The sequence below is a fragment of the Paenibacillus sp. FSL R7-0204 genome (genome assembly GCF_038002225.1).
GTDB lineage: Bacteria > Bacillota > Bacilli > Paenibacillales > Paenibacillaceae > Paenibacillus_AQ.
On the sequence record NZ_JBBOCA010000001.1, the window covers coordinates 1,845,489 to 2,768,234 of the forward strand.

Sequence of the window (922,746 nt, forward strand, 5' to 3'; positions counted from 1 at the left end):
TTTCCATAGAAGTCTTCTGGTCCGGGTCCGCCTTATAGTAAAAGAGCCCGAAGGATGCCGAATACGGCACGCGGATCATCTGCTCCTCGAATTCTGCACTTACGCTGTGATCGTGAAGGCTGTCCAGGATCTCCTGAATCTGTGTCCTGCACTCCTCGAAGGTCTTGTCCCTCAGCAGCAGCGTGAACTCTTCCCCGCCGCTGCGGAACAGGATGTCCCTCTCCTGCAGATGCTTCTGCAGCGTCTTCGCAAAATGAACAATGACCCGGTCGCCCACGGCGTGGTTGTAGGTGTCATTGATTTTTTTAAACCGGTCGATGTCCGCCACTACAATTCCGATGTACTCGCCGCTCTGGTTCAGCTCCTTCATCATCTTGTCCATATGCGCCCGGTTATAGGTTCCGGTGAGGAAGTCGCGGTAGGCCATCTGCTCGAATTTGTCGCGTTCATACTTGTGCTGTGCACTCTGTGATTTGGAATAGAACGAGATACTGACCACATAATTGAGCACGAACAGGGCGATCAGCATCTCCCATTTCTCCATTTGCAGCAGCCGCAGCAGCAGAGCGTTACTCAGGGCGACCTTGCTGAAGTCCAGCAGATTCCGGCTCCGCAGCAGCAGGTTCCGTGCTTCACCGCGTGTCTTGATATCTCCCGACAGGGCGAAGGTCAGCACCAGGAAGGTGGAGGACAGCAGGGTGGTGACGCAGACCACGAGCAGGAACAGCAGCCAGTATCCGAGCGGAAGCTTGTCCGCCAGAGGAGAGAGCGCAGTATACAGATAGTACGCCGCAGAGCCGCCTAGTGTGAACGAGCCGATATTGTAGAAGGTATCCAGGAACTCTCCGGGATCGTCGGTTTTTGTTTTCTTTTTATAGAAATATACGATGAACCGGTATACAGTCTCGAACAAGAACGTGCCGAGCGGACCGGCAAAAATCCCGAATGAGGAGGTATAGCTGATCGCATAATCGATTGTAGAGTTCCCGCTCCGGGTCACAATCCGCAATTGGAAGTAGATGCTGGAGAAGATAGTATATAGCAGTAAGGCTTTTATATAGGTAGCGTCCAGGACTACAGCATGCGCGGGAATGAAGGCTATAGCCAGGGATGCGACAAATAGGAAAAGGTCAAATACCCTCGCTTTTGACATGTCGGAAATTTCCTTTCAGGATTTATACCGATTATACCCGAAAAGATGATTCTTGATTAAAAGATATTTTTGAAATTTGCAGGGAATGATCATATATCCCTTTCCGCCTGCCCGCAGCCTACATATACTATTCTGATTAAGGTGGAGCAGACCGCACCTGTGTCTAAATAAATCTATAGCCGGGGAGAGGAATGCATGAAGATATTGCTGGTCACCTACTGGGGCCTCACCAATATGGGCGGAATTTGGACATATATGAAGCAGCTGGCTGACAAGCTGGGCGAGCAGGGCCATTCCGTTACACTGATGGGCAGCCATGTGGAGAACAATACATTGTATTTGCTGAACCGGACAGAGTCTTTTGATAAAAAAGCGTTCTATTCGCTGCTGCTGCCCCAGCTGGATATCGGCCGCTTCCCCTCGCTGCATCTGGAGCACGGCATCTTCAGCTTTGAGCTGGGACGTTACGTTTTCGAGGGCGGCGCCGCTGTGCTGGGCCTGGAGGAATATGATGTCATTCATGCCCAGGACCCTATCGCCTCCTATGCGCTGCGGCGGATCATGCGCCGTTCTGTTCCGCTGGTCGCAAGTGTGCATGGGGCATTGACCAAGGAAACTTACTATGAGTACAAGGGACTTGAGCCCGGCCTTACCCGGGAAGCCTATGAGCTGCGGCCGATCTGGAGATATTTCCGCAGGCTTGAGAGGCTGGGGGCCCAGGCGGCCGACCAGATTCTGGTCTCTTCGGAGTGGATCGGACAGCTTACGCAGAGCCTGGGGGTCAGCCAAGACCGTATCCATACCTTGCCGTACGGGCTGGACCTGCATCAATACGCAGCCAGGGCCGCAGAGACACCGCCGCTTCAATTTGCAGCGGGAATCCCTGTGATCATGTATGCCGGACGTCTTGAATATATCAAAGGCGTCCATGTGCTGATAGAGGCGCTGGGCATTCTGCAGCAGCGCTGTCAGCACTGGATCTGTGCGGTGGCCGGAATCGGCAGCCTCCTGGAGGAGCTCATGGAGCAGACCCGCCTGCTGGGTATCGCAGGGAAGGTCCATTTCACCGGGAAGCTGAACAATATTCCGGCTGCACTCCGGGCTGCCGACATCTATGTTCAGCCCTCTCTCCAGGACACGCAGCCCTTCTCGGTTACGGAAGCGCAGCTTGCCGGGATCGCGCCGATTGTCGCCGGAACCGCAGGCATGCCGGAGATGGTCCGGCAGGGAGAGACGGGCTGGATTGTTCCTCCCGGAGATGCCGCGAAGCTTGCCCTGCAAATCGAGCAGCTGCTGGGGGATGAGGAGCTGAGAAGACGCACCGGCCTCCAGGCTAAACAGTGGGCAGAGCAGACCCGTTCGCTGGATGTTATGGCTGCGGGTACGCTGAATGTATACCAGAGAGCAGTCAGACTGCGGGCGGGCCGTCCGGGAATTCCGGACCACCTCCGGTTTGAGGAAGAACCGGGCGCGGGTGCGCTGCCGGCAGCTTTTCATCCGGCGGATGTGCTTAACGAGTGTAGTCCAGGGAATCCGCTTGCCGTAACGCTGCGTGTGAAGCTTCCACAGCACTACTCTATTCCTGATGCACGTACGGCTCTTCCTCCCCTGTAATAGGCGCTGTCCGCAATTGAAGCGGCAAAGTTGTCATGCCTGCCTGATTGAAGCATATACATGAGGGGAGTAACATTTTGGGCTTATACTCTGGGCTTGTCTCAGGGATAGATTATGCCAAGAAGGAGGACATTTCCCGTGTTTGACCAGTCCCATGGCTTGCGGTTTGATATTTATGAACGCATTCACCTTTCGGAAGAGCTTCCGGGAATAGCAGAGCTGGAGGAAGTCGAGCTGGTTCCCGACATCCAGGTCATCCAGCGGGAGGACCGGGCTGAACTGCACGGACAACTGCTGCTCACCGGACTCTACCGGGGGGAGGATGACCTTACACAGCGTCTGGAGCATGCAATTCCCGTTGAAATCACTGTTCCGCTGACCCGGGTCAGCTCACTTGATGACATAGGGGTGGAGATCGAGAATTTCGATATTGATCTGCTGACGATGCGAACCGTCAACATTACCGGAGTGCTCTCGCTGCGGGGAATCGGAAGTGCAGATGCACAGCCGGCCTGGCAGCAGGAGGAATACACAGTAGCGTATTCGCCGGAGGCAGGAGACAGCAATACGTCTGAGGAGAAATTCCGCAGTCCGGAGAATGATACCCTGTATGAGAATTCGCTCTGGACCTATGGCGAGGGGGCGGCCGAGGGCTCTGAAGAAGATCAGAACTCTGCTAATCCGGCTGAGGCTGTAGTCCAACCTCTGTATGCGGAAGAAACTACGTACACCCAGCCCGCCGCCTATCTCTCCCCACCCCTGAAGGACAAGGAACCCAGAGCAAGGACCCATAGCCTGGATACGGCTTCTTCGGCAGGCAGCAAGCCGGCGGCTGATCCGGTCTCGGGCCACTTCCTCACCTCCAGAGAGAAGACAGCGCCAGCGGCTGTGAACGGCTCGCTTCAGGAGGACACCACGCTTCAGACAGGCAGCGCCGCCTTGAACACAGTGGATCATTGGGGCAACGCGAAGCTTCATGCCGTCTCGCAGCCGGAGCCGGTGCTAACCTCCGCTGCCAATGATGCTGCTGCGCTGTTTGCCGGGAACGAAGAAGGCGAGACGGCCGAGGGAATTCAGGCCACAGACAATGAAGTCTTCCTGTCTGCGGAATCTCTGGCTCCCCCTGAGGAGAAGCAGGATCTCAAGGTTGCCCTTGGCAGCAAAAAAGAACCGGGAGCCGCCGAGCAGGAGCCGCTCACCTTCTCCTCGCTGCTTAGCGCAAGCCGCGCCAACAGAGAGCAGGAGGAACTGCTCGCGGGCGATATTGACTCTGTAGCGGAGGCTGTCCCTGAGGCCGGTAATGATACAGCGTGGAAGAGCCGGTTCATCGGCGGCATGGGCGGAACGGAGCTGTTCCGCAAAGTAAGGCTCTGCATCGTGCAGCGGGAAGAGACGCTGGATACCATAGCCGAGAAATACCAGCTAAGCACCCGGGAGCTGACCATGTATAACCGGCTGTCCGGTCAGGTTGTAGAAGAGGGACAGGTATTATACATCCCTTGAGATTGACGGTATGCGGAGAATTCAGCTTTAACAGGAACAGCCCTTACCTTACGGATGGGGCTGTTCCTGTTTCTTTATGAAGCGATGAAGTGATTTTTATTATGCGGTCTGTATTTACGATTTCCGCTTCTGGTTTACAAACCGTTCAGCCGGGGGTAATAGTCACTACCGGCCTACATACATTACACATTCAGGCAGCTATGCGCTGGTACACTACTTCTGGAAGGATGATATATCACATGAAGAGAAAAGTGGCAGCCACTGCGGCCGCACTAAGCTTGACGCTCACAGTCTCGGCCGGTGTCTACGCCGCCGGTAATCTGCAGGAGATCAAGGCGCTCCTGAACAACAAAATCGGGATCGTCGTGAACGGCCAGGCGTACACGCCCAAAGACGGCAATGGCAAAACCCTCGCCCCGATTACCTATAACGGCATCACTTATCTGCCTGTACGCTCCATCGGCGAAGCGCTGAACACTGCTGTTACTTACGATGCTGCAACCAGCCGGGTCATCATCGGTGATGCTGCAGCTCCAGCTGTCTCCTCCGGAGGCTCGTCCGCAGGAACACCAGCAGATTCTGTGAAGCGGCCGAAGAGCCTGCCGGCGGATTTCCCGCTTCCGGCGGACGCGAAGATATTTGATCTGATTGAAGGCTCGGCGACCGGTAAGCCGTCCGCAACCTTCAGCTACCGTACGAAGCAGAGCCTGGAGACGCTCGGCAATACGTACAAGGACTATTTTGTGCAAAAAGGAGCTACCTCCAAGTCTGAGGAAGTCTCCGCCTCAGCCTTCTCGATTATTGATGCCGGAAGCACATTCTCTGTTACGCTGGATGGCGCTCCCGGAACGGGCAGCAATCAGGGCTTCAATGTGGTTCAAGTGATCTGGAGCGGGGAGTAGGCATCAATGTACGTCTGCTGCGCGCCCTTTGTGTATATGCTGGTTGACTAGGGATAACACTGAATGTATTATTGAACTAAGTAATAACTAGCATAAAGACTGGGAACGGGAAGAGTAGGCGGTCAGCCCTTCAGAGAGCGGGATTATCATTGGTGTGAATTCCCGCAGGATGCAGCCCCCGAAGTCGCCCCGGAGTTGCCCTTCTGAGCTTGTCTTCATCATGGAGACTGGTTAGGATGCGGCCGGTTGCAGCCGTTACCCTGCATGAGTGTCGCGCTAAGCTTCAGGAACCTGTAAGGGAACTTAAGGCAGTGGTTTATTTTTTATTGGCGCGAAACAAAGGTGGTACCGCGAAAGAATGGCCTTTCGTCCTTTGAGACGAAGGGCCTTTTTGTATTCTCAGAAACCGCTAGCTACTCAATACATTTAACAGTGGAGGGTTCACAATGGCTGATAACAACAATGCAGCAGCAGAGCTGCCGAACGGGCAGGAAGCGGCAGAAGCTACCGCTTCAGCTAATCACAAGCAGAGCGACATGCCGACTACATATGATCCGGGAGCGGCAGAGAAGAAATGGTATGCGTACTGGATGGAGAAGGGCTTCTTCGAAGCCGGCAAGCGGCCGGATGCGGAGCCTTACAGCATCGTGATTCCGCCGCCGAATGTAACAGGAATGCTGCATATCGGACACGCGCTGGACTTCACGCTTCAGGATGTGCTGATCCGCACCAAGCGGATGCAGGGATATGATACCCTGTGGCTGCCGGGTACGGACCATGCGGGGATTGCTACACAGACCAAGGTGGAGCAGAAGCTGCGCCAGCAGGGAATCTCCCGCCATGATCTGGGACGCGAGAAGTTCCTGGAGCAGGTATGGGACTGGAAAGACCAGTATGCCAAGACCATTCATGACCAGTGGGCCAAGATGGGCCTGTCCCTCGATTACTCCCGCGAACGCTTTACCTTTGATGATGGAATGAAGAAGGCGGTAAGCAAGGTATTTGTGGAGCTGTACCAGAAGGGCCTGATCTATCGCGGCAAGCGGATTATTAACTGGGACCCGGCTGCCCGCACAGCGCTGTCGGATATCGAGGTTGAATACAAGGAAGTGAACGGTCATCTGTACCATCTGCGTTATCCGCTGAAGGATGGCAGCGGCCATATCACGGTGGCTACCACGCGGCCCGAGACGATGCTGGGCGATACAGCCGTAGCAGTACACCCGGAAGATGACCGTTACAAGCATTTGATTGGCAGAGTACTGGTACTGCCGATTATAGGTAGAGAGATTCCGGTTATTGCTGATGAATACGTAGATAAGGAGTTCGGCAGCGGTGCAGTTAAGATTACGCCGGCGCATGATCCGAATGACTTCGAGATGGGAGTCCGCCATAACCTTCCGCAGATCAACGTAATGGACGAAGGCGGAGTGATGAATGAGGAAGCGGGCGCTTACCAGGGATTGGACCGCAGCGACTGCCGTAAGGCTATCGTAGCCGATCTGAAGGAGCAAGGCGTGCTGATCTCCATTGAGGATCACGTTCATCAGGTTGGGCACAGTGAGCGTTCGGGGGCTGTTGTAGAGCCTTATCTGTCTACCCAGTGGTTCGTCAAAATGCAGCCGCTGGCAGAAGCAGCCATCGCTGCACAGAAGGACGGCGACGGGGTTCACTTCGTGCCGGACCGCTTCGAGAAGACGTACCTGAACTGGATCGAGAATGTCCGCGACTGGTGTATCTCCCGCCAATTGTGGTGGGGGCACCGGATTCCGGCCTGGTACTCCGAATCTACCGGTGAGCTTGTAGTCGCTCACGATGAAGAAGAAGCACGCCGTATCAGCGGGCTGTCCGACCTGAAGCAGGATGAGGATGTTCTGGATACCTGGTTCAGCTCCAACCTCTGGCCGTTTGCTACCTTAGGCTGGCCTGACGGGGAGAGCAGTGACTATCAGCGTTACTATCCGAACAACGTACTGGTTACCGGGTACGATATCATTTACTTCTGGGTAGCGCGGATGATTTTCTCAGCCATGGAATTCACAGGCCAGAAGCCGTTCTCCGATGTACTGATGCATGGACTCGTACGCGATGCCGAAGGACGCAAGATGTCCAAGTCTCTGGGCAACGGCATCGATCCGCTGGATGTTATCGAGCAGTACGGCGCTGACGCCATGCGCTATATGATTACTACCGGCAGTACAGCGGGCCAGGATTTGCGGTTCCGTATGGAAAAGGTAGAGCAGGCGCGCAATTTTGCCAACAAGATCTGGAATGCCTCCCGGTTCGCGCTGATGAATCTGGAAGGCGTAGTCTTTGAAGATATTGACATTACAGGTGAGCTTGGCACAGCAGACCGCTGGATTCTGCACCGCCTGAACGAAACTTCCCGCGATATTACGCGTCTAATTGACTCGTATGAGTTCGGCGAGACCGGACGCCTGCTCTACAACTTCATCTGGGATGATCTGTGCGACTGGTATATCGAATTCGCCAAGCTCTCGCTGTACGGAGCGGACGCAGCCGCCAAGGCCAAGACCCAGTCTGTTCTGGCTTACGTGCTGGACCGCACACTGCGTCTGATTCACCCGTTCATGCCGTTCATTACCGAGGAGATCTGGCAGCATCTGCCGCATGAAGGAGAATCGATCACGCTGGCTGAATGGCCGAAGTACGATGCGGCGCTTGAGAATCCGCAGGCGGTATCAGAGATGAACCTGCTGATGGATATCATCCGGGCTGTTCGCGGTATCCGTGCGGAAGTGAATGCGCCAATGAGCAAGAAGGTCGAGCTGATTATCAAGGCTGGCAGCCAGGACACCCTGGACATTATTTCCCGCAATGACAATTACATCGGGCGCTTCTGCAACACCTCTTCGTTCGAAGCAGGCCTTGCGCCGCAGACACCGGATAAAATGATGTCCGCCGTGGTTACCGGAGCGGAGCTGCTTCTGCCGCTGTCCGGTCTGATCGATATTGATCAGGAGATTATCCGTCTCGAAAAAGAAGTTCAGACCCTGAACAGCGAAGTGGAGCGTGTGGAGAAGAAGCTCAGTAATCAGGGCTTTGTGGCCAAAGCTCCGGCGAAAGTCATCGAAGAGGAACGGGCGAAGCAGGCGGATTATTCCGACAGACGTGAGAAAGTGCTGGCCCGTATTGCAGAGCTGAGAGGATAACAGACATGGAAGAGATCACCCGGAGCGGCACTGCCGCTCCCTTAAGTTCTTATACAGAAGCCGTAGATTGGATCAACAGCCTGATTCCTTTTGGAATCAGGCCGGGTCTGGAGCGGATAGAGCTTCTAATGGAGAAGCTGGGACATCCGCACCGGAAGCTTAAGTTCATTCATGTGGCGGGGACGAACGGCAAGGGCTCAACCTGCGCCTTTTTGACCTCGGCCCTTATTCAGAGCGGATATTCGGTGGGGACCTTTACCTCTCCGTATATCACGAAGTTCACGAACCGGTTCCAGTACAACGGGACGGATATTCCAGAGGAGACGCTGCTTGCGCTTGCCAATCAGCTGCGTCCGCTGGTCCGGGAGATTGCGGGCACTGAGCTGGGCTCACCGACCATGTTCGAGGTGGCAACGGCGCTCGCGATTCTCTATTACGGCGAAGTCTGTTATCCCGATGTAGTCGTATGGGAGACGGGGCTTGGGGGAAGGCTGGATGTAACGAATATCGTTACTCCGGTTGTGTCGGTCATTACTAATGTTGGACATGACCATACCGATGTGCTGGGAGATACGCTTACGCTGATTGCCGGCGAGAAGGCCGGGATTATTAAGCCGGGTGTTCCTGTAGTCAGCTGTGTGAGCCAGCCCGAAGCTGTAGCTGTATTGAAGGCCAAGGCAGCGGCTACCCGTTCGACACTCTATTTAGCCGGAGAAGATTTCAGCTATAGTAAGGTAGAGCAGAGAGACGGCTGCCAGCACTTCACCTTCAACGGGCCGTTCCGGGGGCTTGAGCTGGATATTGCCATGAAAGGCGAACACCAGTTGCAGAATGCAGCCGGAGCAATGATGGCGCTTGAGGTGCTGCGGCAGTATATGGCCTTCATGCTGGAGGACGAGGATGTGCTGGAGGGCTTCCGCGGCACATTCTGGGCCGGAAGACTGGAGGAAGTGAGCACTGCGCCCAGAATTATTCTGGACGGCGCGCATAACCCGGAAGGGGCTGAGAGCCTCGCGAAGAGCCTTCCGCAGTTCCAGCCTTACGGTAAATTAAATTTGCTCATGGGGATGCTGGCAAATAAGCATCACGAGTCGTATCTCAAGCATATACTGCCTATAGTGGATACGCTCATCCTGACCGAACCGGATTTCCGTAAGAAAATGGACGCAGAAGATCTGCAGGCGATCGCAGAAAGTCTGCGGAGTAAATATGCCAAGGAAAACTTGGAAATCATAGTAGAACGTAATTGGGGCCAAGCGCTGCAGAAGCTGCAGACGATCACAGCGGACGATGACCTCGCAGTTGTGTCCGGAACGCTGTATTTGATTTCTGATGTGCGCAGTACGCTTTTACGGCAACCCGATTCTGAAAAAGGCTGGTGACTAACTGTTGGATACTACTGAACGTGTGCATTTTATAGGGATCGGCGGCTATGGTATGAGCGCGATTGCCCGGGTGATGCTGGAGATGGGATATACAGTTACAGGCTCTGATGTAGCTGCCCAGGAGTTAACGGAAAAATTGATAGCCAAAGGTGCCAAGGTCTTCATCGGGCATACGGCGGAGCAGGTAAAAGGTGCGGATTTGGTCGTCTATTCCACGGCGCTTGCCGCGGATAATGTGGAATGGGTGGAAGCAGAGCGTCTGAAAATACCGATTCTGCACCGTTCGCAGATGCTGGCCCGGCTGCTGAATGAGCGCAAGGGCGTAGCGGTGGCAGGAGCGCATGGCAAGACTACCACCTCATCCATGATTGCTCTGGTTATGGAAGACTGCGGCGTGGACCCTACCTACATTATCGGCGGGGAGATTATGAATGTAGGCACGAATGCCAAAGCGGGACAAGGGGAATTCGTCGTGGCAGAGGCCGATGAGAGTGACGGCTCGTTCCTTCAATACCATCCTTGGCTGGGTATCGTTACGAACATCGAAGCGGACCATCTGGAGAACTACGGCGGCGACTTCGGCAAGCTGAAGGATGCTTATGTTCAGTTCATGAATCAGCTGCGCGAGGACGGGACAGCTATCGTATGTGCGGATGATGAGAATCTGAAATCCCTGCTGCCTAAGGTAAAAGGTAAAGTGATCAGCTATGGGATCGAATCGGAGACGGCCGATTATACAGCAACTGATATTGTCCTCGGTGACCGCCAGGTATCTTATACCATGAATCATGGAAAAGAGGTATTAGGCCGTATTGAGCTCTCTATTCCGGGACAATACAATCTGTATAACTCAATGGCGGCAGTGATTTCCTGTCTGAAATCGGGCATTGCCTTTGAAGCCATTGCGGCTGCGATTGTGAAGTTCCACGGCGCCAAACGTCGGTTCCAGGTGCTGGGCGAGGTTGACGAGATTCTCGTCATTGATGATTACGCGCATCATCCAACAGAGATTCAGGCTACGATCAGCGCCGCCAAGGCAACCGGCAAACGCATTATTGCCGTGTTCCAGCCGCAGCGCTACACGCGTACCTTCTTCCTGCTGGATGCGTTCAGCCGCGCGTTCAGCGAAGCGGATGAAGTGATTATTACCGATATCTACTCCCCTGCGGGTGAGAAGCAGATAGAGGGCGTTACCTCCGCCAAGCTGGTAGAGCTGATTGTGCAGAACAGCAACGCCGGCGCACGGCATCTGCCGACGAAGGAAGCTGTGCTTGCAGATCTGCAGGACCGCATTGCTCCCGGTGATCTGGTCATCACCATGGGTGCAGGCGATATCTGGAAGGTCGGTTATGCACTGGCAGACAGCCTGAAGAGCCGGTAAGATTTCACGAAGCGTCAACGTTATAATAGCAGCGATTTTCCCGTTATGGGAGGATTGCTGCTTTTTGTTTTTCGTCCATTGCAGCTTGCCTCAATGCCGCGAAGCAGTAATTTGAAAGGGTTGGGTCATTGGTATCCCGCTTAAACAGCGGAGCGGACGGAACGATTGTGGAAAAACGAAGCGTTCACGCTGTAGAACAAGAAGTTAGAGGTTATAGAATAATAATGATATTGCCGATATAAGCTGCAAATGTTATCGTTCGGATAGAGCAGGTAGATCCGCATAGTTCGGTGGTGTGTTGATGGGCTTTCAGCTTGATATTAAGTCGCTGTTATACTTGTTTATTCTGGGGAATTTTTTTTCCGGCCTGATGATTACGTTTTACCGCTACCACTTCCCCAAAGACATTGCCTCCAGTCTATTCATTGCCTCCAAGTGGATTCAGGTGATCTTCTGGAGCTCAATTCTGCTGTGGGACTATATTCCCCATAGAATCGCTGTACCTCTGAGCAATGCGCTCATTCTGGCCGGCGGAGGGCTGGAGATCGCTGCGCTGATGATGATGATGGGCATGCTGGACCGCCGGGCGAAACTCTATTATCTGACAATCACGGCAGGGAGCATATTCAGCTTTGTTATCGTTGCCCTGTTCTTCAACCATCCGAATATACGGGTCGCAACGACCTCGTTATGGGTCATGCTGTTTGTGCTCTACCCTGGCTGCCGCTTGACAGCGAGCCCGGAGCGCTCTCCGCTCCAGAAGATACTCGCCGCCGTATTTTATGCGATCGCAGCGGTGATGCTACTCAGGTCGTTCGTTGCTCTGGCGGTGGAACCGGATATGGGCCCGCTGACGGCTAATCCGGCGCAGTATTTGTATTATCTCGGGATGTTCCTGATGCTGATTGGAGGCATTGCCGCCTTCATCCTGCTCTCCAATGAGCATTCCTACCAGAAGCTGAAGCGCATTGCCACCTATGACAGCCTGACCGGGATTCTGGGGCGCCGGGCCTTCCTGCTGGAAGCCGAACTGAAGCTGGCGCTTGCCGCCAGGAAGAGGGAATATTGTTCCCTGCTGCTGCTGGATCTGGATCATTTCAAAAAAGTGAATGATACCTACGGGCATGACACCGGCGACAGTGTGCTGCAGGAATTCGCCCTTACTGCCGAGAGTACGCTTGCGGGCGGCGATTTGCTCGGACGGGTAGGCGGCGAGGAATTCGCCATTCTGCTGTACGGGCAGGATGCGCTGAGCAGCAGCCATCAGGCAGAAGCGCTGCGGGAGACACTCAAGGAGGCTTCTGTGCACAGCCTGCCCTGCGGGTATACGGTCAGCATTGGTATAGTCTCTGTGCTGCCTGATCAGCAGACCAGCTTGAACGCACTCTACAAGCTTTGTGATCTGGCGCTTTATCAGGCGAAGCAGGAAGGCCGGGACCGTGTGGTCAGGTCCGGGTAAACGGACCCTCAAATACATATCATACATAGACATATCGTTAACAAAGGGGTGGACATGATGACAGCCGGCTTGGATTTGAAGACATTGCTGGCTTGTCTTTTTTTCGGCAATCTATTTACGGTTCTGCTTATTCTGGCATACTGGCCCAGTTATCCGAAAGAGAAGCCCCCCCCGTTGTTCCTGATAGCCAAAATTCTGCAACTTGCTATTCTGCAGCTGTTGTTATTAGAGGAAATTCATGATTTTCCATTAGTGCCTCCAAGTATTATTCTCTTGAGCGTGGCTGCAGGAACTGCAGAGATTCTGGCCCTGCTGAAGAAGCTGGAAGCCGATTCCGAGCGAATGAAGCAGCGGTATTACGCGCTAGCTGGGATATCTGCGGTAGGTCTGCTTCTGCCCTACCTGCTGCATCCGGATGTTCCCCGGCTGATCGCAGCATCTGCACTTACGGGTGCGATTCTGCTGCTCTATCCGGCTTATCTGTTATCCTGGAAGGTCAGAAAGACCCCGCTGCAGGAAATTACGGGTATGCTGTACGGCGTGGCGATCCTCTCTCTGCTCAGTAAGGCCGGCAGGCTCGATTGCAGCGGGGAAGGAACTGCGTGGTCAAACACCTGAACTTGGGTAATAGATCCTAGATGTCCCAGGCAGTCCAGGGCCAATTGATCAATGGAGAGTAGGAGAACAAGCCATGAAGGAACCGTTGCTATTCATTTCCGCAGAGAATCCATATCCGCAGGATAGCGGGGGCAAGCTGAGAACAGGCAATATTCTGAAGCTTCTGCTCGCCAAATATGAGGTGGAGCTTATCACCTATGCCAGCCCCCGGAAGACAGGGACGCCGGAGGAAATTTCAGCACTTACGGTGCATGAAGTAGAGCGCACGGTCAGCTACCGCAGAGCGCTTCTCCGTTCCTTGTATACCTGGCGGAATTGTTCTTATATGAGTCATGTTGATGTGGACATGAAGGCGAAGATTATAGAACTCTGCAGCCGGAATTTCTACAGTCATGTATTTATTTCGCATAGTCTGCTGGGCTGCTGCATCGACATTGTACTGCGCTGCCTGCCTGATACTGTGATTATTACCGATGCGCATAATTTCGAGAGTGGATTGTCTGCACAGCTGGCAGGCGGGAAAAAGGGGATCGCCAAGGTCTACTATTCCCTTAATGCTGTATGGACGCGCCAGGATGAGCTGAAGCTGATGGACAAGACGAATCTGCTGCTGGCCACTTCGGAAGAGGATGCTCTGGCCTTCAAGGAACTGGCCCCCAGCCAGTCACAGAAGGTCCATGTCATTCCCAATTTCATACGCATGGAGGATTACCGGACCAAGACGAAGTTGCCCAAGGAGAAGTGGATTATCCTTCCGGGTAATATGAACTACTTCCCTAACATTAACGCAGCTCTCTACTTCTATCGTGAGGTATATCCTCTGGTTAAGGCGAGTGTACCGGATATCCAGTGGTATATTGTCGGACGGGACGTGCACCCGGAGGTAGCGGCGCTCGCCTTGAAGGATTCCTCTATCGTCATTACCGGGTATGTGAACAGTGTGGCGGATTATATACGCAAGGCGCAGGTGGTCATAGCTCCGCTCCTGGAAGGCAGCGGGACAAGGCTGAAAATTCTGGAGGCCTGGGCGCTGAGGACCCCTGTCGTATCCAGTTCCAAAGGGGCAGAAGGGCTGCGCTATGAGCATTCGCAGAATATTATGATTGCCGCTGATCCGGTTTCCTTTGCCGATAGTGTGACACTGCTGCTTCAGGATCATGAAAGAGGAGTAGTGCTCGCGGACCGTGCATACGAGACTCTGCTGGAAAATTATGAGGCGGAAAGCGTCAAGGATAAGCTGCTTCGTCTGGTCTGAAGGGATATGGAATGTAAAATAATTATTTTTCCCCATAAATCGACAACCTTCTCGGGAAGACTGCGTTACTATAGATCTACATCGATTGTTTCACATTTCTGGGCTGGATGTCATCCGGTCTTTTTTGTTTCGTACACATTCATACACATTTACATAGAACCAAGGAGCTATAGCCATGAGAGAGAGAATGTTGTTCCTTTCTGCCCGGAGTCACACGCCGGAAGACCGGGAGGGAGACATCAGAACAGAGAATTTCCTTGATATGCTGCTGGAGCGGTTTGATATTGATCTGCTGGAGGTTTGCCACCACCGCCGCGAGACGCAGATTCTGCGCAGTCCTGCCCTGACCGTGCATCAGGTGAAGCGGCCTGCGTCCACCCGTAGAAGCCTGCTGTTTCCGCTGAACAGGCTCCGCACGGATGCCTCGATGATCGGCAATGACAAGTCGCTGCGGGCGGTAATAACCGAGATGTGCAGCCAGCACGCCTACACCCATGTGTTTGTCTCGTATGCCATGCTCGGCAATGGGCTGGACCTGGTCTCCTCACTGCTTCCCGGGGCTGTTATCGTCACCGACGCGCGCCGTGCAGGTGGCATACGGGTGGAGAGCCGGGCGGGCGGCAAGCGGGGAATCAGCACAGGCTACCGCAAGCTAAGTGATGCGCTGATCCGCCGGGAAGAGCGCCGGTTAATGAACAAGACCAGCCTGCTGCTGGCCGCTTCAGAAGAAGAGGCATTATCCTTCAAGGCGGTATCCTTTGCCGATGCAGGCAAGGTGCACGTAGTTCCGCCATACATTGATCTGAGCGCCCCCCTTTATGCGGCTGCCGGAGATACAACCAAGGACAACTCCATCGTTCTGCACTGGGACATGCATTCCACTGACGGCAAGAATGCGGCGCTGCTGTTCTTCAAGAAGGTATATCCGCTGATTCGGGCGGCGGTGCCGGATATCCGCTGCTGCATTATTAGCAGTGAGGTGCATGCAGAGGTCGCAGCTGCCGTCCGGAAGGACTCATCTATTCTAATCATCAATGAAGCTATACAGACAGCCGATTATATCCGCAGGGCCAGAGCTGTGGTTGCTTCATGCTGTGAGGACTGCGGCAGTCAGAGCAGCATTCTGGAGGCCTGGGCCCTCCGCACACCGGTGGTCAGCAGCCTGAGGGGTTCGGAGGAGCTGATCTGCGAGCCGGGGCGGAATATTCTGCTGGCAGGAACAACGGCGGGTACTGCCGATCATCTGATCAGGCTGCTGACGACGCCGGAGCTTGGCTCCATTATTGCGGATCAGGCCTACCGGACGCTCAGCAGGTATTATGCCGCAGACGAAGTGAAGGCGAAGCTGCTTAGTCTGGTGTAAATATATTAAAATAGCATATCTCTCTCGCATCTTTCATATCTTTCAGTATAGAACTGAAGATCGCGAGGTGAGGGTATTGAATAACGGAAGAATGACATTCCGCTTCGACGGGAACCAGGGCAGGCAGGGGACAGAGACGACAGAGCTCCGGGCGGTGAACGAAACCGGTGTGGTTCTGGAGAACAAGGAGACTGACAAGGTGGAGCGCGGGGGAGGTATGAGATCCTCCTATTCCAAGGCCGATGAATATATTGTGGATCTGGAGAAGGTGGAGTTGCCCCGGTCTGTAGAGGCAGCTTACATGAAGCTCCCGGGCTCCGGCCGCCGGAAACAGAAAGCTCCTGAGGATAACTATGATTTGGGGCTGTACTCTGTTGTCCGTCCTGCTTCTACAAGGAACCTATGGGAACAAAGTGAAGATTCGGAGGAGCATTCCCCCTATGGAGGGACGGATGAAGAAGATCTGCATTCAGCAGATGACTACTACCCGCTGTATGAAGATAGCCGTGAATCCGCTACAGACAGTTATGATCAATCCGGCGCTCAAGGGAATAGCTACGGCGGCTCTTATCATACCCGCCGTCCCTCGTATTGGTGGAAGTTCGCACTGTCCATCGCTGGAGCGCTGGGAACGGGGATTCTGCTCGGATACGCTGCCCTGTCGTTCATCACAGGAGGGACGGGAGAGACTGGTAAAGCTCCCGGCAATGCGGCGGTTAAGACGGGAATCAATCAGGGGCAAAAGGCGGAAAACAGCAGTACCGCAGCAGATATAACGGGTGTGCCTCCTGAGCAGACGGGAGAAGCGGTGAGTGCGCAGATTCCGGTTCAGGTTGCGCCGCAGAGCTATTATCTGCTGCAATATGGCGTCTTCAGTACACCGGCAGGAGCGGAGCAGGCCCGGCAGGAGCTGCTGACCGCAGGCCTTGCCGCAGGTCTTGACCCGGCAGACGGCAACCGTGTGTATGCCGGATTGTCTCCTGACCGTGAGCAGGCCAAGCTGCTCAGCAATGGGCTCAAGGGGCAGGGCATCGAGCTGTACGTGAGAGAAGTGGCCCTGCCGGCTGTGAACCAGGTCCGCTATACCGGTACAGCGGCGGCGGTGGACAGCTACTTCAAGCTTAGCAGCCAGCTGTTAAGCGAGCTGAGCAGCTTGTCTGCTTCCCTGCTTGGCGGGGGGAGCAGCGGGGATGCTGGCGGAGCGGTAAGCGATCTCCATATGCAGTGGACCCAGGCAGTCAAGGCACTGGAGCCGGGCCTCACACCGGAAGGGCAGAGAATCGCTGACGGGCTGGAGAAATCCATGAGCCAGGGAATAGCCGCCCTGAACGAATACAATAAGAATAAGGCGGAAGGACTGCTCTGGGAGGTGCAGGAGGCCATGATGAGCTTCCTGACCGGCCAGAAAAGCCTGTTGTCCGCCATGAGCTGACAGCTGAGGCGTAATGCACCGCTGACTATAGGCTAAATAAATGATCCCCCGTATCAGGCAATTGCCCGGCGGGGGATTGCTGTATTTCCAGGCATAATCCTGCGGTGTGATAAGATCCGCAGGCTGCTTACGTGGTAAACATTCCCTGGATGGATTTTGAGTTTGTATTGCACTCCGTTTCACCGTATAATAATTAGGGTGTCAAAAAATGGCGAGGGAAGACTTGAATGAAGAAGAAAAATGTAGGAACACTGCTGTTATTTCTTATTCTGGGCTGGCTGGCCGGAGCCTGGATTGCCAAGCTGCTGGAACCTGTACAAGCTCTGTCTTTTCTTACAGCTTCGACTGTTCTCAAGTGGTCGCCGCAAGCCGATTTAGACATCATAACCTATGACATCACAATCCATTTGAAACTGTGCCTGCTCAGTCTTGCCGGTATTATTACAGCCGTATGGCTGTACCGCAGGCTGTAGCCTTAGCTGGCAGCATCAGGAAGGACGTTAATTACAGTGGAGCATGACAATTCACGGCATATTATTCTGGCCTCAGGTTCGCCGCGGCGGCGTGAGCTTTTAGCCTCGCTTGGCCTGCCCTTTGAGGTGCTGTCCAGTGATGCTGATGAGAGTACGCCGCCTGAATGGAGTCCTGAAGCGATTGTACGGAATCTGGCTCTGCGTAAGGCAGAAGCCGTGATTCCCGTTGCCGGAGACCGGGATGCCGTTATTATCGGCAGCGACACGATTGTTGTGCTTGACGACATGGTGCTCGGCAAGCCGGCGGACGAGCAGGACAGCGCCAGAATGCTGGGCATGCTGCAAGGCCGGACGCATCGGGTATACACCGGGGTGGCCTGCATCGGTTCCGCAGAGGGACGTACCCTGGTAGATCACAGGGTAACCTCTGTAACTATGAGAGCAATGAGCGAAGAGGAAATCTCCGCCTACATAGCGACCGGGGAGCCTGCCGACAAAGCCGGCTCTTACGCGATACAAGGACTGGGCGCCACCCTGGTGGAAGAAATTGAAGGCTGCTATTTTAACGTGGTCGGTCTGCCGCTGTCACTGCTGAGCGGTATGTTGTCCGGGTTTGGCATTTCGGTGCTGAACCGGTAAGGGTAGCCGAAGAAAGAAGGTTAGGGATGGAGTCGCAATCATTTATGCTGCGTGACCTCCCCCATGAAGAACGACCAAGAGAGCGCATGATGCATTATGGGGCGGAATCATTAAGTCAAGCGGAGCTTCTGGCTATTCTGCTGCGCACGGGTGCGCACCGTGAATCAGCCATTCTTATCGCCCAGCGGCTCTTGAGCCGGGCAGGCGGTCTCCGCGGACTGGCGGATCTGAGCATTGAAGAATTGACAACAATCAACGGCATCGGCCCCGCCAAGGCCGTGCAACTCAAAGCAGGCATAGAGCTGGGAAGACGCATGGCGAATTCCCGGCTTACCGAACCGGTCATTATCCGCAGTCCCCAGGATGCGGCGGAGATTCTGACCGAACAGCTGCGTTATTTGCAGAAGGAGCATTTTATCTGCCTGTTCCTGAATACGAAGAATCATGTTATTGCGCAGGAAACATTGTCCATGGGTAGCCTTAATGCCTCCATTGTGCATCCCCGCGAGGTGTTCCGGGCAGCCATGAAATGCAGCAGCGCAGCAATTATATGCGCACATAATCATCCAAGCGGTGATCCTACGCCGAGCCCTGAAGACATCTCCCTGACCGCAAGGCTGATGCAGGCAGGCGAAATTGTCGGCATTGATGTGCTGGATCATCTGGTGATCGGAGACAGCAGTTACGTAAGTTTGAAAGAGAAAGGCTACATGTAATACAATTGTCTAGATTCACATGGAAAAGGAGCATACAAGATGTTAGGTGGTTTTACGAAAGATTTAGGAATTGACTTGGGGACAGCGAATACGCTTGTCTACGTGCGCGGTAAAGGAATTGTTGTGAGAGAGCCTTCCGTGGTAGCCATTAATACTGATACTAAGACGATCGAAGCAGTAGGGGAATCCGCCAAAAAGATGATTGGACGCACTCCGGGCAACATTCGTGCCATTCGTCCAATGAAGGACGGGGTCATCGCTGATTTCGATACTACAGCAACTATGATCAAATATTTCATCCGCCAGGCCCAGAAGCAGCGCTCGATGTTCCAGCGCCATCCGAATGTCATGGTGTGTGTGCCATCCGGAATTACAGCCGTTGAACAGCGTGCCGTTGAAGATGCGACGAAGCAGGCCGGAGCACGGGAAGCTTACATTATCGAGGAGCCTTTTGCTGCTGCGATTGGTGCAGATCTTCCTGTATGGGAGCCAACCGGAAGTATGGTTGTAGATATCGGCGGCGGAACTACCGAGGTTGCTGTAATCTCACTCGGCGGTATTGTTACCAGCCGTTCTGTACGTGTGGCAGGGGATGATGCAGATGAGTCTATCATCCAATACATCAAACGCCAGTATAACCTTATGATTGGTGAACGCACCTCCGAGCAGCTCAAGATGGATGTGGGCTCTGCCCTGCCGCTTGAGAAGGCTGAAACGATGGAGATCCGCGGACGCGATCTGGTAACCGGTCTGCCGAAGACGCTGACCATTACCTCCGATGAAATCTGCGAAGCTCTGTCAGATACTGTAAATGCGATTGTTGAAGCCGTGAAGGTTACGCTGGAGAAATGTCCGCCGGAGCTGGCTGCCGATATTATGGACCGCGGCATTGTGCTTACGGGCGGCGGTGCGCTTTTGCGCAACCTGGACAAGCTGCTGGCGCGTGAGACCGGAATGCCGGTGATTGTCGCCGAGAATCCGCTGGACTGTGTTGCGATCGGCACAGGCAAGGCGCTGGAGAATATCCACTTGTTCAAGAGCCGCAGCAGTTCGGGTCTCCGCTCCAAACGCTAGGATCGTACGGACTGTGAACGTCAACCCCTGAGGTTGGAGAAATACGGTTATTAGAGGGTGCTCGAGATTGTTCAAGCTGTTTAACAATAAACGACTGTTTATATTGCTGATTACGCTGGTTACGTTTATCGTTCTGATGGGCTTCAGCCTGGGGCAGAGGAAGACCCTGTCCTGGCCGGAGAACTTCCTCAGAGATACGACCGGATTCGTGCAGAATTTGTTCTACAAGCCCGCTGGATACGTAGCGGGCTTCTTCCAAGATATCGGGACTCTGAAAGAGCTGGCTGAAGAGAACAAGCAGCTTAAGATTTTGGCTGCACAGTATGCCCGGGATAAGGCGCAATTTAATTTCATTAAAGCCAAGAATGAACAATATGAGAAGGATCTTCAATTCACTAAAGCTCAAAAGAACATGTATAAATACGAATATCTTATCTCCAATGTGGTCAGTGTCACAACAGAACCGGGCAATAATACACTTGTTATTGATCTAGGGGCAAAAGATGGCATCAGGCTGAATATGTCCGTAACTTCTATCGAAGGGCTTGTAGGAGTTATAAGCAATGTGAGTAACTTCACCTCTACCGTGAAGCTGATGACGATGATGGATATCAACGACCCCAACTCACAGCCTCCTATAGCAGCAACCGCGGTTAACAAGGAAGGCAAAACCTTTGGAATGATTGAGAGCTATGACCAGCAAACCGGAATGCTGCTGATGAACAAAATCCCCGTAGGCGATCCGATTGCCAAGGATGATGTCATTATCTCTTCGGGTATTGGAGGACGATATCCACGTGGTATGCCTATCGGCACGGTGGAAGAAGTGAAGATCGGACAGTTCGGGTTAACCTCTACAGCGATTATCAAGCCGGCGGCAGGATTCCAGGACTGGAAGGAACTCTTCGTTGTCTATACGGAGGAGCGTGTAGAATAGTGAGGATGCGCAGACCTGTCCTGGTACTTTTGTTATTCATTTTATTTATTTTGGAAGGCACAGTGCTTCCCTGGCTGATTCCTGACGGCTGGCAGATGCGGATTATTCCTAATCTCGTCTTCATCGTCATTCTGTTCGTAACGGTATATCATCACCGGCATACAGCACTTATTCTGGGCTTGTCGTTCGGCATGCTGCATGATGTGGTCTTCTACGGCCGCATACTGGGTGCTCATTCCTTCGCTATGGGCTTATCTGCGTACCTGATCGGGCTGATATTCCAGATTCCCCGCGCTCCGCTGCCGCTTATGATGACAGTGGTGCTGCTGGGCAGTCTGCTGGAAGACAGTATTCTTTTTGCCATCTATAATGTATTTAATCTAAGCCAGGAGCCTTATAATTGGGCGCTCTTGCATCATATGCTGCCTACCATGCTCATTCATTTTGCTGCAGGCCTGCTTCTCTACATTCCGCTCCGGCGACAGCTGGAACTGCTGAAGAAAGAGACACTTGATGAGGAAGCTGCCTAAGCGGCAGCGGTATTTTCTTATCGCCCAAAGAAGGAATTTGCCCGGCCCGGCACGAATGAATGAGGATAGGGGGACAGGCATATGACAGTTAAATCCAAGCACGTAAGGATTAAGGGCATCAAGGATGGCCTGGTATTCCTGCTAGACGACAAGTGTCCCTTTGAAGATCTCTTAAGCGAGCTTCGCTACAAGCTGGAGCACAGCCATCAAAATATTCTGACCGGACCGATTGTGCATGTGGATATTAAGCTTGGCAACCGTGCTGTTACTGAAGAAGATAAAGAGGCGGTATTGGAGATCCTCAAGAGTCAGGGGAATCTGTTAATCCGTTCGGTTGAAGCTATTGAAGACCCTGAAGAGAAGGATACAGAGGCCTTGTTCATGATGAGCGGAATGCTCCGCTCGGGCCAGGTACTGCATCATGAGGGCAATCTGCTTTTCCTCGGTGATGTGAATCCGGGAGGCACGATTACCTGTTCAGGAGATATCTATATTCTTGGAGCACTCAAAGGAATGGCACACGCCGGATTCAACGGTAACCAGGAGGCCATTATTGCCGCTTCCCTCCTAGCGCCTACCCAACTCCGGATTGCTGAGATTATTAGCAGACCGCCGGATGAATGGGGAACCCGGGAGAGCAGTATGGAATTTGCCTATTTATCAGGCGGTGCTATGCAAATCGACAAAATTCATAATATAGTGAAGTTACGTCAGGATTTAAATGTGTTTAAAGGGGTGTAGCCTCCATGGGAGAAGCGATTGTTGTAACCTCGGGTAAAGGCGGAGTTGGCAAGACAACCACAACAGCCAACATTGGAACCGCGCTTGCCCTGCAGGGCAAAAAAGTATGTCTGGTGGATACGGACATTGGATTGCGGAATCTGGATGTTGTCATGGGGCTGGAGAACCGGATTATCTATGATCTGGTCGATGTGGCAGAGGGCCGCTGCCGGCTGAATCAGGCGCTGGTCAAGGACAAGCGCTTCGATGAGCTGTACATGCTGCCCGCAGCCCAGACCAAGGACAAGACAGCCGTTACGCCAGAGCAGGTCAGGGATATCATTCTGGAGCTTAAGAAAGAGTACGAATATATTCTAATCGATTGTCCGGCCGGCATTGAGCACGGCTTCCGCAATGCGATTGCCGGTGCCGACAAAGCAATTGTAGTTACCACTCCGGAGCATGCGGCGGTGCGTGATGCGGACCGGATTATCGGTCTCTTGGAGCAGTCTTCGGTGGAATCTCCGAAGCTGGTGGTCAACCGGATTCGTCAGGGTTTGATCAAGTCGGGGGATATGCTTGATATTGAAGACATTCTGCAGGTGCTTAATATCGATCTGATCGGGATTGTACCCGATGATGAACAGGTCATCCGGGCGGCGAACAACGGCGAGCCTACCGTGATGAACCCGGACTCCTTGGCTGCGATTGCCTACCGTAATATTGCCCGGCGTATTCTGGGCGACGCGGTGCCGCTGATGCAGCTTGATCAGAAGACGGGCGCCTTCAAGAGGTTCAAGAAATTTTTTGGAATGGGCTGAATCCAGGTCACGCACTTATATATTCTTCCGTAAGAGTCCGCTGACGAGAAATCGCTGGCGGGCTTATTTTTGTTGTGCAGTAACTTGGACAGGGCTTGTTCTAAAGAGGCTTCCGCCACTCATAAAATGGAAGTAAAACAAGCCCGCCGGAGGGATCGATATGAAATACCCGAGAGAGTCCAAGAACCGCCGCGAGAAACGTATACAAAATCTGCTGGAGGAGAAGCCGGCAGCCGGAGCAGTACCAGCACCAGAGCGGTTCCGTCTGTCTGACAGTCCTCCCTCATTCAGAGAATGGGGGGCTGGGGACAGGATGGAATTTGCCTCTTCCCTTGAGCCTGACCCCGAGACGATGTGGAAGCAGCAGCGTAACCACTGGGAGGATGAAGGCGGCAGGGGACCGGGGCAGGGATTCCGTGCTGGTCTGCTGCGGCGGACGGTGGCCAGTCTGCTGGTCTTCGGCGCTGTATGGGGCATTTTTGCCGTGCAGGAGCCATGGGCAGTGAAGGCTCAGTACTTTATTACAGACATCCTCAGCAATGATATGGATTTTGCAGCAGCTCAGGTGTGGTACGAGGAACATTTCAATGGAGCCCCGTCCTTCATTCCCATTTTCGGAGATGAACAGGTACCGGCGGAGAAGGTGACAGCTGCTCATGAGCTTAGCGCTCCGCTTGCAGGAAGCATTGTACGTCCCTTTGCTACTTCGCTTAATGGCATCGAAATTATACCGGCAGACGATTCAAGTGCCAGTGTCACGGTGAAAAGTGTAGATACGGGCCGTGTCCTGGCCGTATCGAAGGAAGCCCGGGGAGGCATCCGTATTACGGTCCGCCATACCGGGGAGATCACGGCAGAATACGGTCATTTGAGCGGGACACGGCTCGCGGTGGATGACTGGGTACAGAGCGGAGACGAAATAGGCTGGATTCAGGGGACGGAGGATGCCCGTATCCCGTTGCTGTTTTTTGCAGTTATGAAAGACAAGACTTATATTGATCCGGCCGAAGTGGTATCGTTTGATTAGGGTCTGCGGCATTGAATTGTCACTGCATCCGCTCTTCGTGCTGATTCTCATGGTTTCTGTGCTTACCGGACAGTTCCTGGAGCTGCTCACCTTGTTCCTGATCGTATTCATTCATGAGCTTGGACATGTATGTGCGGCGCTGCTGGCCGGCATTACCGTCAGATCGGTGGAGCTGCTGCCATTCGGCGGCGTTGCGGTTATAGAGGATCATGGACGGCTTACAGCTGTCCGTGAGATCGGGATTGCCCTGGCCGGTCCGCTGCAGAACGGAATTATGATACTGATGGCGCTGGCGCTTAAGCAGGTGGAGTATGGAAATATCGCCTATCTGGATTATTTTATCGGAGCCAATGCCATGATCGCCCTGTTCAATCTGCTCCCGGTGCTTCCGCTGGACGGAGGCAAAATCCTTCAGGCGGCCCTGAGTCTGCTGCTTCCGTATTATTACACACTGCTGTGGACCGGCAGAGTCAGCATTGCGGCCAGCCTGCTTGTGATAGGGTTCGCCCTGCTTCCGCTTGGGAACGGGGACGGTCTCCGGCTTAATCTCCTCATGATCGGAGCGTTTCTGCTCTATTCTAATTGGACAGACCAGCGGAATTTGCCGTACAGGTTTGTCGGGTTTTTGATGAACCGTGAGCGGATTTATGAGCGGTATCTAGTAGCGGAGAACATTGCCCGCCCAATAGTTGCCACGTTCGCGAAACCTTTGGATGAGATATTGCGTCTATTTAAACGTAACCATTATCATTATATCTATGTGATGAACAACGATAGGGATATAGTAGCCGTTGTGCCGGAGCAGCGTCTGATTGCTTCGTATTTCGGAAAGTAACAAGCGAGAAACGATTCAAACCAGAGGTGAAGCCATGAAACAAATGATCGTTCACTGTACACAGCATATTACCCGCATGGCACTTCTGGAGAACGGGAGGCTGGTGGAATATGCGGCTGAACGCGATCAGCAGCAAGGTCTGGTCGGGAGTTATTATAAAGGCCGGGTTATGAATGTGCTGCCTGGTATGCAGGCGGCCTTTGTAGATATCGGACAGAAAAAGAATGCGTTCCTATATGTAGATGATGTATTGCATCCCCATCTGGACAAGCAGCCGGCCGTCAAGCCTTCGATTGAGACGCTGCTGCAGCCCGGTCAGGAGATTGTCGTCCAGGTGAGAAAAGAACCGCGGGGCGGCAAGGGCGCACGGGTAACCACGCATTATACGCTGCCCGGACGCTGGATGGTGTACATGCCCTTTGCCGAATATGTCGGGGTCTCCAAGAAAATATGCCGGGAATCGGAGCGCAGCCGGCTTAAAGGCATCGGCGAGCGGCTGCGCCAGGGTGAGGAAGGACTCATTATGCGCACTGTCTCCGAGGATGAGCCGGTGGAAGCTGTGGAGGGAGATCTGGCTTTTCTGCGGGCGCAGTGGGAAGTGATTACCCGGCGTTCCAAGGAAGTGGAGGCACCGGCTCTGCTGCACTGTGATCTGAGCATCGTCCAGCGGTTCATCCGGGATGCCTTTAATCCGCAGCGTGATGAGCTGATGATTGATTCGGCCAAGGCGGTTAAGGAAGCGGAAGCCTTCCTGACGGATATGGCTCCCGAAGGGTACAAGCCTGTTGGATTCTACAGGGGACAGGAGCCCATTTTCTCTGCTTACGGAGTGACGGATCAGCTGCACAAGAGCTTCAGCCGTAAAATCATCCTCGAGGGCGGCGCTACGCTGATCTGGGACGAGACAGAAGCCTTGACTGTGATTGACGTTAACACAGCGCAGTACACTGGCGGGACGAACCTTGAGGATACAGTAACACGGACCAACCTGCTGGCTGCGGAGGAGATCGGGCGGCTTGTCCGGCTCCGGGATACGGGCGGTATTATTATTGTTGATTTCATTGATATGGAGCGGGAAGAGCACCGCAGGCAGGTGACGGATCAGCTGGAGAGCATTATCAGCCGGGACCGGACCAAGACGCATATTCTCGGCTGGACCCATCTCGGTCTGCTGGAAATGACCCGTAAGAAGGCCAGACATGATTCCGCCGGATTTGCCCCGGTAATCTGCCAGTGCTGCGGCGGTACAGGCAAGGTTGGGACTTGGCTGGAGTAAGGAAGAGACGGTCAGGTTGTATATGTTTTGTAAGGAGATATTGACTAGGGCCCATATGTATGATAATATCTTCAAGTATGTGTTTGGTTGTTCTATTCCTGCACATGCTGTAACCGCTCCGATCGGGTAGATGAAGCGTAATTCCCCCGGGGATTGCCACCTTGACTAGGCGAGTCTGAGACATGAGGAGGTGCAAGTACAATGTATGCAATTATCGAAACTGGCGGTAAACAATACAAAGTCCAAGAGGGCGATGTTTTGTTCATTGAGAAGCTGGAAGCTGAAGACGGCGCAAGCGTAACGTTTGACCGTGTCTTGGCTGTTTCTAACGAAGGTGGTTTGACTGCAGGAACTCCGCTGGTAAGCGGCGCGTCTGTAACAGCCAAAGTCGAGAAACATGGTAAGGGACATAAGGTTGTAGTTTACAAATACAAACCTAAGAAGAACTACCACAAGAAACAAGGCCATCGTCAACCGTACACCAAAGTAACTATCGAGAAGATTCAAGCGTAAGAAGGTGCGTTTATGATTAACGTGCGGATTACACGGGCTTCTGCTCAGGGTGTCATTGTCGGTTTTGCCGTCAAGGGGCATGCGGAATACGCAAGGAATGGCAGGGATATCGTCTGCGCGGGTGTTTCGACGGTTACCGTTGGAACTGTGAATGCGATTGAGAGCCTGACCGGTGTGGTTCTGGATACTTCGATGAAGGATGGATTCTTAAGCGGAACCCTGGTTCCCGTGAATGATCCCGAAGTCTCCGCCAAGGTACAGCTCTTGCTGGAATCTATGGTGCTGATGCTCAAGGATATTGTTAAATCCTACAGGAAATATATTCAGATACAGGAAGTCATCATTTGAAGAAGGAGGTTGACAACATGTTGAAATTGGATCTTCAATTATTCGCATCGAAAAAAGGTGTTGGTTCCACAAAGAACGGACGTGATTCCCATTCTAAGCGTCTTGGCGTGAAACGGGCTGATGGTCAAGCAGTAACCGGCGGCAACATCTTGGTTCGCCAACGCGGAACCAAAATCCACCCGGGCACGAACGTGGGCATCGGTAAAGATGACACACTGTTCGCACTTGTGGACGGCGTAGTGAAGTTCGAACGTTGGGGACGCGACCGCAAAAAAGTGAGCGTGTATCCGGTGGATGTCGCTCCGGTAGCAGCGGCACTGGAAGCGTAAGCTTACGGAACCTATGAAGATGAGAAGCCTCCGGCATCAGTGCCGGGGGCTTTTTTTGAAATTGTTTCGGGGTCCCGCAAAGTACCTAGGTAAGCATCGAAGCTTAAGCCTCACTTTGTGGAGGGATTCTGGTGATTGCGGAGAAAGCCTGTGTTATACTGGGAAATGGTGAATATGAAGCAAGATAAGCAGTGCTTACATTGGAATCAATTTTGCGAACCAAGGGACGGGGAGAAAGAATGAAATCCTGGAAAAGTAAGGTCTGGGCAGTCATGTTATCCGCAGTGTTTCCTTTAGGTCTCGTGTATTGGCAAACCTCCCTTTTCACATGCCTGCTGCTCGGAGTCTGGGTAGCGGGAGTGCTTGCATTCAGCTTTGTTTACAACCGGCGTCAATATGAAGAGGAACTGCGTATACAGGAGAACACTCTGCAGCAGGCGGCAAACCGGACACTGAATCATCATCGTCATGACTGGATGAATGATCTGCAGGTGCTTTACGGATATATCCAGCTGGGCAAGCCTGATAAATCCGTACAATGTGTGGAAAGAATAAAGGAGCGTATTGCGCTCGATAGCCGTATTGCCAAATTGGGAGTACCTTCCCTGGTGTTCTATCTGCAATCCTTCCGTACGTTCAGAAGCAGTCTGGAGCTGGACATACAGGTGGAGGAAGGGCTCCAGCTGGAGGACAAGCTGAGTCCTGAGGCAGGGGCTGAGCTGACTTCGGTCATTATGCAGACGGTCAGGGCGTACCAGTACAGCGGAATAACACAGCATGGAGACACGCGGAAGCTTGAGCTCAGCTTTTCACAGGAGGGAAGGGACATTCTAATCTCTTTCAAAGGTGAGGGAGAGCAAGGTAATCCCGAACTGCTTCAGGGGCAAATTTATAATATAGTACAAGGAAAAATCATGAAGGCGGAGCAGGTTCAGCCTGCCAAGGGTTATTTGGAGCTGCGGTTACCGCTGGAGATGTAAGGAAGGTGAACATTTATGTTCGTAGATAAGGCTAAGGTTTATGTAAAAGGCGGAGACGGCGGAGATGGTCTCGTAGCGTTTCGCCGTGAGAAGTATGTACCGGATGGCGGTCCTGCCGGCGGAGATGGCGGCCGCGGGGGAGATGTAATCTTCCGCGTGGATGAAGGCTTACGGACCTTGATGGATTTCCGTTATCAGCGGCACTTCAAAGCGGATCGGGGAGTTAAGGGACGCAACAAGAGTCAGCACGGGGCCAACGCCGAGCATATGATCGTGCGGATTCCACCTGGAACCGTGTTGATTGATGATGATACCCAGGAGATCCTTGCCGATCTAACCCGCCATGGACAACAGGTTGTAGTGGCCCGTGGCGGCCGGGGCGGCCGGGGGAATACCCGGTTTGCGACGGCGAACAATACGGCGCCGGAGCTTGCTGAGAATGGGGAAGAGGGCCAGGAGCGTTACGTGGTAATGGAGCTTAAGGTCATGGCGGATGTAGGGCTGGTAGGCTTCCCAAGCGTAGGTAAATCTACACTGCTATCGGTCGTATCTGCTGCCCAGCCGAAGATCGGAGCGTACCACTTTACCACCATTACACCGAATCTGGGTGTAGTGGATGTCGGAGACGGCCGCAGCTTTGTAATGGCAGATCTGCCTGGACTGATTGAAGGCGCGAGTGAAGGGGTGGGCCTGGGACATGAGTTCCTGCGCCACGTTGAACGCACGCGTATCATCATTCATGTCGTGGATATGTCCGGCTCGGAAGGCCGCGATCCTTTTGAAGACTGGGTACTCATTAACGATGAGCTGAAGCAGTACAATGCGGCGCTGATTGACCGTCCGCAGATCGTGGCGGCGAACAAGATGGATATGCCTGATTCCGAGGAGAACCTGGCAGCCTTCCGTGAGCGTGTCGCGGAGCTTCGCCCGGATCTTGAGATTATGCCGATCTCTTCACTTACCCGTCAGGGCGTTCAGGAGCTGCTCTACCGTGCTACGGATATTCTTGACAGTATTCCTGTGGCTCCGGTGGTTGAAGAAGTGGCTGGGAAAGAGCGCAAGGTGTATAAGCTGGAAGCGGAAGAGGATAACTCATTCACGATTACCCGTGACAACGAGGCCTTTGTAGTCAACAGTCCGCGGATTGAACGGATGATTAAGAGAATGCAGCTAAGCACTCATGATGCCATTCTTAGGCTGGCCCGTACTTTGCGTCACATGGGTGTGGATGCCGAGCTTCGCAAGCGCGGAGCTGTAGAAGGCACTATTGTGCGGATTGCTGATTTTGAATTCGAATTTGTCGAGAACAGCAGCTACTATTAATAGAGAAGCAAGTATACCGGCTGTATCTTCCGAGAGGGGGATGCGGCCTTTTTTTATTGCTTAACAGGTGGCAAAGCTATTTTTGCTAATAAAGTTTTCTTTATATATCTGGATTAATTTACTACAATCATTATATAAGCGACGTTAAGTTGAATCCAAAGGGTGTAATCTGCGTATATCATACATACCTGTCAGGAAAGAGGGAATGGACAGATGGCAATTATTGAAGTAGTCAAATATGACGGACCTCCGGGTGTCTTCGCCTGGAAGTATCCGAATCAGGAGCTGGGGACCTGGACACAGCTGATTGTAAATGAATCCCAGGAGGCGATTCTGTTCAAGGGCGGGCAGGCGCTGGATTCGTTCACAGCAGGACGCCACACCTTAAGCACAGCGAATATTCCAATTCTGTCGAATGTAGTGAACCTGCCGTTCGGCGGCAAGTCACCGTTCACCGCAGAGATATGGTTTGTGAACAAGCTGAACTCCATGAATGTGAAGTGGGGGACTAGTGCACCGCTGCAGCTACAGGACCCTAAATACAAGATCATGGTAGCTGTTCGCGCCTTCGGACAGTTTGGCGTGCGGATCGAAGATCCCCGCAAATTTCTGCTGAAGCTGGTAGGAACGCTACCGGTCTTCGATCAGGATACGATGATTAATTATTTCCGCGGCCTGCTAATGTCTAATATTACTGAACTTATTTCTTCTTATCTGGTGCACAAAAAAATCAGCATCCTGGAGATCAACGCCTACGTGGTTGAAATCTCCAAGCATATTCAGGGGCGCTTGTCCTCCTCCTTCCTGGATAGCGGCATTGAACTTAATAATTTCTATATTGATTCGATCAATATTCCTGATGATGATCCGGCAACCCAGCGTCTCAAGGAAGCCTTGGCCAAAAAAGCAGAGATGGACATTATCGGCTTCACCTACCAGCAGGAGCGAAGCTTTGATGCCATGGAGGAGGCGGCAGGCAATCCGGGCAATGCAGGCGTGGGCATGATGAATGCGGGGCTGGGGCTTGGCATGGGCTTTGGGCTGGCTGGACCTGCGGCTGAGATAGCCACCCGGATGACCCGGAGCATGTCCCTGGACGGCAGCACGGGCAGCCAGCCGGCACCTGCTGCTTCTAAATCCTGCCCGGCCTGTGGAACCCTTAATCCGGCAGATGCACGCTTCTGTACCGGCTGCGGCCGCAGTCTGCAATCCCCGCCGGCGGTGGAGGATAAGGTATGCCATAGCTGCGGTAAGGCGGTCATCCCAGGTGCCAAATTCTGTCCGCATTGTGGAGAGGGCCTGATCCTGAAGTGTACGGGCTGCGGGCATGAGCTGAAGCCCGGACAGAAATTCTGTCCAGAGTGCGGCACCAGAGCGGCTAACGGGTGAACGGAATGCAGAGGCAGAGGTCATATACGGGTCTAGTTACTGGCATTTATGTTGCTGTTCTGGCAGTTACTGCGGGTACCTTCTTCACGCTTGGATTCTCGGAATCGCTGCTGCGCTTCGTAGTGACTCTACTCGCTGTTGGTATAGCAGAGACTGTGGTTTATGTATATTGCATGCTCTGGCTGCGCCGTGCTCCTGAAGCGAGCAGGACTTCACCGGTATTCATCAGCGGAGCCGTGATTATGGCCCTCTATGTTGCTGCGGTACTTGCTTCGGCTATTCTATTGGACTGGCTTCTGGAGCTGAGTCCGCTCTGGTATGCAGGAGAGCAGCTGCTGATCCTGATTGCAGCTTCCATCGTACTTGTGGCTACAGGGGGATATGGGCGGAATGCCGCATCCGGGGAGCGCAGAGCTGCGGACGCTTCGCGGAGTCTGCGTACTCACATGCAGGAGCTGCAGGAGATCAGAGGGATTGCCGGTACCTGGAAGCATCCTGAGGCGGGCAGGCTGGTGGAGCTGATCAAGGCTCTGGAGGAGAAGTTCCGCTATAGTGACCCGGTATCGAGACCGGGATTGTATGCCACGGAAGACATCATTAGGCAGCAGATCTCTCTGCTGCATGACCATGTGGCGCTGCTGCTTGTCCTGAAGGAGCTGCCGGCCCGCTGGGACACGGAGACAGAGGAATTAACGGAGAGTATTGCCGGCACGCTCCAGCGGCGTAATCTGGAGCTGGCGGCGCTTAAATAGGAGGAATAGACAGCAATGGGGATAGGGAATGAGCTAGGGGGACTGTTGCCGGGCCGGGAAGGACAGCCCTCTGATAGTCTGCCTAAGTATGAGCGGACTACTTTTGATATTGTAACTATCGGCGCCGGGTATTTGTTTATGCCGTTGGGATTTGCGCTTGCGCTGGTACGCATGCTGAGCACCCATTATAAAAATTACCGCAAGCCCGTCAATTTTAGTCTGTTGTTCCATGTATTTGTGGGCGGCTTCGTGCAGTTGATGGGAATTGTCGTCAATTCCATCTTCAGTGAAGTCGCCGTTGATACTGGTACGTTAATTGGAATGTTAATTATGTTCTCATTGATAACGCTTCTGCCTGCGGCCGTATTTGCCAGAAGCGCAGCCAAAGCCAGATTCCGCTTCTCGCAGCTCGCCAATCAGTATGTACATCTGATCACGGTGGAGAGAGTCCGCTATACCGGGAATCTGGCTGACCGCACCGGGCAGAGCGAAGGCGATGTGAACAGAGATCTTATCTATCTGCAGAAGTACGGGGTGCTGGACTCCGGGCTTCTCTTCCATGAAGGAGCGGATGCAGTGCCGCAGGCCCGGGCGGGGCAGGCAGATGCATCTCCCTTCTCGCAGCCTGCAAGGCAGCCGTCCTATCAGCAGCCGAGGCCGCAGCAGCTTCCCAAATCTGTCCGTTGTCCCGGCTGCGGGGCACAGAATACGGTAGCTCCCAACCAATCTACTAGCTGTGATTACTGCGGGACGACCATTGCTTACAGCTGACCGGGTTCTGCAGGTGAAGGCTGTTCCTCCTAGCTAATAGGGGGACAGTCTTTTCCCCATGTTTACAGAAAGTTATTGCAATAAAAGCCTTCAATCCCGTATAATGTCCACTATGTACATACAAAAGTCTTTGGGGTGAGGACGTTCGTGAAAGAACGCTATTATTTGGTCCGGGAGGACATTTTGCCCGATGCGGTGCTGAAGACCATGCAGGTCAAGCAGCTGCTGGAAGCAGGAGATGCCAAAACCGTACACGAGGGCGTGGAACAGGTCGGGCTTAGCCGCAGTGCTTTTTATAAATACAAAGATGGGATACACTTAATTCATCAGCTGGAGCGCGAGCGCATTGTGACGATCTCGATTGATCTGGAGCACGAGTCGGGCATGCTGTCCAAGGTGCTCGGTTCGGTGGCCGTTCACGGGGCGAATGTGCTGACGATCCATCAGAGTATCCCGCTGCAAGGACGGGCGAACGTGGTGATATCTGTCGAGATCTCCCATCTGAATGAAGAGCTGGGCGACTTGCTGGACAGTCTCAAGGCAATTCCCGGTGTGAAGCGTGCGTTAATTATTGGTCAGGGGTGAGAATACGAATGAAGCCGGTTAGAGTAGGTCTGCTGGGTCTGGGTACTGTAGGTACGGGCGTTGTCCGTATTGTGGAAGGAAATCAGGAGGATTTGAGCAGCCAGGTGGGCTCGCCGATCCTGATTGAACGTATTGCCGTGAAGAATACGGAGAAGCCGCGTGATATCGAAGTGGACCCGTCCAAGATTACCGATGATCCCTGGGCCGTTATCCGCGACCCGGAGATTGATGTCATTGTTGAGGTCATGGGTGGGATCGCAGGGACGAAGGAGTACATTCTGGAGGCACTGGAGCGCGGTAAGCATATCGTAACAGCCAATAAGGATCTGATGGCTCTGCACGGCTCGGAGATTCTGGCTAAGGCGCAGGAGAAGCAGTGCGATGTGTTCTATGAGGCGAGTGTGGCGGGAGGCATTCCGATTATCCGCACTCTGATCGAAGGCTTTTCCTCGGATAAGATTATGAAGATTATGGGGATCGTGAACGGGACAACCAACTACATCCTCAGCAAAATGAGCCAGGAAGGCGCGTCTTACGCGGACGCACTGCAGGAAGCGCAGGAGCTGGGGTATGCGGAGTCTGATCCGACCTCCGATGTGGAGGGACTGGATGCAGCCCGCAAGATGGCGATACTGGGCACGCTGGGCTTCCGGACCAATGTGGAGCTGAGCGATGTCAGTGTAAGCGGGATTTCCGGCGTCAGCAAGGAGGATATGGCTTTTGCCAAACGGCTGGGGTACGAGATGAAGCTGCTCGGAATCGCTGAACGCCAGGATGAAGAATTCAGTATTAGCGTTCAGCCGACGATGATCCGTACGAACCACCCGATTGCCTCCGTGAACGGCGTGTTTAATGCGGTATATGTATATGGTGAAGCTGTAGGGGAGACGATGTTCTACGGTGCGGGGGCAGGGGCTATGCCTACGGCAACCTCAATTGTGGCGGATCTGGTGGCGGTCATTAAGAACCTGAAGCTGGGTGTCAATGGCCTTAAGCAGATTGTGCCGTACAAGCAGAAGAAGCTGAAGAGCGACGAGGATATCTATTACAAAAACTTCCTGCTGCTTCATGTCGATGACAAGGCCGGTGTACTGGCGAAGATTACCCAGGTGTTTGCCGAATATGATGTCAGTCTGGATTCCGTAGTGCAGCAGGCGAATCCTAATAATCCTGACGCCGAAATTATCATTGTCACCCATAATGCCAGCAGAGCCAGTATGAACAAAGTGCTGCGCCACCTGGAGCAACTGAATGTCATTCACCGTATCAAAAGCCATTACCGTGTAGAAGGCTAACAATCGCAGACGTCCATGGAACACAGGACTTGCGCGCAAATATAATGAAGGAGATTTACCCGCCATGAGTATTTACGGAAGGTCTAGAGTGAAGGTCCCTGCGAGTACCGCCAATCTCGGTCCGGGCTTCGATACGCTGGGCATGGCTCTGTCGCTGTATGCCTGGATTGAAATGGAGGAAGCTGCTGAAACGGTGTTTCATCTGTATGGAGATGAGATGGCTGGAGTTCCCCGGGATAAAAGCAATCTGCTCTACAAGGTTGCGCAAATGGTATTTGCAGAGGCTGGGGTCCAGGTTCCGGAGTTGTCCATCTCCATGTATTCGGAAATCCCGCTGACCCGCGGGCTTGGCAGCAGTGCTACGGCCATTATTGGCGCGTTGGCTGCGGCGAATGCTATGATAGGTTCACCGCTGAGTCAGGCGAAGCTGTTCGATATGGCTACAGCAATCGAGAAGCATCCCGACAATGTCGGAGCCTCGCTGTTCGGGGGAATTATTACGGCCGTATGGGACGGCGAGCATGCCGATTATATCCGGATCGAGCCGCCGCAGGAGCTGGAATTCCTGGTGGTCATTCCTGAATTCGAGCTGGAGACCGTCAAGGCCAGAGAGGCGCTGCCTGCGGAGATTACCATGAGCGATGCGGTTCATAATATCAGCCGCACCTCGCTGCTTACCGCAGCGTTAGCCGCAGGGCGGCTGGACCTGATTGGCACAGCGATGCAGGACCGGCTGCATCAGCCTTACCGCGCACCGCTGGTGCCGGGGATGGAGAAGCTGCTGGCTGAAGCTCCGGGCCACGGCGCGCTGGGGATTGCGCTTAGCGGTGCAGGCCCGACTCTGTTATGTATGGTGGACCGCAGCGAGCAGCGGAAGCAGGAGCTGGAGCTGTTTTTGAAAGAGACCATGCAGGAGAACGGAATCTCTGCCCGTACCTTATGGCTGCCTCCTTGCACCACTGGTGTCACGGCAGAGCTGCTTGAAAGAAACGGGATGCAAAACGAATCATTTTTGGATATGATAAAAGGAGAATTACAGCCATGAAATCAATAGCGTTATTGCCCCAGGGCTCCGTCTCGCATGAAGCGCTGCTGCATTTATTTGGCGGTAACCCTGTTCAACTGGAGCATCATAAGCTCATATCCGATGTTTTTCTGTCCACGGCCGGCGGAGTTACCGATTACAGTGTCATTCCGATTGAGAACACGATAGAAGGCTCGGTCAGCCTGCATATCGACTGGCTCATTAATGAAGTGAACCTGCCGATGCAGGCGGAGTGGATTTTCCCGTCGATACAGAATCTGATCAGCTGTCCGCAGGAATTCACGAAGGAGAACGGGGACAAGGATTATACGAAGATTGTCAAGATTCTGTCCCATCCGGTGGCTATGGCGCAATGCACGCAGTTCATCCGTAAGGCTATGCCCTGGGCTGAGCTGGAGTCTGTGGGAAGCACCTCTGAAGCGGTGGAGATTGTAAAAGGCAATCCCGGCAAAGGCTGGGCTGCCATCGGTACCGCGCTTGGAGCCGCTACGCACGGACTCGAGGTTGTCGAGCGCCAGATTACAGACCATAATAACAATTACACGCGGTTTGTCCTGGTGGGCCCGCAGAAGCTGGAGCTTCCGCAGAAGAGCAGTGGAGACAAGACGAGTATTCTTGTTACGCTGCCCGAGGATTTCCCTGGTGCCCTGCATCAGGTGTTGGCTGCTTTTGCCTGGCGTAAGCTGAACTTGTCCCGTATTGAATCACGGCCGACGAAGAAGAAGCTGGGTACTTATTATTTCTATATTGATGTGCTGGAACCGATAGAATCGGTACTGCTCCCGGGTGCGATCGAAGAGATCAAAGCCTTGGGCTGTCAGGTACGGATTCTGGGTTCCTATCCCACATACACCTATGAGGAAGAGAAAGCGGAGGTGCAGTAAGTTCATGGCTGAGCAATGGATCTATCTGGATGGACAACATGTAACGAAGGACAAGGCAATGGTGTCCGTATTCGATCACGGTTTTTTATATGGAGACGGAATCTTTGAAGGTATCCGTATTTATAACGGCAATATCTTCAAGTGTAAGGAGCATCTGGACAGGCTGTATGATTCGGCAAAGTCGATTATGCTGGACATTCCGCTGACCTATGATGAGATGCTGGAGGCTATGGCTGAGACAATCCGCCTGAACGACATGCGGGACGGTTACATCCGGCTGATTGTATCACGCGGTCCCGGCAACCTGGGTCTTGATCCGCGCCGCTGCCCCAAAGCAAGTGTAATCATCATTGTGGAGCAGCTCGCTATCTACCCGGAGCAGGCTTATATGAATGGACTTCGTGCCGTTTCGGTCTCCCAGCGCCGCAATCTCCCGGATGCCCTGAATCCTAAGATCAAATCGCTGAACTATCTGAACAATATTTTGGTGAAGATTCAGTCGAATCTGGCGGAAGCCGATGAAGCGATCATGATGAACGCTCAGGGCTATGTAACCGAAGGCTCCGGCGATAATATCTTCATTATCAAAAGAGGCGTAGTCTATACACCGCCTTGTTACCTGGGCGCCCTGGAGGGAATCACCCGTCTGGCGATCATTGAGCTGTGTGAGAAGCTGGGACTGCCGCTGAAGGAAGAGCCGTTCACCATGCATGATGTCTATATTGCCGATGAAGTCTTCTTCACCGGAACAGCGGCTGAAGTTATTGCTGCCCGTGAGATCGACGGCAGAGTCATCGGTTCCGGCCAGGCCGGGCCGATTACCCTGCAATTGCTGGAAGAATTCCGCAATGTGGTTGATAAAGACGGTTATAAGGTTTGGGAATAGTACAGTAATTTCGCGGAAGCGAATAGAGAAAAATCCTTTCATGCCAAGCATGGAAGGATTTTTTTTGCATATAGGGATGTCATTCGCCCATGGGCTGCATAAGATGTAGTAACGAAGGAGGCGGCTGTACCGCAACTACCGAATCTGGAGGGCTATCATCCCTGAACCGGGGTGCAGTGCCGATCAATAGATACTTTTAGGAGGTAAATGCTGCGTGAAAATACACATTGTTAAGCAAGGTGATTCGCTGTTTGCGTTATCACAGAAGTATGGAGTGCCGCTGCAAAAAATAATCGAGGCCAATCCGCAAATCACCAATCCAGATGTGCTTGCGGTTGGAGACAAGGTTAAGATCCCGGCTGCGCCCGTGGCTCTGCCTGTTCCGGACAACAACGATATCTACTATAAGCACACAGTCAAGCAAGGCGATACCTTATGGAAGCTCTCCAAGGCTTGGGGCATTACACTCAAGGATATGATTGATGCCAACCCGCAGCTTAAGAACCCTAACGCACTGATGACAGGTGAAGTCGTGAATATCCCTAAGAAGGTTAGTACTTCTCCAATCCAGGCCCAATCCATCGATCCGGTAAAAGCTAATACGACCCCGATTCAGGTTCAGTCAACCGCACCGGCAGTGGTCGATAAAACGGCGATTGGCGGTAAAACCTACACTGGTGTCATCGAAAAGCCGGCTCCCGCACCAGCGCCAGTTCCTGCACCTGCTTCAGAAGCAGTCCCTATTCCGTTGGCGGTTCCTGCACCTAACAAAGCGCCGGAAGTCAAGCCGGTTCAGGAAGCCGTCTATGAGAAACAAAGCTTGTATGTGCAAATCTCTGTTCCCGCGCAGGAAGAGAAAACCAAAGAAGTGCATCATAAGTCAGAGGTTCAGCCTGCCGCCTGGGATGAGGGTAAAACCTCGCCCTGGGGAAAGAGCGATGGCTATCCCGGCCTTAGCGAGAATCCGTATTTCATGAATTATGCACCCGTGTATCCCGTATATGAGCCAATGACCAATATGGATATGAACAATATGAATAACGCTCCGGGTTATGTTCAGCCTGCAGCGTATATGCCGGATTGCCCGCCGTTCTATGCTCAGCCGGTTAATCCTTGTCCGCCTGGACAATATCCCGGAGGATGGTATCCTAATGCAGCGCCTGATTATAACAATGTGAATATGTCTGCAGTCAGTCCTGTCAGTGACAATGCTGCGTTTGCTCCGCAGTACCAGAGCGAGCAGGTTAACCTTCCATGGCCTTCCTGCGGGTGCGGCGCAATGTCGATTCAGCCCTATCCTTATGAGCAGCCGATGTATAACGGGTATCCGGTATACGGCATGCCGCAGATGGGGATGGCTTCTCCTTATGCCGGAGGAATGAATGGCATGCCTAACGCGGTGTCACCGATGTATGAACAGCCTATGGTATCGAACATTCCGCCATATCCGGCTTATCCGGGTATGGAGAACTTCGCCCACAACCGCGTACCCGAGATTCAGATTCCTGAGCCTGTAGTGGAGGAAGCGGAGGAACTGCCGGATAAGGGGCGCACTGAAGCCACAGCAGCAAAGGATACAAAACCAGAGAAATCCAAACCGGCAGCGGCAAAAGCGAAAACCTCCAGCCAGGGTGCTGCCGCCAAGGATAAGGCCCACGCCAAGCCGCGTTCAAACTCAAGTGGACGATCAAGTACTGCTAAGAAGAATCAGACTCCTTGGATTCCGAATTAAGAGGGTAGTCCTTTAGGAGAGAGTTGCACATGCTGGTCCTGCTAGATAGGAGGGCCGGCATGTGCTTTTCGGGCACGGTTATGCAGGTACATAGGCTTGTATAGGATATCTATGAAAGGCTATAGTACTATTCAATAAATGGTATAAAATTAAGGGTTGTTAGCAGGTATATATCATGATATATTATATATCCAGTCGAAAGGCGGGTGCCTTGCAAGAAGATTGGACATGTTGCTCTGATGAATACACATTTCGCTTCTTCAAAAATAAGTGTTGCATTCAGAAGATGAACGTGTTATATTATAAAAGTTGCTGGTGACGCGGTAAGCGGCGCTAACAATGAGCTTGATCTTTGAAAACTGAACAACGAGTGAGTACCTGGAAATCACTTCGGTGAGATCCAAATTAGAGAATGTAACAATTCTCGTCAGATGTTTCAAAATGAGCAATCGCTCTTTCTATACTGCAATCTCTTCGTCCGCTCAGCTGAGCTGGACCGAAGAGATTGCAGGTGACGCTTACTTCGTAAGCGTCCTAATTGGAGAGTTTGATCCTGGCTCAGGACGAACGCTGGCGGCATGCCTAATACATGCAAGTCGAGCGGAGTTTGAGAGGAAGCTTGCTTCCTTTCAGATTTAGCGGCGGACGGGTGAGTAACACGTAGGCAACCTGCCCTCAAGCCTGGGATAACTACCGGAAACGGTAGCTAATACCGGATAATTTCTTTTTTCTCCTGAGGAGAGAATGAAAGGCGGAGCAATCTGCTGCTTGGGGATGGGCCTGCGGCGCATTAGCTAGTTGGTGGGGTAACGGCCCACCAAGGCGACGATGCGTAGCCGACCTGAGAGGGTGAACGGCCACACTGGGACTGAGACACGGCCCAGACTCCTACGGGAGGCAGCAGTAGGGAATCTTCCGCAATGGGCGCAAGCCTGACGGAGCAATGCCGCGTGAGTGATGAAGGTTTTCGGATCGTAAAGCTCTGTTGCCAGGGAAGAACGTCCGGTAGAGTAACTGCTGCCGGAGTGACGGTACCTGAGAAGAAAGCCCCGGCTAACTACGTGCCAGCAGCCGCGGTAATACGTAGGGGGCAAGCGTTGTCCGGAATTATTGGGCGTAAAGCGCGCGCAGGCGGTTATTTAAGTCTGGTGTTTAAACCTTGGGCTCAACCTGAGGTCGCACTGGAAACTGGGTGACTTGAGTACAGAAGAGGAAAGTGGAATTCCACGTGTAGCGGTGAAATGCGTAGATATGTGGAGGAACACCAGTGGCGAAGGCGACTTTCTGGGCTGTAACTGACGCTGAGGCGCGAAAGCGTGGGGAGCAAACAGGATTAGATACCCTGGTAGTCCACGCCGTAAACGATGAGTGCTAGGTGTTAGGGGTTTCGATACCCTTGGTGCCGAAGTTAACACAGTAAGCACTCCGCCTGGGGAGTACGGTCGCAAGACTGAAACTCAAAGGAATTGACGGGGACCCGCACAAGCAGTGGAGTATGTGGTTTAATTCGAAGCAACGCGAAGAACCTTACCAGGTCTTGACATCCAACTAACGAAGCAGAGATGCATCAGGTGCCCTTCGGGGAAAGTTGAGACAGGTGGTGCATGGTTGTCGTCAGCTCGTGTCGTGAGATGTTGGGTTAAGTCCCGCAACGAGCGCAACCCTTGACTTTAGTTGCCAGCAGGTGAAGCTGGGCACTCTAGAGTGACTGCCGGTGACAAACCGGAGGAAGGTGGGGATGACGTCAAATCATCATGCCCCTTATGACCTGGGCTACACACGTACTACAATGGCCGGTACAACGGGAAGCGAAGCCGCGAGGTGGAGCCAATCCCAGCAAAGCCGGTCTCAGTTCGGATTGCAGGCTGCAACTCGCCTGCATGAAGTCGGAATTGCTAGTAATCGCGGATCAGCATGCCGCGGTGAATACGTTCCCGGGTCTTGTACACACCGCCCGTCACACCACGAGAGTTTACAACACCCGAAGTCGGTGGGGTAACCCGCAAGGGAGCCAGCCGCCGAAGGTGGGGTAGATGATTGGGGTGAAGTCGTAACAAGGTAGCCGTATCGGAAGGTGCGGCTGGATCACCTCCTTTCTATGGAGAATCGTCTTCTGCAACGAAGACATTCAAATCGGAAGCTTCGCTTCCACAATAGAACCCTTGGGTTCGAATACTCACTCGTTGGTCAGTTTTGAGAGTTTAAGCTCTCATCTTTACCTTGATCCTTGAAAACTGGATACCGAAACGAATTTGCGTTTTAGAACATTCCTTTAAGCTGAACTTGTGTAAACAAGTTTCAATATTTTAGTGATGCTAAGTGAAGGTTTTTGATTGTGCAAACAAGCAAAACACCGGAACGTTGGTTAAGCTATTAAGAGCACACGGAGGATGCCTAGGCGCCAGGAGCCGACGAAGGACGTGGCGAACAACGAAACTGCCTCGGGGAGCTGTAAGCAAGCTTTGATCCGGGGGTGTCCGAATGGGGAAACCCAGCTGTGGTAATTCGCAGTTACTCGTATCTGAATACATAGGATACGCAGAGGCAGACCAGGGGAACTGAAACATCTAAGTACCCTGAGGAAGAGAAAACAATAGTGATTCCGTCAGTAGCGGCGAGCGAACGCGGAACAGCCTAAACCAAGGGGCTTGCCTCTTGGGGTTGTGGGACGTCTCACATGGAGTTACAAAGGAATATGGTAGGCGAAGAGGTCTGGAAAGGCCCGCGATAGAGGTAAAAGCCCTGTAGCCTAAACTGTGTTCTCTCCGAGACGGATCCCGAGTAGTGCGGGGCACGTGAAACCCCGTATGAATCCAGCAGGACCATCTGCTAAGGCTAAATACTACCTGGCGACCGATAGTGAAACAGTACCGTGAGGGAAAGGTGAAAAGCACCCCGGAAGGGGAGTGAAATAGAACCTGAAACCGTGTGCTTACAAAAAGTCAGAGCCCTCTTTATGGGTGATGGCGTGCCTTTTGTAGAATGAACCGGCGAGTTACGTTTAACATGCAAGGTTAAGGTGAGAAGCCGGAGCCGCAGCGAAAGCGAGTCTGAATAGGGCGACTAAGTATGTGGACGTAGACCCGAAACCGTGTGATCTACCCCTGTCCAGGGTGAAGGTGCGGTAACACGCACTGGAGGCCCGAACCCACGCATGTTGAAAAATGCGGGGATGAGGTGGGGGTAGCGGAGAAATTCCAATCGAACTCGGAGATAGCTGGTTCTCCCCGAAATAGCTTTAGGGCTAGCCTCGGTGAATGGAGTGGTGGAGGTAGAGCACTGATTGGGTGCGGGGCCCGCAAGGGTTACCAAGCTCAGTCAAACTCCGAATGCCATTAACTTCTTGCCGGGAGTCAGACAGTGAGTGCTAAGATCCATTGTCAAAAGGGAAACAGCCCAGACCATCAGCTAAGGTCCCCAAGTGTGTGTTAAGTGGGAAAGGATGTGGAGTTGCACAGACAACCAGGATGTTGGCTTAGAAGCAGCCACCATTGAAAGAGTGCGTAATAGCTCACTGGTCGAGTGACTCTGCGCCGAAAATGTAACGGGGCTAAACACACCACCGAAGCTATGGCTAGATGCGTTGCATCTGGGGTAGGGGAGCGTTGTGTAGGGGTTGAAGGTGTACCGTAAGGAGCGCTGGACACTACACAAGTGAGAATGCCGGTATGAGTAACGAAAAGATCAGTGAGAATCTGATCCGCCGAAAGCCCAAGGTTTCCTGAGGAAGGCTCGTCCGCTCAGGGTAAGTCGGGACCTAAGGCGAGGCCGAAAGGCGTAGTCGAAGGACAACAGTTTGAAATTACTGTACCACCGTAATCCGCTATGAGCGATGGGGTGACGCAGGAGGGTAGTGACGCGGACTGATGGATGTCCGTCTAAGCAGTGAGGCTGGTGTGTAGGCAAATCCGCACATCATAAGGCTGGGCTGTGATGGGGAGCGAAAATTACAGTAGCGAAGGTCATGATCTCACACTGCCAAGAAAAGCCTCTAGTCAGGAGAAGGTGCCCGTACCGCAAACCGACACAGGTAGGCGAGAAGAGAATTCTAAGGCGCGCGGAAGAACTCTCGTTAAGGAACTCGGCAAAATGACCCCGTAACTTCGGGAGAAGGGGTGCCTCGGTAGGGTGAATAGCCCGAGGGGGCCGCAGTGAAAAGGCCCAAGCGACTGTTTAGCAAAAACACAGGTCTGTGCGAAGCCGCAAGGCGAAGTATACGGGCTGACGCCTGCCCGGTGCTGGAAGGTTAAGGGGAGCGGTTAGGAGCAATCCGAAGCTGTGAACCGAAGCCCCAGTAAACGGCGGCCGTAACTATAACGGTCCTAAGGTAGCGAAATTCCTTGTCAGGTAAATTCTGACCCGCACGAATGGCGTAACGACTTGGGCGCTGTCTCAACGAGAGATCCGGTGAAATTTTAATACCTGTGAAGATGCAGGTTACCCGCGACAAGACGGAAAGACCCCATGGAGCTTTACTGCAGCTTGATATTGAATTTGGGTACGATCTGTACAGGATAGGTGGGAGCCGTGGAGGCAGGAGCGCAAGCTTCTGCGGAGGCGCCGTTGGGATACCACCCTGATCGTATCTAGGTTCTAACCTAGTGCCCTCATCGGGTACGGGGACCGTGTCAGGCGGGCAGTTTGACTGGGGCGGTCGCCTCCTAAAGAGTAACGGAGGCGTTCAAAGGTTCCCTCAGAATGGTTGGAAATCATTCGCAGAGTGCAAAGGCATAAGGGAGCTTGACTGCGAGACCTACAAGTCGAGCAGGGACGAAAGTCGGACTTAGTGATCCGGTGGTACCGCATGGAAGGGCCATCGCTCAACGGATAAAAGCTACCCTGGGGATAACAGGCTTATCTCCCCCAAGAGTCCACATCGACGGGGAGGTTTGGCACCTCGATGTCGGCTCATCGCATCCTGGGGCTGAAGTAGGTCCCAAGGGTTGGGCTGTTCGCCCATTAAAGCGGTACGCGAGCTGGGTTCAGAACGTCGTGAGACAGTTCGGTCCCTATCTGTCGTGGGCGCAGGAAATTTGAGAGGAGCTGTCCTTAGTACGAGAGGACCGGGATGGACGTACCGCTGGTGCATCAGTTGTTCCGCCAGGAGCATGGCTGAGTAGCTACGTACGGACGGGATAAGCGCTGAAAGCATCTAAGCGTGAAGCCCCCCTCAAGATGAGATTTCCCAATTAGTAAGACCCCTTGAAGACGACGAGGTAGATAGGTTGGAGGTGGAAGTGCAGCAATGCATGGAGCTGACCAATACTAATCGGTCGAGGGCTTATCCAAATTTATAACACGCAGATTCGTTTCGGATTCAGTTTTCAGGCGATCAAGCCTGGCAGGATGTTAAACCGATGGTTTGATATTTTCTGTAGCGATTTCGAGAAGCGTAGGCTTCGAAAAATCATGTTTGGTGGCGATAGCGGAGGGGTTCCACACGTACCCATCCCGAACACGACCGTTAAGCCCTCCAGCGCCGATGGTACTTGGACCGAAGGGTCCTGGGAGAGTAGGACGTTGCCAAGCACTTAAGACCACCGTTGATTATCAATGGTGGTTTTTTGTTGTGTTATTGCTGATGTATTTCATAGAGATTGTGGGCAGGCTGAGAATTGAGGGACAAGATGTCCGTCATTTTTACCTTGACTGCTTCCACTGAGACCCTACAGAGGCGATTGGAGAGCTGTGGTGAAGGCAGGGACTCCTGGGCGGCTTTACAGATGGAGAGATGCCTTAGAGGACCAGAGAGTAAGCACTTCGCATATGCTGTAGATACTGAACATAAATCTGTTTCCAAGGTTGCGGGGATTATTATGGCCTTGGTGGAGAATCCGGTAAGTAATGATTAGAACAATAATATTTCTATTGTATTAATCTGTTTTATTTGATATAATATCTTTTGTTGTCGAAAGATTGTTTGCCTTATATGGCTCGTTGGTCAAGGGGTTAAGACACCTCCCTTTCACGGAGGTAACATGGGTTCGAATCCCATACGAGTCACCACTTTCTTCTTTGAATTATGGGATGAGAATTCCCTGGGTTCGTTGAAGCATACGCTTCGTAAGGAATACTGCGCAATCTCGTAACGGAGTGGAGAGTATCCCATACGAGTCACCACATTCATCTTTGATAAATTAATGGTTGTATATTTCATGGAAATGTGTTATGATCATTAAGTTGCTTCTTCGATGGAGGCTTAGCTCAGCTGGGAGAGCATCTGCCTTACAAGCAGAGGGTCGGGGGTTCGAACCCCTCAGCCTCCACCATGCAGACTTTGCAAGCTAGAAGAGAATATTTTTTTACTGACGCGGGGTGGAGCAGCCCGGTAGCTCGTCGGGCTCATAACCCGAAGGCCGCAGGTTCAAATCCTGCCCCCGCAATATTATCTTGGAACCGTGGTGTAGTTGGCCTAACATGCCTGCCTGTCACGCAGGAGATCGCGGGTTCGAATCCCGTCGGTTCCGCCATTTTTATTAAAGTAGTTGAATACATACCGTGTGCGGACGTGGCTCAGCGGTAGAGCATCGCCTTGCCAAGGCGAGGGTCGCGGGTTCGATTCCCGTCGTCCGCTCCATATTTTGCGCCCTTAGCTCAGCTGGATAGAGCGTTTGACTACGAATCAAAAGGCCGGGAGTTCGAATCTCTCAGGGCGCGCCATTATTACTTCACTGATTTAACCAAGTGTCCTTAAGATTCGAACGAGTTCGTTGGAGCATAAGCTTCGATAGCACAACTTCGCAATCGGATGCGTAGCATCCGTATCTCTCAGGGCGCGCCATTATTATTTTATTGAATGTTTTTCATCTTAAATTTAATTATCCATGATGGATATATATGATATTAAGCCGGCGTGGCGGAATGGCAGACGCGCTCGACTCAAAATCGAGTGGGAAACCGTGGAGGTTCGAGTCCTCTCGCCGGTATGTAAAAAGGTTTATGACATTGTACTTTGTACAATATCATAAACCTTTTTTTTGTATTTTTATTGCACCGAAACTATACTAACTGATTTAGGCTGCTTTCAGGTTCTTCCCCGTTTTGTACACGTTTTATATTCTTAATGAAAAAATCATATCTTTTTTTGTGGAATTTCCGGCCGTCAGGCATTCCTGCGGTATGGGGAGTAAGGATCACGTTATCCAGTGTGCGGAGCCCGCTGTCTATAGGAAGCGGTTCGGATTCATACACATCCAGGCAGGCGCCGGAAATAACCCCAGTTTTTAAGGCATCTATCAAGTCTTTCTGGTTAACAATCCCGCCGCGGGCCGTGTTGATGAACAGAGCGCTACTCTTCATTTTCTGAAATGCCGTCTTGTTGATCAGGTGCTTGGTCTGCTCAGTCAAGGGTACATGTACACTGACAATGTCTGATGTGCTTAGAAGAGTGTCCAGATCCGTCATTGTCACCAAACCGTCGGCTTGTACCACGGTATTCCTCGCATGAGCCAGCACATTCATATCAAAAGCGCTGCAAAACGCAGCCACTTTTTTTCCGATCGCACCCAGTCCGATAATCCCAATGGTTCTGCCCTCTAGTTCACTCCCTGTGTACTCCAACTGATGTTCATCCATCCTGGTTTTCATGAAATGATCAAGAAACGGGATGTTTTTATAATAAGACAGTATCAATGCCATTACGTGCTCGGCCACGGCCTGTGCATTCACTCCCGCCGCATTGGCCACCCAAATGCCGAGCTGTGTACAGGCAGGGATATCGACATTATCATAGCCTGCACCCGTCTGTACTAATTTTAAGGTTTTGGCGTTAGCAAGCAGGCTATGATCCACTGTAATATGTTCAGGGATGAGGACCTGGCAATCTTCAATATGATGCAGCATTTCTTGTCCGGGCGGGACAATCACAACGTTCCAGTCTTGCGGGAAATACCTTGTAATCTTTGATTGTGCGGATTCGTTAAAATGACCAACGATGAGAATCTTCATAGCTAACCCACCTTTTCATAACCTGACTATTTGACCCCTTGTCTGTGTTAATGATAATTTTAGACATAAAGAATAATGTTGTAAAACGCAAATGTTTTGTGAACTATATTAATATTTTCTATATATTGAGGAGGTATTCGATGTATTTTCCTGGGATAGAAGCGTATTTAGCTATCGTACGGACTGGGAGTATAAGTAAAGCGGCCGATCTGCTGCACCTGTCACAAGCAACGGTAAGTTACCGCTTAAAGACATTAGAGCAAGGGATGGGCGGCCTGTTGGTGGAGCGAAGAAAAGGGGCAGCCAAAATCAGCCTGACCCCGAATGGGGAGAACTTTTTTAGTATTGCGGAAAGATGGGAGGCGCTCTGGAGGGAAACTCAAATTTTAAAGGCGAATGGTTCGCAGTTAAGTCTGGCTATAAGCGCTGCCGAAAGTATAAGCCACTTTGTCTTGCCTCCGGTATATAGAATGCTTAATCAGCACACTCCGTCCATCCGATTGCAGATTCGTACGCAGCATACTCAGGAGGCTTTTGACAGTATTGAGCGGCGTGAGATGGATGTGGCGTTTGTGGTACGGGAAATTGTGTCGCCTAGCGTTACTGTTCAACCGTTTTTCACTGAAGAAATGGTGCTGTTGCGCTTGGCTGTACCAGGGCGGCAGGCTGGAGACACGGTGGAAATGGAAGAATTGGCGGCAGAGCATGAAGTCCTCGTCAATTGGAATCGGGAGTTTCAATTCAGACATGACCAGTGGTGGGACCCGCTGTGTCCGTCTCGTGTACATCTGGACACAGCGGGACTCATCACTACTTTTTTGACGGATGCCAGACAATGGACGATTGTTCCCGCTTCGATTGGCGAATATATGATGGGGATGGGAGAATTTGTTCTTCAGAAGCTGGCGGTGTCAGTGCCCTCCAGAGTGGGCTATAAGGTTACTCATAAATTTCCCAACCAGGCGTTACACGAGCCCCTTCAGATTCTGGATAACTATCTGCGAGATACATTTGGAGTTCAATGAGTTGGCCTGCTGTGCATTCATCTGCAGCAGGTCCCACAGGTTGCCGTACAGATCCTTGAATACCGCCACGATTCATAAGCTTCTTCTTTGGGTTCTCTGACGAATTCAATCCCCCTGGAGACCATTTCATGATAATTTCGCCAAATGTTATCGGTGTTCAGAAAAAGGAATACCCGTCCGCCTGCCTGATTGCCGATAAATAGCTCCTGTTCAGGCTTCGCCCGGGCCAGCAGAAGGGTAGTGCCAGCTGATCCGGGAGGGGAGATTACGACCCATCTTTTATCCTGCTCGGGCTGATAGAGATCTTCAACTAATGTGAATGCTAGGCAATGGTATAGTTCTCATTCAATCACGACCATCTGATGATTCTCCAGGTAAGGAATCGTGTAAGTAATCCCGCCCCCGCGGCTGACGGTGAACAGCAGCTCTGTCATCGACGGAGCCAGATAGACCCGCTGGACGGGGCCGGGAGACGGGAGCCGCAGGCTGACAGTAATATCATGAAGTGGTACGAGGTCCTCGATCACTTCAATCCTGCCCTTCAGGGCAGGCGCGGCATAGAGCAGATGATTCACATAACGCTGCTCTGCCTGCTGATACTGCAGGGTTGTTATGCCACGCGCCGGCAGATTGGTGCGCAGGGAAGGAAGGGGGAGCAGGCGAGACAGTGCATGCAGCACTAACTCCTTCAGGATAAGAGATCCGGCTTCGGCGTACTCGCTGAATACCTGCCAGGCGATATAGATTCCGCTGCTGCTCTCGGCCATTCCCGGACCATTGTTCTCCATGGCGCCCGGCGTGTGCTGGTGGGAACAGAAGGTGAAGACGTCACGGTTAAAATAAGGGTTCTCCACATGTCCGAGCGCCTCTCCTTGTCCTTCCTGCAATTCGATTAGCTGGCCTTCGCCGTACATGACAAAGGAAGCAGGCATTAGCGCACCGGGTATGAAATAGGGCTTGAAATACGCGGGCTGGTACGGGTTCTCTCCAAGCCAGGTGATTCCCAGGTCCAGGGCAAATGCATCCCCGGCCAGATTCAATCCCGAGCGTCCGGTAGCCAGTAACTTGCCGCCGCCAGCCGTGAAGCTCTCTATGGCATTGGCAAGCTCAGGCCATACGGGCACCTCATCCGGGAGAATCAGCACCTTGTACGCGCTAAAATCGCTGAATGTATCTACGATATCATACAGGTAATGTCCTTCGGTCAGCATCCGCACCACTCCGGCGTCAGCCAGATTCCGCTCCCCTCTGCGTGTTTCCCCGCCGGGACAGGCCTCCCGTGCCGCTTCCAGCGATAAGACGGCAATATCGGCCACAGCAGTGACCCCGCTGCACCATTCCTCCTTCGCCTCGACCTCGCTGTAGGCAGCGCCGATCAGGCTGTAAGTCGCTTCATCCATCAGGCCGGAGGGATGGAGCTGATCACCAATGGAGCATCTGGCGCCGTGTGCCAGGCTAAGCGCAGTCTCGAACCGCAGCGCGTTCGGATGCTTGTACCCGCCGAACTCGCCCCAGGAGGTATGGAATTTGCCGGTCATGCCGAGGAATTCCATGCCGAGCGTCTGGGCGTAGCGTGCGGACAGCGGGAAATGATCATAACCCCAACCTCCGGTGGGCAGGGACTCGAGCTCCAGATGGCTGTTGACCTGCACGAGGTCGCGGCGTCCCCGCTGCTGATGGCCGTTGTTGTGATAGACGGGAAGCCCGGGCTTCACGGCATCCAGGGTCTCCCGCACGCGTCGGGCATAATTCAGGTAGGTCTGCTCGCCGAGGGCGATGATGGCTGCCTCATCGCGCGGGTCCTGCCCGGCTGCCCGCAGGGCGGCGACGCAGTATTGGCAGCGGCACTTGCGCACGCCGACAATGTCCAGGAAGATGCCGTCAGCATCGTAACGGGAAGCCGCCTCATGAATCTGGGCCAGCAGGATGTCCAGATAAGGGGTGTTCATACAAAACTCGTGGTAACCCGGTGTCATGAAATCCTTCACCCACCGGGTCCGGTCCTCGGCATCGCGGATCAGCCATTCCGGGTGGCGGCGGGCCAGCTTCTCGTCCAGGCCGGCCGATAAATACACCGGTGTACGGACTCCGATCTCATGGGCAGCCGCAATCATTTCACCCAGCAAGTCGAAGGTGAGCTCGGGGTGCATCTCATTGGCTTCACTGGGATGATAGGCCCAGCCGTGATGGCATTTGGAGAACACGGTGACAGAGTCTACATGACCTGTGCGCAGCATGGACTGGAACTGGGCTCTGGAGAAGTCCCGACCAATGCCGGGAATGGCTTCTGAGGTATGGAAATCAAGATGAACCTGACGAAAACGCATGGATACACAACCCCTCATGGAATGGAATGAAAAGAAGATTCCCCGTCACTGTACCTTTTTATTGCGGGATCTGCCAGTGTTAATATAGACTTGAAATAGCACAAAACCGACTTTGGACAGGAGGGGACACCATGTTATGCCTGGAGTTTCCCATTCCGCCGCTGCCGCAGTTTGTCACGGTAGGACATGCCGTCTGGTCACCGGGAGACCGGCATTTCGCCCGTACCTTCGGTGTATATGATCTGCTGCTGGTCAAGCGGGGTACGCTCTATATGATGGAAGCGGGCAAGGAATATGCGGTGAGGCCGGGGATGGTGCTGCTGCTTGAGGCTGGATTGCCGCATGACGGATACCGTGCCTGCGGGGAGGATACGGAGATCTACTGGGTGCATTTCATTCATGCACCTGAACCGGCGTATATCCGGCACGGGGATATCCCCTGGTCTACACTACTGGCAAAGGGAACGGTGGAGGACGAGGAGCCTTCGGTGCAGCAGCGGCTGTATCTGCCGAAGTTCGCAGCCGTTGATCTGGAGGGGCTGGAGCCGATCCTGCAGGAGATGAACGAGCTTCATAACCGGCTTAGCGCAGAGAATGCCATGCGGCTTCATCTGCTGCTGGCCGGGCTGCTGGCGGCGCTTCAGGCGGAATGTGAGCGTACAGCTCAGCCGCCGGAGCCGGCGGTCCGGCTGGCCCGGGCGGCCGCAGCCTATCTGGCGGAGCATTGGCGGGAGCCGTTCCATCTGGCAGGGCTTGCGGAGGAGCTGCATTTCCAGGCTGATTATATTACCAGATGCATGAAGCAGCATATCGGCACTACGCCGCTGCAGTATGTGCTGCACCTGCGTCTGGAAGAGGCGAAGAAGCTGCTGGGCGGTACGGTACTGGGCATCTCGGAAATTGCTGAACGGGTAGGCATTCAGGACCCCAATTATATGACCCGGCTGTTCAGCGCGAGATTCGGAGTGACCCCCGGAGCCTACCGGCAGCGGCTGCGCCAGCGGGATGAGGCTGCTGCCGCTACCGGTCCGGGGGAGGGCTAAGCCCGCCCGGGCAGCGGTCAGGAGCCTAGCATCCGCTCGCGGTATTGGCTGGGACTACAGTTAAATACTTTGCGGAACTGGCGGGAGTAGTAATTCTGGTCATGGAAGCCGCTGTCCAGCGCCACCTGCGAGATGCTCAGGCCCGGGCTGCGCAGCAGGGTGCAGGAATAATTCAGCCGCTTACGGATGACATAATCCATAGGGGTGGTCTGGTAGTTGCGGGTGAAGACCCGCAGGAACTGGCGGGTGGACATATAGGCCCGGTCCGCCATGGATTGCAGCGTGATTGGCTGCAGGAAGTGCTCTTCGATATAGGTGACGGTCTCCCCGATCCGCAGCGCCTTGTTATCCTCATGACTGCTGCTGTTCTGGTAATAGCGGGAGAGCATGCCTACCAGGGCAGTGAAATAGGTACGGATCATCAGCCGGTAGCCCTCGGGCTGCCGGTCATGCTCCTCGAGAATCTCATCCAGCAGCCGGGTAGCTTCAAGGAGCTGTCCCGCTTCCAGCGAGAGCATCCCCTTGAAATACATCTCCTTCCGGTAGAATGGCTCAATATAGAATAAGGCCTGGAAGCCGGGCAGGAGCCTCAGCTCGGACTGCTGGAGCAGCTGCTCCGGCTGGAACATTACGTTCACGTATTCAATTCCGTCAACATTCTTGTAGCCATGGGAAACGTTGCTGTGGATTAGAAAAACCTGTCCGGCCTTAACCGGCACCTCTCTCCCTTCAATGATGTGTATGGCGTGTCCTGACAGAATAACGACAAGCTCCGAGAAATCATGGCTGTGGACGTAGTAATCATGGGTCAACGGGCATTTCTGGATTCTAAAGGTAAAACCCGGCTCAAGGCCGATATCCCGCGCTAGGATTTTGGTAGTCATGGCCATATTATGCTAAAGAAGGTCGGGATCGTCAAGGCGCAAAGGCGCGGGCGGCGCTACCATTAGGGTGGCGGGTGTACCGGCCTGGGTGCGGCCGGGCAGTGAGACCTGCGCCAAGGTCAGGAGGGCAAAAAATGCGGAATATACTTAAGGATAGAATCACACGGAATAACAGACCCCCCCGGATACTGTTCCTCGGGGACAGCATTACAGCTGACGGACAATATATCCGGTTGATCCGGGAATGGCTGAACGTGCGCCGGCCGGAGTGGACCGCCGAGCTGATTCCATCCGGAGTTCCCAGCGAGACGGTCTCGGGTCTGAGCGAGGCGGCGCATCCCTATCCGCGCCCTTGCGTGCATGAACGGCTGGCCAGAGAGCTGGCGGAGGCTGCTCCTGATGTGGTTATAGCCTGCTATGGCATGAATGACGGAATCTATCATCCCTTTTCGGAAGAGCGGTTCGCTGCTTATCAGGCGGGGATGCTGGCACTCAGCGCTCGGATCTGTGAAGCCGGAGCCGGGGTCGTGCTCATGACACCTCCGCCGTTCGATGCTCTGTCCATGACGGGGGAGCTACAGCCCGCAGACGCGGCGGACTTCAGTTATCTCGCGCCATACAGGGACTACGATCAGGTGCTGGAGCGTTATGCGGACTGGTTGCTATCCGGGGGCTGCCCTGCGGACCAAGTGATTGATCTGCGTACGCCGCTGCTGGAGCTGATCCGGCATAGGCGCTCGCAGAACGCCGCTTACAGATATGGCGACGGTATCCATCCGGACACCCCGGGGCACCGGGTGATCGCGCAGACGCTGCTCCGGGAATTGTCCGGTGCGGAGCCGGAACTGCAGATTGACAAGTATTTTGGCGCGGGATTATAGTAAGGACACCTTAAGAGCCGGGAGAGGGATCACATGAACGTACTGCAGACGATCCGTTCGCGTAAATACTTGCAGCGGATCCTACTCAGCTTTATGCTTGTTGTTGCCATTCTGGCGGTGGCTTCGCTGCTGATGAACTCGGGTGCCCGCAGCAAGGTGCTCAGCCTCCAGAATGAAGCGGACCGCAAGCTGCTGACCCAGATCAATTACAACATTGAGAACATGAACGGGATTGTAAAAGATCTGGCAGTCTCCCTGTACAATGACGAGGAGCTGCTGGCGCTGAAGTCCGGCGCTGATTACAGGCAGAGCATCCTCAAGATCGAGCGGCTGAATCACACGGTCGCAGCCTCTCCGTATCTGCACGCGGCTGTCTTTTATAATGGGGCCCAGCACCGGTTCTTCTCGTCGCTGAATCATGAGATTAACAATAGTCTTCTGTACAGCTCCTTGCAGAACTATATGGATTCCCGGGCAGATCTGCCGAAGCTCCAGCTCATTCCGCTCGACCTGGACGGTAAGGGCGGGGGCATTGATGTCTTTGCCTTCTTCCTGTATGACGGGGATACCTTGGGTTCAATCAATGACAATGCGCTGATCCTCACGGTAAAGCCGGGATGGATGCTCGATAATATGAAAGCGCTTAACCAAGCGGCGGAACGGCAGAATGATGTGTTATTTGTGACCGATACTGACGGTGAGGTGCTGATCGCAACCGGCGGGCAGGTTCCTGAAGGGCTTAACCTGAAGGGAGAGCTGCTGCCGCAGATCAGCGCTTCGGGCAGGCCGCTGGATTCCTTCAACTACAGTCATGACGGCAGGAAGTATAAAGTGACTTATCTGAGCAAAGCCCTGAACAACTGGCAGATTGTCAGCATGCAGGATTACGATGTGGTGCTGGGCAGTGTCCGGCAGATGAAATGGACGGAGATCGCGGTCACGCTGTCTGTTGTTCTGCTGGCCGTGCTGTTGTCCGTGTTCTTCGCGGTGCGGCTGTATAAGCCGGTAGGCCAGCTGCTGACTCTGGTTCCCGGGGATGTGCGGGGCGCGCCGCAGGCCAAGGATGAGCTGTCACTGATTGCAGCCAACCTTACGGAGATGATCAGCAAGCTGAAGGGGCTGGAGCTGGAGCGGGCCTCGCAGTCCAATATTGCCAAGCTCTATCAGCTCCGCAGTCTGATCGCTTCAAGCCATAGTCTGGATGAGCAGTCCTTCCTGCAGCTCAGAGAGCAGCACGGCATCGATATTGCCTATCCGTCTCCGCTCCGGCTGGCGCTCGTGCAGATCGACAACCTGCAGGGGCTGGCGGCAGAGCCGGGACTGCCGATGGAATCGCTGCTGTACTTCGCCATCTCCAACATCGGGCAGGAATTATTGCGCCTTCAGGGCTCCTGTGAAGCTGCAGATATGAAGAGCGGGCATCTGGTCTTCATTGCCGGGAGTACGGACGGGGAGCTGGCGAAGCTGGAGGAGCGGTTCAGGGAGCTCCAGCAGACGATCGGCAACTATTATCATATTACTTTTACAGTCACGCTAAGCGAGGTCTTCACGGATTACCGCAGCATCACGGCGCATTATAATCTGGCGCAGCGCCATGCCAATTACCGGATGATCTACGGCAAGGGAGCTGTGCTTGAGCCGGAAATGCTCCGGGCGAATGAAGAGAATGAAGCGCTGCGCATTCCGCAGGAGCTGGAGCGGCAGCTGACGGAAGGATTGAAGGGCGGGGATCTGGCAGAGACGGAGCAGACGATCCGCAAGTGGAGAGCGCTGCTTGGCGGCTTCAGCTACGAGAATATGTATTCAGCGGTGCTTCATCTGGCCGTGACTCTGAGCCAGACGCTTGCTGAGATGAACAGCCGGAGTGTCAATCCGGTCTCGCTTAACCTGCAGGCGATCAACCGCCGGATTCTGGAGAAGGAGACACTGGACGAGACGGAGATGGTCCTGCTGGAGGTGGTGCGGGAAGCCGCTGAGCAGCGCCGGAGCGGGCGCGAGGATAAGAACCGGCTGCTGGCGGATACGGTGAAGGAGATTATTTACAGGCATTACGCCGATCCTGACCTGAATGTGCAGCGGATTGCCGATATGCTCAAGATGAGTCCGGTCTATCTGGGCCAGGTGTTCAAGGCGCAGGAAGGCAAGACGGTGGTCGATCAGATTAACGCTGCCCGGCTGGCCAGTGCCAAGAAGTACCTGGAGCAAGAGGACTTCACCGTAACAGAGATTATGGAGAAGGTCGGGTTCGGGAACGAGAGTTATTTTTACCGCCTGTTCAAGCGCTGCTATGGCACCACGCCGAAGGAGTACCGCCTGAAATCGGCCATTGACCGCAGCAGATGATTCCACTTTCCCCATACGTAAGGCAGGGTCCGCTACATGAGTACTGTTCATCTGGCGGGCTTTTTGCTGTGCCGTGCAGAGGTCTGCCCCCGCTAGACAGGAATCTGGCAACAATACAGCCCGGCTTTACAGCATTCTTGCAATTGTACAGTAACGCAGCAACCTTATTCTGCGCTATGTTAGTCGTGCAAAGCCTGGGACACAGGCAAACAACTGCAGCTAAGGAAGGAAAGGAAGGGGCTTTGGTTATGTTGAATAAGGTTCCGCTGGCGGAACAACAGGCAAGTTCAGGAGCGCTGCCGGCCACGCGCAGACAATCCTGGCTCCGAAGGGAGCTGGCCCATTTCAAAAGCAACCGGGAGCTGTTCCTGCTCTCGCTGCCGGGACTGCTGTACAAATTGATTTTCGCGTATATTCCGATGATTGGTCTGATTATCGCCTTCAAGAATTACCGGTATGATCTCGGGATCTTCGGCAGTAAATGGGTCGGGCTGGATAACTTCCGTTATCTGTTCACTACGGACACGGCGTGGCGGATTACCCGGAATACGGTCCTGTATAACACCGCTTATATTCTGATAGGCACCTCAGCAGCGCTGCTGCTGGCTATTCTGATGAATGAGATTAAGGCCAAGTGGAGCAAGTTCTATCAGACGGCCTTGTTTCTGCCCCATTTCCTGTCATGGGTGCTGGTGGGGTATGTGGCATACGCTTTCTTGAACCACTCGGACGGCTTCATCAACCGCACGCTGGAATCCTTCGGGCTGAATCCGGTGAGCTGGTATCAGAACCCCGGACCCTGGCCGGTCATTCTGATTCTGGTTCAATTGTGGAAAGTGGTGGGGTTCAACACGCTGATTTATTTTGCCGGCATCATTGGCATTAACAGTGAATATTACGAGGCGGCGCGGATCGACGGGGCAACCAAGCGGCAAATGGCCTTCAAAATCACGATCCCGCTGATGGCCCCAATCATCATTATTATGCTGATTCTGTCGATCGGCAATATGTTCCGCGGAGATTTCGGGCTGCATTATTTCATCCCGAATAACTCCGGTTTTCTCTATGGCTCTACGGATATCATTGATACTTATGTGTACCGTGCGCTGCGTGAGGTCGGCAATGTGAGCATGTCTGCGGCTACCGGGTTCTATCAGTCGGTTGTCGGTCTGGTGCTGGTACTGACGGCTAACGGAATTGTGCGCAAGGTCGATCCCGATAATTCCCTGTGGTAAGGAGGTGCGAAAAGCGTGGGCAAAAAATTTGAAATCTCGAAGCTGTTCATTAATCTGCTGTTTATCGTGCTGTCGCTGGTGGTGATTCTGCCATTCCTGCTGGTCATCGTTGTCTCACTGACGGATGAGAAGTCATTGACCGAGAACGGGTACCAGTTCATCCCGCAGTCCTTCAGTCTGGATGCCTACCGCTATCTGCTGGACGCTCCTGATATCCTGCTCCGGGCCTATGGCGTGACGTTCACGGTGACGATCATCGGCGCGCTTGCCGGACTGCTGCTGACCGCGATGACGGCTTACGTAATTTCAAGGCAGGATTACCGGTATAACCGGGCGACGACGTTCTATGTATTTTTCACCATGCTGTTCAGCGGGGGACTCGTTCCCTCTTACATTCTTATTACTCAGTACCTGCATCTGAAGGATAGCCTGCTGGCGCTGATTCTGCCGATTCTGCTGTCGCCGTTCAACATTATGGTCATGAAGGGCTTCATGTCCAAGATTCCGCTGGAGATCATTGAATCGGCCAAAATCGACGGGGCGCGGGAATTCCGCATTTTCTTCCGGATTATTCTGCCGCTCTCGACGCCTGCCCTGGCTACGCTGGGTCTGCTGATCTCCTTCACCTACTGGAACGAATGGTTTAACGCGATGCTGTACATTGACGATCCGAACAAGGTACCGCTGCAGTTGCTGCTGGTGCGGACGCTGAACAGTATTGAGTTTCTGACGACGAACTCGGAATTCACCGGGCAGCTTGGCATTGATCTGTCGAGTTTTCCGAACAGCTCGGCCCGGATGGCGATTGCGGTATTGGCCGGCGGACCGATGCTGGTCATCTTCCCGTTTTTTCAGCGGTTTTTCGTCAAAGGGCTTACGGTTGGCTCCCTAAAGGGTTAACATACAATTACATGTACAAAGTACAGGAGGTCACTCACATGAAAAAAGGGCTGGTTGGCGTATTGGCATCTGTAATGCTGGCTGCATCTGTGCTATCAGGCTGCGGGGGCAACAATAATGGCGGAACGAATGCCGGGAAAGGCACGGAAGGCAGCGGGACGGATGCCGCGCAAAGTGCTGCTCCCGAATCCGGCAATGCAGGCGGGCTGAAGCCGGTGGAACTGACTTGGTACTATCCGTTGTCCCAGCTTCAGGCCGATCAGGATAAAGTGCAGGAGGAAGTAAACAAGCTTACGAAGGCAAAGATTAACGCCACCGTCAAGCTGATGCCTGTAGCGATCGGGGATTACGTGCAGAAGATGAACACCGTGCTTGCGGCGGGCGAGAAGTTCGATATTCTGTGGACCGGTTATATGCTGAAGCCGGAGGAGCTGGTGCGCAAGGGAGCGATTCAGCCGATGGATAAGCTGCTTGAGGAGTATGCGCCGGAGCTGAAGAAGGATGTGCCGCAGGTGATGTGGGATGGCCTCTCGGTGGACGGGGAGATCTACGGCATTCCGAATCAGCAGATTAACGGCTCGCGGTACGGCTTCATCATCCAGAAGCGCTTCGCTGACAAGTACAAACTTGATACCGCTTCCATTAAAAAAATCGCAGATATCGAGCCGTTCCTGGCCCAGATTAAGCAGAGTGAGCCGGATATCATTCCGTTTGGTATCTTCGGCACCTCCTTCATTAATCCGCAGTCGCATGACGACAAGTACTGGGTAGTTCCAGGTCTAGATGACCATTTCTATATCAAGACAGATGACCCTACCTATACCCTGCAGCGTTACCCGGAAGAAGAGCTGGACAATTTCCGGCTGGCCAGCAAATGGTATAAGGAAGGCTATATTTACAAGGATGCCGCTACCGAAAAAGCGAATGATTACCTGGCGAAAGGCCGGATTGCCGTGGATTTCAACGTGACGCTGAAGCCGGGCGTGGAAGCTGAGGTGAAGGCCAAAAACGGCGGCAATGACGTCATCACTGTCCCGCTCAGTGACTGGTTCTCCAACGGGTATTCGGCGACCACGAACCAATCGATCAGCCGTACTGCCCCTAACCCGGAGCGTGCCATGATGCTGCTGAATCTGGTGAATACCGACAAGGAGCTGTACAATCTGCTCTGTAACGGGATTGCCGGTGAGCATTACGATAAGGCAGACGGAGAGTACATCAAGGCCAAAGCGGATTCCCGTTATCTGCCCAATATGGACTGGGTGTTCGGCAGCGTGTTCAACTCGTATCTGAAGGAAGGACAGCCGGAGAATGTCTGGGAAGAGACCAAGAAGATCAATTCCGATTCGGAGGTGAATCCGGTTGGTGCCTTCAAGTTCAATTCCGAGCCGGTGAATACCGAAATCGCCAACCTGAATGCGGTGTGGGGGGAATATAAGCGGGGACTTGTGACCGGTACGCTTGATTTTGAAGAAACCTGGCCTACCCTCTATGGCAAGCTGAAGGAAGCAGGCGAGGAGAAGTATGTGGCTGAGGTCACCAAGCAATTTGAACAATTCCTGAAGGATAAAGGTCTGAAGAAATAGGCTGAGGAGAAACGGAGAAACCTGCTGCTCATGGGGGGCTTCGCCAGCCTAAAGCTGGCGAAAGTCCCTACATCCCACGTTGAAAGGAAGAGGAGCCTTGGTGAAAAAACGTTTGCTTGCTGCCCTTGCAGCCAGTCTGCTGTTGATGCCGTCTCTGCCGTTTAATGCCCCTGTCTATGCGGAGGGGGAAACGTCCGGGACGGCTTTTTATGTGGCTACGAATGGAAGCGATTCCAACTCCGGGACGCTGAATGCCCCATTCCAGAGTCTTGAGAAGGCGCGCGATACGATCCGTACGCTGAAGGCGGAGGAGGGATTGCCGGAGGGCGGGGTTACCGTGTATCTGCGGGAAGGAAGGTATGAGCGGACCAGCAGCTTCGAGCTGCGCCAGCAGGATTCCGGCGAAGCGGATAAGCCCATCACGTACACGGCATATCCGGGGGAAGAGGTCACGTTGTCCGGCTCCCGCCAATTGGCCAAATCAGCCTTCGTTCCGGTCACCGACCCGTCCATCCTGGGCCGCATCATCAGCCCGGAAGCGCGAACGAAGGTACTGGCCGCAGATCTGGGAGCGCTTGGCATTACTGATTACGGCCAGCTCAGCCGTCATGGCTATTACCTGGCCAATGATCTAAGCGAGGTGCCGCCGATGGAGCTGTATGTGGCAGGGCAGGGCATGACGCTGGCCCGCTGGCCGAATGAAGGCACAGTCCAGATGGATGAGATTCTGGACCCCGGCCCGACCCGCAAGGACCCGAATGGGGAAGTGCATACGCGCGGAGGCACCTTCACTTATACGTACGACCGTCCCCAATACTGGACGCAGGCTGACGACATCTGGCTGGACGGGATCTTCGGCTACAGCTGGGAATGGTCGTACAACAAGATTGCTTCCATCGACACCGCCGCCAAAAGTATTACCCTCCGCTATGGCGAAATGAGCGGTATCTTCAAGAACTGGTATCCGGACTTCCACTTCGCGCAGAACTTGCTGGAGGAGATCGACATGCCCGGCGAATATTATATTGACCGCCAGGCCGGGAAGCTGTATTTTTTGCCGAATGCCGAGTTTACTGCCGGAAACCCGGATATTGAAGTCACGATGCTGAAGAGTCCGATGATCAACGCATTGAACGCCTCGTACATCGACTTCTCGGAGCTGGTGCTGGAGAACGGCCGCGATTCGGCGGCGGTGTTCATGGGCGGCAAGCAGTTGCGTATCCTGAACAGCGAGATCCGCAACTTCACCAACAGCGGAGTGCTGGTCAATACCCAAAGCCGGTTTTACTACAATAATTTTGATGGGGCACCGGGGACGGACCATGCTATTGTCAGCACCCATATCCATCATATCGGGGGGACTGCGGTTACGCTGGCCGGAGGTAACAAAACCACGCTTGCACCGGGAAACAACAGGGTGGAGAATTCGCATATTCACGATTTTGCCTACTATCACAAAGCCTATAATCCCGGGGTATTGCTGTCCGGCGTGGGCAACCGCATGTCGCATAATGAGCTGCATGACGCGCCGCATCCCGGCGTGCTGATCTTCGGCAATGACCATACTGTGGAATATAACGAGATCTATGATGTATGCACGACCTTCTCGGATCTCGGAGCGATCTACATGAACGCGGGGGAGCAGCCCCATGAGCGGGGGACGGTCATCCGGCGCAATTATTTCCATAACATCGGCGAGAGCAAAGCCGGAGTAGAAGGGGTATACCCGGACAATTTCACGATGGGACTGACGATCAACGAGAATATTTTTTACAAGATGGGCAATTCGGCAATTAAAAATAATGGCGGTGCCCATATCCTGACCCGCAACAATATCTTCATTGACAGCAAAATTCCGTATGACTATGCGGATATGTTCCTGGGTGATGAGCCGGATGATCAGGTGCCGCTCAACTACATGCCGAAATGGCAGGCGCTGTTTGCGGCGAACAATAATTTCACCGGAACGCCTTATCTGGCCAAGTATCCCGAGCTGGCGGATTTCTTCACGGAGAACCGGTATTATCCCGACACCAATACGTTCCAGGGGAATGTCGTCTACAACCCGTCGGTTCCGCGCAGCGTAACGACCAATGTGTACGGGGCCTACGATAAGTTCGGACTGGTCCAGTATGCGAATAACTGGGTGACTGCCGCAGATCCCGGCTTCACCGACCTGGCGGGAGGCAATCTGTCGCTGCAGCCGGATGCGGAGGTCTTCGATGTCATTCCCGGCTTCCCTGACATTCCGTTTAACGATATCGGCGTTGACGGCAGGGCGGGTACGACAGCAGGTCCGGACAGCTACCCCGTGCAGGGCGTTGCCGTCTATGACAATGAAATAACTGTGGACCGCTGGAAAACGGTGAAGCTGCGCACGGCGGTGCTTCCGTGGAATGCGGATCATCCCGCCCTGACCTTCACTTCGGCCGATCCGGCCATCGCGGCAGTGGATGGGGCAGGTATCGTTACCGGCCAGTCAGTCGGCAGTACGGTCATTACGGTAGCCTCGGCGGAGAATCCGCTGCTGACCGCCACGGTCACGGTTCATGTGGAGGCCGGTGACGGCGTGATGGACTTCACGGATTTCGAGTCGGGCGCGAACGGGTGGCTGCAGGATGCGAACCGCAGCATCGAGAAGCTCGGAACCAACCGCTGGTACAAGATTCTGAACGGAGCCTCTGCGCTTAGCCCCAAATCCTTCTCGGACTATGAGCTGAGCTTCAAGCTGAAAACCCCGGCGGTGATGGGCGATAACGCGACCCTGTATATCTTCGACCGTCAGGCCGGAAGCGGCTCCAGCCGGATCGGCTACAAGACCCGGGCGGACGGCAGCTCTGCGTGGCTGCTCTACAATTCGGCCTGGACGGTGCTGAAGGAAGTCAAGCGGCCGGGGCATGACCTGCAGCCGGATATGGAATATGCAGTCCGCATGCTGGTGAAGGGCGGCGACATCAGTGTCTATCTAGACGGGGCGTTCCGCCTGAAGGGCACTGATCCGGGACACAATGCAGAGGGGAAGGTCGGCTTCTACGTCAGCAATATCAGCCAGATGCACTTCGATGACATTCAGTTCAAGGCCCTGACGACTACGCTGGCCGGGATTATTCCGGCGGAGAGCGCGGTGCGTCTGGCCGCAGGGGAGCAGCGGCAGCTGCAAGTCTCCTTCGATCCTGCAGATACGCCGGATACAGGGGTGACCTGGCAGTCTGCTAACCCAGCGGTAGCAACAGTGGATAGCGCGGGAGTCGTGAGTGCCGTATACGAAGGACAGTCCGTTATTACGGCGGTCTCAACGGTCAATCCGCTGATTACAGCAGATATTACCGTCACTGTCTCAAATATTATGCATGAGACAGATTTCGAGAACGGGGGCAACGGCTGGCCGGTGGACCCGAACCGCAGCATTGCTGCTGACCCGGACGGGAACCGCCGATATAAACTGCTGAACGGCGCCAGCGGACTGCTCGACCGCAGCTTCACCGCCTATCAGCTGGAGTTCAAGCTGAAGACGCCCGCTGTGATGCCGGATAACGGTATCCTGTACATTTTTGACCGCCAGGACAGCAGCGGCTCTACCCGGATAGGGTACCGGACCCGGGCAGACGGGTCTTCAGCCTGGATACTCTACGACACTGCCTGGCAAAAGCTAACCGAGACTGTGTTGCCTGGGCATGACCTGCAGCCGGATACGGAGTACGCGGTGAAGGTAACGGCGAAGGACGGGGACATCGCTGTAACCGTGGACGGCGCACCAAGGCTCTCGGGCAGCAATCCGGGCCACCGCCCGTCCGGTAAGGTAGGCTTCTACACCAGCGGCTTCGCCTATCTGCTGTTCGACGATATTGTCTTCTCGGTTCTGCCTTAAGTCTTAACGGAAAGAGCGCCCTTCCTGTGGAAGGGCGCTTGTTTGTGTTTTGCAGCCTTTTATCCGGCCAACGCGGACCGGATCTGCCTCGTGTAGAACAGGCGGACAATGAAGAAGTAGATCACCTGAATGAAGAAGAACAGGCCCAGCACAAGCAGGGACTCCCTGAATATGGAGTACTGGAACATGTGTGATAGCGTGGTAAGGGCAACGGCTCCATGCACAAGCGCGACCACGATCGGGGCGAAGAAGAGCAGGCTGATCTGCCGGTTCAATATCCGGCGGAGCTCTTTATCACTCAGCCCCAGCTTGGAGATGGCCTTGAACTTCTGCTTGTCTTCATCCAGATCGCTGTACAGCCGGAAATAGAGAAAGCTGCCGGCGGAGACGAAAAATACGATCCCGACAAAAAAACCGATGAACATCACGGGGCCAAAGCTGTCATTAGTCTTGGAGGTTAAATACTCGAGGGCATAGAAAGTATACCTCTCGTCATAGGGAAGCTCATTTGTCAGCTTTGCACCTGCCTTCTCTGCTCCCGGCTGTCCAATCGCTCCGTGCCATGCATAATAACGGCTCACTTTGAGCGGCTGTCCAAGCTTGCCGATCCACTCATCAGGGACGATGTAGTAACCGCTGACCCCCCGTACCGCCCAAGATACGACAGCCTGGTCCGCCTCGATGACGATTCCTGGCTGCAGCTCGACCGGCTGGTGGAGCATCTCTTCCCCCTTGCGGGACAGCCCGAAATCTACAACTGCGGCTTTTTCTGCGGCAAGCTGTATAGGCTTCAGCTCCATCAGCTCTGCTAAGCGGTTATATTCGGATTGCTTCACCAGAATCATTGTCCTGCCATCCGCAGCCTTATAGTAGTTAAGCTCCAGACCTGTTTTCTCGGCGGCAATCCCGGCTCTGCCAAGGCTCTGGTCAATAAGCTGTATATGGGCCTGTGCCTTGCCGTCTCCGTCCAAGGACTGATAGGTGAACAGATAGGGATTCTTCTGCGTAGTCGCGCCGTTGATCATCGACTGGAATCCGTATAAAGCTCCTATCGCGCTGAAGGATACGGTAGAGATGATGGCGACCAGGAAAAAGGAACGCGCGTTGTCCTTCATCCGGTAGGAAAGATCTGAGAGCAGCAGCATATTGGTTCTGCGCCAGAATAGCTGCTCACGCGCCTTCAGCTTACGGATCAGGTACACACTGAGCTGTGTGAACAGCAGATAGGTACCGATCGACACCATAATGACAACTGGTGCAAGTAGCACCACTACACTCAGACCACTCGCCCGAAGGGACAGGAAGTAGCTGATCCCCAGCAGCGTTACCACCAGCAACGACAGCAGAAGCGAGGCTTTCGGCTCCGGCTTGGGCTGGCGGTTTGAATGGATGAGCGTGATCAGCTTGCCGCTGCGCAGCACCGTAGAGATGAACAGGGAGATCATGACGAACAGCAGCAGGAAGGAGATCAGCGTCACCACCATCGCCTTGAACGGAAAATAGAATTGCAGCGGCTCATTAAGCGCAAGCACATTCTCCCCGGCAAGCAGAATCCCCTTGGCAAAGATAACGCCGAGTCCAATGCCGCTGACCGTGGCGCCTGACCCGACGATCATATTCTCCAGAAAGATCATCCGCCGCAGCTGCCGGACCGTCATGCCATGCATCATCATCAGCCCGAACTCCCTTTTGCGCGATTGCAGAAATGCACTCATGGAGTAGAGCACGAAGAAGAAAGAGAACACATAGATCACCCATTTGGAGACCGATAGCGCCAGAGCCGCACTGGTTTGAATATTGTCCCCGCTCAGCACCGGATGGTAGGCAAAGATGGAAAAGGTAAAGAAGACCATTACGGTAAACATGCTGCTGAGAAAATAGGCGGTGTATAGCCTTGTGTTCCGGGAGACATTACGGAATGCGAACTGGCGGAACGTCATGGCTGTATCCCCCTAACAGCGAAAGTGTATCAATAATTTTCTGAAAAAAGCTCTGGCGGTTATCCCCGCAGTGAATCTCCGTATAGAACCTGCCATCCTTGATGAATACCACACGGTGACAATAGCTGGCGGCTACTGCATCATGAGTAACAAGCATCATCGTCGTGGACTGCTCCCGGTTGAGCGTTTCCAGCAAATCCATCACATCCTTGGCGGCCTTGGAATCGAGATTACCGGTAGGCTCATCGGCCAGCAGCAGCTTCGGAGAATGAATCATGGCTCTGGCGATTGCTGTCCGCTGGGCCTGTCCGCCGGAGATCTCGTAGGTACGTTTTTTCATAATGGCGCTGATCCCCAGCTTACCGGCAATCTCCCGGGCCTTTTGCTTCATTTCACTGACCCGGGTTCCGTCCAGTGTCAGCGGCAGCACTATATTCTCCTCCACAGTCAGGGTGTTCAGCAGATTGAAATCCTGAAAGACAAAGCCCAGCTCGCGGCGGCGGAATACCGCCAGCTCATTTTTGTCCAGCTTGCCCGTGTCCTTGTTATTGATCATAATGCTCCCGGTAGTCGGAACGTCCACTGTGGCAATCAGATTCAGCAGCGTTGTTTTTCCGCTGCCGGAGGGTCCCATAATCCCCACGAACTCTCCGGCGGCAATGGTTAAATCAATGTCGGTCAATGCCCGGTAGGCCACATTTCCTTCATATATTTTACTGACCTTTTTTACCTCCAGCATATGGCTGTACTCCCCCTCCATGTGTGCAACACACTTGTTCTGTAACCACTATACCGGAGACGGCAGCATCTCAACTATCGATTAAGATTTCACTTTTATTACATGTCTGTAAGCTAAGGATGGGCCGTCAAAATAATCTTCATCACCGTTCCCATGCCAACCGCCGATTCCAGTTCAAGCCGGTGTCCGAGGCGGTCGGCCGCCTCTTTGGTCAAGTACAGTCCCATTCCCGTAGATTCCCGCAGTCCCCGCCCGTTGTCCCCGGTGAAAAAGGGGGCGAATACACGCTTGTGATCGGACTTCGGAATGCCGATGCCGTGATCCTTCACTTCAATGACCGCGTCCGCTCCCCGGAGATAGCAGGATACCGTAACCTTCTGTCCGTTGCCTGTCTTGTCCGCTGCTGCGGAATACTTGATGGCGTTGCTTATGAGTTGGGACAGCATGAAGAACAGCCACTTCTCATCGCTCTGGGCGGTAATGCCGGAAGAGGAGACATTCACCTCGGGAAAGATAGAGTTACGGATGAAGAGCCGCTTGTGATCATGGACCACCTCGCTTATCAAGTTCGGCAGGACCACAGGCTTAATATGAAAATCTTGTTCAAACGCCCGCAGCCTGGCCATGTACAGCACAGTGTGCAGTCCCCGCCGCATAAGCTCCAGCTCCTCCCGGATGCTGGCAGCCTCCGGCTCGTCAAGGTTCTGTACACTCAGCTCTATTACCGACAACGGGGTCTTCATCTGATGCACCCACTGGTCTATGAAGGTTAGATGTTGCTCCTGCTGGAGCTTCACCGCAGTGAGCTGTTGCTGATAGTGGCGGTACTGGGAGTGCAGCAGCTGCTCCAGCGCCTTAGAGGCAGGCTTGTCCTCCAGGGTCTGGAAGGATTCGTCCAGTGCCGCAAGCGGTCTGCTGAGCCGAAGATAATAACGCCGCCTGCTGATATATTGATAGATCAGGTAGCAGCCGAGAAAGAAGAAGCCTATGAATACTGCATAGAGCGCGGTGGGCAGATCATGGTAGCCGTCGAGCCAGTAAATAGACAATATAGCAGCGAATTGCATCAGCTGAACCGCCAACAATAGCGCGTGCTCACGGATAAACAGCTTCATCGCTTAGCCTCAGACCAGCTTGGGTTCAGCCGGTAGCCCGAACCTCTGACTGTAAGCACGGCATCTTCCAGCCCAAGCTCCTGAAATTTCTTCCGCACCCGTGCAATATTCACATTCAGCGTGTTCTCATCCACAAATGCCTGCGGATCCCACAGCTTCTCCAGCAGGGCTTCCCGGCTGGCTACTCTCGGATAACGCTCCATAAGGCTCTGGGTGAGATCCGATTCCTTGCGGGTTAGGCTCACAGCCGACGGTCCATACTGCAATTCGAGCCGTTCCAGATAGAGCTTAAGCCCTTCCTTCTCCAGCATCAGCTCCTCGCGTTTTGCCGCATATTCCCCGTAGGCCCGGCGGAGGTGGCTATGGATTTTGGCCAGTACAATCCCGGAGTGAAAGGGCTTCGTAATATAATCATCCCCGCCGTTCTCCAGCGCCATAATCTGGTCCATCTCCCCGTCCCGCGCCGAAATGAACAGCACAGGACAAGTAGAGATCTTTCGGATCTGCCGGCACCAGTAATACCCGTCATAGCTGGGCAAATTCACATCCAGCAGCACCAGATCCGGCCTTACCTGTTCAAATTCTTGTAGCACCTGACGAAAATCTTTGACCCTGCCCCCCTCATAACCATACTTCTCAATCGCTGACAGCAGCAGGTCTGCAATCTTCGGATCATCTTCCACGATCAGAATTTTGGGCATCTTTAAGGCTCTCCTTATCTTGTTCAGTTAAGTACATATATAACACGGGTGAGGGTGTAAGGGAAGCTAGCGGGGAGGATGGTTGGAAGTCATAAAGGGTGGAAGTGCTATACGATTAGGCTCACTACCCCGCAGCAGCAACTTTTATTTTAATCATTCTGTGCCTGGAGACAGACATAGAGGATCGCATACTATTTAGGTAGGGGGAGTTAATGAGAGTATAACGGGCCGAAAGCTTTTTATGAGAGGAAACCATATGATAAATCACCTGTTTTCACTTGCAAGACAACCTGCGCTCTGGCAACGAAGCGTTGAACCCTTTTGGAATGACGGGCATATCTCGAAGCAAATGCTGGAAGCTCATCTGAATCCGGACTGGGAAGCGGCGAGCCGCAGGCACAGCGATATTGACTGTTCAGTGAAGTGGCTTAGCCGTCTGATCCCGCCGGGGAGCCGTATTCTTGACCTTGGCTGTGGACCGGGACTCTATACCAAGCGTCTCTCTGAACAGGGGTATAATGTAACGGGACTTGATTTCTCAAGACGTTCAATCGCCTATGCCCAAGAGCATGATACGCGGAGCCGGTATATCTATCAGAATTATTTGGAGCTGAATTATACCGAAGCGTTCGATAGCATCACCTTGATTTATTGTGATTACGGCGCGCTTACACTAAGTGAGCGAAACACCCTGCTGTCTAAGGTATACCGTGCCTTAAAGCCAGGCGGTCTGTTTATCTTCGATGTGTTCACGCAGAAGACGAATTGGAGTAAGCAGGACAGTACCTCGTGGAGGGTGTATCCAGACGGAGGTTTTTGGAATGCTGAACCGCATGTATGTCTCGAAGCGTCTTATTTCTTCGAGGGGCATACCGTGGAGGCCCGTCAGACCGTCATCCTTACCGATTATGAGCTGCATCATTATTTGATCTGGAACACGGTGTTTACACAGGTGACCCTTGCGGAGGAAGTGTTGCCTTGGGGATTCCAACTGGACAGTGTTTACGATGATAGCTGCGGCAGTCCGTATACGGGGGGAGCAGACACGCTATGTTTTGTACTTAGGAAGGCACAGCGTGCATAGAGAAAAGCAAGAAAAGAAGGGATGTGCTCTTCTTTTCTTGCCTTGTCTGGTTATACGATGTATGCCGAATGCTCTCTGTTACTCCTCTGACGTAGTAATCAGGTCATACAGCTTATTCAAATTTGTCTTGAAATAGGTTGTGAAGTACCAAGCCCGGTATTCTTCAGGTATTACGATCTCTTCAATACTCTGCTGATTCTGAACGGCTTCGGTCACGATGGCGATCATTCTGCTTATGTATCCCTTCACCTCATGAAGCTGTTGGAGGGAGCATACTTCACCATGCCCCGGTATGATCGTCTCCACATCCAACCGCTCAATCTGCTCCAAAATATGCAGCCACTCCTGAGGGTTGGCATTAGCCAGCACCGGATGGTGGTTCGAGAGCACCAGATCCCCGATGATGATCACTTTATCTTCAGGAAGGTACACAACAGCATCGCTCTGCGTATGCCCTCCGCCATATGTAATGAGCTGGGCGCTGCGGTTGCTGCCGTGAATGGTCATTTGCCGGTCAAAAGTTATCGTCGGCACCGTATGCACCAGCTGCGGAAGCATATTCACAAATTCACGGTCCGTTGCATTCTCCCAGGCCATTTCCTGCTGAAGCTTAGTATCTGTCTCCTGCCCGCATTGCAATTCAGCTTCTCCAATCGCCTCCAGCATCTTCTCTCTGTTGTTCTGGTACTGGGCTACCCGGTCTCTGGAGAATGTATTCATCATCTCATGGGTGCCGGATGTTGCAATCAGCTGAGCGTCAGGCACAAACACCTGATTGCCAGTGGTATGATCGCTGTGCCAGTGTGTGTTGATTACATAGGATACAGGGTTCCCTGTGAGATGCTCAGCCGCAGCCTTCAAATCCTGAGCCGCCTCCAGCGTCGCGAATGTGTCCACCACCAGAGTGAGTCCCCCCAGGTCAATAATGGCCGCGTTTGCGAGTGAGCCTGTGCCTGGAACCGCAACCGCTGCAACGGTGCTATCTGCAATATATTGCAGACGGAAATGCCTGGAGCCTTGAAATGATTCAATCCTGTTCAGCATAGTAATCGCTCCCTTCCAACATGGGAATATACTATACGCTATCTGAGTCCGCTAGACAATATATTTCTGGATTTCCATTTGATTTCCGTTTAGTTGGCGATATTCGAAGAATTTTCGAACGGTTCTGCAGCAGCAGCCGGGCGGCCGGACAAGAGGAGCAGAGTCCCCCAGAGCACTTTGACAGCAAGATCTACATAGACCAGGGCGTGAAAAGAAAGCTCCGGCCACACCATCCCCGCCACAGCATTAGCGCTTAGCAGGACGGCCAGCAGAGGCATGGAACGTCCATGCACCCAGGCCATCGGAATGAAATGAAGACCTATCGCCAAAAAAGCCCCCAGCCAGACCATCCGGTAATTGCCGTCCCCGAAGTGAGGACCGCCTACCAGCACCATAATCACGAACATTAGAATGATAGAGTAGAGAGTCATTTTGCCCTGAAAGGCCGTTTGCGGTCCGTAGGACAGCTTGCGGCTGACCGCTTTGCCGGTCAAGATCCAGAAAAAACCGGCCATATACCCGAGTGAAAATACCGGCATGGAGATCAGCTGCGCTCCCCCCGCAAGCAGCCCCGCAAACAGGATGGCGGCCACCCAGATGAGCCACAATCCGCACACTCTTTTATTCATATAGCTTCTGCTCCGTACTTGTCTTCCGTCTGCCTTCATTGTCTTCTTCCCCTTATGGATATATTTGTTGAGCTTTATCAGTATTGACTCCTGAATAAGCGTGTTCACCCGCGCTCCTCCTCCTGTGCTTAAGACTAACAGTAACGGAATAATAATAAAATACAAATCATGAAAAAAATGATAAATTGTCAAAGGATTGAACTCAAGTAAATGGGGCTTCTCACGTTATGATCAGCGGATGCTAAGGTTATATTAGAACTGCGCATCTAATAAAACAGACAGCTGAACTATTTCAGCTGTCTGTTATCTTTTTAAATCATCCCGTTAGATCTGATTTGTCAATTCACTATTTCCCCGTTCATACCAATACCCCGGAACCCCCCGCGCAAGACGCAGCAGCGCCTCCAGGAAGAAGTAATCGCCCCAGATCATGAAGTCGTCCGGGGAGGCGTTGCCTCTGACCGAATAGGAGCCGTGCCGCAGAAATCCCTCTTCAGATGGGTGGCCTGCAGTGAAGTAGTGATTGATCAGCGAGTCCATGGATTTGTTCACGGCGTTACTGAAATAGTCCCGGTCGGGATCATTCTGCGGCAGATGCTCCAGCAGCTCCAGGAGACCGCATACCGTGATGGCGGAAGCGGAGCTGTCGCGTGGGGTGTCTTCCTGCTGCGGAGCATCGAAATCCCAATAGGCCACATGGTCGGCGGGGAGATGCTCCACGAAGTAGCGGGCCATTCTTTTGGAGGTTTCAAGATAATGCGGATCTTGGAAGCTGCGGTAGGCGAGAGCGAAGCCGTAGACGCCCCAGGCCTGTCCCCGCGTCCAGGTGGAGCCGTCCTGATACCCCTGCGCCGTCCCCCCGCGAAGGGCATCCCCCGACTGCTGGTCGAAATAAAAGGTATGGTAAGAAGAGTCGTCGCCCCTCACCAGGAAGCGGCGGCTTGTCTCGGCGTGGATACGGGCAGCCCTGGCATAGACCGGGTCGCCGGTCTGTTCACTGGCCCAGCAGAGGAGCGGTAGATTCATCAGGCAGTCGATGATAATCCGTCCGCCGTTGTCTTCATCGCCCTCGGGTCCCCAAGCCTGAAAGAGCTGCGGACCGGGGCGCCAGCGCTTCATTAGCTGGTCCGCTGCCTGCAAGGCGAGCAGACGCGAGGCTTCATCCTTGTCTGCGATCCAGCGGGCCTTGGCCGAGAGCGAGTACAGGAAGCCGATATCGTGGTGATCCAGCGCCTGCCCGTCCAGCATGCGCTGGCGGAAGGAATCTGTCGCCTGGATAGCGGCGGCGTGAATCTCCGGGTCCCGGCTGTATTCATAGCTCAGCCACAGAATGCCGGGCCAGAAGCCCTCCGTCCAGTTGGTGTGGTCGGTCAGATGATATTTGCCGTCCCCCATACTTACAATCGGAAACCTCTCACCAAATCGCTTCACATTAAGCCGCGTAGTCGTAAGCGTCTGCTCAATCGCCTGCTCCCAGTTCATCATACCCGCCATAACCTCCATAATATCGCTATAGTGTGCTTAACCATATTATAAGCCGGTCAAGCTGTAGGTTTGTTGCGCAAAACTATAGTTATATTGCGGATCTGCTATGAACGGACCTGCCCGTAGACGCTCCAGCTGTTGACTAAATGACCGGCGGCGAACAGACAGGCTGGAACAACGAACAACCAGGACTGGAGCCATAAGCCAAGCAGCAGGAAATAGAGAGCCGGGAAGACGGCCATAGGAACGGGGATGCCCAGCCAGGGCTTGAACAGCACCGCAAAAGCTCTCCCGCTCCGGTAATAGCGCACCCAGCAGCCGTAGTAAACCAGCAGGCAGAGTGCCATCAGAATGGCAGATACCCCCAGGGAATGAGCAGAAATCATTCGGCCGAAAAGAATGGGCATCATGAAGCAGGTGATCTGGCCTGCCCGCTCCAGGAGCGTGAAGACCAGCGGGACGGAATCCAGGGAGCGGGGAGCACTCCGGGGCGGGAAGAATATGAATATGAGATTCGGCAGTAATACGAGTAATGAGATGATAAAACCCTGAGCATGCAGTCCCATCGCAGAAATCCGCCTTCCTGTGCGTTGATAGTGGCCGTACCTGACAAATACATGGCATAACTCTATAATTGCATTATATATCCTAGAGAGCCTGGAGCGGGAGGAAGATATGCAATTTCAACCTATTTATGAAGACGGAGAATTAATTATGCCGAAGCTCGAGCTTGATCTGTCTGCGAACCCTTCGGTTGGTATTATCACAGATTTGAGGCGCAAGCAGTTATTAATGAAGCAATTGTCCCGGGAATCCGGCAATTATTTGTCGTGGGCCGGGCAGAACGAATATATGCGGTTGACGGTAGAGGAGCTAATCTCGTTTCTGATCCGGATGTCGGGACGCGAGGAGCGGGCGGCAGTGTTAGCTGATTATTTTGCGCTGAAGGAGGAACGTAAGGTCAGATTGATGCAGCTCAGCTCTTCGAAAAGGGTGTATGTGACCCTGCTGCGGGCTTTTTTCGCCCATCAGTCCACGCTCGTATTGGATGAGCCGTATTTCTACCTGGAGGAGCAGGACCGCCGCCAGCTGAAGCGGATACTGGATGACCTGTCGCAGCAGAAAAGGATACTCATTCTGACCTCAAATCTGGAGGATGCATTGATCTCCTGTGATGTCATCTACCGGCTGAGCGGTTCCGGGCTTCATCAGCTGGATATCCGCGATTCGGAAGAGGACAGGCAGGAGGCACAGAAGCAGGATGAGGCCAACATCACCTTGCAGAAGGTCTCGACCAAACGGGAGGATAAGGTGATTCTATTTGACCCGCCCGAGATTGATTTTATAGAAAGTGTAGAAGGCTCTATCCTGGTTCATGTCGGCGGTGAGCATTATGATTGTGCCCTGACCTTGACCCAGCTCGAAGCGCGGCTGCTGAACTTCGGCTTCTTCCGGTGCCACCGGTCCTACATCGTCAATCTGCAAAAGGTACGCGAGATCATTACCTGGACGAAGAACAGCTACAGTCTGCGGCTGAACACCGGCAAGGAGGCCGTGGTTCCGTTATCCCGCTCCAAATTGCAGGAACTTAAGGCGCTGCTTAAGCTGTAAAAAGTACCGTTCAGGCCGGAATGGGTACAATTCACCCGTTTTTGGTGGCTGAAAGGCTGGATTCTGGATAACGTTAAGCTATCAACAACTAAAGGATGTGGCAAGATGGCGGTTATTCAGGTAGAGCAGGTCCGCAAGACCTTCGGGGCGAGAGATGCGCTGACAGAGGTGTCCTTCAGTATTCCAAAAGGGGAGATTTTCGGGTTCCTCGGTCCGAGCGGTGCAGGCAAAACCACCTTGATCAAGATTCTGACTGCACAGCTGAAGCCGACAGGCGGAGCGGCCAAAGTATTCGATCAGCCGGCGGAGGCGATGCAGCAGTCGGCCCAGAAGATGCGTTTTGGCATTCTGACCGATAACAGCGGCCTGTACGAGCGGTTGTCCATAGAGGAGAATCTGGAGCTGTACCGGAAGCTGTATGATCTTCCCCGCTCTGCGGTGGATCAGGTGCTGCAGTTCGTTAATTTGAGCAGTGAGCGCAAGAAGAAAACAAATACGCTGTCCAAAGGGATGCGTCAGCGGGTGATGCTGGCCTGCGCCATTATCCATGAGCCGGAGCTGTTGTTCCTGGATGAGCCGACCTCGGCACTGGACCCTGTGAATTCAGCGCATATCTATAAAGGCTTACGTTATCTGAATGAGAAGGGCACCACCATCTTCATCACCACGCATAATATGGCGGAGGCGGAGCTGCTCTGTAACCGTGTGGCGATTCTCTATCAGGGACGCATCCAGACCATCGGCTCTCCGCGGGAGCTGAAGCGGCAGCACAGCGAGAACCTAATCCGGGTGGAGCTGACCAGCGGTGAGGTTCATGAGCTTCCGGTGGACGGGGATACGGCGGACCGGATCGCGGATTGGATGAAGCGGGGACTTATTGAACAGGTAGAGACGAAGGAACCGAGTCTGGGTGATATTTTTATCAAAATGACGGGAAGTGAGCTGCTATGAACATCTCCTATAAGCGGGCCAGCGCGATCTTTGTGAAGGATTATAAGGAATTCTCGCGCAATTATGCGCTGTCCATTATGCTGCTGTTTCCGATTCTGTTTGCGCTGCTGTTCAAAAGCGCAGGTGCATCCTTGCCGGGAGCGGCCGGATTTCTGTTCAACAGCTCGTTTGTCCTGCTGACCTGCTTCGCCCAAGCTTGTCTGATTGCGGAAGAGAAGGAACGTAACACACTGCGGACACTCATGATGACTCCGGCTACAACAATGGATGTGCTGATGGGGAAAAGCAGTCTGGTCTTTGTCATGTCTACGGTGGTTCTCACCATCTCTGCCTTGTTGTTTGGCTATGAGCCGGCGAATGTAGGGGCATTCGTAGCCGCGATCGTGCTTTCCATAGTACTTTACACTGCAGCCGGGACGATCTGCGGTCTCTATTCCAAAACCTTGCTTGATGCGTCCTTATCCATCATCCCGGTAGCCTTCATCTTCATGGGCGCACCGTGGGGAGCATTATTGGCGAAGGATTATCCAATATTAGGAGTGCTGGACTACATGCCAAGCAGCCAATTGATACATTTGCTGAACCTGAGCCCAGCGGGTTATTCGGCGGCAGAGGTGTGGCCGCCTCTCCTAATCATTGCAGCGTGGACAGCCGTGCTGACCCTTGTGTCTCTGGTGCTGTACCAGAAGCGGCTCCGGGACGAATAGGCCGGCGTGGCTGTGACCATTCGTGGCGCAGGCCGCGCCACAGGCTGGATAGACAAGTGGAAACGGCATTGCCGTCCTTTTAAAGGACGGTACCGTTTCAGCGAGAAAGATAAGGATAATTATAGCGCGAAGCATATAAATTCTTATCTTTACGCAAAGGAAGCCGCTCCCGGGAGGGGACGGCTTCCTTGCGCTGTGTACAGCAAACGTCAAGCTTTTATACCATGTTAGGAATCTCTACAGCGGGGTCTGTCTCAGCTTCATAGTCTACGCCTTCGGTACGGAAGCCGAACAGATGGAAGAAGTCATCCTGATAGCCTGTCAGATCCGCCAGCTCAGGCACATTATCTGTCTCCAGCTCATTCCAGCGTCTCATGACCTCGATCTGCACATCCTCGCGCATCTCCCAGTCGTCAATGCGGATCAGGTGGCTGCCGTCCGCAGCGGCTTTACCGCCGTTATACAGATGGTCCGCGAACAGACGGTACATCTGCTGGATGCAGTTCTCATGCAGCTCCTTCTCCTTCATGACTCTGTACAGGGCGGAGATATACAGCGGCACTACCGGGATAGCCGAGCTGGACTGGGTAACCAGTGCCTTATTCACGGATACGAAGGCCCGGCCGCCTGTGGCGGAGAGCTGCTCGTTCAAGGCAATGGCGGTCTGCTCCAGATGGTTCTTCGCCTGGCCGATAGTTCCATCCCTGTAGATAGGATGCGTAATCTTGGGTCCGATATATGAGTACGCCACGGTAGTTGCTCCGTCTGCAAGCACACCGGCCTCCTGCATCTGGCTGATCCACATGCCCCAGTCTTCTCCGCCCATTACGGCGATGGTCTGGCGGACTTCATCCTCTGTAGCCGGTTCAATGGTAACGGTGGTGACTTCTCCGGTGTGGAAGTTCATCGTCTTGTTGGAGTAGGATTCGCCTACTGGCTTAATCACCGAGGAGAACACTTCGCCGGTTACCGGATGGGCGCGGCGCGGGGAGGCTACACTGTACACGACCAGATCAACGGTGCCGAATTCGGCCTTGATCAGCTCAATCGTTGTAGTCTTGATGGCGTCCGAGAAGGCATCGCCGACGATGCTGAAGGATTTCAGCCCTTGCTTAGCCGCTTCACGTTCAAAGGCAGCAGAATTGTACCAGCCTGCGGAGGCGGTGCGGGTGCCTTCAGCAGCCTTGTCGAAGAAGACGCCGATAGTGTTCGCGCCTGCGCCAAAGGCAGCGGCAATCCGCGAAGCCAGTCCATAGCCTGTGGAAGCGCCGACGACCAGCACGTTCACCGGGCCGGTAAGCTTCTTTTGGGACCGTACATAATCGATCTGTTCCTGTATTTGTCCGGCACATCCCTCCGGGTGAGCTGTTGTGCAGATAAAGCCGCGTGTTTTTGGCTGAATAATCATCAAGGATATCCCCTTTGTTTTAGTTTTTAACTTTTTTCGTTAATATAGAGTATAGCAAATGATGGCATAGAAAGATAAGCCTTCAATATAATGAATAGCAATTTTGTATGCCTGCCGCTATGAATTTGCAACTTTTCCCAATCCGCAGCGTCAGTGGGTAGAGAAGTTACGGATGAATTCAGGGAGGAGATTGGCATGGGCAAAAGATTATCCATACTTATACTGGCCGTTTTTCTCTTGGGCGGCTGTAGTGAAGGAGGTTCGGGCATGAGCTACCCGGAGAGACAGGCTGCCGCAGCCAAGCTGGATTCAGGTCTGGCTGACAGCAGCAACCGGCTGGGCGTGAAGCTGTTCGGCCAGTTAAGGAAGCAGGGGAGCGGGAACCTGACGATATCCCCGTACAGTGTCGCTGCCGCTCTGGCCCTGGCCTATAACGGCAGTGCCGGAGAGACGGCAGAGGAGCTGGGGAAGCTGCTCGGCTATACCCCGGACGAACGGCAGAAGTTGAATACCGGCCATCAGTCATTAATGAAGCTCTTGAATTATGGAGGACCGGGCGTGGAGCTGAAGATCGCGAATTCAGTCTGGGGTATGAAGGGCTTGCCGCTGCGGAGGGACTACCTCAAGACCGGTAAGGATTTCTATGATGCGCAGATTAAGACTACGGACCTGGAGGCAGAGAAGTCTGTAAAGGAGATTAACGGATGGGTGGCAGACCATACGGGGGACAAGATTCAGGAGATGCTCACGAAGCCGCCCGGACCGCAGGCTGTGGCTGTCTTGGTCAACGCTCTGTATTTCAAAGGCGGCTGGAAGGATGTGTTCGAGGAAGAGGCTACGAAGCAGGCGGACTTTTATCCTCCGGACGGACCGGCAGTGCAGGTAATGATGATGAAGCGGAGCGGTATGTTCGAGTATGCCACTCATGAGCGTTGGCAGGCGGTTAAGCTTCCCTACGGAGAGGGACAGATGGAGATGATAGTGATCCTCCCGGGTGAGCAATCCTCGCTGCAGGAGCTTACGGACGGGCTGGAAGCGGATGGCTTGCCGCTGGAGGAGGATTACACCAGTTCCCGGGGGACGCTGCTGCTGCCAAGATTCACGGCCAGCTATGGTACAGAACTCTCCAAGGTCCTGCAGACGCTGGGTGTGAAGCTTGCCTTTGACCCGGGCCGGGGTGATTTTTCCCTTATGTCGGATCTGGACAGCCCGATCTATTTCGAACAGGTCATCCACAAAACCTATATCGATGTAAACGAACGGGGAACGGAAGCGGCGGCTTCCACTGTAATTGATATGCGTGCCGGATCAGCGCCACCTGTAGACATGCCCTTTGAAATGAACGTCAACCGGCCGTTCCTGTTCATGATCCGGGACGCGCAGAGCGGAGTCACGCTGTTCCTTGGGACGATAGAGAATCCGCAGCGCACGGATTGAGTTCAAGCTGGGATGAATTTCAAGCATTTACGCATAAATGATCCCTTCACAGGTCACAATAGGAAAAAACCAGAATGAAGGGATTAACGTGAATGCTTTTCGCCTGAAAAAACAACTGTGGCGGCGGTGGAGACGCTGGAAGAAAGCGCCCTGGGTAGGTGCTGCATGCCTGGTGCTGACGCTGCTCGCCTGGCGCGGCATGCAGGTTCCGGAAGAGATCAGCTCGCTGCTTGAATCTTCGTCATTCCTGAGCGGCAATGCAGGGCAGAACCTGGAGCCCGGGAGCAGCTTACCGGCTGTAGCCGCCGTATATAACCATACAGACGATGATACCGAAGAGGATGCCGCCGTGATGAACAGTCAAGAGCTGCTTAAGGCTGTGCACAAGGAAGCCATCAGCAGAACGGTGCATCTCAAGACCCTCTATGTAGCCGGTGAAGAGGTGCAGACCCTGCCCGGTAAGCAGACCCCGGCCCAGCTTAACGAACTGATTGTCCGGCATGCGGGCTGGAGCGGCTGGATTAGCGGGGGAGGGGACCTGTGGCTGGAGCAGCGGGTCAATGACCTGTCGCCGCTGACCAAAAAAGAAGCCTACTTCGGGGTGGACGAGCAAGGTAACCTGACTCTGTTCCAAGGACCGCCCGAGGCGGAGCGGGTCATGAAGACCTTTTTCCAAATGGACATGGGCTCGATCAAATCCTCTCTGCCTAAGGGCATCTGGGAGCAGCTTCATCAGGGCATCCGGGTGCAGGATCTGGAGGAGTACAACAGCGTACTCTCCACCTTCAGCGACTATGCGCGAGATTCCTCGGAACAGGTGATGCATGCGGAGTGAGGGAGAGAGAGCACAGGAGAGACTCAGGGCAGATCTCGAGTCAGACCACGGAGCAGACTTTAAGATCAGAATCAGTAGTATGAAGACTCGCGGGCGCGTGGCCTGCGGGTCTTTGTTGTGTTATGCATGTTTCATTTCCCCGGGGACAAACTTTTTGTCTCCCGGGGAATTTTTTTTGCTATAATGGGTGGAAGGAATACATATGTTCGCTTTAGGGCCGGATTATCCGCCCGGGCATAGGGGAGAGAGAAGGATCTTGCGCATTTTGGGGATTGATCCGGGGCTGGCGATTGTCGGCTTTGGCTTCGTAGATAAGGTAGGGAACAAATTAACACCGGTCCAATACGGCTGCATCCAGACCGAGGCACATACCCCGGAAGAAGAGCGTCTGCTGCATGTCTATGAAGGCATGGTGCAGCTGATTGATAAATATAAGCCGGATGCGGTAGCGGTAGAGAAGCTGTTCTTCAGCCGCAATGTGACCACGGCCTTACCGGTGGCGCAAGCACGCGGGGTGCTGATTCTGGCAGCCGTGCAGCGCGGGCTGCCGGTGGCAGAATACACCCCAATGATGGTGAAGCAGGCTGTAGTCGGTTACGGCAAGGCGGAGAAGAAGCAGGTGCAGGAGATGGTCAAGCTGCTCTTGAAGCTGACGGCTGTACCGAAGCCCGATGATGTGGCGGATGCGCTGGCGGTGGCGGTATGCCATGCCCATTCTGTGAGTCTTAATTCCAAATTAAATGAGGTATTGCGAAAATGATAGATTTTCTTAGAGGGCCGGTTGCGCATTTGGAGCCGGAATATGTTGTGCTGGATGTGCAGGGCGTGGGGTACCGGGTATTCTGCCCGAACCCGTATGCTTTTGCCAAGACTGAGGGTCCGGTGACTGTGTTCATTCATTATCAGACCCGCGAGGATGCTACGCTGCTGTTCGGATTCCCGTCGCGCGAGGAGCAGCGGCTGTTCCGTAAGCTGATTGAGGTATCGGGCATCGGCCCGCGTGTCGCGTTGGGCATTCTGACCGGCGGAACGCCGGACCAGCTGATCGCAGCCATCTATCAGGAGAATATCACCTTCCTGACGAAGCTGCCGGGAATTGGCAAGAAGACGGCGCAGCGGATGATATTGGATCTGAAGGACAAGCTGGACGGCTTCGGCGGGGCAGCCCTGCAGACGGGATTGTTCGCAGTAGCGGCTGAAGCGCAGAGTAAGGCGGAGGCGCTCCCGTGGGAAGAAGCCAGAGATGCGCTAAAGGCACTTGGATACACCGATGCCGAGCTGGACCGGGTGCACTTGAAGATGAAGCAGGAAGGCACGGATACCGGACCGGTGGATGTGCTAATGAAGAGGGCGCTGGGGCTGCTGTATATCGCCAAATAGGATAGGTCCCTGAAGAACGGAGTGAGGAAGAATGGATGACCGGATTATATCGGCTAATCTGATGATGGACGAGCAGGCGGTGGAATTAAGTCTGCGCCCCCGTTATCTGGGTGAATATATCGGCCAGAACCAGGTGAAAGAGAACCTGAAAATATATATAGAAGCGGCAAAGATGCGCAGTGAAGCACTGGATCATGTCCTGTTGTACGGGCCTCCGGGCCTCGGCAAGACGACGCTGGCCAATATTATTGCCAACGAGCTGGGAGTCAATCTGCGGACCACCTCCGGCCCGGCAATTGAACGGCCCGGCGATCTGGCCGCGCTGCTGACAAACCTTCAGGAAGGCGATGTGCTGTTCATTGACGAGATTCACCGTCTGCACCGGACGGTGGAGGAGGTCATGTATCCGGCGATGGAGGATTTCGCGCTGGATATTATGATCGGCAAGGGGCCTAGCGCACGGTCGGTCCGGCTCGATCTGCCGCCCTTCACGCTCATTGGGGCGACGACACGCGCGGGACTGCTGTCTGCTCCGCTGCGTGACCGCTTCGGAGTGGTCAGCCGGCTGGAGTATTACACCATCGATGAACTGAGCTTCATCGTGGCGCGCAACGCTGAACTGCTGGGCATCGAGATTCTGGGCGACGCAGCGGAAGAGATTGCCTTGCGGGCCAGAGGGACACCCCGGATTGCCAACCGTCTGCTGAAGCGGGTACGCGATTACGCCCAGGTCCGCGGCGATGGAATCATCACCCCGGAGATTGCTGCCGAATCGCTGAAGATGCTCCAGGTGGACCCCCGGGGACTGGACAGCATCGACCATAAGATGCTGCAATCCATGATCAGCTCTTTCCGGGGCGGTCCTGTTGGACTGGATACCATCGCCGCTACGATAGGTGAAGAGAGCCAGACCATTGAGGATGTATACGAGCCCTATCTGCTGCAGATTGGTTTCTTGCAGCGCACGCCGCGCGGCCGCATTGTTACGCCTGCGGCATATCATCATCTTGGGCTTCCGCTTCCTCCGCAGCAGAATTGATTGCTGAGAATCCTGCCCATAGTACAACATCTTACGTATTGTTTGGGCTACAAACCAAAGTTGATATATCACTAATAATTTATAGGAGGCCTACAATGAAACTTGCGAAGTGGACAACAACAGGAATCGGGCTGCTGGGCCGGGGGGCGCTGGCTGCATTGCTTGCAGCAGGCAGTCTTCTCATTCCGGCAGATCACGCCCGCGCCGATTCCGGCGGGCCCATCCGGGTTGCACTGTATGCCGACATTGGCAGCAAATATAAATCTACCGTACCGCTGGTAACCCTGCAGTCCGAGCAGAGCTTCAGCCTGCTTCCGGCAGCCGGCGGCAGCCCGTTATTGTCGGTTCCGGCCCAGAACAAGGTCCGTGTCAGTCTGGACGGGTTCCGGGTGAAGGTGCTGGAGACGCCAAGCTGGCAGACCGCTGCGGATGCGGCGAAGAAGCTCCAGTCTTCTTCCAATAAGCCGCAGATTTTCATGGCTGCGAGAGGCGGAGCCAAGGTATACCAGCTATACACTGGAGGCTATACCAGTGAGAGTGCAGCCAATAACGGGCTGAACGCAGTCCTCAAAGCCGGTCTGGCGATTCCAGAGGGACAGACCCCTGCGGTGGCCGGCACCAAGCATCTGTCTGCGGGCTCCTACGCTACATTAGAGGAAGCCCAGGCGGTAGTCGGCAGCCTGACGACTGCCGGCTTAGATGCCTGGCCGGTATTCATATCCGGTGAGGGCGGCAGTGCGCGGACCGAGGTATGGGTAGGCGAGGCGTCAAGTGACAGCGAGCTTGCGGCGGTCTCTGCTTCGGCAGCAGCGCTGCTTCCTCAGCTTGCTCTGACGCCTGTGGCTCCGGGTGCACCCGGAGTAATGATCCGCATGGATGCAGGGCTCGATTTCAACAGCGAAGTTCAGGCCTTTCATTACCTGTTATCCGGAAGTAACGCAAAGTTCATTTTGTCCGGCAATGATAAGGGAATTATGCTTACAGAAAGGTCCAAGCGGATCTACCGCGGCGATATGGAGCTTGGCAATCTGAATGGTTCATTGTCTGTCATTAACGTGGTTCCGCTGGAGCAATATCTGTACGCGGTAGTGGGGGGAGAGGTATCCTCCGGCTGGCCTGAGGAGGCGCTGAAGGCCCAGGCTGTAGCGGCACGCAGCTACGCGTTGTCCCAAGGGAACCGCTTCGATGTTGCCAATGTGGTGGATACAACGCTCAGTCAGGTCTATAACGGAATCGGTGCAGAAGCACCCACAATCATCAAGGCGGTCGATGCAACGGCAGGTGAAGTGCTGCAGAGCGGCGGCAAGGTTGTAGAGGCGGTATTCTCCTCGAACAGCGGCGGTGTTACGGCTGACCCGTCGGAAGTATGGAACAGTGGCGGCAACTATGCCAGTGTGGCCAGCGCAGAGGATGTGGCTGCAGTGGGTTCGGCCAAGAAGTGGTACTATGTACTGCTGGACAGCGGCGTCTCCGGCTATGCCCGGGAAGATAACATCAAATTAACAGGCGATAAGACAGCCGCAGGGCTCTCCATTGCCACAGCCACAGCCAAGGATGTGAATATCCGGCCGCTGCCTGTTGTAGACAGCAGTGCTGCTCCGGCAGGTAAGCTGAATCCCGGCCAGAACGCCGTAGTGCTGAATCAGGTCTATGAATCCGGCAGCTACAGCTGGATCAAGGGCCCGTATTCTTCAGCCGAGCTGCTGAAGAGCCTGGCCGGCAAGACCAGCGGCTCTCTGCCCTCTTCTATAACCACTCTGGAGGTTACCCGGCGCGGGCCATCGGGAAGAGCGGTGGAGGTCAAGGCGAACGGCCAGATCCTGCAGGTGAAGTACCCTGATCTGTTCCGTTCCTCCTTCGGCGGATTGCCCAGTACCTTGTTTGATATTGTACCTGCCGGCAGTTATACTGTATTAGGCGCTGACGGCTCTACAGCTGCTATCGGCAGCGCAAGCCCGGCCGGAGTGCTGTCTGCCTCGGGCCAAGTGACGTCCAGCGGCAACGGAACAGTTGTGATGGGTGCGGATCAGACCTCAAGAGTCGTGACCGGCAGTCCGGGCTTCTATTTCATCGGCTGGGGTTACGGACACGGACTCGGCATGTCCCAATGGGGCGTGAAGGGAATGGCTGACAAAGGGTATGATTATAAGCAAATATTGCAACACTATTTTAATAACGTTACTATAATTAAGAATTAAGGAATGAAGATCCTATTATGAATGTTGAACTTTATGATTTCCATTTGCCGGAGGAGCTGATTGCCCAGACTCCGCTTGCCGACCGCAGTTCATCCAGACTGCTTATGGTAGACAAGGAGAGCGGGCAGCTGGACCACGGTCATTTCACGGATATACTGGGGCAGTTCCGTCCGGGCGATACGCTTGTCCTTAATGATACACGGGTTATTCCCGCCAGACTGTTCGGAGTCAAGGAAGATACCGGAGCCAAGGCCGAGGTCCTGCTGCTTAAGAATCTGGACGGGGACCGCTGGGAGGCGCTGGTGAAGCCGGGCAAGAAGCTGAAGACCGGAGCGGTCATTGTCTTCAGCGAAGAGCTTCGTGCCGTGATTGAGGAAGAGGCAGATATGGGCGGGCGGACACTCCGCTTCATCTATCAGGGGATTTTCCAGGAGATTCTGGACAGGCTCGGATCCATGCCGCTCCCTCCTTATATTAAGGAAACCCTGGATGACCGTGAGCGGTATCAGACGGTCTATGCCAAGCACGAAGGCTCGGCGGCAGCGCCGACAGCCGGACTGCATTTCACCACAGAGCTGCTGGAGCAGATTGCAGCCATCGGTGTGAATATCGTCTATGTCACACTTCATGTCGGTCTCGGGACCTTCCGTCCGATGTCTGTCGAGACAGTAGAAGAGCATGTCATGCATGCCGAGTATTTCGAGCTGTCGCGGGCAGCAGCGGATGTGATCAATGAAGCCAGAGCAAGAGGCGGAAGAATAATAGCTGTAGGCACAACCTCCTGCCGGACCCTGGAGACCGTAGGCAGACAATGCCAGGGCGGGCCGATAGAGGCATGCAGCGGCTGGACGGATATTTTTATTTATCCGGGTTATGAATTCACTGTCGTTAATGCACTGATTACCAATTTCCATCTGCCCAAGTCAACCTTGGTCATGCTGGTAAGCGCTTTGGCTGGCCGGGAGCTGATTCTCGCCGCGTATGAAGAAGCGATTAAGCAGCAGTACCGGTTCTTTAGCTTCGGCGATGCAATGTTCATTTATTAAGCAAGAGGAAGGGTTAAACCAATGGCAGCAATCACTTACGAACACATTAAGACCTGTAAGCAATCCGGGGCCCGTCTCGGAAGAGTCCACACCCCGCACGGAATTATTGACACACCAACCTTCATGCCGGTGGGCACCCAGGCTACTGTCAAGACGATGAGTCCTGAAGAGCTTAAGCAGATGGAAGCACAGATTATTCTGAGCAATACGTACCATCTGTTCCTTCGTCCGGGTCATGAGATCATCGGCGAAGCGGGCGGCCTACATAAGTTCATGAACTGGGACCGCCCGATCTTGACCGACAGCGGCGGCTTCCAGGTATTCTCTCTGAGTGACATGCGTAAGATCACCGAAGAAGGGGTTCATTTCCGCTCCCATCTGAACGGGGACAAGAAGTTTCTGTCTCCCGAAGTCGCTATGGAGGTCCAGAATGCGCTCGGTTCCGATATTATGATGGCCTTCGATGAATGCCCGCCTTATCCGGCAGAATATGAGTATGTGAAGAAATCGCTCGAACGCACCACACGCTGGGCTGAGCGTTGCCTCAAAAGCCATGCCCGTCCGAATGACCAGGGACTGTTCGCCATCGTACAGGGAGGCATGCATGAGGATCTCCGCCGCCAGAGCGCGGCTGATTTGACTTCCATGGATTTCCCGGGGTATGCTATTGGGGGACTCAGCGTCGGAGAGTCCAAGCAGCTTATGTACGAAGTGCTGGATTACACGGTTCCGCTGCTGCCGCAAGGGAAACCGCGCTATTTGATGGGCGTAGGTTCACCGGATGCGCTGCTGGAAGGGTCAATCCGCGGAATAGACATGTTCGACTGTGTTCTGCCTACCCGCATTGCCCGTAATGGAACAACAATGACCAGTCAGGGGAGACTCGTCGTGCGCAACGCGCAGTATGCCCGTGATTTCGGGCCGCTGGATCCGGAGTGTACCTGTTACACCTGCCGGAACTATTCCCGCGCTTATCTGCGTCATCTGATTAAGGCCGATGAAACCTTCGGCTTGCGGCTGACAACGTACCATAACTTACACTTCCTGCTGGAATTGATGCGTAAAGTGCGTGAAGCCATCATGGAAGATCGGCTGCTTGATTTTCGCGATGAGTTTTTTGCACAATACGGATTATATGATAATCTAAAAGGCTTCTAGAGCGTACGGAGTGTTCATGTTTATTCTTGAAAGGGGGGAAATGATATGTCACAGTTTTATATGGCAGCAGGTACAGGCGGCGGAGGCAGCATACTGGGTCTTGTGGGTCCTTTTGTACTGATGTTTGTCGTGTTCTACTTCCTGCTGATTCGTCCGCAGCAGAAGAAGACCAAGGCACGTAACGGAATGCTCAAAGCGCTGAAGAAGGGCGATAAGGTAGTTACCATCGGCGGTCTGCACGGAACAATCATGGAGATTTCGGATGACATCGTTATTCTGCGGGTTAATGATGTGACCCGATTGACCTTTGACCGGGGCTCGATCAGTCACGCGGTTGTGGAAGTAGAAGACAAGATGTAAGGGTCTCTACCAAATTACATAAAAATCGGCGTTTCTCTTAGGAGAAGACGCCGATTTTTTTATACGCCATATGCGGAAGTGAGGGCCTTAACGTGTATTGGTGACCCGGCCCCGCACTCTCAAGCCCTGTTCCCCGCTGCGCAGGGTAAGCTTGGCAAGCGGTACGGCGATAGCCGTGGACAGCACAGCCAGCAAGGTGCCGCCAATCATGTCGGTCAGCCAGTGAATGCCGAGATAGAAGATTCCAAAAACGATAATAACGGCTGAGATTGTACTGATCACCATCCAGCGGCGGTTGCCGGAACGGTAAGCCAGCAAGGCCATAGATACGGAGATAGCAGTATGAAGGCTCGGGAAGCAGTTATTGAGGCCGGATAGCGGCCGGTATTCCTGTTCAAACTTGGGGAAAACTTCGAGCATGATGAATCGTACCCCGGCGGGCGCATAGGACCACACCTCATTGACCGGAAAGTACAGATAGAACGGAATAGCGATGGCATAGGTTAAAATAATGGTGTAGCAGGTCGCATAGAGGATCACACGATTTTTATCCAGCAGATAGACCCCGAGCGAGGCCGCCAGCACGGCTTGCAGCATGAAGATATAGAAGAAGACAATTACCGGTGTCAGCCAGGGAGCGTAGAACAGCTCTTGAACCATCCGGACGAAATGCCCCTCCAGGCCGAATATAAAACCTGTGTAATCTGCGGTCAGCCGCATCTTTTCTTCGATCTGCAGCTCATATTTATTCAGGGCAAGAATGCTGAACATTCCTATAATAATGAGTGTGAATTTATAGGACCTCAGGAGCTCTCTCCCGATTTCAACTAAGGCCATCAGCGGATTGCGCCGTGCGCCGATCCAGATTAAAATCACAACAATGGCAACGGTATATACAACTACAAGATTCATGGACTGGTACAGCAAAGCATTCGAAGCCTCCTTGATAATCGCTCATATGAAGTCAGACATAGGTAGTGTACCATATTTTCAAGGGAAGGTTTCAATTTTCGGAAAATTATATTAATTAGGATTTCTGTAAATTAACTCCAAACATTCCTCCAAGTGCGCTAATGCCTGCGGCTGCCAGAACCCACAGAAAGTCCATTCCTCCCGGAGAACTGTCAAGCGCCAGGAATCCGATCAACAGTACAGCCAGTCCGTATAACATGCCTGTGAGTGCGCCCTGGTACCAGCCTTTGCGGATGGCTCTGCTGCCTGCGGTCAAGCCTCCGAATGCGGCAGCCACGCCGTGGACAATGTAGGTGTACATGGTGAGATCCTGTTCCTGCAGTCCGCTGCCCCAGAGCAGAAGGGAGAGGATGAACGCACCCAGCATCATCCACAGGAACGAGCGGATTAAACCCGATAATACCGGACTAGATATTTTCCATGAGAATAGACGCCTGATCAGAGACATGGTAAAACCCCCTAAAAGTTTGTTAACCGGATACTAAATATTGTATGGGGAGGCTTGCCCCAATAGTACAAGAATAGGCGGAATGACTTTTACCAGTAATTAAGCAGCAGCTTTCCGAATGTTCCCTTGGTGGTCAGGTCAGAATAGGGTTACATTAATCCGCCCTTATGGGGGGAAAGCGGAAGGGGAGCGAAGAGAATATGTTCCAGCATATTACGACCCACATCTTTCTGACCGTGCTGATGTATATCTTCATTTTCCTGAGTATGCGGATCATGGGTAAACGGGAAATCGGCAAGCTGTCTGTATTTGATCTGACCATTTCCATTATGATCGCTGAGATTGCAGTTTTTGTAATTGAAGATATCGAGCGCCCCATCTATGACGGTGTGGTTCCTATGGCGACCCTGGTGCTGATTCAGGTGATCGTCGCACAGCTCAGCCTGAAGAGCCGGAAGCTGCGACTGCTGGTGGACGGCAGACCCAGTATTCTGATCTCAGACGGGAAGATTCACCGGGGCGAAATGCGCAGGCAGCGGTATAATATTGATGATCTGCTGTTGCAGCTCCGCGGGCAGAATATTGTCAGTCCGGCTGATGTGGAGTTCGCTATCCTAGAGACAAGCGGGCAGTTAACGGTGATTGAGAAGAATGCCAACGTCACTTCATCTAATCAGTCCGGCAACAGCAGTTCCGGCGCAGAGCGGAAGGAGAATAACGGCGCTAGCCAGAAGGACTCCGGCGATGCTGAATCATCCGGCGGTGACTCTGCTTCCGTCAAGCTGCCGAAGCATAAGATCCGTTATGAAGGACTGCCGATTCCGCTGATTATGGACGGGAAGGTGCAGGACGGCAATCTGGAGATGATCGGCAAGAACCGGTTCTGGCTTAGAACCCAGATCCGGCAGAAGGGTGTCTCTGATTTCCGGGATGTGTTCCTGTGCTCGGTGGATCATAAAGGGGAGCTCTATATTGCCCCGATTAATCCCGATAAGGGGAAACAGACCTAACTGCGCCAGCGTCTGAAAAAGGGGACACGCTCCAGGTCGCGTCTGGAGATCAGGCCGGATAACAGGCAGATGCTCAGATAGATGGCCATGCCACAAGTACCAGCGGCCAGGAATTGTATCCACTGCGACTGTGAGATTGGAACAGACGTATAAACATACGACATCCCGGCGGCCATGATGACCGTAGCGGCCAGGATTTTGAGCGGGTCCGACCAGCGCAAGGACATGGCGGTCAGCTTGACCACACTATAGCCGTGCAGAAGCGTGACAAGCAGGCTGTTAACCATAATGGCGATGATGGCACCCAGAATACCGTATTCAGGCCGGGAGGCCAGCAGGAGAATCAGGAGGATTTTGACAATGGCTCCTATCAGTGTATTAATCAGTGCCTTGCCCGGCCGGTCCATGGCCTGAAGGGCCGCTTGCAGCGGGGCCTGCACGTAGAGAAATACTGCGAACGGGGCCATCATTCTAAGCATAGGGGCCGTATCCGCCGCATTGCCGTACATTAGCGTACAGAGTGGTACGGCAAGAATATACATAACGGCAGCAAACGGGGCACCGGTCACCATGGCGAGCCGCAGGGCCTGGTGCATTCTTTTATGAATCGTGGGCAGATCGTTGCGGGCGGCGGCCTCCGATAAGGAAGGGACGAGGGAGACGGCCAGCGAGGAACTAAGCACACCCGGCAGCAGCAGCAGCGGAATCACCATTCCCTGCAAGGAACCATATTGTGCAGTTGCGGCGGCGGCCGTGATTCCGGCAAGCGCTAGGCTGCGCACGGTAATAATGGATTCCAGAAGGTACGAGAATGAGCCGATCAGTCGTCCGGCGGTTACCGGTACTGAAATGCCGATTAGACGTTTAAAGACAGGCGTTGTTGTCTGCCCGGGCTCGCGTCCGGCACTGCCCTGTACATCCTGAACAGTCACATCCACGGAAGGCGGGGGTTCAGACCTGTCTTTTTTGTCGTTAAAATAATATTGCCCCAGCAGGGCCAGCATTCCGGCGATCTCGCCCACAGTCACGCCAAGCATCGCACCCGCAGCCGCAAAGGCGATGCCCCTCGGCAGCAGCATCCAGGAGAACCACAGCATGAAGAAGATGCGGATGACCGATTCCAGCACGGAGGAGAAGGCCGAGGGAATCATGTTCTGCCTGCCTTGAAAGTATCCCCGGTAGATGGATGAAACGGCGACGATGGCGATCATGGGGGTCATGCTGACGAAGGTATAATAGACACGCTGGTCCGTCAGAAGAACGCTGGATACCCAGGAGGCGCTGAACAGGGCGACGAAGGTGAACACAATGCCCAGCGACAGGCTGAGGGCAAGACCGGTTTGCAGGATTTTGCGCGATTGCTCCGGGCGGTTCTCCCCTTCGGCTTCCGCAACCAGCTTGGCAATCGCCAACGGGATTCCCCCCGTAATTACCGTAATGAGCACAATGAAAAACGGGTATCCGAGCTGATACAGACCCACCCCCTCAGCGCCGATGATCCGGGGCAGGGCAATCCGGGGAATGAAGCCAAGCATCCGGTTAATGATACCGGCGAGCAGCAGGATGATCGTTCCTTGTATAAAGGTCTGTTTCCTCACAGGACACTCCTTCTTCCTACATATGAGATGAAACTACAGGTGAATTACCGCCATAATCAAGCCAGGCTTGTATAAGGATATGCCAGTACTGGTGCGCTACATGACAAGCATTCTATAGACAAGTTTTTTGGCCGGAAGCAGGAAAGTAAGAGCGCAGGGTCGAATACGTACCACTGAGCATACGTAATTGAGGAATCTTTGGAGGTGCCTGCACGTGGAATCGGAACAATGGAGATATGACGAGCTTAGTGAAGATATCGAAGCCATGTGCATCAGCAAAGCGGAGGAATTCCGGCTCCTCGGCTATGAATATGTGACCGGTAAGGACATTTGGGATTGCATCAGCCGCAATTATGCCAAGGAGGGAAGACCTCCCCTGCACAGGCTGGTCAATGACATTTATTCGCTCAAGTCTGGCAGTTATATGACTTATCTGACCTTGGCGGCCTACCGGGGATTGAATTAACGGGGGGATTTGTCAAAAGGAACGATTTTCTTTTGCAAACGGGTACGGGAAGCAGTAAAGTAAGTAAAGAGTGTTCAGACATGTCCTATCAAACGGAGGTATCCTCGCTTTGCAGCAGTACCGGCCGTTTCTTTGTGTGAATCAAGACACCGTCATTCCTTCTGAATTGACGGTCATTTCGCACGTAGCTATAATAGGAATATTGATGTAATGAAAGGGGAACTAGCTAGAGCATGAAGAGAATGTTGAGCTTTATCATTACCGTGGTCGTTCTAACCGGCGTCATGGTATTTACTACTCCCGGGCTGCTGGACAGAGTCCGTCTGGGTCTTGACCTCAAAGGCGGATTCGAAATTCTGTACCACGCCGAGCCAATGGATACGGGAGGAACCCTGACCCGCGCTTCGCTGCAGAAAACTGCAGAGAGCCTGGAGAAGCGGGCGAATGCACTCGGAACCAGCGAGCCTGAGGTGACCACCGAAGGTACGGACCGCATCCGTCTGAAGATCGCGGGTGTTACTGACGAAGCAGAGGTTCGCAAGAAAATGAAAGAACCCGCAGTTCTCACCTTCCGCAGTGCCAAGGAAGGGGATGCTCCCGGGGTATTCAGTAAGATTGAGCTTGTAGGCAGTGACTTCGTGGAAGGTGCGGCAGAGGTTCAACGCGATCAATTGAACCGTCCCGAAATCAGCATCTCCATCAAAGACAAGAAGAAATTCGCAGAGATTACCGAGCGGCTGGTGGGTAAAGAGCTTGCTATTTATCTTGATGAAAACTTGTTATCGGCCCCCCCAACAGTAAGACAAGTCCTGACCGATGGTAAGGCTTCGATTTCCGGGGGATATACACTGGATGAAGCCCGCGAGATTGCCGATACGATCAACCTCGGCGCTTTGCCGCTGAAGCTGACAGAGAAATATTCCCAGAGCGTAGGGGCTACACTGGGTAAGCAATCCTTGGATGAGACCGTCAGAGCCGGTATTGTCGGTTCTGTGATTATTTTGATCTTCATGCTGCTTATGTATCGTCTTCCGGGCGTACTGGCCAGCTTCGCGCTGATCCTGCACACCTGGCTGCTGATTCTGGTATTTGTCCTGGCGGACTTTACGCTGACGCTTCCCGGGATCGCCGCGTTCATTCTCGGTATAGGGATGGCCGTCGATGCCAATATCATTACCAATGAACGGATCAGGGAAGAGATGCGCAGCGGGAAGGGCATTATGTCTTCCGTCAAAGCAGGGAACAAGACCTCCTTCCGTACAGTTATGGATGCGAATGTAACCACTATTATCGTAGCGGCTGTCATGTTCGCCTTCGGTACTGGTGCGGTCAAAGGCTTCGCGCTGATTCTGATCGTGGAAATTGTACTTAGTATCGTAACAAACCTTTATTTTGCCCACTGGCTGCTGACAGTGCTGGTTAAAGCCGGCGCACTCAACAAGCCGAAGCAATTTGGGGTAAAGGAGAGTGACATCAGTGCGCTTTAAGAAAGAGCTTGATTTCGTACATTTAAGTAAATTCTTCTATATCTTTTCGATTGCCCTTACTGTAGCAGGTCTGGTCTTTCTGGCAACCTTCGGCCTGAACTACAGCGTTGACTTCAAGGCCGGGTCCAATGTGGACGTAGCGCTCTCCAAGGGTGTCACGCTGGCTGAGCTGCAGCCGGCTCTAAAGGGTGCGGGTATCGAGCATGAACCTACCATTACCATCGGCGACAAGCGGGTCAACATCCGTTATGATCAAGAGCTGAGTGATGCACAAAGTGAGACCCTTAAGAAGTCAATCAACAAGATTGATGACAAGGCGTCTTTTGAAATCAATACCGTAGATACCGAGATGGCTAAGGAACTGGCCCGCAATGCGATCTATTCCGTACTGCTCTCCAGTATCGGGATTATCATCTATGTAAGTATCCGTTTTGAATGGCGTTTTGCGCTGGCTTCCATTGTGGCGCTGCTTCATGACGCATTCATGGTAGTGGCGGTCTTCTCGATCTTCCGTCTGGAGGTTGACATTACCTTCATTGTCGCGGTGCTGACCATTATCGGTTACTCGATTAACGATACGATCGTTATCTTTGACCGGATACGCGAGAATCTGCGCTTCGGTAAACAGAAGTCGTATGAGGACCTGAAGCACCTGGTTAACAAAAGTGTAATGCAGACACTTATGCGTTCTCTTTATACAGCCTTCACCGTATTTATTGCTGCATTCTTCCTGCTGATTATGGGCGGGGAGTCAATCCGTATGTTCTCACTGGCTATGGTTATCGGTCTGCTCTTCGGAGCATATTCATCGATCTTCATCGCAAGTCCGCTCTGGCTGCTCCTGAAAAAGAACCAGAAGCCTGCGGCGAAGACCCCGGCCAAAGCCTAGTACCCGGTTGTTCTGTAAGCCGCGTCTGTAGCGACGCGGCTTTTCGGAATCTTCGGGTTAGGGCGTCTTGCTTGATTTCATCATCATGAGTTTACCTGCTAGTGGTAAGGAGGGCCTCGTTATGAATGACAAACCATTACCCCGGAAACAAACTGTTGCCTGGACCGGAATCCTTAGTGATGTTCTACTTGCTGTAGCCAAGGGGAGTATCGGTTATCTGTCAGGCAGCAAGGCATTGTTGGGGGATGCAATTTATTCGGGAGCAGATGCCGCTGCCAGACTGGCGGGGGTGATTCCCTGGAACCTGAAGCAGGGTCACAAGGCTGCAGGCGCAGCCGAACGTGGCCGCACTGTACAAGGAAGCAAGGAGCCAATGGCGGCTATTCTGTTCTCTGTGCTGATTATTATGGGCGGGCTGCAGGTTGCTTTCTCGGCGATCCGTGATTTGACAAGGGGACATCTGTCGGCACCGGAGGAGTCAGCGCTTGTTGCTGTCCTGCTGTGCATTGTGTTCAAAGAGGCTGTATTTCAATACCAGTACCGTTATTTCAAAAAAAAGGGTGACGGCAGTCATGCAGCTTATGCCGATAGCCACCGGTTCAGCCTGTATACGTCTATAACTGTATTTATCGGAATTGCCCTGGCCATAACTGGAGGATACTTGAACTGGCATCCTCTGCTCTACATGGACCCCATTGCAGCTCTGCTGACCGGATGCCTGATTCTCCGCAAAGGCTATTCATTAATTGCTTCCTCTGTATACAGCAAGAAGATTCAGGAGCTTCCTTCCGAGGAAGCAGCCAGCTTCATTGAGACGGTTCAGAGGGTACACGGAGTCATCCGGGTGGAGCAGCTCCGGGCGCTGGAGGAAGGCGACTATGTGAATCTGCATGTAAAGATTAGTGTGAATCCGCGGATCAGCGTGATGGAGGCACAGGATATTTCGGAATGTGCAAGGAAGCTGCTTCAGCACCGGTTCGTTCATGTTGGTGAGGTTCATATGGATGTTGTGCCGTATGATCCGGGTTATCCTTATAAAAGCAATCACGAGCTCGTGGACAACGATATTCCCACGCTGCTTCAGTAGTCTGCAAGGTGAGAGAAAGGTGAGCTGTATTGCTTCATTCAAAAACAAGCTGGCAATCTCCGGCAGCCGATTCCGAGCGTATTCAGGAACTGGCCCGGAGCCTTTCTATTTCTCCGCTCCTTTCTTCACTGCTGGTGCAAAGAGGTATGGATACCGCTGACAAGGCGCGCGTATTCATGGATGGTGGAGCGGAAGATAGACATGATCCATTCCTGCTCAAAGGAATGGCTGAAGCGGTGCCGCGGATACAGAAGGCACTGCAAGAGGAAGAACATATTCTGGTGTACGGTGATTATGACGCAGATGGGGTATCCAGCACAGCACTGATGATCTACCTGTTGCGTCATCTCGGCGCCTCCTTTGACATTTATATTCCCCATCGGTCCAATGAAGGCTATGGACTGCATAATCATGCGTTGGACTGGGCGGTCCAGCAGGGTGTATCTCTCGTCATTACGGTTGATACTGGTATCAGTGCCTATCATCAGATTGCCTATGCCTCGGAGCTGGGCATTGACGTTATTGTCACGGACCATCATGAGCCGCCAGAGCTGCTGCCTGAGGCATATGCCCTGATTAACCCGAAGCTGCCGGACTGCCCGTATCCGTTCAAGGGCCTGGCTGGAGTGGGGGTGGCTTACAAGCTGGCTGAGGCGCTCCTGGGCAGCGAAGTGCCGGAGGAATGGTGTGAGATCGCCGCCATCGGTACCGTAGCTGACCTGATGCCGCTGCTGGGCGAGAACCGCAGTCTGGTGCGCAGAGGCCTCAGCAGCATGCGGAATTCGTCCTTCCCGGGAATCCGGGCGCTGCTCTCGGTGGGCGGTATTGCGATGAACACCGTCAGTGCGGTGAATATCGCCTTCGGGATGGCTCCGCGTATTAATGCCAGCGGAAGACTGGACCATGCTGGCCGGGCGGTTACACTGCTGACCACTGAAGATTCGGCAGAAGCTGAACAATTTGCCGGAGAGCTGGATCTGCTGAATAAGGAACGGCAGCTGGTTGTGGAGCGAATTGTCACCGAAGCCACAGCCAAGCTGGAGGAGAGAATCAGCAGGAGCGGACTGCCGGATATTATAGTGCTGGCGGACCAGGGCTGGAATGTCGGCGTAGTCGGCATTGTGGCTTCCAAGCTGCTTGAGCGGTATTACCGTCCGGTTATTATTCTGGACATTCATCCGGAGACCGGGATGTGCAAGGGCTCTGCCCGCTCTATCCCGGGCCTGGATATCTATGCAGCCTTATCCTCATGCGCCGAATTGATGGACCACTTCGGAGGACATCCGGCCGCTGCCGGGATGAGTCTGCCGTCAGACAAGCTGGAAGCCTTCGATGCGGCGCTGAATAGCTATGCTGCGTCTATTCTGACACCGGAGGACTTCGTAGCTGTTACGGCTGCGGACGGGGAGGTATCCATTGCAGATCTGACCCTCCAGGCTGCGCTTGAGCTGGAGCGGCTTGCGCCGTTTGGCATGGCCAATCCGCTGCCGAGATTCATTCTGCGCGGAGCGGTTGTGAAGGAGACCCGGAAGATGGGCCAGGAGGGCAAGCACCTGAAGCTTGTGCTCCAGCAGGACAAGCTGACGATTGAAGCTGTAGCCTTCGGCAAGGGTCCCCTGGCTGAGCTGCTTCCGGACGGCACAGTCGTGGATGTACTGGCAGAGCTGTCCGTCAATGAATGGAACGGCTCGCGCAAGCCTCAGCTGATGCTGCAGGATCTGGCGGTGCCGAAGGCGCAGTTGTTCGATCTGCGCGGCGCAGCTGATGCTGTTAAGCAGGCGGCGCATATTCAGGAGCTGCTCCGCACCTATAGCGGCAGCAATCCGGGCCAGAGTGCTGCGGTCTTCCAGAACAGCCGGACAACGCCGCTGCGTGATCTGAAGGGCATGTCCCTCTGGGTATACGATGAGTCTGCCGGGATCTCGGCTATACATCAGCCGGAGGGTGCACGTGCCGAAGAGGGACTGTCGCTGCTCTGTGTGCTGGATATGCCCGAGTCCCCGGAACAGCTGGAAGCGCTGTTCACTGCTTTTCCCCAGGCGGAGAACATTGCCCTGCTGCATTCGATCCGTGACGGGCGTGACCGGCTGCAGGTTCCTACCCGTGATCATTTCAAATCGTTATATAAATGGATTGCCGCAATCGCTGCATCTCCAACTCCTGAGCAAGAAGTGCTGCTGCGGCTCAGCCGCCAGTCGGCGCTTGGTGTGCGTATGGTGAGCAGAATGCTGGATGTGTTCGATGAGCTTGACTTCATTGAGCGCAGCGGCGGCAAGATTACCTTTGTCCCGCAGCCTGCCGCCAAGAGTCTGAGCACATCAGAGCATTTCGTCAGACTGGGCAAGACGGCGGAGATGGAACAGTATTTCATGGAAGGCAGCCGCATTGAACTGCAGGAATTCATGCTGTCACGGCGTTTAGGGGTCTCATAACAGCTACACATGCTGTCACGGGCCATTGGGTTCGAGTAACTTCAGCGGGGTGATCCCCGCTTACTTTTAGGAGATGATGATGTTGGATTTCAAAAACAATATTCGCGTAATTCCGGATTTTCCCCAGGCTGGAATCAGCTTCAAAGATATTACTACACTGCTTAAGGACGGCGCTGCGTACCGTGCAGCCATCGATGAGCTTAAGGCTCTGGTGGCCCACCTGGAGATCGATGTCATTGCCGGACCGGAGGCGCGCGGTTTTGTAGTGGGTGCGCCGCTGGCTTACGCGCTGGGAGTAGGCTTCGTGCCAATCCGTAAAAGCGGCAAGCTTCCGTATGAGACCATCGAAGTAGGCTATGATCTGGAATACGGTAAGGATACCCTCGCTGTGCATACCGATGCGATCAAGCCAGGCCAGAAGGTGCTGATTGCGGATGATCTGCTGGCTACAGGCGGGACGATTGCTACTTCTGTTAACCTGGTAGAGCAGCTTGGCGGCCAGGTGGTCGGCGCTGCATTCCTGATCGAATTGACAGCTCTGTCCGGACGGGACAAGCTGTCGGATATTGAAGTGGTTACCTTGTTGACTTACGAGGATTAGTCCCCGTGCCCGGCAACTTTTCCCGGGAAATAAAAAGCGGACTGCTGTCGAATGAAGACAGCAGTCCGCTTTTTTATATGGTTAAACAATAAAGATGATAGTTACGGCCAATATCAATATTGATGTTTATTTTTAGTGAGCGGACTTCTCAGCTTCCTGTTCATTGGACAGGCCTAGTACCTCGATCAGCTTGAAGAGCAGGGCGAGGATCATACCGACGATAGTCGCCAGTGCCATCCCTTTCAACTCTACACCGCCGAGCTTCAGCGAGATGCCGCTGATGCCGACAACCAGGACGAGCGTAGCCAAAATCATGTTGGTGGCTTTGGAGAAATCGACTTTCTGCTCCACGAAGATACGCAGGCCTGAGGCCGCAATAACCCCGAACAGCAGAAGGGATACACCGCCCATAACCGGCAGCGGAATGTTGGCAATGACCGAGGAGAACGTTCCGGAGAACGACAATACAATGGCGATTACAGCAGCCCCTGCGATAACATATACCGAGTACACCTTGGTCAGAGCCATTACTCCGATATTCTCACCATAGGTTGTATTAGGCGTAGACCCCAGGAACCCGGAGAGTACTGTTGAAATCCCGTTACCCATCAGTGAGCGGTCCAGTCCTGGGTCCTTGGTCAGGTCCTTGCCAACGATATTGCTGGTGACCAGCAAATGGCCGATATGCTCTACAATGACCACAAGCGATACAGGAATAATAGTCAGAATGACCTGCCAATTGAAGGATGGGGTAATGATCGTGGGATGCGAGAGGAAGCTGGCTTGAGAGATAGCACCAGTATTTACCTCACCCAAAATATAAGCGAGTACATAACCGGTAACAATACCGATGAGGATATGAATGATTTTGGGGAAGCCGCGGAACAGCACGGAGCCGAGCACGGTAACGCCGAGCGTGACGAGCGACAGGGTGATCGCTTTGCCGTCAGGCGTCCAGTCGGCGGTGGCCACACCATCAGGAGCAATCAGTCCGGCCATCCGTGCGGCTACAGGCACAAGCTCCAGTCCGATTGTGGCAACTATCGCTCCCATGACTGCAGGAGGGAATACAATATCAATCCAGCCGGTACCGGCATAACGTACAATTAAGGCCACAAGAATGAATATAACACCAGTCACGATAAAAGCACCCAGTGCAAGCGAATATCCGCGCTCATGATCGCCGGCATGCTCTTTCAGCACAAGCAGCACCGGAGAGATGAAGGCAAAGCTTGAACCCAAATAGGCGGGGATTTTGCCGCGGCAGATCAGAATGTAGAGCAAGGTGCCGATACCGTTCATCAGCAGGATCATGCCGGGATCTACCCCGAACAGGTTGGGAACAAGCACGGTGCTGCCGAACATGGCGAACAGATGCTGAAGACTCAGGAGGAAGCCCGGGCCCCAAGGGAGTCTTTCGTTAATTTGAATTTCGCGTTGCAATGGAGTTCACTTCTCTTTCTGATCTAATTTGATTTGACAATTCTTTTTTTACAAGTGGAAACGGCTTTGCCGTCCTTTTAAGAGACGGTACCGTTTCAGCGAGAAAGATAAGGATACTTATAGCGCGAAGCATATACATTCTTATCTTTTAAAAACCGCCTTTACTAGATTAAATAGAACGGCGGGTTTTTACAACAACATTTTTACCCGTGCCACAAAATTGTCTTTTCTTGCCCCTTTCCCTTACAGGAATACCACGCTATGGCAAGTGTTGACGGAATCCCTCGTAAGCGTCATAATTATAGACAACTTTAACCTGAGCGCAATGCAGCCGGGAACGTATGGAACCTGCAAATTCTGCATGCTTGCAGGTTCATTTTATTATAGAAGGGAAACGGATACGACGAGAATGGGCATAGAGCAATTAACCGAAAAGGCTGGCGCCTATATAAAAGAAAAAGATCTTCTCCGCATCCGTGAAGCTTATGAATTCGCTGATCAGGCTCATCACGGGCAGGTCCGGAAGTCGGGGGAGCCATACATTCTGCATCCGCTGGCGGTCGCAGATATTGTCGTCAATATGCAAATGGATGTCATATCCATTATTGCTGCGCTGCTGCATGATGTTGTGGAAGATACGACAGTGTCCCTGGAGCAGATCCGCACGAAATTTGGCGATACCTGCGCAATGCTGGTGGACGGCCTGACCAAGCTGGAACGTATCCGCTTCCGCTCCAAGGAAGAGCAGCAGAACGAGAACTACCGCAAGATGTTCATCGCTATGGCTCAGGATATCCGGGTAATCGTGATTAAGCTGGCGGACCGTCTGCATAATATGCGTACGCTCAAATACCAGTCCGAAGAGAGTCAGCGCCGGATTTCTTATGAGACGCTGGAGATCTTTTGTCCCATTGCGGACCGGCTGGGGATCTCTGCGATCAAGTGGGAGATGGAGGATATTGCGCTCCGTTACCTGAATCCGCAGCAGTACTACCGGATTGCCAACCTTGTACACAAGAAACGGGCAGAACGCGAGCAGTTCATTGACAGTGTCATCGGCCGCATCCGCGCCAAGCTGGATGAAATGGGCATCGAAGGCGATCTCTCGGGACGCCCGAAGCATATCTACAGTGTCTATAACAAGATGAACACGAAGAACAAGCAGTTCAACGAGATCTATGATCTGCTGGCTATCCGCATTATCGTCGACAATATTAAGGATTGTTATGCCACTTTGGGTATTATTCATACGCTTTGGAAGCCGATGCCTGGCCGTTTCAAGGACTATATTGCTATGCCCAAGGCAAATATGTATCAGTCTTTGCATACAACCGTAGTAGGTCCGGGAGGAGAGCCAACGGAGGTACAGATCCGCACTTGGGAGATGCACCGTACGGCTGAATTCGGGATCGCCGCCCACTGGGCGTATAAGGAAGGCAGCAGCAACAACGTCAATCCTGAGAACCGGATGCCGTTCTTCCGTGAGATTCTGGAGCTGCAGCACGAAGCCAAGGATGCCGAAGAGTTCGTGGAATCGCTCAAAATGGACTTCTTCTCCGATCTGGTCTTCGTATTTACGCCTAAGGGTGAGGTAGTAGAGCTGCCTGCAGGCTCGGTGCCGCTGGATTTCGCGTTCCGCATCCATACCGAGGTCGGGAACCGGACGATCGGCTCCAAGGTGAATGGGCGTATCGTACCGCTTGACCATAAGCTGAAGACCGGGGATATCGTGGAGATTCTGACCTCGAAGAATTCATATGGTCCGAGCCGCGATTGGCTGAAGATTGCCCAGTCCTCGCATGCGCGGAGCAAGATCAAGCAGTGGTTCAAGAAGGAGAAGCGCGAAGAGAACGTGGAGAAGGGCCGGGAGGCCATCGAACGCGAGCTGAAGCGCCTGAACGTGGAGGTCTCTGACTGGCTGACGGAGGACAAATTGTCCGAGGCTGCGAAGAAGTTCGCCTTCAATGATGTGGAGGATATGCTGTCGGCAGTCGGCTTCGGCGGGATTACCGCAGCGCAGATCGCCTCCAAGCTGACGGAGAAGCTGCGTAAGGACCAGGAGGAGGCCGCAGGCCATCTGGAGCTTACCTCCGAGATGAAGGCGATCAAATCCAGCGGAGAGAAGCGCAACCAGCCGACCAACGGGGTCCGTGTCAAGGGGATCGATAATCTGCTTGTGCGCTTCGCGCGATGTTGCAATCCCGTGCCCGGCGACGATATCATCGGATACGTGACCCGTGGCCGGGGCGTATCGGTACACCGTGAGGATTGTCCGAATATTCCAAACGAGATGGACGGGGAGGAAGCGGCCCGCGTGATCGAAGTGGAGTGGGAAGGCAGTATGGAGGCCAACTACAGCGTCGATATTGAGATTACAGGCCATGACCGCAACGGGCTGCTGAATGAAGTACTGCAGGCGGTATCGGAGAGCAAGACCAATATTTCAGCGGTCACCGGGCGCTCCGACAAGAACAAGATGGCGATGATTCATATGACGATTCTGATCCGCAATACCGATCACCTGCAGTCTGTGGTCGACAAAGTGAAACGGGTCAAGGATGTCTATACCGTTAACCGTATTATGCAATAGAGGTGCTAAGGCAAGGAGCTGAAGAAAGAGATGAGAGTAGTTGTGCAGCGCTGTAAGAACTCCAGTGTTACGGTGGACAGAGCAGTGACCGGAGCGATTGGAGAGGGCCTGCTGCTGCTGGTCGGCGTAACCCATGAGGATACGGAGAAGGATGCCAAGTATTTGGCGGACAAGATTGCCGGACTGCGGATTTTTGAGGATGCGGCCGGTAAAATGAACCATAGTGTGACGGAGGCCGGCGGGGCCATTCTGTCCGTCTCCCAGTTCACGCTGTACGGGGACTGCCGCAAGGGCAGACGCCCCAACTTCATGGCGGCAGCGGCTCCGGCTGAGGCAGAGCGCCTCTACGACTACTTCAATCAGGAGCTGCGTGCCGGAGGGCTGCAGGTAGAGACCGGCGTGTTCGGAGCGATGATGGATGTCGCCCTTACCAACTGGGGACCGGTTACGCTGCTGCTGGACAGCAAGGGTTAGGAATGAGGCGGCAGACGCCGCCTTAATTGTAAATATAAGAATTTATATGGTTCACACGATAATTTATCCTTCTATTTCTCGCCGAAACGGTACCGTCCTTTAAAAGGACGGCAAAGCCGTTTCCACTTGATAAGATACATCACGGGACTCCACATGGTGGGGTCTTTTTGCTTCGAGTTAACCTAACCAAACCGGATAGCAGCAGCCCTGACTGGATAGACTATGAATGATGCACCATTATTCATAAGTGCGGGGAGCAAGCAGAATGAGACAAGCACCAAAAGCATGGATGTGGAACACGATTCAGGCCCATGTGGCCGGGTCGATGGCTGAAGCTTCAGCGACAGCCAAGGAAGCCGAAGACCCGAAGGAGCCGGTAGGGCTCCAGCGCAGAGGCCGCGGTCTTTTGCCGCGTACCTGACCGAAGAGAAGGTATGCGGGGAGCGGTTTTTTTTGAAAATATAAGAATGTATATGTTTCACGCTATCCATTATCCTTCTATTTCTCGCTGAAACGGTACCGTCCTTAAAAGGACGGCAAAGCCGTTTCCACTTGGCGCGGAGGCCATAGGTACGGAGCAGAATTTAAGGGAACTTCTTAGGCTTCGTTATAAAGCGGGGGAATGAGGGTAATAGATTGACGAGACGACAGCAGCCAAGAGAGGAGATATGGATCTCATGAGTAAAGTAGCTTTTCTGCTCGCCAATGACTTTGAAGATTCTGAAATGAAGGTTCCTTACGAAGAAGTTTTACAGGCAGGACATCAGGCAGAAATCATCGGTCTGAAGAAGAATGAGACCCTGCTCGGCAAAAAAGGAAGCGTATCCTATACAGCGGATAAAGCGATCAGCGAGGTCACAGCCGAAGAATATGATGCGATAGTTATCCCAGGCGGATCATCGCCGGAGAACCTTCGTCTGGACCAGGATATTCTGCAATTTGTGAAGGATGCTGACCGTGCAGGCAAGCCGATTGCCGCTATCTGCCACGGCCCGCAGATTCTGATCAGTGCTGAACTGCTGCAAGGCCGCACCCTTACCTCCTACCCGCCGCTAAAAGATGATCTGATCAATGCCGGCGCGGAGTTCAAGGATGAAGAGGTCGTCGTAGACGGCAATTACATTACTTCACGCACACCCAAGGATGAGCCCGCTTTTGTGCGTGAGCTGCTTAAGGTGTTGTAATACATGAAATACATGCATAACCCGTTTGGCATAATACAACTTTATGGGAGGGATTTACAATGACTAGAAGAATCCAGGCCTATTTCAGTACAGAAAGTGCAGCGGAAGGTGCGAAGACGGCATTAATTCCTTATGGTGTAGAAGGGGTAGAGGTATCGGCATTGACGGACCCGCTCGATAATGGAGTCAACAACCGGCGCAATATTCTGATTCCGCTGGGTTCCACGAATACCGCTTCCACAGGTGCCGGAGGGGTGTACGCAGCGGGAGGAGCAACAGGAATGGGTTCCGGAGCGGCTATTGTCCCTGCCGTTGCGGCGGACGATAATCTGAAACGTACCGATGAAGTGCGCGCGGATGAAGTCCGCAGCGAAGGCGAAGTGCACAGAGGCGATGAACTGACAAGCACTGACCTGGAGAACTTGCATTATGTCATGGATCTCAAGGTTGCCGAGAATCATTACAACGAGGTTGTAGAGGTGCTGCGCGGCAAACAGGCCTATGTGGAGATTTTTGATTAAAAAGATTCTCCTCCGCCACTTTTTCCTGTTCAAGTTCCATCTATATAGTTTTTATTTCAGCTCCAGCCCTCTGTTATAGAGAGGCTGGAGCTGTTTTATATCCAGCATAAAAGGGAGGACGGCGGGATAGATGTAGACAGGAGCAGGGGGGATGGTGTAACCTATGGATTAGCATAACAGCGGGGATTTGGACGGCTTGGTGAAACGCTTTCTTTTCTGTAATGCAACTGTAACACTACATTCATGATTCCTTAATATAGCGTGTTTATAATAGAAGCATGACCCCCTTTTTTATAATATATGACGATGGACCTGCAGCAATCGGCTGCAGGTCACTTTTTTGTTTTAGGGTTGGCGCATGAGTGAGTCTCAGCAGAGTGAAGCGGACTGAGAAGCGCCTATTTGTCCAAAAAACGTTATTTTGAAGCGGACGCGGACTGACATTCCGTTATTAGGTTGATTTGAGCGAATAATGAGGTATATGTAGGTACATAGCGGAATCTGAGTCCTTTTAACACGTGATTAGGGCTTTTCTGCCTCAATAACGGAATCTCAGTCCATTTGACTGAAGGATCGCTGGTGGCAGCTTATTTTATTCAATCCTTGACTTTAGCGCAGTGGTTCAGTAGAATCTAACAGTATAGGTAAGTTTATATTGTTTTGATGACGGGACCAAGTAATCCGTAACCCACAACCCCAGAGAGGAATCCCGCAGATCATGGCTGTCGTCCAGGTAAGAAGGACCGCACGCTGATCCGCAAGGCTGTAAGGATTCTGTTGATGAACGGACGAATGACCTCCCCGAGAACGCACGGCGAACGCAGGCAGCAGGATTGCCTACAGTCAGTAGCCGGTTGCGCGTAGGCGGGCGTTAACCGCTTAGAGCGGAGCTTACGCAGAGCAAGTTGCTAAGCCCGGAATGTGGGTGGTACCACGGGTGAATTATTGGTTATGATAATCCCTCGTCCCTGTTTGTAATTGAACAGGGATGAGGGATTTTTTGCTTTTTTTTAGGGGTTATTTTCAGGAGGGATAGACTGTGGCTAAAGAAAGATTCGAGAAACCTACAGGTACGCAGGATGTACTTCCGGGTGCAGTAGAGAAATGGCAGGTAGTGGAGGCCAAGGCAAGAGAGCTGTGCCGCCGCTTCAATTACCGGGAGATTCGTACCCCGCTGTTCGAGCACACCGGGCTGTTCGAGCGCGGAGTCGGCGAAACAACGGATATTGTAGAAGGTGAGATGTATACCTTTAAGGACAAGGGCGACCGCGATCTGGCGCTTCGTCCCGAAGGGACAGCAGGCGTGGTACGCGCGTATGTCCAGAACAAGCTATACGGGGAGCCGGATGTCAGCAAGCTGTATTACATCGGACCGATGTTCCGTTATGAACGTCCGCAGGCCGGCAGATACCGCCAGTTCCATCAGTTCGGCATCGAAGCCTTCGGTGCGGTAGACCCGGCGATTGACGCTGAGGTCATCTCGCTGGGGTACCAGTTCTACATTGATCTGGGCCTGAAGGATGTGCGGGTAGAGCTGAATTCGGTCGGCAATGCGCCGAGCCGTGCGGCTTACCGCGAGAAGCTGCTGGATTTCCTGAGACCGATGAGAGAGAGCCTGTGCAGCGACTGCCAGCGCCGGATGGAACGCAACCCGCTGCGCGTGCTGGATTGCAAGGTTGATCAGGACAAGTTCGGCGGAGCGCCTTCTATTCTGGACAGTCTGGATGAAGAGTGTACAGAGCATTTTCGGAAGGTGAAGGGCCACCTGGATGTGATGGGTGTGGAGTACAGCATCAACCCCCGCCTGGTACGCGGCCTTGATTATTACACGCATACGGCGTTTGAGTATAAAGCGGCAGGCATTGGCTCCATCGACACGGTGGGCGGCGGCGGCCGGTACAACGGTCTGGTCGAGGAGATCGGCGGACCGGATCAGCCGGGTATCGGGTTCGGGATTGGCCTGGAGCGGATTCTGCTGATCCTGGAGAATCAGGGTGTGGAGCTGGAAGCGGCGAAGCCGCTGGATGTGTACTTCGTTGCACTTGGCGAAGCAGCAGATCTGGAGATCACGAAGCAGTTGTTCCGTCTGCGCAGCCTTGGATTCTCGGCGGAGCGCGATTACCTGGGACGCAAGATGAAGGCGCAGATGAAGTCGGCGGACCGCATGTCAGCCCGGTATACGGCGATTCTCGGTGAAGACGAGCTGAATAACGGCGTCATCGCACTGAAGTCGATGGAGACCGGCGAGCAGCGGACTGTGAAGCTGGACGAACTGGCAGAGGCGCTGATTCAGAATTAGACGAAAAGGCGAGCATATGTAATTTTAATCATGAAGGGGTAGGATAAAAGATGACCAGAAGCCATAACTGTGGACAATTAACGACAGCGAGCATCGGTGAGACAGTAACATTGAACGGTTGGGTGCAGACCCGCCGTGACCTTGGAGGCGTGCTATTCATTGATCTGCGCGACCGGACAGGGATTGTACAGATTGTATTCAACCCTGACTATTCCGGAGAAGCGCTGCAGATTGCCGATAAGGTCCGCAGTGAATACGTGCTGTCTGTGACAGGTACTGTGGTTAAGCGTGATGAGGAGACTATTAACCGCAACCTGCCGACCGGTGAGATCGAAGTGCAGATTACAGACATTGAAGTGCTGAATGCGGCTAAAACACCTCCGTTCTTCATCGAAGACGGAGTGGAAGTAGACGAATCCCTGCGCATGAAATACCGTTACCTGGATCTGCGCCGTCCGGAGATGCACAAGACACTGCTGCTCCGTTCCAAAGCGGCGAAGATCTTCCGTGATTTCCTCGACAGTGAAGGCTTCATCGATGTAGAAACGCCGATCCTGACCAAAAGCTCGCCGGAAGGCGCACGTGACTATCTCGTGCCAAGCCGTGTGCATGAAGGGGAATTCTTCGCGCTTCCGCAGTCGCCGCAGATCTACAAGCAGCTGCTGATGGTCGGCGGCATCGAGCGTTATTATCAGATGGCCCGCTGCTTCCGCGATGAGGACCTGCGCGCTGACCGCCAGCCGGAATTCACGCAGTTCGATATTGAGACCTCGTTCATGCCGCAGGATGAGCTGTTGGCGATGATGGAGAAGCTGATGCAGCGTCTGCTGAAGGAGACGATCGGGGTTGAGGTATCCGCGCCGTTCCAGCGGCTGACCTATGCCGAAGCGATCGGCAAATACGGCTCCGATAAGCCGGACCTGCGGTTTGGCCTGGAGCTCGTAGAGATGAATGATATCGTTGCCGAGAGCGGCGTGAAGGTGTTCGCTTCCGTGATTGAGAAGGGCGGAGAAGTGAAATGTCTGAACGCTAAGGGCTGCGGCACCTGGACCCGTAAGGAGATTGATGATCTTGGACCATACGCTGCCCGTTACGGCGCCAAGGGTCTGGCCTGGATTCAGGTCAAAGACGGCGAGTTCAAGGGACCGATTGTGAAGTTCTTCTCCGAGGAAGAAATCGCTGCCGTGAAGGAGCGCACAGGTGCCGAGGATGGCGACCTGCTGCTCTTCTCCGCTGATACCAAGAAGGTGGTAGCCGATGTACTTGGCGCCTTGCGTCTGAAGATCGGCCGTCAGCTAGGTTTGATCGATGACAGTGTGTTCAAATTCGCCTGGGTAACGGAATTCCCGCTGCTCGGCTACGATGAAGACCAGAAGCGTTATGTGGCTGAGCATCATCCGTTCACACGTCCGATGAACGAAGATCTGCATCTCTTCGACACTGATCCCGGCGACATCCGCGCACAGGCGTATGACCTGGTGCTTAACGGCTACGAGGTAGGCGGCGGTTCCCAGCGTATCTATAAGCGTGACGTTCAGGAGAAAATGTTCAATGCACTCGGCTTCTCGCAGGAGCTGGCTTATGAGAAATTCGGCTATCTGATGGATGCCTTTGAATACGGCACGCCTCCGCATGGCGGCATCGCGTTTGGCTTCGACCGTCTGATTATGCTGTTGGCGGGCCGCACGAACCTGCGTGAGACCATTGCCTTCCCTAAGACGGCAAGTGCAACGGACCTGCTGATGGATGCCCCATCCCCGGTGGATGCGGGACAACTGGAGCAGTTGCACATCAAGCTGGCACCGAAACCGGAAAAAGAGAAGAAATAAATCAACTATGGACTGACGGGGCGCACCAGGAGAGGGACGTCCCGGAAGCCTTGCCCAAGGAGGCTGGCATCATGCTGAATCAGTTCTCGCGTACGGAGCTGGCGATCGGGCCGGAGGGCCTGGAGATTATGAAGAACAGCACAGTGGCTGTGCTGGGGATCGGCGGAGTCGGCGCTATGGCGGCGGAAGCGCTGGCCCGGACCGGAATCGGCCGGATTATCCTGATTGATAAGGATTCGGTGGATATCACCAACATCAACCGCCAGCTTCATGCGCTGACCACGACCATCGGCCAGAACAAAACCGATCTGATGGTGGACCGTATCAAGCTGATCAACCCGGAATGCGAAGCGATTGCGCTGAATATGTTCTACACCGAAGAGACGTATGAGGAGCTGTTCAAATACAAGCTGGACTATGTGATTGACGCTTCGGATACGATTATCTATAAGATTCACCTGATCAAGGAATGTCTGGCCCGGAAGATCCCGCTGATCTCCAGTATGGGAGCGGCCAACAAGATGGACCCGACCCGCTTCCAGGTCGCCGACATCTCCAAGACCACCATGGACCCGATTGCCCGGGTAATCCGCACCAGACTGCGCAAGGAAGGCATCAAGAAGGGCGTGAAGGTGGTCTTCTCCACCGAGAAGCCTGTGAAGCCGCGTGAAGATGTGACGGAGCAGATCGTGCCTGCGGATGCACCGGACCGCCGCAAGGCGAAGCAGCCTCCGGCCAGCACTTCTTTTGTACCCCCTGTAGTCGGCCTGATTATGGTCAGTGTAACAGTACGGGATTTGCTCGAAACAGGCGGCATTACATTTGAATGAATTCTATCAGGTAAAAGGGTGTGTAGCCGGCTTCCGGCTATATGCCCTTTTATTACGGTATGTTTTGGGGCCCCCCGCAAAGTACCTGAGTAAACATCGAAGCAAACCCTCACTTTGTGGGGATATTTTTACGGTATGTGTTGTGGGGATATAATTGACATCCTATGAGAAGAACTTAAGTGGAGGTTGTTACATGAAATCGAATATTTGGCGGAATAGCGTGGGAATGGAACCGGGCGACAACTGGAAGCAGGAATGGGCGGCCGGTATCCTGTCGTATTTCGCTTCGGTATATATTGTAATGGTTAACGCAGCGATCCTGGCAGATGCAGGCATGCCGCTGCGGGCCGGGATGGTTGCCACGCTGCTGACAGCGGTGACTGGCTGCCTGCTGATGGCTTTTGGCGGGAAAACGCCGATTATCGTCGTCCCGGGCATGGGGATCAATGCCTTTTTCACCTATACATTGGTGCATTCCATGAAGCTGGATTGGCGTGAGGCGCTGGCCGTAGTAGTGGTGACGGGGGTGCTGTTTGCTATTGTGGCCTTCACCTCGCTTTACCGTATTCTCAGCGATGCGATTCCCCATAATCTGCAGCATGCGATCACCGTCGGCATCGGGCTGTTCCTGACCTTCATCGGCCTGCAAAAAAGCGGGATTGTTATTGCCCACGCCACCACCTTCGTCGCCATCGGGCATTTTAGTGATCCTGCGGTCATTACCTCGGTGGTGACGTTGCTGCTGGCGCTGGTGCTGTTCATCCGCGGTACGCGCGGCGGGCTGCTGATCAGTATGCTCGTGGGCACAGGGCTTGCTTATCTGCTGGGAGCCGCCCATGCGCCGAAGAATACTGAGCCGGGACATGTGTTCAGCGGTTACGGCAGCGTGTTCGCCAGTATGGACTGGAGCGGATTTGTCAGCCTTGTCTTCTGGATTGCCGTTTTCCTGCTGCTGCTGATTGTGGTGTTTGAGAATATCGGCCTGATCTCTTCCCAGACGCTGATGGCAGGACGCCCCGAACGCTTCAAAAGCAGTCTGCGGGCGCTCTCGCTCGCCAACATCGCGGCAGGTCTGTTCGGCAGCAGCCCGGTGGTCGCCGCTGCCGAATCCACCGCCGGGATTGCGGCAGGAGGCCGCTCCGGCTTAACCTCACTCGTCACCGGCTTGCTGTTCGGGGCGACCTTCCTGTTCATCCCGCTGCTGGCTTATGTGCCGGACAGCGCGATTGCGCCGATTCTGATCGTAATCGGCGGGCTGATGGTGCAGAGTGTGCGCGAGATGGAGCTCGGCGACATGACGGAGCTGTTCCCGGCGTTCCTGGTCATGGTGATGATTCCCTTCACCTACAGTATCGTGGATGGCATGGCGTTTGGCTTCATCACCTATCCGCTGGTGAAGCTGGCTACCGGCAAAGGCAAGGAGGTTCCTCCGGCACTATACGGCATTGCCGGACTGTTCATTGCGAACTTCGTGCTGCATGCGCTGATGGGCTAACGGCAAAGGCGGAAGGGGGGGAGCGCTTTTCTCTCTTCCGCTTATCCGCAGTCCCCGCAGCAGCTAGAAATATATGGCTTTCCCTATCCTGTTGTGATAAGATGGACTGCTCACACAACTTAAGGTGCATGCTTCCGGAGCGAGTTTTGCTCGGAGAGATTCAGGAAGCGAATGCCCGCAAAACTTTTAGGAGGTAACTGAAATTGGAAGACAACTTTCAAAGTGCCTATCAAGAGGAAGAAGACAGGCTGAACCACGCGCTGACAGAGATTGACTCTACCCTTGAACGATTGCGCGGAACTCCGGTCTACACAGGACACGATTATACGGAGCAAGTGCTGGAGGATTCAAGGGAGCAGAGGCGCAAAGATCTTGCCAAGCTTAGGCAGGAGCCTTATTTCGGACGGCTTGATTTTCAGGGCAATGACGAGGAAGACCGCAAGGCACTGTATATCGGCAAAATCGGCGTAGACCGCGAGCAGGTAAGCGACCGTCCGCTTGTCATTGATTGGCGGGCACCGGTGGCAAGCCTGTTTTATTCTTTTACCGGAGGAACGGAGGCCGCCTCGTATGAAGCGCCGGAGGGGCTGATCGAAGGGCTGGTCTATCTCAAGCGTAACGTGGTGATCCGCAAGCAGGTCCTGGAGCGGGTGGCGGATACGTATAATCGTGACAGCGACGCACCGGCGGTATCGGATGAATTCCTGGTCTACCGGCTGGGGGAGAACAAGGATAACCGGCTGCGGGACATCGTGTCCACAATCCAGGAGGAGCAGGACAAGATTATCCGGGCGGCCAAGAACACGGCGCTGATCATCCAGGGGGTCGCGGGAAGCGGTAAGACCACCGTTGCGCTGCACCGGCTGGCGTTCTTATTGTATCAATACAAGGAGCAGGTCTCGGCGGAGAAAATGATCATTTTCGCCCCGAACCGGATGTTCCTGGACTATATTTCAGATGTGCTGCCGGAGCTGGGCGTCGGCAATATTGCCCAGAGCACGTTCCCGGACTGGGCGGCCGGGGTACTGGGTGTGGACTTGCCGGAGCAGGATGCTTCGGAGGTCATGAGCCGCTGGTTCGAGACGGCGGGAGCAATGCCGGTCATCACGGAGGAGACCCCCGGGCGCTTCAAGGGATCAACGGTGCTGATGAGCGTCATTGAATCCAGCGTCAAGCTGCTGGAGACCAGCGCTGTGCCGGAGGGCGATTTCAGCCCTTGGGACGGGGCGGTGCTGAGCCGCCAGGTGATTCTGCGCTGGCACAATGAGGAATATGCGCCGTATCCTCCGGCGAAGCGCAAGGAGCGGGTGATGGCGCGGCTTCACCGCTGGATCGAGATGGAGCTTAAGAAGAGTCCATCAGCGGCTGCGCTGAAGGAGCGCAAGAAGAAGGGCACGGCACGCGAGAAGGCTTACAGCGCCAAGTGGCCGAAGTACGAGCCGCTCGCCATCTATAAGCAGATCTTCCGGGCGGCGAAAGTGCCGGAGGACTGGCCGGCAGCAGCGCCGGAAGAGATTCCGCCTGCCGTGCTGAAGGAGACCGTCAAGGAGCTGAAGAAGGGAATTCTGCGCGAAGAGGATCTTCCTCCGCTGCTGTATATCCATTATCTTCTGAACGGTAACGAAGGTACCGAACGCTTTGACCATATTGTGATCGATGAAGCGCAGGATTTCTCCCCGTTCCAGATTGCCGTACTGGATCTGTATGTGAAGGGACATTCCTTCACCATTCTGGGTGACCTGTCGCAGGGCATCCACGCCTACAAGGGAGTGCATGCGTGGAGAGAGATGCAGACGCTGTTCGCTGAACAACACACTGCATATCATGCACTTACCCGAAGCTACCGCTCGACGATGGAAATTATTGAGTTCGCTAACGGCATTCTGTCTGCGGGCGTGGGCAGTGAGCTGCTGGCCGTTCCGGTCTTCCGCAGCGGGAATCCTGTGCGGCTGATCTCCTATGAGGAGGATGTGCTGCCGGGAACGGCTGCGGCCGCGCCAGCGGACCAGCGGCTCAGCGCGGTCAAGAGCGCGCTCTCGCAGCTCTCCGGGCGCGAATACCGCACGGTGGCGGTATTGACCCGCAGCCTGCGGGAAGCCTCTGTGCTGTACGCTGAGCTCGCCGGTCAGTTCGAGGATCTTCATCTGATTGACGGCAGCATCACGGAATATCGCGGCGGCTTGTCGATTCTGCCTGTCTACTTGTCCAAGGGACTGGAGTTCGATGCTGTGATTCTGGCAGACGCCGACAGTGACCATTATGGAGCGGCGGCCTGGGATGCGAAGCTGATGTATGTGGGCTGCACACGTGCCCTGCATGAGCTGTGGCTGCTGCGGGGCGGCGAATTGCCGCCTTACGTTCAACTCCTCGGAGAAGAGACCGTCTCCGGCTGGCCGGAGCCTGAAGGGAATTAAGGCTTAGTGCAATCTTAAAAAACGCAAGAAACCTCTCTTTCAAGAAATGGAATCCGCCATTTCAAAGGAGAGGTTTCTTTTGTACACCGGAAGTAGATCAAAAGGAGTAGTGCACCTGAATTCATCAGATGCGGGCCAAATGAGGAAATGATGAGCATTAGTGCACCTCATTACACCGCATGCCGCCAGAAGCAGGCGGCATGCGAATGTGATGGTGGAGGCTGGATGGCTTTTACTATAGGTAACCGGAATCCTTAAGCCTTTTCCTTCGCATCGAACTGGAACCGCTCCACCTGTCCCTGCATATCCGCAGCCATGCCGGAGAGTGCCGCAGAGGAGGAAGTGATCTCCTCCATCGAAGCAAGCTGCTCCTCGGTAGCCGCTGTTACACTCTGGAAGGAGTCGAGCGCAGCCCGGGCGATTGTGGCCATCTCCTGGACGGAGGCGGCTACTTCGGAGCTGCTGGCCGACATTTGCTCCGTAATGGCCGAGACCTCATGGATCTGCTCGCCGACCTGCCGGGTGGACTGTTCGATCTGCCGGAAGGCTTCGCTCGCCTCCAGAGTAAGCACCATGCCCTGCTCTACATCCTCTGCTACCTTATGTTTCATCACATCATACGCGCTGGCAATCAGGCCCACCATCTCGGAGATGGTCTCCTGAATCTGTCCGGCACTGCTATTCGTCGCCTCCGATAGCTTGCGCACTTCACCAGCCACGACGGCGAAGCCTCGGCCGTGTTCTCCGGCCCGGGCCGCCTCGATGCCGGCATTCAGCGACAGGAGATTGGTCTGCTTGGCAATGGCGGAGATCGCCGTGCTGGTCTCAGCCACCCGGGTGCTTAAGCCGTTAAGCTCAGCGATCAGGGTGCCGGACTGCTGCACCGATTCGCGGATTGTTTTCATCTGCTCTCCCACCTCCTGCATTCTGGAGCTGCCGGTTGCGACATCCGTTTCCGTAAGTATAGCGGCGCTCACAATCGCCTCTGAAGCGGAAGCGATTTTCTGGATGCCGGTGGACATCTCCTCCATCGTTGTAGCGACTTCGGCGGAAGCATACGCCTGGGTCTCCACGCCCCGGGTGGATTCCTCCACCAGCTCCGTCACATACTCAACCGCCTTGCTGTTCTCAGCCGTGCTGGCTGTGAGCTGTTCACTGGCAGCGGCGAGCTGTCCGGAGGTCTCGGCAACCTCCTGCACCATGGTGCGCAGCGAAGAGACCATTTCATTGTAATTGCCGGCAAGCTGACCAATCTCATCCCTGCGGCTGGTCTGGACGAATTCATCCAGATAACCTTCGCTTACCCGTTTGGCCGAACGGTTCAGGCGTTCCACCGCCCCGGTAATCCGGCGGATAATCAGGAAGGTAATCACGGCAGCAAGCAGCAGCGCGGTCACGAGAACGATAGCCGACTTGTACAGAATCGGGTAGACAGCCTTCGTGTATTCACTCTCCGGAAGCACTCCGGCCAGGGTGAAGCCGGTCAGCTCATTGGTAATGTAGTATCCGTCCATTTGCGTATCGGCTGCCGCATCCTTGTAGGAGATTTTACCCGCCGGGCCTTGCTTGGTTCCTGCTGTCATTGCACCTGTGGCTTCCGAAGCAACCTCCATGGCAGGGTGGTAGATCACCTTGTTATTGCCGTCCAGGATGAACACATATCCGTTATCGCCCAGACTGACATTCTTCGCCAGCTCCATAAGCTCCTTCATGCTGATGCTGATCGTAACCACACCCTTACCGTCCGGAAATGCCTTGGAGACCGGCAGAATGTAGCTGTTCGTGACTTTGGAGAAAATGGGATCGATCACCGATGTTGTCTCCGGGGTCTTAAGTGCATCTATGTACCAGTCACGTATGCGGGGATCATAATTGTCCAGCTTGGAATCCGGCGCGAACATGTATTTCCCGTCCTCGTTGCCTATCGCCACGATATCTACCTCAGGATGCTCCAGCTTGAAGTTGTCGATCAGCTTGCGCAGCTGTGGAGAATTGTTCGTCAGCCCGGTGCTGCTCATCTCGTACGCCAGCTCATTCACTGCGGCACTCTCCAGCAGGATCAGCTGCGACAGTGTTTTATCCAGGAGGTGGATGCTGGAGCGTGTGGTGTCTTCCATTTTGGAGCGTAGAGCCGATTCTGAGGTTTGTGTTGATATGGCTATCAGAGCCAGTGAGGGCAGCACAATAGCTGTAATGATAAGCAGCATCAGTTCAGTTCTGAGCTTCGTGATACGGAATAGGTGCTTTCGGGTTTTTTTTGGTGTTGGCATGGAAGTTCCTCCTGAATTTCTGAATGGATGATGTTTAAAATTTATTTCCATATCTCGAAGTAACTAGATATTTTGATATATATTTCGACACAGATCGACTTAATAATTAGTTTTTCGTCAAAAAAAATAACAGAATTCTTCCCGATTTGTTCCTCGTTCCGGGTAGTACGCGCGCCAGCTTTTCAGGTGGAGAACGATTATAACTATTCTTGAACTTGTAACCCCGGGCGGCCTGTGGCTTAATAATAAGTGTCCGGCCGGGCAAGATTACTTCTGGAAGGAGGCTGAAGATATGTTTTCAGAATACGAGGTGGTTTCCGTCTAAGACGGAGACCTGTTTAGGGGGAGGCCGCGAGGCCTCCTTATGTATAACGAGCGAACACGAGCGGATATGTAATTTCGGTTACTACAATATATACAATGACACTGACCAACCACTGACAGATTGCTGATCCATAATGAATGTAGACGATAACCGTAGGGTTTAATATAATGAATTTAGGTAATTTACCAAATTTGAGGAGAAGAAAGGAGGCAGGTGGAATGATTATTCAGAACAGCACAGTGATCGGACTGAACGGAACACACCTGTTGAAGGAGGAAATTGAACGTGAGTTACGTCAATGGAAAGGATGTGCTCCCCCCGGGGCTGCTCGAAGAGCTGCAGGGTTACATACAGGGTGAGCTGTTATACATCCCGAAGAAAGCGGAAGAACGGGTAAGATGGGGCGAGAACAGCGGCTCCCGGCAAGAGATTGCTGCCCGCAACGAAGAGATCTTCTGTAGTCACAGCAACGGCTGCTCGGTGAACGAGCTGCAGAAGAGATATCACTTATCCGAAGAAAGCATCCGCAAGATCATTTCAAAAATGCGGCAAACACGGCTGGCGATGAACCGCTAGTCTGGGCATTTTGAATACAAACCCAAAACCATATAAGTTCTAATTATAGAACAAAGAGCATGGCTCCCGCCGGTGGCGGCGGGGTCATGCTCTTTGTTCAAATATAAGAATTTTTATGTTTCACGCTATAAATTATTCTTCTATTTCTCGCTGAAACGGTACCGTCCTTTAAAAGGACGGCAAAGCCGTTTCTACTTGCGTGATGTGCAGGTATGGTATGATAGGAGAAGTGTATGTATTCTATCGAAATCTTAGATGATAGCAAGGAAGTGTAAGGATGGATCTATTCTCGCAGGGTGAAGACAACGGGAGCGGACGGCTGCTTGCAGACCGGATGCGGCCCGGCAATCTGGATGAATATATCGGACAGGAGCATATTGTAGGCAAGGGCAAGCTGCTGCGCAGGGCGATTGAAGCGGACCAGGTCTCTTCAATCCTGCTCTACGGGCCTCCGGGCTGCGGCAAAACCACTCTGGCCCATATCATATCGCATCACACCCAAGGTGAATTCGTGCGGCTGAATGCGGTGGAGGCTTCGGTGAAGGATGTACGGGAGGTCATTGAACGCGCACAGAGCAATAAGGCGCTGTACGGCTCGAAGACGATTCTGTTCCTGGACGAGGTACACCGCTTCAACAGCTCCCGCCAGGATGCGCTGCTGCCGGCCGTGGAGAAGGGGACGATTACCTTCATTGGTGCGACAACAGAGAATCCGTTCCATTATGTGAACGGGGCCTTGATGAGCCGCTCGACCTTATTCCAGTTGGAGTCCCTGACCAGCGGGCATAGCCTGATCGCAATGAAGCGGGCGCTTGCTGACGATCAGCGGGGGCTCGGCTTCATGGATCTGAAGGCTGATGAAGACGCGCTGCTGCATATCGCCGCCATGGCGAACGGTGATATCCGCCGGGCCTTGAATGCGCTGGAGCTGGCGGCGATGACTACGGCGCCGGAGCGTGACGGCAGCGTGCATATTACGCTTGCGGTGGCGGAGGAGTCGATCCGCCGCCCGATTGTCAAAGCGGACGAGTCGACGCAGTACGATGTGCTGTCCGCTTTTCACAAAAGCATCCGCGGCTCCAGTGACGCCGCCCTGTTCTGGTTCCTCTACGCGGTGGAGAAGCTGGGCATGGACCCTATGACCTTCATCCGCCGTCTGATCGCGGCCAGCAGTGAGGATATTGGCCTGGCGAACCCGCAGGCGATGATCCAGGCGGTCAGTGCGCTGGATGCCTACCGTAATAACGGCTGGCCGGAGGCGAAGCTGAACATCGCGCAGGCGATTCTGTTCGCCGTAGAGAGCCCCAAATCAGACGGGGTAGTGACCGCTATCGCGAACGTCATGAACAGTCTGGAGGATCTGAAGTCGGCCGAGGTGCCGCTGCATTTGCGGGATACGCACTATAAAGGTGCGGCCCAGCTGGGCCATGAGGGCTACCAGTATCCGCATAATTTCCCTGGCCATTATGTGAAGCAGGACTATCTGCCGAAGGCAATCGCCCGCAAGGTCTTCTATCAGGCCACCGAGCAGGGCAACGAGGCGAAGATCCGCCATAACCAGCAGCTGCGGCGCGGGCAATAGGGCTTCTCCGTCTGCTCCAGCTAATTGTACATTTTACAAACAGAGAGCAGCCATTCTCCATAACTGGAGGAGGCTGCTCTTTTTGACACTATAAATATGATAGAAATAGAAATATTTTGACAAAAAAACCGATATCCTCAGAAAAATTAATGTAAATATATAGAATTAATTTACTGTATGTGGTATATGTGTAGGTAGAGGTATTTTACCTTAATTTGTAATATGGAGGTGGTAAATGGAACGTGTGCAAATATGATGTCTAATTATGGACACTGGGGAGGTATTTGTGCGTGCCTGAGTCCTGACGGACTGAAAAGTAAGAAAACGAAGGGAGATGAGCAAGGATGAGTCAAAGTAAACGTAAGACCGGCTGTATCGCTTCACTAAGCCTGATGTTAGCCTTCACCATTGGTTCAGGGACGGCTGTCCGCCCGTCTGTCACCGAAGCGGCAAGCGCCGGATTTAATTATGCAGAGGCACTGCAGAAATCGATCTATTTCTACGAGGCCCAGCGTTCGGGTGAGCTGCCGGCGGACAACCGCGTGGAATGGAGAGGCGACTCGGGGCTGCAGGATGGTGCCGATGTCGGCCATGACCTGACGGGAGGCTGGTACGACGCAGGGGATCATGTCAAATTCGGCTTTCCGATGGCGTATACTGCGACCATGCTGGCATGGTCGGTCTATGAATACAAGGATGGTTACGTGCAGTCCGGGCAGCTGGATGAGATTCTGGACAATATCCGCTGGGCTACAGACTATTTTGTGAAAGCGCATACTGCACCGAATGAGCTGTGGGGACAGGTAGGTAACGGCACGGCGGATCATAACTGGTGGGGACCGGCGGAGGTCATGCCTATGGCGCGCCCGGCCTACAAGATTGATGCTGCACATCCCGGCTCGGATCTGGCTGGTGAGACTGCCGCCGCCCTTGCCTCGGCTTCCATTATTTTCAGGGATTCAGATCCCGCTTATGCGGACAAGCTCCTGCTGCATGCCAAGCAATTATACAATTTTGCCGATACGTACCGGGGGGCTTACTCCGATACTATCACTGACGCCAAGCAGTATTACAATTCGTGGAGCAGCTATGCCGATGAATTGAGCTGGGGCGGTGTCTGGCTATACCTGGCGACCGGTGAGCAGACCTATTTGAACAAGGCTGTCGCCGCCAGCAATCTGTGGGGTACGAATCAAGCCGGAGACTGGGGTTATCAATGGACCCAATCCTGGGATGACAAGCATTACGGTGCGCAGCTCCTGCTGTCCCGCATTACGAATGATCCCAAGTTCATTCAATCCACGGAACGCAATATGCAGTTCTGGACGACCGGGGTGAACGGCACCTCCGACCGGGTAACGTATACTCCAGGCGGGCTGGCCCATCTGGATCAATGGGGGGCGCTGCGGTATGCAGCCAACCATGCTTTTCTTGCTTTTGTCTATGCAGACTGGGTTACTGATCCGGTGAAAAAGAATACCGCCCAGGCCTTCGCAGAGCGCCAGATTAACTATATGCTGGGCGACAATCCGCGAAATAGCAGCTATGTCATCGGCTTCGGCGCGAATGCACCTGAGCATCCTCACCACCGCACCTCACACGGCTCCTGGAGCGACAGCCAGACCACTCCGGCCAACCACCGGCATGTGCTCTACGGCGCACTTGTTGGCGGCCCCTCCAAGACCGATGCTTACACCGATGCGATCAGCGATTATGTCTCTAATGAAGTTGCAACCGATTACAATTCAGCCTTTACCGGCTCTCTGGCCCGGATGATGATGCTTCACGGGCAGGGGCAGAGCCCGCTTGCGAACTTCCCGCCGGCCGAAACGCGTGAGGATGAGATGTTCACGGAAACTTCCGTGAATGCTAGCGGCAGCAATTTTGTAGAGATCCGCGCGGTTCTCAATAACCGTTCAGCCTGGCCTGCCCGCTCCAGTAGCCATTTGTCCTTCAACTACTATCTGGACATCAGCGAGGCTGTTGCCGCAGGATATGGTCCCGGCGATATCACGGTTAAGGCCGGAGGCTATAATCAGGGAGCTACTGTCTCACAGCTGCTGCCTTACGATGAAGCGAACCATATCTACTACACCAAAGTAGATTTCTCCGGCACTCCCATCTATCCGGGCGGACAGTCTGCTTACCGCAAGGAAGTACAGTTCCGCATTGCCGGACCGCTGAACACCACCTTCTGGGACAACAGCAATGACTTCTCCTTCAAGGGAGTGGCCGCGAATGCTTCAGCGGCAACGAAGAACCCTTATATCCCGGTATACGATGCAGGTGTCAAAGTGTACGGGGAGCTGCCTTCCGGCGGCGGAACGCCAGGTGAACCGCAGGTTCCTGGACGTCCGTCCGGCCTCCAGGCTGAGCCCGGCAACGCCAGCGTAGCCTTGAGCTGGAATGCAGTCAGCGGTGCAACGTCGTATACCGTCAAGCGCTCTCTGGTGAGCGGCGGACCGTACACTACAGTGGGTACGTCTACTTCAGCTGTCTACAGCGACAGCGGACTAACGAACGGAGTGGACTATTATTATGTGGTAACCGCTTCGAACAGCGTAGGGGAGAGTACAGCGTCTGTACAGGTGAGCGCCAAGCCGCGCGAGATTATAGTGCCTGCCGGCGCTCTGCGTGTGCAGTACCGCACCAATGATACCAGTCCCGGAGATTCACAGATCCGCAGCCAGTTCCGGATTATCAATACAGGAACCGAGGCCATTCCGCTCAGCGGTCTGAAGCTGCGTTACTATTACACTGTTGACGGGGACAAGCCGCAGGAATTCCACTGTGACTACGCAGCTGTCGGCAGCGGTAACCTGAACGGAAGCTTCGGGAAGCTTAGTGCACCTGTTACCCTGGCCGACTCTTATCTGGAGATTTCTTTTGCGGCAGGAGCAGGAAGCCTGGCACCAGGGGCAGACAGCGGGGAGATTCAAGTGCGCTTCAACAAGTCCGATTGGACGGCCTACAATGAGAACAATGACTATTCCTATGGCGGCACACAGCAGACCTTCGCGGATTGGAACAAAGTCACCCTGTACCGTGGAGGAACACTTGTCTGGGGCCTCGAACCCTAAACCATACCAGAGAGGAAGTATGCCGAAATGATGAAGATGAAGCTAAGTTCATTCAAGAAACCGGCCTCCATAGTCATGACTGCTGTTCTGACCCTTTCCCTCACCAGTGGAATCCTCAATTTCAGCCCGGGAACCGCCAAGGCGGCATCGGTGGAGAAGACCAGATTCCTGCAATTGTATGACCAGCTGAAGGACCCGGCCAGCGGGTATTTCTCGGCTGAAGGCATCCCGTATCATGCGGTAGAGACCCTGCTCAGCGAGGCGCCTAACTATGGGCATATGACTACCTCCGAGGCCTATAGCTACTGGATGTGGCTTGAAGTGCTATACGGCTATAATACCGGGGACTGGAGTAAGCTCGAATCAGCCTGGGATAACATGGAGAAATACATCATTCCGATTAATGAAGGCGACGGTGTGCAGGAGCAGCCGACGATGAGCAGCTACAACCCGAACAGCCCGGCCACCTACGCCTCAGAGCTTTCTCAGCCGGATCAGTATCCAAGCGCACTGAACGGCAAGTACACTCCGGGTAAGGACCCGCTCGATGCAGAGCTGAAGGCCACCTACGGCAATAACCAGACCTATCTGATGCACTGGCTGGTGGATGTGGACAACTGGTATGGGTTCGGCAACCTGCTGAATCCTAAGCATACCGCCAGCTATGTGAACACCTTCCAGCGCGGTGTGCAGGAATCGGTGTGGGAGGCGGTCTCCCATCCTTCACAGGATAACAAGACCTTCGGCAAGCCGAATGAAGGCTTCATGAGCCTGTTCACCAAGGAAAATAGTGCGCCTTCCGCGCAGTGGCGTTACACCAATGCTACAGATGCTGATGCACGCGCTGTGCAGGCCATGTACTGGGCCAAGGATCTTGGCTATACCAATACGGTCTATCTGAACAAAGCCAAGAAAATGGGCGACTTCCTCCGTTATGGTATGTACGATAAGTACTTCCAGAAGGTTGGAAGTGCAGCTAACGGTTCGCCTCAGCCGGGAACCGGCAAGGATTCCAACCAGTACCTGATGGCCTGGTATACCTCCTGGGGCGGCGGTCTGGGCAGCGGCGGAGACTGGGCCTGGAGAATCGGTGCGAGCCATGCGCACCAAGGGTACCAGAATGTAGTTGCGGCCTATGCGCTGTCCACTGCAACTGCAGGGCTGGTTCCGTCTTCCGCAACAGCCGGAACGGATTGGAGCAAATCGCTGACCCGCCAATTGGAATTCTACAACTGGCTGCAATCCTCTGAAGGAGCGATTGCAGGCGGTGCCACCAATAGCTACGGCGGTTCTTACAGTGCTTATCCTGCAGGAGCCAGCACGTTCTACGGCATGCTATACGATGAGGCACCTGTCTATCAGGACCCGCCATCCAACAACTGGTTCGGGATGCAGTCCTGGAGTATGGAGCGCGTAGCAGAGCTGTATTATATCCTGGCTTCCAGCGGTGATACTACCTCGGATAATTTCAAAATGGCCAAACGGGTCATTGAGAACTGGATTGACTGGTCTTCAGATTATGCTTTTGTAGGCAGCCGTCCCGTATCGGATGCCGCCGGCTATTATCTGGATCAGCAGGGCAACCGGATTCTGGGCGGAGCCAACCCGCAGGTGGCTACTGTGGCTGCACCGGGCGAATTCTGGATTCCGGGCAATGTAGAGTGGCATGGCCAGCCGGATACCTGGAACGGCTTCAGCTCTTTTAACGGCAACAGCAGCTTGAAGGCAGTGACCAAGGACCCAGGGCAGGATACCGGCGTACTGGGCAGCTATATCAAAGCCCTCACGTTCTTCGCCGCAGGGAACAAGGCAGAGCACGGCAACTACACTGCGCTCGGCGGAACCGCTTCGCAGCTGGCTAAGTCCATGCTGGATACCGCCTGGGGCTACAATGACGGCCTTGGAATTACCACTCTGGAGAAGCGTGCCGATTATTTCCGGTTCTTCACCAAAGAGGTCTATTTCCCGGCAGGCTGGAGCGGTACCTTCGGACAGGGCAATACCATTCCGGGGAACGCGACAGTTCCATCTGACCCGGCTAAGGGCGGCAATGGAGTGTATGCGAGCTACACCGATATTCTCCCGAAAATCAAAAATGATCCCAAGTGGAGTTATCTCGAAGGAAAATACAATACTTCCTACAATAAAACCACCAAGACCTGGGACAATGGCGCGCCTGAGTTCACCTATCACCGCTTCTGGTCACAGGTGGACATGGCTACAGCATATGCCGAATATGACCGGCTGATTAATAACGGCAGCGGCCCTATGCCGACAGCTACCCCTACAACCACGCCAACGGCCACTCCGACAGCAACAGCAACACCAACACCAACAGCTACACCAACAACAGTGCCAACAGCCACACCGACGGCTACACCGACAACAGTGCCAACGGCTACACCGACAGTCGCACCGACGGCTACACCGACAACAGTGCCAACGGCTACACCGACAGTCGCACCAACCGCTACGCCTGCTGTAGGGAATCTGGTCGTTCAATACCGTACAACGGATACGAACGCCACCGACCCGCAGTTCCGTCCGCAGCTGCGGATTATCAATAACGGGACCACAGCGGTAGACCTCAGCAAGGTTAAGGTCCGGTATTACTACACGATTGACGGCGAGCGGGCGCAGCAGTTCAATGTCGATTATGCGGCTCTCGGCGGCAGCAATGTGCTGGGCAGCTTCGTGAAGCTTGAGCCTGCAGTTACAGGAGCGGACCACTATGTGGAGATTTCCTTTAGTGCGGGCGCGGGCAGTCTTGCTCCGGGTGCGAATACCGGAGAGATTCAACTGCGCATTAACAAGACCGACTGGAGCAATTACAATGAGGCTGACGATTACTCCTATGATGCAACCAAAACGTCTTTCACAGACTGGAACCGGGTGCCGCTGTATCTGAACGGTGTACTGGTCTGGGGCGTTCAGCCGCAATAAGGCTGAAGCCTTGTGAGTCAGCCCCGGCGTGACTCCGTGTCCTGACCCATCAATGACGAAGAACCTTCAACTCCACGCGCTGTGGTGTTGAAGGTTCTTTTGTGTGGGTTGAGGTGCAGTTCAGGCAGGAGATGCCTTACACCTGCGCCTGCGGCGCGACTTTGTCGGCCGTCTCGATCGTTCCGCCGCCAAGGCAGGTCTCGCCCAGATAGAAGACCACGGCTTGTCCGGGCGTAATTGCCTTTTGCTGAACATCAAAGGCCACGTGTACCGTACCGTCCGGCCGCTTCGTCAGGGTAACCCCCTGATCCGGCTGGCGGTAGCGGAACTTGGCCGTACATTTGAGCGGCTCATCGCCAAGAGTGTCCGGATCGATCCAGTTCACCCCTGAGGCTATAAGGCTGGTCGAGTACAGGCTGATGTGCTTCTCACCTTGCACCACATACAGGGTGTTGCTTGCCAGGTCTTTCTCGGCCACGAACCAGGGTTCACCTGTACCGGAGCCGCCGATACCCAGTCCCTGACGCTGGCCCAGCGTGTAGTACATGAGGCCATCATGCCGGCCTTTCACTTCGCCCGTAGCGATATCGACCATATTGCCTGACTGTGCAGGCAGGTATTGGCTGAGGAATTCGCGGAAATTGCGTTCTCCGATGAAGCAGACGCCCGTGCTGTCTTTTTTCTTCGCGGTATAGAGTCCGGCTTCCTCGGCAATCCGTCGTACCTCCGGCTTCGGCAGATGTCCGATCGGGAACATGGCCTTCGAGAGCTGGTACTGGTTCAGCGCATTGAGGAAGTACGTCTGGTCCTTGTTGTTGTCCACGCCGCGCAGCAGCTTGAACAGTCCGTCTTCCTCCACGACCCGGGCGTAATGTCCCGTAGCGACATAATCTGCTCCAAGCTGCAGCGCCTTGTTCAGGAATTCGCCGAACTTGATCTCGCGGTTGCACATCACATCCGGATTCGGGGTCCGGCCAGCCTTATATTCTTCAAGGAAATAGGAAAAGACTTTATCAAAGTATTCCTTCTCGAAATTAACGGTATAGTAAGGAATATCGATCTGCTCGCAGACGCGGCGCACATCCTCGGCATCGGTCTCGGCCGTACATACGCCGAACTCGTCGGTATCATCCCAATTCTTCATGAAGATGCCGATGACGTCATATCCCTGCTGCTTCAGCAGCAGCGCTGTAACAGAGGAATCCACACCGCCCGACATCCCGACGACGACCCGGATATCCTGATTAGCTTTTGTCATCGTGATCACCATTTTCTGTACACAAAATACCGGCGTTCTCACTGAACACCCGGCTCATTGTGTATTATAACATACCTGTCTACCCCAAACGAGGACACCTAGGCTATAAAATATAGCGAAAAACAGTCCGAAATTGACAATTTGTCCACCAGTGGCGAACAAAATCGCGAATTATTACCGTTTGCTGTTCCAAATGTGTCCATAGATATGATAACATAAGCTGAGAGCAGACATCGGAATACATTGATATGCAACTAAACCGAAAGAGGTGCCCCTTTGAAAATATCAACCAAAGGACGTTACGGATTAACCATTATGATGGAGCTTGCCCTGAAATTCGGCGAAGGGCCTACATCACTTAAGAGCATCGCCGAGAAAAACGGACTGTCCGAGCATTACCTGGAGCAGCTCATCGCCCCGCTGCGCAATGCAGGTCTGGTGAAGAGCATCCGCGGAGCCTACGGCGGTTATATACTGTCCCGTGAGACCGGCACCATTACTGCCGGAGATATCATCCGCGTCCTGGAAGGCCCGATCTCCCCGGTGGACTTCACCGAAGAAGACGACCCGGCCAAGCGCGACCTCTGGCTGCGCATCCGCGACAGTATCGCGGACGTCCTGGACTCCACCACCTTATCCGACCTGATCAACTTCAAGGAAGAGAGCCAGGCGGATAATTATATGTTTTATATTTAACAGGGGACTGAAACCTGTTGATTTCAAAGGGATTGTTGAAAAGTGTTACCCACAAATTACCCACATGTTGAAGGTGAGTAATGAAGGCCTTCAACTCGTCCTTCTCAAGAAATTTGGGGAGGACTTTTTTCCATTTTTGTGTTTAAAACGATTGATGTTTTATATCGTTCGTGATATATTTATGCCGAGAACGATATAATTTGTTCTTAATATACAAATAGACTAAAGAGGTTATTCATGGCGGAGGTTATATTCTACTACACGGAGAAGGGGAATTCAGAAGTTGAGAAGGCCCTAACCGAACTTAACGAAAGTGCTAAGAGGGGGAATCGACAAGCTGCGGCAGCGCTTGATTCGATTTACTACGCACTAGAAATGGTCGAAAGTGGGATGCCTCACTCAAGGCAACTCGAAGGTCCACTTTACGAAATACGAGCCAAGCGACATCGGATTACGTATTTTCGATGGGAGGGTTACATAGTGCTATTGACGATATTCCTGAAAAGCACGCAACAAACCCCCAAACCTGAAATTGACAGGGCCCGAAAACGAATGAAGGATTGGGTTGCAAGGGAAGGCTCGTAAAGTAGTGAAGCGGGTAGATGGCGATTGGAAAACCCTCTACCCGATCATAGTGGAGGTGATAGTATGAAAAATAATAAAGAAATCAGAACGTGGAGTAACTTCAAGAAAGAACTGGACTATAAGTCTGAGTATGAAAAAAAAGTAATCAGTGAAATGGCGAAATTGGTAGTACAGATCACCAACAGACGCAAGTCTTTGGGGCTCACACAAGCTCAGGTTGCTGAACGAGCCGGGATTACTCAAGCTCAGGTGGCAAGGTTAGAGACTTCTTCTTCAGTTCCATCCATCGAAACAGTGATGAAAGTCGCAATTGCCTTGGATATGACTGTTGGCCTGAATGCAGTCGATGAACAATCGGCAGCAATGATGGCTCGCGCCTAAGAGATCTTTTAAAGTAACATGTGTGAACATTAATCCGTCATGATTATAAGGAGTCCCTTCCGGGGCTCTTTTTCTTTTTATCAAAACTGTATAACGGGGCTGACTACTATGCTGGAGGGAGGAAAAGCAAATATCATACACACGTAGAGCCCTAGGTTGTTAACGTGGAAGTCGAAAACGCATGAAAAGCCCCCTCAAGCCATCCGGCCTGGAAGGGGCTTTTATCTAAATCCGATTGAGCTTGCTTTCAGGCGCTTCACCGATTGCCACACGTTTTATATTATTGATGAAGAAATCATGTAATTACATTCAGTATGATTATTTCCTCCCTTCACCGAACACCTTTGTTTTTTTGAAAATTGCTCTTACATACTCCAACGTTAAATAAATGTTTTCTTCATTCTCAATCTGAGTTTTAATGACATAATTGATTTCACCCAACTCATGTTTTTCCTTTACGATATCTGAAAATTGAATTTCCAGCATGAAAAGCGAATGTATTGACCCCGCAAGAGAATTGCGAAGAATTTCTCCGTCTAAAAAGCTTCTCATCACTCGCCCGGCCTCATCTCGAATGCTACTGAGAACAACTGTTCTTTCAACTGTTTTACGTATAGCAATCCTCCTGTGTATGCCCGTCTGATGATTGTATCTCCCAAACGATTTATGTTAGGATTGGGTGGAGAGCAGGAGGTGCAACTTCTACTCTCCGGGAACCTATTTACGTTTGCCGCGCTGGCTGCGTTTGGTTCCCTTCTTTTTGTCCGTGAACAGTAGGCTTGCAGTAATGAGCTGAATAATTGCTGTTAAGAGCGGAACCAATCTCTTCATGTCATGTTCAACTCCTCTCCTTTTGACTCTTTAAAGGTGTCGTTTGCATTTATAATATATCATGACTCTTTATAGGAGTCAATGCTTCTTTGACACTTTTCACGAGGCATTGTATGCTTGTCCCATGAGGTGATTTTATGGGGGAGGTTCATTCCGGGCTTAAGCTACTTGTAGATGCAAGTGGTAAGTCTATCCGGCAGGTGGCCCGAGATATTGAATACCGATTTGAAACAATCCGAAAAATGTACAATGATGAGCTGAGGCACTATCCAAGCGACCTACTGGCTAAACTCTGCGATTATTTTGAATGCGGGATAGAGAAGATACTGATTTATGAAAAAGAGCCGCCACAGGAGTAATCCCGGACGGCTCTTTTGCTGTGTTTTGTTACTGCAAAATGCTTCTTGCTCATATGGCAAAGGGCTTAACGTTTCAGGAAATTTCAGACACGGCCATTGAGGCGGCGTAAGTATTATGTAGCTTATTCACCTGATCTCCAATCCATCTGCATATGATCTTTATCTGTATAGGGTAACCTATATTGTATACTTTGGTGGTTCTATGAGTTTTACGTTCCTGGTCTACAAAAAAGGGTGAGGTTATGACATGTCCAAAACAATATTGATTGTGGAAGATGAAGATATTTTGCGTGAAATCATGAAGGATTATCTGCTGGAAGAGGGATACCGCGTGATTGAAGCCATTGACGGGAAACAAGCGGTCTCGTTATTTCAGGAGCATGAGGTGGACTTGATTTTGCTGGACATCATGTTGCCGGAATTGGATGGATGGTCCGTGTGCAGGCGAATCCGCAAGACGTCGAATGTGCCGATTATCGTACTGACAGCCCGTTCGGATGAGGACGATACGTTGCTTGGGTTCGAGCTTGGCGCCGACGACTATGTGACCAAGCCTTACCGCCCTCTGATTCTGCTGGCACGGGTTAAGCGGCTGCTTGAGAGCAGGTATATCGGCAGGCATGAGAGCGACACGTTGTCCGGCGGAGGCATTTCGATCCATTTTCCCTCCCGTACCGTTTCGATTGACGGCACCAGCTCCGATCTAACGCATACGGAATTCGAAATATTAGCCTATCTGCTGCAAAACAAAGGGATCATTATCAGCAGAGAGCAGCTGATTACGAAAATTTGGGGATATGATTTCGCGGGCGATGATCGTACGGTCAACAGCCATATCCGCAATCTGCGTTCCAAGCTGGGGACACATGCCAAGCAGATTGTTACGGTGGTGCGTTCAGGATATAAATTCGAGGATGAGCTATGAAAAAGGGGATTGTTCTAAAACTGTTCCTGTTGACGGCGGGCTTGTGCCTGTTCCTGATTGCCGCTATTTTTATCCTGCAAACCGTATTTTTCAAACAATTTTATGTTCATCAAAAAATGAAAGACGTTAACGCGGCGGTTCAGGCGTATGAACAGGACTACCTGAATCATGCCTCGAACCCGCAGGAGATGGCCAGGCTGGAGCAAGACTTTTTTCAAAAGTATAACACCTGGATCACGGCTTTGGACACCCGCGGAAATCTAAAGTATACCGGTGATTTCTTCATGGAAATTAAGCTGGATCATTCAGACGAACCGGCGCTTGCTGAAACAACGATAACCGTGCCGCTATACAGTTTTATCAATGTAGAGGACTTCAGCAGCAATCGCACATTCCTCACTCCCTGGATTGAAGAAGGGAGAACGATCGCCATAGAAGGCTTGATCATGAACAACCAGCCGGTGATCCAGCGGATGGGGAGGAACCGTTCCAATCTGAGAGATGAGAGCCGGCTGGAGAATCATCAGATGGTGAGCAAAGAGTACGAGGTCCTCGAACAAATGAACGCGGTCCAATATCGTGAGCAGTATCCCACCTTTCTGGTCAAGGGAACCATTACGAAAGTCCGGGTACCGGAAGGGGCCGGAGTCTCGCGTTACACCAATCACCTGTTTCTGGACCGCATCAAGGCTTTCCAGGCGGATCTATTGTACGGCGATTTTAAGGATGCCGCGAACGCAAAACAGGTCCTGGATGTTGAAGAAAATCATGTGATCTACAAAATTTTCGTGGACCGCACGCAAGACCGTGACGGAAATCCGGCATACCTGTTCGCGATGACGTCGCTGCAGCCTGTGAATGAAGCCGTAGGGATCATCAAAGACTACTACGTGTATATCATTATTGTGGCCTTGCTGCTCGTACTGCTGGCATCGTTTTACTACTCCCGTCAGATTGCCCGGCCGTTGCTGCGCATCAACCGTACCACCCGGCAAATGGCTAACCTCGATTTTTCGGAGAAAATCCCCATTACCACGAAGGATGAAATCGGAGACTTGTCGGGCAACATTAATGAGCTCTCCGAGCGCCTGCACTCCCATATTCTCCAGCTTGAACAGGACATCGAAAAAGAAAAGCAGCTGGAGCATACGCGGAAAGAATTTATAGCCGGCGTTTCCCATGAGCTGAAGACTCCGTTAAGCGTCATTCAGAGCTGCCTTGACATTTTGAGCGACGGGGTTGCCAGCCATAAGCGGGAGCATTATTTTGCGGCAATGGGAGACGAAGTCAGCCGGATGAATGTGCTGATCGCGGATATGCTGGAATTGGCCAAGTATGAATCGGGTACGTATAAAATGGATACCGGCTCGTTCTATATCGATGTTGTCATCAAGCGGGTATGCGCTAAATTAACGCCGGATTTTGCAGCCAGGCAGCTGCTTCTCCACACTTCGCTGATCCCTGCCGAAGTCGAGGGCAATGAGCGTCGTATAGAGCAGGTCATCGTCAATTTCCTTACCAATGCGCTTTTCTATACGCCGGAGCATGAATCTATCTTCATAACTACTTCGGAAGAGAAGGACACCATTCGCATTTACATCGAAAATAAAGGTGCCCATATCCCCGATGAGCAGCTGGAGAAAATATGGGACCGTTTCTACCGTGGTGACACCTCCCGCCACCGGTCGACCGGAGGGACGGGGCTGGGCCTTGCCATATCCAAGAAAATATTGGAGATGCACGGAGTGCCCTACGGTGTGAACAATACCTCCGATGGAGTAATGTTTTATTTTCAATTGAATAAAAAAGCGTAGAAATACGGAAAAAAGTGCAAACCTCGGTTCTGCGCTTTTTTTTGTTCTTTTTTGATCCAGCGTTGATTTGCTCTGCACTTGTTCTGCATCTCTCCCTGTTATTCTTTCTATCAGAGAGGGGCAAGAGCCTTACTATCTTTACCTAATTTTAAATAAAGAGAGGACCATGTTCATGTTAAAAAAAATCATTTCAACGCTAGTTATAGGCAGTACCGCACTCACCCTGGCAGCATGCGGGAGCGGGCAAAATCCGCAAAACGTGACATCTCAGCCACAGGTCAATGAAACAGCTCCCCCGGAGCAGCCAAACTCTACTTCCTATAAAACGATATTTAAGAACAGCGTATTTCTGGGGGATTCGATTACAGAGGCGCTATCCTACCATGACATTCTGGACGAGTTCAATGTAGTGGCAGGTGCCGGAAAGACTACCGAGCTGTCTCTGATGAGTGGAGATGTGGACAAGCTGGCAGAGCGGAATCCGCAGTATGTATTTATCATGCTGGGGTCCGATGATATCCTGTTGCCGCCGCAAATTACCGATAACCCCAAGCAGTATTCACTGAAGTTCTACGCCCAATTGATCGACAGTATCAGGGAGAAGCTTCCGGAGGCATCCATAACGGTGTTACCGGTTACGCCGGTTACGGCAGAAGCGGAGAAAGTGGAACCACGCTACAAAAATATCGACGATTACAACCAGGGATTACAAGAGCTGGCAGGCAAGAAGCAGATCGGGTTTGCCGATTTATCCTCCATATTCGCGGACAGCACCCATTTCTATAGTTCGGACGGTATTCATTTTAAGCCGGAATTCTATACACGTATGCTCGATTTGCTGAAGGACCGGGTGAAATAACATGCAGCCAGGTGAAAGTCTGGAGGTGACGGGGATTGGTCTTTAGCAGTCTTATATTTTTATTCCTCTTTCTGCCGGTCACCCTGCTGATCTACTATCTCTCACCCATGAGGATTAGAAATGCTGTTCTGCTTGCCGCAAGCCTGGTCTTCTATGCATGGGGAGAGCCCGTATACATTTTCCTCATGATCTTCTCGACGGTATTTGACTATGTGAACGGGATTCTGATCGACAGATACAGCCATCGTAAAGTGATTGCACAGGGCGTGCTGATCCTGTCCATGACGGGGAGTCTGGGGATTCTTGGCTTCTTTAAATACGCAGGTTTTGTCTTGGACAATATCAATTCGTTGTTCAACCTGCACCTGCAGGCAGCAGATCTTCCGCTTCCGGTCGGAATATCCTTCTACACGTTCCAGACGATGTCTTATATCATCGATGTTTACCGCAGGAAGGTGCCTGTTCAGAAGAACCTGATCGCCTTCAGCGCCTACGTGACGATGTTTCCGCAGCTTGTAGCAGGTCCGATTGTTAAATATGAAGATATTGCGGGACAGCTCGCTAACCGCACAGTGACGTTGGAGCGTTTTGGCGAAGGGGCGGAATTGTTCATCAGAGGGCTGGCCAAAAAAGTGCTGCTGGCCAACAATATCGGCTTGCTGTGGACAAGCGTCAAAGCGGTGCCTGCGGCGGAGCTGTCGGTTCTCTCCGCATGGCTTGGCATTATCGCCTTTACGTTTCAAATCTATTTCGATTTTAGCGGATATTCGGATATGGCGCGCGGTTTAGGTAAAATGATCGGGTTCGAATTTATGGAGAACTTCAACTATCCTTATATCTCCAGGAGTATTACGGAATTCTGGCGGAGGTGGCATATTTCGCTGGGTGCCTGGTTCCGTGAGTATATTTACATTCCGCTCGGCGGGAACCGGGCGGGTATGCTAAAGCAGCTGCGCAACTTGGCGGTTGTATGGTTTATAACCGGATTATGGCATGGAGCGAGCTGGAATTTTATCATTTGGGGCTTATATTTCGGTCTTTTTGTCACGCTTGAAAAGCTGGTTCTCTTGAAACAGCTTCAGCGCCTGCCTGTGTTTGTAAGCCATCTCTACACCCTGATTGTCGTGATCATCGGCTGGGTATTCTTCGAATTTGAACATCTGCCTGCGGCCATGACCTTCATCGGAACGATGTTTGGCGCCGGGGCCGGTGGATTCGCAGACAATCGGGCGCTTTACGATGTGTCGACGAATGCCCTGCTGCTACTGCTCTTGGCGGTTTGTGCCACGCCGTTTCCCGGCAGAGCACTGACCCGGTTCAGAACCAGGTTTGCCCGCTTCGGCACACTTACCGCTTTCGCCATCTACTTCATCTTTATCGTGGCCTCAACAGCCTATCTGGTCAATGCAACGTACAATCCATTCTTATACTTTCGTTTCTGATGGAGGTGATTATCTTTGAAGAACTACGGCCAAGTCTATTACCGCGCACTCGCTGTTGTACTGCTTATGTTTACCGGGGCGGTATTGGTTGTCAATTGTCTGACCCCGGGGAAAGTATTCTCCGAATCAGAGAACCGGGTGCTGCAGCAGCTCCCGGCATTCTCGCTTCAAACCTTAGGATCAGGCAAGTTTACTTCAGAATTTGAAGCGTATCTATCGGACCAGTTTATGGCGAGGGACTTTTGGATTGGACTGAAATCCGATGCGGATCAGGGATTGGGGAAAAAAGAGAGCAACGGGGTCTACCTCGGCAAGGACGGGTACTTAATTCAAAAATTCACTCCTCCCGGACATGAGGATTTGGCAGACAAGCTGAAAGCCATTCAAGCCTTTGATCAGGCTACGCCTGGTCTGCGCAAATATATGATGCTCGTGCCGACGGCAGCTTCCATACTTGAGGATAAATTGCCGCCTTATGCTTCCGGTGGGGATGAGAGGGGCTATTGGGACAAGATCAAGGATTCTGATCTCGGGGACATTCGATGGATCAGTGTTTTTCCCGTGCTGGAGGCGGACAAGGAGCAACCGCTCTATTACAAAACAGACCATCACTGGACGACCCAAGGCGCTTTCCTTGCCTATCGGGAACTGGGCGCGCCCATGGGTTTTACACCCAGGAACGAAGATGATTTCAACATCCGTCAAGTCACTAGTCAGTTCTATGGATCTTTGTATTCGAAAAGCGGATTCAGGCACATACGGCCGGATGCTATTGAGCTGTATTATCCAAAGGTATCGGAGACCGTTTCCGTGGAGTACGCCCACGAACAGCAAAGTGCGGATTCGATGTACGCTATGGAAAACCTCACCAAGAAGGATAAATACGCTGTTTTTTTCAACGGGAATCATGGCTTGCTTCGCATAACAACCGGCAGTGCGGAAGGGAGAAGACTGCTTATTGTTAAAGATTCGTATGCCAACAGCCTGATCCCTTTTTTAACCCCGCATTTTAGCGAAATTGATGTGATAGATCTCAGATATTATGAGGGGGATGTACTGAAACTTATGGAAGAACGGCAAATCCGTGACATGCTGATTTTGTATAATATGACGACATTTTTTGAAGATCCATCCATTAAAGCATTAGCGGATTCTGTGGAATAATCCAAAAAGGAGGTCAGTAACCATGCTTACTGGACAGAAAATTAAATACGTGGTTGTCCTGTCTGCCGTCATGATTTTATGTGGCATCTTGATCGGATGCTCCAGTAAGAAAGAAGATGCCAAAGACGTTCCAGTCCATACCATTGAAGAGCGTATCAAGCAAGCGGCTTCTATGGAAGCTATGGACAAGGGGGATATGAGCAGGCTTAAGAAGCTCTATCAGCTTAATGCAGATGAAGTTCAGGATTTTGTGCTGTATACAGCAGAATCGAACGTCGAAGCGAATGAACTGGCCGTGATCAGAGTGAAACAAGAGGATCAAGCGGACAGCGTTAAGGAAAAGATCATGGAAAGAATCGAGGCTCAAAAAGTCAAGCTGAAAGACTACCGCCCCGAGCAATTTTACCTCGTCGAAAAGCATATATTAAAGGTCAAGGGCCGTTATATTTTGTTCACGGTCTCCAAGGATGCGGAGCAAATCGAAAGTGCGTTTAACGAAGCTTTTAAATAATCCCATTCACAAATGCGAAAAAGACCCCTCGGGCCATCCACGGCTTGGAAGGGTCACGCATAAGTTTCTATCTTCAGGAGCTATCTAGCTAGCGGGCCTATTTATTTTATCCCCCGCCCAGCAGCCGCTGAAGCCGCGCTGCCAGCTTTTGTCCGGTATTGGCTTCTGTGAGCGTAAGGTCCCACAATACCGCATGGGTTCGGGGGTCGGCAGCCTCGGTGTTGACTCTAATGGTCAGCTCTTGTTTGCCTTCAACTGAAACCTGAAAAGACAGCGGCTGATTCTCGCCCGGTGCGATATTCACATCCAGGGAGTAAAGCTCTTCTCCGTCGGCGCTGATCATGACGCTGCTGGTGCCGCTGCCTTTAGCAGGTATAGCATCATCAGGGACGCCGAAATTCCCGGCTAACTCCTTATACTGTCCATCCAGGCGCAGGGAGAACTCGTGGAGTCCCGGATGATCAGGGCTATAGAGATTGACCGCCGGTTCAATCTGCTCCTGCGCTACAGTGAAGCTGCTGAGCGTTTCTTCCCACCGTATTTCACCCTGCTCAATAGGGAGCTGGTCCAGCGCTATGATCTCCCCGCGTCCATGATCCAGATAATAGTTGATACCGCTCACGGCGGAGTAGACAATTAACGTCAAGACAGCACCTGATGACAGGAGCTTGAGCATACCTTTTGTGGTTGTACGGTCGCGGCGGATCAGCCGCTGGGCGCCGTAGCCGACAATCGAGCCGAGCGTATTAATAACGATATCGTTAATATCAAACGCACCCAACCCCGTTACCATCTGAATCAGCTCAATTCCTGTGATGGCTGCAAAGAAGACCAAGAGGAACGGCAGGAACCGGCAGCGGATCAGCAGAGGAATGACTAGCCCGAACGGTACGAAGGCCAGATAGTTGCCCAGGTTGAAGACCCATAGATTCGAGTAACCACCGCCCGGAAAATGCAACGGAATCCCGTCGAACGTCAGGCGATAACGTAAGCCCGTCTCCGGCAGAGCCGATGAACGGTTGAAGCCGACAAACAAGAAGAACAGGGTAAGACCCGTGTACAGACCCAAACCGATCCAGACGGCGGTCCTCGTTTTGCCTTGAAACATGATGTGTGACCTCTCTTTATCGGTAGTTTATGTCCCTTGCAGAGGACAAAGGAAGTATAAGCTATCTTCGTTAGCCCAAGCAAGGCGGACAGTTGCAGTCCAGCCCCTCAGTAATCGAGCTTCCTCTATCCACACACATTAATGTGTTAATCGTACTTGCAATCCATCCAATGCCTATTCTTTGGGTGTGGCCAATAACAGCACCAATGTTCTGCTCAATACTGCCAGTGTTACCGGACCCGTGACCTTCTCCGGCGTTTCGACTGGATAAAAGAAAAAAACCCGTCAGCCTTAATTGGCCGGCGGGATTTTTTATACTGGATCAATCCATTCATCCTCTATTCTCCTTGATCAGTGTGCGCTCATACTCCGACGGGGTTCGGTCTTAATGGGACGGTCGGCTCGGCGTTACGGACTGAGACGCGCTTATTTGGAAGGAGAGTCACAACTTGGGCAAGTTGCGGACACCACGGCCCTTGATATTAACGAATATTCCGCTCCTAAACGTTCTTTAGAGAGACAATAAGGTCCACTCTGGACTTCTGTCAAGAAAGTAGACTGTTACGCAACGGATTTTTTAGTGAATTGCTTAGCAAAGCGGGCGGGGGAAAGATACCCCAGTGAGCTGTGCATTCGCTTGCGATTGTAATAGAACTCAATGTATTGGAAAATAGCATCATATGCCTGTTCCGGGTTTTTGAAGCGCGGATTACAGTAGATGAGCTCTTTCTTTAAAATACTGTGCCAAGACTCAATGCAGGCGTTATCGTAACAGTTTCCTTTACGGCTCATGCTGGATTTCATGTGGTATGTCTTTAGTTGGTCGACATATTCTTTTGAGGTATATTGAGACCCTCGGTCAGAGTGGTGCAGTAGGCCCTCGCCGGGTCGCTTCGCCGTGTACGCCGCCTGCAGCGCGTCTAAGACCAGGCTCGTCTCCATATGGTTATACAGCCGCCACCCTACAATTTCTCGCGTGCATAGATCCATGACGCTAGCTAGGTATAAGCGACCTCCACGACAAGGGATATACGTGATGTCGGTGACCCATACGGTATTGGGCTTAAGCACCTTAAACTCTTGGTTCAGTGTGTTTGGTGCAATGGGATTATTATGCTTGGAATCGGTCGTCTGCACTCGGTATGGCTTAGATACAATAGAGCGGAGCTTCATTTCTCGCATGTACACACTCACTGTGCGTTCCGTGACCGTATAGCCTTCCTGATGCAGCAGGCGGGTGATCTTCGGACTTCCATACCGTTTTTGATGGTCGTCAAAATGGTACCGGATTCGCTCCATAACAGCAGCCTTGCGGAGGGCTTGCACACTGGCTTTGGCGTTCAGCCACTTGTAATATCCGCTCCTGGATACCTGTAGGGTACTGCACATCTTCTCCAAGCGAAATGCGGAGCGATGGTCCTTCATAAACTGGAATCTTAATTCCTTGGTTTGCTGAAGATGTGCACTGCTTTTTTTACGATTGCCAATTCTTCCTCTGTATCGGCAAGTCGACTGTCTTTCTCTTGGAGCTGACGGCGCATCTCTTGGAGCTCGGCTTCGAGTTCCCGTACCCGATCCATACTGGCTACCGGTTCATTCTTTAGCTCCCGGTATTTCCCCATCCACTGGTGCAGCGTACTTTTCGGAATGTCCAGCTCTTGCGCGATGTCCCCTATGCTCTTCGTCTGCTCTTGAATGAACTTTACCGTTTGCTTCTTATATTCTTCGTTGTACCGTTGTCGTTTTTCTCCCATAGGGATGCACCTCCGTTGCCCTTATTATCCCTCCGTCCGTTAACTGTCGTCTACTTTCAATTCTAATCCCACTCGGTCCGTTACTCCGCAAGAAGTTCCTGTTTCTTCAAATTAACGGCTCTCTGGTCCGTAAGGAACCGAAGTAGCTCGGGGCCCTTGCTTGGCTTGCAGGCTTCACTGCTCCATTTTTGATTTTACAATTTGGTTGGCGGTAACTTGTGCCGGAAACGAATCATCACTCGTTTGATAGAACACTTCAATCTCTTCACCCTCTTTATATTTGGAAGGTGAAACTTTATTTACCCAAATGGCTTGAGAGTACATATCACTTTCTAGAACTTCATTGTAATTCTTATCTAAGTCTTCTTCTTTTAACTGAGCGATTACCAAGATCCTTGAATTCTCTACATCTACTGTGTGTACCTTCCCTTTAAAAACATTATCCTCCTTGCTACAGGCGGCTAGGCCTAACAAAAAAACGAAAATGAGAGTCCATTGGAGACTCGCTTTTATAAGCATGGACGTTCTCCTTTCAAGGGGTATGACATTATTCAATATTACCTCCTTTTGGGTTTCAGTTCCAGCTAGGGAATACGATGAAATTCCTGTTTGTTCCAGCTTTTCTTTATCTCTAAATGTCCCTTCCCGGTTCTAACTATCCCGCTCCCCGCATACTCTATTTTAACGGGAACATTTGTTCTATTTTACCATTGCTTAAAAATCTTAATCCTGGTTATAATACAAACAAATGTTCTTACTTGAGCCCGGAGGCGAACAATCATGAAGATGAGCATCGGCCAAACCATAGAAATGATATATCTGGACCAAGCGGGCAAGATTACGCAGCGGAAAATTGAAGTGCACGGTATCCGTGATGGCCGCATACGGGCCACCTGTCTGAGTACCGGCCAGCCCCGTGTGTTCCTTACTGCGGGCATCCTGTCGTGGCATCCGGCACGGGGGCGGAGGTATGCCTAAGGACCGGATTATTCTGCTCTCTGACTGCCAGTCCTTCTATGCCAGCGTGGAGAAGGCCGCCCATCCCGAATATGCGGATCAGCCTGTTGCTGTGGGTGATCCGTCGCGGATGAACGGGATTGTCCTGGCCGCTTGCCCGCTTGCGAAATCCTATGGCGTAACTACTGCATCACGCGTGGGAGAAGCCCTGACGAAATGCCGGGACCTGGTGGTTATCCGGCCACGGATGGGGACGTATATTCAGGTCTCGCTGCTGATCTCCGAGATCTACCAGGGGTATACCGATCTTGTGGAGGCGTTCAGCATTGATGAGCAGTTCCTGGATGTGACCGGCTCTCTGCGTGTGTTCGGAGGAGATCTCCCGGAGATGATTCACTCGATCCAGCAGCATGTTCTGTTATCTACCGGAGTATGGACCCGGGTCGGCATCGGCCCGTCCAAAATCCTCGCCAAAATGGCCAATAACTTCGCCAAGAAGAAGGCGGGCGGAATCTTCCGGCTGGATTACGATAATCTGGACACAGAGCTATGGCCGCGCCCGGTGCATGAAATGTTCATGGTGGCGGGCCGGATGACCAAGAATTTCTACCGCATGGGCATTACGACCATTGGAGATATTGCCCGGATGGAGCTGGGCGAGCTGAAGCGGAGAATGCGCACCACCCTGGGCAAGCAGAGCGATATTCAAGCAGAATATTATTGGCAGACCGCACGCGGCATCGATCCCAGCCCGGTGGTGACCGGGATACGCCATGAGATGAAGTCTGTCGGCCACGGGAAGGCGCTGCGCTGGAATCTGTATACCCGGCTGCCGGAGATTGAGGTGGTGCTGCTGGAGCTGGTGATTGAGGTCTGCCGGCGGGCGCGGAAGTACCGGTACATGGGAGCTGTGGTGTCCGTTGCGGTAGTGGAGACAGACGGCAACACCTCGAATGCCTATAGCCGGCAGACGACACTGCCGGAGCCTTCGTCGTTAACCCATGAGGTGGCAGCAGCCGCCCACCGTCTGTTCGTGGATCATTGGAGCGGCCTGCCGATTAGCCGGCTGGCTATCTCTATATCCCGGCTGACGGACGACAGTGTGATGCAGCTGACCTTGTTCGACGACCGGACGCGGAGCAGCAACAGAGAACGGGCTATCGATCAGATCAAGAACCGGTACGGAAGCGGGGCGCTGATCCGCGCGTCTTCTTTGCTGGAATCTGGGGTTGCTCTGGAACGGGCGCAGCAGATTGGGGGGCACTATAAATGAGCAAGCTAGACGGAAACGAGCGGTGGAAATCCAAAATGTTAATGACAGAGCATGTCCAGCAGTATGAGCAGAAGCAGGGAACAGAGGGCAGGAAAATGATTACGGTAGAGGAACGGACGATGGTGCGTGACCTCATTCTGCTTCCTTACCTCGATACGATGGTCAGCAAAAGCCTGAAGGAGCTTGAGTTGTCCAATAGCATTCTTAAGCGGGCTTTCATGCTCGCCGGCCAGGCGATTCAGCAGCGTATTATGCAGGATACCTACCAGCTGCAGAAAGAGCTGAGGCAGCATAATATCCGGGTGCTGGCAGATGAGCAGGAGGAGTTCCTGGTGTATTACAAAATCTTTTGCCGGGGCTATCAGGAACGCTTCGGACTCACCCGGGATGTGATGCGCACCGAGATCAGCCTGAGGCTGACCAGGTACACAGCGGAGCTTGGAGCCGGTCTGAAGAACCAGCATTTGAGCAGTTAGTGTATCAGCTACAGCGCTTTGGTGAAGAAAATCTCCAGCGGCTCATTGTCCGGCAGCAGGCAGCCCGAGTCGCGGTAGCAGAGCTTCCGGTAGAAATGCTGGGCCTCTTCATTGGCCATCGAGGAGGTCATGACCTGCTTATGGCCCATGGCCTGCATCGCTTGCTCCCAGTGCTGCACCGCCTGTCTGCCGAAGCCTGCGCCGCGATAAGGCTCATCAATCCACAGCAGATTCATGAAGGGGATCTGATCCCAGAAATAGCCGTAACGCAGCCAGCCAATGTCCAGCCCGCCCTCGCTCAGAATGTAAATCTCCTGCTGGTTTATTTTCGGGAGAAGAAGTGAGTTCAGGATATGATGGTCACGGCTTGCGAGGTAATCATAATCGGCTTCGGTTGCGGTTCTAATGTTCATGCGGCGGCTCTCCTGTCATTGTATAGGTTGTGAAGAACGATTGTTTTTACAAAAGTATACCACCTCTGGTAGCCCGGTTCGGTGTAACAAACAGCTATAAACAAACAAGCCCCTTCCCGGGGCTTGTCTTTGTCTAAATATAGTTCTCAGGCTTCGCAGCCAGCTTGTCCACTATACAGTATGCGGTATCCTAGCGGCTCCAGCGTCATACGGATTTTCTCCCCATCCTGCTCCACAGGCTCGCCGCTCAAGGCATCCTGCCAAGTGTCCTCACCCAGTGAGTGCGTAAGGGTCAGCGGTTCGGTAGAGTTGTTCATCCAGACCGTGAAGCGGGTGTGCTCATTCCAGCGTTCATACACCAGACCCGGGCTGGCCGGATCACTCAGCAGGAAGCGGAACCGGCCGGTGCGCAGAACCTCATGTTCCCGGCGCAAGGCAATGATACTCTGATAAAAGCGCAGCAGCTCCCGGTCCTGCCGGTCCTCTTCCCAGATCATGCATTTGCGGCAGTCCGGGTCATCCTCCCCGGTCATTCCGATCTCATCTCCATAGAAAATACACGGCGTACCGGTGAATGTGAAGAGGAAGGTAATGGCCAGCTTCAGCCGCCCCTTTTCTCCTCCCAGCCGGGTCAGCACTCTCGGGGTATCATGGCTCGCCAGGAGATTGAACAGCACTTCATTTGCCTGCCGGGGATAGCGCATGAGGAGCCCGTAGATCTGCGCTGCGAAGGTGTCCGCATCCATGTCGTTGTCCGCGCCGAAGAACTTCAGCAGCCGGTCAGAGAAGGGATAGTTCATCACCGAATCGAACTGATCGCCCTGCAGCCAGCTGAGGGAGTCGCTCCACACCTCGCCGATGATGAACGCTTCCGGGTTAATCTCCTTGACCGCCTTGCGGAAATCCCGCCAGAACACATGGTCTACCTCATTAGCGACATCCAGCCGCCAGCCGTCGATGTGTACCTCCTTGAGCCAGAACTTGGTGATATCCAGCAGATAATCTCTGGCTTCCGGGTTAGCAGTGTTGAGCTTGGGCATTCCGCTGAAGAAGCCGAAGGTATCATAGTTGGCCTTGCCGTCCACCACCTGAACGGGATAATCATGGATATGGAACCAGCCTGCATATTTGGAGTCTGCTCCATGCTCCAGCACATCCTTAAACGGTGCGAACTCAGAGCTTGTATGATTGAAGACGGCATCGAGGACCACCTTAAGTCCTTTGGAATGGGCCAGGTCTACCAGCAGCTTGAGCTTATCGAGATCCCCGAAGTTTGCATCAACCGTTCCGTAGTCAACGGTGTCATATTTATGGTTGCTGGGAGCCTGGAAGATCGGGGTCAGATACAGTGCCGTTACGCCAAGCTCCACAATATAATCCAGATGATCAATCATCCCTTGCAGGTCTCCGCCAAAATAGCTGTCATGGGTGGGCGTTTCGCCCCATTCGAGCGTTCCCTCCGGGTCATTCGCCGGGTCTCCGTTAGCGAACCGGTCCGGCATGATCTGATAGAAGACCGCAGATTTCGCCCATTCGGGCACCTGGAGCAGGTCAACCTCATGGAGGTAAGGCATTTCGTAGTAGCCTCCGGCAGGCGCAGGCAGCCCGTCTGTAAAGAAGCCGGATTCTAGCATCCATACCGTTTCCTGACCGGTTTCCAGCCGGAAGCCGTAGGAGAAACGTTTGAACTCGGGGAAGACCTCTGCTTCCCAGTAATCGAAGAAGCTGTCAGTAGCTACCTTGTGCATGCTCAGCTCCTGATGATGCTGCTCCCAGTCGTATTTGTCGCCGATCAGGGAAAATACCCGGTCTACGTTGTTTTTTTTGCTGCGGACTCTTAAATAGAAGGTATCCTTGTCATACGCATACGCCCATCGTCCCTGCGTTGAATGATAGAGACATTCCAGCTCGATGGAGGAGGCGGATGAACTTAAGGACACTGCTTGTCTGCTGAGAGCCATATGAAATTCCTCCTGGGGTTCGTATTGTGGATGGATATTATGAGATATGAGCTTTAGTTAATACCCTGGGACCGGAGGTTTCAAACAGCAGATATTTCGTCTTAGGAGTAGTCAAAATAGTGTGCCCTGCACCGGCTCCGGCCGGGCTCTGCGGATCAGCTCAGGGTAGTCACTCCTGACATCGCCCACGGCTGCGGAGACGGGATAAGCCAGCATTTGATCCGCATCGTAAGGCCGCAGCAGCTTCATCAGGGCGGGAATATTCCGGTTGCTGCGCTCCAGCCACTGCGCCTCCCCGTCCGCATCCAGAATGACCGGCATCCGGTCATGGATGTCTTTCATGAGAGTGTTCGGGGCGGTGGTGATGATCGTGCAGGTGGAGATTTTGCCGCCGTCCGGGCTGGTCCAGATATCATACAGAGCAGCCATGGAGAACAGCTTCCCGTCCCGCATCGTGATCCGCATCGGCTGCTTGCCGCCTTCCTGGACCTTCCAGTCATAGAAGCCGTCTGCGGGAATCACACAGCGGCGGGAGGCCACCAGTCCTTTGAACGAAGTCTTCTCCAGCAGAGTCTCACTGCGGGCATTGATTAGCTTGGCAGCGTTCTTGTCCTCCTTGGACCAGGAAGGGAGCAGCCCCCAGCGTAGTTCTCCGAGCTTATTCTGTGTGCCGTCATGAATAACCGCAGCAATATGCTGCATTGGAGCTGCGTTATACCTCGGTGCATATTGGATGAGCGGATGCTCCCGGATGAAATACTTGGCGATCAGCTCCTCCAGCGTTACCGTGATCGTATATCTTCCGCACATGTTGTCTATGCCTCCCTGGAAAGTTAATGGTTTACAGACCGAACAGCTTGTCTTAGCATTATATAAGATGAGACTTAGGATTGCGAAGGGGGACAGCGGGCAATGATTATTGTAAGCTCCTGCCTGGCAGGAATGAAGGTCAGATATAATGGAACAGATTGTCTGGAGCAGGGCATCCGGCAGTTGCTGGATAGCCGGCAGGCGGTTGCTGTATGTCCCGAGCTGCTGGGCGGCTTCTCTACCCCGAGAGAACCGGCAGAGATTATAGGCGGCAGCGGCAGCGATGTGCTTGAGGGGCAGGCCCGGGTGGTTGACAGAACAGGGAATGATGTAACCGCAATGTATATAGAGGGCGCGTATGCCGCACTGGAGCAGGTACGGAGCTTAGCGGCCACGCTTGTTGTCCTTAAGGAGAACAGCCCTTCCTGCGGCAGCTCGAGGATCTATAACGGAGAATTTGCGGGCATGAAAATCCCCGGAGAAGGGGTGACCACAGCTCTCCTGCGGCTGCATGGTATTGAAGTGATCTCCGAGGAGCAGCTTGCTGCGCGGTTGCCGGAATTAGAGGGCTGACCGGGAGCGCTGACCATGGACAAATGTTACAATATTGTGTTTATTAACAGGTGGTAAAACAGGCAGTTCAGCAGTATAATCTAGTAGTCCTGTAAGTGGAATCGGCATTGCCGTCCTTTCAGGGAAACAAATAAATTCTTATATTTAAGAAGCGGAGAATTTCGTTATGAAACCCATCTATTTGGACCACGCCGCCTCAACACCGGTTCATCCGGAGGTGGCAGCGGTTATGTATCATATGCTGTTGAACGAGTACGGCAATGCGTCCAGTGTGCACCTGTTCGGACGGTCTGCCAAGAGAATTATAAATGGGGCGCGCGACAGAATCGCGGGCTTTTTGGGCTGTTCCCCTGAGGAGTGGGTCTTCACAAGCGGCGGCACGGAGAGTGATAATCTCGCGCTGTTCGGCGCAGCCTATGCTTCTGCTTCCAAGGGTAGACATATCATTACTACAGCGGTTGAGCATCATGCAGTGCTGCATACCTGCGCGGAGCTTGCGGGGCAGGGCTTCGAGGTCACCTATCTTCCTGTGGATTCTACTGGCCGTGTCTCTCTGGAGGATGTGGAATCGGCTCTGCGCGAGGATACAGTACTGATTAGCATAATGTATGTGAATAATGAAGTGGGAACTGTACAGCCTATAGAAGAGATTGGCAGATTGGCGGCCGAACGGGGTGTGCTTGTGCATGTAGATGCTGTACAAGCTCTGGGAACATTGCCCCTGGTGCTCCGCGACCTGCCGGTCGACTATATGAGCTTCTCGGCCCACAAGATCGGAGGTCCGCAGGGGATTGGAGGCTTGTACGTCCGGCGGGGGGCGCCGCTTATGCCAAGACAGCATGGCGGACTTCAGGAGCGCGGCCGGCGGGCGGGCACGGAGAGTCTGGCTCATACCGCCGGGTTCGCGAGAGCTGTTGAACTGGTTGTGCAAGGGCAGCCGGGTCATCATGAGCAGGCTCTGGAGCTCCGCAGAACGCTGCTGGAGGAGCTGGACAAGCAGGTTGGAGCAGAGAGATATGTCGTCAACGGAAATGAACAGCATACGGTGCCTGGAATCCTGAATATCAGCTTTCCCGGAGCCGGTACAGATGTGCTGCTGATGAACCTGGACATGGAACGGATTGCGGCGGCCAGCGGTTCGGCCTGCACATCAGGATCTCTGGAAATCTCCCATGTTCTCCGGGCGATGAAGCTTCCGGAAGAACTTTTGAACTCTGCGATTCGCTTTAGTACAGGTTTGGGTAATACTAATGAAGAAATGCAGGTTGTTGCCCAGAAAGTTGGAACCGTTTTGAGCCGGCTGCGTAATAGAGACTAGGCGTCCGTGCATTCTGGCAGCCGTTTAAGAGGTACTCCGGCCCATGGGAACCCGTAGGCAATACTAAGGTGAGGGGACTTGGGATACCATGAAGCTTCAAGATATGATTGGCCTCACTGTGTATGAAGTTGAAGAGGGTACTGAAGTCGGCGAAATTATCGATATCGGACTGGATTCAAACTGGAATATTACGGGTATTGAACTGGAGAGCAAATCTTTTTTCTCTAGTCATGTGAAAGTTGTGGCATGGGATAATATTGCCGCTTATGGCGAAGATGCTGTCATGATCCGCAATAAAGAGTCGATTGTTAAGGTCGACGCTGACCATATATCCTACACTTTTCTCTTGGGAAAGAACAAATTGAAGGACAGGCAGGTGCTTACAGCATCAGGAACGGTGCTTGGGCGAATATCGGATGTTTATTTTGACCAAAAGTTGGGAAACACAATAGTAGCGCTGGAAATCAGTGACGGGCTTGTAACTGATTTGATCGAAGGCCGCAAATGGCTGCCTTGTTCTGAAGAGATGACTATCGGAGAGGATTCTGTACTGGTTCCCGCGATGAGTGAAGAACGGCTCCAAAAAGCCATTAATATTGTTAACGGATAGGTGGAATGTATTATATGAAGTGTCCAAACTGCAACTCCAAGGATATCGGCAAGATCGGCTCCCACCAGTTCTATTGCTGGGGCTGTTTCATCGAACTAACGGTCAACGGCGAGAAAATGTCGGTGTATCAGGTTGAAGAGGATGGCACGCTCAGCTCGCTTGACGATCTGTTCTCGGGTGAAGAGGTTGCACAGGATTTCCCGCAGATCCACGCCTCCTCTTGAGCATTGCCTGATTCATAACCGGCCAACAGTTACATAGATTCGCCGTGCCCAAATACCGGGCGGCTTTTGAAGCCGCCCGGTATTTGGGCTTTTTTTGAATGGTGTGAATAAGGAGGCGAAGTTGAATGGATGTGAAAAAAAAGAACATATTGAGCGGGCGAACGGATGTGTGGGCCGGATGTATGTAGAAAACCGACTACAAAGGGCAGGTGTGGGGTGTGCGGGCGAAATGTAATCGAAAAACCGATTACATTTCGCCAAGTGGTATTATCCCCTTTAAGTAGACACTCGAAAAAACCTCATGTGTTAACATGAGGAAATGAGTGAACTTGGAGGGGATTTTGGTATGGCCAAAAAGGGACAAGTGTTTCAATCGTACACGGAGGCATTCAAGAAAGAGGCTATTCAAGCCTATTTTACAGGAGGTGAGAGCTATAAGGTCGTCTCCGACAGGTTGGGGATTGTGAACTGTACCCAGCTTAAAGTATGGGTAAAGAAATATCGGAATGGGGAGCCACTCGATACACAAAAAGGGGCAACAAGCCCTTTAAAAGGACGTCCACGTTCTACATTTGCCAGTATAGAAGAAGAACGAGATTACTTAAAGGCACAGGTGGACTACTTAAAAAAGCGGTATCCAAATCTGTAAAGGGAGGGAAGCTTGGACTGCACGACAAATACGCCGTAATTGAAGAACTACGTGACCAACATGGCATCACCCGCCTATTAGCCATTGCAGAGGTATCGCGGGCAAATTACTACAAGTGGCGAGGTGCAGAGGTTCGACGAATGGATGCCCATGAGCAAGAGCACGCCATTAAAGAGCATATGGTGGCTATTCACCTGGTTCATCCCTATTTCGGGTACCCTCGAATGCAGGCAGCCCTGCGGGAGGCAGGCTACCTCGTCAACCACAAGAAGGTATGGCGGCTCATGAAAGAGCTATCGATCCAGTCTGTCATTCGCAAGAAAAGGAGTCGTGCGGGCTCTACTCCTTCCGTGGTCTACCCGAACCGATTAAAGCGTAAGTTTCATGCGACAGCACCTCAGCAGAAGCTAGTAACGGACATCACATATATCTCAGACGGCACCCGTTTTTATTATCTGTCTGCGATTCAGGACCTCTTTAACAATGAGATTGTAGCTTGGCAGATCTCGGAGCGAAACGACGTAAACCTCGTCTTAGATACCGTTGAACAGTGGACACGGAAAAGAGACGTGTCTGAGGCCGTGCTCCATTCGGACCAAGGCTTTCAGTACACGTCTCAGGCGTACAACACACGATTAGAGGCATTCAGCGTCAAGGGCAGCCACTCTCGCAAAGCAACCTGCCTGGATAACGCCTGCATCGAATCCTTCTTTTCGCATCTGAAGACAGAAAAGTTGTACCTTCACCAGTGTAAGTCAGAAGCAGAGATTCATCAAGCCGTTGAGGAGTATATCTACTTTTACAATTACCAACGTTTTCAGGCGAAACTGAAACAGCGCGCGCCGATTGAGTATCGACACGCGCTGGCTGCTTAGCTTTTTTCATCTGTCTACTTGACAGGGGTATGACCAAAGTGAGGTCGTGCGAGCTGGATGTAATCGAAAAACCGATTAGATTTCGCCACGCGAGGTCGTGCGGGCTGGATGTAATCGAAAAACCGATTAGATTTCGCCACGCGAGGTCATGCGGGCTGGATGTAATCGAAAAACCGATTAGATTTCGCCACGCGAGGTCGTGCGGGCTGGATGTAATCGAAAAACCGATTAGATTTCGCCACGTGAGGTCGTGCGGGCTGGATGTAATCGAAAAACCGATTACATTGGACTGGCGCGAGCGGCGTTTACAGGGAGCTCCGGACAAAGTTGCAACTTTGTTATACGGGCTAAGGAATTGGTATGTCGTCTCTGGGACACGGACCCTATACTGAAATCGACTGGCAAGAGACCAGAATTCAACAAGGTTCTACACGAGGGGGAATGTTCAGATGTACCGCAAAGGAATATCCAAGCTTCTGATCGCCGGGTTACTGCTGTCAGGGATTCAGCTTCCGGGAACTACAGGAATAGCGCAGGCAGATAACGGGAAAGACGCAGACAGGCTGTCTGCAAGTACAGGCTGGGCCGATGCAGCCCGGGCGGCAGGGTTCGCCGATATGAAGCAGCACTGGGCTTCATCCGCAGTGAACAGGCTGTCAGCCGCAGGAATTCTGCAGGGGGACGAAGCAGGACAATTCCGACCGGGACAAGCGGTTTCGCGGGCAGAGATGGCCGCCATTATCAGCCGCGTGTTCCGTTACGCGGATTCACGCAGCACTGTATTCAGTGATGTAAGCGCTTCTTCCTGGTATGGCAAGGATGTAAGCCGCGTGAATGCCGCAGGCGTTATTCAAGGCTACGCGGACGGCCGGTTCCAGCCGGGAGCGGCCGTCACCCGCCAGGAAGCTGTAACCATGCTGAGCCGGGCGTTCACGCTGGAGGCGGGCTCCCCGGGTGCGCTGGCTGCACAGTCAGATGCGGCAGCGGTCAGCAGCTATGCCCGGGAAGCCGTGAGTGCGATGCTGGATGCCGGTTACCTGCGCGGCGATGCGGACGGCAAGCTGAATCCGCAGGCGCAGATGACACGGGCGGAGCTGGCCGAGCTGCTGAGCCGGATGGTCGGGTGGATCAGCTCCGGCGAGGGAAGCCAAAAGCTTGGAGCGGTGTCCGGCAATGTGATTGTCAACCGGGCGAATGTGCAGCTTGAAGGCGGAACCGTCAGCGGCAATCTCTACGTCACATCCGGAGCGGGAGAAGGGGAGGTTGCCTTCTCAGGCATCAAGGTGCAGGGAACGGCACATATCTCAGGAGGCGGTGACCATTCGGTGGTGTTCCGCCAATCTACCCTGGGGCAGATCAAGCTGAATAAGCTTAGCACTCTGGTAAGGATGGTACTGGAGGATGGCAGTACCGCAGCGCGCATCGAATTGTTTAAGCCGGCGAAGGTGGAGATCGGAGCGGGCTCACGCGCAGAGACTGTACTCATCGGCGCAGGCGCTGCCGGATCAGAGATCGTGAGCCGGGGGCAGATCGGCCGGCTTGAGAACCAGGCGGACCGTGTACTGCTGAACGGCCAGGCACTCAAGACCGGCGAGACGCTTCGGGACTTGTCCGGCACGGGAGCTACAGCGCAGGCAAGTGCCAGGGCTACCACTGCCCCGGCCCAAGCGGGCGGCGGAAGCGCAGGCAGTGGCACACCAACGCCAACCTCCACACTTTCACCTGCGACGCCGGTGCCGACAGCAACGCCTGCTGTCACCCCAACCCCAACGCCGGCTCCACCAACCCAGAACAATCCATGGGAGCTCGTCTGGAATGACGAATTCGACGGCAAGACCATTGATGAGGGCAAATGGAATGTACAGGATACCGGCACGGTGTACAATAACGAGCTGGAATATTATCACCCGGACAATGCTTCGCTTAAGACAGAGAGCGGGCAGAGCGTACTGGAGCTGGAAGCCCGGAAGCAGGCTTACGGCGGCAAAAATTATACTTCAGCTAAGCTGACCTCCAAGATGAAGGGCGACTGGACCTACGGCAAATTCACCGTGCGGGCCAAGCTGCCGGTTCAGCAGGGGATGTGGCCAGCCATCTGGATGATGCCAACCGATGATGAGACACAGTATGGACCTTGGCCGGGAAGCGGCGAGATGGACATTATGGAATTGACGGGACCCGTTGCCGGCAAGGCAGGAGCAGATTTGTATCCAAGAACGGTCCATGGCTCGATTCACTATGACATTCCGCAAACTAGCCAGACCAAAACCTATGTATTGCCGGAAGGTCAGACCTTCGCTGATGATTATCACGACTTCACGCTGGAATGGCTTCCGGGCCTGATCCGTTATTATGTGGACGATAAAATGTATTTTGAGACGAGTGACTGGGGAACGATGGCGAAAGGCCAGCCGGATTACTATACGTACCCTGCCCCGTTTGACCGGCCGTTCTATATGATTCTGAATCTGGCTGTGGGCGGGGACTGGCCGGGCGATCCGAAGGCCGACTTCAAGTCGGATAAAATGTATGTAGACTACGTACGGGTCTACAAATACAACAACCTGGATCAATGGCCGGATGTAACAGGGAAGCGGCCGGTAGATCCGGGACTGTCGACCCCGCAGCGTCCTGCCCTGGCAGACGGGAATCAGATCTACAACGGGGACTTCAAGGGTGCTGTAGAAGCCCAGGGTCAGCCGGAATATTGGGAATTGATTGCGAATGAGGGCGGAAGCGGAGCCGTCTCCGTCATTGAGGATCAGGATAAGGGCAAAGCGGTGAAGGTTGCTGTCCATGAGGCCGGAACCAAGAACTACTCCATTCAGCTTGCACAGAAGCCGCTGCTGCTGGAGAGGGACAAAGCCTACAAGGTAACCTTCGATGCCAAAGCGGACGCAGCCCGGCCGCTGATGAGCAAGCTGACCGAATTCGGCGGCGGATGGACGGCGTATTCCGGGGAGCGTAATTTCCAGCTTACAACGGACTGGCAGCCGTATGAGTACAGCTTTACGATGGCCAAGGCTTCGGACAATAATGCCCGCTTTGAGTTCAACCTGGGTCTGAACAACATATCTGCCTACTTCGCGAATGTAAGGGTGGTAGAGATAGAGGCGCCGCCGGTAGTACGCACTCCGCTTGCAGACGGCAACCTGATCTATAACGGAGGCTTCGATCTGGGAGAAGCACGGCTTGGATATTGGAGCTTTGCCGTTAAGCAGGGCTCGGAAGCAGCGGCGAAGGCCAGTGTAACTAATACACTTGCTCTGCCGATGATGAAGCGGGAGTTCCGCTCGGACGTGAAGAAGGCCGGAGGATCGCCGGAGGATGTGACGCTGACCCAGGCAGGAATTCCTGTGTCCGCAGCAGCCGTCTACCAGCTTGCCTTCGATGCGAGATCGGCCGAGGCGCAGCCGCTTGGCATTAAGCTGGCAAGCAGCGGTGGACAGACGGTCTACCCTGACGGAACCACCTTCACTCTGACACCGGAGTGGAAGAGCTATACAGCAGAGATTGAGCTGTCCGGCGGGTCCGGCACGGAAGCTGCGTTATCATTCCTTCTGGGCGCGGCTGCGGGGCAGACCGAGATTGACAATGTGCGTCTCGTACGGATGACCGATCCGCCTGTGCTCACTAACTACCTGCATCTGAGGGGAGACCAGTTCTGGAGAGCCTCGGGAACCGGTCTGATTCCAAGCGGTGAAGGCGGCAAGGATATCACGGATATGGATAAGGGCGACTATGTGGAATACAAGGTGGTACTGCCTCAGGCAGGCAGCATTGTTCCGGTAACCCGCGTATCCAGTGTGCGCGCCGATTCGGAGCTTATGCTGTCAGTGCTGGATGCCGGCAAGCAGAATGTAGTAACGGAATCTGTCTACAGCACGGCAGTTGGCGATACCGGAGGGCTTCAGTCCTACCGGGCGATCGTTGGAACCCCGCTTGCGCTGCCTGCGGGAAGCTATTACATCCGTCTTGGCGGCAGCGGCTACAATCTGGCCTGGCTGGATCTGTCCCGCGAGCTGGTGGTGAACGGCAGCTTCAAGGACGCTTCCACCGACAACTGGACGCTGTTCAAGAAGGACTGGGATGACAATGATCCGGGGAAGAGCACTGTAATGAAGGCTGTGTATGGAGAACTGCAGGTTAGCCTCGGCGGAACGGGAACGGAGGCGTGGCATGCACAGGTGAAGCAACCGGGCATCCCGGTAGAGCAGGGCAAGAAATATCTGCTGCGCTTCGATGCGGATGCTTCGGTGGCCCGGGATATTAGAGCGCTGGTTCAGCGAGACGGTTCAACCGATGATATCTGGACTCCTTATCTGGAACAGGAGCTGAGACTCACCGAAGCCGGAGAACATTATGAATATCTATTCACTGCCCCGGCAACGGATTCCGCAGCGGTGCTCCAGTTCAGTCTGGGCAAGATCACCGAAGAGCTCGGAGCGCACGCGGTCAACCTGAGCAATATCTCCTTGATTCAGGTAAGCCCGGTGCTGGATGGTGAGGCTTACGGGGAGAATCTGATTCCAAACGGCGATTTCTCGGCGCCGCTTAAGGGCTGGAGCAGCTACTCCTCCGACAACGGAGAGTTAGCTATTGACAATGTGGATGGCGCGCTGCAGATCAAGGTGGGCTCCACGGGAACGAACACCTGGGACCGGCAGGTCTTTTATGAGGGAGTCGCTTACAACGAAGGCAATCATTATACACTTACCTTCAAGGCCAAGGCATCGGCTGAACGCAAAATGAATATCAGCATCGGCTGGCTGGATGTAGCGGACAATTACAAATGGCACGGATATACGAGCAAAATTGTTGATCTGGGCAGCGAATATCAGGAATATACCGTAGAATTCGATGTCGCCGGGGGCAGTACCTCCATCGGCCGTATTTCATTCGAGCTGGGGGATATCAAGGATGGCGGCACCGGGCATCTGACGGTGGACGTGGATGATATCGTGCTCACGAATAACGGAACAGCAACTGCACCTTAAGCACCTTGAACATGCTTTGGATTTTGTTATTCAGGCTTACGATTTGGTATTTAGACTGGGCGCAGACACTTCTATAATTATTACATGGAGGACGGGCAACCGTTCTCCATGCTTGTTCAGAACTTCCCCCAATTCTTCAGCCTAATGAGTATACATAACAGGGAATGAGTATCGTCCAACAGAAAACAGGAAAAGAGGAGAACCATTCATGATGCTGAAATTCAATACCGCAAGAGCGGCGGTTGCTTCGCCTGAGGATATCCTGAGACAGGCATTCGCAGACCGGATAGACAAGGGCGGCCGGCTAAGTGCCGTCTTCACGGATTCCCAGTGCATCGGAGCTGTTGGTGTAGCCGGCCTTCCGCTCCGGCTGCCTGCCATTCAGGAGCTGCTGAAGCTCCCGGAAGTGGCAGCGCTGCTGCCGAAGGAGGCTGGCACTTCCGCGCTGTTCACCGTGAATGATACAGGTAAGGCACTATCCCTGCATATCCGCCATGCGGGAAGACAGGAACAGGCAAAAGCGATACCGGAGGCGGCTGCAAGAGCGGCGCTGGTGCAGCTTCAGGCTGCGCCGGGCTGGGCTGGTGCCCTTAACGCTGAAGGCGAGCATGTGATTGACCTGCACTCCCCCGTTCCAGGTCCGCACTTCGCGGTCAACCTGCTGCTGGGCAACCGTCTGGAGTTCCCTCATCCGCTCCAGACTACACCGAAGAGCGTGGTAGACCGCCTTGGCGGCGGCAGCTTCCGTTCCCATGCGGCTACCCAGGTACTGGCGACCCGCTGGGATATGCGCCAGGAGGAGAACGGCTTCCCGGCCAACCGTCAATTCTATCTGTTCGAGGACGGGAAGCAGATCTTCTATTCCGCAGATCCGGGCGGAGAAGGCGTTGAATCAGCGGTCTGCCGCCATTCGCAGAATGTAACCATCATCACGTACCGCCTGTCCGGCGGACTTGAGATCACGCGTACGATCTTCATTCTGCCGCATGCTGAAGGTCTGCCGCTGGCGACCGAGATGCAGCGGGTTACGATTATGAACCATGGAGAGAGCAGCCGCCAGCTTCGTCTGGTGTATACGGGCATGTTCGGCTCGGCAGCACCGGGCGCTCTGTTCGAGGATGTGCTGTATAGCAATGTTATTATGCAAGGCGGCGTATTGCAGGACGCTGCTGGTGCCGTGGCTGCAATCAGCCCCGACTACTACCCGGAAGGCGGGCGCCATGATCTGCGCTTCCACACGATGATTATCCACGGGGAAGACGGACCGGTGCTCCCGCGCGAATATTGCGTCAGCTACAACGAGTTCGTCGGCACCGGCTCGCTCCACCGACCATCCGGCGCGCTGAAGCTGAGCAGCATTCTGCACCGCAAGGGCCCGGGCTTCTTCGCGGTAGCGGGGGAGATTCAGGTTGCTGCCGGAGCCTCGGCAGCGGTTGACCAGCTGACGGGCCTTGTCTCCGACAAGAGCGGTGCTACCTGGAGCGATACGGTACTGGAGGAAGAAGTAGGTGCATTGATCGCCCGCTTCACAAGCCGCAGCGCGGCCGAAGAAGCCTTGGCACAATCCCTGAAGTTTGTGCGGAATTACTCCAGGTTCCTGCAGGTATCCTCCGGGGACGCGGATTTCGACCAGTTCGTGAACCGTAACCTGCCTTTTCAGGTGCTCTACCAGAGCTTTGTCTCCCGCTCCTTCTGTCAGACCCAGAAGGGCTACCGGGAGATCGGCTTCCGTGAAATTCAGGATATGTATGCCTCGATGTATTATTTCGTCGGGATGGGCCGGGGCGGCCTCGTCAAGAGCCTGCTGAAAGAATGGACCAGCATGGTCTTCGAGCTGGGGTATGCGTATCACAATTTCTTCTGGGCCGGCAAAGAGCCGGGCAAATGGTCCGATGATGCGCTATGGCTGATCCAGGCTGTCTACCGTTATGTCATGCTGACCGGGGATGCGGAGTTCCTGGATGAGTCTTGTCCGGTAGCAGGAACGGATACCGAACGGCCGGTATTCGAGACCCTGAAGGCGATTATTGTCTATTCCGGACAGATCTCAATCGGACGCCACGGCCTGCCGCTGCTCGACTTTGCAGACTGGAACGACTGTCTGAAGCTCGATGACACCTACCTGAACGGCCCGGCCAAGGAAGCGCTCTACCGGAAGCAGCTGGAGGCCGGCGGTGTCTTCGGGGATTCGCTGGAGAGTGATTATTCCGAGAGCGTCATGAACGCCTTCCTTCTCAAGGTGGCGGTCGATGAATTGTCCACCCTGGCCGCCCGCAAAGGCGAGCAGGCGTATGCAGATGAGCTGACGGTCTTCGGAGCCAAACTGCGCGAACGCATCCAGAAGCATGCCTGGAAGGGAGATTTCTTCGCCCGAGTGCTGTTCAACCGCTACCCGAACGGAGAATATACGTATCTCGGCGCTGCCGGGGACGGAATGTCCTCCGATCCGGCGAAGGACGGCTCGTATTTCCTGAATTCGTTCAGCTGGAGCATTCTGGCCGGCTGTGCGGATGAGAATCAGATTGCGGTGATGCTGGACACCATGAAGGCGCATCTGATGACGCCTTACGGCATGAAGCTAGTCTCGCCGGTGGCGCTGGGCCGGGTATCCACGCACACGGCATCGGATGAATACTTCCCGGGTGACCGCGAGAACGGCGGCGTATTCAAGCATGCCTGCATGATGGCTGCTGCGGCTATGTTCAAGGGAGCCAAGGAAGTATCCAGCCCGGATCTGGCTGCTGAGCTTTGCCGCCTGGGGTACTGGCTGCTGGACCGGATTATGCCGTTCAAGACGATGGATGATCCGTTTGCCGTCTGCGGAAATCCGCGGTTCTGCACCCAATACAACAATAGCGAGACTGGTGAGAACATCGGCCCGATGCTTAGCGGCACCTCGACCTGGCTCACCCTCTCGCTGATGGAAGCGCTGGGTATTGAATATACGGAGCAGGGCATAGCACTGAGTCCGGTGCTGCGGGAAGAGCAGACGGAGCTTACCTATACCTTGAAGCTGGGCAGCTCATCCTACCGGATTCAGGTCCGCAAGCCGGAGGGCTTCCACCGCATGCAGGACGGGGCGGCCCGCCTGACGCTGGACGGCCGGGTACTGGAGGACGGCTTGGTACCGGCCGTAGATGACGGCTTCGCCCATGAGGTAGAGCTTATCTTCGCGTAACTGACGGAATTACAGCGCCCGGTCACGGTATTCATGCGGGGTCATCCCCGCATATTCCTTGAAGAGCTTAATGAAATAATGGGCGTTGGAGTACCCGAGCTCCGAGGAAACTTCATAAATTTTGAGCGGCGTATGGATAAGCAGATACGCCGCTTTTTCCATCTTTACCTGACTGATATAGTCGCTGATGCGCTTGCCGGTCTCCAGCTTGTACATTTTGGAGAGATAGACCGGATGCATCTGGACATGGTCGGCGATGGCCTGTAGGGAGACATAGTGCAGATTGCGGTTGATATACTCATGTACCTTGCCGATCAGCACGGTCCGGCTGTTCCGCCGTTCGGAATCCGTATGCCCTCTCAGCAGAAGGATAACCTCCATGGCCCACTCCCGCAGCTTGTCCGGCGTCTGAAAGGGAGCCTGCTCCAGCAGCGGATTGCCGACAATCTCGCTCAGCAGCTTATTATTCTTGTGGGCGAAGTAATAGAAGGCCGTCTCCAAGTGCAGGCGGGCTTCATGGATATGCTCCAATGACCGCTCGGGACTGTCAAGCAGCTCCGAGATGATAGCGTTCAGCTTGTCTTCAATGCCCTGCCAGTTGTTCGCTTCGAACATGTGGAACAGCAGCGGAGGCTCATACAGCGGCTGGAGAATCTCCACGGGCTGGGAGCTGTTGTTATCCGTAGTATCGAGATAGATGCCGGTCTCGCTGCCGATATGCTGGCGGATCGCGGAGATGGCAGATTGATAGAGAGTGTAGACCTGATCCGGGAAGCCGCCCCAGCCGGTGGTCACCACGGACAGGCCGCCTCCCATCAGGGTGCTGACATGATTCTGCAGCTGATAGGCAGCCTGGGCCACCTCATTTCCCGGATTGCCGCCGTGTTCAAGATCCTCCCTGGGCTGCAGCAGGAATACGAGATAATCATGCACATCCTTGCAGGACCAGATCAGGAACCGGTCCTGGAACAGCTCCTGGGCGATGTTAATGATCGCATATTCGAACAGCAGCATGCTGTGCATATCCTGGCGCCGGAAGAATTCCTCGGGACGGACCACGGCCAGACAGACCGGCAGCCCGGCCCTGAACGGCAGGTCGAACTGGTCCAGCCGCTCCTGGAGCTGCGGCCCGGGCAGCTTCCGTCCCTGCAGCAGCTCCCCGAGCAGGCGGTCCCGCAGGATCGGCAGATGCTCGCGGAAGGTCTGCATCGTCCGCTGGTGGGAGGACCAGGCCTCCCAGTCACTGCGCAGCTTCTCCTGCAGCTTACCGATGACGGCGATCAGCTGATCGTTCGCTATCGGCTTAAGCAGATAGGCGCTGGCCTGCTCTTCAATAGCCTTGCGGGCATATTCAAACTCCGCATAGCCGGTCAGCATCACCACCCGGATATGCTTCCAGCGCTTGCGGATGGCGGCAATCAGCTCGGTGCCGGACAGCTCCGGCATATTGATATCTGTGACTACAATATCGATGGGATGACGCTGGAGCAGCTCCAGCGCCTCATACCCGGAATAAGCTTTGTGGACCTGTCCGAAGCCCATCTCCGCCCAGGGAATTGAAATGGACAGATCATCGACCACATAGGGTTCATCGTCAACCAATAGGATTTGGTGCATCAGGTTCCTCTTTCTTCTCCATACGGAGAGTTGTTATTAGACCGCCTTCCGGTGAAGGGGCAATCATCAGGCCGGAAGCCTCGCCGTAATGTAATTTGAGACGCTGCTGGACATTCCATAGCCCGCAGCCTCCATCATCACGCGTGGTTTCGTTGATACGCACCTGAAGTGCTGCAATAGCTTCCTCTGTCATACCGGCACCGTTGTCCTCTACGGTAATGAGAATGGTTTCCCGGGTATGGCGGCCGGTGATCCGGATGGAGCCCGGGCCGATTTTTCGCTCAATGCCATGAATGATACTATTCTCTACTAGAGGCTGAATCAGCAGCCGCGGAATGTGCAGGTCCAGCAGCTCGCTCTCCATATCCACCTCATAGCGTATTCGCTGCTTCCGCAGGTTCTGGATCTTCAGGTAAGTCTCCAGCAGCTTCAGCTCATCCTGAAGGGTGGTGAGGGAATGATCGACCCTGGTAATATAGCGGTAATATTCGCCCAGACTGAGTGCCATGGCCTCGACAGACTCTGTATCTCCTATGGCAGCTTTGCTCTTGATGAAGAACAGGCAGTTGTACAGGAAATGCGGATTGATCTGTGATTGAAGCTGTTTCAGATGGGCATCCTTGGCCCGGAGCTGCTCCAGATAGACCTGCTCGATCAGCGACTGAATCTTCTCGGCCATATCATTGAATTCCTCATTAAGAAGCGTGAACTCGGGATTGGTCCGGGTATGGATACGTGTAGACCAGCGCCCTTCCTTCATCCGGTTCAGCGAACGCAGCAGCAGGCTCACCGGACGCTGCACTTGGCGGTAGAGCTGCAAGGAGAATAGCAGGCTCATCACCAGCAGGATGGCCGATCCTGTCAGGAAGGAAGAGCGGCTGCTGCGGATCGGCTCAAGAATCTCCTTCAGCGGTGAATAATGCACGACTTGCCAGTCGATGGCCGAGGAGGGCACCGAACTGACCAGGAAGCTGCCCTGCGTAAGGTCGAAGATGTCGGAGGTACTCTTCCCGGCCGTGATATTCAGTACCGCAGTGACCTGCTCCGCCATCTGCCGGTCCGAACTCCGTGAGAGGATGACCCCGAATGACGGATGGTACAAGAAGGTGTCGCCCGTGTTCTGCGACTGGTAGGCATCGAACATCCGTTCAATGTTGGAGACCGGCAAATACATGGACATCAGCAGCTGCGCCTCGCGCGGCCGGCTTGTTGCCTGGGCAGGGTCCGACAAGAGCAGCCGGAAGCCTGCCTCCGCGCCGGCCCTGTCCGCCGAGATATACTCCCAGCCTGCCGGAAGCGGCTTGTGCAGGACAGCGACATCGAAGGACAGCGAGGAATCTGAGCCCAAGGTCTCCCCGCTGAAGGGCTTGTACAAGACAATCCGGTTCTCCCAGGTACTAGAGCTGGTCTGGAGGGACAACTTCTCCAGTACCGTCATAATCGTCTGGGCTGGATCAATAAGATGGCCCAGTTGCGTAATCTGCTCATAATCGCGGATGGTGGGATCTCTTTGCAGGGCATACATGCTGCCCGCGAGCTGGTTGATGTTGTTATCCATCTGCTGGGTCAGGAATTCCAGATGATTGAGGTCGGTGGTTTTGATCTGACTGGTAATGACTCCGACATCCTTACGGTAGGACATTCCGTAGAACAAGAGTGTGGCCGCAATCAGCGAGAGCAGGATTGCCACCATTTTAATGAACAGGTTGGGACGAAATGCCACCATAAAGATCATCCTTTTCAAGACATTTGCTGTAATATGGAGAAGTGTATCATAAGATCATGAAGTCGATTATAATACAATCTGTCCGTCACACCGAACTCTACGAAAAGCAGGTGGTTACATGAAAGTCCGTTCCCCGCTGTTGCTGCTGCTCCTGATCCTGTCAGGCTGCTCCTGGCACAGCACCGAATATAGTCAGCCGCCGGCTTCACCGCAGAGTACAGCCCCTCACTTCGATGTTAAGGAAGGCAAATATGATCCTCCGGTAGACCTGTATACGGTCGGCTCCGTGAACCCCAATCTGAATTTCATCAAAGGGGAGAGCCTGGAGCACAACGTACATACAGCCTGGGCCGAGAAGCGGCTCGGCATCCGAATCCGGTATCTATGGACGATCTCCGGCACCTCAGAGACCTACGCCAACAAGCTGAGGCTGGAGCTGGCCAAAGGCAATATGCCCGACATTGTAACGACCAGAGATGCCGATATTATCCAGGAGCTGATTGATTCAGGGCAATTCATGGAAGTCGGCGACCTGTTCGAGCAGCATGCGTCCGAGGTATGGAAGAAGGCTGTTGCCGAGGATGCCTCGGCATGGAACCCCTTCATGCGCGGCGCGCACAGGTATGCCATTCCCATTATGGATTATGAATATAACTCCGATCCGCTGCTCTGGGTCCGCCAGGATTGGCTGGACAAGCTCCATATGAAAGCCCCGCAGACCCTGGATGAGCTGGAGCAGGTCATGGATGCCTTCGTCAACCAGGACCCGGACGGCAATGGGATCAAGGATACCTACGGCCTCTCGGTTGGATTCCGCAATGGCCCCAGCACCTGGATGGGAGACAGCAGCTGGGTGTTCGGCGCCTATGGTACGGTTCCTGAGCAGTGGAACCGCCGGAGTGACGGCACCCTGGAGTACGGCTCCATCCAGCCCGAAGCAAGGAAGGCTGTCCAGCTCATGAAGCAATGGATGCAGCGCGGTTATTTGAGCGCTGACAGTGCCTGGCTGGATGAAGAGGGCGCGGCGAACCAGTTCATCTCCGGCAAGGCGGGTATCATTGCCGGACCCTACTGGATGCGCGGCTGGCCCCTGTCCTCCTTGACCAAGAGTGACGCCAAGGCGCGTGTCCGGGCAATTGCCGTCCCTTCGGGACCGGGCGGCCTCACCATGAGAAGAGGGACCCTGCCTGTCAACGGTGCCATTCTGATCAATAAGAAGATGAAGCATCCTGAAATCTTTTTTACGTATCAGAATTATTTGTTCGATTCATACGCTACCTCGACCGGTGAATTCGCTCATGGTCTTGCAGAGGGCTATGATTGGACCATGGCGGGCGGCCAGCCGAGCGCCCAATCTTCGGCGCTGCCGCTGGGCGGCATCCGCGTAGCCTCGTACACGCTAACCTTCGACGGGGCCCGGATTCCCTCCGGGGTCATCCGGGAGATCCCGAAGGACATTGCCCCTGTGCTGCTGGGCCAGAAGGAGGCTTCCCGCAAGGAGCAGTTCACGGGACCTCCGACAGCGACGATGAAGCGCGACGGCGAGCTGCTGAAGAAGCTGGAGCAGAAAAGCTTCATCAAAATCATCTTCGCGGACAGCCCGCTTGAAGAATTCGACGAATTCGTGCACAAGTGGAACACCTACGGCGGACTTACTGAAACTATGGAGGTCAATGCCTGGGACCAGAGCAGCCGCTAGATGCCGCAGGGACAAGAAACCGCCTCAATATAAGGCGGTTTCTTGTCGTAGATACACATGGAGCTCCTGCCAACGTACCAGGCGGCGGCTCCAACAATTCTGTTCCTCCTGTGCTGCATTCTTCTATATATCGTACAGAAGGGCGGTTGCAGCCGCCATAACAATGTGGCGATTGGAATAACAAATATTGAAGATGGGTCCCTATGATCAACATAGACAAAAGGACCCCGGCGTATGCCGCTTGCGCATCGCCGGGGTCCATCACCTGCCTGCAAGTTAGTTGCCTGTGAATTTCAGCCAATCGTAATAGGCGTACAGCGGGTTCGCCCCGTTATAGGAACCGAGCCAGGAATCCACTCCCGTTCCGTTCCAGAGGTTCATCATGATTTTACCGGGCCGGGAGGGGATGTTGCTGGTGGCCGTATGCTTCAAGACCCCGTCCACATACCATTTAATATAACCCGGCTGCCAGTCGAAGGCGTACGTATGATAGCTCTGGGAAGCATCAAAGCCAAGATTGACAATCTGCTCATGGCCGCCAACGCCATTGGTGTAATAGTTGAACTGGACCTTGGTGGTGTCCTTGCCGAGGAACTCAATATCGATCTCATCCCAAGGTGTCCCGTCTGAAGGCCCGGTGTAGGTGAAGAAGGAGGAGACGATCCCGCTGTTCTTGGCCGGCTTCATGCTGACCTCGTATTTGCCGTAGCCGTACTTGTAGACAGAGCGGTATTCCGCGCCGTCAAATTTATTATTGCTGGGACTGGTCAGGGCCAGACGAAGCTGTCCGCCACTGGTGAATGAGATATTATTCGCACGCCAGGTACAATTGAACATGGAGCCGTTCGAGTATCCGTCTGCTTTTTGCCAGGTTGCGGGGTTGAAGTAAGTCAGAGGCTCATCAAAGACGGTGGCCGCCGAAACGGACGGAGCTCCTGTCAGCAGACCGGCGAGCAGCAGGGTCATTCCTGCACCGAATAACTTGTGTAGCTTTCTCCTCATATACAATACCCTCCTCAATAATGTAAGCGCTTTACAATATGATTGTAGCGAACCTTGAACCCGGCCACTATACCAACCTGCGAACTAAAATAACAAAAAACCAATTTTTTGCAGAGCAGAGTATTTCATTCCCCTCCCACACATACTAATAGGGCATGATGGTTAAGGGCTGTACACGTTCAGGAGGGAGATTATGGAGGAGTGGTTCCGCAGTAAATGGCTCCGCTGGATGACCGGCGTGCTGCTCTCACTGATTATTCTATATTTTGTCTGGCTGCTCCGTCCGATGCTGAATGGGGTATTCCTGTTTCTAAAAGCGATCCTGGCCCCGTTCCTGGCCGCCATGATTATCTCCTATGTACTGAATCCGGTGGTCACTATGCTCTCCCGGAGAAAAATGCCGCGCAGCGTAGCCGTCCTGCTGATCTATGCAGTGTTCCTGACCTCACTTGCGGTGATTCTGATCAATCTGATCCCGATGTTCATGAAACAGCTGGAGGAGCTGAACGAGCATCTGCCGGAGATGACGCTGCACGCGCAGGGGCTGATGAAGGGCATGAATTCCAGGCTGATTCCGCCCGGGGTAGAGACGGGAATGAATAACTGGTTCTATCAGCTGGAGAACCGCCTGGCCGAAGGCATCTCCTACTTCCTTAATAATATCGCTTCGACCATTGGCCTGCTGTTCAACGCATTCATTGTGCCTTTTCTCGTGTTCTATATTCTGAAGGACTTCGAGGTGTTCGAACGGATGGTGGTATCCTGTCTGCCCCGTTCGCGCCGCAAGTCGATTGTGATGCTGTTAAAAGACATTGATGAAGCGCTCGGCAACTATATCCGCGGGCAGTTTCTCGTCTGCATCATCATCGGCGTGCTCGCTTATATCGGCTACGCGATTATCGGCATGCCTTATGCGCTGCTGTTCGCCTGTGTTGTCGCGGTATTCAACATTATTCCTTATATGGGTCCGTTTCTGGGGGCGGCCCCGGCCATTGTAATGGCCTCAACCTTGTCGTGGCGCCTTGTCCTGCTGGTGGCGGTGGTGAACACCCTGTGCCAAATGCTGGAGAGTAACGTGATCTCTCCTCAGGTTGTAGGACGGAAGCTGCATCTGCATCCGCTGCTGATCATCTTCGCGCTGCTGGTCGGCGGGGAGATCGCCGGAATGATCGGACTGATTCTGGCTGTTCCTTTCTTCGCTGCTGCTAAGGTGGTTATTCAGCATATCATCGGCTATTATATCCGCAGAAGGCCGGCTTGAAGTCACCGTAATTCATCCCGTCACTTGCTGGAACAGGGGAACCTGCGGCTACTTCGGGTGAAAGGATTGACGGTACATGTATCTTTTGGTTATAATGTGGTGAATATTACGATAAGAAGAGTTATCATAGCAGTGCGATGAAGAGGAGTATTAATTCGTGAGACCGTTATTGCAGAGAGCCGGCACCCCAGGTGCGAGCCGGTTAACGGACCGCAGTGAACTCACCTCCGAGTAATGGCGCGAGCCGCAGGTTCCTTAGGGGGACATGCGAGTGAACCGCCGTCGGCTCACCCCCGATACAGGGTGTCAAAGTGAGTGCCGGACAAAGAATGTCCGCCGCTAACTAGGGTGGTACCACGGGAATTCATACCTCTCGTCCCTAGCGATTATACGCTAGGGATGGGAGGTTTTTTTGCGGTTATCCCGGCGGAGCAGCGGGTCCTGGCAGATGGAGCGATTATGTTGACTCGCTCCGGCTCCCGGCCCGGCGAATCATGGGCGGGTACATGGCTTTGCCGTGGTTTTTACGGCCCAGCGAATCATGGGCGGCTCTTGGGCTTTGCTGTTCCGCCGGGTAAGTGAATTGGTTTTTACAGATTTTATGTAAATATAAAGGAACGGAAAGAAATTTTGGAGCTGTAGCAACGTTAGTGGCCGCCTTTATACTCGGATTTCTACCTTGAAGCTTATAATCAGAAATCCGAGTATAACAGCGGGCGGAAGCCCAAATCTTTCTGCAGTGACCCTTATTTACAGTGTTTTTTTACAATAGAGTTACCTATTACAGCCACACTCCAAGGAGGAGCACAAGATGAGCGACAATATTGGATACCGCGCCCAGACCATCGAGCCGAAATGGCAGAAATTCTGGGACGAGAACAAGACCTTTAAGACAAGTGAAGAATCAGGCAAGCCGAAGTTCTACGCCCTGGATATGTTCCCGTACCCTTCCGGCGCAGGACTGCACGTAGGCCACCCGGAAGGCTATACCGCCACTGACATCGTATCCCGCTTCAAGCGGATGCGCGGCTACAACGTGCTGCACCCGATGGGCTGGGATGCCTTCGGACTTCCGGCAGAGCAATATGCGATGGATACCGGCCAGCATCCGCGTGACATTACCTTCAAGAACATTGACAATTTCCGCCGCCAGATCAAGTCGCTGGGCTTCTCCTACGACTGGGACCGCGAAATCAGCACGACCGATCCGGGGTACTACAAGTGGACGCAGTGGATTTTCATCCAGCTGTATAACCGTGGACTGGCTTATGTGGCCGAAGTATCGGTGAACTGGTGCGAGGCGCTGGGAACGGTTCTTGCGAATGAAGAAGTCATCGACGGCAAAAGCGAGCGAGGCGGCCATCCCGTCGTCCGCAGACCGATGCGCCAGTGGATTCTGAAAATTACCGAATACGCCGACCGTCTGCTGGAGGATCTGGAGGAGCTGGACTGGGAAGAGAGCATCAAGGATATGCAGCGCAACTGGATCGGCAAATCGACCGGTGCTGAGGTAACCTTTGCCATTGAGGGGCATGAGGCTGTGCTTGAAGTGTTCACTACCCGTCCCGATACCCTGTTCGGAGCAAGCTATTGCGTACTCGCACCGGAGCATAAGCTGGTGGATGCCATTACCACGGAGGAGCAGAAGGCCGCCGTTGCCGAATACCGCGACAAGGCTTCCCGCAAGAGCGATCTGGAACGCACGGATCTGGCGAAGGAGAAAAGCGGTGTATTCACCGGCGCGTATGCCATTAATCCGGTGAACGGCGCGCAGGTGCCAATCTGGATTGCCGATTACGTGCTGGCCGGCTACGGAACCGGAGCGATTATGGCCGTTCCGGGCCATGATGCCCGCGACTGGGAATTCGCCAAGCAGTTCGGCCTGAACATCATCGAAGTGGTGCAGGGCGGCAATATCGAAGAAGAAGCCTACTCCGGTGACGGTCCGCATGTCAATTCGGGATTCCTTGACGGTCTGTCCAATACTGAAGCGATGGCTCAGATGATCGCCTGGCTGGAAGAGAAGGGCAGCGGCAAGGGCAAAGTGACCTACCGCCTGCGCGACTGGCTGTTCAGCCGCCAGCGTTACTGGGGCGAGCCGATTCCGATTCTGCACCTGGAAGACGGCACGATGAAGACCGTGCCTGTGGATCAGCTGCCGCTGGTTCTGCCGGATGTAGATGCGATCAAGCCATCGGGCACCGGTGAATCTCCGCTGGCGAATGTGACCGAGTGGGTGGAGACAGTTGATCCCGAGACCGGCATGAAGGCCCGCCGTGAGACCAACACCATGCCGCAATGGGCCGGCAGCTGCTGGTACTACCTGCGCTATATCGATCCGCATAACGATCAGGAGCTGTGTTCACCGGAGAAGCAGAAGGAATGGCTGCCGGTTGACCTGTACATCGGCGGAGCGGAGCATGCAGTGCTTCACCTGCTGTATGCCCGCTTCTGGCATAAGGTACTCTATGATATCGGCGTAGTCGATACCAAGGAGCCGTTCCACAAGCTGGTCAACCAGGGAATGATCCTGGGGAACAACAACGAGAAGATGAGTAAATCGCGCGGCAATGTCATTAACCCGGATGAGATCGTAGAAGCTTACGGGGCAGATACCCTGCGCGTCTATGAGATGTTCATGGGACCGCTGGAGGCCACCAAGCCTTGGAACGAGAAGGGTGTCGAAGGCATTCACCGCTTCCTCTCCCGCGTATGGCGCCTGTTCGTGAATGAAGACGGCAGCCTCAGCGCGAAGATTACAGAGGGCGGCGGCACGGATGAATTCAAACGCACCTGGCATAAGACGCTGAAGAAGGTCACCGAGGATTTCGAACTGCTGCGCTTCAATACGGCGATCAGCCAGCTGATGATCTTCATCAATGACGCTTATAAGCAGGAGAGTCTGTCCAAGGAAGCAGCTGAACATTTCGTGCAGATGCTGTCCCCGCTGGCACCGCATATTGCCGAAGAGCTGTGGGAACTGCTGGGCCATGAAGGAAGCATCAGCTATGTCGCTTGGCCGGCCTATGATGAAGCCTTGACTGTAGATGCTGAGGTTGAGATCGTGGTTCAGGTGAACGGTAAAATCGTCCAGCGCGCGCTGATTCCGGCGGATATGGGCCAGCAGGAGATGCAGGACCACGCCCTGGCCCTGCCGAATGTGAAGGCGGCCGTCGAAGGCAAAACCGTACGCAAAATCATTGCCGTTCCCGGCAAGCTGGTAAATATCGTAGTGGGTTAAGCGAAGAACGCAATTCTGCCCGCAGCAACGGAGGTATCCGTGCTGCGGGCTTTCTTGGTTTCGGGCGCTTTCTGCGGAGGTGGAGGGGACCGCTGGTTGTTCTATGGAGGAAATGGCGCTGATAATGGATACATTTTGCTAGCGGTCGAGTCGGCTCTGGGCGATGCTGCCGAGGCCGAACAGCTCGTCGAGCTTTTCCACATCCTCATCATATTTGTCATGTGTGGTGGTAATCAGACGTTCAAATACCCCCTCCAGACTAGTCTGCAAGTGATTCAGGGCTTGCGCGGTAATGCCCCCGCGGACGGCAACCCGCTCCTGCAGCTCCTGCGGGGTGAACGAGCCTTCGGTCAGCAGCTTGCCCGTACCCAGCAGCATCTCACCCGCCAGCCGGGTAACCAGGGCTTCGTCGATGCCAGTTGCTTCCACAGCCGCTTCAATCCACCGCTCCAGGAAATAGCTCAGAAAGGCCGGACCGCAGCTGGAGAAATCTGAGGCAATCCGCGTATGACCCTCAGGAATTTCCTCAGGAACTCCAATGCAGGAGAATAGCTGGAGCAGCAGGAGCCTGTCTTTATTATTTAATCGGCTTCCGAAAATGCACAGCGAACTCCCGCCTCTGACGGAATGGGTGATGCTGGGAATGATTTTGGCCACCTTGGAGGGCAGGGCCGATTCCAGATGGTAGAGCTGCACAGGGCTTGTAATAGATACAACAATCTGGTCGCTGCGCAGATAAGGAGCGATCTCATCGGTTACCCGCTTGAACTGCAAAGGCTTGACGCACAGGAACACGAGGTCGCTCTCCGAGGCGGCTTCGATATTGCCGGAGCATAGGGTGATTCCGGGATGAAGCTTCTTCAACTCCATCAGCCTGCCCGGGCTGCGGTTGCTGGCCATCACATCACATGGATCAAGGGCTCCCGACCGAAGGAAGGTGTCGATCAGCAGACTTCCCATGCTGCCTGTTCCAATAAATCCCACTTTCATCCTGTGGTACCTCCTTTCTTATGCTGCTGGCTTACAGGAATACTCTTCGTTAAATGTATGCACGCCAGACTTGGACCAATGACAGGTTTTAATCGGATTATTGAATAAAATTCCAGTTCGATGAGGGAGGACAACCTGATGGATAAAAGAATGATCATCTGCGCCATCACCGCCGCGCTGCTGGGCGGTGGCCTGGTGTGGGCTGCAGACCACAGAGCACAGGACGCCGGCATCGCCGGATGGTCGACACTGAACACCGGAATGGCGCAGGCGCTGGGAGTGGCGGACGAAGGTGAGGCCGGCAGTGCAGCCGCCGGGGCTGATGGCGGGAGTTCCGCGGACGGGGCAGCTGGCGGGAGTGTGGCGGCGGGTGGAAGTATGGCAAGTGGAGCGGCAGGCGTTGAGGAAGCTGGTAACGGTACGGCCGGTAGTGGAGTTGTTGGTGGTGCGGTCACCGGTGGCGGAACGGCGGGGAGTGGAGTAACAGGTGGCGAGATTGCTGGTGGCGGAACGGCGGGGAGTGGAAATGTTGGCGGGAATCAGGCTGGTGGTAATGCCGCGCTCACTGGTGGCGGAACAGCAGGGGGTGGAGCGGCTGGGGGGAGTGTAACAGGTGGTAATACAGCGGGGAGTGGAGCAACTGGCGGGAGTATGGCAGGTGCAGCGGGTAGCGGAGTTGTTGGCGGTGCGGTCACTGGTGGCGGAACAGCAGGCGCTGGAGCGGCAAGTGCCGGGATAGCGGGGGCGGCAGACGCAGGAGGACCCGGAGGAGCGGCAGGAAGCGGCGGTGCAAGTGGAGCGGCGGCTGCAACAGCTGGAGCCGCTGGCATTGCAGCCCCGGCAGCAGCTGACGGACGGATCAATGTGAATACAGCCGATGCCAAAGCCCTCATGGATCTGCCGGGCATCGGAGAGAAGAAGGCGCAGGCGATTATCGACTACCGCACCAGTAAGGGAGCCTTCCGCAGCGCGAACGAGCTAGGGAAGGTGAAGGGCATCGGCCCCAAGCTGCTGGAGAAGCTGAAGCCTCTCGTGACTTTTTAAGGCTGCCGTCCTGATTGTATACGAACAATCTGTCTCCCGTGGGAAGCAGTTGGATTTTATACACTTAATAAATCTCTAACGTTTCCCTGACGAACAGTAAGTGGATTTAGGGCAGCTAATTTGGTCCGAATGCGCTGAATCAGCGATTTGTAACGAATGAAGTGTCGTTTTTCCAACTACTATTATATCTTCGGTGCTTTTGCCAGCAACAGTTGTAGTTTTTCCACTTAACGGGCTTCACTCTCAGAGCATGGGCTGAGGCATAGTAAGTTTCAATTGCACTCTGTACATTAGATTAGCCATAAATCTGCCTGAAAACTGAATCTGCTGCACTTCGTACATTAGAATTTTGAAAAAGAGGGTCTTTGGAGACTAAATCAGAGAATCAATTGTATGAAGTGCAGCAGAACGTTACTTAGGCGCTGAGAATGCAATTTCTATTGTATGAAGTGCAATCACACCCCACTCTACCCACTCTAGGGATGAGCAAATGTGGTGTAGAAGTGGCGGCATGGGAAATTTAGGCGAGAGTTAGGCGAAATGTACGTTGTTGCGGGCTATCAATATCCTAGTGAAAACGCAGCCAGGTATGCTACAATAATGAACAACTATTTAGAGAAAGTGGAGATTGCTGATGACTGTGGCTTACCGCAAGAACTGGGATACATACTTCATGGATATTGCCTGCATGGTCTCCACCCGTTCGCGCTGTCCCCGCCGCCATGTCGGCGCGGTGCTGGTGCAGGGGAAGAAGCTGCTGGGTACGGCCTATAATGGTGCACCGATGGGCGTTCCTGACTGCTCGGAAGCAGGCTGTATGGTCTCTGAGCAATACGAGCGTGAGATGATTGACGGTGTAGAGACAATGGTCAAAAAGCAGCGCTGCATCCGCACAATCCATGCGGAGCAGAATCTGCTGCTGTTCACCGACCGGAGCGACCGGGAAGGCAGTACGGTCTACGTGACGGATGAACCCTGCTGGACCTGTGCCAATATGCTGGCTAACAGCGGAATCGTTGAGATTGTCTACCTGCGTCCTTACAAGAAAGACATGGAGAAGGTGCAGGCGATGCTCTCCTCCAAAGGAATCGTGTTCCGCCAATTGGAGAACTACGAGCCGCCTAAGGAAACGATGATTTCGATATCTGAGTAACGGCGTACATCGGCAGGATTCAATTATAGTTCGAGTGAACAAGATCCGATAGAATATGGACTGACCCCAGAGGAAGAACCTCTGTACACGCATGTAGGATGCGTATGCAGAGGTTTTTTGGCGTCTAGAGCTAATTAGGAAGGAGAGATGATCATGAACAGAAGGCCGTTACTAAGCTTCACGGTTTGCTGGGTGGCGGGAAGTGCCGCAGGTTGTTTGTTCTCTGGCCACAGTCTGCTGTTCTGCCTCGCCGTGATGCTGTTGCTGCCTGTAGTCTGGGCGGTGAGCGGCGGCATACGCTGGAGGGCGGCAGCGTTGTTGGTTATGGGATTGATTGTGTCGGCCCTATACTGGGAATATAGTGAGGTACGAAATGTGAGTCTGTTGCCTGGTGTGCTGGGGCAACCGGTGAGCGAACTGAATGAGGCTTATGTAACAGCTGCAGGCGTTATTGCTTCTCCGGTGGAGCGGGACGGGGACCGGGTTGATTTTGTCGTGAAGCTGTCCGGGATCAGATTGCATCAGCAAGGGGAACAGTCTGCAGCGGAAGGAGAAGAAGGAAAGAAGGCAAAGGTATTCAATCCGAATCTTGCGGCAGAGACAGATGCAGCGGGAGCCGTGGAGAAGAAACAAGCTAAAGGTGAACTTGTAGCTATACAGATCAAGCTCCAGGAGGAGAGTGAGATTGCGGTGGCTGCGCAGTGGCAGCGGGGAGACCAGGTGGTCATTGAGGGGGAATTGATACGGCCCCAGATAACGCGCAACTTCGGCGGATTCGACTACCGTTCCTATCTGCTCACCCAAAAGATTCACTGGCTGCTTAAAGGGGAGGGAATAACCAGTGTAGAGGCTAAACCTCCAATCTCGTGGGAACCATCCACTATTCTGCGCTGGAATGATAAGGCAAGATCTGTGCTCGGTGCAGAAATGAGCCGCTTATTTCAGGAGCCTCATGCGGGTTATATGAAGGGTCTTGTCATCGGCATCCAAAAGGAACTGGACCCGGAGACCTTCAGACAGTTCTCGCAGCTCGGGCTCACCCATATCCTGGCCATTTCGGGGATGCATGTAGCGGTGTACGTCGGAGTAATCCTAATTCTTCTGCGCCGCTGCCGCTTGACCAGAGAAACCGCACTGACGGTGACCCTGCTGCTGGTTCCTGTCTATGTGCTGCTGTCCGGGGCCGGACCGTCTGTGATCCGCGCCGGGATCATGAGCATGATTGCCCTGCTGGCGGCAAGGCTGGGCATGCTCAAGGATGGACTGAATATTCTGGCCGCATCGGCCCTGATGATGCTGGTCTGGAATCCTTATCTGCTGCTTAGTGTCAGCTTTCAGCTGTCTTTTCTGGTGACGGCCGGACTCATGGTGTATACACCGCTCGCTGCGCCGCTATTCAGGCGGTTACCGGGCTGGCTGGGCAGCAGCCTCTCGGTAACGATTATTGCTCAACTGGTCTCGTTCCCGCTGACGATCTATTATTTCAACCAATTCTCGCTGTTATCCGTTGTGGCCAATCTGCTCTTGGTTCCCTTTATCACCTTCCTGGTGTTGCCACTGGGAACGCTGGTACTGATGCTTGGACGGGTATGGAATGCCGCAGCACTGTTGATCGCTCAACTGGCGGAGCTGCTCAATAACGCTACCTTTGCAGTCGTAGAGTGGGTGAACAGCTTCACCTCCGGGGTGCTGATCTGGGCATCGCCGTCAATCCTGTGGATCTGCCTCTACTACTGCCTGTTATATGGTTTGTTACACATGTTGAAACGGAGGACTGAGGCCAAGCTTGTTCCCCAGTTCATGGACGATGAGACCCGCCCGCTGGCGGAGCTGGAGAGGGCGGAACCGAGAGGTAAAGGCCGGTGGAAGATCGGCAGAAACGTCAATAGCAAATATGGAAACACCACCAACCAGCCAGATTTGCTATCTACTGCGAACAGCAGAATAGCGGCGCTGGCTTTCCAATCTTACCCTCAATCAAGCCTATCACGATGGAGTTATCTTGTAGTCATACTGTGCGTTGTAGGCCTGACCATTCTGCTCTACAAAGGCTATAACGCCGAAACTCTACGCGACGGCTCCGGTTCCATCAGCTACCTGGATATAGGTCAGGGGGACAGCAGCCTGATTACCACTCCGGGCGGAGCTCATATCTTGGTGGATGGCGGCGGGACCGTGAGCTTCGGCAACCGGGAGGAATGGCGTATCCGCCGCAGCCCGTTCGAGGTTGGAGCGAAGACGCTGCTGCCGCTCTTGAAGCAGCGGGGCATTCACCGGCTTGACGCGGTTATCCTGACGCATGGCGATCAGGACCATGCCGGAGGGCTGCAGGCTGTGCTGGAAGGGATGCCGGTATCGGCAATGCTGTTTAACGGGACATTGGCTGACACGGAGCCGTACTCCAAGCTGATGACGACTGCGCTGGACGCGGGTGTCCGGCTGTATCCGGTACAGCAGGCCATGACGCTGGCCCCGGACGAGGCCACGCGGCTGAACTTCCTCTGGCCGGAGCCGCCAGCGGATGGACAGACCCTGCCGGAGAAAGTGGAAGACCAGAACCACGAATCGGTGGTGTTCCGGCTGGAGATGAACGGCCGGAGCTTTCTTTTCACAGGAGATATGGATGAGGCGGCAGAGGAAGCCATCCTACATTTCGCAAGTCAATCCGGGATTAAGCAAGGCAACCCCATCGACGTCCTCAAGGTCGCCCACCACGGCAGCAAAACCGCTACCAGTGTAGACTGGCTCGCCTTCTGGAACCCGGGGGCCGCTGTGATCTCAGCGGGTGTGAATAACCTCTATGGCCATCCGCACGGGATCGTGCTGGAGCGCCTGTCCGATACCGGAACCCGCGTCTACCGGACGGATCAGCAGGGGGAGATTCAGCTCAGAGTGGGCAAGGAGGGCATCACTGTACGTCATCAGCTCACCTCCTACTCAGACTAAGACTCTGTAATCGTATATAATAACCTCATATGAGAGGAGTTGATCGTATCCTTATTGTTCTGGCAGGACTCCTGCTGCTGCTGATCGGCCAGACGGTCTACCTGCTGAATTACCGGAGACAGGTCAGTCAGATCAGCAGCCAGCTGTCTTTTATCATGGAGCATGAATCCCGTAAGCTGGTAGCTACCCAGTTGAAGCCGAGGGAGATTGGCAGGCTGGTGCGGGAGTGCAATAACCTGTTAAGCCGCCAGCGGGCGATGGGAGAACAGTTCAGCCGCAAGAATCAGGAGATGAATCTGGCGATTACCAGTCTGTCGCATGATATCCGGACACCGCTCACTTCACTGGATGGTTACCTTCAGTTGGCGCTGCGGACAGAGGCGGTGCAGGAGAAGGGGCGTTACGTAGCGCTTGCCCAGTCGAGAATACAGCAGATTATCAAGCTGGTGGATGAGCTGTTCCTCTATACCAAGCTGCAGAATCCCGAATACAGCCTGGAGCTGCAGCCCGTGGACGTTATGGAGGTGCTGAAGCGGAATTTGTTCACCTTCATCGATGCCTTCGCCGGATCGGAGAGTGAGCCCGAGCTACGTCTGCCGGAGCATTCTCCCCGGGTGATGGGGGATCTCCATGCACTGGAACGAATCTTTACCAATATCATCAGCAACTATTTCATCCATGGCGAAGGCCTGCTGACCATAGAGGCTGAAGACAGGCAGGAGATGTTGTGTATACGCTTCACTAACCGGCTTAAGGCAGGCAGCAGGGTGGATACGGAGAAGATATTTACCCGCTTTTACAAAGAAGATCCGTCGCGTACCCGGCATTCCTCAGGTCTTGGACTCTCGATTGTGAAGGCGCTGATGGAGAAAATGAACGGTCATGCAGAGGCCGGGAGTACAGCGGATACCTTCAGTATATTAATAGGATTATCAAAAAGGGGGGAGGAGCATAGCCGTGAGTACCCATCTCAAGGATAACGGGCAGCGCAGAAGAATTCTCATCGTTGAGGATGACGAGCATATTAACGCAATTCTGCATGACGGGCTTACCTCCGCAGGGTATCAGTGCACCCAGTCCTATTCAGGCAGTGAAGGGATGCTGAATCTGGCGGAGCGCGAGTATCACCTGATTGTCCTGGACCTGATGCTGCCCGGGTTGTCCGGCGAGGCGTTCATGCACCGTTTGCGTGAGGAGATGAAGTCCCGGGTTCCGGTGATTGTCCTCTCAGCCAAGGATCAACTCAGGGATAAGCTGGATCTGTTCACGCTGGGCGCTGATGATTATGTGACCAAGCCCTTTGAGCTGGAGGAGCTGATTGCCCGCATCCATGTTCATATCCTGCGGACGGCTGCCGGTGAGCCGTTGAAGGAGTTGAGGCATAAGAATCTGGTGCTGGACTGCACAGCCTACAGTGTCAGGATTCATGGCAGCGTGCTTGCTCTGACTCGTCAGGAATACCGGATTGTGGAACTGCTGGTCAGGAATCCTTCCCGCGTGTTCACGAAGCAGGATCTCTATGAGCTGGCCTGGGAGGAGATCTATCTGGGCGAGGACAAGACGATAACGGTACATGTCAGCAATATCCGCAATAAAATCAAGGCGCACGACAGCGAAGCCTATATCGATACGGTCTGGGGCATCGGCTTCCGGCTGAGTCCATGATGAACTTTGAACTTTCTTAATCTTTTGTTGGCGAACTATTAGTCTTCATCCTGTTAACTTAGGGTAAGGAGGTGGCAGATATGACAGATTGCATCATTGAGCTATGCGGACTGACCAAGATGTACCAATCGAAAGCGGCAGTGCGGAATGCCAATCTCAAAATCTATAGAGGAGAGATTGTCGGCATCATCGGGAAGAACGGGGCGGGCAAATCCACGCTGCTCAAAATGATCAGCGGACATGTGTATCCGACCTCGGGAGAGCTGCATTTCTTCAACCGTGCGGCGGCGGGGGACCAGTCTTTTTTTGAGCGGATGGGGGTGTTGATTGAGCATCCCGGGTTATACCCGAATGTGTCGGCCTACGAGAACTTGAAGCTGCTCACTATCGCGTATGGTCTAAGTGACAGGGAGCTAACGATCGCGAAGCTGCTGAAGCTCGTAGGGCTGGACCCTAAGAATACCGCCAAAGTCAAAAGCTATTCCATGGGCATGAAGCAGCGGCTGGGGATCGCGGTGGCTCTGCTGGGAAGTCCCGATGTGCTGATTCTGGATGAGCCGATTAACGGGCTTGATCCGCAGGGAATTGTGGAGATTAGGGAGCTCATCCTGGAGCTGAACGCAGCGGGCCTGACGATTCTGATCTCCAGTCACATTCTGGAGGAGCTCTCCAAAATCGCCACCAAGTATGCCATCATCCATCAGGGAGAATTCGCCGAGGTGATCTCCAAGGAAGAATTGCAGCAGCGCTGTGAGGAACGGATCGAGATTAGTGTGGAGGAAGCCCGGGAGGCTCTCCCGGTGCTGGAGCGCGAGCTGAAGATTACACAATATAAAGTGGTGGACAGCCGCACGGTGTATGTATACGACGAGCATATCCGCATCCGGCAGATCGTTCAGGTGCTGGCGCAGCATGGGATAATGGTAGATTCCATAGCGAGGCACAAGCAGAGCCTGGAGCAGTATTTCCTGGAACGCACGGAGAGTGCAGGTGAACGCCATGATTAACCTGTTCAAAATGGACTTTTACCGCTTCAGACGAAACAAGATTATGTACCTGCTGCTGCTCCTGTTCTGTGCGTTTCAGATCTTCGGCATTTATATGATGAAGCAATACGAGCAACCGGTGGAGGGCCGTCCCCTGCTAAGCAGCTTAACGGAGAGCGATTTCATCCAGTATATGATTTCGCAGCCGCCTTCCTGGATGCTGATTTATATTGCGGTGTTCACGATCTACTTCTATATGAGCGAATGGAATTCCGGCTTCTCCAAGAATTATATCTCCATGCGGCAGGCCAGAAGCCACTCCGTGTTCTCCAAAATGGCGATTCTCGCCCTGTTCGTGACCATGATGTTCCTGACTCTGCTAGTTGCAGACGGAATTGCGAGAAAACTGTTATGGGACCAGACCGATCTGGGAGATCCGGGGGCGTTCATTACTTTGCTGGCGGGCCAATTCCTGCTGCACTGGGCGTTCTCGCTGCTGATTCTTTGTATAGCTATGATAACCCGGAACCTGCTTATTAGCTTAAGTGCCAGCATCGTTCTGGCTCTGAATGTGATCGGCATGGTGCTAGGGGCGCTGGAAAATCTGTTAACGGACATTCATTTGACCAAATATCTGCTGATTAACACGCTTGTGCGGGTCAAGGATCTGGGCAGCATGGCTGATCTGATTCATATGTTTGGAGTGGCGGTTGCCGCGATTCTATTCCTGAGTTATTTTGCTGTCCGCTACAAAATCAGGGAGGATCTGAACTAGCATCACTTCGTGCCTGAGGGATCAGATTCTTTTGCATTCCCCGGGCAACTCCTCATCCTGTATCCAGGCCTCAACCAGCTCATTGAACAGCTCCGGCTTCGCCAGAGGGACTCCGTGTCCAATCCTGGGAATCACCAGGCCCGTACTATGGGGATTTGCAGATACCAGATCCCGGGCGGATTGCTTCATGACGGATTTCTCCAGTTCACCTACGGTAACCAGAATCTTGCCTGCGGCGTCACTGAATCCGGCTGGAATGCGGAACGACATATTCTCTTCCAGCACCCGGATCAGCGTCTTCAGCTCCATCTGCAGGCTCTCTTCAACATACCGTTCCAGGTATTCCTCGCCCAGATAGAGCGTCTTGGCCTGGAGCCTCGCGAACCATCTGTACTTAATCAGTGGAAAAGACAGCCTGAGCGCCGGTCCGATCAGCCTGCTGGCGGAAGGGATCGGCCGCACCAAAGCGCTGTTGATGATGGCATAATCAATCAGCTCCGGTCTTATCCCCAGCATCTGAACCAACACCTGTGCGCCCAGCGAGAAGCCGGTAACAACAATCTTTCTTCCCTGAGCCCGCTCCTCAATAATGGATACAAGCTCCTCCGCAATGCTGCGGATCGTGAACTCCTGATCCTCCCGGCTGAACCCGTGCCCCGGCAGATCCGGGACCAGACAATGATAACCGGCGAACGCCGCCACCTGCTTCTCCCACATCCACCCGCTCACGCCCCCGCCATGCAGGAAGACCATCAGACATTCCCCATTCGGGTCACCGTATTCTTGGATATGTATAGCCACTCCGCATACCTCATTCCTGTAAATGAATGAACCTTCCCTACTCCTACGTACGAGTAACAATATAGTCTCATAGAAACCCCCTAAACTAGTAGGTTCGGTTTTCGACGCATACATTTGACCCTATGGTCTCATTGCAAATCCCTTGCACCCTGATCAGGCACGGCAACCCTCAGCAAGCGAGCTAATATTAGGCTGATATTGCACCTGTTGCCGACTGCTACTCTTACATTCAAGTAAGTGATTGTATTTCCTGCAATAGAAAGCGCATAGCTGACCGTTAAAGGAGATTCTATTGTACTTCATACAGTAGAATGTTGGGTTTTGGGTGAAAAATGAATTTTTTCAACATTCCATTGTACGGAATACAATAGATTCTATTTTGAAGGCTTTTTTACAGTATTCTAGTGTACAAAATGCAATTGCTATCGTTCCAACGCCTACAGCATCGATTGACTGCTGCGGATTGAGCGCTGGCTCGTTAAGTGATCTACTAGTTTGAATGTATCCTAAAAAAAGCCCCGGCAGCTTGTCCAAGCTGCCGGGTGCTCATTCTACATACCATCCAATAAATTGAACTTGTTATTTACAAATAAAGGGTGAGTGGTGGAGGGGGATTTTGGAACTGTAGGAGCGGAAGCGTCCGCCTTTGTATCCGGATTTCAACCGCGCACAGCGGTACAATTGAAGAAATCTGGATACAACAGCGGCCGGAAGTCCAAAACTTCTCTGGAGCCACGACTATCCCGGAATCGGAATGTACAAGTTTAAAACTTAAAATCCTCATCCCGCAAAGGCTCCACATTCATCGCCCGCACATACCCGTTACCCTTCTTCGAGAAGAAGTCATGCTGCTTCGTGTGGGTGCTGATCCCGTTCTGCACGATCGGGTTAATCTCTTCCTCATCGAACAGCGGATCATGGCCGAGGTTCATCATCGCCTTGTTGGCATTGTAGCGCAGGAAGGTCTTCACTTCCTCCACCAGGCCAATCGGGGCGTAGATCTGCTCGGTGTATTGCTCCTCGTTCGCATGGAGCAGACGCAGCAGGCCGACCAGGGTCTGGTAGACATCGCTCTGGTCTTCTTCGGACAGCTCCTCGAAAATTTCCTGGGCCAGCACGCCGACATAGACGCCGTGGATGCTCTCATCGCGCAGGATCAGGTCGATGATCTCGCCGCTGCAGGTCATTTTGCCCTGTCCGGCCAGATAGAGCGGGTAGAAGAAGCCGCTGTAGAACAGGTAGCTTTCCAGCAGGACCGACGCGGACATCGCCAGATAGAGGTCTTTCTTCGTCTCAATCTTTTGATAATACTCCGAGATCGTCTGGGCCTTGAACTGCAGGAACGTGTTGTCCTCCACCCAGCGGAAAATCCCGTCGATCTCCTCAGTCGAAGCCAGGGTGGTGAAAATGCTGCTGTACGACTTCGCATGAATCTGCTCCATCATGCCCATGAAGCCGAGGACCGCCTTGCGCTGCAAGCCGTCTACATGCTCCATAATCTGCGGCATGCCTACGCCGCCCTGAATCGTATCCAGCAGGGTCAATCCGCCCAGCACCTTCATATAAGAGTCCTTCTCGATCTCACTTAGCGTGAGCCAGGACATTTTGTCATCAGATAGTGGTATTTCGTCATCGGTCCAGAACTGCATAATATTCTGATTCCAGAACATCAGCGAGAAATCGTCGTCGGGACGGTTCCAGTTCACGGCTTGAATTGCGCTCATAATCGTATATTCTCCCTTTCTGTACCTGTGCCCCTCTTAGATGGAGCAGGCCAGGCATTCCTCGACAGACAATTTGTTGGTCCGGGTGTAGTACAGGGATTTCAGCCCTTTGTGCGCCGCATACAGGTAAGAACGGGCCAGCTCACGGGTGGTGACATCACTGTTCACATGCAGAACTGTTGAGATACCCTGATCGATATGAGGCTGAATCTCGGCAATCAGATCAATGACCTTGAACTGGTCCATCTGGTAGGCGGATTTATAATAGAACACATTGTCCGGACGCAGGTAAGGCATCGGGTAATAGGTGGTCGAGTTGGCATACGTGCGGGTCTCGATCTGCTCTACAATCGGCATGACGCTGGAGGTAGCATTCTGGATGTACGAGATGCTCGCAGTCGGTGCAATCGCCAGACGGTAGGCATGGTACAGGCCGTGCTTCATCACCTTGTCACGCAGCTCTTTCCAATCCTCTGTAGTAGGAATATAGATTCCCCCGAACAGCTCCTGCGCTTTTGCCGTAACCGGACGGTAGTCTGTAGTCAGATAACGGTCGAAATATACGCCGCTGGCGTAGTCGGACTGCTCGAATCCATAGAAGGTTTCGCCTGTCTCGGCGGCAATTTCCATGCTTTTCTCAATCGAATGATAGTTCATCGTCATGAAGAAGGTGCGTGCGAAATCACGGGCCTGCTCACTCTCATAAGCCACCTTGTTCTTGGCAAAATAACCATGCAGGTTCATTACACCCAGACCCACGGAGTGCATTTCCTTGTTCGCCTTAGCCACGCCTGGAGCGTTGGAGACAGTTGTCATATCGCTGACAGCCGTCAGTGCCAGCATGCCCTCATGTACGGATTCACGGATCTTACCGTGCTCCATCACGTTCACGATGTTGAGGGAAGCCAGGTTGCAGCTGATATCGCGGCGGATCTCGTCCTGCTGTCCGTAGTCGTTAATCTCCGAAGTCTCCTGCAATTGGAAAATCTCAGTGCACAGGTTAGACATCTTAATCTGACCCACACCCCGCAAGGCGTGAGCAGCGTTGGCATTGCTTTTGTTCATAATATATGGATAGCCCGATTCAAGCTGGATCATGGCGATCTTGGTCAGCATGTCGCGTGCGCTCATGGCGATTCTTTTCTTCACGCGCGGATCAGCAAGGAGGGTGTCATACATGACGTCCAGATCCATGTCATCCAGGTGCGTACCGTACGCCTGATAGACCGTGTAAGGAGCGAACACATGCAGCGGCTGATTATCCTGTGCGAGCTTGTAGAAGCGGTTAGGCACGATCAGGCCGATAGACAACGTCTTCAGGCGTGTCCGTTCGTCGGCGTTAATCTTCTTGCTGTCCAGGAACTCCAGTACATCCCAGCCAAAAATATTATAATAAGCCGCGCCCGAACCTTTACGCTGGCCCATTTGGTCCGCATAGGAGAAGCCGTCTTCCATGAGCTTCAGGACAGGCATGATGCCTTTGGCCGCATCCTCGACACCCTTAATCGTCTCGCCGCGCGAGCGCAGCTTGGACAGATTGACGGCAACACCGCCCCCGATTTTTGACAGCTGCATGCAGGTGTTCAGCACATAGTTGATCGAATTGAGCGAATCGTCCATCTCCAGCAGGAAGCAGGAGACCATCTCGCCGCGGCGGCTTTTACCGGCATTGAGGAAGGTTGGTGTAGCCGGCTGCAGGCGCTGTTCCATCATCGAGCGGGCCAGTGTGCGGGCAGTCTCTACGTTGCCCCGTCCCAGGTGCAGAGCCACTACCGCTACGCGGTCCGGATAATGCTCCAGATACTGCTTACGGTCATTGCTTTTGACGGCATAGTCGGTATAGAACTTGGAAGCCGCCATATAGGAAGGGAAGCGGAAATTATATTCATGGGCGATCCGGTAGACATCCTCCATCTCAGCAGCAGAGTAACGGTCATACAGGTCCTCGTAGTAGTCATTGGCGATCATATAATCAATCTTGGCTTTGGTATCTGTGAAGGTCAGGCTGCGCCGCTCCACATCCTGCATGAACTCGGCTACTGCCTCCTGGTCCTTATCCAATTGGAAAAAGCCGCTTTCGTCTCTCTTCATCAACATGTTGTTCAATTCAATATGCCGCAACCCGGTCCACCTCCTGTTTTATGCGCTGTACGTCCCCGAAGGTTCCCGACAATTCAAACTTGCCGACCACCGGTACGTTGTAACGCTGTGCAATTAAGTCTGCGCTGTGCGCGTATAGCTCGCCCCAGTTTTTGTTGCCGCTCGCGGCGATGCCCTTGAGCCTGGAATGGTTTCGTTCAAGGAATGTTGACACCTTCTCTGGAATCTGTCCAAATCCGGTAGTGTATGTAACAAGCACGTAAGGCTCGTCGATCGTCATATGCTCTTCGATTTGAACCGCCGGAAGCTTCAGTTTATTAATGAATCTTCTAACGTTGCCGGTCTTGGAATCGTAAGCAATCAACATGGCTCCTAACCTCCTATAACATGTAGCCCATTCTACTTGACAAATAAAGAATAGCGGTTTTACTAGATTTATGGGCTTAGCTCTTATATACACTATATTTAGTAATGCTTAATCATTTTATATACCATATATTGAAAAGTCAAGCGGTGAACAAGCCCTCACAGCCGCCCAAAATGCCTCTCTAAATCGCCAATCCCACGCCCCGCCTGCATTCTATTCTCTTATAATTAATTAGTATTTTTTTTAAGCATTTTGCTGTGCCGTGGAATGGTCCGAATCGGGCATTTGGAGAAGGGGAAGGGGCTGTGAATTTTGGCAGCGTTTTAATTAAATATATACATAAACAGGGAACCGTTTCTGTCCGTAGGAGTCTTATTAGGTGAGAGGGGAGAGAAGATGCAGAGTAAAGAACTAACGTATAGCATGACCTGTGCCTCATCGGTATCGCTTCGCGAGATGATGGAGACTTATGGACCGGATGTATGGAATTATGCTTTTTTCTTAACCCGCAGCCGGGAGCAGGCGAACGATATCAGCCAGGAGGTATTCCTCAAGGCCTACAAGAGCATGAGCAAGTACCGGGGACAGTCCACTCTGAAAACCTGGCTGCTCACCATTACCCGCAACACCGCATTCAGCTTACGGCGCAATAGCTTCTGGCGGAGGTTCACTCCGCTGGGCAGCCATCAGGATAAGGTCGGCACCTTGTCCGCAGAGCAAGAGGCTATCGGCAATCAGTACGCGAACCGCATCTGGGAGATCATCATGGAGCTGCCGGACAAATACAGAGAGGTACTTGTACTGGACATCCAGCAGGATCTGTCAGTCGCTGAACTGTCCGCGCTGCTTGGGATCGCACAGGGGACGGTCAAATCCAGGCTCGGACGGGCCAGAATGAAAGTGAGAGCAGCGATGAAGGAGGAAGACCTGTGAAGACAAGACAAGAGCATGAGCAAGTGAAGGTGATGAGCGGGGAGAAGGACTGGTACAAGCAAGCCGGGCGGAACCCGCTCGCAGAGCCGGGCTTCACGCCGCAGCTCATGGCGCGGATTGAAGAGGCTGCCCATGAATCCTCTAATCGTACAAGCGGCCGCCGCCGCTTCAGCCGTATGGCCGCCTTTGGCGGACTGGCAGCCATTCTGCTGCTTGGCGCGCTGGTGTGGCCGTTTGGCCCAGGGGCCGGACTTGATCCGGCAGAGAGGCTGGCAGCGGTCTTTAAGCCTAGCTCGGGAGCGGCTGTGGTGACGCCTTCGGCTTCTCCTTCGGCTTCTCCGCAAGGACTGGGCCTGTACGAGATATCGGCAGAGTTTGAATTAGGCGGTCTTAAGTACTATATGCCTCTTCCACTAGACCGCAATAAGGCTGCTGCGATGGCTGTTGAGACCTCTGCTGGAATTGTCTGGTCGCCTCCTCCGCCGATGGTTGACTATCTCAAGCCTAAATACACACATAATACAGAGCCGTATACTCTTTATCTGACTCCAAAAGGGCATGCACAGCTATCTAAGGATTCAGCACAGCGGTTGTATGTCTTTCCTTTATACGCTGGAGGGGCGCAGTCTTATTTGTCACTGGGAAGTTTGTTTGGAGCGGGAGATTATCTTTTATTTTCCAGCAGCAGCTATACTATTGGAGAGAATGAGAAAAGGTCACGGGCCAAGCTGTATGTGATGGATGTCAGACAGGCAGGAGAGGGTAAGATTTCTGTTCCCCGAGAATTACTAACCCTAGATGAGACGTATCAAGTCTATAAATCTTTTATGGCCGTTAATCCCGAAAAAGGAGAGTTTTTGGTTGTTTACTATACGGATGATGGAAGAGGCGGTTATACACAGCATAATAAGCTATATGATATTGCAACTGGCAATGCTCAGGTACTTTCGGGCGAAATCACTACAGAGAATGTAGAAAGACCCTCCAAGCTTCATTATGGAGCGCTTACCCTTGATTCTAAAGATCATGTGACCATTGTCCATTATGAAGTTAACGGAGAGCAGCGGAGTACAGAGGTTGATATGAAGACGGGCGAACAGTGGTTCTACGACTGGTGGTATGAGGAACACGGTGTGAAAATTGATGCCTCCTCAATAAAAAAATGATCATCTTATAGTATAGGTGCAGGATGTGTGCTGGAATAGTTTGCTAATCATGAGATGTTCCATTCGGTCGTTGGAGGAATTCCTATGAAGGCAGGGAGTCCTCCAATTTTCCTGTTATCTATGTCCCTTGCGGACTGTGAAGCCTTTATATTCTCGATTTGGCACATTTGATCCCGCTTACGGACTGCAAGGCCCTTATTGTAGTACGAATGTGTCTTAATCGGGTGAGTAACGGTGAATAAGAGCACTGGAGTCCGCAAGCCTGATATAATGCTGCTTTTCGGGGGAATAAGCGCATCTCAGTCCGGTACCATCGTGCGGCCCAGTCATTTTAGTATATTTATCTCACGCCTTAGAGGCCGTATTCACTTATTTCGTATTTTCAATCTGATCTTATAGATAATTTACTAAAAAAAAGCTATACTTTTTGATAATCTCTCGAAGTAAACTTGGTTTGTGTTTACTTCTGGAGTTCGATAAGAGTGGAGCGGGAACAATGAAGAAGCTGACTATTGAGGATGTGGCCCAGAAAGCGGGCGTATCAAAAAGCACAGTCTCGCAATTTTTGAATAAACGGTTCAAGTATATGAGTGAGGCGACCAAAAACCGCATTGCCGAGGTTATCGATGAGCTGAACTACCAGCCCAACGGGCTTGCCCGCAGCCTCAAGCAGAACCGCACGCATATGGTTGGCATTATTGTGGCCAATATAGATTATTCGCTGTCTATTCAGTGTATCCGGGCCATTGAGAATGAGCTGCAGCGCCACGGCATCCAGGTGATTATCTGCAACTCTGATGAGAATGCGGACAAAGAGCATACCTACGTGGAGACGCTGGTTGCCCGTCAGGTAGATGGCCTGATTATTTTCCCGGCGGGAGATCAGCCTGCACCTTACACCAGATTAATTGAAGCGGAATATCCGCTGGTCTTCATGGACCGGCTGGTTGACGGCATTACGACCCAGAGCCTGCTGCTGGATAATGAAATGGCGGTGAAGACCGCTATCCGGGAGCTGACCGGCCACGGCCATGAAGCGATTGCTATTCTATCCCTGCCGCTTGGCGTACATGCGATTACCCCGCGCAAAGAGCGAATGAGCGGTTACAAAAAAGCGATGGAGGAAGCAGGTCTGCCGCTGCAGGGTTCGTATATGCGAAGTGTGTCGCGCGAAGATATCGCTTCTGCATTGGACGAGTTGTTACAGCTGCCCCAGCCTCCGACAGCACTGCTTGCCGCCAATGATCTGGTGCTGGGCGAGGTCCTTAAATATGCAAACCGTAAGGCCATCTCCATCCCCGGCCAATTGTCAGTGATAGGCATTGACGATGCGGAATTCGCCCGAATCTATAACCCCGATATTACAACGATCCGCCAGCCCGCCTACGAGATGGGGATGCAGGCAGCGAAGATCATGCTCTCCTTGATCAACGACACGGACAGCGCGATCCCGATTACCTACAGATTCCCGCCTTCCTTGCAGCAGGGCGATTCAGTACAGCCTCCGGCTAAGCCGGAATAGCAACAGGCGGTATGAATGTCCCCATAAGGCTCTATTTTGCCCGGATGCCGGGAACCCTTACGGGCTTGGAAAAGACCGGGAAACCGCTAAAAACCTTGATTATACAAGGATTTTAGCGGTTTTTTAATTTCCCCTTCATGGATTTAACTTCTGCTATCTAACGAGCAAGTTATCTTGACGCCGGGCCGTAGCAGCCGTATGGTACAAGTGACAAGAACGGACAACTAAAGGGAGGTATACGGTACATGCTTCAGAAAGGAAAGCTATGAATACATTGACAGCCTATGGCCGCAAGCTCTGGCGGCAGATCGCCGGCAGGTATTACCGGATATCCATTAAGCAGAGGATTCTGTTCTCGTTCATCGTGCTGATCACGCTGTCCATCGGTGCAATGGGTACCTTCTCGTACTGGATTGCTGCGCAGGAGATCGAGGACAATGCCTACGCCGGCAGCCGGGAGACGGTAAGCAAGACGGCACAATTGCTGGATTCCCGCCTGAATGATGTGGCGCTGTCCGTGCAGTCCCTGATGCTGAGCGATGCGTACCGCAAGATGATGCTCGATGTGTTCAGCCATGATGTGTCGAATTATTATGTGCATCTGTCGGATCTGCAATATGTGCTCTCCCAGGCAACGTTCAATCAGCCGATCATTGAGAATGTGCTGATCGTTACCCCGATTGGCGATTTCTATTCCACTACGCAGATCCGGGCGCAGGACAACTCGTTCTACGGTTCGGAATTATATGATCTGAGTAAGGAGCAGCCGGGCGGCTACTGGGCCAAAGGACATTATGACCGGTTGTTCACGGGCAGCCAGCGGGTGGTCTCCTTCGTAGTCCGGGGAATTTATGAATACCCTTACACGCCGATCAGCAATGTATTTATTGTGGTCAATATCAGGGAGGGCCGGATAGATGAGCTGCTGAATACAGGCGGAGAACAAGCAGGGAGGAATTATTATCTGGTGAGCAGGGAAGGAGAGGCGGTGGTGGAATCCCGCTGGCCGTTCCGGGGCAGGTTCCCCTGGAAGCCGGTGCTTGCCGAAGCCGGGAAGGCAGCTGATCCGCAGGATCACTATTACAGCTACGGAGGCAAGGAATATCTGGTTAATTATACAAGCTCAGCCTCATCGCCCGACTGGATCATCTCCGGGATGCAGTCGCGGGACCAGCTGCTGGGCAAACTGCAGCGGGTGCAGCGCATCACCCTCTATGTCATCGTTGTTTTCCTGCTGGCCACCTGGCTGATCTCCAATCAGCTGACATCTGTGCTGCTGAAGCCACTGTTCAAGCTGCGGCGGCTGATGCGCAGAGTCGAAGAGAACCAGCTCAGTGTGGTGTATGAGAGCCGCTATGAGGACGAGGTGGCCCAGGTCGGCTTTCAGTTCAACCGGATGATGTCGGAGATTAAGACGCTGATCGCAGATGTGAAGACCAAGGAGGAGGGCAAGCGGCATGCAGAGATCCGTGCCCTTACGGCGCAGATGGAGCCGCACTTTCTGTACAATACGCTCAATACCATCTATTGCAAATCGGTCATGGGCGAGAATGACGATGTGAATGAAATGATCCTGTCCTTATCGCAGATGTTCCAGATCGGGCTCAGCGGAGGCAAGGATCTGATTACACTTGAGGATGAGCTGTCCCACATGCGGGAGTATTTCGCCATTCAACAGAAATGCTATGAAGGACTGTTTGAATACACGGTGACGGTAGAGGACGAGGCCCTGCTGTCCTGCCTGCTGCCGAAGATTATCCTGCAGCCGGTAGTGGAGAACAGCATTCAGCATGGATTCAGCGACCGGACAATAGGAGGCAGGATAGACATCACGGTCAGCCGGGAGCAGGGGCTGCTGCATATTTGCATTACCGACAACGGACGGGGGCTTGATGCTGCACAGGTCAAGCAGGGGATGGCCATAGCCCCGCAGTCCAGAAAAGGCTATGCCCTGTTCAACATCAGGCACCGGCTGGCCTTGTATTACGGGGCCGATGCCCGTATGGACGTCAGCGGTGAGCCAAGTAAGGGGTCACGGACGGATCTGTGGATTCCGTCAGGGGAGGAGAATTGAAGGATGGACCGGAAGCTGGAGCCGGAAAGGTTCAAATTATGTGTAATCGACGATATTAAAAGTGTGGTGGACATGGTCTCGCGCAAGCCGCCGTGGCAGGAGCACGGTATTGAGATCACCGGCACGGCGCTTGACGGCGAAGCGGGACTGCAGCTCATCCGCGAGACCCGGCCGGACATTGTGCTGACGGATATCCGGATGCCAAGAATGGACGGCCTGCAGATGACCCGGGCGATTCTGGAGGTGCTGCCGGACTGTAAGATTATTATTCTCAGCGCCTACTCGGAGTTCTCTTATGCCCAGGAGGCCATCCGGCTGGGGGCGCTTGATTTTGTGAAGAAGCCCTTTTCCCTGGAGGAGATTGTGAATGCAGTGCTGAAGGCCAGGGAGCTGTGCCGGGAGGAGCGTCAGGAGACCGCCAGACTTACTGCGATGGAGGCCAAAATCAGAGAAAGTCTGCCCATCCTCCGCCAGGAATATCTCACCTTCCTGCTGCACCACCAGACGACAGAGGCGGATGCCCGTTCCCGCTGGGCCTACCTTGATATCCCGCTGGACCAGCATGATTTCTTCGTGTTTGTCGCCGAGATTGATCATTTCGCGGAGAAGCTGAGCGGCCAGCCTGTGCAGGAGGTCGAGCTGCTAAGGTTCAGCCTGCACAATATTCTCGAAGAGACGATTTCCGCCCTGACCCGCGGCGTTATTATCCGGGAGGCGACAGACCGGTACATCTGCATCATGAACGGCTCGGACCCGGAGACAGCCGCGCTGATTACGGAGGCCTGCTGCATGAATGTAAGCCGCTTCTCGCGTCATACCCTTTCAATTGGCGTGGGCCTCGGCACGGCGGCGATTCAGGAGCTGGGTACGGCGTACAGACAGGCGCTTAGCGCGCTGGGGTATCATTTCTATACCGGGGGCAACGGGGTATATCATTATAGCAATATCGAGAATAAACCTCTCTCGCTCCACAGCTATTCCGCCTCCGCCGAGCAGGAGCTGCTGTTCGCCCTGCGTTCCGGCAATTCCGCCAAAAGCCTGCAGGTGCTGGACCAGTTGTTCTCGGAGCTGCTGGACAGCAGGCTTTTGCCTGATCCGCGTTATGTTGAGAGTGTCGGCTATGAGCTGAGCTCCAGGATCTGCCGGGTCCTGCTGGAGCAGTTCCCTTACGGGCAGGTGGAGCCGCTGGAACTCAGAATTGCCGCCATGAAGAACCAGGTGCATCCTTCCCTGCAGGATATCCGGGACCTGCTGTCCTGGCTGTGCCGGAAGGCTTGTACACTAGTTACGGAGGCCCGTTCCCTGGAGTCCACGCGGATTATCCGTCAGGCCGTCGAATATATCCATAGTCATCTGGATACGGGGCTGTCGCTGGAGCAGATGGCGAAGCAGATTAACCTTAGCCAAGGGTATTTCTCCAATTTGTTCAAGAAGGTGCAGGGGATTTCGTTTCAGCAGTATGTGATGCACGAGAAGATGGAGAAGGCGAAGGCGATGCTGATTAGCGGCCGGCAGGTTCAGGAGATCGCCCAGGATCTCGGGTATGAGCACAGGCGCTATTTCAGCGAGGTGTTCAAGAAATATACCGGCATGACCCCGTCCGAGTTCAAATTGCATTATCTTGGAAAAGAATAGGAATCAGCAGGGGAGGGATTTCCGCAGGGCGGAGATTACCTCCCTTATCTGTATAGAACTCCTGCAAATATCTGCCCTTAATGTGGGCTTACCCGCCTTATCCGGATGCGCCAATCCGTCTATAATCAATTTGTAAGCGAATACAGAAGGGATATATAAGGGGGAACTACCAATGATGAAGCGTATGCTAATGACATCTCTGAGCTTGGTCCTGGCATTTGGCTTAGCAGCCTGCGGCAACGGTAACAGTGGCGGCGGCAACGCAGCTGAAGGCAAGGGAGAAGGGGCGAAAGCTGGTTCGGGGGAAAAAACTAAAATCAGCTACTGGACAGGAGACCGCCATGATGCGGACTTCGTGAAGGAGAAGGTAGCTGAGTTCAACGCTACCAATACTGACGGGATTGAGGTGGAACTGGTCGTTAAGGGCGATGACTTCGATACCGCGCTCGATCTGTCTTTCCAAACCTCGGATGCACCGGATGTGATCCGGGTGAAGGAGAACACCGTCCAGACCTTTTACAAAAAAGGCTTTCTCGCTCCGATTGATGAGTTCCTGAGCGATGAGATGAAGACGAAATTCCCGGCCATGCCGGATCTGAACGAATTTGACGGCAAGCGTTACAGTCTGCCGAACTATGGAACGACTATGCGTCTGGTGTACAACAAGGATCTGTTCGCCAAAGCAGGCATTGAGCATCCGCCGGCTACCCTGCAGGAGCTGGTGGACACAGCCAAGAAATTGACAGCAGCCGGCAAAGCGGACGGCGCTTACGGCTTCGCCCTTAACTTCAAGAGCCCCGGCAGTGCATTCGCACGTTCGGCACGGGTGGTTGCGGAGATGAGCGGCTATGGCGGCTTCGGGTATGATTTCAAGACGGCCCGCTACGACTTCAGCGGCTTCGAGCAGATCATCAATGCCTTTAAGCAGATCAAGGACGACGGCAGCATGCTGCCGGGCGTAGAATCGCTGGATATTGATCCGCTGCGGGCGCAGTTTGCGGAAGGCAAGATCGGAATGTACATGTCCTACTCCTCGGAGCCGGGCGTCTACAAGAATCAGTTCCCGGCCAAGATTGACTGGGCGGCCGCTCCGGTGCCTACCATCGACGGCAATGTGAAGGGGGCTTCCGGCTTCCTCGGGGGCCAATGGCTGGCGCTCAGCTCGAAATCTGAGCACAAAGAAGCAGCCTGGAAGTTCATGGAGTTCATGTACGGCGATCAGGTGCTGACGGACTATCAGGAAAAAGGCTTCGGCATCTCCATGGTTCCATCTATTAGCGCAGCAGCCAAGACACCGGATGTGAACGGCATTGAAGGCTTCCTGCCGAATAAGAACGATGGAGTGTGGCCGGTCTATCCGTCTGTAGCACCGGAAGGAATGAAATCGGACGACGCCTTCTTCAAGTATATGCTGAACGGCGGCGACCTGAAGGCGATTATCGCCGATCTGAACAAACGCTATAACGCTGCACTGGATAGTGTGATTGCGAATGACGGCGTGAAGGCCGAGCCGGATGCCGGCTTTGATCCCGCCGCACTGGGCGGCAAGTTCGCCAAGTAGACGGAAGGTTAGGGATAGAGATACAGGCCAGGATAACGGGGGATGGGGAAGCAGCTTTCCCATCCCTCTGCTCTGGCCGCAAGGGAGAGGAGCCGGAAGAAACCAAATGAACAAAACGAAACATGCCTTATTTTCATATAGCTTTATCTTTCCTAGCGCCTTGCTCACATTGGTTCTCGGAATTTACCCGATCGCCTGGGCGTTCCGCTATATGTTCTATGATTACAAAGGGTTCGGAACGGCCCGGTTTACAGGCTTGGCCAATTTCAGCCGCATCCTGAAGGACACCCAGTTCTGGGATTCAGTGGTGAATACATTTGTCTATGCAGGCGGCAAGCTGCTGATTACCATTCCGCTAGCCCTGCTGCTGGCTGCCATATTGAACCGGGGGCTGCGGGGCAGACAGCTGCTGCGGGGGATTTTCTTCATGCCGACCGTCATCAGTACCGCCGTAATGGCTGTAGTCTTCTTCACGATTTTCAACTCATATAACGGGATTCTGAACCAGTTCCTGATCCGCTCGGGCCTCTCGGATTCCGGTGTGGATTGGCTGGGGCCGAAATATGCCATGCTCACCGTCATTCTGGTTGCGGCCTGGGGGGCGGTCGGGAATTATATGCTGCTCTTCCTCGCCGGTTTGCAGAATATTCCCGAGGATGTGTATGAGGCCTCTTCCCTGGACGGGGCAGGAAAAATCCAGCAGTTCCGTTATATCACCCTGCCGATGCTGGGGCCTGTCATGCAGATGGTTATTATGCTGGCGATCATTACAGCCCTGAAGGGCTACGAGAGCATCATGGTTCTGACCGAAGGCGGTCCTGTAGGCAAGACGGAGGTCATGTTCCTGTATTTGTACAAATTATTTTTCCCTGTCGGCGGGGGCAGTGCGGCGGTCCAGGTCCAGGAGTTCGGATACGGCAGTGCGGTTGCCTTTGTGTCTGCGGTCATTGTAGGGATGATATCACTCATTTATTTCTACGCATCCAGACGCATGAATCAGACCGATTGAGGAGAGAGGCTATTATGAGACTAAGAACCATACTGGGCAAAACAATCCTGTGGATATTTTTGCTGGCATTTGCTTTTATCACCCTGATTCCTGTCGTTATAACCATCCTGGGCTCCTTCAAGACAAATGCCGAGCTTACTGCGGGTGCGACCTTCCTGCCGGAGAGCTGGCACTTCTCGAACTATGCCGAAGCCTGGGCGCAGGCCAATTTCTCCAGGTATACCCTGAACAGCCTGATGGTCTCCCTGGCGGCGGTGGTCGGCACGCTGCTGGTATCATCCATGGCGGCTTATGTGGTGGACCGGATGGATTTTGCCGGCAAAAAATGGTATGTCGGAATGCAGTCCTTCACCATGTTCGTGGCTGTAGGGGCGGTCGTGCTGCGTCCGCAGTTCGATCTGATGGTCAAGCTTCATCTGCACAGCAGCCTGTGGGGGGTTATCCTGATTCTGATCTCCGCCCATGCTTCGATCTTCTTCATTCTCACAAGCTTCATGAAGGGGATTCCCCGCGAGCTGGACGAGGCGGCGCTAATAGACGGCTGCTCTCCCGGCCGGACCTTCTGGCGGATCATATTGCCGCTGCTCGGACCCGGACTCGGCGTAGGTGCCCTGTTCACCTTCCGCGGCGCGTGGAATGAATATCTGCTGCCGCTCGTGTTCACGATGACGAAGCCGGAGCTGCAGACACTGACTGTCGGACTGGCGAACCTGAAGTACGGGATTTCAGCCGCTTCCCAGACCCACTATATGATGGCGGGCGCCTGCTTGTCCATTCTGCCGATTCTCGTGGCCTATCTGTTCGCCAACAAATCCTTCATGCAGATGACGGCCGGTTCCCTGAAGGGGTAACTGTCCTGCCCTGCACATAACACTCAACATTCAACATTCAACATTCAACATTCAACATTCAATATTCAATATTCAATATTCAAGGAGGTACACCCCATGACTCAACACGTTCCGGCGATTCTGCAATCCGCCCCGTTCATCCGGCGGTATCCGGGCAATCCGGTGCTGGATGCAGCGAAGGTTCCTTACCCCACCGCACTGGTATTCAATGCCGGTGTAACGAAATTTAACGGCAAATATGTGATGATCTTCCGCAATGATTACGGCTCACTGGCTGACCAGACGCTTGAGCCGCACCACACCACGGATCTCGGCATTGCCTACAGCGATGACGGGCTGAGCTGGACCGCCGGCCCGAAGCCGGTGTTCAAAATGCATGACGAGGAAATTATCCGCGCCTACGATCCGCGCCTGACTGTGATCGGCGGCCGCTGTTATATGTGTTTTGCCGTGGATACGCGCCATGGCATCCGTGGCGGGATTGCCGTTACCGATGATCTGGAACACTTCGAGGTGCTCAGCATGTCCACACCGGACCTGCGCAATATGGTTCTGTTTCCTGAATTAATCGGCGGCAAATATGTCCGGCTGGAGCGTCCCTTCACGGTGTACAGCCGCGGCGGCCGGGACCGCTTCGACGCCTGGATCTCCGAGTCGCCGGACCTTGTACATTGGGGCAACTCCAGCCTGCTGCTAGCTGTCGAGCAGGTGCCGTTTGCCAATGATAAGGTCGGTCCGGCCGCACCTCCGGTCCGGACGGACAAAGGCTGGCTGACCACCTTCCATGCGGTGGATGTGGACCCGGCCAGAGGCAAGCACGGCTGGGAGGACACCTGGAAGAAGCGCTATACCGCCGGAATTATGCTGCTGGATTTGCAGGACCCCCGCAAGGTGATCGGCATGAGCAGGCAGCCGCTGCTGGCACCGGAGACGGACTACGAGATCAGCGGGGGCTTCCGCAATCATGTGATTTTCCCCGGAGGGATGATTCTGGAGGATGACGGCGAGGTCAAGATCTATTACGGCTCTGCGGATACGGTGGAATGTCTGGCAACGGCTCACGTGGACGATCTGCTCAGGCTCTGTCTGGAGCCGGGGAATCAATAAGATTGGAAGCTGGCTGAGGGCAGAAATATATCAACTTAACGAAAGAGGTGTTTAATGATGTTGAGAAGGTTCAAATTATTAAGTGCATTATTAATTTTTTGTATGGCCAATCTGTTACCAGTCTTTCCTTTGACAGCAAGCGCGGCGGGTACCATTGTAAGCTATCCATTACCGTCGGTCTATAACACGACCAGTCAATACACGGTAACAGCAGACTCTACCAATATACCGGTAATCGACACTTCGGAGGTATTTGTAAACTATAATTACTGTAATTTCTCTTTTTCAGGTACGACTACAATCACAATAACAGCAAGCGAGCCCATCAATACCTATAATATCTCTCCCAAAGCCTTGGGAATCACTGCAACAAAGAGCGGAAATACACTTACATTTACCCTTTCAGCACCAACCTATCTTATCGTCAAAATCAATAATCTGAAAGATCTGGTGATTGCGGCAGATGCGCTTGAAACCAATGTTCCGGCCTCATCCGGTACAGGAATATACAATGTTAAAACCCAGTATGGTGCTGACAGTAACGGTGCCGCTTTGGCTACAACTGCCATACAAAATGCCATCAATGCGGCTAACGCAGCAGGCGGCGGTATCGTATACGTTCCTGCCGGCGTATACAAGAGCGGTAACATTGTTCTAAAAAGCAATGTCTCGGTTTATCTGGCGGGTGGTTCTGTGATACGGGGTTCAGGAAATCCAAGCGATTACACTACCCATTTCCATAAGAATTCTCTGAATAAGGATGGAACCTGGTTTATTTATACCGAAACCAATGCCAACAATATTAAGATATACGGCAGGGGAACGATTGACGGCAATGGCCATTATATGAGAAATACAAACAATTATTTGAATAATATTCTTGTACCTTTGCAGTGCAGCAACTTCACGGTTGACGGCATAACCATCAGAGACAGCGGCGGCTGGGCTACTATCGTTACAAGATCCAATAACGTAACCTTCCAGAATACCAAGCACTTCAACAACAATGAACTTGATTATGAGAATGATGCAATAGACATCCAAGAGAGCCAGAATGTACTCATCAAGCACACTGTTGCAGTATCGGAGGATGACACCTACTCCTTTAAGACCTGGGATGTAGCAACTACGGATATAGCTGCCAACTGGCCTGGAACTCCTGAAAACCAGTCCAATGTAGTTGTGGATGATGCTTTGGCTTGGAGCAGATGCGGAGCATTCAAGGTTGGAGATGGAGTGAAACAGCTTCAGGATGGCATCGTGGTTAAAAACTCTTTTGTATACAGATGCTGGCGCGCTTTAGCGGTAGGTCATCTCTATGGGACTCCAGCCGCACAGAACATCGTATTTGACAATATAGATGTAGAAGGCTTCTGGCCAAGATCCGGTGTTCACTCCAGATGGTTTGATCTTTCGGCAAAAACCGGTCCGATCAAAAATGTGGTCTATAATAATATCAATTTACGCGCTCTGGGCGAAGTTTCAATAATGAAGGGTTGGAGTGACACTTCTACGGTCTCCGGAGTGACATTAAACAATGTTCGCGTCGGTGGAGTTGCGGTGAATAATTTGGCGGATTTGAAAATAACAGATACGAACAGCTATGCGGCAGAGCCAAAATTCAACACATTGAAATTCGAAGCGGAAGGCTATAACCTTAGTTCAGGTGTTATATCCTATGAGTCAAGCACTGACGGCGGGCTGGATGTGGGCGGAGGAAGTAATGGCGACTATATCGCATTTAAAAACGTAGACTTTGGCAGTACAGCTAAAACAAGTATTGATCTGAAGGTTGCATCTGCTAACTCCGGCGGAAGAATCGAATTCCACTTGGACAGCCCTACAGGCACTATGCTGGGTTATTGGACAGCAGAAAGCACCGGCGGATGGCAGTCATGGTCCCTCAAGAATATCCCGATTACTGCCGGGACAGCGGTAGGAACCCATACGGTATATGTTACTTTTGTGAAGTCAGATTCAACCACAGTTGCAAATTTAACCTGGTTCCAGTTCAAGTAGAATCGGAACGGTTCACTTATCTCTGATGGTTCGCAAAAAGGTGTCCCAAGCCGACCGGCTTGTGGGACACCTTTTTGCAGTTTCTGTTACAGTCACCTCTCTGCGGAGAGCCTGTTTATTTCTTAACGCCCGTGCTCATGAAGGCTTCCAGCGCGTCGCGGGTGGGAAGTCCGTCCATATCGCCAGGGGACATCACGGCGAGTGCGCCAATCGCATTGCCTCGCTTCACGGCTTCCGCTACGCTGAGCTTCTCCAGCATGGCGCTGATCACCCCAACCGCGAAGCCGTCTCCGGCGCCGACCGTATCGACAACCTGCTCGACCTTGAAGCCGTCCACATAGCCCTCTTCACCAGCGGAGGTCTTATAGTAAGCGCCCTCAGGACCGAGCTTGATCACTACAAGGGATACGCCGCGCTCCAGATAGTACCCGGCAATCTCCTCCGGAGTCTCAAGACCGGTGAGGATCTTGCCTTCTCCGTGTCCGGGCAGGAACCAGTCGCAGCGGGTAGCCAGGTCATTGATCGTATCAACCATAGTTTCAGTGTCCGGCCACAGGGTCGGGCGCAGATTCGGATCGAGCGATACAGTCTTGCCGCGCTGCTTCATGAACTCCATGGCATGCAGCGAGAACTCGTGACATGAAGCCGAGAGTGCGGAAGAGATGCTGGTCACATGCAGATGGCCTGCGGAAGCGAAGTAATCTTCATTGAAGTCGGCGAGGCTCAGCTTGGAGGCGGCGGAATTTTTGCGGAAATATTCGACCTTAGGATCTCCGGTCAGTACCTTGGATTTGATCAGCATGCCCGTGGAGAATTCCTTGGTCGTTGTGATACTCGCGGTATCAATCTTCTCCTTATTCAGCGCCGAGGTGATGAACTGGCCGAAGTTGTCTTCGCCCAGCTTGGTCACATAACCGGTCAGATGCTCCAGGCGTGATAATCCGGTGGCTACATTGCTCTCCGCACCTGCCAGCGCCTTGGAGAAGGAAGTGACCTCATGCAGTGGGCCGGCTTCATTGGCGTAGAACATAGCCATCGGCTCCCCGAAGGTGACTGCATCCAGCTGTTTATTCATGAATAGTTCCTCCTAAAATGAACAAGTTATTATGGTTGGGATAGAATATAAATTGAAATTATCACATAAAACGGTTTTGTACAATATAGCAATGCTCATTCTGCGGTCTTATTTTGTACAGGAAGCAGGCGGACAGATTTGTTTATCCTTGATACATAAGCGTTTTAGTCGATTTTTGCAGTATTGTTTCCGCTTCCTAAATAAATATATATTGACTGTTGGCGGCAATATTATTACTATTTTCTTAGAAGGAAAAAGCCTGATGTTAGTAAAATAGATAAATTAATTTATCTAAATAAATATTCTTAAGTGGAATATAACCAGAGAGGAAGTAACAACCATGAAGAAAATCAAAGTATTGCAGAATATCACCTCTGTTGGGGTAGTAGCTGTTATCCGTGCGGATAATGCCGATGATGCTTATGCCATGTCGGTGGCTTGTATCGAGGGCGGACTGAATAATATCGAAGTTACCTTCACGACTCCGGGAGCCGAAGTAGCGATCAAGCGCTTGGTGGAAGAATATGGGGGCCGCGCCGTGATTGGTGCCGGTACCGTGCTTGACCCGCTGACGGCAAGAATTGCTATTCTGGCAGGCTCGGAATTTGTGGTCAGTCCTTCTTTTGAAGAGGATACGGCCAAGATGTGTAATCTGTACGGCATTCCTTATATGCCGGGCTGCATGACACTGAATGAGATGAAGGAAGCCCTGAAGCTGGGTGTGGATGTGCTGAAGCTGTTCCCGGGCAGTGCGTTCGGACCGGACTATGTCAAGGCGGTTAAGGGGCCGATGCCGCATGTGAACATTATGCCTACCGGCGGCGTGGATCTGAACAATATGGAGAAATGGATCAAGAACGGCTGCATCGCTGTCGGCATTGGCGGCAACCTGACCGCACCGGCCAAGGAAGGCCGTTATGACCAGATCACAGAGCTGGCTGCACAGTATGTTGCGAAGTTCAAGGAGATTCAAGGCCGGTAAAATACATGTACAACAGGAATGTCTTGCCTCTATGGGGCAGGGCATTTTTTTGATGAATTTCTATGTTTTGGGGTCCCCGCAAGGTACCTGGGTCATCACCTACGCTAAAGCCACACTTTGTGGGGTTATTTTGTTGAACGTAGGTAGATAAGTCTAAATGATGGAATTGCTGCCGCTTCGGGCAATACTTATAATAGAGGCAGAGTGCCCTAAGCGCCTGCGGACATTGAGAAGTATACCTGAAAGGTGATGCCATGACTGGCGATGATCTTCGCAGCAAGCTGTACCCGACACTGGTAGTGGAAGAAGCCGATTATGTGGAGATCCGAACCGCAGTCCACGGCTGCAGGGTGACGGCGGGAGCCCTTTATAAGCTGTATCGTAACTATAATCATCCGCAACTTTTTGAGCAGGGAGAAGTATATGTGCTTGATGATGCTTCCAGGGAGAACTATGCGGTTCTCCTGGTGTGTGCAACTACATTATATACATTAAAAAGAGTATTTGAATGATTGCAGCATCCCTTGTATGCTTAGTAGGGATTGTGGACTACAAGTAGAAACGGCTTTGCCGTCCTTTTTTAGGACGGTACCGTTTCAGCGTGAAAGATAAGGAACATTTATGCGCGAAGCATATAGTTTTTATCTTTTAAAATAATCATTACAGGCTTGCAACAAATTCGCAGTCTTGCGCGTCAGTAAGATTGCATAGAGAGGGGGAACCTTCGTGGTGGAGCAGGGACTCATCAGAGCCGCTCAAGCGGGCGATCGCGACGCTCTAATCACCCTATTGCGAGAAATTGAAGGGCATGTATATAAGACGGCCTTCTACATTCTGCATAATGAACAGGATGCTCTGGATGCCTCCCAGGAAGCGTTGATCCGGGTATACACCAAGATCGGCTCCTATGAGGAGAAGGCGCAGTTCAAAACATGGGTTCAGCGAATAGTAACCAACATATGTATAGACAAATTCCGGAGAACGAAGCCTACCGTTTCTATCGATGAACACGAAATGGTGTTCCAGGATAAAAAACATAACGTAGAGCGCGAAGTGATGTCGGGTTATCTGGCGGAGGATATCCGTGAGGCCATCGACCAGCTTCCGGAGCATCACCGGACGGTAATCGTGCTCCGCTATTTACAGGATTTTTCTTACAACGAGATTGCAGACTGTCTGGATCTGCCTCTGAACACGGTCAAATCGTACCTGTTCAGGGCGCGGCAGCAGCTGCAGAATAGACTTCAGGAGTATCAGAAAGGTGGTGTGTCAGGATGAAATGCGCGGAGGTGATGGAATGGATGCACCGCTATTTAGATCATGATCTCAGTCAGGAAGAAATGCTTGAAATGTTCCGTCATATCGACGATTGTCCTTCCTGCGCGGAAGTCTTGGACCGGCTGACGCTGCTCTCCCGGCAGCTGGAGCAGCTTCCCGATGTGAAGCCCCCCTTCAGTCTGGTTGACTCTATCCTGCCTCAGCTTGAACAACTGGACCGTGGTGTCCCGCAAGAGCCTGCTGTAATGGAGCCGGAAGATCCGAAGGTTATTCCCTTCTCCCGTTCAAATAACCGGGGCAAGAAGTCCAAGGGACCTTCACTGGCTGCGCGGACAGGCATTGGCGCTGCGGCGGCAGCGGTGATTCTGCTTATCGCCGTATTCAATATGCCGAAGAGCCTGCCGGGTGCAGAGTTGGATATGTCATCCAATTTAATGAGCAGCGGAGCGGCGAACTCCAGCATAAGTACGGAGAGCAGTGAAGGCGCCCCGCAAGCGGATGGACAGAATAACAGCGGCGGCAGCTCTGAGCTTCGAAAGGTGGACCAGACCGCGCCGAGTGAAACTGCGGACGTTAATTTGCAATCTACACCGCCTGCTCCCAGTGAGGGTGCTGATCAGCCGGCCGCAGCTGGCGGCGGCACCGCTTCAGACAGGGTGCCTGCGGTAAGCGAAGCTCCGCTCAGTAACCGCACCGCTACTGCGCCTCCGGCGGACCGCCCTAAGAGCACCAAGAAAGCGGAAAGCCGGTCAGCGGAACCCCAAGGCACACAGTCGAGTGCACCAACACAAGAGAAGATGGCGGATGATAAAGCGGCTGCGGGAGATACACGGATGGCGCCGACTCCAGCCCCTAACGAGGCAGGAGCCATGCTGATGGTTGCAGAGTCCTCGTGGACTTCTCCGGACGGGCAGCATATGGCTGAGCTGACGGGCCAGCATGTTGTATTTTACAGCGTAACCGCAGAGGGAGAAGAACAACAACGGACAGCATTAGCTTCGCTTCCTTTGGAGGGGAACTGGGTCTCCGGTGTGTGGTCGGAAGACGGCACTCAGTTCACTTATGTGTTAGAGCTTGAGGACGGTACGCAGACGACGAAGGTATACACGGTTCCGGCCGAGAGCGCAACACCTGCTCCATCCGCTTCTCCGGCTCCTGCCAACTCTCAAGCGCCTGCCGCTTCTCCGGCGGCTTCTGCTTCACCGGTCACCAGCCCGGCTATTACCCCGGACGCGGCAACGTCCGATAAATAACCGGAACGTTCCTCCGGCCTGCGGAATATGCTAAGGCAAGAGGACATGAATTACAGGCTTTGCGAGTATCATCGGTATGACCGGCGGCCGGGACAGTTTCTAGAGCTGCTCCCTCCGTCGTTTATATAGATGCGCCGCTGAAACGGAGTAACTTTGGCCCTGGCTGCCGAGGTTGCTCCGTTTTTGCTTGCACCCTTGGGCAGAATACCTTGATATAGATGCCTATGTTTTGAGCCGTTTTTTTGATAAAATGTACGAATGTATCACTCAAGAAAACGAAAAAGGAAGTGGCAGGATGGATGCCAAAACGGCGGCCAAAGACATTAAGCAAGGAAAGGTCTCCCCGCTGTACCTGCTGTACGGCAGTGAGAAGTTCCGGATGAATGAATTCGCGGCCATGCTGGAGGAACACCTGATAGCCAAAGAAGACCGCGATTTCGCGGTGATCCCGTTCGATCTCTCCGAAACTCCGGTTCAGGCGGTCATTGAAGAGGCGGAGACGGTTCCGTTCATGGTAGAACGCAAGCTCCTGCTGGTGCGGGATGCGGCTCTGTTCACGGCAGGCAAGGAGAAGGCGAAGCTGGAACATAACCTGGAAATGCTGAGCGAATATATGCAGCGCCCTGCCGAATTCAGCGTGATTGTATTTATGGTGAACGGCGACAAGCTGGATGAACGTAAAAAAATCGTCAAAAGCATCAAAGCCTCCGGCACGGTTCTGGCCTTCAATCCATTAGGTGCAGAGGAACTGCTGCGCTGGGTGGAAAAGGGCTTCCGCGAACGCGGCTGCTCTCTTGCGCCGGGGACCGCAGAGGCTCTGATCGCAAGCAGTGGAACCGGACTCCAGGGCCTGTCGGCGGAGATGGACAAGCTGTGCCTGTTCGCCGGTACCGGCGGGCAGGTTGATGCGGCAGCGGTGGAGAGTCTGGTCCACAGGGGAACCGAGCAGAACATCTTCACGCTGGTGGAGGATATTGCGAATCTGCGCCTGGACAAGGCGCTGAATACGCTCTATGAGCTGCTCAAGCAGCGGGAGGAGCCGATCAAGATCGCTTCGCTGATTGCCCGGCAGTTCAGAATTATCCTTCAGGTCAAGGATTTGTCTGCCCTGAGCTATTCGCAGGGACAGATTGCCTCCCAGCTCGGACTGCATCCATATGCGGTGAAGCTGGCCGGAGAGCAGGCTCATAAGTTCGGAAGCCAGCGGCTGCGGCAGATCCTGAGTATTCTGGCGGATCTGGACTATCAGATGAAGACGGGAGCTGTCGATAAGGTGCTGGGGCTGGAGATGTTCATGCTACGGCTTGGAGCCTGAGCTGTGAGCGTATACGATTAGCCAAAAAAAGCCTGTCCATCCCGTGATCACACGGCTGGACAGGCTTTTTAAAATGTAGCCTATATAAGAATCACTAAAAAAATAAACAAAAAGCAAAAGAAGCGGAGGGGAAATTTGGAACTGTAGGAGCGGTAGCGTCTGCCTTGGTCACCGGATTTCACTCGCGAACAGCGGTTCAAAATCAAGAAATTTGGGGACAACAGCGGCCGGAAGTCCAAATATTCACCGCAGTGACGATGAAGCTTCAAGTTCAAATCTTAAGTGCGTCTTATATTAATTCAATGAATGAAGCTAACAAGCATAAAAAAACCTAACCGTATGCAGCATAGCGGTCAGGTTCTTCAATGCTCGTTATGATTGTCGCCCTTGGCTTAGGCTTGAGCCTTGAGAGCGTTCAATTTCTTAGCCAAGCGGGATTTTTTGCGGGCAGCCGCATTTTTATGAACCAGGCCTTTAGTTACAGCCTTGTCCAGCTTTTTGGAAGCCGCTTGGAAAGCAGCCTGAGCTACTTCAACTTCCGTACCAGTCACTGCTACATCAGCAGTTTTCACAGCTGTACGAAGCGCGGACTTCTGGGAAGCGTTCAGTGCACGGCGTTTCTCGATCGTCTTGACGCGTTTTACCGCGGATTTGATATTTGGCATTGCATTCACCTCCTGAAAGACATTCGAAATCAACAAATGATTCACAACTTAAAATAGTTTAGCATGAAGGGTAGTAAAAAGCAAGATAAAAAGCTTTAGAATTCCCTCAGTGCGGTTTGTATAAACGGCGGCTTTCTCTCGCACACTATCAGCAATATGCAAAAGGAGGCTGAACTAAGAATGGAACTGGATCTTCAGCTGTATTCGGTACGTACGGACTTGGCGGTGGAAGCGAAAGAAATGGCAGAGCGGCACGCCAATGCACCGATCCCGGGTGTCAATGAGGAAGTGGAAGAAGCCGACGGCATCAAGGTCACGAGACTTGCTGTAGCAGACCTTGCCGGCTCTCAGGCGATTGGACGGGCTATCGGCAATTACGTGACCCTGGAGGTGCCTGGGCTGCGCGGCGGGGATACCGGGCTGCAGCAGAAGGTCTCTACAGTGTTTGCCCGGGAATTCGAGCATTTCCTGGATAAAATCGGCATTGACCGCGATTCCAAGGTCCTCATTGTGGGCTTGGGCAACTGGAATGTGACGCCCGACTCGCTCGGCCCGCTGGTCGTTGAGAATTCGCTGATTACCCGCCAGTTCTATGAACTGGTACCCGACCAGATCTCGCCCGGTTACCGGAATGTCAGCGCTATTGCTCCCGGAGTGCTTGGGTTGACGGGGATTGAATCCAGCGAAGTTGTGCAGGGGATTGTGGACCGCACCAGCCCGGATGTCATTATAGCTATTGATGCGCTGGCCTCCCGTTCACTGGAGAGAATCAATACCACCATCCAGATTGCTGACATCGGCATTCATCCCGGCTCGGGGATCGGGAACAAACGCAGAGGGCTGACCAAGGAGGTGCTGGGCGTGCCTTGCATTGCCATCGGCGTCCCTACAGTCTGCTATGCCTCCACCATTGTCAACAACGTGCTGGAGATGATGCGGACCCATTTCGGACAGATGGCTGACGGTGGCGCCCATACCAAAGAGATTATGGGTCTCCTTGACGATATCTCAGAGCAGGAGCGTCTTGCCCTGGTGAAGGAAGTGCTTGAGCCGCTGGGCCATGACTTGATTGTTACCCCTAAAGAAATCGATGAATTCATTGAAGAGATCGCGAATATTGTGGCAAGCGGATTGAATGCCGCCTTGCATGAAGCGGTAGATCCGGGCAATGTCGGAGCTTACACTCACTGATCTGTCACTTATCACCTGGCCCGCACCGCCCTGCTATAACGCAGAACGGGTTGCGGGCTTTTTGTATAAATATAAGAACTTATATGTTTCACACGATAACTTATCCTTCTATTTCCCGCTGAAACGGTACCGTCCTTTAAAAGGACGGTACCGTTTCTACTGGGTGTTGCCGGTTCACTTGTCTATCTATGCTCCCTGCTATCTCTCATTCTGTGGTTCTAGCATAAACCTTCCGCTCATAGATTTGGAGTATGAGAGATTACAGAGGGCTTAGAGGAGGACATAACAATCATGAACAGAAAATGGTTTCAGCTATGGAATATAGGGCGGCTGCGCGGACGGCTGATGGATATTCTGTCGCTGGGAAGGACGATGCTGCTGCTGGCCGGAGGTTCGCTTGTGTTATTCATGCTGCTTGGAGCCGGCGGATTGGCCGGGCAAAAGCTGAATTCTTCGCCCATTCCTTCTATGAAAGGTCTGGCGGCCTCACTCTCCAGCGGATTCTTCATGGAGCTGCTGGGCATGGAGGTTCCCCATCTGCCGAAGGGCGAGCAGCCTTCAGCCTTCTCCGGGGACAAGGTGACCTCCTTCGTATTCCGGCTGCTTACCAGTGTTGATCCTGGTGATCCCAAGAGCCTGGTCTCGCGTGAGATGCCTGGACTTGCTGCCGATGATCCCTTCCTGCTGCGGCAAGGTTCAGGAGGAAGTACAGGAGCGCCGGCCGATTATCATCCGGGGGGCGATGAACTGGCCACAGGGGAAAACCCCGGAGCAGGGGGCGATCCTGGAGCCCTCCCGGATTCAGGGAACGGTACAGAGACTGGTAATGGTCATGACAGTCCAGGGGAAGGCGTGGTACAGCCCGAGGCTTCCCCTGTTCCGGACCCGTCCGGAACAGAACCTGACGAGGGTTACTCCGGAAGCGGAGATGCCGAGAACGGCACGGGAGATACTTCGGTCAAGCGTATTCTCGTCTATCATTCCCATCCGCGGGAAGCATATAACCCGCTGCTGGGCGCACAGAGCGACAACCCCAGCTCAGCAGTCCCTTCCAAGAATGTCATGCTGGTAGGCTCCTATATTGCCAAGAGGCTGGAAGAACGCGGGATCGGAACCGTCCATGCCCAGGAGGACTATGCTACAGAGGTGCCGGGCTACAACTGGAACTTCTCTTATAAATATTCTCGTATGACTGTGAAATCGGCCATGGCCTCCAATCAAAAGATGAGTGAGCTGATTGATATCCACCGTGATTCGCAGCGGCACGGCAAAACAACGGCCGTGATTAACGGGAAAAATTATGCCCAGGTGTATTTTATTTTGGGGCATGCGAATAAAAACTGGAAACAAAACGAGGCCTTCGCCAATAAAATCCATCAGCTGCTGGAGAAAAATTATCCTGGAATTTCACGCGGGATATGGGGGAAATCGTCCGGAAACGGGAATAATGGGGAATATAACCAGACGTTGTCCCCGAACAGTGTACTTATTGAAGTAGGCGGAATTGACAACAGCGCCGATGAGCTGAAGCGGACGGCGGATCTTCTGGCAGATGCGATTGCTGATGTGTATTGGAGCAGCCGGGATGCCGAGAAGGCGGCTGCTCCAGATCAGGGCAGTACGAAGTCTGGAGGCACCGGGGCCGAGATATCAACAGGTTCCTGAACGGATTATAGCTGAAAAGGAGCGGAGACTATGACACGGTTCGGTAAAAAGATGGTGATGTTCGGAATATGGGCGGGCGTGGGACTGCTGGTCGGCCTGCAGTTCGGCGGCGGCAGCGGCGGTACGGGAATATCCGGTATCCTGCCGGACTGGAGTAAGCCGGCCGGGAGCAGCGCAGCTGGCAGCCAGCTTCCAGCTGGACAGAACGTCACGGCTGGGACTGCGTACGTTCCGGCTGCCAGCACGGCCCCGGGGGGGCAGGCTTATGTATACGTACCCGTGACTATTGATCCGGTAACCGGCGCTTACACCGTGCTGCCGGTGCGGCAGCCGGCTGCAGGTACACAGGGGCAGACGGCTGGCGGCACCGGCAGCCTCCCGCAGCAGGAGGTGAAGGATTACTCTGCGCTCAGTCCCGAGCAGATTCTGATCCCGGAGGAGCAGAAGCCGACAGTAGATGTGCTGGCCGATAAGACCGCCGGCCTGCTCCAGCAGGCTTCGCAGAAGGGCATCCGCTGGGTGGTCTCGCTCTTCGACTCCTCGGAGGAGTGAGCAGGAAGTGCCCGGAATCTCCCGGGTTACAATGAGGTTGAGGACACAAACGGCTGCGGATGATGGAAGCCCGCACCCGTTTGTGTATTTTTTTGCAGGATTCAGCCTGCGATTGCAGAGGGTCCGGGCGGTTTCTTTCTTTTCCGGCGGCCGGCGGGATTGATGGGCGGAGCCCGTACTGTTATAATAAGTGGATTAACATTAGGCTGTCTGTGGGGGTAAGGAATGACTGACGTTCAGAAACGACAACAACAAATTCGCAATTTCTCGATTATTGCACATATAGACCATGGCAAATCGACACTGGCTGACCGCATTCTGGAGTATACGGGTGCGCTCACTTCGCGTGAAATGCAGGAGCAGGTTCTGGATCAGATGGACCTGGAGCGCGAGCGCGGCATCACCATCAAGCTGCAGGCCGTACGTCTGACGTACCGTGCCGATGACGGACAGGATTATTATCTGAATCTGATTGACACACCGGGGCATGTCGATTTCACCTATGAGGTATCCCGCAGTCTGGCGGCCTGTGAAGGCGCACTGCTGGTAGTGGATGCAGCTCAGGGGATTGAGGCCCAGACGCTGGCTAACGTGTATCTGGCGCTCGACAACAATCTGGAGATTCTTCCGGTACTCAACAAAATCGATCTTCCGAATGCTGACGCTGAACGCGTGAAGCAGGAGATTGAAGATGTCATCGGGCTGGATGCCAGTGAAGCCGTGCTGGCTTCCGCCAAGGCAGGCATCGGCATCAAGGAGATTCTGGAGCAGGTCGTGAAGCAGGTTCCGGCGCCGACAGGCAACTCGGAAGAACCGCTCAAGGCGCTGATCTTCGACTCCCATTATGACCCCTACAAGGGCGTTATCGTTTATGTCCGTGTAATGGACGGCAGTATCCGTGCCGGTTCCAAGATTAAAATGATGGCCACTGACAAAACCTTTGAGGTTATCGAGGTTGGAGCCTTCATGCCGCGCATGACCATTGTACCGGAGCTGAACATCGGCGATGTCGGCTTCATTGTGGCCGGGATCAAGCATGTAGGCGACACCCGTGTCGGGGATACGGTGACGGATGCCAAGAATCCGACGCCTGAACCGCTGCCGGGCTACCGCCGGATTAATCCGATGGTTTATTGCGGTCTCTATCCGATTGAGACTTCCGATTATAATGATCTCCGTGAAGCGCTGGAGAAGCTGCAGCTGAACGACGCTTCCCTGAGCTTCGAGCCGGAGAGCTCCAGCGCCCTGGGCTTTGGCTTCCGCTGCGGCTTCCTGGGACTGCTGCATATGGAGATTATTCAGGAGCGGATCGAACGCGAGTTCAATCTGCCGCTGATTACTACCGCGCCGAGCGTTATTTACCGCATTAAGCTGACGAACGGGGAGACCATTCAGATCGACAATCCGTCACATTATCCGGAGATCGGGACGATTGACTTCATCGAAGAGCCGTATGTCAAAGCGGGAATTATTGTACCCAACGACTTCGTGGGTACCGTTATGGAGCTGTGCCAGAACAAACGCGGTGAATTCGTCAACATGGAGTATCTGGACAGCAACCGTGTAACTATTACGTACGAGATTCCGTTGTCCGAGATCGTCTACGACTTCTTCGACCAGCTGAAATCCGGCACGAAGGGTTATGCATCCTATGATTACGAGATCTCCGGTTACCGCCAGTCCAATCTCGTGAAGATGGATATCCTGCTGAACAATGAGCAAGTCGATGCGCTGTCCTTCATCGTTCACCGTGACCGCGCCTACAACCGCGGCCGGGTCATCTGTGAGAAGCTGCGCGGCATTATCCCGCGCCAGATGTTCGAGGTGCCGATTCAGGCATCCGTCGGCACGAAGGTGGTTGCGCGTGAGACCGTTAAGGCCATGCGTAAGAACGTACTCGCCAAATGCTATGGCGGCGATATCTCGCGTAAGCGGAAGCTGCTGGAGAAGCAGAAGGAAGGGAAGAAGCGCATGAAGCAGGTCGGCAGCGTAGAGGTGCCGCAGGAAGCGTTCATGGCCGTGCTTCAGATTGAGTAGCAGCATATAAGCTCCCCCTGGAGCTTTCGGTTTATCGCAGAAACGGGTGCCGTCCTACGCAGGGCGGTGCAGCCGTTTCTTCTTGCTTTTCAGCAGCAGGTACTGTGGCAGGCCTGTATATTAATAGAACAAAGGAGACAGCTAATGAATACAGCTACGAGCACTGCACACCATGGCCGTCCCCCTGAGGCCGTATATATTCACATCCCGTTCTGCACCAATAAATGCTTCTATTGTGATTTCAATTCTTACGTGCTGAAGGACCAGCCGGTGATGGACTATCTCCATGCGCTTGACCGTGAGATGGAACTGACTGTGCAGCACACGCCTCCGGGTGTGATCAAGACGATTTTTGTCGGCGGGGGTACGCCTACAGTACTCAAACCTGATGAGATGGCTTATTTTCTGGAATCGGTCCGCAGGCATTTCCCGCAGTGGGATGAGCACATTGAATTCTCGATGGAGGCTAACCCCGGCACCACCGATATCGACAAGCTCAGAGTAATGAAGGAAGGCGGTGTCAACCGGGTCAGCTTCGGGGTGCAGGCATTCCAGAATGAGCTGCTGAGCGGAATCGGCCGGATTCATGATGTGAATGATGTATACCGCAGTCTGGAGAATGCCCGTGCGGTCGGCCTTAATAACCTGTCGCTGGATCTGATGTTCGGACTGCCGAACCAGACGGTGGATATGCTCAGAGAGAGCATCGACAAGGCGCTGGCACTGGATCTTCCACATTATTCTATCTACAGCCTGAAGGTGGAGGAGAACACACTGTTCCATACGCTGTTCAACAAGAACAAGCTTCCGCTGCCGAATGAAGAGGATGAGCTGGCGATGTATCTGCTGCTGATGTCTACTATGGAGGCCGCAGGGTATACGCAGTATGAGATCAGTAATTTTGCCAAGCCGGGGCTGGAGAGCCGTCACAATATCACGTACTGGCGCAACGAGGATTATTACGGTCTGGGCGCAGGGGCGCATGGATATGTGGGCCGTCAGCGGCACATGAATATCAAGGGCGTGAACCCGTATAACGAGGCTTCGCGCAGCGGGTTGCCGCGTCTGGACAGCTTTGAGGTCTCCGAGCAGGAGGCGATGGAGGATTTCATGATGGTCGGCCTGCGGATGCGTGAAGGGATATCGGATCAGGCATTCCGCTCGCAATTCGGAAAACCGCTGGAGGCTGTTTTTGCAAAGCCGCTGCATAAAATGCTGAAGGCCGGGCTGCTGGAGCAGTCCGGGGACAACTATCGCCTGAGCAAGCAGGGAATCCTGTTTGGCAACGATGTTTTCGGTGAATTTGTCGGTGCTTTGACAGAGGTTTAATTTTGAAATACCTCTTGAATTGTAATTCACTGTGTTGTATATTTATTCATATTAATAACAAGGGGTGAGTCAAGGTGCTTGTCAAAACGGATCATTTCCAAAAGGCTTCTCCAGCAGGAGAGCAGCAAGTGATATGCAGAAATGCTACGGTGGAGGATGTAGAGCCGCTGTATCTGATGATAGAGGAGTATGCAAGGCAGGGGATTATGCTGCCCCGTTCAAGGCAAGCACTGACCCGCCAGATCGACCAGTTCGTAATTGCCGAGATTAACGGCAAATTTGTCGGCTGCGGTTCCTTGTTCCGGCTCGGAAGTGACCTTGTTGAGGTCCGTTCTATCGGACTGCGTGATGAAGGCAAGGGTAGGGGCGTAGGCTCGATGATCCTGGAGAAGCTGGTTGAAGAAGCCAGACGCCAGCGAATCCCGAAGATTATGGCGCTGACCTACGCCGTGGACTTCTTCCTTAAGAACGGCTTCGATGTGGTGCAGAAGGAGATTTTTCCCGAGAAGGTCTGGACCGATTGTGTGAACTGCAAGAAGCAGCATGCCTGTGATGAGATCGCCGTGCTGAAGAGACTGGACTGATCCGGCGGGCTATAGCCCCCGGTAAACTATATAATAAGAAACCACTGTTCTCCCGGGAAGCTGATGCTTCAGGGTGACAGTGGTTTTTTGCAGATATGAGGAGTACCTAAGGATACTAAACATAAGCAAGGGGGCATTGCCTGGTGGCGCCATGGTGATTCCTGCCCATAATACAACATCTTCTTCCACCTAGCGGCCCTAACTCCAAATTGTTGTAGGAAAAGCAGGATTGTACGTAGTTCAAGCGCCTTGGCAAGAGAATTCCTGTATTTTATACATGATTTCACCAAATGCAAGGGGATCACATCCCTCGAAGCTGCACAACGTACAACAATGATGCCTGATGGATGTATGGATGTTATCTTGCTTTGACTAAAATAGGCGCAATCAAGTTGCTGAACTCACTTGACAATGGCGAGGTCAGTTTGGTATTTTTGTATTAGTGGTTAGCACTCATCTCACTAGAGTGCTAACGAATCGGAGCCACAGCCGGGTAGGAGGGAATGACATGTTAACTGAACGCCAGAGAATGATACTGAATGCTATTGTAGATGACTATATTTCTTCCGCTGAGCCGGTGGGCTCGCGCAGTATCTCGAAACGCGGGGATGTGGGCTACAGTCCAGCCACGATCCGCAACGAAATGGCCGATCTGGAGGATCTGGGTTATCTGGAGCAACCTCATACGTCGGCAGGGAGAATCCCGTCCCATAAGGGCTACCGCTATTATGTGGATCATCTGGTACCGTGGAATTCCGCCGAAACGGCCGAACTGGGCACGATCCGCGCTTTTTTCGCCGAGAAGCTGAATGCTACAGAGCAGGTTATCCAACATGCGGCAATGATCCTGTCCAATATGACGAATTATACTTCCATCCTGCTGGGACCGGAGGTTTTTCATACTTCATTGCGCCATTTCCAGCTGCTTCCGCTCGATGACAAGACCGCTGTAGCGATTATCGTTACCAGCACCGGGCAGGTAGAGAACCGAACCGTGAGTCTTCCTCCGGAGATTTCTGTGTCCGAGATGGAGAAGGTCGTGAATCTGCTGAACAGCAAGCTGGTCAATGTACCGCTCTACAAGCTGAAGAGTCAGCTTTATTCCGAGCTGGGCGAAGAAATGCAGCGCCACATCTCCCACTATGAAGAATTAATGCAGGTGCTGGATAAGGCGCTTGAGAGCGACCAAGATCAGCGGATTTACTTAAGCGGAGCCACGAATATGCTGACCCAGCCGGAGTTCAAGGACGTCGACAAGGTCAAGACGATTCTCGATCTGCTGGAGGAAACGCCCACGCTGCTCAAAATGCTCACCCCGGCCAGCAGCGGAGCAGGAATGCAGGTGCGCATCGGTACAGAGAATAAGCATGAGGCTTTTGCCAACTGCAGTCTGATTACCGCCACCTATTCACTGGACGGCAAGCCGCTGGGGAGCATCGGCATCCTGGGTCCGACCCGTATGGAGTACGCACGTGTAATGGGTATTCTGGGGATTTTGTCCCGGGATTTGACAGCGATGCTGGCACACTGGTATAAGTGAACAGAGTGTACTAGTCCATGTGAATGATATTAAGGAGGTGAAGACAACTTGAAAGAGGAAGAGGTTCAGGAAATGAATGAGAAGAATGATCCTAGTGTGAATGAGAATCACGCGGCTGAAGAGGCTGATACCACAGAGGGCGGCGGTTCATTCACGGCTGAAGAGGCCGTCGAGGCGGCTTCAGGCAATGAGGAATACAGAAAGCTGCAGGAGCTGGCAGATGAGCATCAGGCGCGCACCTTGCGTGTGCAGGCTGATTTCGATAACTTCCGCCGCCGGACCCAAAAAGAAAAGGAAGAGCTGGCGCAGTACGCAACGTCTAAGCTTGTAACCGAACTGCTTCCGGTAATGGATAACTTTGAACGTGCACTGGCGACACCTGCAGCAGGTGCAGACGCTGAAGCGTTCATCAAAGGCGTGAATATGATTTTCCGTCAGCTGGAGGGAGTCCTTAAGTCTGAAGGACTTACAGCTATGGAAGTGGTAGGACAGCCTTTTAACCCTGAATATCATCAGGCGATCATGCAGGTGGAGAGCGAGGAGTACGGGGAAGGTATCGTGACGGAAGAGGTCCAGAAGGGCTATCTCCTGAAGGATAAGGTTCTTCGTCCGGCCATGGTCAAAGTCAGCATGTAGTTCTGTTCTATATAAGATAAGCGGGTAGAGCTTGTGAAATTAATTTCCACCATAATATAAATGGATGAAGCCCCGGGCTTCACATTATTTCTGAGGAGGCACATTACTGTGAGTAAAGTTATCGGTATTGACTTAGGAACCACGAACTCTTGCGTTGCCGTTATGGAAGGCGGCGAAGCCGTCGTTATCCCGAATCCGGAAGGCGCGCGTACAACCCCATCGGTTGTAGGCTTCAAGAAAGACGGTGAGCGCATCGTCGGTGAAACGGCGAAACGCCAGGCCATTACGAATCCGGACCGTACAATCGCTTCGATCAAGCGTCACATGGGTACAGGCCACAAAGAAAGCATTGACGGCAAAGACTATTCTGCTCAGGAAATCTCGGCTATGATTCTTCAGAAGCTGAAATCCGATGCTGAAGCTTATCTGGGCCAGACTGTGACTCAGGCGGTTATTACAGTTCCTGCTTATTTCAATGACAGCCAGCGTCAAGCTACCAAGGATGCAGGCAAAATCGCCGGCCTTGAAGTGCTGCGTATCGTCAACGAGCCAACAGCAGCTGCTCTTGCTTACGGTCTGGAGAAATCCGAAGATCACACGATCCTGGTCTATGACCTTGGCGGCGGTACCTTCGACGTATCCATTCTTGAGCTGGGCGACGGCTTCTTTGAAGTAAAGGCTACCAGCGGTGACAACCGTCTGGGCGGAGATGATTTTGACCAACTGGTTATGGATTACCTCGTCGCTGAATTCAAGAAAGAGCAGGGCATTGACCTGAGCAAAGACAAGGCGGCAGTTCAACGTCTGAAGGATGCTGCGGAAAAAGCGAAAAAAGAGCTGTCCGGCGTACTCACAACTACAGTATCGCTTCCGTTCATCACGGTAGTTGACGGAGTGCCTCAGCACTTGGAGATCAACCTGACCCGTGCCAAGTTCGACGAGCTGACTGCAAGTCTGGTTGAGCGCACACTGGGACCTACACGTCAAGCGCTGAAGGATGCCGGAATGACGCCTGCGGATCTGAACAGAATCGTACTGGTCGGCGGCTCCACCCGTATTCCTGCCGTGCAGGATGCGATCAAGAAGCTTACCGGCAAAGAGCCTCACAAGGGCGTTAACCCGGATGAAGTAGTAGCCCTGGGTGCTGCTGTTCAAGCGGGCGTACTGACTGGTGATGTAAAAGACGTAGTTCTGCTCGACGTAACTCCGTTGTCCCTCGGTATTGAAACTGCAGGCGGCGTGTTCACGAAGATGATTGAGCGTAACACTACGATCCCTACAAGCAAATCGCAGGTCTTCTCGACCTTCGCAGACAGTCAGCCTAGCGTGGAAATTCACGTATTGCAGGGTGAACGCGAGATGGCGAACGGCAACAAGACGCTGGGACGCTTCATGCTGAACGAGATTCCACCGGCACCGCGCGGCGTACCGCAGATCGAAGTTACCTTCGACATCGATGCCAACGGTATCGTTAATGTCTCTGCTACAGATAAAGGCACCAACAAGAGCCAGAAGATCACCATCACTTCTTCCAGCGGCCTGAGCGACGCAGAAGTGGAACAGATGATGAAGGATGCCGAGCTGCACGCTGAGGAAGACCGCAAGCGTAAAGAACTGGTTGAAGCCAAGAACGGTGCTGACCAGCTCGTATACTCCACAGATAAAGTAATCAAGGATCTGGGCGACAAGGTCGATGCTTCCGAGATCGACAAAGCCAATGAAGCTAAGGACAAAGTGAAGGCTGCACTTGAAACCGACAACCTGGAAGAAATCAATGCTGCTACAGAGGCGCTGAATGAGATTGTACAGCAGTTGTCCGTGAAGCTGTATGAGCAGGCTGCACAGGAACAGCAGGGCGCTGAAGCGGGCCAGGATGCTTCTGAAGGCAATGCCAAGAAGGATAATGTGGTAGATGCGGATTACGAAGTGGTTGACGATGAGAAGAATCAAGGGTAACCTTAGACGATAAGTTCTAATGTGGTGAGAGGGAAGGTCAAGACCGGGGCATCCCGTGTTTTGGCTTTCCTTTTACCATGTATACAGGGACAATTGACGATGTGCGGAGGTGAAAGCAGTGGCAGATAAACGTGATTATTATGAGGTTCTGGGCCTCGGAAGAGATGCTTCAGAAGACGAAGTGAAGAAGGCCTACCGCAAGCTGGCGCGCCAGTACCATCCCGATGTGAATAAGGCCAGTGATGCTGAGGCTAAGTTCAAAGAGGTGAAGGAAGCCTATGACGTTCTGAGCGACGGGCAACAGCGCGCGCGGTATGACCAATATGGGCATATTGACCCTAATCAGGGAATGGGCGGCGGCTTTGGCGGCGGGGGCGGAGATTTCGGCGGTCTTGGGGATATCTTCGATATGTTCTTCGGCGGCGGCGGTGGACGGCGTGATCCGAATGCCCCACAGCGCGGCGGGGACTTGCAGTATACGATGACCATTGAGTTCAAGGAAGCGGTGTTCGGCAAAGAGACCGATATTACCATTCCGCGCACAGAGACCTGCGATACCTGCTTTGGCTCCGGGGCCAAGCCGGGTACGAAGCCGGAGACCTGTTCCGTCTGCCACGGCAGCGGGCAGCAGGAATTCGTGCAGAATACACCGCTTGGACAGATGCGTAACCGCCGTCCCTGCTCGAATTGCAGCGGCACAGGCAAAATCATCAAAGAGAAATGCACCACCTGCGCAGGCCAGGGCAAGGTGAAGAGACAGCGCAAGATTCATGTGCGTATCCCTGCCGGTGTAGATGACGGCGCGCAGCTGCGCATGACTGGTGAAGGCGAAGGCGGCACACGCGGCGGCCCGGCTGGAGACCTGTACATTGTAATCCGCGTGAAGAATCATGATTTCTTCGAGCGCGAGAACAACGATATTATGTGCGAGGTTCCCTTGACGTTCGCTCAGGCGGCGCTTGGTGACGAGATTGAGATCCCAACGCTGACCGAGAAGGTGAAGCTCAAGATCCCGGCAGGCACTCAGACCGGGACCTTCTTCCGCCTCAAAGGCAAAGGAGTTCCGCATCTTCGCGGTAACGGCGTTGGTGACCAGCATGTCCGTGTCATCGTAGTCACGCCTAGCAAGCTCAGCGAAGAGCAGAAGGACCTGCTCCGCCAGTTCGCCTCCCACAACGGAGAGAACACGCATGAGCAGGAACAGTCGTTCTTTGACCGTGTGAAGCGGGCTTTTCGGGGAGACTGAACTTTTAGGTAATGTGAAATAAGGATGGAAAAGCTTGTAGAACAGCACCCCGTCTCCATTAGTGGAGACGGGGCGCTGTTTTTATTGGGGTTTATTGTATTTGTGGTTCTGTTGTATTTGCTGCAACAGAATATATATTAGGACGAATTAAAGGGGAATCTAATGTAGCAAATGCAATCAGAGGTAGTATGCGCGTTATGGCAGCAGCGTCTGTTCCATTGCTCAAACAGCTCTTAACCTAACAAAGAGGCTGTCCCGAGTAGTCTGTAATGACTACTGGGACAGCCTCTTAAGCTTATTCTACTACTCGATCAATCCAGTCTTGCTCAGCAATTCATAGAGTGCAGCGGCTGCTGTCTCACGTGTTGCCGGAGCGGCCGGATTGAAGGCGACTCCCGATTCACTGGCGAAGACACCGGCTTTGGTCAGGGCTTGCAGACTGTCCTTGGCGTAAGGGGCTACCTTAGCGCTGTCGGAGTAGGTTGTGAACGAAGGATTAGCAACAGCCTTCAGTTCAGTGCCTGTCAGTTTCACTGCTCTGTCCAGAATGACAGCGAGCTCCTGACGGGTTACTTTTTGCGTAGGTGCAAACTTGCCGCCTCCGATACCCAGAATCAGACCGGCTTTGGAGGCTGCGGCGACATCCTTGGCGTACCAGTCCGTTGATTTCACATCGGAGAAGGTTACGCTGGCATCTGTTCGCAGACCCAGTGCACGGGTCAAGAGTGCTGTGAACTCGGCGCGGGTCAGGTTGCTCTGCGGTGCAAAAGTAGTTGCCGAAGTTCCTTGGATAATCAGCTTATCGGCCAAGGTCTGGATGGCAACAGCTGATTTGGAATTAGCGATGTCAGTGAAGGCTGCTGCCGGTTTGCTGACTGCTGCATACACGGAGAAGCCTGGACGGCTTACGGTCACAAGGGTTGTTCCATCGGCTTGTGGTGTGAAGACAGAAGCAACCGGGGTCACCAGTCCATCTTTCTCAAACAGTACACCCGCAGTCTTCGATTCAATCTTCCCAGGTACAGTAAAGGTGCGCTTGATGAACACGTTGGTTGGAACGTTCAGGTAAGTGCTGCCTGTTGCTGTAGTCCATGAAGCTTCATAGGATACCGGTGTTCCGATGACCTTGGCACCCGGAGTACCTGCAATCAGCTTGCTGGCAGCATCCGGCTCTTGCTTGATTATTAGCTTCAAGCTCTGGCCTGCAGGGGAAGCCGCAAGCAAGGATACCGGCAAGGCTACAGCAGATCCGCCAATATTAACGATAATGGTGCTGCCTGCTTGGATGGCAGCCAGTAATTTCACCTGATCAGCAGTCAGGCTCAGTTCAGCAGACTTATCTGAGATGCTGATAAGAGATACAACAACGGCTGTCTTGACAGTAGCGGCTTTGGCCAGAACGGCCTTCAGGTCGCTGTCGCTGACGGTTACTGTCGTTACGCCATCCTTCGATGCAGTTATAGGTGTTACCGTTACCTGTTGAACGCCTTCTTCAACAAGAGATTTTACAGCGCCAGGTACTACCACAGGTGTCGGTGTTACTACAGAGCCGCCACCGCCACCACCGCCACTACCGCCGCCACCATTGCTTCCACTGCCAGAGTCAGTAATAAAGCGGAATGAGGTGTAGGTGCTGTAGTATGTGTCTTTGTTATAGTCTATCTTGATCGGTTTGGTGTTATCTTTGGCTTTAATGCCGAGTACTTCAAGCTTGTAGACCCCATCGCCCAGACTGGCTACGGCAGGGTTTCCATTGGCATCCAGAATAGGGTCGCCGTTGTGGTCATATGGGTGATAGGTGGATGATATAACCGTGCTATAGTTGCCAGGCTCAAAGAATTTATCCGGTGATCCTGTAGTGGATACTTGGAATGAGCCTTTTTTGGTATCATCAAGGCCAATCAGATTCACTTCATAGTAGTTAATATCTTCGGCCTTCAACTTGTAGTTCAGAACAGCACTTGAATTGGTGTAAACAATTGGTTGGCTCAGTGCAGCTTCTTGAATGCCTGTACCCCAATCAGGTTGATCGGTTGTCTTATCTACATTGATTGCAAACGGCAAGTGAAGTGTTGGCTGTCCGTCTGCTTTCAGTACGATATTGCCTTGCAGCATTTGTGGCTCGGTATCAGCAGCAACGGTGACCTTCAGGTTGAACGTGGAGGCACCTTTGGCAGCAGCAGTTACTGATGATTTGTCGAGAGCCGCAGATACCTTGGGGTCACCATAGTTCCATTCCACGGAGGCAGAATACGTGAGCGTATTATCACTTGTATTCTTCAATTGGAGAACTTTCGTAGCCTCAGAACCTGGCAGCAATGTGCCAAAGCTTGTGGATGGATTGTAGTTGATCACATTCTGAGCGATAAAGTTCTTGTCCAGAATGGAGATTGGCTCGATCGCTTGCAGCAGTGCCGGTGTGTTAATGGCATTTTCTACATTGGCGCGTCCTGGACCTTGTCGATAAAGATCTTGTGGTTGGCCGTTAACCGTTAGACCTACTGCGGTATTGGCTAGTGCCGCACGGATATCGAATGGTGTATAGTCCGGATGGGCTTGTTTAATGAGCAAAGACAAACCTGCAACATGCGGTGTTGCCATACTTGTACCGCTGAGGCGAGCATAGGCCTTAGAATAATCCGTGTCGGAATGGCCTTTGCCATAAGCAGGGTAGGTGGACAATACTCCATCACCAGGAGCAACGATGTCCGGCTTGATGCTTAGATTACCATCAAAGTTCGGTCCTAACGATGAGAAAGTACTCATTGTATCACCAGTCGTCATTTCATGGTGATATTCAGGACTAAAAGTGAAATAAGTTGGATTGTTTCCATTTTTCAGAATTGCTCTTGCTAATTGGCGCCCTTTTGAACCTTTAATGTCAAAAGTAGGAATATTTTGATATCCATTACCTAGATTCACACCGATGAAGTCGCTACGATCTTTGTAGTCTTCGTCTAGAATAGCTTCACTCTTACCATCTACCTTTTGGGCATTTCCGTTGAAAATTACGATTGCTCTAGCGTTACGCTCTTTAGCATTCGCAATTTTATCTGCAAAGCCCAGTTCACCACGTGATACCAATACGATGGAACCGCTGATATCTTCGGCAGGGTAATCTTCTTTTGCTCCAAGATCAGCATACACAACGCGTACTGGCTTAGTACCAATGATAGTCGCGAAATCATCATTTGCCAGCTCATACGCCATCATATGGAATGGAAAGTAGGTATCATAAGTAACAGAAGTTACCGAGTTGGAAATTTCTGCCTTAAATTCGCCGGAGTAAGCATCAATAGGACTGGTTACTGAACCCACTGAGATGGCCAATTGAGAAGCAGCCGGGGAGCCCATAGAGAAATAATAACCTTCTTCTCCATTATTCCCATTCGCAATTACAGCAGTTACTCCAGAGAGTACAGCATTATTAATCGCGATGGAATCCGGGGAGTTCACATCCTTCTCGGAATCGGAGCCGAGCGACAGGTTGATGACATCCATGCCGTCCTTGACCGCACGTTCAATTCCGTCAATGACTTGAGCGGAAGATCCGGAGGAAGTGTTCGGCTTATCAATATTACGGCCCAATACTTTGTAGACGTACAGTTTTGCTCCCGGAGCTACGCCCTTTTGAGCAACATCGCCTTTAGCTGCATACTGACCTATGATTGTGCCGGCTACATGCGTACCGTGGTAAGTTCCCGCATAGCCTACACCATATTCTTTATCTTCCCCCGGAGTCAGCGGTACTTCTTCATAAGGATCTTCATCCTGGTAAAAGGAGTCATAGCCGCCTTTATAAGCCTTTGCAATATCCGGATGCGTATAGTCGACACCGGTATCGATCACACCGACCTTCAGTCCCTTACCGTCAAGACCTTGGTCGGCCGCCCAATCGGCATGAATCTGCTTCAGGGGAGCATTGTCGTTTCTGTAAGTCACTTCGGTCACTGTCTGATCAGGGAGAGCATACCAGGTGCTGTTTGGATAAATGGAAGACACGCCTGAGATCTTCGCCAGCTCAGGGATTTTGTTAGCCGGAACGGTGACTTCAAAGCCGTTCAGAATCGTGTCGTACTTGTAATTGACGGTGAGGTCAATCTTCTTGGCTTCAGCCTTATCAAGTACTTCATCCTGCTGGCTGTTCACCGCAGCTTCTGTCGCTGTATTGGCGAGTGCTGTAATCCCTTGTCTGGCAGCATATTTGCCGACGGCAGCAGGCTGACCGCTGAGTTGAACGATAACCCGGACAAGATTTGAGGATTTGGTGTTAATCTGTGGAGAAATATAAGGCTGATTCGCTGGAATCAAGGCTGGAAGATGATTGCCTGATACGGGTGTCTTCAAGCTGCTGGCGGCGAATGCCGCGCCTGGAATCATACTTGCAGCCACACCCAAAGATAAAGTTAGTAATGATAGTTTACGAGGTAATTTTGTCCACTCCAAATGTAATCCCCTCCACAATATGATGTTGGTTCTGGCTTACATCTCTCCTGCTACAGACAGTAGACGGATTCTCCTTTTCTATTAATCCGGTTTATTTCCGTCAAGATTACTAGGAAAAATATTAAGAAGATTTTACCACTGGTTATTTGTAAAATCCACACAAAATTTATAGTGATTTGAGATTTTTTTCATTTTATGTGGGAGGTTTCATGACACAAATAGGCTTTTTAAACTACTAATGAAATTATTAAAGACAAAAAAATACAAAAAAACAGATGAAAAAACAATTTTCGTCATAAATACTGACATGTGTGCGGGGCGAAAAACAGGGCTGGAAATTTAGAAGTGTGGCTTCAGAATTATGAAATCTGTAGATATCAGAGGGTGGAAGTCCGAATAATCTCTGGAGTCACAGCGAACCAAAATGTATAAATTCCTGTCCGAAAATCCAAAATACCCAAGTAAGCTTGAACGAATGAATACCAGGCAGAAAGCAGGGAATTCCGATGTCTGAAAAAAGTATACTGGCTTACTTCAAAACCCCGGAAGAAGCGGAAGGGGTCTCCCGTAAGCTGCAGGCACTGCGTGCTGAGGAGATTTCGATTGACCGGTTCAGCCGGTTTGGGGGGAGCGGGCAGGAGCCGGGAGTGAATCCGGTTACCGGCAATTTGGCGAGCATGGATTCGATGACGGCAGTCAGTGACCATACTGGCATATTAGCTGCAGCGCATACGAGCGGGAGCGGAATGAGCCACGGCGGGGATGGCGGACCGACAGGCAGAAATATTCTGCTGACGGTTATTGTCGATGCGTCTGTCCATGGTCAGGCGATATCACTGATTGAGGAAGCCGGCGGAATGATGTGAAGCTTAGAGTACTAGAAAAAACATTGGAGGCTGATGGCAAGCTATGGACAGAGAGAACTCGAAAATCTTTTCCAAAACCGAAAAAATGAAAATGCTCTATGAGGCGAAGGCCGAGGATGTTGAATTCTCAGCGGCTGAAGCAGATCAGGATGATATAGAGGCTATGGACCGTTCCCGGGAGGCGGACAAGCGGCAGCTGAACGAGATCATGAAGAAGGAATAATTCAGTAAAGTCAAGAAGAGATGAACAGGCGAAATGTTGCTATGGATACCCTGCGTAAGTGGGGTATTTTTGTGTTGTGGCGTGTATAATGGAGTGATATGCGAAGCCGGGAGGATACATAAGTGGATACAGTGATAATGTGGGTGGGGCTGGCGCTGCTGGTTGCGCTGTTAACCTTTCTGAACCAGAAGCAGGTCTATTCCTCCAAAGTAAAACAAGCTTACCGGGAGCTGCGAATGCTCGCTGATAAGGTCCAATCAGAGCAGTCGGAGGCGGCAGATCTGGGGGGCTGGGAAGCTTCCATCGCCGAAATGGAAAAGCACCCCAATGAATTCAACAAGCTGGACAAGGAGATCGGCCTGCGCGAGGTTTTCGTCCATTATCTGGAGCGGCATTATCCGCAGGATACGAGACTTCCAGAGTTGCAGGAAGCAGCTGCGTATCGGAAGGGCAACGTATGGGGGATTAAGATAGGGAATTAAAAAACATATCATTTTAAAAGCCTGAAAAGCCGTTAATAAGAGTATATAGAAATAAGAGAATATTGTTCGCAGATCAGTTAAAATTGAGATGTATAGGGAGCAGTCAACATGGAAAATCTAGCAGACCAAGTAGTTACAGACGAACTGGTTGTCAAAGCTTTGGAAAAGAACCTCGCCATGATCCGGTTTGACCTGGACCGCCGTGTCGCCTACGTCAATGAGATTTTTGCCCGGTCGGTGAAATACAAAGCGGAGGATATGTATGGCATGCAGCACAGCCAGCTGTGCTTCCCTTCATTCGTGAACAGTCCGGATTATGAATTGTTCTGGCAGAATTTAATGGCTGGCCGGAGCTTCCAGGACAAAATTGAACGGATGGACGCAGAGGGGAATTCAGTCTGGCTGGAAGCTACATATATGCCGGTGTTTGATGAGACAGAGACCCATGTCATCGGCGTATCTAAGGTGGCCACCAACATTACGGAGAGACAGAACAACATGAGCCATGTCGTGGAGCTGATGCAGGGAATGGCGGATAGTCTCAATCAGCGTGCGGACAAAGGAATTGAACGGAGTCAGGAGCTGCTGCTGAGTATTGACAGGATTGCCGAGGTATCGAGCGAGAATACCGAAACACTGCTGAGTCTGCAAAAGCAGGCTGCGGCGATCCGCGGCGTAGTGCAGACCATCCGTGATATTGCTTCCCAGACCCATCTGCTTGCCCTGAACGCAGCTATTGAGGCTGCACATGCCGGAGAATTCGGCCGGGGATTCGATGTGGTGGCCAAAGAGGTAAGAAAGCTGTCCGCGATGGTGCAGGATCAGATTACCGAAGTCCGGGACAGTGTCCAGGCCATTACGGAAGAGGTCGGCAGAATATCCACGGGACTGAACCAGGTGCAGGATAATGTGCAGCTCAGCCAGCAGCAGATTCAAGTGGCGCTGGATGAATTCACGCTGATCGCAAGCTCTGCGCAGGAGCTGGACAACCAGGCGCGCGAGGTTATGAACATTATCTAAGCTATGCTTGCTCTGAAGAGGAGCCTTTATTCGCGTACAATCTATCGTAAGCAGTATGTAGCCTGTTCATTTCAGGTGGACATGCTGCTTTTTTAGTACATATTGCTGGATATGCTGCTGAAAATGAACCTTTTACCGCCCGGAGTTGTTATAAGAAGCAGAACAAACAAGAAAGGAGGGTATGCTCAAGTGGACAACAAGGAATTATTCCAGACCTATAGCAAGGAGGTGTACCGCACCTGCTACTATATGGTGCATGATGCTGCCGATGCTGAGGATCTGTGTCAGGAGGTATTCATCACTCTCTTTCGCAGCGAGTGGCAGGGCATTGAATATCTGAAGGCCTGGATTATGAAAATCACTGTCAACACCTGCCTGAACCATCTGAAGCGCAGGAACAGCCTGCAGCAGAAGCTGACGGCCCATCTCCATATGTTCAGGGAGAATCCGCAGCCGCTGGTAGACAAGCTGGTGGAGCAGAAGGAAACGAAGCTGGAATGGGCGGGATACATGTCCCGGCTCCCGGCGAAGATCAGGGCGGTGCTGACTCTGCGGTATATGCATGATTTCAGTCTGGAGGAAATCCGCCGGATGCTGGATATTCCGCTGGGGACCGTGAAGTCCAGACAGCACAAGGGGCTGCGTATGATGAAGAGGATTCTGGAAGAAGCGGGCGTTCAGCCTATAACGAAGGAGGACGAAGAATATGGACAGAACCGAAGCGCAGTTAAAGCGTCGCTTAAATGAGGATCAGGAGCTGAATTACCCTGATTTCGAGCAAATGTGGGGCAGAATGGAGCAGGCCCGATATGCATCATCCAAAGGCAGCAGCCGTGCGGGAGCAGGCAGCCCGATCCGCCACCGTAACTGGCGTAAGATCACTGTCGCAGCCTCCTTCAGCGTAGTACTGATGGCCGTTCCTGTGTATGCGGCTGTGCAGTATGACTGGGGTAATCTGCTGAACCATAGAAGCGGTGTACAGGCGGCACTGGAGCAGAACCTGGGTCAGCCCATTGGCCAGACTATCACCAAAGATGGAGTAACCCTAACGCTACATACGGCGCTCTCAGATGAGAACCGGACGGTAATTCTGTATAGTCTGGATGTTGGGGGAGACAAGGGCAATGGAATGTGGAATGTAAATGGAATGTCCCTTAAGGTCGCAAAAGGGAACGGAGACGACAATGAATACAACTACCAGCAGTGGGATGAGAAAAACAAACGGTATAACGGTTATTTCGAGACGAACTGGAGCCCGGGACAGGAGACGGTCAAGGTGAGCCTGACCGCAACAGGAATTCAGTCATACTCCCAGCAGGAGGTGGACCTGAAGCTGGATACGGACTCGCCGGAACGGCAGAGCTTCCCGGTGAACCGGGATGGACTGGAGTCGTTCAGTGTTCAGCCTTTTAAGGAAGGGAATGAGCGTCTGATGCTGTCCACGGCAGCGATTTTTAATGATCAGGGAGCCAAGAGCTTGGCATACCCGCAAATCATAGCATACAGAGGTGGAGAGCCTGTCAAGAATTCTCAGCCAGGTGCCATGGGCAGGCCGGGGGATAACGGGGAATACACTTCACTTCAGTATTACAATCCTGTAGATGTCCCTCAGGCGGAGACAGCCTATAAACTCAGCTACACCAAGCTTGAACGCAATATTGAGGGTCCATGGACGTTCGATTTCGAGCTCAGTAAGCAGAAGATGGCAGGCGCCACGATGAAGACGTCACTGGATCTGCCGCTGGAAGCGGAAGACGCCAGTAACCGGATTGAGCAAATGGTAGTAACACCTACACAAATCCGTGTGTCCATCCGGACTAAAGCCAAATTCGCTGAGCTGCCTTATGTTAATTATACTCTTGAGGTAGGCGGACGGAAGCTGGAAGGCGGATTGTGGTATTCGACATCGGAGGACAAGGATCTGAGAACGCTGCGTTTCGAGCGGCCTGTAGATCTTGAGATTACAAAGACAACGCCAATGACGCTTGTAGGTAATTATAAGGTTACCCGGCATGAGGATGACAAGAAACCACTGAAATTAACCAACATCTCCAGCGAGAAGCAGACGCTAATCAGGCAAACCGGCGGTTATCCGGTGCAGTGGACCTATTATATGCGAGGTGCGGATCTCTATGTAGAGATGAAGAGCGATGATCCGCATTTTGGCGGCGTGAATCAGACTCATATCGGCACCGGTAAAGATCGAATCTTGGGTAAAATCTTGACAGTAGGCTTCCGCGGAGACGGAAACAATCACAGCATCGATGTGTACAAGGACTTCAAAGGCACAGAAGCTTCAATATACATGTTTTTCTATTCTACCAATGAACCGGACAAAGAGACACGGGTACAGCTGCAAGGACAATAGTAACATTATTTTAACGGGAAGAACCCTTGTGTTCTTCTCTTTTTTTCGTATACAGTTAGTAGATACGGCTTGTGTATAGCTGAAGGATCATAAGGCAGAGGAGAGAGGCAAAGTGGAACTAAAGCGCTGCGATTGGGTGAACACGGACCCGGTATACATAGCTTATCATGATGAAGAGTGGGGTAAGCCGCTGGTTGATGACTTGAAGCTGTTCGAGCTGCTGATGCTGGAGGGGATGCAGGCCGGACTGAGCTGGTATACGGTGCTGAAGAAGCGGGAGGGCTTCCGCGAGGCTTTTGACGGCTTTGATCCGGAGAAGATCGTGCTGTATGGGGAGGACAAAGTCGAAGAGCTGATGCAAAATGCGGGGATTGTCCGCAACCGTCTGAAGATTAAGGGAGTGATTACCAATGCACAGGTGTACCAGCAGATCTGCCGCGAGGAAGAGGGAGGCTTCGCCGGTTATTTGTGGAGCTTCGTCGGCGGAAAGACGGTGGTGAACCACTGGAAGAACAGAGCCGAGGTTCCTGCGACCACTCCACAGTCTGATCAGATGAGCAAGGCGCTGAAGCGCAAGGGGATGAAGTTTGTCGGCTCGACGATCTGTTACGCTTTTATGCAGGCTTCCGGGATGGTGGATGACCATGCGCTGGATTGTTTTTGCCGCAGCACCCCGGCTGCTATAGAGAGTTGAACGCAGTTTGGCGCTGAACGGGTAAGAAATGCTATACTAGCTAAGATAAGCTTCGAGGGACATTATGCTCCCAAAACTGAGTCTATGCTTCCGAAGTAAGTTTGTTCGAAGCAGAATCGAGAGAAGTAACGCTCACAAACTAAGTGTATGCTTTCGAAGCGAGTTTTGCGCGAAGCAAAGTCGGGTGCAGTAATGCTCGCAAAACTTTTAGGAGGATTCATTACCATGCTATGGCACGAATTGACGGTACATACAACGGAGGAAGCACAGGAGATGATCTCCAATCTGCTGGTTGAAGCCGGAGCGGGCGGAGTCTCTATTGAAGAATCCGGGACGCTGAATAAAACCCGGGATACACGTTATGGTGAATTATATGATGAACCGCTCAATGACATCCCCGAAGGGGAAGCGGTCATTAAAGGATATTATGCGGAATCGGTGGATATGGACGCGGTTGTGTCCGAGGTGGCGCCAAGGGTGGAAGAGCTGAGAGAATTCGGCATCGACCCCGGGCTGGCACAGATCTCCTGGAAGACGGTGGATGAGGATGATTGGGCTCATGCCTGGAAGCAGTACTTCAAGCCGCTGCGCGTCTCCCGGCGGCTGACTATTAAGCCGACTTGGGAAGAATATACCCCGGCCACTGCCGATGAGAAAATCATTGAGATTGACCCCGGTATGGCCTTCGGAACCGGGACGCATCCAACAACGGCGCTGTGCCTTCGTGCCCTTGAGAAGCATATTGTCAGCGGCGACGAAGTCATCGATGTAGGTACGGGCTCCGGCATCCTTGCTGTCGGAGCGATGCTGCTCGGTGCAGCCTCCGTCCTGGCGCTGGATCTGGACCCGGTCGCCGTGGAGAGTGCCCGCGAGAATGTGGCGCTGAACCGGCTGGAGTCCGCAATCACCGTGAAGGAGAGCGATCTGCTCTCGCTGCTGGGTGGTGAGGGGGCGGCGGATACCGCAGCCGGAGAGATGTGGCCTTCAGCCCGGCCAAGCAGTAGGGCTGACCAAGAGGCCGTTCCTGTTGTAGCGCCGGCGGCAGACGGGCTGGGAGTGACTCTTCCGGTCCGGGTGGTTGTGGCAAATATTCTGGCCGAGATTATTGTGCTGTTCACGGACGATGTCTACCGTGCGCTTCAGCCGGAGGGGATCTATATTACCTCGGGGATTTATAAGGATAAGGAAGGGCTGGTCGCGGAAGCGCTGAAGTCTTCCGGTTTCGAGATTTTAGAAGTAACCCGCGAAGAAGATTGGGTGGCGTTCACAGCCGGAAAGAGGTAGACATGGGTTCCCTGGATCAAATTTTAGTATATCCTTTGCAGCAGCTTCCGTTTTTTCTGATTACGATTGTTATTGCGTTTACGGTGCATGAATTCGCCCACGCTTATTTTGCCAATAAATTCGGGGACCCTACAGCGCGCCTGCTGGGCCGTATGACCTTGAATCCGGCGGTGCATTTTGATCTCTTCGGTATCATTCTGCTGCTGATTGCGGGTTTTGGCTGGGCGCGTCCGGTTCCCGTGAACCGGGATAACTTCCGCCGTCCCCGCCTGATGGGTGTCATCGTCTCGGCCGCCGGGCCAATCAGCAATCTGCTGCTGGGTATTCTGGGCGCGCTGATCTATGCGATTCTTGTGGGAACGGGCACGATGGATTCAATCAAGAATGAGCAGGTGCTACGGGCGCTGATCTGGTTCTTCGGGATGTTCATTCACTTCAACTTCTTCCTCTTCGTGTTCAACCTGATTCCGCTGCCGCCGCTGGACGGTTACCGGATCGTAGAGGATATCGCACCGCGTCCGATCCGGGGAAGGCTTCAGCAGTATGAGCAGTATACGGTTTTCCTTTTCCTGCTGATCATCTTCATTCCGGGTCTGCGTGCCTATACGATAGAACCGCTTAGCTACTGGGCGACTCGTACGGGCAACGATTTCTTCCAGCTGTTCCTAAAGATGTTCGGGGTCTGAGTACGGCATTACGGACAGGGACTGTTCAGTGCATGGCAAACGTTGTAGAATATAATGTGATTATTAAGTAGATGAATGATACGTGTGAAGCGGCGGCCGGGACCTGATTTGGCGGGGACTACGCCGCTTTTACGCTGAATAACGGACAGAATGAGGTTGAGAGATGCAGCGTTATTTCGTAACTCCGGCACAGTTCGGACAAGACAAGGTTACCATTGACGGTGAAGACGCCCGCCATATCGCCAAGGTCATGCGCGGCAAGGCCGGGGACAAGCTGATCGTCAGCGACGGTGTGTCCCGCGAGGCACTGGCCGAGATTGCTGATATAGAGATCGGCCTGGTCACCGTGAGCATACTGGAGCCTCTGGCCATGACTCATGAGCCGCGCATCCAGATTACTGTCGCCCAGAGTCTGCCCAAAGGGGACAAGCTGGAGACAGTCATTCAGAAATGCACGGAGATCGGAGCTGTAGCCTTCACGCCGTTCCTCTCAGAGCGGACGATTGTGCAGTACGATGAACGCAAGGAGAGTAAGCGGGTAGAGCGTTGGCGCAAAATTTGCAAGGAGGCTGCTGAACAAGCGCACCGGAATATTGTTCCACAGGTGCATTCACCGCTTAGCTGGAAGCAGCTGCTTCAGAGCTTCAGCGGCTATGACGCCGTCTATTTCTGCTATGAGAAGGAAGAGGGCCTCCAGCTCCGCAGCGCAGCCGCGCCATGGCTGGCATCGCTTCCGCAGGAGGCTGCGGGCAAAGTGATGATCGTTGTAGGGCCGGAGGGCGGCTTCAGTACGGAAGAATGCCGGCTGGCCGAGGAGGCTGGAGCAGTCTCTGTCGGGCTGGGGCCGCGTATTCTGCGCTGTGAAACCGCAGGTATGGTTGCCGCCGCCTGCATTTTATATGAATCCGGAGAAATGGGAGGAGCTTAAAACATGCCATCTGTAGCTTTTTATACACTGGGCTGCAAAGTCAATTTCTATGATACCGAGGCCATCTGGCAGCTCTTTAAGAATGATGGATATGAGCAGGTAGATTTCGAGGGTTCCGCCGATGTCTATCTGATTAACACCTGTACGGTGACCAATACAGGCGACAAAAAAAGCCGCCAGATGATCCGCCGGGCGGTCCGCCGCAATCCCGAGGCGATCGTAGCTGTTACCGGCTGCTACGCGCAGACCTCACCTGGAGAGATTCTCGATATTCCCGGAGTCGATCTGGTGATCGGCAACCAGGACCGTGAACAGATCATGACGCATGTGAAGAATATTCAGGAGTCGCGCCAGCCGGTGAATGCGGTCCGCAACATTATGAAGACTCGTGAGTTCGAGGAGATGGATGTGCCCGGGTTCGCTGACCGGACGCGGGCGTTCATGAAGATTCAGGACGGCTGCAACAACTTCTGTACCTTCTGCATCATTCCGTGGTCGCGTGGTCTCTCGCGCAGCCGTGATCCGAAATCGATTGTCGCCCAGGCGCATCAGCTGGTGGAGGCCGGGTACAAGGAATTCGTGCTGACCGGCATCCATACCGGCGGGTACGGGGATGATCTGGACAACTACCGTCTCTCCGACCTGCTCTGGGAGCTGGATAAGGTGGACGGGCTGGAACGTGTTCGCATCAGCTCTATTGAAGCGAGCCAGATTGACGAGAAGCTGCTGGAGGTGCTGAACCGCAGCACCAAGATGTGCCGCCATCTGCATATTCCGCTCCAGGCGGGCCATAACGAGGTACTGAAGGCGATGCGCCGGAAGTATACCACGGAAGAGTATTTTGCTAAAATGCAGCTGATCCGAGAGGCCATGCCTGATGTGGGGATCACAACCGATGTGATCGTCGGCTTCCCGGGTGAGACGGATGAGATGTTCCGGGCAGGCTACGACTTCATGAAGGCGGTCAACTATTCGGAGATGCATGTCTTCCCGTATTCCAAACGGACCGGAACCCCGGCTGCGCGGATGCTGAATCAGGTGGATGAGGAGATCAAGAATGCGCGTGTTCAGGAGCTGATAGACCTCTCAGAAGAGATGCAGCTGGCCTATGCCCGGCGGTTCGTCGGCAAGACGCTGTCCGTCATTCCAGAACGGGCCGCCAAAGGCTCGGCAGGACGCAGCATACAGCACGGCTTCAGCGACAACTATCTCCAGGTACTGTTTGGCGGCGACGATTCGCTGCAGGGCGAGTTGTGCCAGGTGAAGGTAACTGAAGCCGGCGTGAATGAATGCCGCGGCGAGCTTGTTAGTGTTAGCCGGGCAGTGCCGACCCCTTGACCGGACAGACTGTTACAGGATGTCTTCTGTGCCTTCGGCGGCAGGAGGACATCCTTTTTTCGTTAGCCCGTAATTATCTATTTAAATTGGACTTGAAAAAATACAGAAATCAACAAAAAAGCAAAAGAAGTGGAGGGGGAATTTGAAACTGTAGGAGCGATAGCGTCCGCCTTTTTATTTTGATTTCTACCGCGAGAAGCGGTTCTAATCAAGAAATCTAAATACAATAGCGGCCGGAGGGCCAAATGTTCACCGCAACGATGACCATGCTTCAATTGCTAATCTTAAGTGCTTTTTATATACAATTCATATAGTTACAAAGACCTGAATTTGCCCGGGATTCGTGAAATACGGAAAATGGGGTAAAGACTTGGGCCGGATTTGTCGATATAGTGGAAGAGAGTGGGAAAAAAGTCCACCGATAATCAGACCGTCTAAGGAGAGAACAGATGACCGTGTACAGGAAAATGACAAAAACGCTCCTCATTATGATATTGCTCGTTGTAGCCGCTTTTCCGGTAAACGTCTTTGCCGCTGCTGGAGACACTGTCTCTATTGAATTCGACAGCGCAGCCAAGGTTGAGCTTACCATGGGCCAGTCACCGAAGCAGCTTAAGGTATATGCCAATGTGGAGGGCTCCGCATCGAAACGGGATGTAACAGCAGCCGCGACCTGGACTTCTTCCAAGACTGAAGTAGTTACAGTACTCAATGGCCAGCTTAGACCGGTAAGTGCTGGAACGGCGATGATCACAGCAACCTACAATAATGCGATAGCCTCTGTAGAGGTGTCGGTCACTCACTCCTTCAAGGAACTGAAGTTGACCCGCAGCACAGAGGGCAGCTATAAATTAGGCGATAAAGATGAATTGCTGTCTGTTACGGCAACCGCCATCGGCGGAACTTCGGCCACTGCGGAGAAGGATGTCACGAAGGATGCAGAATGGAGCAGCTCGAATACGGGCGTGCTGACTATTGCTGCGGGCAAGATTACACTGGTCGGTGAAGGTAAGGCTACCATTACCGCCAAGTACAAAGGATTAACGGAGATTTTAAAAGCGGAGGTAGTGCTTCCTTATGCCGCTATTGTATTGAAAGACATGAAGAACAACACCATCAAGGAAATGGAAATGCTGGTCGGGGACAATCCGGTCAAGCTGATAGCCAAGACCAAAGCCACTTCGGCAAGTCAGGAGACTACCCTGGGCAATGAGGTGGAATGGAGCAGCTCCAGTGAGGGCGTAGCTACTGTTAAGAACGGCGAGATTACCATCCTGGGTGTGGGTAAAACGGTCATCACCGCAAGCTGCCTGGGTGTCACCCAGTCGGTGGATGTCTATGTGCGTGCACCTTATGAAGCGCTTGTGCTGAAGCCTTCCGGCGACCAGTCGCTTTTCCTGGGGGAGAGTCTGAATGTAACCGCAGAAATGCGTAATGCCGTCAATTCGACCTCGAATGAAACAGCGTCTGCAGTCTGGACCTCGGATAACCTGATGAATGCTACAGTAATTGCCAATACGGCAGATGCAGGCAACGCTTATGCCACTGTTACGGGGAAAGCAGTAGGAACCTCAATCATTAAGGCCAGCTATCTGGGAATCAGCAAAAGCTTCAAGATTACCGTCTATCCGACCCTGACTGAGCTGGGACTGGAGAAGACGGAGCAGGAAATATACACGGCGGATGCAGTAAGCTTGCCGAAGGTGAACGGAACCAAGTATGACGGAACCAAGCTTGACATTAGCGATCAGATGGAGTGGGTCTCCGCGAATGAAGAGATTGTGTCCATTAAGGACGGAAAGTTTGTCGGCGGCAAGGCAGGCACAGCTATTCTGACGGGTAAGCTCAAGAACGGAGAAGTGACCTCCGCTTCCGCTACAGCCATCCGGTCTAAGACAGTTCAGTTTAATGTAACGGTTCAGAACAAAGTGCTGGTCCTGATTGGGCCGGATGGAGCACTCGGTGTAGTCATTGGTGAAGAACTGCAGTTGCCTGCTGTCCAGGCTGTATTGGAGAACGGCGACGAGCTGGACGTATCGGGAAGCATTAAGTGGGAGCTGAGCGGCAGCAATGCTGTTCTTAAGCAGACAAGCACTGCGAAGACCATCAAGGGACTGGTCAAAGGTACGGCAACCCTGAAGGGGACCTACTCCAACAAGACCCTCAGTGTTCCGGTAACGATTGAACAGAAGGTCGTGAAGCTGGTGGTAGACCCGGCAACGCTGGAAATGAACATTAAGGCCTCCAAGTCCATTAAGGCGACCGGATACTTTTCAAACGGTAAATCTGCCAACTTCTCGAGTGCAATGAACTGGGAATCCTCGAACCCTGCTGTGGCCGCCATTAACGGGACTTCGGTCAAAGCGTTGGCTGAGGGAACTACAACCCTGACTGGTTCTTACCAGGGCATTCAGGCGACGGTTAAGATTACGGTTGTTCCCAAGTTGATGAAGCTTACGGTCAGTGAGAACCGGCTGAATCTTGCACCGGGCGCAGGCAAAAACGTAGTGGTAACCGCGCTGTATGATACCGGCCGCACTGCAGTTGTCACAGGAAGCATGGTCTGGACCAGCTCCAAACCTGCTGTCGCCAAGGTAAGTGCTACCGGGCAGATTACAGCAGTGAGCAAGGGGAGCGCATCTATTAAAGGAAAACTGGGAACCAAGACAGTCTCGGTATATGTTAGTGTGAAATAGTGTAATGCTGCCAGCGGTTTGAGCAGCAACAAGAAGACCTGTACATTTGCCGCTGGATAAGCTTAAGAAGCTGATGTAAATATCGACCTGGGGCGATGGCGCCCTAGGTCTTTTTTCTATAGGCTTGCGTGAATTTCGCCTTTGTTGATTATGCTTCCCTTGCAGATTGGATTAGTACTGTCCGGCGGATTTGAAGTATAATGAGGACTGCGATTACGATTCTTGGAAGGCTCAGGGCTACAGCCGCTGCTCCAGCCGGGACCAGACGGGCAGATAGCATAACGGGAGTACTCCCAGCGAGCAGATGACGTTGAAAATGGTCTGGGCGTGGGCGAGCTGGGCTGCAGGGCCGCCGCCGATCCAGGCGGACAGGGATTGCAGAGGCTGGATGAAGGGTAGAAAGAGTAAGGCGCCGCCGACATTCAGTGTCACATGCGACCAGGCGACGAATACGCCGGAAGGCGTACTGCCAATGGCGGCAATGACAGCAGTGACGCAGGTGCCGATGTTCGCACCGAGGACGATGGCGATGCCAAGCGCAGGGGGCATCACACCGCTGGCGGCGAGGCCCATCGCCATGCCGATAACTGCGGCGCTGCTGTGCACCATCGCCGTCAGCACAGCCCCGGCGGCCAGCCCCCAAAGTGCGCTGGTTGCGGCATGCCCGAGAAACCAGCGGAACAGGGCGCTGCCTTCCAGGGCGGGGCCGATGGACTGCATGACCGCGATGCCCCACAGGACGAGCGCGAAGCCGGTGACCGCGAGGCAGATGAACTGCAGCGGTCCCGAGATCCGGCGGCAGAGCTCAAGCAGCCGCCGGGACTGCGGGGCCAGCTCGCCAGCCATCACGGCGGCGGCCCACAGGCAGAGCGCCGCGATCAGCAGCGGCGCGGCCAGCGTGCTGATCTGCAGGCTGATCAGCTCCGTTGTCAGGCAGGTGCCGATGTTGCTGCCGAGAATAATGCCAAGCGTGCGGGCATAGGTCAGCAGCCCGGCATTGACCATGCCGATGGTCAGCACCGTTACTGCGGTGCTGCTCTGTAGCAGCGCCGACAGCAGGGCGCTGACGATCAGGCCTTTGGCCGGTGTGGAGGTAGCCTTGTGCAGGCTGCGTTTCAGCAGCGGACCGGCCAGCCGCGACAGTGAGGCTTCCATCACCTTCATACCGGCAAGGAATATGACAAGACCGTAGAGGACAGGGAATAACAGTTCACGGATCATAAGGACAGGCTCCTTTTGTTTCTCGCTGAGACGGTACCGTCGTTGAGAGGACGGCAAAGCCGTTTCCACTTGATAGAATTTATATTGTTTCGGGGTCCCCGCAAAGTACCTGAGTCATCATCGAAGTTAAAGCCTCACTTTGTGGGGTGATTTTACGGGGGTTGTACCAATATATGAACGCCAGGCATAGGACATGTATATTAATCTGGCAACAAGAATAGGGAGTTGAAGGTATTGGCATCAGTAATTCTGGAACGCAACCGTAAAAAAAGACTGGAGCAGGGCCATCCATGGGTCTTCGCCAGTGAAGTAGCATCTGTAGACGGAGATCCGCAGCCAGGCGGACTGGTGGATGTTCTGACCCATCAGGGGCGGTACTTGGCTACCGGGTACTATAATCCGGCTTCGCAGATCCGGGTAAGAATTCTGTCGCAGCACAAGCTGGCGGCGATGGACACGGCGTTTTTTGCACAGCGGTTCGAGGACTGTCTGCGGCACAGGGAACGCTTCCTGCCTGGGGCGGACGCTTATCGTCTGGTCTACGGGGAAGCGGATTTTCTGCCGGGGCTGATCATTGACCGCTTCGGTGAAGTCCTTGTGGTGCAGCTGCTGACACTGGCTATGGATCAGCACCGCTCCGAGATTGTGGAGGCGCTGGTGCAGGTGGTGGCGCCGCGCGGCATCTATGAGCGCAGCGATGTCAGTGTGCGGGAGCTGGAGGGACTGGAACAGACCACGGGTGTGCTCTACGGCGAATGCCCGCGCCACATTACCGTAAGTGAGAACGGGCTGAAGGTCATCGTCGATATTGAAGAGGGGCAGAAGACTGGCTACTTCTTCGATCAGCGGGAGAACAGGGCGTCCATAGCTCCGCTGATGAAGGGTTGGGGCGGACGCAGCGGAATCACACTGCAGAGTATAGAGGCAGAGGACGGTACACTCCAGACGCTGCCAGTCAACAAAAGCGGCAAGCCGGTCTCCTTCCCGTACTGGGACGGTGCAACTGTCCTGGAATGCTTTGCGCATACAGGAAGCTTCACACTGCATGCCTGCAAGTATGGTGCCAAGAAGGTAACCTGCCTGGATGTATCCGCGCATGCCATCGAGAGTGCGAAGGCCAATGTGGAGATCAACGGGTTCAGCGACCGGGTGGAGTTCGTGGTAGATGATGCATTTGCTTTTCTGCGCAATCAGGTGAAGGGTCAGGAGGAACGCACCGAGCGCGCTACGGGCGGCGCAGCGGCAGAAGGGAAAACCGCAAGCAAACCGGCTGCCAAGGCGGACACCGCGAAGCCGATGACCGCCGGGGGCGGACGCACGTGGGATGTCGTGATTCTGGACCCGCCTGCTTTTGCCAAGACCAAAAGTGCAGTGGCAGGTGCCGTACGCGGCTACAAGGACATCAATCTGCAGGGCATGAAGCTGGTGAATGACGGCGGATATCTGGTCACGGCCAGCTGTTCGTACCACATGCAGCCGCAGCTGTTCCTCGATACGATCATGGAAGCGGCCAAGGATGCCGGCAAGGTGCTGAGACTGATCGAATGGCGGGCCGCAGGCAAGGACCATCCGCAGATTCTCGGGGTGGACGAGGGGCATTATCTGAAGTTCGCCATCTTTGAGGTGCGCAGCAAATAGAAGTGTCAGAACCGGCGGGCCAGCCGGTTTTGCGGGAAGAGTCTCTTTTATAGAGGCTCTTTTTTGATGTATTTGGTACAGTTAAAAGGCAGCCCAAAACCAGAATAGCTGCGATAGCTGCATTCTGTACAATTATAATTGGCTCGGAGTACTTTTGGAGGTGAAAGCCGGATTTTTAGTTGCAGAGGATACACTTAAACCTGTTAAAGCGCCATTTTGGCCGCTTTTAGTTGTACCAAATACACCTAAGCACAAAATCAGCCCCAGTCCCGCCCGTTGCGCCGAACGACCTTGCCACCCGCCCGAGTCCCGCGCCCGCCGCGCCGACCCGATCTCGCCTGCTCGCCCCCCAGCTCAGTAACATCCTCCCCTTTCAATAGTTGATTTCCCTATCCCGGCAGCGAAGGCGTTCCCTCTATAATCAAGGTACAGATTCTAAGGGGGGCCGTTATATGAAACAGAAAAAAATACATGCCTACGTCTTTGTATTTCCCAGTTTGTTCCTGACCCTGGTGTTCGGCATCTATCCTCTGCTGTGGGCCTTACGGTATATGTTCTATGACTATCAGGGGTTTGGGACGCCTGTATTTATCGGCCTCGATAACTTCGGGCGGGTGCTGCGCGACCATCAGTTCTGGTCTTCTGTCGGCAATACCGGGATCTATGCGCTCGGCAAGCTTGTGGTGACGATTCCGATGTCGCTGCTGCTGGCGATTATCCTGAACCGCAAAATGAAGGGGCGTTCCTTCCTGCGGGCGATTTATTATCTGCCTACGATTTTCAGTGCTTCGGTGATGGCGATTGTCTTCTTCATTATTTTCAACTCCTATAACGGTATCTTGAATCAGCTGCTGATCCGCTTCCATATCATCAGCGAGCCGATTGGCTGGCTTAGCGCCGACCATGCCATGATGACCACCATCATTATTGCTATCTGGGGTGCGGTCGGTAACTATATGCTGTTGTTCCTCGCGGGACTCCAAGGCATTCCGAATGATCTGTACGAAGCGGCCTCGCTGGACGGGGCGAATGAATTCCAGAAGCTGAAGAATGTGACCATCCCGCTGCTGGGACCGGTGATGCAGATGATTATCATGCTGGCGATCACCATCTCGCTGAAGGGCTATGAGAGCATTATGGTGCTGACCGAAGGCGGGCCGTATGGCAAAACAGAAGTCATGTATCTGTACCTGTTCAAGCTCCTATTCCCGGTATCGGCGGAAGCACAGTCCATCCAGCAGCTCGGCTATGGCAGTGCAGTCGGCTTCACCACGGCGGTCATTGTGGGCGGTGTGACGCTGGTCTACTTCCGGATCTCCAAGAAATTAAACGATGTGTACTAGAACCGACAGGAGGAGAGCAGAATGAATAACACCCATACCCGTTCCGCCATGTCCCCGCTGCTAACCCGCTCGCTCGGCAAGGCTGTGCTCTGGATCTTTCTAATTGCGGCCGCCCTGCTGGCCTTGTTCCCGATCATCATGGTCGTGCTGGGCTCGTTCAAGACGAACCAGGAGCTGACCGGGAGTGCAACCATTTGGCCGAAAAGCTGGCATTTCTCGAACTACCTGGAAGCGTGGAGGAACGCCAATTTCTCCCGCTACACGCTGAACAGTATATTTGTAAGCGTGGCCACCACTGTAGGCACCTTGCTGGTTGCTTCGATGTCTGCCTATGCGGTAAACCGGGTTTCTTTTATCGGCAAAAAAGCATACTCCCTGCTCATGGCCTCAACGCTGTTCATCTCGATCGGGGCCGTGGTGCTGCGTCCGCAATTTGACCTAATGGTGATGCTCGGCCTGAACAAGACGCTCTGGGGCGTCATTATTATCCTGATCAGCGCCCATGCCACCTGTTATTTCATCTTAATCGGCTTCTTCCAGAGCATTCCGCGCGACCTGGACGAAGCGGCGATGATCGATGGCTGCAACTTCTACTCTGTCTACCTGCGTATCATCCTGCCGATGCTGCGGCCTGCGCTGGCGGTTGCCGGGCTGGGGGCATTCCAGGGGTCCTGGAATGAATATATTCTGCCGCTGGTCTTCACGATGAGCAATCCCCAGCTTCAGACGCTTCCGGTCGGGCTGGCGAATCTGCGCTACGGAATCGGAGCGGCGTCAGAGGTACAGCTGATGATGGCCGGCGCATGCCTGTCCATTTTGCCGCTGCTGGTGGTCTATGTGTTCGCCAACAAATCCTTCATGCAGGTCACGCTCGGCGCCGTCAAAGGGTAGTCCCGGAAAGAGTAGTGTTCCGCCCGCACTGTTGTTACAATGGGTTGCAAGGAGTGGTTCACGGATGAAACTCGGTTTCTACAAGCAGTCTTTGAAGAAAAGAATTCAGGTGCTGTACATCTTCCTCGCCATTCTCTGCATCAGTGTAACGGGAGTCTGCTCGTATCTCTTCGCGGCGCGCAGCATTCAAGGCAGTGCACTTGAGCTGAAGCAAAGCATTCTGAACAAATCGGTTCAGGTGATGGACGAGCACCTCCGGCATATCGTGGTCTCTTCGTATTCCTTTATGCTGGGTGAGAGCTTCGGGCAGGCGATGAAGGATGTCAGCAACAATAATTCCGCTCATTATTATCAGAATCTGTCGCTGCTGCAGACTTCTTTTGACCAGCTTAAGCTGGTGGAGCCGCTGATTGATGCGTCCTATCTCAGTACGCCGATTGGGGATTTTTACTCCACTAAGGATTTCCCCGACCGGAAGACCAACTTCATGGAGAAGTATGGAAGCTATCTGGAGCAGCCGGGTTGGAATACCCTGTGGCTGGGGGCGCATAGAAGCGAGCTGTTTCAGTCGAAGGGCCGGGTCCTCTCGCTGCTGCTGAAGCCAACGGTGATTGACAATCATAATTTCCCGAACGTCTATATGGTTGTGAACATGAAGGAGGAGGCGATGAGGTCTATCCTGGAGCAGGATCTGATGAATAATCAGGTTCAGCTCTTTTTGCTGCACAAGGATGGATCGATGGTTATCCGGCCGGAGACGCAGAACTACGCGTTCAATACGGAGCAGAATTTCGTCAGCCGGTTCAACCAAGGGACGGCTGGCGATTTCAACTATATCAATACCAAAGGTGAGGAGCTGCTCGTCAATTACAGCACGCTGTCGATGAATGAGGACTGGATCATGGTCAGCATTCAATCCAAAGCAGACCTGCTGCAGCCGCTGAAGCAGATCCGCTGGCTGATCTTCTGGATTATGCTGATCTGTACCGTGGTCGCGCTGGCCTTGTCTAACCTGCTCGCCTCTGCACTGCTGGGGCCGCTCAACAAGCTGCAGCGCCTGATGGTGGAGGTAGAGTATAACGATCTGGATGTGCGGTTTCAGAGCCGGTATGAGGATGAGGTGAGCGCCGTCGGCCATAAGTTCAACCGGATGCTGGACCAGATTCAGGTTCTGATTCAGGAGGTGCGGACCTCGGAGCAGGAGAAGCGCAAGTCGGAGGTCAAGGCGTTACAGGCGCAGGTGGACCCTCATTTCTTATACAACACGCTGAATACGATCTTCTGGAAAAGCGAGAATGGCGAGAAAAGCGATGTCAGCGAGATGATCGTGGCCTTGTCGCTCCTCTTCCGCCTGGGGCTGAACAACGGAAACGATATTACGACCCTCCAGCAGGAGGTCCAGCATGTCCGGCAGTATTTGCAGCTCCAGCAGAAGTGTTATGAGAATCTGTTCACCTATACGATTGAAGTGGAGGATGACGCCTATTTGTCCATCAGGATGTTGAAGATTCTGCTTCAGCCACTGGTGGAAAATTCAATCCTGCACGGCTTCCGCGACAAAGCGGAGCTAGGCACGATTGAGATCCGCATCTACCGCGCTGCCGGATTCCTGATCCTGCGGGTCACGGACAACGGCTGCGGCATGGATGCCACTCAGCTTGCGAATGCGGTAAATGGCAACGAAGCGGAGCGCAGGGGATATGCCTTGTCCAACCTGCGCAGCAGGCTCAGCCTGCATTACGGTGAATCCGCATCGATTGCCTTCAGCAGCATTCCCGATATTGCTACAACTGTAACCGTCACGATACCGATCCTCTAGGAGGCTGCCATGAACCCATTGACCCTGTGTGTAATGGATGATATTCAGACTGTCGTCAAAGGAATTGCTTCAACGATCCCGTGGGCGGATCATGGAATCGAGGTGGCGGGGACCGCCGGCAACGGTGAGCAGGGCTGGGAACTGCTGCTGGAGAAGGACCCCGACATCGTTATCAGCGATATCCGTATGCCGAAGCTCAGCGGACTTGAGCTCATGAAAAGAGCTGCCGAAGCGAAGCTGCGCGCCAAATTTATATTCATCAGCGGGTATTCGGATTTCAGCTATGCTCAGGAGGCGATCAAGCTGGGCGCGTCCAACTATCTGCTGAAGCCGTTCACCCAGCCGGAGATTGTGGACGCTGTGCTGAAGGTGAAGCAGACTATTGAAGAAGAGCGGGCGAGAGCAGAGCAGATACAGCAAATGGAGCAGAAGATGGTAGCCAGCCGTTCCCAGCTCCGCCAGGATTATCTCACAGCCCTGCTGCGCCAGGAGACCAATATCAGCCTGTGTGACAGCCGCTGGAAGGAGCTGGGCATCGACCTGGATGCCGGCAATCTGCTGGTGATGGCTATTGAGCTGGACTGTTATACCGAATACGGGTACACCCTGCATCTGGATGACAGTGAAATCATTCCCTTTGCGATCAAGAACATATTGGAAGAGACACTGAGAATGCACACACGCGGAGTTGTACTGCGCGAGAGCAGACAGCGTCTGGCTGCGATCTTTAGTCCGCCGGACGCTATGGATACGTTGGAGCTGCTGGAGCTGTGCCGTGAGAATGTGGAGAAATACAGCAAGAATACTGTTTCGATCGGCCTTGGCACAGCGGCACGGGGACCGCGTGAGATCCGGGCTTCTTTCGTGCATGCGGCCAAAGCGCTGGCCTATCGCTTTTACAGTGAGGGGAACTGTATCTTCCGCTTCACGGAGCTTGACCCGGAGAACCGCGCAGCCCCGGACTATCCTGAGGAGAAGGTGAAGGAGCTGCTGTACGCGCTCAAATCCGGCAATGAAGAAGGCTGTCATGAGATCATCGGCGAGATCTTCCGGCAGTGGACCCTCTCCGGCAGATATCCTGATCCGCTGTCGATGGTCCGTCTGTTGTCCGGGCTGACCTTCGCTATGTACCGGGCATTCTGTGATGAAATCACGGAGGAGGAGCGCATACAGCTGGAGGCTGACCTGACGGCGCTGGAGGAGAACCGTTCTTTAACCTTTGGCGGCTGGAAAAGCTATATCAATCATTTCGCCAGCATGGGCTGTGAATTCGTCGATAGCAAGCAGTTCCGCGATGTAACACAGTCCATTAACCGGGCCAGAGAATATATCCGGCTGCATCTGGAGGAGAATCTGACCCTGAACAGCTGCGCGCAGGCCGTCCATCTGAGCCCGAGCTATTTCGCAGGCGCCTTCAAGAAGGAGACCGGCATGACGCTGATTCAGTATATTACCAAGCTGCGGATGGAGCGGGCGAAGGAGCTGCTGATTGCCGGGGCGCAGGTGCAGGAGATTTCCCTGATGCTCGGCTATGAGGACCGCCCTTATTTCAGCGGCCTGTTCAAAAAATACTGCGGACTTACGCCCACAGCGTTCCGGCAGAAATACCTGAAATAAGCAGGAACTGAAGGAACAGGGACAAGCATTTTTCCCCCCTTACAAAGTTAGAATGTCCCTCACCCCACTGAAAGCGGAACCATTATGATTATGTTAACAGATAGCCGATTGCAGGCTGTCAGGACAAGCACAAGGGGGCATAACGATGGATAAAAAATGGGTTGTTGCAACAATGAGTACAGTGCTGGCACTAAGTCTGGCCGGCTGCGCTGCCGACAGCAATAAGGAGCCCGCGGCAAGTAACAGCAAACCGGCGGACGTCAAGGGAGACAACGGGGCAGCAAGCGGCGGCAAAACCAAAATCCTCTACTGGACACCCGACCGTCACGACGCCGATTTCATGAAATCAAAGATTGATGAGTTCAACAAGACGAACAAGGATAACATCGAAGTGGAAATGACCGTGATGGGGGATAATTATCCGCAGGCGGTAGATATCGCTTTTGCCAGTAAACAGGCTCCTGATGTGCTTCAGATTAACGACTTCCAGACCTATTATAAAAAAGGCTACATGGCCCCGATCAATGACTATATGAGCAGCGAGATGAAGGAGACCTTCAAGGATAGCCTGCTGGAGAACAAGAACACCGTGGACGGCAAGACCTATACCCTGCCCAACACCGGACAGATCTGGAGACTGATCTATAATAAAGATATCTTCAAGCAAGCGGGCATTGAGAATCCGCCGAAAACACTGGATGAGATGGTTGCTGCCGCCAAAAAGATTACCGAAACCGGCAAAAAGGACGGCGTATACGGCTTCGCCAGCCCGTTCAAGAGCTCCAGCGGCTTCTGGCGTGCATCCAATACCGTAGCAGGCGCGAGCAACAATACCGGCATTGACGGCTACAATTACAAGACCGGCCAATTCGACTTCAGCATGTACAAGGATATTGCACTGGCCCTGCGTCAGATGAACGAAGACGGCAGCATGCTGCCGGGCGTAGAGAGCCTGGATATCGATCCGCTGCGTGCGCAGTTCGCCCAAGGCAAAATCGGCATGTACATTAACCACTCCGCAGAGCCCGGCGTCTACAAAGACCAGTTCCCGACTACCGCCAATTGGGCTGCCGTTGCTGTACCGACTACAGACGGAACGATTAAGGGCGCATCGCAGATCATCGGCGGCTCCTACATCGGCATCAGCGCGGACAGCACGCACAAGGAAGCAGCGTGGAAGTTCATGGAGTATGTGTACAGCGACAGCCTGCAGAGCGAATATTATGAAAAAGGCTACGGCATCTCCCTGATCCCTACAGTCATCAGCTCCGGCAAAAAACCAAGCATTCCCGGCATTGAAGGCTTCCTGCCGAAGCGTTATGACGCGATTTACCCGGCGAACCCGCTTACCATTACAGAAGGGTCACTGGAGGGCAGCAAATGGAGCGATGCTTTCTCCGTCTTCGTCTTCACTGGTGGAGATGTGGACAGCATTATCAAGGATCTGGACACCCGGTATAATGCTTCACTAGAGAAAGCAAGAGCCTCCGGCGCAACGGATATTGTAGCCGATCCAAGCTTTGACGCATCGAAGCTGCAGGGTAAATTATCCACCGAAGAATAAGAGGTAAGGTTCAGGCGGGCGGCCGATGCTTGATCGATTCGGCCGCTTTCTTGTCTAATAGAGAGGAGCAGACCCGAAATGATTATAGAGAATAGAGAAGCCGCAAAGACGGTTCTGAATGAGAGCACTTCCCGCACCCTGCTTGCAAAGGGGGGCTCGATGATGATGGTGGAGGTTACCTTCGCCAAAGGCGGCATCGGAGAGGTTCATTCCCATGATGCGCATGAGCAGATCAGCTATATTGTGAAGGGCAGCTTTGAGGTCAAGGTCGGGGAGGAGACGCGTATTCTGAAGGCGGGCGACAGCTTCTATGCCGGCTATAATATTCCGCATGGTGTGAAGGCGCTGGAGGATTCCGTGATTCTGGATGTGTTCAATCCGTTCCGTGAGGATTTTTTGGAGAAGCAGGAATGAAGGATTATTACCTGAGTGCATCTGAGCTCCGCAGTGCTGCCGCTTATTATGCCCGCCAATTCCCCATCGAGGCTCAGAACTCAATACAGATTGCTGAGCATGCCGTGGACAATGAATTCATTGTTCCTTATACCGGCGATCTGAGCCGCTGGATTCCGCTGGGCAGGCCGGTGGCGGACTGGCTGCATAATCCTACGAACGATCCCGAATTCACCTGGGGCATTAACCGCCACTGGCATATGCTGGATCTGGGCAAGGGCTATCTGATGAATGGCAAGCCGGAATACGTTACGGCCTTTATCCAGCATTTCCGCAGCTGGCGCGAGCAGAACCCGATTCCTGTGATCCCGTCGTATGAGGAAGCGGTGTTTTTCCAGAAGCTGGGTCCTTGGCGTCTGCTGGAGACCGGCCTGCGCGTGCAGTCCTGGATCTCTGCTTACAAATATATGGAGGACAGCCCGCTGCTGGACGAGAGCTTCCGGGGCGAGCTGCTGGAGGGGCTAGCGGAGCATGCTGAATTCCTGACCCAATACCTCGGCAGCACGGAGATTAATCATGCCATTATGCATATGCAAGGCCTCTACATGATTGCTGTCTTCCATCACGGGCATCCGCGTGCACCGTATTGGCGGCAGCTGGCCGGGGAGCGTCTGGAGCTGTGCCTCTTGCATCAGGTCGGGCTGGAAGGGATTCAGATTGAGCTGACCACCCATTATCATGATGCGGCCATTGAGATGTTCGGGACGCCTTATCTGCTGGGCGCGTTATGCGGTCACCCGTTCTCTGCCTGGTACGGCGGACAGCTCCGCAAGATGGCCGCGTTCACCGAAGCGCTGGTCCGCCCGGATCACCAGTCCACCGGGATCGGAGATTCCGACTGGATCAGCAGCGGCAGGCAGCGGCTGACGCTGCTGGGTGCTATTCTGAAGGATGATGCGCTGATTGGACGCGGTACAAGGAGCGCGGAATGTCTCTGGCTGCTGGGAGCCGAGGCATATGAGCGGTGTGTGCAGCTTCAGGCGGAGTCTGCGCCTTCGGTGAGCAGCGTGGCTTTTGTGCAGACCGGATATTATGTGATGCGGGACCCGCAGCAGTATCTGTTCTTCGATGCCGCAGAGATGGGCGGAGCGCACGGCCATGCGGATGCGCTGAATCTGGAGTGGATGTGGAATGGGCAATTGCTCTTCACGGATACCGGCCGTTACACGTACGAGGAAGGGAAATGGCGCCGTTATTTCAAAAGTACCCGCGCGCACAACACCATCACCGTAGACGGGTTGGATCAGACGCCGTATATCTCGACCCAGCAATGGGGCGAGCCTGTGGCTAAGGCCAGCACCTTCCGCTGGGAGAGCAACAGCCGTTACCACTTCATCGATGCGGCTCATGACGGATACATCCGTCTTCCCGGTCCGGTAATGCACCGGCGCTGGGTGCTGCTGGGCGTGGAGGTGCCGCTGCTGCTGATTGCCGACTGGCTGGAGGCGGATGGCGAGCATGAGCTGGAGCAGCGGTTCCATCTGCACCCGGAAGCGGTGCTGGAGCTGTCTTGCGAAGCCGGAGCGGCTGGAGAGGCTGGAGAGGCAGTGAGCGGAGCCGGAGAACCCGAAGCCGGAGCTGCACAGCCTACAGCAACCGTGGTCTATCCCGGCTCTACAGTGAAGCTGAATATGAGCTGGATGACCAGCGGTCTGAAGGATGAGCAGTTCACGGTGGGTAAGGAGCAGGGCTGGGTATCGGAAGTATACGGCTCTAAATCGGAGATTCCGGTAGTAGAGGGCCGGGCGGCTTGGGCCGGCAAGGCTGGAATTCTGACGCTGTGCCTGCCCGAAGATGCAGCGGACGGCAGCGGTCCGCTGCACGTGAGCACCTGTGTGGTGGATGCGGAGCGGCGGCGGGTCGAGCTGTCCTATGTATACGGAGAAGCGATCGGCACAATTGTAATCGGAACAGACACCCTAGGCTGGACGGAGCGGAAGGAATAAGCATGTTGTGCTGGAAGTTATTAAAGATCAAGGATATTAGCAGATAAGACTTCTCCGCTGGCCGTTTTCCGGCTGCGGGGAGTCTTATTTCTATTGGAGAATTTTTGGGTTTCATTGCAAAGTAGATTGCGATAGGCTTAAATGCACTTTGTACAACTAAAACATCCGATGTCTAATCGATTACCTGTTTAGGTGTATTTCGTACATTAAAATATTTACGTATTGCCGGTTCTAGCCTCTTTGGGCAGATTTAGTTGCACAGACTACAGCTATACCAGAAAAGTATGCTTTTTCGCTGCTTTTAAGTGTACAATTATCCCTGTCTTGTCCTTCACTTGGGAGGAGTTGCAGCAGTAACTGTTAGACTTGAGACCTAATTTACATGATTTGTTCAGACTCTTCCGCCCGCCGTTTGCGCGGCTCCGGGAGAGTCTTCTTTATTTCTGCATTTGCAAACAATGGCAAACGTACGTTCTGGAGCGTGCGGTGGAGGTATGCTATACTATTGTGACGAGAAGTTTCATAGATTCTGGTATTGCATTAGGTGCCAGGGTTCAACGGAAGGAGTCTGCTGAAATGACGGTTAACTTCATCATCGGCCGCTCGGGCAGCGGCAAGACGACTACAATATGGGAGCGGGTATCCTCCAGGCTGAAGGAAGAGCCGCTTGGGCCCCCAATCATTATACTTGTTCCCGAGCAGGGATCGTTCGGAGCGGAACGGGGACTGCTGGCTGCGGGCGGCGTGAAGGGAAGTCTGCGCGCCCAGACGCTCAGCTTCTCGCGGCTTGCCTACCGGGTGAAGCAGGAGACCGGCGGCAGCGCAAGTCTGCCTATCAGTGAAGAAGGCAAGAAGATGCTGATCTACAAGATTATCAGCAAGCGCAAGGAGGAGCTGAAGCTGTTCGGGGCTTCCTCGGACCGGCCGGGATTTGTGGAGCGGCTCAGCAGTCTGCACACGGAGCTTAAGCGCTGCTGTCTTGGCCCCGGAGACCTGGAGGAGCAGATCGGCAGAATGCGGGATGCCACGCTGGGCAGCCCTATTCTGGCCGGGAAGCTGGATGATCTGCATCTCGTCTTCAGTGAGCTGGACCAGGAGATGTCACAGCTCTATATAGATGAAGAGGACAGACTGGCCGAACTGGCTGAGCATATTGCGGAATCTGCCTATATCCGCGGCGCCGAGATCTGGGTGGACGGCTTCCACGGCTTCAGCAACCAGGAATTTATCGTCTTGCGTGAGCTGATGCAGTACGCGGACACAATGACCATTGCGCTCACACTGGACCGGATCTATCCGCCGGGCGTTGCCCTGCATGAGCTGGAGTTGTTCCATCCGGCGGCGGTTACTTATATTAAGCTGCGGGGAATGGCGGAGGAGATGGGACTTACCGTATGGGATGAGCTGCTGGCTCCGCCCGTCCTGCCAAGGTTCAAGGACGCTCCCGTACTCGCCCATCTGGAGCGCGGATTACAGCGCCGGCATCCCTGGACAGGACCGGCTGAACAGGTGAAGGAAGCCATCAGCATCCGGGCTGCAGCTTCACGCCGCACCGAGGTGGAGGGTGTGCTGCGTGAGATGCAGGCCCTGGCCAGAGAAACGGGAGCCAAATATGGGGAAATGGCGGTATTCATGCGCAACATGGCCGATTATGAGCCGCTCATCGCCCCGTTATTTCAGGACTTCGGCGTTCCGTTCTTCCTGGACCAGAAGCTCAGTGAGCTTCATCATCCGCTGGTGGAATTCATCCGCTCGGCCCTGGATGTCGTCCGGCGCCGCTGGCGTTATGAAGATGTGTTCCGCTGCGTGAAGACAGAGCTGCTGCTGCCGCTGGATGGAAGCATTACCCGCGCTCATATGGATGAGCTGGAGAACTACGTGCTGGCCTGCGGAATTCACGGCTCCCGCTGGACGAACGGGCGCTCCTGGAAGGGGATTCCGCGCCTCTCGCTGGAGGGCAGTGAAGCTGTTGATGAAGCGATGCTGGCAAGGATGGAGGCCTGCCGGAAGGCGGTCACCGAACCGCTGCAGGCATTTGAGCAGAGAATCAAAGCCAGCCGCAGCGGTCTGGAGCTATGCCGGGCGGTATATCTGCTGCTGGAGGATACGGAAGCGGCTCGCAAGCTCGAAGGGATGGGAGCGGAATCTCTGAAGCAAGGCCGTCCGGAAGCCACCCGGGAGCATAACCAGCTCTGGGGCGCTGTTCTGGGTCTGCTGGATCAGATTGCCGAGATGATGGGCAAGGAACGGATAGAATTCAGCCTGTTCGCCGGGGTGCTGGAGACCGGGCTGGCTGAGCTTAAAATGGGGCTCGTCCCGCCCGCACTTGACCAGGTGCTGGTAGGAACGATGGACCGTACCCGGGTGTCGGGAGTGAAGTACGCCTTCCTGCTCGGTTTCAACGAAGGAGTGGTTCCGGCGCAGTTCAAGGAAGACGGCATTCTCTCCGAAGGGGAGCGCCTCCTGCTGGAGAAGTCCGGTATGGAGCTTGCGCCTGGCTCATCCCGGAAGCTGCTGGATGAACGTTTCCTGATCTACAATGCGCTTACAACGGCCAGCAGGAAGCTGTGGATCAGCTATGCTGCAGCTGACGACGAGGGGAAGGCGCTGCTGCCCTCGGAGGTCATCCGCCAGCTACAGGGAATGTTCCCGCAGCAGTTAGATGAACAATTCCTCTCCGGCTTCCCGCAGAGCGGTAATGATGACGACGCTGTCCATATGGACTTCATCGGCCATCCTGAGCAGACACTCCGCATGCTGCTGCTTCAGCTCCGCCAGTGGCGTCAAGGGGTAGAGATACCTGGCATGTGGTGGGAGGTCTATAACTGGTTTGCGGCGGAGCAGGGCGCCGACAAGCCTGCGGGTGAACAGGCAGCGGAATACCGCCATGCGGATCTGTCTATGAAGCTGAAGCTGGAGCGGCTGCTCGGCTCGCTGTTCTACCGCAATGAAGGCATACGGCTGAAGAAGGAGACCAGCCTGCGCCTGTATGGCGGCTCCACGCTGCGCGGCAGCGTGTCACGGATGGAGCGGTTCGTTGCCTGCTCGTTCTCTCATTTCGCTTCCTACGGGCTGAGGCTGAAGGAGCGCCAGCTCTACAAGCTCCAGGCTCCGGATATCGGGCAGCTCTTCCATGCGGCCCTTAGTGAGATGGCGAAGCGGCTGCAGGAGCAAGGCCGGAGCTGGGGCAGCATGACTGCGGAGGAGTGCCGCACGGAGGCGGGGAAGACCGTAGACAGGCTGTCCCCGCTGTTACAGGGAGAGATTCTGATGAGCAGCAAGCGCTACGGCTATATCTCGCGCAAGCTGAAGAATATTGTCGGCCGCGCTTCGGTCATCCTTGGGGAGCATTCGCGGCGCGGGAGCTTCGAGCCGGTCGGGCTGGAGCTGGATTTTGGTCCCGGACAGGAGTTGCCTCCGCTGAGAATTACACTGCCGAACGGCTGTGTCATGGAGGTAGTCGGCCGGATTGACCGCGTGGATAAGGCTGAAGGGGAGCAGGGGATTCTGCTGCGGGTTATCGACTACAAATCAAGCCAGAAGGATCTCAAGCTGCATGAGGTCTACTATGGATTGTCACTGCAGATGTTAACGTACCTTGATGTGCTGCTGACCTATTCCGAGCAATGGCTCGGCCAGGAAGCACTGCCTGCCGGGGCGCTTTATTTCCACGTTCATGATCCGCTTCTGACCTCAGCCAACGGAATGAACCGGGAGCAGGCGGAGCAGGAGCTGATGAAGCGCTTCAAGATGAAGGGCCTGCTGACCGCTGACCGCGAGGTGGTCTCGCTGATGGATACCACTCTGGACAAAGGGTATTCCTCTATTGTTCCGGTAGCGCTGAAGAGTGACGGCAGCTTCTACAGCAGCGCCTCTGTAGCTACCCCAGAGCAGTGGGCTCAGCTGCGGTCCTCGGTGCGCAGCACGATCTCTGAGATCGGGACCAGCATTACGGAGGGGGATGTGGCGATACAGCCTTACCGCATCCAGCAGGAAACAGCCTGTACCTTCTGCTCCTTCCGCCCCGTCTGCCAGTTCGATGAAGCGGTGGAGGGCAATAGCTATAACATTCTAAGTAAGCCGGGCAAAGAAGTGATCTGGGATCTGCTGTCCCGCAAAGGAGGAGAGAAGCTGTGAGCACAAGACCTGTACCTGAAACGAAGCCGGAAGGCAGTCTATGGAGTGACGACCAGTGGCGCGCCATTGCCGAGAGCGGCAGCGATATTCTCGTGGCGGCGGCAGCCGGTTCCGGCAAAACGGCGGTTCTCGTCGAGCGGATTATCCGCAAAATCAGCAATGAGGAAGCGGGCTTCAGCGTGGACCGGCTGCTGGTAGCAACATTCACCAAGGCTGCCGCCTCCGAGATGCGCCAGCGTATCCGGGAAGCGCTTGAGCGTAAGCTTGCGGAGGACAGTGAAGGCGGGAACGAATATCTGCGCCGCCAGCTTGCACTCTTGGGCAGAGCCTCTATTACCACGCTGCATTCCTTCTGCCTTGAAGTAATCCGCCGGTATTACCAGATGATTCCGATTGATCCCGGCTTCCGTATCCTGAATGAGCATGAGGCGGAGATGATGCGCCAGGAGCTGCTGGAAGAGCTGCTGGAAGAGAAATACGGCGAGGTTGCCGAGGACGGGGAAGATACCCTGTTCGTACAGCTCGCAGACTGGTTCAGCGGTGAACGGAGCGATGATGCGGTGCATTCGCTGATTCAGCGGCTGCATGATTTCGCGCGCAGCCATCCCTGGCCTGCGCAGTGGCTGCGGGATACCGCAGCCGACTTCGCGCTGCCTGATGCCGAGGCTCTGAGCCATACACCTTGGGTGCAGAGCATTGTTGCCGAAGCCAAGCTGACGCTGAAGGGGGCGATCAGCCAGCTGGAGCAGGGTCGGGAGATCGCGCTTCAGCCCGGCGGTCCGGCGCCTTACGCAGAGAATCTTGCGGCCGATCTGGAGATGGCACAGGGCCTGCTGGACGCGTTGGACTCACAGCCCTGGGCCGGATTGTATGATATCTTCATGGAGATTTCCTTCGGGAAACTGAAGCCCTGCAAGAAGGATGCTACCGATCCGCTGCTTCAGGAGAGCGTGAAGGCGATCCGGGATCAGGTGAAGAAGAGCCTGCTCGAGCTGCAAAAATCCCTGTTCGGCCGTCCGGCGGAATCCTTCCTGGGTGAACTTCATACGGCGGCTCCGCTGATGCAGGAGCTGGCGGAGACGGTAATCGCGTTCGGCGAGCGCTATCGGCTGGAGAAGGCAGGCCGGGGGCTGGTGGACTTCAGTGATCTGGAGCATTACTGCCTGCAGATTCTGCGCCATCCCGACTCGCAGCCGGGGCAATCGCTCCCGTCGGATGCGGCGATGGAGTACCGCAGCCAGTTCGATGAAGTGCTGCTGGATGAATATCAGGACACCAATAGCGTACAGGAGGAGATTGTCCGGCTGATTTCCCGGGAATCCCCAGGCAACCGCTTTATGGTCGGGGATATGAAGCAGAGTATATACCGGTTCCGCTTGGCGGAGCCCGGTCTGTTTCTGGATAAATACCGCAGGTTCAGTAATGATCCGTCCTACGGAGACAAGACAGATGCCCAGGCGGGGGCTGATCCGGGACAGGAGGAACGGGAAGATGGTCTGGTCATCGATCTGGCCCGCAATTTCCGCAGCAGGCTGGAAGTGGTGAATGCGGTGAATATGGTCTTCCGGCAGATTATGGACAGCAATGTCGCGGAGATCAGTTATGACGAGCGGGCAGAGCTGGTGTACGGAGCGAATTTCCCGGGAGCCGAAGAGAAAGGGCCGGATACTTATTTTGCGCCGGAGCTGCTGCTGATCGACAAGGGGGGCTCTGCCCCGGGGCCGGCGGACGAAGCAGCAGAGGGCGATGAGCTGCCTCTTCTGGAGCTGGAAGCTGCCGAGAGTGAAACTGCGCAGCTGGAAGCACGGGCTATTGCCCGGCGCATCTCGCAGATGACGGGAATGACCGGCGGTGAGCCGCTGCTGATCTATGATAAAGCACTGCGGATCATGCGTCCCGTAGTATACGGCGACATTGTCATTCTGCTGCGTTCGGCCCGGGTATGGACGCCGCTGATGATTGAGGAGCTGCGGGGTGAAGGTATTCCGGCGTACGGTGACCAGAACAAGGGGTATTTTCAGGCTACGGAGGTGGAGATTGCCCTCTCCCTGCTGCAGATTGTCGATAATCCACGACAGGACATTCCTCTAGCCGGAGTGCTGCGCTCACCGGTGGTGAATCTCCGGGAGGAGGAACTGGCGAAGGTGCGGCTGTGCAGCAGAGGGACGTTCTACGATGCGTTGGTTGCGGCTTCTGAAGCAGGGGAGGCACTGCGGGACAATCCGGCGGATCTGTTCTGGGAGACCGCGCTGCTGGCGGGGCAGGATGCCGGTACCGGTGACACAGCCGGAGAGACAGCCGCTGCGTCAGAGCTTACGCCATCGTCAGGAAATGAGGGTGTACAGGAAGGTATAACTGACGGAACCGATGCTTCGGCGGCGCTGCGGGATATTCCGCTTACGCTGCAGCGTAAGCTTAAGTCCTTCCTGGATATGCTGGAAAACTGGAGAAATGCTGCCCGGCAAGGAAGCTTAAGCGAGCTGATCTGGAGGATCTACCGTGAGAGCGGATATCTGGAGTGGGTCGGGGGGCTTCCTGGAGGCTTTCAGCGCCAAAACAATCTGAAGGCGCTGTATGACCGGGCTGTTCAATTCGAGAACGAGACCTCGGCCAGAGGGCTGTTCCGCTTCCTGGTGTTCATCTCACGGCTGAGAGAGAACGGCGGCGATCTGGGTGTTGCCGGAGGAAGCAGCGAGGAGGCCGGGGGCGTCAGAATTATGACGATCCACAAGTCTAAGGGGCTGGAGTTCCCTGTTGTCTTCCTGGCAGGTATGGCCAAAATGTTCAACCGTCAGGACCTACATTCTCCGTTCCTGATGCATAAGGAGCTAGGCTTCGGGCCGCGTTTTGTGGAGCGGGAGACCCGGGTCAGCTACCCGACGCTGCCCTATCTGGCGATTAACCGCCGTTCGCGGCTGGAGCTGCTTGCTGAGGAGATGCGTGTGCTCTATGTCGGACTGACCCGTCCGCGCGACAAAATGATTCTGGTCGGCACGGTCAGGGATCTGCCGCGCACGGTTTCGGGCTGGGCAGCGATGCAGGGCCGCGAAGAGCTGTTGCTGGCGGATCACCTGCTGGCCCGGGGCCGCAGTTATCTGGACTGGGTGGGACCGGCGCTGATCCGCCACCCTGCCGCTGCTATTCTGCGCAAGCTGGCAGGCAGCGAGGGGCCGGTATCCACGGTGCTGCATGGCGATGAGTCGAACTGGAGCATTACGGTGACTGGTGCAGCGGAGCTTAGCCCGGGCGCTTTTCTTGCCGGGGACGGTGACCAGGACAAGAACGAACAACGCCGGGTAATTCTGGAGGCGCTCCGCAGGGGCAGGGCGGTGTCAACACCTGAGACCCCGGCAACTGCGCAGATTGCGGAGAGACTGGGCTGGACTTACCGGTATGCGGCAGCATCAAGCATCCCTGCTAAGACCTCGGTCACCGAGCTCAAGGGGTTATTGTCGATGCAGGAGCAGCCGTCTTACGACCAGCTGGAGGAGCGGAAGCTCCCGGGTGGACCGGACGAACGGGACGAACGCGGGTATAGGGACAGCCTGCATCTCCAGCGGCCGAAATTCATGGAAAAGCGGGGACTTACCCCTGCCGAGCGCGGAACGGCTTATCACACGGTGATGCAGCATATCCCCCTGGATGAGCCGGTAGACCGGTCTGTGCTGGAAGCTACGCTTGCGCGTCTTGAAAGGCTTGCTATCCTCAGCAGGGAACAGGCGGATGCGGTGGTGCTGGAGGAAGTGGAGCAGTTCTGCCGGAGTGAGCTGGGCCACAGACTCTTCCATTCTGCCTGGAAGACCAGAGAGCAGCCCTTCAGCTACACAATGCCAGCCGGTGAAGCCTACCGGGGGCTTGACTATCTGGACGAGGCAGCTGCCGGACTTGCGGATGAGCCGGGCGGCGGTGATTTTGCGGAGACGGTGCTGATTCAAGGGGTGATCGACTGCCTGTTCCGGGAAGAGGGACGGCTGATTCTGCTGGATTACAAAACAGATCATATCCCTCCGCACGGGGACGGGCTTGCACAGCTGTCGGACAAATACCGTTTCCAGCTGGAGCTGTACAGTAAGGCGCTGCTGGATATTCTGGGCGAGCCGGTCAGCGAGATATGGCTGTTCTTTTTCGACGGCGGACATGCTGTGAGATTGTGAGCGGCGGGGAAGGGTTGCGGTAACTGCGGCGGATATAGGGTGCTGAACGGTAGCTAAGACAAATTATATGCTTGCGGCCTGGTGATCGCTGGCTGAGCGAATGAAGTGACTGTTTACTAAAATTACTGTCCATTAAAGTCATTGTCCCTTGGAATGATGCGAAATGTTGTACTTATTACAGCTTGGGTGTAGACATTGCTGCGTGTTGGATCGGATTGCTGTATGAAATACAAGAATAGCTCTTTACATCGGCCTGAAACAGGGGGAATGCTGCTTTTCTTGCAACAATTTCAGTATAAGAACGCTTCTTAGCGCAGGAAGGTTGTATTTCATGCAGGATTAAATGGCCGATGACGAGGTGCAGCCGCTGTCAACCTATTTCAACCTCGAACAGAATGAAAGATCAATGAAATCAGGGGGCAACAGCGTACGGAAGTCCAAATGTTCACCTCAGCGACGGCCATACTTTAAGTTTAAATCTTAAGTGCTTTTTATATATGATTGCCGCAGACAGGCGGGGAAAAGAGGGCGGAAATGCGTATATTGCATACGGGCGACTGGCATCTGGGGCGGACGCTGGAGGGCCGAAGCCGGCAGAAGGAGCAGGAGCAGTTCGTGGATGAACTGGTGGAGATTGCCGATTCCTCCGGGGCGGATCTGATTTTGATGGCGGGGGATGTCTACGATTCGGTGAATCCTCCGGCTGCGGCGGAGCAGCTGTTCTATGATGCGGCGGCCCGACTGACGGCAGGCGGCCGTCCGCTGGTGGTTATCTCGGGCAATCACGACCAGCCGGAGCGCGTAGCATCCGTGTCTCCGCTTGTCCGCAGACAGGGGATTACGCTCGTCGGAATGCCGACTTCGGAACCGGTCACGGTGCATGCGGCGAGAACCGGCGAGGTTGCCAAAATCGCTGCGCTCCCTTACCCCTCCGAAGCCCGTCTCGGCGAGCTGCTCGCTGGGGATAGCGGAGAGGCTGAACTGCGGCTGGCTTACAGCGCCCGGGTCGGGCGGCTGATGAATCTGCTTGGACGCGAGTTCACCCCGCAGACTGTCAATCTGGCGATGAGCCATATCTATGTGCTGGGCGGCGTGGAGAGCGACTCCGAACGGCCGATCCAGGTCGGCGGTGCGTATACCGTTGATCCTTCGACACTTTCTTGCGGCGCGCAATATACGGCACTTGGGCATCTTCACCGCGCCCAGCGGGTCAAAGGCGACGGGATGATCCGCTACAGCGGCTCTCCGCTGGCTTACAGCTTCTCTGAAGCAGGTCAGGCCAAGTCGGTGGCCATGATTGATGTGGCACCGGGCGGGGAGCCGGTGTTCGAGGAGATCTATCTCTCCTGCGGGCGGCCGCTGGTGAACTGGAAGTCCACAGGTGGATTGCAGGAGGTCTACGGCTGGCTGGATGAGGGCAGGGATGAGGGGGCGTTCATCGATCTGGAGCTGCGCTTAACCGAGGCCATGTCCATGAATGATATCCAGCGGCTGCGCAAGTCGCGGGAAGGCATCGTCCATATCCGGCCAATCTATCCGCAGATGGAGCAGGAGCTGGAAGAGATGTCCCGCTCCCGCATGCCGGTACAGGAGCTGTTCCGCAGGTTCTATCAGCGCCAGACCGGCGGTGCGGAGCCGGATGACAGCCTGATTGCGCTGTTCCTGGAGCTGGCTGAAGAAGAGCGGCATGAAGCTGCGGAAGGGGAGGAGAACTGATTTGAAGCCGATATTGTTGAAATTATCCGGGCTGCAGAGTTACCGGGCGGAGCAGGAGATTGATTTTTCCAGCCTGACCGAGACGGGGCTGTTCGGGATCTTCGGTCCGACGGGCAGCGGTAAATCCAGTCTGCTGGACGCAATTACACTGGCGATGTACGGCAAAGTGGAGCGCGCCGTGAACGGAACCCAGGGAATTATGAACCATTCCGAGGACCAGCTCAGCGTGGCCTTTACCTTCGAGCTGAACTCCTCTTCCGGGGCGCGTCGCTACCGCGTGGAACGGAAGTTCAAACGCACCGGGGAGCAGTCGGTCAGCAATACGATCAGCCGGTTCATCGAGGTCAAGGCAGACGGCGATCTTGTGATGGCCGATAAGCTGGCGGACGTTACGCGCTGTGTTGAAGAGCACATCGGGTTGAAGATGGACGACTTCACCCGGGCGGTTGTGCTGCCGCAGGGCAAATTCGCCGAGTTCCTGTCGCTGCGGGGCGTGGACCGCAGGCAGATGCTCCAGCGTCTGTTCCATCTGGAACAGTACGGTGACGGGCTGGCACTGAAGCTGAGCCGCCGCGTCAAGGAGAACGAGGCGGCGCTGCGCGCTCTGGAAGCCGAGCAGCAGGGGCTGGGCAGCGCGGGCAAGGCAGATGTGGAAGCGGCCGCCGTGCGCGTGCAGGAGGCGATCCGTCATGCGGCGGATTGCCGGGGGCGGCTCACGGAGGCTGCGGAGCGCGCCGAGCGCTTCGTCCGTATTCGCGAGCTGCAGGAGGAACGGGCCCGCCGCGAGTCGCAGCGGCAGGGTCTGCTGGCACAGGAGGAGCAGATCCTCCTCCTGGAGCAGAAGCTCGGCAAGGCGGACGAGGCCGAGCGCAGATTGCCTGCGCTGAAGGCTTGGCGCAGCGCGGAGGAGGCCTGGAAGGCCCGGGCGGCCCGCGCCGGGGGCCTTGAGGCCTTGGCCGCCGCCGCCGTACAGGAGGCGGCGGCGGGGGCGGCAGCGGAAGCAGCGGCCCAGGCCGCGCTGTCCACAGGCGAGCCGGCCCTCCGCGAGGAGGAGGGCCGGTACCGGCGCGCGCTGGAGCTTGAGGCCGAGCTCGGCGCGCTGCACAGCGAGCGGGCGGCGCTGCAGGCGCGCCGCGAGGAAGCCGCCCGGTCCTTAGCCGCCGGGCGGGAGAGCCTGGCCCGGGAGCGTGAGCTTTTGGCCCGCGGCCAAAAGAAACAGCACGAGCTGCAGCAGAGCCTGCAGCCGCTGGCGGTCCGCTCCCAGGAGCGGCAGTCTCTGCAGGAAGCCATGCAGAGACTGCAGGGACTGCGTTCTGCCGAGGCCCAGCGGGATTCGGCAGAAGGTGAACGCCAGGGCCGTGCGGCGGTGCTCGCGGCGGCGGAAGCGCGGCTGGCCGCCGCCGGGTCCCGGCGGCAGGCGCTGGATGCCGGGCGCGGGGAACTGCTGGCCGCCGCCGCCCTGCACCAGGAAGAGCTGCGGACGGCCGAAGGGGCAGCGGGAGACGCTGCCGGCCGCCTGGAGGCGCACATCAGCGCGCTGGAGGCTGCGCTGAAGGAGCAGGAGGTTCACCGGCTCTCGCAGGCGCTCGCCGGTGAACTCCAGGATGGGGTTCCCTGCCCGGTATGCGGCAGTGAGCATCACCCCTCCCCTGCGCTTCAGCAGAAGGAGGGGGACAATGAGGAGCTGGACAATAGGCTCCGCCATGTCCGCGCTCAGGCCCGGCAGGCGCTGGAGACGCGCCATCTGCTGCGCAGCCTGCTGGAGCAGGACAGCTCGTGGCTCGCTGGGCTAGCGGGAGCCGCGTCCGAAGAGGCGCTGCACCAGTCTGCCGCTGGCGCCGCCGGGGCAGAGCCGGCTGCGGACAAGACGGCAAGCATTTCGTTCCACGCCGCACCCGCACCCAAGCTCTCAAGCAGTTCCGGCTTGGATGCCGGACCTGTCACTCTCAGCAATTCCGAGTCTCATTCAGCTTTCGATTCCTTAGACACTCCAGAGTCTCTTGAGGCTTCCAAGCTCTCAAGCGATTCCGGCTCTTATACAGCATCTGACTCTCTGAACAGTTCCGGCTTCCACGCCGAACCTGATTCTGTAAGCACCCCGCAGTCAACCGGCTCCCAGACCGCCGCGCAGCTTCCGGATGAACAAGCCTTATCCGCGCTGGATAGCCGGTTGTCTGCCTTGAATGAGCAACTGGCCGCACTCAAAGGCCGCTCTGCAGAGCTGCGCCGTGCAGCCTCAGACTGGCAGCGTTCCCTGCAGAAGCTGGAGCAGGTGTATCACAAGGAGGCGGCAGGTGCCGAAGCAGAGAAGACCTGGCTGCAGGGGCTGTCTGCCAAGGCAGAGGAGCTGGCTGCTTCAGCCGGCAAGCTAAGGGAAGAATGGAGCCGTCTCTTCCCGGAGCTTGCCCCGGAGGAAGCGGAGAGAACGTATCAGGAGATGCTCAGCAAGGATGAACGCGCTGAAGAGATCCGCAGCCGGCTGGAGATTAGCGTCAAGTTCCTGGATGAGAAAAACCTCGCCGTGCAGACGCTGAACGAGCAACTGGCCGGATTGGATAAGGAGCTGGCGCAGTGGGATGCGCAGCTTGAAGGCAAAGAGGCGCTTGCCCGCGATAAAGAGCAGCGCCTGCACGAAGGGACCGGCGGCCAGCCTGCCGGGGAACTGCTGGCCGCATGTGAACGCAGATTGCTGGAGCTGCAGACTGCGCTGGAACGCAGCCGGCAGGAACACCGCCGGGCAGCGGACAAAGCGCAGCAGCAGACCCGAGAAGCTGCGGTAGCCCGCCAGGCGGCTGAATCGGCGCAGGAGCATTATAATGCCGCCGCCGCCCAGTGGGAGGAGAGTCTGCAGTCTTCGCCGTTCACTTCGGCCGCAGAGGTGGAAGCCTCATCGCTGGAGACTGGAGAACGGGCACAAGCCGCCGAACGTGTGAAGTCCTACCGCGAAGAAGAGGCGGAGTGTCTGCTGCAGCTGCGGAGCATTGAAGAGAAGCTGGCTGGAGCTGTGCTCAGCAGTGAAGAATGGCAGGAGAGCCAGGACGTGCTGCTGAGGTGCAAAGAGGAGGATGAAGCCTCGCTTCAGGCCCGTGCGCGGGCAGAGCGGGATCTGGAGGATCTGCAGCAGCGCCATATTCGCTGGGTAGAGCTGGAGGACAAGCGGGCTGGACATGCCGCGATGCAGGAGCGTCTATCCAAGCTGCAGACCGTGCTGCGCGGCAATGCTTTTGTGGAGTATATTGCTGAAGAACAGCTGATGCAGGTATGCCAGGCTGCGTCGCAGCGACTACGGTTCCTGAGCAAGCAGAGATATGCGCTTGAGGTAGATTCAGGCGGCGGCTTCGTCATCCGGGATGACGGGAACGGCGGCGTAAGACGTCCGGTGTCCACGTTATCCGGGGGAGAGACCTTCCTGACCTCCCTGTCGCTGGCGCTTGCCCTGTCAGCCCAGATTCAGCTGCGCGGACAATACCCGCTGCAATTCTTTTTCCTGGATGAGGGCTTTGGCACCCTGGACCCGGATCTGCTCGACACCGTCATCACTTCATTGGAGAGACTGCATAATGACCAGCTGTCCGTCGGCATCATCAGCCATGTTCCCGAGCTTCGGGCCCGCCTGCCGCGCAAGCTGATTGTAGTTCCTGCAGAGCAGGGCGGCGGGGGTTCAACCATTCTTTTGGAAAAAATGTGAAAGGCGGGGTTGGTTGTGATGAGAATCACAGATACACCTCCAACCCCCTGTTATAATACAGCTAAGCCGACATTATTTGAAACACCTCGGCGGACGTATGACAGGGAATGAACTCCTTCTCATACGTCCGCCGCCGAAGCAGCTTATATGAGCTGTGAAGGGTGTTTCTTTTTTTTTGTCTTTTTTTGGGTCCACACTCAAAATTAGCAGCGGTCATACCCAATGGAGCACCCTCTACTAAGGCAATCGAACAAAAGGTATGCGAAACCGAATACATTCTCCACAGCGAGGGTTAGCGAGCCAATTGTGCTAGTGGGTTATGCCCGGACCAAATGTACACGATAAACCGAATTTGTTGTGACGCCCACCCTGTTATAATACAGCCTGCCTTACCTACACCCTCTGTTATCGTGATACGCCACTCCCATCCCTATTCCCCTGAGCCCCCACCTAATATCCAGATCCGCTTCTCTGCTCACCCTGATCCTTCCCTCCCTGTGAACCTGTTTCCACACTCCCTGATGCTCAGCCCTCTATTCCTTCATAGCATAGCTGCCTGCCCACTTTCCCTACCAATCCCAGCATAAGCCGCCCCGAACATCTGATTTCACCGGAATATAGCCTTCCGCCTTTCGTAATTGCTCAACATCCTGTATGATTAGTTCCATAGTTGAAATTTGTCGCGAAGCCGATCAGAGACATTCAGGCGTGTGCGCCCCGCAGAGCTCAAGCTGTATTGAACGTTAACGGAGCATCGCCTGTGAGTGGCGGGTGGCCGTTGCACGAATAAGAGTTATGTTCGTGTCTGTTATCTCAGCTTGTGCTGCGGAAAGTGCCGGATGCAAGCTTCTGCAATACAAATTTTTTGGGAGGAAGCGTGTATGGAAACTGTATTCAGCAAAATTATCGAAGGTGTAATCCCGTCCAAAAAGGTGTTCGAGAATGAGCGGATTCTGGCGTTCCACGATATTGAGCCTGCCGCCCCTGTGCATGTGCTTATTATCCCGAAGAAATACATCGCTTCCATGAACGAGGTTACGCCAGACGATCTGCCGCTGATTGGCGAGATTCATGCCGTAGCACAGCAGCTTGCCGCAGAGCTCGGAATTGCTGATACCGGCTACCGGCTGATTAACAATTGCGGTCCGGACAGCGGGATGGCAGTGCCGCATCTGCATTATCATCTGCTGGGCGGAGCCAAGCTTGGTGCCCTAACCGGGAACTCCAGTTCTCATGCCTAAGTAATCAATCCAACTATATACAGCCTGGCTGAAAAAAGAATAACGCGAAGGTTGACACCTTATTTAGGTTTGACCTATAATGAAAGGTGATGAACCGTGTTGTTATGCTCTTGGACGGTCTGGTCGGAGGGAGGGAAAACTGGTGTCTGAAACGAAAGTTCGCAAAAACGAGACAATTGATGCTGCACTTCGTCGCTTTAAACGTTCCATTGCTAAGGATGGTGTCTTGGCTGAGGTGAAGAAACGCAAGCATTATGAGAAGCCAAGCGTAAAGCGCAAGAAGAAGTCTGAGGCTGCTCGTAAGAGAAAGTTTTAGGAGGATTACCCACGCATGAATCTTAGCGAACGATTAAACGAAGATATGAAGCAAGCGATGAAGAGTAAGGACAAGTTCACACTCTCCACCATTCGAATGGTTCGTTCTACAATAAAGTATCTTGAAATAGATTTGAAGAGAACATTAGACGACAACGAAGTGCTTGATATCCTTAGTCGTGAGATCAAACAGCGCAAAGATGCCCTCCAAGAATTTGAAGCAGCGGGTCGCGATGAGCTTGCCGCGAGTACTAAGGCAGAAATCGAGATTATCATTAAATATCTTCCCGAGCAGCTTACCGAAGAAGAAATTAAAGTAATTGTACAGCAGACCATCCAGGAAACCGGTGCTTCTTCGAAAAGTGAAATGGGTAAGGTGATGAGCGCACTGATGCCTAAGGTCAAAGGTCGCGCCGATGGTAAACTCGTGAACCAGGCGGTTCAGCAATTTCTGCAATAATATAACGCTAGCACCCCTTTCATTAGGGGTGTTTTTCATTATGTGGAGCTTTTTGGATAGATCTGCGTATAAGGTATACTGAGAATTATATGCAGGCTTACATAAAATGATAAGTTGAGAATGCAAATGGTTCATGTACAAAAGGGGGGCGCAGGCTTGAATAAGTTACGCACCATCATATTTTCCTGTATCGCAGCCTTAATGGTTCTTCTGTTCCTGCCGGTGGCAGGGACCGTTCAGGCGGATAATGAAGCGGTCCGCGCACCGGGAGCGGCCTCGGGTACAGTGGTCAGCGGACCTGTGTTCATTATTCCGGTGGACCAGGAGATTGAGCGGGGTCTGCAGAGCTTTCTGGAACGGGGCTTTCAGGAAGCAGCGAATTACGGCGCAGTTCTGATTGTTCTGGAGATCGATACACCTGGAGGACGGGTGGATTCCGCCGAACGAATTGGCACCCTGGTCAGAGACAGCAAGATCCCGGCCGTGGCCTATATTAAAGGCAACGCCGCTTCCGCAGGCAGCTATATTGCACTGAGCGCGGACGCTATTATCATGAAGCCGGGGAGTATGATCGGGGCCGCTTCGCTGGTGGACACAAACGGGAAGAGCGTGGAAGACGCCAAGATGATTTCGTACTGGAAATCCAAAATGATCGGGGCTGCCTCGCTGAACGGGCGTGATCCTGAAGTGGCTGCCGGCATGATGGATGTTCATGTGGTAGTTAACCGCCCGGAGCTGGGTGTGAACAAGCAGGCGGGCGAGATTATCGCTCTGAGCAGCAATGAAGCGCTTCAGGCCGGTTACGCCGACCGGATTGCAGGAACGGAGCAGGAGGCGATTACCTGGCTGGGCTACTCGACAGACGACATTTTTCGCGTTGAGCATACAGGTGCGGAGAAAATGTCGCAATTTCTGACCCATCCGGTAGTCATGACGATTCTGCTCTTTGTGGGCATCGCCGGTGTGTTTATCGAGCTGCTGGTGCCCGGCTTCGGGGTGCCCGGAATTGTCGGTACGCTGGCATTCGCCCTCTACTTCTTCGGTAACTATGTGGCCGGCTTCGCCGGGGCGGAGACGCTGTTGCTGTTCATTCTGGGGCTGGTGATGCTAATTCTGGAGCTGTTTGTGCCGAGCTTCGGTATTCTGGGGATACTCGGTTCCATCAGTCTGGTGGCGGGTGTTGTGAGGGCTGCTTACAGCTTTACACATGCGCTGTTCAGCCTTGGCATTGCTTTTTCAGCGGCGGCTGTGGTCATTGTGTTTGTGGCCGTAGTCTTCAAGGAGCGGGGAATCTGGAACCGGTTCATCCTTCAGGATAGCCTTACCAGAGAGAAAGGGTTTGTGCCTGTCCCGGAGAAGCTGCGTCTGATCGGAGCCTCCGGCATGAGTGTAACCCCGCTGCGTCCGGCCGGAACCGCCACCTTTGACGGTGAACGGATTGATGTGGTGACAGAAGGCGGGTTCATCGAGGCACAGACTGCCGTATCCGTGGTGAAGGTTGAGGGCGGCCGTGTGGTAGTGAAGGAAGCTGTGAAATAATTTTTACATATATCAAAATATGGGAGGCTGGTAAGCGTATGTTGGAAGCATCTATGATAACTTTTTTGCTGATCGCGGTAGCCGTGATTATTGTACTAAGCGTCTTCTTCAGCTTTTTCCCGGTAATGCTGTGGGTGTCCGCATGGGCCTCCGGGGTCAAAATCAGCATTATCACGCTGGTAGCGATGCGTCTGCGCCGGGTAACACCGAGCCGGATTGTCAATCCGCTGATTAAGGCGACCAAGGCCGGACTGGGGCTGAATATCAATCAGCTTGAGAGCCATTATCTGGCCGGAGGGAATGTAGACCGGGTAGTGAACGCGCTGATTGCCGCCCAGAGAGCGGATATTCCGCTGGAATTCACACGTGCCGCCGCCATCGATCTGGCCGGGCGCGACGTGCTGCTGGCGGTTCAGATGAGCGTTAACCCGCGTGTCATTGAGACGCCTATTGTTGCGGCTGTGGCCAAGAACGGGATTGAAGTCAAGGTCAAGGCACGGGTAACGGTGCGGGCCAATATCGACCGGCTGGTCGGCGGTGCGGGCGAAGAGACGATTATTGCCCGTGTCGGCGAGGGGATTGTAACCACAGTCGGCTCCAGTAACTCGCATAAGGATGTGCTGGAGAATCCGGATTCCATTTCCCGCACCGTTTTATCCAAGGGTCTGGACTCGGGGACTGCCTTTGAAATTCTGTCCATTGATATTGCGGATGTGGATGTAGGCAAGAACATTGGTGCGTACCTGCAGACCGAACAGGCAGAAGCAGATAAGCGTATCGCCCAGGCGAAGGCTGAAGAACGCCGGGCGATGGCAGTTGCCCATGAGCAGGAGATGAAGGCCCGCGTGGTCGAGATGAAGGCGCTGGTCGTTGAATCCGAATCCCAGGTTCCCTTGGCGATGGCCGAAGCGCTGCGCTCCGGCAAGCTTGGCGTGATGGATTATATGAATCTGAAAAATATCGAGGCAGATACGCAGATGCGCGGCTCCCTCGGCAAACTAAACGATGGGGACGACAGCAGCCGTCCGCCTCACAAATAAAGGGATGTGAGCTCCCATGAGCGGCATGATCTATTTCCTGGTGCTGGCGGCCATAGCGATCATCACCAATCTGAACAAAAAGAAGGGCAAAGACAAACAGGTCCCGCGCGGGGGGATGCCTACTTTTGGCGGCGGCGGAGGGAACCTTGGCAATCCGCTGCCCCGCCGCCGGAAGGCCGAGCGTGAGGAGCAGCGTGGCAGCGGTTTTCCGGCACCCGCTGAAACAAGAGCGGAACCGGACCAGCCTGCCCCGCAGCCGGATGCACAGGAGGCACCGTCTTCGCCAGCATGGGCTGAGGCCGAGCCGCCGGCTGCCGGTGATGAGACCGGCGAAGGGGTGTCTTTGGAACAGGCCGATGATCTGGACAGCGTGGAGGCCCGCACAGCACGTATGCAGCGGGAGCTTGAGGAGCTGCAGGCTGCCTTCGACGGAATGGCGGCTGCTGTCCCGTCTGCGGGCTCTGAAGCAGGTGGAGAGGGCACTGGCGCAGCTTCACCAGCATTCGCCAGCCATCCGCTCACAGGCGACCCTGACGCGTTGCGCAGCGGTCTGGTGTGGGCGGAGGTGCTGGGGCCGCCCCGCGCCCGCCAGCCGCATTCCACGCGGCGTTAAGAACTTGCCTTCGCTTTCTGGCCAACATGTATGCTGCATATAAGCCTGAATCCATTCCTTAGCGGGAAGGGATTCAGGCTTTTTTGCTATTTTGCCGGGAGACCGCATGTGAGTTCTTCTCATAAACGGCCGCCCTGCCGCATAAGGTGTACAGAAGGCAGGAAGGGGGAGCGTCTACTTATGACCCGTATCGGCCGCAGGCTGCGGGGATGGACAAACGGGATATTGGATCTTCCGCAGGATGTGCTGCAGGAGATGCCCCGGATCACCCTGATCGGCAATAAGGAGCTGTATATTGAGAACCACCGCGGCGTGCTGCATTTTTCTTCGGAGCAGCTCAGGCTGGCATTAACCCAAGGAGTGCTGGAGATTTCCGGCGAAGGACTGGTCATTCGCAACATTCTGGGCCAGGAGCTTGCCGTCATTGGAGTAATCGGTGAAATCAGATATAAGGAAAGTGGGGAGAATCCATGAAAGAACCGCCTCTGTCATCACTGCGGGGGTTCGTTACACTGCATGTGAGCGGACCGCAGGTGGAGAAATTCATTAATGCTGTAACCGGAGCGGGCATCATCATCTGGGATGTGAGGCCTGCCGGGGACGGCGCTTCTTTGAATCTGCTGCTGGATGACTTTTTCCGGCTCCGCCCGCTCCTCAAAAAGACAGGCTGCCTTATGCATGTTACAGCCAGGCACGGACTTCCCTTTCGCCTCGCGCGCTTGTGGAGACGGAAATTTTTTGCCGCAGGGATACTGATCTTCGGTGTAGGCCTGCTGCTGCTCTCCTCGATGATCTGGAGCGTCAAGGTGGAAGGGAATACCCGCATTCCGACCGAGGACATTCTGGAAGCCGCACGTAAGGAAGGCGTCTACCCGTTTCAGTGGATTTGGCGCATGCAGGAGTCGGACGAGCTCTCCCGGGAGCTGACCACCCTGGTTCCGGGCTTGACTTGGGCCGGGTTCCACCGGAACGGGACGAGCATTACCATACAGGTCGTCGAAGCCGACCGCCCGGATAATAAACCGCTGCTCAGCCAGCGCCATCTCATCAGCCGGACCGATGCGGTGGTGACTGAAATCTATGCGGAGCAGGGCAGACCGGTGGTCAGCCGGAATTCGCGGGTCAAAAAAGGGGACATCCTCATCTCCGGAGCACTGGGTGACGAAGAGAATACCGAGTTTGTTGTCGCCAAAGGCATGGTTAAAGGCCTAGTATGGCATGAATATAATCTGGAGGTACCGCTCAAAAGAACGGGCAGTGCGTATACAGGAGAACGCAAGGACCGCACCTATCTCGTTCTCGGCAAGTGGGCGATTCAGCTGTGGGGCTACGGGGACTCCGGGTTTGCAAAGTCACGTACGCTTTCAGAGCCCGACATGCTGTCGTGGCGTTCTTTTCAGCTGCCGCTGGGCCTGATGACCGAGAAGGAACTGGAGATCAAGGCTACCGCTGAAGCGCTTACTCCAGAGGCAGCCAGAGCGGAGGGACTAACGCGGGCCAAGAGCGATATTTTGGCGCGTTACGGCGCTGATAGCGTCATCAAAAGTCAAAAAATTTTGCATGAGAAGAAAGAGAATGGTAAAGTTTATATGAAAGTGCTGTTTGAGGTGGAAGAGAGAATCGCGGAAGAACTTCCGATAGTAAACAATTGAGGAGAATGAGGCTACTTGTCAGAACAGACTGCAAGCATTCAAATATCTTTGCACAATGCGGGAGAAGCGCAATCCCTGTTCGGCCCGCAGGACGGATTCCTGAAAATCATTGAGAAAGAAATTCCGGCTGTTATTAACTCACGCGAGGCCGAAATTACGATTCGCGGTACGGAGCGGGAAGTGGACATGCTGGGCCAGCTCTTCAACGTGCTGCTGTCACTCGTACGCGGGGGTTATATATTGAGCGAACGCGATGTGCAGTATGCCGTGGAGCTGGCGAAGGATTTCCGTGCCGACCAGCTGCTGGACCTGTTCAAGGGCGAGATTACAACCACCTTCCGCGGCAAGCCGATCCGTGTCAAGACGATTGGTCAGAAGCATTATGTGAGCACCATCAAAAAGCGTGATATCGTCTTCGGCATTGGCCCGGCGGGCACAGGCAAGACTTATCTGGCTGTGGTCCTCGCGGTGACGGCGCTGAAGGAAGGCTCGGTCAAACGGATCGTGCTTACGCGTCCGGCTGTAGAGGCCGGGGAGAACCTGGGCTTCCTCCCGGGAGATTTGCAGGAGAAGGTAGATCCGTATCTGCGGCCGCTCTACGACGCCTTGTACGACGTTATGGGGCCTGATCAGGTGGCGAAAGCGCTGGAGCGCGGGCTGATCGAGATTGCACCGCTTGCCTATATGCGCGGACGTACGCTGGAGGATGCTTTTATCATCCTTGATGAAGCGCAGAATACCACGCCCGAACAAATGAAAATGTTCCTCACCCGTCTGGGCTTCGGCTCCAAGATGGTCATCACGGGCGATGTGACCCAGATCGATTTGCCGCGCGGCAAGAAGTCAGGGCTGATCGAAGCCAAAACGATTCTTTCCGGTATCGAGGAGCTTGGCTTTGTCTACTTCGCTGAGCAGGACGTTGTCCGTCATTCCCTTGTACAGAAAATTATCGTTGCCTATGACCGCTCTGCCGAAAACCTCCAATAAAAAAGGGGATTGTCTTCATGGCCTCAAAGCAACCATCGAAATTAAGCGGATTTGTATATAGCAGTAGCGGATGGAAGTATAGCGCGGTGACGCGCTATGCTCTTTTCCTGTTACTGGCCGTTGTTTTCTACCTCAGCCTGTCCTCTGATCTGCTGCCCAAAAGGTATGATATCAAAGAGGGAACCCGCAGTGCCAAGGAGATTACAGCTCCCAAGCAAATTCTGGACACCAACGCCAAGCTCAAGGCCCAGGAGACTGCTGCAGAGAATGTGACCAACCGTTATGCCATTATTCCTATCCGGGCGGAGAATCTAGTAACTCTGCTGCTGGACCGGATCGGCGGGCTGAATCAGGATGATACGATTTCACAGAGTGAGAAGACAGAGATTTACCGGGAAGAGATTCCGCGGCGGGCGAATGATTTTATTCTTAATTTCGTGGCTGCCAGCCAGAAAGCCGGAACTTACTCCGAGCATCTGCTGAATGAAATGCAGTCCGTCATCAAGGATCAGGCCTACGTCATTCCGGAAGAGACCTATATCAAGATCCCGCGCCTGACTTCACAGGATATTATCGAAATGAAGCCGGTGGCCCGGGATATTGTCACTAAGCTGATGAATGATCAGATTACCGACGCCCAGAGCGCGCGCGCCAAGGTGGCCGAGCAGGTCAGTGTCAGTTCCCTGGGCCAGCGGACCGCCCGTGAGGTGGTGCAGGAGCTGGTGCGCCTGGTCATTACCGCCAATAAATTCTATGACGAGGATGCGACCAAGGAGGCGAAGGTGCAGGCCCGTCAGAATACACCGGATGTGTTCATCGAGCAGGGGGATGTGCTGGTCGCCAAGAATCAGGAGATTACCCCTGAGCTGTACAAGCTGCTGGATGAGAACGGGCTGCTCAGCAAAGAGATTAATTACTGGCCGCAGCTCGGCCTGCTGCTGCTCTCTGCACTGTTGTCCTTTGGTCTGATGACCTTCATCCGCTACAATGGCGGAGCTTCAGGCTTCAAATACAATAACTCCCAGCTGCTCATGCTGGTACTGGTCTTTATCATTACGATTGTTATGATGAAGCTTACGGCCTTCCTGCAGACCGATGTGCGGACATATATCGGCTATCTGGCACCTGTGGCTCTCGGTGCGATGCTGATCTCCATGCTGCTGGACATGACTTTAGCTTATTTCTGTTCCATTCTGTTCAGCATTCTGGCCAGTATCCTGCTGAATGTTCAGCAGAATACTATCTTTGATTTCACCTTCGGCTTCTTTGCCCTAATCGTAAGTTATGTTGCCATCTTCTCGACCCACCGTGCCGGACAACGCTCAACGCTGCTGAAGGGCGGTATTATGGTGTCTTTGCTCGGCTGTTTGACCGTAGCCATACTGACTATGCTGAGCGGAGGCGTATGGAATGAGACGAATACGTTATACGCTCTGTGCTTTTCCTTTGCCGGGGGGCTGCTTACCGCAGTGCTGGTCATTGGCCTGATGCCTTTCTTCGAGGTAACGTTCGGCATTCTGTCGGCACTGAAGCTCGTAGAACTGTCTAACCCGAACCATCCGTTGCTGCGCAAGCTGCTTACTGAGACGCCGGGAACTTATCACCACAGCGTAATGGTAGGCAATCTGTCCGAGGCTGCGGCCGAAGCGATTGGTGCGGACGGCTTGCTGTGCCGGGTAGGCTCGTATTATCATGATATCGGCAAGACGAAGCGCCCGTTCTATTTCATAGAGAACCAGAACAATATGGAGAATCCGCATGACTCGATTGAGCCGAAGCTGAGCAAGTCGATCATTGTGGCCCACGCCCGGGACGGGGTGGAGATGCAGAAGGAATACAAGCTGCCGAAGCCGATCCGCGATATTGCGGAGCAGCATCACGGCACGACATTCCTGCATTATTTTTATCATAAGGCATTGAAGCTTGCAGAGGATAAGGGTGTAGAGCCGGACTTCACGGAGGAGGATTTCCGTTATCCCGGCCCGAAGGCGCAGTCGAAGGAATCCGCAGTCGTCGGGATCGCCGACAGTGTGGAGGCTGCCGTGCGTTCGCTCCGCAAGCCAACCGTAGTGCAGGTGGAGACCATGATTGAGAAAATTATTAAAAGCCGGCTGGATGACCATCAGTTCGATGAATGCGATCTGACGCTCAAGGAGCTGGATATTATTTCGCGGACACTGAAAGAGACAGTAATGGGTATTTTCCATTCCCGGATTGAATACCCCGAGGATGTGCGCAAGCCCAAAAAAGAGGAAGGGGCGATCAAAAATGAGCCTGAACGTCGTTTGGAACAATGAACAGGATGAACATGAAATTAACGGCGATCTGATTGAGCTGCTGGAGCGGCTTCTTCGGGCGGCAGGCGAAGCGGAAGGGATTGACTCAGGGGAAGTGGATCTGACCTTCGTCAATAACGAACGCATTCACGAGCTGAATCTGGAGTACCGCGGTATTGACCGTCCGACAGATGTACTCTCCTTCGCCATGAATGAGGCCGGAGAAGACGAGCTGGAGATTAAATATGACTTAGCGGATGAAGACGAAGAGCTGGAAGAGGTGCCGAATGTGCTTGGGGATATTATCATCTCGGTTACCCGGGCGCAGGAGCAGGCTGAGGAATACGGCCATTCGCTGGAGCGGGAGCTGGGCTTCCTGTTCGTCCACGGATTCCTGCATTTGCTGGGCTATGATCATCAGGAGCCGGAGGCTGAGGCCGAAATGATGTCCAAGCAGGAGAAGGCTCTGGCTCAGGTCGGGTTGACACGCTAATGGTCAAGAATACGGCGGTGGGCCACAAAAAATTCTGGCATTCCTTTCGCTTCGCAGCGCACGGCATTGCAGCAGCCTTCAAATCGGAGCTGAACATGAAGGTGCATAGCGGCCTTGCTGTTCTCGTAGTGGCTGCCGCCGCTGTGTTCAGGCTTCCTCTGTCAAGCTGGATGCTGCTGCTGCTGGCCATTACGCTGGTGCTGACAGCCGAGCTGCTCAACACGGCGATAGAAGCGACGATTGATCTGGTTTCGCCTGAGATTCACCCCTTGGCTAAGAAGGCCAAAGATACCGCCGCAGGAGCCGTGCTGCTTACGGCGGTGTTTGCCGTGATTGCCGGAATCTATGTTTTTTATCATCCCGTGATGGACTGGATCACAGGTCTTATGTCATAATCAGTTTACAACTTCAGCTGGTGTAAGAGGCGGACCCGCTTTGCGCGCTCCGTCATCTTTAATTAGAGTGACATTTCCGGGACAATGAAGAAGATGCTAATTAAAACTAAGTGTATGCTTACGAAGCGAGTTTTGTACGAAGACTAATCGAAGCAGTATCTGCTCACAAGACTTAAGCAGATGCTTACGAAGTGAGTTTTATCTCGAAGGGATTTCAATGAAGAGGATGCTCGATAAAACTTTTAGGAGGACAACTATGGATTCTGCGCTACTTCTTCAGGAAGCAATCAAGGCAAGAGCCAATGCATATATACCATATTCCCGCTTCGGGGTGGGTGCAGCGCTGCTGGATCAGGACGGCAAGGTCCACCACGGCTGCAATATCGAGAATGCCGCTTACGGTCCCACCAACTGCGGCGAGCGAACGGCCATGTTCCGCGCCATTGCGGACGGGCATAAGCCCGGTACCTTCAAAGCTATCGCAGTCGTGGCCGACACAGACGGCCCGGTATCTCCTTGCGGCGTCTGCCGTCAGGTGATGGTCGAGCTATGCGGACCTGATATGCCGGTTATTCTCGGCAACCTCAAGGGTGATATTGTGGAGACAACCGTGCGTGACCTGCTTCCCGGCGCCTTTGGCCCGGCGGATCTGGCGCAGGGACAGAGCTCGGAGTGATGACAGCAGGCTGGTGCTGGTACTAAGGACTTCAACATATTGCTGCTGTTGGGCACTCTACTGTATAACGTACAATAGATTGTGCCAAAATTGGATGCAAGATAGGTTCTGTTGTATTTCGTGCAATTGAAAACGGGAAATAACCTGTTTATGGCCTGTTTGCGGCAAATCTGCTGTATAAAATACAATAGAACCGTTAAAGAGCCTAAGATTTGCTTATTCTGTTGTACAAAATACAATTAAGCCTGCTGGTGCTGGTGCTGGTGCTGGTGCTGGTGCTGGTGCTGGTGCTGGTGCTGGCACTGGCACTGACATCACCAGGAGCGGTTCGGTTGTTCAACTAATCAGTCTCTTATGCACCGTAGTCAAGCGTGCTTCAGAGCTAACTGTATATTGTACAACTAACTTTCCACTATTCCCGCCAAAAGTTGATTTAAGTGTAATTTGTACAACTATATTCATCGGATATCGCCGAAAGTGACTTTGATGCGGAAAATAGATGTATGAATTACAACTACACTCTAATATCCTCTGTTTTGGAGCAGAATAAGTGTACAAAATACAACTAAGCTGGTTGTGGGCATGGCAGGCTAGTTATTGTGGGAATGCCGGGCTAGTTGTTGCGAGTCGGCATGGTTAGGATTCAGGAATTCAACAAATTAGTCTTCCCCGCGCCTCAGTCAAGCGTGTTCCCGCAGGGAACGAAAAGCGTTCATGCTCCGCAGCTACCTGTCCCGCGCCGCATGCTGGTCACAGCCAATCAACCGCGCCGCCGTCAAGCGTGTTCCCGCAGGGAACGGTAAGCGCTCATGCTCCAAAGTCTCTTACCGCGCCGACCGCTGTGCCCACGCCAATTCCGGGTGTCCAGAGGGCCGTGGCCCTTGGTGTCCCCCTTGGCGAAGGGGGATTTAGGGGGATCGAAAAGCTTTAAGAGTGAACGCTTTTGAATTGATATTAAGTTTGAACTAGATTCATCTAAAACGCCATGGACAATTATAACCACGTAGTAAGGAAGGAAGATCATATGAAATTCAAATCAGGGTTTGTCGCCATTATCGGCAGACCAAACGTAGGTAAATCAACACTCATGAACCAGGTGATCGGCCAGAAGATTGCCATTATGTCGGACAAGCCGCAGACCACCCGCAACAAGATTCACGGGGTCTATACGGCGAATAACTCACAGATTGTATTCCTGGACACCCCGGGTATCCATAAAAGACAGTCCAAGCTCGGCGATTACATGAATCAGACGGCGATGAGCACGCTGCATGAGGTGGAAGCGGTGTTGTTCCTGGTGGATGCTTCTGAGGGAATGGGCGGCGGAGACCGTTTTATCGCGGAACAGCTTAGCAGCATTAAGACTCCGGTCATTCTGGTGATGAACAAGATTGACAAGATCGAACCGGAAGTGCTGCTGCCGATGATTACGGAATATAACAAGCTGCATACGTTCGCCGAGATTGTGCCGATCTCAGCCAAGCTGGGCAATAACGTCAACACGCTGCTGGAGCAGGTGCAGAAATATCTGCCGGAAGGTCCGCAATATTACCCGGACGATCAGATTACCGATCATCCCGAGCAGTTCGTCTGCGCGGAGCTGATCCGCGAGAAGATTCTGCATTTGACCCGTGAAGAAGTACCGCATTCCATCGCAGTGGCGATTGAGGATATGAGCGTGGAACCAAATGGGGTTGTGCATATTTCGGCGGTTATTTTTGTCGAGCGCGATTCACAGAAGGGGATTATTATCGGTAAGCAGGGAGCGCTGTTGAAGGAAGTCGGACGCCGTGCGCGGACAGATATTGAGAATTTGCTGGGCTCGAAGATTTTCCTGGAATTATGGGTGAAGGTGAAAAAAGACTGGCGTAATCAGGACCGCGTACTGCGGGATTTGGGCTTCCATAAAGAATGATCACTTCTCACGCCGCCTCTACTTGGCAGGAATTGCACGGATAGATCCTGGGGCATCGCACATCCTACATCTGAAGAGACATCGTGTTTCCGAAGAAAGGATGAATACGAATGCGGAATTTTTCGTGGAAGTATTTTGCAATGACTGGAGATCTCGATGCGTATTTGCTGTACAGGGAAGCTGGGGATTCGCCCGAGGGCAGCGGACCGCTGCCGGCGGAGGAAGAGATGGCCATCAATGAAGAAGCACAATAAGGACTGGTTGCTTGCCGAGTGGTTGGGGGAAGAGGCATGTTATACAGGGTGGAAGGGATCGTCATCCGCAGCATGGACTACGGTGAAGGGAACGCCATTATTACGCTTTGCACCGAGAACGCCGGTAAAGTAGGGGTTCTGGTGCGGGGCGCCAAGAAGGTCAAAAGCCGTCATGCTGCCCTGATCCAGTTGTTTACAACAGGTGAGTTCGTGTTCTTCCGCAACAACGGCGGACTGGGAACACTCAATGCTGGCGAGATCACCAAGTCCCATCATCCGCTGCGCGAGGATCTGGTCAAGGCAGCGTATGCATCCTATGCCTGCGAGCTGCTCGACCGGGTACTGCATGATGAAGAGACAGGCAGCTTCTGGTACCGCCAGCTGACCGCCTGCCTGAATGCACTGGAGGAAGATAAAGAGCCCGGCATTATTAATAATGTATTTGAAATGAAGGTGCTGCAGGCTGCCGGTTACGGGCCTCAGCTCGATTCCTGTATCGTCTGCGGCAAGGACAAGCCGGATGAGGAGCTTAGAATAAGTCCACGTCTGGGAGGAGTCCTCTGCCGCAGCTGCCGGAATAACGATCCGCCGGCCATGGAGATTTCCCCGCGTGCCTTGAAGCTGCTGCGGATCTTCGCGGCGCTGGATCTGACCAGGCTGGGGAATGTGGATGTGAAGCCGGAGACCCGTGCGGAGCTGAAGACTGTCATGCGCGGATTCATGGATATGCAGCTGGGGCTCAGACTGAAGTCCCAGAGCTTCCTGGACCAGCTCGATAAATACAATATTTGACGAATCGCAATTTATCCGTTACTATAAATTCAGTTTCTTTTATAAGATTGCCGTGTTTGCTCCAGAACTGGAGAGAGTGCGTGGATCGGGGAAGTAGTGGGCGGTATTGTCGCAGCAGCGAGCCGGGGGTAGTGGAAGCCTGGCGGGACGACGTTCATGAACAGGGCACCCGGGAGTACGGAAGCGGCAGCATGAAAAGTGGATTTCGTGATTTTCGCGTAATCAAGTAGGGTGGAACCGCGGGAGAACATATTTGAGCTCTCGTCCCTATGTCTGTTCATCAGGCATGGGGGCGGGAGCTTTTTGGCTTGTGGCTGTGCGGGAGACTCTTCTTCCATCATAGACCGCAAGTACATAGAAGCTGGTGCCGCCTCCATCGCGCAGCAGCAAGAGCCAGTCGTAAGCAAAAGGCAGTACCACACTTGTAAAGCGAAGGAGCCGGTAGTTATGAACTTTCAGCAGATGATTCTGACCCTGCAGCAATTCTGGGCCGCCCAGAATTGTATTCTCGTCCAGCCGTATGATACGGAAAAAGGGGCGGGCACGATGAACCCTATGACTTTTTTGCGTTCCCTGGGTCCTGAGCCGTGGAAGGTTGCTTATGTGGAGCCTTCACGCCGTCCGTCCGACGGCCGTTACGGGGAGAACCCGAACCGCCTGTATCAGCATCACCAGTTCCAGGTGATCATTAAGCCGTCCCCGGACAATATTCAGGAGCTGTACCTGGACAGTCTGAAGGCACTGGGCGTAGATCCCCTGCTGCATGACGTGCGGTTTGTCGAAGACAACTGGGAGAATCCGTCCCTGGGCTGTGCGGGTCTCGGATGGGAAGTGTGGCTGGACGGTATGGAAATTACCCAGTTCACCTACTTCCAGCAGGTTGGCGGAATTGAAGCAAGTCCGGTAGCGGTGGAGATTACTTACGGGATGGAGCGTCTGGCCTCCTACATTCAGGATAAGGAAAATGTCTTTGACCTGGAGTGGGTTGACGGCATGACGTACGGAGATGTATTCCATCAGCCCGAGGTTGAGCATTCCACCTACACCTTTGAAGTCTCGGATGTCAAAATGCTGTTCACCCTCTTCAACACCTACGAAGAGGAAGCACGCCGGGCGATGGAGAATCATTTGGTTTTCCCGGCGTATGATTATGTGCTGAAATGCTCGCATACCTTCAATCTGCTGGATGCGCGCGGCGCTATCAGTGTAACGGAACGCACAGGCTTCATCACGAGAGTACGCAATTTGGCCCGGACCGTAGCGGCGACATATCTGGAGGAACGCGAGAAGCTGGGCTTCCCGCTGCTGAAGAAAGAAGGTGCTGACCATGTCTAAGGATATTCTGTTCGAGATCGGTCTGGAAGAAATCCCTGCACGCTTTATCCGGGCGGCGATGGAGCAACTAAAGGACAGAACGGCGAAATGGCTGGAGGCCTCGCGGATCAGTCATCAGGGCATCAGTGCATATGCAACACCGCGCCGTCTTGCCCTACTGGTGAAGGATGCCGCTGAGCGCCAAGAGGATGTAAGCGAAGAGGTCAAAGGCCCGTCACGCAAAATTGCACTGGATGCCAGCGGCGAATGGAGCAAGGCTGCACTGGGCTTTGCCCGCAGTCAGGGCGCCACGCCGGAGCAGTTCACGTTCAAGGAACTGGCAGGCGTAGAATACATCTATGTGACCAAGAGCAGCACAGGCATTGAGACAGCCTCACTTCTCTCTGAAGGCCTCACTGGCATTGTCAGCAGCATGACCTTCCCGAAAAATATGCGCTGGGGCGCTTATGATTTCAAGTTCGTCCGTCCGATCCGCTGGATGGTGGCTCTCTTCGGCCAAGAGATCATTGACCTTACGATTACCGGAGTCAAGGCGGACAATGTGAGCCGCGGCCACCGTTTCCTCGGTGAAGAAGCTGTGATCGCTGAGCCAGCTGCTTACGTTGAAGCCCTGCGCAGCCAGCATGTGCTGGTGGATGTGAAGGAGCGCGAAGAGCTGATTCTAAGCGGTATTCATAAGCTTGCGGAAGAGAAGAACTGGAAGATTGCGATCAAGGAGGATCTGCTGGAAGAGGTCCTGTTCCTAGTAGAGACACCGACTGTATTGTTCGGTACCTTTGATCCCGGCTTCCTGAATATCCCGCAGGAAGTGCTAATCACTTCGATGCGTGAGCATCAGCGTTACTTCCCGGTGTTTGGTGAAGACGGCAAGCTGCTGCCGTTCTTCGTAACAGTACGTAACGGGAATGCGGTATCGCTGGATGTCATCGCCAAGGGGAACGAGAAGGTGCTGCGCGCGCGCTTGTCGGATGCCAAATTCTTTTATGAAGAAGACCAGAAGCTGCAGATTAATGATGCTCTGGCCAAGCTGGAGAATATCGTCTATCATGAAGAGCTGGGCAGTGTAGGTGACAAAGTGCGCCGTATCCGTGCCATCGCTGACCGCTTGGCGGTGAAGCTTGGGCTGTCTTCTGAGGCTGCTGCGGAAGTCAGCCGTACGGCTGATATTTGCAAATTCGATCTGGTGACCCAGATGGTAGGGGAATTCCCTGAACTGCAAGGCACGATGGGTGAGGATTATGCCCGCAAGGCCGGGGAAGAGAAGCAGGTGTCCAAAGCGGTCTTTGAGCATTATCAGCCGCGCTTCGCCGGAGATGCCGTTCCTTCTACTCAGGCAGGTCTTGTAGTCAGCCTTGCTGATAAAATCGATACAATTGTCGGATGCTTCTCCATCGGAATTATTCCAACCGGCTCCCAGGACCCGTATGCTTTGCGCCGTCAGGCGGCAGGGATTGTCCAGATCGTGCTGGAGCATCAGCTGAGCCTAAGCCTGCAGGAGATTTTTGCAGCGGCACTGGAAGTCCATGGAAGTTCCCGTGCAGAGAAACATTTCACCCCTGAACTGCGTATAACCCTGTATGAGTTCTTCGGTCTGCGCGTCAAACGCCTGTTAGCCGACAACAATGTACGCTATGATGTTGTGGATGCAGCGCTTGCCGCAGGATTCGATGATATCGTTGATGTAGTAAGCAGAAGTCTTGCTTTGATGAACGCTGTAACCGATCTGGCTGATTTCAAAATCACTGTGGATTCTCTGACGCGTGTCAGCAATCTGGCCGCCAAAGCTCCGGAAGGTGCAGTTATTGACCCGGCCCTGCTTAAGGAAGAAGCGGAACAGAAGCTGTACTCGACTTGGCAGAGTATTCATGAGCCTTACCGCGAAGCCCTTGCTTCCAGACATGCCGCTGAAGCCCTGCAGATTCTGTCGGGACTTGAAGCAGCCGTTACCGGATTCTTCGATTCGGTTATGGTTATGGCCGAAGACGAAGGCGTCCGCTCGAACCGTCTGGCACTGCTGGCCGGCATTCATGCGGATTCCAAATTGTTTGCTGATTTTGGCAAGCTGGTGTGGTAATTCAGGCAGGTTTTAAGTAATGTTTGCGATTTTATGGTATAGATCGAGGGTTTAGGGTATAAATATACGGAACGGTGCCAATGCGTAGTTGACATTCGTTCCGTATTTATGCTTTACCAAAGAAGGAATTTTGAACGGCTAGAGCGTAATATATATTACACAGGAATTTGGTGAGGCTGAGTTTGGGAACTTCCCGGCTAAGGAAGATTGTTGTGGACGGTGATGCTTGTCCGGTTAAGCAGGAGATTATTACCGTGGCGCGCAGGTTCGGGCTTCCGGTGCTGATGGTCTCTTCCTATGATCATGTGCTGCGGGCGGAAGAAGGCGTTACGGTGGTTCAGGTGGACCGCGGGGCAGACAGTGCCGACCTCTATATCGCCAATCATATTTCTGCAGGAGATGTCGTAATTACGCAGGATTATGGACTGGCGGCGCTGGCGCTGGGCAAACGCTGCCTTGCACTTTCGAACCGGGGCCAGGAATATGAGAATTCTACCATGGATTTTATGCTGGAAAGCAGGCATGCCAAGGCAGTTGAACGCAGGCGCGGGCACTATTCCAAGGGTCCCAAAGCGATTACCGCAGAGGAAAAAAATCTTTTTCAACATAAACTGACAAAACTTTTAACAATTTTGCAGGAGAATGTCCAGCTATAGCGAATTATATTTAACTGTTAAGAGATGAAGGTGGTTGAAGTGGCTAGCGGACATGGTCCTATTCCCGAAGAGGTTATCGAGAACGTGCTGGCGCGGCATGATATTGTCGATACAGTCAGCAAGGTTGTCCATTTGTCCAAGCAGGGTAAATATTTATGGGGCCTCTGCCCGTTCCATTCGGAGAAGTCCCCTTCCTTCACTGTCACCCCTGACCGGGGAGTCTTTCATTGTTTTGGCTGCGGTATGGGCGGAAATGCCATCAAATTCAGGATGGAAATCGAAGGATTATCCTTCCCCGAAGCAGTCAGAATCATGGCGGAAGAGAGTGATATCCCTGTTCCTGAGGGGAGAGGCGGGGCGCTGGCTGCCCCCGATCCTGAGCGGGACCGGCTGATTCAGGCGTATGAATTATCGGCTAAGTTTTATCATTTTTTGCTGAAGAACACGGAATACGGCACTGCCGCCATGGATTACTTAAGAACCCGGGGGTTCAGCGATAAAATGATTGATCAGTTCCAGATCGGCTACGCGCCGGACCGCTGGGATACGCTGCTGCAGTTTCTCGAGAAGCGCAGCTTCGATCTCGCCGAGATGGAGAAGGGCGGATTATTGTCTGCCAGAGGGGAAGGCAAAGGATATCTGGACCGCTTCCGCGGCAGGGTTATTTTTCCGATTGCGAACCGCATGGGTAAGACGATCGCCTTCGCCGGACGCATTCTCGGTGAGGGGCAGCCGAAGTACCTTAACTCTCCCGAGAGCCGGTTATTCAACAAAAGCCGCATTCTGTACAATCTCCACCAGTCCAAAGCATCCATCCGCAAAACGCGGCAAATCGTCCTGTTCGAGGGATACGGTGATGTCATTTCGGCTTGGGAGGCAGGCGTGCAGAACGGGGTAGCCACGATGGGAACCTCGCTCACGGAGGGTCACGTGGGCTTGATGAAGAGTCTTGGAGATGAGATTGTGCTTGCCTATGATGGAGATAAGGCTGGACAAGCTGCCGCCCTTAAGGCCATTCCTATCCTGGAAGCCAGCGGTCTGCGGGTCAAGGTAGCACTGCTTCCAAGCGGCCTCGACCCGGATGAATTCATCTCCCGGCATGGAGGGGACAGATTCAGGGAACAGGTGATTGACTCTGCCGTGTCCTCCATCAAATTTAAGCTTATATATCTGAAAAAAAACCATATACTCCTAGAGGAAGACGGCAAAATTGCCTATGTCAAGGAGGCTCTGGAGATTATCGCCGGGCTCCCTTCTTCAACGGAGCGGGAGGTGTACCTGCGGGAAATCGCCTCCGAGCTTGAGCTGTCCTACGACAGTCTGAAGCAGGATTGCAATTTACTTCGGGCCTCCATGCAAAAAAACAACCCCGAAGGGGATAATAACGATAATAGGTGGAATAATGGTAGGCATAAAAAAGGGCAAGTGCAGACACCTACATTGCTGCCTGCTTACCATGTTGCGGAACGGCGCCTGTTATCATTCATGATTCAAGACCCGGAAGCAGCGGCCTATGTGGGTGAACGGCTCGGGGAAGAGTTCAATATTGATGATCATGCGGCAATCGCCGCTTATCTATATGCTTATTATGCGCAAGGCAAACCACCCGGCATCAGCCGTTTTCTATCATCGCTTCAGGACGACCGTCTGGAGAAGACCGCAACGGCCATCTCCATGATGGATACCCCTCCAGACTGGAATACCCAGGTTCTGGACGATTGTATTCGTGAAGTGCGGAAGTATCCTCTGCAGCGCAAAATTGAACCCAAGCGTGAAGAGATGATTCAGGCGGAGAAATCCGGTGACTTTTTGCGTGCAGCACAAATAGCAAGTGAAATTTTAGCCCTAGAGAGACAATGAGCTGTTGACAGGATGTACCTAGGGAGGAGGGAGTCGAATTATGGCGAACGATCAGCACACTGAACTGGAAGCGGAATTTACTCTGGATCAGGTAAAGGATCAGCTTATTGATCACGGGAAGAAAAGATCATCACTTAATTACAAAGATATCATGGAGAAATTGTCGCCATTCGATCAGGACCCCGAGCAGATGGAGGAATTCTACGAACAACTGAGCGATCTGGGGATCGAGGTTGTCAATGAGAATGATGAAGAGGTGAACAGCCTCCGTCCAAGCGAAGACAATGAGGACAAAGAAGGTGACGACTTCAGCTTCGACGATGATCTGTCGTTGCCTCCGGGTATCAAGATCAACGACCCCGTCCGGATGTACTTGAAGGAAATCGGCCGCGTGCCGCTGTTATCGGCTGACGATGAAGTGGAACTGGCGATGCGGATCAAGAATGGTGATGAGGAAGCGAAGCGGAGACTAGCAGAAGCGAATCTGCGGCTCGTGGTCAGTATCGCCAAGCGTTATGTCGGCCGCGGTATGCTGTTCTTGGACCTAATTCAGGAAGGCAACATGGGTCTGATCAAGGCGGTTGAGAAGTTTGACCATAATAAGGGCTTCAAGTTCAGTACTTATGCGACCTGGTGGATTCGTCAGGCGATTACGCGTGCGATTGCCGACCAGGCGCGTACGATCCGTATTCCGGTGCATATGGTTGAAACCATCAACAAGCTGATCCGGGTCTCCCGCCAACTCTTGCAGGAGCTGGGACGCGAGCCGTCGCCGGAAGAAATTGCAGCGGAGATGGAGCTCACCGTTGAGAAGGTTAGAGAGATCATGAAGATTGCCCAGGAGCCGGTATCGCTGGAGACACCGATCGGTGAGGAAGATGATTCGCATCTGGGAGATTTCATTGAGGACCAGGAGGCGCTGGCGCCTGCCGATGCAGCGGCATACGAGCTGCTGAAGGAACAGCTGGAGGATGTGCTGGACACCCTGACTGAGCGTGAAGAGAATGTGCTCCGCCTGCGCTTCGGACTGGATGACGGACGGACGAGAACACTTGAGGAAGTGGGCAAGGTGTTCGGCGTAACCCGTGAGCGGATTCGCCAGATCGAAGCCAAAGCGCTTCGTAAGCTGCGTCACCCCAGCCGCAGTAAGCGGCTGAAGGATTTCCTCGAATAGACTTTACAACCGGGACCTTCTGCTGCACGGTGGCAGGAGGTCCTATTATGTTGTCGAGGGGATTCACCAATGCTGGAGCTCCGCCATGTGCGGGAGCTTGTAATGAAGTGAAGGCAAGTTCTGGAAAGAGGGATGCCGGTTGAACCTGGAGAAACGTGATACTATATTAAGAGAAATTCAATACTGGAGAAGAAGCAAGCTTCTGCCGGAGCAATATTGTGACTTCCTGACCAACCTGTATGATGATCAGGCAGAGGTGGAGGACAGCAATCCGGTATCGTTACGGAATCTCCAGCAGGGAAGCATCAAAATTTGGCTGTTTGGTTTTGGAATTATTTCCTTGATTTTCTTGATTAGTCTATATTTTAGCGTTTTTCCCTGGCCTTTGCAACTTGCTACAGCGCTCAGCGTCCTAATTATTTGTTATGGATATTCAGCGATTTACCTGAACCGCAACAAGACAATCAGTCTGATGCTGGCGGGGATCGGCAGCATTTTAACGCTGGGATTCGGACTATGGCTGATTGAGCTGCATAAGCTGGATGCTGATTTTTGGACACCGCTGCTGATTGCGGCCTGCGGGCTGCTGTGGTGTGTGCTTGGTTTTTTTCTGCGTATCGGGCTGCTTCATTTCTGCGGATATGCCTTCTGGGCTCTGCTCTATGCAGGATTCTTCGGTCATGTCCGGCCGGACGCCTCTCTTCTGGAGCTGGAGCTGCTTTGGCTTCCGCTGTGTGTACTTATGATCTGGATGAGCTGGTTGATGTATCACAAGGTTAGCGGGGTCTCAGGGGTGTATCTGGGGGCGGGTGTGTCTCTCTGGCTGATGCCGGAGGTAGACGCACTATGGCTCAGAGCAGGATTCCCGGAATGGACCTCGCTTATATTAATACTGAAGATTGCAGTGGGCCTTGCGCTGCTGTTCCTCTTCAGAAAAAAATGGATAATGTGGGTGGCCTCATGAACAACGTAAAATTATCAGACCGGCTTCAGTTGCTGCTGGAGCAGGTCCCTGCGGGCAGCAGACTTGCTGATATCGGCTCAGATCATGCCTTGCTGCCTGTTGCCGCTGTGAAGAGCGGCCGTGTGTCTTCGGCTATTGCCGGAGAAGTAAATCCGGGACCCTATGAAGCGGCGCTTCGTGGTGTTGCGGAAGCAGGACTCGGTGCTAAGATCGCTGTACGGCGCGGAGACGGGCTGGAGGTGCTGGAGCCGGGGGAAGCGGACTGTATTACCATTGCCGGGATGGGCGGCTCGCTGATCGCGGCCATTCTGGACCGCGGTCAGAAGCTAGGTAAGCTGGCCGGGGTGAAGACGCTCGCGCTACAGCCTAATGTAGGCGAGGATATTCTGCGCCGATGGCTGCTGGCTAACAGCTGGTTGCTGGTCTCGGAGCATATTTTAGAGGAAGACGGCAAAATCTATGAGATCCTGACCGCTGTCCCTGAGGGCGCTGAAGCAGCGGGAATGAATGAAGAACTATATAGCGGTCGTCTGTTTGCCGGAGGAAAAGTGGCCCTTGATCAGGCGCTGCTGCTGGAGATGGGACCGCTGCTGCTGCAAGCGCCGAATGAAGTGTTCGCTGCCAAATGGCAGGGTGAAATCTCCAAGCTGGAGAGCATCCTGGCCTCGCTTGCACGTTCGGAGCTGGGGGCGGCCGAGGAGAAACGCAGCAGAATCAAGCTTCAGATTAAACGTATTGCGGAGGTGCTGGAATGTTTGCCAAAGGACAGACCGTAATTGGATATATGGAGCAGCTTGCCCCGAAGCATCTGGCTGAGGAATGGGATAATGTCGGGCTTCAGGTCGGCAGTCTCCAGAAAGAAATTACCGGGGTGCTGGTGGCGCTGGATGTCAATGAGAGTATTGTGGATGAAGCGATTGCCAAGGGCTGTAATCTGATCATTGCCCATCATGCGGTGATTTTCCGGCCGATCAAAGGGATTCTGACGGATACCCCGGCAGGCCGCTTATATGAAAAGCTGATCAAAAACGACATTGCCGTGTACATCAGCCATACGAATCTGGATGTGGCCGAAGGCGGAATGAACGACTGGATGGCCGATGCGCTGGGTATTGAGAACAGTGCGCCGATCAAGGATATTCATACCGAGCAGCTGTCCAAGCTGGTTGTATTCGTTCCGAAGGATCATCACCAGAAGGTGCTGGATGCCATTCTGAACGCCGGAGCGGGTTGGATCGGCAATTATAGTCATTGCAGCTTCAATATCGAAGGCTATGGCACGTTCATTCCACAGGAGGGCACGGACCCGTATCTGGGTACGCCAGGCAAGCTGGAGCGGGCTGAGGAGGTCCGCATTGAGACGATTGTACCGCATACGATCCGTAACAAGGTGGTACAGGCCATGCTGAAGGCTCACCCGTATGAAGAGGTGGCTTATGATCTGTATTCCATGGATCTCAAGGGGCGCAGCCTTGGACTTGGAAGAGTGGGGAAGCTGAAGGAGCAGGCGACGCTTGGTGAGTTCATCCAGACGGTCAAACGCGGGCTGGATGTGGAGAACGTGCGGGTAGTTGGAGATCTGGACCGCAAGATCCGCAAGGCCGCAGTCATGGGCGGGTCCGGTGCCAAGTACTACAGCAGCGCTATCTTCAAGGGAGCGGATGTGCTGGTGACCGGCGATATCGATTACCATACCGCACAGGATGCGCACCTCGCGGGAATCGCCCTGATCGATCCGGGCCATAATGCGGAGAAGATCATGAAGGTGAAGGTAGCGGAGTTTCTGGCCGGCAAGCTGACGGAGCATAAGTACGGCACCGCAGTGCATGCCTCGCAGCCGGATACCGAGCCTTTTATATTCCTGTAGGCTGTTATTATTTGCACTTGTGCGTTTGGCGGCATATCTGTATAATATACAATGTTGTTTCGGAAAGTTTGACAGACAATCGCCGGTATGCGTGAGAGCGCATACGGGAGGAAAGTCCGGGCTCCACAAGGCAGGGTGCTGGATAACGTCCAGTCGGCGCGAGCTGAAGGATAGTGCCACAGAAATGGACCGCCGATGGCCGCTTTCGGGCGGCACAGGCAAGGATGGAACCGAGGTGTAAGAGACCCCGAGGAACGCTGGTGACTTCGTTCCTGGTAAACCCCATCTGGAGCAAGACCTAATGAGACGCAGCCGCTTCCCTAACCGGAAGCTGCAGCCTTCGCCTGAGGCGTGTCTAGGTTGGTCGCTGGAGCTGTGCAGTAATGTATGGCCTAGATAGATGATTGTCGCTTATGGTGGGAGGGTAGTTCCCGGCTGAACCACAACGAGCACAGAACCCGGCTTACGGCAAACTTTCCTAACTGACAACTTTAATAAGCACAGTGCAGTAATTAATTATGACACATACAGACAATAAGACGGCGGTCTCCTTCGGGGGCCGCCTTTTTGTCATAAGTCCATATCATATACTTCAGCCTCTTCACTCGCGGACTCAAAAGCCGTTAATTCGGGCAATGAGCCTATTTTGTAAGCTATGCGGACTCAGTGGCCCTTAACAAACAAATTTTGCTTCATTTTGCGTTCCTAGCGATCCAATAGCGGCCCCTCAGTCCGTAACGAGTAGAAAAGGTGTATTTTTAGTAAAATAACATCTTCTCAGTCCACATAGCGTTACAAATGAGGGTTTTGAAGGTGGAGTTCCTGCACAAGACGACCTCTGCGAAAAATCCATTTCGCAGACGCCGCCAGAGTGGATGTTCCCATGTTCCTTAAGCAGATTCCGTTACAACGGCAACAGACGCTCCTCATACCGGGACAGCGCGGTGGTCAAGCGTTGCACCGCAAGCGGCAACAGCTCCGGCCGGGTATGGGTGAAATTCAGGCGCATCGTATTCTTCATGGGCTGCTCCGAATAGAAGACCTCGCCGGGAACGAAGGCAACTCCTTGCTCCACGGCAAGCGGCAGCAGCTCGGCGGTATGAATCCGGGCCGGCAGGCTCAGCCACAGGAACATGCCGCCGCGCGGCTCCAGGAAGGATGTGTCCTGCCACCTCTGCGAAGTCAGCTCTGCCGAGAGCAGCTTCATCCGTGACTTGTATTCCCGGGAGACCAGCCGGATATGGGCTTCAAGGTCAAAGGTGAGCAGCAGCTCATGCAAGGCGCGCTGATCGATGGTGCTGGAGTGCAAATCGGCGGCTTGCTTCGCTCTGGCGATCACTCTGACCAGCCCGGCTGGGCCAATGATCCAGCCTGTCCGCAGTCCGGGAGCTACGATCTTGGAGAAAGTACCTGTATAGACCACGCAGGTATCCCCGCCCAGATTCCTGTCGATGGCTGCGAGGGCCTTAGGATAGGCTTCCGGGGATTCATCGAATCTAATCTCTCCGTAAGGATTATCCTCCAGTATCAGCACGCCGTATTTCCGGCATAGCTCCACCACTTGTTCACGGCGTGCCCTGCTCCAGGTTGCGCCTGAAGGATTATTGAAGGTGGGAACGGCGTACAACAGCTTAGGGCGGTGAACTCGAAGCTGCTCTTCGAGATGCTCCGGCAGCAGCCCTTCCTCATCGCTCTTTACAACCTGGATGTCTGCACGGTAAGAGCCCAGTACCTGCAAGGCGGCCAGATAGGTCGGTGCCTCTACAAGTACGGTGTCTCCCGGATCAAGCAGAATTCTGCAGAGCAGATCTATGGCCTGCTGGGAGCCGGTTGTGAGGATCATTTCCTCGGTGGAGACAGGGAGGCCCTGTTGTCCCAGTCTGGCGGCAATCTGTTCACGCAGCGGAAGATAGCCTTCCGTCAGTCCATATTGCAGCGCCGAGCTGTCGCCGCTCAGAACGCGGCTGTAAGCTTCCCGGATTGCTTCTGCCGGAAACAGCTCTTCGGCAGGCAGCCCGCCGGCAAGCGAGATGATGTCCTTACCCTGTGTGATTTTAAGGATATCGCGGACTGCGGAGGACCCCAGGTGGTTCGTCATATCCGCATAGTTGATCTTCATATTCATGCTCCCTGCTATTCTGAATTTTGTAGTATCATAACGGTATAGCGGTATAACAGTAAAGCGGTAAATATAACAGTTGGGAGGAGACTGGCCATGCATATTGATTTACTCCGCAGCGGTGACAAATCGCTGCCCCGGCAGATCAGTGAGACGATTGCGCAGCGGATCACCTCGGGGCTGCTCCAGCCGGGTACGCGGCTGCCGTCCGTCAGAGGGCTGTCTTCCTCCTTGAAGGTGAGCCAGGTAACGGTAAGCAAGGCTTACGCTGACCTGGAGCTGCGAGGACATATTCTGTGCAGCCAGGGGAAGGGCTGTTATGTGGCGGAACGGGACCGGAGCAGAGAAGGTGCAGAGGGAAGGTGGCAGGACGGTTATGATGACTACCTGCCACGCGCCCAGCTCTGGCGTAACTTCGATTATTCTGAGGTGAACTATCCCTTTCATCTGGCCTCCATTCACAGCAGTCTGCTTCCGCTCGGGCCGATTGGCACGACCATGGCTGCACTTGTGAAGGAGCAGCCAGAGTTGATGGCCACCTATGGTAATTTCCAGGGTGACCCGGAGCTGCGCGAGGTAATGCGCAGGCACCTGCAGAGCCGGGGAATCCAGTTGGGTGCCAGTGATTTGATGATCACCAGCGGTGCACAGCAGGGGATTGATCTGGTCGCCCGGACCTTTGTTGGTCCGGGGGATACGGTGTATCTGGAGGCGCCCAGCTATACGGGCGCGATTGATGTTTTTGCCGGGCGGGGGGCTGAGATGATCTTCGTTCCGATGGACGGGGACGGCATGCGGGTGGACCGGCTTACAGCAATGTGTGACCGGAGGCCGCCTAAGCTCATCTATACCAATCCGACCTTCCAGAATCCGAGCGGGGTCACAATGAGCATGCCAAGGAGACAGCGCCTGCTGGAGCTTGCCCGCAGTTACCGCTGTCTCATTGTGGAGGATGATCCGTTCAGTGACCTGTACTTCCATCAGCCGCCCCCGGCGTCCATTAAATCGCTGGATACCGCCGGGCATGTAGTCTACATGAAGAGCTTCAGCAAAGTCCTTGCCCCCGGCTGCCGGATCGCTTGTGTCGCCGCTGAGGGCAATATTCTCTCCCGGCTGATCGCCGCCAAGTCGGCCAGTGATCTGGGCAGTCCGCTGCTGACCCAGCGGGCTGTACTGCCCTTCATCGAGCGCCAGTATGACGAGTACGCAGCGAAGCTGCGGTCAGCGCTGCGTGTCCGCCAGGAGGCGGCAGCGGGGCTGCTGAAGCAGTATGCTCCAGCCGGGGTGACCTGGAAACTCCCAGGGGGAGGACTCAATCTGTGGCTGCAGCTGCCGGAATCCCCCGCGATTGAGGAGCTGCACGCTCTGGCTGAGCATGAAGGGATCTCCTTCCTGCCGGGCGATGTCTGTTATGCCGAGGATATATCTTCCAGACATATCCGTTTAAGTTATTCGCAGCTGTCGCAGGAAGGGATGGTGCGCGGACTCCGCCAGTTCCTGCTGCTGCTGGAGCGGCATCTGCGCTCTTAACAGCTTATTGTATAGAATCGAGCTGTTTGCCGACCTGCTGCGGGAACAGCTGGAGCGGAACCTGGCCCCCTCCTGCCGCCTGCAGGGTACGGTAGATATCCACCTGGCCCCAGCCGTAATACTTATCATGGCCGGCGGTGCCCAGATCGATGGCATTAGAGGTCAAGAGGGAAGTCACTTCCTTGTTCGTCAGCGCAGGGTTCAAGGAGCGCACCAGTCCGGCCAGCGCCGCTACATGGGGACTGGCCATCGAGGTGCCGGATAACGCCGCATACTGATTATCGGGATAGGTGCTGGCAATGCTCTCCCCGGGTGCAGCTACATCGATGTAGTCCCCGTAATTGGAGAAGGAAGCACGCTCTCCCGCCGCATTCGTTGCGGCGACTGCAATCACCTCTTCGTAGGCTGCGGGATATCCCGGCCGCTCTGTATTGTCATTGCCGGAAGCGGAGACAATCACCACATCCCGGTCATAGGCATACTTAATCGCATCATGCAGAAACTGCGAGTCGGCATAGTTGCCCAGGCTGAGATTAATCACCTTAGCCCCCTGATCTGCCGCCCAGATAATGCCTTCGGCCACCGAATAGGTGGTCCCCGCCCCGGAATTATCCAGCGCTTTTACCGGAAGGATCTTGTTATACCAGCTAATGCCGGCGACCCCTTCCTCATTATTGGTTAACGCTCCAATGATGCCGGCCACATGAGTGCCATGCCCGACATCGTCGTCCGGCGTGCTGCCGCTGGTAATCGCATTGTAGCCCTTGAGCAGCTGCCCCTTCAGATCCGGGTGGTTCGCTTGAACACCGGTATCCACAACGGCGATTACGATCTCCTTGCTGCCCTTCGACAGATTCCATCCCTGCGGGGTTTCAATCGCCGGCAGATTCCACTGGTAAGTCGAGAAGAGCAGATCATTGGGCGTAATTACATTCACTCCCGTATTTTCGCTTACCTTATCATTGGTTAAGTACATATAGTGAGGCTCTGCGTACAGCGGATGCCACTTATTGGCGAAGTAGGTCTTGAGCTGGGAGTAACTCATCTGCTCCGACCGGAAAATATAAGCATACCCCAGCTTACGCGGCTCCTTGCAGCGGATATCGGCGGCGATGGTCTGAAGCTGTGCCGCCGTGGGATGTCCGTTCGGGAAGCGGACGACAATCTCATTCTCGTAGTAATGGCTGGCGTTCTCATTGTCATGTCCGGTTTTGACCGTAATGTCCTTCAAAGTATCGGCGTGGACGGATTCTATCCGGTACTTGCCTTCCTTCGGGTACGGAATGAGCCGCAGATTCTTGAGCTGATGCAGTGCAACACGGTCCAGAATCTTTTGGTTAATCAGGGCGATGACAGCCATTTGACCCTCCCTGTTACGCTGGGCTACGAAATAATATTTTTTGTCGCCGATGATGAACGAGGGGGATTCATAGGACTGGTGGCCTTTGATCGCAGATTTGGCGGTATTCAGGTAATGAAGCAGTTGCTTATTCTCCTGGTCGCTGCCTTCCGGCAGAGAAGATTTGAAGGTGGTTGTCTTACGGGTGTTGAAATCAACCAGCATCAGCATGGTAATATGCCCGTGCCCTTGCTGAAGGCTCTGCGCATATGCTGAGATAGCTTCAGGCGAAGCGTGATGCATATCGGCCAGCAGGGTGCTCAGATGTCTGTTTACATCGATGCGGTTCAGCTTGTCAGTGGCCGTTACATCCTGCACAAGGGTGGTTTTCTTGACCACTTTTTCCTGAGAGGGATTAGGCACAGAAGCTTGCCGAAGGGTTCTGCCGGTGCCTTCCGGCCGCAGGGCGAAGGTGAGCAGCAGTATGGTCAGCGCAGCAGTGACTACACCGGCGACGGTTAAATTTTTACGTGACATGATTTCCGCTCCTTCCTAGTGGTTTCATATACCGGTTAGGGTTCGGAGCTGAAGCCGGTTTTATGCATCTTACGAAAAGGCTACCGCCGTCCTTGGTTTTATGTTAATATCAAAAAGAAAGCGCCTTCCGGGGCTTGTGCTGTTCTGTCCAGAAGCAGTATTCTTCTCCGGTATCAGTACGGTGGAGGCTTAGGAGATTTTGTGATACTATCAAGAGAGTACAACTGCAATGTCTAAGTGTCATTAACAACTACTAATGCAAGGAACAATAAGGGGGAGCAACCGCCATGTCAGCAGCCAATGTGCAGAAATTGTGTGAATCGACGAGAGAGAAGCTTAAATCCGTGATAGAGAAAATGGAACTGTTCCTGAATGAGCATGCACTGCCGCAGCTTGTTACTGAAGAGGATGAAGAAACGCTGCATTTCTACCGGGGGTTCTTGTCCGATCTCCGCCATCTGCTGGTGTTCTCGGAAATGTCTTATGAGAAGCTTGGGCTTGCACTGCGCCGCGCTACCTTCGATGAACCTTTCGCGCAAAAAGCGCTATATAATGTATATCATCTCGGAGTTAATAACTTCTTTTATCCTAAGAATGAGAGTTATTCGGAAGATGGACGTTACGCGTATACCGGGCAGGATGCGATCCGTTTCCGCAAGAAGCCTGTACGTCCGGCACGCGATATCATTATGGAGATCACCAAGGTCTATGAGGAACTGCGTGATGATCTGACTTATTATGAGAATGATTATTTGACAGAGAAGCGGATGCAGAATCAGGTGTAGTCCATTGTGCGGTTAATAATGTTATTTCTGTAAAAGGCTGTCCCAACTGCCGATATGGCTGCTTGGGGCGGTCTTTTTGTTATTTGCAGGTGAGTAGCCATCAGCCGCATAGCCGATTTCACCAGCGGACATAATACATGGCGAGGTGATCATTATGACAAACGCCAAACCGCTTGTGAAGTGTAGTGTGAGCAACTGTCATTTTTGGGGAGAACAGAACCTGTGCCGTGCCGAGGAAATTGTCATTGAGATCGATCAGCATGCAGGCAGCCGTTACATGGAGGAATACGCAGAGGAGCTGACAGCGGGTAATCATCATGATCATGCCGGAACCTCGTCCGCAACCTGTTGTCTGACGTTCAAGCCGAACGCCTGAGAAGGAGGCCCTTATGGATAATCCGAATGATGAACCCAAAGTGGACCGTTCCGCCCGGAGAAAGGTTATTTTGCGCCCGCGCAGCAGAGTCGATTACCCCCGCCGGGACAGAAGCCACAATGAGGAGTATGCTGCCGAGCTCAGCCCGCTCCCATCGCAGCTTCAGAGCACGATGGAACGGAGCGGCGAAGCTCAGCGGACGACAGGCGGCGTAAGAGAGGGAGAGGGCCGGAGTATCGGCTATATCGGTCTGGGCTTCGGTGTCGTTTCCTTATTCATCTGGTCCATTATATTGGGGCCGATTGCCGCTGTTCTGGGGTATTATGCATATGTCAGAGGCCAAAAATCAGCCGGAGCCTGGTCGATGGGGCTGGGGATTGTATCGACTTTAAGCTATTTTGTCTTAATTCCTTTTGCCCGTTAGAGCCGGCTGAATCCGCACATCTGCTTACCAAAATAGGCTATCAGACCTAACTATGCAGGTCTGAAGTCTGTTTTTTCGCTTAGGCATATAGTAATTACTGAGAATAAATAGTAAAGTTCAAATATAAGACTTCGTGTGAAAGAGGGAATGGATGCATGTCAATCAATGCCGCTGCACCAAGCGGCCAGTTGAAATGGGTAGACTTAAGAAGCTCAAGCATGAAGCGTGAGGAGACCAAAGCGAACCCCGGAGTGACCGGTTCCTCGGCGGCAGCGTTCACTGCGATGCTTCAGCAGGCGGCCGGGACGTCTCAAGCCACTGACAGCAGCAATAAAAGCACATACGTTGCTCTTGCAGGTACCTCTTCGATGGATAATCTGCTGTGGCAGCAGCTTGGGGAAGCAGCAGAACCCAAAAGCGACATTTCCGGGGAAATAACGCAGACCGTGCCAACGGATTATGAACAGCTGATTCAGACTGCCAGTGCGAAATATGGCGTTCCGGTTGATCTGATCAAGGCGGTTATTGATACGGAATCCTCCTTCAATCCGAGTGTTGTATCTTCTGCCGGTGCCAAAGGACTGATGCAGTTAATGGACGGAACAGCGAGCGGTCTGGGTGTCTCCGATCCCTTCGATCCTGCCCAGAGCATTGACGGCGGCGTCCGATATCTCTCGTACCAGCTTAAGCGGTATGACGGACAGGAGAAGATGGCGTTGGCCGCCTATAATGCCGGACCGGGCCGGGTGAACAAGCTTGGAGTCAGCAGCGATGCTGAGCTTATGGCGAACCTCTCCGGGCTTCCGAAGGAGACTCAGGCCTACATTGCCAAAATAGAACGCGCCCGCGCGCAATTCGCGGTATAATATAAGGATCAAACGGAATCTGCACCCTGCTTCTTTTGCAGGGCAGGCCGTTTGATCCTTTTTTGTAAAATATAAGCAGTTATGAATTCTACTCAACAAAGGAGAACGCCGATATATGCTGTATTGGGATTATGCCGCTGCTGCCCCTCCCTATGAGGAGGTAGTGCAGACGCTGGAGCAGGTGATGAGGAAGCACTTCGCCAACCCCTCTTCCCTGCACCGGGCAGGAGAAGAGGCGGACAAGCTGATCAAGCGGGCGCGCGAGGTGTGCGCAGCTGCGCTTGATGTGCTGCCGCAGGAAATTATATTCACCTCGGGCGCTACTGAAAGCAACAACTTGGCGGTTAAAGGAGCTGCACTGCAGTATCAGAGCAGAGGGCGGCATATTGTGACTACGGAGCTGGAGCATCCTTCGGTCTACGAGAGCTGTGTTCAGCTGCAAAAGCTGGGCTGGGAGGTTACCTTCGTAGCCCCTGACCCTCAGGGAGTGGTTGATCCTTCGCGGATTGCTGCTGCCGTCCGGCCGGATACGGTGCTCGTCAGTGTTATGCATGTGAATAATGAGATTGGCACGGTACAGCCGCTGCGTGAGATCGGACAACTGGTCAAGGCGGTGAACCGCAGGACACTGTTCCATGTAGACGGCGTGCAGGGCTACGGGAAGCTTGAGGCTCCACTGAAGGCCTGGCAGGCAGATCTGTACAGCCTGTCCGCGCATAAATTACGCGGGCCGCGCGGGACAGGGATTCTCTATGTCAGAGAAGGAGTCACGCTGTTTCCCTTGTTGACAGGCGGTTCCCAGGAACAGGGCAAGCGCGCCGGGACAGAGAATGTGCCGAATATTGTAGCTTCAGCGAAGGCCATGCGGATGAGCGGTGAACAGCGGGAGGCCTTCAGCGCCCGGATACGTCCGCTCAAGGCGCAGCTGGAGAATTATATAGCAGGGATACCGGAGCTTGTACTGAACAGTAGCAGGGACGGGGCGCCGCATATTGTCCACTTCTCTTACCCCGGCATGAAGGGGGAGGTTCTGGCCCGCAGGCTGGAGGAGCTCGGGATGGCGGTCGCCACACGCTCCGCCTGTTCCTCGCGCCAAGCCGAGCCGAGCCGGATTCTGCTGTCCATGGGCAGGGATACGGCTGCTGCGCTTGGCGGTATACGGATCAGCCTGGGGGACAGCCACACGCAGCAGGATGTGAGCCGGCTGGAGCAGGCGCTGCTGGCCGCTGTCCATTCCTTAAAGATTGCAGAAGGAGGCATGAAGTAACTAATGACAACAACAGAGACAAATAGCGGAGCACAGAATGCCGGATACGGAAGCAGCATGGACTATGCCGATATGCTCCTGCTGCGCTTCGGAGAGTTCATTCTGAAAGGAAAGAACCGCAGCCGGTTCGAGAAGACCGTACTGCGCCATGTGAAGGAGATGGTGAAGCCGTATCCGAACGTGAAGCTGACCCGGGAATTCGGGCGGATCTACGTCGAATTGAACGGTGAACCCGCAGGAGAATTAACGAAGGCGCTCGTAAACGTATTCGGGATCGCTTCGATAAGCCCGGTGAAGGTCTCCCGGCCGGAGTTCGAGGATATTCTTGCGGCCAGCAGGACCTTCCTCCACCTTATTGCTCCGGCGGCGGGAACCAGCTTTAAGGTTAGCGCGCGCCGTGTGTGGAAGGGCTTCCCTTACGGCTCTATAGAGATGAATAAACTTATAGCTACCCCGCTGCTGCAAGGCTATCCGGGGCTGCTGGTAGATGTGAAGTCTCCCGATCTGGAGCTGAAGATTGAGATTCGAGAAGGTCATACTCTTATTTTCTGTGAGAATATTGCCGGAGTCGGCGGCTTCCCGCTGGGAACGAACGGCAAAGCTATGTTGCTGCTCTCCGGCGGGATCGACAGTCCGGTGGCCGGCTGGTCATCCATGCGCAGGGGGCTGGAGGTAGAGTGCGTCCACTTTTACAGCTATCCTTATACGAGTGAGCTTGCCCGCCAGAAGGTTGTAGATTTGACGCGTATTTTGTCGCGTTATGCCGGCGTAATTAAGCTGCATCTGGTTCCGTTCACGGAGGTGCAGACCTCTTTTACCGGGATCGGGCAGGATAATCTGATTATTACGCTGATGCGCCGGGCTATGCTGCGGATTGCTACCGCCCTTGCGGAGAAGGAGGGGGCGCTTGCGCTGATCACCGGCGACAGTCTGGGCCAGGTGGCCAGTCAGACCCTGCCCAGCATGAATGTGATCGGGCGTGCAACGGCTCTGCCGCTGCTGCGTCCGCTGGTGATGATGGACAAGAGTGAGATCGTGGAGCTCTCGAAGACCATCGGTACGTATGACTTGTCTATTCTGCCATACGAGGATTGCTGTACACTGTTCGTGCCCAAATCGCCGACGACGAATCCGAATATGCGGATTGTAGACAAGATTGAAGCGACGCTGCCGGGTTATCAGGCCTTACTCGATACAGCGGTTGCCGGAACCGAGACCGTACTTATTACACCTTATGGCGATGAGAAGCCGGAGGACTTAGTACCGGCGCAGGCAGGCCTTCAGGAAGAGTGGTTCTGAACAGCGAATGATGTCCGGCGGCGCTTCCAGTGTCCCGCAGCCAGAATACCGGCAATTACTGCGGCGATGAACAGAATGTGCAGCAGCGGATGTGCCTTGAAGTAAGGGGCAATGCTCTTCTCACCGGAAATCATTGTGGAGGCTGTGAAGCCGAGTACGCCTGACCCGAGATATATAATTGATGGAAATCTGTTGATTAACCGGATAAACAGGGTGCTTCCCCAGACCACAATAGGCACACTGATTAGAAGTCCCAGCACCACTAGCGTAATATTATGATTCGCTGCGCCGGCAACAGCAATGACGTTGTCCAGTCCCATCGCTGCATCGGCTATCACAATCGTCCGGACAGCTGCCCACAGAGTTCCGCCGGCCTGAATATCCGTCTCAGCACTGCCGCCTGACAGCAGCTTATAAGCTATAAGAATCAGCAGCAGCCCGCCGATTGCCAACAGCCATGGAATCTTAAGCAGCCATACCACAAGAATCGTGGCGATGATCCGCAGGATCACCGCACCGCCTGTACCAAGCAGAATCGCCTGCTTCTGCCGCTTTCCTTGCAGGTTCCGCGCGGCCAGGCCGATGACGATGGCATTGTCGCCCGCCAGAATAAGATCAAGGAATACGATATTCAGCAGAGATAATATGAAATCCGCAGCGGATGTATTCATCCCGGGTCACTCCTATAGGTTTGGTGGCTTGCATTCCCCTTAGGGCCATTCCGGCCGGAGACTATAGATATACGCAGCAATCCGGCCGCACATGCGCAGTTTCTAAAATAGCGGGACAAGAAGCATAGCTTGTCGCCCCCCGGCATACATGTAGATACATGGAGTTCAGGGAGGCTGAGGTGGATGGATTCATTATTGCTGCTTGGTGAAATTCTAATGATTAATCTGGTGCTCAGCGGAGACAATGCCATGGTCATTGCGATGGCCAGCAAGAATCTGCCGGAGAAGCACAGGAAGCTGGCAGTCTGGTGGGGGGCCGCTGGAGCAGTCGCGCTGCGCTGTATCCTGACCTTCGCCGCAGTGCTGCTGCTCAAGATTCCCTATATTGAAGCCGGAGGGGCCATGCTGCTGCTCTGGATTTCCTTCAAGCTGCTGCTCGAGGACGAGGAAGAGCTGAGAATTGAGGGAAGCCCTAGCGTTTGGAAGTCGGTGCGCACCATCCTGCTGGCGGACTTTATCATGAGCCTGGATAATGTACTGGCGATTGCCGGGCTGGCCAAAGGGGATCTGGCACTGATTGTAATCGGGATTGCGATCAGCATTCCGATTGTCGTCTGGGGGAGCGGCATCATCGTGGGCTGGCTGCACCGCTTCCCGGTGCTGATCTTTATCGGTGCCTATATTCTGGCGTATACCGCCGGGAACATGCTGCTGCAGGATGCCAAATTCGGCCCGGTGATTTCGTTCCTGCTGCCGACGCTTCATGCTATGCTGCCGATGCTGCTGGGTATTATCGTGGTTGTCACGGGCATGCTGAAGCACAGGAAAGTATCCGCACGCTGATAACCGGCAATAATAAGGCTGTACCAAAAGCTGGAAGGCTTTGGTGCAGCCTTATTTCATTTTTTACGAGAATGCCCCGCCGTGATGTGTGAAGAATGATGGTGTTTTATGCGTTTATCAGATAAAATAAAGGAAAACTGTCGCCGGATTTGTCTGCTGAAGAGGCAAGGAACAGTGAAAAGACACGAAATTTAGAAGGGATAGGTGAAAGATGTCTTCCAAAAATGACATGAAACTGGGTGTGTTCATCGCCGCCGCCGGCCTCGTGATTCTGCTGGGCAAGCTGGGGGTGTTCGGTTTTCTGGGACGGGCCTTATGGCCGCTCATCATTCTGGTTCCGGGCCTGTTCCTGCATGTGCTCTTTTTCACCCGCCGTGCTTCTGCATCTGTACTTATTCCTGCGGGCATACTATCGGTGTACGGCTTGCTCTTCGGCTTATGCAATACCTGGGGCTGGGACCTCATGAGACACTTATGGCCTGTTCTTCTGCTGGGGATCGCGGTGGGACTGTACGAATATTCGCTGTATGCCTCAGTCAGAACAAGAGGCTTGACCACCGCCGCTATAATTCTGGGGCTGCTTAGCCTTGTACTGGTTATTTTCACACTGCTCGGCACCGGGGCGCTGTATCTGCTCGGCGCTGTGCTGGTTGCTGCGGGACTGTGGCTGATGCTGGGAAGAGGCAGACCGGGAAGCCGCAAGAAGTGGAACGGTGGCTTGTAAAACCGATGTCTGCACGTCCTGATAGGACAATTCAAGACCGCTGAGCCGGATAAGAGGCGAAATTAGAAAATTTAAGCGGACTTGGCAACGTTTTTTTTCAGAAAAAGACTTGCTTTTCATAGTACTTTCACTATAAAATTAAGGAATGTTGGAGCGTCGGCTTTCTGCCTGGCGCTTCTTTTGTGAGACTGCCGTGACATGCTAAGAATTTAAACAGTTTTAATTTGATAAATGAGAGGATTTGGATACAAATCATGCATTCAAGAAAAGATATCCGTAACATTGCGATCATTGCCCACGTTGACCATGGTAAAACAACACTCGTCGATCAGCTTCTCCAGCAGTCCGGGATTTTCAGCGCACACGAGCACGTTCAAGAACGCGCCATGGACTCTAACGATATCGAACGGGAACGTGGAATTACAATCCTAGCTAAAAATACAGCAATTACTTATAAAGAGTTCCTGATTAACATCGTAGATACACCTGGACACGCTGACTTCGGCGGCGAAGTAGAACGGATCATGAAGATGGTTGACGGTGTCCTGCTTGTTGTTGACGCTTATGAAGGCTGCATGCCACAGACCAAGTTCGTACTGCGCAAGGCGCTGGAACAGCACCTGACCCCAATCGTAGTCGTGAACAAGATTGACCGTCCGGCTGCGCGTCCTAAGGAAGTTATTGATGAAGTGCTGGACTTGTTCATTGAGCTTGAAGCCAGTGACGATCAGCTTGAATTCCCTGTAGTCTATGCTTCTGCGCTTAACGGCACATCAAGCATGAACGCTGAGAAGCAGGATGAGACTATGCTTTCACTTTACGAAACAATCGTTGAACATATCCCGGCTCCAACTGAGAAGGTTGAAGAGCCGCTGCAATTCCTGGTAACACTGATGGACTACAACGAATACCTGGGCCGTATCGCCATTGGCCGCGTCAACCGCGGTGTAATCAAGCAAGGCCAGTCCGTTACAGTCATTATGCGTGACGGCAAGAGCAAGACTGCTCGTATCGAGAAGCTGTTCGGCTTCCAGGGTCTGAAGCGCGTGGAGACAGAAGAAGCCGGCGCAGGCGACATCGTGGCTATTGCCGGTATCAAGGACATCAACATCGGTGAGACCATTGCTGATTCGCAGCATCCTGAAGCACTGCCTGTTTTGAAGATTGACGAGCCTACCATGCAGATGACGTTCCTCGTGAACAACAGCCCGTTCGCAGGTAAAGAAGGCAAGTGGGTTACTTCCCGTAAGCTTCGTGAGCGTCTGTTCAAAGAACTGGAAACGGATGTGAGCTTGCGTGTAGATGAAACTGACAGTCCTGATGCGTTTATCGTTTCTGGACGCGGTGAGCTTCACCTTGGTATCCTGATCGAGAATATGCGTCGTGAAGGTTATGAAATGCAAGTGTCCAAACCACAAGTAATCATTAAAGACATCGATGGTGTCAGATCCGAGCCGCTTGAGCGCCTCATGATTGACATTCCAGAAGATAGCATGGGTTCCGTTATGGAAAGTCTGGGCAGCCGTAAAGCCGAGATGGTCAATATGATCAACCACGGTACCGGCCAAGTCCGTCTGGAATTCCTGATTCCGGCACGCGGCCTGATCGGCTACAACACACACTTCCTGACGCTGACACGCGGCTACGGTGTAATGAACCATGCCTTCGATAGCTATGCTCCACTGGTTGGCGGCCAAGTTGGCGGACGTCATCAGGGTGTGCTTGTTGCAAGCGAAAGTGGAACAACAACTCAATACGGAATCGTGGGTGTTGAGGACCGTGGTATTCTCTTCCTGGATGCAGGTACAGAAATTTATGAAGGTATGATTGTAGGCGAGCATACACGTGATAACGATATTATCGTTAACATTTGTAAAGAAAAAGCACTTACCAACATGCGTACCTCAGGCAAAGATGATACTGTAAAAATGAAGACACCACGTAGCTTCTCTTTGGAAGGTGCACTTGAATATTTGAATGACGATGAATATTGTGAAATCACCCCTAAATCTGTACGTCTGCGCAAAAAGATCCTGAATAAGGGCGAACGCGAGCGTGTAGAGAAGCAGCGTAAGGCGGCGCAAGCCAGCCAAGCGTAAGATATTTCCATTCAGGCCGCCGGAATAATCCGGCGGTTTTTCTCATTTTGCAGGCGGGGATCTTTCAAATTGCAGGGATTAATTGCAGTATAAAACGGCGTCGGGTGATATAATGTAAGCGTAACTTATGATCCGGGAGGAGTGAGCGGCTATGCAAAGCTGGTTCGCTGAGCATCCAGTTATCGCTTATATTGTCATTTTTATCTTACTGACTTATGTGTACAACCGAGTATTCCGCGTCAATCAGAAGCTGCCGATCGGCAAAGAGATCGTGCTCTATGTGATGATGGCTGCAGGCTCAGGCATGCTACTTATCTTCCAGCATGACAAGCTGCCGATCATCCAGTGCCTGCTGGTAGCAGTCGGGCTGATGCTGCTTGTGCGGGTCCGCTACCTGGTGGAGGCCCGGCAGAAGCGGAAGGCTGCAAAACGGCAGTAGGCGCAACTTTTGATGACCAGGTTCGTCTAAGTTATTACGAAGTTATCTACTTCAATTCCAGTTGAATGAAAAGGAACTAAATGAATTATGAATACAAGCAAGGGCAATTTGCCACCCAGAAGGAACGGCCAGCAAGGAAGCAACACTACTAACCGGCAGCAGCCGAGGTCTGCTGCTTCAACTACAACGGCAAAGAAAAAAGCGCGGAAACCGAAAAAACGCGGATTCTTCGCCCGGCTGATGAGAGTGCTGCTCACCATTCTCCTGATTGCTATTATAGCTGCATTAGGCTACGCAGGGTATTTGTACTGGAAGGTGGATCACGGAGGATTCGGAGTGGACCAGCCGGTTGCCGCAGGACAATCCGCCTCCGAGAAGCCGCTGACGATGCTGCTGCTCGGCACGGACAACCGTCCGAAGCACCCATCCAACCTGACGGATGTGATCATGGTCGCGGCCTTGAACCCGGAGACCAAATCGGCTACGGTGGTCTCATTACCCCGCGATACATATGTCGAGCTTAGCGGATACAAGAAGACGAAGATCAATGCCTTTTACTCCCGCTTCAAGAGCAAGGAGAAGACCTCCGGCACTCTGGCTGAGGATGAGATGAAGAAGATGATGGGCAAATATCTGGACATTAAGGTCGATTATGCTACCGTGCTGGATTTCCAGGGCTTCCGGGATATTGTAGATGAGTTCGGCGGCGTGGACGTTAATATCAGCGCCAATATGTGTTACACGGACAGTGTAGACGGCACTAATATTAATCTCAAAAAAGGCGAAGCCCAGCTAAACGGAGATAAAGCGCTGGATTATGTGCGTTACCGCAAGTCCAACTGCAAGCCGGCGACGAAGCCTTCGGATGATTTTGAACGCAATAAGCGTCAGAACGAGGTACTGACTTCTTTGATCTCTCAGATGCAGTCGCTGGGCGGCGTCCTCAAAATCGGCCGGGTGCTGGATGCGGTAGATAATAATCTGGAGAGCGATATCGAGAATGCGCAGATTAAGAGCCTGATCGCAACTTACTGGGATATATCCAAGGAGAATGTCGAATATGTACCGGTAACCGGAACCTGGCGCAGCCCCTATGTATATATTAACGATAAGGAGCTGGACGCAGCGAAGAAAAGCCTTCAGGACCGGATATCCGGAGTGTCCGCTGCAGTGGTCTCAGGCCAGCCTTGAGCAGCAGGCAGGGTACAATCTGTAAATTGAATGCAAGTTTCGTCCTGTGCTATAATATAATAAATTGAATGTATTCTTGCCGCATAGGGGGCCTGTAACTATGTCTGAAGCCGTTGCTCAGCTCAATGAAACTCTGCTAGCTATGCTGCAATCGGAGACGTTTGTTCTTCTTAACACTGTGGATGCAGAATCCGGCGGACCTACGTCGACTGCGATCTCCTGGATCTATGCTGTGAGCCCTTCCATTGTCCGGCTGGCTGTGGACCACCGTTCCAGACTGGTGAACAACATGAAGGTTAACCCGAGAGTAACGATTACCGTGTTTGGTGAAGGGACGGTGCATGCGATTAACGGTCATGCTGCGGTTAGGCTGGACCCGTTGCCGGATGTTCCGTTTAAGATGTGCTGTTTTGATATTGAGATTGAAGCGGTCCGCAATGCGCTGTTTTATGGTGCGCACCTGGAATCTGCTCCGAAATATGCGAAGGTATACGATGCACGTGCGGCTGAGAAGCTGGACGGACAAGTGTTTGCCGCCATGCAAAAAGCCTAGTGTGCTATCACTAGGCTTTTTTTGAAATTAGCTCCTAACGGGTATTGCCTTGCGGCTCTATATCTTCCGGCAGTTGCGGAATGATCCGGCCGATAATATCAGCCATCTCGGAGGCGAAGCCCGAGACCGGGTTGCCCTTGGAGATATGCTTGCCCATCTCGGCCAGTCTGCTGCTGAGGTCCATGTCGGCAGTCACCAGAACTCTTACGCCCCTGGGGTCCTTGCGGATCGCTTCGGCTACCGAATATTTCACGCTTCCGACCCGCGAACGGGTAAGGGCGCCGTCCACATCAATGCCGACCACGGCAAGGTTGTTCATAACGACACAGTGGACGCCTTCCACACCCGGGACTCTTCGCGCTAATTGTTCAAAATGATCCTTGAGTGCCACATCGTTGTCATGCTTGCCTTCTGAAGGTTGTCCCGAATCCGGGGTGGGCTCTTGTACGGCTGTACCATCTTCCGACAATGTCCGCACTCCGCGGTTCCCCTGGCTGTTTAAAGTGCCAGCTGATTGTTTATCCTGAGGAGAGGGTGATGTCTCTTTATTAGCGATACCGCAGCTTGTCAGCAGCAGCAGTACCAGCAACAGACACATTGATTTTCTCATATGTGCGTACTCCTTTCAGCCTGAGAATTAGTGATTTACCTTATCTTGCCCTTGCTGAAAAGAGTTATGTATGATCAATCAAACCAGGCGCTGTGGAGGGGATAACATGAAAAAGATATTCGTACTGGACACTAACGTGCTGTTGCACGACCCCAATTCGATTTTTGCTTTCAAGGCGAATGAGGTGGTCATTCCTGCTGTAGTCCTGGAAGAAATCGACTCCAAGAAGCGTAATGCCGATGAAATCGGCCGTAACGCCCGCACCGTATCGCGTCTGTTAGACGGACTCCGGGAGCTGGGCCACCTGCATAGCGGGGTGGTACTTGACCATGGAGGCACGCTGAAGGTGGAGCTCAATCACCGCAGCTTCGTCAAGGTACAGGAGATGTTCGGCGAAGTCTCCAATGACAACCGGATATTGGCTGTAGCGCTCAATTATCTCCACGAGGAGAACGAGAAGGCTGACCCGAGTCCTGTGGTACTTGTAAGTAAAGATGTTCTCGTCCGCATCAAAGCGGATGTGCTTGGCATAACTCCGGAGGATTATCTGTCTGACCGCACCGGCGATTTGAATGAGCTCTATTCCGGTTGCCAGTCGCTGATGGCCCATCCTTCACTGATTGATGAATATTACAGTCACCGCTTCCTGTCCACGAAGCAGCTGTCGCTGTCCTATCCTCTGTATCCGCATGAATTCGTAATTCTGAAGGATGAGATCGGAAGCGGCAAATCTGCGCTGCTGAAGGTCAACAGCGATGCCTCCCGTCTGGAGCCGCTCTATCTGGGTAATGATGCGGTATGGGGCATCAGCGCCCGGAATGCGCAGCAGCGGATGGCGCTTGAGCTTCTGCTGAATGATGATATTCCGCTGGTAACCATTACCGGCAAGGCGGGAACAGGCAAGACGCTGCTGGCGTTAGCCGCGGGATTGTTCAAGGTAGAGGATGAACACAAATACAAGAAGCTGCTGATTGCCCGCCCGGTGGTACCGATGGGTAAGGATATCGGTTATCTGCCGGGAGAGAAGGATGAGAAGCTCCGTCCATGGATGCAGCCGATTTATGATAACCTCGAATTCCTGTTTGACACCAAGAAGGCAGGGGATATCGATAAAATATTGATGGGTCTGGGAAGTATCCAGGTAGAGGCGCTGACCTATATCCGCGGCCGTTCCATCCCGTCGCAGTTCATTATTATTGATGAGGCGCAGAACCTGTCCCGCCACGAAGTGAAGACGATTGTCTCCCGGGCCGGCGAGGGCAGTAAGGTGATCCTGATGGGTGACCCGGAGCAGATTGACCACCCTTATCTGGATGCGGCGAGCAACGGCCTCAGCTATATCGTGGAGAAGTTCAAGCAGCAGGGCATTAGCGGACATATTACACTGGAAAAGGGTGAGCGTTCGCATCTGGCCCAACTGGCCGCCGATCTGCTGTAACCCGCAACAACAAACAAATATTATTCCAGCCGGGAGATCATCACTCCCGGCTTTTTGCTGCCCGCCTCCGGAAGCGGCGGGAGAGTTTTTGTGCAGTTAAAAAGTGCGATCAGCGGAGGGAGCGGAATTGTTCTGGAGAAGCGTAGCGTTCGCCTTTAAAGACGGATTTCAACCTCTAATCAGTTCTTGAATAAGAAATCGGGCTTTAACAGCGATCGGAAGAATAATCCGCACACGCAGCGTCTTGCGCACCTGGGTTTTAACCTGCACTGAACAATCCCGCCGTTTCCTTCTATATAAAGAGAACGGTTTCACAACCCAAGACAATCACCAGCATCTCTGCTAAAATGAGGAATAAGAAACGCTGAAGGAGAGAGCGCATGTGCTGAAACGCAAAAATTACTGGCTGCTGTTTGCAGTTCTGCTGCTGGCCCTGACAAGCCTGTCACCCAGCATGGAGCTGAATACGGATCATGGTAGCTATCCGCCCAGACAGCCGCTGGACCAATCAGAGCGTCCTCCTTCAGGAGAAGCAGGGAAAGTCGAGAGTCTCCAGATCCGCGTCTCGCTCAGTACGGAGGAATTCAGCGTGCTTGAGCAGATTAGCAAAGAGTACACTATATCCAGCGGAGTCAGCGTGATCCTTAAGAATGTAGAGTCGGAAGACGGGGGAGCACAGGTGCGCGATGAACTAACCATTGGGACAAGCCCGGATATCGTGATGCTGGACGGTCACAGCATTTATGATCTGGCGACCCGGGGCTATCTGCTGCCTGTAGATATCTACCAGAGTGTTCCCGGGAGTACGCCGCTTACGATGCTTATTCCCCAAATGCAATGGAACGGATATAACTGGGGAGTGCCGCTGGATATCGATCCGTATGTCCTGGTGTATTCGCCGGAGCGGCTCGCCGGATTTGGTTTTGCGGAGGTGCCCGCAAGTCTGGAGCAGTGGAATGAGCTGCTTGGACGGCTCAAGGAGGACCCGGAGAAGAAGCGTTATCTGCTGGCTATGGATACGCGGAATCCGTATGGGTATGCCGCCGTGCTGCATAGCATGGGGAGCAGCTTGCGCTCCGCCAGCCTTGAGCAGGCTCAGTGGACAGAAGCAGCGCGCAGCTATTTGTATCTGACCAGCCGGGTCAATAAGGAAATCTGGGAGTTGCTGCAGGATGGGAAGCTTGCGGTGGCGGCTGTGCCGCTATCGGAGTGGAAGAAGCACGGAAATTCGACGCTGGCGGTGCAGATGCCCAAGAAGCAGGAGGGTGTACCGAGCTATGAGGTCATTCACAGCCGCTTTTTTGCGCTTCCTGCACAATCCGGCAGTCCGGAAGCGGCAGTCAAATGGCTTGCTTATGTTACTTCGAGCACAGCCCAACTGGAATGGCTGGAGAACACGGATCGTCTTCCGGCACTGGATGAGCTGTACCGAACCGCTCAGTCCAAGATTGGGAAGCTGCCAATGGAAGCCGGATGGTTCCTTGCAGAGGATAACACCCCCGGTCCCGGCTCTGAGGCTGAGTGGAGCCGGAAGGCGGAGGCAGCGCTTGGTTTGTTAACCGGCAAGCTGAATGCGGCCGCTTATGAAGCAGCGGTGAAGCCTCCTTTAGAATGAGAGGGACAGCTTCACATGCAGGATGCCGTCCAAGCTTGCGACCTCGGTGGCCTGCAGGAAGGAGACGATCTTGGACGGATAGAAGCCGAGATCGAATTCTTCCTCCAGTGCCTGGCGGGTGGTATCCGGCAGTTCCAGACCATTGAATACCACATGATCAACATGGAACATCAAGCCGTTGACAGGCTCCTGCTGTATGGTATAGCGGCCGGTCAGCGACAGTGACAAGCCCCCGCTTTTACCCGTTGCCGAAACTGAATTGTCCTTGAACGCAAACCGGAAATCCTGGAACAGCGGGTTCTGGGTTACCAGGAACTCATTCAGATCCTTTTCGGACAGGGCCAGATTATAGGTCATCCCCTTGCGTACCAGCACGCCATCCCGGCTCTGGACGAACTCCGGCAGCTGCTTCATGGCAGAAGCCAGCGCTTTGAAATACTTCCGTACCTCATGCAGGCCGATATTCTCCCAATATTTACTGAACTCCTCCAGCAGCCGCTCCATACTCTCAGGATTTGTACTGGCCTGAATCCCGCCTGCAATCTCCTTATCTAAGGCAAGCACGCGTTTCTGTTGCTCTTCGAGCGCCGTTTTGAGCTCTGCCAGCTCCTGGCTGCTGCGCCGTGCGGCCGTGAGTGTACTTTTCAAATCCTTGTACTGCGTCTCATATTCCGTGAGTGTCTTCCGGTCCTGCCCCATAATAATCTCATAATAATCGAATAGAGCGATTAGCCTGCTGATACTTTTGGCGGAGAGGAAGGCTGTAAGAAGCCCATCCCGTTCCCCCATATAATAGGCCCGCACAACAGCACCCGCCCGTTCCTGCTGATCCGCGATATTACTCTGCTTGGCAGCAGCCTGCTCTTCCAGTTCAGCGGCTTTGCGCTCCAGCGTCTGTTGTTCTGCGGTAATCCGGGCAATCTCACGTTCAATCTCTGCGGAGGACAGCGTCTGCTCCAGCAGTTTACGGGTCTCTTCATCATCCGGCATAGAGGGCGGAGGGGCGCTGACTCCTGAAGCGGAGCCGGAACCGGCGGACAGATAGACCGGAGAAGCCGGCGGCATAGCGATGCAGGTGAGGATCAATATTGCTGCGAATAACCGGCGAACCGTATTACGGGATAACACTTGCACCACCACCTTGAACAGAGTTAGACAGGTATGTACTATTAATATGTTTCAGCCTGTTAAAATATCATACCCTGTTTTGCGTCTCCCCGAACTACAATTTTGCAAACAAAAAGAACGGAAATGCTCCCTTAAGGCAAGAAGCCATATCCGTTCATTCCTATATATATGCGTTATAGCGGCAATCCCATCTCAAATATCGTCCAATAGCTGAAGCCCGTAAACGTCAGGATCATATACCCCCAAAAGAGCAGGATGTAGGTCTTTTCCGTAAATTTCATATAGCCCAGAATCACAAAAAAAGCGGTTTGCAAAAAGAATAGCAGGGCCATTTCCGTCAGATTACCGGCAAAAGCCATAAGTCCGATGGTGAGTGTGAAAAATCCTAATACGCGAAACATGCGGTCCAAGAGAGGGTCCCCCTTCCAGTATGAATCCGGCTAACAGCTGCTTACTATTTATTATAACGGCTGTCTAAAACACTGTAAACGAATTCATTGAAAAAAATTCAAAATTTCATAAAATATATGATTTTTATTATTGACACAAGCTCTCTGGACGGAAAAGAGGAATTTATAGCAAAGGTAGTATGAGGTGCAGACAAATTGGCAATACAAATTAGTATCAAATAGATTCTATGAACTCTAATAGAGGCATAGAAATGGAGTAAGCAGCTTTTATCCCTATTCACTACCCGGCGGAGCTGCCGGTTCTGAAGATGGTTATTTCATGATGTTGTTAGGAGGGTTAGGCTTTATGACAGCCGTTAGACAGGATGCTTGGAGTGCAGAAGATGATCTGATATTGGCAGAAATAACGCTGCGTCATATCCGCGAGGGCAGCACACAGCTTGCTGCTTTTGAAGAGGTGGGTGAAAAAATCGGCAGAACTTCGGCTGCGTGCGGTTTCCGCTGGAACAGCTGTGTGCGCAAAAGCTACGAGGATGCCATCGGGATTGCCAAAGGCCAGCGCCAGAAACGGAGCTATCTGAAAAAACAGCCTGCCTCGCGCGGGGCGCAGGTAGCCGGACTGATTCTCGGTGACATTGAGGAAGACTACAGCCGCAGCGAAGGATTAAGCGAGAACAGCTTGTCCATCGATGCCGTCATCCGCTTCCTGCGGCAGTGGAAGGGGACATTCCAGGAGGCCGGCAGACAGCTTAAGATGCTAGAGCGCGATCTGCGGGAGAAGGAAGAGGAGCTCTCTGAACTGAGAGTAGAGAATGAACGTCTATCCAGAGAAGTGAATCTTGCCCAGAGCGATTACCGTGTGGTTAATGATGATTACAAGGCGCTGATCCAGATTATGGACCGTGCCCGCAGGCTGGCTTTTCTTAATGAAGAGGATGAAGAGAAGACACGCTTCAAAATGGATGCGAACGGAAACCTGGAACGGATTGAATAGAAGATTTAGGCAGCAAGCCCTGCGTCCGAGTGCGTTACAGCAACGGATCAGCAGGGTTTTTTGTTTTGCTTTTGCAGAGACAGGCAGGATATAATTAGGAAAATTATTGGAGCAAGGCATAGCAGGGGGCAGGGTTAGCATGAGAATAGATGTGATAGGCGCGGGATCACTGGGGCTGCTGCTTGCGGGCCGGCTGATCGCCGGCGGGGCTGAAGTACGGATATGGTGCAGGGGGGAAGAGCAGAGCAGGGCACTATCCGAACGGGGGCTGACTGTCAGCTATGAAGATGGCAGGGAAGCAATACTTCTTCCAGACGGGAGCTTCTCCGCTGCACCGGTAGAAGAATATACACAGTGTCAGCTCGCCGAGCCCGGGGAGGTTACCCTGTTAACAGTCAAGCAGAAGGTGCTTCATGAGGCTCTGCCTGAGATTCTCCGGCCGCTAAGCGACAGGAAGCTTGTAATCATAGGATTTCAGAACGGCTGCGGACATCTGGAGCTGCTTAGGGGGCTGCTGCCGCAATCATCCATCTGGGCGGCTGTAACAACAGAGGCGGCTAAGAGGAAAACATTAACAGAGGTTATTCATACGGGGAAAGGGGAAATATGTATAGGGAAGAGCAGCTCTCCTATAAATATTCATGAAACTGATCTGCAGGCATCTGAGCCTGAGGCCATAATTAGTTTCATAGAAGCACTTACCTCAGCAGGATTTCAAGCTTCTCTGTCGAAAGAAGTGGATACCATCATTTACCGGAAGCTTCTGATCAATGCTGTCATTAATCCTCTAACCGCCATTTGGCGGGTCCGGAACGGCGAATTGCTGGCCTCCGCTGCACGTGTACACCTTATGAAGGAACTGTATACAGAGGCAGCCGGGATATTAGAGGCCTGCGGGATTTCCCCTGAGCAAGATGTCTGGGAGGCCATTCTTGAAGTGTGCCGCGCGACTTCGGGCAATACATCCTCGATGCTGGCTGATGTGCTTGCTGCAAGGGAGACGGAAATCCGCTGGATTAATGGAAGTATTGTGAATATGGGGCTGCAGCAGGGCGTTCAGGCTCCGCTGCACCGCTGGATCTGCGGATTGGTAGAAGGCATGACTGTGAGGGAGGGGTGAGGCTGTTTGGAATTTCTCCGGAATTCGTTCGGCGTGTTAAGCGTTATTCCGATTGTTCCTTTTTTGATTGTGTATTTCGCAGGAATCGGGCTGAGGCATGATAAGAGGAAAACGATGATGCTGGCGATGGATGTAACTACTTTATTTTTATTGCTGTCAGTTTCGGGACTGTTTAATATTATTTTTGACTCAACCTTTGGATTCTTTCTTATACTACTTATTGTATTAATATCCGCCGGACTGATTGGCGGCGCGCAAAACCGCCTCAAAGGAGGGGTGGACGGAAAACGGTTACTTCGTGCTGTGTGGAGGCTTTCTTTCTTTTTCCTGGGCGTAGGTTACGTATTATTTATGGTTGTAGGCCTCATTCAATACATATCACAAGCGATGTAACGTTCCACTGCTCCGGTGAAGCGTCAACGTCACAAAATTTTAAAGAATTAAAAAAAAGTCGTTTCCAGAAAATATTGCTCTAGATTTTTTTGACCACTGGTTGTATAATCATAAACCATATACCACATTCTATTTAGGGGGAACTGCTAGATGAAGAAGAGTAAAAGTCTATTGCTCATGATCGCAATAGTTCTGGTGATCGGCACAGTGCTTGCTGGCTGCGGCGGAAACAAGAACAATGCGAACAGCGGCACCAATGCAGCGGCGACGACTGCACCAGAGGGCAGCACGAACACAGGAACAACAGGTGACGAGAAGCTGGCTGCTGACCAGACACTTAGAGTCAACCTGACTGCAGAACCACCTACATTTAACCCTGCACAAGCTCAGGACAGCCAAGCCAACACCGTCCTGAAAACTATGTATGAAGGCTTGACTCGCATGAATGATGAAACTGGCCAAGCTGAGCCGGGTATTGCTGAGAAGTGGGATATTTCCGCTGACGGACTGGTATATACGTTCCACCTGCGTGATGCACAGTGGAGCAACGGTGATCCTGTAGAAGCTGCTGACTTCGTTCGCGCATGGAAAATCGTGCTCGACCCTAACACAGACCCTACTGCACCTTACGCTTATCAATTGTACTACCTGAAGAATGCTGAAGAATACTATGGAAAGAAAATTACAGATTTCAGTCAAGTGGGCGTAAAAGCTGTAGATGCGAAAACTCTTGAAGTTACGCTGAAAGCACCTACTCCTTACTTCCTTGGACTTCTGTCCTTCTATACTTATTACCCTGTACACAAATCCGTTGAGGGTAATGCTAAATGGGCTACAAATAAAGACACTATGATCACTAACGGTGCATTCACATTGACGGAGTGGACTACCGGCCAATCCCTGCAAGTAAGCAAGAACGATAAGTACTGGGATGCTGCCAACATCAAGCTGGCTAAAATCGACTTCTCCCTGGTTAACAGCGGAGCAACTGAACTCTTGAGCTACAAGAACGGCGAGCTTGACCGCGCTGGTGCACCACACGGCGAAATTCCGCAAGAGCAGATTCCAATCGTACAAAAAGAGCTTCCTAACGAATTCCAGAGAAAAGGTATCGCAAGTACCTACTACTATGAATTCAACATCACTGAAAAACCTTTCGACAACGTTAAAATCCGTAAAGCCCTGGCAATGTCTATTAACCGCCAAGCGCTGATCGATAACGTAACATTGGGCGGACAAATCCCTGCATTTGGTTATGTACCTCCAGGTATCGCTGGCGCTGACGGTGAGTTCCGTAATGCAGTTAAAGACGACTACTTCAAGGAAGATATTGAAGGTGCCAAAGCATTGCTTAAAGAAGGTCTGGCTGAAGAAGGCTTGACTGCACTGCCACCGGTTGAATTGTCTTACAACACAAGTGAAGGCCATAAGAAAGTTGCTTTGGCTGTAGCTGATATGTGGAAACAGGCTCTTGGTATCACTGTAAACACTGTTAACCAGGAATGGGCTGTATTCATCGACAACCGTCAGAACCTGAACTACCAGATCGCACGTGCCGGCTGGACTGCGGATTATAATGATCCAATGACCTTCCTGGATATGTGGGTAACAGGCGGAGGTAACAATGATACAGGTTACGCGAACCCTGAATATGACAAGCTGATCCAAGAAGCGAAAACAAGCTCTGACCTGGCAAAACGCCAAGAATTGTTTGCTCAGGCTGAGAAAATGATCATTCAGGATGACATGATCCTGATTCCGTTCTACTACTACACCAACAACTCCCTGACTAAAGAGTACCTCAAAGGTGTAACTCTTGACTTCAGCGGTGCCATTGACTTCACTCGCGGATATCTTCTCGAGCACTAAGTTTTACTGGACCTTGAGATTGCTTAACTGAATAGTGGTAGTCTGAAGGGTGCAATACACTTCGGGATATATATGTGGAATTCCATATATATCCCTTTTTTTTGCATTTCGGGCTTTTTGTTAAAGATTTCACGATCTTACAAAATAAGAAATTAGACAAATGGCTGGTTTTTTCATAAAATCTAATTATGTGTGTTAAAAAAAGTCGAAGGAGGTGTTGATGGGGATGGTTCGTTATATTGCCAATAAGTTTTTCTATATGCTTGTTTCGCTGTTTGTGCTGATTTCAGCGACCTTTTTTCTGATGAAAGCTATTCCGGGGGACCCGTTTACGGCTGAAAAGAAGATTCCACCTGAAATAAAAGCGCGTTTATACGAGCAATATGGATTCGACAAGCCGCTCTATCATCAGTATTTTAAGTATTTGGGTGAAATCGCCCAAGGCGATCTGGGTGTATCCATGAAGCGTCTGAATCAGGATGTGACACACTTGATCGGCCAGACGTTCTCGGCGTCTCTGAAGCTGGGGCTTATCGCAATTCTTGTGTCGGTTATTGTCGGAGTTTTCCTCGGCATGATGGCGGCACTCTATCACCGCAAGTTTATTGACAGTGCAGCAATGGTGCTGGCGGTGCTGGGGATTGCGGTTCCGAGCTTTGTAGTCGCCTCGCTGCTGCAATATGTGTTTGCTTACAAGTTCCACATGTTCCCTGTCTCCGGGTTCAAAGGGCCGATGTATTATGCCTTACCTGTAGCCGCGCTATCCGCGCAGCCAATAGCCTTTATAGCGAGGCTGACGCGCTCCAGTATGCTGGAGGTCCTGCATGCAGATTATATCAAGACGGCTAAGGCTAAAGGCCTAAGCTGGGCAGCCATCTTGAGCCGGCATGTGCTGCGTAACGGAATTCTGCCGGTGGTAACCTATATGGGACCAATGACGGCTAACATCGTAACCGGTTCGGTAGTCATTGAACAGATCTTCGGTATCGGGGGGATCGGCAAGCAATTTGTCGAAGCGATCGGTGTCCGTGATTATACCGTTATTATGGGAATCACGATCTTCTATGGTGTACTGCTTATGCTAGCACGGTTTATCACAGATATTGCTTATGTGTTCATTGATCCGCGTATCAAACTAACTGGCGGAAAGGAGGGCTAACGATTGGCTTCTGACAAAAATGTGGTATCGCAGAATGCGAACCTGAAACCGGAAGATTTCCGTAAAATCGGAATTGATGAAGGACAGGCTGAAGTCATTCAGCGTGAAAGTCTGTCCGCCTGGCGGGATTCCTGGGAACGCCTGCGCCAGAACAAAATGGCAATGACGGCTCTGGGGATTCTGGGTCTGATCGTACTGGCTGCGATTATTGGTCCGTGGTTCTCAAAATTCAATTACTACTCTAATGATCTGCTCAGCACCAATAAGCCTCCTTCATCCGATCACTGGTTTGGTACAGATGATTTGGGGCGTGATATCTTTGTCCGCACCTGGTACGGTGCACGAATCTCGCTGATTGTCGGCCTTGCCGCCGCAGCCATCGACCTTTTCATCGGGGTTATCTACGGCGGAATCATGGGTTACTTCGGTGGCCGTGTAGACAATATCATGAATAAGATCTCTGAAATTCTGTACTCCATTCCATACCTGCTGGTAGTTATCCTGCTCTTGGTTGTACTTGAGCCGAGCCTGGGGACCATTATCCTGGCGCTCACGATAACGGGCTGGATTACGATGTCCTGGATTGTGCGCGGGGAGATTATGCAGCTTAAGAACCGTGAATTCGTATTGGCTTCACGTTCGATGGGTGCAGGGTCCAAGCGGCTGTTGTTCAAGCATCTTTTGCCGAATGCTGTAGGACCGATTATTGTAACAATTACGCTGTCTGTGCCGAATGCCATCTTTGCCGAAGCGTTCCTCAGCTTCCTTGGACTTGGTGTACAGGCTCCTATAGCCTCACTCGGATCAATGATTAGTGATTCTTTGACGGGCTGGATGTACTATCCATGGCGTTTCCTGTTCCCTGCGATTCTCATTAGTTTAACGATGCTTTCCTTTAATATTTTTGGTGATGGCCTGCGTGATGCGCTTGATCCTAAGCTTAAGAAATAGGAAACGAACAATGGTGGAACCCATGCGGCTAAGATATTGGCATGATATTTCAAGACCCGATGACTTCTTTGAACCCGATGATCCAAATGGGCAAACAGATAACCGAAGTTTTGATCTAACATCAGAATATATCAGCGGCCGAAGCGAATAATCAAGCTATTGAAATGCTGAAGGTAGTGAGCATTATGAATGCGGAGGCTCGCTTTAACCAATATCCCCAAGAAATCTCCGGCGATGTGGAACATTCGCTTGGGACCTCCATCATCCTGATTACACATTTCTGGCGTAACTGCTGTGAGATGTGACCGGGTTATCTTAGTACACCAAGGGTCTTGTGCGGCTGGTGCCGCAGCTTACCCGAAGAAGGGCGAGCCGGTGATTCCGATCACTTTAGCTTCCCCGGATCTGATTAAGCCGCCGGTCGGTTGTCCGTTCACAGCGTACTGCAGCGAAGGCAGTGCCTCCTGTGAAGGAGTTGATTGATCCCGGCATCACAGAGTTCAGTGATACGCTTATAGCGCACTGCTGGAATCTGCATTCGATGGCCAAGGAGGTGCAGTTCGTTTGAGTAAGAATCTGAGCAAGAATCTGATTGAAGTAGAAGGTCTTAAGAAATATTTCAATGTGGGCAAAGGAAGAGTTCTTAAGGCAGTTGATAATATTAGTTTCTCCATCCGCGAAGGTGAAACCCTGGGAATGGTAGGGGAGTCCGGCTGCGGCAAGACTACTGCGGGCCGTACAGTTCTCCGCTTGTATGAGCCGACTGCAGGCAGCGTGAAATATAATGGTACAGATATCTACAAATTATCCGGCGGCAAGATGAAGGCGATGCGGCGGGATATGCAAATGATTTTCCAGGACCCGTATGCCTCGCTTAACCCGCGGTTCACGGTGTCTGATATCATCGGTGAAGCACTGGATATTCACAATCTGGCCGGAAGCCGGCAGGAACGCAAGAAGCGGATTGAAGAGCTGCTGGATATGGTTGGACTTAACCATGACCATGCCACCCGTTATCCGCATGAGTTCTCCGGCGGACAACGCCAGCGTATCGGGATTGCCCGCTCGCTTGCCGTGAATCCTAAGTTCATCGTCTGTGATGAGCCGATCTCGGCACTCGACGTATCCATTCAGGCGCAGGTTGTTAACCTGCTCAAGGAGCTGCAGGACCGTCTTGGACTGACTTATCTCTTCATCGCGCATGACTTGTCCATGGTTAAGCATATTAGTGACCGTGTGGCCGTTATGTACCTGGGCAAAATGGTAGAGCTGGCGGAGAGCGAAGAATTGTACGCTAATCCGATCCATCCGTATACCAAATCCCTGCTCTCGGCGATTCCGGTTCCAGACCCAGAGGTGGAAGCGAACAAAAAACGCATTCATCTGCATGATGAGCTGGGCAGCCCGATTTATGCGGCTGGCGAGAAAACAAATGACAGCGATTATGAGCTGGTTGAGGTGTCCAAGGGACATTTCGTAGCCAAGCAATTTGCCTAAACTTAAAATGGCAGGCGGAACGTAGGCGGGAGCATTCAGCTCTCGCCTATTCTTTCAATTTACGGATATCCTTCAAAGGATGGCGTATATTACTTTGACGCAGCACCCAACATTGGATACAATCATAAAGGGTTTACCGGTTTATGAATTACATACAGCAGGTTATTGCAGAACAAGGAGGCCACTATCCATGAATGTTGTACCGGAACCACTGCCGGGCGGATCTGCGCTCGCCAGTGACTATATACATCAATACGAAACAGTAGGACATTTGTATGGCGGGGACTTCCGCAGCCAGGAGAGCCGGGCAGACCGCGCAGCGTGGCTTGATCGTACAGGAAGCCTGCGGGCAGACCGCGCAGAGGTTGTCTCGTACCTGCGCAGCTATAACAGCAAGCACAATCCCGATGAGGCAGTTGTCCGTTCGCTTGAATTGCTGGAACAGCCAGAGACCCTGGTGGTGACAGGCGGCCAGCAGAGCGGTTTGTTCACCGGCCCGCTCTTTGTGGTCTATAAGGCCATTACTACCATTCAGGCAGCCCGGGAGGCAGCGGCCCAGCTTGGCCGGCCGGTCGTTCCGCTGTTCTGGATTGCGGGTGAGGACCATGACTGGGATGAGGTCAATCATACCTATGTGCTGAACCGGACAGGCGAAATTACCCGGATTAAGCTGGATAAAGGCGAAGGACCCCGGTCCTCAGTCAGCGAGATCAAGGTGGGTGCCGAGAGCTGGCTTCAGGTGGTTGCGCAGCTGGACGGCTTATTGCAGGACAGTGAATTCAAACCGCAGCTGATGGAGCTGGTTACGGCTGCATCCACAGCCGCCGGGAATATGACGGAGGCATTTGCCAAGCTGATGGGATCATTGTTCGGCAAATTCGGACTGATTCTGCTGGATTCGGCCGATCCTGCCCTGCGCAGGCTGGAAGCGCCCATGTTCGCTTCAATGATTGAACGTAATGATGAGCTGGAGGCAGCCTATCTTGCAGCAGCAGAACGGATTACGGATAGCGGATATGAGCTGCAAGCCGATGTGACGCCTGGCAATGCGAATCTTTTCTATATCCATGAGGGTGCACGGCTTCTGCTCCATAAGGTGGAGGAGCGGTTCGCAGACCGGAAGGCGACTGTCTCGTTCTCCCGTTCCGAGCTGCTGGAGCTGCTCCAGAGCCATCCCGAACGGTTCAGCAACAATGTGCTAACCCGCCCGCTGATGCAGGACTATGTACTTCCTGTACTCGCTACGGTGCTTGGACAAGGGGAAATGGCTTACTGGGCGATTCCGCATCAAGCCTTCAGGGTGCTGGACGGACAGATGCCGCTGATTATTCCGCGCATGTCTTTTACAGTGATTGAGGGAACGCTTCGCAAGCATATGGATAAATACGGCTTGTCCTTCACAGATGTGCAGACGGGTCTGGATGATAAACGTAAGGCGTGGCTAAGCGCTCAGGATGAGCTGAAGCTCGAAGACAAATTCGAAGAGATTAAGACAGCATTCTCCGGGATGTATGAGCCGCTGATCGAACAGCTTGGCAGTATTCAGGCAGGGCTGCTGAAGCTGGGCAGCAATAACAAGGATAAGATTATCGACCAGATCTCCTTCCTGCAGGGCAAAGCTCTGGATGCGATGGAAAAGCAGAATGAGGCTGCGCTTCGCCAGTGGGAACGGATCGAGCTGTCGCTAATGCCGCTGGGTAAGCTTCAGGAGCGGGTCTATAATATGATGTATTATCTGAACCGGTACGGGCTGGAATGGCTGGAGGAATTGATGGCTGTGCCTGCTGACTACAGCGGAACACACCGTATTATTTATATGTAAGCAAATTATTCTAGGGGGTCCTACCATGAGTTCATTATCCAAGCAAAACAGTATTGTTGCCGATATGTCGCTTGCACCCGAGGGGCATCTCAAAATCGACTGGGTCCGCCAGCATATGCCGGTACTGAACCGTATCCGTGAGCAGTTCGAAGCCGAGCAGCCGTTCAAGGGGCTCAAGGTATCGATCACCCTTCACCTGGAAGCCAAGACCGCTTATCTGGCCAAGGTAGTGCAGGCTGGTGGCGCTGAGGTAACGATTACAGGCTCCAACCCGTTATCTACCCAGGACGATGTGTGTGCTGCACTCGTTGAGGATGGCATTACCGTATTCGCCAAGTACAATCCTTCTCCGGAAGAGTTCAAGGCACTGAACATCCGGGCACTGGAGAGCAAGCCGGATCTCATTATCGATGACGGCGGCGATTTCGCCACCCTGCTGCACTCCGAGCGCCCCGACCTGATGGAGAATATCCGCGGGGGTGCTGAGGAGACAACGACCGGTATTATCCGCCTGAAGGCGCTGCAGAAGCAGGGCATGCTGAAATTCCCGATGGTGGCGGTAAATGACGCTTATTGCAAATATTTGTTCGATAACCGCTACGGTACAGGACAGTCGGCATGGGACGGCATCGTTCGCACCACCAACCTGATTGTGGCCGGCAAAACCGTGGTTGTGGTGGGCTACGGCTGGTGCGGTAAAGGTGTAGCAATGCGGGCCAAGGGTCTTGGAGCGAACGTGATTGTAACGGAAGTGGATGCGATCAAGGCGGTAGAAGCTCATATGGATGGGTTCCATGTCATGCCGATGCTCGAAGCGGCGAAGCACGGTGATTTCTTCGTTACCGTCACGGGTAACCGGTATGTGATCCGCGGTGAGCATTATGATGTGATGAAGGATGGCGCGATTCTCTGCAATGCCGGACATTTCGATGTGGAGGTCAACAAGCCGGAGCTGGCCGAGCGCTCAGTGTCCCAGCGGACGGTGCGCAAGAATATCGAAGAGTATCAACTGAAGGATGGACGTAAGCTGTACCTCCTGGCCGAAGGACGCCTGGTGAACCTTGGCGCAGCTGATGGCCATCCGGCAGAGATTATGGATACCACCTTCGCACTCCAGGCATTGTCTCTTAAATATGTGAATGATAATTATAAGAGCATTGGCGTCAAAGTGGAGAATGTACCCTATGAGCTGGATGAGCAGGTAGCGCGTTACAAGCTGGAAAGTCTGGGGATTGCCATCGACAGCCTGACACAGGCGCAAGTCGAGTATCTGGACAGCTGGAATTTGAACGACTAAGGATATGGATCTGCACGAGCCCGGAGCCAATCACATTGGCCCGGGCTTTTGCGTGTCCGCAGGGGATGCGGGAATAGCCTCTTGACAAACAAGAAAAAATTACCTTGCTCCGGAAAAAGGTTTTTGATTTTTAATGGCGAATCTATTATGCTTAGGTGGTGAAAAGTGGGGCAAAGTGGGGACTCGGGATGTAGGGGTGGGAATAGATCATGTTTATGGGGGAATACCAGCATACCATTGACGATAAAGGACGGATCATTATCCCGGCCAAATTCCGTGACATGCTCGGAACCTCCTTCGTGGCGACCCGCGGCCTGGACTCCTGCCTGTTTGTTTATCCCATGGAAGAATGGGGAATCATGGAGCAAAAGCTTAAAAGCCTTTCACTGATGAAATCGGATGCCCGTGCCTTCAGCCGCTTTTTTTTCTCGGGAGCGACTGAGTGTGTATGGGACAAGCAAGGCAGGGTGAATCTGCCGGGAAATCTGCGGCAATATGCCAAGCTGGACAAGGACTGTGTTATTCTGGGCGTTTCGAACCGGGTGGAGATCTGGAACAAGGAGCTATGGGAGCAGTACTTCGAACAGTCAGAGGAATCGTTCAACGAAATCGCCGAGAAATTGGTGGATTTCAATTTTGATCTATAAAACATAACATTTCGAATTACTGCCTTGGAGGGATGCAGCTTGTTTCACCACATCACGGTATTAAAAGAAGAAGCGACAGAAGGGCTGCACATCAAGAAGGATGGCCTATATGTAGACTGTACGCTCGGGGGAGCCGGGCACAGCGCCCTTATCGCATCCAAGCTTAGCGGCGGGGGACGGCTGATCTGTCTGGATCAGGATGACTGGGCGCTGAACAATGCGAAGGAGAGATTGTCCGGATACGGCGACAAGGTGGTGACCGTCAAGACCAACTTCCGTGATCTGGAGCAGGTTCTGAAGGGACTGCCGTTTGTTCCGCAGAAGGACGGAGTTCCGCAAGTTGACGGGATTCTCTTTGATCTGGGGGTATCCTCTCCGCAGTTTGATGAAGGGGAACGCGGATTCAGCTACAATCATGACGCTCCGCTGGATATGCGGATGGACCAGTCGGCACAGCTGAGCGCGGCGGATATCGTCAACACCTGGAGTGAGCAGGAAATTGCCAGGGTGCTTTTCCAGTATGGAGAAGAGAAGTTCTCACGGCGGATTGCCCGGAAGATTGTTGAGCGCAGGGAAGAACGCCCGGTGGAGAGCACCGGTGAACTGGCCGAACTGATAAAAGAAGGTATTCCTGCGGCTGCAAGAAGGACCGGAGGACATCCGGCTAAGCGGAGTTTTCAGGGGCTGCGGATAGCCGTCAATGATGAGCTGGGTGCTTTTGAGGAAGGGCTGCATGCGGCTGTACGCTGTCTGGCGCCTGAAGGAAGGGTATCCGTTATTACCTTTCACTCGCTGGAGGACCGGATCTGCAAGCAGATTTTCAGCAGCTATCTGAGCCGTTGCACTTGTCCGCCTGACCTTCCGTACTGCGTATGCGGTGCCGAAGGCACCCTGAAGCTGATCAACCGTAAGCCCATTGTGCCGGGGGAAGAAGAGCTGGAGCTTAACTCGCGTGCCCGTTCAGCCAAGCTGCGTATCGCAGAGAAATTGTAGATGACGATAAAGGAGAATCAGAGATGGCTTATACCCGCGGAAATTTAGCAGTTCAACCTAAGAGAAAACAAGAGGCAAACCCGCTGTACCGTGAGAAAACGAAAGTTGTCACCAGGCGCAGAGTGCTGCCGCTGCAGGAGAAGCTTTTGTACATGCTGACACTGGGAGCCTTTATTCTGGTAGCAGCCTCCCTGATCTGGCGTTACGTCCATATTTACGATTTGAATATGCAGGCCCAGAAGCTGGACAGCGAAATTTCGAGCAACAAAAAGAAAATTGCCACGTACAAGATGGAGAAGCAGACGCTGGAGCAGACGATCGTCCCGCGGGCGAAGGAAATGGGCTTTGTGGTCCCTTCTGAGGAATCTACTATCTATGTTCCGCTTAGCAACCAGGCTACTGACAAAGCCGGTAAAAAATAGCGATGAACGGCAATCGCAATAATAGAGGTTGTGAGGTACCTTATGGTTAAGAGAATCAAACTTCGCACGCTGTTTATAGGAGGGTGTATTACCCTCTTTTTTCTTGTTTTAGTTGCCAGAGTATTCTGGATTCAGGTTCTGCAAGGCAAGGAGTGGCAGGAGACCGCAGCTAAGCAGTGGGCCCACACTTCAACCATCAAGGCTGTCCGCGGGGTGATCGAAGACCGTAACGGCAGTGTTCTGGCAAGCGATGTACCTGCCTACACGGTGGTGGTTAACCCTGAGGTCATTGCTGAGAAAAAAATCGGCGAAGAGGTGATTCAGGGCCTGCATGAGCTGCTGAACAAACCGGCGGATGAGCTGAAGAAGCTGGTGGAGGCCAAGGGTGATGACGGGAAATATCTGAAGAACCGTGAGATCCGTAATGAAGGCTGGAAGATTAACCAGGATATGGCCGACAAAGTGAAGGCTTTTGTTGATAGGCTTAAGAAAGAACATGATACGCTGGAAACCGGAGTCGGCCTCGTCAGAGAGCAGAAGCGCTATTATCCGAAGGGTTCGCTCGCTGCGCATATTCTGGGTTATACCGACAGGGATGGCAAAGCGGCCATGGGACTGGAAAAGTATCTGGACAAACAGCTTTCTGGTACGGACGGCCAGCTGAATTACCAGAGTGACGGCAAGGGCATCAAGCTGCCCGATTCGAAGGATACGTTCCAGCCTGTGGTGAATGGAAGCAACTACAAGCTAACGATTGACAGCACGATTCAGATCTATATTGAAGAGGCTATGAAAAAGGCGTATGCGGAGTATAAGCCGAAATCGATCAGTGTTATTGCTGCTGACCCGAAGACGATGGAGATTCTGGGTCTGGCGAATATGCCTACTTTTAACCCTAATGAATACTATGATCTGAATCAGGATGCAGCCGGATTCTATAACCATGCTATTATGACGAGATTCGAGCCGGGTTCAACGTTCAAGATTGTACCGCTGGCCGGGGCTGTGCAGGAGAAGCTGTTCAATCCGAATGCCACCTTCCAGTCCGGTTCTCTTCGGATTAAGGGATATAGCAAGCCTATCTATGATATGAACAGAGCCGGTTACGGAACGATTAGTTTCCTCGAAGGGGTTAAGCGGTCGAGTAACGTGGCGTTCGTCAAGCTAGGTTACGAGATGCTGGGCAAAGAGAAACTGCTGCAGTATATTACGGATTTCGGGTTCACGGAAAAGACAGGCATTGACCTCCCGGGAGAGGTTAAGGGTATTGTCAACCCTGATCCGAACAGGGCGGTAGAGAATGCGACACTTGCCTACGGTCACGGTAAGCTGCTGGTGACTCCGATTCAGCAGCTCACAGCCGTCGCAGCCATTGCGAACGGCGGTAAGCTGCTGGTGCCGCATGTGGTGAAGGAGGTTACTGATCCGAACACCGGCAAGACCACGGTTACTCAGCCGGAGGTTGTGCGGCAGGTGCTCTCCGAAGCAAGCGCACGGGAGACGGGCAGCTATCTGGAGCAGGTAGTGGCGGATCAGCAGCACGGAACCGGCCGGCATGCCTACATTGAGGGATATCGGGTGGCAGGTAAGACAGGTACGGCGATTAAGCCAGACGGTAAGGGCGGGTATGACCGCGACAAGGTTCGCTCCTCCTTCCTCGGTTATGCACCGGCCAATGACCCGAAGATCGCAGTCTTCGTCATTATTGACGAGCCTGCCGATGCGGCTGGCGGCGGTGCGGCTGCGGGTCCGGTCTTCAAGGATATCGTCTCCCAGGCGCTTCCTTATATGGGCGTGCCCAAAGCGGGAGATGTCACAGGTCCTGCGGACAAGAAGACGGTGAAGGCCGAGGCTGTGGTCCAGCGCAAAGCGCCGGATCTGACCGGCAAGACGGTGAAGGCGGCGAGACAGCTGCTCATTAATCAGGGCTTTGATTTTGAAGCTGTAGGCCAAGGGGCAAATGTAGTCAGCCAGTACCCTGAGAAGGGCACCGCACTGACCGCCGGGCAGCGCATCTATCTGTTAAGTGAGCAGGGAGAGAACGTGACGCTTCCTGATCTGCGCGGGCAGTCTCTGCGCGATGCGCTGGAGATTCTGAACCTGCTGAAGGTGGGGATCTCCGTCAATGGAGAAGGTTATGTCACAGAGCAGACGCAGACCAAGAATAACGGTAAAACCCAGGTTGCGCTGACGCTTAGCCCGCTTAATGAATATGGGGAGAATATACCTGTTGCCTTAGCCGGTGATGCCGATAAGGATGAAGCTGTAAAGTAGCAAACATATAGGCTTGTTCTAACCCCTGTTTGTCCCGAATAGTCATGAAGGTAAGAGATCATGTCTATGAGTGAAAGCGGGGAGAACAGAGTGAAGGTATCAAAAGTCGTTAGCCGGCGGAGAATGCTGTGGACGCTGCTGGGACTGGCCGTGTTGTTCGGCGCGCTGGCTGTGCGTCTTGCCTATGTACAGTTAACCCAAGGCGAGAAGCTGAGCGAGAGGGCCGAGGATCTATGGCGGCGGAATATCCCCTTCACCGCCAAACGCGGCGAGATTCTGGACAGGGAGGGTGTGGCGCTGGCTTATAACATCAGCTCACCGACGATTTATGCTATTCCTGTACAGGTGAAAGAGAAGGAACAGACCGCGAAGCAGCTGGCTCCGCTGCTCGGCATGACCGAGGAGAAGCTAACCCAGCTGCTGACCCAAAAGAAGGCCTCAGTGAAACTGCAGCCCGGCGGCCGCAAAATTACGATGGAGCTTGCCGCGAGCATCCGTAATTTGCAGCTGCCGGGCATCGTTGTCGCTGAGGATAACAAACGGTATTATCCCTTCGGGGATCTGGCCGCACATATTCTGGGCTTCACCGGAATTGACAATCAGGGGATTACCGGGATTGAGAGCATCTATGATAAGCTGCTTCAGGGGAGCGCGGGCAATATCTCCTATCTCTCCGATGCGGGAGGCCGGCTGATGCCCGGTTCCTCCGAGAAGTACACGCAGCCGCAGGATGGACTTAGCCTGCAGCTGACCATCGACAAGCAGATCCAATCCATTATGGAACGCGAGCTGGATCAGGCCATGGTGAAATATCAGGCGCAAGGCGCCTGGTCTATTGCCATGGACCCCCGTAATGGTGAGATTCTGGCGATGGCGAGCCGGCCGGGGTATGAGCCGGGGGCTTACCAGGAATACGATGCCGAGGTATATAACCGGAATCTTCCGATCTGGATGACGTATGAGCCAGGTTCCACCTTCAAGATCATCACGCTGGCTGCAGCATTGGAAGAGGGGAAGGTGGATCTGCAGCATGAGCATTTTTTCGATCCGGGCTACATTGAAGTCGGCGGAGCAAAGCTGCGCTGCTGGAAGAAGGGCGGTCACGGAAGCCAGACCTTCCTTGAAGTGGTTGAGAACTCCTGCAACCCGGGGTTTGTAGCCTTGGGACAGCGTCTGGGTAAGGATACGCTGTTCAAGTACATCCGGGATTTCGGCTTCGGGAGCAAGACGGGTATCGATCTGAACGGTGAAGCGAACGGAATTCTGTTCAAGCCGGCCCAGGTGGGCCCGGTGGAGCTGGCGACCACTGCATTCGGCCAGGGGGTATCCGTCACGCCGATCCAGCAGATTGCTGCGGTATCGGCAGCCATCAACGGCGGCAAGCTGTATACTCCGCATGTGGCCAAGGCTTGGATTAACCCGGATACCGGGAACGTTGTCTCCGAGACTGAGCCGGAGGAAGTGCGACAGGTGATTTCGGAGGAGACCTCGAAGAAAGTGCGGGCTGCCCTTGAGAGCGTAGTTGCCAAAGGCACAGGCCGGCCGGCATTTATTGACGGCTACCGTGTGGGCGGCAAGACAGGGACAGCACAGAAGGTAATCAACGGCCGATATTCTCCTACAGAGCATATCGTATCCTTTATCGGCTTTGCGCCGGCGGATGATCCGCAGATCGTGGTCTATACGGCAGTCGATAACCCGAAGGGAATTCAGTTCGGGGGTGTAGTTGCCGCTCCAATTGTCCAGAATATTCTTGAGGATTCTCTTCTGTATCTGAAGGTTCCAGAGCGTAAGGATCAGCTGCCGCGAACCTATAAATACGGAGAGACCCCGATCGTGACGGTTCCTGATCTTACGGGAGCCACCGTTCAGGATATTTATGAGGATCTTAATATGAATTTCATGCTGGTCCGTTCCGGCACCGGCAATACCGTGATCAATCAGGCTCCGAAGGCCGGGGCAAGAGTGCAGCAGGGCTCCACAATACGGATTTACATGGGAACGCCAAGTGAACCCTAAAATTTGTTATATACTGAAAAACTTACAAGTATAATTTATTGAAATGGATAATTAACCCAAAATATAAGGATTTTATGCAGAGTGAGGGATAGGTATGTTAATTAGAGAACTCTCTTCTTGTCTGGCCGCTGCCCGTCTATACGGCGACGGAGACATAGAAATTTCGGATTTGCAGGCCGATTCACGCAAGGTGGGTCCGGGCGATTTGTTCATCTGTCTGCCCGGACATACAGTGGACGGACATGATTACGCACCTCAGGCTGCCGCCAAAGGCGCGGCTGCCCTGGTCTGCGAACGTAAGCTGGACATTGACCTGCCGCAGATTGTAGTGGATGACTGCAGGTATGCTATGTCTGTGTTGTCCAATGCCTTCTTTGGTTCACCGAGCAGCCGGATGAAGCTGATCGGTATCACCGGTACCAACGGCAAGACGACCACCACCTATCTGATTGAACGGATCATGCAGGATCATGGGGTGAAGACCGGCCTGATCGGTACGATCCAGATGCGGTATGATGGGCAGAGCTATCCGATGTCCGGTACCACACAGGAATCGCTGGAGCTTCAGCGCAGTCTGAATCAGATGGCGCTTAAGGGCGTGCAGTGCTGTGTGATGGAAGTATCCTCTCATGCGCTCCAGCAGGGCCGTGTAAAGGGGACCGACTACCGCACCGCGATCTTTACGAATCTGACCCAGGATCACCTGGATTACCACCATACGATGGAGGAATACCGTGCAGTGAAGGGCTTGTTCTTCTCACGGCTCGGCAATGTGATCTCCCCTTGGAAGGAAGAACGCAAATATGCTGTGCTGAATGCCGACGATGAAGCCAGCGTTTATTTTGCCGCCCAGACCGCAGCGGAGGTCATTACATATGGTATCGACAAGGCTGCCAATGTCCGGGCCTCGCAAATATCGATCACCTCCAAAGGAACTTTTTTTCACGTGGAGACGTTTAAGGGTGAGACGGATATTTCGCTCCGCATGGTCGGCAAGTTCAACGTCTATAATGCGCTTGCGGCCATTACGGCTGCTACTCTGGAGGATGTGCCGCTTGCGGACATCAAGGCCAGTCTGGAGTCGGTTGCCGGCGTGGACGGCCGTGTCGAATCGGTGGATGCCGGGCAGGATTTCGCAGTCATCGTTGACTATGCCCATACGCCGGATGGTCTGGAGAATGTGCTGAAGGCGGTATGTGAATTCGCAGCAGGCAAGGTACTCACGGTCTTCGGCTGCGGCGGGGACCGCGATACGACCAAACGGCCGCTCATGGGTAAAATTGCTGCCAAATACAGCGATCATGTGCTGGTCACCTCCGACAACCCGCGGACGGAGGACCCGCTCCAGATTCTCGCAGATATTGAGGCGGGCCTGCGTGAGGATAGCGTGGCGCGCGAGCGCTATGAGATGATTCCGGACCGGCGGGAAGCCATCACAAAAGCTATTGAAATGGCAAGCCCCGGCGATGTAGTATTGATTGCGGGGAAAGGTCATGAGACCTATCAGCTGATCAAGGGAGTCGTTCATGATTTCGATGACCGCATCGTTGCTAAAGAAGTGATAAGGGGCCGAAGCTATTGATTATTAGAACATTGCATGATGTCGCGGAAATGTGCGGAGGAGAGCTGTCCTCATCCGAAGCTAAGGATATAGAGATTAAGGGAGTCGTAACCGACTCGCGCAAAATATCGCCGGACTGCCTGTTCGTCCCGCTGGTTGGAGAGAACTTCGACGGCCATCACTATGCGGCCGCTTCGCTGGCGGCGGGAGCTGCCGCTACCCTCTGGCAGAGGGATAAGGGGCCTGCACCCGCAGGCGGCGGGATTATACTGGTAGAGGACACTTTAGAGGCACTGCAGAAGCTGTCCTCCGCCTATTTGGCTGAGGTGGCTCCCCGGGTGGTTGCCGTAACGGGAAGCAACGGCAAGACGACGACCAAGGATATGATTACGGCACTGCTGGAAGTGCAGTATAAGGTACACAAGACCCAAGGGAACTTCAACAATCATATCGGCCTGCCGCTTACGATTCTCTCCATGGACAGCGATGTTGAGATCGCCGTACTGGAGATGGGCATGAGCTCACGGGGAGAGATCGCCCTCTTGTCTCTGCTCGCTTCTCCTGACGTAGCGGTAATTACCAATGTCGGCGAATCCCATCTGCTCCAGCTTGGCTCCCGAAAGGAGATTGCCAGAGCGAAGCTGGAGATTGTGGACGGACTTCAGCCCGGCGGGCTGCTGATCTATAACGGGGATGAGCCGCTGCTTGCCGAGGTTCTGGCAGAGCCGGGCTTCCGCATGCCTGAAGGGCTGCAGACCTTCCGCTTCGGGCAGTCGGCAGACAATGATGATTATCCGACCGGCCTGATGACGCACAGCGGGGGAATGACCTTCACCTCGCAGCAGCATGGGGAGCGGGCCTTCACCCTTCCGCTGCCGGGGCAGCATAATGTAATTAATGCGCTCGCTGCGTTTGCAGTGGCGCGTCATTATAAGGTGACCGAGGAGAATATGGCAGAAGGACTAAGCGGCCTCAAGCTGACCGGTATGCGGATTGAGGTTATTCAGGCGGCAAGCGGGCTGGTGCTCTTGAATGATGCCTATAATGCCAGTCCTACGTCCATGAGAGCGGCGATTGATGTGCTGCAGTCCATGAAATGCAGCGGCCGCAGAATCGCGGTGCTGGGGGACATGCTGGAACTCGGGCCGGAGGAGCTTCAGTTCCACCGGCAGATCGGCAGCTATCTCGACCCGGAGCTGACGGATGACGTATTCACCTTCGGCCCGTTGTCGGCGCAGCTTGCGGCGGCAGCCTCGGAGCGGTTCGCGGCCGGGCATATCTATACTTTTACTGATAAAGAAGCCTTGATCGATGCCTTGAATGCGAAGTGCGGCAATGACGATGTTGTGTTGTTCAAAGCATCCAGAGGGATGCGCCTGGAAGAAGTGCTACAGCGCTTGAAAGAACATTCTGAAGCGAATGCTAACTAAAGGAGGGGTGTACCCATGGATTATCAATTACTTCTGCTGACTATTGCTGTGTCCTTTATCCTTGCGGTCATTGCCGCTCCGCTGATCATCCCGCTGCTGCGCCGGCTTAAGCTCGGACAGCAGGTTCGTGACGACGGGCCCCAGACCCATCTGAAAAAGGCGGGAACCCCTACCATGGGCGGCGTGATTATCATGGTCGCGTTCACACTGTCTTTTCTGAAATTCTCGGTCATTAATTCGGACTTCTATGTACTGCTGGCTGCTACGCTGGGCTATGGACTCATTGGTTTCCTGGATGATTATATCAAAATTGTGTTCAAGCGCTCCCTTGGGCTTACGGCGCGCCAGAAGCTGCTGGGTCAGCTGCTGGTCGGCGTCGTGCTCAGCGTTCTGCTGATCTCTTCCGGGCATCATACGAATATCAGCGTTCCGGGAACCTCGTTCAGCTTCGACTGGGGTCCCTGGTTCTATTATCCGTTCATTGTGCTGATGATGATGGCAGTCACGAATGCCGTTAACTTCACAGACGGTGTAGATGGGCTGCTGTCAGGCGTAAGCGCAATTGCGCTCGCTGCCTTCGCGGTAGTAGCCATGCAGGCAACCTCGATTGCCGCTGGTGTCTGTGCGGCTGCGATGATTGGCGCAGTGCTTGGCTTTCTCGTATTCAATGCCCATCCTGCCAAGGTGTTCATGGGCGATTTCGGTTCCTTCGGGATCGGCGGGGCGATTGGCGCGATTGCTATAGTCACCAAGACCGAGCTGCTCTTTGTGGTGATCGGCGGGGTTTTCGTGGTTGAAATGCTGTCCGTAATTATTCAGGTCGCTTCGTTTAAGACACGCGGCAAACGGGTATTCAGAATGAGCCCGATCCATCATCACTTTGAGCTGGGCGGCTGGTCGGAGTGGCGTGTAGTCGTCTCCTTCTGGGCGGTGGGCCTTGTGCTGGCGGCAGCTGGACTATATCTCATCAAGGGGTTGTAACGAATGAAACATCCGGATCTGTACCGTGGTCAAGAGGTGGTTGTCCTGGGGCTCGCTAAAAGCGGCGTCCAGGTGGCCAAGGTGCTGCATGAACACGGCGCTGTGGTGACGGTCAATGATAAAAAGGAAAGAGATCAGAGTCCCGAAGCTTCCGAACTGGAATCTTTGGGAATTTCTGTTATATGCGGCGGGCATCCGGAGAGCCTGATCCACGAGGGTGTAGAGCTGGTTGTCAAGAACCCGGGGATTCCCTATTCGGTGGCTCCGGTACAGCAGGCACTGGGGCTAGGGATTGAGGTGGTGACCGAGGTAGAGGTCGCGTATCACCTCTGCGCTGCCCCTATGATCGGCATCACCGGTTCCAACGGCAAGACCACTACAACGACCTGGGTGGGCCATATGCTGGATGCGGCGGGGATGCGGCCCATTGTGGCCGGTAACATAGGAACGCCGCTCTCTCAGGCCGCACAGGAGGCTGACGCAGACAACTGGATGGTGGTCGAGCTAAGCAGCTTCCAGCTGAAGGGCACGGAAGCGTTCCGGCCCAAGATTGCTGCCTTGCTGAATGTCGCGGAGACCCACCTGGACTACCATGGAGGCATGGAGGATTATGTAGCCTCCAAATCCAAGCTGTTCGCCAATCAGGGACCCGAGGATACCGCTGTGCTGAACTGGGATGATCCGGTCTGCCGCGAGCTGGTGCCCTATCTGAAGGCGGGCATTCTGCCCTTTTCCATGAACGAGGAGCTGGTGCAGGGCATCTTCGTCCGTCCGTCCTACGTGGCGGATACGGTTGACGAGCTGAAGCGGGTCATTATCTACCGCGATTACACCGAGAGCGAGACCGAAATAGCCGATGTCGATTCTATTGGACTTCCCGGCCGCTTCAATGTGGCGAATGCGCTGGCTGCCTGCGGCATTGCTATTGCCGCAGGGGCGGACCCGGCAGTGCTGGGCCCGGTGCTGGCTTCCTTCCGCGGGGTGGAGCATAGGCTGGAGTATGTAACAGACAAGGCAGGGGCCGCCTATTATAACAATTCCAAGGCTACCAATTCCAAAGCTACCTCCATGGCGCTGGCCTCCTTCCGGAAGCCGGTCATTCTTATTGCCGGGGGCCTGGACCGCGGCTCGGATTATATGGAGCTGCTGCCTGTCCTCGGGGAGAATGTCAAAGCCCTGGTCGCGCTTGGGCAGACCCGGGACAAGCTGGCGGCTGTAGCCCGGCTGGCAGGAGTAAAGACGGTCATCTCCGTCGATAATGGGGAGAGTGCCGCTGCTGTGCTGGAGCAGGCTGTGCGGGAGGCTTCTGCCCTGGCGGAAGCCGGGGATGTAGTTCTCCTGTCCCCTGCCTGTGCCAGCTGGGATATGTTTACCTCCTATGAGGAGCGCGGGCGTATTTTTAAAGAGGCGGTGCATAACCTTTAAGTAGGGGGGTGGATAAGCCCCTACTACGGATGCAAGAGGTGTGCTCCTGATGAACAAATCCCGTCATGCGCCCGATATCTGGCTGCTGCTTCCGATACTGGCTTTGCTGGCTATCGGTATGGTAATGGTATACAGTGCCGGGTCCGTTCTGGGCTTCCGCAATTATGGCGATTCGTTTTATTTTGTCAAAAGACAGATGCTGTTCGCAGGCCTGGGCCTCATCGCGATGTTCATTACGGCGAACACCGATTATCTGGTGTTGAAGAGGTTCGCCCGGCCGCTCCTGCTCGTGTGCTTCGCACTGCTGGTGCTGGTGCTGATCCCCGGCATCGGAGTGGTGCGCGGCGGTGCGCGCAGTTGGCTCGGCATCAGCTCCTTCGGCATACAGCCCTCGGAATTCATGAAGATGGGGATGATCCTCTTCCTGGCCAAATGGCTTGGAACCGAGGAGTATGACATCTCCAGCTTCATGCGCGGGCTGCTTCCGCCGCTTGCCCTGATCGGCTCCGCGTTCGCGCTGATTATGCTTCAGCCAGATCTCGGTACAGGCACTGTCATGTTCGGCGCGGCTATGATGATGGTCTTCACAGCGGGGGCGCGTATGAAGCATCTGCTCTCCCTCGGTGCATTGGGGCTGGCCGGGTTCGCCGGACTCATTGCCGCTGCGCCTTACCGGCTGCAGCGGATCACCGCCTTTCTGGACCCCTGGTCCGATCCGCTGGGCGCCGGTTATCAGATCATCCAGTCGCTCTATGCGGTGGGTCCCGGAGGGCTGGGCGGACTGGGCTTCGGGATGAGCCGGCAAAAATACAGCTACGTCCCGGAGCCGCAGACTGATTTTATTTTCTCCATATTGGCCGAGGAGCTGGGGTTCATCGGGGGGCTGGCCGTGCTGCTGCTGTTCCTGCTGCTGATCTGGCGCGGAATGAAGGTAGCCATGAGCCTGCCGGACCGCTTCGGCAGTTATCTTGCTGTAGGCATTGTATGTATGGTCGCGGTTCAGGTGGTCATCAACATCGGTGTGGTGATCGGTCTGATTCCGGTAACCGGCATCACGCTTCCGCTGATCAGCTATGGCGGCTCATCGCTCACCCTGATGCTCACAGCTCTTGGCATTCTGCTTAATTTATCCCGTTATGCGAGGTGAAAGACATGCGTATTGTACTTAGCGGCGGCGGCACGGGTGGACATATCTATCCTGCCGTAGCCGTAGCCAGACAACTGGAATCCGAAGATGCGGATTCTGTCTTCCTGTATATTGGAGGCAAGCGAGGTCTGGAGAGCAAGCTGGTTCCCCAGGAGAATCTGCCTTTCCAGTCCCTTGATATTACAGGCTTCCGCCGCAAGCTGTCGATGGATAATGTGAAGACGGTTATACGGTTCCTGAAGGGGGTCAAAGCCTCCAAAGCTATGCTGCGCGAGTTCAAGCCTGATGTGGTTGTCGGTACCGGGGGGTATGTCTGCGGGCCTGTAGTATATGCAGCCTCCCGGCTCGGCATCCCGACGCTGATCCATGAACAAAATGCGATTCCGGGACTGACCAACCGTTTTCTCAGCCGGTATGCCAGTACGGTTGCGGTGAGCTTTGAAGGTACAGAGCCTGCTTTTCCCGGGGCTAAGAATGTAATCTATACGGGCAATCCCCGGGCCACTACGGTCATGACGGCGAACCCGCAGCGCGGCTTCGCTTCACTAGGCATTCCCGAAGGAAGCACGGTGGTGCTGGTTGTCGGAGGTAGCGGGGGGGCCAAGGCGATTAACCGCGCCATGATTGAAATGACACCATTTGTGGGTAAGGGTAATGGTGTTCACTATGTGTACGTGACCGGAGAGTCTTACTTTGAGGATACCCGCAAAGCGGTACGCGAGCAGCTCGGCGGTATTCCGAACTGGCTGCATGTCCTCCCTTATGTTCACAATATGCCGGAGGTGCTGGCCTGCACTTCCCTGATCGTGAACCGGGCAGGCGCCTCTTTTCTTGCAGAGATTACCGCGCTTGGCATACCCTCTGTTCTCATTCCGTCTCCTAATGTAACGAACAACCATCAGGAAGCCAACGCCAGAGCCCTGGAAGGTGAAGGTGCGGCAGTGGTGCTGCTGGAGAAGGACTTAAGCGGCGAGGCGCTGTTCATAGCGGTTCAGAAGATCATCGGTGCGGATGCGCTGCATCGCAGCATGTCGGAGGCCTCAAGGCGCCTGGGCAAAAGAGATTCCGCCTCCCTGGTAGTCAGCGAGCTGCGCAGGCTGGCTGCAGGACGTAAACGCTAGAATCCGGGTTTACATTGTCACACACACGGGACTCCGAACATAGGATGATCCTATAATCGTGACAATCACCCAGAGTGCTTCTTGATGTCTGAGATTTGGAGACGGAATTCGTTCCGGCCCATTACGCAGGACAGTGGGGCCAGGAAGTGCTTACGGTGGGTGAGCGGTAATCTCGGAGGTGATACATTGGACAAATTGGTGATTGAGGGTGGAACCCCCCTGTCAGGCACCATACGTATCCATGGAGCAAAAAATGCGGCACTGCCGATTCTGGCAGCCAGCCTGCTGGCCGAAGGAGTTCACTCACTGCATAATGTGCCGAAGCTGCTAGACATCGAAACGATGCTGCATATTCTGCAGCGGTTGGGCTGCAGGACAGTGCATGAAGAGGAGACGGTTACCGTCGATACATCCTTTCTCCTGACCTCTCATGTTCCGGAGGACCTGATGCGGCAGATGAGATCCTCTATATTCCTGATGGGTCCGCTTTTGGCCAAGTTCGGGGAAGTGACGATCTATCAGCCGGGAGGCTGTGCCATCGGTGAGCGCAAGATCGACCTCCACCTGCATGGCCTCAAGCTGCTCGGGGCAGAGATTGAGGAGACGGGCGGCCGGATCTGCTGCCGGGCTGCTAGCTTGAGAGGCTGTGATATTCATCTGGATTATCCCAGCGTGGGCGCCACGGAGAATATCATGATGGCCGCCGCCATGGCCGAGGGCACGACCACCGTCTCCGGGGCAGCGAGAGAGCCGGAAATCCAGGACCTGCAGAACTTCCTCAATGCCATGGGGGCACAAATTATCGGTGCAGGGACCGATACGATCACCATTCAGGGTGTCCGCAAGCTCCATGCCTGCAGCTATGAGGTGATCCCTGACCGGATTGTGGCCGGAACCGTGATGATTGCCGCCGCCGCCACGCGGGGAAATGTCACGCTGACCCACACCAATGCAGGACATTTGACCTCCCTGATCCACATCCTGAGGCGCGCCGGTGTTCAAATTACAGTGTGCAATGATATAATTAATATCAGCTGTATGGGACGTCCCCGTGCGGTTGAGCGCATTGTTACCTCTCCGTATCCGTCTTTTCCTACGGACCTGCAGTCCCAGGTTATGGTTCTATTGTCCCTGGCAGACGGATTCAGTGTTATCAAGGAGACGGTTTTCGAGGGGCGCTTCAAGCATGTAGAGGAGATGGCCCGGATGGGAGCAGATATCTCTATTGATCTGAGCAGGGCCTTCATACGCGGCGTTCAGCGGTTGTATGGGGCAACGGTTGAGGCCACTGACCTGCGGGCAGGAGCTGCCCTAGTGATCGCCGGGCTGGCTGCTCAGGGAACGACTGTTGTAGAGCAGGCGCATCATATTGACCGGGGATATGACAGCATCGAATTACTGTTTCAAAAGCTGGGGGCGCGCATTAGCCGCAAGGTGCCTGTGCCTGACCCGCTGGATTTGGCCAACTAAAGCTCCCTGTCTCCTTCGGCGAAGCCGTGAGGAAGGAGACAGGGCCTTATTACGGAGATATGAGAATGCCAAAAACGCGAATACCTCTTTTGAAAGAGGACAAGCCTAGTAAGAGAAAAAACCGTAAAATTATCATCATCCTGGCACTGCTGTTTACTGCGCTCCTGGCTGTAATCTTCTTCCGTTCATCGATCAGCAAGATTACAGCCATTGAAATGCAGGGGGATAAATATACGTCCCGTGAGCAACTGCTGGCAGCAAGCGGTCTGAAGATTGGAGGACAATTCTTCGCAGTCTCCGGAGATTCCGTGGGGAAGGCGCTGGAGGAGCTGAATACCGTTCAGGAGGCGCAGGTCAGCAAGAAGTTCCCCGGTGTGGTTACGATCACAGTGAAGGAGTATCCGGCGGTTGCTTATGAACTGGACCAGGCAGGCGTGCTGGAAGCTATTCTGTCGAGCGGGGCCGCCGTCTCTGTGACGGATACCGGAATTGCTGTAGAGAAGCCGATATTGACTAACTGGAAGGCTGACGATCCTTATAAGACCAAGCTATGCCAGGCGCTGGCCGGAATTCCAAATGAGCTGACCAGTGATATATCGGAGATTGTACCTTCCCCAACGTTGTCTTTTCCGGACCGGATCAAGCTCTACACACGTTCACGCTTTGAGGTCATAACGGCCATTTCGCTGCTCAAGGATAAAGTAGGCTATTTGAATCAGGTGATTCAGACAGAGGAGCCGGGACTGATCAAAATGCTGGAGGCGGATTCCTATGTTCCATTCTATTCTGAAGCCGGGGACAATGGAGAAGACGCAGATGCTGGGGAGTAAATAGTCCCTACTAATGAAGCGGAATAAATGCTACAATCTGTTTTACGGGTAATAAGCAATATCCCTCTTTTTTCTGCGGATTTTTTGAGATGCAACCCAGGATATAGCCGCTGTTCTCTTGTTTTTCTTAAAATATAAGAATGTATAGCTTTCACGCTATACATTATCCTTCTATTTCTCGCTGAAACGGTATCGTCCTTAAAAGGACGACAAAGCCGTTTCCACTTGTTTGAATGTCAGGTGCTGATCCCGCTAATCGGAGGGCGCCTGCTTGCACGTGAATACCTTGTCATATTATTCCTCTCAAAAAATTTGTTGAAAAAAGAGGGAAAGGATTAGGGATGTTGAATATGTACAGAGATGTTTCCCGCGACCGGGATCAAAAGCTTGTTTATTATGATTATAACAGGAGGTGCCATAGGGCTTGAGCAACAATGACATCATTGTTAGTTTGGACATCGGTACATCCAAAGTTCGGGCAATAATCGGGGAAGTTACTAGTGGAACCTTCAATATTATTGGCGTTGGATCTGCTGATTCGGAAGGGATACGCAAGGGTGCGATTGTAGACATCGATCAGACTGTGCAATCGATCAGGAGTGCCGTAGAGCATGCGGAGCAAATGGTCGGTATTCAAATATCCGAGGTGTATGTCGGCATATCCGGCAACCATATCGGCCTGCAATCCAGCCACGGCGTAGTTGCCGTTCAGAATGAGGACCGTGAGATCGGCGAAGATGACATCGACCGCGTAATCAAGGCAGCGGAGGTTATTGCACTTCCGCCGGAACGCGAGGTCATTGATGTTGTCGCCAAGCAGTATATCGTCGACGGTCTTGAAGGCATTCAGGATCCGCGCGGAATGATCGGCGTCCGCCTGGAAGTGGAAGCCACGATCATCACCGGTGCCAAGACCCCCATACATAATCTGCTCCGCTGCGTGGAGAAATCAGGTCTTAAGGTTAAAGATCTTGTCCTTATGTCTCTCGGGGCTGGCGGATTAGCACTCTCCAAAGATGAGAAATCAATGGGGGCTGTACTGGTGGATATCGGTGCCGGACAAGCCACGATAGCCGTATATGAAGAAGGTTCCCTTAGTGCAACCTCCACGATTCCGATCGGAGGAGAATTTATAACCAATGATATTGCGTACGGACTTCGGACACTTACCGACCAGGCCGAGAAGGTCAAGCTGAAATACGGCTGTGCCTGGATCGATGATGCCGCTTCGGAGGTCATCTTCAAGGTCCTGCGTATCGGCAGCAATGTGGAGAAGGAATTCAACCAGGAGGATCTGGCAGCGATTATCGAGCCGAGAGTCCAGGAAATCTTCCACCTGATCCGTCAGGAAGTGAAGCGGCTTGGTTATACAGAGCTCCCGGGAGGTTATATACTTACGGGTGGCACAGTTTCGATGCCAGGGGTGCTTAAGGTAGCCCAGAACGAGCTGGCAGCCTCCGTACGGATCGCAGTGCCGGATTATATCGGAGTGCGTGACCCCGGCTTCACCGGTGGTGTAGGCATCCTTCATAATGTGGTACGCAACTACCGCGGACGCAGCGGCGGCGGAAGTGCCAACAAGAAGACCGCTAACCGCAGCAAGCAGAGCGCAGCGCCGGTTCAGGATTCTTCCAAGAAGCCGGGTCTGGTGGAACGACTAAAGAATATGTTTAGCGAGTTTATATAAGTGTAATCCAGATATACTTGGATTGGCCATCCAAGCACTACTCGAGGGGGAGATGGAAACAATATGTTGGAATTTGATTTTGAAATGGAGAGCTTGGCGCAAATAAAAGTCATCGGCGTAGGCGGCGGCGGAAGCAACGCTGTGAACCGGATGATTGAAAATGGCGTTCAGGGTGTTGAGTTCATCACGGTTAATACAGACGCCCAAGCGCTGCATATGGCCAAATCGGAGCATAAATTACAAATCGGAGATAAATTGACCCGTGGACTTGGCGCAGGAGCGAATCCTGAGGTCGGTAAGAAGGCAGCAGAGGAATCCCGCGATCTGATCTCGAATACGCTGAAGGGCGCGGACATGGTCTTCGTTACCGCAGGCATGGGCGGCGGTACCGGAACAGGCGCAGCGCCTGTCATTGCCGAAATCGCCAGAGAATGCGGAGCATTGACGGTAGGCGTCGTGACCCGCCCGTTCACTTTTGAAGGCAGAAAACGTGCCAACCAGGCAGAGCTTGGAATCGAAGCGCTCAAGGAAAAGGTTGATACGCTGATTGTGATTCCGAATGACCGCCTCCTGGAAATTGTGGATAAGAAGACTCCAATGCTCGAAGCGTTCCGTGAAGCGGACAATGTACTCCGTCAGGCAGTACAAGGCATCTCTGACCTTATTCAGGTTCCCGGCCTGATCAACCTTGACTTTGCCGATGTGAAGACGATTATGACCGAGCGCGGTTCAGCGCTAATGGGCATCGGGATTGCTACTGGTGAGAACCGTGCATCTGAGGCGGCCCGCAAGGCGATTATGAGCCCGCTGCTTGAAACCTCTATCGAAGGTGCACGCGGTGTCATTATGAACATTACAGGCGGCTCTAACCTCTCCCTGTACGAAGTGAATGAAGCAGCAGAGATTGTTACCTCGGCTTCGGACCCTGAAGTGAATATGATCTTCGGTGCCATTATCGAAGAGAGTATGAAGGACGAGATTAAGGTTACTGTTATTGCGACCGGCTTTGAACACAAGCCTTCTCCAATAGCGCCTGTACGCCGTCCTGCGGCAAACAGCGAACCGGCTGCTGATAATAAGAGCAAGAGTGAGAATCTTCGTCCGTTCGGGAATCAGACAAACTCTGATCAGCTGGATATTCCGACCTTCCTGCGCAACCGGACACGCGGCAATAATGATTAAGAGCCATTAATAGCATAGACTGTTACGGAAGCACCGTATCACGCAGCTTTGAACTGCGGGGTATGGTGTTTTTTTGTTGTTCAGATTGTATAATAACGATAACGGGAGACGATAGAATGGAAATGATGGACCCCCGGGTGGATTTTGTATTTAAGCGGATATTTGCAAGCGAGAGCAACGAGGATGTACTGCTCGCTTTTCTGAACCAGATATTCTTGGATGCGGGCGATCTTCCGCTGGAGGAAGTGGTGCTGCTTAATCCCTATACGCATAAGGATGATCCGCTGGATAAGCAGGCGATATTTGATATATGGGCCAAGACGGCGGACGGCAAGCTGATCAACATTGAGATGCAGCTGTTCAACAAATATGATATTGAGAAACGCACGTTGTATTATTGGAGCAAGCGTTATGCCGGGCAGCTTCAGGTCAGCGGGAAATATACCGAGCTTAAGAAATGCGTGACGATCAACATTCTGAATTACAAGGTGCTGCCTAATGAACATACACACAGTGTATTTCATTTGCGGGAGGACAGCAGCGGAGCGCCGCTGACAGACGATATCGAGATTCATTTCCTGGAGCTGCCCAAGCTGAACCGGCCGGTTACGCCCGGCGAGGGCGGCCTTGTGAACTGGCTGTTATTTCTGAAAGGGATTGACTACTCTGATTGGGAGGTGCTGCAAATGAATGAGCCAGCCTTGAAGAAGGCCATGGAGACGCTGGAATTTCTAAGCCAGGATTCGGAAGCCCGCCGTAAATATGAGGACCGCCAGAAGTTTCTCATGGATGAAGCCTCGCAGCGTGATGGTGCGCTTAGGGAAGGCTTCGCTAAGGGGGTAGCGGAAGGCCGGGCCCAAGGTGAGCTTGAGGCCAAACTGGAAATCGCCAAGAATCTTCTGGCTATGGGAACAGATCCTGCTTCTATCCAGAAGGCAACCGGACTGTCCGAAGAAGAGTTGAAATCTATCAACAATTAAATCTGGTACGCATGAAGCCAGCCGCTCAGGGCTGGCTTTTGTTGAAATATAAGAATTTATATGTTCCACGCTATACATTATCCTTCTATTTCTCGCTGAAACGGTACCGTCCTTTTAAAGGACGGCAAAGCCGTTTCCACTTGTGCGCTGAAGTTCCTCTCAAGGCCCATAAACCGACAAAAAAACTGCAAGAACGCCCCCCATGTTTAGACAGACTTTGGATGCGGGAGTTTCTATACTAATCTTATCGTCTAAAAAGAGAGCCTGCACCCCGGCCTCCGGATAGATATCCGCTTGCAGGCAGGTGAGAGCGATGGTTGTGTATATTGACTTGATTTTTGCCGCCAATCTGCTGATCGACGGAGTCCTGCTGTGGCTGACAAGCTGGCTGGTTAAGCACAAGGTATCCTGGTGGCGCCTGACTCTCTCAGCGCTGGCGGGTGCACTCTATGTCGTCATGATGTTCGTACCGGAGCTGTCCTTTCTGTATACCTTTCTCATCAAATTCGGGTTATCGGTTTTGATGATCTGGATAGCCTTTGGATTTAGAAGTCTGCAAAGCTATCTTCGGGCATTTGGGGCGTTTTATATCATTAATTTTGCGGCGGCGGGAGGGATCATAGGCGTTCATTATCTGCTGCAAAGCTCTGGTGACCTCTGGAAGGGCATGATCTTCACCTCATCGGGAGGCCAAGCTTACCGGCTGAAGATCGGGTTCTGGTTCGTGCTTGCCCTGCTTCCGCTGGTGCTGCTGCTCTTCAAGCTGATCCAGTCCTCCCGCCGGCACAGAGAGCAGCTGGACTCCTATATCGGGGAAGTGACGGTGGAGATCGACGGAGTGTCGGTTACCTGCCCCGGACTGCTGGATACCGGGAACCGGCTCAGCGATCCGCTGACGAGGATTCCGGTCATGGTGATGGAAGCCTCGCTGTGGGAGGGACATTTGCCGGCTTCCTGGAAAGGGAGGCTGGCCCAGACGGGTGCAGATACACTTGTACTGGAAACGGACGGGCAGTCGTTCTCCTGGCAGGACAGAGTGCGGCTGGTGCCGTACAGGGGCGTCAACCGCGGGGCATCCTTCATGCTCGCGCTGAAGCCGGATAAGGTGAGAATAGAGCTTGGCGGTGATACCTTTTGCAGCACAAGGGTACTCATCGGGCTGGATGGCGGGACACTGTCGGGAGACGGCGCGTACCGGGCGGTCATACATCCTGACCTGACCCATAAAGAGAGTGCTCCAGAAGCGCCGGCTGACAAGGTGATGGGCTAAGTAACCTATAGGAGGAACAATAATGGTCAAATTCAAGCTTGTGCTGCAACTGCAGTATTACCGCATGCTGTTTCTGCTCGGTCTGAAGAGCCAGGAGATTTATTATATCGGGGGAAGTGAAGCACTGCCGCCGCCGCTGACTCGCGAGGAGGAGGAATTCCTGCTCCAGCGTCTCTCCAGCGGAGATGCGGCGGTCCGGGCTATGCTGATTGAGCGTAACCTGCGGCTGGTGGTCTACATCGCCCGGAAATTCGAGAACACCGGCATTAACATTGAGGATCTGGTGTCCATTGGCGCGATCGGACTGATTAAGGCGGTCAACACCTTTGATCCGGAGAAAAAAATCAAGCTCGCTACCTACGCCTCACGCTGCATTGAGAATGAAATTCTGATGTATCTGCGGCGTAACAGCAAGACCAGAAGTGAGGTTTCTTTTGATGAACCGCTGAATATTGACTGGGACGGCAACGAGCTGCTGCTCTCGGATGTGCTGGGCACGGAGAACGATACGATCTACCGCAACATCGAGGAGCAGGTGGACCGCAAGCTGCTGCAGAAGGCGCTGGAGAAGCTCAGCGAGCGGGAACGGCTGATTATGGAGCTGCGGTTCGGGCTGCGGGGCGGGGAGGAAAAAACGCAAAAGGATGTGGCCGATCTGCTGGGCATCTCCCAATCCTATATTTCCCGCCTGGAGAAACGAATTATCAAGCGGCTGCGCAAGGAGTTCAACAAGATGGTGTAAGTGATGAAAGCTGAGGAATAAAATGCCGGACCGGGGAGATAATGTACAGTAATGTTTCTCCTTGGGAGGTTAATCATCATGACCCGAAATAAAGTCGAGATTTGCGGTGTGGACACCGCCAAGCTGCCTGTTCTTACGAACGTGGAAATGCGGGCATTGTTCACTTCGCTGCAGCAGCAGGGCGAGCGATCCGCCAGAGAGAAATTGGTAAATGGCAACCTCAGGCTTGTGCTAAGCGTGATTCAAAGGTTCAATAATCGTGGAGAGTTCGTGGATGATTTGTTTCAGGTAGGCTGCATCGGACTCATGAAAGCCATCGATAATTTCGATTTATCGCAAAACGTTAAGTTCTCCACCTATGCGGTGCCGATGATCATCGGAGAGATCCGCCGCTACTTGCGCGACAACAACCCGATCCGGGTATCCCGCTCCCTGCGCGACATTGCCTATAAGGCGCTGCAGGTGCGTGACAGCCTGACCAACCAGAATTCGCGGGAGCCTACGATCTTCGAAATATCCGAAGCACTCGGCGTTCCAAAGGAGGATGTTGTCTTCGCGCTTGATGCGATCCAGGACCCGGTCTCCCTGTTCGAGCCGATCTATCATGACGGCGGGGACCCGATCTATGTGATGGATCAGATCAGTGACGACAAGAACAAGGATGTCTCCTGGATTGAGGAGATTGCGCTCCGGGAGGCCATGCAGCGGCTGGGGCAGCGCGAGAAACGCATTCTGTCCATGCGCTTCTTCGAAGGTAAGACCCAGATGGAGGTCGCTGACGAGATTGGCATCTCACAGGCCCAGGTCTCACGGCTTGAGAAATCAGCGATCCAGCAAATGCAAAAGCATGTAAAGTCCTGACCACAGTCTATAAATGAGCGGAGGATATTCCGGATGGCGGCACCTGGCGGCCAGCCGGGATATCCTTTTATATGTCCGTGGCGCTAAGGCTTTGGAATACTGTCATGCGGCCAAGCCCTAGGGACATATACTGAAGCTATAGGTCTGAATGTACAGGGGTGGCAGGATGATTGAGGAGACGTCAGCTTCGGGTAAAAAGATGAAAATCTCCGATTTTCAAACCAAAGATGTAATCAATATTGTTGACGGTAAACGGCTGGGTCAGATCAGCGATCTGGAGCTGGATTTGCGTAGAGGCGTCATTGACGCTGTGATTGTCCCGGGGTATACAAGGTTCATGGGGCTGTTCGGCGGCGGTGCCGATCTGGTGATTCCGTGGCGGAATATCGTGAAGATCGGTGCGGATGTCGTGCTCGTGAAGCTGGAGGAGCCCCGCATGCCGCAGGGACAGGAAGACCGCGAGATGATGTACCTGGAACGGCCTGACCGCAGTGAACGGCGCACTTATTAATGAGGTGCGTCTTTTTTCTGCCTTTATGGGTATAGTCATAGAGTGGGTTTGTAAGGAGGTTTTTTCGGGGCCCCCGCAAAGTACTTGAATTCACTCCGAAGCATTACTTCACTTTGTGGAGTAGAGTTTGTGGGGAATACTTTGTGTTACACTTAAGCGGAGGTGAAGAGATGGAACCGTTTATGCAAAATGGCGCAGCGCCCATGCTGCTGCATCTGGAGCCGTGGCGTAAGCCGTATAGGAGCATTACTGCAGGCTTCACCGGCAGAGCAGGCGGCAGCGGCAAAGAACCGTATGACAGCTTCAATTGTGCCTTTCATGTAGGCGATGATCCGGCGGATGTGCTGGCTAACCGCAGCCTGCTGGCTGCGAGTCTGGGATTCCGGCTGGCTGACTGGACCTGCGGGGAGCAGACCCATGGCAAAGAGATCGCAGTCATTACAGAACAGGAACGCGGCCGGGGTAGCCTGGACCGGGCATCTGCCTTTCAAGCCACTGACGGGCTGCTGACGAATGTGCCCGGGGTGCTGCTGACTTCTTTTTACGCTGATTGTGTGCCGCTGTTCTTCCATGATCCGCTGAACCATGTGGTGGGACTGGCGCATGCAGGCTGGAAGGGGACCGTGGCGGAAATCGCGGCGGCGATGGTGGAGCGCATGGGACAGACGTACGGGAGCCGTCCAGAGGACATACAGGCTGCTATAGGGCCTTCTATCGGAGACTGCTGCTATGAGGTGGATGATTATGTAATGGACCCTGTCCGCCGCCTGGAGGCCGGGCTGAACCTGCCGGCTGCGGCAGAAGGCGCGCGGGCTGTATATAGACCATCGGAGACGGACAGCAGCAAAATGATGCTGAACTTGAAAGAATTGAATCAACGCATTATGATAAAAGCAGGAATATTGCCGACTCATATCGAATGTACAACTTGGTGTACAAGCTGTAACAGTGATCTGTTCTTCTCCTACCGGAAGGAAAACGGGGTCACTGGGAGAATGACGAGCTGGATCGGAATAAAGGAGAGTTGACATTTTGGCCTCGCTACAAGAAAGAATAGCCACTACCCGGGAACGTGTCGCACGGGCCTGCGCGGCCAGCGGCCGGGATACCAGTGAAGTCAAGCTGATTGCGGTAACGAAATACGTATCGCTGAATACGGTTGCCGCTGTGCTGGAGGCAGGGCTTGAGGAGATCGCCGAGAGCCGCTGGCAGGATGCGGAGCCGAAATGGAATGCGCTTGGACATAAGGGAATATGGCACTTTATCGGGCATTTGCAGACGAATAAGGTGAAGGATGTTATCGGTAAATTTCAATATATTCACTCTCTGGACCGGCTGTCGCTGGCCAGGGAGCTGCATAAGAAGGCGGAAGCTGCGGGACTTGCTGTGAAGGTGTTCCTGCAGGTGAATATTTCGGGCGAGGATACCAAGTTCGGCCTGGCGCCGGAAGCGGTGGAGGACTTCCTGCGGGAGATCGCCCCGCTTGACCGGGTGAAGGTCATCGGCCTGATGACGATGGCCCCTCACGAGGAAGACCCCGAGGCGACCCGGCCGGTATTCCGCGGACTCCGCGAGTTGCGCGACCGCCTGAATCTGCTGGGCTTGACACCTGAGCCTATACATGAGCTGTCGATGGGCATGTCGAATGACTTTGAAGTGGCGATACAGGAAGGAGCCACCCGGGTGCGCCTGGGAACGGTATTAGTAGGTCATGAGGAGGGAGAATGATGGGCGTGATGAACCGGTTTATGAGTTTCTTGGGCTTGCAGGAGGAAGAGGAGATTGTGGAACGGGAGCAAATCTCCCGCGATGAGGATGAATACGAACCCGCCCCTGTAGAAACACGCAAGAATCAGAGGGCCAACGTCGTCAGCATTCATTCCCAAAAAAATGTGAAGGTTGTGCTCTACGAGCCGCGCTCGTATGACGAGGCGCAGGAGATTGCCGACCATCTGCGTTCACACCGCACGGTAGTAATTAACCTGCAGCGGGTGCGCAATGACCAGGCGATGCGGATTATCGATTTTCTCAGCGGAACTGTTTATGCTCTGGGTGGAGGAATATCCAAAATTGGGGGCAATATATTTATGTGCACACCGGACACCGTGGAGATCCAAGGCTCCATTACCGAGATCCTGGGTGACGAGCAAGATTACAACAGAATGAGGTGAGCAGGTTTTGAACGAAGTATCATCAATTATCTACATCCTATTCCAGATTTACTATTACATGATTCTCGTATACATTCTGATGTCCTGGCTGCCGAATCTGCGTGAGAACTTTATCGGCGAGCTGCTGGGTAAGCTGGTGGAGCCGTATCTGGCACCGTTCCGGAGGATTATCCCTCCGCTGTTTGGAACGCTGGATATTTCCCCGATTGTCGCGATTATCATGCTGCGCTTTGCCGCAGTCGGGCTTCAGTCTATCGTAGCCTCGGTCTTCGGCTGAGTCCGATGAAGAATGAAATCTACGGGCATTTCCACCCGGATGAACGGCCGTTTGTGGACAAGGCCTGGGAGTGGGTTACGAATGCGGGGGAGTATCATGAGACGAAGCTGACCGAATTCCTGGACCCCCGTCAGGCCTATATTCTGCAGAGTCTGGTGAACCGCCATCCTGATGTGATTGTGCGCTGGGAGGGCGGTTCTTCGGATGCCGAGCGGAAGCGGGGGCTGGTGGCTCCGGATTATCGAGACCTCACAGATGAGGATATGGAATTAAGCGTGCTGAATATCACCTCAGGCGAACAGAAATTTCTCTCGCTGGAGCATGGAGATTATATGGGGGCAATCCTGGGACTTGGCATCAAAAGAGGCAAGATCGGTGATATTCATGTGCTGGAAGACGGCTGTCACGTAGTGGTGGCTGCTGATATCGCGGATTATCTGTCCATGCATTTGACCGGTGTACACCGGATTAACGTCAGTACCGAGATCCTGCCGTTATCCGGCCTGCGCAGCAGTGAAGCGAAGCTGGAGACAATGGAGTTCACAGTGGCATCCCTGCGGCTTGACGGGATTGCAGCGGATGTCACGCGGCTGAGCCGGAGCAAGATTCTGGCCCCGATCAAGGCCGGGCGCGTCCGGGTGAACTGGAAGGTCGAGGAAGATCCATCCTGTTCATTGAAGGACGGGGACATGGTCTCGATCCAGGGCTTCGGACGGTTCAAGGTGCTGGAGATCGGCAGCTTGACGAAGAAGGGCCGTTACCGGATTTTGGTAGGCAAATTTGTCTGAAGTCTTTGCAGGATTACAGCTGTGCTTGTCGAAATTGATAATCTCAGGGAAATATGGACATTTAGCAGGCCGTGCGCCGGTAATTGTCTTTCATCTATAATCTTCACCGAAATTTCTAGGAGGTGCACAGCATGCCATTAACACCGCTCGACATACATAACAAGGAATTCTCCCGGAGAATCCGCGGTTATGACGAAGATGAGGTCAATGAATTTCTGGATCAGGTGATTAAGGATTACGAGAGCGTGATCCGGGAGAATAAGGAACTGCACAACCAGCTGTTAACTCTTCAGGAACGCCTGGATCATTTCGTCAATATTGAAGAGAGTCTGTCCAAGACGATTCTTGTAGCCCAGGAGGCTGCAGATGATGTCAAGAATAACTCCAAGAAGGAATCCCAGCTGATCCTCAAGGAAGCGGAGAAGAACGCAGACCGGATTATTAACGAAGCGTTGTCCAAATCCCGTAAGGTGGCGATTGAGACAGAGGAACTGCGTAAGCAGGCTTCAATCTATCGTACCCGGTTCCGGACGCTGCTGGAAGCCCAGCTGGAGCTGCTATCCCAGGATGACTGGAATGCGCTGGAGAGCCGTGAGGTTAGCGAGAACGCGCTCTGAGCCTAAGATGACGGTTAGCTTGTACCCTTAATGCACAAAACTCCTTACCAGTAGGTCAATCAAGACCTCTGTTAAGGAGTTTTTTTGTGTGCAATCTAATCGGGTACGATCACTTTGCCTGTAATGTGGATCGGGCCCCTTAGGTTAATTTCACCTTGAAGATCTTCCATATTGGAGGCAAAGACCTGAAATGCATAATAACCTTCAGGAAGATCGGTAAGAATGGTCTGAAACATGGTTGTCATTCGAATCGGCTCTCCATCCGCCGGGATAGCGGATTGTTCTGCACTACCTACGAGAATTCCATTCACAAGCACTTCAAGCAGGAGGGTGGGCTGAACGGGCGGTGTGGCAAAGACGTTAGTAGCCTCCCAGCCAACAGTTGTAGCAAGCTCAACGAAGTTGCTTGGAGCAGGAGGAACGGGCATACCGAATTCTAAGATCAGGTGCGGTGTTCCGTCGATTGGAAGCGGAGGTCCAAAGGATAGATTGGTGCTGACACTCCGGGCAAACTCTACTAGGGTATGCGGCATTTTTTCACCTCCGTATTATGGCATAGTTCCATCCTATGTTTTGAGTGAATATTATGTTAGAGACAACATCCTATGGACTGGAAAAATATCGGAACTTATGGTGGTGGTAGCTATGAATATTCTATTTATAACTTCAGGCTTCCAGGGCGTGTATTCTTTCTTCGAACAGCGCATCGCAGGGGCTTTACAGAAAGCGGGGCATCATTGCAGAGCTTTGCAGCCTGGCAGTGCTTTGGATGAATTAAAGCTTAACCAGCTTTTTTGGCAGCCGGAGCTGATTCTGCTTATGGCCGGTCTGAAGGTTCCGGAGTCTGTGCTGGAATGCATCAGACAATCCGGGGTGAAGTCGGCGGTGTGGATGACAGAGGACCCCTATTACATGGATTGGACGGCTCCGCTGATTGCTTATTTCGATTATATTTTCACCATTGACCAGGCTGCAGTGGAGCATTATCTGGCCTTAGGGCACCCCCGGGTCTATCATCTGCCGCTGGGCACAGATCCTGATCTGTTTCACCCCGCAGCCGTATCCGAGGAGTATAGAAGTGATATTTGTTTAGTAGGCGTGCCTTACAGTAACCGGATTGAGCTTATAGAAACCTTACTTGCAGGCACAGCTTATCGCATCCAGATAGTGGGGCGGGGGTGGGGCCGGTATTATCATGAATGGAAGCACAATGCTAAGCGCAATGTGGAGCTGGTGAATGCCTGGGTCCCGCCGGAGACGGCTGCTAAGTTTTACAACGGGGCGAAGATTGTGCTGAATATCCACCGCCCTTCCGCTGAGAAGTACAACCGGAACCGGGCAGGGATTATCGCCACAAGCATCAACAACCGCACCTTTGACGCAGCCAGCAGTGAAGCGTTCCAGCTTACCGATTATAAAAGCGGGCTCCGCCATCAGTTTGACGAGGGCACACAGGTGGTTTCTTATCAGGATAAGCATGATTTGCTGCAGAAGATCCATTACTACATGGCGCATGACGATGAGCGTATGCGGATCGCTGAAGCAGCGAGGCAGCGGGTGCTGGCAGCCCATACCTTTGAGCACCGGCTGCATGCTTTGTTGATGAACGTGCAAGCTTGATAGACGGATTTACCGGACCTGATTGACGCCTCACAGCTATACTGTCAGGCGTTTATTCAGGTTTGCCCATAGATTAAGGGAAGCATTCTGTCCTACATTTGAAAATTTAGTCTTCTAACCTATAACGTTTCGAAGAAGGATACATATGATAGCAAGTAAACAGCAGGGGAGGTATTCGATTGCCAAAAGTTACGATCATTATGACCAGCTACAATAAGGCCGCATATGTCGCAAAGTCCATTGAATCCATTCTGAATCAGACGCTTTCAGACTTTGAATTCTACTTGATGGATGATAACTCGAATGAAGAAACTCTGAAAGTGATTGAGCCCTATCTCAAGGATAAGAGAATTAAATTCTTCAGAAGCGATACAGAAACCCTGCAGCAGAGAGTGGAGAAGGTCAGATATTCCGCGCTGATCAATCAAGCCCTTGCTCAAGCACAGGGGGAGTATATTTCCTATGCTACCGATGATAACCGTTACAGAAATACTAGACTTGAGCAGATGGTGGACTATCTGGAGGAGAATCCCGAAGTCATGATTGCCTACTCTGCATCGCTGGTCAACTACTTGAACGAACAGGATGAAGTGACCCGCAGCCAGCTAAGACCGGCCAAAAAAATCGTTTCGGTGGCCCCTTGCGTCATCGATCATTGCTCCATCCTGCACAGAAGCTCCATTCTTCCGGTCATTCATGACAAGTTCGGGTCTTACTGGGATGAGAATCCGGAGTTCTATCGAATAGGTGACGGCCGGTTCTTCTGGCGGTTGAACCAGTTCTGGGACTTCCACCCTGTAGATGAGGTTCTGGATGATAACTATATCACTGAGCTGTCCATTCACTATCAGTTACAGCATCAAGAGAAGAGCCAGTTCATTCAGATGCTTCCCCCGCAGCGAACCTGCAAGGAGCTGAGAGAAGAGCTGAAATTAATCCAGCAGCACAAGAAATAAGGCCTCTGTATAGAAAGGTACCACGAGGAGGGAAAACGGATTGTCCATCTATCTGTCTAATTACTGGTCGCTCTATAGTGAATTTATCCATACTGCGCAGGAGCTGAAGTACAGGAATATCCCTCTGGCCCTGATGACGAACTTCTATCAACAAATCAACGATGAGCTTAGAAGCGAGATGGGGAGCAGCGGGTTCAAGCTGAAGCTGGAGCATTCCGGTATTCATGAGCAGTACCAGATTCAGCCTTTTTTTGAAAATAGGGTTGCGCCGCTCTATCAGCCTGTGAAGTCCAATCTGAAGGGCAAAATACTGATTAATCTGGACTATATCAGAATGTCGGAGAAAACCATTAGCGAGCATTTCAGCGGAGATTCGGCCATGATTCTATCCCGCTCCAGAGCGGATGAGCTATTTGGCATCCCCAATGTATACAGCCTGGGCTACAAGCAGGATACCAAAGCTGCTGCGGAAGAGCTGGTCCGGCGCGCTGCTGACCTTTTTGCGAAGGACGAAGGACATCCTGCGTTCAGCAATGATTTTTTTGTCCAGACCTTCCTAAGCCGGATTCCTTCCATTGTAGATACGATTGAAATGGTATTTAATCTCTACAATGATCTGCCGGTAGCCGCTGTAATGGTAGGTACGACAGAAGATATAGCCAGCCGGGCGCTTGCCGTCGTTGCAGGGATGAAGGGGATTCCCAGCGTATGTCTGCAGCACGGAATTCTGATGGGAGAGGAAGCATTCATTCCTGTATTCTCCAGCCATATCGCAATCTACGGGCAATATGAACATGATTGGTACGTGCGCAGAGGGCTTGAAGCCGGGCGGATCGTGATTACCGGTCATGCCCGTTACGATGATATCTTTACTTCAAAGGTTACGTCTACAGACTCTTTTAGAGAAACCTACCAGCTTGATCCTCATAAAATCACCTTACTAATCGCTACCGGACCGACGCTGGATGAATACAAGATCCGTACCCTGCTCACCCAATTGGCCTCACATCCGCAGTTTCAGCTGATCATCAAGCCCCATCCCTGGGAGCTGTCCAAGAAGCTGATTTCGCTGTATACCGAGTACGAAGAAGAATATAGCAATGTTCATGTGGTTACCGACCGCAAGGCAGATACCCGTGAGCTGATTATGAAATCAGATGCTGTGGTCGCCACCCTCTCCACGGTTGCCCTCGAAGGCCTTTTATTCGGCAAGCCTGTATTTGTCTATAAATTCATTCAGGCTAACCGTGAATATGACTACTATGATACCCTTGAACGCTATATTCAAAAAGAACCGTCAGACTTAACCCGCATCATCGCCCGCTATTATTCCAGCAATATAGAGAAATCAAACTACAAGACTGTAAAAGAGAAATTCTTGCAGCAATCCTATCAGATTCCTGACTCCGGCAAAGCGCTTGCGGATCTCATGGACCACCTGATCCATGGAAGCGAGAATCGATGAAGCGGGAGGTGGAGCGCATGTTCTTCCGGAATAAAAGGATTCTGATCATCGGTGGTACCGGCACCATCGGGAAAAGTATTGCGAAGCTCCTTCTGAAGCAGGGGCCAGAAATCATCCGGATTCTCAGCAGAGACGAGTATAAGCAGTTCGAGCTGCAGGATGAGCTGCAAGGGAACGCAAGACTTAGCTACCTGATCGGCGATGTCCGGGATTATGACCGTGTGCTGACTGCGATGGAGGGGATAGATTATGTGTTCCATGCAGCTGCTATGAAGCATGTATCCTTCTGTGAATATAACCCGTTCGAGGCTGTACTTACGAATATTATCGGCACTCATAACGTGATTCAGGCAGCGAAGCAGCAGAAGGTGCGCAAGGTCGTTTTTACAAGCACGGATAAAGCCATTTCACCGACCAACAACTACGGAGCCACGAAGCTGTCTGCCGAGAAGCTGATTTCCTCTGCTGTCACCCCGGGCGGCTCCGGCCAAACGGTGTTCTGCACCGTACGGTTCGGGAATGTGATGGGCTCCAGAGGGTCTGTCATTCCCTTGTTTGTGAAGCAGGCGAGAGAAGGCAGGGCGATCACTGTAACCGATCTGTCCATGACAAGGTTCATGATGACGCTGGAGCAGGCGACCCGGCTGACCGTTCAGTCCCTGCAGCTGGCGAAGGGTGGTGAGACTTTTATTCTGAAGATGCCGGTGATCAGGCTGAAGGATCTGGCTGAGGTTGTAGCCGAGGAGGCGCCGAAGAAATATGGGACCCTGCCGACTACGGTGAAGATCCTGGAGATCGGCCTGAAGCCCGGCGAGAAGAGATACGAAGAACTGATGACTCATGAGGAATCCTTAAGCGCTTATGAATTAAAGGATGTATACATTGTCCCTTCCCCCTATGCTGCAACGCAGTCCTACCGGGAAGCAGTCAGGCCGAAGCCGGGCACCTACAGCTCCGAAGGAGAGATCCCGCTGACCAAGGAGCAGGTCAAGAAGCTGGCATCGGAACAAAATCTAATCTAGTGGAGGCTACTATGAATATACTTGTAACCGGAGGTACCGGCTTCATCGGCAGATGGGTGGTCGGACGTTTGTTGAAGGATGGACAAAGGGTATGGGTCGTCGATAATCTGGCGAATTCATCCCTGGATAATCTGAAAGAGTACGAGGATAACGAGCATTTGCAGAAGGTGCAGATCATGGACCTCAAGGACAGAGCAGCCTTGAAGGAGCTTTTCCGGGAGAATTCCTTCGACCTGTGCTACCATCTGGCGGCAAGCATTAATGTGCAAGACAGCATAGATGATCCTGAGACCACGTTCAACAATGATACGCTGGCGACCTTCTATCTGCTCGAGGAATGCCGCAAGCAGCAGGTGAAGATGGTCTTCATGAGTACCTGCATGGTCTACGCCAGAGCGACGGATGAACAGGGAATTGACGAGCAATCTCCTATTAAGCCAGCCTCTCCCTATGCCGGGGCCAAGATCGCTGCGGAGAACATGGTACTATCCTATTTCTATGCCTATGATCTGCCGGTGGTGGTCGTAAGGCCGTTTAACACGTATGGTCCCTATCAGAAAACCGGCGGCGAAGGCGGCGTCGTGGCGATCTTCATCCACAGCAAACTAAAAGGCAAGCCGCTGAATATCTACGGGGACGGCACCCAGTCACGGGATCTATTATATGTGGGGGATTGTGCGGATTTCGTGGTGGAAGCGGGCTACAGCGACAAGCTGTATGGAGAAATTGTCAATGCAGGCACGGGGAAGGATATCACAGTTAATCAATTGGCTGAGCTGATTGCAGACGGGCAGGCACCGATCCAGCACGTTCCCCATATTCACCCGCAGAGCGAGATCCAGAAGCTGTTATGCAATTACAACAAGGCAGAGAAGCAATTGTCCTGGACACCTAAGGTTACCATCCAAGAGGGCATCCGGCAGACAGAGCAATGGATTCTTGAGACCTTTCACCGAAAGGAGCCGAACCAATCATGAGTAAAAGCAAACTGGCCATTGACGGCGGGAAGCCTGTACGTGCCCACTACTTGCCGTATGGGAGACAGATGATCGATGATGAGGATATTGAGTCCGTGGTCAAGGTGCTGCAAAGTGATTATTTGACCAGCGGACCGGCCATTGAGCAGTTCGAAGCAGAGATCGCAGTGTTTACAGGGGCAAAATATGCGGTAGCCTTCTCCAGCGGAACAGCGGCATTGCACGGAGCCTGTTATGCCGCCGGGATCGGCGAAGGGGATGAGGTGATTACGACGCCCATGACGTTTGCCGCTACTGCGAACTGTGTGCTGTATCAGGGGGGCGTTCCGGTATTCGCCGATATCGATCCGCGGACGTATAATCTTGATCCGCAGCGGATCAGGGAGAGAATTACGGCCAGAACGAAAGCGATTATTCCCGTCCATTTCACCGGCCAGCCGGCGCAGCTGGATGAGATCCTGGAGATTGCCCGGGAGCATAATCTGATCGTGATTGAGGATGCCGCCCATGCGCTTGGTGCGCGATATAAGAATACAAGCATTGGGGCTATCGGGGACATGACCATGTTCAGCTTCCATCCAGTAAAGCACATAACAACGGGAGAAGGCGGAATGATCACGACCAATAACCCGGTGTATTATGAGAAGCTGCTGCAGTTCCGCACCCACGGCATCACCAGGGATGAGCGCAAGTTAAGGGAGAACCACGGACCCTGGTATTATGAGATGCAATTCCTCGGGTACAACTACCGGATCACAGACATACAGACCTCACTCGGCATCTCCCAGCTGCGCAGAATCGGGGGCTTCATCGAGAAGCGTAAGCAGCTTGCCGCCTTGTATCTGCAAGAGCTGAGCGCGACCAAGGAGCTTATTCTGCCGCATCAGCTTCCTGAGGCGGAGTCGAGCTGGCATCTGTTCATTGTCAGACTTCAGCTTGTAAGGCTGAAGGCCACCCGCAAGACGGTCTTTCAGGCGCTGCAAAAGGAGAACATCGGTGTCAACGTCCATTATATCCCCGCCTATCTACATCCGTACTACGAAAGCTTGGGGTTCCGTAAGGGAATCTGTCCGGTGGCTGAAAGCTGCTACGAGGAATTCATTACACTTCCTCTGTATGCAGGCATGGAACCAGAAGATGTGCTGGATGTGGTCGCCGCAGTCAAGAAGGTGATCCGCCACTACTCCAAATAAAAATAGAGAAGGGAGGGGATTAATGTGGCCAAAGTGAAGGTGATTGCCGAAATTGCCAATGCCCATATGGGCGACCCCCACCGGCTGCGGGAGCTGATCCTCGCGGCCGCAGGCAGCGGCGCAGACGGGGTGAAATTTCAATGGTTCCATTACGACTGCCTAGCGGTGCCGGATTTCATCCACTATCAGACGTATATTGATTTATTCATCGGCAAGCAGCAATGGGCGGAAGCTGTCCAGCTTGCCAAGGCTGAGGGACTGGAGGTCTGGGTAGACCTCTATGATGAATGGGGCGCTCGGCTTCTCGCGGAGCTTGAATCGCAGGTAGACGGCTTGAAATTACCCACAACCGTACTCCAGTCGCTCCCCTTGACTCTAGCCCTGCACAGGTTCAATAAGCCCTTACTCATCGGCGTAAGCGGCTGGCTGGAGGAAGAGATGGATACGCAATTATCCTACATCCGGAGCCATTTCAAAGGTCCAATCGTGCTCATGCACGGCTTCCAGGGCTATCCGACCCGGACAGAGGATTCCAACCTGAGCCGCATCGCCCATCTCAAGCAGACCTATCAGCTGGAGGTGGGCTTCGCGGACCATGAGGATGCTGATCATGAAATGGCGATTGATCTTCCAGTCTATGCCTATCTGCTGGGGGCCAGTGTCATTGAGAAGCATATTACCCTGAACCGTGCGGAGAAAGGCATTGACTATTATTCGGCGCTTACGCCGGAGGAATTCGGGCGGATGGTGGATAAGCTGCGCCGGGCAGAGTGTGTACAGGGCAGTCTCGAAATTAAGGAATCGGAAAGAAGGTATCTGGAGGATTCCTCTCTGAGGATCATCTCCCGCAGAGAGCTGCGCCCGGGTGAAATGATCACGCCCGAGAACATATGCTATAAACGTTCCTCTATGCCGGATGCCTTCATGGCCCGCAATGCTTCCGTACAATTTCCTATGATTGCCACCTCAGCAATTCCTGCGAACACACCCATCACGCCCGGGAAGGTAAAAGCACCCAAAATCTGCATTGCTGTCATCTGCAGATTGAAATCCACCCGGCTCCGCCGCAAGGCGCTGCGCGAGATTCATGGCATTCCAGCCATCGAGAGATGCCTGATGAATTGTCTGGCTGTGCCGGGCGGCTATGAGGTGGTGCTGGCCACCTCGGATCTGCCGGACGATCAGCCTCTTACGGCGTTCACCCTGAACCGTCAGGTGAAGGTGGTAACCGGCGACCCGGACAATGTGGCTGCAAGAATGCTGAGCGTGGCAGAAGCGGTCCAGGCGGATATCGTGGTCCGTGTGACCGGCGACAATCCGGCGATCTCCCCGGAGATGCTTAAGCTTCTAATAGACCGGCATCTGGCAAGCGGTGCAGACTTCACCTACGCCAAGGAGTCAACTATGGGGACGGTAGGGGATATATTTACCGTTGAAGCGCTGAGAAGGCTGCTGCACTATGCCAATCCGCTTACGCATGCGGAGTATCTGTCCTTTTACTTTTTCAACAATCCGCATCTCTTCAGCCTCAATGCTGTGGACCTTCCTGCCGAGTGGGTGCATCCCGAGTGGCGGTTAACCATGGATGAGCTTCAGGATCTGGAGCTGTTCGAGGCGGTCTACCAGGCACTGGATGTGGGTGCAAGACCGCTATTCTTCGAAGAATTGAAGGCATTCCTTCAGGAACACCCTGAGGTGGCTGAGCGTAACCGGGGCATTCAGGTGAAATGGCGGGATGATACGGAGCTGGTCAAGGAGCTGAATGCGGCAACCACCCTGACCAAGAAATTATAACGTTAGCGAGGCATCAAATGATGATAAATAAAGCGAGCCTTGTGCTGGGTACAGCCCAGTTGGGCGGAAATTACGGGATTGCGAATGCAACTGCGAACCCCTCTGTGCAACAGAGGAACGAGCTGCTCCAATATGCTCTCTCCTCGGGAATCGGTTATTTGGATACCGCACCGGGATACGGGGACAGCGAGTCTATCATCGGAGATTGTCTGGAAGGTGCAGATCCGCAGAGCCGGCCGCAGATTGTGACGAAGCTCCCTTCCGTCCAGCGGTTAGGGCTGCACACGGAGGACGCGCGGAGGAGGTTCGTCACCTCTTCCGTGCATGCTTCCCTGAACCGGCTGAAGTGTTCTGTGCTGGATGTCTGTCTCTTGCATGATCCGCTCGACATGACTTACCAGGGCGGCGAAATTCTGCGGGTGCTGCAGGAACTGAAGCGGCAGCACACGATCCGCAGAATCGGTGTATCTGTGTATGATGCGGAGGATATTGCGAATTTTATGACCGTGGAGGAGCTGGACAGCATTCAAATTCCGCTGAATGTCCTGGACCAGAGATGGCTCGCGAATGGAATGCTGGAGCGGCTCGCCCGGAAGGGAACCGAAATCTTCGTCCGCAGTGTCTATCTGCAAGGTCTGCTGCTGATGGCACCGGAGCAGCTTCCGGCGGGGCTGAAGCAAGCGGAGCAGCCGTTGTTACAAATAATCAGTTACAGCAAGGAAACCGGGATACCGGTTAAAGAACTGTGCTTCCTCTATGTGAGGGATCTTCCGGGGATATCCGGGCTGGTGATTGGTTGCGAGACGGTGGAGCAGGTACAGGAGAACCTGCGGATGATGGCATTGCCCCCTCTAAGCCGGGCGGTGAGACAGACGCTTGGTGAATCCTTTACGGATATTCCTGTAGAGATCATTGACCCCAGGAGGTGGAAGTAACCGGATGCGAACTCTTCAAGAATTATTTAATCTGCAAGGCAAGGCAGCAGTTGTGACCGGAGGAGCTGGTTATCTGGGCACAGCTATAGCGGAGGGGCTGGCTGAGGCTGGCGCGGCAGTCTATCTGGTAAGCTCGAGTGGTCAGCGCTGCAAGGAGACCGCTGAGGCGATCGCCCGCACCACCGGAGCAGCCTGCTTCGGCAAGACAATGGATATCCGGCAGGAAGCATCAGTCAGAGCATGTATTCAGAGCATTGCCGAAGCGGCCGGAAGCATCGATATCCTGGTGAATAATGCCGCATTCAGCTCAGCCGCCAAGCTGGCGGTCATGAGTGAAGAGCAGTGGCTGGCCGGTCTGGACGGGACGATCAATGGAACCTTCAGATGTGTCAAGGCCGTCCTGCCCTATATGCTTGAACAAAAGAGAGGCTCCATCATTAACGTCTCCTCGATGTACGGGCTGGTCTCGCCTAACCCGGAGGTCTACGGAGACAGCGGGATGGATAATCCCGCCAATTACGGGGCTGGTAAAGCGGCGATAGGCCAGTTTACCCGTTACATTGCCTGCCACTTCGGGCAACACGGAATCAGAGCGAATACGGTATCGCCCGGGCCTTTTCCTAATGCAGCGGTTCAAGCTGATCCCCAGTTCATCCGGCAGCTGGAGAGGAAGAATCCGCTGGGCAGGATCGGCACTCCTGAGGATTTGAAGGGAGTGATGGTATTTCTGGCTTCCGCCGCCTCAAGCTATGTTACAGGTGAGAATATCTCTGTCGACGGAGGCTGGACCGCATGGTAAGCACAGCAGCTAATCCAATGAATATATGGATTCGGGCCGATTCCTCGTATTCTATGGGCACGGGCCATATCATGCGCTGCCTGACACTTGCAGGCGGGCTTGCCGCCAGAGGCGGGCAGATCACGTTCATTTGCCGCGAGCTGCCGGGGAATCTGGCCGGCTATATCAGGGGCCAGGGCTATGCGGTGGAGCTGCTGCCGCCGCCGGATGATCCGTCGTACGCCGCATTCTGGCTTCAGGTGGATTGGCGGACCGATGCCATGGAGACGGTGCAGCGGCTGGAGGGGGCTGCTCCTGCGGATTGCCTCATTATCGACCATTACGGGATTGATAAGCGGTGGGAGACATGGGTACAGGGGAAAGTGAAGAAGATCGTGGCCATCGACGATTTGGCGGACCGCCCGCATGAGTGTGATCTGCTGCTGGACCCCAATCCATCCGCTGCCTGGGACCGCTACCAGGGGTTGCTTCCTGCTTACTGCACGAAATTGACAGGCACCTGCTATACGCTGCTGCGGCCGGAATTCCGCGCGGCTAAGCTGGGGCTGGCTGAACGGGACGGAACCATAAGCCGGGTTCTGGTGTTTTTTGGCGGCACCGATCCTACAGGGGAGACTTTCAAAACCTTGCGGGCCCTGCAGAGTCCCGCTTTCGCTAACCTGCGGCTTGATGTCGTAGCAGGCGGAATGAACCGCCGCAAGGATGACATCGCAGCCTTATGCGACTCGATGCCGCAGGCCAGCTTCCATTGTCAGATTGATTACATGGCTGACTTGATGCAGAAGGCAGACCTCTCGATAGGCGCAGGCGGAAGTACGACCTGGGAACGCTGTTACCTAGGCCTCCCTTCGCTGTGCATTATTACGGCGGATAATCAGCGGGAGATCACAGCCTTGGTCCATACGCAGGGGGCTGCATTAAGCCTGGGGAAGAGTAATGCGGTGACCGCCCAAGCAATTGAGCAGGGGATTAAGGCTATGCTGGCTGACCCGGCGACGGTACGGGCCATGTCGGAGCAGGCACTCCGCCTGATGGGCGAGGATAAATGGGATGAGGTCATAGACAGAATTATAGGAGGCGACTATGGCAGACCTAAGGGACTACAGGCTTGAGAAGCTGAGCCAGGAGCATAGACGGCTAATATGGGAATGGCGCAATGCCGATCACATCCGGCCCTATATGAATCATGACGGGATCATTTCGCTTCAAGAACATCTTAGCTGGATGCATGCCATAGCGGAGGATACCAGCCGGGTGGTCCGAATCTGTTACTATCTGGACACACCGGTGGGCTTCGTGCAGTTCTCGCAGATCGACAGGGTCCACAAGACCTGTGAATGGGGCTTTTATATAGGGGACAAGAGCTGTCCCCCCGGCTCCGGTACCATGATGGGAATCTTGGCGCTGGGGCATATTTTCCAGGTAGAGCAGCTAAGTAAGGTATGCGCGCAAATCCTGGATTTCAATCAGCGGAGCTTGTCCTATCACCGCAAACTAGGCTTCGTAGAGGAAGGCAGGCTAGGCAGGCAACGGATCAGAAAACATCAGCCTGTGGATGTGGTCTTGATGGCCCTGTTCCGGGAGCAATGGGAGAAGCACAGGCTGCGGCTGACAGAGGAGGCAACGACAGGCCATGAAGGAAATCAGGATCGGTAACCGCACCATCGGCAGCGGGCATCCGCCTTTTGTCATCGCGGAGATGTCCGGTAATCATAATAAGTCCCTGGACCGTGCGCTCGAAATCGTTAAGGCCGCCGCCCGGGCTGGCGCACATGCGTTCAAAATCCAGACCTATACGCCGGACACCATGACGCTTAATCTGCAGAATAAGGATTTCATGATTGGGGAATCGAACGGACTATGGAAGGGAAAATCGCTGTATGAACTGTATGCTGAGGCATATACGCCCTGGGAATGGCATGAGCCTATCTTTGCTTCCTGCAGGGCACTCGGGATGATTCCGTTCAGCACCCCGTTCGATGAGTCCTCGCTCGAATTCCTGGAGACGCTCGGCGTTGATTGCTACAAGATCGCTTCCTTTGAAAATAATGATATTCCCTTATTGCGGAAGGTGGCCTCCAAAGGGAAGCCGATGATTATTTCCACCGGGATGGCCTCGCTCGGCGATATTGAACAGGCTGTCCGTACCATAACTGCGGCTGGCTGCCGGGAATTTATACTGCTCAAATGCACCAGCAGCTATCCGGCTTCGCCTGAGAATACCAACCTCAATACCATTCCGTATCTGCGTGATGTCTTTCGTGCTCAGGTGGGCCTGTCCGACCATACCCTTGGTGTAGGGGCAGCAGTAGCAAGCGTGGCGCTGGGCAGTACAGTGATTGAAAAGCACTTCACCCTCAATCGTGCGGAAGGCGGGGTGGATGCTGCATTCTCCCTGGAGCCGGCAGAATTCGCTTCCCTGGTCCGGGAGACAGATACGGCCTGGAGAGCACTCGGCGGCGTCTCCATCGGTCCGACTCCCGAAGAAGAGAAATCTCTGCAATTCAGACGGTCCATCTATACCTCCAAGGATATCAAGGCCGGAGACCTGCTTACTGCGGATAACATCAAAGTCATCCGCCCCGGTTACGGCCTTGCGCCCAAATATTATGATCTGCTTATCGGCAAACGCCTCAGAACCGATTTGCCCGCCGGAACCCCGCTGAGCTGGGACCTGCTGCTGTAATCCGCCTTGACAATTGGGGCGAAAACGTCTATAACTAGAACATATCTGTATCCATTGAATCTAAATTCGATGACGGGATAAGTAAGATAAGGTAACGTTCTCCAGAGAGTCGGTGCTTGCTGCGAGCCGATCGTTCACGCCTTACCCGAAGATCCTCCCCTAGAAGCTAAGCTGAAGCGTGTATACGTGCGTAGGCTCCGCCGTCTGCCGGACGTTATCCCGGACCCGCCAGGTTGTTTATTGCCTGCGGACTGAGATTGTACTGAATCCACACCCTTAGGATGTGCGTGCAGTGCAAATTAGGGTGGTATCGCGAGCGTCGTCTCGCCCCTTTGGGGGCGGGGCGGCGTTTATTTGTGTGGTGGGCATCCCCCTAAATCGACTTAGATCCCCCTAAATCCCCCTTACAAGGGGGACCCCAAGGGCTGGCCGCCCTCTGGACACCCGCAACAAGTGCTCCGTGGAAAGAGTGGCGTGGGCGGAAGGGAATGGACTCTGTTGGCGGAAGGACCGGCCCTTCTTAGGCTCCCCTATCGGGTACGCCTGCGGTGCCTTAACAGCGCCCCGGGCCCAGCCCGACCAGTGCTGCCCTCCGGGTTCGCGGGCCGGGTGGCCCAAGAATGAACGGCAAGCCCCCGTCCAAGTAGCTGCCCTCCGGGATCGCGGGCCGGGTGGCCCAAGAGTCAACGGCAAGCTCCCCGTCCAGTGCTGCCCTCCGGGTTCGCAGGCCGGGTGGCCCAAGAGCTAACGGCAAGCCCCCGTCCAGTGCTGCCCTCCGGGTTCGCGGGCCGGGTGGCCCAAGAGCCAACGGCAAGCCCCCCGGGCGGCAGCCCGGGGGTGCCCTAGTGTAGTTAAGGCCCCGCAGGCGTACCCGTCAGGGCAGCCTAAGAAGGGCCGAGGACCCCGTCGAAGTAATCCTTCCCGTCCACTGACCCTGCTCCTCGCGCGATGCATTTATTTCGGGCTTGGCGAAGGGAGGGTTTGGGAGGGATCGAAAAGCTTTAAAGTTTTAAAATCTTTTAAGAAGAAGAAGGCTCGGATGATATCCGATAAAGTTTAAGACTAAACGAAGGGATTGACCATCATGCATAAGGTAGATGTCAAAGAAAAAGCCCGGGCCAGAGATGTCCGGATCTTGAAAAAGTGGAGCGAGGAGGACACGTTCCGCCGCTCGATGGAGAACCGCGAGGGACGCCCGAACTATGTGTTCTATGAAGGGCCGCCGACGGCGAACGGAGTGCCGCATATCGGGCATGTGCTGGGCCGGGTCATCAAGGATTTTATCGGCCGCTACCAGACCATGAAGGGCTTCCGCGTCATCCGCAAAGCGGGCTGGGATACGCACGGCCTGCCGGTAGAGCTCGGGGTGCAGAAGAAACTCGGCATCTCCGGCAAGCAGGATATCGAAGAATACGGCGTCGAGAAGTTCATCAAGGAATGTAAGGAAAGTGTATTCGGCTATGAGAAGCAGTGGCGGGAATTCACAGAAGCGATCGGCTACTGGACGGATCTGGATCATCCGTATGTAACGCTGGACAATACGTATATCGAGAGCGTGTGGAACATCCTGGCTACGGTTCATGAGAAAGGCCTGATGTACCGGGGGCACCGCGTTAGCCCTTATTGTCCGAGCTGCCAGACGACCCTCAGCTCCCATGAAGTTGCCCAGGGGTATAAGACCGTTAAGGATCTGAGTGCCACCGCCAAGTTCAAGCTGGACGGCAGCGGCGACTATGTGCTCGCCTGGACGACTACGCCTTGGACGCTTCCGGCGCATATGGCGCTGGCGATGAATCCGGCTATGGAATATGTGCGTGCGCAGCAGGAAGACGGCGTGTATGTACTGGCGAAGAACCTGGTGGACGAAGTGCTGAAAGGCGAGTACACCATCCTGTCTACACACACTGGCGCTGACTTTATCGGCCAGAGCTATACGCCGCCGTTCGGTTATATCAAGGCGGAGAAGCATAATGTGATCGTCGGAGCCTCTTTTGTAACGGATTCAAGTGGTACCGGGATCGTACATATGGCTCCGGCACACGGGGAAGACGACTATAAGAGCTGCCGCGAGAATGGGATCAGCTTCGTCAATGTAGTGGATGCTTCCGGGAAATACACGGATGTAGTGAGTGATTTTGCCGGACGGTTCGTGAAGGACTGTGACCTGGATATCGTGAAGGTGCTGTCTGAACGCGGATTACTCTACCACAAAGAGAAGTATGAGCACAGCTATCCGTTCTGCTGGCGCTGCGACACTCCGCTGCTCTATTACGCAACAGACAGCTGGTTCATCCAGACGACAGCGATCAAGGATCAGCTGATTGCCAACAATAACAGTGTGGACTGGTACCCGGACCATGTGCGCGAAGGGCGCTTCGGCAAGTTCCTGGAGGAGCTGGTGGACTGGAATATCAGCCGCAACCGCTACTGGGGTACGCCGCTTAACGTATGGGTCTGCCAGGATACCGGCAAGGAATTCGCGCCGCACAGCATCGCCGAGCTGAGAGCGATGGCGATCGGCGAGGTCGCCGAGGATATCGAGCTGCATAAGCCGTACGTGGATAATATCCAGCTGCGCAGCCCGTTCAGCGAAGGCGGCATCATGGTCCGCACCCCGGAAGTGATCGACGTCTGGTTCGATAGCGGCTCGATGCCATTCGCCCAGAGTCATTACCCGTTCGAGAATCAAGACCGGTTCGAGGACCAGTATCCGGCGGATATGATCTGTGAAGGGATCGACCAGACGCGCGGCTGGTTCTACAGCCTGCTGGCTGTATCGACCCTGTTCACTGGCAAGGCGCCGTACAAAGCGGTTATCGCCCACGGCCATATTTTCGATGAGAACGGCCAGAAGATGTCCAAATCCAAAGGCAATGTCATCGACCCATGGGAAATCATGAACGAATACGGCACGGATGCCTTCCGCTGGGCCATTCTGTCTGACAGTGCGCCGTGGAACAACAAGCGCTTCTCGCGCGGTCTGGTCGGGGAGACGAAGTCCAAGGTAGTGGACACTCTGGTGAACACGCATGCTTTCCTTACGCTGTATGCCGGAATCGACGGCTATGATCCTGCGGATCACCCGTTCAAGGTGTCTGAGCATAAGCTCGACCGCTGGATGCTGTCCCGTCTGAACAGCCTGATCGTGCTGGTGGATAAAGGGCTGGCCGTGAATGACTTCGTGAACACCTCAAAGGCGATTGAGAACTTTGTGGATGAGCTGAGCAACTGGTACATCCGCCGTTCCCGTGACCGGTTCTGGGGCAGCGGGCTGGGCGAAGAGAAGCTGGATGCTTACCGTACCCTTACGCATGTTCTGCTGACCACAGCCAAGCTGATGGCTCCATTCACTCCGATGCTGTCCGAGGATATCTTCACGAACCTGGGCGGCGGGGAGAGTGTACATTTGGCAGACTATCCGGCAGCGGACGAGAACCTGATTGACCTGGCTCTGGAAAAAGATATGGAGTACGCCCGCGGCATCGTCGAGCTGGCCCGTAACGTCCGCAACGAGAGCGGCATCAAGAACCGGCAGCCGTTGTCCGAGCTGATTGCATCCACACCGGACAACTTCAACGTGGCGGATTATGAAGAGCTGATCAAAGAAGAGATCAACGTCAAAAATATCGTCATCGAGCACAGCGACAGCGGCTTCGTAGACTTCACCCTGAAGCTGAACCTGAAGGTGGCAGGCAAGAAATACGGCAAGAGCGTCGGCTTCCTGCAAGGCTTCCTCAAAGCGATGGACAGTGACGCTACCCGCAAAGCGGTACAAGAAGGCGTTATCGCCATTGTGTCACCGGACGGAGAAGAGCTGCAGATTACGTCCGAGGAGCTGCTGGTTGAGAAGCAGGCCAAACCAGGCTTTGCCTCCGCTTCCGGCTATGGACTGACTGTGGCCCTGAACACAGAAATCACGCCGGAGCTGGTACAGGAAGGCTGGGTACGCGAAGTCGTACGTGCGGTGCAGGATTACCGCAAACGTCTGGATCTGCCGATCGACAAGCGGATTGCCCTGACCCTGCATGTCGATGACGAGCTGAAGGCGGCGGTGACTGCATTCGAGCATGTGCTGCGTGAGAATGTACTGGTTACTACGGTGGATTTTGACGGAGATTATACCTATGAGACAGTGGATGCCGGCGGCAAGAGCATCGGTATTCATATCGGCGCTTAACTCCAGAGCGGCCGCGCATCTCCTGCATTACTTGTCCCTATATGGCACATACTAGCCGCAAAGGAAAAGTTTCCGCGGGTTAGAATGCAAATGACGAGCCCTGTGCTTGAAGAGAGAATTCTCTTCGACCGGGCTCGTTTGTTTTGCGGCGTATAGACAACCAGGAGGTGCAGGGGCATGGGTGGAAGGAACAACAGGAAGATTCCTGCAGAGCAGCCGAAGCAGCCGGAAGAGCCGGGCAGAATTTCGATCAGAACTACGGACAGGGGGAATAACAGGGTGGACGCGCCGCATGAGAAGCAGCCCTCGCATTCTGAAGCAGGCCAACCATCGGGCAAGACAGATCCGGGCACAGAATATCCTGAGAAAAGTCAGCCGGCCACTTCTTCCCAGCCTAAGCCTAAAGTGGCTGTCACAGCAGCCGTTGACCCGGCCGATCTTCCCCCGGAAGAGAAGCTGAACGCCCTGTACCGGATGACCACGAGTCTGGCCCAGCAGATGGAGAAGTCACGGATCTCGGAATATACCGAGCTCCTGTATTCCCCCTTTCGGCTGATCTGGCTGAACATCCTCTCCGGAGTAGCCAGGGGGCTGGGGATTGCGCTAGGATTCACTTTTTTTGCAGCGACGATTATTTATGTGCTTCAGGTGTTGGGTGCGCTCAATCTGCCGATTATCGGCGACTATATCGCGGACATTGTGCGGATTGTCCAGCATCAGCTGGAGCTGAAGACCTTCTGATTGCAGCTGAACCTGAAAGAACCCCACAATGGTGGGGCCTTGCGATTAGTAGGAAGTGGAACCTCCTTTTCGAGTCGGGTCCAGCAGGTAGTCGCCTTCCTCGTCATCCATGTAATGGCGGTAGCTGTTGCCCTTGATAATCATCAGATGATTGCCGGAAATGTCGGTGGCCACGAAATTCTCCCAGGGCTCCACGAAGCCCTCGGTTTCGTCCGCTTCGATCTCCATATCATTGTAGGAGCCGATGTTGCTGCCTTCAGCCATCGCAGGGGAATCCGAATTGCCCCAGCTCTCCACGATCTGCCAGGCATCCTCGCCACCCGAGCCGTTCTGGTCATCCCGCTCATCCAGACTGGTGCGGCCAAACGGCGGGGACAGCAGCTCCTCCTCGGCCGGACGGGTGAAAGGAGCGCTCTGGCGGGGAGCATGCTCTTTCGTGTAGCGGGTGGAGGGAAGGGCGGCCAGGCGTTCATAAGGAATCGGTTCGCCGCTGGCGATACAGATGCCGTAGGTTCCTTCGTCCATCGCCCGCAGGGCGGATTCAATATCGTCCAGTTCATGCTCATCGCGCTCCAGCAGGGAGATATCCATGGAACGGTTATACAGCTCTGTGGCGGCATCGCCGGGATGGTTGTCGATTTCGGACAGCTCTCCGGTGTTGTCGCGCATAGCCTCCTGTAGTCCATATTGTTCGCTGTTGCTCAACCTGTGCTTAATATCCTCCTGCTGCTGCAGGAGAGCAGTACGCAGCCCGGAGAGCTGCTGTGGTGTCAGATGGCTCATTGCTGTGAGCTCCTTTCGGTAGCTAATCGCTGAGACGGTACCTTCCTTTAAAAGGTCAGCAAAGCCGTTTCCGCTTGTACGGATAGCTTGGCCTCCGGGGCCCTTTTTTAGCGCTGGCAAATAGTGCCCTGCCTTAACCGGTTTACCTGGTCATGCAATAGACGGGTTCTTGAGGCCTGTGCTACAATATACAAGTCTTTATACAGTATTCGTACCGCGAAGCCGCGGGAAAAATAAGAACGGAGTGACAACTTCTGTGGTGTACTTTCTGATTGCGCTAATTGTATTTCTGATTGACCAGGGTACCAAATATCTGATTGCCACCCGGCTGGAGCTCGCAGAGCAAATACCGGTAATCAAGGATTTCTTCATTATTACGTCGCACCGCAATCGTGGAGCCGCCTTCGGAATTCTGGAGGGGCAGCAGTGGTTCTTCATTGTGATTACAGTAATCGTTGTATGCGGAATCGTCTGGTACCTGAACAAGGCCCGCAAGACCCGCAAGCTGCTGCCTACCGCGCTGGCGCTTGTCCTTGGCGGAGCAGTCGGCAACTTCCTGGACCGGATTCTTAACGGTGAGGTTGTGGATTTCCTCATGTTCAATTTCGGAAGCTATACGTTCCCGATCTTCAACGTGGCCGACTCCTGTATCGTGGTCGGGGTGGGTCTGATTATTCTGGACACGCTGCTGGAAGTGAAGGGCGAACAGGAAGTCACCGAGGTGAAGGAATCACAGGAAGTCAAAGAAGGGAATGAATGATTTGAACAAAGACGTCAAAGAGCTGGCGGATTCTGGCGCCCTCGAGGAAGAAAGAGACGTCACCGAATGGATCGTTGCCGAGGGCAATGCGCGGGAGCGGATTGATAAATACGTTACGGAGGCCATGGAAGACGAGATCTCGCGCTCCCAGGTTCAGCTATGGATCAGCAGCGGCCATGTCGTGGTCAACGGCGCGCCGGTCAAAGCCAACTACAAGCTGAATGAAGGCGATAAGGTAACCGTTACGGTGCCCGAACCCGAGGTTACGGACTTGATCGCACAGGATATTCCGATTGAAGTGGCTTATGAAGACAGCGATGTGATTGTAGTGAACAAGGTACGCGGCATGGTAGTGCATCCGGCAGTGGGACATCCCTCCGGCACCCTGGTCAATGCGCTGATGTATCATTGCAAGGACCTGTCCGGCATTAACGGCGAGATTCGTCCAGGCATTGTCCACCGGATTGACAAGGATACCTCCGGTCTGATTATGGCGGCCAAGAATGACGCCAGTCATGCTTCGCTGTCCGCCCAGCTTAAGGAGCACAGCGTGACCCGTCGCTATATTGCAGTAGTGCACGGCAATCTGTCCCATGACAAGGGAACCGTGGATGCTCCGATCGGCCGTGATCCGCATGACCGCAAGCTGTATACCGTAACCGAGAAGAACAGCAAACGCTCCGTAACGCATTTTACCGTGCTGGAGCGGTTTGGTGACTGTACACTGCTGGAGCTTCAGCTTGAGACAGGGCGCACACATCAGATCCGTGTTCACATGAAGTTCATCGGCCATCCGCTGGTGGGTGATCCGATCTACGGGCGCAGCAAGGGCACTACCATGAACGGACAAGCCCTGCATGCAGCAGTGCTCGGATTTGTACATCCTTCTACAGGCGAGTACAAGGAGTTCAGTGCGCCGATTCCGGCGGATATGGAAGAGCTTCTATTTACGCTGCGCAGCAGATAAGTACAAATCAATAGATTATAAATCCATGGTACACCGGCCGGATTTGCGTCATATTAAGAGCATAACAGAGTGAACTTAAGAATCCATCTTGCTCCATTCTTAAGTTCAGCTTATATAGATTCACAACATAGGCCCAGGAGATGAGTAGAAGATTATGAGTATTGAACAATATCAGACTACATTCATTCAGACGAATTTTGCAGACCGCATCGGCGGCGAAGGATACGGCAAGGACACCTCCATCTACAAATTTGAGAAAATCAAACGCGCCAAAGCCTCGGCGAAGCAGGATTTTCCGGACATTGAACTGATCGACATGGGCGTCGGTGAGCCGGACGAAATGGCAGATGAAGGCATTGTGGCAAGACTTGCGCTGGAAGCGGCCAAGGAAGAGAACCGCGGCTACTCCGATAACGGTATTCCTGAATTCAAGGCGGCTGCGGCTGTGTATCTTAAGGAAGCTTTTCAGGTGGACGGAATTGACCCTGTAACAGAAATCGTGCATTCCATCGGCTCGAAGCCTGCGCTGGCTATGCTGCCATCCGTATTCATTAATCCGGGCGATATCACGATCATGACCATTCCGGGCTATCCGGTGCTGGGCACCCATACCAAGTATCTGGGAGGACAAGTCTACTCTGTGGAGCTGAAGAAGGAGAACAACTTCCTGCCTGACCTGAACTCCATTCCTGAAGAGGTTGCCCGTAAGGCGAAGCTGCTCTACCTCAACTATCCAAACAACCCTACCGGTGCAAGTGCGACACCTGAATTCTTCAGCGAAGTCGTAGCCTGGGCCAAAAAATATGATGTAGTCGTCATCCATGACGCTCCTTATGCTGCATTGACGTATGACGGCGTGAAGCCGCTGAGCTTCCTGTCCGTACCTGGTGCCAAGGATGTCGGCGTAGAGCTGCACTCCCTGTCCAAGTCCTACAATATGACCGGCTGGAGAATCGGCTTCGTGGCCGGCAACCCGCTGATCGTGAAGGCGTTCAGTGATGTGAAGGACAACAATGATTCCGGCCAGTTCATCGCCATTCAAAAAGCTGCCGCTTACGGTCTCTCTCATCCTGAGATTACCGAAGCGATTGCCGCCAAATACTCCCGCCGCCACAACATGCTGGTGGATGCACTGAACAGCCTGGGCTTCAAGGCTGAGAAGCCGAAGGGCTCCTTCTTCCTCTATGTAGCCGCACCAAAAGGTGTTAAGGGCGGACGCCGCTTCGAATCCGGCGAGGATTTCTCACAGTTCCTGATCCGCGAGAAGCTCATCTCCACCGTGCCTTGGGATGATGCCGGCGCATTCGTGCGTTTCTCCGTGACCTTCGTCGCCAAGGGCGAAGAAGAGGAGAAGCGTGTTATCTCCGAAATCCAAAGACGTCTGAGTGACGTTGAATTTGAATTTTAAGCTTTGGTTTGAATGGAGCCGCTGCAGAACAATCTGCGGCGGCTTTTATTTTTCGCTGAAACGGTACCGTCCTTTACAAGGCTGGCGATACCAAAAACTGCAACAATTGGCCCAGCAGCACATGTGAGCGGAAGAAATCCTGCATAATGTGCAACATTAGAGCATCAGTAAAGCATCAGTAAAGCATCAGTGCAGCATCAGTGCAGCCTACCCTTTCCGGTAAGCAAGCCGATGGAAAGCATTAATGTACCGAAACAGCGCTTCACCGTCATCCGGCACATTCCCCGGTTCACCCAGCGGCAGCATCATGGCCTGATAAGGCTCCGGTACCATTCTATATTGATGCACATAGGAGGTCAGGACAAACCCGTTCCGCTCCCAGAAATGAATACGTTCCTTGTGCGACGCCGTAGCCCCCGATTCCGCTTCGATGATGATTCCCCGGATGCCATGTTCCTGCACAGCCCAAGCTTTGATCTGCTCCAGCATCCAGGTCCCCGTACCCTCCCCGCGCAAGGCTTTATCTACCGTCAGGTAATCGATAATCAGGATCTTGTCCGCAGCTTGTCCCACCACACCCGTAACAGCCATCGCAACAACCTCCCCCTGATGCCCCCCGCATGTAAGTAACCAATTCTCCGGTTCAGCATACTGCGCAGAATCCCCTTAGTCTTAGCCCCGCTCGGAAAAGCCTCATGATAGATCTGCTCCATCCGCCCCCACCACGCTTCATCCCATTCTTCTATAGTAATAAACTCCATGTTCATGATTGTATTCGCCTCCAGTTCCATTCCAGTTTTATCATAACAGAGCAGGGGTTGGAACGAAATCAGGGTAGAACGTCTGTGTAAAAAAATGGTATAATATAAGAACTGATAATCAGACTTTTTGGCTATTGGATTTCGTACGACATTATTTTTCCATTAGGAGAGAGAAGGATGAAAACAACACCCGCATATGCTGAAACCCATAAGAAAGCTGATATTGCTGAAGGCAGTACTGGTTATATTGATGAACAATTGCTGCCTCAGCAGCTGATCGAAGGCGGGGGGCCTTTTCGGCGAGTTGATCTCACCAGCCTTCCCGGACCAGTGAAATATATAGGATACATGATTGTCTACGGTATCCCCGTGTTGTTACTAAGTTTGATTGTGGCGGTTACTTTTTTTAAATGAGCTGGCATATTACCGCTGATGGGTGTCTTGGCCATTAGTGCAATTCCTGCATTCCTGCATTCCGCAGTTGTGTATTCCGCACGATCAGCGCAGCGCCATAGTGCTTCTTCACTTCTGCCCCCTCCCCAAGGGGGGATGACAAATCTCTTTCACCGTTTAGGTGGAAGCGGCGGAGGGGATTTTGGAACTGTAGGAGCGGCAGCGTTCGCCTTTGTCTCCGGATTTAATCCGCTAAGCGGTTTATTCAAATCAATCTGGAGACAACAGCGACCGAAAGTCCAAAATCACCGCAGCCGCGCCCTTCACCTAAACCGCCCTTCCTTCAACTTCCCAGAAAATTTGACATCCCCCCATCCATCTGTCATAATTCCCTATAGTTGAATAGCGCCTTTAATTCAGTCCCGTGAGGCTGGCAAGGTAACGTGAATCGAGGTTCGCGTCATGAAAGAAGGAATCCGTAGGAGTACGGAGGGCCTTTTTCTGCGCGCGGACACGCCATCTTTTTGAATCTGCGGATTTCACTCCTTGCCTGTTTTGGGCAAGGAGTTTTTAGTTTATCCGGGGAACTTGAACAGGCGATCAAGCAGGAGGATGGCAAAGAGGATGGTTACTGAAAAAAATGTCATTATGGACGAAACGGCGATTCGCCGGGCACTCTCACGCATTGCACATGAGATTTTGGAGAAAAACAAGGGTATCGAGAATTGCCTGCTGGTCGGCATCCGGACCCGGGGGATCTACCTGGCTCAACGGATCGCGGAGCGCATTAAGGAAATCGAGGGTGTGGACATCCCTTATGGGGAGCTGGACATTACCCATTACCGCGATGACCGCGAAGGCGGCGGGGGCAACCGGGAAGCGATGGACAAGGCGGTTGTGAACAGCAATCTGATCCTGCCTCCGGGTTCGAGCGGCACCCGGGACAAGAAAGTGATTCTGTTCGACGATGTACTGTACACCGGAAGAACGATCCGCGCGGCCATGGATGCGCTGATGGATTGCGGACGGCCCCGGATGATCCAGCTGGCTGTACTGGCTGACCGCGGCCACCGGGAGCTGCCGATCCGCCCCGACTATATCGGCAAGAACGTACCCACCTCCAGGCATGAGCAGATTGAAGTGTCCCTGAGCGAATACGACGGCAAGGACGAAGTGTACATTATTTCAAACCGGGAGGAACGATAACAATGATGACGGCAACTAAGGTGAAGGAACGCAGTCTGCTGGGGATGAAGGAGCTGGCGGAGTCGGAGATTAACCAGCTGTTAGACAGAACAGCCTACTGGGATCATCAGAGCGAGAAGCTCACGCCGGTGCTGAGAGCCCATTTTGTTGCCAATATGTTCTTCGAGAATAGTACAAGAACCCGCTTTTCCTTCGAAATGGCCGAGAAACGCCTGGGTGTGCAAGTGCTAAACTTCACGGCTGCGGCCTCCAGTGTCGAGAAGGGCGAGTCCATCTACGATACAGTGCGCACACTGGAGTCAATGGGTATCGATGCCGGAGTGGTTCGGCTGAAGCCAGCTGGGGTACTGCAGCAGCTTGCCGAGAAGGTAGGCATTCCACTCATCAATGCAGGGGACGGCAACAACGAGCATCCGACCCAGGCGCTGCTGGACCTGTACACGATGCGCAAGCATTTTGGCGGACTGAAGGGCCTGAAGGTCTCGATTATCGGGGATATTATGCACAGCCGGGTAGCACGGTCCAACCTCTGGGCACTCACCAAAATGGGGGCAAGCGTGCAGTTCTGCGCCCCGGCGAATATGCAGGCTCCTGAGCTTGCGGCCTACGCTCCATATGTATCTATGGAAGAAGCGCTGAAGGCGGATGTGGTCATGATGCTGAGAGTGCAGCTGGAGCGGCATGCTTCGGGCATTATTTTATCAGCTGAGCAGTACCGGGAGCACTTCGGTTTGACCGAGGAACGGGCGTCGAGGCTGGACCCGGCAACGATCATCATGCACCCGGCGCCGGTGAACCGCAATGTGGAGATCGACGATGCAGTGGTGGAGAGCAGCCAGTCCCGGATTTTCCCGCAGATGGCGAACGGAGTGCCGGTACGGATGGCTGTTATGGAGCGGGCGCTGCAATAGCGCAGCAGAACGCCAACCGAAAAAACCTCACATAAGAGCATTAATAAATATACACAAAGGTGAATTTTTATTATATAATAACTACAGAGCTTACGGCTGCGGCCGGAAGGCACAAAGGAGAATCCTAACCGTGATCATCAAAAATGCCAGTGTACTGAACGAAGAAGGCGTGCTGGAGCGCAAGCATATTGTTGTGCAGGACGGTATTATCTCGAAGATTCAGGATGCCGCCGAGGCGGTAGAGGAAGCCGGGGAGACCGTTGAAGCGGAAGGCAAGCTGCTGATTCCGGGACTGATTGATATGCACGTACATCTGCGCGAACCGGGGTTCGAGCATAAGGAAACGATTGAGACCGGCGCACGTTCGGCAGCCAAAGGCGGATTCACAACGATTGCCTGCATGCCGAATACACGCCCGGTAACAGACAGTGCAGAGATCGTACAGCTCGTGAAGGATAAGGCGCGCGAAGCGGGACTAGTTAAGGTGCTGCCTTATGCGGCCATTACCAAGAATGAGCTGGGACGCGAGCTGACGGATTTTGCGGCACTGAAGGAAGCGGGAGCGATCGGCTTCACCGATGACGGTGTAGGCGTACAGAGCGCGCAGATGATGAAGGATGCGATGAAGCTGGCGAAGGGACTGGATATGCCGGTCATTGCCCACTGTGAGGATAACTCGCTGGTGGAAGGAGCGCCTGTAGCCGAAGGCACTTTTGCCGACAAGCATGGTCTGAAGGGAATTCCGAACGAATCGGAAGCCATTCATGTAGGCCGTGACATTCTGCTGTCTGAAGCAACGGGCGTCCACTATCATGTGTGCCATGTCAGCACCGAGCAGTCGGTCCGGCTGATCCGCCAGGCGAAGCAAATCGGCATTAAGGTGACCGCCGAGGTGTGTCCGCATCATCTGCTGCTCTCGGAGGAGGATATTCCCGGCATGGACGCCAATTGGAAAATGAACCCGCCGCTGCGCTCGCGCCGCGACGTCGAAGCCTGCATCGAAGGGCTGCTGGACGGCACGCTGGATATCATCGTGACCGACCATGCCCCGCACAGCGAGGAAGAGAAAGCCAAGGGCATGCAGCTTGCACCGTTTGGCATCGTCGGCTTTGAGACGGCCTTCCCGCTGCTGTATACCGCTTTTGTGGCCACAGGCAAATGGGATCTGTCCCTGCTGGTGCAGCGGATGACCGCTGATCCGGCCCGGGTGTTCAGACTGAATACAGGCAGCCTTACAGTAGGGGCGCCTGCCGATCTGACCCTGATTGACTTGAATGAAGAGAAAGCAGTAGATCCTGCTACGTTTGCTAGCAAGGGGCGCAATACACCTTTTACCGGATGGAAGCTTAAGGGCTGGCCGGTAAAGACCTGGGTAGACGGCAGAGCCGTATGGAGTGAGGCTTAACAGAAGTAAGCAGTAGCCCATGCAGCCCGGCTGCATGGCTGTGACATAAGAATCAGACTACAGAAACAAGAAGGAGTGGAAGGCATGCAGGCGAGATTGCTGCTTCAGGACGGAACACTGTTTACAGGCACCGCATTTGGCGCGGAAGGCGAGAAGACGGGCGAGGTTGTTTTTAACACAGGAATTACAGGCTATCAGGAGGTACTATCGGACCCTTCATACTGCGGCCAGATCGTCACCATGACGTATCCGCTGATCGGGAATTACGGCATTACCCGTGATGACTTCGAGTCCGTGCGCCCTTTTGTACACGGCTTTGTTGTGCGGCGCCACGAATCCGTACCCAGCAACTGGCGTGCTGAATACAGTGTAGACGATCTGCTGAAGGAATATGATATTCCCGGCATCAGCGAGATTGATACCCGTATGCTTACCCGCATTATCCGCCACTACGGCACCATGAAGGCGATCCTTACTACTTCTAACAAGCGTGTGGAAGAATTGATGGAGATGATGGGTGACACGACCATTGAAGAGCTGCGCAATCAGGTTGCACGTACCTCAACTACAGCAGCCTACAGCAGCCCGGGCACCAAAGAACGCATCGTGCTGGTCGATTACGGTGCGAAGACCGGTATTCTGCGCGAGCTGAACAACCGCGGCTGTGATGTGGTGGTTGTCCCTCATGATGTCACCGCAGACGAGATCCGCCGCCTGAACCCTGACGGGATTCAGCTCTCGAATGGCCCTGGAGACCCTAAGGATGTGCCTTATGCGGTACAGACGATCTCCGAGCTGCTCGGCGAATACCCGATTTTCGGCATTTGCCTGGGACACCAGCTGTTCGCCCTGGCCTGCGGCGCCGACACCGAGAAGCTCAAGTTCGGCCATCGCGGCGGAAACCATCCGGTGAAAGAGCTGGAGAGCGGACGCTGCTTCATCACCTCACAGAACCATGGATACACCGTGAATGAGGAATCCATTGCCAGTACAGACCTGGAAGTTACCCATATCAATAACAATGACAAGACCGTTGAAGGACTGAAGCATACCCGCTACCCCGCTTTTTCGGTGCAGTACCATCCGGAAGCGGCGCCGGGACCGCATGACAGCAGTTATCTGTTCGACCGCTTCCTGCAGCTGATCGCAGACCACAAGGCACAGCGGCCGGCCGGATCGCGTCAGGCGCAGCTTGCAGCGAATGCCAGAATCACGGCACCGAAATCATCCGCACCCCAGCTTGAAGCCGTGAAAGGAGCTCTATAACATGCCTAAGAACAACAAACTCAAAAAAATTCTGGTTATCGGCTCCGGCCCGATCGTCATCGGCCAAGCTGCCGAATTCGACTATGCTGGCACGCAGGCCTGCCAGGCCCTTAAGGAAGAAGGCGTCGAGGTTGTGCTGATCAACAGCAACCCGGCGACGATTATGACCGATACCAATATGGCTGACAAAGTATACATCGAGCCGATCACGCTGGAATTCGTGACTGGCATTATCCGTCAGGAGCGTCCGGACGGGCTGCTGCCGACACTCGGTGGACAGACCGGCCTGAACATGGCTGTAGAACTGGCCCGTGCTGGAGTCCTAGAGCAAGAGAAAGTGAAGCTGCTGGGTACACAGCTTGAGTCCATCGAGAAAGCGGAGGACCGCGATTTGTTCCGCGAGCTGATGCGCGAGCTGGATCAGCCGGTGCCGGAAAGTGCGATTATTACCAGTGTGGAAGAAGCTCTGGGCTTCGCGGCAGGAATCGGCTATCCGCTGATTGTTCGTCCTGCCTACACGTTGGGCGGAACGGGGGGCGGGATCTGCGACAACGAAGAAGAGCTGCGCGAGACTGTTAAGGCGGGTATCCGTTACAGCCCGATCGGCCAATGTCTGGTCGAGAAGAGCATCGCCGGTATGAAGGAAGTCGAATATGAGGTTATGCGTGATGCGAACGACAACTGTATCGTAGTCTGCAACATGGAGAACTTTGATCCGGTGGGCGTACATACGGGCGACAGTATCGTAGTGGCACCGAGCCAGACGCTGTCCGACCGTGAATATCAGATGCTGCGCAGTGCTTCCCTGAAGATTATCCGTGCGCTGAATATTGAAGGCGGCTGTAACGTTCAGTTCGCGCTGGACCCGCAGAGCTACCAGTATTATGTCATTGAAGTGAACCCGCGTGTAAGCCGCTCCTCGGCGCTCGCGTCGAAGGCGACCGGTTATCCTATTGCCAAGATGGCAGCCAAGATTGCCCTCGGCTATACACTGGATGAAATCGTCAATCCGGTAACCGGCCAGACGTATGCCTGCTTCGAGCCTACACTGGACTATATCGTCAGCAAAATCCCGCGCTGGCCGTTCGACAAGTTCACTTCGGCGAACCGCAAGCTGGGTACACAGATGAAGGCCACCGGTGAGGTGATGGCGATCGGCCGAACCTTTGAAGAGTCGATTCATAAGGCCATCCGTTCGCTTGAGATCGGTGTGCACCGTTTCCGCTTGCCGGGAGCCGAGCTGCTGGAAGAGAGTGTGCTGCGCTATAGACTTGCCAAGCCGGATGATGAACGCCTGTTCCTGATCGCTGAAGCCTTCCGCCGCGGGTACGAGCTGCAGGAGATTCAGGATATTACGAATGTGGACTGGTGGTTCCTCTCCAAGATCGAAGGGCTCGTGAGCTTCGAGGACGAGATCCGTGCCGAAGAGACTTTATCTGCTGATACGCTGTATCAGGCCAAGCGTAAGGGCTTCACCGACCGGGCGATTGCCGAGATCCGTGCCGAAGGCCGTCCAGGCGGGGCATTCACCAAGGAGGCGGAAGTGCGTGTGCTGCGTCTGCAGCAAGGGCTGGTTCCGGTCTTCAAAATGGTCGATACCTGCGCCGCAGAATTTGAGGCTTCAACGCCATACTATTACTCCACCTATGAGACCGAGAATGAGGTCATTCATTCCGATAAGCAGAAGGTCATTGTACTCGGTTCCGGTCCGATCCGTATCGGCCAGGGAATTGAGTTCGACTACTCCACGGTACATGCGGTATGGGCCATACAGAAGGCTGGCTACGAAGCTGTAATTATCAATAACAATCCAGAGACTGTATCGACGGATTTCAATACCTCGGACCGCCTGTACTTTGAGCCGCTGTTCTTCGAGGATGTCATGAACGTGATTGCCCAGGAGAATCCGATCGGAGTCATCGTACAGTTCGGCGGACAGACCGCGATTAACCTGGCTGCACCGCTTGCTGCTGCGGGCGTGAACATTCTGGGTACCAGCCTTGCGAGCATCGATGAAGCCGAGAACCGTAAGAAGTTCGAAGCGCTGCTGGCCCGTCTGGATATCGCACAACCTAAAGGCAAGACCGTAATCAACATTGATGAGGCTGTCGAAACCGCGCAATCACTCGGTTATCCGGTGCTGGTTCGTCCATCGTATGTCCTGGGCGGACGCGCCATGGAGATTGTCTACAACGACACAGAGCTGCTAAGCTACATGGTTGAAGCGGTAAAAGTGAATCCGGAGCATCCGGTGCTGATCGACCGCTATATGCTGGGTAAGGAAGTGGAAGTGGACGCCATCTGCGACGGAGAGACGGTTGTCATTCCGGGCATCATGGAGCATGTGGAACGCGCAGGGGTTCACTCCGGCGACTCCATCGCTGTCTACCCGCCGCAATATCTGGATGAAGGTCTGAAGCAGAAGATTGCCGAGATCACGATCAAGATCGCCAAGGAACTGAAGACCATCGGACTGGTCAACATCCAGTTCGTCATTTATCAGAATGAAGTGTATGTCATTGAGGTTAACCCGCGCTCCTCGCGTACGGTTCCGTTCCTGAGCAAGGTGACCGGTATTCCGATGGCGAACCTGGCGACCAAGATCATTCTTGGCGGCAAGCTGAAGGAAGACGGGTATACTGAAGGGTTATGGCCGGAGAGCGACTATGTGTCGGTCAAAGTGCCGGTGTTCTCTTTTGCCAAGCTGCGCAGAGTCGAGCCTACGCTCGGACCGGAGATGAAATCCACCGGTGAGGTCATGGGCCGCGATAAGCTGTATGCCAAGGCGCTCTACAAGGGCCTGATCGGCGCAGGCATGAAGATCCCGGCTACCGGGGCAATCATTGTAACTGTAGCGGACAAAGACAAGGCTGAAGCGGTTGAGCTGATGAAGGGCTTCCATGCCATGGGCTACAAAATCATCGCCACCGGCGGAACAGCAGCGGCGCTGGAGCAGGCCGGGCTGAACGTCATGAATGTTAACAAGCTGGATGAGGGTGAGCCGACCATTCTGGATCTGATCCGCGGCGGTCAAGCGAACTTCGTCTTCAATACACTGACCAAGGGCAAAACGCCTGAGCGTGACGGATTCCGCATCCGCCGTGAAGCGGTAGAGAACGGCGTCGTATGTATGACCTCGCTCGATACGGTAACGGCACTGCTGAGAATGCTGCAGACGATTAACTTCTCGTCCCAGTCGATGCCTGCTTTTGTCGGACAATAAGATAGAGGGTGAGGCAGCTGTAACAGGCTGCTACAGGAACGGTTTGCGTTAGCGCAGACCGTTCCCCTATGCCCGGGACCTTCATGCAGGGGGGCGATGGATACGATAACTAAGAAAGAAGGTTGGCGCATGGAACGGACAGCAGCAGAGCAGCAGCACGGACACGAGAATGTCGGACAGATTGAGAAGTGGAATGAAATGGCCGGACGCCTGATGGTCGCCTTGGATTATCCGAATGCAGACCAGGCGCGGGCGCTGATCGAACAGCTCGAAGGCATTCCCTGTTATATGAAGGTGGGAATGCAGCTGTTCTATGCAGCCGGACCTGATTTCATCCGGGAACTGAAGGAGCGCGGATATTCGGTATTCCTCGATGTTAAAATGCACGATATCCCCAACACCGTACGGGGCGGGGCGGAGAGCTTGACCCAGCTCGGCGTGGATATGTTCAATGTACATGCTGCCGGAGGAGCTGCCATGATGGCTGCAGCGGTGGAAGGGGCGGCGAAGGCCGTCAGCCTTCAGCCAGCACTGCATATGCCACTGATCATTGCAGTAACCCAGCTTACCAGCACCAGCCAGGAAGTGATGAACCGCGAAATCGGCATAGCTGGAACAGTGACCGATGCAGTGGTGCGTTATGCCAAGCTTGCTGCAGAAGCAGGCTTGCATGGAGTCGTAGCATCCCCGCAGGAATCCGTGGTGATTGCTGAAGCGTGCGGACCGGAGTTCCGTACAGTTACCCCGGGCATCCGGCCCGCCGGGGCGTCCCTGGACGACCAGTCCCGGGTCATGACTCCTGGACAGGCTATCCGCCAAGGCAGCCACTACCTGGTAGTGGGCCGGCCAATTACAGCCGCGGCAGACCCGCGTGCGGCAGCACTATCTATTATTGAGGAGATGAGCCAAGCATGAGCAAATTAGAGAATCGAAGTGAACAGGTCGCAAGTCATCTGCTGGAGATCGGAGCCGTAGCCCTGCGCCCGCAGGAGCCGTTCACCTGGACCTCCGGCATCAAATCGCCGATCTATTGCGACAACCGTCTGACCATGGCCTTCCCGGCAGTCCGCAATTACATTGCGGAGGCCTTCGCAGAGCTGATCAGAACCAGCTACCCGGACGCAGAGGTGATTGCCGGGACAGCAACCGCCGGTATCCCGCATGCGGCCTGGGTGGCCGATAAGCTCGGTCTCCCGATGGCTTACATCCGGGACAAAGCCAAGGGCCACGGCAAGCAGAACCAGATCGAAGGACTGATCACGCCCGGCCAGAAGGTCGTTGTGATCGAGGACCTGATCTCCACCGGCGGCAGCTCCATCAAGGCCGCGCAAGCCGTACAAGAAGCAGGCGGCCTTCCGCTGGCCGTGCTGGCCATCTTCAGTTACGAGCTGGACCGCGCCGTAGAAGCCTTCGCCGCTGCACAGCTTCCGCTCCAGAGCCTGTCCAACTACAGCACACTGATTAATGTGGCGCTGGCCCAAGGCAAGATCGCGGAGAGCGATGTAGCGCTGCTGCAATCCTGGCGCAAGGACCCTGCCGCCTTCGGCGTGTAGGGGCTAGGAAAAGACGCAGGAAATGAGTAGAGGGTACGTAGAGAATACGTTGAGCGCAGAGCCTAGAGGATGCCTAGAGGATGCCTAGAGAATGCCTAGAGAATGCCTAGAGAATGCCTAGAAGAAGCTTTGTCCCCCTTTGCCGGGGGCTGGGCTTTTTTTAGTGCATATATTTAGTTTTGGGCTTGGCTTAGAGCGTACGCTCAACTCCAGCCAGCTTATAGGCTGGCTAACTTGTAGGCTACTGAACTAATAAGTGGAAGCTCCCGGGAAAGAAGTGGAAAAACAGCATCTATTCAATGGCTTAGCACACATCTGGAGACTATAGTTGGAAATAATACACTTGTTGAGACCCGAAATGTATAGTAACGCAAATACCGCCAGAATTAGATGACCTAAATCCACTTATTTCCTTGGAAAAGGCGATTTCCGCCTAAGCAGGTGTACAAAATCCAACTGCTTCCCCTCAACTGCTCAGTATCTCCAATTTCCACAGCCCCTAATTAGCTGCGCACTCTCTTCCTGTTCTCAACTCATTTGTTATACTCCATACCCATAGTAATCTGCTCCATGCCGGCGTTTCTTCAACCAGTCATCTAAGCATACGTGCAGAAATTTCCATCCGCTCCGTAGAGCAATACACTAATTTTCTTGCAAAACTGGGCATGATAAATAGCACCGGGACATATATTATTGCGATGAAGGAGAAGAGGGCATGATGAATTGGATCTATTTTGCCAAGCTGTTCAGGACCAGATTTCAAGCGGGCTGCCTTGCCAAAAGACTGGAGCAGGACGGCTGGATCTATGGGTATCATGATCCGCGTTTTGTCGAAATATACCGTTCGCGCAAGGGGCGTTATGGTGTGCGTTTTCTGCCTTAGCCAGAAAAAGCAAAATCATCCTTGACTTTATCCATGGCTATATTGTATATTATCTATTGTCGCTGTTTAAATAATTATTAACTGACGCGGGGTGGAGCAGCCCGGTAGCTCGTCGGGCTCATAACCCGAAGGCCGCAGGTTCAAATCCTGCCCCCGCAATTACCTTATTACACCGGACAGCACTTGTATAATACGGATATCCTAGTCCGGGCCCTTAGCTCAGTTGGTTAGAGCGGTCGGCTCATAACCGATTGGTCACAGGTTCGAGTCCTGTAGGGCCCACTTCACTCAAACCCTTACTTTGTAAGGGTTTTTTGCTGTATGTAGGCCTGTAGGAGTGAATATACTCGAGCGGGGAAAGGCCGTATTTTTTAGCTTGCTAACGGATTTGCTAACGAAGATTTTTATTCTACAGTTTCAAGCTGTTTTTCTGCGAATTTATTGAGTTCATTTTCAATTCTGTCAACGGCTTCTTCCTGCATGATCGGGAGCAGATGTGAGTACCTCTCATTGAACATCGCTGGAGTCATACCCAGCCGTTCGGCAGCTACCTTTGGATTGATCCCAATGGCCAGAAGGAATGACGCATGCGTATGACGCTGATCGTGGAACCGGATCTTCTTAACCCCGGCCTTGCGGATCAGAACGTCCATTCCTTCGGTGAGACGTTTTGGCTTAACGTATCCACCCCCAGGATAGCAGCACACCAGATCATTGTCCTCGTAGGCTTCTCCATACTCCTTCTTGTACGCTTCGACTTGTGCTTGGCGTTCAAGAAGATCATCAATGATATTCTGGAAGAGCTTGACCCGCCGGATCGAATCATTTGTCTTGGGACGCTGGATCACTAATCCATCCCGCGTCCAATTTGCTGTTTGAATAACCTTAAGCTCTTTCTTCTCGAAATCAATATCTTTCCATCGGAGCCCCAGAATTTCACCACGCCGCATTCCAGTGTATATTGCTAATGAAAAAGCAATATAGTGAACATGATGCTTTGAGGATTGCAAAAAATGAGTAAATTCTTCAATGGTCCAGAACTGCATTTCTTTTTGTTCGTTTGCATTTACTTTGCTCCGCATGGACACCTTACTCATGATGTCTTCTGCCAGTAACCCCGATTCTGTATATGCAAGCCTGAGCGCGCGTTTCAGCACTCCGTGAATGTTCTTCACATAATCCTTTGAATACTTCTTCCTGAGTTCAGCATAAAAGCCTTTGATGGCACGCGGGGTAAGTGCCTGCAGTTTTACTTTGCCGAGTGCCGGAATAATTCGGGCTTCGATAATAGTTTTTTCAGTGTCGTATGATGTTGGTTTAAAATTAGGTTTTGCATGAGTCTCAAGATATTCGTAAAGATATTTTTCCAGAGTGATGTTCGTAGTCTTAATATGTAATCCTTTTTCGGCCTCCGTCATTGCTTTTCTGCAAGCTGACCAAGCTAATGCTTCAGTTTTGAATCCCCCCTTTGTTTTTTGGTTTCTTTCACCGGTTAACGGATCTGGAGGTAAATCGAAGACATAGGTATATGTTTTTCCTCTGAGATATACATGGCCTTTCATAAATAATCAGTTCCTTTCACTTAGAAATTTATAGCTTCGTCCACGGCCTCCATAGGTAGAATGAGCCTTTTTACGCTCTGGCCGTGACGCCAGGCAACGCGGGACAAGTTAATCTTCACGTACCCTCTTTGATTTGGAGGGAGAGAGAGATCTCCAGTGAGGACGGTGGCATCTCTTTTAGAACGATAGAAAGACGAATCATGGAGCTTATATGATCTTTCGACATTGAGAAGCAGATGCTCATCCCAATTAAATCCCTGAAGCTGTTCGATGACCAAGGCTTGTGGACGTGAGAGATCTTCTAATCCATACAATGAACGAATGCGTGGCTGCTGGAGGTAATCGAGGCCAGTCATAGGAGACTCCTTAACGATTGTCTCAAGATTTTCTGGAGGGAAGCCGCTATATGTAAAATTCGACATTAATTTTGACTCGGCTATTCGATCTTCAATTTGTTTAAGGCGCAATTTAGAAAAATCCAGATAAACATGGAATTCACTGGACAATAAGCTAATTACTTCACTACGGTTTACAGGCAGTTGCATTTGTTCAAGCATGTAAAATGGGAGCATTGCGTATAGAGCGAATCGGTTCGCATCATTCTCTTGTGCTTCGCGGAATAGTTCGGGCATCCACCGCTGATCGCCGGAGTGTCGGATGACATGGCAAAGCTCATGAAAAAATATTTTTCTCTGCTCAATGTAGTCATCTCGCCTGTCAAGAAAGATAACCTTATCCTCATTTTCGCTGAAAGGACTATTGTCGTAATAAACGATATCTACTCCGAAGATGACCGCTATCTTCTCTATATCAAGATCCAGAGGTGTAGAAACACCATTTAAACGGTACTGTTCTTCAATCCATTGTTCCAGAGGGGTTTTAAAGTAGTTGGAAAAATTCATGTGATTACCTCCAGTTGCGTACATATGTTCTGTTTTTGTTTGAAAAGAAAAGCCATTGCTGGCCTAAGTTTACTTATTCTTTTTTTGGGGAATTGATTCATCTGGCTTTCGCTTTTTGTATTTCTCGTATGCATAAGCTAAGGGCAACATGACTAGAAATACAACAACTGCTTGTATTGATTCCTTCCTCCACGAATTCGACCACAGGGAGCTAAGTAAAATCAAAATAGCGCCGGCACCAATTAATAGGCCTATTTGCTTTCTTAGCAAGATAGCCAATATTAGTAGCAATAGCAAAACAACCATAAGCTTAATCTCCTATCTATTCTCTCAGGAAATTTTAAGAACACTATTCAAACTGAAGAGAGTTAACTTATTTATGCTTTTTTTTGGTTTCTTCCTCTGCTCTTTTCTTCATCTCACGGTATCTCATAACAGCCGCCTCTGCTTCTGCAATTTCGTCTGCAGTGTATTTATCGGGGCCACCATAAAATGATATGCTTGTTTCTGGTTTTTTTCTAACAAGCGATCGCCCGCTCAAATAATCAGTGTCACAATCGAAAATATCTGCAATTTTGTTTAGTGTATCAATCGGTGGAAGTTTTGTACCATTTTCGTAAGCAGTATAAGTGGAACGGGCTATCCCTATAAGATCAGCAACATATTCTTGAGTCCACTTCGAATCTTTTGCTTTAAAGGATTCTCTTTCACCTCTGATTCTCTTTCCGACAATAAGCATAGTTTTATCACCAACTTTATAAGGGATAAGCTAATTATAATGTTACTGTGAGAAACAATAAAGAAATATTCCAATAAGAAACATTAACTGTTGACTTGTTCCTTTTAGTAACATGTAATCGGACTATGAAGTTACTTAAAGGAACATTGGGGGTGTGATAATTGAGGTATTGGTTGAAAAAATTACGTGAAGTTGCAGAGAAAACGCAGGAGCAGGTTGCGGACGAGGCTGGAATTTCGCGAAGTTATTATACGAATATTGAGGCGGGCATCAAAACACCTGCTGTGGCAGCTGCAAAAGCAATCGCAAAATCTCTCAAATTCCCTTGGGAAAATTTTTTTATAGAGGAATGTTACTTTAAAGAACATTCTGATGAGGAGGTGATCTAACTGGAAGCTCAGGACATCAGCGAAATTAAAGAAACACGTAAAGCCGAGGAAGCCACTCAGCTGATAAGCGAAGGCTGGGTACTGGATTATCGGGAACACGGCCAAGGCTACTCCCGGTACGTGCTTATCAAAGTGAAATAAGGAGGAACCGTCATGGCTAAGGCTATAAAAACACCAGCGACCTTCGCGGAGGCCCTCCGCCTGGCGGCTGATCTTGCCGAGCAAAATGAAAAACTAGAAAAGCAGCTTACAGAGTTACGTTTGAACGGGGAATATCCGGAGGTCTTGAGACCAGCTCATATTATGAAACTGCTCGGTTTGAGTGGCCCCAAAGTTCACGAGCTTACGAATCATCCGACCTTCCCGCATTTAAATCGAAACAGGAAGAAGGGTGAAGCAGTAACGGTTCTCAAGTCGGACCTGTACCAGTGGTTAAAAACGGAGCGTTATGAATGAGGAAACCCACCGAGCTGTACCGGCAACGGTGGGTGGGGGATCGGCAAGGGGAATTGCTTGACTCAATTGTACATCGTCGGTGTGTCACATATCTACTTGGATAACGTGCCTATTTGTCCGATTCAGACCTCTTAAAGCCCCAACTTGTCCAGAAACCCGGATTTATTTTGGACAGAGGGAGGTGAGAAAATTGTCTATAGGAGACGTGCTTCAGGATTATCGAAAGCAGCAAGGGATGACACAAGGAGAATTCGCAGATCAGGTACTGGTTGATCGATCATCAATTGCCAAAGTTGAAACTGGTAAGCGGCCAGCAACGAATCATTTAATGCGACAAGCTGCTTTAGCGTTTGATGATCCTCGACTTTATCTTGCAGCAGCAGAAGAAGTTACCGGCGGTGCCAGTGTTCCATATTTGGACGGTGCTGATCTACATAAGGCTGCGACTCATTACAAGTCGATTGAAGAAGGAGAAGAGGCGCTGGCGGCTATGCGGATCGCACCGATCATGAAACGACAGGATCAGATGACCGATGCTGACAGGGATGCGATCAAAGCGGCCATTATGGAAAGCGTTGAGGACATCACGGCTTTTACGCATCACATCATGTCGCTGTGCAGGGAATACGGATTTAGCTGGCACGGGATCTGGAAAGAACACCGTGCAGAGCTTAAGGCCAAACAATACATGAAATGAGGAGAACGCCTTGGAAAGAGAGCAACTGGTTGCTGAGGCAAGGGAAGCGGGTTTGCATGCAGTTCATAACCTGCAGATGATTCGGAAGAATCCGGACATTATGCTGCCGGGAAAGATCGAGGATGCGGAGGCTCATCTGAACAATATGATCCGATTTGCAGAAATGGAAATGAAAAATGACCGCCGGCCAGGGCAGTCACTTGGTTTGAAATCTCGGTTAGAGAATCACTTGGTATCCATTCTAACCCCGAAGCGTGAAAAGCACAAGGAGGGCGCAGCGTGACAGAGCAGCAGATCAGGAATTTCGGCCAGGCCCTGGCTGAACGCTATAAACGGGTAAGTGATGAAAGGGCTGCTGCTGAGAAGAGGTTCCGTGAATCATTCTATTCCCCGACATCAACTCGCTTTGAAGTACTGGAGTTGGAGCGCAAACGGGATATCGCACAAGCTGCCTATGATACATGGGATGAGGTTATTACAAATCTCCCCCCAGAGATTCAAACTGCTTTTTCAGAGCATTTTCAAAAAATAAACTCTACGGAGGCTAAATAATATGAAATCTACCGGAATTGTACGCAAAATTGACGAGCTTGGTCGGCTCGTTATCCCGATCGAGCTGCGCAGAACGATGAATTTAGAAATTAAGGACCCTGTGGAGATCTTCGTGGACGATGACAAAGTCATTTTACGCAAGTATGCTCCTGGCTGCGCAATCACTGGCAGCCAGGAAGACTTGGTCGCTTTTGAAGGGAAACTCTACAGCCGGGCAGTTATTCAGCAGATGGCTGCAGCAGCAGGGATTTAAGTGTTAGACAGAGGCTTCGGCCCCTGTCTTGGAGTATCGGAGCTTAGAAATAACCTTTCCTCCCTCCGGTATTCCAAGATGCGGCTGACGCATCCAAGGTGGTGGCGGATCACACAGGTCAAGGGAACCGAAAAGGCCGGTTTTACTGGTGTAGTTATTCCCTCGCCCACCTTGCAATTACATAGAAAGGAGGTAGCACATGCAAGTCATTCAGAAATTGACGGTTGTTAGTAATCCAACACGAATATTTGAGGTCGGTACTGAAGTGGATGGCCGGGAGGTGATCGAGATCCGGCAGGTTGGTGCGAATTACGAAGATCATGTTCATTCGGAATTCATTATTGAAGATGAAAATGGCGAACTGATCGCAAGTGTGGAGAATGCTCCGGTCATCATCGACTGGAAGAGCATCGTAGAACACGATGTTCCGACTTCATTAGTTCCTAACAAAAAATAGCCCACTGGCATGGGCTATCACTGATCTTTGAAAATCAAATTCTCGCCCCCACTATACCATGTTGGGGGCGCACTACACAAGAGGGAGTGAACGGAAATGTCAACAGCTTTCTCTGCTGATATCAGCGGGCAGCGCATCGAGATCGAAATTGTGCCTCCTACAAATTATTCACCTTCAATTCTCTCTATCCGGCAGCAGTCCGGCACCTTCCAGTTGCATGCTGATCCGGACCAGCTGGCCGAAGTTGAATACGCCATCCGGACTTACCTGGATAGTATCCGTTATCCTGAAACGCCAGACCAGCAGTCACTCTTGCATGATGAGTGCAGAGCGGCTATCGAGGAGGAGATCGCTTGAAGCGTATCGATGTGGAGCGTTTAACGCTTCATAATTTCAAAGGTATTAGGGAGTTCATCCTCGCTGTTAACGGGGGAGATGCTGATGTCTATGGTGATAATGCCACCGGTAAGACAACAATCTTTGATGGATTCCTGTGGTGCCTTTTCGGCAAAGACAGTCAGAACAAAGCTGATTTTGAAATTAAGGGCTTGGACGGGGCTGGTAAGGTCCTGCAGCACAAGCTGGAACACGAGGTTGAACTGGTACTACAGGTTGACGGTCGCCCCCGGACATTCCGCCGGGTCTTCTCGGAGAAATGGACAAAGAAGCGCGGCGCACCGGTGGAGAGCTTTGAGGGACACAACACCACTTATTATGTCGATGGTGTCCCAGTCACCATGCGGGAATATCAGGCGGAATTGGATGTCATCATCAAAGAGGACCGGTTCCGGCTTCTGACTAGCCCTTCTTACTTTAACGAGATTCTTAAAAAAGAGGAGCGCCGTAAGGTGCTCCTGGAAGTGTCTGGTGATCTAACTGATGCCGAGGTCATTCACAGTAACGAGGAGCTCGCTGAGCTGCCGGCCATCTTGGCAGGACGCGAAATGGATGCTCATAAGAAAGTTATTGCCGCTCGCAGTACAGCCATTAATAAGGAAATTAAGGAGCTGCCGGTCCGTATCAGCGAGGTTCAGCGTCAAATGCCGGACATCACCGAACTGGACGAAGAGCTGCTGAAGGAAGATATTGCAATGCTCCGCCGCCGGGTTGAATCTAGTGAGGCTGAATTGTCCCGTATCCTCTCCGGAGGTGAGGTGGCTGTCAAAGAGAAGCGGCTCCGTGAAATTGAAGGCGAGCTGATTGCCATTAAGAGCCGCATGCAATCGGATGTACTGGATAAGGTGGCTCTGAAGCGGGACTTGGTCAACCAAATGCACATTGAGGTCAACCGGTACCGCCGGGAGATCGAAGATAAGCAGCAGCGAATTCAGCAGAACGAGCGGCAGGCGGCAGGGCGCCGGCAGGAGGCGGACCGGCTGCGGACAGAGTTTTGGGAGTTGAAAGGTTTGACCTTTGAATCTGCCGGGGACCACGATGCTCACTGTTCCGCCTGCGGACAGGCACTACCAGAGGATCAGGTCAAGGCAGCTCATGATAAGGCCGAGGCTGATTTTAACCGGCGATTGGCCGAGCGGAAGGAGCGTATCAATACTTCCGGTAAAGCAGCGGTTGCTGAAGCTCAGAAGTTTGAGCAAGAGATTGTCCGGTTCCAGGGAGAAATTGAGGACTTGAAGAGTACGCTGACCTCATTTGAATCGGAGTTGTTAGCTGTCGAGGCTGAGCTGACCGAACTTCGTGCAGGGGTGAAAGACCCAGCAGCAGATCCGGAATATGCCGGCAAGCAGGCAGAAGCTTCCAGGCTTCAGCAGGAGATTGGGGAGCTACGGGAATCCAGCCAATCGGCAGCGGCGGGCGTCCGGGAAGAAATCGGCCGGCTGCGGCGTGAAGTTGAGGACATGGAGCGCGATCTTGCTAAGTTCGATGGCGTCCGGCGCGCACAGCAGCGAGTAACTGAGTTGGAGCGTCAAGAGAGCAGCCTGGCCGCCGAATACGAGCGGCTACAGCACGAACTGTTTCTGTGCGAAGAATTCACCCGCACCAAAGTTAATCTGCTGGATGCCAAGATCAACAGCAAGTTTAAGCTGGCACGGTTCCGACTCTTTGAAGAACAGGTGAACGGCGGACTGAAAGAGGTCTGCGACACACTCTACAAGGGCGTTCCTTACGAGGGCGGGCTTAATAATGCCGCTCGCATCAATGTCGGCTTGGACATCATCAATACACTTAGCCAGCACTATGGCTTCTCAGCTCCGATCTTCGTGGATAATGCTGAGGCTGTGACGAAGTTGATTGGGACGGATGCCCAGGTTATCCGCTTGGTAGTAAGTGAAGTGGATAAGAAGCTGCGCATCGAGACGGTAGCCATACAGGAGGCGATTTGATGAATACCACTTATAAAGTTATTGCTTCTGATCCTTCAAATGGATTATTCACTGGTCAGACTGTAAAGCCGTATTACGAGGATGGCATCGAGATGATCATTACTGGATCTCAAATGGGCGTCGATCATCACATCATGAAAAATGGTCAGTATTTCAAAGATCATTTTGCTGAGGGGGAGACAGAGAAATGAGTACAGGTAATCAGGTGGCGACTATTCAAAAGGACATCACCGATGATGTTAATCGGAGCCTTACACGGTTGCAGGATGATGGGTTGATTTTGCCCCCGAATTATAACGCGAGCAACGCGTTAAAGAGCACCTTCTTCAAGCTCCAGGAGGTTCAGGACAAGAACGGTAAGCCTGCGCTGGAGGTATGTACGCGGGAATCTGTTGCAAATGCACTGCTGGATATGGTTGTGCAAGGTCTAAGCCCGGCCAAGACACAATGTTACTTTATTGTTTATGGCACTAAGCTCCAGCTTAATCGCTCCTATTTTGGTACACAAGCCGTTCTTAAACGATTGTCCAATGTCAAGGATATTTGGGCCAATGTGATTTATAAGGGTGACATATTTGAGTATGAAGTGGCTGGCGGGCGTGAAAAATTGGTCAAGCACGAAACCAAATTTGAAAACAGGGACAATGAAATTCTAGGTGTGTATGCCGTCGTGAAGTCGCTTGATGATGAAGAGATCCTCACCGTCATGACCAAAAAGGAAGTTGACGCATCATGGAGTCAGAGCAAAACAAGTCAATCTGTCCATAAAAAATTCTCACAAGAAATGGCAAAGCGGACTGTCATCAACCGTGCGGCCAAGGCTTACATCAACACCAGTGACGACAGCGATCTACTGGTCGATGCCATTAATCGGTCGACAGAAAACGAGTATGAAGAGCGTGTTGATGTAACGCCTGAAGAAGTCAAAGCAGAGATTGCAGAGCATGCGAACAAAGAAATGATTGATATCAAGCCGGAGGCTGCTCCACCTAAGGGACAACCCCAAGCCGACACGAAGAACGACTCTATCGACATTTCGAAGTTTGACCAAGAAATGGATTTTTAACGTGATCGACATCCAATGCCTCGGCTCCAGCAGCGCCGGAAACGCCTAACGTATATCGGACGGCCACACCGCGATCCTGCTGGAAGCCGGTTTTCCTTATAAGTCGATTCAGCGGGCGCTTCACTTCCGGATGACAGATATAGCCGGCTGCCTTATTACACATGAGCACGGAGACCACAGTCGGGCGGCGGCGGACATCATGCGGGCAGGCATTCCGGTATACACCAGCCGGGGGACAGCTCAGGCACTTGGCCTGTCCGGGCATCGACTTCGGTCTGTGATGCCGCGGGAGCCTTTTGAGATTGGGAGTTGGACAGTTATGGGGTTTGATGTTGAACATGACGCTGCGGAGCCACTGGGCTGGCTATTGGCCAATCAGGATGGTGACAAATTGGTGTTCCTGACTGACTCCTATTACTGCCGTTATAAGTTTTCCAGGCTTACGCACATCATGATTGAATGCAATTATTCCATAGATATTGTAAACCGCCGGGTGCTGGCCGGCGAGCTTCATCCAGTCCAGAAAAATCGGCTTCTGCGGTCACATTTCAGCCTGGAGCACGTTAAGGAATTTCTGAAAGCCAATGATACCCGGAATGTTGAGGAGATCTGGCTGCTGCACCTGTCTGACGGAAACAGCGACGCTGAACTGTTCCGCCGGGAGATCATGGAGCTCACCGGCACAATTGTCCGGGTAGCCGATCGATGAACGGCCCGCTGGGGGAACGGATCTGGAAGAGCATGATCAGTGAACGTTTGTGGGCCTTGCGAACGGTGGACGAAGCGGCTTTTAAAAAGGCTGTTAGAGCGTACTATGCCATTGCGCATCCAGGCTTCCGGGTTGTCAGAGCAGCCTATCCCTTCATTTATATCCAAGATGAGCGGGGGACTCAACCATGAGTAAGGTACACCAGCTTGATCTATTTACACTGATTGACCCTAAGCCAAAGCCGCCAATCAAAGCGGTACCGATTTTGAACGGCCTGTATTATGAGCGATCGACGGGCTTGTTCGTTACCTATGTCCAGGGACGCCGACACTTTGAAGTCAGTACAGGCCAATGCCTTGGAGATAAGGCGCGGAAGGAAAAAACGATGAGGGAGCGTGCAATATGAGTAACACTTCAGAAGCGAAAGAGAGCCCAAACATTAATTTGCAAACAGGCGAAATCACTGATTTTATGCTGGATAAGATGAAGGCTGCCACGGATCAAGGAGAAGAGGCAGTCTTGCATTTCTTAGCTGCTTCTGCTTATGTCGCGGGTTTCTGCATTGCTCTGGCAGCTTCTAAGCCAAGTGCAGTAGGGCCTCTTCTGACAAGGAGTATGGATGCTCTGACAAGTGGGCTTCAATCGGGTCTGGAGTTCACAGAGACTCCGATTGAATTCATTAAGATCGTGCGTGACTAGATGAAATAGGCTGCTGCGGGAGGGGGGAATACATGACCGAGACAGCCAGAGAACCATCCCTTTCCGGACTTCTGAATCAGTTTGAGGCGATTGGAGGCCCGGAGGAATTTGGGCCAGAAGGGTTCGTCATTGCTGTTGCATTGTGGCGGAAATCCAGCAAATTAGGCTGGCCACAAACCTTTCAAATGACCAACACAGAGCTTCAAGTACAAACTGGAATTGCAACCCGCAAGACCTTGAATGTCTATCGTTCCAAGCTGGTAAAAGCCGGAATCATTGCATATGAACCACCTCCCCGGGGGTCTTCAAGAGGAACTTTGCAGGTAGAATTAAAAGTGGACACCCGTTAAGAAAGCACGAATAATGAACTTAACGAGGAGGTGTTCCCATGGGTGAACAACGGCAACGATACAATGAAACTTTTAAAAGAGAAACGGTGAAGTACATTCAGGAACAGACAAAGTCGGTGGTGGAGATTGGGGAGGAGCTGGGGATCTCCCCTGGCGTGCTGCACAACTGGCTGGCGAAGTATCGGGAGTTCAGCAACGAACCTTTAAACAGTGCGGAAAAGGTTCGCGAACTGGAGCAGCGATTGGCAGAACAGGAAAAGGAATTACGGGCAAGAGCGCAGCGCATTGCAGACGTCAAAGAGGAGCTGGCCATCGTAAAAAAAGCGGTGCACATCTTCAGCAAACCAAAGAACTGAGATTTCAGTTCATCGAAACTCATCGCTCCGAGTTTCGAGTGGAGAAGATGTGCAGCATGCTCAAGGTTTCCCGGAGCGGGTTTTACAAGTGGCGGGAGAAGAAAACCAGCCCCCAAGCGGAGCGTAAGGCAAAGGTACTCCAGCGAATCACCTATCATTTTAAGGACAATCAGAGACGTTACGGTAGTCCCAAAATCGCCAAGCTCCTCCAGAAAGAAGGCTACACGGTTAGCGAACGGACGGTGGGGAAATATATGCAGGAACTGGGTTTACGCTCCTGTGTCGCCAAGCGTTTTCGCGTAAAGACGACCGATTCTAATCACGATTTGCCCATTGCCCCGAACCTGCTGAACCAAGAGTTTAAGACGGACGAACCTAACCAAGTCTGGGTCACGGATATCACATACATTCCCTGCCGGGAAGGCCGGTTGTATCTGGCCAGTGTACTGGACCTCTGTACGAGAGAAATTGTGGGTTTTAGGTTAGGCGACCGAATGACAACCGACCTGGTGCTAGGCGCACTGGAGGACGCCTACACGGCTAAACGGCCCAAGAAGGGGCTCCTGCATCACTCGGATCGGGGATCGCAGTATGCCTCTGCAGAGTACCGCAAGCGTCTGAAGAAATACCACATGAAAGCCAGCATGAGCCGCAAAGGGAATTGCTATGACAATGCCTGCATCGAATCCTTTCATAGCCTCCTAAAGAAAGAGTTTATTTATTGCACCAAGTTCAAAACCAAGGAGCAGGCGAAGCACGAGATCTTCCAGTACATTGAATTTTTTTATAACCGCAAGCGAATCCACAGTGCGCTGGGTTATGTTTCGCCTGTCCAGTTTGCTGCGCAATTTAAAAAGAGAAAACACGCATAATTCACTTTTTTTGTGTCCACTTTCTTGACGGAGGTCCAATATCAAAACGGTCACTTTTATATACTCGGATCGCAGAACCAAACTATCTATCGATATACGAATGTTTCAGGTTGGTTGATTGAAGACTACCGCAAAACCATAACTTCACTAGGGTCTTCGTATGTCAGGTCCATAAAGGTAATCGATGGATATATGTATTTTATGCGTAACGATGGGGTTGTTGTAGTTGCTGACTACTTAAGCGGTAACTATGAAACCATAACATCATACTCACTTCCAGCGGATTTTGTGGAAATTGTGGATATTGAGAAATTCAATGGTGAGTTTTACGTGTCGGCTATGGGGATTCCTGAGACAACGGGTATTCCATCAAAGGTAGTGCGTGGGAGTAGTCTTTCCGTCATTTCGTCTGGACTAGGCATTGACATGTATTCGAGTTTAGGGATGTTGGGTAAGCCTTATTTTTTCGAGATCATGGACTCTTTGTTGATACTTGGCGAAGTGGGAATAGACTATAACTCCTTAGTTACAATTTCTTCAGCACATACACCTGCCATTATTCATAGAACGATAGGGGTACATGAAGGATCGTACAAACGAAGCGCTATGTATCCAAAATAGCAAACAACTGCTATAATGGACACAAAAAAATGGTAAAGGAATGAAGTTGTGTATCCAAAAAAAACCATTGCTGTAGGGGTCATATTGGTGTTTTTAATTATAGGATTGGTTGCTGCTTGTGTGTTGCCAGTGAACTCACTAAAAGTTTCTTCTAAGGGATTTGAAAAATCATACAATTACCCCTATTCACGACTATTTGTTCCAACGCAAATAAAAAAAATAAACAATTATTACTTTATAGTGGACAGTAACCATCACAGGATAATTTTCAGCGATAACCTGGACTCGAGTATAGAGGACTGGACTCCGATTGATTACGAATTTGCGGGACCGCATTCGATTTCAAGTAATGGAGAAATTTACGTAGTGGATAACACTGGGCGAAATGAAGTTTTAGTTTTTGACTCGAAATTCAAAAAAATTCAGACTATTTCAAATGTAGGCTTAAGACCACATAAGGTCCTATTTGACCGCGGGAAGTTCTATGTTCTTTCTTCACAAACGCAAGAAATTTATTGTTATTCTACTAAAAAGGATATGCTTGTTGAAGAATACCATCGAAAACTTCCCTTTTTAGAAGATTCATATGTTAGATCAATTAAAATCATAGGGAATAACATGTATTTTATTGCAAACAATAACACTGTTTTTATTACCAACTACTTAAGTACAAATTATGAGGTGATAAATAAGTACAAAATGCCTAGTGAATTTGTTGAAATGGTTGATGTTGAATTATTTAATGGGAATTACTTTGTATCTGCCATGGGAACACCGGAAAGCGGAATACGGTCGCAATTAGTAAAGGGTTCTAGCTTGCGAAATATTGAAAATGGAATTTACACTGATGTTTATACAGAATCAAATATGGTCGGTAAACCTTATCTTTTTGAAGAAATAGATAATAAATTGTTTTTTACCGAAATAGGAGAAGTCTCAAACGGAGTACTTTCGGTGGATAAAAACAATATGTATTCTGTTCATTACAGATTTAATAATATACTTCCTGAATCTTGGGAAAGACGTGCGATGTATCCACTATAATCTGTGAGTTGAAATATCCTTATAGACAATATGGGAAAAAATGCATATTATATTCCATGTGTACAACAGTTATTCCTTACACATGGGAGGTATTAAGTGAAAAAGCTAATTACTACTTTTAGTCTTATCGCAGGGATTACCGCAGTTCTATTTTTTTTTCCTCAACTCTATCAAGGTCCACAGAAAGATGGGGTGAATATAATAACAATGAAAAAAGACTTTAGGGCTTGGCAAGGTGTTGGGTCTGACGGTAAAGTGGTCTACGTCACATCAGATCGGGACGAAAATTTTTTATTATCGAACACAATTTCTGAATATAAGATTAATGGTGACTTCATCACCGAGAAGACAGAGGCTTATACTGGTAAAGATCCGAGTAATCGTTTTATGTCTTTCGGTGACAATTATGTTCTAGGCGATTTTCTTTACGCAACGGTATACAACTTTAATTCATCTCCGCCTGAAAAGGAAAGGGTTAGTCGAATTGTAAAGTACAGTCTTCCAGATTTAAAACAGGTCAAAGAATATGAAATAGGAGATGGCACAGCAGAGTCAGTCACCTTATACAAGGATTGTTTTTGGGTGGTTTATCATGACAAGAATGAGATCAGGAAATTTGATGCTAATTTTAAATTGATGGGAAGCTACCCGTTATCAGGAACATTTGGAGGAGAAGGCGGGTATCAAGGGATATTTTTTGAGGGAGATACCCTATACGGCAATTTACACGGATCAAATGAAAAAGGTCAAAAATACGCACAGGGTTTGGACAGTTACAAATTTGATGGGGAAAAATTCAAACTTATAGAAAGGATAAAACCGCCGACGTACGGAGCAGGGCAAGGCATTGAAAAGGTTGGAGATACTTATTTCTGGGCAGATCGGCCAGACAACACAATCGTAATGACAAAATCATTAAAATAAAACATTTTTGAATTACACTAAAACGCCAATAAAGGGCGTTTTTTCTTTGCTCTAGTTTACATGACCAAAATTCAGGCGCGTCCTCCAGGGCGGGCCTTTTTAAATACATCAAAGATAGAGGGGAGCGGGGGAATGGACAGTAACAATGTGACAAATCTTGAAAAGCTGCTGCCGCTCGCAGACAAATACGGCCTTGCTTATATCGTATCGCTGGTGCTGGTGTTTATCGTTTTTGGATTTATCAGGGATATCCGGCGTGGTAAGTGGGTGCCCCGGGAACTGCTGGACCGCGCTGAGGAGGACAGAGACCGGCTGCAGGCGATCCTGGATAAAGAGCGGTCCGACTTCATGGCACCTACACTCCAAGTGCTGCAGTGATTGAAAATAGATCATGCCGCAAGCAATAGCGGCAGTGATGAGGACAGGGGAGGATAACCGTGTTTAGTCGATGGATCAAACGCTTATCGCCTCAGCATAAAGAGAGAGAGCAGGAGCTGACGCGGGCATCCCGCAGGGTTACGGTCTCTATTGGCCGATACAAAAATGCGTCAAAAGAAATTCAAGAGGAAATCCGGAATAATGGTTTTGCCGAATTCTTAATTTACGATCGGGGTGTTAATCATGGGGGGCATTGATATCTTGTTGCTGGTAGCTTATTCAATTTCTATGATCTGCGCGGTAATGCTGTTTATCGCGTTATCTATGTATTTCCACAAGCGATTCAAGCGCCAGACGGTGAGCCTGTTCATGCTGGGCGTGTTCTTCTTTCTGAGCGCCTACACCTTCAAAATGGCCGTAGCGTTCTGGATTCGCTTCACTTCAGCGTCAGGCGGCGCGGCGCTTTACGCAACGCTTAAATCAACCGCATGGGCTGTGGCGCAGATCGGCACCACTCTGGGGCTGGTGGTGCTGACATATCTTATGTACACCAAAGGACAGGACATCTTTATGTCGCTGCCACGGAAGGGGAAAAACGCGATGCTGACGCTTGATCAGGTAAAGCTCAAATCAATGCCGCGCATGTCCGGCCTGCACCCGGTCCTGGAAGCTGGAACGGTGGCGCTGATTGAGCGCTGCTATGCCCGGGGCGTGCCCATCATCGTTACGCAGGGCCTGCGGACCATTGCAGAGCAGGATGCGCTATATGCCCAGGGCCGAACCCGGCCAGGCAGAATCGTCACCAATGCCCGAGGCGGTCATAGCTATCACAATTACGGGCTGGCGATTGACTTTGCTCTGCTGCTGCCGAACGGCTCCAGCGTTTCCTGGGATATGACAAGGGACGGGGACCAGGACGGCGTAGCTGATTGGCAGGAGGTCATTCAAGAGGCGAAAGCCCTGGGATTCGAGTCAGGCGGAGACTGGACCTCATTCAAGGATTACCCGCATTTGCAAATGACCTTTGGCCTACGGCTTGCGGATCTGCTGGCAGGCCGTCAGCCAACAGGCGTACAGATGGATGCTGCATATGCCAGGATAGATAAATTACAAGGGGAGGCGGAACAGCCCATGACAGCACAGGAAAAGAAAGACTTTGAAGCTATGCAATTGCTCATTAAGGCTCAGGCGGAAGCGGCACTTAATCTGTCCAATCGGGTTACCGGGTTGGAGAAGGCTGCCAAGCTGCCGGAAATACCAAAGTGGGCGCTACCTGCTTGTGAGGCGGCCAAGGCAGCAGGGCTGCTGGATACAACCGCAAACGGGAGCTATGACTTCTACCGGATGGTGACTATCCTTAACAGGGCCGGAGTATTCAAGAAAGGGGCAAAGTAGTATGAAGAGCAAATGGCGGAACTATGGCATGTGGGTATCTTTGACAGCAGCCGTGCTGTTAGGCGTTCAGGCGGTCGGCACGATCTTCGGACTACATCTGGCCCCGGAGAAATATGAAGAGGTTACAGCGGCCGTCAATGCGGTCCTCGGGGTGCTGGTGGTCCTGGGGATCGTAAGTAATCCGGAAGCGGGTAAGGGCTATACGGATAAAGAGTAAATCCCCGAGCGGTTTATATTAGGATTATTTTAGTAAGAATATGGAAATCAAAGAGGGTAAAGAATGAATACATGAAAATTCCCCTCACTGTTTAAAGTGAACAGTGAGGGGAATTCTTTAATTGGTATTAACCACCAAAGTTAACGTTGTAGCCTACGGCACCAGTGGCATATCTCCAAATATTTGAAGTTCCAATTGTGAAGCCGAAATAACCAATAGAAACTCCATATTCAGTTGAAGTGGTTGTTGCGAAAACTGCACTACCTGTGGTAATGACTTGGTTTGTTGGATATGATCCGGTAGATCCAGTAGGAGAGGTTTGTGCGAAATTAGTTTCGATATTGAAATTACCGCCTCCAGCCATCGCCTCCCAATAAGTACCTACTACAGAATTAATTTGGCCAAAAGAGCCATCTTGCCAGCAATTGTATACTGTATAAAGATTTGCTCCTGCAAAGTGTTTGTTATTGTATCCACGGTCAGTAAAAAGTCTATAGACTGTTCTAGTTGTATATGTACCGGACGCTAGCATAGATACCTTATTCAACGAAGGTTCTACAATTTCACCGTAAGTCGAAACAATTCTAGCGGATGCCTTTTCCACAACTTGAACCTCAACAGTGTTACCATCATCGTTTCTTACGAAGTCATATAAAGCTGGATCGTAAGGTGTTTCCACTGTGAGTGCATCTAACTTTAGGGATGATTGCACTGGTTCAACATCGCCTGTTGAATTCTGAACGGGAACACTTGCAGCAGAAGCGCCTACCACAGTGCTCATAAACAGTGCAGTGGCGAGACTTAGTGAAAATAATAACTTGATTTTGCGCATTTCTTTTTTCCTCCATTTTTTGTAATGTATTATATTGCCAAGTGAATATATCATATAGGAAAAATATTGTAGATAGTTTTTTAATGTGGTATTTTATGATTGAATAGTATAGAAAAGACAGGAGTGGGTATTGGTGGATTCAAATGACATGAACCAAATTAATCAGCATTTAAATAACATTGCTAATCAGATTAGTGGCCTTACTTCAACAGTTAGTGTAACTAATCGTGAATCAGAAAATAATAGCGATGTAGGAAACGCTCTCGAGACTACTAATCTTCTACTGGGAATACTGATTGTGGTTATTTTACTAAATACTTTTGTAAAATGGAGAAGTTCATCAAAGAGGAACAGGGAGTAATTTAAAGCGCAAATCATTTTATTTGAATAATGTGGGGAAGAGAATTAGTATAAGATATCGGCTGGATCGTAGGACCCACGCTCGTGATCGGGGGCTTTCCCTTTTTGCTTCCGTTCCCGGTATTGTTCAAAATGACCTGGATCGTAGCCATCTTCATGAGTAGTACACTGGGGTAATGGCTCAAGTTGCCTTAAATTTTGATATTTCGAATTACATTTGACTAACTAATCCGTAAGCTTTTGCTAAAGTCAGAATTACAGTCAATATAGTATCCGTAAAGGTACACTGAATCTATGCTGGGTCGCACTCGTAATGCGTGGGCCGGGGGTTCAATTCCCTTCACCAGCATCCGTACTAACTCTATAGTGGCAAGGCTTCCCGGTTTTTTTATGGGAAAGAGTGAACGTCTACCATTCTTCTTACCTTTAATCGGATAAAGTGATGTTCTTGCTCCAAAACGTCAGATAAGCTGACCAAGGTGTAGTCATTGATCAGCTTGTCTGCTCGGCTATTATCCGTTAAGGAATCGATTGGAAGGGTTACTCAGTCCGTTTTCCGTACTTTTTCGCCCAGTAGTCAAGCCATTGTGAATAATCCATTCCCTTAATCTCCTTCAGCGTCTTTCCATCTATTGAATACTCTCCGCCTGCCATGACGAGATTTTTAATTTTACTTACTGGACCGGAAATTCCGCCTATGACCTCACTGTCTACAAGCATCACTATTACAGAAATAGTGTAATCATCTGGGCTATACAACTGTTCCAGTGGATGATCCCTTACAGTGAATTGATAAGAGACGATTTCTTTCCCGAAGAAGGCATCAGGCTCTTCCTCCTGAACTGCCCAGAGCTGCATATAATCCGGAGTTTCAAGCCTTTCCTGCTCCAAGGTATATTTTGCCGCCTCTCCTTCATGGACAATAATCGTGTAACCAAGAGCTTGAAGATAATCGGCGGCAATTTGTTCGTCGGTCTTTTCCTCAGCAGAATCTTCCTTGTTGCATCCAACCATTGCTAACAGCACAAGGAATGGAAGAAGAAATAACAATCTTTTTCGTTTCATTAATTCCAGCCTGCTCTCATCGTAATGTGACGGAGGCCCTTTTTCTTTGAGTCGCTATGACTATGAGAGGAACAGCAAAGATAAGAGATAATCCGAATAGAAGGATAGGCAAAAACAAAGATGTATGATTGTCAGCAGAAGAGACATTTTGGCCCCCGCCGACCAAAATCGCTCCGTCATTTGAATTGCGGTTCGAATTATTGAAGGAACTCTCCGACTGGCTAACAACACTCATGATCTCTGTAGGACTTATACTTTCATTATTTGTTAAATTAATATATTCCTCATTAACTGCAGTGTTAATATAGAGATAATTTAGATTATATCGTTTGTCATCAATAAGCTCTAATGTACCATCTTTAGCATACTCCGATTCTATTCGTTTGATTGTATTGCTAAAATTATCATTATTGCTGATATTAAAAATTTTCCATGCACCTGACTCAAAAGTAGCATCGATCACCGCAACTTGGGTTCCCTCTAGATAAAGCGGGAATTTATAACCAATCAATTCATGTGAAAGTGATTCTCCATGAATATTCGCTTGATAATAAGCAATTCCTTCTCCAAGTGTTGCTTCAAGGAAACTTACTCTGTTGCTGCTGTGAAAATTTTCCTTCTGGGCTTCAAGAGTATCCGCATAATACGCTGTATAATCCCTCTCAATCGCCCCTTTGATATCTGCACCAGCTGTCTTAAGGCTTGAGTCAGCATATGCAGCATTTCCCAACGTTAACAGAGCAAAAAAAACGGTTAATATAATGGCACGAATTTTCAAAAAAACCCCTCCTACTTGTTAATGGCTAGTATATTATTAATTTGCTTTTATATTGTTTACTGTATTGACCCAAGTATAGATGGAATTACTCTTGAAAGTTGAAAAGCTTTGAACGTTGCTGGAAGCATCTGCCGGATCTATATAGTAAAGGTTCTGAATGTTGTTATCCGTATTATAGTAGTAACCCTTAATCAAAAAGGCATGGCCAATAGTGGAGCCCGCTTTGCTAGTAAATGCTAGAACGTTAGAGTTAGTATTGATGTTATACATTATATTGTCGTATGTGGGCATGGAAAGAAGTGCAATCGAATTTACGCCATATGCTGCAAGGCCATTCTTGGCGTCATATACATTCCCGGCAGTGTCCATGTACATTCCTTTAGTGGCTGCAACTATGTTGTATTGGGTAGCATTGGATTTCCCTAAGTATTGTCCAGCCATGCTGGCTACGGCCGCCCAGCACAAATAGTTTCCCTGTTGTTTCTGGGCATTTACTGAATTAATGCTAATGCCTGAAGCGGCGTATACACTTGCTGCAAAAAGTGAAGCGGAGATAATCGAACAAAAAACAATGGAAAGCGATTTCAATTTTATTTTTATCACTTTTTCTCAAATCCTTCATACATTATTGATCTATCGGCCGAAGAACTATGGATAATAATATAATACTTTATTTAGGGTTATGCGAATTAAAGGTCTTTCCTTGGAAATTATACTTTTTCTATACGTTTTACTGAACAATTGAGTTAAACTTACTTGAATCTTGCAGAATCGACTTGAATATCTTGAAAAAGACAGAGCTGTAGTGTTTAGGCTGTTCAAGCGTATTAGGCAGAGACTCGAAGCGATTTTAATGTCGAAGAGGCTTAAGAAGTTCTGCGTCAAGAACTGGATCGCCCAAAAGGGCTTATCACGAAGCGATGGTAATTGATATTGGTCAAAGCCAAGCAGTTCCTTGAAGTACCGATACCCCATCTCGATATTCCAGCGCACGTGATAATACTTTTGGATCGTAACGAGATCCAAGGACAGATCCGTGAATAGGAGAAAAAACTGCGCTTTGCTCGAAGAGGTGTATTCGTCCTTCTAAAACAGCAATAAGTCCATAATAAACATGTAAACAATGAAGTATAAGGAGATTCAGCAGTAGTCTGATTATTATACTCTTACCTGATTTCAGAAGGGGGATATTCCTAAATATGTATACATAATGTTCCGATTTTTTTATAATGCAATGTAGAATACATGGTTGGAGGAGAGGGTATCCATCAGAAGATAAGTGGCAAAGTATTGTCGAGGGAGTAATTCACCATGGTCTTGAGCATGCAGAAATGGATATTCTATAATAATGATGATTTTGGTGTACCAATCTTCTAAAAACAACCAAAAATCAACAAAACTCTAGAAGTAACTATACGCTTAAAACACACGATTTATTGCCCTACAGACCCCAGGAAAACCTAATAAATATATGCTGGGTCGCACTCGTATTGCGTGGACCAGAGCTAAATAAACAGGACACCTGGTTGGGTGCCCTGAATTTTAGTTTTAGCGAGATTTAGTTCTCCTTTAGCAAAGATTTGACCATATTTTGACCATATTTGCATCAGAACTTATCTGAATTAATCGTATGCCGAAACACGGGACTTCCTATTATAATGCGGTTATCCTCAATAATCGGAACTGAACATTTAGGAACGTAAGAAATACGGCATGTTCAACCATGGAACAGTTCCAGCTGAGTTTCCACTGTTTAAAGCAGGATTTATTGGTCATATATTTGGTCACGAACTCTTTATAATCCAATTTACCTTATAGTCCCGAAACCCAATAATATCAGCATCTCGCGAACAGAAATTAGGGCGTTTATCCCTTTTCTCTATATCAGTTGGTTAGAGCGGTCGGCTCATAACCGATTGGTCACAGGTTCGAGTCCTGTAGGGCCCAATTCACTGAAACCCTTACCTAGTAAGGTTTTTTTGCTGTATGTAGGCAGATGAATTGAGGATGGTAAATAGCCCGGTAACTTGGTAAAAAGGCAGATGGTTACATTTTGGTCACGGCGCTATTTCATCGCCGGAATTCTTGCTCAATTTCATCTTGGAATCGATCAGATCAGCAGCATCTCTCTGCATATCAGGGAGTAGGTGGGAGTATCGATCCAGATAGATCTGGACGCTGCTGTGTCCAAGACGCGCGGCTCCGATTTTGGCATTGATTCCATTGTTCAATAACATGGAAGCATGTGAATGTCTAAGATCATGGAAACGAATCTTGGGCAGCTCTGACTTTCCTGTTAAGAATGCGAACGTTTCTGTAACTCGTCTTGGCTTTATAGGCTCGCCATTAATATAGCAGCATACAAGATCATGATCCTTATAGTTGTCTACCCCAATGTTTTGTTTATCGATAAGCATATCGCCAATAGGATTCTACGGGCTGAGCTTGAAGTCTTGGTATCTTGAATGATAATGCCCTTCTAAGGTGTCCAGGTCACCGTTTGTTGAATCATCAGGCTTTTGCCTTCCCAATCGATGTCTCCCCACCTAAGCCCAAGGACTTCGCCTTTGCGCATGCCTGTATGAATAGCCAGGGAATACACAATTTGATGAACATGGCCTTCAGCGGTATCCAGAAAGTGCAGACACTGCTCCATGCTCCAGGTCTTCATCTCCTTTCTCCGCAGCTTAGGAGCCTCTACCTTATCCAAAGGGGGCGAAGCAATCATCTCCCACTTCACAGCTTGCCTGAATGCTTTACGTAGGATAGCGTGGATATGTGGCACGTAATCCGGAGAGTATTTTTCAAGTAGTCCATTATAAAATTTGTTAACGGTCAAGGGTTTGATTTGCTGCAGCTTCTGTCTTCCGATACCAGGATAATTCGGCTATTAATAATGGATTCTTCAACATCGTAGATGAACTGCATCCAGATAAAACACGAATTGTATATTGCAAATATGATGACTGAAAAGGGAAGCTATACTCCGTTTTACGTCATATGAACGAGGCACTCATTCATTGGGCAAGTAGGAAATACAAGAAATTGGAGAGGCGCAAGATCAGGGTGAAAAAATGGATGGGACGACTTGCGAAGAATCTTCCTAAATTGTTTGTACACTGGCAGATGGGAATACTGCCTACGGCTGGATAATGGGAGCCGGATGAGCAGAGAGGTTCACGTCCGGTTCTGAGAGGGCCTGAGGGTGTAATTCCCTTGGGCTACTCACCTTGTCATTTGCTGCAAAAACCAAAAGGGAGCAAAACGAGTGTTGGAGGGAGTGACTTTCTGGGACATGAATTCATACCGGGTACTAGGTAGGACCGTCAGGAAAAGCCAATGCCTCGAATGCGAATGTATGCATGGAGGAGCCGGATACGATGACCCACACATCCGGTTCTCTGAGAGGCCCATACAATTGCGCATGGGCCTACTCTATTATGCTTTTGTGGGGACGGCAGAACCTTGCGAACGAAGGCTAATTTTAACGAGAATAATGAGCATATGGGTTCAGCGAGGCAATCTGATATGCTTAGGGAAAGGTGAGTCAGGCAACGTTATTATAGAGGATTTTTATAGATGTAGTGAAGATGCTGTAAAGTTAATTGCTTAATTCAACGATATAAGAATATATTGTAGAAAGTGTTGGGGATTTTAAGAAAATCATGGTATATTCGAACTGCTGAATTGAAACTAGTACTTTAAAGTATTAATGTTCTAAAATCTAGCGGAATATGAGCAACTTGCTGACAATCCGTTATATGATTTTTAGAATTTTTTAAGAAAGCTTGATGATTGAGGTTTGAACGTTAAGCGTTACATAACTGGAGGCTGCTATTATTATGAAGAAAAATTCATCAAAGAATCGATCAACAACGAAAAAACTGCTCGCGGGTATGCTAGTGATCGTCCTGCTTAACTCTCCGGTATTTGGTCACTTGGTACCTAAAGCTTTTGCAGCTTCGGGTACATTGATCTTTTCTGGTGTTCAGAAAAAGAATGGAGGAGTGATTTTACAAGACGGAATGAATTTTAATAGTGGAGATATGCTATCTAATGATATTCCGGGGATTGTTTTGAAAATATTTAATGTTAATAGAAACGATGTAACGTTACCAGTGGGCAGTTTTTCTTTTCGGAGCGACCTGGCTTCTAAAATCCCTGGGAATCAACCGGCAGTTGTGCCGATTTCCGCGTCTTCAGGTGCCTATAATTCCGGGCGTGGTCCCGATATTATGATTATAAAAAGTGAGAATGGCGACGCGTTTAGCTTTAAGTCCATTATAGCAATGGATGCAGACGCGATCAGGTTAACGAAATTTGAGGGATTCCTTAATGGTGTTTCAACAGGATCGGTTATTCTTAGCATGAATACATCTACTTATTATGAATCCTATACGCAATCAAACGGACTTACACCTTCGATATTTCAAAATGTAAATGAAATTAGGATATCGAATCAAACTGATGGAGATATGTTTTGGGGAAATGCTATGGGATTTAATAATATTGAAATCGGTGAGCCTGTTATAGCATCAACACCACCCGCAGCACCGAGCGTAAGCGCAGATGATGATGCCAACACGATTACGGGACTGACGACAGCGATGGAGTTCCAAGTTGAGGGTGGAGCTTATGTACAATATAACGGCAGCAATGCTCCGGATCTCTCAGGTACAAAAACAGTAAAAGTGCGTGTTGCAGCCGACAGCAGCACATCTACTCCGGCAGGAGCAGAAACAACGCTGAACTTTACGACGAACGTACCGAATGCACCAGCAGCGCCAAGTGTGACGGCGGATGATGTAACGAATACGATTACGGGACTGACGACAGCGATGGAGTTCCAAGTTGAGGGTGGAGCTTATGTACAATATAACGGCAGTAATGCTCCGGATCTCTCGGGTACAAAAACAGTAAAAGTGCGTGTTGCAGCCGACAGCAGCACATCCACTCCGGCGGGAGCGGATACGACGCTGAACTTTACGACTAACGCACCGAATGCACCAGCAGCGCCAAGTGTGACGGCGGATGATGTAACGAATACGATTACGGGACTGACGACAGCGATGGAGTTCCAAGTTGAGGGTGGAGCTTATGTACAATATAACGGCAGCAATGCTCCGGATCTCTCGGGTACAAAAACAGTAAAAGTGCGTGTTGCAGCCGACAGCAGCACATCTACTCCGGCGGGAGCGGACACGACGCTGAACTTTACGACTAACGTACCGAATGCACCAGCAGCGCCAAGTGTGACGGCGGATGATGTAACGAATACGATTACGGGACTGACGACAGCGATGGAGTTCCAAGTTGAGGGTGGGGCTTATGTACAATATGACGGCAGTAATGCTCCGGATCTCTCGGGTACAAAAACAGTAAAAGTGCGTGTTGCAGCCGACAGCAGCACATCTACTCCGGCGGGAGCAGAAACGACGCTGAACTTTACGACTAACGCACCGAATGCACCGGCAGCGCCAAGTGTGACGGCGGATGATGTAACGAACACGATTACGGGACTGACGACAGCGATGGAGTTCCAAGTTGAGGGTGGAGCTTATGTACAATATAACGGCAGCAATGCTCCGGATCTCTCGGGTACAAAAACAGTAAAAGTGCGTGTTGCAGCCGACAGCAGCACATCTACTCCGGCGGGAGCGGACACGACGCTGAACTTTACGACTAACGTACCGAATGCACCAGCAGCGCCAAGTGTGACGGCGGATGATGTAACGAATACGATTACGGGACTGACGACAGCGATGGAGTTCCAAGTTGAGGGTGGGGCTTATGTACAATATGACGGCAGTAATGCTCCGGATCTCTCGGGTACAAAAACAGTAAAAGTGCGTGTTGCAGCCGACAGCAGCACATCTACTCCGGCGGGAGCGGACACGACGCTGACGTTCACTACAAACCCTCCAGCACCGGCTGCACCAAGTGTAACTGCAAATGATGCCGCGAACACGATCACGGGTTTGACCGAAGACATGGAGTTCCAGGTAGATGGCGGAACTTATGTGAAATACACCGGAAGTAACGCGCCGGATCTTACCGGAGCACACACGGTGAAAGTAAGAGTGCCAGCAGACGCTACTACGGGAACACCGGCAGGAGCGGAAACAACGCTGACGTTCACTACAAACCCTCCAGCACCGGCTGCACCAAGTGTAACTGCAAATGATGCCGCGAACACGATCACTGGATTGACAACGGGGATGGAGTTCCAGGTAGATGGCGGAACTTATGTGAAATACACCGGAAGTAACGCGCCGGATCTTACCGGAGCACACACGGTGAAAGTAAGAGTGCCAGCAGACGCTACTACGGGAACACCGGCAGGAGCGGACACGACGCTGACGTTCACTACAAACCCTCCAGCACCGGCTGCGCCGAACGTAACTGCAAATGATGCCGCGAACACGATCACTGGATTGACAACGGGGATGGAGTTCCAGGTAGATGGCGGAACTTATGTGAAATATACCGGAAGCAACGCGCCGGATCTTACCGGAGCGCACACGGTGAAAGTAAGAGTGCCAGCAGACGCTACTACGGGAACACCGGCAGGAGCGGACACGACGCTGACGTTCACTACAAACCCTCCAGCACCGGCTGCGCCAAGTGTAACTGCAAATGATGCCGCGAACACGATCACTGGATTGACAACGGGGATGGAGTTCCAGGTAGATGGCGGAACTTATGTGAAATACACCGGAGCAAACGCGCCGGATCTTACGGGAGCGCACACGGTGAAAGTAAGAGTGCCAGCAGACGCTACTACGGGAACGCCAGCAGGAGCGGACACGACGTTGACGTTCGCTACAAACCCTCCAGCACCGGCAGCACCAAGTGTAACTGCAAATGATGCCGCGAACACGATCACTGGCTTAACTGAAGACATGGAGTTCCAGGTAGATGGCGGAACTTATGTGAAATATACCGGAAGCAACGCGCCGGATCTTACCGGAGCACACACGGTGAAAGTAAGAGTACCAGCAGATGCGGCTACGGGAACACCGGCGGGAGCGGAAACAACGCTGACGTTCACCACAAACCCGCCAGCACCGGCAGCACCAAGTGTAACTGCAAATGATGCCGCGAACACGATCACTGGCTTAACTGAAGACATGGAGTTCCAGGTAGATGGCGGAACTTATGTGAAATATACCGGAAGCAACGCGCCGGATCTTACCGGAGCGCACACGGTGAAAGTAAGAGTGCCAGCAGACGCTACTACGGGAACACCGGCAGGAGCGGACACGACGCTGACGTTCACCACGAACCCGCCAGCACCAGCCGCGCCGAACGTAACTGCAAATGATGCCGCGAACACGATCACTGGATTGACAACGGCGATGGAGTTCCAGGTAGATGGCGGAACTTATGTGAAATACACCGGAAGTAACGCGCCGGATCTTACCGGAGCACACACGGTGAAAGTAAGAGTGCCAGCAGACGCTACTACGGGAACACCGGCAGGAGCGGAAACAACGCTGACGTTCACTACAAACCCTCCAGCACCGGCTGCACCAAGTGTAACTGCAAATGATGCCGCGAACACGATCACTGGATTGACAACGGGGATGGAGTTCCAGGTAGATGGCGGAACTTATGTGAAATACACCGGAAGTAACGCGCCGGATCTTACGGGAGCGCACACGGTGAAAGTAAGAGTGCCAGCAGACGCTACTACGGGAACGCCAGCAGGAGCGGACACGACGTTGACGTTCACTACAAACCCTCCAGCACCGGCAGCACCAAGTGTAACTGCAAATGATGCCGCGAACACGATCACTGGATTGACAACGGGGATGGAGTTCCAGGTAGATGGCGGAACTTATGTGAAATATACCGGAAGCAACGCGCCGGATCTTACCGGAGCACACACGGTGAAAGTAAGAGTGCCAGCAGACGCTACTACGGGAACACCGGCAGGAGCGGACACGACGTTGACGTTCACTACAAACCCTCCAGCACCGGCAGCACCAAGTGTAACTGCAAATGATGCCGCGAACACGATCACTGGCTTAACTGAAGACATGGAGTTCCAGGTAGATGGCGGAACTTATGTGAAATACACCGGAAGCAACGCGCCGGATCTTACGGGAGCACACACGGTGAAAGTAAGAGTACCAGCAGATGCGGCTACGGGAACACCGGCGGGAGCGGAAACAACGCTGACGTTCACCACAAACCCGCCAGCACCGGCTGCACCAAGTGTAACTGCAAATGATGCCGCGAACACGATCACTGGATTGACAACGGCGATGGAGTTCCAGGTAGATGGCGGAACTTATGTGAAATACACCGGAAGCAACGCGCCGGATCTTACCGGAGCGCACACGGTGAAAGTAAGAGTGCCAGCAGACGCTACTACGGGAACACCGGCAGGAGCGGACACGACGCTGACGTTCACTACAAACCCTCCAGCACCGGCAGCACCAAGTGTAACTGCAAATGATGCCGCGAACACGATCACTGGCTTAACTGAAGACATGGAGTTCCAGGTAGATGGCGGAACTTATGTGAAATACACCGGAAGCAACGCGCCGGATCTTACCGGAGCGCACACGGTGAAAGTAAGAGTGCCAGCAGACGCTACTACGGGAACACCGGCAGGAGCGGACACGACGCTGACGTTCACTACAAACCCTCCAGCACCGGCAGCACCAAGTGTAACTGCAAATGATGCCGCGAACACGATCACGGGTTTGACCGAAGACATGGAGTTCCAGGTAGATGGCGGAACTTATGTGAAATACACCGGAAGTAACGCGCCGGATCTTACCGGAGCACACACGGTGAAAGTAAGAGTGCCAGCAGACGCTACTACGGGAACACCGGCGGGAGCGGACACGACGCTGACGTTCACTACAAACCCTCCAGCACCGGCTGCACCAAGTGTAACTGCAAATGATGCCGCGAACACGATCACGGGTTTGACCGAAGACATGGAGTTCCAGGTAGATGGCGGAACTTATGTGAAATACACCGGAAGTAACGCGCCGGATCTTACCGGAGCACACACGGTGAAAGTAAGAGTGCCAGCAGACGCTACTACGGGAACGCCAGCAGGAGCGGAAGCAACGCTGACGTTCACCACGAACCCGCCAGCACCGGCTGCGCCCACATCACCGACACCGACACCGACACCGACACCAACACCAACGGCCACCCAGGTCACTGCAGTAGAGGTGCTTGTGAATGGTAAGGTGGAAAATGCCGGAACGGCCGCAACATCAACAAAAAACAATCAATCGGTCATTACAATAATGGTAGATGAACAAAAGCTGGAACAAAAACTTGCGGCAGAAGGCCAAAATGCAGTGATAACCATTCCGGTTAAAATTCATTCAGATGTGGTGATCGGAGAGCTAAACGGCAGAATGCTGCAGAGTATGGAGCAGAAGCAGGCAGTTATCCAAGTCAAGACAGATCAAGCAACCTATTCGATTCCAGCGCAGCAAGTTAATATCGGCTCCATCGCCGAGAAACTTGGCCAGTCTGTAGTCTTGCAGGATATTACAATTCAGCTTGAAATAGCAGCGCCAACAGCGCACACGGTGAGTTTGGTGCAAAACTCTGCTCAAAAAGACAATCTCTCCATTGTCGTTCCAGCCATCGACTTCATCGTCAGAGCTGTTTATGGAGATCGAACGATCGAGGTAACCAAGTTTGATGCTTATGTAGAAAGAACTCTTGCGATCCCTGAGGGTGTAGATCAGAGTAGAATTACAACCGGGATTGTCGTGGAACCGGATGGGAAGGTCCGCCATGTCCCTACTAAAGTTGTGATTATCGGCGGTAAATATTTTGCCCGGATTAACAGTTTAACGAACAGCACGTATTCGGTGGTGTATCACCCGCTGGAGTTTACAGATATGGCTCAGCATTGGGCTAAAACTGAAGTGAATGACATGGGTTCAAGAATGGTCATCAACGGTATCGGCAAAGATCTGTTTAATCCGGATCAGGCGATTACCCGGGCTGAATTCGCTACGGTTGTGGTTCGCGGATTAGGCTTGAAACTGGTAGACGGTGTGACTTCATTTAGCGATTTGAGTACAACAGATTGGTACAGCAGTGCGATTCAAACCTTGTATGAGTACAAGCTGATCGATGGATTTGAGGACGGAACCTTCAGACCGATGGATACCATTACACGTGAACAGGCGATGAAAATCATCTCTCAAGCGATGGCACTAACGGATCTGAAATCCAAACTTTCCAGTACACCATCCTCAGATGCACTCAAACCATTCACAGATGGAATGAAAGCGGCAGAATGGGCTAAGGCAAGTATTGCAGAAGTTGTTCAATCCGGAATCATTACAGGCAGAAGCAGCACCATCCTTGCTCCAAAAGATAATATTTCAAGAGCAGAGGTAGCCGTTATTATCCGCAGACTGCTCCAACAATCCAATTTAATCTAAGTAATATATGTAGAAAGGAGATCAACAGAGCTAATTCTGTTGGTCTCTTTTTTGGGGGAATGAGCGGATATTTCCTGTATCCTATCGGTTGCCTTGATGAGGCTATCCGAAATACTGCTGGTAAGATATCATTGACGCATGACCGCTGCCACCACTATAATCTGGAAAAATAATGAAGTTCATCCCGTACCCATGCTTATTGGGGCGAGTGGAAATACAGTAAAAGACACACGCCGTATGTATGTGCATCTATACTATAATGATACCAAAGCCTCCGAAGATCGTATGGCGCTGGACCATCTATTGGATAACATAATTATGTTGCGCGAGGTTCTTTGTTGATGGCTGAACCTGAGAAGCCTTCAGTCCATATAATATCAATAGATGATTATTTAGTTTGTGCTTTCTCTAGAAAAAATGGATGATCAATGTTCTGGAGAGGAAGTGGATGGGTTGAAAGGCGATCAATCGTGTTCATATATGGGTTTCCGTATGGGCAAAGATATGTATTTAATTATTTCTGCCGTTGATTTAGCTATGAGAGAATTGAAGGAAATATTTATTAAAGTGCGTTGCTTTGAATAAATTCCCTTACATAAGATACGTAATAATATGATTCTAACCTTCGTTGAATTAAGCAAGAACACAGAATTAAATCATATAATAGATCGTTTGAGACAAGAAGATGATTATACCTACAAGCATAGTATAGTCGTCGCGTTAATATCGGGAATTATCGGCACGGCCATAGGATTGCTTGATTTGGAATTATCAGATTTAACAGGAGCTGCCTTTCTGCATGATATCGGAAAAACAAGGATTTCCAAAGAAGTTTTAAATAAACCCGGAAAATTAACGTCTGATGAATTTAACCAAATGAAGAATCATACGATTTATGGGTTTGAAATCATTAGATCCTTAGGAATTCCTCACCGGCATGCATTAGTTGCTCTACAGCATCATGAACGTGAAGATGGCAGTGGATACCCGTTAGGCATAAAGGGAAGTGATATTGCCCCCTACAGCAAAATTGTTAATTCCAGCCTGCTCTCATCGTAATGTGACGGAGGCCCTTTTTCTTTGAGTCGCTATGACTATGAGAGGAACAGCAAAGATAAGAGATAATCCGAACAGAAGGATAGGCAAAAACAAAGATGTATGATTGTCAGCAGAAGAGACATTTTGGCCCCCGCCGACCAAAATCGCTCCGTCATTTGAATTGCGGTTCGAATTATTGAAGGAACTCTCCGACTGGCTAACAACACTCATGATCTCTGTAGGACTTATACTTTCATTATTTGTTAAATTAATATATTCCTCATTAACTGCAGTGTTAATATAGAGATAATTTAGATTATATCGTTTGTCATCAATAAGCTCTAATGTACCATCTTTAGCATACTCCGATTCTATTCGTTTGATTGTATTGCCAAAATCATCATTATTGCTGATATTAAAAATTTTCCATGCACCTGACTCAAAAGTAGCATCGATCACCGCAACTTGGGTTCCCTCTAGATAAAGCGGGAATTTATAACCAATCAATTCATGTGAAAGTGATTCTCCATGAATATTCGCTTGATAATAAGCAATTCCTTCTCCAAGTGTTGCTTCAAGGAAACTTACTCTGTTGCTGCTGTGAAAGTTTTCCTTCTGGGCTTCAAGAGTATCCGCATAATACGCTGTATAATCCCTCTCAATCGCCCCTTTGATATCTGCACCAGCTGTCTTAAGGCTTGAGTCAGCATATGCAGCATTTCCCAACGTAGAACTAATAAGTGAATATCCTTTGGTTTGGAGGATATTGATTCAAGGCCGCTGTGTTGATATTAGCGAAGAAGAAATTGATGATATCCGGAATTCATTGCCTAGTTTTAATGGTTCAGGTGAGAAATTACCCTTACTTGATGGAATTAAGAAATTGTTAGTTGAAAAATTTAATTAAGCACCTTAGGATGATTTTTTATGTCTTTTAAGAGGCTATTATATGTGTTTTCAAACACTTTCAACAATAAACTCGTCTGGCATTAAGCCCGGCGGGTTATTTTATAGCTTTTGCAAATGCTCAATAACTATGTTCATTAACTTCTTAAAGATTAATGTATCATCAATCGTCTGGCCTTTTCTAAAGGAAAAGGAAAAGTATTTTATGGTTACAAATATAATTTTATGCGTAAACCTTATCTTGTGAGAATTAAAGGGGATGAAATATAATCAGTGTATGACTTGATCAAGGGGTGAAACCATGAAATTACTGGACGGTCTCTAGCTTCCCTAAAGGAGGTTAGAGCTGAGTTGAGTAGAAGCGTTAAGAAAACACCCGTAAGTAAAGAGCAGGCAAATCCCTGGATCAAACGACAGGCAAGTAAGGCAGTGCGAAGATACTCCCGAGATATTCCTAATGGGAAATACTATCGTAAGATTTATTGTTCTTGGAATATAAGCGATTGGAGATTTTACACACCTTATTTGCAAGCGGTCAAGGAATGGGAGACCACAGGCAGTACTTGGCACAGACAAGTTAGCTTTCAAGAAATGGCTTTAAGCTGGGCTAAAAACTTTAAAAGAAAATAAAAAACAGGAGTGGTTGGCAGGGAAGCGCCAGCAGCTCCTGTTTTATTGTTTTATTCCCCTAACCAAACATAGAGGGCAAAAAGAACAAGAAAAAGAGAATAAGAACGATCACACTTGTGATTCGGCTCATCATGAGATAGGCTTCACTGGGGCCGGAGTCGCCCTTGACCATCCAGCCGTAGCGCATATGCCAGCCCATGGCCGGGAAGAAGATATTCAGCATCGCAATCAGTACAAATAGAATAGAAAAGACAACCATTTTTACCAACTCCTTTATCAGTTTTACGTGAATTGAGCATCTGAAGTTGCACAACATTTATACGTCAGCTTAATTGATGCAGCATGAGTTTGAAGGAGAATAACCAAAAAACAGACCCGAATTAGAATTCGGGTCTGACAGGGAAGTATCAGTTGTCCAATTCTAAAATACGAAAAATAATAAAATTTGGTGTGGGACATTGTGATGTATTTAAGGGCGTAACTACTATGGCTAACGCCCGTTTTTTTTGGAATTAGGTTGCTGACTAGTAAAAACTAGTTGTTCGTCCATTTCTAAACCAGATGGGATGCGTACACTACACTATCTTATTAGGGAGGTGTCCGTATTGAGTTGTCCAGACGATAAAAAATGTCATCCTAAAAAAATCGTCACCCTCGTTCCTTCAAAAAGAAAAAGAAAAGAACATCGGAAAGTTGTTAAAAAAGTGATTAAAAAGGTGGTTAAAGTAACCTGTCCACCGCCTGAAGTCAATGTCACTACTCCTACCGTCATCGGTCCCACAGGGCCTCAAGGAGCGCAGGGCTCTCCGGGCATACCGGGAATCCCGGGGGCAAGAGGCCCCCAGGGAACAGCAGGTCCTCCGGGACCTGCCGGTGGGCCTCCAGGGCCCCAAGGCCCCCAAGGTGTGCCCGGGCCACCTGGAGCGATAGGCCCTCAGGGAGCAGCGGGGCCCGTTGGCCCTCAAGGGGCGCAGGGAGTTCCGGGAGCGCAGGGCCTCATAGGTCCCCAGGGCCCGCAGGGTGAGCCTGGTCCGGCGGGAGCGATTGGGCCACAAGGCGTTGCAGGAGCTGCAGGGCCGGCTGGAGCAACAGGAGCTACTGGTCCGGCCGGAGCCGCAGGAGCTGCAGGGCCGGCTGGAGCAACAGGAGCTGCAGGGCCGGCTGGAGCAACAGGAGCCACTGGGCCAGCCGGAGCTGCAGGAGCCGCCGGAGCCGCAGGAGCGACCGGGGCAACAGGAGCGACCGGGGCAACAGGAACGGCGGGTGGAGTATTAGGATTTGCCGATTTCTTTGCTCTGATGCCTCCTGATAATGCAGCAACGGTAGCGCCAGGCACAGATGTAAGCTTTCCACAAGATGGCCCTACCAGCGGGACAACGATTGCCCGGACCGGGCCGAGTTCTTTTAATTTAGCGGCCATTGGGACGTACCAGGTGCTGTTTCAGGTTAGTGTGACCGAAGCCGGACAACTAATCTTGACTTTAAATGGTGCAGATCTCGCTTATACTGTAGTTGGGCGGGCAACAGGTACCTCACAAATCGTAGAAATGGCTATTGTGCAAACAACGGTCATTAACAGCATACTGACCGTTCGTAATCCTGCCGGAAACTCTACTGCACTTACGATTACTCCTCTTGCCGGAGGAACAAGACCCGTTTCAGCTCATCTTGTTATTACCCAATTAGCGTAGCGGCTATTTTACGAATAGAGCATAATGAAATTTTGCCACCAGTAGCTTGGTGGCTTTTTTGTTCTGATCACAATAAACCACATGACATTTATGTCACACCAACTCCCATATTGTTAGCTCATTCGATGGGGAATTCTATCTCAGCCTCTTATACTGGAAATATATTGATTCACTTCCGAGAGGGGCTATTCACCAGTGACTGAAGCTATCAAAGCAATTATATTAGGGATTATTGAGGGGTTAACTGAATTCTTGCCGGTCTCGTCTACCGGGCACCTTATCCTGGCAGGGAATCTGCTGAAGTTCGAGGGAGAGGCTGCGGTTACCTTCAAAATCGTAATCCAGCTGGGTGCGGTAATGGCCGTATTGCTGTTGTATTGGAAGAAGTATGTGAACATCGGGGTGAATATGCTGAAGCTGGATTTCTCCAAAAGCAAAGGACTGAATGCCATCCACATGATCCTGGCTATGGTTCCGGCACTGGTGGTGTATCTGCTCTTCAAAGATACGATCAAGAGCCAGTTATTCGGCCCCAAGCTGGTTCTCATTGGACTGATCGCCGGTGGCCTGTTGATGATCCTCGCTGCACGCAGCAGGAGATCCGTTACGTCAGAGACGGTAGACGGTCTTAACTATACTCAAGCCTTCGGCATCGGGCTGTTCCAGTGTCTGGCGCTGTGGCCCGGGTTCTCAAGGTCCGGTTCGACGATCTCAGGCGGTCTGCTGCTGGGGACCAGCCAGAAAGCTGCTGCTGACTTCACCTTCCTGATCTCAGTACCGGTCATGTTCGGAGCAAGCCTCCTGGACCTCTATGACAGCCGGGATGCGCTGAACTCCGATGATCTTGTGCTTATGCTGATCGGATTCGTGACTTCCTTCCTCGTAGCCATGATTGCAGTGGTCACGTTCATCAAGCTGATCAAGCGGCTCCGCCTGGAGTGGTTCGCGCTGTACCGCTTCGTGCTAGCAGGACTGTTCTATGTAATTGTCATCCTGTAATGGGCCTCTGGTGTGATCCGCTCAGGCGGCTCAGCACTCAGCCGTATTCCTTAGGCTCCTGCAGCAGGATGGAGAAGGTCTGGGTTACGTGGTCCACTTCAATCGTCTCGATACCCACAAAATCCGGAATTTCAGGATGAACGGCATCCACGCTGTATTCAGGGTGAGTCAGCAATAATTGAATGACTTTCAGGGCTTCCACGTTGATCTTGATCCCCTTTACAGTAGAATCTCTTGTTCTGATCTATAGTCTGTATTATCCCCGCAGCGCTTAGCGAATATGTCTGTGGATGATATTTCTGTCTTCGTTACGTTCCATAACAGCCATTAATTGCCCCTGGAAAATACGTCTCTGGATCTGGTCGATCCGCTGCAGCGCGAGAGGGACGGGGACCTGGAACGCTACAGCCAGCTCAGTAACGGCATCCTCACGGAGCTCGGGCAACGTGTTCGCAGAGATCATGACATAAGGCATGGAAGCATACAGAATGAACCGGTCGGATTCATCTCTCTGCGCCTGCGTGAACACTCCGGGCATAAGCGTGGACTTGCCGGCATGCCGCAGCAGATGACACAGCTCGTGGAGGAACTCCAGCCGCTGCAGCTCGGGAGGGAGACGGTTGTCGATGAACATGCTGTACATTCCGGCTGTAGCCTCAATCGCCTTGCTGCGGACATCCAGATAGTGCACCCAGATATTAAGCCGCTTCGCTATGTAATCGATGGAGATGTCGGACGGCTTGCGGACACCAATACGCTGGTATAGATCCTCTGTCCATTTCTCCAATGTGGTCATCTGATAATAGCCTTGCATAATCAATCACCCCATATATAAGATCGTATGTTCGTATTATTAGCCAAAAGAAAAGCCCGTAAGGGCTAAGCAGCAGTTCAGCGCGCACTCTTCAGCGGCTGAAATATGGAACGGGTGTTCCTATGTATGTAAGCATAAAGGAATTACGCCCGAATATCAAGTGTTTTTCCCAAGGTGGGGTGCGTGGCCTGACTCAGCATCTGAACCATATCCTGGGCACCGATCTGCGCCTGCTCCTTGGCAAGGCTCATTACCTGCAGCCCTGCGGCCTGCTGTAAGGATGACTGGCTCATCACTACGGATAATGCAGCAATATCCATCCGGCATTCCTCCCTCCATATGTTGTGAAGCTATTGCTTCATACTCTATATCGACCACTGGACGCCTGTCCGTTAGGTGAATGGTATTTCTTTGCCAATTGGCCCATGCAACGGAGCGGAATTCCACATATTCTGTGCTGTATTCAATATTCAAGAGGAGGAATTAATCATGGGAGCAGAATATGGTTGCGGTTGTGGAAATAACGTAGGTGGAGTGAATCAGGGACCTCCAATCGTTCCGGTAGTAAGCCCTTGGACTTCGACAGGTGCAATTCTGGTTCTGTTCATTCTGCTGGTTATCATCACAAAAGCCTGTTTGTTCTAGAACAGCCTATAGCCAGTGTAGCCCTGTCCGGCCTGTGCCGGATAGGGCTATTTCTTTTTTTTCTTATGAGCACGGACCGTTGGCCCGATCTGGCGTTTGATTCTGCCTGTAGCTGCATCCGTTTCAATGATATAGAGTTCCTTAATTGTTCCTGCAAGCGCGAACCATTCCTGTAAGGCTTCAGCTTCGGACATAGGGCCGTACAGCCGTTTGCCCCGATAACAGATATAGAACACATGCGGCTCTCCATCTAAGTTATATTATCCCATTTCATTCTACGCTTTATCGCAGTGAAATTGAACAATATCCCCCACAATCGGGCTTATTTGAAAATAAATTCCACACGCGTGCCATCTGCGAACGCCTCCAGCTGATTGCCGACCCAGCTTCCCGCTCCGCGGTTATCACTGGGTGTTATGTATTCAATATGCGCTCCGGCTCCGCCTTCATCACACATGGCCATCGGCCATTCGTCCCGGTCATAGCCTTTCTTCGTGGGAACTCCCTTCAACGACGCCTTGCGGTTCTCCTCCGCTCCCTTGCGGTTGATCGTGCAGATGGCTGACTCTCCCTTGCGGATGGCCTTCTGGATGTGCTTTGCGGTCTCCGGGAAGCGGTCTGCCGGGAACTTCAGCTTCACGACCTCCAAAGAATGACCGGAAGGGGTCTGCGGCAGCCATTGCCCGTTCTCTTCCAACAGGTAGGCGGACAGACTGATCAGGGCGATAATAATGAGACTGATGATGGACTTTTTGGCTTTCATATCTGCTCCTTTGTAGGTGGGTATGGGTATAATGCCTGTGCCCAGAATAGTATAGCGTAAGAATAACGGATTGTGACAGCCCTAATTCTGTGCAGTTGCCGTGCTGAAGTTCCATAATTCGTCATAATATGTACAAACACAAGGAAAAGGATGGTGGAAAATGTGGAACAGCGCAACCTCAGGGACCTGCTGGATTCGGCCTCACGGCTGATTGGTGATGTGCAGTGGCAAGCGGCTTTTCGCAAAATTCAAATGACTCCCGCTGACCCGGAGCTGGGGGCGCCCGCACAGAAGCTGCTGGAGACGCTGTACTGGCTCCAGGGCCAGGGCATGATCAGCGGTCAGCATGATTACCTGGAGAGCCCGGATGATATCAACAACAAGCTGAAGAATACGGCTGGCAGCTATGCCGGACTGCACGGCTATGAGATGGGGCCGATCAGCAACCAGACGGAGAAGCTCATCAGCAGCCAGCGGCAGGGCGTAACCGACAGTGCGATCCGCTGGCACAAGGCTGGGGGTATCGTAGCGATGACCTATCATGCCAACCTGCCGGGCAGCGCTCCAGCCTGGACGAATGTCTCCATGAGTCTCAGCGAAGCTAATTTCAGCAAGTACATCACACCGGGAACGCCAGAGTATACGGCAATGATTGCGGAACTCGATAAGGTAGCTGTTTTCCTGAAAAAGCTGGGTGACGCCGGTGTCCCCGTACTCTGGAGACCTTACCATGAGATGAACGGCGGCTGGTTCTGGTGGGGGCAGAAATCCTCCTTCGTGACCCTCTGGGAGATCATGTTCGAGCGGTACACCGTCTATCATCAGCTGCACAATCTGCTGTGGGTGTGGAGTCCGAATGCCAAGAACAAGAATAGTGAGGAGCCGGCGAAGTATTATCCGGGCAGCGGCAGGGTGGATGTGCTGGCGGCGGATATTTTCGAGGGGGATTATATGGTAAGCCATCATGATACGCTCTGGGACCTGGGGCGCGGCAAGCTGATCGCCATCGGCGAGAACGGGGAACTCCCTCCGCCAGCTGTGCTGGCAGGCACGCAGAACAAGTGGAGCTACCAGATGACCTGGGGCAAGATGCTGTACGAGCGCAATAAGGATGCAGTGATTCAGGCTTTTATGAGGAATAGTGCCATATTCTCCAGAGACGACTATTCGGCCAAAGCAGCGGCGTATGCTTCTTCAGGAGGGGTCCTACCCAAGCCGGGGCTCTATGGGCAGTACTATAACAATATTACGCTTAGCGGCACGCCTGCCCTCACCCGGACAGATGCCAACATTAACTTCGCCTGGAGGCAGGCGGCGCCCGATCCGGCCGTTCACACCGATCTGTTCTCGGTACGCTGGAGCGGCAAAATAAGTGCTGCCTACAGTGAGACCTATACGATCTATTCGTATTCAGATGACGGAATCCGGGTATGGATCGACGGGAAGCTGGTTATTGACAGCTGGATCAAGCAGAGCGGGCAGGAGCGGCAAGGCACAGTGAGTCTGATTGCGGGGAAGCTGCATGAGCTGAAGGTGGAATACTATGAGAACCAGGGGGATGCGCGGGCGGTACTGATGTGGGAGAGCCCCAGCCAGGCCAAAGGCGTAATTCCGGCAGGAGCCCTCTATCTTCCATAATGAAGTGTAACGAAGCGTCAGATATGCTCGCGGTAGCTGATGTTGTTAGCAATTTTCTCGTCACGGACGGCTTGGCGCAGGATATCCTTGACAGCTTGAACCTTACGGATTCTATAGAAGGGGAGCTGTGGTGATGAAGCATCATCCGACAAAATGATCAGCGTCCCGATGCCCAGCATACGCTGCATAACCGACTGGGTGACGGAGAAATCATTGACCCGCAGCAGCTCGATTTCTTCGACATCTTTGCCGATCAGTCCGCTCTTGACCATAATCCGCTGGGACGTAATCGTATACTTGGTGGTATTCAGCCCGATCAGCCCCTTGAGACGGTCAGAGATGCCGGCAGGCTTGCCCTGCCATAATTCTTTTTCGTGACCGGAGCTGTGGCCAGCCGCTGGACGCCGTGCTGCTGCCGGAGAACCGGCCTCTTCTGTGCCTGCCCCGCATTCCCCGCAGAATTTGGCGCCTTGCTTGTATTCCGCACCACATGTTGTGCAATAAGCCATGATAGATCTTCCTCTCCTTGAACGGATAAATTCATTATAGTATAACAGGAATTGCCAGTCATCAACGGGTTATGGGCCGCTGTTTCTCCCTATGAATACGCTTAACCGCAGACAGATGTTTCATTACGCCGAATTTTACATTAATTTCATTTGCACTTAACAAAAATCGATATTATTCTGTTAAGTGGAGGGATATTAACTATGAGACAAGCTTTACTTGCAGGACTGCTAATGGCCGTCATGATCCTCAGTGCCTGCGGCAATAACAGCGCCGAACCGGCTTCCCCGGAAGCGGTGCAGGAGACGGTACAGAACTTTTACAATGAAATGGCGAAATTCGACGAAATGGGCAAATCCTCGCTAGAGAACTTCAACACCACATTAACCTCTTATTCCACCGGACAAGCGACAGACAAAGAATTCGAGAAGGCTGTAGACAGCTTCCAGGATACCGCCTCCGAGCTTGCAGATCATGTGAACGATATCAAGATTGCGGGCGGCCTGCCGGATACGATCGAGAAGCTGCTTAGAGATTCGGTGATTGCTTTCCAGAGTGCCTATCAGATCAAGGAAAAGGCTTCCAAGAGCGCTGTATCGCCCGATGTGACCGCAGAGGAATTCAACACGATGAATCAGCAGGCGGACGTAGCGATGCTCTACGGCATCTCCAAGCTGAATGAGGCCAGAGAAGCCGCCGGACTGATTGATAAGGAGCAAGCCGTACCAGGAACCGTATCAGATGCAGGCACAGGTGCCAACCAGGAACCGGGAGCTGGAAGCGCAGGGACTTCGTCAGTGAAATAAGCAGAGACAAGACTTGTTATAGGCAAAAGGGTTCAGAGGAAGACGCTGTACAGCATTACTGTAGGCGTCTTTTTGCTGCCGATTGAATTATTGGTCCAACCTTTTTGAGAAGTACTTAGGGGCCTCCCTGAAACCTTGTCTTTCATAAAATGTATGAGCCTCTATTCTTCTGGCATGACAATGAACCTGGATACTGGCACATCCTCTTCGACGGGCGGAAGCTGATGCGGATTCCACTAATTCCTGTCCAATTCCCTTACTTCTAGCTGAGGAGTCCACAACCAGATAACTGATGGAGGCGATATCTCCTCTCATGCCCAGTTGCGGGATATAATGCAGGGAGAGACAGGCGATAACACATCCTTCCGCTTCATAGACCATTAACTCCTCATTGGGGTCAGTAAGAAGTCTTTCTATATTCTCTTTCATAAAAAGCTTGGTATCCGGGTAACCTAATTGCGTCAATAGTCTGGAAATATCCTCCCGATCCTCCACATTTGCAGCTCTAATCATAAATATCATCTCCGTCCTTTCTACCCCTTTTCCCTAATAATGGCATTAAATTAGCGAAACAACTAGAACCACGTGATGGCTGTTTTCATGCAGGTGTGGTGCTAGCTCAACCTTTTGTTATGATCAGCTGAAGCTCCCCTCCTGAGTCCTTGCTCTGACATTAATTTCTGCTTGCCTAACAAGAAGAATTGCGGATATAATACAAACGTACGTTCGGTTCATGGGCGGCAAGATGATGTAGTCCGGCTATAAAGAACAGAGTGGGGGAATAGCAATGGGCAAGAAGCTTGAAGCGGACGGTCTGCGGGAGAGCAGCCGAAGCATGTTGACGGAGCATAAGGGCGGGATCAGGAGGGACGAACGGGAGACCTGGCATAGCCTGAGGCCGGTTCTGGATGAGCAGAAGCTGGAGGAGATTGAGCATACGCTGGCCTTATCGCTAAGGAGTCATGTGCGGGTAACGCTAGTGCTGTACGATCCTCTGGAGCAGAGGAAGCTGAGCGGGTTCGTGACTTCCATTCACACCCACTCGCGGGAATTCAAGCTGCAGTGGGCGGAGGAATGGAAGTGGCTGCTTGTAGATGACATTGTGGAGGCTTATATTGTCTAAAAGATAACCTGTTCGCCTGGGATCCGCACGGCACGCTTCATTTACTTGCTGCGGTGTCCGTCTGTCTTCTCATAGGCAATCAGCGTGACCTCCGGGTTCCCGGTCATCCGGGCAATCTCTGATTCCGCCTGGCGGATCACTTCCACCACATCCTCCTGGTCGCTAAGCGGGGCTATTCTGTAGCTGTCGCTGTGGATCTCCATGTTCATCCCCCTTTCCGTTAGAATGACCTGACTTGCGGTCTGCATTCTTATTCTGGCCTATAGGTGCACAGTTCATCCGGGGAGATAGGACACTTCACAGCTCATTTTGTGAAAAAAACGGTCATTGGTGCAAGCAACCCGGCCTAAGCGGGCATTTACTATACCAGGGGGTGAGTAGATGCTTACTTTGGAGCAGGTGAAGCAGAAGTCGGCCGCAAGGCTGGCGAAGCTGCATCCGGCCGTACTGGCCGGGGCGAACGAGTTGATTAGACGCTGTTATAACCGGGGGGTGCAGATCCTCATTACGCAGGGCATGCGCACGATAGCGCAGCAGAATGAGCTATATTTTCAAGGGAGAACCAAGAAGGGCGACATTGTAACCAATGCCCGGGGAGGCGACAGCTACCATAATTACGGACTGGCAATAGACTTTGCGCTACTCCTGCCGGATGGCAGGAATGTGTCATGGGATATGAACCGTGACGGGGATGACGACAAGGTGTCAGACTGGCAAGAGGTGGTTCAGGAGGGGAAGAAGCTGGGATTCGAATGGGGCGGGGACTGGACCTCCTTCAAGGATTACGCTCATCTGCAGATGAGCTTCGGCCTTAGCATCCAGGACCTGAAGGCAGGCAGACGGCCTACTGCCCAGCAGAGTGCAGCCGCACTAAGCCGTATAACCGGAGGTGAGCCAGAGGTGAACAAGGATATCCCGGTAAATATTACGCTCAATGGAAAGAAGCTGACGACCGGCGTCATGGACGATGCGGTAACCTATGCGCCTGTACGTGCGATTGCCGAAGCACTTGGAGCCAAGGTCACGTATAATGCGTCCAGCAAGACCGTGAACATTGTGAAGGAATAACTTCTCTGCATAGATGCTGTGCCGGATGGGGAAATTATCAGCGATTAACCACATCCATGAAGGGGGCACAACATTTTGAACAAGCTGATCACAAGTCTTGCCTGCGGTACGGTCCTGTCCATGAGTCTGCTCGGAGCAGGGAGCATCTCCGCAGCACCCGGCGGTATGATGACTACCACTCCAGGCGTTATGAGCACCTCCGCTCCGGGCATGAACAGTACGACTACTGACGGCCGGATGGGCAACATGAACATGCGCAATATGGATGACCGGATGATGGACAGCCGGGGCAATACCATGATGAACGAGACCAGAGATTCCATGCACAAGACCGAATCCATCATGAAGGACAAAATCCGTACCGGCGACAACAGCTCCGTCTCCCCGCTGTCCAACAATAACACAACGGGCCGCTACCGGGCACAGAGCACAACCACCACAAGCAACACCCGAAACGGCTCCAACTGGGGCTGGCTCGGTCTCGTCGGCCTCCTAGGTCTGGCCGGCATGCGCAGCAGAACCGGTGAGCGTGACCGCCACTAGTCTGAGCAGCGCAGGGCAGAACGGATCTGACCAGATCCGATTCGGTAAGACGAGCAAAAGGCCCGTGTCAGTCTCGGCTGAGCGGGCTGTTTGCTGCTTATGCAGAAATACTTACAAAAAGCAATTGCGTATCCTCCAGATACGTGATATTATATTTCTTGTCGCGTATAACGCGCACACAACATGCCGGGGTGGCGGAACAGGCAGACGCACAGGACTTAAAATCCTGCGAAGGGTGACCTTCGTACGGGTTCGACCCCCGTCCTCGGCACTAGAATGAAAACCTTGAGAAATCAAGGTTTTTTTATTTGGATTACTTTCAAAAGTATATGTAGAACACTTATTTAGTGCACAGGATTTATCCTGTTAATTACTGAGTTTTGTCAGGAAAGATACTCAATTCATTGGCTAGCACTTCTTCCCCGGTTAACACCTCTACCATGATGCCTACTCCCAAGCGAAACCCATATTTGAATATAGATGCCTCCTCTGAAAATCGCTCCTTCCAAATCTCCTTCATTTATAAAGTGCTTTGTGTTCAACCATAAGTTATTTATACTGGCTAAATCCACGTTGTATTCTCTATAAAGAATAACGTTTTCATTGATGGCGGATTTGATAGAGTGTGTTGCTTAGCTAGGTCAAGCATGTATTTTTTAAGGTTCGTGCAGACTGTAAGTTACCTGCCGCTTTTATATCCGGGGTTGTCGCGACAGGTGGACAATCATTTTTCTGGCAGCCTTGGCCGGGATTGATCCATCGCTGTATGAGGCAGCGGAGATTGATGGAGCTTCAAGGCTTGCCTGGCTGGGAGGAGCACCCTGCTGTAAGAGCAGGTAAAGTCTATTATATCCATGAGTATTGGAATGGAGATGATGCCTTCTCTGGCTTTGCTGTGGTACGCATAGTTGCAAACGGGGAATCAAAGCAATGCCATTCTTTTTCCCCCAGGTAGGTGAAAAAGAATGGGTTCAATTGAAAGCGGTATCAAATTATACTTACCTTGTAACAAGGACAGCAAGACAGATAAGAGAGAAAAAACGCAGAGGTGATGGAATGGAATACGTGGAGAAGATTATGACGCTGATTGCCAATTCTGGAGAAGCTAGAAGTAAAGCGATGGAAGCGATTCAAGTGGCGAAAACTAATGATTTTATTGCGGCCAAAAAAATGCTGCAGGAAGCTTCGGATGTTTTGCGAATGGCTCATAAAATTCAAACGGGTCTAATTCAGGAGGAAGCAGGAGGAAGTAAGCAGGAGATCACGATTCTAATGATACATGCCCAGGACCATCTGATGAATGCTATGACTGTCAAAGATCTGGCTGCAGAATTTATTGAATTGTATGAGGTTAACAAGAAATAGATAGTCAGGATCATTCGGGGTTAGCCTTATGCGATAGCTAAAGGCTCCCTAAACATTTTAATGGGGGTCAGGTATGAACGGATTTTTAGGGATATTACAGAAAATGGTCGTTCCGCTTGCAGCGAAATTATCTTCGAACAAAGCTTTGCAATCGGTTTCTAAAGGTCTTATGGGTTTGATGGTAATCATGATGATGGGTGCTTTTTCAACGATATTGAGCAGTTTGCCATTCGATGCTTATCAGAACTTTTTAGTGTCTTCTAATTTAAAAGGAGTATTTAACACTCTGCTCAACGTTACAACAAATATGCTGGGGGTATACGCAGCATTTTCCATTGCTTATTCCTATGTCTCAAATGAAGATAAAGATGGATTCTCAGCAGGTGCAATCAGCCTCATGTGCTTTTTTATCGTTACTCCATTGACAGTCGCAGGAGAGGGCTACATGGCAGTTACGAATTTGCCGTTGGATTGGATAGGGCCAAAGGGCTTATTCACCGCAATGATCGTTGCTATTGTAGTTTCCAAATTGTATGTATTGATTATTAACCGGAATATAACGATTAAAATGCCTGAAGGGGTTCCGGAATTTGTATCCAAATCCTTTGTAAGCATTATTCCGGGTATTGTTATTGGCATGCTTTTTGCCGCTATTTCTTATCTGCTATCCTTAACCAGCTTCGGGGACATGCATCAAATCATTTATAAACTGATTCAAATTCCTCTTACAGGTCTTGGATCCAGTATCTGGGCTGCATTGCTGGTGTATGTATTGATTGGGTTGTGCTGGTTCTTCGGGGTTCATGGCATGGCAGTAATGTCAGTGGTGATTCCAATCTGGGCAGCACTTGATGCCGAGAATATGGTTGGCGTTGCTGCAGGCGTGGCCAATGCGGATTTGCCCAATATTGTAACTCTTAACTGGGTAAGTGCAGTGGCTACTATCGGTGGTGCCGGTTCAACTATTGGTTTAGTGATTTGGCTGACCTTTAAAGCTAAATCAAAGCAATATAAAGTATTTGGCAAAATGGCGCTTATTCCTTCTCTCTTTAATATAAATGAACCAGTAATCTTCGGGCTTCCTGTAATGTTGAACCCGTTACTGTTTATTCCATTTGTATTTACTCCTGTATTGCTAATCGGGCTGGCATACATTTTAGTTACGATCGGAATATTGCCAATTTCGAATGGAATCGGGGCGCCCATGGGCACACCATTAGTGCTTCAAGGCTTCTTTAATGGAGGCTGGAGGTTAGGGTTGTACCAGGTGTTCGGAGTCCTGCTGTCATTGGTCATATACTATCCGTTCTTTAGAATAATGGATAAAAAAGCTGTTGAAGAAGAATCCGCTGCTGAGATGGCAGCTCAATAAGGTCTACATGTGAGTGATGATAAGTGGAGGGAGGTGGGGAAATGAATAAAATAGGCGATATTTATGCTAATAAATTCGAAAATTTTATTTTCCCATTTTTTTGGATGCATGGAGAGTCAGAAGAAGTACTAGTGGATTACATGCAAAAAATTCATGACAGCCATATTGGTGCGGTTTGTCTGGAATCAAGACCTCATCCGGATTTTATGGGTGACAGATGGTGGGCTGATCTGGATATTATCGTTAGAGAAGCCAAACGGTTGAATATGAAGATTTGGATACTGGATGACTCACACTTCCCGACAGGCTATGCGAATGGTCTGGTTAAGGAGAAGTATCCCGACAGGCTAAAAACACTCTTGACACACCGGGTTGTCGAAGTCTTTGGACCCAAGGATAGCATCGGGGTTATGACAGCCAATATATTCGATCCCACTGCCCGATTAATCGCTGTTTACGCCAAGCAAGACGATAAAATCATTGATCTGAAGGATCAAATCGATGATGAGATAATTTACTTTAATATTCCCGCAGGTTCATGGAAAGTATATCTACTCTATGAGTCCAGGAAAGTGGATTATAATCCGGATTATATTAATATGGTGGACAAAGAATCCTGCGATGTATTAATTGAAGCGGTATATGAGCCACACTACCAACGGTATAAAGAAGAATTCGGGAGAACAATTGCGGGATTCTTCTCGGATGAGCCTGGATTTATGAATGAAAAAGGAGTACGGAATGACAGCAGGATTGGTAAATTAATGCCGCTTCCCTGGAGCAGGCAGGTTAAAGAAATGTTGCAATTAAGATTGGGTAAGGATTACCTGCTACAGTTATCCTCTCTATGGTATGACGAAACATGCAGTCCTGAAATCAGACATGTCTTTATGGATATCTGTACCACACTGTACAAAGAGTGCTTTAGTGATAACTTGGGGAATTGGTGCAGGGAACGCAATGTTGAGTATGTGGGCCATGTTATTGAAGACCGTGATTCCAATGCCAGACTTGGTGTGGGTGCCGGGCATCTGTTCAGAGCGATGGCGGGGCAGGATATGGCGGGCGTCGATGTTGTGCTGAATCAACTGATTCCGGGAATGGATTCTGGTGAACATCCTACATTCAGAGGTACGTGGGACAGCGAGTTCTTCCATTATGCCTTAGTGAAGATGGCCTCATCTCTAGGGGCAATTGATCCCAAGAAGAAAGGCAGAACGATGGCAGAAGTATTTGGCGCTTACGGCTGGTACGAGGGCGTGAAGATGATGAAGTGGATCGTGGATCATTTCTTAATCCGCGGAGTGAGTTATTTTGTTCCACATGCCTTCTCACTGAAAGGATTTCCTGATATGGATTGCCCTCCACACTTCTATGCCAATGGAAATGATCCTCAATTCAGGTATTTCGGTGATTTAATGAAATATGTCAATAAAATGAGCACACTCTTCAGTGGAACGAAAGGAAAACCGACTGCGGCCATTCTATATCATGCGGAGGCTGAATGGACGGGAGACTTCATGCTGACGCAAAAACCGGCAAGGGTACTGACCCAGCAGCAGATTGACTTTCATATTTTACCTAATGATATCTTTACATTCAAGGATAGCTTTCTTACCGTATTAGATAACTATCTGCATGTGAATGGCTATGAGTACCAGTGCTTAATCCTCCCTTATTGTGAATGTATCAGTGAGGAATTGGCTCAATTCATTATTGCTTCCGCAAATTCTCATCTGAGAATTATCTGCATAGATGCATTGCCTAGCAAACTATTTAATAGCAGCAATACAGATTTACTCAATCAAATGTCTCATGTGGAAGTAGTAAAACTGGATGAGCTGTCTCATTACATGAAAGCCAATCAGTTACACCATATTGAGGTGGCAACTTCCGAACCCTATTTGAGATTTGCTTCTTTTGCCCATGAGGACGGAGAGTATTTAATGTTCTTTAATGAGGATCCGTTGAATATGATTCAGACCTCAATTAAGATTGAATCGGATAAGCCCATATACAAATTTGATGTTCTTAATAATAAGATCACCAAAGTGGAGTATGACGGCAAGAGCTTCCCGCTTGTATTGTCTCCATACGAATCATTTGTCTATGTGTTGGGAGAGATTGATGCAAGTATTGTAGGTACAGAAGTTATAATTGGTCATAAAGTGAAGGTAGTTGACTCACCCTATAAGGTAAGTATTGCAAATGCTCAGGAATATCCTGATTTTAGAGAAGCGTTCACCATGGAGCAGCTGGAGAATTTATCATTAACCAAGTACTTGCCTAAATTCTCGGGAACATTCAGATATGAAACTGAAGTCCAATTGGATCAAGATATTAACGCAGCCATCCTGGACTTGGGAAGAGTGTTTGAAGTAGCTGATGTCACTATAAACGGCACATTTATTGGCACCAGGATCTGTCCACCTTATCATTTTGAAGCCCACAATATTCTTAAATCAGGAATGAATACAATATGCGTGGATGTAACGAATACGTTGGATAAGCAGCTTAGGGATTACTTTTCTTACGGTGAAGAAATTCAGCCTTCGGGATTATTGGACAATATTGTTATCAAATATTAAGGAGAGTTCTAATGACAACTATTAAGTTATTTTGCTCGGCAGGGATGTCAACAAGCATGCTGGTTACCAAAATGAGAGCAGCGGCAGCGACTAAAGGATTGGAAGTTAATATTGAAGCGATGTCGGAAGGCCAGATGTCCAAACAATTAGAGAACATGGACGTAGCGTTATTAGGTCCGCAAATAGGCTTCAAATTAGCAAGTTCTAAGAAGCTATGTGATTCTGTAGGAATACCTGTTGCGGTAATCCCCACTATGGATTATGGCATGATGAACGGTGAGAAGGTTTTGGATTTTGCATTAAAGCTAATCGAAGATTACAAGAAATAAATGGAAGTTAGAGGTGTTTGCAATGAACGAAAAAAACAAATTTCCTGAACACTTTCTCTGGGGAGGAGCAATATCGGCCAATCAGACGGAAGGTGCCTATAATATAGGCGGGAAAGGCTTGTCGACAGCAGATGTTCTGGAGAATGGTATTATGGGCAAAATTCCGGAAAAACTGTCCGTTGTTGAAGGAAACATATATCCCTATCATGAAGCTATTGATTTCTATCACCGATATAAAGAGGATATTGCCTTGTTTGCTGAGATGGGCTTTAAGTGCTTCCGAATGTCAGTAGCCTGGTCAAGAATTTTCCCGAACGGTGATGAGAGCGAGCCTAATGAGGAAGGCCTGAAGTTTTATGATGATGTATTTGATGAAATCTTAAAGTACAACATTGAACCGATTGTAACCATTTCACATTATGAGATGCCGCTCAGCTTGGTTGACAAATATGGAGGCTGGAGAGACAGGGCAATTATAGGCTACTACGAAAAGTATGCCAAAGTCTTATTCAGAAGGTATGGAAAAAAGGTGAAGTATTGGATCACCTTCAACGAAATCAATGTAATAGCACATGCTCCTTTTGCCGGTGCAGGAATCATTTATGCAGAAGGGGAGCATAAGGAACAGATTAAGGCACAGGCCGCGCATCATCAGCTGGTTGCCAGTGCGCTTGCGGTTAAGGCTTGTCATGAAATTATTCCTGATGCTAAAATCGGAGGCATGTTGGCAGGAATGGTGTCTTATCCCTACACCTGCAATCCCGACGATGTCTTTGAATCCATGAAATTCGATAGAGCTTCACTGTTCTACAGTGACGTTCAAGCCAGAGGATATTATCCGAGTTACATGAATCGTACGTATAAAGAAAATAATGTGAGCCTTAGAATGGAATCGGATGATTTAGGCATACTGTCGGAAGGAACCGTTGACTTCATCGGCTTCAGTTATTATATGAGCTTGGTCATTACCACATCTAAGGAAGATTTGGATCGAGCTGATGGTAATCTCGTACTCCAAGCTGTTAAAAACCCTTATTTGGAATCTTCGGATTGGGGATGGCAGGTCGATCCAAAGGGCCTGAGAATTTTAATGAACACCTTATATGACCGTTACCAAAAGCCGCTGTTCATTGTTGAAAATGGCTTGGGTGCAGTAGATGAAGTAGAAGAAGGTAATGTAATCAACGACGATTATAGAATTGATTATTTACGCAAGCATATTGTGGAAATGAGAGAAGCCATCGCAGATGGAGTTGAACTGCTTGGATATACGACATGGGGACCTATCGATCTTGTAAGTGCCTCATCGGGTGAAATGAAGAAACGTTATGGATTTATCTATGTGGACAAAGATAATCAAGGACAAGGTACAATGGCGAGATTTAAAAAGAAAAGCTTCGAGTGGTATAAACAAGTGATTGAATCCAATGGAGAAATACTTTAATTGTTTAATCAAGTAGTGGGCCTCTAGTTAGGAGAGATCCACTGCTTTTTTACAATGCCGCCCAGTCCCGATAATTGTAAAACCGGGGTAGGCTAAGGGAAGAGTGAGGCAAGATAATATGTTGCAAGGAGGGATAGTTATGGATGCACGGCAAACGACGATCCTCCGACTACTGCTAGCTGCGGATGCTCCGCTTAATGGTAAGTTTTTAGCGGAAAGAAACAATGTTACTTCCAGGACTACCCGGAGCGATATCCATTCCCTAAACCGTATTTTGAAACAACATGGCGCAGAGGTTGAGCCAGTCCACGGGATAGGGTATCAGCTCCGAATTCAAGATGATTCGCTGTTTCGCGAATGGTTGGCAGGTCAACTTCGGGATGAGAAGCCCGTTAATTATGCAAATCCAGATAACAGAGTTAACAAAATTATACATCTGATGTTTACTGCTAATGGGTACATTCGCTCGGAAGAATTGGCAGATATGATGTATGTTAGCAAATCCACCTTGCAGAACGACCTCAAGGAGGTTAAAAGGAAGCTTGAACTTTATCATATTACGGTTGAAGCAAAACCTCATCACGGGCTAAGAATACGCGGTGATGAAATGAAAATACGGTTTGGAATGTCTGAACTTTTATTTGACCGCGAGAACAGTCATTCCGATTCTATGTACGTTAATTTGTTCTCATTTCTAGAACATGATCTTACCGTCATTCGATCTTCGGTCACAAAGCACGTACAGAACTACGGTGTAGAGTTGTCGGACACCGGACTCAACAACCTGATTATTCATATTGCCATTGCTTGTCAACGGATTAAAAATGATCATAATATCATTGAATTACCGGGTGAGCATCATTTCATGGAACAAAAGCAGGAATACGAGGCTGCCAGAACCATCGTTACTGACATTGAAAAGTTATTGTCTCTAAAATTTCCAGAGACTGAGATAACGTATATCACAATGCATCTGCTTGGTACCAAACTGTTATCCGCAGTGGGAACGGATGAACGGGAGATTACTCGTTGGGTGGATAAAGATACCTATCAATATGCAATGGATATTATGAAGGCTATCGAGTCCAAGCTTAAGCTTGGCATAAGCGGTGATCCAGAACTGCTGAAGAGTCTGTGTCTACACCTTCGGCCTGCTCTTAATAGAATTCGCTATGGAATGAGCTTGCGTAATCCAATGCTGGAATCCATCCAATCGACCTACCCATTAGCATTTCAAGGTGGCGTAATCGCTGGAATGGTTATTCAACAGAAGATGGGGCGTCATGTTTCTGAGAATGAGATTGGTTACCTGGCATTGCACATTGGAGCGGCTATGGAACGCAGGAGGGAATCTTATCCACCGAAGCGCTGTATCATCGTGTGTAGTTCTGGTGTGGGCAGTGCCAGATTATTATTTCATAAATTGCGTATTCAATTTGGAGTTCGGCTGGATATTGTGGACACGATCGGATATTATAAGCTGGCTCACACGGATCTGGATAACATTGATTTGATTATCAGTACGGTTCCCATAGCTCTTGATATCTCTGTTCCGGTCATTATTGTTAATTCACTGCTTGGAAATGGTGATTTAATGAGGATTGAACAGGCTATTACAGGTGTTTCTGACAACGATATGGACTATCTGCAGGAAGATTTAACATTTGTTTCCTGCGATTTCAATTCCCGCGAAGAGGTTTTACGGTTCCTTTGTGATCAGTTACAGCACAAGGGGCTGGTTGGAACGGATTTTTATGATCTTGTTGTGCAGAGGGAAGAGGTGACACCAACTTCATTTGGGAATAGCGTAGCTATCCCACATCCTATTTTACCTCAAACTGAACATACTTTTTGGGCGATCTGTACACTGCAAAAGCCAGTAAACTGGGGATCAAAGCCTGTACAATTCATCTGTTTGCTGTGTATCGCAAAAGATGGCGAGGCAGGTGATTTGACTACTATGTATGATCTTCTCGTCCGAGTAGTGGATGATGCTAATCTGGTTCAGAAATTAATTAAATGCCAAAATTATCAGCAAATCCATCATATATTCCGGACAAAATCCTAACTAACTATTGAGGAGTGAAGAGACTAGTGGAACGTGATATTCGAAAGATAGTAAGTAACATGACCTTAACCGAAAAAGCGGAGCTGTGCTCCGGGTCCAACTTCTGGTCAACAAAAGCCGTAGACCGATTGGGCATTCCATCTATTACATTAACCGACGGTCCGCATGGTCTCCGCAAGCAGGCGGGAGAACCGGATCATCTGGGACTTAATGAGAGTGTGCCGTCTACCTGCTTCCCTTCCGCTGCTGGTCTGGCGAGCTCCTGGAATCGTGATCTGGTACAGAGTGTAGGTGAAGCCATCGGCAAGGAAGCACAGGCTGAAGATATAGCGGTCGTCCTTGGACCTGCCGTCAATATCAAGCGTTCCCCACTCTGCGGACGTAATTTCGAATATTTCTCGGAGGACCCTTACCTGACGGGAGAACTGGCTGCAGCACACATTGCAGGAGTGCAAGGCCAGGGAGTAGGCACATCCCTGAAGCATTTTGCCGTCAATAATCAGGAGCATCGGCGGATGACAACAGATGCCATTGTCGACGATCGTACATTAAGAGAAATTTATCTGACCGGTTTTGAAAAGGCGGTAAAGCAATCTCAGCCCTGGACGGTGATGTCCTCTTATAACAAGGTCAACGGAACGTATGCCTCCCAAAATGAAACCTTGCTGACCACGATTCTGAAAGAAGAATGGGGACATGAAGGCATCGTGGTCTCCGATTGGGCTGCGGTTAGTGAAATTGTGCCAAGTGTTGTAGCCGGTATGGAGCTGGAGATGCCTTCTTCTAACGGCGAAGGACCTAAGCAAATTATAAAAGCTGTAAATCAAGGAGAATTATCAGAAGAGAAGCTTGATCTGGCTGTGGAAAGGCTCTTGAATGTCATCTTTAAAGCAGCCGATTCCAGGCGTGAGGGTACTAGTTATGATCGGACAGCCCATCATAAGCTGGCGAGAAGGGTTGCGGGAGAATCAATGGTCTTGCTCAAGAATGAGGATCAAGTTCTCCCATTGAGAAAAAGTGGCCGGATTGCGGTTATCGGTGATCTGGCTACGAAGGTGAGATATCAAGGTGGCGGCAGCTCTCATATCAGACCGACACAGTTGGACAGTATTTATGAACAAATTTCGATATCCGCAGGGTCTGAAGCTTCGATCTCTTTTAAGCAGGGTTACGATCAGGGCTCAGATGATACGAACCCGTCTATGCTGGATGAAGCAGTGAAGGCTGCAGAAGCTGCAGATGTGGCCGTACTAGTAGTAGGTTTGCCAGACCGCTATGAATCAGAGGGATATGACCGTTCGCATTTGGATATACCGGTCAATCAGCAGGAGATTATTTCTGCCATTGCTGCAGTTCAGCCTAACGTGGTGGTGGTTCTATGCAACGGAGCACCTATTCTCATGCCGTGGTTGGGTGAGGTGAAGGCTGTTCTGGAAGGTTATTTGGGTGGTCAGGGAGCTGGTGGAGCCATCGCTGACCTGCTGTTTGGAGATGTCAACCCGAGCGGCAAACTGGCGGAGACCTTCCCGCAATCATTGAAGCATAATCCGTCCTATTTATTCTTCCCTGGCGATGGAGACCGTGTCGAATACCGGGAAGGGGTGTATGTCGGTTATCGCTATTATGACATGAAGGATATTGAACCTTTATTTCCTTTCGGCTACGGCTTAAGCTATACCCGATTTGCATACTCCGGCTTAACAGTGAGCCAGACGGAAATTAAGGATACCGAAACGCTCACCGTCACCGTAAATGTGAAAAACACGGGTTCTATCTTTGGCAAGGAAGTGGTGCAGTTGTACGTTCATGACTGTGAGTCTGAGGTTAGCCGCCCTGAGAAAGAGCTTAAAGGCTTCGCCAAAGTAGCTCTTGAACCGGGAGAAGAAACAACCGTTTCGTTTACCTTGGACAAGCGCAGTTTTGCCTACTACAGTGTTGAACGTACAGCGTGGCATGTGGAGAGCGGAGAATTCGATATTCTAATAGGCTCCTCTTCGCGGGACATCTCGTTGCAGACGAAGCTCCATGTGGTATCCACTTCAGAGGAGATCGTGCCGACATATGACCGGAATACTGCCCTTGGTGAATTGCTTTCGAATCCGAAGACGTTAGCAGTCTTGGACCAACTTCAAGGATTGGCTCCACAGAGTGCCGAAAGTGCATCCTCTGACGCCATTTCTAGGGAGATGATACAGGCCTCAATGAAGTATATGCCTCTGAGGGCATTAATTCCGTTTACAGGTGGAGAACTTACGGAAGAGGCATTGTCCATGCTGCTTGTGCAGCTTAAAACAGTAGTACGTCAATAAGCATTCAACATTGATAAGTTGAGCTAACTCGATTCCTGAATTATTGGGATTGTAACCGTCACAAACGGGCGATACCTAAATTCATTTAGTGCAGTTGAATTCTGCCTATTTGAGTTTAGGTATTTTTTATTTCAGAGGTTTCTGGAACGGAATCCGGAACAAGTGCAGGTGCGGTTGATTCGTACATCACTTCGTGATTCTGAATGGGAGTTCGACAAAAAGATAATTATTCATTACAATGAGAATGATTATCATATAGAGAACACATGGAGTGCTTAATTATGAACAATTCGATTCAATATAATTTCAATCATTTCTTTGACAAGCTTGAAGTAGGTCATCAAGCCGGAAGTTCAAGCCATATGCTTCATCCTACGACAGGAATAGGACAGATTCTTCGATTGTACCCACGCTCTGAGTTGGAGATGGTTATGTCAGACTATAAGCTGTACCAGGACCATGATATACGCCTAGATTCACTCGCGCCAATGGTAGAGTTTGGGTATTGTTATGAGGGTAGCAGGGAGATAAGTGTACCTGGCGCTCGTCAGGAGTTCATGCCTGCCAATTGGAGTTTGCAACTGATTAATACCTCGGAAGCGAGATTGGAGCTAGGCCAAGCACAATCCTTTCGAATGTTGGGCATCGGGATGTCTGTCGGCGTGTTTCATCATTTTATGACCTCCATCGGGGGAGTGCAAAGGGCTGACTTTAACAGCCTACTTGGAGGAAAGTCGTATCGGTTGCTTCAGGAGAAGCCTCCAGCTTCCGCCAGTGCTTCGCTTCACCACATTGCAGCAAGCCTAAGAGATGGAACGATGAATAATATTGAGCTGGAGTATACGGTGTTAGAACTCCTGGAACTGGCGCTCCGCACTTTTCTTGAAGGAAAAGAGGAACGGATAGGGATTAGCCAAGAGACCCAGCTGCGCGTTGGCGAAGCGCGCCGAATAATCCTGGAGCAGATGGATAATCCTCCATCATTGTTGCAGCTGTCGCGTATGGTCGGTTTGAATGATTACAAGCTCAAGGTGGGCTTCAAGGAAATGTATGGCAACACAATCTTTGGATACCTACGAGAGAAGAGGATGGAGCAGGCTTTAAAGCTACTTCAAGCCGGCAAGTCCAACGTCATTGAAGTGTCATGCGCAGTGGGCTACTCGAATCCAAGCCATTTTGCCGAGGCGTTCCGCAAGAAATTCGGGGTAAATCCCAGCGCATTACTACGTGAAAATTCTTCCCGGATATAACATGGTAATGACAGGCTTGTATTTAAAACGGATTGTTAACTTATCGGTTAACTTACTCTCTTCACAAGCAACTGAACTTGCCTGGCATAGAAAAAGCCCTTCAGAACCCACTGAAGGGCTTTTTCATGAAATCAGATGGTTAAATTACAGAGAATCTCATGGACTCCGTGAAACGGGGATTTTAATCCACCTTGGGGTAGAGGGTGCCGTCAGAAAAACCTTACTATAGTAATAATTATTTTCATATTTTCACAGAAGGGAGAGTGCCCAAGTGCGCTCACAATACAGTTCTGATTCCAATTCCAATTTCAATTCAGGCCCTCTCCCATCCTTCTGGCCGTTTGTACTGACCGGGATGTTGATGATTGTGACCACGACAGGGTTTGCGCGAATGGCCTATGGGATAGTGTTGCCTTATATGCAGGCCGGACTCGGATTGTCAATTTCACAGGGAGGGATGCTTGGCACGATCATGTTTCTAGGCTACCTGGCTTCGGTCGGGTTATCGGGCATACTCGCTGTCCGCTGGGGTAGCAAAGCTGTTCTTATGGCAGGAGGTGGTGCTGTTGTCATCAGCATGTTTGGCCTTTCCGGATCATATTCGTTCATTTGGGTGGCTCTGTTCATGTTCCTGGCCGGAGGGGGCAGTGCACTGGTGTTCACTCCGCTCATGTCCCTCATGCTGGGCCAGTTCCCGGACAAGAAGGGAATCGTCCTCGGGATGTTGCTAAGTGGTGCAGGTATCGGGATGCTGTTAAGCGGATTTTTAGTACCCTTACTAATCGCTCAATTCCCCGTTCTAGGCTGGCGTGCGGTCTGGTTAGGGTTCGGTGTCATCTCACTTGTTGTGCTAATCGCGGCTTTATTGATCCTGAGAAACCCCGAGATTGTAGGGAGCGTGAAGGAGACAGACAAACCGAAGTGGTTAAAAAATAAAGCATTGATGCAGGTGGCTGTACTCTATTTTCTAGTGGGTATAGCATATCTTGTCCCCAATCTATATCAATCTGGTTATATGCTGGCTGAAGGGATTTCGGACCGCGCTGCCGGTCTGGTGTACGCCATAGCTGGCATCTTCAGCATTGCAGGCGGCCCTGTCTGGGGCAGTCTGTCCGACCGATTTGGTGTAAACCGGATGTTTATACTGGTTTGGGCTTGCGCGGCGGCGGGGGATATCATCCCGCTTCTGAATCACAGTATTCCGGGGTTCGTCTTATCATCAGTACTTTGGGGCTCCAGTATCGGTGGTCTGGTTACATTAATTCAGCTGAAGGCTGCGAAACAAGTCAATCCCCGGTATGTTCCAACTGCCATCGGACTTATCTCAATATTCTATGCGGTAGGTCAAATGCTGGGTCCGGGAATGACAGGGTTGATGATTGATCATCTCGGTGGCTACGGAGTGGCTTATGGATTCGGAGCGGTAGTCTACGGCTTTGGGTTAGTCGCCAGCCTGATCTCTGGCTTCAGGGGAACAACAAGAAATTTCTGGAGCAGAGCAAAAAGATAATGCAGTAACAGCGAGTCCACAGAAGGCTTTTCCACGAACCATATAGGGCTATAGTAATAGGGCTTTAATAAAGAGGCTGTCCCAAAAGTCATGTAATGGCTTCTGTGACGCCTCTTTTTTTTGAGAAAGATCAACGTGTGGACTTGAATGGACGCTCCGTGAACGCTACCACGCGATCAATCATAGAGACCACAACGCTTGGAGAAGGAAGCAGCACCATTTATTAATTGGCCACAACGATTTGCCATTGTTGATTCAAGCCGTTGTTGTCACTCCATTGAATCACATTGGCACCGTCGGTGAGTGCGCCGGAGGAGACGTCTATCAATTTGCCGGTAGCGCGGTTCTTCAGCTTGAAGAAGCCGCCGCCCGCATCAATCAGCTGCCAGTGCTGGCTGGTCCAACCCCCGTCTGACCACTGTTCGATGACTGTTCCATCGGTCGTATTGCCATTCTCAGGGCCAAGAATCAATCCGCTGTTGGTATTCTTAAGCTTATAGTACCCGTCGCCAGCGTCGATCAGCGTCCAACGTTCACTCGGTAAGTTAGTATCAGTCCATTGTTCGGCATCTGCACCATTTGCTGTTGCACTCGCTCTAATGTTCAAAGCCTTTTCGCTTTTGCGGTTAATCAGCTCATACGTGAGGCTGCTGTCTACCGTGAAAGGAGTTCCTGCGACCGTTCCTGCTGCACTGTCGATGTTAAGCTGCGGGTACCATGACATGGAGAGGGTGGTCGATGAAGGGAATGTCAACGGCAGCCATACGTATTTGGATTCATTGGCGGGACGCTCCCAGGCTCCGGCCCAGCGGTCACCCATATATAGATAGGACGTGGATGAGCTACCCTCAACAGGAATGATATAGGCGGCTTGTGACTCGGAAGCGCGTGAATCTCCGACATTGGAGAGGGCGCTCCAGGTTCCGCTTATGCTGGAAGCGGTTGCGTATTTCTGCTGGTTAGGAGTCCAGCCTGTTGCGCCGGAAGTGATCAGGAAGTAGGTAGAGCCCCGCTTGAACATAGCAGGAGCTTCACGGTATGAGCCTGCCCACAGGGTCTGGACCAGTGATTCCACGCCCAGAAAATCTGGAGTCAGACGATAAATGTTAAGATCGGCATTCACCCTTGTGGCTGATATCAGATAAGCGGTGCCGTTATCGTTGTATACCGTCATATCACGGGAATCGTAGTCAAGAGGCCTGAAGCTGCCTTGATACGTATACGGACCTTCGATATTGGAGGCTGAAGCAACAGCGACTTTTGCTTCTCCGTAATCTACCCCGTTTTCTTTATGCGCCCATAGCACATATTTTCCGGTTGCCGCATTATAAAGAAGCTTGGGGCGTTCGATATTGGCGGTTGCAAGCTCTGAGGCGCTGCTCTTGGATAGTATATTCGCGCGGAATTCCCAGTTCTTCAGGTCTGTTGAACGGTAAAGTGATACATAGTTCGTTCCATCCCGGTTCTCCCCAACCCAATAATAATAGCTGCCAGACTTGATCATTCCACCGCCATGCGCATTAACCGGATTGCCTGAAGTATCCTTGAACTGAATCCCGTTAAGGAGACTGAGCGGAGCGGCATAGCTCTTGGAGCCAGATCCTCCATAGGACAGGACAATCAGCAGAAGGGACAGAAACAGAATAAAGGGTGTTTTGGCTCTTTTCCATTCATTCACATGCATTCGAGTAATCCTCCTTCATTTCATTCATTATTTAGTTAAGCGCTTACAAAAAACAAACAGAATGTCCTCCTTTCTCTCCAAACATTACCAGCAATACAAATTGCGATCAATTTAAACATTTGGATATTTGTAGACAAAATGGATATTTCTTTTGTAACAATTCGTCAGAGCTACCTGAGATGCTTTGGAATACAAAGCATAACGTCCGTTGTCTGCTCCCCCAATGTCACTTAATGATGATATACTTACCTTGAGTATTATGATAATGATAATCAAAATCATTTTAGGGTCGGTATATCAATTGGGACAAGTGAGATGAGGGAGCGCGGATTGATGCAAGAAGAAGCAGAAGCTAGACAGATATTTACACCAGAGATGATCGATACGATGGCCCGCATTTGGACACGTTCGATCATTACATTAATAGATGTACGCTTTGAGAATCTAGCGTCCGCATACCCTTTGGAGCAGTATAAAATGCCTAGCAGCATGTTTATCTATGCCTGTGGAGGGGAAGCGCAAATTCAACTGAATGAAACGACATTCGGAATGGAACGCTTCGGTCTAGTTCATGGCGGGAAGGGGAGCCTGCTCAGTATTTGGCCTAAAAGGGAGAGTGTGAAGACCTTTATGGTCTTTTATAAAGCGGAATCCCCTCTTTTCCACAAAAAGCACCTGCAGCAATTACTGGAGCAAGTCAATCCATTTGTTCAGCAGTTTGGTTATACACCAAGTAATCCCATTCTGCTGCTCGACTGGTTTCAACAAATGTTGAATGACTGGAACCGCGGCAAGGCGATGGATCAGCTTCAGGCCAAAGGGTTTCTATATCAATTGATCCATAGGGTGTATAGAGATTTTGAGGGGGGCGAGATTCGCTATCTCCAGCCCTTTCCAGCCAGTTCTGCCAAAATATATCTAGATAAACATTACCGGGAGCCGATTATGTTCCAGGATATTGCCGCTATGTTTGGGATCAGTGGCGGGCAATTAACGCGGTTGTTCAAAAAGAAGGAAGGGATGAGCTTACAGGAGTACCTCATTCAGAAAAGGATTGAAGCTGCTTGTCATGACTTGAAGTATACAGAGGCAACCATTAAAGAGATAGCAACAGGATCTGGATTTGCTGATGAGAAGAACCTGTTTCGGATGTTTAAGAAGTATTACAAGATGACGCCGAGTGATTACCGGAAAATAAACGCACCATCCATGCAGGTTGATGGTATTGATAATGATTCTCATCTTCATTACAATGAGAGGGAACTGGCGAGTCTAGTCAAGTCTTATAGAGATGGGGAATCAAGCATGTTTGGACAAGTACGAAGTAAAGAAATGATCTTTGTGGCGGCGATGAGCCTGATGCTGTTGCTGACGGCATGTACGTCGGGGACGCCAGCGAATAATAGGGGAACGGTGAATCCGTCTGCGGAGACCGGGCAGACGACACAACCGGAAGTACAGGAGACGAAGGCTTCAGAAGCAGTCTCGCAGACCAGAACGATATCTACAGTAAAGGGCGATGTTGAGGTGCCTGGCAACCCTCAGCGTGTTGTAGTCGATTATCTGGTTGGTGATGTGGTAGCTTTGGGTGTAACTCCTCTTGGTGTGGCGAGAGCGACAAAGGGTGAGACAGAGGCGGTGTATTCTAACGAGATTAAAGATTCAATTAACATAAAGATGGAGCCGGAAGATGTCATGGCTCTTGAGCCTGATCTGATCATATTAGCATGGGGCGAAGAGAATTATGAGGATTTATCCAAAATTGCCCCGACCATTTATGTCCCTTATGGTGATATGACTACAGAAGAGCGTATCCATTTTATTGGCAATGTTCTGAATAAGCCGAAAGAGGCTGAGGCTGTTTTGAGTGCTTATGCTAACAAAATCGAAGAAGCGAAGCTATCCCTTAAGAATGCAGGCCTTGCAGACGTGACGATTACGATGGGAGAATTCGGTGATAAAACGAACTCCATCGCTGGAGCCAAACATGCGGTTGGCGAGCTTGTGTATAATCAGCTTCAAATGAAGGCACCGTCAAAAGTTCAATCTGATATTATTGACGCAGATAAATATTGGGGACAGATCTCTATGGAGGTCTTGCCCGCTTACATGGGGGATTATTTAATCGCCTTAGGAGATACGGAAGTTCCTGCTGATCATGCAGTTTGGAAATCACTACCTGCTGTGCAACATAACCGGATTGTAACGGTGGGTTCATCGCTATCTTGGTCCACGGATATAATGACCTCCAGTGCATTGATCGATCATATTGTCAATCAATTGCTGGCATTAGCTAAATAAGGGGATCTGGAAATACGATGAAAAACAAGCCTGAACAAAATCGTCGTGGGGCGGTGAACTTCACCATGTACATGGTGGTAGGGCTTGGATTAACGGTTCTCATGTCAGCGGCGTCGATTAGCTTTGGTGCCGCTGACATGAGGTTAGCGACTGCATGGGAGGCTATTTTCCGGTTTGATCCAACGCTCACTGAACATCAAATTATTCAAACCCTACGTCTTCCGCGTACTGTAGCCGATCTGATCGTCGGGTGCAGCCTTGCGGTTTGTGGTGCGATCATGCAGGGGACAACGCGTAATCCGCTGGCCGACTCCGGGCTGATGGGAATCAGCTCCGGGGCAGCATTCGCGATTGCGCTGTGCCTGGCCTTCCTACCGGGGTATTCGTATGGGCAGATGATGCTGTTTGCTTGTCTGGGAGCAGCGCTCGCGACCGGGATCACGTACTTCATCGCGTCACTGGGCAAGCGCGGGATGACACCTCAGCGGCTGGTGCTGGCAGGGCTGTCCATCTCCATGCTGTTTGGCGCACTCAGTCAGTATTTGGCGATCAATTACAACCTGGGCCGGGCCTTGGCATTCTGGACCGCAGGCAGTACAGCCGGGGCCAAGTGGGAGGAATTACTGATTATCTCTCCTCTATTTGCTGGAGGTGTACTGCTGGCGTTGGCGCTGGCTCCTTCTGTTACTCTGCTTAGTCTGGGAGATGATGTGGCAAGTGGACTCGGTATTCGCAGCGGACTGGTCAAGGGGCTGTCGACAATTACCGTGCTCGTGCTGACTGGATTGGCTGTTGTCGTGGTTGGCCCAATCGGTTTTGTGGGTCTGATTACCCCGCATATTGTACGATACATGGTCGGTGTCGACTACAGGTACATTATTCCGGCTGCGGCGCTATATGGTGCGTTGCTGACCGTATCGGCCGATCTGGCTGGCCGTTTAATCAATAGGCCGTTCGAAACACCGATTGGTATTATTTTTTCTATCATTGGTGTGCCGTACTTTCTCTTCCTGGCCCGCAGGCAAAGGAGGGAATTCGAATGATCAAGCAGCGTTATACGGTGCAACGGGGTATCCTCGTCAATGTAGTGCTTATGGTGCTTATCCTTATGTTTGCTGTCATTAGCATGAATTCCGGCAAGATGAATCTTTCACCGCTAGAAGTGCTGAATGTCCTCCTTGGAAACGGTACCGGCAAGCAAAATCTGATCCTGTTCGATTTTCGAATGCCACGAATCGTACTGTCGATCTTGGTAGGTCTGGGAATGGGCGCGGCTGGGGTCGTGATGCAGAGTTTGCTGCGCAATGACATGGCTAGTCCGGGGACACTGGGGATTAGTTCAGGATCGGGTTTGTTTGTCCTGTTCTTCGTAGTATTCATCGCATCGGCAGGAAAAAGTTCCTTCATTGCCCTGCCGCTGCTGGCCTTTGTTGGCGGTCTGCTGGCGGCGGGATTGATCTTCTTATTATCGTATCACCGTGGGCGAAACCTCTCGCCAATCGGTCTGATCTTAACCGGGGTCGCACTCGGAAGCGGGTATGGGGCGCTGACCACCTTCCTGACACTCAAGCTGGATGATTCGCAGATGGACTTCATGCTGAATTGGCTGGCGGGGAGCTTGTGGGGCGCTGATTGGCGCTATATTGCCGTACTGGCACCATGGGTCTTGATTTTAATCGGCTATATTTTCTACAAGTCCCGGATGCTGAACACCCTCCATCTGGGCTATCAAACGGCAGAAGGGCTGGGACTTTCCGTGAAGCGGCAGTTTTTGGGGTTGTCGATCGCTGCTGTTGCTTTATCCTCTGGCAGTGTGGCTGTTGGCGGAAGCTTCTTCTTCGTTGGTTTGATTGCTCCGCATATGGCAAGGAAACTGGTCGGGCCTGATCACAAATTACTCATTCCGGCTGCCAGCCTGACCGGCGGATTAGTCGTGGTGCTGGCTGACACGATTACGCGCACGGTTAACCTGGGGGGAGATGTGCCGACGGGAATCGTTATTACGGTCATCAGTGTTCCGTACTTTCTTTATTTACTAGCGAAGGCCAATTAGGAGGACGTCATGGAAAGTATTACAGCAGAGCAAATTGATATTGCCTATAATGACACACTTATCGTCAAAGAACTGGATTTGCAGATTCCGCGTGGACAGATCACCTCGATTATTGGTCCCAATGGCTGCGGCAAATCAACCGTACTCAAGGCAGTCGGCCGGCTGCTCAAGCCGAATAATGGTACGGTCTATCTGAATGGTGCCGATATCCGCACACTGTCCACCAGGGAAGTCGCCAAGCAGATGGCGATTCTGCCGCAGACGCCAACCGCACCGAGCGGCTTGACAGTCGGCCAATTAGTCGCCTATGGGCGTTTTCCTCATCAACGGGGTTTCGGCAAGCTCTCCAAAGAGGATAAGCAAGTAGTCACCTGGGCGCTATCGGTTACACAGCTTACAGCGTTTGAGCATCGTGAGGTCGATACGCTCTCTGGCGGTCAGCGTCAGCGCGTATGGATTGCGATGGCGCTCACCCAGCAGACCGATCTGATCCTGCTGGATGAACCCACCACTTATCTGGACCTGGCGCATCAGCTCGAAGTGCTGGAACTGCTCTATGAACTGAATCGCAGTCAGCAGGTGACGATTGTGATGGTGCTGCATGACCTGAATCTGGCAGCGCGCTTCTCCGACTATATGGTGGCGATTCGTGAGGGCCAGGTGGTGGAGCATGGCTCGCCAGAGCGTGTAATGACGGTGCAGACGCTGCGTGAGGTGTTCGCTATTGATGCCGAAATTATGCTGGAACCGCGAACAGGGCGGCCGGTGTATGTGACGTACGAGCTATTGCGTGATAAGCGTAGAGACCAAGCAGCAGATCAAGGATTCCTGCAAGCTGAGGAACAGAAGGAGTCGATTGCCACATGAGAACCGCATGGCGTGTCCTGATGGGCGCACGGAAATACTGGCTGCAGTTAGGCATTGGATTTGCCGGTATCGTGATGGCCACGATTGCCGGGTTTTATTTGCCTTGGGCGCTCCGCTCGTTGACCCAATTGGCGACCGAAGGCAGCAGCCGGTTTGCCGCGGAAGCGCTGAAGATTGGTCTGTTGCTGCTTGGAGCCACCTGTCTGCAAGCCATCGGAACATCACTGGCCGGCTATATGAACCATTATGCGGCACTTCACTATGTGGCAGATTTAAGAACAAGATTATATAGCAAGTATCAGCAAATGAGCCTGCGCTATTTCCATCGAAGCCGGACGGGTGACTTAACCGGGCGCGTTGTGAATGATGCGATGGAAGCGGAAATTTACATTGCCCATGCCATTCCTGACTTTATAATCAACGGGCTGACTTTTATTGGAGTAGGCATCCTGCTCTTGACGATCAATGTGAAGCTGGCACTGATCAGTCTGATCACAATTCCGTTGCTGCTTGCGATCACGGTATGGCAAAGCAAACGCTTGTCACCGCTATGGGGAGAGAATTCCAAGGCGCGGGGAGAAATTGCTGGCAAGGTGCAGGAGAACTTGTCGGGCATGAAGGAAATCCAAATTTTCAATCGGCAGGAGGAGGAGCGGGGCAACGTTGCTCGTCTGGCTATGAAACATACGAAGACCTATTTGCGCGCCAGTCTGTTCTATGAGACCTCTGTGCCGTTGTTGGCATTTGTGACCGCGCTGGGTACCGTGCTTGTCGTGATACTAGGCGGCAGATTGATGGCAACAGGCGAGGTAAGTATTGCTGATATCATCGGATTCATCGCCTACCTGGGTATGTTCTATCAACCGGTAAAGTCCTTTTCCGGCTTAGTGGAAATGTCCGGGCGAGCTGCCGCTGGTCTTAAACGGGTATATGATGTGCTGGAAGAGGAGGAAGACATACAGGAGAAGCGAAATGCAGTCCATTTGCCGCGTATACAAGGACAGATATCCTTTCAGAATGTCACATTCGTATATCCGGATGGTGCTCCTGTACTAGAAGGGCTGAACCTGACTATTGATCCTGGAAAGACGGTGGCGCTTGTAGGTACAACCGGTGTAGGAAAGACGACATTGGCCAGTCTCGTTAACCGGTTCTACGACCCGCAGACCGGTTCAATTCAAGTGGATGGCATCGACATTCGTGATGTGACACTCTCCAGCCTGCGTGATAATATCTCGATGGTGCTGCAGGATACCTTCCTGTTTGACGGCACGGTGTATGATAATATCGCTTATGGATGGGCGGATGCGACCGGGAAAGATGTGATGGCCGCAGCGAAGGCGGCGAAAGCGCATGATTTCATAGCACAGATGGAGCAAGGCTACGATACGGTGATTGGTGAACGCGGAGTACGATTGTCAGGAGGGCAGAAGCAGCGGATTTCGATCGCACGGGCAATTCTGCGTAATGCACCGATCCTCATTCTGGATGAAGCGACATCGGCGCTGGATACCAAGACCGAGCAAGAGATTCAGCAGGCGCTGGACGAAATATCGAAGGATCGCACAACACTGGTGATTGCCCATCGCCTATCGACGGTCCGTCATGCCGACCAGATCGTCGTGCTGGAGGGCACAGAGATTGCCGAGACGGGTACGCATGAGGAACTGCTGCGTAGCGGCGGCATTTATGCACGATTGTATGCCACGCAAGCTTCTTGAATGTAATCAATACAAACAAGGCTAAACAGGAGAAGGAAAGGAATTCTTCATCGCGATAGGACAGCGTGTTGCCTGGACAGATAGAACGTACCCTGAACTAGCGCGGGAATCTATTCTCCTTTTTATAAGGGACATATATCCATTCCAGGACTCGGACAACTGGCTTTCTCAGAATATAAAGCGGAGAAGCTTGAAGCTAATGAATTATCCAAGGAGATTAACGCCTCATGGAAAAAGCGCGATGGTAAAAAATATTACCTAGTGAATGAGAAATACATATCCATGGTCTATCTACAATAATAAGATTATTGGAGCAAACGAAGCAGCCAATCTATTGCAGATTCCTGGTACTGCCGGACGGGATACGATGGATATTCATTTCTCTAAAAAGGATGGAGGAGAGTATCTTAAAGCCTCAGGTTATGTATACGCCAGTGAGGATCTAGTGAAACCAATCCTTGCTAACATGGCTGCATATCCCATCCTCGAACATTGAGAGCATGGAACACAAAAAAGTGCCTTAAACTCGCGTGGCTAAAGGCTTTTTGCCCGATAATCCTGTAGTGTAGAAAAGGTACTAAGAAGGTTATTTCAAGACTTAAAATCCTGCGAAGGGTGACCTTCGTACGGGTTGGACCCCGTCCTAGGGACTAGAACAACAAGGGTTTCAGCTCATTAGAGCTGGAACCCTTGTTTGTTTTTAAGATGATTTGCTAACATTTTGCTAACGGCGCCTTTTTTTATTTAGATTTGAGACTCAGCGTTTGGAGGATTCTAATGATTTACTCAGTTATTGTAGTGACAGGGGAAGGGAATGCTTTTCCTAAAATCTTGGAACTTTCAGCCTGCTGGCGGTCAGACCGACTCATGCGATTTGCTTCTTGGGTTAAATCACCGGTTGAAGTTGGAACCTTGTTCCCTTTCGCAGAGACGGACACAACTAAAGTTATAACCATAAAACATACGAATGTTGTTATTGCAACTATTTTTAGGCTTTTCTTTTTCAAGGCAATTCAACCTCCCAATAAGTTCCTGATATGAATTTAAAAATCTTTACAGATATAAAATGAGTGTTCCTTTACTATAATGATTCATCAATTAAACCGTGCTTCTCTCGTTAGAGCGGTAAGTGTGTATTGACTACCGGGCAACAAAAACCCACCATTTTTCTTCAACTTTCCTTAGTGTAAAAGTATGCGCCACCGTACCTCCAGGATCAAGTGTGAGTGTAGCTTCCACTTGAGCATCTCCATTCTCATCGATGTGAATATTGGGGGAGACAGTATATGCTAAAAGTTTATCGGTCGTAATACTCTCAGAATAAAACTTAATGAGTCTATCTTTATCCGGAATAGCTTCATCAATCAGGTATGAAGTTGCAGCAACTGCGTCTTTATTCTTTATAGCTTCTAAGTAGCTTGTTAAGTAATTGATAATTTGCGTTGAAGGATTATTTGGCAACGTGTTATGAATACTGGTTGAACGCCCCATTACAAAAAATAAACTGACTAATATTATCAAATATATGATAATAATCGACCGTTTTTTCTTAAAATATTCCATTTTTCACCCACTTAATGATATAATTTGGTGTATAATTAAATTATATGGGTATTATACCAATAAAATGTAGGTTTTGAAATGTTTATTAGTAGGTTGAAAAACATGGTTGTCTCGTCAATATGTTTATCTGCACTCATTTTTTCTGTGATTCCCGCAAGCGCAACTGGTGTTCAAGAATCAGAACCGGTTCAAAAAGGCTTGACAGAAACTTCAAATCCCATGTTGGATAAGCAATCTGAAAATATAATTGGACAAGCTGTAAAAATTGACGATTCTTCCATTGCCAAAGCTAAACTTGCTGTTGCAGAGATAAAAATATACGGTCCAAATAATTTTTGGGGTGTAACATATGACGGAATCAGTACAAATGATTTTACCTCGACTACCTATAACAACATTCAAATTAATAGTTGGGCTAACGCATACCAGTATAACGAGGCCTCAGGACAATATAAAATCCAACTGAAAAAGAAAATAAGTTGGTTGTCTACCCAGGATTGCGGAACCATAACTTATCCTTACGGTACGGATCTTGGAACTTACGTAGGTACGTGGTCGAATGTGGGGACTGGGACTTTTTATGCTAATATCTGGCATAATAGCAGCCCCTCTTCGCAAAAAATTGATGGACAAGTCACTGTTTACGAAAAAAACTAGAACCTCAGTGGAATAGCCTTATGCGATATGACTAATTGAATAAAGCGCAAGTAATAGGGGGCCATGGGGAATGCTTCCCTTTGGCCCTACGTTTTTATCCCTGAAGGTTAGGTTAGAAGATAGGATATTAAAACAAGAAAGTGAAGGTGGCTTAGACAGATTAGGCGGTGAGAAAATGAAGCTCGATCAAGAGCAACGAGTATTAATTGAAAAGCTTTTCTTAGAGATGATAAATCCATTATCTGCTTATGCAAAAAAAGTTTTACATAATCACTTATTGGCTGAAGAAGCTGTCCAAGAGACATTTCGAATAGCATGCACAAGAGCCAACAAGTTGTTGTCCAGTTCAAATTCAAAGGGATGGCTGTTCATTACACTTAAAAATGTTATTAAAAACACGATTCGCAATTTTACTCATGTTAATAGCAAATTATTTTTCTCTATTAATTTAGATGAAGATTTATTAATAGGGCATATTGATACACTTAAGGTTGATTTTTTATACTCAGATTTGGTAAATATTGAGGACTATAAGTTAATAAAAAAAATTGCTTTGGATAAATATACTGTGGTTGAGACAGCGCATGAACTTGGGATATCAGTTGAGACTTGTAAAAAAAGAGTTCAAAGAGCCAAAAAGAGACTAAAGAAATATTTGCAAGTTGATCTGAATTAACTCGTCTACATATAAAGTGGCATTCTGCATAGTGTCTTTTAATTAGCGATACTTCTTTAATAGCTCCTTCAGAGGGGTTATTAAGGTATCGCTATCTTTATCGCTGTTAGGTGGTCCGATAACCACTTTGGTTTGATAGGATTCCTTTAGGTCATTAGAGTTAGCATTATTACTATGGTAGTTCCGTAACAACTCACGGAGATGATTCTCTTCATTGTCCGTATCGCTATTGCTTTCAGGATTTGCCACAATTACTCCTGGGGTAGTAGATTCTTTTGAATTAGTAGCTGCAGCCAGAGTGGCACCGGTCATCAGAGCACCTAAAAAGATTATTCCAAGGACAATAATCCCTGATTTCTTTTGCTTAGTATTCATAATAAGTGAAAGTCGATTTTTCATATTCTGTTTTCCTCCATAAAAATTTTTTGATAATGCAGTTTGAAATTTTGCTCCGTACTTAACAATTTTAATAATGGCTTCACCATATTGTCTTCTACGCTGTAAGTCTGCACCTTTTAATACGATTTCATCGCACGAGAACTCACATTGTGAGACCACCTTCTTTGCCATTAGATAGACTATTGGATTAAACCAGTGAAGCACAGTAGCCGTTAGGATTAAGGTCTTATACCAAAGATCATACCTTTTAAAATGAACTACCTCGTGCTTCAGTATTAGAAATAATTCAGTGTCTGAAATTTGTAAAGGCGGCAGCAAAATGACAGGGTGGAAAAAGCCAATCATCATGGGACTTGTTATAACTTTGCATTCTCGCAGTTCTACATTTTTATTAATGTTAAGCTCTATACACAGATTTTTTAACATTAATTCGCTATTAAGATCAGTCACAGGAGCACTCCAACGACGTATCATTTTTATGAAGTATCTGTGCCGCAAAAAATGATAAACAGAGATACTTAATGCACCTATTAGCCAAATTGCTGGAAGCATCCACTTTAAATAATAAAATGCCTGAATATATACAGCATCTCCGGTAATGGTAGAAATGCCTATATCTGAGCGGTTGGGGATAATAGGTACTTCAGGAATTTTTATTGGGATTATCAAAAAGTCAATTAGAGGTCGACAAGGGAAAACCCAAAGTAATCCAATAATAATCCAACATATGTAACACCACTTTGCAGTATATCGCTTTGATACGACTGGCATTATTACCATGAAAATAAGGGTTACAGCAGACATTGAAATGGAATTATAGATAAGAATATCTAAAAAACCGTGCATATTAATCCTTCTTTTCTCTTAACCACTTTGAAAGTTGATTAAGGTCACTATCTTTTATTTTGTTTCCTTCAAATAAACGTGCTACCAAGGTTGTAATAGAATTTCCATCAAAACGCTCTACAAAGTCACTTGTTTCAAAATTAAGGTAGTCCTCTTTGCTAATCAGCGAGAAATAAGTTCGTTCTTTACCATTTTTTTCAGTTCTGACAAATCCACGTTCAACTAATCTTGACAAAAGGGTACCAACTGTCTGTGTCTTCCAAGTTTTTTTTCTTTCCAATTGTTGCATAATGATACTGGTTGTGATAGGTTCATTGTTTTCCCAAACTACTTTCATAATGTCAAACTCTGCGTCAGGAAGTTTTTTTAATATTTCCAACATCTCAGCCTCCTTTAAGACAATTGTCTTACAATGATATTCTACATTTGTCTTAAATAGGAGTCAATGTTTTTTTAAAAAAATTAAGCATTAACTGTCCCTGAAATTGATTTTCGATACATTTATGGAATGAAGAGGGATTGGAAAGGAGGTGAGGATATCGAATTGAAATATTTTTCTTATAGGTAAGAATATGTGGATGTTTTGGCGTCATTTTTTATTTTTGAAATAATAAAGGAAATATATTCTAATTAGTAGGAGGACTTTTATTTATGAAAAGAATAGCCTTTACAGCAATCACAGCTTTTTTGTTGTTTGCAACACTAATTACCCCAAGCTTTGCAAACGCAGCCAACCAACCTAACTATGCTACTCTGTCCGCTGAGAATCTCGCATATTCTGATCTTAAAACAGCGCCTGAAGAATGGCAGAATGCTATTTTAGCTGCTAGAAATTCTATAATTTATAGTGAGTCTTGGACTGTTAATGGCCAAGTTGCAATTGAGCTTTCTGATGGAACAATTGAAAAACTTCCTGAATTTTCCGACCTTTTTCCGGGTTGGGATATCCCTAAAAACACTAATACCGTAAGTAAAGAAGCTTCAACAGTACTCACTGATCCTATATTTACGATTATGTCTGCTAATTATGCGGGATACGTCTATCTGCAAGCTGCACCAACGAGTTCAGAAACCCCAATCTTCTATGCTTTCAATACAAATGCTAATAGAGTTTCAATGGTAGCTGATTCTTTACCTGGGTCCAGCTATAATGCAGGCTACTCAGATTTAACCTCTGCTTATGATGTAGGGTGGGCGACTAACTTGTCCGTAGGTCGAAAAATGTATCTTACTAATCCTAATTCGAGTCATTCCTATGGTGCTAGAGCGAGTACGAACAGCACTACAGGATACGCGCTAATGGGTGTAGTTGATGATCCTTCATAAAATCGATAGAATTTTAACAATGCGACTATCCGTAATAAATTAGATTCTAAAGGAGACGTTCTCTATAACAATTGAGCGTCCCTGCATCAATTACCATTTTATTTCTCCAAACCTGTACTGATTGTTGGTTGAAGCAGTCTTTTAACGCTGGTCCATTAAAATCAGGCCCATGCAACCCCGCATGGGCCTCTTGCTCCGTTCAATTCACTTCCCCCCACCTGAATCGCTACCTCATGCCCAACGGTTGCGGCCATGCAGGCAATCGATTTCGGGTCGGAATTTCTCACATTTACGTCGATACGAGGGGTGTAAGCAGCTTCGAGCCGTGCAGCTTCTTCGTCGGATAGTTTGATCGAGAGGGCTTTGATGGCATCGTCAATGTGACTGGTTTTGAGGGCTCCGACGATTGGAGCGGCAACGACGGGGTTGCGATACAGCCAAGCGAGCGAGATTTCGGCACGGCTAACCCCGCGTTCCTCTGCCACTTGACCGATGGCCGCGACGATTTTTTGGTCGGCTGCCGCAGTTGCCTGGAAGTATTGGGCAGCACCGGTTTCGGTCGCGGAGCGGGCTGTTTGTGCACCCCAAGGCCGAGCCAGGACACCACGCGACAGCGGACTGAAGACCATGGTCTGAATCCCTTCGTCAGCACAGAGGGGAATCATTTCATTCTCTTCCTCGCGGGCGATCAAGTTGTAGTTGTGTTGCATGGTGATGAAGCGGGCCCAACCGTGCTCTTTCTGGAGATGCAGGGCCTTTGCGAACTGCCAAGTTCTCATGGTGGAGGCGCCCAAATAGCGTACTTTTCCCATTTTCACGAGATCATGGAGGGCTTCAAGCGTCTCTTCCCACAGGGTAAAAGGGTCCGCCCGATGAATCTGGTACAGGTCTATATAATCCGTTCCAAGACGTCTCAAGCTGTGGTCAATTTCCGTCATAATCGCCTTGCGTGAGAGCCCGAATGAATTAGGTCCTGAACGCATGGGAGCACCCAGTTTGGTGGCAATGACGACGTTCTCCCGTGTCGCGTAATCCTTGAGCGCCCTGCCGACGCTTTCCTCACTGGTTCCGTGTGAATACAAATTAGCGGTATCAAAGAAGTTGATCCCTGCCTCAATCGCATGTCTGATCACAAGACGGCTGCCATCCTCGCCCAGCGCCCAGCCAGGGTAACCACTGAGGGGATCTCCAAAGCCCATGCAACCGATGCAGACCGGTGAAACTTCGAGGCCGGAGTGGCCTAGCTTAATATATTGCATACATACCTCCTGAATAAATTTTATTCTTGTTGAACCTCCTTGAAGGTATTCATAATATACAGCGAATACTCAGACCCCCGGTACTCCGATCCGATCAAAAAGTTGCCTAATCCTATCACGGGTTACTTTAAACCGCTTCATATCTTCTTTGGGTGGAACGCCAAACATTCTGGAGTACTCCCGGCTGAATTGCGTCGGACTCTCATAACCTACCTGAAAAGCAGCATCCGCTGCGTTCTCTGACCCGGACAGTAATAGGCGGCGGGCTTCCTGAAGTCTCAGCTGTTTTTGAAATTGAATCGGGCTCATGCCGGTGATTTCTTTAAAATTCCTATGGAAAGACGGAACGCTCATCTTCACGAGTTGTGCCAAATCCTCAATGCGGAATGAATCCTGATAATGATTCAGAATGTGCTCAAGGGCATGTTTGATAAAAAATAACCGTCCCGGCCTTAACTGGGAGACGGTTCATTCATTTGTTTCACCTTCAACCCGCAGCCTAATGACTGGTGAAATGCTCTTCATATCCACATATGGCACCCATACCGGCCCCTCGATGGTATTGATCTTTACCCGATCAGGATTTGCTGATACCTCCGGAATGCCTTTCGCCTTTCCTCCACCATGAAGCCATACAACAATCATTTCTCGGTTTACGGCCGCAGTCTTGATGCTTTGTTTAAGTTGTTTATGCATGATTACACCTCGGAGCTTTCTGATTATTATACAGCCACTTTATAGCTAAGGGAAATTGTCCTTTCCTGATCCCTTATTTCTTTATCATTCCACATATTTCCTCTTAAACCCTTAAGTGTATTGTAAATTTCTGTGGATAAACAGACTGTTTGTTCGCCCTTTTTTATTGTAGGCTTGATGTATACATATTAAAGGAGATGGATTTTTTTGAAAAAAGGAATTAGTGTAAGTTATAAAATATTTATAGTGCTGAGTTTAATAGTATCTGTAATTTTATTTCAACCAGTAATTAAAAATGATATTTCACATGCTGAAAGTGGGGATAATGTTGAAATGCTTGGAACTGTGCCTCCAAATGGCACTGTAGTATCTGCTAATAAGTCATACAGTGGGATGGTTCCTAGCAATGTAATAGATTCGAATTTTGAAACCTTCTGGAATAGTGGAGGATATAACGGTTTTATAGAATTGAAATTTCCTGAGGAAATTTATTTAGATTTTGTTCAATTAGCAGCTTCTGCTAGTCCAAAAACTAATGTTTCCTATAAGCTGTATGGTTTACAATCAGGAATTTGGGTTGAAATATCCGGGAAAATAAACAGAGAAGTGGAAAACCATGCAAATAAACTCTACACAATTTTAGATCCTTTTGTAGTAACTCCAGGAAATTATAGTGGGATTAGAATTGAGTGTGCTGAAAGCAACACTTGGATCGCTATTAGTGAAATTACTGTAGGTGCTTTGACGCCTGAACCAACTCCTGAACCAACAGCAACTCCAGAGCCGACACCTACCGTCACACCAGTACCAACCGTTAAGCCAACACCAACAGTAACACCGTCACCGATTCCAGAGCAGCCTACAGGTAACAGGGCAATCTTGGTCGTGACGATGAATACTGGGCTTGAAAAAGAATTTGATCTTCCAATGACTGAAGTCAATGCCTTTTTAAGTTGGTACGACGCATCCTCAGGATCGGCCCGTTATGGAATTAATAAGCACGACAATAACAAAGGGCCCTTTACTAGCCGCAAAGATTATGTAATCTTTGATAAGATACTTACCTTCAGCGTAGATGAGTATTCAGCGGAATAACTTTTTCTCCTAATAACTCTGTCAGTAATGGCAGGTTATTTTTTTATAAGGAAAGGATTCCTTACCACATATACATAATGTTACAAATGGATTAATCTATTCTTATGAATAATGAAAAATATCAATATAGAGATACTTACTTTACCGTAGGAAATCCAGTGATTTTGTGGGTCGCCGTATTTGTTCTGTTGGTGCTAATTTTTATTTTGGTCCTGTTAATTAAGAAATATCGGAAGAAAAGAAAGTGAGGTTGCATTTGTACTTCATACAAAGCCCTGGAGAGCGATATAGACTTCAAGGGTGGAATAGTCGAAGGGAAACATTGGGGGATGGTCAAGATTGCCGGAAGTTGCTTTCAGGCGTTTTAACACTTACCCCACCGCCAGCAGCATGACCAATTTGAACCGGTAAAAAAACAACAAGAGTGCCAGAAATCCCATTAATAATGTGTAACTTTTTTTCATTTCAAACTCCCTTTCTTTATATGTCAAAAATAAGTATAAGTAGTTAATTACAAAAAATCTATGAATTAAAAAGATTTATGAATCTATTAGTTTTTGCGGTGAGATAAATTTCATTTTTAGGAGGGGGGAGATTTAATAAGTGCAAAAGTAATTACAATCTAGTTTTATTTCCTAGATATACGACACAAAAAGTAAAAGTAATAATTAGTAATTAAATTCCATTAATTTGACAATTAATTTTATGAGGAATATAATGTAATAAACCATGGTAATAAAAACCAATTTATCTCGAGATTAAATTAAAAAGGAGACAATCGTGCTACGTAAAATTTCAACATTTGTATTGTCATCTCTTTTGGTCCTGTCTTTTAGTGTGCCTGCATTTGCAAGTAATGAACCTGTTGATACCACAAGAAATTCTACTCTTTCAGATTTAAAACAAGTAATTCAGAATCTTAACGAAGTTTATGGTGAAAAAACAACGATAACAATTAATGAAAGTGACTTAAGTGAGGAATATCTTCAATCATTATCAGCATATAATAACGAGGAGTTAGTGGATTATTTAACAGGTTTTTACGAAGATGCAGCAAATATTGAGTATAAAGTTGTAGATGTTAAAACTGTACCTGCTGAACCTGGAATGATAACTCCTTTTTATACCACTTATTTGAATAGAGAGTGTACTATATATTCAGGTATTCCTTCAGGTGGAGTGTCTTGGATTCATATAAGATATAATGCGCTTATCGGCGATAGTAATGATGGGCCGTATGATGGATTATTCTATGGCGGAAGAGTATTAGATAGTTGGCAAACTGGAACAGCTGTTGCAAGTTGGAAACATCAACTTGGGAATTTTCAACCATATGGAAATCAGGCAGATGTAACAGCTACTGGATTGCTAACTTACGGTATACCTAATACACCGCTATCAGTGACCACTCAACAAACGTTCCTTTATACCGATAGCATTCAAAATTATTAATTATTTGAGGTGGTTTCATGACTATGTTGAAGAAAAAAACCTACTGGATCACTACTTTAATAATTCTGATACTCTCGTTAATGAAACCTATCTCTATTGAATACACGGGCACAGCTTACGAATATAAATTTGGGGCTCTGTTTCCATTTCTTAGCCTTAGACTAAATGATTTTTCTTCTGGATATCAAGATATTTTTAGTATCTCTGCACAGGCTAAGAGTTATGAGCTAAACATTATTTCATTAGTTGGTGCTTGCATAGTTTGCTTTCTTATTTCCTATGTACTAATAAAAATTGCTATAGCACTTTTTGGGGAAAAAGCTAATTAGGTTTAGTTACTGAGGAGATAATAAATTTTAGTCAAATGTTAAATCCGCCAGAGTTCCTCAGGCGGATTTTTCAATTATATGTGAAAATAAAAAAACGTATTCGCATTTGGCTACAACAACTATACTTTAACGTAAAAGCTACCAGAGACTAGCATAAGGATCAAGGTCCCCCCGTCCTGCTATTAATGAGAAAAGAAAACCTTGAAAAATTAAGGTTTCTGTTTACTTTTAAATGACGGTGGTATGTCATCAATACTATTCAACCGACCAGCAAGCCCTTCCTCCCCGGTCAAAACCTCCACCATAATCCCCGCTCCCAAGCGAAATCCATACTTGAAACTAGCTGCCAACTCCATGCCGTGAGTTTGACCGTATAAGTCTAACAGTGCTTCTAACTCGTCGAATTCTTCCGCCGAGAGGCGTTCCTTCCAAATCTCTATGATGTCAGACACTCTTTTTCTTAAAATAGTGTATTGCGGGTCATTGGTTATCACTTGTTCATCTGGATGCAAGTTGCCGTGATACAGGCTCTCCAGGATACTGGCCAATTCCTCATCCCCTTCATTGACGAAGTACTTTGTGTTCTACAATAAAAGTAATTGACTGTTAAATCTACGGAGTATACTCTACAGAATGACAACTCAACCCCTATAATCTGACAGGTTATTCCTCCTGGAAGGAAATGATACTATGAATTAGGGCACGCTTTGCGAGTCTTTCCTATTGTGATTCGTCCCTACTATAATTCATTCCAACAAGGAGATCACATGATAACTTCAAGAAAATATACAGTATTCGATTTGATCGGGATTCCGCTCCGGGTGATTCCGGTGCAGACGGCGGCGTCGGTGGGGTATATGCTGGTGGACGCCCTGATGCCTGCTTATCAGACGCTGGTAATGGCTTATTTCATTAATACGGCGACCGATATTGTGAATGGCCGGGCGGACTATTCATTAATCTATGGTCCGCTTGTGCTGATTATGGGTTATGTGATCGTCACTCATCTGCTTCCTAGCCTGATGCAGCTGGTGGAGCTGACGGGGCGCAATCGGCTGAATGTGCGGCTGAAGCGGGAGATGGTGCTGAAGCGGGCGCGGCTTGCGTATCAGCATATTGAGAATAAAGAGACTGCGGAGTTAATCCATAGGGTGTGCGGAGATCCGGTGGGTCATTTCATAGGCGGGTTCAACAATATGATGAGTGGGCTGAATCTGCTGATTGGGACCGCTTCGCTGCTTGTAATTGTGATGTCGTCCACGTTTATTACGGGGATTGTGATTGTGCTGGTAGCGGTGCCTTTGTTCTACATCGCCATGAAGACGGGCAAAGCGAATTATGAGCTGGGGATGGATGCGCAGCGGATACGGAGGAGGAGCGCAGATATAGCCAATATTTTGACCAGCCGGGAGGATGCGGAGGAACGCACATTATTCGGATATAGTCCGGCGCTCAGGGATCGGTACGACAAGCTGTATGATCAGACGTACACGGTGGAGAAGAAGATACAGATCCGAAGCTTCATTCATCTGAAAAGCGGCTCGATCATCGCTCTGCTGATCGGCATCATTATAGTGGCCTTGCTGTTACCTGCGCTTCACTTGGGCGAGCTAACGATTGGCCTGTTCATTTCGCTGGTGACCGCGATTTTCAGCCTTGTGCAGAGGATGTCCTGGCAGTTAGCCGAGACGATGCAGGAGCATGCGCGGATGAAGGAGTATCTGAAGGAATTTTCCGCTTTTGCCGGACTTAGTGAGAAGGAGGATGCTGCTGCTCTGCCTGTGGAGTTGGGCGGCTTCGTCTTTCAATCGCTGGAATTCAGGCAGGTGAGCTTCCGCTACCCGGATACGGAGAGATACATATTGAATCAATGCTCGTTCACCATGGTTAGCGGGAAAAGCTATGCCATTGTCGGAGAGAACGGGGCCGGTAAGTCCACCCTGATCAAACTGCTTACCGGGATGTACGATAACTACGAGGGTGAAATCTTCATTAATAATAAAAATCTGCGGGAGTACAGCTACGCGGAGTTGAAGGGCATCATCGCGGTGGTCTTCCAGAATTACGCCAGGTACGCGCTGACGATCCAGGATAATGTCCGGCTGGGGAATATCCTGAAGCTGGATGAAGAGCGAATCCGTCACAGCATAAGCAAGATGAATCTGGGTGAGATGGTTCAGGGGCTTGAAGCTGGTCTCGATACTTATGTTGGCAAAATCAAAGAGAACAGCCTGGACCTCTCCGGCGGGCAGTGGCAAAGGTTGGCGGTAGCCAGACTGTTGTACTCTAACTCTGCCATACATATTATGGACGAGCCTACGGCTGCGCTGGATCCGATAGAAGAGAGCAGGCTATATGAAATGTTCAGCAGTATCCGCGCAGACCGGTTCACTATATACATCACCCACAGGCTGGGCGCTGCAAGAATCTCGGATGAGATCCTCGTGGTGCGTAGCGGGCGGATTGCGGAGCAGGGCTCCCATGAGCAATTGATGAATGACCCGGACGGGATCTACCGGAAAATGTTCGCCAGCCAGAAGTCGTGGTATGAAGCGGAGAGTAAGGTGCAGCATGGTTAGAATACAGGGCAAAGAGCTGCTGAAGAACGGGACCAGATGCCTGCGGCTTTTGTTTCAGGTGAATCCCGGAATGTCTTACACCTACATCGGCATTGCCTTGCTCCAGGCGGTCTCCTGGGTGCTGCAGGTGTTATTCATGCAGAGGTTTCTCGATGCGGCTGCTGCCTATGCTACAGATAGAATAGACTTCAAGATGATTCTCCTGTCCTTGGGTGCGCTGGCGCTCATGTATCTGTTCTATCATGTCATGGATGGACTAGGGAACTGTTATGAGGAGATTTACGGGCTAAGCGTGGGCAAGCACCTGAACCTGATGATTTTTAGAAGAGTAGATTCTCTGCAGGTCTCTGAATTCGAGGACACGAAGCGGCTGGATTATATCCACAAGGCTGTGAACGGGAGCGGCAAGCTGATCTGGATCGGGACGACCTTACTGGATATTCTGTTCTATTATACGACTTATTTCGTGTTCATCGGGTGGTATCTGTTCATGCTCAAGCCGGTGCTTGCGCTAAGTATTGTTGTCGTATTCGTCCCGGTGATGCTCTCTGAGTGGGTGCTGATGTCAGCATTCAAGAATCTGGAAGACGCATCTGCCCCGATCCGGCGGGAAAGTGACTACTATGAACAGTGCTTGACGGACAAAGCGTATCACTCGGAGACCCGGCTGCTGGGGGCTACTGCGTTTTTTGAGAATTTGTATACGTCTGCCCTGCAACGGTTGAACGCTATTGTACTTCGGACGCAGGTACGCAAGCATCTCGTTCAGCTCATTCTGAATATAGTGACGGTTATTGGCTACGGCCTGATCGTGTACATGCTGTTTGTCTCTGTGATGAGGCAGGAGATTTCTATTGGAGCCTTTGCAGCGGTGCTGGCTTCGATTGGCAGTCTATACCGCTTCATGAACAAGCTGATCACCGAGAGAATCGCCTGGGCTACGGAGAATATCGGGTCTACTGAGAATTTTCTGGATTTCATCGGCGAACCTGTTCATGCGACTAATAACCTGCCAAGGCCCGCAGACAGTGATATTGAGCTGAAAGCTGTCCGGTTCCGCTATCCGCTGGCGACCCGAAATGCGGTGGAGGAGATCGACCTGATCATTCCGAACAAGCAGACGCTGGCGATTGTAGGCGAGAATGGAAGCGGGAAGACCACGCTGTGCCGCATCATTATGGGATTATACCCGCCTACGGAAGGGGAAGTGTGGTACGGGAACGTGGAGGCTTCGCGGACTAGCTATGAGCGAACGTCGGCTGTTTTTCAACATTATCGCAAGTATAATGAGACCTTACGGGAGAATGTGCGGATCAGCCAATATTCCAAACCAGCAGAGGATACCGCAGTAGTATCCGTGTGTGTGGAGGCAGGTGTGCTTGTATCCGGTGAAGGGGGTAAGGAAGGACTGGATACGATGCTGGGACGCGAGTTCGGCGGCACCGATCTGTCCGGCGGTCAATGGCAGCGTGTGGCGATTGCGCGCGGATTGTTCCGCGACAGTGACCTAATGATCTTGGATGAGCCTACAGCGGCCATCGATCCCCTGGAGGAGACCCGTCTGTATAACGACTTCGCCGCCCTGTGCCGGGATACAACCGCAATCCTTGTGTCCCACAGATTAGGTTCAGTGAAGCTCGCGGATCGAATTCTCGTGATGAAGGACGGAAGGATCGTGCAGGACGGCACGCATGAGGAGTTAATGAGCACGGCGGGCGAGTACCGGACGATGTATGAGGCGCAACGGAAGTGGTATGTGTAGGGAGTGAAACCGATTACATTACAGGAAAGCCTGAATTGAAAGTGATGAATAACATTCAGCATACGCTTTTCCCGGCGCCGGAGCCGAATAGGAATAAATGGTTTACTAATACAGATCTAAACGATAAGATGAAGGACAAACCAGTTATTGCCGATGTGCAAAGAGAGGAAGCAGAATGAAGCACGTTACAGTATATGATATCGCCAGGGAAGCTAACGTCTCGGTTGCCACTGTATCCAGAGTGCTTAATAATACCGCTCCCGTCAAGAAAGAAACGAGAGAGCGGATTACTGCGCTGATTGACAAGCACCAGTTTCAGCCCAACGCGCTTGCGAGAAGCCTGATCCGCAAAGAAACCGGGATGATCGGGTTCATCCTGCCGGATATCACCAACCCGTTTTTTCCGGAGGTTCTGGCCAGCTTTGACCGGGAGACGAGAAAGCTGGGCTATACGTGTTTTTTGTGCGATACCGTCTCCTCCGACGAGGAGACCGAACGCCAGTATGCGCGGGAATCACAGTACCTGGGGATCTTGATGGAGAAGCAGGTCGACGGTATCGTGATGATTGGCGGCAGACTGGATTTGTCCAAGCCGGATGCGGCGCTGGTACGGGAGGTAGAGGAAGTTGCAAAACGTGTTCCGGTGCTGATGATTAACGGGAATCTGCCTGGCACGAAGATTCACAGGGTAGCGGTCGACCAGAGGCTGGGGGCGGAGCTGGCCGCACAGCATTTAATAGATCTTGGACACCGGGATATCGCCGTCATTGGCGGTTTTGTGCACATGTCCAATACGCAGCAGCGGATTCAAGGATTCCGGACGGCCATGCGAAACAACGGTCTGGAGGTCCGCAAGGAGTGGATGGTCCAAGGGGGGTTCTCTGTCAACAAAGGCTTAGAATTTGCAGAGCAGGTGCTGAATTTGCCGGATCGGCCGACAGCTATCATGTGTATGAACGACCTGGTGGCCATCGGAGCACTGAAAGCGGCTGACCGGGCGGGACTTGCCGTGCCGGCGGAATTGTCCATTGTTGGTTACGATGATATTCCATTTGCGTCCTTCAGCATTCCTGAGCTGACTACGGTATCACTGATGGCGAACGAAATCGGCCGTCTGGCGGCAGAGATGCTGCATAAGCTGATCGCGGGCAAAAAGGTACCCTCTCTACATTCGGTTGTTCCCGAGCTAAGGGTACGCCAGACGACGGCGCCTCCCCGGAATAATTGATCCGTGAAGATAAATTAATAGTTGACTTTGAAATAACGAGGGCTTATTCTGTTGAAGAAAGCCCTTACATTTTACTTTTTAATGAAACCCATTTCACCTCTAATCCAATGACTTGCTGAATGAACAAGGACACCTCCCTGGGAAATTTGCGAGAAGAAGAGAGAAAAGATGAATAATGGGTTTTATTTTTTTGGCTTCAAATGAAATGGGTTTCATAAATTTTACAGTTGGAGTCGGCTGACTATTCAATTAAGGAGGGGTCTTATGTCCACTGCTTCACCTGCCCAATTGACAGAGAAGAGGTATACCAAACCTAAGCGCGGCCGCTGGAAACGTTTTAAGAACAACAAGACATTGCTGCTGATGTGCTTTCCGGCGATAGCGTTTTTTCTCATTTTTTCCTATATGCCTATGCCTGGACTGTATCTGGCATTTATCAAGTACAATTATTCTGACGGCATCTTCGGAAGCGCCTTTGCCGGGCTGGAGAATTTCCGGTTCCTTGTCATGACAGGTGACCTGTGGCGCCTGACCTTCAACACGATAGCCTATAACATTGCGTTCATCCTGCTGGGCAACATGCTTCAGATTACGGTCGCTGTACTGTTGAATGAGATTCGATGCAAATGGTTCAAGAAAGTATCCCAAACGATGATGTTCCTGCCGTATTTCGTATCCGCCGTTCTGATCGGCCTCATCGCTTACAACATTCTGAGTTACGATTATGGCATTTTGAACTCGGTTCTGAACTCATTGGGGCTTGATCCGGTGAAGGCTTACTCGAGTCCGGGGGCTTGGCCTTTTATCATTGTCATCACGTTTTTATGGCAAAGCACCGGTTATGGCTCCATTGTGTATTTCGCCGCCATTATGGGGCTGGACAGTGAGATTGTGGAGGCTTCGGAGATCGACGGAGCCAATGCTTTTCAGCGTATCCGGTATATCGTACTGCCTTGGCTCAAACCGACCTTCATCATTCTGCTGTTGTTCTCGCTTGGTGGAATCCTTAAGGGGAACTTCGGGTTATTCTTTAATCTTGTGGGTGCCAACAACACAGCGTTGTACGCCTCAACGGATATTATCGAGACCTATGTGTTCCGCTCACTGATGACCAACTTCAACTTCTCGATGGGCAGTGCGGTCAGCCTGTATCAATCCTTGTTCGGATTTATCGTTGTTCTATCAGCTAACTGGCTGGTCAAAAAGGTATCGCCTGACAATTCACTTTTTTAGGAGGACTTGCTCATGGATGAGACATTTGTAAGCGCTCGCAAAAAAACCGACGTCAGCGGACTTGTCGTTCAGTGGATCGGATACCTGTTTATCGGCTTGTTCGCCCTCTGCTGCCTATTGCCGTTCTTGCTGGTGCTGGGGACCTCCTTCACCTCTGAGTCGGCCATCAAGCTCTCCGGCTTCAACTTCTGGCCTAAAGAATTCAGTCTGTTCGCTTATAAAATCGTGTTTGAGAATCCTGGTCTGATCATCGGATCGTATATAGTAACGATTGTCATAACCATCGTAGGTACGGCGATTGGCCTGTTGCTGGTGGCTATGACGGGATACGCGCTGCAGCGGCCGGACTTCATGTACCGGAACAAAATTTCGTTCTTCATTTACTTCACTACACTGTTCTCTGGAGGTCTGGTGCCGTTCTACCTGTTAATTACCCAGTATCTCCATCTAAAAGATAACTATCTGGCGGTTCTGCTCCCCGGTCTGCTAACTCCGTTTCTGATCATTATGATGAAAAGCTTCGTCCGCTCGATTCCTCATGCCATTACAGAATCGGCGAAGATCGACGGAGCAGGCGACTTTACGATTTTCCTCCGGCTGATTCTGCCGATGACCACGCCCGCCCTGGCCACAATCGGGCTGTTCATCGCTCTGGGTTATTGGAACGAATGGTATAACTCCATGCTGTTTCTGTCGCCGGATATGAAATATCGTACCTTGCAGCTTTTTTTGTATAACGTGATCACCAGTGCGGATTATGTCCGCAATTCCGCTGCCGCCTCGAATGTGCAGCTTCGCGATATGCCACTCGAGTCCATGAAGATGGCGACAGCCGTAGTTGCCACGGGGCCAGTCATTTTGTTCTACCCGTTCGTACAACGCTACTTTATTAAGGGTATCACCGTAGGGGCCGTAAAGGGCTGATCTTCCAGACCATTCAATTCTATGCAACGATGTGCAAAGGCAATGATGCCTTCTCACATAGAGTAAATAAAACACAGGGAGGTTGTACAAGAATGGGGATCAAAAAAGCATCAGGTATTGTGTTGACGTTCCTCTTACTGTTTACGCTTGCCGCCTGCGGCAGCGGGAATAATGCGGCTAACAATGGGAATAAGATGACAAATGACAATGGAAAAACAGACAGCTCGGCGCCGGACACCTCTAAGTTCGTAAAGATCAGTTATGTGGTGCTGGGTGATAAGCCGAAGAATGGGCAATTCGAAAAGGTGCTGGCCAAGGTCAATGAAATTATGAAGGAAAAAATCAATGCCGAGCTGGAATGGAAATGGGTCGAATGGGCCGATTGGCAGACCAAATACAACTTGCTGCTGGCCTCTGGGGAAGCGGTTGATCTGATCACCATCGGTACGGATTGGCTCGATACCTGGGCCAATGCGCAGCGCGGAGCCTTCATGAATCTGGATGAGCTGCTGCCCAAATATGCACCTGAAACCTGGAAATCCGTCCCGGAGAAGGATTGGAACGAGAGCCGTTACAACGGCAAAATTGTGCTGATCCCTGAGAACGATTACACACAATGGGTCAATCATGGCTTCTTCTACCGCGGCGACTGGGCGAAGGAAGCTGGGCTGAGCGAACCGGTCAAGAATTGGGAAGAAATCGGCCAGTATCTGCAATATATCAAAGACAACAAGCCGGATGTCATTCCATGGGATATGGCTTCCGGTGCGGTGACATGGGGCGGCTATATTCAGTCCTATACGGATAACCTGGACCTTCCGCTCTCTACAGGCTACATGCCAGTATTTACAGCGGTATCGAACGATGAGAAATATACCGTAGCTGAGCCCATCTTCAGCGATCTCTTCCTGAATTATGCCAAGCTTATGAAAGAATGGGCCGATAAAGGATTCTGGCGCGAGGATGCACTCAATAACAAAAATGACAACCGTATAGCCCTCAAAGCCGGGTTATCGGGTATGGATCAGCATCACACACAAACTTTCTCTACGCTACGTGTAGAGATGGACAAAGCGCAGCCAGGCTCCGATCTGCAGATGTTCCCGTTCAATCGGACCGGCGGGAAGAATCTAATGGAGCTGTCGATTACACACGGCGGCACCTCTCTGGGCGCCCACAGCAAAAACCCGGAGCGGGCGTTGATGGCGTATGATTTGATCCGCAACAACGAGGAGATCTATCATCTGATCAACTATGGTATCGAAGGCGTTCAATATGAAATTAAGGATGGAAAGAGAACACTGCCAGCCAACTACAATGAAGCTTCTGACAGCTTCTATGCAGATTTCTGGGGCGGGCGAATGGATAAATTCGAAATTCCAAGCGAAACGGTTTGGAGTGAAATCGGCACCCTCTATGACGAATACGACAAAATCAAAATTCCGTATCCTTACGGCCAGTTTGTCTTCGACAAAACTCCTGTGGAAAGTGAACTGACTGCGATCTCGCAGGTGGCCGGGGAGCTTGGTCCGGCTATCAACTTCGGGAAGGTAAGTGATCCTGCCAAAGCAGTGGAGGAGTTCAGAGCGAAAATCAAGACTGCCGGATATGATAAAGTCAAGGCTGAATTGCAGAAGCAATTGGATGCGTTCAAGCAAAAAATGGATTCTGCGCAATAACGGCTGAAAACCAATTCCAAACCGGATAAAGGAGAAGCGTATGAACGAGTCCAGAAGCAAGCTAGGGCTTAATGCGGAGTGGTGTTTCCATCGCGGGGATGTACCTGAAGCATGGTATAAGGGATATGACGACAAAGATTGGCGTGAGGTCACACTTCCGCATGACTGGGCCATCGAGGCTGATTTCTCCAGAGATTATTCCAGCGGCAGCGGATATCTGCCCGGTGGAACCGGCTGGTACCGCAAGCATATTGTGTTGCCGGACCGGCTGGAGGGGAAACGTGCGTACCTTACCTTTGAGGGCGTCTACAACCATTCGCAGGTCTGGGTGAACAGCTATTATTTGGGCAAACGTCCTTATGGTTATAGCACATTCACCTATGAAGTAACAGACCTGCTGGCGTATGACGGAGCCGTGAATACCATCGCGGTAAAGGTGAACCATGCCGAGACAGCAGATTCCCGCTGGTACACCGGTTCAGGGATCTACCGTGATGTATATCTGACCTTTACGCATGACATTCATGTTGCAGAGTACGGTGTTTTTGCATCGACCGCTGAGATTGGCCGGGAATGGGCGGAGCTGCAGGTAGAGACCAGGATGTTGAATGAAACAGGCGAATCAGCAGAGATCTGTGTACGTCATACTCTTTTGGATGAGGAGGGCATCGATTCAGGAACCTCGGTGGAGCTGCTGCCAGCGGCGGGCGGTACGGAATTCAGTCAACAGGCAATTCAAGTGAAGGGGCCGAAGCTCTGGTCGCCGGAAGCCCCCAACATGTATACGCTTCTTACAGAAATTGTATGGAAGGGTGTGACGGTGGATGAGGTCCGCACTCCCGTCGGCCTCCGTAGCATTCACTTCGATCCGGCAGAAGGGTTCAAGCTGAATGGAGAAGCTCTTAAGATTAAGGGAGTTTGTGTGCATCATGACGCCGGTTGCCTCGGCGCTGCCGTACCTGGCGATGTCTGGGGCAGACGGCTGCGCTACCTTAATGACATGGGCTGCAATGCCATCCGCATGAGCCATAACCCGCCGGCTCCGGTTCTCCTGGATTTGTGCGATCAAATGGGATTTATGGTGATGGACGAAGCCTTTGATGAATGGGAGGGTGTCAAAAACAAGTGGTCTACCGGACATAATGTCTATCCTCCCAAGCACTTCGGCTATTATGAGGATTTCCCGGACTGGGGCATTGCGGATATTCAGGAGATGGTGCTGCGCGACCGAAATCATCCTTCTATTATTATGTGGAGTATTGGCAATGAGGTAGACTATCCTAATGATCCTTATTGTCACCCCTCCTTCCAGACGATGACCGGCAACAATGATGCCAACAAGCCTGAAGCAGAACGTGTATATGATCCGAACAAGCCGAATGCTGAACGTCTTACTGTCATAGCCGGAAAGCTGGTGGAGGCTGTGAAGGCCTGTGACAAGACACGGCCAGTAACGGCAGCGCTGGCTTATCCTGAACTAGCCAATCTGATCGGTTATTCCGATGTGCTTGACGTAGTTGGCTATAATTACAGGGAATCTTTATATGAAAAGGATCGGAGCTCCTACCCGAATCGTGTTCTCTACGGCAGCGAGAATTCTCCGGGACTGCAGGAGTGGCTGGCGGTCCGCGATAACCCCGATATCTGCGCACAGTTTATATGGACTGGAATCGACTATCTGGGAGAAGCGCATGGCTGGCCGGTACGGGCCTCGCAGGCAGGGTTCATGGACCTTGCCGGCTTCCCGAAACCCAGCTATTACTACCGCCAGAGCCTATGGAGCGATACGCCGATGGCTTATCTTACGGTCCGCAGGGCAGGTGAACCGGGAATATCTGACACCGGTGGCCGGTCAGGCGGCGGGCCAAGCTGGAACTGGGAGCCGGGCGAGCGGTTGATCGTAGACGGGTATACCAATCTGGCTGCTGCGGAATTGTATCTTAACGGCAAGCTGCTGGGCGGAGGACGTCCTGATGAGAACGGGGAGCTGCTGCTGAGCTGGGAAGTGAACTTTGAACCGGGAACGCTGAGCTTGGAAGGGAAAGACGAACAGGGCAGAACGGTCAAGCGGGAGCTGCAAACGGCGGCAACACCGGAGCAGCTAAAGCTGACAGCCGATACCCTGCAGTTGCGGGCCAACCTGCGGGGTATCGTCCATGTGGAGCTCGAAATTGTGGATTCAGCGGGCACTGGGGTATATGACGCGGAGGTTCCTGTCACGGTGACCGTAGAGGGAGCGGGTGAATTGCTGGGATTGGAGAATGGAAATGTGCAGGATCTCGAGCCGTACAGTTCCCATACCCGAAATACCCGTCACGGCAAGCTGCTAGCCTATATCCGGGCCGGAGCAGTCCACGGAACGATTAAGGTCACTGCGGACACTCCGGGACTACCACCGGCAAAGCTCGAAATAAGCTTCTTATAAAAGTAAAAAACGTATCATCCAAAAGACGACGCCACTCGGTCTCCCCGAAGGGTGTCGTTTTTTTGAGGGCTTGTAGTTGTAATAGAATGTTGATGCATTGGATACATTTGATTATTAGATGAAAAATGGAAGCAAGTACAATGCTGTGATGGCACCAAAGGGGATCGGTCTTGGATAAAAGCGGCGGCGCGGGTAGAAACCCGGATAGTATCCGAATTGTCTGTAAGTCGTTGCGTTAGCAGGCATTCCGTTCATCTGGCCCACCATTTCATTGGTGGGAATGGCAAGCGTAACGTAGTTCTGATCGATATGAGCAATGAACCCGTCGTGAGACTGACCATCCGTTGTAGTAATGCCAACATATTTGTTCATACAATTCCAAGCAACTTGCTGATAATTCGATTCCATGATGAACCTCCTCAAATAATATCTCGACAACAGTCTATGGACTTTCACCTATATCCATCACGTCATATGCCCATAGTTCCAAAATTTATAATGAAATCAAATACATAGAGGCCAGGCGGATTCGTTAAGCCTAAAATGATATAATCCTTATATGTGGGCTCCATCAAACAGCCATGTCATAAAAAAAGGAGAGTATCATGAGTATACGGTTAGTAAACGGCGATCTATTAGAAGCCAGTGAAGATATTCTAGGGCACCAGGTCAATTGTCAGGGGGTGATGGGGTCGGGGATTGCCAAGATCCTGCGGGACCGCTATCCGAACTTATATCCTGAGTATAAAAAATACTGTGACCCGTACACGCCTGACGAGCTGCTCGGACACTGCCAGCTGGTGCAGACGGGTGAGAAGTACACGGCGAATCTGTTCGGCCAGCTTAACTTCGGAAGGAGCAAAACCCGCTATACGGATTATGCTGCGCTGGAGCAAGCTTTGACTACACTGAAGACACAAGCGCAGGCCAAGGGTCTGTCTGTGGCGCTCCCCTATAACATTGGCTGCGGGCTTGCGAACGGGGAGTGGAGTGTGGTGGAGCAGATGATCGGGAAGGTTTTTGCAGACTATGAAGTTACGTTGTATAAGATTTAAATTAAAACTATTACACGCGTTTAGAGCAGTCCGCCTTAGGCGGGCTGTTTTTTATGGATGAGGAATGACTTCGCTGATTTCACCGAACACATGGACAGAGCGTGGTCATCTGGTCCAAATGTGGTCGAAAAACCGACTACATTCGGTGCGGTAGAGGTGCGATGTCGGGATGTGGTCGAAAAACCGACTACATTTGGCGCGACAGAGGCGTGTGGGCGGGATGTGGTCGAAAAACCGACTACATTTGGCGCGACAGAGGCGTGTGGGCGGGATAAGGTCGAAAAACCGACTACATTTGGCGCGACAGAGGCGCGTGGGCCGGATAAGGTCGAAAAACCGATCACAATGGCGATGCCGCAGGCATTTTGTTATGGATTTATATTGTGAATTACTATAATATATAATTCTTCAATGGACTGTTAGGCTGGGCGGAGATCCCCAAACCCGAGCTGCTGCAAAAGCGTGGCGGGGTATGGTTCCAATGCGGGAAGCATCAAGTACATATCGGGGTAGAGCGGGATTTTGTTCCCGCTACCAAAGCGCACCCGGCATTTCTTGTACAACACTTGAATGAATTACGTGAGCATCTGTTGCAGAATGACATTCAAGTAACGGATGATGAAGCAAGGTCGGATGAAGGTGTCAAGCGCTTCTATATAAACGACCCTTTTGGGAATCGTCTTGAGTTTCTGGAATGGCTTTGATCTGATTTGAATTGTCAATAAAAATGGAGCGCCAGACTGCTTACAAGTTACAAGCGGTCTGGCTTTATTTTGTGCTCCCTATACTGTGACGGCGTCTGCCCCGTCTGTTGCTTGAACTGGCGCATGAAGTGAATCTCGCTGGCGTAGCCGCTCATCTCTGCGATTTTTTTGACGGAGGTGTCTGTGGTAGTGAGCAGGTACTTCGCATGTTCGATCCGGCTGGTAATGACGTCGGCCATCGGGCTTACGCCGAAGTAGTCCTTATACAGGTGCTGGAAGCAGGAGCGGCTCATGGTCAGTTCGTGGGACAGTCCGTCGATGGTCCAGTTGAGGAAGGGCTGGTTGTAGATTTTGGTGCGGATAATGGACATCTTGTTGTAATGCGTATTGCCGGCTTCCTTCTGGGTCGAATGAATCCGGTTGCTGAGCTTGATGAAGAATAATTGCAGATATAATTCGATGGTCTCGTCCTTATGCGGGTTCTCGGAATAAGTCTCATAGCACAAATTGTTAATGATGATCGACAGCTCGTTCAGATCACCAATCGGGATCACTTCATCCCTGGGGATCGCCAGCCGGTCCAGCAGTGCTTCGTCGCCAGGCTTGTCCAGCCGGAAATGGAACCAGTCATTGGTGAACTGTGACCCGTAAGCCCTGTAGAACTGAGGCGTATGCTCACTGTACAGAATGAAGGAGTCAGGACCTGTCACCCGGCTCTCTCCCTCCAAAGTGAAGACGGCCGGGGTCTTCAGCAGCAATAGCATATTGTCGCCCGAGCCCTGAGGCCGGTTAATGATGAAGTCCGCATCATGGCTGTGATTGTAGCCGATATTGTGTATGTTCATATGAACCTCCTGCACAGCAGATAGGTCTATTGTAGAAGCCAAGAGTGCCTTTTGTAAATGAGGATTGCACAATAAGTTAGTACTTACGCACGATGTGTAATTGTCCTGGGGCCAGGGTTTATCTATGCTTAAGGCAGGTAAGCAAGAGGACTATACAATGAAGGCTGAGGCCGGAGAGGATGATGGAAATGAAAGAGTGGACAGGTTATTCAAGAGGGGTGAATCTCGGAGGCTGGCTGTCCCAGTGTCCGTATCAGCATTCCCATTATAATAGCTTCATTACGGAGAAGGATATCGAGACGATTGCATCCTGGGGACTGGACCATGTCCGGCTGCCGGTGGATTATGAAGTGATAGAGGATACGGGGAATGCTGAGACTTACGCCGGGTTCAAGCATATCGACAATTGCATCCGCTGGTGTGCTGCCCATGGGCTGAATCTCATTATTGATCTGCATAAAACGCCCGGGTTCTCCTTCAACAGTGTGGCCGAGAATTCCCTGTTCGATGATCCGGCTCTCCAGGAGCGGTTCCTGAATCTGTGGAAGGCGATTGCCAGCCGGTATGCCAGTCATAAGGATATTGTGGCTTTTGAATTATTGAATGAGATTGTGGAGCAGGACAGCACCCGCTGGAATGCACTGGCTCACCGGACGATTGCCGAGATCCGCAAGCACGCCCCGGAGACCAAAATCGTTATCGGCGGCATCCAGTGGAACAGCGTGCATACGCTGGAGCTGCTGGATCAGCCTTTTGATGAGAATATCGTCTACACCTTCCACTTCTATGAGCCGTTCCTGTTCACGCACCAGCGTGCGGCTTGGGTGGAGCAGATGCCTAAGAGCAGCATGGACTATCCGGGCGACCTGGAGAACTACCGCAGCACTTCGGCGGCCATTGGCGCTTTCGGCTCAGGACTGCATGCAGATGGTATCAGCGAGATGGGTCCGGCGTACATGACCAGCTTGATTCAGAACGCCAGCGATGTGGCAGCGGAGCGGAACGTGTATCTGTACTGCGGGGAATATGGAGTCATTGAGCAAGCCCCGTCACAGAGCGTAGTGAACTGGTACAAGGATGTGCATGGAGTGTTCGAGCAATACAAGATCGGGCGGGCCGCATGGACGTATAAAAAGATGGACTTCGGCATCTCCGACCGTTATGACAGCAGCATTACAAGAGAGATTATTTCTTATTTGTAAAGGGCTATATAGATATAACTGGATAATATACAGACAAGGGAAAGTGGCGGAGGGGAAATAAATGAAAATACAAATCACAGATAAACCCGGGGCAGCGATCTCCAAGGGGATGATAGGGCTCTTCTTCGAGGATATCAACTACGGGCTGGACGGCGGGCTGCATGCCGAGATGATTGAGAACCGTTCCTTTGAATTCATGAAGGCGCAGGGCGACAGGGGGAGCTACAGCGAGAGGCATGACGGTCTCTATGGCTGGACAGCATATCCGGCAGAAGCCAGCGGGGCCACCCTGAAGATTGAGACGGAGCATCCGCAGAATGAGGTCAATCCCCATTATCTGGCGTTTACCGCTGGGGAGACGCAGAACGCTTTTACCAATAAAGCCTATGATGGAATCTCCCTGAAGCCGGGACTTAAGTATGAGGTATCCTTCTATGCCAGAGCGGAGGGGTATGCAGGGGGCATTGAAGTTTCGGTTGAGCAAAATAGTACGGTCATGGCGCAGGCTGTCATCGCAACAGCGGTGAGTGGTGAATGGACACGCTATACGGCGCAGCTTAGCAGCAGTGAGCCTGTATCGTATGGGGATTTCGTCATCCGGCTGGATGCGCCGGGCACGGTCTGCTTCGACTTCATTTCCATGATTCCCTCCGATGCGGTGCTGGGCTTGTTCCGCAGGGATCTGGTCGGGCTGCTGGAAGAGATGAAACCAGGCTTCCTGAGGTTCCCGGGAGGGTGTATTGTTGAGGGCTATAACCTGGAGAACCGTTACCAATGGAAGCGGAGTGTGGGCGCCGCCGAACAACGCAAGAATAACAGCAGCCGCTGGGCGCTGCACGGGAATAATGAAGAGAATCAGTACACGAGCGAGTACAGCCATTATAATCAGAGCCTGGGAATCGGGTTCTATGAGTATTTTCTACTGTGTGAATACCTGGGAGCGCGGCCGATTCCGGTGCTGAATGTCGGGCTGGCCTGCCAGTTCCAGTCTACTGAGCATGTGGGCGTACATGATGATGATTTCCAGGAGTATATCCAGGATGCGCTGGACTTGCTGGAATTCGCCAACGGACCGGTGGATTCACCGTGGGGACGACTGCGGAGTGAGTTGGGGCACCCGGAACCATTTGGTCTGGAGATGATCGGGATCGGCAATGAACAGTGGGAGACGGAGCATGCGGACTTTTTCACTAGGTACGATCTGTTCGAGGAAGCAATTCATGCCCGGTACCCTGCTGTGCAGCTAATCGGCTCTGCCGGGCCGGATGTCAGCTCGGACAACTACACCCGGGCGTGGGAATATTACCGGAAGCGTGCTGCGGGCAATCCGAATTTCGTCTATGCGGTCGATGAGCATTATTATGTGAAGCCGGAATGGCTGTGCGAGAATGTGCATTTCTATGATAAGTATCCGCGGGATATCAAGGTATTCGCCGGGGAGTACGCAGGCCATTATGGCAACGGGATGAATTCGCCGCACTTCAACAGCTGGGGCGCTGCGCTGGCCGAAGCCGCATTCCTGACGGGCCTTGAGCGCAACGCTGATATCGTCGTGCTGGCCTCTTATGCACCGTTGTTCGCCAGACTTGGCTACGCCCAGTGGTCGCCGGATATGATCTGGTTCGATGGTGAGAACAGCTACGGCACGCCAAGCTACTATGTGCAGCAACTGTACAGTACGCTGATGGGAACGAAGGTGCTGCAGACGGTACATGACCAGGAGGAGATTCCTTACACTGTTTCTTATGATGAGGAGCAGCAGATCCTTTATGTGAAGCTGGTGAACACGCAGGACCGTACCGTTCAGGTGGAGCTGGAGACTGCGCTGTCCTTGACCGGAAGCGGCGAAGCCTATGTGATGCAGGGCGAGGAGACGGAAGTGAACTCGATTGAGGCTCCGCGCAACATCGCGCCTAAGCGTGTGCCGATTGAGACCGCAAGCCGGATGGTTTATACACTGGAGCCGAAGTCGTTCCATGTGCTGCGGATGGAATGCGGGGTAAGGTGATTTAAGCTGAGGTAAACTAACCCTTTCAGAAGCTTGGTAGAGCTTTTGAAAGGGTTTTTTTACAATTATTATACACAACTATTGACACGTGCTTAAACACGTATTATCCTTGGTGAAGGAGGATGGTCATATTATGAAGGGTTATTCTTCAAGAGAAATGATAAAAATGATCGAAGCAGACGGGTGGTATTTTATCCGGGCGACTGGCGACCACTATCAATACAAACATCCAGTCAAGTCGGGCAAGGTTACCATTCCGCATCCCAACAAAGATCTGCCGAAGAAAACCATCATAAGTATCCTCAAGCAGGCAGGACTTCAATAGTTCCATCGAAAGGAGACCATACAAATGAAGGATAAAGTGAAATTTTACCGCTATTTTGCGACCTTTGAACAAGACGAAGATGGAATTACTGTAGAATTCCCTGATCTTCCTGGTGCAATTACCTGCGGTCAGGATATAGACGAAGCGTTCTATATGGCCAAAGATTGTCTCGCGCTGCACCTATTTGGGATGGAGGAAGACGGCGACTTGATTCCTGCTCCCTCTGGTATTAATGCACTCAATACACTCACAGCAGGAACGGGGAAAATTGCTGCTCTAATCGAAGTGTTCATGCCACCCTACCGGAGTTCCATATCAGAACGTTCCGTGAAAAAAACACTAACTATTCCCAAATGGCTGGATGATCTCGCCGCGACAAATAATGTGAATTACTCACGGATTCTACAGGATGCATTAAAGGAACAACTTGGTGTGAATGAAAGAAGATAGACCTAGGTGACTAACCTCTTTATGGAGGAAAAAGTAACCCCCTTACAAGCGTACAGCTTCTTAAGGGGGTTTTTGATGTGCCTTGAACAATTTGACACCACCAACCTCCCGGTATAAAATAAACTAAAATGATAGATAAATATATCATTTTAATTACTTTAATATCATTAAGTTAACAAAACTATCACCCACCCCACAGCAGAGGCAGGCCATATTCATGAAAACCAGTGTTAAAGATAACAAACGGAAGGCTATTCTGGACGCATCGACGGAGCTACTGGCGTTCAAGCCGACAGCTACGCTGCAGGAGATCGCGGATCACGCAGGGATCGGCATTGCGACGCTGCACCGCTATTTCTCCACCAGGGAGCTGCTGCTGGATGCGCTGGCGTTGAATGCGATCGGGCTGGTGGATGAAGCGCTCGGGGGCGTTACCGCAGAGGAGCACGATATGCTTCCATTCCTTACGGAAGTGTTCGAGGTGCTGATTCCATTGGGCGGCAAGGTGTCTTTTCTCAGCTTCGCTGCCTCCGTGGACGAGAATCCGCATATTGTAGCCGAGGAAGCACGGATCAAGCAGCCGCTGCGGGAAGCGGTGGAGGGCTGGCAGGCACGCGGTCTGCTGAATGCCGGAATGCCCGCCCACTGGATCATAACGGTCATGTATAATCTGTTGTTCGTTGCCTGGCAGGAGATCCAGAAGGGTAATCTTGCGAAGAATGATGCTCCGAAGCTGCTGGTTACTACAGTCCTCCAAGGCTTCAGCGGAACAGGGCATGGGGACGGCAGGTAACCGTGAAGAGGGCACGTTCACCAAGACGGTAGAATCTGGAGCGGAACAATAAGGAGGAATTTGTATGTCAACACTGCAAGTAGAGATCGTGGACCGTTTGGATGAGGAACAGAAACGCGAAGTCGCCAGGCTGTTTTATCAGGCTTTTACCTTGAAATTCAGCGGAATATGGATCTTCTCCCGTAAAGAGCAGGAGATTGTGGACGTGCTGAGCCGCTGTCTGCATTATGACAAGGCCCTGTATGCGGTGTATGAGGGAAGGGTCGTAGGCTTTGCCGGTCTGGAGACGGGCGTTGGCTTCTTCATGACACTGAATTACCGTTCACTTAGGCAGACCTTCGGGCTGCTCGGCGGCGCTTGGCGTTATGCCGCCTATGGCATCTTCCGCCTGCTTCATGGCAATACCCCCTCAAATGCAGTGCATATCGATCCGCTTGTTGTGTCCGAGCAGGCCAGAGGGCTGGGAATCGGAACCCGGCTGCTGGAGGCCGTCTTCGCATGGTCCCGGGAGGCGGACCGCAGTAAGGTGCTGCTGGAGGTTGTCGATACCAATCCGCTGGCGAAGAAGCTGTATGAGCGGGTGGGCTTCCGGACCTTCAAGGTGCAGAATACCCGGTTGTTCTCCTCGCAGGCCGGCTTCCACAAAGTGCTGCATATGGAGAAAATGCTGAATTAGCCTGGCACGCATTCCCGGTCCGCAGGAGGATCTGCGGACTTTTGCGGTTAGTGGTGGGGGGCGGACTGAGATTCCGCTATTGTGGATTTACAGCGCCATAGTGACTTTTGGCGGACTGACAATCCGCTATTGCTGCTCAAACAGGCTGTTTGGGTGACTTCTAGGGCGGATAGCGGAATCTCTGTCCGCGAACAAGCGAATAAGTAACAATTTCGGCAAAATAGCGGATTCTCAGTCCGTGCCATCAGGCTCGTACACATCAGTTCCCCCAAGCTCGTCGCAAAATCGTATATTCCAAGAATCCGCAGAGCTGATCTGTGGGTTCTTGCTGCTGGGGAGGGAGGGGCGGACCTGACCGGGAAAAGGGCCGAGCGAATGCTGCGGATGGTCAAGTGTGCATAGGTAATAGAAAGTGTGTGGTCAAGGGCATCGGCTAAACTGCTATGGCCAAGTTTTCAAAGTGGCTGCGGACTGAGATTCCGCTATTGTGGATTTACAGCGCCATAGTGACTTTTGGCGGACTGACAATCCGCTATTGCTGCACAAATAGGCCGTTTGGGTGACTTCTAAGTCAGATAGCGGAATCTCAGTCCTCGAACAAGCGAATAAGCAGCAATTTCGGCAAAATAGCGGAATCTCAGTCCCCAACATGAGGCTCGTACACATCAGTTCCCCCAAGCTCGTCGCAAAATCGAATATTCCAAGAATCCGCAGAGCTGATCTGTGGACTACTGTTTTATTAGGGTCTGGATAAATCACCCGAAAGACTGTATATTAGACTGTATATTAAGTTAGTAAACTTAATTAACTATATATAGAACGGAGTATGGATCGTGAAAATTCAAACGGCCGGGACCCCCAAGGTCATGCGCAATCTGAATGAATTTCTGATTCTGGACCGGATTATCGGCGGCGGACCGCAATCCAGAGCGGATCTTAGCCGGTATACCGGCTTAAGCAAGCCTACGGTATCCTCGGCCATTGCTCATCTTATAGAACGCGGACTGGTTAGAGAGACCGGCAGAGCGGAGAACACTCAGGGCCGCAAAGCGACTCTAGTGGAATTCAACCCGAAATGCTTCTATACGCTGGGGGCAGAGGTGGGGGGAAGCAGCCTGCGGATAGCGCTAGCGGATATGAGCGGAGACATCTGCTATTACAAGCAGCTGTCTATGCCTGAGAGCGGGCTGACAGAGGCGGTGTGTCAAGACTTTCTGGTGCAGGGCATAGAGGGACTGCTTGCAGATTCCGGGATCTCCCGGGAGAAGCTGCGGGCCGCGGCCTTCGGGATTCCAGGCGTAGTGGACCCGGCAGATGGCAGCGTATCTGACCTGGTTGCCCCGCTGCGCGGGTGTGAAGGGGTGCTCGCAAGGACTAATCTGGCCCAGCTGTTCCCCGTGCCAGTCGTGACGGAGAATGATGTCAATCTTGCGGCTCTGGCGGAGTATACCTCTTCGGGGATGGAGGCAAGCGGCTCTCTGCTGTACTTCTCCATCGGCGCAGGAACCGGGGGTGGCCTCATTATCCACGGGGAGATCTACCGGGGGCTTGGCGGCGGTGCAGGCGAGCTGGCCAATCTGATGCTGAGCGCGGGCAGGCTGGAGGATGTACTGTCTACAGACGGATTAAGGCAACTGGCTAACCGGATGGCAAAAGAACACACAGGTGCAGGTGATACAGCGTATCTGCTGTCCATGCCTGGAGAACTAGCGGAGCGGATTTGGGATGAAATGCACAGAGGTGAGCCTCTTGCACTGGCTATTATCGAGGCCTATTGCAATCTGCTTGCAGAGGCGGTAGGCAGTATTTGTACAGTGATGGCTCCAACGACTGTGGTTCTTGGAGGTGAACTGGGCAGCCATGGGGAGATCCTGCTGGAGAGGCTGGAATCCCGGCTGGGCGGACTTCACCGGAAGCCCCGGCTGGCTGCGTCCAGCCACGGGGACAAGGATGTGGTGCTTGGAGCGGTGCAGACCGCGGTCCAATTGGCTTTTCGTGAGATGCGGGCATGAGAAGTATAAGCTTATATTAAATAGAATGACGGGGGAATCCTAGATGAATATGTTAACTGCCGGAATTGATGTGGGCGGAACCAAAACACTGCTATGCCTGACGGATGAAGAAGGAACGGTGCTTGAACAGTACAAGGTGGAAACGCAGCTGAGCCGGGAGCCTGAGGTGTTCTTCCGCTGGTTATTCACCGAACTGGAGCAGCTCTGTAAGCGTAACGGCACTACGCTCGCTTCTCTGAAGGGAGTGGGCATCGGGTTCCCGGGAGTCATGAATGAGCGCACCGGCACACTGACCAGCGCACCGGCGCTCAATTGGCCTGCAACCCTGGATATCCGTCCGGTTATTGCAGCTTATTATCCTGGACTGGTGGTGCTGGACAATGATGTGAATATGGCCGCTATGGGCGAGTATGCAGCGGGATCTGCTGCGGGGTCTGAGCATTTCATTATGATCACGGTCGGCACGGGAGTGGGCAGTGCCTTGTTCCTGAACGGCCAGCTCTACCGGGGAGCCAGCTTCGCTGCGGGTGAGATCGGCTATCTCATCGTTGAGCCGGGAGCGGTTCATGCTGCTGCCGATCCGGAGTACAGTGAGTTCGGCCCGTTTGAGATGGAGGTATCCGGCACGGGAATCGGGGCGAAGGCGGCTGCCCGGCTGCACGGGAATAACAGCAGTTCATTGATCCGGGAGCTGGCGCAGGGCGATACAGTCCGGGCGGAGCATGTATTTGCAGCGGCGCAGCAGCAGGATGAGACAGCACTGGCGCTGCTGGATCATGCGTATGAACAGATGGCGGCGGCGGTCAAGAATATTGCGATTACGCTGGATCTGGAGCTGGTGATTCTGGGCGGCGGTGTCGTGGAGAAGAACTCTGGCTATGTGCAGGAGATTGCGGCGCGGGTCAGCCGGTATACACCTGAGCAATCTTTATTGATCCGGCAGGCGGTGCTTGGCAATCAGGCGGGAGCGATAGGTGCTGCGGCGGCGGCCCGAAGCAGGCTGAACGCAGGAACCGGGCAGAATTGAGGGTATGAAAATGAGACGCGGAACAAGTATAATGAGATTCTCTGTAGGCAGCAAGGAGAGCGAGGTTCTGCTGAAGATGCGGGGGCTGTACCTGTTCACAGGTCTGGCCGGGGGCAGCTTTAACCCGTATGTCACCTCCCTTCTGGTTCATCAGGGCATGACGAGCCAGCGGATTGGAGTGATGATGGCATTCGGCACCTTGCTGGCGATTCTGTTTCAGCCGTTATGGGGAATTCTGGTGGACCGCTATCAACGAACAAGACTGGTACTGATGCTTACCCTGATTGTTCCCGGCACCATAGTCTATCTTTACAATGTAAAATGGCTTGTCGTCATTGTGCTGGTATACAGCTTGTATACGATTTTCCAGAGTACCCAGACGCCGATTGCCGACGCTTATGCAGTGAATGCAGCTTCAGCCGCAGGCACCTCGTTCGGCACCATCCGGCTGTTCGGCAGTATCGGTACGGCGCTGGGTGGGTACTTCGGCGGGTTGTATCTGAACTGGATGGGAGTTACAGAGCTGTGGATTCCCTTCCTGCTCTTCAACCTGCTTGCCCTTCTGCTCGTGATTACCATCCCGGTGAATGTGGAGCGGCGGGCGCAGCATGTAACCTTCACCAGCGGAATCAGGCAGCTGCTGGGCAACCGGGTCTTTCTGCTGTTTCTCGCCGGTTGTTTTCTGGTGAACCAGACGCTTACGGCCTTCAACTCCTTCTTTGTCCTGACCTTCCAGATGGCGGGCGGGAGCTTTGCGTGGTCAGGCATCGCCCTGATGATTGCTTCCATTACCAGTGTTCCGGCAATGCTCGTGGCCGCAAGAGTTCTGAAAAAGTACGGCTATGAGAAGACATTGATGCTGGCCTCCGTTGTCTACATGCTCCGCTGGGCGATCCAATGGCTCATTCCTGTTCCCGGTGTTATGATAGGTGTCCAGACGCTGCACGGCATGTCGTTTGGTTTCTTTTACATTGCAGCTGTGGAATATGTGGCCTCTATTACGGGTAAAGAGCTGCAAGCCACAGGGCAAAGCCTGTTCAATATGGTATTTGTGGGTCTTGGCGGCATTGCCGGGAATCTGCTGAACGGGTATCTGCTGGAGACCGGCGGCCCGGGACTGATGTATTTCTCCTGTACGGTGAGCGCTGCGTTAGGTGCATTGCTGCTGTACAAGGTAAGCTCAATTTCACGTAAGAAGCAGCAGCAGCCTGAATAAGAAGAAGGGGGAAGCTCTATGAAGCGCAGTTGGTATACTCGGATGCTATTCTCATACTTCCCTGTCTTCCTGCTTGTAGTCACTGTTCTAATCTTCCTGGCCTTCATGGTCATTACGGAGCTGTCCCGCAGCGAGACGGAGAAGGCTAACTACATATCCACCAGCTATGTGGCGGATACGGTGGAGCGGACCTTGAATGATATAGAGCTGGGGGTGCTGCAGGAGATCGGAGATAACTATTCCTATAATGACTTTCTGGATGCGCCCTCCGGCACGGACTCACCGGCAGGCAGCTCGTATGAAATTGTGCAGAGTATGAACCGTCTATCCGAACGCTTTAGCCTGATTGATTCAATCTACGTCTACCGTAACAAGGACAAGCTGATGCTGGGCCAGAGCGGATACGTGAATCCGGGGCAGGGCCAGGGGCTGGAAGCAGAATATTTGCAGCAGCTCTCTGCGAATAAGCAGCAGCAGGGGTGGAGCGCTGTACGGATGGTTCAGCCCAGGAACTCTAAGGACTTGCGGCCGGTGATCAGCCTGGCCAGCAGGCTGCCGATTCCATGGGGCTCCGACGGCTATATTGTTATTAATGTCAGTGTGTATCGCATACAGCGTCTGGTGGATAGCTTGACAAGTGGAGAACTGTCCTTTCTGCGGATCAAGGATGTCTCGGGGGCACCGATCTATGATTCTGCTCCAGCCGCAGACGGCGGGAATAACAGAACGCTCTCGAAGGTCGAGGCGAAGGATCTGGGCTGGACCTTCGAGAGCGGGCTGCGGGCCGGGCGCTTATTCGACTGGATCTCGGTGATCTCTTACGTCTGGTTCATTCTCGGGCTGCTGACGATTGCGCTGGGCGTAGTGTATATCATCTACATCACCCGGAGGAATTACCGGCCCATCCATCAGCTGATGGTGCGGATTCAAGGACTCCAGCCAGCGGCCCAGCATGCCACGCCTGCCGTGGCTTCCGATGAGCTGGCCCTGATGCATAACGCCCTGGACCGGCTGGTGCAGATCACTACCGACTATGAGCGGGAACGCTATGAGAATCTGGTCATTCAGCGCCGGGAGCTGTTTCAGGATTTCCTCAGCGGGCAGCGGCTGGAGAATGCGGGAGAGCGGCTGGAGACGCTGGACCCCTTCGAGGGCACCAGGGAGTTCGAAGCCTTCGTTGTATTCGCAGCTGAGCTGAACCGGGAGAAGGACTGGCATGCGCTGCCTGCTCAGGATCAGAACCTGCTGAAATTCGCCTTAACCAATGTACTGGGGGACCTGATGGCAGATAAGCAGCTTCAGGCCTGGGCCGAATGGATCAGCGGGGAGCGGCTGGGGATGATTATTGGCCTCCGGTTCCAGCCGGTGAAGGATGATAGCGATACGATGCTGGAGCTGGCAAGAGACTGCCACCGCTGGATTATGGATAATCTGCGGGTATCCTTGACCTTCGGAGTGGGTACGGTCGTCCGGGACTGGCGGGAGATCAAGAATTCTTATGCGGCAGCGGCTGAGGTGCTGAGTCACAGGCTGGCTCTGGGAACAGATATTGCAGCAGTCCAAATGAATCAGCAGGACGATTCCGGACTGCAGAGCTATAAATACTTCGGGAGCTTCACCCAGCTTGTCCGTGAATTCCGCCTCTCAGGCGAGAACTGGCGAATCCGGCTGGACGAAATCTTCGATTCCTTCCGCAAGGACCACCTGAAGGACGAAGAGATCTATATGCTGCTGGAAGTGCTGCTCCAGGCGCTGGAGCAGGAGCTTAAGGGCATAGCGGAGACGCTGGACCGTCAGCTTGCGGCAGCATGGACCGGCGGTCTGCGGGAACGCATCCGGGGAAGCACCGATCTTGAGGAGATCCGGGAGCTGCTGACCGGCTGGTTGAATGAAACCTACCATGTCTATGTGTCGGTCAACGAGCTGAAGAGCCACCGGGTGATGATTACCGAGGTTAAGCATTATATTGAAGAGCATTATGCCAATCCTGATCTCTCCTTGAATCATCTGAGCGAACGGTTCCAGATCTCTGCGAAATACGCCAGCTACCTGTTCAAGGAAGAATTCAATATGAAATTCGTGGACTTTCTCGCAGAGCTGCGGCTGATGAAGGCCAAGGAACTGCTGGATACGACTTCAGAGAGCATACAGGATATTGCCCTGCAGATTGGATATGCTAATTCCATTACCTTCGGACGGGTCTTCAAACGTATTACGGGCATGACCCCGGGGGATTACCGCAAATTGAAGCTCCATAAAGATGAATAAGCACTGCGTAAATCCGGCTTCAGCTGATTCCGGGTTTGCGCTTTTTTTGATTATTGGGAGAGGTTGGGGCAATGGGTGATAAATACATAACATAATAAGTTATATATGAGTTAGGTATTTGGATTTATGCATGCAATTTTCGTGAAGGATTCCTACGATAATTGTATATTCGAAATGAAAAATGCTGCAATTTCATTGGTTTTTTCATGAAAATTCAACAAGAAACATGTATATTGTCGAATTCCGCAAATGATGTAATAATTCATCACATGGTCAAGCCGTAAGCACCATACAGAGACAACAGGCTGATTGAAATCAGAAATCGAAAGGGATAGGTGATAGGAAATATGACAAATGATAACGGTAAAAGAAAGTTGGCTCTCGGTCTCTCAGCGGTTCTTATGTCATCTATGGTATTGTCTGCATGCTCGTCTAAAGATACCAGTGAAGCAAGCGGCAACGGTGCAGCACAAGCCGGCAGCTTGAAGATCGAAATTTTTGACCGTGGCAATGCGCCGGCCGGTGTTACGGCATCCGATAATTTCCTCACTAATTATGTTAAAGAGAATTTCGGCAAGGGGAGCAATATCGATGTGGAATTTGTCCCTATCCCCCGCTCAGAGGAAGTAACCAAGCTTAATGTCCTGATGGCCAGCGGAACCGATGTTCCTGATATCGTCTTCACCTATGACTCCGGGACCTTCAACAAATATGCCGAGCAAGGCGGGCTGACAGATCTGACTCCGCTGCTGAAGGAACACGGACAGAACCTGACCAAGTTCCTTGGCGAGGATACTCTGCGCTACGGTCAATACGATGGCGTCCAGTATAGCATTCCCGCCAAACGTTCTACGGTAGGTAAATATGCTTCCTTCATCCGTCAGGACTGGCTGGATAAGCTGGGGCTTCCCGTTCCGGCTACTTCAGAGGAGTTGTACAATACACTAACTGCCTTCAAGACCAAAGATCCGGGTGAAACCGGCGGTAAGGTAATTCCGCTGGGCATGACGATTGCTGCGGCGCAGTATGATTCGCTGGTCTGGTCCTTCATTAAGCCGGTCAGTGAGCAGGAACGCTTCGAGCTTACACAGAACCTGAGCTCCCGTGACTACCCTATTCTGCTGCCTGGATTCAAGGATGCTATTCAATATATGAACAAGCTGTATAATGAAGGGCTGATCAGCAAGGATTTTGCCCTGGACGAGAATAAAGAAACCCTTACACAGAATATCGGGAACGGGCTTGTGGGCGCATTCAGCGATGATAACGATGCGATCTTCTACCCTGACGGTTCTTATGATGTTATGACGAAGAATAACCCGAAGGCTGTACTGAGCGCCATTGATCCGTTCACGAACAGCGAGGGGAAGACGGCTAAGCCGGTATCTGCTCCGAACGGGATGTATATTATGATTCCGAAGTCCAGCAAGCATGCGGTGGAAGCTATGAAGTATCTGGACTGGATGTCTGCGGATGGTCACCTGCAATATATCCAGAACGGGATTGAAGGCGAGCATTACACGCTGGAAGACGGCGTGCCGGTCTCCATTCCGGATATGTCTGTCGAATCCTCCAACAAGCTGTCAGGCGGCGGGGATATCGGGATTATCGCGAACGGACGGATTTTTGAGAGCCAGGAAAAGAATAATGAAGCCTTCGTGAAGAGCTTCCGCACCAAGTATCAGGACATCATCGCGAAATCACTGACGATTTCCACCACTAACCCGATTGAGCCGGTGTTCACCAGCCGTCCGATTGAGGCAGAGAGCAAATACGGCACCACACTTAGCGATAAAATCAAGCAGTTGATGGTGAAATCTACAATGGTCTCCCCTGGCGAATTCGAAGTCACCTATGAGAGTATGCTGAAGGACTACATGTCGAGCGGCGGACAGGCCATTCTGGATGAACGCAAGGCTGCCTACAGCGAGCAGAAATAATTGAATTCGAGGTTCGTGAGGGAGGGGGAGCGGCAGGGCTGCCGGTCTTGGCTGCTTCCCCTTACAGCCTCATGGGCACAGTGGAGGAGGAATCGTTGTGGGATACACCCGTTATTTCCGCAGAAATTGGCAGATGTACGCATTGCTGGTCTTACCTATCCTGTTCTTTATTATTTTCAAATACGGTCCAATGTATGGTGTGCAGATTGCGTTCAAGGACTTCAACTTTTTCAAAGGCATCGGTGGCAGTGAATGGATTGGTCTTGACGGATTCCGCGAGGTATTTGCGAATCAGGACTTTTATATAACCTTACGCAACACGTTGATGCTGAACTTTCTGGATCTGATCGTTTCTTTTCCCGCCCCCTTAATTATTGCAATCATGCTGTTTGAGCTGAAGGTGGTCTGGTTCAAGAAGCTGTCTCAGACGATTCTGTATATTCCGCATTTTATTTCCTGGGTAATCATCGGCGGGATTGTGTACCAGCTCTTCGGGCAGCAGTCCGGGATGATTAACAACCTGTTAACGAGCCTGGGACTGAATGCCATTCCTTTTCTCTCTGACAAAAATTATTGGCTGATCACTTACCTGCTGACCGGTGTCTGGCAGAGCGCAGGCTGGGGGACGATTCTCTATCTGGCGGCACTCGCGGGCATCAATAAAGAGCTGTTCGAAGCGGCGGAGGTCGATGGGGCCGGAAGAATCAAGCGCATTCTGCATATTACGATTCCGGGGATCAAGCCGACGATTGTTACGCTGCTGATTATTAATCTGGGCAATATGATCTCGATTGGCTTCGAGCGGCCGTTCGTAATCGGTAACCTTGCGGTTATGGAATACTCGGATGTGCTGAGTACCTTTGTCTACCGGATCGGTCTGGAATCGGGGCAGTATACGCTGGCTACGGTGGTTGGATTGTTCCAGGCGGTGGTCGGACTTCTATTCCTGCTGGCAGCGAACTATATTTCCAAGAAGCTTACAGACGAGAGCATCCTATAATCAACCTGTGGATCGGGAGTGTACATTATGAATGAAAGAGCAGCTAACAAGGCGTTTGATACATGGATTGTGATCTGCTTAACCTTATCGGTGCTGGCATGTCTGATTCCGTTCGTGCATATTCTCGCGGTATCCTTCAGCGGAACGGTCCCGATTGCTTCGGGCAAAGTTACTTTATTCCCTATGGACTTCAATATTGAGGCGTATAAAAAAGTGTTCGGTGATGCCGCGATGATCCGCTCGCTGGCCTTCACGATATTCCTGACGGTGCTGTTCACAGCGCTGTGCATGATGATGACGGTTGCGGCGGGCTACGCCCTGTCGAAGAAGGATCTGAAGGGCCGTAAAATCTTCATGTTCATCATTGTCGTCACCATGTTCTTCAGCGGCGGTATTATTCCAGAGTATATTTTGACACGGGAGCTGCATTTGCTGAATACGATCTGGGCGCTGGTGCTGCCCGGTCTGATCAGCCCCTTCTATATGATTATCCTGATTTCTTTTCTGGCCGGGATTCCGGACGCGCTCAAGGAGTCCGCTGAGATCGACGGCAGCAGCCAGTTCGGGACGCTAATCCGTATCATTCTGCCGTTATCCATGCCGGTACTTGCTACCCTAAGCTTGTTCTATGCCGTCGGCAGATGGAACGGATTCCAGGATACGCTGATGTATATCACGAAGCCGGAGCTGTATCCGCTCCAGCTTAAGCTCTATCATATGATCCAGAACAGCCAGGTAACCGATATGATGAGAATGGAGGGGAATGCGATCAGTACGGTTGTGCCGGAGAGTCTGAAGGCGGCTACTGTAGTGTTCGCCACAGTGCCTATTCTGCTTGTCTATCCATGGCTGCAAAGATACTTCGTCTCGGGTGTGATGACCGGGGCGGTGAAAGGGTGAGTAGACAGATGTTCAAGAAGATAACGGACATTAATGACAAATGGACACAGGAATCCATGGAGCTGCAGATCAGTGACCGGGAGAGCCGGTACTTCGGGGGTGTGCGTGATCCGCTGAGCGGCGTAGCCTGGCCGAATCATACCGGCACGGCCCAGTATCTGGCGGCATGGGCGGCAGCACTGGTGAATCCGCAGTCCCGGTATTACCGGGATCTGGCGCTGCTGGGGCAGCTGCAGGAGGGGATGGCGTTCATGCTGCGGTTCCAGCATGAGGACGGCACGATCTCGCCGGGCTGGACGAACTATCATTCCCCGCCGGATACGGCGTTCGTGGTAGTCGGACTAGCCAATATCCTGACGCTGCTGGAGCGGCATAGCTGGCCGCCGCTCCAGCCAGCGACGGATCAGATGAGAGCCTTCCTTGTGCGGACGATTCCGGCGATGCTGACCGGGGGTGTACATACCCCGAATCACCGCTGGGTGCTGACTGCCGCGCTGGGGTCTTTATTCCGGATTTTTGCCCTGGAGGAGCTGCAGGCAAGAGCCGGAGAATGGCTTCAGGAGGGGATGGACATTACGCCGGACGGCGAATGGACGGAGCGGAGTAACGGAATCTACAATACGGTCAGTGACATTATGCTCTATTACGCCGCGCAGGATCTGAACCGTCCTGAGCTGCTGGAGCCGGTCCGCCAGAATCTGCGGATGATGAAATATCTGGTTCACCCGGACGGTGAGGTGGTCACTGATTATTCGGGGCGGCAGGATTTCGGCAGCGTCTACTCGCTGGCTGATTATTATCTGTGCTATCAGCTGATGGCAGAGCATGACCGCGATCCGGAATTCGCAGCTCTTGCGGAGCTGGCAAGCCGCTCGGTGATGCATCCGGGCTCGCTGCCCAATCAGATTATGCTGGGATTCCTGCTCTATCCCCAGATGCAGGCGGGTTCAGTCGCGCCGGGAGAACTGCCGGACAGCTACCGCAAGGTAATAGATGGCGCATTCAACCGTCAGGAACTGATCGGCCGTATCGGGCAGGACGGCTACGGCGGGCCTGTCCGCCACAGCAAGCAGCATACGGAATTCGGCGCTCCGGTTGCCCGGGTGCGCAGCGGGAAGACCAGTGTAAGCGTGATGACCGAGGCTTCCTCGCTGTTCTCGCTGCGGCATGGCCGGGCAAGGCTGCTGGGGGTCCAGCTGGCTTCAAGCTTCGGGCCGGGACTGATTACGATGGATTCACTGACGGAGACAGCGGACGGATTCCAGCTGGAGTCTGCTGCCGATAAGGGCTACTATGGCACTATTCCCGCAGATAAGCTGCCTACGCGAACAGGCCTGCCTGCCAGCCCGTGGTATCTGCTGCCCCATGGCGAGCGGCCGCTTACCCATAACCAGACCAGCGGTGTCTGCGTGAAGGTAAGCGAGTGGGAAGCAGGCTGGGATCTGCACTTCTCAGCACCGTCCCCGGCAGATGTGCTGACCCAGATTGTCCTGCTCTTCGGCAGCGAGGGCAGACTCGAAGGCTCCGCGCTGACGCCGGTACCGGGTATGAGCGAGACTTCCTTCTGGACCGCCGGAACACTCCGCTATAGCGCAGGGGAGGATTGGATGGAGCTTGAGCAGGGCTGTCATGAGCATCACCTGGCCGATATCCGCGGGATGAGCTATCCCGAAGGCTGCCAGAAAATCATCGTAACACTCATCACTCCTCTGGAGTATAGCCTGCGGATTCGTCTTTCCTGACAGATGCCTATATAATGAAAGGGTTATCAGGATTTATCAGGATGGAAGGGTTCAGCCAGATTAGAAATTACGGTGTATGGAGGTAAGCTGCGCAATGAATATTTCATTTAATACCCCTGCCACTTTTTGGGTGGAGGCGCTTCCAGTCGGGAACGGACGGCTGGGAGCCATGATTTTTGGCGGCATTGAGCAGGAGCGTCTCGCGCTGAATGAGGACACGCTGTGGTCCGGGTACAAGACAGACTGGAATAATCCGGAGGCCCGCGAGGTTCTCCCTGAGGTAAGGGCGCTGATTGCAGAAGGCAGGAATGAAGAAGCGGATGAGCTCTGCAAAAAAATGATGGGCCCCTACGCCCAGTCCTACCTGCCGTTCGGGGATCTGCTGCTTACGATGGAGCACGGTCAGACGATAGACGGGGAGTACAGCCGGAAGCTGGATCTGTCCACTGGTGTTGGTATCGTCTCTTATGTAATCGGTGGTGTCCGGTATACCCGGGAAGTCTTCGCCTCTCACCCGGACCAGGCGATCATTGTCCGCTTGACGGCCAGCGAGGCGCACCGGCTCAGCTTCCGGGCGAAGCTGGACAGTCCGCTTCGTCACCGTTCGGAAGCAGACGGTGAGCAATACACGATTAGCGGACATGCTCCCGAATATGTCGCGCCGAATTATTACGAAGTCGATCAGCCGGTCCGTTATGGCGGGGAAGCTCCCCGGAGTCTGAAGTTCCACGGCCGTCTGGCTGCGGTCCAGACTGGAGGCCGTCTGGAAGCCAGTGCTGATGGTATCCAGGTTACCGGCGCAACGGAAGCGGTTCTATACTTCAGTGCGGCAACCTCCTTCGATGCGCAGTCCGGCACAGTGAAGGCGGATTATGATGTAAGTCAGCAGACAGCAGGGGCTGTACAGCGGATCATCAATGAGCCTTATGCTGGGCTATTGAGCCGTCATGTTGACGATCACGGGGAGCTGTTTGACCGGGTAGAGCTGCATCTGGGAGAGAGCCTGGCTCCGGAGGGCATGCCGACGGATCAGAGAATTGCCGCTTACGGCAGTAATGATCCGGGGCTGGTAGAGCTTCTGTTCCATTACGGCCGTTATCTGCTGATAGCCAGCTCCCGTCCGGGCACACAGCCGGCGAACCTCCAGGGCATCTGGAATCAGGATACCCGGGCGCCTTGGAGCAGTAACTACACGCTGAATATCAATGCGGAGATGAATTATTGGCCGGCAGAGGTCTGCAATCTGTCCGAGCTGCACCAGCCGCTGATTGACTATACCCGGAGGCTGGCGGTTAACGGCAGCGAGACGGCCCGGATTAACTATGGCGCACGCGGCTGGGTAGCCCATCATAACGCCGATCTCTGGGCGCAGTCGGCTCCCGTTGGCGGCTACGGTGACGGAGATCCGGTCTGGGCATCCTGGGCGATGGGCGGAGTATGGCTTACCCAGCATTTGTGGGAGCACTATGCCTTCAGCGGTGATCTGTCCTATCTGCGGGAGACCGCCTATCCGGTAATGAAGGAAGCGGCCTTGTTCTGCCTGGATTGGCTGATCGAGAACCCGGACGGGTACCTGATTACCTCACCATCCACTTCTCCTGAGCACAAAATCGTAGACGGCGACAAGAAGTATGCCGTCAGCGAAGCGGCAACCATGGATCTGTCGCTGATCGCGGAGCTGTTCACGAACTGCAGCCTTGCAGCCGGATTGCTTGGTCTGGACGGGGAGTTCGCGGCTGAGCTGGAGGCCGCCCGCGCGCGGCTGCTGCCGTTGCAGGTAGGTGCAGGCGGCCGGCTTCAGGAATGGTCGGCAGATATGGAGGATGAGGATGTGCATCACCGCCATGTCTCCCATCTGGTCGGGGTCTACCCCGGCAGATCGGTAACGGAGAAGCTGGTCCCCGAGCTGTATGAAGCCGCCAGAACCTCGCTTGAGATTCGCGGAGACGGTGGAACCGGCTGGAGCCTGGGCTGGAAAATCGGACTATGGGCCAGATTCAGACAGGGTGACCGCGCCAAGCAGCTGATCACTAACCTGCTCACGCTGGTTCAGCCGGAGGCCGTTAACAATGAACGCGGCGGTGTCTATCCGAACCTGTTCGACGCTCATCCGCCGTTCCAGATTGACGGGAACTTCGCGGCTACAGCCGGAATTGCCGAGATGCTGCTGCAATCCCATCAGGGAGTTCTGGAGCTTCTGCCCGCCCTGCCTTCAAGCTGGAGCGAAGGTAGAGTGAAGGGTCTGCGGGCACGCGGCGGCTATGAAGTGAACCTGACCTGGAGCGCTGGCGTTCTCGGACAAGCGGAGGTTACCGCTCATCTCGGGGGAGTCTGCCGGGTTCTGGCAGAAAGCCCTCTGGAGATTACGCGCGGAGAAGACCGCCTATTGGTGGAGCCGGATTCGGACGGCCTGGTGAGTATTGAGATGCAGGCGGGGGAACGTGTAAGTGTACGGTATGCTTAGCAGATAAGGCAGAGTGAATAATAGTTATGCAAATTGCAGCACGCTTCAGATTGTGGAGTGTGCTGTTTTTGCGTTATTTGGGTAGGTGCGCGGGCCGAATGTAATCGAAAAACCGATCACATTGCGCCGGATGGTGGTGTCCGGTCCAAATGTAATCGAAAAACCGATCACATTGCGCCGGATGGTGGTGTCCGGTCCAAATGTAATCGAAAAACCGATCACATTGCGCCGGATGGTGCTGTGCGGACCAAATATAGGCGAAAAACCGAACACAATGGGCGCGGCGTGCTGGCGCAAGCGGGAGGGAGCCGGGTGTGGCTGTGGCGGGATTTTCTCCGCTCCTATTATCATTTTGTTATCAATCCTACCAAATTGTTATTTGTAAACGATTTCCAACCGGCTATAATTCAAACTGTAAGCGCTTTATAAAGAAGATTCTTAGGAGGGTACAGATGCTCAAGCGTAAACGAATGATGAGCCTCGCGCTGGCGCTGGTCGTCCTGGCGGCTTCGGTGCTGCCAATGCGGACACCGGTCTATGCTGCGGCTGAGGGAGGCCCGGCAGTTGTTCTTGCTTCGGACTTTGAGGACGGTACCGCACAGGGCTGGACGAAGAAGGGCGACGAACAGCTTACAGTAACGAAGGATGTCTATCATGGAGGCTCCTACAGTCTGTACGTAGATGGACGGACCAAGGATTGGGAAGGGCCCAATCAGGTTCTGACGGACCACATGACTCCGAACACAGCCTACACGTTGGGGGCATGGGTGAAATCTCCGGCGCCGGTCAAATTCACGGTACATACCATGATCGGTGAAAAAGAGGACTGGACGCTTGTAGCGGAACTTAGCGGAGCGAAGGGGTCCGGGGAATGGACGTATCTGGAAGGTACTTTTATTACAGGCGATAAGGTAGGCTTCACGGAGATTTATGCAGAAGCCGCAGCAGGAACCTCATTCTGCGTGGATGATATCAAGATTACCGCCGCAGCGGCTGAAGTCCCGGTGGGGGAGGAAGGGCTGCGCACGGATTTTGAAGACGGAACGCTTCAGGGCTGGAAGAACCGGATTGGCCCGGAATCGTTGTCGGTGAGTCAGGATACGGCTAATACCGGAACTCACAGTATGCTGGTAGAGGGGAGAGAGCGCAGCTTCCATGGGCCAAGCCTGAGTGTGAAGGAGCATCTGCGGCCGGGCAAGAGCTACCAGTTCTCGCTGTATGTCCGTCTGAAGGAGAAGCCGGAAGCCGACAAAAGTCTGCAAATGACGGTGTATAAGAAGGCCGGCTCCGAGAGCTGGAATGCGATCGATAAGGTTAGCATTAAGGCCGATCAGTGGGACCAGTGGCATCTGCTGAAGGGGACTTTCCAGTACAGCGACCAGCCGTCTGAGGTGAACCTGTTCGTGGAGACTCCTTATATTACAGAGGAGACTGTTGATACGTTATCTTTTTATGTGGATGATGTGGTGATTGAGCCTGCACCCGAGATGAGCATTGAACAGGATATCCCTGCGCTAAAAGACATCTATGCGAACGATTTCGCCATTGGTGCCGCAGCATATTCCTGGCAAATGGAAGGGGTCTACGGGGAGCTGCTGAAGAAGCATTTCAACAGCATCACAGCTACCTATGAAATGAAGCCCAAATTCCTTGCTCCTTCCGAGGGCACTTATGTGTTCGACGGGGCGGATAAATATGTGAATTTTGCCGAAGCGAACGGGATGGGACTTCGCGGACACGCGCTGCTGTGGCATGTGGATGCTGCCGAGTGGATGTTCACGGGTCCTGACGGCCGGCCGGCAAGCAGAGAGCTGCTGCTTACTCGTCTACAGAGTTATATTGAGACCGTTATGCACCGCTATAAGGGCAAAATCTATGCCTGGGATGTAGTGAACGAAGCGATTGCCGACAATGGCGGCGGCCCGGACGGGATGAGACTATCCCCTTGGTATAAGCTGATTGGTCCGGACTATATCGAGAAGGCATTTGAATTCGCCCGTGCGGCGGACCCGGAAGCGAAGCTCTATTACAATGATTATTACACAGAGGTACCGGAAAAGCGTGAGCATATCTACAAGCTGCTGAAGACGCTCAAGGCGAAGAATCTGATTGACGGCGTGGGCCTCCAGTCTCATCACGGACTGTTCTCCCCATCCATTCCGGAGATTGAAAAGACGATTCAGCAATTCTCGCAGCTTGGGCTGGACATTCAAATCACTGAGCTGGACGTAGACTCTGGCATCAGCCCTTCTGCTCCGCTGCCTGCAGATATCGCTGCGCGGCAGGGCAAACGCTATAATGATCTGTTCGAGCTCTACAAGAAGTACAAGGACACGATCTCCTCGGTCTCCATTTGGGGAGTGCAGGATGAGAAAAGCTACAACAACCATGCTATGTTGTTCGATGAGCAGCTGAAGGCGAAGCCTGCATTCTGGGGAGCGGTGGACCCGTCCAAGCTGCCGGCCATTCACAATGTAGCCGTGGCGCTTGAGGGTACGCCTCAGGCAGGCGCAGCCGGGAAAGCCCTGTGGAGCAAAACAGCAGGGTTCCCACTTGAGCAGGGCAGCACAGTATCTGCCAAGGTTCATACGCTGTGGGATACCGATAACCTGTATGTGAAGGTAGACGTTACCGATGCTAGCCGGAACGCGGAAGACAAGGTTGAGCTTTTCCTGGATGAGAACAATGGGAAGACTACGGCTTATCAGCCGGATGACCGCAAGATCAGCTTGCCGCGTTCGGGCTCCGGGACCGAAGGAGTCAGCTTCACCAGCACAGAACGTGAGGGCGGTTATACCATTGAAGCGAGAATTCCGCTCGTAACCGTCAAGGGTGCCGCAGGTGCCGAGCTGGGTCTCGATATCCGTGTCAGTGATCCCGGTGTTCCGGGTTCTGTCCCTGCCTACTGGAATGACCGAAGCCAGTCCCAGGATAGAGACACCAGCCATTACGGGGTTCTCCGATTAGCTGCCATGCCTAATTCAGCGGAATCGCTGAAGGGTCAGGTGAAGATCGACGGACAGATGGATGCGGTATGGGAAAAGGCGAAGCCTTTTCAGGTGAAAATGTCTGCTGCTCCTTACAGCACCACCGCAGAAGCCAGATCGATGTGGACGGACGACAGCCTCTACCTGATCGTAGATGTGAAGGATGCCGTGCTGAAGGCGGATGCCGCGAATCCATGGGACCAGGACTCCGTGGAGATCTTCATCGATGAGAATTTCAGCAGAACCCCGTATTATGAAGGGGATGACGGCCAATACCGGATTAACATTAATAATGTCGCGTCCTTTGGCGGAGGCGCCTCGGACAGCAGATTGACCAGCGCGGTGGTCCATACGGACACCGGGTACCGCGTCGAAGCCAAGATACATTTCGGCACGATCAAGGGGGCGGCGGGAAGCTCCATCGGGCTTGATCTCCAGATCAATGATGATCGGGGCGACGGCACCCGCAGTACGAGTAAATGGAATGACAGGGGCGAGGATACGTGGCGGGATACCTCCAACTTCGGGATTTTGACGTTTGTGGCACCTGAAGCGGCACCGCAAACCCCTGCAGATGGGACTTCTTCGTATCCATCGTCAGGCTCGTCACCACCCGTGAAGGCACCTGCTCCGGCAGCAGTAACCTTCACGGATGGCAAACTTACCGTTCAGGCTTCCCCGGATAAGGCGGGCATCCTGAATGTGGATCTCGCGCCGGATGCAGTAAGTCAGGCCTTGCTTCAGTCGCTGGACAGCGGCATTCTGAAGATTGCCGTCAAGCCTGCCTCCGGGACCGAGGTGCTGCGGCTGGGGCTTCCGCTTCAGAGCTTGGCCGCGCAGTCTAAGATTAAGGAGATTCAGATTGAGAGCGGCTTCGGTGCGGTTCTAAGCCTGAATACAGAGCTGCTGAAATTGCAGGATACACAGGCCGGGGATGTTCTACAGCTTCAAGTGAAGCGTGTGGCCCGGGACGGATGGCCGGCAGCGGTGAAGACCCGCTTAGACGGAGCGGCTGTACTGGACTTCTCGCTTGCTATCCATGGAGCCAAGAACACAGCGGTGGACGCTGCTGCGCTAACACTGTTGCTGCCTTATGAACTTAAGTCAGGCGAGCGGGCGCACCAGCTTGCGGTCTATCAGGTGCTGGAGAATGGCAAGCTTGCAGTGGTGAAGGATCGTCAGTATGATCCGGCTACAGGCTATGTCTCCTTCAAGACCAAGGAGCTTGGACAATATGCGGTTGCCACAGTGAAGCTGCCGGATCACAAGGGCAGCAAATGGGCTGCCGAGAGCGTTGAAGCTCTGGTTGCAAGCGGAATACTTCCTCTGGGAGCAGAGGCTTCCTATGAGACAGGGGTATTGATGAACCGGGCAGAATTTGCCCAGCTGCTGGTTGATGCTTTTGACCTTCAAGCTGGAGCAGCAGCCCCAGGCTTCAAGGATGTCAATAAGGACTCCTCGTATGCCGAGGCCATCAACATTGCTGGAGCCTTAGGTATTGTAAAAGGTAGAGTAGACGGACTTTACAGTCCGAGCGATGCACTCAGCCGTCAAGAAATGGCAGTCATGCTGAACCGGCTCATCCAGCTGGAACAGATCATGCTGAAGGGCGATTCTGCTGCTGTTCACAGCTTCAAGGATCTGAACCAGCTGAGCGCGGAAGCTTCAGGCGCTATTGAGAAGCTGCGGGCTGCCGGAGTCATCCAAGGCGCACAGAACGGCAATTTCCTGCCGAAGGCCCAGATGACCAAGGAGCAGGCTGCCGTAGTAATCTACCGGATAATCAGCCTCAATCAGTAGAGTAGTGTCCGCAAGTCTATAGCATTGATTCGAGCAGCGGTTCTCCCAGGTAAGGGGGGCCGCTGCTTTTTGTGATGGGAGTAATATGGCTGCGATGTCTACTTTGGGGACTGTTTCATCTACCTTGCCCGCGTTACTCCGATACTGCGTCAGGAAATAGTTGGATTTTGGGCACTTGTTCAGGCGCGGAATAGACCCGGCCAGACAACAGTTGGAAAAAAGGCACTTGTTAGGCCGGGATTAGAACAAAAAGAAGATTTCCTCGAAAATAAATAGCATAAATCAACCTAATTTACTCAAAAGCTCCAAACCGGCTAAATTAAGATACGTTTATCTAAGCCTGTTGATTACCTATATTTTGGTGATAATGTCAGTAACATGAGCTAAATAAATCTTCCACTCCACAGGTAGCTTTTGCAGCGTAAATAATCGATCAAACTCGGCGAACGTTAATCTAGCGCTAACATGCACAGTACTATTTCCCTGTTCAAACAGAAACTTTAGCAACACATACACCAATAAAGCCACGTATAGCTGCCCATATACTGCATTTTCTGTGGTTCCAAATAACTTGGGAATGTTTAAATGCTGCTTAATCCAACGAAAAAATACTTCAATCTGCCAACGTTTCTTATAGATGTCTGCTATGGCTTCGGGGGAGTGCCAGTGCAGATTTGTCGCAAGAATGACGGGATTCCCTTTAGGATCTTTAAGAATCACCACCCGAAACTGATTCTTGCTGAGCGCCTTAACCTTTCCTAATTGGCACGTCAAATCCTGCTCGATACTTCCCTCAAATGGGCGATTTCGCAGGCGCGGGACCGGATTCACGAGCGTGGTGTTATCCTTAAGCCGAATGACAAAATATTGCCGCTCTTTCTTCTCTTGATAGCTGTCAAACAGCTTGTGCTTCCCGTAAGCGCGGTCTGCCACCAAAATATATTGGCTGTCGAGCAGGAAGGCGCAACTGTTTAAATCATGCTGTACAGCCGGGGTCTCCGTCACTTTGTGCAATTCATTCGAGTCCCCAAGTAATCCGACATGCAGCTTAACGCCTGCTTTTCTGCCTTTAATTTGTGCCCAAGGCAAGCGGCCTTGACCGACCGAAATGGTGGTTGAATCCACGATTAACAGTTCTTTCGGAATACCGAGTGACCGCTTGGCCTTCCGATTACAGAGCCCTATCATGAGTTTCAATAGACGCTTAAATAAGGAGAAAGGAACCTCTTTAGCCTTTTTGGAAAGCGTCGAATAATTCACCGCACGTTGTCCCTGAAGGGACATCCGTTGCGCGCCGTCTCGGTACCCGTCCCACTGCTGAAACGCTGCTTCAGCTAGAAACAAAAACAAATCATACACGGTAAATTTACGCGCAACATCAATATAGTTTAATTCTTCCAGAATCGGACGTAGTTTTTCCTCGGGAATCACCAATTGCAGAATGTTTGAAATTGAAGTAGACTTTTTCATGAGGCCGCCTCGTTTCGGAAGGTTTGTAGGGGTACAAACACTTTATCGAAATGGCGGCCTTTTTGCTACCTTTTTTTGGGTAATCAACAGGCTTAACGTTTATCCAACTAATTCTATAGTAGGCCGTGCAACCATCGCTGGGGTGGCGGCGCAGCTGGAAGTTGCTCGATGTTGCCGGGCTATGTCATGACTAGGGGAGAGCTTACGTAGCGGTTTGTTCTTTTGCAGTACTATTGCCTCCCGCTTAAACAGCGGAGAGGACGGAACGATTGTGGAAAAGCGATAGCGGTCGCCTTTGTGTCCGGATTTTCACCGCTAAGGTAAAAATACAATAAAATCCGGACACAACAGCGATTGTAACAACGTTCCGTTCGCGGAGCGTCCACCCAAGTGCTACCGTAATGCTACGTCCAAAACTGTTGTGGTTATCATTTTGTTATCAATGCTTTGTATTTATCATGTAACTGTCATGTCCGGCTAGGTATGATTAATTTATAAACAAAGTAAACGGATACACGTTGACCAGCAAAGGGGAGCAGAAGCATGAAAAACTTGGTTACGCCAGCCAGCGTAAAAGGCGAGAAACTGGATGTAAATGCGGGGAGTCCCCGGAAAAAATCGAAATGGAAATCGACCATTAGTCTCGATCTGATGGTTCTGCCGGCATTGATCCTAACCGTGATCTTCGCCTACATTCCAATGACAGGACTTGCGATTGCCTTCAAGAATTACAAGCCGGGCTTAGGCTTTAACGCCTCCAAGTGGGTGGGGCTGGAGCATTTTGAATATCTGTTCAGTATTCCCGAGAACGTTCAGATCATCTGGAACACACTGATTATTGCCGGTCTGAAAATGATCGCCAACCTGATCGTTCCCTTCTTATTCGCACTGCTGCTGAATGAGATCCGCAAGATGGCATTCAAAAAAATGGTACAAACCATTGTCTATATGCCCCACTTCCTGTCATGGGTGATCCTGGGCGGTATTCTCTCCGACCTGCTGGCCAGAGACGGCGGCCTGATCAACCAGGTACTGGTCAGTGTATTCGGCATCCAGCCGATTTTCTTCCTGGGTGACGGGAACTGGTTCCGGTTTGTCGTAGTAGTGAGTGATGTCTGGAAAGAGTTCGGCTTCAACACCATCGTCTTCCTGGCCTCCCTGGCGGGAATTAACCCGGCACTCTATGAAGCTGCTGAGGTAGACGGAGCAGGACGCTGGCAGCAGACCTGGTCAATTACGATGCCGGCCATGCTGCCGATTACCATCGTGGTAGGAACACTGGCGCTGGGTAACGTGCTTAACGGAGGCTTCGACCAGATCTTCAACCTGTATAACGCGCTTGTCTTCGATAAAGGGGACATCATCGATACATTTGTCTACAGACTAGGAATTGTTGACGGTAAGTTCAGCTTCTCCACAGCGGTCGGATTGTTCAAATCCGTTGTCAGCTTTGTCTTGATCGTAACAGCTTACCGCCTTTCGTATAAATTTGCTAACTACCGTATTTTCTAGAATGGAGGCCAATCTGGCATGTATCATAAAACAAAACCTTACCGCATCTTCACGGTGTTCAACTATATCCTGATGATCGCAGTTTCAATCATGTGTGTTGTTCCGCTGATTCACGTCCTTGCTGTATCGTTCAGCGGGAAATCGGCAGCCAATGCCAATCTGGTGGGTCTGTGGCCAGTAGATTTCACAGTGGATGCCTACACCAAGACCGTAGCCAACGAGAATTTCACCCGGTCCATCTGGGTGACGCTGCAGCGCACGGTGCTGGGTACTGCTTTTAGCATGGGGATCGTCATACTGGCTGCCTATGCACTGTCCAAAGAGAACGCCCGGTTCAGACGCCGGAACATGTATATCTGGCTGCTGGTCTTCACCATGCTGTTCAGCGGCGGTCTAGTACCGATGTACATTCTGATTCAGAAGCTGCACCTGATGAATTCCCTATGGGTACTGATTCTGCCGGGTGCCGTCTCGGTCTGGAATATCATTCTGCTGCTTAACTTCTTCCGGGCCGTGCCCAAAGAAATGGAAGAAGCCGCCTTCATCGACGGCGCAGGTCATTTCAGAACACTGTTCAGCGTGTATCTCCCGGTATCCATGCCGGCTATTGCTACACTGTCGCTGTTCACGATCGTCGGGCACTGGAACTCCTGGTTCGACGGCCTGCTGTATATGACGGATCACCGCAACTATCCGCTGGCGACCTTCCTGCAGTCGGTCATTGTCCAGCAGGACTTCAGTAAGGTGACCGTACGGCCGGAGGATCTGGAGAATATCTCGCAAAGAACAGTCAAAGCCGCTCAGATCTTCATCGGAATGGCGCCGATCCTCATCGTGTATCCATTCCTGCAGCGTTTCTTCGTGAAGGGAATTGTCCTCGGGGCGGTTAAGGAATAGCCGTCCTTCCATTAAAGGAGGTGATGCACGCGCTGGAAGCTAAAAAAGATTGACTCAAATAATTAATATGATTAAATTTTAATTAAAGGGGTGCAAGATTAAATGATAAAGAAAATGAAATTCTCTGCGGCGGCCGTGTTATCCACAGTCATGCTGGGCAGCTTGCTGGCCGGATGCGGCGGCAATGCTGACAACAAGAAGGCAGAAGGGGACAACAAGCCGGCGGCAAGCGAAGACGCGATGTATTCGGCTCCCTTTGAGAATGGTAAATATACAGAGCCGGTAACCATTTCAACCGTATTTCCCATCGCCAGCAGCCTGAAATTCAAGAATGGCGAGAACATTGAGAATAACGTGCACACCAAATGGGCCAAGGATACGCTGGGTATTGACATCAAGTATCTCTGGACCGTAAGTGACCAGAACAACGCCTATGAAACCAAGCTGCGCCTGATGCTGACCTCAGGTGAGAAAATGCCGGACATCATCTCGTTCCGTGGAAGCCCTTCCTTGATCTCCGATCTGATTGACAGCGGCCAGTTCACCGATGCAGGCGAATTGTTCGACAAATATGCTTCCGATATCTACAAAAAAGCGATGGCCGAAGAGCCAACCGTATGGAATCCCTACATGAGAGACGGCAAGCGGATGGGTATCCCGATTCTGGAAAACGCTTATAATAATGATCCGGTTATGTATATCCGTGAGGATTGGCTGAAGAAGCTGAACCTTAAGGCTCCGACGAATCTGGCTGAGCTGGAAACCGTGCTGGATGCATTCACGAACCAGGACCCTGACGGCAACGGCAAGAAGGATACAACAGGACTGGCTGTAGGCTTCAAAAACAATCTGAACACATGGATGTCGGAAGCCGGATGGGTCTTCGGGATGTTCGGCGCGATGCCGAACCAGTGGAACAAGACAGCGGACAACCAGCTCGCTTACGGTTCTGTTCAGCCGGAGATGAAGGAAGGTCTGGCAACGATGCAGAAATGGATGAAGGCAGGCTATATCTCCTCCGAATCCGGTCTGTATGATGAGAACAAAGCAACAGAAGCTTTTACAGCAGGCAAAGCCGGTATCATTGTCGGCCCTTACTGGATGACAGGCTGGCCGCTGCCGGATCTGCAGAAGAACGTTCCAGGTGCGGTGCATAAGGCTTATCCGCTTCCGGCAGGCCCGGACGGCAAGGTAGGCAGACACGGCACGAAGATCGCCTCCGGTGCGGTATTGATCAACAAGGACATGGAGCATAAAGACGCATTCTTCGTCTACCAGAACTATCTGTTTGATAACTGGGCTAACCCGGACAGCACAACCTTCGTGAACGGCTTCGCCAAAGGCTATGACTATGATATCGCTGAAGACGGAACCGTCCTGAAAGAGCAGGATACGGATAAGATTCCAGGCGGCTGGGTGGATGCGATCCGTTATACCCTGACTTACGATGGAGCCATTATTCCTAACCTGATGATGAATACACTGGCCAAGCTGGCCGGCGGTGCTGAGCCTGCTAACCAGTATGAGAAGAATCTGTCCGAGCGTATTCCTGAGCAGATCCTGGCAGCCAAGATCATCGTCGACCAGAAGGACAGTGTAATGCCTGAGATGTTCACAGGTACACCTACTGAAACTCAGCTCGCCCGCGGAGATATGCTGGAGAAGCTGGAGAAGGAAATTCTGAACAAAATTATTTATGATAAAGCGCCGGTAGACGAATTTGATACCTTTGTAGAGAAATGGAAAACTACAGGCGGCGACAAAGTGACCACAGAGGTCAATGAATGGTATCAATCTCTGCAGAAATAAAGATATAAAGAATAAGGGCGGCCCCCAGGCCGTCCTTTCATTTGGAGGAGGGCAATGTGAAATATCGTCTGTCGATCTTTCAGTGGCTGTCGTTTGTCCTGATGCTGATGCTGCTGATCATTGTAGGTGCGTTTTGGCTCATCTACCGGCTGAACGTGAAGGACATTCAGAATGAGCTGAGAAAAAATAAAATGTACGAGGTTGAATTCATGACCTCCCAGCTATCCACGCAATTTGAACAGGTGCTGACAAATACCATTACTTTGTCACAGGACCAGTCTGTGCGTGGATATCCTTATATTCTGAAGTTCGGGGATCAATATTCCAAATATGAGATGAAGCTGACCATCATCGATAAGCTGGCCCTGAACACGGCCTCCACCTCCTGGAAGAATACAGTGATTCTGTACTATGAGGATGAGAAAGAGACGGTATCCTCAGATTCCTCCTTCTCCTTCAGCACCTTCAGCCCCCCGGAGCAGGCGCGGAACCGCTGGGTGCTGCACATGGATAAGGAAGGCAAGGGATATTACTCCAACATCATGCGCAGTCATATCAGCTCGCTGTTAATTGAAGTCAGGATTTCTCTGGATAATCTGGTGAAAATGATGGAGCAGTATGTCTCCGGTATGCCGCTGCTATACGATGCCTCTGAGCGGGTCTTTATTCAGCCGGGGGCGGCGTTTCCGCAGGAGCTGTTAGAGTCGATCAGTCCTGGGATTAGCGGGAACAGGGGAACCATCTCCGCTACAGAGAACCGTACAGAGTACCTGATTAACTATATGAAGTCGGACATGCTGGATTTGTATTTCATAGACGCCTATCCCAAGCGCCAGTATATCGAGCCGATTAACCGCAATAACCGGCTGTTCCTCTATGCGGTACTGGTAGTGCTGGTTGGTATTATGTTCTACACGCTGCTGCTCCGCAAGCAGGTTCAGAAGCCTGTTATCATGCTGCGGAAGGCGATTGACCGGTTCGACCGGGGCGACTTTTCCAGCCGTGCCGTCGATCTGCAGGTCAATGAGTTCAAGGTGCTCGGCAATTCCTTTAACCGGATGGCGGAGAATACACAGACACTGATCGAGCAGGTCCTGCTGGGCGAGCTTGAAGTGAAGGAAGCGAAGCTGAAGCAGTATCAGGCGCAGATTAATCCGCATTTTCTCTATAACTGCCTGAATTTCATTCAGAGCAAAGCAAGCATTGAGGATTATCATGCGGTTACCACGATGACGCTGCATCTGGCCTCCTACTGCCGGTACATTCATAAGATTGAACAGCTTGATTCGACGCTTCAGGATGAACTGGATTTCGTCGAGCATTACTTGCATATGGTCCATCTGCGCAAAAAAGAGATCACCTTCGAGTTCAGCGTTACGGCGGAGGCGGGCAGATACCGTCTGCCAAGGATGATTCTGCAGCCGCTTGTGGAGAACTGCATTAAGCATGGCATTGAACCGGGCCTGAGGCCCGGCATCATCTCGGTTGCCGCCGAGGAAGATGATTCGTATCTTCTGATTACCGTGAAGGATAACGGAATCGGCATGACGGAGGAACGGCTCGGTGCGGTCCGCCGCCATATCGAGGATAATATTATTAGCAATGAACAGCTCGGAACGGGGCTAAGGAATGTGAATCAGCGGCTGCGATTGTATTTTGGCAAAGACTCCGGGTTATCCGTAGACTCCGTGCTGTCCGAAGGCACCTGTTACCGGATTCGGATTGAAAAGGAGGGAGAAGCTCATTCTGCAAATTCTGCTGGTAGATGATGAACAATATGTCGTAGATGATCTGGAGCTTGCTTTTCCATGGCAGGACTTCGGGATTGAAAAAGTATACAAAGCCTACTCCGGCGCTCAGGCGTTGCAGATGATCGGGCAATACCCGGTTGATATAGTCATTACGGATATCGCCATGCCCGGGATGAGCGGGCTGGAGCTGGTGAAGCAGGTGCGGAAGACCCACCGGAGAATCAAGTGTATTCTGCTAACCGGCTACGCCGAGTTCGAATATGCCAGGGAAGCCCTTCAGTATGGGGTGGCAGAGTATCTTGTTAAGCCGCTGGATCACCAGAAGCTTCGTGCTGCTCTGGAGAGCACGATTAAGACGATTAAGAAGGAAATCGACCGGACGGCATCTTATGAGCAGGCGATGCTGGCCTTCCGGGAGCATCTCCCGGCGCTGAAGGATAAGCTGCTGGCCGAGCTGATTCAGGGCAAATCCTATCCGCAGGAACGGCTGAAGGACAAGCTTAGCGGATATCAGATTGATTTTCAGCTGAACGACCGGGTCTTCCTGATTCTGATCCGTCTGGAGGAGCATTTCACGAACTTCGGGCCGGACAGCCAATTGCTCTTTGAATACGCGGTGACGAACATTGCCTGCGAGCTGCTGGGCCCGGGCTTCGAGCTGTGGCATGGCCGGGATGCTTACGAGAACCTGGTGTTTATTGTGAAGAGCAGTGAAGCGGGGGCGGTTGACCCGGACAAGATTCTCAAGCAGCTAACCCATAATACCCATCAGCTGCACAGCAGTGTGAATGAATATCTGAATGGCGGAATCTCGGTTATTCTGTCCTACCCGGGGGAATTCCCGCTGGATATCCGCGCCATGTATGAGGATTCCCAGTCGGCGTTAAGACAGCAAGTGGGCAATGACCAGGGCTATTTCATCTCCTTGACGGACAAGCAGAAGAGCTCGCCGGTCCAGCCGCTCAAGGACTTATATGCTTCTCCGACACTGATGCATCTGCTGGAGACCGGCCAGTGGCAGGGGTATAAGGAACGGCTGCAGCAGCTGAGAGAATTCAGCAACAACCTGCCGTCGTATAACGAAGAATATATTGAGGAGATCCGTACTATGATTCTCGGCTCCTTTCACTATATTGCCCATAAGAATCATAGCCTGCTCTCCGATCTGGTCGGGCGGGAGCTGCTGGATAAGACCCTCTTCCGTTCCGTGTCCCAACTGGTCAGCTGGGGTGAGGCGCTGGTGGATACCCTGCAGGGCAAGCTCGAACGGGATACACAGAATAACCGGATGGGCATCGTCAAGGAGATGCAGAGCTGTATCGCGTCTAATCTGGCAGAGGCCAGCCAGCAATTCGTTGCGGACGCGGTCTCGCTTCATCCGGCATATGTCTCCAGACTGTTCAAGCAGGTCAGCGGGATCAGTATAAGCGAGTATATCCTGAATAGGAAGATGGAGCAGGCCGTAGCAAGCCTCCGCAACTCCGAGCTGAAGATCTATGAGATCTCTGAGCAGCTCGGCTACGCCAACAGCCAATATTTCATCAAAGTGTTCAAGGAGCAGTTCGGCATGACGCCGCAGGATTACCGGGGGAAGCTGTGAGGTATGCTATTCTATAGAGCCGTGAGCAGAAGGGGCTCACGCTCTAGCAATCACTTATTAGCTAAATTAATAGGAAGAGAGTAAAACGAAGATATATTGACTTGGAGTCTAATTTCTTCTAAAAATGTAAATATTAAAAATTAAAAGTGATATTTTGGAATACGGAATGGGTAATTAGGATTATAGAGAATAAAATAATATGGAGGTGCAGTGGGGCAATTCATTGCAGGATATCCAAAATAGGCTTTTGTGGCATGCCTACCGATGATATCTTGAAATTCTCTAATTACATTTACAAGTATAATAAGGAGAGTTGACTATGAAAAAGAAAGTGATTATGAGTGCGTTTATTCTAATTTGGTTAATTGCACTCATGCCTCAAGGAACATTTGCAAATGGAAAATTCAATGATGTAAACGATTTCAAATTGGCGATTACTAAAATATCTTCTGCAGAAACTGAAACTTTTAATAGGGATGAAGTATCTGAACAATTGATTCTTTGGCTACAAGAGCAAGGAACAATTGTAACTGATAAAAGCGTTATTCAATTTGTCCCGGCAACTCAAAATATAGAAACATTTAGGGGGGAGAGTGAGCGGCAGGGAGAGGCTGTGCTTGTTTGGAACAATTATGGTGATGAGGAAGTATCTATTAGCACAGTACTACCTCTCTCTGTAAATGGTAAATCACTAAATTTGGTGGATATTGATAAAGATTCAGGCACACCTGGGACTGTCGGATATGGATTGACATCAAAAATTTGGTTAACTGCTCATTATGATTCATTATATGGAACGATTGAGAATATTCGTCCATTGAAACTGGATGTTACTGCTTATGCTAACAGTGGTTATAATATGAATAATTTTAAAGCAACTTGGGTTACACAAGGAGACTTATTGACTTATCCAGGATATACTACTGCTCCTGAAGGGGGAGGATTCCCTGTGAGACATGAAATAACTACAAATGTTAGCTCGCCTATTATGGGGACTAAGTACACAGGTAGCAACCCTTTAAGTAGCAATAGGATTTTCAAAGCAGGTGGAGGACTTGCTTGGATATGCGGGATCGCTTACGATGTGAATATTAATGGTACAAATCATCACTTTGAAGTACATAATTTAATTTAAGAGATAATAATATTATGTATTGAATAATATACTGAAATAAAAACATGCTTTTGTTGGAGAAGGTGACTAAAGATGAATAGAAAATACCTAATGGCGGTCTTCATAGGTTTGTTCATGCTTCTTATGAGTGCTTGTCAAAAAGACAATCCCTACGATTCTCTGTTTCACCATGTGGAGGAGTATCGTACTGTGTTTGCCATGACAAAGGATGAAGGGATTGCCGCTCTGGACTTGGTCGATTACGAAGATAAGAATAACACGCTTACTCTGAATGAAGAACTCACGGCAGAGGATCAAAAGTACGGACAACGAATACGACTCGACAATAATCAATTGATTGAAGGTTATGAATTGGTGACACGATTGCCGAGATCCGAGATTGGATACCAACAAGCAGGGAGAATTGTGGAGGCCTTCCTGGGACACTATAGCCCTTCTGAGGAAGAAAAAGAGAAGGTGCTTGATTCTATCCATGCCGTCGATGACAAGACTTTTCCCGTCAAGCCGGAGGTTAAGCTAGTGACAGAATCGTGGGAGAGCAATGATAAGGGTGGGAGCATGAGTATTCATTATAGACTAACCAACAGTCTAGCGAACGCCGAGGAGATATCTTTGGTATTACAATTTCTCCGCACAGCTTCTCCCTAAATGATTATGCCTTATCCCCTGATATCAAAGGTTTCGGCTCATTCAAGCTGAAGCCTTTTTTGCTGCTGGCCTGCTAGAACCAAACACAATAGGCAGCGGCGAGCGCTGGGGGGGCGGATGTATGCGAAAAACCGATTACAATGTGCGGCTGCGAGGGCTGGGGGGCAAATGTAATCGAAAAACCGATTACAAATGGACCGGGAGCGGCGCGTGGTCCGAATGTAATCGAAAAAGCGATTACAATTGTCCTGGGCGTGGTGCTTGGACTTAATGTAATCGAAAAACCGATTACAATTCGACTGGGAACGGCGCGTGGTCCAAATGTAGTCGGAAAACCGACCACACCGCCGCATTCACCCCTTTTCATTAGCTAAAATTTAAATATGATAACCGATTGACATGAATATGTTAACCGGTTATCATAAAGTTGCATCCGAAATGTATGCGCATTCAAAATAATCATAAGTACGGGGGGAATTCATTTGAAATTGAGAAAAGCTGCAAGCTTCGCTATCGCTCTGACGGTGGTCACCGGATTACTCGCAGGCTGCTCCAAGGGGAATTCAACGAACAGCGCCGTCAAGGAAGACAAGGGGAATGGGGGAACACAAACACAGCAAGCTTCCAAGGACGTTAAGCTTACCTTCTTCAATACCTCTGCAGAAGTCAATACAGTATTCGAGGAGCTGTTCAAGAAGTATCATGAGCAGAATCCGCAGGTGACGATTGAACTGATTCCTACGCCGATCGGCGGCGCGCAGCTTGAGAAGTTCCAATCCCTGCTTGCCTCCGGCAATCCGGCGACAATCGTGAATCTGGATGCAGGCACCATACTTCAATATAAGGATGATTTTCTGGATTTAGAGCCGGAGAAGGCCAAGTATGAAGCCCTCACCAATCCGGGAGCCATCGATGGCGCGTTGCTGGACGGACAATTCCTGGGTATTCCCTGGACTGCCCAAGGCTATGGTCTGCTGTACAACAAGCGCGCGGTAGAAGAGGGTATCGGCGGTGCCTTTGATCCAGCATCGGTGAAGACCCGTGATGATCTGGAAGCGGTCTTCAAGAAGATTGAAGCGGCCGGCAAAGCACCGGTCATGCTTCACGGAGCAGACTGGTCGCTCGGCGCCCACTATCTGGGACTGACTTATTCCCTGCAATCGCAGAAGGTAGAGGACAACCGGAAGTTCGTGGAGGAGCTGAAGAACGGGCAGGTAAAGCTGACGGAGAATCCGCAGTTCACTGGACTGATGGATACCTTCGATCTGCTGAAAAAATACAACGCACGCAAGAGCGACCCGCTCGTTGCCGATTATAACCGCGACAGCGCGGATTTCGCTAAGGGAGCTGCGGCCTTCTACTTCATGGGGGACTGGAGCTGGGCGGTCATCGGAACGCTGGAAGGCCGCGATACTGACTTCGGTATCCTGCCGCTGCCTATTAGCAATAATCCGGAGGATTTCGGCAACGCGCAAGTCGCCTACAGCGAGCCTAAGCTGTTCGCCATTGATGATTCGAAGTCTACGCCGGAGCAGCAGGAAGCCGCCAAAGCATTCATCGAATGGATGGTCAGCAGCGAGGACGGGCAGAAGGCCATTATTACTGATATGGGGCTGTCCATGCCGTACAAGGATCTTAAGGCGAAGAGCACGAACGTTATGTCCAATGCCGTCAGTGAATACGTGAAGCAAGGGAAGATTATCAACATCGGTGTGATCAATTACCTGCCGCAGGATTACTGGGCCAAGACCGGAGCTGCGATGCAGAAGTATCTGGTAGGCAATATCGACCGCCAGGGGCTTGCGCAGGAGGTTCAGGATTACTGGAAATCGTATGCAGGGAAATAGAGAATCTCTTCGTTTGTGCTAAAAGAACAGGCTGAACCGGGATATTCTCCAGTTCAGCCTGTTAAGAGGAAAGGGGGCAGCACTATGAACAAAAAGCTATCACTGAAGAATGCGGGGACGTTTCTGGTCTTCGGAGGTCCCTCTATCTTCGCTTTTGCCGCCGTTGTGATCATACCGTTCATCGTCGGTTTATATTTGACCTTCACGAACTGGGATGTCCGTACAGGCGACAGCAGCCTGATCGGCTTCACGAATTATCTGGAGGTATTCCGGGATAAGGTGTTCCTTCAGCAGCTGTGGTTCACCCTGAAATATGTCTTCTTCACCGTGGTGATTGCCAATGTGTTCGCGTTCTTCATTGCGCTAGCCCTGACGAGAGGCGGGAGAGGCGAGCAATGGCTGCGCACAGGCTTTTTCACGCCCAATCTGGTCGGGGGGATCGTACTCGGATACCTGTGGCAGACGCTTTTCTCACAAGTGCTGCCTTACCTTGGCGCTAAATACGGCTGGGAGCTGTTTCAGACCTCATGGCTGACGAATACGGGGACGGCATTCTGGGCGCTGATCATTGCGACCGCCTGGCAGCTGGTCGGGTATCTGATGATCATTTATATCGCGGGCTTCACAGGCGTTCCGAATGATGTGCTGGAAGCGGCAAGCATCGACGGGGCGGGACGGACTTCGGTAATTCGCAGAATCATCCTGCCGCTGACGGTTCCTGCGATCGTCATCTGTATTTTCATCTCCCTGTCCCGGTCCTTCTTGACGTACGACATCAACCTGGCCTTAACCAAGGGCGGACCGTTCAATTCAACAGAGCTGGCCACCTACCATATCGTTCAAAAAGCCTTCCTGTCCAATCAATACGGTGTCGGCCAGGCAGAGGCAGTTGTTCTGTTCGCTGTCGTAGCGATTATCGCCTTGACGCAATCTTATCTGCTGAAGAAGCTGGAGGTGGAATCTTAATGAATGCTAACAGGCGCATCCTCCCGGGCCTGCGGACAGGATTCCTGTACCTGCTGCTGTTTGCCTTTTTAACACCGTTCCTGCTGATTATTATGAACTCCTTCAAGACCACCCAGCAATTCTTCGAGAGCCCGCTGTCACTGCCGACAACGATTAATTTCAAGAACTATGCCAGCGCCTTTGACAATATGGATTTTATGCAGGGGTTCATGAACTCGCTGATCATTACGGGGATTTCCGTCACGATCATTATTATTTTCTCGGCGATGACCGGCTACTTGTTCGTCCGCTACAAATGGAAGGTGAATTCCATCTTCTTTTTCCTCATGCTGGCCTCCATGGCTCTGCCCTTCCAGGTGCTGATGATTCCAATGGTCATGCTGTACGGGAATATGGGGCTGCTGAATACCAAGCTGACGCTGCTGTTCATGTATCTCGGCTTCGGGGTGCCGTTTGGCGTGTTCACGTTCCACGGCTTTATCAAAGGGATTCCTTATGAGCTGGAAGAATCGGCGTTTATCGAAGGGAGCACCACGCTGCGGACGTTTTTCAGTATAGTGCTGCCCTTGCTGAAGCCGGTGTTCGTCACCCTGCTGGTGCTCGATGTGCTCTGGATCTGGAATGACTATCTCCTGCCGAGTCTGGTGATGCTGTCGCCGGATCAGAAGACCCTGCCGCTGTCCACGTATACCTTCTTCTCCTCCTATTCTGTGGACTATGCGCCGCTGATGGCCGGGCTGATTATGACGATCATTCCCGTGCTGATCATCTACCTCTTCCTGCAAAAACAGATCATCAAGGGAATCACGGAAGGGGCGCTGAAATAAGGGGAAGTTGACGCTATAGCTGAAATCTAACCCGAATTCCTCTATAATTGGAACTAAAAAGCAAGGTGGTTCCTATGGCGAATCTGAAGGATGTTGCGAAGCAGGCAGGACTTTCTGTGAATACAGTGTCCAGAGTCCTTAACAATAGAGGGTATATCAGTGACAAGACGAAGGAGAAGGTCTACCGGGTGATGAAGGAAATGAACTATCAGCCGAATGAAATGGCCCGGGCGCTGTTCCGCAAAAAATCCAATATGATCGGGCTAATCATACCGGCGATTTCCCATCCTTTTTTTGCCGAGCTGACCGCCTATCTCGAATATTATGCAGACCTTAAGGGCTACAAGCTGCTGCTCTGCAATTCCAACCGCAACGTCTCCAAGGAAGTAGATTATATCGAGATGCTCAAAAAAAATCAGGTCGACGCCATCATTATGGGCAGTGCCGTGCTGGATGTGCAGCATTACCTTCATCTCGGTCTGCCGATCGTCTCCTTCGACCGTGTAATCTCGGAGGATATCCCCGTGGTCACCTCGGATAATCTGGAGGGCGGCCGGCTGGCTGCCCGGTTATTAACCGGCAAGGGCTGCCGGCACACGGTCTATATCCAGCGGGGGATCGACGGTCCCCAGCATCACTTCATGCTGGCCGGCCTGAGAAGGCAGGGGTACGAAGAAGAGATGAAGCGTGCCGGGCTTACGCCGCTGTACTTGCAGCTGGAGGTTGAAGAGGGGAGCTATACCGGAGGGGACACTGCCATTGCCGCCTACCTCCAGGAGCATCCTGAGATCGACGGCGTGTTCGCCAGCAGTGATGTGATTGCCGCCGAGGCGATTCATGCGTGCAACCTGCTGGACAAAGAGATTCCTTCAGCGATGCGCATTGTGGGCTATGATGATGTGCAGCTCGCCTCCATGATCTCACCGCGTCTAAGCACGGTCCGGCAGCCGATTCAGGAGATGAGCGAAGCCATTATGGAGCTGGCGGCCCAGCAGATCGAGGGCCAGGCGGTGACGATGGTGAATACGTTCCCGGTAACGGCTGTGGAGCGCGGCACGACCTGATACCCCGGACTGGCAGCTGCCCTGCCAGCGTCTGCTTTAGTAGAGTATCAGATTGAAAATAGTGGAACGGGCATGATGAGACAAATGTATGCGAAAAACCGAACACAATTGCTGTTGCGAGAGTATGCGGACCCAATGTATGCGAAAAACCGAACACAAATAGTAGGTGGGTTCGTCTTACTGATCCAATCCAGCATTTAAACCTGACGCTGCCCTTATACAGTATCAGAGTTAATATGTGAATATTAGCGCAGCAGTCATTCGGATGATGTAGGCGCTGGAACGATAGTAACTGCATTTTGTACAATGGATTGCTGTAAAAAAGGCTTCGAAATAGGATCTATTGTATTCCGTACAATTGAATGTTGAAAAAAGGCCGAAATTCTCCCAAAACACGATATTCTACTGTATGAAATACAATAGAATATCATTTTACGGTCAGCTATGCGTTTTCTGTTGCAGGAAATACAATCACCCACAGCTGCTGCTGCCCTATTATATCAACCGGTTAACATAGAACCTTGCCCTGTTCCGCTGAACAGAGGAAGATGGCTAACCCGGGTCAGGAGGTACGGATGGCTGTAACCATCAAAGATGTTGCCGAGAAGGTCGGCGTCTCCGTCACTACCGTCTCCCGTGTGCTTAATAACCGGGGATACCTCAGTGAGAGTCTGAAACAAAAGGTGAACGATGCCATGGAGGAGCTGAATTACCATCCGAGTGAGGTGGCACGTTCCTTGCTGCGCAAGAAGTCCAATATTATCGGCCTGATTCTGCCGGATATCTCCCATCCGTTCTTCGGAGAGGTAACCAAGCATATTGAGGCCTATGCCTATGAACAAGGCTATAAGCTTATGCTGTGCAATTCCCTGCATCACAAGAAAAAAGAGAAAGAGTACATCGATCTGCTGCGGGCCAGCCGGGTTGACGGCATTATTATGGGCAGCCATACGATGAGCGTGAACGATTACAAGTCGATCAGCCTGCCGCTGGTGTCGCTGGACCGCCAGATCTCTAAGTCGATCCCGTTCATTGCCTCGGATAACTATCAGGGGGGAGTGCTGGCCACCCGGCTGCTGCTGCGCAAAAAATGCCGGAGCATCGCCTATCTCAGCGGAAATCTGCGCCTGGGTCTGCTGGCCAAGCAAAGGCATGACGGCTTCCTGGAGCAGGTCAGAAGGCAAGATGTGGAGTACACTGTCCGGCAAACCGATCTGAACGGATTCAAGTATAAGGATTACGAGAAGCTGGTCAGCAGTCTTTTTGAGGAACGCCCTGAGCTGGACGGTGTATTCGCGAGCAGCGATATGCTGGCGCTACAAGTGCTGAAGCAGTGCAGAAGGCTGGGCAGAGCTGTGCCCGGTCAAGTCAAGGTCGTAGGCTATGACGGAATTGCCGCCCTGGATGCGGAGGATCTGACTACCATCGTACAACCGATTAAGAAAATGGGCGAGCTGGCCGTTCAATATCTGCTTCAGCAGATTGCCGGCGAGCCGGTCCCGCTGGAGACCATTCTTCCCGTCCGGTTAATGGAGAAGGGAACCACTTGATGAACGTTCACAGGATTCATTCACATACGAACGATATGGAGGAACAATAGATGGATTTCATTCACCGCGTAGCCCCTGAATTACGGGAAGGGATCGCTGGCCTGCCGCCGCTGCATTTGCCGGAGGATCTGGCCGCAGCCCGGAATATGGTTCCGTTGCCTACGGAACCGTCGGACTGCGTCCGCATTACGGAACGGGTTCTGATTGCCGGTTCCGGGCCGGTTCGGATCAGAATTTATGAACCGGCTCAGCGAAGTGAACATAAGCTGCCTGCCCTGCTCTGGACCCATGGCGGCGGCTATATTCTGGGCCAGCCGAGCGGTGACGATGCGTTATGCGAGAGCTTCGTCCTCGCAGCCAACTGTGTGGTCGTGTCGCCCGATTACCGCCTTGCCCCGGAGCATCCTTACCCGGCAGCCATTGAGGACTCTTATGCAGCGCTTGTGTGGCTGGCCGATATCAACAATGGGCTGAGCATCGATTTGTCCCGGATTGCCGTTGGAGGAGCGAGTGCAGGCGGCGGTCTGGCAGCGGCCCTGGCCCTGATGGCGAGAGACAAGGGCGGTCCTGCCCTCTGCTTCCAGCTTCCGCTGTATCCGATGCTGGATGACCGCAACACTACACCTTCCAGCTATGAGGTGACGCACCCTGCGGTGTGGAACCGGGCGAACAATCTGGTGGCATGGGAGATGTACCTGGGCGGTCCTGCCGGGGGCACAGACATCTCCCCGTATGCGGCACCCGGCCGTGCGGATCAACTGGCGGGGCTTCCGCCCGCCTATACCTGCGTCGGACAGCTCGACCCGTTCCGGGATGAGACGATTGACTACGTGGCCCGGCTGGCACAGGCCGGTGTAGAAGTGGAGTTTCACCTCTACCCGGGGGGCTATCATGGCTTCGAGCACGTTGTCCCTGCAGCCGAGATCAGCCGCAGAGCCAGAGAAGGCTATATCCATGCGCTGGCAAGAGCCTTGAACTCTTAAATTATAAAAAGAGGACGGGTTTTTGAAAGTATTGCGTACACAGAAACCATAGAATGAATAGGACGCAAGGATATTGGAGTGCCAAGGGGGAGTGCGGGTGTTTAGACTCGGAGAGATAATACGGTTTGAAAATCAGGCGAACGATGTGTTAACAGTGGGCGAGCTGCTCGTGGATATGATCTCTAATGAGTATGGCGAGGACACGGTATGTGATGGGTATACCCGGTATTTTGGCGGATCGCCTTCGAATATTGCCATTAATGCAGGAAAGCTGGGCATCCGGTCGCATGTGGCTTCGGCGGTGGGCAGGGATAGCCTGGGCAACTTTCTGATGAACCGGCTGCAGAGCGCCGGAATGGCGACAAGCGGCATCCAGCAGGTCGATGATTCTACCAGCATGGTGGTGATTACGAAGAGTCAGGCTACGCCGGTTCCGATCTTTTACCGCGCGGCGGATTACCGGCTGGAGTACAATGAGGCGCTGGAGCAGACCTTGATTCATTCCAGCATTGTCCACTTCTCGTGCTGGCCGATCTCCAGAACCCCATCCCGTAGGACGGTAGAGCGGGTGATCGAGACGGCGAGGAAGCATAAGGTGCTGATCGGCTTCGATCCCAACTATCATCCCTCAATTTGGCAGAAGGGGGAGGACGGGGTAGCCTATGTCAAAAGCATCATCCCGAAGGTCGATATCATCAAGCCTTCCGAGGATGACGCTGAGCGCTTGTTCGGACCCGGCACGCCGGAGGAGCAGATCGCCAGATTCCTTGCGCTTGGCGCGAAGCTGGTCATTCTGACGCTGGGCAAGGACGGGGCACTCGTCTCCACCGGCAGCGAAACGATGTCTTTTGCCACCAAGGCTACACAGATTGAAGATACGACGGGAGCAGGCGATGCCTTCTGGTCCGGGTTCTATACAGCTATTATCAAAGGCTATACGCTCACAGAGGCGCTGGAGCTTGGATTTGCTGTCAGTGCGTACAAACTGAAATTCACGGGTGCGGTAGTCGATCTGCCTGCGCTTGCGGTCATTAAGCAACAATTCAACCTGTAGGAGGCTTCTTAAGATGACACTGAAGAATCAAGTACAGTTAATTACTTATCCCGATTCACTGGGGGGAGACCTGAAGCAACTGCATCAGGTGCTGCGCGGTCCCTTCGCAGGGCTCTTTGCCGGGGGGATTCACATCCTTCCGCCCTTTCCTTCTTCGGGGGACCGCGGCTTTGCCCCGCTGACTTATCTGGAGATCGAGCCGGAATTCGGCACCTGGGAGGACATCCGCAGCCTTGGGGAAGAATTCGATGTGCTGGTGGATCTGATGGTCAATCATATCTCCAGGCAATCGCCGTATTTCCAGGACTTCCTGGAGCACGGCCGGGCTTCTGAATATGCGGATCTGTTCATCACCCTGGACAAGATCTGGGAGAATGGCGAGCCTGTACGTGCGGATGTCGGGAAGATGTTCCTGCGGCGGCCGCTGCCGTATTCTACCTTCACAACCTCCGGAGGGGGGGAAGAGAAGGTCTGGACCACTTTTGGTAAAACCGACCCTTCCGAGCAGATTGATCTGGATATCCATTCTCCGCTTACCCGCGACCTGCTGCGGCAGTTCTTCCTGAATTTCAAAGAGCAGAATGTCAAGATCGTCAGGCTGGATGCGGTCGGATACGTGATCAAGAAGCTGGGCACCAGTTGTTTCTATGTGGAGCCGGAGATCTATGAATTCCTGGGCTGGATTAAGGAGATGGCCGATTCGCTGGATATCGAGCTGCTGCCGGAGGTGCATGCACATCACAGTATCCAGACCAAGCTATCGGAATACGGCTGCTGGATCTATGATTTCATTCTGCCTTACCGCGTGCTTGAGGCGCTTACGTGCAGATCCAATACGGCACTGTACGACTATCTGCGGACCCGCACTCATAAGCAGTTCACGATGCTGGACTGTCATGATGGTGTTCCGGTGAAGCCCGATCTGGATGAGCTGATCGATACGAAGGAAGCGCGGGAGCTGGTGGATCTCTGCGTGGAGCGCGGAGCGAACCTGAGCCTGATTCTGTCCGAGGAGCATAAGGCGCCGGATGGCTTCGATGTCCATCAGATCCGCTGCACGTATTACAGTGCGCTGAATGAAGATGACGATGCTTATCTGGCAGCCAGAGCGATTCAATTCTTCGCACCGGGTATTCCTCAGGTCTATTATGTAGGATTGCTGGCTGGACGCAATGATCTGGAGCAGGTCGCCCTGACAGGCGAAGGGCGGGAGATCAACCGCCATAACTATACGCTGGAAGAGATTGAAGCCGAATCACAGCGCGAGGTTGTGCAGCGTCTGATGAGGCTGATACGCTTCCGCAATGAGTATAGCGCCTTCAATGGAACCTTCCGGGTACTTGAGGCAGAGGCGGGTGAAATCAGGCTGATGTGGGAGCAAGGAACAGCATATTGCCGGCTGCATATTAACCTGCAGAATTATAAGACTGTTATCGAATATATAGATCAGCAGGGACAAGAAGCGGTATACTGGGTCTGATTCTAATTCGTTAAGGGGGAATGATGATGGCTACAATGCAAATTAGCCTGTTCTCGGCAAGTCTGAAGCGGGAGGTCACGATCCAGGCCATATTGCCGGTGGATCTGCCGGAGGGCTGGGGTTTGCCTGCCTGGTCGGGGCAGCCCTTGAAATCGCTCTATCTGCTGCACGGCTTCTCCGGCAGCCAGAACGACTGGCTGAACTTCTCCAGAATCAGGGAGCTGGCAGACAGGCATCAGGTGGCCGTATTCATGCCGGCCGGGGAGAACCGCTTCTATGTCAATGATGAGCTTAGGGAAGAATACTACGGTGAGTATATCGGCAGGGAGCTGGTAGAGTTCACCCGCAAGCTGTTCCCGCTATCAGCAGCCAGAGAGGATACCTGGATCGGCGGCTTATCGATGGGCGGCTACGGTGCGATCCGCAACGGCCTGAAATACGCGGAGCGCTTCGGCCGGATCATCGCCTTGTCCTCGGCCTTAATTCCGTATAGAGTAGCCAATATTGCCCCAGACTATAAAGACGGAATTGCCAGTTATTCCTACTATGCCAGCGTCTTCGGCGATCTGAGTAAGCTGCTCGGCAGCGACAAGGACCCCGAGCAGCTGGTGCGTGATGTGAAGGCGCAGGGACTAGCCCTGCCGGAGCTGTACATGGCGTGCGGAACCGAGGACATGCTGCTGGATGTGAACCGCCGGTTCCATCAGTTCCTGGAAGGCGAGCAGGCCGCCCATTACTATGAAGAAGGCCCTGGCGACCATAACTGGGTGTACTGGGATAAGCATATCGAAGCTGCGCTGGATTGGGCGGCTGCTCCTGTGATTTGATTATTAATTGGGAAAATTGGCGAGTCACGGCTGTCCCAATGCGAATAATTTTCACGTAATCAACCGCAAATTGCATACTTATACGCCCCTGGGTCTGGCCTAAGAAGGTATCGGCTCAGGGGCGTGCTGAATTCCGGGGAAAGGAAGAGGCGGGGATGATCCGAACCAACAGTATCGTGTTCAAATTTGCGTTGCAAATGACAGTGATTCTTGCGATCCTGCTGTCTATCCTTGTTCTGAGTAACATCTACTCCCTGGAGGTTGTGCGAAGCAATGCACTGACTAGCTCGCGTAATACACTGGCCCTCTATCAGGCCAACATTCATAATAATTTCAACAATTTCTCCAAGGACCTCATTGAGGTGTTCGACCATAACGTGGATGCCGCCGTGAATTCGGCGGGAATGGATGAGAACAGCCGGTATTTCAGGGTCCAGCAGCTCAAGAATAGCCTGCAGGCAAAAATAGCAGGTGATAATTCGAGCGACGGCATGTTCATCAGGCTCTCGGATGAGCTGGTGCTGGAGCAGTTCAACCGCCGGATTCAATCGGAGGATAAGCTGGCTCTGGTGGATTTTATTAATATGCATAAATTCAGTACGGCTCCGGCAGAACACAGCGGGGAATGGAAGGTCTTCCAGATCCGCGGCGAGTCCTACTTGTTCAAATATATTTCGTATTCAGGAGTCAGCTTCGGAACGCTGGTGAAAGCAGACACGCTGCTGGCCATGGTCGACAGGGGAGGGAATGATCAGAACCGGTATGTGCTGAGTGATTCGAAAGGAACTATACTGGCAGCGAGTAATATCTCACTGCAGGAGGGCGGGGCGACGCTTGAGAGCTTAAGCAGGCAGTATAAGCGGGATTACCTGATTGTATCTGAACCGATCGGCGAGTTCGGGCAGATGACTCAAATGGTTGCCAAGGGCAGTCTGTTCTCGGGCCTGAAGCTGATCCAGTGGGGGATCGCCCTGCTGGCGGTTCTCTCGGTCATCGTGGTGCCACTGGTGCTGAGATTCCTGACGAGGGATGTACTGAGGCCGATTCTGGAGCTGGTGAAGGCGGCGAAGGCGGTCGAGCAGGGGCAGCTGGAATACCAAATTCCGCAGAATACCCCCTACTCGCTGGAATTCCTGAAGCTGTTCCATGCGCTGGAGTCCATGGTCAGTGAGATCAAGGATCTGAAGATCCAGTCCTATGAAGAACAGATCGAGATCAGCCGCGCCGAGATCAAGTATCTGCAGATGCAGATCCGGCCCCATTTTTTCCTGAATGCGATCTCAACGATCACCAGCCTAACCTATCAGAATAAAAACGAGGAGATCCGCCGGCTGATCCACTGCCTCTCCGAGCATCTCCGGTATATGTTCAGAGGGGGGCTGATGGAAGTGACGATGGAGGAGGAGATCCGGCATACTGAGAATTATATCCGGATGCAGGAGATCCGTTATCCTGAGCAGATTTTTTTCATGATCGAGATGCAGGAGGAAGCGCGGCAGGTGCCGATTCCGCAGTTCATGATTCAGACCTTTGTGGAAAATACGTTCAAGCATGCTATGTTCGTTCAGGAGCTGTTGTCCATCTTCATTAGGGTGCGGATGGAGCGGCGTGACGATAGTTCATTGGTCAGCATTGTAATAGAAGATAACGGGGCAGGTTTCGCTTCTGAGTGGCTGGATCAGCCGGAGCGCGAAGAGGCAGGAGAGGATGGAGGCAGAGTGGGCATTGCCAATATCCGTAAGACCCTCAGACTGCTCTACAAACGGGAGGATCTGCTAAAGCTGTCGAATATTGAGTCTGCAGGTGCGAGGGTTGAGCTGTGGATTCCTGTGAAGCCAACGGAATGGAGCCAGTCCGGCTTAGAGGGAGGATAATATGCGTTGTATGCTGATTGACGATGATATTCCTACAATTGAAGCGCTGCGCGGCATTGTGAATTGGGAGGAATTCGGAATTACGGAAGTGTTAGCCGCTCATAATATACAGGATGCGAAGCAACTATTCGAGAACGGCGAGCCGGATCTGATGATTTGCGATATTGAAATGCCGCGCGGGTCGGGCATAGATATGATCAAGTGGGCCAGAGACCGTCATTATGAAGGCGGATTCATCTTCCTGACCTGTCATGAGAGCTTCACCTTCGCCTCCAAGGCGATCTCGTATGACGCCGACTCGTATCTGGTCAAGCCGCTGGACAAGCAGGAACTGGAAGCGGCGCTGCGCAAGTCGATGGATACGTTGAAGAACAAAATCATGTTAGGCGAATACAGCAAGCTGGGCCATGCGTGGCTGAAGAACCAGGATCTGATAGAACGCAGCTTCTGGAGCGATGTGCTGACGGCAACGATCTCTCCCCGGCCCCAGCTGATCCAGAGTGAGGTGCAGAAGCGGGAGCTGTCCATCCTGGTGCATGCGGAGTACAGGCTGCTGCTGGTAAGCGTTCCCCGCTCCCAGATTGAACGGGAATGGGATGAGAGCATCTTCCATTACGCCCTCTCGAATCTGGTCTCTGAAATTCTCAGCAACCGGGTGGGCAGCGGACGGATGATTGCCTATCAGGTCGATAAAGTATTCTACAATGCGATCATTGTGGAGAATCCGGCGGATATGAAGGAGCTGGAGGCAAGCGCCGGAGAGATCATCCGGCTGTCCAGGCAGTATCTGAAATGTACGGCTACCTGTTACTTCAGTGAGCCTGCGGCGATCTCCCGCCTGGCGCAGCTTAAGACGGAGCTGGAGCAGGCGGATGAGTCGAATATTATTTTCCGGGGCAAGCTGCATGTGCCGGATAAGCCCTTCCATGTGGATCTGACCGAGCGCTTCACCCTGGATACGGAGCTGTTCACCCTGCTGTTCGTCCAGAAGGAGAAGGCACAGATTGTGAACCGGCTCAAGAAAGAACTGGAGCTGCTGACGAGTCTGAATAAGCTGGATGCGGCCACGCTCCATTCGATCCGCGAGGACCTGCTTCAGGTGGTCTATTCGCTGCTTGCGCGGCACCACATTCAGGCACACCGCCTCTTCGAGGGCGAGCTCAGCCAGCAATTGGCCCAGGATGCCGAGAGCAGCGTGTTCGACTTCATGAAATGGGCGCAGGCGCTGACGGACAAGACGCTCGATTCCATCAAGGAGGTGCTGCAGGCCGAAGGGGTGGTTGAGCGGGCCAAGCGGTTCATTCAGGAGCACTATACCCAGGATCTGAGCCGGGAGGATGTTGCAGCCAGCGTATACCTGACCGCAGATTATCTGGCCAAGGTATTCAAGAACGGGACCGGCCAGACTGTGAAGGAGTACCTGAACGACTGCCGGATCAGAGCGGCGAAGCTGAGGCTGGTCGAGAGCACAGCGAGCATCGGGGAGATTGCCATGGATACGGGCTTCGATACCCTCTCCTATTTCTCCACCGTATTCAAAAAATGGACAGGCGAAACCCCGGCAGCCTACCGCTTGAGGCACAAATCTGCTCCATGATGATGACCATTAAGAAGCTCCGCTTCTCCTACCGGAGGCGGGGCTTCTTGCTGAGCAGGCAGGTATCGTGCCTAAGGTGCGCAGCATCCTGCTGGTTGACTGACTGGAGGTGCTGGAAACTATGTTAAGGGAACTAGGAGAAGGTTGCTCCTGCGCAGAATTTAGTTGGATTTTATACACCTGTTGCCGAACATATGAACGCTGACGGAGGAATAGTTGGATAACAACACTTAATTAGACATAATTCCGGCAAAGCAGAGAAAATGCTGAAATTAGATGCTGTTTTTCCACTTGTTGGGGTAACTTTAGAAGAAATGGAGAAATTAGAATACGTTTTTCCACTTGTTTGTTTGCCAAGGCCGGGCGTTCTGCCGCCGTCCCCCAGAGAACTAATTAGCAATGCAGAGCCGAGAATCCTCGCCCCCCGCCCAGTGCGGTTTTTTATAAAAACTGCCCGTATTATTGAAAGCCCGCCCCCCTCCAGGGCCGGTACAATGAGAGTGTAAATATAGAACAGGAGGCATGATGATAATGAAGAAAAAGGGGTTAGGTTCACTGCTGCTGTCCATGGTAATCTGCGGTTCGCTGCTCTCCGCCTGCGGCGGCAATTCCAATACATCGTCCAAGAATTCCGCGGATACGGAAGCGAAGGCCAAGGTGGCTGAGATTGTATTCGCACTGCCCTCCTTCAACCGGATTCCCGATGATCTCAGCAAGGTGACGAATGCGATCAACGCCATCACAACGGAGAAGATTGGGGTGAAGGTGGACTTCCGCCTCTTCGGCCCGGCAGATTACGCCCAGAAGGTCAATCTCGCGCTCCAGAGCGGGGAGAAGATGGATGTCTTCACCACTCTCGGACAATTCTCCAACTATGTATCCAAGAGCCAGGTGGCTCCGCTCGAAGAGCTGCTTCCCGAACACGGCAAAGAGCTGACAGCCATTCTGGATAAGGATTTCGGGCCGGATATTCTCAAAACCACCACGATGGACGGACATATCTACGGCATTCCTGTAAATAAAGGGATGGCGCTGCCGACCAATATCATCTACAACGCGGATATGCTCGCAGAGGCGGGCGTAGCAGCAGACTCCATCCAATCGGTAGAGGATCTGCCTGCCGTGTTCGGTGCGGTGAAGCAGAAGCTGCCGGATGTGGTTCCGTTTGGCCCGATTAACGTAAATCCAACGGATACGGGACTTGTGAACTGGATGAAGGGTGCAAGCAAGGTGGATTATCTGACCGATACGACCGGAGTCGGTGTCGTGATCGGTGACAACGGCAAGGTCGTTAACTTCTACGAATCGGATGTCTTCAAGAACGGGATACAGATGATGAGAGACTGGTTCGAGGCCGGGTATCTGCAGAAGGATACCGCAACTACGACAATTACAGCGATGGAGATGGTATCCTCCGGGCGCGGCTTCTCCTTCCTGGGCGGATACAGCGGCATGGAGGTTGGCAAGCAGCTGAGTGCGCAGGTCGGCAAAAATATTGAGACGAAGCGCATCGCCCCATTTTACTTCGATACAAGCGCCGTGAACTCGGTAACCTGGATGGTCTCCAGCACCTCGAAAGAGACGGAGGCCGCCGTGAAGTTCCTGAACCTGCTCTACACCGACAAAGAGCTGATTAACACCATTCTCTTCGGAATCGAAGGGGAGGATTACCTCAAGGTAGATGAGCATCATGTGAAATTCCCGGAAGGCATGGACGCCAATACGGTGCCTTATACAGCCATGCTTAGCTCAGGGATCGTAGGCTCCGAATCGCTCCAGTATCAGCTGGAGGGAATCGACTGGTCGGATGTGGAACTGAAGCTGAAGGAGAATAAGGATACCGCAAGATCGCCGTATTTCGGCTTCATCTTCGACCAGGGTCAAGTGAAGACGCAGATAAGCGCTGTGAATAACGTGGTCAGCCAGTTCCTGCCGGCGCTGGTCAGCGGATCGGTGGACCCGGAGACCATTATCCCGAAATTCATCAGTGCGCTGAAGGATGCAGGTGCCGAGGCTATTATTGACAGCAAGCAGAAGCAGCTGGATGCATGGCTTGCCGCACAACAGCAATAACCATTATATGAATGTGCTGTGGGCGGAGCGGTAACAGAGGCTCTGCCCCCGGCCATGGAGGTGAACCGGCATGACTGCCAGACGCAAGTCCCCATCCAAGCCGCTCAAAAAAACATTGCCGCTCCTCATACTCGCGGGTCCAGGCCTGCTGTATTTTCTCATTAATAGCTATTTCCCTATGTTCGGGGTGTTCATCGCCTTCAAGGATGTCAATTATGCCAAAGGCATCTTCGGCAGCGACTGGATCGGCTTCAAGAACTTCACCTTTCTCTTCCAGACCAGTGATGCCTGGATTATGACCCGCAACACGCTGCTGTACAACCTGGCGTTCATTGCGCTTGGAACCGTAGTCTCCATCATCATAGCTATTCTGATGTCGGAGCTGCTGAACAAGCTGTACTCAAAGCTGTTCATGACCGGGCTGATTCTGCCCAACCTGATCTCGATGATCGTACTCTCGCTGCTTGTCTTCGCTTTTCTGAATGCTGACAGCGGGTTCGTGAACCATTCGATTCTGCTGCCGCTGGGCATACCGGAGATCAACTGGTATTCGGAGGCGAAATACTGGCCGTACCTGCTGGTCCTTATACAGATCTGGAAGACGGCAGGCTACGGCTCGATTGTCTATTTTGCCTCGATTGCCGGAATTGACAAGAGCATCTATGAGTCGGCCAAAATCGACGGAGCCGGAAAGCTGAAGCAGATCCGCATGATTACCCTGCCGCTGCTGAAGCCGACCATTATTGTGCTGGTGCTGATGTCGATGGGCCGGATTTTCAACTCCGACTTCGGCTTGTTCTATCAGGTGCCTATGAACTCCGGTGCGCTGTACAGCACTACCCAGACGATTGATACGTATGTCTACCGCGCCTTGATGCAGCTCAATGATATTGGAATGTCGGCAGCCGCCGGTCTGTATCAGTCGCTGGTCGGCTTTGCCCTTGTGCTTACGGTCAATGCCATCGTCAAGAAGGTCAATCCAGAAAACGCTTTGTTCTAGGAGGAAATTCGGATGATCCAAACAAGAGGAGAACGAACGTTTACGGTGTTTTCTGCGGTCGTGATGATCCTGCTGACGGTTTTTGCTTTTTTGCCCTTCCTGCTGATTGTGATCGCTTCGTTCACCAACGAGACGACCCTGATCCGCAACGGGTACAGCTTTTTCCCGGAGCATCTAAGTCTAGACGCGTACCGGTATATTAAGTCCTCGGCGTACATTTTCATTAGAGCCTATGGCGTTTCCTTTCTGGTGACGATCCTGGGAACCGCGATTGGGCTGCTGATAACAAGCATGCTTGCTTATCCGATGTCCCGGTCTGATTTCAAGTATCATAATACGCTGGCGTTTGTCGTCTTCTTCACCATGCTGTTCAGCGGGGGGGTTGTGCCTTCATACATCATGTGGACCCAGTACTTCCATATCAAAAATACGCTGTGGGCGCTAATCCTGCCCAACCTGCTGGCGAACGGGTTCAACGTCCTGCTGGTCCGTAACTACTTCAAGAATAATGTGCCGCTGGAGATTATCGAAGCCGCCCAGATTGACGGTGCCTCGGAGCTGCGGACCTTCTTCCGCATCATGCTTCCGCTGTCCATGCCGGTCATGGCAACCGTCGGGATGTTTATGGGCCTGGCCTATTGGAATGACTGGATCAATGCGTTATATTTTGTATCTAAGCCGCAATTGTACGGTATTCAGAATCTGCTGATGCAGCTCATGAGCAATATCCAGTTCCTCAATTCCGGCCAGGCCGGGAATGTACTCGGAGCCGACACGGTATCGCTGCCAAGTACAGCGGTGCGGATGGCGATGGCGGTGCTGGGCATTGTGCCGGTGCTGTTCGTCCTGCCGTTCATGCAGAAGTATCTGACCCGCGGCGTGGTTATCGGAGCTGTCAAAGGCTAAATAGTAAAGGAGATGAGCGTATGAAAGTGCAAGAGGTGATTGACCGGATTCTGCTCGATTGCTGCGGGGGACGGAGACTGGAGCAGACCTGTGATGTGCTGGCGGCCGGCAGTGAAGAGATGGAGGTCACAGGGATTGTCACAACGTTTATGGCGACGGCGGAGGTCATCAAGGAAGCTATTGCGGCTGGAGCCAACTTGATTATCACCCATGAGCCGACCTACTATACCGGCAATGATACGCTGGACTGGCTGCAGCAGGACCCGGTATATCTGGCGAAAAAAAAGCTGATCGAGGAGCACGGCATTACGATCTGGCGCTTTCATGACCACATGCATCTGGCGGATACGGACCGGATCTATGACGGACTGCTGAAGGAGCTGGATTGGGCGGATAAGAAGCTGGACGACAAGGACGCCTGGGGATATCTGATCGAGGAGACTACCGTGGGCGAGCTGGCCGGCTTCCTGAAGCAGCGGCTGGGGATGAAGGTGATTCAGATCGTCGGCAACCCGGAATCGCCTTGCTCCCGTATCGGCATTCTTGTCGGCGGCGGCAGTCTGGGCCTGGGCCGGGAGCAGATGCCGATGGAACTGATGCAGGAGAAGAACCTGGATGTGATGGTCTGCGGCGACATTACCGAGTGGACCTTATGTGCTTATATTAATGACGCCGCCATGCTGGGCATGAACAAGGGGATGATCGTGATCGGTCACGAGCGCTCCGAGGAATGGGGCATGAAGTATATGGCCGAGTGGCTGGCGCCGCTGGTGGACGGGCTTCCGGTTACATTCGTGGATGCCAGGGAGCCGTTTGTGTATTTGTGAGACACTTGGGATTGGGCGGCTACTTGTTAATGGACTGTAGGGCCCTTATTTCTCAATAAAAGCCCACTTTGCGCCGTCTGCCGGACTGAGATGCACTTATTCGCCCAATAAGTGATATTAATCGGTGGTATTACCGTGAATAAGGGCCCTGGAGTCCGTAACCTGCGTAAAAAGCGGCTTTTTGGCGGAATAAGCGCCTCTCAGTCCGCTGCGCACTTCTCGCAGAGTACGGAGTCAAAGGCAAATGATGCTGGGCCTGGGCTGGCCCAGGCCCACATATGCCGCAAGCCCGGCACAGACCAAAGCAGCTATCCCCCGCTACCGGGAGGATGGCTGCTTTTTATACTACTGCAAGACGTAATTGCCCGTAGCTCTGTACTTACCTGCCTTCGCATCCCAGGTGAAGATCCCCTCTGCCAGGTCCCAGCCGCCGCCCTCGTCCTTGAAGTCCTTCCAGTATTGATGCAGGCGCCCCTTTTTATCGATCTCGGCTCCATAGTCGCCCATGAACTGAAGCTTCTTGGTCAGAGTCCCATAATTCAGGCGGTAGACCGAGACTTGGGTGTTCGAGGGGAGATAATCCACAATCTTCTTATCAATTGGCACCACTACACCCTTGGAGTTCACCAGATACAAATTGCCCGATTCCGTGAGCAGGAAGCTCTCCTTCTTCTGATCGTTATTCAGGTCAGCGGTTTTCAGCAGACGTACCGTGTCTCCCGGGAACCTCTGCTTCAGGAGTACCTTGGCATCCGGCGCTTCAGCATAAGCCGAAGGGGCGGAGGCTACCAGCAGCAGGGAGGTTAGCCATCCCGCCAGCCTGCGTTTTCTCATATTCATGCTAGTTATCCTCTCTTCCGATTCTCCAGTAAATGATCTACCGCCGCCTGCTCGATGGGCAGCCCCCTGGTGTAACGCTCCATATAGAGGGCAAAGCCGTCCACATCAGTAGGGTCAGGCGCTACCTCCTGTCCTTCCATGTTACAGAACACCTTAGAGGTCAAGTAATCTGCCAGGCTCTCGTTCGGCTCCTTATGCATCATATAAGAGGCCAATATGGCTATGCCCCATGCGCCGCCTTCTCCGGCCGTAGACAGGACCGAGACCGGAACATTCAGTGCAGCCGCACAGATCCGCTGGCCGACCTGCGGGGTGCGGAACAATCCGCCATGCGCTGAAATACGGTCAATAGTTACCCGTTCCTGCCCGGTCAGAATCTCCATTCCGAGTCTTAGCGCTGCGAAGGCGCTATACAGATGCACTCTCATGAAGTTAGCCAGAGTGAAGCGGCTTTGCGGCGAACGGACGAATAGCGGACGCCCCTCAGCAAGTCCGGTGATGTTCTCGCCGGAATAGTAACCGTAGCTCAGCAAGCCGCCGCCATCCGCCTCCGCTTCCAGTGCCTGGTTCAGCAGGACGCTGAATAACTGGTCCATGTCAGGCGTCAGCCCCATGGCTTCATAGAATTCACGAAACAAGCCGACCCAGGCATTCAGATCGCTGGAGCAGTTATTGGCAAGAACCATAGCTACCGGGCTGCCTTCCGGTGTATTCACAATATCAATCTCAGGGTGGACCGCACTTAAATTCTGCTCCAGCACAAACATGGCAAAGACCGACGTCCCTACGGAAATATTGCCGGTACGTTTCCTGACGCTGCCTGTAGCCACCATGCCTGTTCCGGCATCGCCCTCCGGCGGGCATAGCGGAATACCGGCCTGCAAACGGCCTGACGGGTCGATCAGCCGGGCACCTGCTTCACTGAGATTTCCGGCATTCATACCGGCCGTATACACTGTAGGCAGGATATCTTGCAGCTTCCATGGATAGCCTCTGCCGGCAATTAGACCGGTGAACTGCTTCACCATCTCTTCATTGTACTGCTTGGTTGCTTCATCGATGGGGAACATCCCGGAGGCATCCCCAATCCCGAGAGCCCTGCAGCCCGTCAGCAGCAAGTGAACGTAACCCGAGAGGGTCGTAAGATAATCTATTCTGGCCACATGCTCTTCACCGTTCAAAATAGCCTGATACAAGTGGGCGATACTCCAGCGCTCTGGAATTTTGAACTGGAATGTTCCGCTTAGCTCCGCAGCAGCAGCGCTTGTGGTAGCATTGCGCCAGGTACGGAATGGAACCAGCAGCTCTCCCGCCTGGTCCAGCACAATATACCCCTGCATCATGGCCGAGCAGCCTATGGAGCCGACGGTTTGCAGCGTGACGCCATAGGTCTGCTGAACCGCTTGCTGTAAATGCTGGTAGGCTGCTTGCAGCCCTTGAACTACTTCCCTGAGATCGTAAGTCCAGTACCCATTAGTGAATTGATTTTCCCATTCATAGGTGCCGGATGCGATCGTTTCAAAATGGTGATCGATCAGCACAGCCTTGATTCGCGTAGACCCGAACTCAATCCCGAGCGACGTTTCTCCCTGAACAATCGCCTGTTTGACGGAATGCGTCATGACAGCGTTCCCCCTCTAGATAAAATTGCCCAGAATATAACATATACAAGCACTAGTGTACAACCCTTCGGCTCTTTTTTGAACTATTTTTACCCTGATCGGCTGTTGCAAATCTGCAATGCACCCCTCGCAGAAAAAAAATTTTATTTTTTTTGGCCGCGCTAAAATGCCTGGAAGTCTCATCGTCAACACTTTGCCTGAACCCCCGGACATGCGAGGTCATGGACCGCTTTATTTTAATGCCCGTCCAACCCGGCTGAAGAAAATAGTGTGGTTATTTTGCGACTCGCAGTCCCCGCGGGAATACAGATGAAGCACTAAAGAAATTAACGAAAAGCAAAAAGAAGCGGAGGGGAAATTTGGAACTGGAGGAGCGGCAGCGTCCGCCTGAAAGCTTTCCGTAGGAAAGCTAGCTTCGGAAGCATAAGCAGTCACCGGATTTCAACCGCTATTAGCGGTAAAAATCAAGAAATCTGGTGGCGGGCAGCGGCCGGAAGTCCAAATGTTCACCACAGCGACGACCAAGCTTTGAGTTCAAACAAGCCAGTCGCAAAAAAACAACAGAAAAAAACCTTGAATTCAAGGCTTTTTGGAGCTATTGACCGGTTCTTTTTTCTGTAATACGATGACATTGCGAAATATTTCACAAGGAAAATGAGACGCACATAGCAGCAATTAGGAGACACACAGAAGGGCCATTATTTTTTTAACAAGTGTAGTGAAAAAATTCACATAAAGAGGAGCAGATGAAATGACAAAAGTAATTTCAGCAGCCAAAGCAGCAGAACTTATCAAGGATGGAGATACCGTAGCAGCGAGTGGATTCGGATTATCCTGCTGGGCAGAAGAGATGGGGATCGCCATTGAAGAGCGTTTCGTGCAGACCGGACAACCGAAGAATCTGACCGTGATGCATGCCAGCGCAGTCGGCAACCGCCGTGATAAGGGGATGAGCCACCTGGGACATGAAGGCCTTATCAAACGCTGGATTGGCGGTATCGCCATCGCTTCCCCGGGATTGGCCAAGCTGATTGAAGAGGATAAATGCGAAGCCTACAACCTGCCTCAGGGTGTCATTACCCAGCTCTACCGCGAGATTGCGGCTAAGCGCCCGGGTGTGATTACCAAGGTAGGCATGGAGACCTTCGTCGATCCCCGCGTGGAGGGCGGCAAGATGTCCCCGTCCACGAAAGAAGACATTGTGAAGGTGATTGAATTAGAAGGTGAAGAGTGGCTGTTCTATAAGACCTTCCCGATTCAGATTGCCCTGATCCGCGGAACCGTAGCGGACGAGAACGGTAACCTGACGCTGGAAAAAGAAGGCCTGCACATGGAGGTTCTGCCGATCGCCCAGGCCGTCCGCAATTCCGGCGGTATCGTGATCGCCCAGGTAGAGACCGTGGCCAAGAATGGCACCTTGAATCCCAAGGATGTGAAGGTTCCGGGCATTCTGGTAGATTACCTCGTCGTGTCCACCCCGGAGAATCATTACCAGACCGAGAATACACAGTATAATCCGGCGTTCTCCGGTCATGTGAAAGTGCCTGTAGATTCGATTGAAATCCTGCCGCTGGATGAGCGCAAAATCATCTCCCGCCGCACAGCCGTAGAGCTTCAGCCGAATACCATTCTGAATCTCGGCGTCGGCATCCCGGTGAATGTAGCGAACATTGCTGCTGAAGAGGGCGTGGACGACCAGCTGATTCTGACCACAGAGGCAGGCTCGATCGGCGGGGTTCCAGCAGGTCTGAAGGACTTCGGCCATGCGTACAACTCCGAGGCGATTGTAGATCATGATGCTCAGTTTGACTTCTATGACGGCGGCGGTATTGACTTGTCCGTCCTTGGCCTGGCCCAGACGGATGAGTCGGGGAACGTGAATGTCAGCAAATTCGGCACACGGGTAGCGGGCTGCGGCGGATTCATCAATATCTCTCAGGCGGCGAAGAAGCTGGTGTTCGCGGGTACTTTTACAGCGGGCGGGCTGCAGATCAAGGTGGAGAACGGCAAGCTGCACATCATTCAAGAGGGCAAAGCCAAGAAATTCATCAAAAAGGTACAGCAGATCACCTTCAGCGGATCTTATGCCGCCAAGGTTCAGCAGCCGGTTGTGTATGTTACGGAACGCGCCGTCTTTGAACTGCTGAACGGGAAAATGACCTTAACCGAAATCGCGCCAGGCATCGACCTGCAGACAGAGATTCTGGATCAGATGGACTTCAAGCCGGTCATTTCACCGGATTTGAAGGAAATGGACGCGGCTATGTTCCAAGAGAACTGGGGCATGCTGAAGTCGATTATCGCCGATAAGAACCGGGTGCTGCAGGAAGTATAGTCAATGTAAGTGCCGTAAGCTGAACTTATAAAACTAACTAAAAAAGGGATGATACCATGAACGTACAGTTGAACCGCTGGAGGATCTTGATTGCCTCAACGATCATTAATATCTGTGTAGGCGCCATTTATGCTTTTAGTATTTTCGCACTGCCATTAACGAAGGTTTTCAGCGTGAGCATGCCGGATATTATGATTGCTTTTACCATTAATGCAGCGATTTCCCCAATTCCGATGATCCTAGGCGGTAAGCTGGTGGATAAAGGGGGGGCCAAGAAGGCAGTCTTTATCGGCGGTGCGATGTTCGGGATTGGGTTCATTCTCTCGGGCCTGGCTACTGCACCTTGGATGCTGTATATCACCTATGGTGTCATTACCGGGATTGGTCAGGGAATCGTGTATTCCTCGACCATTGGCAACAGCGTGAAGCTCTTTCCGGATAAAAGAGGTCTGGCAGCGGGGATCGTTACAGCCGGATATGGCGGCGGCACCATCGCTATCGCTCCTATCGCTAATGCGCTGATCACCAGTGGTGGTGTACAGTCTGCCTTAATTACGCTCGGTGTTGCTTTCCTGGTGATTATTCTAGGACTTGGCTTGCTCGTCAAACCTGCCCCGGCCGGTTATGCTCCTGAAGGCTGGACCCCTCCGGTAACCAGAGCAGCCAAGGCGGGAGTGAATGTACCATGGAACGAGATGATCAAGAAGCCGTTATTCTATGTGATTGCCTGCCTGTTTCTGATCGGTGCCCTGTCTGGTATGATGGTAACCGCGAATGCATCGGTAATTGGTCAAAAAATGTTCGGCTTAACCGCAGCAGCAGCAGCACTCTACGTAAGCTTGTACTCGCTGAGCAACTGCCTGGGCCGTGTGTTCTGGGGCGCAGTGTCCGATAGAATCGGCCGCGTGAAATGCCTGCTGATGATCTATCTGGTCATTGCAGCTATGATGCTCACGATTGCTTTATCGTCTTCTGTTGCCGGATTTGCTGTCGCCATTGCCGGAATCGGCCTGTGCTTCGGCGGAACAATGGGCATCTTCCCGTCCATTGTCGGTGAGAAATTCGGTATGAAATATTACGGCGTGAACTACGGTGTCACCTTCATCGGCTACTCGGGAGCCGCATTCTTCGGACCGAGAATTGCCGGCAGTGTAGCGGCAGCCAATGACGGCAACTTCACGAACGCCTTTTACATCGCATTGGTCATCTCCCTGGTCGGCTTCGCCTTAACCTTCGTCTACAAAGCGATGGAGAAGCAGAAGCCCGAGCCGGAAGTGGCTAAGGCGGCTTAAGGAACGGCCGGAAGTTCAAATAAACAACATTAATTAATATATGGAGGTAATTATAATGTCGATTACACAACTGTTAGGAATTAAATATCCGATTTTCCAGGGCGGTATGGCTCAGATTGCGGTGTCTCCACTGGTAGGCGCTGTGTCCAATGCGGGCGGGCTGGGCATTATCGGCTCCGGCGGCTTCACCGCCGACCGTCTCCGTGACGAGATCCGCAAGGCCAAAGCAAGCACCGACAAGCCGTTTGCCGTCAACCTGATGCTGATGATGAACAATATCCCTGAGCTGATCCAGGTTATTATTGAAGAAGGCGTGAAGATCGTAACCACAGGCGCAGGCACACCCGCTCCTTATATGCCGATTCTGAAGGAACATGGCATTATCGTGATTCCGGTAGTCCCTTCCGTCAAAATCGCCAAGAAAATGGAAGCGCTCGGTGTCGATGCGATTGTAGCTGAGGGAACGGAAGCTGGCGGACATGTAGGTGAAACAACGACTATGGCCTTGCTGCCGCAAGTTGCCAGTGCGGTATCGATTCCGGTAATCGGGGCCGGCGGGATTGCCGATGGACGCGGGATTGCCGCTGCTTTTGCACTCGGAGCCCAAGGTGTTCAGGTTGGAACCCGGTTCCTCGCGACCGTGGAATGCCCGACACATGAGAACTTCAAGCTGGCAGTCATCAACGCCGATGATACCAGCACAACCGTAACTGGCCGCAGCCTCGGCGGTCCGGTAAGAAGCATTAAGAACAGCATGATTGCCGAATTCCTCAGAATGGAGAATGAGAAGGCATCGCGTGAGGAGCTGGAGAGCTTAAGCTTGGGCTCGCTGCGCAGAGCTGTATTTGAAGGAGATACCGATACCGGCTCCGTCATGGCAGGACAGATCTGCGGGATGGTCAACAAGATTACCACCGTGGAAGAGATGATCACCACCATGTTCGCTGAGGCGCAGGAAGTCATGGACAAGATGGGCAAAGTAACCTTTGAAGCTGTAGCACATGCCTAATTAAGGTTTTGCTAACCATTAGCCAAATGGTATCATTTATATAATGATGCGGTTTGGCTTTTTGTCTAGGTGGAATGTAAGCGTTAATCTCATGGGTTGGGACTGATGAATGTGACCAAAAAAAACAAAAATACAGGTAAACCCGCGTTCGAAGAACTCGTGGAAGAATATCCGTCTACGTTATTTGTTACCGATCAGAACGGGAATATCTTAATCTCCAATGAATTTACCGCGCTAACCATTGGCATCCATCTGGAGGAGCTGCTTAAGGCGAACGTTCAGGATCTGGTCAAGGCGGGCTATTACGCTCACTCTATTACTATGGAGGCTATTGCGACCAAGCAGAAGGTATCCAAAACCGTCAATACCTCCAGAGGCTTCCATGTCTTCTCGTCGGCGATTCCCATTCTGGATAAGGACGGGGAGGTACAACTGGTAGTTACCACCTCCAATGAATTCAGCCAGGAGCAGAATTACTATGAAGCGAATGTGCCTGTCGCCCAGCAGATTCAGAAGCAGTTAGGCGGTATGGCGGCAGAGAAGAAGAAGGGCATCGTGGCTGAGAGTCTGGCGATGAAGCAGATTATCAAGGTCTGCAACCAGATTGCCTCTTACGACAGCAAGGTGCTGATCTACGGCGAATCCGGCACGGGCAAAGAGGTGATCGCCAAGTACATCCATCTGAAGAGCGAGAAGTGGAAGGGACCGTTCATTCCGATTAACTGCGCTGCGATTGCTCCGGCTCTTTTTGAATATGAATTGTTCGGGTACGAGAAGGGCGTGCTTGAGGGGCAGACGGAGGTCAAGGCCGGTATGATTGAAATTGCGAGCGGCGGAGTGCTGTTCCTGGATGAGATTGCAGATATGCCGATGGAGATGCAGGCCAAATTGTTGCGGGTGCTTGAGAATAATGAAGTGCGACGCGTGGGCGGCATTACCAATATTCCGGTCCATTGCCGCGTGATTGCCGCTACCAACCGGGATCTGTGGAGTCTGGTCAAGAAGGGGCTGTTCCGCGAAGATCTGTATTACCGGATCAACGTCATTCCGATTCATATCCCGCCTCTGCGCAACCGCAAGCTGGACCTGGTAGGGTTAATCTCCAGCTTCATCGCCAGCTTCAATGAGATGTACGGCAAGAAATATGTGCTCAGTGCCGAAGAGTTCGACAAGATGCTGAACGAGCCCTGGCATGGGAACGTGAGAGAACTAAGGAATTACATCGAGAGGCTGGTCGTAACCGAGCATGTGGCCCTGAGTCTGCAGGAAGAGGAGCCGGCCTACGACTGGTTCTCCCTGGACCATTTTATCGAGAAGAATAAGCAGCAGCTCTCCACCCTGAAGGATTTCACTGCCATAGCTGAAGGGCATTATATCAAAAAAGTGCTTAAAGACTGCTCCGGAAATGGGACAGAAGCGGCCAAGCGGTTGAGTGTGGACCGGTCGGTGATTTACAGAAAGCTGAAGAAGATGGAAGAGGTGCTGCGATTTAAATGAACCTATTTCCAGGATAAGACGTATTATCACTGTGCGTGTTATTCTATGGAAATGGAGTGAATTGAATGAAACTATCATTGTTGCGCCGCCGCTCTGCCTTTTGGACGAGGACCGTGCTATCGGCTGCACTGGTTCTGACACTTACGGCTCCGGCTGTTCAGGCCGCCGCCGTTCCCCCTGCTTCTACCGCTCCGGCAGCAGCCACTGCAGCAGCCAAGCCGCTGACAACAGAGAATGCTGCGGCCTTCCTCAAGCAATTCTTCAGTTCGGATGCGGTGAAAGCGCAGCTATCCGGTGCGGTTGTTGTGGTGGTGAAGGATGGCAAGACGGTTATCGAAGAAGGCTTCGGATTTGCAGATAAGGATGCCAAAAGTAAGGTAGACCCTGACAAAACAGTCTTCCGTCTGGCCTCGGTATCCAAAACCTTCACTGCGACTGCCGCTATGCAGCTCGTTGAGCAAGGCAAGCTAGATTTGAAAGCGGATTTTCAGACTTATACTGGTCCGATGGCCTTCGACAACCCCTTTGGGGTTCCGGTAACTGTGGGGGATCTGCTGACCCACACCACAGGCTTCCGCATTCAAGACCCGCTGCCGGAAGACATCAATGAGGATTTCACCACCAAGGTGTCCATTGAGGATTATGTGGTGAAGCATATGCCTCCGGTGGTGCGTGAGCCGGGCACTTCCTACATGTATGACAATTTCGCTTCGCTGCTGCTCGGTCTGGTGGTGGAGAAGGCCAGCGGCATGCCTTATGAGGATTATATGCAGCAGCATGTCTTCGCCCCGCTGAAGATGGATTCAAGCGGCTTCCTGCTGGAAGGTAAGCTGAAGGACAATCTTGCAACAGCCTATGACGCCACGGGCAAAAAGGTTGATCTCTACAACGTGACGCCAACCGTGATGCCGCATGGCGGCATGTTGTCCACCGGCGATGATGTCGGGAGGTTCATGACGGCTTTTCTGAACGGGGGAGCAGCGGGTACGAACCGCATCCTTAAGGCAGATACCGTACAATCGATGGAGGAATACCGTTCTTCCATTCATCCGATGCTGCCGAATACCACTTACGGCTTTGAAGCGGCTTTCCAGCTTCCCGGCGCTGGCAGCAGCCCGAAGATTATCACCAAGGCCGGTGATTTGATTGGATTCAGCTCTTATATGTTCCTTATTCCCGAGCAGAATACTGGGGTGTTCATTGGCTATAATCAGCAAAGTACACTGCGTGAGCTGTTCTACCCGGCTTTTATCCAGACGTTCTTCCCGCAATATGCCGCACCGGTGAAGCTGGATGCTTACAAGCCGATGAGCGCTGATGCACTGAAGGCATTCACCGGCTACTATGCGGATCTCCGTATCAAGAGTCTGGTGTCTACTGTGTCTGTGCAGAATGGCGCGTTAACGATTAATGATGCTTTCCTGGGTTCCCGCAAGCTGATCCAGATAGATGATAACCTGTTCAAGGATGAGCTGACCGGCAAATTAACGGGCTTCGCCATGAAGGATGGCGGACAAAGCGCGTATATGAAGGAGCCTTACCTCAATCCGTTCAGTTATGCCCAGAAGGGGCCGGACGGCGCAGGTTATGCCGACGTTCCCGCGAGCCATCCTTATGCAGCTCCGGTTCAGATGCTTCAGTCGCTGGGGTATCTGACGAATGATGCCACGCTGAGCTTCCAGCCTGAGGCGGGCGTTACGCGCGCCCAGTATGTGCGGCTGATGATGGAGAGCAGCGGACTTAAGGGAAGCACTACTGAGAAGCTGGCCTTCCCGGATCTGCAGGGCCATCCCGATGCCGCTTATATCCAGCAGGCCGTTGAGCTGGGAATGATTGAAGGAACGGCAAGAGGAGAATTCCAGCCGGACCGGGTGATCTCCCGTCAGGAGGCCGCAGTCATGATCTGGAGAATGTACACTGCGAAGTACCCGGATAAGCTTTTCCAGAAGGTGAAGCTGTCCGGCACTACGGATAAATGGGCAGTTCCCGCAGTGAAAATGGCCGTCGCCCTGGGCCTGTACGGACCGGACTTCAAGCCGGATGCCAAGGGCGCTATGGACTACAAGGCCAGAGCCGCGCTGAGCAAGAAGGAGAACGCCGCCATCTTGTATGCGTTGTTCATGAACCCGATCGATCAGATCGTGACCAAGCTGTCGCAGCAGGCTGGGGACGGAGGGAAGTAAGAACCTGTGCTTTCAGCAGGTATGAATAGTGTGCCGGAGCTTCCGGCGACAATGAACACAGGACCAGCCTTGAGCTGGTCCTGTTTCGTTGTGGGCTGCCATTCCGTATAAGGGCGGGCATGGGACTAGATGAGTCGATGAGGAATAAAAGGGATAAATCCCTTTGGTGAGGGTGGAGGTGGGCAGTATGAGGAAATGAGAGGGATAAATCCCATTGGTGAGAGTGGAGGAGGGCAGTATGAGGAAATGAAGAGCACTAGTGCACCTAATTCCGCCCAGCACAACTTACAGATGTGCGGACTGAGCACCCAGCCTCTCCAGCCATGCGGCCAGTTCTGTGGCATGGCTACGCCTCGCGGCGTCCAGGGGCGTGAGGCCGTCCCATGGGGAAGGCCAGTTCAGCTCGGCTCCCCGGGCGAGCAGGAATTCGGCGGCGGCGCGTTGTCCGCCGTGGCAGGCGCACCAGAACGCTACGTTTATCTCGTCCGGTGCTGCTGAAGCGGAGCTTGCACCCCATGGGTAGCGGCGCGGAAGCGGATGTCCGGCGAAGTGTGCCTCCATCGCATCTAGCAGACCGAGTGCGGCCGCGTGCCAGAGTGCAGGCTGCGCACCGCGTTCCACCAGCCGCTGCGCCGCCCGCCATTGTGCGAACGCCACGGCATCGTCCAGCGGGGTCCCGCCGGCGATAACCGCACCCGATGCCTCGATGTCGGCCCCGGCATCGAGCAGCAGGTCCAGTACCTCGACGTCATCGCAGCTCGCTGCCCAGTGCAGCGGCGTCTCGCTGTGCGGACCGCTGAACTGCGCATTTACCTCTGCGCCTGCCTCAATGAGCACGGTGACAACCGCTGCATTATTGGGATAATGCCCCGGCCAATCGGTGGCAATATGCAGCAGCGTGCGCGACATTCCGCGACCAGTGCCGCCGCTAGTATTATTAGTCCCAGCGTCGGCACTATTAGCTTTGCCAGGGCCTTCGCTGCTAACCCCAGTGTTGCTAATGTGCCCGCCGCCAGTTTCAGAGTTAGCAGTGACTTCATGACTAGTCTCAGCATTGCCAGCGCCCACGCTGCTAGTTTCAGCATCGCCAGTCTCCCCGCTGCCTTCATTACTTGCACGCCCCGCTTCAGTCCCAACAATCCGTGCTGTAGCCAGCCCCGGGTGACCGGCCAGCAGTTGTGTCAATCCCGGCACATCGCCGGTACGAATCGCCTGTACCACAGACTTCGCCAGCGGATCGTCAACAGTCAGCCACATGATATCTTCATCACTCATCGTAGAACCCCTCCGTTCATTCGCTATCACTCCAGTCCTCCACATCCTGTCAACAGTCTGCGGGTTGTAGCTGTGACAGCCCCGATGTTACAGCGATGCACTCTGGTAATAATGCTATCAGACTGCACCGCTGTGCATGGTTATAGTATATCCTTTCTCTATTCCACCTTCAAACTCGTCAATTTCTTCTCACTGGAGCTAAAGTACGGGGTATTCCTTCGGCTCATTGCTAACTCTGAAGCTCTCCGCTAACCCAGCGCTTCCCCGCCAATCCCACGACTTCCTGCTAACCCTGTGCCTCTCCGCCAATCCCACACCTCTCTACAACTTACGGCTCTTCACTAACCTCCGGCACACTCTGCATCCCGGTGCTTACCGCATCAGTGAAGGTGTCGGTGGTGTGGAAGTAATAGGAATGTTGGCCCGGGGGCAGCTTGGTCTTGTATTGATAGATTCTGCCGTCTGCATAATTCGTGTCTCCCGGATTTAGAGGCTGCATTTTGCGGACAACGCCGTCCAGAATCAGCTCCAAAGTGAATGGAGGCTGATTGTCCGCGTCGGTATAGGTTACATTGAAGGTGAACTCGGTCTGCGGAGTGCCGGTAGTGTGATTTACCCCTCCTGCGGTCAGCGTGGGCACGCTTCCGCTGACTCTATTGGTCGCTTTGATCTCGTCAACCAGCATTTGCCCCGGAGTGACGGTATTCTGCTTCAGCCAGATGGACATCTTCAGCGTCCGTTTATCGATGGCAGGTGTCAGGGCATTGAGATCGAATTGCAGATCACTCCAATTCGCAGGAACCTCGACCCAGCCGCCTGTCAGATTGTAGGTTCTTTTGCCGTCATTGATCTCAATCCGTGTTCTAAGGTCAGGCGAGGCCGGATTCTCAAGACTGATATTCAGATATTGATAGCCGCTCAGATCGACCACATCGTTCCACGGCTGGAATTTGGCCGCTGAGTTCACACTAGCCGGGGTCTGGCTGAACTGTCCGGCGGTACGACCGTCTGCGGTTACCTTGGTGAACGTCCCTGTGCCGCCGTTCTGGTTATACCAGTTGACCCAGGTGGTGTTGGCCGCTGAACCGCCCCAGAACCCGCTGCCTCCGAAATCATCATATAACAGCGGAGTGGAAGGGTCCGGCAACGGTGGAGCTACGGTGTAATGAGTGGAGCTATAGGTGTACCCGCCGGAAGGACCCTTGGCGCGGACATCCACTCTCCGGTTGGTATAAGGCAAGGACTGGCTCTCATCAATGAGCGCAGCGTAGACAGCGCCGCTCACCGAGGAATACACATTCCCGGAGACAGTCATCGGCTGATAGGGCAATCCGGTTGCCGCATATTCCACATCGCTCAGCCCTTCCCCCGCCTGGGCAAAAACAGTCACCTCTCCCCGTACCCATTCACCAATCACCGGAGAGAGTACCGGCAGGGCAGGCGGTACCTCTGCATGATCTGCACCTGCCCCCGGCGTAGCGCTTAATCCCATAACGGTATAGAGCAGTCCGGCTTGGATGCTAATACTGAATTCGTTGTACCGCCACTGGTTCGTATCATCCAGATAGAGGGAACGGTCCTCATACCACGGGCTTACACTGCTTTTATTCTTAGGGTCCTTCATATTAGGTCCGCTGACCATCGCCCCCGGAAGGATAATCCCGGTGTCACCCGCAGTATTGGATTCCTCATTGTAGCGGGTATGCGGGAACATCACATGATGGGTGCCAATGCCCGATACCCAGCTGATATTCCACGGATTCTCTCCGAACACCCAGTACATTCCTTTCACCACTGCCTGAAGCGCTGCCGGATCACCGAATAATTCGTAATACCGCAGCATGTCCCCCAGATAAGAAGCATGAGGTTCGTTCACCCCGAAGTTTTTGAACTGGTTCAGGACTCCATACGGGGTATCGTCGGACATGGAGAGGAAGAAGTCGGCTTGCCCCTTGAGCAGGCTGTGAATATGAGACTGCGTTGCAGCATCGGCAACCGGATAGAATTCAGCCATGGACAGCGGGCTCATATCCCAGTAGTTCGTGGAGGAGATGTCGCCCAGGGTTAAGGTGTTAATCGTATTTGTGGCTGCATTCTTATACCGGGTATCGCCGGTCAACAGGTACAGCTCCACATCTGCCAGCAGCTTGGAATTAGGGATGCCTCCTCTGGTGGAGTAAGATCCGATGGGACCGTCAGGATTGGCAACCACATATTCATAAAAGGTAACCGCCGCGTTCTCGCATTGATTGGCGAAATCCGTCAGCTCCGCAATCTGGGATGCCGCGATATCACCTTCGCTAACCGCAGTACGGATGGCCCGTGCGGTTGCGGCAAGCGTGCCTGCGGACTTAGCGGAGCCGCCGACACTCAGGTCCGTCAGCTTCCGGTCATCGGCGGAGCCGGAGACATTGTCGGTGGATTTCTCGGGATGAACGAAAGAAGCATTATTCCGCAGGTTATACATTTCCCCGCCGAGCTGATCCGCGAACTTAATGAGGTATTCACTGCCGAAGACCGCTTCATCTACCAGGTCCGGGATACCATTGCTTTCGTTATCGTACTTCACGCTGTCTTGGTCAGCATACCGTGTATAAGCCAAGGCAATCTCTGCGCCGACCCATTGGTTGCCGCCATATTTGCCGTAATCCCCGGCATCATACCAGCTTCCCGTCAGATCATAATGGGTCAGGCCGTCCGCAGACTGGGCATCATCCAGATGACCTGCGGCATGGTAGAGCTTGGCCGAAGGAGCGACGCTGCTGTAGCCTGCCGGATAAGCGTCACTGGTCGCTACGGAGGCCCGTTGAAGCCGGTAAAAGGCCGTCATTTCATCCTTATATTGATCCCACAGATTCGGAGCGATCTCAAAAGAGTAGGAATATACCTGATTACTCCGCACTCGATACTGGTTCCCCGAATCAGTGACAGGTGTGAAGCCGATGGAGTAGACATGCTTGTTCCAATGCAGACCCTCATAGGTCATGGTGCCTGAATAGACCACATTAGTCCCGTCCAGTATTTCATAAGTGGCATCTGTGACGGTGGTGTCTGAGATGAGCTTGGCATTCTTGAGATCACCTGCGCTATATCCGGCCTGACTCACGGCAATATCAATTACGGAGGAGGCCTGGACAACACTCAGCGTCTGGACACTGGTAGCGACTTCATCCGAGGTCGTATCGGTAGTATGGAAATAGTAGGTATGGGGCCCGGCCGGAAGCTTCGTCATGTACCTGTAGCTTTTGCCGTCGGTGTAAGTCTGATCGGCGGGGTCCGTCTCGCGCATGGCATAGGCGGTATCATCAATAATGACCTGGACGGCAAAAGGAGGCTCATTATCCGGGTCGGTATACGTAACTTCAAAGGTGAAATTGGTGTTCTGGTTGTAGCTGCCGTCCGTATTGGCTGTCATCCCTGCCGGACTTAGCTGGGGAGCGGCCCCGCTGGATGCTGTAGTGAACACAATATCATCGACCAGCATTTCCCCGTAAGTCCCCCCGCCTTGTCGCAGCCAGATTTCCAGCTTCACCTTCTTCTTCTGAATCTTGGGCGACAAGGCATCAAGATCGAACTGCAGATCGGTCCAGGCAGCCGTGGCGGGAACATAGCCTCCGGTCAGATTGTAATTGGTAATCCCGTCGCTGATGACGACACGAATAAGGGACTGGGCATACCCTGCATTGTTCAGCGACAGATTCATATAACGGTAGCCTGAGAGGTCGAAGGTCTCGTTCATCGGCTGAAACTTGGCCCAGGAGGAAGAGGAGCTTGGGGTTTGCGTGAATTTTCCTATGGTGCGGGTGCCTTGTGTGGTCTTGGTGAAGGTTCCGCTGCCGCCGCTCTGATTGAACCAGTTGGTCCAGTTCTGCTTGAACACTCCTCCGCCGGCGAAATTATCATATAAGAGAGGGTGAGCGGGACCCGGCAAGGGAGCGACAGCAGCGGCGGCAGGCCGGGGGAGCAGAGCAACACTGCATAGAATTAACAACAGACTGAGGCTTACAGATACGAACTTGTGAAATCTCTGGGGGAATGGACTTCGGATGAACATCGTAGAACCTCCTCATAATGGAATATCGTTAACCCTGCTCTCCTTTCTTTTATATGAAAACGCTTGCAAAGGTAGCATAAAAGAGTTACTATCACTAATCCATGATGAATTACAGGAAATATGTGATCTATACTAGGGGTGTAAAGGAGCTATATCCATGAAACGGGGGACGAATAGAAGCTGGCGGCACAATATGCGGAAATAGATCACAGAAAAGCGGAAATAGATCATCTACGCTTATTTATTGCAAGTGTACTGTGGTACACAGAAGCACCTGAAGCTGCCTGGCGATGAATTGGCAATCGAAAGAGGGGGACATCATGTATAAAATTCTCGTTGTGGATGATGAGCCGAGAGTGAGTGCGGGGATCCGAAACTTCCTGCTCACTTCCGATATGAACATCACGGAGGTGGAGACGGCCATCAATGGCTTTGAAGCGATTGACTATTTACGGATGGATCATTATGATCTGGTGCTTACCGATATCCAGATGGGCCGGATGAGTGGAATTGAATTAATGGAGAATATCTATATGGAGCAGTGGAATGTTCCGGTGATCGTCATTTCAGCCCATGAGAAGTTTGATTTCGCCAAAAAATCGCTCCGGCTGGGAGCCAAGGATTATCTGGTGAAGCCGGTGGAGCGGACGGAGCTGCTGCGGGTGGTGCGCAAAGCGTTAACCCAGAAGGAGCTTCCTGAGAAAAGCTCGCAGGCGGAGCATAGTCACATCCGGGAGCATTCCCGGCGCGAGGAGTGGCTGATGGAGCTGGTCACCGAGCGGAATCTGACGCCGCAGGATATTGAAGAGATCACGGGCGAATTGGGCGGCCTGCTGCAAGGGCCCTATTTCGGAGTGATCTCCATCCGTATAGATTACAGCCAGGCCGGATTCAGCCGCCAGCAGGTTACGCTACATGACCGCAAGCTGCTGAAATATGCGGCCCTCAATATTATAAACGAAACGTTGACCGAATGGGACGGCATAACCTTTAACGGCTTCGGCCATTCGATCATCAGCCTCATTCAGTTATCCGCTGAAGATATGGGGGATCCCCAGGTTAGAGTGCACTCGCAGATCCAGATGATCGGGCAGATGATCGCCATGAACCTGAAGCAGCATTTGAATGCGGAGGCTATTATCGGACTCAGCACACTCGGCGGGGGTGTCTCTACACTTCCCGGACTGCTGGAAGAAGCGGATACGGCTGCCGGGCGGAGCAGTGTTCATCCCGGGCAAAAGGTGTTCTATTATGGCGACATCGCCATGCAGGAGCATCTGAACAGAGGGCAGCAGCAGATGGATTCGCCGCTGCCGCCGCAGGACCCGGCCGGAGACCCGAGTGTAATCTCACGGATTACAAGCTACATCCAGAACCATTACCGGAATCCGGCGCTGAAGATCCAGGATATTTCCGAGGAGGTCCATTTCAGCGCGGCGCATCTGGGTTATATTTTCAAACGCGAGATGCGGATGAATCTGTGGGATTATGTGACCGCCCTGCGGATGGAGGAGGCCAAGCATCTGATGGCTACTACAGACAAAAAGCGGTATGAAGTTGCTTATGCGGTCGGGTATGAATCGCCGGAGCATTTCAGCCGGATGTTCAAACGGGTGCTGGGCCTGACCCCGGCGGAATTCCGCAAGCAGGCCAGAGGAGGGGAACGGGCTGAAGCAGAAGCTTAGACAGAGGCTCAAACAGAGGCTGAGACTCAGACTGAAGCATAAAGTGATTCTGGCGTTCCTGCTGTGCATCGTGCTGCCTTTTATCGTGGTGGGCTGGGTCTCTGCATATGTGGCGCTGAACACCATCAAGGAGGAGGTCGGCAGTACGACTCTGCAATTGGTCAAGCAGAATCATGTCACGATTGATAAGACCCTGTCTGCGGTTAACGACCGGACGATAACGCTGCTCGACAGCCAGTTCTTCAGCAACCCGGAAGGATACAGCTTCTGGACCGGAATTGACACGCTGAATGAGATCCGGCAGGCCGACAATATACTGGATAGCTGGTCCACCGGCGGCACGGAATATGCCATATATATGAAGAATATTGAGCGCAGGGCAACGCCGTTCGATCTGTCCTACAAGACCAAAGGCTTCAAATACCTGGATGGGGCCAGCGGCGGCTTGCCTGAGCTTAACACCAGTCTGATGGATGTCAGCGGCGCAGGAGCGCTGCGTGTCATTCCGTCCGGGAGCGGCGAGAACACGATCTCCTTCATGCGCAGCATTCTGAATCCCCGCAATTATAACGAGGTGATCGGCCTGCTGGCCGTCAACAAGATAGAAGTCATGCTGACCCGTGACATGGTCTCGGTGGAGCAGCCTGCCGCTGCCGGGGCATTCTTGTTCAATACCAGCGGGGAGCTGCTGATGTCCACCGGCGTAGGCGGCCTTACCCCCGGCGAGCTTGGCAAGCACCTCGAACCGGATGTCCCCTATGGCTATACCTTTGCGCAAGAAGGCGGAGAGGAATGGCTGTATGCGTATTCGGACAGCTCCAGATTCCACACCAGATTATTGTACAAAATCCCGTTAGAGTCCATAACCGGCAAGCTCATCTGGTTTCAGCGGCTGCTTGTGGTGATCTCGTTCATTTTCTTGGCGTTCGTCCTGACGTTTGTCCTGTATATGGTAAGACTTGTGGTGAGGCCTGTGGTCGAGCTGGTCTCGGTGATGAAGATCTATGAGCCCGGCAAAAAGCTGCCGCTATCCGAGGAACCGCTGCGCCAGGATGAATTCGGCATTCTCCAAGGCTCCTTCGTCAGAATGACCCGCAGGCTGGACCATTCAATTGAAGAGAATTACGGGATGCAGTTGAAGCAGAAGGAATATGAGCTGCTCATGCTCCAGTCCCAGATTACCCCGCATTATCTGTACAACACCCTCGATTCGATCTATTGGTATGCGCTGGACAGCGGAAATACCGAGGTCGGCGAAATGGTCCGCGACTTGTCGATGCTGCTGCGGATCGGCCTCAGCCGGGGGCGGAAGATGATTACGGTGGGGGAGGAGCTGGAGCATGCACAGGCATACACCCGGCTTCAGACCAAGCGTTACCCGGATACCTTTGAGGTCCGGTGGCAGATTGACGATGCCTTGCGGGACTTCGAGATGCCCAAGGTGATCATTCAGCCGCTGATTGAGAATGCTATTCTTCACGGCGTGCGCGGCATGGATGGAGAAGGAGAGATCCGGGTCTCGGCGGTGCAGGCAGAGGGCATGCTGCGCTTCACCGTAGAGGATAACGGACATCTGCCGGTAGATCTGGAGGAGCTTAAGGCCATACTGGAAGAAGAGCAGAGTCCGAGAGGATACGGGATCAGGAACGTGCATCAGCGCATCCGGCTCCATTACGGGGAGGCCTACGGGCTGGCTTATGAGCGGACCGGGGACGGATGGACACGGGCAGTGATTACCTTGCCGCTGAAGCCGGGCGGGGTCTGAGGCAGCGAGAACGGACTTGTAAAAGATCACAGTTATGCGGGAATGCATCATCGAAGCGGAGGGCAGATGGTTCTATAATTAGTCCATGAAAGGAGTAATGGACCATGAGTAGAGCCACTGGATTCTCAAGATTTATCCATGCTATGTGGAAGTACAAGGCGCTGACACTGATGCTGCTGCCTGCAGTGCTTGTCCTGCTGGCGCACAGCTATCTGCCGATGTTCGGCATATTTATTGCTTTTAAAAATGTGAATTATATGGACGGGATCTGGGGCAGTCCCTGGGTGGGGCTGGATAATTTCAGCTTCCTGTTCTCTTCGGGGGACATGTGGCGGATTGTGCGCAATACGCTGCTGTACAGTCTGACCTTCATGATCCTGAACCTAGTGCTGTCGGTGTCGATTGCGGTAGCCATCAATGAGATCCGGCGGCGGCTGCTGGCGAAGGTGTACCAGAGCTTCATCATCCTGCCGCACTTCCTGTCCATGGTAGTGGTGAGTTATCTCGTATACGCTTTCCTGCAGCCGGATCACGGCTTCATTAATGCCACAGTGCTTAAGGCCTTCGGTCAAGACCCGATCTTCTGGTACTCGGAGAAGGAATATTGGCCTTACATTCTGGTGTTTGTCAACGCCTGGAAGCATGCAGGCTTCGGCGCAGTGATCTATATCGCGGCGATTGCCGGAATTGATCCGGAATATTATGAGGCGGCGCTGATTGACGGGGCTTCCAAGTGGAAGCAGATTACGCATATCACGCTCCCTTTTATCCGGCCGGTCATCATTATTATGACGATTCTGTCCATGGGCAGCATCTTTAGCTCCGACTTCGGGCTGTTCTTCCAGGTGCCTATGAATTCAGGAGCGCTGTATCCGGTAACGGATACCGTGGATACATATGTCTACCGCGCCCTGATGCAATTGAATGATATCGGCATGTCCTCGGCCACGGCGCTTGTGCAGTCTGTTGTCGGATTCATCATGGTCATTGCGACGAACAGCATCGTCCGGAGAATCGACCGTGAACAGGCACTATTCTAATGAAGAAGGGAGAACCCTTATGAACAGCAACTCCAGTTATTCTATCGGCAGCAACTCGGCCACTTCCAATGTACTTTTGAACCTGGCCTTCGTCATTCTCTCCCTTTTGTGCTTTCTGCCTGTTCTGCTTGTGATCATTGTCTCCTTCACAGACGGGCAGTCCATTCTGACTCAGGGGTACAGCTTCATTCCGAATAAGTGGTCCTTCATTGCCTATGAGTCGATCTTCAAGGACTGGATGACGATTGTGTCGGGATATCGCGTGAGTTTCACCATCACTATTGCAGGTACAGCGCTTAGCGTGCTGCTCATGGCAATGTATGCTTATCCCATCTCGCGTGCGGATTATCCGTTCCGTAATGTGTTTACCTTCTTCTTGTTCTTCACGATGTTGTTCAATGGCGGGATGGTCAGCAGATATCTGATCTATACGCAGGCGCTGCATATCAAGGATTCGTATATGGCACTGATTCTGCCCATGCTGATTGTGCCGTTCAACGTCATTATTATGCGGACCTTCTTCCAGACGACCATTCATCCGGCGGTGATCGAATCGGCCAGAATTGACGGTGCGGGGGAGCTGAGAATCTTCCTGCGGATCGTTCTGCCGCTCTCGTTGCCGGTCCTGGCGACCATGGCCCTGTTCAGTACCATCGGCTATTGGAACGACTGGTTCAATGCGCTGCTGTATATCACCAGCGAGGACAAATATCCGCTGCAGTATTTGATGATGCGCGTCCTCAACGATGTGCAGTATCTGCGCAATAATGTGGAGCTGGCTGCCCAGAATCCCAATATGATGAAGAATCTTCCGAACGAATCCCTGCAGATGGCTATGGCGGTGATCGGGATGGGACCGATTCTGATTGCGTATCCGTTCTTTCAGAAGTATTTTGTCAAAGGGCTGACGGTAGGGGCAGTGAAGGGTTAAAGCGTGGTGGAACCGGCGATCAGACTGCCGTTCTATATATAAGTATGAACAACTAGGGAGGGTTAATATGACAAAGGTAAAAAAGCGCAAACCGCTATTCACGGCGATGATTCTGGTGCTGGCTTTATCCTTGCAGGCGTGCTCCGGCGGCAATAACGGGGGGGCTGCCAAGCCGGAGGCTTCCAGCGGAGCAGCAGCTACGAACAGTGCAAGCAGCGCGGAGCCAGCCGGCGGGACAGCATCACTGAAGCCTTACGAGGTGTCCATTATCTACTTCGGTGCGCCGCAGCGGGATGATGCGCTGGTGGAAGCCAAGCTGAGTGAATATTTCAAAGAGAAATTCAATGCCACCGTTGATCTTCAGCCGATTGCCTCCAGTGAATACAAGCAGAAGACGGAGCTGATGCTCAATGCCGGTGAGCCGATGGATCTGGTGTTTACCGCGTCATGGCTGAATTTCTTCGGCAATGTGGCCAAGGGAGCTTTTCTGGATCTGGATGATCTGCTGGCGAAGTATGGGCAGGGCATCACAGAAAACCTTAATCCGATCTATCTGGAGGCTCCGCGCTACAAAGGCAAATTATACGGCATTCCGACCAACAAAGAGATTACCCAAGGCAAGGCCTACACGTACCGCAAGGATATCATCGACAAATATAATATTCCTATCGAGGATATTAAGACGATGTCAGACTTTGAACCCTGGTTCAAGCTGCTGAAGGAGAAGGAGCCGGAGCTGATTCTGGACTTCCTCAAGGAATCGGGCGAAGGGATGATGTATGAGACCCGCTCGAACTTCCGCGCTATCGGGCCGACGCCGAACAAGATTCCTTTATTCCTCTATGACTACACAAATACAGATAACATCCAGATTAAGTCAGTCGTTGATCCGGAGATTTCATCCATTGCCAAAGCCGAGTATGAGCTGAACCGCAGCTATTACGAGAAGGGCTATATCAACAGCGATGCTGCGACTACAACGACAGAGATCGGGGATTTACGCAAGCAGGGCAAGATCTGGATGCAGCAGGCGGTCTGGAAGCCGGGCGCGGATATTGAGCTGAAAATCGCCTCGGACAATAAATATGATTTCGTGTCCAAGGTAATTGAAGAGCCTATCGTGACCACGGATCTGGCAGCCGGGTCCATGTTCTCCATCTCCCGCACCTCCAAAGACCCGGAGCGGGCGATGATGGTCTTGAATGCGCTGCATACCGATCCGTATGCCGTGAACCTGTTCGTTAACGGGATCGAAGGTACCCATTACAAGAAGATTAGCGAGAACCGGATCGAGCCGATTGCCGATTCCGGGTATGGCAGTTCTGCCCTGTTCTGGGTGGTCGGCAATCAGCTGATCAATTATCTGAAGCCGGGCCAGCCGGATGATCTGTATACAAGCTGGAAGCAATTCAATGATGAGGCCAAACGCTCTCCATTGCTGGGCTTCGTCTTCGATGAATCTCCGGTGAAGAACGAGATTACCCAGCTCACCTCGGTCATTGGTGAATACCGGGCCGCAAGCACAGGGGCGATTCCTGACCCTGCCAAGATGCTTGCGGAACGCAATGAGAAATTGAAGAAGGCCGGCATTGAGAAGGTCAAGACCGAACTGCAGACCCAGATTGATGCCTGGAAAGCAGCGCAATAACTGACAGTGCGAGGATGGCAGGAGGTCCGTTATTTCCGGGCATCCTGCCCTCTAATTTGTAGACGAGAAAGGAAGACCTAGAGACTATGGAGACTTGGATCAACGAAGCCTGGGACTACGCCCAGCACAAATTAAGCCGTACACGGAGCCGGATCGGAGCCACCTTCCCGAATGCCACCTACGGAGGACAATATGATGCGCGTGACCCGGATTGCTGGACTAACGGATTCTGGCCGGGCATTCTGTGGCTGGCTTACCGGGCCACAGGCGATGAGGAATACCGGCGCATTGCCGAGAGCTGCGAGGAGCAACTAGACGGACCTCTTCAGGAATATGAACAGCTCCATCACGATAACGGCTTCCTCTGGAGTCTGTCAGCGGTTGCCGATTACAAGCTCACCGGTAACAGGCTGTCCCGGAGAAGAGGGCTGATCGCTGCCAGCCATCTGGCCAGCCGGTTCAATCTCAAGGGGAATTTCATCCGTGCCTGGCTGCATGAAGGCAGTGAAGGGCTGGCGATCATCGACTGCATGATGAATCTTGGACTGCTGTACTGGGCCAGCGGGGAACTGCAGGACCCCCGGTACCGTCACATCGCCGTCGCCCATTCGGAAATGGCGCTGCGGGAATTCATCCGCGAGGACGGCTCGGTGCATCATATTGTCCGGTTCGATCCTGAGACAGGAGAGCGGATCGAAGCGCTGGGCGGACAAGGGTATAGTCCGGATTCCGCCTGGTCGCGCGGATCTGCCTGGGCGATCTACGGATTCGCGATCGGATACCGGTATACGGGTGACATCCGCTTCATGAATGCTGCCAAGGCGGCAGCGGATTATTTCGCCGCACATTTGCCGGAGGATCTGGTGCCGCCCTGGGATTTCCGCGCCCCGGCAGATCAGCTATGGGCCAAGGACTCAACGGCGGCAGCCTGTGCGGCCAGCGGGATGCTGGAGATAGCCTATCTGCTGGAGGGAGAAGAAGGCGACCGGTACCGGAAGATCGGCAGTGCCATCACGGAATCGCTGTTCCGCCATTACGCGCCGGAAGACCCGGCGGAAGAAGCGCTCATTACCAAGGGGACCGGCAGCTTCCCGGCCAATGCCGAAGTGGAGGTGCCGATCATTTACGGCGACTATTTCTTTCTGGAAGCTTTGCTGAAGCTCAAGGGAGAGAATGAAATCTTTTGGTAGAGGGAATAGATTCATGGCAAGGAAGGAGGACCTGATTTGAGTAAAAGAAGAGTGGACGATGTAGATCCGTTCATCGGCGTGGACGGGGAGAATAACTGCCTGTGCGGACCCTATCTGCCGAACAGTATCGTCCGGTTGGGCCCGGATACCCTGCCGCCCCAGCTATCCCACGGCTACGACAGCTCGCGGCCGATTATCCGGTTCAGTCATACGCATGTCAGCGGAACCGGGGGCGGCGGGCGTTATGGCAATGTCGGCTTCACCCCCTATACCGGAATGCCGCGGTTTCAGTTAGACCCCTATGAGAAGGGGGATGAACATGCCGAAGCAGGGTATTACAGCGTGAAGCTGCTGCCTGCTGCCATCCAGGCTGAACTGACCAGCACGATGCGGACCGGAGTCCACCGTTACACCTATCCGGCTGATGCATCGGCGGGCTTGCTGATTGACGGAGGGGCGGTGATTCAGGTTGGCGGGGATGAACCCGGGAAGACCACCGGAGTCTCGACCGGGGGGTATATTGAAGTTCTGTCCGGGTATGAGCTGGCAGGCCGCTGCGACCTGCGCGGGGGCTGGGGGCATGAATTCCCCTATTCCGTCTACTTCTATATCCGCTTCGACCAGCCGATACAGAGCCACATGCTGATGGATGCGGGCGGAGTACGCCAAGGGGCGTCTGTGGATGGCCCGAATTGCAAGGCCTCCCTTAGCTTCGGCAACTGCGGAGTCCTGGTGGCGAAGACTGGCATTTCTTATGTAAGTACCGGCAAGGCCAGAGCCAGTGTGGACCGGGAAGCGTCCGCCGGATTCGATGACATACGCCAGGCGGCTAGTAACATCTGGGAGGATAAACTCAGCAGGGCCACCGTGGAAGGGGGGAGCGGGGAGCATACCCGGCTGTTCTATACCCTGATGGCCCGTCTGTTCTGTATGCCGAGTGACCTCGGAGTTGACGATGAGAACTTTGCCTGGAAATCAGGGGTCCGGCATTATACCGACCTGTACGCGCTCTGGGATAGTGTGCGGAACGCGAATTCGTTGATTACACTGCTCGATCCGCAGCTTGAAGCGGATATCCTGAATTGTCTGCTGGATATCGCGGATCATACCGGCTGGCTGCCGGACGCCTGGATCATGGGGCATAGCGCCATGATCCAAGGGGGAAGCTCCGCAGATATTCTGTTCTGTGAAGCTGCGCTGAAGAAGCTTGAGGGCATCGACTATGCGAAGGCCCTCAAGCAGATGCGCAAGAATAATGAGGTTCCCTCGCCGGATACCTGGCTCTATGGCCGTCATCTGAAGGATTACCACTCCTTAGGCTACCTGTCCACGGATGTGAAGAAGAATTGTGTCTCCCGTCATATGGAATATGCCTATCAGGACTGGTGCATCGGTCGGCTGGCTGAGGTTCTGGAGCAGGAAGAGACGGCGGAGGACTATTATACAAGCTCGGAGAAGCTATGGAATCTATGGCGCGAGGATATGAAGTGTTTTGCACCCCGGCTGCCCGGCGGTGAATGGGTAACGTCATTTGACCCGGAATCCTGCCTGCCGGATTCGTGGAACGATCCGTATTTCTACGAAGGCACCAGTCTGCAATGGTCATTCAGCACACATCATGATTTTTATGGACTGGTTGAACGGCATGGGGGGAAGGAGGCATTCATCCGGCATTTGGATTATTTTTTTGACGGGGGATTCTATAACTCCAAAGAAACCATGCTGCATATTCCTTACCTGTACATTTATGCAGGAAGACCGGATAAGGCGGCGGACCGGGTGCGGGAATGTCTGGAGACTTACTTCCGCGCTGAACGTGACGGATTGGGGGATAACGAGGATATGGGCTGCCAGAGTGCCTTCTACATCTGTTCAGCCATGGGCTTGTATCCGTTGATGGGCCAAGACCTCTATTTCCTCGTTCCTCCGGTATTCAATAAGGTGACGCTGCTGCTGGGCGCACAGGCGAATCCGGTACCTCTGACGATTGAGACACAAGGAGCAGGCAGTGGGTCCGGCAAAAGGTATATTCTGTCCGCTTCGCTCAATGGTCAGGAGCTGGACCGTGCATGGGTCCGCCATGAAGAAATCGCCGGAGGAGGCAAGCTTCTCCTGGAGCTGGGTGCTGAACCCGGAGAGTGGGGAAACCTAATTCCACCTTCTCCGCTCGCGGAGCGGGAGCAAGGCAAACAACCGTCAAGGTAGGGCAGTTGGCTCAAGGAGAGAATATCCATGCAGAGCTTAAAAAACAAATGGCTGCAATATCTCGTGGGAGATACGCTTCGTCCGGAATCGCTGAAGCGGGTCCGCGATTCCAGGGATAAGATGCTTTATCATCAGGAGTTGCTGTGGGCAGATATCCCGTATCAGGAGAATGCAGCGGATGTATTTCAGATCATCCTCCGTTTGAAGGAGATGGCCATCGCGCTGAAGTCTCCCGAGTGTCCCTATTATATGGACTACACATTAAGGCTAAAGATCATATATGGATTAGAATGGCTGTCTGAGCATAGATACAACGAAATATGTCAGCCTTATGGCAACTGGTGGTATTGGGAGATTGGGGTGCCGATTGCCCTGCTGGAGACCCTGCTGCTCATGGAGGAGCTGCTGGATAAGGAGTTCATAGAGTCTCTGCTTCTTCCCGTAGACAAGTATGTGGGCGATCCGGCGTTTCATGCGCAGTGGTTCGTAGCTGAGGCTCCGCCTTCAACGGGAGCGAATCTGGTCTGGAAATCTACGGCGGCTGCCCTGACGGCCGTTATCCGGGGCGACGGACAGAAGCTCCTTGCAGCCCGGAATGCGCTGCTTCCGCTGTTCAGGAATGCCAGTGAAGGGGACGGCTTTTACGAAGACGGCTCCTTTATTCAGCATGACAAGTATGCCTACACCGGGGGATATGGGGTGTCACTGCTGCATGATGTGGTCCGCCTGATGGTGTGGTTACACGATACCCCCTGGGAATTGCCGGGCGAGGCCCGGGATTTGACAGCCGGGTGGATTGAGGATTCATTCGTGCTCCTTATGTTCAGGGGTTCTATGCTGGATATGGTGAGCGGCAGGGAAGTCTCACGCGAGGATTCGCAGAATCATGAGAGCGGACACTCCGTGATTACCTCCTGCTTGCGCTTCTCGCGTATTCTGGATGTGGCGGATCAGGCACGGCTGCTCTCCAGAGTGAAGGCGTGGATTGTTGCCGACACCTACAAACCGTACATCGCCGAAGCGCCGCCGGATACCGCAGCTGAGGCTGGAGCGCTGCTGGACGATGAACTTATGCCGCCTGCCCGGGAAGAGAGCTTCTGCAGACTGTTTGCCCATATGGACCGGGCGGTGCTGCAGGGTCCGGGTTTTGCCTACTCGATCAGTATGTTCTCCAGCCGGATCTACAGCTATGAATCTATCAACAGGGAGCATCTGAAGGGCTGGTATACTTCGTATGGCATGAGCCATCTGTACAATAGTGACTTGGGGCAGTATGCGGATGGCTACTGGCCGACGGTTGATCCCTACCGCTTGCCTGGAACTACGGTAACGAAGACATTGCAGGAGGATGGAGCCGGGCAAGGCCGCTTAAGTCATAGAGCTTACGTTGGCGGGGCTGTGCTGCATAACCAATACGGCGCCATTGCCATGGAGCTACAGGATGTTGTGAACGAAGCCGATGGACTGAATGCGCTCAAAAGCTGGTTTTTGTTCGGTAACCGCATCGTGGCCTTAGGTTCGGGTATTCAGAGCCGGAATTTCGCCAGAGTGGAAACGATTATAGAAAACCGGAAATTGAACCCGGCAGGAGACAATAGGATTACCGCAGATGGAACAGAGATTTGCCGGACTCCGGGACAAGCGGATACGATTCAACCTAAGTGGATTCACATGAAGGGGAGTACCGAGGGCGCGGATGTGGGGATTTATTTGCCTGAACGCTGCTGTGTCCATGCCTTGCGCGAGGCCCGGCAAGGGAGCTGGAAGGCTATCAACGACGCCGGTTCCTCTGCGGTAATCGAGAGATTCTATCAGACGCTCTGGTTCGATCATGGAGCAGCGCCGGCGGGGGATACCTATGCCTATGTGCTGTTGCCTGGCTGGAGTGAAGAAGAAACGGCTGGTTTCGCCGGGGATTCAAGCCTACGGATTGTGGAATTGAATGAACGGGTGCATGCGGTGGAAGATATAGGATTGGGGCTATTCGCCGTGCATTTCTGGCAGCCCGGCTGGTATAGCTGCGGTGGGATTGCTTGCAGCAGTCAAGCCTCTATTGTTCTGCAAAAGAATCCGGCAGGCTGGAGTCTGGCTATAGCCGATCCGACTCAACTGCAGCGCCGTCCAATCGTAGTGGAGCTTGAAGTGGATCGGCCTGTTACCAGGGTGATCCACAAGTCTGAGCGGATCACGGTTGAACTCGGTGACCGAAGTGACTCAGGCGATCCAGGTGACTTAGGTGAACCCGGTCATTCTGGAGGCTTCGGGGACCGCGGAAACTGCGGAAACCCCGGAAAGCCCGGAAAGCCCGGAAAGCCCGGAAAGGTGAGGCTGCTGTTCAACCCTGACGGTGCCGGGGGCGCTTCGTTCCATGTGGAGCTTGCTTGAGCTTGTGATTCAAGCGAATCTATGAATATGTACTTCAAGTGAATGACTCTGCGGAGTATGGTAGAATAATCCCAATGATTTTAGAGGGGGAGTACCATGCAGATTTCAATAACCGAAGATTTCGCAGATGAACGATTCAGGCAGTTCGTAAGGGACAACTTCTGCGGTGGCCGTGAATCAATTTTCAAAAGTGATCTTGACAGCGTGACCATACTGATGCTTGCGGGTTGCAAATTCTCAAGTCTTCAGGGGATCGGACACTTTACGGCGCTTCAGGAGCTGGATTGTTCGTATAACGAGTTAACCGTGCTTGAGCTTAGCCAGAATGCGGAACTGGCTACTGTGAACTGCCGGAGCAACCGGCTGATTGAGCTGAATGCTCAGCCTAATCGGCTGTTGAAGGAACTGGACTGTAGCAGGAATCATATCCGTACTCTGGATCTCAGCCAGAATCCTGCGCTGGAGAAGCTGGAGTGTCATGAGAATATGTTGTCCAAACTGGAGTTAAGCAGCAATCGCTGGCTCAAGGTACTGAATTGCAGTTATAACTCGCTGCATGAATTGCGGCTTCAAGACAATACGGCGCTGGAGCGGGTCGATTGCGGCAGCAACTATATCATTGAGCTGGATATGGCAAGCTGTACAGAGCTGACGGAAATCCGCTGCAATCATAATCACTTAACCCGCTTGGACACCAGCGCTCTTCCGGCTCTTACGAGTCTGCGATGCTTCAATAATCATCTTACGAGTCTGGACCTCAGCCACAATATGCAGTTGACCGAACTGTATTGCTCTGAGAACAAACTTACGGTACTGGATACGAGTCTTCATTCGCAGCTTGTACAACTGGATGTTGCCAATAACCTCATTACGCAGCCGGAGCATAGGGTAGAGGGAGTAGGGATTTTTCAATATGACACTACCTTTACCTGTTATACGGCGCAGCTTCAAATCAGGGGGAGTGAGCTTGCCGTTACAGCGGAAGTTCCCACCAAGACCGCAATGAGCGGCTTGACTCTCTGGATTCAGAAGGTATGGGCCGGGCTGGAGGGGCTGCTTGACCGGGTATTGCAGCTAATTGCGGACGCTCATCCTGATGAAGATGTGAACGAGCTGGTGCTGGCCGACTTAACGTTCGCCGAAGACCACTCCTTCCGTATCGGCTACGATGCCGGGGATACCCCGGCTGGTCAGCTCTGCATCTATGCGGCATTTGACCATGAGAGTGAGCTGGACCCCAAGCTTAGTTATGAAATGTACTAAGTTATTAAGCTGTGGGTGGTAAGTCGCGGGCTGCAAAGCGCAGGCAGTAGACAGTAACCCGTAACCCGTAACCCGTAACCCGTAACCCGTAACCCGTAACCGCAAGCTTCACGCCGCAGGCCGCAAGGTTTTGCGGCTTTTTGGGGAGATTTAGAGGATAAATCCCTCTGATTAAGCTGAAAGTTGGATTAATGATGAAAATAAGGGTATAAATCCCTTTGAGTAGACCGAAAGTGTGCGGTAGGCGTGAATGAGGGGCATCTTTGCCAGAACGCTCGAAATATCATACCTTTTCTCGAATGCACGTAGTTTCTTTCACTACCGGACTCTATCTATACTATTAAATGAAAGCGCTTCACAACAAGCTAGTTCATATGTGGGAACGCCGAACTATGAGCAGGCAAAGCTAGTTTATGTGTGGGAACGCCGAACTATGAGCGGCAAAGTGAGTTTATGTGAAAGAAAGCTGAACTATGAGCGCATAAACAGCAAGTTTGCGTGATATGGAATGCTGGAACATTGGTGCAGGAGAAGCAAGCTTACGTATGAAGGAACGCTGAACTATGAGCGCAGGAACAGCAAGCTTTACGTGTGATGGAAAGCCAGACTATCTGTTTCGTGAACATGTTGAAAATGATGCAAAGGGGGATTATGGATGAGAAGGTTGCTAATTAGAGGAACGTTAACGAGAAGGTTACTCATGAAAAGCGGTTTGATGGCGTTAGTGCTACTGCTGCTGGTCAGCGGCTTGGGAGGAGTAGCGGAACGCGCCCGCGCTGCCGATGAGTTTGACGGAATGCGGGAGAACCGCAAAGTCCTGCTTACAGGAGGCAGTTCACTGGATACTGCAGATCCGGATATTGCCGCAGCCTTAACCAAGCTGACGAACGAAGCAAATAATTATTGGCAGACGATGAACACCACAGCGGGGCGCACCTATCTGTGGAGCGATAACCCGGGCATCGGGAATTCGATTCATATCCGGGTGACTTATGAACGGCTAAAGACGATGGCGCTCGCGTATGCCACTACCGGTACGGCGCTGCATGAGAATAGTCAGCTCGGAAGCGATATCGTGGCTGCACTCGATTATATGTACACCACCCGATATCACGAGGCGGTAACGCCGACGGCCAGCGGAACGAGCAACTGGTGGGATTGGTAAATCGGTATTCCCATGCAGCTTAATGATACGGCGGTGCTGATGTATGACGTCTTAAGCCCGGCTCAAGTCACTAATTATATGACAGCGGTGGAACGTTTCTCGCCCGCAGTTACTTTGACCGGAGCCAACCGTGCCTGGAAAGCGATAGTTGTAGGCGAGCGGGGAACCCTCGTCAAAGATGGGACCAAGATCGCCGCAGCGCGCGATGGCCTGTCCTCTATTTTCAATTATACGCTTAGCGGAGACGGCTTCTACCGGGAGGGTTCATTCATTCAGCATAACAATATCCCCTACACTGGAGGTTATGGAATTGATCTGCTGCTGGCGGTCAGTGATCTGATGGTGATGCTTCACGGTTCTTCCTGGCAGGTCGCTGATCCCAAGCAGTCCAATGTGTGGGAATGGGTGTATAACTCCTATCAGCCGGTGATGTACAAGGGTGCGATAATGGACATGGTCCGTGGCAGAGAAATCTCCAGGAATTATAGTCAGGACCATGAAGCGGGACACCGGGTGATGCAAGGTATTTTGCTGCTGTCCAAGATTGCACCGCCCGCTCCATCAGCCGATTTTAAAAGGATGCTTAAGGGTTGGATTCTAGCGGATACGTTCAAGTCTTTTTATGCCGATGCCCCCGTACCCGCTATTGCTCAGGCCAAGACTATAACCGGGGACCCGTTAATCGAACCGGCGGCAGAGCTTATAGGTTATAAACAGTTCTCGGCGATGGACCGGGCCGTGCAGCACCGGCCGGGCTACAGCTTCGGACTTGCGATGTATTCCAGCCGCATCGGCAGCTATGAAGCGATTAACAGCGAGAACGCCAAAACCTGGTATACCTCAGCCGGTATGACCAGCTTATATAACAGTGATCTTGGACAATTCAGCGATGACTACTGGCCGACTGTGGATAGTTACCGCCTGCCGGGAACAACGGTGCTGTCCCAGACCTCTTCCGGCAGCCACACCAGCACCAGACAGTGGACCGGCGGCACCGATATCCAGAATCTATATGGAAGCTCAGGTATGGATTTGCAGTATGCGGGTCATACGCTTGAAGCCAAGAAATCATGGTTTATGTTCGATGACGAAGTAGTTGCTCTTGGTGCGGGAATCATCAGCACAGATAATATAGCTGTGGAGACTATCGTCGAGAACCGGAAGCTGAACACGGCGGGCAGCAATACGCTTACTGTAAATGGTGAAGTGAAGCCATCCACGCTGGCATGGTCAGATACCATGGATCAGGTAGAGTGGGCTCATTTGTCGGGAAGCACCGCCGGGGCGGATACGGGATAACGGCGTCAACTATCTGCATGATGACAACAGCGGCAAGGCAGCAAAAGTGTGACCTTCACACCAGACTTACCCGTCACTGCCACCTACAGCGTCTATATGATGTGGCCGCAGCATTTCAACCGGTCCACTGCGATTCCCGTAGATATCGTTCATTCTACAGGGACGGCTACGCACAGTATAGATCAGACCTCAAACGGCGGGGTATGGAATTTCATCGGCACCTATACCTTTACAGCCGGTACCTCGGGCAGCGTGACCATCCGTAACAACGGAACAAGCGGGTATGTAGCCGCCGATGCTGTCAAATTTGTGCGGAATCCATAAGTAAGGGAGGGAGGCTTTCCGTGTTCCGGCTCAGGAGAGGGTAAAGAGCCGTATGTGCTGACCAGTCTGTATGAAAGTGAAAAGGCCCATGCAACCAGTGCATGGGCCTTTGCTGAGGTATTATGCTTCTTACTTAAAGAGTGGCAAAGATATTGTCAATTACCAGCCTCGTCCAGGCTTACAGATCAACCTTCCAGTTGCCCAGCCGCTTGGCGATTTCGGGGTCCTGGTGGGAGAAGAAGAGGCTCTCGCCTGTATCCAGCGCGGCAATCTGATCAAGGTCCGCCGGACTCAGCTCAAAATCAAAAATATCGAAATTCTCCAGGATCCGCTCTTTGCGCACGGACTTCGGAATCACAACAATATCGCGCTGAACCAGCCAGCGCAGCACGACCTGCGCGACGGATTTGTTGTACATAGCGGCAATCCCGGACAGCACTTCGTTGCTGAACAGGTTGTTGCGTCCTTCAGCGAACGGTCCCCACGATTGAATCTGCACCCCCTGCTCCTTCATAAAAGCAGCGTTATGAATCTGTTGGTGGAACGGATGCGTCTCCACCTGATTGACGGCTGGCACGATCTCGTTATGGACAATCAGGTCCATCAGCCGGTCGGGCATGAAGTTGCTGACGCCAATGGCTTTGATTTTGCCTTCGTGATAGAGTTCTTCCATTGCCCGCCATGCCCCGTAATAATCGCCGAACGGCTGGTGAATGAGGTACAAATCCAGGTAGTCCAGTTGCAGCTTCTTCAACGATTTGGCAAAAGCCAGCTTGGCGCTCTCATATCCGGCATCCTGAATCCACAGCTTGGTCGTGATGAACAGCTCTTCGCGCGGGACACCGCTGCGCTTGATCGCGCGTCCGACAGCCTCTTCATTCAAATAACCGGCGGCAGTATCAATTAAGCGGTAACCGGCAGTAATTGCTTCGTACACCGCATTCTCACATTCTTCAGCATCTGGAATCTGATAAACACCGAAGCCGAGGATCGGCATGGTCACTCCATTATTCAAGGTTACAGTCTGCATGGTCTTGTCCTCCTTAGGATGATTTAGTGATATGATGAGCCTAACGCCTTCGTGTTACACGAAGTCAAGCAGTCAGGGCTTAATTTTTTTAAGAAGGCTATATATCATCGAACACAGACAGGACCAGTCTCAAGGGCTGGTCCTTCTTCAAGTGCATCTTATTTATTTGTTCATCGAAGAACAAGCTTTTTTTTGCATACAGCCACTACATATAAGGGATTCATATCTTTTACTTTTCCTAGTTCTATTAGCTCGTGACCGTTGATGACGGGGTTGTTATAAGGCGTGGTTGTAGATTTCAAACCAATCGCATTTCGGATAGCTTGAGTCTGTATAGAAGAATAATCTGAAACAAAGGTTTGCCCATACAGCTCAAGGATATCATATTCTTTCAGCAGCTCACCCACAAACTCGGTAATTGTATATTCATATTTGTGATGAAAATTTTGTGGTTGCTCCACAAAATATTTGACAGGGTTCGTTTGGCTGCGGTTAGGCGTGGAGACAATGAAGATGCCGTCATCCTTGAGCAGTCTGGAGGATTCTTTGATCCATACACTGCCGTCATTGATATGCTCAATGGTCTCGAAGGAAACAATGATATCAAAGCTCTTATCTTCAAGCTCAAGCTTGTTAACATTGCCGTAGGCATACTCTATCTGATCATGGCCATACGTTTTGCGCGCATTGACCAAGCTGGCTTCATCGATATCTACACCAAGGACATGACTCGCTCCGGCCGCCTGCAGCATTTTACTGCCATACCCTGCCCCGCAGGCGGCATCCAGCACCCGTTTATCCTTGACGAAGTGTTGGGCTAATCTGTATCTGTTCAGGTGCTCCTCAAGCACATCTCCGTGGTTCTTTTTGACAGTATCGTTAATGACAAGCCGTTCTCCTGTGAAAACAACATCGTTTTGTTCGGCTATTTCGACTTTATTTTCCATTGATGCTGTGTCGTTTGCTTTCGATCCTTCGGCCTTTTCTTGAGTTCTTGGGTAGGGTTCTCCGTTTGTACGGAACAAAGTTTCAAAATACTTTTGATTGAGTACTATACTTGGATGATCGGGATTATATTTTTGGGCTAAACTATGGTGGTGGTAAGCTTTGGTATGATCCCCCAGCATTTCATAGCATACACATAATTGTAAATGGGGGAGCCATTGTGCAAAAGAGGCATCATAGTTTACGTGTTCATTCGCTATTGTTTCTTTGGTAGCCATATCAAACCAGAAGATAGCCATGTTCAATTGGCTTTTCTGCACGAATGCATTTCCGATTTTGTAACAGATTACGGGGTGAGGGATTCCATAAGTAAAGGACTGGAATGCGGATAACAAAGCTTTATCCACATCACCAGAAGTAACGTAACAATCTGTGAGCCTCCCGTAGGCCTCGAAGGTTTCTTCATTTAATGTCTTTGCTTCCTGAAGAAACTTTTCATAAAATACAGCAGCGTTCTCATGATTTTTCTGGTTATATAAAAAGTTGGCATAGTTCAATAAATTGAGATGGGTTTTGGATAGCTGAGATTCCTGTAAATCTGGTTGATGGTTGGCCTGAGTCGCATCCGGATTGTACATATCTTACCCCTCCTGCAAAGTTAGAATTCCTCAAAAATTGGACATTGTCTTATTGTGCAAGAGCTTTTACATAACCAATCCACTGAAGGATATCTTCGAAATAAGACTCTTCGCTATAGAACTCTCTAAAGATATCCTCAAAGTCATTGATGACTACGGGGGCATGCTCATTCATAATTTCACTATACCAAGGGAGAATGTAATTGTATAAAGAAGCCTCTTTCTCTTGGCCAATATCCTCCTCGGTTAATCCTTTACCAATGAAATGACGTAAAATAGACTGATAATTTCGAAAGACGACTTCACCGAGATTGTATCCTGCTGGAGGATTTCCGGCAAAATTAAAAATTCTCCGGTTGACCACGCAAAATGTAGGATTTGTAGTTAATATTTCGTATTGCAGGTAAGCCTGATTCAGTGATGAATCTATATAACGGAAAGGTTCTTTGATTTGTTCAAAATCCTTCCTTCTTAAAATAATCCCGGAAATAAATGTTGACATTATGCCGGAAGTTCTGAGGTAGTCGGATGCGCCTTCTGCAGTATAAACCTGGCCATCATGATTATGCACATTCAAATATATAATTCCACAATGCATATGATGTTGAATGACATCCAGCAGAGTGGGGATTGAATTCTCTACAAAATAATCATCATCACCATGCCATTTAATAAACTTGCCCTTTGCCAGTTGAGCTACAAGATATATATTGCGGTCGGCCCCTACGTTCAAGCTGTTTCTGAAGGATCTGAGACAAGGGTAACGGCTGGCATATCGTGCAATCACTTGAGGAGTAGCATCTGTGGAGGCATTGTCACAGACAATGACTTCTACCTGGTTGTCGTCCTGCAATTGGCTGAATATGGAGGAAAGGCATTGATCAAGATTGGCCGCACGATTATAAGTCGGAATGCAAATGGAGAGAAGCGGTGTAGACTCCGGTGTGCCGGATTCTTGACTCCAACCTGTAGTTTCCTGTTCGGGAATGGGCAGCTCCTGCTGTAGAATTTGTGCCGGAGATCCGCCTGCCACACAGTAATCCGGAAGATCTTGCTCGACAAGACTTCCAGGCTGGATCACGCAGTGTTTTCCTATTCTGACATTACCTGAAATAACGGTTCCATCGCCAATTTGTGTACCTTCCCCGATGATAACTTCTCCGGTGCCATCCATCCATCCTTGTGCTAATACCGGTAATCCTACCTGACGATACTCATGCCTGGCATCTGATATACTAACATTACTGCCAATACTGACACGAGGCTTGATTTCAATTCTATTTATGGCTTGAAGAGTGAACCCTTGCTCACATCTGCAACCATCTCCTATAATAATTTTGGGTACAGGCAAAGAATCTTGTACGGTTGACTGTATACAGTAATCCTCTTTTATTGTTACCCTGTCGCCGATGAGAATGAACTCGGGGTGATGAAATTGTCCGATGGGAGAGATATCTGTGTTTTGGCCACAGTAAAAGAAACTGGAAACTGATATAGGCTCTAAGGAATGTAACATAACATAAATCTTCCTTCCTATAATTAGGATTGGCGAATTGCTTCCATGATGGCTAAGCCATCCTCATAGTAGGGTTCATCTTGATAGTATTTTTTGTAAATTTCTTCGAATTCATCGTAGGTCACAGTTTCTTTGTTTTTCTGCAGCCATGGTATAGTGTAATGATACAATGTATCCCTTTTCTCCCTGGCGATCTCCTCAGCACATAAGCCATCGCCTAAGAAATGGTTAAGAATAGATGGATAACCGTTGAAGAAGACTTCGGCAAAACTGTATTTGGAACTAGTAGCACCACCATAGCTGAAGATGTTATCATACATAATGCAGAAGTTCGGATTATCCTTCAATATAGAATATTGGAGATATACCTGATTGAATTTAGAGGTCATAAAATGTTCTGGTTTCTCAATCTTCTCAAACTCCTCGCGCTTTAGAACAACAGAACTGATAAAGCCTGCATAGAGGCCGGTGGCGGCCAGGAAATTGCTCATACCGGTATCTAAGCTAAGGGTCTTCGTTCCATTAATTAGGCTAATATGAAAGACTCCGCATTGCGGATGACTGTGCAGTAAATGAAGCAGGGGCATAATTTTGCCATCCAGGAAATAATCATCATCACCCTGCATTTTTACAAATTTCCCCTTACCCAACGTAGTTACATAATAAATATTAGGGTCTCCTTCAATATTCGTTTCATTGCGAACTGCTCTTATATTCGAGTAAAGGGCTCTATACTTGTCAATGATCGCTGGTGTGGCATCTGTAGAGGCGTTATCAGACACCACCACTTCGATCAGCTCGTTATTTCCGATCTGTGAGTAAATTAAATGAAGACAAGTATCCAGATAAGGTGCGCGATTGTATGTTGGGATACAGATAGATAAAAGGGGAAGCTGGCTTCTGGCAGTAAGGATAGCCTGGGCCTGGTCATGATCAGACACTTCCAGCCAGTTTCCGGAGGAAGTTTCATACATCTGCTCAATCGATGCGGGATTACCTGAAACCACGCAGTAGTCGGGAACATTGTCCAAGACTATGCTGTTTGCCTTAACTACGCTCCCTGCTCCGATACGTATATTCCCGGATAGGCGGCAATTCGCTCCAATCCAGGCGCCTTCACCAATGGTAATGTCTCCTTCCATTTGAACGTTGGAGTCGATTAGAACACTCCGCTCTAAGATAACCTTCGGACGAGCTGTGATCTGTGCTCCTCTGTTGATCTGACATCCGTCTCCTATACAGATAACCGGACCCTCATGGGGAATTTGTGGGTCTGTAATGGATGTCTTGATAGAGTGAGGAGCTTCAACAGAAACATTGTTGCCAATAGATATTAGCTCTGGAAACTCAATTAGGCCCCCTTGCTCGATGTAGGCGTTACTTCCAAACTGAGCAAATCGTGCAGCGAATTCAAGTGATATAGTTAATTTCAAGGCAGATTCTCCTCCCATCCTACAGGTCTGGCTTCGTACCCGTTACGCTGTCTTCTAATGCATATGGGCCCGATTCCGAAAGTATGATGAGTGTTTAAAAAAATGCCGGATTTGCTGGACGTTGTGGATATTAAAGATAACGGTGCTTAATCACATTTTAAGGAGGATTACCATGTACACAGTCAAAGAAGCGGCTTCTATGACGGGACTTACTGAACATGCTGTACGATTTTATACGGATAAAGGGCTGGTGCCGAGTCTTAAGCGCGACAAGAACAACATCCGGCTGTTCGACGATGAATCGATGAACTGGCTCTACGGGATCAAATGTCTCAAGCAGACAGGATTGCCGATAGAAAGCATCAAAACTTATGTCGATCTCTGTCTCGAAGGAGATTCGACGATTGCACAGCGCTTTGCCATGATGATGGAATACAGGGAAGCGGCGCTCCTTCAGCTGGAAGAAGCTAAGCAGCGCGTTGCCCATCTGGAACAGAAGGCCCTTCAATATCAGGCCATCCTGGAGCAGCGCATCCCGGACCTGACCAATCCCGGCAACTGGAGTAAGCTTATGAAGGAAGGTGTCAAGGTTCCGGCGCGCCGGAAGAGAGTGGTGCGGTCTTCTTAGCAGTCACAGCCACACGGTTGACTATCCTAACAGAAGGAGGCGATCCGCATGACGACTTGTTTCATTTGTGAGAAGCATATGGGGAATACTCCCCAGCCGCCGGGGGGATACATATATGAGGATGAACACTGGAAGGTGTGTCATTTTCCTGCGGAACAATCCGTTCCAGGACAACTGGTGCTCGAATCGAAGCGGCATTTGCTTGATTTCTCTGAGATGACTGAGGAAGAAGCGGGCTCTTACGGGATTCTGGTGAAAAAATTAGGTTCGGCGCTTAAGCAGGCAACGGGGGCAGAACGTGTCTATTCCGTCATCATGGTCGATGGGGTTCCCCATTTCCATGCCCATTTCATTCCGCGGTTGAGCCACAGCGCCAGAGGTGTTGCACTGATTGCGCAGCAGAACTCGTGTACGGTGGCAGAGGCTGAGGAGTTAGCCGGAAGATTGCGACTTTTAATGAATTAGATCAAAGCACACCCCAGCCCTCAATCGACTTCTTTCGCTATCATTCGTCAAATCCTTTGCCCGTTCACCTTGACACCGTGTATACCCCGTGACATAATAATTCCAGACTAAATGACTATGATAAGTTGGACATTATAGGACAACGAGAGAGATCTTTTACTAGACGAGGGGGAAAATATAATGAAGAAGAAATTTGTGCCAGGCGTTCTGATGGTGTTGCTCGGGTTGGTCATTGCAGGCTGCGGTAATGGAACTAAGAATGACGCAGGCTCCGCAGAGACAAACGGCGCGGGAGCCGGTACGAAGACCATCGTTGCGGCAACGAGCGGGGTAAGTAACCCTTTTAGCTACGAGAAGGACGGACAGTTGACAGGTTACGATGTGGAAGTAATGAAGGCGATCTTCAAGGACCTTCCGGAATATAAGCTAGATGTTCAGGCAATTGAATTCGAAGGGATTCTGACCGGCCTCGATAATGGACGTTTCCAGCTGGGGGCGAACAATTTCAGCTCCAACCCGGAGAGACGCAGCAAATACGATTTCTCCCTGCCGATTATTGAGAATGCGAATGTATTCGTAGTCCGCAAGGATGATAACACCCTTAAGTCAGTAGAAGGCCTGAAGGGCTATAAAGCTGTAACAGAAGTCGGCAACTCCGGTGCCACACTGCTGGAGAATTATAATGAAGCGAACCCGGATGCCAAAGCGGAGATTATGTACACCGACGAGAACTTCGTGAAGCAGTTCGAAGGCATTGAAGCCGGACGCTATGATGTGCGTATCATTTCCCGTGTGTCTGCCGAGAAGGCCATCAAGGAGCATGGTTTTACCAACCTGAAGGTTGTTGCCTTCTCTACAGAGAATAGCGATCCCGGATCTTACATCCTGCTCTCCAAGTCTGCGGACAGCTCACTACTGGATACAGTCAACAAGAGAATCAAGGAAATGTATGCGGATGGCACATTGCTGAAGATCAGCGAAGAACAGCTAGGCGGCGATTATCTGCCGAAGAAAGAGCTAATGGAGTAAGCGAAGGAAGGTGATCGCATGAAATTTCTAGTTTCGGGAGATGCATTATTCTCCAGCAGCAATTTAGATCAAACGATGGACCCGGAGCTGCTTCAACTGCTCAAGGGGGCGGATGAGGTGTTCACGAATGCCGAGTTTGTCACGCCAAGATTGAATACCGCTCCAGCCTCTGGCCGCGGCTATCAGACCAGTGTGCGCCCCAAGGCGCTGGACGAGTTCGGACCGCTGAACATCCGGTATGTCTGCTTTGCGAATAATCATACAGGGGACTACGGGACCCAGGGACTTGTGGATACGATCGAAGAGGCGGAAGCCCGTGGTCTGACCCCGCTTGGGGTGGGGATGAGCCTGCATGAAGCGCGTAAGCCGGTGTTCGTCGATACGCCGGACGGCCGGATTGCGATCATCACTATCGATGTGACGAGAAGCGAGGTGTTCGCTGCTTCGAATCCGGGGAACGGAGTTCCGGCCCGTCCGGGCGTCAACCCGCTCCGCTGGTCGCGGACGTATGTTGTAAACGATCAGGACTTCAACACCTTGAAGGAGATTAGTGAGCGCATCGGCATCGCTTCCAGCATGGAGGAAGGCAAGCGGATTGAGACCTATAAGAGCAAATCGGAGAATCATTATGAATTCGGCTCGCTGTTTGAAGGCTATTTAACCTTCGAGAAGGGCGAGCAGTCCCGCGTCAAAACAGCCGCGCATGAGCAGGATCAGCAGGAAATCTACCGCAGCATTCAGGATGCACGGGAACGCAGTGACTTTGTGTTCGTCAGCCTGCATACCCATGAAGGGGAGAATGAGAACTGGTACTCCGATTATCCGGCAGAGTTCATCGAGACCTTCGCGCGCGGAGCGGTGGATGCCGGAGCGAGCTGTGTCTTCGGACATGGTGCCCACTTCACCAGAGGGGTGGAGCTGTACAAGGGCCAGCCTATTTTCTATAACATAGGCAGTCTGTTCATGGAGTTCGAAGCCGGAGAGTCGATAGTATCTCCCGAGATGTTCACCGCCTACGGGTATGCCGAGAATGAAGCTCCGTCTACCCTGCACAAGAACAGAACCAAGGACAGCGAAGGGAACTGGCAGGGCTTCTACAGCGACCGCAAGTTCTCGGAGAACTTCCTGGTCATGTTCGATCTGAATGTGGAGGAGAAGCGGTTTGATTACGAGCTGATTCCGATTGATCTTAGACTGACCCATCCTACAGTGACTAAGCGGGGCTTGCCTGTGCTGGCTTCGGATGAAGCGGCGGCTTCCCTGGTGGAGCGGCTGAATGCGGTGAGCCAAGAGCGGTATCATACTCAGATTATATACGAAGGAAAGCATTTGACCGTTAGACCCTGCTGAGCCGGTGTCGTGTAAATTGAACGTGGAAGGAAGTAAAACGGTATGGGAGAGATTTTTGATATCAACGCGGTGTTCTCAGCGATTCCTCGCCTGTTAGAGGTCCTTCCTGTGAGTCTGCAGATTACGGTCATCTCGATGATCGTCGGCCTTGTGTTTGCTCTGTTGTTCGCCATTATCCGTATGCGCCGAATTCCCGTGCTAAGTCAGCTAGTCACAGTCTTCATCTCGTTCATTCGTGGAACGCCGATCATTGTGCAGTTGTATCTGACTTATAACGGAATTCCGTTGTTACTCAAATTCATTAATCAGCAGTACGGTACGGACTATAATATCAATGCCATTCCGGCGATGATCTTCGTGCTGGTCACCTTCGCGTTCAATGAAGCGGCTTACAACTCGGAGACGATCCGCGCTGCGCTGCAATCGGTGAACAAGGGCCAGATCGAGGCCGCTGAATCCCTGGGGATGACCTATCTTCAGGTACTGAGAAGAGTCATCGTTCCACAGGCGCTGGTGGTGGCGATTCCGCCGCTGGGCAACGCACTGATCGGACTGCTGAAGGGGACCTCACTAGCCTTCGTTGCGGGTGTAATCGAAATGACGGCTAAGGGGAAAATTATCTCCGGCAGCAACTTCCGCTTCTTCGAGGTGTATCTCGCCCTGGCGATCATCTACTGGGTGATGACCATTCTGATTGAGCAGCTTCTCCGATTCCTGGAGAAGCGGTTCTCCATTCCGGACTCCGCTGCCGGGGCTATGAACCGCGGCTGGTTCTCTTGGGGAAGGAGAGGAATCTGATGATCAAGGTAAGTCATTTATCGAAGTCCTTCCACGGCAATCTGATTCTGGACGATCTGTCGTTGGAGATTGAGAAGGGCGATGTCGTAGCTCTGATCGGTTCATCCGGTGCAGGCAAGTCCACCTTCCTGCGTTCGCTCAACTGCCTGGAGCAGGCGGACCAGGGCATGCTGGATCTCGAAGGCTTCAAGGTCGATTTCAGCACGATTACGAACAAGCAGCGGCTGGAGCTGCGAAAGCAGACGGCGATGGTCTTCCAGCAATTCAATCTGTTCCAGCACCGGACGGCGCTGGATAATGTCAAGGAAGGCCTGAAGATCGTGAAGCGGATGAACGACCGCGAGGCCGCGCAGATTGCACAGGAGCAGCTGGAGCAAGTAGGTCTTGCGGACCGGGCGCATTATTATCCGAAGCATCTGTCCGGCGGCCAGCAGCAGCGGGTGGGCATTGCCCGCGCCCTGGCAATGAATCCGAAGCTGCTGCTCCTGGACGAGCCGACCTCAGCGCTTGACCCTGAGCTGGTCGGCGAGGTGCTGCAGACGATCAAGAAGACCGCAGCTACCGGTCAGACGATGATCCTGGTCTCGCATGAGATGAGCTTCGTCTATGAAGTAGCGAATAAGGTGCTTTTCCTGGACAAAGGGAAAATCGTCGAGGAGGGAACACCGGACGAGGTGTTCAATCATCCGAAGTCCGAGCGGGCGAAGGAGTTCCTGCAGAACTACTTCCGCAACAAGTCGAGTATTTAATAAGAGTAGTTCACGCCAAAACCCTGGAGAGAGCGCGAGCTTGCGCTTTCCCGGGGTTTTGGCGTGAAGAAGTGTAAGGACTTCCCCGGAGGATGATCTGAACAAACCGGATGTTACGGAAATCGGAAGTAGTTGGATTCTCTACACTTGCTGATGGACGAACGGCCGCTGCTAGAACAGCAGATGGATAAACAGCACTTAATTGTTGTCCTTTCACCCAAAGTAGCCAAAACGGGCTCCAGTAGATGCTGTTTATCCACTTGTTCTGGCACATTCCTCGGTAAGCGACAAATTAAGATACATTTTTCCAACTGCTGTAGATGGAGGTTTAGTCTCCACCTGTGCTGTGCCCCATTGTTTGAATTGACATTTGGGTAAAACCCACTTCTTAAGTATTGAACTTGAAGCTTCGTCGTCACTGCGGTGAACATTTGGACTTCCATGTATGCGAAAAACCGAACACAATTCCACGATTGCCCGGTTGCCCTATGAAGGCGCGTTCGTCAATGAAGTTGCAATGAAAAACAACCAGCCAAACCCGCGAGAATCGCAGCAATAATAAGCCACCTTTATTAAAGTCGCAATTTTTGCGACTTTTTTGATTTATTCACGTATATATACCTTTAATAAGACTAAAATACGCCAAAAGGAGCGATGCAACTTGAATTTCATGAACCAGAATGGCGATAATATCCCAGGGTTCAAGCTGCCGAAGTTGAAGCCGGGCATGTACAAGAGGCTAGGAGTGGGGGTAGCCGCTGCGGCTGTATTGCTGTATATCGGCGCTACCTCATTCTATACGGTGCAGGAGCAGGAACGTGCAGCAATTCTGACCTTCGGCAAGTATACGAATGAGAGCTCAGCCGGACTTCATTTCAAATGGCCCTATCCGATCCAGGATGTAATTACCGTACCTGCGGAGCTGACCCAGCGGATTCATATCGGATACCGCCAGGAGGCTGGAGGAGCTGTGCCCGTGGATGAAGAAGCCATGATGATTACAGGTGATGAGAACATCGTATCTGCCGATGCTGTGGTCCAGTGGAAGATCAGCAATATCCGTGATTATCTGTATAACATTGATGAACCGGAGCAATTTCTGCGGAATTCGGCCAGTTCCTCGATCCGTGCAGTGATTGGTTCTGAGAAGCTGGATTTTGCGATTACCGACGGGAAGACCGTGATTCAGGATAAAGTCCGGGAGCTGCTGGTGGACCTGCACAAGAAATACAATACCGGCATTCAGATCATTGATATCAAATTCCAGGATATTGAGCCGCCGAGCGGCCAGGTCGAGGAGGCCTTCCGCGAGGTCACCAACGCCCGTGAAGAGAAGAACACGAAGATCAACAACGCCAAGAAGTATGAGAACGATATCATTCCGAAGGCACGTGGTGAAGCGCAGGCCCTGCTGGAGCGGGCCGAAGGCGAGAAGAAGTCGCGTATCCTGAATGCGCAGGGTGATGTTGCGCGGTTCAATGCGATTTTTGCCGAATATGCCAATAATCAGAGTGTCACCGAGAGCCGGCTGGTCCTGGAGACCCTGGAGACGATCCTGCCTAATGCCAAAATCTTCATTACCAACTCGAATAGTGACACTGTGAACTATCTGCCGCTGAATGAGCTGATGCGCAGCACCAAGGATAGCACCTCTGCTCCTGCCGCTGTGAATCCGGCGCCTTCAGCCGCACCGCAAGGAGGAGATGCCAAGTGAAAAGAAACCCGATCATCCTATTGATATCTTCAATCGTCCTGATTATTCTGCTGGCCGGCTCTATGTACATCGTGAAGGAAGGGGAATATAAGGTAGTCCTGCGTTTCGGTGAAGCGATGCGTACGGTGGAGGAGCCGGGACTGAAGTTCAAGCTTCCTTTTATCGAGAATGTCTCGGAGCTGCCCAAGTATCAGATGACCTATGAAAGCACGCCGACCAACATTCTGACCAAGGATCAGAAGCCGATTGTCGTTGATAATTATACCGTCTGGAGAATTACCAACGCCTCGCAGTTCTTAAGAACCGTTCAGACGGTCAGCGGGGGAGTGCAGCGTATTGATGAGGCGGTATATAACTCGGTACGCCGCAAGCTGTCGGAGATTAACTATGAGAATATTATCAGTGAGGACACCGGACGGGGCAATATTAACGATGAGATCACCAAAGACGTAGTAACTGCCTTAACCCGTGACAATTACGGCATTGAAATTATTGACGTACGGATCAAGCGTACCGATCTGCCGGAAGGGAACAAACAAAGTGTATACAACCGGATGATCTCGGACCGCCAGTCCATTGCTGCGCGTTACCTGTCTGAAGGGGATGAGGAATCCAAGAAGATTACCTCCAAGGCGGATCGTGCTTCCCGGGAGTTGATGGCCCAGGCAGAAGCCGACTCCAAGAAGATTATTGCTGAAGGCGAAGGGGAAGCTGCCAAAATCTATAATCTGGCCTATGGCAAGTCTCCACAGTTCTATAGCTTCTACCGTACGCTGCAGAGTTATGTGACCACGCTGAAGAATGAGCCGGTCATCATGATCCCGATCGATTCGCCGTATGCGAAGATACTGATGGGCAATAAATAATAGGCTTAACGGAGAACACCCCTTAGGATCAATTGATTCTAAGGGGTGTTTGTCGTGTTACCCGGCTGCTCTGAAGGTTGTTTTTCAGGAAAATAGGCTTATCTGGATACTTCACTTAATATATTTAGTTATATCAATTATATTCAAATCTAAGGGGTGTTCTATTAATGTTGATATTATCCTGGGGTGGGCTTAAATGAATCAGAAGATAAAACGGGTCTTGCTTGGCAGTCCGATCCATCAAAAACCGGAAATTCTGCAGCATTTTCTGAATTCTTTGCAGCGTCTGAACCTTATCAATATTGAACTGCATTATTATCTGATTGATGATAATCGGGATGAAGCCTCCAGTGAACTTTTGCAGCAGTTCGCCCAAAGCGGGAGAACAGTCATTCTGGAATCCTCTGGCTACCATGATGACTATATACGCGATGACAATGCCCATGCCTGGCGTATTAGCCTTGTCTGGAAGGTGGCCGAGTTCAAAAATCAGATGATCCGGCACGCGGAAGCTTTCGGCTATGATTATCTGTTTCTGATTGATTCCGATCTCATTCTTCATCCGAGTACGCTGGAGCAGTTGCTCAGTTCAGGCAAGGACATTATCTCTGAAGTGTTCTGGACTGAGTGGGAGCCTGGGAAATTGTCCCAGCCACAGGTGTGGATGCATGACGAGTATAACCAATGGGAAGCGTTACCGGGAGAAAAACTCTCACCTGAAGAGATCAGGCGCCGTCTGCATGCATTTCTGCTTAAGATGCAGGAACCGGGAATCTATGAAGTCGGCGGACTTGGTGCCTGCACTCTGATCAGCACCCAGGCCATCAAGTCCGGTATAAGTTACAAGAAGGTCCGAAATCTCTCTTATTGGGGAGAGGATCGCCATTTCTGTATCCGTGCAGCGGCACTTGATATTCCTCTCTTCGTAGATACCCATTATCCGGCGTTGCATATATACAGAGACAGTGATCTTGAAAAAGTGGAGGAGTTCGTTCGGCAGTCAACGGCAAAGCCTGGGATGGAGCCAAGCGGGCATGGCGGGGAAAGGAATGATGAAGAGGCGGAGCGGAGTGAGGCTGCAGCCGACTCGAAAGTGCTTAGCGATACGGATTCAGTATCAGCTCGGGCAGTCGGAGTAGTAACGGAGAAGGTGGCAATAGATGCCACCACCCCGCCAGCGGCTTCACGCCGGCCCAAGCTGACTCTCACGATGATCGTTAAGAATGAAGCCTCAAGGTTCCTGCGGCAGATTCTGGAGGAGCACCGCAAATATATCGACGAGGCCGTTATTATCGATGATGGCAGCACAGATGACACATCGGAACTAGTCAAGGAGGTTCTTGAGGGAATTCCGCTTACGTTGATTCATAATCCGGTCTCCCGCTTCAACAATGAATCCGAGCTGCGTAAGCAGCAGTGGGAGGCGGTGGTTGCGACCGGACCGGAATGGATTCTTAATCTGGATGGGGATGAGATGTTTGAACCCGGCTTTGCCGAAGAAGTGGACTCTCTGCTGAGAACGGAGGACTGCGACTTATTCTGCTTCCGCCTCTACGATTTCTGGGATGACAACCATTACCGCGAGGATAAGTACTGGCGGGCCCACCTGAGATACCGGCCGTTCCTGGTCCGCTACCGCGAAGACTTCACCTACCGCTGGAATAATCTCCCGCAACACTCCGGGCGGCTGCCAGAGAATATTTGGGAATTGCCCCATCAACTAAGTAACCTGCGCCTTAAGCATCTCGGCTGGTCAAAGCTGGAATTCCGGCTGGAGAAGTATATGCGGTATATGCAACTGGACCCGGACGGCAAGTACGGCTGGAAGGAGCAATATCAGTCCATTCTTGATGAGCATCCCATTCTGTTGCCTTGGAGCGAACAGTAAGGGCATCCGTTAAGTGAGGAGGGAGCAGAGAGGCGGTACTTTTCCAGCTCCTCCCTCTCCCCGCATGACCCTTTACAGGAAGATCAGCAGCAGTGTACCCACCACGAAGCAGTAGTACGAGAAGTAAATCAGATTCCCCTTCGCCATAATGCCGATGAACCAGCGCATGGCGTAGTAAGTGGCGACCAGCGTGGTGAGGAAGGCGATCAGGTAGGGCATCGCCAGTGCAGAGCGGTTAGGGTCATGCACGATGTCGGATGCGCCCATGATCAGGCCCCCGATACTGATGGGAATGTACAGCATGAAGGAGAACTTGAGTGCGGTCTCCTGCTTCATCCCCACGGCAATCGAGGCGATCACGGTAGAACCGGAACGGCTGATGCCGGGAATCAGCGCTACCGCCTGAGCCAGCCCGACGATGATGGCGTCTCGCACGGTGAGGTTGCCGTCTCTTTTCTGGCCGCGCAGGTTGCGGATCAGCCAGAGGGCTACCCCGGTAATGAGTAAGCTGATGGATACGGTATGTACGGAAGTGAAGACGCGTTCGATCGTATCCTTGAAGAATACGGCAGCAACCGCTGCGGGGATCGTGCCGATAACGATGTAAATGCAGAACATGAACTCAGACCGGTATTTCGTATCGCGGGTCTGCAGGTAACGGAAGAAGCCTGTAATCAGATCCAGGATGTCTTTGCGGAAGATGAAGCAGATGGCAATCAAGGATGCTGTATTCGTTAGAATTTCAAAAGATAGCCCATTCTGCTTCATGCCGAGCAGACGTTGTACGATGATCAAATGCCCGCTGGAAGAGACGGGGATCGGCTCCGTCACTCCCTGTACAATGCCGAGCAGTAAGTATTTTAGCCAATTGTACCAGTTTTCCATGATTTCCTCCTGAATTTGAACTGCAAATAATGTGGATTAAGCCTGCCGTCTCCGGTACCGCTTGGAAAAGACGTACAGCCCGAAGCCGAGCAGGAACAGGGTTGCCGCCGGAAGAATGTAAGGCTTGACAATTTCGTCCACATGCTCCCACTGCGAGCCCAGCTTGAAGCCCAGATAGACATAGATCGATGTGATCGGAAGCATGGCCAGAAAGGTGTAGAGACTGAAGGCAAACACATTCATCTTGGCAATCCCGCAAGGGACAGAGATCAGCGTTCTCACGCCCGGAATGAAGCGCCCGTAGAAAGCTACGCCGTTGCCGTATTTCTCAAAAAAACGGTCGGAGGCTTCCAGGTGATGCGGACGGATGAAAAAGTACTTCCCGTACTTAGCAATCGCAGGTCTGCCCCCGAACCGGCCAAGGGCATACAGCGTTAACGGGCCGAACGTTCCTCCGACGGTTCCGGCAAGGATCGTAAGAATCAGCTTCATGTCCCCCAGATACACCCAGTACCCGGCAAGTGGAAGCACGAGCTCGGCAGGCACGAATTCAAACGACAAGGCGATAACGATGCCCGCATACGACAAATCTTTGAAAAAAAGAATGAATTCTGTAATCCATTGTGTCATAGGTTTCTCTCCCTTCTCAAACAAAAAGCCCCCTAATTAAAGGGGGCAGTTCATACAAACTGTCAGCTCCCTCTCATCTTTGCAAGGCATCCCGGATGCCTCTAGATGCTGCACCGTATATGCTTATAGCATTGACAGGTACAGCGGTATCATCGGGCTATGCCCTCCACCGAACTCTGGATAAGAGTATTATTCAATTTGATAACATTAAAACATACCTGTAACCCATTAAGCAAGTTTGAGAGAGGGGAGAAAATTTGGATGAAAATATGAGAGCGTTATTTCAGCTCAATCTTGAACACATCGCCCGCCTGGCCGCCGAAGACGGTCATGCCGCCTTGCGGCAACCGGACTGAAGGATCTTTGCTCACTCTGGAGTGGCTTACGATCATCCCGTCGGCATCATATACAACGAATCCGCCGCTTGGAGGAGCTGTCACGGTCATGGTTTTGCCGGCAGCTTTCTTGTCAATCTTGAACCACACGCTCTGGCCGCCCGCAGGAACGGTGCTGGTTGAGGCCGGGCCTCCGTAGATCGGCTTCACCGCATCGCCGCTGATATACGCATTGCCGTCGATGGTTAGATATTCTGCACCGTTCTGCTTGGAGAAGGTCAGATCGAAGGCGTCTCTGCCGTTCATGACCGGGATTTCAGCCTCATTGACGGCGGTGTTCTCGTCCACAATCCGCGTCCCGGTGGCGTAGCCTTGTTCAACTTCAATCGTCTTTGTCAAGATGGAAGGGGAGAGGTAGAAGAAGGAATTGATTTTCTCATCTACAGCGTAGTAATGCTTCCCGTCCCTCTGCGCCCAGGCCTGCTTCGTAGAAGCATTCAGCGGATTTGCGTCCAGCTTCTGGTACTCGTAAGTGACCATCAGCATTTGACCGACACCGGGGATAGTCAAGTGGGTGTTCAGCTTCAGATACGTCTTGCCGTTCTTCTGCTTATCGAAGCTCACGGCTGCGCTGCCGTCCGGGCTTGTGAACTGTCCCTTGCCGGTATAGATATACTTCTGTGCAGGAATGAGTCCGCCTTCCAGCGCAGGCAGATCCAGTGCTCCGTCCTTAATGGTTATTGTGGTGGTTGCTCCGACGGTCCCGTATAATCCCGAATAGGCTCCCAGCTCAGCAGGCATAGCCGCTTTGACCGGAGAGGTGAAGGTAGCATCCGGCAGAATCTTCTTAATCTTTCCGGTATCCTTCAGGTAAGCCAGCAGCACATTGGTGGCGAAAATAGTGTTATAGATTGAGCTTCCGCCTGAAGAGAGCACCGCGATGGATATATCGGATTCCGGCAGGGTAATCAGGTCAGCGTGATACATGATGGTATCTCCGCCTTTGGATAAGGCTTTGATTCCGTAATCACCGAACGGTGCCAAATCTACGGCATCCCAGCCCAGACCGTAATTGAAGCTGTTTCTCTCCTCAGGCACCCAGAGTCCGTTCTTGTATTCAGGCTGCTGCATCGCTGTAGCGGAGGCTTTCGACAGAACATCCGGGTGCTTGCCGTTCAGCATCTCGGCGAATGTGGTCAGATCTTCGGCTGTGGAATAGAGACCACCCGCTCCGAGGATATTAGCGTTCTCGGCAGGCAATGCTGGCTTAAGGCCCGGGAAGTAAGTTTTGGCAAGCTGCTGCCGGTTGAAGGTATCCAGCGGCGTCTTAGTGGAGCTTAGCTTCAGCGGGCTGCTCATATGCTGGTCCAGGAACTCTGTATAGCTGCTGCCGGTTACCTGCTCAATCATCAGTTCCAGCAGTTGAAAGCCGTCATTGCAGTATACGGAATAGGCTCCCGGATCGGATTTGAGCCGCTCAGACTGAAGCCTTGTCAGCAGGTCATCATGATTCTGTGTATCGCTATCATCCATCAGAATGCTGTTCCCGTAGTGGCTGCCATACAGGCCCGAGGAATGGTTCATTAACATGCGCGGTGTAATCTTCTTGTAGCGCTCGTCGGCCATCTTGAACTGCGGCAGATACGTAGTCAGCGGCTGATCAATGTCAATGATCTGATCTTCGGCAAGCATCATCGTGGCTGCGGAGACATGCATTTTGCTGACTGAGCCGATGCCGAACATCGTATCCTTCGTGATGGGGGTCCCGGCTGCCTGATCGGACAGACCGAAGCCGCCGGACACCGTAATTTTACCTTGATCCCTGATAGCATACTGCATGCCGCTTACCCCGTAATCGGATACGATCTTCGAGCCCAGCAGGCGGGCTGTTGCTTGCACCGGGCTCTCCTTCTCCTGCGCAGACACCTGGGCTGCGGGGATCACCAGCATGGCCGCCAGTACGACTGAAGTTAACTTGTTCATCATGAATTCCTCCTCTTGTGTCTCTTGGGTACTCTTCCTGAAGTTATCATACAGGCAGAAGAGAGGAGCGTGGCCGAATAACCCTGAAACGTTAATAACGATCCCTTAACGTAGAAACTTAGATTAAAAGGCACAAAAAACGGTAACAAAAAGTGAAAGAAGCGGAGGGGAAATTTGGAACTGAAGGAGCGGTAGCGACCGCCTGAAAGCTTTCCGCAGGAAAGCTCGCATCGTAAGCATATGCTTGGTTTGGATTTCTACCGCTAAGAGCGGTCCAATCAGGAAATCCAAATACAACAGCGGCCGGAAGTCCAAATGTTCACCGCAGTGACGGCGAAACTTAATGTTTAGTGCATTTTATATAGAAGCTTCGCGTGAGAAGGGGAGGACCACCATATTGTTGAATTCCCGATGCCCGGCCTCAATCGTCATATTGCCGCCGTACTTCTCACAGATTCTGGAGATATTGGTCAGGCCGATACCGTGGTATTCCGGGTCCGGCTTCCGGCTCTGCAAAGAGGTAGTCTCCGGGACGGTATGATTCAGGATGCGGATGAACAGCGCGGATTCACTGGAGTGCATCTGGATCAGAATGTAGCGGTCCTCGGCGAGCCGTACTTTTTTGGAGGCTTCAATGGCATTGTCCAGCATGTTGCCCAGCACAACGCACAGGTCATAACGGTCGATGTGAAGCTCACCAGGCAGCAGCTTAAGCCGGGTATCGATCCGGATGCCGTTCGCTTGTCCGATATTCAGCGTGTTCGTGACCAGCGCATCCACCGCCAGATGGCCGGTGTTGACCCGCTGATAGGCATCCCCTACCTTATTCTGCGTAAGCTTGATATGCTCCAGAGCCGCGGCCGGATCATCCCGCCGGATACACTCTTCAATGTAGAGGAACTGCTGATGGGTATCGTGGATGATTCTTTTAATCGACTTGAAGCTGTGCACCGTCTTCTCATAGTTGGCGTCCTGATAGTTCATCTGGTGCTGGAGCTGGGCGTTCTCATGCATGAACTGGAACTTATCCGTTATCGTATCGAAGATATAGACGATCATCACATTCAGGAACAGGAAGCCGAGAATCGCAAAGAAATAATAGAAATCCTTCGTGTTGTTCACCGTAAGGACGTTGATCTGATAGGTGCTGATAAGCGGGACGAGCAGGAACATCACATAATACCGGTAGGGCAGGGAGACGCTTCGCCGCTTGGAGATCAGCCGAATGATCTGAATGACAGGGAACATAATAATGCAGCTCAGGATCAGCCCCTTGATGAAAGCCGGCCGGTCAATCCCCGCACCTGAGTTCATGCTGGTATAGTCAACCGAATCTATCATTGAGAAAATATACAGCGACATAAAGCTGACCACCGTCATCAGCACAGCGTACAGCAGGGAGAAGATCACCTGAGTCTTCATCTCCACCTTATAGGCTTGCGCCATACTGAAGATCATCAGCAGAGCTATGCCGGAGGAGAAGAGAGGGGACAGCGGGGTGACCAGATAGAGGAAGCAGAGTATCCCGTAGATGAGGAAGTACATGATCCGGTTAGGCTTCCTGGCGGACTTATCAAATACGGAGGCAAAGAAGAATTGGGTCTGAAAGCACATCACCAGTACGACACAGACGACAAGGGTCAGATTATAGTGAGTCATAGGAGCTGCCCTTCATGATCATGAATTTGGTGTAGAAGTCCTTAACCTCTTTGATTTTGGACCGGCCGATGGGGAACTTCTGCCCGCCCGACATCAGCACGGAGCCGCCCGCGAACTTGTGGACATGCAGCAGGTTGATAATAATCGAACGGTGGATGTGCAGGAAATGGCTGTCCCGCAGTGCTGAAGCGTACTCTGCAATAATTCCTCTGGTCTCATAGATTCCTGTGGTGGTAATCACATTCAGCTTGCTCTTGACCGTCAGGCTCTTGGCCGCCTCAATCCCGATAATATCATCATGCCGCAAGACAACCTCCTCATACCCGGACTTGATGACCATGAACTTCTTATCCTGGGCCTGGAAGTAATCACACAGCTTAAGAATCTTCTCCTCCAGGAGCTGCGGGGCGACCGGCTTGATCAGATACTGGAAGGTAATCACGTCGAAGCTCTCCACCATATATTCAGGGTAGCTGGTCAGGAAGATAATCTGTTCGTCAAAATGCTTCCAGCTTCTGAGCCGGTGCGCCGTCTGAATCCCGTTCATGCCGCCCATCTCCACATCCAGAATCAGGATATGGAAGGGGGCTCCGCCCCGTTCATAGTGGGAGATTAAGTCCTCTCCTGAAGGAAACAGCTCAATTTCAAATTCGGTATCCGTCTTAACGGATAAGCCGACCAGAATCCTCTTCACCAGCTCCCGCTGCTGTTCTTCATCCTCACATACCGCTACTCGATACATCCAAGTGCCCCCCTTTATTCAGGCGCACGGCCTAAGTGGATAGTTGTACACAACATTATATAGTATGGTCAGAGAAATGAGCAGAACAGGGGATCAAACGCAGAAGTTAATCCCTGGACTGCACAAGCGGAGTGCTGAACATCCGGAGATCAAGGCGAACGCTTCGCTTTTACGAGGGGCGTACCGCCCGCTCCGCCGGGATAAGCACCGGCTATTCGAAATTCCTGCGTAGCGGAGAGCCGCTTATGCGCAGTTCCGGCAGGCAGCACCACAACGTCCCCGGCCTTAACGTCGGCTGTGTACCCGGCATCTCCGCCAAGCTGGAGCCTGGCGCTGCCGGAGATCACACCCAGCACCTCATGCGCGTTGCTGTGATAGTGGTGGTAAGGGAAGACGCCGTTCACCCAGCTGTTCAGCCAGCCGTTGGCATTGAAGATCTGTTCGGTGTCTTCCGGGTGGTCCCGGAGAACCCCTTTATAAAGCAGGACGGGAAGCTGCGGATTGTTCGGCAGCAGATCGTCCGCCTGGAAGCTGAAGGTAATAATAGATTCGTCTGGCACAGCTCATCATCTCCATGGTGTGGGATTAGTAAAGCTCTAAAGAAATTACACATAATGAGCGGTCGCTGTATTTACTTGATATTATTACCCTAACCAGCGGCTCAACCAGACAACATTCGGGTAATTTACGGCATACAGTGTAATATAACAATATTCCTGTTGTAGATGGCTGTGAAAGGGAGGAATCATTGTGAAATTCAAAAGTAAAATAGGTTCGCTGCTGGCTGCTGCAGTTCTGCTGCCTGCCATCCTGCTGCCGCCGGGAGCTGGGGCTGCTCCGGCACAGGCGAAGGCTGCATCGGCCGGGACAGTGGCTGCTGCCGCTTCAGCAACACCGAGTCCGGTGACGAACGGCCAGGTGCCGCTCACAGGGGCGATCAATGGCAATCTGCCGATCCATATGTCCATCAAGGTGGAGAGCGGCGGCAAGCTGACCGGCAGTTATTATTATGACAAATACAAACAGACGATCAGGCTCACCGGCAATGTCAACGGCAAAATCGCGCATATGTATGAGTATGACGCCAAAGGCAAGGAGACCGGCCATTTCCAGGGCTGGTGGATTCCCGGCACCGGCTTCGCCGGGGTATGGAGCAACCCGGACGGTACCCGGCAGCTGCCGGTTGAAGCGCTGACGAGCGCAGCGGCAGCGGGTCTCAAGGTTCCTAAGGCTGCCGATTGGAGCGGGGAATGGTATATGGCAAGTAATTCGCCCTTCTATGGATCTTATGTGGAATTCAGCAATGTGAAGAGCGATAAGCTGGTCTTCTCTATGGATGCCTATGATGGAGCCCATTCCGGCCAGCTGTATGAAGAGTCGGCAGTAGTCCGCAAACGGATGGCCGTCTATAAGGAAGAGGACGGTTCGGTAGTCTTTTTCTATCTGCTGAACGGCAATCTGTATGTAACCAGCCCTTCGCCGGTGTATTCCGCCGGAGCAGACGTAACCTACACCGGAGAATATGTGAGAGGTCCGTACGATGAGAAGGTCTACACGCTGAAGGACACTGGCGTCTTCAAGACGACGGCGGAAGACAAGGCCTTTCGTAAGGTGGTAGGGGAGGATTATGATCTGTTCCTGTACAGTATGCAGCTTCTGGATGAGCCGAAGGATTCGGATGGCCTGGGTGCGAGAGTGGTGCAGGGCGGTGTGCGGGGGCTGTATACCCTGAGCGAAGCCATCATCATGTATGATAAGCAGGGCCATTTCTGGGCGGCTGCGCTCGATTCGGATGAAGCCTCGGATTCGGACGAGGTTCCCGAGACCTTCGTGCGGTTCTATACCAATGTTCCGGGCACCAGCAAGCTGCCGAAGACTATTACGAAATGGATGGAGGATTTTCCCGATTACACAGTGGTCTACATGAATTTCTAAACCTTGCGGCAGAGCGTTTTAACTTTTTCATAACGGGTACATTGAAAGAGTGAGGGTCCGTTTGGCATGGGTAGCTACTGCACGAGAATCAGTGTACACAGGTTATGTCAGCGGAATCGCATGTCCTGCAGCTTTTCACTGAAAGGACGGGACAGCGCGCATGCGCAGGTCCTGCCGCTATAATGGAAGCTGCGGGTGCAACAAGAAACGGTATGCCTAACCCCTGACCGGGGGGCGGCATACCGTTTTTGCATGGATTCTGTTATAGCCGGAGTTCCGGCATGGAATCAAGTATATAACCGCTTCCAGTTCGCGTACCAGCGCTCCGTTTTGGCAGAGGGCTTCAGCTTCAGGTCCCGCCAGAGCAGGCTGCGCAGCTTCTCGTACTGCTCCTGCACGAAGCTAAGCTCACCCAGCCGGTTGTAGAATTCCATGAGTGCCAGATAACCCGGTTCGTGGTAGGGATGCAGCTCCACAATCCGTTGATAGGTGTTGACGGCCTTGGTGATATTATCCTTGACGGTATAATAATCGGCCAGCTCTGTGGCATGCTGGAGGGAGAGGTTCCTCAGCCGTTGCCGTTCACTCTCTGCCCACAGGTACTCGTAATCCCCCAGATAATCGCCGGTATAGAGCTTGAGCAGCTCTTCATGCTCCACGGCGTTATAATCATCCACCGGGTCCAGGGAGACGATTCCCTCCTCCCATAGAACCGCATCGATCTGCGCATCGCCGCTCTCCAGCATATACCCTTCACCCACGCTCGCATTGCTAATCACAAGACCGATCTCTGCCCGCTTCAACGATTGCCTGATCTGGTAGATGGCCGTGTACAGGTGGGTAGAGGCACGCTTGAACGAGACCTCTGGCCAGAGCAGCTCGACCAGCTTGTCCTTGACGACGATCCGGTCATGATGATATAGCAGGAAGGCGAACAGCTCCTGGGCTTTGGAGGTCCGCCAGCGGAAATCCCGGATAGGTACGCCTCCCCGTTCGAACTGAATCGCATTGAAGCAGCGTATCAGCAGCGTGTCTGGCTTGTCCGTCTCTTCCTGGTTGACCTTTCGGCTCCTGATCCGCTGGAGGGTCCGGCTCAGCCGTTCCCTGGAGACCGGCTTGAGCAGGTAATCCTGCGCGCTGACCTCGAAGGCTTCCAGCGCGAAGGTGTTATGGGCGGAGACGAATACAACGGCGGAGCCGGGACAGCACTCCTCAAGCTGCTTCGCAGTCTCCATGCCGTTCATTCCCGGCATATCAATATCGAGAAAGACAATATCTGCCTCCCAGCCGGACGCTTCGCTTAAGGCCAGCAGAGGATTGGTATAGGTTGCCGTTACAATGGTCGAGCCCAGCGCCCTGAGCGTGGATTCCAGCTGAATCAGGGCGAGTCGTTCATCATCGATCAGCACTACCCGAAGCATTGTAGCACCTCCTTGTACAGGATATAGCGGCTGGAGGAAGGGTTCACTCCACACGCCGGAGCGGAATCATAAAGGAGACGGTGGTTCCAAAGCCGGAGCGGCTCTGAATGGACAAGCCTTGCCCGTAGCGTTCAATCAGCCTCCGGTTCGTATTCCAGATCCCGATACCAGAGTTCTTGTCTGTGTGCTTCATCAGCAGGCGGTCAATCTGCGCCTGCTCCATGCCTTTGCCATTGTCCTGCACCGTAAGCCGGACCTGCTCCTCCTCCTCTTCAATGCGGATAGTCAGTAGGCCGCCCTCTATAAGACTGAGCAGCCCGTGACGGACGGCATTCTCGACCAGTGGCTGCAAGATCAGCGGGGGAACCCGCAGCAGTCCGGTATAATTCCGCTCCCACTTGACCTCCAGTCGTTCGCCGAACCGCACCTGCTCGATATATAAATAGGCTTCTACCAGCGATAGCTCCTGCTTCAAATGAACCAATGTACCGGTATTCATCAGATCGAAGCTTGAGCGCAGATAGGCGGAGAAGGCCTCAATGAGCTGCTGCATCTGGCAGATATCAATGGTGCTGAGTGTGGCGATAGAGTTCAGGGCGTTGAACAGGAAGTGAGGGCGGATCTGAGCCTGAAGGTAAGCGATCTCCAGCCGCAGGCTGTGGTCAATAGTTTGCTTCAGCCGCGCCAGTCCGGTAACCCTGTATTTCAATTCCAGGCTGTCAACCGGCTTGGTCACATAATCATTCGCCCCTTGCTGAAATCCGTAGTAGATCTCCTCGCGCATAGCCCGGGCCGTCAGCAGCAGCACCGGCAACTCCGACACCGGATACCGCTCCCTTACCCGGCGGGTCAGCTCATAGCCGGACATCCCGGGCATCATCACATCGGTAATGAGCAGATCCCAGGATTCCTCCTCCAGCCGCATCAAGGCTTCCTGTCCGCTTAACACAGAGGTCACCTGATAGATATCTTCATGCAAAATGGTCGAGAGCACCCGCAGATTAACGGGGTCGTCGTCAACGGCCAAAATCTTCAGTACGGCTTCATCCGTATCGAAGCCGGAGGGGGACGGTGGTACCCCCGACAGGAATGGTTCTTCGTCCTTATTACGCAGACGGATACTCCAGTCGGTGGATGCAGTACCCAGGGCTTCCACCGTTTCCGCTGCTTCTGCCCTGCCGAACCGCTCATCTATGCAGAAGGCTTCGTGCGCCAGCGGCAGGGAGAAGCGGAAGACCGAGCCTTCCCCAAGCCTGGACTCCACGGTCAGGCTCCCCCCGTGCAGCTCCACCAGCTGACGGGTAATGCTAAGACCTAGACCCAGGCCGCCATGGTCCTGTCCGCCAGCCTGTTCATAAGGGAGGAAGATGCGTGCGAGAGCTTCTTCCTCCATCCCCGCTCCGGTGTCGGCCACGCTGACCAGCATCTGCCCGTCCGCTTCTTCGGCAGTCACATGGATGCTGCCATTCTCTGTCCATTTCACTGCATTATGTACCAAATTGAAGAGGATCTGAATCAGCCGCTTCTCATCGGCCCACACACGCGGCAGCGAAGCGGAGGCGCTTACATGAAGTGTCAGGCTCTTGCCGTCCGTTAAGTAACGGAGCATGTCCATCACTCCGGTGGCGATTATATGGATGGACAGCGGGGCAGGATGGAGGACCATCCGGTTCTCCCGCAGCAGGGTGAGATCCAGCAGATCATCCAGCAGCTGTGACATTTGGCGCCCGATCCGCACAATTAGCTCCAGGTCTCCGGCGTCTTCTTCCGGAGAAGCTGTCCGCTTCTTGTCGTATTCCGACTGGGCAATGCTCATCATGCCGTGCAGCGGAGTCCGCAGCTCATGCGAGGTATTCATCAGGAACCGGTCCTTCTGCTTGTCCGCTTGCACCAGCTGTTCATAGAGCAGCCTGTTCTCGTTGGACCGTCGGATATATTGCTTCAGGGCATAGGAGGAGAATCCAATGATCGCAGCAAGAATATCAATCGGATAGAACGGAAGGTTCTTGTGATAATTATTCACTGTAGCTCCCCAGACCACACCCGAGATTAGACAGCAGGCGGTGAAGGTCAGGAAGGCGACATCTTTTTTGCGCTGATAGACCATCCTTGCGAAGACAACGAACATCCAGCAGGGCGGAATCATATACAGCAGATTGAAGAAGAGGATGGCTTGGGTTAAGGCGATATGTATAGGCAATACAGATAAGCCAAGCGTGTACACAGCAAGAAGGAATCTATACATCTTAAATCCGCGGCCGGATGCCGGGGTTCCATAGAACCTGTAAGTCAGCAGCAGCATGAAATAGACCATCCATAGATAAGACAGCATCTTGAGCTTGATCCCCCAGCTATAGCCAAGCGGCAGCACAATATATAACAGAAGATCATTATCTGCGCCAACAGAGACGGCAATTGTGACCAGCATAAGGGCAAACAGCAGCAGGGGCCAGCTCTTCCGGGACAACAGATACAGGATGAAGACGTACAGCGCATGAAGGAGGAGAATAACAATGGTGGTCAATTGAAAAGCAGAGGAATACCACTGCTCTTTGATAATAGAGGATTGTGCGCCAAGACGGATGGAATAGGAGATTCCGCCTTTCTCCATATGATCGAAATTGGCGGCTTGAACCAGAACGAGCATCTCCTGTGTCCCTTCAGGCAAGAGGTAGTCAACGGTATAGGGAACCGCTTTGGGCTTGTACAGCTCCTTGTCAGCAGCCGGCTGACCCATGGTCCACAGGACACGGCCATTGACCTCAATCCGGGAAGAAGCCTGGATCTGCTGGACCCAGAGGGTATAAGGCTCATCCAGCGGCTGATCGACCAGAATGCGGAGGGCAAATGTGCCATAGCCCAAAGAGGATCCGGACAAGTAATCCTTCCAGTTGCCAGGCACCTCTACAGGGACAACGGCTCCGGCGGCGCCTGAGCGGATATCGCTTTCGCTGACCAGTCGGTTCGGATAAAAGTCCCATGTCCCGTCGAGAACAAACGAATGGGCACTCTTGAAGGTCCAGCCGCGCAGATCAAGCACGCCTGCATCCGCACTGGGCTGCTCCGGCAAGGCAAAAATCTGCTGCCATACCCTTTGCATGCCTAACAACAGGGAGATATATATAACCACTAAGGTCAGATGTTTTAGATAATATCTGGAATTTTTATTCATCATAAATTAAAGATTTCGACAGACGCGAGGAAGCACCTGCATAAAAAATAAATAAATTATTGAACGATTAACAGAGGTCTGTGCGAAAAATTCACGAAAGGTTCTGGCGTCGGGGCTGTGATTCGGTCTCGTTCTTTTGTCCTGCTTTCCAGGCGGGCCAATAATGCTGCTTGCATAACCCTTTCGCATAATGCCGTCTGTTACAGTCTTCTTTCGTGCATTTTCTTTCGTTGACGGCTCTCAGTCTTCCCATATGTGCATCCCTCCATAACGGTTCATTTCAAGTCAAGCCCATTATAGAGAACCCTCATAGACAAGAACTGAACAAAAATGGAATTTAAATTCCATTTAATTCTAATCGTATTTAACCTCCCGGCTGCATATAAATGATGTACCAAGTCCGACAAATCCACAAAGATAATAACTATTAGTGTAAAGGAGGGGAGCTTTTGCCCACAGAAGCTGTAACCTTACGTGAGCAAATTCTTAAGCTTACAGGAGAGTATTACGATATCCGTTGGCCCGGCCGGTCCTTTGTGCCTGGACGCGATTACGTGCCGGTCAGCGGTAAGGTGTTCGATGGCGAAGAATTGATCAGTCTGGTGGATGCTTCACTTGATTTTCACCTGACTGCGGGCAGATATACTGGCGAATTCGAGCGGAGGTTCTCTCAGATTATGGAGAGGAAGCATACCCTGCTGGTTAACTCGGGGTCCAGTGCGAATCTGCTTGCCGTCGCAGCACTTACCTCGCCGCTGCTCGGTGAACGGCGGCTACGGCCGGGCGATGAGGTAATCACAGTAGGCGCAGGCTTTCCGACCACGGTCAATCCGTTGATTCAGCATAGCCTGATTCCGGTGTTCGTGGATGTGGAGCTGCCTACCTACAATATAAATACGGCACTGCTCGATGAGGCACTGAGTCCGCGTACCAGAGCGGTCATGCTGGCACATACACTTGGTAATCCCTTCGACCTGGCCAGTGTTAAGGCATTTACGGCCCGGCATGGGCTGTGGCTGATTGAGGACACCTGTGATGCTGTCGGGTCCATGTATGAAGGCAGGCCGACCGGTTCCTTCGGAGATCTGGCTACGGTCAGTTTTTTTCCGGCACATCATTTAACCATGGGAGAGGGAGGCGCAGTGCTGACCTCGGGTGCCCGCTTGAAGAAAATTGTCGAATCGCTCCGTGACTGGGGCAGGGACTGCTGGTGCCAGCCAGGAACCGACAATACCTGCGGTAAGCGGTTTGACTGGACCAAGGGCGAGCTGCCTGCCGGATACGACCACAAATATACGTATAGCCACATCGGCTACAATCTGAAGGCTACCGATATGCAGGCAGCCATTGGAGTGTCCCAACTGGATAAGCTGGAGGGGTTCCATACGGCACGCAGGCGTAACTTTGACTATCTGAAGGCTGCGCTGAAGCCTGCGGAGGAATGGCTTATTCTCCCGCAGGCGACGCCGCGCAGTGATCCGAGCTGGTTCGGCTTCCCGCTGACGGTCAGGGAGGGGGGGCCACTCTCACGCAATGAGATTGTCCGCAAGCTGGAAGAGGCGCGTATCGGCACCCGGCTCCTGTTCGCCGGGAACCTGCTGAAGCAGCCTGCATACTCCGGTGTGGCGCACCGCGTAGCCGCGCCGCTCATTCAGACGGACAGGATCATGAACGATACGTTCTGGGTAGGAATCTATCCGGGACTTTCGACGGAGATGCTGGATTATACTGCGGAGGTATTGCTGGGCTTGCTGAAAGGTAAGGAGGTAAGAAGATGAAGGTAGTCATTCTGGCCGGGGGCTATGGAACCCGGATCAGTGAAGAGACCGATGTGAAACCCAAGCCGATGATTGAGATCGGCGATAAGCCTATCCTGGTGCATATTATGGAGAATTATGCTGCCTATGGCTTCGAAAATTTTGTCATTTGCTTGGGGTATTTAGGGCATGTCATTAAACAATATTTCGCCGATTTCTATCTCCAGAGCTCGGATATTTCGTTCGATTTCGGCAATGGCAACCAGATCACCCGCCATAACCGTCAGCTGCGGAACTGGAAGGTAACGCTCGCGGACACAGGCAAAGAGGCGATGACTGGCGGAAGAATCCGGCAAGTCCAGAAATACATCGGCAATGAACCGTTCATGCTGACTTATGGAGACGGTATTGCGGATGTCAATATACCGGAATTGCTGGACTTCCACCGCTCACACGGGAAGCTGGCAACGGTAACGGCCGTTCAACCGAGTGGCCGTTTCGGTGCACTGGATATCGCAGATAACAACAGGGTGACTGGGTTCGTGGAGAAACCTAAGGGAGACGAGGGCTGGGTAAACGGCGGCTTCTTCGTACTCCAGCCTGAGGCATTCTCCCTGATTGAAGGCGACAGCACCGTCTGGGAACAGGAGCCGCTCCGGGAGCTGGCAGCCCGGGATGAGCTGAGGGCCTACAAGCACCACGGCTTCTGGCAGCCGATGGATACACTCCGCGATAAGCGGTATCTGGAGCAGTTGTGGCAGGAGGGAGGCCTCCCATGGATGAGAACGCACTGATACCGGCGGAATTCTGGAAGGGGCGGCGCGTCTTCGTGACCGGGCATACCGGCTTCAAGGGAAGCTGGCTGACCCGGTGGTTGACGATGTTGGGAGCACGGGTAAGCGGATATGCCTGGGACAGGGATGAGCATAAGCTCTTCCCGCTGATCGGAGACGGGCTGGGGGTCCGTACCGTCTGGGCAGATGTGCGGAACCGGCAGCGCCTAGATGCGGCGCTGCGGGAAGCGGCCCCGGAGGTCGTATTCCATCTGGCGGCCCAGCCGCTGGTCCGCACCTCCTATCAGTTCCCGGCCGACACCTTCGAGGTGAACGTGATGGGAACGGTGAATCTGCTGGAGGCGGTCGCGAGCGCCGTTGATTCAGGCATTGCTGTCAAAGCTGTCGTCAATGTAACGACGGATAAATGCTACGACAACCGGGAGTGGATCTGGGGTTACCGCGAGACCGATCCGCTGGGCGGCTATGATCCCTATTCTTCCAGCAAGGCGTGTTCTGAATTGGTAACGCAGGCTTACCGCAACAGCTATTTCCATCCGGCGCGTTATGCCGAACATGGCGTAGCTGTCGCTACCGCCAGGGCGGGGAATGTCATCGGGGGCGGCGATGATTCTATGGACCGGCTCGTGCCCGATTGTCTGCGGGCATTCGCAGCAGGCAACCGTCCGCTGCTGCGCAGCCCGGGAGCGACCCGGCCCTGGCAGCATGTACTGGAGCCGCTTGGCGGCTATCTGCTGCTGGCAGAGAAGCTGGTGCGGGGAGGGGCGGAATATGCCTCAGCCTGGAATTTTGGCCCTGGGGAGCAGAGTGTCCACAGTGTGGAGAAGGTTGCGGTCCGGCTCGCGGCGATATGGGGCGAAGGGGCCGGTGTGGAAAAAACGGCGGGCTCCGGGCTGCACGAAGCCGGGGAACTACAGCTTGACAGTACCAAGGCCCGCCGTCTGCTGGACTGGCGCTCGCGCTGGAGTGTAGAGCAGGCGCTGCAAAAGACGGTAGAGTGGCACAGGGCACTGCAAGCAGGGAAGGACATACGGCAGTTCAGTGAGCAGCAGATCTGTGAATATATGTTAGTGAACCTACAGGAGGGTAACAATGATAACTATCAGTCTATGCATGATTGTACGCAATGAAGAGAATAGCCTGGGCCGTTGCTTGGATTGTGTCAAGGATATTGTTGATGAAATCGTCATTATCGATACAGGCTCTACGGACCGGACCAAGGAGATTGCTGCTAAATACGGTGCGGTAATCTATGATTTTGAATGGATTGATGATTTCGCGGCAGCACGGAACGAAGCCTTTAGCAAGGCGACGAAGGAATATATACTCTGGCTGGATGCAGACGATACGATTGAGGAGATCGACCAGGAACGCTTCAAGAAGTTAAAGGAGACACTTTCTCCGCAGTATCAATCTGTGACCATGCCCTACAATCTGGCTTTCGACAGCGAAGGCAAGGTGATCTCAAGCCTGAGGCGCAACCGGCTGGTCCGCCGGGACTGCGGCTTCCAGTGGATCGGACCGGTTCATGAATACCTGGCGGTTGCCGGATATACCTTTGACAGTGAGGTCTGCGTTACCCATAAGAAGGATAAGGTTCATACGGACCGCAACCTGCGCATCTACCGTGGACGTCTGGCCAAGGGCGAGAACTTCTCGCCTCGTGATCTCTATTACTTCGCGAACGAGCTCAGAGACCATGCAATCCATGAAGAAGCGCTGGAATTTTACGAGAAGTTCCTGCAGACCGGCCAGGGCTGGGTTGAGGATAACTATCAGGCCTGCCTGAAGATGGCGGAATGCCATGGACATCTGAAGAACAAAGAAGAAAAGAAGAAGGCACTCTACCGCACCCTTAATTATGATATTCCCCGTTCTGAATTCTGCTGCCGTCTGGGTGAGGAATTCCTGCAGGACGGCGAGTATCAGCGGGCCATTTACTGGTTCGAACAGGCGATTTCACTGCCCCGGCGCTCTACTCTGGGTCTGCAGGATATGACCTCAACCACCTGGGTGCCGCATCTGCAATTATGTTTATGTTATGACCGCCTGGGTCAGTATATGAAGGCTAATTATCATAATGAAACGGCACTGTTCTATTATCCTACGCATCCAAGTATGCTGCATAACCGGAAATACTATAAAGAGTTGCTCGGCGATTCCTTCAGCGAATTATTTACCGCTTCTTAAGCAGGCATCTGCCGCTTCTAGGCCAGCATAATAGACAGGCAACGTTCTCCGGAACGGACCTGTCTATTTATTTTGCGGGGAAGAAAATTATACAAATAGGTATTTTTACACATTTATTTCGAGGAACATGAATACCATTAAAATAAATAAGTCCACCTAATATAGAGGAGCGATGTTATGGTACGCCATTACACCCAGCTGGAAATCATTAATTTATCGAAATTACCTCCGACCACAGTGAAGAGATGGCTGGAATATTTCTCTTACTTCGTACCGGGAACCCGGCAAGGAGATCAGGCGCTCTATCCCTATGAAACTTTGAAACTGCTAAAACGGATCAGTGAGCTGCGCATGGAACGCTATCATCTAAGCACTATAGTGCGCCTGCTGATAGAGGAGGGTTTCCCAATGTATGGAAAGGGTGAACAAGAGCTTCCAGTATCAGAGAAAACGGAAAGCCGCACGGCGGAGACCACGGAACCGGATAGACAGCAACAGCTTATTGCCTCCCTCTCTTCCCTGGCCAATGAGCTGATCCGGATTGCAGATCATCTGAACCACTTGAAGGTGCAGTAGGTGGATTAGCCCAGAAGAATTCCAAGAGGGTCGGTTACATGAAAAGAGCTTGTCCATTTCTAAGTGTCAACGTAGCTGTTGTATTTTATATGTTTAACTGAGGGTTTCAGCTTCCGGAACAAGCAGCGAGCGAATTAGACATTGCTCTGTACATAGCACCAGGCTCCTTCCGGTTGTGCCGCAACCCTCAATATGTTGTTGTGTCCGGTCTGGCTGAAGAATGGCAGTTGCCTGTTATTCCTCATCTTCCTCAATCTCAGTAGTTAGTTCTTCTTCCAGCAATCTTTCCGACAAGACACCAGAGTCACTCAACAAACGCAGAATCCGATCCATTTTACTTAGACTAAGCCACTGGCCCTTGGTAATCTCTTCGAGCAATCTGGCGGTTGCATTATTTAACTGGATCATGTTGAGGAAGTTCATGTTTCCGGGATTAGATAGCACGAAGGCCTGCATCGCTTCCGCTTCCGCGTTGATGATGTGAGATAAAGACATCTCGTTGATCGCAATAGAGGTTAGCAGCAGAGAGATGCTCTCCTCCCGCGTAAGCGAGATATCGGGGGTTATATTGGGGATGTGGGGCATTGACATGCAGATCTCCTCCAAAACGTGAAAGGTTGCTGTGCGCTTTATTGTCCAGTCACAGCTATGTATATTTCAGGCACAGATTGTCCTATTCCTGTTATTCTCTGAAATCCGCCAAATCCGATATACCTTGGACGAATGGTGATTGGGACAACTCAAAAGCACATATATATATAGCAGTAACTAAATCAAAGCAGGCGGCGGGGGGGATGAAGCGATGCTACAGCGGGAACGGTTGATCAAAGCGATTATTCTGGCTGCGGCGCTGGAGGAAGAAGCGGTCTCGGCTCTGATCGCGGTTGAAATCCGCAAGCTGGAATATTTGTATGCCGATGAATATGGCTGGGAGGAAGAATTAGAGATGGGACGTTTTGGCGCCCTGCAGGAAGCGGTGGCCAGAATCATCACGGCTCTGGCACAGCATCAGGCCATGATCTGCCGGACACTGGAAACCAGCAGACGGCTGGTGCGAGAGGTGAACGGGTATGAAGGCTGAAGCCCGGAAATCGGAGGATGAGCTGCTTTTGCAGGCGATTCATAAAACAATGGGACAAATGGAGCAGCTGAAGCAGGCTTGTCTGCGGCTCTCGGTCAATGCGGACGACGAGCTGGCGCTGTTCATGCGCGAGACAGAAAGGCTGCTTGAACGAGCTCAGCCCACAGGCCGGGAGACTGAAAAACCAGAGTCGGAGCAACTGAAGCAGGCTTCTACTTACATTAAACAGACGATCCGCCCTGCGGATGCCTATGTATCCGGGGGCAAGTTTCTCTATAATACGGGTAAGTCCGTCCGGTTCATCCAGCGGCGTTCTGCACAGGCCACGCGCAAGCGGACGTCCCACAAGAAGCGTGGGCATACATTAGGAGTACGCGCAGCCAGCGAACGCAAGCGGCAGCAGCGGCAGCAGATGAAGCCTGCGCTTCAGCCTCAGCCGAAGAAGGCAGTTGAGCCACAGCAGCCGAAGAAAGCAGTGGAGTGGCAGCAGCCGAAGAAGACGGTGGAACGTCAGCAGCCAAAGAAGGCAACGGAACGGCAGCAGCCAAAGAAAGTAGTGGAGCGGCAGCAGCCGACGAGGACGCAATCTATGAATACACAGCCGACCGTTGACTATGTGGGGATCAGAACCTCATCCAACCTGAAGCGCTCCCTGTAAGTCATCCCGGTTGCCGTCTGGCTGAAAGCCACTCCTTATTCTATTATCAACGTCCGCCTTCTCCGGGCAGCTGCCACACTCCCGCTTCGGGATCATAGGCATCCACCACTCTGGCAGGATTGCCCGCCGCGATGCAGAAGTCCGGCAAATCCCGGGTGACCACACTGTTCGGTGTGACCCGGCAGCCCTTGCCAATCGTCACATTACCTACAATAACGCAGTGGGCACCCAGCTCGCTGCCCGCACCGATCCGCACCTGCTGGCTGGTGGAGGTGATCCACTGGTCGCGGATGGGAATACCAATCTGGCGGTACTGGTGGTCGGTGTCGGCGATATAGACATCGGGCCCAACAAGTACGTTCTCCTCCAGAATGACACTGTTCGCAGCGGTAATGATCAGATTGCGGCTGCAGCTGCAGCCGTCTCCGATTGAAATTGCCGGCGGCTCACCTTGACCTGGATGAACTACCGTGAACCAGCTGTTCTCCTGAATAAGCACATTGCGGCCGATAGCGACTTTCTCCGGACAGTTGATATCGGTCTTAAGCACGATCAGACTGCCGGGTCCGAAGGTATTGAAGCGTTGTTGAAATTCCTGGCTGATGCCTTCCATGTGTTACTGCCTCCTTTCAGATGGACCGGACAAGCCTGCTGCGGCATGCCCGGCGGTTATCTTGCCTCAGATATTTAGATGCTTGGCCTGAATCCGGTGCAACCGATCATGCAGCTCTGGATAATAGGTTTCATCCTGGTAGGCTGCAACAAAAAACTGTGCGAAATCTCCGGGTTGCAGCTGCTGAAGATTCTTCTCCAGCATGTAGTTGTACCACCAGAGCAGAAAGGTATGGGCGATATGCTTCTTCTCGGCTGCCAGTACGGCCGCATCCAATCCTTTATCCAGGAAGTAATTAAGAATGCCCAGGTATGAATGAATGAATGTCTGAGCAAAGCTGTATCCTCCTGTAATCTTGTCGCTGCTGGTCAGCAGCTTACGGTGATATACACAATAATCCGGCGTAATCTCCAGAATTGAGAGCTCCAGATAGACCTGCGTAAGATTCGAATCGATGAAAAGCTCAGGTGCGGCAATCTGTTCAAATTCCTTCCTGCGCATAATGATTCCTGACAGAAATGTAATGTAGATCGAGACCTGTTCAATATACTTGCTGATTCCCGAGCCCCGGTTCATCACTCCGTTGTTACTAAGGATATCAAGGAAGAGCAGGCTGCAGTCCCGGTTCTTGTCAATCAGGCTGTACATGGCTTCCAGAGATCCGGGGAGCCAGTAATCATCGCTGCCGTGAAGCTTAATGAATTCACCCCTGGCATAGCCTGCACATTTCAGGGTATTGGAGTCTGATCCTTCGTGCCGTTTATTACGGTAATAACGAAGATTAGAGTAATTTGCCTGATACTTCTGCACTAATTCCTCGGTGTGATCGGTGGAGGCATCATCGGATACTATCACCTCGAAATCTTCCGCTCTGGTATTCTGGCTGTAAATACTCTTCAGGCAAAGATCAAGTTCTTCTCTGGAGTTATAGGAAGGGATGCAAATACTCATTAACGGCTGCGGAGGAGCCTTCTCAGCGGGATATTCAGCTTCTCCCCCGGACGATATACTGGTCCTCAGCCACTTTCGGGAACCGAGGTCATACTGCCTGATTACTTTGGCAGGCGTACCCGAAGCTACACAATAATCGGGAATTACCGTGCCGGATACAACGACCGAGCCTGCGCCAATGACACAGCCCTTGCCGATAGATACCTCCCCGGCTATAACGGTGTTGGCACCAATCCAGCTTCCAGCACCGATCGTTACGGTATGGCTCCAGGAATCCACCCCCTGCTTCATGACGGGCAGGTGGATATTCTCATAGGCAGGATTGTGATCCGATATATGCACATTAGTTGAAATGGCGACCTGGGCGCCGATAATTATCCGGTTGACTGCCGACAGGCTGCACCGGCGTCCGATATCGCTTCCGGAGCCAATCTGGATGCGTGGTTCGCTGATCATATTATTGTAGGGCAGCGTGACACAGCAATCCGCCTGCAGCTTGACTTCATTGCCCAGGGCAATCCCGGTCGTACCCGATAATTGGCAGGAGGGATGAATGTTGCAGCCGCTGCCAAGCCGATGGAACCGGTGCTGGCCGTGGGTTTTGCCATAGCCGTAATATTCAAGGAAAATGTGCCGGGCATCCTCATAAGCAGTGGTCTGATCCAGGATACCGCAGTTATGCAGACACCAGGGCAGATGCTGCTTCGGAACGCCTACTTCATAGCCGCTGCTGATGAATTCCTGGCTGTGCGAGGCGTCATAGAAGTGTGAGCCGGTGAACAAGTCCTTACGCCAAGGAAGGTCGTACTGTGTTACAATCAGTGGTCCGCTGAGCGACTCCACCGTTTCATATTCACCCGCTGGCTGCATGAATTCAAGCGGCTGAAGCGGTCCTGTATGGCTATCGATCAATTTACCGTATTTCTGTGATGCGTCCTGCCAATTACCGGAATAGGGCAGTGTCTTAGCCCCGACGGTCCCTATCATGCCGAGTAACGGATAATCGGAGAATAGCCGGACAATATCCACAAGAAATTGACTATTTAGGATATGGACATCCTGATGAAGATACACCTTATACTTGGCATCCGACTGGCGCATCGCCTGATCGTACCCCACTGCCAGGCCGGAGGCATTCCTAACAATTTGGAGATCTACTGTGAATCCGTCCGGTTTGATTAGTTGCTTCAGATTATGCTGGCTGCGTTCCGCTAATTCCTCATTATTTACACACATGATAAAACAAATTTTACGGTCATCCATGTCGTTTACATCCTCTCTTTTAACCTCAGTGCCTGGCATCCCTGTCATTTGCCGGACTTCATGGACCCGGAGTTTATGCTTAAGCCATCATGGTATAACGGCACACGCAGAACTGCGGATTCAATTGCAATAGTGCATGTTGCCGGGACACCCACGGGTCCAGATAATCTTTGGCTTGTGCAGAATCGGCAGTACGCTCCCACTCCTCCCGGTTCAGAGCAACAGGGATAGGAGAGGAAGAAGATGACGCTGTAAGCCTGTGAAATTCGGATAATCCCTTCAGCCGTTCGGTCTGTGGGGGGGTGCGGATGAGTGCGGGCTGAACCAGGATGATAGCACAATCAGGATGAGTGTGAAGTACATTCATAAATGGAATAAGAGCATTTGGAAGGAAGGGGGCGCCCGGCTCATACAACATGATGAACTTCCCGCGTGCCATGCCCGCAGCTTGAATATTGAAATGACTTCCTGCTGCAGCAGCCGAATTGCGGTGGTAGCGGAAGCTGCGGTGCAGATTGCCCGCATGGTGTGCTATCTGCTCGGTCTCCTCTGCCGGGGCATCATCCAGGACGCAGACCTCGATTAATCCGTCATCACCAGTCTGTGCATAGATCGATTCCAGAGAGCGTCTTAGTTCCTCTGCCTGATTCCGTACGGGGATGCAAATGGAGAGCAGCGGTTCCTTGCTTCTGCGTTCCAATACCTCCCGGGCCTCCGCCTCGCTATGTACCCTGCCCCACTCTCCGCTGGAAGGCTCATAGATCCGGCGAAATTCGGCAGGGTTGCCGGCAACTACACAGTAATCCGGCACATCCCGCAGAACTACGCTGCCCGCACCGACCACACAGCCTCTTCCAATCTTCACCTGTCCCAGGATAGAGGAATGAGCCCCGATCCATGAGCCTTCACCGATTGTTACCGTGTTTGAACCGTTCTCTTCCTTCTCGTAACCTTGCCTGGCGTCTGTAATATACACGTGCGGACCTGTGATCACATCCGCCTTCAGTTCCACCTTGCCCGTTGCATGGATCGTCAGGAACCGGCTGCATTCACAGCGGTCACCGATCACAATCCGGGGTGATCCATCCTTGGCGGGAGATGGAATGTCCCACCGGTAGCCTTCCCGTATCAGCACACCGGAGCCGATTGCCGTCTGTTCCGGCAACGATAACACACCGTCTGAGGCAATTCTGCATTCGGTGCCATAACGGTATAAACGATAGTAGAGCGAGGGGGGGATCGTATCCATATGCTCCTCCTTCAATCTTGGTGGCCAGATTATTACAGGGGTATCTGTACTAGCTTATGAACCGCAATGGAATTCATGCGGGGAAATCTGGCCGAATGATCCGGCAAGACCGGCATATACATATACGAGAAATCCGGTAAGTCCGGATATTCAGAATCTGCAAGAAGGAGGAGTAGACTTGCCGACCATCAGCTTGTGTATGATTGTACGCAATGAACAGAAGAGCCTGGGACGATGCCTGTCATCGGTCGCGGATATTATGGATGAGATCATCATCGTGGACACCGGCTCAACAGACCGTACCAAAGAGATAGCGGCTGAATATGGCGCCACAATCTATGATTTCGAGTGGATCGATGATTTCGCAGCCGCCCGCAACTATGCATTCGCCCAAGCGGCCTGTGAGTATATCATGTGGCTGGATGCTGATGACGTCATTGAGGAGATTGACCGGGAGCGGTTCAAGACGCTGAAGGCTACAATGACTTCCGAATATCATGCCGTATCCATGTCTTATATTCTCATAACGGATGAGCATGGGAAGTCGCTCTACAGCTTCAGACGCAACCGTCTGGTCAGACGCGACTGCGGATTCAGATGGTTCGGCGCTGTTCATGAGTATATTGAGGTAACAGCGCCTGTGCTTGAGAGCGACGTCTGCGTTACACATAAGAAAGACAAGGAATACACGCAGCGTAACCTTAATATCTACCGCAAGATGATCGCTGAGGGTAAGCCGTTTACCGCCAGAGACCGGATCTATTACTCCAATGAACTATACGATCATGGCTTCTACCCTGAGGCGGTGGAGAACTATGAGCGCTTCTTGTCCGAAGGCGAAGGCTGGGTTGAGGATAATATTCAGGCCTGCTTGAGGCTGGCGGACAGCCACGGGGCGCTGGGGAACAAGCAGGGGCAGCTCCTGGCCCTGTGCCGCACGTTTGACTACAATGTCCCGCGACCGGATGTGTGCTGTAGAATAGGCTTTTATTACATGGAATTACAGCAATACGAACAAGCAGTCTACTGGTTCAAGCTTGCCCCGTCTCTCCCTAAGATCAGTGAACCGGGAACGGAGATTTATTCTGCAAGTACGTGGCTCCCGAATCTGCAGCTCTGTGTCTGCTATGATAAGCTGGGTGACCATACCTATGCTGACTTTTGCAATGAAATTTCTTTCGGACACTATCCGGAGAATCCAAGTGCTATATATAACCGGGATTACTATACGAAGTTGCTGGGGGACAAACATGTAGAGGTTAATGTCTACGTGCCTGAAGAACAAAAGGAGTTGGTCCAGTGAAGACGAGTATTATTATTCTCACCCTTAATCAGTTGCCCTTAACGATTCAATGTCTGGAGAGCATTAAGCGAAATACACCCGAGGAGCATGAGATCATTATCGTTGACAATGGCTCTAGTGATGATACGGTGCAATTCCTGAAGGCGCATTATCCCGAACTGAAGCTGATTGAGAATCAGCAGAACCTGGGGTTTGCCAAAGGCTGCAATCAGGGGGTAGAGCTGGCGGAAGGCGACGCGATTCTGTTCCTTAACAATGATACCGTAGTGCCTCCCGGATGGCTGACACCTATGCTTCGTGCATTGAATAGCGACAGTAGTGTAGGTATGGCAGGACCTGTTACGAATTACATTAGCGGACATCAGCTTGTACCAGTAACTTACAGTGAACTCAAGAATATGGAGGCATTCGCGGCAGAATACTGTGAGTCGAAGCGCGGCCAAGTGGAAGAGGTCAGGCGCCTGATCGGCTTCTGTCTGCTGGTTAAACGCAGTGTTCTGTCTGAGATTGGATGGTTCGATGAACGGTATGGCCTGGGGAATTATGAAGATGACGATCTATGCCTGCGGGCACTCCAGCATGGCTATAAGCTGCTGATTGCCTTGGATTCCTTCATTCACCATATCGGTCATGCCAGTATGGGGCAGGATCCTTCCTTCGATCTTACTACACTTCTTCAGCAGAACCAGCAGAAAGCTTTCCGGAAATGGGGGGTGGATATCCATAGCCTGATCTACACTCCACCCGTGGACATATGCGCGGCAATTATTGCATCCGGCGACGAGGCTGCACTGGAAGAGACACTGGCTTCATTTGCAGGGGTAACGGAACAAATGATTGTGGTAGACCCATCCGGCAATGAACGCATTGCACAAACAGCAGCCCGCTATACACGGCAGGTCTATACCGTGAAAGGGAACCCTGATGTGCGAATGCTGCGGGAATGGATCTGTCATATGGCAACCGAGCCTTATATTCTCTGGCTGCAGGAAGGCGATATTCTCACGGCGGATGAGCGCCGGAGATTCAATGGGCTTAAGCTGTCCTTGTTCCATCAATATCAAGTGGTCTCTCTCCGCTGTGGGGAAGGTGCCCGTTATATGATCAGACAGGATGGTGGAAGGCTCTACCCGGAAGACATTGAGCAGCTAAGACAAAGTCCATTCTTCGGAATTGTCAGCCAAGCTACCATCAGCACCCGGGTAACGGCGCCAGACCGTGAGACTGCTGCATCAAGTTAATAGAAAGATAAGACAATATCACTTTTGAACAGGAGGGCAATCATGGAACAGGATCTGGTAACGATTGCTATATTAGCTAAGGACAAGGCGCATCTGCTGCCGCTCTATCTGGAACTTATAGAGCGGCAGACATACCCTGCCTCAAGGATCAAGCTGTACATTCGGACCAACAACAACAATGACCGGACTGAAGAGATTCTTAGAGAATGGGTCGAGCGGGTGGGCGAGAGATACGATGAGGTGTATTTGAATACCAGCGATGTGGAAGAGCCTGTACAGGACTATGCTCCGCATGAATGGACTTATGAACGCTTAAGAGTAATCGGCAGGCTGCGTCAAGAGTCCATTGAATGGGCTAAATTAAGAAACACCCATTATTTTGTAGCAGATTGTGATAATTTCATTGCCCCGGATACGCTGGAGAGCCTGCTCTCTACGAATCTGCCGGTAGTCGGGCCACTGCTTACTGTGGCTGAGGCTCCGTTAAGTCTATATTCCAACTATCATAATATGGTGGATGCAGATGGTTACTTCAAGAGCAACGACATGTATTTCAATTTCTTATATCAGGCTGTGAAGGGTTTGATCCAGGTTGATGTTATCCATTGCACCTATCTGATGCGCCGTGACATTCTGGAGCATGTCCGCTACGGTGACGGCACCAACCGCTTCGAATATGTCATTATGAGCGATGGTCTGAGAAAGGCCGGGATTCCCCAATACCTGGATAACCGCAAAAAGTACGGGATGCTGACCTTTATGGATACCGAAGAGCAGTTCAGCACAGTCAATCTGACGGCAGACAACTTCCAATAGGGAAGGGAGGAATGAACCATGAAGCTGGTGCTTCTATCCGGCGGTTCCGGCACTCGCTTATGGCCGCTCTCCAGCAGTATCCGGAGCAAGCAGTTCCTTCAGGTGCTGCCTGCTCCGGGAGGCGGGCGTGAGTCCATGCTTCAGCGGATCTGGCGGCAGTTATCGGCAGCGGGTCTTGACCATGAAGTCTATATTGCAACCTCAAGCGGACAAGAAATGCTGATCCGCAAGCAACTCCGCACGGCTCCGAGAGTCATTATTGAACCGAGGCGCAGAGATACCTTTCCGGCAGTCAGCCTTGCCTCGGCCTATCTGTACTCGGTGGAGAATATTCCCCCCGAGGAGACGGTCATTGTGCTGCCTGTAGATGCTTACGTGAACGACGAATTCTTCTTCAAGCTGGCAGAGCTGGACCGGGCGCTGCGGCAGTCCGGTGCGGAGGTCGCTTTGCTTGGAGCGAAGCCGGACGGTCCATCAGGCAAATATGGTTATATTGTTCCGGTCCCCTCCTCTGCTGCTGCAGGGAAGCCCGAGAATCCGGCCTACGTGCCGGTGGATTGCTTCGTAGAGAAGCCCGAGAAGAAGGCGGCCGAGGCGCTGCTTAAGCAGCAGGCGATGTGGAATTGCGGTATTTTCGCTTTCCGGTTATGCGATCTGCTGAGCAGGTTGGAGGCAGCAGGCTATCCGAAGGATTATGCAGAACTGCAGAGGCAATATCACCGTCTTCCCAAGAGCAGCTTCGATGTTGAGGTGCTGGAAGGCAACAGCCGTCTGATCTGTGTGCCCTATCACCAAGGATGGAAGGACTTAGGAACCTGGAACACGCTCTCTGAAGAATTAGCCTCTTCCGTTCTGGGATGGGGCCAGGTCAGTGCGGACTCCCGGAATTGCCAGATTGTCAACGAACTGGATATTCCAGTCATGCTTGTCGGACTGGACGATGTGATCGTAGCAGCAGGTCCCGGCGGCATTCTGGTCGCCCGTAAAGATGCCGCAGATCATCTGAAGCATCTGCTTCCCGCGCCAGACCAGGAAGAACGGAAGGAATACATTCCTGTGGATTGAGGCGGTGACGATTTAGAATTTCATATTTAGATTGTCCGACTTTATCCGACAATGTTCTATGCGGGCGGTAACCGTCATAAGGTAAAAGGGTGATGTTAATCGATGTGAACATCCACCTGACCGGTCCGTCCGCATGGTCCGGTAAGTCCATTATGAAGGGAGGAAGTCCCAGGATGGCTGAACACTGTGAGGGAGAACGTCCCATTAATCTCCCTATGCATGATCGTCAGAGATGAAGAGCCCTGGATTGCACGCTGTCTGTCGAGTGTGCGCGAAGGGGTAGATGAGGTGATTGTCGTGGATACAGGCTCCCGCGACAGGACGATGGACATTGCCAGCGGCTACAGCGCAACCATTCTTCAATTTCCCTGGAAGGAGAGCTTCGCGGAAGCCCGCAATTATAGCCTCGGTCATGCAACAGGGGAATGGATACTATGGATGGATGCAGATGAAGAGCTTGCTGCTGATGATGCACTTAAGCTTCGGGTGGTAAGTACCCTGAAGGATCACAAGCAGGCATATCTGGAGACGATCCACTTCAATGGCCTATATCGGCCTCAGGCAGATGAAGCTTACCGGCTGTCCCAGTGCCGCTTGTTCCGTAACGGAGAGGGGGTTCACTTCACTGGGGGCATTCATGAACAATTAAGTTGGCCCGGGACGTATACCCGGGAAGATATCCGCACTCCGGTCCAGCTTCCGGTCCGGCTGTTCCATTATGGCTATCTGCAGTCCGTAACGTCCCTGAAGTCCAAACATGAACGCAATCTGAAGCTGCTGCAGGAGGCCGTGACAGATAATCCGAACCCCGATCCGTGGAGTCTTTACCATATAGCAAGTGAATATCAGCGGGTGGGGAAGTATGCACTGGCCTTCCAGCAGGTTAATCTGGCCATTGCCGCTTCGCTGGGGCAGACAAGATTGCCGCCATCGCTTTTTTACAAGCTCAAGTATGGCTGTCTGGTGGCGATGGGCAGCTTCAAGGAAGGCTGGCCCGGCATTGACAAGGCCATCAGCCTCTACCCGGATTATGTGGACCTGCATCTGTATAAGGGCTGCATTCTAATGCATATCGGCCAGGTAGAGGCTGCGATCTCCGCTTTCGAGCATTGTCTGACGCTTGGAGAGAATGCTCTTCATTATATGGTTCTCAAAGGTGCGGGAACCTTCTACCCCTGCTATTATATCGGGAATTGTTATGAGCTGCGCGGTATGTCCGGTGAAGCCGGCATCTGGTACCGCAGGGCGCTGGAGTATTCCCCTTCATTCACAGAAGCGGCGGAGAAGCTATCGCATCTGGAAGAAGAATTGCGGGCGGTGGGAGATGATCCTTCGGGTAACTGTAGTATTTCTTCACTTTCTCCGCAGAAAAGCTCCCTTCGTTGCCACACAACTCCGGAGAATTCCTGGTCTGTAATCACATTGCTCTGCAAGGAAGATGGTCCGTTCTCGGCTGTGCGGAAGTGGGCGGCCAATTGGCAGCCGTTCGCAGATCAGTGGATTGTGATCAACGCTGGAATAGAAGAGGACGCTAATAAGCTTGCCGGTGAATTGGGGGCGACGGTTCTTACTCTCCCCTCTGAGGAAGAACCGTCTAAGCTCTGGGCGAGGATAGATGAGCTATTGACATCCCCTTATGTACTTTGGCTGAATCTCTACGAGGAACTGGATGGAGAGGACTGGGAAACATTAGCTGCAATGAAGAGTTCACAAGCCAGTCTGCATTCTATGCTGTCTCTTAATCTATGCTTACAAGAAGGTGAAGTAGAACAGGCATACTGGAAGGTTAAGAGAAATCGTCTGGCAGCACGGGAGACGATTCTTGGGTGTAATCCAATCAGCGGAGAGTTTATCGCGTTCCCTGAAAGCTTCAAGGAGAACAGCGAGATTGCCCTTGTGCTTCGGAAGCCTTCAAGAATAGAAGAAAATTGAAATTAAGTGCTGAAAGGGGATAAATAATCATGTCAGTAGGACCAACAGGAACAACTGGACCGACAGGACCAACGGGAACAACGGGGCCAAAGGGCAATCCAGGGACCGGGGGAGTAAGAGGGGGTCCAGGTACTCGAGGGTTGCCTGGTGCACCAGGAACAACAGGTCCGACAGGCTATACGGGTCTGACAGGAGTCACGGGAACGACGGGAGCAGGCAATACGGGATTAACGGGTATGACGGGAGTCACGGGAACGACGGGAGCAGGCAATACGGGATTAACGGGCATGACAGGAGTTACGGGAACGACGGGAGCAGGGAATACGGGATTAACGGGCATGACAGGAGTTACGGGAACGACGGGAGCAGGGAATACGGGATTAACAGGAATGACAGGAGTCACGGGAACGACGGGAGCAGGGTTTACTGGACATACAGGTTTAACAGGACATACAGGACATACTGGTCTTACAGGGGTCACGGGAGTAACCGGACTTACAGGTATGACAGGTATGACTGGAATTACAGGATCAATCAGTTCTATTTTCGGAACATATGTAATCAATGGAGACACGTATGGTGATAATCCTGATACTCCTATCGGAAATTTCAACGCGCAACATGTTGATCCGGAACATTCGATTACGCTTGACCCTGATACTGGCAATACATTTACTTTGCCTGGAGGGCATGTCTACCATATCTCCTTTAACATTAATGTTGCCTATACGAGTAATGCTGCACCGGCAATTGGAGTAGCATTAAGTTATGATGATCCTAGTAGCTATAGTGTTGATTCTTTTAATTATTATGTTGGAGTTGAGGTGCCTGAGACAACTAATCCTGTGAGTCCAGTGTCTGCAGTGTTGCTTGTAGATACCAGTGGTTACGGAAATGTATATATGCAGTTATGGCTTCTTGGAGCTGGTACTAATGTAACAGCGGATATTCCAAATGCCCCGGCCGGTGGTAATATTTGGGGTCAAGCAACTATTTTTGCCTTGAACTAATTACAAGAATCTATTCCCGCTCATTAAATAAAATTTAGAAACGGATACCTTCCTTGTTTGAGGATGAGTACCCGTTTCTTAATTTATTCTTAAAAATGGATAATATTGGAGGTATTTTTGTGGATTGTAATTCGGTAACAGCGAGGAGTTGACAACTAATGGGTGCAGGACCAACAGGACCAACAGGAACAACCGGGCCTACAGGGCCTACAGGTACAACTGGCGCTAGAGGGAATCAAGGTAGTAGAGGTAACGTGGGATTTACAGGAAGTACCGGATCGATTGGACTAACGGGAGCAACGGGGCTCACAGGTGAAACGGGAGTAACGGGACTGACAGGAGAGACGGGAGCAACAGGGCTCACTGGGGAAACCGGAGCAACGGGTCTGACAGGAGAAACGGGAGCAACAGGGCTCACGGGAGAAACCGGAGCCACGGGGTTGACGGGAGAGACCGGAGCCACGGGGTTGACGGGAGAAACGGGAGCGACAGGGCTCACGGGAGAAACCGGAGCCACGGGGTTGACAGGAGAAACGGGCGCAACAGGGCTTACCGGAGAAACGGGAGCGACAGGGCTTACGGGAGAAACTGGAGCAACAGGGCTGACGGGAGAGACCGGAGCAACAGGGCTGACGGGAGAAACGGGAGCCACGGGACTCACGGGAGAAACTGGAGCAACGGGTCTGACCGGAGAGACCGGAGCAACAGGGCTGACGGGAGAAACTGGAGCGACAGGGCTTACGGGAGAAACGGGTCTGACCGGAGAAACCGGAGCAACAGGGCTCACTGGGGAAACCGGAGCAACAGGTCTGACGGGAGAGACTGGGGCGACAGGGCTCACGGGTGAAACAGGAGCAACGGGACTTACCGGTGAAACGGGAGCAACAGGACTCACGGGAGAGACCGGAGCAACAGGTCTGACGGGAGAGACTGGGGCGACAGGGCTCACGGGTGAAACAGGAGCAACGGGACTTACCGGTGAAACGGGAGCAACAGGACTCACAGGAGAGACCGGAGCGACAGGGCTGACGGGAGAGACCGGAGCGACAGGGCTGACGGGAGAGACCGGAGCCACGGGGCTGACGGGAGAGACGGGAGCAACGGGTCTAACCGGTGAGACTGGAGCGACGGGGCTCACGGGTGAAACCGGAGCGACAGGGCTCACCGGCGAAACGGGCGCAACAGGTCTGACGGGAGAGACGGGAGCAACGGGACTCACGGGAGAAACCGGAGCAACGGGTCTGACGGGAGAAACGGGCGCAACAGGTCTGACAGGTGAGACGGGAGAGACCGGAGCGACAGGGCTGACGGGAGAGACCGGAGCCACGGGGCTGACTGGAGAGACGGGAGCAACGGGGCTCACCGGTGAAACTGGAGCGACAGGGCTGACGGGAGAGACTGGAGCGACAGGGCTCACGGGAGAAACGGGAGCAACAGGGCTGACCGGAGAGACGGGAGCAACAGGGCTGACCGGAGCCACAGGGCTGACCGGGGAAACGGGAGCAACGGGTCTGACGGGAGAAACTGGAGCAACGGGTCTGACGGGAGAGACCGGAGCAACAGGGCTCACGGGAGAGACCGGAGCGACAGGACTCACCGGCGAAACGGGCGCAACAGGTCTGACGGGAGCAACAGGGCTGACAGGTGAGACTGGAGCAACGGGACTCACGGGAGAGACTGGAGCAACGGGACTCACCGGTGAAACGGGAGCCACAGGACTCACGGGAGAAACTGGAGCAACGGGTCTGACGGGAGAAACTGGAGCAACGGGTCTGACGGGAGAGACTGGAGCAACAGGGCTCACGGGAGAGACTGGAGCGACGGGCCTCACCGGGGAAACGGGAGCGACGGGCCTCACGGGAGAGACTGGGGCAACAGGACTCACGGGAGAGACTGGAGCGACGGGCCTCACCGGGGAAACGGGAGCGACAGGACTGACCGGTGAAACGGGAGCGACAGGGCTGACCGGAGAGACCGGAGCGACAGGACTGACCGGAGAGACGGGAGCGACAGGACTGACCGGGGAAACCGGAGCGACGGGACTGACAGGAGAGACCGGAGCAACGGGACTCACTGGAGAAACTGGAGCAACGGGACTTACCGGTGAAACGGGAGCAACAGGACTCACGGGAGAGACCGGAGCAACAGGGCTGACGGGAGAGACCGGAGCAACAGGACTGACGGGAGAGACCGGAGCAACAGGGCTGACGGGAGAGACCGGAGCCACGGGCCTCACGGGAGAGACCGGAGCAACAGGACTGACAGGAGAGACCGGAGCCACGGGGCTGACTGGAGAGACGGGAGCGACGGGCCTCACGGGAGAGACTGGGGCAACAGGACTCACGGGTGAAACAGGAGCAACGGGTCTGACCGGGGAAACAGGAGCAACAGGACTCACGGGAGAGACTGGAGCAACAGGGCTCACGGGTGAAACAGGAGCGACGGGACTCACAGGTGAAACGGGAGCGACAGGACTGACCGGGGAAACCGGAGCGACAGGGCTGACGGGAGAGACCGGAGCAACGGGACTCACGGGAGAAACTGGAGCAACAGGGCTGACCGGAGCGACAGGACTGACCGGGGAAACAGGAGCAACAGGACTCACGGGAGAGACTGGAGCAACAGGGCTCACGGGAGAGACTGGAGCGACGGGCCTCACCGGGGAAACGGGAGCGACAGGACTCACGGGAGAGACCGGAGCAACAGGGCTGACAGGTGAGACTGGAGCAACGGGACTCACGGGAGAGACGGGAGCAACAGGTCTGACGGGAGAGACGGGAGCAACGGGACTCACTGGTGAAACCGGAGCGACAGGACTGACCGGGGAAACCGGAGCGACAGGGCTGACGGGAGAGACCGGAGCGACAGGGCTGACGGGGGAAACCGGAGCGACAGGGCTGACGGGAGAGACGGGAGCGACAGGACTCACGGGAGAGACCGGAGCAACGGGACTCACCGGTGAAACGGGAGCCACGGGACTCACGGGAGAAACTGGAGCAACGGGTCTGACCGGAGAGACGGGAGCAACGGGACTCACCGGTGAAACGGGAGCGACTGGATTGACCGGTGAAACGGGAGCGACTGGATTGACCGGTGAAACGGGAGCGACGGGGCTCACGGGAGAAACCGGAGCGACAGGACTGACCGGGGAAACCGGAGCGACAGGACTGACCGGGGAAACCGGAGCGACAGGACTGACCGGGGAAACCGGAGCGACAGGACTGACCGGGGAAACCGGAGCGACAGGGCTGACGGGAGAAACCGGAGCAACGGGTCTGACGGGAGAAACGGGCGCAACAGGGCTCACGGGTGAAACGGGAGCCACAGGGCTGACCGGGGAAACGGGAGCAACGGGTCTGACGGGAGAAACTGGAGCAACGGGTCTGACCGGAGAAACTGGGGCGACAGGGCTCACCGGGGAAACAGGAGCAACAGGACTCACGGGTGAAACCGGAGCGACGGGGCTCACTGGTGAGACCGGAGCAACAGGACTGACGGGAGAGACTGGAGCAACAGGGCTCACGGGAGAGACTGGAGCGACGGGCCTCACCGGGGAAACGGGAGCGACGGGCCTCACGGGAGAGACTGGGGCAACAGGACTCACGGGTGAAACAGGAGCGACGGGACTCACAGGTGAAACGGGAGCCACAGGGCTGACCGGGGAAACGGGAGCGACGGGACTGACAGGAGAGACCGGAGCAACGGGACTCACTGGAGAAACTGGAGCAACAGGGCTCACGGGTGAAACAGGAGCAACAGGCCTCACGGGAGAGACTGGAGCAACAGGGCTCACGGGAGAGACTGGAGCGACGGGCCTCACCGGGGAAACGGGAGCGACGGGCCTCACGGGAGAGACTGGGGCAACAGGACTCACGGGTGAAACAGGAGCGACGGGACTCACAGGTGAAACGGGAGCCACAGGGCTGACCGGGGAAACGGGAGCGACGGGACTGACAGGAGAGACCGGAGCAACGGGACTCACTGGAGAAACTGGAGCAACAGGGCTCACGGGTGAAACAGGAGCCACGGGACTGACGGGAGAGACCGGAGCAACAGGGCTGACGGGAGAGACCGGAGCAACAGGTCTGACGGGAGAGACGGGAGCAACAGGTCTGACGGGAGAGACCGGAGCAACAGGACTGACAGGAGAGACCGGAGCCACGGGGCTGACTGGAGAGACGGGAGCAACGGGGCTCACCGGTGAAACTGGAGCGACTGGATTGACCGGAGAAACGGGAGCGACGGGGCTCACGGGAGAGACCGGAGCAACGGGACTCACTGGAGAAACTGGAGCAACAGGGCTCACGGGAGAGACTGGAGCAACAGGGCTCACGGGAGAGACTGGAGCGACGGGCCTCACCGGGGAAACGGGAGCGACGGGCCTCACGGGAGAGACTGGGGCAACAGGACTCACGGGAGAGACTGGAGCGACGGGCCTCACCGGGGAAACGGGAGCGACGGGCCTCACGGGAGAGACTGGGGCAACAGGACTCACGGGTGAAACAGGAGCGACGGGACTCACAGGTGAAACGGGAGCCACAGGGCTGACCGGAGCAACGGGACTCACCGGTGAAACGGGAGCCACGGGACTCACGGGTGAAACAGGAGCAACGGGTCTGACCGGAGAGACGGGAGCAACGGGACTCACCGGTGAAACGGGAGCGACTGGATTGACCGGTGAAACGGGAGCGACTGGATTGACCGGTGAAACGGGAGCGACGGGCCTCACGGGAGAGACTGGGGCAACAGGACACACGGGTGAAACAGGAGCGACGGGACTCACAGGTGAAACGGGAGCCACAGGGCTGACCGGGGAAACGGGAGCGACGGGAATGACAGGAGAGACCGGAGCAACGGGACTCACTGGAGAAACTGGAGCAACAGGGCTCACGGGTGAAACAGGAGCCACGGGACTGACGGGAGAGACCGGAGCAACAGGTCTGACGGGAGAGACCGGAGCCACGGGACTGACGGGAGAGACCGGAGCAACAGGGCTGACGGGAGAGACCGGAGCCACGGGACTCACGGGAGAGACCGGAGCAACAGGACTGACAGGAGAGACCGGAGCGACGGGGCTGACTGGAGAAACAGGAGCAACGGGACTTACCGGTGAAACGGGAGCAACAGGACTCACGGGAGAGACGGGAGCAACAGGTCTGACGGGAGAGACCGGAGCAACAGGACTGACCGGAGAGACGGGAGCGACAGGACTGACCGGGGAAACCGGAGCGACAGGGCTGACGGGAGAGACCGGAGCAACAGGACTCACGGGAGAGACGGGAGCAACGGGACTCACCGGTGAAACGGGAGCCACGGGACTCACGGGAGAAACTGGAGCAACGGGTCTGACCGGAGAGACGGGAGCAACGGGACTCACCGGTGAAACGGGAGCGACTGGATTGACCGGTGAAACGGGAGCGACTGGATTGACCGGTGAAACGGGAGCGACGGGGCTCACGGGAGAAACCGGAGCAACAGGACTGACCGGAGAGACGGGAGCAACAGGGCTGACCGGAGAGACCGGAGCGACAGGACTGACCGGGGAAACCGGAGCGACAGGACTGACCGGTGAAACGGGAGCGACGGGGCTCACGGGAGAAACCGGAGCAACAGGACTGACCGGAGAGACGGGAGCAACAGGACTGACCGGAGAGACCGGAGCGACAGGACTGACCGGGGAAACTGGAGCGACAGGGCTGACGGGAGAGACCGGAGCGACGGGTCTGACGGGAGAGACCGGAGCAACAGGGCTGACGGGAGAGACTGGAGCGACAGGGCTCACCGGGGAAACGGGAGCGACGGGGCTGACCGGGGAGACGGGAGCGACAGGGCTGACCGGAGAGACTGGAGCAACAGGGCTCACGGGAGAGACTGGAGCGACGGGCCTCACGGGAGAGACTGGGGCAACAGGACTCACGGGAGAGACTGGAGCAGCGGGTCTGACCGGAGAAACTGGAGCGACGGGGCTCACGGGTGAAACCGGAGCGACAGGACTCACCGGCGAAACGGGCGCAACAGGTCTGACGGGAGAGACCGGAGCGATAGGGCTGACGGGAGAAACCGGAGCGACGGGTCTGACAGGTGAAACCGGAGCAACAGGGCTTACGGGAGAAACCGGAGCGACAGGTCTGACGGGAGAGACCGGAGCAACAGGGCTCACCGGAGAAACGGGCGCAACAGGTCTGACCGGAGAGACGGGAGCAACGGGACTTACGGGAGAGACTGGAGCGACGGGTCTGACAGGTACGACTGGTCCACCAGGGCTTACTGGAACAGTTATAGGCCAAACAGGTCCAACAGGTCCAACAGGAACAACTGGACCAACGGGAACAACGGGTGCAAGAGGTCCTCAAGGCAGCGGAGGAATACGAGGAGGTTCAGGTAGACCGGGGGATACAGGGCAGACAGGTGTGACCGGTCTGACCGGAGAGACGGGACTTACGGGGGAAACGGGAGCAACAGGTCAGACAGGAGTGACTGGAGTAACCGGTGTCACCGGTGTTACCGGATTTACCGGGATGACTGGGTTAACGGGAGCAACAGGTCAGACGGGAGCGACTGGTGTTCTATCCGAGAGCTACGCTCAGTTTTTGTACTATGGAGCGGGTATTGAAGCAACAAGTGATCATTTCCCGATCCCGAACTTTACTATAGATTTACAATCCACTACTGGGAATTCTATAGGACCACAATCTGATGATACCGATGTGTTTACGGTAGAGCCCGGAAGCTACTTGATCCTGTATCAAGCTAATGTTAAATCCACTGATACCAAAGCAGCCGGTCTGGAATTGATTGTTAATGGTGCATTTGACACTGTAACACAAGTTTTCGCTTCGATAAATACGGTTGCCACTTATCTGTATGGAACTCATATTTTAGCGACTTTTGTGCCGGCAACGATTCAACTGGCACTTATGTACGAAGGCACTTCTGTAACTACTAATATTATTGGAGTACAAGAAGGCGGGTTCTACGCAGCTAAAGTTACCATAGTCCAGTTGTTATGATCTTTCTCTAAATTGTGATCATTAATTTTTTGCCTCCCGTGAAGACCAGCCTGCTGCAGGCTGGTCTTCACGCATGTGTATGTGTAGAGCAAAAAAATAGTTTGTTTTTTCTTACATAGCCTGGACGAATTGCTGAACCAATCATTCAAAGCGGCATATGATGGACTATTCTAATCAAGGAAGGAGAGGATTGAATTGTCTCAAGCTAATCTGCCTAACATTACACCTACCATTACACTCACCCGTAGCGATGCCATCAACATGATGCTGTCAGCCATCGCCATGGAAGAGTTAGGGCTTAGCCATGTAATTAATGCAGAAGGGGAGAAGATGCAATACGCGCTTGGCACTCTTCCTGGAGTAACTGCTCCGGTGGTGAATATCTCTAATATTCAGGATATCACTGATAGTATCCGTAGTATGCTGGGGGAAACGGTCAAAAGCGCCTGGCTGCAGACCAGCCAGTTAGAGAGTCTGCTTGCCGCACCGGTTGATTATGGTGGTACTGGAGCCACAGGCGTAACAGGACCAGACGAGGGACCGATAGGTCCACGAGGACTGCCGGGTCCAGCAGGCGAGACTGGAGACGATGGTCCAATCGGCCTCACTGGAGTTACTGGTATGACGGGTATGACAGGACTTACAGGAGAGACGGGAGAAACGGGCCTCACAGGTCTGACTGGAGTTACAGGGGTAACTGGTGTTACAGGGCAAACCGGAGAGACGGGAGAAACGGGCCTCACAGGTCTGACTGGAGTTACAGGGGTAACTGGTGTTACAGGGCAAACCGGAGAGACGGGAGAAACGGGCCTCACGGGTCTGACTGGAGTGACCGGAGTGACCGGAATGACTGGAGCAACCGGGGGGACCGGAGAGGCTCTTATTGACCGGTGGTTGGCTTATTTCAATGGTGCTGAAGCAGGCCCGATAGGAGCACGTGGTCCAATACTCTTTAATGATAACGGTTATTTCACTGGAACAGCTATCTCCATCAACCCAGGTGGCGGTTACTTTCTGCAGAATAACGGTGCTGGAGCTAGTCTGGAACCGGCCACATACTACGTTCATTATGCAGTAAATGCTATTGCTGCGACAGGGGCGAGTATGAGCGTTGCCCTTGCTCTTAACGGTGTCACGATTCCAGCAAGTGAAGCGATATCCAATAATTCGGTGCCTGTTGGAGCTACTTCAAATCTGGCAGTGGGGGGCAGTATTTTTCCGACCGTTACTGCTGACACAGTTAATTCTCTGCTCTTGTTTAATGCTGGTCCCGCTGAAATTAGCGAAATTACGGGCTCGATATCCATTATTAAATTGCTCTAACCCAACCTAAAATAGAGGAGTTGATCTCATGTCACAGGCGAACCTGCCTAATATCACCCCGACCATAAGCATTGCCCGGGATGATGCCGTTAACCTGCTGTTGTCCTCCATTGCAATGGAAGAATTGGGACTCAGCCATATTATCAATGCCGAAGGGGAGAAACTGCAATATATTCTGGGTACCTTACCAGGAGTTACAGCTCCGGATGCAACGATTGACGATGTGCTGGCTATGAACGATAGTGTAAGAAATATGATGCGGGACATTGTCAAGAAAGAATTCATTCTCACCAACAAGCTGGAGACAGTCCTCAATGCATCCATTATGGTAGGACCTACTGGCGCAACGGGGGCTACGGGTAATCCCGGCGGACCTCCAGGTCCTCAAGGCGATCAGGGGATTCAGGGTCTTCAAGGTCCAATGGGGGTAACTGGACAAACGGGAGAGACAGGACTCACGGGTCTGACCGGATTGACTGGGTTGACTGGCTTAACCGGGATGACTGGAGAGACCGGGATGACCGGAATGACCGGGATGACCGGAGAGACCGGGATGACCGGAGAGACCGGGATGACCGGAGAGACAGGGATGACCGGATTGACTGGGCTAACTGGCTTAACGGGTCTGACCGGAGAGACGGGAGCGACCGGAGAGACGGGAGCGACCGGCATGACTGGCATGACGGGTCTGACTGGCTTAACGGGGCTCGCTTTCTTCGCAGAGTACGCTTCTGCTGGATCTACAGCAGATCAAGTTGGTGCTTTTCCCGAAGCGGTGACTTGGACCTCTACTGGACCGAGTAGCGGAAGTATTGTTTTGAATCCAGATTCAAATCAGTACTTTCCACTGCCTGTTGATTCTACAGTTCTGGTCCAATACTTTGTCACTGGTGGGAAAGTTTTTGCTGAACCAATGAGCTTTCAACTGTACACCTATGATGCAGGTGAAGCTCTTATTGGTCCTGTTCCTGGCTCACAAGCAACTTCGGCATTGGGCGCCAACACAATTGCAACTGTGGCAGGGGGCGGTATCATTGGGACTACAGGTATACCACAGTTTGTGGGATTAGTTAATGAAAATGCTACTGAACCTGTTGGAGAAGCAGGCACCTTCTCTGCCAATATTCAATTGATCAGGATTAACTAATATAACGATTTATAACGAGCGCCAGAATGAATTCTGGCGCTTTGCCGCGTCAAAAGTTCAGAACAGAGAAGTGATTGGCCTCTTTGGAAATTTTAGAGGAATGGTCCAGGCCGGACTGATTTCACAAGCATAGAATATTAGGTGTTGCCAGATCTCCGAGAGGTCTATGAAATATTCTGCATATCGTGGACTTGGACAATCTATAGGCAGCATAAACTGGTATTGGGGGTGTTGTTTAAATAGTACTGCCGTTCGCAAATGGCAAGCAAATATAAAGTGAAAGAAGGGTTGTGTCCATATGTCATCATTAATTCCAGTGCAGCTGGGAAGTCCGGGACCGGCCATCCGGCTGGCAAGTCCGGTATTGCTGGAGGAGAGTCATCCGTTCTTCCAAATTGATTTCAGTGTGCCTCTATCGTTTAAGCCGGCCGCGCCCGGTAATTATCACCTGATCGTGGGACTATCGGTGCTGAAAGACGGAAACATCATTCATACCCTTACCGAGCCCTTTATCGGCAGCGGCAATGCTGGGGAAGCTCTCATTGCGGATGTGAATGCAAGGATTACAGGCAGCTTCGGCCAGGGGGGGCAGTCCTTTGAATTGGAGCTGCAGATTCTGTCTTCACAGAATATTGCGGCGAATCCGCTGGCCGGACGCCCAGCAGTCTCCGTCCAAGGAGTGGCGGCGGACGAGGAGGAGGTGGGTCCGACAGGGCCAACGGGTACGCAAGGTCCACGGGGTACGAAGGGACCTAAAGGTCCGACTGGCAGCACTGGACCGACAGGAACAACGGGTCCTGGCATACAAGGGGTGAAGGGTCCTAAGGGCCCCACTGGACCGACTGGTGTGGTTGTGGCAACTGGAGCGGGGAGTGTAACGGGAGCAACGGGCGTTACAGGACCTGACGGGGTAGGGCCCACCGGTGCAACCGGAATGACCGGAATTGGAGCCACCGGGATGACCGGATATGGCCCACAGGGACCGACAGGAACGACGGGAGCAAGGGGCGTGACGGGACCTACAGGTCCTGGTTCAGGGGCTACCGGAGATACGGGCCCAACCGGTCCCACAGGGATAACCGGACCCAGCCGGGCCTTACCGGTCGTTGTGAGTGATACTCTGCTATTGAGCAGCCCTATTGAAGGGAACATCGTAGGCCAACTCCCGCCGGTACTGATAACCTCGACCGATCAATGTGTAGTTATATCGGGCACTATCCAGATTAGCTATGGGAATCCACCAAATTATGTTTACAACAACAGTTTGAATATTTATGTAGAGCGAGATGGTCAGTTCGACCTTCCAATACAAGGTAACGTCCTGGTTTGGACTTTAGCTTACAATTATTTGAATAATCCTGGTTCTAATTCCATACCCTCATATCAATCGTTGCCCTTCTATATGATCGATGAGAATCCGCCATTGGGCCTTCATAATTATACGGTGGTTGTCGGTATTAATCAGTTAAGTGATAATACAACACTCAGTTACGAATCATTCAATGCCACCGCGAAAGTATTCCGGAAAGGCAACTAATGCTATCCTTCGTGAGGCCGCGACAGAGTAACAAGCATCTGAGAAATAAAGGAGTTGAAAGACATGGTCATCTATTCGTCGCTTCCCCTTGAAAGCGGCAAAGAACTGGTGCTTACGGATATCCGGACGGATGTAGAACAGCCGTATCCATCTGCGGAAGTGCAGTTATCGATTCCCCTGCTGCTGGATATCCAGTCCCCCGGCTATTATCATCTACACTTGAATGTTGAACTATGGAGGGCTAATGCGTTAGTCGAAACCCGTGATGTGTCGATTGAATCCACTGCCTTGTCTGCCGGATGGATACAGACTGAAGCCACGGTCAGATTCAGTGATGAACTGCCCGCAGGCATTCATCAATACGAGCTGCGAATGAAGCTGCTCCATGTTCAGAATATCGCTTCGGATATCCGGGTCGGCTCCCCGTTGATCCGGACGGGGCCGGGGCCTGTCATATTCAACGGCCCTATAGGCCCCCAAGGACCTACAGGACCTACTGGTCTCACCGGAAGAACCGGAATACCTGGAGGCTTAGGGGGAAGGGGAGCGGCTGGATTCTCAGCTACCGGCCCCACCGGCCTAACCGGCCCCACCGGTCCAACAGGGGAAACCGGTTATGCAGGAGGATTCGCTGGCCCCACTGGAACGACCGGGGCAGCGGGAATAGGGATTACAGGAGCGACCGGGCTTACAGGTGTAGGGGCCATGGGGGCCACCGGCCTAGGAATTATAGGGGATACAGGCCCCGACGGTCCGACAGGCCCCACAGGCCCCACAGGGGATTCGTCCGGGGGAAGCGGCGAGCAGGGTGAAGCCGGACCCGAGGGTCCCAGAGGAGCTATAGGTGTACCAGCGGATGAAACGTATATTCCAACACTGACTTATGATATTTCACCAAGTCTGTTAGTTTTGCTTAACGAACCTACCTTGGTTGCATCTATTCCGGTGGATCCTGGAAATGAGCGCTGCCAAGTAGAAGGCATTTTGGATTTTAATATTACTGCAGGGAATTCTCAAAGAACAAACGGATTTAGGATAACCATCACACTGGCTGATGCTGCTGAAAACACATTGTATCAGTACAGCAATTATTGGCAGAAGCAGGATTCTGATACTTTTGCTATAGAAGAAGAAATTCCATTTATGGTAATTTATGATGGTCCCGCAACTACTCTGACGCTAACTGTATCGGTTACTGGTGATGCACAGGTCGATTTGGTTATTTTTATTAACCAAGGTATTCTGACTTCTACAGTAATACCGAAAACTATCTGATGTTGCAGGAAAAATAAAAGGCGGTGAATTTATGTCGAATTTAACCACTCTTCCCTTGGGAACGCCGGGACCGGCTGTTCACCTGGCGGAGACTCTTGACATTGTTGCAGCACAGCCTCAGGCGCATGTCACGTTCCAGATTCCTGTCGTCTTCCAGGGAGTCACTTCCGGTCCATCCTTGCTGCGGGTAGAATTGGAAACAATGCTCTCCGGCAATGTCCTGCAGACTCAATTGGTTACACTGTCCCATACCGGAACGGAGGAGACCGTCAGAACAATGCAGGTGACGGTCAACCATGCGGCGTACCCGGGAACGTATGCCTACACGATCCGAGCCCGGGTCGTCAGCTACATTAACGTCAAAGCAGATCCATCTATAGGCAGAGCTGTTGCAGGGATCGCTTCTGTGAATACAGGTAGAGCTGCGGCAGGACTGACCGGCCCAACCGGCCCGACAGGAACAACCGGTACCCAGGGGCGGTTGGGCGATGGCGGCGATCCTGGTAAGAAGGGCGTGACAGGGGCAACAGGCTACGGAGCGACCGGGCAGACAGGAGATACAGGCACACCTGGTCCTCCCGCGGTTGTCACTGGCCCAGTAGGCTACGGTCCGACTGGTCCGACCGGGGAGACGGGCAACAACGGAATCGGCCCTACTGGTGCAACCGGCGTAGCTGTAACAGGCACTACGGGGTACAGCCTACAAGGAACGCGAGGTGCGCAGGGGCCGGAGGGTGGAGAGGGTGCACTGGGGCCGACAGGAACTGGCGGTAAAGGCCCGGAGGGTCCGCCAGGAGCCACAGGTGCAACTGGAGCTACAGGTGAAACAGTGTCCCCAGTCCAATATCAATATCTTACGGACCCGCAGACATTGACCTCTAATCCACAAACGATTCTCACCGTGAATTCTCTACAGACTAAGCCTGGGCAACGTGTTCTACTACACGGGAATATCCGTGTCACCTATCTTCCACACGCAGACGCCGTAAGAATTCCGTTCTCAATTACTATTAACTATCTAAATGTGCCAATTCGCTATTTGGACTTCCAGGTCATAGTCCAGGGTTACGGGAGCTTACCTGACCCTGGGCAAAGGAGCAGTGTGGAATTCCCGTTTAGTTTTACGTATACCCCCCAACTCGAAGAGGGAGGCTATTCTATACAAGCGTATACTAATATTAGTGTACCGGGCCTACCCCTTACAGTAGAGAACCGATATCTTGCGGCAGAGCCGATAGGAAGCGGGACTCCCTATTTTCAAGATGAAGATGTTTATTTCCTGGCTGAAGGAGGGGTTCGCACCTTTAACGCTTTGGCCGGTCCCATCCATTTGGTTCCAATGGACCCCAATATTCGCTCTCCTCTTATGGCTGCCTTTGCGGCAGCAGACGGCGGGATTATTTACTTCGCGGTGCAAGATAGGTTATACCAGTTCGACACCAATGCACAAGCTGTGAACTGGGGAGTAGATCTGAATCCGGATATGCAGGCAGCAGATATGTTGCTGACTCCTGATAAGAAATATCTTTTCATCTCGGATGAAGCCAATCCCCAAGTTCAGATCTATGATGTGGTGAACAGGGATTCCATCCGAACTTTGACTTTGGAATCGAATGTTCTATTTTCGGCTGCTTCTCCAGATAGCAAGTATGTCTTCTTCTACATTTATACAGGCCAGGTTCATGCCTATGAGATTGCAACAGGAATGATTACGCGTAATATTTTCAATGGAGCCTACGAACCTATCCAGCAGGCGTTTTCTCCAGGATTTGTAAATCCTCTTGTGGTCTCTAATGACAGTACGGAGGTGCGGTTTACACCTGGACTTTATGGTATTCTGTACGCCTACTCCAAGATTGGAGACTTCAGTAACAATGGCATCGTAAGTAGCGCGGATACTTCATGGGGCATTAAGCTGTTGAGTGACGGAGTTATGTTCATATTATGTGCTGGAGTAAGTGCCTTAGGAGACTATGTTATACGTGTTCTTACAGATGGAAGTGTGCTCAGATTATATTTGCAGTATCAATCTCAATTTAGAAGCATGGCTATCTCACCAAATGATCAATGGTTGGTTTACCAATCAGGTGTGAAAGTAATCATACGGAATACAGGCTCTTTATCTATTGGAAGTTTCTATCAATTTGATGATGTTGCCGTACCGGGCGGACTGAATTTCACCAGGGATAGCCGGTATGCAATCGTAATCGGAACCCAGCATGTGTACAGTATAAGTACAGAGGATTTCTCAGTTCTAACCTTTGACCTTCCAACTGATCCTGCAAATCAACCGCTATCTTACTCCCTCACTAGCGGAGCCTACAAAACGCAGAGTAAATAAGCAAAGATACAAGTAAGCATGAGAAGTGATTAGATCAATCCCTGTGGTTTCTGAAACTACAGGGATTAATCTGTCTTCACATCAAGCGGACAAGGCGAATAATAAAGTGACAGAAGGGTTGTGTTCACATGTCATCATTGATTCCGGTGCAACTGGGAAGTCCGGGACCGGCCATCCGGCTGGCAAGTCCGGTATTGCTGGAGGAGAGTCACCCCTCCGTCCAAATTGATTTCAGCGTGCCTCTGTCGTTCCAGCCGGCGATGGCCGGCAATTATCACCTGATCGTGGGACTATCGGTGCTGAAAGACGGAAGGATCATTCATACCCTTACCGAGCCCTTTATCGGCAGCGGCAATGCTGGGGAAGCTCTCATTGCGGATGTGAATGCAAGGATTACAGGTAGCTTCGGCATCCCGGTAGGTCCCGTATAGCCCGTTGCCCCTGTCACGCCTCCAATTGCTACAACTACACCGGTCGAGCCAGTGGGACCCTTAGGCCCACTCCTTGGACGGAGACTGCCGGGAGCCCGGCCTGCAGATTCGCCACAAACCAGGTTCATGCCTATGAGATTGCTGCAGAGTCGCTTACCCGAAACATGTTCAGATCCATTGGCGGTAGCCCAGATCCGAGTTTCTCCAATCCGCTAGGAGTAACCCTTGACAGCAAGCAGATATGGCTTGTGAGCAGTGAAGAAAATAGGTACTTTATTAATAATATAGGAGAAGGTCAATTCACAATGGTTACGTTGGATGGTACACCTACCGGCTTACTTCATTTAAGTAATGGCGATTCTTAATTCAAGCAATTTTATCCATTATGTAAGTGGGAATGAGTTAAATGACTATCGTGGTGTAACCGGTCAATTTGCTATGGTGTTGTCTCCAGATGAACAGTGGATATGTATCCAAGGCACTGACTCATTGATGCTGTTCTCGACCAGAGATAAGACCGCAAGAACTGTCTCCATGACGGTTAACAAGTTCCAGGGTGGAATCAATTTCTCGAGGGACAGCCGGTATGTGGTCGTAATCAGGACCCGGAATGTATACACCGTAAGCGTCGTACGTACCTTTGACCTTCCACCTGAAGCTGATTATCAGCCATTGTTCTATTCCCTGACCAGCGGAATCTACAAATTACAGAGTAAATAAAGCGAGGATACAAGCTGCATAAGTGATGCTTAGATTGATCCCTGTGGCTTCTCAAGCCGCAGGGATTATCTTTAGAAATGATTAGAACTGGGAGGGTGGACGGATGAAGGGCATTATTCTGGCGGGCGGCTCGGGGACGAGGCTGCATCCGCTGACGAAGTCGATCTCCAAGCAGATTCTGCCGGTATATGACAAGCCTATGATCTATTATCCGCTGTCTGTATTGATGCTGGCAGGCATCCGGGATATCCTGATTATCTCCACCGGGAGAGACATCCGGCTGTTCCAGGATCTTCTGGGCAATGGCGAACAGCTTGGCCTGTCCTTCCGATATGCGGTACAGGAGCAGCCGCGCGGACTGGCAGAGGCGTTCCTGATTGGAGAAGAATTCATTGGTACAGATCATGTGTGCATGATTCTGGGCGACAATATCTTCTATGGACAGAGCTTCAGCTCTATTCTGGAGCGAGCTGTCCAGCGGCGGGAGGGTGCCACGATCTTCGGCTGCCGGGTACAAGATCCTTCGGCTTATGGTGTTGTTGAATTTGACAGCATGGGCAAGGCGGTAGCGCTGGAGGAGAAGCCCCTGTATCCCCGTTCCCATTATGCAGTGCCGGGCTTATACTTCTACGACCGTCAGGTCGTTGAGATCGCAAAACATATCCAGCCCTCACGGCGTGGTGAAATCGAGATTACAGATGTTAACCGGGAGTATTTAAGCAGAGGCCAATTGAATGTGGAGCTGTTCGGCCGGGGAATGGCCTGGCTGGATACCGGGACGCCGGATTCATTGCTGGAGGCAGCCAATCTGGTGGAGACGCTCCAGAAGCGGCAAGGCCTGTACGTGGCTTGCATTGAAGAGATTGCTTTCAATAAAGGCTACATTACCAGAGAGCAGCTTCTGGAGCTGGCAAGGCCGCTGCGCAAGCTGGCCTACGGACAATATTTGAACACCATAGCTGAAGAATCACTTACAGCGGGCGGATAAGGTCCATGGAGGAGGAGTTTACTTGAAGATATCTGATTATGTCATTGATTATCTCAAGCAGCAAGGTGTCTCCCATGTCTTCGAGTTCATTGGCGGGGCGATTGTCCATTTGCTCGATTCCGTCTCAGTTAGAGAGGACATCGAGTGTGTCTCTGTCCGTCATGAACAAGCAGGCGCATTCGCAGCAGAAGCCTATGCGAGAATGAACGGGAAGCTGGGTGTGGCTATGGCTACTAGCGGACCGGGGGCCTTGAATCTGTTAACCGGTATAGGCAGTTGTTACTTCGACTCCGTTCCCTGCTTATTCATCACCGGTCAAGTAAACACATATGAGTATAAATTCGACCGTCCGGTCCGGCAAATAGGATTCCAGGAAACGGATATTGTCAGTGTCGCGCAGCCGTTAACCAAATATGCAGTCATGGTTACGAAGCCGGATCAGATCAGGTATGAGCTGGAAAAGGCTGTGGCGCTCGCGCAAAGCGGCCGGCCCGGCCCGGTGCTTCTGGATCTTCCGATGAATCTTCAGCGGGCAGAGGTGGAGCCTGATACGCTGGCCAGCTTCTATGATAGTGTTGAATATCAGGAGCTTGTGCAAGATGACGGCGACTTAGACGAAGCCGTTGTTGCGGATATCCTGAAACGGCTTGAGGTAGCCAAGAGGCCGCTGATTCTGGCGGGCGGGGGAGTGAGGGCCGGTAACTCCGAAGCGTCATTATCCCGGTTTATTGAGCTGACCGGAATCCCCGTTGTTACTTCATTAATGGGATTGGATGTCATCCCGCATGACCACCGGTTATATACAGGTCTGATCGGGTCATACGGCAACCGTTACAGCAATCTTATCCTGGCGAATTGTGACTTGTTACTTATCCTCGGCTCAAGGCTGGATACCAGACAGACCGGAACCAGACCGGATACCTTCGGGCGCGGCGCTGACTTGATCCATGTAGATATTGATACTAACGAGCTTAACAGCAAAGTTAGCGTAAGCCTAGCCGTTCACTCCAGTCTGAATGTATTTCTGGAGAGGATGAATGAGGCATTAACCATATTTAGCAAGCCAGATACTACTGCATGGTTAGACTATATTACACTACTTAAGAAGCAATATCCTACCTATTCCTTCACTCCGCAGGCTGATGAAATTGAACCGAACCGGTTCATGGAGCTGTTGTCCTCCAGATCAGAGACCTTCCATACGGTATGTCTGGATGTGGGCCAGCATCAGATGTGGGCTTCGCAATCCTTCAGGCTGACCGGGCATCAGAGGTTGCTTAATTCCGGAGGGATGGGGGCCATGGGCTTTGCCCTACCGGCTGCTATCGGTGCCTGTCTGGCCACAGGACAGGAGACGCTTGTGATTGCAGGGGATGGAGGATTTCAACTAAATATCCAGGAGCTTGATACGGTGGTCCGGCTGAATCTGCCCATTAAAATCGTCGTTATGAATAATAGCTCGCTTGGCATGGTTAGGCAATTCCAGGATTTATATTTCGCAGGCAGACAACAATCGACGGTGAATCCTAATCCTTCGTTCATTGATATTGTTAGAGCGTATAAGCTCCCGGCATATACTATGAATACGATGGCTGATATGCATCAGCTTAATCAGTTCCTGAGTGTGGATGGGCCGGCTTTCCTTGAGGTAAAGCTGGATAAGGATACCAATGTCTATCCCAAGCTGGTGGTGAACCGGCCGATTGAGGACATGTATCCTTACCTGGACAGGGAGGAATTAAAAAAGATCATGCAAATCGATCTCGTGGACGAAACGGATATTTCAACTTGATCTGACGGACACATTCCAGACTTGGCGCATATAGTGGTATTCACAGAGCAGAGAAGATTTGGCGGATGGGGAGGAAGCCTATTCTATCGAGACCATCCGCTAAGTCCACACCAAACCTGTATAGATGAATACTACTATATTAATCATTAAGTATGCTGCTGACGGGAGGGTCCGCTGATCATGCGGATTTGGCATGATTCCCGGCGCATACTGGAATGAAATCCAAATCTGTAAGGATGTGACCATGTAATGGCTTTTTTATCAACAGGACCTATTGAGAATAACCCTGTGAACGGAGTCAGACCTACTCAGCAGGTTACTGTCAAAATTGATAACCGCAGCGAGGCTTCGGCTTACTCACTCACCATTCAGGGTTATCAATTGACCGGCGGAACGAGAGTGATGTACGTAAGCGAATTGCTCAACATTGCAGCGAATCAAGTCATTACGAAGAATTACTATGCTGATGTCAATGCTTATGAATTCACATTTATTACATCACCGAATTCATCGGAGGAAGTTGAGCCGGTGCAGATCTCGCTATGGGGAAAGAATTCATCGGGACAATTGGTCACTGCACACCGGTTAGTATCGGAAGAATTGTTAGGTGCAGACAAAGGTGGCGGCGGCGGAGCAACAGGACCGGCGGGACCTACAGGACCGGCAGGAGATAGAGGGCCGGCAGGAGAGAGAGGGCCAGCAGGACCTACCGGTGCCACCGGTCCAGGTGGAGGCGATTCTGGAGCTACTGGACCTACAGGGATCACAGGAGCTCCTGGTCCTACAGGAACGACAGGAGCCCAAGGACCTACTGGGACCACGGGAGTCCAAGGTCCTCAAGGACCCACGGGTTCTGGAGGAGGCGATCAGGGGGTCACAGGGCTTACGGGGGCCACAGGGCTTACGGGGGCCACAGGGCTTACGGGGGCCACAGGGCCTACGGGGGCCACAGGGCTTACGGGGGCCACAGGGTTTACGGGAGTCACAGGGCTTACGGGAGTTACAGGGCTTACGGGAATGACAGGAGTCACAGGAACGACTGGTCCTGTATTAGCAGGTGAAGGATTCTCGGTATTTCTGCCAACCTTGGTGACAGGCACCACGGCCACGTTTGTTGGCTGGGAAGAAACGTCGCCGTATTACGGCAATGCGGCATTCGACCAGGCCTTAGGGGAATATACCGTTCCAGAGACAGGAAGATATTCTGTTGAAGCCACTGTCAACTTTGCCTATACCGCAGCCATTGCCACTGCTTTAGACCCGGCAGCGAATCCGTCTTTAGTGGTACAAAGAACTACGCCAGCTCCAGTTACAGATCTGGTCACCGGATTATTACCGGTACTGGATGTAGATGTTACAGGAACGCTAACCCTTAGAACACTTCTTAGAAGCGGAACAGTCACACTGGCAGGTGAAGTGGAGCTTACAGCAGGTGATGTGATCATTCTCGTCTACCAGTCTAATGGAGTGGCGCTGGATGTGGATCTAGGTGCTACAACTTCTGGCGTAGTATGGTCTGTTCACAGATTAACCTGATCCTAGAATAGAGCCGCTTCACCTATTAGCGGATTAAGGAGCTATCCTTAGGGATGGCTTCTTTTGTATATCGCATCATTCTCAGGAGGCGGGGAGATGGAAGCAGAACAGGAAGGTCTGTTCAGTCTGTGTATGATTGTGAAGAACGAAGAAGCTGTGTTAGGACGTTGTCTGGACTCGGTCAGAGACCTGATGGATGAGATCATTATTGTGGATACGGGATCGACAGACAGGACTGTCACTGTTGCAGGCTGGTATACCGAGAAGGTGTTTACTTATCAGTGGGATGAGGATTTTGCAGCTGCCCGTAATTATTCCTATGAGCAGGCGACGATGCCTTATGTCATCTGGATGGACGCGGATGAGCTGCTGAGTGCGCCGGAAGCTGAGAAGCTGGCCCGGCTGAAGCAGCAGCTTGCGCAGGAGCATGAGGGGGTGGAGGTGATCTGGATGGGGGCCCGGCTATCTCCGCAGCCTTCCCAAGCTGCCCCAACTGTTGTCCCAGTGTATCCAGAGCGTCGTCCCCGTGTTGTGAAGCGCGGACATTTCCGCTGGCAGGGAAGGGTTCATGAAGAGTTGAACATTGGAGCGGGCTCTGCCTTGAATACAGACGTTTATATTGATCATCGTCCGTCTGCTGTTCATACGGAGCGCAACCTGCAAATTCTTAAGCGCTGGATCGCTGAGGAAGGCAAAGCTGAAGGAAGGCTGCTCTTCCACTATGCGAATGAATGCTTCGGCGCCCGGAACTATCAAGCTGCTGCTGCTTCCTATGAACAGGTATTGCGCGAGCTTAGCGGCTGGAAGGAGAAAAGGATTACATGTTGTCTGCGGTTGTCAGAATGTTACCGGGAGCTCGGTGAAGCGGAGCTCAGGCTGAATAGCCTCTTCCGCTCTTTCGGCTTCGGGCTGCCCCAGGCAGATGTCTGCTGCGCTATAGCCGGATTCTTCGAGGAGCGCCGGGAATGGGAGAGTGCAATCTACTGGTATCTCCAGGCAATCGGCCGGCAGACCGCGCCTCCGGGAGAACGTCCGGTCTCACAGGCCTGTTACACCTGGCTGCCTCATGTCCTGGTCAGCCGCTGCTTCGCCGCCGCCGGAGAATGGCAGCAGGCCTACCGGCATAATGAGCAGGCCTTAGCATACTTGCCGGGGAATCAGGTCTTGCTGGGCCAAAGAAGCGCATTACATCAAGTGCTCGAAGAGACAAGGTATAAGAAAGAATAATAAAGAAGCAGGCAGTTGGAAGATTACAACTGCCTGCTTCTTTATATACCGGACCTGTAAGAGAGCCTCCAGCCTGACTCTAGTTTTGGTAATTTACTGGACTTGCCGGTCCGGAATACCGTATAAACGGGCATGGCAGTGAATATCTTGGTTATGGAAGAGCGTAAACCGGAAAGGGGCTGCTATGTAGACATTATGAAGATAAAGATTGCCATACTAGGAGCCACAGGCCATATCTCTAAAAATCTGATTCTCGGTCTTGCAGTACTGCAGGAGTATGAGCTGTATATATTCTCACGATCCGCAGACAAGATGGCCCTTTTCCTGACGGAGTACCAGCTTCAGGAGCGTGTCAAGCTCTGTGAATACAATGAATTTGCACAAGCGGCGGACTATGATGTGATTATTAACGGGGTGGGGATCGGAGATCCGCATGACCTGGTTCAACATCCGTTCAAGGTCTTCCAGATTACCGAGCAATATGATAATCTGATTCTGGCCTATCTGCACAAGTATCCGACAGCCGTTTACATTAACTTGAGCAGTGGGGCGGTGTACGGGTCTGACTTTGATCAGCCTGCTACAGACGGGAAGTGGCTTAAGCTTGATCCTAACCATCTGTCCGCGAAGGAATTTTACGGAATCGCTAAGCTGAACATGGAAGCTAAACACAGAAGTTTGAGCCGACACCGAATTGTGGACTTGCGGATCTTCGGTTTTTTTAGCGCGTTCATTGATTTGAACTCCCGTTATTTGCTGACGGATATTATTCATCACCTTAAGAGAGGAGAGATTCTTCTCACCTCAACGGACAACATCATTCGAGATTATGTGCATCCCTGGGATTTCATCCAGTTCATTAAGCTATGTATGCTGGAAGGGATACCGAATGATGTCTATGATGTGTACTCGCTGAAGCCTGTTGCGAAGTTTGAGATCCTTGACTACTTTGCAGATTACCATGGTCTGAAGTATGAAATACAGGATAACCCTAACTATAACTCCATTACTGGCTCCAAAAATAACTATTATTCGCTAAATGACCGCGCTTCCCGAATAGGGTACCTGCCCAGATACACCTCGCTGCAGAGCATACAGACCGGTTACGGGCATCTGTCAAGATCAGGATGTCATTCATAAAGTCATATATAGAGGTGAGAAGGATGAGATATTTTCAGAATCGTGTATTCGGTATGGAAGGATTGTGCAATCAATTAATGGCTTTGTATCGAACCATATCGGAAGCTTTCATGTGTGTCCAACAGGGAGAGGAGGCTTGTATTATTTTAGCAGATGGCCAGACTCGTAATTTTATTGATTTATCAGATGAGGATTTTTTCTCGCCCTTGCCTATTGAGGCTTTCATAGAGGTGGATCAATTTCACAGAGCACTGGCTGCTAAAGGGGTGTCCCTCCTGCGTCCGTGGGATGTCGTCGCATCACATGAACCCATTAATGAATGTTCCCGTTTTCCCATCAGTCCAATGTCCCCGGATGATTCCCGCAATATAGGCATCTGGATCGCAGAGTCTATTCCGTTCGCGCAGAAGCCGTTGCTCTTGGCTCAGTCAATCCTCGGCTGGATGTCTCAGCATCCTTGCTGGGCTGCTCTTCAGATGCGCCTTGAAAGTGATGTTATGTACAATCAGAACTTTCAATATGATGAGTATGTGCGGGAACAAGACCGCTTGGCAACTGACTCCATAGCCCAATTTCCTGAAGTATCGGCAGTTTATGTAGCAACCGGGGTCAATGAAGAATTTCTATTAGAAGCAATGCCTGAATTCAGAGAGAGACACTCCCAGGCCATCATACTAACCAAGCGCAATTTTCTAAGGCTCTCGCCGGAGATGTTGGCCGAATTCGAGTCATTATCTCTGGAAGAACAAGCCTTAGTAGACTGGCTGGTCTGTCTGGGCGCACCATATTTCGCGGGCCCGCACACCTCATCCTTTGCGTACTTGGCCGGATATATGCGCCACTACCGCGGCTTTGAACCCGACAGCACGTCATTATGGCCTATCTACATGTTGTACTGGGACATGTGGTTTCCCAAAGTATGAATGATAATGAACGGGACTAAAAACTAAATTCATGAATCCCCGCCCTTAGGGAATCATAGAGCTCTGAGAGACCTCTCTAATTCTGACAAGATAAGGACGGAGTTCATGAATCAGACTTCTGGATCAGCGGGAAAAGACAAGAAACTGAAGTGGTGGCAGCTAAGCCTGCTCGGCATTGCGGGGACAATCGGCACCGGGTATTTCCTCGGCTCGGGGCTGGCAATCACAATCGGCGGACCGGCGGTGCTGCTGGTGTACCTGCTCGCGGCGGCGGGAACGTATGTCGTCTTCGATGCCCTGGCCCGGATGACGGCGGCACAGCCGGAGCAAGGCTCTTTCCGCTCCTATGCCAAGCAGGGCTTCGGGAGCTGGGCGGGCTTCGGCAGCGGCTGGCTGTACTGGTTCTCGGAGCTGCTCATTATGGGTAGCCAGCTTACGGCACTGGCCATCTTCTCGCGGTTCTGGTTCCCGGGCGTACCGATGTGGATTTTTGCAGCGGGGTATGCGGTAGTCGCTCTGGGGATTGTATTCTTCGGGAACAAAGGCTTCGACCGGGTGGAGAACGTGCTGGCCGTCATCAAGGTGGCGGCTATTCTTATGTTCCTGGTGATAGCGGCTATGCTACTGGCAGGCTGGATCGGCGGCGGCAAGTTCACCCCGAAGGTTCCGCTCAGCTATAAGGAGGTGTTCCCGTCCGGGGGCATTGGGGTATGGTCCGCCTTTATCTTTGCCTTCTATGCGTATGGCGGGATTGAGGTGCTGGGGATTATGTCTTACCGGCTGCAGAAGCCGGAGGAGGCGCCGAAGGCGGGAAAGGTGATGCTGCTGGGGCTGGGAACCGTGTATATTTTGTCCATTGGACTGGCGGTGATTATGGTGCCGCTTAGTGCTTTTAACCCGAAGGAAAGCCCGTTCGTACTGGCCCTGCGCAGCGACCATCTGGCCTTCGTGCCCCATTTGTTCAACGGGGTGCTGATCATTGCCGGGTTCTCCACGATGACGGCATCGCTGTATGCGATTACCTCAATGATGATTACGCTGGCCCAGGAGGGGGATGCACCTAAGGTGTTCTCCAGGAAGTGGAAGGACAAGTATCCGCTGCTGGCACTGTGCCTGATTGCGAGCGGTCTGACGGGGACGGTGATTATGGCCTTGCTGCTGCCGGGAAAAGTATATGAATACATCACCACCGCCGCCGGACTGATGATTCTGTATAACTGGGCGTTCATCCTGCTCTCCTCGGGCAAGCTGCTGAAGGGGGGCGTGCTTAGCGCCGTGAAACGCTGGAGCGGGCTGGTGCTGATTCTGGTAGCGGTTACAGGCACCCTGTTCCATAAGCTGAGCCGCCCGGGCTTCTATATCAGCCTGCTGATTGTCTCGTTCATTGCGCTGGGGGACTGGATTGTTCAGCATATCCGCAAGCAGCAAGATGCTCCGGTTAAGGAATCCGGGCCGGAAGAGCAGGCTGGCGGCTATCCTTCGCTGCCAGGAGGACCCGCGTTCAGGATTAAGGGCATCCGGCTGCGGAAGAACAAGATCTAATGGAAGAAGAGCAACCGGGCAGCCTGAACGCCGAAATAGAAGCCGAATCCGACCAGAGACAGGCCGGATAATACTGAGACGGCCCGCAGTACCCGGACGGTCAGGAATTTGCGGAACATGCTGGAGGCGGCCGCCATGGTCACATCCCATAGCAGAATCCCGAGGACGATGGCACCGCTGTAGACCAATAACTGCTGCATCGGATACTCATTGACCGCCTTGGCTAAGATCGAGCCATAGATTCCAAGCCAGAACAGGATGGACAGGGGATTGAACAGTGACATCAGGAACCCGGAGGTGAAGGATCTGGACAGGGAGGCCTCGCTTCCCCTCATCTCTGCTCCCGACAATTCCCCCGAATGCCTGATGCTCTCTACTCCGGTGTAGACAAGGACAAAGAAACCGAACAGCCACAGGAAAGCCTTGATAAATGGGGCATCCAGCAGGTGAATCATGCCGAAATAAACCAGCAGCATGTAGATGATATCGGAGCTGATCGCACCGAGGCCGACTACCCAGGCATGCATGAAGCCTCCACGCAGACCTTTGTCCAGCTGGGCCGCATTGATGGGGCCGATCGGTGCCGACAGGGATAATCCGAGTACCATATAACCGATGAATATGTTAATGTTGTCCTCCTCCTTTATATAGCCAGTTTATTCAGCCAATGTCAGGATTAGGACAACCAGTAAGAGGACCGCGGATGACCGCCTCCACGCATAAGGGGCAATTCATTAAGCCATAATAGGCAGATGTGAATTCAGATGGAGGAATGGAATTAATTGCTTATTAACGTAATCATCGGATGGATTATTCCTTGGTGTATAGCCAGTTATTTTCTCAGACAAGACAGCTCAATTATCCTGCTCATCGCACCTATTGCAAGTGTAATCGCTTGTGTGTTCGATGAGGTCGGATACCATATGAAGTGGTGGAGCATTACCCCGGCCGGCTCGGGGATTCTATCCTTTCTTCCCTATAATCTGGGGATATTTCCGGTGGTCTCCTGTCTGCTTATCTATACGGTAAGGAGGTCTTCCCTGAATTCGCTGCTGCTTCTCCTGCTCTTTACATTCTGCAAAACTATGTTTGAGTTCTGCCTGGTGTTAAGCGGGAAAGTAAGCTATGCTTACGGCTGGAATCTGGGCTGGACGTTTGTATCTTATTTACTGGCCTGTTCGTTATGCTACGGCTGGTATCTGATCGTTAAGGGCAGGTCCCTCTTCAACTAATTCAGGTTCCACAGTAGCATTCCGATTCAAGGGTATAAATACAGTCGTTAGACCGACAATAAGCAGGATGCGAAACTAATTGAAGGTGGTTCGTCAATGAAAGGGTCAAAAGGGGCATTAATTGCACTGTCTTCCATCCCGCTGATTATGACACTGGGCAACTCCATGCTGCTGCCGATTCTGCCGCAGATTTCCAAGGAGCTGCGGATCAGTGCTTTTCAAGTCAGTATGATCATCACGGTCTATGGCCTGATCGCCATTCTGATGATTCCCATTGCCGGGTATTTATCGGACCGTTTCGGGCGGAAAATCGTGATTCTGCCCAGTCTGCTGCTGGCTGCCCTGGGCGGAGCAGGATGTGTAGCCGCAGCCTGGTTCTTCAAGGGAATCACTGCGTATTGGATCATACTGGCCGGACGCTTGGTTCAGGGGATTGGAGCCGCAGGCGCTTTTCCCATCGTGCTTCCGTTCGTAGGCGATCTGTTCAAGGATGAGAAGGAGGTCAGTAAGGGGCTCGGTCTGATTGAGACCTCCAACACCTTCGGTAAGGTGCTGAGCCCTATTCTGGGAGCTTATCTGGGGACCCTGCTGTGGTATGCACCCTTCATTGCGATTCCGGTCCTGTGTCTAATTTCATTCCTGCTGGTGATCTTCCTGGTCAAGCAGCCGAAGACCGGGGAGCAGGCGGTCAAGACAAGCCTTAAGCAATTCCTGACCGGGATCAGAGAGATTCTGCATGAGCGGGGGCGCTGGCTGTATGCCATTTTTGCGATTGGCGGCATCTGTATGTTTGCAACCTTCGGGGTATTGTTCTATTTATCGGAGATCCTGGAGTCGAAATATAACCTGCATGGTGCCTACAAAGGCTTCGTGCTGGCCGTTCCGCTTGCCCTGCTGTGTCTGGCATCTTACGGAAGCGGCAAGATCATCGGGAAAAACAAGCTGCTCATGAAATGGCTCGGCTTCGGCGGCATGGCCTTACTGACAGCCTCCACGCTAGTGACAGGTTTCAACGAGAACATCTATTTCATGGTAGGCTTCCTGAGTGTAAGCGGAATCGGGATCGGGGTGGTTCTGCCCTGCATGGATGCGCTGATTACAGAAGGAATCGAGAAGGAGAATCGGGGCACGATTACTTCCCTGTACAGCAGCATGAGATTCATCGGGGTCGCGCTGGGACCGCCGGTGGTGTCACTCTTAGTGAATCGGGGACACTGGACCTTGTTCGGCACCATGGCAGGTGTCGGTGCGGTTGGCGGCCTGCTGTCCTTCTTCGCGGTGACTCCCAGTAAGGAGGATTCGGAAGGAGAAGGGCAGCCGGAGCGGAGCCAGTATAAGCGGAAGAAAGCAAATCCATTGCGCCAGCGCGCACGGTAACTTAAGATCATACGAGCCATATGCAAGCATAACGCATTCTTCACATTCCTAATATAACATGGTATATTAGGATGTGTCTTTGAGAGAAAGTGGTAATGGAGGTGCTTGAATATGGCCAATGACTCGGGCTCGATCCCGATGTATGAAATGATTTTTAGAACGCTGCGCGAACGGATCACACAACATGAATATAAAGCCGGGGACCGGGTTCCCTCCGAGAAAGAGCTGTGCAGTGAATTCGGGGTGAGCCGGATTACAGCCAAGAAAGCCCTCAAGCTGCTGGCCGATGAACAACTGATTATCCGCCAGCCGGGCAGGGGCTCCTTCGTCGCTGATGCGAATTCGTTATTCATGAAACCGTTTGATTTCCAGCAGCCGCCCGGGACCCCCGGCAAGAAACAGATTATTGGACTGGTCATTACACACTTCAGTGATATGTACGGTACCGAGCTGATCTACGGGATGGAAGAGGCTTCGCGGGACCATGACGCCTTCCTGGTGGTGCGGCGGTCGTTCGGGATTCCAGAACTGGAAGAGAAGGCGATTCAGCAGCTTCTGGGGATTGGTGTGGATGGGCTGATTATTTTTCCGGCACAAGGCGAATACTTCAGCGCTGAGATTCTGAAGCTGGTCATTCAGAAATTCCCGTTCGTCATGATTGACCGTTACCTGAAGGGGATCCCCGCTTCGTCCGTCAGTACGGATAATGTGCAGGCCGCCAAGGAGGCAACGCGTTATCTGTTCGGGCTGGGACACCGGCATATCGGATTCCTGGCTCCGCCGCCGGCGAATACCACAGCCATTGAGGAACGGATCGACGGCATTATTGAAGCTCATGTGGAGCATAATCTGCTGTTGAACCGAGAGCTATGGATGGAGACGATTACGTCCACCATGCCCAATGTCTTCGACCCGCAGGCCCGGATCGCAGATGTGGACAGGCTGGTGGAGCATCTGCAGAAATATCCGCAGATTACGGCATTGTTTGCTGCGGAGTATGACATCGCTTTGCTGGTGGAGGAGGCGGCAGGCCAACTGGGACTGCGCATTCCCGAAGACTTGTCCGTCATTTGCTTCGACAGTCCCGATCCGCATGAGGGCTGCCGAATGACGCATATGCGTCAGAATCAGTTCAGCATCGGGAAGCAAGCCTTCGAGAATGTACTTACGATGCAGGGGCAGGAACAGCCTATCACCCGGATTCTGCTGCCGGCTCAATTCATTCCTGGCCGCTCAACCGCACAGGCCCAGCAGGAGTGAGTTGGTTGGTGTGAGGACCGGAGTGCCTGAAATGGCAGAATGCCAATGGCTGGAGTGAGATTAAAGCCTTCGTTTGCGAGGGCTTTTTTGTCGTTTCGGTATGTAGGTTCTTCATTCCACCCCCATCAAAGTAAATTCCCCATACATAGAAATAACATTTCTGTACATACTATTTATACCATTAGATCATGATAGTCTATAAATATACCAATAATATATTGACATATTTATAGTATTTGTTTACTATGATGAAAGCGTTTGAAATATTGATATATACTATTTGGAGGTGCAACATACAACCTTGAAACTGCAGAATGTAATTCCAAAGTCCGTCTATGATTTGATCGAGAAGGTACAGAGAGAGCTTCCAGACTCTTCCAAGCTGGCGAAGATGTTCGAGGACTGCATCATCAATACCATTGGTACCACGATTTCGCCAAAAGCGGACGGGACCACTTTTGTTATAACAGGTGATATACCAGCTATGTGGCTGCGTGATTCCGCAGCGCAGGTTCGCCCGTATCTGCTGCTTGCCGCCGAGGACCCGGGGATGGAAGCGATGATCGCGGGGCTGGTGAAGCGGCAGATGAATTATATCCTGCTTGATCCGTACGCCAATGCTTTCAATGAAACGGCGAACGGCCACGGACATCAATCCGATCTGACCGAGATGAGCCCATGGATCTGGGAACGCAAATATGAGATTGATTCGCTGGCTTATCCGATTCAGCTCAGTTATCTGCTATGGAAGAATAGCGGCTGTGTCACGCAGTTCGATGAGACCTTCCGCCGGGCTGCCCTTGAGATCCTGAAGCTGTGGAGAGTGGAGCAGCATCATGAGACCAAGTCCCCGTACACCTTCCAGCGTCTGGATGCCCCGCTTACGGACACACTGGCCAGAGAAGGCAAAGGCAGTGAGACCGCATATACCGGGATGACCTGGTCGGGCTTCCGTCCAAGTGACGATAACTGTGAATACGGGTATCTGATTCCGTCCAATATGTTCGCTGTCGTTGTCCTGCGTTATCTGGAAGAGATTGCCCGTGAGATCTACGGGGATCAGGAGCTTGCAGCATCCGCGAAGAAGCTTGGCGATGAGATCAATCAGGGAATACAAGAGCATGGCATCTATAATCATCCCGTATATGGGAGAATCTATGCTTATGAGACGGATGGGCTGGGCCACTACAATCTGATGGATGATGCCAATGTTCCAAGCCTGCTGTCCCTGCCGTATCTGGGCTACACCGACGAGAGCGACGAGGTGTACCGGAATACCCGGAAGTTCATTCTGAGTGAGGATAACCCTTATTACTATAAAGGGCGCGCGGCGGAAGGCATCGGAAGCCCGCATACCCCGGAGGGTTATATCTGGCACATCGCATTGTCGATGCAGGGCCTGACTTCCCCAGAACGCAGCGAGAAAGCCCGCCTGCTTCAGCTCATTCAGGACACGGATGGCGGAACCGGCCTGACCCATGAAGGCTTCTCCGTGGAGGATGCCTCACAGTTCACCCGTCCATGGTTCTCCTGGTCGAATATGCTGTTCAGTGAACTGATTATGGATTATTGCGGTTTTCGGGTATTGAAGTAGCTCTGGTATGGTTTGATCTGCGGAAGAAACGGCTTAGCCGTTCTTTCTGAAGCTTTTATGAAAGCGTTATGAAACCACAAACAAAGGGGCAAGGACAAATGAAAACAAATAAATTAAAAGTAACGATGACAGCGGCCATGGCTTCCCTTCTTCTGTTGACAACGGCCTGTTCAAGCGGCAATTCCAATGCGGGTTCGGGAAATGCCGGAGGCAAGGAAGAAGTCACCATTACCTTCCGTTCGTCAGGCTCAGAAGATACATTGGCCAAATATTTCAAATCCGGGCTGATTGAGAAATTCGAAACCGCGAACCCGGATATTAAGATTAATATCGCTCCGGTACTGGCCAGTGAAGGGGACTATACCTCCAAGATCGTACTGCAGATGAAGTCTCCTGACACAGCGCCGGACATTGTGGCTGAAGATACCTCGATCATCAAGTCGGATGCGGCAGCCGGCTATCTGGAGCCGCTCGATACACAGGTTGCAGGCTGGAGTGACTGGAAGGACAAGTTCATTGAGAACCTCAAAGAAGGGGTAACCGGTGAAGACGGCAAAGTCTACGGCGTTCCGGCCACCTCCGATACCCGGGGAATCTGGTATAACAAAGAGCTGCTGGCGCAAGCGGGATTGCCGGTGCCTTTCAAGCCTGCGAACTGGGAAGAAGTGCTTCAGGCCGCACGTACCATCAAGGATAAGCTGCCGGGTGTAACCCCGCTGAATATGATCGTGGGCAAGTCCAGCGGAGAAGGCGTAACCATGCAGACCCTGGAAATGCTGCTGTATGGAACGAGCGACACGCTCTATAATGACCAAACGAAGAAATGGGTCGTAAGCAGTGCAGGTCTGCTCGACTCCTTCAAATTCATTAATCAGGTATTCAATGTGGATAAAACAGGACCAACGATGCAGGTTGCACTTAACGGACAAGCCGGCAGCATTGCCTTCCAGCAGCTCTTCCCGCAAGGCAAGCTTGCTATGGCGGTGGATGGAAGCTGGGCAGGATCGACCTGGTTCGAGAACGGCGCGGCTCCAATTGCGAATGTAGCAGAGAAGATGGGCTTCGCTCCATTCCCGACACAGACGGGTCAAGCCCCTGGAGCCATCACCATGTCCGGCGGCTGGGCCTGGTCGATTCCGGCACAATCGCAGAACAAAGAAGCGGCATGGAAATTCCTTGAATTCCTGATGAATCAGGAGAATGCTACAGGACGTGTAGTAGCAGAGGGCAACCTGAGCCCGCGTAACGATTCCGTGGATGTAGCAGGCTATACTGACCGTACGTTTACCGCCGAAGCTCAGGCTTTGCTGGAAGTGGCTAAATTCCGTCCGGCCAATGATCAGTATGCTACCGTATCCGCACAGCTTCAGAGCATTGTAGAGAGCATTGCATCCGGCAAGCTTACACCGGAAGATGGCGTGAAGCAGTTGAAGGATAACGTAGCCCGCTCGCTTGGCGAAGATAAAGTAGAAGTTAAATAGAGGATTTGAGAATTCGGATAAGAGGAGAAGCGATTCTCCTCTTTCGGATTTGGAGGGGGAGTGACCTATGAAAAGAAAGTCGCGGGGCGCATTTTTATTTCTGTCGCCTTCTGTCTTGCTGCTGCTGATATTCTTTATCGTACCGATTATTCTAACGATTTGCTTTGCCTTTACCAATATGGCCTTGACGGGGAGTGCCGCCCGTAACCTGCAATTCATCGGGTTCCAGAATTTCACCAACATGTTCCAGGACCCGGATTTCCGGATCAGCGTCTTAAGAACCTTGGTCTTCCTGATTTTCTCAGCGGTAATCGGCCAGGTCGTGCTCGGCTTCATTTTAGCCTTGTTAATGAAGGAGAAGAATGTAACCTTCCGCCGGATCATCGGCATTATTGTCATTGCGGGCTGGGTTACACCGGAGATCGTAGTCGCCTTCTGTATGGTTGCGTTCTTCAGTGATAACGGGTCCCTCAATCAGATCATCGGCTGGTTTGGCATTAGCCCGGTCTCCTGGCTGTTCAGCTTCCCGATGGTGAGTGTAATCATTGCGAACATCTGGCACGGGACCGCTTTTTCGATGATGGTCTATCAATCGGCACTGGATGAGATTCCTAAGGATATCGAGGAAGCCGCCACTATCGACGGGGCAAGCAACTTCAAAATTCTAAGCTACATCACCATCCCAATGGTTAAAGGTTCGATTGTCACCAACATGATGCTCGTAACGCTACAGACGCTGGGCGTATTCACACTGATCTATACCATGACCGGAGGGGGCCCGGGTACGGCCACTCAGACCTTGCCGGTATTTATGTACAATCAGGCCTTCGTCAATTATCAATTCGGATACGGTACCGCAATTTCACTCGTGCTGCTGGTGATCGGTATTGTTGCAAGCTTGTTCTACATGAAATCAATGAAAGTCAAGGTCTAACCCTGAAGGAGGTGCATCACTGTGGTCAAGCATAGGCTTCAACGTAATATACAATACGGCATTCTGGTGGTTCTGGGACTCTGCTTCCTACTGCCGTTATTCTGGATTCTGCTCGCTTCGTTTGATACAAATGCCCAGCAGGGTATAAGGTTCCCCAATTTCACGCTGGATAACTTCTCGGCAGTGCTCGGAGACAGCGGCAATCTGCGCTCGTTCGGCGTGGGTGTCATTCTCTCCGGAGGTCAGGCGACACTGGTCGTCCTTGCATCCGTACTGGCTGCCTATCCCTTATCCCGTTATGAGATGCGTTTCAAAAAAAGCTTTCTGCTCAGCATCCTGTTCATGACGGCGCTGCCGATTACGGCTGTCATGGTTCCGGTATTTCAAATGTTCCTGTTCTTCAAATTACAGAATTCAATCTTCGCTACCATGCTCTTCCTCACTTCATCTTCCCTTCCGTATGGCATCTGGATGATGAAGAGCTTCATGGACTCCGTGCCGATCGACCTGGAGGAAGCGGCCTGGATTGACGGCGCCTCTGTCTGGGGCGGACTCCGAAGAATCGTGGCCCCGCTTATGCTTCCGGGTATCGCGACGATAGCGATCTTTACCTTCTCGGGCAGCTGGGGGAACTTCTTCGTACCGTATATTCTGCTCCAGACGCCGGAGAAGCTGCCGGCATCCGTTACCATCTATCAATTCTTCGGCAGCCACGGCATGGTCGAATACGGCAGACTCGCTGCCTTCTCACTGCTCTACACGATGCCTTCCGTAGTGCTGTATATGTTCTCCCAGCGGTATATGTCCAAGGGGTTCAGCATGGGCGGAGCAACCAAAGGATAATGGAGGGTTACCGATATGGCTAACAACCTAGATAACAACATCGCTAATAAAAAAACAGCGCATATCATCTCGCACACCCACTGGGACCGCGAATGGTATATGCCTTATGAACATCACCATCTGTTGTTGATTGAACTGATGGATAAGCTGCTGGATACGCTGGATCAAGACCCGGAGTACCGTTATTTCCACCTGGACGGACAGACGATTATCCGCGAGGATTATCTGCAGGTCCGTCCGGAGCAGAGAGAACGGCTGGACCGCTATATCCGTGAAGGACGCATTCATTTCGGTCCGTGGTACGTGCTCCAGGACGAGTTCCTGACCAGCGGGGAGGCGAATCTGCGCAATCTGCTGATCGGGCATATGGACGCCAGACCCTTCGGGATCATCTCCAAAACCGGCTATTTCCCTGACTCCTTCGGCAACATGGGCCAGGCACCGCAGATTCTCCGGCAGGCCGGAATTACGAATGCCATCTTCGGACGCGGCGTGAAGCCGACAGGATTCAACAATGAAGTCAGCGAGAACGATACCTACGAGTCTCCTTATTCCGAGATGATCTGGCGTTCGCCGGACAGCTCGGAGGTGCTGGGCGTGCTGTTCGCCAACTGGTACTGCAACGGGATGGAGGTTCCGGCCGATCCGGTGGCCGCCAAGGCTTATTGGGACAAGAATCTCGCAGACGCCGAGAAGTTCGCTTCTACGCCGCATCTGCTGTTCATGAACGGCTGCGATCACCAGCCAATTCAGACCGATCTGTCCGAGGCGATCCGCACAGCTTCAGGCCTGTATCCTGATGTGGAGTTCGTGCATTCCAATTTCGACAAGTATCTGAAGGCGCTGGAAGACAATCTTCCCGGCAATCTGGTGACGGTGGAAGGGGAGCTGCGCAGCCAGCATACGGATGGATGGGGAACACTGGTCAACACGGCGTCCTCGCGGGTGTATCTGAAGCAATTGAACCAATCCGGTCAGACTTTGCTGGAAAAGGTGGCTGAGCCATTGGCGGCGTTCGCTGCGCTGGCCGGGGTACAGGCCTATCCGCATGCGCTGCTGACCTATGCATGGAAGACGCTCATGCAGAATCATCCGCATGACAGCATCTGCGGGTGCAGCGTGGATGAGGTGCACCGCGAGATGGTGACCCGGTTCGCCAAGAGCAGCCAGATGGCTGAGGCGATTGCCACCCAGAGCGCGGCTGCATTAACTGAAGCCATTGATGTGGCCGGAGTCACGGCCTGGGGAGCGGAAGCGGTTCCGTTCACCGTATTTAATACCAGCGGCTGGTCTAGAACCGGAACGGTTACGGTGGAGCTGATTACAGTCAAGAAATATTTCCCTGAGGGGCCCAATCCGCAGACTCTGGCCAGAGAGCTTGCACAGGAGCCGCTTGGTGAATGGCAGATTATGGACGAAGAGGGCAAAGTCTATCCGGGCCGGCTTGAGGATCTCGGAGTCCACTTCGGCTACGAGCTGCCCAAGGACCGCTTCCGCCAGCCTTATATGGCGCGTAAGGTCCGGGTGAGCTTCCCGGCAGCGGATGTGGCAGCGCTTGGGTACCGTACGTATGCATTGGTTCCCGCGGCCGCTGCCGCCGGAGCGGAAGCAGCCGAGTTGGATAGTGTGTATGTCCAGGGTCACACCATGGAGAATGCCAAGCTGATCGTTGCGGTTGCAGATAACGGTACTGTGACTGTTACAGACAAGCAATCAGGTGCGGTGTATGCCGGATTGAATGCATATGAGAATACCGGGGACATCGGCAATGAGTATGTGTACCGCCAGCCGGAAGGCAGCGAGGTGCTGACCACCGAAGGCTTGACGGCTGAGATTTCAATCGAGGAGCAGTCCCCGTCGCGTGTGGTGATGCAGACGGTGCTGCGCTGGGAGGTTCCGGCCAGTGCAGACGAGACTTTCCTTACCGAGAAGCAGCAGATGGTACCGTTCACGGAGCGCAATGCCGGGCGTTCGGAGCAGATGGTTTCGCTTGTACTGACAACCCATTACACGCTGGAAGCCGGAAGCGGAATGCTGCAGGTAAGCACCAGCTTCAACAATCAGGCCAAGGACCAGCGGCTTAGAGCCTTGTTCCCTTCAGGACTCGAAGCGGATCACCACTATGCGGACTCCGTCTTCGAGGTGGCCAGACGTAATAACCGGCCAGCGGCAGAATGGATCAATCCGAGCAACGCCCAGCATCAGCAGGTATTCGTCAGTGTTGCAGACGGAGTCCATGGACTTGCCGTGGCGAACAAAGGCCTGAATGAATACGAGGTTCTGCTGGACGGGAAGAACACGATTGCCGTGACCCTGCTGCGTTCCTCCTCTGAGCTGGGAGACTGGGGCGTGTTCGAGACGCCGGAGGCCCAGTGCCTGGGCGAGCAGAACGTAGAATATGCAATCATCCCTTACACTGGTGACGGCGCTGTATCCGGTGCTTATGCCCAGGCTTACCAATACCAGATTCCATGGACGGTCCTTCAGACCCAAGGCCCGGCTGCACGCGTACCGGCCGTCAATGGACGTCCGCATGCAGGCGGAATGGCTCTGCCGGTATCCGGGCAGTGGCTAAGCTGGAATGCCGAAGCTTCCCCGTTGGCCTTCTCCACCCTGAAGCTATCCGAGGAGACGGGCGATCTCGTGGCCCGCTGGTACAATCTGGGCGCAGAAGCAGCCGAGCTTAAAGTTACCCCTTCCTTCAAGGCCGGGGCGGTCTACGAGAGTGATGTGCTGGAGCGCCGGGTCTCGAAGCTGGCAGCAGCGGAGCAGACCGTGGACGGCTTCAAGATCGTCACGCAGGTGTACCAGTTGGAGAAATAGGCTATACAGCATAAATTGCATAGAAACCGAAGATAAGCGGTGCAACCTGCAAGCTCATTCAGGAATGAGCCTTGGGTTTGTCCCGCTTTTTTTTGATGCTCTTAAGCGGACACTCTGAAGATTTAGCGGATTTGGCGGATACAGATATCCAGTCCAATCCCACCCGCTGCGAATACAATAACGTATATCAATGGGGACAGGGGGAGCGTAGATGATGGTATGGAACAGCAGCAGACCTGTGTTTGAGACGGATGAGCGGGGGACGCATCTGAATACCGCTTGGGAAGGGCATCGCAGATTCGGCTACGACTTGGTCCGACATATGAAGTCTGGCAAGATCGTAGAATTGGGGACGTATTACGGCGCTTCTCACTTCGCCTTCTGTCAGGCAGTCAAGGATCATGGGCTTGCAACGGAATGTTACGCAGTCGATACGTGGTTAGGCGACCAGCATTCGGGACTGTACGATGAATCCTGTTACCAGTCCGTGTTATCCTCATCGGGCACCTATTACCCCGGGATCTCTCATCTGCTGCGCATGACCTTCGACGAGGCATTGCTTCAATTTGCAGACCGAAGCATCGACTTGCTGCATATTGACGGTCTTCACACCTATGAGGCGGTCAAGCATGATTATGAGTCCTGGCTGCCGAAGCTGGCGGAATGCGGCGTTATTTTGTTCCATGATATTGCAGCTATGCAAGAAGACTTCGGCGTATACCGCTACTGGGAAAGTCTGCAGATGCAGTACTACGCAGTACAATTCGAGCATAGCTACGGACTTGGCATTCTGATGCCCAAGGGCTGCACCCCGGTAACCTTGCACATGCACGCTAACTGGAATGTAATCAAGCCGCTGTATCCTTAACCCCGCTGCTAGTCTGCCAGCATCCCCAGAATCGTCTGCACCACCAGCTCCGGCTGGTCATGAATGACCATATGGCCGCTCTTCTCCGCGATTATTAGCTCGCTATGGGAGGAGAGGCTCAGCATATTGCGCTGGCCCTCCTGCCAGATCGCTTCCAGCCGCCGGCCTGCATCTTCGGAGACTCCGAAGGATGCATAGTCCTGAGGTAGGCCACGAGCGATCACCTTGACCGGGAGGGAGCCGAAGCTCTGTCCGCGGATGGCATCCTCGGTAGAGCTGGCGAGCGCTGCTTCCTGCTCCTTGGCGGCAAAATAACTTGGCGTGGATATAACGTTAATGAACGCCCCGCGGTCCTGTGAAGCAACCAGTCCCGCAAGTAGCTGATCCTGGAATAGCCGCAGCACACCGGATCGCTTGAGCAGGCTCAGCAGGGAAGCGCTGGGGTTGCCGGCAATATTCTCGGCGGCCTGAACCGGCTTCGTCTCGCGGTCGTCATTCTCGGGTCTGGCATCAATCAGCACCAGTCCGGTTACTTCGTCCGGGTAGGTCTGAGTGAACAGCCGGGCATACATGCCGCCGAGAGAGTGGCCGACCATCAAGTAAGGGCCGGGAATCTCTGCATTCTTCAGTGCCGTATGCAGCTCACGCACGATATTGGCGCCTGAGCGTTCCGTATCCGCCTGCTCGCTCCAGGCATACCCGGCCCTATCGTAAGTGACAACGGTTGCGTGTTCAGCTAACAGTTCAGGAATTTCTCTCCACGACAGGCTGGTTTCGCCGCTGCCTGCCTCCAGAATAATAGTCGGGGCTCCTGCTCCTAACAGGCGAATGTGCAGGTTATAGCCGCCGGCATCCACTAGTCGGCCCGGTGCAGGATAGCTTTTACGGGCGGAGCTTGCGGCAATGGCTTCATATAGGAACCCAGATCCTATGAGAAATAGGATGGCAGATACAAGAATAAGCAGTAGCTTAAGCAGCCTGCTTCGCAGTTTCGGCGCAGCAGGTTTCGGATGACTTGAAGAGTTGGTCATGGCGATAGGTTCGTCTCCTTTTTACAATACAATTGTATTATTTAAAAATAGTATAACAGCCTGTCCCGCAATGAAGCAATGTCCTAAAAAATGAAAAAAAACCGTCTCCACAGCCGGATCTGCCGGACTAGCCGTTTAAATCCCCCTCCATAAGGGTAAAGTACAAACAAATAAAACCGGAAGAGAAAGGCGGTAAGCTTATGCTGTGGGGATTAATCGGACTGGTAGTGGTGGTATGGCTGTTAGGCCTCATCTTTAATTTCATGGGCAATATGATTCATCTGCTGCTGTTTGTCGCAGCGGTCCTGTTCGTGATCAACCTGTTCAAGGGGCGGTCGCGGAGATAAAGGGAAATGAGCGGATAGGAATAGGCAGTGAAGCATGTGTCCCTGTGAAGGAGGCATGTGCTTTTTTTATGTGCCGTCTGGACACCCATTGCCCGGTTGCCTATAATTAATGAAAATGAATGAAAATATACACGGAGGAGATTCAATGCGCAAACCGATCATCGCCGTCGATATGGATGATACCATCTGCCATCTCGTGAAGCGTGCGATATACCACAATAACATTGAGTTTCCTACACATCCGCTTCGCTACGAAGATATGATGGATTGGAACACGGACCATCTGCGTCATCCGGACAGCACCATGGATCTGTTCTTCGGCAGACCGGGCCTCTACGAGGAGCTTGAGCTGTTCGACGAATATGTGGTGGAAGAGATGGAGAAGCTGCACAACGCCTATGACGTTATTATTGTAACGGCCGCTGTCCCGAAGACGGTGCTGGAGAAATGGAACTGGCTGCAAAAGCATATGCCGTATATCCCGGCCGACAATTTCTTCACCTGCAAGCGGAAGCATCTGATCGGCTACGATCTGCTGATTGATGACGGCCCGCATAACCTGCTGCCCGCCGTTCAGGCAGGGAAGAAGGTGCTCTGTATTCCGCATCCGTGGAACCTGAGGGTACGGGAGCAATACTCTTTTCCGCTGATGACCTCCTGGGAGGGTGCCAAGGAACGGGTGGATGAGATTTTGCAGGCGTAGGATGAACCTGAACTTGAATAACTGCCTGAAGATAAGCCTCGCTGCTGCGGGCTTATTGTGCTATGTCCGGGAGGCCTGTCTGCCGCCTGTCCTGCCATAAATCCGCTGTCGAACATTATCAGAATTTGCGGTATGATGAATATATCATTGCGTTTTTTGCTCCAAGGAGGATTGCGGGTTTGTATATTAGGTTGAAGCGCACGCTTCGTCAAAGTCAAAAGCTGAGTCTGACCACGCTGCTCACAGTTCTGGTAACGCTGGTGGTTCTGCTAACTTCGAGTATTCTTCTGCTCGGTTCGTATGAGTCCAAGAAGCGGTCCTTAATGGAGACCACGCTTCATCTGAATTACCTTAATGCTGACCGGATGTCCAAAACGATGGATTCCTTATTTCAGTCTATGCACGGGACTTTGGAATACAACGCTATCAGGCTGTCTGACATAGACGCTATGCCGCCGCAGGAAGTGAATGATTCCCTGGATCTGATGCGCAGCAGCAGCAATTTTTTCAATTCCATCACCATGGTTGACGCCAGCGGACTCATCCGCAATGTCTCACCTGCCAGCTTAGGGACCGCAGGCAAGCACGTCAGCTCAACGAATAGCAAGGAAGCATTAGCACTCCGCAAGCCTTATATTTCTTCCCCTTATTTGACGGCCAATACCAAGCGGTTAATCGTATTTTTGAGCCAGCCCATCTTCGATGCTGCGGGTACCTATGCTGGAATTCTTAGCGGCACTATCTATCTTCAGGAGAATAATGTGCTGTCTGAGATTTTTGACAATGGGCAGGAGGATGATTCGGGGGCTTATTATTATATTGTGGATTCAGAAGGGCATCTGGTGTATCACCCGGATAAAGCGCGGATCGGCACAGATGTCAGCAGTAATGAGGTTGTGCAGCAGCTGATGAATAAGAGAAGCGGGGAACAGCCTGTCACGAGCATCCGGGGCATCGAGATGCTGGCCGGTTATTCCAGTGTGCCTGCCAATGGCTGGGGCATTGTGGTCGTCTCCCCGATTAGCCAGATTCATAAGGAGCTGATGGGGCATGTTCGTATCCTGATCGGCTATTCCTCCTTGCCGTTCATCGTCCTGCTGCTGGGGGTTATTCTGCTGGCACGCAAGTTCGCGCGCCCCTTCGTCTATCTGGCTGATGTGGTGAGCAAGATGGGCAAGGAGCAGATAGAATTGCAGGAAGCGAAGCGCTATTGGAGCCGGGAGGCGTATTTACTGACAGACGGCGTATCGCTTGCCCTGGCCAATATCCAGCAGCAGACCGAGCAGTTGACCTATGAAGCCGAGACGGATGTGCTGACCGGTCTGATGAACCGCAGGTCTCTGGAGAATACGATCAGCCAGCGGATGAGCTCAGGTGTCCCCTTTTCACTGGTGCTGCTGGATATTGATAAGTTCAAGCTGGTCAATGACACGTACGGCCATAATCTGGGCGATGAAGTTCTGAAGCATGTCGTCCGGGTCATTGTAACCTCGCTTCGCCCGGATGATGCCTGTTACCGCTATGGCGGGGAGGAATTCGTTATTCTGCTGGCCCGGACTACGCCTGCGGAGGCCTTTAGCGCTGCGGAGCGAATCCGTCTTGCTGTCGAGCGGAGCCAGGCGCCAATTGCGGAGCAGCTTACGATTTCACAGGGAATTGCCCACTATCCATCGCATGCCGCCGACCTTACGGGACTGCTTGTGAAGGCGGATCAGGCCTTGTATCTGGCGAAAAGCAGAGGGCGCAACCAGTCGGTGATTACGGAGTCTTAGCCGAATTACTTTAAATTGTGATAATCGCGCTTTGAGTGCTTTTGCGTTATAATCGAGAAAAATTTCCTGAAGGTGGAGTATTGTGAGAATTGGTACAAAAAGATTACGCCTTCAGACCACCATCACCCTGATGATCTGCCTGATCGTTGTGCTCGTGCTGCTGATTGTGTATATGATGTTCGGCATCAGATTCTCCGAAGAGGCCCGGGCTTCTCTGGAGAACAAGGCCATCACGATTGCCCGCACGGTCTCCCGCACGCCGGGGGTGGTCGACGGGCTGCTTGCAGAGTCCGATTCCGGCAGCATCCAGCGTTATGCAACCGATATTAGCGCCATCAATGACGTTCAATTCGTGGTGGTGATGGATATGGGCGGCATTCGCCGTTCCCATCCCGATCCTAAGCTGATCGGCAAGCACTTTATGGGCGGGGATGAGACGGATGCGTTGCACGGCAAGGAGACTATATCCGTCGCTGAGGGCTCGCTCGGTTATTCTGTGAGAGCGTTCTCACCGGTCTTTGCCGCTGACGGCAAGCAGGTTGGAGCAGTAGCTGTAGGCATATCGCTGGGCAGCGTCCGTTCCGCCGTACAGCAGAACCGCTGGATTATCTACTCGGGCATCCTGGTCGGCGGACTGATGGGGATATTCGGTGCCATCCTGCTCGCCCGCAAAATCAAGCGGATGATGTTCGGCATGGAGCCGGGAGAAATCGCCAAATTGCTGGAGGAGCGCAGTGCCATGCTGCAATCGACCAAGGAGGGGATTCTGGCCGTCGATAAGGAATCGCGGATTACCCTGGTGAACGCTGAGGCCCGGAGGCTGATGGGCAGTGTAGGCTTGAACCAGGAACCGGTAGGCAAGCAGGCCGGGCAGTTCTGGCCGCTGCTGCGGATGGAGAAGGTGCTGCAGACCGGAGAAGCCTTGCAGGATAAGGAAGTGGACCAGAGCGGCATCACGCTGCTGGTGAATGTGGTTCCGGTCCGGGTGAACGGAATCATCGAAGGGGCGATTGCCACGTTCCGGGACAAGACCGAGATCAGTATTCTGATGGAGCGGCTTTCCGGTATCTCCCTGTACGCCGAAGCGCTGCGTGCCCAGACCCATGAGTTCATGAACAAACTCCATGTCATCATGGGGCTGAATACTATGCGCAGATACGACCGGCTGGAGGAATATCTCACGGATATTGTGCAAAATATCCAGACAGAGGCGGACTCGGTGGTCCGGCAGGTCAAAGACCCGGTGATGGTCGGCTTCCTGCTCGGCAAGCTCAGCAGAATCAGGGAGGCCGATGTGCGGCTGGTAATCCGGGATGATGGTATGCTGCCTGAAGCAGCGGATCACCAGGTGGCGCGGGAGCTGGTGACGATTACGGGCAACCTGCTGGACAATGCGCTGGAGGCACTCCAAGGCGCGGACAATAAGCAGATCGAGATTGGATTCCGGCATAAGGACCACCAGCTTACTCTCCAGGTTAGTGATAACGGGACGGGCATATCGGCGGAGGATGGAGTCCACCTGTTTGAACAGGGCTATTCGACCAAAGGCGGCGACCGGGGCGTAGGGCTGTATCTGGTGCGGCGAAGTATAGTCAAGCTGGGCGGAACGATTACGTATGACAGCCGGGAAGGGGAAGGCACCGAATTCACGGTGCAGATTCCTTATAGAGCGAGGAATGATGCTAACGCATGAAGCATATGTGAATGATGACGAGTAAAGATAATTAATGAAAAGGGTGGAAAGCCCATGAAGAGTGGTGATAACCATTATGATCAAAGTACTTATTGTTGAAGATGATCCCATGGTGTCGGAGATGAACAAGTTTTATCTGCAGCAGGTGGAGGGCTTCCGTGCTGATGGCTGGGCCAGCTCGGCGGAAGAAGTGCTGGGTATGCTGGAGAAGCAGGCCTATGATCTGATCCTGCTGGATATCTACATGAAGGAGAGCAACGGGCTGGAGCTGCTGTCCGAGATCCGCAGAAGAGGCGTGAAGATCGATGTCATCGTGATCTCGGCGGCGAGCGATAAGGAGAGTATCCAGGAAGCGCTGCAGAACGGGGCGGTGGACTACTTGATCAAGCCGTTCGAGTTCGCAAGGCTCCGGGCCGCGCTGAACGGATACCGGGAGCAGAACAAGCTGTTCCGCAGCCAGGAGCGGTTGAACCAGTCGGAGTTGGACAGGCTGTCCCGGTTCAAGCAGGAACGGACGACCTCGCAGGAGCTGGCGAAGGGCTTCACCCGTCAGACACTCCAGACCATCTGGCGTGCCGTAGAGGCCTGCGGCAGCGAACTGTTCTCCGCCGAGGATATCTCGGCGGTATCCGGCATCTCCCGCGTCTCCGCCGGCAAATACCTGATCGGCCTGACCGAGATGGGCGTGCTGGAGATGGACCTCGTCTACGGCAGCATCGGCCGTCCGGTGCAGAAATACCGGCTCGCTCCGAATGGTAAGAGTTTGATTACTAAGTATATTTGAGTACAACTAACTAACTTTGGAGCTCCTGCCGCGTACCTGCGGCGGAGCTTTTTGAGTTGCACAGACAGCGGAAGTAGGCTGGGAGCTTTTAAGCCCCGCCGAAAGTCGGCGATAGGCGCAAATGAGGAGCACAAATGCACCTGAATTAGCCAAAGGTCGGCGTTAAGCGCAAATGAAGAGCACTAGTGCACCTGAAGTAACCTGGCTCCGTCTGAAGCTCCCTAATACTAACTAATGTTACCTGCCTCCCTCTGATACTACCTGTATTTTTCTGACCTACCCGACTCGACCTACGCCCTTTCCAGCACCTATAATCAAATTCGATCAAGTAGAGTGCTCTACCAATCCCCTGTCCCCAGCCTCTTTCTGATAGCGCTTACTTTAATAATTTACAAAACCCCTTTATTACTTTCATAAAAACAAAAGCGCTTTCAAAGCAGCTATGATGAATTTGTAAAAGAGTTAAGGAGGTAAGGTTAACATGCAAAAAGCAATTCAACCCCCACTTTCGGTACCGGAACAGCAGCCTGTTGTACTGAAGCAAGGAGAACAGGGTTTTGTCCAGAAGCTTCTGCACTTAAAGGTAGGCGTTATTCCGCTCCCATTGTATGTGGTATTTGCACTCATTATTTTTGCGGCTTCTGTGCTTGGTGAACTGCCAAACGACATGATCGGCGGCTTTGCAGTAATTATTGTCCTGGGGGTGCTGCTCAGTGATCTGGGTTTCAAGCTTCCGATTCTGAAAAATATCGGCGGTCCCGCGATCCTCTCCCTAATGATCCCATCGTTCCTGGTCTTCTGGAATGTGCTTGATCCTTCGGTGCTCGAATCGGTCAACACGCTGATGAAGACATCGAACTTCCTCTACCTGTACATCTCGATTCTGGTAGCCGGAAGTATTACCGGGATGAACCGGACCACGCTGATTAACGGCTTCATCCGCATCTTCATCCCGATGATGGCCGGAACTCTCGCCGCAGTGGCTGCGGGTCTGGGCGTAGGTGTACTGCTAGGCTATAGCGCACACCGGACGCTGTTCTATATTATCGTGCCTATTATCGGCGGCGGTGTTGGTGAAGGGATTCTCCCGCTGTCCATCGCGTTCTCGCAGATCCTTGGCGGGGAATCCGGCTCCTATGTGGCCCAGATGATTCCGGCAGCGGTGATCGGCAACGTGTTTGCGATTATCGGAGCGGGCCTGCTCAAGCGGATGGCTGACAAAAATCCGTCCATCACCGGGAACGGTGTCCTGGTGAAATCGAAGGACGGCCAGAAGCTGGCGGGCAGCACGTATGACAGCGCGAAGCCGGACTTCCTGCTGATGGGCGCGGGCCTGCTGTTCGCCTGCGGGTTGTTCATCACCGGACATCTGCTGTCGCCGTTCGTCGGCATTCCGGGTCCGATCCTGATGATCTTCGCAGCGGCACTACTCAAGATTTCCAAGCTGCTCCCGTCCAAAATCGAGCAGGGCGCTTATCAGCTCTACAAGCTGGTCTCTGGTACTTTAACCTGGCCGCTCATGGTCGGCCTCGGGATGCTGTACATTCCGCTGAAGGATGTCGCGGCCCTGATCTCGCTTCCTTATATTATTGTCTGCGCTACCGTTATCGTGGCGATGACGATCACCGGCTATTTTACCGGCAAATGGGTCAATATGTATCCGGTCGAAGCGGCCATTGTTACCGGCTGCCGCGGCGGCCTTGGCGGAACAGGCGATGTAGCCATTCTGTCTGCCTCGGGACGCATGGAGCTGATGCCGTTCGCACAGATCTCCACCCGTATCGGCGGTGCGATTACAGTAGTTGTGGCCACGCTGCTCATCTCTGTATGGGGCGGTTAATCAGAGTGCTCAATCCGCAGAAGAGAAGCCTGAATCACATGAAATCGTATCCAATCGTGTCTAAATCGTGGACAATTTTCAGGTGTCAGCTTTTATCTTGCCAATCCGATAATTATCGCGGAGAATGACTAAGGGAGTATATGAAATGCAGAGTTGACGGGCCTGCATACGGGTCTGGTAAGGTTCCCGGTGCAGGAGGATCCGATATATATAGAAAGATCTGAGAATAGATGCAAGCAAACGGTTAACCAGTTGAATGGAGGAGTTAATATGGAACTATTAGAAGAAATTATGCTGCTGCATAAAGGCGGTAAGCTTGAAACTACCCTGAAGCATCCGATTCTATGCAAAGACGACCTGTCCAAAGTCTACACGCCGGGTGTGGCGAAGGTCTGTCAGGCGATTGCCGACGATCAGTCCCAGGCTTATGAGCTAACCACGAAGAAGAATACCGTCGCTGTTATATCCGATGGTACGGCTGTACTGGGGCTTGGCGATATCGGGCCGAAGGCGGCCATGCCGGTCATGGAAGGTAAGGCAGCGCTGTTCAAGCAGTTCGCAGATGTCGACGCCGTGCCGATTTGCCTGGACACCAAGAATACCGAAGAGATTATTGCGATTGTAAAAGCACTTGCCCCAACGTTCGGCGGCATTAACCTGGAGGACATTTCCTCTCCGCGCTGCTTCGAGATTGAAGCCAGACTGAGAGCCGAGCTGGACATTCCGGTCTTCCATGATGATCAGCATGGGACGGCGATTGTGGTTACTGCGGGACTACTGAACGCGCTTAAGGTATGCGGCAAGAATATCAAGGATGTCAAAATCGTGGTGAACGGCATCGGCGCGGCAGGCATCTCCGTCTCCAAAATGCTGCTGCATGCCGGAGCGGTCAACCTCATCGGCGTGGACCGGGAGGGCGCGATTAACCGGCTGGCGGATTATGAGCGCAGCCATTGGAGCGATTACGCCCAGATTACGAACCCTTATCTTGAAACCGGAAGTCTGTCCGATGTGATCAAAGGCGCGGATGTCTTCATCGGAGTCTCTGCACCGGATGTGTTGAAGCTGGAAGATGTGCTGAACATGGCCACCGATCCGATTGTGTTCGCCATGGCGAACCCGATGCCGGAGATTGATCCCGCGATTGCTGCGCCGCATGTAAGAGTCATGGCGACCGGCCGTTCCGACTATCCGAACCAGATTAACAATGTACTGTGCTTCCCTGGGATATTCAGAGGCGCGCTGGATTGTGAAGCTACGGATATCAATGAAGACATGAAGCTGGCGGCTGCAGAGGCGATCTCCTCAGTGATTGACCCGTCTGAGCTGCATGAGAAATATATTATCCCGGACGCCTTCGATCCGCGGGTAGTAGAGAGAATCCGCATGGCTGTAGCCGAAGCGGCAGCTAAGAGCGGCGTAGCCCGCAAGAACCTGCTGGTCGGCATTAACTGATACGCATATTAATGAAGATACACCAAAAGGCAAGCTCGTCAGATGAGCTTGCCTTTTTCTTTGCAAGCTGGAGGTGTTGCTCAGGAAGTGTGCTGCTGTAGGGGAGAGAGACGCTTGGCGCTGGTTATGATTGCGGAATTTGGGGTAATGAACGGGAGATTCTGGGCCGGATACGGGAGTTCCGGCTGTACATAAATATGAACCTGGAGGGAACGAGATGAGTGAGCAAGAAGTGGAAGCCATCGGCTGGGATGCGATAGAGGAACAGATGACAGGACTATACGGACAACAGGAGCCGAAGCATTATGCTGCAATGCTGCCGTATAGCCTGGGGGGCAATGACCCGCTGAACGGAATTAGCGCCTATGCAGCCGAGCAGCCATACCCGCATTGGCATTTCGTAACCTTCGGCTTCTCCGAGCTGTTTGAGAAGGAGTCTGAAGACCTTGAATACAGCGGCTACGGCTTTGAGCTGACCTTCCGTCTGGCGCGTAGTGCAGGTGAGGAGGAGCCTCCAGCCTGGGCGATTAATCTGCTGCAGAACATGGCCAGATATGTATTCTCCAGCGGCAATATCTTTGCTTCCGGTCATCATCTGGATGCCAATGGCCCGATTTGCCTGGGGGCTGATACCCGGCTGACGGCACTGGCGTTCACCGATGACCCGGAGCTTCCGGCTGTAGATACGCCGAACGGCCGTGTGGAATTCCTGCAGATGGTAGGAATCACAGCGGACGAGCTGGAAGCGATGATGTCCTGGAATACCAACGCCTTCCTGGAGGCCAGTCAGGAGGTGCTCCCTCTCTATATCACCGATCTTGCCCGGGATTCGCTGCTCCGGCTACCTGTCATCCAGGAAGCGGTACGTCAGGGCATTGAGCGTGACGGATCACAGACGGGCATTCTATATGTAGATGAACTGGATTATGAGCCGGGCAAAAGCCGCCTGCTCGGCACAGCACCTGCTGTCCTGACCATAGGAGCAAGGCAGGCACCGACTATAGCCAAGCTGCTGCGCGGCCGTCTGCTGAAGGGGAAGCCGCTGACACTGAACAGCAAGCAGCGGCAGGTGATGCTGGAGCTGAAACCCGTTAACGGGACTGTGATCAACGAGGATTTTGTCCGCATCGGCTTGACGGAAGCGGCGGTCCTGGAGCTGGAGGAGAAGCTCCAGCCCAAGGAAGGGGAGCTCCGGCTGTCTGCCGCCAAAGAATTGAAGGTGCAGATCCGCAAGACCTACATCAAAGACCAGGAAGGTAATGTGGTCGAAACTATTGGCTAACCGCGCGGACGGCAGCTTTCTTTTTGGCAAATAGATACCCGTCTATCCCAGAGCCGTTTCATGAGGAAATTAAACATAGCCGTATTCCGGCCTGAAGACCAAATCTTTAGCTTATCTTTAGACTTGGTTTAGTCTGAATTAAGAATCCCCGGCTATATTTAAGTGAACAAGAAACGCTGCTTAAAATAACGGAACGGGAGTCCACTATGGCCAAATTGAATTTGTTTATCCGCATTTGTATTGCCGTGCTGCTGGTGCTGGGTATAATCTACGTCAGCTCACTGGTAGACTTTATTTTTACCCCTATTATCTCGCTCTTCAATGTTGTGATGGTGCCGTTAATGCTGGCCGTCTTCTTCTATTATCTGCTTCGGCCCCTGATTGACTTCCTGTCCTCGCGCAAAATGAAGCGGACGCTGGCGATCCTGCTGGTCTATCTGGTGATTGCTATTCTGCTGCTGGGCTTCACGGTAGGCGTCTGGCCTTCGCTGCAAAGTCAGCTGCTGAACCTGGTCAACAATATGCCGGGTGTGCTGAGAGCAGTGGGGGAGCAGCTTAGTAAGCTGGAGAATACTGAATTGCTGTCGGGACTGCTTCCAGAGAATATGAACCTGTCCAGCCAATTGATAGGCTATTTGAATACAGGCTTCTCGCTGGCAACGGGATATGTGACCGGGCTGTTCTCCTTTGTTTCTAATTTTGCGATTGTGCTGTTCACCTTTCCGATCCTGCTGTTCTACATGCTGAAGGAGGGCGGGAAGTTCGGCGATAAGGTAGTGAGCTTCTTCCCCAAACGGTATCACGAGGAAGGCGCCGGGGTGGTTGCCGAGATTGACAACGTGATGGGCAGCTTCATCGTCGGCAGAGTGCTGGTCAATCTGGCGCTCGGCGTGCTCATGTACATCGGGTTCCTGATCATCGGCCTGCCGTATGCGCTGCTGCTGACGCTGGTGGCGGTGCTGATGAACTTTATCCCGTTTATCGGAGCGATTCTGTCTACCGTACCGATCTTCATCATTGGTCTGATTGAGTCCCCGTCAACGGCGATCTGGTCCATTGTGGTTGTGCTCGTTGCGCAGCAGATTCAGGATAACCTGGTGGCCCCATATATCTTTGGTAAAAGCATGGATATCCACCCGCTGACTACCATCATTCTCGTCCTGGCCGGCGGCGATTTCGGCGGAATCATCGGCATCCTGGTCATTATTCCGGTCTATATGATGCTCAAAATCATCATCGTTAAGCTCTACCAGCTCTTCCTCCGCAAGCGCTGGGACGAGGAGCCGGCAGAGCCAATCGGGCCGGCAGAGCCGGTGCCCGGGGGGACGGTGTCTTCTGCGGAAGCGGGGGAGTAGGTGGAGTGAAATAAGGCAGATTAAGGGCGGATTAGCGTGTGAATGGTGTAGAGAAAGTGCGAGTTGGGTAGAGTAAGGGCGAGTAGGTTGAAGTAAGAGTGGAGTTGGGCCGGACTTGGGACAGAGTTGGAAAAAAGGCACTTATTTCGCGCGGAATGGACGGTTACGGGGGAGTAGGTGGAAAAAGTACACCTAATCTTCCAAATTATAAGGATTCGCCGAAAGTCGGCCCCAGTAAGTGTTGTTTATCCAACTAATATCAGGAAGTGTATCTCTAGCGCGAAATTAGATGTACTAAATCCACTTGCTTCTGTCAAAGGAAGATAAAGTTCTAGACTGAAAAATAAAGTGTTAGACTGACAATGTTTCATTGAGCTAACGGTCAGGTTAGTTATAAAAGAACTATACATTGATAATACAATTTGTTCCAGCTACAATCATAGAGAATATAGCTTTTTTATTGCTATGTAGTCATTTTTCCAGCTCTCCATTAAATGATGAAAGGTTGATGTCAGATGATAAATACAAAATTTTCTGCTCGCTTAATCTCTTGGAGGGCGACTATACTTTAACCCTCCTAAAAAATGGAGGATTAGTTTACTATGTCATTTAACTGGATAAACGCAGAAGAGTTTTCTTTTAACAGCTTCTTGTTAATGGACAGATGGATTGTACGCATGATATGTAACAATTATGCCGGATGCGGCGAGTATTGTGATAACTTGAGCATAGCTTTAGCATATAACCCATCAGTAGCATGGTACTTTGCACATAAAAGCCCTGAAAGCAAGCCTTCGATTGAAAAAATGATTGCAATGGCGCCCAAAAATCTTACACCTCATGAAATTCGAAAAGCAGAGGTATTTGTAATTCATGCAATGGAAACTGCGGTCGTCTATGTTTATCCCGATATTATGAACCAAAACTGCGATTATATTTACGGCTGGGATAAACAGTTACTATTTGAACTTGCAGATTTTACGGATAAGGTGGTTCTCGACCTAGGAAGCGGTACAGGGAGGCTTGCATTTGCCGCAGCAGAAAAGGCAAAAAGTGTTTATGCAAGCGAACCTACCGATATGCTAAGGGAGTACATGCGCGATAAAATCAAACGTGAGAATATTAATAATGTTGTAGTCGTAGACGGTACGATCGAGAAAATCCCTTATGAGGATAATTCCTTCGATATTGCGATGTCGGGGCATGTAGTAGGCGACAATTATGACGCTCAGATTGCTGAACTGTCCAGGGTTGTTAAAAACGGTGGTTACATTATTGATTGCATCGGGGAAGATAATAGGAAAAGGGAACCCGATGAAGAATTAATAAAAAGAGGTTTTGAGTCGCTTTATCATGTTAGTATATCTGGTGGCGATATATACAGGTATCGTAAGCTAGTTCGTAAATAAATGCGTGTCATTAATAACGTGTTAGAAGGCTCTGTATTTACTGACAGAGCCTTTTTACTTTTCCATCATTCCGAACATTATGATGTCAGATTGAACTAACCTCTATATTCCAATGCACCTACTCCCGCATCAAAAACGTCCGCGTCCGCTCCAGCTTCGGACTGCCGAAGATCTCCTCCGGTGTGCCGGATTCAGCAATGTCACCGTTGTCCATGAAGAAGACGCGGTCGGCGACATCACGGGCGAAGCTCATCTCATGGGTGACGATCATCATCGTCATGTTCTCCTCGGCCAGCTGGCGGATGACGCGCAGCACCTCGCCGGTCAATTCAGGATCAAGCGCCGAGGTCGGTTCATCGAACAGGAGAATATCCGGGCTGAGCATCATCGCTCTGGCGATGGCGACCCGCTGCTTCTGCCCGCCTGACAGCGTGGAGGGGTAGACGTCGGCTTTGTCAGCCAGGCCTACCTTAGCGAGCAGCTCCCGGCTCTTGGCCGTGATCTGCTGCACACTCTCCCGCTTCAGCGTGCGCGGGGCAAGCTCCAGGTTGTCCCGCACACTAAGATGCGGAAAAAGATTAAAATGCTGAAACACCATCCCCATACTTGAGGTGATGTCTCTAATATTCGCCGTACTGGCGTAGCGTCCGTTCTCAACCAGCGTTTTGCCGCAGATTGAGATGCTGCCCCCGGTGACCTCCTCCAGATGCACGAGACTGCGCAGAATGGTGCTTTTACCGGAACCCGAGGGTCCGATCACGGCAACGACTTCGCCGGGCTTCACGTCAAAGCTTATCTGGTTCAGCACACTGAGGCTGCCGAAGTCTTTCTTCAATTGCCGTACTTCAATCATGCTACTCATAGCCAAACAGCCCTTCTACTCAAATTTGAAACGTCTCTCCAGCAGCTTAAAGAATAGTGTCAGCACCAGTGTCATCAGCAGATAAATGACGCCCGCTACGACAAAAGGAGTGACGGTGAAATCACGGTTCACCGCCGTCTTGGCGAAATTCAGCAGCTCCGGCACCGCCACGGCATACAGCAGAGCGGTATCCTTGACCAGTGTAATGGACTCATTGGCAACCGCAGGCAGGGCCACGCGGAACATCTGAGCGAGAATAACCTTGCGCAGCGTCTGCCACCGGCTAAGCCCCAGAACCTTGGCCGCCTCATGCTGGCCTTTATCGATCGAGAGCAGCCCGCCCCGGAAAATCTCGGCGAAATAAGCGCCGTAATTGAGAATAAAGCCCAGGCTGGCCGCTACAAAACGGTCCATAACCAGATATTCCCCGATTACGGGGATCTGCGGCAGGCCGAAGCAGAAGAAGAACAATTGCAGCAGGAGCGGCGTTCCGCGCATGACGTAAATATAGGTGTGTGCGATCCAGGCCAGCGGCTTTAGCGTGCTTTTGGCCATCAGCGTGACCACCATCCCGAGCGGAATGGACAGCACGATCACGATCAGGAACAACAGCACCGTAGTCCGGGCGCCTTCCAGCATCGGTCCGGAAATTCTAATAATATAATCGATATCCATGGCTTAACCGGCTCCTAGTTCAATACTTTATTCTCTCCGAACCACTTGGTTGAGATCTCGGCGGCTGTTCCGTCATTGCTCAGTTCATCCAGCGCCTTCTGCAGCTCATCCAGCAGTGCGTCATTGCCTTTCTTAATTCCGATGCCATATTGCTCAGGGGCCAGTGATTCTTCCATCAGCTTGTACGTATCCGGTTCCTTGGCTATGTAATATCTGGCGACAACCTCATCGATGACCACCCCGTCCAGACGGCCCGACTTCAGGTCGGTCAGCGCCAGCACATTATCGGTGAATTCAGACACGCCGCTAAGCTTCGCCTTGATCGGATTCGCATCCAGGGCATCGGCGGCAGAGGAGAGGCTCTGAAGTCCAATTTCCATACCTGCCAGATCCTCAAGCTTCGCCAGCGTTGAATCCGCCAGCACAACGACCACCTGACTGTTCTCCAGATAAGGCTTTGTAAATAATACCTTGTTCTTACGCTCGTCCGTGATGGTGTATCCGTTCCAGATCATATCAATCCGTCCGCTGTTCAGCTCGGATTCCTTGGCGGACCAGTCAATCGGCTGGAAGGTAACCTCCTTGCCCATCTTCTTGACAGCCGCTCGCGCATAGTCAATATCGAAGCCGACAAGCTCATTGTCGTCATCCCGGAAGCCCATCGGGGCGAACTTGTCGTCTATGCCGATCACCAGCTTACCGTCCTTATTCCCTGAACTGGAGCATCCGGACAGCACAGCAACAGCCAGCGCCATTAATAATAGTATCCATAATCCTTGCTTCTTCATCTCTTTAATCCCCCTAGTAGATTGCGTGCCGCATCCGTTACTTTAGTTCGTTAATACGTTATCAGGCTATCATAATAGCATATCATGTGAGTTCATGTCGATAGAGTTGAGAGAGGCAGATGTGTCCAAAATAAATCAAACTCCTCCGTCCCGGAGCTGATCGTGTTCATGTGTGCTTGGCTGTCCGCTTGAACGGCCAACCGCCTCCATCCCGGCAGTGCCGGAATGAAGGCGGTTTCAGATAACAGCTATATGCGGAAAGCCCCAGCTACCGTATTTACACCAGCTTCTCTACCTTTTGCTTCAGTATTGCGTGTTGCCCGATTGGCTGGTCTTGCCTGAGGCAAAACCCTTGAACAAGGCAGGCACACTGTGGTAGCGGGTATTGGTGATTTTGGCGGCGCTGCTGCTGCTGTCTGTGCGGAAAATAGAATCCTTGACGTTCGAGATGTCAGAGCTGTCCAGAGTGAAGTTCACGGTGAACGAGGTTCCGCCGTTCTGGCGGGCCAGCTTGCCGATGTCATTTGCTTTGAAGTTCTTGATGTTGATCGTGCCTGCCGCGTTGATCTGGAACACTTTATCGTAGGCTTTGTACGCACCTCCGCCTGTAATGTTGACGGTGCCGGAGGCCTTCAGGGTCAGGGCATCCTCGCCGACATCCTGCCAGGTCACATTGGAGATGGTAGCATTCCCGTAACAGTGCACCCCGTCTGCGCCGGGAGCGCCGATAATTACATTTTTGAGTGTAGCATTCTTTTCCAGCCGGAAGATGGGCTTCTGGTTCTCTGCCTGGCTGCCGTCTCCCAGCGTACTTGGATTGGCGACAAACGTCTGGCCATTGCCGTTATACGTCTGCCCTTCCGGAACAACGATCGTCGAATTGACCACAATCGGCGATGCGGCAGATACCTCGGGGGGACTGGCAACATAGAACGAAGACAACAGTGCAACTGACAGGAGCAAGCCAACTACCTTTTTCAAAAACATTCCGCCCTTCAACTGTAGAATTAGGTCCGGCGAACCGGTCCCTTGTGGCATACCAGCCAGATGTGCACCTCTGATGGCACCCGATATCTAGCCTATTCAGAACACGTGTGCATAGAACATAAACCTTACATGGAGAACAATTTCCATATTTCAGACACAATTAGTCAAGGGTTGCAAGCTGAGAGATAAAGGATAACAATAGTAGAATAACAGAGTAAGAGAAGCGGAGGAGAATAGAATGACTCAGGAAGAGCTTGACGCAATGTGGGAGAAGCAAATGCAAGAGGAGAAAGAAGAGAAGGTGAAGAAGTACAGCATTCTGAACACCTTGGCGCTGCAAGGGCAGACCGTACTGGCGGGCTCCTCGCTGATGGAGTTTTTTCCGGTGAATGAATTGCAGCAGACGCTGGAGAAGCGGACGGTTATTTATAACCGCGGGATTGCGGGCTATGTGACCCGGGAATTACTTGAAGCGCTGGAGGTATGTGTGCTGGAGCTTACGCCTTCGAAGCTGTTCATTAATATCGGCACGAACGACATCAGTTCAGCGGACGGGGAGTATGAGCTTGGAAAGCTGCTTGCGAAGTACAATGAGATTCTGACCCGGACCCGGGAGAGGCTGCCGGAGTGTAAGGTGTATGTCATGGCGTATTATCCGGTGAATGCCAAGGCTGACTTCCCCGGAATGGATGAGGAGCTGCGGGAGAATTACTTCAGAACGAGAACCAATGCTGCGCTGCTGGAAGCAAACCGGGCCGTGGAGGAGCTGGCGCTTAAGCACGGCTATGAGTTCATTAATGTGAATGAGGGACTGACGGACGCCGAAGGGAATCTGAAGGCAGAGTATACGATGGACGGCGTTCATATGTATGCTAACGGGTATGCGGTGGTGCTGAATAATCTTAAGGCATATTTGTAAAAAAGAAAGAGCAGACGGGCGGCTCCCTTCTGCTCTTCCCTGATCCCTTGCTTAAATCAACTCCCGCCGCCGCTTCAAATACACATACAGCACGATGCCCGACAGGGAGCAGACGGCGGCGCATAAGCCGATAAATCCGTACCCTGCCTGGAGACCGCGCAGCAGGCCGAGCTCTGTAGTGCCGCCGTACATTCTTTTGACGGTCTCAATCACCCAGCCGATAATGTAATTGCCGATGACGCTGCCGAGGCCCATCAGGGTTACCACGAAGGTAATTGCAGTGTCGCTTCCGTTCGGGTAACGGCGGGCGATGAAGGCCATAACGGTAGGATAGATAATAGCAATTCCGGCCCCCGAGAGGGCGAACAGAAAGGCGAGACGCTCCCCGCCAGCCAAAGCGGCGAAGGTACAGACCGCCGAGAAGCAGGAGAAGATGATCAGCGAGAGGACGAAGCCGATCCGGTCCGTCAGTGCGCCGAGCACAAGCCGCCCGAGAGAGAATACAAGGAAGAAAGCAGAGAGCAGGCCGGAAGCCCGTACAGTGTCCCAGGCATAGGCTTTTTCCAGAAAGTTAACCAGCCAGCCGCCTACCGCCAGCTCCGAGACCACGCCGAAGGACAGGATCATCACCATCATCCAGAGTGCAGGATCACGCGTCAGAGTGCGGAAGGAGGTGCGGTCCTCCTGCGGAAGATCATCTCCGGGAAATGTGCTGCGCAGCGCCGAGAGAATCGGCAGCAGACAGAGCGACAGCATGACCAGATACATCCCCCGCCAGTCCAGCAGATGTCCGAACACGCTCATCGACATGACTCCGGTAGCGAGAAGCGGCGCCACGGTTGAGCTTAATCCATAGAAGAAGTGGGATAAGTTCATCATCATCCCCGTGTTTTTGACGAAAATACGTGCCCCCAGAATCGCCAGTCCGATCTCCAGCATCCCGTTCCCGATGTACATCAGGAAGTAGGAGGAAGCAAACAGCGGATAGCTGTGCGACAAGTAGATGAATACCCCCGAGAGGACCATGGAAGCGAACGAAATGATAGTGACGGCCTTGATGCCCCATTTGCGGACAAGAATAGCGGTGAAGGAGCAGGCGATCAGATAGCCCAGCGCGTTCAGTGAGAGCAGGGTGCCGAGCTGGCCTTCATCCAGATTGAACGACAACTGAATCCGCGGAATGGCGGGCCCTTTAATATTTTCCGAGATGCCAAAGACGACAAAGCCCAGAAAGATCGTAACGAGCTGCATGATATAGACGGTATTGCGTTTTTTGCCGGATGTGCTGGCGGAATTGCCAGAGTTGCCGGATTGAGCTTTCACAGTAGATAGCCTCCTGGATGATACAAAATAGTTATGCCTTACTTTCGTTCAACCAGGTGGAACCGGTAGTTCAGGCTTTCCGTGGTTGTGGTAATCAGTCCGCTCATGTACTCCTGCCGGGTATCCCGCTGAATAATAAGCTCAGGCATATGTTCAGGCGGAATAATGTCCAGGCATCCGCTGCGCAGATCCTCCAGCATCTCCGGCGAGATATTGTCACCAGTGAGTACGATGGTGGCCGGGTTGATGATGCTGATGATCGATACCAGTGCATGTACGGCCAGCCTGCGGGGATCGCCTGTACCTTGAAGCAGCCGGAGCTGCTCTTCTCTGGTTATGCCGTAAGGCAGGTAAGACACCTCACCGCTAAAAAAGCTGTGGCCGTTAAGCAAACGCCCGTTCACCATGAAGCCGGCCCCCGGGTAATGATTCTTGGGGAAGGTCAGCACGGCAAAATGACTCTCTTCGTCCAGGAGAAGCTTCTGGTACAAGCCGTACACCGTCAGATTCATATCATTCTCAATGATGATCTCTACCTCTTCATAGCGTTCCTTCAGAAAAAGTCCGAGCGGCTGCTCTGCAAGCGCGGGGACATCGCAGATTCCTATCCGGTCCTGCTGTACTACCCCCGGAATGCCGATGCCGATTGCCTGCACATTCAGACGGTCCGCAATCATCTCATCCAGCCACTCTCCGAGGGTATCTGGAGTAATCTCGTCATAATCCTTAACGGCTTCCTCTATGATTTCACCGTTCAGATTGGCAAGCGCACAGGTAATGGATTGCCGGCCGCCCTCTGCACGCACAATCATACAGATAATAGAATAGTAATCTGCATTGAACTGATATTTCCTTGCCGGTCTGCCGCCGCTGGATTCCTCCCAGCCCAGCTCCAGAATTTCACCAGTCTGGACCAGTTCATTCAGAATGGTGCCACAGGTAGCCACGCTTAGCCGTGTCTGTCCTGCGACGGATGCTTTGGTGCCGGTGCCGGAGGTGCGCAGCGCATTTTTTACCAGTTCTATGTTTATTTTCTTGACCAGTTGTGTGTTATGAGACGGTTGCGGCATAGCGGATTTCCCCTCCCGGATGAATCTACTCAGGTTATTAAAAGAGTTATAATAAGTGTATTGTAGTCAGTTTCCGGTGAAAGGGCAAGATATAATTATCTCGTCTTATAACGAATAAAAAGCTCATATTGGCAGGGTTGTATGACCTCCCTAACCAATACGAGCCTATTAACGACAAATGCAATTATGCGTTTGAACTACAGTAAACTTAAAGGCAGTATGTGATGCGAAATACAGAGCTTCTGAGCTGCTAATATCAGTAGTACCAAGTTAAGAAATTCTAAATATGCTTACATTACTGTAAGTGTCAGATTGTCCTGTAACTTGCAAGGTTAACCCCGTAATCCCTTGGGCTAAAACTGGGAAAATAAGCTCTGAGACGGCCGTAGTTACACTTATCAGACCACTGGCCGTCAGCGCCAGGCCGCCAGGTCCTGCAGTTCCTCCATCTGCTTTATACAGATAGGAGGGGAAGGGGGTAATTGTACCGTTCAACTTCCTGTCAGTAAATTTGATTTTCTTTCAAGTATGCGCCCGGAATGGCAGGGTATCGGCTGTTTAACTAAGGTAGCACCTGTTCCATTCACCCTCCAGTCAGCAGCATACTTGATGATTAATATTAGTAATAATCTGTTTTACTGGTTTGGTGCGGACTTAGAGGTTGAGTACGTTATAAGAAAGCAAATGCAAAACAGAAAGAGACATCTCATGGAGAGATCAAGCTCCCGGAGATGTCTCTTTCTGTTAAATATTTGGCTATTGGAGATATCCAGTTAATTTTTCATTAGGATACTTCAAGTTACCGCAGCTCGCTCGGTGTCCGCAGCTTAACCTGCTTGAACACCCGGTTGAAGGTGCGGATATTGGTGAAGCCGCATTCCAAGGCGATATCGAGGATGCTTTTATCGGTGCCCAGCAGCAGACGTTCCGCCTGATTGACGCGGATGCTGTTCAGGTACGCCACATAACTCATGCCTGAGATGCTTTTGAAGAAGCGGGAGAAGTAGAACAGGCTCATATTGGCATGCCGGGCGGCATCGGCCAGGGTAATGGGGTGCATGTAATGGACATCCAGATACTCCAGCACCTCCTGCATAATCTTCATATTCGTAATGCGCCGCTTATCCTTATGCGGATTTACGATATCCAGCGGCATCTGCCGCAGAATCAGCGCACACAGCTCATGCAGCAGGCCGGTCACCAGCTGTTCATGATGCGGGGGCTTCTCCAGATACTCCTCCAGCAGCTCCTGCATGATGGCGGGCAGGCGGGGATTACCTTGTTCAGCATCAGACTGGCTCTGGTCCAGAAAAGGAGACATCAGCCGCTTATTCAGGGGCCAGCCTGCCGGATATCCGATCAGTGAAGGATTGAAAATAATCATCAGCAGCTTGGACTCGCTGTTCTTGCTGTCATAATAATGGATATCTCCGCTGCTGCATACGGCCAGATCCCCGGCGGTCAGCACCCGTGTCTCGGAGTTGATCCCCATCCTTATCGAACCCTCCAACACATAGACGATCTCCAGATCATTGTGCCAGTGGGCCAGAAAATTAATATTCCGGCTCACAAAGGCAGTGAAGGGAAACGCATAGCCGTACGTCCGGTTCTCGTGAAACGCTCTCATGGTTACTCCTGTTCTCGTCCTCCCAGTGGTTCGCTAGGAAGCGGTTTCAGTAATTAGATGCTTACCGCATAATGTAGTCTTAAATTTAGCAAAAAATGACCATTCTCACAAGCAAAATGACGAGCAGAGACGCCAGCAATGGATTACAATTTCTTCAGGAAGACCTGATCTGAATCATTCTATTAACCTGAATTCGATAAATAGGACAAAAAGGAGAGCTTGATATGGCAAAGAAGGCATTGATTGTAAAAGGTGGATGGGACGGGCATGAACCGAATGAGGTAGGAGCGCTTTTTGCAGATATCCTTACGAATGAAGGCTTCGAGGTTGAAGTCTCGGATACGCTGGACAGCTTGGGTGATGCGGAGGCGCTGAAGGCGCTGAACCTGATTGTACCGGTGTGGACCATGGGCGAAATCAAGGGGGAGCAGTGCTCGGCAGTTCTGGCGGCAGTGGCTTCCGGCGTAGGCATCGCGGGCTGTCACGGCGGGATGTGCGACTCCTTCCGTACCAATACGGAATGGCAATTTTTGACCGGATCACAATGGGTGGCGCATCCCTTCAATGACGGGGTGGATTATGAAGTGAACATCGTGAAATCCGGCTCCAGCCCGATTGTGGAAGGCATGCAGGACTTCATGGTGAAGTCGGAGCAGTATTATCTGCATGTGGATCCGGCGGTGAATGTACTGGCTACCACCACTTTTGTGATGAGTGAAGGCGAGCATTCGGCCAATGGTGTCATTACGATGCCGGTGGTCTATACGAAGAAATGGGGCCAGGGCAAGGTATTCTATAACGCGCTTGGACATCATGCGGATGTGTTCGATATCCCGGAGGCCAAGGAACTGATGCGCCGGGGCTTCTTGTGGGCAGCCAAATAAACGAAGGACAAGGTGGGAAACAGCGTGCGTAAAGTAAAAATTGGGATTGTCGGCTGCGGGAATATCAGCAGCATTTATTTTGAGAATTTGACCGGAACCTTCAAGAATACGGAGGTCTATGCCTGTTCGGATCTTAATCTGGAGCGGGCGCAGCAGGCCGCAGAGCAGTACGGGGTTCCGAATGTGTGGACGACAGCGGAGCTGCTGGCTTCGGAGGAGATTGAAATTGTCGTGAATCTGACGACGCCAAATTACCACTTCGAGGTGTGTAAGCAGGCGCTGCTGTCAGGCAAGCATGTCTATGTAGAGAAGCCGCTATCGCTGTCGCTTGAGCATGGGACTGAGCTGGTGGAGCTGGCTAAGGAAAAAGGGTTGTTCATCGGCTGCGCGCCGGACACCTTCCTCGGAGCGGGCCTGCAGACCTGCGCGAAGCTGATCGCGGACGGGTATATCGGAGAGCCGGTAGCGGCGACGGCTTTCATGCTCTGCCACGGGCATGAGAGCTGGCACCCGGACCCTGAGTTCTATTACCAGGCCGGCGGCGGCCCGATGTTCGATATGGGACCGTATTATCTGACGGCTCTGGTATCCTTGCTGGGCCCGGCGACTACAGTATGCGGCATGACCAAGACCTCGTTCCCTACCCGGACGATCACCAGTGAGAAGAAGTTCGGCAAGGTAGTGGAGGTTGAAGTACCTACGCATGTGGCCGGAACGATTCAGTTCGCCAGCGGTGCTGTCGCAACGATGATTACCAGCTTCGATGTCTGGCACAGCACACTGCCGCGTATCGAGATCTACGGCTCGCTGGGCACCCTGATTGTGCCGGACCCGAACACCTTCGGCGGCCCGATCCTCCTGCGTCCGGCGCATAGCGCAGAATTCAAGGAGATTCCGGTGGTGCACAGCTATGAAGGCAACAGCCGGGGAATTGGGGTAGCAGATATGGCCCGATGCATCGAGACTGGTGAGACCCCGCGCGCAAATGGCGAGCTGGCGAATCATGTGCTGGAGATCATGCACGCCTTCCACACCAGCTCCGATTCGAAGCGCTATGCGGAGCTGACCACCACCTGCGACCAGCCGAAGCCGCTTGCTCCAGGACTGATTAAGGGGTATTTGGAGTAACGGATTGTAACGAAAAGTAGCTAAAAGGAGCTAATCGTAACAAAAAGTATAGTGGTAGTAGCATTTCAACAGGCAGCGTTCTGTCCCCGGTTGCGGGGAGGGACGCTGTTTTTTTGTAAGGTGGAGTGGAGGAGGCTCGGCGCGAATGTATGCGTTTGTGCGAGAGCATCCTCCTCAACTAATCAGGTTCCTCTCTGTTTGAACTTGTATATACAAGTGTAATGTATGTCAACAAGTTCTTCATGGAGGTGCTTCATTTGAATCAAGAGAGTCAAGCCCGGCCAGCGGAATGGTGGCGGCGGTCCACAGTGTATCAGGTATATCCGAAGAGCTTCAAGGATACGACAGGGAACGGAACCGGCGATATCAGAGGCCTGACGGAGAAGCTGGATTATTTGCAGGAGCTGGGGATTGATATTGTCTGGCTTCAGCCGGTCTATGCCTCGCCCGGACATGATAACGGTTACGACGTGGCGGATTATGAGCGGATCAACCCGGAATTCGGTACGATGGAGGACTTCGAAGAGCTGGTAGCGCAGCTGCACCGGCGCGGAATGAAGCTGATGACAGATATCGTAGTCAACCATACCTCGACAGAGCATGAGTGGTTCAAGCAGGCGATCTCCAGCCGGGACAATCCGTACCGCGATTATTATATCTGGAAGGACCCGGCGCCAGGCGGGGGAGTACCGAACAATTGGCAGTCGAAGTTCGGCGGTCCCGCCTGGCAGTTCGACGAGGCGTCAGGCCAATATTATCTTACTCTTTTTGACAAGACACAGGCGGATCTAAATTGGGAAAATCCTCAGGTCCGCAGCGCGGTGAACCAGATGATGCTGTTCTGGGCCCGCAAGGGTGTGGATGGATTTCGGATGGATGTCATTAACCTGATCTCCAAGGACCAGCGCTTCCCGGATGATGACGGGAATGTGCCGCCGGGCGACGGGCGGAAGTATTACACAGACGGTCCACGGGTCCACGAATACATCCGGGCGATGTACGATGAGGTGTTCGGCCCGCATGAGCTGATTACGGTCGGTGAGATGTCCTCTACGACACTTGAGCAGTGCATCCGTTATTCCAATCCTGAGCGGCGGGAATTCTCAATGACCTTCAACTTCCATCATCTGAAGGTGGATTATCCGAACGGCCGGAAGTGGGAGCTGATGCGTTATGATTTCGAGGCGCTGAAACGACTGTTCTCGGAGTGGCAGACCGGGATGCAGGAGGGCGGGGGCTGGAACGCTTTATTTTTCAACAATCACGATCAGCCTCGCGCGCTTTCCAGATTCACCGATGATGACAAGTACCGCATTGAGAGCGCCAAGCTGCTGGCAACCACCTTGCATGGACTTCAAGGCACGCCGTATGTCTATCAGGGAGAAGAGATCGGGATGCCGAATCCCAAATGGCGGGGTATTGAAGAATTTCGCGATATCGAGTCGCTGAATATGTACCGGATTCTGTGTGAGCGGGGTGCAAGCCCCGGGGAGGCGCTCGCGATCCTGCAGGAACGTTCAAGGGACAACTCCCGGACGCCGATGCAGTGGGATACAAGCGCGAATGCAGGCTTCACCACCGGAACGCCTTGGCTAAAAGTGGACGAGCGGTACCCGGACATCAATGTGCGTCAGGCGCTGGAGCAGCCGAATTCGATTTTCCATCACTACCGTAAGCTGATCGCTTTGCGTAAATCACACACTATTTTCGTGGATGGATTATACTGCAGGCTGGACGAAGGACATCCCGAGGTGTTCGCTTATGCGCGGACCGGAGATAATGAGGCGCTTGTCGTAGTCTCGAACTTCAGCAGCAAGGAGATAACCTTCCGGCTCCCGGATGATCACTGGACGGACTTAAGCGCTAGGGGGAAGGATAAGCTCCTGCTTGGCAATACCGGAGAGCATCCTGCACTTACGCAAGAGCTTCAGCTCCGTCCGTATGGTTCATACCTGTGGCTAATTAGCCAGGAGTGAACGAGAGAATCACCTTCTAATCTGCATTAATCAACTATGCGAGGAGTGACAATATGGCTATAGACCGCAAAAATGTTGAAGAGATCGTCCGGGCGGTGGGAGGCAAGGAGAATATTGAGGTGGCTACGCATTGTGTAACGCGCCTAAGATTCTCGCTCTATGATGAGAGTAAGGTGGACGCGGCTGCGCTGGACCGCAATGATCTGGTGAAGGGACAATTCTCTTCCCAGGGGCAATTCCAGATTGTCATCGGACCGGGAACGGTAGATAAAGTATATGATGAGATGATTAAGCTGACCGGCGGTACCCGTTCCTCCAAGGATGAGGTGAAATCAGCTGCAGCCCGCAACCAGAACCCGCTTCAGCGGGCCATCAAGACACTGGCAGATATCTTCATTCCAATTCTTCCGGCAATCGTTACTGCGGGTCTGCTTCTGGGGATCAATAACCTGCTGACCGGCCCGGGGATCTTCTTCAGCGATTCGCTGGTGGATGTCTATCCGCAGTGGAAGGACATTGCTGCTATCATTAATACGATTGCCAGTACGGCATTTACATTCTTGCCCGCACTGATCGGCTGGGCAGCCGTGACCCGCTTCGGGGGCAGCCCGCTGCTGGGGATTGTGCTGGGTCTGATTCTGGTGCATCCAGACTTATTGAGTGCGTACGGCTATGCTAACGCTTCTACGGAAGGAACGGTTCCAACCTGGAATCTGTTCGGCTGGCATCTGGAGCGGATCGGTTATCAGGGACAGGTGCTGCCGGTCCTGGTATCGGCCTATATCCTCGCCAGAATTGAGAAGTTCCTGGACAAGCGCGTCCATGATTCTGTCAAGCTGCTGGTGGTTGCGCCGGTGACGCTGCTGATTACAGGCTTCCTGGCCTTCACGATCATCGGACCGGTTACGTTCGGCATTGCCAATGCCATCACCTCCGGCCTGGTGTATGTATTCGATCATTTTGCCATCCTCGGCGGTCTAATCTATGGCGGATTCTATTCGCTGCTGGTCATTACTGGAATGCATCACACCTTCCTGGCCGTGGACGTTCAGCTCATCGGCAGTGAAGGCGGCACCTTCCTCTGGCCGATGCTGGCACTCTCTAACATTGCCCAGGGTGCAGCCGCACTGGCTATGATGTTCGTGATTAAAGAACAGAAGACCAAGGGGCTGGCGGTGACCTCTTCCGTCTCGGCCTTCCTCGGAGTGACCGAGCCGGCGATCTTCGGGGTGAATATCCGCTACCGCTATCCGTTCATCTTCGGGATGATCGGCTCCGCGATAGCCGGGGTGCTGCTCACGCTGAATCAGGTCCGGGCCACTTCCATTGGGGTAGGAGGGATTCCCGGCTTCCTGTCGATCTTCCCTAACCAGTGGGGCGTATTCTTCATCGGGATGGCGATCGTGCTGATCGTGCCTTTTGTCGCCACTGTGCTATATGGCCGGGCAGTTGTGCAGCGTGGACTGAACAAATCGGAAGCAACAGCAGGCGTAACAGCAGCCGATTCTTCCGTTACAGCCCCTGAGCTAAGCAGCCGCAGCTCCGTACAAGGCTCGCAGGAGCAGGAGCCGGTGAATATCCTGGAGCTGGCGTCACCGCTTAACGGAACGGCGGTGCCGCTGGAGCAGGTTCCTGATCCCGCTTTTGCTGAGCGACAGATGGGGGATGGAATTGCCATTGAACCTTCCGAAGGCAAGGTCTATGCTCCCTTCGATGCTACGGTAGCCCACGTGATTAAGAGCAAGCACGCGCTGATTCTGGAGCATGCCAGCGGAGTTCAGGTGCTGATCCATGTCGGGATTAACACCGTGTCGCTCAAAGGCGAAGGGTTCACGACAACTAAGCAGATCGGCGATAAGGTACGGGCTGGAGAGCTTCTGCTGGAATTCGATATGGAGGCTATACGTGCCGCCGGATATCCCTTAATTACTCCTATTATCATCCCTGCCGGGCAGGAGATGGTGGAGCGGATCGAGGAGCAGAGCGGACCGGCCACGGCGAAGCAGACCCGTATTCTAACCGTTCATCTTAAGGGTTGACCCGTGCAGATCAGACATGCAATATAAGGAATGGAGGACAGCCCTGCGGGGCTGTTTTTCTACAATTTAGGGCGGTGATGATTGATGAGAGAGAATATATTTTTGCAGATCTATACGGAATACAGCAGCCATATCCAGTCCGGCCAGCTCGCGCCCGGAACCAAGCTGCCCTCTGAGAGTGAACTGGCGGAGGCTTATAAGACATCGCGGGAGACGGTGCGCAAGGCGCTGAATCTTTTGTACCGCGAGGGCTACATTAACAAAATCAAAGGCAGGGGCTCGTTCGTGCTGGATATGACGCGGATGGATTTTCCCGTAACCGGACTGATCTCATTCCAGGAGCTGACGGGGACGCTAGGGGTTCCCTCGCGGACACTGGTAGAAGAGACGGTCCTGGAGCCGGCAGGCTCCCTGCTGGCCCGGCAGCTGCAACTCGCTGGAGAGACTCCGGTATGGAAGGTCATCCGCGCCAGAGAGATTGAAGCCGAGCGGATTATTCTGGACAAGGACTATTTCCGGTCCGATATCGTTCCCTTCCTCAGCAAGGAGATCGCAGAAGGCTCCATTTATGAATATCTGGAGGTTGAACTGGGTCTGAAGATCAGTTATGCCAAAAAGCTGATCTCCGTTGAGCCCGTGACCGGGGAGGATCAGCGCCTGCTGGACCTGAAGCAATACCAGCATATTGTCGTGGTGCGGAACTATGTGTATCTGGAGAATACCGTGCTGTTCCAATATACCGAATCCCGGCATCGGCTGGACAAGTTTCAGTTTGTGGATTTTGCCAGAAGGGTTAGGCGGTGAACGCTCAGGGATAGGCTGGCGGAAGAGCATTCCTGACCTGGCTGAATATGAAGCACCATAAGCAGTTTTTAATTATCTTTTGAGACTACTATAGGTAGCCGTTAAACTCCGCAAAAAATGACCATTTCCTCAAGCAAAATGGCGAGCAAACGGTGCTTATTTCCAGTAGAATCGGTTAGAGGCGGAAATTGTACATTTTTTCGGGGGAAATTCTTTAGTCTGCGCATAGGAAAGTTTAATCCTGGCTTGTACAATAACACTAGCGATTGTAAACGCTTGCTTTCATTCCAGAGGAGGGTATGATGCATTCCATGAATGTGCGGAATCCCGTAATTGCCGGGTATTATCCGGACCCCAGTGTGGTCCGTGTGAATGAAGATTTCTATCTGATTAACAGTACCTTTGAATATTTTCCGGGTGTGCCTATCTTCCATAGCAGGGACCTGATCGACTGGACCCCCATAGGGCATGTGCTGACCCGCCAGTCCCAGCTGGATCTGCGGACCACCAAGAGCTCGTCAGGCATCTACGCCGCCACCATCCGCTATCATGCCGGGCGATTCTACATGATTACAACCGATGTCAGAGGCATCGGCAATTTCTATGTGACTGCGGACAAGCCCGAGGGGCCCTGGTCTGATCCGGTTCTGCTGCCGCACGGGGGCATTGATCCTTCCCTGTTCTTCGATGATGACGGGCGCGCCTATGTTACGGTGCAGAACGGTGCAGGCTATGAATCGCATATTATCCAGTACGAGATTGATCCGTTGTCCGGCGAAGTGCTGTCAGAGCCGGTCAACATCTGGAGCGGAGATGACGGCCCGTGGGTTGAAGGCCCGCATCTGTACAAAATCAAGGGTGCCTACTACCTGATGACCGCCTCAGGCGGCACGGCGGGCGATCACCGGGAGATTATTGCCCGCAGCAGCCATCCTTACGGCCCGTTCGAGGACAAGCCGGAGCCGATCCTGACCCACCGGGGACTGAAGGACCATCCCGTCCAATGCCTTGGACATGCCGATCTGGTGGAGGATACGTCCGGTCAGTGGTGGGCGGTCTTCCTGGGCATGCGTCCCGTGGAAGGCCGGTATTCCCCGCTGGGCCGGGAGACCTTCCTGGCTCCGGTCACCTGGACAGAGGACGGCTGGCCGATGATTGACAATAATGAAGGCACCGTTATAGCCGCTGACGAGTCCAGCCTGGAGGACCAGGTGCTGCGCTTTACGCCAGGGGACGGCTTCGGGCCGGAGTGGGCTTTCCTCCGCGCCTATGAAGCGGAGCGTTATTCCTGGACCGAGCGCGATGGCAGCCTGACCGTGCACGGGAATGCTTACACGCTGGACGATGAAGCACCGGCTGTGTTCGCATGCCTACGCCAGCAGCATCACCGGATGGAGCTGGGCGTCAGCCTTGACTTCACGCCGGTGACCGAAGGTGAGCATGCCGGACTGGCTGCGCGGCTGAACAACCGGGGATATCTTTTCTGGGGACTTACTTGCCGCAACGGCCGCCGGGTGATGGAGCTTGTAGTGAAGAACGGTGAGGAGCGGCAGGTTCACCAGTATGAGGTAAGCGGTCAAGGTGCCGTTCAGCTTCGCCTCCGCTGCGACGGCCATCACTACCACTGCTCCTATTCGGCAGATGGAGTGTCCTGGCATGAAGTCCCGGAGACGGTTCATGTATCGGTCCTGTCCCCGGAAGTCAATGGCGGCTTCACCGGTGTCTGCCTTGGCGCACATGCCTCGGGCAATGGAACAGAGGATGCCAGCCCTGCTTATTATGAAGGATTTTATTATTCCAATATCAAAGGAGATGCCTTATGAATCAGCAACAACCCCCTAAGCCTAATCAACCCATCGTAACTCACATCTATACAGCGGACCCGTCTGCCCATGTCTATGAAGGCAAAATCTATATCTATCCTTCCCACGATCTGGATCATGACGAGCCGAGCAATGACAACGGCGACCAGTATAAAATGGAAGACTACCATGTTCTCTCGATGGACAGCTTCGATTCCCCGGTGGTCGATCACGGCGAAGCGCTGCATGTGAGAGATATTCCATGGGCTTCAAAGCAGCTTTGGGCTCCAGATGCCGCTTATAAGAACAACACCTACTATCTGTTCTTCCCGGCCCGCGACCATGACGGCATCTTCCGTCTTGGTGTGGCAACGTCGGAGTCTCCGGCAGGCCCGTTCTCCCCGCAGCCGAATTATATGGAAGGCAGCTTCAGTATTGACCCGGCCGTGCTGGTAGATGACGACAACCAGGCGTATATCTACTTCGGCGGACTCTGGGGCGGCCAACTGGAGAAGTGGCAGACCGGCAGCTTCGTGCCGGATGCGGAAGGGCCGGCTGCCGACCAGCCGGCGCTTGGACCGCAAGTTGCGCTGCTTAGCGACGATATGCTGTCCTTCCAGGGCAAGCCTGCCGAGATCTCGATTGTCGATGAAGACGGGAATCCGATTCTGGCGGGGGATGAGGAGCGCAGATATTTTGAAGGCCCATGGATGCACAAATATAACGGCGATTACTACCTGTCCTACTCAACTGGAACCACGCATAAGCTCGTGTATGCAATCGGCAAGAACCCGATGGGACCGTTCACGTTCAAGGGTGAGATTCTGTCTCCGGTTATCGGCTGGACGACTCACCACTCCATTGTGCAAGTGGAAGACAAATGGTATCTGTTCTATCACGACAGCTCCTTGTCGGAAGGCGTCAACCACAAGCGCTGCGTGAAGTATACCGAGCTGAAATACAACGAAGATGGCACGATCCAGAAGATCAATCCTTACCCGGACGCGGAGTAAGCTAGCGGATTTATGTAATGAAGGTAAGTAACATATGAGACAAACATGAGGCAGCTCCTTGCGGGGCTGCTTCTTGGCGTGGCAAGGGTGCGGGTGCTGCATGTAATCGGAAAACCGATCACAATTGAACCGGGGGCGCTACGTCAGCCGAATGTAATCGGAAAACCGATCACAATTGGACCGGGCGCGCTACGTCGGCCGAATGTAATCGGAAAACCGATCACAATTGGACCGGGCGCGCTACGTCGGCCGAATGTAATCGGAAAACCGATCACAATTGAACCGGGGGCGCTACGTCAGCCGAATGTAATCGGAAAACCGATCACAATTGGACCGGGGGCGCCGCGTTGGCCAAATGTAATCGAAAAACCGATCACAATGGACCGGACGCGCCGCGTAGGCCAAATGTAATCGAAAAACCGATCACAATTGGATCGGGTGCGCCGCATCGGCCAGTTGGAAAGTAGCAGATTGAGCAGACAGCAGGGGAAGAGGCACAGAATGTCGCCATCTGAGTAACTATCCAGCATAGCCAGCCGCCACCAGAATGAGCATCCCATCGAATAAGCACGTAGAAACAAAGCCGCATCACCGTCCCGGGTCTATCTCACTGCACTTTTCTTTAATTTGACCAGCGAATCTTTAATTTCGCTTCTATTAGTCCCCGCATGAGCTGCTATATAGTAACCTTGATCACTATTATTCAGAAGGAAGATTCATCCAGTTATTATGAATGCGTTCTCATCAAACTGAAGAATGAGGAGAGTGAACAATGGTAGCTACATCCCGGACACACAGAATTCGTAAGCTGACTTCAGCGGTATTAGGTACAGCGCTGCTGGTGACCCTGCTGCCGCAGACAGCCATGGCCGGAGACACCTGGCCGTTCAAAGGGGAAAGCGCACACGGTGCCAATCAGCCCAGCGTACACGGCTATACCAGCCAGCACATTGCGGACTGGAGTCCGCAGAGAGATCAGGACGCGGCGCTGCTGCGCTCACGGGTTCCGTTGCAGCAGCGGATTGCACCTTTCCAGCAGACTCAGGCCAATCCGGCGCTGAATCCGGCGGTGCAGATGATGAATGTTGCGGGCGATTATGGCAATGCTTTTATCGAGAATGCCCCGTACACCAACAAGTTCGCCCAGTACCACTTCAACTTCTGGCAGTACATTGACTATTATTCCTACTGGCACGGAACAGCGACAGCGTATACACCGCCGGAATATTACGACGATCTGGCCCAGTCTGACTGGCAGCAGAAATGGTTCGAGTTCGGCATGCTGAACATTCCGAATCCTACCTATACCGATGCCGCGCATAAGAATGGGGTTATGTCGCTGGCCGGAGTGTTCTTCTCGAACAATGACCGGGGACAGCAGACCTATAAGCAGATGATCGTGAAGGACGCGAGCGGGAAGTTCCCGGTAGCCGAGAAAATGATTGAAATGGCCGAATATTTCGGGTATGACGGGTACTTCCTGAATCAGGAGGAGCAGAATCCGAATGTGGCGACAGCGGATCTTCCCGATTATATTGCTTTTATGAAAGCGCTACAGGATGGCGGGCTGTATGTGCAGTGGTACGATTCCCTGAATACAGCCACGGGAGCCAATGTCTTCGCCAGAACCTTCAATAACAATAATATCTCCATGCTCTACGATAAAGCGGCCCACAAGCCGGTGTCGAATTCGTTTTTCTTCGATTACGGTATGGGCAGCTCGCAGATTACCTCGGCGGCGAATTACTTGAATTCCTTCAATGCGGCCCAGGGGACGAGCTACAATCTCTTTGAGACCGGCTTCGCGGGACTTGAAGCCGGGCGCGACCGCTTCAAGAGCGTGCAAGGCTCAGCCTTGAGCAGCAAGCTGGCCGGGGGAATTCCACGGACCAGCCTGGCGACACTGGGCGCGGACTTTGTCCATGCCGGTCTGGATGAGGATATGAACAAGTCCTGGCCGGTCTCGAAACGTACGGATAACAACTACCAGTGGATGACGAACCTGCGCGAGCAGCTATGGTGGTCAGGACCACAGGTGAACCCGAAGAATACAGCGGTGTCTTCCAATAATACGGTAGCCGATGTGTATGCCGATAACCGCTACTGGCCGGGGATTGCTTCGGTTATTGCCGAGCGCTCGGTGGTGAAGGATTCTAACTTCTATACTAGCTTCAATACCGGCCACGGCCTCTCTTATTACAAGGATGGAGCGGTATCCAGCGCGGCGGAATGGTCGAATATGAGCCTGCAGGATGTTCCGGTCACCTGGCAATGGTGGCAGGATACTTCAGGCAACCGTCTGAACGTGGACTTCGATTATGGTCCGGGTTATGACCAGACCGCCAATTCGCGTATGAATTACCAGCAGCTTGGCGGTTACAACGGCGGCAGCTCGCTGGCAGTGAGCGGGAATCTGAACAGCGAGAACTTCCTGCGTCTCTACAAGAGCGAGCTTGCCGTGAAGGCTGGTTCCAAGCTGTCCGTTGTCTACAACAAGCCGTCGGCAGACGATGCCACAGTGCTTAGCGCAGGCCTCATCTTCCGCGATAACCCGAATCAAGTAGTGAAGATTCCTATTGCGAATAGCGGGAAGCACACCACGGGCTGGACCACGGCCGAGCTTAATCTTGGTGCTTATGCCGGGCGGGAGATTGCGGCTTTCGGCCTGGTGTTCGCCCCTGGAGCCACTCCAACCGCCAATTACCAGATGAACATCGGCCAGCTGCGGATTCATGACGGCTCGGCGGTCCGGACTGCGGCTCCTGCCGGTCTCTCTATTGCCCAGGCACTGCCGGGCATGAATGAGATGATCGTGAAGTGGAATATGGACACCGATTACTCCAAGGTGAAGCAATATAATGTGTACGTGAACGATATCTATATGGGCGGAAAATATGATGAGACCTTCTATATCAAGAAGCTTCCGGCCAAATCCGGCGTGCTGAAGGTGGCGGCTGTAGGTGCAGACGGGCTTGAGGGCGATCCGGCCACGCTGTCCTTCGACCTGAATGCTGCGGTATCCAAGGTGACTGCCGAATCCGCTGCGAATGGAGACTTCCTGGTAAAGTGGACGAATCCCGCCGCAGCCCAGGGAAGTATCAAGGTAATAGTGAAGTCGGTGAACTGGACTACCACGCCGCAGCCGGTATCGAAGGAATTGACTGTGCTGCAGGGTGCGACCTCAGCGCTGTTCCAGAATATGCCCGTTAACGGAGATGAGTATACGGTTACCGTTCAAGCCGGAAATACCGATAAAATAACCTATAACGGAACGTTCACCGACAAGGTGTCCGAGCCTTATGCAGAGAACTGGTCCTGGAACGGCAATACGCTGAACCTGCCGATGCCAAGCACCCGGGACTGGCGGTATATGTACATTAACGAAGACGGCCAGAACCGGTCGTTCCCGGTCACCTATCTGTCCGGTGCTGCGGGCATGAAGCCGATGATCATCCGCGGCCGCACGACTAAGGCTGCGCTGAGCTTCACCTCTACCGCGGCAACAGTTACAGTGGTCATGGAGGATTACAGCGGCAACAAGTCGCAGCCTGTATACCTTAAAGGCCAACCAACGCCGTAAGGCGCGGGTAGGGAATAAGTACCGCCCATTCTGCACAACATACACAAAGCGCTCACCCTCTGGCAAAATTAGCAGGGGGGAGCGCTTCTTGTGTATCCCGGCTAGCCGTGCCTGCAAGGCTAGCAACTATGTTAGGAGGTGAATGATGCGAAGCCTTTCGCTGTACCGCAAGTATTTTAAAGACAATATGTTCCTGCGCTTCACGCTAATCGTGTCCTGTATTTTCATAGCCACCATTATCGCTTTCTCTTATCTGGTGCTGCTGTTAATCTCGGATTCGGCTGTGCAGCGCCAGATGGATATCCAGCGCAAGAGTATGGAGAGCGTCAGCAACTATGTGGAGAACAAATATCAATCTGTTCAGGATATGCTCCGTGATGTGTACAGGGACGCGAGTCTAGCCAGTAATACGACCTTCCTGCTGGAGAATCCCTTAAGCGATTATATCGAGCACCGGCTGGACCGCTTTCTTCTGGGAGAACAGTCCACCTCGAACGCCATCCAGTATTTCCAGAACAAGATTGACGATGACCCCGATATCCGTGGCCTGATTCTGTACAGCGCCAACCAGCAGGTGATGTATTATTATGACAACCGCCGGCAGTTCGAGCGGATCTCGACCAATGCGGCGCATTCTTTTGTCCCCGATTCAATGGTGCTGGGTGAGGAGAGTGTCGTCTCGGTTCCGAATATCTGGGTGCTGAAAAGTATAGGTATGCCGGCAGCCCCGCTGTTCTCTGTGAAAATACCCATCAATAATAAGTCCTCGCTGCTCAATATCGGCCAGCTGCTGGTCTACTTCGATTCCGAGGCCATCTGGCAGGCCATGAATAATTATAAGCAGGACTTCAAAGGCGACATCCTTGTGCTCTCGGCCCAGAATGAAGTCATCTTCGATTCCTCAGGGAAGGGATACGGCCGGAAGCTGCCGAAGCTGCAAGAAATTAACGCTGGCGAGGAATTTACGATAGAGGGAATGGTCGTCACGAGTCTGACACAGAGCCAGGCGGGTTATACAGTGGTCAGCCTGATCTCGAAGCAGGAGCTGGCTGAGACCTACAGTAGTGCGCAGAGCACCATTGTGTCCATCGCACTGGTCTGTATTCTGTTTGCCGTGCTGCTGCCGGCAATGTTCATATCTAATTTTGCCAAACGGACCCACCGCATTATCCGCTTCACCCGCAAAGTCAAGAACGGGGATCTGAACACCCGGATTGTGGACGGCAAGGAAGATGAATTAGGCCAGATTGCCAAGAGCTTCAACAGCATGCTGGATGAACTGAACCAATATATCGACCAGGTCTATAAGGCGGAAATCAAACAGAAGCATACGGAGATCGCTACGCTGGAGGCCAGGGTGAATCCGCATTTTCTGTATAATACATTAGAGGTTATTCGGATGCGGGCGATTTCGAGCGGGGCGAAGGATGTGGGGGAAATGATCTACAGCCTGTCCATGCTGTTCAAGTCGTACGTCCGTCCGAAGCTGAAATATACGTTCAAGGATGAGCTGGAGGCCTGCCGCCTGTATCTGGAATTATTCCGTATCCGGTACAAGGACAGGTTCGCGTATACCATCGAATGCCGCCCGGAGCTGGAGGAGCTTCCTGTACTCAAAATGTCGCTGCAGCCGGTCATTGAAAACTATGTTCTGCACGGCATGCGGACAGGGCAGACTGATAATGTGATCCGTATTGTGATCACAGCGGAGCCGGAGCATATCCGGGTCAGGGTTACGGATAACGGCAAGGGCATTGCGGAGGAGCGGCTGGTCCGGCTCCGCGAGGTGCTGGAGGATCACGGCGAGTTGTCCGGGTCCGAGTCGTTCGGGCTGCGCAGTATTCATGAGCGGCTGAGACTGATGTACGGCAAGCCCTACGGCGTAGATCTGGAAAGTGAGGTGGGCACCGGAACAGAGGTTACGATTACTTTTCCATACCCGCTGAAGGAGGAGAACGCAGATGTATAAGGTGTTTATTGTGGATGATGAGCCGTTCATTCTTAGCGGCCTGCAGGATATATTGGATTGGGAGGAGCTGGGCCTCACGATTGCCGGGCAGGCGGAGAACGGGCAGGAAGCGCTGGAGCAGCTGCGGGAGATTCCGGCCGATATTCTGATTACCGATATCTCCATGCCGGTGATGACCGGTCTTGAGCTGATCCGCGCCGTCCGGGAATTCCGCCCGGACATGAAGGTGGTGGTGCTGAGCGGCTTCGATGAATTCATGTATGTGAAGGAAGGCCTGTCACTCGGGATCGAGAACTATCTGCTGAAGCCGATTAATCTGGAGGAATTCCAGCAGACGCTGGAGACGATTGTGGAGAAGCTGAACGTCTCCAGGCTGGATATGCAGTGGTGGGAATATACGAATTCCGTGCTAAAGGATAATGTGCTGCTGCGCTGGCTGCGGGGGCAGATTGATCCGCAGGAGCGCTCCGAGCGGCTGAATCTGATCGGTCTGCCGCTCAGCAGCCGTTATGTGCAGGTTGCCCTGCTACAGGTAGAGCCGGCAACGGATACCTTCAGGAAGAGGGTATCCGATCTGGCTGAGGCCGAGGCTTCGTTCTTCATGTTCTGGGATTCGGATAATGATCTGGTGCTGATACATAACTATGAAGAAGTCTCCGCCGGTGCGGCGGAGATGGCGTGCATGCTGGAGGAGATTAACGGCTTATGCACCGGCGGTGAGAAGCTGCGCTCGGCAGTGGGGTCGCCTGTGTACGGGGGGGACGCCGCTCCTGCAAGCTATGAGCAGGCGAAGCAGGCGCAGGAGTTCCTGGAGATTCACCCGGAGCGCAGCAGCATCTATTATGAGCAGCTGAGGGACCGGAAGGAGGATCTGGGGTCGGTCCTGCCGGGCGACTGGAGTGATTACGCCAAGCTCATTATGTCCAAGAATGCGGCGGGGCTGTCGGAGCAGCTGGAGCTATATTTTGCAGCCCCAAGTATGGACGGGTTAACGCCAGCGATGCTGGAGGAGATCTCGCTGGAATGGATTCTGTTCTTCCGGGTGCTGATCAAGGATATCCGCAGTGAAACGGAGCGGGAGTGTATTGCGGAGGGCTTGACGGCGATCCGCCGGGCGAATTCGCTGCCCGCACTGTCCGCTGCGCTCCGGCAGACCTCGGCAGGCATCATCGGGCTGCTGGACCGGGAGCTGAAGAGTCCGGTGGTGAATCAGGTGCTGAATTATATCGCGAAATCGTACAGTGAGGATCTGTCGCTGAAGAAGCTGGGCTTCATGTTCAACATTCATCCGGTGTATCTGGGACAGCTGTTCCATAAGACGACCGGTGAATCGTTTGCGGAATATATGAACCGCTACCGGATCGATAAGGCCAAGGAGCAGCTCCGCTCAACGAACCTGAAGGTTCAGGAGATCGCCAGGAATGTAGGGTACTGGGAAATGGGCTATTTCTACAAGCAATTCAAGAAATATGTCGGCATCTCGCCGACGGAATTCAAGGGGCTGCTGTGAGGCGGCCCCAGAGTTAAATCGTTACATACATTAGCCATGTAATTGTTGGAGAATATAGTTTGAACAATAACTCTCTTTTTCTGAGATGCTTTTTAACAGCCCTAATATAATTTTTGTATTATCAGGCTTATTTGTAATGTAGTTTTTTAGAATAATGTTTAAGGCGGTTTTAGAATTTTTAACATTACAGGCATAGCTAGTCAACAGCTCTTCAGGCAGGTGATGGATGTAACCGTGATTTTGCAAGAACTCAATGCAGCTTTGCTTAAGTAAATGATATTCTTGGATGACATACATATTTCGGACTACAGAAGAGTGCTCCATTTTGTGTTTTTTGTGAAGATATACATCTTCCAGAAAGGAATAAATAGAATTTCCGTATGCAGCTACATTATGTTCAAGGCCGAATGTGGAATATTGGTCCTGAGACAAGTTTACGTTATGTTCAAATGAATGATAAATTTTGTCTAAATTAAGATCAAAAATTTGCCCGATATCCAATTCTAATATGTAGGTGAACCCCGCCCAGCCGTCCGTATACTGGTTATTCACAAGCCCCTCATAAATGGAAGCATACGGAACAAGGTGGGTACAATAAATCATCTTATCGTTAAACCCGCAGACCTCAAATTCTTCCTTAAGGTCATCATATCCGTAAATGAATGTCTCGTGTATAAAATGTCTTTTTTGGTAGCTTGATCTGTTGTTTATATAAAATTCATCCATGAATAAATAAATATATTTCCCGGTGTCAATGTAATGCTTGAAAGTCTGGAGTAAATCTGAAAGGACTAAATCTGTATTTTTAATTTTCTCTACGTTCAGTAACGGGTAGGTCTCGGGGTGATCAATTATATTTCCTGTATCAAATACAATGTCCAAGCTGAAATCATGTTCAAACACTTTGAGATTTGTAAAATTAGTGTAAATCCAGTTATAGAAGCTGGGGTGAAAGGATGCCACGCTTAACGGAAAAGCATTATACAAATGTCCCCGAATCATTGGTTTTTGAATAGGCAGTATGTTTGCGTTCAATTTGCAATTCTCCACCTTTCTGTAAGCCATTGTCCTAATATTATACAGCATATATTTGGAAAAAGGTGGAGCGGTTTTTCTTTGTAAGCAGCGAATTAGTATAGTCTTTCTTTATTTCATACCTGAAAATATATAGTTTTTCTTCTATTTGAAACTGCTTTCATCTTATAAAGTTAAGGTATAGCTCAAGGCAAGCAGCAGCCGGGACGATCCGGTAAGCCTGAAAGACCAGACAGCTAATTAAAAGGGGGTACGGCAAATGAGTAAGAAAAAGAAACACTTCTCCTTGTTGTTGACAACGCTTTTAACCGTTTCACTGGCGCTAACGGCGTGCGGGGGGAACAGTAAGAACAATGCAGGCGGGGAAGCAGCTTCAGGCGGCAACAAAGCCTCGGAGGCTACCGAAAAGCCAGTAGAGCTGATCTGGTACACGATTGGGCCACCGCAGAAAGATATGGACAAGGTGCTCACAGAAGTCAATAAATACACACTTGAGAAAATCAACGCCACACTGAATATCAAAATGATCGACTTCGGCGACTATACACAAAAAATGCAGGTTATGGCAGCTTCCGGTGAGCCGATGGATATCCTGTTCACCTCTTCCTGGGCCTTCGATTATGTGCAGAATGCACGTAAGGGTGCCTTCCTGCAGCTTGATGATCTGCTGAAGAATCAGGGCAAGGGCATTGTGGATACGATTGATCCGGCTTTCCTGGAAGGCTCCAAGGTAGACGGTCACAACTATGCGATTCCTGCGAACAAAGAGCTTCCGGCTCAAGAGGTGTTCCGCTTCAACAAAGAGCTGCTCGACAAATACAAGCTGGATCTGACCAGCGTGAAGACGATGGCCGACCTGGAGCCGCTGCTCAAAACCATCAAGGAAAACGAGCCTGGAATCACTCCCTATGCGATGGTTAAGGACTTCATGCCGATCATGCCTTTTGACTATGTGATTGAGAAGATGCCGATGGCTGTCTATATGGACACCAAGGACTACAAAGTGGTCAACATCCTGGAAACTCCAGAGATCAAGGAAGCGCTTAAGACCGTCCGCAAATTCTATCAGGCTGGCTACATCTCTCCTGAAGTAGCGACTATAAGCTCGGTAGATGACCTGTACAAATCGGGTAAATGGTTCACCGATCGCGCCTCGACCCAGCCGCTGGCTGACAATTTGTGGTCCGCCAGCTATGGTTATCCAGTCGTGTCGACTCCAGCCAGTAAGCCTTATATCTACAACTGGTCCGTAATGGGTTCCATGCAGGCTATCTCGGCTAACTCCGCGTATCCTGAGAAAGCGATGGAATTCCTGAACCTGCTGAACACAGATCCTAAGCTGCGCAATATGATTGACTCCGGGATCGAAGGTGTGCATTACGAAAAAATTAGTGAGAATATGATGAAGAATCTGCCAGACGCGAAGAACTATGATATGTCAACGTTCTCCTTGGGCAACATCATGATTACCTATCTGAATGAAGGCGACCCTGAGAACAAATGGGAAGAATTCAAGAAGTTCAATGATGCCGGTATCAACGCACCGCTGCTCGGCTTCAACTTCGATACGTCCAAGGTGACGAATGAAATCGCCGCTGTTCAGAACGTGAAGGAAGAATTCTGGGCACCGCTGATGACCGGATCTGTAGATTCGGAAGAATACCTGACCAAGGCTAACGAGAAATTGAAGGCTGCCGGTCTGGATAAAATTATTGCCGAAGCTCAAACACAGATCGACGCCTGGAAAGCAGCGAATAATAAGTAGCATTCTATTAGAGGATCGGGCGGGTGATTAGACTTGGCCCGATCTTTTTGTATAAACGGAAGAATTTTCCGGCATAGGAGGAACTAGAAGTATGGGGAAAATAGGAAAGTCCGCCAAGGATATATTGAGAAATAAAGTGCTGCTGTTTATGGTTCTGCCGGGCACACTGTGGTTTTTATTCTTCTCTTACCTGCCGATGGTGGGTACGGTCATTGCGTTTAAGCAGTACCGCTTCAGCCGGGATGGCTTCTGGGCCAGCATCATCAACAGCAAGTGGGTCGGCTGGGATAATTTCAAATTTCTGTTCAGCACTAATGACGCCTATCTGATCACACGCAATACTCTTTTATATAACATAGCCTTCATCGGCCTGGGCCTGATTCTGTCGGTCCTGCTGGCGGTGGTGCTGTCCGAGATTGCCAATAAAAAACTGGCCAAGTTCTATCAGACAGGCATGTTCCTGCCGTATTTTCTGTCCTGGGTCGTTGTGGGCTACTTCGCATTCAGCTTCCTGAGCTCGGAGCGGGGCCTGCTTAACTCCCTGTTCGGCAGCAATATCGCCTGGTACTCGGAATCAAAATACTGGCCGTTCATTATTATATTCGTATTCCTCTGGAAGGCCGTCGGCTATAACAGCGTGGTCTATCTCGCCGCCATTATGGGTATAGACAAATCCCTCTACGAAGCCGCAATGATCGACGGAGCCAGCAAGCTCCAGCAGATCCGCAGTATCACGCTGCCGATGCTGAAGCCGATCATTATCATCATGACGCTGCTTGCGATCGGGAAGATTTTCTATGCCGATTTCGGGCTGTTCTATCAGGTGCCGAGAGATTCGGGGACGCTCTACAGCGTGACTAACGTAATCGATACGTATGTATACCGTGGACTTAAGACTACCGGCGAGATCGGAATGAGTACGGCTGCGGGCCTATATCAATCAGTGGTCGGGTTCGTGCTGGTTCTTACCTCTAATTACATCGTGCGCAAATTCGATAAGGACAGTGCATTATTCTAGGGAAAATTAAGGAAAGTGAGGTCATCCAAATGTCTGCTAACGCTGCGAAATCGCGCGATTTCCATCGGCTGTCGCCGGTGCTGAGTACCATCTTCAACTGTATCGCCGGAGGCTTTGCCATCTTGTGTATCTTCCCGTTCCTGTTCGTTGTCCTCATCTCGTTCACGGACGAAGGGGCGCTTGCGCGGGACGGCTATCGGTTAATTCCGGCCAAATGGAGTCTGGAAGCCTACAAATATGTATTTAGCTCAGGGGACACGCTGCTTCGTTCGTACGGAGTGACCATTGCGGTAACCGTCATCGGTACGATTGTCAGCCTGCTTATTATTTCACTTTATGCCTATGCCATTTCTCGTAAAAGCTTCAAATACCGCAATTTCTTCGCGTTCTTTTCCTTTTTCACGATGCTGTTTAACGGCGGGCTGGTTCCGACCTATATTGTGGTAACACAGATGCTGGGCCTGAAGGACAGCATTTGGGCGCTGGTGCTGCCGCTGGCGGTGAATGCTTTTTACATTATGATTCTGCGTACCTTCTATATTACCAGTGTGCCTGATGCGCTGATCGAATCGGCCAAAATCGACGGCGCGGGAGAGTTCCGCACCTTCCTGAAAATTGTGCTGCCGCTGTCCCTTCCGGGCCTGGCGACGATCGGGCTGTTCAGCACGCTCGGGTACTGGAACGACTGGTTCAACGCCCTGCTCTATATTGACAATCCGAACCTGGTGCCGCTGCAGTCCATGCTGATGCGCATTGAGACAAGCATGCAGTTCATTCTGCAGAACTCGCAGAACAGTTCATTAAGCCTGGAGGCCCTACGCAACATGCCGCAGGATACCTCGCGTATGGCGATGGTGGTGCTGGCTACAGGACCGATTATCTTCGCTTATCCGTTCTTCCAGCGTTACTTCATTCAGGGTCTTACGGTTGGGGCAGTTAAGGAGTAAGCTTCGAATCCAAATCTTAAATATATTTTATATAGATCAAAGGAGAGAGGGTGGAGCCAGGATGTTATATAGAGACCGTACACAGCCCGTCAAAGAGCGGACAGAGCATCTGCTTGGGCTGATGACGCCGGAAGAGAAGGTCGGCCAGCTGGTGCAGCTGTTCGGATGGCAGACCTATGATCATACAGATGGAACGATAGAGTTGACAGAAGACTTCAAGCGCCAGATCCGCGAAGGCGGTGTCGGCGCATTATACGGAACCCTGCGTGCCGATCCCTGGACAGGGGTTACGCTGGAGAGCGGGCTGGATGCGCGGGCTGGAGCGGAGGCAGTGAATTCGATTCAGCGTTATGCCCTTGAGCATTCCAGGCTGGGTATTCCGCTCTTAATCGGTGAGGAGTGCTCACATGGTCATATGGCCATCGGGGCCACGGTATTTCCGGTTCCGCTGCTGATCGGCAGCACCTGGAATGTGGACCTCTACCGGGAGATGTCCCAGGCGGTCGCGCGCGAGACCCGTGCTCAGGGCGGCGCTGTAACCTATTCCCCGGTGCTGGATGTGGTACGTGATCCGCGCTGGGGCCGGACCGAGGAATGCTTCGGAGAAGATCCGTATCTCATCGGCGAATATGCCGTAGCGTCTGTGGAAGGACTACAGGGCGACCGGCTGGACAGCGCGTCCAGCGTGGGGGCAACCCTCAAGCACTTCGTTGCTTATGGCAGCTCTGAGGGCGGCCGGAATGCTGGTCCGGCGCATATCGGCAAGCGCGAGCTGCTGGAAGTCGATATGTACCCGTTCCGCAAAGCGGTGGAAGCCGGTGCGGTCTCCATTATGCCGGCCTATAACGAGATTGACGGCGTGCCTTGCACTACGAACCGGGAGCTGCTGGAAGAGATTCTGCGCGGTGAATGGGGCTTCGAGGGCATGGTCATTACCGATTGCGGTGCGATCGATATGCTGGCCTCGGGCCATGATACAGCGGACAGCGGGGAGGATGCAGCCGTACAGGCACTTACCGCCGGGATTGATATGGAGATGTCCGGCGTGATGTTCGGCGGATATCTGCTTACGGCGCTGCGCTCCGGACGGCTGGATGAGAAGCTGGTGGACCAGGCGGCAGCGCGTGTGCTGGAGCTGAAGTTCCGGCTGGGCCTGTTTGAGCAGCCATATGCCGATCCTGATGTGGCAGAGCAGGTGATCGGCAGCGCGGAACATGCGGAGCTGGCGCGGAGCGTTGCGGCAGAAGGGATTGTGCTGCTGAAGAATAACGGCATTCTTCCGCTGGCGAAGGATAAGGGTACGGTTGCCGTGATTGGGCCGAACGCAGACATCGGCTACAATCAGCTTGGCGATTACACCTCGCCGCAGCCGCGTGACCGTGTGGTTACAGTGTTGGCTGGAATACGGGCCAAGCTTGCCGTGCAGCCGGAGCGGGTAGGTTATGCACCAGGCTGCCGGATCAAGGACAACTCCACCGAGGGCTTCGAGCTTGCGCGTAAGGTGGCGGCCGAAGCGGATATTATTGTGCTGGCCCTCGGCGGGTCGAGTGCCCGTGACTTCGGTGAAGGCAGCATCGATCTGCGGACCGGAGCCTCGAAGGTGACGGAGAATACGCTTAGCGATATGGACTGCGGCGAAGGCATCGACCGCATGTCACTTCATCTGTCCGGTGTTCAGCTGGAGCTGATGAAGGAGCTGAAGGCGATTGGCAAGCCGGTAGTCGTTGTGTATATCAACGGACGTCCCATTGCCGAGCCGTGGATTGATGAGCAGGCGGATGCCATTCTGGAAGCCTGGTATCCGGGTCAGGAGGGCGGTCATGCCATTGCTGATATCCTGTTCGGCGATGTCAATCCGTCCGGCAGGCTGACTCTCTCCCTCCCTGAGGATGTAGGGCAACTGCCAGTGTATTACTTAGGCAAACGTTCCCGGGGAGTACGCTATCTGGAAGGGAATTCGCAGCCGCGTTATCCGTTCGGCTTCGGACTCAGCTATACCGAATTCAGCTATAGCGGAATACAGGTAGAGCCAGCGGTGATCACAGCAGACGGAACGGCTGAGGTTACAGTGGAAGTGGAGAACACAGGCTCCCGCAGCGGTGCGGAGGTCGTGCAGCTATATATTTCCGATCTGGTCAGTAAGGTGACTAGACCGGCCAAGGAACTCAAGGGCTTCCGCAAGATCGTACTGGAGCCGGGAGAGAAGCAGAAGGTGAGCTTCACGTTGAATGCAGAGCATCTAAGCTATATCGGGACGGATTATAAGCTGGTGGTCGAGCCGGGAAGCTTCCGAATCGGTGTCGGCAGGAATGTGAACGATACGCTGAATATAGATCTTACGGTTACGGAGGACTAAAGATGGAGCAGATACACATCGAACGGATTAACCGGTTCATCCGGGAATGCTCACAGCAGCAGTGGCTGGAATACCGGGTGCTTGACGACTGGAAAGTCTTCTCCACCATCTACCGGCAGCCGGGACACTATGACGAAGCACAGCCTTATTCGGGCAGTGAAGCGTTCGGATTGTTTCCGAGTGTGCAAGGCACCACCTATTACTTCCGCACTACCCTGGATATCCCGGCGGACTGGACCGATGCGGACACCGGGCTGATCTTCCACTCCGGCGGCGAAGGGCTGTTGCGTGTGAACGGAGCCTCGCGGCAGGGGATTGACCGCAATCATACCTATGCTTCCCTGAATCCTCAGACGGGCGGCAGACACCCGGAGATTGAGATTGAGCTCTATGATCCGATCCCTGAGCCGGATGATCCGCTGAATAAGCAGGCGGTCATTCAGCCGCCGGTCCGGTCGATCACCGCAGCGCTGGTCAGAGTGAATCTGCCTGTACAGTCGCTGATGTATACAGTGACCGTCATCCGGGATTCGATGCTGCTGTTGCCGGAGCAGGATTTCCGGCGTGTCCGTATGCTGGAGGCGCTGCATCAGGCGATGGATGCTTATGTGAATTTGGGACCTGCAGGCGCGGCGGACAGCAGCGGAATACAGGTGATTGAGCAGGAACTGGTGGCAAAAGTGAAGGCCATCGGCGGCAACAGTGAGGGCTTCATTCATATGATCGGGCAGTCGCATATCGACATCGCCTGGTTATGGCCTACCCGGGAGACGGTGCGCAAGACCAGCCGGACCTTCTCAAGCGTACATGCCCTGATGGAGGAGTACCCGGAATACCGCTATGCCCAGAGCCAGCCGCAGCTGTTCGCTTATCTGAAGGACAATGATCCAGAATTATATGAGAAGGTGAAGGCACGGATTCAGGAAGGCCGGTGGGAGCTGGTCGGCGGCATGTGGGTTGAGCCGGATCTGAATATTCCCAGCGGGGAATCCCTGATGCGGCAGATGCTGTACGGGCAGCGGTTCTACCAGGAGGAGTTCGGACAGCAGTCCGAGATTGAATGGCTGCCGGATACCTTCGGCTATTGCGCTTCCCTGCCGCAGATCCTGAAGCACGGCAAGGTCCGTTACTTCATGACCACGAAGCTCGGCTGGAATGACACGAACCTGTTCCCGTATGACCTGTTCCACTGGGTCGGCATCGACGGGACAGCGCTATTATCTTATATGAACCATGGCGTGAATGAGAATACGCTGCCGAAGGATATCCATGAGCACTGGCAGTCCTATCGCCAAAAAGCCGTTCACAGCGAGCAAATGCTGCTCTACGGACACGGGGACGGCGGCGGCGGCGTGACGAGGGAGATGCTGGAATACCTGTCGCGCTCGGAGCTGATGGTGGGTCAGCCTGCCTCCGGCTACAGCACGGCGGCAGATTTCTTCGCCGGGATCGAGCAGGCTGCACCTGAGTTGCCGGTCTGGCAGGGCGACCTCTATCTGGAGCTGCACCGGGGAACCTATACCACCCATGCGCGGAACAAACGCAATAACCGCAAGGCCGAGATTCTGTACCGGGAAGCTGAGCTATGGCAGACCCTTACAGGACACCAGTTGACACCGCAGCGGCGGGAAGAGGTAGGGCAAGCGCTGCATGAAGGCTGGAAGCTGATTCTGCTCAACCAGTTCCATGATATTATCCCTGGCTCGTCGATTCCCGAGGTCTATGAGACTTCGGACAAGGAATACAAGAACATCTTCATCCTTGGGGAGAGCAGCCTGAAGTCCGTCATGGAGGCTGCCGTATCAGCTATTGATACCCGTGGAGAGGGACAGCCTTATGTCATCCTGAACGGACTGGGCTGGACACGGGATATGGTGGCCCAGCTTGCGGTTGCTCCAGGAGTAGAGCTTACCCATCCGGCTGTATATGACGGGAACGGAACACGGCTTCCGGCAGAGCTGACTACAGCAGGAAAGCAAACGGTGCTCCGTGTGCGGGTGCCGGAGGTGCCGGCTTTCGGGTATGTAACCGTGTGGCTGCGGGAAGAGGAGCAGCAGGGGGCAAACGCATCGGATGCAGGCAATAACTCAATCTCTGCGGCGAAATCCGCTATGTTCGATGACCGCTGGGAGACCGGCTACTACCAGCTCCAGTTCAACGAGCTGGGCGAGATCATCAGCCTGTATGACAAGGAAGCCGGACGTGAGATTGTGAAGTCCGGGGAAGCGTTGAACCGGCTGCATTTCTTCCATGACCGGCCGATTCTATGGGATGCCTGGGATATTGACAGCCGGTATGAGGAGCAGCCTGCCGGAGCAGCGGTGCTGCTGGAGAAGCGGCTGCTCTCCACAGGACCGGTCTGCGATGTACTGTTCTTCCGCTGGAGTCTAGGCCAATCGGAAATACAGCAGGAGCTGATCCTGTACCACACCGACAAGCGGATCGACTTCAAGACGAAGGTTCAGTGGCACGAAGCCCACAAGCTGCTGAAGGTTGGCTTCCCGATTGATGTAGTGACCAGCAGGGCCACATATGAGATTCCGTTCGGCGCACTGGAGCGGACTACGCACCGCAACACCAGCTGGGAGCAGGCACAGTACGAGGTCTGCGGTCACCGGTATGCCGATGTGTCGGAGCATGACTATGGCGTCAGCCTGCTGAACGACTGCAAATACGGCTACGACACGCAGGGCAGCACCATCCGTCTGTCCCTGCTGCGCGCTCCGCGCTGGCCGGATCATTCAGCGGATCAGGGAGAGCATGAATTCACCTATTCGCTCTACCCGCATACCGGAGACTGGCGTTCGGCGCATACCCAGCGCAAGGCCGCTGAGTTGAATCACGCTTCCTGCGCGGTAGCCTGCGAGGCAAGTGCAGGGCAGCATCCGTCCACCGGTTCTTTCCTTCCCTACGAAGGGAAGCAGGTAGTACTGGATACCGTCAAGCTGGCGGAAGATGGACGCGGCAGTATCCTGCGGCTGTACGAATCAGCCGGTGGACGTGAGACGGTACGGATCAACTGGCCGCTGCCGCACTCCGCTCTCTATCTGTCCAATGCACTGGAGGAAGAGACTGAGCTGCTGCCGGATGAAGACGGCGTGCTGACGCTGACCTTCCATCCGTTCGAGATCAAGACGATTAAGATCATTCATGCTGGATAGAAGCACACAACTATATAGATTGAACTTGGGATTTAAGTTAAGGAAAAAGTGGCGGAGGGGAATTTTGGAACTGTAGGAGCGTTAGCGTCCGCCTGAAAGCTTTCCGTAGGAAAGCTCGCATCGTAAGCATCAGCTGTCTGCGGATTTCAACCATTAAAAAAGGAACAAATCAAGAAATCTGCAGAAGGGCAGCGGCCGGAAGTCCAAAACTTCTCTGGAGTCACTGCCAATTCCAAAAACATAAGTCCAGCTATACCAATAGATTAAGCGAGAAGGAGACTACTACCTTGGAACAATTCAGACTTCCCCGCATTGAGATGCCGGAGCTTGCGCTGACGTCATCCATTCAGGCCGTGCTGGCCGACGCCGAAGTGAAGCTGGCTCACCGGCCCAAGCTTCAGCGCCTGTTCCGCAACTGCTTCCCGAATACACTGGAGACCACTACCAAGCTGCTTGATGACGGAACCACCTTTGTCATTACGGGGGACATTCCTGCTTGCTGGCTGCGCGATTCGGTGGAGCAGGTCATTCATTATGTGCCTTTTGCCGCGGAAGATGCTGACCTGCAGCGGATTATCGGCGGGCTGATCAAGCGCCATACAGAGTATGTGCTGATCGATCCTTACGCCAACGCGTTCAATGAATCCGCCAATGACTGGCACTGGAATGCTGCCGATGTGACGGAGATGTCGCCTTGGGTGTGGGAGCGCAAATTCGAGATCGACTCGCTGTGCTTCGTGATCCGGCTGGCCCATGCTTACTGGGAAGAGACGAAGCAGACCGGCTTCTTCACCGCCGATTTCAAAAAAATGCTGCGCGTCATCACCGACCTGTTCAAGCGCGAGCAGCATCATGCCGAGAAGTCCCCGTACCGCTTCACGCGGAACAACGGGATTATGGAGGATTCCATCCGTAACGGCGGCTTAGGGATGCCTGTGAATTATACCGGCATGATCTGGTCCGGCTTCCGCTCCAGTGATGACGCCTGCGATTTCCATTACAACATTCCGGGGAATATGTTCGCTGTGGTGGCGCTGCGGCAGATGCAGGATTTTGCCGAGTGGGTCTTCCGGGATCTGGATTTCCTCGCCGAGCTGAAGGAGCTGGAGCAGGAGGTCGATCACGGCATCAAGCTGTACGGCATCTACCGCCACCCGGAATTCGGGCCGATCTACGCCTACGAGACGGACGGGTACGGCAACTATAGCCTGATGGATGACGCCGGAACGCCGGGCCTGATGTCCATTCCATACCTGGGCTATTTGAACAATGATGATCCGGTCTACCAGAATACGAGACGGTTTGCGCTAAGCAAGGAGAATCCGTTCTACTTTGAGGGCAAAGCCGCCAAGGGAATCGGCAGTCCGCATACTCCTCGGGGCTACATCTGGCATATGGCCTTGTCGATGCAAGGCATTACGGCAGACAGCAAGGAAGAGCGGCTGGCGGTGATCGCCATGCTGGAAGCGACCGATGCCGATACCGGCTATATGCATGAAGGCTTCCACGCCGATGATCCGTCCGTGTTCACCCGCAAGTGGTTCGCCTGGTCGAACAGCTTGTTCTCACAGCTTATTTTGCGGGCGCTGAAGGAAGGCATTCTCTAAGACAAACATACTTTTTCACAGATAAAGGAGACCTGATCATGAGTACAATTATTGGACAAGCACTACCGAACATCCCTTGGCAGGAGAAGCCTGAGGGCACGAATTCCCCGGTATGGAGATATTCCGCCAACCCGATCATTCCGCGCAACGCCATTCCGAACTCGAACAGTGTGTTCAACTCGGCGGTCATTCCGTTTGAGGGCGGCTTCGCAGGAGTGTTCCGCTGTGATTCGCGGTCGGTCAGCATGGATATCTTCGCGGGCTTCAGTGAAGACGGCGTGAACTGGAACATCAACCACGAGCCGATCGTTTTCGAGGGCGATGAAGAGATCACCAAGCGCGAGTACCGCTATGATCCGCGTGTCTGCAAGATTGATGACCGTTATTATGTATCCTGGTGTAACGGCTACCACGGGCCAACAATCGGCCTGGCGTACACATTCGATTTCAAAACGTTCCACCAGCTGGAGAATGCCTTCCTGCCGTATAACCGGAACGGAGTGCTGCTCCCGCGCAAAATTGGCGGCAACTATGCGATGCTCAGCCGTCCTAGCGATACCGGGCATACGCCGTTTGGCGATATTTTTTACAGTGAGAGTCCTGATCTGACCTTCTGGGGCAAACACCGCTATGTAATGGGTACGGTGGACGGTGATGCTTCCGCTTGGCAGTCCAAGAAAATTGGTCCAGGTCCGATTCCGATTGAAACCGACAAGGGCTGGCTGCTGATTTATCACGGCGTTATCAACACTTGTAACGGATTCGTCTACCGCATGGGTGTCGCGCTGCTGGATCTGGATCAGCCTTGGAAGGTAAAAGCCCGCTCGCGCAACTACATTCTCGGACCGGAAACGCTGTATGAATGTGTCGGCGATGTGCCGAACGTAACCTTCCCTTGCGCGGCATTGACCGATGCGGCCACCGGGCGGATTGCCATCTACTACGGCTGTGCAGATACGGTGACGGGGCTGGCCTTCACGACGGTGGACGAACTAATCAGCTATATGGATGAATATCCGCTGGAGATTGAGGGGTAACCGGTTATGACCACAAAACAGACGGCACATATTATCTCACATACGCACTGGGACCGGGAATGGTATCTGCCTTATGAACGCCATCACATCCGGCTGATCCAGCTCGTGGACACGCTGCTGGACACACTGGAGCAGAACCCGGACTTCCGCAGCTTCTTCTTCGACGGGCAGACGATTATCATCGAGGATTATCTTCAGGTCCGTCCGGAGAACCGGGAGCGGCTGGTACGGCAGATCCGTGAGGGACGGATTTACATCGGACCTTGGTACATTCTGCAGGATGCTTATCTCACCAGCCCGGAGGCCAATGTGCGTAACTTACAGCTAGGACATCAGGATGCGGCAGTCTATGGGGAAGTGTCCAAAATCGGTTATTTCCCGGACACCTTCGGCCTGACCGGACAGATTCCGCAGCTCATGCAGCAGGCCGGCATCACTAACGCCTTCTTCGGGCGCGGAGTGAAGCCGACAGGCTTCAACAATATGGTCTCCGATGACGGCTATGAATCCTCGTTCTCGGAGCTGGTCTGGGAAGGGCCGGACGGCTCGCAGGTACTGGGTATCCTGTTCGCCAACTGGTATTCTAACGGGAATGAGGTTCCCGTTGAGATGGATGAAGCCCGCCGTTTCTGGGAGCGCAAGCTGGGCGATGCCCGGCAGTATACAGCGACTGATCAGCTGCTGTTCATGAACGGCTGCGATCACCAGCCGCTGCAGACCGACTTGCCGGAGGCGATCCGCACAGCAGAGAAGCTGCACCCGGAGGTCTCCTTCGTTCATTCCAACTTCCCGGATTATATTAAGGCAGTGGAAGCTTCACTGGCTGGCCGCACCTTGTCCACGGTAAAGGGCGAGCTGCGGAGCCAGCGCACGGACGGTTGGGGGACGCTGGTCAATACTGCTTCCGCCCGGGTATATCTGAAGCAGCTCAACCAACGCGGCCAGTCACTGCTGGAGAAGGTAGCCGAGCCGCTGGCGGTTATCGCGGGGCTGCATGGCGGGGAGTATCCGCATCATCTACTGGATTATGCGTGGAAGACGCTGCTGCAGAACCATCCGCATGATTCCATCTGCGGCTGCAGCGTGGATGAGGTGCACCGCGAGATGGTTACCCGCTTCGACAAGAGTTATCACACGGCCGAAGGCATCGTTGCAGATAGTATGGAGGCGATCACCGCAGCGGTGGACACCTCCGGCTTCGCCGCTTACGGCGAAGAGGCCCTTCCGCTTGTTGTAACCAATACCAGCGGCTGGAGCCGTACCGGTACGGTGACCGTGGAGCTGGATGCAGCCCGCCAGTATCTGCGCGACGGGCTGTCTCTTGAAGAGAATGCCCGGTTGATGAAAGCCGTAGACCTAGCCGGACGGGTCCTGGTCGATGAGCAGGGCCAGCCGATTCCTTGTACGGTAGAGGATCTTGGCCTGTCCTTCGGCTATGATCTGCCGGATGACCGCTTCCGCCAGCCGTATAGCTGCCGCAAGGTGCGGCTGACCTTCGAGGCGGCGGAGGTGCCTGCCCTGGGGCTGCGCACCTATGCCTGGGTTCGCCCTCTTGGGGCGGCTGCCGCTGAAGAAGTCTCCTCGCTGGTTCACGGCGCGCGCGTGCTGGAGAACGATACCCTGCGGGTCGAGGTTATGGCTGACGGCTCCTTCACGCTGGAGCATAAGCCAAGCGGCAAGCTCTACCAGGGCCTCGGTGTCTACGAGAACACAGGTGACATCGGGAACGAATATATGTACAGACAGCCTGCGGGCGAAGTGCCGCTGACGACTCTCGGCCTTAACGCGGATATCGCTGTTATTGAAGATACGCCATACCGTGCTTCCATCGAAATCACTCATGAATGGGAGATTCCGGCTTCAGCCGATGACCTGCTGGAAGAAGAACAGCGGGCGCTGGTCTATTATCCAGAGCGGCTGGCGCAGCGTGCTGCCGCCACGGTAACCTTGAAGCTGCGGACTGTCTTAAGACTGGAGCGCAGCGGCAAAGGACTGGAAGTGAAGAGTTATATCGATAATACGGCTAAAGACCACCGTCTGCGGATGCTGTTCCCTGCGGATCTGGCCGCAGCCTCACACCGCGTGGATTCGATGTTCGAGCTGGCGGAGCGTCCGAACGAGCCCGCGCCGGAATGGCAGAATCCAAGTAATGCGCAGCATCAGCAGTGCTTCGTGGATGTTACGGGGGAGAACGCAGGCCTAACGGTTGCTAACCTCGGATTACACGAATACGAGATTCTGCGGGATGGCCGCAATACGATCGCCGTTACGCTGCTCCGCAGTGTTGGCGAGATGGGTGACTGGGGTTGGTTCCCTACACCGGAAGCCCAGTGCCTGGGAGAGCAAACAGCAGATCTGCTGCTTCTTCCGCATAGCGGGGATGCTGTAACCTCCGGTGCCGCTGCTGCTGCTTACCAGTTCCAGATTCCGTGGACCTGCGCGCAGGCAGAGGTTCATACCGGGACGATTCCCGCCGTGTATTCGGCCGTCCGCTGGAACGGCAGGACCGCTGCCTTCTCCTCCATGAAGCTGAACAAAGAGCGCGGCGATGTGCTGCTCCGCTGGTTCAACATGACGGGCGAGTCCTGTATACTGGAGCTGGAACCAGCGCTTCCGGCTGCCGCCATCTATACTTCAAATGTACTGGAAACAGAAGGTGAAGAGCTTCAGCTAGAAGGAGCCGCTTCGCTGAAGCTTCCGCTTGGCGGACATGAGATTACAACGGTTGGTATCCGGCTGAGCTAATCCAGGCGAAGAAGGAAGAGGTGAGAAAAGTATGGGGATGGATATGGATGAACCATTAGATCGGCAAGCCTCCAATAACGGCCCGCTTACCGGTGTACAGCAGCAGATTGCGGCGGTAGCCGGGGGACAATGGCGCTTGTCTGCCGGGTTCAAAGCGCGAATTGTGGACAATGCGAGATCGGATAATAACAGTGTTCTGAACGAAACAGTCTTTAGGGTTCTGGGCCAATTCTCGGGCATTCTGACACCCTCTGACCAGATCATCGCTGTTGTTCATGGAGAAACGGAGAATCCTGCTTCGGGCGATATCGTCATTGAACTGACAGATCTTGAAGCTGCGGGAGACTTGGACAGCCAGGAAGCTTACGTCATTGAAATCGGGACTTATGTGAAGATCACTGCGCCAAGTGAACGGTCTGTGATGTACGGTCTGTGGACATTGCTGCAGCAGCTCGCAGATGACGGCTCCGTGCCCTGCGGCACCATCACCGATTACCCCGCCATGCGGGAGCGGGCGCTGCACATCGACATTGGCCGCAAATTCTACAGCGAAGACTGGCTCCTGGAGCGGATCAGAGAGATGTCCCGGCTGCGGCTGAATACGCTACAGCTGCATTTCTCCGAGAACGAGGGCTTCCGGCTGATGAGCGAGAGCCATCCTGAGGTGGTGTCGGAGCAAGCTTTAACCAAGCAGGAAATGAAGGCGATTATCCTTGAGGCACAGCGTTATCATGTGGATATTATCCCTTCACTGGATTCACCGGGGCATCTGGGACAGGCGCTCCGTACTCATCCCGAGTGGCTGCTCAAGGATGCTTCGGGAGCCACGGCTCCGGGTGCGCTGGATATTACGAATCCGGCAGCCCGCCGGTTCGTGCTGGAGTTGATTGACGAATACGCCGAGTTATTTGCCGGCAGCCGCTATTTTCATATTGGCGGGGATGAATTCATCAACTTCGCGGAGTTCGATAAGTATCCGCAGCTCGCGGAGTATGCCCGGAATGTGCTGAACATCAGCGAAGGCACGGGCGTGGACACTTATATTGATTACCTTAACGAGGTTGCAGAACATCTGGAGTCGAAGGGCTGGACCGTCCGTGCCTGGAATGATGGCCTCTACCGTGCAGATCAGATCCAGCGGGTCGCGCCTAAGCCATCCATTCAGATCACATATTGGACGAAGTGGCACCCGATGATGGCCCCGGTGGAAGACATTCTCGCCAAGGGGCATCAGGTGATCAACTACAACGACGGCTACTTGTATTACGTGCTGGGCGAACATGCAGGCTACACGTATCCGACAGCCGAGAAAATCCGCGCCTCCTGGCATCCCGGCCTGTTCCCGGCCCGTACCGGGGAAGCTAAGCAGGAATACACGGGAGCCTATCCGCGCGAACTCATCGGCACCACCTTCTCCATCTGGAGCGATAAGCCGGAAGCGCAGACCGAAGCGGAAGTGGTGGCAGGCCTGCGCGGCCCGCTGCGGGCGATGGCGGAGCTGGCTTGGCTGGGGAAGAAGGATGCGGCTGAGTAGATGGCTGAATAGACAAACAGTATGGCATTCTATGATTGCAGCAACGGATACCGTCCGCTTTAGGGACTTGTCCGTTGCTGTTTTTTTGTGTGAATGTAAAAAAGCGAACACAATGGGCGGGCACGGGGGCGGACCGGGTGATGCGTTTTGATTAAGGTAGCATAAATTGAACATGCCATCATGATGTGTAATGATAATGAAGGGTGATAAATTATGGAAGACAACCAAGTGTCAACCAGCATGAATAAGGTAAGCAAACAAGGTGGAGCTCGTACAGGCGCCGGCCGCAAGCCAATCGGTGTTACCCGGAAAATCTCCTTAACCTTGCCGGAGGAATGCTGGAATGAAATAGACCGTTGCTGCGGAAAAGGCGATTATTCCGTCTCTGAGGTGCTGCGTTCCATCATTGAAGATAATTTGCAGAAGGCAGATCTGCTATGAAAGGAAGGGGCGGGAGCGGTTGTTCAAACCGGGGTACATAGAGGTTGAGGGCGGAGTGTTGTTCTATAGGCGCAGAGGCAGCGGAGAAGCGATCCTATTTGTTCATGGCAATTACAATGACCACCGGATATGGGAGGAACAGATGGAGAGGTTCTCCGCCAACTATGATGTTATCGGCTATGATCTGCGGGGCTACGGACATTCGGACACTCCCCGGCGTCCTTTTTCCAATGTGGAGGACCTGAAGCTGCTGCTGGATACATTCGGCCTCACAAAAGTAACTCTAGTGGGTTCATCCCTGGGCGGCAGCGTAGCCACCGATTTCACGCTGGTCTATCCAGGCTATGTGGACTGCCTCATTCTGGCAGCCCCTTCGATCAGCGGCCGCAGCTATCCCGCGAGGATGCTATGGCAGGGGATCAAACAGCATATTCAGGTCAGGCTGAAGGGTGCTGAACAAGCTATTGACCATTTTATCGCTAATTCTTATTGGGACTATTACTTCCCTGCGGCTGCAAAAGAAAAGGCCAGACAGAAAACGATAGACAATGTGCGGAGTCCCGGAAACTTCTGTCGGTTCCCTCCAAGCCTGTCGCAAGTGTCCAAGCCTTATGCCATTCATAGATTAGCGGAGATTGATCAACCAGTTCTTATCCTTATTGGCGCATTGGATCACCCTTACAATAGAGAGATCGCAGAAATTCTGCACAAAGGAATCAGACATTCCACGAAAATAATAATGCCGGACTGCGGCCACCTGCCTTTTGTAGAAGAGCCTGAGAAGTTCTCTGCGCTGATTGCAGAATTTCTGCGGGATAATCATGATGCCTAAATATCTAAAATTCAGATTATATACATTTATGGTAATATAACAGAAAAAAGAGAGGCGGTGCAGGTATGCAGAATATCAAAGTCTATCACTACGATGCGTTCAGCAGCATTCCAAACAAAGGGAACCCGGCAGGGGTTGTGCTGGACGGCGAGGGTCTGACGGAGCAGCAAATGCAGGAGATTACAGCGAAGGTGGGCTTCAATGAGACGGCGTTTCCGTTAAAATCTAACCTGGCGGATCTCAGAATCCGCTATTTTACGCCGGGGCATGAGATTAATCTCTGCGGCCACGGGACGATGGCGTTGTTGTATGCCATGAAGACGAAGGGGCTGCTTAAAGACGCCAGCGAGCTGACCATCGAGACCAAGGCAGGGGTCTTGCCCATCCGCTTCAGAGAAGAACACGGCGGATTTTATATGACGATGAGACAGGCCAGTCCGCAGTTTGAAGCTTTTAAAGGATCACTTGAGGACCTGGCCCGCTCGATCGGCCTTGAGCCCGGTGATATTGATCAGACCCTTCCAACCATGTACGGCAGCACTGGAACGTGGACCTTACTGGTCCCGATTACAAGCCTGGACGCCTTCACCCGGATGGTGCCGGTCAACAAGCGGTTCCCTGAGGTGCTGAAGGAGATGCCCCGCTCGTCCATTCACCCGTTCTGCCTGGAGACGAATGATCCTGAGGCGCATATGCATGCCCGCCATTTCTCCTCCCCCTTCTCAGGGACTATTGAGGACCCGGTTACAGGCACAGCCTCTGGGGTGATGGGGGCTTATTATTCCAGGTACATCGGCGGACAAGGACCAGCCCCCTCCTTCGAGCTGCTAATTGAGCAGGGCCAAGAGATGGGCAGGGACGGCAGAGTCAGAGTGTCCGTGTCGGACAACGGTAACGCTATAGAAGTGACTGGCAACGCAGTTTATGTGGGTGAATTTGATGTGATGCTGTGATCTCCCTCATTTCTGTCATTTGTCAGTTCTCCCCCTTGCCATAATGCAGTCCCGCCTGATAGGCCTGTTCCAGCAGTGCTTCATAATGCGCGGGCGGCGAATCCAGGGTCTCGTAAAAGAAATCAACCTTGGAGTCTGTGATTCCGCAGTAATCGGCAATTCCCACGTTCAGCAGACGCGTGGTGGCTTCATCATAATTACGTTTCTTCATCTGTTCCTCCGATACACCTGCCAGAGCCAGCCATAGCGCACGATAACCATGCAGATTACTTGTGCCGTAGGCAACCCTGTTGTTCAGCACCCGGTCGATATACCCCTTCAGCATGGCCGGCAGATGCCACCACCACAGCGGAAAAACAAATGCCAGGCCGTCATGCTGACGCAACCGCTCCATTTCCCGCTCTAATTCAGGAGAATAGGGCTGTTCCTGTTCACCTGCGGTCATATTGAGTTCCTCCCTCCCCTGCAGAACAGGGTCAAATCCTATCCCATGCAAATCCAATATCTCATAATCATGGCCGGCCTGGCTCAATCCCTCTGCGAAACGGCGGGCGACCTGGAAGGTCAGGGAATCTTGTCTTGGGTGTGATACGACGATTAATACGCTCATGCTGGTATCTTCACTACCTTTCTTAACAGCAGGTTTGTAGCCATGTTCCTTGGCTGATGCTATTATAAACAGGAATCAAATAATCTGGAAGTACGCACTTTGCTGTTCTATAGGAAGGTGTATGTTCCATAGGAACGTTGAGGTTCCCTACATAACGGAGGCAGAAGCAATGACTGAACAGAGCGGCGATAGCGTTCCCAAAAAGTATAGAGTCGGCGTAGAGGCGGCGCTCGAAGTGATGGGCGGCAAGTGGAAGCCGTTAATTATCTACCATCTTATGACCGGACAGAAGCGCACCTCCGAGCTGCTGCGGCTCATTCCGGGCTTAACCCAGAAAGTGCTGACTGCCCAGCTAAGAGGGCTGGAGAACGATGAGATTATCTCGCGGACCATCTACCAGGAGATTCCGCCCAGAGTGGAGTATGAGCTGACGGCCTACGGCTGGGGGCTGAAGCCCGCGCTGGACCTGTTATGCTACTGGGGAGAGGAGCATCTGGACAGGATTCATGGCGACAGGTCCAAGGTGCTGGGGGACTTTTAGGCAGCAGAGAGAGACAGAGAGAAAAGGGGAAAGAGCATGGAATTTGCAAGTCTAACCACAGTCATCACCCTCATTAACATCATTCTGGCACTGGGCTTTCTGTTCATTGAGCGGAGGGAGGCGGGATATACCTGGGCCTGGCTGATGGTATTGTTTTTCATCCCGATTCTGGGATTTGTCTTGTATATCTTCTTCGGACGCAATCTCAAAAAAAAGAATTTCTACAAGCTCTTCATCGAGGAGCAGGAATATGTCCAGGCCGAAGCCGACAAGCAGCTGGCAGCCTTCGCGGAAGGGGCGGATGACCGGTCACAGCTGCTGACGAACTATGCACAGCTCATCAACATGAATATCCGCTCGTCGCACGGCCTGTTATCCAGCGATAATGAGATTGTCATTTACAGTGACGGCCACCAGAAGTTCGCCGCGCTGTTCGAGGATATCCGCTCTGCCCGCGCAGAGATCAATATTCAGTATTACATCATCCAGCCGGACCAGCTCGGCACGAGGCTGAGGGATGCGCTGGTCCTGAAGGCGCGGGAAGGCGTGAAGGTGCGGCTGTTATATGATGAGGTCGGCTCGAAGCGGATTTCCCGGCATTTTTTCAGGGAATTGCGTGCAGCAGGGGGCGAGGTTGAAGTGTTCTTCCCGTCCCTGATCAAGCCGCTGAACTTCCGGATCAACAACCGGAATCACCGCAAGCTGTGTATTATTGACGGAAGCATCGCCTATATCGGCGGGTTCAATGTGGGGGATGAATATCTGGGGCAGGATCCGAAGTTCGGCTACTGGCGGGACACTCATCTCCGGATCACCGGAAATGCCGTCAGCCATATCCAGGGCAGATTCATCCTTGACTGGCATCAGGCCGGGAAGCATGAGCGCGGCGATTACGGGGAATTCGTCTTCAACATGGAGCAGCATACAGGGACAAGCCCGGTCCAGATCATTACGAGCGGCCCCAATTCGTCAACCGAGCATCTGAAGAACATGTATATTAAGCTGATTTTGTCAGCCAAGGAAAGTGTGTATATTCAGACCCCGTACTTCATACCGGACACCAGCTTCATGGATGCCTGCAAAATCGCCCTGCTCTCCGGAGTTGATCTGCAGATTATGATTCCCAACAAGCCTGACCATCCGTTCGTGTATTGGGCCACCTGGGCGTATGCCGGAGATCTGCTGAATTACGGGGCCAAAATCCTGCTCTACGAGAACGGCTTCCTGCACGCCAAAACGATTGTCGCAGACGGGGAGGTTGCCTCTGTCGGAACGATGAATATCGATTCGCGCAGCTTCCGGCTGAACTTCGAGGTCAATGCCATTGTGTATGACCGGGCGATTGCCGAACAGCTCCAGGATATTTTCCTGAATGATGTCAGACTGTGTTCTGAGCTGACCGTTAAACGTTATGCGCAGCGCTCGCTTGTGATCAAGCTGAAAGAGGGGATTTCCCGGCTGCTGTCGCCTATTCTGTAAGGAGAGTGGAGCGTGGGCAGCTGTATTTTATTGAGGGAGGAATGACAAATGGGGATGCTGGGTCAATATGTCATGGTGGATGAGTATACGCTGGAACGGATGATGGAGATGGACGGGGCGGAGATGATGGATACGCTGGAGAAGCTGATTGAAGGCGGGAGTGAATATTACGATATCGACAAGCTGTGGGAGGAACTGCATCTCGCGCTAACCGGAGTCTCGGCCAGTGAACCTATCGAAGGCGATCCGTTAAGTGAAGCTGTTGTCGGGGTCCATGTGTTTGAGGTGGAAGAGGAGGACGGGTTCTTCGCGTGCACCGAGCAGGATGAATTGGAGGACATTATTGCGGCGATGCAGCAGGTGGACTTCGATCAATTGAAGACGGATGGTGTAGCGGAGGAGCTGAGGGCAGCTTTGAAGGGTGAATTTGCAGGCCTGCTGGACTTCTACGGGAAGGCGCTGGCGGGCGGGAAGCACGTGATTTTCAGTGTGGCTTGAACGGGATGGCGCGAAGCGCCGGGACCTCGTTAGGAGGGGGAACCGGGCTTCAGGTTTTTCTGGAGATAATATTTGCTCTGCCCTTCATGCGGACAATCTTTGATCTCGCCGAAGATCTCATACCCCTGCTTCTGATAAAAAAACGGTGCCTGCCAGCTCATCGTGGTCAACTCGCTTACCTTACAGCCGCGTTGCCTGGCTCTGTGCTCCAGCTCTTCCAGCAGGGCCTTGCCGAGTCCATGCCCCCTGTACCCGGGATCCACAGCCAGCAAGTGCACATTCAGAATATTCCAGACCATATCCCCGGTAACTCCACCGATGAAGACGCCGTTCTCATAGGCCGCCAGGGAGATCACCTCGCGCTGGTAGGGCGGAATGCTGCTGTCCATGCGGCGGCTGTGTTCCTCCAGTAAGCGGGAGATTTCCTGCTGATTCTGGGTAAGATCCAGTTCTATGATGTTCATGGGACTCCTCCTTAGTATTTGAATTCAATTATAGCCATTATATCAAAATAGAGCCTGCGGACGATGCCGCAGGCTCTATTTGTACATGGAGAACGGCGGGAGTGCCGTCCGTTATTCCGGGGAGATGTACATGTCTTGGAGTTCCGCAAAGTACCTGACTATTCATCGAAGCCAGGTCTTCGCTTTGTGTGTGGCGAGTTTAGTGCTTGTGTCCGCTCTCGGCATTCAGCTTGGCGATCAGCTTATCGCCTTCGACATCGAGATTCGGCAGCAGGCGGTCCAGCCATTTCGGCAGCCACCAGGCTTTGTCGCCGAAGACGGCCATGACGGCCGGAACAAGCGTCATCCGGATGATGAAGGCATCGATCAGGATGCCGAAGGCCAGGGCGAAGCCGATCTGCTTAATCATCGCATCAGGGGCGAAGATGAAGCCGGCGAAGACGGACACCATGATCACACCTGCGGCCAGTACGACCCGGCTGGCCAGATCATAGCCGTGAATAACACTGTCCTTGCCATGGCGGCCGTGGACATAAGCTTCACGCATGGAGCTGACCAGGAAGACTTGATAATCCATGGCGAGTCCGTACAGAATACCGGTGACCAGGATCGGCATGAAGCTTAGCAGCGGTCCGCCGGTATCGAAGCCGAACAGCGAATGCAGCCAGCCCCATTGATAGACGGCGGTGGTTACGCCGAAGGTAGCAATAATACTTAACACGAAGCCGACGGTTGCTTTGATAGGTACGATAATGGACCGGAATACCAAGAGCAGAATGATCAGCGACAGGATCACGATGATCCCGATGTATACAGGGAAGGCATCGGACAGCTTCGAGGACATATCAATATTGATGGCGGTGAAGCCGGTCACGCCAAGATTAATATTGTTGCGGGTGGTCAGGCTGGACGCTGGATCACGCAGCTCCTGTACCAGGTCTCTGGTTGCGGTATCTGTGGGCCCTGTCTTCGGAATCAGGCTGATAATGGCGATATCGCCGGTGGGACTGACACCGAGCGGAGAGACCAGGGTCACATTATCGTGCATTTGCAGCTCCTGAACCAGCTTGCCCAGGATCGGCATGGAGATCTTCTCAGACGGATTCTTTGTCTCAGCAACCAGCAGCAGCGGGCCGTTGAAGCCTTCGCCGAACCCTTTGGAAATGACATCATAGCTCTGACGGGCCGGAGTATCCAGGTTCGCCGAGGCGCCGGATGGAATACCCAGCTCCATCTTGGTCACTGGAATGGCGGCTGTGCCAAGCACCAGCACCACCAGCACAATGATGGCCCAGCGGTATTTCACCGTGGCATTTGCCCAGCGGTGCGAGAAGCTGTGCTGCGCTTTTTGGGCAGCGGTGCTGTGCTTGGTCCGGGCTTTGGCGGTTACGATCCGTTCACCGACCAGGCCGAGCAGCGCAGGCAGCAGGGACAAGGCCAACAGGACATTGATCAGCACGCTGGCCGCAGCAACTAGGGCCATAGTAGACAAGAAGCCGATGCCGATAACGAGCATACCGCATAAGGCGATAATAACGGTCAGACCGGCGAAGAATACCGCGCTGCCTGCGGTGCCCAGTGCACGGCTGGCTGCTTCGGCTGCGCTTAATTTCTCATCCAGGATCAGACGGCGCTGGCGGTTCACAATGAACAGCGAGTAGTCGATCCCCACGGCGAGACCAATCATCACGGCAAGAACTGGTGTAATATCGTTCATCTGGATCAAGCTGCCGAGGGCAAACGCACCTCCGACGCTAATGCCTACACCGAGAAGTGCGGTCAGCAGCGGCAGCCCGGCGGCAACGACTGAGCCCAGCGTCATGAACAATACGATGGCAGCAACGGCTACGCCGATCGCTTCCGTGGAGCCGATGGCCGGCATGCTTTTGAGCGAGTCGCTTGGAATCGCGGTAATGCCTGAGCCGGACTGTTCAACTTCGGTCACGGCATCGATAATGTTGTCCGGCACCTCCGATGGCAGAGATGTCTGCTGAACCGTGAACTGGAACTGGAACAGGGCAATGCTGCCGTTAGCCGACAGCATCACGCCGGGAACCGGAGCGCCTTGGGCAATCAGCGGACCGAACGGTGCTGCCTGAGCAGCAGCGGCTTGACCAGCGGCAGCGGAAGGATCGGCAGCGGCTTGGCCAGCAGCGGCGGAAGGATCGGCAGCAGCTTGACCAGCGGCAGCGGAAGGATCAGCAGCGGCTTGACCGGCGGCAGCGGAAGGATCGGCAGCAGCTTGGCCAGCGGCGGCAGAAGGATCGGCAGCGGCTGCTGCTTGTGCTGCCAGTTCGGCAGGGTTAATGACATATTCCATGTTGTATACATCATTAATAGCCTTTAGCAGCAGCGCTGTACGCTCAGGCGTATCAAGGCGCTCCCCATCCGGTACAGTGAAGGCGATACTAGCCTGGCCTCCGGCCGCAGCGGGCAGCTCTTTTGTCAGCTTATCCAGCACTTTTTGCGACTCTGTGCCTTCAATTTTCATCTCGGAGCTGGATTGAATGCCATTGACTCCAATCAGGGTGCCTACAACTCCGAGTACAATGATCCAGACTGCAATGAAGGCCCAAGGCTTGGCATAAGCAGATTTTCCTAAGCGGTATAGAAAGGTAGACATGTAATGGTTACTCCTCTTTATCTGTGAATTTAGAAGCCGTTGCGTAAATAAGCAAACATGGAATTCAGGTATTGGTCAAACGGCATAGCCCCGGAGTCCCCGCTCTGCTGCTCACCCGGTAGCATGACGTTCAGCCGTCCGTCCAGGATAGGCACGAAGGCCCCATAGACGGCACCTACCAGCAGGTGGGTATATCCATCGGCATACCGTCCACGGGTGAACTGCTCCAGTGTCTCCTGGGCGGTGATCTGCAAATGCCGGAAGACATTGAGAATGTAAGGCTCCAGGGACGGATATTGATTCGCCAGGGAGACGAACTGCCGCAGCTTATGCAGGAACTCCGAGGTGAATTGCAGCTTCAGCAGATTGTACAGGGCATCGAGCGGTGTAGAATCCGGCGCCAGAGCAGCCAGCGGGTTATGCTCTTCCTCTTTCTCTTGGACAGCAATCATGCCAATGAAATAGGCAGCTACCGCCTCCTCCTTGCAGGAGAAGTAATTCGCAAAAGTCCGCCGGGAATACCCGGCTTTCTGGACAATATCGTCCACGATGAAGCCGTCCATACCCTTATCAAGCGCAAGCTCGAAGGCCGCTACAGCTAAGGCGTAGGCGGTGGCTTCCTTTTTTTTGTCCCGCAAATTCAGTTTGGAATTCAAATCTCAACCTTCCTCCTTTCCCTAAGAGCTATAAGCCCTATAGAATCTATAGGTTCTATTATTGCTCAAAGGGAAAGATTGCACAATGAGCATCGAGTGACGGAAATGTGAATATTTTAAATTTGGAGTAATGGGCTGAGGAAGAAAAGTAGGGTTAGGGGATTAAGTTAGGAGGGCAGTGGGAAGTACGTGAGAGGAAGAGTAACATGGGTGTAAACAGACGATAGCGCGAGCAAATCCCCGGGCGGATAAGAGCAGAGCTGAAGAATGCGCCTTCATTCACGAAGGGACAGCATTATTGACTTCTTTTGTCATCCGTGAGGTTTTACATTAAATGGCTGCAGGCGTAAGATTCAATCAACAACCGAATGAAATGACACTGTTCTTGAAATGGCTGAATTCCGTAACGGGAACGGGGGAACCAACTGGTGCAGGCGGCTTAAGGATAGGCTGCTGAGTACCCGGGGTGAATCCTTGCCAGTGTGCTACTATGGCTCTGGTGAGGTAGGGCAATCTCGCTGCCCGAATCCGTCAGCTAACCCCGTAAGCCTCGAAGAGAGAGGATGAGCGCCATGATCGAGTAACCGACCACGGAGAGCCCTGCTGCTGCTGTGGTCTTTTTGCTGTGTAGGGAAGGGGATTAATCCCACTGAATGCCCTGAAAATGGGCTGGATACGGAAATGAAGAGCACAAGTGCCCCTGAATCCAATTGCGCCTCTGCCATACACAACCAAGCAGCCTAAAGTGGAAATTAGGGGCAATAGTGACAGGTGGAAGCACAACTGAATCTTATAACAACACTAGTTATTCAGTTTATGTACCACAATAGTCAGTTTCCGCATCGCCACTACAGTCAGTTTTCTTATAGCCATATTACATTGAAAGGAGGGGGTTACCATCGCTACTGTATTTATCGTCTGCTTCTGGGTTGGCCTCGTGCTTATCCTAAGCGGCAGCATTCATGGACACGGCCTGGCAGGCCACCTGCATGTCGGGGGAGGTGATACCGGGGGGCCGGGCTTTCTGCCGATTCTTCCGCTGATGGTGTTTGTCACCGTCTGGGGCGGCACGGGGTATATGCTTGTCAAGTACAGCGGGATGCAGCTGCTCGCCGTGGTACTGGTCTGTACCTTGATCGCCCTGCTGCCGGGCATCCTGCTCTACACGGTACTGGCCCGGGTGATGACCCGGTATGACAGCAGTATGAGTGAACTGGATTATGATCCGGCTGGCCAGCTCGGCTATATCAGTATCGCCGCAGCGGATGGGGCCGTGGGAGAGATGAAGTATGTGCTGCACGGGACCATGCGCTCCATCGGCGTGCGGGCCGGATCCGGCCAGTCACTGCTGCGCGGCGATCGGGTGATTATTGTGAAGACGGATAAGGGGATCGCAGCGGTCACCCTGTTCGAACGGGAAATGGAACAAAACTAACGGGGAGTGTCGGAGCAAATGTTAATTTTATATGTAACCGGAGCTATTGTTGTTGTGATTCTGCTGGCGTTAACCAGTATTGTGACCGCGTATAAAAAGGTTCCGCCCAATCAGGCCATGATCGTATACGGCCTCGGCGGCAAAAGAGTGGTCCAGGGCGGCGGGACGTTCGTCATCCCCGGCTTCCAGAACAATAAAACCATCTCCATGATGCTGATGAGCTTCGATGTGATCCCGGCGCAGGCCATGTTCTCCCGTCAAGGCATCAAGCTGAACCTGGAGGCCGTAGCCCAGATTAAGATAAAAAGCGATCCAACCGCTATTCTCACCGCCAGTGAGCAGTTCATTGACCGGCCGGAAGAGGACCGTGAGACGATTATTTTGCATTCGGTGGAGGGTCATCTGCGCGGCCTGATCGGCCAGCTCAGTGTAGAATCTATACTCAAGACCCCAGACGAAATCAACAGCAAGATGCGGGAGACCTGCTCGGAGGACCTCGACAAAATGGGGCTGGAGGTGGTCAGCTTCACCATCAAAAAGATTACCGACGACAAAGGGTACATCGACAATATGGGCGTGCCCGAAATTGAGCGTATCCGCCGCGACGCCAGTATTGCCAAGGCCGAAGCCGAACGCGACATACAGATCAAGCAGGCCGAAGCGGAGAAGGAATCCTCCATTGCCAAAGCCAATGCCCATCAGGCGACCATAGAAGCGGGAACCGCCGCCCGTGCGAAGGAATCCCTGTTCGAGAAGGAGCTGAATATTAAGCAGGCGGACTTCAAGCTGGAGACAGAAGTGAAGAAGGCGCAGGCGGATCTGGCGTACGAATTGCAGCAGAACAAGATCAAGCAGTCCCTGGTTACGGAGCAGGTGAAAATCACTCAGATGGAGGCCGAAGCCAACCGCACAGTCCGGGAGATCGAGGTCGAGCTGAGACAGCGGGAGCTGGAGGCAACGGTGATCAAGCCTGCCCAGGCGGAGAATCAGGCAACGATCATGAGAGCGGAAGCCGCCAAGCAGCGGCAGATTCTGGAGGCGGAAGCTGAAGCAGCTACGACGACCAAGCGCGGACTGGCAACAGCGGAGGCGGAATTGGCAAAAGGGAAGGCGAATGCGGAGATCGTCCAGCTCGCCGGAGCGGCGGAAGCGGGAGCACTGCAGAAGAAGGCTGAGGCGTACAAACAGTTCACTCAAGCGGCCCTGACTGTGGAATTCCTGAAAATCCTGCCGGAGCTGGCTGAGAAAATCGCTTCCCCGCTGGCCAAGGTAGATAAAATCACCGTCATCTCCCAGGACGGGGCTTCCTCAGGCGTAAACAAAATTACCGGCGATATCGCCAAAATCATGGCCCAGGTGCCTGAGCTGACCAAGACGCTGACCGGCATGAATGTAACAGAGGCGCTCAGCGGGTTACTTGGCCGGGATCATGAACATGGACAGGAGTAGAAGAGGAGCAGGGGGAGGCAGTAAGTAGTTAATGAAACGGCAGCTAGCCCCTTCCTGACTGCATCTCTCCACAAAAAAACAGGCGTCAATCTCCAAAAGGAGGCTGACGCCTATGGTATGTCTGAAGCTGTAGATCAGCGCTGTACCGCTCTCAGACGGTAAGTGCAGCTTGCGTAATCTCCGCGCAGGTCGGAGACCACGAGGCCCATGCGCATCAGGCGGTCGCCGCCGAGCGGGGTGCTGTCAAAGGCCGTCTGGAACGGACCGGAGCTATCGCCTCCAGCTGGCGCAGAAGCTTCTGCGCCACCGTGGACATGCCCGTTGCTGCCGGCAGCCCCGGTCTCAATGACGTAATCCAGCTCCGGGTTCAGTCCCTTGAGCGTAAGGCGTGAAATCGGCGGATTAGGTCTTGCGAGTACACGGAAGTAAGCGACGAAGGCTTCGGTCTTGTCCTCGCTGACGAACATCCAGGCAGTCTCGCCGCTACCCTCGAACGGACTCAGCAGACGGTACATATCCCCTTGCTGCACCAGTGTGCGGATCTCCTTGTACTGGGCAATCTGCCGGGCGGCCAGGTCCTTCTCGGCTTCGGTGAACTTGGTGAGGTCCAGCTCATAGCCGAAGTTACCGCTCATCGCCACATCGCCGCGTGTAGCGAGGGAGGTAATGCGGTCCACCTGATGGTTCGGAACGTCAGATACATGCGCGCCCATGCTGCTGGCCGGGTAGACGATGCTTGTGCCGTACTGAATCGCCAGACGCTCAACCGCATCGGTGTTGTCGCTGGTCCAGGTCTGAGGCATATAGAACAGCATACCCGGATCGAACCGGCCGCCGCCGCCGGAGCAGCTCTCGAACAGAATGTCAGGGAAGCGCGAGGTCAGGCGCTCCAGCAGATGATACAGGCCGAGCATATAGCGGTGGGCTGTTTCTTTTTGCCGGTCCGGGGCGGCCTTCACCGATGCAATCTCGGTCATATTGCGGTTCATGTCCCACTTGATATAGCGGATCGGGGCACTGGAAAAGACCGCGCTTAGCGTCTCATACAGATAGTCACATACCTCCGGGCGGGAGAGATCCAGGATCAGCTGGTTGCGGCCTTCCGTCCGGCGGCGTCCTTCGGCATGCAGGCACCAGTCCGGGTGCTTGCGGTACAGTTCACTGTCCGGCGAGACCATCTCCGGCTCCACCCATAGACCGAACTGTATACCTTCCTTGTTGACCCGGTCTGCCAGATCCGCCAGACCTTCAGGCAGCTTGCGGCGGTCCTCGAACCAGTCGCCGAGTGAGCTGTTATCCTTGTCGCGTCTGCCGAACCAGCCGTCGTCAAGGACGAATAGCTCAATGCCGAGCGGGCCTGCTGCTTTGGCGATGGTCGCGATTTTGTCCGCATTGAAGTCGAAGTAAGTCGCCTCCCAGTTGTTGACCAGAATCGGCCGGGCCTGATCACGGTGAACACCGCGGCAGAGCCGGGTCCGGTACAGCCGGTGATAGGTTCGCGACATGCCGCCGATGCCTTCGCTGGAATAGACAAGCACAGCCTCTGGGGTCTGGAAGGATTGGCCCGGCTCCAGCAGCCAGGAGAAGTCGAACGGATTAATTCCGAGGCTTACACGGGTCTGTCCGAACTGCTCCACTTCAGCAGTAGCACTGAAGCTGCCGCTGTAGACGAGGCTGAAGCCATAGACGTCACCCTGATCTTCGTCTGTACCCGGGCGCAGAAGCGCGAGGAAGGGATTGACCTGATGGCTGCTTGATCCGCGGCGGCTCTCCAGGGACAGCGCGGCTCCGGGGTTAAGCGGGTGGCGCTGAACATGGCGCTCTCTGGCCCATGCGCCGCTCAGATGCAGGGTGTCATATGCGGAATCGGCAAAATCCACCGACGCGCTAAGCGCCTGCTCCAGCCGGAGCGGGGCTTCGCCGTTATGCTCGAAGCGCACAGAGCGGGTAATCGCCTGATGGTCAGCGAACACCGTATAGAGCAGTTTGACCGTCAGGCCAGCATAGTCGTCCTTCAGGGTGAGTTCAAGTGTGAGCGCTTCTGCTTCGCTCTCTGCATAGACCGCAGGCAGTCCATCCAGTGCCGGCTTACCCGGCGTGATTACATAGCCTGCATACTGTAGCTCTGAGATCCGCGTACCGTCCGCAAGCTGAACCTGATAAGCCGGGCGGCGAAAATCACTCGTACCATACTGCGGATACTCCTGAGGCAGGGCATCCAGCGAGAGGGCGGGCTTCTGCGGCAGCGGGGTTGGTGAGAAGGAGGCGCGTTCACGCAGCTCCAGTACTCCGGCCAGACTGTCATCATGACGGAGCCGTGCGCCCCAGTAGACATGGGCTGGGTAACCCTCTACCAGTTGGATGATGTAGCTGGTGTCTTTGGACTGAAGATGGAACAAGCCTAGTGATTCGTCTGCAAAAATGTTCATGATCTTAACACTCCTTGTGTATTAGGATAAGGTCCAGATATCTGGACCAATTTGAGCGGTACTTCTGCAAGATACCTTGGAAAAAGCAATCTACGATTGCTGTGCAGCCGGGCTGTGTTAATCCCTGGTCCCGCCGCTGGTCTCGCGGATAATCAGCTTCGTGCCGATCATCGTATGCGAAGGGGCTTCGCGTCCTTCGAACCGCTCGGCGAGCAGTTGAACTGCTGCTTTGCCCATCTGCTCGGGATAGGCGCGGACCGTTGTCAGCGGAGGCTGAACATAGGCCGCCATCTCGATATCATCGAAGCCGACGACAGCCATCCCGGCAGGCACCTGTATCCCGTGATCATGCAGGGCACGCAGAGCGCCGACCGCCAGCGGATCACTGGCGGCGAAGCAGGCCGTAGGCCGCTTTACCCCTGCCAGCAGCTCGCTCATCATCCGGTAGCCGTCAGCACTGGTCCAGCTTCCCGTGCGGATCAGCGCCGGATCATAGCAACCCTGGCTCTGCATAATCCGGGTGTAATGATGCCTGCGGCGCTCCTCCCCGCTGCCGCCTCCGATGAAGGCGATCTCGCGGTGACCGAGCTCCAGCAGATGGTCCAGCGCCTGATCGACAGCCTGCCGGAAATGTGTCCGCACGGAGTCATATTCCGTGCGCTCCGAATAATGGTCGACCAGTACGGTGGTGCTTGTATCCGGGTGCAGCTTCGCAAGCTCTCCCGGCTGGAAGCTCCCGCCAACTACAATAAGCCCGTCACCTGTGGGCCGGAGCGGGACGGACGTGCTATGTCCGCGCAGCGTCTGGCCGAGCCGGATGCCCAGCTCCTCACAGCGCAGCTCCACGCCGCGCCGGATGGAGCCGTAATAAGGGTCGTCCCGTTCCTCTTCGGCTGAACACCAGAGCAGAAGCGAGACGGTCTTGCTGCCAAGCTCATTCTCCCGCTTCAGCTGCCGTACCCGTGAGGGCTTGTAGCCCAGCTGCCCGGCCACGGAGAATACGCGGTTGCGTGTCTCCTCGCTGACAGCCAGGGACAGGTCGTTATTTAGCACTCTGGATACGGTTGCGGCCGATACGCCGGCTTCACGGGCGATGTCTTTAATCGTTGCCAAGCTGATCACGCCTTTTTAGTTAATAAATTTACTAAATATTCGCCTTAATCCTATCATCTCTTAAGGGTTCTTTCAAGCAGATTTTGAGTAACGCTTACATTAGGGGGGCCTGCTCCAACATTCTCGCGGACTGCAAAGCCCTTATCAACACCAAATTACACCATTAGGCACGCCAGGTGGACTCAGAGGCCGTTAACTAACCCATTACTCCTCATTTATAGCTGCAAATGGTAACATAAGCGCTCCTGAGTCCGCAAACATAAGAAAAGTTAGTTTTTTCGCATTATAGCGTCCTCTGAGTCCGCCAGATGGCGAATAAGCCTAAGAGGAGCTTGGACCAGAGTTACAGCAAGTCTGCTATGTTGTTCGGCTCTTGCGCTTCGGAGGAAGCTATGTCCCAGCCCGCTATTCCGTTTGTACGCAAACAAAATGAGGCTGCCTATGCAGGCAGCCTTGTCCACTTTTCCACATTATTACGTTATCTCATCCCTATCAATCTGCGGTACGCTCACCGAATAAATGCCCCACAATCAGATCCGCGCACTCTTCAGAGGTGTCCTCATGCGTGTTCACCTTGAAGCCATACCTGATGTCCCGGGCCATCAGCTTGTGCTGCTCCTCCGACTGGTCTTCGCCTCTGTGTTCACGGGCCAGATTGCGCTGGCGGCAGATGTCCAGGGGACAGAATACTTCTACCATGGTTAGCGGGTATCCGGCGAAAATATCCTTCACCTTCTCATAATGAGGCGTGAGGCCCGGCCGCTCCACCAGGATGCCGTCAATCAGCACATGCTTGCCATGATCCGAGAATAATTTGGCGGTATGGTACATCATGATAATAGCTTCACTAAGATACTTCCAGTAGTCTTCACGCAGGTAACGTTCCCCGATGGTTTCTTCGAACAGGTCATTGGCTACCACATAAAAGAATTCCGGCGATCTCGACTGTATCGCTTCGACTATTGAGGTTTTGCCGGAGCTGGTTACTCCGTTCAGAAACACGATTTGTCCTTGGTTCATTTGCCTTTCCTTCCTCTCATGCTTCGTTTAATTTCGTCCCTCGTTTAAGTCTCTCCCGCATTCCCCTCAATCTGCTGTATATAATCCCGGGGAGAGAGCCCGGTGACCTTCTTGAACACCTTGCTGAAATAGAAGGCGCTCTCATAGCCGAGCTTCTGGGAGATTTCGTAGATCCGGCCTTCGCCGCGGACCATCATCTCCTTGGCGGCTGTGATTTTGGTCTCTGTGATATACTCAACATAGTTCACCCCGGCGACCTTGGAGAACAGGTGGCTCAGATAGTTGGGGCTGAAGTTGAACACATCCGCCACCTGATGGAGCGAGAGCTTGGTGCCGAGATTTCTTTTGATATACTCCTGGACATTCTTCACCACCTGCTCCTTATAGCTCTGTCTGCGGGTGGCGAGCATTCGGACGCAGCCGTCCCGGAACTGGACGAGCCAGCCGATAATCTCCTCAATCGTATGCATCTGGTAGATCGCCCGGTAGCCCTCCGGCTCCTGCTCGAAGATCTGCTCCACCATGTTCTCCCCGTCCGCAAGCAGGGAGGTTGCCATATACAGAATATTGCAGGCGGCATCGGTGGCGGGAACGAGCAGGCCAGGTCGTCCGTCGAAGATCTCGATCATCCGGGAGATGATGCTGTGCAGAGCGCGGGTATCCATTTCTTCAAAAGCTCTGCGGATCACAAGCCGCGATTCCGAGAAATCAAACAGCAGATGCTCCTGCAGAGGGGCTTCGCCCTCCGTGAAGAAGACGAAGGAGCGCTCCTTCACAGCGGCGGGCAGTGCCTTCCGGGCAGCGAGATAGCTTCCCTGCAACAAAAACGGATCTTCCGCCGCGAAGCCAATCGCCCCGATAATGGTCACATTGAAATAATTATGCAACACGGAAGCCATATCCGCCAGCAAATTCTGGATGTCAGGCATCCAGAGCTGCGGGTCCGGGCCCGGAACTGGCAGGGTCAGGGCGAAGTTGCGCAGATCCAGGCTGGTGACGTAGCAGGCGCTTCTGGAGGCAAGCGTATCCTTCGCCATCTGTACCGTGCTTGAGCATAAGGCAACCAGCTTATCCCCGCGCGGCGGGACGGTGTCCGGCCCGAGAATGCGGCAGGTACAGACCAGATAGGCCGGCGCGGAGAGGTCTACCTCCAGATCCTCCTTTTGCAGCAGATACTGGTTCTTGTTCTCGAACAGACCGCTTAACAGCCGGATGAAAAATTTATCCCGCTGAGCCTGGAGATTGCCGCGATGGACCAGCTTCGGATAGCTCTCCATGGCCTGGTAGGCTTCGAGTGTGGAAATCGCTCTGCGGATCGATTCCGCCAGCGCCTCCGGGGTCAGCTCCAGCTTCACCAGGTAATCGGTAGCCTGGACCTCAATCGCTCCGCGCGCATACTGGAATTCCTCGTAGCTGGTCAGCATGATGAACAGCGGAAGCCGCCCATACTTGCGGCGGACCGAGCCGGCGACCTCGAGGCCGCTTTTGATCGGCATTTTGATATCGCTGATTACAATGTCCGGGCGCAGGGTGTCGATCATCTCTTCCTCCTGCGCGCCGTTGTGGGCGATGCCGACAATTTCAATATTATATTGCTCCCATTTCAGCATGGACTGGAGTCCGATGCAGACCAGGGCTTCATCATCTGCGATTAATAATTTGATCAAGCTCATCACATCCTTGCTCGGTATGCTATTGTTTTGGGGTCCCCGCAAAGTACCTGAGTACTCATCGAAGCTAAGGCCTCACTTTGTGGGGGATTATAGCTATTCTCTCTGCCGGAAGGGCAGCAGCAGCTTCATCTTGGTGTAACGGCCGACCTCGCTCGCAATCGACAAGCCGTACTCCCGGCCAAAAGCAAGCTGCAGCCGCTCGTTCACACTGCGCAGCCCGATATTCTCCAGCATTCCCTTAGCCTCGTCCCCGGGAACGGTTAGAATGGTGGCAATCTGCTCCGCCGTCATCCCGATCCCGTTGTCCTCGATCGTAATGAGCAGATCCGTGAATCCGCTCTTCGTGACCCGGACAACAATATCGCCTCGGCCCTTGGGCTCGATGCCGTGGAAGATCGCATTCTCGACCAAGGGCTGGAGCGTGAAGCGGGGAATAAGCCCGGCGAGCAGCGCTTCCTCTTCAATCTCTGTGACCATAGTAACCGTGCTGCCGTACCGGTATTTCTGAATCAGGAAATAATCATCTAGCAGGCTCAGCTCATCCTTCAGCGGCATCAGTCTCCGGTTATCCTTGGCGATGCTGCGGAGCAGCCGGGACAGGGAGGTCGTCATCTCTGCAATGCCGGTGGCGTTCTGGATCGTAGCCATCCATTTGATCGAATTCAGGGTATTATACAGGAAGTGCGGATTAATCTGGTTCTGGAGCATCCGGTATTCCAGCTCCTGCTTCTGCTTCTCGTCAGCGAGCCGGCTGTCCATGAGGGCCACGATATCCTGGGACAGGCGGTTAATGCCCCGGCCGACATCGCCCAGCTCGCTGTTCCATTCAATCCCCGAGTCCAGCAGGAAGTTGCCCTGGGCAATCTTGTCCATGCGCTTCTTGAGCTTCTCCACCGGGAGGCTGATCGTACGGGTCAAATACAGCGTAATGATCGCGCTTAAGACAAGCACGAGCAGACAGACGCCGAGCAGGACAAGAATCCAGATATTGCTCCGGGGTGCGAACTGGTCGCTGGATAAGGTCTGCGAGAGCATGACACCGCTGCGTACCGGATACGATACCACGATATGGCTTTCCCCATCATCCTGCATTTTCACCATGGACAGCTCGGTATCGGGGCCGACAGGCTTGTCACTGGTATAGGCTACCGGCTCATACGGCTCTTCAATGGCTTTGACCTGATCTCCGTTAAGCTGATAATGATGATCGCCGAGCGTAAGCAGCAGCCGGGAATGCTCCGGCAGGGCATAGCCCTTCAGCTTGTCCGTAATGACGGAGGTATTCGCGAGCAGGTAGACGGTGCCCACCCGGGTCGCCCCCCGGCCATAGATCGGGAACACGAAGGGGATTCCGTAGGAATTGGACAGTGGGTCCTTAATAACCCGGTTCCATTGCTCCTTGGCATCATTCGTAAGACCGGTAACTTGACCGATATTATGGATCGTAAGCGGAATGGAGGTGCCGAAATTCTCCACCTGCAGGAATTTCCCGCTGTTATCTGTGGCAATCAGGCGGCGTACATAGCTATAGGAGCGATTGATCCGTACATCGTCCTGCATCGCATTGAAGACATTCAGCGCCTGCTTGGGGCTGGCCTCCGCCGAACCGAAATATTCGGTAAGCAGGGTGTTCGTGGACGAGTTGGTGCTGCTGGTCATCGCCAGCGTCGTCAGGTCAATCAGATCCTGTTCAATAATATGGGAGACGAGCTGGAGGTTGAATTCCGTCGCCTGGATCGTCGTTTTGCGCTGGTAATACGTAATCAGTTCATAGCTGAACCAGGACAGCAGCGAGGCAATCAGCAGGGCAAAGGCGGTCATGAGCAGAATAATGCGGCTTTTAATAGTAGATTTACGTACCGTGGTGAACACTCCTTTAGGATATATAAGAGGCACTAAAGAAATAAACAAAAAAGCAAAAGAAGCGGAGGGGAAATTTGGAACTGGAGGAGCGATAGCGACCGCCTTTGTCACCGGATTTCTACCGCGATTAGCGGTTTAAATCAAGAAATCTGGGGACAACAGCGGCCGGAAGTCCAAATGTTCACCGCAGTGACGATGAAGCTTCAAGTTAAACTCTTAAGTGCATCTTATACAGGTGAGGATATATAAAGCGTTTTCAACTACCATAGCATATTCCTGCGTTTCATTATAGAGCCAGGGGGAGAAGCTGAGAATTTTACAGGTTTCGGATAAGAAATTACAGGTTCGGGGCAGGCCGTGCGGAGAAGAGCACAGAATAGTGAATGAACTGTGTTTGATTTTGCATCCCCATCGGTACTGAAAAGGCTTACACTTTGAACTAAGGCCGAAGGAACGGAAGTCGGCTGCTGAACCATCATCAGAAGATAAAGGGGATACTTACATGAACTTGAAAAGATTCTACGGCATGACCCTTGCCACTGCGCTCTCCGTGAGCATGCTGGCCGGATGCTCCGGCAATAACAATACGAAAGACGCTGCTGCCACTGCCGCACCTGCTTCGGGCGACGCTGCAACCGCTTCCTCCGAACCGAGCCAGGAGCCTGTGACCCTGAAATGGGCGCTGTGGGACTGGGAAGCAACTGCCTACTACAAACCGCTGATCGATGCTTATAAGGCTGGACATCCGAACGTAACCATTGAATACGTCGATCTGGGCTCCACCGACTATATGACCATGCTCAGCACACAGCTCTCGGGCGGGGCGGATCTGGATGTTCTGACGATCAAGGACATTCCGGGCTACTCGAACCTGGTGAAGCAGAATCACCTGGAACCGCTGAAGACCTACATGGGTGACAAATCCATCGATCCTTCGGTATACGGCGGTACGGTCGAGCAGATTGAAGTGAACGGTGAGGTGTATGCGCTTCCGTTCCGCAGTGACTTCTGGCTGATCTACTACAACAAAGCTTTGTTCGACAAAGCAGGCGTGGATTATCCGACTAATGATATGACCTTCGACCAATATGATGAGCTGGCCCGCAAGATGACCTCCGGCAGCGGCTCGGAAAAAGTATACGGTGCCCACTATCACACCTGGCGCAGCGCAGTTCAACTGTTCGGTATTCTGGACGGCAAGAACACTGTGGTCGGCGGCAACTATGACTTCCTGAAGCCTACCTATGAGCGGATTCTGAAGGAGCAGGAAGACGGCATCGTCATGGATTATGCGACTCTGAAGACCTCCAGCACGCATTATTCCGGCGTATTCTACAATAACTCTGTAGCCATGATGAACATGGGCAGCTGGTTCATTGCCACTCAGATTGAGAAGGTGAAGAGCGGCGAATCCCAGTCCGCAGAATGGGGCATCGTGAAATATCCTCATCCGGACGGCGTTGAAGCCGGAACGACCCTGGGAACGATTACTTCCCTGGCCGTGAACCAGAAGTCGAAGCATAAGGAAGCTGCCCTTGATTTCATGAACTTCGTAACGGGTGCGGAAGGTGCTAAGGTGATTGCTTCTACCGGTACGATTCCTGCGATTAAGAATGACGAAGTTATCAATTCCATCACCTCCATCGACGGCTTCCCGGCGGATGAGAACAGCAAGGCTGCACTAAATACCGTTCAGACTTATCTGGAAATGCCGATTCATGAGAAGAGTGCGGACATTGAGGTTATTCTGAATGAAGCGCATGACAACATCATGACCAAGAATGCTACGATTGACGAAGGCTTGAAGGATATGAATGACCGTGTAGGCCAGCTTTTGAACAATTAATATGAACATGTAATGTTAGTGTCCTGAAGGAAGGGCGGGCGAAGGCCCGCCTTCCATATAAATAGAGGACATCACAGCACTCACATGAACAGGCTTCGAAGTAATTCCCACTTTGCGGGGATGTTATATAAGGTTTGGAGGAGAACGAATGCAGAACGAAACCATATTGCGTACAAATAAGAGCCCAAAAAGCCGGTTGTCGCGCGGACTCCGGGATAACCTGGTCGCGTATAGCTTTATTGCGCCGAACTTTATCGGATTTGCCCTGTTCACCCTGGTACCGATGATTTTTGCCTTTATTCTGGCGTTTGTGAAATGGGACGGGGCCAATCCGATGAAGTTCATCGGGCTGGACAACTTCTCCCGGCTGATCTCGGATACCACCTTCCACAAGGCCTTGTGGAACACGATTGTCTACACCATTGGTGTCGTGCCGCTGACCATGATCGTAGCACTGGCGCTGGCGATTCTGCTCAATCAGAAGATTATGGGCCGTAATTTCATGAGAACGGTCTTCTTCTTCCCTTACGTGGCTTCGCTGGTAGCGGTTGCGGCGGTATGGAACTTCATCTTCAGCCCGACCATGGGTCCGGTGAACAACATCCTGCACCTGATTACCGGCATTCCGCTGGAGGACCTGCCCCGCTGGGCGGCGGATAAGCAGTGGGCGATGTTTACGGTAGTGCTTTTCACAGTATGGAAAAATATGGGATACTACATGGTCATCTACCTGGCCGGCCTCCAGGGTATTAACCCGGAGCTGTATGAGGCTGCTGAGCTCGATGGCGCAGGCCCGTGGAGAAGATTCCGCAACGTGACTGTGCCGCAGCTGGCACCAACCACCTTCTTTGTCCTGATGATTCTGGTCATCAACTCGTTCAAGGTCTACGATATCTTCATCAACCTGTTCGCGGGCGCGGATAACCAGCTCAACAATGCTACACGGGTCATGGTCTATCAAATATACAATACGGCGTTCCGCTCACTTGATTACGGATATGCCAGTGCCATGGCGATTGTGCTCTTCCTGCTGGTACTCGGCATCACCATCGTCCAGTTCCGCGGCGAGAAGAAATACGGACAATAGGGGGATCTATAAGATATGGTTGGTAAAAGTAAAGGACTTAAAATCAGCTTAATGGTGCTTGTATATGCCCTGTTAATTCTGACCGTGCTGGCGATGCTAGTGCCGTATATCTGGATGCTGTCGTCATCGCTCAAGCTGAACAAGGATGTCTTCTCCTTCCCGATGCAGTGGATTCCGGCGAATCCGCGCTGGGAGAATTTCCAGGATATCTGGACCCGGATTCCACTCGGACGTTTCATCTACAATACAGCGAAATTATCCATTATCGTTACGATCCTGCAGCTGCTGACTTCCAGCTTCGCGGCGTATGCCTTCTCGAAGCTGCATTTCAGAGGCAAGAATGTGATCTTCCTGGGGTACATCGCGACAATCGCGATTCCTTGGCAGGCTTATATGGTGCCGCAGTTCATTCTGATGCGCTACATGGGACTGAACAATACCCACCTGGCGATCATTTTGCTGCAAGCCTTCTCGGCCTTTGGTGTGTTCATGATGCGCCAGTTCTATCAGGGGGTGCCGGATGAATTATGTGAAGCGGCCCGGATTGACGGACTCAGCGAATACGGAATTTGGGCGAGAATCATGCTTCCGCTGTCCAAGCCCGCGCTGTCCACGCTGACCATCTTCACCTTCGTCGCCACCTGGAATGACTTCCTCGGGCCAATGATCTATCTGACCGATACGAAGCTCAAGACCATTCAGATCGGGCTACGGATGTTCATCTCCCAGTATTCTGCGGAGTACGGGCTGATCATGGCGGCTAGTGTAGTGTCGATCATTCCGGTAGTCATTGTGTTCCTGGCGCTTCAGAAGTACTTCGTGCAGGGCGTTGCTGCTTCGGGAATTAAGGGGTAGTGGAGTCAGATTTGAACTATAGAGATTGAACTTATTTTTTCTCCTAGGGGATAGCCGTGACTCCAAAGAATATTGGCCCTCCGGCCAGTCGGGTTTGCTCCTAACGGACCTGAGAGACCCTATTCCCTGGAAAACGCCACCTTTGGCGGATTAACGGACTGAAGAGCCCTTATCGTCTCTCTACGAGATGTTTAGGAGTAGAAATTCCAAGAATAAGCTCCATGAGGTCCGTTACTACGCCCCAGTGGTGACTTTCCTCCGGAATAAGCGCGCCTCAGTCCGTTACGCCGGGCCAAACGCCCCACATTGACTAACTCCTGGGATTAGAATTGAAAGTAGACGACAGTTAACGGACGGAGGGATAATAAGGGCAACGGAGGTGCATCCCTATGGGAGAAAAACGACAACGGTACAACGAAGAATATAAGAAGCAAACGGTAAAGTTCATTCAAGAGCAGACGAAGAGCATAGGGGACATCGCGCAAGAGCTGGACATTCCGAAAAGTACGCTGCACCAGTGGATGGGGAAATACCGGGAGCTAAAGAATGAACCGGTAGCCAGTATGGATCGGGTACGGGAACTCGAAGCCGAGCTCCAAGAGATGCGCCGTCAGCTCCAAGAGAAAGACAGTCGACTTGCCGATACAGAGGAAGAATTGGCAATCGTAAAAAAAGCAGTGCACATCTTCAGCAAACCAAGGAATTAAGATTCCAGTTTATGAAGGACCATCGCTCCGCATTTCGCTTGGAGAAGATGTGCAGTACCCTACAGGTATCCAGGAGCGGATATTACAAGTGGCTGAACGCCAAAGCCAGTGTGCAAGCCCTCCGCAAGGCTGCTGTTATGGAGCGAATCCGGTACCATTTTGACGACCATCAAAAACGGTATGGAAGTCCGAAGATCACCCGCCTGCTGCATCAGGAAGGCTATACGGTCACGGAACGCACAGTGAGTGTGTACATGCGAGAAATGAAGCTCCGCTCTATTGTATCTAAGCCATACCGAGTGCAGACGACCGATTCCAAGCATAATAATCCCATTGCACCAAACACACTGAACCAAGAGTTTAAGGTGCTTAAGCCCAATACCGTATGGGTCACCGACATCACGTATATCCCTTGTCGTGGAGGTCGCTTATACCTAGCTAGCGTCATGGATCTATGCACGCGAGAAATTGTAGGGTGGCGGCTGTATAACCATATGGAGACGAGCCTGGTCTTAGACGCGCTGCAGGCGGCGTACACGGCGAAGCGACCCGGCGAGGGCCTACTGCACCACTCTGACCGAGGGTCTCAATATACCTCAAAAGAATATGTCGACCAACTAAAGACATACCACATGAAATCCAGCATGAGCCGTAAAGGAAACTGTTACGATAACGCCTGCATTGAGTCTTGGCACAGTATTTTAAAGAAAGAGCTCATCTACTGTAATCCGCGCTTCAAAAACCCGGAACAGGCATATGATGCTATTTTCCAATACATTGAGTTCTATTACAATCGCAAGCGAATGCACAGCTCACTGGGGTATCTTTCCCCCGCCCGCTTTGCTAAGCAATTCACTAAAAAATCCGTTGCGTAACAGTCTACTTTCTTGACAGAAGTCCATCCCGTAGCGCCCCATCCACTGGCTTAAATCTGACACCGTAGTTGAGTATCCGCCTGGCAGTTGCAGCTTGTCGCAGTCTGCCAGGTATTTGTATATCCGCATTGTGAATTTAGACGAAGGTCTGTCCAAGTCAATCATTCTTCTAACTACATGATGAATGCGCTTACTTAAATGAGAAAGAGGAGGATTAATGAATGAACAGAAAGAACCGCGTGAAGAAAAGGCTTTTCTCCGTGCTGATGTCCGCTACACTCGTGGCTGGAATGTTCCCTGCCCTTGGTCTGCCGTCGGCATCTGCCGCTGACGTAAATACTGTGTATGCAGCAGCTTACATGGGAGCCAAGACAACTGCAGGGACGACGCTTCCGGCAAGCATCGAGATTGCAGGCCAGGCTGCAGCCGTGAACTGGAATATCGGCGAAGATACCTTCGATGTGCCGTATGATACGGTGGCAGTTACCGGAACCGCGAACGGCGGACCGGTGGTTGCCAGTGTGGAAGTCGTTCCGCCGGCGGACAGTCCGCTCGTCTACTTCGTGGACAGCGGCAGAGGAGGGGATTCGTTGAATCATCCTCCAGTAGCCTCCCCCCTCTACGAAGCCGTCAAGGATTTGTCCGGCGGCAGCCTGATCAATACACTGCCGGATCAGAAGGTTGTCAGCGAGACGACCGAATGGGGATTTGATGATAACGGCAACAAGGTCAAGAACTCTGCTGACATAGCTGGAGCCGATCCGGCCACAGAGCCTTCCCTCTGGAAGACGGGTCTGCGGGCAGATCCTTCAGGCCAACATATCGTTTATAAATTGAAAGCGCTTCAACCCGGAGCTTATACTCTCAGTAGCGGCTTCTATGATTGGTACGGCACCCGTGACCGGGCCATTCAGCCCAAGCTGGAATACATGGATACCGCCGGGGTTAGCCGGACGATTCCGTTCGCCCGGTTCAATACGAATACGGCCAAGCTTGTCTCCGGTGAATTCAGCATTCCCGGAGATATTGATACCGGCAGTCCGATGACACTAACCTACGCCTATGTCAGTGGTGAGAAGCCGATCCTTAGCTGGTTCGCTGTTGCCAAGGGCGCGATCAAGCAGAAGTTAGACAACGCCCGTGAGACCGCTGCTTCAACGGTCCGGATTCAGCTGGACGGCACGGACATCAAGGACGGGAATGTTAACGGGCTGACCTTCAAGGGGTTCGGCGTACTGAGCGGCAACAGCACCAGTGCGCTGCTGATGGACTATAAGTCCGAGCAGCCGGAGGCGTATGCCCAAATGCTGAAGATCCTGTTCGGGGGCGAACGCCCACTGATCGACCATGTCAAGATAGAGATGGGCAATGACCGGAATAACTCTACCGGTCCCGACCCTTCGACGATGCGTACGGAGGATGAAGCGGCCAATGTGGCCCGGCATCCCGGCTTCCAGCTTGCGGCTGATGCGAAGGCCATTAATCCGGCAGTCAAGGTGAGCTTCCTGCGCTGGAATGCTCCGGCCTGGGCGAACAGCAATGATAAAATCTATACCTGGTACAAAAACACCATTCTGGCCGCATACCGTGAATACGGGTATATGGTGGATTATGTGAATCCCCATATCAATGAGCACGCGCCGGATCTGGCTTGGACGAAGGAGTATGGCGAGAGGGTCCAATCAGATACTTCAGACTTCAAGGATGAGCAGGAGAAGGAGCTGTACCAAAGCATTAAGCTGGTCATTTCCGATGAAGTCGGCATCGGCTCCTTCGGCGATGCGCTGGTGAATGACCTGTCGCTGCGAGATGCGGTAGCGGCTGCCGGATATCACTACAATACCGATGACGACAGCAAAGGCAATTTCAAACGGCTTGCCGATGAATTCGACAAGGAGATCTGGAATAGTGAAGCGCAGGCAACCTTCAGTAACTCAGCCTTCCGTCCGCACAATAATATGAAGGACCCTTCTAAGCCCGGGACAGGGATCGGCGGCACTGGCGGACCGCTGGAGATGGGCAATACCATTATTAAGGGCTTCGTGAATTCGCGCCGGACGCATTTCATCTATCAGCCGGCGATCGGCTCCTTCTATGAAGGCGGGCAGTATTCGTTCAAGGAGCTGGTTAGCGCACGCGACCCGTGGTCGGGCTTCATTCATTATGATGCGGGACTGCTTGTCCTGAAGCATTTTAATGGGTTCGCCAAGACAGGCTGGGAGAATGAAGACAATACGGCGGGAATCTGGAGAGCCGTTCCACAGGCGAGCTACACAGGAGCAGCCGGCACGAACCCGGTCAGCGGGCGCAACGGGACTCCGAGCTATATGACCCTGGCTTCACCTGACAAGCAGGATTTCTCGACGGTAATCATCAATGACAGCCAGTATGAGAAAATCTACAAGCTCCAGACCGTAAACATGGCCTATACCGGCAATCCTTCCCTGGAGATGTGGGAGACCCGTGCGGGGGAGCCAGGTCAGGCTTTTAACAGCAACTATATGAAAGATCTTGGGGATGTGCATGCAGACGGCAGCGGTGTGTATACCATCCGTGTGAAGCCGTTCTCGATTGTAACGGTAACTACGCTGGATAACCGCAATAAGGAAGGATTCAGCACACCGCTTCCGGTGGAGGGCGACCGCACCGTGCTTGATACAGATGCTACCGGGTCCGTGCAGAATACAGAGGATCAGACGCTGTACGCCGATGACTTCAATTATGGCGACCGGAGTGTTCCCGTGATCGGAGAGGGCGGGCAGTTTACTGGCATGCAGAGCTATGTCAGCTCGCGCGGCGGCCCGTATAGCGTCATGCCGCGTTATACGCAGGACCTCAACGGGGCATTTGAGGGCTATCTGGTGGACGGCACGGATAACTATGTGCTGCGGCAGCAGCTGGACCAGACGACCACTGGAGTAGGCGGTGCCTGGAACGGCGGTGACCCGGTCACGGCCATCGGGGATTACCGGTGGACCAATTACAAGGCGAGTGCCGATGTATCTTTTGAACAGAATAGCACTTATGGAGGGAACAATTACGCAGCGGTTGGAGCCAGATACCAAGGCGGGCCGCAGACGATTAACGGCACCCCTTATGCGATCAAGTTCTGGTTCGATGGCGGCTGGCAGCTGCTGTCCAGCGGCATCGTGGTAGCCAGCGGTAACGCAGTGACCGGCTCAGGCGGTGTGAAGATTGCTGATTTCAATACGGCACATGACGCGTGGCATAACATTGCTATTCAGGTAGCTGGTGACACGGTTACTGCCTATCTGGATCAGGTTGAGCTTGCCACCTATACCGATCCGAATCCGAAGCTCTCCGGGCGCGTGCAGCTCGCCAGCGGCTTCTATCATACCCGCTTTGATAATCTGAAGGTGGAGAAGGTAGACGGATATACCCCTTATTATTCCGAGCAACTGGATAATCTGGAGATGACAGATCTGGCTGAAGTCCCGGGGACGAAGCTGGTCTATGAAGGCGATTGGGCCCATGAGAATGGAAAAGGCATGTATGTGTATCAGCGCTCCCTCTCTACCAGCCAAGGGGCAGGGGCGGTGCTGAAGTATACTTTTACCGGCACGGGACTTGATATTCTGGGGCCGAACGACGGCTCTGCCAAGCTGGAAGCTGTAGTGGACGGAGAGGTTGAAGTGGTCTCGGGCAGCACGGCGGCAGCGAGGGAGCTGTACCAGACCTTCACACTCCGCGGACTGAAATACGGTGAGCATACGGTTCAGCTCAAAGTGCTGAGCGGAACCCTGGCGGTGGATTCCGTGGCAGTCATTGGCGGGGAAGGCGCAGGCAGCGCAGATACAGCGGAGCTTAAGCAGGCGGTGGATGCTGCGCTTGCGGTCAGCAGGGAAGACGGCTATCCGGAGAAGGATTGGAAGTTGTTCACGAATGCCCTGGATACTGCCCAGGCAGCGCTGAATGAACCAGTCCTCTACCGGCTGGACCAGGAAGGGGCAGCACAGCTTGTAGAACGTCTGTCTTCCGCTCTGAATCTGCTGCTGCTCGGAGATGTGAGAGAGCTTGCGTCCATTCCCGACAGAGCCACTTATACAGGTAAACTGCCGGAGCTTCCAGCCAAGGTAGAAGCCACACTCGCAGACGGCAAGACCACACAAGTGGCGGTGAAGTGGAATCTCGATGCGCTGAGCTTCGACACTCCATATGAACGGGTAGCGGTCACTGGTATCTATGGAAGCCTGAAAACCATTGCCTATGTGGAAGTGGTTCCTGAGGGACTGGTGTACTTCCTGGACATGGGCCTTGCCGTGGATGTCGACACCCCGCCGTATTCAGCGGTTAAGGATCTTGCAGGCGACAGTCTGCTGAATGACAAGGCAGATCAATTGTCCACAGGAGATACGTTATGGGGACATACGAATACGGGCGTTAACTACAGTGTCAAAGGACTGGGCGGTGATGTAGTTGCCTCCAATAAAGCCCAGACTGGAGTGTACAGCTCGAATACGAAAAATACGCCGCTGGTCTACAACCTGCCTCTAAGTGCAGGTAAATACACAATTACTTCCTATCATCTGGACTGGTGGAACAATGCCAGCCGGACCATGGATATTACCCTTAGCTATGTTGATGCGGGGGGCCAGACCGTGAGTGAGACGGTTAAGACCGGACTGGTTGCCGGTCTGGGAGGAGCGAAGGTTCAACATGATTTCACGCTGCCGGTCAGCGGTACGGTGAAATATTCGGTGAATAATACGTTCAGCCAGGCTTCGCTGATCAGCTATCTGGCTGTGGCGAAGGACTTGGCCAGCGCGGCCAATGAACAGGCGGTACTTGAGGCGAAGGGAATTATTGAAGGCGCAACATACAGTGTGAAAAAGGATGCAGCTGTCAGCGAAGAGGCTGTACGTACCTGGCTGGCGCAGACCATCAGCGGGTTGCCGGGCTTCCACGATACCGGGGTTACCCTGGGTGACATTACCTTGTCTGCATTCCAGGAAGCCACTGAGGATACAGAGGGCAGCTTCACTTTCTCGGTAACACTGAGCAGAGGCGAAGCATCGGCAGAAGGCACTGCTAGCGGAACGATCACGCTGCCGGAACCGGATATGGTTCCGCCGGTTATTAGCCTGATTGGCGCTGCGGAAGTGACTTTATCACTGGGTGCGGAATACACCGATGCGGGAGCTAGCGCTTATGACGATCAGGACGGGGATATCACAGAACGCATTGTGACCACCGTAACCAGTGATGTCTACAGCTTGACCGAACTAGATACGGCGCAAGCAGGGGAATATATCTTCCACTATAATGTCAGCGATACAGCCGGCAACGCAGCCGTAGAAGTGACAAGAACGGTGACGGTAAGCGAAGAGGAGCTGCCGCCGGTGGAGCAGCCAACCCCGACGCCAACACCAGCTCCTGAACCGTCAGCCATACCGGCACCGGCCGTAACCCCAACACCGAAACCGGCTGTAACGCCTTCCCCATCCCCGTCTTCAGAGACGGAGAAGGTGATTAAGCCGCAGGACCTTCCAGCTCCGGCTGACGGAGTCCTGACCGTTCAGCTTACGGATGTGACTGAATCCGTGCTGCTTCCAGCAGAGATAATAGGCATGATAGGAGCGAATACCCTGCGTCTTGCCTGGAATACAGTGGCTGTTGATCTGAGCCCGGAAGTACTGAAGAGCATCCGGGAGAAGGCTGTCAGTGCAGGAGGACAACAGGAGGGGACGGCAATCCGGCTCTACGCCGTGAAGACAGCGAGGGCAGCTGCGGAGCAGCTGATGAATAATCCGGCAGTCAACGGGTCTGTCCGGTTAACAGCAGCGAGCGAGGTCATCAGCTTCAGCCTGGAGGTTGTTGCTGCGGACGGAAGCACCGTACCGGTGACGGCTTTTGCCAAGCCGCTGACTGTGACCTTCGCAGTAGATTCTAAGGCGAACCGCGATTTGCTTGGCGTCTACTATATCGCTGCTAATGGAGCTGTAGATTACATGGCCGGTAAGCTGACAGACGGTAATGGTACAATCTCTACCGCTGTCAACCATTTCAGCCAGTACGCCGTACTGGAGTACGATAAGAGCTTCTCCGATGTCAGTAGCAACAGCTGGGCCAGCGGTGTCATTAAGTCCATGGCTGCTAAGCATATCATCGAAGGCATCTCCCGCACCGAATTCCATCCGCAGGGTGAAGTCACAAGGGCGCAATTCGCCGCAATGATTACACGTGCGCTTAGACTTAAGGCGGCAAGTCCATCCGCATCGGCCTTCACCGATGTGGACTCCAGGCTGTGGTACGCTGAAGCTGTTGCCGCTGTAAATGAAGCGGGCATCGTGCTCGGACGCAGCAAGGAGGCCTTCGCTCCGGATGAGCACATTACCCGCGAGGAGATGGCGGTCATGATTGTCCGTGCTTATGAACACTTGAAAGGAAGCAAGAGCAGCAGTGAATCGGCGGCCAGTTCGTTCAATGATCATACCCTGATTCGTGACTGGGCTAAGAGTGCTGCAAGCACCGCCGAACAGGCAGGCCTGATCAAGGGGCGCAGCAATCAGCAATTCGCGCCGCAAGCCACCATGACCCGTGCCGAGAGTGCGCAGGTCATCTCGAATCTGCTGGGGCATATGTAAGCAGGCGGATAGTATGTAGTATCAAATGAATCTGCAGGTTGAATAGATGAGCGCTCTAGACCATTAAAGTCTAACAGCGCAGCGGTTCTCCAGCTATGGGAGATCCGCTGCGCAGTTTTGCATTCATTAATCTTTATAACGATTGCTTGCTATATCCGGAAATAATATTATTGACTTTGAGGCTATGTAGATGGGAAAATCCGCAAAACTCTTAAAGGTGACGATTCCATTCTTATCAATGGCCAGATTACCGATTACTTTCAGATAGTTTTTGTCTTCGCGCATGGTGCAGAATAATGTTTTGTCGTCCGTGTAGACCCCGGATACCGTATTGTCCAGCAGACTTGTAGTTTTGGATTCAACAATTAAATGAAATGAAAAAAAAGTTAACATGCCAGTCGGTCCAAATGTGGTTAGCCCCGCTACGGATGGGGCCAAGGGGTTGTGGGTCCCGTCAAATTCAAGCTCAACATCATCTCCAACAGGTTGAGCGATGTTAGAATTAACATCAATAGCGACAACATTACCTTTATCATTATCTTTAGACTTGCAGGCAACAAAGACAAAGGCGCTATTCATCTGGCCGGCAAAGGCGAACGGGTAGCCACTTCCGTCAGGCAATTCCACTTGTACAATAACCTCGTCCTTGTCGGCGTTAATAATTGTAACGACCTTGTCACCAGAATGGGCTACATAGACTTGGTTCACGCCAGCAGCAGCGAAGATAGCAACAGGAGCGCTATTAGCGGACGAAGTGTTAATGGGAAGGGTTTTGATAATTTTAAATTCATACGCATCAATGATAGTGACCGAATCCTGGGCATTACTCACTACATAAAGCTTATCCTCCTGGTTATTCAAGCACATAGATACGGGCTTTGGGCCCACCATAATCCGTTCAATGATCTTATTTTGTGCAGGATCAACGACAGCAATATAGCCAAAGTAAAGGGAATGTTCATAACTCACAAACACGTAAGGAATTAGTACCTGATGATAAATTTCTGCGACGCTTTGCCATATTCGTATTCACGAATAAAAACCCCTTTCATTTGCTGCTGGCTCATGGACTCGCCGGGCCCGGCGGACGAACAACCGGATGGGCAGGTGCGCCGGATCTCCCGGATGCCGCATCAGGTTGTCTGCTGTATGTTATGTCTGAATGCTCCGGCCCGAATGATCCAAAGTCCTAGAAAGCCACAAAAAGGGCAGAGATTTACCCCTTCACCGCTCCCGCCGTAAGTCCGCTAACAATGTACTTCTGGCAGAAGATATACAGGATCAGTACGGGGAGGGAGGTCAACACCAGATCCGCAAAGATCAGGTTCCAGTCCCGGCTGTACTTGCCGTAGAAATTGTATACCGAGAGCGGCATCGTCCAGTCCGAACTGTCCGTCAGGAAATAGAGCGGAATGGTAATGTCGTTCCAGACGGACATGAACACCATAATCGCTACGGTGGCGTTCACCGGGACGATCAGCGGGGTGACGATCTTGAAGAACACATCGAAGGTATTCGCCCCCTCCAGAAAAGCGACCTCATCCAGCGCCTTCGGAATGGAGCGGATGAATCCGCTGTACAGAAACACGCTGAACGCTGTGTTGAGCGAAGCATAGATCAGAATGACGCTGGTGATGCTGCCGTAGAAGCCCATCCACTGCACGACACGGATCGTGGTTATCGTGGACATTGGGGCAATCAGGCCCATGAAGAAGAACATGTACAGGAAATTGGACCACTTGGTCTCCCGGCGTACCAGAATGAAGGAGGCCGCCGAGGAGGTGAAGATGTTCAGGATGGAAGAGACGCCGGTAATCAGCATCCCGTTCAGGAATGCCCGTCCCAGACCGCCTTCCTTGAAGACGGTTGTATAGTTGGAGAACTTCCACTCCTCCGGGAGCCGCAGGGAGAACTTCAGTACCTCGGAGCTGGTCATAAAGCTGCCGAACAGCATAATCAGGAGCGGGAGAATTATCAGCAGCGAGGCCATAATCAGCAGACCTTCGACCACATAATTGCGCCAGGCCATTTTACGGGAAAAGCTCATTACTCCGATACCTCCTTACGCCGCATGAAGATCAGCAGGGGAATGGCGATGACAGTTACAGCAGCGAACAGCAGGGTATTGACGGCTGTGCCCAGCCCCCAGCTGCCTTCCCCGAACGAGCGGAGGATGATCGTTCCGACCACCTGGGAGGCATTGCCCGGTCCCCCGCCGGTGAGTACGAACACCTCGGAGAATACCTTGAGGCCGCCGATCAGGGTCAGCATCAGGTTGATGTTGATCGCAGGAAGCAGGAGCGGAATCGTGATGCTGCGGAAGCTGTGCCAGGAGCCGGCGCCGTCGATGGTGGCGGCTTCATAATATTCCTTCGAGATCGACTGGAGCCCGGCCAGATAGATTGCCATCTGGAAGCCGGTATGCTGCCAGATGGATACCAAGGCAACGGTCCAGATGACCAGGGCCGGATTGGTCAGCCAGGCCTGGCTCAGCGAAGGCAGACCCACCGCCTCGAAGATACGGTTAATCGTCCCGTCGGAGCGCAGCATGGGCGTGAACACAATGCTGATCACCAGCACGCTGAGGATCGACGGCGAGTAGAAAATCGCCCGCAGCAGGTTTTTGGATTTGAGCTTCATGTTCAGGCCGACCGCAAGCGCGATGCCGAGCAGGTTTTTGCCGAGCACGGTAACGATGGCGAAGATCGCTGTATTTTTCATCGCAAGCAGTAGCGTTCGATCTGTGAAAATACGTTCGAAATTGTCCCAGCCGATAAACTTGATAGCTTCTCTGTCCAGCCGCCAGTCGGTGAAGGAATAGAAGAGTCCGATCAGCGCAGGCAGCACGAAAAAGATAGAGTAGATGAGCAGTGCAGGCCAGATTAGATAATATGAGTATAGTCTCTTGGATACGTTCATCTCTTCACACTCCTATATAGCCAGGGACAGAATAAAGCCCAGGGCGGGCTCTATTCTGCCTGTTGTAATAGTTATTTGCTCTAATTAAAAGCCTTCTACGCCTTTGTCCTTCATCAGCTGGCTGAATTTCTCATCCCAGGCCTTGAGTACGCCCTTGGCGTCCAGGCCGCCGGCGAATTCATCCTGAAGCAGACGGTACAGCTCGCTGCGGTCCACGATCATGTAGGCATCGGTGGTCAGCGTAGTCTTTTTAGGCGTGATATATTGATCGACAATCTCTTGCTTGTAGTCCGGGAGCTTCGGCGTAGTAACATCGCTGAAGTTGGAGACGGAGCCTTGGCTGTCCACCATCTTCTGAGCAACCTCTTTGCTGGCGAGGAACTCCAGGAACTGCTTCGCTTCGGCCATGTGCTTGGCTTTCTTCGGGATGAACAGCTGGCCGCCCAGCGGGCTGGCACCGAGGTTCGCATCCTCCGAAGAAGGAATAGCGAACAGGCCCAAATGCACATTCGGGTCTTTCTCGGCCACGTTCACAATCAGCCAGTCGCCCATGAACATCATCGCGGTTTCCTTGTTCAGGAATTTGCCCACGGCCATATCGTAGCTGTCGCTGAGAATGTCCGTGTTGGTGTAGCCTTTCTTGTAGACCTCATACTGCTGCTCCAGGAAGGTGGCGAACTCGGGAACATCGGACCACTTTTTGCGGCCGGCATTAATGTCCTCGAACAGAGACGGCTCGTTCTTGGCAGCCCAATCGGCAAAAGCCGCCGCCGGCCAGATATTTGCCGCCCAGTTATCCTTGAACGGCATGAACACTGGCGTAATGCCGCTGGCCTTGATCTTCTCGCAGACAGCCAGGAATTCCTCGTAATTCTTCGGAATCTCAAGCCCCAAGTCCTTGAAGATATCCTTGTTATAGACGACTCCCTGCATCCCTGTATCCTGGCTGTAATGGAAGCTGTAGACATGATCGTAAGCGGAGAGAACATCTTTGTTCAGCAGCCGGCTCACCCAAGGCTCGTTATCGAGAATCTCGAAGTTGCGCTCCAGATTCAGGTCTGTAGTCGCACTCGCGAGATTGTATTGAATCAGGTCAGGCACCTCGTCAACCGCCAGCTTGGTCTGGAGTACGGTGGCGGTCTGCTCTGCCGGAAGCAGCTGCAGATTCACTTTGATATTGGTTTTCTGTTCGAATTCATCCAGCACATCCTGGGCCACGAACGCAGAATCCTGCGAGCTTTTGGAGATGGCCAGCTCGATGGTTACCTTTTTGCCGCTGCTGCCTCCGCTGTTACCGCCTCCGCTGTCCGTTGCCGCAGCATTGCCCTTGCCTGAACTGTCAGAGCCGCATGCCGCCAGCGTTAAGGTCATGATTCCAGCGAGCAGGCCTGTTGCGATTTTCTTCATTTGCTTACTCATGTGATCGCCCCCGTAGTGTATTTTCTGTGAACTGAATCCGTTTACATTGCCCATTATAGAATGAGGAGAGCACAAGGTACATGTTTGTACTTGACACTTTCTGTGTAATATTCTGAACTCCGGGACGGCTTGTCATTTCGCCCGATTGGTTGTAAAGTAGGCAGCATCCTAAGGTTCAGGGGGGGCTCGGCTTGGCTACTTTTTACGACAGACTACGCAAGGGCAGGGTTCAGGCCAGTCTGCAAACGAAGTTCTTCTTCACCTTCATGCTGCTCCTGCTGATTGTGCTGGGCTGCTTCCTGGTCTACGTGAATTATATGGTGATCCAGCCGCTCAAGGACAAGACGGAGAACGAAATGAAGCTGGCTGCTGCCCAGGTCAGCGATCAGCTGAACCTGTATATCAGTAACCAGAACCAGCTCTCCCAGCGGATTCTGTCGAACAAAGAGGTGTTCACGCTGCTGTCCGCTGGCGATTACTCACAGCTTACCCTTGAAGGGCTGACCCGGAGCCGCAGGCTGAAGGACATCATGTTCCAGGCGCTGGGGCCGAGTCTGAACATTGAGGATATGATGATCTATGATCTGACAGGGGAGCGGGTGGCCTCTTATATCGGATACGCGGACAGTCCGGCGTCGCTCAGGCCGTTTCTGGAAGAGAGCAGTCAGCTGCCGACCTGGAATGCAAGCGGTTACGCGTTATATCGGCAGGGCGCGGATGCCATCTCTTTTGTGCGGGCGATCAGGAACCAGAATGGTCAGGTGTTCGGCTATCTGGCGGTGCAGCTCGACCAGCGGTATTTGAACAGATCTGCTGCGGGACTGGCGGGCGGCAAGGTCTATATTATGGATCAGGACCAGCGGCTGGTCGCAAGCTTCCCGGCACTACGGGAAGGGGAGAAGGTCCCCGAGTTCGCAGCGTCTCCCTCTGAATCTGCAGCAGCTAACGGAATCTATCTAAGCAGCGGCCAGAACTATGTGGCTTACCACCGCTCTGCTGAGACGGGCTGGACTACCTATGTGGTGAATCCCAGGAATGTGGTGCTGGGCCCGGTCAATTCAGTGAAATACATCTCTATTCTGCTGATTACCGCGCTGATTCTATTCTCGTTCATCTTCATCTACTTCTCGACCCGGAACCTGCTGCTTCCGATCCGTAAGCTGCGCAGCCAGATTCTGCGGATGAACTACAGCAACCTGAATATGAAGGCGGGCCCGCGTACACACAACAATGAGCTGATTCAACTGAATAGTGCTTTTCAGGAGCTGCTGGAACGGTTACAGGAATCTATCGAACGGGAAAAGCTTGCGCTGCACGAAGAAGTGAAGTCGCGGAATTCCGCCTTGCAGGCCCAGATCGCACCCCATTTTATCCACAATGTCCTGTATCTGATCAGTATTGCCGCCCAGGAAGGGAAGAATAGTGTGGTGACTGAAATGTGCAAGCATCTCTCGGACAGCCTGCGCTATATTGTGTCCTCCCCTTATCAGCATGTGACGCTAACGGAGGAGCTGAAGCATACCCGGCATTATTTGTCCCTGATTCAGCATAATTTCGAGGACGACTTGGAGTGGGAGATTGACGGGGACGGTGGGCTTGCGCGGATTGAGCTGCCCCGGCTGGTGATTCAGCCGTTCGTGGAGAATTGTATCGAGCATGCTTTTAAGAATACAGACCCTCCTTGGAGGATTGAGGTGCGGGTGAAGGTATATAACGGCCTGTGGGCCATCGAAATCCGGGATAACGGGGAAGGCTTCGCGCCGGGCAGGATCAGGGAGATTCTGGACAATATTGAGGACTCGGATTCCGGGGTCAATGAGCTTCGGCTTGGTACCTCAGGGATTGGCAATATGGGGATTGTGAATACGGTGAACCGGCTGAAGCTGATGTACAGGAACCGGCTGTTCTTCAACATTTACAACCACTTGGGCGGGGAAAAGGGTGCCACGGTCCAGATTATCGCATCGATGAGTAAAGACTTCTACTAGAACCGGGGAGGGACCGCTATGTATACCGCTATCATTGCCGAGGACAGCAAGCCGATTCTGCGGAATATCGAGGCTCTTATGCAGTCTATGGAGCTGCCTGTCCGTATATCCGCCACCGCCTCGAACGGGCTGGATGCCCTGGAATACATCAAGGCTAACCCGGTGGATATCCTGCTGACTGATATCCGCATGCCCAAGCTGGACGGGCTTGCGCTGATCGGGCAGTGCCGGGAGGTGAATCCGGCGCTAAAGGCAGTGCTGATCAGCGGCTACAGCGACTTCGAGTATACGCGCAAAGCGCTGAATCTGCAGGTATTCGATTATCTGCTGAAGCCGGTGGAGCGGCAGCAGCTCGCTGAAGTAATGCAGCGGCTGGTCGCCCATCTGGAGGAGCAGGAGGGCAGCAGAATGGGATTGCCGGAGGGAGTGGCCTCACCCGGACAGCCCCGGGCTAAGAGCAGCGAGGAGCTGTTCCGGCAGCTGGAGCAATATGTGCAGGAGCAGCTCTACGCTCCGCTCTCCATTACCGAGGCCGCGCTTAAGTTCCACGTGAGCCCTTCCTATGTCAGCCGGATCTTCAAGCGCTATTCGCACCAGACCTTCGTGCATTACAGCATGCGGCTGAAGATAGCCGAAGCCTGCCGGCTGATTGCACTCCGGCCGGAGCTAAAGGTGAAGGAGCTGTCGGAGCTGCTGTCCTTCGGCGATCAGCACTATTTCTCTAAGGTGTTCAAGGACTATACGGGCGTCAGTCCTACGGAGTATAGGGGAGGGGAGCGGGGTTACTAACCAAAAAGCAAAAAGAAGCGGAAGGGGAAATTTGGAACTGAAGGAGCGCTAGCGACCGCCTTTGTATTTGGATTTCTACCGCGAAGAGCGGTTCTAATCAAGGAATCTAAATACAACAGCGGCCGGAAGTCCAAATGTTCACCGCAGTGACGATGAAGCTTCGAGTTATATCGTTCATTTTACGGCAGCGCTGCGGATAGGCGCTGCCGTCTTTATTTGCCGTATTTTCCCGGCGGGATGCCCGTAATGTTCTTGAAGGTGCGGATGAAATTGGCATAATCATTGAAGCCGGACAGGTAGCAGGTATCGGACACGGAGTTGCCGGCGGACAGAAGCTGCTTGGATAACGCGATCTTTTTGAGCAGGACATAGCGGTAGATGGTGCCGCCGGTCTGCTGCTTGAACAGATGGCTGAGATAATATTTATCCAGATTCAGCTCCCTGGCGATATGCCCCAGCGACAGATTCAGGTGCAGGTGGTTGTCGATATAGCTCATGGCAGATTGAATATGGGAGGAGATGATGCTGGGCACGGCGGCACGGGTGCGGCTGTACAGCTCGTTGACCAGCACCAGAATCTGAATCAGATACGTCAGGGCCAGCACCTCGCTGCCGTACTGCTTGCGCTCCAGGGCTGCAATCAGCCGGGAGGAGAGGGCGGTATACTCTGAGAGCAGCGGCTCCTCCATCCGGGCCAGGTTATTCTCCCCGGGCTGGCGGTTCTGGAAGCAAGCCAGCAGATTCGTGGTCGCCGTACAGAACGGGTAGACCAGCGGGGCTTTGAAATGAATGGTCAGCCGTTTATAAGGCTCGGGGGACCGGTTGATGATTTTATGAATCTCATGATTATTGAATAACAGGACATCGCCGCGCTCCAGCGGATAGCTGTACTGGTCCACGAAGCCGTTCACGCTGCCGCCGAGGAACAGGAAGATTTCATAGTGGTCATGGATATGGAAATCCCTCGTCGGAGAGATCGGAGAATTGCCGATACCGGCCAGAATATCGCCGTCGAACGTTTCATAATACCGGGCATGCTTCATTGTCACTGCCCCTTTCATGTTGATCACAATATACGCAATATTTCATCACTATTCGCAAAGACATTGCAATAATACCACAATACACTAGAGAAGAAGAATACCTGAGAGGGTGGAACTAGGGATGAGTGGGATAGAACAGCGTAAATACTGGCTGGATACGATGCTGTGGATTGGAACGCCGGTCCTGGAGGCGCTTTCCGCGCGGAAACTGAAAGAACAGTTACCTGCGGAGTTTCATAGCGGGCGCAGCCAGTTTGCTCAACTGGAGGCTTTTGCGAGGCTGGCTTGCGGAATGGCTCCCTGGCTGGAGCTTCAGGGGCTTGAGGGTGACGAAGAGCACTTAAGAGCCCGTTATGCCGGGCTGATGCTGGAAGCGATTGATGCGGCAGTCGATCCGCAGTCGCCTGACTATATGGAATTCAAGACCGAAGGCCAGCCGCTGGTCGATGCGGCATTTCTGGCCCATGCGCTGGTGCGTGCACCGAAAGCGGTTACAGCCCGGCTGGACACACGGGTCAAAGGCAATCTGATTGTGGCGCTCAAGCAGACGCGGCGGACCGCTCCCAGCGGCAGCAACTGGCTGCTGTTCAGTGCGATGGTGGAAGCAGCCTTATATTCTCTGGGCGACCCGGATTATGACCGGATGCGGGTGGGCTATGCGGTCCACATGTTCATGGACTGGTACAAGGGTGACGGAATCTATGGAGACGGGAAGGAGTTCCACTGGGATTACTACAACAGCTTTGTTATTCAGCCGATGCTGTTGGATGTGGTTACCCTTTTCGAACAGGAGAATGAGGAGTATGCCCGGCTTAGACCCTTGGTCCTGCAGCGGGCGCAGCGATATGCCTCCGTGCTGGAGCGCAGCATCGCCCCGGACGGAACATACCCGTTCCTCGGGCGTTCTATCGTTTACCGGTTCGGGGCATTTCAGCTGCTGTCGCAGGCGGCGCTCCAGCATCTCCTGGAAGACTCGCTGCCCCCTGCCCAGGTGCGCTGCGCTTTGACCGCTGTCATTAGCCGGATTATGCAATACCCGGGCACGCTAGATGAGAACGGCTGGCTGCAGCCGGGGATCTACGGCTATCAGCCGGAGCTGGCCGAGAGCTACATTAATACGGGCAGTCTGTATCTGTGCGCTGCTGTCTTTCTGCCGCTGGGCCTGCCTCCTGCTGACCCCTTCTGGTCGGGAGAAGACATGAAATGGACGGCCCAGAGAATCGCGGACGGCGAGAATGTGATGCGGGACCATGCTTTGGAATAAGGGATACAGACAGAGCGAACAGGAGAGGGAGCTTGGGCATGAACATACAGGAACTTAAGGCAATCGTAGAGAACATGAAGCCGGCAGATCTCAGCTTATATTATCCGCAAGGAGATTCGGCTGCTTTTTGGAGAAAGGCGGCATCTTCTAAAGTTTTGCAGGCCAGTATCAGTGAGATTCGTGCAGAGGCACGGAGACTGGAAGGGCAGCCTATACCGCTGCTGACGTATCGTTTGTTTACCCTTTTCCGGCAGACGGGGTCGAGACTGGAGTATGAGCGGCCTTATTTTGAACGGAGAAGAAGATTGAATACGTATGTGTTCCTTAGTCTGCTGGAGCCGGAGAACGCAGCAGCTCTGGAGCAGCTTACAGATATTCTATGGGCGATCTGCGATGAGTACACATGGTGTGTTCCCGCTCATCTTCCTGAGAAGCATGATGCTGCAGACATTAATCGGCATATCGATCTGTTCTCCTCCGAGACAGGCTTTACCTTAAGCGAATGTCTGCTGCTGCTCGGAGAGCGACTCCCGCTGCTGCTCCGCTCCCGGATACGCAGTGAGGTGGGAAATAGAATCTTCCGGCCGTTCCTTGCGCATGGCCCATATTTCTGGGAGACCTCGACTCACAATTGGGCGGCGGTCTGCGCAGGCTCTGTCGGGGCGGCTGCACTGCTGCTTGTGAAGGACAAGGACATGCTGGCGGAGATCCTGCTGAAGACAGAGAGCAGCATGAATTATTATCTGCGGGGTTTCGGGGCAGACGGGGCCTGCCAGGAAGGGCTGGGCTACTGGAATTACGGGTTCGGCTATTTCACTTATTACAGCGATCTGCTCCGTGCAAGAAGCGGAGGCACGCTGGACTGGTTCAAGCAGGAGAAGGTGGCACAGATCGCCCGCTTCCAGCAGCAATGCTTCATAGACGGCAGCTATGTCGCTAATTTCTCCGATTCCGTGCCCCGGGTGCGGGTGCATATGGGACTCTCCCATTATCTGGCGGACGTCTATCCGGATGTCCTGCGCCCGCCTTCTGCGCTGCGCGCCCCGTTCACAGAGGATCATTGCAGCCGCTTCGCACCGGCTCTGCGCAATCTGATCTGGACAAGAGCCGGAGAGGAGAAGGAGTCGTGGGAGGCAGGCAGCAGCTATCTGCCCGATGCAGCCTGGCTGGTAGCACGGCATATCTCCGCTGCCGGCGCCTTCGGCTTCGCGGCCAAGGGCGGCCATAACGACGAGCCGCATAATCATAATGACCTGGGCCAATTCATTCTGAGCGGCCGGGGGGAGATCTTCGCGGCCGATCTGGGCAGCGGTGAGTACACGGCGGACTATTTCGGTGCCGGCCGTTACGGCTATGACTGTAACGGGTCGCAGGGCCACAGTGTGCCGATTATTGACGGCCAGTACCAGGGGGCAGGACGGGAGTTCCAGGCAACGGTGCTGTATGCATCGGCAGCGGAGGCGAAGGATGAGCTGACGCTGGAGCTGGCCCGGGCGTACCCGGTAGCCGGACTGCAATCCCTGGTCCGTTCGCTGGTCTGGCATAAGGAGGAGCTGCCCCGTCTGGAGCTGACAGACACTTACCGCTATGACGGAGCTCCGGCAAGCTGGACGGAACGGTTCGTAACGTGGCGCAGACCGGAGTTGACGGGTACAGGGCGAGTACTGCTACCGGGTGCCGAAGGCCACGGCGTTCAGGTGATCTACGATCCGCAGATCGTCCGGCCGGAGATTACAGCACATGTGTACCAGGATCACTATGGCCAGGACACGGTGTGGCATACTCTGGACTTCCAGGTTCTCCAGCCAGGAGCAGAGGGCGTATTGATGTTTACTTTTCAATTTATATAAGGCGTACGGCATGGGTACATCATTCACACAAAGGTGGGATTCATATGAGCAGAACCATAGATCAGGCATGGGTAGATGAGGCTTGGAGTAAGGCACTGGAAAAGACGAGAACGAACAGTATCAGCATCGGAGCCGAATTCCCGCATGCCAGTCAAGGCGGCAAGTATGTTCTGGAGGTACCAAGCTGGTGGACCGCCGGCTTCTGGCCGGGCATGCTCTGGCAGCTCTATGCCGGGAGCGGTGACGAGGGTCTGAAGGCAGTAGCCGAGCGCTGCGAGGAGCGGCTGGATGAGGTGCTGGACGGCTACGTGAAGCTGGATCATGATCTAGGCTTCATGTGGCTGCTTACCAGCGTTGCCAATTACAAGCTGACGGGCAGAGAAGAATCAAGGGTCCGCGGGCTGAAGGCCGCCAACTATCTGGCCGCCCGCTTCAACCTGAAGGGCCGCTATATCCGGGCCTGGAATCCCTGGAGAGAAGGCGAGGACAACAGCGGGGTCGCCATTATTGACTGCAGCATGAACACCAGCCTGCTGTTCTGGGCCTCCGAAGTCACCGGAGACCCGCGTTACCGGCATATCGCGGAGGCGCATATGGATACAGTGCTGGAGCATTTCATCCGGCCGGACGGCTCCGTCTATCATATTGTCAGCTTCAACCCGGAGACGGGCGAAGTGGCAGAGAAGCTGGGCGGACAGGGCTATGCGCCGGAATCGGCCTGGTCGCGAGGCGCGGCTTGGGCACTATACGGGCTGGCGCTGGCCTATCATCATACCGGCAAGCCGAGCTATCTGCATGCGTCCAAGCAGGTTGCACATTTCTTCCTGACCCGGCTGCCTGAGGATCAGGTGCCGCATTGGGATTTCCGCGCTCCCGGTGATGTTGGGGAGATCCGCGATACTTCAGCCGGTTCCTGCGCGGCAAGCGGTCTGCTGCTGTTGGCCGGGCTGGTGGAAGAATCAGAGGCTCATGTCTACCGGAACGGGGCGCTTAGAATCACGGAATCTCTCTACCGTAATTACGGAACTTGGGACAATCCCGGCGAACAAGGACTGCTGCTTCACGGCACCAGTAACTATCCTGAGGACCGGAACATTGATGTGCCGCTGATCTACGGGGATTTCTTCTATGTCGAGGCACTGGCCCGGATCAAGGGAGCAGGCCCGTTCTACTGGGAGTAGGAGGAGTATGATAATGACGAACAAAAAGAGGATTTCGCTGGTTGGAAAGCAGGGGACAGGCGATCTGGCGATTCAGAGCAATCCGCTGAAGACTCGGAATGACCTGCTGGCTGCCCTTGACCAGCTGACAGAGCCGCTTCAGCCGCTCTATAGCAGAGGCAGCGCCAGACTTGAGATCGGGATTACGGGAGCCAGCTATCCGTCAGCCACCGCCGGAATGGAGGGCTTCTCCCGGGTGCTCTGGGGACTGATTCCGCTGCTCACCGGAGGCGGGGAAAGTAGGCTATGGGCCACTGTGCTGGACGGCATCCGGCACGGCACCGATCCCGCCCATGAGGAGTATTGGGGTGATGTAAGGGACTATGACCAGCGTCTGGTCGAGATGGCCGCCTTCGGCTTCGCGCTGGCGGCAGTGCCGGAGCATATCTGGTCGCCGCTTGCTCCGCAGGAGCAGGAGCATCTGTACAACTGGCTGAACCAGATCAATTCCCGTCCCTGCTACGACTGCAACTGGCTGTTCTTCAATGTGCTGGTGAATGTCGGCTTCCGTACAGTAGGACGGCCCTATGATGCAGTGCAGTTGGATAAGAACCTGATACGGATGGATGCGTTCTATCTGGGGGAAGGCTGGTACAGCGACGGCGTTAACGGCCACTGTGATTATTACGGGCCTTTCGCCATCCACTACTATTCGCTGCTGTATGCGAAGCTGATGGCCCGGGAAGACCCGGAGCGTTCCCGTCTGTACAAAGAACGCGCCCGGTTGTTCGCCGCTGAATTCATCGGCTGGTTCGCCCCGGACGGCGCTGCGCTTCCCTACGGCCGCAGTCTGGCCTACCGGTTCGCCCAGTCTGCATTCTGGAGCGCCCTGGCTTATGCAGAGGTGGAGGGTTTCCCTGCCGGTGTGGTCAAAGGCATTATCCTGCGCAATCTGCGCTGGTGGTTCCGCCAGCCTATCTTCGATGCTGCGGGTGTGCTGACGATCGGATACACGTATCCGAATCTGGTCATGGCGGAGAATTATAATGCGCCCGGTTCGCCCTATTGGGCGATGAAGACGTTCCTGCCGCTCGCTCTAGGCGCAGAGCATCCGTTCTGGAGTGAACCGGAGCTGCCGCTGCCGGAGCTTCCGGCATTGAGTGTGCAGCATCCGCCGCATCTTGTCCTGGTCCGCGAGCAGGCTTCCGGTCATGTGGCCGCCTTCAACAGCGGGCATCTATCTACCAATGAGCATACGCATACCTCAGCCAAATACGAGAAATTCGTCTATTCCACGGGCTTCGGGTTCAGCGTTCCCCGCTCAGAATGGGGATTGTCACAGGGAGCCTATGATTCTATGCTTGCGCTAAGCGAAAGAGGAGATAACCTCTACCGGGTACGGCGCCGGAATCTGGAATCGGAGATTACGGACAACGTCCTGCGGTCGGTCTGGAAGCCTTGGGCGGACGTTGAGGTGCGCACCTGGGTAGTCGTGGGTCTGCCCTGGCATATTCGCATTCACCGGCTGGAGACAGGGCGGGCGCTGGATGCCGCCGAGGGCGGGTTCGCGCTGGGACAGGAAACAGAGCCTTCGCAGCAGCTCAGCGAAACCGGCGCAGCGGCAGCTACAGCATGGGGAACGAGCGCCATCAAGGGGCTGACGGGCTACTCGAAGGCCGGGCTGATCTGGCCGAATGCGAATACGAACATGCTTCGTCCCCGTACGGTACTGCCAACCTTAACAGCCTCTATAGAGCCTGGGGTTCATTGGCTGGCCTCCGCTGTGTACGGCGATCCTTCGGCAGATCCGCCAGCGGACGAGATGCGCACTCCCGGTCCGATTCTGGACCAGTCGCCTGAAGCAATGCTGAGGGTTAAGTTCAGCGGGGAGCGTATTACGATCACGACCACCGGCGGGGCAGAGATTATAATTCCGTTACAATAGAACATTAGCTGCATCTTCAATAGGACGTCGGCATCGGATTTAATATAGTAGAAATGGCATGAAGTGGCCTAAAGGACTCAAAGAGTGAAGTCATTGGACGAATGTATTCGAAGAAACGAACACAATAGCAAGTGGTTTCGTCTCTGAACCCATTCATAAGTTTAATCAAGTGCTATGCATAAGTGCCATTTGTACAACTAAATCGTCTGATGTATAGCAGAATTACCTTTTAGGTGCATTCATACAATTAAACTGCCCCAATAACCGTGTTTTCACATATTGGGGCAGTTTTAGATGTACAAAAATACAACTGGTACAGCGTCAGATTTAAAAGGGTGGATAAGCTTGTGAAACTCAGGAGTTCATGTAGTGAAACCCTATCATCCCAAAAAATCTAACGGACCGGAGAGAGCTTATCCCCACGAAAACGCCACTTTTTGCAGCGTAACGGACTCAGGCGACCTTAACGTCTCTCTACGAGACGTTTTGGAGCTGAATTGGAGGGGATAAGGTCCATGGTGGGATTAGAATTGAAAGTAGACGACAGTTAACGGACGGAGGGATAATAAGGGCAACGGAGGTGCATCCCTATGGGAGAAAAACGACAACGGTACAACGAAGAATATAAGAAGCAAACGGTAAAGTTCATTCAAGAGCAGACGAAGAGCATAGGGGACATCGCGCAAGAGCTGGACATTCCGAAAAGTACGCTGCACCAGTGGATGGGGAAATACCGGGAGCTAAAGAATGAACCGGTAGCCAGTATGGATCGGGTACGGGAACTCGAAGCCGAGCTCCAAGAGATGCGCCGTCAGCTCCAAGAGAAAGACAGTCGACTTGCCGATACAGAGGAAGAATTGGCAATCGTAAAAAAAGCAGTGCACATCTTCAGCAAACCAAGGAATTAAGATTCCAGTTTATGAAGGACCATCGCTCCGCATTTCGCTTGGAGAAGATGTGCAGTACCCTACAGGTATCCAGGAGCGGATATTACAAGTGGCTGAACGCCAAAGCCAGTGTGCAAGCCCTCCGCAAGGCTGCTGTTATGGAGCGAATCCGGTACCATTTTGACGACCATCAAAAACGGTATGGAAGTCCGAAGATCACCCGCCTGCTGCATCAGGAAGGCTATACGGTCACGGAACGCACAGTGAGTGTGTACATGCGAGAAATGAAGCTCCGCTCTATTGTATCTAAGCCATACCGAGTGCAGACGACCGATTCCAAGCATAATAATCCCATTGCACCAAACACACTGAACCAAGAGTTTAAGGTGCTTAAGCCCAATACCGTATGGGTCACCGACATCACGTATATCCCTTGTCGTGGAGGTCGCTTATACCTAGCTAGCGTCATGGATCTATGCACGCGAGAAATTGTAGGGTGGCGGCTGTATAACCATATGGAGACGAGCCTGGTCTTAGACGCGCTGCAGGCGGCGTACACGGCGAAGCGACCCGGCGAGGGCCTACTGCACCACTCTGACCGAGGGTCTCAATATACCTCAAAAGAATATGTCGACCAACTAAAGACATACCACATGAAATCCAGCATGAGCCGTAAAGGAAACTGTTACGATAACGCCTGCATTGAGTCTTGGCACAGTATTTTAAAGAAAGAGCTCATCTACTGTAATCCGCGCTTCAAAAACCCGGAACAGGCATATGATGCTATTTTCCAATACATTGAGTTCTATTACAATCGCAAGCGAATGCACAGCTCACTGGGGTATCTTTCCCCCGCCCGCTTTGCTAAGCAATTCACTAAAAAATCCGTTGCGTAACAGTCTACTTTCTTGACAGAAGTCCATGGAGTCCGTTACACGCCCCAATGACGACTTTCTTCCTGAATAAGAGCACCTCAGTTAAGCCTGTTGATTACCCAAAAAAAGGTAGCAAAAAGGCCGCCATTTCGATAAAGTGTTTGTACCCCTACAAACCTTCCGAAACGAGGCGGCCTCATGAAAAAGTCTACTTCAATTTCAAACATTCTGCAATTGGTGATTCCCGAGGAAAAACTACGTCCGATTCTGGAAGAATTAAACTATATTGATGTTGCGCGTAAATTTACCGTGTATGATTTGTTTTTGTTTCTAGCTGAAGCAGCGTTTCAGCAGTGGGACGGGTACCGAGACGGCGCGCAACGGATGTCCCTTCAGGGACAACGTGCGGTGAATTATTCGACGCTTTCCAAAAAGGCTAAAGAGGTTCCTTTCTCCTTATTTAAGCGTCTATTGAAACTCATGATAGGGCTCTGTAATCGGAAGGCCAAGCGGTCACTCGGTATTCCGAAAGAACTGTTAATCGTGGATTCAACCACCATTTCGGTCGGTCAAGGCCGCTTGCCTTGGGCACAAATTAAAGGCAGAAAAGCAGGCGTTAAGCTGCATGTCGGATTACTTGGGGACTCGAATGAATTGCACAAAGTGACGGAGACCCCGGCTGTACAGCATGATTTAAACAGTTGCGCCTTCCTGCTCGACAGCCAATATATTTTGGTGGCAGACCGCGCTTACGGGAAGCACAAGCTGTTTGACAGCTATCAAGAGAAGAAAGAGCGGCAATATTTTGTCATTCGGCTTAAGGATAACACCACGCTCGTGAATCCGGTCCCGCGCCTGCGAAATCGCCCATTTGAGGGAAGTATCGAGCAGGATTTGACGTGCCAATTAGGAAAGGTTAAGGCGCTCAGCAAGAATCAGTTTCGGGTGGTGATTCTTAAAGATCCTAAAGGGAATCCCGTCATTCTTGCGACAAATCTGCACTGGCACTCCCCCGAAGCCATAGCAGACATCTATAAGAAACGTTGGCAGATTGAAGTATTTTTTCGTTGGATTAAGCAGCATTTAAACATTCCCAAGTTATTTGGAACCACAGAAAATGCAGTATATGGGCAGCTATACGTGGCTTTATTGGTGTATGTGTTGCTAAAGTTTCTGTTTGAACAGGGAAATAGTACTGTGCATGTTAGCGCTAGATTAACGTTCGCCGAGTTTGATCGATTATTTACGCTGCAAAAGCTACCTGTGGAGTGGAAGATTTATTTAGCTCATGTTACTGACATTATCACCAAAATATAGGTAATCAACAGGCTTACACCTCAGTCCGTTATTCCGGGCAAACGCCCATAAAAGTCCTCCCTTTTGGGAAGGATGTAATATGGAGGGAAATCGAGTCTGCTCCACTAGTTTAAATTTGATGAGGTACTAGAAGAGGAATTCCGTCCTTATCACTGTTTTTAAATGTACAGAATACAACTATCACCGGATATTCGCTTCGAACGCCCCCAGTCAACAAACGCTCGCTTCGAACGCACCCAGTCACCCGAACGCCCCAACCTCTCCGATCTCTTTCAGCCACCTGAACGTCTCAAGCTCCTACGCCGCCCGACCCCGCCTCCTTTACAAATTACAAACTCTTGCTAGTTAGACCATGGAGTCTGTAACCGCTCTCCCGATATAATGTGATAAGTATGCGAAGACGGAAGAAGCGGAGGATATGAGAGCATGACATTGAACGAGGAATTTATCATTGCCGCCCCGGAAGGGGCGGTTCAGCTATATCTGGACCCGAAGGGGACTGACTATAAGGGGCTGCGCCGGGTGGCGGAGTCTTTGTGCGCGGATATCAGACTGGTTAGCGGGATAGCGCCTGCAATACTCACCCAAACAGAGCAGCTCACGGGCACTGTAATTATCGCCGGGCCGGTCGGCGGTAATGGGCTGATCGGCAGGCTGATTGCTGAGCGCCGTCTTGATGTCTCTGCTATTGAAGGCAAGCGGGAATGCTACCGGCTGCAAATCATAGAGCAGCCGCTGCCGGGAGTCGAGCAGGCGCTGATCATTGCGGGCAGTGATAAACGCGGGACGATTTACGGCATGTATGCTATTTCTGAGCTGATCGGAGTGAGTCCGTGGGTGTATTTTGCCGATGTGGCTCCGCAGCAGGTGGAGCGTCTGGCCCTTCCCGCAAGCAGGCTGAACTGCAGCTCCAGAGAGCCCTCTGTGAAATACAGAGGGATCTTCCTCAACGATGACTGGCCTTCGCTTGGCTCCTGGGTAACCCATGCCTTCGGCGATTTCAATGAGCATTTCTATGATAAGGTATTCGAGCTGATCCTGAGACTGAAGGGGAATTTCCTGTGGCCGGCGATGTGGAGCGCGGAATTCAGCCTGAACGGGGCAAGCAGTCCTATTGCGAATGCGGTGCATGCGGATGAATACGGCATTGTGATGGGGACCTCGCATCATGAGCCGTTGTTCCGGGCCGGCAGCGAATGGCAGAAGGTCTATGCGCAGTACGGGACAAGCAACCTATGGGATTTCCGCCTGAATTCCCAGGCAATTACCGCATTTTGGGAGGATGGGCTCAAGCGCAATGGGGCGTATGAGAGCCTGGTGACGCTCGGTATGCGGGGCGAGAGCGACTCGGCGCTGGAAGGCTCGGACCAGGAGAATATTGAGCTGCTGAAGCAGATTATCCTGACCCAGAAGGCGCTGCTGAAACAGTATAACCTGGAGCATCTGCCGCAGGTTCTGGCTGTCTACAAGGAGGTTGAGACCTACTGGTACGGTACATCCGAAGCGGAGGGGCTTAAGGACTGGGACGTTCTGCAGGATGTGATCATTCTGCTGTCGGACGACAACTTCGGCAATCTGCGCAAAATCCCGGAAAAGCATGAGCAAAAGCGCTCTCCCGGCTGGGGGATCTACTACCATTTCGACTATCACGGCGGTCCCCACTCCTATGAATGGGTGAATACCACTCCGCTGGAGAAGGTGTGGGAGCAGATGACGACGGCGTTTGATTACGGCATCCGTGAGCTCTGGGTGGTGAATGCCGGTGATCTGAAGCCTATGGAACTGCCGGTCTCTTATTTCCTGGACCTGGCTTATGATTACGAGGCTTGGGGAACAGATGCGGTTAACCGGACGGCGGAGTATACGGAGCGCTGGACCCGGCAGCAGTTCGGGGCCGGAGCCCAGCCGGAGACGGTTGCCGGAATCGCCCAAGTGCTGGCGGATTACACCCGGATGAACGGGCGCCGCAAGCCGGAGATTATCAGGCCGGACACCTTCAGCCTGCTGCATCATCAGGAGGCGCAGAGATTGCTTGCCGAGGCGCTCCGCCTGGAGCGGGCAGCGGCAGCGTATGAGCTGGAGCTGCCGGAAGAGATTAGGGATGCATATTACCAGCTGGTCTATTATCCCGCAGCCGCTTCCGCCAATGTGAACGCCATGCAGATCTATGCCGGACTGAACAGGCTGCATACAGAGCGCGGGAGTATATTAGCTAATAGCTATGCCGTTCTTGTGGAAGAGGCCATTCAGCGCGACAAGCAGCTGGAGGAGCGATATAACAGAGGAATCTCGAATGGCAAATGGCAGGGCATGATGAGCTCTCCGCATGTCGGCTATGTCCGCTGGGATGCGGAGGGCTGGAGCTATCCTGAGGTCAGCAGGGTCATACCCGGCCAGCAGGCCACATTGGTTGTAGGGGTGGAGGGAGTAGAGCAGGGGTACACCGCAGGGACCGCCGCGCTCCCGCCGTTCACCAATCTGCTGCAAGAGCGATACCTGATTACTGTCAGCACGGGCGGAGCGGGGTTCCAGTATCAGGCGGGAATCAGCGCAGACTGGATCAGGCTGGACCAGGAGCAGGGCTGGATAGACAGCGGGGCGGAGATTGGCGTATCTGTGGACTGGACGAAGGTAACGGGAGCGGTAACAGGCGAGATTATCCTGACAGGTGCCGGAGGAAGCGTAACGGTTACTGTTGCTGTGGACTGGACAGATCTTGCCGAATTCGAGCCGGCGACTTTCATTGAGGCTCATGGAGTGGTGTCTATGGAAGCGGAGCATGCCATCAGCCGCGTATCGCGCAGCGGGGTGGAATGGAAGATTATAGAGAACTGCGGCCGGACGCTGTCAGCTGTCAAAATGTTCCCGGCCGGCGTCTCCTTCGGCCAGCCGGAGAAGGCTCCTTATCTGGAGTACCGGCTGTTCGTCCGGCACGAGGGTGAATACCTGCTTAGCGTCTATCTTGCGCCGACGAATCATTTGTCGCCGGTCAGCGGACTGAAGTATGCTGCCGGGTTCGACGGGGAAGTGCCGGTCACCGCTGATGCGCTGCCGCCGGATTACGAAGGCGGCAACCACAGCAACGGGCCATGGTGCCGTGCTGTAATGGACAATGCCCATGTCTCCGTGACCCGTCACCCTCTGACCCCGGGGCAGCATACCTTGCGCTTTTACGGCCTGGATGCCGGGCTAGTCCTGCAGAAGCTGGTGCTGTCCCGCAGGCCGCTGCCGGCATCCTATCTGGGGCCGCAGGAGAGCTTCCTGACCCCTTACTCCGTATTGCTGCGGAACTGATTGGGCGTGAGACCTTTATACTTTTTGAACACCTGATAGAAATATTTCGTATCGTTATACCCGGACTGCAGAGCGATATCCTCGATCCGCATTCCGGGATCTTTGAATAGCTGGCAGGCATGCTCGATGCGGACCTTGTGCAGATAATCGATGAAGCTGATCTTAAGCTGCTGCTTGAACAGCAGGCTTAAATACCCGGGGGTAATATAGATCTCCCTGGCGACGATCTCGCGGTTGATATCCTTCATGAAGTGCTCGCCGATATAGCTCTTGGCCGCTTCGAGCAGCTTGTTGCTGTTCTTCTTGGACGTCAAATGCTCACTGACCCGCTGGGCCGTCTCCAGCAGCGACTGGAACAGGTTATCCAGACTGGAGCGGGACAGGACATGGATCAGCTCGGTCAGATTCTGCCCAAAGACTTTATTTACGTTGACATTGTTCTCAATACATAATTTATACAGGGCGAAGAACAGGGCGAAGCTCGACTTGATCACCTGGTCCCTGGACACCGTCTCGGGCTGCAGGGCTACATTGAACAGCGTGAGCTTATCGGCAATGTCTCCGGGAGAACCGCCGCGTACCGCCTTCAGCACCTCCTGCTCCTCATGCAGGGGATAGGAGGATTGAGAGGACTCGGCATCGAATTCTCCGCTGTACTCCACGATTTTAGCAATGCCTGTGTAGTTCGTTGTATTCAAGGCCTGGCAGGCCTCCACGAAGGAGTGGCGCAGATGCTCAATATTCTTGTCGATACTTCCGATCCCGGCAGACACGGTGAACCTCAAGAAGCTGGCGATATTCTCCTGAATAATCCGGATATAACCGCTTAAATCCTCCTGATCCGGCAGCTCGTCCATATTCAGGATTAGCACAATATCGTCCTGATGCTCGAAGGCAACACATAGCACAGCCTCCGGCAGCGACTCCTCGCAAATATTCTTCAGTCCGTACTTCAGCAGCTCCGTATCCTCATGCATATACTTCTCATGCAGCAGCTGGAAATTGTCGATCCGCAGCAGAATAATGCCATACAGCAGATAAGGGAAAACCAGCTGGTTCATCTTCAGATTAGCCAGCAGCCTGGAATACGAGGGACTCTCGGTGAGAATGAGCTGGCTTAACGTCTTCTCCTTCAGCAGGGGCAGACTCTCCCGGAAGCCTTGCCGCAGATGCTCTAGCGTAGTAATCTCCAGCTTCTCCGATTGAATCTGCTCCGTGATGGCCAGAACCGTGCTCAGAATCTCCTGCCGGCGGCTCGGCTTCAGCAGATAATTGCTGACCCCGGATCTTATGGCTTGCTGGGCATAGGCGAAATCATCGTGTCCGCTCATGATGACCGATTTGACGCTGGGGTATTTCTCAGAGACAACCTTGATTAACTCCAGTCCGTCCATTTGCGGCATCCGGATATCCGTTAGCATGATATCGACCGCATAGGTATCCAGGAGTTCAAGTGCCTCCAGGCCGTCTCTGGCTTCGCCTATAATATGGATGCCGTGCGACTGCCAGTCAATCAGGGTCCTTATGCCTACCCGCGCCCGCTCCTCATCATCCACAATAATCATATTATACAAGGGACATCCCCTCCGATCTGTATTCGTATTGTCTGTCCGCCCGTCTGTGTCTATTCTTGCATGTCATTTACAATCACCGGAACTACGATCTCCACGCGCGTGCCCTCTCCGGGAACACTGGTATAATTCAAGGCATAGTCACCTTTATAAAAATGCTTCAGCCGTGCCTGTACGTTCTGCACTGCATAGCCGCCGACATCCCGGGCAGTGTACACATCTGTCTCGTCAGGCATGGCAAGAATCTTTTGCAGCGTCTCGCTGCTCATCCCGCCCCCGTTATCCTCAATCACGAACGTCAGCTGATCTCCGGTCCGCTGTCCGCTGATGCTTATTCGTCCGCCGCCGCGCTTGCGTTCAATGCCGTGGATCAGCGCGTTCTCAATGAACGGCTGCAGGCTGAGCTTCAGGATGACATAGGCGTACAGTTCCTCAGGAATGTCGATTATATACTCGAGAGATTCCTGGAACCGCATCTTCTGGAGCGACAGATACAGCTCAATCAGCTCTTTTTCCTTGGCTACGCTGGTGAAGCTCTTGCCTTGGTTCAGACTTAACCGGAACAGACGGGAGAGGTTGATGACCATCTCGCTGATCTTGTCCTGCCCTGCCGCCTCCGCTTCCCAGAAGATCGTGTCGAGCATGTTGTAGAGAAAATGGGGGTTAATCTGGGATTGCAGCGCCTTCAGCTCCGCTTCCTGCTCCTTCAGCTTCAGCAGATAGGCATCGTCCACAAGTGCCTTGATGTTACCGACCATATTATTGTAGCCCCGGCTCAGCTGGCCGATCTCATCCCAATATTTGATCTCCACCTTCTCCTCGAACTGCCCGTTCTGGAAGCGGCGCATGGACAGCAGCAGCGTCTTGATCGGCGCTGTCAGGAAGGAGGAGAAGAACATGAGCAGAGGGATACTAAGCACCAGGCTGGCTAATACCATGATGAGCACTGCCGATTTGATGGAATTAAGCTCCCCAGTCAGCGAGCGGAGCGGAACACTGTACAGGGTGATCCAGCCATCCTGGTTGATGTTGTAATTCAGCAGCGTATCCTTACCCTCCAGGCTGACGATGGTGTTGCCGGAGCGGATGCCGGCCTTCGCCTGCTTCATCACGAACCCTACCGCTTCGGGGCTATAGGTCTCTTTGCCTGCCGACAGAAGCTGGGCACCCCGTTCACTTAGAATGAGGATGCCGTGATCCTTGTCATACAGATTCGTCAGATAGGTTCTGCGGATCGTCTCCAGATTAATGCCGACGAACACAAAGCCGATCCGGTTCCCGTTCACAATATCACGGATAATCCGGGTCATGCCGAGCTTGTCATTACGGTTGCTCTGAATGAATACATTGTTCCCTTCCGTCAGCGGGAACCAGTAGGAGGCACCATTCAAGGCAACGGTCTGTTTATAAGTATCATTTGAGGTAATTTTGCTCAAACTATACGCACCGCTGCTGTCATCGGTAGCAACCTGAAACAGCGGCTCGGACAAGCTGCCGTACAGAGCCAGATAGTCGAAGCTTCCGGTCACCAGCATCTGGTTCATGATCGACGCGGTGGGTCCGTTATAGAGCTGGTTTTCGATCTTCGCCGAATCCGGGGTATTGCTCCGCAGAGTGTCCTGAACGACTGGAGCCAGGCTGAATACCGTGACCCAGTCGGCTAATGTCTTTTGCATACGGGCGAGATTACTGTCAATCTGCTTGAGCACACTCTGGTTGGAGTTGCTCACCTTATTGATAATCTGCTGCTTGGAGATCTTATAGGAATAAGCGCCCAGCGTGCAGGCCACCCCGGTAATCAGCAGGAAGATCAGTATGGTTATCTTGTATCGCAGGTTCATATTCAAGTAGTAGCGCAGCACAGGATCACTAACCTTTTTGTTTTTTATCTTATGCGCAATGCCGAATATACACAAGGGAGCTGACAAACGAAGTCGACAATTTTCAACATTACTCTCTTTTTCTCTACTGACCCTGACTCTGGTGCTCTGGTACGATGTGTTCAGAAACAAAGAAAGCAACCCACGATCCATAACAAATAGGGGGAATTGACATGGTTATGAATTCAAAATCCACACGTAATATACTGCTGGTTACGGCCCTTGCGGCAGTCTCGGTGCTTAGCGCATGCGGAGGCGGTAATGACAAGAACAATAATGCAGGCAGCAGCACGAACGGCGGTACAACTGGCTCTACCGACAAGGAAGTGACGCTGCGTCTGTTCTCGAACCTTCCTGACCGTAAATCCGGCCAGGGGCTGGCAGAGCAAATGGTAATCGACAACTATATCAAAGCGAACCCCAATGTGAAGATCGATATCGAGACCCTCGCCGAGGAGCCGTTCAAAAACAAGCTGAAGGCGTACATGGCCTCCAACGAAGCATTGGATGTGACCATGGTTCACGGCGGAGCAGAGCTGAATACGCTGGTACAAGCCGGCTATGTGAAAGAGCTGGACCCTAAGGAATACGAAGGCGATACTTATAAATTCCTGCCGGGCGTGTACAAATCTTTTACCTTCAATGATAAGCTGTATGGCTTGCCCCGCAACAGTGACTATGAAGTGATCTATTATAACAAAAAGCTGTTCGATGACAACGGCATCAAGATTCCTACCACCTATGCCGAGTTGCTGGAAGCGGGCAAGCAGTTCCGCGCCAAAGGCATTGAGCCGATGTCGATGAACGGTAAGGATCTGTGGAGCTTCGCGGCCTTCTTCCAGGACCTTGTCGTACGCCTCACCGGTGATCAGAACCTGATGCTGGATGCGGTAGCGAAGAAGAAGAATTTCACTGGCGACGAGAATTTCACCAAAGCTGCTGAGCTGCTGGCCCAGGCCAGAGACACCAAACTGTTCCAGGAATCGTTCATGACAGCGGACTACGGCGCTTCCCAGAACCTGTTCACGCAAGGACGGGCTGCTATGTGGTACATGGGCTCTTGGGAAGCAGGGATGGCAACGAATGACAAGCTGCCGGAAGACTTCCGCAACAATGTGAATGTACTGAAATTCCCGGTTGTCGAAGGCGGCAAAGGCAAGGACACCGATCTTCTGGCCTGGAACGGCGGCGGATATTCACTGGTGAGCAGCTCGAAGCATCCTGAAGAAGCCAAGAAGTTCTTCGACTATATGATGTCCGCCGATCAATGGGCCAAGATTGTATGGGATACCGGAGCGGCTGTACCGGCACAGAAATATGAGCTTAGCGGCAAAGAGAGCGAACTGCAGAAGCAATTGACTGAGGTTCTGACAGGGGCTACAAGCACAGCGGGTTCTATCGCCCTTGACTCCGGTACACCTAAGTTCAAGGATGATGCACAGAATGCCTTCGGCAAGTTCTTCGCCGGCGGATCAACACCTGAGCAGCTGCTGGCCGATCTTCAAAAGGCTGCGGAAACACAATAACAGATCACAAACACAGATCATAGATCACCACTATAGAGAGTGAAAGGAGACGGGGCGGGAAGCATTCTTGCCCCTCTCTAATCTTAAGGATGGAGTTGGAGTTCCATGCAAAAAGTATTTAACAACAAAATGGCAATCTTTCTGTTCGTCTTTCCGGGGATTCTCCTGTTCGCCCTGACCTTTCTCGTGCCGATTGTACTCAGCGCGTATTACTCGTTCAGAGACACCCTGTCTCCGGGAACGCCCTCGGCATTCATCGGATTCGCCAACTATACAGAGCTGCTGTTCCACGATTCACGGTTCTGGCTGGCACTTAGAAATGCTGTACTGCTCGGTTTGGGCTTTATCCTGATCCAACATCCGATTGCCATCTTTTTTGCCATTATGCTGGACCGTCTGGGCGGTAAGGCAGAGAAGTGGTTCAGAACGATTTTCTTCATCCCATGCGTCATTTCTGTAGTCGTTATTTCAAAAATGTGGCTGTCCCTGCTGGACCCTACCTTCGGCGCCTTCAACAAAATGCTCGATTCCCTGGGGCTTGGAATGCTAAAGCATGCCTGGCTGGGGGATAGCAGCACCGCGCTGATCTCCATGCTGTTCATCCTGATCTGGGCCGGCTTCGGATGGGGATTGCTGTTCTATTATGCAGGACTCAAAGGCATTCCCGATGATTTGTATGAAGCCGCTTCACTGGACGGAGCCTCCGGCTTCCGATTGCACTGGCGGATTACAGTTCCGCTGCTGTCACCGGTTATTACGGTGCAGATTACTTTGGCTATGATTACCGCCTTGAAACAGATGGAAACCGTGTTCCTGACCACTAACGGCGGTCCCGGCGATTCCACCCAATTCCTGGCCGTGTATCTCTATAACAAGGCGTTCTCAGCCAGCCAATATGGTTATGCCAACGCCATCTCGATTCTGTTCATCATTGTCTGCCTGCTTGCCACCTATCTCAGCAACAAACTGACCCGCAGTGATGCGACGGAATTCTAAGGAGGAATCACCATGACAAAAAGCACAAAAACCATACTATGGGTGTTCTTCCTGATCGTCGCCCTGGTCCAGCTGTTCCCGCTCATCTGGCTGATTGATTTCTCATTCTTAAGCAGCAATGAGTTCTACTCCTCGAGCGTTCTGAAATGGCCGAGCGATCCCCAGTGGCAGAACTATATTAATGCCTGGGTGGACGGTAAATTCCTGCGCTATTTCATTAACAGTGCCTTCGTTACCTCGGTAACCATTCTGTTAACAGTGATTCTGTCCCTTACGCTGGGCTATGCCTTTACCCGTATGCAGTGGAAGCTGCGCCCCATCTTCTTCACCATTATCCTGCTGGGGATTATGATTCCGATTCATGCAACTCTTTTGCCTAACTTTGCCATCTTCAAGGCGCTGGGCTTGACGAATTCCTATCTAGGGCTGATTCTGCCATACACCGCAGTGTCTGTACCTCTGGGAACCTTCATCCTGACAGGCTTCATGCGGAGCATTCCCCGAGCAATGGAAGAGTCCGCTGTAGTAGACGGCGCGAATATTTACCGGATTGTCTTTCAGATCATTGCACCGCTTACCGCCCCTGCACTGGTTACGGTCATCGTTACAACGTTCCTGAACTGCTGGAATGAATTCATTATGGCATCGACCTTCCTCAGTAAAGATGCGCTGAAGACGCTGCCCTTCTCGGTCATGAACTTCGCCGGCCAGTATTCCTCAGACTACGGCTCACAATTTGCGGTCATGGTGCTGACATCGATCCCGGCCATTGTCATCTACGCCATTTTCAATGAACAGATTACCAAGGGCGTGACGGCAGGTGCGGTAAAAGGCTAAACTAAGCTATCAAAACGGTTAGCGTATGCTTCCGAAGCCAGTTTTGCGAAGAAATTCAGGATGTGTATGCTACAAAACTCTTAGGAGGATTATAATGGATCACTTGTTATACGGCGTTGCTTATTATGATGAATATATGCCTTATGACCGTCTTACGCAGGACATCCAAATGATGAAGGATGCGGGTATTAATACTGTCCGGATTGCCGAGTCCACCTGGAGCACGCATGAGCCGCAGAACGGAGTATTCGACTTCTCTTCTGTACAGAGAGTGCTGGATGCGATGCATGAGGCCGGAATTCATGTCATTGTGGGAACACCTACCTATGCGGTCCCGGCCTGGATGGTCAAGGAGCACCCGGAGGTGCTGGCCGTGACTGTGAACGGGGAAGGCAAATATGGTGCCAGACAGATTATGGATATCACTAGTCCGGCGTATCTGTTCTACTCGGAGCGGATCATCCGCAAGCTGATGGCTGTGGTACATAAGCATCCGGCAGTCATCGGCTACCAGATCGATAATGAGACCAAGCATTATGAGACAGCCGGAACGAACGTCCAGCTTAGATTCGTCAAATACATGAGGGAGACCTACGGAACGCTCGAAGCCATCAACCACCAGTTCGGTCTGGATTACTGGAGTAACCGGATCGACAGCTGGGAGGACTTCCCGTCCATGGTGGGGACGATCAACGGCAGCTTGGGGGCGGAATTCGCCCGGTTCCAGCGTGGACTGGTGAATGAGTTCCTGGCGTGGCAGGTCGGAATCGTGAATGAGTATAAGCAGCCGGGGCAATTCACCACCCATAATTTCGATTTCGAGTGGCGGGGGTATTCATTCGGCGTTCAGCCTTCGGTGGATCATTTTGCGGCTTCGCAGCCCTTTGACATTGCAGGTACAGATATTTATCACCCGTCCCAGGATCAGCTTACAGGTGCAGAGATTGCCTTCGGAGGAGATATGACCCGCTCGCTGAAGCAGGATAACTACTTCGTGCTGGAGACCCAGGCGCAAGCGTTCCCGGAGTGGACGCCGTATCCGGGACAGCTGCGGCAGCTGGCATTCAGCCATCTGGGCTCAGGGGCTTCGATGGTCGCTTACTGGCATTGGCATTCTATTCATAACTCCTTCGAGACCTACTGGAAGGGGCTGCTCAGCCATGACTTCCTGCCGAATCCGGTATATAAGGAAGCCCAGACCATCGGCGCGGACTTCAAGCGGTTAAGCGATCAGCTGATCGGACTGAAGAAGACCAGCAAGGTGGCCGTTATGGTCAGTAATGAAGCACTGTCAGCGATCGAATGGTTCAAGCTGCCCGGCGGTTTGATCTATAATGATGTAGTCCGCTGGATGTATGATGAGCTCTATAAAATGAACATCGCCTGCGATTTCATCCAGCCGGGAAGTCCCCGTCTCAGCGAGTATGAGCTGGTTGTGGTTCCTGCGTTATACGCTGTCTCGGATGAGGCGCTTCAACAATTGAATGCGTATGTCCGCAGCGGCGGCCATGTAGTCTATTCCTTCAAGAGCGGGTTCACCGATGAACAGGTGAAGGTACGTCATACGGCGCAGCCTGGGATCATTCATGAGGCCTGCGGGATTGCTTACAGTCATTTTGCCACGCCGAATGCGGTTACGGGACTTACCGGCAAGCTGTTCCCTGAGGGATCGGAAGCAGGCGTTCATACCGTCCGCACTTGGATGGAGATGATCGTTCCCGGTTCAGCGGAGGTGCTGGCCAGCTACGATCATCAACAGTGGGGCGAATATGCTGCCGTCACCCGTAATACCTTCGGCGAAGGGACAGCCACCTACATCGGTTGTATGACCGGACCTGCCGCACTTGCAGAGATCCTGCGCGATACGCTCCGGATGGCCGGGTTATGGGGAGCGGACCAGCGGCTGTCGTTCCCGCTCATCGTGAAGTCCGGCGTGAACCGCCAGGGCCGCACTATCCGTTACTACTATAACTACTCAGCCCAGCCGCTCAGCTTCCAATATCCGCATGAGGCTGGTCAGGAGCTGTTATCCGGGAATCCGGTAGCGCAGGATGAAGAACTTACACTTGATGCTTGGGGCGTTATGATTATTAAATAAACCGGGCACTCCTGTTATACAATAGCTCTACCATGCCGCCGTCATCCCTTCAGAGCCGATGACGGCGGATATCCCTTCAGGCTCTTGAACACATTGCTGAAATACGCCACATCATGATACCCGCAATGCTCAGCCACCTCCGATACATTGAAGCCTCCCGCAGACAGAATCATTTCGGCGTTATTCACCCGGACCTTGTTCAGGAATTCCTTGCAGGTGTACCCGGTATTCTGCTTGAACAGCTTGCCGAGATAGACCGGACTCAGTCCGATGCCTTCCGCCAGATCCCTGATCGTAACCTCCTCCGCATAGTGATCCATGATATAAGCCATTACCTTATGGATTCGCGGATCAAGCAGCGGTGCCTCCTGATGATAGGCGATGTTAAGCAGACGATAGATAATCAGCTGAAAAATCGCCCGGGCCTTCATCCTGTAGAGCGGCTGGGAGCTCATCCAGATATGCGAGAATTCCCTGATATCCTCCAGGATTTCTTTGGTCATCCAGCCCTTGGTTACGGCCGCGAACGGCAGATGCACCGGATTGTCCGCTCCTTCCCAGAAGAAGTTGAACGCATAGGAATGCATAGGTGCCTCTGCGAACGTATGGGCTTCCCGGATACTGCCGGAAGGGACATAGAGAATATCACCGGCTTCCACCGGGAACCGCTCCCCGTTAATGTAATAGACCGCTTTGCCTTCCACAATGAACGTCAGATCATGGAAATCGATAGGGCTGCTGACAATCTCCCACTCTGCAAAAGACCTGCGGTCCACGAACAGCACAATGTTCGGCACAAGCGGTTCGTATGTATGAATGTCCATACCGGACCTTCCTCCTCACTGCTGTAACGCTGATGCACACCACATTATTTTACCACCGGGCCTATGCTGTGCACACCTGTCATATCATAGTACCTTGAGGATCAGGCAGGGAAATGGAATTGTTCCGTCCGTAATTTCCTGCTATACTTTTGACAGGTTAGTTGGATAGGGGGTTACACGGATGGCAACGAATTGCTCGTTAGCTAGGGAGTCCTCATGCAGAGCCTGATCCGGGGCGATACTTTGCGTGGGGTGCGGCAGAACAATCTTGATCGCCCAAACAGATATTATCGTTTCTAATCGCAGGCTCTGCACCTTATTGCTGTAATCAAACATAATAAGGGGCTGAAGAGCTGTGAAACCAACATTTATTAGAAACCATCAATATAATTACATTAAGAAACAAGCGGATTTTGTGCTGAAAACATTGCGGTCGGTAGCGGACCGCCGTGTCCTGGAGACCGTAAGATACAGCGCCGAGCTCAACGTGACGGGGGCCTTTGCTTCACTGACCGCCGATCAGCAGCAGATGCTGCGGGCGATCTCCACCTTCGAGAAGGCTGAGGACTTCCAGCAGTATACCAGCGGGCTGGAGCCTTATCTGGAGCCGTTTCCGCCGATTACGCTGAAGCAGATTCAGAAGCTCTTTCCCAAGAATAAAAAAATGAAGCTGCCTGACCTGCAGTCATTTGATTTCCGCTATGTCACGTATCTGGCCTGGGTGGACATCGCAACAAACAAGCTGTTCATCGTCTACCCGCATGAAGGGCAGTTCATTGGTGTGGAAGGCCGGATGCTGCCGTTGCACAAGAAGGGCTACTGCCTGTTCTGCAACCGGCAGCAGGAGCTTGGCTTCCTGACCGTCAAGACCAAGCCGGAGCTGGCGGCGGCAGATAATTTTGCTTCCGTGGGCCAGTACGTATGTATGGATAGTCAAGACTGTAATCAGAGCATTACGGATATAAGCGCGCTGGAACGGTTCGTCCTCTCGGTGCGCAAATAGCAGGATAACAGGATAGTTAGGTTAACAAGAGCAGAGCAGCGGTTCCCGGTTGGGGGCCGCTGCTCTGTTTGTTCTGTATAGTAGAGGATCTATCTGCTAGGCTGAGTAGCCATCGCCAAATCTGCCAGCTCCTCCAGAAGCTGCTCCTCCCGGCGGATGATCTCACACATATTCCTGTGAAGCTTCACCCGCGCGGGGGACTTGTTGCCCGAGCACATCCCCTTGATCATGAACTGATTCACCAGATCCCACTTCTCGGCTGCCTGACGGTAGCCTTCGGCCGCCCGGGAGAGAGCAGGCGCCGGACCTTCGCGCTCCAGCAGCTGCAGGAACTGGCTGAACCGGATTCGGCTGATCGGCAGGGCGTTGGCATAGATTTTGAAGGCTGAACTGGCTTCAGGTGAGTTATCAGGCTGTATCCCGGTCTCCAGATAGGCCTGGGCATACGCTCTGAGCTGGACGCCCACCTGATCCGGACGAATCTGCGGGGCTGGGCTGGTAAGCACCTCTTGAAGAATCGTCTGCCAATCTGAGCAGGAGCGGGAGGTTTCGCACCGCCCGAATAAGGCATAGAAATGACAGGCCCCTTCAAGGATGCTGAAATCCACCGCCTCAAGGTCCCTTCCATAGTAAGCATCTGTCAGATAGATCAGGTTCTTCTCCCGGTCCAGACCTACTGCAAGACAGGCATGACTCGTATGCAGCATACGGTAGGCCACACACCAGGGACAGTCATACGAATCGAAGCCGACCAGAACCGGCATGCCTGAGGACAGCTGATTCTCCAGCAAGTCAAGCATGTAGCTTCTATCCATTGCCGGTTCAGTCCGTTCGATATAACTGAAGGTAAGGCCATGGTATGCAGACAAATAGCCGGTATTGATCCGGGGCAGACGTATCCGTTCAATCAGCGGCTGATCCGGGGCTTGCGGCTCATCCAGGTACATCTGCCAGGCATCGCCGTACATGCCTTTGCTGTCCAGTCCCTGCCACTGCGCTACAGACTGGATGCAGTCATCAATACAGCTGCGCAGCTTAGGGTATGGGGTACTCTTAACAGGAGCAATGTTCAACACTGCTCATCATCTCCTTTGCCGAGCAGAAGTGGCTGTGCAGCCGGTCGCGATAAGAAGCTGGAGTCATGCCGCTGAATTCGCGGAAGAGCCGGTAGAAATATTTCATGTCGTAAATGCCGACCTCAAGGGCTACGGACTGTACGCCAAGCTTGGTGAACAAGAGCAGGAGGCAGCTGTATTTCATCCGGATTTCCTGGAAGATCTGGATGTAGGACCTGCCGGTCTTATTCTTGAGCAACCGCTGGAACTGGCGGGAGCTCATCGCAAGCTGGCGGCTCATCTCATTCAGTGTGATCCGCTCACTATAGTTACTGATCATATATAAGAGGACATCATGCAGCGGGTCATACTGAGTCCCCGGGCGTTCGGAGAAGGGAAGGTCTGCAGCGGGCATAATCAGTTTCGCCAGCTCAAGCAGAGGCGGGTATAGCCGCTGCTCATCTATGGGCAGGCCAGGGTTTAGCATCGCGTGCAGCCGCCCGAGCAGAAAGAGGATTTCCTTGTTCTTCTCCCTGTATCCGAACCATTGCCGCACCTCCAAAAGCTTCAGCAGCGGCAAGAGAACCTCTTCGGACAAGGGCCCGGGCAGCTCTCTAAGCACCTTGTCAAGTCCGGGCCTGACCATACAATTCAGGATCAGCAGCGGCTCGGTACCGCTCAGATCCTGCGGATGAAAGACATGGGATATCCCCGGCGGAATCACTATCACATCCCCCTGCGTTACCTGCATTTTATCCTCACCAGCCAGATGAATGCCTGTCCCTTGAACCACGTAGGCCAGCTCTACGAAGTCGTGCTGATGACGAACGGAAGTGAACGTTTTTTGAGTCAGGAGCATCTGTACGGGTGAACAGGAGTCGAATAAATAATCCCCCGTGAATACCGGAAAAGCTTCCATAAACAAACCTCCGTTTCCTGCTTCCTTATGTTGGATGACTGGAATCCACCCTAGTATATCTCAATAATTTGGCGCATTCAACCATATATTAACAACTTAAAATTTGGTATATTCATCCTATTCATTCCAATTATGCAACCTGAAAGGGGTAGACACATGCAGCAGAAAGTCATTGAGATTATCGCCGAAATCAAGGAGGAACCAGGCTTGCTTCAGACGCTCAGCGGAGCTTCTGATCTGACCCTGGACGCCGCACTTGACTCCCTGCAGATCATTAATTTTATTCTGAGAGTCGAGGATGAATTCAATATAGAGGTGGATTTTGACACCTTTGATCTGGAGCACCTGAAATCAGTGGACCGGTTCTCCGCTTATGTCGCCGGGCTTGCCGTTCAATGAGGAACGCTGTGCACTGCGGCAGCCTGGAGTCGGAGCGGTACTGGCGGGAGGAGGATCTGGCCTCCTTGCCGGCCATTCCCGATGCGAAGGCGCTGGCTATCGTGCAGGCGATGGATGAAATGCTGTTTGTCTTTTGCGGGAGCGGCGATGTTCTCTTAACCCGCCAGGGGATGAACCGGGCCCAATATGACTATCTGCAATCGCTTGGTTATGCATTCAGCACCAATATGGATACGCTCAGTCTGGAGGCAGAGGAGTCTGTTCCCGCACAGACGGCGCTGAATGTATTTGAACTGCTGAGCCGGATGGACGCCGGACAGGAACCGGACCGCTTAATACCGGAAGGAGCGTTGCTGGAGCCCTTTGCCGTGCTTCCAGGGACGCAGGAGGCGGTTAGCCGGTACAAGCTTTTGCCCACGTTGCCTAATGAAGAGATTGTACGGGCAGTGAATACCAAGAGCTATTCTACGGCGATGCGGGACAGGCTGGGGCTGCCGAATATTGCGGTAGTGGTCCACAGTATGGAGGAGCTGCTGCAATCGGGACAAGCGCTGCTGGAGAAAGGAGCTTTTCTGATCAAGGACGAGTATGGGGTATCCGGTAAAGGGAATCAGCTGGTGGATTCCGAGCGTATGCTGCGCCGGATGGCCGGGCATCTGGAGTCGAGCCGCAATCAGGGGAAAAGAATCCGGTTTGTCCTCGAGCCGCTGCTGGACCGGGAGACAGACTTCTCCTGCCAGTTTCAGATTGATCCGGAAGGCCGGATCACCCTGTTGTCAGTTCAGCAGCTGGTGAACCAGGGCTTCGCCTTTGGAGAATCCCACTCTCCGCAGCCGTCTCTGCTGGACAAGCTGGATAAAGAAGCCTACTGGGAGACTATGAACAGCATAGGCCGGGAGCTGTACTCTGACGGATATTACGGCGAGGTATGTGTCGATTCGATGCTGCTGCGTGACGGAAGCCTGGCGCCTCTGGTAGAGATCAATGCCCGCAAGTCGATGAGTCTGATTAAGCATCATGTCGACCGCCGGTTCAAGCAGGAGGGCATGCACACCTGCCTGATACAGGTGCCGCTGGCGGCTATGGGCAAGGTTCATTATGAGGAGCTGCTGGAGCGGATGGAGGAGTCGGGGAGTTTATTCTCGCTGGAGAAGGGGGAAGGGGTGATGCCCTTGACCTCAAGCGCACTCCAGCCGCTGGACCTCTCCCGTGCTGCCGGTTCCACGAAGGGCAAGCTGTATGCGGCCCTGACTTACCGGAGTGAAGACAGCAAGCATAAGCTCATCCATACGCTGGACGAGTCTCTCATGCGCACAGGCTATACTATCCTGCGATAAAGAAAGGAACCCTCCAATGAATAACACCGTGACGATTCTATGCTCAGGCTTTGGCCTGGGCTTCTATGTCCCAGGTCTGCTGCTGGAACGCAAGTTAACCGCGCTGGGCCTCCAGGCGGAGATTGAGGTGTTTGAGACCTTAATGCCTGAGCGCAAAAAAGAACAGACAGACAACAGCCGCAGGGCTTACCAGCAGAGCTTTGCCGTAGCCCTGACCTCACAGAAAATACCGTCCGATATAAGAAGCAGCCTTGATCCCGCAGCCGTTGAACAACTGCTGCAGCAATGGAAGCAGGAGGAACGGCAGCACTTCATCGTCTTATCCGGGCACTGGGTGCATGTCATGGACCAGTACCGTGAGCTGACGGGGGTGAGCGTCTATGCTGAGCTGCTGTATATTGACGCCGACCTGTCGCCATCGTGGAAGAATCTGCGCAGACTGAAGCCGGATTACGCGGAAGGCTATCATGAAGTAAGCCTGTATGATTCGGGGAAGCAGGAGATTCTGTGCAGTATCGATGCCGGATCTGGGGAAGCACTGTCTGCTGCGGCGAGGAACGGGCGGTTAGTCGTTCATGGGGGCGGCTGGGGAATCGGAACCTTCCGTGAGAAGTTCGACGCGCTGGAGTCGGCGGGGTACGAGCTGGATATCGCCGCTTACAGCATTCAGGAGATTGGCGAGGCTATCCATGGAAGACGTTATTACATGAATGATCCGCAGTGGCGCACCTGGACGAAGGATGGCAACGGACAGTATACCTTCCCGCCGTTTGCAGAGGTAACCGGTAACCGGACTGGTCATTTCCCGCCCTGCCAGAGTTATGGGGAGGGGATGTTCGGAGTCATCCGGCAGGCATCCGCAGTCATCAGCAAGCCGGGCGGCGGCGCTTTGATTGATTCGCTGGCTTCGGGTACACCGCTGGTGCTGCTTGACCCCTTCGGCCCGCATGAGAAGATCAACAGTGATCTGTGGGTCGGGCTTGGTTACGGCATCACATATGGGGAGTGGGCCGCTTCGGGATATGATGATGATGTACTGCGCAAGCTGGCGGATAACCTAAGAGCCGCCAGAGGCCAATACCCGGACTATGCGTCAAGCTATGCCGGACAATTATCCGCAGCAGGAGGGAGAAGCTAATGCAGCCAACCAGCAGAGTGAGCCTGGACGAGCAGTCCTTCGAGGCATTGAAACGTACGATCAAGAATGTGGTGGTCCCGCACAGGGAACGCAAGCATGATCCCGGCTTCAAGACAGTGATGCCGGAGATTATGTCACTGAAGCTGACCAACCGCTGCAATCTCCGCTGCAAGCATTGCTATCAGTGGAATGAAGACGGCTACCATCATGATATGGATACCGCCGAGCAGAACCTGGATATGGATCTGGGGATGATCAAGCGGCTGCTGGAGGAGACGGATGAAGCGCAGTCCCGCCTGTATTTATGGGGAGGGGAGCCGCTGTTTCACCGGCAGGCTAAAGAGATTCTGGAGCTGCTCAAGGAGCATCCCCGGGACACGACCATCTGTACCAATGCCTATATGATTCCGAAGTTTGAGGAGGAGTTGTGCGCGATCTCCGACAATCTGGAGCTGCTGATTCCGATTGAGGGCTTCGAGGATGAGCATGATTTCCTGCGCGGCAAAGGGTCCTTCAACAAGGTGGTCCAAAGTGTTGAACGGCTGCTGGAGCTGCGCGAGCAAGGCCGCTTCCGCGGCCGGATCTCTGTGCACAATGTCATCAATGATAATATGATCGGCAGATTGTACGAGCTGGTGGAATTTTTTGAAGAGAAGGGTGTGGATCTGGTCCTGCTCTGCTTCCCCTGGTATATCTCGGAAGACACCAGTCTTGCGATGGACCGCTTCTACGATGAACACTTCCAGTGGCTGGCCGAGCTTCCGCCGGATCACCGGAGCAGCTGGCACGCGTTCAAATACCATATCAAGCCGGAGAATATCACCAGACTGACCGATGACCTGCGGCGGATTAACAGCAATACCTGGAATAATACCCGAATCCGCTATCAGCCGGGTCTGGACTTTGATGAGATTGAGGATTTCGTGGCCGGGAAGCCGATGGCGTCCCGCAGCACCTCCAAATGTCTGGCGCTCAGCACCCGGGTGGATATTGCCCCGAACGGGATGGTGAGTGCGTGTAAATTTTTTGGCGAGCTGGCTATTGGCAATGTGAAGGAGCAGACGCTGACAGACATATGGAATTCTACGCGTTATGACCGGCTGCGGCGGATTCTGGATGAAGGCTTGTCCCCCGCCTGCTCCAAATGTAATGTGCTGTACTTGAACACCTATGCTGCGCTGGCTCAGGTATGAGCAGTGTGGCAGAGGTGCCAAGCTATAAGCTCGGCATTCTGGGCGCCTCGAATATTGCTGTTCCAGCGATGCTGGAGCCGGCACGGATGGTGGATAAGGTGAAAATTACGGCGATTGCCAACCGTACCTTGGCGAAAGCGGAGGCCATGGCTGAGGCGTACCAGATTCCCTATGTGGCAGGCAGTCTGGATGAGCTGCTGGAGCTAGACGAACTGGATGGGGTGTATATTGCGCTCAGCAACGAGCTTCATGCGCAGTGGGCGATCCGGGCCTTGAATGCGGGCAAGCATGTCTTGGTGGAAAAGCCGATCTGTCTCCATCCCGAAGAAGCGGAGCAGTTAAGGCTGGCGAAGAATCACCCTGCCGCCCCGAAGCTCACCGAGGGGCTGATGATTGCCTGTCACCCCTGGCAGAAGGCGATGAAGGGCATCGTCGATTCTGGCGAATTCGGCGCGCTGCGCAGGATCAGCACCCGGATCTCCGTTCCTGCCAAGAACGGGCATGCCGGGAATTACCGGAGTGTCAAGGCGAAGGGTGGCGGCGCTTTTGCCGATCTGGGCTGCTATTGGCTGCAGTTCGTGCAGACCCTTGCCTGTCTTCAGCCGGAGGAGATATTGGCGCAGTCGGCTTTTGACGGGCCGGATGGCTGCGACTGGACCTTTCAGGCGGCACTGCAATACAAGAGCGGGCTGAGGGCCGAGTGCCTCACTTCCTTCGAGCTGCCATTCCGGGCCTCGCACACCCTGTATTTCGACCATACCGTGCTGAGCGTCCCGGATTTCTTCCGGCCGGTCAAGGGGTTCTACAAGCTTAAAATCCGGCATGATCTGCCGGACAACCGCACTACCCTATGGGAATTCGCACCGCTGAACTATTATGTGGGCCAGCTGGAGGCTTTTGCGGCAATCATGAGCGGGCAACAGGCCGAGGGCCTGGACGCTACCTGGGAACGGGTGCAGCTGCAAGCCCGGATCATGGCCGAGGCGCAGCGGTGCCGGGTTTCTGAGGTGCTTCCACTATAGCGGTAATGCCTGCAAAGTGAGGCCATTGACAGCTGCAAATTCCAGGAATAGCAAACAGCGACTCCCTTTGTGGGGGCCGCTGTTTGCTGTTCCACTATATATCCGTCCGCTGGACCTGCTGGTAGTATCTTTAAATGGAAAAACTCCAACTATTCCGGCGCGAAGTCATGCAAACGGTGAAGCAGTTGGATAAACAACACTTAATCTGGCGGAATTCGGAGCTTTGGAGGAAAGTAGTGAAATTACATGGAGAAAATCCATTTATTGTCCAAAGGTGAAACGTTTAGGGGATTTTAAGTGGAGGAAATCCAACTGCTTTGTTTGAATCCACCCCGCTGGAGGGTTCCCATAAGTAAGCCGAATGATGAAATAAGTGCCTCTATTAGCGGTCCGGCAAGGAAGGGGAATTCTCTAACCAGGCACGCTCGTTGTTCAGCACATAGATCCCGAGTGCCTGCTCAAAGGACAAGCCATGATTATAGAAAGCCAGCATCTTCGCGGCGAAGCGCACACTCTTATCTGCGCTGGGCGATTGCAGGAGCTCTGTTGCCAGCTTACGGAAATTCTTCGGCTGGGCTTCTGCAGCACTGGCGGCATCCAGCAGCCCTTTGTGGCTTGGAAAAAGCAGCCGGTTATACGCCAGAATCATCCGCCCGCTGAAAAAAATCAGTTGGCCCGCCGTATGAGCGAGCAGGTAGGCGTCATTTTTTTTGCCCGCTTCCTTGGCGAAATACAGCCCGTATAGATAGATCTGGGCGCAGAAGTCCCGCAAATTGCGCTCGCGGTTCTCCTCAGGATAGACGGGAATCCGGGCCACCAGCTCACCCAGATCCGGGATTCTGGAGAATAGCACCTCTGCACCGGTAAAAGCATACCTCGTCGGCTCATTGCCACGGCGGGCGGCAAGCTCCAGAAACCGGCGGTTGATTACCTTGATATCGGCATATCCGCCCTCATAGGTGCTGACTTCGCGGTCCACATAGGAGAGCTTGTCGTTCCGCTCATATTCCGCATAGGCTTCATCGGTGAAGACCAGATGGACATCCACATCCGAGGTCTCGCTGGCAGTTCCCTTGGATACTGATCCGCTGGTGATTGCCGCCAGACAAGAAGGGTCTTGCTCCATCTTCTCCGCCAGCTTCCCCAGCGTCTGTCTGTGGTGCGCGTACATATTGCGTTCAGCCTCCTTGAATGAATTCTGCTGCGTTAAGCGTATCAATTGGACAGCTTCCCAGCTATGGTCAATTCAGACATTCAGGCTCCCGCCTGCTCCGTCTTCCCCTGACCGTTCTGCTGCTCTGCAGCACCGCTGCTGAGCAAGCCTCTCCGTCCGGCGAGGGTAACCGCCAGAATAGCTGCACCGGAGACGAGCAGAATGAGCGAGCCGGGAAGCCGGTCGAGGAGGACTCCATAGAGCAGCATTCCGAGGGGAGCGATGGAACCGGCGATGCCCTCTACCAGACCGAATACGCGTCCTCGGTACTCTTCCTGGGTAGTCTGCTGCAGATAAACCTGAATCGGAATGTTAATAACCATAATCATGACGCCGATGAGGACCAGCAGCGGCAGGAAGAGAAGGAAGGTGGCATTCGGGGAGAAATCAAGCAGCAGAGGCACCGCCAGCGCGAGGAATAATACTCCCAGTGCGCTTAATCCTCCGAGGATCGGCTTCACCGGACTCTTGCTCTGGGGAAGTACAGCAAGCAGCAGCGACATCAGAAGTACGCCTGCCGCCAGCATCGCTTCGAGGACTCCATATTGCTTGGGGGAGAGTCCGAGCGTCTGTACTGCAACGTAGGGCAGCACAACATTCAGGGCGACGATGAAGAAATTAATACAGAACACAATCCCCATCAGGGAGCGGAGGACCGGACGGCGGAGCACATAAGCGAAGCCTTCCTTCAGATTCGTGCGGACCCCGTCAACAGCAGTGCCCAGACGTTCTCGGAGCGGCTGGGGGTCTGCGGCTTCGGCAGGTTCAAGGGCAGCTTGAAGCCGTGGAATCGGCTTGTATCTCAGCATGCAGCCCATCACGGTCGAAACGGTGAAGCCTGCCGCATTCAGCAGCATGAAATCCTGAAGGGGAAGGAAGGCATACAGAAGACCGGCGAGAACCGGAGCCAGCAGGTGGCCAGCCGATCCGGCAATCTGATTCAGTGATCCGGCCCGCTGGACGGAGCCGCTGTCTACAAGCATCATCATCGAGGAGGAGACTGAGATACTATAGAAGGTAGAGCAGATAGATAATAGAATGAGCGACAGATAGATAGTCCATAGGGACATTCCCTCCAGCGAGACAAACAGAAAGACCAGGGACATAATCAGGGCACTGGCCAGGTCCGAGCCGATCAGCAGCCTGCGGCGGTTAACTCTGTCGGCGAGCACACCGGCGAAGGGGGACAGCAGGATACCGGGCAGCAGCCCGCACAGCAGTGTAACGGCGAAGCTGCTCCCTGACCCAGTCTCATTCAGAATGAACAGACCGGCTACGAAGGTGTACATACTGGAGCCGAGTACTGAGGCCAGCTTGCTGCTGAAGAAGAGGAATATGTTACGGTTAGTCGCTGCCTTATCATGGGTTGCGGATGTTATTTGAGACATAATAGCACTCCCTTGGTCGAAAGTTAAATTTAATTAAACTTATTGTATGAGCGAAAGATCGGAAATGCAACATAAAGTTTAATATAATTTAACTTTTGGGTAATTCCAGCTTTCTCTTAGGGTATAGGTAAGCTATACTGAAAAGAAAAGCTACCCGGAAAGTTGGCAAGCAAATGACCACCAAACAAACTATCGGAGAGAAAGTCAAGCAATTGCGCAAGTCTAAGGGACTTACGCAGACGGACCTCGCCGGAGACCATATGACTAAGAGCATGCTGAGTCAAATCGAGAATGGACGCGCCTTGCCCTCGATGAACAGCCTGCAAGTTCTGGCCGGCAGGCTGGGAGTTGATCCGGGCTACTTCCTCGAAGGCGAGGAGGAGGCTGAGCTGGCTCCGCTTGTCCGGGAGATGGAGGCCGAGTTCAAGGCGAAGAATTACAGGGAGGTCATCCAGCGGCTCCGGCCGCTCATGGAGCGTACGCTTCCGATGACGATTGATGCTGCACGTCTGCTGGAGTTCTATGTAAGCTCCCTTTTCTATACAGGTGCCGGAGGCGGGGAAGCAGAGCTTGCGCGGGCAGCGCTGATCTATGAACGCTTCGGCTTATTTGTGGAACGGGCGAAAGTGCAGTATATTTCCTATGCCCTGAATTTCGCACAGAGCAGATATGCCGAAGGGCTGGAGCTGATCCGCCGGGTCCGCAGGGAGTACGAGGCTAACAAGGTGGGGAATGATTTTATCTTTGAAATCGATCTTCATTATGCCGAGAGCATTAGCTTGTCTGCCCTGGGGGATTATGCGGGAAGCCGTGAAGCTGCATTAGCGGCGCTTCAGGTGTCGCGGGAAGAGGGAATCTACTATATGACGGATCATCTGTACCGGGTGCTCGGGATTCTGGCGCTGACCGAAGGAGAGACCTTGGCGGCAGAGGAGGCCTTGAAGAAGGCCAGAGCATTCGCAGAATTCAGCGAATCTCAGGATTCGCTGAAGCTGGTGGTGATCGGAGAGATCAGACTTGCGGTAGCTAAGGGAGAATACAGCAAGGTTCTTGCGCTGGCGGAGCAGTATCCGCAGGAGGATGAACAGTACGCGCCAAGCGTTCAGCTCATGTGCGGCATCGCCTGGGTTCATCTCGGCCAGGACGATGAAGCGCTGATCTGCCTGTCCAAGGCCGAGCCGGGTGATCAGGTCTACCACCCGCTTGACCGCAGCAATCTGTTGACAGCTTATGCTTACCGGGCACAGATCTATATGCGCCGGGACATGAAGGAGGAAGCACTGCGGCTGTCCCAATTCGCCTATGATCAGGTGAAGGAATACCCTTCTTCCATATACACCGAAATGATCAACAAAACTTACCGCGAGCTGCATAGTTAGATTGTATTTCCTGCAATAGAAAAGGCATAGCTGACCGTAAAATGAGAGTCTAATGTATTTCATACAGTAGAATATTGTGTTTTGGATGAAAAATGGCCTTTTTTCAACGTTCCATTGTATGGAATACAACAGATTCTATTTCAAAGCCTTTTTTACAGCATTCCGTTGTACAAAATGCAGTTGCGATCGTTCCAGCGCCTACAGCATCCTAGCACAGTAAACAACACCCGTGCTATTCCGCACGGGTGCCCTTCTGCAATGGAATATAGGTTGAACTATAAATCTTCAGATAAAGGAGGGAGCGACGGAGGAGATTTTGGAACTGTAGGAGCGTAGCGTCCGCCTGAAAGCTTTCCGCAGGAAAGCTCGCTTCGGAAGCATCAGCAGTTTCCGGATTTCTACCGCTTAGAGCGGCATAAATCAAGAAATTTGGAAACAACAGCGGCCGGAAGTCCAAAATCTCCGCAGTGGCGACTACTCCTTTGATCTGTGCATTTTAGCTCAAGCTATCTGAAATGCTTATTTGCTGGTCCACAACGCCACACGGTCCTGCACATACTTGGTATAGCCAGCTTCCATTTTCTTAACGCCGGCTTTTTCCAGATCGGCCATATAATCATCCCAGATTTTATCGAATTCAGCCGGTTTGGCCAGAATCGCCTGCGGGATGCGTTTCCACGTAATATCCTTCATTTTATTACCCAAGATGGAGACTTCATCCTCACCAGGGATAGCAATGTTCCAGGCAGCGCCGTACGCTTTTTCCTTGAATTCTTCCTCTTTCGGGAACAGATCCTTCCAGGTCGTAGCTTTGTAAGCGGCCAGCGTCTCTTTCTCAACATCGCTATAGCCCAGCACCAGCTGCTCAGGGAAGTTCTTGGTGTAGTAGTTGCCCGTGGAATCCTTGGCACCGTCACCATAGTGAACCATCATGTTCCAGTAGAAGCCAATGCCCGTTTCCTTCGTGAAGGCGGTATTGTCGTTATTAATGCGGTCCTGGACTTCCTGCGGAACTACGCGTTTGCCGTTCTCCACTTTGTAGTGCTTGCCTTCAATTCCCCAGTTGTTCAAGATCTGACCTTCATCGGAGGCCAGGAAATCCAGGAACTTGATAGTCCGCACCGGATCGGGGTTGGTCGAGGAGATCGCGATGCCATAGCCGCCCATGAAGCCGGTAGGCCAGAAGCTGGTTTCCTTGTATTCATCCGTCAGAGTGACCGGATAATGTCCATAGGTCTGTTCGAATTTGCCAGCTGTTTTGAGGGCTTGCTGCGCGTCATTGTAGTCCCAGTCCTGGTCAATCAGGCCAAGCACGCGTCCAGTCGCTACTTTGGCTTTGTACTGGTCATATTTCTGCACAAAGCTCTCCTTGTCAAGCAGGCCGATATCGTTCATGTGGTTCAGCCAGCGGAAATATTCCTTCTCTTCCGGACGGCGGAAGTGGTAGATCGCTTCATGAGTCTCCTGATCGACGTAATATTCACCGTCATCGGAGCCGCCGGTAGTTGCTACCGCAGGGTTGGTTACGGAAATGTACATATGCCAGTCGTCTGCATTCAGCGAGACGCCGATGTTCTTGTTGCCGTTCTCATCGGTAGGGTGCTTATCCAGGTAAGCTTTAATGACGTTCTCATAATCCTTGACGGTCTTAATCTCCGGATATCCGGCTTCCTTCACGACCCGGTGCTGCAGCTCGAAGCCGCCGCCCGCTACGAATTTCTTCTCATCCACCGCTGCCCAGGTCGGGATCGCGTAGATCGATTGGTCTTCGTTCGTGTACTTGGCCCGGGCCAGATTGTCACCCAGTACCCGCTTAATATTAGGAGCATATTTATCAATGAGATCGGTCAGGTCAATTACAGCGCCGGCGTCCACCAGCTTCCCGATGTCGCCTTTAGCCGAGATAATGTCGGGATAATCCCCGCCCGCTGCAATGAGAGCAATCTTCTGCTGCGGATCACCGACCGCGAATTCGGCATCGAGGGTGACGCCGGTCTTTTGCGTAATGACAGTGCTGACCTCATCCTTCATATTGTTCCAGTTCGGATTAGGGTCTTCCGCGAAGAAGGATAGTGTCAGGGGACTTAAGTCCTCAGCCGCCGCCGTAGCTTCAGCCGTTGCGGTGGCATTGCCGCTGTTCGTAGCCTTGGCCCCGGTATTCTCAGCCGTATTCTTGTTGCCGTTAGTATTGCCTCCGCCGCAGCCTGCCAGCACACTAAGCAGCAAGGTCAGCACCATCAGCGCCACAACCGGTTTCGCCGTCTTTCTTGTCATGAATAGAAACCCTCCCTTTGTCTGGTGAAATCACATTGTATTCACAGGCGTCAGCCTGAAGATACCGCTTAAGCAGATTAGCTTTTAACCGAACCCAGCGTCATGCCTTTGACGAAATAGCGCTGCAGGAACGGATAGACAATCAGAATGGGAACGGTGACGACAATGGTGATTGCCATTTTGACCGATTCCGGGGAGATCTGGGCCATGACCTCTGTCATATTGCGTCCGCGGAAATTATCCGCGTTGGTCGTGGTGCTCTGAATGACCTTCATCAGCTCGAATTGCAGCGTGGTCAGCGAGTCCTTCGAGCCGTTATACAGATAGGTGTCAATCCACGCATTCCACTGGCCGACGGCCAGGAACAGGGCGATGGTTGCCAGCGCAGGCTTGGTCAGCGGCAGAATGACGCGCCAGTAGATGGTGAAGTCATTGGCTCCGTCCAGCTTGGCGGATTCCTGAAGAGCGTACGGCAGACCGTCGATGAAGGAGCGGATCACGAACACATTGAAGGCGCTCACCAGACCGGGCAGAACATACACGCCGAAGGTGCCCATCATATGCAAATCTTTGATCAGAATGTAAAAGGGGATCAGCCCTCCCGATACATACATCGTCAGCGCCAGGAAGGTAGAGACGAACTTGCGGGCCTGGAAGTCCACCCGGCTTAAGGTGAAGGCCAGCATGGAGGCACTGACCAGTCCGAGCAGAGTCCCGATAATCGTCCGCAGCACCGAAATTTTGAACCCGGTAATCAGGCCGGAGAAGGCGAAGATCGTCTCATAATTTTTGAAGGTGAACACCCGGGGGTAGATCGTAATCCCGCCTTTGATGCTGTCCGTCGAGTCATTGAAGGAGATCGCCAGCACGTTCAGAAAAGGGTACAGCGTAGCAACAGTTACCACCGTAATCGCCAGATAAACAACCAAATCGAAGATGCGGTCCGACCAGGAGGCCGCAGCGAGTTTTTTAATCATGAGCAGGGCCTCCTATATGATGCTTTCCTTGGTTATTTTTTTGAAGATGCCGTTGGCCGTAAAGAGCAGAATCACACTCACCACGGAGTTGAAGATATTAATCGCCGTCCCGAAGGAGAACCGTCCCATCCCCAGCCCGTAATTCAGCGCATACAGGTCAAGGGTCTGCGAGTAGTCACGCACCAGATTGTTGCCGAGCAGGAACTGCTTCTCGAACCCGATGCTGATCAGATGGCCGATGGACATAATCAGCAGGATCACGATGGTACCCCGGATTCCCGGAAAAGTGATATGACGCACCTGCTGGAGCCGGCTGGCTCCGTCCACCCTAGCTGCCTCGTACAGCTCAGGCCCGATGCCCGAGATGGCGGCAAGATAGATAATGGTATTCCAGCCCGTCTCCTTCCAGACATCCGATGCGGTAACAATGCCCCAGAACAGATTGCCTTTGGCCATGAACTGGATCGGTTCACTGATGATATGAAGGCCCATTAGCAGGTCATTGACTGCGCCGTTGTCCGTGGAGAGCATCTTAGTGATGATCCCTGCGGCGACCACCCAGGACACAAAATGCGGCAGATACGACACCGTCTGAACGAAGCGCTTCAGCACCTGCAGCCGTACCTCATTCAGCAGAATGGCGAAGATGATCGGAATGATAAAGCCTGCCAGCAGTCCCATGATACTCATGGCCAGCGTATTGCGCAGGGCGTTGAAGAATTGCTCATCCTGGAACAGCTCCCGGAAGTACTGGAGGCCGACCCATTTTTGCTCGAAAAAGGATTTGCCCGGCTTATACTTCTGGAAGGCCATCATCCACCCCCATAACGGAAGATAACTGAAGACAAAGGCCCAGAGGACAAAAGGAACAGCCATCATATAGAGGTATTTCTGCTGCCGGAATTTCCCCCAGAAGCTGGAGGAGGATTTCTTCGGCTCCGGCTTCATCGCGGTGGTAATCGCTTTCATTTATGTCCCTCCTTCGATATAGCTTTATCATAATCTGCCGCCAGGCCGGGAAACACCCGAAGATTTAAGTGTAAAAACAGGGAGAAATCAGTCCTTTTCGTAAGCGCTTTCTGAAAAATCATTCTCCGGCTCCTTTCTCCGGTATGCGGAGGGGGAAATGCCTGCGATTTTTTTGAACTTCTCACGGAAATAATCGACATCGCTGAAGCCGACGCTGCTGGCTGCCTGATGGATTTTGCAGCCCTGGTCCAGCAGCTCCTTGGCCTTCTCAATACGGATCGTATCCAGATAAGTGTTGAAGGAGCAGCCCATAGTGTTCTTGAACAGCTTCCCAAGATAGGCACTGCTATAGGTGAACACACCGGCCAGCGTCTCCAGCTTCAGATTCTCGTCATAGTGCCGGTGGATCAGATCGACCATCCGCTTCATCAGGACATCCATATCGTCGCGGATAATCCCGCCAGCGTATTCCTCCAGCAGACCTGTGATATAGCGCTGGAGCTGGGGGAGGGAGGTATGCCTGTAGATCTGCTGAATCTGCTCCTCCATCCGGCTCTGCGCAGCGCTAAGCTCCTTATAATGAACGGAGAGCTTGCCGGACATGGAGGTGACGGCCCGGACATAATAGGATTTCACCGCCATCTCGGATAAGCCCGCAGCAGCCATGAGGTCCCCTGCTTCCTGGATCAGGGCAGAGATTACGCTCAGATTGCCGGTATCCAGAGCGAAATACAGCCGGTCCATCACGGGAGCGAGCCTGCTCTCCGTATCCTGGGGGTTCGCAGGCAGCCCCTGCTTCAGCTTAAGGGAATCAGGGCCGATCATCCCCGGCTCATCATAGAAGAAGTGATCCTTCATCCGCGCCAGCGCCGACTGATGGGAGACCGGCAGCTCGGACAGACTGTCCACCATATCCCCGGCGGTGATGATGCACTCCAGTCCCTCTGCGGCAGCAGCTTCACGGATCTGCTGGGCCATACGTTTGCTTACCAGTTCCTTCTGGTAAGAGGGCTGCAGCAGCACCCCGAGATAAGAATCGAGCGCGAAAACGATACCCCAGCGGTTGTCCTCGAAGCTGGACGTCAGCCCGGACTTGACACTACTGGAAGGTCCGTTGTCCGCATGATCCTGCAGCAGGAGCCGGATCAGCACGATTTGGTAGGAATCCCAGAGCAGCCCCGCTTCCAGCGCCGACTCCATCAGCGCGGGGGCGGGATGCAGACTGCTCTCCATCAGCAGCGACTGAACCAGCATCTCCCGGCTCCAGACCTTAACAGCCTCATGATTCTTGCGGTGTGCCTGCCGCGCATCCAGTATGGTGGACAGGCCGGTAAGATACAGCTGCAATTCCTCCTCATCGACGGGTTTAAGCAGGTAGTTATCGATATTGTAAGACATCGCACGCTTGGCATAACTGAAGTCGGCGTAGCCGCTCAATATAAGAATATGCAGCTCCTCATGATCCTCCCGCAGCTCGCCGATCAGCTCCAGTCCGTCCTTCCCGGGCATACGGATATCCACAATCATCAGGTCCGGGGAATACAGCTTAGCCTTATGCCTGGCTTCAACCGCATTGGCTGCTGTATCTACCACCCGGTAGCCGAGGCTCTCCCAATCCAGCAGAGTGGCAAGTCCTTCGCGGATAGACAATTCATCATCAACAATTAACACACTATACATAGGAATCACTCCTTAAAGGGATGGCGAAGCTGATCTGGGTGCCGTATCCGCTCTGGCTGGCCAGAACCAGGCCGCATTCCGGGCCGTAGGTCAGCTTCAGCCGCAGATGGATGTTGCGCATTCCGATACTGTGGGTCTCATAGTCATCGTTGTTGTCCAGCATCTGCCGCAGCTCTGCGAGCCGGGCCGGCGAGATTCCGGTTCCGTTATCGGAGACCTGAACCTTAAGTATGGCTTCCTCCACCCGGATATCTACCCGGACCATTCCGCCGTCCATCCGGTCCTCCAGGCCGTGAATGACACAATTCTCCACCAGCGGCTGAATAATAAGCGGCGGAATCCTTAGGGTATTCGCTGCCGGATCTACATACAGCTCGTAGGCGAGCCGGTCATTGTAGCGGAATTTCTGGATAACCAGGTAGCAGTTCACGGTCTCCAGCTCACTTTGCAGGGTGATTCGGCCTCCGCCGACCTCTAAGTTTTTGCGCATCATCTTGCCCAGCAGCCGGACAACCTGCGCAATATCGGTCTGGCCGCGGGTATGGGCCTTCATCCGGATCGACTCCAGGGCATTGAACAGAAAATGGGGATTGATCTGGCTGGCCATCATTTTGAATTTGATCTCATTCTGCTTCAGCAGGATGGCATTCTTCTGTAGGTTGGACTCCTGTACCTCGCTCATCAGGTCGTTGACATTGCGGACCATGTGGTTGAATTGCCGGGCCAGCTGGCCGATCTCATCTTTGCCGTCGATCACCAGCCGGGCTTCCAGATTCCCGGAAGCGACCTTGGAGATATGCTTGCTGAGATGCAGCATGCGTCCGGTGAGCAGGCGGGAGAAGTAGTAGATTAGGATGATTGCAAGAATTAGGGAGGAGATAATGACGGAAGTCGCCAGGGAAATAATCCGGTTGGGCTCACTCACAATACTTTCTACCGAGAAAATAGAGATGATCCGCAGGCTGTTCAGGCTGCCCTCAGGATGCCAGTCGTCGATCAGCATTTTGAAGGACTGCCCGTCAATCGTGATGTCCGCAGGCCCGTGCCCGGCAAGGGTGGACAGCGGCTTAAGGTTGATTTCATGCAGCGACTTGCCGAGGGTGCCCGCCCGGTTGGAGGCGACAATATTGTCATTCTCATCGACGATAAAGGTCTCGAAGGTCTCCTGCTTCAGGATGCTGCTGAGCTGATCCGAATTGACATTCACGACCAGTACACCGGTTGTGCGCTGCTTGAGGAAGTCGACCTTGCGGATCAGGCTGAGATAATACTGGCCGTTCCGGCTGTCAGGAATGTAACTCCAGAACGCCAGCCCCTTCTGGGCGAGGGCGAGCTGGTACCACGGCTCCCGGGTAACCGTTTCGTCGGCCTGGAGGAATTCCCAGTTGTTAAGCACCGTCGGGTTGTCGATATACAGCCGGATGCTGGAGACCTCTTTGTACAGGCGGACGAAATCCCGGAAGTCGGGATAATCCCAATAGGCCTGCACCACATCATAGACTGATTCGTACCGGTGATTCGCGGCCTCCTCCAGCCGGCTGTCATTGGACAGGCGGTAGACGATATCCACCGGAATGTTCAGCATCTCGCTGGTCCGTTTTTTCACCCGGTCGACATTCGCCGTAATCTGCTTCAGCGCATTATTCATCGCCATATTCCGCAGTTCACTGGTCAGGAACACCCCCACAATGAGTACCGGAATCAGGACAACACTGCCGAAGGAGAGGAAGAGCTTGGTCCTGAGCTTCAGGTTGTTCATGAAGGTGATGATACGGGTATACACGAATGAAATCCCCTCCGTAGCACATTTGTAATAACGCTTACAATAGAGTATAGCGCGAAACCGTCAGCCAATATATGTCATGAAAATATTTTTTTGAAAAACAATATGGAAAGTCCCATCCCCTCCCAATACGAAATATACCTAAAATCCTGCAACCCTGACTGAACTTTGAAGCCTTATGATGAGGAAAGTAATGAAATATAATAATGATATTAGAAAAATTGGAGGAGAAGAGGGAAGGAGATGGCCAGCATCAGGAGCTCGGCAGGGAAGTTGAAAAGGTGGTTTGCTGATTTATCCATTCATATGAAGTTAATCGGGGCGTATATTGTCATTATTCTAGTCCCGGTCATTGTGATCTCTAACTATTTGTTTGCTGATTTCTATCAGGATACGGTCGATGACATCATTGAAGAGAACCGCTACCAGATCCATAACGAGAAGCAGGCGATCATGAGCAAGCTTAAGGTGATGGAAAAGTCATTCTATATGCTCATTTCAGACCGGAGCCTGGGGGAGTATGTAACCGCTGAAACGGAGCCCGGAGTGAATGAGATTAAGCAATTTCAGGACTATTCGTTAAATTACTTACAGAGCGTGTTGTTTAATAATCCCAATATTGCGAGTGTCCGTTTCTTCGTCAATAATCCGCGGGTCAGTGAACTATGGCCGATTATTTATCAGGAAGAACGGATTAAGGCCAGCCCCTTTTATACGAAATTGATGAATCAGAAGGATAATGCCTTATGGGAGATCCAGCCGGAGGATACTATATTCGAGGATACCGGTCCGCTGGTAGATGAACAGTCAAGCCCCATGGTCTCCTTGGCGGTTAGAAGTAACTTGGCCAACAAGCAGCACATTGGTATTGTCAAAGTAGAAATGCGGATTGAGGATCTTTTTGACAAGGCGTATAACAACAGCAGGGAGCGCGATTCAAGGTTCTTCATTCTGGATCAGCAGGACAAATTGTACATGAGCAGCATGGACCCGCTCCCTGGGTTGAATGAAGCTCAGATCCTGGAGACTGCCGTTAAGGTTAAGCAGGGAAGCGGTTCGTCCTTGTTATTTTCAGCGGGGGGTGAGGATTTCCTGTATCTCCTGGAGCCCATCGACCGCTTACATGTGGATCTGGTTAACGTCATTTCTCTGCACAGCACTTATTCCAAAATCGACAGCACCAGAAACAGAGTTATTCTGATCATCGTTCTTCTGCTGGTTCTGCTTGCGGTCATTACTTACTGGATTCAATCAATTGTTCTGAAAAAGCTGCATGTCTTACGGGATTCGATGCAGAAGGTCCGCAAGGGTGACTTTCAGGTGGAGATCGATGTGCAGGGCGGTGATGAGATCGGTGAGCTGGCGCGCCACTTCAGGGAGATGCTGGGCACCATCAATGGCTTGATTGCGGAAGCTGTACAGCGCAGCGCTGCCACCAAAGAAGCGGAGCTTCAGGCTTTACGCAATCAGATCGATGCCCATTTCCTGTACAACACCCTGGAGAATTTGAAAATGCTCGCTGAGGTTGAGGGCCAATACACCGTATCGGATGCACTTACTTCACTCGGCAGCATTATGCGTTACAATCTTAGATGGACTGGCGATACTGTGCAGCTGGCAGACGAGTTGAAGCATATTCAGCATTACATCTCGATCATGAACATCCGTTACGATGAGAAGCTTAAGGTTGAGATTCATGCAGAAGACAGATTCCATGCTCATGAATTGTTGAAAATGTCCCTGCAGCCCATCGTTGAGAATGCGTTGAAGCACGGGATGTATTCCGCTCTGATGCGTGGTGACGGGCTGATAATCAATGTACATGCGTATGCGGATGATCAATTCTTTTACATAGAGGTAACTGATAACGGGATCGGAATTCCAGCGGATGGGCTAAGGCAGTTGAATCACAAGTTGATCATGAGTGACGAAGAATTTAATCAATTAATGCAGGAGACAGCCGGCTTTAGCACAGGGCACAACGGGATCGGCCTGCGTAATGTGAATCAGCGCATCCGGCTGCATTATGGGGAGGATTATGGAATTTGCGTAGAGAGCAGGCAGAGAAGTTATACCAAAGTAAGGGTTAAGCTGCCTTTGTTGACATCGGTTAGAGGAGGAATGCAGAGCCTATGAGACAGCTGCTGATTGTAGATGATGAGAAGAATATCCGGTGCGGGCTACGGGCCATGATTGAGCGGGGGGCTGCAGGGCGTTATGATATCCACTTGGCTTGTGACGCCTTTGAGGCCCTGGACATGATCGCATCAATGAAAATAGAAATTCTGATTACGGACATTCGTATGCCCGAGTTGGATGGAATTGGCTTGATTAAGAAGCTTCAGGAGTTCAGGCCAAGGCCGGCCATTGTAATTGTGAGCGGGTATGATGATTTCTCGTATGCCAGAGCCGCTATCCGTTATGAAGTGAATGAGTACCTGCTCAAGCCGGTCATTCGTGAGGAATTAGCTGAAGTGCTGGAGCGGATTGAAGAGGAGCTTAATGTTCAGGACAGTAATCTTCACCCTGGCATGGAGCAGCTTTATACGGTCTGTGAGCAAGCGGAAGTTACAGTGGATGATGCATTTCTGCAGCCTACTTCCGATATCATACCCATACAGAAGGAAAATGAGGGGATAGAGCGTGCCCTGCAATACATCCACGACAATTATTCGCATAACATCAATATGATGATGGTTTCAAGCAAAGTATCCTTTAACTACTCCTATTTCAGCCAGGCTTTCCGGGACTACACCGGAGAGAATTTTGTAAGCTATCTGAAGCAGCTGCGGATCAATAAGGCGAAGGAGCTGCTGAGGGATACGGAGGATAGAATCTATGAAATAGCCGGCAGGTCAGGCTTCGGGAACACCAAGAATTTTAATAGAGTATTCAGAGAAAGCGAAGGCGTAAGCCCGCTGGAGTACCGAAATCAGCAAAAGCTGTTAACCACACTGATGGAGCAATGATCCCGTACAACCCCTAATCCGTTGGTCACTTGCACAATGCATTTCGTCCGTTCATCAATATTCTTTTCCTCCCCCGAGACCTTATAATGAGAGCGTGTTCAACAAGTTGTTAGGGGGAACTTTGAAATGGAAGGATTAATCATTGGTTGGTATGGAGCGCTTGCAGGACTGGCAATTGCCATTATTCTGATCCTGAAGAAATTAAATCCGGTCTACGCTCTGTTCCTGGGTGCCATTGCAGGGGCGCTGATCGGCGGAGCCAATCTCGAACAGACCGTGAGTGTTCTTGTAAGCGGTACGCAAAGTGTAATGGGCACGGTGCTGCGGGTGCTGGCCGCCGGTGTGCTGGCGGGTGTGATGATGGAGTCGGGTGCGGCTGAAGCCATAGCCCAGGCTATTGTCCGAAAGTTCGGCGGAAGCAAGGCCATTCTGGCCCTCGCGCTGGCCACGATGGTCATTACGGCAATGGGCGTATTCATCCCGGTAGCGGTGCTGATTGTGGCTCCGATTGCTTTATCTGTAGGCAACAAAATGGAGATCTCGAAGCTGGCGTTGCTGCTGGCCTTGTCGGGCGGGGGGAAGGCAGGTAATATTATCTCACCGAATCCGAATACGATTGCTGCTGCGCGCGGCTTTGAGCTTGATCTTAGCCATGTCATGTTGGCAGGCGTAATCCCGGCAATCTGCGGATTAATTGTAACCGTTATCTTAGCCACTCTGCTGAAGAAAAAAGGTGTCATGGTTACCCCGGCAGAAGCGGCGAACGGGACAGACAACGCGAATACGGCCGCTTACCCGCCGCTCAGCAGAGCGATTGTGGCTCCGCTCGTGGCCATCGTCCTGCTCATGATTAACCCGATCGGCTCCATCTCCGGGATCGAAGCGTTGACCAAGCTTAAGGTGGACGCGCTCTATATTCTGCCGCTGGCAGGAATTATCGGGATGCTGGCGATGGGGCAGGGCAACAAGGTGCTGCAATATACGTCCTCGGGCCTAAGCAAAATGACAGCGACCGTCCTGATCCTGATCGGGGCTGGCGGCATTGCCGGTCTGATCTCTGCTTCCGATCTGTCCGCCCAGGTGGTGCATCTGATTGAGCTGTCCGGGATTTCCGGGACGTTCCTGGCACCGATCTCCGGGATACTGATGGCTGCGGCTACCGCCTCAACATCCACGGGTGTTATTGTCGCTACCGGCTCCTTCGGGCAGGCCATTCTGAATATGGGCACCGCTCCGCTGGCTGCCGCTGTGATGGTTCATACCGGAGCTACGGTCATCGACTCGCTGCCGCAGGGCACTTACTTCCATGTCACGGCGGACAGTATGAAAATGTCAATCAAGCAGCGCATGGGGCTCATCCCGTATGAGGCCATCGTTGGCGGCACGATGACGATTGTGGCTACGCTGGTTTACGGATTTTTACTTTAAGATCAATATTATAGATGAGGTGTGGAAATGAGAGAGAGAACCTTTGTGCTGGCGCCGGATTCCTTCAAGGAGAGCATGACCGCGAAAGAAGTATGTACAGCGATGGAGGCCGGACTCCGCAAGATTTACCCTGAAGCCACTTACATCCATGTTCCGATGGCTGACGGCGGGGAGGGGACCGTACAGTCCCTTGTCGACGCTTCCGGCGGAGACATTCATTATCTGGAAGTTGCAGGACCGCTGGGACAGCCGGTGACGGCACAATTCGGCATTCTAGGTGACGGCCAGACGGCTGCCATCGAGATGGCTTCGGCGAGCGGCATTCAGCGGGTGGACAAGGCGGAGCGGAATCCGCTGATCACCACCACCTATGGGACGGGCGAGCTGATTCTGGAATGTCTGAACCGTGGTATCCGCAAAATCATCATTGGCATCGGCGGCAGCGCCACCAATGACGGCGGTGCCGGAATGGCCGAAGCGCTTGGCGCCAGATTCCTCGATGAAGCTGGGAGCGTACTTCCGCGCGGCGGCGGCAGCCTCGGGCGGCTGGCGAGTGTTGATGTTAGCGGGCTTGATGCGAGACTGCAGCAGGTTCAGCTCATCGTTGCCTGCGATGTGACCAATCCGCTCTGCGGGGAGCAGGGGGCTTCAGCCGTATTCGGTCCGCAAAAAGGGGCCACACCCGACATGGTGCAGCAGCTTGACGCCAATCTGGCCCATTATGCGGCGGTGGTAAAGCAGCAGCTTCACAAGGATGTCCGAGACCTTCCCGGAGCCGGCGCAGCGGGGGGGCTGGGCGCGGGTCTGATGATCTTCACACAGGCCACGCTGCAGAAGGGAATCAAGATCGTGATTGAATACACAGGGCTTCAGCAGAAGCTGGAGCAGGCGGACTTCGTCTTCACCGGAGAAGGCGGGATTGACTTCCAGACCAAATTCGGCAAAACGCCGTACGGCGTAGCAAGCACCGCCAAGGCCAGCGGTAAAAAAGTCATTGCCCTGGCGGGTTATATCGGCGAGGGAATCGAGACGCTCTACGCCGAAGGAATCGACGCCGTCTTCGGCATCGTTCCCGGGGCTTCGAGCCTGGAGAAGCTGCTGGCTGACGGCCCTGCCAATGTCGAACGGACCTGCGAGAATATTGCCAGGCTGCTGAAGCTCAGCGGGCAGTAAGGTTAGTTAAGTGAATGGAGCAGCGGAGTTTAATGTAGCGGAACTTAGTGAATAGCAGAGGTAAGTGAATATTGGAATGTAGCTAATAGTTGCGTTGCATAGAATTGCCCCGGTGGATATGATCCTCCGGGGCAATTGCTTTTATTAATGGGGTGCCGCAACCCTACTCCCAAGTAAGAAGTGGAAAAAGAGCATTTAATTTCTCTGAAATCTTATAGTTGAGGATTTTAGATGGAAAAAGTACAACTGCTTAGCCGGAAACCTGCGTTTGGCGGGAGCTGGGCTGAATTAAATGCCCTTTTTCCAATTAAATTCCTCAGCGTACCCATCAGCCGGAAATTAGATGTACTTAATCCACCTATGATCATGCTGAAATTTTAGCTTATAGAAGAAGCACTTAAGAAATTAACAAAAAGCAAAAAGAAGCGGAGGGGAAATTTGGAACTGGAGGAGCGTTAGCGACCGCCTTTGTGTTTGGATTTCTACCGCGAGGAGCGTTTGAAATCAGGAAATCCAAACACAAGAGCGGCCGGAAGTCCAAATGTTCACCGCAGCGACGACCAGGCTTTGAGTTCTAATCGCAAGTGCTTCTTTTATAGTATCTACTTATACAGCGCCAGCAGCTCATGCGTAAGCTCGAAGAGCTGCAGCAGGTTCCTCGGGTCCTTGCCGGTGACGCTCTCGATCCGCTTCAGACGGTATTGCAGCGTATTGCGGTGGATGTTCAGCTGCTCAGCCGTCTGCGAGACACTGCAATTGTGATTGATGAAGCTGCGGAGTGTCTCCAGCAGATCGGCGGTATCCTCCAGCTTGATTGCCGTGCCGGGCTTGTCTGACAGCTTCGCCTGACTAAGCTTTACCAGGAATTCTGCATCCTCGTAGCTGATCGATTGCCCCGCAGGGCGGAGTGCTAGAAGAACGCCGAGGGCAGCCTTGGCCTGACGGTAGCCCTCCGCGATACTGGCCTCCAGCCGGCCCGAGGCCAGCAGGAGCTGCGGCTGATTATGCAGCAGCTCTGCAATTAGCCGGCTGCAATCCGGCCGGCTCTGGACCAGGATTACCCATGTATCCCCGTCGAGCTGGAAGGACGGATGCAGGAACAATAGCTTTGCCTCATCAAGCTCTGGCTGCACATGCTTGAGATACAGCACGGTGGTCTTCTGCAGAAGGTCGATCTGATAGGCCGCGGCTTCTTTTCGCAGCTTCTGGGAGTACGCTCCCTGATGGTCAAGGAGCATCTCCAGCAGAGCCTTCTTGCGACTCACTTCGCTGGCCAGATGCTCCAGCGTGTTTCTTTGTTCAATGAGCAGCGATACCGTGGTCCTCACGATATTGCAGAAGGGCCGGACCTCTTCCGGGCTGCCGGAGATTCCGATTACACCTACGCGGGTATTGCCGATGACAATCGGTTCGTTGGTGCCCTTTTTCTCATATCGCCCGTCCTCCATGACTTCGACCCTGTGCCCGGTGGACAGTGCCTCAACAGCCCCCTGATGAACGGTACCGACCCTTGCCCTATGCCCGCTGCCGATGATGATCCCCTGATCGTTCATGATGTTAATGTTATAGGGGATGTCCATCATCATCTTGTCTACAATCTCCTGCGCCTGCTTCTCCGATAGCTGAAACAACCGGAACTCCCTCCTTATCTTGAGCGGGTAACCGCCTATATTGCCTCTACTTCACTCATTGTGCATCTGAACAAAATTATAGTCCAACCTTCACCACGAAGAAAGGAGGAACCTCACGAGGCAGTTTACACGGAACCGTGCAAGAAGCTGTACCCAAAAAGCCAGCCCCAATGCGGGCTGACCTTAATAGAAGGGGGGATTTTGAAAAATAAGAATGGATGAGTCCGCGCTATAAATATCGCTTACCCTTGGGCAATACCTGCCCGGCTGAAAATAAACTTCAGCTTCTCCTCATGCTCCGCACTCCATACCCCAGGCGAAGCCAGGCTGAAGGTGGATACCGGAACACCCGACAAGCGGACAGCTTCCTTGATCGAAGCGATGAACGGGTCATCGATGGCATACAGGGCCGGAATTTCAACGATCTGCCGGTTGAACTGCAGGACGCCTGCCAGATCTCCCTTTTTGAAGCTGTCATACACGCCGAGCATCAGCTGCGGAGCGAAGTTCGCACTGGCAGCGATCGCCCCGTCTCCTCCGGCAGCCAGCGTAGGCAGCAAATATTCGTCGAAGCCGCAGAAGACGGAGAAGTCCGGACTAACCGCCTTCACCTGCATGATCATCTGGCGGATGTGGCTAAGCTGGTCCACGGTATCCTTGATGCCGAGTACATTCGGATAATGTGCTGCAAGGCGGGCCACGAAGGCCGGAGTCAGATCCTGGCCGGTCATGGCCGGGAAGTTGTACAGCATGAGCGGTACATCGACCGCTTCCAGCACAGCGGCATAATGCGCGAACAGGGCGTCCCCGTTCAGCTTGTAGTAATACGGATTCATAATGACGATGCCGGTAGCTCCATGCTCAGCAGCATGGCGGGAGAGCCGGAGGGTCTCAGGGGCCGTGTTGCTGCCGGTGCCGATCCAGGCCGGAAGACGGCCATTCGTATATTCCAGGCATAGCTCTGCGATCTCTTCACGCTGCTCTGCGGTGAACAGGGTGAATTCTCCGGCCGTTCCAAGGAAGAACAGACCGTGAACCCCTTTGGCGATCAGGCTGTCGATGAGCAGCTTCATTCCGTCACGGTCGAATTTCCCGGTGGAATCCAGAATGGTCGGGACGGGAGGAATGACACCTGCATTCGGGTGGCTAAGTTTCATTTTATTTTTGCCTCCTGGTTTGGTATTATAAACATATGATTATTATAGTGAACTTGGAAGGCTTAATCAATGGATTTATGAGAGGGGAATGAAGGTGTGGACCAGAAGTACTGGGTTCCGGCATTGGAACGGGCTGATCTGATTCTTAAGGCCATCTCAAGACAGACCGGAGCGCTCAAAATGACAGATCTCTGCGAGGAGACCGGCATTAACAAAAGCTCGATGTTCTCGCTGCTGCGCACAATGGAGACTCTGGGATGGGTGGTGAAGGATGCGGGCGAGAGGTATGTGCTTGGCGCCGGGATCTCCTATTATAATACCGTCTATAATGATTCGCTTAAGCAGAATATGAATCTGGTAGAGCGGTTTCTGGCAGAGTCGGTGCAGAGTGTCGGGGCGGTGGGGGAGACCTTTCAGCTGTCGGTGCTGGACCGCGATGAGATTATTTACCTGGCCAAGCAGGAGGGGCAATCCCTGGTAAGGCTGGAGTCCAGCCCCGGGATGCGGTTTCCGGCACATGCGACGGCGATGGGCAAGATGATGCTGGCGCTGCTGCCGGAGGGGGAGCTGGAACGGCGTTATCCGGGTAAAATGCTGCCTGCGGTCACTGCCCGCACGCTCACAGACTGGTCTAAGTTCATAGCAGCCCTGGCAGCGATTCGTAAGACCGGCTATGCGCTGGATCAGGAGGAGATTATCCAAGGCATCAGTTGTGTGGCAGCGCCGGTTCTGGATGCCTCAGGCAAGGCTGTTGCCGCTGTCAGCACTTCGATGCTTCAGCATGCATTCGAGGCGAAGCGGGAGATTGCGCTGCGGGAGGTAAAGGCGCTGGCAGTGAAGCTCTCGTTGTCTTAGCTTAGGCATCCGGGCAAGAACATTCATTCTGAGGGAGAGAAGGGGTTACTGTGAAATTGACCGTACAAGAGATTATGAAGGAAGACATCATTGAAGCTGTTCCGGTACATACGGCTGCGGAAGGGCCGGCAGGTCAGCTGCCGATCACCGGGGAGGTGCTGCGGAATGCGCCGAGCGGAGAGATTTTTGGCATGACTCAGAACGCGGGCATGGGCTGGAATCCGCTGCTGCTGAACCGGCCCCAGTATCTGATTCTCGGAACGATGGGCGGCATCCGGCGCGAGGACGGCACTCCGCTGGCGCTCGGATATCATACCGGTCACTGGGAGATCGGCGTGATGATGGAGGAGATTGCGGAGGAGCTTACCGCAAATGAGGGAATTCCGTTCGCCGGATATGTCAGCGATCCCTGTGACGGCCGTTCCCAGGGAACCACAGGCATGTTCGATTCCCTGCCTTACCGCAATGATGCGGCCATCGTGCTGCGGCGGCTGATCCGTTCACTCCCTACCCGTAAGGGTGTGCTTGGCGTAGCTACCTGCGACAAAGGCTTACCCGCCATGCTGCTGGCCCTTGCCGGGATGCACAAGCTGCCGGGCATCATCGTTCCCGGCGGCGTGACTTTGCCTCCTATAGAGGGAGAGGACGCAGGTAAGGTGCAGAGCATCGGGGCTCGCTACAGCAACGGGGAGCTGTCCCTGGAGGAAGCGGCAGATCTCGGCTGCCGGGCCTGTGCGACGCCGGGCGGCGGCTGTCAGTTCCTCGGCACCGCCGCAACCGCCCAGGTGATTGCGGAGGCATTGGGCATGGCGCTGCCGCATTCGGCCCTGTCTCCTTCGGGGCAGCCGATCTGGAAGAACATCGGCCGCCAGTCGGCCCGGGCCCTTCAGCATCTGGATCAGAACGGAATCGTGATGAGTGACATTCTGACAGATCAGTCGATCCAGAATGCCATGGTGCTGCACGCTGCCTTCGGCGGCTCTACGAATCTGCTGCTGCATCTGCCGGCCATCGCCCATGCCGCCGGGCTGAAGGTTCCGACCGTTGAGGACTGGAACCGGGTGAACCGGATGGTTCCGCGCCTGGTCAGTGTATTGCCGAATGGACCAGTGCCTCACCCCACAATCCGGGTGTTCCTTGCAGGGGGAGTTCCTGAGGTCATGCTGCATTTGCGCAAGCTGGGACTGATTGACGAGTCCGTGCTGACGGTGACCGGACGGACACTGGGCGAGAATCTGGACTGGTGGGAGAGCTCGCAGCGGCGGACCGATCTGCGTCAGCGGCTGCTGGAAGCAGATGGTGTAGACCCGGATTCTGTCATTATGAGCCCGGAGGAAGCGAAGCGCCAGGGGATGGCGTCTACTATGACGTTCCCTATCGGCAATCTCTGCCCCGAAGGTGCAGTCATCAAATCGGCAGCCATTGACCCAGCCGTTCTGGACAGCGAGGGCGTCTATCGCCATACCGGACGAGTGAAGGTGTTCACCACCGAGAGAGCCGCCATCCGCAGCATCAAGCTGGGTATGGTCCAAGCGGGGGATATTCTGGCCGTCATCGGCCGCGGGCCGAGCGGAACGGGGATGGAGGAGACCTACCAGCTCACCTCGGCGCTCAAGCATCTGCCGTACGGCAAATATGTCACGCTGATCACGGATGCCCGCTTCTCCGGCGTCTCCACAGGTGCCTGCATCGGCCACATGGGGCCGGAAGCGCTGGCCGGCGGCCCGCTCGGCAAGCTTCGTGATAATGACTGGGTAGAAGTGCGGATTGATACGGTGAACTTGGAAGGAAGCGTGAACCTGGTGGGCGAGGGAGATGAGCCGCTGACCAAGGAAGCGGGGATGCTGATTCTGGCTTCGCGGACACCGCATCCGGGCCTGGCGGTAGATCCGGGCCTGCCGGAGGATACCCGGCTGTGGGCTGCGCTTCAAGCAGCCAGCGGCGGAACCTGGAAGGGCTGTATCTACGATACTGACAAAATCATTGCCTTACTGGAAGCAGGACGGCAAGCATTGGAGGAGAAACTATGAGCCGAAATCTGATTCATAATCCCATTCTGCGCGGATTTCATCCCGACCCGTCGATCTGCCGGGCTGGAGATGACTATTACATCGCCACCTCAACCTTTGAGTGGTTCCCCGGTGTGCGGATTCATCATTCGCGCGATCTGGTGAACTGGCGGCCGCTGACCTATGCGCTGACCCGCAGCTCGCAGCTTAATATGGAGGGGGACCCTGATTCCGGCGGCATCTGGGCACCTTGCCTCACGTACGACAATGGACTCTTTTATCTGATCTATACCGATGTCAAAAGCCGCCAGGGTGCCTTCAAAGATACACCAAACTATCTGGTGACAGCCGAGAATATTGAAGGCCCCTGGTCTGAGCCGGTCTATCTGAACAGCAGCGGCTTCGACCCCTCGCTGTTCCATGATGAGGACGGGCGCAAATGGCTGGTCAATATGCTGTGGGATCACCGCACCGGCCGCAACAGCTTCGCCGGGATTGTGCTCCAGGAATATTCGGTGGAAGAGCAGCGCCTGATCGGCCCGGTTACTAACATCTACAAAGGAACGGAGCTGAAGCTGACCGAAGGCCCGCACCTGTACAGGAAGGACGGCTGGTATTATCTGATTACCGCTGAGGGCGGTACGCAGTATGATCATGCGGTAACGGTAGCCCGCGCGAAGCAGATTGAAGGTCCTTACGAGACCGCTCCCGTTAATCCGCTGCTGACCTCTGCAGGACACCCCGAGCTTGCGCTGCAAAAAGCAGGCCATGCCAGCCTGGTCGAGACGCAGACCGGCGAATGGTACATGGTCCATCTGTGCGGCCGTCCGGTCAAGGACAAGTATTGCAATCTGGGCCGGGAGACGGCGATTCAGCGCGCCATATTTACGGAAGACGGCTGGCTGGCCTTGTCCGGGGGCGGAAATGCTCCATCGCTGACGGTGGAAGGCCCGGATCTTCCGGCGCATCCTTTTGCGCCAGCCGCTTCTCGCGACGACTTCGAGGCCCCGCAGCTGGATGTCCGCTGGAGCACCTTGCGGGTGCCTGCGGACGAATCCTGGCTCTCACTTCAGGAGCGTCCGGGATACCTGCGCCTGCGTGGCAGGGAATCTATGAGCTCCATGCACCGTCAGAGCCTGGTCGCCCTGCGCCAGCAAGCCTTCCGTTGCAGCGCTGAGACCTCGGTGGACTTCGAGCCGCAGCATTTCCAGCAGATGGCCGGCCTGATCGTCTATTACGATACGATGGATTACCTCTATCTGCGGATCACGCACGATGAAGTCCTTGGCCGAACTCTGGGACTCATCCGCTCCAAGGATGGAGTCTTTGAAGACACTCTGACGCCTGAAGTCCCGCTGCCAGCCGGAGCAAGTGTAGCACTCAAGGTCGTCATTGACGGCGAATTCGCCCAGTTCTATTACAGCACCGGCGGCTCCGATTGGGAGAAGATCGGCCCGGCTCTGGAAATCTACCATCTGTCCGATGATTTCCCGGCTTACATCCGCTTCACCGGCACTTTCATCGGCATGTGCGCCCAGGACCTCAGCGGCACGCTGCATCCGGCGGATTTCGATTACTTTGAGTATCTGGAGCAGGAGTAGGGCGTTCAGTAGCTGTAGCATCGAAGATGATGCTTCAATAAAACTAAGGCTCTAAAGGAAAACTAGCGGAATGAACAACTGAAAGGGAAAAATCCCTTTGAATTCACCAAAAGTGAGCGGGAGGCGGAAATGAGAGGTATAAATCCCACTGATTTATCCAGATACGCGCTAACTAAGTAAATGAAGAGGACAAGTGCCCCTGAATCAGGGGAAAGTTGGCTAAACGGGCAAATAAAGAGCACAAGTGCCCCTGAATTCGCCGGAAGCGGGCCAACTCCGCAGTCTAATGTAATTTGTGCAGCAGAACGCAACACTTAGCTAAGCGGACCGGTTTATACTCTAACTTCCCCGCCACCGGCCATCCCTGCAACCCTGTAACGCTCACCACCCAAAAAAGGCCAAGCCCTCCTTATTCAAGGAGAGCCTGGCCTTTCTACTTATGTTCGCGTGTTCGCGCACAACCGCCCACACTCAGGCCGTATACTTCTCCAGCGTAGCCCTTACTGCGCCCGGACCAGCCAGCATCTCGGTGAACATAGCCTCTATAGTCCCGCCTAGTCCGGCGGCGTACAGGTCTACGCCGAAGATAGCTTTATCCTCCAGCACCGCGCGCACCTTCAAGGCCTGCTGCGCATCCGCGCCCAGAGCAACGCCTTCAAGCCGCGCTTGCAGCGATTCCAGTAGCGGGTCAGGGCTCAGCGTGAACGCAGCGCCTTCATCGTTCACGCCGAGCAGGTACCGGCACCACGCTGCAATCGCCAGCGGGATCGCCGTTAACTGGGCCGGGTCGAGATCCCCGCGCCGGATATACGACTTGATCGTCTCGCCGAAGCGGATGCCGACCTTCTGCGAGGTATCCGTAGCAATCCGCTGAGGAGTGTCCGGGATGAACGGGTTGGCGAACCGTTCCTGCAGCACCTCGTCCAGGAATTGCTTCGGACTCAGGATGCCGGGATCGACAACAACGGGCAGGCCTTCCTTGTAGCCGATAGTCTCGACAAGCTTCCGAAGCGTAGCATCCTGCATCTCATCGGCGATCAGCGTGTAGCCGAGCAGACAGCCAGTTACCGCCAGTGCCGTATGCAGCGGGTTGAGGCAGGTAGTTACCTTCATCGTCTCCACCTTGTTAACCGTGTCGCGGTCCGTGAAGATCACACCGGCTGCTTCAAGCGCCGGACGGCCGTTCGTGAATTTGTCCTCAATGACCAGGTACTCGCTGATCTCCGCATTTACGAAGGGAGCGGTGTACGTATTCTTGGAGGTAACGATCACATCCATGCCGCCGATGCCCTGTTCCAGCAATGCTGCCTGGACGGATTCGGACGGGCGCGGGGTGATTTTGTCGATCATGGACAGCGGGAAGGTGATCTTCTGCTCATCCTCCAGGTAAGCCACGAACCCTTCCTCGACATGGCCCTTCGCGGCCCATTCCTTGGCGATCGTAACCATGCCGTTCTTCAGCTTGTCGCCGTTATGCGAGCAGTTGTCCATGCTGACGAAGGTCATCGGGTACTGGCCCTTCAGGTAACGCTTGTAGGCGAAGGAAGCCACGATGCTCATCGCATGAACCGGATGCTCCGGCCCGCCGACGATGTCCTTCTGCACAATGCCCAGATACTGTCCGTCCGGTCCCGTCAGGGAGTAGCCCTTCTCCGTAATCGTGAAGCTCGCCATCTGCAGGCTGGGATTCTCGAAAATCTCAGTCAGGCGGCTGTAGTCCGCTTCCCTCGTCTTGTCTGCCGTGATGCCTTCGACGATGCTGCTGACGATCCGCTTCTGGAAGTCGCCTGCCGCATTCATCAGCACGAGTAGGGTCAGATTGTCGTAAGGCTTGTAGACCTTGTCGATCATCTCGAAGTCGAAGGTCTCGGCGGCGATAATGCCGGTGTCAGCCTTGCCGCTGTCCAGCAGCTTCTGGTGCGCATTCGCCACGAAGCCTCTGAAAATATTGCCCGCCCCGAAGTGAACCCACTCCGGCTTCTTTAACGTATTCTGCGCGACCGCTGCGAAGTCGAACTTTGGCAGCTCTACCCCTGCGGCTTCCCAGGCTGCGCGCTCCTCCATGCTGCTTCTGTTCAGACTCAGCATTTACTTGGCCCCCTTGGCATTCTCCAGGCTGTCCCATACGCCGAGCAGATACATGATGCCCATCGCTCTGTCGTAGAGGCCATAGCCCGGACGGCAGTTCTTTTCCTCGCCCCAGAGATGTCTGCCATGGTCCGGACGCACATAACCGGTGAAGCCGCTCTCATGATACGCCTTGACAACCTCAGCAACATCTACGCTGCCGTCGCGTCCGCGGTGGGATACCTCAATGAAGTCCCCGTTATCGAACACCTTCACATTGCGGATATGGGCAAAATAAATCCGGTCATTGAACTCGCGGATCATCGCCGGCAGATCATTCTCCGGGTTGGTGCCGAGCGAGCCGGTGCAGAAGGTCAGGCCGTTATACGGGCTGTCCACCATGTCCAGGAAGCGGCGGATCGTATCGCGGCTGCGGATAATGCGCGGCAGTCCGAAGATCGGCCAGGCCGGATCATCGGGGTGAATTGCCATTTTGATATCCACTTCTTCACATACCGGAATGATGCGCTCCAGGAAATACTTCAGGTTGTCGAACAGTTTATCCTCAGTAACGTCAGCATAAGCCGCGAACAGCTCATCCAGCTTGGCCAAGCGCTCCGGCTCCCAGCCGGGCATCGTGAATTGTCCGGCACCCTTCAGGATGCGGTCCACCATCTCACGCGGATTATCGGTAATGGCAGCCTTTTCATAAAAGAGTGCATTCGATCCGTCCGGGAGCTCCTTGTACAGCTCGGTACGGGTCCAGTCGAACACCGGCATGAAGTTGTAGCAGATGACCTTGACGCCAACCTTGGCGAGCTTGCGGATTGTATCGATATAGATGTCAATATATTTGTCGCGGGACGGCAGTCCGATCTTGATATCATCATGAACGTTGACGCTTTCAACAACCGCTGTGCTGAAGCCCTTGGCTGTGATCTGATCGGCAACCTTCTGGATTTCTTCCATTTCCCAGACCTCACCGGCCACCTTGTGGTGCAGCGACCAGACGATGCCCATAACGCCCGGGATTTGACGGATGTGGTCAAGGGTGATGTTGTCGTTGCCCTCGCCGTACCATCTCCAAGTCATATTCATTGTCATTTTCCTCCTTAAGTAAGATAAGCATAAATACAAATGATAACCATCCGAAGCCTTGTGACAATTGACCTTATAGAACCAGCGTTACATGTGGCATAATCTTGTATACAAGATTCGATTCGTAATGATCATAGATTATGCGTACATCTTTGTCAATGAAATTCATATCCCTTTTCTATATAATGGGGGGAAGAACAATCCCGAACAGAAAGTTGGTCTATTCCATGACTTCCAAAAAAGAAATAATGGCCTACCTCAAGCAGGAGATTCTCTCCCTTGAGCTGAAGCCGGGGGCGATGATCAGTGAGACGGCTCTATCCGAGCGCTTCCAGCTGTCGCGGACGCCGATTCGTGATGTGCTGAAGCAGCTGTCCCTGGAGCAATACGTCGATATCTATCCCAAAAAAGGCAATCTCGTATCCTACATAGACCTGGAGTCCGTGGAACAGATTATCTACCTGCGCAATGTGCTGGAGAAGGAAATTATGAAATCGCTGGCCGGGAATATCCCGCTAAAAGGGCTGCATGAGCTGAGGGACAACCTTGCGCAGCAGCAGAAATGTATCGAGCAGGCGGAGGGGGCGGAGGTGTTCCTGCAGCTCGATGACCAGTTCCACCGCACGATGTTCGGCTTGGCCGGGCGTGAATTCCTGTGGGGTGTGCTCCAGCAGTTCAATGTGCACTACATCCGCTACCGCAAGCTGCATATGCTGAAGGACGAGAAGCTGGCGGCGATTCAGCAGGAGCATCAGCAGCTTCTGGATTATATCGTGCAGGGCGACACCGCGGGGATCGACGAGCTGCTGCACCACCATCTGCGGGCGGATATCGATTCCAACAACCTCCAGGAGCATTTCGCCACGTATATCAAAAAATAGGGCGGGCCTTCATCAAGCCCCGCCCGCAATAGCGCAAAAAACCCGCCCTCATCATCCATGAGTGCAGGCTTTTACTAAAAATATAAGAACTTATATGTTGCACACGATAACTTATCCTTCTATTTCTCGCTGAAACGGTACCGTCCTTTAAAAGGACGGCGAAGCCGCTTCTACTTGATATAAGGTTGTTCAGGCTTCGTGCTCTGCCCAGCTCCTGTCCTCGCGGTATTCCCGCGGCGACTTGCCGCTCCAGCGCTTGAACTGTCTGCTGAAATGGGCGATATCGCGGTAGCCGAGCAGGCCCGATATCTGGCTGACCGTCAAGCTGTGGTCATCCAGCAGCACCTTGGCCTCATGCAGTATCTGCTCAGAGAGGTAGACGCGGGGGGAGAGGCCGAATACCTGGCGGAAGACCCGGTAGCAGTGCGAGGGGCTGATCCCCAGCTCAGCGGCGATGTCGTCAACGCCATAATGGCTGTCATAGGGCACCTCCTGCTTGAACTGCTGATAGATCAGGCTTTGGAGGCGGCTGCGGATTTGGTGGGCCAGCTCGATTCGCTCATAAGTACCCGGAGAGGAATTGTCAGCCTCCAGGGAGAAGACCTCCCAGAGCTGGGCGAACAGCTCGAAGACGGCGGACTGCAGCCTCATGCGCTGGGAGATCGTGATGCTGCCGGAGCCGGAGGTGGAAATCTCCACCAGCCTGCTGAGGAGCGGTCCTAATCTGTGGGCAACATTGCTCTCTGAGGTGAACAATACATGATTCAGCCGGCTGAGAAGTGAAATGAACAGCTTGTCATCGATATCGAAATGGATGCAGAAATAGGTGAAGGCTCCGCCGTTTCCGCTGCGGCTGGAATGGATATCGCCCGGCCTCAAGAGGACCAGATCCCCGGCGCGCTGGAGATAGCTGTGGTTGTTGACCGTGAGCTGCTGCTCCCCTTCAAGCACATAATTGAATTCGTATTGGGGATGGGCGTGCTGCGGATAATCCCATTCCCCGCTCACCTTGCGCAGATGCATGCCGAACAGGTTGAGCGTGGTTTTCACATCCGGGATGATAGTTTCACTAAGGCTTTGCCCCGGGACAGGCGGTTCAAAAGCTGCAACCAATAGGATCGCCCCCTGATACTTTGCGTTCTCTTGATAGGGATGTACACTTGTTATTAGTATACAGGATTCTGCTTGATTTGGGTAAATATTAGCGTGATTTGACAATGTTCCGGGGCTGCGGCTGCGTGGTAGGATGAACCTGAATGAAATCTAGTATACAAGATGTATGCGGAGGAGATATGGACATGAGACAACAATCCGGGAATGAGTATGCTGCACAATATGACAGCGGATACAATGCGTGGTTAAGCTATCCTAAGCTTCAACAAGGCCCCCTATATAAGCAATATGTGAAATGGTGCGGAGCGGTATCCGTTACGGAAGGCGGGGAGACCATCCAGGCTGCACTTCAGGAATGGACAAGAGGCATTGCCTCGCTATTGGACCTTGAGGCTGTCTCCAAGCCGCAGCCGGAAGAATTCGGTGTGGCCTTCGGCACCTTCACGGGTGATCATCCGCTGATCCAGGGCTTGTTCGAGGACAAGACGGTCCAAGCTTTGGGAGCAGAAGGATTCGCCATTCGTACCAGCCAGTCCCGTAAATGCATTGCTGTAGGGGCTTCTTCCCAGGCAGGTGTGTTATACGGCGTCTTCCATCTTCTGCGCCTGATCGCCAGCGGCAAGGATATCGGGAATCTGGATGAAGTAGTGAATCCTGTGAATTCGTTGCGGATGATTAATCACTGGGATAATTTCGACGGCAGTGTGGAGCGCGGCTATTCCGGCAGATCCTTCCTGTATGAGAATAACCAGTTCACGAAGGATATGGATAGAATTACAGACTATGCGCGGCTGATGTCTACCGCCGGCATTAACGCAATAGCGATCAACAATGTTAACGTTCATGCACTTGAGACGCTGTTTATCTCTACCTATCTGCCGGATGTGGCGAGAATCGCTGATATCTTCCGCATCTATGGCATCCGCCTGTACCTGAGCGTGAACTTCGCCGGGCCTATGCATGAAGGGGAAGTCGGCAGTGCAGATCCGCTGGATGCAGGCGTGCGGGAATGGTGGAAGTCAAGAGCGGCCGACATCTATGCCGCTATTCCCGATTTCGGCGGCTTCGTGGTCAAGGCTGATTCGGAGAACCGGCCCGGCCCGTTCACTTACGGGCGGAACCATGCAGACGGGGCCAACATGCTGGCCGAAGCCCTGGAGCCTTATGGCGGCATCGTCATCTGGCGCTGCTTTGTATACAACTGCAAGCAGGACTGGCGTGACCGCAAGACAGACCGGGCCAGAGCGGCTTATGACCATTTCAAGCCGCTGGACGGCCAGTTCCATGATAACGTCATTCTGCAGATCAAGAACGGCCCGATGGATTTCCAGGTCAGAGAGCCGGTATCTCCGCTCTTCGGCGCACTGGAACGGACTAACCATGTGATCGAATTCCAGATCGCCCAGGAGTACACAGGACAGCAGCGTCATGTCTGCTATCTCGTTCCGCAATGGAAAGAGATTATGGAGTTCGACACACAGGCTAAGGGCGGAACAGCGCCGGTGAAGCGGATCGTTGACGGATCGCTGTGGGGCAACCGCCTGAGCGGCATTGCGGCGGTATCCAATGTGGGTAATGACCGGAACTGGACCGGCCATCTGCTGGCCCAGGCGAATCTCTACGGCTTCGGCCGGCTGGCCTGGAATCCTGAGCTGAGCGCGGAAGAGATTGCGGAAGAGTGGATCGCCTTGACGTTCGGTACAGACACCGCAGTAGCCGGGGTAATCAGCCGGATTCTGCTGAATTCCTGGGAGATCTATGAATCTTATACCTCGCCGCTTGGCGTAGGCTGGATGATCAATCCCGAGCATCACTACGGCCCGAATGTGGACGGTTATGAATATTCGATGTGGGGCACCTACCACTATGCCGATCATCAGGGCATCGGGGTAGACCGTACCGTGAATACCGGTACCGGCTACAGCGCGCAGTACATGGGCAGCAACGCATTGCGTTATGATTCGCTGGAGGACTGCCCGGATGAGCTGCTGCTGTTCTTCCATCATGTACCGTACACTCATGTGCTGCATTCCGGCAAAACCGTGATTCAGCATATCTACGATACGCATTTCGAAGGTGCAGAACGTGCCGAAGGGCTGCTGGACGCATGGGGCGGACTGAAGGGCAGCATCGCAGACGGCCTGTACACTCAGGTGGAAGAACGACTTAAGGGGCAGGCGGTTCATGCCAAGGAATGGCGTGACCAGATTAATACGTATTTCTACCGCAAGAGCGGAATTGCAGATGCATTAAGCCGGACCATCTATTAAGTTAGAACGGACCATTTGAGTAACATCGAGGAGGATAAGATCTCATGGCACTGACTTTCAGTGATGTGATGGAACACTTGAATGCAGGGGTACAGCTGCCCGTGAATACGGTGGATAAGCTTGCGCCGGACACTGCGGGAACAGAAGTGCAGGGAATCGTGACTGCCTTCGCCGCTTCGCAGTATGTAGTGGAGCAGGCGGTCCGGCTTGGCGCCAACCTGGTGATCACGCATGAAGGTGTATTTTATAGCCACCAAGGACACGGGAGCGCGCTGGAGCAGGATTCCGTCTACCGGCAGAAGTCTGCGCTGATTACAAGCAGCGGGGTAGGTATCTACCGCTTCCATGACACGATACACCGCTATACACTGGACGGAATCGTGGAAGGGCTGCTACAGGAGCTGGATTGGGAGCAATATATAGAGCGGCATCTGCCTGAGGTATCGATCCTCACTATTCCTGATATGACCGTTTCGGAGGCTGCTGCATATGTGAAGCGGAAGCTGAACATTCCCTATGTACGCGTTGCCGGGAACCTCTCTGCTACATGCTCCAGGGTGGGGGTGCTGGTGGGTTTCCGGGGGAACGGCAGTACGGTCATCCCGATGTATGAGCAGGAGTCGCTTGATCTGGTCATCGCCGGTGAAGGCTTCGAATGGGAGGTGCCTGAGTATATCCGGGATGCGGTCCGGCAGGGCAAGGACAGGTCACTCATCATGCTCGGGCATGCCGAGAGCGAAGCGCCGGGAATGAAGCTGCTGGCAGAGCGGCTGAGCCGGCAGTTCCCGGATGTGCCGGTGCACTTCATTCCGGAGCAGCCAGTGTTTCAAATCCTATAATTAGCGTAGTTTAGAGATATCCCGAACTGCCTGCCACGGCAGTTTGGGATATCTCTTTGTACTTGTTTCGGAAACTATGATTTCCTTCTATTGTGGATAAGATGTGTTACAGCGACATATGGACCGAATATATGTGAAAAACAGTAATTTATAGGTTTTGGGGTCCCCGCAAAGTACCTGAGTTATCATCGAAGCTAAATCCCCACTTTGTGGGGTTATTTTGTCAGGGGCCGTCCTGCCTCCGCCGCTCATTCTCCATCAGAATATCCTTGATGGTGTTAGCGTCCTTCTTATCTGCGATCAGGATGCCTTCGGGACCGGCTATGGCAACTATGCCGGAGACCCCAATGACATGCAGCGGCACCTCCAGCTCGTTAATAAGGTAACTGTCTCCGCATTCTCCCCATAGCCCGCCTACTCCAATGACCTGTGATGGCAGCCGGGCCGTCAGCGTATCCCAGCTTCCCAGGTCGGACCATTCCCCTTCATGCCTTACGACAATAGCCTTGGTACTGCGTTCTGCCACTTCCTTGTCGAAGCTGCGCACCGGGAGCTCTGGATAAAGTGCGTTCAATGCTGCGAATTCTACAGGCAGGTCCAGCCTCTCCAGATGCTCCAGCAGGAAGCTCAGCCGCGCAGCGAATACCCCGCAATTCCATAAGGCCTTCTCCTGCATCAGCTCCAGGGCTTTAACCTTATCCGGTTTCTCTGCAAAAGATAATACCGGAGCATACCCGCAAGCGTCCTCCTGTGACGGGACGATATAACCGTATTGCTCTGAGGGATAAGAAGGCCTCGTTCCAAGCAGGAGGAGTTCGGCCTCAGAATCGGCCAGAATAGCCTCGAATTGATGGAACTGGCGAAAGAAATCATCATCCGCGTACATGTCAGCCGGAGCGATACAGATGATGTCCTCCGGCTGTGCCTTTCCTGCTGCAAGCAAGTGCAGCGCGCCTAACGCTGCAGCAGTAAAGGTGCCGCGCTTGCACGGCTCTCCAAGTACCGGATAATGGCTCCCGGTATACCGCTGCGTGAGGGCCACCTGCTCCTGATGGGCCACGAGCAACAGGGATTCATCCAGTCCGGCCTGACTGAGCTGACGGCATACCCGCCCGAGCATGGATTCTGTGCCCCCGCCCGGTGCAGGCAGCAGCTGCAGGAACATCTTGGAGCGGATGCTGCCGGACAGGGGCCACAGCCGCTGGCCGGAGCCGCCGCACAGAAGAACAGTATGCATCAATATCTTGCCTCCTTAAGGCTTGCCCGGAGTGGAGTATCCCTTGCGCTGATGGAAAGAGAGCGAACGGTAAGACCCGGCGTACTTCCGGATTTGCGCCTCAGTCAGCGAGCCCGCCGGGGTCTTCAGCGCTTTATTATTGGCATTCTTGAGCAGCACAGAGGTACGGTTTGCGCTGTACACGTAGTTGGCATAAGTCTCGAATTCGGAGAAGCCGAACTGCCGCTTCTTGTTGATAGAGTGCAGAATAGCTGCGTGCCAGGACATGCCGTGGCGGGCTGCAATTTTTCGTTTGAGACTGGACAGCTTCGCGGAATCAAACAGCATGTAGTGAGTCACGAATGACTTGGGTGAAGGCGCAGGGGCACCGAGCAGCTTGCGGTAGGTGCGGAAATACTCCGGCTGGCTCCAGTTGCGGCAATAGAAGATACTTTTCCCGCCGGAACGGAAGCGATGGGGCCGGATGAGCACTGTATCTGCATCAATGACCAGGAAATACTTCTCGCGGCACACCTGATCCCCATTCATCTTGAGCAGCTGCTGATACAGCCAGCCTGACCGGTTCCAGCGTGAGGAGGAATAGCGGATCGCTTTTTTGGTGAACGGCAGGACGGTGGTTTCATTGACGAAGACGCAAGCTTTCCGGGAGCACAGCTGTCTGATTCTACTATTCTCCGGTGAGACAATATAGATATTGCTGATAGGGTGCTGGACATAACGGCGAAGACTATCAATCACATAAGGGAGGGTGGCGAGATCTTTTTCGATAGCAGGAATCAGGATGTCGATCGGTGGAGCGCTTGAGGTTACACTTACGGCAGCAACGGACATGTGATTCATCTCCATACATATATTGACATTTGAGCGTCTTCACTAGGGTATGCCTGCGTAGCTGTGATGGAGAGGGCAATCATCCTGCACCAAGTTAATCTTTTCATACGGGGCAAATAATATATTCCATGGCACCTCCACCGGCATAGGATGCAGTGAATATGTAACTTTATGTAAATTGGGAGCGGTGGCTCCCATCCCGGACAGGAGAGTGCATAAGTGACAGCTAAAAAGGTTCAATCAGGTCAGAGCAAATGGTATAAGACACAACTGCTGCTTAAGAACGAGACCATTAAGGGGTTCATCCCCGATACCCGGAGATTTAACAGGCGTAATCTGGAGCAGATGATACACGGGTATGGAATGATCTATATCAAGCCGGAACGGGGAACGTATGGCATGGGCGTGATCCGCGCGGAGCGGAGGGACCGGCAGGGATACGTGTATCAGTATGAGGAGACCGTACGCCGGTTCTCTACGTTTGAGGCTTTTCATCACAGTCTGGCGACAAGAATCGGCAAGAGGAGCTATCTGCTGCAAAAAGGCATCCACCTGCTGAAGCATCACGGGCGCCGCTTCGATATCCGGGTGATGGTGCAGCTCAGTCCCAAGGGCGTATGGGAAGCTACCGGAATTATCGGGCGGCTCGGGCACCCGCGCAAAATTGTGACCAATTACCACAGCGGCGGCAAACCGACCGCAGTAGAGCATTTGCTCTCCACCCATCTGTCTGCGCAGCAGCTTGTGCAGCTTAAGGGGGAAATGAACCGGCTGGGCACACGCATAGCGCAGCAGCTGAAAAAGACTTATCCGCACCACCGGCAATTCGGTGTAGATGTCGGACTAGACCACTCACTGAAGCCGTGGATCATTGAAGTGAATATGAATCCCGATCCCTACATTTTTAATCAGCTGAAGGATAAATCCATGTACCGCAGAGTGATGCGTTACCGGCGTTTGGGCTTGACCAAATAATAAGATATGCCAAAGGAAGGCCTGCCAAGCTGCACAAGGCCTTTCTTCGGCATAAGCTGTGCTGTTCACCCGTACTCCGGCATAGCTAAATCCCGCTGTCTTATAGTAAAATAAGATGAAATTAATGACATAGAAGTTATTGTATGCTAGACAGAGGTTAGGCCTTGTGTCTGGCGGGCAATAATAAGCGGAAAAGGTGGCTGGACAAGCTCATGAGAAAAAGTGTTGTATTTAAAGCGGTTTCATGTTACTTTATAGTCAATAAAAACGTTTTTATCAAAAAGGAACATTGATATGGCTAAGATAACGATCAAAGATGTCGCGCGGGAAGCCGGGGTCTCCATCTCGACAGTCTCCAACGCCCTGAATGATGTAGATGTGCTGAGCCCGGAGACCAAAGCCCATATTCTGAAGGTGGCGCAGCGCCTGAATTACGTTCCGAATCTGAACGGCAAGCTGCTGAAATCAGGGACCACGAAGATGCTGGGGTTCTTCACAACAAGTGTATCCGGTCCATACTTCTACAAGCTGGTAGAATCCATGTCCCGTCAGTGCGACCGCCTGGGCTATGGCCTGAATGTATTCGTCACCAAGGACAAACATGTCATTATGAGCAATATCCTCGGACGGCGGGTAGATGGTGTCATTATCTATGAGGAGCTGGGGATCGACGAGCAGGACATTGCCGCTATGAAGAAAGACAAGATCAAGGCGGTGTTTCTGGATCGGGTGCTGGAGGATGAAGGGATGGGCAGCATTATCTTTGATTCCTACGAATCAGGCTATGAGGCTACGAAGTATTTAATCAGCCTGGGGCATAAGCGGATTGCCTATATCTCCGGCGTGGATACGATGTTTGACAGCGTGCAGCGGAAGGAAGGCTATCTGGCCGCGCTGCGTGAATACCAGCTTCCGGTGGAGGAGGATTTTATCCTTCAGGGGTATTTTGAGGAGGACAGCACCTTTAATGCCGTGAAGTCTTACCTCCGTCTGCATCCCGCACGAGTCCCTGATGCCTTCCTGGCCGGCAATGATATCAGTGCAATGGGCTGTATCCAAGCGCTCAAGAGCTATGGTTATGAAGTGCCGCAGGATGTCAGCGTGATGGGCTTCGATGATATTGATATCGCCCCTTATTATTCGCCGCCGCTTACGACGGTAAGGAATCAGATTGCAAGACAGGGCATGCTGGCGATTGATCATCTGGTCCGCATGATTCAGGACAAGGAGCAGGGCGCAGCCCAGAAGCTGCAGGGTGAACTGGTCGTAAGAGGCTCAAGTCATGTGAAGCTGGAGCGGAAGGACCGCAGATAGAGGGCGGCGGGTGAAACTGATTTTACAGGAGGGGGATTTTTTGCGCCAAAATAAAAACGTTTTTATTAACTTGAGCACCAATGTGAGCACCATCTGGATATCTCAATGGAGAGGGGGACAAGATCATGAATAAAACATCAGCGTCTGCAACATCAGCTTCCATCCCGCCAGCGATCCCGCCGTCCGCCAAGAAGCCCATGGGTCAGCGGATCAAAGAATTTGTAACCGATTACAAAAGACAGTGGGAGATTCAGTCGATGGTGCTGCCAGGCATTATTTTCATGATTATTTTCTGCTACATACCAATCTACGGGCTGACGATTGCTTTTAAGAATTACACGGTCATCGATACCTTATCCACTGCACCCTGGGTGGGACTGGATAATTTCAGGATTATTCTATCGGACGAATATTTCTGGGATGCGGTCGTCAATACGCTGGGCATCAGCTTCTTGAAGCTTGGGGTCGGGTTCATCATTCCAATTATTCTCGCCATTATGATCTATGAGCTGAACATGGGCCGCTTCAAAAAATTCGTCCAGACGATTTCCTATCTGCCGCATTTCCTGTCGTGGATCGTATTAGGCGGGATGCTGATCACCTGGTTCTCTACTTCCGGCTTGTTCAATGAGCTGCTGCTGAATCTCGGGCTGATCTCGAAGCCGTCCAACATCCTGCTGGATGCAGGGAAGTACTGGTGGATTGCCACGCTGTCGGATATTTGGAAGGAAGCCGGATGGGGCACGATTCTGTATCTGGCCATTATGGCTAAGATCGACCCCACCTACTACGAAGCGGCCCGGATTGATGGAGCCGGCCGGCTGCGTCAGATCTGGAATATCACCCTTCCGAACATGAAGGCGATCATCAGCCTGAATCTGATTTTGACGGTAAGCGGCCTGCTCGGCTCGAATCTGGATCAGACGCTTGTACTGATGAACTCGCAGAACCGGGAGAAAGCAGAGGTCATCAACTCTTATGTCTACCGCATGGGGATGACGCAGGGCGATTTCTCTTATGCTACGGCTGTCGGCCTCGGTGTCTCCATTGTGTCGGTAATCCTGCTGCTTATGGCCAACAAGGTCACCAGTAAATTGAACGATAATCAATCCGTGTTGTAGAGGGGGCGCTAGCGTGAATCGGAAGGTCATACGGGAAGGTCTCGACAGCCGGATCTTTGATGCGGTGAATAAGGTGCTGTTGGTCTGCTTCATGGTTATTATCCTCGTTCCCTTATGGAACGTAATTATCTCCTCCCTTAGTTCGGGCAGGGCGCTGGCCGAGGGCGGATTCATCTTCTGGTCCAAAGAATTCTCGCTGGAGAATTACCGGGCGGTCTTCAATGACAGCACGATTGGTCAATCCTTCGTTGTCTCGGTCGCCAAGACGTTCATCGGGGTGATCACCCACGTGTTCTTTTGCGCAATGATCGGCTACGGCCTCAGCAAAAGATACATCCGCGGCCGCAAGCTGTATGTAGCGATGGGCGTGATCACGATGTTTTTCTCCGGCGGAATGATTCCGACGTATCTGCTGATCAAATCGCTCGGGCTGTTGAACAGCTTCTGGGTGTATATTATCCCCGCATTATTCAGCTATTACGATGTGGTGATTCTGATGAACTTTTTCCGGAACGTGCCGGATTCACTGGAGGAGTCAGCCAAGATTGACGGCGCAGGCGACTGGCATATTTTCCTCAAAATCTTCATTCCGCTGTCCATGCCCGCGATGGCAACCATCGCCCTGTTCAACGGGGTGGGACAATGGAACGACTTCATGACCACGAAGCTGTATATCACCGATCAGGCGCTCTACCCGCTGCAGATGAAGCTGTATGAGATCATTGTGCAGTCGCAGACCCAGTCCATGCAGAATATCGGAGGCTCTGTCGTCATTGAGACCACTACCAAAGGAGTTCAGCTGGCAACCATTGTCATTACCACACTGCCGATTGTTGCGATGTATCCCATTCTTCAGCGGTACTTCATCTCCGGCATGATGCTGGGGGCAGTCAAGGAGTAGAAGAGGTTCACTACATTATAGGAGGTCAAGAAGATGATCAAGATGACTAAAGTTCTCGGCACAAAAACGCTTAAACCCGCGCTGCTCCTGATGGCGGCTATGCTGGTGGCGGCAGGCTGCAGCTCGGGCGGCGGCTCCACTAAGGCGGTAGAGGTGTCCCTGGACAACCGGTATACGGTAGACCCGGAGACTCCGGCCTGGCAGCTGGATAAGAAGAGCGAGACTACGGACTTAACCTGGTATGTGAACGCGGACTGGTGGAATACAGATTTCGGCAAGGATGTAGTCACCAAGAAAATCAAAGAGGATCTGAACATCAACATCAAGTTCATTACCGGGGACGATACGAAGCTGAATACGTTCTTCGCGGGCGGCGATATGCCGGATCTGCTGACGATTTTTGATTCCAATTCCCCGGTTGTGCAAAAGGCCGCCACCTGGGCGCTTCCGCTCAATGAGCTGGCGGAGAAGTATGATCCGTATTTCAATAAGGTGGCCGCTGCCGACACGCTGAACTGGTTCCAGCTGAAGGACGGCAAAACCTACGGTTATCCGAACTATTCCAATACACAGGCGGATTATGACAGCGGCAATATTCCGGCGAAGACGGCTTTTGTCATCCGCAAGGATGTGTATGAAGCGCTGGGCAGCCCTGACTTTGGGACCCCGGAAGCCTTCAGGAAGTCTATGAGTGAGATTAAGGCCAAGTTCCCGGACATGATCCCCTTCGGGTTCAACGCAATTGGGGAAGGGACCGGCTCGCTCGGGGATGCGCTGCAGGATTTCATCGGCGTTCCGCTGGAGACGGAGGACGGCAAGTTCTACAACCGCAATCTGGATGAGGATTATCTGACTTGGCTGCGGACGCTGAATGCGGTTTACAGAGACGGGGCGATCAGTGATGACAGCTTCGCCGATGACGGTACAGGTTTTGAGGAAAAGGTGAAATCCGGCAAATATGCGGCCATGCTGCTCGACGGTACGCCTCAGCAGGGCGGCAATCTGCAGATCTTCATGAGTGCTAATCCAGGTAAGGAGTATATGGCTGTTGACGGGCCGCAGAGCACGCAAGGACATCAGCCGACCCTCAATCAATCCGGGATTACCGGCTGGATGATCAATTACATCACCAAGAATTGCAAGGACCCGGCTAAAGCGATTCAGATCTTCACGTATCTGCTGAGCGAAGAAGGACAGAAGCTGATGAACTACGGAATTGAAGGCGTGACGTATAAATCGAACCCGGACGGTACAGTTGAGCTGCTGCCGGAAGTGAAGGACCTGCAGCTGAATAATGCGGATAAGTTCAAGAAGGATTACCGGATGGGCGAATTCATGTTCTTCGGACATGACCGCCACAAGGCGCTGAGCAAGGATGCGTTCCCCGAGTCGATCAAGCAGATGCAGGAATGGGGCAAGGGCAAGCTGAAGCCGCATTTCATCCTGGAGAATATTAACCCCGATCAGGGGACGGCGGAGGCCCGCGGCCAGACGGCCATTAATACGAACTGGAACACCACGCTGGTCAGCATGATCCGTGCCAAGGACGAGGCTACTTTTGACAGTACGCTGGCCGATCATAAAGCATTCCTCGACAAGAACAACTGGAGCAAGATTGTGGAGATCCGCAGCGAGAAGATGAAGGCCAACAAGGAAAAGCTGGGCATTAAGTAGGCAAGGCGCAAGGGAGGGCCCGTTTTGGGCCCTTTTATATAAGAAGATGGAGGGATAACACATGCGGGAAATGATCATGTACCAGTCCAGCGGAGAGGACCGGCTGTTCGTGGAACAGCCCGCTGCGGCGCTGCCGCAGACTCCTGCTGGTAGAGTTACGGTCACCATTGACATTGATGCGAGTAAGACCTATCAGGAGATGGATGGCTTCGGGGCTTCCTTCACCGACTCGGCCGCCTACCTGATCCATCAGGTGCTGGGCGCAGAGCAGCGGACGGAGGTGATGCGGAAGCTGTTCGATCCGCAGGCGGGCATCGGCCTGTCCTTCCTGCGTAATCCCATGGGCGCCTCGGATTATGCCAGAACGGTCTACAGCTATAACGATATGCCTGAAGGCGGGAGCGATCCAGAGTTGGCCGGATTCTCCATCGCCCACGATGAAGCGGATATCATTCCTCTGGTGCAGGAGGCACTCAGGCTTAATCCTGAGCTGAAGCTGATGGCTTCGCCTTGGAGTGCACCGGGCTGGATGAAGACCAGCGGCTCGATGATCGCCGGGCGGCTGAAGCCGGAGCATTACGGAGTCTATGCGGATTATTTTGTCCGCTATATTCAGGCCTATGCCGCTCATGGCTTATCTATCTATGCTGTCACTGTGCAGAACGAGCCGCTCTATGAGCCGCAGCATTATCCCAGTATGCTGATGCTGCCGGAGGAGCAGCGGGAGTTCATCCGGGACTATCTGAAGCCTGCGTTCAGGCAGCACGGGCTGGCCGCCAAAATCTTCTGTTACGACCATAACTGGGACCGGCCGGATTATCCGCTGTCTGTGCTGGAGGAAGCCGCAGCAGACGTGGACGGCGTAGCCTGGCACTGGTATGGGGGTGCGGCGTCTGCCCAGTCGGAGGTGCTGTCGGCCTACCCGGATCAAGAGGTCCATTTCACCGAAGGCTCCGGCGGGGAATGGATTCCCCCGTTCGAGCAGGCCTTCTCCAATGTGATGCGTACGGGAATTGAGATTCTGCGGAATCACAGCAAATCATTCGTGCTATGGAATATGGCCTTGGATGAGCAGAACGGCCCTACTGTGCCCGGCTTCGGGGAGAGCACCTGCCGCGGGGTAGTGACGGTCAACCAGCAGACCCGGGAGCTGACCTATACCCTGGACTATTATGCACTGGCACATTTCAGCAAGGTGATCCGCCCCGGGGCGCTGCGCCTGGAGTCTGCGGCGAGCCGGGAGCATCTGCGTTCGGTTGCCTTCCGCAACGCGGACGGCTCGCTAGCGGTCGTCCTGTTCAATGACGGAGAGACCCCGGAGACCGTGGCTGTGCGGCTGGAGGGGGAGGGATTGTTGACCGTTCATATCGCTCCGAAGGGTGCGGTTTCGGTGAAGGTGGGCGTGTAAGAGGAAGTAACGGTTTAGTGTAGACGAAGACATAGGCTGCCGGGATTATTCCGGGCAACCTATGTCTTTTTTGGAGAGAAGTGTGATGGTGATTGGGCGGAATGTGTGCGGAAAACCGGATACAATGCGCTGTCATGAGGGTGGGCGATCCAAATGTAATCGAAAAACCGATTACAATGCGCTGTCGCGAGACAGGTGAGCCGACTGTAATCGAAAAACCGATTACAGTCGGTCAACGCGATTTTTCTAATTACTGATTACCTTTGAAAATGCCCGCGATCTCATCCAGCAGCCGGTCGAGGGTAATCGGGTCATCGAAGTTATACTTGCTGTCGAAGGTATATACGCGGCCTTCTTTGACGGCGGGAATCGCCTTCCATAAGCCGCTGTCCATCAGCGCACTCTGTCTTGCAGCCGTCTTGCTGCTGGTGTCGGTCAGGAGGAACATATGCTTCCCGATATACTGTGGCAGCACCTCGTCGGAGATGGTTACGAACCGTTCGCCGGCATCGACCAGCTTCTGTACGCCTTCTGCCGGCTTGAAGCCAAGCTGTCCGTACAGCGTTTCGTTCAGACCTTTGCCGCCCATAATGTACAGCTCGGAGCCAAGCACCAGCAGGGAGGTGGCTGTATCCCCTTCGGTCAGGTTGAGCTGCTTCTTCACGGAGGCAACCTTCGCCTGATAATCCTTGAACCAGCGGTCCGCAGCTTCCGTACGGCCGAACAGGTCAGCGAGTTGCCGGACACGCTCTTCGGTCGGGAAGGTGCCGTCAAGTCCTACCACCACGGTTGGCGCGATCTTGCTTAACGCTTCAATACCGGTCTCATCCCAGTCGTCAAAGATAATCAGGTCCGGTGACAAGGCAAGGATCTTCTCGGAGGAGAACGGATATCCGATGTCCTCGATCCCTTCGAGCAGATCGGGGTAAGCCACCTGAGTGCCGATGACGCTTAACGAAGCTCCCGCAGGCTTAATCCCGAGCGCCAGCAGGTCACCCGGATTACTGCCAACATACACAATTTTCTGAGGATCGGCGGGGATTTCAACCTCCCGTTTCTTGTAATCCGTATACTTCCGTGTTGCAGCAGCTTCCGTGACAGCCGCCGGGCTGGCTTCAGGAGCTAAGGTTGGTTGATTTGTAGCGGCGGGTGTTGTGGGAGTGGACGCAGCCGTATTGTCCGGCTTGCCGCAGGAAGCCAGAATCAAGGTGAAGAGAAGCAGAATTAACGGGAGTACTAATTTTTTGAGGCTTGGCATGTGCAGTGCTCCTTTAGAAGGTATGTAGTTAATGAATATGATAATCATTATCATTTAATTATGATAGAGAGGAATAGCCGTGTTGTCAATCTCTAAGTTGGTCTGATCCGAGGTAATTAGGGGACAATCAGAACTCTTTTCTCATTGGAAAAAAATAACTGTAAGCCAATTTACAGCCGAAGAGAAGCACCCGCCGCTATAAAATGATAGAATAATAGTCATAGTCTTATACAGGGAGTGAATTTCTTATGAAAAAGATTGCTGCCGGCGTCATTGCCGGAGCGATACTGATGGTGGGTGCGCAGGCGCTGGGCGCTTCTGCAACACTGGTAGGAAAGGCCATTCAGGCGGAGTATACGGTAAATGTGTATGGGAAGAAGCTGGCCGATCCGGCCATTGTCATTGATGGCAAGAGCTACGCGCCCGTACGGGCGATTGGCGAATTGGCCGGGTTCAAAGTGACGGTGAAGGGCAAAACGATTAGCCTGGATGATAAAGGACAACCGGCGCCTCCGTTGTCCGACGAGAGAAGCTCGCTGGTTGGTCCAGTGCCGGTGACTACGCCAGATCCTGCTTTGACTGCGGCCAAGAGCAAAATTGATATTATTGACGAGAAGATTGATAGTGTGGTCACTAACATCCTGACGACCAGCAGCCTGCTGAAGACGAGTCCCGGCAATGCCGAGCTCAAGCAGAAGCTGGAGCAGTACAAGGAAGAATACGCAGACCTGCTGAAGCAAAAGGACCAGGAACTGCAGCGATAAAAAAGGTGCCCCGTAGCCATGAATGAGGTTGATCAGGGGCTGCGGGGCTTTTTTGTGCGGATGCGGATAGAGACGCTATACATTATTTTATAACACGTGTTATACTTCCCTTGAGGTGCTGAAAAGTATGAGCAAAAAAAGAGTAACCAGCTTCGATGTAGCTAAAAGGGCGGGCGTGTCGCGCAGCGTAGTCTCTGCGGTGCTGAATGATACGCCCGGCATTGGCGTTGGAGCCGATACGCGCGAGGCTGTGCTGGAGGCCATCCGTGAGCTGAATTATCATGTGGATGCCGGTGCTCGCAGCATGAAGACGGGCAGGAGCATGACGCTTGCCGCTTATGGGGATACGCGCCATCCGCTGTTCATCCGGCTGCTGGAAGGGATGCAGCGGGAGTGTGAGCTGGGCGGGTATCACATCCTGCTCTGTTCCCCGCGCCCCAAGGGGAATGCGGGCGGCAGGGCCGAGCTGCTGGAATTGTATCACCAGCGGAAGATTGACGGGATAGTTACCCTGGACCACACCAGCTACAAGGATGGGGAGTGGGCTTCCCGTGTCAGCGCTGCCGTAGTCCCCTACGTCTCCGTGGAAGGATATGCGGAAGTGCCGGGTGTACACTCTGTACTGGCTGATTATTCAGGCAGTGTAGAGACCGCAATGAATTATTTGATGCGGGAAGGCACGGCACAGCAGCCGGGGCCGGTCTACGCCGAGGTATATCATGCGCTTGACACGGATAACTGGGCGGAGCGGAACCGCCGGGAAGCCTATGCAAGCTGGTGTACATCGCACGGGCTGGAGCCGGTGATCATTCGTTTGGAGGAGCATGGCGGCGAGTGGGCAGATTGTCTCCAGAGGCTTACGGCGGGCAGCGGCCAGCCGTCTGCGCCGCTCCTGGTTAACTGGTCGAGCGCGATCCCTGACCTGTACCGGGCTGCTCATAAGCTGGGCCTGCGGATCGGCGAAGACCTGCGTATTATGGCAGCAGACAACACGATTCAAGGCGACCGGCTCAGCCTGCCCTCCTTAAGCTGCGTAGAGATCCCCTATGTGAGTATGGGGGAGGAAGCCGTCCGCTGCTTGCTCGCGCAGATGAGCGGAGGGAACGGGAATAAGGCTGGTCAGGCCGAGAAAATCTGGCTCCCGGCTGTGTTGAGGGCAGGGGAAAGCGCGTAAATCATGGTGCAAGTAAAACTAAAATGTTAGCTGTTGGAGGTATTGGAGATATTCCGGTTGGTGGCATGGAGTGCGCCGGGTGGGCTGGAAAGTGGGCTGGAGAGGGATAAATCCCTCTGGCAAGGCTGAAAGTGAGCTGGAAGCTGGAAAGGGGGCTGGAGAGGGATAAATCCCTCTGGCAAGGCTGAAAGTGAGCTGGAAGCTGGAATGAGAGTGATAGATCCCTTTAATTTTGCTGAAAATGGGCTGGGAGCTGGAATGAGAGGGATAAATCCCTTTGAATTGGCTGAAAATGGGCTGGGAGCTGGAATGAGAGGGATAAATCCCTTTGAGTTGGCTGAAAATGGGCTGGAAGCTGGAATGAGAGGGATAAATCCCTTTAAGTTGGCTGGAAATGGGCTGGATGTGCTACTTGAGGTGAGCTAGATGAGCGAAAGAGGAGCACTAGTGCACCTGAATTTCTAGAAAGTTGGCTAGGCGAGCGAATGAGGAGCACTAGTGCACTTGAATTTCTAGAAAGTTGGCTAGATGAGCGAAAGAGGAGCACTAGTGCACTTGAATTTCTAGAAAGTTGGCTAGATGAGCCAATGAGGAGCATAAGTGCACCTGAATTTCTAGAAAGTTGGCTAGGCGCAGGAATGAGGAGCACAAGTGCACCTGATCTCCGCCCGCCCACCACTTTTGCCTGCTTAATAACACGTGTTATAACAAAGGAGGAGAACGGATATGTTCTGGACAGAAGAGAAGCTTGGCGCGCGGTTGAGAGAGCTTGAGGGGTACCGGTACCGTGAGCGGATTGAGTTAGAGGAGTGGCAGGTTACTGAAGATCTGGAGGGGGCTAACGGTGCTTACCCGCCCGTACTTGACGGGGACAGGAAGTTGCGGACCGGGGAGCATTGGACCGGCTATGATGCTTATCTGTGGCTGCACCGCAAGGTAACCGTGCCTGCCGAATGGCAGGGGAAACGTGTTGTCGGGCTGTTCGATTTCGGGCGCACCGGCGGGGGCAATAACAGCGGGTTCGAATCGCTGCTGTACCTGGACGGGAAGCCTTATCAGGGCGTGGACTCCAACCATCAGGAGGTATTCCTGGAAGACGGCGCGGCCGGCCGGGAGCTGGAGCTCACGTTCCGCTTATGGTCGGGTCTGAACGGTGACGGGCAGCTGATCCCGCAGGAGCACAAGATCAAGCGGGCGGAGCTGGCCTATCTGGATGAGTCCGCTGACAATCTCTATTATACCGGCCGGGCTGCGCTGGGTACGATCAAGCAGCTACAAGACAGCCAAATTCAGAAGCATGAGTTGCTAACTGCCTTGAACAAGGCCTTCAACCTGCTGGACTGGTCCAGACCCGGAAGCGCTGCGTTCTATGCCTCAGTTCAGGAGGCCGAGTCAAGCCTGCTCGCAGACCTGTCCCGGCTGGAGCAGGAGCATCCCGTAACGGTAACCGCCATCGGCCATACACACATCGATGTGGCCTGGCTGTGGCGGCTTACCCACACCCGGGAGAAAGCGGCCCGCTCCTTCTCCACCGTACTGCGGCTGATGAAGGAGTTCCCGGAGTACATTTTTTTGCAGACCCAGCCTCAGCTCTATGCCTATATCAAGCAGGATTACCCGGAAATTTACAGTGAGATCAAAGAGCGTGTAGAGGAAGGCCGCTGGGAAGCCGGAGGGGCAATGTGGCTGGAAGCGGACTGCAATCTGACGAGCGGTGAGTCGCTGGTGCGGCAGATTCTGTACGGGACAAAGTTTTTCCGTGAGGAGTTCGGGGTGGACTGCAAATACCTGTGGCTGCCGGATGTGTTCGGGTATAGCTGGGCGCTGCCGCAGATTCTGCGCAAGTCAGGCATTGATACCTTCATGACCACCAAGATCAGCTGGAGCCAGTACAACCGGATGCCGCATGATACGTTCCAATGGAGAGGGATTGACGGCAGCGAGGTGCTGACCCACTTCATCACCACACCGGAGGGACCGGATTCGGGGGCCTGGTATTACACCTATAACGGCCTGATCGAGCCTTTCTCTGTGCAGGGCATCTGGGAACAGTACCGGGACAAGAACCTGAACCGTGAGCTGCTGTTGTCCTATGGTTACGGGGACGGGGGCGGCGGTGTGAACCGTGAGATGCTGGAGATGCGGCGGCGGCTGGATACGATGCCGGGTCTTCCGCAGGTGAAGACGGGCCGGGCAGCGGAGTACTTCGAGCGTCTCCATGAGACGATAGATGCTACGGAGGAGTATGTGCATACCTGGGACGGGGAGCTATATCTGGAGTACCACCGGGGAACTTATACCAGCCAGGCCTATAATAAAAAAATGAACCGCAAGCTGGAGCTGCTGTACCGCGAAGCGGAATGGCTGCAGATGCTCTGGGCGGCGGAGAGTGGAGGATTCAGCCAGTATCCGGCGGACTCGCTCCTCGAAGGCTGGCAGACCATTCTGCGCAACCAATTCCACGATATTATTCCCGGATCCTCCATACATGAAGTGTATCAGGATTCCCGGGTGGAATATGCCGAAGCAGAGCAGCTTGGCCTGGCGGCACGGACCGCGGCTGTGGAGGGACTTGTCGGTCTCGCGTTTACGTCTGCTGCAGATTCGCTTTCAGCGCATGATGGTCTCGCATCTGTCCCTGCCGAGGATTCGCCTGCGGAACTTGTCAGTCCCCCGCCTGCGGCGCAAGATGACCTCCCTCCGGCGGAAGCCCCGGTGCAGACAGAATATACGCTGTTTAACAGCGCATTCTTCACTGCTCCCCGGCTGGCAACTGTGCCTCATGATGCAGAGAATGCTGTCTGGACAGACGCCGAAGGTAACCGGCTGACTGCACAGCGCTCCGGCGGGCATTGGCTGGTGGAGACGGCGGTGGTCCCAGCGATGGGCAGTACAGTGATTGTTGCCGCTGAGTCTGGCGGTTCCGAAGCCGCTCAGCCGGAATCCTCCGTTCCATTCCACTGGCAGGATTCCACACTAACCACTCCTTATTATATTCTGGAGTGGAATGGATCTGGACAGCTTAGCAGGGTCTTCGACCGCAGCGCCGCACGCGAGGTGCTGGCACCGGGCGAATGCGGCAATGTACTCCAAGTGTTTGAGGATAAGCCGAAGATGTTTGATGCCTGGGATATCGATCTGTACTATCAGGAGAAGATGCGGATCATCAGCGATCTGCGCTCCGTCAAGCTGACCGAATGCGGCCCGCTCCAGGCGGTGCTGGAATTCGTCTGGAGCTATATGGATTCTACCATTATCCAGAAGGTCAAGGTGTATGCCGGAAGTGCACGGATTGATTTCGAGACCTGCGTAGACTGGCATGAGCAGCATCAGCTACTGAAGGCGGCATTCCCGGTGGCCGTGCGGGCGACGGAAGCGACCTATGATATCCAGTTCGGCAATGTGAAGCGGCCAACTCACTGGAATACTAGCTGGGATTATGCGCGGTTCGAGAGCGTGGGTCATCAGTGGGCCGATCTGTCGGAGCGGGGCTACGGGGTCAGCCTGCTGAACGACTGTAAATACGGCTATGACATCAAGGATCATACGATGCGGCTGTCGCTGATCAAATCGGCAACCAGCCCCGACCGGCTGGCGGACCAGGGCGAGCACAACTTTACGTATGCCCTGCTTCCGCATGAAGGGGATTGGGTGGCTGCGGGTACAGTACAGGAAGCGTGGGCGCTGAACCAGCCGCTTTTGGCCGTGGAAGGAGCCTACTCCGCGGGAGCCGGCAAATCCCTGATCACCTGCGATGCCCCGAACATTGCCATCGATGCCGTGAAGCTGGCGGAAGACGGCAGCGGCTGTATCGTCCGGCTGCATGAGTTCACCGGAACACGCTGCGCGGTGAATGTCAGCAGCCATTATGCTGTCTCCTCCTGGCAGCTGCGCGATCTGATGGAACGCCCGCTGGACACAGAAGCAGTAGAAGGTCCAGCGATCCGGCTTGATTTCAAGCCTTATGAGATCCATACGGTTCATTTGACTTTTGCCTGACGCACATCTAAAAGACCGCCATTTTGGCAGGGGAGTTTTCATACACCCTGCCGAAATTGGCGGCCTTTTTTATTAAATACTTTTCCTGTACTCTTACATCAGCTTAATCAGTTCTTCCAGCTCAGCAACCAGACTTTTGGCAAGCTCGAAATTATTATCCTTCAGCGCCAGTTCTACCCGGGTTTCGGCTGCTTTCTTCTTCTGCTCCAGCTCCAGATAGTCTTTATCGAAATGCCGGGCATAAATCATCTTCTTGAATTTTTTGATCGTCATTTTGCGGACCGTCTTATCGTCAATAATCAGCACATAGTCCATCCCGTTGACCACGGAGTAGAAGTCATGCGAGATCATAAGAATCGCGCCCTTGTACTCCTGGATGGCTTGGTCCAGCGCGATTTGCGTGTAGGTGTCCAGATGGCTGGTCGGCTCGTCGAGCAGCAGGACATTGGCCTTCAGAGCAGACACCTTGGCCAGCTGTAACAAATTCTTTTCGCCGCCGGACAGGGCTGCTATTCTCTGGTTCACGATCTCGCCTTCAAAGCCGTAGCCTGCCAGATGGGAGCGGATCTCATCATACGTAGCCATCCCGGCCTCGATGAATTCTTCGAGCAGGGTGCTCGAATCCGTCAGCACTTCGCCTTGAAGCTGGGACAGATAAGCTACCGCAGCCTCCGGGCTGAGGGTTATAGAGTCGTGCCGGCCCCGCGCGATATCGCGCAGCAGGGTTGTTTTGCCGGTACCGTTCGGACCGATCAGGGCGACTTTATCGCCAGCATTCAGCTCGAAGCTAACCTTGTCCAGCAGCAGCTCATCGAAGGCCGCCCGGTAATCCTGGACTGTCACTACAGGAGCATCAGTGTCCTGCGGCTCATGCACCATCCCCAAATGAATCAGCGGCTGCTTAATGTCCACGAACGGCGCTTTGATTCTGCGGGCCTCCAGTCTTTCCTGGAACTTCACTCTCGCTTTCAGCGCCCTCCCTCTGGAGGCTTCTGAATTATACGTGGCGATCGCCCGGAGGTTGTCGATGATGTTCTCGTTGCGTTCAATCTCTTCCTGTTCGGCGAGGGCCAGCTCCTGCAGCTCTATTTTGGTCTGAAGCAGGGAGAGGTTGTATTCCAGATACCGGCCGTCAAACTCCTGAAGCTCCTTATTTTCCAGATGAATAATCTTATTAAAACAATGGTTAAGCAAATAACGGTTGTGCGTAACCACCAGCAGAATTCCCTTATGGGAGTTAATCAATTGCCGGAGCGCATTCAGGTTCTCGAAGTCCAGGAATACATCCGGCTCATCCATAATCAGGAAGTCAGGACGGTTCAGCATTTCCTTCATGACCTGAACGAGCTTGAATTCCCCGCCGCTCAGCTCGGATACCTTGAGATCCCTGCGCTTCATGAGGTCTGCCAGATTCAGCTTTTTATGAATAAGGCTCTCGTAATCATCTCCGCCCAAGGCCTCAAAAGCGTCCAGAGCCAGTTGATACTTCTCCAGCAGCGGCTCAATATCCGCCGAGGTCTCCATCTCAGTGCAGATGAGCTGTATTTCCTCCTGTAGCTTAATGAAGGGTCCGGCTATATATTCAAACACGGTGGTGCCTAGCGACAAGTCCGGCTTGGCGAACTGGCTGACATACCCGATGCTGCAATCAGGCTCCATTTCAATGCTGCCGTCGAACAAATATCTGTCCCGGTCCATCAGGATGTCGATCAGGGTGCTTTTTCCGCTGCCGCTGGTTCCGATAAAAGCGCAATGCTGCGCCTCTTCGAGCGTAAACGAAATGTCAGTGTAGAGCTCTTTTTGCGGGAAGGAGAAGGACAGGTGTTGAACTTTAATCATAGGACTACCTTTCTGTGTAGCTGGAATGGAGTTTACCGTTGATAGCCTAACACTATTTCCTGATAACATCAATGATTCCGCGTTAAAGTTGTTCCTCCGGATTCACCGCTTCAATCTGTTTCCTTCCCGATGTTTGCCGGTAGATCCCCGGTGTGGTGCCGATAATCCGCTTGAAAACCAGATTGAACGTTGACGGATCGCGGTAGCCTACCTGCTCTGCAATGAGGTGAACGGGCGAATTGGGCTGCTGGACCAGCAGCAGACAGCTTTTCTGAATCCGGACGTTCTGCAGGTACCGGTAGAAGTTCTGCCCGGTATGCGCCTTGAACAGCCGCTGAAGATGCCGTTCACTCCAGTCGAAGCTGCGTGAGAGATGCGTCAGGGTAATCTCCTGCACATAGTTCAGGTGGACATAATTCAGAATCTGCAAAAATTGCGTCTGCTTGCCCAGCGGAAACTGAATCTCATCATGCTCCAGCCTGTAGATACTGATCAGAAGTTGAATGAACAGGGTCAGCAAATAGCTGTCCGAGCCGCTCTGCGGCAGGTGAAGCTCACGGTGAAGCGCCAGAAACAGGTTCTCTATGGAACCATTCAGATCCGTCAGGGAGAAGGAATGCAGCCGTTGTTCTCTGATCTGCTTCAGGTAGGAGGCAATCGGCGGGTCTTGAATCACGCAGGCAAGACGGTCCAGCAGCTCCGGCTTAAACAAACAATTGTACACGACGAGCGGCTCACGCAGAGAGCTGGGTGAAGACGGACGGAAGACATGGGACACGCCGACAGGAATGAAGTGCAGCTGGCCCTTGCCGGTCGGGTGAGCCTTCTGGCCGATATAATGAAATCCTTTGCCCTCGGCCACGAAGGTCAGCTCCATGAAGTCATGGGAGTGAAGCGGAAGATCATAGGTCTCGGTAGCGCGGTTCACATATAACAGGAGATTGCCCCGGAAGAAATACTCCCCTTTTAGCGTATGGTTGGCCGAATCCATCAGTTCCCTCCTCCAGATGGCATAAAGTCCTTTTTACCCCGGTGAAATGTCCATATTGCAGGTCATGCAAACCATGCGGAATCCTATAATTGTAATAGAAAGCGCATCATATATACAGGTATACAGGATTAATCCTAAAAAAGTGAGGTGTATTCAATGATAGCTATCCAAAAACCGCGAGTGGAGTACCAGGAGAATCCGCTGGGACTGGATATCCGCTTACCGAGAATCAGCTGGCAGGTGCATGCGGATGAGCGGGATGTGAGGCAGCAGGCGTATCAATTACAGGTGGCAGGCGCGGCGGATTTCGGGAGCGTGTGGTGGGATTCGGGCAGAGTGGAGTCCGGGGACTCCCTGCACATTGAGCTGAAGGAGCTGGAGCTGCAGTCCAGGACGCGTTATTATTACCGGGTGAAAATATGGGATCAGCATAATCGTCCCACGGAATGGTCCGAAGCGGCCTGGTGGGAGATGGGGCTGCTCTCGCCGGAGGAGTGGACCGCAGAATGGATTACGGCTCCGCTGGCCTGCCTTGCGGAAGATGCGGAGCAAAGTCCGCTGCTGCGCGGCTGCTTCCAGGTGGACCGGCCGCTCGCCCGGGCCCGGATCTATGTGACCAGTCTCGGGCTGTACGAGCTGGAGCTGAACGGAGTGCGGGTTGGAGATACTTATCTTAATCCTGGTTGGACCAGTTACAGCCACCGCCTGCAGTATCAGACGTATGATGTAACGGAACAACTGGTGGTTGGAGACAATGTGGCCGGAGCTTGGCTCGGGAACGGCTGGTACAAAGGGAATCTCGGCTGGGAGCACAGGAAGCATATCTATGGCAACCGCACAGCGCTGCTGTTGCAGCTTCATCTCACCTATGAGGACGGCACGGAGCAGATCATAGGGAGCGGTCCGCAGTGGAAGGTGTTGCCCGGCCCGCTGCTGATGTCGGAGCTGTATCACGGGGAGATCTATGACGCCCGCCTGGCGCAGCACGGCTTCAGCCTGCCGGGGTATGACGACAAGCAGTGGCTGGCTGCGGAGATTCTTCCGTATGCCAAGAATATTCTGCTTGCACAGGAGAACGATCCGGTCCGGGCGGTCCAGGAATTGGCACCTGTTGCTCTCATCTGCACTCCGGCGGGGGAGACGGTGCTCGATATGGGCCAGAATATGGTCGGCTGGCTGCGGTTCACCGTAGATGGTCCGGCGGGTCAGGAATATCAGCTGCGGCATTTCGAGGTGCTGGATCAGCAGGGGAATGTATATACCGAGAACCTGCGGACAGCCAGGCAGACCGTTACTTATATCACCGGAGGCGGGGGCCGGGAGAGCTTCCAGCCGCGTTTTACTTTCCAGGGCTTCCGGTATGTCCAGCTGATCGGCTTCCCGGACCCGCTGGATCTGCAGGACTTCACAGGCGTGGTGCTGCATTCCGATATGGAACCAACCGGCACCTTCACCTGCTCCAACCCACTGCTGAATCAGCTCCAGCACAACATCCTGTGGGGTCAAAAAGGGAATTTCGTCGATGTGCCAACCGACTGCCCGCAGCGCGATGAACGGCTCGGGTGGACCGGGGACGCGCAGATGTTCATCCGTACGGCGGCATATCTGATGAATGTGGCACCTTTTTTCAGCAAATGGCTGGGGGACTTGGCAGCGGATCAGCGAGAGGATGGAGGAGTTCCCTACGTGATTCCGCATGTATTGGGGGAGGAGGCACATTCCTCTGCGGCGTGGGGTGATGCAGCGGTCATTTGTCCGTGGACGATCTACCAGTGTTATGGGGATAAGCGGATTCTGGAGCAGCAGTACAGTAGTATGCAGGGCTGGGTGGAGTATATCCGCCGGCAGGGAAGCGGGGGGTTGCTGTGGAATACCGGCGTCCACTTCGGAGATTGGCTGGGCCTAGATGCCAAGGCGGACAGTCATGTGGGTGCTACGGACCGGAATTATATCGCAACTGCCTTCTATGCTTATTCGGTCCAGCTGATGGCAAAAACGGCGAAGGTGCTGGGCCGGGCAGAAGATGTGGAGAAGTACTCGCAGCTTCATCACCGGGTCAGGGATGCGTTCAACCAAGCGTATATCCAACCAGCGGGGGAGGAAGGCCCGGCTACCCAAACAGCCTGTGTGCTGGCGTTGATGTTCGGACTAGTGGAGGGGAGTGCAAAGGACCGCACGGTAGCGAGACTTATACAGCTGCTGGAAGCGAGCGGGTATCACCTTACGACCGGCTTTGTTGGCACGCCTTACTTAAATCCGGTGCTGGCGGATGCGGGGCATTACGAGGCTGCCTACAAGCTGCTGCTCCAGACGGACTATCCATCCTGGCTGTATCCGATTACCCGCGGCGCAACTACGATCTGGGAGCACTGGGACGGAATTAAGGAAGACGGAAGCTTCTGGAGCAAGGAGATGAATTCCTTCAACCATTATGCTTACGGGGCAGTAGGGGACTTCCTGTACCGCTATGTGGCCGGGATCGAGCAGACAGAGGAAGGGCCGGGCTATAAGCAGTTCCTGATCCAGCCGCATCCGGGAGGCGGGCTCACCTCGGTTGCCGCCAGTCTGGAATCCATGTACGGGACGATCCGTTCTGAATGGACAATAGACTCTTCGAAAATCGGGTTGACCGCCGTGGTTCCCCCCAATACCTCGGCTACGGTGCTGTTGCCGGATGCCTTGCTGGCTGAAGTATCGGAGAGTGGGATGCGGAATGGACAGCCGCTTGAGCAGGTTCCCGGCATTCATTTCGCTGAGCAGCTGGCACAGGTGGTGAAGGTTACACTCGGCTCCGGGGAATACAGATTCCAGTATCCTTTGCAGAAGTAAACAGAGTGTAGACGGGGCATATCAGCGACTGATAATGCTGCGATGCAGAGCCCTCGGGAGTACGGGGCTCTGTTTCTTTGTTGTGCTGGAAAGTGCGAATACATTGTGCCGGTGCTAGGGTGTGCGGGCCGAATGTAGGCGAAAAACCGAACACAATGTGCCGGTGCGGACGTAGGTTGGCTGCTTAAATGACAACTAAGCTGTGTTCACTTGTGTTTCTTCTCCCAATCTCTCCGCCCATTCCCCTCTCCTGCCGCTTGCATTCCCTCCACATAAGGGTTATCATAGACAAGTGAAGTCTGTAATTGCGGACATAGTCCATAGGTAAGGTGGAATAACACATGAAATACTCCAAAGCAACGAACTACGCCCTGCACACGATGCTGTTCCTGGTGGCGCACACTCCCGATAAGCCGATCGGTGTGCAGCAGCTAGCCGAGCGGCAGAATGTATCGCCTACGTATTTATCCAAGATTCTGACCAAGCTGGTCAAGGCGGGGCTGATTGAATCCGCATCTGGAGCCAATGGCGGGTATCGTCTGCGGCGCAAGGGGGACGAAATCTCGTTCCTGGATATCATCCATGCCATTGAAGGCACAGCGTCGCTGTTCGACTGCACTCTGGACCATCCCAGTCAGTGTCTGATTCAGCAGGAGATGGTTAAGGCCGAAGGGCAGATGGAGGATTATCTGCGTAACAAAATGATGTCTGAGCTTGCCGGGAAGATGCTGGCCAGCCATTAAGCTGTGGCATCATGCCGTGTCATTCTGTGTGCTGCTATTTCCCGCTGTAACGGATACCGTCCCTTTAGGGACGGTATAGCCGTTGCAACTTAGCGGGTATTATAGATATTCAAAGCCTGTTAAGCCTGTGTAATTGTCGTGCGATTAATACATCAGAGAGGATGAATTATTGATGAATAACGGATTGTTCGATGCAAGCGTATGGGAGAAGGCCTGGAAGGAAGATCCCAAGGCAATGGCTAACAAGTTCAAGGCGATGGGCATGAACCCGCACACGAGCTTCGATCATAAAGCGGATGTGTTCAATGAAGAGGTCTTCAGCAGTGCCGGGCGGGACCGGAGCGAGCGGATTATCGGCTGGATGGAAGGCCAGGGCGTGGACTTTAACGGGTTGACGGTTCTCGATGTGGGCGCGGCTGTGGGCGGGTTCACGGTTCCTTTTATCGAGCGGGGGGCCAAGGTTACAGCAGTAGAGCCTAATGTTCCCTTAGCGGAGCTGTTCCTGAAGAACACTGCCGGAGCGGCTCCCGGACAGGTGGAGCTGGTGCACGAAGCGTTCGAGAATATCGACATTGCCGCACGCGGCTGGCTGGGTGCCTTCGATCTGGTCTTCGTGTCCATGTGTCCGGCGGTCTTTGACTGGGAGAGCACGGAGAAGGTGATCAGCTGTGCCCGGCAATACTGCTATATCAGTACCTCGGCAGGTGTGCAGGAGCATAGTCTGATGAATGAAGTGCTGCCGCTGCTAACGGGCCGGGAGGTTCATGCGGAGTCCTCGGATATGGCTTATCTGACTCAATTATTATATTTGAAGGGCTATTCCTATGAGATGATCATTACCCGCGAAGCGAAAAGCAAGGAGCTGTCCTTGGAAGCAGCAGCCGCTGAGGTGATGGAGATGCTGCCGCTGCATCATCTGGACGGGGGAGAGACTACCCGCAAGGCGGTTACAGACTATTTGCACACGGCCTACCCGCAGCAGAAAGTCGTTGTCCGCCAAGGCGGACGGTTCGGCAAAGTGCTGATTAAGCTGCAAGATCTGAATATGTACAGCCGGGCCGCTGCCGGAATGTCCGGGAAATCTGCCGATTCTGTGAAGCGTTGAACCGTAGCGCGCCATCCCTTGTACATGAGATTGTCTTTCTTGGGAAAGATGCTATCATAGAGAATAGGTCCCTGCGCGGGATCTATTTTCTTATATAGGAGGACTGAGGGCTATGAGCAGGAACAAGCGTATTTTCGAGCATGACCTGATGAAGAAGGTAGGTGAAATCTACTATGAGCCATAGTCTCAGAACAGTTTCTTTGCGCGAGGAGCTGGTGCAGCAGCTGGTCTATCTCGATGAGCATAAATTCTCTATTCTGGACAGGGGAACATGGGAGTCTCCGGCTGAGCGGGCAGAGGTACAGGCGATGATCAAAAGCTACCAGGAGACGGTGGAGCGCATTCTGTCCGGTGACAACGATGTGATTGAGCGTTCTATGGTACTGGTCGGTTCCCGGGTATCGCTGCGGATCGGGCAGGAGACGCTGAAGGATATGTACCGGATTGTAATTCCTGGTGAAGCTGAGCTGGATGAATTCTGTATTTCACTCTGGTCGCCTATGGGCAGGGGGCTGATTCTGGGGTGTCCGGGCGAGACGGTAACGATTCAGACCCCGTTCGGCAGCGATGAAGTCTTGATTCTTGATAATAGGTACGAGTGAAGCTGATTGCTGACAAAAAGAGGCGTCCCTGATCATCCTGCGATGATGGGGGACGCCTCTTTGCCTTCGGCCCTGTTGCTGCGGCCAGGAGCTACAGTTCTTCGATTTCCTGCAGCCAGAGCGCGGCAGAAGCATCGCTTGGCATGCGCCAGTCGCCGCGCGGCGAGAGGCTGACCGTACCGACCTTCGGTCCGTCCGGCAGGCAGGAACGCTTGAACTGCTGGGTGAAGAAGCGGGTGACGAACACCTTCAGCCAGGCGGTTAGCTGCTCCTTGGGATAAGCACCGCCGAAGGCGTGCTGGGCGAGGTAGAGCATTTTGCCGGGAGAAGCGCCAGTACGCAGCATGTAATAGAGGAAGAAGTCATGCACAATGTAAGGCCCCAGAATATTCTCGGTCAGCTGGACAATCTCTCCGGTTGCCGAAGGCGGCAGCAGCTCCGGGCTGATTCCGGTCTCGATAATGCTGTAGAGGTATTTGTTCACCGTCTCGTCGGCTTCATGGTCCGCATACCAGGCGACAACATACTGGATCAGCGTCTTCGGAATGCCCGAATTCACGCTGTACATTGACATATGGTCGCCGTTATAGGTACACCAGCCCAGAGCCAGCTCGGACAGGTCGCCCGTGCCGATGACAATCCCTCCGTTCTTGTTGGCGAGGTCCATCAGAATCTGAGTGCGCTCACGGGCTTGTACGTTCTCGTAAGTCAGGTCATGCACCTCGGGGTCGTGGCCGATGTCCGCGAAGTGCTGGAGGCAGGCCGCCTTGATGTCAACGACCTTCATTGAAGCGCCGAGTGCCTTGATCAAGCCTACCGCGTTGTCGTACGTGCGGCTGGTCGTGCCGAAGCCCGGCATCGTGACCGCCAGCACATCGCTGGCCGGACGCCCGAGCAGCTCCATGGCCCGCACGGCAACCAGCAGCGCAAGCGTAGAGTCGAGGCCGCCGGAGATGCCGATCACAGCCTGCTTGGTGCCGATGTGGCGGATACGCTTCATCAGGCCGGAGGTCTGGATCGAGAGAATCTCTTGGCAGCGTTCGTCCCGCTGGAGCGGATTGCCCGGCACGAACGGGTTGACGCCTACTTTCCGTTTCAGCTCCCGTGGGGTGCTGCTGCCAAGCGGCGCGGCATAGAGAATCTCGCGGTAATTGCGTCCGCCCTTGCCTGCCCGGAACGTCCCCATCACGGTGCGGGAATACTGCAGCCGCGGCAGGTCAATGTCGGCGGTAATCATCCGGCTCTCATGAGTGAAGCGTTCCGATTCGGCCAGCAGCTGGCCGTTCTCCGTGATCAGCGAATGTCCGCCGAAGACTACGTCTGTTGTCGATTCGCCGGTATTGCAGCTGGCATAGACATAACCGGCCACACAGGAGGCGGACTGGCCGCCGACCAGCTGGCGGCGGTAATCGGCCTTGCCGACCAGCTCGTTGCTGGCCGACGGGTTGAACAGCAGCGTCGCACCAGCCTGGGCCAGCAGGCTGCTTGGCGGCACCGGCACCCAGAGATCCTCGCAGATCTCCACACCGAACGACAGATTCCCGTCGCTCTCACAGGCAAAAATCAAATCATTGCCGACCGGCACCGCCGATCCGCCGATCTGCAGCTCGGACACCTCCAGCTCCTCGGCTCCCGCGAACCAGCGCGGCTCGTAGAATTCGCTGTAGCCGGGAATGCAGGTCTTGACCACAATCCCGAGAATACGGCCCTGCTGGAGCACAGCGGCACAGTTAAACAGCCTGCTTTTGATGGAGACCGGCAGGCCGGCAATGACAATCATCCGGTGCTCTGCCGTCGTGGCCGTAATCCGCAGCAGCGCCTGCATCGCGGATTCCAGCAGCCGGGGCTGGAGGAACAGATCCGCACAGCTGTAGCCGGTGATGCACAGCTCCGGGAGTACCAGGTACTCCACCTCCTGGGCGCTGGCTGTATTGATGGCTTCAATAATCTGGTCTGCATTGAATACGCAGTCAGCCACCCGGAGTTCCGGGGAAGCGGCGGCGACTCTTGCGAATCCGTAATTCTGCATTCATTTCACCTGTCCTTTATCTGCCTGTAGTTGAAGTACGCTATCTATTAATTGTACCCATCAATGGTCACCGGTAACAAGCAGGGATTATCACAAGCGCTTCCATTTACCTTCTCGCGGGTATAAACTAAACAGGGATGTAACAGCCAACCATGATGAATGAGAAATAGAAGAGGAAGGGAGCAACCCATCATGCCTTTAGCAGGACAAGAACTGATCGAAGAAATCCGCAGCACCGAGGTGCCTTACGGCTGCCTGGCGGTCTGGTTCCTCGGACAAGCCAGCGTTATTGTCAAGGGAGCAGAGGTGACTGTCTACATTGATCCTTATGTATCCCCGAACCCGGATCGTACCTTCCCGCCGCCAGCCCAGCCTGAAGAGATTACGAATATGGAGGTCTGCCTGATTACCCATGACCATTCAGATCATCTGGATGAGGAGGCCCTCCCCGTGCTTGCCGGACTGAATCCGCAGGCGCAGTTCATGGCTCCGGCGGTCTGCCTGGAGCGTCTGGAGGCGCTGGGCATCCGCAAGGAGCAGTTGACCGCTGCCTTGCCTGCCAGTGAAACAGAGCCGGCAAGCGGGCTGAAGGTCATACCCGTTGCAGCAGCGCACGAACAGCTCGAACGCGATGAACAGGGTCATCCTAAGTACGTGGGCTACATTCTGGAGCTGAACGGGGTAACGCTCTATCATGCCGGGGATACCGTGCTGTTCCCTGAGCTGATTGAGGAGGTAGGCAGCCGCAAAATCGATCTGGCGCTGCTGCCGATTAATGGACGCGATTATTACCGGGGCAGCCGCAATATCGTCGGCAATATGAATTACCGGGAAGCGGCTGAATTTGCGGCGACCTCAGGCTTTGAGACCGTGGTACCGCTGCATTATGACCTGTTCGCCGGCAACGCCGAGAATCCGGGCTATTTCGTGGATTACCTGTACCGCCACTTTCCGGAGCAGAAGTTCCATATGATGGCCAGAGCGGAACGGTTTGTGTACGTTTCGGCGCAGGCTTTTAAGCGTGAACGTTAAGACTTATTATGAATCAGCAGGATAGAGCAGGGATACCTGATATTTGGCAAGGAACTCGATCCATTCCTCAGACGGACGCTGATCGGTGACGATATAATCGACCTTGTCGAAGCTGAACAGCCGGATGAAGGCGATCCGGTCGAATTTGGAATGGTCAGCCAGCAGGACCACCTTGCTCGCCTGCTGCTGCATCAGCACCTTAAGCTCGGTCTCCGCTTCGTTGGAATCACAGAGGCCGCCGGTCATGGAGAGTGCCTTGCAGCTGAAAACCGCCACATCCACATTATATTTCAGAATGGTCTGCGAGGCCGTAGGCCCTACGAAAGAGCTGGTCTCCGGCCCGAGCAGGCCCCCCGTGGAGATAAGCTTTTGCCCGGAATGCTGGAATTCTGACAATACCGCCAGGGAATTGGTGATGATGGTCAGATTTTTTTTGTCCTCCACAATTCTCCGCAATCCTTCAAAAGCCGTAGTGCTGGTGTCCGTCATCACACTGTCCCCGTCATTAATCAGCTCCAGCAGCCTTACCGCAATCCTCCGCTTCGCTTCAATGTTGACCTGATGCCTGTGCGAGTAGGAGGGGTCCTCGTTGGTGTGAGCGTTCAGAATCGCCCCGCCGTAATTCTTTTTGGCAATGCCCTCCTTATCCAGCCGGTCAAGATCGCGCCGGATCGTCTCCTCCGATACACCGAATTTCTGCGCCAGATCCGCGACGTGAACCTTCTTATGCCTGTATAGCTCATTAATGACCAGATCCCGCCGTTCAAAAGCCTTCATATCATGCCCACCCTTACGTTATGTAGTTATGTACAGTTTACTATAATCTGCTGCATAACATAAATCCCACAAACACAAAGAAATACACACTTTATAGCAATCATATCACATAAAACCACACATTAACCAGAATTAAAGTGTGGAATAGTGTTGACTTTGAAGATGAGTGATTCTATGATGTAGAAGAAATGGATTAGTCGGCGATGAAAGACAAAAGTGTGCAGGCCGCAGAGGCTGTATTTGGTAGCGCTTACTAATCGGAGCTGGAGCTCCAGTGTAATGTTCTCATACTATCAATTTACGATTCCGGGGAGGAACAGCAGTGACAGCAAATTATCCGAAGATTGGAATCCGGCCGACGATTGACGGCAGAAGACGCGGGGTGCGCGAATCGCTGGAGGCACAGACGATGGGCATGGCGCAGCGCGTGGCGGCATTTTTGCAGGAGAATGTAAGGTATCCGGATGGTTCACAGGTGGAGTGTATCATTGCTGATTCTACGATTGGCGGCGTGAAGGAGGCTGCGGCGGCGGCGCAGAAGTTCGCGGGTGCAGGTGTAGGCGTATCTATTACAGTCACTCCGTGCTGGTGTTATGGATCGGAAACGATGGACATGGATAGAGGCATCCCGCATGCGGTATGGGGGTTCAACGGCACGGAGCGCCCCGGCGCAGTATATCTGGCGGCAGTTCTGTCTGCTTATGCGCAAAAAGGCATTCCGGCCTTCGGCATCTACGGAGAGGATGTCCAGGAATCCGGCAGCGAGGAAATCCCGGCGGATGTTCAGGTGAAGCTGCTGCAGTTCGCGAGGTCCGCGCTGGCTGCCGCTCTGATGAAGGGGAAGTCCTATCTGTCGATGGGCTCCGTGTCGATGGGAATCGCCGGCTCCATTGTGAACGAGCAGTTCTTTCAGGAATATCTCGGCATGCGCAATGAATATATCGATATGTCCGAATTTGTACGCAGATTTGAGGAAGGGATCTATGATCCCGAGGAGTTCACGCGGGCACTGGCCTGGGTGAAGGACAACTGCCGTGTGGGGGCCGATAATAACCCGCAGCATCTGCAGCTGAGTGAAGAGGTTAAGGAAGAGCAGTGGGAGACGGTTGTCAAAATGACGCTGATTGCCCGTGATCTCATGACCGGCAATCCGCAGCTTGCGAAGCTTGGCTTCGAGGAGGAAGCCAGCGGTCACAATGCCCTGCTGGGCGGCTTCCAGGGCCAGCGGCAATGGACCGACCATTTCCCGAACGGCGACTTCATGGAGACGATTCTGAACTCCTCGTTCGACTGGAACGGCAGACGGGCGCCTTATATCGTTGCCACCGAGAATGACAGCCTGAATGGGGTGACGATGCTGTTCAATTATCTGCTGACGAATACAGCGCAGATTTTTGCCGATGTGCGCACCTTCTGGAGTCCGGCTGCCGTGAAGCGCGTGACCGGGTATGAGCTGGAGGGAGCGGCGTCAGGCGGCCTGCTGCATCTGATTAATTCCGGCTCGGCAGCACTTGACGGCACCGGCGAGCAGAGTATTGACGGCAAGCCGGCGATCAAGCCGTTCTGGGACACCACGGATGAAGAGGCGGCTGCCTGTATCGCGCAGACCCAGTTCCGCCCGGCTTCCCAGGAATATTTCCGGGGAGGCGGCTTCTCCACGGACTATCTGACCCGAGGCGGCATGCCGGTCACCATGGCCCGGCTCAATCTGGTCAAGGGTCTGGGACCTGTGCTCCAACTGGTAGAGGGGTATACTGTTGAGCTGCCGGGAGCGGTCCACGATACGTTAGACCAGCGGACAGACCCTACCTGGCCGACGACCTGGTTCGCTCCGAAGCTGACCGGACATGGCTCCTTCCAATCAGTCTATGATGTGATGAACAATTGGGGTGCCAATCACGGGGCGATCAGCTACGGGCATATCGGAGCGGATCTCATTACGCTGGCCTCGATCCTGCGGATTCCGGTCAGTATGCATAACGTGGAAGAAGCGCGTATTTTCCGTCCGCGTGTCTGGTCGCTGTTCGGCACAGAGAATTTGGAGAGTGCCGATTACAGAGCCTGCCGCAACTTTGGCCCGCTCTACTAATCCTCCACGGGAAGAGGTGGGAAGATGACAGAGGCGAAGACGCAAGTGATGGAGGTAACCGGTAACCAAGGAATCCGGCTGCTGGCCATCGATCTGGGAGCCAGCTCCGGCAGGGTGATGCTGGGAAGCTACAGGGACGGGAAGGTGACGGTGGAGGAGATTCACCGCTTCCCTAACGGGCCGGTAGAGGTGAACGGACATTTGCACTGGGATGCACAGCGGCTGCTTCATGAGATCAAGCAAGGGATTGCGGCAGCTGCGGCAAGCTACGGCCCGCTGCACTCTCTAAGCGTCGATACCTGGGGAGTCGACTACGGCTTGCTGGATGAGCAGGGAGAGCTGCTGGATGCTCCGCATCATTACAGGGATCAGCGGATGGCGGACATAGCTTCAGTACTGGAGGCTGCACTGCCTCCGGCAGAGCAATTCAAGCTGACGGGCAACCAGTCCAGCCCGATTAATACGGTGTATCAATTATTTGCCGACCTTATGGCGAAGCCGGAGCTGCGGACAACCGCCAGACAGCTCCTGATGATGCCGGATCTGTTCAATTATATGCTCAGCGGCGTGGCCGTGGCCGAGCAGACCATCTGGAGCACCAGCGGCCTGCTGAATCCGCAGTCCACAGCGCCTTCAGCCGAAGTGCTGCGCAGGCTGGAGCTGCCGGCTACGCTGCTGCCCCGGCTGGTTCCGGCAGGCACGGTACTGGGGGAGCTCCGGCCCGCGCTCCAGGAAGAGCTGGGCAGCGGCCCGCTCCAGATCATCGCCGGAGCTTCGCATGATACGGCTTCCGCCGTGGCGTCCGTTCCTTACGGCGATCCCGGCTCTAGCTCTGCCGGTCCTGACCGGATCGCCGGACTTGGCCCTACGCTGTCACCCGCTGCATTCATCAGCTGCGGAACCTGGTCGCTGGTGGGCCTGGAGACGGCGGAGCCTGTATTAAGCGATGCCGCCCGGGCCAGCGGCTTCACTAACGAGAGCTGTTTCGGCGGCAGGAGCCGGCTGCTGAAGAATATCACCGGCCTCTGGCTGCTACAGGAGACCCAGCGGAGCTGGGCTGAAGCGGGGGAACCGCTCAGCCATCAGGAAGCTGCCGAGCTTGCCGGGCAGCTGGACCGGCCGGGTGCGTGCATTGCCATGCTGGACCCGAACGATCCGCTCTTCAGCACACCGGGCGATATGCCGCTGCGGATTGAATCCTACTGCATCCGCACCGGGCAGCCGGTGCCGCAGACCCGGGCGGAGATCATCCGCTCGATTCTGGAGAGCCTGGCCCGGTCTTATGCGGATACGATCCGCGAGCTGGAGGCGCTCACCGGCCATCCGGTGCGCTGCATTCACATGGTCGGCGGCGGCATTCAGAACAAGCTGCTGTGCCAGCTGACGGCAGATGCTACCGGAAAAGACGTTATTGCCGGACCGGTAGAAGCGAGCGCAATCGGCAACATTTTGGTGCAATTGACGGCGCTTGGAGCTGTCGATTCCGCAGAGGTCCGCAGAGTGGCAGCCCGGTCCTGCTCAACGCTCCGGTACCAACCGTCTTTTTCACATCAGAACTGACAAGCTTCATACAGCAATCAAGCAGCAATCAAGGAGGCAATTATGAATAATCATGAAGAAGAATTACGGCGTCTAATCTGCGATATCGGCCGGAATCTGTTCAACAAGGATTTCATCGCGGCCAATGACGGCAATATCTCTGCCCGCTTGTCGGCCACGGAGGTCATTACTTCACCCACCGGAGTCAGCAAAGGCTATCTGCAGCCCCATATGCTGGTCAAAGTCAATCTGCAGGGAGAGATCCTGGATGCAGCAGAGGGCTACCGGCCGTCCACGGAAGTGAAGATGCACCTGAAGATCTACAACGAGCTGCCGGAGATGGGCGGGGTGGTTCATGCGCATCCGCCGTATGCTACCGCTTTTGCCATCAAGGGTGAAGCTTTGGACAAAATGATGATGCCGGAATCCGTCATTGCCATGGGGGACATTCCACTGGCGGTATACGGGACGCCTTCGACCGATGAGATCCCGGATTCGCTGACTCCCTTCCTGGGCAAGAAGACCGCTGTGCTGCTGGAGAGCCACGGTGCCCTGACCTGGGGCAAGGATGTAATGGCTGCTTATATGAACATGGAGCGGCTTGAGTATACGGCGAAGCTGACCTTCCTGACCCGCATGATCGGGGGAGAGCGCGAGCTGCCGCCGCACCGGATTGAGGAGCTGGTGGCGCTGAGATCATTCTACGGGATGTAATGAAGCCGAGAGGAGATTAGGATTATGCTCAAAAAAATACCCAAACTGCTCTCCCCCGAGCTCGTCCGCACTCTGATGGAAATGGGCCACGGGGATGAGCTGGTGCTGGCGGATGCCAATTATCCGGGGCATGCGCTGCATTCCCGGGTGCTGCGGGCAGACGGGATTGGCATTCCCCGGCTGCTTGACGCGATCCTGGAGCTGCTACCGCTGGATCATTATGCTTCGGCTCAGGCGGCCTTCATGGCCGTAGTGGAGGGGGACCCCACAGTCCCTGTGATATGGGACACATACAAGGAGATTCTCACCCGGCATGATCCTGCGGTGAAGGTGGAGTATGAAGAGCGTTTTGACTTCTATGACCGCTCCAAGCATAGCTATGCCATTCTAATTACAGGGGAAGAGGCACTCTACGGGAATATTATACTCAAAAAAGGTGTGATTTCCCCCGAGGCCGGGGAATAGCGGCACCAAGCAACGGACCGCCCGGTTAACTATGGGCGGTCTTATTGCTATGCCCACAGCGCGCTGCTTAGTGGAGCGCTCGTTTAGAGGACACTCATTTAGAGCGAATACCCTCAAATGTTGCAAGTTATGCAACCTGGCTACCCCAAAACCTGAGCCTGCCTGAGGATTGTTGCAGGAAATGCAGGAATGTGCTGGCTAGGCTGCTTAGTTAGAGGAGGATTTCTGCTTTTTGTACAACAATTCTAGTTATGAGTGTATACGTTGGGGGAGAAGCTGCAGTTTGTGCAAGATTATTGGTGTTAGTTTGTAAGGTATAAGGGTATAAATCTATTACTCTATTACTCTATTGCTATGTTACTCTATTGCTGATACGTACAATGTAACTGTCCCCCTTTTCATTACAGCACAAGAATGCAGCTCAAGTGCCCCATACGTCGATGGGGGGTAGTATTTGTACTGTACAGAAATTGTAATATCCGTCTGTTGTGGATAAGGGGAGTATAAAGTTGGGGTGCAATGTGCTGGTGCTAAGGTGAGTGGACCAAATGTGTGTGAAAAACCAAACACATTAGGCAGTCACGAAGGTGCGTAAATCGGATACAGCCCCAAGGGAGCAACTCAGGAGCACAAGTGCACCTGAATGCAGCAGAAGCAGGCCAAATGAGCAAATGAAGTGCACAAATGCTCCTGAATTCGCCAAATGCCCCAAAAATGGGCGGATGGGTAAGGCAGAGTTAGTGACACAAGCTGTGTAGACCGTATAAGTCCTTACCTCATCCCTCATTCATTATCTTTCATTCATCATCTCTCATCCAACATCCATCCGCAGAGCACTCTTTTAAACCTCGTTATACATTTTCCGCAGGAATTGCGCACTGGCCTGGAGATGTTCCTCAGGAGTGCTCTCCAGCAGGCCCTGGATATGCTGGCGCTTATATTTCATGTAGCGGAGCAGCGGGGCGAAGTTGAGCATGCCTTGTCCGGCAAGAACGATGTCGATGGCGCCGTTCTTAACTGTGAAATCCTTCAGATGCAGAACTGCGATCCGGTCTCCGAGGAGCTCCAGCGCTTCTGCCACAATCTGCTCCTGCTGAAGGTAATTCTCCGGGGTCATCAGATTCGCGGCATCCAGTATAATTTGCAGGTTATTGGACGCCACGGTATCCAGCAGACGCCGGGCTAACGGGGCCGTGTAGAGCGGGTGGTTAACTCCTGCCTCGATGCCTACAGTTACTCCGAAGCGTTCGGCCTCAGCAACCATGGCACTAACGGAGTCAACCACTTGTTCAAAAGCCTCCTCCGTGAAATTATCTGGTGTATACCCCTGACCCACACTGCCGGTCTCTGTTCCTACCAGACTCGCGCCGAAGTCACGGGCCAGCCGCAGATGTGTATTGAAGTCGCTCAGCGCCTGCGCGCGTTTGGCAGGGTCAGCATCAATAATGTTTACATAACAGCCAAGGACAGCAATCTTGATACCGGCTTGTCTGAAGGCATCGCCATAATAGGCGGCAGTCCCCGGACTTAGTGCGCCAAGCTCGGCCACACTCTCCGGAAAAGACTTATGCAGTGCCAATTGAATTGCCGGGAAGCCATGCTCCTTCAGCTTATCTATTAATTGCGGCAGCGGACACCGCTTGAAGTCATGGGCACGGACGCCCAGGTGAAACGGAACGGTCATAGAGATAAGCTCCTTTGTGTTCACAGATAAATGCAGTGATGTCAAGCAAAAAAGCCGCCCGTGCCCGCAAAGGAGCACAAGCGGCCAGGCTTATAGGCCAGGGCAGTCTGAAGCGTGCAACCCTTGGCTGCATCCCCCGCCTATATCTGCAGATACGGGTGCAGCAGCTTCAGCGCCGCAGACTATGCGAGCGCTTCGGCTACTTTGGCTGCATCCCCCAGCTACATCCGCAGATACGGGTGCAGCAGGCTCAGCTCCGCACACTGTGCGAGCGCTTCGGCTACCAGTGCTGCGATCTGCTGCGCCCCGGATCTGGAGAAATGAGTGTCATCCGTAATGCCGTCCGGGTAGTTGGGGCGTGCACCCGGCGGCAGATGCATGAATAGCTCAGCCGATGCTTCGGCTCCCAGTCTGCGGTAGAGCTGCTGGGAGGCGGCAAAAACATCGAGCAGAGACGTTCCGGTCTCCCCGGCAACTTCTCGCATGACCTGCGGATAGAGTCCGACGGCCTGTGGATCAGGTTCACCATCCGGGGTGAACCGGCGGCGGCTGACCGAGGTCAGCAGCAGAGGCGTGCAGTCCCGGCTGCGGGCGGAATCGATGAATACCTTGAGATTGTCGCGGTAATCGGTATGCGGCTCCGTGTAACGGAGAGGGTCCTCCAGCTTCTGGTCATTATGGCCGAACTGAATCAGGAGGAAGTCTCCGGGGAGGAAGTCCCGCTCCATGTCTGCCAGCCTGCCCTCAGCCAGGAAGGAGCGTGTGCTCCGTCCGTTGATGGCCCGGTTCTCAATCCGCACCTTCCGGCTGACATACTGCTGCAGGTATTCGCCCCATCCGGCCATCGGCCATTCCCCGCCGCCCTTTTGGGCGGCGGTAGAGTCTCCGGCGATATAGATTGTCGGCATCTTCAGCATTCCTCCATCTAGACGGAGACGCCGGCTGCGCTGCCGGCAGTCTGGAACCCGAAATACCCGGCTGCGTTATTGTAGGAGATATCCTCTACCATAGCCCCCAGGACGCCGAGGTCATCCGGCGCTTCCCCGCGTTCGGCGAGTTCACCAAGCAGCCCGCACAGTACGCGGCGGAAATATTCATGCCGGGTATAGGACAGGAAGCTGCGCGAATCGGTCAGCATGCCGACGAAGTTGCCGAGCAGACTGCCTTCGGCCAGCAGGGTCAGCTGCTGGCGCATGCCGCTGCGCGTATCGTTGTACCACCAGCCGGAGCCAAGCTGGAGCTTGCCGGGAGTGTCCTTCTGGTAACAGCCCAGCAGAGCCAGCAGGGCAGGGTAGTCGCCGGGATTCAGCGAGTAGAGGATCGTCTTCGGCAGGCCGCTGCCGCTCTCGGCCCGGTCCAGCAGCTGCGACAGCGCTGTGGTCAGCGGCAGATCGTTGATGCCGTCATAGCCGGTATCCGGTCCCAATCGCTGGAACATCGGCGTGTTATTGTTGCGGTAAGCATGCAGATGAAGCTGCATAGTCCAGTCCTTGTCATGATAGAAGCCGATCAGCGCGGTCAGCAGCTCTGTGCGGTAGCGGGTGATTTCCTCCGGTGACAGCACAGCACCCTGCATTCTTTTGGCGAATATAGCTTCAACGATCTCAGGCTCACCCGCTTCATAACGTAGGATATCCAGCGCATGGTCCGACAGGCGGCAGCCCTGCTCGTGGAAGAAGGCAACCCGGTTCCGCAGGGCATCCAGCAGCCCGGCATAGCTCTTGACCGGCAGTCCGGAGGCCGACTCCAGCTTAAGGGTCCAGGCGGCGAAGCCTTCAGCATCGATGTTCAGCGCCTTGTCAGGACGGAAGGTCGGGAACACCTGGAAGGCGGTCTCACTCCCCTGCAGCAGCTTGTGATACTCCAGGGAATCTGCCGGATCATCGGTGGTGCAGATCACCTTGACACCGCTGCTGCGGATCAGTCCGCGCCGGGTGAAGCCCGGTTCAACCAGCTTGGCGTTGACCTTCTCCCATATGGCCGGCGCCGTGGCTTCATTCAGCAGCTCCTCTACACCGAAGAAACGGCGGAGCTCCAGATGCGTCCAGCTATACAGAGGGTTGCCCACTGCCTTAGGCAGTGTACGGGCCCAGGCCAGAAATTTATCATAATCAGAGGCGTCGCCGGTAATATGCGATTCAGGCACGCCGTTCGCGCGCATCAGCCGCCACTTGTAATGATCGCCGTACAGCCAGGCTGCGGTCAGATTCTCAAATGGCTGGTCCTCATAGATTTCACGCGGGTCCAGATGGCAGTGGTAATCGATAATGGGCATGGTTTTGGCGTGATTATGAAAGAGTAGCCGTGCTGTTTCGCCGGACAACATGAAGTCCTCGTTTAGGAACATGAATAGGATCTCCCTTTGAATGGATTGGAATAAGTTCTACAAGGTAACGCCTGTTTTGAAAATAGCCAGCTCACGCACTTCATTCTGCTCATTCCGTGTTTTTTGGCCGCTGGCAACATCAATGATATATGTGATGAATTCCTCCAGCACATCGGCCATCGGCGTTTCCAGCAGGGGACCTGCGTTGAAGTCCATCCAGTGGCCTTTTTTGGCAAAAAGGTCGTTGTTCGTTGCTACCTTAACCGTAGGCACAAAGCTGCCGAACGGCGTGCCGCGGCCGGTTGTGAACAGCACGAGCTGACAATCCGAAGCGGCAAGCGCGGAGGCAGCGACCAGATCATTGCCGGGAGCCTGCAAGAGGCTCAGTCCTTTTTTGCGCAGCTTCACGCCATACTGCAATACATCCACGACTGGCGACGATCCGGCCTTCTGGGTGCAGCCGAGCGATTTGTCCTCCAGCGTACTGATGCCGCCGGCCTTGTTGCCCGGAGACGGATTCTCATAGACAGGCTCGCCGTAAGAGAGGAAATACTGCTTGAAGTTATTGATCAGCGAGACGATATCATCATAGACCTCCTTACTCTCCGCACGGGCCATCAGCACCTTCTCCGCACCGAACATTTCCGGCACCTCTGTCAGTACCGAGGTTCCGCCCTGGGAGATAATGAAGTCGGAGAATGCGCCCAGCAGCGGGTTGGCCGTGATGCCGGAGAACCCGTCAGAGCCGCCGCATTTCAGCCCGATGTTCAGCTCGCTGAGCGGAACCGGCTCACGAACGTCGTTCGCAGCGGCTTCATACAGCTCCTCCAGCAGCACAAGACCGGCTTCCAGCTCATTGCCTACTTCCTGGGCTACCAGGAATTTAACCCGGGATTCGTCATAGTCACCCAGCATGCTGCGGAACTCGGAGACGATATTGTTCTCGCAGCCAAGGCCAAAGACGAGTACACCCCCTGCATTGGGGTGATTAACGGCATCGAGCAGAATGCTGCGGGTCATACGGTGGTCATCGCCCAGCTGGGAGCAGCCGTAAGGGTGCTTCAGCACGGTCAGGTTGTCGAATCCGCCAAGATCGGGATGCTCAGCCTTGAACTCCTGAAGCATCTGCTCGGCCACGCCGTTCACACAGCCCACAGTCGGAATAATGAACAGATCATTACGGATGCCCACCTTGCCGTTACTCCGCCGGTACCCCTGGAAGGTCAGATCACGGCGCGGATAGATTACCGGATGGACATCAGGCACATATTCGTATTCTTCCTCGCCGGACAGATTGGTTTTGATGTTATGCGTATGAATCCAGTCGCCTGCCGCAATCGGAGCTGTGGCATGGCCAATCGGGGAACCGTATTTGGTAATGATGTCTTCGCTGCTGAAATCGGTCAGGGCAATCTTATGACCCTGCGGAATCTCCTGGGCAGCCTGAAGCGTCAGTCCGTCTATCGTCAGTTCTTCTCCGGCAGCAATCGGCCGCAAGGCTACAGCTACCGTATCTCTCGGGTTCATTTTCATTAAGTTCTTCATGTTGGCCCTCCTAAAAAGTTTGTGAGTCTGGACTTCCCTGAGCTTTTTCATACAAACGACCGGGTTCAGCCGACGAGTTCCTGCAATGCCGCGCGGGAATCTTCACGCTCCAGCTGCTGCAAGTGGGCGGCAACCGTATCAGCCAATCCCGGCAGCTGGGTCAGATCCTGTCCCCACAGGCTGGTGTCGGCAAGAATAGTGTTCACGAAGCTGGCCGGCTGGCTCCAGGCCTGATCGAACACTGCCAGTACCTCTGCGCCGTCCTGCCGGGGAATACGGTCGCCGCGGTAGCTGAGCAGCAGGGCGGCGAAGGCGAGAGTCATCCGTTCCGGAAGCTTGCCGCGTTCCTGCTGGTAGCGAAGCAGGACCGGGAGGAGGCGGGCCTTGAATTTGGAAATGCTGTTGAGCGAGATGGAGGTCAGCTCATGGCGGATGAACGGATTGCGGAAGCGCTCCTGCACGGCATCGGCGTAGGACAATAGCTGCTCAGCAGGCAGATCCAGCATCGGGATCAGTTCCTCTTCGATCAACTGCTTCACGAAGCGGGAGAAGGTACCGTCGTTCATGACGTCTTCAACCGTCTCAAGACCGGCGAGCAGGCCCAGAGGGACCATAGCGGTATGAGGTCCGTTCAGCAGATGAACCTTGCGTTCGCGGTAAGGGGTCATATCCGGTGTCACTACGACATTCAGTCCGGCCTTAGCCAGCGGCAGGCGCTCTGCCAGAGACTCCGGCCCTTCAATAACCCAGAAGAGGAAAGGTTCTGCGGTTACCATTACGTTATCGAGATAGCCCAGCTCAGCTTCGAGGGCAGCAGCCTGGTCACGCGGATAACCAGGAACAATCCGGTCTACCAAACTGCAGCAGAAGGTGTTCTCGGACTTCAGCCATTGCAGGAATTCTGCGCCAAGGTTCCAGTCAGCCGCATAACGTTCTACGATCTCCTGCAATTTCTCGCCGTTACGGTCAATCAGCTCGCAAGGGATAATGACGAAGCCTTTCTTGCCAAGCTCGAAGCGGCGGTGAAGCAGCGCAGTCAGCTTGCCCGGGAAGCTCTTAGGGGGAGCATCGTCTGCGCGGTCGCCTGGAAGATAGGCAATACCGGCTTCGGTAGTATTGGAGGTAATGAACTCCAGATCATCATTCTCGGCGAGCGCGAGATAAGCTTCATAATCCATATATGGGTTAATCACCCGGCTGACCGAGCTGATAATTTCGCGGGAATTGACGGTCTCGTTGTCCATAATGCCGTTAAGCAGCACAGTGTACAGGTTGTCTTGAGCGGTCATCAGTTCAGCTACTCCTCCGGGTCCCTGCGCAATAGGCTGGATGAGGACGGCACTGCCGTTGAACAGATCCTGATTGTTCATTTGCTGCAGCTGCCAGTCTACGAACGCACGCATGAAGTTGCCTTCGCCGAACTGGATCATCCGTTCAGGATGGAGGGTTAGCCCCGGGTGAGTGCTTCTGGATAAACGGTTTGTCATAGTGTCATGATCTCCTTTAGAATACAGTGATAAATTGCACACGTTAACATTTTATTTTAAGCAAGATACGGAATTCCTTCACTTCTCCAGGAAGGCTCCGTATCTGCAGAAAATAGCGGCTGGGGTTCTGGCAGAGTTATTCTGCGGCTACCGTATCCCGTACAACCAGCGAAGTCTTGACGAACAGCTGCTGCGGCGGGGTCTCCGGCTGCTGAAGCAGCTGGATCAGCATAGTGATGCCCAGCTCACTGATCTCGGCGATCGGCTTGCGGACGGTGGTCAGGGCGGGATTCGTATAGCGGGCGAACATCATATCATCGAAGCCGATCAGTGAGATCTGCTCCGGCACCCGGACTTTGTGCGCATAGCAGGCATTCATGGCGCCAATCGCCATATCATCATTGGAGCAGAACACAGCCGTAGGCCGGTCCTCCAGGCTAAGCAGCTTGCTCATCGCGGCATATCCGCTCTCAATGCTATAATCTCCTGAGGCAAAATAATCGGGATTTAGCGGAAGCCGGCCTGCAATCAGACTGTCCAGGAAGCCCTGCTTACGTTCGCTTGAGGACTTGAAGCCGGGCTTGCCTTCAATAATAGCCAGCTTGTGGTGACCCTGCTTCACAGCATAATCAATCGCTTCCTTCACGCCTTCGCGGTCATTGGCCACTACGTTCATGATGCCCGGGTCCTCCAGCTGGCGGTTTAGCACCACTAGCGGAATGCCCATCTTCTTCACATGATAGATGAAGGTATTGTCTTCATCGCTCTGGCTCATGACCAGAATGCCGTCGAAGCGCTGGGGCTGAATATTGCTGAAATGCTGCACACCGTCGATCCCGTTCACCGTCAGATTATAGTTCTCATCTAGGCTATGCGTGATGCCTTTGATGGCATCCACCAGGAAGCTTGCGGAAGTCCCCTGCTCAATACTGGAGAAGAACAGGCCGATGATGAACGATTTCTTGGTGACCAGACTCTTGGCGCTGTAATTCGGCACATAATTCATTTCGGCGGCGATCCGTTCAATCTTATCCCGGGTGGCCTTCTTGATCAGCGGATTGCCGTTCAGCGCCCTGGATACGGTAGTATGGGACACACCGGCAACACGGGCAATATCTTTGATGGTAATCATAGGTTCTCTCCGGGTACATGGAATTGTTAACGATTTCAGTTTAGTTCTCCAGCAGCGTCAAGTCAATAGTTTATTGGAATGCACACGTTAATATTTTGTGAAAATTGAACGCAAAAACAGACCCGGATCAGGGTCCAGGGTCTGCGTTTGAAGAGGGGAGGTAGGATGACAGGCGAGCGCTGTTTCTCCTTTGATGAAGAGACCCCGAAGCCTTCTCAGGCATGGTTGTGCTGGAATTTCGTAATATCGCGGGCATAATGCGAGGTGGTGCCGTCGAATCTTTTCAGCCGGACGTACTCATCAGAGAATTTCTCAACGACTCCGCTGCCTACCTGGGAGTACATTCCGTCAGGGTCAAGCTGGAGGGCGGATACGAAGGTCTGTGACAGTGCGGCTACGAAAAAATCAATGTTTTTAACAAGTGTCTGTGGCAAAAAGTCCCAGTCCTTTCATCGAAATATATTTCATTGTCAGCGGGAAAAAACTTAAATCTTATTGTACGACAGGCTGCCGGTTTTGAACATAGGCTATACTTTGTGTATATATATCCAGCCGAAAGTTGACACAGGGATGTCCGGTTCGTATGGTATGCTCTCATCATAAGAGAATCCAATTACATCAGCAGGAGGAATTCAAAGAATGGCCGAGCCCCTAAAAGCAATGTACAACCAAGAATTCCTGCACAGCCTGGGAATGAAAATTAAAACCGCCTACGGTTCGTTCGAGCTGGATCACTTCGTTGCTGAGGCGATGAAGGAGCCGTGGGAGGAGCTGGAGCTGAAGGCACGGATGCGGCGGATTACAGAGACGCTGGGCAGCTGCCTGCCCCCGGCCTATGAGGAAGCGCTGAAGATATTGTATGCGATAGATAAGGACTGTGTCGGCTTCCCGTATCTGATCTTCCCGGATTTCGTGGAGGTGTATGGCGGAAGCGGGGAGCACTGGGAGCTGTCGATGGAGGCGCTGGAGCGGTTCACCCCGGGGTCCTCGGCGGAATTTGCCGTCAGGCCGTTCCTGCTGCGTGATCCGCAAGCGATGATGGACCAGATGCTGATCTGGGCGGAGCATCCGGGGGAGCATGTGCGGCGTCTCGCCAGCGAGGGAAGCCGTCCCCGTCTGCCCTGGGGCCAGGCGCTGCCGGTGTTCAAGCGCGACCCGTCTCCGCTATTACCTCTGCTGGAGAAGCTGAAGGCTGACCCGTCACTCTATGTGCGCAAAAGTGTAGCCAACAACCTGAACGATATCGCGAAGGATCACCCCGATGTCGTTATAGCCACCGCCCGCCGCTGGCTGGGCAGTAATGTGAACACAAACTGGATTGTACGGCATGGCTGCCGCTCACTGATCCGCAAGGCCGATCCTGAGATCATGGAGCTGTTCGGATATGCTCCGGAGGAGAGCAGCACCCCGCTGGTCAGCTCGGCTGCCTTGGCGGCTGACCCGGCTGTACTGCGGATCGGGGAGCACGGTGAGCTGCAATACGCTCTGACGATCCGGGAGGGCGGTCCGGTACGCATCCGTATTGAATACGGGATTAACTTCATCAAGGCCGGCGGCAAGATCTCGCGCAAGCTGTTTCTGTTATCCGACAAAACCGTGCCCGGAGGCACCAGACTCTCCGGTACCCGGACCCACCGCTGGGCCAACCTGACTACACGCAAGCACTATCCCGGTGAGCATACGATTGTGCTGCTTGTGAATGGGCGGGCTGTAGCCGACACCTCACTGCAGCTTGAGCCCGAGTTATAAGGCGGAGATCTTACAAGTGTCCATACCCAAACAAAGCGGATGTTCCGGCAGCCAGTTCATGGCTTTCAGGACATCCGCTTCTCTATGGGTGCTGTTATTCGCTAGGCTTGGCTCTGGCTGCTAGTCATGAATATTCCCGGCCATTTTCAGCCGTTTGGCAATCTCCTTGAACTCCTCTTCAGAGATGCCCGGTGCGAATTCTTCCTTCGATTCCGGGGCTTCGGGGATAGGGAAGCCTTTCGGTACACCCTGAATGACCTCCAGCGGAAGCCCGTCCTCGGGGTGAGTGCCCTTCCAGATCTGGTCAATGGAGCTGAAATCCTTATCGCTCCACGTGTACAGCTTGGTATGGACGCCTTTTTCCTCATACTTCCTGGCTTCATTGAAAGCTTTGTTGTCCAGGGAAGGAATCGGCACGAGCTTGGTCACATTAACGCCTGTGGCAATCTCCAGGGCTTTGGCGTAAGCGACTACGTGAACGCCCCCACGGACAAGCAGGAAGCCGACTACCGCCCGGGCAGCAGGGTGGTCGGTCATTTCGTAGACCTTCATTTTATGGGTTCTGGCTCCGCACTCCAGGAAGAAGTTATGCAGCAGATCCTCCACCAAATTGCCGCTGTTGAACACATTGGCTCCGGTCCATGGATTGCCCATAGAGTCGAACGGCATGGCTCCCTGTGCGCCCGCCAGGAAGTGATAAGACAGCCGTGCGTCTTTGACATCCCCCAGCGGCGTGGAATCCGGCTTCTTATAGTCCGTCGAACCTCTCAGACATTTATTCACGGCGTGGGAGACCAATTCAACATGTCCCAGCTCCTCAGCCGTAATGCTCATCACCAGATCATAGAAGGGTTTCAGCTTTTCTTTGGAACGAAAGTTAAAGGACTGGTACAAATAGTTGTTCAGGGTGGACATCTCACCGAACTTGCCCCCGAGCAGCTCCTGTACCGCTGCCGCCGCATTAGGATCTGGCTTCTCAACGTCCGGGATTTCAATCATAATCTCATCCATACGTGTAAACATGGTGGTCTTCATCTCCTCAGCAATAGATGTAAGCATACCTGTCTATTTTGCACCTATTTCTACGTATTCAAACATCACCGCTGAGGAAGCTGGACATGCAGTTCATGATTGTTCTTCGGCTGCTGCGAGGCCATCTTCAGAACATAGCTTCTCGTTCCGCTTGCCGGGGCATCCTGCCAGAGCCGGTAGCCTTCTGTAGCGGTCACGGCAGCATTGCCCGTACTGGCAGAGCCTGCGAAGTAGTTCTCGTTCAGCCTTCCGACAACGTCAGCCATTAGCTTCAGCTCAGCCTCCGTATAACGGGCGTAGGCGGGGTCTTCAGTCAGACGGGAATAACTCCGGGTGGCAGACCGCTTGCGGAAATTGGCTTCACTGTAGGCCCTGAAGCCCAACAGATTCGGATCGGTATTGCGGGTGGCAGCAGCCCATTGCTCCATCCCTAATCTTGCAGTGCTGTAATCCAGAGTCTGATGGGCGGAGGAATAGGTTAAGAGTCCATATTGATGGGGGAAAACAGACAAAGCACTGCTGGCGATGTCATAGATGCGCTCCCCGTCATGACTGTATTCACTGATATCCTGAATGTGTATATGCCCGCTGAGAACCGTCCGCACACCGCTCTTCATTAAGGCATCTGTAACCTTGGCATGGTCCTCAATAGTGAAGCCCTCCTGAATGAATTCACTGTGATTCAACAGGCTGTGATGCATGACCGTCACGAGCTGCGCGCCTGCGGCAGCGGCCTTCGCACCGCAGGCGGCGATCCATTCCAGGGTCCGGTCACTGACCCGGCCCTCCAGCTGGGGATGGCCAAGCGCTTTATTGTCTCCGTACTGTGCAGTATCCAGCATGAGCAGCCATAGCTCCTCTGACGGGGCAGCCAGATAGCTGAGCGAATCCTCGTCTCTCAGCAGGGCTTCATCATAACCGAAGCTGCCATAGATTTTGCGGAATGCCTTGGCGCTCACGGAATCTGTGGCGTATTGGCGCTTATCGCGGAAGCTCCGGGCCCAGGGATTCTGGATATCGTGATTGCCCGGAATCACATAGATCCGGGTTCCGGTGTCTTGCTCAATGCGCTTCAGATGTCCGGCCAGCTCCTTATGGCTGGCTTCTTCCCCGTTGTTGCTGAGATCCCCGCTGATAATCACCACATCCGGCCTGCGGATTCCGATATCATAGCCCAGCGCCTCCAGCATCTCCTTGCTGTAGCCGAGCTGCTTGCCGTCACCGGCAGCCAGAAACTGCTGGAAGGCAGGCCCGAGATCCCTAAGCTCCTGCGCTAAATAATGGGTGTCGCTCGTCGTCAGGATACTCAGATCATGACCGGATTGAATCCGGTATTGTTGCGGTTCCGGCTCCGCTGCATCCTGTCCGTTACAGGAGGAGAGCATCAGGAGCAGAAGGGGAAGGATAGCATACTTACGGATGAATTTCATTAGGCCAGCACCTCTTTTCAAGGGTAACAATGTAAAAAGAGGGTGTTCTCCCCGGCCGCTTGCCCGAAGAGGAACACCCCGCACCCTGCCGCGTTATTTTTTCACTTCAGTGACGCCGGTTACCTTACCCTGATCTGCTGCGGAATAGGTAGCCTGGTACTTGTCATCGGAGAAATAGACATTGCCTTCAATGGTGGCATTCACGACGGAGAAGCCGTCAGCCTCCACATAGACATCACCCACAAAGGTCCCTCCCTGAATCCGGGCATTCTCACTGCGGATCGTCAATTTCGGAGCGGATAGCTTGAAGGAGTTCGTGATGTTGTGATCGGCATCCTGGGTATAGAGCGCGATCTTGCGGGCAGGCTCTTCCTTATGGATGAATTGTCCGTCGAGCACAAGCTCCTCAGAGAAGCTCAGGTCCTTCAGCGTAGCTGCAATCCAGGTGCCGTCTTTGCTGATCGCCTTCTTGAAGGCTTCCCCGTTATCGACTACCGAAGCCGAAGTGACTGCATCCGGTGCAGCGGTAGCCGCCGTATTGCCGGTGTTCGCTGCTGTGCCGGTATTGCCTGCATTTTTGTTTGCGTTGCCGCATCCGATGAGCAGAGTCAGGGTGAATGCCGCCAGTATTACTGCGATCTTTCTCATGTGATAACCTCCTTTAGGTGTGTAATGCTGATGGTATTTTCCTTGAAATTAATATAGAATGATTGGTACGGAATTAATGTGATCCAGTTAACACTGCTACAATAATATTTACCGATCGTTCTATAAATGGTAAAATAGACCGCGAAAGGAGCATGATCATGGCGCGAAGCAAAGAGTTTGACATTGATGATGTATTGCTCAAGGCAATGACGATTTTCTGGCAGCAGGGCTATGAGAAGACCTCCATGCAGGATCTTGTAACCGGTATGGGAATTCACAAGCGAAGCATGTATGACACCTTTGGAGACAAGCATACCTTATATATAAAAGCGCTGGAGCGCTTTGCTTCCCTCCAAAGCTCCAGGCTGGAGAGCCGGATTGAGGGCATCACCTCTGCCAAGGCAGCCATCCGCCTCTTATTCGAAGCAACCATCCATAGAAGTGAAACAGAGCCGAAGGGCTGTATGCTGGTGAATACGGCAGTGGAGCTGTCGGGTCATGATCCGGAAGCTGCTGGCCGGGCGAATGAGGCTTTTCTGAATACAGAGAGATTAATTGAACGGCTGATCCTGCATGGACAGGAGACCGGAGAACTATCCTCCCGGCATCCGGCTCCGGCGCTGGCTGCGTATCTGCACAATGCCCTGGTGGGTCTGCGGGTTATGGTCAAGGCAACACAGGATACGGGCAAGCTCCAGACCATTGCCGATACTACGCTTGCTGTGCTGGACTAAGCTGCCGTATTAGTATGAACGCGCCTGCCGGTAATTATCCAATATATATTCGGGATCAGCAGGTGTGCGAGTGTATTCAGGCTTCAATATGAACGCGGTATGCATTACAATATGAATCTGGATTAAGGTTACACGGCAGGAGGGAGCAACAGGAATGGCTAAGCAGAAATACTACGTAGTATGGGAAGGCAAGAAGCCTGGAGTCTATAATACATGGGCGGAATGCCAGGCGCAGACGGATCATTATACCGGAGCGAAATATAAATCCTATGAGAGCAAGGCTGCTGCTGAGACAGCCTTCAAGGCAGGCTGGAAGGGCAACTGGGGAACGGGTGCAGCAGCTTCAGGAATGTCCGGCACAAGCAAGTCAGGCAAGTCCTGGAGCCGCAGCGCCGGCGTGGAGACGTCTGAGGAGATTGATTATGACAGCATCTCCGTGGATGTAGGCACCCGGGGGAATCCCGGACCGGTCGAATACAAAGGCGTGGATACCCAGACCGGGGATGTCATTTTCTCCTGCGGTCCGATCCGTAAAGGGACCAATAACCTCGGAGAGTTCCTGGCGATAGTGCATGCACTGGCTCTGCTTAAGAAGGAAGGCAGCAGTAAGACGGTCTACAGTGATTCTGTCAATGCAATGAAATGGGTCAAGCAGAAAAAGGTGGCGACGACCTTGCCCCGGGATGCCTCTACAGAGGAGATCTGGCAGCTGATTGACCGGGCGGAGAGCTGGCTGAGGACCCACACCTATAACAACAAGGTGCTGAAATGGCAGACGAAGTCATGGGGCGAAATCAAGGCGGACTATGGCCGCAAGTCTTAGTAGAAAGAAAGGGCGAAACGGCAAAACCCGGCAGGTTCAAAGGGGGTTCCGTTCCGCCCTTTTAAATGAGGGGAGTGTGAACTTTTGGACAGTGAAGGTAAACTCACTATTGTGCCGTTAAATCATGAATTAATAGAGGATATCAATCTGACAAATGATTATTTTGAGTTGTATGGCAGAGTGGTTCCCAGTTTACAATCCGGAAGATGGTCTTATACAGAAGTTCTTTTTGAGGAAACCGGAGAAACACGCTTTCCGGATGACAACCTTGACTGGAGCGAGTATATCAACCGAGAGGATAAAGCTTTGTTTTTAGCTTATATGAATAATACCTGCATAGGACAAATTAGAATAATTCAGGACTGGAACCGCTTCTGTTATATTGAGAACATTGCTGCTAAAAAAGAATATAGAGGCAGTGGAGCCGGAAAGCTGCTCTTAAATACAGCAGAAGAGTGGGCAAAGCAAAGACAGCTTATAGGAATGTCCCTGGAAGCGCAAGATGATAATCTTGGGGCATGCAGATTTTATGTGAAACAAGGATTCATATTAGGTGGTGTTGACACACTGAAGCAGTCCTATCATCCTAATATCGAAACCACTTTATACTGGTATAAGTTATTCAAGTATGCCATGGATTAAGCGCTATTTATCATGTTATAATTCTCATTACGCACTTATAAAGTGAACAAGGCCGCAAATAAATTCCTGTTACTCTGGTTAATAACAGGTTATGAAACAATACTAATAGCAGGGGAATTGGGAGGAGAACCGAATGTTTGGCAACGATTGGGATGAAGTGCTTCAGGAAGAGACGCAGAAGCCTTACTTCGAGGAATTGCGCTATGCCCTGGCACGCGAGTACAAGCAGTATACAGTCTATCCCCCGAAGGACAAGCTGTTCTCGGCGCTGAAGCTGACGCCTTACAGCAAGACCCGGGTAGTTATTCTTGGACAGGACCCTTATCACGGCGCAGGACAGGCCCACGGCCTTAGCTTCTCGGTAGAGCCGGGTGTAAGGATTCCGCCGTCATTGCGTAATATCTATGCGGAGCTGCACAGTGATCTTGGTGTAGAGGTACCGGGTCACGGATCGCTGCTGCACTGGGCAGAAGAGGGCGTGCTGATGCTTAATGCCGTACTGACAGTACGCGAGGGCCAGCCGAATTCGCATAAAGGTCTGGGCTGGGAGACCTTCACGGATGCCATCATGGAGAAGCTGAACGAGCGGACAGAACCGATGGTCTTCATCCTGTGGGGCAGCCATGCCCAGCTAAAGGGCGCGGTAATTGACCGCAGCAGACATAAGGTGATTCAGTCCCCGCATCCGAGTCCGTTCTCTGCACACCGGGGATTTCTGGGCAGCCGCCCGTTCTCTCAGGCCAACCAGTATCTGGAACAGCATGGGCTTCAGGGTATAGACTGGTCTATACCGAGGGTATAAGTAGTTCAGGCACAGGGAAGGGCGTGGAGCCATGAAGCATTGGGTTGGCAGACCGGTCATTATGTACTGCGGCGAGCAGCCATATACGATCATGAAAGGCGTTCTGCGCAGATGGGATCTTGCAGCTTCGGTGGCCGTCATCGGGCATCAGGAGATTGCCGTCCCTTTCCGCGATATTGTATATATCAAAGCTTTGGCTCCCAAAGAGAGAGCGTTGCCCCCGGTTCTCCATTCGGTCGGATATATTATGACAGAACGTCTGCAGTTTGATAATGCCGTCTATTTCAAATCAGCGGTTACTGTCTGGAAAGGGGACCAGCTGGTTGCATTCAATGCGACGATCATCGCACATACCAAAGGCTCCGTGACGCTGTATGGCGGGCAGAACCTGCCTAAGGGCAACCACACTTTCGTGGTCCGCTCGCTGCGTGGCTGAAGTCCGGATACATCCAAGCATATACATTGAAAAGCCCTCCGGCGCGAAGATGCACCGGAGGGCTTTTTATTAAAAGATAAGAATTTATATGTTTTGGGGCCCCCGCAAAGTACCTGAGTTATCACCTACGCTAAAGCCCCACTTTGTGGGGTTGCTTTACTATAGCTTATCGTCCTTGACGATCTCGATCTCAATTCCCGGCGGAGCGCCGGGCTCGGGTGCGGGCTGATCCACCCTTTCGGCGACAATGATCTCGTAAATGCGCAGGAAGATGATTTTGATAATCATATAGACCGGAAGCGCAATGAGTACGCCGATTAGGCCGTAGAAGTCGCCCCCCACGAGTACAAGCAGCACCGTGGTCAGCGGATGCACATCCAGTGACTTGCCGTAGATGACCGGGGACAGCACGTTATCCTGAATCTGCTGCGCAATCAGGATAACGACCGCTGACCAGATCGCCATCGAAGGCGATTCGATGAACCCCACGATAACAACCGGAACCGCCGCCAGCAGCGAGCCCACATAGGGAATGAAATTCAGCGGGATGGAGATCACGGCGAGCAGCAGAGAGTAAGGCAGGCCGATCAGCAAAAACCCAATGTACAGCAACACGCCCAGCACCACATTAAGCAGGACACGTGTAACGATGAAGCCGCTGAGTGCAGAGTCAATATCCTTGAACATCTCCTGGCCTTCCTTGCGGTACTTTCTCGGAATCAGGCCTTGAAGAATCGGGGACAGCTTGTGCCCGTCCTTCAGCATGTAATAGAGAATGATCGGCAGGGTAGCGATAACCACGACAATACTGGAGATCACTGTGATCAGGTTGGACATCGAATTGGTCACCCAGTTAATGGCACTGTTCAAATACTCTGTCAGGCGTGTGGTCACATCCGTGTCACCCTTGAAGAAGCGGGAGAACGCCGGATCATTCTGGAGCTTGTTGAACTGATTCTGTATACCCTCGACCAGATACGGCGTATTGTCGATGAAATTCTGGATTTGCTCGCGCAGTGTAGGCCAGACCAGCACCCAGAATAGAACGAACAGCCCGGTGAACACAAGATAGATCAGCAGCACGGACAGCCCGCGGTTTACATTTTTGGTCCCCAGATAGTTGACGACCGGCCGCAGCAGATAATACATGAAGCCCGACAGCATCATGGGTACGAGCAGCAGTTGAATGATAGAGACCAGCGGTGTGAACAGAAAAATGACCTTGGAGCCTAAGTACAAAATCGTCAAAAAGGCGATAATGGCCAGGCAGGTCCGGAAATACTTGCTTTGAAGCACAGCAGCCCCCCCAATCTCTTAAGTTATGTTTATGTATACGTATCTTTATAACCGAATTAGAAGAGATTGATTCACAACCCGCTGGAGCCGTTGCTACAAACAAGGTTCAAGGAAGGGGTTCAATGCCCGAGAAGAGTGGTAATATCGCCTTAACAGGAGGGATGCCGCATGCCAACATTGATATTGGGGATTTTTGGACACCGGAGTGATGCGGTGCTGGCGATCGAGGAATTGAAGGAGATTGGGATCAAGGCGAAGCATATCTCGGCTGTCACGAAGCAGAAGAACACGCTGGAGATCATCAGCAAGGATGCCGCGATTGGGGATGTGGAGACGGGGCGGGGGAATAATGGCTTGTTCGGTACAGCCCGCGGTCTTGGGGTAGGCCTGGATATGGTGGGCGATTCTGCGGTCGCAGCAGGTCCGGCAGCCCGCAAGCTGGCGGGAGCGGATCTGGAGACAGATGGACTTGCGGTCAGCCTGATCGGGATGGGAATTCCGCATGAGGATGCGGAAGCGTATGCGAAGCATGCCGATCTGGAGCATATTATTGTCATTGTCCTTCTGCCCGAAGCGGAGCTGCGGGAGAAGGTGCAGGCCATATTTACGAAGCATGAGGTCATACCTTTGAAGTAAGCGATGGGTTCGAAAAATATATACGTTCAACGCAGCCGGCGGGACTTTCGTCTGGCTGCTTTTTTTTTGCGGTTCTGCACGAACAACACCGGGTCGATGTCTGTAGTTACCTTTCCGCCAGTTTCCTTGGTCACCTGCTTGGCTTTTACCAGAGAGAAAAAAGCAAACAGTTCCCCGAGCACACCGAAGCCGGCAGCAATAATCGCATAATCCTCTGCACTGAGCTCCTCGGTTTCTACAGGGCCGTCACTGCCGCTCCCTCCGTGGCCGTTAATGCCGCTGCTACTGCCATTGCCGCCGTTACCGCCCGCGCTGTCATATCCGTTGTTGTTGTAATAGGCCATCTCCTGTTCACCCGCTTTTCCCCATATGTAATATAAATATGTTGCTCGCTGCCATTGTGAAATAGGCGATCGGGAGGTAATTTGCCGCGCAGGATGATACATTGACAGGCTGAAATGAGCATAAATGAGCAGGAATTGATCCAATTCTTACAGCAGCAGTGAATCCAGACAGGAATAGCAGGGTTAAACTGATGATTTTATGGCGAAAAATAAGCATAGAAAGCCTCTTTACAGTTAATGAAAACGCTGTTACAATCATGAATGAGCACAAATGGTCAACATCAATCACAAGTGATTTGAATCCAGTCATCTTATCTTTGAATTCAGTAGTTACTGTATATATAGGAATCCGGCAGCGGGTAGCTGCACATCCTAAGGAGTGAGCTGCATGTTTGAAGAAGAACGCAAACGGATGATTCTGCTGTTTGTCGAGAAGCATACAAGAGCCTCGGTTCAGGAACTGGGCCAGGAGCTGTCCGTCTCGGAATCCACCATCCGCCGGGACCTCAAGGAGCTGGAGGAAGCGCGGTTGCTGAAGCGTACGCATGGCGGGGCGGTGTCCCTGCAGAGTGTGAACTTTGAAGCCGCGGTTCCGGACAAGGAAGACCGGTTCCTGGAGGAGAAGCTGCGGATTGCCGGGAAGGCTGTGGAGATGATTGAGGAAGGCGATGCCATTCTCCTTGACGGGGGTACCACCACCCTGCAGATTGCCCGGGCGCTGAAATCATTCCGTAATCTCAAGGTCATCACCAACTCGATCATGGCGCTGAATGAGCTGAAGGACTGCCGTCATATTGAGGTATCCATTACAGGCGGGATGCTAAGGCCGGACACCATGGCTTTTGTCGGGCCGATGACCGAACGCTCGCTGGACATGGTGCGGGTGGATAAAGCCTTCCTCGGCACCAACGGGCTGGATATCCGCGAAGGGATTACGACGCCGAATATGCTGGAAGCGGCCACGAAGCGCAAAATGATTGCTGTAGCGAAGCAGACGATTCTGCTGGCCGACCATAGTAAGATCGGGCAGATCTCCTTCTGCAAGGTTGCAGATTTGCAGGAGATGGACCACTGCATTCTGGATACCGGGATACCTGATAGCTTCCGGAGACAGCTTGATAAGCTGGATGTGGATTATACACTGGTGTGATGGAAAGACAAACATTATAAATGAGGGATGAATGATGATCTATACTGTGACACTCAATCCTTCCGTCGATTATATCGTGGAGGTAGAAGAGCTAACACTGGGCGGACTCAACCGGATGAAGCGTGATATGAAGCTGCCCGGCGGGAAGGGAATTAACGTATCCCGTGTCCTGAAGCAGCTCGGCGTCGAGAATACGGCCACCGGATTTCTTGGCGGCTTCACCGGCGGCTACATTGAGACCTGGCTGGGCCAGGAGGGAATAGCCGGAGACTTCGTTTCTATTGCGGACGATACCCGGATCAATATTAAGCTTAAGGCAGGCCAGGAGACGGAGATTAACGGGGCAGGTCCTGTCATTACGGAGACCGAGACGGCTTCGCTGCTGCACAAGCTGGATGCCCTGAAGCCGGGTGACATTGTGATTCTGTCAGGCAGCACGCCACCTTCGCTGGGCGGGGATTTCTACAGCAGGCTGATTGCAGTATGCAAGCAGAAGGGCGCGGAGTTTGTTATTGATACAACAGGGCAGGCATTGCAGGACGCATTATCCCAGGGACCGCTGCTGGTCAAGCCGAATCACCATGAGCTGGCAGAACTGTTCGGTGTTCAGATCAGCACCCGGGAAGAGATTATCACTTACGGACGCAAGCTGCTTAGCGGGGGCGCCAAGCATGTGCTGGTCTCGATGGCTGGAGAAGGCGCATTGTTCATTACGGGGCAAGAAGTCTACCATGCCAGCGCTCCTAAGGGCAAGGTGAAGAATTCAGTAGGTGCGGGAGATTCGATGATTGCCGGATTCGTGGGCACCTTGTCGCTGACAGGGAATGTGCTGGAAGCGTTCCGTGCCGGCGTGGCATCAGGAAGTGCCACAGCGTTCTCCGACGATTTGGCAGACAAGGCATTGATTGAAGAGCTTCGTCCGCTAATTGCCATATCTCAGCTATGAATAACAGAGGTAAGAGGTTCAAGTACATTCGGGGAGTTGAGATTAGATGAAAATTACAGATTTGATGATACAGGAAACGATGATTATGGAGCTGCAGGCTACCACGAAGGAAGGGGCCATTGACGAGCTGATTGCCAGTCTCGCGGCCAGCGGACGCATCACGGATGCGAAGCTGTTCAAGGAGAAAATTCTGGAGCGTGAAGCCCAGTCCAGCACGGGCATCGGCGGAGGCATTGCCATGCCTCATGCCAAGACCAAGGCCGTCAAGGAAGCAACGGTGGTATTTGCTAAGAGTAGTGCCGGAATTGATTTTGCCTCTCTGGATGAAGCACCGGCCCATATATTCTTCATGATCGCCGCGCCGGACGGAGCTGGAAATATGCACCTGCGAACACTCGCTGCACTGTCCAGGTTGCTCATTGAAAGCGAATTCATCGAACAGCTCATGGGTGCCAAGACGCCTGCCGAGGTGTCCGCCTTATTCGATGCCAAGCAAGCGGAGGCTGAAGCCCAGGCAGAAGCGGAAGCTAAGGCTGCGGCAGTGAAGGCTGCTCCTAAGGCAGCCGTACCGCAAGCTGAAACGGCACGGATCATTACCGGGAACCCGGATTCACAGAGCTTTGTAGTTGCTGTAACAGCCTGTCCTACTGGAATCGCCCATACCTTCATGGCAGAGGATGCCCTCAAGAAGAAAGCCAAGGAAATGGGCGTCAATATCCGTGTCGAAACCAACGGCTCGGAGGGTGCGCAGAATGTGCTGACCGCAGAGGAAATCGCCCGGGCCAGCGGAGTCATTATTGCCGCTGACAAGAACGTGGAGATGGAGCGCTTCAGCGGCAAGCCTGTGCTCCAGCGTCCGGTTAGCGACGGTATCCGCAAGTCAGAGGAGCTGATCCGGATCGCAGTAGCAGGAGATGCGCCTATCTACCGCAGCTCTGGACGCAGTGAAGAAGGTTCTGCGCCTGTGAAGTCCGGTTCTATTGGAAGCAAAATCTACAAAGACTTGATGAACGGCATCTCGCATATGCTGCCGTTCGTAGTCGGCGGCGGCATTCTGCTGGCGGTCTCCTTCCTGATTGAACAGGTGGCCAGCCCCGACAACCCGCTGGTTAAGCTGCTGCAGAGCATCGGCGGAGGTGACGGAGCCTTCCACTTCCTGATTCCGATCCTGGCCGGATTTATCGCGATGAGCATCGGCGACCGGCCTGCGCTGATGCCGGGTATGGTCGGCGGTCTAATGGCTCTTAACTCTAATTCAGGCTTCCTCGGCGGTCTGGCGGCAGGGTTCCTGGCAGGTTACGTTGTGGTTATGCTCCGCAGAGCCTTCTCGGGCCTGCCGCGCACCCTGGACGGACTGAAGCCGATTCTGCTCTATCCGGTATTCAGCCTCTTGATTACCGGCGGGATTATGTACTTCCTGTTCGATCCGTTATTCAGCTGGATCAACGGGGGACTAACCGGAGCGCTTGACAATCTGGGTACCGGCAACAAAGTCCTGCTCGGCCTGGTGCTTGGCGGAATGATGGCCATTGATATGGGCGGGCCGTTCAACAAAGCAGCTTATACCTTTGCCATCGGCGTGTTTACGTCCAGCGGCAATACGAACGGAATGATGATGGCCGCAGTTATGGCCGGAGGGATGGTACCTCCGCTGGCAATTGCCCTGGCCACCTCATTCTTTAAGAATAAATTCACGGAGACCGAACGCAAATCCGGTGTAACCAACTATGTACTGGGCTTGTCGTTCATCACCGAAGGAGCCATTCCGTTCGCTGCGGCTGATCCGCTGCGGGTGCTTACCTCCTGTATTATCGGCTCTGCCGTAGCCGGAGGACTGACCCAGCTGTGGAACCTCAATGTTCCTGCTCCGCACGGCGGGGTGTTCGTAGCCTTCCTGTCCAGCAATGCCGCGCTGTTCCTGTTATCTGTGCTGATCGGCTCCGTGATTTCCGGTCTGATCCTGGGGCTCTGGAAGAAGCCGGTAGCTAATAAATAAATTCAACTTATTCGCAAAAACCGCTGTGGAGCAGGTGTGTCCCCCTGCTCCACAGCGGTTTTTGTATGTCCAACCCTTGTATAATAGTAATACTGGTCACTGCGAACGCCCTCCCATACGTGTAGAGTGGATTAATTCTATGAAATATCAAAAAGTAAAATATTGACATGTAATTAATAGGAAATGTATGATGTGCATACATAAAATTGGTATAAAGGCTCAAATTAGTGATTAAAAATAAAACGGGGAAAAACTGTGGATAGAAACATGAAACAATAATAAATCACGTAAGATCAGGCATTTTTCCTAATTATTTTTCTCTTGGAGAGGGGATATATCATTGTTTGAAATCATGAGTTACTACTTGGACAACGGCATCAGAGTGATGTTGCACCGGGAACCGAATCAAAGAGAACAACTGCGACATTAAAATTGTATTCGGAGGCCCCCAGGCGACATTGACAGCAAAAGATACGCTATCCTATTTCCCCTTTGTCGATGTCGTTGCTCTCGGGGAAAGTGAACTCTTTATTGTAGATTTAATGGATACCTTAGTGAATAATAAGAATTTGACTGCTATCCCTAGCATAGCTCATAGAGAAGACGGAAGCTTTGTACAGAAGGCAATGTGTACGCTTATTCCTGGCAATAAATTAGGCGATTATACGGTGTTTGAGTATGACGAGGATGAGGTTGAGGAGTTCCCTAGATTTTTCCTGGAAGCTGGACGCGGATGCCCTTTTGGGTGTACCTTTTGCTCAACCAGTGTCTTTTGGGGCAGGAAATTCAGAGTTAAGCCCGTTGATGTTCTGATCGATGAAATGAAGATATTTCATGAGAAATACGAGGTTAAGCTGTTTGGATTAACGCATGACATGCTGACAGTGAACCGCAAGTACATCCATGAATTCTGCAACCGGCTGATTACTGAGGATTTGCCGTTCAACTGGTCTTGTTCTTCAAGAATTGATATCCTCGACGATGAGACGATTCAGTTGATGTGGCGGGCAAAGTGCACAGATATATATATTGGTATTGAAACGGGATCAACGCATATGCAGAAGAATGTTAAAAAGAATATCAATATCGAAAAGGCACGCAGCACGATACTCACCTTAAAGAAAACGGGATTTTCTCTTACAGTCTCGTTTATCTATGGCTTTCCGGATGAGACGGTCGAAGATCTGCATGACACGCTTTCGATGATGGAATTTCTGTATGAGCATGACATTAGAAGAGTTCAGCTTCATTTGTACATGCCGCTGCCAAGCACGATAGAGACCGATAAAGTTCGTGATCAGCTGTATTTCGATGAATCGGATGTAGATTTATCCATTTATAATGCAAAAATATTTAATCGGGAACTAAATGATATGGTCCGCAAATATCCCAGTGTGTTTCTTCAATTCTATTCTTTTAAATCAGATGTCAGAAACAGATATAAACGCCTGGATCTACTTGTCAGCTTAATCTCAACAGTTATGAGTTATTATAGCTCCTGTATCAATTATCTGATCCGGAAGTATGGTCTGGCCAAGCTATATGATATGTATCTGCTGCAAATTAATGACTGTCACAATCAAATCAATGAGATGCCGATTAAGGAAAGATTTGATTATGAATCGCGTATTCCTGTTTATTTCGGTTTGGCCGATCTGATGTTCCGGGACGAACTAGAGAAGAGTCCTTCTTTGTATTTTGAACAAGTACATAGATGTGAGGAGCTCTTATACAACTATTTTACCGAAAAGACACAGGAGGATGTTATATACAAATTCGAAATTGATATTATCCAGGCAAGACGCTCCGGCAGTTGTATTCTTAAAGACAGCTTTATTAAGTTCTCCAGACAGAACGATAAGATCAAGGTATCCAGCTTGAATGTGGAGTTGGTGTAGTGAGGAGAGGAAGAGATGGGCAAGTATTTTCTCAGAAACAAGACAATAGCGATGCTATACATATTTTTCTCAATTATAACGTATACCTGCCTATCCCTGGTATTTTACGTTTACTCATTGATTACCAAGGCCACCGGGCAGATGAGTCTGCCTGAGGCCTACAGAATTACCTTCATCAGTGCAGCCGTGCTGGTTACTCTTCTTTTACTGCTCAATGTTCTTGCTGTGCTTAAGCGTTTCCTGTTATTTGAAATTACCAAATCATTGCGCCAAGATGTGTTCGCCCGGATGTCCACTCTGAGCCTGCCCGATTACTTTGCACAGCATACCTCCCATTATTCATCCATCCTGCTAAATGACCTGGATACCCTCGAAGAAGATTATTTTGCGACAATTCTCGAATTGATTGGAGATACGGTACAGCTTCTGATTATGCTGTTCTCCATATATCTGATCGGCCCTTCCTATCTGTTCCTCGTATTGTTATTCTGTATTCCCTCGGTTGTACAGCCCTTTATTATGAAGAGGAAGTTGGGGCGCTTAGGCCTTAAGGTATCGCAGGAAATGTCGCGGTATACCGGTAAAGTGCAGGAATACATCCATTCCTTTGAACTTGTCAGAACATTTCGCAGAGAACCGCTGATCAAGCAGCTTTTTGAAAGGGATGTACAAAAGCTTGAACATCAGCGTCAGCGTCAAAGTGTAGCAAAAGTGTTAAATATGACGCTCGTGATACTCGCTGTATACCTGCTAAAGGTCGGATCACAACTATATTTCACCCATGCAGCGCTGGGTGGATTGATCTCGGTCGCAACGGTATCCCTGCTGTTTGGGCTCACTAATAATGTAGGAAACCCGCTTGCCAGTATCCTCGGATATTTTACCACTCTTAGTGCAACGAGCGAAGTAAGAGACAAAATTACTGATCTTTTGTTAATAGAGACTGAGGACAACATTCAGGATAACAGCCTTCGGCAACTGGAACAGTTCAATGAGGCGATTGTTCTGCAGCAAGCCGGATTCTCATATGGAGGCCACCCTATTCTGCGAGAAATTACTTTCCGGTTCGTGAAGGGGAAGAAATATGCTCTAATCGGTAAAAGCGGAAGCGGGAAAAGCACATTGCTTCGGCTGATTATGGGATACCACAATGAGGCATATAAGGGCAGCATTCGCATTGACAGCCAAGAGGTCAGAGACCTGAATCCGTCAAGCTTATGGTCTCATATTGCGGTGATTCACCAAAATGTGTTCATTATGGAGGGAACGCTTCGGGATAATATTACGCTATTTAATAATACGTACAACGAGGAGCAGATTGCTGCTGCTGTTGGAGCTGCAGGTCTTACTACGATGGTGGATGCGCTCCCTGCAGGACTAGATACTATAATTACCGAAGGCGGAAAGAATTTCTCGGGCGGAGAAAAACAGCGGATTGCCATTGCTAGAGCCTGCATCACCGATACGCAAATACTTCTCATTGATGAAGGCACCTCTGCACTTGATAACATTACAGCGGTAGAGATAGAGCATACTTTGCTGGCCCTTGAGGGTAAAACAATTATTTCCATTGTTCACCGGATTAATGAAACAATACGTGATTATGATGAAATCTGTATATTGGATGATGGTGAAATTGTCAGATTCGGACCCTACGAGGATCTTATGCGACAGGGTGGTATTTATCCTGGAGAATACCTGGAAGAAGGGGGTGTAGGTGCGTGAGAAGAAACGCTTTACAGCACAGCTTCTTTTCCGGCAAGGTTTGGCTGGTGCTGTTTTTTTGCATATACCTTGTATATGGAATAATTACTGTTGAGTTTTCCAGGCAGCTGGGTCTTTCGCTTGATGTTGCACAGGGGAAGGACCAGGGCGCATTTGATGTTTTTTTGCTCCGCATAACAATAATTACAGCGGCTCTTATCCTGCTCTATTTAATCTACGGCTATTTAGAAAGCCAATATTCAAAGCGGGTAATGATTACGGTCCGGACGAAGCTGCTAAATGGGATTGTAGATAATACTCTGCCGGACTTTCTGCAGACCGGGGAAGCGGCTTTTACTTCCGATCTTATAAATGATATTAAGGTGCTGGAGACGAATTACATTAAACCGGCTATTGAAGTAACGAAAGAAGTGCTGCTGCTAATTATTACACTGGTTGCCCTGCTGAAAATGAACGTCTGGGTTACCTTATTTATTGTTGTTGTGAGCTTTATCCCAATCCTGCTGCCCAATCTGTTCATGAAGACTCTGGAAGGCAAGATGGACGCCTACTCGCGTGAATTACAGCACTATACATTAAGAACCGGCGATTTTTTGGCTGGATATGAAGTGTTTAAAAATTATCAGGCTGAAGCTAGGCTGAGAGAGAAGCATCAGGTTTATAATGAGGCGTTAGCTCTACAAAAGAGAAAAACCTTTTTGTTTCTGGATTTCCTCTCTAACTCTGTGGCGATTTCATCGATTATGATTACGATCGGGGTACTGTTGGTGGGTATGTTTCTGGCAATCAACGGCCGTCTGACTATCGGGGAAGTGTTCGCGGTCAGTTTTATTTCCACCGGGATCTCAGCGCCTTTAGGCAACATTGGAAATTATCTGCCGAAAATCCGGGGCGCTAAAACCTTCGTGCTTAAGTATAATAGTCTGATCCCTGTTCCGGTACCCAAACCGGCTATTCCTTCTATGAAGGAATGTATTGAAGCCGAGGACGTGTCGCTTACGCTGAATAGCAACCTGGTGCTGCAAAACATTTCGCTGCGGCTGGAAAAAGGAAGACGGTATGCGGTTGTTGGTGCGAGCGGTTCGGGGAAAAGCTCATTGATTAAGCTCATCATGGGGTATTATAACGATTATACCGGTGAGATTAGAATAGATCAGACTTCAATTTCGGCCTCTGAACGTAGCTCGATCTTTGAGTTTATGAGCAGCATCTCACAGAATATGTTTCTTTTTCAGGCCAGTATAAGGGAGAACCTTACCCTGTTTGACCCGGAGATTCATGACGGGCGGATCTGGACGGCTCTGGAAGCTGTCGGTTTAAAGCAGCAGATAGAGGCGCTGGACCAGGGGCTGGATAAAGGGATTGAAGAAGGCGGCAAAAACTTCTCCGGTGGAGAGAAGCAGCGGCTGAGCATAGCTCGGGCGTTACTGCGGAGCAAAGACCTGCTGGTGATGGATGAAGCTACATCGGCGCTGGACGAAGGTTCGTATTTGGAAGTGGAGAATAGCATCAGCACGATACCTGGACTGACACTTATCTCCATTACTCACCGTTTGAACAGCGAAGTGTTGTCTCATTATGACGAAGTTATCACCCTGAATAAGGGACGCATTGTGGAGAAGGGAAGCTTCTCTGAATTAATGGAATCCAAAGGCTACTTCTATGAATTATATATGAACCAAGAGAACACTGAACAAGCTGGATAAGACCATCCGGGCAAAATAACCTATCTTGCATTTCCCTGAAACCGACTGGGAGCAGAGACCATTCTCTGCCCCCAGTCGGTTTCTTTGCCGTTGAACTCTTGAAAAATGGTTGTTTTACGCTTGCCCCTCCATTTTAGTGTCTTATTTCGGTATAATTAAAAATATATATACAGAGAAGGCAAAGGAGAATGCGAAATGATTCTGCACAGAGGTGAGGTCTTATTCCGCCAGGGAGACGGCGGCCAGAACCTGTTCAAGGTGAAGAGCGGACTGTTCAAGGTCACGAGACTGCATGAGAACGGGAACATGGTACTGTTCAACCTGTTATATCCGGGTGAGACTGTTCCGCATCATTCCCTCATTTCGCCGAAGGAGGCGCATGGAACCGCAGTGGCAATGATGAAAAGTGAGGTCGAGCTGATTCCGGCTGCAGAATGGTACCGGGAGCTGAGGGAGAAGCCTGAGAAGGTGATGGAGATCGCCCTTTTGCTTCAGGAGAAGGTGCGGTTCATGCAGACGCGGCTCGATCATCTCACCGTTGGGACGCCGGGGGAGCGGATGGCCCTGCTGACCCGCTGGCTGACCGAATATTCTCATGGCGCACAGCTTACAGATCTGCTGACACAGGAAGAGATCGGTCAATTGATCGGCGTCCGCCGCGAGACCGTCAACCGTCTGCTGCGGAATCCGGGCTGATTGCTTATTTTTAATGGAAACTGTTTAGAGTGGCCCCTCCGCGTGGTATAATCTATTCAGAACATATCAAACTAAAGAAAGGATCAGGATACCATGTGTCCCCGAAGGACGATTCCCCAAAGGACGATTTGGAAACGTTATGATCTGTCTTATACTTAGCTTCCCTGTAGCATGTGCGCGAACCGTTGTTCATTGACGAAGCCGCTTCTGCGAAGGGAAGGAAGTATTGTATGCGAAGGAGCAACATCTCCTCCGGTATAACCCCTCGTAGAGGCTGGCACGAACGTCTAGCCGCCATATACGATAAGGGGAGACCGAGTAATGAGGAAACAAGACAGTGGCATGAGTTTGCCGCTCCGGTTAGCAATTATTTTAACCGGAACACTATTGCTTGCATTTACGTATTATCACATTAATTATCAGAACCACTTGACCGAAGGCGGATTCGTAGGATTGTCGCTGCTCGGCAAGTATGTACTGGGGATTTCACCATCACTAAGCATCCTGATTTTGGACATTCCGGTACTCATCATCGCAATCATTTTCAAAGGAAAATCATTCGTAGTGAACACCTTCATTTCCGTAGTGGCCTTTACGGTATTCTACGGGCTGATGGAACGCTATTCCGGCTGGGTTATTGACCTGCAGGATAACTTGCCGCTTGCGGCGCTGTTGTCCGGGGTATTGACAGGTCTGGGCGCAGGAATGGTCCTGCTGGGCGGCGGGGCGAGCGGCGGGGACGATATTTTGTCCGTGCTGATCAGTGAGTGGAAAGGTATTAAGGTAGGAACCGTATTTATCCTGATGGATGTAATCGTTCTGGCTTTCTCCCTCTTCTATATGCCGTTAAGAGAAACCCTGTACACTGTGATGGCTGTAGTTGTAGCCGGTTATGTAATCACTTTTACAACCTCTCTGGGCAGACGGAAGCTGGTTCAGGCACCTAAGATTCCGTCCGCACTTGCCAAGACTCAGGAAGGCACAGTGAATGTGAACAATGCAATGTGAACTCCGTGAACCACGGGGATGATAAAAGGTCAGCGGACTACCGTCCGGCTGGTCTTTTTTTTGTGGTTTTTAGAAATGAGTTCTGTCTGTTACTGCTTCACCGCTGACAGCAGCAGGAACATCGGACGCCGCGTCTCCTCCTGCCAGGCCGGATTCTTCTCCAGCATCTCAGGGGTCGGCTGCAGCTCCGACAGCTGCTTCAGGACTAAGCCGGAATGGAGCAGCGTATTGATGTAGGTGGCGGTGGTCCGGTGGTATTTGGCAACCTCGTGTTCGAGAAAATCAGCCAGCCGCAGCCCTTCCAGGTGATAGTTGTCGACGGGCCAATGCTGCTTCTCCCCGTCCGGGCTGTAATGCCAATCCTGCGCGGCGAGCGCGGTGAAGATCGGATGCTCTACAGAGAAGACGAAGGCCCCCCCGGGCTTCAGACAATGCCGGACCTGGCGGCAGAGACTGCCGAAATCTTCAATATAGTGGATCGCCAGCGAGCTGATCACGGTATCAAATTGCTCTGCCCCGAATGCGGCATCCTCAATCGCGAGCTGGAGATACTCAATCTTCGGGTCGTCCGTCATCGCACGGGCACGCTCCAGCATATTGGCGGAGAGATCTATGCCTACAACAGAAGCCGCCCCCTGTTCCCGGGCATACCGGCAGTGCCAGCCGAACCCGCACCCCAGATCAAGCACCCGCTGGCCCGCCAGATAAGGCAGCAGGGTACGGAAGACCTCCCATTCTCCGGCAGCCTCCAGTCCGCCCGTAGAGCGGGGCATCCCGCTGTAATTCGCAAAAAAACCCGCGTCGTCATACTTATTCTGCTTCATTCACTCAACCTCCTACATCCTTTTGTTACAGAAAGTATAACGCAGATGGGACGGGGGTGCAGCCATAAGAATTCATTGTTACCCTTGGGGACGGTAGCGGATAATTAGCAAGACAACCGTTGTTACAACCGCCAACGACAAGGAATTGGTGATCAGAAAAGCAAGTCCGGCTCCCTGCGTTGCCAGGTTAACCGCATAAGCCTCCATAAGTGCGATGCCCAGCAGCATCAGCAGGTAAGCTTTCAGACTGAGATCTGCAACCGAACGGGTCCTGAGGATCTGCACAATCTGCGGAATCCAGCCTACCGAGAGAATAAGACCGCCAACCAGCTGCATAGCTGTGAATAACATACGTTGCACCCCGCTATTCATATATTCTTAATAGTATGGTGTATGCTCAGGGGGAGAGGGAGGTTCAGACAAAAACCCGCCGCCCCTCTGGAGGGACGGCGGGTGCACCCGGCAGGCAGCTGCCCCGGTTCTAGGATTGCTTCAGCTGGATAAGCTGCTCCAGCAGCAGCTGCGTGTCGTCTACAGGAAAGGCTTCCTGCAGCACTTCATTAACGGTCTGCTTCGCCCGGTCAACCTTGTCCTGGCCAATGGCAGTCAGGGATGTATAGATGCTTCTGCGGTCCGCTTCGCAGGACTTGCGCTCCAGCGCTCCGCAGCCCTTGGCTTCGAAGCGGCTGACCAGCCGGGATACAGCACTCTGGCTAAGCCCGACCATCGATTCCAGCTGCTGGAGCTTCAGCTTTTGCTCAGGGGCTTCGGACAGAAACAGCAATACATAGAATTCCTTAAGCGATAACTCATAGTTCTCAGTCAGCTTCGCTTCAAGGACTGCGGCCACCTTCATCTGTATCAGAGAGAGTGATAACCAGCTGTTAATCAGATCATTCGAAGGGGGGTTAGTCATGTATTCCATCCTCCCGGTGTTACCTGTAATGAATAGTAGTTGTTATACAGTATACCATCACCATAGGCAAGCTGCTGACGAATTGTCCTTAATGCGGGAATCCAAATGCGTACTGCTTAGGGATATCTGCGTCTTTGCGCAGCGCCACACCGGCTTCCAGCGTCCAGTAAGGATTACGGAGCATTCCCCGGCCCACCGCCACAAGGTCTGCTTCTTCATTGCTAATGACGGCATTGGCAAGAACCGCTTCATCCAACCGGCCGACAGCAATCACCGGCACGTTCAGCTCCTGGCGGATCGTTCTTGCCAGCGGTAACTGATAGGCTGCGTGGTTGCCCGGTCCATTCTCTGCGTCAACTGCTCCCTCACCGCCTGAGCTGATATGGAAAATATCGGCCCCGGCTTCCTTATAGGCTCTGCTGATCTCCAGACCCTCTTGGAGGCCGTAGCCGCCTTTCACATATTCTCTGGCGGAAATCCGCATGATCAGCGGCATATCCTCTGGCATTACGCTTTTGGCGGCAGCGATCACCTCCCGGCCAAACAAGGTCAGATCCTGTCCGTACGCATCAGTCCGCTTGTTGGTCAGCGGCGAGTGGAACTGGTGAATCAGATAGCCGTGGGCACCGTGCAGCTCAATAGTGTCGAACCCGGCCTGAACCGCACGCTCTACGCCGCGTTTGAATTTCTGGACCATTTCTTTAACTTCTTCTGTTGTCAGGGCATGGGGAGTCTTGGAGTTGCCGTCAAAAGGAACAGCAGAAGAGGAGACAGGAACCTTGGCATCCTCCGCCTTGCGCCCGGCATGGGCCACCTGAATTCCGATTTTGGCTCCATGGGCATGGCTGGCTTCCACAATCCGCGCCAGCGCAGGAATCTGCTCATCAGACCAGAGTCCCAGATCATAATCGGTAATCCGGCCTTCCGGGTCTACATCAGCCATCTCGACAATGATCAGTCCGGTGCCGCCGACAGCGCGGCTTACATAGTGGTTGTAATGCCAGTCGTTAGCGATTCCATCCTTATTGGTAACTGAATATTGGCACATGGGCGGCATCACCACCCGGTTCTTCAATTGTAAGCTTTTATACTCATAGGGGGTGAACAGATCTTTCGTCATCCTTCTCGCTCCTTCGGTTTGCCTGGGATTGTTAATTATAAATGCATGCGCATGCATATAAATATAAAGTCTTCCTTCTGGTCTGTCAAGTGAGCGGTATGGACTAAAATTTGCAATAGTGCAAGAGGGTTGTAAGTTTCAGAAATAGCTGTGCGAGTTTACAATTATTATATTGAAATAATAAGGGGGGATCGCCATGGAGCTGCTGACCATTGTCAAAGCAATCATCCTGGGAATTGTGGAAGGGCTGACCGAATTTGCTCCGGTATCCTCGACAGGCCATATGATCATCGTAGATGATATGTGGCTTAAATCGCAGGAGTTCCTGGGGAAGTACACGGCCAATTCCTTCAAGGTAGTAATTCAATTAGGCTCCATTCTTGCGGTCGTAATTATTTTCCGTAACCGGTTCATTGATCTGTTGGGCCTAGGGAAGCTCAGCCGCAAGGACTTGGCCGTAGTGCCGGAAGGGCAGCGGCAGGCTCCGGCGGAAGGACGGCTGAAGCTGACGCATATCCTTGTCGGGCTGCTTCCGGCCGGCATCTTCGGATTTCTGTTGGAGGATTACATTGATGAGCATCTGTTTTCTACCTTTACAGTGCTGATTGGACTTGTGGTTGGAGCGTTATTTATGATCTGTGCCGACCGTTTTGCGCCTGCGAATGCCCGGACTGAGAGTGTGGATCAAATTACATATAGGCAGGCGCTATCAGTCGGATTGATCCAATGTATCTCCCTGTGGCCGGGCTTTTCGCGGTCCGGCTCGACAATATCCGGCGGGGTTCTGCTGGGCATGAGCCATCGTGCGGCAGCCGATTTCACCTTCATCATGGCGGTGCCGATTATGGCCGGGGCGAGCCTGATTTCACTGCTGAAGAACTGGCAGTATTTTACGCTGGATGCCTTGCCGTTCTTCATTGCCGGGTTCATCAGCGCCTTCGTATTCGCACTGGTATCGATGCGTTTCTTCCTGAAGCTGATTAACCGGATCAAGCTGCTGCCCTTCGCGATCTACCGGATTGTACTTGCGGGTGTGGTCTATCTGATCTGGTTTTGATTTCGCCGGGACTCCATGTCTAAGCTGCTCCTCCTTCATGGGGGGGCGGCTTTTTTTGGCGTTCTGTTATAGGGAATCTGTATAGCCGGATTGCGTGGAATCTGTTGCGGGGCGCGGTAGGCGTGCAGTAAGATGGCATCAGATTAAGGCTTGCAGGCATAAGGGCAGACCATTATACAGAGGAGTGGACAGCTATGAGTAAAGGAATCAAGACTAGCAGCCTCGGTTATCCGAGAATCGGCAAGAACCGTGAATGGAAGAAAGTATTGGAGGCTTATTGGGCCGGAAAAATCGAGGAGCAGAGCTTCCGCTCGCAGATGGAGGATATCCAGCTTCAGCATTTACAGACCCAGCAGCAGGCCGGAATTGACCTGATTCCGGTGGGCGATTTCACCTTCTATGACCATGTGCTGGATACCGCCGCCATGTTCGGAATCGTACCGGAGCGTTATGGATATAAGGGCGGAGAGATTCCGCTGGATCTGTACTTTGCAATGGCGCGCGGCAATGCACGGGCTCCGGCCTGCGAGATGACCAAATGGTTCAATACGAATTACCACTACATTGTGCCTGAGATCGGCAGCCTGACTCCGGTATTGACAGCGAATAAACCGCTGGCTGCCTACCGCTTCGCCAAGGAGCGGGCAGGCATTGAGGGCAAGCCCGTTATAGTCGGACTGTATACCTTCCTGAAGCTGTCCAAGGGCTTCCCGGCAGCAGACATCGCCGCCGTTGCCGCACGCTTCCTCCCGCTGTATGTGCAGCTGCTGCAGGAGCTGAAGGAGGAAGGAGTGGCCTGGGTACAGATCGATGAACCGGCGATTGTTACAGGCTTAACGGCTGAGGATACCGCGCTGCTGAAGAGCATTTACGGTGAGATTGCTGCTGCCGTACCAGGTCTGAACCTGATGCTGCAGACATACTTCGAAGCTGCTGAGCCCCTCGAAGCCCTGCTGGCGCTGCCTGTGCAGGGTCTGGGTCTTGACTTCGTCCATGACGGCGGCAAGAATCTGGAGTCGGTTGCACGCCTCGGGTGGCCGCAGGATAAGACACTCGGAGCCGGTATCCTAGACGGACGCAACATCTGGCGCGCCGATACCGATGCCAAGCTGGAGCTGGTAGCGAGGCTGCTGACCTATGTGGCTCAGGAACAGTTAATTCTCCAGCCAGCGTCAAGTCTGCTGCATGTGCCTGTAACGGTTGAAGGCGAGGTCAAGCTGAAGGCTGCGGTCAAAAATGCCTTGGCATTCGCTAATGAGAAGCTGGCCGAGCTGGTTCTGATTGCGGCAGCCGCGAACGAAGGAAGAGAGCGTTATGCCGCCGAGCTGGAGCGCAGCCGTGAGGTGCTGGCCGTATTCCGTGCCCTGCCGGAGCGCGGGCGTAAGGATGTAGCCGAGCAGGTGCGTGCCCTTGCCCAGCTGCCGGACCGCCGCAGCCTTCCGTTCGCCGAGCGTGTGAAGGTTCAGCAGGAGAAGTGGCGTCTGCCGCTGCTGCCGACCACGACCATCGGCAGCTTCCCGCAGACGGCTGAAGTCCGCCAGGCCCGTCTGAAATGGCGCAAGGGAGTCTGGAACCAGGAGCGTTATGACTTGTTCATCAAGCGGCAGATCGCTGAAGCGATTACGCTTCAGGAGGAGCTTGGTCTGGATGTGCTGGTACACGGAGAGTTCGAGCGTACGGATATGGTGGAATTCTTCGGGGAGAAGCTGGCCGGCTATCTGTTCACCGCAGGCGGCTGGGTTCAGTCGTACGGCTCACGCTGCGTGAAGCCGCCGGTAATCTATGCCGATGTTGCTTTTATCGAGCCGATGACCGTCAAGGAGAGCGTGTATGCCCAGTCACTGACGAAGCTGCCTGTTAAGGGAATGCTGACCGGACCGGTCACGATCCTGAACTGGTCCTTTGTCCGCGATGATCTCAGCCGCGAGGCGGTGGCCGGACAGATTGCCCTCGCCCTGCGTCATGAAGTATCCGCACTCGAGGAGGCTGGTATCGAGATGATCCAGGTCGATGAGCCGGCGATCCGCGAAGGTCTGCCGCTGAAGGCGAGAGATCATGAGTATTACCTCAACTGGGCGGTGAAATCCTTCCGGACCGCCACGAATCATGTCAAGGACACCACGCAGGTGCATACGCATATGTGCTACAGCGAATTCAATGACATGATCGGTTCGATCTCGGCGATGGATGCGGATGTCATCTCCATTGAGACCTCGCGCAGCCATGGTGAACTGATCGTCAGCTTCGAGGAGCAGGAATACGACAAGGGGATTGGACTGGGTGTGTATGATATCCACAGTCCGCGCGTACCGGTGGTAGAGGAGATGACTTCGGCCATCGAACGTGCGCTGCGCGTGCTGGATGTCCAGCAGTTCTGGATTAATCCCGACTGCGGACTGAAGACACGGGGCTGGGAAGAGACCACAGGCGCATTGCGCAATATGGTGAAGGCCGCGGTCCTGGTAAGAGAGCAGCACGGCGCAGTGACCCGTTAACGAACGAAGCTGTTCCGCTTAAGATTCTTAGATTTGCACACAAAAACCACTGCAAGCGGGAGAGTACAGTCTCCGGCCCGCAGTGGTTTGTTTTTTGCAGGAAACACTTGATAATAATTCTCATTCTTGATAGAATGAGAAAAGAAAGAAGGAACCTGTGGAGGGCTCCTTCAACTTCTGCTATCATTCATTATTTGCTTTCGAAGGTTTTGCAATCTGTTTCCTCAGATTGTGTAGGCTGCTTGGAGCTGTGATAAGCAACGAAGATGGATTCAGCGTTGCATTTGTTCTCTTCAGCCCAGTAGGTGCAAGAATTAACTGCGCACAATACGTCTTTTGCCATGAGGGTTCACCTCCTCTTGTAGTAGTAGGCAACATAAATCGGCAAGAAAAGAATCACAGCTGCCCGGGCAAGGTGGAGCTTGTCCGAATAGCGCCATAACCTTATTCTATGCGAATAGGGTTTTTGGTGTTTTTTTGCCGTTTTATCATCGTAATTGTAACAAATACAGAGACATTACGCAAACAAGGCCACACAGGGCAATTCCTCGGTGAATGGTCTTCTTTGTTATTTTCCTGAAATGACTGCAACCTTCCAGCTTTTGGAACGTCAAGAGGGATAAGCGCGGAACGGACCGATACAGATAACGGCCTTTCGCTGCGGAAGCTGAAACACCGGAAGCAGTATACAATTACATTTTATGGAGGAATGAGCATGCGAAAATGGGGTCTGCATTACTTATTGTTGTATCTAGTGGTTGTAGCCGTAGTTCTGGCGGGATGCGGCGCGTCGAGTAATAATTCAGATTCGGCAGCGAATACAGAAAGCGCGTTAAGAAATGAAGCAGCATCCGACGGATCAGCGGAGAGTGCGCCTGCTGCGGTGGAAGGCAAGCAGGATAGTCTAACCTCCAACACGGCGATGGCTGTCAATGATCAGGCTGCAGTGAAGGGCGGCGGCGGAAATTCAGCACTCCCTGGGGCGGATGCTGGGCAAGGGGCAGATGCTTCTGCCGGATTCACCGGCACGGATGTGGTAGCAGGACTGAACAAGAAGCTGATCTACAAGGCGAACCTCAATATGGAGGTAAGCGACTACGGGGCAGCGCAGACTGAAGTGCGGAATTTGGTTACTCTGGCCGGGGGCTACATTATCGAATTCTCAGAGAATATGTCTGAATATGAACAGGGCGGAACCTTTATCCTGAAAGTGCCTGCGGCGGGCTTCTCACCGTTCCTGAACAATCTGGAGAAGATTAAGCATGAGAAGCTCCAGAGAAGCATCCAGGGGCAGGATGTGTCGGAGGAGTATGTGGACCTGGAGTCACGCCTGAAGGCGAAGCAGATGATGGAGGCACAGTATATTGATTTTATGAAAAAAGCGACTAAACCGGCTGATCTCGTCCAGTTCGCCAACCAGCTTGGGGAAATCCAGGAGCAAATCGAACAGATCAAGGGCAGAATTCGGTATATTGACCAGAACGTATCTTTCTCTACAGTGGAGCTTCGCCTCTACCAGACTGAGAAGAGTCTTGCCCTTACACAGACTAATTCCGAGGGGCCGCTGGGTGAACGGGCTTCGGAAGCGCTCAAGAGCAGCATGAAGGCGTTGTCTGTGATGTTCCAGTGGCTTGTTGTTGTACTGGCGGCTGCGCTCCCCGTCCTGCTGGTAGCTGGAGTGGTGGTGGCGCTGGTGCTCTGGTCACGGAAAAGCTTCAAGCGGCGGCAACCCGCGCACTCTGAACAGGCACGGCTGGGCGGCAACCGTCTGCCGGACCGGGAACCGCAGCCTCATCCTGAGAATGCACCTGTAGTACCAGCCGCACCGGCAGAGGAGAATACGGATAAGCAGAACAAGTAGAACGGGCTGTACGAACAAACATAGGATCGTTTATGTAAAGAATAAAGCCTCCCTACCCGTGAATCCGGGCTGGAGGCTTTGTTTTGTTCAGGAAAATAAGATTTTCGTCTGTTGTGGGCGTGTGGCCCGAATGTATGTGGAAAACAGCATACATTGTGCTAGCGCGCAGGTAAATGATCAAAGCTGTCCATTAGAGGAGCAGAGAAACCGGGGTGTCCAGTTCCAGCCTTAAGCATGCTGGAAGAGCACGCGGTACTCGCCGTAGCCTTCCTTCTCCAGGTCCTCTTTGGGAACAAAGCGCAGAGCTGCTGAGTTAATGCAGTACCGCAGTCCGTTCGCGCCAGGGCCGTCATTGAATACATGGCCCAAATGGGAATCCGCTGTTTTGCTCCGTACCTCGGTGCGGACCATCAGGTGGCTGAGGTCGGTTTTCTCCTTGACTGCATAGTCCCGGATCGGACGCGTGAAGCTCGGCCAGCCGCAGCCGGAATCGAACTTATCCTCTGAGCTGAACAGCGGCTCCCCGGAGACAATATCCACATAGATCCCGTCCCCGTGGTGATCCCAGAATTCGTTGCGGAACGGAGATTCCGTAGCGCTATTCTGTGTCACCTCATATTGAAGCGGAGTCAGGCGCTCCTTCAGGCTCTGAGGATCCTCTTTATGCGTCCAGTGGGCTTCGATGAACGCTTCCCGGCCTGAACCCTTGCGGTAACGCTTGTAGTGGCCTGGATTCTTGTGATGATAACCCTGATGATATTCTTCAGCGGGATAGAATGGCTTAGCCGGAAGAATAGGCGTCACAATAGGAGCGGAGAATCGTCCGCTGGCTTGAAGGGCCGCCTTGGAAGCCTCTGCCTGCTGGCGCTGCTCCTCCGAATGGGTGAAGATGGCCGTTCCGTAAGAAGTGCCGCGGTCATGGAATTGCCCTCCGGCATCGGTGGGGTCAATCTGCTGCCAGAACAGCTCAAGCAGCTTATTATATGGGAAAATATCCGGATTGAACGTTATCTGCACCGCTTCAACATGTCCGGTGGTTTCCGAGCATACTTCCTCGTAGGTCGGGTTCACGGTATGTCCGCCTGTATAGCCGGAGATAATCTTGACAATGCCGGGAAGCTCTTCAAAAGGGGATACCATACACCAGAAGCATCCACCGGCGAAAGTGGCTTGCTCGGTCTTGAAATTTATAGAATCAGCTTGAAATTCACTCATTGTTATCCCTCCATCTGTAGAATGCAATTAAATAGATCACAATTTAATTATAAATCAAATAGAGGCTTACTGCCAGCATACCTGATATTCTTGAAGCGTTAGCGGCCCGCAGAAGGACGGCGGCGCATGGATAATCCGGCTACAGCCAGTACGGCAATATACACGATTATAGCTACAGCTGCACTTCGCGGATGCTGGAACATCTGTCCTCCGAGGAAGGCGTAGAGGGCGATGCCGGGGATTTTGCCAAGTGCGGTGGCTCCAAGATAGCTCCAGAAAGGCAGTCCGGCGGCACCGGCATAGATATTCACAGCCATCTGCGGGATAAACGGTGCCAGCCGGGCAATCACTACGGATGCAAAGGGACGCTGCTCCACAGCGGACACAAATCTGTCCAGCGCCGAAATACTGCTTAGATAGGCCATAGATTTGCTCCGGAACATGGATGCAACGACTCCATAGACAAGGGCTGCCGCTATTGTGGTAGCACTCCAGCAGATTAACGCTCCTGCGAAGCTTCCATAAGCATACCCGAACAGACCGATAATCAGCTTATAGGGCAGGACCGGAAACAAGGCCAGCACTGTGGCTGCGAGCATGGACAAATACAAAGGATGATCCTCTCTAAGCCAGGCCAAGAGTTCATACCTGTAGATAAACGCGAGGATTATGCACGAAACATACAGAATAATTGTTAGCCATTTTCTCATTATACTATGCCCCTTCTTTACTCCATCCATTTCATCATACTGAAAAAAAAGCAATTAAAGCAATTATTGAAGCAAAGATCATTGTTCCCGCAGCATGTCACGGTATAATACATTTATAAGGGAATAGAAATTCCCCCAATATGTAAGGGAGATGCTGTTAATGAAACTACCTGTCCGCAAAAGAGTGGCACTGATCGGCATTGGCGATATTGCCCGTAAAGTCTATTTGCCGCTGCTCTCCCGGCATGATCAGGCCGAGGTGGTGGGTGTGCTCAGCCATGCCTCTGCTACGGTCGAGCGGGCAGTCCAGGCTTATCGCCTTCAGCGGGGCACAACCGAGCTTACGGAGCTGCTGTCCTGGGATCTGGATGCTGTGTTCATACATAGTCCTACAACTACGCACTATGAGCTGGTAACCTCTTGCCTGGAGCATGGGGTGTCCGTGTATGTGGACAAGCCGCTCTCCTATGATCTGGAGGAATCCCGCCGGATGGCAGAGCTTGCTGAGAACAAGGGACTGCTGCTGGGAGTGGGCTTCAACCGCCGCTATGCCCCGATGTATGCCGCCGCCAAATCATGGCTGCATAAGGCCGGAGGCATCAGCCAATCCACCGCAGTCAAACATCGTACGAAGCTGCAGCAGGGCAGCAGCCATGAGACGATCCATGATGACCTAATTCATATGCTGGATCTGCTGCTCTGGCTGTCCGGCGGGGATTATGAGCTGCTGCACAGCAGCCTGAAGGCGGATGCGGAGGGGCGGCTTCTGCACGCCTCGGGAATGCTTGGCTGGGAGAACGGGACCACCGGCCATTACAGCATGGTTCGGGATGCCGGGGCCGATCTGGAGAAGCTGGAGCTGCATGGACATGGCAGATCGGTTGAGGTGACCGACATGGAACGGGTTATATTATATGAGCAGGGCTCGTTGCCGCGCACTCAGAACTTCGGCAGCTGGGATACAGTACTGGAGCGCAGGGGCTTCAGCGGCGCGGTCAGACATTATCTCAGCAATATAGCGACACCGGAGCAATGCGGTATTTCCGCTTCGGCCGTATTGCCGAGCCATGAATTAGCAGCAAGACTAAGCCGCTGAGCGGTCAGATTCGCAGCAGAGAGGAGAACAACATGGAGGATTACGACAACAAGTCGATGGAAGAGCGGATCATCGAGAGCTATAAGCGGGACGAGGAAATGATGATTCTCGTATTTGCCCAGTGGTGTGTGAATAACAGGCTGGACCCGCATGCCCTGTATCTGCAGGCTTATCCGCAGCAGGAGGGCAATCAGGCGCTGGCTAATGCGCTGGCACTGACGGTATCCGTGGAGGAGGCCGGGTTCATCTCCGATGATACGGTGCTGGGAGTACTCTCCCTCTATAGCAACGATGATCTTGCCTATGTGGTTATAGAGGCTATCCAGCTAAGACGCAAGGCAGAAGACACCAAGGATTGAGAGCGTAAATATAATAATTGGGGTTAATGAACTTTTTTTTGACAAACGATGTTCATTCCAGAATAAATGTGGTAAAATTATATATACTAACTAATTGTAAGCTTCATAAGTGAGAGGTGATAACCATGGAAGAACATCAACTGACGATGTGCCCGAGATTTGAGACGGCTTTTTCGTTTCTGGGCAAGCGTTGGAACGGACTCATTATTCAGACCTTGATGAGCGGCCCCAAGCGGTTCAAGGATATTTCCGGACTGATTCCGTCAATGAGCGATAAGATGCTGTCCGAGCGCATGAAGGATCTGGAATGCGAGGGCATTCTGGTACGTCATGTGTACCCGGAGACACCGGTGCGCATTGAGTATGAATTAACAGTGAAGGGCCGTGCGCTTGAGCCGGTCATGCAGCAAATCCAGTCCTGGGCCGAGAGCTGGGTGGAGTAGCAGTACCGCAATATATATTTGATGACAGCCTCTTGCCCGGGATCCGGGTAAGGGGCTTTTCATATGCTGTTCTGCTTGTTTATGCAAATTTTGCCCAAATAAACCTTGCACTTAGGCCCTACCTGTGTAATATAATAGTACATACTAAATATTGCAGATGTGTGGAAGCGTTAACAAAAGTAGGAAAAGCCTAGGGTTATGTGGCAGGACGGATGCTTACGGGATGTGTTTTGGACGATGCTGATGGAAGGAAGCGGAGGGCTCACACAACTTTTAGGAGGCGAGGACCATGACCATCACCTTGTTTTCCCGGGAAATAACCTATGGAAAAAAGGATGTCGCCGAACTGGAGACTGCTTCGATTAAAGTACAGCTGATCTATGACAAGGTGTTGTTCATGCTTCATAACCATCTCCCGGATTCTCTGTGGGATGCATGGATCGGCGTGCCTTATGAGATCATTTCTTCTCTATATAAAGGGGACAATGACAGCGGGAGTGTGTTTCAGAAATGGATTCAAGGCCCGTCCGGCTGGAAATGCATCGGCTGTGAACGGCATTGTCTGGAGCCTGTAACGGCAAAGGAAGGAAGTGGCTCAAATGCTCAGCGCCGTTTTACTTTTCATAATGGAATTAGCCAGAGCATGGTACTTCAAGCTGTAATCTGGTCTATGTATGAGAACACCCGGCTGCTTCAGCCTTACTTGGGGGAGGAGGCTTTTCTGAGTGAGGAGGATATGGAGCTAATCTCTGTATACTTCGTGCCAACCTATCTGACTCCGGCACCGCTGAGCGAATTGAACAAGCCAGCCAAAGAATATAAGGACAAGAACATCAGAGTGTATCAGGAATGGATCTCTGCTCCCGATCTGGTGCTGCAGTGGAATGGCGGCCTGACCGAAGGCAGATGGATGACGGGTGTATATGTGGATCATTCACGGTTCGCCGGACTTGGCCCCTATCTGAAGGATGCGCAGGGCAAGAGGACTTATATGCAAGCGACGGTTCGATAGAGAAGGTGAAGCTCGAAAAAAAGAGTTGAACTTGAAGCCAGGTCGTCGCTGCGGTGAACATTTGGACTTCCGGCCGCTGTTGTGTTTGGATTTCCAAACCGCTCTTCGCGGTAGAAATCCAAACACAAAGGCGATCGTTCCGCTCCTCCTCTATTTCTACTTCTAGTCACTCACAGCATCAGAAGCCACTCTACTCCGCCCGGTTATTCCTCCGCCGGATCAAGTACACGGTGCTTAAGATGACCAGTCCTGCCGTAACAGAAATGATCAGAATCACCTTCCCGTTCGCACCGCTGTCAGCTGCTGATTGGGCGGCGGTTGGATTCACGAAGGTAACGATAAGGATACAGGCCGCCACCACTATGGCCAGAATTGCACCCCCAATGCTTCTCCCTATCGCTCCGCTCTGCCCGCTGCCCGGTCCCACATATGAACCGCTCCAGATTAGCCGTACCAGATAGGAACCCACACCCAGCATGAAAATCGTGTAATTGCTAAGCGGATACTCCAGCCACTTCATTCCATAGTTTTGCAGTCCCATGTCTGCCAACAATAAGAATGCCATCAAAAGAAATGCCTGATTCCCCGCCTTGTGCCGCTTCTGCAGTTGTCTCTCATCCAGGTTCGTTCTGCTCATCCTTCGTTCCCTCCCAAAATAGTTGATCCAGCGTCTTCCCAAGTGTTACACAAATGTCAATGCACAGCCTCAGGGTGGGGTTGTAATCACCGTTCTCAATCGCGATAATCGTCTGCCTTGTGACCCCCACGGCATCTGCGAGCTGTTTTTGCGACATGTCTTTTGCCGCTCTGGAGGCTTTGAGCCTTAAGTTTTTCCCCATTCCCTCACCTCACGCATATTGTAAAATATATAAAACAAAATGTCTAGTATATTTAACATTTAGAGAACTGGATTTTTCGTTCATTAAAATTTGTTATATTCAGTGCGTACAATCACAAGTTTTGCCTAAAGCCAGTGATAAGGTGTAGAAGTGAAAAGAAGCACAAACCTACATCTTAACCTGAGGAGGGGCCAACATGGCGTCCAATCAATTAAACGATACAACAATTCATCCCGGGTTCACCCCGGAAGCAATGGTCAGAGATATTGTTCTGCAATTCCCCAAAGCAGCAGATTATTTCAAAGCACAGCGGATCGATTTCTGCTGCGGAGGCGCAAAGCCGCTGGCTGAAGCCGCTGCCGAGAAGGGTCTTGACCCGGCAGCAATGGTGCAGGAGCTGAACAAGCTGCAAGAGCAGCATCCGGTGCTGGAAGAGGATACCGCCTGGAACGAGGCTTCGTCAGAGGAGCTGGTGGATTATATTGTGAACAAGCATCACCGTTACCTGCGTGAAGAGCTTCCGCTAATCAGTCAAAATGTAACCAAGGTGTTCCGCGTTCACGGTGAGGATTCACCGCACCTCGGAGAGATGCACCGTCTGTTCAATATGTTGCGTGAAGAGCTGCTGCAGCATACGGCGAAGGAAGAAGAGAGTGAATTCCCTAAGATGCTGGCCTACACTCAGAACCCGACCGAAGAAGGATTTGCTGAGCTGCGCGGACTGCTGCATAATCTGGAAGCCGAGCATGACGGGGCCGGAGAGATCCTGCGCGAGCTGCGCAGAGTTACTAATGACTACACACCGCCCGCACATGCCTGCACGACTTATCGCCTGACCTATGCCCGTCTTGAAGAACTGGAAGGCATGACGTTCGAGCACGTGCATCTGGAGAACAACATTCTGTTCCTGCGTTATCAATAGGACCTGCTGCAATGGAAAAGTCCCTTCGGGGGCTTTTTGCTTTTTATACCGGCAGAAATGATTTGAGAACCCTTCCTCTATGCGTTATCCTTAAAGAGTCTGGGAAAATACATATGAAGGCGGTGCCGTGGAATGTCCACGAAATGGATGCGCTTCATGCTGTGCCTTCTCTTGCTGGCCGCGGCAAGCGGTTGCGGCTTGGGATCAGGGAATGGCGGCAGCAGTAACGGAGGCCAGGGATTAACCTTTTCAGTCAAGGTGGGTGACAGTGAAATGGCCGGAAGCTCGGCCAGATTGCTTAACGAAGCTTACGTGCCTGGGAATTCAATAATAGAGCTGTTCAGGAAGAGCGGTGTTGTTACATTTTCAGCGGATGGAACTAGTATTCTTGAGGTGAATAAAGTCTCTCTGGGTGAGGATATGAGCTGGGAGATTCAGGTGAACGGCAAGAAGGTTCAAGAGCTGAATACAACCCTGGAACCGGGTTCGGCCATTACGATGTCAGCAGGGCCTGCCGGAACCGGAAAGATGTTTCAGCCTGTCATCATCACTGTGAACGGGGGGAGCGAGCAGCCGGAGCTGACACATTCGCATGTGCTTACTTTTATGCAGGATATGTCCGTCAAGGGACTGCTCCAGAACAGCGGTATGGTCCGGCTTGCCGAAGATAACCGTACCGTTCTTACTGTGATGGAGTATACCCCGCTCAGCAGCGAGGAATGGAGACTGAAGGTCAACGACAAAGGGCTGCTCGGCAATGGAGTGGACATGAAGCTCAGACCGCAGGACAAGCTGGAGATCTCTCTGGTACTGAAATAAGTGAATGGAGTAGATGAGTGAGTTTGTGTACCCGATGAACGGATATCTGTGCGAAAATGCATGGGTATCCTTTTTTTTGAATAATAAATCTCTAAGCTTCACGCCAGAAGTTGTCCTATATAAGGACGGAGAAGTCATTTCCACTTGTGTGAAAAAATTCACATAAGATGTGACTGTGGTCACACTTGCCACGGAATGGGGGACAGTATAATTTCCCTATCAGATAAAGTTATTGAAGAAATCAGAGTTACTGAAGGAGGGTCTACCAGTGGCAGCGGAAAGAGAAAAGTTAGTGCTGATTGGGAATGGCATGGCGGGAGTAGGCACTATTGAGCAAATTCTGAAGCTGGGCGGCGCTTATGATATTACTGTCTTCGGCAGTGAGCCGCATCCCAACTATAACCGGATTATGTTGTCCTATGTACTTGAAGGCAGCAAAACGATTGAAGACATCATTCTCAACGATCTCGGGTGGTATGAAGATAATCATATTACACTGCATACCGGCACAACGGTTACCCGGATCGATGAACAGAACAAACTAATATTGACCGATAATGGACTGGCGGTTCCTTACGATAAAGCAATTATTGCAACAGGCTCGAATTCTTTCATTCTACCCGTACCCGGCAGCACTAAGGATGGGGTAGTCGGCTTCCGCGATATCGCGGACTGCGATGCGATGCTGGAAGCGGCGAAGCAGTACCGCACGGCGGCTGTTATCGGCGGAGGACTGCTGGGTCTGGAAGCGGCGAAGGGCCTGGTCAATCTGGGCATGGATGTTACTGTTGTGCATCTGCTGGAGGATCTGATGGAGCGTCAGCTGGACCGTACCGCTTCTTCAATGCTGCAGGCAGAGCTTACGCGTCAAGGTGTGAAATTCGCCATGGGCAAGCAGACGGTTGAACTGACCGGCGAAGAACGGGTTACCGGTCTGCGCTTCAGTGACGGCAGTGAGCTGCCGGCAGAGTTTGTCGTGATGGCTGTTGGAATCAAGCCGAATGTGCAGCTTGCGAAGGACAGCGGAATTACCGTTAACCGCGGGATCGTAGTTGACGATTATATGCAGACTTCTATGTCAGATGTGTATTCTGTCGGCGAATGTACAGAGCACCGGGGTACCTGCTACGGACTCGTTGCACCGCTATTCGAGCAGGGCATGGTTCTCGCCAAGCATCTGTCCGGTGTTCAGACTCCGGGCTATGAAGGTTCAGTTGTAGCAACCAAGCTCAAAATTTCCGGGGTAGATGTATTCTCCGCTGGTGAATTCACCGAAACGCCGGAGCATACCGTCATTTCTGCCAAGGATGAATGGAAGCGAACCTACAAGAAGATTTTACTTAAGGATAATGTGATTGTCGGTGCCGTTCTGTTCGGTGATGTAACGGAATCTGCCAACCTGCAGAAGCTTGTGAAAAACAGCACAGAGATGACCAATGAAATCTATGATGAGGTTATGGGTACAAGCTGCTGCGGCGGAGGCGGAGCCAAGAAAGGCATGTCTGTCGAAGCAATGGCCGATGAAGAGATCGTCTGCGGCTGCAACGGCGTAACGAAAAAAGCGATTGTAGATGCTGTTACGGAGAACGGCTTCACTACCGTGGATGAGATCAAAGCCTGCACGGGGGCAACCCGCTCCTGCGGCGGCTGTAAGCCAGTGGTGGAGCAAATTCTGCAATTCGTTCTCGGAGACAGCTTCCAACAGGGCGCCAAGCAGGGAATCTGCAGCTGCACCTCGCTTGGTAGGGATGAGATCGTAGCCGAGATTACGGCAAAAGGCCTTCGGACCACCAAGGAAGTGATGAATGTCCTGGACTGGAAACAGGCAGAAGGCTGTTCCAAATGCCGCCCGGCAGTGAACTATTATCTGGGGATGATCTATCCGGACACACACGAGGACGAGAAGGAATCCCGGTTCGTCAATGAACGGATGAGCGCCAATATTCAGAAGGACGGAACTTATACAGTTATACCGCGGATGTATGGCGGGGTGACCACACCTGAGGATTTGAAGCGGATTGCTGATGTGTCCCTGAAGTATGATGTGAAGGTTGTGAAGGTAACGGGCGGACAACGTCTTGACCTGATCGGTGTCAAAAAAGAAGATGTACCTAAGGTGTGGGAGGAGCTGGATATGCCGTCCGGCTATGGTTATGCGAAGTCGCTGCGTACGGTAAAAACTTGCGTGGGTTCGCAGTTCTGCCGCTTCGGCACACAGGATTCCATGGGCATGGGTGCTATGCTTGAGCGTAAATATGAGCGGCTGGATATGCCGGCCAAGTTCAAGATGGCGGTTAACGGCTGTCCGCGTAACTGTGCAGAATCCTGTACGAAGGATATCGGGATTGTCGGCAATGACGGCGGCTGGGAAGTGTTCATCGGCGGTAACGGCGGGATTAAGCCGCGCATCGCAGATGCCTTCTGCAAGGTGAAGACCGACGAGGAACTGGTTGAGGTCTGCTCCGCTGTTATCCAGTACTACCGTGAGACCGGCAATTACCTGGAGAGAACCTCCGAATGGGTAGAGCGTATGGGTCTTGAGCATATCCAGACTGTGGTTATGGGTAATGACGACAACCGTAAAGAGCTTGCGGCACGTATTGACTTTGCCCTGGCCCAGGTGAGTGATCCTTGGAAAAAAATGCTGGATGACAAAAACACCCGTACTGCGCTGTTCGAAGAGACACAGGTATAGTCTAAAGGGAGAGGGAGAGAGCATAATGGAACGGAGCAATCGGGAATGTACGATAGGTACAGTGGAAGATTTCATGCTGCAGATCGGCCGGGTAGTTCATGCAGGAGAGGTTGAATTAGCGATATTCCGCACATCGGACGGCGCAGTTTATGCGGTCCGCAACCACAGTCCCCACCCGAAGGGCGGTCCGCTCGCGGAAGGAATCGTATCAGGCTATTATTTATATGATCCGTTGCATGACTGGAAGATCGACCTTCGCACCGGAGAGGTTCAGGCACCGGACCGGGGGCAGGCAGAAGTCTATCCAGTTACCGTAGAGGGCGGAGTTGTTAAGGTCACTCTGCCTGCGGCAGTAACAACCCTAAATTAAAGGAAGAGCAGGTGCGGATATGTTTACGCAGAGCGTAGAGAATATCGTTGAGACAGCCGTAGGGAAACGCGACAAAATGAATGAGAGCCTGCCCAAATATTTTTTGGCGGCCCTCCTGGCAGGAGCATATGTGGGTATTGGTATTATTCTGATCTTCTCACTGGGGGCACCGCTGGCGGCGATTAAGTCACCGTTCCAGCCGCTGATTATGGGAGCATCCTTCGGGATTGCCTTGACCTTGGTTGTATTCGCAGGCTCAGAGCTGTTTACAGGTAATAATATGTTCTTCACAGTGAGCACGCTTGCCGGGAGAACTACAGTCTGGGACACGGTGAAGAACTGGGTCCTGGTATTCCTCGGCAATGTGGCCGGTGCTGTGGTGCTGGCGCTGCTGATTCAGGGATCGGGCCTCTTCAAGGCAGCACCTGCCGAGCATCTGATCTTTGCAGCTGCCGCCAAAAAAATGAGCCTGCCGTTCTCAGAGCTGTTCTTCCGCGGCATCCTCTGTAACTGGCTGGTCTGCCTGGCACTATGGATGTCCTCCCGCGCCAAGAGTGAAGCGGCGAAGCTGGTCCTGATCTGGTGGTGTCTGTTCGCCTTCATCGCGAGCGGTTATGAACACAGTGTAGCGAACATGACGCTGCTCAGCGTAGCCGTGCTGCTGCCGAATCATCCAGAGACAGTGAGCATCGCCGGCTGGTTCCACAATATGATTCCCGTTACACTCGGCAACATCATCGGCGGCGGTGTCTTTGTCGGAATGGCTTACTGGCTAATCTCACCAGTGCGTACTCCGCGTAAAGTATCTGCTCCTCCTCAGACTAAGAAAGCAAGTTAGATCCAATATCAAGCCCCACAGCTGCTACATGGCTGTGGGGCTTTTTTGCCGCTGAATCCCTGCTATAATACACTTCAGGAGGTTATTTCATATGAATATATTGATTCTTGGTGCCACTGGCCGGGTGGGGAGCCACATTGTTACCCATGCTCTTCAGGATGGACATCATGTTACAGTGTTGGTCCGTAACCCGGAGAAGGTTCAGCCGCTCCATGCCAACCTGACGATCCTCCAAGGTAATGTTCTTAATCAAGAAGATGTTGCCCGGGCAGTGAATGGAAAGGATGTAGTTATTAGTGCATTGAACACCGATGGGACAACCACGCTTACAGACAGTATGCCTTTTATCATCGGAGCCATGTATGAGGAAGGGATAGAGCGCATTATTACCGTAGGAACTGCGGGCATTCTTCAAAGTGAGCTTTCCCCGGAACTCCTGCGTTACCAATCCAGCGAATCTAAACGCAGGTCAACCCGTGCTGCAGAAGAACATGAACAAGCCTATCGCTTGCTGGAGCGATCGACTCTGAAATGGACCATTGTGTGCCCAACCGCTCTGCTGGAAGGAGAACGCATAGGGACCTATCGTGTGAGACGAGATATTTTGCCCGGAGGCGGTACTGAAATATCTGTAGCGGATACAGCAGAATTTACTTATAGTCAAATTGATGCTGGCGATTTCATAAGATCCCGTGTAGGTATAGCTTACTGATAAAAGTGATCTATTTAGAAAATGAACGGAGGAGAGGGCTGCGATGGCAAGCTTTAACCATTTTGGCGTATATGGAATTTGTCAGCGTGACGGCAGGCTGCTGGTGATCCATAAAGGAAGAGGCCCGTATAGCGGAAGATACGATCTGCCGGGGGGAAGACTGGAGACTGGTGAAGCACTGGTTGACGGCTTGATCAGAGAGTTTATTGAAGAGACTGGTTATACAGTAAAGGTGCAACAAAACTTGGGTACCATCGATTTCTTTATCCGGCATAACGAAGATCACTTTACGCAAATGCATCATTTGGCAGCCTTGTATCAGGTTGAATTGACCGGGGAAGAAGGTCCTGTTGCCATTTCAATGTTCGAAGAACAGGATTCCTGCGGGGCGGAGTGGGTGGATATCACTAGAATAACACTCGATTCAGCTTCTCCGCTAGCCGTATATGCTGCAAAGTTCCTAAGGGGTGAGGAGCTGCCTGTAACACCAGAATATTATGATGATTGGGAAGTAAAAGGCACATAGGATGTGCCGCTAGTGCGGTGAATTCATCGGCAGACAAGAAAAAAAGACGCCGGACAGGGCGCCTTGACCACTCTATAAATTTATTGGGTCAGATATGTTTCAATGAGGTGAATAGAGGGTATTATTGATATGAAATTATATTCGGCAAATTTCATTGGGACATAATTCGCAGTGGCAGATTTCCTGAAGCATCGCCAGATCCTTGATGACAATCATACCATTCTCATACTCCACTGCATCTTTTTTGCGCAGATCACTTAGCATCCGGTTAACGCTCTCACGGGTAGCGCCAATCATGTTGGACAGATCTGTATGCGTGATTTTTTTGTTGATCAGAATGCTGTCTCCAGTCTTCTCACCATAAGTGTTGCCAAGACGGATCAGTGTGGAGCAGAGTGCGCCCGGTTTACCGTACATCATCAGATCGCGGAATTTCGTCTGTGTGAGACGGTGATGAATGCCCATCCACTTCATGAAGTCGATAGCGAAGTCACAGTGCTGGCAGATCAGAATCTCCAGATCCTTCTGCTCGATCACGCCAACTTCACTCTCTTCAATGACCTCGGCCGTGAAGCTGTGCTTCGTGCTGAAGAACGGGTCAGCCTGACCTACCATGTCGCCGGCCTGATACATATAGAGAATCAGTTCTTTGCCTTCGTCTGTAGATTTGGTTAATTTCACACGTCCGCGCTTGATATAAAACAGTTTATCCGAGAAATCGCCTTCCCAGAACAGGTGTGATCCTTCAGGGACAACACGTTCCTTCATCGTGACCAACAGGCGGTTAAAATTCTGCTCGGAGAAACAGTTTGTATTGCCGCGGGCTTCGATAACATTATAATGTTCCTTTATCATAATCGACATCCCCTTTATTCCCTCAGTTTTTCAGTAAATTTTAAATTAATTATACCTTGAAATTCCTCATTATGGGTAATTATTTTGCCACTAAAAGTGTCGAATTTTTTACATTGTGATAATTTTCACTTCATTTGTGTGAGATTGGTTACTTTTTTAGACGTATGATAGGCTTTTTAACATGTTTTACTGGATATTATATCAGTTGCCACCTGTTCTGGATAGATGCAGAGGGGGAGCGGCTTTTTTGCGTTTGTCGTCCGTATTCCATATGATCCGTACAAATGCACATAACTCGCTTACGAGCTGACCTTGGTCCTGTGCGGGGTTAGAGATAATCTGAAACTGAGCGTCCGAACCTCCGTGTAGAGCGGCAGGCCGGGCCGAGTATTCTCTTAGCGAAGGAGAGTTCCAAGATGGCAAAGGTAGCAGATCCATATCTGAAGGTCGATCCATGGGCAATTATTGAAGAGGGCTTTGATCCGGAACGAAACCGGACTTCAGAATCGATTTTTTCACTGGGCAATGAGTATATGGGAGTGCGGGGGTATGCGGACGAGGGCTACAGCGGGGATTCCTTGCCGGGCAGCTATTTCAACGGGCTGAATGAGCAGATGAAGGTTGGCAATCATTATAAGGGCATTATCCGGTCGCTGCGCTACATGGTCAATGCCGTGGACTGGCTGCATACCCGGATCTCGGTGGACGGTGAACCCCTGGATCTGGCGCACTCCCGCATAGAGGCGTATACGCGCAGACTGGATTTCCGGACAGGAACCTATACACGGGAGTTCATCTGGCTGCTGGCGGACGGGAAAAAGCTGAAGCTCTGCTTCACGCGGCTGGTAAGTATGACTCTGTCCCATCTGGGGATGCAGCAAATCACTTTCACGCCGCTTAATTTCTCGGGAAAGGTGGATATTCGTACTGGCCTTGACTTCGGCATGATCCATGAGGAACACGGCCAGAGCATGTGGAAAGAGCAGCAGCGCGGCGGGGAAGGGGCGGTTACAGCCATTATGGCCAGCACGCTGACAACCGGAAATCAGCTGTTCTCGGGCTTTGTCCTGAAGTCTTCGCAGGCGCTGCTGCATACGGAGCTTGTGGAAGAGGACGGCTATACCGGGCGGCAATTCTCTCTGAATCTCTCTGAGGGAGAGCAGGCATCCTTCACAAAGCTTGTGGTCAATGTGACGGGCAGCGGGGCTGCACACACAGCAGACGGTCTCTGGGCCGAAGGCATGGAGCTTGCAGCAGCGGCGGACCGGCTGGCGGAGGAAGAGGTGCTTGCCGACCAGGCCGCCTATTGGAGCAGTATCTGGGCAACCAGTGATATCCGGATTGAGGGTGACCCGGAGAATCAGCAGGGCATCCGTTTTTGTATTTTTCAGCTGTATCAGACCTATCACGGGGATCATCCCGGATATAATATCGGTGCCAAAGGGCTGACGGGCGAAGCCTACCGTGGCCTTGCCTTTTGGGATACGGAGTCTTATTGCCTGCCGTTCTATCTGTTTAATAATCCCAAGGCGGCCCGCAGTCTGCTGGAATTCCGCTACAAGACGTTGCCGGAGGCGCTGCAGCGCGGGCAGGAGGTGGATTGCGAGGGGGCTTTTTATCCGATTGCCACAATAGACGGAACAGAGAGCTGTGACCTGTGGCAGCACTCCAACCTGCAGCTTCATGTCGGGACAGCGGTCGCCTACGGCATCTGGCATTATGTGAAGAACACCGGCGACCTGGAATTCCTCTACAGCAAAGGCGCCGAGATGCTGATACAGATCAGCCGTTTCTACGCATCCCGCGGCCAGTGGGGTCAACGCACCGGGGAATACGGATATTTCGGCGTGATGGGGCCGGACGAATTCCAGCTGATGGTTAACAATAACTGTTACATCAATCTGATGGCCCAGAAGTTATTCGAATATACGCTCGAAACGGTAGCCCTAATGAAGGCGGAGACGCCGGAGGAATATGCGGCGGTTATAGCGGCTACTGCGCTCCGCGACGAGGAACTGGATGACTGGGACCACAAGCGAGCGCATATGAAAATCCCGTTTGATCCGGGCAGCGGCCTTTATGAGGAGCATGACGGCTTCTTCGATATGCCGCACCTGGATATTCATTCGATTCCGGTGTCCGAGTTCCCGCTCTATGCCAACTGGTCTTATGACCGGCTGTACCGTTACGATATGATCAAGCAGCCGGATGTGCTGATGTTCATGTTCCTGTACAACGGGCAGTTCTCCCGCGAGACCAAGCTGGCGAATTATGAATATTATGAACCGAGATGTATTCATGAGTCCTCGCTCTCGCCGTCGATTCACTCGATTCTGGCCAGTGAGCTGGGCAAATCGGAGGAAGCGTACCGGTTCTTCGAGTTCGCCATGCGCCTGGATCTGGACAACTATAACCGCAATACCCGGGAAGGGCTGCACACCACATCGATCGCCGCAGCGTGGATGAACATCGTCTACGGCTTCGGGGGGATGCGCTCGGATGGAGATTGTCTGTCCTTCCGGCCGGTGCTGCCGCAGAAGTGGACCGCTTACAGCTTCCAGGTGATGTGCAGGGGCGTACTGCTGGGTATTACGGTAAATGCAGAGTCGGTTTCCTTCAGAGCAGTCAATGGCGGAAGCACAGAGGTGCTGATCTATGATCAGCGGGTGACCGTAGATAAAGCAGGAATCGAGCTTCCTCTCGCTGAAGGGATGACTGTGTGATGGACTGGACGGTAAGTGAGCGCAGCTTCGAGCCTGGGCGGATTATGGCGAACGGCAACAAATTTATGACCGGCAATGGCTATATGGGCTTCCGGGGAGTCCTTGAGGAGTTCGGGAAGGAGCAGCTTGCGGCGGTTACGCTAGCCGGAGTATATGACCGGGCGGGCGACAAATGGCGCGAGCCGGTGAATGCCCCGAACGGGCTGTATACGGTAGTCAGCGCTAACGGCTGCAAGCTAAATGTGTTGGATACCGAACCATTGGCTCATACTCAGAGCCTGGATCTCCGCTCAGCTATCCACCGGCGGGAGACAACGTTCAGCATCCCGGGAGGCGGGAAGCTGACCCTGACCGCCGAGCGGTTCACCAGCATGGATCAGCTCCATCTGCTCGCCGCCAGATGGACCCTGCACAGCAACGCCGATTACCGGATAGAGATTACTACAGGTATCGATGGCGCGGTGTGGGATATCAACGGTCCCCATCTGCTCGAGCAGCAGAGCAGCTCTGCCGGCGGGGTGCTGCTGTCAACAGCAGTTACCGGGGAGCTGGGGCAGCAGGTGGCGGTGGCGGAGCTTATAACGTTCGGTACGGCTGAACAGGCGAAGCGGGTTGACGGTGTTATCGAGCTGGATGGAGGAACCGCACTGCGCCATATTTCTATAGAAGCTAAGGCAGGTGAGACTTATACATGGTGCAAATATGCAGCCGTGTTCACCGGTCTGGATGGCGAAGGCGATCCTGCAGAAGACGGACCTGATGAGCGGGCGGTGCAGACCGTCCAGGCGGCTGCCGCTACAGGATATGCCGGACTGCTGGAGGCTCACCGGCGCAAGTGGGCGGAGCGATGGTCACGCAGCGATTGTGTCATTGAAGGCGATGAAGAGGCGCAGTTCGCGTTGCGGTACAGTATGTATCAGCTGCTGATCATTGCACCGACGAAGTCGGAGAAGGTCTCAATTCCCGCGCGCGGCTTGTCCGGGCAAGTCTATAAGGGCGCAGTATTCTGGGATACGGAGATGTTCATGCTGCCTTTTTTCCTGCACAGTGATCCTGGGATTGCCCGCAATCTGATGATGTACCGCATCCACACGCTGGATGGTGCGCGGCGGAAGGCTTCGGAGTATGGATATTTGGGGGCTTTTTATGCCTGGGAGAGCCAGGATACGGGGGATGATGCCTGCACCCTGTTCAATGTGAACGATGTTTTTACCGGAAGGCCCATGCGGACCTATTTCCGCGATAAGCAGATTCATATCAGTGCAGATGTCGTGCATGGACTCTGGCAGTACGTGACCTTCACTGGAGATGATAGTATCCTGGCGGACGGCGGGGCGGAGGTCATCTGGGAATGTGCGCGTTTCTTCTATTCCTATGCTTACTATAATCCTGTGAAGCAGCGTTATGAGCTGCTGGATGTAACCGGACCGGATGAATACCATGAGCGGGTGAATAATAACGCATTTACGAGCGCTACGGTTCAGGAGACACTGAAGATTGCCTTGCAGACAGCAGAACGGTTGCAGGATAAATATCCGGCCGTATATAACAGTCTTGTTGAATCTTATGCGGATGGGCCGTTCCTGGATGAATTCACAGCAATGCTGGCACAGCTCTACGTCCCGCAGCCGGACCCGGATACGCTGGTGATTGAACAATTTGACCGTTATCTGCAACTGGAGGATGTGTCTCTGGCTGAGCTGAAGGCACGGGTCATTCACCCGAATGAGTACTGGGGCGGAGGCAATGGGCTGGCTGCAGCCACAAGAATCCTGAAGCAGGCCGATGTGGTGCTGATGTTGCACCAGTTCCGGGATAGATACAGCAAGGAAGTGAAGCAGGCCAACTGGGAATTCTATGAGCCGCGAACCGAGCATGGCTCAAGCCTAAGCGCGTGCATCTACGCTCTGGTCGCTGCGGATATCGGCTTGCCGGATTGGGGATATCCGTATTTCATGCGTACTGCCACCGTAGATCTAACCGGTGAATCGAAGCAGTATGTCGGTGACCTCTATATTGGCGGGACGCATCCCGCTGCAAATGGAGGAGCATGGATGGCTGTGGTTCTTGGCTTCGCGGGTGTGCGATTTGATGGCCTGACCGTCACCCTTAAGCCGTCTCTGCCGGAGACCTGGAGTTCCATTGAGCTGCCGGTAATCCTGCGCGGAGGCAGCTTCCGGCTGCGGATTGGCCGCGAAGAGATCACGGTTACGGCGGCGCCGGGCAACAACGAAGCGGTAAGCTTCGCCGGATTCGGCGGTGAGGCTGTGCCGTGCCCGCCCGGTGCAATCCTGGAGTTAGCGTCTGAGTCCAATCAGAGAGGATCATGACATGATGCTGGAGCATATGAAGGGCGCTATCTTCGATCTGGATGGCGTGATTGTAGACACGGCGAAATATCACTATCTGGCCTGGCGGTCACTTGCCGACGGGCTTGGATTCGAGTTCACGGAAGAGCATAACGAGCAGCTCAAGGGCGTCAGCCGGATGAGATCACTCGACATTCTGCTTGCCATTGGAGGCCGGGAATGCACGGAGGCTGAGAAGCTGGTAATGGCAGAGCAGAAGAACCGCCTCTATGTAGAGTACATCTCCAGGCTGGATGAATCGGAGCTGCTGCCCGGTGTTCGGGCTTATCTGGATGCGCTCAGAGCACGCGGCGTGGCTATTGCCCTTGGCTCTGCGAGTAAGAATGCGGAATTCATACTGGATAAGCTGAATATTGCGGGGCTGTTCGACGTTGTTATAGACGGCAATAAGGTAGCCCGGGCGAAGCCAGACCCTGAGGTGTTCCAGTCAGCCTGCCGGGAGCTGGGGCTACAGCCGCAGGATTGTGTGGTGTTCGAGGATGCCGAGGCCGGAGTAGCCGCCGGCAAGGCTGCAGGAATGCAGGTTGTCGGCATCGGTAAGCCTGAAGTGCTGAAGGCAGCGGATCTTGTGATATCCGGATTGCATGAATTGTAAGACCTTGATAGAATGGCCCTTGAGGAACTTTTTTCCTCTATTATCTATTCTATTATAGAAGGAAAGCTTGAGGGATGATGATGGAAACGTTGTTGCTATGGCCTGAAGGTGCGCCAGGAGCGCTGGGAGCCAGTGAAGAGGATCAGCCTGCGATTACACCTTATTTAGTTGAAGGCAAGGGGAATGCCGCTGTTCTGGTTTGTCCGGGAGGCGGGTATGCGATGCGTGCCGACCATGAAGGCGGTCCGGTTGCGGAGTGGCTGAATACACTCGGAATTTCAGCATTCGTGCTGCGCTATCGTGTAGCGCCCTATCAATACCCGAGTGCGCTCAAGGATGCGCAGCGGGCGCTGCGTACGATCCGCTTCCGCGCGGATGAATATGGAATTGACCCGGACCGGCTCGGCATTCTGGGCTTCTCGGCAGGCGGACATCTCGCTTCTACCGCAGGGGTATCATATGATCTCGGTAATCCTGATCACCCGGAGCCATTGGAGCGGCTGTCCAGCCGTCCGGATCGCCTGATTCTATGCTACCCGGTCATCTCGATGACCGAAGGGGTGACCCATCAAGGTTCGAAGGAGAATCTGCTGGGAGCCATTCCTGATGCGGAGCTGTCGCTTAAGCTCAGCAGCGAGTTCCAGGTGACCCCGGACACGCCGCCAACGTTCCTTTGGCATACCTCTGATGATGATTATGTCCCGGTGGAGAACAGCCTGTTGTTCGCCGCAGGACTTAGCCGTCATAAGGTTCCATTCGATCTGCATATCTATGCACACGGCGTACACGGTCTGGGCTTAGCCCCTGAAGAGCCGCACACCAAGACCTGGACGGATGCCTGTGCCTCTTGGCTGCAATTGAACGGGTATACGAGAGCGTGAACTTCTGCTTCAATGTCCGTGTCCAAGGATAGGGCGATACGAGAGACCCAGGAAAGGCAGGTACATATTATGGAGCTTAGATTTCCACAAGTGAATACAGCGGAAGAAACTGCGGAGGTTGCCCGGCTGGCAGCTGAAATATGGCACGAACATTATGTCTCCATTATTACCATCGCGCAGATTGATTACATGATTGAAAAGTTTCAATCGGTTCCCGCGATAACGGATCAGATCCATCATCAGGGCTACGAATATTATTTGATCCATAACGGCGAAGGCTCCACAGCCGGATATATGTCGGCCAGAGAAGAGGAAGGGAAGCTCTTTTTGAGCAAGTTTTATATCAGCAAGGAGTACAGGGGGCGCAGGTATGGCAGCCAAGCGTTGGCCTTCCTGGAGAAGCTGTGTCAGGCCCGTAATCTGACTCATATCTGGCTGACGGTCAATCGTGATAACGAATCCAGTATTGCAGTATATCAGAAAAAAGGCTTCCGGATGATACGGGGACAAATGGCGGATATCGGGAACGGATTTGTCATGGATGATTACATTATGGAGAAAGAAATTCCGGCTTTTAGAGGGAATTACAGCTAGCATAAGCCGTCCGGGCTCAATGTGCTCCGGATGAAACACTATAAAACCAGTCCAACACGGTATGTTTGTGTGTGGGGCTGGTTTTTACTTGCTTAGCTGAAAATCTCCATACAAACGGACATAAAGAACTTTGAAATAAACCTGTGTAAGCGCTTGTAGGTTTGTTAAAATATAAGAACTCATATGTTTCACACGGTAACTTATCCTTCTATTTCTCGCTGAAAGGGTACCGTCCTTTAAAAGGACTTCAACGCCGTTACCACTTGTATTATTGGAACTGGAGGTGAATCCAGGGTGTTATCCATGCTTGTGAAACCCATTGTCAGGCTCAGTGTTAAGCAGCAGTTGATTCTGCTGTTTCTGATCATGATTACGCCTATTCTGATTTTGAACAGCTACGGCAACTACAAGGCAGAGGAGATTCTGAAGCGCCATGTGACCAATGCCTATGTGGAGCTGAACAAGCAGAATTTCGCCATTATTAACAGAGACATCGATACGGTGAACAAAATAACGACCACCGTCATCCAGAATCCGGTTCTGCAGCAGCTCAATATGAGCGGGAATGATACGGTGCTGGAGCGGGTGGAACGTTATGAGACCATCGAGAAGCTGCTCGGCAGCTATTCGCAGGGAGCGGAGCGGGGTGACGGAATTTACTACTCGCTGTACGTATATGATCCCGATAACTATTACTTTTTCGCCCCCAATTTTCCGCAGGTGAAGAAGGCGGGGGTTTATTTTTTCTCCAAGGAGGAACGTCCGTACTGGTTCGAACAGGTGGTGCAGCAGAAAGGCCGCGGGACCCTGATGTTCACCGAGAAGCTGAGCCCGCAGGCCGAAGAACTGAAGACGCTTACGTATGTCAGGGCCGTCAATAATATCTACCGGGGGGAAGGGACGCTCGGCGTGCTGGTGGTGACCAAGATGGAATCGAAAATCGGTGAATCGCTAAGGTCCATCTCACTGCCGGACGGGGAAATCTATCTGACGGATATGAGCAACCGTGTACTGGCCTCGACCACGAATTCAACTGGAGAAGTAATCGTTCTGCCGGACGGCTCGGAGGCGGGAGATCCGGAGGGAACCGAGGATATTATCACTGATGACTTCATCTATGTGGTGAACAACAATCATGCCTTTGAGCAAAAGCTGGTCTACAAGGTGCCCGTCAAATCCCTGCTCCAGCAGCAAAACGAAATGAAACGAGTCATTCAATACATAACAGTGGCCTACGCGCTGTTCGGACTGATCATCATTACCTACTTCTGGCGTGCGCTGATGACCCCTTTGCAGAAGCTGGCTTTTTTTGTACGCAAGTATGAGCCGGGCAACCGTGTGCCCGAGACTCCCCGCAGAGGAAGCAACGATGAGGTCAGTGTGCTGATTACCGCCACGTATGATATGGCCCGCAGGCTCAACAGCCTGATTATGTACAAATACCAGATGGAGCTGAAGCAGAAGGAATCGCAGCTGCAGCTGCTCTATCAGCAGATCAACCCGCATCTGCTGTACAACACCCTGGAGAGTATTTATTGGAAAAGCTCGCTCGAAGGCAACGTGGAATCCGCGGAAATGATCAAGGAATTATCCAAGCTGATGAAGATCAGCTTAAGCCGGGGCCGGGAGCTGATCACGCTCGAAGAGGAGCTTGAACATGCCAGTGCCTACATCAAGCTCCAGCAGCACCGGTATGATTATGTGTTCGCCGTTGTCTGGAATATCGCTCCCGGGACCACCATGAATCTGATTCCCAAGATCACTCTGCAGCCCCTGATCGAGAATGCCATTATCCACGGGGTTAAGAATATGGAGGAGGATGGTGAAATCATCATTACCTCTATGCTGGAGGATGGCCGGATTCGGATTACCATTGAGGATAACGGCTATAAGCAGGTCGATTATAAGGCTATCGAGCAGATTCTCAATGACGACAGTCCGAATCCGGTGAACGGCTACGGTATCCGCAATATCCATCAGCGTGTGCAGCTGCATTTCGGCGGGGATTGCGGGATCAGCTACGCACCGCGAGAGCACGGAGGCACGATAGTAAGTGTGATCCTTCCGAAGTCAGAGACTATAGAGTAGAGGAGAGAATACGGTGTTCAATATACTGGTTGTTGATGATGAGCCGCTCATTTGCAAAGGGCTGAGCAGCCTGCTTGCTGCTTCCGGGCTGGATATTGATCATATCTATACGGCTGGCAGCGGGTATGAGGCACTGGATTGTATCCGTATGGAGGAGATCGATCTGCTTGTGACCGATATCCAGATGGGGGCTATGAGCGGGATCGAACTGATGCAGCATGCCAAAATGACCAAGCCCTGGGTGCAGACGATCGTCATCTCTGCGCATGAGACCTTTCAGTACGCCCAGATGGCCGTCCGGCTGGGGGCTAGAGATTATCTGATCAAGCCGCTGAACAGTGAGCAGTTCCTGGATTCGGTGCGCAGTGTTGTTCTGAAGATGAATAGACCGTCGCCGGAGCTGGCTACATATATGGATGGTAATGGAGACCGATTTCGCCTGGAGGAGCCGCTTCCCGAGTACAGCGAGCTGCTGAACAGTCTGCTTACCGGAACTGCGGCGGTGCTGATGGTAGAGGAGAAGCTGCGCAAGCTGGATGAGTTGAGGCTGCGGGGGCCGTTTTTTGCGGTGATCAAAATCAAGCTCCCCCTGCCGCAAGACCGGTCTGAGCAGAGGTACACTACCCGTGATCATAGCCTGCTGCGTTACGCTGCCTTGAATATCGCCAAGGAGTTGCTGGATCAGGAGTGGAATTCCACCGCCTTCTATTCACCGGACCAAGAGATTACCATAATCATCCAGTGGGATGGGGAGAGCTACGAGGAGCCGTCCACCGGCCAGTTGAGCAGGCTGGAGGTGCTGGGTCGCAGCCTGCATTTTAATATTCACCGCTACCTGCAGCTGAGTGCCGTTATCGGCATCAGCCAGATTCTGAAGGGGCTGAGCTTCTTGGATGTGCTGAGCCGGCAAGCCTCGAAGGCGATCCTCTGGAACAATGAGCATGCCGATCATTATGTGTTCTATTATGGGGATTTCAACTGGAATAACTACGCTGCTGATCCGTCGCCCGAGGAGCTGCATACGCACAGCAATCTGATCGTGCAGAAGGCGAAGGAATATATTGACGGGAATTACGCCCAGAAGGGGCTGACGATCCATGAAGTAGCCAAGAAGAATCATGTCAGCCCTAATTACCTGAGCTATTTGTTCAAGAAGAATACAGGCTATAACCTGTGGGAATATGTCATTAAGCTGCGGATGGAGGACAGCCGGGAGATGATTCTGAACACCGATCTGCGGCGGTATGAGATTGCGGAGCGGGTGGGATACGAGTCGCCGGAGCATTTCAGCAAAATTTTCAAAAAATACTATGGCATCAGCCCCAGCGAGCTGAAGAAGTAAGAACGCTTACGATTGCCATAGATATAGACATGTTAAGTCTCTCCCTCATTTCCTACAATGAAGACAGGAGGCGCTTTCCCATAAAGTGCTGAAAGACGACAGGAATGAGGGAGCCGGAATGAATCAGTCTGCTGCGTTACACGATCACCTTCCAGCGGAGCTGGAGAGCAAGCCGTACAAGCAGAACCGTTGGAAAAAGAACTATTGGGGCGTGATGTTTCTTGTCCCCGCATTGATTATCTTCATTATGTTTATGTGGGTGCCTATCTTCAAAGGGTTCCTGTACAGCTTCTACACCGTTGATTTCGTCAAAGGGAATACCTTCGTGGGTCTGGACAATTACGCCAGGGCGCTTACCGACCCCGATGTGCTGACTGCAGTCCAAAACACCCTGTACTATATGCTGCTGTGCCTGGTGATCGGCTTTTGGGTTCCGATTGCCTTTGCTATTGCCATCTCCGAGCTGCGGAAATTCGGCGGATTCGTGCGCGTTGCTGCATATTTGCCATATGTCATGCCTGCTGTAGTCCTATACGGGCTGTGGCGTTGGCTGTATGATCCCGTTGGACCGATTAATGCCGTAATCGGCAGCACCGGAGCGGAGCAGATCGCCTTCCTGACCGATACCCGGTGGTCGATGATCTCGCTGGTCTTCATGGAGACCTGGCAGCAGTTCGGCTCGGGGATGCTGATCTATCTTGCTGCGGTGCTTAGTATTCCCCGGGACTGGTATGAGGCCGCCGAGATTGACGGAGCTGGAGTATGGGCGCGTATCCGCCACATCACCCTGCCTTCCCTGCGTAATCTGATCCTGCTTATGCTGATTCTTCAAGTCATCGCCACCTCTCAGGGCTACCAGTCACAGATGGCCTTGCTGGACGGGGGGCCGAACAATGCTACGCTGACGTATGCGCTGCTTATTGTGAAGTATGCTTTTACGAGACTTGATTATGGTACGGCAACTGCGCTGGGGATGCTGATGTTTGTTGTTCTGGGCGGTTTGGGCATTCTTCAGTTCAAGCTTAACAAGGAGGACAACTAGGATGAAGAGCGCAGACAGAGGTATTCTCTCAGAGCATGACCTGAAAAAGACCAGCAACAGGGTGGTCTACGGAATTATGGTGCTGTTTATTGTCCTGATGATATTCAGCATGCTGTATCCCATCCTCATGACGATGTTCAACGGGCTAAAGTCGAATATCGAGGTCAATTCCTTTCCGCCGCATTTTTTTCCGCAGGAATGGCATTTCGGCAATCTGAAGGATGCGCTGGATTATATCGATCTGGCTATGTATCTGCGGAACACCCTTTATATTTTTGTGGGAAATATGGTCGCTACCTTAATTGTACTGGGACTCGCGTCCTTCAGTATCTCACGGATGAATGTGCCGTACCGCAAGGCCTTCTATTTCTTCTTCCTGATGACGCTGTTCATCCCGGCTACGAGCTATATGATTCCGAACTTTGTCAATCTGAAGGAGCTGGGCCTGCTCAATCAATATGCAGCCTTCTGGCTGCCGGCAGGCGCGAACACGTTCTTCTTCCTGCTGCTTAAGAATTTCTTCGACGGGATTCATCCCGAGATTCTGGAAGCCGCGCGGATGGACGGGGCCTCGGAGCCGAGAAGCTTCTTCACCATCGCGGTGCCGCTGTCAATTCCGATTTTTGCAACACTGGCAATCTTCATTTTCTCCACAGCCTGGAATGATTGGTTCTGGCCGTCGCTGGTCATGCACAGTGAGGAGAAGTATACGCTCGCTACCGCCATCTATAAGTACGTTATCAATGTAAAAGCACTGAATACGAACATTAAATTCGCGATTCTGTTCATTGTCTCTTTGCCGCCGATCCTGGTGTTCCTGGTCTTCCAGAAGTTCATTATGCGGGGAGTTTCATTGTCAGCGGTCAAAGGCTAGGCAGGAAGGAGAAGGTCCGGTAGAGATCGTATACCTGCACATGAAAGCAATATAATCACACCTCGTTTGTAAACGGTTTCTCTTTTATGATGAATTTGTAAGCTCATTATGATATGGAAAAGGGGAGTTACCATGCGTAAAGTTTCCAGCGTATTCGCCTGTCTCCTGGTCACGGGGACCTTATTGTCCGCCTGCGGCGGCAATAATAACGGGAACAAGCCGGCGGCCAATGGAGGGGCGGGGACACCTGCACCAGCGGCAACCCAGGCGGCCGAAGAGTCAGCCACTCCGTCTGCAGCACCGGCAGATGATATTACCCAGAGAAAGGTAACGATCAAAATCCACTATCCTACGCCGGACCTGACCGAGGTGAGAGCGCAGGAGGATGACAAAATCAAGCGGTTCCAGGAAGTCTATCCGAACGTGGAGATCGTCAAGGATGACTGGCAGTATAATGTAAGCGAGATCGGAGTGAAGATGGCTGCGAACGAAGCGCCAACCTTCTTCAACACATATGCCACCGAAGCCAAATTCCTGATTGAGAAGGGCTGGGTAGCCGACATCACCGATCTGTGGAACAACTATGAGTTCAAGGATCAGATCAATCCAGTGCTGCAGAACCAGTTCATCATTGACGGCAAGGTGTATGGGGTTACGCAGAAGGGTTACGTCACTACAACAATGATCAACAAGAAGATGCTGGATGACAAAAGTGTAGCCGTACCTCCAATGGATTGGACCTGGGACGACATGTTGAACACAGCCAAAGGAGTGGCCGATCCTAAGAAGGGGATCTCCGGAATTGCGCCAATGGGTAAGGGCAACGAAGCCGGCTGGAACTGGACCAACTTCCTGTTTGAAGCAGGCGGGGAGATTCAGAAGATTGAGAACGGCAAGGTGGTGGCCACCTTCAATTCCGAAGCTGGTGTTAAAGCGCTGGACTTCTATAAAAAGCTGAGATGGGAAGCCAAAGCGGTTCCCCAGGATTGGGCGCTCGGCTGGGGTGATGCAGTAGGCGCCTTCCAGCAGGGGCGCACCGCGATGGTGATGGCCGGCTCCGATGGCGTCATTGAACAGGCGCTCAATCAGGGAGGCTTCAAGCCGGAGGATGTGCTGACCTATCCGATGCCAGCGGCAGAGAAGGGCGGCAAGCATACCGGCGTACTCGGCGGCGACTATCTGGTCATCAACCCGAATGCCAGCAAGGATGAGCAGGAGATGGCCTTCCGTTATATTACCTTCGACTATTTCTCGGATAAAGGGCTAGAGGCGCTCGACGCCATTATCAGCCAGCGTAAAACGGACGGCAAATACTATATCCCGCCGCTTCTGGATTACTATGCTGCAGATTCCGACTTCGGCAAGAAGACCAAGGCCGTCTATGACAAGTACGATATTGTATATCAGTACAGTCCCGAAATCATGGCGCTGCTGGACGGCAAGCCCGAAGCCCAGTACAACACTCAGGACTACTATGCAACGATGTCCAACGTGATCCAGGAGCTGTTCGCCAAGGAAGGTACAGACTCGAAGGCCCAGCTTGATGCGGCGGCCGCAACGGTCCAGCAGAAATTCTTCGATACGATTAAGGCAGAGTAGGTTTAGATGTCCCCCTAGAGCCGGGGGAAGAGATGGATAAGGGGGGACAGCAGAGATGCTGTCTCCTTTTTGTTAAGTTGAGATTTATATTTATATTCACACCGTCAGAGTTATTCTAGAAGAGCACCGGATGAACCGAAGTGAGGGCTTGGCATTCATGAACAGAATTCCTGAAGCCCAACCGTCATTGCAAGGCAAGATGGGCCATCAACGCTGCAGACTACCGTATTGCGTTCGCAGAATAGACAAATATCAAATAAATAATACATATAATATGGAAAAAACGCTAGTATATGATCGAATGAAAGCGCTTTGAAAACAACTCAAAAAAAACTTTAAACTTTGTGAAAGATTTCACTATACAAGGTGAAAGGGATGTGCTAAGATAAATGTATAGAAAGAAACAACCTAAAAATTGACAGGAGGACGAGGGAGATGGCAGTTAAAAACGAAGTCGCCGCCCAAGTGAAACAAACCACCGCTGAAGAATATATTCAGGTTTTGGTGGATAAAGCAAAGAAAGCCCACGAAGCGTTCATGGGCCTGGATCAAGAGCAGACAAACACAATCGTTCATGCAATGGCGCTGGCCGGACTCGACAAGCATATGTACCTGGCAAAACTGGCAGTTGAAGAAACAGGACGCGGAGTATACGAAGACAAAATCACGAAGAATATCTTCTCCACTGAATATATCTGGCACGGAATTAAGTACGACAAGACTGTAGGCGTTATTGAGGATAACGCTTATGACAGCTTCCAGAAGATTGCTGAACCAGTCGGAATCATTATGGGTATCACACCGGTAACCAACCCAACATCCACCACGATGTTTAAGGCTTTGATTTCCGCTAAGACACGTAACCCTATTATATTCGGTTTCCACCCGTCAGCGCAAGAGTGCAGCGCGGCAGCAGCCAAAATTCTGCATGATGCAGGCGTAGCAGCCGGTGCACCTGAGAACTTCATCCAATGGATTGAGCTTCCTACGATGGACAAAACAAACGCATTGATGAACAATCCGGACGTTGCACTGATTCTGGCAACCGGCGGGTCGGCAATGGTCAAAGCAGCTTACAGCTGCGGCAAACCGGCACTCGGCGTAGGTCCTGGTAACGTGCCTGCCTTCATTGAGAAGAGTGCTGACATTGATCAGGCTGTAACAGACCTTATCCTGTCGAAGACTTTTGATAATGGTATGATCTGTGCTTCCGAGCAGGCAGTCATCATTGAAGAAGCCATCTTCGACCAAGTGAAGAAGAAAATGATTGCGAACGGCTGTTACTTTGTCAACAAAGAAGAAGCAGCTAAGCTGACCAGCGGAGCAATGAACGTAGAGAAATGTGCGGTTAACCCGGCTATCGTTGGCCAATCCGCTGTTAAGATCGCTGAAATGTGCGGCATTCAGGTTCCTGCCGGAACGAAGATCCTGGTAGCTGAGCTTGAAGGTGTAGGTACTAAATATCCATTGTCCGCTGAGAAGCTGAGCCCGGTTCTGGCTTGCTACAAGGTGAAGAATGCTGACCAGGGTATCGAACGCGCAGCTCAAATCGTTGAATTTGGCGGCATGGGCCACAGCTCGGCTATCCATTCCAATAATGAAGAAGTAATCATGAAGTTCTCCAACCGTCTGCAAACTGGACGTATTCTCGTCAACTCGCCATCCACACACGGCGCAATCGGCGATATTTACAACACCAATATCCCTTCATTGACACTGGGCTGCGGATCTTACGGACGCAACTCGGTATCGCAGAACGTGACTGCCATCAATCTGATCAACGTGAAAAGGGTGAACCGTCGTACCGTGAATATGCAATGGTTTAAAGTACCTGACAAGATTTACTTCGAAAAGGGAGCCACTCAGTATCTGGCCAAAATGCCTGACATCACTCGTGTAGCAATCATCACTGACCCTATGATGGTGAAGCTCGGCTATGTTGAAAGAGTGGAGCACTACCTGCGCCAACGTCAGACGCCTGTAGCAATCGAAGTATTCTCGGAAGTTGAACCAGATCCATCGACTACTACTGTAGAAAAAGGCGCTGCTATGATGAACAGATTCCAGCCGGACTGCATCATTGCACTCGGCGGCGGTTCCCCAATGGATGCTGCCAAGGGAATGTGGCTGTTCTACGAACATCCGGATGCAGACTTCAACGGTCTGAAGCAGAAGTTCATGGATATCCGTAAACGGGTATACAAATTCCCTAAGCTCGGCAACAAAGCCAAATTCGTTGCGATTCCAACAACTTCGGGTACCGGTTCTGAAGTAACATCGTTTGCAGTTATCACAGACAAGACAACAGGCAATAATACGAAGTATCCTCTGGCCGATTATGAGCTGACTCCAGATGTAGCAATTATCGATCCGGAGTTTGTATACAGCTTGCCTAAGACCGCTGTTGCCGATACAGGTATGGACGTATTGACACATGCTATCGAAGCTTATGTATCTGTAATGGCCAGTGACTACACCGATGGTCTGGCAATCAAAGCGATTCAGCTGGTATTCCAGTGGCTGGAGAAATCCGCACTGCAAGGCGATAAGCTGGCCCGCGAAAAAATGCACAATGCTTCTACACTTGCCGGTATGGCCTTTGCCAATGCATTCCTGGGAATTAACCACAGCTTGGCGCACAAATGGGGCGGACAGTATCACACCGCACACGGCCGTACCAATGCGATCCTGATGCCGCATGTTATCCGTTACAATGCCAAGAAACCTACGAAGTTCGCTTCGTTCCCTAAATATTCGCACTTTGTAGCTGACGAACGGTACGCAGAAATCGCCCGTATTCTGGGATTGCCTGCACGCACTACCGAAGAAGGCGTAACCAGCCTAATCAATGCGATCCGCGATATGAACAAAAAACTCGGTATCGAAGAATCCTTCTCGGCTCTTGGTTTCGATCCTAAGGACTTCGAATCCCGTGTAGACTATCTGGCTGACCGTGCATTTGAAGACCAATGTACAACTGCCAACCCTAAAATGCCGCTGGTATCCGAGCTTGCTGATGTATACCGCAACGCATTCTACGGAAAATTCGATAACTAATTAACGGTTGCCTGGCAAAGAATAAGGTTAAAGGTTAATATGGGACTGGATGGAAGTGACAAATATCACCGAAAGAGTGATATTTGTCACAGTCCTTTTTCAGAAAATAAACTAAAATGTTTATATAGACAACGATCCCCGTTATGAAGATGTGATTGTGAATTTTATAACAACTATTAGCCTCGGGATCACGAGACACGGGATTAACCTTCAAGCCCGCGATCTCTACAAATATAATAAATATAAATGGAGGGATTTAGCATGTCGGTGATTGAAAAAGAAGTATTAGAAGCAAAATCGGGTTGGAGAAATTTCACAAAAGGTGTCTGGGCCAAGAAAGTTGACGTTAACAACTTTATTGCCAAGAACATCAAGCCTTATGAAGGAACCGAAGATTTCCTGGTTGGACCTACCAGTAATACAACTGAACTGTGGAAGATTATCTCCCAGCTGAGCAAGGAAGAAAGAGAAAGAGGCGGCGTATGGGATGTATCCCTCGATACTGTCTCCACCATCACTTCCCACGCTCCTGGCTACATTGACAAGGATAAGGAACAGATTGTCGGCGTTCAGACTGACGCGCCTTTCAGACGTTCCATTCAGCCGTTCGGCGGTATCAAGATGATGATCGATGCTACTAAGGCATACGGCTTCGAGCTTCCGCAGAATATCGTTGACATGTTCACGAACATCCGCAAAACGCATAACCAAGGCGTATTTGATGCATATACACCAGATATGAGAGCTGTGCGTAAATCCGGCGTAATCACAGGCCTTCCTGATGCTTATGGCCGCGGACGTATCATCGGCGACTATCGCCGTATTGCTCTGTATGGTATTGATTTCCTGATTAAAGACAAGAAGCAGCAACTGGCTGAGCTTGAAGTTGACTCCATGACAGAAGATGTTATCCGTCTGCGTGAAGAGCTGTCCGAGCAAATGCGTGCTCTTGGCGAACTGAAACAAATGGCTGCAGCTCATGGTATGGATATTTCCAAACCGGCTACGAACTTCAAAGAAGCTACACAATGGGTATACTTCGGTTATCTGGCAGCTGTTAAAGAACAGAATGGTGCGGCAATGTCCCTTGGACGCGTATCTTCCTTCCTTGATATCTATGTTCAACGCGACGTTGAAGAAGGTACTCTGACTGAAGAGCAAGCTCAAGAAATCGTTGACCATTTTGTAATGAAGCTGCGTATCGTGAAATTCCTGCGTACGCCTGACTATAACGACCTGTTCTCCGGCGACCCTACTTGGGTTACAGAATCCATCGGTGGTATGGCTGAAGACGGTACAACCCGCGTAACCAAGAACAGCTTCCGCTTCCTGCATACCCTGTACAATCTGGGACCGGCTCCAGAACCAAACCTGACTGTACTGTGGTCTGAGAAGCTTCCTGAAGGCTTTAAGAAATATTGTGCCAAAGTATCTATTGAGACCAGCGCTATCCAATATGAGAACGATGATGTAATGCGTCCATACTGGGGTGAAGATTATGCGATTGCCTGCTGCGTATCCCCAATGCGTATCGGTAAGCAAATGCAGTTCTTCGGTGCCCGTGCCAACCTGGCTAAGGCTCTGCTGTATGCGATCAATGGCGGTAAAGATGAGAAATCCGGTGCTCAGGTAGGTCCTGAATATCCTGCGATCACTTCTGAATACCTGGATTATGATGAAGTAATGAAACGCTTCAAACCAATGATGGAATGGCTGGCTAAGACTTATGTCAATACGCTGAACATCATTCACTATATGCATGACAAATATTCCTACGAACGTATCGAAATGGCGCTGCATGACCGCGACATTCTGCGTACAATGGCTTGCGGTATCGCCGGACTGTCCGTGGCTGCTGACTCCCTGAGCGCAATCAAATACGCTAAGGTTAAGCCAATCCGCAATGAAGAAGGCATTGCTATCGACTTTGAAACTGAGGGTGAATTCCCTTGCTATGGTAACAACGACGACGCTGTTGACGGCATCGCTGTTGAACTGGTTGAAACCTTCATGTCGATGATCCGCAAAAACAAAACTTATCGTGACGCTGTGCCGACTCAATCGGTACTGACTATCACTTCGAACGTTGTCTATGGTAAAAAGACCGGTACTACTCCTGACGGACGTAAAAAAGGCGAACCATTCGCTCCTGGTGCTAACCCTATGCACGGACGCGACAAGAAGGGCGCCCTGGCATCCCTGAACTCTGTTGCCAAACTTCCTTACTCCGATGCACAGGATGGTATCTCGAATACCTTCTCCATTGTTCCTAAGGCGCTGGGTAAAGACGAAGATTCCCGTAAGTCCAACCTGGTCTTCATGATGGACGGATATTTCCACAATAACGCTCAGCACTTGAACGTTAACGTGTTTAACCGTGAGCAGCTGCTTGATGCTATGGATCACCCGGAGAACTATCCACAGTTGACCATTCGCGTATCCGGCTATGCTGTTAACTTCATCAAGCTGACCCGTGAACAACAGATGGATGTTATCAACCGTACATTCCACGATTCCATGTAAGAAGCATTCTTGTTCTACAAGAACTGAAATCAATCAAAGAGCTGCCGCCCTTGCAAGAGGGCGGTACACTCTTGTCTGAAAGTGGTTAAAATTTTAAGTTTTTTTGAAAGGATGGACATATCATGCTTAAAGGACATATCCACTCTTTAGAAACGTTTGGAACGGTGGATGGCCCGGGTATCCGCTTCGTGCTTTTTATGCAGGGCTGCCTGCTCAAGTGTCAGTATTGCCACAACCCGGATACATGGGAATTGAATGAAGGTAAGGAAATGACCGTCGAGCAAGTGCTGGCGGAAATTGAGCCTTACCTGAATTATTATAAAACGTCCGGTGGCGGTCTGACCGTATCCGGCGGTGAACCAACCCTCCAGGCGCATTTCGTGAAGCAGCTGTTCACCGAAGTGAAGAAACGCTGGAATCTGCATACCACGCTTGATACCAATGGCTATAATGATGGATCGAAAATCAGCGACCTGCTGGATGTTACCGACCTGGTGCTCTTGGATCTGAAGCATATTGATGATGAAGCGCATATCAAGCTGACCGGTAAGTCCAACGACCGTACCTTGAAGCTGGCCCGCTGGTTATCCGATAATAACCGTAAAATGTGGATTCGCCATGTCTATGTTCCAGGCATTCACAACAAGGAAGAGGATCTACAGAATCTTGGACGGTTCATTGGCACACTTAATGGAGTAGAGAAGTTCGAAATCCTGCCTTATCACGTAATGGGGATCTATAAATGGAAAGAGCTTGGCCGTCCCTATGAGCTTGAAGGGGTAGAGTCACCTTCCGATGAAGAAGTGCAGCGTGCGTACCGGCTGATTGAAGAAGGCCGTATGCAGACCGCATTGGTCTAATTGCATATATAATAATTTCGAAAGCGGAGCTTCTATTCTGAGGAGTTTCGCTTTTTTCTATGTCAGGAAACCTGACTGAATCCGCTCCCATTAGAGGATTTTATCCCTATTGAAGATGAATCTTAACCTTACGGTAACAAATCTGGTTTTCTATAATAAGAGTTGTAAGGGAAACCATTAAATAGGGAGGGTCACCCGTAATGAGAAAAAGTCTAACACTGCTGTTGTCCCTGATGTTCGTTAGCTCGGCGCTGCTGGCTGGCTGTGGAGGCAACAAGAATAATGCGTCTCCGACTACAGAGCCTGCTGCAACGAATGAGGCTGCTGCTACCAATGCTGCCGCAACGGAAGAACCGGCTAGTGCTGAGCCTTTTGAAATGACGATCCGTCATACCCAGGTTGGAGCAGACAAGCAGAAACGACTGGCTATACTGGAGGATGTGGTGGGCAAGGTTCAGGCGGATGTGCCTGGACTGACCTTCAAGCTTGATGGTGTAGATTCGGATGTGAACCGTAAGGAGAAGCTGCGCGGTGAAATGGCGGCCGGTAACCCTCCTGAGATCTTCGACCTGTTCGGCAGCCCGGACTCCAAGATCTATGCCAAAGAAGGCAAGCTGCTGGACCTGACCCCGATCCTTGATGAATTAGGGATCAAAGATAAGTTCTCCAATCTGGACCCGTTCACTTATGAAGGCAAAATCTACGGCCTGCCGATCGGCGGCTCCGGAGAAGGCTTCTTCTATAATAAAGAATACTATACAAGCAAGGGCTGGAAGGCTCCAACGACCTTCGCCGAACTGGAGCAGCAACTGGCCGATATTAAAGCAGCTGGTAAAGTGCCGATGGCCGGTGCTTCCAAAGCAGGCTGGGTACCGCTGATGCTGGCCAACCACCTCTGGTCCCGTTATGCCGGACCGGATGTGACCGCGAAGTTCGCTACCGGTGAAGCGAAGTGGAATGATCCAAATGTAATCAAGGGCTTGGCGAAATATAAGGAATGGGTGGATAAAGGCTACTTCAAGAAGGGAGAGCTGGGCTTCGAATATGCTGAATATACCACCCAGTTCACCAGCGGAGAAGCGATCCTGATGTATGACGGGACATGGAAATCTTCTGTATTCAAAGCCGGGCAATCCGGCGAAGGTCTGATCGGTAAAGTCGGCTTCTTCAATATTCCGGCGGTTGAAGGCGGAGTGGGGGATCAGACAGCGCTGATGCGCGATGTGAACAACGGTTATGGCTTCTCCGCTTCGGCGGGTGAAGATGAGCGGCAGCTTGCAGCAGTGAAATCCTTTATTAAGAATATGTTCAATGAAGAGATGCAGCTGCGGGGTCTGGTAGAGGACGGAGTCCTGCCTGCCATGAAGATTGATCAGGCTGTGTTGAACAAGAACATTACAGATGATCTGATGAGTGAGATTGTCGCGGTATTGAACAGCTCCCAGTCGTCCTTCCCGGCCTTTGATTCCCTGGTGCAGGCCGATGTCACCACTGAGATCAGTAATATCCAGATTCAGAGCCTGATCGGCGGGCAGACGACTCCTGAGAAGATGGCCGAAGCGCTTCAAAAGATACAGGAAGAGGCTAATGCGGCAGTGGAATAAGAAGCGGTGAACTGTATGTGCCCTGGTGCTTGCTCCAGGGTGCATTTTTCAAAAGAAAGCAATATGGAGGTAGCTATGAATAAGGCACTGAGAAATCCTCTGGTGTTCATTCTGTTCATTATTCCGGCACTGGTGTTGTTCGTAATGTTCTTTATCTATCCCATTTTCAGCTCGATCTACTATAGCTTCACCAGTTGGAATGGTGTATCCGAGACGGTCAAATACGCCGGAGTGGACAACTTCAAGAAAGCTCTGGGAGATGAACGCTTCTGGATTTCCGTGAAAAATAACGGCTGGTTCATTCTCTTCTCCGTAGGCATACAGGTGCCGCTGATTGTGTTCTTCTCCTTACTGATTGCGAATGTGAAGAAGCTGAAGGGATTGTACAAGACGGCGGTATTCATGCCATCCATTATGTCTACCGCAGTAATCGGCATTCTCTGGGGCTTCATCTACGAGCCGAATATTGGCTTGTTCAACAAAGTGCTTGGCCTTGTAGGCATTGAGCCTGTCTACTGGCTGTCGGACGAACGGTTCGCTATGCTGTCAATTCTGATTACGAATGCCTGGCAGTGGACCGGATTCTACATTGTAATGGTGCTGGCGGCGATTCTGTCCATTCCAGGTGAGCTGGATGAAGCAGCGGCCATCGATGGCGCTACGGGGTTCCAGCGGGCTACACGCATCACTCTGCCGCTGATCGTACCGATCATCTCGGTCGTGATTATGCTCTCCATTGCCGGAGCGATGAAGGCTGCCGATATCGTCATTGTAATGACCAAGGGCGGTCCTGCGGGTTCAACCGAGGTGATGGCCACCTATATGATTAAGTATGCGATTACCAACTTCAAATACGGGTACGGCAATACCATCGCCGTTCTGATCTTCTTGTTCACGCTCGTGGTAACCGCCCTCTACCAGCTGGTGTTTGCCCGCCGTACGGAAAGGATTGAATACTGATGCCGCGCCCGCTGAAGAAAAGCCTGCCGCACATCGCCCTGCTGGGATATCTGGTGATTGTGCTGTTTCCGTTCCTCTTCGTGCTCTTCTCCTCGGTGAAGAAGGATAACAATGCGATTGCCCTCAACCCCTTCGGCATTCCGAAGAGCTTCGAATGGTCCAACTATGTGGAAGCCTGGGTGAATGCCAAGATCAGCACTTATTTTTTCAATAGCTTATATATTTCAGTTCTGGCCTCTGTAGTGTCTATTCTACTGGCGTCTATGTTCGCCTTCGCGGTCACGCGGATGCGGCAGGGGAAGTGGAACGCAATTCTCTTCTCACTGGTCCTGATCGGGATGCTGATTCCGAACAATGCGCTGATGCTGCCCATCTACACGATTGTCCGCAAGCTGCATATTCTCAATACGCACTGGGCGCTGATTATTCCTTACATTGCCAATGCAATCCCGTTCACGATCATTATTCTGGCGGCCTTCATGCGTTCGCTGCCCAGTGAAATCGAAGAAGCGGCGGTCATGGACGGCTTGAAGGCTCCGGGTATATTTGCTAAAATTATTGTACCTTTGACAGTTCCGGCGATGGTTACGGTATTCATTGTTAATTTCCTGGGAAATTGGAATGAGTTCCTGCTGGCCAACTATTTCCTGTCTAATGACGAGCTGCGTACGCTCCCCGTAGGGATGGTCCAGTTCCGCGATCAGTACCAGATGAATTACGCACAGATGTCGGCGGGGATTGTCTACAGTGTGGTTCCGGTTATAGTGATTTATGCGGTTCTGCAAGAGAAGATTATTGAAGGCGTCACTGCAGGCAGTGTAAAAGGATAATATCAATCATGTCAGGAGCAACAGCCGATGAATCTGCGCTACAAATTGTTTACGGCATTCTTAGGCCTGATTATCATTCCGCTGTTCATTCTTGGCATGATTATGTTCTTCGTGACTTATAATTCCATTGAGAAAAAATACAGCCAGCAGTCTGAATATTCGCTCAAAGCGATTAGCTACAGCATTTCTAATGTGTTCAAGGATATGGATAATGTGACTGACAACGGAATTGCCACCTCGGTCTTTCATATGGCGCTCAGTGCGGATGATCCCTCCAAGCAGGATTTAACCGATGCCGAGCAGCTCAGCCTGAATGCCAGCCAGCGTAATTTCCGCAGTCTGCTCTATAATCATCCATCGATCAGCTATGCTTTCCTGTATAATTTCAACGGTAAAGGGAGCTCTGAGATCGTCTCGGTCTTCAACAAGGAGAACTTCCGCACCCTGCCCTATGACAAGTTCAAAGGCAGCGAGCTGTACCAGGAGGTCATGAAGCTGAACGGGGTTCCGAAATGGCTGGCCCCGCATGAGTACCCCGAGTTGACCGGAACGGAGGCTGTATTTACGCAAATCCGGCTGATTAAGGAGCTTAGCTTCTTTCAGAATATCGGCATTCTGGTCGTGCAGATCAAGAATTGGGAGTTCGAGTCGATTTTCCGCAATCTTAAGATTGGGGGCACCGACCAGAAGGTGTCTTTCATGCTGGTTAACGATGACGGGATGATTCTGCTGGACCCGGACAGGCAGCTGGACGGGCAGGATTTCCGCAGCTTCACCACAAAGGATGTTACGTTTAAGCCCGGCTTTCAGAGCTTCAAGACGCAGTTCGGCGGCGAGAAAAGCATTCTGTCGGTCTATCATCTCAAGGAGTATCCCTGGAGTCTGGTCTCGGTCACTTCTTGGGATACTCTGTCTCATGAGGTGACGGTGTTCGCCCGCTGGTTCGTCGTAGTGATGTTCCTGTGCCTCCTGGGCGCTGTCATCTTCAATCTGTTTTTCATGAACCGGATTACTGGCGGGATTGCTGTGATCGTGCGCTTCATGCGAAGGGTGGAGGATGGAGACCTTACTACCCGTGTTGAGGAGAAGGGCAACGATGAGATGACGCTGCTGGCCAAAGGCTTCAATGATCTTATGGACAAAATCAACATGCTGTTCAGCCGGGTTCATGTGGAACAGCAGCGCAAGAATCAGGCGGAAATGCGTGTGCTGCAGGCCCAGATCAAGCCGCATTTTCTGTTCAATACTCTGGAATCGATCAATGTGCTGGCTGTTCAGAATGAAGGCCGCAAGGTGAGCGAGATGGTCTACCGGCTGGCTAGTATTCTAAGGATAAGCATTCAGGACAGGGATGAGATCACGCTGGAGGAAGAGGTTAAGCATCTGCGCAATTATCTGGATATCCAGAAATTCCGGTTCGAGGACCTGTTCGATTATGAGCTTGATATTCCGGCAGAGCTGCTGGGCTGCGGGATTCTGAAGCTTACGCTCCAGCCGCTGGTGGAGAACAGCATTCAGCATGGTTTTGAGGGGATAGGGTATAAGGGTCTGGTGAGTGTCAAGGTCTGGGAGACCCAAGGCAATCTGGTGCTGCGGATACAGGATAACGGAATCGGGATGACTCCGTCCCAGCTGTCGATGTTTCAATACATGGTGAATGACGCGGCAGAGCAGCAGCCGGAAGCCAGGCCGGGGCAGGGCATTCATCAGGAGCGGCGGGGGCTGGGTGTACGAAGTGTTGCAGACCGGATACGAATCGAATACGGCGACAGATATGGGATTTTCATATGTGCAAGTCCTGGGGAAGGAACGATCATCCAGTGCGTCATTCCGAAATACGGGCAGGGGGAAGGCCATTATGCTAAAAGTATTATTGGTTGACGATGAAGCGCCCATTCTGAGCAATCTCAACACTGTGCTGCCCTGGCAGGACATGGGGATGGAGGTTGCGGGGCTGGCACGAAGCGGGATGGAGGCGCTGCGCATGGCTGAAGAAACGCCGCCTGATCTGGTGCTCTGCGATATCCGCATGCCGGTGATGGATGGACTGACGTTCATCGGCAAGCTGCGGGAGATGGGGCTTACGAGCGAGGTGCTGCTGCTCAGCGGCTACCAGGAATTCGATTATGCGCGTGAAGCGATCCGGCTTGGTGTGAAGGAGTACATCTGCAAGCCGATTCATTACGGGGAGCTTGGCGACAAGGTGCGGGAGATCGGCTCGCGGATTCGCAGCAGGCAGTATAAGGATAAGCTGTATAACAGCATCCCGTTGTTTCAGGAAGTGCCTATGGCTGACGAGCCTGTCAAAAAAACACCGGAGCAGCTGATGAATCAGGCCGCACAGTTCATTACGGAGCGCCTTCATGCGGATCTCGGCATTGATGAGGTGGCGAATACGATTGGCATCAGCAGCAGTTATTTCTGCCTGTTATTCAAGAACCGCTTCGGGGTAACCTTCGTGGAGTATGTCACCCAGCAGCGGATTGAAGCTGCCAAATTCATGCTCGCCAGCAGCGATAAGAGCATCACTGTCATCAGCTCGGGTGTCGGTTATCAGGAACGCCGTTATTTCACCAAGGTGTTCTTGAAGCAGACGGGAATGACCCCCAAGGAATACCGCAGCAGGTTCAGGACGGCTGAAGCCCGTACCTAGCGGGTTGCCAGCCATAGCGATTGCCCAAGTACAGGGGGCGGTTGCTATTTTTTTGTTTTCTTTTTACACAGAATGAAACTTTTCGCTATAACCTGCGTCTAATACTATGTTTTGTAAAATGAACGTGGCAAAATATTCTGCCGTCCTGAAGAGGACGGTTCCCGTTTTTACGGGGAATATAAGGTGAAGAGAAAGCAATAAAGATACTTGCCTTATACACTACAATGGGAGCAGAAGGAGTCGTACAATGAATTTGAAAAAAGTATTTTTAGTGGCAGTACTGGCTGTATCGCAATCGGTTGCAGCCATTCCGGCTTGGGCCGCGCCTGTCAGCACAGAGAGTACAACACCTCAGAGCGTTAACGCAGCGGCAAACACCGCTAACACACAGCTTCAGCCCGGGTCAACAGATCCCCTGCCTCCGGCAGGCACAGTAATACCGACCCCTACGCCGGCACCTGTTCCTACAGCATCACCGGTTCAAGGCATTCCAGCAGTAACAGAGACTCCGGCTCCGGCCGCAACTGAGGTTCCAGGTGCAACAGCTGCTCCTGTGGACGGCACTGTTCCGACTGATGCAGTTATGCCTACGGCTACTCCGGTTACGGATACGCCTATGACTCCAAGTATGACTACCTCTGCTTTTGGGGAAGGCCAGCTTATTCTGATGATGAACAGCAATAAGATGTTCAGAAATGGCACGCCTTACACCGCCAATCAGCCAATGGCTGTCAAGAACGGTGTCTCTTACGTATCGATCCGCGCAATGGTGGAAATGGTAGGCGTTGCCTTCACGTATGATGCCAAAACCAAAGAGGTCATTGTGACCAAGGGTACCAGCATTATGCGCTTCAAGACAGACAGCAAAATCTATACCGTCAATGGTACTAAGTTCACCATGAAGGGACCGGCTTACCAGTTCAAAGGCACCTTCATGATTCCGCTAACCTCTATTACCTATGCACTTAATATTCCTTATACCGTGGATAATGTGCAGAAGCGGGTTATTCTTACGCTGAATACGAAGCCGACTGCTTCCTTCACAGTTCAGCCCAAGGAAATCTATGCCGGTGAGACTACTGTGAATTATGTGACCTCCAGTTCTTCCCCGAACGGTACGCCGATTGTTGAAGAACGTTGGAGTGACAACAAGCAGGATATCTATGATCAGCCGGGCTTCTATACGGTTATCTATTCGGTACGGGATGCCAATAACATGTGGAGTGATCCTTATCCGGTGACAATTCAGGTACTGCAGCCCAATCAGCCGCCAGTGGCCCAGTTCACCACAGATAAAGAGGAATACAAAATGGGTGAGCCGGTAATCCTGACCGATACCAGCTATGATCCTGAGAATGAAGAGCTGACCGTTACCTGGAATAATCGGGCGCTGGCCTACTTTAATCCCGGACCTGTACCTATCCAGTTGACAGTAACTGATAAGCATGGCCTTAGCAGTACTGCTGAGAAGATCATTAATATTACCAGCGAGCAATTGTATACGCAGGATGAAGTAACGAAGCTGTTCACCATTCCGGGGGATGTCATCAGTATGGACGGCGGGATGATCCCGGCGCTCCCTAACCTGCCGTATACGCTGTCGTCCGAAGGCTACACCCTGATCCGCAGCAACAGCCCGGAGACCGTTAATACTGAAGGTGTACTGTACCGTGAGACTTCTGTAGGCAACACCCGCTTCCTTGTGCACCATATGAACAATATGTCTACTAGACAGAAGCTCTATGTGATCGCTACGAACAATAACCTGTATCCTACGACGATTACTACCCAGTATCTGGGGATCGCCGGTCCGGTTGTATCTCCGGAATATACAGGTAAAATATCGGTTGAGAAATACTATAATTCCATGATTACCGGTTCTGCCCAATCGCAGATTACCCTGCAGCCGGGACAGAGCATGTCTATTATGACAGACCTGAACAAAGTGGCTATGAAGCCAAAAGACGTTATGTCTCTCAGTGCGGATCTGAATAGTGATTATCCTGTTCTATACAATGTGGTGATGGTCGAGCAGTCCAAAGATCCGCTTGCTGAACTGCCAATTCTGCCGATTCTAGACCGCGACGGCGTGCATAACCGGGGAACCTATCCGGATTCTACACGCATCATGAATGTGACGGACCTGGTGGGCACAACACAGTCCAAGCTGATCTTGGGCGATAACGTCAATGATAAGAACCTGGACGGCATTGATCCGATGAATGGGACAACAGCCTCCAACTCCGGTAACTTCGGGGTTCTGTACAAAATTGTATTGGAACGTGTCGCAGCCAACACGCTGATCACCTTCAACCCGCGTGGGGGAGGGTACCTTGGATCAATCCTCGTGAACGGCACGATTGTAAATGTGCCGAATAAGGGTAAGTTAGATAAGTCGGACATGAACGCCGTAGTCTACCGTACCGGAGAATACGAAAGCCGTGTGGAGATGGTCTTCACCGTCGCTTCCGGCAGCAACCTGCCCGTTAACTTTGTCTTCACCCCGCTTCCGGCGAAAAAATAATCTCTTCTGCAATACAAACGGCAGCGCTCCTTAGGGGGCAGCTGCCGTTTTGTATTCAGGCGCAAGTCTGTGGATGTGGTCAGGCAGGCGGGCACTTTTATTGACGGGGCAGTGCTTTTGGGGCATTATAAAGAGAGTGCAACACAAACGACCTATGTTATGGGAGATGAGCGAATGCTGTCGACAGATCAAATCCTGGAAGCCATGTCGGGGCAGGGGCTGCGAATCACCGATCAGCGCAAGACGCTTGCCAAATTATTCGGCGAGAATACGGGATATTTGTCTGCGAAGGATGTATATGAGCATATGGGCCGCAAGTATAGCGGGCTGAGCTTCGATACAGTCTACCGTAACCTGCGCGTTATGGAGGAACTGGGGGTACTGGAGCAGATTGTATTTGAAGAAGGCGTCAAATTCAAGGCAAGCTGCAGTCAGGATCACCATCATCACCATATGATTTGTCTGCAGTGTATGAAGACGTACCCGATTCAATTCTGCCCGATGAATCTAACCGATCCGCCGGATCAGTTCCGGGTGGTTAAGCATAAATTCGAGGTATTCGGCTACTGCAAGGATTGTGAGCAGGGAAGAGAAGAAGAGCCGGCCGGGGCCGCCCGCAGCAAAGAGGGACGCTGAATATGGCTAGCTTACGAAGAACGGTACAGGTCCCTATCCGGGTCTACCGCAAGTTTATCTCGCCGCTCAAGCCTGCTACCTGCCGGTTCTACCCGACCTGTTCGGCTTATGCGCTGGAAGCCATTGAGGTCCATGGACCGCTCAAGGGTTCATGGCTCGCCGCCAGGCGGATCGCCCGCTGTCATCCCTTCCATCCGGGAGGCCTTGACCCGGTGCCGCCGCGCAAAGAGCAGCCATCCGGGGACAAGCCGCTGCATACGACTTGACACAGGCTGCCGGGATGGGTATATTTTGAATAATAAGTGATATTCCGAGGAATGGATAAGTAGATGTGGACACCATTACAGAGAGCCGGGGCTGCTGGGAGCCGGTATGGAATGCCAGATTGAATATGGTCCGGGAGGAACTGTGTTCGAGCGGAAGGCCTGAAGCCGGGGTCTGCGTAAGCGCACGGCGTGTTCCAGCGTTAATGGACAGTTCCGCTTGAGGAACTGACGAAGCCTGTGCTCTGTGAGGAGCCGGGGAATGTTGGGTGGTATCGCGTGAGTTTACTCTCGCCCCATATAGGGGCGGGAGTTTTTTGTGTGAAATGGACGACTAGGGATAACGAAGGGATGATGAAGTAATGAGTGAGAACAAAACCTTTTATCTAACAACACCGATCTATTATCCGAGCGACAAGCTGCATATCGGGCATGCGTATTCCACGGTAGCCGGTGATGCGATGGCCCGCTACAAGCGGCTGCGCGGCTATGAGGTGCGCTATCTGACGGGGACGGACGAGCATGGGCAGAAGATTGAAGAGAAGGCCGGGAAGGCCGGGAAGACCCCTCAGGAGTTCGTGGACGGGATTGTAGTCGGCATTAAGGATCTGTGGAAGAAGCTGGACATCTCGAATGATGATTTCATCCGTACGACGGAGGAGCGCCACAAGAAGGTGGTTGCGGATATTTTTGACCGCCTGCTGAAGCAGGGGGATATCTACAAAGGGGAATACGAAGGCTGGTATTGTATTTCGGATGAGACCTTCTACACAGAGACGCAGCTGGTGGATATTGAACGGGATGCTGACGGCAAGATTACCGGAGGGAAAAGTCCGGACAGCGGACATCCGGTGGAACTGGTCAAGGAGGAGAGCTATTTCTTCCGCATGAGCAAGTATGCTGACCGCCTGCTGAAGTTCTACGAGGAGAACCCGGAGTTTATCCTGCCGGAATCCCGCAAGAACGAGATGATTAACAACTTTATCAAGCCGGGTCTGGAGGATCTGGCGGTATCCCGTACGACTTTTGACTGGGGCGTTAAGGTAAAAGGGGACGAGAAGCATGTAGTGTACGTGTGGATCGATGCGCTTACCAACTACATTACGGCTCTGGGCTATGGCTCGGAGGACCGCAGTCTGTACGAGAAGTACTGGCCTGCGGATGTACACATCGTCGGAAAGGAAATTGTCCGCTTCCATACGATCTACTGGCCGATCATTCTGATGGCGCTTGGCGAACCCTTGCCGAAGAAGGTATTCGCGCACGGCTGGCTGCTGATGAAGGACGGCAAGATGTCTAAATCCAAGGGAAATGTGGTTGATCCGGTCACGCTGATTGACCGCTACGGCCTGGATGCTCTGCGCTATTATCTGCTGCGCGAGGTTCCCTTCGGCTCGGACGGAACCTTCACGCCGGAGAGCTTCGTGGACCGGATTAACTACGATCTGGCCAATGACCTGGGTAACCTGCTGAACCGGACTGGCGCAATGGTGGAGAAATACTTCGGCGGCGAGCTTCCGGCTTATGCCGGTCAGGTGACCGCATTTGACGGTGAGCTTGAGGCGGTAGTACAGAGTACTTACGCCAAGGTGGAAGAAGCAATGGAGAAGATGGAATTCTCCGTTGCCCTGACTGCGATCGGCGCGCTGATCAGCCGGACGAACAAGTACATTGACGAGACCCAGCCTTGGGTGCTCGCGAAGGACGAGAGCCGCAGCGCTGAGCTGGCTTCGGTGATGAGACATCTGGTCGAGGGACTGCGCACCGCGTCCATCCTGCTCCAGCCGTTCTTGACCGGCGCTCCGGCGAAGATCTGGGAGCAGCTGGGCATTCAGCCGGGCGAGCTGACCACCTGGGAGAGCGGCAGATCCTTCGGCCTGATTCCAGCAGGTACCCGGCTGGTGAAGGGCGACCCGATCTTCCCGCGCCTGGACGTGGCGCAGGAGGTGGCGTACATCGCCGAAGCGATGGGAGCCGGGAAACCGGCCGCTGCAGAGGCGGCGCCAGCAGCGGCACCTGCTCCGGCGGCCGCTGCCGATCCGGAGGAAGAGGAGCATAAGGAAGAAATCGGCATCGACGATTTCGCCAAGGCGGAGCTGCGCGTAGCCCAGGTCATCGCCTGCGAGCCTGTGAAGAAGGCGGATAAGCTGCTGAAGCTGCAGCTGGATCTTGGCTATGAGCAGCGCCAGGTGGTATCCGGCATTGCAAAGTTCTACACACCGGAGGAGCTGGTGGGCCGCAAGGTGATCTGCATTGTGAACCTGAAGCCGGTGAAGCTGCGCGGGGAGCTGTCGCAGGGCATGATCCTGGCCGCCTCCAAAGGCGAGCAGCTGACTATTGCAACTGTGCCGGACAGTATGCCGAACGGAGCAATTGTGAAATAAGGATGCGAAGAATATCCGCATAATGATTTAATAGCAATCCCCGAGGCCAGAGGCAGCGGGGATTGCTTCTTTTTGTTCCAAGATAGCCGTGCACAGGAAGCCATGCAGACTGCGAAATGCAGATCGGAGTTGACTTATCGTAACCATTACTATTATAATTCTGATAGTAAATTTTACGATTTAAGGGGTCGATAGAGAAATGGTAACAAAAAGCTTGCGAAAAGGGCTGCTGTTCGCTGCTGTCCTGCTGCTTACGCTGTCGCTGGCGGCATGCGGGCCGAAGAGCAGCGGAAGCATTGCCCAAGGAAAAGTGAACGTTATAACTACTTTTTATCCTATATATGAATTCACTGCCGAAATCGGCGGCGATGATGCCAATGTAATCAACCTGCTTCCTGTAGGGGTTGAGCCGCATGATTGGACACCGCGCAGCCAGGATATCATAAGTACTTCCAAGGCGCAGCTGTTCCTCTATAACGGAGCCGGGCTGGAAGGTTGGGTACCCAATTTCCTTAAGAGCCTCGATGGTGACAGTAAGACCAAGGCTGTAGAGGTTAGCCAAGGGGTGAAGCTGATTACAACGGATGAAGACGATGGGCATGATCACGGCCATGAAGGTGAAGGCGCTGAAGCAGACGGGCATGGCGACAGCCTGCATACCGACCCGCATACCTGGGTAAGCCCTAAGTCGGCGCTTGTGATGGCCAAGAATATCAAGGATAGTCTTCAAGCCGTTGATCCTGCGCATACCGCAGGCTATGAAGAGCGTTATCAGAAGCTCGCTGACCGCCTGAGCGCGCTTGATCTGAAGTTCACCGAAGAGCTGGGCAAGCTGCCTAACAAGGAGATTGTCGTATCTCATCAGGCATTCTCTTATCTGGCGCGTGACTATGGATTGTCGCAGCATGCCATTATGGGGCTGTCGCCGGATGCTGAGCCGCGCGGGCAGGATCTGGTGAAGCTGGCTGCGCTGGTTAAGGCAGAGGGCATCCGTTATATTTTCTTCGAGGAGCTTGTATCTGATAAGCTGGCTAAGACACTGGCAAGTGAGACCGGTGTATCCACGATGGTACTGAACCCGGTAGAAGGATTGACTGAGGCCCAGCAGAAGAACGGGGACAACTATTTCACATTAATGGAGAAAAATTTGCAAAATCTCATTCTGGCCTTACAATGATAAGGAAAGTATAAGCAAGGAAAGTTAAAGTGAAAGGCGGTACTTCACATGCAACCGGTATCCCTGGACTGCCATCAGCATATGATCGAAATACAGGATTTGTCCTTCTCCTACGGGGAACAGAAGGTGATCTCGAATCTGAATTATACGGTAAAAGAACGTGATTTCCTCGGTATCCTCGGTTCTAACGGTGCAGGCAAGACGACACTGCTTAAGATGATCGTCGGCCTGCTGCCTGCCACCAGCGGGGAGATCAAATTATTCGGCCAGCCGGTGCGGAGGTTCAAGGACTGGGAGCGGATCGGCTATGTGCCGCAGAAGAATGCGTTCAACCCGCTGTTCCCGGCAACCGTCCGTGAGGTCGTATTGTCCGGTCTGTACAACAACAAGAACCTGATCCGGCGGGTCTCGAAGGCCCAGCACCGGCAGTGCGAGGATGCGCTGGAAGTAATGCGGATTCAGGATATCGCCGAGAAAAGAGTCGGCCAGCTGTCCGGCGGCCAGCAGCAGCGTGTCTTTCTAGCCCGCGCGCTGATCAACCACCCGGATCTGCTGATTCTGGATGAGCCTACCGTCGGCATTGACGCCGAGACCCAGGCCGGATTCTTCGAGCTGATCATGCACATGCATGCCCATCACCATATGACCTTCCTGATGGTCTCGCATGATATCGACATGATGAAGAATTACCTGGGCAGCGAGCCGGTCCAGAAGAATGGTAAAATCAACTTTTACTGCCGCCACTCGCATGATGTGCAGGACTGTGCAGTCGATAATCTGCAGCACACATTGTCCTGATCGTTGACATTGGCTGATAAGAGGATAGTTACCCTGATCAGTAAACGGTATGCTAGAACTGCAGCCTATTGTATTTTGTACATTAGGTTGCCCGAATTTCTACCCTTTTAGCTGTTCTGTTGCAGTTTGTACATTAGATTCATTGAAATGGGCCTTTTTCCAGCCCTTCTGCCAATATCCATTGTACGAAATACAACAGAACCCGATTAAACGCTCAAAAGTGCCGATTCTGTTGTACGTTCTGCAATCGAGGGGTAAAGTGTTGTCAGGATCGTCCATTGTGCAACATAGAACGCTCAAGTCAGTTTTCGGATCGTCCATTGTGCAACATAGGACGCTCAAGTCAGTTTTCGGATCGTCCATTGTACAACATAGGACGATCATTTAATCTTTTGACATTAGTCTTTTGATCTTAGTCTTGTAACGTATGTAGATCCCGCCCTCTGTGAAGCGTATCCCGCAGGGAGGCAAAGCGATACTTCCACGAACGTCCCTAAGCAGCGAAAATCGGTCCTCCCACGCCAATTGCACTCAGCGGGTGTCCAGAGGGCGGAGCCCTTGGGGCCCTCCCTTCGGGAAGGGAGGGTTTGGGAGGGATCGAAAAGGGCTTGAAAAGGGTTTGATAAGGGTTTGATAAAGCTTTTCGCATGAATGGTTTATATTTGAAAGGTAGGAGACATTCATCTTGGAAATCCTGTTTAGTGATTTTTTCCAGCGGGCGCTGGCCGGCGGGCTGATGATTGGCATTACGGCGCCGCTGATCGGCGTTTTTCTGGTGCTGCGTCGTCTGTCCATGATCGGAGATACACTGGCGCATGTTACGATTGCCGGGGTAGCGCTGGGCTTCTTGACCGGCTTTTATCCGCTGGGGGCGGGGCTAATCTTTGCGGTTGTGGCCTCATTTGCCATTGAGAAGCTGCGCAAAGCCTACAAAAGCTACGCTGAGCTGTCCATTGCGATCATCATGTCGGGCGGTGTAGCGCTGGCCTCACTTTTTTTCACCCTGGGCAAAGGTTATAATGCAGATGTGATGAGCTATCTGTTCGGCAGTATCTATACGCTCAATACAACCGATCTTATCGTAGTAGGAATCGTAACGATTGCCGTTGTGGTGGTTGTAACTTTATTCTTCAAGGAATTCTTCCTGCTCAGCTTCGAGGAGGATGCGGCCAGTGTCAGCGGACTTCCGGTGAAGCTGCTCAATATGCTGATTACGGTGTTAACGGCTCTGGTGATCAGTACGGCAATCAAGATTGTCGGCTCGCTGCTGGTCTCTGCGCTGTTGACCATTCCTGTAGCTATTAGTCTGCTGCTATCCCGCAGCTTCAAGTCTTCGGTTATTCTGTCCGTGGCGATTGCCGAGATTGCCGTTATTGGCGGACTGGTCATTGCTGGAGTATGGAATCTGGCTCCGGGAGCAACGATTGTTCTGCTGTTAATTGCACTATTGACCCTAACCCTCATCGGCAAAAAAGGGCTGCCAGCCTAACAAACAAGCGTATAACCGGCCGCCCTTAGCACCAACTACATAACTGTATTTGTACTGCTGCTACATGAAGTGACCCGAGTGACCCCGACTATGGAAGGAGATGCGCCCGTGTCCAACCTGAATGCAGGAATCGCTTTTGCCGCCGGAGTGGCGTCATTCATATCGCCTTGCTGCCTGCCGCTCTATCCTTCTTATCTATCTTATATTACCGGCTTATCAGTGCAGGAGCTGAAGAGCGGCAGCAACAGCAAAGAGGTCCGTCTCCGGACCCTCTCGCATACGCTGGCGTTCATTCTGGGCTTTTCGGCAGTGTTCTATACACTTGGCTTTGGAGCTGGCTTGTTCGGTGAATTCTTCAACGGCCAGCGGGATTTGATCCGCCAACTATCGGCGATCCTTATTATTGTCATGGGGCTCTTCCTGCTGGGGGTATTCCAGCCGCAGTTTCTGCTACGGGAACGCAAGCTGGAGCTGAGATGGAAGCCTGCCGGGTACCTTGGCTCTTTCATCTTCGGCATCGGGTTCTCAGCAGGCTGGTCGCCCTGCATAGGTCCCATTCTAACCGCTATAATTGCGCTATCGGCCAGTGATCCTGGAACGTGGTTTACGATGATTACGGCATATAGTATAGGCTTTGCCCTGCCGTTCTTCGGACTGGCCTTTTTCCTGGGCGGGGCGCGCAAGATCCTGAAATACTCCAACCTGCTGATGAAGCTGGGCGGCGGACTGATGGTATTCATGGGCATCCTGCTGTTCACTGACCAGATGTTCCGCATTACGATTTGGCTGCAGGGCATCACGCCGCGCTGGCTGATTTTCTAATTAGGGACTTAAGTGAAATAATCAATAGCCGCTTCCGGAAAATGTTCAAAAATCCGCTCTGTGATGAATTCGCGCAGGGCGGTTTGCTGTTCGTCCGGGTAGACATATTTGTTCTGTCCCCATTTGCCCCATTTCTTCTTGCGTTTCTCGATGTCCATCTCCAGCTTCGACTTCGGATAACGCTTCTCGATGACGGTCTTGGCCGTCTTAGTGAAGCGGTGCTGGATCATCTCAAAGGTCAGCCCCTTGCCGATCCCCGGCGGCAGGGCATGCGCCAGCTTCTCCAGCAGCTCGCTGTAGCCTTCTTCCCAGCCGTCATGCCAGATAATAGGGGCAATGATGAAGCCCAGCGGATACCCGGCACGGGCGATCTGTCCGGCGGCCTCAATCCGTTCCTCGAAGCGTGAGGTGGCCGGCTCGAAGTTCTTAATTACATAGTCTGCGTTCACACTGAAGCGTACACGGGTATGACCGTTATGCTTCAGCTTAAGCAGCGGCTCGACATGCTGGTACTTAGTCACGAAGCGCAACCGCCCGAGCGGCTCCTCCGCCATGAATTCGATCAGTTCTGTCAGCGAGCCCGTAATATGCTCAAGGCCGAGCGGGTCTGAGGTACAGGCCGCTTCGAACGTCGTGATTTCCGGGGAGCGCTCGGTGATGTATTTTTTGGCTGCATCGATGATGTCCCCGGTGTTGACATAGACGCGGATGTAGGGTTTCGCTCCAAGTGTAGTCTGCAGGTAACAATAATGGCAGTGGCCCATACACCCGGTGGCAATCGGAATCGCATAATCGGCAGACGGCTTCGACTGGTCAAAGGTAAGCGTCTTGCGCAAGCCGACCACAAGCGTCCGTTTGGCGATTTTGTATTGCTCGACTTCCGTCTCGCCCGGCAGATTGGTAATCCGGTTATGCGAGGTGGTCATGCGGTAGGGAATATTGCGGGACTTGACCCACTCCATAATCCGCTCCCCTTTGGGATAATTCAGCGCATCAGGTTCAAAGAACACAAGCTCCGGGATGAAGAGGCCGGTGGGCTTGCGCGTTCTTTTGGCAGGAGGGCGTTCGGGTGTGATTAAGCTCATGATTTCACGCTCCTTAGGGATGAGGATAACGTTATTGTGCCAATCCGCAGGCGAATGGAATCATGGTAAACATCACTAAGCGGGGAAGCGGATGACCGGCAGGACTTGCCAAGGAGCGGCAGAAGCATGTATCATTGTTAGAGCAAGGCCCGGTCCCACCGTTACGCTTATTATAGAAAAGAGGTAAGCTAGAATGCCAACACCCAGCATGGAGGATTATTTGGAGCGCATATATAAGCTCATCGACGAGAAGGGTTATGCGCGGGTCTCGGATATTGCCGAGGGGCTGGAAGTCCATCCCTCCTCTGTGACCAAGATGATCCAAAAACTGGATAAGGACGAATATCTCATCTATGAGAAATATCGTGGGCTTGTCCTAACAAGCAAAGGAAAAAAAGTGGGGAAACGTCTTGTGGACCGCCATCAGCTGCTGGAGGAGTTCCTCGGGATTATTGGGGTACAGCAAGAGCATATTTATAAGGATGTTGAAGGCATCGAGCATCACTTGAGCTGGGATTCCATCACCCGGATCGAAACGCTGGTGGAATATTTCCGCCGGGATGAAGCGCGTGTGCAGACCTTGTACGATATTCACCATGAGATAGCCAGCGATTCATAAACGTGGCTTTTTTTGTTTGATTAGCGCAACCTTTCCAGTTTTTTTACGTCAAAACGGGTACCGTTCCTTTTTCACCTAAGGAAGGATTCCGTTTACAAAAGAACGGCCTTCTCCCTGAACCAAGGACGAGAGGGCTATTTTTTTGTCTAAACAACTTCAAGACCAGGGAGGAATTATGAATTACCGTAAATGGATCATAGGACTGCTCGTGATTATGCTATGTCTGCCTGTGTGGACGCCGGGTGTGCACGCAGCTTCTGTGCAAATCACCATTGAACTGGATGGGGAGACGCTGAACCCGGATGTGCCGCCTTATATTACACGTACTAATGTTACGATGGTGCCGGCTGGAGTGATTAGCCAGGGACTGGGTGCCGGTGTAAAATGGGATCAGGCGAGTAAGACAGCAACCATCAGCAAGGATAATAATGTACTGCAGCTGACCAGCGGCAAAACAAGCGCCATCGTTAACGGTGCTGCCGTCCGTCTGGATACTTCTGTGCAGATCACGCAGGGGCGGGTGATGGTACCGCTTCGCTTTGTAAGCGAGCAGCTTGGGCTTCAGGTACTCTGGGATCAGGCTGCGAAGCATATTTCCTTATATTCCGGCATGGAGATCGGCGGGCCTTCAACGCCTGTGACGCCGTCAGTTCCGTCAGTGCCAACACCAACTGTACCTACGCCATCTGTGCCAACACCAACGGTACCGTCACCAACCGTACCTTCCATTCCTGGTGCCAAGACCAGTAAGGCGATGAAGGGCGCCTGGGTATCTACCGTGTATAATCTGGATTGGCCCTCAACGTCTTCCGCAGGCAATCCGGTCAAGCAGAAGAAGGAGTTCGACGACCTGCTGGACAAGCTGAAGGCGTCCGGATTCAATAGTGTATTCGTCCAGGTCAGACCGTCCGGTGATGCGCTCTATCCTTCACAGATCGTGCCCTGGTCCAAGGTGCTTAGCGGGACTCAGGGTAAGGAGCCCGGCTATGATCCGCTGGCCTACATGGTTAGCAGTGCCCACAGCCGGGGCATGCAGCTGCACGCCTGGTTCAATCCGTTCCGGGCTACAACCGATGCTTCTACCAGCAGTCTAGCCCCTAACCATGTAGCCAAGCTTCATCCGGACTGGATCGTTAAGGCGGAGAACAAGCTGTACATCAACCCGGGGATTCCGGAAGCGCGGCAGCATATCATTGACACGGTGATGGAGGTAGTCAGAGGGTATGATATTGACGGGGTGCATCTGGATGATTACTTCTATCCGTCCAATGTAGCTTTTGCCGATGATACGGCCTTCAAGACCTTCAATACACAAGGGATTACCAGCAAAGGCAACTGGAGACGGGATAATATCAACCAGTTCATCCGTCAGCTGGGGCAGGAGATTCATGCAGTGAAGCCGTCCGTCTCTTACGGGGTCAGCCCGTTCGGGGTATGGCGTAACAAAAAAGCGGACAGCACCGGCTCAGATACTACAGCAGGGGTGTCAGCCTATGATGATATGTATGCGGATGTGCGCACCTGGATTCAGAACGGCTGGATCGATTATGTAGCCCCGCAGGTCTATTGGAGTCTCTCCTTCAGCGCCGCCCGTTATGATAAGCTGGTGGACTGGTGGGTGAATGAAGTTAAGGGAACGAAGGTTAAGCTGTACATCGGTCTGGCTTCCTACAAGGTTGGGGATACCAAGCAAACAGCGGAATGGCAGAGCGGAGATCAGATTATCAACCAGCTCAAATATAATGAGAAATACGATGAGGTGTCAGGCAGCATTCTGTTCCGGGCGAATGATATTGTGGTCCGTGACCCGTACGGGCTAGCCAGTCTGCTCAGCTTCTATTTCAAGAGTTAAGTCATGAATAGTCCCCCGTGCTCATAGATAACAATACATTCTATGGAACGGGGGTTTGCCATGTATGGAGATTAATGCGGTATTTGAAGGCGGGGGAGTCAAAGGAATTGCCCTGGCAGGTGCGGTGGAGGCGACGGAACGCGCCGGCCGTACCTTCGGGCGGGTAGCTGGAACCTCTTCCGGTTCGATCATTGCCTCGCTGCTGGCAGCGGGGTACAGCGGAGAGACCATGAGCCGGATTATCCGGCGTACACCGTTCACCTCCTTCCTGAAGCGGGGAGCGCTCTACAACACCGCCTTCGTTGGGCCGGCCTTGCGTGTGCTGCTCAAGAAGGGGCTGTACTCAGGCCAGGCGCTGGAAGTGTGGA

General features: G+C 52.6%; 749 protein-coding genes, 11 tRNA genes, 3 rRNA genes, 1 other RNA gene, 6 pseudogenes, 2 riboswitches and 2 other annotated features (2 of these 774 running past the window's edge). Of the genes and pseudogenes, 596 read left to right on the forward strand and 174 right to left on the reverse strand.

Translation table 11 applies throughout. The features are described 5' to 3' along the window. Nucleotides 1-1,153, reverse strand: the 5' portion of a protein-coding gene (locus tag MKX42_RS08285; protein WP_340752089.1) for a GGDEF domain-containing protein. Its footprint begins 89 nt before the window's first position; the window shows 1,153 of its 1,242 coding nt (coding positions 1-1,153); it begins with the start codon at nucleotides 1,151-1,153; its stop codon lies beyond the left edge, outside the window. 195 nt (nucleotides 1,154-1,348) lie between these two features. On the opposite strand from MKX42_RS08285, the gene MKX42_RS08290 reads away from it, so the two are divergent. The 46 genes from MKX42_RS08290 (at nucleotide 1,349) to MKX42_RS08515 (ending at nucleotide 46,044) form a co-directional block, all read left to right on the forward strand. Next, the gene (locus MKX42_RS08290; RefSeq protein WP_340752090.1) at nucleotides 1,349-2,767 is read left to right on the forward strand and encodes a glycosyltransferase family 4 protein; all 1,419 of its coding nucleotides are present in this window, start codon (nucleotides 1,349-1,351) and stop codon (nucleotides 2,765-2,767) included. Between the two features lie 138 nt (nucleotides 2,768-2,905). Next, nucleotides 2,906-4,270, forward strand: a complete 1,365-nt coding sequence (locus tag MKX42_RS08295) for a LysM peptidoglycan-binding domain-containing protein (RefSeq protein ID WP_340752091.1) — start codon at nucleotides 2,906-2,908, stop codon at nucleotides 4,268-4,270. A 239-nt stretch (nucleotides 4,271-4,509) separates the two neighbouring features. Then, on the forward strand, nucleotides 4,510-5,172 hold the full coding sequence (locus tag MKX42_RS08300) for a stalk domain-containing protein (RefSeq protein WP_340752092.1): 663 nt from the start codon (nucleotides 4,510-4,512) through the stop codon (nucleotides 5,170-5,172). 92 nt (nucleotides 5,173-5,264) lie between these two features. Beyond that, nucleotides 5,265-5,549, forward strand: a binding site (T-box leader). 159 nt (nucleotides 5,550-5,708) lie between these two features. Next, nucleotides 5,709-8,345, forward strand: coding sequence for a valine--tRNA ligase (locus tag MKX42_RS08305; RefSeq protein ID WP_340757638.1), 2,637 nt, complete (start codon nucleotides 5,709-5,711; stop codon nucleotides 8,343-8,345). Nucleotides 8,346-8,350: 5 nt separating this feature from the next. Beyond that, nucleotides 8,351-9,727: a bifunctional folylpolyglutamate synthase/dihydrofolate synthase gene (locus MKX42_RS08310; RefSeq protein WP_340752093.1), complete on the forward strand. Its 1,377-nt coding sequence runs from the start codon at nucleotides 8,351-8,353 to the stop codon at nucleotides 9,725-9,727. Between the two features lie 7 nt (nucleotides 9,728-9,734). Further along, entirely contained in the window at nucleotides 9,735-11,111 is a 1,377-nt protein-coding gene (murC, locus tag MKX42_RS08315; RefSeq protein ID WP_340752094.1) for a UDP-N-acetylmuramate--L-alanine ligase, read from the forward strand. Between the two features lie 301 nt (nucleotides 11,112-11,412). Continuing rightward, nucleotides 11,413-12,570, forward strand: coding sequence for a GGDEF domain-containing protein (locus MKX42_RS08320; protein WP_340752095.1), 1,158 nt, complete (start codon nucleotides 11,413-11,415; stop codon nucleotides 12,568-12,570). A 57-nt stretch (nucleotides 12,571-12,627) separates the two neighbouring features. Further along, nucleotides 12,628-13,188 (forward strand): hypothetical protein, encoded by a 561-nt coding sequence (locus MKX42_RS08325; RefSeq protein WP_340752096.1) that lies wholly within the window; start codon nucleotides 12,628-12,630, stop codon nucleotides 13,186-13,188. A gap of 73 nt (nucleotides 13,189-13,261) precedes the next feature. Then, on the forward strand, nucleotides 13,262-14,443 hold the full coding sequence (locus MKX42_RS08330) for a glycosyltransferase family 4 protein (RefSeq protein ID WP_340752097.1): 1,182 nt from the start codon (nucleotides 13,262-13,264) through the stop codon (nucleotides 14,441-14,443). Between the two features lie 175 nt (nucleotides 14,444-14,618). Further along, a complete protein-coding gene (locus tag MKX42_RS08335; protein WP_340752098.1) occupies nucleotides 14,619-15,806 on the forward strand; it encodes a glycosyltransferase in 1,188 nt (395 codons plus the stop codon). A gap of 76 nt (nucleotides 15,807-15,882) precedes the next feature. Then, the gene (locus MKX42_RS08340; RefSeq protein ID WP_340752099.1) at nucleotides 15,883-17,238 is read left to right on the forward strand and encodes an SPOR domain-containing protein; all 1,356 of its coding nucleotides are present in this window, start codon (nucleotides 15,883-15,885) and stop codon (nucleotides 17,236-17,238) included. A gap of 227 nt (nucleotides 17,239-17,465) precedes the next feature. Continuing rightward, nucleotides 17,466-17,711 (forward strand): DUF4321 domain-containing protein, encoded by a 246-nt coding sequence (locus tag MKX42_RS08345; protein ID WP_036698966.1) that lies wholly within the window; start codon nucleotides 17,466-17,468, stop codon nucleotides 17,709-17,711. 36 nt (nucleotides 17,712-17,747) lie between these two features. Next, nucleotides 17,748-18,350 carry a Maf family protein gene (locus MKX42_RS08350; RefSeq protein WP_340752100.1) on the forward strand — a complete coding sequence of 201 codons (603 nt, stop codon included), beginning with the start codon at nucleotides 17,748-17,750 and terminating at the stop codon, nucleotides 18,348-18,350. A 26-nt stretch (nucleotides 18,351-18,376) separates the two neighbouring features. Then, nucleotides 18,377-19,066, forward strand: a complete 690-nt coding sequence (radC, locus tag MKX42_RS08355) for a RadC family protein (protein ID WP_340752101.1) — start codon at nucleotides 18,377-18,379, stop codon at nucleotides 19,064-19,066. Nucleotides 19,067-19,105: 39 nt separating this feature from the next. Beyond that, nucleotides 19,106-20,140 (forward strand): rod shape-determining protein, encoded by a 1,035-nt coding sequence (locus MKX42_RS08360; protein ID WP_036725912.1) that lies wholly within the window; start codon nucleotides 19,106-19,108, stop codon nucleotides 20,138-20,140. A 67-nt stretch (nucleotides 20,141-20,207) separates the two neighbouring features. Beyond that, nucleotides 20,208-21,077, forward strand: a complete 870-nt coding sequence (gene mreC / locus MKX42_RS08365) for a rod shape-determining protein MreC (protein ID WP_340752102.1) — start codon at nucleotides 20,208-20,210, stop codon at nucleotides 21,075-21,077. After that, complete coding sequence (mreD, locus tag MKX42_RS08370; protein ID WP_340752103.1) at nucleotides 21,077-21,607, forward strand: rod shape-determining protein MreD; 531 nt, start codon at nucleotides 21,077-21,079, stop codon at nucleotides 21,605-21,607. The genes mreC and mreD overlap by 1 nt, the downstream gene beginning before the upstream one ends. Before the next feature lie 81 nt (nucleotides 21,608-21,688). After that, nucleotides 21,689-22,348: a septum site-determining protein MinC gene (gene minC / locus MKX42_RS08375; RefSeq protein WP_340752104.1), complete on the forward strand. Its 660-nt coding sequence runs from the start codon at nucleotides 21,689-21,691 to the stop codon at nucleotides 22,346-22,348. Nucleotides 22,349-22,353: 5 nt separating this feature from the next. Further along, the gene (gene minD / locus MKX42_RS08380; protein ID WP_340752105.1) at nucleotides 22,354-23,148 is read left to right on the forward strand and encodes a septum site-determining protein MinD; all 795 of its coding nucleotides are present in this window, start codon (nucleotides 22,354-22,356) and stop codon (nucleotides 23,146-23,148) included. A 160-nt stretch (nucleotides 23,149-23,308) separates the two neighbouring features. Next, nucleotides 23,309-24,175: a M23 family metallopeptidase gene (locus tag MKX42_RS08385; RefSeq protein WP_340752106.1), complete on the forward strand. Its 867-nt coding sequence runs from the start codon at nucleotides 23,309-23,311 to the stop codon at nucleotides 24,173-24,175. After that, on the forward strand, nucleotides 24,168-25,010 hold the full coding sequence (locus MKX42_RS08390; RefSeq protein ID WP_340752107.1) for a M50 family metallopeptidase: 843 nt from the start codon (nucleotides 24,168-24,170) through the stop codon (nucleotides 25,008-25,010). The genes MKX42_RS08385 and MKX42_RS08390 overlap by 8 nt, the downstream gene beginning before the upstream one ends. Before the next feature lie 34 nt (nucleotides 25,011-25,044). After that, nucleotides 25,045-26,286 (forward strand): Rne/Rng family ribonuclease, encoded by a 1,242-nt coding sequence (locus tag MKX42_RS08395; RefSeq protein ID WP_340752108.1) that lies wholly within the window; start codon nucleotides 25,045-25,047, stop codon nucleotides 26,284-26,286. A gap of 101 nt (nucleotides 26,287-26,387) precedes the next feature. Next, nucleotides 26,388-26,473 (forward strand) — a sequence feature (ribosomal protein L21 leader region). A 14-nt stretch (nucleotides 26,474-26,487) separates the two neighbouring features. Further along, nucleotides 26,488-26,799: a 50S ribosomal protein L21 gene (rplU, locus tag MKX42_RS08400; protein WP_036698983.1), complete on the forward strand. Its 312-nt coding sequence runs from the start codon at nucleotides 26,488-26,490 to the stop codon at nucleotides 26,797-26,799. 12 nt (nucleotides 26,800-26,811) lie between these two features. Next, entirely contained in the window at nucleotides 26,812-27,147 is a 336-nt protein-coding gene (locus MKX42_RS08405) for a ribosomal-processing cysteine protease Prp (protein WP_340752109.1), read from the forward strand. Between the two features lie 17 nt (nucleotides 27,148-27,164). Beyond that, on the forward strand, nucleotides 27,165-27,476 hold the full coding sequence (rpmA, locus tag MKX42_RS08410) for a 50S ribosomal protein L27 (RefSeq protein ID WP_020429282.1): 312 nt from the start codon (nucleotides 27,165-27,167) through the stop codon (nucleotides 27,474-27,476). A gap of 239 nt (nucleotides 27,477-27,715) precedes the next feature. Then, nucleotides 27,716-28,456: a Spo0B domain-containing protein gene (locus tag MKX42_RS08415; RefSeq protein ID WP_340752110.1), complete on the forward strand. Its 741-nt coding sequence runs from the start codon at nucleotides 27,716-27,718 to the stop codon at nucleotides 28,454-28,456. Between the two features lie 15 nt (nucleotides 28,457-28,471). Beyond that, the gene (obgE, locus tag MKX42_RS08420) at nucleotides 28,472-29,779 is read left to right on the forward strand and encodes a GTPase ObgE (RefSeq protein WP_340752111.1); all 1,308 of its coding nucleotides are present in this window, start codon (nucleotides 28,472-28,474) and stop codon (nucleotides 29,777-29,779) included. A 213-nt stretch (nucleotides 29,780-29,992) separates the two neighbouring features. Continuing rightward, entirely contained in the window at nucleotides 29,993-31,168 is a 1,176-nt protein-coding gene (locus MKX42_RS08425) for an SPFH domain-containing protein (RefSeq protein WP_340752112.1), read from the forward strand. 5 nt (nucleotides 31,169-31,173) lie between these two features. Beyond that, a complete protein-coding gene (locus tag MKX42_RS08430; protein WP_340752113.1) occupies nucleotides 31,174-31,920 on the forward strand; it encodes a hypothetical protein in 747 nt (248 codons plus the stop codon). A 15-nt stretch (nucleotides 31,921-31,935) separates the two neighbouring features. Next, nucleotides 31,936-32,691, forward strand: coding sequence for a hypothetical protein (locus tag MKX42_RS08435; protein ID WP_340752114.1), 756 nt, complete (start codon nucleotides 31,936-31,938; stop codon nucleotides 32,689-32,691). A gap of 147 nt (nucleotides 32,692-32,838) precedes the next feature. After that, nucleotides 32,839-33,276 (forward strand): ACT domain-containing protein, encoded by a 438-nt coding sequence (locus tag MKX42_RS08440; RefSeq protein ID WP_036698990.1) that lies wholly within the window; start codon nucleotides 32,839-32,841, stop codon nucleotides 33,274-33,276. 8 nt (nucleotides 33,277-33,284) lie between these two features. Then, nucleotides 33,285-34,571 carry a homoserine dehydrogenase gene (locus tag MKX42_RS08445; RefSeq protein ID WP_340752115.1) on the forward strand — a complete coding sequence of 429 codons (1,287 nt, stop codon included), beginning with the start codon at nucleotides 33,285-33,287 and terminating at the stop codon, nucleotides 34,569-34,571. 64 nt (nucleotides 34,572-34,635) lie between these two features. Further along, a complete protein-coding gene (gene thrB, locus MKX42_RS08450) occupies nucleotides 34,636-35,616 on the forward strand; it encodes a homoserine kinase (protein ID WP_340752116.1) in 981 nt (326 codons plus the stop codon). Next, nucleotides 35,613-36,500: a prephenate dehydratase gene (gene pheA, locus MKX42_RS08455; RefSeq protein WP_209877018.1), complete on the forward strand. Its 888-nt coding sequence runs from the start codon at nucleotides 35,613-35,615 to the stop codon at nucleotides 36,498-36,500. Before thrB ends, pheA begins: the two co-directional genes overlap by 4 nt. A 4-nt stretch (nucleotides 36,501-36,504) precedes the next feature. Further along, the gene (gene ilvE / locus MKX42_RS08460; protein WP_340752117.1) at nucleotides 36,505-37,386 is read left to right on the forward strand and encodes a branched-chain-amino-acid transaminase; all 882 of its coding nucleotides are present in this window, start codon (nucleotides 36,505-36,507) and stop codon (nucleotides 37,384-37,386) included. A 214-nt stretch (nucleotides 37,387-37,600) separates the two neighbouring features. Beyond that, the gene (locus MKX42_RS08465; protein WP_340752118.1) at nucleotides 37,601-39,118 is read left to right on the forward strand and encodes a LysM peptidoglycan-binding domain-containing protein; all 1,518 of its coding nucleotides are present in this window, start codon (nucleotides 37,601-37,603) and stop codon (nucleotides 39,116-39,118) included. A gap of 535 nt (nucleotides 39,119-39,653) precedes the next feature. Beyond that, a 16S ribosomal RNA gene (locus MKX42_RS08470) occupies nucleotides 39,654-41,214 on the forward strand. Between the two features lie 267 nt (nucleotides 41,215-41,481). Further along, nucleotides 41,482-44,407 (forward strand): 23S ribosomal RNA (locus MKX42_RS08475). 123 nt (nucleotides 44,408-44,530) lie between these two features. Next, nucleotides 44,531-44,647: ribosomal RNA gene (rrf, locus tag MKX42_RS08480) — 5S ribosomal RNA — on the forward strand. Together the 16S, 23S and 5S rRNA genes with 7 tRNA genes alongside form the textbook arrangement of a ribosomal RNA operon. A gap of 402 nt (nucleotides 44,648-45,049) precedes the next feature. After that, nucleotides 45,050-45,124 (forward strand) — tRNA-Glu (locus MKX42_RS08485). Nucleotides 45,125-45,311: 187 nt separating this feature from the next. Further along, nucleotides 45,312-45,387: transfer RNA gene (locus MKX42_RS08490), tRNA-Val, on the forward strand. Between the two features lie 40 nt (nucleotides 45,388-45,427). Further along, nucleotides 45,428-45,501 (forward strand) — tRNA-Met (locus MKX42_RS08495). 9 nt (nucleotides 45,502-45,510) lie between these two features. Then, nucleotides 45,511-45,588, forward strand: a tRNA-Asp gene (locus tag MKX42_RS08500). 32 nt (nucleotides 45,589-45,620) lie between these two features. Continuing rightward, nucleotides 45,621-45,695: transfer RNA gene (locus MKX42_RS08505), tRNA-Gly, on the forward strand. 6 nt (nucleotides 45,696-45,701) lie between these two features. Beyond that, nucleotides 45,702-45,778, forward strand: a tRNA-Arg gene (locus MKX42_RS08510). A gap of 187 nt (nucleotides 45,779-45,965) precedes the next feature. After that, a tRNA-Leu gene (locus tag MKX42_RS08515) sits at nucleotides 45,966-46,044 on the forward strand. 73 nt (nucleotides 46,045-46,117) lie between these two features. On the opposite strand, the gene MKX42_RS08520 is transcribed toward MKX42_RS08515, so the two are convergent. Next, the gene (locus tag MKX42_RS08520; protein ID WP_340752119.1) at nucleotides 46,118-47,065 is read right to left on the reverse strand and encodes an NAD(P)-dependent oxidoreductase; all 948 of its coding nucleotides are present in this window, start codon (nucleotides 47,063-47,065) and stop codon (nucleotides 46,118-46,120) included. A 140-nt stretch (nucleotides 47,066-47,205) separates the two neighbouring features. Between MKX42_RS08520 and MKX42_RS08525 the strand changes: the two genes are divergently transcribed. Further along, nucleotides 47,206-48,090, forward strand: coding sequence for a LysR family transcriptional regulator (locus MKX42_RS08525; RefSeq protein ID WP_340752120.1), 885 nt, complete (start codon nucleotides 47,206-47,208; stop codon nucleotides 48,088-48,090). On the opposite strand, the pseudogene MKX42_RS08530 reads toward MKX42_RS08525, so the two are convergent. Both MKX42_RS08530 and MKX42_RS08535 read right to left on the reverse strand, forming a co-directional pair. Further along, nucleotides 48,031-48,416: pseudogene (locus MKX42_RS08530) on the reverse strand (VOC family protein); the annotation flags it as partial. The gene MKX42_RS08525 and the pseudogene MKX42_RS08530 overlap by 60 nt on opposite strands. Nucleotides 48,417-48,431: 15 nt before the next feature. Then, nucleotides 48,432-50,417: an alpha-amylase family protein gene (locus MKX42_RS08535; RefSeq protein ID WP_340752121.1), complete on the reverse strand. Its 1,986-nt coding sequence runs from the start codon at nucleotides 50,415-50,417 to the stop codon at nucleotides 48,432-48,434. A 131-nt stretch (nucleotides 50,418-50,548) separates the two neighbouring features. Here MKX42_RS08535 and MKX42_RS08540 point away from each other — a divergent pair, with 131 nt between their 5' ends. Beyond that, the gene (locus tag MKX42_RS08540) at nucleotides 50,549-51,460 is read left to right on the forward strand and encodes an AraC family transcriptional regulator (protein WP_340752122.1); all 912 of its coding nucleotides are present in this window, start codon (nucleotides 50,549-50,551) and stop codon (nucleotides 51,458-51,460) included. Between the two features lie 17 nt (nucleotides 51,461-51,477). On the opposite strand, the gene MKX42_RS08545 is transcribed toward MKX42_RS08540, so the two are convergent. Next, entirely contained in the window at nucleotides 51,478-52,344 is an 867-nt protein-coding gene (locus MKX42_RS08545; RefSeq protein ID WP_340752123.1) for an AraC family transcriptional regulator, read from the reverse strand. 134 nt (nucleotides 52,345-52,478) lie between these two features. On the opposite strand from MKX42_RS08545, the gene MKX42_RS08550 reads away from it, so the two are divergent. The 6 genes from MKX42_RS08550 (at nucleotide 52,479) to MKX42_RS08575 (ending at nucleotide 63,157) form a co-directional block, all read left to right on the forward strand. After that, entirely contained in the window at nucleotides 52,479-53,225 is a 747-nt protein-coding gene (locus MKX42_RS08550; RefSeq protein ID WP_340752124.1) for an SGNH/GDSL hydrolase family protein, read from the forward strand. A 33-nt stretch (nucleotides 53,226-53,258) separates the two neighbouring features. Further along, nucleotides 53,259-55,568, forward strand: coding sequence for a helix-turn-helix domain-containing protein (locus MKX42_RS08555; protein WP_340752125.1), 2,310 nt, complete (start codon nucleotides 53,259-53,261; stop codon nucleotides 55,566-55,568). A 248-nt stretch (nucleotides 55,569-55,816) separates the two neighbouring features. After that, on the forward strand, nucleotides 55,817-56,803 hold the full coding sequence (locus MKX42_RS08560) for an ABC transporter permease (RefSeq protein WP_340752126.1): 987 nt from the start codon (nucleotides 55,817-55,819) through the stop codon (nucleotides 56,801-56,803). Nucleotides 56,804-56,818: 15 nt separating this feature from the next. Beyond that, nucleotides 56,819-57,703, forward strand: a complete 885-nt coding sequence (locus MKX42_RS08565; RefSeq protein ID WP_340752127.1) for a carbohydrate ABC transporter permease — start codon at nucleotides 56,819-56,821, stop codon at nucleotides 57,701-57,703. Nucleotides 57,704-57,741: 38 nt separating this feature from the next. Continuing rightward, a complete protein-coding gene (locus tag MKX42_RS08570; RefSeq protein ID WP_340752128.1) occupies nucleotides 57,742-59,289 on the forward strand; it encodes an ABC transporter substrate-binding protein in 1,548 nt (515 codons plus the stop codon). Nucleotides 59,290-59,389: 100 nt separating this feature from the next. Beyond that, entirely contained in the window at nucleotides 59,390-63,157 is a 3,768-nt protein-coding gene (locus MKX42_RS08575; protein ID WP_340752129.1) for an Ig-like domain-containing protein, read from the forward strand. Between the two features lie 59 nt (nucleotides 63,158-63,216). Here MKX42_RS08575 and MKX42_RS08580 read toward each other — a convergent pair whose 3' ends face one another. The 4 genes from MKX42_RS08580 to MKX42_RS08595 all read right to left on the reverse strand — a co-directional run bounded on the left by MKX42_RS08580 (nucleotide 63,217) and on the right by MKX42_RS08595 (nucleotide 67,652). After that, on the reverse strand, nucleotides 63,217-65,097 hold the full coding sequence (locus MKX42_RS08580; RefSeq protein WP_340752130.1) for an ABC transporter permease: 1,881 nt from the start codon (nucleotides 65,095-65,097) through the stop codon (nucleotides 63,217-63,219). Continuing rightward, the gene (locus tag MKX42_RS08585) at nucleotides 65,069-65,836 is read right to left on the reverse strand and encodes an ABC transporter ATP-binding protein (protein WP_340752131.1); all 768 of its coding nucleotides are present in this window, start codon (nucleotides 65,834-65,836) and stop codon (nucleotides 65,069-65,071) included. Before MKX42_RS08585 ends, MKX42_RS08580 begins: the two co-directional genes overlap by 29 nt. Nucleotides 65,837-65,949: 113 nt before the next feature. Further along, nucleotides 65,950-66,951: a sensor histidine kinase gene (locus MKX42_RS08590; RefSeq protein ID WP_340752132.1), complete on the reverse strand. Its 1,002-nt coding sequence runs from the start codon at nucleotides 66,949-66,951 to the stop codon at nucleotides 65,950-65,952. After that, nucleotides 66,948-67,652, reverse strand: coding sequence for a response regulator transcription factor (locus MKX42_RS08595; protein WP_340752133.1), 705 nt, complete (start codon nucleotides 67,650-67,652; stop codon nucleotides 66,948-66,950). The genes MKX42_RS08590 and MKX42_RS08595 overlap by 4 nt, the downstream gene beginning before the upstream one ends. Before the next feature lie 256 nt (nucleotides 67,653-67,908). Between MKX42_RS08595 and MKX42_RS08600 the strand changes: the two genes are divergently transcribed. Further along, the gene (locus tag MKX42_RS08600; protein ID WP_340752134.1) at nucleotides 67,909-68,736 is read left to right on the forward strand and encodes a class I SAM-dependent methyltransferase; all 828 of its coding nucleotides are present in this window, start codon (nucleotides 67,909-67,911) and stop codon (nucleotides 68,734-68,736) included. Between the two features lie 78 nt (nucleotides 68,737-68,814). On the opposite strand, the gene MKX42_RS08605 is transcribed toward MKX42_RS08600, so the two are convergent. The 4 genes from MKX42_RS08605 to MKX42_RS08620 form a co-directional block, all read right to left on the reverse strand. After that, nucleotides 68,815-69,780 (reverse strand): MBL fold metallo-hydrolase, encoded by a 966-nt coding sequence (locus MKX42_RS08605; protein ID WP_340752135.1) that lies wholly within the window; start codon nucleotides 69,778-69,780, stop codon nucleotides 68,815-68,817. A gap of 89 nt (nucleotides 69,781-69,869) precedes the next feature. Beyond that, nucleotides 69,870-70,409, reverse strand: a complete 540-nt coding sequence (locus MKX42_RS08610; protein ID WP_445669303.1) for a DUF6609 family protein — start codon at nucleotides 70,407-70,409, stop codon at nucleotides 69,870-69,872. Nucleotides 70,410-70,733: 324 nt separating this feature from the next. Next, nucleotides 70,734-71,894 (reverse strand): glycoside hydrolase family 88 protein, encoded by a 1,161-nt coding sequence (locus MKX42_RS08615; protein ID WP_340752137.1) that lies wholly within the window; start codon nucleotides 71,892-71,894, stop codon nucleotides 70,734-70,736. A gap of 104 nt (nucleotides 71,895-71,998) precedes the next feature. Continuing rightward, nucleotides 71,999-72,460 carry a hypothetical protein gene (locus MKX42_RS08620; RefSeq protein WP_340752138.1) on the reverse strand — a complete coding sequence of 154 codons (462 nt, stop codon included), beginning with the start codon at nucleotides 72,458-72,460 and terminating at the stop codon, nucleotides 71,999-72,001. 109 nt (nucleotides 72,461-72,569) lie between these two features. On the opposite strand from MKX42_RS08620, the gene MKX42_RS08625 reads away from it, so the two are divergent. The 3 genes from MKX42_RS08625 (at nucleotide 72,570) to MKX42_RS08635 (ending at nucleotide 75,163) form a co-directional block, all read left to right on the forward strand. Next, complete coding sequence (locus tag MKX42_RS08625) at nucleotides 72,570-73,505, forward strand: LytTR family transcriptional regulator DNA-binding domain-containing protein (RefSeq protein ID WP_340752139.1); 936 nt, start codon at nucleotides 72,570-72,572, stop codon at nucleotides 73,503-73,505. A gap of 105 nt (nucleotides 73,506-73,610) precedes the next feature. Next, entirely contained in the window at nucleotides 73,611-74,456 is an 846-nt protein-coding gene (locus tag MKX42_RS08630; RefSeq protein ID WP_340752140.1) for an ABC transporter ATP-binding protein, read from the forward strand. After that, the gene (locus MKX42_RS08635; protein ID WP_340752141.1) at nucleotides 74,453-75,163 is read left to right on the forward strand and encodes an ABC transporter permease; all 711 of its coding nucleotides are present in this window, start codon (nucleotides 74,453-74,455) and stop codon (nucleotides 75,161-75,163) included. The genes MKX42_RS08630 and MKX42_RS08635 overlap by 4 nt, the downstream gene beginning before the upstream one ends. A 217-nt stretch (nucleotides 75,164-75,380) precedes the next feature. Here MKX42_RS08635 and fabV read toward each other — a convergent pair whose 3' ends face one another. Further along, entirely contained in the window at nucleotides 75,381-76,571 is a 1,191-nt protein-coding gene (gene fabV / locus MKX42_RS08640; protein ID WP_340752142.1) for an enoyl-ACP reductase FabV, read from the reverse strand. Between the two features lie 195 nt (nucleotides 76,572-76,766). On the opposite strand from fabV, the gene MKX42_RS08645 reads away from it, so the two are divergent. From MKX42_RS08645 to yajC, 9 genes are all read left to right on the forward strand, one after another. Then, the gene (locus MKX42_RS08645; RefSeq protein ID WP_340752143.1) at nucleotides 76,767-78,008 is read left to right on the forward strand and encodes a serpin family protein; all 1,242 of its coding nucleotides are present in this window, start codon (nucleotides 76,767-76,769) and stop codon (nucleotides 78,006-78,008) included. Between the two features lie 88 nt (nucleotides 78,009-78,096). Continuing rightward, nucleotides 78,097-78,843: a BofC C-terminal domain-containing protein gene (locus MKX42_RS08650; protein WP_340752144.1), complete on the forward strand. Its 747-nt coding sequence runs from the start codon at nucleotides 78,097-78,099 to the stop codon at nucleotides 78,841-78,843. 256 nt (nucleotides 78,844-79,099) lie between these two features. Continuing rightward, complete coding sequence (gene ruvC / locus MKX42_RS08655) at nucleotides 79,100-79,603, forward strand: crossover junction endodeoxyribonuclease RuvC (protein WP_036690559.1); 504 nt, start codon at nucleotides 79,100-79,102, stop codon at nucleotides 79,601-79,603. Beyond that, the gene (gene ruvA / locus MKX42_RS08660) at nucleotides 79,600-80,223 is read left to right on the forward strand and encodes a Holliday junction branch migration protein RuvA (RefSeq protein WP_340752145.1); all 624 of its coding nucleotides are present in this window, start codon (nucleotides 79,600-79,602) and stop codon (nucleotides 80,221-80,223) included. The genes ruvC and ruvA overlap by 4 nt, the downstream gene beginning before the upstream one ends. Before the next feature lie 31 nt (nucleotides 80,224-80,254). Continuing rightward, nucleotides 80,255-81,262, forward strand: a complete 1,008-nt coding sequence (ruvB, locus tag MKX42_RS08665) for a Holliday junction branch migration DNA helicase RuvB (RefSeq protein WP_036732369.1) — start codon at nucleotides 80,255-80,257, stop codon at nucleotides 81,260-81,262. A gap of 95 nt (nucleotides 81,263-81,357) precedes the next feature. Beyond that, a complete protein-coding gene (locus MKX42_RS08670) occupies nucleotides 81,358-83,460 on the forward strand; it encodes a SpoIID/LytB domain-containing protein (protein ID WP_340752146.1) in 2,103 nt (700 codons plus the stop codon). A gap of 17 nt (nucleotides 83,461-83,477) precedes the next feature. Then, entirely contained in the window at nucleotides 83,478-84,506 is a 1,029-nt protein-coding gene (gene queA / locus MKX42_RS08675; protein ID WP_340752147.1) for a tRNA preQ1(34) S-adenosylmethionine ribosyltransferase-isomerase QueA, read from the forward strand. A gap of 21 nt (nucleotides 84,507-84,527) precedes the next feature. After that, a complete protein-coding gene (gene tgt / locus MKX42_RS08680) occupies nucleotides 84,528-85,664 on the forward strand; it encodes a tRNA guanosine(34) transglycosylase Tgt (RefSeq protein WP_340752148.1) in 1,137 nt (378 codons plus the stop codon). A gap of 45 nt (nucleotides 85,665-85,709) precedes the next feature. Then, a complete protein-coding gene (gene yajC, locus MKX42_RS08685) occupies nucleotides 85,710-86,024 on the forward strand; it encodes a preprotein translocase subunit YajC (protein ID WP_036732365.1) in 315 nt (104 codons plus the stop codon). Between the two features lie 87 nt (nucleotides 86,025-86,111). Here the strand turns inward: yajC and MKX42_RS08690 are convergent, their stop codons facing one another. Further along, nucleotides 86,112-86,951, reverse strand: coding sequence for a phosphatase PAP2 family protein (locus tag MKX42_RS08690; RefSeq protein ID WP_340752149.1), 840 nt, complete (start codon nucleotides 86,949-86,951; stop codon nucleotides 86,112-86,114). 100 nt (nucleotides 86,952-87,051) lie between these two features. Next, nucleotides 87,052-87,444, reverse strand: a complete 393-nt coding sequence (locus MKX42_RS08695) for a TIGR04086 family membrane protein (RefSeq protein WP_340752150.1) — start codon at nucleotides 87,442-87,444, stop codon at nucleotides 87,052-87,054. 200 nt (nucleotides 87,445-87,644) lie between these two features. Here MKX42_RS08695 and MKX42_RS08700 point away from each other — a divergent pair, with 200 nt between their 5' ends. Beyond that, nucleotides 87,645-88,454 (forward strand): DUF421 domain-containing protein, encoded by an 810-nt coding sequence (locus tag MKX42_RS08700; protein ID WP_340752151.1) that lies wholly within the window; start codon nucleotides 87,645-87,647, stop codon nucleotides 88,452-88,454. Here the strand turns inward: MKX42_RS08700 and spoVB are convergent. Then, nucleotides 88,451-90,052 carry a stage V sporulation protein B gene (gene spoVB, locus MKX42_RS08705; RefSeq protein ID WP_340752152.1) on the reverse strand — a complete coding sequence of 534 codons (1,602 nt, stop codon included), beginning with the start codon at nucleotides 90,050-90,052 and terminating at the stop codon, nucleotides 88,451-88,453. The two genes, MKX42_RS08700 and spoVB, sit on opposite strands and share 4 nt — an antisense overlap. A 214-nt stretch (nucleotides 90,053-90,266) precedes the next feature. On the opposite strand from spoVB, the gene MKX42_RS08710 reads away from it, so the two are divergent. The 6 genes from MKX42_RS08710 (at nucleotide 90,267) to MKX42_RS08735 (ending at nucleotide 97,014) form a co-directional block, all read left to right on the forward strand. Further along, nucleotides 90,267-90,518, forward strand: a complete 252-nt coding sequence (locus MKX42_RS08710; RefSeq protein WP_036690543.1) for a post-transcriptional regulator — start codon at nucleotides 90,267-90,269, stop codon at nucleotides 90,516-90,518. A gap of 233 nt (nucleotides 90,519-90,751) precedes the next feature. Then, entirely contained in the window at nucleotides 90,752-92,005 is a 1,254-nt protein-coding gene (secD, locus tag MKX42_RS08715; protein ID WP_340752153.1) for a protein translocase subunit SecD, read from the forward strand. Further along, entirely contained in the window at nucleotides 91,995-92,894 is a 900-nt protein-coding gene (secF, locus tag MKX42_RS08720; RefSeq protein WP_340752154.1) for a protein translocase subunit SecF, read from the forward strand. Before secD ends, secF begins: the two co-directional genes overlap by 11 nt. 121 nt (nucleotides 92,895-93,015) lie before the next feature. Further along, nucleotides 93,016-93,981: a cation diffusion facilitator family transporter gene (locus MKX42_RS08725; RefSeq protein ID WP_340752155.1), complete on the forward strand. Its 966-nt coding sequence runs from the start codon at nucleotides 93,016-93,018 to the stop codon at nucleotides 93,979-93,981. A gap of 29 nt (nucleotides 93,982-94,010) precedes the next feature. After that, a complete protein-coding gene (gene recJ, locus MKX42_RS08730) occupies nucleotides 94,011-96,413 on the forward strand; it encodes a single-stranded-DNA-specific exonuclease RecJ (protein WP_340752156.1) in 2,403 nt (800 codons plus the stop codon). Nucleotides 96,414-96,495: 82 nt separating this feature from the next. Continuing rightward, the gene (locus MKX42_RS08735; RefSeq protein ID WP_340757639.1) at nucleotides 96,496-97,014 is read left to right on the forward strand and encodes an adenine phosphoribosyltransferase; all 519 of its coding nucleotides are present in this window, start codon (nucleotides 96,496-96,498) and stop codon (nucleotides 97,012-97,014) included. A 132-nt stretch (nucleotides 97,015-97,146) separates the two neighbouring features. Here MKX42_RS08735 and uraA read toward each other — a convergent pair whose 3' ends face one another. After that, nucleotides 97,147-98,457 carry a uracil permease gene (gene uraA, locus MKX42_RS08740; RefSeq protein WP_340752157.1) on the reverse strand — a complete coding sequence of 437 codons (1,311 nt, stop codon included), beginning with the start codon at nucleotides 98,455-98,457 and terminating at the stop codon, nucleotides 97,147-97,149. Nucleotides 98,458-98,866: 409 nt separating this feature from the next. On the opposite strand from uraA, the gene MKX42_RS08745 reads away from it, so the two are divergent. From MKX42_RS08745 to MKX42_RS08790, 10 genes are all read left to right on the forward strand, one after another. Beyond that, the gene (locus MKX42_RS08745; protein ID WP_036690535.1) at nucleotides 98,867-101,047 is read left to right on the forward strand and encodes a RelA/SpoT family protein; all 2,181 of its coding nucleotides are present in this window, start codon (nucleotides 98,867-98,869) and stop codon (nucleotides 101,045-101,047) included. A 30-nt stretch (nucleotides 101,048-101,077) separates the two neighbouring features. Next, the gene (gene dtd, locus MKX42_RS08750; protein WP_340752158.1) at nucleotides 101,078-101,521 is read left to right on the forward strand and encodes a D-aminoacyl-tRNA deacylase; all 444 of its coding nucleotides are present in this window, start codon (nucleotides 101,078-101,080) and stop codon (nucleotides 101,519-101,521) included. A 265-nt stretch (nucleotides 101,522-101,786) separates the two neighbouring features. Further along, nucleotides 101,787-101,942, forward strand: a complete 156-nt coding sequence (locus tag MKX42_RS08755) for a hypothetical protein (RefSeq protein ID WP_340752159.1) — start codon at nucleotides 101,787-101,789, stop codon at nucleotides 101,940-101,942. 256 nt (nucleotides 101,943-102,198) lie between these two features. Beyond that, entirely contained in the window at nucleotides 102,199-102,705 is a 507-nt protein-coding gene (locus MKX42_RS08760; protein ID WP_340752160.1) for a type 1 glutamine amidotransferase domain-containing protein, read from the forward strand. 59 nt (nucleotides 102,706-102,764) lie between these two features. Continuing rightward, on the forward strand, nucleotides 102,765-103,226 hold the full coding sequence (locus MKX42_RS08765; protein WP_340752161.1) for a hypothetical protein: 462 nt from the start codon (nucleotides 102,765-102,767) through the stop codon (nucleotides 103,224-103,226). A gap of 1,039 nt (nucleotides 103,227-104,265) precedes the next feature. Next, complete coding sequence (gene hisS, locus MKX42_RS08770) at nucleotides 104,266-105,525, forward strand: histidine--tRNA ligase (RefSeq protein WP_340752162.1); 1,260 nt, start codon at nucleotides 104,266-104,268, stop codon at nucleotides 105,523-105,525. 50 nt (nucleotides 105,526-105,575) lie between these two features. Beyond that, complete coding sequence (aspS, locus tag MKX42_RS08775; protein WP_340752163.1) at nucleotides 105,576-107,354, forward strand: aspartate--tRNA ligase; 1,779 nt, start codon at nucleotides 105,576-105,578, stop codon at nucleotides 107,352-107,354. 71 nt (nucleotides 107,355-107,425) lie between these two features. Next, complete coding sequence (locus MKX42_RS08780) at nucleotides 107,426-108,184, forward strand: tRNA threonylcarbamoyladenosine dehydratase (protein ID WP_340752164.1); 759 nt, start codon at nucleotides 107,426-107,428, stop codon at nucleotides 108,182-108,184. Nucleotides 108,185-108,377: 193 nt separating this feature from the next. After that, nucleotides 108,378-109,679 carry an NCS2 family permease gene (locus MKX42_RS08785; protein ID WP_340752165.1) on the forward strand — a complete coding sequence of 434 codons (1,302 nt, stop codon included), beginning with the start codon at nucleotides 108,378-108,380 and terminating at the stop codon, nucleotides 109,677-109,679. A 203-nt stretch (nucleotides 109,680-109,882) separates the two neighbouring features. Beyond that, nucleotides 109,883-112,093: a HelD family protein gene (locus MKX42_RS08790; protein ID WP_340752166.1), complete on the forward strand. Its 2,211-nt coding sequence runs from the start codon at nucleotides 109,883-109,885 to the stop codon at nucleotides 112,091-112,093. A gap of 254 nt (nucleotides 112,094-112,347) precedes the next feature. Here MKX42_RS08790 and MKX42_RS08795 read toward each other — a convergent pair whose 3' ends face one another. Then, nucleotides 112,348-114,363 (reverse strand): methyl-accepting chemotaxis protein, encoded by a 2,016-nt coding sequence (locus tag MKX42_RS08795; protein ID WP_340752167.1) that lies wholly within the window; start codon nucleotides 114,361-114,363, stop codon nucleotides 112,348-112,350. A gap of 610 nt (nucleotides 114,364-114,973) precedes the next feature. Here MKX42_RS08795 and MKX42_RS08800 point away from each other — a divergent pair. The 4 genes from MKX42_RS08800 (at nucleotide 114,974) to MKX42_RS08815 (ending at nucleotide 122,869) form a co-directional block, all read left to right on the forward strand. Continuing rightward, the gene (locus MKX42_RS08800; RefSeq protein WP_340752168.1) at nucleotides 114,974-115,264 is read left to right on the forward strand and encodes a CD3324 family protein; all 291 of its coding nucleotides are present in this window, start codon (nucleotides 114,974-114,976) and stop codon (nucleotides 115,262-115,264) included. A gap of 277 nt (nucleotides 115,265-115,541) precedes the next feature. Then, the gene (locus MKX42_RS08805) at nucleotides 115,542-116,846 is read left to right on the forward strand and encodes a replication-associated recombination protein A (RefSeq protein WP_340752169.1); all 1,305 of its coding nucleotides are present in this window, start codon (nucleotides 115,542-115,544) and stop codon (nucleotides 116,844-116,846) included. A gap of 344 nt (nucleotides 116,847-117,190) precedes the next feature. After that, a complete protein-coding gene (locus MKX42_RS08810) occupies nucleotides 117,191-119,926 on the forward strand; it encodes a glycoside hydrolase family 9 protein (RefSeq protein WP_340752170.1) in 2,736 nt (911 codons plus the stop codon). Nucleotides 119,927-119,962: 36 nt separating this feature from the next. Continuing rightward, a complete protein-coding gene (locus tag MKX42_RS08815) occupies nucleotides 119,963-122,869 on the forward strand; it encodes a glycoside hydrolase family 48 protein (protein ID WP_445669365.1) in 2,907 nt (968 codons plus the stop codon). A 136-nt stretch (nucleotides 122,870-123,005) separates the two neighbouring features. Here MKX42_RS08815 and mnmA read toward each other — a convergent pair whose 3' ends face one another. Further along, entirely contained in the window at nucleotides 123,006-124,127 is a 1,122-nt protein-coding gene (gene mnmA, locus MKX42_RS08820; RefSeq protein WP_340752171.1) for a tRNA 2-thiouridine(34) synthase MnmA, read from the reverse strand. Between the two features lie 276 nt (nucleotides 124,128-124,403). Here mnmA and cymR point away from each other — a divergent pair, with 276 nt between their 5' ends. From cymR to MKX42_RS08835, 3 genes are all read left to right on the forward strand, one after another. Beyond that, nucleotides 124,404-124,823 carry a cysteine metabolism transcriptional regulator CymR gene (gene cymR / locus MKX42_RS08825; protein ID WP_340752172.1) on the forward strand — a complete coding sequence of 140 codons (420 nt, stop codon included), beginning with the start codon at nucleotides 124,404-124,406 and terminating at the stop codon, nucleotides 124,821-124,823. A 237-nt stretch (nucleotides 124,824-125,060) separates the two neighbouring features. Further along, on the forward strand, nucleotides 125,061-125,408 hold the full coding sequence (locus tag MKX42_RS08830; protein ID WP_340752173.1) for a type II toxin-antitoxin system RelE/ParE family toxin: 348 nt from the start codon (nucleotides 125,061-125,063) through the stop codon (nucleotides 125,406-125,408). A gap of 63 nt (nucleotides 125,409-125,471) precedes the next feature. Then, nucleotides 125,472-125,789 (forward strand): helix-turn-helix domain-containing protein, encoded by a 318-nt coding sequence (locus tag MKX42_RS08835; protein WP_340752174.1) that lies wholly within the window; start codon nucleotides 125,472-125,474, stop codon nucleotides 125,787-125,789. 318 nt (nucleotides 125,790-126,107) lie between these two features. Here the strand turns inward: MKX42_RS08835 and MKX42_RS08840 are convergent, their stop codons facing one another. After that, complete coding sequence (locus MKX42_RS08840; RefSeq protein ID WP_340752175.1) at nucleotides 126,108-126,344, reverse strand: hypothetical protein; 237 nt, start codon at nucleotides 126,342-126,344, stop codon at nucleotides 126,108-126,110. Nucleotides 126,345-126,757: 413 nt separating this feature from the next. On the opposite strand from MKX42_RS08840, the gene MKX42_RS08845 reads away from it, so the two are divergent. The 7 genes from MKX42_RS08845 to MKX42_RS08875 all read left to right on the forward strand — a co-directional run bounded on the left by MKX42_RS08845 (nucleotide 126,758) and on the right by MKX42_RS08875 (nucleotide 133,694). After that, entirely contained in the window at nucleotides 126,758-126,979 is a 222-nt protein-coding gene (locus tag MKX42_RS08845) for a helix-turn-helix domain-containing protein (protein WP_340752176.1), read from the forward strand. Nucleotides 126,980-127,226: 247 nt separating this feature from the next. Beyond that, nucleotides 127,227-127,904 carry a response regulator transcription factor gene (locus MKX42_RS08850; RefSeq protein ID WP_340752177.1) on the forward strand — a complete coding sequence of 226 codons (678 nt, stop codon included), beginning with the start codon at nucleotides 127,227-127,229 and terminating at the stop codon, nucleotides 127,902-127,904. Then, nucleotides 127,901-129,718, forward strand: coding sequence for a sensor histidine kinase (locus MKX42_RS08855; RefSeq protein WP_340752178.1), 1,818 nt, complete (start codon nucleotides 127,901-127,903; stop codon nucleotides 129,716-129,718). The genes MKX42_RS08850 and MKX42_RS08855 overlap by 4 nt, the downstream gene beginning before the upstream one ends. A 172-nt stretch (nucleotides 129,719-129,890) precedes the next feature. Beyond that, a complete protein-coding gene (locus tag MKX42_RS08860; RefSeq protein WP_340752179.1) occupies nucleotides 129,891-130,577 on the forward strand; it encodes a GDSL-type esterase/lipase family protein in 687 nt (228 codons plus the stop codon). A 35-nt stretch (nucleotides 130,578-130,612) separates the two neighbouring features. After that, complete coding sequence (locus MKX42_RS08865; RefSeq protein ID WP_340752180.1) at nucleotides 130,613-132,019, forward strand: MBOAT family O-acyltransferase; 1,407 nt, start codon at nucleotides 130,613-130,615, stop codon at nucleotides 132,017-132,019. A gap of 15 nt (nucleotides 132,020-132,034) precedes the next feature. After that, a complete protein-coding gene (locus tag MKX42_RS08870; RefSeq protein ID WP_340752181.1) occupies nucleotides 132,035-133,183 on the forward strand; it encodes a DHHW family protein in 1,149 nt (382 codons plus the stop codon). 22 nt (nucleotides 133,184-133,205) lie between these two features. Beyond that, complete coding sequence (locus MKX42_RS08875) at nucleotides 133,206-133,694, forward strand: DUF4358 domain-containing protein (RefSeq protein ID WP_340752182.1); 489 nt, start codon at nucleotides 133,206-133,208, stop codon at nucleotides 133,692-133,694. A 106-nt stretch (nucleotides 133,695-133,800) separates the two neighbouring features. Here MKX42_RS08875 and MKX42_RS08880 read toward each other — a convergent pair whose 3' ends face one another. The 4 genes from MKX42_RS08880 to MKX42_RS08895 form a co-directional block, all read right to left on the reverse strand. Then, the gene (locus tag MKX42_RS08880; RefSeq protein WP_340752183.1) at nucleotides 133,801-134,802 is read right to left on the reverse strand and encodes a VanZ family protein; all 1,002 of its coding nucleotides are present in this window, start codon (nucleotides 134,800-134,802) and stop codon (nucleotides 133,801-133,803) included. Nucleotides 134,803-135,363: 561 nt separating this feature from the next. Next, the gene (locus tag MKX42_RS08885; protein ID WP_339311273.1) at nucleotides 135,364-136,227 is read right to left on the reverse strand and encodes an IS3 family transposase; all 864 of its coding nucleotides are present in this window, start codon (nucleotides 136,225-136,227) and stop codon (nucleotides 135,364-135,366) included. Nucleotides 136,228-136,238: 11 nt separating this feature from the next. Further along, nucleotides 136,239-136,556, reverse strand: coding sequence for a transposase (locus MKX42_RS08890; protein WP_340750981.1), 318 nt, complete (start codon nucleotides 136,554-136,556; stop codon nucleotides 136,239-136,241). A gap of 174 nt (nucleotides 136,557-136,730) precedes the next feature. Then, nucleotides 136,731-137,075, reverse strand: coding sequence for a DUF3221 domain-containing protein (locus MKX42_RS08895; protein ID WP_340752184.1), 345 nt, complete (start codon nucleotides 137,073-137,075; stop codon nucleotides 136,731-136,733). Nucleotides 137,076-137,336: 261 nt separating this feature from the next. On the opposite strand from MKX42_RS08895, the gene MKX42_RS08900 reads away from it, so the two are divergent. From MKX42_RS08900 to MKX42_RS08910, 3 genes are read left to right on the forward strand one after another with little or no spacing between them, the layout of a single operon-like run. Next, entirely contained in the window at nucleotides 137,337-137,534 is a 198-nt protein-coding gene (locus MKX42_RS08900; protein WP_340752185.1) for a hypothetical protein, read from the forward strand. Beyond that, nucleotides 137,527-138,786 carry a DNA polymerase IV gene (locus MKX42_RS08905; protein WP_340752186.1) on the forward strand — a complete coding sequence of 420 codons (1,260 nt, stop codon included), beginning with the start codon at nucleotides 137,527-137,529 and terminating at the stop codon, nucleotides 138,784-138,786. Before MKX42_RS08900 ends, MKX42_RS08905 begins: the two co-directional genes overlap by 8 nt. Further along, nucleotides 138,783-139,262: a hypothetical protein gene (locus MKX42_RS08910; RefSeq protein WP_340752187.1), complete on the forward strand. Its 480-nt coding sequence runs from the start codon at nucleotides 138,783-138,785 to the stop codon at nucleotides 139,260-139,262. The genes MKX42_RS08905 and MKX42_RS08910 overlap by 4 nt, the downstream gene beginning before the upstream one ends. Before the next feature lie 8 nt (nucleotides 139,263-139,270). Here the strand turns inward: MKX42_RS08910 and MKX42_RS08915 are convergent, their stop codons facing one another. The 3 genes from MKX42_RS08915 to MKX42_RS08925 all read right to left on the reverse strand — a co-directional run bounded on the left by MKX42_RS08915 (nucleotide 139,271) and on the right by MKX42_RS08925 (nucleotide 142,446). Beyond that, complete coding sequence (locus MKX42_RS08915; protein ID WP_340752188.1) at nucleotides 139,271-139,675, reverse strand: GNAT family N-acetyltransferase; 405 nt, start codon at nucleotides 139,673-139,675, stop codon at nucleotides 139,271-139,273. 146 nt (nucleotides 139,676-139,821) lie between these two features. After that, nucleotides 139,822-141,636 carry an alpha-glycosidase gene (locus MKX42_RS08920; protein ID WP_340752189.1) on the reverse strand — a complete coding sequence of 605 codons (1,815 nt, stop codon included), beginning with the start codon at nucleotides 141,634-141,636 and terminating at the stop codon, nucleotides 139,822-139,824. Nucleotides 141,637-141,747: 111 nt separating this feature from the next. Continuing rightward, on the reverse strand, nucleotides 141,748-142,446 hold the full coding sequence (locus MKX42_RS08925) for an SOS response-associated peptidase (protein WP_340752190.1): 699 nt from the start codon (nucleotides 142,444-142,446) through the stop codon (nucleotides 141,748-141,750). A 102-nt stretch (nucleotides 142,447-142,548) separates the two neighbouring features. Here MKX42_RS08925 and MKX42_RS08930 point away from each other — a divergent pair, with 102 nt between their 5' ends. The 8 genes from MKX42_RS08930 to MKX42_RS08960 all read left to right on the forward strand — a co-directional run bounded on the left by MKX42_RS08930 (nucleotide 142,549) and on the right by MKX42_RS08960 (nucleotide 154,870). Further along, nucleotides 142,549-143,019 carry a DUF523 domain-containing protein gene (locus MKX42_RS08930; protein ID WP_340752191.1) on the forward strand — a complete coding sequence of 157 codons (471 nt, stop codon included), beginning with the start codon at nucleotides 142,549-142,551 and terminating at the stop codon, nucleotides 143,017-143,019. A gap of 166 nt (nucleotides 143,020-143,185) precedes the next feature. After that, nucleotides 143,186-144,337 (forward strand): cysteine desulfurase family protein, encoded by a 1,152-nt coding sequence (locus MKX42_RS08935; RefSeq protein ID WP_340752192.1) that lies wholly within the window; start codon nucleotides 143,186-143,188, stop codon nucleotides 144,335-144,337. Between the two features lie 88 nt (nucleotides 144,338-144,425). Next, nucleotides 144,426-144,947: a PRC-barrel domain-containing protein gene (locus MKX42_RS08940; protein ID WP_340752193.1), complete on the forward strand. Its 522-nt coding sequence runs from the start codon at nucleotides 144,426-144,428 to the stop codon at nucleotides 144,945-144,947. A gap of 14 nt (nucleotides 144,948-144,961) precedes the next feature. After that, nucleotides 144,962-145,171: a hypothetical protein gene (locus tag MKX42_RS08945; protein ID WP_036690502.1), complete on the forward strand. Its 210-nt coding sequence runs from the start codon at nucleotides 144,962-144,964 to the stop codon at nucleotides 145,169-145,171. 346 nt (nucleotides 145,172-145,517) lie between these two features. Further along, complete coding sequence (locus MKX42_RS33395) at nucleotides 145,518-145,820, forward strand: transposase (RefSeq protein WP_445669297.1); 303 nt, start codon at nucleotides 145,518-145,520, stop codon at nucleotides 145,818-145,820. Then, a complete protein-coding gene (locus MKX42_RS08950) occupies nucleotides 145,742-146,695 on the forward strand; it encodes an IS3 family transposase (protein ID WP_445669363.1) in 954 nt (317 codons plus the stop codon). Before MKX42_RS33395 ends, MKX42_RS08950 begins: the two co-directional genes overlap by 79 nt. Before the next feature lie 449 nt (nucleotides 146,696-147,144). After that, entirely contained in the window at nucleotides 147,145-151,692 is a 4,548-nt protein-coding gene (locus tag MKX42_RS08955) for a carbohydrate binding domain-containing protein (RefSeq protein WP_340752194.1), read from the forward strand. A gap of 208 nt (nucleotides 151,693-151,900) precedes the next feature. Then, entirely contained in the window at nucleotides 151,901-154,870 is a 2,970-nt protein-coding gene (locus tag MKX42_RS08960; protein WP_340752195.1) for a GH36-type glycosyl hydrolase domain-containing protein, read from the forward strand. Between the two features lie 9 nt (nucleotides 154,871-154,879). Here the strand turns inward: MKX42_RS08960 and MKX42_RS08965 are convergent, their stop codons facing one another. Continuing rightward, nucleotides 154,880-156,487, reverse strand: a complete 1,608-nt coding sequence (locus tag MKX42_RS08965) for a response regulator (RefSeq protein ID WP_340752196.1) — start codon at nucleotides 156,485-156,487, stop codon at nucleotides 154,880-154,882. After that, the gene (locus MKX42_RS08970; RefSeq protein ID WP_340752197.1) at nucleotides 156,465-158,213 is read right to left on the reverse strand and encodes a sensor histidine kinase; all 1,749 of its coding nucleotides are present in this window, start codon (nucleotides 158,211-158,213) and stop codon (nucleotides 156,465-156,467) included. Before MKX42_RS08970 ends, MKX42_RS08965 begins: the two co-directional genes overlap by 23 nt. Nucleotides 158,214-158,331: 118 nt before the next feature. Between MKX42_RS08970 and MKX42_RS08975 the strand changes: the two genes are divergently transcribed. Then, on the forward strand, nucleotides 158,332-159,912 hold the full coding sequence (locus MKX42_RS08975; protein WP_340752198.1) for an extracellular solute-binding protein: 1,581 nt from the start codon (nucleotides 158,332-158,334) through the stop codon (nucleotides 159,910-159,912). Between the two features lie 276 nt (nucleotides 159,913-160,188). Here MKX42_RS08975 and bglS read toward each other — a convergent pair whose 3' ends face one another. Next, on the reverse strand, nucleotides 160,189-160,878 hold the full coding sequence (gene bglS, locus MKX42_RS08980) for a beta-glucanase (protein ID WP_445669366.1): 690 nt from the start codon (nucleotides 160,876-160,878) through the stop codon (nucleotides 160,189-160,191). A gap of 229 nt (nucleotides 160,879-161,107) precedes the next feature. Between bglS and MKX42_RS08985 the strand changes: the two genes are divergently transcribed. Next, nucleotides 161,108-162,175 carry an AI-2E family transporter gene (locus MKX42_RS08985; RefSeq protein WP_340752200.1) on the forward strand — a complete coding sequence of 356 codons (1,068 nt, stop codon included), beginning with the start codon at nucleotides 161,108-161,110 and terminating at the stop codon, nucleotides 162,173-162,175. An 811-nt stretch (nucleotides 162,176-162,986) separates the two neighbouring features. Next, complete coding sequence (leuS, locus tag MKX42_RS08990; RefSeq protein WP_340752201.1) at nucleotides 162,987-165,416, forward strand: leucine--tRNA ligase; 2,430 nt, start codon at nucleotides 162,987-162,989, stop codon at nucleotides 165,414-165,416. A gap of 138 nt (nucleotides 165,417-165,554) precedes the next feature. On the opposite strand, the gene comER is transcribed toward leuS, so the two are convergent. Beyond that, nucleotides 165,555-166,406 carry a late competence protein ComER gene (gene comER / locus MKX42_RS08995; protein WP_340752202.1) on the reverse strand — a complete coding sequence of 284 codons (852 nt, stop codon included), beginning with the start codon at nucleotides 166,404-166,406 and terminating at the stop codon, nucleotides 165,555-165,557. Nucleotides 166,407-166,544: 138 nt separating this feature from the next. Here comER and MKX42_RS09000 point away from each other — a divergent pair, with 138 nt between their 5' ends. The 7 genes from MKX42_RS09000 to MKX42_RS09030 all read left to right on the forward strand — a co-directional run bounded on the left by MKX42_RS09000 (nucleotide 166,545) and on the right by MKX42_RS09030 (nucleotide 174,975). Further along, nucleotides 166,545-167,450, forward strand: a complete 906-nt coding sequence (locus MKX42_RS09000) for a ComEA family DNA-binding protein (RefSeq protein ID WP_340752203.1) — start codon at nucleotides 166,545-166,547, stop codon at nucleotides 167,448-167,450. Between the two features lie 634 nt (nucleotides 167,451-168,084). Further along, a complete protein-coding gene (locus tag MKX42_RS09005; protein WP_340752204.1) occupies nucleotides 168,085-168,603 on the forward strand; it encodes a deoxycytidylate deaminase in 519 nt (172 codons plus the stop codon). A 153-nt stretch (nucleotides 168,604-168,756) separates the two neighbouring features. Beyond that, nucleotides 168,757-171,549 carry a ComEC/Rec2 family competence protein gene (locus MKX42_RS09010; RefSeq protein ID WP_340752205.1) on the forward strand — a complete coding sequence of 931 codons (2,793 nt, stop codon included), beginning with the start codon at nucleotides 168,757-168,759 and terminating at the stop codon, nucleotides 171,547-171,549. A gap of 29 nt (nucleotides 171,550-171,578) precedes the next feature. Continuing rightward, nucleotides 171,579-172,529, forward strand: coding sequence for a sensor histidine kinase (locus MKX42_RS09015; RefSeq protein ID WP_340752206.1), 951 nt, complete (start codon nucleotides 171,579-171,581; stop codon nucleotides 172,527-172,529). Continuing rightward, complete coding sequence (locus MKX42_RS09020) at nucleotides 172,507-173,214, forward strand: response regulator transcription factor (protein WP_340752207.1); 708 nt, start codon at nucleotides 172,507-172,509, stop codon at nucleotides 173,212-173,214. Before MKX42_RS09015 ends, MKX42_RS09020 begins: the two co-directional genes overlap by 23 nt. A gap of 80 nt (nucleotides 173,215-173,294) precedes the next feature. After that, nucleotides 173,295-174,221 (forward strand): ABC transporter ATP-binding protein, encoded by a 927-nt coding sequence (locus tag MKX42_RS09025; RefSeq protein ID WP_340752208.1) that lies wholly within the window; start codon nucleotides 173,295-173,297, stop codon nucleotides 174,219-174,221. Then, entirely contained in the window at nucleotides 174,214-174,975 is a 762-nt protein-coding gene (locus MKX42_RS09030; protein WP_340757641.1) for an ABC transporter permease, read from the forward strand. Before MKX42_RS09025 ends, MKX42_RS09030 begins: the two co-directional genes overlap by 8 nt. A 21-nt stretch (nucleotides 174,976-174,996) precedes the next feature. On the opposite strand, the gene MKX42_RS09035 is transcribed toward MKX42_RS09030, so the two are convergent. The 4 genes from MKX42_RS09035 to nrdI form a co-directional block, all read right to left on the reverse strand. Next, nucleotides 174,997-175,728, reverse strand: coding sequence for an alpha/beta fold hydrolase (locus tag MKX42_RS09035; RefSeq protein WP_445669367.1), 732 nt, complete (start codon nucleotides 175,726-175,728; stop codon nucleotides 174,997-174,999). A gap of 812 nt (nucleotides 175,729-176,540) precedes the next feature. After that, the gene (nrdF, locus tag MKX42_RS09040; protein ID WP_340752210.1) at nucleotides 176,541-177,500 is read right to left on the reverse strand and encodes a class 1b ribonucleoside-diphosphate reductase subunit beta; all 960 of its coding nucleotides are present in this window, start codon (nucleotides 177,498-177,500) and stop codon (nucleotides 176,541-176,543) included. 36 nt (nucleotides 177,501-177,536) lie between these two features. Further along, complete coding sequence (gene nrdE, locus MKX42_RS09045; protein WP_340752211.1) at nucleotides 177,537-179,621, reverse strand: class 1b ribonucleoside-diphosphate reductase subunit alpha; 2,085 nt, start codon at nucleotides 179,619-179,621, stop codon at nucleotides 177,537-177,539. Next, complete coding sequence (gene nrdI, locus MKX42_RS09050; protein WP_036732265.1) at nucleotides 179,608-179,967, reverse strand: class Ib ribonucleoside-diphosphate reductase assembly flavoprotein NrdI; 360 nt, start codon at nucleotides 179,965-179,967, stop codon at nucleotides 179,608-179,610. The genes nrdE and nrdI overlap by 14 nt, the downstream gene beginning before the upstream one ends. A 396-nt stretch (nucleotides 179,968-180,363) precedes the next feature. On the opposite strand from nrdI, the gene MKX42_RS09055 reads away from it, so the two are divergent. The 10 genes from MKX42_RS09055 to MKX42_RS09100 all read left to right on the forward strand — a co-directional run bounded on the left by MKX42_RS09055 (nucleotide 180,364) and on the right by MKX42_RS09100 (nucleotide 193,844). Then, nucleotides 180,364-180,900 (forward strand): RNA polymerase sigma factor, encoded by a 537-nt coding sequence (locus tag MKX42_RS09055; protein WP_340752212.1) that lies wholly within the window; start codon nucleotides 180,364-180,366, stop codon nucleotides 180,898-180,900. Then, nucleotides 180,897-182,066 (forward strand): hypothetical protein, encoded by a 1,170-nt coding sequence (locus MKX42_RS09060; RefSeq protein WP_340752213.1) that lies wholly within the window; start codon nucleotides 180,897-180,899, stop codon nucleotides 182,064-182,066. The genes MKX42_RS09055 and MKX42_RS09060 overlap by 4 nt, the downstream gene beginning before the upstream one ends. A gap of 496 nt (nucleotides 182,067-182,562) precedes the next feature. Then, nucleotides 182,563-183,588 (forward strand): LacI family DNA-binding transcriptional regulator, encoded by a 1,026-nt coding sequence (locus MKX42_RS09065; RefSeq protein ID WP_340752214.1) that lies wholly within the window; start codon nucleotides 182,563-182,565, stop codon nucleotides 183,586-183,588. A 265-nt stretch (nucleotides 183,589-183,853) separates the two neighbouring features. Next, nucleotides 183,854-185,662, forward strand: a complete 1,809-nt coding sequence (locus MKX42_RS09070) for a cache domain-containing sensor histidine kinase (protein ID WP_340752215.1) — start codon at nucleotides 183,854-183,856, stop codon at nucleotides 185,660-185,662. A 3-nt stretch (nucleotides 185,663-185,665) separates the two neighbouring features. Then, nucleotides 185,666-187,297: a response regulator gene (locus tag MKX42_RS09075; protein ID WP_340752216.1), complete on the forward strand. Its 1,632-nt coding sequence runs from the start codon at nucleotides 185,666-185,668 to the stop codon at nucleotides 187,295-187,297. Between the two features lie 172 nt (nucleotides 187,298-187,469). Then, nucleotides 187,470-188,858, forward strand: coding sequence for an ABC transporter substrate-binding protein (locus MKX42_RS09080; RefSeq protein WP_340752217.1), 1,389 nt, complete (start codon nucleotides 187,470-187,472; stop codon nucleotides 188,856-188,858). 106 nt (nucleotides 188,859-188,964) lie between these two features. Next, nucleotides 188,965-189,867, forward strand: a complete 903-nt coding sequence (locus MKX42_RS09085; protein WP_036693549.1) for a carbohydrate ABC transporter permease — start codon at nucleotides 188,965-188,967, stop codon at nucleotides 189,865-189,867. A gap of 14 nt (nucleotides 189,868-189,881) precedes the next feature. Continuing rightward, nucleotides 189,882-190,718: a carbohydrate ABC transporter permease gene (locus MKX42_RS09090; protein WP_340752218.1), complete on the forward strand. Its 837-nt coding sequence runs from the start codon at nucleotides 189,882-189,884 to the stop codon at nucleotides 190,716-190,718. Nucleotides 190,719-190,814: 96 nt separating this feature from the next. Beyond that, nucleotides 190,815-191,825: a glycoside hydrolase family 130 protein gene (locus MKX42_RS09095; RefSeq protein ID WP_340752219.1), complete on the forward strand. Its 1,011-nt coding sequence runs from the start codon at nucleotides 190,815-190,817 to the stop codon at nucleotides 191,823-191,825. Between the two features lie 54 nt (nucleotides 191,826-191,879). After that, entirely contained in the window at nucleotides 191,880-193,844 is a 1,965-nt protein-coding gene (locus MKX42_RS09100; RefSeq protein WP_340752220.1) for a carbohydrate-binding protein, read from the forward strand. A 115-nt stretch (nucleotides 193,845-193,959) separates the two neighbouring features. On the opposite strand, the gene MKX42_RS09105 is transcribed toward MKX42_RS09100, so the two are convergent. Continuing rightward, a complete protein-coding gene (locus tag MKX42_RS09105; protein WP_076154192.1) occupies nucleotides 193,960-194,919 on the reverse strand; it encodes a sugar kinase in 960 nt (319 codons plus the stop codon). A 340-nt stretch (nucleotides 194,920-195,259) separates the two neighbouring features. On the opposite strand from MKX42_RS09105, the gene MKX42_RS09110 reads away from it, so the two are divergent. The 5 genes from MKX42_RS09110 (at nucleotide 195,260) to holA (ending at nucleotide 199,747) form a co-directional block, all read left to right on the forward strand. After that, nucleotides 195,260-195,901 (forward strand): bifunctional 2-keto-4-hydroxyglutarate aldolase/2-keto-3-deoxy-6-phosphogluconate aldolase, encoded by a 642-nt coding sequence (locus MKX42_RS09110; protein ID WP_340752221.1) that lies wholly within the window; start codon nucleotides 195,260-195,262, stop codon nucleotides 195,899-195,901. Nucleotides 195,902-196,155: 254 nt separating this feature from the next. Continuing rightward, complete coding sequence (locus MKX42_RS09115) at nucleotides 196,156-196,413, forward strand: hypothetical protein (protein ID WP_340752222.1); 258 nt, start codon at nucleotides 196,156-196,158, stop codon at nucleotides 196,411-196,413. Nucleotides 196,414-196,627: 214 nt separating this feature from the next. Further along, entirely contained in the window at nucleotides 196,628-197,179 is a 552-nt protein-coding gene (locus tag MKX42_RS09120) for an RNA polymerase sigma factor (RefSeq protein ID WP_036690462.1), read from the forward strand. After that, nucleotides 197,176-198,432 (forward strand): anti-sigma factor family protein, encoded by a 1,257-nt coding sequence (locus tag MKX42_RS09125; RefSeq protein ID WP_340752223.1) that lies wholly within the window; start codon nucleotides 197,176-197,178, stop codon nucleotides 198,430-198,432. The genes MKX42_RS09120 and MKX42_RS09125 overlap by 4 nt, the downstream gene beginning before the upstream one ends. 295 nt (nucleotides 198,433-198,727) lie before the next feature. After that, nucleotides 198,728-199,747, forward strand: coding sequence for a DNA polymerase III subunit delta (holA, locus tag MKX42_RS09130; RefSeq protein ID WP_340752224.1), 1,020 nt, complete (start codon nucleotides 198,728-198,730; stop codon nucleotides 199,745-199,747). 392 nt (nucleotides 199,748-200,139) lie between these two features. On the opposite strand, the gene rpsT is transcribed toward holA, so the two are convergent. Continuing rightward, entirely contained in the window at nucleotides 200,140-200,412 is a 273-nt protein-coding gene (gene rpsT, locus MKX42_RS09135; protein WP_036690458.1) for a 30S ribosomal protein S20, read from the reverse strand. A 180-nt stretch (nucleotides 200,413-200,592) separates the two neighbouring features. On the opposite strand from rpsT, the gene gpr reads away from it, so the two are divergent. The 10 genes from gpr to dnaJ all read left to right on the forward strand — a co-directional run bounded on the left by gpr (nucleotide 200,593) and on the right by dnaJ (nucleotide 213,148). Further along, on the forward strand, nucleotides 200,593-201,603 hold the full coding sequence (gene gpr / locus MKX42_RS09140; protein WP_340752225.1) for a GPR endopeptidase: 1,011 nt from the start codon (nucleotides 200,593-200,595) through the stop codon (nucleotides 201,601-201,603). Between the two features lie 291 nt (nucleotides 201,604-201,894). Further along, entirely contained in the window at nucleotides 201,895-203,268 is a 1,374-nt protein-coding gene (locus MKX42_RS09145) for a stage II sporulation protein P (protein WP_340752226.1), read from the forward strand. Between the two features lie 30 nt (nucleotides 203,269-203,298). Beyond that, nucleotides 203,299-203,820 (forward strand): hypothetical protein, encoded by a 522-nt coding sequence (locus MKX42_RS09150; protein ID WP_340752227.1) that lies wholly within the window; start codon nucleotides 203,299-203,301, stop codon nucleotides 203,818-203,820. Nucleotides 203,821-204,045: 225 nt separating this feature from the next. Beyond that, nucleotides 204,046-205,857 carry a translation elongation factor 4 gene (gene lepA, locus MKX42_RS09155; RefSeq protein WP_340752228.1) on the forward strand — a complete coding sequence of 604 codons (1,812 nt, stop codon included), beginning with the start codon at nucleotides 204,046-204,048 and terminating at the stop codon, nucleotides 205,855-205,857. 144 nt (nucleotides 205,858-206,001) lie between these two features. Continuing rightward, a complete protein-coding gene (gene hemW / locus MKX42_RS09160; RefSeq protein WP_340752229.1) occupies nucleotides 206,002-207,186 on the forward strand; it encodes a radical SAM family heme chaperone HemW in 1,185 nt (394 codons plus the stop codon). 74 nt (nucleotides 207,187-207,260) lie between these two features. After that, nucleotides 207,261-207,770 (forward strand): N-acetyltransferase, encoded by a 510-nt coding sequence (locus MKX42_RS09165; RefSeq protein WP_340752230.1) that lies wholly within the window; start codon nucleotides 207,261-207,263, stop codon nucleotides 207,768-207,770. Nucleotides 207,771-208,278: 508 nt separating this feature from the next. Further along, a complete protein-coding gene (gene hrcA, locus MKX42_RS09170; RefSeq protein WP_036690445.1) occupies nucleotides 208,279-209,310 on the forward strand; it encodes a heat-inducible transcriptional repressor HrcA in 1,032 nt (343 codons plus the stop codon). Nucleotides 209,311-209,358: 48 nt separating this feature from the next. After that, the gene (gene grpE, locus MKX42_RS09175) at nucleotides 209,359-209,946 is read left to right on the forward strand and encodes a nucleotide exchange factor GrpE (protein ID WP_340752231.1); all 588 of its coding nucleotides are present in this window, start codon (nucleotides 209,359-209,361) and stop codon (nucleotides 209,944-209,946) included. Nucleotides 209,947-210,054: 108 nt separating this feature from the next. After that, nucleotides 210,055-211,902, forward strand: a complete 1,848-nt coding sequence (gene dnaK / locus MKX42_RS09180) for a molecular chaperone DnaK (RefSeq protein WP_340752232.1) — start codon at nucleotides 210,055-210,057, stop codon at nucleotides 211,900-211,902. Between the two features lie 118 nt (nucleotides 211,903-212,020). Next, nucleotides 212,021-213,148, forward strand: coding sequence for a molecular chaperone DnaJ (gene dnaJ / locus MKX42_RS09185; RefSeq protein ID WP_340752233.1), 1,128 nt, complete (start codon nucleotides 212,021-212,023; stop codon nucleotides 213,146-213,148). A 303-nt stretch (nucleotides 213,149-213,451) separates the two neighbouring features. On the opposite strand, the gene MKX42_RS33400 is transcribed toward dnaJ, so the two are convergent. Then, nucleotides 213,452-217,528 (reverse strand): S8 family serine peptidase, encoded by a 4,077-nt coding sequence (locus MKX42_RS33400; RefSeq protein ID WP_445669304.1) that lies wholly within the window; start codon nucleotides 217,526-217,528, stop codon nucleotides 213,452-213,454. Between the two features lie 572 nt (nucleotides 217,529-218,100). On the opposite strand from MKX42_RS33400, the gene MKX42_RS09205 reads away from it, so the two are divergent. From MKX42_RS09205 to MKX42_RS09260, 12 genes are all read left to right on the forward strand, one after another. Next, nucleotides 218,101-218,460, forward strand: a complete 360-nt coding sequence (locus tag MKX42_RS09205) for a hypothetical protein (protein WP_340752234.1) — start codon at nucleotides 218,101-218,103, stop codon at nucleotides 218,458-218,460. A 43-nt stretch (nucleotides 218,461-218,503) separates the two neighbouring features. Then, nucleotides 218,504-218,683 (forward strand): YfhD family protein, encoded by a 180-nt coding sequence (locus MKX42_RS09210; RefSeq protein ID WP_340752235.1) that lies wholly within the window; start codon nucleotides 218,504-218,506, stop codon nucleotides 218,681-218,683. Nucleotides 218,684-218,805: 122 nt separating this feature from the next. Continuing rightward, entirely contained in the window at nucleotides 218,806-219,165 is a 360-nt protein-coding gene (locus MKX42_RS09215) for a hypothetical protein (protein ID WP_340752236.1), read from the forward strand. A gap of 108 nt (nucleotides 219,166-219,273) precedes the next feature. Further along, entirely contained in the window at nucleotides 219,274-220,185 is a 912-nt protein-coding gene (locus tag MKX42_RS09220; protein ID WP_340752237.1) for a methyl-accepting chemotaxis protein, read from the forward strand. Between the two features lie 249 nt (nucleotides 220,186-220,434). Further along, nucleotides 220,435-220,932 (forward strand): RNA polymerase sigma factor, encoded by a 498-nt coding sequence (locus MKX42_RS09225; RefSeq protein ID WP_445669368.1) that lies wholly within the window; start codon nucleotides 220,435-220,437, stop codon nucleotides 220,930-220,932. Beyond that, on the forward strand, nucleotides 220,892-222,553 hold the full coding sequence (locus tag MKX42_RS09230) for a DUF4179 domain-containing protein (protein WP_340752239.1): 1,662 nt from the start codon (nucleotides 220,892-220,894) through the stop codon (nucleotides 222,551-222,553). The genes MKX42_RS09225 and MKX42_RS09230 overlap by 41 nt, the downstream gene beginning before the upstream one ends. Nucleotides 222,554-222,665: 112 nt before the next feature. After that, entirely contained in the window at nucleotides 222,666-223,247 is a 582-nt protein-coding gene (locus MKX42_RS09235; protein ID WP_340752240.1) for a DNA-3-methyladenine glycosylase I, read from the forward strand. A gap of 225 nt (nucleotides 223,248-223,472) precedes the next feature. After that, nucleotides 223,473-224,531, forward strand: coding sequence for a 50S ribosomal protein L11 methyltransferase (prmA, locus tag MKX42_RS09240; RefSeq protein ID WP_340752241.1), 1,059 nt, complete (start codon nucleotides 223,473-223,475; stop codon nucleotides 224,529-224,531). 2 nt (nucleotides 224,532-224,533) lie between these two features. Beyond that, complete coding sequence (locus MKX42_RS09245) at nucleotides 224,534-225,217, forward strand: site-2 protease family protein (RefSeq protein ID WP_209987764.1); 684 nt, start codon at nucleotides 224,534-224,536, stop codon at nucleotides 225,215-225,217. A 163-nt stretch (nucleotides 225,218-225,380) separates the two neighbouring features. Further along, on the forward strand, nucleotides 225,381-226,145 hold the full coding sequence (locus tag MKX42_RS09250; protein ID WP_340752242.1) for an RsmE family RNA methyltransferase: 765 nt from the start codon (nucleotides 225,381-225,383) through the stop codon (nucleotides 226,143-226,145). 3 nt (nucleotides 226,146-226,148) lie between these two features. Then, on the forward strand, nucleotides 226,149-227,483 hold the full coding sequence (mtaB, locus tag MKX42_RS09255) for a tRNA (N(6)-L-threonylcarbamoyladenosine(37)-C(2))-methylthiotransferase MtaB (RefSeq protein ID WP_340752243.1): 1,335 nt from the start codon (nucleotides 226,149-226,151) through the stop codon (nucleotides 227,481-227,483). 449 nt (nucleotides 227,484-227,932) lie between these two features. After that, the gene (locus tag MKX42_RS09260) at nucleotides 227,933-230,179 is read left to right on the forward strand and encodes an Ig-like domain-containing protein (protein ID WP_340752244.1); all 2,247 of its coding nucleotides are present in this window, start codon (nucleotides 227,933-227,935) and stop codon (nucleotides 230,177-230,179) included. A gap of 237 nt (nucleotides 230,180-230,416) precedes the next feature. Here the strand turns inward: MKX42_RS09260 and MKX42_RS09265 are convergent, their stop codons facing one another. After that, complete coding sequence (locus MKX42_RS09265; protein WP_340752245.1) at nucleotides 230,417-231,400, reverse strand: Na/Pi cotransporter family protein; 984 nt, start codon at nucleotides 231,398-231,400, stop codon at nucleotides 230,417-230,419. Nucleotides 231,401-231,634: 234 nt separating this feature from the next. Between MKX42_RS09265 and MKX42_RS09270 the strand changes: the two genes are divergently transcribed. From MKX42_RS09270 to rnpB, 38 genes are all read left to right on the forward strand, one after another. Further along, entirely contained in the window at nucleotides 231,635-233,038 is a 1,404-nt protein-coding gene (locus tag MKX42_RS09270; protein ID WP_340752246.1) for a class I SAM-dependent rRNA methyltransferase, read from the forward strand. Nucleotides 233,039-233,490: 452 nt separating this feature from the next. After that, a complete protein-coding gene (locus MKX42_RS09275) occupies nucleotides 233,491-234,381 on the forward strand; it encodes a carbohydrate ABC transporter permease (RefSeq protein WP_076154211.1) in 891 nt (296 codons plus the stop codon). A gap of 21 nt (nucleotides 234,382-234,402) precedes the next feature. Then, nucleotides 234,403-235,272 carry a carbohydrate ABC transporter permease gene (locus MKX42_RS09280; RefSeq protein WP_445669305.1) on the forward strand — a complete coding sequence of 290 codons (870 nt, stop codon included), beginning with the start codon at nucleotides 234,403-234,405 and terminating at the stop codon, nucleotides 235,270-235,272. Between the two features lie 64 nt (nucleotides 235,273-235,336). Continuing rightward, the gene (locus MKX42_RS09285) at nucleotides 235,337-237,091 is read left to right on the forward strand and encodes a sensor histidine kinase (RefSeq protein WP_340752247.1); all 1,755 of its coding nucleotides are present in this window, start codon (nucleotides 235,337-235,339) and stop codon (nucleotides 237,089-237,091) included. A 9-nt stretch (nucleotides 237,092-237,100) separates the two neighbouring features. Further along, the gene (locus MKX42_RS09290) at nucleotides 237,101-238,708 is read left to right on the forward strand and encodes a response regulator (protein WP_340752248.1); all 1,608 of its coding nucleotides are present in this window, start codon (nucleotides 237,101-237,103) and stop codon (nucleotides 238,706-238,708) included. 145 nt (nucleotides 238,709-238,853) lie between these two features. Continuing rightward, the gene (locus MKX42_RS09295) at nucleotides 238,854-240,272 is read left to right on the forward strand and encodes an ABC transporter substrate-binding protein (RefSeq protein WP_340752249.1); all 1,419 of its coding nucleotides are present in this window, start codon (nucleotides 238,854-238,856) and stop codon (nucleotides 240,270-240,272) included. Nucleotides 240,273-240,350: 78 nt separating this feature from the next. Further along, entirely contained in the window at nucleotides 240,351-240,686 is a 336-nt protein-coding gene (locus tag MKX42_RS09300) for a cupin domain-containing protein (protein WP_340752250.1), read from the forward strand. After that, nucleotides 240,683-242,671 (forward strand): alginate lyase family protein, encoded by a 1,989-nt coding sequence (locus tag MKX42_RS09305; RefSeq protein WP_340752251.1) that lies wholly within the window; start codon nucleotides 240,683-240,685, stop codon nucleotides 242,669-242,671. Before MKX42_RS09300 ends, MKX42_RS09305 begins: the two co-directional genes overlap by 4 nt. A gap of 576 nt (nucleotides 242,672-243,247) precedes the next feature. Beyond that, entirely contained in the window at nucleotides 243,248-246,808 is a 3,561-nt protein-coding gene (addB, locus tag MKX42_RS09310) for a helicase-exonuclease AddAB subunit AddB (protein ID WP_340752252.1), read from the forward strand. Next, the gene (locus tag MKX42_RS09315; RefSeq protein ID WP_340752253.1) at nucleotides 246,805-250,962 is read left to right on the forward strand and encodes a UvrD-helicase domain-containing protein; all 4,158 of its coding nucleotides are present in this window, start codon (nucleotides 246,805-246,807) and stop codon (nucleotides 250,960-250,962) included. Before addB ends, MKX42_RS09315 begins: the two co-directional genes overlap by 4 nt. 534 nt (nucleotides 250,963-251,496) lie before the next feature. Next, on the forward strand, nucleotides 251,497-252,678 hold the full coding sequence (locus MKX42_RS09320) for an exonuclease SbcCD subunit D (RefSeq protein WP_340752254.1): 1,182 nt from the start codon (nucleotides 251,497-251,499) through the stop codon (nucleotides 252,676-252,678). Nucleotide 252,679: 1 nt separating this feature from the next. Next, nucleotides 252,680-256,366: an AAA family ATPase gene (locus tag MKX42_RS09325; RefSeq protein ID WP_340752255.1), complete on the forward strand. Its 3,687-nt coding sequence runs from the start codon at nucleotides 252,680-252,682 to the stop codon at nucleotides 256,364-256,366. Between the two features lie 881 nt (nucleotides 256,367-257,247). Further along, the gene (locus tag MKX42_RS09330) at nucleotides 257,248-257,607 is read left to right on the forward strand and encodes a histidine triad nucleotide-binding protein (RefSeq protein WP_340752256.1); all 360 of its coding nucleotides are present in this window, start codon (nucleotides 257,248-257,250) and stop codon (nucleotides 257,605-257,607) included. 142 nt (nucleotides 257,608-257,749) lie between these two features. Next, the gene (gene rpsU / locus MKX42_RS09335; protein WP_005547957.1) at nucleotides 257,750-257,923 is read left to right on the forward strand and encodes a 30S ribosomal protein S21; all 174 of its coding nucleotides are present in this window, start codon (nucleotides 257,750-257,752) and stop codon (nucleotides 257,921-257,923) included. Nucleotides 257,924-257,938: 15 nt separating this feature from the next. Further along, nucleotides 257,939-258,382 carry a GatB/YqeY domain-containing protein gene (locus MKX42_RS09340; RefSeq protein WP_036724349.1) on the forward strand — a complete coding sequence of 148 codons (444 nt, stop codon included), beginning with the start codon at nucleotides 257,939-257,941 and terminating at the stop codon, nucleotides 258,380-258,382. Between the two features lie 201 nt (nucleotides 258,383-258,583). Next, entirely contained in the window at nucleotides 258,584-259,921 is a 1,338-nt protein-coding gene (locus MKX42_RS09345) for an NfeD family protein (RefSeq protein ID WP_445669369.1), read from the forward strand. 38 nt (nucleotides 259,922-259,959) lie between these two features. Next, complete coding sequence (gene floA / locus MKX42_RS09350) at nucleotides 259,960-260,961, forward strand: flotillin-like protein FloA (protein WP_209872081.1); 1,002 nt, start codon at nucleotides 259,960-259,962, stop codon at nucleotides 260,959-260,961. 16 nt (nucleotides 260,962-260,977) lie between these two features. Further along, the gene (locus tag MKX42_RS09355) at nucleotides 260,978-261,574 is read left to right on the forward strand and encodes a hypothetical protein (RefSeq protein WP_340752258.1); all 597 of its coding nucleotides are present in this window, start codon (nucleotides 260,978-260,980) and stop codon (nucleotides 261,572-261,574) included. A gap of 180 nt (nucleotides 261,575-261,754) precedes the next feature. Then, a complete protein-coding gene (gene yqfC / locus MKX42_RS09360; protein ID WP_209872075.1) occupies nucleotides 261,755-262,048 on the forward strand; it encodes a sporulation protein YqfC in 294 nt (97 codons plus the stop codon). Next, nucleotides 262,045-263,226, forward strand: a complete 1,182-nt coding sequence (gene yqfD, locus MKX42_RS09365; RefSeq protein ID WP_340752259.1) for a sporulation protein YqfD — start codon at nucleotides 262,045-262,047, stop codon at nucleotides 263,224-263,226. The genes yqfC and yqfD overlap by 4 nt, the downstream gene beginning before the upstream one ends. Before the next feature lie 15 nt (nucleotides 263,227-263,241). Then, nucleotides 263,242-264,213 (forward strand): PhoH family protein, encoded by a 972-nt coding sequence (locus tag MKX42_RS09370; protein WP_036690294.1) that lies wholly within the window; start codon nucleotides 263,242-263,244, stop codon nucleotides 264,211-264,213. Between the two features lie 17 nt (nucleotides 264,214-264,230). Beyond that, nucleotides 264,231-266,510, forward strand: coding sequence for an HD family phosphohydrolase (locus MKX42_RS09375; protein WP_340752260.1), 2,280 nt, complete (start codon nucleotides 264,231-264,233; stop codon nucleotides 266,508-266,510). Beyond that, complete coding sequence (gene ybeY / locus MKX42_RS09380) at nucleotides 266,482-266,982, forward strand: rRNA maturation RNase YbeY (protein WP_340752261.1); 501 nt, start codon at nucleotides 266,482-266,484, stop codon at nucleotides 266,980-266,982. Before MKX42_RS09375 ends, ybeY begins: the two co-directional genes overlap by 29 nt. Continuing rightward, nucleotides 266,982-267,377 (forward strand): diacylglycerol kinase family protein, encoded by a 396-nt coding sequence (locus MKX42_RS09385; protein ID WP_339219589.1) that lies wholly within the window; start codon nucleotides 266,982-266,984, stop codon nucleotides 267,375-267,377. The genes ybeY and MKX42_RS09385 overlap by 1 nt, the downstream gene beginning before the upstream one ends. Before the next feature lie 256 nt (nucleotides 267,378-267,633). Beyond that, nucleotides 267,634-268,053: a cytidine deaminase gene (locus tag MKX42_RS09390; RefSeq protein ID WP_445669306.1), complete on the forward strand. Its 420-nt coding sequence runs from the start codon at nucleotides 267,634-267,636 to the stop codon at nucleotides 268,051-268,053. Nucleotides 268,054-268,265: 212 nt separating this feature from the next. Continuing rightward, a complete protein-coding gene (locus tag MKX42_RS09395; RefSeq protein ID WP_340752262.1) occupies nucleotides 268,266-268,397 on the forward strand; it encodes a hypothetical protein in 132 nt (43 codons plus the stop codon). Nucleotides 268,398-269,077: 680 nt separating this feature from the next. Beyond that, nucleotides 269,078-269,968: a GTPase Era gene (era, locus tag MKX42_RS09400; RefSeq protein ID WP_340752263.1), complete on the forward strand. Its 891-nt coding sequence runs from the start codon at nucleotides 269,078-269,080 to the stop codon at nucleotides 269,966-269,968. Between the two features lie 110 nt (nucleotides 269,969-270,078). Further along, entirely contained in the window at nucleotides 270,079-270,222 is a 144-nt protein-coding gene (locus tag MKX42_RS09405) for a YqzL family protein (protein WP_340752264.1), read from the forward strand. Between the two features lie 36 nt (nucleotides 270,223-270,258). Further along, a complete protein-coding gene (recO, locus tag MKX42_RS09410; RefSeq protein WP_340752265.1) occupies nucleotides 270,259-271,014 on the forward strand; it encodes a DNA repair protein RecO in 756 nt (251 codons plus the stop codon). 447 nt (nucleotides 271,015-271,461) lie between these two features. Next, nucleotides 271,462-272,349 carry a glycine--tRNA ligase subunit alpha gene (gene glyQ / locus MKX42_RS09415; protein ID WP_036724333.1) on the forward strand — a complete coding sequence of 296 codons (888 nt, stop codon included), beginning with the start codon at nucleotides 271,462-271,464 and terminating at the stop codon, nucleotides 272,347-272,349. Next, on the forward strand, nucleotides 272,342-274,423 hold the full coding sequence (gene glyS / locus MKX42_RS09420) for a glycine--tRNA ligase subunit beta (RefSeq protein WP_340752266.1): 2,082 nt from the start codon (nucleotides 272,342-272,344) through the stop codon (nucleotides 274,421-274,423). The genes glyQ and glyS overlap by 8 nt, the downstream gene beginning before the upstream one ends. A 206-nt stretch (nucleotides 274,424-274,629) precedes the next feature. Continuing rightward, the gene (locus MKX42_RS09425) at nucleotides 274,630-275,079 is read left to right on the forward strand and encodes a YaiI/YqxD family protein (RefSeq protein WP_340757645.1); all 450 of its coding nucleotides are present in this window, start codon (nucleotides 274,630-274,632) and stop codon (nucleotides 275,077-275,079) included. Between the two features lie 24 nt (nucleotides 275,080-275,103). Next, nucleotides 275,104-276,939: a DNA primase gene (gene dnaG / locus MKX42_RS09430; RefSeq protein ID WP_245368119.1), complete on the forward strand. Its 1,836-nt coding sequence runs from the start codon at nucleotides 275,104-275,106 to the stop codon at nucleotides 276,937-276,939. Nucleotides 276,940-276,979: 40 nt separating this feature from the next. Further along, nucleotides 276,980-278,113: an RNA polymerase sigma factor RpoD gene (rpoD, locus tag MKX42_RS09435; protein ID WP_036690273.1), complete on the forward strand. Its 1,134-nt coding sequence runs from the start codon at nucleotides 276,980-276,982 to the stop codon at nucleotides 278,111-278,113. Between the two features lie 139 nt (nucleotides 278,114-278,252). Further along, nucleotides 278,253-279,077, forward strand: a complete 825-nt coding sequence (locus tag MKX42_RS09440) for a hypothetical protein (protein WP_340752267.1) — start codon at nucleotides 278,253-278,255, stop codon at nucleotides 279,075-279,077. Further along, complete coding sequence (locus tag MKX42_RS09445; protein ID WP_340752268.1) at nucleotides 279,074-279,853, forward strand: tRNA (adenine(22)-N(1))-methyltransferase; 780 nt, start codon at nucleotides 279,074-279,076, stop codon at nucleotides 279,851-279,853. Before MKX42_RS09440 ends, MKX42_RS09445 begins: the two co-directional genes overlap by 4 nt. After that, nucleotides 279,829-280,944 carry a Nif3-like dinuclear metal center hexameric protein gene (locus MKX42_RS09450; RefSeq protein WP_340752269.1) on the forward strand — a complete coding sequence of 372 codons (1,116 nt, stop codon included), beginning with the start codon at nucleotides 279,829-279,831 and terminating at the stop codon, nucleotides 280,942-280,944. Before MKX42_RS09445 ends, MKX42_RS09450 begins: the two co-directional genes overlap by 25 nt. 63 nt (nucleotides 280,945-281,007) lie before the next feature. Further along, nucleotides 281,008-281,425, forward strand: an RNA gene (gene rnpB / locus MKX42_RS09455) — RNase P RNA component class A. Between the two features lie 423 nt (nucleotides 281,426-281,848). Here rnpB and MKX42_RS09460 read toward each other — a convergent pair. Then, complete coding sequence (locus MKX42_RS09460) at nucleotides 281,849-283,063, reverse strand: aminotransferase-like domain-containing protein (RefSeq protein WP_340752271.1); 1,215 nt, start codon at nucleotides 283,061-283,063, stop codon at nucleotides 281,849-281,851. A gap of 96 nt (nucleotides 283,064-283,159) precedes the next feature. On the opposite strand from MKX42_RS09460, the gene pdxR reads away from it, so the two are divergent. Then, nucleotides 283,160-284,593, forward strand: coding sequence for a MocR-like pyridoxine biosynthesis transcription factor PdxR (gene pdxR, locus MKX42_RS09465; protein ID WP_340752272.1), 1,434 nt, complete (start codon nucleotides 283,160-283,162; stop codon nucleotides 284,591-284,593). 4 nt (nucleotides 284,594-284,597) lie between these two features. Here pdxR and MKX42_RS09470 read toward each other — a convergent pair whose 3' ends face one another. Continuing rightward, nucleotides 284,598-286,469 carry a S8 family peptidase gene (locus tag MKX42_RS09470; protein WP_340752273.1) on the reverse strand — a complete coding sequence of 624 codons (1,872 nt, stop codon included), beginning with the start codon at nucleotides 286,467-286,469 and terminating at the stop codon, nucleotides 284,598-284,600. Nucleotides 286,470-286,756: 287 nt separating this feature from the next. Between MKX42_RS09470 and MKX42_RS09475 the strand changes: the two genes are divergently transcribed. The 6 genes from MKX42_RS09475 to thiI all read left to right on the forward strand — a co-directional run bounded on the left by MKX42_RS09475 (nucleotide 286,757) and on the right by thiI (nucleotide 291,486). Further along, nucleotides 286,757-287,254, forward strand: coding sequence for a YpuI family protein (locus tag MKX42_RS09475; RefSeq protein ID WP_340752274.1), 498 nt, complete (start codon nucleotides 286,757-286,759; stop codon nucleotides 287,252-287,254). A gap of 154 nt (nucleotides 287,255-287,408) precedes the next feature. Then, the gene (locus tag MKX42_RS09480; protein WP_445253443.1) at nucleotides 287,409-287,630 is read left to right on the forward strand and encodes a DUF1540 domain-containing protein; all 222 of its coding nucleotides are present in this window, start codon (nucleotides 287,409-287,411) and stop codon (nucleotides 287,628-287,630) included. A 13-nt stretch (nucleotides 287,631-287,643) separates the two neighbouring features. After that, on the forward strand, nucleotides 287,644-288,054 hold the full coding sequence (locus MKX42_RS09485) for a hypothetical protein (RefSeq protein ID WP_340752275.1): 411 nt from the start codon (nucleotides 287,644-287,646) through the stop codon (nucleotides 288,052-288,054). Between the two features lie 155 nt (nucleotides 288,055-288,209). Beyond that, complete coding sequence (locus tag MKX42_RS09490) at nucleotides 288,210-288,920, forward strand: lytic transglycosylase domain-containing protein (protein WP_340752276.1); 711 nt, start codon at nucleotides 288,210-288,212, stop codon at nucleotides 288,918-288,920. Between the two features lie 115 nt (nucleotides 288,921-289,035). Further along, nucleotides 289,036-290,187: a cysteine desulfurase family protein gene (locus tag MKX42_RS09495; protein ID WP_340752277.1), complete on the forward strand. Its 1,152-nt coding sequence runs from the start codon at nucleotides 289,036-289,038 to the stop codon at nucleotides 290,185-290,187. Between the two features lie 57 nt (nucleotides 290,188-290,244). Continuing rightward, nucleotides 290,245-291,486 carry a tRNA uracil 4-sulfurtransferase ThiI gene (thiI, locus tag MKX42_RS09500; protein ID WP_340757646.1) on the forward strand — a complete coding sequence of 414 codons (1,242 nt, stop codon included), beginning with the start codon at nucleotides 290,245-290,247 and terminating at the stop codon, nucleotides 291,484-291,486. Here thiI and MKX42_RS09505 read toward each other — a convergent pair. Then, complete coding sequence (locus MKX42_RS09505; RefSeq protein ID WP_340752278.1) at nucleotides 291,468-292,157, reverse strand: TerC family protein; 690 nt, start codon at nucleotides 292,155-292,157, stop codon at nucleotides 291,468-291,470. The two genes, thiI and MKX42_RS09505, sit on opposite strands and share 19 nt — an antisense overlap. Before the next feature lie 183 nt (nucleotides 292,158-292,340). Between MKX42_RS09505 and MKX42_RS09510 the strand changes: the two genes are divergently transcribed. The 6 genes from MKX42_RS09510 to MKX42_RS09535 all read left to right on the forward strand — a co-directional run bounded on the left by MKX42_RS09510 (nucleotide 292,341) and on the right by MKX42_RS09535 (nucleotide 298,006). Then, nucleotides 292,341-293,000, forward strand: a complete 660-nt coding sequence (locus MKX42_RS09510; RefSeq protein ID WP_340752279.1) for a TerC family protein — start codon at nucleotides 292,341-292,343, stop codon at nucleotides 292,998-293,000. Between the two features lie 211 nt (nucleotides 293,001-293,211). Further along, nucleotides 293,212-293,724 carry a hypothetical protein gene (locus MKX42_RS09515; protein ID WP_340752280.1) on the forward strand — a complete coding sequence of 171 codons (513 nt, stop codon included), beginning with the start codon at nucleotides 293,212-293,214 and terminating at the stop codon, nucleotides 293,722-293,724. Nucleotides 293,725-293,978: 254 nt separating this feature from the next. Then, entirely contained in the window at nucleotides 293,979-295,823 is a 1,845-nt protein-coding gene (typA, locus tag MKX42_RS09520; RefSeq protein ID WP_340752281.1) for a translational GTPase TypA, read from the forward strand. Between the two features lie 151 nt (nucleotides 295,824-295,974). Beyond that, a complete protein-coding gene (locus MKX42_RS09525; RefSeq protein ID WP_340752282.1) occupies nucleotides 295,975-296,262 on the forward strand; it encodes a YlaH-like family protein in 288 nt (95 codons plus the stop codon). An 87-nt stretch (nucleotides 296,263-296,349) separates the two neighbouring features. After that, complete coding sequence (locus MKX42_RS09530; RefSeq protein WP_340752283.1) at nucleotides 296,350-297,453, forward strand: LCP family protein; 1,104 nt, start codon at nucleotides 296,350-296,352, stop codon at nucleotides 297,451-297,453. 100 nt (nucleotides 297,454-297,553) lie between these two features. Beyond that, complete coding sequence (locus MKX42_RS09535) at nucleotides 297,554-298,006, forward strand: pyridoxamine 5'-phosphate oxidase family protein (protein WP_036690242.1); 453 nt, start codon at nucleotides 297,554-297,556, stop codon at nucleotides 298,004-298,006. 34 nt (nucleotides 298,007-298,040) lie between these two features. On the opposite strand, the gene MKX42_RS09540 is transcribed toward MKX42_RS09535, so the two are convergent. Continuing rightward, on the reverse strand, nucleotides 298,041-298,616 hold the full coding sequence (locus MKX42_RS09540; protein ID WP_340752284.1) for a YhcN/YlaJ family sporulation lipoprotein: 576 nt from the start codon (nucleotides 298,614-298,616) through the stop codon (nucleotides 298,041-298,043). Nucleotides 298,617-298,722: 106 nt separating this feature from the next. Between MKX42_RS09540 and MKX42_RS09545 the strand changes: the two genes are divergently transcribed. Next, entirely contained in the window at nucleotides 298,723-300,054 is a 1,332-nt protein-coding gene (locus MKX42_RS09545; protein WP_340752285.1) for a PhoH family protein, read from the forward strand. 382 nt (nucleotides 300,055-300,436) lie between these two features. After that, entirely contained in the window at nucleotides 300,437-301,669 is a 1,233-nt protein-coding gene (locus MKX42_RS09550) for an extracellular solute-binding protein (RefSeq protein WP_340752286.1), read from the forward strand. Here the strand turns inward: MKX42_RS09550 and MKX42_RS09555 are convergent. Next, nucleotides 301,661-302,797: a hypothetical protein gene (locus MKX42_RS09555; protein ID WP_340752287.1), complete on the reverse strand. Its 1,137-nt coding sequence runs from the start codon at nucleotides 302,795-302,797 to the stop codon at nucleotides 301,661-301,663. The two genes, MKX42_RS09550 and MKX42_RS09555, sit on opposite strands and share 9 nt — an antisense overlap. Before the next feature lie 173 nt (nucleotides 302,798-302,970). Further along, the gene (locus MKX42_RS09560; protein ID WP_340752288.1) at nucleotides 302,971-303,207 is read right to left on the reverse strand and encodes a DUF2626 family protein; all 237 of its coding nucleotides are present in this window, start codon (nucleotides 303,205-303,207) and stop codon (nucleotides 302,971-302,973) included. A 346-nt stretch (nucleotides 303,208-303,553) separates the two neighbouring features. Here MKX42_RS09560 and MKX42_RS09565 point away from each other — a divergent pair, with 346 nt between their 5' ends. The 36 genes and pseudogenes from MKX42_RS09565 to MKX42_RS09735 all read left to right on the forward strand — a co-directional run bounded on the left by MKX42_RS09565 (nucleotide 303,554) and on the right by MKX42_RS09735 (nucleotide 341,715). After that, nucleotides 303,554-304,201: an RsfA family transcriptional regulator gene (locus MKX42_RS09565; protein WP_036690232.1), complete on the forward strand. Its 648-nt coding sequence runs from the start codon at nucleotides 303,554-303,556 to the stop codon at nucleotides 304,199-304,201. Nucleotides 304,202-304,340: 139 nt separating this feature from the next. After that, complete coding sequence (locus MKX42_RS09570) at nucleotides 304,341-305,321, forward strand: ketopantoate reductase family protein (RefSeq protein WP_340752289.1); 981 nt, start codon at nucleotides 304,341-304,343, stop codon at nucleotides 305,319-305,321. Between the two features lie 33 nt (nucleotides 305,322-305,354). Continuing rightward, a complete protein-coding gene (locus MKX42_RS09575; RefSeq protein ID WP_305954367.1) occupies nucleotides 305,355-305,714 on the forward strand; it encodes a DUF3397 domain-containing protein in 360 nt (119 codons plus the stop codon). 150 nt (nucleotides 305,715-305,864) lie between these two features. Beyond that, nucleotides 305,865-307,583, forward strand: a complete 1,719-nt coding sequence (locus MKX42_RS09580; RefSeq protein WP_340752290.1) for a peptide ABC transporter substrate-binding protein — start codon at nucleotides 305,865-305,867, stop codon at nucleotides 307,581-307,583. Nucleotides 307,584-307,809: 226 nt separating this feature from the next. Beyond that, complete coding sequence (locus MKX42_RS09585; RefSeq protein ID WP_340757647.1) at nucleotides 307,810-308,742, forward strand: ABC transporter permease; 933 nt, start codon at nucleotides 307,810-307,812, stop codon at nucleotides 308,740-308,742. A 3-nt stretch (nucleotides 308,743-308,745) separates the two neighbouring features. Further along, nucleotides 308,746-309,693: an ABC transporter permease gene (locus MKX42_RS09590; protein WP_340752291.1), complete on the forward strand. Its 948-nt coding sequence runs from the start codon at nucleotides 308,746-308,748 to the stop codon at nucleotides 309,691-309,693. Between the two features lie 32 nt (nucleotides 309,694-309,725). Further along, a pseudogene (locus MKX42_RS33405) lies at nucleotides 309,726-309,926 on the forward strand (peptide ABC transporter ATP-binding protein); the annotation flags it as partial. 343 nt (nucleotides 309,927-310,269) lie between these two features. Next, nucleotides 310,270-311,190: an ABC transporter ATP-binding protein gene (locus MKX42_RS09595; protein WP_036724386.1), complete on the forward strand. Its 921-nt coding sequence runs from the start codon at nucleotides 310,270-310,272 to the stop codon at nucleotides 311,188-311,190. 190 nt (nucleotides 311,191-311,380) lie between these two features. Next, nucleotides 311,381-313,012 (forward strand): bacillithiol biosynthesis cysteine-adding enzyme BshC, encoded by a 1,632-nt coding sequence (gene bshC / locus MKX42_RS09600; protein WP_340752292.1) that lies wholly within the window; start codon nucleotides 311,381-311,383, stop codon nucleotides 313,010-313,012. Between the two features lie 25 nt (nucleotides 313,013-313,037). Then, nucleotides 313,038-314,309, forward strand: coding sequence for an adenosylhomocysteinase (locus MKX42_RS09605; protein WP_340752293.1), 1,272 nt, complete (start codon nucleotides 313,038-313,040; stop codon nucleotides 314,307-314,309). 209 nt (nucleotides 314,310-314,518) lie between these two features. Continuing rightward, nucleotides 314,519-314,956, forward strand: a complete 438-nt coding sequence (gene mraZ, locus MKX42_RS09610) for a division/cell wall cluster transcriptional repressor MraZ (RefSeq protein WP_036724286.1) — start codon at nucleotides 314,519-314,521, stop codon at nucleotides 314,954-314,956. A gap of 39 nt (nucleotides 314,957-314,995) precedes the next feature. Next, nucleotides 314,996-315,949, forward strand: a complete 954-nt coding sequence (gene rsmH, locus MKX42_RS09615) for a 16S rRNA (cytosine(1402)-N(4))-methyltransferase RsmH (RefSeq protein WP_340752294.1) — start codon at nucleotides 314,996-314,998, stop codon at nucleotides 315,947-315,949. Nucleotides 315,950-315,972: 23 nt separating this feature from the next. Further along, on the forward strand, nucleotides 315,973-316,371 hold the full coding sequence (locus MKX42_RS09620; RefSeq protein ID WP_340752295.1) for a hypothetical protein: 399 nt from the start codon (nucleotides 315,973-315,975) through the stop codon (nucleotides 316,369-316,371). Between the two features lie 42 nt (nucleotides 316,372-316,413). Then, a complete protein-coding gene (locus tag MKX42_RS09625) occupies nucleotides 316,414-318,645 on the forward strand; it encodes a penicillin-binding transpeptidase domain-containing protein (protein WP_340752296.1) in 2,232 nt (743 codons plus the stop codon). A gap of 90 nt (nucleotides 318,646-318,735) precedes the next feature. Then, the gene (locus MKX42_RS09630) at nucleotides 318,736-320,664 is read left to right on the forward strand and encodes a stage V sporulation protein D (RefSeq protein ID WP_340757648.1); all 1,929 of its coding nucleotides are present in this window, start codon (nucleotides 318,736-318,738) and stop codon (nucleotides 320,662-320,664) included. 94 nt (nucleotides 320,665-320,758) lie between these two features. Further along, complete coding sequence (locus tag MKX42_RS09635; protein WP_340752297.1) at nucleotides 320,759-322,246, forward strand: UDP-N-acetylmuramoyl-L-alanyl-D-glutamate--2,6-diaminopimelate ligase; 1,488 nt, start codon at nucleotides 320,759-320,761, stop codon at nucleotides 322,244-322,246. Continuing rightward, complete coding sequence (locus tag MKX42_RS09640) at nucleotides 322,246-323,655, forward strand: UDP-N-acetylmuramoyl-tripeptide--D-alanyl-D-alanine ligase (protein WP_340757649.1); 1,410 nt, start codon at nucleotides 322,246-322,248, stop codon at nucleotides 323,653-323,655. Before MKX42_RS09635 ends, MKX42_RS09640 begins: the two co-directional genes overlap by 1 nt. Nucleotides 323,656-323,670: 15 nt before the next feature. After that, entirely contained in the window at nucleotides 323,671-324,636 is a 966-nt protein-coding gene (gene mraY, locus MKX42_RS09645; RefSeq protein WP_340752298.1) for a phospho-N-acetylmuramoyl-pentapeptide-transferase, read from the forward strand. Between the two features lie 3 nt (nucleotides 324,637-324,639). Next, nucleotides 324,640-326,061, forward strand: a complete 1,422-nt coding sequence (gene murD, locus MKX42_RS09650) for a UDP-N-acetylmuramoyl-L-alanine--D-glutamate ligase (protein WP_340752299.1) — start codon at nucleotides 324,640-324,642, stop codon at nucleotides 326,059-326,061. A gap of 49 nt (nucleotides 326,062-326,110) precedes the next feature. After that, nucleotides 326,111-327,208 carry a stage V sporulation protein E gene (spoVE, locus tag MKX42_RS09655; RefSeq protein WP_036724276.1) on the forward strand — a complete coding sequence of 366 codons (1,098 nt, stop codon included), beginning with the start codon at nucleotides 326,111-326,113 and terminating at the stop codon, nucleotides 327,206-327,208. 5 nt (nucleotides 327,209-327,213) lie between these two features. After that, the gene (gene murG, locus MKX42_RS09660; RefSeq protein WP_340752300.1) at nucleotides 327,214-328,329 is read left to right on the forward strand and encodes an undecaprenyldiphospho-muramoylpentapeptide beta-N-acetylglucosaminyltransferase; all 1,116 of its coding nucleotides are present in this window, start codon (nucleotides 327,214-327,216) and stop codon (nucleotides 328,327-328,329) included. Nucleotides 328,330-328,515: 186 nt separating this feature from the next. Then, entirely contained in the window at nucleotides 328,516-329,799 is a 1,284-nt protein-coding gene (gene murA / locus MKX42_RS09665) for a UDP-N-acetylglucosamine 1-carboxyvinyltransferase (RefSeq protein ID WP_340752301.1), read from the forward strand. 65 nt (nucleotides 329,800-329,864) lie between these two features. Beyond that, complete coding sequence (locus MKX42_RS09670; protein WP_340752302.1) at nucleotides 329,865-330,629, forward strand: cell division protein FtsQ/DivIB; 765 nt, start codon at nucleotides 329,865-329,867, stop codon at nucleotides 330,627-330,629. Between the two features lie 424 nt (nucleotides 330,630-331,053). Further along, complete coding sequence (gene ftsA, locus MKX42_RS09675; protein WP_340752303.1) at nucleotides 331,054-332,316, forward strand: cell division protein FtsA; 1,263 nt, start codon at nucleotides 331,054-331,056, stop codon at nucleotides 332,314-332,316. 63 nt (nucleotides 332,317-332,379) lie between these two features. After that, the gene (gene ftsZ, locus MKX42_RS09680; protein WP_340752304.1) at nucleotides 332,380-333,498 is read left to right on the forward strand and encodes a cell division protein FtsZ; all 1,119 of its coding nucleotides are present in this window, start codon (nucleotides 332,380-332,382) and stop codon (nucleotides 333,496-333,498) included. A gap of 116 nt (nucleotides 333,499-333,614) precedes the next feature. After that, nucleotides 333,615-334,478: an Rpn family recombination-promoting nuclease/putative transposase gene (locus MKX42_RS09685; protein WP_340752305.1), complete on the forward strand. Its 864-nt coding sequence runs from the start codon at nucleotides 333,615-333,617 to the stop codon at nucleotides 334,476-334,478. 313 nt (nucleotides 334,479-334,791) lie between these two features. Then, nucleotides 334,792-335,748: a sigma-E processing peptidase SpoIIGA gene (spoIIGA, locus tag MKX42_RS09690; RefSeq protein WP_340752306.1), complete on the forward strand. Its 957-nt coding sequence runs from the start codon at nucleotides 334,792-334,794 to the stop codon at nucleotides 335,746-335,748. Nucleotides 335,749-335,767: 19 nt separating this feature from the next. After that, nucleotides 335,768-336,490 carry an RNA polymerase sporulation sigma factor SigE gene (gene sigE / locus MKX42_RS09695; RefSeq protein ID WP_036690190.1) on the forward strand — a complete coding sequence of 241 codons (723 nt, stop codon included), beginning with the start codon at nucleotides 335,768-335,770 and terminating at the stop codon, nucleotides 336,488-336,490. A 78-nt stretch (nucleotides 336,491-336,568) separates the two neighbouring features. Next, nucleotides 336,569-337,351 carry an RNA polymerase sporulation sigma factor SigG gene (sigG, locus tag MKX42_RS09700; RefSeq protein WP_036690188.1) on the forward strand — a complete coding sequence of 261 codons (783 nt, stop codon included), beginning with the start codon at nucleotides 336,569-336,571 and terminating at the stop codon, nucleotides 337,349-337,351. A gap of 166 nt (nucleotides 337,352-337,517) precedes the next feature. Next, a complete protein-coding gene (locus tag MKX42_RS09705; RefSeq protein WP_340752307.1) occupies nucleotides 337,518-337,862 on the forward strand; it encodes a YlmC/YmxH family sporulation protein in 345 nt (114 codons plus the stop codon). Between the two features lie 170 nt (nucleotides 337,863-338,032). Continuing rightward, the gene (gene pgeF, locus MKX42_RS09710; RefSeq protein WP_340752308.1) at nucleotides 338,033-338,890 is read left to right on the forward strand and encodes a peptidoglycan editing factor PgeF; all 858 of its coding nucleotides are present in this window, start codon (nucleotides 338,033-338,035) and stop codon (nucleotides 338,888-338,890) included. Between the two features lie 4 nt (nucleotides 338,891-338,894). Next, a complete protein-coding gene (locus tag MKX42_RS09715; RefSeq protein ID WP_340752309.1) occupies nucleotides 338,895-339,590 on the forward strand; it encodes a YggS family pyridoxal phosphate-dependent enzyme in 696 nt (231 codons plus the stop codon). After that, nucleotides 339,590-340,033, forward strand: a complete 444-nt coding sequence (locus tag MKX42_RS09720; RefSeq protein WP_036690181.1) for a cell division protein SepF — start codon at nucleotides 339,590-339,592, stop codon at nucleotides 340,031-340,033. Before MKX42_RS09715 ends, MKX42_RS09720 begins: the two co-directional genes overlap by 1 nt. Nucleotides 340,034-340,040: 7 nt before the next feature. Next, the gene (locus MKX42_RS09725; RefSeq protein WP_340752310.1) at nucleotides 340,041-340,310 is read left to right on the forward strand and encodes a YggT family protein; all 270 of its coding nucleotides are present in this window, start codon (nucleotides 340,041-340,043) and stop codon (nucleotides 340,308-340,310) included. A 5-nt stretch (nucleotides 340,311-340,315) separates the two neighbouring features. Beyond that, entirely contained in the window at nucleotides 340,316-341,098 is a 783-nt protein-coding gene (locus MKX42_RS09730) for a YlmH family RNA-binding protein (RefSeq protein ID WP_340752311.1), read from the forward strand. Nucleotides 341,099-341,229: 131 nt separating this feature from the next. Then, nucleotides 341,230-341,715: a DivIVA domain-containing protein gene (locus MKX42_RS09735; protein WP_036690176.1), complete on the forward strand. Its 486-nt coding sequence runs from the start codon at nucleotides 341,230-341,232 to the stop codon at nucleotides 341,713-341,715. Between the two features lie 95 nt (nucleotides 341,716-341,810). On the opposite strand, the gene MKX42_RS09740 is transcribed toward MKX42_RS09735, so the two are convergent. Then, nucleotides 341,811-342,248 (reverse strand): hypothetical protein, encoded by a 438-nt coding sequence (locus tag MKX42_RS09740; protein WP_340752312.1) that lies wholly within the window; start codon nucleotides 342,246-342,248, stop codon nucleotides 341,811-341,813. 112 nt (nucleotides 342,249-342,360) lie between these two features. Here MKX42_RS09740 and MKX42_RS09745 point away from each other — a divergent pair, with 112 nt between their 5' ends. From MKX42_RS09745 to pseI, 12 genes are all read left to right on the forward strand, one after another. Next, entirely contained in the window at nucleotides 342,361-343,335 is a 975-nt protein-coding gene (locus MKX42_RS09745) for a CgeB family protein (protein ID WP_340752314.1), read from the forward strand. A 179-nt stretch (nucleotides 343,336-343,514) separates the two neighbouring features. Next, a complete protein-coding gene (locus tag MKX42_RS09750; protein WP_340752315.1) occupies nucleotides 343,515-344,291 on the forward strand; it encodes a glycosyltransferase family 2 protein in 777 nt (258 codons plus the stop codon). Nucleotides 344,292-344,331: 40 nt separating this feature from the next. After that, nucleotides 344,332-345,756: a capsular polysaccharide export protein, LipB/KpsS family gene (locus tag MKX42_RS09755; protein WP_340752316.1), complete on the forward strand. Its 1,425-nt coding sequence runs from the start codon at nucleotides 344,332-344,334 to the stop codon at nucleotides 345,754-345,756. Nucleotides 345,757-345,773: 17 nt separating this feature from the next. Then, on the forward strand, nucleotides 345,774-346,778 hold the full coding sequence (locus MKX42_RS09760) for an SDR family NAD(P)-dependent oxidoreductase (RefSeq protein ID WP_340752317.1): 1,005 nt from the start codon (nucleotides 345,774-345,776) through the stop codon (nucleotides 346,776-346,778). Nucleotides 346,779-346,789: 11 nt separating this feature from the next. Then, nucleotides 346,790-347,755: a dTDP-glucose 4,6-dehydratase gene (locus tag MKX42_RS09765; RefSeq protein WP_340752318.1), complete on the forward strand. Its 966-nt coding sequence runs from the start codon at nucleotides 346,790-346,792 to the stop codon at nucleotides 347,753-347,755. Then, on the forward strand, nucleotides 347,752-348,948 hold the full coding sequence (gene pseC / locus MKX42_RS09770) for a UDP-4-amino-4,6-dideoxy-N-acetyl-beta-L-altrosamine transaminase (RefSeq protein ID WP_340752319.1): 1,197 nt from the start codon (nucleotides 347,752-347,754) through the stop codon (nucleotides 348,946-348,948). Before MKX42_RS09765 ends, pseC begins: the two co-directional genes overlap by 4 nt. Nucleotides 348,949-348,972: 24 nt before the next feature. After that, on the forward strand, nucleotides 348,973-350,742 hold the full coding sequence (locus tag MKX42_RS09775; RefSeq protein WP_340752320.1) for an N-acetylneuraminate synthase family protein: 1,770 nt from the start codon (nucleotides 348,973-348,975) through the stop codon (nucleotides 350,740-350,742). A 17-nt stretch (nucleotides 350,743-350,759) separates the two neighbouring features. Continuing rightward, nucleotides 350,760-351,677, forward strand: a complete 918-nt coding sequence (locus tag MKX42_RS09780) for an aldo/keto reductase (RefSeq protein WP_340752321.1) — start codon at nucleotides 350,760-350,762, stop codon at nucleotides 351,675-351,677. Nucleotides 351,678-351,681: 4 nt separating this feature from the next. Then, nucleotides 351,682-352,476, forward strand: a complete 795-nt coding sequence (locus MKX42_RS09785; RefSeq protein WP_340752322.1) for an SDR family oxidoreductase — start codon at nucleotides 351,682-351,684, stop codon at nucleotides 352,474-352,476. A gap of 17 nt (nucleotides 352,477-352,493) precedes the next feature. Then, nucleotides 352,494-353,588, forward strand: a complete 1,095-nt coding sequence (pseG, locus tag MKX42_RS09790; RefSeq protein WP_340752323.1) for a UDP-2,4-diacetamido-2,4,6-trideoxy-beta-L-altropyranose hydrolase — start codon at nucleotides 352,494-352,496, stop codon at nucleotides 353,586-353,588. Then, nucleotides 353,560-354,132 carry a UDP-4-amino-4,6-dideoxy-N-acetyl-beta-L-altrosamine N-acetyltransferase gene (gene pseH / locus MKX42_RS09795; protein WP_340752324.1) on the forward strand — a complete coding sequence of 191 codons (573 nt, stop codon included), beginning with the start codon at nucleotides 353,560-353,562 and terminating at the stop codon, nucleotides 354,130-354,132. Before pseG ends, pseH begins: the two co-directional genes overlap by 29 nt. Then, on the forward strand, nucleotides 354,110-355,162 hold the full coding sequence (gene pseI, locus MKX42_RS09800) for a pseudaminic acid synthase (protein ID WP_340752325.1): 1,053 nt from the start codon (nucleotides 354,110-354,112) through the stop codon (nucleotides 355,160-355,162). Before pseH ends, pseI begins: the two co-directional genes overlap by 23 nt. Before the next feature lie 553 nt (nucleotides 355,163-355,715). On the opposite strand, the gene MKX42_RS09805 is transcribed toward pseI, so the two are convergent. Further along, nucleotides 355,716-355,970 carry a hypothetical protein gene (locus tag MKX42_RS09805; RefSeq protein ID WP_340752326.1) on the reverse strand — a complete coding sequence of 85 codons (255 nt, stop codon included), beginning with the start codon at nucleotides 355,968-355,970 and terminating at the stop codon, nucleotides 355,716-355,718. Between the two features lie 276 nt (nucleotides 355,971-356,246). Between MKX42_RS09805 and ileS the strand changes: the two genes are divergently transcribed. Both ileS and MKX42_RS09815 read left to right on the forward strand, forming a co-directional pair. Further along, nucleotides 356,247-359,339 carry an isoleucine--tRNA ligase gene (gene ileS / locus MKX42_RS09810; RefSeq protein WP_340752327.1) on the forward strand — a complete coding sequence of 1,031 codons (3,093 nt, stop codon included), beginning with the start codon at nucleotides 356,247-356,249 and terminating at the stop codon, nucleotides 359,337-359,339. Between the two features lie 405 nt (nucleotides 359,340-359,744). After that, a complete protein-coding gene (locus tag MKX42_RS09815) occupies nucleotides 359,745-360,080 on the forward strand; it encodes a DUF5665 domain-containing protein (protein WP_036690337.1) in 336 nt (111 codons plus the stop codon). A gap of 45 nt (nucleotides 360,081-360,125) precedes the next feature. On the opposite strand, the gene MKX42_RS09820 is transcribed toward MKX42_RS09815, so the two are convergent. Further along, on the reverse strand, nucleotides 360,126-360,863 hold the full coding sequence (locus tag MKX42_RS09820) for a TraR/DksA C4-type zinc finger protein (protein ID WP_340752328.1): 738 nt from the start codon (nucleotides 360,861-360,863) through the stop codon (nucleotides 360,126-360,128). Nucleotides 360,864-361,119: 256 nt separating this feature from the next. Between MKX42_RS09820 and lspA the strand changes: the two genes are divergently transcribed. The 3 genes from lspA (at nucleotide 361,120) to MKX42_RS09835 (ending at nucleotide 363,998) form a co-directional block, all read left to right on the forward strand. Continuing rightward, nucleotides 361,120-361,623, forward strand: coding sequence for a signal peptidase II (gene lspA, locus MKX42_RS09825; RefSeq protein WP_036690157.1), 504 nt, complete (start codon nucleotides 361,120-361,122; stop codon nucleotides 361,621-361,623). After that, nucleotides 361,616-362,590 carry an RluA family pseudouridine synthase gene (locus MKX42_RS09830; RefSeq protein WP_340752329.1) on the forward strand — a complete coding sequence of 325 codons (975 nt, stop codon included), beginning with the start codon at nucleotides 361,616-361,618 and terminating at the stop codon, nucleotides 362,588-362,590. Before lspA ends, MKX42_RS09830 begins: the two co-directional genes overlap by 8 nt. Before the next feature lie 154 nt (nucleotides 362,591-362,744). Further along, complete coding sequence (locus MKX42_RS09835; protein ID WP_340752330.1) at nucleotides 362,745-363,998, forward strand: LL-diaminopimelate aminotransferase; 1,254 nt, start codon at nucleotides 362,745-362,747, stop codon at nucleotides 363,996-363,998. 207 nt (nucleotides 363,999-364,205) lie between these two features. Here the strand turns inward: MKX42_RS09835 and MKX42_RS09840 are convergent, their stop codons facing one another. Both MKX42_RS09840 and MKX42_RS09845 read right to left on the reverse strand, forming a co-directional pair. Further along, entirely contained in the window at nucleotides 364,206-364,589 is a 384-nt protein-coding gene (locus tag MKX42_RS09840) for a GNAT family N-acetyltransferase (RefSeq protein ID WP_340752331.1), read from the reverse strand. Further along, a complete protein-coding gene (locus tag MKX42_RS09845) occupies nucleotides 364,544-364,765 on the reverse strand; it encodes a hypothetical protein (protein WP_340752332.1) in 222 nt (73 codons plus the stop codon). The genes MKX42_RS09840 and MKX42_RS09845 overlap by 46 nt, the downstream gene beginning before the upstream one ends. Nucleotides 364,766-364,936: 171 nt before the next feature. On the opposite strand from MKX42_RS09845, the gene MKX42_RS09850 reads away from it, so the two are divergent. The 11 genes from MKX42_RS09850 to MKX42_RS09900 all read left to right on the forward strand — a co-directional run bounded on the left by MKX42_RS09850 (nucleotide 364,937) and on the right by MKX42_RS09900 (nucleotide 375,881). After that, nucleotides 364,937-365,173, forward strand: coding sequence for a hypothetical protein (locus MKX42_RS09850; protein WP_340752333.1), 237 nt, complete (start codon nucleotides 364,937-364,939; stop codon nucleotides 365,171-365,173). Between the two features lie 603 nt (nucleotides 365,174-365,776). Next, nucleotides 365,777-366,358 (forward strand): bifunctional pyr operon transcriptional regulator/uracil phosphoribosyltransferase PyrR, encoded by a 582-nt coding sequence (gene pyrR, locus MKX42_RS09855; RefSeq protein ID WP_340752334.1) that lies wholly within the window; start codon nucleotides 365,777-365,779, stop codon nucleotides 366,356-366,358. Nucleotides 366,359-366,360: 2 nt separating this feature from the next. Next, entirely contained in the window at nucleotides 366,361-367,269 is a 909-nt protein-coding gene (locus MKX42_RS09860) for an aspartate carbamoyltransferase catalytic subunit (protein ID WP_340752335.1), read from the forward strand. Nucleotides 367,270-367,399: 130 nt separating this feature from the next. Beyond that, nucleotides 367,400-368,674 carry a dihydroorotase gene (locus MKX42_RS09865; protein ID WP_445669307.1) on the forward strand — a complete coding sequence of 425 codons (1,275 nt, stop codon included), beginning with the start codon at nucleotides 367,400-367,402 and terminating at the stop codon, nucleotides 368,672-368,674. Between the two features lie 84 nt (nucleotides 368,675-368,758). Then, on the forward strand, nucleotides 368,759-369,940 hold the full coding sequence (gene carA, locus MKX42_RS09870; RefSeq protein WP_340752336.1) for a glutamine-hydrolyzing carbamoyl-phosphate synthase small subunit: 1,182 nt from the start codon (nucleotides 368,759-368,761) through the stop codon (nucleotides 369,938-369,940). A gap of 1 nt (nucleotide 369,941) precedes the next feature. After that, the gene (gene carB / locus MKX42_RS09875) at nucleotides 369,942-373,163 is read left to right on the forward strand and encodes a carbamoyl-phosphate synthase large subunit (RefSeq protein WP_340752337.1); all 3,222 of its coding nucleotides are present in this window, start codon (nucleotides 369,942-369,944) and stop codon (nucleotides 373,161-373,163) included. Nucleotides 373,164-373,292: 129 nt separating this feature from the next. Beyond that, nucleotides 373,293-374,078, forward strand: a complete 786-nt coding sequence (gene pyrF, locus MKX42_RS09880) for an orotidine-5'-phosphate decarboxylase (protein WP_445669308.1) — start codon at nucleotides 373,293-373,295, stop codon at nucleotides 374,076-374,078. Continuing rightward, nucleotides 374,075-374,716 carry an orotate phosphoribosyltransferase gene (pyrE, locus tag MKX42_RS09885; RefSeq protein ID WP_340752338.1) on the forward strand — a complete coding sequence of 214 codons (642 nt, stop codon included), beginning with the start codon at nucleotides 374,075-374,077 and terminating at the stop codon, nucleotides 374,714-374,716. Before pyrF ends, pyrE begins: the two co-directional genes overlap by 4 nt. Before the next feature lie 715 nt (nucleotides 374,717-375,431). Continuing rightward, nucleotides 375,432-375,599: a hypothetical protein gene (locus MKX42_RS09890; protein ID WP_249902325.1), complete on the forward strand. Its 168-nt coding sequence runs from the start codon at nucleotides 375,432-375,434 to the stop codon at nucleotides 375,597-375,599. Between the two features lie 85 nt (nucleotides 375,600-375,684). After that, nucleotides 375,685-375,758, forward strand: a tRNA-Met gene (locus MKX42_RS09895). 49 nt (nucleotides 375,759-375,807) lie between these two features. Beyond that, a tRNA-Ile gene (locus tag MKX42_RS09900) sits at nucleotides 375,808-375,881 on the forward strand. Nucleotides 375,882-376,003: 122 nt separating this feature from the next. Here the strand turns inward: MKX42_RS09900 and MKX42_RS09905 are convergent. The 3 genes from MKX42_RS09905 to MKX42_RS09915 all read right to left on the reverse strand — a co-directional run bounded on the left by MKX42_RS09905 (nucleotide 376,004) and on the right by MKX42_RS09915 (nucleotide 378,802). Next, nucleotides 376,004-377,161, reverse strand: a complete 1,158-nt coding sequence (locus tag MKX42_RS09905; protein ID WP_340752339.1) for a site-specific integrase — start codon at nucleotides 377,159-377,161, stop codon at nucleotides 376,004-376,006. A 20-nt stretch (nucleotides 377,162-377,181) separates the two neighbouring features. Then, the gene (locus MKX42_RS09910) at nucleotides 377,182-378,063 is read right to left on the reverse strand and encodes an ImmA/IrrE family metallo-endopeptidase (RefSeq protein WP_340752340.1); all 882 of its coding nucleotides are present in this window, start codon (nucleotides 378,061-378,063) and stop codon (nucleotides 377,182-377,184) included. Nucleotides 378,064-378,436: 373 nt separating this feature from the next. Further along, a complete protein-coding gene (locus tag MKX42_RS09915; protein ID WP_340752341.1) occupies nucleotides 378,437-378,802 on the reverse strand; it encodes a helix-turn-helix domain-containing protein in 366 nt (121 codons plus the stop codon). A gap of 173 nt (nucleotides 378,803-378,975) precedes the next feature. Here MKX42_RS09915 and MKX42_RS09920 point away from each other — a divergent pair, with 173 nt between their 5' ends. The 24 genes from MKX42_RS09920 (at nucleotide 378,976) to MKX42_RS10035 (ending at nucleotide 392,579) form a co-directional block, all read left to right on the forward strand. After that, on the forward strand, nucleotides 378,976-379,191 hold the full coding sequence (locus MKX42_RS09920; protein WP_445669309.1) for a helix-turn-helix domain-containing protein: 216 nt from the start codon (nucleotides 378,976-378,978) through the stop codon (nucleotides 379,189-379,191). Nucleotides 379,192-379,344: 153 nt separating this feature from the next. Next, complete coding sequence (locus tag MKX42_RS09925; RefSeq protein WP_340752343.1) at nucleotides 379,345-379,647, forward strand: hypothetical protein; 303 nt, start codon at nucleotides 379,345-379,347, stop codon at nucleotides 379,645-379,647. 190 nt (nucleotides 379,648-379,837) lie between these two features. Then, on the forward strand, nucleotides 379,838-380,344 hold the full coding sequence (locus MKX42_RS09930; protein ID WP_340752344.1) for a helix-turn-helix transcriptional regulator: 507 nt from the start codon (nucleotides 379,838-379,840) through the stop codon (nucleotides 380,342-380,344). A gap of 10 nt (nucleotides 380,345-380,354) precedes the next feature. Then, nucleotides 380,355-380,627, forward strand: coding sequence for a hypothetical protein (locus MKX42_RS09935; protein ID WP_340752345.1), 273 nt, complete (start codon nucleotides 380,355-380,357; stop codon nucleotides 380,625-380,627). Beyond that, a complete protein-coding gene (locus tag MKX42_RS09940) occupies nucleotides 380,624-380,896 on the forward strand; it encodes a hypothetical protein (protein WP_340752346.1) in 273 nt (90 codons plus the stop codon). Before MKX42_RS09935 ends, MKX42_RS09940 begins: the two co-directional genes overlap by 4 nt. A gap of 1 nt (nucleotide 380,897) precedes the next feature. Beyond that, complete coding sequence (locus MKX42_RS09945) at nucleotides 380,898-381,149, forward strand: AbrB/MazE/SpoVT family DNA-binding domain-containing protein (protein ID WP_340752347.1); 252 nt, start codon at nucleotides 380,898-380,900, stop codon at nucleotides 381,147-381,149. A 199-nt stretch (nucleotides 381,150-381,348) separates the two neighbouring features. Continuing rightward, entirely contained in the window at nucleotides 381,349-381,606 is a 258-nt protein-coding gene (locus MKX42_RS09950) for a hypothetical protein (RefSeq protein ID WP_340752348.1), read from the forward strand. A gap of 96 nt (nucleotides 381,607-381,702) precedes the next feature. Continuing rightward, complete coding sequence (locus MKX42_RS09955) at nucleotides 381,703-381,963, forward strand: hypothetical protein (protein ID WP_340752349.1); 261 nt, start codon at nucleotides 381,703-381,705, stop codon at nucleotides 381,961-381,963. Next, nucleotides 381,960-383,948 carry an AAA family ATPase gene (locus MKX42_RS09960; RefSeq protein ID WP_340752350.1) on the forward strand — a complete coding sequence of 663 codons (1,989 nt, stop codon included), beginning with the start codon at nucleotides 381,960-381,962 and terminating at the stop codon, nucleotides 383,946-383,948. The genes MKX42_RS09955 and MKX42_RS09960 overlap by 4 nt, the downstream gene beginning before the upstream one ends. Then, a complete protein-coding gene (locus MKX42_RS09965) occupies nucleotides 383,948-384,139 on the forward strand; it encodes a hypothetical protein (protein ID WP_340752351.1) in 192 nt (63 codons plus the stop codon). Before MKX42_RS09960 ends, MKX42_RS09965 begins: the two co-directional genes overlap by 1 nt. Beyond that, nucleotides 384,136-385,014, forward strand: coding sequence for a recombinase RecT (locus MKX42_RS09970; protein WP_340752352.1), 879 nt, complete (start codon nucleotides 384,136-384,138; stop codon nucleotides 385,012-385,014). The genes MKX42_RS09965 and MKX42_RS09970 overlap by 4 nt, the downstream gene beginning before the upstream one ends. A gap of 52 nt (nucleotides 385,015-385,066) precedes the next feature. Beyond that, on the forward strand, nucleotides 385,067-385,723 hold the full coding sequence (locus MKX42_RS09975; protein ID WP_340757652.1) for an MBL fold metallo-hydrolase: 657 nt from the start codon (nucleotides 385,067-385,069) through the stop codon (nucleotides 385,721-385,723). After that, nucleotides 385,720-385,914: a hypothetical protein gene (locus MKX42_RS09980; protein ID WP_340752353.1), complete on the forward strand. Its 195-nt coding sequence runs from the start codon at nucleotides 385,720-385,722 to the stop codon at nucleotides 385,912-385,914. Before MKX42_RS09975 ends, MKX42_RS09980 begins: the two co-directional genes overlap by 4 nt. Next, nucleotides 385,911-386,129, forward strand: a complete 219-nt coding sequence (locus tag MKX42_RS09985; protein WP_340752354.1) for a hypothetical protein — start codon at nucleotides 385,911-385,913, stop codon at nucleotides 386,127-386,129. The genes MKX42_RS09980 and MKX42_RS09985 overlap by 4 nt, the downstream gene beginning before the upstream one ends. Next, entirely contained in the window at nucleotides 386,126-386,422 is a 297-nt protein-coding gene (locus MKX42_RS09990) for a hypothetical protein (RefSeq protein ID WP_340752355.1), read from the forward strand. Before MKX42_RS09985 ends, MKX42_RS09990 begins: the two co-directional genes overlap by 4 nt. Nucleotides 386,423-386,454: 32 nt before the next feature. Then, nucleotides 386,455-386,772, forward strand: a complete 318-nt coding sequence (locus tag MKX42_RS09995; RefSeq protein WP_340752356.1) for a hypothetical protein — start codon at nucleotides 386,455-386,457, stop codon at nucleotides 386,770-386,772. Between the two features lie 38 nt (nucleotides 386,773-386,810). After that, complete coding sequence (locus MKX42_RS10000; RefSeq protein WP_340752357.1) at nucleotides 386,811-387,128, forward strand: transposase; 318 nt, start codon at nucleotides 386,811-386,813, stop codon at nucleotides 387,126-387,128. Nucleotides 387,129-387,139: 11 nt separating this feature from the next. Continuing rightward, nucleotides 387,140-388,000: an IS3 family transposase gene (locus MKX42_RS10005; protein ID WP_340757653.1), complete on the forward strand. Its 861-nt coding sequence runs from the start codon at nucleotides 387,140-387,142 to the stop codon at nucleotides 387,998-388,000. Between the two features lie 192 nt (nucleotides 388,001-388,192). Continuing rightward, on the forward strand, nucleotides 388,193-388,621 hold the full coding sequence (locus MKX42_RS10010; RefSeq protein WP_340752358.1) for a hypothetical protein: 429 nt from the start codon (nucleotides 388,193-388,195) through the stop codon (nucleotides 388,619-388,621). A 48-nt stretch (nucleotides 388,622-388,669) separates the two neighbouring features. Continuing rightward, nucleotides 388,670-389,665 (forward strand): YncE family protein, encoded by a 996-nt coding sequence (locus MKX42_RS10015; RefSeq protein WP_340752359.1) that lies wholly within the window; start codon nucleotides 388,670-388,672, stop codon nucleotides 389,663-389,665. Between the two features lie 96 nt (nucleotides 389,666-389,761). Continuing rightward, complete coding sequence (locus tag MKX42_RS10020; RefSeq protein ID WP_340752360.1) at nucleotides 389,762-390,589, forward strand: hypothetical protein; 828 nt, start codon at nucleotides 389,762-389,764, stop codon at nucleotides 390,587-390,589. Nucleotides 390,590-390,721: 132 nt separating this feature from the next. Next, entirely contained in the window at nucleotides 390,722-390,967 is a 246-nt protein-coding gene (locus MKX42_RS10025) for a hypothetical protein (RefSeq protein WP_340752361.1), read from the forward strand. A 261-nt stretch (nucleotides 390,968-391,228) separates the two neighbouring features. Continuing rightward, entirely contained in the window at nucleotides 391,229-392,362 is a 1,134-nt protein-coding gene (locus tag MKX42_RS10030; protein ID WP_340752362.1) for a M15 family metallopeptidase, read from the forward strand. A gap of 1 nt (nucleotide 392,363) precedes the next feature. Beyond that, entirely contained in the window at nucleotides 392,364-392,579 is a 216-nt protein-coding gene (locus MKX42_RS10035; RefSeq protein WP_340752363.1) for a phage holin, read from the forward strand. Between the two features lie 127 nt (nucleotides 392,580-392,706). Here MKX42_RS10035 and MKX42_RS10040 read toward each other — a convergent pair whose 3' ends face one another. Further along, nucleotides 392,707-393,411, reverse strand: coding sequence for a hypothetical protein (locus MKX42_RS10040; RefSeq protein ID WP_340752364.1), 705 nt, complete (start codon nucleotides 393,409-393,411; stop codon nucleotides 392,707-392,709). A 629-nt stretch (nucleotides 393,412-394,040) separates the two neighbouring features. Here MKX42_RS10040 and MKX42_RS10045 point away from each other — a divergent pair. Further along, nucleotides 394,041-394,117, forward strand: a tRNA-Thr gene (locus MKX42_RS10045). Nucleotides 394,118-394,311: 194 nt separating this feature from the next. Here the strand turns inward: MKX42_RS10045 and MKX42_RS10050 are convergent. From MKX42_RS10050 to MKX42_RS10065, 5 genes are all read right to left on the reverse strand, one after another. After that, entirely contained in the window at nucleotides 394,312-394,836 is a 525-nt protein-coding gene (locus MKX42_RS10050; protein WP_076076044.1) for a hypothetical protein, read from the reverse strand. A gap of 16 nt (nucleotides 394,837-394,852) precedes the next feature. Beyond that, nucleotides 394,853-395,614: a hypothetical protein gene (locus MKX42_RS10055; protein WP_340752365.1), complete on the reverse strand. Its 762-nt coding sequence runs from the start codon at nucleotides 395,612-395,614 to the stop codon at nucleotides 394,853-394,855. Between the two features lie 36 nt (nucleotides 395,615-395,650). After that, a complete protein-coding gene (locus MKX42_RS10060; RefSeq protein ID WP_340752366.1) occupies nucleotides 395,651-396,217 on the reverse strand; it encodes a papain-like cysteine protease family protein in 567 nt (188 codons plus the stop codon). 1,454 nt (nucleotides 396,218-397,671) lie between these two features. Then, the gene (locus tag MKX42_RS33410; protein ID WP_445669310.1) at nucleotides 397,672-398,031 is read right to left on the reverse strand and encodes a tyrosine-type recombinase/integrase; all 360 of its coding nucleotides are present in this window, start codon (nucleotides 398,029-398,031) and stop codon (nucleotides 397,672-397,674) included. Between the two features lie 62 nt (nucleotides 398,032-398,093). Continuing rightward, on the reverse strand, nucleotides 398,094-398,285 hold the full coding sequence (locus tag MKX42_RS10065; RefSeq protein WP_340752367.1) for a tyrosine-type recombinase/integrase: 192 nt from the start codon (nucleotides 398,283-398,285) through the stop codon (nucleotides 398,094-398,096). A gap of 1,822 nt (nucleotides 398,286-400,107) precedes the next feature. On the opposite strand from MKX42_RS10065, the gene MKX42_RS10070 reads away from it, so the two are divergent. The 3 genes from MKX42_RS10070 to MKX42_RS10080 all read left to right on the forward strand — a co-directional run bounded on the left by MKX42_RS10070 (nucleotide 400,108) and on the right by MKX42_RS10080 (nucleotide 407,109). Further along, a complete protein-coding gene (locus MKX42_RS10070) occupies nucleotides 400,108-406,050 on the forward strand; it encodes an S-layer homology domain-containing protein (RefSeq protein ID WP_340752368.1) in 5,943 nt (1,980 codons plus the stop codon). A 453-nt stretch (nucleotides 406,051-406,503) separates the two neighbouring features. Further along, nucleotides 406,504-406,635, forward strand: a complete 132-nt coding sequence (locus MKX42_RS10075; RefSeq protein ID WP_340752369.1) for a hypothetical protein — start codon at nucleotides 406,504-406,506, stop codon at nucleotides 406,633-406,635. Nucleotides 406,636-406,662: 27 nt separating this feature from the next. Then, nucleotides 406,663-407,109: an HD-GYP domain-containing protein gene (locus MKX42_RS10080; protein WP_340752370.1), complete on the forward strand. Its 447-nt coding sequence runs from the start codon at nucleotides 406,663-406,665 to the stop codon at nucleotides 407,107-407,109. Here MKX42_RS10080 and MKX42_RS10085 read toward each other — a convergent pair. After that, the gene (locus tag MKX42_RS10085; RefSeq protein ID WP_340752371.1) at nucleotides 407,101-407,814 is read right to left on the reverse strand and encodes a hypothetical protein; all 714 of its coding nucleotides are present in this window, start codon (nucleotides 407,812-407,814) and stop codon (nucleotides 407,101-407,103) included. The two genes, MKX42_RS10080 and MKX42_RS10085, sit on opposite strands and share 9 nt — an antisense overlap. 531 nt (nucleotides 407,815-408,345) lie before the next feature. Here MKX42_RS10085 and MKX42_RS10090 point away from each other — a divergent pair. Further along, complete coding sequence (locus tag MKX42_RS10090) at nucleotides 408,346-408,624, forward strand: hypothetical protein (RefSeq protein ID WP_340752372.1); 279 nt, start codon at nucleotides 408,346-408,348, stop codon at nucleotides 408,622-408,624. A 58-nt stretch (nucleotides 408,625-408,682) separates the two neighbouring features. Here MKX42_RS10090 and MKX42_RS10095 read toward each other — a convergent pair whose 3' ends face one another. Then, entirely contained in the window at nucleotides 408,683-408,883 is a 201-nt protein-coding gene (locus MKX42_RS10095; RefSeq protein ID WP_340752373.1) for a DUF6199 family natural product biosynthesis protein, read from the reverse strand. A 761-nt stretch (nucleotides 408,884-409,644) separates the two neighbouring features. On the opposite strand from MKX42_RS10095, the gene MKX42_RS10100 reads away from it, so the two are divergent. From MKX42_RS10100 to MKX42_RS10110, 3 genes are all read left to right on the forward strand, one after another. Then, nucleotides 409,645-409,899, forward strand: a complete 255-nt coding sequence (locus tag MKX42_RS10100; RefSeq protein WP_340752374.1) for a hypothetical protein — start codon at nucleotides 409,645-409,647, stop codon at nucleotides 409,897-409,899. A 23-nt stretch (nucleotides 409,900-409,922) separates the two neighbouring features. Next, nucleotides 409,923-410,315 carry a hypothetical protein gene (locus MKX42_RS10105; protein WP_340752375.1) on the forward strand — a complete coding sequence of 131 codons (393 nt, stop codon included), beginning with the start codon at nucleotides 409,923-409,925 and terminating at the stop codon, nucleotides 410,313-410,315. Nucleotides 410,316-410,510: 195 nt separating this feature from the next. After that, complete coding sequence (locus MKX42_RS10110) at nucleotides 410,511-411,314, forward strand: undecaprenyl-diphosphate phosphatase (protein ID WP_340752376.1); 804 nt, start codon at nucleotides 410,511-410,513, stop codon at nucleotides 411,312-411,314. A gap of 37 nt (nucleotides 411,315-411,351) precedes the next feature. On the opposite strand, the gene MKX42_RS10115 is transcribed toward MKX42_RS10110, so the two are convergent. The 3 genes from MKX42_RS10115 to MKX42_RS10125 all read right to left on the reverse strand — a co-directional run bounded on the left by MKX42_RS10115 (nucleotide 411,352) and on the right by MKX42_RS10125 (nucleotide 412,448). Beyond that, nucleotides 411,352-411,516 carry a hypothetical protein gene (locus tag MKX42_RS10115; RefSeq protein WP_155991360.1) on the reverse strand — a complete coding sequence of 55 codons (165 nt, stop codon included), beginning with the start codon at nucleotides 411,514-411,516 and terminating at the stop codon, nucleotides 411,352-411,354. Nucleotides 411,517-411,585: 69 nt separating this feature from the next. Continuing rightward, nucleotides 411,586-412,128, reverse strand: a complete 543-nt coding sequence (locus tag MKX42_RS10120) for an ImmA/IrrE family metallo-endopeptidase (protein ID WP_340752377.1) — start codon at nucleotides 412,126-412,128, stop codon at nucleotides 411,586-411,588. Nucleotides 412,129-412,271: 143 nt separating this feature from the next. Beyond that, entirely contained in the window at nucleotides 412,272-412,448 is a 177-nt protein-coding gene (locus MKX42_RS10125) for a YjfB family protein (RefSeq protein WP_340752378.1), read from the reverse strand. Nucleotides 412,449-412,617: 169 nt separating this feature from the next. Here MKX42_RS10125 and MKX42_RS10130 point away from each other — a divergent pair, with 169 nt between their 5' ends. Further along, nucleotides 412,618-412,773, forward strand: a complete 156-nt coding sequence (locus MKX42_RS10130) for a hypothetical protein (RefSeq protein ID WP_155991357.1) — start codon at nucleotides 412,618-412,620, stop codon at nucleotides 412,771-412,773. Between the two features lie 47 nt (nucleotides 412,774-412,820). Here MKX42_RS10130 and MKX42_RS10135 read toward each other — a convergent pair whose 3' ends face one another. Next, complete coding sequence (locus tag MKX42_RS10135; RefSeq protein WP_340752379.1) at nucleotides 412,821-413,009, reverse strand: hypothetical protein; 189 nt, start codon at nucleotides 413,007-413,009, stop codon at nucleotides 412,821-412,823. An 86-nt stretch (nucleotides 413,010-413,095) separates the two neighbouring features. Next, nucleotides 413,096-413,536 carry a NucA/NucB deoxyribonuclease domain-containing protein gene (locus MKX42_RS10140; RefSeq protein ID WP_340752380.1) on the reverse strand — a complete coding sequence of 147 codons (441 nt, stop codon included), beginning with the start codon at nucleotides 413,534-413,536 and terminating at the stop codon, nucleotides 413,096-413,098. 162 nt (nucleotides 413,537-413,698) lie between these two features. Here MKX42_RS10140 and MKX42_RS10145 point away from each other — a divergent pair, with 162 nt between their 5' ends. Further along, nucleotides 413,699-415,174, forward strand: coding sequence for a glycosyl hydrolase (locus MKX42_RS10145; protein WP_340752381.1), 1,476 nt, complete (start codon nucleotides 413,699-413,701; stop codon nucleotides 415,172-415,174). A gap of 17 nt (nucleotides 415,175-415,191) precedes the next feature. On the opposite strand, the gene MKX42_RS10150 is transcribed toward MKX42_RS10145, so the two are convergent. Continuing rightward, complete coding sequence (locus MKX42_RS10150) at nucleotides 415,192-415,683, reverse strand: PH domain-containing protein (RefSeq protein WP_340752382.1); 492 nt, start codon at nucleotides 415,681-415,683, stop codon at nucleotides 415,192-415,194. A gap of 201 nt (nucleotides 415,684-415,884) precedes the next feature. Here MKX42_RS10150 and MKX42_RS10155 point away from each other — a divergent pair, with 201 nt between their 5' ends. Next, nucleotides 415,885-416,487, forward strand: a complete 603-nt coding sequence (locus MKX42_RS10155; protein WP_340752383.1) for a hypothetical protein — start codon at nucleotides 415,885-415,887, stop codon at nucleotides 416,485-416,487. Nucleotides 416,488-416,574: 87 nt separating this feature from the next. Here MKX42_RS10155 and MKX42_RS10160 read toward each other — a convergent pair whose 3' ends face one another. After that, on the reverse strand, nucleotides 416,575-417,000 hold the full coding sequence (locus MKX42_RS10160) for a GNAT family N-acetyltransferase (protein WP_340752384.1): 426 nt from the start codon (nucleotides 416,998-417,000) through the stop codon (nucleotides 416,575-416,577). 274 nt (nucleotides 417,001-417,274) lie between these two features. Between MKX42_RS10160 and MKX42_RS10165 the strand changes: the two genes are divergently transcribed. Continuing rightward, complete coding sequence (locus MKX42_RS10165) at nucleotides 417,275-417,610, forward strand: YolD-like family protein (protein WP_340752385.1); 336 nt, start codon at nucleotides 417,275-417,277, stop codon at nucleotides 417,608-417,610. 41 nt (nucleotides 417,611-417,651) lie between these two features. On the opposite strand, the gene MKX42_RS10170 is transcribed toward MKX42_RS10165, so the two are convergent. After that, a complete protein-coding gene (locus MKX42_RS10170; RefSeq protein ID WP_200869526.1) occupies nucleotides 417,652-417,813 on the reverse strand; it encodes a hypothetical protein in 162 nt (53 codons plus the stop codon). A 178-nt stretch (nucleotides 417,814-417,991) separates the two neighbouring features. Between MKX42_RS10170 and MKX42_RS10175 the strand changes: the two genes are divergently transcribed. The 12 genes from MKX42_RS10175 to MKX42_RS10230 all read left to right on the forward strand — a co-directional run bounded on the left by MKX42_RS10175 (nucleotide 417,992) and on the right by MKX42_RS10230 (nucleotide 433,456). Further along, nucleotides 417,992-418,678: a M15 family metallopeptidase gene (locus tag MKX42_RS10175; RefSeq protein ID WP_340752386.1), complete on the forward strand. Its 687-nt coding sequence runs from the start codon at nucleotides 417,992-417,994 to the stop codon at nucleotides 418,676-418,678. A gap of 75 nt (nucleotides 418,679-418,753) precedes the next feature. Continuing rightward, nucleotides 418,754-419,221: a WGxxGxxG family protein gene (locus tag MKX42_RS10180; protein WP_340752387.1), complete on the forward strand. Its 468-nt coding sequence runs from the start codon at nucleotides 418,754-418,756 to the stop codon at nucleotides 419,219-419,221. A 185-nt stretch (nucleotides 419,222-419,406) separates the two neighbouring features. After that, nucleotides 419,407-419,492 (forward strand) — tRNA-Leu (locus MKX42_RS10185). Nucleotides 419,493-420,277: 785 nt separating this feature from the next. After that, nucleotides 420,278-420,586 (forward strand): PTS lactose/cellobiose transporter subunit IIA, encoded by a 309-nt coding sequence (locus MKX42_RS10190; RefSeq protein ID WP_036724220.1) that lies wholly within the window; start codon nucleotides 420,278-420,280, stop codon nucleotides 420,584-420,586. A 73-nt stretch (nucleotides 420,587-420,659) separates the two neighbouring features. Continuing rightward, nucleotides 420,660-421,958 carry a PTS sugar transporter subunit IIC gene (locus tag MKX42_RS10195; protein WP_340752388.1) on the forward strand — a complete coding sequence of 433 codons (1,299 nt, stop codon included), beginning with the start codon at nucleotides 420,660-420,662 and terminating at the stop codon, nucleotides 421,956-421,958. 41 nt (nucleotides 421,959-421,999) lie between these two features. Next, nucleotides 422,000-424,546, forward strand: coding sequence for a hypothetical protein (locus MKX42_RS10200; RefSeq protein ID WP_340752389.1), 2,547 nt, complete (start codon nucleotides 422,000-422,002; stop codon nucleotides 424,544-424,546). 11 nt (nucleotides 424,547-424,557) lie between these two features. After that, nucleotides 424,558-424,875, forward strand: a complete 318-nt coding sequence (locus tag MKX42_RS10205; protein ID WP_076076075.1) for a PTS sugar transporter subunit IIB — start codon at nucleotides 424,558-424,560, stop codon at nucleotides 424,873-424,875. 22 nt (nucleotides 424,876-424,897) lie between these two features. Further along, a complete protein-coding gene (locus MKX42_RS10210) occupies nucleotides 424,898-426,319 on the forward strand; it encodes a 6-phospho-beta-glucosidase (protein WP_036724174.1) in 1,422 nt (473 codons plus the stop codon). A gap of 139 nt (nucleotides 426,320-426,458) precedes the next feature. Further along, a complete protein-coding gene (locus MKX42_RS10215) occupies nucleotides 426,459-428,387 on the forward strand; it encodes a BglG family transcription antiterminator (RefSeq protein WP_340752390.1) in 1,929 nt (642 codons plus the stop codon). Between the two features lie 26 nt (nucleotides 428,388-428,413). Then, nucleotides 428,414-430,696, forward strand: coding sequence for a glycoside hydrolase family 3 C-terminal domain-containing protein (locus MKX42_RS10220; RefSeq protein ID WP_340752391.1), 2,283 nt, complete (start codon nucleotides 428,414-428,416; stop codon nucleotides 430,694-430,696). Between the two features lie 281 nt (nucleotides 430,697-430,977). Beyond that, a complete protein-coding gene (locus MKX42_RS10225) occupies nucleotides 430,978-431,946 on the forward strand; it encodes a helix-turn-helix transcriptional regulator (RefSeq protein ID WP_340752392.1) in 969 nt (322 codons plus the stop codon). A 361-nt stretch (nucleotides 431,947-432,307) separates the two neighbouring features. Beyond that, nucleotides 432,308-433,456: a YbfB/YjiJ family MFS transporter gene (locus MKX42_RS10230; protein WP_340757654.1), complete on the forward strand. Its 1,149-nt coding sequence runs from the start codon at nucleotides 432,308-432,310 to the stop codon at nucleotides 433,454-433,456. A gap of 223 nt (nucleotides 433,457-433,679) precedes the next feature. Here MKX42_RS10230 and MKX42_RS10235 read toward each other — a convergent pair whose 3' ends face one another. Continuing rightward, on the reverse strand, nucleotides 433,680-435,149 hold the full coding sequence (locus MKX42_RS10235; RefSeq protein WP_445669370.1) for an RICIN domain-containing protein: 1,470 nt from the start codon (nucleotides 435,147-435,149) through the stop codon (nucleotides 433,680-433,682). 324 nt (nucleotides 435,150-435,473) lie between these two features. Here MKX42_RS10235 and MKX42_RS10240 point away from each other — a divergent pair, with 324 nt between their 5' ends. Genes MKX42_RS10240 through MKX42_RS10260 form a run of 5 tightly spaced genes read left to right on the forward strand, consistent with a single transcriptional unit; the run spans nucleotide 435,474 to nucleotide 442,082 of the window. Next, nucleotides 435,474-437,441, forward strand: coding sequence for an AraC family transcriptional regulator (locus MKX42_RS10240; RefSeq protein ID WP_340752394.1), 1,968 nt, complete (start codon nucleotides 435,474-435,476; stop codon nucleotides 437,439-437,441). A 17-nt stretch (nucleotides 437,442-437,458) separates the two neighbouring features. Then, nucleotides 437,459-438,484 (forward strand): FecCD family ABC transporter permease, encoded by a 1,026-nt coding sequence (locus MKX42_RS10245; RefSeq protein ID WP_445669311.1) that lies wholly within the window; start codon nucleotides 437,459-437,461, stop codon nucleotides 438,482-438,484. After that, a complete protein-coding gene (locus tag MKX42_RS10250) occupies nucleotides 438,481-439,494 on the forward strand; it encodes a FecCD family ABC transporter permease (RefSeq protein WP_340752396.1) in 1,014 nt (337 codons plus the stop codon). The genes MKX42_RS10245 and MKX42_RS10250 overlap by 4 nt, the downstream gene beginning before the upstream one ends. Before the next feature lie 9 nt (nucleotides 439,495-439,503). Further along, a complete protein-coding gene (locus tag MKX42_RS10255) occupies nucleotides 439,504-440,361 on the forward strand; it encodes an ABC transporter ATP-binding protein (protein ID WP_340752397.1) in 858 nt (285 codons plus the stop codon). Further along, entirely contained in the window at nucleotides 440,358-442,082 is a 1,725-nt protein-coding gene (locus tag MKX42_RS10260; protein ID WP_340752398.1) for an ABC transporter ATP-binding protein, read from the forward strand. Before MKX42_RS10255 ends, MKX42_RS10260 begins: the two co-directional genes overlap by 4 nt. A 782-nt stretch (nucleotides 442,083-442,864) precedes the next feature. On the opposite strand, the gene MKX42_RS10265 is transcribed toward MKX42_RS10260, so the two are convergent. Beyond that, nucleotides 442,865-443,089, reverse strand: coding sequence for a hypothetical protein (locus MKX42_RS10265; protein ID WP_340752399.1), 225 nt, complete (start codon nucleotides 443,087-443,089; stop codon nucleotides 442,865-442,867). A gap of 133 nt (nucleotides 443,090-443,222) precedes the next feature. Beyond that, nucleotides 443,223-443,645 carry a hypothetical protein gene (locus tag MKX42_RS10270; RefSeq protein WP_340752400.1) on the reverse strand — a complete coding sequence of 141 codons (423 nt, stop codon included), beginning with the start codon at nucleotides 443,643-443,645 and terminating at the stop codon, nucleotides 443,223-443,225. A gap of 102 nt (nucleotides 443,646-443,747) precedes the next feature. Between MKX42_RS10270 and MKX42_RS10275 the strand changes: the two genes are divergently transcribed. Beyond that, nucleotides 443,748-444,302, forward strand: coding sequence for a hypothetical protein (locus tag MKX42_RS10275; protein ID WP_340752401.1), 555 nt, complete (start codon nucleotides 443,748-443,750; stop codon nucleotides 444,300-444,302). A 70-nt stretch (nucleotides 444,303-444,372) separates the two neighbouring features. After that, nucleotides 444,373-444,978 carry an RNA polymerase sigma factor gene (locus tag MKX42_RS10280; protein ID WP_340752402.1) on the forward strand — a complete coding sequence of 202 codons (606 nt, stop codon included), beginning with the start codon at nucleotides 444,373-444,375 and terminating at the stop codon, nucleotides 444,976-444,978. Between the two features lie 42 nt (nucleotides 444,979-445,020). Here the strand turns inward: MKX42_RS10280 and MKX42_RS10285 are convergent, their stop codons facing one another. Beyond that, a complete protein-coding gene (locus MKX42_RS10285; RefSeq protein WP_340752403.1) occupies nucleotides 445,021-446,223 on the reverse strand; it encodes a M56 family metallopeptidase in 1,203 nt (400 codons plus the stop codon). Between the two features lies 1 nt (nucleotide 446,224). Then, nucleotides 446,225-446,605, reverse strand: coding sequence for a BlaI/MecI/CopY family transcriptional regulator (locus MKX42_RS10290; RefSeq protein WP_340752404.1), 381 nt, complete (start codon nucleotides 446,603-446,605; stop codon nucleotides 446,225-446,227). A 269-nt stretch (nucleotides 446,606-446,874) separates the two neighbouring features. Here MKX42_RS10290 and MKX42_RS10295 point away from each other — a divergent pair, with 269 nt between their 5' ends. Continuing rightward, nucleotides 446,875-447,549: a hypothetical protein gene (locus tag MKX42_RS10295; protein WP_340752405.1), complete on the forward strand. Its 675-nt coding sequence runs from the start codon at nucleotides 446,875-446,877 to the stop codon at nucleotides 447,547-447,549. Between the two features lie 161 nt (nucleotides 447,550-447,710). Here MKX42_RS10295 and MKX42_RS10300 read toward each other — a convergent pair whose 3' ends face one another. The 3 genes and pseudogenes from MKX42_RS10300 to MKX42_RS10310 all read right to left on the reverse strand — a co-directional run bounded on the left by MKX42_RS10300 (nucleotide 447,711) and on the right by MKX42_RS10310 (nucleotide 449,504). Beyond that, nucleotides 447,711-448,808, reverse strand: coding sequence for an aldo/keto reductase (locus tag MKX42_RS10300; RefSeq protein WP_340752406.1), 1,098 nt, complete (start codon nucleotides 448,806-448,808; stop codon nucleotides 447,711-447,713). Nucleotides 448,809-448,877: 69 nt separating this feature from the next. Further along, nucleotides 448,878-449,240 (reverse strand): annotated as a pseudogene (locus MKX42_RS10305) (helix-turn-helix domain-containing protein); the annotation flags it as partial. A 36-nt stretch (nucleotides 449,241-449,276) separates the two neighbouring features. Beyond that, complete coding sequence (locus MKX42_RS10310) at nucleotides 449,277-449,504, reverse strand: hypothetical protein (protein ID WP_340752407.1); 228 nt, start codon at nucleotides 449,502-449,504, stop codon at nucleotides 449,277-449,279. Between the two features lie 207 nt (nucleotides 449,505-449,711). On the opposite strand from MKX42_RS10310, the gene MKX42_RS10315 reads away from it, so the two are divergent. From MKX42_RS10315 to MKX42_RS10325, 3 genes are all read left to right on the forward strand, one after another. Next, nucleotides 449,712-450,599 (forward strand): hypothetical protein, encoded by an 888-nt coding sequence (locus tag MKX42_RS10315; RefSeq protein ID WP_340752408.1) that lies wholly within the window; start codon nucleotides 449,712-449,714, stop codon nucleotides 450,597-450,599. A gap of 780 nt (nucleotides 450,600-451,379) precedes the next feature. Then, entirely contained in the window at nucleotides 451,380-452,051 is a 672-nt protein-coding gene (locus MKX42_RS10320) for a hypothetical protein (protein ID WP_340752409.1), read from the forward strand. A 23-nt stretch (nucleotides 452,052-452,074) separates the two neighbouring features. Continuing rightward, on the forward strand, nucleotides 452,075-452,380 hold the full coding sequence (locus MKX42_RS10325; RefSeq protein ID WP_340752410.1) for a hypothetical protein: 306 nt from the start codon (nucleotides 452,075-452,077) through the stop codon (nucleotides 452,378-452,380). A 209-nt stretch (nucleotides 452,381-452,589) separates the two neighbouring features. Here MKX42_RS10325 and MKX42_RS10330 read toward each other — a convergent pair whose 3' ends face one another. Continuing rightward, the gene (locus MKX42_RS10330; protein ID WP_340752411.1) at nucleotides 452,590-452,928 is read right to left on the reverse strand and encodes a DUF6809 family protein; all 339 of its coding nucleotides are present in this window, start codon (nucleotides 452,926-452,928) and stop codon (nucleotides 452,590-452,592) included. A 219-nt stretch (nucleotides 452,929-453,147) separates the two neighbouring features. On the opposite strand from MKX42_RS10330, the gene MKX42_RS10335 reads away from it, so the two are divergent. From MKX42_RS10335 to MKX42_RS10365, 7 genes are all read left to right on the forward strand, one after another. Continuing rightward, entirely contained in the window at nucleotides 453,148-454,959 is a 1,812-nt protein-coding gene (locus tag MKX42_RS10335; protein ID WP_340752412.1) for an ABC transporter ATP-binding protein, read from the forward strand. After that, nucleotides 454,952-456,721 (forward strand): ABC transporter ATP-binding protein, encoded by a 1,770-nt coding sequence (locus MKX42_RS10340; protein WP_340752413.1) that lies wholly within the window; start codon nucleotides 454,952-454,954, stop codon nucleotides 456,719-456,721. The genes MKX42_RS10335 and MKX42_RS10340 overlap by 8 nt, the downstream gene beginning before the upstream one ends. Before the next feature lie 175 nt (nucleotides 456,722-456,896). Further along, the gene (locus MKX42_RS10345; RefSeq protein ID WP_340752414.1) at nucleotides 456,897-457,949 is read left to right on the forward strand and encodes a LacI family DNA-binding transcriptional regulator; all 1,053 of its coding nucleotides are present in this window, start codon (nucleotides 456,897-456,899) and stop codon (nucleotides 457,947-457,949) included. Between the two features lie 264 nt (nucleotides 457,950-458,213). Next, entirely contained in the window at nucleotides 458,214-459,182 is a 969-nt protein-coding gene (locus tag MKX42_RS10350) for an ABC transporter permease (RefSeq protein WP_445669312.1), read from the forward strand. Between the two features lie 12 nt (nucleotides 459,183-459,194). Beyond that, complete coding sequence (locus MKX42_RS10355; RefSeq protein WP_340752415.1) at nucleotides 459,195-460,106, forward strand: carbohydrate ABC transporter permease; 912 nt, start codon at nucleotides 459,195-459,197, stop codon at nucleotides 460,104-460,106. Between the two features lie 92 nt (nucleotides 460,107-460,198). Next, a complete protein-coding gene (locus MKX42_RS10360) occupies nucleotides 460,199-461,785 on the forward strand; it encodes a DUF3502 domain-containing protein (protein WP_340752416.1) in 1,587 nt (528 codons plus the stop codon). Between the two features lie 40 nt (nucleotides 461,786-461,825). Next, the gene (locus MKX42_RS10365; protein ID WP_340752417.1) at nucleotides 461,826-464,210 is read left to right on the forward strand and encodes a glycoside hydrolase family 2 TIM barrel-domain containing protein; all 2,385 of its coding nucleotides are present in this window, start codon (nucleotides 461,826-461,828) and stop codon (nucleotides 464,208-464,210) included. Between the two features lie 114 nt (nucleotides 464,211-464,324). On the opposite strand, the gene MKX42_RS10370 is transcribed toward MKX42_RS10365, so the two are convergent. Beyond that, on the reverse strand, nucleotides 464,325-464,618 hold the full coding sequence (locus MKX42_RS10370; protein ID WP_340752418.1) for a phosphatidylinositol kinase: 294 nt from the start codon (nucleotides 464,616-464,618) through the stop codon (nucleotides 464,325-464,327). Between the two features lie 197 nt (nucleotides 464,619-464,815). Here MKX42_RS10370 and MKX42_RS10375 point away from each other — a divergent pair, with 197 nt between their 5' ends. Together MKX42_RS10375 and MKX42_RS10380 are read left to right on the forward strand one after the other, a co-directional pair. Then, nucleotides 464,816-465,265, forward strand: a complete 450-nt coding sequence (locus tag MKX42_RS10375; RefSeq protein WP_340752419.1) for a macro domain-containing protein — start codon at nucleotides 464,816-464,818, stop codon at nucleotides 465,263-465,265. Between the two features lie 404 nt (nucleotides 465,266-465,669). After that, nucleotides 465,670-465,969: pseudogene (locus tag MKX42_RS10380) on the forward strand (glyoxalase); the annotation flags it as partial. A 47-nt stretch (nucleotides 465,970-466,016) separates the two neighbouring features. Here the strand turns inward: MKX42_RS10380 and MKX42_RS10385 are convergent. Then, nucleotides 466,017-466,814 carry an AraC family transcriptional regulator gene (locus MKX42_RS10385; protein WP_340752420.1) on the reverse strand — a complete coding sequence of 266 codons (798 nt, stop codon included), beginning with the start codon at nucleotides 466,812-466,814 and terminating at the stop codon, nucleotides 466,017-466,019. A 188-nt stretch (nucleotides 466,815-467,002) separates the two neighbouring features. Here MKX42_RS10385 and MKX42_RS10390 point away from each other — a divergent pair, with 188 nt between their 5' ends. The 15 genes from MKX42_RS10390 to MKX42_RS10460 all read left to right on the forward strand — a co-directional run bounded on the left by MKX42_RS10390 (nucleotide 467,003) and on the right by MKX42_RS10460 (nucleotide 486,837). Then, complete coding sequence (locus tag MKX42_RS10390; protein ID WP_340752421.1) at nucleotides 467,003-468,016, forward strand: glycoside hydrolase family 5 protein; 1,014 nt, start codon at nucleotides 467,003-467,005, stop codon at nucleotides 468,014-468,016. 61 nt (nucleotides 468,017-468,077) lie between these two features. After that, nucleotides 468,078-470,024, forward strand: coding sequence for an alpha-L-arabinofuranosidase C-terminal domain-containing protein (locus MKX42_RS10395; RefSeq protein WP_340752422.1), 1,947 nt, complete (start codon nucleotides 468,078-468,080; stop codon nucleotides 470,022-470,024). 133 nt (nucleotides 470,025-470,157) lie between these two features. Beyond that, nucleotides 470,158-470,349 carry a type II toxin-antitoxin system HicA family toxin gene (locus tag MKX42_RS10400; protein WP_340752423.1) on the forward strand — a complete coding sequence of 64 codons (192 nt, stop codon included), beginning with the start codon at nucleotides 470,158-470,160 and terminating at the stop codon, nucleotides 470,347-470,349. A gap of 24 nt (nucleotides 470,350-470,373) precedes the next feature. After that, nucleotides 470,374-470,799: a type II toxin-antitoxin system HicB family antitoxin gene (locus MKX42_RS10405; protein ID WP_340752424.1), complete on the forward strand. Its 426-nt coding sequence runs from the start codon at nucleotides 470,374-470,376 to the stop codon at nucleotides 470,797-470,799. A gap of 217 nt (nucleotides 470,800-471,016) precedes the next feature. Beyond that, complete coding sequence (locus tag MKX42_RS10410) at nucleotides 471,017-471,592, forward strand: TetR/AcrR family transcriptional regulator (RefSeq protein ID WP_340752425.1); 576 nt, start codon at nucleotides 471,017-471,019, stop codon at nucleotides 471,590-471,592. 64 nt (nucleotides 471,593-471,656) lie between these two features. Beyond that, nucleotides 471,657-472,268 carry a GNAT family N-acetyltransferase gene (locus tag MKX42_RS10415; RefSeq protein ID WP_340752426.1) on the forward strand — a complete coding sequence of 204 codons (612 nt, stop codon included), beginning with the start codon at nucleotides 471,657-471,659 and terminating at the stop codon, nucleotides 472,266-472,268. Between the two features lie 833 nt (nucleotides 472,269-473,101). Beyond that, nucleotides 473,102-474,280, forward strand: a complete 1,179-nt coding sequence (locus MKX42_RS10420) for an ROK family transcriptional regulator (protein ID WP_340752427.1) — start codon at nucleotides 473,102-473,104, stop codon at nucleotides 474,278-474,280. A gap of 43 nt (nucleotides 474,281-474,323) precedes the next feature. Then, nucleotides 474,324-475,307, forward strand: coding sequence for an ROK family protein (locus MKX42_RS10425; RefSeq protein ID WP_340752428.1), 984 nt, complete (start codon nucleotides 474,324-474,326; stop codon nucleotides 475,305-475,307). A gap of 31 nt (nucleotides 475,308-475,338) precedes the next feature. Beyond that, entirely contained in the window at nucleotides 475,339-476,523 is a 1,185-nt protein-coding gene (locus tag MKX42_RS10430; protein WP_340752429.1) for an MFS transporter, read from the forward strand. Between the two features lie 18 nt (nucleotides 476,524-476,541). After that, on the forward strand, nucleotides 476,542-478,791 hold the full coding sequence (locus tag MKX42_RS10435) for an AraC family transcriptional regulator (RefSeq protein ID WP_340752431.1): 2,250 nt from the start codon (nucleotides 476,542-476,544) through the stop codon (nucleotides 478,789-478,791). A gap of 347 nt (nucleotides 478,792-479,138) precedes the next feature. Continuing rightward, nucleotides 479,139-480,731 (forward strand): extracellular solute-binding protein, encoded by a 1,593-nt coding sequence (locus MKX42_RS10440; protein WP_340752432.1) that lies wholly within the window; start codon nucleotides 479,139-479,141, stop codon nucleotides 480,729-480,731. A gap of 133 nt (nucleotides 480,732-480,864) precedes the next feature. Then, nucleotides 480,865-481,731, forward strand: coding sequence for an ABC transporter permease (locus MKX42_RS10445; RefSeq protein ID WP_340757657.1), 867 nt, complete (start codon nucleotides 480,865-480,867; stop codon nucleotides 481,729-481,731). A gap of 27 nt (nucleotides 481,732-481,758) precedes the next feature. Continuing rightward, the gene (locus tag MKX42_RS10450) at nucleotides 481,759-482,631 is read left to right on the forward strand and encodes a carbohydrate ABC transporter permease (RefSeq protein ID WP_340752433.1); all 873 of its coding nucleotides are present in this window, start codon (nucleotides 481,759-481,761) and stop codon (nucleotides 482,629-482,631) included. An 8-nt stretch (nucleotides 482,632-482,639) separates the two neighbouring features. Further along, a complete protein-coding gene (locus tag MKX42_RS10455; protein WP_340752434.1) occupies nucleotides 482,640-484,373 on the forward strand; it encodes a hypothetical protein in 1,734 nt (577 codons plus the stop codon). A 94-nt stretch (nucleotides 484,374-484,467) separates the two neighbouring features. Further along, complete coding sequence (locus MKX42_RS10460; RefSeq protein ID WP_340752435.1) at nucleotides 484,468-486,837, forward strand: glycoside hydrolase family 95 protein; 2,370 nt, start codon at nucleotides 484,468-484,470, stop codon at nucleotides 486,835-486,837. A 45-nt stretch (nucleotides 486,838-486,882) separates the two neighbouring features. Here the strand turns inward: MKX42_RS10460 and MKX42_RS10465 are convergent, their stop codons facing one another. Then, on the reverse strand, nucleotides 486,883-487,188 hold the full coding sequence (locus MKX42_RS10465; RefSeq protein WP_340752436.1) for a hypothetical protein: 306 nt from the start codon (nucleotides 487,186-487,188) through the stop codon (nucleotides 486,883-486,885). Nucleotides 487,189-487,289: 101 nt separating this feature from the next. Between MKX42_RS10465 and MKX42_RS10470 the strand changes: the two genes are divergently transcribed. Then, nucleotides 487,290-491,624, forward strand: coding sequence for an endo-1,4-beta-xylanase (locus MKX42_RS10470; protein WP_340752437.1), 4,335 nt, complete (start codon nucleotides 487,290-487,292; stop codon nucleotides 491,622-491,624). A 351-nt stretch (nucleotides 491,625-491,975) separates the two neighbouring features. Here MKX42_RS10470 and MKX42_RS10475 read toward each other — a convergent pair whose 3' ends face one another. Then, nucleotides 491,976-493,094 carry an IS4 family transposase gene (locus MKX42_RS10475; RefSeq protein WP_340751609.1) on the reverse strand — a complete coding sequence of 373 codons (1,119 nt, stop codon included), beginning with the start codon at nucleotides 493,092-493,094 and terminating at the stop codon, nucleotides 491,976-491,978. A 552-nt stretch (nucleotides 493,095-493,646) separates the two neighbouring features. On the opposite strand from MKX42_RS10475, the gene MKX42_RS10480 reads away from it, so the two are divergent. The 22 genes from MKX42_RS10480 (at nucleotide 493,647) to MKX42_RS10585 (ending at nucleotide 521,321) form a co-directional block, all read left to right on the forward strand. Further along, nucleotides 493,647-494,606, forward strand: a complete 960-nt coding sequence (locus MKX42_RS10480; RefSeq protein WP_445669371.1) for an ABC transporter permease — start codon at nucleotides 493,647-493,649, stop codon at nucleotides 494,604-494,606. A gap of 18 nt (nucleotides 494,607-494,624) precedes the next feature. Continuing rightward, nucleotides 494,625-495,503, forward strand: coding sequence for a carbohydrate ABC transporter permease (locus MKX42_RS10485; RefSeq protein ID WP_340752438.1), 879 nt, complete (start codon nucleotides 494,625-494,627; stop codon nucleotides 495,501-495,503). 102 nt (nucleotides 495,504-495,605) lie between these two features. Next, nucleotides 495,606-497,312, forward strand: a complete 1,707-nt coding sequence (locus tag MKX42_RS10490; RefSeq protein WP_340752439.1) for an extracellular solute-binding protein — start codon at nucleotides 495,606-495,608, stop codon at nucleotides 497,310-497,312. A gap of 56 nt (nucleotides 497,313-497,368) precedes the next feature. Continuing rightward, nucleotides 497,369-499,081, forward strand: a complete 1,713-nt coding sequence (locus MKX42_RS10495) for a sensor histidine kinase (RefSeq protein ID WP_340752440.1) — start codon at nucleotides 497,369-497,371, stop codon at nucleotides 499,079-499,081. Beyond that, nucleotides 499,035-500,663 (forward strand): response regulator, encoded by a 1,629-nt coding sequence (locus MKX42_RS10500; RefSeq protein WP_340752441.1) that lies wholly within the window; start codon nucleotides 499,035-499,037, stop codon nucleotides 500,661-500,663. Before MKX42_RS10495 ends, MKX42_RS10500 begins: the two co-directional genes overlap by 47 nt. Before the next feature lie 319 nt (nucleotides 500,664-500,982). Beyond that, the gene (locus MKX42_RS10505) at nucleotides 500,983-501,798 is read left to right on the forward strand and encodes a hypothetical protein (protein ID WP_340752442.1); all 816 of its coding nucleotides are present in this window, start codon (nucleotides 500,983-500,985) and stop codon (nucleotides 501,796-501,798) included. Between the two features lie 72 nt (nucleotides 501,799-501,870). After that, nucleotides 501,871-502,446: a hypothetical protein gene (locus tag MKX42_RS10510; protein ID WP_340752443.1), complete on the forward strand. Its 576-nt coding sequence runs from the start codon at nucleotides 501,871-501,873 to the stop codon at nucleotides 502,444-502,446. Between the two features lie 482 nt (nucleotides 502,447-502,928). Then, complete coding sequence (locus MKX42_RS10515; protein WP_340752444.1) at nucleotides 502,929-504,293, forward strand: ABC transporter substrate-binding protein; 1,365 nt, start codon at nucleotides 502,929-502,931, stop codon at nucleotides 504,291-504,293. 84 nt (nucleotides 504,294-504,377) lie between these two features. Continuing rightward, on the forward strand, nucleotides 504,378-505,259 hold the full coding sequence (locus MKX42_RS10520) for a carbohydrate ABC transporter permease (RefSeq protein WP_036699404.1): 882 nt from the start codon (nucleotides 504,378-504,380) through the stop codon (nucleotides 505,257-505,259). Further along, complete coding sequence (locus MKX42_RS10525) at nucleotides 505,259-506,086, forward strand: carbohydrate ABC transporter permease (protein ID WP_340752445.1); 828 nt, start codon at nucleotides 505,259-505,261, stop codon at nucleotides 506,084-506,086. Before MKX42_RS10520 ends, MKX42_RS10525 begins: the two co-directional genes overlap by 1 nt. Nucleotides 506,087-506,160: 74 nt before the next feature. After that, nucleotides 506,161-507,150, forward strand: a complete 990-nt coding sequence (locus MKX42_RS10530; protein ID WP_340752446.1) for a LacI family DNA-binding transcriptional regulator — start codon at nucleotides 506,161-506,163, stop codon at nucleotides 507,148-507,150. A 575-nt stretch (nucleotides 507,151-507,725) separates the two neighbouring features. Then, a complete protein-coding gene (locus MKX42_RS10535; protein ID WP_340752447.1) occupies nucleotides 507,726-508,700 on the forward strand; it encodes a LacI family DNA-binding transcriptional regulator in 975 nt (324 codons plus the stop codon). A gap of 50 nt (nucleotides 508,701-508,750) precedes the next feature. Continuing rightward, the gene (locus MKX42_RS10540; RefSeq protein ID WP_340752448.1) at nucleotides 508,751-509,683 is read left to right on the forward strand and encodes an alpha/beta hydrolase; all 933 of its coding nucleotides are present in this window, start codon (nucleotides 508,751-508,753) and stop codon (nucleotides 509,681-509,683) included. A gap of 97 nt (nucleotides 509,684-509,780) precedes the next feature. Further along, nucleotides 509,781-510,737, forward strand: coding sequence for a carbohydrate kinase family protein (locus MKX42_RS10545; protein ID WP_340752449.1), 957 nt, complete (start codon nucleotides 509,781-509,783; stop codon nucleotides 510,735-510,737). Nucleotides 510,738-510,750: 13 nt separating this feature from the next. Continuing rightward, a complete protein-coding gene (gene gtfA, locus MKX42_RS10550; protein ID WP_340752451.1) occupies nucleotides 510,751-512,217 on the forward strand; it encodes a sucrose phosphorylase in 1,467 nt (488 codons plus the stop codon). Between the two features lie 26 nt (nucleotides 512,218-512,243). Next, nucleotides 512,244-513,044: an alpha/beta hydrolase gene (locus MKX42_RS10555; protein WP_340752452.1), complete on the forward strand. Its 801-nt coding sequence runs from the start codon at nucleotides 512,244-512,246 to the stop codon at nucleotides 513,042-513,044. 155 nt (nucleotides 513,045-513,199) lie between these two features. Next, a complete protein-coding gene (locus MKX42_RS10560) occupies nucleotides 513,200-514,918 on the forward strand; it encodes a sensor histidine kinase (protein ID WP_340752453.1) in 1,719 nt (572 codons plus the stop codon). A 10-nt stretch (nucleotides 514,919-514,928) separates the two neighbouring features. Continuing rightward, nucleotides 514,929-516,515: a helix-turn-helix domain-containing protein gene (locus MKX42_RS10565; RefSeq protein WP_340752454.1), complete on the forward strand. Its 1,587-nt coding sequence runs from the start codon at nucleotides 514,929-514,931 to the stop codon at nucleotides 516,513-516,515. Nucleotides 516,516-517,046: 531 nt separating this feature from the next. Next, complete coding sequence (locus tag MKX42_RS10570) at nucleotides 517,047-518,588, forward strand: ABC transporter substrate-binding protein (protein WP_340752455.1); 1,542 nt, start codon at nucleotides 517,047-517,049, stop codon at nucleotides 518,586-518,588. Between the two features lie 70 nt (nucleotides 518,589-518,658). Next, the gene (locus MKX42_RS10575; protein WP_340752456.1) at nucleotides 518,659-519,588 is read left to right on the forward strand and encodes an ABC transporter permease; all 930 of its coding nucleotides are present in this window, start codon (nucleotides 518,659-518,661) and stop codon (nucleotides 519,586-519,588) included. 12 nt (nucleotides 519,589-519,600) lie between these two features. Then, nucleotides 519,601-520,494 (forward strand): carbohydrate ABC transporter permease, encoded by an 894-nt coding sequence (locus tag MKX42_RS10580; RefSeq protein ID WP_340752457.1) that lies wholly within the window; start codon nucleotides 519,601-519,603, stop codon nucleotides 520,492-520,494. A 20-nt stretch (nucleotides 520,495-520,514) separates the two neighbouring features. Then, nucleotides 520,515-521,321: a Nif3-like dinuclear metal center hexameric protein gene (locus tag MKX42_RS10585; protein WP_340752458.1), complete on the forward strand. Its 807-nt coding sequence runs from the start codon at nucleotides 520,515-520,517 to the stop codon at nucleotides 521,319-521,321. A 345-nt stretch (nucleotides 521,322-521,666) separates the two neighbouring features. Here MKX42_RS10585 and MKX42_RS10590 read toward each other — a convergent pair whose 3' ends face one another. Together MKX42_RS10590 and MKX42_RS10595 are read right to left on the reverse strand one after the other, a co-directional pair. Next, entirely contained in the window at nucleotides 521,667-522,161 is a 495-nt protein-coding gene (locus MKX42_RS10590; protein WP_340752459.1) for a hypothetical protein, read from the reverse strand. A 5-nt stretch (nucleotides 522,162-522,166) separates the two neighbouring features. Beyond that, complete coding sequence (locus tag MKX42_RS10595; RefSeq protein WP_340752460.1) at nucleotides 522,167-523,783, reverse strand: xylulokinase; 1,617 nt, start codon at nucleotides 523,781-523,783, stop codon at nucleotides 522,167-522,169. 751 nt (nucleotides 523,784-524,534) lie between these two features. Here MKX42_RS10595 and MKX42_RS10600 point away from each other — a divergent pair. From MKX42_RS10600 to MKX42_RS10620, 5 genes are all read left to right on the forward strand, one after another. Then, entirely contained in the window at nucleotides 524,535-526,118 is a 1,584-nt protein-coding gene (locus MKX42_RS10600) for an acyl CoA:acetate/3-ketoacid CoA transferase (protein ID WP_340752461.1), read from the forward strand. Between the two features lie 56 nt (nucleotides 526,119-526,174). Further along, nucleotides 526,175-527,410, forward strand: a complete 1,236-nt coding sequence (locus tag MKX42_RS10605; RefSeq protein ID WP_340752462.1) for an L-lactate MFS transporter — start codon at nucleotides 526,175-526,177, stop codon at nucleotides 527,408-527,410. A gap of 55 nt (nucleotides 527,411-527,465) precedes the next feature. Beyond that, nucleotides 527,466-528,419, forward strand: a complete 954-nt coding sequence (locus tag MKX42_RS10610; RefSeq protein ID WP_036724044.1) for a DUF561 domain-containing protein — start codon at nucleotides 527,466-527,468, stop codon at nucleotides 528,417-528,419. A gap of 105 nt (nucleotides 528,420-528,524) precedes the next feature. Then, entirely contained in the window at nucleotides 528,525-529,916 is a 1,392-nt protein-coding gene (locus tag MKX42_RS10615) for a sigma-54 interaction domain-containing protein (protein ID WP_340752463.1), read from the forward strand. A gap of 65 nt (nucleotides 529,917-529,981) precedes the next feature. Next, nucleotides 529,982-532,099 carry a serine hydrolase gene (locus MKX42_RS10620; RefSeq protein ID WP_340752464.1) on the forward strand — a complete coding sequence of 706 codons (2,118 nt, stop codon included), beginning with the start codon at nucleotides 529,982-529,984 and terminating at the stop codon, nucleotides 532,097-532,099. Nucleotides 532,100-532,384: 285 nt separating this feature from the next. On the opposite strand, the gene MKX42_RS10625 is transcribed toward MKX42_RS10620, so the two are convergent. Both MKX42_RS10625 and MKX42_RS10630 read right to left on the reverse strand, forming a co-directional pair. Further along, nucleotides 532,385-533,374: an ankyrin repeat domain-containing protein gene (locus MKX42_RS10625; RefSeq protein WP_340752465.1), complete on the reverse strand. Its 990-nt coding sequence runs from the start codon at nucleotides 533,372-533,374 to the stop codon at nucleotides 532,385-532,387. 328 nt (nucleotides 533,375-533,702) lie between these two features. Next, nucleotides 533,703-537,428, reverse strand: a complete 3,726-nt coding sequence (locus MKX42_RS10630) for a glycoside hydrolase family 9 protein (RefSeq protein WP_340752466.1) — start codon at nucleotides 537,426-537,428, stop codon at nucleotides 533,703-533,705. 320 nt (nucleotides 537,429-537,748) lie between these two features. Here MKX42_RS10630 and MKX42_RS10635 point away from each other — a divergent pair, with 320 nt between their 5' ends. The 12 genes and pseudogenes from MKX42_RS10635 to MKX42_RS10690 all read left to right on the forward strand — a co-directional run. Further along, nucleotides 537,749-539,113 (forward strand): response regulator, encoded by a 1,365-nt coding sequence (locus MKX42_RS10635; protein ID WP_340752467.1) that lies wholly within the window; start codon nucleotides 537,749-537,751, stop codon nucleotides 539,111-539,113. A 43-nt stretch (nucleotides 539,114-539,156) separates the two neighbouring features. Then, nucleotides 539,157-540,878 (forward strand): sensor histidine kinase, encoded by a 1,722-nt coding sequence (locus MKX42_RS10640; RefSeq protein WP_340752468.1) that lies wholly within the window; start codon nucleotides 539,157-539,159, stop codon nucleotides 540,876-540,878. Nucleotides 540,879-540,982: 104 nt separating this feature from the next. Beyond that, nucleotides 540,983-541,918 carry an ABC transporter permease gene (locus tag MKX42_RS10645; protein ID WP_340752469.1) on the forward strand — a complete coding sequence of 312 codons (936 nt, stop codon included), beginning with the start codon at nucleotides 540,983-540,985 and terminating at the stop codon, nucleotides 541,916-541,918. Between the two features lie 19 nt (nucleotides 541,919-541,937). Continuing rightward, nucleotides 541,938-542,849 (forward strand): carbohydrate ABC transporter permease, encoded by a 912-nt coding sequence (locus MKX42_RS10650; RefSeq protein WP_340752470.1) that lies wholly within the window; start codon nucleotides 541,938-541,940, stop codon nucleotides 542,847-542,849. 67 nt (nucleotides 542,850-542,916) lie between these two features. Continuing rightward, nucleotides 542,917-544,497, forward strand: coding sequence for an ABC transporter substrate-binding protein (locus tag MKX42_RS10655; RefSeq protein ID WP_340752471.1), 1,581 nt, complete (start codon nucleotides 542,917-542,919; stop codon nucleotides 544,495-544,497). A gap of 86 nt (nucleotides 544,498-544,583) precedes the next feature. After that, entirely contained in the window at nucleotides 544,584-545,687 is a 1,104-nt protein-coding gene (locus MKX42_RS10660) for a glycoside hydrolase family 88 protein (RefSeq protein WP_340752472.1), read from the forward strand. Nucleotides 545,688-545,723: 36 nt separating this feature from the next. Continuing rightward, nucleotides 545,724-547,892 carry a GH92 family glycosyl hydrolase gene (locus MKX42_RS10665; RefSeq protein WP_340752473.1) on the forward strand — a complete coding sequence of 723 codons (2,169 nt, stop codon included), beginning with the start codon at nucleotides 545,724-545,726 and terminating at the stop codon, nucleotides 547,890-547,892. A gap of 27 nt (nucleotides 547,893-547,919) precedes the next feature. Continuing rightward, the gene (locus tag MKX42_RS10670; RefSeq protein WP_340752474.1) at nucleotides 547,920-550,277 is read left to right on the forward strand and encodes a polysaccharide lyase 8 family protein; all 2,358 of its coding nucleotides are present in this window, start codon (nucleotides 547,920-547,922) and stop codon (nucleotides 550,275-550,277) included. A 96-nt stretch (nucleotides 550,278-550,373) separates the two neighbouring features. Continuing rightward, entirely contained in the window at nucleotides 550,374-551,540 is a 1,167-nt protein-coding gene (locus MKX42_RS10675; RefSeq protein ID WP_340752475.1) for a leucine-rich repeat domain-containing protein, read from the forward strand. Nucleotides 551,541-552,336: 796 nt separating this feature from the next. After that, nucleotides 552,337-553,278: pseudogene (locus tag MKX42_RS10680) on the forward strand (hyaluronate lyase); the annotation flags it as partial. Nucleotides 553,279-553,284: 6 nt separating this feature from the next. Then, nucleotides 553,285-554,004 carry a polysaccharide lyase family 8 super-sandwich domain-containing protein gene (locus MKX42_RS10685; RefSeq protein WP_340757659.1) on the forward strand — a complete coding sequence of 240 codons (720 nt, stop codon included), beginning with the start codon at nucleotides 553,285-553,287 and terminating at the stop codon, nucleotides 554,002-554,004. A gap of 42 nt (nucleotides 554,005-554,046) precedes the next feature. Next, nucleotides 554,047-554,328: pseudogene (locus MKX42_RS10690) on the forward strand (golvesin C-terminal-like domain-containing protein); the annotation flags it as partial. Nucleotides 554,329-554,506: 178 nt separating this feature from the next. Here MKX42_RS10690 and MKX42_RS10695 read toward each other — a convergent pair. The 4 genes from MKX42_RS10695 to MKX42_RS10710 form a co-directional block, all read right to left on the reverse strand. Continuing rightward, nucleotides 554,507-555,358 carry an aldo/keto reductase gene (locus MKX42_RS10695; RefSeq protein ID WP_340752477.1) on the reverse strand — a complete coding sequence of 284 codons (852 nt, stop codon included), beginning with the start codon at nucleotides 555,356-555,358 and terminating at the stop codon, nucleotides 554,507-554,509. A gap of 170 nt (nucleotides 555,359-555,528) precedes the next feature. Then, complete coding sequence (locus MKX42_RS10700) at nucleotides 555,529-556,941, reverse strand: methyltransferase domain-containing protein (RefSeq protein ID WP_340752478.1); 1,413 nt, start codon at nucleotides 556,939-556,941, stop codon at nucleotides 555,529-555,531. 49 nt (nucleotides 556,942-556,990) lie between these two features. After that, on the reverse strand, nucleotides 556,991-558,457 hold the full coding sequence (locus MKX42_RS10705) for a glycosyltransferase (RefSeq protein WP_340752479.1): 1,467 nt from the start codon (nucleotides 558,455-558,457) through the stop codon (nucleotides 556,991-556,993). 23 nt (nucleotides 558,458-558,480) lie between these two features. Beyond that, entirely contained in the window at nucleotides 558,481-559,890 is a 1,410-nt protein-coding gene (locus tag MKX42_RS10710) for a glycosyltransferase (RefSeq protein WP_340752480.1), read from the reverse strand. 172 nt (nucleotides 559,891-560,062) lie between these two features. Between MKX42_RS10710 and MKX42_RS10715 the strand changes: the two genes are divergently transcribed. From MKX42_RS10715 to MKX42_RS10755, 9 genes are all read left to right on the forward strand, one after another. Beyond that, entirely contained in the window at nucleotides 560,063-560,518 is a 456-nt protein-coding gene (locus MKX42_RS10715; RefSeq protein WP_340752481.1) for a MerR family transcriptional regulator, read from the forward strand. Between the two features lie 48 nt (nucleotides 560,519-560,566). Further along, on the forward strand, nucleotides 560,567-560,983 hold the full coding sequence (locus MKX42_RS10720) for an HIT family protein (protein ID WP_340752482.1): 417 nt from the start codon (nucleotides 560,567-560,569) through the stop codon (nucleotides 560,981-560,983). 180 nt (nucleotides 560,984-561,163) lie between these two features. Continuing rightward, nucleotides 561,164-562,012 carry a transporter substrate-binding domain-containing protein gene (locus MKX42_RS10725; RefSeq protein ID WP_340752483.1) on the forward strand — a complete coding sequence of 283 codons (849 nt, stop codon included), beginning with the start codon at nucleotides 561,164-561,166 and terminating at the stop codon, nucleotides 562,010-562,012. A gap of 18 nt (nucleotides 562,013-562,030) precedes the next feature. Next, nucleotides 562,031-563,362: a CapA family protein gene (locus MKX42_RS10730; protein ID WP_340752484.1), complete on the forward strand. Its 1,332-nt coding sequence runs from the start codon at nucleotides 562,031-562,033 to the stop codon at nucleotides 563,360-563,362. A gap of 42 nt (nucleotides 563,363-563,404) precedes the next feature. Then, the gene (locus MKX42_RS10735) at nucleotides 563,405-564,160 is read left to right on the forward strand and encodes an amino acid ABC transporter permease (RefSeq protein ID WP_076076315.1); all 756 of its coding nucleotides are present in this window, start codon (nucleotides 563,405-563,407) and stop codon (nucleotides 564,158-564,160) included. Then, complete coding sequence (locus MKX42_RS10740) at nucleotides 564,160-564,909, forward strand: amino acid ABC transporter ATP-binding protein (protein WP_076076317.1); 750 nt, start codon at nucleotides 564,160-564,162, stop codon at nucleotides 564,907-564,909. Before MKX42_RS10735 ends, MKX42_RS10740 begins: the two co-directional genes overlap by 1 nt. A 670-nt stretch (nucleotides 564,910-565,579) precedes the next feature. Beyond that, nucleotides 565,580-566,623 carry an FtsH protease activity modulator HflK gene (gene hflK, locus MKX42_RS10745; protein WP_340757660.1) on the forward strand — a complete coding sequence of 348 codons (1,044 nt, stop codon included), beginning with the start codon at nucleotides 565,580-565,582 and terminating at the stop codon, nucleotides 566,621-566,623. Then, nucleotides 566,620-567,489 carry a protease modulator HflC gene (hflC, locus tag MKX42_RS10750; protein ID WP_340752485.1) on the forward strand — a complete coding sequence of 290 codons (870 nt, stop codon included), beginning with the start codon at nucleotides 566,620-566,622 and terminating at the stop codon, nucleotides 567,487-567,489. Before hflK ends, hflC begins: the two co-directional genes overlap by 4 nt. A 196-nt stretch (nucleotides 567,490-567,685) precedes the next feature. Continuing rightward, nucleotides 567,686-569,377 carry a glycosyltransferase family 2 protein gene (locus MKX42_RS10755; RefSeq protein ID WP_340752486.1) on the forward strand — a complete coding sequence of 564 codons (1,692 nt, stop codon included), beginning with the start codon at nucleotides 567,686-567,688 and terminating at the stop codon, nucleotides 569,375-569,377. Between the two features lie 72 nt (nucleotides 569,378-569,449). Here MKX42_RS10755 and MKX42_RS10760 read toward each other — a convergent pair whose 3' ends face one another. The 6 genes from MKX42_RS10760 to MKX42_RS10785 form a co-directional block, all read right to left on the reverse strand. After that, nucleotides 569,450-570,262 carry an undecaprenyl-diphosphate phosphatase gene (locus MKX42_RS10760; protein ID WP_340752487.1) on the reverse strand — a complete coding sequence of 271 codons (813 nt, stop codon included), beginning with the start codon at nucleotides 570,260-570,262 and terminating at the stop codon, nucleotides 569,450-569,452. A gap of 36 nt (nucleotides 570,263-570,298) precedes the next feature. Next, nucleotides 570,299-570,892 (reverse strand): DedA family protein, encoded by a 594-nt coding sequence (locus MKX42_RS10765; RefSeq protein ID WP_340752488.1) that lies wholly within the window; start codon nucleotides 570,890-570,892, stop codon nucleotides 570,299-570,301. A 70-nt stretch (nucleotides 570,893-570,962) separates the two neighbouring features. After that, a riboswitch (SAM riboswitch) is annotated at nucleotides 570,963-571,079 on the reverse strand. 91 nt (nucleotides 571,080-571,170) lie between these two features. After that, nucleotides 571,171-573,210, reverse strand: coding sequence for a serine hydrolase domain-containing protein (locus tag MKX42_RS10770; RefSeq protein ID WP_340757661.1), 2,040 nt, complete (start codon nucleotides 573,208-573,210; stop codon nucleotides 571,171-571,173). A gap of 357 nt (nucleotides 573,211-573,567) precedes the next feature. Next, nucleotides 573,568-574,869, reverse strand: coding sequence for an ATP-binding protein (locus MKX42_RS10775; RefSeq protein WP_340752489.1), 1,302 nt, complete (start codon nucleotides 574,867-574,869; stop codon nucleotides 573,568-573,570). Further along, nucleotides 574,856-575,611, reverse strand: coding sequence for a LytR/AlgR family response regulator transcription factor (locus MKX42_RS10780; protein WP_340752490.1), 756 nt, complete (start codon nucleotides 575,609-575,611; stop codon nucleotides 574,856-574,858). The genes MKX42_RS10775 and MKX42_RS10780 overlap by 14 nt, the downstream gene beginning before the upstream one ends. Nucleotides 575,612-575,760: 149 nt before the next feature. Further along, the gene (locus MKX42_RS10785) at nucleotides 575,761-576,171 is read right to left on the reverse strand and encodes a cupin domain-containing protein (protein WP_340752491.1); all 411 of its coding nucleotides are present in this window, start codon (nucleotides 576,169-576,171) and stop codon (nucleotides 575,761-575,763) included. Nucleotides 576,172-576,361: 190 nt separating this feature from the next. Between MKX42_RS10785 and MKX42_RS10790 the strand changes: the two genes are divergently transcribed. Next, on the forward strand, nucleotides 576,362-577,546 hold the full coding sequence (locus MKX42_RS10790; protein WP_340752492.1) for a hypothetical protein: 1,185 nt from the start codon (nucleotides 576,362-576,364) through the stop codon (nucleotides 577,544-577,546). 287 nt (nucleotides 577,547-577,833) lie between these two features. Here MKX42_RS10790 and MKX42_RS10795 read toward each other — a convergent pair whose 3' ends face one another. Further along, nucleotides 577,834-578,967 (reverse strand): response regulator, encoded by a 1,134-nt coding sequence (locus MKX42_RS10795; RefSeq protein WP_340752493.1) that lies wholly within the window; start codon nucleotides 578,965-578,967, stop codon nucleotides 577,834-577,836. A 43-nt stretch (nucleotides 578,968-579,010) separates the two neighbouring features. Continuing rightward, complete coding sequence (locus MKX42_RS10800) at nucleotides 579,011-582,067, reverse strand: hybrid sensor histidine kinase/response regulator (RefSeq protein WP_340752494.1); 3,057 nt, start codon at nucleotides 582,065-582,067, stop codon at nucleotides 579,011-579,013. Between the two features lie 521 nt (nucleotides 582,068-582,588). Between MKX42_RS10800 and rfbH the strand changes: the two genes are divergently transcribed. From rfbH to MKX42_RS10825, 5 genes are all read left to right on the forward strand, one after another. After that, a complete protein-coding gene (gene rfbH / locus MKX42_RS10805) occupies nucleotides 582,589-583,917 on the forward strand; it encodes a lipopolysaccharide biosynthesis protein RfbH (RefSeq protein WP_340752495.1) in 1,329 nt (442 codons plus the stop codon). After that, entirely contained in the window at nucleotides 583,914-584,690 is a 777-nt protein-coding gene (gene rfbF, locus MKX42_RS10810; protein ID WP_340752496.1) for a glucose-1-phosphate cytidylyltransferase, read from the forward strand. Before rfbH ends, rfbF begins: the two co-directional genes overlap by 4 nt. Beyond that, complete coding sequence (gene rfbG, locus MKX42_RS10815) at nucleotides 584,672-585,820, forward strand: CDP-glucose 4,6-dehydratase (RefSeq protein WP_340752497.1); 1,149 nt, start codon at nucleotides 584,672-584,674, stop codon at nucleotides 585,818-585,820. Before rfbF ends, rfbG begins: the two co-directional genes overlap by 19 nt. Then, complete coding sequence (locus tag MKX42_RS10820; protein WP_340752498.1) at nucleotides 585,783-586,880, forward strand: glycosyltransferase family 2 protein; 1,098 nt, start codon at nucleotides 585,783-585,785, stop codon at nucleotides 586,878-586,880. The genes rfbG and MKX42_RS10820 overlap by 38 nt, the downstream gene beginning before the upstream one ends. Before the next feature lie 177 nt (nucleotides 586,881-587,057). Then, nucleotides 587,058-587,456, forward strand: a complete 399-nt coding sequence (locus MKX42_RS10825; RefSeq protein WP_340752499.1) for a MerR family transcriptional regulator — start codon at nucleotides 587,058-587,060, stop codon at nucleotides 587,454-587,456. Between the two features lie 234 nt (nucleotides 587,457-587,690). On the opposite strand, the gene MKX42_RS10830 is transcribed toward MKX42_RS10825, so the two are convergent. Beyond that, nucleotides 587,691-588,047, reverse strand: a complete 357-nt coding sequence (locus MKX42_RS10830) for a hypothetical protein (RefSeq protein ID WP_340752500.1) — start codon at nucleotides 588,045-588,047, stop codon at nucleotides 587,691-587,693. Nucleotides 588,048-588,258: 211 nt separating this feature from the next. On the opposite strand from MKX42_RS10830, the gene MKX42_RS10835 reads away from it, so the two are divergent. Together MKX42_RS10835 and MKX42_RS10840 are read left to right on the forward strand one after the other, a co-directional pair. Continuing rightward, nucleotides 588,259-588,537 (forward strand): hypothetical protein, encoded by a 279-nt coding sequence (locus tag MKX42_RS10835; RefSeq protein WP_340752501.1) that lies wholly within the window; start codon nucleotides 588,259-588,261, stop codon nucleotides 588,535-588,537. After that, a complete protein-coding gene (locus tag MKX42_RS10840) occupies nucleotides 588,527-589,195 on the forward strand; it encodes a hypothetical protein (protein ID WP_340752502.1) in 669 nt (222 codons plus the stop codon). Before MKX42_RS10835 ends, MKX42_RS10840 begins: the two co-directional genes overlap by 11 nt. A 46-nt stretch (nucleotides 589,196-589,241) precedes the next feature. Here MKX42_RS10840 and MKX42_RS10845 read toward each other — a convergent pair whose 3' ends face one another. The 3 genes from MKX42_RS10845 to MKX42_RS10855 all read right to left on the reverse strand — a co-directional run bounded on the left by MKX42_RS10845 (nucleotide 589,242) and on the right by MKX42_RS10855 (nucleotide 593,271). Next, nucleotides 589,242-589,808 (reverse strand): acyltransferase, encoded by a 567-nt coding sequence (locus tag MKX42_RS10845; RefSeq protein ID WP_340752503.1) that lies wholly within the window; start codon nucleotides 589,806-589,808, stop codon nucleotides 589,242-589,244. A gap of 66 nt (nucleotides 589,809-589,874) precedes the next feature. Then, entirely contained in the window at nucleotides 589,875-592,022 is a 2,148-nt protein-coding gene (locus tag MKX42_RS10850; RefSeq protein WP_340752504.1) for a glycosyltransferase, read from the reverse strand. 79 nt (nucleotides 592,023-592,101) lie between these two features. Then, on the reverse strand, nucleotides 592,102-593,271 hold the full coding sequence (locus MKX42_RS10855) for a glycosyltransferase (protein WP_340752505.1): 1,170 nt from the start codon (nucleotides 593,269-593,271) through the stop codon (nucleotides 592,102-592,104). Between the two features lie 178 nt (nucleotides 593,272-593,449). On the opposite strand from MKX42_RS10855, the gene MKX42_RS10860 reads away from it, so the two are divergent. From MKX42_RS10860 to MKX42_RS10960, 20 genes are all read left to right on the forward strand, one after another. After that, complete coding sequence (locus MKX42_RS10860) at nucleotides 593,450-594,574, forward strand: glycosyltransferase family 2 protein (protein ID WP_340752506.1); 1,125 nt, start codon at nucleotides 593,450-593,452, stop codon at nucleotides 594,572-594,574. After that, nucleotides 594,571-595,815, forward strand: coding sequence for a glycosyltransferase family 2 protein (locus tag MKX42_RS10865; RefSeq protein ID WP_340752507.1), 1,245 nt, complete (start codon nucleotides 594,571-594,573; stop codon nucleotides 595,813-595,815). The genes MKX42_RS10860 and MKX42_RS10865 overlap by 4 nt, the downstream gene beginning before the upstream one ends. Nucleotides 595,816-595,857: 42 nt before the next feature. Continuing rightward, nucleotides 595,858-596,631: a hypothetical protein gene (locus MKX42_RS10870; RefSeq protein ID WP_340752508.1), complete on the forward strand. Its 774-nt coding sequence runs from the start codon at nucleotides 595,858-595,860 to the stop codon at nucleotides 596,629-596,631. Between the two features lie 18 nt (nucleotides 596,632-596,649). Then, the gene (locus MKX42_RS10875) at nucleotides 596,650-597,696 is read left to right on the forward strand and encodes a sugar phosphate nucleotidyltransferase (RefSeq protein ID WP_340752509.1); all 1,047 of its coding nucleotides are present in this window, start codon (nucleotides 596,650-596,652) and stop codon (nucleotides 597,694-597,696) included. Between the two features lie 186 nt (nucleotides 597,697-597,882). Then, on the forward strand, nucleotides 597,883-599,628 hold the full coding sequence (locus tag MKX42_RS10880; RefSeq protein WP_340752510.1) for a glycosyltransferase: 1,746 nt from the start codon (nucleotides 597,883-597,885) through the stop codon (nucleotides 599,626-599,628). A 287-nt stretch (nucleotides 599,629-599,915) separates the two neighbouring features. After that, the gene (locus MKX42_RS10885) at nucleotides 599,916-600,638 is read left to right on the forward strand and encodes a hypothetical protein (RefSeq protein ID WP_340752511.1); all 723 of its coding nucleotides are present in this window, start codon (nucleotides 599,916-599,918) and stop codon (nucleotides 600,636-600,638) included. Nucleotides 600,639-600,796: 158 nt separating this feature from the next. After that, nucleotides 600,797-607,648, forward strand: coding sequence for a hypothetical protein (locus MKX42_RS10895; protein ID WP_445669313.1), 6,852 nt, complete (start codon nucleotides 600,797-600,799; stop codon nucleotides 607,646-607,648). A gap of 195 nt (nucleotides 607,649-607,843) precedes the next feature. Then, nucleotides 607,844-608,971 carry a hypothetical protein gene (locus MKX42_RS10900; protein WP_340752512.1) on the forward strand — a complete coding sequence of 376 codons (1,128 nt, stop codon included), beginning with the start codon at nucleotides 607,844-607,846 and terminating at the stop codon, nucleotides 608,969-608,971. Between the two features lie 28 nt (nucleotides 608,972-608,999). Further along, on the forward strand, nucleotides 609,000-610,118 hold the full coding sequence (locus tag MKX42_RS10905) for a hypothetical protein (protein ID WP_340752513.1): 1,119 nt from the start codon (nucleotides 609,000-609,002) through the stop codon (nucleotides 610,116-610,118). A 298-nt stretch (nucleotides 610,119-610,416) separates the two neighbouring features. After that, the gene (locus MKX42_RS10910; protein WP_340752514.1) at nucleotides 610,417-611,655 is read left to right on the forward strand and encodes a hypothetical protein; all 1,239 of its coding nucleotides are present in this window, start codon (nucleotides 610,417-610,419) and stop codon (nucleotides 611,653-611,655) included. A gap of 63 nt (nucleotides 611,656-611,718) precedes the next feature. Then, nucleotides 611,719-612,930: a hypothetical protein gene (locus MKX42_RS10915; RefSeq protein ID WP_340752515.1), complete on the forward strand. Its 1,212-nt coding sequence runs from the start codon at nucleotides 611,719-611,721 to the stop codon at nucleotides 612,928-612,930. A 31-nt stretch (nucleotides 612,931-612,961) separates the two neighbouring features. Further along, the gene (locus MKX42_RS10920) at nucleotides 612,962-615,271 is read left to right on the forward strand and encodes a hypothetical protein (RefSeq protein ID WP_340752516.1); all 2,310 of its coding nucleotides are present in this window, start codon (nucleotides 612,962-612,964) and stop codon (nucleotides 615,269-615,271) included. 128 nt (nucleotides 615,272-615,399) lie between these two features. Further along, nucleotides 615,400-615,702 carry a hypothetical protein gene (locus MKX42_RS10925; protein ID WP_340752517.1) on the forward strand — a complete coding sequence of 101 codons (303 nt, stop codon included), beginning with the start codon at nucleotides 615,400-615,402 and terminating at the stop codon, nucleotides 615,700-615,702. An 823-nt stretch (nucleotides 615,703-616,525) separates the two neighbouring features. Next, complete coding sequence (gene rfbA, locus MKX42_RS10930) at nucleotides 616,526-617,410, forward strand: glucose-1-phosphate thymidylyltransferase RfbA (protein ID WP_340752518.1); 885 nt, start codon at nucleotides 616,526-616,528, stop codon at nucleotides 617,408-617,410. A 22-nt stretch (nucleotides 617,411-617,432) separates the two neighbouring features. Beyond that, complete coding sequence (locus MKX42_RS10935; RefSeq protein WP_340752519.1) at nucleotides 617,433-619,202, forward strand: thiamine pyrophosphate-binding protein; 1,770 nt, start codon at nucleotides 617,433-617,435, stop codon at nucleotides 619,200-619,202. Nucleotides 619,203-619,451: 249 nt separating this feature from the next. Then, complete coding sequence (locus MKX42_RS10940) at nucleotides 619,452-620,738, forward strand: hypothetical protein (protein ID WP_340752520.1); 1,287 nt, start codon at nucleotides 619,452-619,454, stop codon at nucleotides 620,736-620,738. Between the two features lie 96 nt (nucleotides 620,739-620,834). Beyond that, nucleotides 620,835-621,965 carry a glycosyltransferase family 2 protein gene (locus MKX42_RS10945; protein ID WP_340752521.1) on the forward strand — a complete coding sequence of 377 codons (1,131 nt, stop codon included), beginning with the start codon at nucleotides 620,835-620,837 and terminating at the stop codon, nucleotides 621,963-621,965. Nucleotides 621,966-622,160: 195 nt separating this feature from the next. Next, the gene (locus tag MKX42_RS10950) at nucleotides 622,161-623,105 is read left to right on the forward strand and encodes an NAD-dependent epimerase/dehydratase family protein (protein WP_340752522.1); all 945 of its coding nucleotides are present in this window, start codon (nucleotides 622,161-622,163) and stop codon (nucleotides 623,103-623,105) included. Between the two features lie 23 nt (nucleotides 623,106-623,128). Further along, nucleotides 623,129-624,028 (forward strand): hypothetical protein, encoded by a 900-nt coding sequence (locus MKX42_RS10955; RefSeq protein WP_340752523.1) that lies wholly within the window; start codon nucleotides 623,129-623,131, stop codon nucleotides 624,026-624,028. A gap of 105 nt (nucleotides 624,029-624,133) precedes the next feature. Continuing rightward, nucleotides 624,134-625,570: an amino acid permease gene (locus MKX42_RS10960; RefSeq protein ID WP_340752524.1), complete on the forward strand. Its 1,437-nt coding sequence runs from the start codon at nucleotides 624,134-624,136 to the stop codon at nucleotides 625,568-625,570. On the opposite strand, the gene MKX42_RS10965 is transcribed toward MKX42_RS10960, so the two are convergent. Further along, the gene (locus MKX42_RS10965) at nucleotides 625,567-626,178 is read right to left on the reverse strand and encodes a LysE family transporter (RefSeq protein ID WP_340752525.1); all 612 of its coding nucleotides are present in this window, start codon (nucleotides 626,176-626,178) and stop codon (nucleotides 625,567-625,569) included. The two genes, MKX42_RS10960 and MKX42_RS10965, sit on opposite strands and share 4 nt — an antisense overlap. 174 nt (nucleotides 626,179-626,352) lie before the next feature. Between MKX42_RS10965 and MKX42_RS10970 the strand changes: the two genes are divergently transcribed. From MKX42_RS10970 to MKX42_RS11010, 9 genes are all read left to right on the forward strand, one after another. Beyond that, nucleotides 626,353-626,802: a CBO0543 family protein gene (locus MKX42_RS10970; protein ID WP_340752526.1), complete on the forward strand. Its 450-nt coding sequence runs from the start codon at nucleotides 626,353-626,355 to the stop codon at nucleotides 626,800-626,802. A gap of 96 nt (nucleotides 626,803-626,898) precedes the next feature. After that, nucleotides 626,899-628,179, forward strand: a complete 1,281-nt coding sequence (locus MKX42_RS10975; RefSeq protein ID WP_340752527.1) for an MFS transporter — start codon at nucleotides 626,899-626,901, stop codon at nucleotides 628,177-628,179. A gap of 111 nt (nucleotides 628,180-628,290) precedes the next feature. Further along, nucleotides 628,291-629,439, forward strand: a complete 1,149-nt coding sequence (locus tag MKX42_RS10980; RefSeq protein ID WP_340752528.1) for a GntR family transcriptional regulator — start codon at nucleotides 628,291-628,293, stop codon at nucleotides 629,437-629,439. A 307-nt stretch (nucleotides 629,440-629,746) separates the two neighbouring features. Further along, nucleotides 629,747-631,033, forward strand: coding sequence for a glycoside hydrolase family 125 protein (locus MKX42_RS10985; RefSeq protein WP_340757664.1), 1,287 nt, complete (start codon nucleotides 629,747-629,749; stop codon nucleotides 631,031-631,033). Nucleotides 631,034-631,131: 98 nt separating this feature from the next. Then, nucleotides 631,132-632,514 (forward strand): extracellular solute-binding protein, encoded by a 1,383-nt coding sequence (locus MKX42_RS10990; protein ID WP_340752529.1) that lies wholly within the window; start codon nucleotides 631,132-631,134, stop codon nucleotides 632,512-632,514. Nucleotides 632,515-632,581: 67 nt separating this feature from the next. Further along, nucleotides 632,582-633,448 (forward strand): carbohydrate ABC transporter permease, encoded by an 867-nt coding sequence (locus tag MKX42_RS10995; protein WP_076084149.1) that lies wholly within the window; start codon nucleotides 632,582-632,584, stop codon nucleotides 633,446-633,448. 21 nt (nucleotides 633,449-633,469) lie between these two features. Beyond that, nucleotides 633,470-634,291: a carbohydrate ABC transporter permease gene (locus MKX42_RS11000; protein WP_076084152.1), complete on the forward strand. Its 822-nt coding sequence runs from the start codon at nucleotides 633,470-633,472 to the stop codon at nucleotides 634,289-634,291. Nucleotides 634,292-634,306: 15 nt separating this feature from the next. After that, the gene (locus tag MKX42_RS11005; protein WP_340752530.1) at nucleotides 634,307-637,114 is read left to right on the forward strand and encodes an alpha-mannosidase; all 2,808 of its coding nucleotides are present in this window, start codon (nucleotides 634,307-634,309) and stop codon (nucleotides 637,112-637,114) included. Nucleotides 637,115-637,328: 214 nt separating this feature from the next. Next, nucleotides 637,329-637,982: a class I SAM-dependent methyltransferase gene (locus MKX42_RS11010; RefSeq protein WP_340757665.1), complete on the forward strand. Its 654-nt coding sequence runs from the start codon at nucleotides 637,329-637,331 to the stop codon at nucleotides 637,980-637,982. An 8-nt stretch (nucleotides 637,983-637,990) separates the two neighbouring features. Here MKX42_RS11010 and MKX42_RS11015 read toward each other — a convergent pair whose 3' ends face one another. Next, entirely contained in the window at nucleotides 637,991-639,013 is a 1,023-nt protein-coding gene (locus MKX42_RS11015) for an alpha/beta fold hydrolase (RefSeq protein WP_340752531.1), read from the reverse strand. A 200-nt stretch (nucleotides 639,014-639,213) separates the two neighbouring features. Between MKX42_RS11015 and MKX42_RS11020 the strand changes: the two genes are divergently transcribed. From MKX42_RS11020 to MKX42_RS11065, 10 genes are all read left to right on the forward strand, one after another. Further along, the gene (locus tag MKX42_RS11020; RefSeq protein WP_209871657.1) at nucleotides 639,214-639,360 is read left to right on the forward strand and encodes a lmo0937 family membrane protein; all 147 of its coding nucleotides are present in this window, start codon (nucleotides 639,214-639,216) and stop codon (nucleotides 639,358-639,360) included. A gap of 145 nt (nucleotides 639,361-639,505) precedes the next feature. Then, entirely contained in the window at nucleotides 639,506-640,063 is a 558-nt protein-coding gene (locus MKX42_RS11025) for a 5' nucleotidase, NT5C type (RefSeq protein ID WP_036699594.1), read from the forward strand. Between the two features lie 179 nt (nucleotides 640,064-640,242). Further along, a complete protein-coding gene (locus MKX42_RS11030) occupies nucleotides 640,243-641,835 on the forward strand; it encodes a diguanylate cyclase (protein ID WP_340752533.1) in 1,593 nt (530 codons plus the stop codon). A gap of 82 nt (nucleotides 641,836-641,917) precedes the next feature. Next, nucleotides 641,918-643,528 carry a DcuS/MalK family sensor histidine kinase gene (dcuS, locus tag MKX42_RS11035; protein WP_340752534.1) on the forward strand — a complete coding sequence of 537 codons (1,611 nt, stop codon included), beginning with the start codon at nucleotides 641,918-641,920 and terminating at the stop codon, nucleotides 643,526-643,528. 76 nt (nucleotides 643,529-643,604) lie between these two features. Further along, entirely contained in the window at nucleotides 643,605-644,312 is a 708-nt protein-coding gene (locus tag MKX42_RS11040; RefSeq protein ID WP_340752535.1) for a response regulator, read from the forward strand. 481 nt (nucleotides 644,313-644,793) lie between these two features. After that, the gene (locus MKX42_RS11045; protein WP_340752536.1) at nucleotides 644,794-646,152 is read left to right on the forward strand and encodes a 2-hydroxycarboxylate transporter family protein; all 1,359 of its coding nucleotides are present in this window, start codon (nucleotides 644,794-644,796) and stop codon (nucleotides 646,150-646,152) included. A 270-nt stretch (nucleotides 646,153-646,422) separates the two neighbouring features. Further along, a complete protein-coding gene (locus MKX42_RS11050; protein ID WP_340752537.1) occupies nucleotides 646,423-647,607 on the forward strand; it encodes an NAD(P)-dependent malic enzyme in 1,185 nt (394 codons plus the stop codon). A gap of 217 nt (nucleotides 647,608-647,824) precedes the next feature. Next, a complete protein-coding gene (locus tag MKX42_RS11055; protein WP_340752538.1) occupies nucleotides 647,825-648,889 on the forward strand; it encodes a suppressor of fused domain protein in 1,065 nt (354 codons plus the stop codon). A gap of 206 nt (nucleotides 648,890-649,095) precedes the next feature. Further along, complete coding sequence (locus MKX42_RS11060) at nucleotides 649,096-650,244, forward strand: AI-2E family transporter (RefSeq protein ID WP_340752539.1); 1,149 nt, start codon at nucleotides 649,096-649,098, stop codon at nucleotides 650,242-650,244. A gap of 602 nt (nucleotides 650,245-650,846) precedes the next feature. After that, nucleotides 650,847-651,653, forward strand: a complete 807-nt coding sequence (locus MKX42_RS11065; protein WP_340752540.1) for a class I SAM-dependent methyltransferase — start codon at nucleotides 650,847-650,849, stop codon at nucleotides 651,651-651,653. A 118-nt stretch (nucleotides 651,654-651,771) separates the two neighbouring features. On the opposite strand, the gene MKX42_RS11070 is transcribed toward MKX42_RS11065, so the two are convergent. From MKX42_RS11070 to MKX42_RS11085, 4 genes are all read right to left on the reverse strand, one after another. Continuing rightward, the gene (locus MKX42_RS11070; RefSeq protein ID WP_340752541.1) at nucleotides 651,772-652,515 is read right to left on the reverse strand and encodes an amino acid ABC transporter ATP-binding protein; all 744 of its coding nucleotides are present in this window, start codon (nucleotides 652,513-652,515) and stop codon (nucleotides 651,772-651,774) included. Between the two features lie 15 nt (nucleotides 652,516-652,530). After that, nucleotides 652,531-653,190 carry an amino acid ABC transporter permease gene (locus MKX42_RS11075; protein WP_340752542.1) on the reverse strand — a complete coding sequence of 220 codons (660 nt, stop codon included), beginning with the start codon at nucleotides 653,188-653,190 and terminating at the stop codon, nucleotides 652,531-652,533. 14 nt (nucleotides 653,191-653,204) lie between these two features. Beyond that, nucleotides 653,205-653,978 carry an amino acid ABC transporter substrate-binding protein gene (locus MKX42_RS11080; protein WP_340752543.1) on the reverse strand — a complete coding sequence of 258 codons (774 nt, stop codon included), beginning with the start codon at nucleotides 653,976-653,978 and terminating at the stop codon, nucleotides 653,205-653,207. Nucleotides 653,979-654,281: 303 nt separating this feature from the next. Next, nucleotides 654,282-654,965 carry a pectate lyase gene (locus MKX42_RS11085; RefSeq protein WP_340752544.1) on the reverse strand — a complete coding sequence of 228 codons (684 nt, stop codon included), beginning with the start codon at nucleotides 654,963-654,965 and terminating at the stop codon, nucleotides 654,282-654,284. 238 nt (nucleotides 654,966-655,203) lie between these two features. On the opposite strand from MKX42_RS11085, the gene MKX42_RS11090 reads away from it, so the two are divergent. Then, nucleotides 655,204-655,884: a GDSL-type esterase/lipase family protein gene (locus MKX42_RS11090; RefSeq protein ID WP_340752545.1), complete on the forward strand. Its 681-nt coding sequence runs from the start codon at nucleotides 655,204-655,206 to the stop codon at nucleotides 655,882-655,884. A gap of 51 nt (nucleotides 655,885-655,935) precedes the next feature. Here MKX42_RS11090 and MKX42_RS11095 read toward each other — a convergent pair whose 3' ends face one another. The 3 genes from MKX42_RS11095 to MKX42_RS11105 form a co-directional block, all read right to left on the reverse strand. Next, nucleotides 655,936-657,135, reverse strand: a complete 1,200-nt coding sequence (locus MKX42_RS11095) for an MFS transporter (RefSeq protein ID WP_340757666.1) — start codon at nucleotides 657,133-657,135, stop codon at nucleotides 655,936-655,938. A 110-nt stretch (nucleotides 657,136-657,245) separates the two neighbouring features. After that, on the reverse strand, nucleotides 657,246-658,277 hold the full coding sequence (locus tag MKX42_RS11100) for an ROK family protein (protein WP_340752546.1): 1,032 nt from the start codon (nucleotides 658,275-658,277) through the stop codon (nucleotides 657,246-657,248). Between the two features lie 799 nt (nucleotides 658,278-659,076). After that, nucleotides 659,077-659,904: an AraC family transcriptional regulator gene (locus tag MKX42_RS11105; RefSeq protein WP_340752547.1), complete on the reverse strand. Its 828-nt coding sequence runs from the start codon at nucleotides 659,902-659,904 to the stop codon at nucleotides 659,077-659,079. A 224-nt stretch (nucleotides 659,905-660,128) separates the two neighbouring features. On the opposite strand from MKX42_RS11105, the gene MKX42_RS11110 reads away from it, so the two are divergent. From MKX42_RS11110 to MKX42_RS11160, 11 genes are all read left to right on the forward strand, one after another. Continuing rightward, on the forward strand, nucleotides 660,129-660,788 hold the full coding sequence (locus MKX42_RS11110) for a ThuA domain-containing protein (RefSeq protein ID WP_340752548.1): 660 nt from the start codon (nucleotides 660,129-660,131) through the stop codon (nucleotides 660,786-660,788). A gap of 24 nt (nucleotides 660,789-660,812) precedes the next feature. Next, nucleotides 660,813-661,916 carry a Gfo/Idh/MocA family protein gene (locus tag MKX42_RS11115; protein WP_340752549.1) on the forward strand — a complete coding sequence of 368 codons (1,104 nt, stop codon included), beginning with the start codon at nucleotides 660,813-660,815 and terminating at the stop codon, nucleotides 661,914-661,916. A 257-nt stretch (nucleotides 661,917-662,173) separates the two neighbouring features. Continuing rightward, the gene (gene treC / locus MKX42_RS11120) at nucleotides 662,174-663,892 is read left to right on the forward strand and encodes an alpha,alpha-phosphotrehalase (protein ID WP_340752550.1); all 1,719 of its coding nucleotides are present in this window, start codon (nucleotides 662,174-662,176) and stop codon (nucleotides 663,890-663,892) included. 53 nt (nucleotides 663,893-663,945) lie between these two features. After that, a complete protein-coding gene (treP, locus tag MKX42_RS11125) occupies nucleotides 663,946-665,931 on the forward strand; it encodes a PTS system trehalose-specific EIIBC component (protein ID WP_340752551.1) in 1,986 nt (661 codons plus the stop codon). Nucleotides 665,932-666,015: 84 nt separating this feature from the next. Next, a complete protein-coding gene (gene treR, locus MKX42_RS11130; protein WP_340752552.1) occupies nucleotides 666,016-666,735 on the forward strand; it encodes a trehalose operon repressor in 720 nt (239 codons plus the stop codon). Nucleotides 666,736-667,046: 311 nt separating this feature from the next. Beyond that, entirely contained in the window at nucleotides 667,047-668,558 is a 1,512-nt protein-coding gene (locus MKX42_RS11135; protein WP_340752553.1) for a glycoside hydrolase family 43 protein, read from the forward strand. Then, nucleotides 668,555-669,550: a glycoside hydrolase family 43 protein gene (locus tag MKX42_RS11140; protein WP_340752554.1), complete on the forward strand. Its 996-nt coding sequence runs from the start codon at nucleotides 668,555-668,557 to the stop codon at nucleotides 669,548-669,550. Before MKX42_RS11135 ends, MKX42_RS11140 begins: the two co-directional genes overlap by 4 nt. Nucleotides 669,551-669,595: 45 nt before the next feature. Continuing rightward, nucleotides 669,596-669,961, forward strand: a complete 366-nt coding sequence (locus tag MKX42_RS11145; protein WP_340752555.1) for a hypothetical protein — start codon at nucleotides 669,596-669,598, stop codon at nucleotides 669,959-669,961. 361 nt (nucleotides 669,962-670,322) lie between these two features. After that, nucleotides 670,323-673,130: an endo-beta-N-acetylglucosaminidase gene (locus tag MKX42_RS11150; protein WP_340752556.1), complete on the forward strand. Its 2,808-nt coding sequence runs from the start codon at nucleotides 670,323-670,325 to the stop codon at nucleotides 673,128-673,130. Nucleotides 673,131-673,272: 142 nt separating this feature from the next. Then, complete coding sequence (locus MKX42_RS11155; RefSeq protein WP_340752557.1) at nucleotides 673,273-675,099, forward strand: cache domain-containing sensor histidine kinase; 1,827 nt, start codon at nucleotides 673,273-673,275, stop codon at nucleotides 675,097-675,099. Beyond that, on the forward strand, nucleotides 675,092-676,609 hold the full coding sequence (locus MKX42_RS11160; protein WP_340752558.1) for a response regulator transcription factor: 1,518 nt from the start codon (nucleotides 675,092-675,094) through the stop codon (nucleotides 676,607-676,609). The genes MKX42_RS11155 and MKX42_RS11160 overlap by 8 nt, the downstream gene beginning before the upstream one ends. 30 nt (nucleotides 676,610-676,639) lie before the next feature. Here MKX42_RS11160 and MKX42_RS11165 read toward each other — a convergent pair whose 3' ends face one another. Further along, nucleotides 676,640-677,644, reverse strand: coding sequence for a hypothetical protein (locus MKX42_RS11165; protein WP_340752559.1), 1,005 nt, complete (start codon nucleotides 677,642-677,644; stop codon nucleotides 676,640-676,642). Between the two features lie 259 nt (nucleotides 677,645-677,903). Between MKX42_RS11165 and MKX42_RS11170 the strand changes: the two genes are divergently transcribed. The 12 genes from MKX42_RS11170 (at nucleotide 677,904) to MKX42_RS11225 (ending at nucleotide 696,040) form a co-directional block, all read left to right on the forward strand. Further along, on the forward strand, nucleotides 677,904-679,409 hold the full coding sequence (locus tag MKX42_RS11170) for an ABC transporter substrate-binding protein (RefSeq protein ID WP_340752560.1): 1,506 nt from the start codon (nucleotides 677,904-677,906) through the stop codon (nucleotides 679,407-679,409). A 91-nt stretch (nucleotides 679,410-679,500) separates the two neighbouring features. Then, a complete protein-coding gene (locus MKX42_RS11175) occupies nucleotides 679,501-680,427 on the forward strand; it encodes an ABC transporter permease (protein WP_340752561.1) in 927 nt (308 codons plus the stop codon). A gap of 29 nt (nucleotides 680,428-680,456) precedes the next feature. Beyond that, nucleotides 680,457-681,374 carry a carbohydrate ABC transporter permease gene (locus MKX42_RS11180; RefSeq protein WP_340752562.1) on the forward strand — a complete coding sequence of 306 codons (918 nt, stop codon included), beginning with the start codon at nucleotides 680,457-680,459 and terminating at the stop codon, nucleotides 681,372-681,374. 61 nt (nucleotides 681,375-681,435) lie between these two features. Continuing rightward, nucleotides 681,436-683,730 carry a glycoside hydrolase family 3 N-terminal domain-containing protein gene (locus MKX42_RS11185; protein WP_340752563.1) on the forward strand — a complete coding sequence of 765 codons (2,295 nt, stop codon included), beginning with the start codon at nucleotides 681,436-681,438 and terminating at the stop codon, nucleotides 683,728-683,730. A 17-nt stretch (nucleotides 683,731-683,747) separates the two neighbouring features. Beyond that, a complete protein-coding gene (locus MKX42_RS11190) occupies nucleotides 683,748-686,891 on the forward strand; it encodes an alpha-mannosidase (RefSeq protein WP_340757667.1) in 3,144 nt (1,047 codons plus the stop codon). A gap of 287 nt (nucleotides 686,892-687,178) precedes the next feature. Further along, the gene (locus tag MKX42_RS11195; protein WP_340752564.1) at nucleotides 687,179-688,498 is read left to right on the forward strand and encodes a glycoside hydrolase family 125 protein; all 1,320 of its coding nucleotides are present in this window, start codon (nucleotides 687,179-687,181) and stop codon (nucleotides 688,496-688,498) included. A 38-nt stretch (nucleotides 688,499-688,536) separates the two neighbouring features. Then, nucleotides 688,537-689,535, forward strand: coding sequence for a glycoside hydrolase family 130 protein (locus MKX42_RS11200; protein ID WP_340752565.1), 999 nt, complete (start codon nucleotides 688,537-688,539; stop codon nucleotides 689,533-689,535). 6 nt (nucleotides 689,536-689,541) lie between these two features. Beyond that, entirely contained in the window at nucleotides 689,542-692,280 is a 2,739-nt protein-coding gene (locus MKX42_RS11205; protein ID WP_340752566.1) for an alpha-mannosidase, read from the forward strand. A 43-nt stretch (nucleotides 692,281-692,323) separates the two neighbouring features. Further along, nucleotides 692,324-693,814 (forward strand): beta-N-acetylhexosaminidase, encoded by a 1,491-nt coding sequence (locus MKX42_RS11210; protein WP_340752567.1) that lies wholly within the window; start codon nucleotides 692,324-692,326, stop codon nucleotides 693,812-693,814. Nucleotides 693,815-694,027: 213 nt separating this feature from the next. Continuing rightward, nucleotides 694,028-694,255, forward strand: coding sequence for a ribbon-helix-helix domain-containing protein (locus MKX42_RS11215; protein WP_340752568.1), 228 nt, complete (start codon nucleotides 694,028-694,030; stop codon nucleotides 694,253-694,255). A 19-nt stretch (nucleotides 694,256-694,274) separates the two neighbouring features. Then, a complete protein-coding gene (locus MKX42_RS11220) occupies nucleotides 694,275-695,087 on the forward strand; it encodes an alpha/beta fold hydrolase (RefSeq protein ID WP_340752569.1) in 813 nt (270 codons plus the stop codon). A gap of 65 nt (nucleotides 695,088-695,152) precedes the next feature. Then, a complete protein-coding gene (locus tag MKX42_RS11225; RefSeq protein ID WP_340752570.1) occupies nucleotides 695,153-696,040 on the forward strand; it encodes a PhzF family phenazine biosynthesis protein in 888 nt (295 codons plus the stop codon). Nucleotides 696,041-696,062: 22 nt separating this feature from the next. On the opposite strand, the gene MKX42_RS11230 is transcribed toward MKX42_RS11225, so the two are convergent. Then, nucleotides 696,063-696,650 (reverse strand): NAD(P)H oxidoreductase, encoded by a 588-nt coding sequence (locus MKX42_RS11230; RefSeq protein ID WP_340752571.1) that lies wholly within the window; start codon nucleotides 696,648-696,650, stop codon nucleotides 696,063-696,065. Between the two features lie 169 nt (nucleotides 696,651-696,819). Here MKX42_RS11230 and MKX42_RS11235 point away from each other — a divergent pair, with 169 nt between their 5' ends. From MKX42_RS11235 to MKX42_RS11245, 3 genes are read left to right on the forward strand one after another with little or no spacing between them, the layout of a single operon-like run. Continuing rightward, entirely contained in the window at nucleotides 696,820-697,191 is a 372-nt protein-coding gene (locus MKX42_RS11235; protein WP_340752572.1) for a winged helix-turn-helix transcriptional regulator, read from the forward strand. A gap of 36 nt (nucleotides 697,192-697,227) precedes the next feature. Then, nucleotides 697,228-698,670: a cardiolipin synthase gene (cls, locus tag MKX42_RS11240; protein WP_340752573.1), complete on the forward strand. Its 1,443-nt coding sequence runs from the start codon at nucleotides 697,228-697,230 to the stop codon at nucleotides 698,668-698,670. Between the two features lie 48 nt (nucleotides 698,671-698,718). Beyond that, complete coding sequence (locus MKX42_RS11245; RefSeq protein WP_340752574.1) at nucleotides 698,719-699,168, forward strand: DUF1877 family protein; 450 nt, start codon at nucleotides 698,719-698,721, stop codon at nucleotides 699,166-699,168. 29 nt (nucleotides 699,169-699,197) lie between these two features. Here MKX42_RS11245 and MKX42_RS11250 read toward each other — a convergent pair whose 3' ends face one another. The 3 genes from MKX42_RS11250 to MKX42_RS11260 form a co-directional block, all read right to left on the reverse strand. Next, entirely contained in the window at nucleotides 699,198-699,632 is a 435-nt protein-coding gene (locus MKX42_RS11250; protein ID WP_209871556.1) for a GNAT family N-acetyltransferase, read from the reverse strand. A 199-nt stretch (nucleotides 699,633-699,831) separates the two neighbouring features. After that, a complete protein-coding gene (locus tag MKX42_RS11255) occupies nucleotides 699,832-702,255 on the reverse strand; it encodes an MMPL family transporter (RefSeq protein ID WP_340752575.1) in 2,424 nt (807 codons plus the stop codon). Nucleotides 702,256-702,284: 29 nt separating this feature from the next. Then, entirely contained in the window at nucleotides 702,285-702,911 is a 627-nt protein-coding gene (locus MKX42_RS11260; RefSeq protein WP_340752576.1) for a TetR/AcrR family transcriptional regulator, read from the reverse strand. Between the two features lie 382 nt (nucleotides 702,912-703,293). Further along, nucleotides 703,294-703,476: riboswitch (cyclic di-AMP (ydaO/yuaA leader) on the forward strand. Nucleotides 703,477-703,848: 372 nt separating this feature from the next. Between MKX42_RS11260 and MKX42_RS11265 the strand changes: the two genes are divergently transcribed. Together MKX42_RS11265 and MKX42_RS11270 are read left to right on the forward strand one after the other, a co-directional pair. Then, nucleotides 703,849-704,346 (forward strand): hypothetical protein, encoded by a 498-nt coding sequence (locus MKX42_RS11265; protein ID WP_340752577.1) that lies wholly within the window; start codon nucleotides 703,849-703,851, stop codon nucleotides 704,344-704,346. Between the two features lie 18 nt (nucleotides 704,347-704,364). After that, nucleotides 704,365-705,795 carry a flotillin family protein gene (locus MKX42_RS11270; RefSeq protein ID WP_340752578.1) on the forward strand — a complete coding sequence of 477 codons (1,431 nt, stop codon included), beginning with the start codon at nucleotides 704,365-704,367 and terminating at the stop codon, nucleotides 705,793-705,795. A 134-nt stretch (nucleotides 705,796-705,929) separates the two neighbouring features. Here MKX42_RS11270 and MKX42_RS11275 read toward each other — a convergent pair whose 3' ends face one another. The 5 genes from MKX42_RS11275 to MKX42_RS11295 all read right to left on the reverse strand — a co-directional run bounded on the left by MKX42_RS11275 (nucleotide 705,930) and on the right by MKX42_RS11295 (nucleotide 713,902). Next, on the reverse strand, nucleotides 705,930-708,224 hold the full coding sequence (locus MKX42_RS11275) for an alpha-galactosidase (protein WP_340752579.1): 2,295 nt from the start codon (nucleotides 708,222-708,224) through the stop codon (nucleotides 705,930-705,932). 117 nt (nucleotides 708,225-708,341) lie between these two features. Further along, nucleotides 708,342-709,337 carry a LacI family DNA-binding transcriptional regulator gene (locus MKX42_RS11280; RefSeq protein ID WP_340752580.1) on the reverse strand — a complete coding sequence of 332 codons (996 nt, stop codon included), beginning with the start codon at nucleotides 709,335-709,337 and terminating at the stop codon, nucleotides 708,342-708,344. A 492-nt stretch (nucleotides 709,338-709,829) separates the two neighbouring features. After that, complete coding sequence (locus tag MKX42_RS11285) at nucleotides 709,830-710,357, reverse strand: phosphotransferase-like protein (RefSeq protein ID WP_340752581.1); 528 nt, start codon at nucleotides 710,355-710,357, stop codon at nucleotides 709,830-709,832. A gap of 44 nt (nucleotides 710,358-710,401) precedes the next feature. After that, a complete protein-coding gene (locus tag MKX42_RS11290) occupies nucleotides 710,402-712,024 on the reverse strand; it encodes a helix-turn-helix domain-containing protein (RefSeq protein WP_340752582.1) in 1,623 nt (540 codons plus the stop codon). A gap of 99 nt (nucleotides 712,025-712,123) precedes the next feature. Next, nucleotides 712,124-713,902, reverse strand: a complete 1,779-nt coding sequence (locus MKX42_RS11295; RefSeq protein WP_340752583.1) for a sensor histidine kinase — start codon at nucleotides 713,900-713,902, stop codon at nucleotides 712,124-712,126. Between the two features lie 493 nt (nucleotides 713,903-714,395). Here MKX42_RS11295 and MKX42_RS11300 point away from each other — a divergent pair, with 493 nt between their 5' ends. The 6 genes from MKX42_RS11300 (at nucleotide 714,396) to MKX42_RS11325 (ending at nucleotide 725,868) form a co-directional block, all read left to right on the forward strand. After that, entirely contained in the window at nucleotides 714,396-715,739 is a 1,344-nt protein-coding gene (locus MKX42_RS11300; protein WP_340752584.1) for an ABC transporter substrate-binding protein, read from the forward strand. 148 nt (nucleotides 715,740-715,887) lie between these two features. Then, nucleotides 715,888-716,826, forward strand: a complete 939-nt coding sequence (locus MKX42_RS11305) for a carbohydrate ABC transporter permease (RefSeq protein ID WP_036699514.1) — start codon at nucleotides 715,888-715,890, stop codon at nucleotides 716,824-716,826. Between the two features lie 15 nt (nucleotides 716,827-716,841). After that, nucleotides 716,842-717,681 carry a carbohydrate ABC transporter permease gene (locus MKX42_RS11310; protein WP_051493958.1) on the forward strand — a complete coding sequence of 280 codons (840 nt, stop codon included), beginning with the start codon at nucleotides 716,842-716,844 and terminating at the stop codon, nucleotides 717,679-717,681. A 389-nt stretch (nucleotides 717,682-718,070) separates the two neighbouring features. Then, nucleotides 718,071-718,388 carry a transposase gene (locus MKX42_RS11315; protein WP_340750981.1) on the forward strand — a complete coding sequence of 106 codons (318 nt, stop codon included), beginning with the start codon at nucleotides 718,071-718,073 and terminating at the stop codon, nucleotides 718,386-718,388. Nucleotides 718,389-718,399: 11 nt separating this feature from the next. Beyond that, entirely contained in the window at nucleotides 718,400-719,263 is an 864-nt protein-coding gene (locus tag MKX42_RS11320) for an IS3 family transposase (protein WP_339311273.1), read from the forward strand. A 221-nt stretch (nucleotides 719,264-719,484) separates the two neighbouring features. Beyond that, nucleotides 719,485-725,868, forward strand: a complete 6,384-nt coding sequence (locus tag MKX42_RS11325; RefSeq protein ID WP_340752585.1) for an S-layer homology domain-containing protein — start codon at nucleotides 719,485-719,487, stop codon at nucleotides 725,866-725,868. Nucleotides 725,869-725,994: 126 nt separating this feature from the next. Here MKX42_RS11325 and MKX42_RS11330 read toward each other — a convergent pair whose 3' ends face one another. The 4 genes from MKX42_RS11330 to MKX42_RS11345 form a co-directional block, all read right to left on the reverse strand. Further along, the gene (locus MKX42_RS11330) at nucleotides 725,995-726,699 is read right to left on the reverse strand and encodes a hypothetical protein (protein ID WP_340752586.1); all 705 of its coding nucleotides are present in this window, start codon (nucleotides 726,697-726,699) and stop codon (nucleotides 725,995-725,997) included. Nucleotides 726,700-727,084: 385 nt separating this feature from the next. After that, complete coding sequence (locus tag MKX42_RS11335) at nucleotides 727,085-727,915, reverse strand: carbohydrate ABC transporter permease (RefSeq protein WP_340752587.1); 831 nt, start codon at nucleotides 727,913-727,915, stop codon at nucleotides 727,085-727,087. Beyond that, nucleotides 727,915-728,787: a carbohydrate ABC transporter permease gene (locus MKX42_RS11340; RefSeq protein WP_340752588.1), complete on the reverse strand. Its 873-nt coding sequence runs from the start codon at nucleotides 728,785-728,787 to the stop codon at nucleotides 727,915-727,917. Before MKX42_RS11340 ends, MKX42_RS11335 begins: the two co-directional genes overlap by 1 nt. A gap of 84 nt (nucleotides 728,788-728,871) precedes the next feature. Continuing rightward, a complete protein-coding gene (locus tag MKX42_RS11345; RefSeq protein ID WP_340752589.1) occupies nucleotides 728,872-730,206 on the reverse strand; it encodes an ABC transporter substrate-binding protein in 1,335 nt (444 codons plus the stop codon). 191 nt (nucleotides 730,207-730,397) lie between these two features. On the opposite strand from MKX42_RS11345, the gene MKX42_RS11350 reads away from it, so the two are divergent. Further along, nucleotides 730,398-732,194 carry a sensor histidine kinase gene (locus MKX42_RS11350; RefSeq protein WP_340752590.1) on the forward strand — a complete coding sequence of 599 codons (1,797 nt, stop codon included), beginning with the start codon at nucleotides 730,398-730,400 and terminating at the stop codon, nucleotides 732,192-732,194. Nucleotides 732,195-732,212: 18 nt separating this feature from the next. After that, a complete protein-coding gene (locus MKX42_RS11355; protein ID WP_340752591.1) occupies nucleotides 732,213-732,983 on the forward strand; it encodes a response regulator transcription factor in 771 nt (256 codons plus the stop codon). Between the two features lie 212 nt (nucleotides 732,984-733,195). Here the strand turns inward: MKX42_RS11355 and MKX42_RS11360 are convergent, their stop codons facing one another. Further along, entirely contained in the window at nucleotides 733,196-734,026 is an 831-nt protein-coding gene (locus MKX42_RS11360) for a helix-turn-helix domain-containing protein (protein WP_340752592.1), read from the reverse strand. A gap of 121 nt (nucleotides 734,027-734,147) precedes the next feature. Here MKX42_RS11360 and MKX42_RS11365 point away from each other — a divergent pair, with 121 nt between their 5' ends. The 8 genes from MKX42_RS11365 (at nucleotide 734,148) to MKX42_RS11400 (ending at nucleotide 746,618) form a co-directional block, all read left to right on the forward strand. Next, complete coding sequence (locus tag MKX42_RS11365; protein ID WP_340752593.1) at nucleotides 734,148-735,290, forward strand: DUF2264 domain-containing protein; 1,143 nt, start codon at nucleotides 734,148-734,150, stop codon at nucleotides 735,288-735,290. 38 nt (nucleotides 735,291-735,328) lie between these two features. Continuing rightward, nucleotides 735,329-737,140 carry a hypothetical protein gene (locus tag MKX42_RS11370; protein ID WP_340752594.1) on the forward strand — a complete coding sequence of 604 codons (1,812 nt, stop codon included), beginning with the start codon at nucleotides 735,329-735,331 and terminating at the stop codon, nucleotides 737,138-737,140. Nucleotides 737,141-737,184: 44 nt separating this feature from the next. Further along, nucleotides 737,185-738,321, forward strand: coding sequence for a glycoside hydrolase family 88 protein (locus tag MKX42_RS11375; protein WP_340752595.1), 1,137 nt, complete (start codon nucleotides 737,185-737,187; stop codon nucleotides 738,319-738,321). Between the two features lie 13 nt (nucleotides 738,322-738,334). Next, on the forward strand, nucleotides 738,335-740,245 hold the full coding sequence (locus MKX42_RS11380) for a DUF2264 domain-containing protein (protein WP_340752596.1): 1,911 nt from the start codon (nucleotides 738,335-738,337) through the stop codon (nucleotides 740,243-740,245). Nucleotides 740,246-740,835: 590 nt separating this feature from the next. After that, nucleotides 740,836-741,153, forward strand: a complete 318-nt coding sequence (locus tag MKX42_RS11385) for a transposase (RefSeq protein WP_340750981.1) — start codon at nucleotides 740,836-740,838, stop codon at nucleotides 741,151-741,153. Nucleotides 741,154-741,164: 11 nt separating this feature from the next. Beyond that, nucleotides 741,165-742,028, forward strand: coding sequence for an IS3 family transposase (locus MKX42_RS11390; RefSeq protein WP_339311273.1), 864 nt, complete (start codon nucleotides 741,165-741,167; stop codon nucleotides 742,026-742,028). A gap of 177 nt (nucleotides 742,029-742,205) precedes the next feature. Continuing rightward, nucleotides 742,206-743,324 (forward strand): IS4 family transposase, encoded by a 1,119-nt coding sequence (locus MKX42_RS11395; RefSeq protein WP_340751609.1) that lies wholly within the window; start codon nucleotides 742,206-742,208, stop codon nucleotides 743,322-743,324. A gap of 426 nt (nucleotides 743,325-743,750) precedes the next feature. Then, nucleotides 743,751-746,618 (forward strand): glycosyl hydrolase 115 family protein, encoded by a 2,868-nt coding sequence (locus MKX42_RS11400; RefSeq protein ID WP_340752597.1) that lies wholly within the window; start codon nucleotides 743,751-743,753, stop codon nucleotides 746,616-746,618. Here MKX42_RS11400 and MKX42_RS11405 read toward each other — a convergent pair. Together MKX42_RS11405 and MKX42_RS11410 are read right to left on the reverse strand one after the other, a co-directional pair. Then, a complete protein-coding gene (locus MKX42_RS11405; protein ID WP_340757668.1) occupies nucleotides 746,594-748,183 on the reverse strand; it encodes a response regulator in 1,590 nt (529 codons plus the stop codon). The genes MKX42_RS11400 and MKX42_RS11405 overlap by 25 nt on opposite strands. A 59-nt stretch (nucleotides 748,184-748,242) precedes the next feature. Beyond that, complete coding sequence (locus MKX42_RS11410; RefSeq protein WP_340752598.1) at nucleotides 748,243-750,051, reverse strand: sensor histidine kinase; 1,809 nt, start codon at nucleotides 750,049-750,051, stop codon at nucleotides 748,243-748,245. 191 nt (nucleotides 750,052-750,242) lie between these two features. Here MKX42_RS11410 and MKX42_RS11415 point away from each other — a divergent pair, with 191 nt between their 5' ends. The 4 genes from MKX42_RS11415 to MKX42_RS11430 all read left to right on the forward strand — a co-directional run bounded on the left by MKX42_RS11415 (nucleotide 750,243) and on the right by MKX42_RS11430 (nucleotide 755,526). Continuing rightward, nucleotides 750,243-751,595, forward strand: a complete 1,353-nt coding sequence (locus MKX42_RS11415) for an ABC transporter substrate-binding protein (RefSeq protein WP_340752599.1) — start codon at nucleotides 750,243-750,245, stop codon at nucleotides 751,593-751,595. A gap of 105 nt (nucleotides 751,596-751,700) precedes the next feature. Continuing rightward, entirely contained in the window at nucleotides 751,701-752,591 is an 891-nt protein-coding gene (locus MKX42_RS11420; RefSeq protein ID WP_340752600.1) for a carbohydrate ABC transporter permease, read from the forward strand. 12 nt (nucleotides 752,592-752,603) lie between these two features. Next, a complete protein-coding gene (locus MKX42_RS11425; RefSeq protein WP_340752601.1) occupies nucleotides 752,604-753,428 on the forward strand; it encodes a carbohydrate ABC transporter permease in 825 nt (274 codons plus the stop codon). Between the two features lie 94 nt (nucleotides 753,429-753,522). Next, the gene (locus tag MKX42_RS11430; protein WP_340752602.1) at nucleotides 753,523-755,526 is read left to right on the forward strand and encodes a beta-galactosidase; all 2,004 of its coding nucleotides are present in this window, start codon (nucleotides 753,523-753,525) and stop codon (nucleotides 755,524-755,526) included. Nucleotides 755,527-755,567: 41 nt separating this feature from the next. Here the strand turns inward: MKX42_RS11430 and MKX42_RS11435 are convergent, their stop codons facing one another. Further along, nucleotides 755,568-756,350, reverse strand: a complete 783-nt coding sequence (locus MKX42_RS11435; RefSeq protein WP_340752604.1) for a helix-turn-helix transcriptional regulator — start codon at nucleotides 756,348-756,350, stop codon at nucleotides 755,568-755,570. A gap of 355 nt (nucleotides 756,351-756,705) precedes the next feature. Here MKX42_RS11435 and MKX42_RS11440 point away from each other — a divergent pair, with 355 nt between their 5' ends. Continuing rightward, entirely contained in the window at nucleotides 756,706-757,353 is a 648-nt protein-coding gene (locus MKX42_RS11440; RefSeq protein ID WP_340752605.1) for a FusB/FusC family EF-G-binding protein, read from the forward strand. Nucleotides 757,354-757,442: 89 nt separating this feature from the next. Here MKX42_RS11440 and MKX42_RS11445 read toward each other — a convergent pair whose 3' ends face one another. Together MKX42_RS11445 and MKX42_RS11450 are read right to left on the reverse strand one after the other, a co-directional pair. Then, a complete protein-coding gene (locus MKX42_RS11445; protein ID WP_340752606.1) occupies nucleotides 757,443-758,429 on the reverse strand; it encodes a hypothetical protein in 987 nt (328 codons plus the stop codon). Further along, nucleotides 758,407-759,327, reverse strand: a complete 921-nt coding sequence (locus MKX42_RS11450; protein WP_340752607.1) for an AraC family transcriptional regulator — start codon at nucleotides 759,325-759,327, stop codon at nucleotides 758,407-758,409. The genes MKX42_RS11445 and MKX42_RS11450 overlap by 23 nt, the downstream gene beginning before the upstream one ends. A gap of 156 nt (nucleotides 759,328-759,483) precedes the next feature. On the opposite strand from MKX42_RS11450, the gene MKX42_RS11455 reads away from it, so the two are divergent. The 5 genes from MKX42_RS11455 to MKX42_RS11475 are packed head-to-tail and all read left to right on the forward strand — an operon-like array spanning nucleotide 759,484 to nucleotide 764,416. Further along, nucleotides 759,484-759,726 carry an acyl carrier protein gene (locus MKX42_RS11455; protein WP_340752608.1) on the forward strand — a complete coding sequence of 81 codons (243 nt, stop codon included), beginning with the start codon at nucleotides 759,484-759,486 and terminating at the stop codon, nucleotides 759,724-759,726. Continuing rightward, nucleotides 759,723-761,063, forward strand: a complete 1,341-nt coding sequence (locus MKX42_RS11460) for a hypothetical protein (protein ID WP_340752609.1) — start codon at nucleotides 759,723-759,725, stop codon at nucleotides 761,061-761,063. The genes MKX42_RS11455 and MKX42_RS11460 overlap by 4 nt, the downstream gene beginning before the upstream one ends. Before the next feature lie 16 nt (nucleotides 761,064-761,079). Beyond that, the gene (locus MKX42_RS11465) at nucleotides 761,080-762,201 is read left to right on the forward strand and encodes a UDP-glucuronosyltransferase (protein WP_340752610.1); all 1,122 of its coding nucleotides are present in this window, start codon (nucleotides 761,080-761,082) and stop codon (nucleotides 762,199-762,201) included. After that, complete coding sequence (locus MKX42_RS11470; protein ID WP_340752611.1) at nucleotides 762,201-763,394, forward strand: radical SAM/SPASM domain-containing protein; 1,194 nt, start codon at nucleotides 762,201-762,203, stop codon at nucleotides 763,392-763,394. Before MKX42_RS11465 ends, MKX42_RS11470 begins: the two co-directional genes overlap by 1 nt. Then, a complete protein-coding gene (locus tag MKX42_RS11475) occupies nucleotides 763,391-764,416 on the forward strand; it encodes a Gfo/Idh/MocA family protein (RefSeq protein WP_340752612.1) in 1,026 nt (341 codons plus the stop codon). The genes MKX42_RS11470 and MKX42_RS11475 overlap by 4 nt, the downstream gene beginning before the upstream one ends. A gap of 382 nt (nucleotides 764,417-764,798) precedes the next feature. On the opposite strand, the gene MKX42_RS11480 is transcribed toward MKX42_RS11475, so the two are convergent. Next, nucleotides 764,799-765,635 carry a nucleotidyltransferase domain-containing protein gene (locus MKX42_RS11480; protein WP_340752614.1) on the reverse strand — a complete coding sequence of 279 codons (837 nt, stop codon included), beginning with the start codon at nucleotides 765,633-765,635 and terminating at the stop codon, nucleotides 764,799-764,801. A gap of 35 nt (nucleotides 765,636-765,670) precedes the next feature. Next, nucleotides 765,671-767,017, reverse strand: a complete 1,347-nt coding sequence (locus MKX42_RS11485; RefSeq protein ID WP_340752615.1) for an MFS transporter — start codon at nucleotides 767,015-767,017, stop codon at nucleotides 765,671-765,673. 173 nt (nucleotides 767,018-767,190) lie between these two features. Between MKX42_RS11485 and MKX42_RS11490 the strand changes: the two genes are divergently transcribed. Next, the gene (locus MKX42_RS11490) at nucleotides 767,191-768,396 is read left to right on the forward strand and encodes a helix-turn-helix domain-containing protein (RefSeq protein ID WP_340752616.1); all 1,206 of its coding nucleotides are present in this window, start codon (nucleotides 767,191-767,193) and stop codon (nucleotides 768,394-768,396) included. Between the two features lie 519 nt (nucleotides 768,397-768,915). Here MKX42_RS11490 and MKX42_RS11495 read toward each other — a convergent pair. The 5 genes from MKX42_RS11495 to MKX42_RS11515 form a co-directional block, all read right to left on the reverse strand. Beyond that, the gene (locus MKX42_RS11495) at nucleotides 768,916-770,670 is read right to left on the reverse strand and encodes an ABC transporter substrate-binding protein (RefSeq protein WP_340752617.1); all 1,755 of its coding nucleotides are present in this window, start codon (nucleotides 770,668-770,670) and stop codon (nucleotides 768,916-768,918) included. 77 nt (nucleotides 770,671-770,747) lie between these two features. Further along, on the reverse strand, nucleotides 770,748-771,647 hold the full coding sequence (locus MKX42_RS11500) for a carbohydrate ABC transporter permease (RefSeq protein ID WP_051478569.1): 900 nt from the start codon (nucleotides 771,645-771,647) through the stop codon (nucleotides 770,748-770,750). A 12-nt stretch (nucleotides 771,648-771,659) separates the two neighbouring features. Then, on the reverse strand, nucleotides 771,660-772,616 hold the full coding sequence (locus MKX42_RS11505; protein WP_076081235.1) for an ABC transporter permease: 957 nt from the start codon (nucleotides 772,614-772,616) through the stop codon (nucleotides 771,660-771,662). A gap of 87 nt (nucleotides 772,617-772,703) precedes the next feature. After that, nucleotides 772,704-774,296, reverse strand: coding sequence for a response regulator transcription factor (locus MKX42_RS11510; RefSeq protein WP_340752618.1), 1,593 nt, complete (start codon nucleotides 774,294-774,296; stop codon nucleotides 772,704-772,706). After that, entirely contained in the window at nucleotides 774,289-776,079 is a 1,791-nt protein-coding gene (locus MKX42_RS11515; protein ID WP_340752619.1) for a cache domain-containing sensor histidine kinase, read from the reverse strand. The genes MKX42_RS11510 and MKX42_RS11515 overlap by 8 nt, the downstream gene beginning before the upstream one ends. Before the next feature lie 243 nt (nucleotides 776,080-776,322). Between MKX42_RS11515 and MKX42_RS11520 the strand changes: the two genes are divergently transcribed. From MKX42_RS11520 to MKX42_RS11540, 5 genes are all read left to right on the forward strand, one after another. Further along, entirely contained in the window at nucleotides 776,323-778,215 is a 1,893-nt protein-coding gene (locus MKX42_RS11520) for a cache domain-containing sensor histidine kinase (RefSeq protein WP_340752620.1), read from the forward strand. Continuing rightward, complete coding sequence (locus tag MKX42_RS11525; protein WP_340752621.1) at nucleotides 778,212-779,048, forward strand: response regulator transcription factor; 837 nt, start codon at nucleotides 778,212-778,214, stop codon at nucleotides 779,046-779,048. The genes MKX42_RS11520 and MKX42_RS11525 overlap by 4 nt, the downstream gene beginning before the upstream one ends. A gap of 126 nt (nucleotides 779,049-779,174) precedes the next feature. Continuing rightward, nucleotides 779,175-780,476: a GntP family permease gene (locus tag MKX42_RS11530; RefSeq protein ID WP_340752622.1), complete on the forward strand. Its 1,302-nt coding sequence runs from the start codon at nucleotides 779,175-779,177 to the stop codon at nucleotides 780,474-780,476. Between the two features lie 27 nt (nucleotides 780,477-780,503). Beyond that, on the forward strand, nucleotides 780,504-781,649 hold the full coding sequence (locus tag MKX42_RS11535) for a glycerate kinase (RefSeq protein WP_340752623.1): 1,146 nt from the start codon (nucleotides 780,504-780,506) through the stop codon (nucleotides 781,647-781,649). Nucleotides 781,650-781,880: 231 nt separating this feature from the next. After that, entirely contained in the window at nucleotides 781,881-782,030 is a 150-nt protein-coding gene (locus MKX42_RS11540; RefSeq protein ID WP_340752624.1) for a hypothetical protein, read from the forward strand. A 221-nt stretch (nucleotides 782,031-782,251) separates the two neighbouring features. On the opposite strand, the gene MKX42_RS11545 is transcribed toward MKX42_RS11540, so the two are convergent. Both MKX42_RS11545 and MKX42_RS11550 read right to left on the reverse strand, forming a co-directional pair. After that, a complete protein-coding gene (locus tag MKX42_RS11545) occupies nucleotides 782,252-783,280 on the reverse strand; it encodes a CdaR family transcriptional regulator (RefSeq protein ID WP_340752625.1) in 1,029 nt (342 codons plus the stop codon). 242 nt (nucleotides 783,281-783,522) lie between these two features. Then, entirely contained in the window at nucleotides 783,523-784,437 is a 915-nt protein-coding gene (locus tag MKX42_RS11550) for a dihydrodipicolinate synthase family protein (RefSeq protein WP_340752626.1), read from the reverse strand. A 96-nt stretch (nucleotides 784,438-784,533) separates the two neighbouring features. On the opposite strand from MKX42_RS11550, the gene MKX42_RS11555 reads away from it, so the two are divergent. The 3 genes from MKX42_RS11555 (at nucleotide 784,534) to MKX42_RS11565 (ending at nucleotide 788,902) form a co-directional block, all read left to right on the forward strand. Next, complete coding sequence (locus MKX42_RS11555) at nucleotides 784,534-785,292, forward strand: IclR family transcriptional regulator (RefSeq protein WP_340752628.1); 759 nt, start codon at nucleotides 784,534-784,536, stop codon at nucleotides 785,290-785,292. A 74-nt stretch (nucleotides 785,293-785,366) separates the two neighbouring features. Next, nucleotides 785,367-787,322, forward strand: coding sequence for a YjhG/YagF family D-xylonate dehydratase (locus MKX42_RS11560; protein ID WP_340757669.1), 1,956 nt, complete (start codon nucleotides 785,367-785,369; stop codon nucleotides 787,320-787,322). After that, nucleotides 787,319-788,902: a glycoside hydrolase family 43 protein gene (locus tag MKX42_RS11565; protein WP_340752629.1), complete on the forward strand. Its 1,584-nt coding sequence runs from the start codon at nucleotides 787,319-787,321 to the stop codon at nucleotides 788,900-788,902. The genes MKX42_RS11560 and MKX42_RS11565 overlap by 4 nt, the downstream gene beginning before the upstream one ends. 471 nt (nucleotides 788,903-789,373) lie before the next feature. On the opposite strand, the gene MKX42_RS11570 is transcribed toward MKX42_RS11565, so the two are convergent. Continuing rightward, nucleotides 789,374-790,990 carry a mannitol dehydrogenase family protein gene (locus MKX42_RS11570; RefSeq protein ID WP_340752630.1) on the reverse strand — a complete coding sequence of 539 codons (1,617 nt, stop codon included), beginning with the start codon at nucleotides 790,988-790,990 and terminating at the stop codon, nucleotides 789,374-789,376. Then, a complete protein-coding gene (gene uxuA / locus MKX42_RS11575) occupies nucleotides 790,991-792,067 on the reverse strand; it encodes a mannonate dehydratase (protein ID WP_340752631.1) in 1,077 nt (358 codons plus the stop codon). It abuts the gene before it with no gap. Between the two features lie 227 nt (nucleotides 792,068-792,294). On the opposite strand from uxuA, the gene MKX42_RS11580 reads away from it, so the two are divergent. Then, nucleotides 792,295-792,948 (forward strand): GntR family transcriptional regulator, encoded by a 654-nt coding sequence (locus MKX42_RS11580; RefSeq protein WP_340752632.1) that lies wholly within the window; start codon nucleotides 792,295-792,297, stop codon nucleotides 792,946-792,948. Between the two features lie 189 nt (nucleotides 792,949-793,137). Here MKX42_RS11580 and MKX42_RS11585 read toward each other — a convergent pair whose 3' ends face one another. Continuing rightward, on the reverse strand, nucleotides 793,138-794,061 hold the full coding sequence (locus MKX42_RS11585; protein WP_340752633.1) for a helix-turn-helix domain-containing protein: 924 nt from the start codon (nucleotides 794,059-794,061) through the stop codon (nucleotides 793,138-793,140). Between the two features lie 185 nt (nucleotides 794,062-794,246). Between MKX42_RS11585 and MKX42_RS11590 the strand changes: the two genes are divergently transcribed. Further along, nucleotides 794,247-796,331, forward strand: coding sequence for an alpha-glucuronidase family glycosyl hydrolase (locus tag MKX42_RS11590; RefSeq protein WP_340752634.1), 2,085 nt, complete (start codon nucleotides 794,247-794,249; stop codon nucleotides 796,329-796,331). Between the two features lie 44 nt (nucleotides 796,332-796,375). Beyond that, nucleotides 796,376-797,170, forward strand: a complete 795-nt coding sequence (locus tag MKX42_RS11595) for a Nif3-like dinuclear metal center hexameric protein (protein WP_340752635.1) — start codon at nucleotides 796,376-796,378, stop codon at nucleotides 797,168-797,170. 223 nt (nucleotides 797,171-797,393) lie between these two features. Here the strand turns inward: MKX42_RS11595 and MKX42_RS11600 are convergent, their stop codons facing one another. After that, entirely contained in the window at nucleotides 797,394-798,407 is a 1,014-nt protein-coding gene (locus MKX42_RS11600) for a sugar phosphate nucleotidyltransferase (protein WP_340752636.1), read from the reverse strand. Nucleotides 798,408-798,422: 15 nt separating this feature from the next. Beyond that, nucleotides 798,423-799,238 (reverse strand): DUF6492 family protein, encoded by an 816-nt coding sequence (locus MKX42_RS11605; protein WP_340752637.1) that lies wholly within the window; start codon nucleotides 799,236-799,238, stop codon nucleotides 798,423-798,425. 219 nt (nucleotides 799,239-799,457) lie between these two features. On the opposite strand from MKX42_RS11605, the gene MKX42_RS11610 reads away from it, so the two are divergent. The 6 genes from MKX42_RS11610 to MKX42_RS11635 all read left to right on the forward strand — a co-directional run bounded on the left by MKX42_RS11610 (nucleotide 799,458) and on the right by MKX42_RS11635 (nucleotide 806,631). After that, complete coding sequence (locus MKX42_RS11610; RefSeq protein ID WP_340752638.1) at nucleotides 799,458-800,213, forward strand: YheC/YheD family protein; 756 nt, start codon at nucleotides 799,458-799,460, stop codon at nucleotides 800,211-800,213. Nucleotides 800,214-800,507: 294 nt separating this feature from the next. Next, nucleotides 800,508-801,527 carry a LacI family DNA-binding transcriptional regulator gene (locus MKX42_RS11615; RefSeq protein ID WP_340752639.1) on the forward strand — a complete coding sequence of 340 codons (1,020 nt, stop codon included), beginning with the start codon at nucleotides 800,508-800,510 and terminating at the stop codon, nucleotides 801,525-801,527. Between the two features lie 125 nt (nucleotides 801,528-801,652). Beyond that, nucleotides 801,653-802,648, forward strand: a complete 996-nt coding sequence (locus tag MKX42_RS11620) for an ABC transporter permease (protein WP_340752640.1) — start codon at nucleotides 801,653-801,655, stop codon at nucleotides 802,646-802,648. A gap of 13 nt (nucleotides 802,649-802,661) precedes the next feature. Then, the gene (locus MKX42_RS11625; protein ID WP_340752641.1) at nucleotides 802,662-803,549 is read left to right on the forward strand and encodes a carbohydrate ABC transporter permease; all 888 of its coding nucleotides are present in this window, start codon (nucleotides 802,662-802,664) and stop codon (nucleotides 803,547-803,549) included. Nucleotides 803,550-803,582: 33 nt separating this feature from the next. Then, a complete protein-coding gene (locus tag MKX42_RS11630) occupies nucleotides 803,583-805,223 on the forward strand; it encodes a sugar ABC transporter substrate-binding protein (protein WP_340752642.1) in 1,641 nt (546 codons plus the stop codon). A 61-nt stretch (nucleotides 805,224-805,284) separates the two neighbouring features. Then, nucleotides 805,285-806,631: a glycoside hydrolase family 30 protein gene (locus MKX42_RS11635; protein ID WP_340752643.1), complete on the forward strand. Its 1,347-nt coding sequence runs from the start codon at nucleotides 805,285-805,287 to the stop codon at nucleotides 806,629-806,631. A 250-nt stretch (nucleotides 806,632-806,881) separates the two neighbouring features. On the opposite strand, the gene MKX42_RS11640 is transcribed toward MKX42_RS11635, so the two are convergent. Further along, nucleotides 806,882-807,889, reverse strand: coding sequence for an ABC transporter substrate-binding protein (locus MKX42_RS11640; protein WP_340752644.1), 1,008 nt, complete (start codon nucleotides 807,887-807,889; stop codon nucleotides 806,882-806,884). 248 nt (nucleotides 807,890-808,137) lie between these two features. Here MKX42_RS11640 and MKX42_RS11645 point away from each other — a divergent pair, with 248 nt between their 5' ends. From MKX42_RS11645 to MKX42_RS11660, 4 genes are all read left to right on the forward strand, one after another. After that, nucleotides 808,138-808,653 (forward strand): hypothetical protein, encoded by a 516-nt coding sequence (locus MKX42_RS11645; RefSeq protein WP_340752645.1) that lies wholly within the window; start codon nucleotides 808,138-808,140, stop codon nucleotides 808,651-808,653. 127 nt (nucleotides 808,654-808,780) lie between these two features. Further along, nucleotides 808,781-809,827: a LacI family DNA-binding transcriptional regulator gene (locus tag MKX42_RS11650; protein ID WP_340752646.1), complete on the forward strand. Its 1,047-nt coding sequence runs from the start codon at nucleotides 808,781-808,783 to the stop codon at nucleotides 809,825-809,827. A 207-nt stretch (nucleotides 809,828-810,034) separates the two neighbouring features. Beyond that, nucleotides 810,035-810,253: a hypothetical protein gene (locus MKX42_RS11655; protein ID WP_340752647.1), complete on the forward strand. Its 219-nt coding sequence runs from the start codon at nucleotides 810,035-810,037 to the stop codon at nucleotides 810,251-810,253. 300 nt (nucleotides 810,254-810,553) lie between these two features. Continuing rightward, nucleotides 810,554-813,826, forward strand: coding sequence for an alpha-mannosidase (locus MKX42_RS11660; RefSeq protein WP_340752648.1), 3,273 nt, complete (start codon nucleotides 810,554-810,556; stop codon nucleotides 813,824-813,826). Nucleotides 813,827-813,919: 93 nt separating this feature from the next. Here the strand turns inward: MKX42_RS11660 and MKX42_RS11665 are convergent, their stop codons facing one another. Then, complete coding sequence (locus MKX42_RS11665; protein WP_340752649.1) at nucleotides 813,920-815,665, reverse strand: ABC-F family ATP-binding cassette domain-containing protein; 1,746 nt, start codon at nucleotides 815,663-815,665, stop codon at nucleotides 813,920-813,922. A gap of 82 nt (nucleotides 815,666-815,747) precedes the next feature. Beyond that, nucleotides 815,748-816,656: a helix-turn-helix transcriptional regulator gene (locus MKX42_RS11670; protein ID WP_340752650.1), complete on the reverse strand. Its 909-nt coding sequence runs from the start codon at nucleotides 816,654-816,656 to the stop codon at nucleotides 815,748-815,750. 156 nt (nucleotides 816,657-816,812) lie between these two features. Between MKX42_RS11670 and MKX42_RS11675 the strand changes: the two genes are divergently transcribed. The 4 genes from MKX42_RS11675 (at nucleotide 816,813) to MKX42_RS11690 (ending at nucleotide 821,935) form a co-directional block, all read left to right on the forward strand. Continuing rightward, a complete protein-coding gene (locus MKX42_RS11675) occupies nucleotides 816,813-819,485 on the forward strand; it encodes a glycoside hydrolase family 78 protein (RefSeq protein ID WP_340752651.1) in 2,673 nt (890 codons plus the stop codon). 341 nt (nucleotides 819,486-819,826) lie between these two features. Beyond that, nucleotides 819,827-820,228: an Rrf2 family transcriptional regulator gene (locus tag MKX42_RS11680; RefSeq protein ID WP_340752652.1), complete on the forward strand. Its 402-nt coding sequence runs from the start codon at nucleotides 819,827-819,829 to the stop codon at nucleotides 820,226-820,228. Nucleotides 820,229-820,400: 172 nt separating this feature from the next. Next, nucleotides 820,401-821,333: a methyltransferase domain-containing protein gene (locus MKX42_RS11685; RefSeq protein WP_340752653.1), complete on the forward strand. Its 933-nt coding sequence runs from the start codon at nucleotides 820,401-820,403 to the stop codon at nucleotides 821,331-821,333. Between the two features lie 173 nt (nucleotides 821,334-821,506). Beyond that, nucleotides 821,507-821,935 carry a GreA/GreB family elongation factor gene (locus MKX42_RS11690; protein ID WP_340752654.1) on the forward strand — a complete coding sequence of 143 codons (429 nt, stop codon included), beginning with the start codon at nucleotides 821,507-821,509 and terminating at the stop codon, nucleotides 821,933-821,935. Nucleotides 821,936-822,026: 91 nt separating this feature from the next. On the opposite strand, the gene MKX42_RS11695 is transcribed toward MKX42_RS11690, so the two are convergent. Next, nucleotides 822,027-823,964: an NAD(+) synthase gene (locus MKX42_RS11695; protein ID WP_340752655.1), complete on the reverse strand. Its 1,938-nt coding sequence runs from the start codon at nucleotides 823,962-823,964 to the stop codon at nucleotides 822,027-822,029. A 192-nt stretch (nucleotides 823,965-824,156) separates the two neighbouring features. Here MKX42_RS11695 and MKX42_RS11700 point away from each other — a divergent pair, with 192 nt between their 5' ends. Beyond that, the gene (locus tag MKX42_RS11700) at nucleotides 824,157-824,996 is read left to right on the forward strand and encodes an MBL fold metallo-hydrolase (RefSeq protein ID WP_340752656.1); all 840 of its coding nucleotides are present in this window, start codon (nucleotides 824,157-824,159) and stop codon (nucleotides 824,994-824,996) included. A gap of 6 nt (nucleotides 824,997-825,002) precedes the next feature. On the opposite strand, the gene MKX42_RS11705 is transcribed toward MKX42_RS11700, so the two are convergent. Beyond that, nucleotides 825,003-825,773, reverse strand: a complete 771-nt coding sequence (locus MKX42_RS11705) for a DeoR/GlpR family DNA-binding transcription regulator (RefSeq protein WP_340752657.1) — start codon at nucleotides 825,771-825,773, stop codon at nucleotides 825,003-825,005. Between the two features lie 322 nt (nucleotides 825,774-826,095). On the opposite strand from MKX42_RS11705, the gene MKX42_RS11710 reads away from it, so the two are divergent. Genes MKX42_RS11710 through fucU form a run of 4 tightly spaced genes read left to right on the forward strand, consistent with a single transcriptional unit; the run spans nucleotide 826,096 to nucleotide 830,580 of the window. Next, the gene (locus MKX42_RS11710) at nucleotides 826,096-827,862 is read left to right on the forward strand and encodes an L-fucose isomerase (RefSeq protein WP_340752658.1); all 1,767 of its coding nucleotides are present in this window, start codon (nucleotides 826,096-826,098) and stop codon (nucleotides 827,860-827,862) included. A 24-nt stretch (nucleotides 827,863-827,886) separates the two neighbouring features. Next, nucleotides 827,887-829,422 (forward strand): rhamnulokinase, encoded by a 1,536-nt coding sequence (locus MKX42_RS11715; RefSeq protein ID WP_340752659.1) that lies wholly within the window; start codon nucleotides 827,887-827,889, stop codon nucleotides 829,420-829,422. Nucleotides 829,423-829,464: 42 nt separating this feature from the next. Continuing rightward, nucleotides 829,465-830,115: a class II aldolase/adducin family protein gene (locus MKX42_RS11720; protein WP_340752660.1), complete on the forward strand. Its 651-nt coding sequence runs from the start codon at nucleotides 829,465-829,467 to the stop codon at nucleotides 830,113-830,115. 24 nt (nucleotides 830,116-830,139) lie between these two features. Continuing rightward, entirely contained in the window at nucleotides 830,140-830,580 is a 441-nt protein-coding gene (fucU, locus tag MKX42_RS11725; RefSeq protein WP_340752661.1) for an L-fucose mutarotase, read from the forward strand. 841 nt (nucleotides 830,581-831,421) lie between these two features. On the opposite strand, the gene MKX42_RS11730 is transcribed toward fucU, so the two are convergent. From MKX42_RS11730 to MKX42_RS11760, 7 genes are all read right to left on the reverse strand, one after another. Then, on the reverse strand, nucleotides 831,422-832,264 hold the full coding sequence (locus MKX42_RS11730) for a sugar phosphate isomerase/epimerase family protein (RefSeq protein ID WP_340752662.1): 843 nt from the start codon (nucleotides 832,262-832,264) through the stop codon (nucleotides 831,422-831,424). Nucleotides 832,265-832,485: 221 nt separating this feature from the next. Next, nucleotides 832,486-833,172, reverse strand: coding sequence for a rhamnogalacturonan acetylesterase (locus MKX42_RS11735; protein WP_340752663.1), 687 nt, complete (start codon nucleotides 833,170-833,172; stop codon nucleotides 832,486-832,488). 17 nt (nucleotides 833,173-833,189) lie between these two features. Then, complete coding sequence (gene uxaC / locus MKX42_RS11740; RefSeq protein ID WP_340752664.1) at nucleotides 833,190-834,611, reverse strand: glucuronate isomerase; 1,422 nt, start codon at nucleotides 834,609-834,611, stop codon at nucleotides 833,190-833,192. A gap of 36 nt (nucleotides 834,612-834,647) precedes the next feature. Further along, complete coding sequence (locus tag MKX42_RS11745) at nucleotides 834,648-836,135, reverse strand: UxaA family hydrolase (protein ID WP_340752665.1); 1,488 nt, start codon at nucleotides 836,133-836,135, stop codon at nucleotides 834,648-834,650. A 65-nt stretch (nucleotides 836,136-836,200) separates the two neighbouring features. Further along, nucleotides 836,201-837,622 carry a tagaturonate reductase gene (locus tag MKX42_RS11750; RefSeq protein ID WP_340752666.1) on the reverse strand — a complete coding sequence of 474 codons (1,422 nt, stop codon included), beginning with the start codon at nucleotides 837,620-837,622 and terminating at the stop codon, nucleotides 836,201-836,203. Nucleotides 837,623-837,758: 136 nt separating this feature from the next. Continuing rightward, nucleotides 837,759-838,754 carry a LacI family DNA-binding transcriptional regulator gene (locus tag MKX42_RS11755; RefSeq protein ID WP_340752667.1) on the reverse strand — a complete coding sequence of 332 codons (996 nt, stop codon included), beginning with the start codon at nucleotides 838,752-838,754 and terminating at the stop codon, nucleotides 837,759-837,761. Between the two features lie 215 nt (nucleotides 838,755-838,969). Then, complete coding sequence (locus MKX42_RS11760) at nucleotides 838,970-839,188, reverse strand: hypothetical protein (RefSeq protein ID WP_036698535.1); 219 nt, start codon at nucleotides 839,186-839,188, stop codon at nucleotides 838,970-838,972. Nucleotides 839,189-839,393: 205 nt separating this feature from the next. On the opposite strand from MKX42_RS11760, the gene MKX42_RS11765 reads away from it, so the two are divergent. After that, nucleotides 839,394-840,503, forward strand: a complete 1,110-nt coding sequence (locus MKX42_RS11765; protein ID WP_340752668.1) for a hypothetical protein — start codon at nucleotides 839,394-839,396, stop codon at nucleotides 840,501-840,503. Between the two features lie 120 nt (nucleotides 840,504-840,623). Here MKX42_RS11765 and MKX42_RS11770 read toward each other — a convergent pair whose 3' ends face one another. The 3 genes from MKX42_RS11770 to MKX42_RS11780 form a co-directional block, all read right to left on the reverse strand. Further along, nucleotides 840,624-841,526 (reverse strand): manganese catalase family protein, encoded by a 903-nt coding sequence (locus tag MKX42_RS11770; RefSeq protein ID WP_340757670.1) that lies wholly within the window; start codon nucleotides 841,524-841,526, stop codon nucleotides 840,624-840,626. A gap of 74 nt (nucleotides 841,527-841,600) precedes the next feature. Then, the gene (locus MKX42_RS11775) at nucleotides 841,601-842,965 is read right to left on the reverse strand and encodes a metallophosphoesterase (RefSeq protein ID WP_340752669.1); all 1,365 of its coding nucleotides are present in this window, start codon (nucleotides 842,963-842,965) and stop codon (nucleotides 841,601-841,603) included. A 93-nt stretch (nucleotides 842,966-843,058) separates the two neighbouring features. After that, nucleotides 843,059-843,613, reverse strand: a complete 555-nt coding sequence (locus MKX42_RS11780) for a hypothetical protein (protein ID WP_340752670.1) — start codon at nucleotides 843,611-843,613, stop codon at nucleotides 843,059-843,061. Between the two features lie 158 nt (nucleotides 843,614-843,771). Here MKX42_RS11780 and MKX42_RS11785 point away from each other — a divergent pair, with 158 nt between their 5' ends. The 5 genes from MKX42_RS11785 (at nucleotide 843,772) to MKX42_RS11805 (ending at nucleotide 847,050) form a co-directional block, all read left to right on the forward strand. Next, entirely contained in the window at nucleotides 843,772-844,347 is a 576-nt protein-coding gene (locus MKX42_RS11785; protein WP_340752671.1) for a TetR/AcrR family transcriptional regulator, read from the forward strand. Nucleotides 844,348-844,501: 154 nt separating this feature from the next. Further along, on the forward strand, nucleotides 844,502-845,170 hold the full coding sequence (gene rnhA / locus MKX42_RS11790) for a ribonuclease H (RefSeq protein ID WP_340752672.1): 669 nt from the start codon (nucleotides 844,502-844,504) through the stop codon (nucleotides 845,168-845,170). Nucleotides 845,171-845,254: 84 nt separating this feature from the next. Then, complete coding sequence (locus MKX42_RS11795) at nucleotides 845,255-845,812, forward strand: GNAT family N-acetyltransferase (RefSeq protein ID WP_340752673.1); 558 nt, start codon at nucleotides 845,255-845,257, stop codon at nucleotides 845,810-845,812. 133 nt (nucleotides 845,813-845,945) lie between these two features. Then, nucleotides 845,946-846,614, forward strand: coding sequence for a uracil-DNA glycosylase (ung, locus tag MKX42_RS11800; RefSeq protein WP_340752674.1), 669 nt, complete (start codon nucleotides 845,946-845,948; stop codon nucleotides 846,612-846,614). Between the two features lie 31 nt (nucleotides 846,615-846,645). After that, the gene (locus MKX42_RS11805; RefSeq protein ID WP_340752675.1) at nucleotides 846,646-847,050 is read left to right on the forward strand and encodes a hypothetical protein; all 405 of its coding nucleotides are present in this window, start codon (nucleotides 846,646-846,648) and stop codon (nucleotides 847,048-847,050) included. Nucleotides 847,051-847,209: 159 nt separating this feature from the next. Here MKX42_RS11805 and MKX42_RS11810 read toward each other — a convergent pair whose 3' ends face one another. Continuing rightward, nucleotides 847,210-848,346, reverse strand: a complete 1,137-nt coding sequence (locus MKX42_RS11810) for an AI-2E family transporter (RefSeq protein ID WP_340752676.1) — start codon at nucleotides 848,344-848,346, stop codon at nucleotides 847,210-847,212. Nucleotides 848,347-848,514: 168 nt separating this feature from the next. On the opposite strand from MKX42_RS11810, the gene MKX42_RS11815 reads away from it, so the two are divergent. Beyond that, on the forward strand, nucleotides 848,515-848,982 hold the full coding sequence (locus MKX42_RS11815) for a hypothetical protein (protein WP_340752677.1): 468 nt from the start codon (nucleotides 848,515-848,517) through the stop codon (nucleotides 848,980-848,982). A gap of 26 nt (nucleotides 848,983-849,008) precedes the next feature. Here MKX42_RS11815 and MKX42_RS11820 read toward each other — a convergent pair whose 3' ends face one another. Further along, nucleotides 849,009-849,326: a hypothetical protein gene (locus MKX42_RS11820; RefSeq protein ID WP_340752678.1), complete on the reverse strand. Its 318-nt coding sequence runs from the start codon at nucleotides 849,324-849,326 to the stop codon at nucleotides 849,009-849,011. Nucleotides 849,327-849,714: 388 nt separating this feature from the next. Here MKX42_RS11820 and MKX42_RS11825 point away from each other — a divergent pair, with 388 nt between their 5' ends. The 8 genes from MKX42_RS11825 to MKX42_RS11860 all read left to right on the forward strand — a co-directional run bounded on the left by MKX42_RS11825 (nucleotide 849,715) and on the right by MKX42_RS11860 (nucleotide 860,451). Next, on the forward strand, nucleotides 849,715-850,476 hold the full coding sequence (locus MKX42_RS11825; RefSeq protein ID WP_340752679.1) for a DeoR/GlpR family DNA-binding transcription regulator: 762 nt from the start codon (nucleotides 849,715-849,717) through the stop codon (nucleotides 850,474-850,476). 34 nt (nucleotides 850,477-850,510) lie between these two features. Continuing rightward, nucleotides 850,511-851,422 carry a 1-phosphofructokinase gene (gene pfkB, locus MKX42_RS11830; protein WP_340757671.1) on the forward strand — a complete coding sequence of 304 codons (912 nt, stop codon included), beginning with the start codon at nucleotides 850,511-850,513 and terminating at the stop codon, nucleotides 851,420-851,422. 46 nt (nucleotides 851,423-851,468) lie between these two features. Then, nucleotides 851,469-853,418, forward strand: a complete 1,950-nt coding sequence (locus tag MKX42_RS11835; RefSeq protein ID WP_340752680.1) for a PTS fructose transporter subunit IIABC — start codon at nucleotides 851,469-851,471, stop codon at nucleotides 853,416-853,418. A 458-nt stretch (nucleotides 853,419-853,876) separates the two neighbouring features. Then, complete coding sequence (locus MKX42_RS11840) at nucleotides 853,877-855,316, forward strand: B12-binding domain-containing radical SAM protein (RefSeq protein WP_340752681.1); 1,440 nt, start codon at nucleotides 853,877-853,879, stop codon at nucleotides 855,314-855,316. A gap of 15 nt (nucleotides 855,317-855,331) precedes the next feature. Beyond that, nucleotides 855,332-857,041 carry an ABC transporter ATP-binding protein gene (locus MKX42_RS11845; RefSeq protein WP_340752682.1) on the forward strand — a complete coding sequence of 570 codons (1,710 nt, stop codon included), beginning with the start codon at nucleotides 855,332-855,334 and terminating at the stop codon, nucleotides 857,039-857,041. Between the two features lie 47 nt (nucleotides 857,042-857,088). Continuing rightward, entirely contained in the window at nucleotides 857,089-858,747 is a 1,659-nt protein-coding gene (locus MKX42_RS11850) for an ABC transporter ATP-binding protein (RefSeq protein WP_340757672.1), read from the forward strand. Nucleotides 858,748-858,942: 195 nt separating this feature from the next. After that, on the forward strand, nucleotides 858,943-859,443 hold the full coding sequence (locus MKX42_RS11855; protein WP_036731809.1) for a Crp/Fnr family transcriptional regulator: 501 nt from the start codon (nucleotides 858,943-858,945) through the stop codon (nucleotides 859,441-859,443). Between the two features lie 321 nt (nucleotides 859,444-859,764). Beyond that, nucleotides 859,765-860,451 carry a YitT family protein gene (locus MKX42_RS11860; protein ID WP_340752683.1) on the forward strand — a complete coding sequence of 229 codons (687 nt, stop codon included), beginning with the start codon at nucleotides 859,765-859,767 and terminating at the stop codon, nucleotides 860,449-860,451. 89 nt (nucleotides 860,452-860,540) lie between these two features. Here MKX42_RS11860 and MKX42_RS11865 read toward each other — a convergent pair whose 3' ends face one another. The 4 genes from MKX42_RS11865 to MKX42_RS11880 form a co-directional block, all read right to left on the reverse strand. After that, nucleotides 860,541-861,275, reverse strand: coding sequence for a class I SAM-dependent methyltransferase (locus tag MKX42_RS11865; RefSeq protein WP_340752684.1), 735 nt, complete (start codon nucleotides 861,273-861,275; stop codon nucleotides 860,541-860,543). A 78-nt stretch (nucleotides 861,276-861,353) separates the two neighbouring features. Further along, on the reverse strand, nucleotides 861,354-861,626 hold the full coding sequence (locus MKX42_RS11870) for a PQ-loop domain-containing transporter (RefSeq protein ID WP_340752685.1): 273 nt from the start codon (nucleotides 861,624-861,626) through the stop codon (nucleotides 861,354-861,356). 130 nt (nucleotides 861,627-861,756) lie between these two features. Continuing rightward, entirely contained in the window at nucleotides 861,757-862,191 is a 435-nt protein-coding gene (locus MKX42_RS11875) for a MarR family winged helix-turn-helix transcriptional regulator (protein ID WP_340752686.1), read from the reverse strand. Nucleotides 862,192-862,279: 88 nt separating this feature from the next. Next, nucleotides 862,280-863,311, reverse strand: coding sequence for an NADH:flavin oxidoreductase/NADH oxidase (locus MKX42_RS11880; RefSeq protein WP_340752687.1), 1,032 nt, complete (start codon nucleotides 863,309-863,311; stop codon nucleotides 862,280-862,282). A gap of 196 nt (nucleotides 863,312-863,507) precedes the next feature. On the opposite strand from MKX42_RS11880, the gene MKX42_RS11885 reads away from it, so the two are divergent. Together MKX42_RS11885 and metE are read left to right on the forward strand one after the other, a co-directional pair. Further along, complete coding sequence (locus tag MKX42_RS11885) at nucleotides 863,508-864,368, forward strand: undecaprenyl-diphosphate phosphatase (protein ID WP_209871277.1); 861 nt, start codon at nucleotides 863,508-863,510, stop codon at nucleotides 864,366-864,368. 194 nt (nucleotides 864,369-864,562) lie between these two features. Beyond that, nucleotides 864,563-866,863, forward strand: a complete 2,301-nt coding sequence (gene metE, locus MKX42_RS11890; RefSeq protein ID WP_340752688.1) for a 5-methyltetrahydropteroyltriglutamate--homocysteine S-methyltransferase — start codon at nucleotides 864,563-864,565, stop codon at nucleotides 866,861-866,863. Between the two features lie 190 nt (nucleotides 866,864-867,053). Here the strand turns inward: metE and MKX42_RS11895 are convergent, their stop codons facing one another. Further along, nucleotides 867,054-867,206: a DUF1540 domain-containing protein gene (locus MKX42_RS11895; protein WP_076079942.1), complete on the reverse strand. Its 153-nt coding sequence runs from the start codon at nucleotides 867,204-867,206 to the stop codon at nucleotides 867,054-867,056. Nucleotides 867,207-867,578: 372 nt separating this feature from the next. On the opposite strand from MKX42_RS11895, the gene MKX42_RS11900 reads away from it, so the two are divergent. Next, a complete protein-coding gene (locus tag MKX42_RS11900; RefSeq protein WP_340752689.1) occupies nucleotides 867,579-868,724 on the forward strand; it encodes a DUF4349 domain-containing protein in 1,146 nt (381 codons plus the stop codon). 228 nt (nucleotides 868,725-868,952) lie between these two features. Here the strand turns inward: MKX42_RS11900 and msrA are convergent, their stop codons facing one another. Together msrA and MKX42_RS11910 are read right to left on the reverse strand one after the other, a co-directional pair. Then, nucleotides 868,953-869,939, reverse strand: coding sequence for a peptide-methionine (S)-S-oxide reductase MsrA (msrA, locus tag MKX42_RS11905; RefSeq protein ID WP_340752690.1), 987 nt, complete (start codon nucleotides 869,937-869,939; stop codon nucleotides 868,953-868,955). 98 nt (nucleotides 869,940-870,037) lie between these two features. Continuing rightward, nucleotides 870,038-870,649, reverse strand: a complete 612-nt coding sequence (locus MKX42_RS11910; protein ID WP_340752691.1) for a TVP38/TMEM64 family protein — start codon at nucleotides 870,647-870,649, stop codon at nucleotides 870,038-870,040. A gap of 160 nt (nucleotides 870,650-870,809) precedes the next feature. Here MKX42_RS11910 and MKX42_RS11915 point away from each other — a divergent pair, with 160 nt between their 5' ends. The 4 genes from MKX42_RS11915 (at nucleotide 870,810) to MKX42_RS11930 (ending at nucleotide 873,559) form a co-directional block, all read left to right on the forward strand. Beyond that, entirely contained in the window at nucleotides 870,810-871,745 is a 936-nt protein-coding gene (locus MKX42_RS11915; RefSeq protein ID WP_340752692.1) for a Gfo/Idh/MocA family protein, read from the forward strand. Between the two features lie 32 nt (nucleotides 871,746-871,777). Next, nucleotides 871,778-872,104 (forward strand): hypothetical protein, encoded by a 327-nt coding sequence (locus tag MKX42_RS11920; RefSeq protein WP_340752693.1) that lies wholly within the window; start codon nucleotides 871,778-871,780, stop codon nucleotides 872,102-872,104. A 125-nt stretch (nucleotides 872,105-872,229) separates the two neighbouring features. After that, complete coding sequence (locus MKX42_RS11925) at nucleotides 872,230-872,547, forward strand: winged helix-turn-helix transcriptional regulator (protein ID WP_036698497.1); 318 nt, start codon at nucleotides 872,230-872,232, stop codon at nucleotides 872,545-872,547. 289 nt (nucleotides 872,548-872,836) lie between these two features. After that, entirely contained in the window at nucleotides 872,837-873,559 is a 723-nt protein-coding gene (locus MKX42_RS11930; protein ID WP_340752694.1) for a hypothetical protein, read from the forward strand. A 190-nt stretch (nucleotides 873,560-873,749) separates the two neighbouring features. On the opposite strand, the gene MKX42_RS11935 is transcribed toward MKX42_RS11930, so the two are convergent. Together MKX42_RS11935 and MKX42_RS11940 are read right to left on the reverse strand one after the other, a co-directional pair. After that, entirely contained in the window at nucleotides 873,750-874,196 is a 447-nt protein-coding gene (locus MKX42_RS11935; protein ID WP_340752695.1) for a DUF6773 family protein, read from the reverse strand. After that, on the reverse strand, nucleotides 874,174-874,398 hold the full coding sequence (locus tag MKX42_RS11940; protein ID WP_036698494.1) for a helix-turn-helix transcriptional regulator: 225 nt from the start codon (nucleotides 874,396-874,398) through the stop codon (nucleotides 874,174-874,176). Before MKX42_RS11940 ends, MKX42_RS11935 begins: the two co-directional genes overlap by 23 nt. 226 nt (nucleotides 874,399-874,624) lie before the next feature. Here MKX42_RS11940 and ric point away from each other — a divergent pair, with 226 nt between their 5' ends. The 7 genes from ric (at nucleotide 874,625) to MKX42_RS11975 (ending at nucleotide 881,280) form a co-directional block, all read left to right on the forward strand. Then, a complete protein-coding gene (gene ric, locus MKX42_RS11945) occupies nucleotides 874,625-875,320 on the forward strand; it encodes an iron-sulfur cluster repair di-iron protein (RefSeq protein WP_340757673.1) in 696 nt (231 codons plus the stop codon). Between the two features lie 132 nt (nucleotides 875,321-875,452). Then, nucleotides 875,453-876,139, forward strand: coding sequence for a hypothetical protein (locus tag MKX42_RS11950; protein ID WP_340752696.1), 687 nt, complete (start codon nucleotides 875,453-875,455; stop codon nucleotides 876,137-876,139). 268 nt (nucleotides 876,140-876,407) lie between these two features. After that, on the forward strand, nucleotides 876,408-878,834 hold the full coding sequence (gene nirB / locus MKX42_RS11955; protein WP_340752697.1) for a nitrite reductase large subunit NirB: 2,427 nt from the start codon (nucleotides 876,408-876,410) through the stop codon (nucleotides 878,832-878,834). 25 nt (nucleotides 878,835-878,859) lie between these two features. Then, nucleotides 878,860-879,204: a nitrite reductase small subunit NirD gene (nirD, locus tag MKX42_RS11960; RefSeq protein ID WP_340752698.1), complete on the forward strand. Its 345-nt coding sequence runs from the start codon at nucleotides 878,860-878,862 to the stop codon at nucleotides 879,202-879,204. Nucleotides 879,205-879,223: 19 nt separating this feature from the next. Beyond that, a complete protein-coding gene (locus MKX42_RS11965; RefSeq protein WP_340752699.1) occupies nucleotides 879,224-880,042 on the forward strand; it encodes a formate/nitrite transporter family protein in 819 nt (272 codons plus the stop codon). A 67-nt stretch (nucleotides 880,043-880,109) separates the two neighbouring features. Further along, complete coding sequence (locus tag MKX42_RS11970) at nucleotides 880,110-880,754, forward strand: NAD(P)-dependent oxidoreductase (protein ID WP_340757674.1); 645 nt, start codon at nucleotides 880,110-880,112, stop codon at nucleotides 880,752-880,754. A gap of 43 nt (nucleotides 880,755-880,797) precedes the next feature. Next, the gene (locus tag MKX42_RS11975) at nucleotides 880,798-881,280 is read left to right on the forward strand and encodes an NUDIX hydrolase (protein ID WP_340752700.1); all 483 of its coding nucleotides are present in this window, start codon (nucleotides 880,798-880,800) and stop codon (nucleotides 881,278-881,280) included. A 135-nt stretch (nucleotides 881,281-881,415) separates the two neighbouring features. Here the strand turns inward: MKX42_RS11975 and MKX42_RS11980 are convergent, their stop codons facing one another. Further along, complete coding sequence (locus MKX42_RS11980) at nucleotides 881,416-882,135, reverse strand: Crp/Fnr family transcriptional regulator (protein ID WP_405115098.1); 720 nt, start codon at nucleotides 882,133-882,135, stop codon at nucleotides 881,416-881,418. Between the two features lie 416 nt (nucleotides 882,136-882,551). On the opposite strand from MKX42_RS11980, the gene MKX42_RS11985 reads away from it, so the two are divergent. The 26 genes from MKX42_RS11985 (at nucleotide 882,552) to MKX42_RS12110 (ending at nucleotide 918,822) form a co-directional block, all read left to right on the forward strand. Next, complete coding sequence (locus MKX42_RS11985) at nucleotides 882,552-884,858, forward strand: glycoside hydrolase family 65 protein (RefSeq protein ID WP_340752701.1); 2,307 nt, start codon at nucleotides 882,552-882,554, stop codon at nucleotides 884,856-884,858. Next, nucleotides 884,858-887,188: a glycosyl hydrolase family 65 protein gene (locus tag MKX42_RS11990; protein WP_340752702.1), complete on the forward strand. Its 2,331-nt coding sequence runs from the start codon at nucleotides 884,858-884,860 to the stop codon at nucleotides 887,186-887,188. The genes MKX42_RS11985 and MKX42_RS11990 overlap by 1 nt, the downstream gene beginning before the upstream one ends. Nucleotides 887,189-887,192: 4 nt before the next feature. Further along, complete coding sequence (gene pgmB / locus MKX42_RS11995; RefSeq protein WP_340757675.1) at nucleotides 887,193-887,822, forward strand: beta-phosphoglucomutase; 630 nt, start codon at nucleotides 887,193-887,195, stop codon at nucleotides 887,820-887,822. Between the two features lie 80 nt (nucleotides 887,823-887,902). Then, nucleotides 887,903-888,703, forward strand: a complete 801-nt coding sequence (locus tag MKX42_RS12000) for an alpha/beta hydrolase (RefSeq protein ID WP_340757676.1) — start codon at nucleotides 887,903-887,905, stop codon at nucleotides 888,701-888,703. A 69-nt stretch (nucleotides 888,704-888,772) separates the two neighbouring features. Next, entirely contained in the window at nucleotides 888,773-889,297 is a 525-nt protein-coding gene (locus MKX42_RS12005) for a GNAT family N-acetyltransferase (RefSeq protein ID WP_340752703.1), read from the forward strand. A gap of 303 nt (nucleotides 889,298-889,600) precedes the next feature. Further along, nucleotides 889,601-891,385: a cache domain-containing sensor histidine kinase gene (locus MKX42_RS12010; RefSeq protein WP_340752704.1), complete on the forward strand. Its 1,785-nt coding sequence runs from the start codon at nucleotides 889,601-889,603 to the stop codon at nucleotides 891,383-891,385. 13 nt (nucleotides 891,386-891,398) lie between these two features. Next, nucleotides 891,399-892,727, forward strand: coding sequence for a response regulator (locus MKX42_RS12015; RefSeq protein WP_340752705.1), 1,329 nt, complete (start codon nucleotides 891,399-891,401; stop codon nucleotides 892,725-892,727). 214 nt (nucleotides 892,728-892,941) lie between these two features. Beyond that, the gene (locus MKX42_RS12020; protein ID WP_340757677.1) at nucleotides 892,942-893,769 is read left to right on the forward strand and encodes a carbohydrate ABC transporter permease; all 828 of its coding nucleotides are present in this window, start codon (nucleotides 892,942-892,944) and stop codon (nucleotides 893,767-893,769) included. 1 nt (nucleotide 893,770) lies between these two features. Beyond that, on the forward strand, nucleotides 893,771-894,643 hold the full coding sequence (locus MKX42_RS12025) for a carbohydrate ABC transporter permease (protein ID WP_340752706.1): 873 nt from the start codon (nucleotides 893,771-893,773) through the stop codon (nucleotides 894,641-894,643). Between the two features lie 132 nt (nucleotides 894,644-894,775). Beyond that, nucleotides 894,776-896,242: an ABC transporter substrate-binding protein gene (locus MKX42_RS12030; protein WP_340752707.1), complete on the forward strand. Its 1,467-nt coding sequence runs from the start codon at nucleotides 894,776-894,778 to the stop codon at nucleotides 896,240-896,242. A gap of 435 nt (nucleotides 896,243-896,677) precedes the next feature. Beyond that, nucleotides 896,678-899,299, forward strand: a complete 2,622-nt coding sequence (adhE, locus tag MKX42_RS12035; RefSeq protein ID WP_340752708.1) for a bifunctional acetaldehyde-CoA/alcohol dehydrogenase — start codon at nucleotides 896,678-896,680, stop codon at nucleotides 899,297-899,299. Nucleotides 899,300-899,560: 261 nt separating this feature from the next. Further along, nucleotides 899,561-901,822, forward strand: a complete 2,262-nt coding sequence (gene pflB, locus MKX42_RS12040; protein WP_076079923.1) for a formate C-acetyltransferase — start codon at nucleotides 899,561-899,563, stop codon at nucleotides 901,820-901,822. A gap of 122 nt (nucleotides 901,823-901,944) precedes the next feature. Then, complete coding sequence (pflA, locus tag MKX42_RS12045; protein WP_339310502.1) at nucleotides 901,945-902,682, forward strand: pyruvate formate-lyase-activating protein; 738 nt, start codon at nucleotides 901,945-901,947, stop codon at nucleotides 902,680-902,682. Between the two features lie 200 nt (nucleotides 902,683-902,882). Beyond that, entirely contained in the window at nucleotides 902,883-904,286 is a 1,404-nt protein-coding gene (locus MKX42_RS12050) for an ABC transporter substrate-binding protein (protein WP_340752709.1), read from the forward strand. 75 nt (nucleotides 904,287-904,361) lie between these two features. Next, nucleotides 904,362-905,246: a carbohydrate ABC transporter permease gene (locus tag MKX42_RS12055; RefSeq protein ID WP_340752710.1), complete on the forward strand. Its 885-nt coding sequence runs from the start codon at nucleotides 904,362-904,364 to the stop codon at nucleotides 905,244-905,246. Further along, nucleotides 905,246-906,076, forward strand: coding sequence for a carbohydrate ABC transporter permease (locus MKX42_RS12060; RefSeq protein WP_340752711.1), 831 nt, complete (start codon nucleotides 905,246-905,248; stop codon nucleotides 906,074-906,076). The genes MKX42_RS12055 and MKX42_RS12060 overlap by 1 nt, the downstream gene beginning before the upstream one ends. A 27-nt stretch (nucleotides 906,077-906,103) precedes the next feature. Continuing rightward, nucleotides 906,104-907,957 carry a cache domain-containing sensor histidine kinase gene (locus MKX42_RS12065; RefSeq protein WP_340752712.1) on the forward strand — a complete coding sequence of 618 codons (1,854 nt, stop codon included), beginning with the start codon at nucleotides 906,104-906,106 and terminating at the stop codon, nucleotides 907,955-907,957. Beyond that, nucleotides 907,935-908,729: a response regulator transcription factor gene (locus MKX42_RS12070; protein ID WP_340752713.1), complete on the forward strand. Its 795-nt coding sequence runs from the start codon at nucleotides 907,935-907,937 to the stop codon at nucleotides 908,727-908,729. The genes MKX42_RS12065 and MKX42_RS12070 overlap by 23 nt, the downstream gene beginning before the upstream one ends. A 247-nt stretch (nucleotides 908,730-908,976) precedes the next feature. Then, complete coding sequence (locus MKX42_RS12075; RefSeq protein ID WP_340752714.1) at nucleotides 908,977-911,253, forward strand: copper amine oxidase N-terminal domain-containing protein; 2,277 nt, start codon at nucleotides 908,977-908,979, stop codon at nucleotides 911,251-911,253. A gap of 174 nt (nucleotides 911,254-911,427) precedes the next feature. Next, entirely contained in the window at nucleotides 911,428-911,889 is a 462-nt protein-coding gene (locus MKX42_RS12080) for a Fur family transcriptional regulator (RefSeq protein WP_036731890.1), read from the forward strand. Between the two features lie 2 nt (nucleotides 911,890-911,891). Continuing rightward, nucleotides 911,892-912,155: a membrane protein insertion efficiency factor YidD gene (gene yidD / locus MKX42_RS12085; protein ID WP_340752715.1), complete on the forward strand. Its 264-nt coding sequence runs from the start codon at nucleotides 911,892-911,894 to the stop codon at nucleotides 912,153-912,155. 359 nt (nucleotides 912,156-912,514) lie between these two features. Further along, nucleotides 912,515-914,536, forward strand: coding sequence for a methionine--tRNA ligase (gene metG / locus MKX42_RS12090; protein ID WP_340752716.1), 2,022 nt, complete (start codon nucleotides 912,515-912,517; stop codon nucleotides 914,534-914,536). Nucleotides 914,537-914,735: 199 nt separating this feature from the next. Continuing rightward, entirely contained in the window at nucleotides 914,736-915,713 is a 978-nt protein-coding gene (locus MKX42_RS12095; protein ID WP_340752717.1) for a metal ABC transporter solute-binding protein, Zn/Mn family, read from the forward strand. A 48-nt stretch (nucleotides 915,714-915,761) separates the two neighbouring features. Beyond that, nucleotides 915,762-916,511 (forward strand): metal ABC transporter ATP-binding protein, encoded by a 750-nt coding sequence (locus MKX42_RS12100; RefSeq protein WP_036731897.1) that lies wholly within the window; start codon nucleotides 915,762-915,764, stop codon nucleotides 916,509-916,511. Between the two features lie 685 nt (nucleotides 916,512-917,196). Then, nucleotides 917,197-918,000, forward strand: coding sequence for a metal ABC transporter permease (locus MKX42_RS12105; protein ID WP_340752718.1), 804 nt, complete (start codon nucleotides 917,197-917,199; stop codon nucleotides 917,998-918,000). Between the two features lie 90 nt (nucleotides 918,001-918,090). After that, the gene (locus MKX42_RS12110; protein ID WP_445667833.1) at nucleotides 918,091-918,822 is read left to right on the forward strand and encodes a cytochrome c biogenesis CcdA family protein; all 732 of its coding nucleotides are present in this window, start codon (nucleotides 918,091-918,093) and stop codon (nucleotides 918,820-918,822) included. An 8-nt stretch (nucleotides 918,823-918,830) separates the two neighbouring features. Here the strand turns inward: MKX42_RS12110 and splB are convergent, their stop codons facing one another. Next, nucleotides 918,831-919,907 (reverse strand): spore photoproduct lyase, encoded by a 1,077-nt coding sequence (gene splB, locus MKX42_RS12115; RefSeq protein WP_036698433.1) that lies wholly within the window; start codon nucleotides 919,905-919,907, stop codon nucleotides 918,831-918,833. Nucleotides 919,908-920,100: 193 nt separating this feature from the next. On the opposite strand from splB, the gene mntR reads away from it, so the two are divergent. The 3 genes from mntR to MKX42_RS12130 form a co-directional block, all read left to right on the forward strand. Then, the gene (gene mntR, locus MKX42_RS12120; protein ID WP_036698430.1) at nucleotides 920,101-920,526 is read left to right on the forward strand and encodes a transcriptional regulator MntR; all 426 of its coding nucleotides are present in this window, start codon (nucleotides 920,101-920,103) and stop codon (nucleotides 920,524-920,526) included. A 175-nt stretch (nucleotides 920,527-920,701) separates the two neighbouring features. Next, the gene (locus MKX42_RS12125) at nucleotides 920,702-922,378 is read left to right on the forward strand and encodes a family 10 glycosylhydrolase (protein WP_340752719.1); all 1,677 of its coding nucleotides are present in this window, start codon (nucleotides 920,702-920,704) and stop codon (nucleotides 922,376-922,378) included. 64 nt (nucleotides 922,379-922,442) lie between these two features. After that, on the forward strand, nucleotides 922,443-922,746 hold the start of the coding sequence (locus MKX42_RS12130; protein ID WP_340752720.1) for a patatin-like phospholipase family protein. It continues 677 nt past the right edge of the window; only the first 304 of its 981 coding nucleotides appear in the window; it begins with the start codon at nucleotides 922,443-922,445; its stop codon lies off the right edge, out of view.

Coding starts and splice junctions, on each gene's coding strand:
- MKX42_RS08290 (WP_340752090.1), top strand. CDS start 1,349: ATGAAGATATTGCTGGTCACCTACTGGGGCCTCACCAATATGGGCGGA.
- MKX42_RS08300 (WP_340752092.1), top strand. CDS start 4,510: ATGAAGAGAAAAGTGGCAGCCACTGCGGCCGCACTAAGCTTGACGCTC.
- MKX42_RS08305 (WP_340757638.1), top strand. CDS start 5,709: ATGCCGACTACATATGATCCGGGAGCGGCAGAGAAGAAATGGTATGCG.
- MKX42_RS08310 (WP_340752093.1), top strand. CDS start 8,351: ATGGAAGAGATCACCCGGAGCGGCACTGCCGCTCCCTTAAGTTCTTAT.
- MKX42_RS08320 (WP_340752095.1), top strand. CDS start 11,413: ATGGGCTTTCAGCTTGATATTAAGTCGCTGTTATACTTGTTTATTCTG.
- MKX42_RS08325 (WP_340752096.1), top strand. CDS start 12,628: ATGACAGCCGGCTTGGATTTGAAGACATTGCTGGCTTGTCTTTTTTTC.
- MKX42_RS08330 (WP_340752097.1), top strand. CDS start 13,262: ATGAAGGAACCGTTGCTATTCATTTCCGCAGAGAATCCATATCCGCAG.
- MKX42_RS08335 (WP_340752098.1), top strand. CDS start 14,619: ATGAGAGAGAGAATGTTGTTCCTTTCTGCCCGGAGTCACACGCCGGAA.
- MKX42_RS08345 (WP_036698966.1), top strand. CDS start 17,466: ATGAAGAAGAAAAATGTAGGAACACTGCTGTTATTTCTTATTCTGGGC.
- radC (WP_340752101.1), top strand. CDS start 18,377: ATGGAGTCGCAATCATTTATGCTGCGTGACCTCCCCCATGAAGAACGA.
- MKX42_RS08360 (WP_036725912.1), top strand. CDS start 19,106: ATGTTAGGTGGTTTTACGAAAGATTTAGGAATTGACTTGGGGACAGCG.
- minC (WP_340752104.1), top strand. CDS start 21,689: ATGACAGTTAAATCCAAGCACGTAAGGATTAAGGGCATCAAGGATGGC.
- minD (WP_340752105.1), top strand. CDS start 22,354: ATGGGAGAAGCGATTGTTGTAACCTCGGGTAAAGGCGGAGTTGGCAAG.
- MKX42_RS08385 (WP_340752106.1), top strand. CDS start 23,309: ATGAAATACCCGAGAGAGTCCAAGAACCGCCGCGAGAAACGTATACAA.
- MKX42_RS08395 (WP_340752108.1), top strand. CDS start 25,045: ATGAAACAAATGATCGTTCACTGTACACAGCATATTACCCGCATGGCA.
- rplU (WP_036698983.1), top strand. CDS start 26,488: ATGTATGCAATTATCGAAACTGGCGGTAAACAATACAAAGTCCAAGAG.
- MKX42_RS08405 (WP_340752109.1), top strand. CDS start 26,812: ATGATTAACGTGCGGATTACACGGGCTTCTGCTCAGGGTGTCATTGTC.
- rpmA (WP_020429282.1), top strand. CDS start 27,165: ATGTTGAAATTGGATCTTCAATTATTCGCATCGAAAAAAGGTGTTGGT.
- MKX42_RS08415 (WP_340752110.1), top strand. CDS start 27,716: ATGAAATCCTGGAAAAGTAAGGTCTGGGCAGTCATGTTATCCGCAGTG.
- obgE (WP_340752111.1), top strand. CDS start 28,472: ATGTTCGTAGATAAGGCTAAGGTTTATGTAAAAGGCGGAGACGGCGGA.
- MKX42_RS08425 (WP_340752112.1), top strand. CDS start 29,993: ATGGCAATTATTGAAGTAGTCAAATATGACGGACCTCCGGGTGTCTTC.
- MKX42_RS08430 (WP_340752113.1), top strand. CDS start 31,174: ATGCAGAGGCAGAGGTCATATACGGGTCTAGTTACTGGCATTTATGTT.
- MKX42_RS08435 (WP_340752114.1), top strand. CDS start 31,936: ATGGGGATAGGGAATGAGCTAGGGGGACTGTTGCCGGGCCGGGAAGGA.
- MKX42_RS08445 (WP_340752115.1), top strand. CDS start 33,285: ATGAAGCCGGTTAGAGTAGGTCTGCTGGGTCTGGGTACTGTAGGTACG.
- thrB (WP_340752116.1), top strand. CDS start 34,636: ATGAGTATTTACGGAAGGTCTAGAGTGAAGGTCCCTGCGAGTACCGCC.
- pheA (WP_209877018.1), top strand. CDS start 35,613: ATGAAATCAATAGCGTTATTGCCCCAGGGCTCCGTCTCGCATGAAGCG.
- ilvE (WP_340752117.1), top strand. CDS start 36,505: ATGGCTGAGCAATGGATCTATCTGGATGGACAACATGTAACGAAGGAC.
- MKX42_RS08520 (WP_340752119.1), bottom strand. CDS start 47,065: ATGAAGATTCTCATCGTTGGTCATTTTAACGAATCCGCACAATCAAAG.
- MKX42_RS08525 (WP_340752120.1), top strand. CDS start 47,206: ATGTATTTTCCTGGGATAGAAGCGTATTTAGCTATCGTACGGACTGGG.
- MKX42_RS08535 (WP_340752121.1), bottom strand. CDS start 50,417: ATGCGTTTTCGTCAGGTTCATCTTGATTTCCATACCTCAGAAGCCATT.
- MKX42_RS08540 (WP_340752122.1), top strand. CDS start 50,549: ATGTTATGCCTGGAGTTTCCCATTCCGCCGCTGCCGCAGTTTGTCACG.
- MKX42_RS08545 (WP_340752123.1), bottom strand. CDS start 52,344: ATGACTACCAAAATCCTAGCGCGGGATATCGGCCTTGAGCCGGGTTTT.
- MKX42_RS08550 (WP_340752124.1), top strand. CDS start 52,479: ATGCGGAATATACTTAAGGATAGAATCACACGGAATAACAGACCCCCC.
- MKX42_RS08555 (WP_340752125.1), top strand. CDS start 53,259: ATGAACGTACTGCAGACGATCCGTTCGCGTAAATACTTGCAGCGGATC.
- MKX42_RS08560 (WP_340752126.1), top strand. CDS start 55,817: ATGTTGAATAAGGTTCCGCTGGCGGAACAACAGGCAAGTTCAGGAGCG.
- MKX42_RS08570 (WP_340752128.1), top strand. CDS start 57,742: ATGAAAAAAGGGCTGGTTGGCGTATTGGCATCTGTAATGCTGGCTGCA.
- MKX42_RS08580 (WP_340752130.1), bottom strand. CDS start 65,097: ATGACGTTCCGCCAGTTCGCATTCCGTAATGTCTCCCGGAACACAAGG.
- MKX42_RS08585 (WP_340752131.1), bottom strand. CDS start 65,836: ATGCTGGAGGTAAAAAAGGTCAGTAAAATATATGAAGGAAATGTGGCC.
- MKX42_RS08590 (WP_340752132.1), bottom strand. CDS start 66,951: ATGAAGCTGTTTATCCGTGAGCACGCGCTATTGTTGGCGGTTCAGCTG.
- MKX42_RS08595 (WP_340752133.1), bottom strand. CDS start 67,652: ATGCCCAAAATTCTGATCGTGGAAGATGATCCGAAGATTGCAGACCTG.
- MKX42_RS08600 (WP_340752134.1), top strand. CDS start 67,909: ATGATAAATCACCTGTTTTCACTTGCAAGACAACCTGCGCTCTGGCAA.
- MKX42_RS08605 (WP_340752135.1), bottom strand. CDS start 69,780: ATGCTGAACAGGATTGAATCATTTCAAGGCTCCAGGCATTTCCGTCTG.
- MKX42_RS08610 (WP_445669303.1), bottom strand. CDS start 70,409: ATGAATAAAAGAGTGTGCGGATTGTGGCTCATCTGGGTGGCCGCCATC.
- MKX42_RS08615 (WP_340752137.1), bottom strand. CDS start 71,894: ATGATGAACTGGGAGCAGGCGATTGAGCAGACGCTTACGACTACGCGG.
- MKX42_RS08620 (WP_340752138.1), bottom strand. CDS start 72,460: ATGGGACTGCATGCTCAGGGTTTTATCATCTCATTACTCGTATTACTG.
- MKX42_RS08625 (WP_340752139.1), top strand. CDS start 72,570: ATGCAATTTCAACCTATTTATGAAGACGGAGAATTAATTATGCCGAAG.
- MKX42_RS08630 (WP_340752140.1), top strand. CDS start 73,611: ATGGCGGTTATTCAGGTAGAGCAGGTCCGCAAGACCTTCGGGGCGAGA.
- MKX42_RS08635 (WP_340752141.1), top strand. CDS start 74,453: ATGAACATCTCCTATAAGCGGGCCAGCGCGATCTTTGTGAAGGATTAT.
- fabV (WP_340752142.1), bottom strand. CDS start 76,571: ATGATTATTCAGCCAAAAACACGCGGCTTTATCTGCACAACAGCTCAC.
- MKX42_RS08645 (WP_340752143.1), top strand. CDS start 76,767: ATGGGCAAAAGATTATCCATACTTATACTGGCCGTTTTTCTCTTGGGC.
- ruvA (WP_340752145.1), top strand. CDS start 79,600: ATGATAGATTTTCTTAGAGGGCCGGTTGCGCATTTGGAGCCGGAATAT.
- ruvB (WP_036732369.1), top strand. CDS start 80,255: ATGGATGACCGGATTATATCGGCTAATCTGATGATGGACGAGCAGGCG.
- MKX42_RS08670 (WP_340752146.1), top strand. CDS start 81,358: ATGAAACTTGCGAAGTGGACAACAACAGGAATCGGGCTGCTGGGCCGG.
- queA (WP_340752147.1), top strand. CDS start 83,478: ATGAATGTTGAACTTTATGATTTCCATTTGCCGGAGGAGCTGATTGCC.
- tgt (WP_340752148.1), top strand. CDS start 84,528: ATGGCAGCAATCACTTACGAACACATTAAGACCTGTAAGCAATCCGGG.
- yajC (WP_036732365.1), top strand. CDS start 85,710: ATGTCACAGTTTTATATGGCAGCAGGTACAGGCGGCGGAGGCAGCATA.
- MKX42_RS08695 (WP_340752150.1), bottom strand. CDS start 87,444: ATGTCTCTGATCAGGCGTCTATTCTCATGGAAAATATCTAGTCCGGTA.
- MKX42_RS08700 (WP_340752151.1), top strand. CDS start 87,645: ATGTTCCAGCATATTACGACCCACATCTTTCTGACCGTGCTGATGTAT.
- secD (WP_340752153.1), top strand. CDS start 90,752: ATGAAGAGAATGTTGAGCTTTATCATTACCGTGGTCGTTCTAACCGGC.
- MKX42_RS08725 (WP_340752155.1), top strand. CDS start 93,016: ATGAATGACAAACCATTACCCCGGAAACAAACTGTTGCCTGGACCGGA.
- MKX42_RS08745 (WP_036690535.1), top strand. CDS start 98,867: ATGGGCATAGAGCAATTAACCGAAAAGGCTGGCGCCTATATAAAAGAA.
- dtd (WP_340752158.1), top strand. CDS start 101,078: ATGAGAGTAGTTGTGCAGCGCTGTAAGAACTCCAGTGTTACGGTGGAC.
- MKX42_RS08755 (WP_340752159.1), top strand. CDS start 101,787: ATGAGACAAGCACCAAAAGCATGGATGTGGAACACGATTCAGGCCCAT.
- MKX42_RS08760 (WP_340752160.1), top strand. CDS start 102,199: ATGAGTAAAGTAGCTTTTCTGCTCGCCAATGACTTTGAAGATTCTGAA.
- MKX42_RS08765 (WP_340752161.1), top strand. CDS start 102,765: ATGACTAGAAGAATCCAGGCCTATTTCAGTACAGAAAGTGCAGCGGAA.
- aspS (WP_340752163.1), top strand. CDS start 105,576: ATGACCAGAAGCCATAACTGTGGACAATTAACGACAGCGAGCATCGGT.
- MKX42_RS08780 (WP_340752164.1), top strand. CDS start 107,426: ATGCTGAATCAGTTCTCGCGTACGGAGCTGGCGATCGGGCCGGAGGGC.
- MKX42_RS08785 (WP_340752165.1), top strand. CDS start 108,378: ATGAAATCGAATATTTGGCGGAATAGCGTGGGAATGGAACCGGGCGAC.
- MKX42_RS08795 (WP_340752167.1), bottom strand. CDS start 114,363: ATGCCAACACCAAAAAAAACCCGAAAGCACCTATTCCGTATCACGAAG.
- MKX42_RS08805 (WP_340752169.1), top strand. CDS start 115,542: ATGGATCTATTCTCGCAGGGTGAAGACAACGGGAGCGGACGGCTGCTT.
- MKX42_RS08810 (WP_340752170.1), top strand. CDS start 117,191: ATGAGTCAAAGTAAACGTAAGACCGGCTGTATCGCTTCACTAAGCCTG.
- MKX42_RS08815 (WP_445669365.1), top strand. CDS start 119,963: ATGAAGCTAAGTTCATTCAAGAAACCGGCCTCCATAGTCATGACTGCT.
- mnmA (WP_340752171.1), bottom strand. CDS start 124,127: ATGACAAAAGCTAATCAGGATATCCGGGTCGTCGTCGGGATGTCGGGC.
- MKX42_RS08830 (WP_340752173.1), top strand. CDS start 125,061: ATGGCGGAGGTTATATTCTACTACACGGAGAAGGGGAATTCAGAAGTT.
- MKX42_RS08835 (WP_340752174.1), top strand. CDS start 125,472: ATGAAAAATAATAAAGAAATCAGAACGTGGAGTAACTTCAAGAAAGAA.
- MKX42_RS08845 (WP_340752176.1), top strand. CDS start 126,758: ATGGGGGAGGTTCATTCCGGGCTTAAGCTACTTGTAGATGCAAGTGGT.
- MKX42_RS08850 (WP_340752177.1), top strand. CDS start 127,227: ATGTCCAAAACAATATTGATTGTGGAAGATGAAGATATTTTGCGTGAA.
- MKX42_RS08855 (WP_340752178.1), top strand. CDS start 127,901: ATGAAAAAGGGGATTGTTCTAAAACTGTTCCTGTTGACGGCGGGCTTG.
- MKX42_RS08860 (WP_340752179.1), top strand. CDS start 129,891: ATGTTAAAAAAAATCATTTCAACGCTAGTTATAGGCAGTACCGCACTC.
- MKX42_RS08875 (WP_340752182.1), top strand. CDS start 133,206: ATGCTTACTGGACAGAAAATTAAATACGTGGTTGTCCTGTCTGCCGTC.
- MKX42_RS08880 (WP_340752183.1), bottom strand. CDS start 134,802: ATGTTTCAAGGCAAAACGAGGACCGCCGTCTGGATCGGTTTGGGTCTG.
- MKX42_RS08885 (WP_339311273.1), bottom strand. CDS start 136,227: ATGAAGGACCATCGCTCCGCATTTCGCTTGGAGAAGATGTGCAGTACC.
- MKX42_RS08890 (WP_340750981.1), bottom strand. CDS start 136,556: ATGGGAGAAAAACGACAACGGTACAACGAAGAATATAAGAAGCAAACG.
- MKX42_RS08895 (WP_340752184.1), bottom strand. CDS start 137,075: ATGCTTATAAAAGCGAGTCTCCAATGGACTCTCATTTTCGTTTTTTTG.
- MKX42_RS08900 (WP_340752185.1), top strand. CDS start 137,337: ATGAAGATGAGCATCGGCCAAACCATAGAAATGATATATCTGGACCAA.
- MKX42_RS08905 (WP_340752186.1), top strand. CDS start 137,527: ATGCCTAAGGACCGGATTATTCTGCTCTCTGACTGCCAGTCCTTCTAT.
- MKX42_RS08910 (WP_340752187.1), top strand. CDS start 138,783: ATGAGCAAGCTAGACGGAAACGAGCGGTGGAAATCCAAAATGTTAATG.
- MKX42_RS08915 (WP_340752188.1), bottom strand. CDS start 139,675: ATGAACATTAGAACCGCAACCGAAGCCGATTATGATTACCTCGCAAGC.
- MKX42_RS08920 (WP_340752189.1), bottom strand. CDS start 141,636: ATGGCTCTCAGCAGACAAGCAGTGTCCTTAAGTTCATCCGCCTCCTCC.
- MKX42_RS08925 (WP_340752190.1), bottom strand. CDS start 142,446: ATGTGCGGAAGATATACGATCACGGTAACGCTGGAGGAGCTGATCGCC.
- MKX42_RS08930 (WP_340752191.1), top strand. CDS start 142,549: ATGATTATTGTAAGCTCCTGCCTGGCAGGAATGAAGGTCAGATATAAT.
- MKX42_RS08935 (WP_340752192.1), top strand. CDS start 143,186: ATGAAACCCATCTATTTGGACCACGCCGCCTCAACACCGGTTCATCCG.
- MKX42_RS08940 (WP_340752193.1), top strand. CDS start 144,426: ATGAAGCTTCAAGATATGATTGGCCTCACTGTGTATGAAGTTGAAGAG.
- MKX42_RS08945 (WP_036690502.1), top strand. CDS start 144,962: ATGAAGTGTCCAAACTGCAACTCCAAGGATATCGGCAAGATCGGCTCC.
- MKX42_RS33395 (WP_445669297.1), top strand. CDS start 145,518: ATGGCCAAAAAGGGACAAGTGTTTCAATCGTACACGGAGGCATTCAAG.
- MKX42_RS08955 (WP_340752194.1), top strand. CDS start 147,145: ATGTACCGCAAAGGAATATCCAAGCTTCTGATCGCCGGGTTACTGCTG.
- MKX42_RS08960 (WP_340752195.1), top strand. CDS start 151,901: ATGATGCTGAAATTCAATACCGCAAGAGCGGCGGTTGCTTCGCCTGAG.
- MKX42_RS08965 (WP_340752196.1), bottom strand. CDS start 156,487: ATGCACCAAATCCTATTGGTTGACGATGAACCCTATGTGGTCGATGAT.
- MKX42_RS08970 (WP_340752197.1), bottom strand. CDS start 158,213: ATGGTGGCATTTCGTCCCAACCTGTTCATTAAAATGGTGGCAATCCTG.
- MKX42_RS08975 (WP_340752198.1), top strand. CDS start 158,332: ATGAAAGTCCGTTCCCCGCTGTTGCTGCTGCTCCTGATCCTGTCAGGC.
- bglS (WP_445669366.1), bottom strand. CDS start 160,878: ATGACCCTGCTGCTCGCCGGTCTGCTGACAGGAGCTCCGTCCGTTTCG.
- MKX42_RS08985 (WP_340752200.1), top strand. CDS start 161,108: ATGGAGGAGTGGTTCCGCAGTAAATGGCTCCGCTGGATGACCGGCGTG.
- leuS (WP_340752201.1), top strand. CDS start 162,987: ATGAGCGACAATATTGGATACCGCGCCCAGACCATCGAGCCGAAATGG.
- comER (WP_340752202.1), bottom strand. CDS start 166,406: ATGAAAGTGGGATTTATTGGAACAGGCAGCATGGGAAGTCTGCTGATC.
- MKX42_RS09000 (WP_340752203.1), top strand. CDS start 166,545: ATGGATAAAAGAATGATCATCTGCGCCATCACCGCCGCGCTGCTGGGC.
- MKX42_RS09005 (WP_340752204.1), top strand. CDS start 168,085: ATGACTGTGGCTTACCGCAAGAACTGGGATACATACTTCATGGATATT.
- MKX42_RS09010 (WP_340752205.1), top strand. CDS start 168,757: ATGAACAGAAGGCCGTTACTAAGCTTCACGGTTTGCTGGGTGGCGGGA.
- MKX42_RS09015 (WP_340752206.1), top strand. CDS start 171,579: ATGAGAGGAGTTGATCGTATCCTTATTGTTCTGGCAGGACTCCTGCTG.
- MKX42_RS09025 (WP_340752208.1), top strand. CDS start 173,295: ATGACAGATTGCATCATTGAGCTATGCGGACTGACCAAGATGTACCAA.
- MKX42_RS09030 (WP_340757641.1), top strand. CDS start 174,214: ATGATTAACCTGTTCAAAATGGACTTTTACCGCTTCAGACGAAACAAG.
- MKX42_RS09035 (WP_445669367.1), bottom strand. CDS start 175,728: ATGGTCTTCCTGCATGGCGGGGGCGTGAGCGGGTGGATGTGGGAGAAG.
- nrdF (WP_340752210.1), bottom strand. CDS start 177,500: ATGAGCGCAATTCAAGCCGTGAACTGGAACCGTCCCGACGACGATTTC.
- nrdI (WP_036732265.1), bottom strand. CDS start 179,967: ATGTTGATTGCTTACGATTCCAAGACCGGCAACGTTAGAAGATTCATT.
- MKX42_RS09055 (WP_340752212.1), top strand. CDS start 180,364: ATGCAGAGTAAAGAACTAACGTATAGCATGACCTGTGCCTCATCGGTA.
- MKX42_RS09065 (WP_340752214.1), top strand. CDS start 182,563: ATGAAGAAGCTGACTATTGAGGATGTGGCCCAGAAAGCGGGCGTATCA.
- MKX42_RS09070 (WP_340752215.1), top strand. CDS start 183,854: ATGAATACATTGACAGCCTATGGCCGCAAGCTCTGGCGGCAGATCGCC.
- MKX42_RS09075 (WP_340752216.1), top strand. CDS start 185,666: ATGGACCGGAAGCTGGAGCCGGAAAGGTTCAAATTATGTGTAATCGAC.
- MKX42_RS09080 (WP_340752217.1), top strand. CDS start 187,470: ATGATGAAGCGTATGCTAATGACATCTCTGAGCTTGGTCCTGGCATTT.
- MKX42_RS09085 (WP_036693549.1), top strand. CDS start 188,965: ATGAACAAAACGAAACATGCCTTATTTTCATATAGCTTTATCTTTCCT.
- MKX42_RS09090 (WP_340752218.1), top strand. CDS start 189,882: ATGAGACTAAGAACCATACTGGGCAAAACAATCCTGTGGATATTTTTG.
- MKX42_RS09095 (WP_340752219.1), top strand. CDS start 190,815: ATGACTCAACACGTTCCGGCGATTCTGCAATCCGCCCCGTTCATCCGG.
- MKX42_RS09100 (WP_340752220.1), top strand. CDS start 191,880: ATGATGTTGAGAAGGTTCAAATTATTAAGTGCATTATTAATTTTTTGT.
- MKX42_RS09105 (WP_076154192.1), bottom strand. CDS start 194,919: ATGAATAAACAGCTGGATGCAGTCACCTTCGGGGAGCCGATGGCTATG.
- MKX42_RS09110 (WP_340752221.1), top strand. CDS start 195,260: ATGAAGAAAATCAAAGTATTGCAGAATATCACCTCTGTTGGGGTAGTA.
- MKX42_RS09115 (WP_340752222.1), top strand. CDS start 196,156: ATGACTGGCGATGATCTTCGCAGCAAGCTGTACCCGACACTGGTAGTG.
- MKX42_RS09125 (WP_340752223.1), top strand. CDS start 197,176: ATGAAATGCGCGGAGGTGATGGAATGGATGCACCGCTATTTAGATCAT.
- holA (WP_340752224.1), top strand. CDS start 198,728: ATGGATGCCAAAACGGCGGCCAAAGACATTAAGCAAGGAAAGGTCTCC.
- rpsT (WP_036690458.1), bottom strand. CDS start 200,412: ATGCCAAATATCAAATCCGCGGTAAAACGCGTCAAGACGATCGAGAAA.
- gpr (WP_340752225.1), top strand. CDS start 200,593: ATGGAACTGGATCTTCAGCTGTATTCGGTACGTACGGACTTGGCGGTG.
- MKX42_RS09145 (WP_340752226.1), top strand. CDS start 201,895: ATGAACAGAAAATGGTTTCAGCTATGGAATATAGGGCGGCTGCGCGGA.
- MKX42_RS09150 (WP_340752227.1), top strand. CDS start 203,299: ATGACACGGTTCGGTAAAAAGATGGTGATGTTCGGAATATGGGCGGGC.
- lepA (WP_340752228.1), top strand. CDS start 204,046: ATGACTGACGTTCAGAAACGACAACAACAAATTCGCAATTTCTCGATT.
- hemW (WP_340752229.1), top strand. CDS start 206,002: ATGAATACAGCTACGAGCACTGCACACCATGGCCGTCCCCCTGAGGCC.
- hrcA (WP_036690445.1), top strand. CDS start 208,279: ATGTTAACTGAACGCCAGAGAATGATACTGAATGCTATTGTAGATGAC.
- MKX42_RS33400 (WP_445669304.1), bottom strand. CDS start 217,528: ATGATTCCAGGCGCGGCATTCGCCGCCAGCAGCTTGAAGACACCCGTA.
- MKX42_RS09205 (WP_340752234.1), top strand. CDS start 218,101: ATGTCTGAAAAAAGTATACTGGCTTACTTCAAAACCCCGGAAGAAGCG.
- MKX42_RS09210 (WP_340752235.1), top strand. CDS start 218,504: ATGGACAGAGAGAACTCGAAAATCTTTTCCAAAACCGAAAAAATGAAA.
- MKX42_RS09220 (WP_340752237.1), top strand. CDS start 219,274: ATGGAAAATCTAGCAGACCAAGTAGTTACAGACGAACTGGTTGTCAAA.
- MKX42_RS09225 (WP_445669368.1), top strand. CDS start 220,435: ATGGTGCATGATGCTGCCGATGCTGAGGATCTGTGTCAGGAGGTATTC.
- MKX42_RS09230 (WP_340752239.1), top strand. CDS start 220,892: ATGGACAGAACCGAAGCGCAGTTAAAGCGTCGCTTAAATGAGGATCAG.
- prmA (WP_340752241.1), top strand. CDS start 223,473: ATGCTATGGCACGAATTGACGGTACATACAACGGAGGAAGCACAGGAG.
- MKX42_RS09245 (WP_209987764.1), top strand. CDS start 224,534: ATGGGTTCCCTGGATCAAATTTTAGTATATCCTTTGCAGCAGCTTCCG.
- MKX42_RS09250 (WP_340752242.1), top strand. CDS start 225,381: ATGCAGCGTTATTTCGTAACTCCGGCACAGTTCGGACAAGACAAGGTT.
- mtaB (WP_340752243.1), top strand. CDS start 226,149: ATGCCATCTGTAGCTTTTTATACACTGGGCTGCAAAGTCAATTTCTAT.
- MKX42_RS09260 (WP_340752244.1), top strand. CDS start 227,933: ATGACCGTGTACAGGAAAATGACAAAAACGCTCCTCATTATGATATTG.
- MKX42_RS09265 (WP_340752245.1), bottom strand. CDS start 231,400: ATGATCCGTGAACTGTTATTCCCTGTCCTCTACGGTCTTGTCATATTC.
- MKX42_RS09275 (WP_076154211.1), top strand. CDS start 233,491: ATGAAACAGAAAAAAATACATGCCTACGTCTTTGTATTTCCCAGTTTG.
- MKX42_RS09280 (WP_445669305.1), top strand. CDS start 234,403: ATGAATAACACCCATACCCGTTCCGCCATGTCCCCGCTGCTAACCCGC.
- MKX42_RS09285 (WP_340752247.1), top strand. CDS start 235,337: ATGAAACTCGGTTTCTACAAGCAGTCTTTGAAGAAAAGAATTCAGGTG.
- MKX42_RS09290 (WP_340752248.1), top strand. CDS start 237,101: ATGAACCCATTGACCCTGTGTGTAATGGATGATATTCAGACTGTCGTC.
- MKX42_RS09295 (WP_340752249.1), top strand. CDS start 238,854: ATGGATAAAAAATGGGTTGTTGCAACAATGAGTACAGTGCTGGCACTA.
- MKX42_RS09300 (WP_340752250.1), top strand. CDS start 240,351: ATGATTATAGAGAATAGAGAAGCCGCAAAGACGGTTCTGAATGAGAGC.
- MKX42_RS09305 (WP_340752251.1), top strand. CDS start 240,683: ATGAAGGATTATTACCTGAGTGCATCTGAGCTCCGCAGTGCTGCCGCT.
- addB (WP_340752252.1), top strand. CDS start 243,248: ATGACGGTTAACTTCATCATCGGCCGCTCGGGCAGCGGCAAGACGACT.
- MKX42_RS09320 (WP_340752254.1), top strand. CDS start 251,497: ATGCGTATATTGCATACGGGCGACTGGCATCTGGGGCGGACGCTGGAG.
- MKX42_RS09330 (WP_340752256.1), top strand. CDS start 257,248: ATGGAAACTGTATTCAGCAAAATTATCGAAGGTGTAATCCCGTCCAAA.
- MKX42_RS09340 (WP_036724349.1), top strand. CDS start 257,939: ATGAATCTTAGCGAACGATTAAACGAAGATATGAAGCAAGCGATGAAG.
- MKX42_RS09345 (WP_445669369.1), top strand. CDS start 258,584: ATGGTTCTTCTGTTCCTGCCGGTGGCAGGGACCGTTCAGGCGGATAAT.
- floA (WP_209872081.1), top strand. CDS start 259,960: ATGTTGGAAGCATCTATGATAACTTTTTTGCTGATCGCGGTAGCCGTG.
- MKX42_RS09355 (WP_340752258.1), top strand. CDS start 260,978: ATGAGCGGCATGATCTATTTCCTGGTGCTGGCGGCCATAGCGATCATC.
- yqfC (WP_209872075.1), top strand. CDS start 261,755: ATGACCCGTATCGGCCGCAGGCTGCGGGGATGGACAAACGGGATATTG.
- yqfD (WP_340752259.1), top strand. CDS start 262,045: ATGAAAGAACCGCCTCTGTCATCACTGCGGGGGTTCGTTACACTGCAT.
- MKX42_RS09375 (WP_340752260.1), top strand. CDS start 264,231: ATGGCCTCAAAGCAACCATCGAAATTAAGCGGATTTGTATATAGCAGT.
- ybeY (WP_340752261.1), top strand. CDS start 266,482: ATGAGCCTGAACGTCGTTTGGAACAATGAACAGGATGAACATGAAATT.
- MKX42_RS09385 (WP_339219589.1), top strand. CDS start 266,982: ATGGTCAAGAATACGGCGGTGGGCCACAAAAAATTCTGGCATTCCTTT.
- MKX42_RS09390 (WP_445669306.1), top strand. CDS start 267,634: ATGGATTCTGCGCTACTTCTTCAGGAAGCAATCAAGGCAAGAGCCAAT.
- era (WP_340752263.1), top strand. CDS start 269,078: ATGAAATTCAAATCAGGGTTTGTCGCCATTATCGGCAGACCAAACGTA.
- MKX42_RS09405 (WP_340752264.1), top strand. CDS start 270,079: ATGCGGAATTTTTCGTGGAAGTATTTTGCAATGACTGGAGATCTCGAT.
- recO (WP_340752265.1), top strand. CDS start 270,259: ATGTTATACAGGGTGGAAGGGATCGTCATCCGCAGCATGGACTACGGT.
- glyQ (WP_036724333.1), top strand. CDS start 271,462: ATGAACTTTCAGCAGATGATTCTGACCCTGCAGCAATTCTGGGCCGCC.
- glyS (WP_340752266.1), top strand. CDS start 272,342: ATGTCTAAGGATATTCTGTTCGAGATCGGTCTGGAAGAAATCCCTGCA.
- dnaG (WP_245368119.1), top strand. CDS start 275,104: ATGAAGGTGGTTGAAGTGGCTAGCGGACATGGTCCTATTCCCGAAGAG.
- rpoD (WP_036690273.1), top strand. CDS start 276,980: ATGGCGAACGATCAGCACACTGAACTGGAAGCGGAATTTACTCTGGAT.
- MKX42_RS09445 (WP_340752268.1), top strand. CDS start 279,074: ATGAACAACGTAAAATTATCAGACCGGCTTCAGTTGCTGCTGGAGCAG.
- MKX42_RS09450 (WP_340752269.1), top strand. CDS start 279,829: ATGTTTGCCAAAGGACAGACCGTAATTGGATATATGGAGCAGCTTGCC.
- MKX42_RS09460 (WP_340752271.1), bottom strand. CDS start 283,063: ATGAAGATCAACTATGCGGATATGACGAACCACCTGGGGTCCTCCGCA.
- pdxR (WP_340752272.1), top strand. CDS start 283,160: ATGCATATTGATTTACTCCGCAGCGGTGACAAATCGCTGCCCCGGCAG.
- MKX42_RS09470 (WP_340752273.1), bottom strand. CDS start 286,469: ATGTCACGTAAAAATTTAACCGTCGCCGGTGTAGTCACTGCTGCGCTG.
- MKX42_RS09475 (WP_340752274.1), top strand. CDS start 286,757: ATGTCAGCAGCCAATGTGCAGAAATTGTGTGAATCGACGAGAGAGAAG.
- MKX42_RS09480 (WP_445253443.1), top strand. CDS start 287,409: ATGACAAACGCCAAACCGCTTGTGAAGTGTAGTGTGAGCAACTGTCAT.
- MKX42_RS09485 (WP_340752275.1), top strand. CDS start 287,644: ATGGATAATCCGAATGATGAACCCAAAGTGGACCGTTCCGCCCGGAGA.
- MKX42_RS09490 (WP_340752276.1), top strand. CDS start 288,210: ATGTCAATCAATGCCGCTGCACCAAGCGGCCAGTTGAAATGGGTAGAC.
- MKX42_RS09495 (WP_340752277.1), top strand. CDS start 289,036: ATGCTGTATTGGGATTATGCCGCTGCTGCCCCTCCCTATGAGGAGGTA.
- thiI (WP_340757646.1), top strand. CDS start 290,245: ATGGACTATGCCGATATGCTCCTGCTGCGCTTCGGAGAGTTCATTCTG.
- MKX42_RS09505 (WP_340752278.1), bottom strand. CDS start 292,157: ATGAATACATCCGCTGCGGATTTCATATTATCTCTGCTGAATATCGTA.
- MKX42_RS09510 (WP_340752279.1), top strand. CDS start 292,341: ATGGATTCATTATTGCTGCTTGGTGAAATTCTAATGATTAATCTGGTG.
- MKX42_RS09515 (WP_340752280.1), top strand. CDS start 293,212: ATGTCTTCCAAAAATGACATGAAACTGGGTGTGTTCATCGCCGCCGCC.
- typA (WP_340752281.1), top strand. CDS start 293,979: ATGCATTCAAGAAAAGATATCCGTAACATTGCGATCATTGCCCACGTT.
- MKX42_RS09525 (WP_340752282.1), top strand. CDS start 295,975: ATGCAAAGCTGGTTCGCTGAGCATCCAGTTATCGCTTATATTGTCATT.
- MKX42_RS09530 (WP_340752283.1), top strand. CDS start 296,350: ATGAATACAAGCAAGGGCAATTTGCCACCCAGAAGGAACGGCCAGCAA.
- MKX42_RS09535 (WP_036690242.1), top strand. CDS start 297,554: ATGTCTGAAGCCGTTGCTCAGCTCAATGAAACTCTGCTAGCTATGCTG.
- MKX42_RS09540 (WP_340752284.1), bottom strand. CDS start 298,616: ATGAGAAAATCAATGTGTCTGTTGCTGGTACTGCTGCTGCTGACAAGC.
- MKX42_RS09545 (WP_340752285.1), top strand. CDS start 298,723: ATGAAAAAGATATTCGTACTGGACACTAACGTGCTGTTGCACGACCCC.
- MKX42_RS09565 (WP_036690232.1), top strand. CDS start 303,554: ATGACAGCCGTTAGACAGGATGCTTGGAGTGCAGAAGATGATCTGATA.
- MKX42_RS09570 (WP_340752289.1), top strand. CDS start 304,341: ATGAGAATAGATGTGATAGGCGCGGGATCACTGGGGCTGCTGCTTGCG.
- MKX42_RS09580 (WP_340752290.1), top strand. CDS start 305,865: ATGAAGAAGAGTAAAAGTCTATTGCTCATGATCGCAATAGTTCTGGTG.
- MKX42_RS09585 (WP_340757647.1), top strand. CDS start 307,810: ATGGTTCGTTATATTGCCAATAAGTTTTTCTATATGCTTGTTTCGCTG.
- bshC (WP_340752292.1), top strand. CDS start 311,381: ATGAATGTTGTACCGGAACCACTGCCGGGCGGATCTGCGCTCGCCAGT.
- MKX42_RS09605 (WP_340752293.1), top strand. CDS start 313,038: ATGAGTTCATTATCCAAGCAAAACAGTATTGTTGCCGATATGTCGCTT.
- mraZ (WP_036724286.1), top strand. CDS start 314,519: ATGTTTATGGGGGAATACCAGCATACCATTGACGATAAAGGACGGATC.
- MKX42_RS09620 (WP_340752295.1), top strand. CDS start 315,973: ATGGCTTATACCCGCGGAAATTTAGCAGTTCAACCTAAGAGAAAACAA.
- MKX42_RS09625 (WP_340752296.1), top strand. CDS start 316,414: ATGGTTAAGAGAATCAAACTTCGCACGCTGTTTATAGGAGGGTGTATT.
- MKX42_RS09635 (WP_340752297.1), top strand. CDS start 320,759: ATGTTAATTAGAGAACTCTCTTCTTGTCTGGCCGCTGCCCGTCTATAC.
- mraY (WP_340752298.1), top strand. CDS start 323,671: ATGGATTATCAATTACTTCTGCTGACTATTGCTGTGTCCTTTATCCTT.
- murD (WP_340752299.1), top strand. CDS start 324,640: ATGAAACATCCGGATCTGTACCGTGGTCAAGAGGTGGTTGTCCTGGGG.
- spoVE (WP_036724276.1), top strand. CDS start 326,111: ATGAACAAATCCCGTCATGCGCCCGATATCTGGCTGCTGCTTCCGATA.
- murG (WP_340752300.1), top strand. CDS start 327,214: ATGCGTATTGTACTTAGCGGCGGCGGCACGGGTGGACATATCTATCCT.
- MKX42_RS09670 (WP_340752302.1), top strand. CDS start 329,865: ATGCCAAAAACGCGAATACCTCTTTTGAAAGAGGACAAGCCTAGTAAG.
- ftsZ (WP_340752304.1), top strand. CDS start 332,380: ATGTTGGAATTTGATTTTGAAATGGAGAGCTTGGCGCAAATAAAAGTC.
- MKX42_RS09685 (WP_340752305.1), top strand. CDS start 333,615: ATGGAAATGATGGACCCCCGGGTGGATTTTGTATTTAAGCGGATATTT.
- spoIIGA (WP_340752306.1), top strand. CDS start 334,792: ATGGTTGTGTATATTGACTTGATTTTTGCCGCCAATCTGCTGATCGAC.
- sigG (WP_036690188.1), top strand. CDS start 336,569: ATGACCCGAAATAAAGTCGAGATTTGCGGTGTGGACACCGCCAAGCTG.
- MKX42_RS09705 (WP_340752307.1), top strand. CDS start 337,518: ATGATTGAGGAGACGTCAGCTTCGGGTAAAAAGATGAAAATCTCCGAT.
- pgeF (WP_340752308.1), top strand. CDS start 338,033: ATGGAACCGTTTATGCAAAATGGCGCAGCGCCCATGCTGCTGCATCTG.
- MKX42_RS09720 (WP_036690181.1), top strand. CDS start 339,590: ATGGGCGTGATGAACCGGTTTATGAGTTTCTTGGGCTTGCAGGAGGAA.
- MKX42_RS09730 (WP_340752311.1), top strand. CDS start 340,316: ATGAAGAATGAAATCTACGGGCATTTCCACCCGGATGAACGGCCGTTT.
- MKX42_RS09735 (WP_036690176.1), top strand. CDS start 341,230: ATGCCATTAACACCGCTCGACATACATAACAAGGAATTCTCCCGGAGA.
- MKX42_RS09740 (WP_340752312.1), bottom strand. CDS start 342,248: ATGCCGCATACCCTAGTAGAGTTTGCCCGGAGTGTCAGCACCAATCTA.
- MKX42_RS09745 (WP_340752314.1), top strand. CDS start 342,361: ATGAATATTCTATTTATAACTTCAGGCTTCCAGGGCGTGTATTCTTTC.
- MKX42_RS09760 (WP_340752317.1), top strand. CDS start 345,774: ATGTTCTTCCGGAATAAAAGGATTCTGATCATCGGTGGTACCGGCACC.
- MKX42_RS09765 (WP_340752318.1), top strand. CDS start 346,790: ATGAATATACTTGTAACCGGAGGTACCGGCTTCATCGGCAGATGGGTG.
- pseC (WP_340752319.1), top strand. CDS start 347,752: ATGAGTAAAAGCAAACTGGCCATTGACGGCGGGAAGCCTGTACGTGCC.
- MKX42_RS09780 (WP_340752321.1), top strand. CDS start 350,760: ATGATGATAAATAAAGCGAGCCTTGTGCTGGGTACAGCCCAGTTGGGC.
- MKX42_RS09785 (WP_340752322.1), top strand. CDS start 351,682: ATGCGAACTCTTCAAGAATTATTTAATCTGCAAGGCAAGGCAGCAGTT.
- pseG (WP_340752323.1), top strand. CDS start 352,494: ATGAATATATGGATTCGGGCCGATTCCTCGTATTCTATGGGCACGGGC.
- pseH (WP_340752324.1), top strand. CDS start 353,560: ATGGCAGACCTAAGGGACTACAGGCTTGAGAAGCTGAGCCAGGAGCAT.
- pseI (WP_340752325.1), top strand. CDS start 354,110: ATGAAGGAAATCAGGATCGGTAACCGCACCATCGGCAGCGGGCATCCG.
- ileS (WP_340752327.1), top strand. CDS start 356,247: ATGCATAAGGTAGATGTCAAAGAAAAAGCCCGGGCCAGAGATGTCCGG.
- MKX42_RS09820 (WP_340752328.1), bottom strand. CDS start 360,863: ATGAGCCATCTGACACCACAGCAGCTCTCCGGGCTGCGTACTGCTCTC.
- MKX42_RS09830 (WP_340752329.1), top strand. CDS start 361,616: ATGAATGATTTGAACAAAGACGTCAAAGAGCTGGCGGATTCTGGCGCC.
- MKX42_RS09835 (WP_340752330.1), top strand. CDS start 362,745: ATGAGTATTGAACAATATCAGACTACATTCATTCAGACGAATTTTGCA.
- MKX42_RS09840 (WP_340752331.1), bottom strand. CDS start 364,589: ATGGCTGTTACGGGTGTGGTGGGACAAGCTGCGGACAAGATCCTGATT.
- MKX42_RS09845 (WP_340752332.1), bottom strand. CDS start 364,765: ATGAACATGGAGTTTATTACTATAGAAGAATGGGATGAAGCGTGGTGG.
- MKX42_RS09850 (WP_340752333.1), top strand. CDS start 364,937: ATGAAAACAACACCCGCATATGCTGAAACCCATAAGAAAGCTGATATT.
- pyrR (WP_340752334.1), top strand. CDS start 365,777: ATGGTTACTGAAAAAAATGTCATTATGGACGAAACGGCGATTCGCCGG.
- MKX42_RS09860 (WP_340752335.1), top strand. CDS start 366,361: ATGATGACGGCAACTAAGGTGAAGGAACGCAGTCTGCTGGGGATGAAG.
- carA (WP_340752336.1), top strand. CDS start 368,759: ATGCAGGCGAGATTGCTGCTTCAGGACGGAACACTGTTTACAGGCACC.
- carB (WP_340752337.1), top strand. CDS start 369,942: ATGCCTAAGAACAACAAACTCAAAAAAATTCTGGTTATCGGCTCCGGC.
- pyrF (WP_445669308.1), top strand. CDS start 373,293: ATGGAACGGACAGCAGCAGAGCAGCAGCACGGACACGAGAATGTCGGA.
- pyrE (WP_340752338.1), top strand. CDS start 374,075: ATGAGCAAATTAGAGAATCGAAGTGAACAGGTCGCAAGTCATCTGCTG.
- MKX42_RS09890 (WP_249902325.1), top strand. CDS start 375,432: ATGATGAATTGGATCTATTTTGCCAAGCTGTTCAGGACCAGATTTCAA.
- MKX42_RS09905 (WP_340752339.1), bottom strand. CDS start 377,161: ATGAAAGGCCATGTATATCTCAGAGGAAAAACATATACCTATGTCTTC.
- MKX42_RS09910 (WP_340752340.1), bottom strand. CDS start 378,063: ATGAATTTTTCCAACTACTTTAAAACCCCTCTGGAACAATGGATTGAA.
- MKX42_RS09915 (WP_340752341.1), bottom strand. CDS start 378,802: ATGCTTATTGTCGGAAAGAGAATCAGAGGTGAAAGAGAATCCTTTAAA.
- MKX42_RS09925 (WP_340752343.1), top strand. CDS start 379,345: ATGGCTAAGGCTATAAAAACACCAGCGACCTTCGCGGAGGCCCTCCGC.
- MKX42_RS09945 (WP_340752347.1), top strand. CDS start 380,898: ATGAAATCTACCGGAATTGTACGCAAAATTGACGAGCTTGGTCGGCTC.
- MKX42_RS09950 (WP_340752348.1), top strand. CDS start 381,349: ATGCAAGTCATTCAGAAATTGACGGTTGTTAGTAATCCAACACGAATA.
- MKX42_RS09955 (WP_340752349.1), top strand. CDS start 381,703: ATGTCAACAGCTTTCTCTGCTGATATCAGCGGGCAGCGCATCGAGATC.
- MKX42_RS09965 (WP_340752351.1), top strand. CDS start 383,948: ATGAATACCACTTATAAAGTTATTGCTTCTGATCCTTCAAATGGATTA.
- MKX42_RS09970 (WP_340752352.1), top strand. CDS start 384,136: ATGAGTACAGGTAATCAGGTGGCGACTATTCAAAAGGACATCACCGAT.
- MKX42_RS09980 (WP_340752353.1), top strand. CDS start 385,720: ATGAACGGCCCGCTGGGGGAACGGATCTGGAAGAGCATGATCAGTGAA.
- MKX42_RS09985 (WP_340752354.1), top strand. CDS start 385,911: ATGAGTAAGGTACACCAGCTTGATCTATTTACACTGATTGACCCTAAG.
- MKX42_RS09990 (WP_340752355.1), top strand. CDS start 386,126: ATGAGTAACACTTCAGAAGCGAAAGAGAGCCCAAACATTAATTTGCAA.
- MKX42_RS09995 (WP_340752356.1), top strand. CDS start 386,455: ATGACCGAGACAGCCAGAGAACCATCCCTTTCCGGACTTCTGAATCAG.
- MKX42_RS10000 (WP_340752357.1), top strand. CDS start 386,811: ATGGGTGAACAACGGCAACGATACAATGAAACTTTTAAAAGAGAAACG.
- MKX42_RS10010 (WP_340752358.1), top strand. CDS start 388,193: ATGTATTTTATGCGTAACGATGGGGTTGTTGTAGTTGCTGACTACTTA.
- MKX42_RS10025 (WP_340752361.1), top strand. CDS start 390,722: ATGGACAGTAACAATGTGACAAATCTTGAAAAGCTGCTGCCGCTCGCA.
- MKX42_RS10035 (WP_340752363.1), top strand. CDS start 392,364: ATGAAGAGCAAATGGCGGAACTATGGCATGTGGGTATCTTTGACAGCA.
- MKX42_RS10040 (WP_340752364.1), bottom strand. CDS start 393,411: ATGCGCAAAATCAAGTTATTATTTTCACTAAGTCTCGCCACTGCACTG.
- MKX42_RS10050 (WP_076076044.1), bottom strand. CDS start 394,836: ATGAAACGAAAAAGATTGTTATTTCTTCTTCCATTCCTTGTGCTGTTA.
- MKX42_RS33410 (WP_445669310.1), bottom strand. CDS start 398,031: ATGCTTATCGATAAACAAAACATTGGGGTAGACAACTATAAGGATCAT.
- MKX42_RS10065 (WP_340752367.1), bottom strand. CDS start 398,285: ATGAAGACCTGGAGCATGGAGCAGTGTCTGCACTTTCTGGATACCGCT.
- MKX42_RS10070 (WP_340752368.1), top strand. CDS start 400,108: ATGGGATTTAATAATATTGAAATCGGTGAGCCTGTTATAGCATCAACA.
- MKX42_RS10080 (WP_340752370.1), top strand. CDS start 406,663: ATGATTCTAACCTTCGTTGAATTAAGCAAGAACACAGAATTAAATCAT.
- MKX42_RS10095 (WP_340752373.1), bottom strand. CDS start 408,883: ATGGTTGTCTTTTCTATTCTATTTGTACTGATTGCGATGCTGAATATC.
- MKX42_RS10105 (WP_340752375.1), top strand. CDS start 409,923: ATGCCTCCTGATAATGCAGCAACGGTAGCGCCAGGCACAGATGTAAGC.
- MKX42_RS10120 (WP_340752377.1), bottom strand. CDS start 412,128: ATGCAAGGCTATTATCAGATGACCACATTGGAGAAATGGACAGAGGAT.
- MKX42_RS10125 (WP_340752378.1), bottom strand. CDS start 412,448: ATGGATATTGCTGCATTATCCGTAGTGATGAGCCAGTCATCCTTACAG.
- MKX42_RS10130 (WP_155991357.1), top strand. CDS start 412,618: ATGGGAGCAGAATATGGTTGCGGTTGTGGAAATAACGTAGGTGGAGTG.
- MKX42_RS10140 (WP_340752380.1), bottom strand. CDS start 413,536: ATGAAAGCCAAAAAGTCCATCATCAGTCTCATTATTATCGCCCTGATC.
- MKX42_RS10150 (WP_340752382.1), bottom strand. CDS start 415,683: ATGGCTTATTGCACAACATGTGGTGCGGAATACAAGCAAGGCGCCAAA.
- MKX42_RS10155 (WP_340752383.1), top strand. CDS start 415,885: ATGAGACAAGCTTTACTTGCAGGACTGCTAATGGCCGTCATGATCCTC.
- MKX42_RS10160 (WP_340752384.1), bottom strand. CDS start 417,000: ATGATTAGAGCTGCAAATGTGGAGGATCGGGAGGATATTTCCAGACTA.
- MKX42_RS10165 (WP_340752385.1), top strand. CDS start 417,275: ATGGGCAAGAAGCTTGAAGCGGACGGTCTGCGGGAGAGCAGCCGAAGC.
- MKX42_RS10170 (WP_200869526.1), bottom strand. CDS start 417,813: ATGGAGATCCACAGCGACAGCTACAGAATAGCCCCGCTTAGCGACCAG.
- MKX42_RS10175 (WP_340752386.1), top strand. CDS start 417,992: ATGCTTACTTTGGAGCAGGTGAAGCAGAAGTCGGCCGCAAGGCTGGCG.
- MKX42_RS10190 (WP_036724220.1), top strand. CDS start 420,278: ATGGAATACGTGGAGAAGATTATGACGCTGATTGCCAATTCTGGAGAA.
- MKX42_RS10195 (WP_340752388.1), top strand. CDS start 420,660: ATGAACGGATTTTTAGGGATATTACAGAAAATGGTCGTTCCGCTTGCA.
- MKX42_RS10200 (WP_340752389.1), top strand. CDS start 422,000: ATGAATAAAATAGGCGATATTTATGCTAATAAATTCGAAAATTTTATT.
- MKX42_RS10205 (WP_076076075.1), top strand. CDS start 424,558: ATGACAACTATTAAGTTATTTTGCTCGGCAGGGATGTCAACAAGCATG.
- MKX42_RS10210 (WP_036724174.1), top strand. CDS start 424,898: ATGAACGAAAAAAACAAATTTCCTGAACACTTTCTCTGGGGAGGAGCA.
- MKX42_RS10215 (WP_340752390.1), top strand. CDS start 426,459: ATGGATGCACGGCAAACGACGATCCTCCGACTACTGCTAGCTGCGGAT.
- MKX42_RS10225 (WP_340752392.1), top strand. CDS start 430,978: ATGAACAATTCGATTCAATATAATTTCAATCATTTCTTTGACAAGCTT.
- MKX42_RS10230 (WP_340757654.1), top strand. CDS start 432,308: ATGATTGTGACCACGACAGGGTTTGCGCGAATGGCCTATGGGATAGTG.
- MKX42_RS10240 (WP_340752394.1), top strand. CDS start 435,474: ATGCAAGAAGAAGCAGAAGCTAGACAGATATTTACACCAGAGATGATC.
- MKX42_RS10245 (WP_445669311.1), top strand. CDS start 437,459: ATGAAAAACAAGCCTGAACAAAATCGTCGTGGGGCGGTGAACTTCACC.
- MKX42_RS10250 (WP_340752396.1), top strand. CDS start 438,481: ATGATCAAGCAGCGTTATACGGTGCAACGGGGTATCCTCGTCAATGTA.
- MKX42_RS10255 (WP_340752397.1), top strand. CDS start 439,504: ATGGAAAGTATTACAGCAGAGCAAATTGATATTGCCTATAATGACACA.
- MKX42_RS10260 (WP_340752398.1), top strand. CDS start 440,358: ATGAGAACCGCATGGCGTGTCCTGATGGGCGCACGGAAATACTGGCTG.
- MKX42_RS10270 (WP_340752400.1), bottom strand. CDS start 443,645: ATGGAATATTTTAAGAAAAAACGGTCGATTATTATCATATATTTGATA.
- MKX42_RS10275 (WP_340752401.1), top strand. CDS start 443,748: ATGGTTGTCTCGTCAATATGTTTATCTGCACTCATTTTTTCTGTGATT.
- MKX42_RS10280 (WP_340752402.1), top strand. CDS start 444,373: ATGCTTCCCTTTGGCCCTACGTTTTTATCCCTGAAGGTTAGGTTAGAA.
- MKX42_RS10285 (WP_340752403.1), bottom strand. CDS start 446,223: ATGCACGGTTTTTTAGATATTCTTATCTATAATTCCATTTCAATGTCT.
- MKX42_RS10290 (WP_340752404.1), bottom strand. CDS start 446,605: ATGTTGGAAATATTAAAAAAACTTCCTGACGCAGAGTTTGACATTATG.
- MKX42_RS10295 (WP_340752405.1), top strand. CDS start 446,875: ATGAAAAGAATAGCCTTTACAGCAATCACAGCTTTTTTGTTGTTTGCA.
- MKX42_RS10300 (WP_340752406.1), bottom strand. CDS start 448,808: ATGCAATATATTAAGCTAGGCCACTCCGGCCTCGAAGTTTCACCGGTC.
- MKX42_RS10310 (WP_340752407.1), bottom strand. CDS start 449,504: ATGCATAAACAACTTAAACAAAGCATCAAGACTGCGGCCGTAAACCGA.
- MKX42_RS10325 (WP_340752410.1), top strand. CDS start 452,075: ATGTTGAAGAAAAAAACCTACTGGATCACTACTTTAATAATTCTGATA.
- MKX42_RS10335 (WP_340752412.1), top strand. CDS start 453,148: ATGATAACTTCAAGAAAATATACAGTATTCGATTTGATCGGGATTCCG.
- MKX42_RS10340 (WP_340752413.1), top strand. CDS start 454,952: ATGGTTAGAATACAGGGCAAAGAGCTGCTGAAGAACGGGACCAGATGC.
- MKX42_RS10345 (WP_340752414.1), top strand. CDS start 456,897: ATGAAGCACGTTACAGTATATGATATCGCCAGGGAAGCTAACGTCTCG.
- MKX42_RS10350 (WP_445669312.1), top strand. CDS start 458,214: ATGTCCACTGCTTCACCTGCCCAATTGACAGAGAAGAGGTATACCAAA.
- MKX42_RS10355 (WP_340752415.1), top strand. CDS start 459,195: ATGGATGAGACATTTGTAAGCGCTCGCAAAAAAACCGACGTCAGCGGA.
- MKX42_RS10360 (WP_340752416.1), top strand. CDS start 460,199: ATGGGGATCAAAAAAGCATCAGGTATTGTGTTGACGTTCCTCTTACTG.
- MKX42_RS10365 (WP_340752417.1), top strand. CDS start 461,826: ATGAACGAGTCCAGAAGCAAGCTAGGGCTTAATGCGGAGTGGTGTTTC.
- MKX42_RS10370 (WP_340752418.1), bottom strand. CDS start 464,618: ATGGAATCGAATTATCAGCAAGTTGCTTGGAATTGTATGAACAAATAT.
- MKX42_RS10375 (WP_340752419.1), top strand. CDS start 464,816: ATGAGTATACGGTTAGTAAACGGCGATCTATTAGAAGCCAGTGAAGAT.
- MKX42_RS10385 (WP_340752420.1), bottom strand. CDS start 466,814: ATGAACATACACAATATCGGCTACAATCACAGCCATGATGCGGACTTC.
- MKX42_RS10390 (WP_340752421.1), top strand. CDS start 467,003: ATGAAAGAGTGGACAGGTTATTCAAGAGGGGTGAATCTCGGAGGCTGG.
- MKX42_RS10395 (WP_340752422.1), top strand. CDS start 468,078: ATGAAAATACAAATCACAGATAAACCCGGGGCAGCGATCTCCAAGGGG.
- MKX42_RS10400 (WP_340752423.1), top strand. CDS start 470,158: ATGAAGGGTTATTCTTCAAGAGAAATGATAAAAATGATCGAAGCAGAC.
- MKX42_RS10405 (WP_340752424.1), top strand. CDS start 470,374: ATGAAGGATAAAGTGAAATTTTACCGCTATTTTGCGACCTTTGAACAA.
- MKX42_RS10410 (WP_340752425.1), top strand. CDS start 471,017: ATGAAAACCAGTGTTAAAGATAACAAACGGAAGGCTATTCTGGACGCA.
- MKX42_RS10415 (WP_340752426.1), top strand. CDS start 471,657: ATGTCAACACTGCAAGTAGAGATCGTGGACCGTTTGGATGAGGAACAG.
- MKX42_RS10425 (WP_340752428.1), top strand. CDS start 474,324: ATGAATATGTTAACTGCCGGAATTGATGTGGGCGGAACCAAAACACTG.
- MKX42_RS10430 (WP_340752429.1), top strand. CDS start 475,339: ATGAGATTCTCTGTAGGCAGCAAGGAGAGCGAGGTTCTGCTGAAGATG.
- MKX42_RS10435 (WP_340752431.1), top strand. CDS start 476,542: ATGAAGCGCAGTTGGTATACTCGGATGCTATTCTCATACTTCCCTGTC.
- MKX42_RS10440 (WP_340752432.1), top strand. CDS start 479,139: ATGACAAATGATAACGGTAAAAGAAAGTTGGCTCTCGGTCTCTCAGCG.
- MKX42_RS10445 (WP_340757657.1), top strand. CDS start 480,865: ATGTACGCATTGCTGGTCTTACCTATCCTGTTCTTTATTATTTTCAAA.
- MKX42_RS10450 (WP_340752433.1), top strand. CDS start 481,759: ATGAATGAAAGAGCAGCTAACAAGGCGTTTGATACATGGATTGTGATC.
- MKX42_RS10455 (WP_340752434.1), top strand. CDS start 482,640: ATGTTCAAGAAGATAACGGACATTAATGACAAATGGACACAGGAATCC.
- MKX42_RS10460 (WP_340752435.1), top strand. CDS start 484,468: ATGAATATTTCATTTAATACCCCTGCCACTTTTTGGGTGGAGGCGCTT.
- MKX42_RS10465 (WP_340752436.1), bottom strand. CDS start 487,188: ATGATAATAGGAGCGGAGAAAATCCCGCCACAGCCACACCCGGCTCCC.
- MKX42_RS10470 (WP_340752437.1), top strand. CDS start 487,290: ATGCTCAAGCGTAAACGAATGATGAGCCTCGCGCTGGCGCTGGTCGTC.
- MKX42_RS10475 (WP_340751609.1), bottom strand. CDS start 493,094: ATGAAAAAGTCTACTTCAATTTCAAACATTCTGCAATTGGTGATTCCC.
- MKX42_RS10485 (WP_340752438.1), top strand. CDS start 494,625: ATGTATCATAAAACAAAACCTTACCGCATCTTCACGGTGTTCAACTAT.
- MKX42_RS10490 (WP_340752439.1), top strand. CDS start 495,606: ATGATAAAGAAAATGAAATTCTCTGCGGCGGCCGTGTTATCCACAGTC.
- MKX42_RS10505 (WP_340752442.1), top strand. CDS start 500,983: ATGAAAAAGAAAGTGATTATGAGTGCGTTTATTCTAATTTGGTTAATT.
- MKX42_RS10510 (WP_340752443.1), top strand. CDS start 501,871: ATGAATAGAAAATACCTAATGGCGGTCTTCATAGGTTTGTTCATGCTT.
- MKX42_RS10520 (WP_036699404.1), top strand. CDS start 504,378: ATGAACAAAAAGCTATCACTGAAGAATGCGGGGACGTTTCTGGTCTTC.
- MKX42_RS10525 (WP_340752445.1), top strand. CDS start 505,259: ATGAATGCTAACAGGCGCATCCTCCCGGGCCTGCGGACAGGATTCCTG.
- MKX42_RS10530 (WP_340752446.1), top strand. CDS start 506,161: ATGGCGAATCTGAAGGATGTTGCGAAGCAGGCAGGACTTTCTGTGAAT.
- MKX42_RS10535 (WP_340752447.1), top strand. CDS start 507,726: ATGGCTGTAACCATCAAAGATGTTGCCGAGAAGGTCGGCGTCTCCGTC.
- MKX42_RS10540 (WP_340752448.1), top strand. CDS start 508,751: ATGGATTTCATTCACCGCGTAGCCCCTGAATTACGGGAAGGGATCGCT.
- gtfA (WP_340752451.1), top strand. CDS start 510,751: ATGACACTGAAGAATCAAGTACAGTTAATTACTTATCCCGATTCACTG.
- MKX42_RS10555 (WP_340752452.1), top strand. CDS start 512,244: ATGGCTACAATGCAAATTAGCCTGTTCTCGGCAAGTCTGAAGCGGGAG.
- MKX42_RS10560 (WP_340752453.1), top strand. CDS start 513,200: ATGATCCGAACCAACAGTATCGTGTTCAAATTTGCGTTGCAAATGACA.
- MKX42_RS10565 (WP_340752454.1), top strand. CDS start 514,929: ATGCTGATTGACGATGATATTCCTACAATTGAAGCGCTGCGCGGCATT.
- MKX42_RS10570 (WP_340752455.1), top strand. CDS start 517,047: ATGAAGAAAAAGGGGTTAGGTTCACTGCTGCTGTCCATGGTAATCTGC.
- MKX42_RS10575 (WP_340752456.1), top strand. CDS start 518,659: ATGACTGCCAGACGCAAGTCCCCATCCAAGCCGCTCAAAAAAACATTG.
- MKX42_RS10580 (WP_340752457.1), top strand. CDS start 519,601: ATGATCCAAACAAGAGGAGAACGAACGTTTACGGTGTTTTCTGCGGTC.
- MKX42_RS10585 (WP_340752458.1), top strand. CDS start 520,515: ATGAAAGTGCAAGAGGTGATTGACCGGATTCTGCTCGATTGCTGCGGG.
- MKX42_RS10590 (WP_340752459.1), bottom strand. CDS start 522,161: ATGAATATGAGAAAACGCAGGCTGGCGGGATGGCTAACCTCCCTGCTG.
- MKX42_RS10595 (WP_340752460.1), bottom strand. CDS start 523,783: ATGACGCATTCCGTCAAACAGGCGATTGTTCAGGGAGAAACGTCGCTC.
- MKX42_RS10600 (WP_340752461.1), top strand. CDS start 524,535: ATGACAAAAGTAATTTCAGCAGCCAAAGCAGCAGAACTTATCAAGGAT.
- MKX42_RS10605 (WP_340752462.1), top strand. CDS start 526,175: ATGAACGTACAGTTGAACCGCTGGAGGATCTTGATTGCCTCAACGATC.
- MKX42_RS10610 (WP_036724044.1), top strand. CDS start 527,466: ATGTCGATTACACAACTGTTAGGAATTAAATATCCGATTTTCCAGGGC.
- MKX42_RS10615 (WP_340752463.1), top strand. CDS start 528,525: ATGAATGTGACCAAAAAAAACAAAAATACAGGTAAACCCGCGTTCGAA.
- MKX42_RS10620 (WP_340752464.1), top strand. CDS start 529,982: ATGAAACTATCATTGTTGCGCCGCCGCTCTGCCTTTTGGACGAGGACC.
- MKX42_RS10625 (WP_340752465.1), bottom strand. CDS start 533,374: ATGAGTGATGAAGATATCATGTGGCTGACTGTTGACGATCCGCTGGCG.
- MKX42_RS10630 (WP_340752466.1), bottom strand. CDS start 537,428: ATGTTCATCCGAAGTCCATTCCCCCAGAGATTTCACAAGTTCGTATCT.
- MKX42_RS10635 (WP_340752467.1), top strand. CDS start 537,749: ATGTATAAAATTCTCGTTGTGGATGATGAGCCGAGAGTGAGTGCGGGG.
- MKX42_RS10645 (WP_340752469.1), top strand. CDS start 540,983: ATGAGTAGAGCCACTGGATTCTCAAGATTTATCCATGCTATGTGGAAG.
- MKX42_RS10650 (WP_340752470.1), top strand. CDS start 541,938: ATGAACAGCAACTCCAGTTATTCTATCGGCAGCAACTCGGCCACTTCC.
- MKX42_RS10655 (WP_340752471.1), top strand. CDS start 542,917: ATGACAAAGGTAAAAAAGCGCAAACCGCTATTCACGGCGATGATTCTG.
- MKX42_RS10660 (WP_340752472.1), top strand. CDS start 544,584: ATGGAGACTTGGATCAACGAAGCCTGGGACTACGCCCAGCACAAATTA.
- MKX42_RS10670 (WP_340752474.1), top strand. CDS start 547,920: ATGCAGAGCTTAAAAAACAAATGGCTGCAATATCTCGTGGGAGATACG.
- MKX42_RS10675 (WP_340752475.1), top strand. CDS start 550,374: ATGCAGATTTCAATAACCGAAGATTTCGCAGATGAACGATTCAGGCAG.
- MKX42_RS10685 (WP_340757659.1), top strand. CDS start 553,285: ATGCTTAAGGGTTGGATTCTAGCGGATACGTTCAAGTCTTTTTATGCC.
- MKX42_RS10695 (WP_340752477.1), bottom strand. CDS start 555,358: ATGCAGACTGTAACCTTGAATAATGGAGTGACCATGCCGATCCTCGGC.
- MKX42_RS10700 (WP_340752478.1), bottom strand. CDS start 556,941: ATGTACAATCCGGATGCGACTCAGGCCAACCATCAACCAGATTTACAG.
- MKX42_RS10705 (WP_340752479.1), bottom strand. CDS start 558,457: ATGTTACATTCCTTAGAGCCTATATCAGTTTCCAGTTTCTTTTACTGT.
- MKX42_RS10715 (WP_340752481.1), top strand. CDS start 560,063: ATGTACACAGTCAAAGAAGCGGCTTCTATGACGGGACTTACTGAACAT.
- MKX42_RS10720 (WP_340752482.1), top strand. CDS start 560,567: ATGACGACTTGTTTCATTTGTGAGAAGCATATGGGGAATACTCCCCAG.
- MKX42_RS10725 (WP_340752483.1), top strand. CDS start 561,164: ATGAAGAAGAAATTTGTGCCAGGCGTTCTGATGGTGTTGCTCGGGTTG.
- MKX42_RS10730 (WP_340752484.1), top strand. CDS start 562,031: ATGAAATTTCTAGTTTCGGGAGATGCATTATTCTCCAGCAGCAATTTA.
- MKX42_RS10735 (WP_076076315.1), top strand. CDS start 563,405: ATGGGAGAGATTTTTGATATCAACGCGGTGTTCTCAGCGATTCCTCGC.
- MKX42_RS10740 (WP_076076317.1), top strand. CDS start 564,160: ATGATCAAGGTAAGTCATTTATCGAAGTCCTTCCACGGCAATCTGATT.
- hflK (WP_340757660.1), top strand. CDS start 565,580: ATGAACCAGAATGGCGATAATATCCCAGGGTTCAAGCTGCCGAAGTTG.
- MKX42_RS10755 (WP_340752486.1), top strand. CDS start 567,686: ATGAATCAGAAGATAAAACGGGTCTTGCTTGGCAGTCCGATCCATCAA.
- MKX42_RS10760 (WP_340752487.1), bottom strand. CDS start 570,262: ATGGAAAACTGGTACAATTGGCTAAAATACTTACTGCTCGGCATTGTA.
- MKX42_RS10765 (WP_340752488.1), bottom strand. CDS start 570,892: ATGACACAATGGATTACAGAATTCATTCTTTTTTTCAAAGATTTGTCG.
- MKX42_RS10770 (WP_340757661.1), bottom strand. CDS start 573,210: ATGAACAAGTTAACTTCAGTCGTACTGGCGGCCATGCTGGTGATCCCC.
- MKX42_RS10775 (WP_340752489.1), bottom strand. CDS start 574,869: ATGACTCACTATAATCTGACCCTTGTCGTCTGTGTCGTACTGGTGATG.
- MKX42_RS10780 (WP_340752490.1), bottom strand. CDS start 575,611: ATGTATCGAGTAGCGGTATGTGAGGATGAAGAACAGCAGCGGGAGCTG.
- MKX42_RS10795 (WP_340752493.1), bottom strand. CDS start 578,967: ATGCTTCGGGTAGTGCTGATCGATGATGAACGACTCGCCCTGATTCAG.
- MKX42_RS10800 (WP_340752494.1), bottom strand. CDS start 582,067: ATGCAAAGGGTATGGCAGCAGATTTTTGCCTTGCCGGAGCAGCCCAGT.
- rfbF (WP_340752496.1), top strand. CDS start 583,914: ATGAAGGTAGTCATTCTGGCCGGGGGCTATGGAACCCGGATCAGTGAA.
- rfbG (WP_340752497.1), top strand. CDS start 584,672: ATGGATGAGAACGCACTGATACCGGCGGAATTCTGGAAGGGGCGGCGC.
- MKX42_RS10820 (WP_340752498.1), top strand. CDS start 585,783: ATGATAACTATCAGTCTATGCATGATTGTACGCAATGAAGAGAATAGC.
- MKX42_RS10825 (WP_340752499.1), top strand. CDS start 587,058: ATGGTACGCCATTACACCCAGCTGGAAATCATTAATTTATCGAAATTA.
- MKX42_RS10830 (WP_340752500.1), bottom strand. CDS start 588,047: ATGTCAATGCCCCACATCCCCAATATAACCCCCGATATCTCGCTTACG.
- MKX42_RS10835 (WP_340752501.1), top strand. CDS start 588,259: ATGCTACAGCGGGAACGGTTGATCAAAGCGATTATTCTGGCTGCGGCG.
- MKX42_RS10840 (WP_340752502.1), top strand. CDS start 588,527: ATGAAGGCTGAAGCCCGGAAATCGGAGGATGAGCTGCTTTTGCAGGCG.
- MKX42_RS10845 (WP_340752503.1), bottom strand. CDS start 589,808: ATGGAAGGCATCAGCCAGGAATTTCAACAACGCTTCAATACCTTCGGA.
- MKX42_RS10850 (WP_340752504.1), bottom strand. CDS start 592,022: ATGGATGACCGTAAAATTTGTTTTATCATGTGTGTAAATAATGAGGAA.
- MKX42_RS10855 (WP_340752505.1), bottom strand. CDS start 593,271: ATGGATACGATCCCCCCCTCGCTCTACTATCGTTTATACCGTTATGGC.
- MKX42_RS10870 (WP_340752508.1), top strand. CDS start 595,858: ATGGAACAGGATCTGGTAACGATTGCTATATTAGCTAAGGACAAGGCG.
- MKX42_RS10875 (WP_340752509.1), top strand. CDS start 596,650: ATGAAGCTGGTGCTTCTATCCGGCGGTTCCGGCACTCGCTTATGGCCG.
- MKX42_RS10885 (WP_340752511.1), top strand. CDS start 599,916: ATGACAGGAGTTACGGGAACGACGGGAGCAGGGAATACGGGATTAACG.
- MKX42_RS10895 (WP_445669313.1), top strand. CDS start 600,797: ATGGGTGCAGGACCAACAGGACCAACAGGAACAACCGGGCCTACAGGG.
- MKX42_RS10905 (WP_340752513.1), top strand. CDS start 609,000: ATGTCACAGGCGAACCTGCCTAATATCACCCCGACCATAAGCATTGCC.
- MKX42_RS10910 (WP_340752514.1), top strand. CDS start 610,417: ATGTCATCATTAATTCCAGTGCAGCTGGGAAGTCCGGGACCGGCCATC.
- MKX42_RS10915 (WP_340752515.1), top strand. CDS start 611,719: ATGGTCATCTATTCGTCGCTTCCCCTTGAAAGCGGCAAAGAACTGGTG.
- MKX42_RS10920 (WP_340752516.1), top strand. CDS start 612,962: ATGTCGAATTTAACCACTCTTCCCTTGGGAACGCCGGGACCGGCTGTT.
- MKX42_RS10925 (WP_340752517.1), top strand. CDS start 615,400: ATGTCATCATTGATTCCGGTGCAACTGGGAAGTCCGGGACCGGCCATC.
- rfbA (WP_340752518.1), top strand. CDS start 616,526: ATGAAGGGCATTATTCTGGCGGGCGGCTCGGGGACGAGGCTGCATCCG.
- MKX42_RS10940 (WP_340752520.1), top strand. CDS start 619,452: ATGGCTTTTTTATCAACAGGACCTATTGAGAATAACCCTGTGAACGGA.
- MKX42_RS10945 (WP_340752521.1), top strand. CDS start 620,835: ATGGAAGCAGAACAGGAAGGTCTGTTCAGTCTGTGTATGATTGTGAAG.
- MKX42_RS10950 (WP_340752522.1), top strand. CDS start 622,161: ATGAAGATAAAGATTGCCATACTAGGAGCCACAGGCCATATCTCTAAA.
- MKX42_RS10955 (WP_340752523.1), top strand. CDS start 623,129: ATGAGATATTTTCAGAATCGTGTATTCGGTATGGAAGGATTGTGCAAT.
- MKX42_RS10960 (WP_340752524.1), top strand. CDS start 624,134: ATGAATCAGACTTCTGGATCAGCGGGAAAAGACAAGAAACTGAAGTGG.
- MKX42_RS10965 (WP_340752525.1), bottom strand. CDS start 626,178: ATGGTACTCGGATTATCCCTGTCGGCACCGATCGGCCCCATCAATGCG.
- MKX42_RS10975 (WP_340752527.1), top strand. CDS start 626,899: ATGAAAGGGTCAAAAGGGGCATTAATTGCACTGTCTTCCATCCCGCTG.
- MKX42_RS10980 (WP_340752528.1), top strand. CDS start 628,291: ATGGCCAATGACTCGGGCTCGATCCCGATGTATGAAATGATTTTTAGA.
- MKX42_RS10990 (WP_340752529.1), top strand. CDS start 631,132: ATGAAAACAAATAAATTAAAAGTAACGATGACAGCGGCCATGGCTTCC.
- MKX42_RS10995 (WP_076084149.1), top strand. CDS start 632,582: ATGAAAAGAAAGTCGCGGGGCGCATTTTTATTTCTGTCGCCTTCTGTC.
- MKX42_RS11005 (WP_340752530.1), top strand. CDS start 634,307: ATGGCTAACAACCTAGATAACAACATCGCTAATAAAAAAACAGCGCAT.
- MKX42_RS11010 (WP_340757665.1), top strand. CDS start 637,329: ATGGTATGGAACAGCAGCAGACCTGTGTTTGAGACGGATGAGCGGGGG.
- MKX42_RS11015 (WP_340752531.1), bottom strand. CDS start 639,013: ATGACCAACTCTTCAAGTCATCCGAAACCTGCTGCGCCGAAACTGCGA.
- MKX42_RS11020 (WP_209871657.1), top strand. CDS start 639,214: ATGCTGTGGGGATTAATCGGACTGGTAGTGGTGGTATGGCTGTTAGGC.
- MKX42_RS11025 (WP_036699594.1), top strand. CDS start 639,506: ATGCGCAAACCGATCATCGCCGTCGATATGGATGATACCATCTGCCAT.
- MKX42_RS11040 (WP_340752535.1), top strand. CDS start 643,605: ATGATCAAAGTACTTATTGTTGAAGATGATCCCATGGTGTCGGAGATG.
- MKX42_RS11045 (WP_340752536.1), top strand. CDS start 644,794: ATGCAAAAAGCAATTCAACCCCCACTTTCGGTACCGGAACAGCAGCCT.
- MKX42_RS11050 (WP_340752537.1), top strand. CDS start 646,423: ATGGAACTATTAGAAGAAATTATGCTGCTGCATAAAGGCGGTAAGCTT.
- MKX42_RS11055 (WP_340752538.1), top strand. CDS start 647,825: ATGAGTGAGCAAGAAGTGGAAGCCATCGGCTGGGATGCGATAGAGGAA.
- MKX42_RS11060 (WP_340752539.1), top strand. CDS start 649,096: ATGGCCAAATTGAATTTGTTTATCCGCATTTGTATTGCCGTGCTGCTG.
- MKX42_RS11065 (WP_340752540.1), top strand. CDS start 650,847: ATGTCATTTAACTGGATAAACGCAGAAGAGTTTTCTTTTAACAGCTTC.
- MKX42_RS11070 (WP_340752541.1), bottom strand. CDS start 652,515: ATGAGTAGCATGATTGAAGTACGGCAATTGAAGAAAGACTTCGGCAGC.
- MKX42_RS11075 (WP_340752542.1), bottom strand. CDS start 653,190: ATGGATATCGATTATATTATTAGAATTTCCGGACCGATGCTGGAAGGC.
- MKX42_RS11080 (WP_340752543.1), bottom strand. CDS start 653,978: ATGAAGAAGCAAGGATTATGGATACTATTATTAATGGCGCTGGCTGTT.
- MKX42_RS11085 (WP_340752544.1), bottom strand. CDS start 654,965: ATGTTTTTGAAAAAGGTAGTTGGCTTGCTCCTGTCAGTTGCACTGTTG.
- MKX42_RS11090 (WP_340752545.1), top strand. CDS start 655,204: ATGACTCAGGAAGAGCTTGACGCAATGTGGGAGAAGCAAATGCAAGAG.
- MKX42_RS11095 (WP_340757666.1), bottom strand. CDS start 657,135: ATGCAGCTCGTTACGATCTTTCTGGGCTTTGTCGTCTTTGGCATCTCG.
- MKX42_RS11100 (WP_340752546.1), bottom strand. CDS start 658,277: ATGCCGCAACCGTCTCATAACACACAACTGGTCAAGAAAATAAACATA.
- MKX42_RS11105 (WP_340752547.1), bottom strand. CDS start 659,904: ATGAGAGCGTTTCACGAGAACCGGACGTACGGCTATGCGTTTCCCTTC.
- MKX42_RS11110 (WP_340752548.1), top strand. CDS start 660,129: ATGGCAAAGAAGGCATTGATTGTAAAAGGTGGATGGGACGGGCATGAA.
- treP (WP_340752551.1), top strand. CDS start 663,946: ATGGCTATAGACCGCAAAAATGTTGAAGAGATCGTCCGGGCGGTGGGA.
- treR (WP_340752552.1), top strand. CDS start 666,016: ATGAGAGAGAATATATTTTTGCAGATCTATACGGAATACAGCAGCCAT.
- MKX42_RS11135 (WP_340752553.1), top strand. CDS start 667,047: ATGAATGTGCGGAATCCCGTAATTGCCGGGTATTATCCGGACCCCAGT.
- MKX42_RS11140 (WP_340752554.1), top strand. CDS start 668,555: ATGAATCAGCAACAACCCCCTAAGCCTAATCAACCCATCGTAACTCAC.
- MKX42_RS11145 (WP_340752555.1), top strand. CDS start 669,596: ATGAGGCAGCTCCTTGCGGGGCTGCTTCTTGGCGTGGCAAGGGTGCGG.
- MKX42_RS11150 (WP_340752556.1), top strand. CDS start 670,323: ATGGTAGCTACATCCCGGACACACAGAATTCGTAAGCTGACTTCAGCG.
- MKX42_RS11155 (WP_340752557.1), top strand. CDS start 673,273: ATGATGCGAAGCCTTTCGCTGTACCGCAAGTATTTTAAAGACAATATG.
- MKX42_RS11160 (WP_340752558.1), top strand. CDS start 675,092: ATGTATAAGGTGTTTATTGTGGATGATGAGCCGTTCATTCTTAGCGGC.
- MKX42_RS11170 (WP_340752560.1), top strand. CDS start 677,904: ATGAGTAAGAAAAAGAAACACTTCTCCTTGTTGTTGACAACGCTTTTA.
- MKX42_RS11175 (WP_340752561.1), top strand. CDS start 679,501: ATGGGGAAAATAGGAAAGTCCGCCAAGGATATATTGAGAAATAAAGTG.
- MKX42_RS11180 (WP_340752562.1), top strand. CDS start 680,457: ATGTCTGCTAACGCTGCGAAATCGCGCGATTTCCATCGGCTGTCGCCG.
- MKX42_RS11185 (WP_340752563.1), top strand. CDS start 681,436: ATGTTATATAGAGACCGTACACAGCCCGTCAAAGAGCGGACAGAGCAT.
- MKX42_RS11200 (WP_340752565.1), top strand. CDS start 688,537: ATGAGTACAATTATTGGACAAGCACTACCGAACATCCCTTGGCAGGAG.
- MKX42_RS11205 (WP_340752566.1), top strand. CDS start 689,542: ATGACCACAAAACAGACGGCACATATTATCTCACATACGCACTGGGAC.
- MKX42_RS11210 (WP_340752567.1), top strand. CDS start 692,324: ATGGATGAACCATTAGATCGGCAAGCCTCCAATAACGGCCCGCTTACC.
- MKX42_RS11215 (WP_340752568.1), top strand. CDS start 694,028: ATGGAAGACAACCAAGTGTCAACCAGCATGAATAAGGTAAGCAAACAA.
- MKX42_RS11225 (WP_340752570.1), top strand. CDS start 695,153: ATGCAGAATATCAAAGTCTATCACTACGATGCGTTCAGCAGCATTCCA.
- MKX42_RS11230 (WP_340752571.1), bottom strand. CDS start 696,650: ATGAGCGTATTAATCGTCGTATCACACCCAAGACAAGATTCCCTGACC.
- MKX42_RS11235 (WP_340752572.1), top strand. CDS start 696,820: ATGACTGAACAGAGCGGCGATAGCGTTCCCAAAAAGTATAGAGTCGGC.
- cls (WP_340752573.1), top strand. CDS start 697,228: ATGGAATTTGCAAGTCTAACCACAGTCATCACCCTCATTAACATCATT.
- MKX42_RS11245 (WP_340752574.1), top strand. CDS start 698,719: ATGGGGATGCTGGGTCAATATGTCATGGTGGATGAGTATACGCTGGAA.
- MKX42_RS11250 (WP_209871556.1), bottom strand. CDS start 699,632: ATGAACATCATAGAACTGGATCTTACCCAGAATCAGCAGGAAATCTCC.
- MKX42_RS11255 (WP_340752575.1), bottom strand. CDS start 702,255: ATGTCTACCTTTCTATACCGCTTAGGAAAATCTGCTTATGCCAAGCCT.
- MKX42_RS11270 (WP_340752578.1), top strand. CDS start 704,365: ATGTTAATTTTATATGTAACCGGAGCTATTGTTGTTGTGATTCTGCTG.
- MKX42_RS11275 (WP_340752579.1), bottom strand. CDS start 708,224: ATGAACATTTTTGCAGACGAATCACTAGGCTTGTTCCATCTTCAGTCC.
- MKX42_RS11285 (WP_340752581.1), bottom strand. CDS start 710,357: ATGAACCAAGGACAAATCGTGTTTCTGAACGGAGTAACCAGCTCCGGC.
- MKX42_RS11300 (WP_340752584.1), top strand. CDS start 714,396: ATGAACTTGAAAAGATTCTACGGCATGACCCTTGCCACTGCGCTCTCC.
- MKX42_RS11305 (WP_036699514.1), top strand. CDS start 715,888: ATGCAGAACGAAACCATATTGCGTACAAATAAGAGCCCAAAAAGCCGG.
- MKX42_RS11310 (WP_051493958.1), top strand. CDS start 716,842: ATGGTTGGTAAAAGTAAAGGACTTAAAATCAGCTTAATGGTGCTTGTA.
- MKX42_RS11315 (WP_340750981.1), top strand. CDS start 718,071: ATGGGAGAAAAACGACAACGGTACAACGAAGAATATAAGAAGCAAACG.
- MKX42_RS11320 (WP_339311273.1), top strand. CDS start 718,400: ATGAAGGACCATCGCTCCGCATTTCGCTTGGAGAAGATGTGCAGTACC.
- MKX42_RS11325 (WP_340752585.1), top strand. CDS start 719,485: ATGAACAGAAAGAACCGCGTGAAGAAAAGGCTTTTCTCCGTGCTGATG.
- MKX42_RS11335 (WP_340752587.1), bottom strand. CDS start 727,915: ATGAGCTTTTCCCGTAAAATGGCCTGGCGCAATTATGTGGTCGAAGGT.
- MKX42_RS11340 (WP_340752588.1), bottom strand. CDS start 728,787: ATGAACGTATCCAAGAGACTATACTCATATTATCTAATCTGGCCTGCA.
- MKX42_RS11345 (WP_340752589.1), bottom strand. CDS start 730,206: ATGAGTAAGCAAATGAAGAAAATCGCAACAGGCCTGCTCGCTGGAATC.
- MKX42_RS11355 (WP_340752591.1), top strand. CDS start 732,213: ATGTATACCGCTATCATTGCCGAGGACAGCAAGCCGATTCTGCGGAAT.
- MKX42_RS11360 (WP_340752592.1), bottom strand. CDS start 734,026: ATGAAGCATGCCCGGTATTATGAAACGTTCGACGGCGATATTCTGGCC.
- MKX42_RS11365 (WP_340752593.1), top strand. CDS start 734,148: ATGAGTGGGATAGAACAGCGTAAATACTGGCTGGATACGATGCTGTGG.
- MKX42_RS11370 (WP_340752594.1), top strand. CDS start 735,329: ATGAACATACAGGAACTTAAGGCAATCGTAGAGAACATGAAGCCGGCA.
- MKX42_RS11375 (WP_340752595.1), top strand. CDS start 737,185: ATGAGCAGAACCATAGATCAGGCATGGGTAGATGAGGCTTGGAGTAAG.
- MKX42_RS11380 (WP_340752596.1), top strand. CDS start 738,335: ATGACGAACAAAAAGAGGATTTCGCTGGTTGGAAAGCAGGGGACAGGC.
- MKX42_RS11385 (WP_340750981.1), top strand. CDS start 740,836: ATGGGAGAAAAACGACAACGGTACAACGAAGAATATAAGAAGCAAACG.
- MKX42_RS11390 (WP_339311273.1), top strand. CDS start 741,165: ATGAAGGACCATCGCTCCGCATTTCGCTTGGAGAAGATGTGCAGTACC.
- MKX42_RS11395 (WP_340751609.1), top strand. CDS start 742,206: ATGAAAAAGTCTACTTCAATTTCAAACATTCTGCAATTGGTGATTCCC.
- MKX42_RS11400 (WP_340752597.1), top strand. CDS start 743,751: ATGACATTGAACGAGGAATTTATCATTGCCGCCCCGGAAGGGGCGGTT.
- MKX42_RS11405 (WP_340757668.1), bottom strand. CDS start 748,183: ATGATTATTGTGGATGATGAGGAGCGGGCGCGGGTAGGCATAAGGACC.
- MKX42_RS11415 (WP_340752599.1), top strand. CDS start 750,243: ATGGTTATGAATTCAAAATCCACACGTAATATACTGCTGGTTACGGCC.
- MKX42_RS11420 (WP_340752600.1), top strand. CDS start 751,701: ATGCAAAAAGTATTTAACAACAAAATGGCAATCTTTCTGTTCGTCTTT.
- MKX42_RS11425 (WP_340752601.1), top strand. CDS start 752,604: ATGACAAAAAGCACAAAAACCATACTATGGGTGTTCTTCCTGATCGTC.
- MKX42_RS11430 (WP_340752602.1), top strand. CDS start 753,523: ATGGATCACTTGTTATACGGCGTTGCTTATTATGATGAATATATGCCT.
- MKX42_RS11435 (WP_340752604.1), bottom strand. CDS start 756,350: ATGGACATTCATACATACGAACCGCTTGTGCCGAACATTGTGCTGTTC.
- MKX42_RS11450 (WP_340752607.1), bottom strand. CDS start 759,327: ATGGAAGCTTTTCCGGTATTCACGGGGGATTATTTATTCGACTCCTGT.
- MKX42_RS11455 (WP_340752608.1), top strand. CDS start 759,484: ATGCAGCAGAAAGTCATTGAGATTATCGCCGAAATCAAGGAGGAACCA.
- MKX42_RS11460 (WP_340752609.1), top strand. CDS start 759,723: ATGAGGAACGCTGTGCACTGCGGCAGCCTGGAGTCGGAGCGGTACTGG.
- MKX42_RS11465 (WP_340752610.1), top strand. CDS start 761,080: ATGAATAACACCGTGACGATTCTATGCTCAGGCTTTGGCCTGGGCTTC.
- MKX42_RS11470 (WP_340752611.1), top strand. CDS start 762,201: ATGCAGCCAACCAGCAGAGTGAGCCTGGACGAGCAGTCCTTCGAGGCA.
- MKX42_RS11475 (WP_340752612.1), top strand. CDS start 763,391: ATGAGCAGTGTGGCAGAGGTGCCAAGCTATAAGCTCGGCATTCTGGGC.
- MKX42_RS11485 (WP_340752615.1), bottom strand. CDS start 767,017: ATGTCTCAAATAACATCCGCAACCCATGATAAGGCAGCGACTAACCGT.
- MKX42_RS11490 (WP_340752616.1), top strand. CDS start 767,191: ATGACCACCAAACAAACTATCGGAGAGAAAGTCAAGCAATTGCGCAAG.
- MKX42_RS11495 (WP_340752617.1), bottom strand. CDS start 770,670: ATGACAAGAAAGACGGCGAAACCGGTTGTGGCGCTGATGGTGCTGACC.
- MKX42_RS11500 (WP_051478569.1), bottom strand. CDS start 771,647: ATGATTAAAAAACTCGCTGCGGCCTCCTGGTCGGACCGCATCTTCGAT.
- MKX42_RS11505 (WP_076081235.1), bottom strand. CDS start 772,616: ATGAAAGCGATTACCACCGCGATGAAGCCGGAGCCGAAGAAATCCTCC.
- MKX42_RS11510 (WP_340752618.1), bottom strand. CDS start 774,296: ATGTATAGTGTGTTAATTGTTGATGATGAATTGTCTATCCGCGAAGGA.
- MKX42_RS11520 (WP_340752620.1), top strand. CDS start 776,323: ATGGCCAGCATCAGGAGCTCGGCAGGGAAGTTGAAAAGGTGGTTTGCT.
- MKX42_RS11525 (WP_340752621.1), top strand. CDS start 778,212: ATGAGACAGCTGCTGATTGTAGATGATGAGAAGAATATCCGGTGCGGG.
- MKX42_RS11530 (WP_340752622.1), top strand. CDS start 779,175: ATGGAAGGATTAATCATTGGTTGGTATGGAGCGCTTGCAGGACTGGCA.
- MKX42_RS11535 (WP_340752623.1), top strand. CDS start 780,504: ATGAGAGAGAGAACCTTTGTGCTGGCGCCGGATTCCTTCAAGGAGAGC.
- MKX42_RS11540 (WP_340752624.1), top strand. CDS start 781,881: ATGGAAAAAGTACAACTGCTTAGCCGGAAACCTGCGTTTGGCGGGAGC.
- MKX42_RS11550 (WP_340752626.1), bottom strand. CDS start 784,437: ATGAAACTTAGCCACCCGAATGCAGGTGTCATTCCTCCCGTCCCGACC.
- MKX42_RS11560 (WP_340757669.1), top strand. CDS start 785,367: ATGAAGGAAGACATCATTGAAGCTGTTCCGGTACATACGGCTGCGGAA.
- MKX42_RS11565 (WP_340752629.1), top strand. CDS start 787,319: ATGAGCCGAAATCTGATTCATAATCCCATTCTGCGCGGATTTCATCCC.
- MKX42_RS11570 (WP_340752630.1), bottom strand. CDS start 790,990: ATGCTGAGTCTGAACAGAAGCAGCATGGAGGAGCGCGCAGCCTGGGAA.
- uxuA (WP_340752631.1), bottom strand. CDS start 792,067: ATGAATATGACTTGGAGATGGTACGGCGAGGGCAACGACAACATCACC.
- MKX42_RS11580 (WP_340752632.1), top strand. CDS start 792,295: ATGACTTCCAAAAAAGAAATAATGGCCTACCTCAAGCAGGAGATTCTC.
- MKX42_RS11590 (WP_340752634.1), top strand. CDS start 794,247: ATGAGACAACAATCCGGGAATGAGTATGCTGCACAATATGACAGCGGA.
- MKX42_RS11595 (WP_340752635.1), top strand. CDS start 796,376: ATGGCACTGACTTTCAGTGATGTGATGGAACACTTGAATGCAGGGGTA.
- MKX42_RS11600 (WP_340752636.1), bottom strand. CDS start 798,407: ATGCATACTGTTCTTCTGTGCGGCGGCTCCGGCCAGCGGCTGTGGCCC.
- MKX42_RS11605 (WP_340752637.1), bottom strand. CDS start 799,238: ATGTCCGTTGCTGCCGTAAGTGTAACCTCAAGCGCTCCACCGATCGAC.
- MKX42_RS11615 (WP_340752639.1), top strand. CDS start 800,508: ATGGCTAAGATAACGATCAAAGATGTCGCGCGGGAAGCCGGGGTCTCC.
- MKX42_RS11620 (WP_340752640.1), top strand. CDS start 801,653: ATGAATAAAACATCAGCGTCTGCAACATCAGCTTCCATCCCGCCAGCG.
- MKX42_RS11630 (WP_340752642.1), top strand. CDS start 803,583: ATGATCAAGATGACTAAAGTTCTCGGCACAAAAACGCTTAAACCCGCG.
- MKX42_RS11635 (WP_340752643.1), top strand. CDS start 805,285: ATGCGGGAAATGATCATGTACCAGTCCAGCGGAGAGGACCGGCTGTTC.
- MKX42_RS11640 (WP_340752644.1), bottom strand. CDS start 807,889: ATGCCAAGCCTCAAAAAATTAGTACTCCCGTTAATTCTGCTTCTCTTC.
- MKX42_RS11645 (WP_340752645.1), top strand. CDS start 808,138: ATGAAAAAGATTGCTGCCGGCGTCATTGCCGGAGCGATACTGATGGTG.
- MKX42_RS11650 (WP_340752646.1), top strand. CDS start 808,781: ATGAGCAAAAAAAGAGTAACCAGCTTCGATGTAGCTAAAAGGGCGGGC.
- MKX42_RS11655 (WP_340752647.1), top strand. CDS start 810,035: ATGAGAGTGATAGATCCCTTTAATTTTGCTGAAAATGGGCTGGGAGCT.
- MKX42_RS11660 (WP_340752648.1), top strand. CDS start 810,554: ATGTTCTGGACAGAAGAGAAGCTTGGCGCGCGGTTGAGAGAGCTTGAG.
- MKX42_RS11665 (WP_340752649.1), bottom strand. CDS start 815,665: ATGATTAAAGTTCAACACCTGTCCTTCTCCTTCCCGCAAAAAGAGCTC.
- MKX42_RS11670 (WP_340752650.1), bottom strand. CDS start 816,656: ATGGATTCGGCCAACCATACGCTAAAAGGGGAGTATTTCTTCCGGGGC.
- MKX42_RS11675 (WP_340752651.1), top strand. CDS start 816,813: ATGATAGCTATCCAAAAACCGCGAGTGGAGTACCAGGAGAATCCGCTG.
- MKX42_RS11680 (WP_340752652.1), top strand. CDS start 819,827: ATGAAATACTCCAAAGCAACGAACTACGCCCTGCACACGATGCTGTTC.
- MKX42_RS11685 (WP_340752653.1), top strand. CDS start 820,401: ATGAATAACGGATTGTTCGATGCAAGCGTATGGGAGAAGGCCTGGAAG.
- MKX42_RS11690 (WP_340752654.1), top strand. CDS start 821,507: ATGAGCCATAGTCTCAGAACAGTTTCTTTGCGCGAGGAGCTGGTGCAG.
- MKX42_RS11695 (WP_340752655.1), bottom strand. CDS start 823,964: ATGCAGAATTACGGATTCGCAAGAGTCGCCGCCGCTTCCCCGGAACTC.
- MKX42_RS11700 (WP_340752656.1), top strand. CDS start 824,157: ATGCCTTTAGCAGGACAAGAACTGATCGAAGAAATCCGCAGCACCGAG.
- MKX42_RS11705 (WP_340752657.1), bottom strand. CDS start 825,773: ATGAAGGCTTTTGAACGGCGGGATCTGGTCATTAATGAGCTATACAGG.
- MKX42_RS11715 (WP_340752659.1), top strand. CDS start 827,887: ATGACAGAGGCGAAGACGCAAGTGATGGAGGTAACCGGTAACCAAGGA.
- MKX42_RS11720 (WP_340752660.1), top strand. CDS start 829,465: ATGAATAATCATGAAGAAGAATTACGGCGTCTAATCTGCGATATCGGC.
- fucU (WP_340752661.1), top strand. CDS start 830,140: ATGCTCAAAAAAATACCCAAACTGCTCTCCCCCGAGCTCGTCCGCACT.
- MKX42_RS11730 (WP_340752662.1), bottom strand. CDS start 832,264: ATGACCGTTCCGTTTCACCTGGGCGTCCGTGCCCATGACTTCAAGCGG.
- MKX42_RS11735 (WP_340752663.1), bottom strand. CDS start 833,172: ATGCCGACAATCTATATCGCCGGAGACTCTACCGCCGCCCAAAAGGGC.
- uxaC (WP_340752664.1), bottom strand. CDS start 834,611: ATGTTCCTAAACGAGGACTTCATGTTGTCCGGCGAAACAGCACGGCTA.
- MKX42_RS11745 (WP_340752665.1), bottom strand. CDS start 836,135: ATGAAGAACTTAATGAAAATGAACCCGAGAGATACGGTAGCTGTAGCC.
- MKX42_RS11750 (WP_340752666.1), bottom strand. CDS start 837,622: ATGACAAACCGTTTATCCAGAAGCACTCACCCGGGGCTAACCCTCCAT.
- MKX42_RS11755 (WP_340752667.1), bottom strand. CDS start 838,754: ATGATTACCATCAAAGATATTGCCCGTGTTGCCGGTGTGTCCCATACT.
- MKX42_RS11765 (WP_340752668.1), top strand. CDS start 839,394: ATGGCCGAGCCCCTAAAAGCAATGTACAACCAAGAATTCCTGCACAGC.
- MKX42_RS11770 (WP_340757670.1), bottom strand. CDS start 841,526: ATGTTTACACGTATGGATGAGATTATGATTGAAATCCCGGACGTTGAG.
- MKX42_RS11775 (WP_340752669.1), bottom strand. CDS start 842,965: ATGAAATTCATCCGTAAGTATGCTATCCTTCCCCTTCTGCTCCTGATG.
- MKX42_RS11780 (WP_340752670.1), bottom strand. CDS start 843,613: ATGAGAAAGATCGCAGTAATACTGGCGGCATTCACCCTGACTCTGCTC.
- MKX42_RS11785 (WP_340752671.1), top strand. CDS start 843,772: ATGGCGCGAAGCAAAGAGTTTGACATTGATGATGTATTGCTCAAGGCA.
- rnhA (WP_340752672.1), top strand. CDS start 844,502: ATGGCTAAGCAGAAATACTACGTAGTATGGGAAGGCAAGAAGCCTGGA.
- ung (WP_340752674.1), top strand. CDS start 845,946: ATGTTTGGCAACGATTGGGATGAAGTGCTTCAGGAAGAGACGCAGAAG.
- MKX42_RS11805 (WP_340752675.1), top strand. CDS start 846,646: ATGAAGCATTGGGTTGGCAGACCGGTCATTATGTACTGCGGCGAGCAG.
- MKX42_RS11815 (WP_340752677.1), top strand. CDS start 848,515: ATGCCAACATTGATATTGGGGATTTTTGGACACCGGAGTGATGCGGTG.
- MKX42_RS11820 (WP_340752678.1), bottom strand. CDS start 849,326: ATGGCCTATTACAACAACAACGGATATGACAGCGCGGGCGGTAACGGC.
- MKX42_RS11825 (WP_340752679.1), top strand. CDS start 849,715: ATGTTTGAAGAAGAACGCAAACGGATGATTCTGCTGTTTGTCGAGAAG.
- pfkB (WP_340757671.1), top strand. CDS start 850,511: ATGATCTATACTGTGACACTCAATCCTTCCGTCGATTATATCGTGGAG.
- MKX42_RS11835 (WP_340752680.1), top strand. CDS start 851,469: ATGAAAATTACAGATTTGATGATACAGGAAACGATGATTATGGAGCTG.
- MKX42_RS11845 (WP_340752682.1), top strand. CDS start 855,332: ATGGGCAAGTATTTTCTCAGAAACAAGACAATAGCGATGCTATACATA.
- MKX42_RS11855 (WP_036731809.1), top strand. CDS start 858,943: ATGATTCTGCACAGAGGTGAGGTCTTATTCCGCCAGGGAGACGGCGGC.
- MKX42_RS11860 (WP_340752683.1), top strand. CDS start 859,765: ATGAGGAAACAAGACAGTGGCATGAGTTTGCCGCTCCGGTTAGCAATT.
- MKX42_RS11865 (WP_340752684.1), bottom strand. CDS start 861,275: ATGAAGCAGAATAAGTATGACGACGCGGGTTTTTTTGCGAATTACAGC.
- MKX42_RS11870 (WP_340752685.1), bottom strand. CDS start 861,626: ATGTTATTCACAGCTATGCAGCTGGTTGGCGGTCTTATTCTCTCGGTA.
- MKX42_RS11875 (WP_340752686.1), bottom strand. CDS start 862,191: ATGACTAACCCCCCTTCGAATGATCTGATTAACAGCTGGTTATCACTC.
- MKX42_RS11880 (WP_340752687.1), bottom strand. CDS start 863,311: ATGACGAAAGATCTGTTCACCCCCTATGAGTATAAAAGCTTACAATTG.
- MKX42_RS11885 (WP_209871277.1), top strand. CDS start 863,508: ATGGAGCTGCTGACCATTGTCAAAGCAATCATCCTGGGAATTGTGGAA.
- metE (WP_340752688.1), top strand. CDS start 864,563: ATGAGTAAAGGAATCAAGACTAGCAGCCTCGGTTATCCGAGAATCGGC.
- MKX42_RS11895 (WP_076079942.1), bottom strand. CDS start 867,206: ATGGCAAAAGACGTATTGTGCGCAGTTAATTCTTGCACCTACTGGGCT.
- MKX42_RS11900 (WP_340752689.1), top strand. CDS start 867,579: ATGCGAAAATGGGGTCTGCATTACTTATTGTTGTATCTAGTGGTTGTA.
- msrA (WP_340752690.1), bottom strand. CDS start 869,939: ATGAGTGAATTTCAAGCTGATTCTATAAATTTCAAGACCGAGCAAGCC.
- MKX42_RS11910 (WP_340752691.1), bottom strand. CDS start 870,649: ATGAGAAAATGGCTAACAATTATTCTGTATGTTTCGTGCATAATCCTC.
- MKX42_RS11915 (WP_340752692.1), top strand. CDS start 870,810: ATGAAACTACCTGTCCGCAAAAGAGTGGCACTGATCGGCATTGGCGAT.
- MKX42_RS11920 (WP_340752693.1), top strand. CDS start 871,778: ATGGAGGATTACGACAACAAGTCGATGGAAGAGCGGATCATCGAGAGC.
- MKX42_RS11925 (WP_036698497.1), top strand. CDS start 872,230: ATGGAAGAACATCAACTGACGATGTGCCCGAGATTTGAGACGGCTTTT.
- MKX42_RS11930 (WP_340752694.1), top strand. CDS start 872,837: ATGACCATCACCTTGTTTTCCCGGGAAATAACCTATGGAAAAAAGGAT.
- MKX42_RS11935 (WP_340752695.1), bottom strand. CDS start 874,196: ATGAGCAGAACGAACCTGGATGAGAGACAACTGCAGAAGCGGCACAAG.
- MKX42_RS11940 (WP_036698494.1), bottom strand. CDS start 874,398: ATGGGGAAAAACTTAAGGCTCAAAGCCTCCAGAGCGGCAAAAGACATG.
- MKX42_RS11950 (WP_340752696.1), top strand. CDS start 875,453: ATGTCCACGAAATGGATGCGCTTCATGCTGTGCCTTCTCTTGCTGGCC.
- nirD (WP_340752698.1), top strand. CDS start 878,860: ATGGAACGGAGCAATCGGGAATGTACGATAGGTACAGTGGAAGATTTC.
- MKX42_RS11965 (WP_340752699.1), top strand. CDS start 879,224: ATGTTTACGCAGAGCGTAGAGAATATCGTTGAGACAGCCGTAGGGAAA.
- MKX42_RS11975 (WP_340752700.1), top strand. CDS start 880,798: ATGGCAAGCTTTAACCATTTTGGCGTATATGGAATTTGTCAGCGTGAC.
- MKX42_RS11980 (WP_405115098.1), bottom strand. CDS start 882,135: ATGATAAAGGAACATTATAATGTTATCGAAGCCCGCGGCAATACAAAC.
- MKX42_RS11985 (WP_340752701.1), top strand. CDS start 882,552: ATGGCAAAGGTAGCAGATCCATATCTGAAGGTCGATCCATGGGCAATT.
- MKX42_RS11990 (WP_340752702.1), top strand. CDS start 884,858: ATGGACTGGACGGTAAGTGAGCGCAGCTTCGAGCCTGGGCGGATTATG.
- pgmB (WP_340757675.1), top strand. CDS start 887,193: ATGCTGGAGCATATGAAGGGCGCTATCTTCGATCTGGATGGCGTGATT.
- MKX42_RS12000 (WP_340757676.1), top strand. CDS start 887,903: ATGGAAACGTTGTTGCTATGGCCTGAAGGTGCGCCAGGAGCGCTGGGA.
- MKX42_RS12005 (WP_340752703.1), top strand. CDS start 888,773: ATGGAGCTTAGATTTCCACAAGTGAATACAGCGGAAGAAACTGCGGAG.
- MKX42_RS12010 (WP_340752704.1), top strand. CDS start 889,601: ATGCTTGTGAAACCCATTGTCAGGCTCAGTGTTAAGCAGCAGTTGATT.
- MKX42_RS12020 (WP_340757677.1), top strand. CDS start 892,942: ATGTTTCTTGTCCCCGCATTGATTATCTTCATTATGTTTATGTGGGTG.
- MKX42_RS12025 (WP_340752706.1), top strand. CDS start 893,771: ATGAAGAGCGCAGACAGAGGTATTCTCTCAGAGCATGACCTGAAAAAG.
- MKX42_RS12030 (WP_340752707.1), top strand. CDS start 894,776: ATGCGTAAAGTTTCCAGCGTATTCGCCTGTCTCCTGGTCACGGGGACC.
- adhE (WP_340752708.1), top strand. CDS start 896,678: ATGGCAGTTAAAAACGAAGTCGCCGCCCAAGTGAAACAAACCACCGCT.
- pflB (WP_076079923.1), top strand. CDS start 899,561: ATGTCGGTGATTGAAAAAGAAGTATTAGAAGCAAAATCGGGTTGGAGA.
- pflA (WP_339310502.1), top strand. CDS start 901,945: ATGCTTAAAGGACATATCCACTCTTTAGAAACGTTTGGAACGGTGGAT.
- MKX42_RS12050 (WP_340752709.1), top strand. CDS start 902,883: ATGAGAAAAAGTCTAACACTGCTGTTGTCCCTGATGTTCGTTAGCTCG.
- MKX42_RS12055 (WP_340752710.1), top strand. CDS start 904,362: ATGAATAAGGCACTGAGAAATCCTCTGGTGTTCATTCTGTTCATTATT.
- MKX42_RS12060 (WP_340752711.1), top strand. CDS start 905,246: ATGCCGCGCCCGCTGAAGAAAAGCCTGCCGCACATCGCCCTGCTGGGA.
- MKX42_RS12065 (WP_340752712.1), top strand. CDS start 906,104: ATGAATCTGCGCTACAAATTGTTTACGGCATTCTTAGGCCTGATTATC.
- MKX42_RS12070 (WP_340752713.1), top strand. CDS start 907,935: ATGCTAAAAGTATTATTGGTTGACGATGAAGCGCCCATTCTGAGCAAT.
- MKX42_RS12075 (WP_340752714.1), top strand. CDS start 908,977: ATGAATTTGAAAAAAGTATTTTTAGTGGCAGTACTGGCTGTATCGCAA.
- MKX42_RS12080 (WP_036731890.1), top strand. CDS start 911,428: ATGCTGTCGACAGATCAAATCCTGGAAGCCATGTCGGGGCAGGGGCTG.
- yidD (WP_340752715.1), top strand. CDS start 911,892: ATGGCTAGCTTACGAAGAACGGTACAGGTCCCTATCCGGGTCTACCGC.
- metG (WP_340752716.1), top strand. CDS start 912,515: ATGAGTGAGAACAAAACCTTTTATCTAACAACACCGATCTATTATCCG.
- MKX42_RS12095 (WP_340752717.1), top strand. CDS start 914,736: ATGGTAACAAAAAGCTTGCGAAAAGGGCTGCTGTTCGCTGCTGTCCTG.
- MKX42_RS12100 (WP_036731897.1), top strand. CDS start 915,762: ATGCAACCGGTATCCCTGGACTGCCATCAGCATATGATCGAAATACAG.
- MKX42_RS12110 (WP_445667833.1), top strand. CDS start 918,091: ATGGAAGGAGATGCGCCCGTGTCCAACCTGAATGCAGGAATCGCTTTT.
- splB (WP_036698433.1), bottom strand. CDS start 919,907: ATGAGCTTAATCACACCCGAACGCCCTCCTGCCAAAAGAACGCGCAAG.
- mntR (WP_036698430.1), top strand. CDS start 920,101: ATGCCAACACCCAGCATGGAGGATTATTTGGAGCGCATATATAAGCTC.
- MKX42_RS12125 (WP_340752719.1), top strand. CDS start 920,702: ATGAATTACCGTAAATGGATCATAGGACTGCTCGTGATTATGCTATGT.